Origin of the sequence: Mucilaginibacter metallidurans (assembly GCF_003286435.2) — a bacterium.
Lineage (GTDB): Bacteria > Bacteroidota > Bacteroidia > Sphingobacteriales > Sphingobacteriaceae > Mucilaginibacter > Mucilaginibacter gossypii.
The window spans coordinates 173,015-1,095,760 of the sequence record NZ_CP043449.1 but is presented as its reverse complement, the minus strand read 5'-3'; the positions used below and the strand labels follow the sequence as shown (position 1 = coordinate 1,095,760).

The following is a 922,746-nucleotide window of genomic DNA, read 5'->3' as shown; positions in this document are numbered from 1 at the left end:
GCTGGCCAATGCCGAAGCACATGCTATCGGGTTGGCCGTAAACGAATGCCCGTGGAAAAGGGTTTTCAACTTATCATCCGATAAAAAGGCATCATAAATTTGCTGCGTACAGGTAGTTAAGCCCAGCGCCATCGTGCCGCCTGTAAGTCCTTTGGAGAAACACATGATATCCGGCTCAACATTTACATGATTCGTGGCGAAAGGTTTGCCTGTACGCCCAAAACCGGTAAATACTTCATCGGCAATCAGCATCACTTCTTCCTCACGGCAGTGGGCCATCAATTCATTCAAATACTCAGCCTCATACATGATCATCCCTGCCGAGCCCTGCACCAATGGTTCAAAAACAAAGCAGGCCGCCTGAGATTTGAGATCTGAGATCTGAGATTTGAGGCTTTCTATATTTTCTGCGTTGGGTATATCTATAAACTCTACCTCGAATAGTAAGCTGTCAAAAGCTTTAGTGAATGCACTGCGGCCGCTTACGGCCATAGCCCCGAATGTATCGCCGTGGTAAGCGTTATTAAACGCGACGATCTTAGTGCGCTGATCGCCTTTATTAAGCCAGTATTGCAGGCACATTTTTATAGCTACCTCAACAGCGGTTGAACCGTTATCTGAGTAAAAAGCTTTTTTTTGGTTGGCCGGCAAAATTGCTAACAGCCGTTCCGCCAATTCAACGGCGCCTTCATGGGTAAAACCTGCAAATATCACATGTTCCAGTTTGTGAAGCTGCTCTGATACCTTTTGGGCAATATAAGGATGCGCATGCCCGTGAATGTTTACCCACCATGACGATACTGCGTCAATGTACTGTTTTCCTTCTTCGTCAAATAATAGCGCCCCTTCGCCGCGTACAATGCCTACAGGCGGCTGCGCGGTTTTCATTTGGGTATAGGGGTGCCATATTACTTTTAAATCCCTTTCGGTAAGGTTCATAGTTCGTTCTGCAAAAGTTCAACCACACGTTTATCTGTCGGAAATTCAAAGTCGGCCACACTAAGCGCGGTAAGCGGCACCCATCTAAAAGCCTGCAACACCTCTCCTTCCCCATCAAAATCAAAGGCAACAGCCTTTATATTCAAATTAACCGGGGTGATGCTTCGCACTAAATAATATACACTGATAACCTGGGAGTTGTTAAATGCCGATTTTACGGCAAAATCAGTGGTGTAAAAATGGCCTACAACTTCTATCTCAATATTACACTCTTCCATAAACTCGCGTTTAAGCCCGTCAATCAGGCCCTCACCAAGTTCCAGACCTCCGCCCGGGAACTTTGAAAAACGCACACCGTATTCCTGTTCATCGCTTATGAGCAATTCATCATCATCGTTCAGCAGCAGACCGTAAACCCTTACATTAAAGTATTCCATTATTCAAAGTGTTTTTTATTACGTACAACCTTTTCCATTGTCCAGGCTATTGTTTCGGTTTTTGCTTCCGACCGGATAGGGCAATTGGGCATACTGCAGTAGTGACAGCAATTGGGCACACAAGGGTCAGCATGAATAAAAAGCTCCGTTTTGATGCCCATATCTTTATTAATCATCTTATCAACCAATGATATTTCGGTATGTACTGTGTTCAGATCAAAATAGTTTGGCAGCGTCATGTGACAGTCGATATGCAGCTCATGTCCATATTTCTGCGCGCGCAAATTGTGTACATCTATCCAGGCCTCACGGCGTTTTTCACTTAAAACGTTCACGATCCCGGTCACTACCTGAAAATCTGCCTCATCCATTAATCCCCCTACCGATTTACGCACCAATTTGTAACTACTGTACACTATGTATAAGCCAACCAATATAGATAACGCACTGTCGAGCCATAAAATCCTGGTAAATTCAATTAACAATAAACCTACCACCAGGCCTACGCTGGTAACGGTATCGGCCAGCAAATGACGACCGTCGGCATCAAGGGTGATGGAACGAAGCTCTTTTCCCTTACGGATCATATAATAACCCAACACGCCGTTAATGGCTCCGGTTGCCGCTATAATAATAGCACCGGTAAACAGGTCATGGATAATGTTGGGAAAGAAAAAGCTGTAAACCGATTTTACAATGATGATGCACCCGGCGATGCCGATAAGTGATCCTTCTATAAAAACCGAAAAAAACTCCACCTTGCCGTGGCCGTAAGGATGGTTTTCATCTCGTGGCAGGGCCGAGAGGTAGATACTGTAAAAGGCAAATGAGCTTGCAATTACATTTACAATACTTTCGGCGGCATCGGTAAGTACAAAATTGGAGGCTGTTAAAAAGTAGGCGCCAAATTTCGCCAGCATCAGCACAATTCCCGTTATAAGCGAAATTAAAATGATCCTTTTTTGTTGATTCAAAGTAAGGGTGGTATTAGGCCGCAAATTTAAAAAATAACAAGCGTAAGTAGCAGTAAAGTTATTTTCTATATTTGCCGCGATAACATAATTTATATGAGCGCATTAAGTACCCGGATACAAAACCTGTCCGAATCTGCAACGATTAAAATGGCCAAACTGGGCCGTGAACTTGCCGCTAAAGGTGTCGACGTGATCAGCCTTAGCTTTGGTGAACCTGATTTTCATACCCCTGAACACATCAAGGAAGCCGCCAAGCAGGCCATGGACAAGAACTTCACCTACTACACACCAGTAGCAGGTTACCCTGAACTTCGTAAAGCCGTAGTTGCCAAGCTGAAGAACGAGAACAATCTTGATTATGATGCTGCCGACATAGTTGTTTCAACAGGTGCCAAGCAGGCTATCGCTAACGCGGTATTGTGTTTGGTTAACCCAGGCGAAGAAGTAATAATCCCTACTCCTTACTGGGTTTCGTACAGCGAAGTGGTTAAACTGGCTGAAGGTAAAAGTGTTTTCATCAACACCACTGTGGATACTAACTTCAAAATCACCCCCGAGCAATTAGAGGCAGCCATTACTCCTAATACCAAGTTGTTCATGTTTTCATCGCCATGTAACCCTACCGGCAGTGTTTACAGCAAAGATGAACTTGAAGGCTTAGCTAAGGTATTTGAAAAATATCCACAAGTTTACATCCTGAGCGACGAGATCTACGAACACATCAACTTTGTTGACAAACACGAGTCTATCGCGCAATTTGACTATATCAAAGATCGTGTGGTTATCATCAACGGCTGGTCGAAAGCCTTTGCCATGACCGGCTGGCGAATTGGCTACACAGCCAGCACTAAAGAATTGGCCGCCGCATTTGATAAAATGCAAGGCCAGGTAACTTCCGGTACCTGTTCAATCACTCAGCGTGCCGGCATAGCCGCTTACGAAGGGGGTTTGGAAAGTGTGCTTGAAATGCGCGAAGCATTCAAAAAACGCCGTGATATTGTTTATAAATTACTGAGTGAAATAGAGGGTATTAAAGTAAACCTGCCAGATGGGGCATTCTACTTTTTCCCTAACGTTACCTCTTTCTTTGGTAAAAGCTACAACGGACGCGTGATCAATGACTCTGACGATTTAAGCTTGTACCTGCTTGAAGAAGGCCACGTAGCCACCGTGGGCGGCGATTCATTCGGTGATCCTTCTTCAATCCGTTTATCATATGCCGCGGCCGAAGACAAACTGATTGAGGCTATGAGAAGGTTAAAAGAAGCATTAGGTAAATTGGCATAATAAACTGAACCTTGATTTTGAGGATTCTGCACGGCAAAACCAATCCTATAAATCCGGTAAATCCCCGCAAATGCCGGTTCAGAAATAAAAAATCCGCTTGCTGTTGGCAAGCGAATTTTTTTGTTTAAGTATATTAAAAATTACAATCCAAATCCATAAGCTAAACGTAAGCCAACCAGGCCATAGTTATTGCTTTGTCCCGAGAAGTTTTCATAACGCACACCAATATCCCATGATTTGGTGGCATAACCTAAGCCAGGAGAAAGGATAAGTTTAGTATTCTTTTCACCCCCTGCAATTGGTGGGTGAACTTCAAAACCGGCACCCACTTCGCCTGCGAAATAAAAGCCATCGCCAACAAAAGCTTTAATACCGGCTTTTACCGGAATTATGCCTAAAGACCTGCCTTTAACTGTAACTGTAGTTGTTGACGTAGAGTTGGAAAATGATGAAGTATAGGTTTTACCAAAAAAATTGTAATAACCCGAGGTAAGTGTAAGGGCTAAATCATTACTTACACCATATTGCAAACGAGCAGTACCGCCTAACTCAAATTTTGAAATGTCGTGAGCATTACCTGTTGGGATACCTGCTTCCAGGCCTACCCCAAAGCGTAGTGCGTTCGCTGGTGTAGTTTGAGCTTTAACATTTGTTCCGATGAAGATAGCTACCGCAGTAAACGCCGAAGCTATCATTTTAGTCATTGTTTTCATAGTTGTGTTTTTTAGTCAAATTCTACAATGTTGATTTTTTTAATTTTCCATTGTATTAACTCCTCCTTAACAAATACTTTGCCATTATTGGCATCATTCAGTATCCAGGATATTATTTAAACTAATAAAACAACCGCGTTTAATCCAATCACACACGGCTTAATAATTGAAAATCAATATTATTTAAAGCGATGAGGTCAATACAAAATAATGACCGTTTAATATACTTTGTGATGAATAGTTTTATAAAAAACTGCCCTGCATAAGCATCAAAAGTGTCTACTAACACCTAATTTCGAGCGCATAAATGGTTAAATAGCCAGGTGTAGCAGTATACCAAACCTGTCGGAAAGTAAAAAAGAGAGACTTGCGCCTCTCTTTTTACAAAACTTTAACAATTATTATACCTCCGGTCCGTGCTTTTTAGGATCATAATTTTTTTCAAGCTCGGCAAGTTTTTCCTTACCGTAAGCCATTTTAGTGATCAGGTAAAATAAAACCGGTACTATAAATATAGCCAATGATGTAGCAGTAAGCATTCCCCCAAACACCGTCCAGCCTATGGTTTTACGGGCTTCAGCACCGGCGCCCGATGCAACCATCAACGGACCTACACCTAATATAAATGCCATCGACGTCATGATGATTGGCCTTAAACGTAGCCGGACAGCCTCGAGCGTAGCTTTTTCCAATTCCATGCCTGTGTCTACACGTTCCTTGGCAAACTCTACGATCAGGATGGCGTTTTTGGCCGCCAAACCAATCAGCGTTATCAAACCAATTTGTGCATAAACGTTGTTAGTAAGATCAGGCCAAAAAGTAAGGAACAATATGGCACCAAATGCACCCAGGGGCACTGACAATAACACAGAGAACGGTACCGACCAGCTTTCATACAAAGCAGCCAGGAACAGGAACACAAATCCTATTGACAGTGCAAATATATATACCGTTTTTGACCCGGATAATAACTCCTCACGGCTCAGACCCGAAAACTCGTAACCGTAACCTTGCGGCAATACCTGCGCGGCTGTCTCTTTCAAAGCGGTAATAGCATCACCACTACTATACCCCGGCTTGGTACTACCGTTAATCTCGGCCGAACGGAACAGGTTATAGTGCGATATCAACGGCGAGTTTTCAATTACCTTATATGATGTAAGTGTGCTCAATGGCACCATGGCCCCTGATGAATTACGCACAAAATACTGTCCTATGTTTTGCACATTGGTACGATAACTGGTATCGGCCTGGGCTACTACCCTGAAGTTACGACCATAAATGGTAAAGTCGTTGATATAGGTACTACCCAAATAGGTTTGCAGCGCATTGTTCACGTCAGATATCGCTACACCAAGCTTTTTAGATTTCTCTCTGTCTATCGTTAACTGGTAAGCAGGCGTACTGGCAGTAAAGAACGAGAAGGCCCTTGCTATCTCTTTACGCTGATTAATTGCGCCGAGGAATGTTCGAAGTGTTTTCTCAAATACCTTAATGTCGCCACCTGCCTGTTTCTCTTCTAATATAAACGAGAAACCTCCTGTACTACCCAACCCCGGAATTGCCGGTGGCTGGATCACCACAACATTGGCTTCCTTATACTTACCGAGCTTTTGGTTTAACCGTGCAACAAGCGCTGTTATCTGCTGCGACTTTTCTTTACGCTCATCCCAAGGTTTCAACTGCACGAATATGGTTGCACTATTTGATTTACTTGCAAAGCTGATGGCATTCAAACCACCCAGCGCCGCGTAATGGGCTATTTCCGGCACGCTATCAAGCGTTCTCATCATGTTGTGCAACACATCAACAGTACGGCCGGTTGCTGATGCCTCGGGCAAATCAAAAGTGATATAAACACGGCCATCATCTTCCAGCGGGATAAAACCAGATGGTTTACTTCTGAATAAAAGTATCGTCCCTACAATGATACACACCAGCAGAATGATAATGTATCTTGAGTTTTTAATGCTTTTATCAACTGTGTTTCGATATTTACCGGTTACGCGGGTAAACCAGGTATTGAATTTAAAGAAAAACTTATTTAAGCCACGGGAGCTTTCATCTATCTTATGCGGCCTTAATATCAACGTACACAATGCAGGTGTTAATGATAGCGCAACAAAAGCTGATATCAATACAGATATGGCAATGGTGATGGCAAACTGTTGATACAATCGCCCTACTATGCCCGGCACAAAGCCTACCGGCACAAACACTGCAGCCAGGATCAGCGCAATGGCTATTACGGGGGCCGAGATATCGGCCATAGCGTGCTGGGTGGCTTCTTTAGGTGTCATACCCTCCTCATCCATATAATGCTGTACAGCCTCAACCACCACAATAGCATCATCCACCACAATACCAATGGCCAGTACAAAACCAAACAACGTTAACGTATTGATAGTAAAGTTGAGCGGAATGAAGAAAATGAACGTACCAATAATTGATACCGGAATAGCCAGTACCGGAATGAGGGTTGTGCGCCAGCTTTGTAAAAACAGGAATACTACAATAATAACCAGTACAAGTGCAATAACCAGCGTTTCGATAACCTCGCTTACCGACACCTTCACCACGGTTATGGCCTCAAAAGGAACTACGTAATCTATATCTTTAGGAAAGCTCTTTTTAAGCTCATTCATAGTAGCGTATACATTATCGGCAGTTTCAAGCGAGTTACTGTTCGGGGCCTGGTACACCAGCAGATAAGATGCCCTTTTACCATCAACAAATGAGTTACCTGAGTAGTTGAATTTACCCAGCTCAATCCTGGCAACATCTTTTAAGTGTACTATGCCCCCATTGTTAGGCTGGGTTTTAACAACCACATTACCAAATTCTTCCGGCTTCTCTAAACGGCCTTTTACAATAACAGAATACTCAAATGTCTGTCCTTTTAACTGAGGTGTAGCACCTACAGTACCGGCGGCAACCTGCGCGTTTTGCTCCTGCAGGGCACTGGTTACATCCGCAGCACTCATACCTAACGCAGCAAGTTTATCCGGGTTAAGCCAGATGCGCATACTAAAATCATCGGCACGTGTAACAACGTCACCTACTCCTTTGGTACGCAAAATAGCATCCTTTATAAATACGTTGGTGTAGTTATCAGTAAAAGTGACATCATGGGTGCCTTTAGGACTAAACATGGCTACAAGCATCAGGATACTTGGGTTACGTTTACGTACTACCATACCCAAACGCTGTACCTCCTGCGGTAAAGTTGGTAAAGCAATACCTACACGGTTTTGCACGTCGAGCGCTGCAATGTTAATATCAGTACCAACATCAAAGTTAACCGTCATGCTCATTTGCCCGTTGCTGCTGCTGTTACTTTGCAGGTAGGTCATGCCGGGTACGCCGTTTACCTGCACCTCAACCGGTGTAGCTACCGTTTGCTCAACTGTTAACGCATCAGCACCGACATAGTTACCGCTAACTGACACGGTTGGAGGTGTAATATCAGGGTACTGGCCTATAGGCAGGCTGGATATTGACAGGATGCCCACTATTAATATCACCAGGGATATTACAATGGCGGTAACCGGTCGTTTTATAAAAGTATCTGCGATCATTCTTTCTCTATATTAAGTTTTCCAGGGTAGATGCGCCCCTTCTTCGGCTTAAAATTTTTCCTGTTGATATAAATTTATTTTTTGGGTGCTGCTCCGGCCGGCGCGGCTGTTCCGGTAGTGACCCTACCACCATCGCGCAAACGCTGAAAACCGTCGGTAATCACTTTATCACCTTGCTTTATGCCATCCATTATCACTACGTCGCTGTTAATACGCGGCCCTAATTTCACCTTCACCTGTTTTGCAATTGTATCGCGCCTGTCCTTAACAGTTTTATCGGCAGCTGTGTCTTTAACGACAGTATCTCTTGTTGCGAAAACAAAAAACTCGCCCATTTGCTCAGTTACTGCTTTGTAAGGGATTTGTACCCGCTGGCCCGACTGGCTGTTCAGCACCTGCAAAACGCAGCTCATCCCATCTTTCAATACATCATCCTCGTTCGGGAACTGGATCCGCACTTTAATGCTGCCGGTTTGATTGCTAACCCCCCTGTCAATCGCCAGTACTTTACCTGTCTTGTTGTATTTGCTTCCGTCGGGCAGCACCAGTTTAAAGGTACTGTCGGTACTTGATTTTTGAAGACCATAAAAGCGGTTGATATCCTGCTCATTGATTACCACATCAACACCTATAGGGTGCTCGGCCGATATGGTGTTCATCAATGTGGTACCTGCTGCTACCTGTGTTCCAAGCCTCACCTGCGAGATCCCTATTCGCCCGGTAAAAGGCGCGGTAATGGTGGCATATGATAAATCGGTACGGGCCGACTCAAGCGCGGCTTTCGCTACAGCAACCTGGCTTTTATTAGTTTCGTAGGCAGCCTGTGCCTGATCCACTGTCTGACGGGCAATCGCATCGCTCTTAAGCAGCATGTTATACCTGTCAATGTCTTTTTGCGCTTTAACCAAATTGGCCTCGGCGCTTAGCACATTAGCTTTGGCCTGGTCAAAAGCAGCCTGGTACTTGCGTTTATCTATTTCATACAAAACTTTGCCTTTTTGCACAACATCACCCTCTTTAAAAAATATACCCGTTACAAAACCCGGTACCTGGCTGCGCAGTTCGACAGTGTTCACCGAAACCACAATACCCTGGTATTTATCATAGTATACTGCTTCGGCTGTTTTAGCGTCGGCAAGGTATACTGGGGTTGGGGGCATGGCCGCCGGCCCGCCCTTTTGAGGTTTACCGCATGATGCCCAAGTTAAAAGTGCTGCAGGGGCTAACCAATATATATATGTATGTTTCATGTAGAATAGGTTGTTCGTGTGTTGCTGTAGTTTTTATTTTTTATAACAATATCTTATGGTTGCTGAACAGGCAGGATTCCAAGGGCCCTCTGCAGGTCAATTTTACTGCTGAGCAAATTGAACAGGGCATTATAATAGCTCAGTTCGGCAGTACGCAGATCGGCCTGCGATACAATTACGTCGAGGTAAGTTTTTACTCCCTCGCGGTATTGCAGGCTTACCACCTTATATACATCTTTTGCAAGTGTTACATTTTCGCGAATGAGCTGGTAGCTGGTATAATTGCTTTTATATGCCGCCAGTGCCTGGGTATATTCCGTATAAATACTATTTTTTGTATTGATCAGGTCCAGGTCAGTACGTTCAACCTGAAGCCTGGCTTTAGCGAGGTTTTGCAAGCGCTTCGTCCCCTGGAAAATAGGTACAGCCAGCGTTAAGCCAACATAACCTGTAGGGAAAGACTTATTATACAAATCACCTAAATCATGACTGAAGTATGCATGCTGGTAACTCCCTACCGCCGATAATGAAGGCAAAAACCCAAAGCGGTAGTAATTTACGTTGAGATTATTGAGTGCCTTTGTTGTTTCAAGCAAACGGTATTCGATCCGGTTATTTACATTGAGCGATTGTAAAGTATCAATACTGGCTTCCTGCTCATACCGACTCGAATCATAAGAAAGGCTTAACGGTGTGGCCGCGCCTACCCCCATGATCTGCTTTAATAAAGCCGTTTTACTTTTGATGGCTTCTTCGGTTTGTTTACGGGTAGCCAATGAATTATTTAAAGCGATGGTTGCCTGCTTATAATCCGTAGGATCGGATACACCGGCAGTATACCTGCTTTTGGCATCCTTCAGGCTTCTTTGCAACCTGATGATATCCTCATTAGTAATGTCAAGTTGTTTGCCGGATAGTAACACATCAAAGAAAGCTTTGCTTACATCACTTACTACATCAATCTGGCTGCTCAAGGTGTTCTGCTTATAGTACTCGCGCGAATATCTTTTCGCCCTTGAAGCAAGAAATACATCGTTGTTATATAGTACCTGCGATGCCGTAACGCCCAGAGTTGAAAGGTTACGGATACTGCCCGCGTTGCTGGGGATGTTAGCACCGGAGGCGCCAGCCTGCGGGCTGCCCTTATAGTAATAATTATAAAGGCCCGAGCCGTTCACCTGCGGCAGCCAGGCCGACAGACCAATTCTAATATCACGCTCATTGATCTGTTCATCAATGGAAGCCTGCCTTACTGTTGGTTGGTTACGCAAGGCAAAGTCAATAGCCTGTTTTAGGGAAACCGGTCCGCTTATACTATCAGCGGCAGTTTGGGCATAACTATTGCTATGTAAATTCAATGTTAAATTAAGTACAAGAAGCGCCAAAAAGTACTTGTGTTTTTTCATAGGGTAGCTATAAATAACAATGTATATCAGGCAAAAATTATAAGAAAAAATTTTATAATCAGTGCAGGATTGTTACGGGGAATGCGAATATGTAATTAATATTACTAATTTAAAATCACGAACAAGAATTTTACGTAAAAAATTACAAAAACACGGGATAGTATCAGCTTTTTGGGCTTTTGACAAAAAAATGAAAATAATAGGCTCGATATAAACAAAAAAATTAATTAATTTGCCGTGTAAGAATTTGTGTGCTTCTTAAGTAGTATTGATACGTTAATAGGCATTATTTAAAAAAAATTTACACACACCGTATAAGTTATATGCTTATTCATGGTATTTTTACACAAAATTTAAGCAGAGTTAATATACATGGTTAAAAAACTACATGGGAAAATCGCTCAGTTTCAAGTAGCAAATATGCTGCGTGAACGGGGGTTATATCCTTATTTCAGGCCTATTGAGTCTGCACAAGACACTGAGGTAATTATTGACAACAAGCGGGTATTAATGTTTGGTTCTAACTCATACTTAGGCCTTACCAATCATCCAAAAATCAAAGAAGCTTCAAAAAAAGCAATTGACAAATATGGCACAGGCTGTGCAGGTTCACGTTTTTTGAACGGTACGCTTGATATCCACATTGAGCTTGAAAACAGGCTTGCTAACTATGTAGGCAAAGAAGCTACTGTTTTATTCAGCACAGGTTACCAGGTTAACCTTGGTGTACTTTCGTGCGTTACCGGCAGGAATGATTATATCATACTTGATGAGTATGACCATGCCTGTATCATTGACGGCAGCCGCCTGTCGTTTTCAAAAGTGATCAAGTACGCTCATAACGATATGGCCGATTTGGAGCGCAAATTAAGCATACTTCCTGAAGATGCCGTGAAGATTATCGCTGTTGACGGTATTTTCAGCATGGAAGGCGACATTGTTAAATTGCCTAAAATCGTTGAGCTTGCCGATACTTATGGTGCTAATATCATGGTTGACGATGCCCACAGCCTTGGTGTAATTGGTGATAAAGGTGCTGGTACCGCCTCACACTTTAACCTTACCAACGAAGTTGACCTGATCATGGGTACCTTCAGTAAATCATTAGCATCATTAGGTGGTTTTATTGCCAGCGATCAGGACACTATTGATTATATCAAACACCGCGCACGTTCGTTGATGTTTAGCGCAAGTATGCCTCCGGGCTCTGTAGCCAGCGTAATTGCAGCATTAGATATCATTGAATCAGAACCGGAGCGTATCGAGAAATTATGGGATAACACCAATTATGCCATGAAACTTTTGCTGGAAGAAGGCTTTGACCTTGGCCCTACCGAAAGCCCTATTTTGCCGATCTACGTTCGTGATAACGAAAAAACTTTCGCGGTTACCAAACACCTGCAAGCTTCAGGTGTATTTGTTAACCCGGTTGTATCCCCTGCCGTTCCTTCCGATTCGTCACTGCTTCGTTTCTCATTGATGGCTACCCATACCTTTGAGCAAATTGACGAAGCCGTTGAAAAACTGTCAAAAGCCTTTAAAGAAGTTGGTGTAACCGCTTCTGTTAAAGAAAAAATATAATGAAGAAACCTGAGGTGCATTTAGCTGCTTTTTTATTAAAGTAAGCTAAATGCACTTTTTATTTTAAAGCATACCAATTTGCTTTATTCAATCATTTACCACACATGATTACAATAGTAACGGTTAAATCAAAAAAAGAACTGGCTTCGTTTATTGATTTCCCGCATGACCTGTACAAGGACGATCCTTACTATGTTCCTGAGTTGTTTATTGCCCAAAGGGACCTCTTAACCAAACATCCCTTCCATAAACACAATACCGTACAACCATTTTTAGCTTATTATGGCGATAAAATTGTTGGCCGGATAGCCGCGATCCTTAATAACGGGCATAACGAATACAGCCATGTTAACGATGGCTTTTTTGGCTTTTTTGATTGTATTAACGACACGGCGGTATCTGACCTGCTTTTTGAAACTGTTACCAAATGGCTTAAAGAAAAAGGTGTTACCGGTAAATTATTAGGCCCTACCAACTTTTCAACAAATGAGCCCTGTGGCTTATTAATAAAGGGATTTGATAGTTCACCATTCCTGATGAACACCTACAATTTTGCGTATTATGCCGACCTGGTTGAGCATTTTGGCTTTAAAAAAGATGTTGACCTGATTGGATGGCATTGGGAAGGACAAGCCTATGATGATAAATCGGTAAGGTTATTAAACGCGCTTGAAGATCGGTTAAAACGCAACGATATCATTATCCGCAAGATCAATCTTAAAAATTTCAAGGAAGAGGCTGCAAAACTTCGCGACGTTTATAACTCGGCCTGGGACAAAAACACCGGTTTTGTGCCACTAACCAATGAAGAATATGATTACCTGGCCAAAGATCTTAAACTGATCCTTGATCCTGATTTTGCTATTGTTGCCGAGCAACGTGGCAAGATAGTAGCCTTTGGCCTGGCCCTGCCCGATTATAACGATATCTTCAAAAAAATAAAACGCGGCCGCTTGTTGCCCACCGGCATTTTCAAATTATTGTTCGGCAAAAAAAGCATCACCGGCATCCGCATTTATGCCCTCGGTGTTATTGAAGATTATCGCAAAATGGGCATTGAAGCCTGCTTATATGGCACCATTATAAGGGAATATAAGGCAAAGGGTTATAAACATGCCGAAGCCGGCTGGACACTGGAGAACAATGATATGATGAACCGTGCCATTGAAGCTATAAAAGGCGATCCTTATAAAAAATACAGGTTATATCAAAAAGCGATATGAGGGAACGGGTTTTAATAACCGGTGCAAGCGGATTTGTTGGATATCATTTAATTGAAGAAGCCCTGCAAAACAACCTGGAGGTTTTTATAGCTGTACGTAAAAGCAGCAAAATTGACCATCTTAAGGATTTAGACATTCAATATATCTATCCCGAATTTAACAATAAGGAAACATTAAAGAAGCAACTGGTCGAGATAAAGCCCGATTATATTATCCACGCGGCAGGTGTAACCAGCGCCCGCTCCGAGGCCGAATATAACCGGATCAATGCTACGTATACCCATAACCTGGCTTCGGCGGCTTATGAAGCTTGCCCCGATTTAAAAAAGTTTGTACTTATTGGCAGCCTGGCTTCGGTTGGGCCGCTTGATACGCTAACCGGCACTATAACCGAAGCAACCCCTCCGCATCCTGTTACAGCATACGGCAGGAGCAAATTGCTTGCCGAACAGAAATTAAAAACGGTGAGCGGCCTGAATTATACCATACTAAGACCTACCGCGGTTTACGGACCGAGGGACACCGGCATATTTATATTTTTTAAACAGATAGTGAAGGGCATTGAGCCCTATATAGGCAAGGCGCAGCAAAAGCTCAGCTTTATATATGTTAAAGACCTGGCCAAAGCAAGTATCAAGGCCTTATACGGTGGCAATAACAAGACATATAACCTGAGCGATGGTAATTTTTATAACCGTTACGAGTTAGGCACCATCACCAAAGATGTGTTAATGCTAAAAACGCTAAAGTTTCATCTGCCTGTAAATTTTGTTAAAATGATTGCAGCAGTATCTGAAAAAATAAGTTCTTTGAGCAACAAAGCTGCGGTGCTGAATATTGAAAAGCTTAATGAACTGACCGCCATTAACTGGAATTGCGATATTGAAGCAGCTAAATCCGACCTGGGTTTTTATCCTTTATACAATCTGCAAAACGGCATGGCCGAAACGCTAAAATGGTATAAAGCCAACAAATGGCTTTAGCCGATTAATTTGAAATAAATAATAGTTACATAAATGAAAATCAACATTACACCTGCTAAAGGTAAGCTTGGCATCCTGATCCCCGGGTTAGGCGCTGTAGCTACTACCTTAATTGCCGGCGTAGAGGCCGTTAAAAAAGGCATCTCGCAGCCAATTGGCTCCCTTACTCAAATGGGCCACATACGTTTAGGAAAAAGAACCGAAAACCGTAACCCGAAAATTAAAGAATTTGTTCCTTTAGCCGATTTGAACGACATCGTATTTGGCGGTTGGGATGTTTATGAGGATAACGTATTTGAAGCTGCCTCAAACGCACAGGTACTGGAAGCAGGACTTTTACATTCGGTTAAAGCTGAATTGGAAGCTATAAAGCCAATGAAAGCCGCGTTTGATAAAAACTACGCTAAAAACCTTGATGGCACCCACGTTAAAACCGGAACCAGGCTTGAGCTTGCCGAGCAGGTAATGGAAGATATCAAAAACTTTAAAGAGGCTAATGGTCTTGACAGGGTTGTGTTGGTATGGTGCGGTTCAACCGAGATCTACTACGAAGCATCAGCTGTACACCAGTCATTAGCAGCTTTTGAAGAAGGTTTAAAAAATGACGACAAGCTGATCGCTCCAAGTATGATCTATGCTTACGCAGCTTTAAAATTAGGTGTTCCTTTTGCTAATGGTGCCCCTAACTTAACAGTTGATATCCCTGCATTGATCGAACTGGCTAAATTAACCAAAACTCCAATTGCTGGTAAAGATTTCAAAACAGGTCAAACTTTAATGAAAACAGTATTGGCCCCAGGTTTGGCAGCACGTTCATTAGGTGTACACGGCTGGTTCTCGACCAACATTTTGGGTAACCGCGATGGCTGGGTTCTTGACGATCCGGATAACTTCAAAACTAAAGAAGTATCAAAACTGGGTGTATTGGAAGATATCTTCAAACCGGAAGATAACCAGGAACTTTATGGTAACATCTACCACAAAATCCGTATCAACTATTACCCTCCGCATGGTGATAACAAAGAGAGCTGGGATAACATCGATATTTTTGGCTGGTTAGGCTACAAAATGCAGATTAAGATCAACTTCCTTTGTCGCGACTCGATCCTTGCTGCCCCTATCGCGCTTGATTTGGCTATCTTCTGCGATCTGGCTAAACGTGCCGGCATGAGCGGTATCCAGGAGTGGTTGTCATTCTACCTGAAATCGCCTCAAACAGCACCAGGCCTACATGCAGAAAACGACATCTTTAAACAACTGATCAAATTGGAGAATACCCTTCGTTACCTGATGGGCGAAGACCTGATCACCCACCTTGGCTTGGATTATTATGACGATATGTTCGCGACCGAATAATCGTTAAATTACCAAATACCGTCAAAACAGCCGTAAGCAACTAAACCCTGCTTTACGGCTGTTTTGTTTTTGTGAGGTAAAAAAATTCAAGTGCAGGTAACATTACTTTATCAGCATTAGTCTTATTAACGCCAGGTATAAATTGTTAAATAATGTTATTTGGATGCGCCTGGCCCCCTTTCGGTCGGCAACAAAAACGCTTGATTATATTTGATTACCAGATGATTATAAAATAAACAATATAGTAAACCGAAAAGTAACGAGCATACTAATGGCTGCTCAAAGCCGTTGTTTGGGTTATTATGGCTAAGGTAATATAATACAGTAAATAGCTGTAAACAATATTTGACTTTTTGACCACATTAGTCTGTAGTGATTTTTTTTACCTTTGGCCTGTTAATTGTAAACTCCGTAATAACCATCTGCCGGGAGTGTACAAAGCAAGGTAAGCGGGGAAAGATTGGGTGGCAGAACAACGAAAAACATACAGGGGCGGACATAATTAATCTGCCAGGAATATTTGAATAATTAATACATACCTCTTTATCCAATAATAACAGTATTGAGCCGAAAAAAGAAGTTTGTATTTGCACAATTGCACAAAGTACATGGATTGTAAAAAATTTTATAAAAGCTTATTTTTCTTAATACTGTTCTTTTCTGCTTCGGCATTATATGCGCAGCAAACGGTAATAACGGGTACTGTTACCGATGCAGGTAACAAACAAACCCTGCCTTCTGTTAGTATTTCTTTCACGGGCACCACTACCGGTACCACTACAGATGTTAATGGCAAATATCGCCTGGCTACAAACAATCAGCAATACAAACAAATCAAAATTTCATTTTTAGGTTATAAAGACGCTTTTTTAGCTGTTGTTCCCGGTAAAGAGCAGGTTATAAATGTAAAAATGTTCCCGGCTTCGCAACAACTTAACGAAGTTGTGGTAAAATCGGGCAAAAAACCTAAATACCGTAATAAGGATAACCCAGCTGTAGAGCTAATCCGCAAGGTTATCGAAAATAAAGAAAAGAACCGTCCCGAAGCATACAACTATGTTGAATACAAGGAGTATGATAAAATGATGTTTGCGCTAAGCAATGTATCCGCCCAGTTTTCGGACAGGAAATTCTTTCGCAAGTATAAGTTCATTTTAGATAACCGCGATAGCTCATTGGTACCAGGCAAATCATTGTTGCCTATTTATCTTGATGAAAAGCTTCAGCAGGTTTATTACCGTAAAAACCCCGAAAAAACAAGGGAAGATATAACCGGCCAAAAAAGTGTTAACTACGGTGCTGGCATTGATAATGAGGGCCTTACCCAATATTTCAAGCACTTATACAACAAGGTTGATATTTATACCAACAACGTATTTTTGATAACCAGCCAGTTTCTTAGCCCGATATCTGACAATTCGCCAAACTACTACAAATACTTTATTGCCGATACCATTGTTGACGCACACAACAACAAACTGGTTAAGCTTGACTTTACCCCCCGGAATACAACCGACGTACTTTTTGAGGGTAGCATATACATCACGCTCGATGGTAACTACGCTGTACAAAAGTGCGACCTGACCATCAATAAACATATCAACATCAACTTTATCAGGTCGATGACTGTTAACCTGGAGTTTCAACAAAACCCGGATGGCCGCTATCACCTGAGCAAAAGTACTACCATTGCAGATTTTGGCGCATCCAAAAAAGATGCAAAGAGTGGTTTATTTGGTATCCGGGCCATAACCTACAGCAATTACGTGGTTAACAAACCCCGGCCGGATACAACTTACCAGGGGTCGCCATATGCTGAATTAAGCGATGAAGTAAAACATCGCCCCGAATCATTCTGGCAGGAAAACAGGCCGGATACTTTAACGCTTGCCGAATCAAAGGTTTATAAAAACATCGACAGCCTGCGTAATATGCCTTCGTTTAAACGTACAGTTGATATAGCAACCCTTCTGCTTGCGGGCTACAAAGGCTTTGGTAAATTTGAGTTAGGCCCTGCCAACACATTTTACAGCTTTAACCCGGTTGAAGGTTTCCGTTTACGTGTAGGCGGCCGTACAACGCCCGAATTAAGCAAACGTTATTACTTTGAAACTTATGCAGCTTATGGCTTTAAAGATGAGCGCTGGAAGTACTTTTTAAGTGCAACCTACTCTATTAATAATAAATCTATCTATCGTTTCCCTCAAAACTATATCAGGGCAAGTTTTCAGCGTGATACCAAAATCCCTGGCGCAAGCCTGCAGTTTGTGCAGGAGGATAACTTCCTGTTATCGTTTAAGCGTGGCGTGAACGATAAATTCCTTTATAACGATTTTTACAGGTTTGATTATTTACACGAACTGGAAAGCCATCTTTCGTTTGCCGCAGGCTTCAAAAAATGGACCCAGGAGCCGGCAGGATCATTATATTTTGATAATGTTGTTAATGATCTGCCAAATTCTATCCATCATTTAACCACCACCGAGCTTACCGGAAGTATCCGCTGGGCACCTCATGAGCAGTTTTACCAGGGTAAGATCTATCGCATCCCTATCCCTAACAAATACCCGGCCTTTGAACTTGATTATGCCCAAGGTATTAAAGGCTTATTTGCCGGTGAATACAATTATCAAAAACTTGATTTCCGTGCCGATAAACGCTTTTACTTTTCGCAGTTAGGTTATGCGGACATCAATGTTTCGGCGGGTAAAATCTTTGGTTCGGTGCCGTACCCTTTGTTAACCATACACAGGGCTAACCAAACTTACGCATATGACCTCGACTCATACAACTTAATGAATTTTTTAGAGTTTGTGAGTGATAAATATGCCAGCTTCAGGATAGACCAGCACTTCAGCGGTTTCTTCTTTAATAAAATACCGTTGCTAAAGAAATTGAAATGGCGCGAAACCGCATCATTAAAAGTATTATACGGCGGCCTGTCTGATCAAAACAATCCTTCGATACATCCGTCATTATATCAACTACCTGTTGGCACCGATGGCGTGCCGATTACTTATACATTGGGCAAAACGCCTTATGTTGAGGGTAGTGTTGGTATTGAAAATATATTTAAATTTATACGCATAGATTTTGTGAGGCGCTTTAACTACCTTGACCAGCCAAACGTTGCCCAATGGGGCCTGCGCACAAGGGTTAAATTCGACTTTTAATCATTGCACCTAAATAAGCAGAGATAAAAAATGGAACAGCAAACAACAACACTTAGGAGATCATTCAGAACCAGCCTGCAATTAGGTATTTATAAGGTCATTGATCCGTTTGTGAAGATCCTTATAAAAATAGGCTTAACCCCCAATGCCGTAACTACTATAGGTTTTGTACTTAACGTAGGCGTTGCCGGAATATTTATTTTAGGTGCCGAAGAAGGTAACCGCGGCGACCTGAGCTACGTAGGCTGGGCCGGCGGTCTCATCCTTTTTGCAGGCTTATTTGATATGCTTGACGGTCAGGTGGCCCGCTTAGGGAATATGAAATCAACCTTTGGTGCTTTGTACGATTCCGTACTTGACCGCTACAGCGAATTGATCATGTTCCTGGGCATTTGCTATTACCTGGTGGCGCATCACTACTTCCTGAGCTCGATAGCTGCTTTTATTGCACTGATTGGTTCAATGATGGTAAGCTACGTACGTGCCCGTGCCGAAGGTTTGGGTGTGGAAATCAAGGGGGGGTTAATGCAAAGGCCCGAGCGCGTTGTAACTATCGGATTATGTGCAGCACTATCAGGTATAGTGGCGCAGTACATTGGCGGTAATTACAAACTATTTGTTCCCGGTATTAAGTTCCATGTATTTGAAACCATATCGATATTTACAATCCCGTTGGTAATACTTGCCGTTTTGACCAATATTACTGCTTTTAACAGGTTAAGAGAAGCTAAAAAAGCTTTAATTAAACTGGAGGAAGAAGAAGGTAAGTAAGTAGGCAGTTAGCAGTGGCAGTTGACAGTTATCTGTTTAGCTTCTTAACTTAAAGCTTACAACTCCCGGCAAAATATCATATCTTCGCAACAATAAAATAAAGGCAGTTATAGTTAGCAATTTCTTTGCTAAAATTGCCTTTTGTTGGTTAAAGGCCATCCTTCTTTAAAATAATTAATACACCATAAACAGGGAGAGAGATGCTAAAAGCGTTTTAAAGCCTGATTATAAACAATGAAAAAGAATTATATCTCTAACTCGCAGGAATCTGTGAGGATGTTTAAAAGCGATTTTTTAGAGGCCCTTTCAAAAGTGCATTGGACTGTGCCTTTGTATATTTTTGTGCCTGTTATCGCCTATTGCAGCTATAAATATTTCGATACGATGGGCCTGAATATTTTAGGCTATCTCGGTCTGTTTATTTTCGGTTTATTCATCTGGACCATTACCGAATACATCATGCACCGTTTTGTTTTTCACTATCAACCAAGTGAAAAACTGGAATGGGCACAACGCCTGCATTTTATTATGCATGGGGTACACCATGATTACCCCAGCGATGCCAAACGTTTGGTTTTACCACCATCATTAAGTATTCCGTTGGCTTCAGGCTTTTTCTTTTTGTTTAAATGGTTATTGCCCGTTGATTATATCTGGGGATTTTTCCCGGGCTTCATTTTAGGATATCTGATCTACGATATCTCACATTATGCCATGCACCATTTTAACTTTAAAAGCGGCATCTTCAAAAAAATCAAGCAACACCACATGCTGCACCATTACCAGGATCCTGAAAAGGGTTATGGTGTGAGTTCACCTTTCTGGGACAAAATTTTCCGTTCAGATTTCTTAAAAAAATAGCAATGACCAATGCCAATACAGGCGTAACAGTAAATATCCGGTCGATAATTATTGTTTCGCTGCTTTCCATTGCTTACCTGGCGTTTTCAACTTTCCTTATTGGTTATAAACCGGATGAGCTTACACTGGTAGTTATTTTCAATGTGTTGTTCTATGCGTCGGCAATAACCCGCAAGTTTATATTGGGCTTCACTATTTTCATAGTGTACTGGATTGTTTTTGATTACATGAAAGCCTTCCCCAATTATAACTACAACCCCGTACATATTGCAGAGCTTTATAATGCAGAGAAACACCTTTTCGGCATTCATTTTAACGGCAAACTGCTTACACCTAACGAATACTGGCTGGCCAATAGCAACACTTTTATTGATGTGTTATCGGGTTTATTCTATTTATGCTGGATCCCTGTGCCGCTGGGCTTTGCCGCTTACCTGTTCTTCAAAAACAAAAAACAGTTCCTTAATTTTTCGTTAACGTTTGTTTTGGTGAATATCCTGGGCTTTATAGTTTACTATGCCTACCCTGCCGCACCACCCTGGTTTGTTCAATATCACGGATTTCATTTTATTCCATTAACTATGGGCAATACGGCCGGGCTGGCCAGGTTTGACGCCTATTTTCATGCCGGGGTTTTTAAAGGGATTTATACAAAAGGATCAAACGTGTTTGCTGCCATGCCGTCGCTGCATTCGTCATACCCGGTTATAGTGCTTTACTACGGCTTAAAAAACAAGCTGGGACTTGCTAATATCTTTTTTGGGGTGGTAACCGTTGGCATCTGGTTTACGGCGGTATATGCAAGCCACCATTACGTACTTGACGTGTTGGCCGGTATCACTTGTGCGGCATTAGGTATTACCTTATACAATGTACTGTTAAAGCAATTTGCAGGTTTAAGATCAGCACTGAATAAATACGAACGGGTGATCTCTTAAGCGAATCGCATAGCAAAATCTTTTTTTGTATACTATACTATGCATTAAAGTTGATGCTGTGGAAGACGAGCAGGCAATTGTTAATTAATATTTCCAGGGCTATCCTCCTGAAAAACAGCCCATATATTTCAAAAACGAACAAAAAGTCAAGCGATCTTCACAAACACCTATGTCGGCGACCTTAAACAGGCACGCTATTTGCCTAATTATAAGTAGATTATTGCATTTTCGAGTAATCTGTTATATGAAGAGACTTATTACCTTACTTTTTATTCTGACAGCTATGCTTAAATTATCCGCACACGCCAGTGAGCTTGATAGCCTTAAGCAAAAATTACAGGTTACCAGCGACTCGTTAAAAGGCCCTATTTATACCCAAATAGCTGCCCATTATTTAGGATATGATACCGTATCAACCCGGCGGATGAAATACTATTTCCAAACCGAGGCGCTTAATTACACTATGCTCGCCCTGCATAGCTATTCAACTTATAATGATACTTTAGGCTTGCGTACAAGCTTTAACGCGCTTGCAAAGATTTACCGTTCGCAGCGTAAATTCAGCCAGGCCAAATGGTTCATTTTACAATCGAACACCATATCAAGGCAAAGGAAGGATACCCTCAATATTATCAACTCGCTCATAGAACTTGCAGCCATTAAAAGCGACATCAAAGACTATAAGCTCAGTATGAAGGACCTGAACGACGCTTTAACATTATCGCTCAAAACCCACGATCCTAAAAAAGAGTCGATAGTGCAGGTAGGCTTTGCCGAACTGTACCGGAAAATGAACGATTATGATAAAGCTGCGGTAGCTATTAAACGCCATGAATTTTTGGACGATAGCCTTAACCAGGTCACAGTCGACAGCATTGCCAAGGTAGCTGTTGCCGATTCGATCAGGATCAAAAAGCAGGATTCGGCGATAGCCAAAAAAAAAGTATTTACCAAAAACTCCAGGCGCAGGCCAATGCTAAGATACGCCAGGCACATAACATCGTTATCGTCCTCACCGTCACCACTATTATTCTCGTCGTTATAGCTATCATTATCATTTACAGGCGGAAGAGAACCGGTCGCTGGCGTTCTGCTATCAGGCGGCCTAAACAATAATTTAAACCACAGGCGTTTAAAAGTGTCAAAGCACTAAGATGAAAAAATTGATAGTATTATTTGCTGCATTATTCTGGTTTGCAAATGCCTACAGCCAAAGCAGCAAACACTTCAGGACCGAGTTTTTAAACAGCATTAATGCTACACGCCAGAAAGGCTGCAATTGCGGCAGCAAATATTTCCCGCCGGCCCCTCCCCTTACCTGGAATAATGATTTGGAAGATGCAGCTATAGGGCACGCTAAAGACATGGCCCGCAAAAGCTATTTTAGTCACGACAGCAAAGACGGCCGCAGCATGGAAGACCGCATAGTATACGCCGGTTATAAATTTAAAGGGTTCAAAAGTTTTGCCATAGGCGAAAACATAGCCCAGGGCCAACAAAGCATTGCAGAAGTGATGGCTGGCTGGTTTAAAAGTGAAGGCCATTGCCGCAACCTCATGAACCCGGACTTTAAAGAAGTTGGCGTGGCAGAATATAAAACGTATTGGGTACAGGATTTTGGCGGCCGGACCTCATTTTCGGCTCAGCAACAAAAGCTGATTAAATCAGGGAGATACAGATTAATACAGGAAAAGCCTGTGGAAGGGCATTAATTATTCTCTGAACCGGGATTTTTAGGATTAAAGGATTGCCCGGGTTTATCTATCCGCTCACAAATCAAATCCTATAAATCCGGTGAATCACCCCAAATCCCGGTTCAGATTACTCCGGTTTCGGTTTCTGCTCCCTTGGGCCGCGTTTGTAAATAATAAGCCCATTCAGGAAATTACGCAGGATTTGATCTCCGCAGGGTTTAAAATTGGGGTGGTCATCCGCACGGAAAATTGCGCCTATCTCGGCCTTGGTGATCCTGAAATTTACAAGTTCTAAAACTTTGATGATATCATCATCGGTAAATTTCATAGCCACCCGCAGCTTTTTCATTATATCGTTATTGCTCATTATATCTTTCTTTTTAACAAAATTACCTCGAAATTTCCATCTTCACCTTTTTGCCTTTAATTTTTTCGGCTTTTACCTGCTTTACTACTGCTTCTATCTTATCGCGTTTTATGGCAGCGTATGATGAGTAATCAAGCACTTCTATCAGGCCAAGGTCTTCCTTTGCCAGTCCGCCCTTTTTAAGCAGCAAGCCTACTATATCTACCTTATTAACCTTATCCTTTTTCCCGGCAGCTATATACAAAGTAACCCATGGCGATGCCGGTGGATGTATCAGCTTTTCGGGCAGTTCCTCAATCTCGGGCAATTGTTTTAAGTAGGGTAGCTTTTCGTCAGGAGTTAACATCAGGTATGATGTCCCTTTTGCATTCATACGTGCTGTGCGACCGTTACGGTGTAAAAAAGCCTCCTCGTTGTGTGGCAGCTGGTAATGCACCACGTATTCTATCTCCGGTATATCCAGCCCTCGCGAAGCCAGATCGGTAGTGATCAGTAATCGGTGACTTCCATTCCTGAATTTTAGCAGGGCGCGCTCACGGTCGTCCTGTTCCATACCGCCGTGAAAAACATCGTGCTCCAACCCCTTGTACCAAAGCAACTCGCTGATCCTGTCAACCGCTTCACGGTGATTACAAAACACAAGGGTTGCTTTATTACCAATTTTACAGATCAGGGCAAAAAGTGCATCCAGTTTATCGGCAGCTTCGGATATCACCGCTTTTTGTTTAATATCTGGCGCCGAAGTAACATTACTTAAAAAGTTCACTTCGATAGGTTTAACAATTCCAGTAAAAGCAGGAATCTCATCCATCTTAGTCGCCGAAGTCAATATCCGCTTTTTAACAACGGGCAACTGCCTGATGATATAAGCCATATCCTCCTGGAAACCGAACTCAAGCGCTTTATCAAACTCATCGAGAATAAGCGTACGTACAGTATCAGTACTAAAATTTTCTTCCCGCAAATGAAAGGCAATCCTTCCCGGCGTACCAACCAAAACTGCAGGTGGATGCGAAAGATTATTCCGCTCAATTTTTACGGCATGGCCGCCATAACAGCAATTGATCTTGAAACCTGTACCCATAGATTTCCAAACCTGCTCAATTTGTAAAGCAAGCTCGCGCGATGGCACCAGGATCATCACCTGTACTGTGGTAACACCGGCATCAAGCAGGTTAAGCAAAGGCAATAAAAAACCAAGCGTTTTCCCCGAACCGGTAGGAGATAAAAGGATTACATCACCTTTTTTAGCGGCACTAAGCGCGGCAAGCTGCATGGGGTTAAGGGCAGTTATGCCGAGGTTACTCAATGCCTGATCAATCATGGTTTGCTTTTGTTGAGGCGCAAAGATACGGTAAAATTTTCCCGGGGAACCTATTATCTGCATCTGCTTAGCTATTAACTTAACAGACTAAAAAAGCGGGGGATGTGCTATTCCCCCGCTTGAAGGAGTTTTTTGCTTTAGCTCCCTACTCCGCCACTTCCGTTTTAAATTATGCTTAATAAACCTCGCAACCTTTTTAGCTTCCCGATGGGTTAAATTCCCCATGCAGGTATATTCCCATTCGTGCATGTGATCGTCAAAAACAATATCTCCAAGATCTGTTTCCCCTTCACTTAACCTAAATACGCCCGTTGCATACACATGTGTACCGGGTATCAGCTGTTGCACCGCTTCAATGCCGATCTGGCGTATACCATCTTCGGTATCCAGATCATAGATCACCGACTTTTCCATCTATCAACTACAATATTAAGCCCGTTTTGTTTAAATAATTACCTGAAGGCTGGCTTACCACCTCATGATCTCCATAACCCGGGTAAATTCGGGTTGAAGTGCAGCTTTGATCGTTATTTCTTCGCCGGTTATGGGATGCTTAAAATTTAACTGCGATGCATGCAGTAACATAGTTGTCATTGCCCATTGCTCTAAAAACAACTTATTCTGTTTGTTACAGCCGTGGGTGCGGTCGCCTATAATTGGGTGAAAAATATGGCTCAGGTGCTTGCGTAATTGGTGCATACGCCCGGTTGCAGGCACAGCCTCAACCAATGAATACCTTGAAGTTGGATGTTTGCCAAGGGCAATATCAAGTTCTGCCCTTTTCAGGGTTGTGTAACTGGTAAATGCATCCTGCAAAGTGCCGTTCTCTTTGCGCAGCGGGTAATCTATATCTTCCGCATCAGGTGTATGGCCCCTTACTATGGCCAGGTATTTCTTGCTCACCTGGTTTTCCATAAATGCTTTTTGCATGGCAATCTCTACCTCTTTATTAAAAGCAAAAAGCAGGATGCCACCGGTTTTACGATCGATGCGGTGAACAGGGTTAACTTTCATGCCAATTTGATCCCGAAGCAATTGCAGGGCAAACTCTGAAGCATCAGCTGCTATGGGCGACCGGTGAACCAGCAATCCATGGGGCTTGTTGATGGCAATCAGGTGTTCATCGCGGTATATGATCTCTAACATGGGCATAATTACAAGGCTGCGAATTTACGGCAGCATTTTGGATTTATTTAGAAACCTTTTAAAATCTCGACGTAGAGACGCATAATTGCGTCTCCCGCATGCAAATTGCGGTGGGTTAAACGCTATGCAAAACTGATTGTCCTATAGGAGACGCAATTATGCGTCTCTACCTAAATGCCTGAATCTTTTTAAATAGATTACAAAAGCCAATCGATGAAAAAAAATAATTTTAAATAGTACTGCTTTTCCTATCTTTAGTTCACACCTAAAAATACAATTAAACTAATGGCTACCACAGCAGACCAGGCAAGTGCTAAACAAGCCGACGACATTAACGCGGCCCGCACCCGTTTATTTTCATTGGATGCCCTCCGGGGATTTGATATGTTTTGGATTATGGGCGGCGAAGAGATCTTCCATGGCATGGCCAAAGCCACCGGTTCACCATTCTGGGGCGCTATTGCCAACCAGTTCACCCACCCCGACTGGAATGGTTTTCACCTGTATGATCTTATCTTCCCGTTGTTCCTGTTTATGGCGGGCGTATCAACTCCATTTTCTGTGGGGCGCGAACTGGAAAAAGGCAAAACACGTCGGCAACTTCTGCTTCGAGTTATAAAAAGGGCATTTATTTTAGTGTTGCTCGGCCTCGTGGTAAACAACGGGTTAAAAATTATGCCGGTTTCAGAGATCCGCTTCCCCAGCGTATTGGGCCGTATCGGTATCGCCTATATGTTTGCCAACATCATTTACCTGTATAGTACCGAGCGCTGGCAAATGTTTTGGTTTGGCTTTTTCATCATCGGCTATTGGCTGCTGCTTAAGTTTACCTCCGCACCGGGCTTCCCTATGGGCGACCTGACCATGAAAGGCAACTTCGCCTCATACGTTGACCGCAGCATACTACCAGGCCGGCTGTATTTAGGCATCCACGATCCTGAGGGACTTTTTTCAACCATCCCGGCCATCAGCACGGGCATATTGGGCATCCTTACTGGCCTGTTGCTTAAAAAGGGCGGTGTTACACAAATGCGTAAGGTAACTACCATGGCTGCAGTAGGTATCATCTTCCTGATCCTTGCACAAATCTGGAACCTCGATTTCCCGATCAACAAAAATCTGTGGACAAGCTCGTTTGTACTGCACGTAGGCGGATTAAGCCTATTGCTGATGACATTATTTTACTACATCATTGATGTAAAAGGCTATCAGAAATGGGCTTTTTATTTCAGGGTGATAGGCATGAACTCCATTTTGATTTATATTTCGGGCCACTTTATTAAATGGAGTTATACCACCGAAGGCTTTTTTGGATGGATAGGCCAGTTAGTAGGCGATCCATACAATATCGTAGTAATGGCTATTTGCTTCGTAATGGTAAAATGGGCGTTTTTGTATTACCTGTATACCAAGAAGACATTTTTGAGAGTGTAGACCGTTGATGAGATATGATTTCGCTGATTCCGTTGATTTTTTTCCGAACCGGGATTAAACAGATTGAAGGATTATAGGATTTTATGGCATCCGGCAAATCCTTCAATTAAAAAAATTCGATATTAAGGTAAAATCCGCCCAATCCTGAAAATCCCCTTCAAATCCCGGTTCAGACATCAGCGAAATCAACGTAATCACCAACAAATCAACGGTCGGCTTTCCCCCAGGTCTGCTGCTCCTCCGGCGTTAAGTAAGTCCAGGCCATGATGCGGCTTACCTTTTGGCCTTGCGACATATTGATAGTCTGCACATCTTTTACACCTTCTTTTTGAAGGGCATTATATAAGATCCTGAGATTTTCTCTTTTTGAAACCAGCGTGGTAAACCATAAAACCTGTTTCTCGAATGGCTTACTCTGTGCTGCCATCAGTTTCAGGAATGCAGCTTCGCCCCCGGGATACCATAATTCGGTATTTTGGCCGCCGAAATTAAGTATAGGCTGTTTATCCTTTCTTAAACCCAGGTTATCCCATTTACGGGCCGAACCGGCAGCAGCTTCCTTAGCCGAGGTGTGGAAGGGCGGGTTACAGATAGTAAGATCAAATAACTCGCCGGGTTTAATGATACCTTTAAAGATATCGGCCTTTTTGCTTTGCTGCCTCAATTCAACAGCAACTTTTAACTGGCTGTTTTGCTCAACGATACTTTGTGCGGATGCCATAGCCTCCAGGTCGAGCTCTGAGCCAACAAAGTTCCAGCCGTATTCTTTGAAACCTACCATGGGATAAACCAGGTTAGCGCCTGTTCCGATGTCAAGCACACGTACTTTCCTGCCTTTGCGCACAACACCGTTATTAACAGAAGCAAGCAGATCGGCCGCATAATGGATATAATCGGCACGGCCAGGTATAGGCGGACATAAAAAACCTTCGGGAATGTCCCAGTAGTTTATACCGTAATGATGCTGCAGCAATGCCTTATTAAGTATTTTTACTGCTTCCGGATCGGCAAAATTAATGGTAAAATTATCATATTCATTGGTACGCACAAACGGCCTCAGGGCAGGCGTGGCTTTGATCAATGCTTTAAAATCATACCCCCCGCGGTGTTTATTACGCGGGTGCATATTGGTTTTAGCCTGAGGCTGGTTGGATTCTTGTGCTGACAATGGAATAGTGTTTTTAGTTTATGATTAACCCACAATGCCATTCAGATCGGCAGGCGAATAATTGATAGATTTTAATGTTTTATGATCAGATGTACGATACACCAGGTACGAGCCGTCTATCTCTTTATAGTATGCATCCGTATTGGCCGTATTTTTATAGTGTTCGATGGTTTTCTCAGCCTCTTCAACCGTTTTGCAGGCTTTGCTCATATTGGAGCGGTGCACTTCATCAAACAGTTCTTTAAATTTTGAGCCCAGGCCAAATTCAAGTACTGCTCCTGATAATACGTATTGCAGATCGCAGAGGGCATCAGCTACTTCAACCATGTTATTATCATTAACAGCCTGCTGCAATTCTTTTAATTCTTCGGCAATAAGTTCGATACGCAGATCGCAGCGTGCTCTTGAGGGTATTGTAGGTTTTTCAATTATAGGATGCTTAAAAGTGGCATGAAATTCGGCTACCTGGGTTAATGCACTTAAATCTTTGATCATGTTGTTTTAGGGCGATAAATAAGCGGCTAAGTTAAGAATTAACCCTAAGGCTTTCAAAAAATTAGTATAAGCCGCAGGGCCGACGCATTAGAAATTTTTGTTAGCTATAAGTGTTAGGAGAAACTTGTGATTCCACCCAGCCATTTTTCTTTTGGCCTTTATGCTGGCTTTGCTGGTTTTGTCAGCCTTTAGAATATTTAAAGCTATCTTTCTGACTACAGCAAGATTTTGTGCAGCCTGACTATTTCGTGTGGTATTATAATCTTCGGCAAAACCAACATCCAGTTGCCAGTGCAACTGGTTTTCTATTCCCCAATGTGTGCGGATGGCTTGGTTAAAATAGGCAGCGTCTGCCTGAAGGCTGGAGATGTAATAACGATTTTGTGTAGTACGGCTGTCCCCAATTATGCGTTCGGAGGTGATTTTGATAATACTCTTTATTCCTTTCCAATTTTCCTTTTCGTCAATCCAGTTAAGTTCATGTATGACCTTGCAGGTTCTGATCTCAGACCGCCCGTGCCCTTTATCCAGATGCTGGCTGTAACTGTCTTCCCTGAAGTTAAACTGGTTGGTTACCTGGTCATAAAACGTTTCATGGTTTTGCTTCAGGGCCAGGATATAATCCCCCTGACTTTCGATAATCTTTTCAGCGATTGCTTTTTGGGTGCCCATCGCATCGATGCTGACTACTGCCCCCTTAATGTTCAATAAAGATAGTAATGCCGGGATGGCACTAATCTCATTACTCTTGTCAGCCACCTTTTGTTGCCCAAGTACCAACTGATTACGGCCTGACCAGGCACTTACCAAATGTAATGCCCCCAATCCCTGATGCTTGCAGGCGCTATTGCAGACGCTCTTTCCATCGATAGCAATCAGTTCCCTTTCGCCAGATGTACCTGTTGTTTGAAGGCTCTGGCCAAGTTCCGCCGTCCAGGCGCGGAAACAGCGTTCAAAAACATCCGCATCGATCATCATAAAAACGCGATTGATCGTATCATGACTCGGTATGCCATTTTCAAGCGGTAGCAACTGTTTTAAAAAGTCTTCTTTTTCCTTGCCAAACTCCTCCATTTCGTACCAGCTTTCCGCACCGCATACAACCGCCAATACCGATAGGATTATTACTTCCAGTAAATTATGTTTCTTATTATTGCCCGTGCGCGGATCGGGTATCCATCTGAAATGATCATGGAGTGAGGTTGTCATATTCTTTTTACAAAGAAAAAACTCTAAAAGGCTTTACCCCCCCCCCGAACATTTAAACTTATTCCCTCTTTACCAACATTTTGTTGGTAACACTACTCATTTTTACCGTTTCTTATACGTCAGCCCTGGTATAAGCCGTATTAGGCCAAGGGTTATAAAACAAAAAATAAATAAAGCAACAACAATTAATAGCACTGATTATCAATTAATAAAAATTTAACATAAATAGCTATTGTTAACATAAACATAATATTAAAACCACATTATATTAACCTAACTTTGCACCGCGCAGAAAAAAATGTGCTTCACCCGATCTCCAATCCATTCACATGAAAAACATAAAAGATAAAGCCGCTACTAAACAAGCCCGTAAAGCTCTTAAGAAACAAATAAAAGAGAAATTAGTTATCCAGATTGAAACCCTGGTAAGTGAATTTGGCCCCGATGCCAGCAAAGCTAAAAAAGCTATAGACAAAGCTGCAAAAAACCTGGCAAAAATATTGGCTACTAAATTAAGTCCTGAAGTACACGCCGCTCCCGCTGAACCCAAAGCAAAAAAAGAGAAAAAAGCAACCGAAGCAGCATCGGTTACTCCCGCAAAAGCGCCTGCGAGCAAAACAACAAAAGATACCGAGCCTGAAAAAGCCATTTAATTAAAAAAACAAACGATAAAAAGACATTCAATTCATTTTTTTAAATCCCCAAAAGCCAATTGTTAAGGATTAATACCTTTCAGCAGTTGGCTTTTTTATTAATTAAACAATACGACATAAAAAAAACACAATAAGGCCTATTTTTTTTTAATAACAATTATATAAAATAGCAAATAAAGAGTACGAATCTCCCAATAAAATTGATTTTATATTGATAATTATTCAATAATTATTAACTTACGTTAAAATTAACATTATTCAAACAGCCATAACTTCCGTTTTATGAAGAAAATTTTACTATTCACTCTCATTTTGCTAACCATAACTCCCCTATTGGCATTAGCACAAAAGAAAGCTATAACCGGAATCGTTACCGATGCAGCAAGCAATGCACCAATGCCCGGGGTATCGGTACATATAAAAGGCAGCAATTTAGGTACAAGCACTAATGCAAAAGGGATATACACCATTTCGGCAGCAGCAACTGATGAACTGATTATAAGTTATACGGGCTACAAAACCATAACAGTTGCCATTAACGGGCGCTCTAAAATTGACATCACCATGGTTAGTGATATAGCCCAATTAAATGAAGTGGTATTAATAGGTACACGATCTGCCGGGCGGGTAAAGCTGGAAACGGCAGTTCCGGTTGATATTGTTAACGTGGGTAAAGCGGCATCGGTAACTGGTCGTATGGATATCACCGACATCCTTAACTACTCGGCCCCATCGTTCAACTATAATAAACAATCGGGTTCGGATGGTGCCGATCACGTTGAACTGGGTACCTTACGCGGCCTCGGTCCCGATCAAACACTTGTATTGATAAATGGTAAGCGCCGGCACTCCACTGCTTTCGTTTCGGTATTCGGTACGCGTGGCCGCGGTAACTCCGGTGTCGATCTGAGTTCTATCCCAACAGCATCTATCGACAGGATCGAGATCCTCCGTGACGGAGCTTCGGCCCAATATGGCTCTGACGCTATTGCGGGTGTTATCAACCTTGTTTTAAAGAAAACCACTGGTGTGTTTAATGCCAACGTTGGTTATTCTGGTTATTATGATCCCGCTTTTAACAGTGGTAAAAGTGTTGTTGCGTCTCAATACCCTCACGGCGGCGCTATTGATGGCAATGGTATCACCATTGATGCCAATTATGGTTTGGCTCTTGGTAAAAACGGTGGTTTCATCAACTTTACGGGCGACTATGCCAAAAACGGCAAAACCTTTCGCCAAACTCATGATACCACAACCTCAAATCCCAAAGCGCTGCCTATAAACCCGTACAGGCGTGCCAATGGCGATGGATCGGCCGAGAGCGGCACATTCTTTTTCAACCATGAATCACCTCTTGCCGGTACCCGTACAACCTTGTACAGCTTTGGTGGTTACAGCTATAAGGCATCTGACGATTATGCCTTTACCCGTAATTTCTCTGGCCGTCCTGAACGTTTCCCTACCGACAACAGCGGCAAAATAATCCCGGTGAGCGGTATCATTTTTAACACCCCAGACGGCGAGTCATATTACAATCCCATTATCCGTACACATAATACAGATCTTGCCATTGCCGTAGGCGCAAAAGGCACCCTGGGCGACGCCTGGGATTGGGACCTGAGCAATAACATCGGCAACAATAAATTCCACTTTTTTGGCTATAAAACATTTAATGCTTCTTTAGGGGCCGATAAAACCAATTTTGACGATGGCGGATCGGAGTTTTTACAAAACACCAGTAACCTGAACATCAACAAACATTTTGGCAATATAATGCAGGGCCTTAACCTTGGTTTTGGCGGCGAATACCGTTACGAGCGCTATAAGATCTTTTCGGGCGAAGAAGGATCCTACAAAAATTATGACCCCACTGGTGTAAAGGCGGCAGGCTCACAGGGTTTCCCCGGCTATCAGCCCGGTGATGTGGTAAATGCCCACCGTTCGGTAGAAGGTGTATATGTTGATCTTGAAGGCGATATCACTAAAAAATGGCTGGTCGATTTCGCTAACAGGTACGAGCATTACAGCGACTTTGGCTCAAACTTTAATACCAAACTGGCTACACGCTATAAAATTACCGATAACTTTAACATCCGCGGCTCATTGGGTACAGGTTTCCGTGCGCCGTCATTACAACAGATCAATTACAGTTCAACCTTTACCAACGTACAGGGCACGGTGATATCTGAAGTTAAAATAGCGCCAAACTACAGCCCCATCACCAAAGCAGCAGGCATCCCTAACCTTAAACAGGAAAAATCAAAAAATGCTGGTTTAGGCTTTACCTTTAAACCGATGCCTGAGTTAAGTTTTACTGTTGATGGATACTATATTAAAGTTACCGACCGCGTTGTGCTTTCTGGCCAGTTCAGTGCCGATGACGAAACCCTCGACCCTACATTTACCAATGCCCTGAAAAACCTGCATGTAAGCTCTGCCCAGTTTTTTGCCAATGCTGTAAACACTACCAATAAAGGTTTGGACGTAGTTATTGACTACAACAAAACCATTGGCGCCAACAGGTTCAGGGTACTTTTTACAGGCAATTTCCAAACTATGAAGATTGACAAGGTAAACTACCCACCTATACTTGGTACTACCCCTGCCTTGCGCGAAACATTTTTGAGCGAACGTGAAAAGAAATTCATCCTGGCATCGGCCCCCCCTCAAAAACTTAGCTTAAACCCCGAGTTTAGCCACAAAAGCTTTACCGTAGGTACCCGCTTTACTTACTTTGGCAAAGTTGTTATTGATGGCTATGGCGACGGTACAACTCTTACACCTACCGTACCAACCGATAATGGTTCGGCACAACTGCCCGACCAATATATTTACAGCGGCAAAGTAGTGAGCGACCTGTATTTCGCTTACAAAGTGGCGAAATCGGTTCGTGTATCAATAGGCGCCGACAATATTTTTAACGTACATCCTGATCTGGCATATGTAAAAGGCGCTAAAGGATGGGCTTATAATAACGAACCATCAGGCCCGTTTGACGCTGTACAGATGGGCGAAAACGGCCGCCGCTTTTTTGCCAGGGTAGGCTTTACATTTTAAATAATTAACTGAAAAACTATTAACTGACTGATTCGATACAGGTCGCCCCGATTGTGGGGCGACCTTTTTTTATTTTAGAGGAGAAGTTTGGCACTATTATTTTAAAAGCAGGTTTTTTGTAATTACAAGAGGATAAGGCAAAGTATCGGCAACCGATTTATACAGGTATAGCTCATAAAGTAGTATTTTTTGTTTTCGCCCTTTTTTAAATACAGCAAACCTGTATTTAGGCCTGTAAGAGGAAAAATTAAACTTTATGGTATCATTGATCAGCGTGTAGGTTCCACCCTCTTTATCTATGCCAAAACAAACCGATCGTATATAAAAAGTTTTGTTTTCTTTTAACTTAAGGGTTGTTGTGCAATTGGCCGCACCTTCATTAAAAGCAATTAAAACATCTTTATCCTCAAGGCTTTCATAATTTATGATTCCGTAAGGTTGCCATACAATAAGTCCTAACAAAAGGGCAGCAATTCCTGTTATCCAAGCTACTGATCTGTTTTTAAACCGGTTACGTATAATACGATAAAATTGAACAAGCAGACTTACAAAAAGCACCAAGAGTGTTAATACGCATATCGGGAATAAAAGCATGTCCCATCCTCCGAGCATGCCTTCCCAATAATACCTTGTATTAACTAATACAAAAAGTATTAATGTACCCGGAAGCAGGATTTTGTTTCTGGCCATTTTTAAATTGTGACTGCTAAATATACAAATCCAAACAGGATATTAAATCCGTGCTTTGATTACCCATACCAAAATCAAGATAATTAGCGTTTACAAAATTGAAATTCAACGTAACATTTACTTAGGCTAAAACTCTAACTTTGAAACGCCCTGCTGAAGTAAACATTAAGTCCCGATGCGAAAAATGTAAACATGCCTATCCCTAATCTACCCAAAAACTACACCGACGAACAGTTATTACATATGATGGCCTGCGACAACCGGGATGCCTTTACCGAGCTGTATAACCGGTATTGGGATAAAACCTTTGCTGTAGCCTATCACCGTTTAGATGATGAGCATGAAGCCGAAGAAGTAGTGCAGGAAGTATTTTTAAGTATCTGGCAGCGCCGTGCAAGCCTTAAGTTAACACATACCATGGCTACGTATCTTTCGGTAGCCATTAAATACAAGGTGATCACTCATCTTGATCGTCAGTACAGGAAACAACAGCACCTGGATGAACTTGCTTTTACCTTGCCCGAAGCAGACGACAGCACTATTCAATGGCTGGAGGAAAAAGAACTGCGTCAACGGCTTAACCACAGCATCAGCCTTCTGCCCGAAAAATGCCGCATCGTATTCCTGCTTAGCCGGGATGAAAATAAAACCTATGCCGAGATAGCTGCTGAACTGGGTATATCACAAAAAACTGTTGAAGCGCATATGTCAAAGGCGCTAAGTTCGTTAAGGCAATCGCTGGGTATTTCTCTGCCGGTGCTGATTTTACTCCTCAGTTAACATACTCTTCAATTTTTAACATAATGAAGCGCGATACAGCCCGATTCAAGGATCTTTGATTCAATTAGTTTTAAGCCTACATTTCCCTTTAAACCTGCGGCTTCCAGCAGACTCCTCCCCTCGCCTACAATTACGGGATGTATAACATAATGAAACTCATCAACCAAACCAAGTTCAATGAGTTGTAAGGGCAGGTTCACACCTCCTATTGAAATATTACCCCCGGCCTGTTGCTTCAGTTTGCGGATCTCCTCGCCAGGGTTTGCTTGAGTAATTACAGAGTTTTTATCGTCGGTGCCGGTCAGCGTCCGTGAAAAAACAAGTTTTTCAATACCGTCAAATGCCTGTGCAAATTCTTTTTCCTCTTTGGTTGATAAAGGATCTTTTGCGGCGTCCGGCCAATACGGAACCATAAGCTCGAAGGTTTTACGCCCGTATACAATCAGGTCTACATCATCCATAAGTCGGGTAAAATGTTCTAATATATCCTTACCACCGCTAAATTTGGTGTGGTCGCAGCAACCATCTAAGCTCAGGTTAATGCCGTAGATTACTTTTCTCATTTGATTGGTTTTAATTGGCTTTTTTAAAATTAGTAAATTTTCAACCGGCATAACTTATACAGATCTTTATCTCACCAAAAAAGAAAAAAAAGATAGCGGTAAATATTTTTCATTTTCCACTAAGGGTATCTGCTTCCATCACTGACTATATATGCAAAAGGTTGAAAGATCAGGCACAATGGAAAACAACACCTACAACGTAAAGGAGCTCGCTCATAAATTAAAACAAGGCACCATCAGTGCTAACGAAAAAGCCTGGCTTGATACCTGGTATGCTGGTTTTAATGATGAAGAAGTATTGTTATCTGCCTCGAAATACCAAAATCCTGAGCAGCTGCGGGAAAGTATTTTGAGTAAGATAACCGCGCAAATGGAAACACCGGAGCAACCTGCGCGTAAGGTATTTACCTTATGGCGAAATATAGCTGCTGCAGCGGCTGTGGTATTACTGGTTACCTTTGCCGCGCTTTACAAAAACCAGGTATTGGAAGTTATTGATCCTGCCAAACAGGTCGATCTGGTTACAGCTCCGGGCAAACACCGGCATATCAGTTTGCCCGATGGTACCCGGATCTGGCTTAGTCCCGGCAGCCGCATCAGTTATCCAGATAAATTCAGGACTAAAGAACGTTTGGTAATACTGGAGGGCGAGGCGTTTTTCGACGTAGTACATGATGAGGACCATCCATTCGTTATCCAATCGGGACAGCTTAAAACCGTTGTATTGGGTACCAGCTTTAATGTTAAAGCCTATCCCGACCAGATTATCTCTGAAGTTACGGTTATCAGCGGAAAAGTGGCGGTGCAGGAGCATAACCTACCCAAAAGCCAGCAAGCCATTATGGTACTTAACCAACGGGCCTTGTATAACAAGGCTGACAGATCGTTAATTAAGGAAAATTATCCCAATGCTTCCAAATTCCTTTCACAGCGCACCGGTTTGTTCAGTTATGACGGGGCGTCACTGCAAACCGTGGTTGACGACCTGTCGCATCAGTATGGTATCCGCATACACCTTACGCCGGATATCACCCAAAACGGTTTTTACGGTCATATCAACACGAATGAGCCTATCGACAAAACTTTTAATAAACTTTGCACCGTAATGGACCTTCGCTGGAAACGGGTCGAAAACCAATATTTCCTGCAACCTTTATCATCCAACAATTAACCTTTTCATTCTAAAACATCATCCCTAAAAAGGAAACAAACCACACCAACAATTTAAAGCAAAATGAAAACCAACAGACCGGCATGGCCCTCCATGCTGATTTGCGAAATAACGCGAACACCCTTCCGAACGGCACTCTGCATGTTGTTATTTTTAATGATGGCACTAAGCAAAGCACAAGCCCAGGGGCCTTTAGATAAACCCGTTAGTATAACTATAAGCAACGAACCGCTTAAGCAGGCTTTAGATAAAATCACAGCTGCCTGCGGCGTAAGGTTTACCTATAATGAAACAGTTGCCAAAAGCACTGTTAAGATCAGTGTGTATGCCAAAAACCAGCCTTTGGGCGATATATTACGCAAGGCCCTTGCTCCGCACCCGTTTATTTTTACGGTGCTTGATAATGAAGTATTGATCAAATACGATGCCGGCAAGGTAAAAAAGCAGGCAGCCGCCGGCACTGATGGCAAATACACGGTAAGCGGCACCGTTAAATCAAAACAAACCGGCGAAACTATTATTGGCGCAAGCATTAGGGTTACCGATGCAAACTTTGGCACATCAAGTAACGAATACGGCTTTTATTCGCTTACACTGCCTGCCGGTGACCATCAACTTTCGATAAGCACTATGGGGCAAAAAGCCGCGGTTGTTCCGGTATCATTAGCCGGCAACCTTCGTTTAAATATCGAACTGGAAGACAATGCCCAGCAATTGCAGGAAGTAACTGTTAAAGCAGTACCTGCCGGTGCACGCGACCTGGCCAGTCCGCAAATGGGTGTTGAGCACCTCAGCATCCAGGAAACCAAAAACATCCCCGTGCTGCTTGGCGAGCGTGATGTGATCAAAACCATCCAATTGCTTCCTGGCATCAAATCGGCCGGGGAAGGCAACGGCGGGTTCTTTGTACGTGGTGGCGCAACCGATCAAAATTTGATCCTGCTGGATGAGGCTCCCGTATACAATGCATCGCATTTGCTGGGTTTCTTCTCCACCTTTAACTCGGATGCCATCAAGAATATTAATATTTATAAAGGCGACATGCCCGCGCAATATGGCGGCAGGCTTTCATCTGTACTGGATATTAAAATGAATGACGGTAACAACCAGAAGTTTGGCGTAAGCGGCGGCATTGGCCTGATTGCCGCGCGCATCAATGCCGAAGGGCCTATTCAAAAGGGCAAATCATCTTTCCTGATTTCTGCACGGCGTACTTATGCCGATGCTTTCCTGGCCTTATCAAAAGACAGTATTGCAAAAAAAAGCCAGCTTTATTTTTATGACCTTAATGCCAAAGCCAACTATGTTTTGGGCGATAAAGACAGGTTGTTTGTTTCGGGATATTTTGGAAAGGATGTGCTTAAGGCTGCCGATATAGCCGGCATTAACTGGGGTAACACCACGGCTACCTTGCGCTGGAACCATATTTTTAACAGTCAGCTGTTTTCAAACACCTCGCTCATCTACAGCAATTATGACTATAAGCTTAACATTAAGCAGGATGTAAACGAATACAATATTTATTCCCAAATCCGCGATTTTAACTTTAAGGAAGACATGCAATGGTATGCCGGCGGCAAAAACACCATCAGTTTTGGTGTAAACAGCATTTACCATACCATTAAACCGGGCGAAATTTCGGCTACCGGTAACTCCGGCGTTATATCTCAAAGCCTGCAAAACAGGTATGCCCTTGAAAACGCCGCTTATGTTACCAACACCTGGAAAGCAACAGATCGTTTTACTTTAACCTACGGGGTACGCCTGTCGGCCTTTACCATACTTGGCTCAGGCGATTATTACGATATTGATGCTGACGGGAACATCGTAGGCTCTAAACATTACACTTCCGGCCAGGAGGTAAAAACCTATATAAACCCCGAGCCCCGTATTGCAGCAGCTTTCCAGCTAAATGATGTAAGTTCTATCAAGACATCGTACGCCCGTAATGCGCAAAACCTGCATTTGATCTCCAACTCAAACTCGGGTTCACCAACGGATAAATGGGTGGCAAGCACTAATATCATTAAACCGGAAATTGCTGACCAGTTCTCTGTGGGATACTACAAGGATTTCAACGAACACAACTATGAATTTACGGTCGAAAGCTATTACAAAAAGCTGCAAAACCAGATAGATTACCGCAATGGCGCCAATGTGTTTACCAATCAACCCATAGAAACACAGTTACTTTTCGGAAAAGGCCGTTCCTACGGTGCCGAGTTCTTGCTAAAGAAGAAAACCGGCAGGCTTAGCGGCTGGATCAGCTATACGCTGTCAAAATCTGAACGGATGATTGACGGCATCAATAACAACCAGTGGTACAATGCCCGGCAGGACCGCACCCACGACATTGCCATTGTAGCCATGTACAAAGCCAGCGAAAAATGGACATTCTCGGCCAACTTCGTTTACTATACCGGCGATGCCGTGACCTTTCCGAGTGGTAAATACCAGGTTGACGGCGTAACTTATTACTACTATACCAACCGAAATGCCGACAGGATGCCGGCTTATCACCGTTTAGATTTAGGGGCAACCAGGCAACTCAAAAAAACGGCGAAATTTCAATCTGATTTAACCTTCAGTCTTTATAATGCCTACGGCAACCCTAACGCCTATCGCATATTTTTCCGTGATAATAAAACCGATGCAAGCCGCACCGAAGCTGTGCGTACTACCCTGTTCACCTTTGTACCTTCGGTTACCTATAACTTTAAATTTTAAGCCGATGAAAAACACTATAAAATATATAACTCTTATGCTTTTTGCAGCAACCTTAAGCAGTTGCGAAAAAGCCATCGACCTGAAATTGAAAGACACCACCCCGCAATATGTAGTTGAAGGTGTATTAACCAACCAGGCCGGCGGCTGCAAAGTATTATTAAGTAAGACCAAAAACTTCACCGATAACAATGACTTTAATGGCATAGGCGGCGCTACCGTTACTATTGCCGATGATAATAACAATGTTTACCCGCTTGCAGCTACGAGTATCGGCATTTACCAAAATATTACTTTAACAGGCACCCCTGGCCATATCTATCAGCTTAGTGTGAGTGTTGATGGCAAAACATTCACCTCAAGCTGCTTAATGCATCCCGCCGTTCCGTTAGATAGTATTTACCTGGTTAAAGACGAGCTTCAAAATAATAAAGACGGCACCCCGCGCAAATATGTTACCGTGCGATATGACGACCCTATAGCTACCAAAAACTATTACCGCTTTGTACAGTATGTAAACGGCCGCAAAGAAGAAACGATCATGCTGGAAGACGACGAATTTACCAACGGGCAGGAGGTGAACAACAACCTCAGGTTTGATAACAGCAACGATAACCCAGCGCGCGACATCCGCCCCGGCAACCAGGTAACCATTGAAATGATGAGTATTGACCAAGCCGTTTACAAATACTTTTACAGCCTCAGTAACAGCGCCAACGGCGATGGCAATAACGCCGCCCCGGCAAATCCGCTAACCAATATTAAAGGCGGCGCATTGGGTTACTTTAGTGCGCACACAGTGGAGAGGAAGGTGTTGACAGCGCCGTAACCGCCAGCCCTTAAAGGGGCAACTATTGTAATAAAATCATATAAAAACACCCGCCCGAGGCGAGTGTTTTTTATTTAAACCAATATTTCCCCGCAGGGATTTTGTTGCCTGTTACCATCATTCGAATAAATTCATAAATTTAGCATGTGCAAGATTACCTTTTATTCATAGATACCGAAACCTCCGGCCTGCCCAAAAAGTGGGACCTGCCCTATTGTGATAACGACAACTGGCCTTATGCCCTGCAGGTGTCGTGGATTGTGTACACCCGTGACAAGCAGGAGGTAAAGCGCGAGGATCATTATATTAAAGATAATGACTTCACCATAAGCCCAAAAGCGTATGCTGTGCATGGCCTTACCCAGGAATATTTGGTTGAGCACGGCGAATGGCGCAGAGATGTAATGAACATGCTGGCCAACGATCTGCTTGAATATCAACCGCTGGTAATAGGCCACTTTATTGAGCTTGACCTTAATGTTGCCGGCGTTGAGTTTTACCGCACAGGGATCACCAATCCGCTTCAAAATTTAAAAACCTTTTGTACCATGCTGGCTACCACAAAATGGGTACAAAACCCGCAGACCAAGTATTTAAGGTTAAACCAACTGTACGAAGTACTGTTTAACAAAACATTCGACAGGCAGCACAACGCCCTTGAAGATGCCGAAGCTACCGCCGAATGCTTTTTTGAGATGCTGAAACGCGGCGATATTACCGAAGATAGCGTGGAGCACCAGGAGGTTTACCTGCAAAAAATCCGCTCCGAAAAAAAATACCTTTTACCCGCAGCCATCATTTTAATTTTGATCATCATCATAGCTTTTTGGTTATATGGTTCAACGTCTTGAATTTTTAAGTAAGGTATCCCCTTTTAATCTGCTTCCAACAGAAGTATTGGAACAGGTTGCCGACCAGTTGCAGGAGATCCGTTATAGTAAAGACACGGTTATTTACCAGCAGGAAGTAACCAAAATGCGCGGCGTCGACATCATAGCCGAAGGAGAATATGAATCCTTTTTTTACGATAGCCAGCAAAATAAACGCCTGTTGGAGCACCATCATTCGGGCTATTGCTACGGAGGAATTTCGGTATTACTTAATCGTAAGCAGTCTATCCGTACGGTAATAGCCAAAAAGGGCACAACCGTTTTCTTTTTACATCGCAAAGATTTCCGGTCGCTGTGCAAAGCTTACGAAGACTTTGTACAATATTTTACTGCCGATTTTGGTAAACGGATGCTTAATGATGAGTTTGCCCATTTTTACAAACGCCCGGCAACTTTTGAGGAAAGCTATATAGCTTCCGAACAAATGTACTCGCGCAAAATTGAAAGTATCGAATACCGCGAGATAGTATCCTGCCCTCAAGGGACCCCGGTTTATGAAACGGCACGGTTGATGGCCAAACACAAGGTGAGCTGCATTTTTATCCGCGATGAGCAAGCCAAAATTGTAGGCTATGTGACCGATATAACACTGCGCGATAATGTAGTTGCAAAACAGGCAGATACCGCCCAACCGGTCGACAACATTATGGATAACCCTATCGTTTGCATTAGCACCAACGCTTATGTATACGAAGCTATTTTGATGATGTTCCGTACCAAAACCCGGTATTTACTCATCAAAAACGGGGATGAATTTGTAGGCAGCATCAGCAGGAATAAATTATTGGCAGAGCAGGCGCAATCGCCCCTGGTGTTCATTCAATCGGTAAAACAAGCCATTTCAGTACAGGAGCTTAAGCGCAAATGGGAATCCGTACCGCAAATGGTCACACAATTGCTTGGTCGCGGTGTAAACGCCGAAATTGTAAACCAGGTGATCACCACCATTGCCGATACCATTGCCATAAAAGTGATTGAAAGCGTTATTGCAACAATGGGCCAACCGCCGGCCAAATTTGTTTTCATGGTGCTTGGCAGCGAAGGCCGTAAGGAACAAACTTTTAAAACCGACCAGGATAACGCCATTATTTACGAAGATAAAGCCAACGAGCAGCGTGAGTTAGTGCGTGAATATTTCCTGAGCTTTGCCCAACAGGTATCTGAAAAACTTGACAATATCGGCTTCAGCTTTTGCACCGGCGGTTACATGGCCCAAAACCCCAAATGGACGCACTCCCTCTCCCACTGGAAACGCAATTACGAAAGCTGGATGACCGAGGCCGTACCCGAAACTGTGATCCAGTTCTCTACCTTTTTTGATTGCCGCTACCTGTATGGCGAAGCCGGCATTATGGATGAGCTCAAAGAATTTCTGGATGAGGAACTGCAAAAGCCGTTGGGCAAGATCTTCTTCCACATGGCTAAAAATGCTTTGCAATATGAGCCGCCCCTCACCTTTTTCAAAAACATCAAAACGTTCACCAAAGGCAGCCAGGAAGTTTTCGACATTAAAAAATCAATGACTCCGATCGTCGACCTGGTGCGGATGTACGCTCTACGCCACCGTATTTTTGAGGTGAATACCGGCGAGCGGTTGAAGGCGCTAAAAGAGAAAGGTGTGTTCAACGAAAAAGAGGTTCATGAGCTGATCCAGTCGTACTATTTTTTAATGGGCCTGCGCCTCCGCAATCAGGCCTCCCAAATTATCCGGGACCGCACCGAACCCGACAACTACATCGACCCGGATAAACTCACCAAGATCGAAAAAGTGGCCTTAAAGGAGATTTTTAAAACGATAGATAATTTCCAAACAAGAATAAAGATGGAATTTACGAATAACTTGTTCGGGTAAGGAATTGTAATATGTAACCGACGTCATGCCGAACTTGTTTCGGCACCCCATACGCTAAGAAGTACGCGTGCTAAGCATTCGCCAACCTGTCCCGTGGGATCTCGAAACAAGTTCGGGATGACGGACGCTTCATCTTAATTCGTCATGCCGAACTTGTTTCGGCACCCCACTTGCTAAGAAATACGCGCGCTAAGTGGACAGATTATAATTATTCTATTTCCAATTCTTCCTTTAAGTCTTTCATTGTAGGGTAATAGATTTAATCAAATTGATCTTCCAGTCCTTATGCCAATTCTTCAGTTGTTTTTCCCTATTAATAGCATCTGTTATTCTATGAAAATGTTCATAATAAACAATATCGTACAAGCGATATTTCTTTACAAATAATGAACCTTCTCCATTAATATGTTGCCAAACCCTTGCACGCAGATCACTCGTTACACCAATATAAAACGTAGTACGATAGGTATTGGTCATGATATAAACATGACCTTGTTTATCTGGCATTTGTGATTTAGTTATGTATGCTAATTTATTCTATTCTATTAATAAAAATAAACTTTATCACCTAAATACTTAGCACGTGGGTGCCGAAACAAGTTCGGCATGACGGCTATATGAATTAGGCGTCGTCCCGAACTTGTTTCGGGATCCCACAGAACAGGTGGGCAACATGCTCTGCATACGTATTTCTTAGCGCGCGGGGTGCCGAAACAAGTTCGGCATGACGGGGGGAGTAGTACTTTATACCCCCATCTCCTCCAACCTCGCATAAATCTCCACTATCGCTGCCTGGTCTATCAGGCTTTTGATGCGATGCGGACCGAGCAGGTTTTTATCGTTCCGTTCCTGTTGCCATATGCGGTTAGCGTCGTCAACAAAAAAACGAAATTGTGTTTTGTCTTTATCAACACGATATAATTCCTGGTAGCCACGAAGTAAAACCGCATTGAACCAGTAATTGCCGGGCAGCCGGTTGTTGCGGTAAAAGTATTGTTCAGAGGCTTTGGCAATCCGGCGGGCCTCGATCAGGTATTTTTTTTCATGGGTGATGTTATAGAGCAGCACATTGGCCTGCAGCATGGTACCCGCGTTATAAGTATAAATGGCTGAATCGATCTTTAACGACGGCACCTTTATGTTATCATAAAACAAGCCGGATGGCGCCTGCAGGTTTTTGTTTGTCCAGTTATAAGCCAGTAAAGCTGTGTCTAAATATTGTTTACGACCTGTTGCTTTGTACAGCTGCAAGGCCACCAAAATCCCCGGACCATTTGAGCAGGTGTTTTTACTTTTCCGGTTGCCTTCTTCCCAATAAAAACCTCCTCCTGCTTCATTGGTATAACCGGTTAATAAAAACCGGTAGATCATTTTGGAGGTTTCCAAATATTGTTTGTTATGTGTACGATTATAGGCATCCATCAGGGCAATGGCTACCCACTCATTATCATCATAAAAACGCGAATCCTGTTTTTCTTTTGCTACCATGGCCTGGTAAGCCGGTGCAGGTGAACGAGGCGAATAATATTGCTGAATAGCAACCATTACCGGTTTAAGGTATTGTTTTGAAGGTTCAAGCACTTCCATTTCATTAGCAGCTTGAACCAAAGCACACAGCGGCCACAAAAATGAATGGTTGCCCTTATTCTCTGCCGAATCGGTAGTTTCAAGGTACAGGCCGTTCTTCGGATCAGCAAAATAGGTGTTGATGTTTCGGTTAATGATCTTTATCCGCTCTTTGTAATTAGGTGTTTGGGCACTCGTACTAAAAGCTACGGTAAGACAAAGCAGGGCGATAAGTTTAATTTTCATAGATAATTGTATTTAAGACAGGTATAAATCAGATACTAAAATAAGCCATAAAAGTGGTTGAATCCTTTTATGGCTTTTATTGTTACAAAGCTGTTGTTTAAAATTTACCGGCCGCTTTCAGCGTTGCGGCAGCTTCAACCATCATTACACCGCTTAACTGGGTGGTAAGATCCGTAGTACCTGATGGCTGTTTTTTCCAATCGGGACTGATCATGAGTGACGGCCGCTCGATACCGGCTGTGTAGAGCGTTTCGGCGTTAAATTTTAGGAAGCTGATAAACTTAGTTTTGTCTGCTTCTGAAACATCCGGATCAAGCGCCAGCAGTGTAAGATACCTGATCAGGATCCCCTTAAATAAACCACCATCGCCCTGCCCTTCCGATTTCAGGATGCCGCCTGGTGAAATATCTGTATCATTAATGGTGGCATTGGCTGTGTTTACGGCATCGGTAAGGTAAGCAGCATCTTTGGTAACATGATAAAGTTCCAATGCAGCCCCGATAAACACACCCTGGTTATAGGTAAACTTCCACTTGCTGATCTGCCCGTCACCATTGGCGTTGATACCATCCCAGATAATGCCCGAAGGATCAAGCAGGGTTTTCTTGAGCCAGGTATATAATCTTTTTGCTGTCGCGAGGTCGGCTTCATTTTTTTCCAAAGCATATAAACGGGCCGCAAAGATGATGGCCGGAGCATTTGCAGGTGTATTTTTATAATCTAACTGATTTTTACGCCAGGCTATGCCGCCGCCTTGGTTGCTGTTTTCGCCGGTTTGAATATCTGTCCAAAGCGTGTGGGCTGCCGTTAGATAAGCGGCATCCTTTGTAGCATTGTAAGCCCTTAATGTAGCCAGATCCAGCCATTCCATATCATCGTAAAAATTATTGGAAAGACCGCCGTTAGTGGTTTTTATCCCGGCTAAAAGCGAGCTCATTCTTTGCTTGTAGATATCATTATTGGTGCGCAGGTAGGCATCGGTAAAAATATCAAGGGTATGGGCATTAGGCCAGTAATTAAAAGTGGTACTGCCGGCATTGTTCGCCACAAAATAATTTCCGTTTGCCGATATGAAGGTTGTGTATGTTTTTTCCTGTAATGAATCGGCTGTTTCGGCGTACTTATATTGCACCTTTGCCGAAGCTTTGTTACCGTACAAGGGGAAAGGTTTATCCTTCAGGCACGACGAAAAGCTTACTGCCACCCCTCCCGCGAGGGCAACAACAGCTAAATTTCTGAATACTTTATTTTTCATAAAATATGGGTTATTGTGAACCTGCCGCCAGTAAGGCGACAGGTGCTAATAATTAATTATTTAACAGTAACAGAGTGGGTATAAGCAGCAGCATCAGCGCTAAAGTCAACTACGATATCAGCGTTGTGATTATCGGCTGCACCGGTAAACTTAAAGCAGAAATCATACTGCGAGTTGTTAACCGGCACCATGTACCAGAATGATTTGGCTGTATTGGCATCCGGGCGACTGTTATCCGAATTTTTGCTGCCATAAAACTGGGTTGAAGTGTTACCCGCAGCATCTTTAAAGGTAAAGCGGAACTTGTAACGCTCATCCCTACCCCATGATTCCTGGTGAAATACAATAGATGCGTTATCTATTTCCCATTTACCACCGGCTTTGTAAGGCAGCGGGAACCATACTTTATTATCTGCCGCAAACCATAAACCAACCTCGGTTACTTCGGTTATAGTAGCCGATGCAGAGGTAAAGTCAACTACTATACGTTCAACTTTTGTAGCACCGGTTACAGTGGTACTGCCATCTTTTAACAGCTTAATACCATCGATAGAGTAAGTAGCAGGCGTGCCGGTGTTACGTTCGGCAAAGTGATAAGTACCTGCTTTTAATAAAGTCCAGGCCTCAAAAACACCCGCTGCAGTTTGTTTAAAGTGCACAGCTTTGCTTAAGTCTTCGCCGCCTTCAGTAGCAGAACCTGTCAGGTACAGATCGGCAGGAATATCGGTAAAGCCGGCAGCACGCTGAACCTCGATGATGCTCGAAGCCGTAGCTTTAACAACGTTGATGCCTTTTGATGACATTACAGTCCATTTCAATTTACCGGTAGCCTGCGGTTGGATCCCGGCTAAATCGGCCACCTTGTTCAGGTCTTTATAGGAGATAGTAAGTTTATTGTACAAACCATTAGCATCTGAAGGAACGGTGTAAATCGGCTTTGAAAAATCGCCGCCCTCTTTATCAAAAGCAACCTCGTACAAAACCAATCCATTGTCTTCGGCATGAGCCTCTGCCCATTCAAAGGTGGCCGAACCGGTTACCGGCTCTAACTGGATGAATTTGTTATTTGCAGGAGCAAACAGGTTGGTTACTGCCGATACCTGTGTATGTTGTAAGGTTTTATCCTTTTTACAGCCTGTTACCATTAAAATGGCTATGATGCCTGCCATGAGGCAGTATGTAATATTTTTCATGATCGTAATTGATTATAATGTCTTTTTATAAATAATTAATGATTTACCAGCCCGGGTTTTGAGTTAGGTTAGGGTCAACAGCGCGCTCATCGCGAGGGATTGGCCACAGGTAGTTTTTACCTTTGTCAAATGTGCGCAGGTTGGCCCTGATGTAGCCATTATCAACCGATGCCGGACCAAATTTGGCTCCGTGCGCCCAACCGTTCAGTACGGTTTCGGCAGTATGCCAGCGGCGGATATCAAATACCCGCAGGCCTTCCATAGCCAGTTCTACACGGCGCTCGTTGCGTACAATGTTCCGTAAATCTGCCTGTCCGGTTGCACTGAAGTTAAGTGCAGGCGCATCGGTAAACCCGGCGCGGGCGCGTAAGGCTTTGATTGTTTTATCCCAAATACCGGCATCCAGCTGGCCAAGCTCATTTTTAGCTTCGGCGTACATCAGCAGCACATCGGCATAACGGATTAATATTAAGTTTAAACCCGACTGAAAATTGGTGGCAGATGTAGGATCGTAATACTTACGGATATAGTAGCCAGTCGGCGAACTTACCTTTCCAGGAGCATATTCATCAAGCTTGGTAGGAGCAGGATCATCGCCCGGTTTGGTATATATAACCTGTGTTGTGTTATCAGGCTTTTTCCATTGATAGCCATTGTAAACAATAGTGTTGGTTAGACGTGGGTCGCGGTGAACGTACGGATTGTTTTCGTCGTAGCCCGAACCTGCATCAGATATTTTTTTTCCGTTATCCATCAGGTAACTGTCCACCAGTTCCTGGGTTGGCGCAAGTGCATTCAAACGCGCGCCCACGGCCAGCGGGGCCATATCAAAAAAGTTGCTGTAGGTACGCACAATAGGTACATATTCCAGGTCAAGCATTACCTCGCTGTTATATTCGTTTTGCGGCAAAAACACACCTTCATATGAGGGGAACAAGCTGTATGTACCATTACTATTATCGTTCATCAGCTTTTCGCAGGTGGCGGCAACTTCCTGCCAGCGGCTTTCATATAATAACACCCTTGCTTTTAAGGCTATGGCTGCACCCCTGGTGATCCGGCCCCTGTCGGCATCTTTATAAGCGGTGTTCACCGGCAAATCAGCAGCCGCAGCATCAAGTTCTTTTAAAACAAAATCCACTACCTGCGCCTTCGGCGTACGTGCAACTGTTTTTGATTCTTCAATTGTAATATCGTGATCAAATAAAGGCACATCCCCCCACCAGGTCTCCAGCATAAAATAATGAAAAGCACGAATAAACCTTGCTTCAGCCTTCATACGGGCTTTCAGCGTTGCATCCATAGCGGTAACCTTATCAACATTCTCTAAAAAGATATTACAGGTTTTTATGCCGCTATAATGAAAGCCCCACTCCTGTTTGATTCGCCCCAATGATGGATCATAGGTGCCTGCGGCAAGCGAGGCCACACCCTGGTTGTCACCACGGCCATTGTATGCATTATCCGACGCTCCTTCATTATAAAAGAAATAGTCGTTATTATACATTTGAGTATAGGCCGTATTAAGTACACTGCCGGCCTTTTCAGCTGTTGTCCAGAAATTGCTATCGGTAAATTTGTTTACGGGTGCCAGATCAAGCTTTTTACAGGCCGATACCAACCCGGCAAGCAATATAAAGAAGGCAATTTTATGTGTTGATTTTTTTTTCATGATGGATAGTGTTATAAGGTTACATCTAAGCCAAAACCATAATAAATTGGTGTTGGATAAGCGCGCGCGCTGTTTGCTCCATTTGCACTAAGGTTATTGTTGAACTCGGTCGATTCAGGATCTATAAACTTCACACCTGAAAAAGTGAGTACGTTTTGACCGGATACATAAGCCCTCAGTTTTTGTAAGCCCAATTTCTTTGACCATGTAGCAGGCAAGGTGTAACCCAACTGCACATTTTTCACCCGCAGGTATTTGCCATCAAACAGGTACATGTCTGACCCTCGCCTAAAGTTATTTTCATTTGACTGGCTGCCGCTGGCTGCAAGCCTTGGGTAGCGGCATCAGGATTTTCGGGTGTCCAATAATCAAGCTGATGCTGATAAATAACCTGTGAATAGTTAACATGGAAAGGTTCAACCTGCTCACCTCTTACAAACATGCTCCGCTTGCCCACGCCCTGTAAAAACAGGTTGAAGTCGAAACCTTTAAAAGTAACATTGTAGGTAAAACCGAAAGTCAACCGTGGGAAGGGGTTACCCAAAACAAACTTATCGTTATCATCGATAACACCATCGCCGTTAACATCCACGTAACGATTATCGCCAGGCGAAACAGTAAGACCGGCTGGTTTTGGGCCTGTTTGGATATCATGAAGGTTTTGGAAATAGCCATCGCGTTTTAAACCAACGTACGAACCAATAGGCAAACCAACGCGGTTAATAACCTGCATCTCGTCATAAGTTCTTAGCTGATCACCGCCTTCAAGGTATAAAACTTTGTTTTTACTGTCGCCCACATTAAAGCTAAAGGAGTGCTTAAAGTTTTGAGTGGTCAAATAATAATTAACTGTGAGTTCCCAGCCATGGTTTTGCACCTTACCTGCATTATAGCTTGGCAGCCCGGCGCCGAAAGTTCCGGGAACAACCGGCGGCAACAGGATGTCACGTGTTGTTTTGTTGAAATAATCAACGGATACACTTAAACTGTTTTTAAAGAAATTGGCATCAACGCCGGCGTTAAACGTTGCAGCGCGTTCCCAACGCAGGTTTGGATTGGCAAAATCAATAGTTATGCCACCAACACCCGAGTTATTAAACCCGTAAGGATTAGGATTGATTGATCCATCACCATTACGATAAGGCCCGTAAGTACGCAAATACTGATAATCGCGCACACTCTGGTTTCCCAAAATACCATAAGAAGCCCTTAACTTAATATCGCCTAATTTATCGCGATAGTTTTGCATAAAGCCCTCGTCTGTTAGTCTATAACCGGCCGATACGGATGGAAAAAACGCGTTACGATTTTGTGTATTGAATTTAGATGAAGCATCCAAACGGAAATCGAACTCGCCGTAGAGCTTGTTTTTATACGAATAATTAGCCCTGCCAAATAACGAGTTAAGACTGGTTTCTACAGTATTATTATTGGTGTTTGATGACGCCGGATCGATAACGGTGCCTGTAACGGGAGTACCTAACTCGGGGTCGGTATACTTTAAATAAAGCCTGTTTGATTTATTGGTGGTCGATTCATTAGCAACACCAATCAGCACATCAACATTGTGCGATTTATTAAAGGTTTTAGTATACTGCGCCAGGAACTGTGCATTGGTAAACAGGTTTTTGTCGTTCTCGTCGTTGGTGTTTCTATCCGCGCCATAGGTACCCGACGGATAAAAATTAACCTGCATTACCCTGCCAAACATATGGTTTGATAGCAACGTACCACCAAACACACCTTTTAACTTCAGGTCTTTAGTGATAGAAAGCTCAGCATTAAGATTCCCAAATATGTTATCATTATCGCGTAACCGATAGCCGCCTTTTTCGAGTATGCCCAACGGGTTAAACTCGGTAAGCACATCATTGGTAAGGTAGCGGCCCTGATCGTCTTTGATCTTATAATAAGTAGGTGTACGGCCGGCATCAACAATAAGGGTACCGGTGCTGTATGAGTGTTCTTTAATTTCGGTACGTGAGTAGGCAAGTATGCCTGTTAACTTAAGCTTACCGTAATTACTGGTAAGGTTCATCCTGTAATTGTAACGCCTTAAGCCATAATTGGGACCAACGAGGTTACTTCGCTGATCAGTAACACCGGCCGATACCAGAAACGTAGTGGTTGCATTACCGCCGGTTAAAGCCAAATTGTGATTTTGCTGCCATGCATCTTTTAAAATTGCATCCAAAAACCATTGCTGATCGCCTTGCTGCTGAAAGTCACGGATTTGCTGCGGACTGTAAATAGGCTGCAAACCGGCATTCACCACAGCCTCGTTACGCAAAATGGCATTTTCATAACTATGCACCGGCTTGTAGCCAACATGCGGCGATTGGATACCAGCCTGTCCATTATATGAAAGCGTAGTACGCGAATTATTTTTTCCTTTTTTTGTGGTAACCAAAATAACCCCATTGGCCGAGCGTGAACCATAAATGGCAGCCGAACCGGCATCTTTTAGCACGGAAACGCTTTCGATATCCAAAGGGTTGAGCAAGTTGATATCCCCGCCTGTAATGCCATCAATAACTACTAACGGGTTATTATCATTCAAGGTGCTCATACCGCGTATGTTGATATTGGCATAAGCTCCCGGCTCTGAACTGGTTTGCTGAATGATAAGATTTGGGGATGTTCCCTGCAAAGCTTGTGTCAGGTTAACCGATGGCTTTGTTTCGATAGCCTTTGAACTAACCTGATCAACCGCGCCAATAACATTGGCGCGCCTTTGCGTTCCATAACCAATAACTACCACCTCATTCAGAGAGGTTCTTTCAGGGACCAATTGCACGTTCAGCGTAGTTTGGCTACCTACGGGCTGTTCCTTTGTGGTATAACCTATAAAGTTAAACACCAGTACAGCGTCAGCATCGGGCGCATCAATGGTGTAATTACCGTTAATATCGGTTACGGTGCCAATGGTGGTACCTTTAACCCGTACGCTTGCGCCGGGTATAACTAAGTTATTTTCGTCGGTAACTTTACCTTTAACTTTGATGGGTTGCCTGGGGCCCTGCTCAATACCGCCGGTGCTGCTTTCTATCTCCGGCTTTTCATCAATAACTATAACATCATCGATGATCTTATAGCTGAGATTAAAGGGGGTTAAAACCTGGTCGAGTACTTCCCTGATACTTTTGTCTTTAACCCTAAGGCTAATAACATAGGTTGGTTTAAGTACATTATCGGCATAGGCAAATTTGATATGCTTTTGGTTCGAGATCTTATCCAGCGCATCGGTTAGCTTGGCATTTTTGAGCTTGAGCGTAACCGATACCTCCAGAAATTTTTGCCCGAACGAGTTGTTTGCCACGGCCGTAAAGCACATGAGGCAAACCACAAAGCAGGCAAGCGAGGTAATTTTCATTAATATTAATACATGACGAATTACTCCATTTGAAAATAGAGATATATTCATAGATTTGAGAAAATTAAAGTGTTTGAAATTCAAGTGCTTCGTTCTGAATTGGACCTCTAAACGCTGCACTTATTTAATAACCCGGCATTTTAGTTTAACCCTGTCAAAATCCCTTTTGAGCAGGGTTTTTTAATGTATTTATGTTATCATAGCTTGTATTTAGGTTAACTGATAATTGGTATATCTCTTTTATTAATTGGCTTTTATGTTAGCAACCCCGGCCTTTGAGCTGATAAGCAGGACCCTTTTGCACAGCTTTCCCCTTCACCAGTTTCGATATGATCTTCATAATATTCTCCAATGAAACATTGGTAAAGTTGGCGGTAATAGAACAACGCGCCAGGTTAACATCGGCCTTTACAGTTACATTGAAGTGGCGGTTAATGGTGTTGAGCACTTCGGGCAGCGCCATGTTTTTAAATACCAGCTCTCCGTCTTTCCAGCTACTTAGCGCGTTCACATCAACCTGAGCATTTTTTATCACAGATAGCTTATCCTTATCAAAAACAACCTCCTCGGCGGGGGTTAAAAATGTGGTTGTACTTTTTGCTGCACCTGCCGGAGTAACTACCCCAACTTTGCCGCTCAAAACGTCAACCTTAATAAAACTTTCGTTAGCGTAGGCCTTAATGTTAAAACTGGTACCCAACACCTGGGTGCGTACTTTTCCGGTATGTATGATAAAAGCTTTGGCGGGGTCATGCGCTACATCCAAAAAAGCTTCGCCTTCAAGCTTAATCTCTCGTTTTTCGCCCCGGAAGTTTTCAGGATAAGTAAGCTTACTGCCAGCATTTAACCATATTTTGGTACCATCGGCAAGGGTGAAATTTACAGTTTGCCCGTTAGCGGCAACCAATTGTTTGCTGGCAATAGAATCCAAACGATCAAGCAGGGCATAGCGGTATTGATAAGCTATTGTTACCGAAATACATAAGCCTGCAAGAAGCGAAGCCGCAACCGTCCATTTTTTTGATTTACCCGGATTTTTCTTTTCTGAATTATCTATAGCTGCATTGATCCTGTTGTATACTCCATCAGCATTAAATTCCACCTCATCACCTGCCTCGTTTTGTGCGCTGCGGAGATCGAGCTCGTCGAAATATTTATTTACAAGCTCTTCCTGCAAATGCCTGTCATTTGCACCGGAATGTTTTTTTCTGAAAGGGAATTTTGCCATGGTTTATAACTGCAGGATGCAATAAACCGGGGTACCCCCCAAAGCAATTGAAAATATTTTTTTGGGTCTATTTGCCAAACATATGCAGCAATACCAGCGCCACTACCGACGGCAGGTAATCAGTTAAACCGGTACGCAGGTATCTTAAAGCGATAGTGATCTGATTTTCGACAGTTTTAATAGAAATGTTTAGCCGGGTAGCTATTTCTTTATTGCTGAGATATTCTTTACGGCTCAGGGTAAAGATCTGCCGGCATTTTTCGGGGAGTTGCGCCACGCCATCTTCCAGTAAATGAGCAATATCATCCTGGAACAATTTACTATCTGCCGAATACTTTTCAACAAGCGTTTCAATCACCGCAAGATCTACCGATGCCTTTTTTGTGCGCAGATAAAATAACACGCGGTGCCTGATAGCCACTTTGAGGTAAGCTTCGAGCGAGGTAATATTTAGCTGGTTGCGCTTTGTCCACAGATCAATAAATAACTCCTGCACCAGGTCTTCACAGACATCCTTATCCCTGAAAAGATTATAAGCCGCGTAAAACAATTTCGACGAATATTTATGGTACAGGATTTCAAATGCCTTACGGTCATCAAGCCTTAACTGCTCCAATAACCGGCATCAGGCCACATTTGATATTCCTTATCGTGATGCATAGCGGCGGTAAAACGGTTTACTGATTGGTAGGGCATATTTACAAGAAAATTTTTAAATAAAAAAACTTTTAAATATTCCACCCACTAAACAGGTTACCTCATCAGCCAATAAAACTAAAGAAATAGTGTTCGGCACACCGGTTTTAATTGATTGAATAGTTGCCTTTCTCTTGCCCCACCGCTTCTCAATATCTAACTTTGTATTATGTCAGTCGCCCAAAATATAAAGGTTGCCGTTGATGCCGTAGTGTTTGGATATACCTCCAAAGAGGGACTATCCGTGCTGCTTATTAAACGTAATATCGAACCTTTTAAAAACAGCTGGGCATTGCCGGGTGGTTTGGTGGCCGATCATGAATCGTTAGAGGAAGCTATTCAGCGCGAGCTGCGTGAGGAAACCGGTGTAAACATCACCTACCTGGAGCAGTTATACAGCTTTGGCCAGCCGGGGCGCGACCCACGTAACCGGGTGATCTCCATAACTTATTACGGCCTTGTACGGCCCGACGCCTTTGTTGTTAAAGCCGCTACCGACGCCAGCGATGTAAACTGGTTCAATATCAAAAAGCTCCCCGCCCTGGCGTTTGATCATACTACCATTATCAGCGTAGCGCGCGAACGCCTTAAAAGTAAAATGCTTTATCAGCCCGTAGGTTTCGAACTGCTTGAAGAAAAGTTCCCCTTTTCTGAACTCGAAAAACTTTACCTCGCCGTGCTCGACCGCCCTATCGACCGCCGTAACTTTAAAAAGAAGATCACCAAATACGGCTTCCTCGAAGAAACTACCGAAAAACAGGCCCTCGAAGGCGCCGGCCGCCCGGGTAACCTTTTCCGCTTTAACGAGGAAAAGTATTTTCAGCTGAAGAAAGAGGGCATTAGTTTCGAGATATAATCCCAGCCCCCTCTAAATCTCCCCCGGTTGGGGAGACTTTTAACTTTTCCGTCGCCCCGAATTTATTTCGGGATCCAACATACTAAGTCACCGCTATGCTTGCGCCTCGGCTTATGGCATGTTGAAATAAGTTCAACATGCCAACATCCGTCGCCCCGAATTTATTTCGGGATCTCACATGCTAAGTCACCGCTATGCTTGCGCCTCGGCTTATGGGGTGCTGAAACAAGTTCAACATGCCCACATCCGTCGTCCCGAATTTATTTCGGGATCTCACATGCTAAGTCTCCGCTATGCTTGCGCCTCGGCTTGTGGGTGCTGAAACAAGTTCAGCATGACCTGTTTATTTTACCAGCATTATAAAATGCTCCAAAAAAATTAAAAAAATAATTTGCGTATTAAAAACACATATTTATATTTGCGTATAATTAACGCAAAATAGAAATGAAAACAGGAGTAATTATAGCACGCTTTCAAACGCCATACCTGCATGAGGGTCACAGGGAATTGATAGCACAGGTTAAGCAAAACCATGCCAAACTGATTATACTACTGGGCGTTAGCCCCATAAAAGGCAGCCGCAAAAACCCGTACGACTATTACACGCGTGAAAAAATGATCAAAAAGGATTATCCCGAAATTGTGGTGTTACCCATCAGTGATAATCCGAGTGATAAAGTTTGGTCGGATAACCTGGACAACCTGCTGAAAAGTGTTTTCAATGCCGAGCAGTTTTGTCTGTACGGCAGCCGCGACAGCTTCATTCCCTACTATAGCGGTAAATTTGAAACCATCGAACTGCCCGAACACGGTGATTATAATGCCACCGAACTGCGTAAACAATACGCCGATAAGGTTTTCGACTCAAACGATTTCCGCGCAGGCATCCTGTACGCTTACTATAACCAATATCCCAAGGTGTACCCTACCGTGGATGTAGCCCTCTTCAGAAATAACCGCAGCGAGATACTGTTAGGCAAAAAAGCCATCAACAATAAATGGCGCTTTGTAGGTGGCTTTACCGACCCGGAAGATACCTGCTACGAAGATGCCGCCAAACGCGAGCTTGCCGAAGAGTGCGGCGAAATGCAAACCACTGCCATGGAGTACGAAACATCGGCCAAAATAAACGACTGGCGCTACCGCAGTGAAGCCGATAAAATTATTACCCTGCTGTTTAGCTCCGACTTTATTGAAGGAGAACCAAAGGCCCAGGATGATATTGCCGACCTGGCCTGGTTTAAACTTACCGACCTTCCACTGATGATAAAAGACGGCTCCATTAGCGAAGAACACGTTGAATTGTTTAATTTCATCACCGGCAAATACCTAAAAAACTAAAGCCATGAAAAAGGAAAATCTGATCCTCTTAGCCGACGCATATAAATACGCCCACCATAAATTTTACTACCCCGGCACCACCCATATTTACAGTTACCTGGAAAGCCGCGGGGGCATGTTCAACGAAACCGTTTTTTTCGGTCTGCAATATTTTTTGAAAGAATACCTGCAGGGACCAGCCTTTAACCAGGTTGACCTGGATGAGGCCGACGAATTTCTGAAACAGGTTTTCGGCAGGGATGATGTGTTTGATTGCAGCAAGTTTCAGTACATATTGGATAAGTACAACGGTCACCTGCCGGTGCGCATCAAAGCTGTGGCCGAAGGCAGCAGCGTACCCATCGGCAACGTGCTCATGACCATCGAAAATACCGACCCTGAATGTTACTGGCTCACCAACTTCCTCGAAACGCTGCTGATGCAGGTTTGGTACCCTTGCACCGTAGCTACGCTTAGCCACGAGGTTAAAAAAACTGTTACCCAATATTATGAGGAAACCGCCACACCCGAAGCTTTCGGCGGGATTGGTTTTGTGCTGAATGACTTCGGTTTCCGCGGGGTGAGTAGTGTAGAAAGTGCCAAAATTGGTGGTGCGGCTCACCTGCTCAGCTTCGCAGGCAGCGATAACCTTGCCGGCTCTGGTATGGCTATAACATACTACCATGCCGAAAAGGTATACGGACTAAGCATTCCGGCTACGGAGCATAGTATTTGTACCCTGCTTGGCCAGGAAGGCGAACTGGAAGTATTTAAACATGTGTTACGTAGTTTCCCCACTGGTGTTATTGCCTGTGTAAGCGATAGCTATAATATTTTCCGTGCCTGCAGCGAGTACTGGGGCGAGGATTTGAAACAAGAGATCCTGAAACGCGACGGTACGCTGGTGATCCGCCCGGATAGCGGCGACCCGGTGATGACCTTATTGGAGATTTTTAACATCCTGTTTGATAAGTTCGGCTTTGTCACCAATGCCAGGGGCTATAAAGTGCTGCCTCCGCAGGTGAGGGTGATCCAGGGTGATGGGGTTAATTATACTGAGATAGGCGTGATTTACAAAGCCCTTAAAGAAAACGGTATCAGCGCCGAAAACCTGGTGCTGGGCATGGGCGGCGCATTACTGCAAAAGGTTGACCGTGATACGCAGAAATTTGCCCTTAAATGCAGCAGCGCCGTGATTGACGGTAAAGAAGTAGCTGTAGAAAAAAGCCCTGCCGAAATGGATGCCAGCGGTAATATCAGCACCAGCTTTAAAAAGAGCAAAGGCGGCCGCCTTAAACTGGTAAAAACTGCCGAAGGTTACAAAACCATTCAGCATGATGAACAACCCGAACTGGCCGATCAGCTGCAAACCGTTTTCGAAAACGGCCATATCATTAAAGATTTTACCTTTGAACAGCTGATTGATACCTTGCAACACCAATAAATAACGATAACAAAAAAAGCTTTAAGCCTTAAGCATTCTGCTTTCAGCTCATATATAAATGCTCAAATGAAAAAATTACTATTCGCCATAACCGACTACGAATACCTTGCAGAAAAAGTGCTTGCCCTTGGCCATTGCGAACGCGGTGAAATTGAAGTAAGCCACTTTACTGATGGCGAACGCTACCAGCGTATCCTATCCAACGTGGAAGGCCGCGATGTGCTGCTGATAGGCGGTACCGTGAACGACAGCGCCACGCTTGAATTATATGATTTGGCTTCATCGCTGGTAAGTTATGGGGCCGATTCGCTTACACTGGTGATCCCCTACTTTGGCTACAGCACCATGGAGCGTGCCGTTAAAGCCGGCGAAATTGTAACGGCCAAAACCCGCGCCCGCCTGCTTTCGGCTATACCCAAATCAAACCGGGGCAATAAAGTGATGCTGTTCGATCTGCATAGCGAGGGCATCCAGTACTACTTTGAGCAGGACCTGTACCCCGTACATGTGTACTGCAAGGATATTGTGATTGAAGCGGCTACCCGTTATGGCGGCGATAATTTTGTAATGGCCAGCACCGATGCCGGCCGCGCCAAATGGGTGGAATCATTAGCTAATGACATGGGCGTAAATGCCGCTTTCATCCTGAAACGCCGCCTCAAAGGCGACCATACCGAAGTAAGTGCCATCAACGCCGACGTAGCCGGCAAAACGGTTATTATCTATGACGATATGATCCGCTCGGGCGGCAGCATCGTAAACGCCGCAATGACTTACAAAAATGCCGGTGCCGGGGATATTTATGTAATCACCACGCACGGCCTTTTTGTGAACGATGGCATTGGCAAGTTAAAGGCCTGCGGAGCTATTAAAAAGCTGATTTGTACCGATACGCATGTGAATTGTAAGGATTTGGAGGGGGATGATTTTGTAGAGGTGCGGACTGTGGCGGGGTTGATTTGTGGGTAAGGTTGATGGATACTGGACTTTCGCTACCACAAGGCTGTGCCTTGTGGTAAACTTACTCAGTGTGAAATTTACTTGCGATAGCAAGGTATATTAAAGGTAAAAGATGATTATCCGATTAAATAGTTGTTTTGGTATATTCATTATCTTTTCAATAAACGCGATCACCAGTCCATCGTAAGACAGAGGTCGGATCTCCTTATTTCAACTTTTGAAACCAAATCTGCTATTGAGCTCGTTAATATTCGATGATAATCAGATGAATCATATAATAAAGCCTTAAGACTCATTGTTTCGCTTATAATTTCCCTGACCTTGGAGTTCATAGCTCCTTTAGGCATTATTATATAGTGTTTTTTATTCTGCGGAAATTTAAAAGAATAGTCTTCCAAAATAAGGCGGATGTCAGGATCATTTGTACCACATCCAACAAAAACAAAAGTATGTGTAATCGACAGGGCATCAATAAGATGATAAAAATCTCGATACTTAGTTCGAGACTCTGAATAATCCTTCCGGGTGAAGATTAAGTTATCAGGTGACTCGACAGAGCCATGAATTTTTATAATCAAATGCTCGGGTCTTCGAATGCAATCTGCAATATCATTTTCAGTAAACTTTTTTACAATAATACTCCCATGGGAGGTTGTATTGGCGTAAGTATCATATATCTTATCGAAGTTCGGCGTTATTACGAACCTGGAATCTAAATTATAGATGAATTTGTGAATATCTGCTGGCTGAAATTGAGGCGTTAAAAACTCACGCCTCATGAGGGAATTGAAATCATCTCGTCCAAGTTCTTTCTTTATCAACTCACAAGCTGTTAAAAAATCTCCAGAACCTATTTGTTTTCGAATCTCAGTTTTTCCATTTATATCTTCTGAAGCTGATATCAAAAATTCTTTCCAATCTTTGGGGCGTGCTCCTGCTGCGTTAGTTGAATTTTTAGAAACTCCGGCTCCTAAAACAATGACACATCTTCTTCGGGCTATATCGTCAATAAGTTCTTCAGGCCAATTGATCATTTTCTTTAGTTTAAATTAGTGATTAATTTTTCTACCATTTCAGATAAAGTGGCTTCATATTCGCGCACTTTGTTAAAATGAGCACCAACTACGCCATGTTCGGATTTTAAATTAAATATCGGCACGCTACTATTTTGCGATAATGGAACCAAGCTATGCAGGTTTGTTATTTCACCAATTTGGGGATAGGTGATAGATATTTTATTTAACGTCAATAAGTGTTTCTGTATAGTAGAAGGAATCTTTTTGATAATTCTTTCATAGGCATTAACAGGCTGTTTCTTCCCATTTACGGTCTTAGCAGTGTATTGTTGTGTAACATACCCACCAAATTGGAGGTGCCAAGAGATAGTTTGACCATCGATCTGAAAAGGTTCCTGTTCTCTTGTTTTAAAATCGCTTAAACCGCGACTTAATTGTTTTTCCCAGTCCTTCAACGATTTTGAAATATTTTCGAGAGCTTGTAGACTGAAAATATCAGAAGACATTGGAACGATAAAAAAATCTGATGCTGCTAAAACGGACCTGTTTAATGCGCCAAGGGAAGGACCTACATCAAAAAATACGTAATCGTATTTATCAAGTCGTAGTAATAAATCTTTAAATAATAGTGTAGTTTGTAAACCACGAAAATCACCGGCTTTCCCATCTAACCAATCCTTACTTAAAAAATCTTCACTTAAAGATAATTGCGTATCTCCAGGAATTACGTCTACTTCAAAATATGGGCTTTTAAGTATTGGAAGTTTATTGCTAATATAACCTTTACCCCGTTGTAGTGGCTTTACGATTTCAAAAATCGTGGATTCAGATTTGGAATAAATATCTTCTATCTGTGGGTATGGAAACATATAGGCAGTTGCATTGCATTGCGGATCCGCATCAACGATTAGTACCTTTTTTCTTTTCTTTATTTTAAGATATGCGGCAATATTACACATCAGGGTTGTTTTGCCAACACCTCCTTTATTATTGAAGACTACGATTGATTGCATTTAAATAAAGTTGAGTTGATATTTAATATTATCAGATACTTCTCTGATCTCTTCTGGCAATTACTCAATATTATAATTAATATAAATGTTTGAGAATTGGCCCTGTTGCCAACTAATATACCAGGCATTATTAAATAGTAGAAATATTATTTATAATTTCGTTGCGCTTAATATATGCTAATTCATTACGAATTAAATTTTCCTAACATTGATTATTATTACTTATTAATCAATGTTAGTTTATGTATTTATTGGATCGAGATAAGTGAAATTAGATGTGGTTATTTTCGGCTTAGCTTAATTTCATGATGGCAGTATCGTTTATTGCTATTTAGGCCCTTATGCTGGTGCGCGCGTGTCGCGCGTTCCCAACGCTAACTGTCCTATAATTCATGGTCTTTACACGCACAATTTCTACCTTTATAAATACCATGCTAATCCACAAAGAAGTCAAAGATCGCGAACTCTACGTGTATATGAACGGCAAACTCATTTACAAAAGATGGCTTGATACAGGGGCATCAAAAGTATTTGATGTTATGGCTTATGATAAATATACTCTTGCGAGTATCAGGGAAATAAAGCAGGAAGAACACCAACTAATTTCCGTTAAAGCTTTAATAAAGCTAAAAGCAACCAAAGATGGCGGAAGACGAACAGGGATATTAAGCGGATACCGGCCCAATCATGTTTTTGAATATGACAAAGATGGCAACAGGTTTGAAACATACATCGGGGATATTAGGTGGGATGATGGGTTTACAATTGAGCCCGGTGAAGAAAAAGCAGTAACTGTAAGATTCTTTTTAGGTTGGAAAATAGAGCGCTACTTAAATATTGGCAGAAAATGGTGGATACACGAAGGGCCAAGATGCGTTGGAGAAGCGGAATTGATTGAATTTATGTGAGTTATCAACACAAGTCAAAGTAAATCTAAATCCCTTCTTCATGAACAGAATTTGGACAGTCTGCATTTTTATGACTTTAATATGCGTAAACACCGTTTTTGCCCAAAAAACTTCGTTACACTCTGTAAAGATCGAATGGGAATCGTTTTCAACCGAAAGTTTCCGTGACGTTAGCTGCGATGATTTTGAATACTCTTTTTTAGATACACCCCCAACTGGCGCGAGTATGCAGCGCTGGCAATAGCGTGGCGTACTCGTGACATTTTAAGCAACTCGATTATAACACTACCGGGCTAACCAATATTACATCAACCAAGCCGGGCATACCCGAATAATCTCTTGCACTGCTGTAAAGATAGTTGAGATAGTCTTCCGGTTTTTCAACGAAACCGGCTATCACTGGATTGTTGTGTATGTAATCAAGCTTTTGATTTAGTATTCTATTATCGTAAAGTTCAATTGGATGGTTATCCTGCTGCCACAACTGAAAATCGATATTTTGACTATTCTTTTTTCCTGCACGTTCCATCATCCATAACATCCATTCTCTCCTGCTTTCTGAAGGATGCTGTTTAATCGCAGCTTTTAAGGCCAACGACGTATGTTTTTTCATATCGCGCATGATGTTTTCAAGCTTCTCCTCTTCGCTTCCAATTATCATATGGATATGACTTGTCATAATGCACCAAGCGTAGATTTCGAGCCCCTTATTTTGCTGACAGTACTTCCAACTTTCCAGCATAATTTGCTTGTATTCGGTACGAATAAACAAATCAATCCAATTAATTACCGAAAAACTTATGAAATACAACTGCTCCTGTTTCCTGAATTTATATTTGGTGCTCATTACAGCTAAATATAGTTTTAATTATACAAACTGAAAATGAAGATGAAGATGAAGATGAAGATGAAGATGAAGATGAAGTCACGAGTACTCCACCCACTATTCCTGCACTGCATACTCGCGCCAGTGACAGTTAAAAATGAAAGTCCCCGTGCCACCGCTGAAGATGAAGTCACGAGTACTCCACCCACTATTCCTGCGCTGCATACTCGCGCCAGTGACAGTTTAGTTTCATGCTCAAAAATAGCTAATATCCACCTTATTATAAAAGCCAATTGCTATTATGCTGTCGATTCTCGTTGCCGTAAGTACTCACTACCTCTTACGGTAGCATTTACTTTTATAAGCTAATCACCTGCAGGTACAAGCGTAACCTACATCAGCAACACTTTCCAGGCATCCATTACCCGGCCGTTATCTAACAATTGTTTGGCTTTTAAATGCAGGTGCAGGGTGCGGGTGTCACTGGTGGCAGCATCAACCAGTTCTTTCATTTCATCGGTTTTGCTAAAAGCGCTTACCTCCTCATAGGATGGCAGCGTTTCAACAAGCCCCAATACCCCCAGATCATTCCCGGTTAATACTTTGGAGTATTTAACATCTATTGGAAAAGCATCTACACCGATACCTATGCCGGCACTGCCTGTTGGTTTGGAAATTTTAAATAAATTATCACCAGTTACCCTGCAATACCAATCGCCCCCCAAACGGGCCACCAGGTCTATTTTATGCGGGTCTATTTTATCATTAGCATCCAAAATAGCTTCGCTGATATGGATCCGTTTCACCTCAGCAATAACCAAATTACCCGCGCCCCCGTTTTTTCCTAACGATATCACATCATTCACTGCACATTCCAGTTGAACGGTCGACTCCGCCACCCTCGGTGGTTTTACCGTATCCGAAGCCAGTTCAGTAAAGCCCGCTTTCGCAAATTCGTTTACTCCTTTTTTGTAATCCATACTGGTTAAATAGGTCTGTTGTACCATATCGTAGTTCACAATATTAATCACACATTCAGGCACTTCCAAAACGTTTTCGAGCGTGTGCTTAGTGGTATTATCCCGCGCCCTGCTTGTGGGCGAAAAAACACATATTGGCGGATTGATACTAAAAACATTAAAAAAGCTAAACGGGCTTAAATTAACCCCGCCGTTTTTGTCGATAGTGGATACAAAGCATATTGGCCGGGGAGCAATGGCGTAGTGCAAATAAGCCTGCATTTCGGCCGGTGTTAACGACGATGCATCAATAGTTCTTAACTTCATTCAAGTTTTATTTAAAGCTTAATCAGCTTAACAGCTATTTCCTTTGATCCGGTCCCCCCTTTACGAGAAGCCAGGCGCCCCCTGTTTACTTAACATCGGCTTCACCATCCGGCGAACGCCTCCATCTGAAATAAGCATCCAATACTTTCAGCGACGCAAGGTCCGGAACAGGGCCTGTATGCGCCGTTTGGGAAAAGTACATTACTACCGGGCGGGCAGGGCTGTAGGCCGGCCATTGGGGCTTTCCGGCACCATTGGGGTCGCCATACTTTGCAAAGTTTGTCCAGTAAGTACTCATCGCATCCGAAATATCCAGGTCTGCTTTAGCCTGTGCACCTGAGGCATTAAGCAGGCCGAACACGTAAGCCACTTCCTGTGCATGCGGCGATCCATAACCTGCCTGCGGCGAACCTGCCGGATACTCGGGGTGTCGATCAAAATAATAATAAAAAACCTTGGATTTGCCCCTTTTTGCCTGTAATGTAGCCCAGCTCCAGGTATGCCAGCCAAACGCTGCATCACGTGTTAAGTCGCGCGCGGTTTTGGCTACCGTACCGGTGCCGGGCGGATAAGCCTTGATAAGCTCATCGGCGAATTTTCCATAGCGGTTTTTTACTGCGGCGATATAGTCATCCGTAGTTTTTGGCGGCGAAAAACTGGCGCCTTCATCAGAGTTATAACCAACCAGTATTGGTATGTCGTTATACTTACCGGCTTCGTAGAGCTTATATTGATCATCGGGAATCACCCAGCCATCAACAATGGGCCATGCAAGCCCGCGTACGGCAGGGAGCTTATCAGCATCAACTTTTCGCAAACTGTCAATTGAGGGATATCCGGCACCTTTAGCATATGCTTCGCCGGCAGCCTCGGCATCATGCAGCTTTTTCATATTTTCGCCCGGAAAGGTTGTGGTACGCGTTGGGCCAAATGAGCCTCCGCTTTCGGAAATGGCCCCACGAAACAGTCCTTTAGCCAGTGGGCTTGCACATAACATACTAACCGCGATGCCTCCTGCCGATTCGCCAAAAATAGTTACCTTGCCAGGATCGCCCCCAAAGGCCGCGATATTTTGTTTAATCCATTTAAGTGCTGCTATCATATCAAGAAGGCCGTAGTTACCGGAAACGTGGTTGGGGCTTTCGGCACTTAATTCAGGATGCGCCAAAAATCCAAGCTGGCCCACGCGATAGGCGATACTTACCAGCACCACATTTTTTTTTGCCAGGTTGGCGCCGTTATAAGCCGGTTCGGCAGTGCCGCCGGCATTGAAAGCACCGCCGTAAATCCATACAAGGACCGGAATTTTGCTATCGGGTGATTTAGCAGGCGTCCAAACGTTCAGGTACAAGCAATCTTCACTTTTTCCCGACACTGGGTTGCCACCCTGCATGGGTTCCGGGGCAAATTTGTCGGCCAAGCGCACACCATCCCATTTTGCGGCGGGCTGAGGCGGGCACCAGCGCAATTTACCAACCGGAGGAGCAGCAAATGGAATGCCTTTATAAACTGTGAGGCTGTTTTCAAAGGTACCCTGCAGCAGCCCTTCATTTACCTTAACAGGAGCCGGTTGTGCATTGGCAGCTACCACAGTAAGCACTGAAGCAAGCATAAAAATTAAACGTCTCATAAAATTGCGATTGGTTGTTCAAAACTACCATTAAACCACTAAATCGCAACTGTGAAAACCAGTATTTTACCGTTCCGCTGCGCGTTTCTCGGGTTTCTCTAAACTAATATCAGATAAAACACATCCGGCATACGTGCGCCGGCAATAAAGCGACTCAAGCCTCGGGGCTGACGAAGCGAAGCTTCGTCATATACACAGAAAAGCGCAAAGCTAATCTTCCCGGCATCAAGCAATGGTGGCAGTACTTTGTCACCATCAAGATTCCGTCAACCTGCCTTATCAAAAAACATTAAAAAAAGTGTAAAAATACACTCAAAAATCAGCCCCTATTTTAACTAAGAGTGAAACACCAAACAAATACACCAAAAAGTTTTAAAAACTGATTATCAACAATTTAACTATGTTTCATACAAAAGCACAAACCACTGATTATCAACGAATAACATTTTTAACCCGTTCCGTTATTTTACACTTAAAAAATGGAACACATGGATTTTAAAAAACAGAAGCACCGGGCTTTTTTCATTTTTTTTTCGGGAATCAAAAAATTGGGACACTTGATTTGTTACAATTGATCCTGGCCATAAAGGCCCTTGCTCATTATTTGAGCAACAAAAAAGGGGCAGCAACCTACACCAGGCGCTGCCCCTTTTTGAATGAGCAAACCATTTAATACCGACGATTAATCTGCCCGGCTCTGCCCGCTCCCGAATATCATCCTTAGTGCCTGATCACGTGTTAAAAAGGCTACCGCCCAGTTATACAAAGTTTTAATTTTATTATTATAATTCACTAACGACATCAGGTGGATAAATAGCCATACAAATAAAGCTGCAATACCACTGAGGTGTACCTTATGCTTAAACAGGTCGACCACGGCGTTATGCCGGCCAACAATGGCCATATCTCCCCTGTCGAAATATTTAAATGGTTTTATGGCTTTGCCTTTTGCCATGGCTATAAAGTTCTTAGCGGTATTGCGTCCCATTTGTATGGCAACCTGTGCCAGTTGCGGGTGCCCTTTTGGATAAACCGGGTCGGTTATTTGCACACTGATATCGCCTATGGCATATATATCTTCAAGGTCTTTAACCCGGTTATATTCATCAGTGATCATGCGGCGGCCTATGCCTAAACTACTCGCAGGGATACCCTCAAAAGTATTGGCAATTATACCGGCAGCCCAAATCAGGGTTTTGGCTTCAAGTGTTTCTCCATCGGCAAAGGTTATCACACCATTATTAAAATCGTTTACATGGGCATTTAATTTAACTTCAACACCCCACTCAATCAGTGCCTGGCGGGTTTCCTTGTGGGTTTTATCACTCATGGGGCAAGCAAATCAGGGCCGCCATCAACGATGTAAATTTTACCTTTGGCATTCATTAGCTCGGGGTAATCCTTTTTCAGGATATAGTTTTTCATCTCGGCAAGCATACCAGCTACTTCAACACCAGTTGGACCACCCCGGCAACTACTATAGTTAAAAGCTTTTGACGCTCAACGGGTCGGTAGTAATGGCTGCCTTTTCCATTGTTTTAATAAGGCTGTTACGCATTCGGAGCGCATCGTCAATTTCTTTAAGGGAGATGGCATTTTGTTTGATACTCTCAATCCCGTAAAAATTTGTACTTGCACCGGCCGCGAAAACGAGGTAATCATAAGATAGCTCGCCATTACTCAAATAAAGAATCTTTGCCGCAGGATCAACCTTAACCACGGCTGCCATACGGAAACTCAATCTTTTATCCCTGAAAAGCTTACGGAAGGGATAGCTGATACTTGATGGTTCAAGGAAACTGGTTGCTACCTGGTAAAGCAGCGGTGTAAAATAATTGTAGTTATTTTTATCAACCAGGGTAACATCATAATACTTGTTTTTATATAGCTGCTGTGCAATGTTAAGCCCGGCAAAACCGCCGCCAACAATTACTATCTTTTTTTTGCCGCTTTGGGGTGTTATACTTGTCATGATACTTAATATTTTATAGGCAGGTAAAGCAGGATCAGGTCCCGATCTGAAAAATATTCCGGCTTCATTTGCCTCGTTTTTCTACCATAAATTTACTAAAGTTTATGGCAACCGGCCTCATCTTAGTGTAAATATTACACACTTAAAAACTCAACCCATTCCGCTGCATTACCTCACCTACGCGATACAAAATTGCGCAGTAATACCTGATTAAAAATGGCTAAAGTTCTGATGTTTTTGTCTATTTTACGGTTCGGGAGAATTAATGATTCCGGTATGACAAATCGCAACCAAAACTGTTAATTCGAAGAAGATTTGAAAAACTAACTAAAGTAATTATATAGAGTCTACTAATTTCATATAAAATATTTGAATAAAGTTAATAGACAATCTTTGGATTTGTGCTTTTTGCCTTCTGCTTTTAGCTTTCAAATCCAGATACCTGGCGGCTACTTAACCAGGTATTGAAGATTAGAAATGTGAATCGGCGCGGGTTTATATTTCAATGAATATCCCTGGCGTGCTGATAATACCGCTTTAATTTCAGACATAATCGATAAGGCTATCTCTTCCGCCCCCTCTGCGCCAATATCCAAGCCGACCGGGCCATAGATGTTGTTCATTTGTGCTTCGCTAATAGATATGCCTGCATGTTCAACTTCTGCCAGCATACGGTCCAATTTCTTTTTGGGGCCGAGGATACCGATATAAGGTAACGATGTAGGTAATAGTTCTTTAAGCAGTGCTACCTCATAGTTATAATTGTGGGTCATCATAACAATAGCGGTACGATCATTGGTCTTTATATGCGATAATACATCGGCTGGTTTGGCAGTTACAATATTTTGAGCAAACGGGAACCGTTGCTTAACGGCATAATTAGGCCGACCATCTATCACGGTAATATTCCAGCCTAAAACCGCAGCTATTCGTGTTAAAGGAATTGCGTCGTTACCTGCCCCCACAATCACGAGCGAAATCATAGGTTTAATATGTTCTACAAAAGCGGTATACTCGGTATCAGCCTGGTAAAACCGTATTTCTGATCTCTGTTCCTCCAGTACCCTTTCAGCATCACTTACCAAAGCAACCTGGTATGGCAGCTGCCCGGAATGGCTCACCGTAAGTTTATCTTCGGTAAGGCAAAGGCAGGTGCCGGGCTGTGTCGCTTTTCTGTCTTTAACGGAGAATACAGTTGCAAGTACGGCATGCTGACCATTGCTGACGATATTTTTCAACAGACTAATTGGGTTATTGATATCGCTGGTTATGGGTTCAATAAGAATATGGATAATACCGTTGCAACCCAATCCTACGCCCAGCTTGGCATCATCATCGTCGGTAGTATCATAGGTTACCAGTAAAGGTTGTTGCTGTAGGATCACCAGTCGGGCTTTACGCAGGGCATCGCCTTCCAAACACCCGCCGCTAATGGCGCCGGTAAGTTGCCCGTCCTCAGTAATCAGCATACGTGCGCCGGCACGACGATAGGCAGAACCTTCCACCAATACAACAGTAGCCAGTGCAGTTTTTTTTCCCTGTGCATGTGCCTCATCATAGGCAGCAACAATATCAATGATCTCTTTCATCGGCAGCTTTACAGCTATATCAGTTTGTCGGGTGTTATGGGCAGTTCCCTTACCCTTTTGCCCGTAGCATTATAAATGGCGTTTGCCAAAGCGGGAGCTACCCCTATCAATGAAATTTCGCCAATACCTTTGGTGCCTACCGGATTTAAAACCGGATCGGGCTTATCAATAAATATGGCTTCTATCTGCTGGATATCGGCATTTACAGGCACGTGGTAATCAGCAAAGTTACCGTTAATGTAGCGCCCGTAACGATCATCAAAAACAGCTTCTTCGGTCATGGCCATGCCAACGCCACCCACCGCACCGCCAATCATCTGGCTGCTGGCGGTTTTGTGGTTAACTATTTTTCCGGCATCAACACAGGCTACAATCTTTTTGATCTTTACCTGCCCTGTAAGCGGGTGTACATGCACTTTGGCAAAATGTGCCGAAAACGAGTACATGGAATATTTTTGCGCTTCGGGATTGCCTTTTGATTCTTGTGTAAGCTCAACCGACGGCATATTGTTTTGCTTTAACACAGCAACGTAATCAATAGGCTCCATGCTATCGGCAGGTTTGCCGGCCATGGTGTAAAGCTTCTGTTTCAAAGCCACACACACATCATATACCGCCGAACCAACAGATGATACCGTTGCCGAACCACCCTGCGTTGGCGCATTAGGAAAAGCCGAATTGCCCAGCTCAAACGTGATCTTATCCGCGGGGATCCCCAAAGTATCAGCAGCTATCAATACCATTGACGTTCCCGTACCCGGGCCAATATCACTGGTTGCGCTTTGGATGTTCACACTGCCATCGGCCGTCAACTTTATTTTAGCCACGGCATTGCCCCGGTATGCGCCAAACGCACCGCAGCCTATCCCGTAGCCTACCAGCCATTCGCCCTCTTTATTGGCGCCGGGTTGGGCTTTACGATCAGCCCAGCCTATGGCCTCGGCCCCTTTCTGGTAACATTCCTTTAGGTATTTGCTCGACCATGGCTTGTTCCGTTCAGGATCAGTATCGGTATAGTTTCTTAGTCTTAACTCGATGGGATCGAGATTAAGCTTGTAAGATAACTCATCCAGCGCCGATTCAAGGGCGAAAGAACCTGTAGCCTCACCCGGACCGCGCATAGGCGCAGGCACGCCTACATTTAAAGGCACTACCTTGTAAAGCGTATTTACATTAGGACTGTTATATAAAAACTGCGATACATTTACCGCCCCTTCGGTAAATTCTTCATAAACGGCTGTTTGCGAATGCGATTCATGGGTAATACCAATCAGCTTACCATCGGCAGTTGCACCCAGTCCTATTTTTTGGATGGTTAAAGGGCGATAGCCTACCTGCGTAAACATCTGTTCGCGGGTGAGCGTAAGTTTAACCGGACGTTTTACCAATTTGGCTGCCTGTGCGGCTGCAATTTCATGCGGCCAGGTACGTAACGAAGAGCCGAAAGCTCCACCAACAAACCTCGAATTGATCTGCACATTATCGGGGTTAAGTCCAAACGCCGCAGCTATGGATCGCTGGGAACCTTTTACCCCCTGCGATTTGGTATACAGTGTAACCTTATCATCCCCATCCCAAAAAGCGGTGGTAACGTGCAACTCCATAGGGTTATGTACTTCTGTAGGAAGCTGATATTCCTCCTCAACCACTACCGGGGCATTTTTATAGGCATTTGCCTCACCGCGCACATAATCTTTATAATTACCTTTTTGCGGGGTTACCCCTTTATCTATGTTTTTATGAAAATCAGTTTCAAAAGGCTCAGTATTGTAAGTTGCTTTAACCAGGCTTGCCGCATAGGTAGCCCGTTCAAAGGTATCAGCAACTACCAACGCAATGGGTTGCGCGTTAAAGTAAATCTTATTATCATTAAATAACTTAAGCCCGCGTACCGGCCTTTCGGCGCCGGCCTGGTAGCCCGGTACTTTTGGCGCATTAAATGGCGTAATGACAGCAAGCACTCCCGGTGCACGCTCGGCAGCCCTGGTATCAAGTGCAGTTACCGTACCAGAAGCAATAGTTGCCGATACCAGCACCCCATAGGTGAGGTTGGGGACTTTATACTCACCGCTGTATTTAGCTCCGCCGGTTACTTTTAACCGGCCATCAACACGGCTTAAGGAATCGCCAATTGCGTCTTTTTTCATGAAGATCAGTATTAAATCTATTAGCTAAATAGTCGTTAATTTATGATGCAAGGCCGGTGGCCAATTTTAAGGATTGTACAATAGCATTAGGCGCAAGCTTTAACTTAAACTTATTGTACTCATAAGCTTTAGCTCCCTGCATGGCAATTTGCGCGGCCTGTTTAAAATTATCTTCAGTAATAGCTTTACCTTTTAAAAATATTTCGGCAGCGGTTAAACGCCATGGCTTATGTGCCACCCCGCCCATGGCCAGTCTTGCACCTGTAATAGTATTATTTTCGATATGCAAAGCAGCAGCCACCGAAACCAGGGCAAAGGCATATGATGTACGGTCGCGGATCTTTAAATAGTAAACATGCTTGTTATAAGCAGATGATGCTGCAGGCAAATCAACTGAAGTGATCAACTCGCCTTTTTGCAAGGTATTATCAAGTTCCGGATGATTGCCTGGCAAGCGGTGAAAATCACCAATATTAATGGCTCTCGGGCCTTTTACACCCGTTACGTGGATAGTGGCATCCAACGCGGCCAGCGCCACATTCATATCACTGGGGTTAACAGCAATACATTTATCGCTGGCGCCAAAAAGGGCATGCATGCGATTAATCCCTTGCAATGCTCCACAACCGCTTCCGGGAGTACGTTTATTGCAAGGCATAGCAGTATCAAAAAAATAAGGACAGCGGGTACGTTGCATAAGATTGCCCCCAACGGTAGCCATATTGCGCAACTGCGGCGAAGCACCGGCATTGATGGCCAGCGCCAGCAACGGGTATTGCGCCTTTATATAAGCGTGCTCGGCAACCTCGCTATTGGAGGCTAAAGCACCTATGTGTATACCTGTAGGCGTTCTCTCTATCTTTTTAAGCGGGAGGCGGTTAATATCAATCAACTTGTCCGGTACTACCAATCCCATTTTCATCATATCAACCAAGTTGGTTCCGCCTGCCAAAAAGTAACCGTTTGGTTCTTTTGCCAATGATTTAATGGCAACAGCCGTTTCGGCTGGTCGTGTGTATTGAAACTGGTTCATACCATACCTCCTTTAACTTCCTGAATAGCCTTAACAATATTGGGATAAGCGCCGCAACGGCAAATGTTACCGCTCATAAATTCCCTGATCTCTGTTTCAGAACCGGCATGTCCCTCTTTAAGCAAAGCCACAGCCGACATGATCTGTCCTGATGTACAATATCCGCATTGAAAACCATCATGCTTAATAAAAGCCTCCTGCATGGGGTGCAGCTCTTCCTCTTTGGCAAGACCTTCAATAGTGTCTATCTTTTTACCATCATTTGTTAATGCAAGACTTAGGCATGAGTTAACGCGTACGCCATTTACATGCACCGTACAAGCGCCGCATTGGCCGCGGTCGCAACCCTTTTTGGTACCCGTAAGGTCGAGGTGTTCGCGCAGCACTTCCAGCAAGGTCACACGCGGTTCAACCATTAATTCATGTTTTACACCGTTCACCTCCAGGTGCAGGGCTTGCTTTTCAAAAACACCGGCAAGTTTCTCATCCCATTGGTTTTCGGCCGCTTTAACTACAGTACCCGGTGTTAAGGCAATGGCCGTTAACAGCGATGTTTGCTTAAGAAAATCACGGCGCGTTCCGTTTGAATTGTCTTCGCCGTCGGTTGGAGTGCAGGGCTTTGTTGTAGACATAGGTACAGCGATTTATAATTACACCAAGATAGCACTTTTAATATCAATAACTCCGTAACAAATTTGTTTTGAACAATGAAAAATCCAATTATTCAATCACCGCGCTTTTAATATTTCTTCTAACAAAAGTTTAGGGCTAACTTTAAGCAAATACTTCACAATGAAAATGATCCCGCTTTTTAAATGCCGCGATTTACGACAAGCCGTCGGTTTTTACACCAACGTGCTTGATTTCAGGCTCAAATACCCTGAAGCCACGGCTGATGACGGCGTTATTGATCTGGTAAGTGAATTTGGAGAACTGCAGCTAACCATATATGAAAGCGACCGTTTGTTTGGCTCTGTAGTAAATGTTTGGATTGATGATGTGGATAGCGAGTTTAAGCGTTACATATCCCGCGGGCTGGATACCTCAGTTAAAAAAGAATCGCCCGTTCACCAGGGGCCAACCGATCAAACCTGGGGAGCGCGCGAGTTTTATGTTACGGATACTGACGGCAATACTTTACGGTTTTGCCAGCGGCAACGGTAGATATTTATTGGACCACCTTAACTCCCGCGGGCGCATTAATTATGGTTTTCACTTTACCATCAGCCTGCTTAACATGTTTAATTTTCACAATACCGTATGGCGTTGGATAAGTGCCTTCGGCAAAGCTCAGATCGCCCAAATGGGGTTCAATCTTAATTACCTTACAACCTGGCGCCATTATCTTTACACCCAACACATACTCGGTTAACCACGGTGTTGGCCCTGATGCCCAGCCATGCGAAAGACTATGCCTGAAACCTTTATAACAATAAGCGCCATAATCACCATGGATATCTTTTTTACCATCGGGCACCAACTCATCTATCCGCGAAGCGTTGGGCAACCAGTCGATATTAAAATCTTCCCAAAAAGTAGTGGCGCCAAGGTTCAGCATCGGTCCCCAAAAGTTACGGATAGCATCAATGCCACCCTGGTAGTCGCCGGCTTTGGCTTTGGTCAACAGCATATAATAACCAAAAAACGTTGAGTAATTGTGTACTCCATCTTTAGAAAGAATATCGTTTGCTTTTTCGGCAGGGAGTAAACCCGATAAACACAATAAGGCTGCCGCCTGTTTTGAACCGCTTGCATCAGGCACATTGTTTTTTAGTTTAGCAATCGCGGCTTCGCATTTTTTGGCGGTGGCCTGATCATTCAATATTTTGCAGAGTTCGGCACCGGCATTCAGGGTCATCAGCAGCATGGCCTGTAAACCCGCATGAATAGCAGGTTTGTTTTCGCTCGATGGCCAGTCCAAAAACCGACCGGCGCCGTCCAGCTTTTCGCTGCCGTTTGCATCAACCTGTACAGCGTACTGATTCAGCAACTTTACCAGGTAAGCTTTCTGCTGCTGCAGATATTTCAAATTACCGGTGTGCATATACCAATCGCGTTGGATTAGGATCCACCACATAGAATAAGATACCATCCCGTTCATATAACCGGGCAAAGGGGTAATGTCCCGTGCCAGATCAAGGCTCTTTGACACTACCGGATTATCGCCAAATACAGCGGCAATGGTTGATGTTTCGGGATGCATATCGCCTACCCAAACCAGCCTGTCGCGTTTAATACCGTCCCAAAGATAATCCTGCATATTGAGGTGTACGGTGTACGCACCGGTAAGCCATATTTTGTTAAGCAGCGTATCACTGCATTTAAATGAGCCGAGGTAAGGGATATCGCGGTAAACAAAAATAGCCCTTGCTTCTTTCAGCTTAAGTTGACTGTTATCATCCACCAAATCTATCCGTACAAAGCGAAAACCGGTGTTACCGATTTCCAGCTTACCCAACCATGGGAGGGATATGATCATATCGCGCATAGCGTGGTCGTTCGTAGCTCCTTTTATGGTATCGATATCTGACATAGCTTCGCTTGCCGATTCGCCAAAACGGATACGCACCCTCACTGGCTTGCCACCCCTCGACTGATCGGTTACCAATTGCAAACCGCCGTGCAATTCTTTACCAAAATCAAGCAATAAACCGGGTTTGCCCTTTTCATTACTTTGAAGAATGCACAACTCATTACCTGAAAGATCGGCTTGTCCATCACCTTGCTTCAGCAGTTTTTCGGCATTGATAATATTGGTAGCAGCATCGGGCGATTTCCAAAGGATGCGGATCGGTGAAAGATATTTCCTCACCGTTTCTGTCGATTGCGCTTCGGCAGATCGCTTAGCATCAAAAACCGGAGGAAGCTTTTGGGCCTTGCAAATAAAATAGATGATAGTCAATATGAGTATACCGATGATTTTCTTCATGTGAAAATACCTTTTTGCCTACTTTTATAATTTCCCTCTGAAGGAGGAACACAATGGAAAATGCCACAGCAAAGGTGTATTTCGCACTGCTTTATTAGTTGCCGGGTTAAACGCAGCCTTTTTCATCGATTCAAGTTCGTTAACCGCACTTTCTTTGAAGATATTACGGGAGACTAAATACAAATTATACAGATTTATCGTGAAAGCCGGTAAGTTTATAATTAAACAATACTAACGCTTTCATCATGATCTGGCATCCTGTACTATCTTTTTTTAATACACTATATTATCGATTGTATTTAACGCTCTCCTCTGGGGCTTACTTCAGGAACAAGTAAGCAATGCACCGAAGGTGCAAAAGGTTTACATGGCAATAGGATTATCATCAACAACTAACTTACCATGAGTAGGTTGAATAATATTGCAGGGATAATTATTTTACTTTTCGCTCATGATCTTCCGTTTGCATCCGGAAGATCATTTGAGCCGAAAAGTGTTATTTAAACGGGGAGATCATTTTATCTAAAGTGCGACCTCAGCATCCAGGCCATGCCCTCGTGTGTTTCCATCAAGCCGGTAATAAAGTCGCTGGTACCGGCGTCATTAAACTGATTTGCGAAGGGGTTGATATTACCGCGTATAAACTCGATGATGCTTTCATGATCTTCAAGCAATTCCTTCAAAAAGCCGGCGCTATCGTTTTTGTGATCGAGTTTTTCGGTTAAATGAGTAAGTTGCAATAACTGGGTTAAAGTAGCCGGTGCGTAATGCCCTATCTTACGGATGCGTTCGGCTACGCTGTCCATAATTTCATCAAGCTCGTTGTATTGCTGTTCAAAAAACACATGCATTGAATGAAAGTCGGGACCTTCAATATTCCAATGCGCATTACGGGTTTTGGTGTACAGCACAAATTCGTCGGCTAATAATTTGGCTAACTGATCTGAAACGGCCTGGCGGTCTGCTTCATTAATTCCGATGTTTGTTTTCATGATATATGTAATTTGTGATTGTTATTCTTGTTATAACTTATTCATATTTTGGCAGATGCCTATACACGCTGAACTGTCTTTTTACGGGGCCAATATAACGTAAATGCGGTTACCCAAAAGTAAAAAATCAACGGCATAGCATGATCATGGTATGTGTATGACAAATCCCAACTAATAGATGACAGTACAGGGGGTGGTAAACACCAGCACCCCCGCGGGTCATGACCTACGTAGTATGCAGATTTTTGGGAGTGTCATTATAAAATTAGTCTTATCACATTTACAGCCGCGTCAAATTAGTTAAGCAGGCAACGGCAATCATCAATGCTCTTTTCAGGTAGAGATCTATCAGGACAGGATCATTTCAATATGGTCGATACCATCCTCATCATAAATTTTACCATCAATTTTAAAGCCCGACTGTTCATAAAACTTGACAGCATAGTACTGTGCACCTATCCGGATAGGCACATCCCCATAGATCTTTTTAGTTTGATCGATGGCGGCCTGGGTTATTATTTTACCTACACCCGTACCGCGTACTTTTTTGCTGCTAACTATACGCCCAATTGATGCTTCGGCATATGATTTACCCGCGGGTACAATACGGGCATAGGCCACCAGTTCCTGATCATTATCAAACAATAACAGATGGTGGCAAGCGTAGTCTTTATCATCGGTGTCTAAAAACACACAATTTTGTTCAACTACAAATACCTCGCTCCTGAGCTTTAGTAATTGGTACAGCTCGGTAACGGTTAAATCATTAAAAGCTTTGCAAATTTGAGTGTAGTTCATGGTGTTTGATTTTTCTCTCGCAAAGGCGCAAAGTTTTTTTGCCGATTTGCTTGTGTCGCTAAAGTAAATATTTCCGAGAAAAGCAGAAAGCATGGCCAGTTACTAAAAAAAAGTCATACCGAACTTGTTTTGGGAATGCGCAGAACAAGCCATCTGTTAAACATCGATCAACTTAGCATGTGGGCGCCTAAATAAAAGTGATGTCCAGTTGCTATGTAAATTACCACTTGTAATAAAGAGGCATTACCTTGTCCCGTGGAAATCACATTTTTTTCAACAATCCCTTATTGCAACCTGGTAAAAAATTATTTTCGCAGCCTGATAAATTATTCATTCTATTACCCAACATGTCTGCATCTCATTCCCTGTCGCCGGTACAGGCCGATCTTGTACGAATTGTTTCAAAATATGTATTGCTTGAAGAAAGCCGGAGAAATTTAAAAGGCCGCTGCCCTTTCCATAAAGACCAGGCAACCTCCCTGATGGTATCGCCCGAAAAAAATATTTTTCAATGCTTTGGCTGCGGTAAAGGCGGCGGCCCCGTTGAATTTGTAATGGCCATTGAACACAAAACCCGCGAAGAGGCAATTCAAATGATTGCGGGAAGTAATTAGAGAAAACTTAATACAGCTTTTTAACCGCCTTCATCCACTCCCGGGCAATAAGCTCATGCCCGGCGGGCATGGGATGAACACCATCCCAGATCCAGTGCTCGGCTTTGGCTTTTTGTAACGCTTTATTAAACACATCCTGCAAAGGCACAAAAATGGCGTTAAATTTTGAAGCGAGTGATTTAACTATAACCTGTCGCTTTTGAACTTCTGAGGCCCAAAGATCCGGGTTCTTGCTTACCATACCAACGGGTAAAATAAAAGGCTCTAACATGATCAGCTTAACACCGGGTAACGCAGCTTTAGTTTGTGTTAACAGCCTGTCATAAGCATTGCCGAAATCTTCGGCGGTTGCTTTATCGCCCTGCATTATTACCCTGTGCACATCGTTAATGCCTATCAGTATGCTTAATACATCGGGCTTAATATCCAACGTATCTTTTTGCCAGCGTGATGCAAGATCATTTACGGTATTACCACTGATGCCCCGGTTAAAAAACTGGTAATCACGGCCGGGATAGTCAAAATTAATACGGGCGGTTATCAGATAGGCATAACCCTGACCGTAAACATGGTTCCAGTCTCTATCATAACTGCGGCCGCCATCAGTTATCGAATCGCCCTGGAAAAGAAAAGTTTTTCCAAGGCCATCATCTGGCAAATAATCATCATTCTTTGCTGATGCTGATGCCAATCCCGGTGCTGCCATTGCTGCTGCGCCCGCCAGCGATGCTTTCTTTAAAAAGTCTCTCCTGCTGTTGCTCATAAGCTGCTTACTAACTGGTATAATTTGCCTTTTTCTGTATTGATCACCAACTCATACCCCTCTTTTACTTTAACAGGAGTAGCACTTAAACCTTTAACTGTCAGTTTAGATTTAGATATAACATGGCAGGTGCCGCCTGTTTTTGATAACACTTGGGCGGTCACAACCTTGCCCCCTGCCCATTTCATGTCAACTACAAATGCGCCTCTTGCTACCAAACCTTTAATTTCACCATTGGCCCAAGCATCGGGCAATGCAGGTAGCAGGTGTACATTACCATCCTGGCTTTGCAGCAGCATTTCGGCCAAACCAGAGGTACCACCAAAGTTTCCATCAATCTGGAACGGCGGGTGGGCATCAAACATATTTGGATATAGTCCTCCCCCCTCGCTGTAGTTGTATCCACTTTCGCCGGTTAAACGCAGCAGATCGCGGTATAGTTTGTAGGCATGGTTGCCATCTCTTAACCGGGCCCAAAGGTTTACTTTCCAGGCCAGGCTCCAGCCGGTACTTTCATCGCCGCGTAACTCTAACGATCTTTTGGCCGCGGCTGCCAGCTCAGGGTTTACAGCTATCGAAATTTCATTAGCCGGATAAACGGAATATAAATGCGACACGTGGCGATGATGCGGGTCGGGCGATTCCTGGTCTTTATTCCATTCCTGTAATTGGCCTTTGCTGCCTATCTGATACGGGATCAGTTTAGCTTTTTTGGCGATAAGCGAATCCCTGAAAGCTGCATCAACGCCCAGTACCTTAGTTGCTGCTATCAGGTTATCAAACAGATCGCGGATGATACCCATATCCATTGTAGTAGAAACAGAAACATCCCCGGTTTTACCCTCAGCATAAATAAAATCATTTTCGGGCGACATAGACGGTGCAGTTACCAAATGGCCCTGACCATCGGGCACTAACCAATCAAAAGTAAATTCGGCGGCGCCTTTCATTAAAGGGTAAGCTGTATTTTTTAAAAACGCTTTATCGCCGGTATATAAATAGTGCTCCCAAAGATGACGGGTTAGCCAGTCGCCACCCATTGCCCAGTTTGCCCATTTAGGGTCGCCATGACCAAGGTCGCCTACGGGGTTAGCCAAAGCCCAGATATCTGTATTATGGTGGGTTACCCAGCCCTTAGCATGGTAGAAATCTTTAGCAACACCAGCGCCCGTTTCCGACAATCCTTTGATCAACTCAAATAAAGGCTGGTGCATTTCAGACAGGTTACAATCCTCTGCCATCCAGTAGTTCATTTGCACGTTGATGTTGCTGGTATAGTTTGAGCTCCATGGTGCACGTAATTCTTTATTCCAGATGCCCTGAAGGTTAGCAGGAACGCCCGGTGTTCTGGAGCTGCTTATCAATAGGTAACGGCCATATTGAAAATATAAAGCTTCAATGCCAGGATCAGTACCATGATTCTTATTGTAAAGCGCAAGTCGTTCATCAGTAGGCAATTCGGCATGACTGCCCTTGTTATCGTTAATTTTAAGGCTTACCCTGTTAAAAAAACGATGATAATCGGCCAGGTGAGCGGCGAGCAACTGTGCATAAGGTTTGGCAGCAGCTTTATCAAGGTATTTGGCCGCAACCTTTTCGTCGCCATCAGGGCATTGGTTGTATGCTTTAAAACTGGTGGCTGCGGTAACATACAGCGTTAAGCTTGATGCCCCTTTTACGGTGATCCCGCTTGTATCGGCAGTTATTTTACCATCACTGCTTACGGCCTTTGCCAACACCTCATACCGCATACCTCTGCACTTATCATCATCGGCATAAACTATCGGATTTTTTGAATCAACATAGCTTGGTTCAACATGTGCCGGAGCTTTGCCGCTTAGCTGCAATACATTTTTATTCAGCACCTCTTTTTGAAAACGAAGCTGGCTGCTTGTATTTATTTTAAGGTTTAACTGTTTAGCCTTATCAGCCGTAAACCGGATAACAATTACCTTATCGGGTGCCGAAGCAAAAATTTCGCGCTTATAGTTTACTCCGCCAACCGTATATTTTGTTGTGGCAACAGCATTACCAATATTCAGATCGCGGTAATAGCTGGTGCTGTTACCACCATTATATGATTGTTTGATATGCAGATCGGCCATAGGCAAGAAGCTTTCAGAGTATAAGCCCTGCATCTTTTGCGTTAGCTCATGTGCCTTTTGATATTCCCCTTTAAACAACGCTTCCCTTACCTGGGCCAAGTATTGAAATGCACCGGGATTTACATTTTGCTTCACCGGCCCACCCGACCATAAGGTAGATTCATTTAGTTGCAGCAATTCATCATCAACCCCACCAAAAATCATGGCTCCTAACCTGCCGTTGCCAATAGGTAAAGCTTCTGTCCACGCTTTTGCGGGTTTTTTATACCATAAAGTATTTTTCTGCGCGTTTGCGTTGGGCGCAATCAATTGCATGCATAGCGGTAAAACTACAAACAGGAGTGTTGTTTTCAGGCCTTGGTTCATAAAATAGGTTAAAATTGTTTTTACAAGTATACCAATGCAACAGCTATAAAAAATAATGCTTATTGGCATTTTAATATACAAAAACAAGGTACAGTACATAAAAAACCCGCCTTGCGGGCGGGTCTTCATTAGTAAGTAGTCAGTCAGTTATAGTGTATTATCTTCTTTCGTTATAAACCTGGAACTCAGCTATTGATACCTGGTGTTCGGCTTTATCTATCGAGATCCGAACCTTGCCGGCCCATACCCTGTCAAAACGGTGAACTTTAATCTTATTGGCATTATCACCATCAAACAATGGCTTCCAGCTTCCGTTCAGGTAATATTCCAAACGGTAATGTGAAATATTCGGTTTTTCTTCGGCAATAACAATGGTATTCAATGCCTGGTCTTTCTTAAAATCTATCTCGTACCATGGATTTTTAACTGTTGGGTTTGACACCCATGAGCTATGAAAATCATCATCGTTAGCAAAATCCATAATAGCCGAATCATCGCTCCAGCTTGAGCTTGCCGGTTGATTTTTTGCAATGTTTGATGAAATGATCGGCGCATCCAACTTGGAAAGCTTAGCCACCGGACCTTCATTTTTCCAAAGTTTACCAATCTCTTTAAGTGCGGCAAGGGCGTTATCGTCAAATAAACCATCGCGGTTGGGTGCTACGTTCAGGATAAAATTACAGTCGACATTATTCAACGGTTTCAGGATATCGTTAACCAGTTTAGCAGGCTCCTTAACCGGTGTTGTTGGGTGGCTTGTTTCCCAAAACCAGTTAGCCTGTAATGGTAAACAGGCAATGGCCGGCATGCGGTTATCTTTAGTTGATACACGCTGACCTGCCCCCATTTCGTAAGTTTTGATATCGGTATAATACATGCCTTCGGCAGGGTATTTTGCGCCGTTAAGGTCCATCACCAGACAGTTTGGCTGCAATGATTTTACCAGTGTGTAGATCTCTTCAAACGGAACATCATCATACGAGATCCTTGACCATGGGGCATCCCATCCATCAATGATCAAGGCCGAAATCTCGCCGTATTTGGTCATCAGCTCGGTGATCTGCGCTTTTACCATATCAATATGCTTTGGCGTGATCATGTTTGGCCTCAACCTGTGGTGAGTATCCAAAATAGAATAATACAGGAACACTTTTAAGCCATTAGCCCTGAAAGCATCGGCATACTCTTTTACTACGTCCTTTTTCAGCGGACTGTTCATCACATTATAATCGGTTGTTTTGGTATCCCAGATACAAAAACCACTGTGATGTTTGGTGGTGATACAACCGTAGGTCATATTGGCCGATTTTGCAGCCTTTGCCCACTGGTCGCAATTCAGTTTTTTTGGGTTGAAGATGGTTGGCAAAGCATCAGGATCGGCCCAGTCCTGATCCATATAGGTTGGGATGTTAAAATGGATGAACATACCGAAACGCAGGTCGACAAATTCCTGCTGAAGCTGGGCAAGCGGTTTTACAGGCTGCTGCGCCGTTTGTGCTTTTAGTGAGAGAGAAGCGGCACAAATCGCAATAAAGCAAATAGCTTTTAACTTAAACATGATTGGGTTGTTGGTTAAATTGATAAAACGTTTTAACAACTGCAATATCACATTTAAATTTAATGTTTAGATTATCGGAAATTGACATTACATTCAGCTTATTTGGCGTGGATATCCCCTATGTCATTGCGAGGAACGAAGCAATCGCACGGAAGCAAGGCCGCCCTATCTAGCATGCGATTGCCGCGCTACGCTCTCAATGACATATTTTTCGCGGGGGTATTTAACTTGTGCCCGGTTGCGTTACAAACGCAAGCCAATTTTAAGCACTCATTATAAATGAGCGCAAGAAATCTTGCTTTTAGATATAGTCCCCTTAAAACAAATCCGGATAATCACTAATCACACCATCAACACCTAAACTTTTGAGTTGTTCAATTTCCTTTTTGGTATTTACTGTCCATGGTAGTACTTTAATCTTTGCATCATGGCATTTCTTTACCAGGTCGGCATCAACCAGTTTATAGTCCGGGCTGTAGATGAAAGGAGTAAAACCAAGATCGGCCATATTATCTTCAAACGATTTTTTGTTTTCGATAAGATAAGAAGTACGCACATCATGATATTTTTTGTGGATGATTTGCAACGTGCGCTTATCAAAAGATTGAATCACCACGTAAGGCAGGATCTTTTTTTCGATCAAAACAACCATCAACTTATCCACAAACTCGTCCGGAGCTGGATTATAAATACCGTCACCTTCGGGTGAGCACTTGGTTTCGATGTTGTAGAACACCGGCTTTTTATGATTTATCTTAATATAATGCTGTACCGAATCAATCAATTCAGACAGCAGCGGCATATAGGTTTTGATCTTTTGCTGGCGCGGAAATTTGCTGTATGGTTTTGAGCCTACATCGTATTTTTTCAAGTCCTCATATGTCATTTTATAGAGGATCAGGTTCTTCGCATCCTCCCTGCTGATTTCCTTGCCATCGGGAGTAAGTGAAAACAGCGGATTAATGTATTCATCATGCGATAAAATCACCTGCCCGTCCGCCGTAATGTGGGTATCCATCTCCAACGTGGTAACAGTGCCAAGGTCGATGGCATTTTTCATGGCGGGGATGGTATTTTCAGGCATCAGTCCCCTGCCGCCGCGATGCGCTTCGGCACTGAATGAAGGAAAATCTGCATTTTTGAATTCCATGTTTTTCACTACAGTAAAACCTGATAACAAGATAAGACTTATTCCGGCAACAAAGTTCAATTTATTTTGCATCTAATTCACTTGAATATTTATTTCCGAAACGATCTGTAGCTTCAACCCTAACTTTCTTAACCGTTGGCTCAAAGTGCGCTACAAACAGGTGCCCAGTTTCATGCGGCTCAACAAAATGACGGCCTGCCGGTAACTGATCACCTTTGTACAAACTTACCGATAAGGGGTCATATCCTTGCTCTTTTGTTAGGGCTCCCATCGGTTTGTCATCTAAATAATACACTACCTTCCACTGTGGGTCATAGTTCCAAACATTGGCGATGAGGCGCATCTGGTCGGTTAGTTTTTCGGCATAAACACTGATCTGGTTTTCGGCCGGTAAACCTGTCGATTTATAATACCATTTCAGCTCGGTACCATTTACAGAATATACACTATAACCGCGCGGGGTACCATCAACGCAAATGGGACCAGTCCACCAGCCACCACATACGGTGCCGTGGTTATGCTCGAAGATATTGTTGTTGATATTATTATCATGATAATGTGTATGGCCCGACATGATATGCACATTACTGAAGCCTTCCAATACTTTATAAAAATCCTGGTTATTTTTCACTTGATTATAAACCGGGATATGCAGGTTAATGATCAGCAACTGATCTTTCTTAACGTATTGCAGATCTTTTGCCAGCCAGTTTAGCTGATCTTCGGTGATATAACCATCATACTCCCGCTCTACGCCCAGGTAGCGAACATTATCCAACACAACGTAATGCGCCTTACCACGGTTAAATGAGTAATAGGTTGGCCCATAGATCTGCTTAAAAGTAACATCAGAGGTTTCATCACCGCCCATGCGGTAGTCCATATCGTGGTTACCTATCGCCTGGAAAAATGGGATTCCCATTTGAGCCACCGCCTCATTATAAGCAGGGAAAAGCTCATGGTTATCCCATACAATATCACCTACACAAATGCCGTGTACCAGTGCGTTTTTACCTAATGATTTTATGGTAGCAATGGTATCGGGAACCGAGGTATCCATCATTTGCTTAACATCTTTTTTGTTTTTCACCTGCGGATCGGCCCAGATAATGAAGTGGTGACTATTATCATCAACTTTTAACGGCTCCAGCTTAAAATCAAAATGCGAACTACCACCTATGTTTTCGTAATGTTTGGCAACATTATAATCTGTTTTAAACTCATAGCCCGATGGCGTGCTCATGAAAATGCTTTTGGCCTTTTCATTGGGAGTAAGCTCGTAATTACCCTTATCATCGGTAAGTACTACCGAAAAACCGTCGGATATTACTACGCCTTTAATTCCTTTTTTGCCTGCGGTGACGCGGCCTTTTACGGTATCACCGGTTAATATTTGTGTAAGTGCATTGGCACGGAGCGATATGAATGCACCGCCGGTTATGAGGCCAACGCCCTGTAAAAATGATCTTCTGTTCATGTAATAATATTTTAACCTCACCTAAATCCTCTCCAAAGGAGAGGACTTAAATAAATATTTGATCCTGTTATATAAAGCCCCTCTCCTTTGGAGAGGGGTTGGGGTGAGGTTTTAATTTTGAATTGTTGTTGCATCTGTAGCCGTTTCAATGGTACTAATTGGCGATGTTAGTGTAAGTGTAACGCTGGTCACTGTGCGGCCGGTTACCCATCTGCCGGTAAGTGCATCATAAACGCCGCCAAGCTGACTGAATAAGCCATCGGTTGGTAAGGTGAGCTTTGAGGTATTGGTACCGCCTCCATAAAAGCCCTGATCAGTACGGGTTACCGGATTAATGGTACTATAGTAATCGGTATTGGTAATGCGGTAGCCAATCTCCGGCGGACCAGCAGAATAAACCGTACCGCCGCCACCGTACATGATAACATCAAGCGGAACGCTTGCGGCACTAACTGTTGTACCCGCAAAAACTGAAACTCCTGCTACGTTACCACTGTTAGCCAGCAGATTGGTAGTTACATTGCCGAAATCAGCACCCGGCACTTCGGCATACATGGTGCTGTTGATCCAGTTGGATGAGCTGATATCTGTTGAGCCTTTGCCCCAGATATTTTTATTACCGCCTACATAAAAGAACTGGCCTTTCTTAACTGTGCCCGACGTTAGGTTAAACTTGTAAGTTTTTGCCAAACCTTGCGCCCAGCCGTTTGCAGGAGCCGGATTAGTACCCGCATTATTACAGGTTACAACAGCGTAATTGGTTACCGCAAAGTCAATGTCCTTAGTTGCCTTGAACTGGATATACTCATAATCAGCATCGCTGCCCGAAGGATTGGTAAGGTATCCGGTTATAATGATTGGCGATGGTTTGGTTGCAGCAAGCGTAAACACATCATCGATAGTACGCGGCCAAAGCTGCATTTTGGTATCGGTGCCTGATGTTATCGCAAACGGAATGCCTGTAAAATTAGCGCTGAACGGTAATTCGGTAGTTGCGAAAGCAGCGTTAGCCTCTGTATGCATTATTATTTTGCCAAAACCGTCATTAAGTGTTTTATCACCCGCGTAAGTTTCGCCCTGTTGGGGCTCCGGGTCGGTTACTGCCTTAGCTATCGTAACCAGTGTACCTTCGTAAACATCGGGCGAAGCCAGCAAGGTTGCTGATGGAACAGATTGTACCTTGATAGGCCTGTTATCGGCAACTTTACTTACTGATGTTTCGGTAAGGCCTTTAACACGCATACTGCCGTTTACTTTGGTAAGTGTAGCGCCCTCAACTTGCACTATTACTGAATCGCCGGGAACATAGTTTGCAGCTGCATTACCTATTTCGAGAGAAATACCCCTAACTGCGTTACGGCGATTGTTTTGCACCACTAATACGCCGGCAGGACTATTACCTGCTGCGGCGTTTGAAATTACTACGCCCACTATTTCCTTTGCTCCGCCCATATTGTTGCTGTTCAGCTCAACATCCGAGCCTTTGTAAATCCCCTTCAGGTCAACAACGGCAATAATCGGGCTTAACGAACCTTCAGCATAGTTATTCTTTTTGCATGAATTTATACCGATGGCTGTTGCAAGCACCAGTGATAAATATATCTTTTTCATTTTATAGATCTCTTAGTTTAAAACCAGTTGATTATTGTTTTTGCCACCAAACCTGCGTGCTGATCTCATCGGCACCCTGTGCAGCCACAGCAGCCTTGTAACTATCAGGATTGGCGGATTGTACATAAACCGGGTATTGCAGCCTTGCCGGCATAATGCCGTTGTTCCTTAAACCATTACCTTTAGGCAATACCGGGTGACCGGTGCGGCGGTACTCAAACCATTGCTCAAAATCGGTGTAAAACATTGAATAGTATTTTTGAACATGGATCATTTCCATCTTTTCATCAAGTGGAGCAGCGTTATCCCAGGTGATGTCGGCGCCTGCTAAATAGGTATCAATAGGCACCGTATATGTCGGGATCCAGAATGTGATGCCCGTCTGTACGCCATTTTTGTAGTAGGTGGCTGCATCTCCGGCTATCCAGCCTTTGGCAGCAGCCTCGGCAAGGATAAACTGTAATTCCGAATAGTTCATGATGTTACCCATCAATGGGTCGTTCATTAACGTAGTAGTTGACGTGGTAGACTGGAAATATGATTTGATACCAACATTTTCGCCAGGCGCATAACCACTTGGGATCCCCTGGATCCCACCCTGGTAACTTGAAATCGACCAGCGATTGTTAACCAATCTCGGATCGGCCCATTTAGCAAGGTTATTTACAAAAAACTCGCAAACGCCGGGTTGCCGCCAGTCCTGTTCACGTACTCCGCCAATAAACGGCGATGTTAAAGCACCGGAGCCTGTCCAACGCAAAACTGCCGAATCATCATTACTTCCCATGATAGGGTAAGCATCAGGGTTGGTGTCAACGATCTGTTTGATCTTAGCTATCACATCAGCCGAAACATCGGCTTTGCCCGATACCCTTAACAACAACCTTAAATAAAGTGTGTTACCAAACTTGCGCCATTTTAAAGCATTGCCGCTAAATACCGGATCACTGCCGGCAACTACGTTTGCCGACGCATTGAGCAGGGTATCTGCTGCTTCCAGGTTTTTGAAAATATCCAGGTAAATATCTTTCTGCTTATCAAACTTAGGCGTAAAGTTTCCGTCCTTGCCTTTATTTGAATCAAAGTAAGGTACATCGCCATAAGTATCAGTAAGTAATGAATATAACCATGACTGGCATATCAGCGAGATCCCCATATAAGTTTTGTTGTAGGTAACCTCCTTGCTGGCAATGGTATAAATATCCTTAAAGTTGGTTAACTGGGTATACCACGCATTCCAGGTAGCATCGGCCCAGGTGCGTTTGATATCATACCTGAACACTTTACCCTCTGAATCGCCGGGGTCAACAGTAACCTGCATCAGCTCATTGTTGAAATTACGGGCGCGAAGCATATTAGTACCCAAAGTATTTACCAGCGCCGGTGCCAGCAATTGCTGCGGCAGGGCGTTTGGCGTGCCGTTGGGATCGGTATTAAGTTCAATAAAATCCTTTTTACATGACGACATTATGCTAACGAACAACATCATCATCGATATAAGTATATATCCGTTCCTTTTCATATTGTTAATTATTAAATGCCAATAACTATGTTAAAACCAAATGTGCGGGTTGATGGAAACTGTGCAATCTCAAATCCCTGCACAATGTCGCTGCCGGAGAGCGTTCCAAATTCAGGGTCGAAGATTGGCCACTTTGTCCAGATGTACAGGTCGCGGCCGTACACGCCTACTGTAGCCCGCGTTAAACCAAGGCGTTTAACCAAACGCGGGCTCAGTGAATAATCAAACCTTGCCTCGCGAAATTTCAGGAAGTTGGTTGAAAACGTGTTGCCTTCAGCATTGTCAATACCATAGTGTGAGCGGTAGTAGCCATCGATATCGGTTGCGATAACGTCGTTTGGCCTGTAGCTGCCATCGGCATTTTGAATAACACCTTTGCCGATGATACCGTTATACCTGCCCGGCAGCGTGAGCGTTGTTTTACCCTGCTCGGCCAGTTTGTAATTTGAAAGCGAATAGGATACACCACCAACCTGGGCATCAAATAACAGGTGCAGGTTAAATTGTTTATACCTGAAATCATGCCCCATGCTTGCTTTCCATTTAGGGATAGTATTGCCCAGATAAACCAGGTCGTTTGATAGTTTGGCAAACCCTGTCGATTCGTCATATACTATCTGCCCGTCGGGCGAGCGTAAATAACCACGGCCATACATATCGCCCATGCTGCCGCCTACCCTTGCAACAATCTGGCCGCCGCCTGTAGGACCGTTGCGCAATACAACCGCGCTATCGGCAAGCTGTTCAATGGTATTTTTATTGGCGCTGAAGGTTGCAGTAACATTCCAGCTAAACACGTTGGCTTTGCGGATGGGGGTTCCGTTTAATGAAATTTCAATTCCCTTGTTGCTTACCTTACCAACGTTGATAACTGCCTGGCTGTAGCCGGATGATTGATCTACAGTACGACTAAGGATCTGGTTTTTAGTATTGCCGCTATATAAAGCAATATCAAAACCTAAACGGTTGTTGAACATCCTTGTTTCGGCACCAATTTCTAATGTAGTGGTGCGTAAAGGCTTCAGATCGGGGTTTGACAGCGTACGCGGATTTTGCAAACCACCTGCATAAGTGCTACCTGCCGATACATAATTAAATGAGGTTTGATAAGGATTTGTTGTACCACTACCAACACCTGCAAGCGATGCCCTCACTTTTGCATAGTCAATAAATTTAGGCAGCTTGAATGCTTCAGATGGCAAAAAGCTCATGCTTGCCGATGGATAGAAGAAACCAACCTGATCGGTACGGTTCGCAGTAGCCAGTGTACTGATCCAGTCCTGGCGGGCTGTTAAATCCACATACAAATAATCTTTAAAAGATGTAGATAACAAGCCGTAAAAGCTATTGATAGCATATTTTGATTTATATGGCAGCGTAACCAGTGGACCAGCATTATTAGCCATTGAATATACGCCCGGATATACCAGCGAATCGGCGCGTACCTCATCGCGGTTATAATTATTGCGCAGCATGCTGCCGCCTGCAGTAGCAGTTATATTAACATCGTGCGTTATTTTCTTGTTGTATTTCAACAGGAAATCGGCACCCTGCTCTTCTGAATAGATATTTTGCGTACGATATGAGCCTTTAGGATATTTGGTACCGGCATCATACGGACGTTGTTGTGCACGTTGCTCATAACCCATATCTAAAGTAGCACGAACTTGTACGCTAAACTCTTTTGTTACATTGTAAAGTGCTTCAACGTTTCCGGTAACTGAGTTGCGGTTTGATTTATTGATAAACTCGTAAGATACTGCGTAAGGGTTTTCAGGAAACGAACTGAAAGGGTAAAATATAGCTTTACCATCCTGGCCGTTTTTCCAGTAGTTCTTCAACCAGTTTAAATTGGCATTGGGCTGCCAGAAAATAAACCAGTACATCAGTGACTGGTTACCATAGCCCGCCCCCGGTAAGTTATCGCTGTTTTTATTATTGTAATTTACTTTTGCATTGATGGTTAACTTATCATTGATTTTGGAGTTAACTGATAAAGCAATGCTGTTACGGGTGTACCCTGTATTCGGCGTAATCCAGTGATTGGTAACGTTGGTTGCCGAGAAACGGGCCGTTGTTTTATCGCTGCCGCCGTCAACGCTTACCGAATTGGTAAAAGTTTGGCCAACATCAAAAAAATCACGGATCTGGTTTTTGTATGGCACCCATGGCGTACGTGTTATGCTTTGCTTTTGTGTAACCGAATCCAACTGATAAAAAAGCTGGCCATCAAATTTAGGGCCGTAAGCCGAGCTTGTCGAGCTGGTGCTTGCACCATCTGGCCCTGCCCCGTATGAATAATAACGGGAACCCGCCGTACCTTGTCCGTATTCATATTGCAGATCGGGCCAGCGGTTTACGCTTTCAAGGCTCGCATTTGAGTTAAAGGTAATTCCCAAACCACTATGTTTTTTACCTGATTTTGTGGTAATGATAATAGCACCATTGGCACCTCGCTGACCATAAAGCGCAGCAGCACCCGGGCCTTTCAATACCGTTACCGTTTCAATGTCCTCTGGGTTGATGTCGTTCAGGTTGCTGCCATAATCGGCAGGCATGTTATCGCTGCTGGTACCATAAGCCGATTCGCCGGAGTTGCTTGTGCGCCTGCCGCTGCCCTGGTTAATTACCACACCGTCAACCACTATCAGGGCTTCGTTATCACCAGTAAGGTTATTTTCGCCACGCAGGATAATTTTGTTTGATCCTGCCGGGCCGCTGTTTGAACGGATGAGGTTTAAACCCGCCACCTTGCCCGATAACGCGTCAGTCCAGTTACCGGCAAGAGCGCCGGTTAGCTGATCACCTTTAATAACCGGTGCCGAATAACCCAAACTTTTATCTTCCCTTTTTATACCAAGTGCCGTTACCACAACCTCGTTAAGTTTATTATCGGCCGGGCTAAGCGTGATGTTTAAAACAGTGTTTGCATTTGAGCTAACACTTACGTTCTGAATCCTTTTTGTTTCGTACGAGATAAAGCTTGCCTCGACCGTATAAGTACCCGGCACAATATTTAACGTGTATGAACCGTCAACACCGCTGATAGCTGTAGCCCCGGTCCCCGGAACCCTCACAGTAGCACCGGGAAGTGGTTCTGATTTTTCATCAACCACTTTCCCTCTAATGCTACCCCTATCCTGTGTTTTTGCAATGATGAGGATATTTCGTTCGCCTGCCGCTCTGTATGTGCAGGTAGTTCCTTTTAAAAGCAGGTCGAGTGTTTCGCCTAAAGAGCGCTCTGCTTTTGTTACGTGTACTTTGCGTTTGTCATCAAGCAGGCTATTGTTATAGCTGATAGAGATATCGCCTGATTTTTCAATTTGCAGAAAGGCATCCTTGAGCATGGTACCCTCGGCACCAAACGTGATCCTTTTGTTTATTACTGTTTGAGCCTTAGCGTTTATGCCGCCAAAAGGCAATTGTAAAAAGAACAGCATGGTTAATAACCATAACTTTTTCATATATTTACTTTAATTTATACTTGTCTAACCGTGAGTTTAAATTGTCAAAATTCTGAAGCCTGGGGTTGTTACCAGCAACGTCCAGGCTTTTACCAATAGCCGGGTAAATACTATTTCATTATGCTTCCTCCTTTTTGATTATTGTTTGAAATAAATAGCTGATTGCCTTTTTGCGTGTAGCCCAATCCGGCTAACGCGCTGAGGGTTTCCATGGCATCTGTCAATGTCATTCCCCTTAATTTGGCTGTAAGCCTTACATTGCCCAAATCATGTTCTGTAAACCTGATCTTAACGCCGTAATGATGCTCAAGCGAAGCGGCTATCTCACTGTAAGTTGTATTATAGAAAACAAATTCGTTATTGATCCACGAGCTTACTGATGATGCATCAGTGTTGTTAAAAGTGTAGATACCGTTTTGGGTGTTGATGCTGATCGCTTCGTTCTTTACCAGGTATTTAACCATTTGGGGTTGCCCATGTACATTGGCCATTACCCCTACTTTACCGCTTTGCACGGTTACGGCCACTTTATGATCGGCCAGGTAGGCTTTAATATTAAATGAAGTACCCAATACCACTGTTGTGATATCGCCGCTTTTAACTATAAATGGTTTAGCCTGATGGACCACATCAAAAAAAGCTTCGCCATTAAGCATTACATCACGTTTTTCGCCGCTAAAGTTTTTGGCGTATCTGAGTTTGCTACCACCACCCAGATAAACTGTCGAGCTATCTGGCAGTATTATTTTTGAATGCTTGCCATCAACATTACTGATCTCTTCGTAAACCAAAGCCGGTGATTGTTTGAAATACATATATCCAAACCAACCGGTAGTACAAATGAGCAGGCAGGCAGCAGCGTAAGCTATCCAGTTAAATTTAGAACTGCGTTTAATTACCGGTATCTGGGGTTGGGTTATATGCGCATTGATCCTGGCCCAGCTGCTTTCGGCATGTTCGGGCTGTTTAAAATATGTTTTGGATGCTTCCAGGATCTGGATGGTTTCACTAAACTGGGCAAGGTTTTCGGGGCTTTCCTCAATCCATTCCTGCAATTGCGTTAAGCCATCATCGCTGATGGTTTTTTCAAAATATTCAACTATTAAGCGGTAACTATTATCTTCCATTAAATCTGTCTCTGCAATAAAGACTGATTTTACGTAGCCGATACGTAGCGAAAAAAGTTAAGTTTACGTTAAGAAATCATTAACCCTCAGAAGTGAAATTGTGCTGCCCTTTTAACAGCTGACGAAGTTTTTTGATAGACTGGTAAAGTGTAGTTTCAACCGTACGCACAGAGATACCGAGCACTTTGGCTATCTCGTTTTTGTTGAGATTATCGATACGGCTCATGAGCAGCACCTGCCTCTGACTGGTTGGTAACGTATCAATAAGGTTTAAAATTTTATTGTACGATTCGCGGCCCGAAAGGATTTTGAAAGGATTATCCCTGTCTTTTAACACGTGTCCCTGCAGGTCGATATCTTCGATAGAATGTACCGGATCTTTCTTTTTTTGGATATAATTTAAGGAGAGGTTTTTGGCAGCAACAAACAAGTAACTCTTTACATTAAGGATTGCAGTACCGCGGTTATCCCAAAGTTTAATGAAAAGATTAGCGGTAATCTCTTCGGCAACGGTATAGTCTTTAGTGTACACCGTGCACAGCTGGCATAAGGTTTTGTAATAACGGTTAAAAAGAGTTTCAAGGGCAACGGGGTTGCTTTGCTGGATAAGCCCCATCAACGCTTCATCAGTAAGTGCAGGGTACATGCCAAAGAGTTGTTTTGGCCCAAATGTAAGACTGTCATGTTAGCATAATGTTAACAGACGACAAAACCTTTATTACCGAAAAACCTGACAATAGCTATTAAGCTATTCTATGATCAGGTTTTTTGATTGAGATGTAAGTTTTCTATAAGGATTTTCAAAAAAAAGTTTCACATAATCAGTCCCATCTACACTAAAACCCGGAGCATGCCCCCTGTTATGGATGATCAATAATTGGCTATTAGGCATATACCGTTTTATCAACCTGTTATAAAACGGCCTGCAATCAGGGTCGACGTCACCTGCCGAAATTAATGCCGGTACTGTAGAATAAACAGGCTGCTTTGCTATAGCACGTTCAGCCTTCACCTTCCAACAATTGCATATAGCATGATTTACATCATTAAACGGATACCCGGCCAACCACGGTAGTACCAAATGTTGTTGTGCTTCCAATTTAGGATCATCGTATGAAATTTGTTCAGAACAATAAACAGAATACCTCATACCCAGTGATACGCTTGAATTACCCGCGAAATAGCCATCAAACTCCTCCTGTACATATTTATCATGACGGCCTTCAATTAAATCAATCATTACCGCAGGCACCGTGCTAACCTGCCGGGAGTTCATCCGGCCTATTATTGCATCGAGTAGTTCGTTTTTTGTATAAGTGAGATTATTAGCTTGCTTGTTTCCTTTTTCCTGATAAGCTATGGTATACTTCTTCCCGGTGATAGCGCTGAAGTATTGATGGAACTTCGTTCTTAAATTTTTATATTTCGTGGCAGAGGAATCCGTTTTGCAATTATGAAATACCTGCTCAAGCGCTTCATTGATATTAAATAAAGCGTGCTCCTCAAAATTTACGTAACCGGGGAGCGGTGAATTCAAAAGCAACGCCCGAACGCCCTCAGGATGGTTTCGCGCCATGGTAAGCATCAGGCCGCCACTGTAGGATATACCAACCAGGTTAAGCGAATCAATATTTAAGGCTAACCTTAAATCATTTATATCCTCTGCGCTTTCAATAGTATTGTAGGCTGATAGGTCGACACCCTGTTTTGTAAACCGGTTTCGGCATTGGGTAACGGCCTGACATACGAGGCTATCTTTATTTTTCCCTTCCCTGTAACTGTGTTTGATGGCCGCTGCTACTTCCATACAATCCAGGCATGGCAGCGCCCGCTTTGTTCCGCGTTGGTCAAAAGCAATAAAGCCACCGTAGGCCAACCAGCCGGAGTCATAACCTATGCTATCGATATTACCTGTAGTGCTATAACCCGGTCCCCCTGTAGTGTAAAGTGAGATGTTTTTGCGTGCATCCTGATCCGGCCTACGTACAAATAAAAACGGGATCTTCACTTTGCGCCCTGCCGGTTTACTTCTATTTTCCGGTACAACAAGGTAACCTGTTTTTAAAACAAGCCTTGGGTCTGCCTTAACCAACCCGGGGTAAGGCTCTAATACCGGTTTGTATTTCTGGCTATAAGCTTTTTGAATAAGAAAAGTAGCGCCAAATAATATGATAAGGAATGTTTTCATGACCGTTGTTTAGCTTACAAAGAAAGCGATCTGCCTTACCCGTTAAAAGTAAAAAACGGACAAATTAAAATTGATGCTTGGTTATCCTTTGACCGGTAAGGTTGATAACGTCCTTATAAAAATGGCTCAAATCATAATATCCATAATCTATCGGAACAAAGCTTTCTCTGTTATTTACAAATGCTGTTAATGCATTTCTGCCCCGCACAATTGAGAAATAATTTTTAGGCGGAGTGCCAATCACCCTGTTGAAATACCGATTGATAGTTTTAGAAGTAATGAACAGCCTCTCAGCAACTTTTGATGTATTCAACTGCATGCCAGTAGCCTGATATTCGCCAATGCTGTCGTTAACAATTTTAACATAATGATCCTGGCTTACCTGTTTAATGAGCTTCTCTAACAAAAATGATTCAACAATGATTACACGCTCCTCGAAACTTACAGGCCGTTTTACTTTTTGAAGCAGTTCCCAGGGCAAAATTTGATTAAGGTTAATGATCTTGTCAATAACTGGGACTTGATTTAGACCTAAAACGGCTTCTAAACCGCCCGGATTAAATTTAACCGTGAATATATTATCGGCAGGTAGTTTATGCCTGGTAACGTCCTCATTTCTCAATATTAAAACATCTTGCTGCTCCCTTACATGATACCGGGTATTCTTCAAATCAATATAATAGGGCGAACCAAGGTTGATATAAAAAGTAGGTGTCCAACTTGGGAACATCTTCACCGATGAAAACTCATTTTTTACGTACTGTGCAGATAAATCTAAAACTGATTGTGAATAAAATTCGATATAGTTAGCCAGCTCTTCGCAAGGTGTGCTGAACCTGTATATTTTACGGATATTCTGAAATATCTCAACCATTGTATGAAACTAACTATATCCGTAAAAATAATTGTTTTAATTAAGATACCACGTATACAGCGATATGAAAGCCGGGCATATACTATCCGTACAAAACAAAAATGGCCACCACAAAGGCACCTGCCGTAGCCACGCTCTTTATGACAACCATTTTAATAATAGCAATATTCGTATCTATGGCAAAAAGAACACCTCTTTCAAAGGCACACTCACGGGCGAATGATCGGCATTAGTATCCATGATATCGGCCATGTATAACCACCATTTTTTCATAATAGGGCTATCAGGCAAATGATCAAGGGCTTCCTGATCTTCAACATCCATTACGCCAAAAAGCCAGTGCGTGTCCTCATCTAAAAAAATAGAATAATTACTGATCCCCACATCTTTAAGCAAACTGCTCAATTCGGGCCAAATGGCATCATGCCTCGCCTTGTATTCGGCGGTTTGCCCTTCGTGAAGCTTCATTTTAAACGCTACTCTTGCCATTGTAAATAGTATTTATATTATTAAAAGAGCTTAAGGCTTAAAGCGAAAAGCTCAAAGCTTTTATTAGTTTATTTCTCCGATACACATAAAAAGGCTTTGAGCCTTAAGCTTTCGGCTTTAAGCTTATTTAAGATTTTACCACATCCAATATCGGTTTATCGACGCAGGATAACTGATCTTGCTCAGGTTTTAACAGCTCAAGCACCTCAACATCATTATATCCTTTTTTCAACCACTCAACCGGCAGGTATAAGGTTTGCTGCGGACCAATGCCCCAGTACCGGCCAAGGTTGTGGCCATTTACCCATACCACACCTTTTCCCCAGTTGCTCATATCAAGGTAAGTGTCACCCACTTTATCCAGCGTAAATCCACCTTTCCTGATAACCGGCGATTCTACATTTTGCTTTGCAGCGGAGAATTTCACGGTGCTTAGATCATGAAACGGCAGCGAATACATTTTCCAATGCTGCACTTCTGTTCCGTTTAAAAGCACCTGTTGAGTGATCCCTTTTTTATTTTGCAAAAGATACTTACCGAAGTTGATGCGGCCAAGGTTTTCCACCAAAATATCAAGCGTTACTTTACCTGCCGGAAGTTTTAGATACAGGCTATCCTGATTAAGCCTACGGTCGAGCGTGCCTACTTTTTTACCGTTAATCATGATCACAGCATAGTCCCTAAGCTCTTTTAGTTTGAGCTGTCCGCTTTTGCTTTCGTTTAAAACAGTTCGGTACAACACAAAGCCATAGTCCTGGTGTAGGTCTTCAAACGTAAGCGGACTTAGATTTTCTTTAACAGCGGGCAGAGTATTTAATAAACTTACCGATTGTGTTAGTTTAACAGCAGGAATTGTGATTACCGGTTTGGCTGCCGGCACATCCGGCAATTGCATACCGGCAGGCAAATGCTTACGGATCACCTGCCTGAACTGCATAAATTTCGGGGTAGCATTACCTGCCTCATCTAAGGGTGCATCATAATCATAGCTGCTCGTTTGCGGTTCATAAGGCGAGGTATCTTTAAAATTAGCACCATTCATGAACGCACGGGTAGTACCGCCATGAAACATGTACATGTTGATAGAAATCCCTGCTGCCAACACAGAATCAAGCCTACCTGCATAACGTTCGGCAGGGATGGTGTGGTGAGCAGTTCCCCACCAGTCGAACCAGGCCGGGTACCACTCGGCAATATAATATGGGCCCTTCCCATCGTGATTTTCGTTGATGATCTTTTTAACCTTTGCAGGATTATCAAGGCCGTTAATAGCAGGCAATAATCCTGGCAAGTGACCGGCTACCAAATCGGGAGCAGGATCGCAGGTGTACAGCAATCCGTCAAAACCGGCTTCTTTAAATAGTTTTTGATTAATACCTAAATACTCTTTATCGCTGCCGTATGAGCCGTACTCATTTTCAATTTGTACCATCAGGATATTACCGCCGTGATTTATCTGCATCGGTGCCAATTGCTTTCCTACCTCTTTGATGTAGTTCTCATACTCTTTAAGGTATTGCGCCTCTTTACTGCGTACTTCAAGGCCTTTTTCGTTCTGCAGCCAATAAGGATATCCGCCAAACTCCCACTCGGCACATACGTAAGGGCTTGGGCGAAGGATTACCCACAGACCTTCCTGCTGAGCTATGCGTACAAATTCGGCTACATCGTTATTACCGGTAAAATCAAACTTGCCTTTTTGTGGCTCGTGCAGGTTCCAGAAAACATAGGTGCCAATGGTATTTAAGCCCATTGCCTTAGCCATTTTCATGCGGGCGCGCCAGGCTTCGCGCGGTACGCGGGGATAATGCATTTCGCCCGAGATCATCTGGAAAGGTTTCCCGTCAAGCAGGAAAGCCTCATCGCCCAGCGCAAAGGTATGTTTGGGTACCTGGCAAAAGCCCGCTATGCTGAAGCATAAAAATAATGTTAAAAAAGATATTTTAATTTTTTTCATTGTGATGCGCTATCTGTTCAGCGCTTCTGCGCTTTTTTGTTTGTAATAGTTTTGAAGAATATAAAAAGCTTTCTTTTTGTTGCCTTTATCATCATAAAGACCCTTGCGGTTCCAGCCTTCCTGGTACAGTGGGTTATTTCGTTTCGGCGACCGGAAATCGGCCATTACCCATGGTGACAGGCCCACGAAATTTGCAGGCATCCGCTTAAACATAGCCGCCTGCTCCTTAAAATACCACTCCTGGTACTCCTCGCTAAAGCGGGTCAATGAATCGGCATGAAAACCGGTTTTAGCTTCGGCCCCGGTTTCGCTGATAAATAAAGGTTTATTGTATGGCGTGATCCAGTTTGTAGTGCGGCATTTATCAGGCAGGCCGCCATACCAGCCAAGGTATTCGTTAAAAGCAACGAGGTCAACAAACTCGCCCAGTGGGTCATCCACCACATTCAAATCCTTACCCGAACCATAGTTCACCTCAAGCGCAGCTGAAACCAGGCGCGTATCATCCAGTTGTTTGGCCTTGATAATCAGATCATGCATAAAATTCGTACGTGTTGGGCTCACCGGTGTTTCGTTCCCAACCGACCAGATAATGATACTGGCGCGGTTATGATCGCGTGTAATCATTTCACTAAGCTGCGCTTTTGCCTTTTCAAGTACTGCTGCGTTGCCAAAGTCAATCGTCCAGTAAACCGGGATCTCCGACCAAACCATAATACCCAGCGAGTCGGCCAGGCGGGTTATCTTTTCATCATGAGGATAATGTGCCAGCCTAACCATATTGCAGCCAAGTTCATGCGCCTGGGTTAACAATTGTTCAGCATCCTGCTGGGTGTAAGCCCTTCTCAAGTCCTGTGGTATTTCGCCATGGATACAAATCCCACGCAAAAACACAGGCTTGCCGTTTAGCAATAACTGCGGACCATGTGCCTCAATGGTGCGGAATCCGATTTTATCCTCAGTTTTATCGGCACTGGTACTTATAATAACCTTATACAGCTTAGGTATTTCGGGTGACCATAGCTGCACCTTTGGCAATTTAAAGCTAACCTGCGTAAGTTTGCCTGTGGCAGCAAACTGCTTACTAAACTTGAGCTCGGGTATTTGTACGGTGATATTTTGACCAGTTGGCGGAGTATCGCTCAGTTTAACCCATCCGCTTACCTCCGGTTGTTTTGCAGGAGCCGCACCATTAACAGGCTTTTTAAGCTGGATTAAAAAATCGCGGATATAAGTTGCCGGTACTTCAACCAGTTTTACATCGCGAGTTATACCACCGTAGTTCCACCAGTCGGTATTGAGGGTAGGTACCTCATCGGCGTAGCGTTTATTATCAGCCTTAACCACCAACAGGTTATCCTTTTCTTTAAGCAGCCCGGCAGGTACTTCAAAATTAAAAGGCGTAAAACCACCTTTGTGCATCCCCAGCTTTTTACCGTTCAGGTATACATCGGCCCTATAATTTACCGCACCAAAATAAAGGTACTGCCTGCCGCCATTGGCCGGTTTAACGTAGTCGAACGATTTTTTATACCAGATAGTTCCTTCGTAATAAGTAAACTCCGGCTTTTGATGGTTCCAGTCGCCGGGTACATCAATGCTATATTTATCGATATAGCCGTGCTCCTTTTTCTCAGTTTTATTAGCCGGAATGCCGCTGTTCCAATAGGCATCGCCATTTTTTTCGTTGAGCTCCTTATACCGATAATCATAAAACCCGGTTTCGTACGGATCAACAATGTATTGCCATTTGCCGTTCAGATCAAGTGCTTTACGGCTTTGAATATTGGTAATGAGACTGTCTTGAGCGGTCGCCGTACAGGTAACGAACAGCAGGCAGCATAAGCTTATGAAGTTTCGCATGTTATTTCTTAAATACGTCAAGGTTCCAGTTATCTACCCAGTTTATTTCGATATCATCACCTTTAAAGCTGATGGGCAGCCAGAGGTAACGGCCATCAATGGCGTCTTTTGGAGCCCATTTATCGGCTATAAATATGAAGGCATCCCTTTTACCGGCTACCGGCAGCACATGAGTACTTTGGCCACCATAAGTAATTTGACTATCCGGTCCCTGGCAGGGGTTGCCGTGGTAGGTCCACGGCCCCCAGATTGATTTTGCACTGAACCAACGGGCGGCGTTGGGTGCCCAACCTGTACAGCCCGAGCCTATCATGTAATAAATTCCGTTACGTTTAAATAATGCAGGAGCTTCAGTTTGGTGGCCTATATAGATACGGATAAACTTACCTGTATGCCCTGTATAATCGGGAGTTAGTTCGGCCAGGTCAAGGGTGTAGTTTTCTTCGGATGAAAAAACGTGGTAAGCCTTGCCATCGTCATCAACAAAAACGGTCATGTCGCGGGCCATCTGGCCGCCGGGCAAGTCGCGGCAAAAAAACTTATCGGTTTCGTGAGTTGGATTAACACAGTTTATTTTATCTCCTTCGGGAGTAAGCGCCGGGTAAAACGGCGTCTGCCCCGGATTAGGGCGATAACTTTTAATAAACTTGTACGGGCCGATCACCTTATCGCTTACAGCAACCCCGGCGCGGGCAGCGCTGTAGCCTTTGCCTAATAGTTCCAGGTGAAACCACATTACATACTTTTTGGTCTTTTTATTGTAGACAACCTTCGGCCTTTCCAGGACACAGCCTTTTGCTATATCATTTGTGGTATCGGGCGAAACACTCAGCGAGATCCCCTCATCCTTCCAGTTGTATAAATCTTTTGACGAATAGCAATGAACTCCAACCATTGCCCGGTTACCTGCATCGCCGGCAATTTTGTGTTCGCCAAACCAATAATAAACCCCATCATTATACAGAATGCCTCCTCCGTGGGCATTAATGTGCACCCCTTTATCATCTGGCCAGATTGCGCCCGGACTAAAACTGGTTAATTTGGTTTGCGCACGACCGATGATACTTAGCAGCAAAAAGGCCGGCAATAAAAAACGATAGTATTTCATATAAAGATGTTGTATTATTTTCTGATATCAAGTGCATGATCTGCAGGTGCATCCTGGCCGCTCCAAATTTTAACTGCGGTCCAGGGTTCTTCCGCATCAGCCCAAAACGGATCGGCTTCGGGCAGACCTAATGGTACAAAAGCGGTGGCGCAGAAATACAGGCTGCCTGTTGTAATATAAAAATCGGCCAGGCCGGGCTGCTTGCCATATAAACCCATATTAAGCCACCCATCGGCAGTAAAAGTTTGCGGCGCGCCAAGCGTTTTTTTGATCATAGCTGTTAGCGCGCATCTTACCTGTGCCGGTTTCAGGCTTGCAGGCAATTGCTTTTTGTAAGCGATGTTTGCGAGGTGATGAAATGCGCCGCCACGATAAACTATCGACCGTCCTATAGCGGGGTAACTTCCATCAGCATTAATAAGGCGCTCAAGCACTTCGGCATAACGTTGGCCAACAGCCAGCTCACGTTGTTCCTCACGCACATAAGTTTTCTTTTTAGCATCTACCTCTTCCAATATGGTACTCAGATTAGGATGGATTACGATGCTATTATAATAATCGAGATGAAAGTTCATCCCGTCCGAATACATACCGTCGCCAACATACCAATGTTCTGTAAATTCGCGGATACCGAATTCAACCCTTACCGGATCGTAGCCCAGATCATATTTGCAAAAAAATGCTTCTATCATCCCCGAAAACAGGATCCAGTTGGAGTAAACCGGGACAGTTGCGCGGGTAGTTTTCATTACTTCAACCACTTGTTTTTTGGTGGTATCATCAAGATGTTCCCACAACCATGGACTCCGCACCAAGGCAAAAGCAACAAACGAGGCATCAACCAATGGCTGGCCACCGCTCCATTGCATATAGTCTTTAGCCTGCGGATTAACCGCGTTTGCAATGGCCTTTAAAGACCAGGCCCGGTATTGTTCGCGAAGTTTTACCTCGGCTGGATCACCACCTTCTAATTGTAACCACGGTGCTATACCACACAATGTGCGACCAAAAGCTTCCAGGTATCCCACCTTAGCGCGGCTTTCCTTGTTATCTATCTTATCGGATAGCTGCATGGGCATTTTTTCCTTAAGCTGATCGGCTGCAAGGTTGCTGATCACTGGCCGGGCTACCTTATCCATGTAGCTTAACCACAGTTTCCTGTCGGATACTTGTGCGGTATTTTTTTTGCTTTGGGCCGATGCCAAAAACGGGGTGCTTATGAATATGAAGTAAAATATGAGTTTCTTCATCCGGGATGTTTATTTGTTTATTATACTTTGATTCAAGTTCCATGTTGTAAGTCTCAAGTCGAAAGCCCTAAGTCTTAAGTCGTTTTTTCTTAAAATATGTCTAAAGACTTTCGACAGACTTTCAACTTTAAGGCGTCCATTCCAATACCTGTACGTTAGTGGGCGGTATACTGGCTTTCCCTTCACCATCAACCTGGGTTACCTGTTGTACAAACAGGTTAAGAATCTTTTTATCTTTCCATAGCTCGGTATCATAAGTCGGTTCCCATTCCCCTACAGGCGTGGTAGTTAAATCACTAACCTGCCAGTTCGCCTTTTGCAGATCGTTATTTACAGCCACAGAAACTTTATTCTCACGTTCGGTATCCCTAAAAATAATTGCTGCTAACTGTTTTCCGCTTTTGTTCCAGGCTATAATTTGCGGGCGCGATATCGGGATCAGTTTGGTACCTGTACCGCCAAGACCGAAGGCTGTTTTCCTAAAACCAAGATTGGCCGAATGCCAACTACCCCCGGCTTTATAAACAATATGATATTGTGGGATGGTTCTACTGCTATCGCGCCAATAAGTAGCAATAAATGGATTACCCCTATCATCGGCAAACATGGATGTTTGATTGATGAGTTCGCTGTGCTGAGGTATTTTGCAGGCATATTCGGCATTAGCGGCATTAATCGGCAATGTATATTTTTCGCCCGTTGATTTTTCCCAGCTCAGGCCTCCATCATTTGAGCGGGCATAGCCCATATCATGGTTGCTTGCCACATCCGGGCTTTCGCGCCATACCCATGATATGTGGATAGTTCCTTTTTTGTCGATACACATTTGCCAGTAGGCATTTCGTTTACCCTCGCCGTCAATAAGATTTTGCTGTATGTTAACCCATTTTTGAGTAGCTATATTATACCTGTTCATGACCAGGTTTCCGTTACCCGAACCTCCGTCGCGGTAAACAAATAACAGATCGCCATCTTGTAAACGATAAAATTCGGGATAGCTAACCTTGTTTTCGCCAACCCCTGTCATGCTTTGTTGGGCCGACAAAGTTAGGCTTCCGGGCTTAATGCTTTTAGCATAGTTTAAAGTCTGATTATGGTGTCCCCAGGCAACATGCAAATAGCCGGCACCATCAACCATGATACTGATATCTTTATGGGCATCAGCAGCATCGGCTTTATATTGCGTTGCAGCAACCTGCCAGTTACCAGATCCGCTTTTTCTCTTAGCCAACACTAAAGCCTGGTCGTTGTTATAATAAGCGGCGTATTGTTCACCCTTAAAAGTAACTAATGAGTTTTTGCGGAAAACAACTGTATTGACAGAGTTATTAGCCCAACCCAAACCAATAGTGGTAGTAGTTACCTTGTCGGTTTGAGCAGATACAACAATAGTGCTCCCAAACAGGACACATATAAAAAACAGCGATCTTAAACAGTATAGCTTCATAAAAAGTAAAAGTAAGGGCAATTAATATCGCCCTTACTTTTTATTTGTGTTTTAATTAATAACCCGGGTTTTGCTCTAACACCGCATCTTTATTCAACTGAATTTCAGACAGAGGGATAGGTAGCAGCAGATTCTTAGCTGCGAGCCCGGTTGTTGGGTGAACGGCGTCGTTACTATTAAGCCGCGTGGCACGATCAACCAGTGTACCTGTTCGCATCAAGGTTTGGCGGCGGTTTTCTTCGCCTATCAATTCCCTGGCACGTTCATCAAGTATAAAATCAAGTGTCATTTGCGCGGCCGTTACCTGTGGTGCATTAGCCCGCGTCCTTAACACGTTAATAGAAGTGGCTGCATCAGCAGTTTTACCTTGTTTAAACTGTGCTTCGGCGAGCAGCAGGTAGGTTTCGCCTAAACGCATCATCATAAAATCTTTGATCATGGCATATCCAAAGGTATCGTTAGGGTCAAAGGCTCCCCATTTGGTTGTGCTTGGGCAAATCCTGAATAAAGTATCCGCACCGGCAAATGGTACAGGTTTTCCTAATAAAGCAGGGAACTTAGGATCATTGTAATAGTATTGTCTTTTAATGCTGTATTGTGAATTACGAAGATCACCTTGAGGGTACAAGCCGTAAAGCACCCAGTTGCTTAACCTTAACCTGGCAATACTACGCCCCCCTAATGAGTCACAAGGTAACATTCCGGGAACCGCATAATAAGCAGCGCCCCATACCCGGCGTTGCTGGGCATTATCTACATTACCACCAACTACAACAGATGGATTTTCCTGCTCAAGTACCCAGATGGCTTCAGTGTTTCCCTGTGCTCTACGCTCATTGCCATATACAAACATATCTGAATAGTAATCGCCTGCGCCGGTTGCTCTTACACCATAACGAGCTTTGATAAGGCTAAATTTACCACTGCTGATAACCGCTTGTGCCTGTTGTTCGGCAAGGTCATTTTTACCCATACGCAGGTACGCTTCAGCTAATAGCTGCATGGCCATGTATTTATTAGCCCTGCCAACCGGTTTTCCCTGAGCATTTGTTTTCGAGTTACCTGCATTTAAATCAGACAAGTTAGTGCTTGCATAAGTAAGGTCACTTACGATAAGCGCATTTAGCTCATCAAGTGATGCACGGGTAAAATTTGTTTTAGGAACAGTTAAAGCATGATCAGTAAGTGGCACTTTACCAAATAAGGTAACCAGGTTATTATAGGCGTAGGCCCTGAAAAACTTAGCCTCTGCTTCTACCTGCTTTTTACCAATAGACCCCAATTTTGTATTTGATGGATTTTCGGCATTATCAATTATAATATTGGCATTATTGATCATTGCATAATATTTGCCCCAGATATAATTAGCGGCGCCATCCTGTGATGTTAACAGGCTGTAATTATAATAAGGCACCTCAATACCCTGCTGTTGGGCTGTAGCGTTCGCCACATCGGTACCTACCTGCCATACACTTGGCCAGCCTTGCGCACCTGAATAGGTTAGGATACCGGTTTCAAGGTTGTATAAACCTATTGCCGATGCCTCCATACCCAATGAATCGGTAACAGTAAGGGGAGTATATGACGAGTATGGTTTTTCGTCGAGATATGATTTTTTGCAAGATGCGAATGCTGTTAACACACCTGCAAAGAGTAATATTGCTGAATAGTTTTTCATGTCTTTTACTGGTTAGTTATTTTAAAGAAATATTAGCACCTAAAATGATTGTACGGGTTTGTGGATAATTATTTACCCAATCGCCCGATCCGCGGGTTGAGTAATTGGCCTCAGGGTCCCATCCTATCCAGTTTGTAAAAGTTTTCAGGTTTCTACCGCTTAAATAAAAGGTTAAACCGCTTATGCCTGCTTTATCAAGCAACCTTTGAGGAACTACGTAACTAAAAGTCACATCTTTAATACGTGTATAGCTGGCATTACGCGGATAACCATAACCACGTGTATTCGTATAGGTTAATGACTGAAAGTCGTTACTGTTATTGGTTGGTGTCCAGTAGCCAACCGCGGCAGGTGTATTTCTTCTGCCCGATTCATCGGCATAATTTAAATCGGCGTTATTTTTTAACATGCCCTGTGCCGTTTGTACAAAGATACTCAGGTTGAAATTCTTATAATGAAATGTGTTGGTTAAACCGCCAGTCCATTTAGGGTCCTGCTGTCCCAATATTACCCTGTCACCATCGGCAGTAATTTTACCATCGCCGTTAATATCGGCAAATTTCAAATCCCCCGGCTTAGCAACGGGATCCTGCTTGGAGGGATCTTCACCTGTTTGCCAAACACCGGTCATTTTATAATCATATATCACATTGATAGGTTTGCCAATAAACCATTTGTTGCCAATATCATCTTTGCCATCGCCATAAAGGGCAACAACTCTATTTTTATTAGCTGCAAACACAATAGTGCTTTCCCATCTAAAATCTTTACCATCAATATTACGGGTATTTAATGTTACCTCAATACCTTTATTTGCTACCTTTCCTATGTTATCAACAACCTGGTTGTAACCGGTAATGGTTGGTAGTGCACGGTTTAACAATAGCCCGGTTGTTCTTGAATCATAATATTCCACGGTACCACTGATTCTGCTATTCAACACAGAAAAGTCGGCCGCGATATTAGCCTGATTAGTGCTTTCCCAGTGCAGGTTTCCGTTACCAAGATTGTTTGCCTGTATACCTACGGTACTTACCCCATTAAAAGGAAACCTTACCGTACCATCCGATGTAATGGTTCTGTAAACACTTACCGCCTCGTTACCGGTTTTGCCGTATGATGCCCTAAGTTTTAAGCTATTGATCAGTTTTGAGTTTTTGAGAAAATCTTCGTTACTTACATTCCAACCAAGGGCTACAACCGGGAACCAGCCATATTTGGAAGTATTGGCACCAAATACTGATGAACCGTCGCGCCTTACTGTTAGGGTTACCAGATATCTGCTGTCATATGAATAATTCAACCTGGCCATTTGCGAATTAAGCGCATATCTGTCTGAATAGCTCCCTGAAAAGCCATTTACACTTGCACCTGATACTGTTGCGCCAATACCAATCTGGTTAAATGACAGTTCGTCGTTTATATAACCAGTGCCGGCTATTCCCGAAATGAAATATTTACGCTGCTGCGCGCTGTATAAGCCTGTAAAATCGATCCGGTGCTTACCAAAATCGCGGGTATAAAGCAACAGGTTATCAAGTGTGTAGCTATTTGTTTCGGAACTTACCGCGGTTGCCGAACCTAAAGGCGTATTAGCTAAACGGCCGCTATAGCCGTCTACACGGGTAGGCAGGTAAGTATACCCGGCATTTAAGCGGTATTTTAAACCTTTGAGTACACCGCCAAATTTTACTTCGGCATAGCCGTTGCCGCTTATATTCACGCTTCGGTTTATCTGGTCGGTAGTTAAACCAAGCAGAGGATTAACATATAGCTGTTCGGGGGCCATTGGGTAAATGGCATAAGTGCCATCGGCATTATATATGTTGCCATAGGGGCTCATGGCTGTAGCGTTGAGTAAGTTTGCCCTGCCGCCATCATAATTATTATTGGCGAAATACAAATTTGCGCCTACACTCAGATAGCTGGTTACGTTTACATCCAAATTTGAACGTACGCTTGCACGGTTATACTGATAGCCTTTTATCACACCTTTTTGTTTCAGGTAATCGCCTGATAAAAAGTATTTAACATCAGGGGTACCGCCTGTTACACTCAGGTTGTGATCCTGCATAAAGCCTTGCTGGGTAACTTCTTTTACCCAATCAATAGTGCGGCCGGCAGCGTAGTTAGCCCTTTCAGAGTTATTATACACCGGCTCGGGAAATTGCTGGGTTAAGTGGTTTTGAGATTCATAATCAAGGAACTTCTGGGTAAATGAGGCCGGATCGCGTGGTTCAAGGATATGCCCAAGATTTTCATAACCGGCATATCCGTTGTAACGAATTACAGGTTTACCAGTAGTACCACGTTTTGTAGTGATCAGGATAACGCCCTGCGAGCCGTTAGCACCATAAATAGCAACGGCGGAAGCATCTTTAAGGATCTCCATTGATGCAATATCGTTGGGGTTAATATCATTAAGTGATCCTCCACTTTTGGTAAGCGGGATACCATCAACTACCACAAAAGGGCCAGAAGCAGCCGAGATAGAGTTTTGCCCCCTAACTGTAACTGAAGGCTGGCGACCAGGAATTGAGGAGGATGTGGTTACAGTTACCCCGGCAACCGCTCCCTCTACGGCCTGCAAAACGTTTGTAACAGGCAACTGCGACAAGCGAGACTTAGGCACCGTTGTAACAGAGCCGGTAACATCCGAACGTTTTTGCGTACCGTAACCTACTACCACTACTTCGTTAAGCTGCTTGTTACTATCCTCAAGCACGATATTTAGTGTGGTGGTATTTTTTGTAACCGGAATAAATTTGGCTACCATGCTCACAAAAGAGATCTTTAAGATTGAGCCTTCGGCAACCTCTATTTTAAAAGCGCCATTAACATCGGTTGTGGTTGATTGGGTTGTGCCCTGGATGTTTACAGTTGCACCGGGCAACACATTGCCGGTGGCATCTTTTACAACACCTTTTACATTAATTTTTGTTTGCGCGCTTGCCAGCTGAGCAATGCCTGTGAGCATCATCATTAAAAGCAATACGGAAAAACTTTTTAAGAGAGTAAATCTATATTTCATAATTTAATTTGGTTTATAAGGGTTCATTTAATTTGGAATTTTAGGTGGTAACTGAGCCTATCCCGGACGATTTAACACCACAGCATAAGCCGTCCAATCGTGCATTCTTAAAATTTTCATTGCATTAATTTTTAGTTTATGAATTGCCGGCAATAAAATATTGGTGCTGATTATTGCCTGTCGGTTGAAACGAAATAAGCGGAATTTGGCTTTGCGAGAGAGGGGTAAAACTATAAATTACCGGGGTCAAAATATATAAAAAGCCCTCTTTTTGATAGTTTTTGTAGAATAAGCGAGAAAATAAGTGTCAAATTCACTTTTATTTTTTCCGGAAAGCTTTTTTGGCGATGGCAAGCCAACACTGTTAAAGACAGATCTATTTGGAAGAGTTTTTCTCAAACTCGTTCATACGATACGAAATTTGAAAGCTGGCGCGGTGTTTTTTGATGAAATCAGATGGGTTGATACCGTATTGCTTGAAGAATTGTTCGCGAAAATATTTCACATCACTAAAGCCAACCTGGAAGGCGGCTTCGTTAACATTACAATTGGTTTGAATGAGTAATTCGGCAGCTTTGCGCAGACGTACAAACCGAATAAAGTTGTTGACCGATTGTCCCGTGATGTTTTTAAGACGTTTAAATAAGGTTGCATAGCTGATCCCGATCTCTTTAGCCAGCACATATACATCAAACTTATCATCAGTAAAATAATGCTCAATCACCGAAATACAATTGTTCAGGAAGTCTTTATTCTCCTGTGAGATACTGCGGCCAGTACTTTTCTTGGTAACCTCTTTGTAAAAGTAATTTTGAAGTTCGGTTTTATTGCGCAACACACTTTTCACCCGTGCTGTCAGCAGTTCTTTATCAAATGGCTTGCGTAAAAAATCAATGGCTCCCTCATCTATACTTCTAAGCATAATATCAGGCGTTGTATCACCCGTTAAAAGGATAACAGGAATATGGCTTATGGCCTGATCTTCTTTAACAATCCGGCACAGATCAAGCCCGCTAATGCCGTCCATTACAATATCGCTTATAATTACATCGGGAATATGTTTCTTGATAAGTTCGAGGCCCGTGGTACCGTCCTGGGCCTCAATTACGTTATATCCCGGCGTAAAAATCTTTTTGATGTATGTACGGATCTGGTCATTGTCATCAATCACTATAAGTGTATGCCTGGCCGAGCTGAATAGCTCCAACGCTGCCAGGTCATCGTCTTCCGGCATAACATCTTTGTTATCTTCGCTAATAAGCTCATTTACATAAGTATAATCAGGCACAACATCGTCAGCAATAATCTCTCCCGAAAAATGTGCTTTACCCTTCGGTAACGCAAGCACAAAGGTGGTACCCCCATCGGGATTGCTGGAGTAGCTAATATTACCTTTATGGCTTTCAATAAAAACCTTAACCAGGTATAAACCTATGCCAAAACCCTTACGGAAATAGTTTTTATCCTTTGCCTGGTAAAATTTATCAAACAGCCTGTCGCCGGCCTCGGTATTTATACCTATGCCATTATCGATTACTTTAAAATATACATAAGTATCGTCCTGTTCAATTACGACATGGATAGCACCGTTATCCGGAGTAAATTTTATGGCGTTTGAGATGAGGTTAAACAGCGCTATTTCTATCTTTTCCAGGTCGCAGTACACCTCAATGGTATCTGCTCCGCCCTCGAGGGTATAACGAAGATGTTTAATTTTAGCCTGTTGAATAAAGCATGAGTATACTTCGTTACATAAAGTAACAAAATTTAACCTGCTTACTTTCAGCGAAGCATTTTCGCTTTCGGTTTTTCTGAAGAGGAGCAAATGATCAACCAAACCAAGCAGACGGCGTGCGTTGCGGTATATCGTGCTCAACTCTTCTGTATTGCCTTTACTTTGATTAAGGAGATCCTTGATGGGGTTAATAATAAGCGTTAACGGGGTCCTGAACTCATGCGATACATTGGTAAAGAAAGTCAGTTTCTTTTCGTTGAGCTCCTTTTCTTTCTCCACCTGCAGGTTGGCCAGCTTTACCTTAAACCTGAGCCTGGCCTGGTTTAATCTGTACCTGTAAAACGCGTAGCCTATAGCAACTATTAATGACAGGTAAACTATATAGGCCCACCAGGTACGATACCAAGGTGGCAAAACAATAATTTTAATGGTAATGGGTGGCGCTGTCCACTGTCCTTCCGTATTGGTAGCCCTGATTTTCAGTGTATAGGAGCCTTCATTGAGACGCGAAAAGTAGGCCGACTTTAGCTTGCCTACATAGTTCCAGCCATGGTCCCAGCCTTCAAGGTAATATGCATAGGAGATCTTTTCGGGAAATGAATATTCAAGCGCTGTATAACTGATGTTCAGCGTTGCCTGGCTAAACGGGATGGTTATATTTTTTAATTCATTTAACGGCAGTTTTGGGCCATATGCGCTATCGAGCTCAATTGAAACGTTGTTTATTTTAAAATCAGAAAGCATGAGCCGGGGCTGGTGTGCATAAGGAGCGATACTATCGGGCGAAAACAAATTAAACCCTTTGATGCCGCCGAACAACATTTTGCCCGATGCCAGCTTTAAGGCCGCGTTGTAATTAAACTGGTTGCTTTGCAAACCATCAGATGCGTTGTAATTGGTGATCTTTTCCGTTGTTACATTAAAGTTAGAAAGGCCGTTATAAGTACTGCACCATAAATTCCCGCTGTTATCAACCAATATATTCAGCACAGTATTACTGGGTAATCCTGCCGATTCCGTGTATCTTTTATACTGATGGGTGTTGGTATTATATTGAAGCAGCCCTCCGCCTTCGGTACCAATCCATAAATTGCGTTTATTATCTTCGGTAATAGCCCTGATGGCCTGGCCGATAAAATAAACCTGGTGTTTTTTATGCTGAACATCTATTTTGATGAGGCGACTATAATTTCCCGCCCACAAATTACCTCTGTGATCTTCAAAAAGCGCGTGGAGATTTACCAGGCTGTTATCAAAAAGTTCAAAACGATCTTTGGCTCGGTTGTACAAAAACAATGCCCCTCCCCAGGTACTGCCTGCCCACAAACGGTGCTGCGAATCTTCATAAAGCTTCCAAAAATTCCGTTCTTCTTTTTTATCTACCGGGTTATAACAGCTATAATGTTTAAACCGGCCGGTTGCATTATCAAACGCATCAATGCCACCATTAAAGGTTGCCACCCAAATCTTATTGGTATAGTCGTTTAAAATACTTACAACAAAATTACTGCTGATAGATCCCGGAATATTTTGGTGTACATAGGCAGTAAACGTATTTGTCTTAGTGTTCCAGTAATTTAACCCGCCGCCGTCAGTGCCAATCCATACATTATGCTGCTTATCTTCGCAAAACGACAGGATAAAATTATTGATAACACTGTTTTTATTAAAAGCATCATGCGCGAACACATGAAATGAGGCCGGTTTACGGTCAATAATGTTCACGCCACCCCGTAAGGTTGCTATCCAGATCCGGGATTCATCATCCTCATAAACAGCATCAACAGCATCGCTCCGTAAGCTGTTAGGTGTTTCGCCTGCATTGATATAGATGAGCGTATTGGTCTCCGGGTTCCAAACTTTAATCCCTCCCCCATTGGTTGCAACCCAGATATCGCCGTTTCTAGTTGTGGTGAGGCTAAAAATATTGTTGTTGGTCACTTTGTTAAGCCCGTTCTCCAGCCTCGTAGTTTTCAAGGTGACAGGATCATACATCCATAATTCATTACCTGCGCCTGCAATAATTTTACCTTTTCCATCAATGGTCATACAACCTGCATATGCCAGTTCTGGTGATACAATTTTTATCTTTTCAGCCGCTGCATCGTACCTGCCAAGCCCAACCCCGTTTACCAGAATCCAGATAGTGCCCTGCGTATCCATCTGGGCAGCAATGGTATTAAACTGTTGTTTTTTGACATCATACAGGATCTCTTTGCCGATGGTATCTGTTTTACCAAACTTTAGGAATCCATATGTACCATTGGTAGCGAAAATATTGCCCGACCGGTCGGCAACTATCTCATTGATATTAAACCCTATTTTTATTGGTTGATGCTTTTCGTTATAACAATAAAGTGCATGAAAGCGTGAGTCGGCATAATCAAAATACATGAGTCCTTTTTCGGTTCCCACGTATATTCGCCCGCCGCTGGCATTAATGGATTTAATGTGATTATTGACGAGCGAGTTTTTATCGCCCCAGATGTTCCGGAAGACTTTAAATGTGTAGCCGTCATACCGGTTGAGGCCGTCATAAGTTCCCATCCACATAAAGCCATATTTATCCTGCGTAATACAGGTTACCGCATTGTTTGAAAGGCCATCTTCAATACCTAAATACCTAACCAGGAAACCAGGGCCTTTTGCTGAGGCTGCTAAAGAATAGCATAAAAAAGAAATGAGCAAAAAGGCCTTTAATTGCTGAAACATCCGCCGTAATTAATAACTGGTTGTTGCCAAAGGTATCAAAATGTAGCAGGCTTTCATTCGCAAATTTTATCCTGTTTTGGTACATCATGAATTACAATCCATCAAAAGCTTATCAGAAAACATAAAGAAAATAGCGCAGCCATTAACGACAAATAATTAACAATTAATTATATTTGGGATATTATAAACCTGTTCTTAATAAAACATTTATTACATATAGCCCATCATCCTTAAAAATAGGGAATGCAATGATTATGCATTTAAATGATTGCGTAATTATTGCAGGCTACACTGCTTATTAAAAACATTTGATTAAACATTTACCTGCATTGACTAAGTATTTATTTATTTTTTATTTAAGCCTGTGGGCACTTAATTCTCGTGCTCAAAATATACTCAGGGTTGATAAAAGCGTTCAGCAACATAAGTTTACCCTTAACGAGGTAAAATACCTGCAGGATAGCACCGGGAAGCTAACTTTCCGGGATATACAGGAAATGAGCTCCTCTTTTACCGAAAACAGCTCATACTACCCCAGCAATCACTATAAAAACTCTGCTTACTGGTTTCGCGTACGGATGTACTTTAGCGAACCTGTAAACAACAACAGCATTATTGAGCTGTTTGATCAAACCACCGATGAGGTAACGGCTTATATGCCTGATGCGACAGGTAACTATATCAAAAGTGAATCGGGCGCTAGCCTTAATTTCAACAGCAGGCTTTTTCATCATAAAAACTTTGAGTTTCAGATCGGGGATACCAAACCTGGTTATCATACTTATTATTTCAGGATCAAATCGCACAATGCGGTGAACGTTATCATAGTTTACCGTACTATTGATTACTTTATTCATTATGCGCTTAACGAATACTTAACCTACGGCCTTTTTTATGGCATGATCCTTATTTTTTGTTTCCATAACCTGCTTATGTTCCTTGCGGTTAAAAAGAAACAATACCTGTACTACGTATTTTACATTTTAAGCGTAGGCCTTTACGAAATGAGTGCCGATGGCATCGCGTTCCAATATTTATGGCCGGGAGCGCCGACTTTAAATAATTACGGGAACGGCACTGCCCTATATTTTACCAGTATTTGTGCCCTGATATTCAGCAAGGAGTTATTGCAGGTTAAAACAAAAGCCCCGCAGTTTAACAGGCTAATCAATTATGTGTTATTACTGCGCACTACCTATTTTCTGTACTGTCTTATCTTCAACAATTCGTTGTTTGTATATAAGTTTGTTGAAGTGATCCCCCTATCGCTGGCTTTTGCTACCGGTGTGTATATCTATAAAAACGGCTACAAGCCGGCCCGCTTTTTTGTGCTGGCCTACTCAATTTTGTTTGTGGGCTTTATAGTTAAAGCTCTTACCGCCCTTGGTTATACTTACTTTTTACCAGCTCCTATAAGCTACTATAGCCTCAGCTTTTGTTTTATTATTGAGATGGTACTATTGTCATTTGCCATTGGCGACCAGGTAAGGATACTGCGGAAAGAGAAGGACGCAGCTCATGAAGAAACCATAAGGCAAATGCGGTTGAACAGCCAGTTGAAGGATTCGATAAATGAGGAATTGGAGCGCCAGGTTGAAATCCGCACGCATGAACTCGTTGAAAAATCAAACGAGGTGAGGCAACAAAGTCAGATCATCGAAAACCAAAACAAAGAATTGTTACGGGCCAACGAGCAGTTGGAAAAGCAGGCCGGGGAAATATTAAGAATGAATGTTTTGCTTGAAAAAGATAATGTTCAACTAAAAACGAATATTGAAAAGGTCACCGAATCAAGGGCGCTATCTACCGAGCTGGGCTATGAAGAATTCAGCGCTAAGTATCCCGATCAGGAAACCTGTTTTAAATTCCTGTCGGCTTTAAAATGGAAAGATGGTTTTATCTGTACCCGCTGCTCAAATACAACGTATTGTGCCGGCAGGCTGCCGCACAGCCGCCGCTGTACCAAATGCAGTTATGAAGAATCGGCCCTGCATAATACCATATTTCAAAACAGCCGGATCCCCATTAACAAGGCTTTTTATCTAACCTATCTTATTTACAGTACTAACGGCACGATATCATCGCACCAGCTTTCCGAAAAGCTCGATATCCGTCAAAGCACCTGCTGGACTTACGCCATCCGTATAAAGAAAGTATTGCAGGAAAAGAAAAAATCACGAAAGAAGAATGATCAGCAAGGGTGGACAGTGTTGGTGATGTGATGGTTTTGTTGGACTGTGCGATTCATGTTTTCTTTTACATTCTACCAGCGCCTCTTGTAGATTTAAGTTAATCCGGAAAATTACTTGTCGTTCAATCAGCAAGATGTCTTGTTTTGCCCCCCTGGGGCAAAGCTACAAACCTTTTGCACCTCTCACCTGTACTTCAGTACATCTCAATTAACATTTATTTATTAAATTATAAAAGTCCCCCGGAGGGGAAAAGGTTTGTAGAAATAATATCCACCCCTCCTGCACGAACCCCAGAGGGGTTCAACCCACGCTGATCAATCAATCGACAATAGCCGTTTGCCATTAGTTTTGTGCGTTAACCCAGACTTACGGAAGGTCCTCACTGCGCGAAAACTTCATTTTTATTATAATAAAGCAGCTTTTAACCACTGCCTGTCCCCATTCAAATTATCATTTTTCAAATTATTTTCACTTTTTTTTCTTGTTCACAAAGCGTATCAGCTGCAAAAACAAACCGGGTGTAACCTGCTGTAAATACGCCACTTCAACGTTTGAGTTTCTCGTTATCAAAACGTATCAAAATTTATTTAATCATCTTAAAATCAATAACTTAGATACAATTAACCTATTGCATTATTGGTTTATTCCACGTTAAATTTACTCCCACCAAATACCAATTAGTAATACGCTTAACCAACAAATCGCTTATATGAAGTAAAGATTGCACAGCAGTTATTACCTGCACCGCTATGGTGTAAACCAGGTTTGCCTATAGCCCATTCCGGCAGCCACGGGCTGCTTAACCAATTAAACAGCAATTAATTATGAAGAAAAAAATTACGCTAATTTTCGTTTTACTTATAACAATACTAACACGGTCCTTCGCACAGGACATTACCGTGAAAGGTATTGTTAAAGACAGCCAGGGTCTGCCAATACCTGGCGCTACTGTAAAAAACAAGTCGACAGGTGCGGTAACCGTTACGGATTTAAAAGGTATCTATTCTATCACAGCCAACGGCAACGCTATACTTGTTTTCAGCTTTGTGGGTTCGGCCACACAAGAGCAGCCGGTTAATGGACGCACAACAATTGATGTAACACTGGCCGATGCCAACAAACAGCTGGAAGAAGTTGTAGTAATAGGTTACGGCACACGTGCCGTTAAAGATGTTACCGGTGCCATCAGCAGTGTTAAGGCCGAGAAATTGGAAAATGAACACCCGGCCAGTGCTACAGACATTATCAGGGGTAACATCCCGGGGATATCGGTTGCATTGAATACCTCAGCCAAAGGCGGCGGTACCGGCGACCTGCAGATCAGGGGTAAAGCCTCTCTTTCGGGCAACGTACAGCCTGTTATCGTATTGGATGGTGTTATTTATCCCGGCCAGCTGGCTGATATCAACCCTAACGATATCGACCGCGTTGATGTACTGCGCGACCCAAGCGCACTTGCTGTATACGGTGCTCAATCTGCAGGCGGCGTTGTAGCCATTACCACTAAAAAAGGTAAAAAAGGCGGCACCCAAATCACCTTGAATGCCAACTTTGGTATCGCTCAACTATTGCAAAATCAAAAATATTACACCGGCGACGGCTTTCTTAACTGGCGTGCCGACGGAGCCCGCAGTTCCAATACTTCAAATCCTTATTATTATTACAGCAACCCCAACAAACTGCCCGATGGTGTAACGCTTGACCAGTTCCTCAACGGTGCCAAAGGCGATCCAACTACCATCTGGCTGCAACGTTTAGGCTTATTCCCTAACGAGATTGCCAACTACCAGGCTGGTAAAATGACCGACTGGTCAAAACTGATTTTCCGCAATGGCTTCCGCCAGGATTATACCGGCAGCTTTTCGGGAAGTTCAGAAACCGTTAAATATTATGTATCGGGCAACTATACCAAAAACCAGAACCTGATCCAGGGCGGCCAGTATACCGACGGACGTTTCCGCGTAAACCTGGAAGGTAAGGCAGCTAAGTTTTTAACCCTGGGTGTAAACGCACAGTTTGCAAGCCGTGATGAAGGCGCTGCCAGTACCCCGCTAAGCGGTCAGGGTATTGACGCTACCGAAGCCGACTGGACGCAGATCATTAACTCATCTCCTTATGGAGATGTGTACAATGCCGATGGCTCATTACGCCGTATCGATACCGATGACAGCGGTTTGAACCAGCGTAACCCATTTCTCGGCAACCGCTATAATCAAAACGTATCGGTTCAAAACACGCTGTTCTCGGTACTTTTTGCCCGTTTGGATCTTCCTTTCGGTATTAAGTATACGGTGAATTATGCGCCAACCATCGAATCGTACCGGAACTTCTTTTTCCGCCCGGTAGCTAACCCTAATGAACTTTCTGGAGGTACAGCTATACGCTCGCAAGAAAACCGCTACAGGTACAACCTTGATAATATTTTAAGCTGGAACAAAACATTTGGCATCCATAGCTTTGATGCAACCTTCCTGCTTAACAAAGAAAAATACCAAACCTGGTATACCAATGCTTCAAACACACAGTTAACCCCAACCGATATTTTGGGTTACCACAACATAGGCGCCGGTAATTTACCTGTTGAAAGCAGCGATGACCGAATTTATAATGCCGATGCCATCATGGGCAGGATCAACTACACCTTGTTGGGCAGGTACATTGTTACCGCCACTGTACGCCGCGACGGTTTCTCTGCATTTGGCTTGCAGCATCCACGCGAGGTATACCCTTCTGGAGCAATTGCCTGGGTATTCAGCGATGAAAGCTTCATGAAAGGTGACGCTTTTAAATGGCTTGACTATGGTAAATTACGTTTCAGCTACGGTGCAAACGGTAACCGTACCTCTACAACCACTGCCGATCCATCTATCTCATTAGCTGTATTGGGTGGTATCAAATATCCAACAGCAAACAATTCAGGTACTGTAACCAACAACAGCGGCATTTATGTAAGCACGCTGCAAAATGCCCAGTTAAAATGGGAACGCACTGTAGGTCCTAACATCGGTTTGGATTTCACCATATTGCACAACAGGCTTAGCGGTTCGATAGATGTTTATGACCGTAAAACTACCGACCTGCTGGTTAAACGCAGTATCCTAGATGTGCAGGGCTACAACTCATCGGGCGATTTAGTTGGTGGGGCTAACAACTCCAACCCATACACCAACATAGGCCAGGTTAACAACAAGGGGTTTGAAATTTCATTGGATGGCAAGATCATTAAAAGCGAAAACTTTAACTGGAATGCCAGCGGAACATTTTTCTTAAACCGCAACAAAATTGTTCACCTGTACGGTGCATTCCCGGTTACCGATGCCAACGGCGTTACCACCAATGTTGAAAAAGACGATATCGGCAACGGCTGGTTCATTGGCCACGATATAAACGCTGTTTGGGATTACAGGATCCTGGGTGTTTGGAAAACCGCAGATGCTACTGAAGCAGCTAAATACGGCGCTAAACCCGGTGATTTTAAACTGCAGGATGTAAACGGCGATTTTAAATTCACCAACGATGATAAGCAATTTCTGGGTTCAACCAATCCACGCTTCAGCTGGTCGTTACGTAATGATTTCAATTTCCTTAAACATTTTGATGTATCGTTCCTGCTGGTATCAAGCATTGGTCAGTTAAGGCAATACAACCAGGCTTTAAACAATCCGGGCAGCGTAGGCTTTGCCCGTATGAACTCATACGTATTACCTTATTGGACACCTGATAACGAGATTGACGATTACGCCCGCTTAAACTCAGGTTCATCAGGCACAACCATTAACGTTTGGCGTAAAGCTTCGTTTGTAAGACTGCAAACCGCTTCTATCGGCTACACTTTCAGTCCGCAGCTTATCAAACGCCTGGGCATATCAAGCGCCAAATTATTTGTGAACGCAAGCAATGCAGCTGTGTTTTCAAGCTGGCCGCTTTGGGATCCGCAAAACGGCGGTCCTACTCCAAGATATTTATCAGCCGGGTTTAACGTAGTTTTTTAAAGGAGGGATTTAATACATGAACAAGATAAACAAAAACATCATGGCTGCGGCTTTAACAGCGGCAACCATATTTATAACCGGTGGCTGTACCAAGCGGGCAGATCTGTATCCGCAGGCACCTTCAAAATTTACACCCGACGTAACTTATACTTCACCTGCTGCTTTTAAAGCCGCTTTGGCTACATTAAATGTAAGCGTTAGGTTTGAATACTTTGGCGACTCGGCCCCGTTGCTCACCGAATCGATATTTACCGATGCTGCCGTTGAGGGTACTACCGATAAAACCACGCCGGCACAGGATTTGAACGCGCGTATCACGCCTACCGCCAACCTAAACAGTGACGACTATAACAAGATAGGTCGCTATTGGAGCGCATGGTACCAGGGCATCCATGACTGTAACGTTATTTTATCGAGGCTGGATAACATTAAATGGCCTTCAGACGCCGATAAAAACCTGGTAAAAGCGACAGCCTTATTTCATCGTGCTTACCGCTACTATCGTTTAGTGCATGAGTTTGGCGATGTGCCATTGCTGCTGAAAGAAGAAACTGCTGTAAACACCGGTTACTTCAGCACACAACGTATCGTTATCCTTAAGCAAATGAAAACAGACCTGGAGTTCGCCGTAGCTAACCTTACCGATGCAAATGCTAAAGGCGATATCTCCAAAGGCGGCGCTGCCCACCTTTTAGCTAAAGTTGATCTGGCACTTGGTTTATTTGATGATGCCATTGCAGCCGCCAACGTTGCCATCAACGGCCCGTATCACCTCATGACCAATCGTTTTGGTATAGTTGCGGGCGATGCTTCAAAAAACATCATCTGGGACCTTCACCGACCCGAAAACAAGGCTTTGGGAACAAATGCCGAGGCTTTATATGTAGTGCTTGACCGCGAAACACTTGACGGTGCTACACCAAACGGATCGCAGGTGATGAGGAACTGTGTGCCGATGTGGCATAACGGTACTATCCTTACCCCCGGAGCGCTGAAACCGGGCATTTCAGATAAAGTAACAGAAGAATTCCCGCTTACTTTATGGTATGGCCGAGGTATCGGTCGTTTACGCGGTACGCCTTATGCTACCAAATACATATGGACAGATAATACCGACTTAAGGCACGCCCCCGGTAACTGGATGAACATGACCGATTTGGTTTACAATAGCCCGGCCATTAAAACCTCCGATCCGGCATGGTATGGTAAGCATCTTGAGCAATATACCGATGCTAACGTTAAGCAACGCTTCCTGAATGGTGCAAAAGATACCATCCGCGCCTGGTTTGGCTGGCCGCATTACAAAGTGTTCATAGGCTCGGGCCCTATTGCGCTTGATAAATGGTGGAGCCCGCCGCGTGGTACCAACACCGACTGGTTCGCTTAGCCGAAACCTACCTGCTGCGTGCCGAAGCCTACGTATGGAAAGGCCAAACCGCACTTGCTATGGATGATATCAACAAAGTAAGGGCACGTGCAAATGCACAGTTGTTAACAGATCCGGGCAAAGTTAATATCGGCACCATACTTGACGAACGCCAGAGAGAACTGTATTGGGAGGAGCCACGTAAAACCGAGCTTACCCGTATCGCTTTCATTTTTGCGCAAACAGGAATCGCCGCTTATAACGGAAAAAGCTATAACGTAGCTAATTTTTCAACAAGCAACTTCTTTTACGACAGGATAATGGAGAAGAACGATTTTTACAAAAACCCTAACGTTGTAACCAATTCGGGTAATCACTTCACCATTTCACCATATCACGTTTTATGGCCTATCCCGCAAAGCGAGATTGACCTGAACGTAAATGGTCATATTAACCAAAGCAAAGGATACGCAGGTGCGGAAACCAATATCCCCCCGCTTGATAAAATAGTCCCTTAATTTTTTGAATTTGTAACATTTGAGCCGGGCATTAGTCAATTGATTTGTGTCCGGTTTTTTATTTTATGCAGATTTAAAAGCATAAAATAATTAACAGTGGGCGCATTCACCTATTTGTTTTTTTCACATATTTAATCATTATTTAAACCTGATATCAAAAAAATATGGGTCTGTTCAATATCCTTCGTAACGAATTTATAGATGTAATAGAGTGGGTTGATACCACCCAGAATACACTTGTATGGAAATTTCCGCGCCATGATAATGCTATAAAGATGGGTGCAAAACTTATTGTTCGCGAATCGCAGGCCGCTGTTTTCATGAACGAGGGACGCATCGCCGATGTATTTACTCCCGGTACTTATGAGTTGCAAACTCAGAACATGCCTTTGTTAACCACCTTAATGAGCTGGAAATATGGCTTTGAAAGCCCGTTTAAGGTTGATATCTTCTTCGTAAGTCTGCGCCAGTTCACTAATCAAAAATGGGGTACCAAAAACCCGGTAATGATCCGCGATGCTGAATTTGGACCGGTACGGCTGAGGGCATTTGGTTCGTTTAACTTTAAGGTTCTGGACCCCAAAGTATTTATTAAGGAAATCGCTGCCACTAATCCCGATTTCATCATTGACGACATCAATGAGCAGTTGCGGAACACGGTTGTTTCGCGGGGGATGGATGCCGTAGCCGAATCAAAGATAAACGTGCTTGACCTGACAGCCAACTACAACGAAATGGGCAAATTCATAACAGAATCTATCCAACCCGATTTCGCTGAGCTTGGTTTAAACCTAACCAAACTATTAGTTGAAAATATCTCCCTGCCACCCGAAGTTGAGCAGGTGCTGGATAAACGCAGCGAAATGGGCATATTGGGTAATCTCGGCGCTTATGCACAATTCCAGGCTGCCAATGCTATTGAAAAATCTGCCGAAAATACTATTGGTGGTAACTTAGGAGCTGCCGGTATGGGTTTGGGTGTTGGCGCTGCGATGATGGGCCAGGTTGGCAATATCTTTCAGCAAAATCAGGTTACTCCTAATAATACCGGTGGTGACGTACCGCCTCCGCCGCCCCAGCCAGGCATCCAATATCATATTGTGAAGGACGGAAAATCAGACGGGCCGCACACTATCGATGAGATTAATGCTATGATCGCCAGCAGAACGTTAAGCAGGGAAAGCATGATTTGGAAAAAAGGTATGGCTGCATGGGCGGTTGCATCGTCTGTTGAAGAGATTGCAGATTTGTTTAATAATGTACCGCCGCCGATAGCCTGATCTGTAACTATTCCTAAATCTATATTTCCGAGATGAACAACCAGGTTAATCCGTCAGCAATAAACAATTCTTTAAATTGTTCGGGCTGCGGAGCATTGCTGCACTTTAATCCCGGCACTCATAATTTGTTGTGTGATTACTGCGGCGTGAGCAACGCCATTGAAAGTGCCCCCGACAGCCGCGATATTCTACCTTATGATTATGAGGAATTTGTCGCCGGTATTGATAACAATAAACAAAGTGCCGATCTTAAGGTAGTGAATTGTAAAAACTGCGGCTCACAAACTATTCTCGATCAGTTTGTAACCTCGGATAAATGCCCGTTTTGTACAGCTCCCCTGGTTTTGGACCTTGAAAGCGGACAGCAATATGTGCCGCCTCATTATATTTTCCCATTTGCCGTTACCCAACAACAGGGTGTTGATTTTTTCAAAAAATGGCTTAAAAGCCTTTGGTGGGCACCAAACGACCTGGCTAAAAAGGTGAGCGATGTATCATCAGCACTAAAAGGTGTTTATCTCCCCCACTGGACCTATGATACTTACACTGTAACCGATTACAGCGGTGAGCGCGGCGATTATTATTACACCACCGAAACCTATACGGAAACTGTTGACGGAAAAACGCAGACCAAGACCAGGCAGGTACGCCATACCGATTGGTCATACGCCTCCGGAAGAGTAGAATGTGATTTCCGCGACCTGATGGTACCCGCCAGTAAATCATTACCCGAAAAAACGCTTGATAAACTTGGCCCCTGGAATTTTAATATGCTGGTTAAGTTTGATGAACGTTATATGAGCGGTTTCCGTTCCGAAACTTACCAGTTAGACCCGGAACAAGGTTTTAATAAGGCAGTTGAACAAACTGCTGGAGCGATAAATTCGGCCATACGAGACGACATAGGCGGAGACGAGCAAAGAATTGACAGCACCGATACCCAATATCTTGATAAAGCTATAAAATACCTGATGCTACCGGTTTGGGTAAGTGCTTATAACTATAATAACAAGATTTATCAATTTACAGTTAATGCCAGTACCGGTGAAGTTATCGGCCAGCGCCCGGTAAGCGCCATTAAAATTATCCTGGCCGTGCTGTTTGTAATAGCCTTGATAATAATTGGAGTGATCTTTTATCAAAACGCTCATCCCGTATAGAAAAGCTCCCCTAAGACACAAAGTCTCCAATCATTTTACGTAGAGACGCATAATTGCGTCTCCCATAGGGCAAGCTTCCTTTAAACAGCGCTTGCTTACCGTAATTTGCGTGCGGGAGACGCATGTGATGCGTCTCTACATTCAAAAAACCCGACCTTAACAAGGTTCTTAGGCATCCCAGATAAAAATAAAAATAAATTTGCGTAACTCACAAGTTACATATATATTTGAGTAACTTAAAAGTTACCTATCATGGCAAAAATTATTCAGCACCAATTATTTTACCCGCACCCACCCGCAGTGGTTTGGGAATTTTTAACCGATCAGGAACTGATATCGCAATGGCTGATGCCCGGTGATCTGAAACCTATACTGGGTCACGAATTTCAGCTCAAGGCCAAACCTATGCCTGAAATGGATTTCGACGGGATTTTTCATTGCAAGATCCTGGAGGTTATCCCCTTCAAAAAACTTTCTTATTCATGGAAATTCGGCCCGGGCAATGGTGAACTAAGCAACTCGACAGTAAACTGGATGTTAACCGAAAAAGATAATGGCACCGAACTTTTGCTGGTACACCGTGATTTTGCAGACTCTGTAAACCCGTTGATGTTTAGCTCGATGGAAAAAGGCTGGTTGGTCCTTATCAACAAAATGCTGCAGATCATAAACGCAGAAAAAGATGGAACAGCACAGGCTTGACGTATTCCAGGTAATTGCCGATCCGAGCAGGAGGCAGATCCTGCACTTGCTTTCAAAAGATAGTCGTACAATCAACTCACTGGCCGAGAACTTTGATATGAGCAGGCCGGCCGTTTCAAAGCATATCAAAGTGCTTTACAATGCCGGTTTTATCTCTATACAAGACATCGGCAGAGAAAGGCATTGTGTTTTAAAACAGGACGGATTTAAAGAACTTAATGAATGGTTAGCCTACTATGATAAATTCTGGGGCGACAAACTGGACAAACTGGGAGCTTTAATGAACGATAAAACAAACAAAAAATGACAGATCGCGATTTAACATTAACCATTTCGGTAGATAAAACCCCTAAAGAGGCTTATGATGCCATCAATAATGTTCGCGGATGGTGGTCGGAAGAAGTTAAAGGCGGTACAGAGAAGCTAAATGACGAGTTTACCTACAAAGCCAGGGACCTTCACCGCTGTACCATGAAATTAACAGAAGTGATCCCCAACCAAAAAGTGGTTTGGCTTGTACTGGATAACTATTTTAGTTTCACCAAAGACCAAACCGAGTGGAAAGGCACCAAAGTGATCTTTGAAATTTCCGAACAGGACGACAAAACACAAGTCCGCTTCACCCACCAGGGCCTGGTTCCACCTCATGAATGTTATGAGGTTTGCTCAAACGCCTGGACCGGTTATATTACGGGAAGTTTGCACAATCTTATTACTACAGGTAAAGGGGAACCTAACCCTAAAGAAAGTTAGTTAACGAAATGAAAGCTAACTAAGTAAAAACTAACATTCTATTAATCAATATATTGAAATTAAAATCTGAAAGTATCGAACAACTTTCAGTTAAAAAAAGCGCCTTTCATGAAAAATGAAAGGCGCTTTAGGATTTAACAATTATCAATTAAGGGTTTTATCCCCAAACCTTATATCACTATAAATTAGGGTTACTTAACCAATTTGCTTAATTAAATATTAACCTGTTACATTTTTAAACCAGGACATTATTTAAGGAAATCTGATCTGCAAAAAACAGTATTATTGTTACATTAACATTTAAAAACGCTATTGCTTTTCAATTCTATTCTTCGATATTTGATTTAGCCACGCATAAGCGCCGGCTTTAACCAGTTTACCTTTTAATCAGCAAAAAATACAAGTACCTGCCCCCTGACGTACCCGTATTTTGAAGAAAACAACCTGCAAATAAAACTATTTACTACATGGAAAAATCACGCCGTACCTTTATCAGGCAGGCCTCGTTAGCCGGGGCCGGAATTATGCTTGCCCCCAAAAGTTGGAGCGCACAAAGTTATAAACGTATCATTGGCGCCAATGACCGGGTCAGGGTTGGGGTGGTAGGCTTTTCAGACAGGCACAAAAGTTCGCACGTGCCCAGTTTCATGAACCATTATAAAGAACTCAACTTTGATGTAGTAGCCGTATCTGATATCTGGAACAAGCGACGTGAGGAAGGCTCTGCCCTCTGGAAAGAAAAAATGCAGCACGATGTAAAAGCTTACCGCAATAATGAAGAATTATATGATAGTAAAAGTGTGGACGCTGTATTCATCAGCACTGCTGATTTCCAGCATGCACGCCATGCTATTGAAGCTGTGAAGGCCGGCTGCGATGCTTATGTAGAAAAACCATTTGCCGAAACCATGGAAGATAACCGGGCTGCCTTAAAGGCAGTAAAGGAATCGGGCAAAATTGTGCAAATTGGATCGCAGCGCAGAAGCGGCGCTAATTATCATGCGGCCAATGAATTTATCAGTTCGGGCAAGTTTGGCCCTATCACCATGGTTGAGCTTACCTGGAATGTGAACCAACCAGGCCGCTGGCGCCGACCGGAGTTATTGGGACAGCTGAAGGAACAGGATACCGACTGGAAACGTTTTATCATGAACCGGCCTTATGAAGATTTCGACCCGCGTAAATACCTTGAATACCGCCTGTTCTGGCCATATTCGTCAGGACTGCCCGGACAGTGGATGAGCCATCAGATTGATACGGTACACTGGTTTACGGGCTTAAAACACCCACGTAGTGTAGTTGCCAACGGCGGCATCTATATGTGGAAAGATGGGCGCCGCAACTGGGATACCATACTGGCCGCTTTTGATTACGGTCCGCTTAATGATCCTTCAACCGGCTTCCAGGTTACGTTTGGCTCACGCATGCACAATGGTGATGAGCATCCGGCCGAAATTTACTATTCAAACGGCGGCGAGCTTAACCTCATCACCAATACAGTATCACCAAAAGGAGGTCTTACTCAAAAAATGGCCGATGCCATGCATATGAAGGCAAACCTGCTGCCCGAGATTAGCCTGGCTAATACCGAAAAGGTGGTAGCATCAGCCAATACCGGAGGTGATATACTTACTTCAAACCACGTACGCAACTGGATGGAATGCGTGCGCAGCCGTAAGCAGCCAAACGCCCCGGTTGAAGCCGGCTACAGCCATTCGATAGCCAATATCATGACCAATGCAGCTGTTCATACCGGCTACAAGGCCACTTTTGATGAAGCTACCCAGGAGGTAATGGCTAATGGAAAAGTTTTTAAATATTAATAGCCGGATAGGTCACAAACATTATTGACATCGACTGTGCCTTCCCATCAGCGCACAGCCTTTTTAACCTTACATCAAGCAATGAAGATCATAAAAAAACTGGGACTTGCCGTTGCCGCAAATATGCTATTGTTTCCTGTAGTGCACGCTCAAAAAGCCGAACCGGTAAGGCTGGTAAAAACAACAAATAATAAAATAGATATCCTGATAGGTGGAAAACCGTTTACCAGTTTCCTGTATCCGGACAGTTTAGAAAAACCCGTTCTTTATCCTTTGCGGTCGGCAAACGGCACATTGGTAACCCGCGGCTTTCCGCTGGCCCCACGGCCTGGCGACCCTACAGATCACCCGCATCACATAGGGTTATGGTTTAACTTTGAAAACCTGAACGGTCTGGATTTCTGGAATAACTCCTATGCCATACCTGCGGCTAAAAAGAGCAGTTATGGCTGGATCCGCACCGACAAAATTTTGGAAACAAAAGATGGGACAAAAGGCATACTGGCCTATCATGCAAACTGGACAGATCAGCAAAAACAAGTAATACTGGAAGAGCAAACCCGCTTTGAATTTAGCGGAAATGCCCAGGAACGGATCATTGACCGTGTAACTACGCTTACTGCGGATAAGGACGCTCTTTTTAAAGATGCCAAAGATGGCATGCTTGGCCTGCGCCTGGCCCATGAACTGCAAATCCCTGATCCTGCCGATCAGAAATTTACCGACGATAAAGGAAATGTAACCATAGTAAAAGGAGGTACCGATAAGGTGGCTAACGGTACTTACCTCACCAGCGAAGGCAAAACAGGTAACGACGCATGGAGCACCCGCGGTGTATGGTGCAAGGTATATGGTAAAATTGGAGCAGATTCGGTAAGCGTTACTATTATTGATCATCCTCAAAACCCAAATTACCCTACTTTTTGGCATGCCCGTGGCTACGGCCTGTTTGCAGCCAATCCGCTGGGCGAAAAGGTGTTTACCAACGGCAAATCTGAAAAGAACCTGACTTTAAAGAAAGGTGAATCGGTAACATTCAGGTATCGGATCATCATACATAATGGCCCGCAAACTAACAGCGCAGCGCAATTAAACCAGGCTGCGGAGGCTTTTAAGTCATTTAAATAGCATCACCATATCAAACAAACCAGTCCAGGATATTTATCAGGATTACTTTATCATTTTTAAATATCCCGGCAGGTATGTCATTTCCCGCCGAGCCCGGCGCAAGGTTCAGGTAATTATGGAGTTGTTGCTTTTCCACTTTAATCTCTACCAGTAGTACCTTTCCTGTTTTCGAATATTTTTTTAGTCAGATTGTTTGTTATTGCCGGGATCAGTTCGTTAGAAATATAGCCCATGTAGCCATCATTTTCCGTGATAAGGGAATTACTCAAAAATTTACCCTCAATATTGTCTATCAATTTTGCGCCCCTTGCCCATTACTGTCGCCCTGTTTTAAATCATCATTGTTAACGCCGCGTTTCTTCTTAGGCATCTGCGGACCAAAATTCATTTTACCGAAGTTATAGGCGAAGCTAACGCCAAAAGATCTGAACGGCACTGAGAACCTGCTGCTTTGACTGAGCGGGCCGCTATTGATATTGGAGGTAAAGTCTTTATAATCCTTAAATGGCTGCGTAATGTTCAAACCAATAGTTCCGCGTTTTTTCCAAACATCCTGCTTCAAACCTATCACCCATAAATTGAAAGAGGGGTTTGTTCCCTGGAAAGTTCTCCTTGCCGAGTTCTGGATCAAAAAAGTTTCGGCAGACAAAGCCTTGTTTATTTTTACTGTTCCGCTAATGAAGGCATTGTACTGAACATAGGTAGACTGGCTTGCCTGCTGAAGGCTGCTGATCACCTGCGGTTTATAGGTAAACGCATTAACGTTGCCCCGTATCGTGAGGACCTTGAACAGTTCTGTTGAGCCAAAGAAGGTTACACCAATGGAATTATTGTTACCCACGTTAAGGTAATTGGTGAGGGAAACATCCCTGGTAACCGGGTTCCCGTTATTATCCACCGTGGTGTAAGGCACCGTACGCACATAGCTTTCAATAATATCATCGGTCTTCCTATAATAGACGGAGGCATTGATAACACTGCTTTTGATGAAGGTAGAATAAGTCATTTCCACGGTCTGCGTAATTTCGGGCGACAATTCCGGGTTACCCTGCGTTTGGTTGAGAGGGTTGCTGGTATTCAGAAACGGGTTTAAATATTGCAGGCTCGGCCGTTGGATACGCTTACTATAGCTTAGTTTCAGCGTTTGGGTAGGCGTTAAAGCCTTTGAAATCACAAAACTTGGAATAAAGTTGGTATACGTATTATCAAAAGGTGCCAGGCCGGCACTGACATTGCCCGAATTTCCATTAATTTTTGTATTCTCTAACCGGGCACCTGCCTGTACAGTAAAACCATCTTTCAAATTTGCAGTAAGCAAGCCGTAGCCTGAGTACACATCCTGGTCGTAACTATAGGTGTTGGATGTGGCCGTATTAAATACATACGCGCCTGAAGCATCTGGATTAAAAAAATCGTATTCGCTGGAGATCCTCCTTAAAATACTTTTCGCACCTGTTTCCAGCTTAAATACCTTGCTGACCGGTAGTACGTAATCCAACTGGTAAGTATACTCATTATTGGTACCGTTATTAACCGCACGCTGGTTTTGGGTAAAAGCAGAATATTCTGACAGATAGTTTACATCTGATGTACCATGTGTCCATTGAAAAGCAAAGCTTAATTCTTCACCTTCCTTTTTAAACTTATGGGTAAAATCGTTATTCCAGTCAAAGTTGGAGACTTTGAATTCGTTGCTTGTTAAGGCTGTATAATCGATATTTCCCTCTGATGCAGAATTATTGCTATTTATCGAGTTACCTTTATTTTTAAATGCCCCTCCCCTAAGGCTAAAAGTAGAGTTAAACGTGTTTTGATCATTAAAATCATATCCCAAAGATGCCGAGCCATTGGTAAAATGACGATTTGATGTACTTTGCCCGTTTGACGAGGATGATGTACCCAGTTCGGTATTTCGACTGCTGAAGGATTGATAGGTGGTTTGCGGCCATCCAACGTTATAACCAAGGTTAGCTGTAATGCTTAATTTATTTTTGTTAAAATTGATATTTCCGCTCTCATTGTTTTGACGGGTGCCTATACCCATATTGATGGAGCCGCTTACACCGGCAACCTCCTTCTTCTTGGTAATAATATTGATGATGCCGGCCGAACCTTCCGCATCGTATTTAGCCGAGGGCGCCGTTATCACTTCAATATTCTTGATCTGATCGGAAGGCATGGATTTCAAAACGTCGCCCGCGTTGGTTACCAAAGCTCCTGAAGGCTTGCCATTGATCAGTATCCGTACGTTCTGATTTCCGCGGAGGGAAACATTGCCGTCCATGTCAACCGAAACCATGGGCACTTTGCGCAGGATATCAGAAGCATTGCCGCCGGCACTGGTCACATCTTTTTCTGCATTAAAAACTAATTTGTCAATGTGGTTCTCCACCAGGGCTCTTTGCCCGGTAACCTGAACATCAGCCAGCATCTTAGCGCTTGGCGAAACGATAATGTGCCCAAGGTTTCTGTCGGTTTTGGCTCCCGTTAAAACAACGCCGTCAATTGTTTTGGTGGAATAACCTATAAAAGCGATTTGGACGCGATAAGTTCCCGGGGCTACACCAGTGATTTTGAAACTCCCTTTCTGATCTGCCAGGCTACCGTTCACTGGAGCAGTTGTACCTGCTTTAAATAAGCTTACTGTCGAATAGTCAAGTGGCTTTTTAGTCAGGGAGTCTATTACGGTTCCGAAGATAGTTCCATTACCCATAGGGGCACCTGATGGCGGGCCTGCGGGCTGTTGGGCTTGCACGCTCCCTGCTGCCAATAAAAAACAGGTTATCAGTTTCAATGCCCGCAGGCTCGTTGTGTTTTTTAAGTTGAACTTGTAATTTTCAGTTCCCATATTCGAGATTTTGAAACAAAACAAAGTAAATACATTGATCAAAATCTACAGAATAGACGGATCGGCCTTAATAATAGACCAAACGAACGTTAGAGTCTATGGCCTTGTGATTGGAGGAATTTTCAATATAAGCTATAGATCAAAGTTGTCATTCTGTCTATTAATTCCTGTAAACCATCTATTCCTAAAAAAAATAAAAAAACATTTTGTCATTTGCAGCATCCCTGTGAGATGGGATTTAGTTGACTACTGTATTTGATACAGTATAGTGCGTTTTGCCTGAGAAACAAAACGCACTTTTTTTCCGCTATTTTTATGGTAAAATTCGCGATATGGCTTTTTCTGGCTTAAAGAAGATCTTTTTCTCAGTTCACTTTTATATAGTGGCCTGTTTATTAGCGTTAATGTTATTCCCATTATCCTGGCCCTTAAAACTCCCCGGTGAATTTTGGATCAAACAGGTATTGATACATTTGGTATGGGCAACATTATTCTATGCCAATCTGTTTTATTTTACGCCCCAATTGATTTACAAAAACAAGGCTGTATTATTTGTTCTTTTGATGATAGCTATTCTCGTCTCCGTTGTGTACTTAAACAATTGGTTAGATGAAGTAACCGGCTGGAAGGCTGTATTTACCAAAGTTTACAAAAACCCGGCTAAAAAATCATCTGACGATAACCATGTTTATAATTATTGGACTATCATAACTGCACTTGTTTTACTGGGAGTAAGCACAATCATCGCGGTCTCCAGGAAGATTAAGGCCGACCAGGAAGCCTTCCGTGCTACCGAACAGGAAAAAATCAGCTCAGAGCTTTCTTTTTTAAAAGCGCAGATCAATCCGCACTTCTTTTTTAATATCCTGCATACCATTTATGCACTCGCCGATAGCAACCCAGTGGCGTCTAAAGATGCAGTTTACACGCTTTCGCATATGATGCGTTATGTTATTTATGAAACCAAGAGCGATCTGACCGACCTGGAAAAGGAGATCAAATTTATTGAGGACTATATCAAGCTGATGAAGCTGAGACTGAGCGATGATGTACAGATCATTTTTGAAAAACAGGTCAACCTAAAAAATCATGAAATAGCCCCCATGCTTTTCCTGCCATTTGTTGAAAATGCCTTTAAGCATGGCATCAGCGGTGTACACCCAAGTTACATTTATATAGAGGTCAGCCAATCTGCCGAAGAGTTGAAGCTGGAGATCAGGAATTCACTTTTTGAAGAACAAACAGCTCAGTTGGAAGATAGTAATGGCATCGGTATTGTAAATACGAAAAGAAGGCTCGACCTGCTATATCCCGGGCGCTACACATTATCGGTTGACCGCGACTCCAATATCAGGGAATTCATTGTAAATTTAACTTTCCGATTCAAATGAAAATTGACTGCATAGCTGTAGACGACGAACCGATAGCTTTAAAGCTAATTACTTCGTACATTGAACAAACCCCGTTTTTAAATTTACAGGGGAGGTTCGGCAACGCTATCGAAGCGCTGAAAGCTATTCATCAACAACCCGGCCTTCAATTGATATTTTTAGACATCAGGATGGCCGACCTAAGCGGTGTTGAACTGGCAAGGATCATTGAGCAAACCGGAAAGAAAAAAGGTCCGCGCGTTATATTTACAACGGCTTATGATCAATATGCTTTAGAGGGCTTTAAGGTAAACGCGTTAGATTACTTACTGAAACCGTTTAGTTTTGTTGATTTTTCAAAGGCGGCTGCCAAAGCATATGATTATTTTGAGATTTTGGAAAGCGCTCAAAATAATATAACTCCCGGAACGCCTGTTGAAAAGAACTATATTTATCTTAAGGTTGATTATCAGCTGGTAAAAGTTAATATAGCAGACATCCTTTATATCGAAGGACTTAAAGATTATGTAAAGATTTTCCTGGCGAACCAGGATAAACCGTTATTGACCCTCACAAGCCTGAAAAACCTTGAAGAGAAACTCCCGGCCAGTATTTTCCTGCGAATCCACCGCTCATTTATCGTATCCAAAGAAGCAGTCAAATCCGTCACCAAAAATTCTGTCCAGATTGCAAATACTACGATACCGGTAACAGAACAATATAAAGAAGTTTTTGCCGCATTCCTGAAAGATTGGTCTTGATCATCATCTGTTGTCCATCAGGGGTTTAATATTCATGAGCCGGCATAACCCTCGTTTCTCCAAAACGGCTATACATGTTCCAATACAAATTTTACAGATCCTGCCATAAAGGAATGGAGCTTTGCATGGGTCGTAGGCGCCCATCGTACTTTGTGAAATACTTTAAGAAGCACACGCAGCAATCACCTACTGATTTCCGCAGGACGGTTTCCTGAATCTATCTTTTCTTTGGGGCCCGTCGGCTTTGGGGATAAATAAAAAAGTTAACGACGCTAATTTTTATAAAATGAAATTTTATCAATTACTACGCCAGGGTCGATAGCCCTGATAGATAATTTGTGTGTACCGGTGGTTAATGATGGTAAATCTATTAATGCACTAACGTAATTATTTCTAATACCCTGGTTACGGTTAGGTCCATTCTCATCTTCCTTACCATTTGACCCCGGCACTTCTGTTGTTGAAATAAATTTATTATCAACTAAAATGGCTACCCTTAATTGCATACCAGGATAAATTCTGAAAGTTGGCATAAAATCAATCCTCACCTTTGCTGAATTACCATCAGTTTTAAAATTGTAATTCAATGTTGGAGCTTTTACATCACCAGGTTTCCATGATAAATTAAGATTAACCGGTGTCAATGCCATAGCCCGGCCGCTATTGCCCAATCCCGTTATAACCGACCATTTTGCGGTTCCAGCTGTGGTTTGTTCATCGGCAGATGAAGCGTTTCTTGTTATATCCGCCTGAATTGTTTTTTTGGTGGTATCCGGTTTCCTGGTTTCAGCCCATGGCCATGCTACCTGGCTATTCCATGATAGAAGATTTTGACCGGTTACTGTTCCCGGCATCATATATTGCCATTTCCCCCCTGCTATTTTATTGTTGTAATTATCAACTTCGGATTCCAATGCTGCTTTAAGGCGATCTATCTCGACCTGATGGGCAGATTGATTTGCGCCATAAACAATTGCCCTGTCATGCATAAATATAAGTCCGGTTTCTGCCATGATACGGGCCGGAAAACCAATCATTTCTGCATAAGGATCTTGCTTATTTAAGGGTACAGACTTTGCTACAGAAGTTTCAAGATTTAATAATTTCTGATAATCAGCTTGTAATTGCATAGCTTCGTTATCTGACAAAGAAATAGCCCAATCACGATTCATTAATTCAGGTTTTCGTACTGTGCCTAAACGATAAAATTCTGTTAGCAAGTCGCTAAGCGTAGTTACATTTTCATTAAAATGTTCTGTAAGAAATGCTTTTAAAAATTGGGGTTGTGCATCCGTCTGTTGACTTTCCGGGTTCCATGATAAGCGTGAAAAATAGTCGATCCCCAATTCCATCGGTTTAACATCACCTACGTTGATCACCCACATCGTCCGGGCCTGATTTTCCCAGGCCTTATGAAACTCTTCCCACATCAATGCCGGGGCGGTAGAATTGATCCAGGTATACGAATGAGGACCACCGTAGTAAGATAAGTGCCAGTATAATCCACTACCGCCAGACCGCGTCCTTTCGGTTGGATTTGATAAGCGGCGAATGTATCCAAAATTGTCATCTACCCAAATCAGAGTTACATCATCAGGTACCTTTAAGCCGGCATCATACACAGGCAATACCTCTTTATAAGGAACAAAACATTGAGCAACAGGCCCCCATTGTTTATTGACGTATTGATTAATAAGATCTCGCTGGTCTTTAAATACCTTTTCTAAAAGGGTTATCCTTTCAGGTATACCTGACGGTGGCGATTCCATACCACGATCATGTATACCGCGTATACCCATTGTCCAAACTGCTTCTTTGTCTTTTCTGTCCTTTGCAGTTTCTTTCCAGTATTTATAAATACTATCAGGATTAGTGCTGTAATTCCAGGCACCTTTAAGTTTCTCGTTCCAATGCACGTTATTATACAGCATCGGTTCGCAATGTGATGAACCTGCAACAATACCATAATGATCGGCCAAAGCTACATTCTCGGGAGTATCGCCAAATTCTTTAGACACTTCATGCATAGCAGGCCAAATATAGTTGAGCCGCAAACGCAACATCAATTCAAATAATTTTTCATATGTTTTGGGGCCAATGCCATGTGCAAAATCTTTTTCAAAGTTTTTCCTCGCCCATTGATTTATTCCCCAGTCTTCATCATTAATAAAAATACCGCGATATTTAACTGCGGGTTCATCCCAAGTTGGTTTAGGTACGGAGATCGTAACTGTTTTTCTTTTAGCAGTAGGAACATCTGCCCACCAATGCCATGGCGATACACCCATTTTCCTTGAAATTTGTAAGAGCCCATAAACTGTCCCTCGTCTATCGCTTCCCACTATAATGAGCGCTTTTTTTACACCAGGTGCGGGGTTGTCAACTATTTGCCATAATGAAGCCTCCCAACGGCCTTTAATTTTAATAATATCTTTGACCTTGTGTGCAGCTATCAACCTATCAATAGCTGGGCTTTTACCAATAGTGCCGGCAATAATCATTTCAGCGGCGGGGTGTTGCAAAGTAGTAATAGCAGGCGAAGTTCCGGTAACCTGTTTTATATCGTCAGCAAAAAAGCCAGCCGCAAGTTTCACCGCCTGGTAATCAGAATTATCAATAGCTAAACTTATACTTTTTTGAGCAGTGGCCACTGTAATATCTGTTGATTTTGAGGCTAAAGCAGTTTTTACACTCAAATTTTGAGCACTAACGCTTATTGTTGTTAAGGTTACCAGTAAATGCAGTAGCGGTGTTGCTTTTAATATACTGCGGTTATAATATTTATAATAACTTATGCGGGTATTCAAGAGTGATTTTAACATTTATAATATTGTATCATGTGACCATATTAAAAATCAACCGAACTCGTGAGTTAAACCACCAGTTTGGTTAGGTTATTAACATCCGTAATTCTGCTCTAATTTAGCGCCTTTATTCCATTTTTCAGCGGCCGTTACAGGCCGTAGTTATCGGCAGTCCTTAGGTAACTGTAATATCGGCTACATTTTTTCGCCCTATCGTAAAATAACCCAGGCTGTTAATGTCAATCGGGGTTATCCAGGCAGGATTAGCATATCGCCCGCTCTATATTTGATAAAAAACAGTGAAAACTTACGCAAACGTTTGTCTTTACAGTAACAAACGTTTGCGTAGGTTTCAAGGCTCCAGGGCATAGAATTATGCATAATCTTTCCATTAAATTTTAGTTAGTTTCGGACATATTAACAGAAAAAACCAACAAATTTTTATGCGAAAACTAACCTGTCTGCTACTTTTATTATTGCCTATACAGCTTTTAGCGCAACAATTTGATCCTGTAAAAGCACTGGTTAAAAGGCGCGCTCCGTGGTTAAGCAACCATATCGTTTTTGAACCCTTAAAAAACACCAGTTCAGAAATAGTTGAACTGCAAACCATCAAGAATAAACTGGTTATCCATGCTTCAGGAGCCAATGCGGCAGCTGTTGGTATAAACTGGTATTTAAAATATTATTGCCATCGTTCTATGTCGCACATGGGTGATAACATGTCGCCCGTGTTTCCTATTCCTAATGTTAACAAAAAAGTAACCGTACAAGCTGCGGCCAAGTATCGTTATGCGTTAAATTACTGCACCTATAATTACACCATGAGCTTTTATAGCTGGCCCGACTGGGAACGGGAGCTTGACTGGATGGCGTTAAATGGTGTTAATACAATGCTTACTGTTGAAGGGATGGAAGCGGTATGGCAAAACACGCTGAGGAAAATAGGATACACTGAAAATGAAATTAACAGTTTCATTGTTGGGCCTGCTTATACCGCATGGTGGCTGATGGGAAATATTGAAGGCTGGGGAGGTCCCATGCCTCAAAGCCAGATAGACAACAGGAAGCTGATTCAACAGAAAATGATGAAGCGGATGCAGGAGTTGGGCATACAACCCGTATTGCAAGGTTTTTACGGCATGGTGCCAAGTTCATTGAAAAACAAAAGTAAAGCACATATCATTGATCAGGGTACCTGGGGTGCTTTTAAAAGACCTGATATACTTGACCCCACTGATCCTGAGTTTAGCCGCATTGCCGGCATCTACTATAGCGAAATTCAAAAATTATACGGTAAGAACATCTATTTTTTTGCCGGCGACCCTTTTCATGAGGGTGGTAAAACGGAAGGTGTTGATTTGAAAAAAGCAGGCACTGCCATACAGGCATCGATGCAAAATTACTACCCCGGTTCAACATGGGTATTGCAGGGCTGGCAGGATAATCCCAAGCAGGCCATGCTTGATGGCCTCGATAAAACAAAAGTATTGGTACAGGAACTTTTTGGTGAGTTTACCAATAACTGGGAAAAACGTAAGGCTTATGATAATACACCGTTTATATGGTGCAGCGTTAACAATTTTGGCGAACGGCCGGGTGTATACGGTAAACTGCAGCGCTTTGCCGATGAGGTATACCGTGCCCGTAATAGCACTTACAGCAATTATCTTAAAGGTGTGGGGATTATGCCTGAAGGCATCAATAACAACCCTCCTGATTATGACCTGATGCTTGAACTGGGCTGGCGCCAGGAACATGTGGATACCCGGAACTGGATCGATAAATACGCCCAATATCGTTATGGTAAAAGCGATGGGCATGCAAGTAACGCCTGGCAGGGATTTTTACAAACCATTTATCAAAGCCTTCCCGGTTACCAGGAAGGGGCTGGCGAATCTATTTTTTGCGCAAGGCCCGCACTTAAAGTTAAATCAATTTCCAGTTGGGGTACGCTCACCCGGAATTATGACACAGTTGCATTTGCGAACGCAGTAAAAGAATTTGCAAAAGCGGCGCCTGCTCTTAAAAATTCGGCTACTTATAAAATAGACCTCATCAATATGGTGCGGCAACTGCTGGCTAATAAAGGCACGCTCACATTTAATGAAATGGTAACTGCTTATAACAGCAAGAATCTGCAAACATTTAACGCAGCCAGCGCAAAATTCCTGCATATGATAAGGCTGACAGATGATCTCTTAAATACCGATCAATATTTCAGGCTCAACACCTATCTCAAACAAGCTATAGATAACGGCAATACCGCGGAAGAAAAAGCAAACAATTTAAAAAACGAATTAATGCAAATTACCTATTGGGGCGAAAATGTGCGTACCGAAGACAATCTGCATGAGTATGCTTATAAAGAGTGGGCCGGTCTGATGGATAGCTATTACTTGCCCCGCTGGGAGATTTATTTTGATTATTTGCGCAGCAATCTGCAAGGTAAAAACGTTCAGGAACCTGATTACTTTTCCTGGGAACGAAAATGGGTGGACGACAACCAAAAGCTAAATCCCGAAAAGCCTCAAAGGCCTTTACTGGAAGTGGTTGATGAAATTTTATCGATGTAAAACATCTCCTTTTTTAAACACGCTTTTTAAAACTAACGTCAGCTATCCGCCAAATGAAAAAAACGTTAACAGGTATTTTATTGGTTTTTATTGCATTTTCCCCTTTATATGCCCAAAAGAAAATAGGAACGGAAACACCCGAACAAAAAGCCAAACGTATGTCCTGGTGGACTAATGATCGCTTTGGTATGTTTATTCATTGGGGACTTTATTCGCAGGCGGCAAGGCATGAATGGGTAAAAAGATGGGAGCGCATGACGGATGCGCAATACCAGCCTTATTTTGATGAGTTTAATCCAGATTTGTTTAATCCCAAAGAGTGGGCAAAGAAAGCTAAGGCTGCCGGGATGAAATATGCTGTGCTTACCACTAAACATCATGAGGGGTTTTGCCTGTTTGATTCAAAATATACTGACTACAAGGCTACTAAAACCGCTGCTAAAAGAGACCTTGTAAAGGAGTTTGTTGATGCTTTTAGGGCCGAGGGTATAAAAATAGGGTTTTATTACTCACTGTTGGATTGGCACCATCCCGACTTTACCGTTGATGTTTTACACCCTTTGCAACCGGCAAGCGAAAAGGACGAGGATTATGATAAGCTGAACAAAGGGCGTGATATGGCCGGGTACCGTACCTATATGCACAACCAGATTAAAGAACTGCTTACCAATTACGGCAAAATTGATATGCTATGGCTCGATTTTTCGTACCCTGATAATGGCAAACATGGAAAAGGGGCCAAAGACTGGGGATCTGTTGAACTCGTTAAAGAAATAAAAAAACTACAGCCCAATATTATAATTGATAACCGCCTCGATTTAAATGAATACCAGGATGGTTGGGATTACCTGACACCCGAACAGGTAAATTTATCGGAATGGGTCAAAAAAAATGATTACAAAACCTACTGGGAAACTTGCCAAACGTTTTCTGGTTCCTGGGGTTATTTCCGCGACGAAAACAGCTGGAAAAGTACCACGCAATTAATTACCATGCTGATAGAGGCTGTAAGCAAAAGAGGTAACCTGTTGCTTAACGTGGGCCCTACTGCACGCGGTTTATTTGATAAACGTGCTAACGAAAGGCTGGACGGAATAGCAGCCTGGATGAAATATAACAGCCGCTCCATTTATGGATGTACCGAAGCTCCGGAAACCTTTGTAGCCCCGGAGCATACCCTGCTTACCTATAATGCAAATACCCGGCGCTTATACGTGCATTTGTTAGCATATCCCGGCAAAACACTTACATTACCAGGCTATAAGGATAAAGTAAAATACGTTCAGTTTTTACATGACGCGTCGGAGATACAACAGGATAGCAAATTAAAAGACACAGGTAACGACCTGATATTAAATCTACCGGAAACCAAGCCCGATAGTGAGATACCGGTAATTGAATTGGTTTTAAATTAATGTTTGCTCATCTACCTATGAAAGCAAAACTATCAATGTATTATACCATCATGATCCGAAAACTTTTACCTTGCCTGTTTATTTTAGGATGCAGCCAGGCGGCATTGGCACAAAACGAACATAAAATGTCAGATACGTACCAGCTTCCTAAAGATTCGCTGGTACGGCAAAAACTTGCCCGCTGGCAAGACCAAAGGTTTGGTTTATTTATGCACTGGGGGACATACAGCCAATGGGGTGTGGCCGAAAGCTGGACTATTTGCCCTGATGACTGGGTTACGCGTACCGGCCCCTATAGCAATGATTATTTCACTTATAAAAAAGCATACGAAAACCTCCAAACCACTTTCAACCCCGTCAATTTTAACCCCGAAAAATGGGTTAAAGCGGCCAAGGCTGCGGGGATGAATTATGTGGTATTTACCACTAAACATCACGATGGTTTTAGCATGTTTAATACTAAACAAACAGATTATAAAATTACCGACCCTAAAACTCCATTTTCGAAAAACCCGCGAAGCAATATAACCAAAGAAATATTCAATGCCTTCCGTAAAGACAATTTTATGATCGGGGCATATTTCTCAAAACCCGACTGGCATAATGAAAATTATTGGTGGCCTTACTTTCCTCCTAAAGATCATAACGTTAATTACGATCCGCAACGATATCCTGAGCGCTGGCAAAAATTTAAAGATTTCACCTACAACCAAATTGAAGAATTAATGACCGGCTATGGTAAAATAGATATTCTATGGCTCGATGGAGGCTGGGTAAGGCCATCTGTTACAAAGGACAACGACCCGCAACACTATAACCAGGATATTGACATGGCCCGGATAGCAAAAATGAGCCGCAGCTATCAGCCGGGTTTGATTATGGTAGACAGGACGGTGACCGGCGAATTTGAAAACTATACTACGCCCGAACAGGAAGTACCAGACAAGCCCTTATCCTACCCATGGGAAACCTGTATGACCATTGGTAAATACTGGAGTTATGTTCCTGATGACGAATTTAAGCCCAGTCGTCAATTGGTACAAACGCTGATAAAAATAGTTTCAAGGGGAGGTAACCTCTTGCTTAATATAGCCCCCGGACCGGATGGCGACTGGAATCCGATTGCCTATCAAAGGTTACAGGACATTGCGAATTGGATGAAGATTAACGAAAAAGGAATTTACGCTTCCGAACCTGTTATACCTTATTCTGTTGGGAACATATATTTTACAAGGTCAAAAACAAAAAACAAATTATATGCCTTCTGGCTATCAGAAAAAGATAATGTAACCCTTCCGGCCGAGGTAAGTTTCCCTGTAAACAATATTAAACGGATTAAAAAAGTAAGCCTGTTGGGCAACTCTGAAAAGTTAAAATGGGCCTATCAAAATGGGCAGTTGAGCATTCAAATTCCCAAATCTTTACAAAAGAGCAGCATATTAAAGTATAGTGACACTTTTGAATTGGAATATTAACTTTTGAATTGGAATATTAAAGAGTATACAAACAACAAGCCTATCAACCTCTGCCTTATAAATTCAAAAAAAACGAGGCGGTATGATGAGCCTCGCTTTTTTGGGATTTTTCAGATACTAAGCGATATATAGTGTTGGGTTGGATTTACCCTGTTAACAAAGAGGGGTTAACAGGGTTAACAGAATTCAGGGCCAGCATTCACATATATATTTAACAATCAACTTATTAAGTGTAATTTCTAAAAAATATGTAAACCCCTTTTTGTATAAATATTACCCGCTAATGCTTTATGCAAATCGAAATTGGGACTTTTATAACCTTACCCTATACATTGGTACGCCCTCTATGAGACACCATACTGGAATCAAATACCGCATGATGGAAAACCGGGGTTAACGACGCTTCACTGATGCGATCATCAATTATTTTAAAAAGTATTTCGGCCGCTTTTATGCCCTGCTTTTGGGGAAATTGTTCAATGGACGCCATTGGGGCATTATCCATAAAACTCCAAATAGGAGAATTTGCAAAACTGACAAAGCTAATATCGTGATTGGGAGCCAGATTATAGTTCTTCAACAACTTAATTGCATCACGGGCCACATAATCGTTAAAAGTGATAATAGCTGTAGGTTTATTTGCTAAAGATAATAGCCGCCGCATAGCATAAGTATTTTGCGCCGACGACAGATCCGAAGAGACTATCAGGTCAGCATTTACTGCTATCTGATATTTATCAAGCCCCTGCTTATAAGCATCCAGGCGCTCTTTACTTGCGGCCAGTTGCGATGGACCATTAATTAACCCAATACTACGATGCCCTTTTTCTATTAAACAATCAATGGCTTGTAACATTCCCGATTGGAGATTGCAAGCCGAGTAATGAATATCTTCCATGCCAGGAATACGGTCAAAAAACACAACAGGAATGTTATATTTTTTCAATTGTTCAAACACTTCATAATTCGTGGTATTTTTGCTTATCGAAATGATAATGCCATCTAACCGATGGGTTTTCATTGTTTCCAGGATACGTTTTTCCTTATCAGGGTTTTCTAACGATTGCCCAATAAAAACGTTATAATTCCTTTTGCTGGCGTAATCTTCTATCCCACTAAGGGCCGAAGAAAAAAAAGCGTCAGAAAAATCCGGAACAATTACACCAATAGTTAATGTTTTTCGTTGTTTAAAAAATACAGCTGTTTGATTTCGCTCATAATTTAGTTCGCTTGCTACCTTATTAACCCGCATGGTAGTAACAAGGCCAATGCTGGGATGACCATGAAGAGCACGCGACACTGTTGAAGGGCTTACTTTTAAGCGTTTAGCTATCTCTTTAATTGTGGGAATCTTTTCCATTTTGTAATCAAGATTAAAAACAATGGGTATTGATTATTGATATGCCCCTTTACTTATCTGCTTATTTACGATACGCGTATTACCATCAAAATCAACCGTACCGTTAACGCCATCAGATATCACCTGGCCGCTATTTTTTGCTACTGACGATGATTGCAGGTGAAAATCGAGGCCGGATGTATTGACAAATAAAGGATCGGTGCCATATGTTGAACTGGCGTCCCCGCCGCAGGCTGCCTTCCATAAATTATAGTCGGTATAGGGCACGCCGTTCCAGGTCCACTGCGCGGGGCCTGTGGTGTAATACAGGTTATAATCTATGATATTACCCGATCCCCGGTTGGTATACTTATGAATAAACATATCTGATGCCCCGCCATAAATGATGTTATTTTTTATAACGTTGTTAGTACAATCTTCCCTGATGCTTATCTCCCCTTCTATTTCGCCAAAGGCACCTAATGCCTGGTTGTTATTATACAAGGTATTGTTTACTATAGCCGAGTTGCTTGTACCACCACCTGTGTAATTTAAATACCCACCCATATAAATCCCGGAGCACCAACAGTTAAATACCAGGTTATTCCTTATAGTAACACGGTCGGTAGGGAATCCATTGGTTTCGCTCACTGCGCCAATCCCCCTATCTGTAACAGACACCCTGTTTTTCTCTACTATCACATTTCTGCCGCCATCTACATAAATACCTATGGCGCCATGTCCACCAAGCGGCCCCCTTTTGCTTTCAATGTTATAGAGAGTGTTGCCGCTGATAACACCATTACGGGCATAGTTAAGTGCCGGATCAGTATTTGCTGCATAGCCTCCTGCTGCAGCTATCCCAATATTTTGAGCATTATAAATGGTATTATTGGTGATGGTAAAACCGTCAACATAGCCATTGATGGTTAAATTTTCGCCGTACCCGGTTTTACAGTCATGGATTGTATTCCCGGTAACGGTAATATTAGTTACGGGATCGGTAGTATTCCCGATGATCAGTATAGCATTTCCGCCTCCATTGAGCGGGAGCTGAGTATAATCAATACCGTATACCGTATTGTTTTTTATAATAATGTAGTCGGATCCACCTTCAACCATAATGGCTTTGGGATCGCCGGTTGCGGTTTTAAGATTGCGTATTTCGAAGCCATCTACAACAATAAACTTTGCCTTATCAATAGTTATCAGTGCTTCCCTCCCGTTAACGCTAAAGGCACTGCCATCAATTATAGGTGTTTCGCCATGGTAAGCTTTCAACGTAATATACTTATCCTTTATTCCCGATTTGGGAAACACTACTTTTTCGCTATATACTCCACCCCTTACCATTACGGTATCGCCGGGAATGGTATGGGAAAGCGCGTTATTGATAGTTTGAAAAGGTGCGTCAATTGTTCCTTTATTTGACTCTAACCCGTTGGCAGCTACGTAATAAACATGAGTGTTTCCGGTAGTTGTAACATTACCGCCCGCATCGTTCTTTTTGCTGCAGCCAAACGCCTGTACGGCAAAACCAAGCATTAAAAAAACATTGACATTACATTTCATAAGCATACTTTTTTAATTAAACATCTTACTGCTGTGCGCCTTTACTTATCTTATTATTTACAATGCGTGTATTTCCGTCAATATCCGTAGTGCCATTTATATCAGCAGAGATTACATTTCCCGTATTTTTTGCAGGCGAGGCCGATTGTATATGGAGATCGGGCGACGAGGTGTTCAGCAAAAGAGGGTCTTGCCCATTTGTTGAATTGGCATCGTTACCGCTAACTGCACGCCAGGCATTTAAATCGGTATATGGTGCGCCGTTAGTACTGTTCCAGATCCATTGGGGAGTGCCTGTGGTATAGTATAAATTATTGTCAATAATGTTATTGCTGCCTGTTGTGGTATACTTATGAATAAATACGTCAACGGGCCTTGCATAAACTATGTTATTTTTGATCACGTTATTGTCGCAATGCTCCGTAAGCCTGATCTCTCCTTCAATTTCGCCAAAAGCGCCTGGCACACGGTTATTCTGATATAAGGTATTATTTACGACGTAACAGTTTTTAGTTCCGCCGGATGTGTAGTTCAGATAATCGCCCATGTATATACCTGTGCGATAGCAGTTATATACAAAATTATTTCGCACGATGGTGGTTTTGGTTGCATACACGTTGCTTTCACTTACCAGTCCTATCCCCCGGTCGCTGTTGTATACTGTGTTTCTTTCGATAATGGTATTAGCACCGCCACAAACATAAATGGAGATAGCACCGTACCTGTCGGGGCCCCAGGTTTCCGGGGTCCTGGTCATGGTATTATCGTGAAAAATATTATCACTGATCACGCCATTGCGGGCATAGTTGGTAGCTACATCTCCCTTGGGATTTAAACCATCACCACCGGCAACAATTATCCCGATGTTTTCTGTATCATATACTTTATTATGGCTAAAAACAAAGCCGTCAATATTACCGGCCAGCGTTACATTTTCACTTGTACCGGTCTGCGTATCATGTACAGTACAATGCGTAATAACCAGGTTAGTAATGGCATCAGTTCCGTTACCAATTGCCAGTATAGCGTGTCCGCTTCGCCAGTCGTTCAGGGATGCGTTGTTCTTTATGTTATAAATGTTGCAGTTTTTGATAGTGATATCGTGCGAATTGCCATTGATGGCGATCCCTTCAGGATCGGTATTAAAAGTTGAGCTTGTGAGATTGCAGATATCAAAGCCATCCAATGTTATATATCTTACATTGCTCAGTGTAACCAGCGGCACCCAGCCCGAAACAATTATTTTACTACCGTCTATCATCGGCCTTTCGCCGGGGTAAGCCTTCAATGTGATCAATTTATCCATTGCCCCCGATTTAGGAAACACCACCTTATCATAATAGCTGCCACCTCTAACCATAACGGTATCACCGGGCAAGGCATGATCTAAGGCGGCATTGATGGACTGGAAAGGGGTATTGATTTTACCCGAATTAGCATCAGAGCCATTCACCGATACATAGTAGATATGTGTATTACCCGTTGAAGTGATTACGTCATTACCCACCGTTTTTTTGCTGCAAGCCATTGCCTGAATGGCAAAAGCGGGTATTAAAAAGATATTTATATAATGTTTCATTAAATTTATTCAAAAAGTGGGGCTATCCTTTGTTTAAGTTTATTCGCACTTAAAACCGCGCAGTACCTGCCCGTAGCAGAAACACGTTTCTGCTACGGAGTACCCTTAAATAAACCCAAACAATTATTAACTACTACTCATATTTATCCCGGACAACAAGGATATGCCTGGGTTGAAAAATAAACTGTGATAGTATTTTTAAAAAGGATCGTTATTATTCCGAAACTATTTTTCTTATCCGGTTGTTGTTTTTATCTAAAACATATACGGTTCCATTCTTATCAACAGCAACACCGGTTGGCCCGCTGAAAAGCGCAGATCCTCCTATCGCATCAGCATAACCTGCTGTACCGCTGCCGGCAAAGGTGCTTACATCAAAAGTATTGGCCTGTATAAAGCGGATACTTTGATCGGGGTTATAGCTGCCGCCGTCCCATGTTCCGTTGCCTGCTACATAAATATTATTGCTGTTATCAACCGCGATACCCCATGGATAAGCAAATTTTGCAGTCGTAGCGGCTCCGTTTAAATAACCAGAAACACCAAGTTGCCCTGCTATGATGCTACCGTTCCAGTTGCCGGCACTGAACTTCCTGATAACCTGGTCGCCGTTAACTGATACATATAAGTTACCGGCTTTGTCAAATTTGATTCCTGCAGGGTAATTAAGGCCGGATATAACCTGTTTGGTAGTCCATTGAGCTGATACCTGATAGATGTTTCCGGGGCTGGAGCAACTGGAGTAATAAACAAAACCCGTTGTTTTGTCGACAGCAACACTCCATGGCGATTGGTTTCCCCAAGCCCAGGTAGTTGCAGTACCATCGGGACTTATTTTACGAATATCATAATTTCCCGGATCGACGGAATATACATTTCCCTGGGCATCAACGGCAACATCGTAAGGTAGGGAGAAATTTGCCGCGCCCCCTTTACCATCCGCGTAACCCGAAACCTGGGGATTACCGGCGAGTGTAGATACATTACCTGCCGTATCAATTTTCCTGATGCAATGATTTCCGGGATCGGCAACATAAACATTCAGGTTGTCATCAACCGTCACCCCGCAGCTTCTGTACCAGCTTTGCCCGCTAAAATCAAACATAGCATCTGTTCCTTTACCGTTTGCAAAGCCTGCTTTACCTGATCCTGCCAGGGTGGTTACAGTCCTGGTATATTGGTATGTAAAATTATCGGTGCTTGTTGCGGTTCCTTTTCCAATAGTTACAACTATGGGCCCGGAACCTGCTTTCTTAGGCACCACTACCATCATTTGTTTGGTGTTGGCACCAATGACCTTCAGTTTGAACCCATTCAGGGTAACCGAAATTTGCGAGGTATCTGTTGAAAAGTTAGTACCGGAGATCAATACTTCGGTACCACCGCTACCTTGTGCCGGGATAAATGTACTGATACTGATAGGCGATGCAGGATCATGTGCAGGAACTTTTTCTTTTTTACAGCTCACAAAAGCTATCATTATAAAAAGCGCCCCGGCAAACAGGTATTGATTGATGCCTTTTGCCAATATATTTATGAATGTTTTCATTTGAATAATTACGGTTTAATTATTTATTTCCAGACCTTTTACCCTTGTTGGGTTAACAAGAATCATCATTACCAACCCGGGTTTTGTACCAGTGCCCTATCACGGTCCAATTGGTACTGGGATATTGGAAACAGGTACATTTTATTGTTCCAAACTCTTTTTTGAAAAAGCGTTTTATTGTAAAGCCCAGTAAACGCAAATCCCTGGCCCTGATCGTCAGTGTTGACATTCAGGCCATAGATAGTCTGATTTTCATCGGCACCTAACAATAGCCTTCTTACAAGGGTAAAGTATCGGTCGCTTTCAAAACAAAGCTCTACCTGGCGTTCCCTTAAAATATATTTCCGCATTAAATCCTTGTTTCCAACAGCTCCCGGATAAACGGTCTCTATGCCAGGCAAGCCGGCCCTGGTCCTGATCTGATCAAGATAAAGCACGATATTAGGGTTCGAGGGATCATATTCATTCAGGGCTTCTACATAATCCAATAATATCTCGGCATACCTGATCAATATAAACGGCCTGTAGTTGGTGGCATCCATCCTTATGTTATCGGCAGGGCTTACATTTTTTAATACATCATATCCGGTAATATTATTACTTGCGCCGCTGGCTTTTGCACCGGCTTTACCGTTATAATAAAATTCAACCCGGCCTGTGCCGTCAATATTTGCTGCAGATGAATAATAGTTTTTATCATCAACAGTTGGCGCAGGCAATACCGGCCGGCCATTATACTGGATATAGGCATAAAACCGCGGTTCGCGATTGGCATACATGTTCCATTGCCCTTTGCTGTGCTCCCAATATTTTGCGCCATTACTTTGAGCAAAACTTGTGGCTGTATATCCCGAAAGCGGATCATCAATGGTGCGGCCATTATTCATATAAAACGCATCCACAACATTCTGGGTGGCATTGTACATGCTATATCCTCCCGGCCCGGGCGACACGCATTTGGTATATCCCCAATAATTCCATGAGTTTCTTGAAAATATGATCTCACTGTTCCAGTTTGTTAAGAAAAGGTCCCTGACAGACAGATAAGGATCAAACTGGGTTCCGCCATTATCCAGATTTGTAAATAACTTGTACGCACTCAAATCAATTACAGCCTTGGCTGCATCGGCAGCTATTTTCCATTTGCCGGCATCAAATACTGTGGGTGCCAGCGGGGTGCCATCCTGGTTTTTAAAAGAAGCAAACGATGGATTACCATTCCATAATGGGCTTGCCGACAATAAGGCCAGCTGAGCTTTTACAGCAAGGCAGGCACCTTTTGTTGGCCGACCGTAATTGCTGGTTGAAGGCCATTGCGCCGGTAAACCCGAAGCGGCCTGATCCATCAGTTGGTTAACATAATCCTTGCATTCGTCAAAAGACGCTCTCGGGTACTTATTGAAGTCATCATTTAAGCTTAATGTTTCCGTTACTTTTACAACAGGGCCATATTGCTTCATTAACTGCCAGTAAAACCACCCGCGCAAAAACCTTGCTTCGGCTTTATATTGATTTTTCAGGCTGATACTTAGTTGGGTAGCAGGAACCTTATCAATATTGGCTTCAAAAATGAAAGACGACCGGATGCCAGTGTAATACCTGTCCCAATAATCAAAATAAGCATTTACAGGGCTCCAGTTGCCAACAACCATTTGCCTTACATTGGTGCCGGGAATGGATACCGACGACTCGTCACTTGCGCCCATCGCGCTGTAATCTCCCCCATCGGTTTGTACAATGTAACCGTAAATGTTATACAGGTAAGATTCGGCATTAGCCCTGGTACTCCAGATCAGATCTGATGTTAACAGGTTATCCGGTTTTTTATTAAGGTAATTACAGGACGATAAACAGGCACCCAGGAAGCATATCCCAACTACCATTATTAGTATGTTTTTTTTCATTTGGCACACTTTAAATTCTTTTGAAACTGATTTAAAATTCACGATTTCTATAACGCGACCCTTAACCCCAAGGCAAGTATTCGTACCGGTGGATAGCCTGCACCGTTTGAGCCAAGTTCAGGGTCCCAAAGTTTGAATTTGGAGAATGTTAGCAGGTTTTGCCCCGTTAAATAAAGGTAGACTGAGTTAATACCCGCCTGGGTAAGAAAGGAGGGCTTATAAGTATAACCCAATGTGGCCTGTTTTAAACGAACAAAACTCGCGTCTTTTGACCACCACGTGCTGGGCTGATAATTATTGCTGTTTTGATTAGCAATGCCTAACCGTGGATAGTATACATTCTGACTTGGGTTATCAACTGTCCACCTGTTCTCAAGGCTTGCAAGCATACCCGATGGATAAGTGCCCATGCCTGTAAACGGTACAATACCCGCGCCTTGTGCACCTGCACCGGTTATAGAAGAACCGTTTGCCATAATAATTACATTACCGGTTCCCTGGAAGAAAAGAGAAAGATCGAACTTTTTATAACCAACCGTAAACCCTGCGCCGTATAATATGGTAGGTATGTCGGATTTACCTGTATAAACCTTGTCATAGCTGTTGATCACGCCATCACCATTTACATCTTTATACTTGATATCGCCGGGCCTCAACACAGCGCCAAATTGGGTGGGGCTTTTGTCAACATCTTCCTGCGAGGTAAACAACCCTTCCGCAACATACATCAGGTTATCGCCATATTTGCGACCGGTAGCCTGCTGATAGGCGTATAACTGTTTCGGCTCATCTTTCTGTACAATTTTATTATTGTTGTAAGTGAAATTGCCATAAAGGCGCAAGCCTACCTTACCTATATCGTCATTATATTCAATGTTACCCTCAATACCGTGGTTATTCATTTCACCTAAGTTGGCAAATACAGCCCCGCTTACACCCAGTATCCCAGATAAAGAACTGCGTTGAACCAAAATATTTGTCCGCCTCTCTTTATAGGCATCAACAGTGATATTCAGTTTATTGAACAACCCTATCTCCAGTCCAATATTATCTTTCCTGGCTTTTTCCCATGTCAGGTTCTCCACTCCTATAACAGTCTCGGTAGTACCACCATATATTGTTCCGTTAAGGCCTAAACCCACAGAACCGCCACCGCCATATTGATTGATATAAGGAAACCTGGTGATACGGTAATCAGATCCTATTTGATCGTTACCTACGAGACCATGTGAACCCCTTATTTTAAGCAGGTTAAACGTTTTTGAAAAATCTTTGAAAAAAGGCTCCCTTGAAATTACCCAACCCGCAGAGACAGCCGGGAAAAAGCCAAACTTTTTACCCGGTTCAAAGTTTTCTGAACCGGTATAGCCGGCATCAAATTCGAGCAGGTATTTATCGGCATAAGTATATGTTGCCCTGCCGGCCAAACTCTGATTGTTATAAGGAATAGAGGTAATAACACTACCCGCGGTGCTCTGGACCCTCGATCGCATATTGTATAGAAGCAATCCACCCACATGATGCTTGCCGAAGGACTGATCATAATTAATATTAGTTTCCAGGTACATGGTTTTTTCGGCAGATGAATACTGCGTATAACCCAAAAACTGGTTTCCGTACCTCGATTGACCTAATACCAGGTTACCCTGCGGATCTCTTGATGTAGCTAAGTAAAGATCATTGGTTCCTGTTCTGCCATTGTCATTTTCGCTGTACGAATCGAACGAGAACCTGGCCATGGCGCTCAAGCCGCTGGTAATTGCATCCAGTTTCTGGTTAATGGAAAAAACAGACTGGATAGTAGGGCGAAACTCGGTGTTATAACCTGAGTTTTGGATATCGTTTACCGGGTTGGATCCGCCATTGTTATACGGACCGGCCCATTTGCCATCGGGGTATCTTATCGGGAACGCGTTAGGTGGGGTTAAATATGATTCATACCAGATGTTTCCTGCCGAGATGCCGGGATAACGGCTGCTCACCAGCATCGCATCCAGGTTCATAGTTAGTAAAGTGGTTTTGCTGATATCGATATCAAGGTTTGACCTGAAGTCATAACGCTTAAAGTTAAGGTTGGGATTATAGCCATTTTGCTTGGTTACTTTATAACTTCCATCCTGGTCATAAAAAGAAGCGGAAACATAATACCTTACCGACGAAGCACCGCCGGTAACATTTAAGTTGGTATTATAGCCGGGGGCCCAATTCTTATATACAGACTTTATCCAGTTTACATTGGGATAAAGGTATGGGTCTAACCCGCTTGCCGTTTTCTGGATAGTTTCTTCAGAATATGCAGGAGGGTTACCATCATTTGTAGTTGCTTCGTTATGCAACCTCATCCATGAAACGGCATCCAGCATTTTAGGGGTCCTGGTAAGGCCCGACATGGATGTTTCTGTTTTAAAGGAAATTTTAGGTTTACCTGCAACACCTTTTTTAGTGGTAATGATCAAAACCCCGTTGGCGCCTTTAGCCCCATATACGGCGGTTGACGATGCATCTTTTAACAGGGAAATGCTTTGAATATCCTCCGGATCGATGTTGTTGTAAGCTCCACCATAAGTACTGTTCACGTCATCCCGCTGCACGCCATCTATAATAATAAGCGGGTTTGAGTTACCTGTAAAAGTGCCAATACCCCTGATGGTAAATGATGCATTATCGTAACCCGGCTCCCCGCTTCTTTGCATTGATATAACCCCGGCTACCTTACCTGCCAGGGCATTAGATAGGGAGCGGTTTGGAGTTGTTATATCAGCAACATTCACCGTGGTAACAGCCCCGGTTATGGTCAGCTTCTTTTGTTTACCATAGCCTACTACCACTACTTCATTTATACCTTTGGTATCATCAAGTAACTGAACGGTCAGGAAAGATGTTGCTCCGGTAACCGTAATTTCTTTGGCAATGAAACCGGCAAATGAAATAACAAGGATACTGTTATCATTAGTTTCAATAATAAACCGACCCTCGCTATCAGTTATTACACCTTTATCGGTCCCCTTGATACGCACGCTCGCGCCGGGTAAAGTGACACCTTTTGAATCAGTAACAACACCTGAAACTTTGATAATAGGTACTGCCTGAACGGGGGGCTTAACAGGCGCAGGCTTAGGTTTTATAATTATTGTTTTCTCTTCTATGCTATAGATAAACGGCTGACCCGAAAGTGCCAGTTTCAATACTTCTTCCAATTCTGTGTTCCGTACATTGATACTAACCGGATTAGCGTCTTTAATCAGCTTTGAGTTATAAAAAAAATCGTACCCGCTTTGCTCTCTTATTTCTTTAAGCACTTTTTCTAACGGAGCATTTTTCTCTGACAATGTGATTTTTTGTGCATAGCTTTTAGCACTTACCTGAAGTATTGTTGCCAATAACAATATGATCGATAATTTCATGATCAACAGTGCTTTATTTTTTATACGGGGGATTGTGTATAAACTTATTTCATAACATTTCATACATTTGAACTTGTTTTGGGTTTAATCTGTAATTGGACTACGAATTTAATTTCATGGCAAAGCCCTAACTTTCCGGCCGGAAGTGTTCCACCACTTCCGGCTTTCCTTTTTAGGTTACCTTATGCTGGGTAATGATCACGGCATAATGATAACCCTCCTTCCTTCGATCCTGGTTTTTACGTTCCCTGTCTGTTCAATTATCTTCAATGCCTGCGCCAGGTCTTTTGAACGCGACACCATCCCTCCAAATCTTAAATTATCCACATTGCCCTGGTATTCTACCTCAACATTATACCAGCGGGCAAACTTGCTCATAATGCTTTTCAAATCTTCATCGGTAAAAAGGAAATAACCATTTTTCCAGGCCACAACCTCTTCGGTATTAACCGGTTGTACCGAAATTGAATTATTTGCGTAATTGATATCAGATTGCTGACCTGGTTTCAGTAATCTGGATTGATTGGCTTTGATGGCTGATACCTTAACGGAGCCTTCTAATAAAGTAGTTTTAACCGAAGTTTCGTCCGTATAAGAGCTGATATTGAAGTGTGTACCCAAAACCTCCACCATCTGGTGGTTACTGATAACCTTAAATGGTTTATGTGCATTTTTAGCAACTTCGAAGTAAGCTTCTCCTGCTAATTCAACCTTGCGTACTGCACCATCAAAATTTGTAGGATATTTGAGTGAAGATCCGGCATTTAACCAAACCTTAGTGCCATCGGCTAAATTAACCTGGTATTGCCCTCCCTTTGGGGTTTCAATAACATTGTATTCAGGCAAACCCGGAGCAGTGGCATGAGATGCAGAGTTTTCAACTGTGTAAACCAACTGACCATTTGCCGCCTTAGATACTTTTGTACCCGATTGTTTGGCCAGTTCGCCGGATGCGGCATCATCCAGGGTAATTTTTGAACCATCGGCCAAAGTTAGCAATGCTTTATTTCCTCCCGGGGCAATACTGTGCTTGTTTACAGGATGTGTGCTATTTTTTGCGATGAAATATGAGCTGTTATACTTCATAAAAAAAACCAAAGAAGCCGACGCAATCAGCAATGTTGTGATAGAGGCCGCCACAAACCACCTCCTCAGAAAAATCATTTTTTTAGGTGCAGATTCACGTTTTTTTATCTCCGATAGTATCTTGCTGTACAACTCGCTCTTTGTTACATTCTCTTCGCCCATTTCAAGTTCATCCCATTGCAGCTTGTTTTTTTGGAGTGTATCATAATAGCTTAGCAACCGGGCCTCCTCTTCGGGAGTAGCCTCGTTTGATAAGTATTTGTTTATTAGGTTTATCAGTGTTTCTTTTTCCATTTGGGTAGTTATTGTATGTAAGTAACCCTGAACAGGCCATACCCCAAAGAATAATAAAATATTTCTACAGCATTAAGGAATCATGAAATTTTGGAGAGTAAAACCCGTAATAATATCTAAGCAAGGGATAAATGCAAGCAGATACAGGTAAAAAAACTTAAAACCAACGCCCGCATAACATAATGGTGGCTATGCAAACAAAATCGCCCAGCGTTTTGCGCAAGCGGTTCAGGGCTACAGTCAGTTGGTTTTCGACTGTTTTTGGCGCGATACCCAGCCGTTCGGCAATTTCTTTGGTTGATAAGTGTTCTTTGCGGCTCATAATAAAAATCTGGCGGCACTTTTCAGGTAACTCAGCAACACCTTGTTCCAGCAAACGGTTAATTTCTTTTTCAGACAGGAGTTCCTCGCCGCCGTTATTGCTAAAAAGCTCCTCCAGCTTGTTAAAAAGATCCGCTCTTACTTTACCCGAACGGATAACATTAAACACCTGGTAACGAACAGATGTATATAAATAGGCATTTAACGAAGTGAGTTTAAGATTGGCCCGTTTCATCCACAGGTTTACCAATACTTCCTGGGTTACATCTTCAGCTACCTGGCGATCTCTGATGATGTTATATGCTGAAAGATAAAGCTTTGACCAATATTTATTATAAATACGTTCAAACGCCCCAAGGTCATTTTCCCTGATCAATGCTATAAGATCCTCATCCGTCATCAGCTGAACTTCCAGGCTATTCATTCTGCATTATAAAATTTATAATTGGCATCATCCAAAGAATGTACTTATTATCGATTATTGATTTTAACGTTTAAAAATAAAAAAAGCTATTTTTTTAGGGGCTTGGTGTAAGCCATTTATGTTAAGCTTTTCAAAATAATCAGAAGGTATAAATAAAGTCAAAAAAAAGCTGAAAATGAAAGCGGGCAAACAATAAATATAAATTATTAAAACGTTTTTTTTTGTGATTTATAAGCTATTCAGTCGATCCTGCGCGACCTGAAGTGTTTCGGCAGCAGTCTTATTTTTCAACTCTCCAATGTCAAAACCTTCCAATATATTTTTTAGCTGAAGTAATTTATCCTGCTGGTTATTTTTTATAAACCGTTCCTTTAAAATATTAATTTTTTCAAAATCCTGGATGCCCTCGATCAATCGTTCCAGGCGAACAGAGGACCGTGGACCGGGATAAACCAGGTAAGCATCGCCCGATGACCATGACCCAAATCGTGTATCACGTAAAGGATCTTTGGTCCAGCAATTGTAAGCCCATCTCAAATACCCGTCATATCCTTTGTAAGCGGCATGCCATGCCAGCCAAACCGACTCGGCCGGGGCCGAAAAACTGAATGTATTGGGATATCCTTCTGTGCAACAGGTATAATAGGTGGTATTTAGACCCGATTCCCTGCGCAAACGAATTGTTGCCTCATCCATTAACTGATTTGACGCCACACTATAATCAAACAAATCTTTTTCAATTTCCGGATGATAATTGCCTGCTAACGAAATCTTAAAATTTTTATCAGCGCTTTTTATTAACGCAATAGCTTTTTGCATATCGGCCATGGATCTTTCGTCCATAGCTATAGTGGTTTTATTAAACCATCCTTTTTCTTTAAGATGGCGGGCAAAATCCATCAGCATTGGGCGCCAATGTGCCTCGTATTCTGCCGAGCCAGGTTTAGCCACGATCATCGTGTCTTTTCTCAGGGCTTCGTCATAGTAGTAAAACTTTAGATTCCAGGGAATCATACTATAGCAGTTGATTAACTTATTAATCCCCAATGACATCATAAAAGACACCCACTTATCAAATATTGAATAATCATATCTCCATGAGCCATTCTTATTTTTTGTCCATTTTATCATCGATCCGTAAATATCATAGGTTTGGCTATTCCACGGATCATGAATAAGTGTAGTTGTAATTACTTTCTGCCCGGTATTTGCCAGCATTTTCATGTAAGGGCGCATTACATAAAAATGTTGCTTTGACCATGGCTTTACACCATACACCCGGGCCACCGAATAGGGATTTTGCCACAAGTCAAGGTAAAATTTCCAGTGCTCCGGTGCAGGCAAGGTATGATTAAGCACTTGTATAGCGTAATGTAAAATTAAAGGCGGTGCATTTTTCCCTTCAATTACCTTAACATTCCCCCTGTAAAGGCCTTCAACAGCGGTAGCCGGTACACTCACACTTAACCAAACCGGCCTGGTTGTATTTTTACCTGCCGGAATCATTTTTACAGGGTCAATAACATCCTCAACAAGGCTGGAATCATGGCCGGGCAATATACCACAGCCACCGCCTTCATTGTTTAACCCATCGGCCATCACATAACGTACAAAACTCGCGTTTATATTTTTTTCGGAAATTTCATGCCCTTTACCATCTTTAAGTTTACTCCATATAAAGCTTAGTTGTTTCAGATTCCGGGTTGTCCATATCAGGAATTGAGTATGCACTTTTTCCCCTTTCCACGCTTTGGTTTTCCATTGAGCCTGTAAAGGAGATATGGCAGGAGCATTATGTTTATCATAACGTATATTGGAGGTAGCGAAACTTACATAAACTCCGGGTTTCAGCGAACTCCAGCTTGCCTGTTTTACAGGTTTGGGATCCGGAAGCTCCTGGTAAGTTCCATCAACTTTAACCTGTGCCAAAGCCACTGCACTATATAATAACATTATTAATATAAGTTTCATTCTCATAAAATCGTCGTTTTTCCGGGATCTACATTATCAATAATAAAAACAAAAAACTCTGTGCTATTACCTTGCAAATAACTTCAAACACATATAAATGCCGCATGGCTATGTTAAGCTTCAAGCTTTATTTCCCCAAAAAACTCCGGGTGGTGAAAGTCAGGGTCGTCGCATTCAATATTATGCCACGTTAAAAAATGTGGCTCGGGTAGTTCATCTCCACATTTATAAAAATTAGCATGGCATTGCTGCCCTTTTAATGATGTAAATGAATGATGATAAAAAACATCCAACGGTAACATCAGGGTAAGCTCCCAGCTAATATCGCCATGCCCTATATTTGTTTGCTGTGTTAGCCGTGCTTGAGACTTTATGAGCCGTATTAACTTTTCAGGTAATAACTCGCGATTTTCCCTGCCCCTTCCGAAGCCAAGCGAACAAGTGCCGATACAGTTAAACCCAAAATTGTAATACTCCAGCTCGGTACCAAAGCCAATGAAAAACTCCACACAGCTATCCTGGTGAACGGGTTCATTGGGCTTGTAACAGGAAGCTTTTATCGCTTTTTCTCTTACGTAATATTTCAACATAAAACAATCATTGCTGTAAGCTATCGCAAAATGAACATCGGGCTTGTAATCATAATCGGGCCATGGTACAATTCCAACAAGGTGCTTCTCCTGCTCGTCTAACAAAACAGACACGTGTTCAATAGGGCTGCTTTTGTCCACATCTTCTAAAAATGCTACTGTAAGTTCCATTATTTAATTTCGGTTGTTATCTGTATGTACTTTTTTGCTGTGTTATGAACTATCTGATCTAAAACATCGTAATTTTTCTCAAGCTTGCTAAGCAGCTCGAACTGTGCCCTGGCTCGCTGTAAATTATGTTCGGTAGAGTGAATCTTGTAATAAATATCACCTTCTATATAATCCGTCAGAAAGCGCACACCCTGCATATAGGGTATTAATAAAACTCCCATCGAAAGCGATTTAACTTCTGTATCTGACAAAAAGCTACCGGCGTATTCAAAATACCCCGCTACATAAGCTTTAAATAAGGGGATGTTCAGCTCTATCTTTGTAACATCTTTCTCATCCTCGGGCGCGGTATTAATGATAGTGCGGATGGCATCGCCAAAATCATATGCCACATAGCCGGGCATAACTGTATCCAGGTCAATTACACATTGTTCATGATCATTCATATCAAGCAATATGTTATTGAATTTGGTATCGTTATGAATAATGCGCAGCGGCAATTTCCCTTCCTTTCCCAAATTCATGATGGTAGCCATCTGATCTGCTCTTTCAATTATAAACGATAACTCAGTCAAAACATCCTTAATCCGGTTTTTCGGATCAGCCAATACCGCTTTGTTTAAACGATCAAGCCGCATGGTGATGTTATGAAAGCCTGGTATGGTTTCGTAAAGTAATCCGCTATCAAGATCTGACAACAGTAACTGAAATTTTCCAAATGCTTTGCCGCCTTCATAAGCTTGCTGTTCGGTTAATACCATGTCATAACTCTTGGTATCTTTCAAAAAACAATACATTCTCCAGTAATTACCTGTTTCATCACAAAAAAAACACTGTTTGTCTTTAGCCGAAACTATTGTAAGTACTTCTTTATCGGGGCTTGAACCCGGAATGCCGGTCAATTTTCCTTTTAAATGATCTGTTACTAATTGTACATTTTTCATCAAAGCCGGAACGTTTTCAAACACATGATGATTGATTCGCTGAAGCAAATACCCCGGCAAACCCGGATTTGTATTTTTTAAATGAAATGTATCGTTTATGTGCCCGGCCCCATACGGAATAATAGCTGCGACATTTCCTTCGATGCAAAAATTGGATACTATTTCAGAGATATTATATGACATTTATTTTTCGTTTATACGTTGCGATCAGGAAAATGTTTACGAACACATTTAATTAACATAAACACCTTGATACAAATATAATTATATTAGTGTGTTCGCACACACTTTGTTAATTTTTTGTTACTATTTTTTTCGTGAGGGTAATGCACCGGAAAAACCTTAGGATTATATAAATAAAACAGATTAATCAGCGAGAACTTATCGGCGGATACCACGCTGAGCTGAGCCGCTCTGGTTGTGCACAAAAATGTTATTAAAAAAGTTTTTTGCGTACAAGGACACTAAGCCGCAAATGGGAAACTTAAAAGCATAGCGCCTTTGTTATAGATGAAGTAATTTATTGTACTTTGTTCCGTAACCCATTAAAATTGGGCTTTGGCAGAAAAGGGATTTGACCAGAGTTTGAGCCGGATAAACGAACAATGGTGATACAGACCTGTGAATGAATTACAATTAGCTAAGAAGAAATCAGATATCTAAATAAACGGCATCCTCATCATCAACATAATAGTTCGCATTTTCCTTTGTAACGATATCAAGCGGAAGATACTTGATAATTGGTACTTCTTTTTTGAACACCAGGCTGTCGGTTAACTGGTAGATGCCCCAATAGCCCTGCCCTTTCGGGTTTTGATTGATCAGGAAACTGATTGTCCCTTTATTCAGAAAATACAGATTGGGAGGCAATAAATCATATCCTATTATTTTAATATGCTTTATATATCGCTGTTCCAGGTACTTCGCAATTTCATGAGCTTTAGATGTTGTCACGAAAATACTCGCTAAATCAGGGGCACTGTCAATAATATCACCGAGTTGTTTCATAAAAACTGCGGCATTTGACCTGTTTAACTCAACCCTTAGAATTTTGTACTGATGATCCAGGTTATTTTGAGCAAAATAATTGCGAAATCCCTGCTCCTTTTTTAAAAGGTGAGCGGCGTTGCTCGTCTCTTCATCAATGTGCGCAATTAAAACAGAGCAGGAATCGGGTTGTCCATAATGAATAAGCTTACCAGCCAAAAAACCACTCTGGTATGAATCCTGGCCTATATAGCTTAAAGGCTCACATTCAGTAATTTGTGTATTAAACAACACAAATGGAATTTCGGCAACCTTCCATTTCTCGAAAAAAGGGAGGGTTTCCCGGTAAAATATAGGCGATAAAATTATGCCGTCGGGCTTATCATTGGTTAATTTACTGGCTTTGCTTATAAATGAATCTACATCATATGGATCAAACACATATTGTTGTACAATAATGCCATATTGCTTTAAGTCTTTCTCTGCCTTTTCAATACCGGCCTTAGGCGCATACCAATAGGAATCAATTTCATGATCGGGTATTAAGGCCGCTATTTGGTATATTCTATTTGATCCCAAAGCCCTTGCCATAAGATTGGGCTCGTAATCCATCTCTTCAATAATTTTGAGTACTTTCTCTTCTACCTTTTTTGATACCCGCCCGCGTTTATGCAGTACTCTGTCAACCGTACCCGTCGAAACCTTCGCTTTTTCGGCAATGTCTTTAATGCGAACAATTTTATTCTTCATAATAAACTTTAGCGTAGAAAAGATAGCAAAAGTAATTTAATATAGTCCATCTCATCAATATCGACTATCATTTGATAGAAATTACTTTTAAAACAATTCCGCTATACTGAACTTGTTTCAGCATTGCACACGTTAAGCGCACTTCATACCAGCATTTTTGTTATTTTTTAAGATATGGCACCAATGTTACCGCCAGCTTTTGATAACCAACCCCATTGGGGTGCAAGCCATCCCCGAAAAGTGATTCATCGATCTTCCCTTTATGGTTAAGCAATATTTTGCCCGGATCAATAAAACGGACCTGGGTTTGAGCTGCCAGTTTAGCAATGGCTTTATTGAGCACCTTTATCCGGCTTTCCATCGCCCTCCTGGGCAGCAAACCCGACAAAATAACCTCCGCTGTGGGCTGACGTTCCTTCACAGCCAGCACAAGCATTTTCAACCCTTCTGATATTTCCTGGTCACTGCAGGCAGACAAGTTATTGGTGCCTATCATAATCATCACTTTGTCAGCCTTAAACCCATCTATTTCTTCATGGTAAACACGCCATAGCACATTCTCTACCTGGTCCCAGCCAAAACCAAAATTTTTCACCCCCACAGGCTCCATATATTTATCCCACGAATCAGCTCCTCTTGCTAAAGGCGCTTTGGGCTCACCGCCCCAGTAATTCAGAATAGAGTTACCAAGAAATACAATCCTCGGCGAACTGGTTTTGATAAGCGTTAATATTTCATTATGCCTGCTTCGCCAGTCGTAATACCCATCCCTGCTTTGCACTGCGGGCCGCGTGGTTGAATAGCGGCCAACTGGTTCATTAATTATAACATGGATTGTTTTTTCATATGCTGCGGCATACTGCTCCATTCCGATATCATTAGGATGTAAACCATCAACTGTTGAGTTGATACCAAACCCGATTTCTTTGCCAGTCAATAAATAAATACCCTTTGTTCCGGCTGCAATCAACTTTGAATAAGCCAGGTCAAGCACTTTATTAACATGACCATAACCGGCATTTCTACCCGTATCCAATAGTCCGCCAGCGTTCCCCCCGCTGTGTTCAACAAGCAATATCGGCACCAGTGGGTGCTTCTGCTTTAAAGTTTGTATCGCTGCAGATAAACGTGCTTCGATTTCCTGGTCAGAAAAACTTATCATATTGGGCATACAATCAAGCACATATATTTTCGCATCCACCTCTGCCATCAGGTCAATAACTGATTTCTCAAGCAATCCGGAGCCGGAAAAACCAAGATTAATCAACGGGCGATCCAGCGCGCGCTGCAAAATGGAGGTCCATGCCAACCCTGGCCTTGAAGCGCAAGCTCCCTGGACAATAGATGTTCCATATACAAGCACCGGCTTTTCTTTGGATAAAGGCATAAAATTAAATGCACTACCAGATGGAACGCCTATTTCAAGCCATGATAACGAATTATACAAAGGCAGGAAAAGCCGGTATTCATAACTTCGCCCCGCAAAATCGGCACTTACCTTAATATTTGAAAACCGGTAAGTAATCGTATCCTTAAACGAGAAACTACCCGGAGCAAGGCACCATTGGCCATTAGGATCCAATACATAAAGGTCCAATCCGCTTACACCTGTGGCCGGCATATGTGACATAGCAAAATCGCCATTAACTTTGTACCTGATAACCAAATTCTGTGCATCTGTTTTAAACTTAATGTACAAACCGGCACTGCTATGGGAGATGTTCCACACATTGGGATTAAGACTCTTTTCGGCACGCGCCGGAAACCTGTTATAACTACCTGCCGTTTCTTTTGACCAAGCCTGCCCTTCTATAACCGGAAAATCAGCCTTAATAGGATTATACCATTTATATGAAGCTAAATTTTGCGAAAAAGATGTTTTATTGAAAAGGCAAAGGATTAGCAATACTACTACGAATACGCGTTTCATTTTAATCTATTTAAAAGCAATTTTGCCATACGCACTATCATGCAGGCCAATGCGTTTGCGCGCACACTTATAACATCAATTTATAATTCAAATCAGAAGACAAACAAATGGATTAAACCGTCATTTTACAGGTACAGCGTTTAAAACTATCACTTCAAACGGCTCAAGCTTAACAGCATGAACGACTCCCTTAAACACATACGACTTCGTTTCTTTACTGTTAACTTTCGCATTATAAAAGATATAATCTGGAGTACTATTTGATGGCAATTCAAATACTTCCCGGGTATTAACCAGGTATGTTTTAGCTGTATTTGAGGGATTTCTTAAGGTAAGAACAGCCTTTTTCGGCGACCAGGCTGCAAAACCGTAAACATCCCCTTTGGATGGATCGCCGCCTACCCAATGCACATCCGGCATAATATCCGCATTTTCGCGCGACCATTTTATGGCAGCGGCAAGGCAATTCCAGTTGGCCTCGTTTAGCTTATGGGGATTGATATACAACTCCTGCAAACTGGTTCCAGATCCAAAAAACGACCATATCTCGTCAGAAATATCTTTATCATCCATGTCAAACTTAGCAGGCGCGCCATTATCCGCAATACAAATCCCGTGATACATCAGGGAGCTCAAAGGATAAAGGGGAGCGCGCATTACAATATTCTTATAGGCCTGACCATCCCGGTAATTGAGCCATTGCTGACGGCCATTGCCCTGCCCTTGCGTGTTTGTATCCCAGCCATTTCGCCAAATTACATCACCATATTTAAGCCAAAAAGGCGACGGCCAGGTACCTATGGTGAGGCTAAAATACAAATCCGGTTTTACCTTACGCAAGCCCGTTACTAAATTTAGCAAAGACTCCATATCTGTTTGATATTCAACAGTAGCACCTGTAGACTGATCTCCCGCCCCTACACCATCAAATTTAAACATAGAGATACCATCACTGGTTACGAACTTAGCGGCAGTACTTTTAAACCTGGACGAATAAACCGGCCCGGAAAGAGAAAAGCCATGCAAATTAGTTTCAAAAGGAGGATTTTGGCTTCGGCCATACTGTAGCCGCTGTTCCTTTGCCTGCTCGTAACCACCCCAGGGCGACATCCACACTCCCAATGAAGCTCCGTATTTATCAGCCAGCGCTTTAATGTTATCAAAACCTGCAGGGAAATTCTTTTGGCTGATCTGCCACAATGTTTGGTTGTCATCCCAGCCATCGTCAAACAAAAATGCGTTTAAGCTAATATGACGTTTTGCCGTAAGACTGTCACCAAATGCCTGAATACGATCAAGACAACCAGCTTCAGTTAACTTACGATCGGCCCAGGACAGGTCATACCATGAATTATAATGAAGCATCTGGCGGTATGGCACTGCTCTTTCCCGCTCCAGGTAATAAAGAAATCCCCTCCGCAATTGCCCTTTAGGAGCAATGCCCCATACGGTAGACACCTCGAAATCAACAGTTGGCTCCTGTCGTTCAATATAACTGCAGATCCGGCCATTCTGATTATTGTATTTACTTATTGGACTTTCACAGGCAAAAAAGAAATCATCCGATACCATTGGCGATCCGTCCACAACCCCCAACGGCTTAATGCCCGTTTCTGCCGGAAAATTGATCAGATTCAATTTCTTGATCTTTAAAGAGTCTTTCAAAGCAAAAACGCTGAAAACTTGTCTGATATAATTGGAATTATCTTTCAAAACAGCCTCCCACTTTACACTAACACCATATTTCACATTCAAAAATTCGGCTAAAATTTTCACACCATCTTCCTTTTCAGAAAATTTAACTGCCCCAGGATCTCCTTTGATCTGAACAATTTGCGGAGTGGTACTTAATTGAAAATCAGCAGAATTGATTATAGTACCATCCTTAAACTCTAATCCAAATAAAGGAGAGCCCTTTAAATTAATTTGTTTCTTATTCTGAACGGCAGATTCGTTTATGGCAATTATCGATTTACCAGCAAGCCACTTTACAGATAAACAATTATTTTTTAAAACCAATGCCCCTTTAGTAAAAAACGCCAATGCCTTGCCCGGTTTTACACCCGAAAGAAAAACATCCTGAGCTTTGGTAACGCTTGTTAGGCCGATACAAATTAAAAACAACAGTCTTTTTAGCATAGTTGATAAATTACGAGAAAAAATAGAATAAGTATTTGTGTGTACGCACACACAAATATAAAACATAATTAAAACCTTAAAAATTGGACGGGCCTGTTTGACACTCCAAACAGGCAAAAATGATGAGATCATATGTAATGTACGAGAATACAGTGCAAAACAATCGGTTGCGCCATTTTTCGACTGCGGGTACAACATCACGCTATTTCAAGAGAAGAGTGATGTATATCACAAATAAAAGACGTGCTTCATTAGAGATATCAAGTATAACGCTTTTTAGCAGTGATTTTATGATTACTATTTGAGTTAAAACAACGAAATATCGTGGTTCTTGAAATTCAAACCTTACGAAATATGGTTGTAATTATTAATCCACAATGGCCATCCATGTAGATCTCGGCATCAATTAAACCTTCATGTTCGTTATATTAGGTGAAAGTGATGTAATTTTAACTGATTTGAGTCGAGCGGCTGATTAAGCGTTACTTTCGATTCATTTGGCAGGATTTATGAATTAGTGCGTTTACAAAAACTGTAACCGCCGAATGTAATCAATATCAGGTGGACTAAACATGACAGACCAGTTAAGTAAGAAGATTTTGATCGTCGAAGACGAATATATCATTGCTGATGTTTTACGCAATTTATTACAGAATGCCGGCTATGATATATGCGGTATAGCTGATTCAGTTGATGAAGCCCTCGAGTTGATCGAGATCAATAAGCCTAATTTTGTCTTGTTGGATATTTACCTGAAAGGCAAATTAACCGGTATCGACCTGGCAAATCTGTTAACAGAAGAAAATATTCCATTTGTATATCTTTCTGCCAACTCCAATCAAAGTATCCTTGAAGAAGCAAAGAAAACGAACCCTTACGGCTTTATCGTAAAGCCATTCCGCGAAAAAGATATTCTTGTGGCTTTAGACATTGCCGTTTACCGGCATGAAAACAACCTTGAAAATAAATTGAGGCAAAATGCGGCATTGCAGAAAAAAGTGGCACGGATCATTGCTTTGCAAGCAGACTGGACTTACAAACTGATGCAAATCGGCCAGGCACTTCAGCCTTATATTCCATTCGAATATCTATCCGTTGGCCTTAAGTCAAATGACAACAATAATGACGAAATTGGATTTATGCGTATTGGATTCGAGGAATACCAAACCATTGGTCCCAAGGAACTTATGGTTATCACCAACAAGAAATCATATGAGCTTTCAGCCTTGAAAGGAAAAAGCACATGGGAGCAGTTGGCAACCTGGTATGACGAAAAGGAGCTGCAGGCGGCTTTTAATGAACAACCGATGAGAAAACTGATAACGGAAACGTTTTCAATGAGATCGCTTTTGGTTTTTCCCGTACCCTTGTCTGGCAACCAGGCAATTTATTTCTTTTTCTACGGCCGTCGGCCAGATGCATACGACTCTGATCATTTAATATTGTGCGACCGATTCAGGAATTTAATTGGTGATTTTGCCCAAATCATGGTCTCTGACTCAAAGAGCCCTTTGGGTAGCAACCCTGTTTATAATGGAGTGCACAGAACAGCGGGACAGGAAACGAGTGCTAATTTATTTGCCGGGATTATCGGAAGCAGCCACCTTTTGTTAAATGTTTTCGATAATGTTCAACAGGTAGCGCCGGCGGATTCTTCCGTCCTTATCCTGGGCGAAAGCGGGACAGGCAAAGAAAGAATCGCAGAGCGCATTCATTACTTGTCCCCGCGTAAATCCAAACCATTTATTAAGGTAAACTGTGCTGCTTTGCCTGCCACTTTAATTGATTCCGAATTATTTGGACACGAAAAGGGTTCATTTACCGGAGCGTTTGAGAGAAAAATAGGGCGGTTTGAACAAGCACATACAGGAACATTGTTTTTAGACGAAATTGGTGAAATCCCGTTGGAATTGCAGGTAAAGTTGTTGCGGGTACTGCAGGAAAAGGAAATTGAACGTATCGGGGGTCGAACTACTATTAAAACTGATGTTCGCATTATCGCTGCTACAAACCGCAATTTAGAAATGGAAGTCGCTGAAGGTCGCTTCCGGCTTGACCTGTATTACCGATTAAATGTTTTCCCGATTGTTATGCCTCCGCTACGCGAGCGTAAAGAAGATATCCCCGCGCTTGCTCATCATTTTTTAATTATTTACAGCCGCAAAACCGGGAAAGCAATTAAAGGCTTGTCGGAAAAGGTTTTGGAAAGTATGCAGACCTATCGCTGGCCCGGCAATATCCGTGAGCTGGAAAATCTGATCGAAAGAAGCGTGTTACTGGCTAAAAGCGACTTTATTGATACAATTGCATTGCCATTCCAAACTGAGCAACCAGCCATGAGTTTCATTGCAAATGCAAACGTTCAAACAATGAAAGAAAATGAGAAAACACATATTCTGCGGGCATTGAATGAATGCGGCTGGAAGATATGGGGCCCTGGCGGTGCCGCCAGGTTGCTGAATTTACCGCCGACTACCTTAAATTCCAAAATGAAGAAATTAGGCATTACAAGAGCCTTCCAAAAATAAGCGGGACAAGTGTTCGTTTGGCTGTTTTCCGGGCCAAGCTATCGCAGCAAAATAACTGCAATCAATGAATATCTAAGGCTACATCGCACTGTATTGATTCCCAAAATACCTTCTAAAAACAACGCTATTTCGTTATAATGCTGAGCCAGCTACGAGATAAAGTAACGCGGCTATAATTCCATTTTACAAAAATCTGATTATCAATCATTTTCAAGCACTGGCATATCTATTGAGTTGATCCCGGCGACTGCCAGTCCGATGGCAATTTTAACTATCAGAACACCATGAACAAAGAGTCTTCAAAAACCATCGTCTTTATAACAGGAGCATTTGTGAGCAATTCGTGTTGGGACGAATGGCGTATTTTTTTTGAAGGAGAAGGCTATACAACACTTGCTCCTCCATGGCCCGCTAAGGATGGCGCAGCCAATGACCTGCGGCAAACGCAACCGAACTCCTGTATTGCGGCCCTACGGCTGGAAAACCTAACGAATTATTTCGACGAGTTTGTCCGGCAATTGCCTGAAAAACCTATCCTAATCGGGCATTCGATGGGCGGGCTCATTACCCAAATTTTACTTGAACGGGAATTGGCAGCTGCCGGAGTAGCAATACACTCCTTGCAACCGCAAGGCGTCTTCACCTTCAAGTTCTCTTTTTATAAAGCCGGTAGGGGTCCACTTGGATTTTTTACTTCAGCAAAAAAATCCTTTTTAATGTCTTTTAAGCAATGGCAATACGCATTTACAAATGGGATGTCATATGAAGAACAAAAGGAAGGGTATTACAAATATCTTATACCAGAATCCAAACTGGTGGTTAGGGATGCCATATCCAAAGCCGCAAAGGTCGATTTTAAAAAACCGCATGCACCTTTATTATTCATAGCAGGCTCAAACGATAATTTTATCCCGGCGGCACTGAATTACGCCAACTATAAAAAATATAAACATACTGGATCGATAACCGACTATAAAGAATTCGAAGGACGAAATCATTTTGTTCTGGGTCAACCCACCTGGAAGGAAAACGCAGATTTTATTGCCCATTGGATAGAGCAATTGCCCACCGGAAAATAGAACAACTCAGCAAATGACAGTAACAATTATCAGACAATAAAACCCCATCAAAATCATGAAAACAATTACCAAATCATTTCTCGTTCTTTTAATAGTAGCAAGCGCCGGTTGGCTGGCCCCAACACATGCCTCAGCTTTCATGGCGGCAACTAAACCAGATGCTACGACAACGCCTGCGTCACCCCCAACTGGTTTCAAGCACCAATACGCAACAGTAAACGGCGTCAAAATTCATTACGTAACCGGCGGTAAAGGAGAGCCTTTACTTCTTATCCATGGATTCGGTCAAAACTGGTATATGTGGAACCGTTTGTTGCCTGAACTGTCAAAACACTTCAGGGTGATTGCACCTGATCTGCGGGGCGTCGGCGAATCAGCGAAGCCAGCCGATGGATATGACAAAAAAAATATGGCGGTAGATATGCACGAATTAATGAAAAAACTCGGCTATAAAAATATCAATCTTGCCGGACACGACATCGGCCTGATGGTAGCCTATGCTTATGCCGCACAATTCCCGAACGAAGTTAAGAAACTGGCATTGATGGACGCATTGCTGCCAGGGGTTGAGCCTGTCTGGAGCCAGGTTAAAGCCCAGGCATGGTGGTTTGGCTTTTTCGCCCAGCCACATTCAGGCGAGCTCGTTAGTGGCAGGGTTGGGACATTCTTCACCGATTTCTGGCCTGTGGTGGGTTATGTAAAAGACGCATTTACGCAAGCTGAGCAGAATGAATTTATCCGGGCTTATTCGGTTCCAGGTGCTACCACAGGGGCTTTTCATTGGTTCGGTGCATTTAACCAGGACGGCCAGGATAACCTTGAGCTGATGAAGAATAAGCTGCCGATGCCTTTGCTGGCTATGGGATCAGATCATTTTGCCGGTTCTTTTCTTGCAGAGCATTGCAGGCTGGTAGCCACAAACGTAAAGGAATCAATCATCAAAAATTCGGGGCATTGGGTTGTGCAGGAAAATACGCCGCAGGTTCAGAAAGATCTGCTCGATTTCTTTCTGCAGAACTAAGGCGGGTAATTAAAGTAATTCGCTATATTTAATTTTAATGGTCACTATGTTATTTGCTTCATTGGGCAAATAATGTAGTGACCGTTAGTATTTTTTTGCGGGCGATTATTTACAAGTCATGGCTCGTTAATCACGCTAATATTTTTTTAATAACCTTTTATCACAAATTGAACGATACTTTTTGGTTAATACTCAATGGCTGCACGATCTAAAAATACTATCCTGAAGTTTCTTTTCTTTGCCGGAATGTTATTGGCAATTGTTTCCCCTTGTTTCAGCCAGCAAAACAACTTATTAAAAAAACTTCATGATAGCAAGCCAGATACTGCTCAATTAAAAATCCTCCATGAATTAGGCAATTATTACCTCAAAAAGCAATATCAGAAAAAGAAGAGCGACCTGGACAGTGCAAAATACTTCTTCACTAAGGAACTTGAGCTTAGCAATGCTTTAAACGACACATCTAGGTATGGTAAGTACGAAAGCCTGGGCAAACTAGGAGAAGTTAGTTTTGCGAGAGGTAATAAAGACCAAGCCGATGCTTACTTCATGAAAATCATAAATCATTACCAGGACATCCACGACCTCTACAATCAGGCTGGCATATTGCAACGGTTCGGTGAGAAAGAAACAGATGCTTCAGAAAAAATTGAAATTTTAACGAAGGCGCTCGAAATTTTTCAAAAATTAAAAATGCCGGCGAGGATCATTGATGTCAACCTGGAAATTGCCGGCGGCTATGTATCGCTAAATAAATTAGATACAGCCCAACAGATTTGTAAAAAAGTTGTCAGCCAATATAAAAACGCCAACGACCTGCAACTTGACCAGGTATATAGGCTCCTGGCGTCTGTAAACCGATATCAAGGCAATTTGAACCAATCCCTCTTTTATATCTTGAAAAGCGTCAAAATATCGGAGTCAAAGGGCAAGGCCTCTGAATCGACCTATGGTGAACTGGCACAGATCTATCAGGACCTCGGAGAAACGGAGAAGAGCATTCATTACTACAAAAAGACGATCGAGCTGAGAGAGAAAGGCAATAACGTCCCGCAGGAATATATATTCAGGACAGCGGGATTCGTAGTGCAGGGTTTGATTAAATCAAAACAGCCGCGCGAAGCGCTGAATTATATCGAATATATGGAAAGGCGGCATCCGCATGACAGTAAGTTCATGGCTGCCGTAATTGAGCAAATCAAAGCAAACTGCTACGAGGCACTAAAAGAGCCTACTATGGCCGAGAAAAACTACCTGGCGATGATGAGAGATTACAATGAGGCCGGTATAAACACGGAAATAACAGGGCTGACGTATAAGAAACGGTAAAAATGAGTAGTGTTACCAACAAAATGTTGGTAAAGAGGGAATAAGTTTAAATGTTCGGGGGGGGGGTAAAGCCTTTTAGAGTTTTTTCTTTGTAAAAAGAATATGACAACCTCACTCCATGATCATTTCAGATGGATACCCGATCCGCGCACGGGCAATAATAAGAAACATAATTTACTGGAAGTAATAATCCTATCGGTATTGGCGGTTGTATGCGGTGCGGAAAGCTGGTACGAAATGGAGGAGTTTGGCAAGGAAAAAGAAGACTTTTTAAAACAGTTGCTACCGCTTGAAAATGGCATACCGAGTCATGATACGATCAATCGCGTTTTTATGATGATCGATGCGGATGTTTTTGAACGCTGTTTCCGCGCCTGGACGGCGGAACTTGGCCAGAGCCTTCAAACAACAGGTACATCTGGCGAAAGGGAACTGATTGCTATCGATGGAAAGAGCGTCTGCAATAGCGCCTGCAAGCATCAGGGATTGGGGGCATTACATTTGGTAAGTGCCTGGTCAGGCCGTAATCAGTTGGTACTTGGGCAACAAAAGGTGGCTGACAAGAGTAATGAGATTAGTGCCATCCCGGCATTACTATCTTTATTGAACATTAAGGGGGCAGTAGTCAGCATCGATGCGATGGGCACCCAAAAAGCAATCGCTGAAAAGATTATCGAAAGTCAGGGGGATTATATCCTGGCCCTGAAGCAAAACCATGAAACGTTTTATGACCAGGTAACCAACCAGTTTAACTTCAGGGAAGACAGTTACAGCCAGCATCTGGATAAAGGGCACGGGCGGTCTGAGATCAGAACCTGCAAGGTCATACATGAACTTAACTGGATTGACGAAAAGGAAAATTGGAAAGGAATAAAGAGTATTATCAAAATCACCTCCGAACGCATAATTGGGGACAGCCGTACTACACAAAATCGTTATTACATCTCCAGCCTTCAGGCAGACGCTGCCTATTTTAACAAAGCCATCCGCACACATTGGGGAATAGAAAACCAGTTGCACTGGCAACTGGATGTTGGTTTTGCCGAAGATTATAATACCACACGAAATAGTCAGGCTGCACAAAATCTTGCTGTAGTCAGAAAGATAGCTTTAAATATTCTAAAGGCTGACAAAACCAGCAAAGCCAGCATAAAGGCCAAAAGAAAAATGGCTGGGTGGAATCACAAGTTTCTCCTAACACTTATAGCTAACAAAAATTTCTAATGCGTCGGCCCTGACGGAAATAATTGAACTTGCGAAATACGATATTGCCAGTTTTTATGTACATCAGAAAAAATATGCCAAAGCTGCCTACTTTTCAAAGGGTGGAATAACGATAAACAGCATACCGCGGGCCCGCGATTTTGAATTACTTTTTTTTCAGATCGATTCAGCGCTACGAAATTTCCCTTCAGCCATAAACCATTTTAAACGATATAAAGCCTTAAGCGATTCGATTTTCAACGAAGCCACAAGCAAGCAAATTGCCGAATTGCAAATTAAATATGAAACAGATCAAAAGGAGAAAGATATCAAATTACTAACTAAGAGCAATCAAATCAAGGATAACATTGCCCGACAGGCAAATACTTCACGCAATGTTGCCTTGGGTGGCAGCGCCGCGGCAGTTTTATTCATGGTGTTATTTTATTACAACTACCGGCTCAAACAAAAAACCAATAACGAGATCAGGGAGAAAAATGATGCACTTAACCAATTAGTTAAGGACAAAGAATGGCTGATCAAAGAGATACACCACCGGGTGAAAAACAATCTTCAGATCGTCATCGGCCTTTTACAAAGACAATCGTCTTTTGTCGACAATGCCGAGGCATTGGCGATCATTCAGAATAGCGAACACAGAATGCAGTCGATCGCTTTGATCCACCAAAAACTTTACCAGTCCGACGATTTGGCATTAATTGACATGGCGGATTACATTGATGGATTTGTTTCCTATCTTAAAGAATACCTTGATCCACAAAGCCGGATAATCTTTCTGCGAGAGGTGGACGCGATACAACTGGATGTTGCACAGGCTGTTCCTGTTGGCCTTATTTTGAACGAAGCGATCACGAATTCTATAAAATATGCCTTCCCCGAAGATGGCTATGGAACAATCAACATAACTCTTACTGAAACTTGTGAAAACAGCTATTTATTGATCATAGCCGACAATGGCCGGGGCTTGAGCCGGGATTTAATATAGAGGAATGCCGCTCTTTAGGGATGAAACTTATTAAGGGTTTAAGTAAACAGCTAAATGGCAAGCTTCAAATCATCAGTGAAAAAGGTTTGAGCTTAAAGATCTCGTTCAAAACCGATGCGGTTTTAATGGGAGGATGACTAACCCCATCTTCTTTCTTTAACCACGGTACAGAACATCCCCCTCCCCAACTGGGATTCTTTTTCATTCAAGATTGCCTGAGACCACTGCATATCGTGGTTGTTTATTCACAACCTCGATATGTCGTACCGAAAAAAAACAACAACATATTAAATTTCTGATAATCAGAAATTTAAATCATTGGCATCTAAGTTGAATGAAGTGATGATATGAACATCTTTTTCACCTTTAAAAAAAACTTTATGTTTCGCATCCTTACTTTCTCGTTGTCGGCGCTTTTATTCGCCGGTACTGCCAGCGCCCAAATTTCCAAGAACGGTCAATTTCGTCTAAATCTCCACGAAGTGAAGACCCTCAAAACCGGTGGGGGTACAAATGCTCCCGGATCGTCCAATTATTCGGCTGTTAAGGAAATAGTAATCATGGGCAATCCCTCCAAACAAGGAATGTATATGATACTGCTGGAGATTGAACCGAATACCAAAATAGCCGCCCACATGCATCCGGATCAACGCACGGCCACGGTACTGTCGGGCACATGGCACTTTGGTTACGGTGACAAATTTGACTCATCAAAACTCAAAGAGTTGCCCGCGGGCAGTATTTATTCGGAAGTAGCCGGACAGAATCACTTTGCCATGACCGGAAAAGAACCAGTTATTGTCGAAATAACCGGGTTCGGCCCATCCGGAGTAACTTATGTCGATCCGAAAGATGACCCATCCCATAAATAGCATAATACTTCAACTCAGAATTTTGAAATTCTAATTGGGCATATTAGCAGAACGTCGATACTCATGTTAACATGAATTTCATTTACATATTGATTCAAACCAATTATTCTGACTATCTCTATCTTTTCCTAAGATTATCGGCCGCCATAATTATTGGGTCGAGAGTTCGAATCCCTCCGGCTCCACTTTTACAGCCTCAAAACAGGCCAAAACGCTATAAAACCCGGTTTTATAGCGTTTTTTTTTATGTTTTCTCCCTCAAAAGATATCAAAACGGCTCAACGTTCTGGAGACCTATTCGGAGACCTCGCAGGGTTTCTTACCTTAGGTCTCTCGAAATGCCTTAAGCTTCTGTATTTCAATTAGTTAAAATTCGTAACTCATTGAAAGCAGTAGTGTTAAGGACTATTTTTTTTACCTTTAATAACACTAAAAATGACCAAGTCTTTTGCCCTTTTGTTTCTAATGAAACGAACCAAAGCGTTACCTAATGGAAACGCCCCTATTTATCTAAGAATAACTATTGACAGCGAGCGTGTTGAGCTTGCTACCAAGCGGAACGCAAATCCTGAAAAGTGGAACAATGTTGCCCAAAAGGTATTAGGAAACACTGATGAAGCTCGTTCAGTTTCATTGATATCTAGCGTAAACTCGTTGCCCGACAGAATATAATACAGCTGCGGCGAAGCGATACGCGACATCGTGATCTTCGCCGAAGCGATCTGCCCCTCCAGTTGCTCCACCGCGTCCCGAAGGTAAGCGCTGACAAAATGGTTGATCAGCACATCGATCTCCTTTTCCGTACGCAACACCGTAAACAGCTTATCATATTCCGCCTGCATCAGCTCGATCACATGCGGCAGCGTGCAAAACTCGCCGCTCTGGTAACTGCTTAAATAAAACCATCTTATCCGCATCCCAGCGCCGCAGCCAATCCTGCATCTGCGACGCATGATCCAGCGTATGCAGCCGGTGCACCGCCTGGTTAAAATTCACGCCGATAGCATTCAGCTCTTTCTTCAGCAGCACCAATTCCGCCACCAGCTCATCCGCCGAAACATTGCGCGTTTTCACCGTCAGCTTCCGCCCGAACAATACCTGCCGGACATAAGCACTCAGCTTTTTCAGCGTCGTTTGCTTCCAGCGCCCAGACAGCAAATCATACTCCTTGGTCGTTAGCCGAAAATTGATCACCCGCCACCGGCCCGTCTTTTTCTGCGCTTTTACTTCATCCATCATATCCGATCAAAACAACCCAAAGTAAGCTTAAATACCAAAAACAGCCTAATTTCTCCACGCGAAGCCGCCCGAGTTCCGAGGGCGGCAGGATTAATTGTAAGACAACTATACATCTTGCCGTTTGCGCACAAGGCAAACTCAACCCATGGGCTGACGAGGGGAAAAAGAATAAACCCACCTACCCGCTTCACAAACCGCCGACCTTCAGGAGTTGACGCTGTTCCGGCGCCAACCCCTTACGGCAGAGCCATTCGTTTAAATCCTTAAACTGGCTGTAAAAACCGCTCTCATCCCAATAACGCTTTACCAAAGCCAGGGCCTCGTTCCGGTAACGCTTGCCCGTTGCGTCATTGTCCAGCCATAAATGCACCCGCTCATGCGATTCCAGGAAAGGCAGCGCCCGCCCGAAAAAAGCCGCGCTATTCAGCACCACCAGATTCGTTGCACAGGGATCATCATAAGGGTGCAGCACCCGCCAGGAAAGCAAATCAAAAAAACCCTCGAAAACCTGCACCGAAGTTGCCCCATAATTATAAGTTGTGATCGTTTTTGGCGAGCAACACCATTTAGCAATCTTGCTCCGGACCTCATACCCCCCGGCATCATTTTTAAACCCGATGCCATACAATTCGTGACCGCCCACCTTGTAGCGAACCTCCACACAAAACTCATCCGCAACCGCCACCGGGATACCCCGCTCATGCAGGTAATTTTTGAGCGGGAACGAAAAGATAGGCCGAACATCATTAACCACCAATTGCGGCTCCGCAACCACCGGCTTCCCGATGTGCAACACCTGCCCGCCAGCGCCCTCGCCATTATTGAACCGCACCAGCAATTCACTAACCGTGCAGCCAAAATAACGCAACCCCAGATCCACCAGGTTGCCACCCGCAGCCAGCCCGAAATCATACCAGCGGTTCAGCCGCTGGTTGACCTTGAAACTGGCGTCCGCCTCCTCCCGTAAAGGCGACCGGTACCAGTACTCATAACCCTTTTTCACCACTTCCGGCTCAAAGCCCAAACCGGCCAGCCAGGCCACTATATCCAGTGCCCTGATCTGATCCAATGACATCCGTTCCGCTTTCATATCCATCTCCTTCTTCATCACGAACAACCAAAAGTAAAGCTGCCAAACGACATCCACCTATCCTGACTAAATTTCGAACAGGATCGTTTCAATGCTTCCCCTTAGCTTTGTCCCATTATTTAACCATTTAAATTTTACGACATGGCAAAAGATGTGTTGGGAACGGTGTACGAAACCTTGTTATGTACGCCGGGGATGAATGAAGGCGTAAAAATCGATCTTAAGGTTAGTCGAAAGGTTGTATTACTATTAAACAGCGTGATCGAAAACGGCCTGCAACCCGATCAGGCAAAAGCCAACCTGCTGGCCCTGGTCCCTCCGGCAGATGTAGAAGAACTCAGGAATTTTTCTGATGAATGCCTGAAAAAAGCCGGGCTCAAAGAATTGAGCGAAAAGATCAAATTACTTTAAAATCAGGGGGGGCAACCACCCCTTTTAATTACCATCAATCAGCCTTGCCAACGGATAGCCAACATCCGTTCATTAATCTGCCGGATCACCTTATTGATGAAAGAAGAATAAAAAATCAAGCCCCTAAAAGAGGCTCAGTTGTACCATGCTAACCTGTGTCCCTTCAATGGCTTTTAAGGTTTTTAAGATCACATCCTGTTTATAATTAGTCGTATCTGTTACACCAATCTTTTCTGTAAACATCACTTTCAGCTTACTAAGCGCCGTGGTCAACGCAGCCTCGCGGTTCGCAAACGGCGGATCATAAACACGAACATCCCCAGATCCTCTTCCCAAAGCTGGACCGTCTGCCGGTGAAATTCACCTTCTTTATACTGCTCGCTCAAGGTGATCAGCAAAAAATGACTGTCATTCGCCGCCTTCTTCACATCGATAAAATAGCGCTTCTTCCCATGAGCGAAGTTTTCACTCGCCAGGTTGGGATAATTTGTTGTGCGCTGTGCTTTTTCCATGACCGTTGGTATTGGTAAAGCACAAAACTCTACAGTAAATCAATCAAAAAAGACAAAACACTGTTATTTAAACGATTATAAACGTTTCAATCCCAGCCGATCCAATGATACCTGACGACAATCATAGTACAAACGAAAAGGCCTGCCTTGAATGCGGCCAGCCGCTTGGCGCAGGCCGTGACGACCGTAAATTCTGCAATGATATTTGCAGGACCGCCTTTAACAACCGCAGGCGCAAAGACAACCAAAAGGAACCCGAAGCAGACCACCGGGACAGCCCCAACTTACGGAAGATCTATGAAATATTATTAAGCAACCGGGAGTTACTCATGATGCACAGTCTTTACAAAGACGAACCCTACATGCTCCGCGACCCGCTCGGCAAAGGCCTTAACCTGAAATATTTTACCAGCCAGTACGAAATGCCAGAAGTCGGCACCTTTAACTTCTGCTTCGACTATGGGTACCATATCACCTCCACCGGCAGGGTTTACATCGAGGAAAACGTACAGGAAATCTTCTGCTGATTAAAATCAATCCGAAAACCACCTACGCTTCAAAACAGCATCGTCACGAAGCTTGATGAGGATCAGGATCGTCGTCCGCAGAAAATATAAATAATCGACCTGCTGCTGCTTCGCGTCCTGCTCATAGGAACCATGCATGTATTGTGCATAGCAAAAATTAACTGAATTATTTTTAGAAGAGCGCACCAAATAAAACAGCAACGGCCATGATTTTGGGCGGTGCAGGTCGGCGATAGCCGCCTGCACCGGCGAAACGTACCCAAAATGGAGGCTGTTGCGTCGGCGGCGAAAAGCGGGTGAGCCGGAGCGGCGTGCGCGACAGCGCGCAGAGCATAGGTGAACTGGCTTTTCGCCGATCCTAGTACCAACAAATTATTATTTTAGCTACTCGTGAACAATACGGGGAGTGCTCATCTTATTTTTCATTTATTCTTGCCGCATTTGTATATCCAGCAACAGCACATCGCCCGATCATTACTAATGTGCAACCCATGCCTGTCAGCGCATTAGCTTCCGTATTTGTTAACAGTTTCGCCACGCACAACCTTTGATTTTTAGTTCCGGTGATCACTGTTTTAATTCAATACCATCATCTTCAATATTTCAACAATTCGACCGCTTAATCGTCTAATGTCGCAAATATTTTCGAGCTATCGTTTCCTATGCAATTGACAATCAATACAATGTAGTTTGGAATGGGATTAGCATAACAGGAAGTATGAAAATCAATATCGGGATTAGCGAAACGAGCACCAGAAAAGTAGTCGATGAATTATCAAAGCTATTGGCTGATGAGTTCATGCTCTTTACAAAAACAAAAAATGCGCATTGGAACGTAGAGGGAATTGGATTTCACGGGTTGCACGCATTTTTTGAAGGCCAATTCATTCAAATCGATGAAATCGTAGATCGGATTGCAGAACGCATCAGATCCCTGGGGCATTTCTCATTGGCCTCGCTGAAAGATTTCCTGCAACATGCCCGGTTATCAGAAACCATACAAGGTGATCATTCAGCAGTATCTTTTATAAAAAACCTGTCAAACGACCATCAAAGCCTCATCATAACCCTGAGAGCGAATATCGATCTGTTTGCAACCGAATACAAAGATTATGGAAGCAGCGATTTCCTGACCTCATTGATCGCTGAGCATGAAAAAATGGCCTGGATGCTCAGCGCGCATTTGAACGACAAGCTCACGAGTATCTGATCATCGATAACAGGCAGGGCTACCGGGAATAATTCATACTTCGTATATAATCTATCGTCCCGGCTAAAGAAAACGCGCCTTTAACACTGAAAAATCTAATCCACTCTCCTATTACAATAACAAATCTAGCGACAATGAAAACACCAATCAAAAATGTAGTGCTCGTCCATGGCGCATTTGCTGACGGCTCTGGTTATGAAGCCTTGTACCACAACCTGAAAGTCAAAGGCTTTAATGTTCTAATTGTACAAAATCCTTTGAGCTCCCTGGAGGCGGATGTCGAACAGGTAAACATCGTTCTGGACCGGATCGGCAGCCCTGCAGTGCTGGTCGGACATTCCTGGGGTGGTACCGTGATCACCGAGGCTGGAAGCCACACGAACACCGCAGCTTTAGTATATGTTGCAGCTTTACAACCCGATAAAGGTCAGTCAGCACTGGATTGCATTTCTTCGCTGCCGCCTTTGCCGGAAAACGGCATCCTCCCTCCGGATGATAACGGGATCGTTTACATCGCCAAAGAAAAATTCCACGCCGCTTTCTGTGCGGATCTCGACGCAAAAAAAGCCGAGTTTATGTGCGCTTCACAAGGCGCGTTTTACGCGAGCGCTTTTGCAACACCAGTTACGAACGCGGCTTGGAGAAACAAACCCTGCTGGGGGTGCGTCGCGACTGAGGACAAAACCATTAACCCCGACATTCAGCGCAACATGTACAGCCGTTCAAACACCAAAATCACTGAGATAAAAGGCAGCCATGTCATCTTCATGTCCCATCCGGAACTGGTAGCTCAGGTTATTGTCGAAGCAGCAGAAAGCGTTGCCAGCTAATTAATCACATGCAATGCTATCAGTTTCCACAAAGTAAAATTTCTTTAAACAAAACATATCAAATTCTTAAAATTTAATCATTATGACCTCTCAGAAAAAACCTTCAATCGTATTATGCCATGGCATATGGGCCGATGCTTCCTGCTTCAACAAGATCATCCCCATCCTGATTGCCCGCGGGCATGAAGTAATCTCCGTTCAATATGGACTGACAAACTTTGACCATGATGTCGCAGCAATTAAACGCACGATCAGCCGCGTAAGCAGCCCCGTAATCCTGGTTGGCCACTCATACGGCGGTGCAACAATCACTGCCGCCGCAAGTGATGAGCGTGTAGTTGGATTGGTATACATTGCCGCAGTGGCACCTGCTCCGGGTGAAACAGTTAATGGCCAGCTTAAAAAATTCCCGTCTGACATCTTCACCCGTATTGAAGTGGCCGACGGCCGCGTTTAGATGCTTCCGTCAGGAACCGAATTCTTTGCCGGCGACCTTTCGGAAGACGAGCAAAAAGTAGTATGGGCGACACATTATGCACCATCTGTAGAGCTGTTTGACCAGCAATGTATAAAGGAGATCACCTGGGATACCAAACCAAGCTGGTATATCTTATGTACCGAAGACCACACGGTAAATCCCGAGCTGCAGCGTTGGGTTTCTGAACGTATGGGTGCAAAAGTGACCGAGATAAAAAGCAGCCACGTGCCAATGTTATCTCACCCCGAAGCCGTTGTTGATGTGATCTGCGAGGCGGTGTCAGCCGTTTAACAAATTTATATCAATTATACGCATAGAGATCGCTAAAGCGGTCTCTATGCGTATTAAGAAATGAATAAGTAACCGGAACAGCTTATATACTTTCAATTATTTCCGGTAATCAGCCTTTATGATGGCTTCTGAGACCCTTGTCAGAAGATTTGACCCGGACTTTCTCAATATTGAGTTTCTTGAGCCGGGAATTAAGCGTAGGCACTTTTACTCCCAATATTTCGGCCGCCCCTCCAGGCCCGTATACTTTCCAATTGCACTTTTCCAGCACCGCGATGATATGATCACGTTCCACTTCTTCTATCGTCCTCAAATGACTTTTTTCTATGGCAGTTTTGCCTGCAGGCTCCGGAAGATGGCCAAATGTCGGAATGATGGATGCCGTGCCTAACAGGATACTGCGGTGGACCAAATTTTCGAGCTCGCGGATATTGCCCGGCCAATCATAATTCATAGCCTCCTGCATCGCCACATCACTGATACCGGTAACACTACGGCCTTCTACTTTACTTATTTTGGCAATGAAATGATCGATCAGTAACGGCAGATCCTCTTTTCTTTCACGCAATGGCGGTGAGACTAGTGGAAATACGTTGAGCCGGTAATACAAATCCGCCCGGAATCTACCCGCAATTATATCCTCCTGAAGATTGCGATTAGTCGCTGCGATAACCCGAACATTGACCTTCTTGGTTTTGCCGCCAATTACTTCGATCTCCTTTTCCTGTAATACCCTTAAAAACTTGGCCTGAACATCAACAGGTAATTCGCCGATCTCGTCCAGGAAGATCGTCCCGCCATCGGCCTGCTCAAACCGGCCGATCCGTTTATCTAATGCGTTGGTGAAAGCGCCTTTTTCATGCCCGAAAAGTTCAGACTCGATCAGGCTTGGGGGCAATGCCGCACAATTGATACAGATCAATAGCTGCCTGGCCCGCGTGGACAACAAATGAATATGGCGTGCGATCAGTTCCTTTCCGGTGCCGCTTTCGCCAAAAATCATTACCGAAACATCGGACGATGCGATCCTTAGCATATGTTGTTGCAGGGCCCGGATTTGGTCTGACTGGCCGATCATACCTGCGAATGCCGGGTTACCCATATTCCGGTCCGCAGTTATATCTAGTCTTTGCTTTGCTAAAGAGAGATTTTCCTGGTGCGCATATAAGGCAACCTCCAGCATGATCAATATATCTTTTTCCCGGTATGGCTTAGCCAGAAAGCCGTAGGGCCGGGTTATTTTCGCAGCATCAAGAAATTGCTGTTTCGAGTTTCCCGAGAGGTATATAAAAGCGATATTTTTCCGGGAAAGCAATTTAGCCAGATCGATCCCGTTCAGTCTTCCTTTGAGCTGAATATCAAGCAGCACCAGGTCGGGACCTTCCTGCTCAATGATTTTAACGGCAGCTGAAACGGACCTGGCAACGGTACATACCCGGTAATCCGCCCTCCGCAACATCACCTCAAGATTATTAGCTTCCATGTATTGATCTTCTACGATCAGAATTTTAGCCTTGTATTTCATCCTGATAATTCTTAAGTTCTTAATCGGACCGGACTCATCTCGCCTGCCAGTGTATCTTGCCGATCTTTAACTACACAAATCTTAATTTTCAAGTAATATTAAGCAATTTCAGACAATTCTAGGAACCGCTTAAAGGCTCCCAAAGTACTTCCCTGATCATTTACACCAATCCTTTCTTAAGTTTGTTGATATAACACCAAACAACAAATCGGTTTTGATGCTATATCAACAAACTAAAGCCCGAATTTAAAAACAACTTGCTATTTTTCAACAACTTACCAAAAGGCACACTATTTGCAAAATAGATAATGATCAACCATGATTTTTTTATTAAAGCAGAATAGATTATTTGAAGAGTTGCTCCTGGACGAAGTCTTCCAAGAGCCTTCTTTGAATGAATAAAACCATGAAAGAGCCTAAAAGTGAATGGAAAAATAATTTTGCCCATTTCATCCCTGAATTAAGAAAGCTAATTGCGGATGTGCGGGAACGCAATGACCTCATCAAACTGTTGTCAGATTCGTTGCATGATATAAACGAATTTTCCAGTGTCCGCATCCATTCAGTCGACCATCGCACCAACACCTACTTCCCTTTTTTTCTCGATCAAAAATCAGGCGCAAGAAATCTCAGCGAATTTAAAGCACTTTCAAACGCCAGAGCCTCCTTAGACGATCCGATCATCTGTGATGCAATCGTTGCTGATAACAGCTTTATCGTTTGCTTAAATGATTTTGCCGGCGCCGAATCCATTCCCTATTGGTTGCGCGTGAATATAGATTATGGCCTCAGGGAAGTATTAGTCACTCCCTTGAAAATCAAAAGCGACATCGTGGGCATATGCTATTGCTGGTCTGACAAATCAAACTCGTTCAGCAGCACATTTATCCATATTATGGATAGTCTGTCGACAGAGCTGGCGTACGTATCCAATACGATCATTCATGAAATGCTTGATCCCCGGGGATGGATCAATGATATGCTTTTAAACTTCAGCTATGATTTATCTGCCGTACGTACGCTGCAAGAGCTTCATCTCGTTATGGAACGTGATCTGAAAAAGCTTTTTCATTTTGACGAGTTCCTGATCATCACTTTTGCCCCTCCCCGCAACAGCGATAGCATCTTGCTGACCAGCCTTGGTCCGCGACCGGAACTGCTGGACTGGATCCGGACAAATATGACCAACGAAACTGTTTGGCAACAAACGGCCAATACAACCGCTCCGGTCATTATCAACGTTGAAGATATCGATTTCCATGATGCCCCTCCATGTCTTGATCCGGCCGATAGGAATAATGGCGGCGAAATCATGTTGAAGATCCTTTCGGAAAATAACGATTTCAAGTATGGACTGATCCTTATTTCATACAAAAAAAACGTGTTTGACCCTCTTGACCGGCACATTACACAGTGTATTTCCCGCCACCTCGCTACCACCGTTTCGAATATCCTGGCCAATGCAGAGTTAGAACGTAAAGAAAAACACCGGGCGCTTCTGCTTTCATTAAGCCACGATATTGCAGCAGTCCGTAATAAGGATGACCTCACCAAGGCGATAGAGAAAGTAGTCAGCCAGTTATCCAGCATATCCAGGTTCGTGATCCGGGGAATTAATGAAGATAAAAAAACCATGAGCCTTTTTTTATATGACAAGCATGTAAAAACGGCGATTGAAGAGCTCGGCCACTATTTCGTGCTTGACGCTGTTTATCCCATAGCGGATGGCATATCCGATCTTGTTTTAGCGGGAAATGCCACGATCGTATTTGATTTGCAGGAATGGATCGATAAAGGAAACGCGCCTTCCTATTTTCACTTTTGGAGAAGCATGGACGTAGAAAAATGTGTAGCGACACCCTTACAGACGGCAACCCAAAAGCTGGGAATTTTCTGGGTCGATTCAGATGAACCGGATATCGAGATGATGGATAGCATGTGCGCCCAAATTTCGATAGCCATGTCGAATATTATGGCAAACGAACAGCTGATTCAGTATAAGCAACTACTGGAAAGTGAAAATGAACATTTGCAGGAGCAAATCAAGTCGATCTATAATTTTTCTGATATCATAGGGACGAGTGCGCCTATGAAACGTGTTTATCAGTTAATGTCACTGGTAGCGCATTCCAACGCAACCGTGCTTATTCAGGGTGAAACCGGTACGGGTAAAGAACTGATTGCGCGTGGCATTCACGAATCATCCCCACGAAAGAATAAGCTGATGGTTAAAGTGAACTGTGCGGCGCTTCCGCTGACGCTGATAGAGTCCGAGTTATTCGGTTACGAGCGGGGGGCATTTACCGGCGCGTTCGAGCGAAGGATCGGAAAGTTTGAACTTGCGCATCACGGCACCCTGTTTCTTGATGAAATCGGCGAATTGCCCTTAGAAGTCCAGGTAAAACTTTTGCGCGTTTTACAGGAACGGGAATTTGAAAGGTTAGGTAGTAAAACTGGAGATTATGATGAATGAGACCACACCATTTCGGCGCAAGCTGACCCACTGTTTCGGGGCAAACTGACCATGGTATTTCGGGGCAAACTGACCCACCAAAACGCATAGCAAATGCTGTAGAAGCAACCATCTTTTGAGGGCAAAAGACCCGTTCTAAGATGGCCAATTTGACAATCAGCATGAGTAAGATTAGAAAGATTTTAAGGATGAACAGCCAGGGTCGCAGCACGCGATTTATAGCTGCCCAGATTGAATCATCCCGGAATACCGTAAGAAAGTACCTGGCGGTCCTTAAGAAGAGCGGCTTTACCTTTGAAGAAGTTAATAACCTGAATGATAAGGAACTGGAAGACCTTTTCGGCAAGACCAGAGAAAACAACCAGCCAAGCAGCCGTATGCAATCCATGCTGCGCTGCTTTCCACACGTTGATAAAGAGCTCAAAAAGACCGGGATGAACCGGCAGCTCCTGTGGGAAGCTTATATCAAAGAGTTTCCCGACGGCTATAAGTATACCCAGTTTTGCACGTATTACAACCAATGGAAGACCAGGGTCAACCCGACCATGCACATGGATCACAAGGCCGGGGACAAGCTATACGTCGATTTTGCGGGTGAAAAGATGAACTATACGGACAAGGAAACCGGTGAAGTCATTGAAGTAGAAGTCTTTGTAGCAATCCTTGGTGCCAGCCAGCTCACCTACGTAGAGGCTGTTATGAGCCAGCAAAAGGAAGACTTTATAGCGGCCTGCGAGAATACTTTGCACTTTATCGGCGGCGTTCCTGCCGCCATTGTACCGGATAACCTGAAAGCGGCTGTAACCAAAAGCAGCCGCTATGAACCAACCCTTAACGAAACGTTTGAGGACTTCGCCGACCATTATGGGACTACCATTCTACCAGCGCGGGCGTACCGCCCGCGTGACAAGGCATTAGTAGAAGGCGCCGTTAAGATCATTTATACCAAGGTATACGCCCCTTTAAACAAGCATATCTATCATTCTTTATCAGAACTCAATACGGCGATCCGGCAAGCTCTGGAAGTCCATAACAGCCAGTTGCTCAAGGGGCGCAATTACAGCAGGAAACTACAGTTTGAAGAGATCGAGCGCCAGACCCTGGCACCGCTGCCGGTATTGCGTTACCAGTTCAAAAAGCACTTCTATGCCAGGGTGATCAAAAACGGCCATGTCAATCTCGGCCCTGATAAGCACTATTACAGTGTGCCTTACCGCTTTATTGGCAAGCGGGTTAAGCTGTTATATTCCCGTACCATTGTAGAGATCTACTCCAATTATGAGCGTATCGCTTTGCACCCGCGCGAAAAGAACCCCTATGGTTATACGACCGACAAAGAACACATGGCCAGTGCCCACCGCTTCAAAAGCGACTGGACGCCAGATATGTTCCTCAATTGGGCGGCCTCCATCCACGAGGATGTCAGGTTATATATCCTTCAGATACTGGAGCGTAAACAACACCCCGAACAGGCTTACAAGTCCTGCCTGGGAGTACTTGGCTTTGCAAAAAAAGCAGGGAACGACCGGTTAATAATGGCCTGTCAGCGAGGGCTCAGTTATGGCCTTTATAGCTATAAAACGATACAAACCATATTGGAAAACAAGATGGACAACTATGAGGAAAGCATATTTGCCGATGAGCTGCCCATGCCTGATCATGGTAATATCCGGGGAAAAGACTATTACAAATAACCATTTAAAACAACAATAACATGAACACAAGCACCTTAGACAAACTGCGGAAGATGAAGTTCTTCGGCATGTTCCATGCCTTTAAAAGCAGCATGGAAACCGGTAAAACAAACGATTACACGGCAGATGAACTGCTGGCCCACCTGGTAGATGCAGAATGGGACGACCGGCAGAACAGGCGTATTGAACGCACCATCCTATATGCCCGGTTCCGCTATAAAGCTTCAATTGAAGATGTTCACTATCATGCTGACCGAAGTATTGACCGCAACCAGATCATGCGCCTGGCGGATTGTACGTTTGTTGACCGCTTCGAGAACCTGCTGATCACCGGGAGTACAGGTATCGGTAAAAGCTATATTGCTTCTGCTGTGGGCTACCAGGCCTGTGTATTGGGCTACCGGGTATTGTACACCAGTACGCCCAAACTATTTGCCAAGCTCAAGATGGCCAAGGCCGACGGCTCCTATATGAAAGAGCTGGCTAAGATCGAACGCCAGCAACTGCTCATACTCGACGACTTTGGTATCCAGCCATTTGATGCACAAAGCAGGGCGGCACTAATGGAGATCATTGAAGACAGGCACGGAAAGACCTCGCTGATCATTACTTCGCAGCTGCCGGTCAGTAAATGGTTTGAGGTGATCGGTGAAAAAACGATTGCTGATGCTATCCTGGACCGGATCGTTCATGATGCACACCGTATCGAGCTAAAGGGGAATCTATGAGAAGAAAACGTAACGTAGAACCGGAAAACAGCCACTAATGAAATTACCTTTTAAATAACTATTTTTGTACGTGCTTTTATAGCATTTGCTGCAACCCAAAAGTCAGCTAACCCCTGGGTCAATTTGGCCCGAAACAGGGTGGTCACTATCTCCATAATATACAATAAACGAGCTGAAAGTTTACCACTGGCCCGGAAATGTCCGCGAGCTTGAACACCTGATCGAGCGAAGCGTATTGCTTTCCAACAGTAAAATACTAACCAAAATATCTTTGCCGGATCTGAACGACACTGTACCCGGCGGGCAGGATAAACACGCCATTAACCTGGCATCCGTTGAAAAACAACACATCATTGATGTACTGCGGCAGTGCAGCGGAAAGATATCCGGAAAAGGAGGTGCGGCCGAACTATTAAAGCTCCCCCCGTCGACACTGAACTCTAAAATGAGAAAACTGGGTATCACCAAAAATACTAAAATAGAATAGTGGGAGCATTTCACTTCACCCGACAGGTTTGCATGATTGTCCTGCATGCTGCAGCCCCTGCTGATGCTGTTTCACCGGCACCACGATAAAATGTAGCTGCACAGACCTCGAATTTTTAAAAACTGATATTCACTATTTATGCGTATTTTCATCTATAGATTGATGCTGTCCGATGAACATTTGTTACCTGTACATTTATGAAAAAGTGCCATCTGTTTATACTGCTGCTGTTCTTTGCAAAACCAGCTCCTGCACAAACAAGCGACTTTGACGAGTTGCCCTTGCCGGTATTAAGAGAGAAACTTTCCTTAAGCGCCAACGATACGAATAAAGTCAAGTTACAACTGGCCTTAGGGCATCTAATGTTTTTGAAGGCGACCAGCGGAGAAAAGGACATTGATTCGGCGGGATCTTTTTCGGCTCAGGCAGCCGCGCTCAGCCATAAGCTCAACTATGAGTTTGGTATAATCAATGCAATGCTGTTGAGTACCGAAACATGCTATCACCGCGGAAAAAAGGAAGAAGGTTTGGCAATCGCTAAAACAGCGCTTTCCTTTTCCAAAACGCGCCGTAACAGCAATGGCGAGGGACGATCCTATCATCTGATAGCGCAATACTACACACCTGCTGATTCCGTGTCCCTTCGGAACAGGATATTTTACATGAACCAGGCCATAGCCGCATTCCGGAAAAACCGCAATAACCTCTGGCTTTCCTATTTGCTGACCCAAAATGCGGACCTGTTAGCTCAGGCGGGACGAACTACCGAAGGACTTAAATTACTGTTCGAAGCTTTAAACCTTGGAAAAGCTGTAAGCCGAAGGACCGTCGAGGGGATTTACTGGAATATCGGCAGAATATCCATACGCATAGGGGACCATACCAATGCCTTAAAATATAACCTGTTGGCACTCAAAACTGCCCATGAGGTCAATGATACGACCATGCAGGCTGTTTGGATAAAACATTTGATTGCTTCAACCTATATCAAAGCCGAAGATTATGAACGCGCCATCCCATATTCTATTGAAGCTTTGGCGACGGCAAAACGTTATCATGAAGCGGACTTCGTCAATACGGAATCTTCAGCGCTTGCTTTTGAATACACACATACGAACAGGCTGTCCAAAGCTTTATCCATACTTAAGGAAATGAAAAGCAAGGCCGGCAGCGATCCGGATAAACTTTCTGTAAGCGTGGCTTTTCTCAATACGCTGATTTATGCAAAGCAACTTTCACAAGCTGGCCGGTATGCACAGGAAGTAAAAAAACTGCTCTTAGGAATTCCATCTGATAACAACACAGGGAGAATTGACGCCTATAATGCGCTTGCATCCTATTACTCGGAAATCAATCACTTCAAACAAGCTTATCATTACGCGGAATTATATGCCGTAATGGCCCACAAGTTCAATCATATGGAAGATATCACCGTGGATGAAGGCCGGTATTACAAGCTGGTTAAATTGAACCGCAATACAAAGTCCGTTATCGGACAGTTTTTTAAAGAGCAGGAAATTAGGGATTCCGCTTATAATAAAGTAAAAGCTTATCAGATATTCCTGCTGGATATGGAAAATGAATCCCTCGAAAAAAACAGGCATATCGATTCGCTGACCATGGATGCACAATTGAAGGCGGTCAAGCTGAAGCGCAACCAGCTTATTCAGAAGGTCACTTTCTGCGGAGCTGTGTTGTTGCTGATTATTACGGGTCTGATCTACAGCCGCTATCGGCTGAAGCAACGCAGCAATGCTTTACTCACCTCGCAAAAAGAAGAAATTGACCATAAGATAATGTCCTTCAACAACTGCTCGTAGATAAAAACGAGCTCCTGAAGGATAAGGATGAATTGCTGCAAGAAAAAGAGCACTGTTTAGGGAGGTTAACCACCGGGTAAAAAACAACCTGCAGTCCGTCATGTTATTATTGGAAAACCAGGCAGCGAGTCTCGAAGGAGAAGCTTTTGATGCCGTAAACATCAGCCGGCACCGCATCTATGCGATGTCGCTGGTACATGATAAACTGATCGAATCATCCCAGTTAACATCGATTAATATGGGCCTGTTCCTCCCGCAACTGGTGGGGCATATTAAAGATACCTTTCAAGGGGCAACCCAGGTTAATGTCAGGGTAAGGGCAGAAGAATTGGTCATCGATGTTTCCCTGGCGCTGCCATTGGCCCTTATTGTCAACGAAGCGGTAACCAATGCTTTTAAATATGCATTCCCGGATCAAAAAAATGGAGAGATTTATGTGGCATTTGCAAGGGTTAAGGAACAATACAGATTGGAAATCGCCGATAACGGTAAGGGTATGAACACCCAGGAAAAAACACAGAAGAACAGCGGCATGGGCTTAAAACTGATCCACGGTTTGTGCGAGGACATCGATGCCAGGGTCTCCTTTCAAAATGCTTCGGGAACCCAAATCATCGTGATTTGCGATAGCGAAACTCAGCAGGAAGAAATCAATTTGGACGTCGCGCTAAACCACCTGCCAGATTTGAATACAAATTAATCGAAAGCGAACATATCCCCGCATAGCCCTTTTCATAAGGCATACATGGGCATTGTTCTTTGGCTTGCCCTGGTGCTTTTGGAAATGGGGGCAAATGCGGTTCAGCGAACGCTATCGCCTCCCTTATAAATCAAAAAATTAACAAGGATTGCCACGGACCGACCTGCACGCCATTTTTTCTACATAATACGGATCAATCGCCAGGATAACAGTCGTTTTAACAACAACGTCAGGCCCCCTGTATTTATTCAGAATATACCCTGCGGTCGGACACAGGGATTTACGAGGTGATCACAACTTCGAAAAAAGTTTCAATGGATGAGTTTAGCAGCTTTTGAAGCAGATCGGTGAACCAGCGGCTAAAATGACGAATGTTTAGTATATACTATGCTTACTCGATTGTGTTTGCGAGGCAATACAAAAGAAAAACTACAATCAAATCGTAAAAAAAATTCAGCATCAGAAAAGAGACCTTTGTAGCATTTCCGTCCACTGCTTCAATTGTTGTTTTTTTAAGGTACAAAAATGGAAAGCCTAATTCACTGAATGAAAATTGATTCAACAATAACGGAATGGCCGACAGCAATACAAAGCATAGAATAAATAGGGAAATTTTCATTTTATATAGATGGGTTACTTAGCATATTCACTTTAATTGCAGCGCCAAAAGAATCAGAGATCAAATAGGAAACGCGAGCCACCCTTTTCTTTAAATTAAGTTTGCCAACTTTAGTTCGGGTTTCGATAAATCATTTAATTATTTATCAACTGTGAGTCTGTTTCAATTGTAGGTCCTTTACCTAAAACAAAAGGAAGACTATTGATAAAAGCCGAATCATTTAAAACAAAAGTCATCCAAATATTCTCATTCGTGAGCGAAACCTCAAAATAGTCAAATTGCCACGGACCCAATTGGAATTTCTTAAATTTATAATGATCATCCCAAAGCTTCTCATAATCAAATTGATTAATATTCACTTTTGAAAAACTTCCGTTCTCGATTACGGAACTGATAAAGCCATTACCGAGGACGTTCCGTAATTATTATTGTAAGTAACTCGTCCGCCATAAACTTTGAGCTCATTATTCAAAATGTTATAATATCTAGTTACCAAACTCTGAACTGCAGTACCGGTAGTTGGAGGGGGCGAGGCCACCCAAATGGGCTTGAACCATTTTTAAGCAATCTAAAATTGTCTAACTAAAAACATCTGGATTTTTCGGCATTATTGACCATGCTGTTGCGTGCCCATTAGCCTTGCGAATCGCGACGACGACGATTAAATTACAAATATCGGTTCAGGAAGATGATACGATCAAAGTTTAACGAAACGTCGTGAACTCATTCTCGAAATGTATTGATCAACGACTCAGGAATATCCACCTACCTCACTTAACCAAAAAAGTTTTATGTTGATTCATCAATTGAAAGGCAATTGATTTTTAATTAACGCGTAGTTTAAATTGTAGCGATACAGTTACCCCCTCAAGTCCCGATATTTCAAATACTCCTCTCAATTGCCGCGTAAGCCCATTCATCATCTGCAAGCCAAGTGATTTATTTTGCATAGCATCAAAGTTTTCAGGTAACCCTCGCCCATTATCGGCAACAGTAAGGTTTACAAGATCATGCTCAGCTTTTGCAAATGATATTGTAATTTGCCCGGCTTCACCGTTAAAGGCATATTTAACTGCATTAGTAATAGCTTCATTCAAGATCAGCCCTACTGGAACCGCCTGGGAAAGCTCTATATGCAGCGGATCAATTGCCTGTATAAATTTAATTTTTTTAACACCAAGGCCATTAGAGAGATTATTAACCAAATCTGATACATATGCAGGCATATTGATAGTGGCAATCTGGTCATTGTTATAAAGTTTCTGATGAATAAGGGCGATAGCGTTAACCCTGTTTTCGCTTTCGGCTATAGCCTCTTTAGCATCTGCGTTTTGAAGAAAACCGGCCTGCGCCCTTAAAAGGCTCATGATAATCTGGAGGTTATTCTTTACCCGGTGGTGTACTTCTCGCAACAACCAGTCCTTCTCTTTCAAAAGCCCGTCTTTATCTGCAAGCAGGCCATCCTTCTCGTATAATAACCTTTGTAAAATGATATTCTGCGTATTGATAGCTTCCTGTTGAGACTCCAGTCTTCTGTTAATTTTCTGCTTGCTTTTAAAGCCCCAAAACGCCAGGGTTGCCAGCAACAACAGCACCACAACGCCCCCAATCATCACATCGCGGATTGTATTGGAGCGTTCTATTACTGCTTCCTGGAGTTTCTGCTTATTCTCAAGCAATTTGATATCCTTCGACTTTTTGTCTGCCTCATACTTGATATTTAATTCAGATATTTTTTGCCTCGCAGCTAAATTATTGATAGAATCGTCTAACGCTTTATGCCTGGCAAAATGCCTGATAGCCGGAATAAAGTTTCCGAGCGCAGAATCTGCCTTAAACAACAATTTATGGGTATCAAGCTCCTGGTCCCGGTCAAAATATTGCGGATCCTTTAACGATGCCTCCAGGTATTTCTTTCCTTCTTTAAAACGTTGATGCTGGGTATAATACTTACCGATAATGAATAAAGCGCCGCCACCGGCTAAAGTTAAATGATAGCCTATCCTTTTCCCGTTTTCCTGATCGGCAGCCTGATCAAGTCTGAGCATTTCCAGATAGCTTTGTTCTGCCAGGTTTTGGTTGCCGAGCAAGTCATAAATATACCCGTACGTTGAGGCAAAGAGTTCCCTGTTATTAACCGATGAGGTTGGATATTTCTTTAAAAAATCGTTGAGAAATCTCAATGCCTTTTTAGGTGCCCCTCCTGAGGCCATGAAATTGGCTATCTTATAACAATCAACATACTTATCCCGGTCAGATTTGCTGATATCATATTGAAGCACTATCTGATAAAATTGAATAGCCTTATCAAATTTCTTCAGCGCCGCGTATGTGTTGCCAAGCGCAATATACGGTCTGATCTGCTTATCAGGATTATCTCCGGCAGCCTTTACCCCGGCAAATCCCCAGTCGAGGGCTTTATCATAGCGGCCGTTAAAACGATAAAAGTCACTTACGATATAGTAAGTGGTTATAGAAAGCGGCTCGTGACATTCCGAAAAAAGTCTCAGCATTTCCAACAGATCTTTCTCGGCCTGTACAATCTGGCCATGGTTTCCCCGGATAATAACAAGGTCGCGTAAACTATATCCAGCTTCTTTCAGGTTATTTGCCTGGCGATAGTATTTTACGGCCATTTCATTACTGTAAATAATATCGCGATAGGTATTGTTATTCTCAGGCATATACGTACCAAGTTGCGACCATGTTCGAGCCACATTTTCAGTTTCTCCTGATTGGTGAAAACTTTGAATGATATCCATGAATGCCCTCTTGCCACAAGCTACGTTACCTTGGTTAAAGTAAAATTTACCCGTCAGGACAAAGCATTCGTTCATCCATTTAGTTGAGCCGGCTTTCTTTGCTGCCGCCGATGCCTGGTTTATCAATGGCTTAGCCTGGATGTATTCTTTACTGTCGGGCGGAAAGTTAAAAACGCCGCGTTCGGCAATAAGCAACAACAACCTTGCCTTTTCTTCACCATCGGTACTGGATGCTATATCCAATGCATCTTTAAACTGATTTCGCTCAAGTAAGGCCTTGCATTGCATAAATTTGGCCTCGTTGCCGCCCTCGGTGAAATTTAAAGTTTTACTTAACTCAAGTGCCAGACCTGCATATAACATAGTGCTATCAATAGCCTTGTTCTCTAAGGTTCTGGAATACCAATAAACATGCGAAATTTTAAGGAGCAAATTAATCTTATTGATATCCGAAGGAGATTGGCTTAACTTTTCCAACAAAGCCGAAAGGTTATTATCCGTTTCCTTTTTTACAAGCAACACGCCCTTAGTTGCCTGACCAAGGGCTGTCAGGGCAAACAGCAAAAAGAAAGAAATAGAAAAAATCCATTTTCCCATAGTAAAAGATAAATTCGTCCGGTGAGAGGAGTTCTTACCGGAGCGATAACCGGATCATTTCCGTTTTTAATCCGCTCAATCTTATTTCGCTATTATGCTAAAGCAATGTCCCAAATTTACGCATAAAATAAAGAAATAAGGATTTGACAGTATACACTCCCTCCTTTTAATTAGCAAAAGATCCCCCACTGGCAGCAAAGCAATGATTTTGATTGACACTTTTAAAATCATATCAATTTAGTTATTGACAAGAATTCAATCCCGGTAAGAAAACACCGAACCTTAACTACCCGGTTATAAAATCTATACTTTTGACGTTGCCTCCTACTTATGAATAAGCTGTTTTTTAAAATCTTTATTCTTGTCTTACTTCTATCCCACCCTGCTTTCAGTAAATCCAATTCCCCCCTTCTACCGGATATACCGTCTGGCATTAAGAAGATCGACCTCGGAGACACAGCAAAGATCAACGCATTGCTCCGTTTAGCATCTACCTATGTGAATAAACCGGGTGAGCAGGCCGACGACCTAAGTAACGCCATCAATTATGGCAACCAGGCCCTTTCCCTAAGTCATCAATATCATTTTTTGCCACAGGAAATCGCCGCCTACAGCTTGCTTTCACAAAGCTACCGCGAAAAAAAAGATATAGTTGCGGGCAGAAAATATGCCGAACAGGGCGTTAAACTGCTTCCCAAAAACTCAACAACCATTGAAGCCGCTGACGCACTGGCGGAATTATCAACCTATTATGATGCCACCAATGCGGATAGCCTTAATATAAAGATAAATTACTTTGCGAAGTCGGTAGGTATTTTGAGAAAAGTAGCGCCACGTACTAAGAAGCTTGCCGATGGATTGAAGTTTCTTGGAGATTTGAATAATAGCAGATATGATCTTAAGGAAGCTGTTTCGCTTTTAAACGAATCGCTGGCTCTTTACCAATTACTAGGGGTAAAACAATTACAGGATATTTATGATTTGCTTGGGGATGCACTCACAAGTTCAGGAAACACCGTAGAAGGCCTTTCCTATCAACTAAAGGCGCTTAAAACTGCTGAAATGTTTAAGGACACCAGCCAAATGATCAGCACCATCTACTATCGTTTAGCCTTTACTTACAATTCCATCAATCAGGATAACAGAACAGCGGAATACATGGAGAAGGCAAGTTATTATGCACTTAAAAACCGTAATATTAACGACTGGATTATGATATCGGGCAGCCTCGGCACTATCTATAACAAGCTGGGGCGTTACCGGGAGGCCGTAAAAACTTGTGAAGAAGCGCTCATAAAATGCCCGACTACCGATTATCAGAACCAAACCAACCTGATCACTAACCTGCTTTTCGCGGCGACAGCTACAAAAAAGCTTGGTAAAGCCTCGGGGTATTATAACCGTTTGAAACAGCTTACAGACGCACACAATATCGAATTGAGCCCTACCGATGCGGCAATGATAGAATACTTGATTGCCATGAAGCAGTTTCCGGAAGCGGAATTACAAGTTGAAAAATTTATTAAATATGCGGCTGTCACCCAAAGCCTGATATCAAAACAGAAAATAGAACATTATCAATTCCAGGTAGACTCGGCGAAGGGAAACTTCCTTTCGGCAATCAGTCACCAGGAAAACGCACATTTATTGCGGGATTCACTGCTGTCCCGTAATTATAACAAGCAGATTGGCAGGATGCAAATGACTTTCGACCTGCAAAAGAAGGATCAGGAAATCGCTTTTAAAGCAAAACATATCGACCTGTTAACCCATCAAAATCAGTTACAGAACAGCGCGCTGCATAGCCAGAAAATGATCCGGAACCTGTTTATTGCCTCTGTCCTGTTATTGATGGCTTTACTCGCTGTCCTTTACAACCGGTACAAGCTTAAGCACCAGGCAAACAATGATCTGCAGGAACAGCAAGAGGAAATTAATACGCAAAATGAATCTTTACGGCAATTGGTTGATGAAAGGGAATGGCTTTTGAAAGAAGTACATCATCGCGTTAAAAACAACCTGCAGATCGTGATCAGCTTGCTTAATTCCCAGCTAAGCAATATTAAAGATGTGGTAGCAATCGATGTGATCAGGGAAAGTCAGAACCGGATGCGGTCGATATCGCTGATCCATCAGAAGTTATACCAGTTTGATAACCTCGCTACTATAGATGCGGGAGATTATATCCGGGAGATCGCACTCTATCTGCAGGATAGTTTCGATACCATTGGCCATATCAAATTCCGGGTAGATGTAGCACCGGTAAGGTTAGATGTTTCCCAGGCTGTACCCATCGGGTTGATCCTGAACGAAGCGATAACAAATTCGATAAAATATGCGTTTGCTGATCAGACCGACAAACAGGTTTCCATCAACCTTACCAGTACTGACAATCACGTTCGGTTAATGATCAGTGATAACGGGAAAGGTTTATCCCCGGAGATTGATATAAAGCAATTAAAATCATTAGGTATGCAGCTCATGACAGGTTTAAGCCGCCAGATACGCGCCCAATTAAAGATAACCAGCAACAATGGATTAACTATCGAATTGGAATGGCTACAGGCAGATCCCTTCCATACTTCAACGCACCGGGATAAGATCATTAACGACAGCTTCAGTTCGGCGGCAAAACCAATGATATGACAAACTAACCTTGAAACCCATTATCCTTTTTTGTCTTTCAAAGTGCTATTGGCCAAACTCAACCAGGTTACCGACCCAATGCGGCAATCTGTTTATCAATAAATAGATTGTTTTAATAGCGCCAAAAGTAAATAATATAACCCAACATTGCGAAAATCTAATCGCTAATACAAGCCAATATAAACTTTATATAAACCAACATATATTATTAAAAATCAGCCTAATAAGAGACAGTTTTAAATCTTTTATCCGCCAATATTGTTTCAATCTTGATAGGCTTGGTCAAGTCAATGCATTGACATTTATCAATGTGCTTTTTTATTCTATATCAATGCATGGTCAACGCTAAAAGGACAATTTTGTCATGTTCACAAACAAATGAGAAACATTAAAAAAAGCAAGAACATGTCAACAAAAGCACAAATATTAGGTATCGACCACGTTGGTATCAATGTACCTGACCTGCAACAGGCCATCGATTTTTTCAGCGATATTTTCGGTTTCTCTGCGGTTACTCAACTCGGCCCGTTTCCGCTCGACGCCACATGGAAAGAAAACAACAATATGCATCCAGATACCGGAGCAGTTACTATAAAAATGGTACACGCCGGCACCGGTGCAAGTATCGAAGTTTTTGCCTATGATAATAACCAGGGAAGTAAATCACATCCGGGAAGTGATGATATCGGCGCAAGCCACATCGGTTTCTATACCGCAAACATGGATGAAGCGGTTGAATTCTTAAAATCAAAAGGTATCAGTTTTCTTGGCGAGCCTTTCCTGATGCCATCGGGCGATACGGAAGGTGAAACATGGGTGTATTTTCTTTCTCCATGGGGAGCAAAGATGGAGCTTGTTTCCTATCCCAATGGCAAAGGTTACGAGAAAAATAATCCGGCAAAAGTACTTTGGTCTCCTAAGAGCAGGATTAAAAATGAAGCGCTTACAGAAGAGGAGATTAAAGCCCTGATAGAACGCCATCTTGAACTTTGGAACGAACAGGATGAAGACAAACGCAAAGTAATACTCAACGAGATTTACGCAACAGATATCGAGATGGTCGATAGCCACTTTATTGCTAACGGGCACAAAGAAATAGAAGACTTTATCGTTGAATTACATCAAAAAAATCCTGACTTCCGTTTCACTCACGCTAAACCAATCAATATTCACCACAACATCGCCCGTTTATTTTGGCAAGTAGGTAACGAGGCTAAACCAGATGCTGTTACCGGTATGGACCTGTTTGTGATTGAAAACGGGAAAGTGCAAAAGCTTTATGTTTTTTTAGGGGAAGAATAAACTAAGTTGCTCTAAATTAAAACAATCTGGGCCGGTTAACTGAAAAAGATGTTAACCGGCCCCGATTGTTAAGAAGCCGCTTAGAAATGATTAAATAAAACAGTTATATCCACAACGTCATCGAATTATCCTCCATCATTAAAATGAAAAAATTATTTATTGCGCTTTTAGTAGCCTCACCATTCATTTCCACCGCGCAAAACAACGCTTTCACTATTAAAGGAGCTATCGAAAATTCAGCCCGCGGAGATAGTGCCTTAATGCGGTACATTACACCATCCGGTGCGCATCAGCAGATAGCGACACCGATCATCAACGGACATTTTACCTTTAACGGAACTGTCGCGGAACCTGTTAAAGCAGAGATCTCACTTAAACATAAGTCGCTCACAGATAGTAAAGACGATAAGCTCGAGTTTTATCTTATGCAGGGCACTACGATCATCCAAGGCAAATCGACTATTGAGGATGCTACTGTAAGCGGCACCAGGTTGAATGAAGAATACCGGTTATACCGTGCTGAAGAGAAGTTTTTTGATAACAAATACCAGGCATTAGAAGCCGAAACCAATGCGGCAACCGAACAAGAACGTAAAGCGGCAAGCTTTAAAGCTAAGCAACACATCAAAGAAGCGGCTATCGATTCGGCTTATTATGCCTCAAAACGACGATTTGCTGAAAATCATACAGCATCAATAGCCGGGATTCTGGCCTTGGGCGACTATGCTTATACCGCCGATTATTCATTGCTGCAATCTATATTTAATAAATTTGGAGAAGATGTAAAAGCAAGTAAAGAAGGCAGAAATTTTACGGCAAAACTGGAAAAACTAAAGATCACTGCTATTGGCAAAATACTGCCCGACTTTGCGGAGCCGGACGCCGACGGCAACCTGGTAAAACTATCATCTTTACGGGGCAAGTACGTATTGATCGACTTCTGGGCACCTTGGTGTACTCCCTGCCGCGCGGAGAACCCTAATGTTGTAAAGGCCTATGAGCATTTTCATGATAAAGGCTTTACGGTATTAGGCATTTCCCTGGATGGCCCTAAATACCGCGACAACTGGTTAAAAGCCATTAAAGATGACCACCTAAGCTGGACACAGGTTTCTGAGTTCAAATACATGAACGACACTGCCGCGAAACTTTATGGTATTAATGCAATCCCGCAAAACTTCCTGATCGATCCTGAAGGCAGGGTGATAGCTAAGAACCTGCGCGGAGAAGCACTGGAGGGCAAACTGAAACAATTACTAACAAGGGCCGAATTGAAGTAAAAGCCGCAATGCGTTAACGGATTCAGCAGGGAAAAAAACTGCGGTGCTCAACTTTACTCATTGACATTTATCAACACTCTTTTTTATCCTATGTCAATTTACAGAAGAATGGCAATTCCAACCTTTGTATCAAATCGATAAAAGAACCATATGAAAACTCCAACAAATTCAGAAAACGAAAAAGTGATCCGCGAGCTTTACCGTGTCGCGGAAATACAGGATAGCAAAGCTTTTGCAGCCCTTTTTACAGACGACGGCTACTTTTGGGATATATCTGCAGGCGCAAAATATTATGGCGCGGATATTGGCAGAACGGTTGATATCTATTCAACAGCCTTCCCTGATATGCACCGCGAACTATACGATTTTTATGTAAGGGACGAAGAAAATGTAGTGGTGGTTGAACTATCACTTAACGGCACGCACAAAGGCCCGCTGCAATTGCCTGCCGGCACAATTGCGGCTACCGGTAATGAGATACATACCCCTTGCTGCGATGTATTTCACCTGGAAAATGGTAAGGTAAAATCATTTCACTGTTACACTGCCGGCACTATTTTACTCGGCCAGCTTGGTGTGTTTGGAAATTTAAGCGCGGTGCTACAGTAATTATTTAGCCAATGGCTACAGTTATTTCATCAACAGTTTAAAATATGGAAAATTCTATTAAAACAGGAACATCAACAGATCATGATAAAACACTTTCAACCGGTATTACGGTAAGTGCCTATTATCGTGTGCATCCGGATGACCGCCAGATATTCATCGACGCCGTGATCCCGGATATGACAGCGGCAAACAAATTGCCGGGATGTATATATTATGCCTTTTCTCAAGACCTAACGGATCCAAATACCTTCCACCTGCTTGAGGGCTGGGCAGACGAAGAGGCTTACGAGCGTCATGAAAACGCTGAAACATTTTTAACCGCGTTAAGTACGGTAGTTAAAAACGTTCGGATCCTTGATCGCCAGGGAGTACTGTACGAAATCGCCAAGATTCACATCGATGATCCGAGAGGTAAGGTATCGTAACCATTAGTTTCATATACTGAATATTATAGCGGGCAGCCATTCAGGCTGCCCGTTTTGGTTTATATCCTCCCGGCAAAATGATATCCAACACCCCCGATTAAAAAGCAGGATTGATAAATGTCAAGGCAGTTATTTAGCGTAGGTCAACAGGTAGTTTTTAAATAGTCATGACCTTTGGTAATGGATACTTGAAACAATACACTCCTGCTAACAAGCCCTATACTGATCCAGAACCAGATCAATAAGGCACATTGCACTTAATGCCCCAACCAGGGCAAATTGCTTCAAACCCAATACGGTTATCGAAATATCGCAAGTTCTCGAAATATCGGGAATTTAAAGAGTTCAAAATCGTAAGCAATTGAAAAAGAACAACCTCTTAACGGGCATGCAGATTGCTGGTAAAGCATATTCTATGTTCAAAACATTTTTTGAACATAGAATATGCTTAGCTAAACCTAACAAAACCGTGCAGAGGAATAATCAAACAATAAAATGACGATACCAAATGCCAGGTTTGTTAAGGCAACCAATGCCAGCAAAGAATATATTACCAACAACATTTCAAGCTGTTTGGCAATAGGTGTTCTTCAAAGCAAATGGTTGATTGGAATTACAGTATTATTGCTGCTGATTGGAGGATGTGTGTTATTGCTGGAACGTATTAGTATAAGAAAAAACAAAGATGTGAAGGGGCAGCAGATCAAAACACTGGAGTTGAACATTGCCTTATTAAAAGGCGATATCAATAAACTTTCTACCGAAAAGGAATGGTTGGTTGCAGAAATGCACCATAGGGTAAAGAACAACTTGCAGGTATTAAGCAGCCTCATAAACAGCCAGCTTTCGTTTACGGATGATAAAACAGGCAGGGAGGTTTTGTTTTATAGTAAACACCGGTTATACGCCCTATCGCTGGTTCATCAAAAGCTATTTCAGCAGGCCACAGGGGCTGCTATCGAAATGTCATGCTGTATAAAAGAAGTGGTGGATTACCTTATTGATGAATTTGAATGTGCCGAAAGGATAACATTCGACCTCAATCTGGTACCGATTACGATAGATCCGGACACGGCGATACCTTTTGCGCTGATCATCAATGAACTGGCTACCAACTCATTGAAATACGCGTTTCCGAACGAAGCCGGGGGCAAAATAACAATTACGCTCCTGCACCTGCAAGTAGGCACTTATCGCCTGATGTTTGCCGATAATGGCATAGGTCTTCCCGAGGGGTTTGATTTCCTTTCGGCAAAATCGCTTGGAAAAACGTTGATCATGGGGCTTTCCAGGCAAATACGCGGCGCTGTAACCGTAAATACCGTAAGCGGGTTTGAGGTAATAATAGATTTTAAAACAAAAACTGATCAACAGGCGCATTTTGTGTTCTGCTAAGGAAAAGCTAATTTGAAGTATGATTGAAAAGCTACTGATTGTTGAAGATGAGTTCATCGTTGCCAATGACCTGACCAATATGATGGAGAATGCCGGCTACAACGTGTGCGGCACTGCGGACAGTGTGGAATCGGCGAAAGCAGCTATTGACAAATATCAGCCTACTTGGGTACTGCTTGATATATTTCTGCAGGACGATTCGATGGGGACGGAACTTGCCCCCTATCTGCAGGAAAAAGGCATTGGCTTTATTTATATTTCTGCCAATACCAATCAAAGTATCCTGGAGGCCGCTAAGGCCACGCAACCTTACGGTTTTTTGGTTAAACCTTTCAGGGAGAAAGACTTGCTGATCATGCTGGATATTGCAAGAAGCAAGCATGAAACCAGCTTGCAATTTACCGCACAGCGCGAACTGCTTTTGCAGCAACAGGTAAGGGCCTTAACAGATGAGCAAACAACATTGGAAAGTAAACTGAATAAAATTCCGGCTACATTTCAATCTCTGATCCCATTTGATTACCTCGCTTTCAGCTATACGCCGGCAAACAGTAACAAACCGGAATCCGGCGCTTTTTTTAGGGTTGGCTTTAACGAATACCAGGTACTGCCTGCACTCGAGGCCAAACAACTTATCCAGGTATTTTACTACCAGGGCAGTCAAACGCAGATCCGAAAAAGTGTAGACGCGAGTATACTTAATGGGGGCGCTTTCCATAGCTTTCAGGCAGGCCGTATCCCTGGCGGTGGACTGTTAGCGCCCTACAGGTTAAACTCATCCTTACAATTGCTGAACAAAACCAGCGAGGGCACACTGCAGCTGGCATTCTTCAACAGAAACGAAAATGGGTTTGACCATTCACATAAAACCCTTTTATGTAAGAATGAAAAGTTTGTCTTTCGCCTTTTTAACACTTTATCATTGGCGTATAACGGTGATTCAAAAACACTCAGACGGGCATCCCGTAATCAACCGGTTAAATCTGTACCTAAATTTGAGGGCATTTATGGCAACAGCGCCGCGCTGCTGCATGTGCTGGATAACGTAGAAATGGTTGCAGATACCCCGGTAACTGTTCTTATCCTTGGCGAGAGCGGTACGGGCAAGGAAAAAATTGCACATAATATCCATCTGCTATCTTCAAGGCAGGATGCTCCATTTATAACAGTCAACTGCGCGGCTATACCTGCCGACCTGATTGAATCTGAACTATTTGGTCATGAAAAAGGTGCCTTTACCGGTGCTATCGAAAAGCGTATCGGGAAATTTGAAGCAGCTAACGGGGGTACAATATTCCTGGATGAAATTGGCGAGTTGCCTTTAGAATCGCAGGTAAAACTGTTAAGGGTACTACAGGAAAGGCAGTTTGAACATATCGGGAGCAGCAAAACAATTAAAGTTGACGTGCGTATTGTCGCTGCCACCAACCGTAACCTTGAGAAAGAAGTTGGCGAAGGGCGGTTTCGTTTGGACCTGTTTTACAGACTTAATGTGTACCCGATCAATCTGCCTCCGCTGCGGGAGCGCAAGGAAGATATTCCTGTCCTCGCCCGGTATTTCCTCTCCAAAAGCGCCGAAGAAATGGGAAGATTGGAAGCGCCGGAGCTAAGCCCGGCTGCTTTAAAGCAATTATCGGTCTATAACTGGCCGGGCAACATCCGGGAGTTAAACCATTTGATGGAGCGGACATTGATCAAAACAAGAGGAAAGATTGTTGAAAGCATCGAAATGCCAGCTGTGACGCGAACGGATTCCATACCTGCAACCTCCACCGGCGATAACAGGAAAACACTTGAGCAGATTGAAGCTGAACACATCCTTTCAGTACTTAAAAGCTGCAATGGTAAGGTAACAGGTGTGGGCGGTGCCGCCGAAATTCTGGGCCTGCCACCAAGTACGCTCACGTCCAGAATGAAAAAACTTGGTATTAAAAAAGAACTGTACCACGACAGATAGATTGATAGCTGGTATGGGACTAAATCCATACCAGCCCAAAAACTTGTCAGGAGGCTGTGCGCAACTCCCGCTCCTCATATATCCCAAACAGGCTTTGCCCGGTTATACGAATATGGCAAAAGCGAAAAGATCCCTGGTCACAATCCATAACAGCAACTACTTCCGCCCCAGATCTTGTCAATTCTACAAGCGCCTCATCCAAATTGCTGACCCTATAACTGACCACAACATCTGAATCTGCAAACAAATAGGCCGGAAAGTCGGCACCGGGACCATATAACTCCATTATTGTGCCGTCTACCAATACATACACAGTCAACCCAGGCGCGGCGAGAATCTTCTTTGAACCGATCACATTTTCAGCAAGCATTTCGTAAGCTTTACTGGTAGTGCCATTCAACCGGATCGCTATTTTTCTTAATCCTTCTATCTTTTTCATAACAAGTTTGCCAGCTCTCAAAAGCGAAAAACCGACATCCAAAAATGCTGATGCTGCTGCCGTTTTTAATTGATATCAAATAAGAAATGGCATTGATATTTATCAATGCCATTTCAAGTAAAATGCCTTCCGAAAATTCAAATACCTGCAAAACCTACGCTATTTCTTTGCCGTTTGGTTCCGGATCCGGCTTAAAGTTTCGGGCGTTATGCCCAGGTAAGAAGCAATCATTCCCTGCGGTACACGTATTACCAGGTGAGGGAACTTCTCCAGGAATTTAAGATATTTTTCTTCTGCGGATAAACTGATAAATGTCTGTATACGGTTTTGGGCCACGATAAAACTCTTCTGCAAAATGCCATTTACCATATCGTTAAATGCAGGGATCTGGGCACAAAGCATCTCAAAGTTCGGCTTTGTGATCAGGACAATTTCCGAATCTTCCAGCGCGTCAATATTGAATATCGACGGCTCGCCCGAAGCCAGGCTTTCCCGGTCTCCCGTCCACCAGTTTTCTACCGCGAAGTTGATAATATGCTCATTCCCCTTATCGTCGAGCGTGTAGGTACGCACGCAGCCTTTTGTCACGAAGGCATTAAATTTCCATACATCGCCCTCCTGCAATAAATACTGTCGCTTCCTTACTCTCTTCACTTGGCAAACCGCAATAATTTTATCCAGGTCCTCCTCCGAAACCTTGCTTTTTTCGCGGATATATTTTTTAAATACTTCAATCACTCTGTTCGCTGTTAAGTAAAATCAATTTCAAATATAAGCAATAGGCGTCTCCACCGCATAATTACATTTTCTGATTTTAAACAAAGAACAAATCACACTCGCCATTAACTTAAAACAGCCAACTCCCTAATTTCAGTACGCTAATTTTACCGGAATTTCAATTACCATGATCCTGGAGTTTTCAGTAAACCTCATTAAAATGCTCTCCAAGCCAGTAACAGTAATTGCGTCACGTTTTTGCAGTGTATGCCCAGCTATCCAGGCCTCGCCGCTAATCAAAAAGAAATATACACCATCGCCCTGGTGTTTGATGTTGTAAGCAGCACTTGCGCCAGCTTCAAAATCCCCTAAATGTATCCAGGCCCTTTGATAAATCCAAAGTCCCTCATCATCGGGATGAGGTGAAACCACTTGCCGGAGTTGATTTTGCGTGGGAGAAATGGATACTTGCTGATACCTTGGGTTAACATCCCTTTGCTCCGGGTGGATCCATATTTGAAGGAAGTTGACCTCTTCGTTACTATGATTAAATTCGCTGTGTGTTATACCGGCACCTGCGCTCATTACCTGTATATCTCCGGCGCCGATAGTTGACTCCCTCCCGGTGCTGTCTTTATGGGTTATTGATCCCTTTAACGGAATAGAAATGATCTCCATATTTTTATGTCGATGCTGCCCAAATCCGGTATTAGGCTTTACAAAATCATCATTCAATATCAGCAAGGGGCCAAATGGTACCCTTCCGGGTTCATAGAATGCGCCGAAGCTAAAGGAATGGAACCCGTTAAGCCAGCCAATGTTTTTATTACCCCTTGTGGATGCCGGCAAAAAATTGATAATTTCCATATTTCTTTCAAATCACATTAAAAAGATGCCGGTAATAATAGCCTTACAATTGGCTGTTATTATCGGCCATCATTTACTTATAAAGTTTTATTAACTCATGTATTGGTTTACGAACCTTCGGCAATTTGAAATTCCAATCATTCGCCTCGTCACGGTAACCAATCGCCATCAGCATTGAGCTGCGAAGGCCTTTAGATTTCAGATCAAGAAATCTATCCAATTCCTGCGCGTTAAAACCTTCCATCGGCGTAGCATCCACCCGCTCCAATGCCGCAGCAACTACAGCGATACCCAAGGCTATATGGGCCTGCTTAGCGGCGTGATGAAAATTCTCCTCACTGCTAAATTTTGAAAAATAGTTTAATGCGAACTGGCGCTGACGATCTGAAGTGGTAGACACCGTTTCACGTTGCTGGTTCAAATAATCGAACACGCCGTTAATACGTTCAGGCGTGTAATCGTCCCACGGGGCAAAAACAAGCAGGTGAGATGATTCTACCACCTGCATTTGATTAGCAGCTATCGGCAATATTTGTTTTTTTAACTCGGCGTTAGTGATCACCAGTATTTCATAAGGCTGCAGGCCAATGCCCGAAGGTGCCAGTCTGGCGGCTTCAAGGATCCGACCCATTACATCTTGCGGAACAACTGCACCGGTCATTCTTTTTGCAGCATAGCGCCAGTTAAGCGCACTGTTGATATCTAATTTTTCTGTTGTCATGATCTAAAAGTTTTGCTGTAAAGGTCACGAGCTACAGGCGGCTGCCCATTGATATAAAATAAAAAAGGCCATTGACTTTTATCAATCAGCAATCGAAAATATCCCGCTAAATCATAATAACAAGCATGCCCGGCAGTGCAGTTTAAACAGTCATAGCATAAGAGCTGTCAAGATACACAAGGAAAGTTCTTGATAAATGTCAATAAGCTTTCTTGTTTTTTATCAATGTGCATTTTGGGGAGGCGACAGAGATTTGCACTATGAAAAACGAAATCAGTACAAACGTACCCGAAGAAAATAAAAAAACCGATGAACCGGTAAAAGCCACTACCGATCCTGAAGTAAAAGTTACCGCCCCCTTAGAAAAGAAACAAAAGAACAATAAAGCACGGACCAGACGCCCATTATTATTGTTAGCATTTTGTCTATCGGCTATCGTTAAGACATACGCACAAGATCCGGCACTCCCTCCTACCAATCTTGGCCTTGCAAATGTTTACGATGGTGTGGCCGGTAAACCGGGTTTCATTTACCAGGGCTACGCCCAGTATTTCCAGGCCCATCAATTAAATGATGGTTTCGGCAGAAATACGCATTCAGATTTAAAGGTTAACTCGCTTTTGCAAATGAACCAGTTGATCTATCTTTCACCGGTACGCTTGATGGGCGGCAACATTGGCTTTACTGTAATAGTACCTTTTGTGCAGATCTCGGCATCAAACCTAAGTAGCCAGGCCCCTACAGTTAATCCCGGTGTTTTAGCCGATATTGTGCAGGGAACAGCCGTTCAATGGTCGGACAAGAAACTATTTGGCAAGCCGTTTTCGCACCGCGTAGAATTTGACATTAATGTGCCGGTTGGCAGTTATGACAACAGGTATAATATCAATCCGTCACCGCATTTGTGGGCTTATGGCATTTACCATGCCTTTACGCTTATGTTGAGCGATCAGATCAGTGTAAGTTCCAGGAATCAGTTTAATTACAATAGCCACTTTATTGGGCAAAAAAGTAAAGCCGGGACGTATTACAATGGTAATTACTCCATCGATTATTCAATTTTAAAAAGCCTGAAGATAGAAGCAGCCGCTTATTATTTAACGCAATTCAATCAGGATAGTTATGATGGCAACAGCCATTACTACCATGATAAATATGGTGTTGACAATACCAAAGAGCGTGTGTTTGGATATGGCCCGGGACTGGCTTATTTCGCACGGAACGGTGTTTTGCTTGAGGCCAAAGTGTTTTTTGAAACAGCAGCGAAAAACCGTTTTGAAGGGACCCGGCCAACGCTTCGGCTCGCTATTCCGCTATCAAAATAACCCGGATGGCTTAGGCACCGGCAATGTGATTTCTCAGTACCCAATAAAAATTAATATAATAACAAGAAGCCTCTATATGAGGCTTTTTTTGTTAGCCCATACTTCGTGAACATGTACAAAAGCAACCATTGACAAAAGTCAATGCCTTTTCTTAACCCAGGTCAAGCGGCATTTCTGAGCCATAGGACATTTTTGCACCATAGAAAAACACATAATCATGAAAACAAAAATGACCCTCAAAGCAGCATTGCTGTTAGGCACTTTAGCAATAGGAACAGAATTAAAGGCGCAATCGACCGATCCGGCATCTGACCCGCAGATCGAATCAAACACTAAAGCTTTTTTAAACGTACTTAATTCGGGCGGTGGAAAACCTATCGAAACTTTGTCGCCGAAAGATGCCCGCGCGGTGTTATCCGGGGCGCAAAGTTCTGTAAGGGTCGATCTTTCAGGTATCACCATAGCAGAAAAAACAATTACCGAAGACGGGCAGTCCATCAGCATTAATATTGTTAAACCGGCAAAGGCAAAGGGAACGCTTCCGGTATTCATGTTTTTCCACGGCGGCGGCTGGGTATTGGGTGATTTTGATGTTCATAAACGCATGGTTCGTGATCTTGTTGTTGAATCGGGCGCGGCTGCAGTTTTTGTTAATTATACCCCCATCGCCGGAAGCCCACTATCCCGTAGCTGTTAACCAGGGATATGCCGCTACCAAATGGGTTGCAGAACATGGTAAAGAAATCGGAGTCGACGGAAATAACCTTGCGGTTGTGGGTAACAGCGTAGGTGGTAACATGGCCGCGGTTGTAGCTTTGATGGCAAAAGATAAAAATGGCCCAAAAATCAAGCTCCAGGTGCTTTACTGGCCGGTAACCGACGCCAATTTTGAAACAGAATCTTACAATAAATATGCGACCGGCAGATTTCTTTCAAAAAGTATGATGCAGTGGTTTTGGGATAACTATACATCAGACCCTGAAAAACGCAAAGAAATTTATGCGTCGCCATTGCAAGCTACTGTTGATCAGATTAAAGGTTTGCCGCCTGCAATCGTTTTGACTGCCGAAAATGACGTTTTGAGGGATGAAGGCGAAGCCTATGCCCGCAAACTCGACCAGGCAGGTGTTCGCGTAAGCGCGGTGCGCTATAACGGCATGATCCATGACTGGGGTATGCTAAACGCCTTAGCCTATATTCCCGGCACCAGGAGCGCAATAACAGAGGGCGCAGCCGAACTCAAAAAAGCATTTCAAGCTAAAGTAGCGACAGCCGTATCGCTAACTTCAAGTAAGTAACATCCTAATTCCTTATTACCCGCTGATCAATAATCAGCTTGGACGCCCGGTCTGCTCATGCGTTCCGGGCATTTTTTTGTAGCAGATAAACGCGTCCTGTTTCAATTTATCGAAGCTGGAGGTTGGCGCATTTGAGCATTTTAGATTTCTTTCAAAGTGTTTTTTCGAAAAAGACCATCTGTCAAACAATTAACTTTCAATCACATACAAGAAAACGCATTGATAAATGTCAACGCGTTTTTTTATTTCATATCAATGTGCAGGGAAGCCCATTGTATGACCTTTGAAATATCAAAAACAACAAAAACTTAAGAAAATGTCACAGATAGTATTCATCACAGGAACAAGCTCAGGCTTCGGAAAATTAACTACAGAAACCCTTTCAAAAGCTGGCTTCACAGTTATAGCCGGAATGCGTGATATCGGTGGAAAAAATGCCGAAGTTGCCAACCAATTGTCGCAGCTACCCAATGTAGATGTGGTTGAGATCGACATTACCAAAGACGAATCGGTTACAAACGCCTTTGCAAATATGATTGCAAAATACGGCCGGATTGATATATTGGTAAACAACGCAGCCGTTGCCGGCTTTGGTTTACTGGAGGCCTATAGTTTAGACAGGATCCGCCAAATGTTTGAAGTAAACTTTTATGGTGTTATCCGCACTTACCAGGCTGTGTTACCAACAATGAGGGCCGCCGGTAAAGGTTTGATCATCAATATTACTTCCGGAGCAAGCGGCCATACCATGCCATTTATGATCCCATACCTTGCTTCAAAATTTGGTGTTGAAAGTATTACCGAAGGCTTACAGGACGAGCTGGCAGAATTTGGTATTGAGAATGTAAGCATTCAACCGGGCGTATACCCAACAGAGATGAATACCGGCCAGAAACAAGGTGTCAATTCAGACAAAGCAGCTATTACCGAGTCTTATGGCGATGCAGCCACTCAAAAATTCAATGCCATCGGCACAGCCCTTTTTGGTAAAATGCAGCAATTCAATATGGATCCGCAGGTTATTGCCAATGGTATCCTGGAACTCATTCAAATGCCGGCCGGTACACGCCCACTCCGTAAACCACTTGATGCCATTGCTCAGGGTACCGATATCGAATTTATTGAAACCAGGGCCGCTATTAAAGCTAAATGGATGAAAAAATATTCAGCATAATAAATTTTAATTAAGAAATGATAGTTAATCATCATCATAAAGAAATGAAAAATCAACAATACAACAAGTTGGCATCCGGAGCGAAGTCAACACTATTAACCCTTATCCTCGTTACTTTTTTATCAATTGGTAAGTCAAATGCACAGGCCCCCGGTATTGTCGGCGTTGACCACGTTGGGATCAACGTGCCTGATATTGACGAAGCCGTTAAATATTTTCATGACATGTTCGGTTTCACGCCGGTAACACAACTGGGACCGTTCTCGATGCCAGCAGAATGGAAAAAGACTTTCCACATACATGAAAATGCCGACCAGGTTGAACTTAAAATGTTACGCGCCGGCGACGGATCAAACATCGAGTTATTTGCTTATAAACCCAACAGCGGTAGTAAGGAACAGCCGTATCGCGATGATATCAGTGCTACTCACTTCGCATTATACACAAGCGACCTGAAGGCAACCAAAGCATACCTGGAGTCCAAAGGTGTCAAGTTTCTTTCCGACATCCAATCAGGCGGCGGTGACACCGAAGGTGAAACCTGGGTATACTTTGAAACTCCATGGGGAGCTACCATCGAGCTGAACAGCTATCCTCATGGCAAGGGTTACGAAAAACATAACCCGGCTGTTAAGCTTTGGACTGCTTCATCCAATATCGAGCTAAGCCCCGCCACTTATTCTAAAACGGCACTTAAAAGAATTGCTGACCTGCAAATTCAAATTTGGGATAATACCGACAAGCAAAGCCGATCTGCACAGTTGAAAGAGCTATACACGGATGACATTGTTCTCTTTGACGAAGCGGCTGAGATCAAGGGCCTTAAAGACCTGAACACCCGGATCACACAATTGCAGCATCAGAATCCAGGTTTCAAGTTCAGTATGATCAGGATTGATAACAGTGCCAATGTGGTACGCTATTATTGGAACTATGGTCCGAAATCCAACCCGAAACTTATTTCAGGTATGGACCTGATGATCATGGAAAATGGAAAAGCCAGGTCTCTGAACGTGTTCCTGGACAAATTACCTGCAGCTAAAAAATAACAACCATCAAATTTTTGAGCCATGAAAATATTTCAAATCAATTTCCAAACGGCTTCCAAATACAATTCGCAAATAAAGCAAAGTGGGGCTCCTCAAAGGAGCGCCGCTTTATTGATTGTTGTTGTTGCCATATTTATCGGAGTAATTTCTCACAATTACGTATTTGCCCAATCGATTAATAAAGAGGCGCTTTCAGACAATGCATTGGTTAAGAAACTCCCTGGTTTCAAAAGCGAATTTTCCGAGGTGAATGGCGTGAAAATTCATTACGTTGAAGGCGGTACGGGGAAAATACTCGTTTTATTGCCTGGTTGGCCGCAAAACTGGTGGGAATACAGCAAAGTGATGCCGGAACTTTCGAAGAAATACCATCTGATAGTAGTTGATTACCGAGGCATGGGTTCATCTGATAAGCCAGCCAACGGATATGACAAGAAAACTATCGCCTCAGATATATATGGGCTGCTGCAAAAATTAGGTTACAAGAAGGCTTTTATTGCAGGGCATGATATTGGCGCACAGGTGGCCTTCAGTATTGCCGCGAACTACCCAGACCTGACTGAAAAACTTATTATCATGGACGTACCACACCCGACGAATCCTTTGCTGCTGTGACTATGTTGCCGGCGCTGGGAACACCGACGGACAAACTTGACCCTGCCAGGCCGTTCCTTTGGTGGTTTGCATTTAACCAGATGCGGGCATGCCGGAAGATTTGCTGGAAGGTAGGTTTGCATTAGCTCAAAAGTATATCTTTCATTATCTTTTGAAAGATGACCGGTCGATCAATGCATTTGACCGCGCTGTTTATGCCAATGTTTACAATAACAGGGACGCGATCAGAGCAGGCAACGGATGGTACCAGGCATTTGCGCAGGATATTGCCGATTATAAAACCTATAGCAAATTAACCATGCCTGTGCTGGGAATCGGCGGTCCGGGTTATAATTGGCTAAAATATTCTCTGCCTGAAAAAACTTTAAATTTAAAAGTTGAAAAGGTGGAAGACAGCGGGCATTTTATAGTCGAGGAGCAACCCTCGGTTGTCATCCAGGACATCATCGAGTTTTTAGACTAACTGTTGAAAAGCCCGCTAATTGAAACCAGCGGGCTTTTTACCATCTGAACACCTCTTTTCCGAGAATCGATCTTGATCATAAATGGTCTTGTACGGGACAGAAAGTGAACCTGCCAAATTACCTGAAACAGGAGGACTTTAATTAAATAACGTGAGTTCGGGATAACGAAAAGAAGATTATGGAAAAGATTTAGATATATAATAAATTGAATATCAATAAGTAAGCATATTTTATTATATTTAAGTGTCGAATCTAAATGATAACAATCTATGCTTACTTCTGATAAAATTATTGAAATTTTCGTTAAAGTGGATGACTTCTGCAAAGAATGTGAAGAACAAATCGCTAAACACAAGCTTGATGCAGGGAATTACAAGGTCAGAGATAGAAAAGCATCACTTGCGGACAGCGAGATCATTACTATCGTAATCGCTTTTCACAGTGGGCACTTCACCAACCTCAAGCATTTCTATATAACGCATATCTGCTCGCACTATAAAGATTTCTTTCCCGGGCTGGTGTCATATAATCGTTTTGTTGAATTGCAGCAACGGGTAGCTGTTCCGATGATGTTATTCCTGAAAACGCACTGCCTTGGACGTTCCAGGGGCATCAATTTTATAGATTCCACGCATATCAAAGTATGTCATAACCGGCGCATTCATAACCATAAAGTCTTTGCAGCGACAGCAGAAAGGGGGCAATGTTCCATAGGTTGGTTCTACGGGTTTAAACTACACCTCATCATTAATGATAAAGGGGAAATACTGTCTTTTTATCTTACCAAAGGCAATGTAGATGACCGCAATGTCAAATTGATGACTTCAATGACAGAAGAAATATTCGGGAAACTGTTTGGTGACAAGGGCTATATATCTAAAGCGCTGGCCGATCTGCTTTGGGGAAATGGTATCCAGATGATTACTAAGCCGCGCAAAAACATGAAGGACTTCAATATTTCACAAGCCGATAAGATCATGCTCAGAAAAAGAGCGATCATCGAATGTGTCTATGATGAATTAAAGAATATCTGCAAACTTCAGCATACCCGACACCGCTCCGTCAACAACTTCTTAATGAACATAATGGGGTCCCTTTGCGCTTACCACTTCTTCCCTAAAAAACCTTCCTTAAATATTGTTTTCGAGGAACAAGACAATCAATTGCTTTTAGCTGCTTAAACCGAACTCACGTTAAATATGATGCTTTCTGATCCGGCTTAATGTTTCCGGTTTAACGCCCAGGTAGCAAGCGAGCATGTTTTGTGAAAAACGCATGGAGTACTGTGGCTGTGTTTTGAGCAGATCATAATACCGCTCTTCCGCAGTCATGCTAAGCGCGGCGTTGACCCTTTTTTGATTATAGATCAGCTGTTGTTTTTGATACTCAGAAAACATCCGGGCGAAAGCAGGTACCGACGCTATCAATAGTTCAATTTGCGACCGGTTGAGTATCAACAGTTCTGTATCTTCCATAACTTCGATATGATATCCGGAGCATTCATTTTGGTTGAAGCTTGCCTGATCGGTTATCCACGTGTTTTCCAATCCGAAGGCGACAATTGACTCCTGTCCGCGTTCATTAATTGAAAACATCCGGGTCGATCCCTTAATGATAAAACCGATGTATTTGCAAATATCGCCCTCCTGCAGAAAGTACTGGCGCTTTCGTAGTTTTTTAAGTTTTACAGATTCCACGATCAGTGTTTTTTGCTGATTGTTGAGCGACATGCCCGATATTGCTGTAATATACTTAAACAGCTCCCAATGAGCCGGCCCTGTTAGTGTCCGTACAGTGGGCTCGCCTCGCATACGGTATTCAACATTTTGCACAAAGAGAGAGCTTACTTCCGAGTTATTCTTGCCTACAATATTGTTAGTGTTCATACGATGTCTGTTTTGTTGTACACGCTATGCCAAAAAACAACCAAATATCTACAAGCCTAATAATCAGTAATTTAATATTTAACAATCAAAATTCTATCGAAATATCGAAGATTCCCGAAAGCATAAACACCAAAATACCGGCAACAAGAAACGGTGAAGCATTGACAAATATCAACAGAACTTTTTAGTATAGATTAATTGGTAAATGACAGAGCCTTAATATTTTGCCACTTCAGATCCCAGGTAGCCATTTACCATAACACTGTGGGCAAAACGTGAATAACGAAGCATTTACTCCATATTGCTGAGAATGCACCAAATACTTTTTAATGATAAAAGACAAGTGAATATGAAACCAAACAAAGCCCTTGCCATCGCTGGATTTACAGCAATCACCTTAAATACAATAATGCTTAAGCTTGCTAAAATTTTCAACATTAAAGCGGAAAGCGGCGGCTTATTGAAGTTAACACTGAAAATACTGCCGAGTTTCCTTACCAATGCAACTTTTATTAAAACAGACTGGTTTTGGCTCCTGTTCCATTTTGGAACCGGAGCGGTCATGGTTATCATCTATGCCGCGTTCTTTAACAAGTTGGCGCTCTCTACATTCTTTAAGGGTTTATTATTTTCGCTATTTCCCTGGGTTGTTAATGGCGTGGTTGTCTTACCCACATTAAACCAGGGAATATTTGGCTTAAAAGCACTACCCCTATCGGGTGTTTTTTACTTTTTTCTTGCCAATATCCTGTTTGGTTTTACGTTAAGCCAATTTTATGAAATGTTAAGAAGGTCAAGCTGATTTATCAGGCTCTATATTCTATAACTTCTGAAAACCATTTTAAAAAACGGATAAAGTGCGTTTAAATTCCCTAATGGGCTCAAACAAGAGATCAAAAGATCATGTCTTTTATAATTATAATATATTCTGTTAACGTGATAATCGCTGTGTAAGATTTACAAAGGTCAACTCAGAACCACTTTTCGACCTGGTCAACAAATCACAATTTTATATTTCTTACACAATAGCGTACACTTAAAGTTCCTCTACTAAATTCGAAACGGTCTTATTTTTATATGACATTATCTTTTTATACTTTAGCATAAAATAAGTAGCATAGTAAGGTCAATTAGTGGCCATTTGGTGAGCATCCAGTGAGCTGTGTCAAAAACCAAAATACTGGCATTGATAGTGAGCTCGTTATGTGATTTTTCACATTCCCTCCGGGACCACTTTTTTTAGAACTTATATAATAATACTTTATAAGTAACTTAAGACCGGGTCAGGTTCTTGAATAAAAGCATCCCATTCAAATTCACATAAAAGCATTTAATTAACCTGTTTGAATTAAATAATAACAGAGCTTGCTTAATGACGCAATTTTTTGTCATTGCCTCCGGAACCTATCAGTTGTTAGGCATTACAGAACTAGCTTCGGCAAGCTTGTTCATCATTCGACGCACCGCCTTCTTGGGTCTATTGCTTCTGGCTTCCTACCGGTGGGGCGCTGTGCACCTGCAGCATGGGCAAAATATACTTTTCCACGCAGCGATTAAAGCCCTGATCTGTCCAGGCGCTTTTTTGGAGATATCTCTGGATGTGTCCCGGATTACCTGAAAAAATACAGAGATCAGCATACAAAGAACCGTAATTAGGCTACAAAGTAAAAGGCTTGTTCCCTGAACTTTGCTTCATCAAATAAAATATAGTATGACACAGCAAACGAATAAAATATGGTTCGTCACTGGCGCTTCGCGCGGTCTGGGACGTATATGGACAGAAGCGGCATTGGAGCGCGGAGATCAGGTGGCCGCGACGGCCCGAGAACTGAGCAGCATCGCTGCATTGAAAGAACAATATGAAGATCGGGTATTAACACTGGAACTTGACGTGACCAACCCTGCTCAGGTCAAAGAAGTCGTAAATAAAGCGCATGAGCATTTTGGCCGGTTAGACATCGTGTTGAATAACGCGGGGTACCCACTGATCGGGACGATCGAGGACGGCAGTGCCGGCGATATCCGCGCCCTGTACGAAACCAACGTAATAGGCCCTGTTAGTGTGATCCAGGCGGCTTTGCCGCTGCTGCGTGGACAAGGTTACGGACATATCCTGGGTACTTCCAGTAACCTGGGCCATTTGGCCATGCCGATCCTGGGCTATTACTGCTCGTCCAAATGGGCGTTTGAAGCTATCCATGAAAGCCTGGCCCTGGAAGTGGCGCAGTTCGGTATCAAAGTCACCATCATTGAACCGGGCGCATATGCAACCGAATTTGGTAGCGATCAGATCCCGAAGGTTTTCGAAGGAAATCCGGTCTACCACGGCTTTAAAGCGAAATTCATGGAGGGTATAAAAGGCATGGAGAGAGGCAACCCGGCCGCTACCCCGCAGGCACTGTTCAAAGTGGTGGGCTCCGAAAACCCGCCGCTGCGTTTTAACCTCGGTAGCCATAACCTGAACGGCCTGAAAGCTGCCTATGCGGAGCGTATTGCCACCTGGGAAGCCTGGGATGAAGTTTCGCGCTCGGCGCAATGAAATTACAAAATACGGACACCAGCCACTGCAAATTACGGCTTGGTGTCCTTAACTTAGCTATGATGAAAAAGGATGAGAACCCGCCATTGAAACTTGAGTCGCTGACCGAGGCGCACCGGATGTTCGGCTTACCGCAGCCTAAACACCCGCTGATCAGCCTGATTAACGGTGCACACACGGTATTGGAAGGCAAATTACCCACCCGGCATGTGTTGGCCTATTACAAGATCGCTTACAAGCCCAGATTGGGCGGTAAGTTGAAATATGGCCAGGGCTATTATGATTTTGATAACGGCGGTTTGTTATTCGCCGCACCGGGGCAGATCATCGGCGGTAACGACCTGGAGGGGGCGGTATGCTCAGAGTACACTCTCATCATCCACCCGGATTTCTTTTTGGGGTACCCACTGGCCAAAAAGATCAAGCAATATGGCTTCTTTTCCTACAGCACCAACGAAACACTGCATCTCTCGGAAGAAGAAAAAAACACGGTCCTGGCTATCTTTAGCTTTATGGAAAAGGAACTCGAAGGCCGGATCGACGACTTCAGCCAGGAGGTGATGATCTCCCAGATTGAACTGCTGCTCAGTTATGCCAACCGTTTTTATAAGCGGCAGTTCCTGACGCGCAAAGCGGCCAACACCGACATCCTGCAACGGTTGGAGGAAACGCTGGATACGTATTTCAATGATGAACTGACGTTGAGCCACGGAATCCCTACCGTTGCCTACCTGGCCGAAAAACTGAACCTTTCGCCTAACTACCTGAGTGACATGCTACGATCACTGACCGGGCAAAGCGCCCAACAGCACATTCATGATCATCTCATTGAAAAAGCGAAGGAAAAATTATCTACCACAAGCCTGTCGGTCAACGAGGTGGCTTATGCTTTAGGTTTTGAGCATTCACAGTCGTTCAGTAAGCTATTTAAGACCAGGACGAATCTTTCGCCGCTGGAATTCAGGAAATCTTTTAATTAGCAACTTGCCTGTTATCCGCTGTCATTTTAATAATTACACATTTGGCAGATAATAGTTGCCCCCTTTTTTACAGCTACCAGAATTGCCGGTTGTTCCGCAACTTGAACTAACGAGACTGCAGTAGCCAGAAACTTCAGATTTGCACAGAAACGCCCTTTTTCAAATTACCTGCTCCCAAATATTCTTTGCCATCCTTAAGGACGACAACTTTTAAATTGGCAACCTCCTTATTAATGGGATAACTGCCCTCCTGGGCAACCACACGCAGCGTAATTTCGTGGCCGCTTTTTGCTGCCTTGAATTTGATTTTGCTGTACTGCTTTTTCTTAAATCCCAACCTTCGTCCTTATCCCAGTAAAGTTCGCCCGTAGCGTTGTCTTTTGCATCTGGATTAATATATAGCGTTAAAGTCTTCAACGATTTCTCACCTGTATTTTGGATAACTGGAGAAACTGTTTTGATTGCCCCCTCTTCACCAATTTTATTTAAAGTTTTGACTGATAAATAAAGGCGGTCAAAATCAAATTGGCCTGCAGGGGTCAATCTGTTATGGTTTATCCAGCCATTTGATAAGTCAAAATATCTTGGCACATGATATGAGATCGCACGCGATATTATTGTTCGGAAATTAACATCTTATGTCGGATTAATTATCTGACTTTAACATGCATTTACTGCAATTAATTAAACTTAGTTGTATTGCGCTCGAACCAATTTTTAAACGAAAATAAAATTCATTCTTTTGTTACTTTTTAAACTCTCATAACTTACATTTATTTGTATTTACAGGTGTTAGGACCAAGATTATGTCAAAGAGAAATGATGCTTCTTTACAAAAAATTACCGCTGCTGGTGGGAGTTACGTAGAAAAAACCAAGGGACAGGTAAAAACCAAGAAACACGACTTGCAATACCGTGTGCTGTTTGACAAAAGCCCGTTACCAATGCTCATATATGAGTTATCTAGTTATAGAATACTTGATGTAAATGAGATGGCTGTCTTACATTACGGATATAGCAAGGCCGAATTTTTAAACATGACTATACATGATTACAGGCCTCAAAAAGATGTTGAAGAGGTTAATAAGATACTTAATGGCCTTATTGATAAAAATCGGGCATACCAATTTGGGGTATATGAGCATTTAAAAAAAAACAACACGACTATTAACGTTGAAGTTTCGGGTTACGCAATCACTTATGACGACAAAGAATGCATGATGGTTGTATTTAACGATATTACCGAAAAGGAAATTAGTTTGAAGAAGATAAAAGATAACGAACAAAAGCTATTGGATAGCCAACAGCAGTTATCGCTTATATATAACAATGTTAAAGATGTAATTTTTGTGATTAGCATTGAAGCGGACGGGAAGTTTAAATTCCTATCTGTAAACCAAGCCTTTACCGACATAACAGGAATTCAGGAAAGTGATGTTATAGGAAAATACATTGACTATATAATTCCCGAACCATCTTTAACCCTGGCGGTGTCTAAATATAAACAGGCGATAAGTAGTAAAGAAAAATTACCTGGACAGAAACAACACCATACCCTACAGGCACAAAAATAGGGGAAGTAACAGTTACACCAATTTTTGACCAATACAATAATTGTGTGCAACTGGTAGGGTCGGTACACGATATTACCGAATTGAAAAAAGAAGAACGACAGCTGAGATTGTTGGAATCTGTGATTACTAATACCAACGATTCGGTAATTATAATGGAGGCTGAGCCATTTGATGAGCAGGGACCACGTATCATATATGTTAATAATGCATTTACTAAAATGACGGGATATACTGCTGCCGAGGTTCTGGGTAAATCGCCAAGAATTCTGCAGGGGCCGAACAGTGATCGGGCCGAGTTGGCACGACTTAATGAGGCAATCCGTAATTGGCTATCCTGTGAGATCACAATTATCAATTATAAAAAGAGTGGCGAGCAATTTTGGATAAACACTTCTATTACACCCATAGCAAATGAAAAGGGTACGTTTACTCATTGGATTGCGATTGAGCGGGATGTTACAGAGCAAAAATTAGCAGAGCAAAAATTAAACAGTTCTTACAAGGAAAGAAATGAAATACTGGAAAGCATTGGCGATGGCTTTTTTGCGATGGACAAAAATTGGGTAGTAAACTATTGGAATAAAAGGGCCGAAGTTATTCTGGAAAAACCTCGTGAAGAAGTTATTGGGCGAGACCTAAGAGATATTTACCCCGATATACCGGGACGTGCTACTTACGAGCACTACAAAAAAGCGTTTAAAGAAAAAACTGTACAATCGTTTGAAACATTAAGCCCTGCCGTGAATAGGTGGTTTGACGTGATGGTTTACCCATCCGAAAACGGATTGTCGGTGTATTTTAAGGACATTACCGAAAGGTTGCTTCATTCCAAAGCTATAGAGCAACAAAATGAAAAATTAAGGACAGTTGCCTGGATGCAATCGCACTTAACCCGGCCTCATGTTGCAAATTTATTGGGCTTAATGAATGTTTTGAAAAACGAGGAATTAACAGAGGCTGAAAAGGGGGAGGTGTTAAATCATTTGTTAACTGCAGTTAGTAAGTTAGATGCAATAATATTAGAAATCGTTGAAAATGCTGAGGAAATAAAATACAAATAACAATTCTGAAATGAAAGTCTGCAAAGGTGAATAACTTTAAACGGCAAAAATTTTATATAACCGTTTTGATAATCAGCAGTTTTACCGCTAACAAGTTCATCTACAGGTCGCCGGAACAAAGCGATTAATGGTTTATTTTGATCGGGCTAAAATTATAAAAAACTTGTAAATAATTGACTTACAGAAATTTCTCTCTAATTCAATAATACTTAGCGGTGGGATTGAGTCGTTCTTGGCTGTGCCGGTGATATAACTATAGGCGCCTTGCCTGACGAATAATTTGATGATGGCTAAAGCCATCTCTCTGTTGCGCCGGTTGTTTGTGCAGTTTTTTTGCTTTCGCCAGTTTTTCCAATGGGGCAAATTCATTTTTGCTCAATTAGCGAGGCGGAGAGCGTAGCATTTAAAATATTTCAAACACGCCTAACCCTTTATCCGTTTAGCAGCCGGGCTCCGGTAGAGGATCTTAAAGCGACGATCCAGTAATGTTACGCCGAGGTCACTCCCGTCAAAAATTTTCGAAAAGGCAGCTTCCAGTATCTGATTTACTTATCGATGAAGTGGCCGTACACGGCCGGGTTATTAATTAGGTAATGAAAAGCAATGATATGTCATTATCCGACAAACAATATCAGAAAAAATAAAAACACCCCAGGGGCCTGAATCTCACATAAACAACTTTTTAAAATAAATGGCGTATAGAAGTATATTCTTGCGCTCCAAGTACCTGTTCATCATGCAAAACCCTAAATTAAACTACTTCTTTGTTCGGTACTGCCGACGTATTCCTCACTTGTGGAACTCATTAATTGGCGATTCCTCAAATTTCTCGCTTGAATCACGTATATTTCATTCAATCAGCCTAAGCCTGATGGTTTTGGCCGCCTGTTATATTCCATACAATCTTGTCGCGGGTCTGAAAGTAGCAGCTGTATCATGCCTGTTGATTGGCACCGTTTTCCTGCATCAATTCTATTTCTCCAGATTCAGGAACAAACCGCATAGTAATGTCATATTCGGAATAACTGGACTTTTCATATTTTCAGTAAACTATTTTTCCAACGCCGGCATCAGCGGTTCCACAGACCTCATCTGGCCGTCTTACTTGTTACTCGTGTTTGCCATCTCGCCATACGGGCAGTACCTTGCCTGGCTCTCAACATATGTCATCGTTTTTATATTGATCCACTTGGCCGAATACCTCGATCCTTCCCTGGTGAGCCATCCTTTCGTGCAGGGCAAGGGCCAGGTCCTCGACCGGATCACGGCGTTTCCTATTCCTGTGCTGGCGATTTATATTATAATCAAATTTATCAGGAAAAATTATGATAAAGAAAGAAGCGAGGTATCGGAAAAAACGAAGTCCATCGAATTAAGAAACGAGCAAATATTGGAACAGAAAGAACAGCTTGAAAAAAGCAACGCAGAAAAGAGCAAACTTATGTCGATCATTTCACATGACCTACGAGCGCCCCTAGTCAATATCCAAAATTATCTGGAACTATTAAGCGAGGATCAATTGGACAGCCAGGATAGGGAAATGCTGGAAAACAGTTTAAAAGACGCCACCCGTGATACGATCAACATGTTGTCTAACCTGTTAAACTGGTCAAGGACGCAAATGACAGGCCCCGTTGTTCACCTCACCGCGCTTAACTTGCTGGGTACCCTCCTGCCAACACTGGAAATGGAACGTTCATTGGCTGCAGTAAAAAAGATAGATCTTAGATGGGACATTGCATCCGGGCTTACCGCGACCGGCGACAAAGACATGCTTGAGCTGGTGATCCGCAACCTGATCAGCAATGCGATCAAATTTACCCGACCGAACGGTCACATTTTAATCCGTGGAAGCATATCCGGTGCTGATTGTAAGCTAGAAGTAAACGACAATGGAGTTGGTATACCATCGGACAAGAGAGCAGATCTTTTCTCTCCGGTTACCGAACCCGCTTACGGTACAGAAAACGAACGGGGTATTGGTCTCGGCTTGGTGCTTTGTAAAGATTTCATGGAACGCCAGGGCGGCAGGCTTAATTATGAAAGCACTGTCGGAACAGGTTCCAGCTTTTTTATTTTTCTCCCCCTGTCTGAACAGGTGCCCAACCTGCCGGACCGTGCCAGGTAATGATGAGTCATGATATGGGCGTAAAAAAGGCCCATTTACTAATGTAAATGAGCCTTATAAAAGCGGGTAAGCAATGGGGCTCGAACCCACGACCCCCAGAACCACAATCTGGTGCTCTAACCAACTGAGCTATGCCTACCGTTTTGTTTTCGAGTGTGCAAAAATAGAAATCTCCCGGTTAATTGCAAACTCTTTTTTAAAATTACATTAAGCTTACCCGTTTAATTTAGAATGATTATGCTTAATAAGTATTTTTGTAACTATGGCTGAGCAATTGATAGAACTAAATGTGACCGGCATGCATTGTAATAATTGCGCAATGTCCGTCCATAAATTCCTCGAAAAAAAAGGTTTACACAATATCCTGGTTGATTTTGCCGGCGAAGAGGTAAAATTTTCAACCAACGATGAAACCCGGCTACCTGAAATAAAAAAAGGGATAGAAAGTTTAGGTTTTAAAGTTGTCGAGGATCTCAGCACCCATTCCGTACCGTTTTACGAGCGGGTAGAAAACAAATTTATCTTCTGCGCCATCTTTACAGCACCACTTTTGCTGCACATGATATTACCCTGGCATTTTCTGCATCAGCCCATAATTCAATTGTTGTTATGCCTTCCGGTTTTTATAGTTGGATGTTTACACTTTGGCAGAAGCGCCATTAGTTCAATAAAGGGAGGTATCCCTAATATGGATGTGCTCATTTTTGTGGGCTCAACATCGGCATTTATATATAGCCTTATCGGCACAATACAAAACCTCGGCCCTCAATACCAGTTTTACGAAACTTGCGCCACCATTATAACACTGGTACTGCTGGGCAATGTGTTTGAAAAACGTTCGGTAAGCCAAACTACTTCTGCAGTAAAAGATCTGATCAAGTTTCAGCAAGTAAATGCTAACCGGATAATAAACGGCAGCGTTGAGGTAATCAATGCCAAAGAAGTGCGTCCGGGTGATACACTGCTGATTAAGCAGGGCGATAAAATACCTGTTGACGGTGAAATCCTTTCAGGCGAAGGTTCGGTTGATGAAGCTATGCTTACCGGCGAAAGCATCCCTGTTGAAAAACAAAAATATGATAAGGTTATTGGCGGCACTATATTAATTAACGGCAATTTCCACATGCTGGCAACCCGTGTTGGGTCAAATACCATCCTCGCCCAAATTATCGACCTGATGAAGAAAGCCCAGGCGGCTAAACCACCTGTTCAAAAACTCGGTGATAAGGTTGCAGCTGTATTTGTCCCTGCGGTAATACTGATAGCATTGACCACCTTTATGCTCACTTACTTTGTTGGCGGTTCGGGTTTACAACATGCTATCATGAATGCTATTGCTGTGCTGGTTATATCTTGTCCATGTGCCATGGGTTTAGCCACGCCCACTGCTGTTATGGTTGGTTTAGGCCGGGCGGCTAAGAACGGCATCCTGGTAAAAGGCGGAGATACGATTGAAGCCGTTACTAATACCAGATATGTAGTTTTTGATAAAACAGGCACACTTACAACCGGCAAGTTTACCGTTAATGAGATCAGGATTGAGAATGGTGCGGATATACAACACATCAGGGGCATGATCACTGCTATTGAGGAACGATCTAATCATCCGATAGCCAAATCGCTTGTAAACGGTTTAAAAGAATTACCACAGCAAAAGCTCATTTTAAAATCGGTTAAAGAAGAAAAAGGCTTGGGTATGCGTGCAGAAGATATCCACGGCAATAATTACTTTTTGGGTACAGCGAAAACCAACCACCAGGCCAGTTTCAACATTGTGCTGTATAAAAACCAGGTACTGATGGCGCAAATTGCTGTCGATGATCAGGTAAAACCTGAAGCCGCCACGCTTATAACTCAACTTAAACAAATGGGTATTATCCCGGTACTGTTGAGCGGTGATAAAAAAGACCGTTGCCTTAGCATAGCTCATCAATTAGGTATCACAGAGGTTCATGGCGAAAAACTTCCCGAAGAAAAACTGAAGGTGATTGACATTTATAAACAAAAAGGTAAAACCATTATGATAGGTGACGGCATTAACGATGCTCCTGCCCTAACCCATGCAGATGTTGGCATATCTATGAATGACGCCAGTCAGGTGGCAATTCAGTCGGCCAGTGTGGTACTATTAAATACCGACCTGCAGTCGGTGATTAAGTTTTTGCAGATCAGCAGGCATACGCTCCTTACCATAAAACAAAACCTTTTCTGGGCTTTTGCCTATAATATCATAGCTATCCCAGTGGCGGCAATGGGTTTCCTTAATCCTATGGTTGGCGCACTCACCATGGCGTTTTCAGACGTGGTAGTGATTGGGAACTCATTGAGACTGAAGATAAAAAAAGTTGATAGATAATAGATCATTGTTCATGGCAGCTTTTTAGCCCTATCAGTTTAATGAATAGGGTAAAGTTTACTATTTTTGAACCTTACAATGGTTTCTGGCTATGATCTATGAACCATCAACTATGAACTAATTTAAATGATCGAGATTTTTACAGACGGGGCTTCAAGCGGAAATCCGGGACCGGGTGGATATGGTGTGATCTTGCGCTCTGGACAACATTACAAAGAGCTTTCGGAAGGGTTTCGCAAAACCACCAATAACCGAATGGAGCTACTTGCGGTGATCAAAGGCCTGGAAGCGCTGAAAGCGCCCAATCAAAATGTAATGATCTTTTCCGACTCTAAATATGTTATTGACGCTATCGAAAAACGCTGGGTTAATGGCTGGGTAGCCAAGGGCTTTGTGGGCAAAAAAAACAAAGATCTGTGGATGCGCTATTTGGAGATCAGCAAGCTTCATAAAATTAAATTCACCTGGGTGCGCGGGCATAACGGGCACCCCGAAAATGAGCGTTGCGACCAATTAGCCGTGGCAGCAGGCAAGCGTCCTCCCCTGCTCATTGATTCAGTTTTTGAAGCGGAGAATGCAAGGGCAGGGATGGTTTAGCTTTGCGGGAGACGCAATTATGCGTCTCTACATCAAAACTTTCACCCCGCCAGTTCAATTATCTGCAGATCCTGGATCTTGTCACCATCAATATTAAATCTCAACAACGTACGCACCTTATGCCAGCCCTGCTTGCCTGCCGCGCCGGGGTTCATATGCAAACAATTGATCTTTTTATCAAACATCACTTTTAATATGTGCGAATGACCCGTGATGAACAACTTTGGCGGATTACTATAAATTTCAGCCTTGATATTTTGGCTGTACCTGCCGGGATAACCGCCAATATGGGTCATCCAAACATCTACATCTTCGCATTTAAAACGTAAATGTTCGGGGTAAACAATTCGTACATCTTTATCGTCGATATTGCCATATACACCTTTTAAGGGCTTGAAAGCGGCAAGCTTGTCGGCAAGTTCAATAGTACCGAAATCACCCGCATGCCAGATCTCGTCGCAGTTTTCAAAATGTTTAAAAACGGCATCGTCGAGGTAGCTATGAGTATCAGAAATTAGGCCTATGCGGGTCATGGGGTAAAGTTAGAATTTAATTAGAAGCAAGAGTCAAGAATTAAGATTCGAGACGGTACTAAAATATCGTCAGGAAATCTTTTAGCACTTCCCGGTATGTTTCCGTATATACTTTTGGCTCGCTGTAGATTACAAATTTATCAGTTTGAGTCTGCGTGTTGTTTTTTCCGAAAGCAAGAATTTCCCGGTGCGCTGTAACATCCTTAAAGGAGTGAATGCTAATTGTTTTTTGCAGATAAAGTCCGCTTTGTAAGGCGAGGTTTTTCACCAGTGCCGAAGTATCTACAGGCAGTATCAGCCAGCAAATTCCTACCTCTGTAAGGTGCGCTGCAATTGCTGACATCAGGCTTTCAAAAAAACCATCAGCAGCATGCTTGGCTAAATTAGTTCTAACTCCCGGTGATTGAAGAGAATTAATATAAAACGGCGGATTTGATACAATGAGATCATATCTCTTTTCAGGATGATCTTCAAAAAATTGTTTAAACCCTTTTGCATAAAGTGCTAACCTGTTTGCAAATGGTGAATTGCTGAAATTGTTTTTTGCTGTAGCAGCGGCCTGCTCATCAATTTCAACTGCGTCTATTTTAGCATCCGTAAAGCGTTGCGCCAGCATCAGAGCTATTACGCCTGTTCCGGTACCTATATCCAGTATGTTCAACGGTTCTGCATCGCCGGCCATAGCGCCGAGCAATACTCCATCGGTATTGATTTTCATAGCACAACCGGTTTGATCAACGCTGAACTTTTTGAAACGGAACATGAGGGCGAAGTTATCTATTGGTTGGGAATAAACTGCATTTCTGCTAAATAACTTACATCGTCGCCCTTTTGGCCGGGCGAGGGACTTTACTTTACCTTAGATGCAAAGTAACCAAACATCAAGGCAAAAAAATGCTTCAACCCACAGGCCATACTCCCTGGCCCGCTTTTTTGCCGGGCCTTTACCCGCTTTTGATTTGGGAATCGTAAGGTTATTTTTTTCTCCTAAGGAAGCAGTTGCCTTACTGCTTGTATATCGATTTCTCGCTTCTCTTTCCCACCTCTTTCTTGTCTCTTGCATCTTGACCTCCTGAATCTTTTCCCCTCCCCGTCAGCAGGTAAGCTTCGGGCGAAAGCGGGCAGAACAATGGTGGCCTGTGCGGTTGCAGGGGCATAGCAAGTTTTTGCAGAAGGGACGGCCTGCGCAGCCGGGGCAAAATAATTGCAGCCCGTGGTTCCGCCCGGTTTGCAGGGCAAAGGCCAAGCAAAGGCATGTGTGGGTGGCCAGTGCGGCAAAGAAGCCTATCTGCTGACTTGATTTTTTGGTTCTTTTGTATCAAGACAAAAGAACAAAGCCAACCCGCGGCAATTGAGCGGGCCAATGATTGTTAATACCAACAAAAGTTAAAAAGTAAACCTGTCCTGTGGGATGCCGAAATAAATTCGGCACGACCACCTAAATTAGATCTCATACAACTCCAGCGGCGAGCCATCCGGATCGGCAAAAAACGTAAAGCGTTTGTCGGTGGTTTCATCTATGCGGATAGGTTCAATATCCACACCAAATGAAGAAATATGCGCTACCGCCTCATCCAGATCATCAACCTCAAACGCTAAATGACGTAAACCAGCCGCTTCGGGGCGTGACGGACGTGCAGGGGGATCAGGAAAAGAAAAAAGCTCGATCTGGTAGAGGTCGCCTACTTCCAGATCGAGTTTGTATGATTGCCGTTGTTCGCGGTAAACTTCGCGGACTATTTTTAAACCGAGTACCTCAGTATAAAACTGCTTGGATTTTGCATAATCCGAACAAATGATAGCTATATGATGTACCCGGTTAAGTTTTAACATTATTCGCCTAAAATACCGTGAAGGATATTAGCGTGAACCATTTTCAGGTCGGTAACATGACCAAAGGCTTCTTCATCGACAGTTAAGCCACCGTTGGTTACAGTACCCAGCAGGGTAAACTCGACCTCGCTGGTAGCCATTACCTCAACAAAACGTTCCTCCTCTTCGGGAGCAACGCTTACCACTACCCGGCCTTGCGCTTCACCAAACAGGAAGGCATCTTTACGGATACTGTCATCAGTAGCTATGTCAAAACCAAGTCCGTTAGGCATTGCCGACTCTAACAGCGCAATATATAAACCACCGTCAGCAACGTCATGGGCCGATTCAACCACTTTGTGTTTAATCAGTTCCTTAACAGTTTGCTGCATATCGTACTCTTTATCGATATCGAAATGCGGCGCAGGCGCTTTAGTTATTTTGTGCCATGAAGCAAGGTATTGTGATGATGCGATATCATTAACCGATTCGCCGATCAGGTAGATCAGATCGCCAGGCTGCTTAAAGTCGGCAGTCATGATGTTATCAACGTTATCCATTACACCCAGCATACCAATAGTTGGCGTAGGGAATACCGAACCACCATCGGCCGACTGGTTATAGAAACTCACGTTACCGCCGGTAACAGGGGTTTCAAACTTGCGGCAGGCATCGCCCATACCTTTAATAGCGCTCACAAACTGCCAGTAAACTTCAGGAATGTAAGGGTTACCAAAGTTTAAGCAGTTGGTAATAGCCACAGGCTCGCCACCGGCACAGGTAATGTTACGTGCGGCTTCGGCAACGGCAATGGCAGTACCTTTGTATGGGTCGGCGTATACGTAGCGCGAGTTACAGTCGGTTGTCAACACGATAGCTTTGTCGGTATCTTTAACGGCAACAACGGCTGCATCGCATGAGCGGTTAGCGGTCATGGTTTGTACACCTACCATGCTATCGTACTGATCGGTTACCCAGCGTTTTGAAGCAATATTAGGATGACCAACCAAATGTTCGGCAACCTCAACAAGGTTTGCAGGTTCTGCAACATCGTCGATATTGAATTTCTGATTTTCGGCAAAGTATGCAGGCTCGCGGTATTCGCGCTGGTAAACCGGGGCACCGCCGCCTAATACAAGGTCATCGGCAGGTACATCGGCAACTTTTTCACCGTGCATAAAGTATTCTAAACGTTTGGTATCGGTTACTTCACCAATAATGGCGCAGTTTAAATCCCATTTATCAAAAATAGCCTCAACTTCTTTTTCTCTGCCTTTATGAACTACGATCAGCATGCGTTCCTGTGATTCAGAAAGCAGGATCTCGTAAGGTTTCATGTGATCCTGGCGGGTTGGCACTTTGTCCAGGTCGATACGCATACCGTGCTCGCCTTTGGCACTCATTTCTGAGTTTGAGCAGATGATACCGGCAGCGCCCATATCCTGCATACCAACAACGGCACCGGTTTTAATAACTTCAAGGGTAGCTTCAAGCAACAGTTTTTCCTGGAAAGGGTCGCCTACCTGTACGGCAGGAAGGTCGTTCACCGAATCTTCGGTAATATCTTTAGAAGCAAAGGCGGCACCGTGGATCCCGTCTTTACCTGTAGCCGAACCAACTATATAAACCGGGTTGCCCACACCGTATGATGTAGCAGAAACGGTTTCACCGGCCTTAACAATACCGGCCGACATAGCGTTAACCAACGGATTAACATTATAGCAATCGTCAAAAAATAATTCGCCGCCAACGGTTGGGATCCCGAAAGCGTTACCATAGTGGCTGATGCCTTTAACTACACCTTTAACCAACCATTTGGTTTTGTCGAGGCTCAGGTCGCCAAAACGCAGGGAGTTAAGCTGCGCGATTGGCCTTGCGCCCATGGTAAAAATATCGCGGTTAATACCGCCCACGCCTGTCGCTGCACCTTGATAAGGTTCAAGTGCCGAAGGGTGATTGTGCGATTCGATTTTGAAGGCGCAGCCAATGCCATCGCCAAGGTCAACAAGACCGGCATTTTCTTCACCTGCTTTAGCCAGCATCCGCGGACTATCCTTTGGCAAAGTTTTAAGCCATGTAATTGAATTTTTGTATGAGCAGTGCTCGCTCCACATAACCGAGAAAATAGAAAGCTCGGTAAAGTTGGGCACACGCCCTAATATTTCATTTATACGTGCAAATTCTTCGGGTAAAAGGCCCAGATCTTTAGCGGTTTCAACGGTGGTTAATTCCTGGTGCTCCAATGTAATATTGTTTTATTTGAAAGGATGCGCAAAAGTATGAAAAAAGGCGGAAAGGGAAAAGGTTAAAGGCGAAAGGTTTGGGAAACGCCCACATGAGTATCAGATCAATTGTAACAAAGCGGCTGTCCCAATTTTTTGATTCCCGAAAAAAATAAAAAAATCTCCGGCGTCTTTTTTTAAAAACGAGCATGTTCCAAATTTTGAGTGTGAAAACGCGGAACATCTTTTTTATGAAACACTTTGATAATCAACCAACTATCATTTCACCCGAAACACTGTTAAATAACTCATAATCAGACAATAAAACTATAAAGAGTAGAAAACAGGATCAAACCATCGATTTTTCATCTTCCATTTATTTCACTCATTTTTTATGATTTTTTGGAGATTTTCTGCAATCAGCACTTTAGTTGCAAAAGGTACTGACAGAATAGCGACACCATTATTGGAATTTAAAATACAGCCTTGTAGTAAATGTGCCATATCTTTAATTGTTTTTGGTAGAAGTAATAAAAACAACTTGAGATGAAAAAAATTGCCATTATCTGTTACTGCCTTTTATTATCGTTACCATCCCTTCTATTTTTTAGTCCTCAGGTTGCTTATGCGCAAGATGACCCTTTACCGGCCCGTAATGATACTGCTATTCATTTTAGGTCGAAGGTAATGGACGAAATGAGGACGCTTTGGATCCATGTTCCGGACGACTACTATACCAGCAACAACGACTACCCTGTACTTTATGTACTGGACGGTGATTCCCATTTTAATTATTTAGCACGCACGGCCGATTTTCTTTCGGGCTATGACCGCAACAGGACACCAAAGATGATTGTTGTCGGCGTAGTAAATATTGACAGGGGCCGGGATTTTACGCCGGTATATTTAAAGAAACAAGACGGAAACAGGGACAGTTCCAAAATTATGCCCGACACCGGTGCAGGACGTTTTCTTCGTTACCTTCAACAGGAGGTTGTTCCATATATTGATAAAAATTACCGGGTGCAACCTTATCGTATACTGGCAGCACATTCATTGGGTGGCTTATTCGCGCTTTACGCAAAGGAAACAGATCCCTTGCTTTTCCCCGGTATGATACTGAGCAGTCCCGTTACAACCGACAGATTGCTTGCTAACCTGGCACGCTTCCTTAATTTTAGTCACCCGCATAACGGCAAAATGTTTGTGGGTATCGGTAATGAGAACACATCAAAAGTAGATCTGTTAGTTGCCAACTTAAAGCGACAGGCCCCCGGTTGGTTTGACTGGGCCAATCAATATTATCCCGATGAAAATCATTTTACAGCCCCTTACAAAACGGTGTTTGATGGTTTAAAATTTATTTATCGGGGTTGGTTTATAGATTATTACGGAAACGATAACCTGACCTTATCGGCTATTGATGCAAGGTATCAGAAATTATCCGATGAATTCGGTTATAAGATCACTCCGGGTGAAGAGTTTCTAAATAATTGTGGTTATTATCAATTACGCCTAAATCATATTGAAAATGCGGTTAGCATTTTTTCTGAAAACGTTAAGAAACATCCGACGTCATTTAACGCATATGACAGCCTTGGTGAAGCGTATATGCATTTAGGTGACAAGCCTAACGCGATCCGTTATTACAAAAAGTCTTTGGAGCTAAATCCGCAGAATGATAATGGTAGGCAGATGTTGAAGAAGTTGGGAAATTAAACTTTAATGGCGCGAGTATACAGCGCAGGGAACGGTGGTAGGGTATTCGTGACATTTCTAAATCAGGCTCATCTTATAACTTACATTGTATAAAAGTCACGAGTACGCCACGCTTTTTGCCAACGCTGCATACTCGCGCCAGCTGGGGAGTGTCAAATGCTTTTCAGCTTTTAGCTTTATAAACTTTACATATTCGGTTTCGCGAATATAATTCAGATGAGAGTGAGTGTTTTTAAACTCCAAATTTGAAAGAAAAAGCGAGTATGCTGTCTTGCCGGTACCTTTATCACCAATTAAAAAATAGTTATTTGGCTTCAAGATAGAATACAATTCATCTGTTTTTATAAAATATCGAACCAAAAGCTCTTTACTTTGCCGTTCTTTAAAATTCTCAGCATCATTAAATCCCAGGTTCAAGTCTATAAACTTTTTCATATAATTATTTTAAGCTGGGTATGAAAGTAAAAATTGACGAACACCGGCTATCATTAATTTTATTTCGCCGATTCCGTAATCCTCGTATTGGCCGTGGGCTGCAGAGTTCCGCGTGTCAAGCCATGCGGTAACCTGCTTCTGATATGCCAAGTTATATTTCCCACTTTTTGTTAGCTCTGCATTTATAACATCTGCTTTCTTAGGAACAATCTTTCCTTTTGGATTTGCAATATCAATAGGTATTCCTGCTAATGTACATAACTGCTTGAGATGTATCTCCAACGTTGATCCCGTTATTACCGCGGCAGCATCCTTATAACCTTCATTTAATAAATAGTCTGCCATTTCAAGATAATTAGAGAAAACCTCTGATTGAATAATTTCATTTAAAGTTTTCAGATAGCCATTATTGATATCGTCCCGCAAAGCATTTATTATGCCGATAAGCATTCGCAATTTCGGACCATCGTTAATGTTCGTTCGAGAGATAATTTTCGATGCTTCGATATAGTATTCAGATGTTTGGCCGACGATACGATTGACAGTAGCCTTTATCTTTACTATCAGAGATATCAGTTCTTCCATATCCACGCCTCCAGAAAGATCATCATACTGAGCTTTGCTCTTTATCTTGGAATATTCGTTAATTATTCCGTCGAGCTGGTTTGAAAAAAAAGTATAATTCATTGATAAGGTTAGTTCATTAATATAAGTCTATTTACTGGTAAGCTAATCTAACTTTTTTCAATCAGATTATTTAAATAAAATATTCATTATAACAAATAAATCAAATTCAATTAATTTCCTTTCTGAATCATTGTATCTGTTTATTTTAGTTGGCTTACAGCCCATTTTGTTTAGCCTCTTACCCTACTGGCGCTAATATACAACATCGACAAAAGCGTGGCGTAGTCAGGACTTTACAGAAACAACTAACCATTGCCATTCCCCCAACAATTCCCTAATTTTATTCAACCAATTATAAAATCAAACATAACCACAACAACCGCCAGTTACAGACGCACAGCGGATTCGTTGGCAAAAGTGTTCAAGGGTAAACCCCATGTCAATATTCATTAAAATCGTATCGACAGCGTTGCTTATCATAAGCACAGGGAATGCTTTTGCCGAAAGCAGCGGCCAATCCCCCCCCCGACTGGCGCGAGTATGCAGCGCAGGCAAGAAGCGTGGTGTACTCGTGACTTTGTAAAGCATTTTAAATAACTTAGCAGATCAAGAAGTTACGCGGTACCAGCAAACCAACGAATGAAAAACCATTTGATATTCCTACTGACAATCATCTTATTCGGCGAATCGCACAAAATTCAGGTTAAAGAGCAGATAACTGCTATTGTGGTAGAAAAATATCTTCCACAACCTTCTGGAAATGGCGTAGTCAGCTACAAAAAGACTAATTACCAAATAAAAAGTGTCGAAAACTTTGACAAAAATGGCTCGCTCAATAGCGTTAGTTTTTTAGAGTCCGAAGGCTGGCTTGAATTTAAAAGAGAAGAATTTTCCGGGATCCGGGATTTCTTCAAAGCCTCCGATCTGACACCCAAACTGGAATGTCAAATCATCGGCAAAAACCTAATGAAAATTAATACCGACACGATAGCATATGACTCACTGAACATGCAGCGTCGTATGATCTATTATTTTAAAAAGAATGACCGCAAGTGGTTATTTATTTTGAAGTTTTGATTGATTGGGAAACAAGATGCCAACAAAAACCATTGCCATTCCCCTAACAATTCCCTAATTTTATTCAACCAATTATCAAATTGAACATAACTACAACAGCCTCCAGGCACAGATGCATGGCGGATTAGTCGGCAAAAGTGTTTAAGGGTTAAACCCATGTCAATATTCATAAAAATCGTATCGACAGCGTTGCTTATCATAAGCACAGGGAATGCTTTTGCCCAAGCCAGCGGTCAATCTCCATCAAACATCAGTTCAAAGCAGGTTATTATCTACCGGTACAATCCGCACCACAAAAAAGACCATAAGGTTAAAGCTATAGCTCTTTTGGCAGCTAAGTGTTATTACTTTAAAAAAGTGCCGCATGCGCAAATAGGCAAACCTTTATCAGCCGAAAACGGCAAATACATAGCGGATGCCACCATGAACAACTTCATGAGTAAGCTGACCGCAAAAAATTTCGAAAACATCAACAAGCGGGAATGTAATTGCGGCGGCATGAGTGAGGAAACCTATGTTGTTGAGATAAGCCCCGAGGGGCTGGCCGCCAGCAGGAGGATTTTTTATGTTCCGGTAGTTAGTAACTGCCCGGCCAATTCGCCATGCGCGGTTATTGGTACTATTACCGATTTCTTTGCAAAACTGAAGCAAAAATAAGTCATCCCCACCGGTCTCCCAACCGGCGAGGGGATGCAGGCACTTAACTATTAACTATTACTACTTAAGAAACAGGTCCCTGTAGCCCAGGTTGGGTTTTTGGCATACGCCTTCCAGAAGATCTGATCAAGGGCAAAATCGAAATTAGCTTTGAAACTGCGTGTGTTGGTCAGGATCACAAAATTAAACCCGTTACCCAAACGGGCTTGTTCTGTAGCCGTACCCGGCAAGCTTCCCTGGTGAAAATAGCTATCGCCTGCAATGGCCCAGCCGCAACCATAGCCGGCATTGGCCGTTGAGCCGGTATACATGGTGGTTAGCGAAGCCGATGTAAGGATATCTGGCCGTACGGGGAATTTATCAATATAAACCAGGAACCTGGCCAGGTCGGCAGCGGTAGCAACCCAGCCCCCGTGCGCATCCATCCGCGTAATATTATAAGCATAAGGATCCTCTCCTGATTGACCGTAATAGGTAACTTCTTTGGCCTGTTTATCGGCCAGTGTGTTGCCGCCAATGGTCATATCAGTAATTCCGATTGGAGTTAAAACCAATGTTTTTACAGCTTCGGCATAGGCTTGGCCGGTAATTTTTTCTATCACACGCCCCAATATGCAATATCCAAAGTTAGAGTAGTCGTAATTGGTACCCGGTACATGATCGAGCGGACGGTTATCTAAAGTCCAGGTAATGAGCTGTGCCGTCGTCATTGTCGGGTTACTGAACATCGGGTCATCTGTTTCATTCCCCCAGCCGCCTGAGGTGTGGTGCAGCAATTGATCAACCGTAATATCGGTAATGTGTAAGCCATAGGCTTTAGTACCATAGGTTTTACCTAAAATAGCGCCATCGCCAAATACTTTGTCCGATAGCTTTATTTTGCCCTGCTCAAGCAGTTTCATGATGGCAACCGCCGTAAATTGTTTTGAACAGCTGGCCAACCGGTAACGGTCGCTAATAACAGCTTTGGTACCTTTAGATTTGTTGCTTACGCCGTAAGCTTTCAGGTAAACCAGTTTTTCGCCTTTGGTAATCGCTACGGATACCGCCGGTACATCATAAGTAGTCATAAAGGTATTTACCTCATCATCTAAAGCGGCAACAGCAACCTTGCTGGGGGTTAGGGTATCAACAATGGTGCCCGTTCCTCCGCCTGTGCCTGTTCCGGTACCTGTACCCGTTCCTTTACCGGTTGTATCTGTACCATTGTTTGTTTTAGGTACAGATGGCGCATCCTTTTTGCAGGCGGCAAAAAGCAGCAGACCTGCAATGGCAATTAATTTACTGATTTTCAAAGCATTAAAAGATAGGCTATAAAGCCCGAAGGGATAAGTGTTTTTCATAGGGTATTTAATGGATATTAGGTTTAGTGTAAATTGCAGGCTTTGTTGCCGGGGCTATAACGCAAATGCAATTAGCTTACAAAGCTACATTACCAGTAAAAAAAACACTTACGCGTATGTTGCAAATACTTTCGAGTTTGTTGCATTTTTGTTGCAGCGCAATGCGCGCATACCTTTAAAAGATTGATGAAATGAAACGAATGCTTATCCTGTTATTATTTTTCTGCAACGCTTTGATAGCCCGGGCGCAAAGAATTATCGAACCATCTGCAGCAAAGCACCCGGAATGGACGCGCTCCTTTCCGCCTTTTCAAATCGCGGGCAATCTTTATTATGTGGGCACTGCCGATCTGGCTTGTTATCTCATCACCACTTCCGGAGGCAATATCCTGATCAACACCGGGCTTGCGTCTTCCGAACAGCAAATCACAACAAATATCAAAACTCTGGGATTCAGGATTTCAGACACAAAAATCCTTTTAACAACCCAGGCTCATTTTGATCACATGGGTGCGATGGCGGCAATAAAGAAGATCACAAAAGCCAAAATGATGGTAGATGAAGGAGACGCGACGGTTGTAGCCGACGGGGGCTTTCTGATTATGACCTTAAAGGGGGTGTGCGCACATTCAAACCTGTAAAAGCAGACCGTATTTTACACAACGGCGATAGTATTAAGCTGGGTAACATGAAACTAACCATACTTCACCATCCGGGGCATACCAAAGGGTCCTGCAGCTATTTATTTGATGTAAAAGATAATAAACGAAACTACAGGGTTTTGATCGCCAACATGCCCACTATCGTTACCGATAAAAAGTTTTCAGATATCTCTTCCTATCCCGGCATCGCTAATGACTATGCGTATACCTTAAAAGCAATGAAGGGATTAAAATTTGATATTTGGTTAGCATCCCATGGGTCCCAATTTGATCTCCTCAGCAAACACAAGCCCGGCAGCCCTTATAATCCGATGGTTTTTGCTGATAAGAAGAATTATTACGATGAAATAAATGAACTGCAGGAAGAGTACGATAAGAAAATAGCGGAGAAATAGCGTTGGAGAATCAGGCTTTACGTTTACTGGTGTTTACTGGTCGAAGTTTAGCGACAGCGTAACTTCGTCCTAAAATGAGTTAAGCTTTCAGCTTAACTCATCCTGTTCAAGTTAATATGTCAACTTCTCCCCCGCAAGCAGGATGCTTGCAGGGTTTTAGGTCCAAGTTACGCTATCGCTAAACTTGAACCAGTGTGGGGCGTAACATCAAATATGAATATCAAGCTGTATATCTGAGGTATACAAGCGAGGCTCCCGCAAGCGTCTTTGATTGTGCCCCGCGTTCGGGTCATAAATATGCATAGCATATATATTTTCAGTAACTATTTTGTTATTCTGCTTTGAAATAAAGTGTTTTATTGTAACTTACGGTAAAACTTAAGCCTTTCGCAATGATCAAAAAAATCGCCTTACTATTTACTTTAACACTTATCGGTTGCCGTGCTTTTTCGCAAACCTGTAACTGCGAAACCGAAGTAAAATATATCGCCGGCTTTATGGAAAAGAATTACGCCGGTTTTAAGGACAAGCAGGCACTGATGACTAAAGCCGGCTACGATAAAATGCTCAGTGAATATATCGGGCTTGCAAAAAAGCCCCATGCCAACGAACATTGTCTCCTGATCATAGCCCAATACCTTGGTAAATTTAAAGACCACCATGTATCCGTTGGTGTTAAATTTGATGCAACTAAAATTGATTCGGCGTATATAGCAAACCGGGAGATCGTTCCTATAACAGCAGAAAAAATTGCCGAATTAAGAAAATCCAAAGGCTTTGAGGGTATTTATGATTTTCATGATCCGGCCAAATATAAGATAGCCGTAATAAAAGACAAAACGCCTTTGCACGACTATCTGGCTGTGATTGTGAGTTCCAACCTGCCTGGCTGGAAACCGGGCATGATAAAATGGGAAGCTAAAATGGTTAATGACAGTATTGGGCGTGGCATATTATATATACTTAACGGAATGCCAAAAGTAGAAGGGTTTTATTTTAAAGGCAACCGGATTTATGGCGATTGGCATCGCGAGGGGACTACAGTTACTGAGCCCGCCTCATCCAAATACGAACCGGTGGCGTTCCGTAAACTATCTGATAAAACCAGCTATCTGAAAATATCAACCTTTTCTCCGTCAAATGCAACAAACATTGATTCTATTATTAAGGCAAATCAAGCGATACTTTCAAACACTCCTAATTTAGTTTTAGATTTAAGGGGCAATGGCGGCGGCGCCGACTATACCTTTATCCCCTTAATGGATTTGGTATATACCGGCCCGATTAAAAATATTGGTAATGATTTGCTCTCTACCGATGCCAATATAGCCGGCTGGAAAAATATATTAAATGACAATGACAGATCCGAAGAAAACAAACAATCGCTCAGAAAAATAATTGCCTCGCTTGAAGCAAACAGGGATAAAATGGTAATGCACGCTAACGATTTTGACATCACAGGATACAAAATACAGCCCAACCCGGCTAAGGTTGTTATATTAATTGATAATAATTGCGCCAGTACTACCGAAGAGTTTTTACTACAAAGCCGCCAAAGTAAAAAAGTTACGCTGATGGGGCAAAACACATCAGGAACGCTCGATTATTCTAACGTACTGCAAGCTCCGTTTTCTTGCATGCCGTACGTTCTTCATTATTCTTCCTCTCGTAGCCGCCGTGTGGATGTAGGCCTGGGAATTGATGAAACAGGTATAAAGCCCGCCGTTTATTTGCAGGAAAAAGACGATTGGATCAAAAAAGCCCAGGAAACATTGGAACACTAAAAGACACAATCTCTCATACCTGTTAAACAGCAAATGGGGCTATCCGGCGCTTAAGCCTAAATTCATTAAAACAGCCGATACTTTATAGTAATGGCCGTTCTGTTTTACCTTCACCGGTCTCCTTCACTGACCCAAGTTTAGCGATAGCGTAACTTCGGCCCCACTCATCCCTCCCAACCCGCATCTCGTCAATTATCCCAATACAATCATCAATTCCCAAAACCCATACCGTTAACATTCGCTATTTTGTTGTCAAAAACCAATAGCCGGTATGAAAACATCACGCTGCCTTATTTTCATCGTTTTAATATTTTGCGGTTGCTCGTCAGCACCCCAAAGCGATAACCTTGCCGCCGACAAACTTGCTCTTGAAAAAACCAAGGCCGCTTTTACTACGGCTTTTGCTCATAGTGACGTAAAGGCTATAGTAGCGCTGCACCATCCCGATATTGTTAAATATTTTGGCGGCAGCAATGTGGTTACCGGCAGGGCGGAATTGACCAAAGGATTAACGGCCATGTTCCGTACATCCAGGATGGAATTAATCCAGAACCAGGTTGAAAGTACCGCCTTTAATGGCAACACTATTATCGAAACCTGCATATTCGCGTTTAGGGCAACCCCGGTAAATGGCGGCAAGCCGTCTGTAGGCCGGGGACGGTCAATGACTGTTTTTGTAAGGTATAAAAACAGCCCTTACGGTTGGGTTTCTATAAGGGAAATGGCCCAGGCGGCTCCTGAAGTTGCAAAATAATTCTGTTCAGGCTCAGCTGTCAGCAAAATAACGCCGCTTTTTACATTCGCGTAAAAACCGCACGCGCAAAACGTGGTTCAACGCATTGCTTTTCAATAATTTATATTTAATTTCATTCATCTAACAGCAATAAAACCATACCAACCAGCAATTAGAATTTACACAAGCACAATTGGCGAAATAAATGAAACCGCGCGATCATAGTTTTTGGCCGTGTACGCCAAAGGTGAGTATCATTACTGCCGTTGTTGTTTTATTGGTGCTCCTGCTGCTCACCGGGGTGCTCCGTGTTTATACAGGCTGGCCTGCCGACTCGGCCAATAACACCGTCTTGATCGGTATTTTTATCCTTAGCCTGCTCCCTATTGTCCTCGCAATCCTCAACGTAGTTATTGAGCGCGGGGGCAGCATAGGCTATGGCGACCTCAAGATCGACTTTTCAAAAATCCAGCAGCTGTCAAATTCGGGTTTTACCGTGCCCGCCAATATTGGGGTACGGGGACAGTATGTTGCCGACAGCGGCACCTCCAATATCCTCGAAACACTGCGCGCAGCTACTTCTTCGGGCGTTGCCGTGATCGACCTTGAAGATGGGCACGCCTGGTGGGAAACCCGGTTGTTAGTTTTGCTGGCCGGCGCCGACCGCCTAAAAAAGCCCGATAAAATTGTTTTTGTAGCAACTGCCGAAGCAAGAGAGCAAACTTATTTAGGCTGGGCCCGTCCCGGCGACCTGCTGGAACAATTGCTAAAAGAAGACCCGCGATATTTAAGAACCTTTTATGCCGCCCGTGCGGCTGCCGCGCAATGGGCGTTATTAGGCCCCTTAGCCCTCTTGCCGCCCGGCAGTTATTATAATGCTCCGCCGCCACCGCCCTGGATGCAGGGTATACTTGCCCTGAGCCACGCCTGGATGGCATTTTCAACCACCACCGGTTTACCTAACGAATTATTAACAGAGCAGCTTTTACAGAACGAACTTGGCCAAATTATTGAAAGCACAGGCGGCGCAAAGCATATCAGCACCGTGCACCTTGATAGTTTATTTAAGCCGGTACTGATAAAAAAACAGATAGACAAAAACTGGGACAATGAGCAGCAAACAAACGCCCTGTTCGCTAATGAAGATCCCTTTATTGTGATAACAGAAAGTGGAAAATACTCGGCGATAGTTTCAGCACAGTCTTTATATAATGAGGTATTAAGAGGCTTTTTAAAAACAGCCTGATGAAAATTTTATAAAAAAAAGGCGTAATTGCTTCATTACTTATGATAACGCGACTATAAGTTACTGATTATTAAATGCGTTTCCTGTTCAATAGTATAATATGGGCGTTGCCTGCGGCCGTGCTATATGCTCATACGCCTGCAGGCCTTATGCTCATTGGCCGGTATCCGCTCCTATCACTAACGCGCCCCGCGCACCATCGCTAAGTTATCTTTTAAACATCTTCACAACTTTTTCCGGGTTCTCCAGATGGTTAGCCGCAATGATGCTTTTGTATCTGTTTTTAATGTAGAGACGCATAATTGCGTCTCGCGTTTACAATTTATGGCATCTGAGATGCTTTTGAAATCAGATTGACCTCCACGAGACGCAGTTATCCGTCTCTTTCAAAAATGTTTTACCTGTTAAACAACTTCCGGGAGGCATAATGGATAACAAAAAGCCCCGCTTACGCGGGGCCGAAACAGTTAGCTACTATATAACACACATTTAATTAAAAACACACAGCAAATTATTACCTATTCTTCTGTCGCTAACTGAAAGCTTATTGGAATGCTGTACCTAACCCGCACATTCTGGCCGTTTTGCACGCCCGGTTTCCAGGCCTTGGCTAATTTAAGTACACGTAAAGCTTCCTCATCAAAACCATAGCCAGCCGGACGCTCCACTTTTATATTTGATAAAGTGCCATCTTTTTCAATAATGAAACTCAGAAGAACTCTGCCTGAAACACCCGCATCTTGTGCGGCTCCCGGAAAGCGCAGGTTCTTTTGTAAAAACTTAGCCCAGGCTGCAGCCCCGCCAACAGGTTCGGGCATAACCTCAAGCCCACCGAAATCAGTAACAACCTCCTCGCCTTTTCCGGCGCCACCGCCACCTCCCCCTTGCTGAGGCTGCTCAATAACAGTGTTTCCCCCAGGAGTTCCTTTTACATCAGCCGGCCCAATAGCTGCATCTTTCAAATCGGTAATAGTTGGCGGGTCTGTTGGCGGATCAGTTGGAACTATATGTGGAGTAGTAAAGCCTTTAGTTTCAATAGGAGCAGCGGGCTTTTGATGTTCAACCGGAGCTGGGGCATCTTGCTGCCTGGGTTTAGCCTCAGCAGGTGGTTTGGGGATGGAAGGATCAAGTTTTACTTCTATTATCCGCCTATTATCAATTGGCTTCGGCTTTGCCTTAAAAATAATGGCTGCGGCCGATAAAAGGGCTACTGCTGCAAAGGCGATCCCCATGGATTTTGCCATGGTACGTCCATAGCTTTGTCTTAATTCATAAGCGCCGTAATTTTTGTTGCGATGGTCAAATACAAGGTCGAGCCACTCGGCATTGTACAAATCAAATTTGGTGATAAGCATAGTTTCAGAATTAAATTTCAATTATAACGAATATACTTATATTATATTTTGTACAAAACCAAATTTATCGAAAATAATTTCGTCTAATTTTTCATCAAATTTTCATCTTCTTACAAAAACCCTCAAATCATAATAATCTGTTTAAAAATCAATAACCAAGTCCGTTTTTTTTATCAATTAAATAAAAACAGCATAAAAACATTCATTTGAACTTAATTTTTATATATAAATCATCAAAATCTTAAAATATTTTAAAAAAAAGTACGGTTATTTTATTTTTTTATTACTTTTAGATATGGTTAACAGGCTTTATAAACTTATCGCCTTATTTTTTTTACTCTTTAGCGGCTTCACAGCATCCGCCAAGGGTGAATTATACCATTATTATCACAAAACAACAAAAAAAACCACGGTATCTGCGACAATACCGCATCATCGCCCGTTAAATTTTGAATTCGCACTCAATAATGCACTCACGCCCGCTATTAATATACACCAGCATAGGGGTGCACATTCTTTACAGGCCTTTGTAGCAACGCCCAGCGGATACGCCATTAAATTTAAATACCTTGATTTTATTTGCGAACTGGATACAAGTAAGCTCTCCAGGTTCCGCAAGCTCATCCTTTTTCCATTTCACGATTTTTGGTAGGCAAAAAACAATAAACCAGCCCTCATGCTCTGATTAAGCATGCAGGATTTATTGTTTTTTAAAAAAATTTAGTTTTAATGCTGTCCGGTATTTTTGATTGGATACCGGGCAGTATTATTCAAACCTTCATTTTTTCCTCCCTTAAACCCAAAACATGAAAAAATTCATACCCTTCGGCATACTTTTAATTGTAATTGTATTAGCCCTTCTATACCCTTCAGTTACTCTTACAACCATTAAAGACAGCAAAATTGATACAGGTGATACCGCCTGGCTATTAGTAAGTACCGCCCTTGTACTGATCATGACCCCTGGCCTGGCATTTTTTTATGGCGGTATGGTGAGCAAAAAAAACGTACTGTCAACCATGCTGCAAAGCTTTGTTTGTATGGGGGTAATTACTGTTATATGGGTAATATTCGGCTTTAGCCTTGCCTTTGGCGAAGATGAGTTTGGTGGCTTTATCGGCAATCCCGGCACTTTCTTTATGATGAAAGGCACATTGGGCAACGCCACCTGGGAACTGGCCCCAACTATCCCGCTGGTACTATTTGCTATGTTCCAGCTAAAATTTGCGGTTATCACCCCGGCCCTTATCACCGGCGCGTTTGCCGAAAGGATCCGCTTCAACTCTTACGTTATCTTCCTTTGCCTGTTCATGGTGTTTATATATGCACCCTTGGCTCACGCTACCTGGCATCCAAAAGGCTTCCTTTTCGGAAAAGGTGTACTTGACTTTGCCGGCGGCACCGTGGTGCACATGAGTGCAGGCTGGGCAGCTTTGGCATCAGCCATATATTTAAAGGGCCGTAATGAAACATCACACAATCCGGCCCGGATCAGTTATGTATTATTAGGAACAGGCTTATTGTGGTTTGGCTGGTTTGGCTTTAACGCAGGCTCGGCCCTCGGTTCGGGCACATTGGCAGCAACCGCTTTGGCAACAACCACTACAGCATCAGCCGCGGCTGCTATGGCATGGATGTTCTTTGATATCCTTCGCGGTAAAAAACCAGGTGTATTAGGCGCCTGTATCGGCGCGGTTGTAGGTTTGGTGGCTATCACTCCTGCAGCGGGCTATGTAACTATTCCCCATTCATTAATTATCGGTATCGTAGCAGCAGTTGTAAGTAACCTGGTTGTGATTTGGAGAACAAAAACCAGCATTGATGATACCCTCGATGTGTTCCCATGCCATGGCGTAGGCGGCATGGTAGGCATGTTATTAACCGGCGTATTTGCACACCAAAACGTAAACTCCGCCAACACAACCGGTAACGGTTTATTTTACGGCGAAACACACCTTTTCATTATTCATTTAATTACCCTTGTAGGTGTATCAGCCTTCGCTTTCTTCGGCTCATTCATCTTATTAAAGATCACCGACATGATCAGCACACTGCGTGTAACACCAGAAGAAGAGCTTGCAGGCCTTGACATCAGCCAGCACGACGAAGAACTGTAACCAGATCCTACCTACCTGATTAAACTCAATTAACAACATAAAAAATAAGCCGCACCCTTTACAGCGTGCGGCTCTTTTATTTCATCTTGCGCATTATCTACTGAAACTGCAATCTCAAGAAAATTACCATTCTTTAGTAGATACCCTTTTTACTTTTTTAACTTCCGCCGGCTTTTCAAGCGACGAGGTTTTAAGCATATAAGCCTTTAAATTATCACCTACATGCTTGCTGTTGCTCAGCACCTGGTTTAAACAGGCGTTAAAATCAACCTTTGATAATTTTTCCGACGCCTTTTCCAGGGCGACATCCTTGCCATGCATATGTTCCACATTACCATAACGGTTACGCTGATATGGCTGATAAACAAAATCCGTTAACCAATAACGGTATTTACCATCTTTTACCTCTACTTTAAGCGTATAGCTTAGCTCACCGCCTTCACTATTACCCATCAGGCCTTTTTTGTTAACCAAAAAAATACCCGTACCGGTAAGCGCATTGCCATCCTTATCAGCCTTTGCCAGTTTAAGCACCTTTTTAGGATAAGCCTTGGTCAAAAAATACAATCCCCTGCTATAAAGCGAATCTGCTACGAAGCCGGGCTGGTCAACCGTTTTATAATAAATGTATTTATTATTCTCATCAAAAGCCAGTGAATCCTTCTGCGCAAAAGCGCCGGATGAAAAAAGGAGACCGACAAAGCCTAATAGTATCTTTTTCATGTAACAAATATAAAAGCCGCTCCGGATAATTCCGGAACGGCTCATGATAAAAATAGATTAAATTATTTTTTTTTAGAAAGCGTACACAGCAGCTACAGCAAACTGACCGGCTGATTTTGAAGGATCGCCAGAGTGGTTCAGGAATGAAGTAGATGAGCCGTGATCTAACCTGATTTCAGGAATGAAAGTAAGCGGGCCTGATTTGATATTTGCAGTAAAGGTAAATGCTTTAACATTTTGTCCCGGGGGAGGGCCTAAAGTCACCAAATCGCCTTTTTTAGTTTTAAAGTACTCGCCCCTTAAACCTAAAGTTACTGTTTTTGATACTGCTAACTGCGGATATAAAGCAACGCCGCTAAAACCACCACCATCATGCGGAGCTGAATAAGTTGCGCCGTTTAAGCCCAGTTTAAAAGCATCAGTAATTTGATAAGCGGTTGTTAAATCAACTTCGGTACCTGAAGTACTTCCGGTAGCAAGGTTAAGATAAGCAGTCCATCCTTTAACAGGAGATACAAACAACTGTGAGCCGAAAGTATTTACCTTATGCGTTGAAGTATAATTGTTCCAGGTATCATTAAAAATACCGGCCATTAAACTTACTTTATCGCTAAACGCGTAAGTTAATTTAACACCAGGATTTTGGAACGGACCATTGGTAAATAAATACGAAGTAGAGTAGTTAAAGTTACCTACCGGGCTAATAACCTCATAACCAATAAAGGTAGCCATATAACCACCGGTAAGGTTTAATTTATCGGTTAAATCATATGATACGTACAAATTTTGAATGTGGAATGAATCGCCATTAGGACCATTAGGAATTGATTGGGCCTGGCCACGCGGACCAAATGAAAGCTCGCCCACAAAAGCTGCTTTACCAACTTTTTTCTTCAAGCCCAGGTCAATCATACCAATTGATACTGAATTATGATCACTTGCAAAGCTGGTAGGGATTTGCGAACCCTTATCAGAAAAATCATATTTATAATAGGTATCTACCGAACCGTAGATCACCAGAGGGGAATCTGAGGTTGTTTTAACCGTGTCCTGAGCCTTAACCGTAAAGGCCGCAATTGAAAAAAATGAGAAGAGTAGAAATACTTTTTTCATGATAACGATTTAATTGTGAATTGATAAACTATTTGTTAATTGTTGTTTTTTTCGGGGAAATACACTGTTACTATTTGATTATCAATACCTTGCAGTTAAAAGGATAGTTTATGTGTCGGCATAAAAAATCCCTGCACGGTTGGCAACGGCAACGTCCAATTAAACAACTACTGCTGTTTTAATATGAAATGCTGTTTAGTCTTAAGCCACCACCTTAGTTTAAAGTCAGAAATGAACTACCGACTTTAAACTGAGGACTATAGGCTAATACTACCACTCTCCAACCGCACAAGGCATCAATATCTTTGTTTAAGCTGTTAAGCTCCTACATGATCAGGCTTCAGAAGCAACCTTAGCGCCATTATCAAAAAGGCCGCTTAAGCTAATCTCATCATCCTGAACAGGGTAAACTTCGATACCGTGGTCAAATACGTCGATACCACCTGCGCCTGTTTCACCGTGTTCTTCGATACGTAATTTCCATGGATGACCTAATTTGTTGATCACAAACATCATCACATAAGTAATTACAAAAACAGCAACGGTAATAGTTAAGCTACCTATAAGCTGCGCTTTCAACACATCAAAGCCGCCGCCGTAAAACAAACCAGCTACCGGAGCAGAATTATCAGCACCAGTTGGGCCGGTAGCGCCATACTGGCCTGAAGCAAATAAACCCAATGATAAAGTACCCCAGATACCGCAAAGACCATGTACTGACACCGCACCAACCGGATCATCTATACGGAACCACTCGATCAAGTAAACACCTGCAAATATTACAAAGCCGGCAACCACACCCAACAGGATAGCGCCAAGCGGGCTTACCCAATAACAAGGACAGGTAATTGCAACAAGGCCACCTAAAAATCCATTTATTGTAAAGGCCAAATCAAATTTGCCTTTAGTTGGGCCAAACCATAAAGCGGCAAGCATAGCAGCAAAACCGCCGGCGCAGGCTGCAAGTGTAGTGTTAGCAGCAACACGGCCGATACCCTGCATATCCATTGCTGATAGCGTTGAACCAGGGTTAAAACCATACCAACCAAACCAAAGTATAAAACCACCTACAGCAGCAACCAATAAGTTGTGACCTGGAGGCAAACCGCCTTTTTCTTTATCATCGCGGGCAAATATCCTACCTAAGCGTGGGCCTAATACCATTGCACCAGCCAATGAAGCTACACCACCAATAGTGTGTACTACTGTTGAACCTGCAAAGTCACGGAAAGGCTGAGCGCTTATTGATTTAAAGAAACCTGAAGTTCCCATGGTAGCAAGGAAACCATCCGGACCCCATGCCCAGTGACCGATGATAGGATAAATAAAGCCGGTAATACCGATACTGTAAAGAATATCGCCACGGAAACTGGTACGACCGATCATTGCACCTGATACGATGGTTGAGCAGGTATCAGCAAAAGCGTACTGGAATATCCAGTGTGCCAATACCGGGATGCCGGTTGAACCATAAGTTTCAGGTGTGTTTTGAAGGAAGAACCAGGTTTTGCCATCAGCACCACCCCAGCCAATAAAGCCGTTACCGTTGCCAAACATAAAGGCATAACCTATAGCGTAAAATAGCAAACCACAAAGACAAGTATCAAAAATACACTCCATCAGCACGTTCACTGTTTCGCGTTTACGGGCGAAACCAGCCTCGAGCATAACGAAACCCGCCTGCATACCAAATACCAAAAAGGCAGCAACCAGTGTCCAAACAGTATTAACCGTGTTAATTAACGCTGTTTCATGGGCGGTGTACGTTTCGGCAGCGTTAGCTTTTGTGCCAAATACACCTGGCAAAACCATCATTGCGGCAAACACCAGCAATAAGCCAATCATTTTCCCTGTAAAAATGGTTGCTCCCAGCGCCCATTTTTCACGTGTCAGCTGTCGGACTGCACTTAGGAAGTTGTGTTTTGTAGAACCTACTTTCATCGTTTAATTTAGTTTGATTGTTTTTTAAAAATTAATTAGTTTGATTGTTGTATTTAAATTTAGTTTGATTGCTATCCTGAATTACAAAACCCTTTTCACCTCCAAAACCTCAATCCCGCCTCTAATCTTTTTCATTTTTTTATAAAAAGCATAATAATTGGTGTGTTTTCGTAAATTATTTTCTGAAATTAGGTAGTATTTTTAAGAATAACAAATTATTAATGATAAATTAATGGTAAAAAATCGAAAAATTATGAAAATTGCAAAAACAAGGCTCTTACAATATCATTTTTTAAACATTTAAAAATGATATTTTCAATCTAAATTCATTTTCATCATTAAAAAAATTCAAAAATCTAATTTTTACAGTTTAAAACACCAATTAATCAGTTTTAAAAGCGAAAACACACCCAAAAACATTAAAAAAATACGATTTTATTGATTTCAGGCAGAATTTTCAGAAGATTTAAGACTTTCCTTCAAATTATCTCAGTTTTTTAATGATTAGGTGGTATGTTATATTTCACTTAATTTTGCCCGATATTTTAAAGGATAGTTATATTTTTGAACACTAACCTTTATTTAAACCTCATAAAATATGTCCAATATCCGTTTTAAAGCCTTACAGGATGTACTTTCAAGAACTATCCCTGAAGTAAAACCGCCCTCACCAAAAATTTCCGATTATTTTGGGTCGAATGTTTTTGATAAAAAGAAGATGAAAGAATACCTTTCATCAGAGGCTTACCAGGGAATAGTAAATTCAATTGAAAAAGGTGAGCCGATCCCTCGTGATTTGGCAGAACAGATCGCTTCGGCAATGAAAGCCTGGGCTTTGGGCAAAGGTGCAACCCATTATACACACTGGTTTCAACCGCTTACCGGCACCACTGCCGAAAAGCATGACGCTTTTTTTGAGCCCACTGCAGATGGCGGTGCTATAGAACGTTTTTCGGGCGATGCCCTTGCACAACAGGAGCCTGATGCCTCAAGCTTCCCGAGCGGCGGCATCCGCAATACATTTGAGGCCCGCGGTTATACTGCCTGGGACCCTTCCTCGCCTGCCTTTTTAATGGCTCGTACCCTGTGTATCCCAACAGTGTTCGTATCTTACACCGGCGAAGCACTTGATTATAAAGTACCTTTATTAAAGGCACTGAACGTGCTTGATAAAGCGGCCGTTGATGTTTGCCATTATTTTGATAAAGGCATAGAAAAAGTAAATGCATCATTAGGTATTGAGCAGGAATACTTTTTGGTTGACCTGGCCTTATTTAATGCCCGTCCCGATCTTTATTTAACCGGCCGCACTTTATTCGGTCATATGTCGGCCAAAAACCAACAACTGGAAGATCATTACTTTGGCTCGATACCTGAGCGCGTGTATGCTTACATGCAGGATATGGAAGCCGAAGCATTGCAATTAGGCATCCCGCTTAAAACCCGCCATAATGAGGTTGCACCATCCCAGTTTGAATGTGCACCGATATATGAAGAGATCAACCTCGCTATCGACCATAACCAACTGTTAATGGATTTGATGGACCGTGTTGCCAGGCGCCATAACTTTAAGGTGTTACTTCATGAAAAACCATATGCGGGCCTTAATGGTTCGGGCAAGCACAATAACTGGTCGCTGATAACCAATACAGGCAAAAACCTGTTATCGCCGGGCAAAACGCCTAAAAACAACCTCATGTTCCTGGCCTTTTTTGTGAATACCATAAAAGCGGTACACGAGCATGCTGATCTGTTAAGAGCGTCCATTGCATCAGTTAATAACGACCACCGTTTAGGCGCCAATGAAGCCCCTCCGGCCATTATATCTATATTTTTGGGCAGCCAGCTTAGCGACGTGCTTGATGAGATAGAAACATCCCGCATCAGCAAAAAAATTAAAGAAGAAAACCTGTTATGGCAGGGCATCCCTAAGATCCCGCAAATTTTGCCCGACAATACCGACCGTAACCGTACTTCGCCTTTTGCCTTTACCGGTAACAAGTTTGAGCTGCGCGCAGTAGGCTCATCAGCCAACTCGGCCAGCCCGATGACCATTCTTAACCTTATCGTTGCCGATCAGCTTAAAAAATTTAAATACGATGTAGATAAGCTGATGAAAAAAGGCGAGAAAAAAGATCTTGCTTTATTAATGGTGATCAAAAAGTACATCAAAGAATCAAAAAACATCCGCTTTGAGGGAAATGGCTATAGCGAAGAATGGGAAAAAGAAGCCGCGCTAAGAGGTTTGCCTAATATTAAAACCACACCAAAAGCGCTGGATGCTTTAATAAACGATAAGTCTGAACATCTTTTTGCCGAAACCGGCGTGTTCACCGTGCGTGAAGCGCATGCACGTCACGAGATCTTACTTGATGCATTCTACAAAAAGCTACAGATAGAAGCCCGCGTAATTGGCGAAATGGTGATGAACGTGATTATCCCGGCAGCAATTGCTTATCAAAGCAAACTGATTGAAAATGTAAAAGGACTAAAAGATATTGGCCTGGATAAAGCAACTTATGCTTCGCAGCTTGACATCATTAACAGGATCTCTGAGCATGTGAACTTCATTAAAACCAATACCGAGCAAATGGTTAACGAGCGCAAAAAAGCTAACGTTATCGACGACCTTCGTCAACGCGCTATTGATTACGATGAAAAGGTAAAATCATTCTTCCAGCCTATCCGCTACCACGTTGATAAACTGGAGCAACTGGTTGATGACCGCCAATGGCCGCTGCCTAAATTCAGGGAGCTGTTGTTTATTAAATAGAACTTTGATTTTAAAATACAAATGCCGCTGATGTTAAACGTTAGCGGCATTCGTATTATCATGTCATTGCTTCGTTCCTCGCAATGACATTTTTTTATTTTTATTGCTACGCAAACAAATCACTCGCCTTATGCTGTTCAATAATCACAGCCCTGTATTTTGATAGCAATGCCGATTTGGATATAAAGCCGATAAAAACCTCATCTTTTACTACCGGTAACTGCCATACGTCAATGGCATCAAAGGTGTCCATAACGCTGCTGGCCGGTTGATCATAATCAATTATAGCAGGTGGTTCAATCATGATATCGGCTATATTCTCATCCGCGATATCTTTATTGAACAGGCGCCGGCGAATGTCGTCTATCAATACAACACCTTCAAGGCTTCCGTCCTCTTTAAGCACCGGGAAAATATTGGCATCGGTTTTAGCCAGTACCTGGTAAAATTCGCCAACCGGCATTTGTTTATCAACCGGGGTATATTTGCGGTTAATGATGCTATCAAGCATTATACTGTTAAGCATGCCGTAATCCTGCCCCGGGTGAATATTGTTATGATGAATCAACTGGCTCCAATACATATTATGAGGCGATGAATAGCGCGATATGATGTATGACATAGCCGATACGATCATGAGCGGAATAAAAAGCACATATCCGCCGGTAATTTCGGCTATCAAAAATATAGCAGTTAATGGCGCGTGCAATACACCGGCCAGCGCGCCAGCCATACCTACCGCAATAAAATTAACCGTATTTAAATGTATCAGCCCGGTTTGATTAACCCCATAAGCCACAAACAAGCCCAGGAAAGCGCCGGTAAATACCGTAGGTGCAAATGTACCGCCATTGCCACCGGCACCAATGGTAATACCTGCAGCAATGATCTTGGTAAACACCAGTGCCCCTATAAATAACAGCATGATAAGCGGTTCGGAAAGCCAGTTGGCAAAAAAGCTTTCTTCCTTTAATACATTGATATTACCATTTAAAATTTCGGTGAGATAATGATACCCCTCGCCAAACAATTGAGGAAACACAGCAATGATCAACCCTAATATCACACCGCCACCAACTGCCCTCACATATCGGTTTTGTTTTTTAAGGATCCCTCCTTCAAGTTTACCCCCTACTTTGGATATGTATATCGCTATCCATCCGCTTAATATGCCAAGCAGCACGTAAAATGGCAGGGCGTTCATTGCCCAGCCTTCGGTAACCAGATGGAACAATTGCCCCGAGTATAATAATTTGGAAACCACAACTCCTGTAGCGGAGGCTATTAATAAAGGTATAAAGGTGGGAATGGTGATCTCTCCTATTAATATCTCCAACGAAAAAAGCACCCCGGCAATAGGGCTGTTAAATACCGCAGCTATGCCCGCCGAACATCCTGCAGCCAACAATACCGTTTTTTCATAGGGTGTAAGCTTAAAAAACTTACCTACGTTTGAACCGATAGCTGTACCCGTACAAACAATAGGCGCCTCCAACCCTGCCGAGCCACCGAAACCTATGGTTAATGAACTGGTTATTAAATGCGAATAAATATTATTGACTTTGATGTTTGAGCGGTTCTTTTTGATATTGATGAGCACCTTACCTATCCCTTTTTCAATCTTATCGCGATTGATCAGGTGCTGATACAGCACCGTACCCAAAATGCCTATTGCAGGTAAAAACACATATGCTATATGATAATACAGGTGCGAAGAGATATTCCGGCTTAACTCTTCCATTAAATGCACTAAAAACTTAAGGGCAACGGCGGCCAGTCCGCCCATAAAACCTACAAACACGCTGCAATAAATTAAAAAGTTACGTTGACTATTGCGTTTTAACCGCCAGCGGTTTATTTTGTAGGAAAGCGTTTTTAACATAAGAAGTATATACTACCAATTCTGCTGATGAAGAGTTATGAGCGCGAATTGTTTTCAATTAAGCTGATAAAACAGACTAATGACTTGTATTAGTCTATTTATTACAAATTAACACAATTCAGGGCAATTTATATTCATTAAAGTAAATAGAGGTTAATTTACAACAACTAATTAATTATTAAACTTGCGCCTATAGCTTATTATATGTCTTTAAGAAACCAACAGATTGAACACTGGTTTAATCGAAAATACGACGTAAAGCCTAAAGCCGGCTTTAGAAAATGGTTAAAAAAACAGCGGAACCGAAAAATAAGACAATCACCTAAAACCGAAACACCAGACATCAAGTATGAAGGATGGGAATATTAAAAACTCCCTGTTAAAATTCGCCGATTTCAAATTATCTATAATAGTAGTTGCAACCACAGCTATTACATAATTTTTTAAGGCTAAAACACATTACAGTTTTGGCACTACAAGTATAATGCGCCTAAGTCTCCGACTTCAGATAGCTGAGGTAAGGAAATTAAGGTTAATAGCATTATATTTGCCCATGATTTCTTCGCAAAGATATGATCAGCGTGGCGTATCAGCCTCCAAAGATGACGTTCATAATGCCATAAAAAATATCGACAAGGGCATTTTCCCAAAAGCTTTCTGCAAAATAGTACCCGATATCTTAACCAACGATCCTGAGTATTGCAATATTATGCATGCCGATGGTGCCGGTACCAAATCGTCCCTGGCGTATACCTACTGGAAAGAGACGGGAGATATCTCCGTATGGCGCGGCATAGCCCAGGATGCCATCATCATGAACCTTGACGATTTGCTTTGCGTTGGTGCAACGGATAATATCTTGTTATCATCAACCATTGGCCGCAATAAAAACCTGATCCCGGGCGAAGTTATCGCGGCTATCATCAACGGCACCGAAGAAATTTTAGCCGAGCTGCGCGAGGCCGGCATAGGCATCTACTCCACCGGCGGTGAAACTGCCGATGTAGGCGACCTGGTACGCACCATCATTGTTGATTCGACAGTTACCTGCCGTATGAAGCGTGAAGATGTGATATCTAACCACCGTATTGAGCCCGGCGATGTAATTGTGGGGCTTGCCTCATACGGCCAGGCTACTTATGAAAAAGAATACAACGGCGGCATGGGCTCAAACGGCCTTACGTCTGCCCGCCATGATGTGTTTAATAAAACCATCGCCGATAAATTCCCCGAAAGCTATGACTCGGCCATCCCTTACGAGCTGATCTTTTCGGGCAGTAAAAACCTTACCGATGCTATTGACATTGGCAACGGTGAAACCGTAACAGCAGGCAAGCTTGTTTTAAGTGCGACCCGTACCTACGCGCCAATCATTAAGCAAATACTTGATGGCTACCGCAGCCAGGTTCATGGCATGGTACATTGCAGCGGCGGCGCGCAAACCAAAGTATTGCATTTTGTAGAAGGTTTGCATATTATAAAAGACAACCTATTCCCTGTACCACCATTGTTTAAACTCATTCACGAGGAATCAAAAACCAGCTGGCAGGAAATGTACAAGGTATTTAATATGGGGCACCGTATGGAGCTTTATGTACCTGAAGCTATTGCTGCTGGCCTGATCAATATTTCAAAAAGCTTTGGTGTTGATGCACAGATCATTGGCCGTGTAGAAAAGGCAGATACTAAAAAAGTAACCGTGACATCGGAGTTTGGAGTGTTTGAGTACGAGTAAATAGTTCAACCTATAATAAAAAGCGCCTGAGATCAAACTCAAACGCCTTTTATTTTTCCCTTTGGATCTACGCTAACATATTAGTTATGGCTCATTTTTAAATCGACATTATTATACCCCTTTAAAGATTTAGTACCTACCAGGCAAATAATCCACATTGCTACAAAAGGGATCAGCGAGATCGCCATATCCGGCTCTATCAGTAAGAAAATTACCGTGTTGGTACAAACCAATAAAAGAAAGCCCGCCGGAATAAAAATAAGGAAGCTTTTATAATATTTTGACGACCTGAGGAACGGCAGTACTAATAAAGCGAGGTGAAACATGATGAGGAGGGAGATATTCAACTGATTCCAAAAACTGTTTCCGGGGTTTGATATATCTTTTAATAACAGCCACTCAAGCCATATAACCGACATCGTAAAGCCTGCATATATGGATAGGCCGATTAAAAAGCTGCATAAGATTAGTCCGATGATTTTTATATTTGATTTCATAGGTGATAAAATTTAAGTATTATTCAAATATAAAAGTATAATTCAAAACAAAGTTAATGTATTGATTAATAATTATTAACCAATACATTAACTTTCACTCACTATGAAATAATGTAAATATATAATCAAATTATTTCTAACGAAAAAAGCCCCGGTCAAATTGTGGCCGTTGCGCAACAGGGCTTAAAATGGCTGAATAATTAAATTGCAAAGCAAATGATTATTCGGCCATTTGCTTTTATAGTCAATGCTGAAAGCAGTTAGTATGTTTGCTATCTTCAATAAACAGGCCGATAATGTATTGATTACGGCATCAGAATGGTTTCCCGGTAGCTTTCTTTTTCTTCTTCTGATTTTTGCAGGTATACCATTGACAAGTTTTTTAAGGTTATATGCAATGGCGGCCATGATCATACATTTATTGGCCAATTCGAGCCCTTTTGTGTTTACCTGTTTCATGCCTGTAAAATTGATCAGGGTGCCCAGTACCGGTTCTACCGTACTTTGTCTTACTTTCCTGGCCTTGCTCCCTTGTCGGGTTTGCATGCGTTCATGCATTTCTATATAAAGGTCTTTAGCTACGGAATCCTTAAACACTTTAAAGCCTTGCAGATTAGCGCAGGTGCTTTTAAGCGGACAGTCCCTGCAATCTTTAACACTGGTACGATATATCTTATGGGTATTATCGTTCTCTGCTTTTTTGAAGTTGTGAAAAGTAAGGTTTTTGCCTTCAGGACAAACATACCGGTCTTGCTCCCCGTCATAACTGAAGCCCTGCCGGCTTTCCCTGCTTTGACATCCTGGCCTGTTAGGTATGAAGCCTTTAATATGATTACCAGCTAAAAACAGAAGCGCCGCTTCACCGCTATAACCTGTATCGGCAAGCACATCTTCTATTTCCATGCCATTATCTTTAAGGTTTCCGGCGACATGGGTAAGGATCTCAGGTAGGCATGGTGCATCTCCTTTATCTGCATGGAAGGCCTGGATGTGTGTAATAACGTGGTTTTGTGTATCTACGCTTATATGAGCCGAATAGTTCAGCCGTGTTGTTTTTCCGGGTTTCACCGATAACCGGGCATCAGGGTCTGATGGGCTGTAACGCTTGCTGTTCGCTTTCTTATCAACTTTAGCATTCTTTCTCGGCTTAGGCTTAGTGTTTTCATCCGGTATGTCCCCAGCCGGGGCTTCATCATTATGATCGTCCAATTGCTTGCCATAAGTTGCCGCATCATTCATGATCTCGCGTTCTACCAAACTTGACATAGCTGCATTGGCTTTGACAAATGCGCTATCGATAGCCTGTCTTTTACCTGCTACCAAACCTGCATCAATACACTTTTTCAGAACCTGTTTAAAGACAGCTGTAAACTCCTCTTCTCCGTAAAGCTGGCGTGTGCGGCTTAATGTCGAATGCCAGGGAAGTTCTTCATCCAGATCATATCCTATAAAATAGAGGATATCCATGCGCATACGTGAGGTAGCAATAATGCGCCTATCGCTATTCAGGTTCTCTAAATAACCAACAAGCATTAGTTTGAAAAACACAACCGGGTCAATGCTCTTTTGACCCTCTGTACCATAATATTTGCTGTCGTATCATAAACAAAGTTCAGATCGAGTATACTTTTCAAACGCCTGTAGAAGTTATCTGCTGGAACGTAGTCTGAAAGCTGAAACCGGATAAAGAGCTTTTCCTGATAATCTTTTTTGCCTTGCATATCCTTAATATACAAAACAAATATCTGATTGTCAAATGTTTATAAAAAAACTAACCCAATCGAACTTTATTCGACTGGGTTAGTTGAAAACCTCAGTTTAGTTGCGCAACGGCCACAAATTGACCGGGGCTTTAAATCATATGGTAAATTCAATTAGTTAAAGAGATACCTTAAACCAATTTGAGCTTGCCAGCGTGATACCTGCGAAATACCGTTACCAAAAGTTGATGTAAGCGGGATCTGGTTTTTATCATCAAAATAAGGGAACGAGAATGTTGGCTTACCGATGTTAGGATCATTAGGGTTAGCATTGTTAGCGTATAAACCTTTAAATGATAACGGGCTTGTACGGTTAACAAACTTAAAGTTACCCCAGTTCCTGTTCAGGAAGTTACCAAGGTTAATAATGTTAAACTCAAACTGTAAGGTATTTTTAACTTTACCGGTTGAAGCATATAAATCTTGAGTGAAGTTAAAGTTAACCAGGTGGAAGTATGGCAATACCAGAGCATTACGCTTAGCATATTGACCGCGGTGTTTGCTCAGGTATGGGTCCTGGTTAATAAACGCGTTCAACTGCTGGTAAGTTTGGTCAACAGTACGAGGGTCATTTGCGTTATCTTTTACCAACACGATATCACTTGCATCTTTAGGGATGTACATCAAATCGTTGGTAGTTTGACCGTCACCGTTCAAGTCGCCATTATAAGTGTATGAAGCAACACCGTTGTTAGCGCTTTCGTAGGTTAAACCAACCGAAGTAGTAAGGTGTTTGATATAATCCTTGCGGAATGATACCGAAGCGATGATACGGTTTGGCTGGTAGAAGTTAGCATATGAAGTAACATCAGCATTAGGATCGCCGGATACAACACGGTCTCTCCAGGTTGACTGGGCGATAGAACCACCGTCATTAACCGAGCGTGAATCAGAGTGAGTATAAGCTACGTTAAAGTAAAACTCTTTAAACGTTCTTTGTAACTGGCCGGTAACGCTGTAAGTATAACCTTTGCTGGTGTTTTTCATCAGGATAGCATCGGTAATATTAGGCACCGCCGCTGTGTTACCACCCTGGGCAGCAGGGATTGAAGGATAAACAGTAGTACTGCTGTAACGGATCCGGTTATCGCTGCCAACCAAAGCCTGGCCTGATGTAGGCAACGCAAGGTTAACAAAGTATACCGAGTTGATATCTTTTGAATAGATACCTTCTAAAGTACCGATAATGCCTAATGGCAATTTTTGGTCTAAAGCCAGGTTTAAACGGAAGTTTGATGGGAATTTGAAATTCCGGTCGGTAACAACCAGGTTATATGAAGTGTTTGCAGCAGCCCCAGTTGGCCTGTTTTTATTAACATCCGGGCTGAAAACCAAACGGGGGTCGGTTGGTAATACACCACCGGCACCAGGCACAATGCTGTATGAACCAAACTGTACACCATTGTTGCTGGCCTGGTTTGATATATATACATAAGGAACCGGACCGGTAAAGATACCTGCACCACCACGAACTTGTGTGCTGGCATCGCCGTTAACATCCCAGTTAAAGCCTACCCTTGGTGAAATTTGAATATTCGTTTTAGGGAACTGTGAAGTATTGATCTTGTAACCGTCCCTGAAACCCGTTAACGCTGCTGCATTGGTATTATACTGGCTGTCAGTATTGTAAACCGGTAAATCAAAACGAATACCGTAAGTTAGTTTAAAGTTATCGTTAACTGTCCATTTATCCTGAGCATAGGCGCCGATGGTATATGATTTTACAATAGCAAACGGGAACGAGCCATCAGGCAAAGCTGAATAACGGAAATCGTAGCGGGTTGCGGTTGGCAAGCCTTGTTTAGCCGAAGCGTAAAAATCATCTAAGCTTTTAAAACGGTAACCACCATAGTAGTTAGGAGCGAACCCATTTTTAAATTTATTCGATTCATATGATAAGCCAAAGTTAAGCTCGTGTTTACCCTTGTAAAGGGTTAAGTTATCAGATGCCTGCCAGGTATCGGTATTCAATACGTTGTTGGCAGTAAATGGCTCATAACCAAATGAGGTTAAAGTAGTGCCGTTAGGGTTTTGGATATCAACCAATGGGAATGAACCACCGCCCGGAGACTGGCGGAAATCGCGCAGGGCCTGGTAACCTACAGTTAATTTATTGGCAAGGTTTGAGCTGATACGGGTGTTCAACTCGGCAATACCAATATTGAAGTTGTTGTTGATGGTATAGTAAGATGAAAAGAACGGCAACGAAGTGCTGCTTGGTGCACGACCACCTGTAGGCGCACCTGAACTGCTTGGAGGCACATCACGGAAAGATTTCAAATAGAAATATTTCAATGATAAAGTATTATTTTTGTCGATATTCCAATCCAATTTGGCAGCGATCTTATCTGATTGCGTACGTAACTGGTAGTTTTCAAAAGCACCCGGATTATAACCATAAGTAGTTTTAAGGAAGGTAGACAAGGCTGTCAAATCAGCATAAGATGCCTGTGAAATGCTACCGCCGGCAGTTTGGCCATCGCGTAAAGCGGTGTAAGAAGTAGCCGGATCTTTGATCCTTTCCTGCTCGCCTGATACAAAGAAGAATAATTTGTTTTTGATGATCGGGCCACCTAAGCTGATACCACGTTGGTTATAATCAACTGTTGGTTTTTGAACATCGGTAGTAAGCGTATGTAAACCTACTAAACCAGCCGAGCGTTTGTAGTAGTAAACGCTACCTTTAAATTCGTTGGTACCCGATTTGGTTACGGTATTGATACCGGTACCGGCAAAACGGCCCTGGCTAACGTCGAAAGGAGATACAGAAACCTGGATCTGCTCAATCGCGTCTAATGAAATTGGCTGTGAGTTTGCCTGGCCACCTAATGTGTTTGATAAACCAAATGAGTTATTGAACAAGGCACCGTCAACAGTTAAGTTGTTACCATTACCGTTACGGCCGCCAAATGAAGTACCATTTGCAGTTGGAGTTAATTTAGTGTAATCATAAATTGACCTGCTAATAGTTGGTAAACGATCGATCTGGGCGCGGTTAATAATCTCCTGAGAACCTGTTCTTGAAGTATTGATAACCTTGTTCTGTACACCCGAAACCACAACTTCCTTAAGTTCGGTATTGGTTGGTGCAAGTTTAGCGTTGATCTTAAAGTCCTGACCTAATGATAACGTTATGTTATCCTGGCTGAAGGTATTAAAACCAATAAATTTAAAACTGATAGTGTACGGACCACCAACACGGATGTTTGGCAAGTTGTAACGGCCGTCGGCGCGGCTAACAGTTGAATAATTAGTACCTGTGGGTGTGTGTAACGCGGTAATGGTTACACCGGGGAGTGGTAATCCCTTTTCATCAACCACTGTACCAGACATGCTACTTGTAGTAACGTTTTGCGCGAACGCAAAGTTTAGTGTGAGCAGCGAAAAAATGAATAAAAGAAGGTAATGCTTCCTCATAAATTGCTTTTTTAATTATACGTTTAATTAATTGGCGCAAAGATAATTAATGAACTAATTACCAATGTTAAGTTAACGTTAACAATTATTATATATTTATCAACATTTTACATTATAAGTATAAAAACCATAAAACAATCGCCAAAAACAATGAAAATATTACAAATAATATGGTTTAAATCATACCCGGGCTTAACGGCTGCTTTACGCCCTTTACTTTTATGACACAGCGCAGATATAAATAACGCGTGGCAGGTGATATATACCGGTAGTACATTTTTTGATTTCAGCCCTTTTCCTTAGCTTTGGCATTCAAAAAATAGGGGGCTGCGGAAAAACCACAAAAATCCGCGCAGCTTATTTACCTTTGAAACGAAATTAAAGTATATCAATAATAATATGGATTACGATGTAATTGTTATTGGGTCTGGTCCGGGTGGCTACGTTGCTGCTATCCGCGCTTCCCAGCTTGGTTTAAAAACCGCCATTGTCGAAAAAGAATCATTAGGCGGTATCTGTTTGAACTGGGGTTGTATCCCAACCAAGGCTTTATTAAAAAGCGCCCAGGTTTTTGAATACCTTAACCACAGTGCCGATTACGGTATTAAAATTAACGGCGCCGGCGAAGTTGATTTTGCCGCGGTTGTTAAAAGAAGCCGTAACGTTGCCGATGGCATGAGCAAAGGTGTTCAGTTTTTGATGAAGAAAAACAAGATAGATGTTCTTGTTGGCTTTGGTAAATTGAAAAGCAAAGGCGCTGTTGAAGTTAAAGCCGCCGACGGTACAGCTAAAACCTACAGTGCAAAACACATTATATTAGCAACAGGCGGCCGCTCGCGCGAGTTACCTAACCTGAAACAGGATGGTAAAAAAGTTATCGGTTACCGCCAGGCCATGGTATTGCCGCAGCAACCCAAATCAATGGTTGTAGTTGGTTCGGGTGCTATCGGTATTGAGTTTGCTTATTTTTACAACTCAATAGGCACAAAAGTTACCGTAGTTGAGTTTTTAGATAATATCGTTCCGTTAGAGGATGAGGATGTATCAAAAGGATTAAACCGCATTCTTAAAAAACAAGGTATCAACATCATGACCAGTTCAAATGTTGAGTCGGTTGATACCAGCGGCGATTTGTGCAAGGTAACTGTAAAAACAGCTACCGGCACCGAAATTCTTGAAGCCGAAATCGTTCTTTCTGCAGTAGGTATCGCTACCAACCTTGAAGGCATCGGCCTTGAAGAAAACGGTGTTAAAACCGATCGCGGCAAAGTATTGGTTGATGATTTCTATCGTACCAATGTTGAGGGCGTTTACGCCATTGGCGATATTGTTAAAGGCCAGGCCCTGGCACACGTAGCATCTGCCGAAGGTATTATCTGCGTTGAAAAAATTGCCGGTCAAAACCCTCACCCGCTCGATTATAACAACATTCCGGGCTGTACCTATTGCTCACCAGAAGTTGCTTCTGTTGGTTATACAGAAAAAGCAGCTAAAGAGGCTGGCTATGAAGTTAAAGTTGGTAAATTCCCATTCTCGGCATCGGGTAAGGCAAGTGCTGCCGGCGCTAAAGATGGCTTTGTAAAAGTGATATTTGATGCCAAATACGGCGAGTTCTTAGGCGCTCACATGCTTGGCTACAACGTTACCGAAATGATTGCCGAAGTAGTTACCGCCCGTAAACTGGAAGCTACCGGTCATGAGATCATCAAATCGGTACACCCTCACCCAACCATGAGTGAAGCTGTAATGGAAGCCGCTGCCGAAGCTTACGGCGAGTGTATCCACTTGTAGTATTCTGGCCCATGGTCGATAGACCACAGACCATGGTTGATAGTTATAGCGACAACGCATATTTAAAGCCTCAAATTAAATGCAGTGCATTTGGTTTGAGGCTTTTTAGTTTCATAGCTTATAACTACAGCTTATCTTTAAAATATTATTCTAATTTAGCCCTATCAGCACGTTATAAGTCACGCCCATTATCTATGGACCATCGACTATGGACTATGAACTATGAACCATCAACCATGAACTAAAATGAAACTACACACCATCGATACCGGCTTTTTCAAATTAGATGGCGGGGCTATGTTTGGCGTTGTTCCTAAAACCATCTGGAACAAAACCAATCCCGCCGATGAAAACAACCTTTGCACCTGGGCCATGCGCTGCCTGCTGGTTGAACATGAAAACAGGTTAGTATTAGTTGATACCGGCATAGGCAACAAGCAAAGCGAAAAGTTTTTCAGCCACTACTATCTTCACGGCAATGCAAGTTTAGATAGTTCGCTGGCCTCTCTTGGTTTCCACAAGAATGATATTACCGATGTATTTTTAACCCACCTGCACTTTGACCATGTGGGCGGGGCCGTTGTACGCGAGGGCGAAAACCTGCTCCCTGCCTTTAAAAACGCCACCTACTGGAGTAATCCTAAACACTGGGATTGGGCCGTACACCCTAATGAACGGGAAAAAGCTTCCTTTTTCAAAGAAAACATCATCCCGATACAGGAAAGCGGCCAGCTAAAATTTGTTGATACTGAAGACGGCATTAACTTTTTGAAAAATTTTGAGGTCCGCTTTGTATCCGGGCACACCGAATCAATGATGCTGCCGCTTATTAACTATAAAGGAAAAAAGGTACTCTATATGGCCGATCTGCTACCATCTGTCGGGCACCTGCCTATCCCCTACATAATGGCTTATGATATGTTCCCGCTTCAAACGCTTACTGAGAAAAAACTATTTTTAAACGAGGCCCTTGAAAAAGAATACATACTATTCTTTGAGCACGACCCGGTTAATGAATGCTGCACTTTACAGCAAACAGAAAAAGGCATCCGGGTTAAGGACACATTTAAACTAAGCGATTTATAACCTTTATTGGTTTGGAGATTAGGAAAGGCCGTTAAACGTTATTTTTATTAAATAGCATAATATTAAAGAAGCGTCATTGCGAGGTACGAAGCAATCCCAAACTGCACAGGGCGGCCCTACTAATCGGGGATTATTAATATTTATAATTTGTTTTTTATAGATATTAATGAGCTCCTTTCAGTCGGTTGTCTTCGTGCCTTATAATGATGCAATTGTAAGTTATTGATTATTAATGGTGTTTTTTTTTAAAATCGAACAACATGGGCGTTGCCTGCGGCCCGGGCTGTACGCTCATACTACACGAGGCCTTAGCCACAGGCCGGTATCCGCTCCCATCCCTAACGCGGCCCCGCTCACCATCGCTAAAAAATATCTTGAACGTCATTATGATTTTTCCAGGGTTTCCCTGGTAGTTACCCACAATGACGCCTTGTTTAATACACACTTATAAAATTAACGCATACTTGTAAAAACACAAAAGGCATCCCCTCGCGGGATGCCCTTGTTCATTGATCGGTTTAGGTTAAAAGCCTCGTCAATTAAATCAGTGCGATTGAATCATAAAGCCGGATACTATCACAGCAACCTATCTCTAATCTTCAAGCTCTGATCACTATAAAAAAGGTTTAGGTATAAAGAACGTATTATCTTTTGGCCGGAGGCGGCATTTAATTACCAACCTCCAACCGTTGATCTCTTCAATAAAAAGGTTTAGGATTTTGAGTTATTTTGTACTCTTCCTCAAAAATCTCTCATCACAAACCTTAACCATGATGCATGATTTGAAGGGATTACATAACCAACCTGCAAATTTTTATGCATCTATTTTAATTATTCGCCTTTAGTGGTGGCATCGCTCTTTCCCTGGTTTTCGATCTGCAGTTTTTTGAGCATTTCGGTACCTATCAAGGCATCAATCATACCGCCGCTACCACCCTCTTTGCCGCTTACCAATATCTCAGGAACCAACCTGATACCTGCAGCAGCCAAAGCTTCGGCCACACGCACTATGGCGTATTGTTCGGTACCCATGGCTTCGGTTTTTTGTTTGGTAACCTCGGCTTCTGATAAACCTATCGCTTTGATCTTGGCACCTTCGGCCATACCATTCACCTCTGTGGCGTTAGCGTCGGCTTTGGCGTTCACTGTTTTTGCTTCGGCATCGGCCTTGGCTATCGTGATCCTTACCTCGGCATCGGCTTTTGCGTTGATGGTCTTAGCTTCTGCCTCACCTTTTGAAGCGGCAACCCTTGAAGCAGCCATCTGGGTGTTAATCTCAACCTGGCGGGTTGATTTTACTACCTCAGGCTGCATATCGGCACCCGCACGGGCACTTTCAAATTCTTTACGTTCTATCTGCGCGTGGCGCTGTATCTCGTAAGTAACCTTTTCCTCTTCGGCCAGTTTACGGTCGGTAAGGGTTTTCATCAGCGCTGCCGGAGGTACTATGTCACCTATCAGGGTATCCACACCAATTACGTTGTAGGTTTCCAGTACGCGGCCAATGTGTTCGCGGGCATCAGTTTGCCTTTGGATACGGTTGGCCAGGAAGCCGATCACATCACTTTTTTGGGCCGAGTTACGGAAGTAGTTGGCAATGGTTGGCTCCAGCACCTGCGATACCAGGTTTTTCATTTTACCAAACCTTGCTATCACTTTCGGTGCCTCGTTACGTGGCACGTGGATGATCTGTGACACATCCAGGTTAAAAGTAAAACCATCGCTTGACCTTACCGTAATGGTACAAAGGTTCTTATCCAGTTCGTGCGACTCGGTGCGGCTATCTGCCCAGTTCAATACGATGTTGGTTGTGGGTACAATTTCAACAGCGTGGGTATAGATGTTTACCGGGTGTTTACCGGGGTCGAGCGGTTCGTCCCAAACACCTTTTTCGTTACGCTTAACAATGTTACCATGTTTAAAATTATCACCACTGGTATCCTTACCTTCGGGGCCTACGAACGAGTTCACAACGCCAACATAACCAATAGGGATATAGATCATATCTACCTGTTCAACACTCACAAACCATGGGTTAAGATAATAGGTACCGGCAAGTATCACATCCTCCTGCAACCCTTTACGGCCGCCGGCGTTGATAAAGGCTATCGGATCCTGGTAGTTTTTATGTCCATGTACCGATTCGCCCGCTATCTCACCTTTATTCAATGGTTCACCATCAAGTGTGGTAATAATCCCCACTTTATTTTCGTGGATCTGCGTGATAGGCACCATCTCAATATCAAACAAAAATGCATTGATACGGTAACTACCTGGTGTAAGGAAAGCTGCCTGCGGGCCTTTTTGGCCGTTGTTATTTAAAAAGGCAATAGCATCCTGAAACTTATCACATTCAACCGGTTTACCCAGTACACGCCCAGTATCAAACGGAGCTCCATCTTTAGCCTTCACAAGGCCAAGCTTGCCCTGTTCAATGATGGTAAAAGGTTGCATGACTATGGTGTACTGCCATGGCCACATTTTCCAGTATAAACCCGGGGCAAGCGCTTTGGCCTGCATACCGGCTTCGCCCTGGGTAGCTATGATACGGCCATCGGGCAGGCGGCTATTACCTGTAAGGGCAAACTTTTTGATCACCAGTCCGATACGGTCGTCAGGAACGATTACCATGCCACAAAACACGCGCAAAACAAATTTGTACATCAGCAATAACACTATGACGGGTATAACCCACCACAGACTAACAATTAGATTGTCCATTTTTTTAAAGATTGTTTTTGATTTTTTTAACGGAACCCTTAAGGTGCGGGCCCTCACAATACTTATAGCTTACCTGGAAGAGTACCTTGGCTATATAGTGTCATTAAGACAGTTGCAACTATACTTTGTTACGAAAAATCTTAAAAATATTTTAGGGGCATAGTCAAATTCATGTAATTAATTGATACACAGAAAGTAAATTTTAAAATGATTTTCAGGAAACATTTTACAACAGGTGTAGTTAAATAAGTATCCTATTGTTTAATGAATACTTAACATTACCGCTATGAGTATCCCCAAAGACATCAAAAAAGAAGGTACCAGGATAAGTCCGGCAAAAGCGGGTGGACAAAAAGCCAAAGAGATCAAAACCGAAGGCCCACTAAGTGAAAAAGATGAAGTGAAGCAAGCCGAAGAGCGTACAAGGAAAGGCACGAAGAAATAATAGTGTAAAGTCGATAGTCTTAAGTCGGAAGTCAAAAAGTCTCTTTTTCCTCACCGCATTTCAGACTTACGGCTTTAGGCTAAAGACTATGCCTCCGTTCGCGCTTTCAATTTCAAAAGCAATTGTATAGTTTTATCCAAACATTTTTCTGTTATGATAAAACAAGGCTTTTTATTGTTTGCTGTAGTGGTGCTTTTTATAGCATCATGTAAACCTGAAGTTTCGGTTAGGACGCTTACCGGAAAATGGAAATATATAAAAATTGAGCATCCAGATGCCAGCCCGCCCGATACCGTAAAACAAGCCGAGTTGGATGCCAACGTACCTTATATTCAGTTTACGCCCGAAATGAAATTCCTGATTGTGTGGGGCGGCAAGTTCCTGTCGCACGGCTCTTTTACCCTGAATGGCAGCAACATGAATGTAACCGAGAAACTCCCTGACGGCAAAACCCGCAATTTCGTTTTTTACGTTTCGGAACTAAACGAAAATAAGATAGTTTTTGAAAGTACCGGCCCCGAAGGCTCAAAGGTTACAGCTTTGCGGGCAAGCAAATTTTAAATCAGTTGATTCTTTGCTTGCAGGCCACAAGGTACAGCCTTCTGGCCTGCACTTACAAGTAATTTAAAATCAAGCTAATCCTGTAATCCTAAAATCAAGGTTCAATGTGCCGCAACAACATCTCCCCTGGCTTCAACCTTGTTTTTTATAAACCGCTTGCCAATAAAAACAATCAGGAGTGCCAAAATTGATGACGCCGCCATAACCGCCGCCATGGGCAGCGAACTATGTTGTTTTATTACCGAGATACCGATAGATGACAAGGCCCCCACGGCCATTTGCGATGCGCCTAATATTGCAGAAGCCGAACCCGCATTTTTAGAGAAGGGAGCAAGGGATAATGCTGATGTATTGGGCGCGCAAATGCCAACGCAGCATAACACTCCAAATATCATCGCTATAGTACCACCTATCCCGAACCAATGATTTAATGAACCCGCCAAAAAAAATGTGGAGATAATCACCATTAAAATAAGTGATGCGCCTATCATTTGTTCGCTTTTGTATTTTTTTATCAGCACACTGTTTAGCTGACTTGAACCAATAAACCCGACCGAAAGCCCTGCAAAGATCCAGCCGAACTGTTTTTCGCTTACTTTAAAACCTTCAATAAACACAATGGGCGATGACGAAACATAGGCAAACAAACCCGCGAAAGCGAACGCGCCGCCTATGGCATAGGTTACAAACTGCGCATCCTTTAAAACTGTTATAAAATGCCCTATAATCGGCCCTGGTTTTAAAGAATAAGCAGGATCGGGCTGATAGCTTTCGGGGAGCCAGAATATTACGGACAGCAATATGAGCACCGCTATAATAGTTAATACCAGGAAAATGACCTGCCATTCAAAAGCCGCGGTAATATAACTGCCTACGGTAGGGGCCAGCATGGGCGAAGCACCGAGTACCAGGATCAGCAACGAAAATACTTTGGCATTATCCTCAACCGGGAACAAATCGCGCACCATGGCCATAGCAGCTACGCTTGCAGCACAGCTGCCCACCGCCTGAAAAAAACGCAGTGCAATAAGCATTTCGAGCGATGAAGAGAAAAAACAGCCCATTGATGATACTATATAAAGCCCAAGCCCCCAGTATAAGGGGTTTTTACGGCCAAACCTGTCGAGCAACGGCCCATAAAGTAATTGCCCGGCAGCAATACCAATAAAATAGCTCGATAATGACAGCGCTACCTCATCGGTACTGGTATGCAAGTACTTAGCTATGGCTTTAAAGCCCGGCAGGTACATATCAATAGAAAAAGGGCCAAGTGCCGTAAGCGAACCCAATATGAGGATCAGTACTGTATATTTTTGTTGGGTCATATTTATTTGGTCCATGGTCAATAGGCCATGGTCGATGGTGGTATTGGATTTATTGTATCTTAGTGATTTTTCAAAGCCCAGGCAATTGTCTATGGACCATCGACTATGAACTCCCCTAAAACGCCTCGCCTAAATTAAGACTTATTGATGAAAAGTTTTTGCTCATGCCATAATCGAGGCTGATATTGGTTCCTGTTTTTTTATTGAACTTAAAACGCAGGCCTGTGCCGGCGGCTGGGTGCCAATACACAAAAGCATGGTTTTCAGGCTCGGTAACGGAGTTTACGTTAGCAAATACTACAAAGCCCAATAAACCATTGCGGGTGATATCGCGGCGGTATTCAGTTTCAAAATATACCAGCCTGTCGCCCCGGTAACGGCTTTGCGGAAATCCCCTGCCCGATCGCTGATAAGGTTCCCAGCCAAGACTTGGCAGGTTAAGATAAGGTGTGCGGGGCGTAAGTGTTGTCCAGTAATAGGCCCAGAAAGCCAGCACGTTTTTAGGCCCCGAGTTGGTTAACTGCACATATTTACGCATATCGATATACAGTGACCTCCAGTCGGTATGGCTTCCAAAGGCCTTGGCATTAACCCGGTAAACTATGTTGGTATAAGCCCCGGGTAGTGGATTGATTGAGTTTTTGCGCGAATCATATAATAAATTGAGCGTTACACCCGATGAAAACGCATCCTGATCGGCCGCAGTACCATATTTATAACCGGTAAACTTACGCAGGTTTTGATCGCCGTTGCTTTCAATATCCATATAGTAATCCAAATTATAGCCTAATCCGGCATAAAAGTATGGCTTAATCTGCTTTAACACGCTTTGATAAAAGCGGAGATAATTATAATTTATCAAAAACTTATCCGCTGACCCCTGGTTGCCACCCAAGCCCCAGGTATATTGAGGGTAAACCATCAGCCGGGTATCACCCTGTATATTCCACTCATTATTATTAAGCCAGATATTTGACCGGATAGGCAAGCCGTACCTCCCCTTCAAATTAAAATAAGGGGTAAAAGTAAAGCTTGATAAATTAGTAGTAGCTTCATCCCCCAGGTAAAACCCAGCTGTTGTTGAAGTAAACAATGCTTTTCCGCCACTCCGCCCATCGGTTGTTGAGGTGGGAAAAACAGAAAAGTAGATCTTTTTCCGTTGAGTCGCCTGGTGCCGGGGTTGTATTTTAAAAAGCGAACGTACAATGTCAATAACATCTCGTTGCGGTACTGAATCTTTTTTTATGCTGATGGTATCTGCAACCGGCTGCTGTGCCAGCAACATTGCCGGAATCAAACATAAAACTATTACGAATAACCCTTTTACCATCGTACCTTAAACGAAAAATATTGACTTGCTGTTTGGCTGTTAATAATTTTAATAACGGATAAAACAGGGCAATCGCTTCAATTTAGCTAAATTAATTTAAATAAAAAAGGCCTGTAAGCATTGAAACCTACAGGCCTTTATAACAACCATTTAAATTAATGATAGGTTGTTTGTTTTGTTACGGTTGTTTTGGTTGTGGTATAATGGTGATGGGGATGTGCCCTGCGCCAGGCAATGCGGGCAGCACGCTGCCTTTTCTCTTCGCGCCGGCGGGCTTCATTACCGATAATATAACCGCCACCGGCACCAAGCGCACCGCCAACTAAAGCGCCGCCCGCACTATGCGTAATAAGGCCACCCGCAATTGCACCGCCTGCTCCACCTATGATTGCGCCTTTGCCTTGTTTGCTTATTCCCTTTTTCTGTGTGGTTTGTGCATTGGCAGTGATACTGATGGATAGCATCAGGCCAATTAAAAAGCACATATATATCATTAGCTTTTTCATAATGGTATGTATTTATAAGTGTTAACATAAACACTCATGCAAATAATAGACCATTATCGAAAATAGCGGCACAAAAATTCAACAATTGAATGTTAACCGACAATGTTTATTTCAGGAAAGCCATTACAGCTTTTGAAAATTCGGGAGTGCGGCTGGCGCTGTTATGATCGCCCGGAACGTGAACCAGCTTTGAGCCGGGAATGAGTTTATGAAGAGCAACCTCGTCGCCGTTATCATGATCTTCGGTCCCATCTATGAGCAGTACCGGGATTTTTACCATAGCTAATTCCTGTTTGCTGGTTGATGGCTGCCACTTTTGCTGATAGGCTAAAGCAAGTTCATCAAAAGGGTTACTGTGGATATATTTGATCATCCCATCAACATCATGAAAACTGGTATCGCCCATTAAAGCCTTATAAGCGTGAACCCTTCGCGGCCATTCGGGGTTAGTATAAGCATCGCCCATGCCGCCCATTACCGCCTTTTGAACCCGCTTATCAAGCACAAACACGCGCGAAGTAATGATCGATCCGCGCGAATATCCAACAATATCATATCGTTTAAGCCCCAGGCTTGTAGCCAGGCCCATAATGTCTTTAGCTTCGGCATCGTTAGCATAACCCGCATCATTGTGGGGCTTGTCCGACCGTCCGTTGCCCCTCTGATCCAGTATAATCACTTTATAACCAGCCGTTAACATATCATTATAAAGCTTTCCTTTTTTCCAGCCTTCGCCCGTGCCCGAAAAACCATGTACCAGTATCACCGGGAAGCCATCGCCTTTCGCTTCATAATGGATTTTAACACCATCAAACGAGGTATAATAGCTGCCCGGAGCAGTAACCGGCTGCGCTAATACACAATTGCCGGTAATCAGTATAAAAATTAACAGAGCTAAACTTGCCGATAGTTTTTTGATAACAAGCATATTTTTATTTAATAAACAGATTAATAACGGTTACCCCACAAGCCCTATAACAGAAACAAGCGTTTCCATTAACGACCATGATTTTATAGTATCCTTAATACTTAAATTAAAATACTCTTTATAAAGCCAAAAACCCGAGTCGTTGACGTGCGAAAATGCCAGGCTCCCGGCCCCGATAGATAATACCATTAAATTGGGATTAATATGATTTTGCAAAACCAGCGGCGCAACAATGCCTGCAGCTGTTAGTCCGGCAACCGTTGCCGAGCCCAAACTAATGCGGATAATAGCGGCTATCACCCAGCCTAATAACAACGGCGGCAAATTGAACGATTGCAGCTGCGATGCTATCTGGCCACTTACACCGCTGGCGGTTAAAACTTCTTTAAAGGCGCCCGATCCTGCTATGATCAATAATATCAAGGCCACATCCTTCACGGCATCGGTAAAATTGCCCGCAAGCTGGCCCATGCTTTTACCTTGTTTTATACCTAAAGTATAAGTGGCAACCATAAGCGCTATCAGCATAACAATTGAGGGATCGCCAAGAAATGTGATAAACTTTGCTACACCCGGATCCTGTATGTTAAGGTATGGAAAAAATGCGGTAAGCATTAAAAGCAAAACCGGCAATAAAGCCGTAAAAAAGCTATTGAACGCGCCGGGCAGCTTTTCGGCAGGTAACTCTTCAGCCCTGAAAGTAGCCAGCGGCTCCGACGGGATTTTTTTAAGAAATTGTGCAAACACCGGTCCCGCCAGTATAATAGCCGGAATAGCTATCATAAGTCCGTAAATAAAGGTAGTTGCCATATTAGCGTGAAATAAAGCCACTAATGCCGATGGCGACGGGTGCGGGGGCAAAAAACCATGCGTTACCGACAGCGAAGCCAGCATGGGTAAGCCTATATACACAGCCGGCAGTTTATACTTGTAAACCACCGAAAATATCAGCGGTACCATCAGCACGAAGCCAATACCATAAAACAGCGGAATGCCTATAATAAACCCGGCTGCAACCAGCGCCCATTGAATATATTTTTCGCCTACGGCGGCAACAAGTACACTCGCTATTTTTTGCGCGGCCCCGCTCACAGCAACCAGCTTCCCAAGCATAGCGCCCAGGCAAATAATGATGAGCAGCTGACCTAAAATATCACCCATGCCTTTTTGAACGGAAGCGGTTATCTTATTAATGGGTATGCCCAATAACAATCCTGCAATTATCGAAACAATGAGAAAGGCAATAAAAGGGTTTATTTTTACCAGGCTCACCAGCAAAACCAGTAAAACAATACAAAAAAAGATAGTTAACAGTACCATTAAGTTATAGGTTATGTGTGGCCAGCGGGCGTGCAACCTCAGTATAGGGCACCTGCTGATGCCAACTAAAGTAATAACAAAATTTGAGTTTAGGGTTTTTATATGGTAAAAGCTTTGATAGCCCGGCCTGAATAATCAATAAGCCTTTTAATTTTGTCATTTGTACTTGAAAAACAAGCAGTTTGTGTAACTAACATACAACATGTTGCTATTTATAGCATTGTTTTATTAATTTTATAAAAAATAGTTTTAATTTTGCGTTAAAGTTTTATCCGATTAAGATTAACCCAAACCGCTATTTTACAGGATACTGTAATTTTAACACATACTTTAATACCTTTTCGGCATTTATTTCTTTAACTTTTATTATGGTAAAGCGTATTTTAGTATTAGACGACAATCAAGACATACTTGATATTGTGCATGAAACCCTTACTTATGAACAATTTGAAGTTAAAAGTACATCAATAAGCACCGATGTGCTTCCGTTAATTGAGAGTTTTGAACCGGACCTTGTTATACTTGATTACCGGGTAGCGGGTACCAATGGCGGTGAAATTTGCCGAAACATAAAAGTACATCCTAAATTTGGCAATACTCCTGTTATTATATTCTCGGCCTATGTGAACAATGAAAATGAGCTCATCGGCTACGGGTGCGACGCAATAATCAACAAACCATTTGATTTGACCGAACTTGTTGAAAAGGTTAATAACCTGCTTTAAAAACGTAATCCCAACCTCAGCGGTCAATTTACCTCCCTCTTGCACTATCCATTTAACCTTTATTTCATTTTTTTCTTCTGCTAAACCGGGATAATAATTATAAAAAAGGCAAAGATAGCGCTTTAAAGCATTCAGCATTACAAATACAGCACATTTTCGAGGCATAAATTGATTAATTATCAATACTTAAAGAGCATGATTGAAATATTGGTAATTATTTTAACTTTGTTTTATAGGTTAAAGCAAAATAATTAATTAAATACAATAAGCCCCTGATTGTATTATGGTACTATCAATAAATCAACACGAGAAAACAGAAGTAAAAAAGGCACCAGTATGCCCAAGGTGTAAATCAGAGCTTGATAACCGTGTGCCCAGAGGCTTTTTTGTGAAAAAAGTTTTGTTTTTTCTCCCTTTAAAGAGGTACATGTGCTTCAAATGCCAACGCAAGAGATACGTATTACGATAATTTATTTCATAAAAAGAAATCAACACTTACTTAAAAGTACTTTTCCTTCCTTTTCTTCTTCACCATAATATAGATATTGTATTTTGGCTGCCTGTTATTTTAAGTTTGTGGAAGAAAACGAAGCCAAGTCAAAGAAAAGATATTATTGTTCAAAATGCGGAGCCCCTTACCACTTCCAGATGCGAAGGAGTTGGTTTTTGAAAAACGTCCTGTTTTTTATACCGGTCAGGAAATATTTTTGCGCAAAGTGCAAAAAGTCGGCTCACGTTTTCATCAAATAATTTTCAATTAATCAATTTCTTCGGTGTATTGATACCCTGTTATTATCAGAAAATGCAGATACTCTGCGTTTATACCCCCTCTAATACTGTTATTTTAAAGCCCCGACCTTATTTGTATACAAAAATATAATCGTTGTATATGTTATAAATACAGAATTACAGAGTATTCCCATATAAAGCCGTATAAACTACAAATTTGGATTAAGATAGTTCAGCATAATACTTGGTATAAAAATTGCTCTAATTTTTCTGATATTGTATAAAGCCATATCGCCATTGACTTTTTTGCTGATACATTTTTTTAACAGATTACTTATGCGACGGATATTAGCGGTGGACGACGACAAAGATATTTTAGAAATCATAAAATATATACTGGAAGATTCAGGCTATGAGGTTGATACCTTAACTGAAGGCAAAAATTTGTTTGACCGGATAAAGCAACATGAACCCGATTTGATTTTGCTTGACATTATGCTCGGCAATTTAGATGGCCGTGAACTTTGCAAGACCCTTAAAAACCAACAGGAAACCAAAAACATCCCTATTATATTAATTTCGGCAAGCCATAATCCGGGTATGCTCAGCCAGGCCGGTTCGCCTGATGATTTTATAGCTAAGCCTTTTGATATCGATGTTTTGTTGGATAGTATAAACAGGCAGTTAAGAAATGCCGCCTGATATACAGGATATATTCCCGAAAAAAAACGGAGCAGGCAAATAATCGCCTACCCCGTCAAAACAAAACTAAAAACTAAGCATTTATAGTAAATGCATTTTCCCGTTTAGCACGATTACGCAGCTTAAAGAAAATGACAAGATTTAGGAAATGCATACCGCCCAATATTAAAATTATCCAGCCCACTTTATAACTCAGTACTTCAACCACTACCTGCATACTGGCAATACTGCCATACTCCTTTAAGGCCAGGCCCATATAGCCTATATTTACGAGGTAAAAGCCTACCACAAGCAGCTTGTTCACAGAATCGGCCAGTTCACTGTTGCCGTGAAAAATATCCACTAAAAATATACGCCCGTTTTTAAACAGCACTTTGGCAACCCATACTGTTAATGCTATGCTTGCCAACAGGTAAATGACATAGGTTAAAATAAAGTAGTTCATGATACAAAGGTTTAGTTATTATTAATTATTTAGAATTTTCAGTAAAAATTGAAATTTTTTTGTAAAAAAATTTATTTAAACACTTTCAATATCGAACCAAAAAACCAGTTCTCTTCGGCCTTGAGCATGGTATCAAGTGTTTTGTTCACGTTATTAGCTAGCTTATTTATATCAGTAACCGTGGTTTTAAATGTTTTATAAGCCGGATCTTTTGTATCGCCATCAACCTCAGCCAGTTGATCAAGTATTTTAATGATTGGTGTAAGCTCGCGCTTTTTACGTTCTTCGGCAACACAGCGGGCTATAGTCCATACATCTTTTTCGGCGTAAAAAAACTCCTTACGCTCGCCGGTTTTATGCCGCTTTTCAACCAAACCCCAATCAATGAGGTCGCGCAGGGTCATATTGGCATTACCGCGTGATATGCTTAATTCGGCCATCACTTCTTCAGTGGTCAAAGCCTCTGGCGAGATCATCAGCAAAGCATGTACCTGGGCCATGGTACGGTTAATCCCCCACTCCGACCCCAGCTTACCCCAGGCCTCAATGAACTTTAACTTTGCCTCTGCCAATTCCATGCACAAATATAAACAAGTTTTTAAACTTTCAAAAAAAAATGAAAATTTAGGTTAGAGGTTAGAGGTTAGAGGTTAGAGGTTAGAGGTTAGAGGTTAGAGGTTAGAGGTTAGAGGTTAGAGGTTAGAGGTTAGAGGTTAGAGGTTAGAGGTTAGAGGTTAGAGGTTAGAGGTTAGAGGTTAGAGGTTAGAGGTTAGAGGTTAGAGGTTAGAGGTTAGAGGTTAGAGGTTAGAGGTTAGAGGTTAATGCGCTTTCACTTGCTTTGTTTTAAAAAATGTAAAATAAATATGCACCACATTCTGTACGTGCAAACACAGCTGTAGCAAAGGAGCCAACGGTTTGTAAAGCACTCCGTTTACCGAAACAGCCCGCCGACGTGGTATTAAAAAATTACTTCACAACAGCTATAGCCATGCCATCATGCTCCTTGGTACCTACTGTTTGGATAATGGTGGCTGTTACCTGTTGGTTGGCGGCAAGCACTTTATTAAAACGCTGCACCCCGCTAACGCGCTCATCATCACAGTTATCATCAAGTACTTTACCTTCGCGGATTACATTATCTGCAACAATAAGGGTACCGGGCCTGGAAAGTTTAAGCGCCCATTCAAAATATTCGGTATAAGGTGGCTTATCGGCATCAATAAAGATCATATCAAACGGGCCTTCATCATTGGCTTCAAGGGTTGCGAGGCTCTCCATTGCTTTGCCTACTTTAATTTCAACCACAGGGTCCAAACCGGCTTCGATGATATTCAGGCGGGCAACATCAGCATAAGCCTGCTCCAGTTCAAGCGTAATGAGCAGTCCATCGGCAGGCAGCGCGCGTGCCAGCCAAATGGTACTGTAACCGCCAAGCGCACCTATTTCCAGGATCTTTTTCGCACCGCATAAACGGGCCAGTACCTGTAAAAATTTACCCTGGTTAGCCGACACATTGATACCCGGAATACCGGCATCCTCCATTGATTTCAAAGTACCTTTCAGCACCGCGTCTTCATCCTCAAACAAATTACCTATATACTGATCAACCGATTCAAAAAGTGAAGTATCCATAACGCTAATTTTTTATTATGATAAAATTAAACACGAACTAAAAGCAAAACGCAAAAAGCCTAAAGCTAATGAACTGGTTTAAATTTAAATTGCTATATGTGAAATTAATAGTTTTATAAACCTGTTTGCCGAAAACACCTTGCCTCTTGCCACGCTGATTTGGAACTTTTATACTGTAGATTTTACATGGGTTAACCGGCAGGTTCCTGATCAGCATCGCCAGGCCGGTGTTGTCAGTTAATAATTACCGAATATTGATTGTATAATTTAGATTGCTGATATTGCCTGAGTGGAAAATGTTAAAATTGTCACCATAAATACATGGAAATGTGATGGTGAGTATCGGGTGCGCATGGGCATACTTGCCAAACAACTTAAACAATTAAAGCCTCATGTTATAGCTTGCCAGGAATGTTTTTACAGTGAAGAAGCAAATGCCGATACCCTGAATTTTCTGGCTGCCGAATTAAATATGCACTATTGTTTTTTACCGGGCCGGTCAAAAAAACGCCTGTTTGAAGGCAGGGTGGTCAACAGTACATCGGGCCTGGGCATATTATCAATTTACCCGGTTACCGAAGCCGGGAATTTTGATTTACCTGTAGTAGTCGAAGATAACGACCGCAAAGCTTTCCGGGTAAACGTAAACCTGCCATCGGGAAAAACAGTTACTGTTACCACTACCCATCTCACACACCTGGGGCAGCATAAAGGCCTAAGAAAAGCCCAGGCCGAAGCCCTTGCGGGTTTTGTTATTGAGGAAACCCCAAAGCCATACCACATTATTTGCGGCGACTTTAATGCTACACCCGATTCGGAAGAGGTTATGACTTTCCGGGAATTATCTAAAGCTGCTGATTGTTATACCGAAGGCAATGGTACAGAACCGAGATACAGCCTTACGGATGCCTATTACAAAGCCAACAAACAGGTATGTGTTGATCAGATTTTCACTTTGCCCTTCCCCGGTACGGATAGTTACCCGCGATTTATTGATTCGGCAGTGGTATTAAATGTGCCTGATGAAGAAACCGGCTTATACCCGAGCGATCATTTCGGTATCACCACAACACTTGTAATAAATTGACTATAAACAACCTGCCGTCAATCGGTAATTTTACCATCCAAAATATAGCGGTTCAAACAATCCGCTCTTTTCATCCATAAAAAACCACCATGAGCAAGCTATTTTATGTTATTGGCGCATCCGGAGCAGGCAAAGACACCTTGATGAATTACGCCCGCAAGCAAATTAACGGATCGGAAAATGTGGTATTTGCACACCGGTATATTACCCGTCCGCCATTTTCTGGCAATGAGAACCACGTTAGCTTAACCAATGAGGAATTTGCATTAAGAAGCAAAGCCGGGATGTTTGCTTTAAGCTGGGGCAGCCACGATAAATACTATGGCATAGGCCAGGAAATAAACAACTGGCTTAATAAAGGCTTTAATGTGGTGGTTAACGGATCGCGCGAATACCTGCCCGTTGCACAACGGCTCTACCCCGATCTGATAGTAATATTAGTAACTGCGAGTCCCGAAGCTATTGCAAGTCGCCTGGTTGGGCGAGGACGGGAAAACACTGAAGAAATAGCCAATCGTATAGCCCGCACTGCCGAACTCAACACCAATCTCGAAAACTGCATCCAAATACAGAATGACGGTGCTATTGAACTTGCCGGGAACGAACTGGTAAACCTGATCTCGGTAACGGAAAAACAACTGGCTTAAACCTGCTTTCAATATGTGATGAAAACTATTGATGGTTCAATACACCGAAAGATTACAGAGCTGGCAATTGCAGTAGATATTTTAGTTTTTTTGAAAGCGAACCGTGAAATACTTAAATATACTGATAAAGGGGTATTTCAAGGAGATAATATTAAAGCTATTTTTGAAAAATACTTAGAAAAGTATTTAAATATCGAACCTAAACCCTATCAATATAAATTAGCCATCTGCCCTTAACAGCAAATGGCTTTTTTATTTATATAAAAATCTCAAATATTGTTGCCAGCTATCGCAAGGTAGCATAATTATAAAACTGCAACCTGCCATTCCCTTGTATAGTAATGGTTTTGGTTTCAGTAGAGCCCTGGGCATTTTTAAGGGTAATATGTACCTGGTTATCTCCTTTTTGCAAAGGGATCCGTGCATAAGAAATATAAGCTGGCAGGCTTTGCCAGTTGCGGGTATCCGCTTTTTCAGATAGTAAGCTGTAAAGCTGAATGCCATAACCAAGTCCTTCCAATAACCCGTTGGTTTTGCCATCACTTTTGGCAGCTGCACGTATCGAATATTCGGCTATCTTTTTCACCGCAAGGCGCGACAGGATCCCGCTCATCTCTTTTAATGCACGCTGCTGCAAAGTTTTAAATGCCAGCTCATTAATATCTTCAGCTTTTACCAATGACGCATCCTGGTTATTAACCGAGATACTTGCGCTTGAATAATATGGCGTTTGCGCAACATATTTAGGAAATGCAACCCGTAGGCTTTCAACCGACTTGGTGTTCACCCTGTTCCTGTCACCGTCGTAATTAAAGGGAATTACCAGGCCTCCGGCAGCATCCGTGAAAAACAAGTCGCCGTTGCTGTTACGAATCAGGCTAAAAAACAGGTCGACCTGCGTTTTTACCGGGGCAAGGCCGTTCTCCCAAAAAAATATCAGCTCACCACCGTCCGATGGTTTTACAGGTTCATATTTAATGCCAAAGGTTGTTTCAAACTGGTCAGCTTCTGTTGTAAAACCGTTCAGCTTTGCCGTGCGGATCACGTCCTCCTGCAGTTCAACGGGCATCGGGGTACCGTAATAAGTTTTATCAGGACTTTTAAGATAGATCTCAGCCGCGTTCCTGTATGATATAAATGCATTGTTTACATCGTTGTTGCTTTCGTACAACATCCCCTGCAACGTCAGCGAAAAAGCGTCGTTTGAGTAACGGCTGTCTTTATTGTTATACTTATCGCCCTGTTCCTGAGCCTGTAAAGTAATACGACGGGCTTCAACAATTGCATCCTCTGTTTTATTCAGGTACAAATAATTGAGCGCCTTATAATAATGGATCATGAACTTTTCAAAATCCTCTCCTTTATACCTTTGCGATGCGGAATTAAGCAAAACGCCAACAGCGGCGTCAGATGCGCTGGTCAAACCTTCATCAAGCAACTGATCGGCCTGGTTAAAGTAGTTGTTGCTATTTTCGTACTCGCCTTTTAAATGGCAGATCCTCCCCTTCTCCATCAGGTACAGGAGCTTATTTCGGGGCTTTTGAATCAGGCTATTATTATCAAGCTCCTTCTCAGCCTGTGGATAGTTACCGGCCGATACATTTTTGTAATAAGGAGCAACACTTTGATTATAGGTTGAACACGCCGATAAAAAAAGCATCAGCCCGATAAAAGAAAATACCCGGAGAATATGCGTACGTAAGTTGATCATTATTAAATGCAAACTGCCCCGAACACAGGCATACCATGTTCAGGGCAATGATGTTTACCAGCTTTAGTTTTTAACGTATTTGGCAATTTTCTTTTCGCCTATCCAAACCACTTCATTTGTTTGAATGTTGGTAAGCTCCAGATTTACCTGGTAGTAAACAACTTTTTGGCGTTTGTGCGAATCAACTATTGAATTGATTGAGCCCTGCAGTATATAATCGGCACCGTTTTCCAGGCCAAATTTTTTCATGCTTGATACCGTAGCGTTTGTTTGCTGATCGGCCTTTTCGGCGCGTAACTCATCACGTTTTTTACCGCCCTGCACCAAACGTACTTTTTGCGATTGGATGAATGAGCTCTCAATATCGGTTAAGAATGTTTCGGCATCAATATGTTCGTGGCTTTTATTTTGTACAAAGCCAACTATAACTACCGGGCGTTTACCCTGGTGCTCGTTAAGGTGAGTATCTATCCAATTAGCACCTAAAATTTTGCCGGTAAGCTCATCGGCTGCCATTCGTGCATCACTGTTATTCCAGTTGCCGCTAACATCAATAGTTTGGTCGGTGCTAACGCGTGTAACCTGCCTTGAACATGAGGCTATAAAAATCCCTGAAACTGCTATTGCAGCAACTGTTAAAATCCTGTTAAATTTCATTTGTAGTATATTATAAATTATGATGTGTTAGATTGAATGCTGCTTAATTTGTTACCAGCCAAAACCGATACCGATGCTTGTACGGCCACCCAGCGGCCACCATAATAGCCGCCCCAGCGATTGCCCCATCCATAGTTTAAAAATGGCGAATAAGAGTAGCCGCCATATAAGCCCATGACGGTGAATAATCATAATATCCGTTCATGCGTTCCTCATGCCGCCACGCGCGGTTTTGACGGCGGCGTTCAAGTTTGGCTTCATACCAATCGTAAGCTTTGTAAGTATTTTGTATGGTTACCCGTGCAGGCTGTTCAGGGTATCGGCAACCCTGATATATTTTGCCTGGCTTTCCATGTAGCGTGGATTTTGATCGGCAACCAGCGATGCAGTTTCCTGGGCCTTTACGGTGCCGCTAAACAAACCGCCTAAAAGCATCAAGCCTATCATAAAGATATTCCTTTTCATTGCGCTTAATTTAATAAGTAAAGTTACGTAAAATGCAGTCCAAATATTACACAGGCACCGGGCATAAACCGTTAAATTATGTTAATCGGGAGCTTTTTTACTTAATTATGAATTGCATGAGTACCATACAGTTTTTTTAACCATGAAAATGGTCTATATCATTGTCACTATCGGTCATGATAGCGCGTCATGATGATATATTTAATACATTTATATAAAGCTAAAAACAGAACGTACACAGCCGAAAACTTAGCATTCTGTTTATTAACATTATTTAATTATTTTATGTGAATTAATTATTAGACGCTCTATCATATCATGAAAAAATCAACCTATACCCTGTTTATTATTGGCTTTGCCGCAATACTGTCTGCCTCCGTTGCCAACGCGCAAACCAAGGCCTTTAAACCAAAAGACCAGCAGTTATTTAACACCATCGCACACATGGATAGTGTAATGTTCAACGCCTTTAACGGCCGTAATTTAGAAGTGATGAAAACACTGTTTGCGCCCGATGTTGAATTTTATAACGATGGTAAGGGCTTAACCGGCTATGACGGCACCATGGCCGGCTTTAAAGGAATTTTCGAGAACAAACAAGCCGCCGACCTGCGCCGCGACCTGCTTAAAGAAACGCTTGAGGTTTACCCCATGCCCGGCTTTGGCGCTATTGAAATGGGTACGCATCGTTTCACACATACCGAAAACGGCCAACCGGTAATCGGCCTGATGAAATTTGTACATATTTGGCAGTATAAGGACGGGCAATGGAAAGTGACAAGGGTAGTAAGTGTAGGACATTAATTATGCTAACAGATCCGTTAAGTGTTTTGAATTTCCCTCTCAAGCGCTGGGCTGTTGCATATAACTATATAACTCGCCGGGTCAGGCATTCGTGCTTGAACCGGCAATCGCGCCTTTTTTAATTAATATCTAATCACCAAGCCTCAAATCTCTTCAATACGAGCTCACATTGCTATAGTCAACATTTGTAATCCCACTATAATCAGGCACAAATGTATTTTCGCTGCTGATGGCCATATCAAACTCAAACGATGCCGGATAAGGTGTGTTTAACAAACTGCCTTTGGGGATGTAAGGGAACAACTCGCCATAAGTCAGGATCTGGCTGTGGTTAACACGACGGTAAATATACATGCGGTGCAGGTCGCACGGTTTGCTTAAACCCGCGGCACCTATCATCTGAATGGCGCTGCTCACCGTTTGCCGGTGGAAATTAGCCACACGTACTTTTTTATCATCCACTACCAAGCCTTTCATCAGGCTTTTATCCTGTGTAGCCACACCGGTTGGGCAGGTATTCGTATTGCATTCCAGCGCCTGGATGCAGCCAAGGGCGAACATCATGCCGCGGGCACTGTTGCACATATCGGCACCAAGGGCAAAATTTTTGACCAGGTCAAAACCCGTGGCTACTTTTCCTGATGCTATAAGCTTGATATGTTTTTTAAGATCGAACCCGGTCAGCGCATCATAAACAAAAGCCAAAGCCTCGCGCAGCGGCATCCCTACCGAGTTACTGAACTCCAGCGGGGCAGCGCCGGTGCCGCCTTCTCCCCCATCAACAGTGATAAAATCGGGAGTAATGCCTGTTTTGACCATAGCCTTGCAAATAGCTAAAAACTCGCTTTTATGACCTACACACAATTTAAATCCGATTGGCTTGCCGCCTGAAAGATCCCGAAGCTTTTGAATAAATACCATCAGCTCCAATGGATTGGTGAATGCGGTATGGTATGGCGGCGATACTACATCCTCCCCCATCTCCACCAGCCTGATCCGCGCAATTTCAGGAGTGACCTTGGCAGCGGGCAATATCCCGCCATGACCTGGCTTTGCTCCTTGCGACAGCTTGATCTCGATCATTTTCACCTGTGGAAGCACTGCGCGTTCGGCAAAGGCATCGTAGTTCATAGTACCATCCTTATGGCGGCAACTGAAATAGCCGGTGCCTATTTGCCAAATGATATCGCCGCCCGGTTGCAAGTGGTAATCACTCAATCCGCCCTCGCCGGTGTTATGGGCAAAGTTATCCAGTTTTGCACCGCCGTTAAGGGCCAGTATGGCGTTCATACTCAACGAACCAAAGCTCATGGCCGAAATATTAAATACGCTGGCCATATAAGGCTGCGTACAGGATGCCCCGCCGACCTTTACACGGGGATCCATATTTAATTTATGGTGATCAATAGCGGCGATGCTATGGTTAAGCCATTCGTAGCCATTATCATAAACATCAAGCTCGGTACCAAAGGGACGGGTGTCATCAACCTTTTTGGCTCGCTGGTAAATTACACTCCTGTTTTGACGGTTAAAGGGTGTACCGTTGGTATCGCTTTCAATAAAGTACTGGTATATTTTAGGCCTAAGTTCTTCCATCAAATACCTCAGGTGGCCAAATACAGGGTAATTGCGCACAATGCTATGCTTAGGCTGCACCATATCATAAAAACCGATAAGATATATAGGTCCAATGAACAGGAACGACCATGCAGCGGGTGGCCAGATGACAGTCCACAAAGCAAGCATACTGAATATGATAAAGAACGAAACAACGAAGAGCTTTCTCATGGATAGTTAATTTTATATGAAGCGGCTATTATGTTTGATAAAAATAGATTTATAATTTAAACAATAGGGCAAATTTGTGGTTAAGAAACTTACTCAATGTCGTTTTAAAGTCACAAAGTAAAAATAGATGTTTAAACATCTATTTTTGTGCTTATCTTTGTATCAACAAAAAAGAAATAAAAATCATGGCAACAGAAACAGCAACAAAATGGGTTATTGACCCTATGCACTCAGAAGTACAATTTAAAGTTAAACACCTGGTTATTTCAACCGTGAGTGGTTTTTTCAAAAGCTTTAACGGTGAGTTATTAACTGATAATGATGATTTTGAAAATGCTGAAATTGATTTCTCTTTAGATATCAACAGCATTGACACCAATCAGACACAACGCGACGAGCACTTGAAATCGGCCGAATTTTTTGACGCTGAAAAATATCCTCAGATCACTTTCAAATCAACTTCATTCACCAAAACTGATGATGAAGAATATGAATTGAAAGGCAACCTGACCATTAAAGATCAAACCAAACCGGTAACGCTCGACGTAGAATTTGGTGGCTCGGCTGCTGACTTTTATGGCAATACCAAAGCAGGTTTCGAGATCAGCGGTAAAATTAACCGTAAAGATTTTGGTTTAACCTGGGACGGTGTAACCGAAGCCGGGTCAATTGTAGTTGGCGAAGACATTAAATTGTTGATCAACATCCAATTCACTAAACAAGCTTAATTGTTTTAATACTGTTGCTGTGTTTTAACTTTTAAAATGCCGCTGTTGTTAAAGGATCCAAACAACACGGCATTATTGAAACAGCAAAACAGGTTAAAATTTAAATAGCAAAGCCATTCTGATTTAATCGGGATGGCTTTGTTGTTTTTAGATGGATCTTGCTTTCAATTGGTTAATTTTAAAACGAGTAACCAAGCCTTATGAAACACCTTTCAATTCTGTTCGTTATTTTACTAATATCAGCATGTACTCACCCTCAAAAGAGGAAAAAAGTAAATTCATTGGTAAACATCGTTAAAGCAGACAATACATCCCCCTCTATAAACGACACTATAAACATCAGCACTATTAAAACAGATACGATCAAATACTCAAAAAAAGAGCTAAAAAAAATTCTGTACTACGACTCCGAATTGGGTAATAAGATACCGCTTTCTCCGGATGCTACCTACAACGAGGGGCCATTAAGTAACCGTCCCAACGATACAAGTTATATAAACTACGGCAGCGAGAATGGGATGGATAATTATTATCTCTTATACGCGTATTTCCTGATGCTTAAAACCGGGAAGGAAAAATATGCGGATCAAAGAGAGAAACTGATCAAAATGTATCAGGATATAAATTTTATATATGAACAGCTGGCCGGCGGAGGTACGTATTTCGACCATCAGCAAGCACGTATATTTGGCTACGCCGAATATTCCGTTTATAAATACAAATACCATGAAGAGAATAAGGATTTTAAAAAATATAATGTAGTAAAACAAAAACAGCTTTACATCAAGCTGCTAAAACAACATATTGATGATGAATTAAATGCTATATTTTTTACTGGCGAGGAAACCCAAAAGCTTAAATTAAAAAAAGTATTGACAGAAAAGGCTGATGATATCGATCATTTAATAACAGGATATTTTTACCTGGATGAGGCCCAGGAGTTTCAAAATTCGAAATACTACTAAAGAACTAAACGGCAGTTATCAATTTCAAGTTTTACCAAATGTCAATAACCTTGATTTTCAAGCGCTTTTTAAACCAAGTAGCGCTATATTTGTTCTTATACTTATGTTAATTAAAATATATCCCGAAAACCCTAATCCAAAGGCTATTGAGCAGGTGGTTGAGGTGTTAAAAAAAGGCGGCCTCATCATATACCCTACCGATACCATTTATGGTTTGGGTTGTGACATTACCAACCACCGCGCTATTGAAGCCATTTGCAGGATCAGGAATATCAAACCCGAAAAGGCTAATTTCTCATTTATTTGCTATGATCTGAGCCATATTTCTGATTACATCAAACCGATTGATAATACTACTTTTCGCGTGCTCAAGAAAGCGTTGCCGGGGCCATTTACATTCATATTCAATGCCAGTCATATGGTTCCCAAAATGCTCAGCTCCAACAAAAAAACGGTTGGTATCAGGGTGCCCGACAATAATATAGCCCGCGAAATTGTGCGTGTGTTGGGCAATCCGATACTTTCTACATCTATTAGGGATGACGACGATATTATCGAATACTCAACCGATCCGGAGCTGATCCACGAAAAATATGAAGATCTGGTTGATATTGTAATCGATGGTGGTTATGGCGACAACATCCCATCAACGATAGTAGATTGCACTACCGGCGATTTTGATATTGTTCGTGAAGGTAAAGGCGATTTGGAGTTGTATTTGTAGAAAAGCCTTAAATATTACAGGGCATTGCACTACTATGTGAACACATCTTTAACTAAAAGAAAATGTCATTTCGATTGAGCAACTGGGCATCGGCGCTGGGGCTAAAGAGAAACCTCCTACGCCCTGTAGAGCCGTACACATGTTTTAGAACAAGGCGTATAAGATTTCTCCTGCCCCCTTCAGGCATTTTCCACAACCGGTTCGTCGAAATGACATTCGGTTTTATTCATTAATATTCATCGCCCGGTGTATATTTTTTTACGGCCTTATTCCCTTCACAAACCCCTCAATCTTATCCAGATAACCTTCCTCGCCTAAAAGCTTCACAAATTTGCTGCCTATAATTGCCCCATTGGCATAATTACATGCTTTGGCAAAGCTGCTGCTATCAGTAATACCAAAACCAATAATGGTTGGATTCTTTAGCTTCATCGCGGTAATGCGTTTGTAGTATTCTTCTACACTATCACTCAGTTTCAGGTTATAGCCGGTTATTGTTGATGACGACAGCAGGTAGATAAAGCTGTTGCTCAGTTCATCAATTTTGCGGATGCGCTCTTCAGATGTTTGCGGGGTTACCAGGAATATATTGCTCAGGCCGTTATCGATAAAATATGACGAGTACATTTTTTCATATTCATAGATCGGCAGATCGGGTACAATAATACCGTCAACACCTACCTCGGCAGCCTTTTTACAAAACCGTTCAACACCATATTGTGCAATGGGATTAAAATAGCCCATAAGCAAAATAGGAATACTTACCCTGCTGCGTAGTTCGGCAAGCTCTTCAAACAAAACTTTAAGGCTCATGCCATTTTCCAATGCTACCTCTGAGCTATGCTGAATAGTCGGGCCATCAGCTACGGGATCAGAATAAGGGAAACCTATCTCCAGAAAATCAGCACCTGATTTTTCAAGGGCTTCGGCAATATCAACTGTAGTGTTCAGCGCTGGGTAACCGGCGGTAAAGTATATAGATAACAGGTTATCGTTTTTTGATGCAAAAAGCTTGTTTAAACGGTTCATTGTATTTTATTTGTCCATGGACGATAGACCATAGTCCATGGTTTTATTTTTTACTGTTGATTTTTTTACGGCTCAGCTATGGTCTATAGACCATCAACTATGAACCACTTAATAGCCAAAATAATTAATATACGTATCTAAATCCTTATCTCCCCTGCCTGAAATACAGATCACCACATTATCGTTGGCTTCAAACTTCATTTTTTCTAACTGGGCCAAAGCATGGGCTGTTTCAATGGCCGGTATAATTCCTTCTAACTGACAGCAAAGTAAACCTGCCTGCAAAGCCTCCTCATCGGTAATACTTACGTATTGTCCGCGGCCGGTTTTAAACAAATGTGCGTGCTGCGGCCCTATACCCGGATAATCCAGTCCCGCCGAAATTGAATAAGGCTCAACCACCTGTCCGTCTTCGGTTTGCATCAATATGGTGCGACTGCCATGCAGCACCCCTTCATCGCCCAAAGCTGTTGTAGCGGCAGATTCACCACTATTTACGCCTTTACCTGCCGCTTCAACAGCAACCAGTGTCACAGCCTCATCCTCTATAAAATGATAAAACATCCCCATAGCGTTGCTGCCGCCGCCTACACAAGCCATCACATATTGCGGTAACTCCTTGCCGGTTTGCTCAAGCAACTGGGCCTTTGTTTCCTGCGATATGATAGATTGAAAACGGGCCACAATATCCGGATAAGGATACGGGCCAACTACAGAGCCGATGATATAATGTGTATCAACCGGGTTGCCTATCCAATCGCGCAGGGCCTCGTTGGTAGCGTCTTTAAGTGTTTTACTGCCAGATGTGGCGGGTACAACCTTAGCGCCAAGCATTTTCATACGGGCCACGTTTGGCGCCTGCCTTACCATGTCAATTTCGCCCATGTAAACAACACATTCAATATTCATGAGTGCGCATACGGTAGCGGTAGCCACGCCATGCTGACCTGCGCCGGTTTCGGCAATGATACGCTTTTTACCCAGGCGTTTTGCTAACAGGATCTGCCCAATGGCATTGTTAATTTTATGCGAGCCGGTATGGTTCAGGTCTTCGCGTTTAAAGAAGATGTTAGCGCCATATTTTTCCGAATACCTTTTGGCATGATATAACGGAGAAGGCCGGCCGACATAGTTTTTAAGCAGCTCATCAAACTCAGCTTTAAAATCATCGTCATTTATGATATTGAGGTATTGCTCCCTTAATTCCTCTACGTTAGGGTACAACATTTCGGGGATATATGCTCCCCCAAAATCGCCGTAATAACCTTGTTCGTTAACTCCGTATTTCATCTGTTGTGTTTTATTGTTGATGATTTTAAATGCCTCTTTTAATTTTTCGATATCCTTCAAGCCCGGCTCAATTTCAAACCTGCTGTTAAGGTCAACTCCATAAAATTGGGGATGTGTAATGTTTTTAACCTCTTTTATATTTTCAAGCCCCACCCCTCCTGATAAAAAGAAGGGAATGTCCAGTTTGTATTGATTAAGGATAGCCCAGTCAAAAGTTTTGCCCGAGCCTCCATATTCTTTTGTTTTGGTATCGAACAGGAAAAGATCGACATTGTTGGCATAATCTTTTAACTGTTCAAAATCAAAATCTTCGTTAATACCAAAAGCTTTGATCACGGTTACCCTACCTTTAAAAGCAGCGCAAAACTCCGGACTTTCATCGCCATGCAGTTGAACCGCATTAAAGCCATATTCAGTGACCAGGCGATCAATATTTTCAGAGCTTTCATTTACGAAAACGCCCGTTTTTTGGATAGAGGCGGGTATAGTTTGCAACGCATCTGCCGCCAGGTTTGCCATATAGCGTGGCGATTTGCCGTAGAAAATAAAGCCTGCATAGTCGGGCTGTAAAGCAGCAACCGCATTAATATTTTCAGGATGTTTTAAACCGCAAACCTTTATTTTCATGGTTTAGTTTTGTAATAAAGTATTAAAACTCCTCAGCGCTTTTTTGCTTAACAAGGCTTCTTCGGCTTCGTAAAAACAATCGCCAAAAGTTTTTTCAGGGCCGATGGTTTTAATGGCCAGCGCGGCGTTAGCCAATACCACGTTATTTTGGGCTGGGGTGCCTTCGCCTTTAAGCACCGAACTAAATATGGCAGCCGAAGCTGTCACAGTATCGCCGCCGATGATTTCTTTAGGATCAAGCTTTTCAAATCCGAGGTCTTCCACACTGTTGATCTTTTCACCATCTGCCGAAAAGGTCTTAAAATCGCATGTTAATGAGATTTCGTCATAGCCTTCGAGGGCGTTTATGATGGTATATTTTGCAGTTGATTTTTGGTAAAGGTAAGCGTATACCCGGGCAAGCTCCAGGTTAAACACCCCTACCAATTGATTATCGGGCTTCGCTGGGTTAACCAGAGGCCCCAGCATGTTGAAGAAGGTTTTAACACCCAGTTCCCTGCGGATAGGCGCAACGGTTTTCATAGCCGGGTGAAACAAAGGCGCGTGCAGAAAACAGATATTAGCTTCCTCGGCACTCCGTTTCAGCTTGTCAATATCGTTGGTAAACTGATAACCCAGGTACTCCATCACATTTGATGAACCGCAGCCCGATGATACCCCATAGTTACCATGCTTGGCCACCTTATACCCCGCACCCGCAACAACAAATGAAGCAAGCGTTGAAATGTTAAAAGTATCCTTACCATCGCCTCCGGTACCGCAAAGGTCAATGAGGCCATCGGTTTCCAGGTTAACGGGCAGACAAAGTTCCAGCATGGCATCGCGAAAGCCTTCCAGTTCTTCAACGGTAATGCTTCGCATACAATAGGCTGTCATGAAAGCTGCCATTTGCGCGTTATTGTACTTACCCTGCGCAATGTTTATCAAAATGCCTTTTGATTGTTCCCTGCTAAAGGTTTTGTGTTCAAAAAGATGATTAAGTATCTGTTTCATTTGCCCCCCAGCCCCCTAAAGGGGGAGTTAATTGTTAAAGTTTTGCCCCCTTTTGCCGTTACTCCCCCCTTAGGGGGCCGGGGGGCGAAGCATAAAAAAAGGGTTGCCGTATGGCAACCCTTTTGAATATATCTTTTAAACAAACATGGAATTGCCTTACGATTACTCGTTAAGCCACCACCAATTGTTGTTCAATTTTGTCATTGTTACTTGTTGGCACAAATATGTAAATAGTTTTTATAAAAACAAACAGATAGTGAAATCAATTTTGAATTAGTGAGTTAGTGATTTAAGATCAGTTAATGAATTAGTGAGTTAGCGATTTAGTGATTTAATCTGGAAAGCAATCCCAGATTACTTAAATTCGATATTTTAGCTGTTGATTTATTGGATTGGCAGTATTGCCCGTGTTCAATCAAAAATTCACTAAATCATTAACTCACTAATTAGCCCCATGGCCATACATAAAGAGAAAATTAATCCCGAAGACGATCTTGGTTTTGGTACCCAGCCGGTTATTAAAAGCCAGCCGGTCATAAATAAGGATGGCACTATCAATGTAAAACGTACCGGCCTTCCGTTTTTTACTACATCAAACAACTATCACTCGCTCATTACCATGAGCTGGCGAAAATTTTGGTTCATTGTTTTTAGCTGCTATTTTATAGTAAACATTATTTTCGCGCTCATTTATTTTTCGTTGGGGCCCGATGTACTGGACGGTAAAAGCGGCAATACCGATTTCGACCGTTTTATGGATTCGTTCTTTTTTTCGGCACAAACCATATCAACCGTAGGCTATGGCCATATTAGCCCGAGGGGCATGATTCCCAATACCATCGCCGCGCTCGAATCAATGATGGGCCTGCTGGCTTTTGCTTTGGCAACCGGTTTACTTTACGGTCGTTTTTCGCGCCCCTCGGCCAAGATCATGTATAGCCGCAATGTGCTTATCGCGCCCTATCGCGATGGCGGTAAAGGTTTGATGTTTCGCCTGGCCAACGAACGCAGAAACATCCTCATCGACCTGGAAATGGAAGTAGTTTTCAGCTATAACGACGAGGAAAACGGCAAAACCGTACGTAAATTCTTCCAGCTCGAACTGGAACGAACCCGCGTTAGTATCTTAACCCTGAACTGGACAGTAGTTCACCCGCTTGATGAAAACAGCCCGATTAAAGATATCACACCCGAGGAGCTTGAACGCAGGCAAGCCGGCCTTTCGGTAATCCTGAAAACTTTCGACGATACTTTTTCGCAAACCGTACATTCCCGTACTTCATACCAATACGACGATTTTGTATGGGACGCTAAATTTAAACCGGCCTTTGAGCGCGACGAAACAGGTCGCGTTGTATTGGATTTGAGCAGGATCAGTGCATATGAAGTCGTTCATTAGTTCACTGGTTCATTAGTGGCATATCGCTTGTACACGTCGTCGACTATATAAGCACCAATGAACTACTGAACAAATGAACCGATGAACTACTTCAGAAGCGGGTCCCGTTCTTTGGTAAAATGCTTATAAACCATTTTATCTAAAAATGCCGGTATAAATTTACTCAGGGCTACAGTAAGTTTGCCCTGGCCGGTGAGGGTTAACGTGCGTACCCTGTTTTCAATGCCATCAACAATATGTTTGGCCACCTCATCACTGCTCATCATTTTTTGTTCTTCAAGGGTGCTCTCGCCTTGCTGTTTGCCTTCGCTGTTCAAAGCGGTATTGCGTATGTTTGATGCCGTAAAGCCGGGGCAGGCTGTTAATACATGCACCCCCGTTTTAAGGTTTTCGATCCTTAATGAATCTAAAAACCCGTTCATGGCAAATTTTGATGCCGAGTAACCTGAACGGCCGGGCAAACCTTTATACCCCGCTATAGATGATACACCTACTATACTGCCTTTGGTTTTAGTAATTTCGGGCAGGGCATATTTGATGCAGTTAACCATTCCCCAAAAATTAACGTCCATCACCTGTTTTAGCACATCCACTTTCACATCCTTAAACAGGGCACGCATAGTGATGCCTGCGTTGTTGATCAATACATCAATTTTACCAAAAGTAATAAGGGTTTGTTTAATGAGCTGGGCGCAATCATCTTCATTGGTTACATCACACTGTACTGCTAATGCTTTGATTTTATATTCCCGCTCAAGCTGTTCGGTAAGCTGGCAAAGGGTAACATATTGCCTTGCCGCCAGTACCACATTGGCGCCGCGTTTAGCACATTCATAAGCAAGTGATTTCCCGATGCCCGACGAGGCGCCGGTGATGATTATGATCTTATCATTTAACTTCATACGAAGGAGGAATTAGCTGCGGGATGCCTTCCACCTTAAGTTCGGGCACCTTAAATAAATATTTGGACGCGAAGATAATCATAGCCCCATAATATTCCTTAATGTGTGCCCAGCTAAATTTAACCTTGTTTTGTATGTTAAAATTGATGATATATGTTTTGGGGAAATAGTAGTTTTTAAACCCGGCGAGCCTGATCCGGTATGAATAATCAATATCATAACCATAGGTATGAAAACGCTCATCCATTAATCCTACCTGGTTAAGCGCCTCTTTACGCAGCAGCATAAACGCACCGTTGATGATATCCGATTCGGAGGTTTGAAATTCTTCAACCCAATCTTTACTTTGCGGGCTGGTAAGCCTTGATTTTGAAAAATGTTTTGCCAGGCCGGTTAACTTGAAAAAGGTTTCCCAGGGCTTGTTGAACCCACGTTTTGATTCTTTTAAAAATTTGCCTTCAGGAGTTATCATACGTACCCCCAAACCACCGGCGTCGGTATGCAGATCCATAAACTCAAGGGCTTTTTCTATGGTCTTCTTGCCTGTAATAGTATCCGCATTGACCAGTAAAATATACTCGCCTGCAGCCAGTTTAAGTGCATGGTTATATGCCCGGGCCATGCCCTCGTTTTTATCGCTGGCTATTATCTTTACATCCGGAAATTCAGTATTTAACATGGCTATTGACTTATCAGCCGAAGCATTGTCGACCACAAAAACCTCATGACTAACGTCCTGAGCAGCCCTGACCGCTGCATTCAGGGCAATTCTGAGCAGGTTGCAGGTATTATGGCTTACAACAACTATAGATAGTTTCATGCTATTTAGATAGTGAATTTTCGTACGGAACGCGGGTAGCTATGGAACGGCCCAAAGTTATCTCATCTACGTACTCTAATTCACCACCAAAAGCTATGCCACGAGCTATAGTTGTGATGGTAATATTGAAATTTTTTAATTTTTTATGAAGATAGAACAAGGTTGTGTCACCTTCCATAGTGGCGCTGAGGGCAAAAACCACTTCTTTAACCTCGTTATCTGTGGTTGGCTTAAGACGTTCGACCAGCGTATCCACCTGTAAATCTGACGGCCCAACGCCATCCATCGGCGATATTAAGCCGCCCAGCACATGGTAAACGCCATTAAACTGATTGGTATTTTCAATAGCCATTACATCGCGGGTATCCTCAACTACGCAGATAAGGCTGTGGTCGCGGCGGTGCGATGAGCAGATCTCGCAAACCGGCTGGTCAGAGATATTATGGCAAACCCGGCAAAACTGTATTTCGTTGCGAAGTTTGGTTACCGCGGTACTGAAACGTTCAACATCCTGCTTATCCTGGTTAAGTAAATGCAGCACCAAACGAAGGGCGGTTTTTTGACCTACCCCTGGTAATTTAGCAAATTCGGCTACAGCATTTTCCAGCAATTTGGACGAAAAATTCATTGTGCGAAGGTAGGGAATTTAAGTCGGAAGTCCGAAAGTCGGGGGAGCCGGAAAGCCCGGAAGTTGGGGAAGTCCGAAAGTTGGATGTTTAGATTTAGAAAATTTAAAGCAGAGAAGTTATGATTGGCAAATCTTACAATGTATTTGTATTTTGCAAAAAATCCTCCGGACTTTCGGACTTACCGGACTTACGGACTAAATAAAAAATCTTTCGGACTTCCGGACTTTCCGACTTCCGGACTAAAAAAACACCTATGTCGCCAGGAGTATTATTGTCATTCATCATCGGTTATTTTTTGGTATTGCTAATCATCTCGTGGCTTACATCAAAAAAATCTTCGGATAACGATACCTTCTTTGTAGCCAACCGAAATTCCAAATGGTATTTAGTTGCCTTCGGGATGATTGGTACGGCATTGAGCGGGGTTACTTTTATCTCTGTTCCCGGTAAGGTTGGCACCGATGATTTTGCCTATTTCCAGTTTGTGCTGGGCAACGCTGCGGGCTTTTTCATCATAGCAACGGTATTACTTCCCTTATATTACCGGCTTAAACTCACATCCATTTACAGCTACATTGAAGGTGCTTTGGGCGTTTGGAGCTATAAAACAGCTGCTGCTATATTCCTGGTGAGCCGGGTTATCGGCTCTGCATTCAGGTTATACCTCGTGGTTATCGTACTGCAGAAGTTTATTTTCGACAGCTACCATATTCCCTTTGCTGTTACGGTGCTTATTTGTTTGCTGCTCATCTGGTCGTACACCTTTAAGGGAGGATTGAAAACCATTATCATTACCGATAGCTTGCAAACGTTTTTCCTGGTAACGTCAGTTTTCCTGTCGATATATTTTATTTGCCAGAGCATGCACATGAATATTTTTGAAGCTGCCGAAACCATCAAAAACAGCAGCTACTCCAAAATATTCTTCTTTAATGATTTTATGAGCAGCAAGCTGCATTTAGGTAAACAGTTTTTAGGCGCCATGTTTATCACTATCGGTATGACCGGGCTTGACCAGGACCTGATGCAAAAAAACCTTAGCCTTAAAAATATCAAAGAAGCGCAAAAAAACATGTTCAGCTTTGTTGGCGTTTTCGTGATTATTAACATATTTTTCCTGAGCGTAGGCGCTTTGCTTTACATGTACGCTGCCAAAAACGGCATCAACGTTACTAAAACCGACTATCTGTACCCTACTATCGCCCTGCAATATTTAGGGCTTGTTCCGGCTATGATATTCATGCTGGGCTTAACAGCTGCTACCTTTGCCACTACCGATTCGGCACTTACAGCGCTCACCACCTCTTTTTGCGTAGACTTTTTAGGTTTTAACAAGCGCAAGGATGTGAATAGCAAAAAAATGGTGGCCGTACGTCATTGGGTACACATTGCTTTTTCGGGGCTGATGTTTTTAACCATCATCATATTTAACGCCATTAATAATGATGCTGTAGTTAGCGCCATATTCACCGTGGCATCATATACCTATGGGCCGCTGCTTGGCCTTTATTCATTTGGCCTGTTTGTAGGCAACAGGCAGGTAATGGATAAACTGGTACCCTTCATTTGCATACTCTCTCCTGCTATATGTTATTTTTTAAATGCCGAATCAAAATCAATTTTAGGCGGATATGTTTTTGGTAACGAACTCATCATTGTAAACGGCTTAATTACATTTATTGGGCTGTGGGTTACTTCGAGTCCGAAAGTCAGGGAAGTCCGTAAGCCGGACAGCCCGGAGATCGGATAATTAAAAATTTAAACAACAATAAGCTGAAACCAATTTTCTTTTTACTTTGCATTAATTAAAATAAGATAAAACTTCCGGAATTCAGACGTCGGACTTCCGGACTAAAAAACAAACACCTACGGACTTTCGGACTTTCCGACTTCCGGACTAATAAAAGGCTATGACCGGAGAAGATAAAATAAGACAAGCTTTCGAGAACAAAAACTGGCAGGAAATTAAGGTTACCGACTCCTGGCAGATCTTTAAAATAATGGCCGAATTTGTTGACGGCTTTGAAAAACTGGCCAAAATTGGCCCGTGCGTATCCATCTTCGGGTCGGCACGTACGCATACCGATAACAAATACTACCAACTGGCCGTAGAAACCGCCCGCCTGCTTACCGAGCATGGTTACGGTGTAATATCAGGCGGCGGGCCGGGTATTATGGAAGCTGCCAACAAGGGCGCCTATGAAAACGGCGGTAAATCGGTAGGTTTAAACATCGAACTCCCATTTGAGCAGTTCCACAATAAATATATCGACAGGGATAAGATCATGGAGTTTGATTACTTCTTTATCCGTAAGGTTATGTTTATGAAATATTCGCAGGGTTTTATCATTTTACCCGGCGGCTTTGGCACTATGGATGAATCGTTTGAGGCCATTACCCTTATCCAAACAGGTAAAATTGCCCGTTTCCCAATCATTTTTGTTGGAGTTGAGTACTGGAAAGGCCTGTTTAAATGGGTTGAAGAAAAAATGCTGAACGATCAGCACAATATCAATCCCGACGACCTGAACCTTTACCGCGTGGTTGATACCGCCGAAGAAGCTGTTGAGCACATCACCCGTTTCTATAACAAATACGTGCTTAAGCCAAACTTTTAACAGGCAATACAATAAAAAAATGCCGCTCCAGCAGGGCGGCATTTTTGTTTGATATAGTTTTAGGTTTGCAATCAGCTATTTCATGTTTTGTTTTGGCGTAGCGGCAACCTCCGCGGCAACCGGCGCTTTTGCCATATCAACCATTGTGCTCAATTCATCTACCAACCCTTCTGCCGAACCACCAAAACCCACAACTTTAAAGCGGATATTGCCGTTTTTATCGATGATGAACTTGGTTGGAATGCCGGTTACTCCAAATTGTGTTACCACTTTTGATTGCCTGCCATCGCTGCCTTTTTCATCTACCAGCACGTTAAAGGTGTAATTATTATCTGCAATGAATTTCTTTGCGCCATCGATATAATTATCGCCGTTTTCCCAGGTATCAATAAACAGGAATTTCACATCCTCATCATCCTTATATTTATTTACAGCCATTTGCATCCCCGGAAAAGACGCTTTACAAGGGCCGCACCAGGTAGCCCAAAAATCAACTATAACAATTTTGCCTTTTAAGTCGGCCAGCGAAACGGTTTTTCCCGCAAAATCTTTAAGGGCAAATTTGGCAGCAGGCTCGTTGATCATTTGTTTAGCCACTTCCTCTTTCTTCTTATTTTTTGCAATAGCCGATAAACCAGCCAGGTATTGATCATAGCCTGCTTCATTGCCTTTTAAGCCCACATAGGCTTTTTTTAACTCGTCTGTTAAAACCGGAGAAACTTTAGCTGCCTTAAATGCGCTCTCAATTACATCTTTTGATTCGGCATATTTGCCAAGGGCATTTAAAATGAGTACGTAATGCTCGTTGGTGATCGGGTCATTATCCTTGCTGCTTATATAAACCTCCTTTTGATATTTAAGAGCCTCATCATATTTTTTCTCTTTATATAAAATGAAGGCGTAACTATCAGCATACATGTTATATACGTCCTTATTTTGCTTTTGCACGCTCTTTACCGACATAAACGGCGAAGCCTCGGGATGCTTCATTTTTTCAGTAACGATGTCCAATGATTGTTTTGATAGCTTTTCAGCCTCATCAAGTCGCTCATCTTGTTGAGCCCAGCCATAAGCTATGTTGTTATAGCTGTTTGCAATGCTTGATTTATTTTGGACTTGTGCTGCATAAGTATTAAAAGCAGCAGTATTGCCATCAGTCAGAAAGCCGGTAGCCAGCTGCCCCCTTATGTAATCGATCCGTGAGCCCTTATCAGTAGCCATAGCCGGGAATTTGGCTATATATGCCTTATAAAGCGAATCTTTTTTGTGCATGTCCTTCTCGCGCATCATAGCAAATTCCGCCTCGTTTTTTACCGATTCGCCATTAGGATACTTAGTTTTGATGATCTCTCCCAATGAATCGGCAGAGGCTTTTTGGCTTCGCCAGTTCAGGATATTGGCTGCAAGGATCAGGTCTTTCTCCACCGTGCTTTTTTCAAGCGATTGAACCTTGGCGTTTAACATAGCTGAGGTAGCCGGGTCTTTTTTCCTGGCCAACAGGTAGTAATAATTAAACTGATAAGGTTTTTCGGCCTGTGGGTTAGTATCGTATTCCTTTTTAAACAAGGCCAGGCCTTCTTCAGAGTCGGTTTTTATTTTGGCAAAATTACTGCCAACACCACTCGCCAATATGTAAGCTTTTGCTTCATAAGCACCCTGAACAGGTTTTTTATCTTTATAAACTAAGTATACGTACCCTTTGTCATTATTATTATCAATATCACCGTTACTAAAAATCTTTACAAAAAAAGCTTTCGCTGCGGCAGGAATGGTAAAATCACCGGAAAGTAAAGTGCCATTAGGTTTTAGTTCGATGTCGGCTGCCGGGTTATCTTTCCCATCAATGTAATATACCTCTGCGCTGATATCCTTTTTACCGGCAACAGGCGTACCCTCCGGGTCATAAGTAATTTTAACTTTTTCGGTTGCCGATGGATAACTATCAGATAATGTAAGATGGTTACTTTGTGCAAAAACACTTTGCACTGCCAGCAGCGCCGGCAATAGCAGCATTGATTTGTGTGGTTTCATAGGTTTAACTAATTATATAGTTCAAGTTAAATACAAATTATTATAAATACAATTATTTTAACAATTATTAACGTTAATAATTTATTTTGCGCCATGGATAAGTCCGCCAAGAATAAACCCCAGGGAGCTTTAGGCTTTATATTTGTCACTTTACTGATTGATGTGGTAGGCTTAGGGATCATCATACCCGTATTACCCAAACTGATTGAAAAATTGATCCACGCCGGATTGAGCGAAGCTTCGTTGTATGCCGGCTTTTTAACGCTGGCCTATTCGGTAATGCAGTTCCTTTTTTCGCCAATGATAGGCAACCTGAGTGATAAGTATGGCCGCCGCCCGGTTTTGCTTTGTTCCTTACTGGGTTTTGGCATTGATTATTTGTTCCTTGCCTTTGCACCATCCATATGGTGGCTATTTTTAGGCCGGGCCATTGCAGGCATTACCGGCGCCAGCTTTACCACAGCATCGGCCTATATAGCAGATGTAAGTACTCCCGAAAAACGCGCCCAAAACTTCGGTATGATTGGCGTTGCATTTGGCCTTGGCTTTATCATTGGCCCTGCCATTGGTGGTGTACTGGGTAAAATGGATGTTCAATATCCATTTTTCGCTGCCGCAGGTTTGGCCTTTTTGAACGCTCTCTATGGTTTCTTCATCCTGCCCGAATCGCTGGATGAGGCCCATCGCCGCCCCTTCGATTTGAAAAGGGCAAACCCGCTTGGCTCATTGCTGCAGCTTAAAAAATATCCGTCGGTTATGGGTTTGGCCCTATCGCTGTTCCTGGTATATTTTGCCGGGCAGGCTGTACAAAACGTTTGGACATATTTTACTTTCGAAAAATTTAAATGGGGCGAGGATACTGTTGGCTATTCTCTCGCCTTTATAGGCCTGATGATAGCGCTGGTACAGGGCGGCCTGATGCGCCTTATCCTGCCCAAATTGGGCATGGAACGTTGCATTTGGGTTGGCTTGCTGCTATATAGCATCGGCCTTATTCTTTTTGCTATGGCAACCCACGGTTGGATGATGTTTGCATTTATGGTGCCTTATGCCCTTGGCGGTATTGCAGGCCCCGCGTTGCAGGGCATTATGACCAACCAGGTACCAGCCAATGAACAGGGCGAACTTCAGGGTGGCCTAACCAGCCTCATGAGTTTGAGCGCCATTTTTGGCCCCTGGGTAATGACCACTTTATTTTATTATTTCACCAACGATAAAAGGCCCTTCTTTTTTCCGGGAGCCCCCTTTATTTTAGGTGCAATACTGATGTTGATAAGCGCGTTGCTTGCTATCCGTAATTTCAAAAACGTGAAGAAAACCTCAGCAAAGGATGTGGATGCCTTAGCAACATTGCATTGATCATTTATTTTTTTGTATATTATAGATAATTAACATGCTTATTTAAAGCAAATACAAACTATAATAATTAATACAATGGCTTACATTATGGTAGATATAGAAAGTGACGGTCCAATTCCGGGCGATTATTCTATGATCTCGTTTGGGGCGGTGCTGGTACAAGACGGCCTTAAAGAAACTTTTTACGGGCAGTTGAAGCCCATTTCTGAAAATTACATTCCAGAAGCGCTGGCTGTATCCGGACATACCCGCGAGGAAACTTTAAATTTTGATGATCCGGCAAAGGTGATGAATGATTTCGCAGCGTGGTTAAAACGGGTTTGCCATGATAAACCACATTTCATCAGTGATAATAATGGTTTTGACTGGATGTTCATCTGCTGGTATTTTCATCATTTTACAGGCGACAATCCTTTTGGTTTCAGCTCGCAAAACCTGGGCAGCCTGTACAAAGGCATAGTAAAAGATATGTTTCAGAACTTTAAACACCTGCGCCAAACATCGCACACACATCACCCGGTTGATGATGCCAAAGGCAATGCAGAAGCATTGCTTACCTTAAAACATGAATATGGATTGAAGATAAAGCTGTAATATAATCTGAAATAAAACTTTTGACCTGCTTAAACCTTTATCATTATTAATGAGCGCCAAACCTAAAAAACATACCGCCGCCTTAGGGTTTATTTTCATAACGCTTTTTATTGATGTACTTGGTTTAGGCATCATTATACCGGTAATGCCCTCGCTGCTCGAAAAGCTGGGCAATATGGATGTAAGCACCGCTGCGCAATATAATGGCTATTTAACGTTCACGTACGCCTCCATGCAGTTCCTATTTTCATCACTATTGGGTAACCTGAGCGACAGGTACGGGCGCCGGCCTGTATTATTAAGTTCGCTTATTGGCTTTGGGATAGATTATATTTTTATGGCCTTTGCTCCTACTGTGGCCTGGTTATTTATCGGCCGTGCCATAGCAGGCTTTGCCGGTGCCAGTAATACCACGGCGACCGCTTACATTGCCGATATCAGTACAGGTAAAAACCGGGCGGCAAACTTTGGTTTAGTTGGGGCCGCGTCCGGGCTCGGATTTATTATTGGTATAGGCACGGGGAGCTTTTTGGGTGCATTAAATGTACGGTTCCCTTTTATGCTGGCGGCCGGTCTGGCGCTCCTGAACGCGGCGTATGGCTATTTTGTATTACCCGAATCATTAAATATCAAAAACCGCAGGCGCTTTGAATGGAAGAAGGCTAATCCCATCAGCTCATTACGCAGCCTGTCGCGATATAAATCCTTAACCGGATTGATCGGAGCATTCTCGTTGGTTTATATCGCCCAAAAAGCTGTTGAATATGTGTTATCCTTTTACGTAACCGAAAAGTTTGACTGGTCGCTGAAAAGCATTGGCTTTTTAGGGTTCTTCATCGGCATTGTGCTGGTAGCCATACAGGGAGGACTGATCAGGTTTACCATTCCTAAATTCGGGCAGGAGAAAAATATCGTAGCCGGCTTACTATTTTACACCATCGGCTTAACCCTCATTGCTTTTGCCAACCAGGGTTGGATGATGTATGTGTTCATGGTACCTTATTGCCTTGGCGGTATTTCGGGTCCTTCACTTCAGGGTATGATTACCAGTACAGTATCAGCTAAAGAGCAGGGCGAATTGCAGGGCTCATTGACCAGTATCAGTAGTTTAGCAGTAATCATCGGCCCCCTGTTAATGAGTTCGGTGTTTCATTTGTTCACCCATCGTAATACTTCAACCTATTTTCCGGGCGCTCCATATATTTTGGGTGCGATTTTAATGCTAATAGCTGTTTTTTTGGCAGTGAGAAGCTTCAAGAAAGCCAGGGTGACAGATTCAAAACAGGTGGAAGTGTTGCCGTAGGAACACGCAAGCCCCACCCAACCCTCCCCGGAAGGGAAGCTTTAAGAAAGTCTCCCTTCCGGGGAGATTTAGAGGGGGCTAATCCAACCCGCTCACCCCGCCAGATATCACAAACTTCATCACATCGGCTGCACTCTTATCCATCGGTTTTACCTTATCGGCAGCAATGATGATCACCTGCCCTGCAAACGAGTAGGAATATGGAAAATACACAGCCACCTCGCCGGGCAAGCCAATCTTTGCCAGGTCTTTCTGAACCAGGAAACCTATCTTTTTTAAACCGAACTCATTAACCTCAACCAGTACCGGTTCGTTGAACTTTTTCTCTTCGCCAACAAAGGCTTCTGTTAAATCTTTTATCGACGAATACAGAAACGCGAAGATGGGCAAACGTGCAAACCACCGCTTAAACCAGGCTTTAATTGGTTCGGTGATTACATTAGTAACCAGTACCCCCATGATCATGATAACCACTACCACATTCAGGATCCCCAAACCCGGGATATACATGTGCTTCCCGGTTTTATCAACCCAAAGATCACTCAGGTTAAGCGCCTTATCAATGCTGGCCACCGCCCAGTACATCAGGAAAATAGCTGCGCCTACCGGTACAACCACCAACATCCCTTTTACAAAATACCTGAATAATGCCCGCGCTAACCTGTTCATTTTAAGCCCTGATTTCTACTCGTAAAAGTACACTCTTTTAAATTGATACAAAATTGAAATCAAAAACCGTACTTCCGGAACGGAGAAGTAATGTTTCATTTTGCTTAAATCTTATCTTATTCCTTGCTTGGCCTTTTTTTACTTCATTTTACCCTTTTTTAAAATGTCGAAAATTAAATTCTCGTAAAAAAAATTCAAACATTATTATGTGTACATAAGCATGTAAAACAACTTCCTTACGCTTCGCTATAGACGGGTAGAATTTTATTAATGACGTTGGAATTTGTAAATTGCCGCTATGGATTCGCCTATAGTATTTTTCATTATTGCAGTGGTGCTTATTTTCGCAATTTACAAAGGGGCTATATTTTTATTAAGTTTACTTCCTGATTCGTCTTTTCGAACCTTCACACAATCTGCATCCGGCAAAGTTCTCGTTGGTTTTCTTTCGCCAATAATCATTTGGCTGATATTTGTATTCTTTGCGATTAACGTCTTACATATTCAATGCTAACCTTAAGGCTCTACTCGTAAAAGTAAACTCTTTTTACCCTTTGCGAAATATTGGTTAATATTTCATAAGGGATGGTACCTATCTGCTTTGCCAGTTCTTCAATGCGCTGGTGCTCATCAAAGATGATCACCTCATCGCCTTCATGCACATCAAGGCCGCTCACATCCAGCATGCACATATCCATAGTGATGTTGCCCACGGTAGGCACAAGCGTGCCTTTCACCAGCATTTTACCCACGCCTTTACCAAAGGCACGCAGGTAACCATCGGCATAGCCAATACGAACAGTTGCTATTTTCCCGTCTTTAACAAGGCTCCCACTTCGCCCGTAGCTGATTGTGTCTCCTTTTCCAATCTTTTTAACCTGGGCAACGCTGGTTTTTAAACTGGCTATAGGCTGCAAGCCCGCATCAGATCCCGGCACCGACGAGTCGATTCCATACAATCCTATCCCCAATCGAACCATATCATAGTGTGCCGAAGGCCAGCGGATAATGCCGGCAGTATTGCAGATGTGCTTGATCACCTTATAACCCAGTGTGCGCTCTATTTCTTTAAAAGCCTTTTCAAAACGCCTGATCTGCTTTTTGGTAAACTCATCGTGTTCCGGACTTTCGCTTGCTACCAGGTGCGAAAATACCGATTGCACCCGTACGTAACGGTTGACCTCCAGCATATCGCACAGGGTTTCTATCTCGTAATTTTCAAAACCCAGGCGATGCATACCGGTGTCAATTTTAAGGTGTACCGGGTAACCGGCAATGCCTTGTGCCGAAGCATAGCTCACAAAATCATCTAATAAACCAAAACTGTAAATTACCGGCTCAAGCTTATATTCGGTGAGCTTATCAAATGCCGAAGCTTCGGGGTTAAGCACTTTGATGGGCAGGTTAATCCCCGCCTGCCGTAAAGCTACCCCCTCATCAATATAGGCAACCGCCAAATAATCAACCTTATTATATTGCAGCATATTGGCAACCTCAAAAGTGCCGCTGCCATAGCTAAAAGCCTTTACCATAGCCATCACTTTTACGCCCGGCTTAAGCTTTGATTTATAAAAGTTAAGGTTGTTTAGTAAGGAGTTCAGGTTGATCTCCATTACGGTTTCATGCGCTTTTTGGGCCAACGCGCGGCTCACCTGCTCAAACTCAAAACTGCGCGAACCTTTGATCAGGATGGTTTCATCTTTAAAATTGAGCACTTTTAACTGTTGCAGCAGAGTGGCTGTATCGGCATAAAAATGTTGTTGGGCTATGTCAAAATATTGCTGATGGCCGAGCAGCGCCTCCCCTACGCCAACAAATTTATCAATCTTTTTGGCCCGGATCAATTCGGCCACCTGTTTGTACAGCACATCCTGCTGCAGCCCCGATTGATAAATATCCGACAGGATCAGCGTCTTTTTTTGATGTTGATTTTGCTGCGATAAAAAGTTAAGCGCTATCTCCAGCGATTGCAGATCCGAATTGTATGAATCATCAATAACGGAACAGTTGTTTACGCCGTTTTTTAGCTCTAACCGCATACTTACAGGGGAGAGGCGCTCGATGCGCTTATCCGCCTCTACAGCACTGTAGCCTAAAGCCAGCATAGTAGCCCAACAGGTAATGGCATTTTCTATCGAGGCCTGGTCGGTAAAAGGAACGAGGCATTCTATTTCTTTACCCTGGTACCGGGCACGAAAGTAATAATTTTTAGAGATCACCGTCTCGCTGAAAACATACAAATCAGCTTCACGGAACTTACGACTCCAGGTAAAGGTTTCTTCAGCCGCGATATCTCTTTCATAACCGATTAGCTGATCGTAATTATGGATTAGCAGCCGGCTGTTTTTGAATAGGCCAAGTTTTTCCAGGAGCTTTTGCCTGGGCGATTCAAAGCCCTCGTCATGCGCAGGGCCTATGTGGGTGAGTACCCCTATTTCGGGCTTAATGATAGCTTCCAGCTTATTCATCTCGTTTACCGTGGAGATGCCCGCTTCAAAAATGCCCAGTTCGTTCCGGTCGTTGATTTGCCATACGGATAACGGCACGCCAATTTGCGAATTATAACTTTTAGGGTTACGTACAATATTTTTATCGGCCGAAAGCAGCTGGTAAAGCCATTCCTTAACTATAGTTTTGCCGTTACTGCCCGTAATACCAATTACCTCCAGCTTAAAGCGGCTGCGGTGATAGGCCGCCAGTATTTGCAGGGCAGCCAGTGGATCTGGTACGATCAAAAAGTTGGCGCCGGGCAGGTTAAACTCCGGGCCATGTTCTACCACAAAATTGCGCACACCGCCTGCATAAGCTTCGGCAACAAACTCATGGCCATTGCGTCTGCCGCTCAGGGCAAAAAACAAGCCTTCGGCAGGGTTGTTGATCCGGCGGCTATCGGTAAAAAGCGCACTGATGGTATATTCTTCAACGATGTTTCCATCTGCCTTGATGATCTTTTTTATAGCGCTTATGGTGTACGGGTTAGTTGGCATGCTGCTAATTTGGAGATATTAAAACAAATAGAATAATTTTTAACGAATTTTGGTTTTTAAATGGATCAGCCCAAATCAATTAAAATTACTGACGAGAAAGTTGCCCTTGCAAAAGCCGAACACTTTTGTGCCTACCAGGAGCGCGCCCAGCAGGAAGTACGCGACAAACTTTACGAGTGGGGACTATGGCCTGACGCTGTTGAACGCATTATAAGCCAATTGATAGAGGGCAATTTCCTTAACGAGGAACGCTTTGCACGGATCTATGCTAAAAGTAAATTTAACCAAAAAGCCTGGGGACGTATTAAAATTAAACAAGGGCTTAAACTTAAACGAGTGCCTGACGTATTGATCAAAAAAGCTCTCCTTACTATTGACCCTGACGACTATTTGACTGCTTTGACCCACTTATTACAAAAAAAAGAAGCTACCCTAAACGAGAAGAACCAGCTGAAGCGCCGGTACAAGCTTCAGCAGTACGCCATTGGTCGCGGATTTGAAGCTGAGCTGATAGCTGATATTTTGAAAAACAGCAAGTTATAAACTATTTTAAAAAAAGTTAAAATTTTCCTTGCAGAGTATGCATTTCTGCCTATATTTGCACTCCCGCAAACGAGATAGGCAGCCGGTTAACGAAAGCCGGATCAAAGCGAGGAAAATAACAATGCGAAAGTAGCTCAGTTGGTAGAGCACGACCTTGCCAAGGTCGGGGTCGCGAGTTCGAATCTCGTCTTTCGCTCAAAGCCCTTCCTGATAAAAAGAAGGGTTTTATTTTTAAAACTTCCATCCCGATCAAATCGGGACAAGTGCTGCTCAGATGGTGGAACTGGTAGACACGCAGGACTTAAAATCCTGTTCCCGTAAACGGAGTGCGGGTTCGATTCCCGCTCTGAGTACAAAAGCACACTCAAAGTGCTTCAAAAAGCCCCAAAATCAATGATTTGGGGCTTTTTTTGTTTTAAACCCACTCAAAATTCGCAAATAAGGGATCAAGCATAATTCTTGTGGGGGAATAAAAAAAGTATTTGCTTTGTGGATATAAAACTCAACACGCGTCCACTTGTCATCAGCATACGAAACCCTCGTCCGTTTAATTTTACCAGAAGGCCTATTAGAATATTTTGAACTTATAGATGTCCGCTCATCAGAGAATGGGCAATTGAACATTTACCTTGAAGAAAAGAATCTTGCACCTTCTGGTTACGATAAATCACAGTTGGAGTCGAAAGGATTCTTACCAGAGACAGCAATTCAGGATTTTCCTATCCGGGGCCATAAAGTAGCCTTATGTATAAAAAGGCGCAGATGGGAAGTAAAGGCCAGTGGTGAGATCATCACAAGAGATTGGGATTTGGTAAGAAAAGGGGCGCGAATGACAACGGAATTCGGCACTTTTTTAAAAGGAATATTTGGATAATTACCCGATCAGCAGCCATTTATTAGGCCGGTTATACCAGGTAGACGGCAAGCAGCTCGGGCAGCAATACAAAGACCACCTAAGTGATTTCCACAGCTGGGATCAAAAAGAGCATGCAGAGGACTGGATGCTGTTTGCAGATAACATAGGCCCTTATCTGAGTATAGATGAAACCGCGTTAAGCAACGGGGAGCTCTATACCATCGTGACTAACAAACAGGCCAAAGGGAATAAAAAAGCCATAGTGGCGATGATCAAAGGCACCGGGTCTGAGCGGATCATAGCTGCGCTGGAGAAAATACCCTTAAGGTCAAGGAATAAGGTAAAGGAAGTAACGATGGACATGGCGGCTAATATGATCAAAGCTATCCGCAGGTGTTTTAATTATGCTGTGCGTGTGGTAGATAGGTTCCATGTACAGAAGCTGGCTTATGATGCTGTACAGGAAGCAAGAATAAAGTATCGCTGGGAAGCTCTTGATGCGGAAAGTGAGCTGATTGAACAGGCCCGGAAAAACAAACAACCCTATCAGCCCGAAGTATTTAGTAATGGCGATACTTTAAAACAATTACTGGCCCGAAGCCGCTACTTATTGTTCAAACACCGCTCGAAATGGACGCTATCACAAAAGGAAAGGGCAGACCTGCTTTTTTCGATGTATCCGGAATTGCTCAAAGCCTATAATCTTGCCATCGGCTTAGGTAAGATATTTACAACCTGTAAAACCAAAGTGATAGCCTTTAAAAAACTGGCTATCTGGTATAATGATGTGGAAACGGCAAATATTGACGCTTTTAAAACTGTAGCCAGATCTGTTCATCAACATTATGAATCTATCTTAAACTTCTTCGACAACAGAAGTACAAACGCATCTGCAGAATCTTTCAATGCGAAGGTGAAAGCTTTCAGGGCAACTTTAAGAGGAGTCAGAGACACTTCCTTTTTTCTATTCAGACTCGCTAAAGTCTGACAGATCTGTTCCACCTCCTATGTAGACATTGGGGCCGGCAGTAGCGGCGGCAGCGACAGCGGGTTTTCCGGCATTAGCCCCGGCGATGCTTCCCCCGCAGCAGGAGGTTTCGGCCCTGCGCCCGCCCCCGAGGTTTCCAACCTTCCCGGTGAAAGCAAAAACGGAATCAACCCCAAAGACTTTATGAAATGTTTTCAAAACATACCCGACAACGGCGCAACCATGAAAATCACCATCTACGTCCAGGAACCCTGGCCCGGCACCACCTTCAACGTAGGCCCAAACAGCGTCGGCCATACCGCCATCGGCCTGACGAAAACCAACGGCGGCACCAGCATCACCCAGACCGTCGGCTTTTACCCCGACGCCACCGGCTTCGATAAAATGCATGCCCCATCCAAACTCGTCGACAATGGCGGCGACCTGGAATACAATGTCAGCATCACCTACCAGGTCACCGCAGAAAACTTCAACAGGATCGTCAATTACATCAGTAACCCGCCCGCCACCTACGACATCACTGAATTCAACTGCACCAGTTTTGTTAACAGTGCCTGCCTGGCCGGTAACGTCATTATCCCCAACCCCTTTGCTTATTCATCCCTGTACCCCGCCCACCCGGTACCCGCCCCCGCAGCGCTCGGCAGCAGTATCGCGCAACAAAAAGGCGATCCGAATGTCAATACAACGGGGAGTAACACGCCATTCAGTAAAGGGCCATGTAATTAAATAATGAATTGAAATGAAAAAAACATTAATTATCATCGTTGCGATCTTATTAATAAGCAATCTACCAATCTTCAATTTCTTCGTTCAAGAAAACTATCAATACCAAAATTTTGATTCTTCGTTTACTTATTCAGAAGAGTCTGGAAAAGGAAAATCTTTTATAGGATGCATAAGGACTTATGGGCATTTTCTTTGCGAACATCCCGAAAAAGACAAAGGCGACAACTGGCTGTACCGCACGTTTGCGATCAAGCCCTGGCGCTTTTGGGAATGGTCGCAAATGTTGTTCAGTGAACGCTATCGCCTGCCTTATAAAGAAAAAACGAACAAATAGCCTAAAAAATAGCTGTTTCACCCGGTTTTACACAAAGGATAATAGACGTATCTTCCCTCTCCGACAGGTACTATTTAATGAGGAAAGAGAAGACGACGCAATTTTTGAGGCCAGTATCGCATATTCCAATACGCCGGGCGGCTGACCGGAGTGCCGGTGCTGGCTGGTGATGCCGCTTACTGCGCTTCGCCGGCCACGGTTCAGGCCGGGCGTTGTCCATACCGTGTGCGGCCGCAACTGGCCGCGGCTTTACAGAAACAAAGCGCCGTTAATCAGGTCGCCTTCACACCCTATGAATACCTGCCCCATATTGAAAAAGTACGGGCGATGGGAAAGCAAAGTCAAACTTTTAGCTAAGTTCCCGCGAGATATGGAAAACGCAGCGGGGAAGCAAAATTGTTCTGACTTATTTACTAAGTATCATTCTTTCCGGTCAAGAAGCCGCCTGTGATAATTGACCTGCCCGAGGTGATAGCTGAGGTGCGTAGCGAGGTGAACAAGAAAATACCCGGTCGTTTGTTTACCACCGTTTATTTCCTGCGGGTATTCGCTTTGCATTTGAGCATCAGTGACAAGCGGTAGTGTTGCCTCGATAACGGCAATCGTTTGCTCAATCTTACGAACAAGTTCGGTTCTGGGTATATATTTCAATGAAAACTCTTCCGGTCGGTTACGGACGTAGCCGGAGTCGCCGAGAATTGCGCCGATATACGTATTGAGGTTGCCAACCAGATGCAGGCACAGGTTGCCCGCTGAATTCAGAATGCTGCCGTCTATAAGCCAGATATTGGCTTCATCCCTGTAAAGTTCCAGTTCTTCTTTCAGTTTATTCAGGTCGCGGCATAAGAGCGATAGCAAAATATCGGTAAGCATATTTTTTGTTTTTTTTACAAGGTAGCGATAGCAACCGGTATCAACAAGCGGGATTGCAGCTTATCGGGTTCTCTGGCGTATGAAGTGGTGATCGGGGGATGCGATGCATGATCTGTCATTCTATCACTCCATATAGTGATTATCTCAAGCGGTAGAGTCGATTATCCACAATTACTCAATCCATAAAAAAAAGTTGCCAATAAAATTGACAACTTGCCTAAAATAGCACTCAAACCCGTCGTCCCCACGAACCAATTTATAGATGACCTGAAGAGGTTTGTGGCCTTATTTGATGATTGAGGCCGATTTCAAATATCTAAGCCGTTTTTGATCGAACCGAAAGTAAGTATTGTATATGAACGGGTCACTGAAAATTTGGATATAACAATATGTTGTTCCACATATTGTTATAGGTTATATAACCACATAGTTGAGATATCAAATTATTTTTTCGATGATTAACGAAAATGACTGATGTTGCTGCCTCCGATTATCAAAATTCAAAAATATTCCTCTTAAACTTAATGATTTAAGTAAAGAGATATTCTCTATAAATATACTGATCAATCCCCTCAGGTTGATTCAATTACCCCGTGCTATAAAACCCGGGACACCGGTTTTCACTACGGCATTGAAGCGTTGTCGGGTTTGAATGTTGTTGATCTCATTAAACGCATCTTCGGGCAGCGGCGATATGTCAAAATTCTCCTTTGCCCGGGCCTCAGTTCTTGGTGTGGTAAGCACGGCTGTGCCACGTTGCAGCGCCCATGCCAACAGCACTTGCGCCGGCGTTTTACCAATGCGTGCAGCAACCGCCAAAACAGCAGGGTCTTCAAGCGGCCCCGGTTTTATCCCGTGGCCTAAAGGAGCAAAAGCTAAAAATACAATGCCCCTCTCCTTACAATACTCGAGCAGCTCGTTCTCTGGCAAATACGGATGTGACTCTATCTGCACCGCAGCCGGCTTGATTCTTGCCGATTCATAAAGAGGCTTCAGCTCGGCCAGTGTAACGTCTGATAATCCAATGGCGTGGCATTTGCCGCTATCTACAAGTCTTTCCATCGCCCCCCAGGTATCGAGCAGGGATGTTTGATCATCATAAATTACATTGCCGTTTTCATCCCGCGGGTCCTGGTCATCTCCCGGTTGAAATGCAAACGGCGTATGAATAAGATAAAGATCCAGGTAATTGAGCCGCAACCTTTCCAAGCTCCCTTCAAACGCTGCCTCCACACGATTGGGCCGATGATTGGTGTTCCACAATTTAGTGGTAACAAAAATATCTTCACGTACTAAACCTTCGGCGGCGAGTCCTTCCTGTAAGGCTTTACCAACCTCACGCTCATTTCGGTAACGTTCGGCACAATCAAAATGCCGGAACCCGGCTTTCAGCGCATTTCTTGTAGCAATTATGGTTTCAGCAGCGTCGGGGATCAGGGTACCAAACCCAAGGACGGGCATACCGAGTGGATTATTTGTTGCTTTCATTTTTATAATATATTTATTGTAGTTTACATTAAGCTACCCGGTTAACTGTGTTTGTGTAAAACATCCCAGCCATCGGGCAACCTTGTTATATATTATCAAATCCGCAATACAAAGTAAGGCAGAAAATCAGATATAACTATTTGAATTTCAGAATATTTTTAAGCCACTTCCTATATACATCTCCGCAGGTCCATCAGCGGATCAAATGATTAAAGGAAACTGCCTTAACAATTAAAATAAATATTAAACCGAAAGGGTATTTCACTTTCCGTATATGGGCAATCGTAGTATAAAAGCTATTTAATCAGCTCTCTTTAACAAGGCTAACAGACGCAAGCGGCAACTCTTTAGCAAGCGCTATGTTATTATTTCTTTTAAAGCCGTAGTTTTCAAAAAAGGCCAGAAAAGGATCAAACTCATACTCATTTATCCATATTGCCTGTTGCCGTGCCGTGAGGGAAAGGCATTTTTCAAACAATGATTTAATAACGGCATCGTCACTAAATTCTTTCAACACATTAAAATCGGCTATACGGGCCAGGGTTTTCCCATCGAACATTGGAGGCTGTGTTCCTTTAGAGGTCACTCTGGCATAACCGGCAGGCTGGCCTTCCAGGTAAATAATCAGATATTGATTGGACAAGCTATTTAGTTCAATCATCAATACATCCGGATTAAAGTTGGCGCTGATATATTCATCTAATTGCTGATCAGAAATTTTGCCTGCAAACTTTTGTCGGGCTGTTGCAGCAGCAACAAAAGCAAGCGCATCAATCCCCTGTTTATTTCCAATAACGAATTTTGTTTCAATTTTCATAGTTTTCAATTTTACTTTATGGCCTATCCCCCACTGCCTTTTCTGACTGCAAAGTTGAACACGTTTTACTTTTGGGGGGGTATCAGAAAAGCCAACAATTTTATGATTCCGGCCATCCTTCGTTTCTTACTTTAAGATGATATTTAAACACTTCGTGGCATCTGGCATCCATCCGAAGATACCGGCAAAGGCATAAACATCATGGTATTTTTACCTGCTTCTGTGGTATTTTTATCTGTCGCGTTTTATATAAAATTTGACCGGATTAATAACTCCTTTAGGGAAAAACTAACTTAATTTTGAAAGGTTCAATATTGATATAAGCCAATGGTTCCACTATTACCTGATCTTATTGCAAATAATCTCACCGTTGTTTTTTGCGGGATCAACCCCGGTTTGAAGTCTGCATGGAACGGTCATCATTTCTCGGGCAGAAGTAATCGTTTCTGGAAAGTATTGCACCAGGCGGGCTTTACACCACATGAGATAAAGCCACTCAATGATGCCACAATTCTCGATTTCGGCTACGGGCTTACCACTGCTGTAGAAAGGGCGACCGTGCGCGCCGACGAGCTTTCTAAACACGAGTTTGCAGACGCGATTGAGGCATTCAGAACTAAAATGAGCATTTATCAGCCAAAATATATCGCCTTTTTAGGTAAGCCAGCCTACATAGCCTTTTCGGGTAAAAAGCAGGTTTTATGGGGCGGCCAGCCCGAAGACTTTTGCGCAGCAAAAGTATGGGTATTGCCTAATCCGAGCGGTTTAAACAGGGGCTTTACACTTAATGACCTTATTATTCATTACAGAGAATTATATGGGGCAATTTCAAACCCTGCGATAATTAAAGACTCAAGGTAGTAACAACAAAAGGCCTTAGTTTGTTAAGACTATTTTTAATAGGTATTTTTACTTTACAAAAAACCGGGTTGCTGAATAAAGAACAAACCAAACAAACTTGCTGTATGAAAGTCATATCGGTAAATGTAGGCCAGCCGCAGGAGGTTCCGTGGCGGGGGCAAATGGTTAGAACTTCGGTATTTAAAACCCCCGTTACCGGTCGTATCCGCGCAAGAAAGCTCAATTTAGATGGCGATGCCCAGGCCGACCTAAAAGGTCACGGCGGAGAACACCGGGCGGTTATGGTTTACCAGACGGAAGCTTATCAGTATTGGAGCGATACCCTAAAACGTGACGACTTTATTTACGGTCAATTTGGCGAAAACTTCACCGTTGAGGGCATGGCCGATAACGAAGTTTGCATCGGTGATCGCTTTAAGATCGGTTCGGCAATTTTTGAGGTTACGCAACCAAGGGTCACCTGCTGGCGGGTTGGCATAAGTACCGGCGTGCCCGAAATGCCTGCCTTACTGGTTTCGCACAGACGGCCCGGCTTTTATTTCCGGGTGATACAGGAAGGCGATGTTGCCGCCGGCAATGAGATAGAAAAGATTGCCGATGGCGATGAACAAATGACCATTGCAGAGGTTGACGGGCTGCTTTACCTCAAAGATCATCCGGCGGAAAAATTACAAAAAGCATTGAAAATTGCTGCCCTCAGCGACGGATGGAAAGGCTCATTACAAAACTTACTCGATGCAGCCCTGCAAGGTATTACCAAAGGAAACGCCGGGTTAAACGGCACCAAAGCCCTTCCGGCCTGGGCCGGTTTCCGGCCGTTCTTTGTGCAGCGGGTAAACATGGAAAGCAATGGTGTGCGCTCCTTCCAGCTTATCCCCTCCGACGGAAGTCCCGTTCCCCAATTTTTACCCGGTCAGCATATCGCTGTAAAAATAAATACTGCAAATAATGCCCCTCCGCTGGTACGGATGTATTCGCTTTGCGGCTCCCCAAATGGCCCAGGTTTGCGTATCGCCGTAAAACTGGAACCTGATGGCGCCGGCGGTATTTATATGCATGAGCATGTGAAAGAAGGAAATATCCTTGAGATTAGTGCGCCGCGCGGCACTTTTACTTTAGCCGATAATAAACAACATCCATTGGTGCTGTTGAGCGCCGGTGTAGGCGTAACGCCGCTTTTAAGTATGCTATACGAGGTGGCAAACCACAAGCCCAATCGCGAAGTTTGGTGGATCCACTCCTGTCGTAACAAAACGTATGAATCATTCAGAGAAGAAATAAAGTTACTTGGGCAGAAATTACCGGCATTTCATCGTGTAATTGTATACAGTTCTCCGGATGCAGAGGATTTAAACAATATCGATTATGACATTAAAGGCCACCTTGATTTAGCGGCATTACAGGCCTTGAATTTCCCTGTTGATAGTGAATGCTATTTGTGCGGACCACCAAAATATCTTCGTAGTATCACCTCAGCACTAAGAGATATCGGCATAAGCGAAACCAATATTAAATCAGAATTATTTGGAAGCACGCCCGAAACAAGCGGCTCGGGAAAAGCACCGCACCTTCCCTCAGAAAATACCGGTCAGGGCCCGCTGATCACGTTCAGCAAAAGCAAGATAGCTTTTAACTGGAGCCCGCGGTTTAACAATTTACTGGAAGCCGTTGAAGCCTGCGATATTCCGGTGAATTGGTCATGCCGGATGGGTGTATGCCATCTTTGTGAAACAGGTATCATAGACGGACAGGTTAACTACTCACCCGATCCCCTCGATCCTCCGGCAGAGGGAAACGTATTACTCTGCTGCTCAGTTCCGAAAGGGCCGGTAGACCTTGATCTATGATCAGACCAGGCTATTGGGCATTGATAAATGCTCTGAGGGCCGTGTTTTGGTAACCTGGTAAAATGTATTGCTAAAAGACGAAAGACTTTGATAGCCGCATAAGAAAGCGATATCAGCCAAAGAGTGTTCATTGCCGATAATAAGCCTAAATGCCTTAGCCATTCTTAATAGTTTAAGGTATTGCAGAAAGGAAACACTTAATGTTGACTGAAAAAACCTTGACAAGGTCCGTTCACTAACGCCAAACTTTGAGCTGATGCTTTGCAAAGTATGGCTTTCGGAAAGGTTATCTTCCAGGTAAGCCAATATTTTCAGCATCCGTTCATTTTCGGTAAACGGCAAAGCAACCGCAAGCGACTGATTACTTAATTGAGGCAGTATATTTTTTATACTCTGCAAAAATACAAACCGCTCATCATCGGGCAAAACATGCCCGTTCCACTGCCCGGTGAATTTGATCATCTGAAAAAGCAGGTCGTTCACCGGGTATATACCAACCTTATTATAGAACTGGCTTTGTGAATCGCCACGGGTATGAAAAAACAGTGTCCGGCATTGGGTAGCGGGATTGCCTATGGTAAACGTATGTTCAACACCAGCCGGGATCCAAAAATAATGCCTTGCAGGTATCACAAACAGCTTTTCCCTGAACCTTATATATCCCAATCCCCCTTCAACATAAGTCAGCTGGCTTTTGCTATGTTTATGAAAAGGGATAAACTTCTCGCACTTTTCATGCATCACAAATATCGAATCGTCACAATACTCTATCTCTTCAAGAGACGCTATCGTACTCATTTTGTTTAACTTTTGGACTCCGAAGCCTAACCCCAATAGTTATCAGAGCCTATTTTCAAATCGACAACAAAAGAATGATCCGCCCCCAACATTGCGGGGGCAGATACATTCAGATCAAAACAACAATAAAACATCAATCACACTCAGTGGTATTTTCTTTAACAGCTTTAGCAAGTGTTTATATTACTTAAGCCTGATCTCGCTCAAACTACAGCCCTGCGGCACCATAGGGAAAACATTGTTTTCTTTTGTAACCATCACCTCGAGTAGGAATGGGCCGCTGGTGTTCATCATCTCGCTTAAGGCGCCGGGTAATTTGTCACGGTCAGATACCCATTTACCTTTAATACGGTACGAAGCAGCCAATGCCACAAAATCCGGGTTTTCGAGGTCGGAGAATGAATACCTGCTTTCGCTGAACAGCTCCTGCCACTGGCGTATCATACCTAAAAACCTGTTATTTAAAATGATGATCTTAACATCGATCTTATTTTGCATAATTGTTCCCAACTCCTGTAAGGTCATCTGGAACCCTCCATCACCGGCTATAGCAACAACCGTTCTTTCTGGTGCGCCATATTTTGCGCCGATAGCGGCCGGTAAGGCAAATCCCATCGTGCCCAGCCCCCCACTGGTTACATTACTGCGGCTTTTACCCACCCTTGCGTATCGGCATACCACCATTTGGTTTTGCCCTACATCCGAAACAATAACCGCCTCGCCCTTCGTAAGCTCATTAAGGTGGCGTATAACCTCACCCATGGTAATATCTACCCTAGCTGGATGCAGTTCGGGGTTGATAACGATATCGAGCTCTTCTTTATATCGTTTTTGAAACTCCGCCAACCAATAAGTATGCTGTTTTTTATCAATTAATGCTGTAAGCATGGGCAAAGTTTCTTTGCAATCGCCCCATACCGGTACAGTAGCTTTTACGTTTTTGCCGATCTCTGCCGGGTCGATATCAAGATGGATCACCCTGGCCTGTTTGGCATATTTGTCCAACCGGCCTGTAACCCTGTCATCAAAACGCATCCCAACAGCTATCAGCAAATCACACTCATTGGTTAATACGTTGGGCGCATAGTTTCCATGCATGCCAAGCATGCCAACGTTAAGCGGATGATCGGCAGGAATTGCGCCGATACCCAAAATTGTCCAGGCGGCCGGAATACCCGACTTTTCAATAAACACTTTAAATTCTTCTTCGGCACCGCCTAAAATCACCCCCTGCCCCCAAAGTATCATTGGCTTTTTTGCTTCATTAATGAGTGCAGCGGCCTGTTCAATATATTCGGGCCGAACTTTCGGCTTTGGCCTGTAGCTGCGGATATGATCGCACCTGGTATAACCCTTATAATTAAATAGCTGTAATTGCGCGTTCTTGGTGATATCTATCAAAACCGGCCCGGGCCTACCGCTGCGGGCAATATAAAAAGCCTTTGCCAATACACCCGGAATTTCTTCTGCATCCGTTATCTGATAGCTCCATTTGGTTATGGGGCTGGCCATATTAATGATATCTGTTTCCTGGAATGCATCCGTCCCCAAAAGATGTGCGTAAACCTGCCCTGTAATACAAACCACGGGAGTACTATCAATCATGGCATCAGCAATGCCTGTTATCATATTGGTAGCTCCCGGCCCACTTGTGGCAAGCGCCACCCCTACTTTTCCTGACGTACGGGCATATCCCTGTGCTGCATGAATTGCACCCTGCTCGTGACGCACCAATATATGTTCGAGCTTTTCATTGTAATAATATAATGCATCATAGATAGCTATATTAGCCCCTCCGGGTACACCGAAAAAAGTATCTACTCCTTCGGCAACCAATGCTTCCAATATGGCAACTGATCCGGAGATCTCCTTTGCTTCATCTCTCGAAATGGCTGTTACTTGTTGTTGTTGTTGTTGTGCAGTTTCCATGCTGTATTAATTTTTTTTAGTTTGCACTATTTAAGTTGTAGTATCGGGAACGAGCACCCATCGATCACCAGGTCATCTTCGTTTGCATCTGGCAAATGTTTGAAATAACCGGGATTACAAATTTAGATCGCTCATTCCGGTATCTTTTTTCAGACATAGCCAAAGTTTTGATCATTCCGGCCATTGCATACATTTTACAGATTTCTGAAAGGTGCTATTACCCGTCTGTTCCAGTGAGTATATGTTTTGCCAATTGCAGGGATTACCAGCAGCACTATCGCAAGACCAATTGTTATTGCTCCAAAAACCATAAACATTGCCCTGTTTGTTAAAAGCTGACTTTGCTGATTGAGATTTTGCCAAATAGCTGCGTTAGCTAAACCGGAAGCCTGATCGGGCGCAAAACCCTTTGAGAGATAAAGCGTACGATAGTTATTCAAACGCGCAATTGTGTTCTGATTATCAGAAGTCAGGTAGCCAAGAAAGCCCTCTTTAAAATATTGATTGAAATACAATTGCAGGTTATAGAAGCCGGCAAATGAATTTAACGTAGCTGTAAAACGCGTGCAGGCTGCTATCACCAAACCTGTAGTGCCCGTGTAGGCCGGAGCCGACGAAAGCACAAATATCATAATAGGCACAAACAATAGCCCCGAAGCAGCCCCCTGCACAAATACCGGCAAAAGCAGATCCGTAAATGCCAGGTCGGGCGTTAATAAAAAACTCATCCATACATTAAACGTCCCCATCAAAGCAAACCCAATTATCAGAAGCACGTTTATCGTTATTTTTTGGGCAAGCATGAGGCGTACTGCAAAAATCAGCAAACTAACCATCCCGGTTATGTTACACATAGCAAGTATCATTACCTGTAATGCGCTCCACTTAAGCACTCCGCCTGCATAGCCGTAAATAAGGTTTATACTATCCTTACAACCGTAGTAAATGGCAAGCAAACAAACGCCCGTCACAAAATTTCGGGATTTAAACATATGGAGATGGAGATGGATCACCGGCCTTTTACGCAGATGCTGCCTGTATAAAAACATTGCAGAACCCAAAACCGCGGCCAAAGCTCCGTACCTGATCCTGGCATCGTCAAACCAGTAATATTTTGATCCGTAAATAATGGTATAAGCCAGGGATAGCGCGCTGAAAGCAAATATGACCATGCCCGCCCAATCAATTTGATATAGCGGATAACGTTTATGCACCGATGTGCGCTTAAGCATCAGCAAGGTAAAAAGCAGTGTTACCATTTGAAATGCTATCAGGTAATAATAAGTCAGCTTCCAATCTGCTGATTCTACTACCACGCCCCCAACAAAACCTATCAGTACAGTATTGCTGAGCAATGTGCCGTAAAACACAGCCGGTGCAATGGTTTGTACCCGTTCTGACGGTAAACGGGAAAATATCAGCAACAATCCAAACACAATGGTATTGCCTGTTGCTATCCCCTGGAAAAACCTGATAAAAAGGAACAGATCAACATCGCGGCAACTTAAACAAATCAAATTCAACACTATAGACAGCATGATGTTGAACAACAAATAGCTCCTGGTTTGGAAATATTTAAAAAACCTAAACTGCACCGGAATTACCGTAATGATGCCGGCATAGGTACACATTACAGCAAACTGGATATCTTCGGGCTGCGCACCCAGATAACCAACCACATAATTTTGGGTAAGTACAAACATTCCCAGTTGTACCAGGGCAGACAACAGGATCATAAACAATGCTATACGTACCCCCCAGTGCCAGCCTGTTACCCAATCTTTAAAGTATATCGATTTCATGATCAGGACCTTTTTTTAACTGCTACGGTTACGTTCATACCGGGCACCACATTAGCAGATTGCTCATCGGCAAATTCAATTTTTACGGGCACGCGTTGAATGATCTTAACAAAGTTTCCGGTTGAATTATCCGGTGGCAGCAACGAAAAGCGCGAACCAGTGGAACCGGCAATAGCCAGGATCTTTCCTTTAAATACCTTGTCATTTATAGCATCTACCCTAATTTCAACGGGTTGTCCTATGTACATACCGGCCACCTGTGTCTCTTTATAATTAGCTGTGATCCATTTTTCTTTTTCGTTAATGATACTTACCAATGGTTGCCCTGATGCGATTTGCTGTCCTTCCAAAATATTTTTACGCCCAAGCCGGCCGGTGTATGGCGCACGAACTACGGTATAAGACAGATTGAGCCGGGCCAGCTCCAGCGCGGCCCGTTTTCGTTTTACATCTGCCTGCAATACTCCAAAATGTGTTTTCAGTTCGGCTATCCGTGCCTCATTTGTTTTCAGGCCATTTATGGCAGCACTGTAGTCACTTTCGGCAACATCGTAATGTGCTTTTACCAGTTCGAGATCGGCGCCGGTTGCAGCTTCATCCTTTACGAGGTTGGTATAACGCCTGATATCCTGTTGCTGCTGTACAAATTTGGCTTGCGCACCTTTAATCTGATCCCGGTTAATGTAGGTACCGGTTTTGGCCGAACGAATCCCCGCTTCAAGCACTGTTAGCTGCGCGTGCGCATCATCCATGGCAGCCTCTGCAGCCTCCAACTGTGCGCGGTATTCCCGATCATCCAGCGTAAGCAATGTGTCACCCCGTTTGACCAATTGATGTTCGTTAAAGTAAACATGCTGAATATACCCGCCTGCACGTGCCGAAACGGGGTTAATGTATGACTCGACCTGGGCATCATTGGTTTCTTCGTAGTGTTCACTGTATCTCAGGTACCGGAAAAAATATACTGCCCCGGTGATTAATAACACCACAGCAACAACCGAAATGACAATATTGCCGGGGTGCGTTTTATGATTTTCTTTTTTCATTTTTTGATGTGTTGATTATAAGCTTCCGCTGGTATACAGGATGTGATAATAAATGGCAAGTGCATCCGTTTGCGCCTTTACCAAATTAAACCGTGACTCCTGGTACAGGTTATCGGCATCCAGCAGGTCGGTCAATAAAGCAAGTTGATTTAAATATTTTGTGTTCACGATCCGGTAATTCACCTGGGCCTGTTCAACAGAGTGTTCATTGACCGAGATCCGGTTTAGCGCCTCAGCATATTTTACGTAGTATGACTTTACCTCCGTATTCACATTATCTTTATAGGCTTCCTGCTCTACTTCCAGCTCTTTCACCTTAAGTTTACCTGCCGCTACCTTACTTTTATTATGGTATAATGATGAAATGCTATACTGCGCTCTCAGCCCTACAAACCCGAGGGCATATGCCTGGTTAACCGGTGGAAAGACCAGAAAATTGGGATAATTGATGCCATAGGCGCTATAAAAGTTTAAACTTGGCATATTGCTACTTTGCACAGCTTTTAATTTGGCTTTTTGAGTTTCAATATTTTCGGTAGCTTTTTGTACGCTGTAAGAGGACACTGAAGCGGCCTCAACAAATGGCAAAAGCGTGCCAACGCCGGGCTTTGGCATCCCTGCAGAATCAGCCGGCGAGATCTGCACCGAATCAGGCATATTGATCAAGATATCCAGCCTTTGATTGGCGATGGAGATATCGTTTTCATTCTGTTGGAGCGAAAGCTGAACGTTTGCGAGGGTAACCTCTGCCCGCAAAACATCGCTCCTGGTTACTTTTTGATTTTTATAAAGTGCATTGATATTGCTGAGCCGGGTTTGTGCTCTTTTCAACTGATCAAGGATAAATCTTTTAAGATCATTAAGCTTCACCATATCAAGGTATTGCACCGCGGTTTGCAAAGCAACATTTCCAGATCTATCCCGCGAATTCAACTTTGCTTCATTTACATGTGACGACTGTTCCTTTTGCAAAGCCCTGAGCCTTCCGCCGCTGTAAATGTTAAAAGATGCGTCGACGCCCAGGTTAGCAGCATTGGGGGTTGGCGGAGTGGATATAGTTGTAGCATGGCTAAGCCCTTCAGAAAAGAGGGTTAGGTTAGAGAACCGTTGGTACGAACCGCCAAGGTTAATAGTGGGTAATGCAGCGGTGAACGCATCTTTACGTTCCTCCAATGCTTCGCTCTCCTGGATACCGGCAGCCTGTACCCATTTATTCTGGCTTTTGGCCATTTGGACAGCTTCAGCAAGTGTAAGCTTATAACCCGAATTGCGTTTCTGGGCTGCCGCCAGTATCGGATTCAGGATAAAAACAGTTAACACAAAAACGAAAACTACCAGGCCATATTTTCTTGAAATTGTCATAATTCAAACTCCTCTTAAAGTTTTGATAAGACAAATTTCCCTTTAAAGCATGGATTAAAGTAGGCTATACTGCCTCAATATTCGTCGAAATAGCTCATATAGATATTAAAGAAGCAATAAAGGTCAATCGAATTTCTGCCGGTATTCAACCGGTGACATTTTGGTAGCGGACCGGAAAAACTTTCCGAAAACAGATTGATCAGAAAAATTAAGTATTTCGCTTATTTGCGATACAGAGAGTGATTTGTTTTGCAACAGGACTTTGGCCTCAAGAATAATAGCGTCATCTATCCATTTTCCGGCAGATTTGCCTGTTTGTTTCTTTATGGCCGCTGAAAGGGATTTTGGTGTTAAATGAAGATGATCTGCATAAAACTCAAGCCGATGTTCCTGTTTGTAGTTTTTGCTTAGCAAGTGCCTGAATTTTGCAAACAGAGGGTGAGATTTTACAGATGATGAGGTTTTAGACAGGTGTTGCCAGTGATAAGCATCAACCTCGTAAATAAGGGCGAAAATATAACTCCGGACAATTTCGGCCTGGTTATAACCGGGCCCGGATTGTGTTAGCTGAATTAACTCATAGATTTTTTTGAATTTGTCAACACCATGTTCATCCAGCGATAAAACATGCAGGTCGTTGTTTTCAAAAAAATCGTATTTATTCAGAAAAAAAAGGTCGGCATGCCTTTCTAACAAAAAGGAATCTTTAAAAAAAATGACATCCATTTTCAGGAAGTCACTGCTTTTGGTAAAATACCGGATAACGGACGCTCCTAAGGTAATAATTGAGGGTGCCTGTACCTCCCATGATGCAAGACCGGCATTCAATTTTACGCCACCCTCTTTTATGTAAACTATCGCATTACTTTCGGCCCGGTAAGGCTCTTCATGATACGGGCTATTGCCGGAACTCACAAAAAGATAATCTTTATAACTATCGGGCACAGCAAAGAGCCTGCTGTGCCTTGAAAGCGAAAAGGTTTTAACATCGTTCATCTATGCAAAGTTAGCAGAGAAGTACAGTTTTTCAGGTATGCCTTTTATTTTTAAAACGGATTGTTTAATCCACAACAAGTCCTCATTGTTTCTTTAACTTGTCTTAAACGCAGGTTATAAAACTTAAAAATATAATTTCCGATATAGAAAATCACTTGGAGTAAAGTTGACCGATCCCGAATTTTAAACCTTTGTAACATCCAGAAAAAACCATTTATCCAAAAAAAAAATTAAATAGCCTCACTTCTTTTTTAGCAGTAATGGTTAATTTGTACCGGTGCAACATTCCGTCCACGGTCTGCTGGTAAGCCTCATTTTAAACACTATCCAACGGTTATACTTGCTGCAAAATTGATCCATTTACACAACCAGCTTGGGTTATAGGTAAAATAGCAGCCTCCCCGATTTAAAAAAGCGGACACTTTATGGAAGGCTTTACATTTTTACAGAAACTCCCCGCTTCAAATTGCCGCGCCTGCGAGGCCGCCAATAATGCTGCCGGTAAACTGTCCCATAAGCTTCCTGCTTTAAAAACCATGCCCGTCAGGCTTGTGGCCAGTATCCAGGATTGTCCCGATAATGGCTGAGATTTTCGATGAGTTCCGTAAGGGCATCACTATCCAGTTTGGTTTTTCCCTCCGGGAAATAGGTAAACAGTTTTCCTGGTACACCAACTACAATACAGCCCATGTTATCAGGATTATTCTTATCGGGTGCAGCCCGCTTTTCTTCCTGGCCGAACAATTCGTTATTGATCAAAATGCCGCTTTGCTTATAAATGTCATAGGTACGTGTGATGATCGCATGGCCATCTAAGTGCGCCTGGGTGACGGGTATGATGAGCATTGGCTGGAACCCAATAGTTAGTAAAATTGGTACCATATAACGAAAACAGCTACGTCAAATACAATTTCAAATACAAGCGAGTGAAAGGAAGTATTCAACCAAACTTTTCAAAGACTGACTGGAAATCAATGATCGGAAACGACCACCGGCTTTTGCTGCGCAGCGCCAGCTTTACGCTTTTTGATCGTTAGGATCACCAGCGGTATACAAAACGCGTTCATCAAAGCCAGCAACAAAAAAGCGTCCATATAACTCAATAAGAAGGTTTGCCGATCCACCGTATTTTCCAGTCCGCCGATCGCTTGCTGCATCGCCCGCAAATAAGTCGCACCATGCGCCATTAAATTTTCCACAAAGCCCTGCAGCCGCATTTGCGTCGCCGGATCAGCAGCGGTAACATGTGCGACCAGTGCCGTCCGGTTAACCGCAGCCCGATTGGCGATATAGGTATTGATCAGCGCAATACCGAATGAGCCACCCATCTGACGCATCATATTGTTAAGTGCTGCCCCCTGCGGGATGTCTTGCGGCTTCAATTCGGACACTGCCAAAGCGGTTAACGGTACGATAAGCAAGGCTGCACCCAGCCCCCGGAATATAAGCGGGATAAAAAAGTATGCGCTTCCGGTGGACAGGTTCGATTTTGACATAAAAAATCCAAAAATAGCCGAAAACAAAAATCCTGTGATGATCAGATACTGCGGTCGTAAACCGCTTTGAAGCATACGCCCCAAAAACGGCGAGATCATAGCTGCCATCAGTGTACCGGGCAATAACATCGTGCCCGTCTGGAACGCCGAATAACCGATAATACGCTGCGCATATAGCGGGAACACGAAAACCGCGCTGAACAGACCAAAGCCCAGAACGAAAGTCATCACTGCGGAGATCGACAGCGTGGCACTTTTAAGCACCCGGAAATTGATTACCGGATATGCTGTGGTTAACTCCCACCAAACTAAAAGTATCAAAGCGATCGCCGACATCATGCTGAGCACGACGATATATGTTGCCGCGAACCAGTCATCAGTTTCACCGCGTTCTAAAACGACCTGCAAAGCACCCACGCCAACGGCCAGCAAAAAGATGCCGCGCCAATCGATGCGCCGACCATCTACAGCACCTTTGGTCGGACGTAAATATATAAATGAAAGTAAGGCGGCCATCAGGCCAATTGGAATATTCACATAGAAGATCCACTGCCAGCTCAAATTGTCTACAATATAACCACCCATAACAGGGCCTATAGAGGGGCCGATAATAATGCCCAGACTGAAAATTCCGCTTGCCATACCACGCTCTTTCGGCGGGAAAGTCTCAAACAAAATGGCCTGGGAGGTTGACAATAAGGCCCCGCCTCCAACCCCCTGGATAAAACGAAAGGCCACTAATTCCCATAGGTTCGTGGAAAAGCCGCACATTGCCGAGGCCAGCGTAAATAATAAAATAGAACCAACATAGTATTGCTTCCGTCCTATTTTCTCTGCCAAAAAACTGGTCATGGGAATAATGATCACATTTGCGATGGCATAAGAAGTAATAACCCAGGCCGTATCTTCCAATGAAGCACCCAGGTTGCCACTCATCGTATTAATCGATACGTTAACGATGGTGGTGTCGATAAGTTCTATGATAGTCGAGGTGATGATCGTAATAACGATGATCCATTTTCTGAATCCGGTTTCCATGCCGCAAAATTAATCCGGACTATCGAACGGCGACTTATAACTATCAAACAACAAATTATAACTATCAAACACCAATGGCGTTTTTAATCATTTATCTGTCATTTTGATTTATAATATTCAAATAGGAATTATCTTTGACTCATGGAACCGATCGAAACCCTCGCTGATTTCTACCGCCGGCACCCGGTTGGCGATAAAACCGAATTTCCGGAAAACAATACCGGCCAGGGGCATTTTAATGTTTTTCTGCGGGAGCCGTGTTTAAACCGCTCACCTTTTGGCCGACGCGATTTTTACAAGGTAGCGCTGGTTATCGGCAAGGGCAAAATGATCTACGCGGATAAGCAGGTTGTCATCGACCGCCAGGCCTTGGTGTTCTCGAGCCCGGCAGTGCCCTCAGCCTGGGAATCAGGCGGTGGTCCGCAAAGCGGATACTTTTGCCTATTTACGCAGGCCTTTATCGAATCTGTCGATTACAAGGGGCGCTTACCGGAGTTTCCGCTATTCCAGGCAGATAAGGGGCATGTGTTGGAACTTGACCAGCCCCAATTAGCGCTGGTCTCCGGCCTGTTGAACCGTATGCTTGCCGTAATGGCTTCCGATTACCGGGCTAAATATGATATGCTGCGCAGTTATCTGCGCATACTCATGCACGAATCACTCAACATGCTTCCGGTTGTTCCGGTAGACAGCCATGCTGGGGCCGCGGCGCGTATCACCGCACAGTTCCTGTCCTTACTGGAGCGGCAGTTTCCCATCGATTCGCCCGGACAGTCGATGACCTTACGCAGCCCGGCAGCGTTTGCCCAGGGGCTGGCTGTTCATACCAATCATTTGAACCGTTCAGTTAAAATGATCACCGGGCGCACCACCAGCCGCGTGATCTCAGACCGTATGATCAAAGAAGCCCAGGCGCTGCTACAGCATACCGATTGGAGCATTGCACAAATTGCCGGTGGACTTGGTTTCGAAGAACCAGCATACTTTACCAATTTCTTTAAAAAATACACCGGAACAGCGCCTGCACGCACCCGGGTTTCCGCCTGACAACAAATAGGAGCGAACCTTTCATCGTATAACGCTTTATTAATGGCGTAGATTCCGCACCAAACAGGTTCTTCAAGTTTTTAAAAGAAAGCTGCAATAGCTTCTGGATAAACTCGTCCCGATATAATCCTTCCTGAATGCCCTGGCGTATATTTTCTTTCATCAGTGGATGGCAAAAGTTCTAACTTTCACCGCGATATAGAGACAAACGTTGCTGCGAAGAAAATTATTGAAAACACCAATGATTTTAAGATAAAAACTTAATTTTCTCAAACAGTGAAAAGCCAATATTTTTGATACAATAAAGAAATACCGGTAACTACTTTAAACGCTCATCGCGGTTGATCTGGCGTTTATTTGGACTTACCCACCGGTACTATCTTATATGCTTCAATCTAAAAGTAAATTTAGTTTTGCCCCCTTTGTTCACTGAAAGTCTATGGCATTTACTCAAATTTTAGTTTGAGACTCTTATGCATCATTCATGCCATCAAGCATCGCATTCCACCAAGTGGTTGGACGCCTCGCGAGTATGCCTTTAACTCGAGCCATTAAGTTTTCTGACTCACCGAGCAATATCTTGATCTTGCGGCCGATCACCCGCGCACAGACAAGTTGTAAGTAATCCTTCTCATTGGCGTCGTACATATCCATGGTATCGAAGTGTTCATCATAGATACTCCCGTCATACAGGTCGAAATAAACCCTGATGATATGCTCAATGTCCGTAATGTCTTTTGTCCTTTGCGGGCGGTCATCATTGGAGACCAGTTTTAGGAGTATGATACCTTCCATACTGCATACTTTAACAGAAAGATCCTCACTCACCACCATATCTTCCACATTGGGATAGATCTCCTTGAATCCTGGCATATTTAAAACGAACAGCGGATCGGTTAACCGGACGTTCCGGTTCTCCTGCTCAATGCCGCCGAACGGCAGCAGGTCCACTTCGATAGCATTTTTATAATACAGTTTGATGTTCTCCGTCGGATGCTGTGAAAAGTGCCCGGTTTCTTCCAGCCTGTTTGAGTTGTTTGAATTGTACATCATCATTGACCAGTATGGCCAGGTCTACATCATTGGTCTTTCTGAGCGCAATGGAGTTTGCATCGGCGCTCAGATGGATATCCCTGGCCACCGCGCCGACCACATAATAGTCGATTTCCAAAGCAGCAAAGACCGGCACCATGTCTTTTAACATTTCTACAATCGAGGGTTTCTTCCAGCCTGTTTGAGTTGTTTGAATTGTACATCATCATTGACCAGTATGGCCAGGTCTACATCATTGGTCTTTCTGAGCGCAATGGAGTTTGCTTCGGCGCTCAGATGGATATCCCTGGCCACCGCGCCGACCACATAATAGTCGATTTCCAAAGCAGCAAAGACCGGCACCATGTCTTTTAACATTTCTACAATCGAGGGGTGTAGTAATGGCTCAGTCAAGGTATTGCGTTTTAATTCGTTCAGCGGCTTCATGGTTTCGGCTGTCATAGGCGGCGAGCAGGTCGGCATAGGCCAGTAGCGGTGGAACGACTCCTTCCGCTCCCTGGTCATTTTCTTTATCCTGCCAGAACTGTTCGACCATTTCGACATTGCCGTTCGGATCTGGTACCAGCCGGAGTTTTTTCATCAGTTCCAGCCGGTTGCCGGCTATATAAAGGGTGAATTTCTCAGGCTGCAGATAGTTCGTTAGCAGCGCAGCTGCGTTCTCACCTCCCCACTTGAACCCTTTGGTCGGAATGCTGCGCCAGTCTTTTTGATTTGCCGGGTTCATAAACCTGAAGTTGTTTACCCATTCTTTAGGGCGGAGGTTGGTTTGATAGGCATCCGCCCAGCGCTGGATCAATTTTTGTTTGTTTTCAATAAATACACCTGTTCTTTGGTCGATTACTCCATTTTTCAAAAATCCTTCTTTTTGAAGTTCTTCGAAATAGCCGCCTACATTGCCCAGGGCGATACCGGCCTCCTCTGCGATCCTCCGATAAGGACCGTAAAGTAATTTTGGATGACGAAGAAGGTCAAACAGGAATTTCAACCCTGCTGCTTTCCAGAGCTTTCCTTCAGCAGGTAGCCTGGCAGGGGTTACTTGCTGGTCATTAATAAATAGGAACAGGTCATCTGTATGAACAAAACAATTGCCCGCTGCCTCCAGATAGTTGATCTGGAGATCCTTGAGCTCTTTTTTTAAAGGCATGGGGATATATTGGCAGATCAGCAGGAACGGCTCATTGGCCGCCTGGTGCTGGTTGCGGATAGCAGGCAGCCGGTTAGCGCGGAGTTCATTTTTGATCTCCACGATAAATCGTTGCTTTTTTTTCCCCACCACCAGATCGACCATACCGTCGTACTCCAATCCTTCCTTCTGATATTCACTCCGGACTGGATGGACGTCTATTCCAGTTAATTCATTCAAGCTTTCCGTAGCTTTATAAAGTATTTGCTTTTCCTTAGTTTTCATATAATTCAGTTGTTCATGAAACATGAACACAAAAATTTACTGAACGGATTTAAGATCCACAAGACAGTTTGTTCATTTTTTTTCAATGTTCATGTTTCATGAACAATTCATTACAATGGACAGTGATGTTTTAAGTTCAACTTGCGCGCCGGATCGAGCCCACTGGCGTTATGCTTCGCTGGCAGCAAAGATCAAACGTTATTAATAGAACTTTGTCAAATCACAGGAACTGACTTTGAAGAAGTTTTCGATCACCTTTTAATTCGAACAAAACGGCTTGTTGATAGTCGCGACTTTAATTTATATCGTTGGTATTGACAAATAATATCGCATCAAAGGGGTATAATACTGAGGAAGCACTATCAACAACAGATAACTATTTATTATCTGTACAGCGCGGTATCGGCATAAACTATTATCTCATTTCCGGCGATATGATTTCTATAGATCATATGCTATCAAAAGTGTCTTGAATGATGAGAGGCATGGGAATGATGCGAATGATGAGAAGCATGTGACGCATGATTAATCATGACGATCGGGACTTGCCGGTCTTTAAAATTCAGTTTTAAAATGGGCATGGTTTTCGTCTTTTCCCGACTACAGACAGTCGGGAACCTGAAAAAACCAAACACTGGGTGTGTTTAAGGCTTCTCATACTAATTAGGTTTAATAATTAAATATATAATAAACTATTAAGACAAAAAAATGATATATGAAATAATAGAGAAATGTTATTGGCAGCTTATTCAAAAACCTAAATCGTTAACTTTTATTCTAACCCCTCTTATCGTTAACTCAAGTTTTGAACGGTCGAACCAGCCTATGCAACAAATACGAATGTATTTGCAACATAAGCGAATGTCAGGTTGGGTAAAATACCTTTCTTTTGATAGATACCTTAGTCATAAAGCATCAGCATGAAAAAACTCTGTCAATTCAGCATTTTTACTACCGTGTTATTTGCGGTTTTATCATTTACTGCTGACAGTAATCCCCTCGTCGGCAAATGGGAATATTCCAGCACACAACCCGGTGGCCCGTTTAAGTTGCTGGCCATTTTCAGGGCCAACGGCACTTTTGACGGATTTATCAACAAAAAAGAATTCGTGAGCGGTACCTATCGTATGAAGCAGGATACGCTTTACATTTCCGACCCTACCTGTAACGCCCGGTATGAAGGCATTTACAAGGTTGAATTTTTTAGCAGGCGTGATTCGCTTAAATTCCATGTTGTACAGGATACCTGTAAAGGCCGCAGGGAAGGGACAGACGGGTTCCTGTTCAAAAATGTAAGTAAAGTTAAATAGCAATTTCAGGGATGAAAAAGTTAGGCATCACTTTATTCATGCTCGGTAGCATCCTGGCCTTTTCTCAAAGCGCCTTTAGAAATACAGAAATGCTAACCGCTGCAACATTGGGCCGGAAACTATTTTTTGACCCGATATTGTCCCGCACCAGAAAGATCAGCTGCGCATCCTGCCATAAAGAAGAGTTTGCGTTTTCCGATACCTCTGCAGTCAGCTTAGGGGTACACAACCGGAAAGGCCAGCGTAACACGCCCTCGGCGATGAACATGAGCCTGCAAGTTGCGTTCTTTTGGGATGGACGTGCTACTACACTCGAACAACAGGCGCTGATCCCTCTACAAAATCCTATTGAAATGGACATGCCCATAACTACAGCGATAGGGCGACTCCAAAACAATACATCGTACAGTGCAGCTTTTCAAACTGTTTTCCATGAGGCGCCCAACGCAGCTAATTTAGCCAAAGCCCTAGCTGCATTTGAAAGAACGTTAGAGACAAGAGAGTCGCCGTTTGATGACTGGCGCCTGAATGACAATGAAGCTGCGGTCAGCGAATCGGCCAAAAGGGGCTTTGCGATTTTCAATTCCAAGGGGCGTTGTATCCAGTGCCATTTCGGGCCCGACTTCAATGATGTCGAATTTCGCTCCATCGGGCTCTATGATGGCAAAATGTTAAGGGACAGCGGCCGTGCCGGTGTCACCAAAAAGGAAAATGACCTGGGGAGGTTCAAGATCGGTGCTTTACGGAATATCGCCATTACATCCCCCTATATGCATAACGGGATGTTCAGGACTTTGCGCCAGGTGATTGATTATTATAATGATCCGGATAAAATAGTATCCCATCCCATTAACCGCGACACCCTGCTCAATACTCCAATGAGCCTGACTGAACAGGAAAAAACCGACCTGGAGAGTTTCCTGGTTTCACTAACCGATAAACGTTTCGCAGGGCGGTTGAAAAAACTGCGGCATTTTACAAATTAATATCTACACCATATGAAAACATCATTGCTATTGAAATCATTCACCGCTTGTCTTTCCTTCGTTTTTGTGATGGTCTTGAGTGTTGCGTCGATGGCGCAGGCGGATAAACAGACCGACACTATGGACAAACTGCTTGACTATTCCAGGCCGGGGCAGGCGCACGCAGCATTGGGAAAGCTTGCGGGTACGTGGTCATTTCAGGATGCCAGACTGGCTTTTGTTAAGGGCACACTTGTGCGCAAGCCCATTTATAACGGCCGGTTTTACAGTGTTGAAATGACCGGGGGAAAACTGCCGGTGCCGGTTGCTGACGGACAAATGAAAGAAGAATTTTACCAGAGCATACAAATCGAGGGTTTTGATAATCCCAAAATGAAATATGTCACCACATCGATCAATAATCATATTGGCAGTGACATTCAAATGCAAAGCGGCAATTTTGATTCTGCAAAGCAAGTATTCACTTATGAATGGGATGATGAGCTTATCCCCGGACAAATCCAAAAAAACCGTCGTATTTTGACGATTAATGATGCCAGTCATTATACCGAAGTATTCTATGAACTGCGCAATAATGAATTTGTCAAAGTCAGGGAACTGGATTTTACGCGGAAATGAGCACCAGCAGCTGATATATTTATCAGAAGCCCGGGCCGGAGCAGCCTGCATCGGGACGGGTTGTTAATCGTCGCCAAAGGTGTCCACCGTATTATTTAACATACGCGTCCAGCCATACGCCGGGATCTCTTTCGTTGCGGCACGCATTCGTAAAGAAAAATTAAAGCGGATTATGGATATTGGGTTATGGACTAATTTTATACCGCAAAAAACGCAAGTCGTTCTAAAATAAATAATGCCTGCAGAGTCGTATCTATCACGACCTATAGGCTTCAGGATTAATTATATCGCTCATAAGTATTATTGTGATTTAGATATTTTAATCGAAACTCGTTTTCAATCCTCAATTTTTCAGCGTCCATTCAATGGAATCACTTTGTAATTTCCCTTTAAAATACCCTTCGGCCCTGAGCTGGTTCACGCCTTTAATTAAGTGGATGTTTTTAAATACAAAATCATGTTTAGTTGTACCCATTTCTGGCTCATCCGCTTTTTTACCGTTAAGATATAGCGTAACGTTTGAAGTATTGGCAAATACGTTCACTGTAGTTACCGCTTCTATCCTATCCGCATTTCTGCGGCCGCTGATGTAGAGTACAGGTTCCTGGCTCCAATTGGCCTTATACCAGTAAAAGGCATCTTTTTTGATTTTACGGTCATAAGTAACCAAACCTTTCATATTACGGGCCGGTACGCCACCGCCATTGGCCGATGGTACCGAGAAATCAAACATATTCCAAACATATGAGGCTACCAGGTATGGGTGCTTTTCGATAATGCCCCATTGTACCTCGTGAAACTTTGTCTGGAAGGTTTCGGGCCAAAACTGACCCGACGGATCACCACTATCTCCTACATTTTCCTGCTGCTGGTTAACATTGGCCTCGGTGCCATACTCAGAAAGTACAACTTTATAATTTGGATAGTCTTTTTCCAGCCCGGTAAGCCATTCTTTCAAATCGGGGATCTTCCCTTCATACCAACCATAATACCGGTTCATGCCTTGTATATCTGCAGCCAGGTTTGATGGCCGGTTTATTTCGCCGTAACCGCTTACGCTGGCAGTAAACCTGCCTGGATCTTCTGTTTTGGCAATATCGTTCAGTTCCCTTGTTAACACCGGCACAAAACCATCGGGCGAACCGGAGTACACTTCGTTATGCAAACCCCAATTATATATGGACGGATGATTATAGTTTTGCCTGATGAGTTCGGTTAACTGCTGTTTGGCGTTATCCCCTTCCTGTGCAGAAACGGCATTCACAAATGGGATTTCGGCCCATATTACAAAACCCATACTATCGCATTTAGCATAAATATATTCGGCTTGCTGGTAGTGCGCAAAACGTATAGAAGTGGCCCCAATTTCGTAGATCATAGCAAGATCGCTTTGATGCTGAGCATTGCTCAGGGCACTTCCATAGTCCTGCCATTCCTGGTGGCGACAAACACCATACAAGCGGTAGGGCTGCCCGTTCAGGTAAAAACCCTTGCCCGGAACTATCGAAAAATAGCGGAGACCAAGGGGCTGTGTAACCTCATCTATTGTTTTACCATCTTTAATAATAGCGGTAGTAAGCGAATACAGATAAGGATCTTTCCGGCCATTCCACAAATGCGGATTATTTATCTGTAATTGCTGATCAACAAAATTTAATCCTTGGGGCTGTACATTTTGTTGTTGCTGTACCTGCTTAATAATGGCGCCGCTTTTATCCCGAATGGTGGTCTTTACTGTAATCTGCTGTACCTTCCCTTCTTTATTCTCAATTTTAGCCGTTACCGAGACGGCTGCTTTTTTATTACTTACATCTTGCTTGATATAAATACCGGGCGACGCGTAATCTGTTGTGGTTACGTTAATTTTGCTGGTAACAATAATACTTGCTGGACGGTAAATACCACCGTAAACGCCAAACAGTTTGTTATTGATGGGGATGATATCCGGCCGTTCGTCATTATTTACTTTTACCAGGACGGTATTAATAGTATCGTATTTTAACGAGTTGCTGATCTCAAAACAAAATGCCGAATAAGCGCCCTTATGCGTACCTACCAGTTTATTATTAATATATACGTCGGCAACAGTTCCCACGCTCTCAAACCGAATGAACACCCGTTTGTCTTTCCATTCTTCCCGGGCTACAAGGTTTTTGCGGTAAAATGCATCGCCGGTATAAAAGTTTTTTCCTTTCTGAATGTCCTTGTTATTCCAGGTGTGGGGCACGGTGATGCTTTCCCACTCGTTACCGGCAATAGCGATGTTGGTTTTATAAGTTGCCTTTTTAAATTGCCAGTCCTGGTTAAAGGGTATAACTTGCCGGGAAGAGTTTGAACTATTTACACCCTGAGCATTTTGAAATGCATTAACTTTTAAACCAGAACACAGGTTTATTATTAAAAACAGGATGATGTTTGTAGTACGCATAAATGTAAACTTGATAAAATGTATGATTTATGTTTTGGCCTTTTGATACTGTGCACCGCTGTTTTTACTATTATCTGCCGTTTCTAAAACAAGTACGAAAGGACGTTTGAAAGTTTGCTGTTTCAGGTGAATGAAATAAGTTGAAGTACCGATTTCTTCAGGCACATAACTTAGTCCCGGGCCCCCAAGATCATACACCTTACTAATCGCTGTACGTGATGGCAATACAACATTTAACGCGCCGGAAACAGGCACATTAAATACCAGCATATAAATTTTATTAGTACCTGTTTTTTTAACGTAATATCCCCAATCCTGTTTAACAAGACCGGCGTATTCACCGTTGTAAATAGCTTCGCTGTTGGTATCCATCCACGCCCCTATTCCCTTTGCAAGGTCCAGCTCTTCGGTTCTTAAAGTACCATCAGGCTTCGGCCCAAAGTTGAGCACAAAATTACCGTCGAGAGAAACGCATTTGGCCAGCATCTCCAGTAACTCATCCGTAGTTTTAATGTGGCCTTTCCATATCTTGCTGTATCCCCACTGGTTTTCGGGCACGGTCATTACGCAATCCCAATCGTTTCCGTGTACATCTGTTATCTTCTCCGGTATTTTGCGCTCCCAGCCCTGCTCGTAATCTCCCATCATATTTCCATTGGAGTCAAAATGTCGTTTACCATACTCATCGGCCCTGAAGCGGCTGCCAATGATCAATCCAGGACGCATTGCCCTCATCTCTTTTTCAAGCGAATCGGCAAAGGCGGCTTGTTTCACCCATGATTTATCCCAGGTGCCATCAAACCATAAACCTTTGGCGGCGGGATATAGTGTAAGCAGTTCCAGCAGCTGGTTGCGCGTAAACTGTTTAAAACGGTCAAAAGCTACACTGTCCTCCCGGGTTTTAATATCATACCGCCAGTCTGGATTGTGCCAGTCCATAATGGAGAAGTATAATATCACGTCGATACCCCGCCTGTCATAAGCCTTTACCAGCGGGCCTATAATATCTTTTTATATGGAGAATTAGCAACAGTAAAATTGGTGTACTTACTTGGCCACAGGCAAAACCCGTCATGATGTTTTGTAGTGATGGTTACATACTTTACTCCATTTGCTTAGCTGTCGCAGCCCATGATTCTGCATTAAATTTGGTTGGATTAAACTGATACATCAATGAATCATAGGTCGTGGCCGGAACTTCCTTCCATGATTTTATCCATTCGGCAGCGCCGTTATATTGTTTACCGTTCCATTCACCTGCGGGGATAGAATATAAGCCCCAATGTACAAACTGCCCCAAACCGTAAGCACGCCATTTTTCCATGGCGGCATCTCTTCTGCGCCCCACACCGTGCGCGCCATGCTGCAGGGCTATAGTTTTTTGTGCAGTAGTTGCCGCCTGTTGCGCGTTTATACTTGCAGTGTTTATACAGCTCCATACAATCGCTGTAATCAGGATCACTTTTTTTATCATACTTAGTTTTCTTTGTAATAAATCAACCTGGGGCTGACCAAAAAGGAGGAATGTTATTAAGGCAGAATAATGAGAATCCTTAGCAATTGGTTCAAAATTAGGGGAACTCAGTTTACTTGTTGAGTTCTTTTCGCTGCTAAAACAAAGAAAAGGGATAAAAAATGCTTTTAAGCAGCCTTTTTTATCCCTTTTAGATGAATTTTTCTCAGGTTATGTGCCATAGCTACAATAGAGATCTCTGTTTCGACTTTTTTGATTCCACGAAGGTGAAATCTTCTGAAGCCCATATTATGTTTGATATCCCCGAAACAGCTTTCAATTTCAATGCTTCTTTGCTTTCTGAGCAAAACTCCCCGTTCACTGTTGAGTGCCTCTCTGGCCTGCTGTTTATAAGCCTCTAACTTTTCGTTTACCTTGATCAGCCTGTTCTCTCCGGTAGTAGATTTGCAGCATTTGCTATAAAACGGACAGCCACTACAATCCTGGCACTGGTATTCTTTGATCGTAGATTGATACCCTGTTTTTTTATGGGTTTGCTGATAAACCCTTTGAAAAGTCAGCTGTTTTTTATTCGGACAGGTATAGCTATCCGATTCCGAATTATATCCAAAATTGTCTTTATTAAAGGGGTTCTGCTTATAACTTTTCTTTTGTTCAGCATGGAATGATGGGAACTTAAGATAACTGGTTACTGTTTCTTCCTTTTCCAGCAATTCATAATTTTGCTCGGTACCAAAGATGCTGTCTGCAATGATCGCTTTAGGCAGTTCGTGATTTTGTGTTTTTAGTTTTTGCAGGTGATCATTGAAGCAGGACCCATCATTCGTATTTTGATGGATGCTCACGCTGACAATAAACTGATCTTCACAACCTGCAAGTACATTATAAGCAGGCAACAGCTCTTTATTCTTCATCCGCATAGCTGAAGCATCTGTGTCTGTTTTGTTGTACCCGCTGCGTTCTGCCGCTATAGCGATCTGCTGTTCATAGCCCACGATCTTTGCCTGTTTCTCCCTCAGCTTTTTCTTCAGGCTGTTTGCTTTGCGCTGATGCTTTTTACCTGTACCTGATGCGATGATAGCATCCAGCTTTTCTACCTGTTCATCGATGCTTTCTGCCGTCACTTCCTGTGCTGACAGCCCTCGCTCTTCCAGATCTGAACCAGCGTACTGCTTGTTCTCGGCTGCGTTTAAGGTATCGATCTGTTTAAACAGTTCCCGGCACTTCTCCCCGGCCATGTCCTTAAACCGCTCAGCGTTCTTCTTCCATACTATTTTGTGTTTATTGCCATCTGCTGCCAGTGTGCTGCCATCACAAAAGTAGTTTTCCAGTTTAATATGCTCATGCTTTACCAAAAACAAAAGGACCTGTTCAAACAACGCTTCTATCACTTCCTTTGCCCTGGAACTCCTGAAGTTATTGATCGTCCGAAAATCCGGACGGCTCATACCAGAAAGCCACATGAAGTGGATATCCTGACGAAGGGCTTTTGCTATTCTCCTGCCTGTATAAACCTTTACGCTATATGCGTACAAAAGAATCTTTAACAGCATCCGGGGATGATATGCCGTTGTGCCCCACCTTTATATTGATTAATTAATCCGCTGACATCCATCGAATCCACTACCTGATTAACAACCCTAACCAAGTGATTAGGTTCTATTAACTCTTCAAGCGACGGTGGTAACAACAATATTTGTTGCTGACCGTAGTCTTTAAATTCTGCCGAACTTTGTATATTAGACATATTGTAAATTTCTTTCGCACTTAAATTTACTAAAAAGCCGATACTTGAAAAAGTATCGGCTTTGCTTTTTTTACCTTTTTAGTCAACCCCAGGTAAGTTTTAATATCCGGGGTTTTGTGTTAGCGCTGCACCTTTATTCACATCAATTTCTGATTGTGGGATAGGCAAAAGCATGTTGACATCCTTAATTGAGCCGGCCGAAGTCGGGTTAAATTTCTTCACCCGTTCAACCAGTGTCCCTGTTCTCATTAAGGTAATGCGCCTGTCTTCTTCGCCAATAAGCTCACGGGCGCGCTCATCTAAAATAAAATCCATATTAATGTCTGATGCCTGAACCTGTGGGGCGTTTGCCCTTGCACGAAGCACGTTGATATTGCTGGCTGCCCCGGTTAAATTACCCTGTTTAAATTGCGCTTCGGCCAACAAAAGGTATGTTTCGCCAAGGCGCATATAGATCCTGTCTTTATACGTAAGGGTGCCGAATGGATCGGCACTGGTGTATGAATACCACTTGGTGGTATGCGCATACATATTTTGAATGGTATCTGTGTTTGAAGTAACTACCGCCAGCTTGCCATAATTGGCAGATGATGGGTCGTTATAGTAATATTTACGCCGGATATTATAACTGGAGTTCCGCATATCATTACTCAGGTTCAGGTTATATGTCCACCAGTTGGTCGGCCTTATCCGGCCTATGCCACGCCCGCCCAATGAATCGGCTACGATCATGCCCGGGATGTTTACATAAAACGGTACCCAAACCCTGCGGTGCTGATCTGTTGGGCTTACACCACCCGGTATATTGGCCTCTTCAATTACCCAAATAGCTTCGGTGTTACCTTGGCTCCTGCGCATATTACCGTAAATAAACATATCAGAAAAAGCATCACCCGGTTTCAGAGAACTTATGCCATAGCGATTGTTTACCAACTTATACAGGCCGCTTGCTATGATCTTGTTCAACTGGGCTTCGGCAAGGTCTGGTTTGTTGGCCCTTAAATAAGTTACTGCCAATAGCTGCATAGCGGCGGCAGTACTTATTCTTCCTTCGGCGACAACATGCGCAGCGTCAGGCAGGTTCGTTGCCGCAAATTCGAGATCGTTGATCTGCAAATTAATGATCGTATCTAACGGCGCCCTCACATAATCTGTTTTAGGCGCGGTAACGGGTACGGTAATAAGCGGCACACCGCCGAACAATGTTGACAGAAAATTATAGGCATATGCCCTGAAAAACTTGGCTTCGGCCACATAACCATTAACCTGGGCCGGTGTTAAACTTGTATTGCCGGATTGAGCCGCTTGTATAATTACGTTGGAAGCATTGATAACCTGGTAACCCCAGCGCCAGAAACCCAGGGCAGCAACATCCTGCGAATTTAACTGCGAGTAAGTTTCATAAGGGGCCATGGCCGCCGTGGTTTGCCCGTTACGGGCTACGTCGGTACCGGTTTGTAACAACGCTATAATTCCCTGATCGCCTTCGTACTGATCGCGGACCGTTTTTTGCAAACCTGCAACTGCAGCTTCAAAACTCAGGGCGTCTTTTAAAGTGGCCGGCGTAAACTGAGTTCTGACATCCTCATTCAGAAAACTCTTTTTACAAGAATTAAATGTGAGTAAAGCTATCAGACTTATAAAGCTTAATGAATAAATACTTTTCATGATTCTAAGTTCTAATTATTGTAAAGTAATGTTAACACCTACCACAACTGTGGCTACCAGCGGGTAAAACGAACTGCTTTGATTTCCGGCGTAGTTGTAAAAATCGGTTTCGGGGTCCCAGCCTAACCATTTCGAGAATGTCGCGATGTTTCGACCGCTGGCGTAAACTTGTAAGTTGGAAATCTTTAAATCTCGCAGTATCTCTTTGGAGAAACTATAGCTTAAAGTAACATCCTTAATGCGGGTGTACGAACCTGAAACGGGGTACGTGTATTGCCTTGAGTTGGTATAACTTAATGATGGCCTGGTGTTACTTTGGTTTGCCGCGGTCCAGTAAACTATCCCGGCTGGCAGGTTGATACGACCAGCCTGATCCCGGTAATCATAAATAGGATTAGGTTTAAGCGCTCCCTGAAAAGTTTGGATAAATGCACTCAATGAAAAGTTTTTATACCTGAAGGTATTGGTCATGCCGGCAATGTATTTGGGCAGACGTGAACCAAGGTAAGTTTTGTCGGCGGTATTGATCTTACGGTCGCCATTTAAATCGGCAAATTTCAGGTCGCCGGGCTTGGCGCTTGGGTCAACAGTAAAGTCATCACCTTTTTGCCAAACACCAATCAGCTTATAATCATATACTGCCTGCATCTGTTTACCCAGGAATAGGTTATTAGTGATATCATCCTTATTATCACCATAAAGTTGTACCAGTTTATTGCGGTTGGCAGAAAAGTTGACGTTGGTTTCCCAACTGAAGTCGCTGTTTTGAATATTGCGACTGGTGATGGAAAATTCAATACCCTTGTTTGCTGTTCTACCTATATTATCCAAAATATTGGTATAACCAGTGATGTAAGGTATTTTGCGCGATAATAGCAAATTGTACGTTTTAGTGTCATAAGCATCAACAGAGCCACTGATGCGATCTTTCAAAATGGAAAAATCGATACCAAGGTTAAATCCTTTGGTACTCTCCCATTTTAAATTTCCGTTACCGATGGCACTTGGGTTTAACCCGATGGTTGTAGTGCTGCCGTATATGTATTGTGTTGATGCAAGCGTTGTTAAGGTATTGTAAGAAGATACACCCTGGTTACCCGAAATACCATAAGAAGCCCGCAATTTTAATGCTGATATTGCTGATACACCTTTCATGAACGACTCTTCAGTCAAGTTCCAGGCCACCGCGACCGATGGAAATGTACCATATTTATTAGCGGCACTAAACCCGGAAAAGCCGTCTCGACGCGCAGTAGCGGTAAGCAGATACTTTCCGGCGTAAGAATAGTTGATCCGCGCCATCTGCGACAACAGGGTGTTTTGGGTATAACTTGAACTGGTTTGCTGTATCTGGGCCGAACCCAAATTGTAAAAGTTGGTAAGGTCATTTATAAAGGTGTTGGCGTTTAAAGCATTGCTCAAAGTATAATCCTTTTGCGAACTGTATAACCCTGTAAAATCAATACTGTGTTTGCCGAAGCTGCGGCTGTAATTCACAATATTTTCTATAAGCCAATGGTTACTTTCGGCATTGGTCATGGTAGCGTGACCGATAGCGTCGCCCGTGTTTCTACCGGTATAATCACCTGTCATAGCCGGGTTATAAGCGTAACCGGTATTCAGCCGGTATTTAAATCCTTTAATAAATCCGGGTTTAAGCTCCGCATAAAAATTGCCGTTCCAGGTCCTGTTTTTGCTAACAGTGGGCTGATAAAGACCTAATAACGGGTTGGTATAAAGCGCATCAGGATACATCGGATAGATTTGGTAGCCTCCTTGTGCATTATATTCCTGGCCATATGGGCTCATCACAGTAGCCATGTACAAATTACTTTTGCCGCCATCGTAGTTATTATTATTAAAAAACATGTTGGTACCGGCGTTCAGCCAATCGGTAATTTTAGCATCAAGGTTTCCGCGAACATTGAAGCGATTAAACTGGTATCCTTTCAAAATACCTTTCTCCTTGGTATAATCCCCCGAAACGTAGTATTTAACATCGGCTGTGCCGCCGGATAGGTTTAAAGAATGATTTTGGATGAAACCCTGTTGTGATATCGTTTTTATCCAATCGGTTTCCTTACCGTTTTTATAATTGTCCTGCTCATACAGGTTTGGTACCGGAGCGGCCGTTTTGCCAGCCTGTTCGTCATAATCAAGGTTCTTTTGCACATATTCGGCCCCGCCCATCGGTTTCACCTCGTGCGACATGTATTCGGGCCCGGCCCAGGCATTGTATTGAACCGAAGGTTTACCCGTTTTGCCCTTTTTAGTGGTAACAATGATTACTCCGTTTGAACCCCTTGTACCATAAATAGCTGTAGCCGACGCATCTTTCAGTACCTGAACAGACTCCACATCGTTGGTATTGATATCATTATACGAACCATTATAAGGTACACCGTCCAACACAACCAAAGGCGAATTACTGGCTGTAATAGAATGCAGGCCACGAACATAAATTGAGCTTACCGCCCCAGGTGCAGATGAACCGGATGTTATATTGATTCCCGGAACAGCACCTTCAATTGATTGCAGGATATTGGTTACCGGCAAATTTTCCAGCCGTTGTTTAGAAACAGAAATAATAGCACCGGTAACGTCACTTTTTTTCTGACTTCCGTAACCTATCACCACAACCTGCGACAACTCTCTTGAAGTTTCTTTTAATACAACACGCAGCGTTGCTTGGTTATTTACTACAATTTCCTGTTGAAGATAACCTATTGATGTAATGAGCAGCACCCCGGCAGATGGGACATCTTTCAACTCGAATTTACCATCAGCATCAGACATCGTTCCTTTGCTGCCGTCCTTTAGCATTACTGTTGCTCCGGGTATAGGTCGCCCGGCTGAATCAATGACAATGCCTTTAACCGTGATTATTGAAACTTCCACACTACCTGCACCGGCATTCGAATTATTATTTACCCCTTTTTCAGCAGCCTTTATAACAATTGTTTTTTCAAAAAAAACGTAGCTTAAGGCTTTGCCGTCAATACAGTTTTTTATTACTTCATCCAAAGGGGTATTGATAAAATTGGCATTGATCTTTACGGAAGCATTGAGCCTGCCGGGCTGATAAAGTACATCATAACCGGTTTGCTTCTTAATGGCTTTAAAAACCTGCTTTAACGTTACCTTCTTTTGCGTTAAGTTAAGCTTTTGCGCAAATGTTGCGGCACTTACCTGCAACATGGTAACGGTTAATAAAAGGATGGTGAGTTTCATCATCAACAGTAATTTAGGCACGCGGCGCTTTGGCCAACATAAAATCTCGATGTAAAATTTATACATTTGGGTATCTGTTTAAGTTAGAAATGGTATTCAACACACTCATTCGGTTTGATCAGATAACATTACCAGGGGTGCGTCCAACACTCCTGGTATTTTTTACCCGATCACCGGTTTTGACGGCTCTGCTACGGATATTTTTTATGGGGTTTCATTTCGGGTTGGTTTAGTTTATTATTCAGAGTTTTTATAAAATTTTCGGGTGATTTAATTGGATACAGTTATCCTGTTATCTAAAACTTTAAAGTGAACTGCATTGGTTAATTCCAGCGTTTTAATAACCTGCGATACATTCTGGTATTTAGATACCGTACCGCTAAAAACCAGGGATTGTACTGAGACATCTTTGTACTCCACTTCCACATTGTACCACCTGGATACTTTTTTCATGATACTTGCCAGGTTTTCATCATTAAAAAGAAAATAGCCATTTTTCCAGGCTATGGCCTCATCTGTGTCCACTTCCTGAACATTCATGGCATCACCATTCACGGTGGATTGCTCTCCAGGTTTAATGATCATGTTTTGATTAGTCGACGCTGATGTGACCTTTACCGATCCCTCCAACAAAGTAGTGGCAGTTGTTCTTTCGTCCGTATAAGCGTTAATGTTAAAATGAGTCCCTAATACTTCTACCTGCTGCTGTCTGGTTTTTACTTTAAAGGGCATTGCTTTATTATGCGCCACCTCAAAATATGCTTCGCCGGTAAGCTCTACCAGTCGTTCTTTACCTGTAAATACCACCGGATATTTAAGTATAGACGCGGCGTTTAACCATACATGTGATCCATCAGGCAATATCACCTGGTATTGCTCGCCTTTGGAAGTAGCAAGAGTATTGATCCGGCCGGCAGATGGATTGGTGTTGCCGGATGCCTGGGTTGTATAAATAAGTTCGCCTTTGGAGTTTTTACTAACAGTAACTCCCGCTTCGTTGGCAAGCTGCCCGGTAAGCGCGTTATTTAAAATTAGCTTTTTACCACTGGCCAGGGTAAGCGTAGCCTGGTTTTTACCCGGTTTTATATCAATTTTACTAATACGGGGTGCTGCATACTGCGGTTTTCGGTGTAGCAGGCAATAAGTACCTGTAAATACAAACAGCAATACGGCTGCAGCGGTTAAACGATATCGCCCATTCAGTCTTTTAGAACGTTGCTTTTTTTGAATGTTATCCCAAACTTGGTCAACATCTTCCACGCGCTCCTGATCATTTACCTCAAATGGAGCTTGTTGGTTATGTTTTAAGTACCAGGTTTCTAAAAACGCCTTATCTTCCGGAGTAGCCCGGCCGGATCTGAAACGTTCCCATAATTCATTTAGTTCTTTATCTTCCATTATATTAAAAGCTTATTAATGCTTTAACTAATGGTAAGGAAAGATTAAGGGGCGATACAGGTAGATGAAATAAAAAAATATTTTACTGTTTGGTTTACAAATGCAGGAACACCAATAGGTATATAACTATACCCAATTTTACCTTTAAAATTTTTAAAGCATTGGTGATTTGTTTATTTACGGTTTGTTCCGATATCTCCAATTTCCAGGCAATTTCCCTGTGGCTTAGATACTCTTTTCTGCTCATTATAAAAACCGCTTTCATTTTGGGTGGCAGCATGGCAATTTCCCGTTCAATATTTTCTCGTAACAGGTTTTCCCTTACACGATGGTCAGTTACTATCTGTTCCGGTAATGCAAATGCTTTCATAGAATCATGATATTTTTCATGAACCCGCTTACGGGACATTTTATTCAGGATGGCGTTCCTGACGGCACCATACAAATAACCCGACAAATTTCCAGTAAACACAATCTGCTCACGCTTAGCCCACAAATAGGTAAAAACTTCCTGAATAATATCTCTGGCTTCTTCGCGGTCGCGCAATTTATTAATCGCATGCGCATGAAGGATAAATTTATAGCGGTCATAAATTTGGGCATAAGCTTTATGGTCGTTCTCCTTTAAAAGAAGGATCAATTTCTCATCGGTTAATTTGCTGTAATGTTCCATTATTTCAGTATCCCGAAAGACGGTCTGCTTCAGAACCGGTGACCAGAGGCGTTTTCGTAAAATTAAACATGATCAAATCCTTAAGGATTTTTAAACAAATCTTTAAGAATATTGGAAGTTAGGTTATCAGGCGCCTGTTTTGAGCATGTGAAGCAGTTAAAAGACTACGCAAACGTTTGATTAATGAAAGCTGATTGCTGCCGAGTTGGAGTAAATAAACATCATTAAATGTCTATTATTTGTTTTGCCAAGCAAAAATCATACAACTATTGAATATTAAGACAACCGGTAAAGCTTAGCGCATCCTGCTATTACATTTATAGTTAAGTTTACCGGCAATGTAATGCCCCAAACTTCAAACAAACGTTTGCGTAACTAAAGAACAACTTTTCTCTGTATACTAAAACTTTGAGGCGAATAGCCACCTGTGGTTGTTTGAGACTATTTTTAACTATTCCATGAATTCAGTAGGTGTTTTTCCATACTGTTTTTTGAACTCTTTGCTAAAGTATTTCCTGTCGCTAAAGCCAACCATATAGGCTACTTCATTGATGGTATAGCGTTTGGTCCTGAGCAATATGCCGGCATTGTTCATTTTTACAGATTTGATAAAATCATTGACCGACATGCCGGTAAGGGCATCCAACTTTTTATACAATACAGGCTGGCTCATACCAATCTCACGCGCAAGGTCAGGAACACCAAATGCTAAATTATCGATATCTTTTTCGATGATACCGACCAGCTTATTAATAAACTCATTATCAATTGTGCTTATCAACTCCTGTGTGGCCTGGATGTTCTTCTCTGCAATTACATTTAAAACATGGCCGTTTGCAGCCGTAATCTGTTGTTTAAATGACTTTCTGATCCTTTCACCCGCATTTAAAAGGTTGGCAACCTGCAGCAGCAACACCTCAATACTGAAAGGCTTGGTTAAATAAACATCAGCCCCCATTTTAAGGCCCTCAATATGATTTGCGCCCGATGCTTTGGCAGTTAGCAAAATTACAGGGATGTGATTGGTCCGTTCATCTGCTTTGAGTTTATTGCATAACGCGAAACCATCCATTTCGGGCATCATTACATCACTTATAATAACATCCGGGATATGCTCCTTTGCTGCCCCCCACCCCTCGGCTCCGTTTTCACTAGCTATAACTTCATAATGATATTGCAAAAACTCGGCGATAAATGAACGTACCTCGGAATTATCCTCAACAAGTAAAATGGTGCGCTTTTTATCCCTCGATAAGGATTCGGGTGGAATAACCGGCGCTACGGAAGGCACAAAATCTAACACCGGATTTTGTATGTTCAGAAAGTCGTTTACCGGGGTTCTTATCAAATCAGTATTTCTAAAATGAGCGGCACCCTTGCGCAGGCTTACTACAAAGGAAGTCCTGTTACCCGAAGGGGCTATTTTACTTTCTACCGAAACAGAACCTTTATGCAATTCGATAATACTTTTTGATAACGCAAGCCCTATGCCGTAACCTGTATTTTGTTTGCCATGATCATTTTCCTGGAAATAGTTTTCAAATAAATTCTTCAGGTTTTCGGGGGCAATTCCTTTGCCGTTATCTGCTACAGTAATGGTAACATTATCTTTCCCGTCCTCAACCAGGATATTGATGTAACCTCCGCTATTGGTAAACTTGAAAGCATTATGTAACAGGTTAAAAAACACTTTCTCTAATTGTGTCTTATCAAAATAAAGGGGGATATAGTCGGCAGAGGTAACCAGGTCGATAGTGATATTAACCGACACGGCATGATCATAAAAAGAACTGTAAATTTCGGAGATCGTAGTAACCACATTATACTCTGAAATATGCAGTTTCAGGTTCCCGGTTTCGGCCTTCCTGAAATCCATTAATTCATTAACCAGTTGCAGCAGGCTATCGGAGTTTTTTTTGATGATCTGCAACTGCCGGGCTTGCGAACCGCCTTTTTCTTCAAGGATCAGCTTTTCGACCGGGCCAAATATCAGGGAAAGATGGGTACGGATCTCGTGAGAGATATTGGTAAAAAAATTCAGCTTTAAATGTGTGAGCTCTTTATCGCGCCGTAGTAAAGATCTCAAAATAAAGAAACGCGCCAGCAGGAATACAATGCTTCCTACAAAAAGCACGTATAAGCAATAAGCCCAGGTGGTTTCCCAAAAAGGCGGCAATACTTTAATATGCAGTGTAACCGCTTTACCCCAAACGCCATCATTGTTTGAACCTTTTGCGAAAAAGGTATAGCTTCCCGGCGACAGGTTGGTATATGGCGCGGATGGAACATCTGTATGTACCCAGTCTTTATCAAAACCATCCAGTTTGTAGGCGTACCTGTTTTTGTCCGATTTGATGTAGTTAAGCGCAGCAAAATCAATAGTGAACACATTTTGAGCATGCGAGAAAACAACCTTCCGCGTAAGGCTGATATCTTTTGAAAGCAGGTTATCCGGCTGTTTGATCCCTACCGATTGGTTAAAAAGCTTTAACGATGTAATAATTACCGGCGGAGGGATAGTATTATCCTCAATTTTTGATGGAAAGAAACTGCTTAAGCCGTTAAGGCCGCCAAAAAGCATTTCGCCATCACTCGTTTTGTAGCAGGAATTGATATTAAACGTGTTCCCCCCTAACCCATCGTTTTTGCTATAGTTTTTAAAGATTTGTGTAGCGATGGAGAATTTAGACAAACCGTTACCCGTACCCATCCACAGGTTATTCTTTTCATCCTCCAAAATACTGAGTACATTATTGTTAGTTAGGCCTTCCTTTTCGGTATAAGTTGTAAATTTTTCACGCACCTCGTCATATTGGGCAAGGCCGCCATAATAGGAGCCAACCCAAATTTGCTTTTTGGTATCCTGGTAAATACAATTAATATCATTTGATTTAAGGCCATCTTCAGTTTTGTAAAACTTGATATGGGTATGGTTTCGATCGGTTTTATACAAGCCGTTGACAGTAGCTATCCAGATATTCTTCCCGCTATCTTCCATCAGGGCCATGACAGATTTTTTGCCGATTTTGCTGATAACAAGCTGATATTCGTGCTCCAATAAAGAGCCGTTTTTACGAAAAGCGAGCAGCCCGCTTTGTGTACCTACCCAAAGATTGCCTTCCGAGTCATGCAAAATGCTCAGCACTTCTGAGCCTAAGGTTACCGGGTCGTTTTCCTTATACAGAAAACGCTTAAAACTATGGTTTCCAGGGTTAAACATATTTAAGCCGCCGCCGTGGGTACCAATCCATACAGTCCGGTCTTTATCAATATAAATCACTTTCACCAGGTCAGATCCGAGCGATGTGGGATCGCTTATCTTGTTTTGATAGGTGGTAACAACGTCGGCTTTCCGGTCGAAATAGTTCAGGCCTCCCCCTTCCGTACCGATCCACAGGTTATGTTTATCGTCCTCAGCAACAGCGCTTACTACATTATTATTAATGGCCGAGTGATAACGGGCAGTTTGATAGGTCAAAAACGTGGTATTTGGATTGGATACCATGTTGATGCCCCCCCAATAAGTACCTATCCAAACCGTGTTGGAATTATCGATAAAAACACTGTAAATAGAGTTTTGACTTAAGCTATTCTTATCCTCGGGATCATGCCTATAGGTTACAAATTGCCTTGTAACCGGGTCTAAGATATTCACCCCGCTTTGTGTGCCTATCCAGATCTTTCCTGATTTTTCGGGCTGCAGGATCCTGATATTATTATTTGCAGGGCCCTTAGGGCCGTTGTTAGCTAAGAAACAGGTAAAGGCCCCTGAACTTTTATTGTAGAGGTTTACACCACCGTGCAATGTACCTATCCATAAATTATTTGCGGCATCTTCGGTAATGGTGGTTACATAATTATCACTCAGGCTATTAAGCAGTTTATCATTGTGCTTATACATTTGGTAGCTGTACCTGCCATTGTGCTCCTGCATTTTGGTAAGCCCGGCCGAAGAGCCTATCCAATAATCATTGCTGCGGTCCTGGTATATAACGTGAACATTGGTGCCATACAAACCGGCAACAGAATCGGGAACCGAAATAGAGCTAAACCTCCCGGTCGTATTCACAAAGCGGTAAAGCCCGTCAGACGACCAGATCCACATATTTTTGTGTTTATCTTCATAAACACCACTTATAATTTCAGCACCAGAAGTACGGGGCGATAGCTTAACCCGTTCAAAACTGTCAGTTTCGGGATTATACTTATTTAAACCATTGCGTGTGCCCACCCAGAGCACCTGGTGCGAATCAACGACCAGTGAAGTAATATAATCAGACGAGATACTCGACTGATCTGCCGGATCATTTTTATAGATCTTAAAACTCCGCGTATTGTATTTATTAAGGCCATGCTGGGTACCATACCACATAAAACCCCGGCTATCCTGAACAATGGCCAATACAGAATTTTGAGACAGGCCATTATCCACCGTCAGGTTTTCAAATGCTATCCGCTGACCGTAAGCAGATAGCGAAATACATATGTAAAACAGGAATGTGGTTATAATTAGTTTCATCTCGCCGCCCGGAAAATAAAACTAATTAAATTTATCTTACTTGTCCAACACTTATGCATTTATCATCGCGATCCGTTTGAAGTATATGACTGGTATAAACTTTCAGGGAAAGCAGGAACAAGCGTCCTGAGCTTTTCAGGCAGGCACATCCACGGGAATAATTTACTCATAGGGAATACTTTAGCACGTTTGGAGCTTGTTTTGGGGAAGCCTTTTACGTTTGTCAAATTATCTATGCCAATAATATTACCCGTAAATACATTATTATTGAAAACCACCTTGCTATATTGTTTGGGTGATTTGGAAAAAACAGCGGCGTTTTTACCGGCAAATAAAAAATAGTTATCATCAAAGCTTACATGATCCGGGATACCGTTTTCAATATCCGCCACCTCGGCAGTGCATGATTTTGAACCGTCATTATAAAAGATATTCCCTTTTACTATCGTACTATCTGTTACTCCGGCAAAATTGAACAATCGTTTACGGTTCAGACCGTCATTTACACTTAAGTTATAACGAATGATATTCCCGGTGGTCATTTCATTATCCTTATTGATCAGATCGGATATAACCAGCATAAAGCCACCCTCATTATCGTGACTGTAATTGTATTGGATGATGGTATTCCTGCTGTTGCCGTCGATATCAAAAGATTGCCCGTCGTTAGCCCAGTTATCATTCTGGGTATATGCCACTTCATTGTATTGAATCACCGTGTTATCACTGCTGTGCGGCCATATGGCTACCGCGTTATCCTTCGCCCTTGTACGGATATGGAATAGCTTATTATGTTCAACCATGGCAGTATCAAAAGCTTTAACCACAATACCATCGCCGCCGATATCATCAAGCAGGCAATTACGGATCACCAAGTACTTATTCGGGAACCATTTGGTCCTGAATGAAAATGTACCATTACCGCGGATACCGTTACGGTCAACCCGCTCCACTTTGCAATTTTCGATCAGCAAATGTTCTATATTACTTGGCTTTGGCCCCTGGCAATCCCAAAAGATGCCATAGCCCTCTGCCGATCCTTTTTTGTTGTCGCCATTAATATCATAAATATACAAATTGGCAAGCCTGATGTTGTGCAATGTGCCTATATCCTCAGCCAACACCCTTACACCGGTCGGCCCCGTTTTTTGGAAAGGCACGGTGCTGTCAAAGTTTGATAGCGCCAGGTACTCCACCACTATATTTTGAAGGTTCTTCAGCAAAACTGCATCTTTAAAGTGCCCGTTTGCCTTGATTTCGGGCAGGGCACCTGATCCGAAAGCGCTAAAAACAACCGGGGCTTTCACAGTTCCGGATCCCATCGGCACTAATTGGCCCTCCCACACTCCTCCCCTTTTGAACAAGATACTGTCACCGGCTTCAAAAACCTGTTTATTTACCCTGTTTAACGAGCGCCAGGCCTTGCCCGCACTTCGGCCATCAAACGTATCATCGCCTTTTTTATCATCGATATAATAGGTACCGCCAAAAACTTTTAAAACAGCGCTGCAACATAAAAACAGCATTAGTAATTGCTTCATACAATTTATATATATAACGATTTAATTCTCCAATGTCCAATCGCAGGAATCTTCCAGCAAACGCCCGTCAATATTGCTGCTTACTTCAATTTTATTTTTTCCTTTTTGCAGGGTAACATTATCCCACCTTATTGTGTGAAAATCATCGGCCTTACTGCCTTTTACCGCAACACCATTCACCATCAGTTTCACATCTGGATTAGTGCTGTACACTTTCACAACAGTTACCTGATGATGCCTAACCGTGTTTCTGCGATCGGTAATATATAACATAGGCTCAGTATTCCAGTTAGCTTTATAAAAGTAGAAAGCGTCTTTTTTAACTGCCCTATTATACGTTACCAGGCCTTTATCATTAATCCCGCCGGCATCACCCTCGGTACGGATAGATGAACCAAAATCTGCCAGCGCCCATACAAATTTTCCCCATATAAATGGCCTCATGCTAAGTTCCTGCCAGTTAGCCTCATGGTAGCGTGTTTGCCACTCTTCGGGATGGAACCTTCCATCAGCATCGGGCTTATCATCATTTTCTGCATGTTTAAACGGACTGCCGCCGGCCCCGTATTCGCTCACGGCAAATGGCTTCCGCGGATAATCATGGTGGGTTTTATCGGCCCATGAGCCAATTTGTTTAAACTCGCCATCATACCAGCCATAGTATTTGTTCCAGGCAATAATGTCTGATACCTGGTTAAACTGGCTTCCATCTAAAAAGGTAGCGGCAGTAGTTAAACGGGTAGGATCTTCCTTTTTAGCCACTTCATTCAACTGCTTTAAAAATGGCACCGGATCATCGTGATCAAGCTTTAGCTCATTAAATAAACCCCAAAAGCAAATAGCAGGATGGTTATAATTTTGCCGGATCATTTCTGTGAGCACCTGCTTTACCTGATTTTCCAATGCCTGGTTTTTCAGATATCCGGCACCAGTGTATCCTCCCGGGCCAACAAACGGAATCTCCGACCAAACAACCAGACCGTTCCTGTCGGAGAGGTCATAAAAATATTTACCATGCGGATAGTGGGTTAAACGAATGGCCGTAGCTCCTATCTCTTTGATAAGTTCCATATCTTTATTCAGATCGGCGCTGTCAACTGCCGATGCTTTGCCCTCCACATCTTCATGAAATCCAACACCATGCAGGTCGAGATATCTACCGTTTAGTATAAATCCCTTATCAGCATCAACGCGGTAAGTCCTGAACCCTAAAGGCTGTGTAACTTGGTCAATTATCTTCGCATCGCTTATTAAGCTAACATCAACAGTGTACAAATAGGGATCGGCTTTGCCATTCCATAAATGTGGTTGATTTAAATTTACCGTTTGTTTGCATTGTGTATTATTGGTTACGCTGCTTGTAACTGAGGCAATAATATTCTTACCGGCATCCAGGATATCAGCTTTAACTTTTAAACCTGCTATGTTATTTACCGATAATTTGGTTACAATATTCACTGCTGCTGTTTTATCAGATAAAACCTTTGGCGTTAGGTAAACTCCTGATGAGGCAAAATCTAAAGGAGAAATACAATTTTTTGATGTAACCAGCAAGGAAACCGGCCGGTGGATACCGCCATAAACGTTAAAATCGCCACAGAGAGGCAGCACATCTGTTCGGTAAGCATTGCTTACCTGCACTTCTATATTATTTACTTCACCCGGCTTAATAGAATCAGTTATTTCGATACAAAAAGCCGTATAACCTCCCTTATGCTCTGTAATAAAATGTTTGTTTATCAAAACTGAGGCTACACTATTGGCGCCTTCAAAATACAGGAACAGCCTTTTATTTTTCCAACTTTCCTTTACAATGAAACTTTTCTCGTAAATACCAGCCTCCCTGGCATAATTAGCCTCGCCTTTTAGCACATCGCTGGCATTCCATGTATGGGGCAATATTACATTGATCTTTTCGGGTTGCTTCCTGATATCATAAGCCAAATGAAATTTCCAGTCGCTATTAAAATTGATAACCTGACGGCTATCAGGAGCACCGATTTGAGCAAATGAGTAATTTGTATAGATCAATAACAGTGAAAAAAAGTATAAATATTTTGATAGTAGTTTATTCATAAAGCATAAGGAAGTAAACTGATCAGCGGTGACCAGTTAATGTTGCTGTTTTGGCTGTGAAAATTTTAGCTGATTGTTGATTTATTGATAAACACGCACGTAATCGACATAATATTTTAGTGGTAAAAGATTGTCGTTAAACGGGCCCGCCCATGACCCCTCATGGCCTAATGCCAGGTTTAGCAGCAGGTAAAAGTTCTTCTGAAAAATATTGCCCTCCTTTTGCTGCGCCTTGCTGATATCAAACACAAAGTATTTCAGGTTATCATAATAAAATTCAAACCTGTCGGGATACCACTCCAAAGCATAAATATGAAAACCATCGGCAGGTGCACCTACTATGGGGCTTTCACCCTGATGCTGGTATTTCCCTAACGAATCGGCATAATGTACAGTACCGTATACTTTTGAAGGATCACGGCCCAGGTATTCCATAATGTCTATCTCGCCGCAATCGGGCCATTTTACCGCACCACGGTTTGCTCCCAGCATCCAGATAGCCGGCCACGCCCCTGCACCGGTAGCTACTTTGGCGCGGACTTCCATGCGCCCGTATTTCCAGTCGGCTTTCCCTTTGGTGATGAGGCTGGCCGAAGTATAATGTGCAAATTGTTCCTTTTCGGCCCAATTGGTCGATCCGGATTTGTAGCGGGCATTTGGAAATTCCTCTTTCCTGGCTTCAATAACCAATGTTCCGTTTTCAACACGGCAATTTTCGAGGCGTTTGGTGGTATAATACTGAGGCTCGTTATTGCGTACAAATCCATCTTCATAATCCCATTTTTGAGGATCTGGCTGACCTTTATAACTAAACTCATCCGACCAAACCAGTTTCCTTTTTTGCTGGGCGTATGTGGATGCCCCGCATAAAACCAGGGCGATCAATAGAAATATTTTTTTCATCTGATGTTATTTTAGCCCTGCTATCAGGGCGTAATATCGCTTTTAAATAAGCCCACATTTGTAAGCGTTGGATTAAAGCGCGATGACTCAATTAGCAACCGTATTTTACCGGAGGTAACCGGCTTAAAGCTTAACAGGCGCTTATAACCTACCGTAGTGCCGGCGGTGATCTCAATCCATTTACCATCCTTCAGGCATTGCAGCGAAAATTTCTCTATCCGCTGGCCTTTAGTGATATCTTCCCGCAATTGCAATACGTTAAAAGATACAGGAGCAGACGAATCAAATTCAATTACAGCGGTAGAGTCCTTGCCTTTAGTTGTCCAAAAGGATCGCTGATCACCCACAAGCATCCGGTTATTGATCCCGTTTGTACATTGTACCGTAAATTCTTTCAGCAGGTTATTTTTAAAAAGTGATTCACGTAATTGCGCCCAATCTTTAAGGGCTTTCACGTCGCTATCGCTGATGAGGCCCCGTGTATCCGGTGGGATGTTCAACAACAATAAACTATTCCGTCCAATCGAGGTGAAGTAAATATTCAGGAGCTCCTGTCCGCTTTTTACTTTAGCATCTTCTGCCCGATGATAAAACCATCTCGGCCTGATGGAGACATCAGTTTCTGCGGGATACCAAACCAGTCCTTTTGCTCCTTTCAATCTGTCGCGGCTGCCGAGATCTTCACCCGCTTTGTAAACAACGGGTTTTACCATTACATCTTTTTGCGATGCATCGGCTATTTTCTTTTCTTGTTGTTCATCAACCGGTAACACACTCCATTCGGTTAACCTGCCTTTGCCGGTTTCTGTACCAACCCAGCGCACATCAGGCCCTTGTATGGCAATTACTGCCTGCGGCTGCAATTTGCGAATGAGTTTATACCAGCTGTTAAAGTCATAAACCTGTTTCTTGCCATTGGGGCCTTCCCCGTTTGCACCGTCAAACCATACTTCGTCAACTTTACCGTAATTACTTAGCAACTCGGTTAACTGGTTTTCAAAATAGGTATTGTACTTAACCGAGTCGCCGTAATATGCAGAGTTCCTGTCCCAGGGCGACAAATAGATCCCAAACCCTACGCCATACTTTTTACAGGCATTGGCTACCTCTTTAACAATATCGCCTTTGCCATTTTTGTACGGCGTATTTTTAATGCCATACTCAGTGAACCGGCTTGGCCACAGGCAAAAGCCATCATGGTGCTTGGCAGTAATGATCACCTGTTTGATCCCGGCATCCTTAACGGTTTTAACCCATTGCTCTGCACTAAGCTCAGTAGGGTTAAATTGTGAGATATCTTCCTTTCCATCGCCCCATTCCTCGTTGGTAAACGTGTTGATGCCAAAATGGAAAAACGCTGTCAACTCTAATTGTTGCCACCTCAGTTGCCTTGGGGATGGTGTTACATGAGCAGCCTTGTAAATAATGTCCTGCTCTGTATCGCCCGGCGAAATACTTGTAAAACTATTGTTTTGCGCCTTTGCGGAAGCAGCCAGCAGCAGTAAAGGAAAAATCAGTTTGTTTAAAAATGGCATATAATATGAGATCAAATTACTTTAAAGCTTTACCGTATGCCTTTTGCAAGGAGTAATAACGCCTTACCGACTCACCCCGCCATCGCTGCGCTTGGCACCCCTCTCTACGCAAGCGTAAAGACGGGATTTTATTCTTACAATTTTCCTTACCCTCTTTCCGCCAAAGGCGAAGAGAGGGTGGTCCAGCGCAGACCGGGTGAGTTAACTATGCGCCATGCCGTCTTTTCATGGCACACGGTAAAAACTCTAATTTATTTAATTAATCCATCCATCATTTTGTTTCAGGTTGGGATTTCTTTGCGTTTCAACCAATGGGATAGGCCAGTTGTAAATATAATCGCCCTGGAACGAATAGGTGTATACGTTGGCTCCCCAAACTTGCTTTACACCGTTGCCTGCGTAAAATACTTTGTCTTTCCATGATTTCCAGCGTAGTTCATCAAAGTAATTGATGCCCTCGTTCGGGAACTCCACCCTGCGCTCGTTTCTGATGCGCTCACGCAGGTCATCCTGTCCGGCTACTGCGGTGGCGGCATTTGAGTTTAATAAACCGACGCCGGCCCTTGCCCGTACTTCGTTTACTTTGGCAACGGCCTCTGAAGTTGAACCCTGCTCATTCAGCGCTTCGGCCCACATTAACAATACATCGGCGTACCTGATGATCGGAAAATCTGTTGGCCCGTAGGCACGGTTGATGGTTTCAGAGATCCCTTCATAAACAAATTTCCTGTACAGATAATAAAAATAGCTTTGTGTATCTGTACGCAGGTCACCACCTATTGCAGCTTCTGCACGGTAAGGCCAGCGTGAAGTTACTGTAGCATTTAGTGAATTATAAGCACCATTATAAGTAGAATATGGTGTAATGACATTGGCGGCCAAACGCGGGTCGCGATTAGCATAAGCTTTAAGGATCCTTTCTTCATTACCGGTTGGCAGGTATAAATTCATTGCCGCGCCCCTGGTTGTGGCTGCAGTAATTTCAGCAGCAGTGAGATTGTTCCTTAAAAAGAAAACTTCTCTTTGTGCAGGTGTAAGGCTCGAATAACCAGGTAGTACCGTATCCCAGTTAAAAGTTGAACCATCAAGATTTTGATACAGATCAACAAGATTTGGCGATACCAGGTATTGGTTCCAGCATGAACCAAAAGATGAACGGGTACCACAAAACCATTGTGTAGTTGAACCATAACCAGTGGTTCCGCCACCGGCAACAGCAACATTCTGGATAGAAAATATCATTTCGCTGCATTGCTCATTGGCGGCTTTAAATAAGTTTGTATAATTTGAATAGAGCGCATATCCGGCTGATTTTACCATATTAAAATCAGCGGCAGCCAAATCCCATTTTTTCAAATACATGTAGGCTTTACCACGTAATGCGTATGCGGCACCTTTGGTAACATGGCCGTAATTGGCTGCCCCTGCGGCATATATCTGCGGTAAGGCCGGCTCGTTAATGGCAGCAGTTAAATCCGCTACTACCTGGTTCCATACTTCCGTTTCTGTTGAGCGTGGTTTTGTTGCCTCTTCTGCTGTAAATGGTTCAAGGTATATCGGCACACCTTTCCATAACTGGTTTAACCTCAGGTAAAAATAAGCCCTTAAAAACTTACATTCGGCAACGTACCTGCTTTTCTTAGCAGCATCCGACGGCGATTTCAATGGTATATTTTTAATGGCGTCATTTGCGCGCTGTACACCTTCGTAAAGGTTTTGCCAGGTACTGCTGAAAAGCGAGTTCCCGGTAGTGATAGTTCCCGACAGCATGGATTCCTGGCTCCTGTATTGCCCGGTATATGCAAATCTGTCAAACATATACAATTCCAGCTCGCTGTCACCCCCTGTGTTTTCACCCAGTCTCAAGGCCTGGTAAACACCGGTAACACCCAGATCGGTAAAGTTATCGGTTGTCCACATGGTAGCCGAAGCCACAGACGAGTATGGTGAAGTATCAAGCAGGTTCTTTTTGCAACCTGTTACAATAATTACGGTAAGTAAAGCTATAAATATCTTTTTCATTATTTTTTCTCTTTAAAAAGTAGCGTTTAAACCAACTGAATATTGACGCATGGTAGGGTAGCCCACATTTGCCCCTATTTCCGGATCAAGGCCTGGGTACTTGGTAATGGTCAGCAAATTTTCGGCAGCTACATAGATCCTTATTTTAGTTAAAGCCCATTTCTCCGAGATCCTTTTAGGAATGGTATAGCCTAGCTGAACGTTTTTAAGTTTCACATACGACGCGTTATACAAGTAGAAATCACTGGCAACCGCAGCATTCTGCACATCAGATGTGTTTTTTAACCTTGGATAATGCGCGCCTGTGTTGTTCGCCGGATCGGAAGGATTGGCATCATTATAATAGTAGTGATTGTCTGCTATCAAAGTGCTAACAGCATTACCCAATGACACAATAGAGTTATTGTAACCGGTATCATTCCAGTAATAGTACATGCCAAAACTGCCCGCCCATATCATAGAACAATCAAAGCCTTTGTAAGCTACATTGAACTGCAAACCTGCGTTGTACTTCGGCACTGACGATTTTTTTGTCAGTTGCGCATCGTAGCTATTGCCATAAATACCATCGTTATTGGTATCGCCATAAATTAAATCGCCATAATAGATCTTGGTTTTGCCGATGCCATTACCCGGCTGAAATTTAAAGCCTGCATCTATCATGCCTTGCAGCCATGCCATATCTTGCGCAGTCCGGATCATGCCATCTTTAGGGCCACCGTTTTTGTTCACGGTTCCATCGGCATTAAAATAGTTGCCATTGCCTTTATACACCGGGTACAGGTAATACTCGTTGATCAAATGTCCCTGTATCACCCTTGTTGTGCCACCGCTTGATACCTGCCCGATATTTGATGAATACACCGAAGCACCTGTTGCATCAGTTGCATACCCTTCCTGTAAAGTGCCTTTGTACTTTTCAACCCGGTTAAAGTTGTAAGCAAAATTGCCCGATACGTTGAAGCTTAAATCACCGGCCTTGCCATGGTAACCTAATGTTACCTCGATACCGCGGTTTGATATTTCGGCAATGTTTTGCGTTGCAGCCGTTGCTGTACCTACTGTTAATGGCACTGTCGGCGTAAATAAAATGCCGCTGGTATATTTGCGATAGGCATCTATCTCAAAATTCATTTTGCCTTTAAACAGCGATCCATCCAAACCGATATTGGTAGTGGTTGTAGTTTCCCACTTTAAATTTTGATTAGCTGTTTTTGACTGGATCAAACCGGTTACAGCCGCTCCGTTAAATGAATAGGCTGTTGTACCATAGGTAGCCATGTAATCATAATTGCCTAAGGAAGCCGAAGAGTTTAGCACGTTATTACCGGTTTGGCCCCATGAAGCCCTCAATTTTAAATTGCCTACATAATTATTTAGGTTTTGCATGAAAGGCTCTTCAGAAATTCTCCATCCCGCAGCAAAGGCAGGGAAAAAGCCCCAGCGGTTTGCAGGTGCAAATTTTGATGAACCATCATACCTGAACACAGCCTCCAATAAATAACGCTGTTTGTAATCATAGTTCAACCGGCCAAAGAAAGATCTCAGCGAATAATCATATGCATCACCTGTGGCAGCCGTTGGTGTTGTAGCCGAGCTTAAAGTAGTTATTGTAGGGTCGATAAGGCCTAACTTGGTGGCATCAAAATAATAGTAGTTATAATAGTACTGGTCGAAACCGCCCAATATGCCAATATTATGATCTTTGGCGATGGTGGTATTATACCTTAAAACAGCATCCCAGGTAAGCAGGTAGTTTTTATTAAAATCGTAATAGGTGCTCAACTGCGCCGGGGCCGTTGCTGCCGATTTTAAAGTGTTGGTTGAAAAATCCCATCGCTCTAATGGAATGGTGTAGGAATTGTTCTCCTCAAAACGCGTTTGATAGTTGAATTTTGTTTCGAGCACCAGACCTTTGTACAAATTAACATTCGCAAAAATGGTACTGTTAAACCTCGATTCCTGATCCCTGCCACCGGTGCTGTTTAAATAGGTGAGGATGTTATTGGCTGTTGATGATTCTTCAGGTGCAGATGGGAAACCATATTTACCATTATAATATGGATATACGCCGGGTGTGGTTTGCCTTAAATAATTAAAGGCATTGCTTGTACTGGCCAACCCATAGCTTTGTAACGATGCAAATGTCTGCGTACCGACAGTTAAAAACTTGGTAGCCTTTGTTTGCAGGTTCGCCCTGAACTGGTATTTGTTCGACCCGGTATTTTGCATGGTGCCCGGGTTGCCATTATATCCGGCCGATAGCAAGTACTGTGTGGTTTCATTACCGCCATTCAAAGCAATGTTATGGTCTTGCAGTACATTGTTCTGAAATATGGTTTTCGCCCAGTTTGTATTAGGATAAGCAATATAATTAGGCACGCCGATAGTATTTAACCCATTAGGATCTGCGTCGGCTTTTTGCCACAGGGCTATGGTTGCATCGGTATAAACCGGTGTTTGGCCAAGGTTTCTATAGCCTTCATTTACCAACTGCATATGCTTTACATAGTCAGTTACAAACGAGGGCATATTAGTAGGATTGGTTTTAGATGCTATACCACTGTAAGTAATGGTGGTTTTGTTTTTACTCCCTTTTTTAGTGGTTACCAAAATAACACCATTTGCGGCCAGCGAGCCATATATAGAGGCCGCAGCAGCATCTTTCAATATTGAAATACTTTCAATGTCGTCGGGGTTTACAGCATCAAGCGTGCCCTGGATCCCATCAATCACTACCAGCGCGTTGTTGTTGTTTAACGTACCCAAACCCCTGATGCGGATGGTTGCACCATCGGCGCCTGGCTTTCCTGAACTTTGCATCACCGACACACCTGAGCTTAAACCGGTTAATGCCGATGAAACGTTGGTTACAGGGCGGTTTTCCAGGTCTTTTGCACTGATGGTAGCTACCGAGCCAACAACATTTACTTTTTTCTGTGTTCCGTAACCTACAACTACGACATCGTTAAGGCTCGTGTTTTGCTCGGTAAGAATAATATCAACTACCGAAGCATTGCCGGCTGTTTGTTCCTTAGTTACAAAACCTATACAGGAAAATACCAATACGGCATTGCTGTTGGGTATATTTAAACTATAAGTTCCCTTACTATCGGTGATGGCACCGTTAGCTGTTCCCTTTACCCTAACACTTACCCCAGGTATGTTAAGGCCTTTAGCGTCCTTTACTGTACCGGTGATCTTTCCAATTTGCGAATAGGCATTAGGAATAAGCAAAAGGAGTATTGCTAAAATTCCCAGGGCTTGTTTAAAGCCCTTTTTTGCAATACTTACTTTAAAATAACTGCATAAGTAAATTTTATCCATTTTGATTCATTTTGATTTGGTTGTTTTATTTATTGTGATTGCTTAAAATAAAATGGAGATCAGGCACTTATTGATCCGGTAACGCTATTTGGTATAGCATGTAGTCAATAAGCAAGATCATGAGGCAGGTCAATGAATTATCATTTCTTTCATGGTTCATTTATTTTTGGTTAAACAAAACTGACTTAAATGACCTGTTTGGAGGGGGTATTATTTTAATGAAATGGGGCGAAAATTCAAAAATGGCTATTGTAAATGCCTTTTTTCTTAGCTAAACCCTATTTGGTCGTCTTCACCAAAAAAACTATCAATGAATGAAATCGCAGGAACCTTGATCTATTTGGATAGCAAATGGTATTGGTCGGTAAGCACATTCGGGTATCTGCCGGGAAGATGACTTTCCTTATCTGCGATAAGCTTAGATATAAACTTTAACAACCAGGAGAACTTCAGGTGAAATACGTACTGAAAAAAAGAAAACCAGATCGCATCGAATTATTCAATTAAATAGCTTGATCAACAGCAGATTGGTGGTAAAAAAGAAGGGCAAGCGACCGGATTTCCGTGCTTGCCCTTTTGGCTCCCCAGACTGGATATAATTCGAACCATTTATTGAGGCAACTCAAGACTTTATTTAAATGATTTACATACGGAATAGAAGGGGGCGACTCCACTATGAGCACTATTTCTATTAACTCAAACAGGACTAATTTCAAACCATTTGAATAAAACAATGCGGTTTTTAACGTTATGGATAAATCCCAAATCAGCTCCCCAGAGAATTATGGCCGTATGGAAACCTTGGTCTTATTCTTCGGCATGTCTATTGAATAAGGGTATATTTGAAAACCATACTCTCGAATCGTTTCGATAATTCAACAAAAATATTAAAATCCAAGGATAATTAAGGTCAAGACTTCCGGAATATCCACTTTAACAGGAGTAATGTCGACTTCACCTCGCAGGAACCAAAAAGTTGATTATGCCCGTTCAAGACTGACGTTATGAGTATTGATTGCAGTCAATTTTTGGAGGATTGCTTGTCATTGGTGCGGTAATCGAAATACTTCGCCGTATTGCGTCGTGGTGCATAGCACACAATCATCTTATCAAATGAGTATGCAGCACCAAGGTAAATACAGCGCATTACTGCAATTGGTTTCTGTAGCAAAGATATGGTTGTGGTTGTTGTATGCAGTGCTTGATTTGGTTTTGACTATAGTCGAACATCTAATACTCAATTGAGCAGTGATGATATTGGATTACAAAATCAATGTTCTCTTAGCTCGTGGTCGGTGTTTTCACCGCACCATTGTTGGCTATTGCTTTATCCCCCTGTTTCCCCCGATTAACTGCGTTCGTCAAATTTAATTATGTAGTGTAGAATAATTTACATGGTACTAAGTACCGTTTACCGGCAGCGTAAACCAAAATGTACTGCCTTTTCCGGGCTCACTCTCCACCCCGATCTCGCCGCCATGCTGCTTGATAATCTCAGCGCAGATATAAAGGCCCAGACCGAGGCCGGTCTGTAAGGCACCGTTTTTTGTACGGAAGTAGCGTTTGAAGATATGTGGCAGCTGGTCCGGCCGGATACCGGGTCCCTTGTCTTTTACGCTGATCCGGATAACATTTTCCATGTGTTCCGCGCGGACCTGAATGGTACCCGTATCCGGCGCATACTTCACCGCGTTTTCCACAAGGTTTACCAGTACCTGTTCTATCTTTTTTTCGTCCGCATATACTTCGGCGGACAGGTCGCCTTCCATGAGCAGTTCTGGTTTGCCCGGTACCCGGAGGAAGTCGAAGCAGTCCTTCATGAGCGCCCCCAGGCGGAAAACGGTTTTTTCCAGGGTGTATTTCCGGGCGGCAAGGCGGCTCGCGTCAAAAAGATCGTTGACCAGGTAAGTGAGCTTGTTCACGCTCCTGTTCGCCTGTTCGATCATATTGTGCTGTAAAGGGGGCATTTCATTACCCTGGTGCGTATGCAAGACCTGTACCGCAGCTTTCAGGGCGGTAACGGGCGTCCGCAGCTCATGGCTTGCGATGGCGATAAACTCCTCCCTTTCCTGGAGCAGCGAAAGGTTGTGCTGCCGGAGTTCCGTTTGTTCCATCGCCACATCGGCAAGCTTTTTCAAAAGTCTTTGTTCTTTTTCATTCAGTTTGCGCGGTTCCGTATCGATCAGGCACATCGTGCCGATGATGTAACCGTCAGGCGTTACGATGGGAGCACCCGCGTAAAACCGGATCTTCAGAAAATCTTTTACATAGGGGTGGTTGGCAAAAAGTTCGTGCTTACGGGTATCCTCTACCAGCAGCAGTTCCGGCTCAAGGATAGCGACAGCGCAGAAGCCGACACCCCGGCTTACGTACTGAAGGCCGTTCAGGCCCACTTCAGCTTTAATGAATTCGGTATCGGCATTCAAAAAAGAAATGTGGCTGATCGGGCAGTCAAACAGGTCGCAGGCCAGTTCACAGATGCTGTCGAAAGCTTTCTCTTTTTGTGAATGGAGGATCTGGTAACGATCCAGCGCGGCGACGCGTTCAGCGTCATTATCAGGTATCAGGTTTATTCCGTAAACATTATCCATAAGGCAATAAGTTTCCTGAAAGCTAATTTATCTTATTTTTAGAGAAACCGTCTTATTATTTTGATAACGTTGACCGGTTGTTATTTATAAAACAAAAGCCTGCAACCGGTTAGCGTACCGCGAAGCAGGTTTCAAATTGTTTTATTATTTATCTCCCGGAAAGCTGAGTCATTTCTTTAGGGATGAAATCCCAAAACGATGTTAGCTGATAAAAGTATATCGGAGCGGTACTATAAGGGGCAAATTCATGAATTTTCAACGATCCAACAAAGCTGTTACATTTTTTTAATTTATTGTGCCCATTAATTTCTATCTTATTAATTTATATTTGTTAAGCCATCACTTAGCATATTAATACCCTTATAGCTCCTTACTCTACCCAAGCCTGTCCCCCGACGGGCTTTTGTATTTTTCATATTACTATTTGGAAACTTTACTGAGGATTTTTACTTTTAATTTCATTGTTATTTTAATAGGGGTATTAAATAACAAAATTTCAGCCACGCTTCGTTGGAAGCGTGTTTTTTTTGTGAATGCTAACTTCAGCCTGGTTATGTTTATACATGGATAACCTTTCAAGAATTCAATTTTATGCGTGAGTAATTTTTTTCCTTGTATCCGTAATCCGATTCCGGATAGCCATGTTACAATAAAAGCTTGTCTTTGAGTATTTTGTAATGTTTTTCGTATCTTCCCGTAACCTTTAACCTTCTGACGATGCGCTTTTATCAAAAACGCCAAGCTTGGTGTACGAACAATTTCAGGCCTCTTTTTTTTTGTTCACAGACATCTCGACGGATCAACAAACCTATTATGAGGGCAGTTTTATTTCCATTCGCTATCAGCCCGATGGTCATTACCTTGACGTGGATTGGAGAGGCTATCAAAACTATGACTCTGTAGTCAAAGGGTGCGAAATCATGCTCGACCTGATGAAAAGAACCGCTGCTCGCCGGTGTTGAACAATAATACCCTGGTCAAAGGTAACTGGTCGGAAGCATCCGACTGGGGTGCAGAAGTTTGGTTTCCGGCAATGGCCAAAGCCGGTCTAAAGAAATTCGCCTGGATCTATTCACCCAGCACCTTCAGTAGGATTGCGGCCGGCAAGAGCCTGCCATCGGAATACGATGCTGTACAAGTTGCCTTTTTTGATGATATACAAAAAGCCAAGGGATGGCTGCTCAATCGATAAAAACATCAAAAATCATTTAACCTTGTGGAATTGGTGCTGATATCCTTCGCCCAACCTGCGGCATTATGACAGTTATAAATGAAGGATGTGGCTTACTTTGTAGCTGTTAGTTCGCATGAACCCTAAAGTTTCGTAGAATAAATAAGCGTCGGGATTATCAGTGAATAGTCTTAAGGTGATAAAGTGTTGGCGCGCATGATGAATGATATTTTCCATAAGAATTCTACCATAGCCTTTCCGGCGGTGTTCCTGCCGGATATACAAATGCCTGACCCGTCCAACGTTCGGGTTTTCAATATAAGGGTCGTAACTCAGTCCGCCTATACCCGTCAATTGGCCGGCTCGGAGCAAACCATATAATTGTTCCCCGGGTCTGTTAAAGCGGCTGGCACCGTTTTCCCATTCCTCCATGGTCTTTTGTACAAATGCATAACCTTCCTTTATCGATGGCGCCAGCAGTTCGCGCACCAGTTTAAAGTTGTCATCGTTAACCACGATGATTTGCGTGTCTTTCGTTAATAGGGTCATTTCTTGTAGAACGCTGATTCTTCCGTACGTTCTCGGATACCATTACTGAGTGAGTACGGGTATGATATGAAATAGTTAAACAATTTTTTGATCGAAGGCCGGATCGGCTTTCCGTCTGCGATATGCACCACCGATAATGGTCCTTTTGTCAGTTTCCCAAAAATAGCCCTCCGGGTTGGGTCGCCTAAAGCATTCAATGCCTGATCATAATTTACATAGTTAGTTAAAACCAACCGTTAGTACAAACTTACTAATAGTTTTTTTCTCCAAACTTTTTTAGACAAACTGCGATTTTGAAAGCTTGGCCGGATCCAAACAATTTAGGTCGGATGGTCGAGATAAACAGGGTCAGCGCATGGCTGGTAAAAGAAGTGACAGGCACATTGCGGGAATGCTTATCTTCGTAGGGCCAGTGTAACTCTCTAATGACCAAAGAAAGCTTGATCCAATTTATTCAACAGGTGCTGCCAACAATAATTAACAAAGGAGAAGGCTCGGGCGATATTGCGGCACAGGGTCGCCAACTTAATAACATGTAAAATAGCTTATATTAAATCGGATAAATACCGATTACTTCATTATAATTTTACATTATTTGTAAAATAATTTATAGAAAAACGGAATAAATCCGATTTTTTATTCATAATTTCACATGATGAATTTTCAGGAACAATTGGAAATGTACGCAGAGGAACCGCTTACCCGGCAACTGATGCTCGCCTTACTAAAGGATTACAAGCGACCAAATGACAAGATCGGTGAATTGCTGAAGAGCGAAGAACTGACCAGCGTGAAGAATGGCCTGTACATCCCGGGCCGGAAGAGCAGGATTGCCAAGCCGGAACCCATGCTGATCGCCAATCATCTTTGGGGGCCCAGTTACGTTTCATTTGAAACCGCACTGTCTTATTGGGGCTTCATACCAGAAAAGGTGTACGAGATCAGCTCCGTCACCACGAAGCTATCCAGGAAATACCGCACAAAGGCTGGGAGGTTTACTTACCGGCATGCAGCTCTGCCATACTATACTTTTGGGATCAAGAATGCAAGCTTATCGGAAAAGCAGGTAGTGTTGATCGCTTCACCGGAAAAGGCAATCTGCGATAAGATTGTGATGACACCAGGCATCCAGCTCCGCAGCCCGGCGCAGGTAATTTCCTTTTTGACCGAAGACCTGCGTATCGATGAGGATCGCCTGAGGGGATTGAATAACCAAATGCTGGCATCCTGGATTCCCGATGCGCCCAAGCGGGATAGTTTAAAGATGTTAACAAAGGCATTAAATACGATATGATAGCAGATTGGTTAAAAGCATATAACGCGCAGAATCAGCAGGAGGCATTTGACGCCATGCGCGAGATCATGCAGGAGATCGCGTTAGCCGGGCTCAGCCGCGCAGGCTTTTTTGAAAAAGCCGCTTTCTATGGCGGCACGGCACTCCGCATCTTCTACGGGCTTAACCGTTATTCGGAAGACCTGGACTTTTCGCTGCTGGCTGCCGATCCTGAATTTTCACTGGAGCCTTATTTCGATGCCATTAAGGCGGAGTTCGAAGCGCTCGGCGTACAGGTCAGCATCAATGAAAAGGTTAAGGCGAAGCGGTCCAACGTCGAATCGGCTTTTTTAAAATCCGATACCATTTGGAAAGAGCTGGTGCTGGAAGGTGTGGTACCGCAGACCGGCCTGAAGATGATACCGAACCTGAAGATAAAAATCGAGGTGGATACCGAGCCACCGCTCGGCTTTCAGACGGAAGAAAAGCTGCTGACCCGGCCGTTTTCATTTTATGCGAAAACCTTTACCTTGCCGAGCCTTTTTGCAGGAAAGATGCATGCGCTGTTGTTCCGCAAATGGCAGAACCGGGTCAAAGGCAGGGATTGGTACGACCTGGAATGGTATATCCGTAAAGGTGTAAAACTTGACCTGGGGCACTTCCTTTTGCGAGCGAAGGACAGCGGCGACTGGACCGAAGAAACGATCACCAAAGAACAGTTTCTGCAACGCTTACGGGACAAGATCAACAGCGTGGATTTCGATAGGGTTAAGGATGACGTGGTACGCTTCATTGCAGATGACAGGGTTTTAGAAATCTGGGGGCCGAAATACTTCAGCGACCTCATTGCGAATTTGAAGTTTGAAGAATGATATAGAGGTTGTCTCATAAGACGTTTTTTTTGTTTCAGGTTGGATTTTAGGTAACTTAAAGACATGGGATGTCAGCTGGTCTTTAAGGAATATGATCCGACCAGTTGACGTTTTTACCGTACAAACTGGAAAAATCAGTACCAGCAGGTGGATATTCTGAAACCGTTGACCAATTCATTCCGAAAAACAGGCAGGCATTCCGTTACACGCTGACCATGCTATTTTCTTCACGTAGCTTGTTAAATTTAAATTCATTAACACAATTCGTTGCTCTAAAAAGCGCGGAATAATATGGTCAGGCCGGCCGTAATATCCAGACCGTGGTCGAAACAAACGAGAAAACGATAATATGGTTTATACCGGACTACAAAAGAAGGTGATAATTATAATATATTTCTAATGGCAGGTAAATATCATCCGGCTATTTATTCAACCAATCGCATTCGAATCAAAAATTGCTGTCTCTGTTGGAGAAAAATAACCAAAACTTGCAATTAAAAAAAGGAATGGCGCTCAAGAGCGAAGCTCAGACAACCGGAATCAGTATAAATTCGCTTGCAACCATTAATAGCGTAATACTTAGAATGTTTAAGGCCACCAAGATAGCCGCAAAAAATTTGAGGTATTCTATTATGTTGGCATCTAACGGAGCAGGCTTAGGTGCTATTAGCTTTAGTGGCGGCAAAAGTCATATGATAGCCAGCGTTAATGCCAGCAAGCTATCCGCGGTCGTTTGGGTGACTAAAGTTTTTATGGAGGGTTCTTTGTGTTTGTCAAACAGCCGGCCCATCAAAACACAGGTTGATCGCCTCGAAAAGCTCTTCCGGTCCGAAAGGCTTACGAATGTATCCGCAGGCACCCATTTTCAGTCCAGCCGCGACTTCCTTTGTTTCCGCGCTGGCTGTTAAAAAAATGAAGGGAATATTCGCGGTCAAAGGATTAGCATGGAGTCCATTGAAAACTTCATAGCCATCCGGGCCAGGCATCATGATATCACAAAGTATCAGGTCCGGCAGACGCTGGGCGGCCAGCAACATACCCCTTTCACCATTTAGCGCCGATATAACCTTGTAGCCTTCCAACTCCAGCAGCTCGCAGGTATTTTCACGGATATCATCATTATCCTCTATCAACAATATCGTTCTCATAAGCCTTGATCTAATGGAAGTTCAATAGTAAACGTCGTTCCCTGCCCCGCTAAACTCAGAAAGTTGATACTTCCATCCAATAGATCGACGTAACGTTTAACAATATTTAAGCCGAGGCCGGTCCCCTGAATATTAGTCGCATTTCTGGCTCTGTAGAATTTAGTGAATATTTTTTTTTGTTCGTCAGCCGGAATCCCGATACCTTCATCGCGTACTTCAATGACTGCTCGCTTTTTCCCAGCATTGATGTCTAAATGCACAGCCTGCTTTTCAGCAGAATATTTAATGGCATTGGTGAGTAAATTGAGAAAGATATTTCTCAGAATCTTTTTATCCTGGAAAATACCGCGCTGTCCTTTATAGTCAAAATCAATATGCTGCCCTGCTTTCAGCATACCGTTGACCTCTTCAATCATATCTTCGGCGAAAGCACATAAGTCAAAATCCTCCTTCAACAATTCCACTTTGCCCTGCTCGACTTTGTCAAGCGAAAGAAACTCATCAAGGATGCCGGTAAGGTTTTTTACCGATGCCCTGATCCGCTGGATATGCCTATACCTTTTTTCTTCCTCATCAATTTTACGATAGGATTCAGCCAGCGATAAGCTGGACAGTATGGCGCTTAGCGGGGTACGAAATTCATGAGAAGCCATGGCCACAAAGCGGGATTTCATTTCGTTCAAACCTTTTTCCCTGGCCAGTGATTGCGTTAGTTCCAGGGTCCGTTCGCGGACTTTCGCATCGAATTCTTCACTGGACCGTGTCCGCTCTGTAATATCGGTAATAAAAATTAGCGCCAGTTGCCCCTCTCCTGGCAGGTAATGCCCAAGACTGATCTCCAACGGGAGTTCTTTACCGTCTTTTCTCCGGCCAGACATGCTGAGTCCGTATCCCATCGACCGGGCCCTTCGCCGCTTAAAATAACCTTCCCGGTGTTTAACATGGTTCTTACCGAAGCCATCCGGAATCAGCATTTCTACCAATTGACCGTTTAGCGCTTCCTTTTGATAACCAAACAGCTTTTTTGCCCAGGGATTTGCCAAAGCTATCCTTCCATCGCCGCTGATGACCAGGACACCCATCGTGACATATTGAAACATTGCCTTGAATCCTGCTTTAATTGCAGGCGATATCGTTTCTTGCCCATTCATTTCACGGGGATTTACACAACAATCGTTTTTCGATTGGCGCCTAGTAAAGCTAAACATTATATTTCTATAAGTTGTAAAATAAAAGATAGCAGCAGAAAAGACGATTGTATCCATAATTGTCATTTATAAAAAAATTACCGCGCAAGGGCCGCGGGTTTAAGATGAGCATAGGTATTCTGCTGGTTTCGAAATAACAGCAAATGGCCTGGGCAGCGATACAGACGCTGATATCACACATATAATGAACTGGACGCCTTAATAGCCCCGCGCCCGATCAGGTTAACGATCTGCTTGCCCTTTTTAAAATGCAACCCTGTGTTACTGCTGCCAATACAACCCAAAATGGAGTGACATATCTAAAGCAAAAATAGCGGGCGTACCAGTCCCGGCCAAGCCGGTGATAAACGATCCCCGGGCATAAACACAAGCGGCATAATTGCAACCCATACCCGATCCCTCAGCTGCATTGAATAAAGAATTTACAGGCCCGGACAATTTGTCTGAAGCGCGATCCAGCGCTTTTCCAGCCCGGCGGTCAGCGCTACCTTGTTCTTCCCGTCAGCATCTCATGGCAATAGCAGGAGCTATCCGGCACGGGCAGGCAGGCAAATGAGTGGTATATATTGATACTGCCCTTATTACTTTGGATTTTTTAAAATTGACAGGCCGAGCAAGCTTTCAGTAACAGGACTGCAATTACTGCCGGGGAATAAATTAAGGTCGTTCATGTTGATGATTTTGTATCGCGACGGAACTTTTCTGGGAGTGTTAAACGCTGGGAAGCAATTTACCAAAATCGCTGCGCCTGCAACCTGTAATCGAACAGATTATACTACAGTTTTTGGTTTGGGCCCTTAAAATCAGTCCTGCTGTAATGCCCGGCATTCTTTAGCTCCGGGAATAAATAAGTAAATTGCCTAATCCCGTAAATCGTGAGCTACCCCGCCGTAAGCGAACAGAATATTTTCGATCGGGTCGGCATGGTGGGGGGCGTTGATGACGGGGCAACCAGGCATAATCTGCAATTTTTTCACAAGTTCCGCAGGCACTTGGCGAAATGCAGGACGGCACCATTTGCTATTGAGATTTCATTCATTCGACGATATCCCGGAAGACGTATCTCGCCCCTTTAAGTGCAGCCTTTTGTTAAATTCTTCCAGGAGGTGTATGTATTTTTCCATCCAGTAATAAACAGGGCTAATTTCGCCGTTTGCCGGGCTCGGCGCAACTTCCAGGTATTCATTGAGCGATAGCTCCGTTTCATATATTTCAACAGGAAAATCTTTCGAGAAATCGTAATTGATTGCAGCTCCAACCTGGGTTATCTGGTTTATATCGAGCTTTTCGTTTTCAAACCAATTATACAATGACCTCCGGCTGATTCCGATTCTGCGTGAAATTTCACTTATTCCTAAAGGACTTCGCCGGACTACGTACTCTACAGTTCTACCGCGGTGTCGCTCTGGATTTTTTTCAGTTGTTGCAATAGCAGCAATTTCAGCTTTTAAGAATTTTGCCATTTCATTGTAAGTTAATAAGCTAAAAAACTACTACTGGACACGGTTCAGTAGTAGAACTATTCTTCCTAAAATCCTAATCCCATCTAGTATTTTAGCTTCTTCTTCTTCTCGGCATTCGAGCTCAGGTTAAATAATGGCTTCTGATTATAAATAAAGTTAATTATAACGTATGGTATTTCCTATTGATTTAAAAATTATAAACAATCCCTCAATAATCGCCCTGGAAAATTCATTGATCGAGCAACGTTGGGTCAGCACATAGCACTTCCATAGTTGCTTGATCATTGCTACAGGCGCCATCTGTCCTGCATCGAGCACCTTTCGATCGGTTCTCATGTCACGGTCGGTCATCGTAGTTACGTATAGAACATAGCGCATAAAGATTTTGAATCGCTTCAGGCATTATTTCAATACCTTGTTGTTTTTCTGTTTCCATAGTTACCTCATGTGCAAAGCTTCGACGCAGGTCATTGACAAGGATGAACCTGCACCGGTTTTGTGGTGACACGCATCAGGCCGCTTCAGCATTACGATAACTTTACACTGGGTTTCAACGCTTCCGGCCCGGCAATTCCGGGCAACGTTTGTTGACGCCTGAACAAAACGATGAAAACGACAATACTGATGATCGCTGCGAAAAAGCACCACACCGATAGTTCGTAATCCTCGAAAAAGAGATGGGTAATGCTATAAGCTATTCCTATTGAAAGGCCAAAAAGCCACATTTTTTTTACACTCGAAATAAACGGGGGAATAACGGTGGCTATAAAATATAAAACAGCAGAATCGTGCAGCGCGGAATTCATGTCGCCCAGACTGTAAAAAATATGCATTCCGGCTATGGCCGCATGAATAGGCTGGGTCATCAGCCGGTAAGCCAGATAAAATGAAACCAGTAAACCAAGCCCGGATACTATATATAATATTTTTTTTCGGGGCTTGTCTGTTTCAAGTAATAAGATAGAACAGGGCACCCAGGATGGCCAGATGACCTGGGCAAACGTCAAAAAAGTATAAGTTGCCGGCTTCAGCCATAAGGAATAGCCGGGATGTAATAATGCAAGCCATACCAGTCCTTCTGATGCCTGCTGGACGGCAAAAATGAGAGGGATAGCGGCAAACATTATTTGCGCCGGCTTACCGGATTTGCGGAGGGTGGCCATACCGGTTACAGAAAGAACCGCGCTGGCGCCAAAACTTACTGCTGCTGAAAAACACATCTTGCTTTCTCCTTAGATTGATAGTGGGTTAAATTCCAAAGGAGTGGCGACGAACAACCCATGCTCGCGGCGCTGATTTGGGAAAAAAATTCAATATAGGCATTAAAGCGGGACCGCGCCGATCTCCACAGATAATTCAGGCCATCGTACCTGTTGATAAAATAGGCAGCGGCCGCTACGGTCAGCGAAAATGGAAATGCCGCGTAAATCCCGATCGGTGCAATGCCCGGCAGAAAAATAATGGCAACCATACACGCTATCTTCACCCAGGTGCCTTTTAATAACATCGACGGCGATAAGCGCCTGACCGAAGGGAATGCTGTTGACAAAGACGGTATTATGCAGTTTAAAAGAGTCGTTGACAAAATCATTATAGAGGGAAATTGATTTTTGGGCGTACACTAAATAACATTCGGGATGCTGGTGACTGGGGGGCGTAACAGGTCCGGCTCGCCCGGCTGAAAAGTAAAAAAACAACAGACGGGCAAACCGCGGCTGCCCGATGGCCACCAGCAAAAAAAGCAATCCCGCAAAATTGGAAACAAACGCGGCGATCAGTATGGTTTTAGGGTTACTGAAACCCATCGCCTTGTTTTTGATCGTAAACTGCCAAAGCCACCGGTAAGCAGCCGGCTACCCCGTTTAGGCCACATACCGTTAACGTGATTAAAATGGCATCAAGAACTTCCGCCCGGGAGGCCCCCAACTCCTTTGCCATCGCCACATGGTAATAGATCGCCTTCGGATCGCCTAATGCGGATTTAATGCCGATATAGACCAGCTGCTTGGTTTTTGCCTCCAGGCCATCGGTCTGCTTTAACGATTCGACCAATAGGTTAAAAGCTTTGGCGACTTCGGGAGCCTCCTGTTCAAAAACTGCTAATGGATTGCCATTCATGATTTCTTGATTAAGTAAGTTCTGTGAGGTAAGATCTCCTGAAAAAGGCCGCCAGTAAAAGTACCGATCCCGGCGCGGTGACCAGCCAGGGCGTGCCTATAAATAACACCCAGGTGGAGAAATGCGGATAAAAATAGGCGAAGCTGATCAGAGGTATCATCAACCCGTTGGCGATCAGGAACCGCCTGAGCGATTTTTGCGCCCCGTCTCTTTTGAACACGAAGGCAGCGAATAAAGTGGACAGGCTCATGCAGATATAACCCAGCGCGTCCAGCGTCCAGAAAAAAGAATGCGGTGTTACCGTGAGGATATTAACCGAAGGATTGTGCAAGGACACCGGTATAACTGTTGCCAGCTGGACCGAATACATCATCACGACATAAACCGTATACAACAGGGCAAATAATAAGGCGGCATGGCTCCAGAATTTCCGGTCGCCGGGCACGATATGATGTAAGGCCAGTATCGCGATCAAAAATGGCGGAGCGATGGCCAGGGAAAAACCATAGATCAGGATGTCATCCAAAGGATAGCCGGTCACACCGGCGACCTGGAGGATCTGTACAATGCCATAACCCACCATGGCAAGAAATGCGGCCATAGCCGCGTAAAAACCAACGATGGCGATGTTATTTTTCATGCCAGTGCCTTCACTTTAAGATCAATAGCCGGAAACCCAGGGCCGCGCTTGCCTAAAATATTTTCCAGGTCATCCTTGTAAATCACCTCCTTTTTTAACAGCAGGCCGGCAACTTTTTCCAGCGATGCTTTGTTTTCCTCCAGGATGGTTTTCGCACCCTCATAAGCTCGCGCCACCAGTTTGCGGATCTCCTGGTCGATCAGTTCACCCGTAGCTTCGCTGAAAGGTTTTTGAATAGTCAGGTCGCGCTGGCCGGTAGAATCATAATAACTTACGTTTCCCAATACGTTATTGAAACCATAATAAACAACCATGGTATAAGCCTCTTTGGTCACCTTCTCCAGGTCATCCAGTGCACCGGAGGAGATCTCGCCGAAAATAATTTCTTCAGCGGCCCTGCCGCCCAGGGTGGCACATAAATGTTCTTTAAATGCCGTTTCGCTGCGTAATTGTTTTTCCTCCGGCAGGTACCAGGCCGCACCTAAGGATTGCCCCCTCGGAATGATGGAGACCTTCACTAAAGGATCCACGTTTCTTAACAGCCAGCTGATCACGGCATGGCCAGCTTCGTGGAAAGCGATGATCTTTTTTTCCTCGGGCGATATGATCTTGCTTTTCTTCTCCAGGCCGGCTACAATCCGGTCAATGGCATCCATAAAATCCTCTTTTTCTATTTTAGCAGCCTTTCTCCGGGCGGCGATCAGCGCCGCTTCATTGCAGATATTGGCAATATCCGCCCCCGAAAATCCCGGTGTCTGGCCCGCAAGTGCTCGAAGGTCGATACCCTCAGCCATTATCAATCCCTGCACATGCACTTTAAAAATGGCGGCCCTTTCGTTCATATTAGGCAGTTCCAAGTAAATATGCCGGTCAAACCTGCCCGGCCGCACCAGTGCCGGATCGAGCATGTCGGCCCGGTTGGTAGCTGCTAAAACAATAACGCCTGTATTGGTGCCAAAGCCGTCCATTTCGGTTAATAACTGGTTCAGCGTACTTTCCCGTTCATCATTGGCGCCGCCTGAAAAAGCGCCCCTTCCCCTTGACTGGCCAATGGCGTCGATCTCATCGATAAAAATGATGCAGGGTGCTTTTTCCTTGGCTTGCTGAAACAAGTCGCGCACACGGGAAGCCCCCACGCCGACAAACATCTCTACGAAAGCAGCGCCTGAAATGGAAAAGAAAGGAACTTGTGCTTCGCCCGCAACGGCTTTAGCCAGCAAGGTTTTACCGGTCCCAGGAGGACCTACCAAAATCACGCCCTTGGGAATTTTCGCGCCGAGTTTAGTAAACGAATCCGGTTTTTTTAAAAAGTCAACAATTTCCAGCACTTCTACTTTAGCCTCGTCCAAACCGGCTACATCGGCGAAAGTCACTGTGCCGCTTTCCTTTTCAATCAAAGTGGCGGTGGATCGTCCGAAATTGAAGATTGAAGAGGCACTTCCACCAGCCATACCGCCACCGGACCGCCGCATCATAAAATTCCAAATCACCATCAGCAGGATAAAAGGCGCAAGCCAGCCCAGGATATTCATCAGCCAGTTGCGTTGGTAGATATAACTCACCGGCACTTTTTCGTTCGCGGCAAAGAATTTTTCCGCTTCCTCCATATTGCGTTCAAAGACTTCGACCGAGCCGATCGTGAAGCTATAATGCGGCCCTGCATTGATCCCCTTGCCAAAGGCGGGTGTAAAAACTTCTTTGAATGCCGTATCTTTTGCAAAAGCGCTCTTGAGATAGACGTTAACTTTTTCTTTGTTGACGACTTCCAGCCTTTCTACCGCGTTACGGTTTAATATAGTCGTGGAGAATTGTTGCCAGGTGGTCTCCTTCACGTTATAGGAGCCGCTCCATACGGGCGATAAGATCACATACAGTAAAATGATCACGTAGACCCAAACCCAGCTGAATGCAGGTTTGATCTTTCTTTCAACGGACTTTTTCGGCTTTGCCGGCTGATCATTTTTCATAACCTAAAGGTGGTCAGCAGCGCGCCTGCAGGAAATGACGAAGGTCTCTTAAAAAAATGATCTGTTCCAAACAAAGCTCCGGTTCTTTTATCGAAACCGGGGCTTCTCCTGTTAGATGTTTTTTTAAAAAGCGTATTCCGGTTCTTCGATCTGCAGGTTATTGACCACGCTGAAAACGCCCGGAGCCGCCCAGGCGGCATTTTCTGCATCTTCCTTTTCAGTGAATGAACGGACAGTACCCGTTAGGGTAACCCTTTCGCCATTAACAATGACGGTGATCTTTGCAGCATCAAGGCTAGCGTTACGCTGGAATGCAGCGCTGATCTTTCTTTTCATATCATCTGCCGTAACACTGGGTTTAAGTGAGATCAGGTTTAGCACAGAACGGACACCGGTCAGGTTTTGAATAGCTCTTTCAGCGATGTTCCGTTGATAAGCCCATTCCAGCTCACCTTCCAGTTTCACAATACCGTCTTCAACTTTTATTTTGAGCTTGTTCTCATCAACGGTGGATTGCCATTTCAGTGCATTGACAACGGCTGCGGCGATTTCAGTATCCGTTTTACGATAACCGGGCGATACGCCTACCTGGATGTCTTCGGCCACCGCCTTTACACCAGCAACACTTTTGGCCGCTTTTTCAGCTTCGAGTTTTTTAGTATAGGTATCCACAATACCGGAAAGGGTTACGATGCCGTCCTTAACCGCGACACCGATCTCCGATGAATTCAAAAATGGCTGCCATTTCAATTCGTCCATGACGTCTCTTTGGATTTGATTGTCCGTTTTCATAATTTCTTTGATTTTTATAAATAGTCATTTCTCAGGAACAAATTGACCCTGATTTCACGATCATTTCAATGACGCCAGGCCCCCTTTTTGCTGATCGTTGTCACATTAAGCAACGCGTTACATTTTTTATTCCGGTAATATAATGGTGCTATTGCCCTGCGGTCGACCTCATATTCAGTCAGTTGGGATAAGCAATCGTCGATATTTTTTAATTGATCTCCAGTTCGTAAAAATAGCCGCAATAGTGAGTCCGAAAAATCGTTGCAATAATTGTAACTGACCAACGGTCGCTATGCCCCCCTGTGCCAAACCACCATACCCCAATATCAAGCCAATGAATTGATTGAACAGAGCGATATATTCAACCCCAATCCAGGCCGTAGTTGGTACCGCCGACAACGAAATGAGAAAAAGCAGTTGTATTATTTTTTTTCAGCCCATCGTTATTACACATGTTTCCGCTGTCAACGTCGGTGTTTATCATGACAGAAACAGACGGTTACACAGCCAGCCTGGTTTGACTGATTTGCTACTAAATATTGGTAAATGAACATTCCGGACCTGTGTATATATTTCATAATTGCGCTGGTGAGCGTTGGCTACCCCATCTTGCTCCAGGTCATCGCCAGCCTCGATGAGAAATATGCATCCATAGTTGTCATTGAGCTTTTCAGGAAAGGGTGGTTACGGCCTTATCCTTTATCGGACTTTACGCAGTTACAAATCTGGTATAGAGCTTAACAGCTGCAAAACCGGCAGATGTAACGATGCTTTGTTGAGGCGAAAAAGGGAATAGACCGGGGAAAACGCGTCAAAGTCATCCATCGCTCTGCCGGAAATACAACAGGAACTGGTTCGCCGGCTCAGGTTTATATAGGTTACAGGTATAAAAATCCTTGAATTTAAATTAAACATATAAAGATACAAATCTATCGTTTAATTCACCCCATATAAGCTTACTCCTGTTAAAACATTAAAATATATCAGCACATAAAAAACACACAGGATATAAGCTGCCAAAAGTGCGGTCAAGCATGCCGGAATCTCCAAACTGAGTCCTATGTCAGCCTTATTCAATGAGGCCGATATGCCTCATCGAGTAAGGCTAATCAACTGCGGATCTCCCTGCGCATAAAAAGATAATACCCCAGGGCAAAACAACCGGTCGTTGCCGCTAAAAGTCCGCTGAGCTGAGGCCAAACGAGCATCAGGCTTTGAGCGAACGGCAGCGGTGAAGGGATGGCCCCTGCCATTTGTTCCATGGTCAGCGGACCGAGGCTGCGTACCGATGGCATCAACATGGTCGTAACTGCATCTGTGTAAAGCTGGTTTGGCGATACCCTCAGGATATTCAGTACCATCTCATTATAACTGATCGCCTGCTCCTGCGTCAATTGTGAAGCATCGGGTAAAACAGATTTCAGGACCAAATTTACGATGAGCTGATAAAAAATAGTGAAGAAAAGCCAAAGGCCTATAGCTGTGATCGCCGAAGTAGCGGCCTGCCTGAATACTATCGAAAGCAGCATGGACATGCATAGCCAGAAAGCAACATATGTGATCGTCACAAAAACGAACCCCATGATCCGAAATAATTCCTGTGGCTCCATGCTCACCCCCATTAGCAACAGGCCAGCGCCGATCATCAGCAAGGTAAGGGTTACAAATAAGCAGCCTATGATCAGCAACGCGCTGCTGAACTTCGCAAGCAGCAGATTATCCCGATAAACCGGTTGGGCCATCAGGCGAATAAGCGTCCCGCTGTTCCTTTCTGAATTAATGGCATCAAATCCAAGGCTGATGCCGAGCAGTGGTGCCAGGAAGCTTAGAAAAATATGGAAAGGCGGAATGGAATTATCCGTTGCCGTCAGTAATTTCAGGTACAGAAAGTTGAGGTTGGGGTCATGTGAATTTCCGGTCGCCGATTTGATATTAGACAGGGAAGCATACATAGCTGCGATGAACGTGAGTACAATCAGCGAAATCATAATGATAAAGCGCCAGCTGCGTATGTGATCAGCCATTTCCTTTTGCAGCATCACCGCAAAAGCACCCGTATCAGGCCGTTTTTTTATAATTGTCTTTTCCCGTACCGGATTCGAAATATTTCTGGTAAATATCGTCAAGTCCATAATTCCTTTGATTTACATTTATAATATCATAATTGTTTTCTACAAAAAAGCGCACCAGCGCCGGCGTGATATTTTGGCTGCCTGTAACTTCAACGGTATGACCATAACTGGTAATATCATCGATGAAATCCCACGCCGCTAGCACCGGTTGATGTGGCCATGGTTCCGGCAATGCCTGTTCGAGATTTATGACGGTAGTGTACCCATTCTTTCCGAACAGCTGCTTCGACAATGTTTCAAGGTTACCTTCTGCCAAAAGCCGGCCTTCCACAAATATCCCTACCCTGTCGCAGACCTGCTGAACATGATGCAAATGGTGCGAAGAAAGCAACACGGTAAGGTTCTGTTCGCGGCTTAACTGCCTGATCAGCGACAGGAAATCTTTAACACCTGCCGGATCAATACCAAGCGTAGGTTCGTCCAGGATGATCAAATCAGGGTCCTTAATGAGTACATCGGCCAGGCCCAGGCGCTGTTTCATGCCCCTGGAAAATGTCGAAGTCTTTTTATCTTCAGCTGCGGTCAACCCCACAAGATCAAGTACACGGACAGCTTTCTCTTTAACCTCCGTCCCGGACAAGCCGTTCAGCCTCCCAATATATACCAGATTTTCCAATGCGGTCATATGGTCATAAAAACCTACGCTGTCGGCATATAACCAACTTTCTTTTTTACTTTTATCGCATCGCGGGTTGCATTATATCCGCAAACCGTTGCTGTTCCCCTGGTCGGCTCCGTAAGACCCAGCATCATGAGGATGCTCGTCGTCTTGCCTGCCCGTTAGGGCCGAGCAGTCCGAATATCTCACCTTCGTATACCTCCAGGTTCAGGTTGTCAACAGCTATTTGACGGCCATAATTTTTTGTCAGGCCCTTCAATTGAATAATAGGATTTTTCATTGGTAATCTGGAATTATCTTCTGCCGTATTTGCGGATAAGGAAGTAAACAATGCCGATGGCGATGAAAATAGCCAGTAAGCCTAACCAACCGGCCAGCAGCGATGTTTTAACGGCCAGGCGGAAAGCAGCCTGCGAATTTGCGCTGCTGTTTGACGCGGTTAAAGTAGCGGCGTAGTCGCCGGCGAGTGTTTTATCCGGAACTTTAAGGGTCACCACAGCATTTTGCGATTCGGCAGGCTTTAGATCGTTAATAGCCGATGGTTCAAAGGTAGCTTCCCACCCTGGCGGCAATTGGCTGGTCAACTGTACATTGTTCAGGGGAAGGGAGCCCGAGTTTTTTACAATTAACTGAAGCTGCTTCTGGCTTCCTGAAGTAACATCCTCGCTTAACCTTCCTGTCGGCGTGGTTAAAGTAATATTATACGTGCCCCTGACCACCGCTTCAAGTGTTAGCGCCAGGCTGTCCATGCCTGATATTGCACGAACCGGAATTTTATATTTTCCCGGTCTGGAATCCGGCGCGGCGTTTACCTCAACCGAAATATCCCGTGATTTGCCGGCCTCAATATTGATGGAGGTGACCTGGATGCCATCGACCTTACATGTTATTATCCAGCCTGGCGGCAAACTGGTCTGTAAATCATAGGTGTGCGCTTCGGCTGATCCGTTCTGTAATGTGGTACTGTAACGGAATGTTTCATTAGTTGCGGCCTCTATGTTGATGAGTTTCGCATTGAACGCAGATTGTGTTTTTGATCCGGACTGCTGTGCATGGGCGTTTGCACATAAAACAAGGAAGCAAAAGAAATGAATAGTGCGGCGTAGTACGCTTAAGGGTGTTGTAGATAATCTGGATAACATGATTCAACGACTAAAATGGTTAATAATAGCTTTTAAAAAATGCTTCAAAAATTGGTTTAAGGGTTAAAAATCGATGGTTCAAATAAAAAAAGCTGTTTAGACTCATACAATACCTTTAACATTTTTTAACAAATGAAGGTATGTATTAGCACTCACCGGAAAATTCGGCGCGTAATACAAGCATAGTTAATTATGCAGCCTCAGCCAAAAATACAATGCTTGGCTGGTTTAAAAATGATATTTCAGCAGAAGAGCGCAAACAGCTCAACGCTTTTTTCAGGGTTCATGTGAACAGCAGAAACATAAAGCAACTGATGCTGGGAGCTTGCTATGGCTCGGTGGCAGCTATAACCATAACTCCTTTGCAGGATATTCCGGGCCTTGACCAAACAAGCCGGATGAACGTACCCGCTTCGAAAAAAAGGTAACTGGAGGTGGAGATATGTGCTCCGATGGGGTAGCCGCAATTCTCAACTGCTCGTAAAAAAATATAACCGCTGAGATACAATCTTAGCAATCGTTTATACCGGAAAAATCATCGCTGGCAAGGATTTTGTGTAGTTCCGGCGATATATTAAGTATTAACTTTTTTGCAGTGAACAGTTTAAACAACGGAGAGTTTAACATTTCTCATGAAACGGCGAAAGAAGATTTCAGCTTGCTTTTACAGGCACTGGATGCTTCAATTTCCGGAATTATTTTAACGGATAACCGCTTGCCGGACAATCCGATCATCTATTGTAACAAAGCGTTCGAAACCATTTCCGGTTATCAACGGAATGAAATTATAGGACACAACTGTCGTTTTTTGCAGAAGGAAGACCGGGATCAGAAAGAGCGCGAGAAGCTGCGCAACGCGATACGCAACGGCGAAAGCTGTATCGTCGATATTCGGAACTATCACAAGGACGGCACCTTGTTCTACAATGAACTATACATGTCGCCCATCAAAGATGATCAGGGCCGGGTCAGCTATTTTATAGGTGTTCAAAATGACGTAACCCACCGCAAAAAGGCGGAGCTCGATCTCCGTCATCAGCAGCAGCTGATGGAAAAACGCATTTCGGAACGTACGCAAAGCCTGAAAGAAAGTGAAGATTATCTCGCCAGTATCGTGCAGACCGTCAGGGAAAGCCTGATCGTACTGGATCCTGATTTCCGGGTATTGAGCGTTAACGATCATTTCCTGAAAACTTTTAAAGTAACCACCGGCGATACAATCGGAAAATTGCTTTATGACCTCGGTAATGGTCAATGGAACATTGCCTCACTGAAAGAACTGTTGGAAAATATTTTACCGACCAACAATCCCGTCGAAGAATTTGAAGTGGAACATGACTTTCCGCATATTGGCAGGAAGCTGATGGTGCTGAATGCCCACCGGATCGAGCTGGAAGGCCAGTACAAGGATCGCATTCTGATCGCTATTGAAGATATTACGGACCGCCGCGAGATCGAAAGACGGAAAGATGATTTTCTCTCGATAGCCAGCCATGAACTCAAAACACCGCTGACCACGATTAAAGGCCTGGTGCAGATAATGCAGCGCACGGTACCGCCGGAACTCGGTGAAAAGTTCAGATCTGTTTTGGAAAAAACAGGCGTCTATGTGGATCGGTTAAATAACCTGATCGCGGAGCTGCTGGACGTTTCCCGTATCCAGACCGGCAATATCGAATTGCATAAAGACCTGTTCGACTTCGATAAAAGCGTTCATGAAGCGGTTGATACTATTCAGGCGGCCACCAAATCCCACCAGATCCAGGTAAGCGGAAATACCGGTGAAATGATATCTGCTGATGAATCGCACATTGTGCAGGTCATTAATAATCTCTTGTCCAACGCGATCAAATACGCTCCGGACCATAGAGAAATCGAAGTTTACCTTTCGCAGGTAAGCAATTTCGTTAAATTCTCGGTGAAAGACCAGGGTATGGGCATCCGGATGGAGGACCATAAAAAGATCTTCGACCGTTTCTACCGCGCCGGTGAGATACAACAGCGTTTCCCGGGCATGGGGATCGGCCTGTATATCTGCGACCAGATCATTAAAAACCACGGCGGCACCCTTTGGGTGGAAAGTGAACCCGGCAAGGGATCAACCTTTAGTTTTACACTTCCTTTAAACACACAGGCAACCTGATGGATACGAAAAGGATAGTAATATGTGATGACGATGAAGGCATATTGGATATGCTGGAGATCGCCTTGGAAGGCAGCGGTTATACGATTATACCCGTGCAAAACAGCCTGCACATTTACGATGTGATCGACCGGGAGCATCCTGACCTTTTATTGCTGGATCTATGGATGCCGGTATTGTCGGGTGACCAGGTTTTGAAAAGCCTGCGCAAGAACCCGAAGACCTATGAACTTCCGGTGATCATCATATCGGCCAGCCGTGACGGAAAGCAAATTGCTGCGGATGCTGGTGCGACCGATTTCATGGCCAAGCCATTTGACCTGGATTTTCTACTGCAGAAAGTTCAGCAATATGTCAATTGATCGGACAGGTCTCCTTCTGTTTCAAGATTTTGTGCCAACAAAAAAGCGCGCTGTCTTAGCGCGCTTTTCTAAATGACAACAATTATTGCTGTTTAACAACAGGCGCTGTTAAAGCCATGATCGCCGCCCTTTGTTTATCAAGGTCAGCTAATTTTTGCTTCTTCCTATCAATCTTTTCATTGAGGTCTTTCATGTCCTTAACGTTATCTTTCTGATTATCCATTGCATCTTTGGCATCATTGGCCTGGTTGTTCGCCTTTCTTGCCTGCTTCATTGCTTTTTTGGCATCACCGACATTGCCGTTAGTTGCCGTGCTGGCCGTTTCCTTACTCCCCTGCGCAGAGGTTACCGCATCCTGTGCCGTAGAAGCGCTTTTGGATTGGTAACCGGCGGTTTGATTTTGCTGTGCGATCAGCTTGCTGTTCAGTTTGGAAATTTCTAACGTCACTTCTCCGTATTCTTTATTTAACTTAACCGTATCGGCCGCGGTTTTATATTTCTGGGCAGAGGCAGAAACTGTAAAGCCTAAGGTAGTCATGGCGAACACGCAAAATGCGGTTGTTGCCTTGTTGAATTTGATCATTTGTTTTTTGATTATCTGCTGTAATTCAGCATAAGGTACAGTACAATAACCGCTCCATAACCTTCCTGCCTATAACACCTAATTATCTGTATTACAATTAAATAAAAGCGTCTCTTATAAAGGATTTAATGTAGTTATTAAAGGGTTGGTCATATTTGATGATAATCGCTGATCCCCTGAAGATAATAATTAGGGGAATTATTATCCAAACGGGACAAAACCAATGAATATACAGGAAACTTTTGACGTGTGTTGAGCAGGGCATAAGGAACGGGTGTTAAGAGAACAAGTTACCCCGGCATTTGTATAAAAATAAATGTGCGCCGAAGAAATGGAAAGCATCTCCACAGGGGCTTATATGTTATCACTGGAATACTGACACCGGAACTGAAATTTTTTCATCTGAAAACTGAAAAAATTTCAGAATTACAGCCATGGCATAAAGCTTGTAATGAACTGTTTAATTTAATTAATCTTTTGTTCAATTATTTTTTAAAGTGAAATTTAAAGGAGAAAAGGCCATGACCTTAGTTAAATTCAACAACAACGCAAACAACTCATTAATGCCGGGCTTTAATGACGTTTTCGATTCAATCTTCAACGATACCTTTTTCAGCGACAGAATGGTGACACGTGTACCTGCTGCGAACATTGGCGAAAGCGAGAACTGCTATCATGTGGAGTTAGCAGCGCCAGGTTTGAAGAAGGGTGATTTCAAACTTAACCTGGAAAGAAATTTGCTTACCATCTCTGTAGAGCAAGGCCCGGAACAAGCAGATAACCAAAAGAATTACAGTAAGCGTGAATACAGCTACAGTTCCTTTGTGCGCTCCTTTACGTTGCCCGACAGCGCCGATCATGGCCAGATCGAGGCCAGCTATTCTGATGGTATCCTTCGCATCGATATCGCTAAGCGCGAAGAAGCCAAAGCGGTGCGTCGCCAGATTGAGATCAAATAAGTGTTTGATAATTTTCATTGAATAAATGGGCTCCAATTGGTTGGGGGCCCATTTTGATTTTATCATCATTATGGAAACACAGTTTTACATCCTGTTAAGCCTTAAAACCACACAAGGCTTTGTCGATTACGGGCAGTACTTCTTCGGGAATGAGCGCGAGGCGGCGTACGATTTGTTCCGGCAGCTTAAGGGCGACCCCGATATGATGGCCAACTGCCCGCTACACATCGATCTCATGGAGACGGTTGATAGCCTGCCGGTAAAAATTAAAAGTATTTGCTGCACATTGGAAGAACTCGGTTTCAATTGCCAACTTATCGCCAAGGAGATCTTTCGTTTAAAGAATTTGGAGGAGCTGCCATGAAAGAGAATTTCGGCTTCTATAGTTCGCTGCTTTTCTCGCTGTTGTTCTGCGTGCTGTTGTTTGATAGTATCTTATTGCTAACGGGCAGAATTCACCATATTCCCGGTAGCCACAGACAAGTGCTGCTGATCGGCTTATTACTATGGGTCATTTTACTGTTCCTGGGAAGCGATCGCGATGATGACTGGGCAGGACAACGGTAATCATTAATAGCTGGCTGTAGTTTGCAGAACAATTGTTGTATAATATTGCGCATATTGGTTATTCGGAGCCTTAAACCAAGAACTATCCAAACCGTAATTCTCCCGGATATCTTTACAACTCTCAACCGTCTATGGTCATCATTTCGCGGTAACATATTTTGCAGTAATTAACAGCAACAATGTTCTGTGAGCTTTTGCTTCATCATAATTTTCTTTAATCAGTTGCTTAATCTGCTTATTTTTCAGCTTTACAGCGGCCATTTCCAGAACCTGAAACGATGCCATTTCCATGCTTTCAATATTCTGGAGATAAAACGCGATCGAAAGATCCCGCAACTCGGCATCTTTACTGTGCAGTTTAATGTCTTCAAAAGCGTCATCGATCAGCCCGGACAGGCCGCTGAAATTACCTTCTTCGCGATCTGCCTCCAACATGTATAAATAATATCCATCCTGGCCAGTTGCTTTTCCACATCTTCTAAAGTTTCGAGGATTGCAGAGCGCAGGTCTGCGAAATGAGCCTCCCCGGCTATCTGCGGGAGATGTTTAATCAGGTGCGTTTTGGCGGCGTAAATCTTGTTAAGGTTATTGATGAAATAAACCCTCAGTTTTTGCGGTCCAACAAAAATTTGACCACGTTTGAATTGGTTTGATTTTTCTTCCATACGGTCAACTAAATTACTAATATCATATCGCATTAAACGCTAAGGATGAAATTTTCAGAAATCTATTTCAGGCGAGGTGCGTTTTTACTCTTAATAAGAGGTCATAAATATCGAAAGGCTTTTTGATATAAAAATCGGCTCCGCATTGGTTAGCAATCATCTCGAGATCGGTTTCCGCTGATACAAGCACAACCGGTAATTTATTTTCAGGATAATTAGCTTTGATTTCAGCGCAGATCTGATCTCCTCTTTTCTCTGATCCTGCTATGCGTACATCCAACAAAATAAGATCAGGATTGATTATGTGAATGTTATTAGCTGCTTCACCTGTATTTGAAACTACAACGTTGAAACCCTCATCCCGGAAGATCACATGCAGGATATCTAAAATGTCTTCGTCGTCATCAATGATAAGTATCCGTTTGTTCATATCTAAATGATATCAATATCCATACCCGCGGTGATCAAAAGAAGGCTTATTCCAACATTTTTTAATTTGCAGTATAAGACGGATTTTCTTATCATCATCAAATTCAGCGGTACCTATCGTTATAGTCAGTTATCGATTGAAATATATTTTTATTGTCCTGTTTAAACGAGACTATGTCCTGTTTTAACTTTAAGGCCGGGTAAGTTACGGATCGGCCTTTAATTGGGGCTTGATCCAGAATAATCGCAAAATGCGTAGGAAAGCACTGTAGTTTCCCGGGTTCGCCGCGAAAATTGTCGTCAGTAAATTGTTAGTTTTCGGATAGGTAAAAACCCTATAATGGTACAAAGAAAATGTGCATGTCCGCGGCCGTGGCCTAATTTGACAAGGAAACGGCTTCAATTTTCGTAAAATCAATAGGCTTGGATAAAAAGGTGGATAAACCACAGCATATTGCCCCCTGTCGACCATTTTAACTTTGACCACATGCTATTGTCGTTATCAAGGAGTTAGAAATGCAAACGAAATTGGTAAAGTGGGGTCAACCAAAATGTTTTTTCCAAATTGCATACAGTTCCTTCAAAAATCTTTTGTTATTTCATTTTTGATTTTACAGGTTATCGATATATCATTTGTTAATATTTTGCGATTAATAGTTTTATACTACTTTGCCCGCCTGATGGCTTTTTCCTGCCCCGCGTTACTTTCCACTTTATTAAGCATCGCTGTTATTTTATAAACGTATAATACTCCTGGTTGTACGGTTTTATCTACGTAGGTAACCGCATTTTTAACGTCAGATACCTTGCTAAAGCTTTTCGCAGTAACAGCTTTACGGTAAACTACGTAATCATTACCCTTGTCATTTCCAGGCCAGGTAAGCTGAATGCCATCGGTTTTGTTGATCAGGTAAAAATCCGAAGGCGGGGAGATAAAATCATAGGTTGGTACTGTTAGCTCAGTAAGCGATGACAGCAAACTTTGGTTAGCAAAAGCATCAACGGAGGTAACACCATATTCATAAGTTTTGCCCGGCGTAGCGAGTGTATCCCTGAAAAACGGAAGGCGCTCCACTTTTGAGATCATCTTAAAAAAAGGCTGCCCTTTTTCTCTTCGGAATACGATATAGCCAATCACATTGTCATACACCGCAACAGTGTTTTCCCATTTAAGGCTCACAGCCCTATCGGCCCAGCGGCTTTGCACTCCTGCAGGCGATGCTACATACTGGGCTTTTAACGGACGGATGCCTACCGGTGCGGATATATCGCTCATGTTTTGCGCCAGGTTCATTACCTGCACAGCATATACGTATTGTGTTGCCCCGTTCAGGTATTTTAACGAGTCGCGGTAAACGGTATCACGGATTGGCGGTGAAATGACCTGCATATCTTTAGCAGACGTACCACGAAGCACATAGTAAGCAAAAAGATCAAGCTCAGGGTTTTTATCCCAGCTAAGTACAATAAACCGGGTGCTATCCTGTTTGGCGGTTAGCCCGCCCGGTTTTGACGGCCTCTCATTTTTTACCTGCATTGAGCCATTCGCGGTAGCGGTTGGCAGCATCTTAAAGCCCGGATAAGGTACCAGCAAAGGCCTCACCTGGTAATAATATACCATATTGGGCAACACTTTGCGGTCGAGGTAATTAACTGCGTTTGGTGCAAGCGTATCTGCAACAACAAAATCCTTTTGCGCCGAGCGCGATTTAAGAATCTGGATCCCCGAGTAAACGGCCTGCCGTGGCAAGGCGTTCCAGCTTAAATACAACGCATTGGTGGTATCTTTAACCTTAAGACCGGTAATGGTTGCGATGCTTTTAAATGATTTGGTAAGATGGCTGCTGGGATCAGAACTTGCACCTTTGTTGCCGGCCATATCATAAGGTTGCATATAATAGGTAAGCAATTCGCCGGGGTTTACCTTTTCTGTAAAATAAACATGCAAACTATCATCGCGGTTATAAACTATCAAACGTTCGGCGGCCACAGTGAAGCGTTTTGAGATTGAAGATTTTTTATATACCGATGCGAAAACGGCAGGGTTTGCAGCCGGTGCCGGAACCGACCAGGTAAACTGAACCACACTATCGGCAACCAAAGCCCTGTTCAATTTAAACTTGGGGAAAGGCACCCGCTTTACCGCCGAAACTGCTTCTGTATAAATAACCTCCGTTTTCCCCGCAGCGTCAATACCCGAAACTCGGTAAACCGTAGCGGCCGAATTGCCCTTGATGTCAGTATCGGTCCACATCATCCCGATACCTTCCAAAAACTCTTTGGAAAGGAAAAAATAACCAATTTTTTGTACATCGCCGCTTTGCAAGGTGGCCCAGGCTTCGGCATCATCCCTGGCTTTTACCTTGATCTTAAATTCATCGGCTACCGATGATCCCGCGCGTTTTTTAAATTCGGAATAGGAAGCCGGAAAAGTAACCACTACCTGTTTTTTAAAATCGCCTGTTCCACTCTGGTCTTTGCTTACCTCGTAGCTTTTATACTTTCTGAAAATATTAAGAGATTTGGTACCGGCATCCGGTGCGTTCACCATAATGATCACCTGCTTGTCTGACGGCAGCAGGTGGCCGCCCACTACCCCGGTTTGTATTTGCTGCGCATTTACACCTGTGGCCGCTATCAGTAGTAATATTATTAAATTAAATTTTTTCATACTGTTTTTAAATTAAGGGCATACTGAACGGTCGCCGCCCACGTGGATACCAAAATTAAGTCCTCTGTGCTGCGCATACCCGAGGTCTACATTCGCAGTAGCGCAAACTTTGGCCCCGGCCGGCGGCCAGTCCCAGCACGTATCTATCGAGTTACAGCCCGGGCTACAGCCGCCTATGCTAAAGTCGGCCCGGCCACCGGCAGATCCTGAAATGAACCAGCCATCCGTATCATTACGACCGCCCCGGATATCATAACAAGCCTGGAAACCGGCGCTTACACATAAACCAATAGCGCAAGCTTTGGCTCCGCCGCCATATTTGCCTGATAAGCCAAGCAGGTAACTATTTTCGGCAAAATTGAGCAACAGCGTTGATTTCGATTCAGTGTAGAACCATACACTGGCACTGGCTACGTATACATCAAAACCAATAGCCCTATTTTCGGGGATGCCAAGCGAAGCGGTACTATTAAGGTAGATCCCTGAAAACTCCGTATTGATATACTCCGGCGCTGCATTGGCAAAATAATACGAAAGCCTGTCGGTACGGGTTCGCGGGTTTTTAAGGCCTATAGCCATAGCGTAATCCGCCCGGGCGTTGATGAGGCCTAACAGTGAAAGGTCCATGCCGCATCCCAAAAACACATACTTGTCGGTGCTTTTACCGCTTACCACCAAATCACCTTGGATATGCGCTTTTACCAGGCCTTTTATCGGCTCAATATCTGAAATGACACCTACCGTAAAATATTGGTTAGGTATATCTAACACCAGATCGGCATGGGCCAGGTTCAGGTAATCGGCCACTTGAACGGTAGCATAACCTCTTATAACGGGGCCGCTCTCGACCGTTAGGCCAATAGGATCGAGCTTAACCAATGTACTGGTGCCGGTAAATGATAATCCTCCGTTAATATCTATTTTAAATTTCTTTTCGGCACTGTTGTAGTTGAAACCACCACCTACGCGATCAATAGTAATGATACCCACAGGAATTACTGTACCGGCGCTGAAAGCTGCCCCTACATCAATACCTCCGGTTACCTTGTAATAGTGAAAGTTAACCGAGGCATTTATAGGCGTACCAGGTATCGATAATGCCCCCGCACCGTCAAAACCATTATCCTTGATCCCCACCTCGATCGCTGATTTCATTACCGGGATATCGATAGTGGCACCAAGCTTACTTACCGAGGCTTCTATGCCGCCGCCAACTTTAGCTTTAAAGCGGATATCGCCCGCGGTAAATTTGATCATCGGCACATCTACCGTAAACTCGCCCTGTACACCAATAAAAGGGATTTGATCGGTAGTGTTAAACTGGATGCTTTGCACTTTAAATTTGGCAAAGGCAAAATCGGCCGAGAAATCGGTGGGCGCGTCTATCATAAACCGCCCGTCGGTTTGTATTTCAAAAACAGGCAGGTTGATCTCTTTAGTAATAAAAGTATCAAACTTGATCTTACCCGATCCGGCCAGTTTATAGGCTGATGAGCCCGGTGCTTTACCAAAGCTAAGCGGCGTGCTGCCCGGCATTAGTTTTACTACATTCAGCAGGTTCAAGCCTTCATCCGGGATTTTAAAGCTGCCTCCATAAAAAATATCCTTGCCAACGCGCAGGTCTGAAAAGCTTACGGTAGATGGTGTGGATTTAGGGATCTGCACCGTAATACTGCCCCCAAAGTTGAAGCCGTCTTCCGTAAACACCAGGGAGGCCAGTGAAGCTTCCCAACTGCCGATGGACAGTTTGGGCAAATCGGTAGCCACTATTTTCAACTTACTGATCTGCAATTGCGGGTTCAGCACAAAATCTTCAATTTTTAAGTTGATAGTTTTTATCACGCCCAGATCAGGTGTGCTTACCGAACCTTGCAGGTGAATTCCCTGCTGATCAACATAACTGCCCGCGAAAGCTATCTTAGCTTTAAAACCGTACACTTCGGCTTCCCAATCGGTCATGCCGGTGTCTCCCCCCGTAAACTTCAGCCTGGTAAGCGCCGACGGCACCCCGCCTGAGCTGAAAACAGGAACCTCGGGCGATGAGGTGTTGTCAGGTATTAACTGCGGTATATAACTTTTGGCCAGCAGGTACCCCCGGCTGTCGGTTACACCGGTCATATCTAACTGCAGCTTGCCTTTTATCTCTCCTTTACCACCCGTTGTACCTGTAACAACCAGGGTTTCTCCGTCGGGTTTAAGTATAAGCGGTAAAAAGTTAAATAATTTAAGCGAGAGCTGTGTATCGTCGGTCTGTACCTTGTTACCCTCTGGTATCGGATTATTTGATGCATCAAACGTAACTCTTATGTTAGTAAACTTCAACGAAATTTTATCATGGCTGCTCAATATTGAAAATAGAGGGGTAAGATCACTGAATTTACCGGTTACGCGATAAGAATTAAGGCCATCGGGTGTCATTTGATCGAGCGCCACCGGAAAGCCCAGTAACTTGCTTATGTTTTTACCACCGCCATCGCCAAGGGTAAAATTAACGGTAGCCGGTTCGGAGGTTAGGTTTTCCTCTTGCGTTAAAGATATAAAGCCAGATTTTGATGCTTTAAGGAAGGTTTTTCCTGCTGGAAGACTGATTTGATACCGTCCATCAACCCCTGTAACGGTATTAAGATACGGTTGACCTTCAACCTCAACAACAGCGCCGCCTATATTGCTCCCGGCAGCGGTAACAACACCGCTGACCAGGGTACCTTTAGCAAGTGTAATGTTTTGGGGACTTTCAATACCGTTTTCCTGAACAATCACTGTATTTTCAACAGCTACCAGTCCGGAACCATCTGGAGGCTTTACGCTTACTTTGGCATTACCTCCAAAGCCTTCGTAAAACCATTCCCCATTTGTGGCTACGTGTGATGTATCAAACAGCGTGATGGTGGCATTATTTACCAGTGCACCGTTCGGGTCTAAAATCCTGAACCTTATCCTGCCTGTCCGGCGTACCAGGTTACCGCAATCGCCCAGATCAATAGTACGTACCGCCGATTGCACCAGCGGATTATTATGGAGGTTTTTTGAATAAAGATCAGCAAACTGAATGGCCGAGGCCCTCATTGCCGGGCTATTGATAAAGGCCTGATCGTTAACAGGTCCGGTTAGTACGGGGTTATTGCCCACCATATTAGCTATAGGCGATGCAATTTGCGGTGTGCTGTTGTCAAGCACTATGGCATTTGTTATCGGCTTTACATCGCCTATTGCCGGTGACGTAGCACTTGCCACTGTTGGCCCGGCAAAACCAAACATGCGTGTATTATAAACAAAGCCCCTGTTAATTGATCCCTGGATACTATTGGCAGTAAGAATATTAGCATTAAGCTGGTTAAGCTTTGCGATATTATCGCCGGGGTTGATTACCGGGTTAATTACCCTATTGGCTATCGATATCACATTAGAAGGGTTCTGTGACACCGAGCCGTTGCCAGGCGCAGGGTTAGCATTTGCCTTTGGCGGTGCAGGGATTACTACATCAATGGTTTGTGAAATGTATCCCTCCTTTTCAATCATCAGCTTATGGTTGCCCTGGTAATAGCTTGTCTGGAAAAGCCCGTCCTCGCCCGAGTTAAAATAAACCGTTGAGTTAACAAAGTGCAAACGCGCGTTTGGAATTGCTTCTTTTGTTGAAGATACAGCCCTGCCCACCACGCTCACAATATCCGGTTTGATGCTGAATATCACTTCCTTGTTTGATCCTTTGGCCAACGCCTGGAAGATTTGCACTGTATCGGGAGTTACCTCCAGGTCCTGAAATTCACTGCTTACTTTAATCAATTTTACCTTAAAGCTCGCGCGATCTTTTAGCTGTGGTAAGTTCGGGATCGTGAACCTGCCAAGCGAATCGGTCTTCGCACTATAGGGGCCGTAGTCAGCAGTTAAAACTTTTACAAGGTTCAGTTCATCTATCTTGCTTAAAACACTCTCCGCCAAAATGGTTGATTTATTCGCATTACTTACAACAGTGTTCGATATTGGCGAGGGTGCGGTAGGTAATCCTGCAATGGCAGGCATTGGGCGGATAGTTGCCGGGCCGTTAAATTGTGCGCCGCCAAGTGAAAGCGTGTTTAGGATTAACGGCCTTGCGATAACCCCACTGACAACAGGCACCTGGTTATTATTGCCGCCAAGAAGGATAGCTGTTCTTGATGCCTGCCTGTTGAAATAATCAATTACTGACCCCGTGAGCGGTGGTGGCCCGGGATTCAATAAATCGCTCGTATTGTACTCAATCTTAACTATGGCACCCGTAACCGGTACAAAGCCCGTTGGCAGCGACATCCTTACTTCTCCAAATACGTATGCCGGTGTGGCCGTTAACCGGTAATCGGCGCTAACATTAAGCACCAAATTAGATGCAAGATTAAGGTTATGGGCCTGCAGATCGGTAGTTTTGCCATTAAAGCGCTGGTTGTGGCTATCAATAATTACAGTGAAACGCCCACCGTAAAATAACCGGCCGAACTTTATTGCCCCGCCTCCGGTACCCATTTTTACACTATCAACTGCAACTTCGACCACATTACGCCCGTTTATAACTTCTGCGTGCTTGGTATCAAAAGGAATATTACCTTCCTGGTACAGATAATTGGCGCTCTCAAAGTCTACCTTATCCCGGTAAATGTGTACGATCGCTACCTTATCTTCCGCACCGGCATCGGTCACATTATCGATACTAAGCTTTGGGGTAAAACGCATGGTACGGGCCAGTAAAAGGATCTGCCCTATGTCGCGCGTCCCTGTTGAATCCAGTTTGCTTATCGGAATCTCGACGCTTTTCGTCTCGAAATCGTTCGACTCGATTCCGATAATCAGTTTAGAGTATTTGGATAAACCCATATACGAAGGGTGTGTAAAATCAATAGAGAAATTTCCCGCGCCATCGGTTTTACCACTGGTTATCAATTCCTCTACAGGCGGATCATAGTTGTTGTGGAAACCAAAACTAAAGTCGAACATCGGATTTATAGCAAACGACGGGGCTGAATACATGCCCATATAAGAAAAATCCATTGTGAAATTTGTGGCTTGCGTTGCCGCTGTCGTGGCCGAAAATTGGTTCGTCGATTTCCAGTTTGGGTCAACAACACCTTTAATAGTGATCTGCGTGTTGGGTAAGGCGTACCGCTCGGTGGCGGTATCAATCGTTATGGGATCTTTAGTGTAAGAAAGATAAGTACCTCCCGATGTAGTGATCACATCGGCGGCCGCCGGCCCGTCAGGGGTTACGGCTGGTGGCGGCAAATTAGGGATCAGCGTAGGATCGACCTGCGCTGCGGCGGCTATTCTTGAATCATTTAAAATATTAGGGGCATTAAATATAGGGATCCTTATACCCGATATTGACCTCGAGGACAAACCTGGTATAGGTCCACCGGTCAATACAATTGGGGATGGTTTAGCCTTTACTATTGTGTTGACCGGAACAGGAATGTCAGCCGATACCCCGCCGTAAGGTACTGAGCCTGTATACTGAGGTTCAGTTTTCTTAAAGGTCCAGGCCAGCTTGCCTTTTATGGTATTGGTGGCGTATTGTACCGTTTGGGGTTTTTCCTGCACTTGCCCGTTAACTAAGGTAACACCCGTTGCTGTAGTGGGCCCGCCATACGTAAACGCCCTTACTTCACTGCGTCCATTGTTACGGAAAGGTGTGTGATTAAACGGATCATATGCCTCAACCATGAGGGCGTACTGCCTGCCTGGTGTAAGTTGCGGATCCGAAGGACTATATACATAAGTGTTACCAACAACCTCTTTTTCGAAAAAATAAGGTTGCGTTGCCGACATGATCGCATTATTGGGATTCCTACCGCCAAGTACCTCTACCATCCTGATCTTATATCTTACAGCCGACATGATTTGCGATGACGTACCCGGCGGCGTGCTCCATTGCATGATCACAACCTGGGCGCCGGTAGCTGATACCTGCGCATCTTCCACGGGTGAAATGATGGTGGGCGGCTCCAGGCTGCTTATAGTAAACGTGTTACTACAACCTACCGGTTCATCTGGACTAATGACGGCATTGGTATCATAATCAAACGCCTGCAAACAAAAACGGTAACTGCCTTCGGGCAAGCCATTTTTGTTAATGAATTCGCTTTGGGTTATACCGGTGTACTTCACCTGGGTATAATCAAAAAATTTACTGATGTCATTACCGTTAAGGCTGCGGGTTTGGCCCGGATCAAGCTCAATGGCTACAGGACTTTTGTAATTTGGCTTTACAGCAAGTATCACACCGTTATCGCCGGTAACCGTTCCCCGTAACTGGATCCGTTGCCTTTTGGTTGATACGTTGGTGACCGCGATCACCATTAATTGGGGCTGCGATGCATAATCGGTGATCTTACGCGGATAAGGCGGCAAGATCTGTATCGATACGCTTACTTGTGCTTTTAAGGGCAACCAGGCAACACAAATGAGTAAAAAGAGGTACAGTTTTTTCATATTCTTAGAAGCTTAGTAGATAACTCAATTCCCCGCGGGTTTCTGTAAAATTTGGCTGCAGCTGAGGCCCTGCCGTTTTCACTTTGTTATTGGTAAGGAATAAATTGAAGGATATCAATTGTTTATTAGTCACCCGGTAACCCAGGTTACCGGTAGCGTTAATGATAAATGTATCCTCTCCGCCTAATGACTTGCTGCTGGTAAAAGTGCTGCTAAGGCCGGTTTGCAGTTTTTGAAAAAAGACCTTGTTTGCCCCTGCCGTTGCCGACCGGAAGCTGTTGCTCATGCCCTGCCCACTCAATTTGGTATCCGAAATATTGACGTAGGCGCTCAACATCCTTTTAGTGAAGTTGATATTGTAGCTCAGCATATACTGGTTTGTTTTTATGCTGCGCGATACGGCATCGGTACTATAAAAAGTGTTATAGTCATTTAAACTATTACGGGTAAATGAGCCGGAGACCATATGGATCACATCGGTGCTGATGATCATGTACCGGGGCATGATGGTGATGGTTTGGGTGGTTTGTACAATCTTAAGCGAATCGGCAAATAAAACGGTTTGGGCCTTTTGATTATCGGAGAAGTTGGTGTAAACCGCATCTACCGACAGTGATTTGGTAATATCAACGCCCGCGTTAAACGCGCCAATAACCCGGTGATTGGTCGCTCGTTTTTGATCTTTTATATTATCGTGCTGAAAGCCCAGGCTACCGTTAAACCTTATTTTTCCTTTGGCAAGATTTGCAGAAGGGCTTACCGTCCAGTTTTCATAATCCGAGCTGAAATAGTAGGCACCCATGGTCTGAAAATCTGGGTCGACACGCTTATATTTTAGTTTGAGTCCATAGTTCCGGCTTTTATAACCAAGCCCCGCCGAAAAAGCGGTGTAGTATTCGGATGTACCATTTAGCCCAAAGGTAGTGCGGAGTTTATTCAATAAAGTACTGCTTCCATTATCAAGCGAGATTGGCGAATTAACATCATTAGTATACAAGCTTAATGCGCCGTCACTTTCAAACATAAAATACTTAAAAAAGCTAAACCTTGAGGTATAACCCATCACATCATTTCTGGCCGGGCTTATATAGTCTTGCTGCGGGGTAACACCTTTTGGTTTGATGGTATCGTCTTTGGCGCTCAGGTAACTCAATTCAAAAAAGTTACGATCTGTTCCGTAACCAAGTTTAGCGGCATATCCTTTTCGTGAAAAAGAAAACGGTACCAAAGCCTGTGTTGTCGTATCAATGGTGGTGGCCCTGTTCAAACGACCGTACATAAAGCCAACCCGCAGCTTGCCAGGGGTTAATTCAAAACCCGCTCCAAGCATGGTATGACCGCCCAGGGTATAAGGCGAAAAAGAGATGTCCCGGTAACCGAGATGCACGGTAACCCATTTATAAGCAGGACTTATTCCAAACTGGTTAAATGGCTGCCTGAATGATTTATCAGACTGGCTGAAACTGAAAGACAACGGTACATCCAAACCGTAAAAACTAATGGTTGGATTACCCGAAAAATAGTAAGTAAAAGGTGCACGGCGATCCTGGATACCCGTTGCATTATAAAAAATACCCTGAGCCTGAATAGTGCCTGAGAAGGTTACCGGCTTTTGATGAGCGATATTTTCAAGATCTTGAGCGTGAAGGCAGCAGCATCCACTATAAATAAGTGCCATTAACAGCAGGTATTTTTTCATTGCAGTTAGGTTGATACCCTCAACCCACCAACCGGTTAAATGGCGGTCAATGAGTTAAATGAGATATGAGTGATAAGGTGCTTTGTTACTTATGGCTTTTCAGAATGTAGTATCGCCGTTTGGGATATATATTACTGTTTTAGTGAACTGTTTCATAGGTGTTGGTTTTAATAATATTTATAGTGATAGCTTATGGTTTTACAGTCCGCAGTTATGCGAAATCCGTTTTACAAATAAACATGGTGAGACTAAGAATCTCTTTCGAGTTTGTTGCAGATACTTGCGTTTTCGTTACATTTTGAAGCAAGTGGCGCTCTTCAGCGCTATGCCGTCCTGGACATTTGGCGAAGCAAGAGGTGCGTGGCTACCGCCTACATTATTTTTTCGAAACACCGAATGACAAATTCGCTTGGGATATTGGACGTCAAGCTTATGCTCATAAAATATAAAAGGGAAAAAAAACATCTTTTATACTAATAGATTATTACACCGTATCAGCGGTTTTCTTCGACCGGAAGACATTGAATGTAATGTATCGGGCACTGGTCATTCTTCCGCTTCCATATCCCCGGCAGTTACTCAGTCGAACATTCAATCCCGGATTGGTTAAACAACTATTTTCAGCAAAGGAGCCTTCCCGGGCGAAACCTTTAATGAACGTATTTCAAAGATGATTACTAATGAAGGAGCAGCGCCTCATGGTCAGGAAAAAAGCCTGGTGATGCAGGAAGCATATAAACGGCTGAATATAATACTTGCTAAAATTTGCGGCGGTGTGCGTTCTCATTAACAAGACTGATGACCTGTTCATCAGGAACCTGGGACGATGTAGACTTGAAACTATTTGGTATTGTAGGTAGATTATTATAAAAGAGGTGAGTCCGCCGAAGCATACGTAACTGAATTGGAGAGGTACAAGTCAAAAAACCTTCGGTGGTAATGGAAGTTGTGTTTATCAGGCGGTGCTGAAACGGCGGTCCCAAAAGTTTTTCCCATCGGGCACAATGGTGTTTGTTTACGTTTATCTGTTCGGATTAACGGGATTGTTTTGTTCCCGGTTATTTTTATCTATAAGTTTTTTCTTTTTTCTGCTGTCCATAACCAGGGTTACTACAGCATATATAAATACGGCCAACATGGCCAGGATCTCCTGTGTGTTTTTTTTGACAATGCCGTCCACAATGCAAATGGGGCCCAGCACTGTCAGGCAAATAAGGGTCGGTTTTCGCGGCAATAAGATGGCCATGGTAAATAATTTAATTGGTTTGCAAATTTTGCGGTGTATAATAATTTACTGTATAACCAGGTCTGCTTCAATATTTAATTCATTATCCGCTTTCACCTTGTCCCAAATGTGTACTTTTACGTGATAGGTCTCCCCTGCTTCCATCGGTCTTGCAATGGTGATATCACCGCGCAGTTCGGTAGCGCTTGCCGGCGGATAGCCCTGAGCACCTGCAAACAGGTCGGCAGCATTAAGTACCGTTGTTCCCTTTTTATCAGTTACCAAGAGCATCATCCCCGGGAAAACCTTTCCTTCTTTAAGCCCATAATTGTTTAGGCCAAGCGCTACAATAGCTATTCGGGTGTTCAATTGTACTTTATTATCGGTCATTCGTTTATTGGCCGGGTCAATCAATAAAACATCGCGCACGATAAAGCCATTGTAGCTGAAAGATAAACCGGTGCGGAAGTCCTTTTTTGCGCCTTTACTATAGTTGCATCCGACAAATATCATACAACTTAATAGCATGAGAAGCGGTATCGCTAAGGTTGTTTTTAGGTTTTTCATTGAAGTTAAGAATGTTGTTTTGAAACCAGCCAATATGATCACTACAGATTGTAAGGCCGGTACAATTTCTTCACAAAGAAACGTAGCTCATCCAAAAATTACTTTCGTATATGTTACAAATGCTTTTGAATTTGTTGCGTTGTAGATCTGCCCGTTTCTGAATATGGCATCTTATTTTGATCTGCCAGGATATGCAAGCTGATAAGTATATCAGGGGTAAATGTAAAGTGGTTTTGACGGGTCGTTATAGATGTTCATACCCACCTGGTACGGTCAAGTTTAAACTTTGCCTCGGTCTTTCGGCGGTCGGCCGTTTGGTAGATCCTTAAGCGATTTATCAATTATGTCAAGCAGAGCTTTGTGATATTAAAGCTGACAAAGATCGCTACACGCACAGAGGTGGAATTCCATGATCATGCTCCGTAAGGAAGTGCCCTATACCTTCCTACAAATGTCTGGCCCGCGCCATATGCAGAACAGCAGGAATGCACATCCGGCTAATCAGCGCCGATACCCTCAAAACGAGTAAACCAGTGACGGTATCACATCGTTTATGAGACGATTATGTTAGAAAGATAATATGCAAATACAGTGTCAACCTTTTTATTTTTCAAAATAATTTTTATTTTTATAAGCGAGTTGGTAAAGCCAGTTTTATTTATAGTGAGCGATCCATTGAGTAGGAAAAACGCATCGTCATAAAATATTGATTTTAAAGCAATTAATACCAGAGTTCCATTCCCGCTCTGAGTACAAAAGCAGAGTAAAATCGCTTCAAAAGCCCTTAAATCAAACGATTTAGGGGCTTTTTCTCTTAAAACCCCTCCAAAAGATTCATTCAACCGCATGTTTTAGGGTTCAGGATAGCTTCATAATGTTGCTGAACGGACCTTGCTACGGTTTTGAAGGCTTCGATACCCGCGGCTTCTACATCATTGTACCAAATGGCCAGCCGAATACTTCCGGCTGATAGGATCGTTTGTTTCCTTTGGCTTCTTCAATCGCTTTACTTTCCGCATCCGATGCTTCCCACCGATATTTTATCCTTGCTTCCTGTACAGCATCATAAGCCAGCTTTTGTACATGGAACCGGTCCTTCACCTGGCTGGCATTACTGAAGCGCCGTCTGACCGCTTTGATCATGTTGCCGGCTTTGCTTCAAGGCGTACCAACACTCCTAATTTTTCCATCCGATGTTTTTACGAGTTTAGTCGTGAACGAGCCGGAATGCTTACAGTATTTAAAAAAAATAAGCCCAATTTATCTCAGCAGCTTCCTCAGCATAGCCATGTCCGTTAGCCGGACGCCATCTTCAAATATCGGTGCTGAATAATAGGTCAAAAAGAATCCTTTTTTGATCTCAAATAATTCAAAACCTGCTCTTTTGTAAATGGCTAATTGCTTTCCGGCTATGGTGGGTGTACCAATGATTAGTTCGCGGAAACCCTGCTCCGTCGCCCTGATCTCGGCATCTTTGAGCAACAGCTTGCCGATCCCCTGGTTCTGCCAAGCCTCGTTTACAGCGATGGCTTTTATCTCTGCGCTGTGTTCGTCAATAGGATAAAGTGCATAAACAGCAATCACGATACCGCCGGTTTCAGCCACATAAATAGCCGATTGGAATATATAATGCTCAATAGCCTGCATTTCCTCATCTGCAAGCAATAAAAGTTCGTAGGGGACGGCATCTGTTTTTTTTAATAGCCGGATAGCTGTTTGATCAATCATGGTTGGATCATCATTAAGTTAAAAAGCAATTGTGTATTGAAAATTGATCACCCCGCTTCTGGTCAATCCATCCGGCCTTATCTTTCTCACAATAAACGGCGTTCCGACAACAATTTCAAAACGGTTCGCATTTTTGAAAGTCTTTGTGGCGACAACGCTGCCATTTAACGTAAGCCCTTGTGATCCGCCGATCGAAGTCTTGTAACCGAATTTATTTTCATAGGTATCATCTCCAATATGATAAACCGCTGAAAGACTGGGTTTAAGCGTAACGGAAGATTGTGGTAAGTGGATGTAATAACCAATCCGGCCAAGCAGGTCGCTTTTTCGCCTGAAATTATTGGTTGGCGCGAATTCCAGTGCCCTCGGGTCATTATATTCATCAGGGAAATACGTGCTTTTATTTATTTGTATGACAGGCAACTGTACAGCCACATCGAATTCCCATGTCCGGTTTACGATATAGTTAACACCAGCAATGGCATCGTAAGTGCCGATACTTGCCTGGTAATCTAAAGGCAAAGGCTTGCCCTCGTTATTTTTATCGTTCCCGGTGCTCACCGGGATCTTTATGCCGCCAATGAAATTAAGGCTATTGGCCGAATTTAAACGAGGTGTATAATTGAGCGTTCCGTACACATCGCCGATATTAAATGCATGCCCTAAAAAGCCAGTAGCATACGTTGCGGTTAATTTTGATTGAAAAGAAAAATGATTGTTTAAATTTACCTGGTATTGGACATAAGTATTGATCGTGCTGGTATTCTGTTCTCCTAACCCGTAATTTATGCCAAAGTCAATAGCATGTTTTTTGGGCAATGTGCCTACTGTATCTTCGATATTATTTTTCAATACGCCAAGGCTACAAAACCCGGCATCGCTGCAGCCCTGTGCAAACCCGTTTAAGGCTATTACCATGGCAATAGCAAATATATATATAGTTTTCATGATATGCCCCGATTAAAAAGTGAGTTGTGTATAACCGAATAAATGGTGGTATTGCTGGCAGTAGATCAAAGCGTATGCGTAATCTTTCACGTTCGCTTCCGAAGGGATATCATACACCTGGTTGCCGGAAGTAGATTTTAGCGACCCAAGGTTTACAAAATGAACCGGATTTTGTTCCTGGCTGATATAAACCTTAAGATCCGGCCCGTTACTGGTAGAAAAACCCTCCAGGACCAGTTTATATTTGCCTCCCGTTAAAAAGACCCTGGCAGTACCCGTGACGGTGCCGTATGGGCCATTGCTAAAATCACCGCTATTGCTTGCAGGTTTAGATTGGGACGCATCAATCCTCTCATTCAAAGTAGCGGTTGGCGTACTCTCTTTTTTGCAACCCGCCAAAATCGTACATGTCAAGAGCACGATAATGCTTATTTTTAATAAATTTGGTGCTTTCATGATGATTAATAATTATGGTTTTAGCATTTTAGACGACATATTCCTGGAAACCTTACATCAATTTATAAGAAATCACCAGTCATGCGGCCAATGTTAAAATAATCAGCATCGATTATGTACCTTCGATAATTCACGATGCCGGCTAAAGCAACTGCCGCATTACTTAGTCGTCGATTGGTCAAGCCGGATAAGCGCAGGCGTACTAATCCTGGAAGGTCCCGGATCCTACGAGTGGCTGGGAATTCAGTACAGTTTCTACCGTAATGGTGTTTCGCTGTTCTTCAGAAAACGTAGATTTTTCACTTTTCCTGCAGGCAAGAACAGAAAGAATCATCAAGGTACCAAAGGCTATTTTACTTGATCTTAAAATTTAATATAGAAGATTTCCCAGTTTGTTCGATTCCTTTTGTTTTCTGACATTGTTTTCGCAAAATAGCGATAGGCTTTTATTCTATTTGAGGTAAAGCAGGCCTGTTTTGGTACAGGATGCATCCACACTGGGTGGGGCACTCAACCGGCAGGAAGCCGTTTTTTTATAATTCGCCCTATTGGCCGCTGCTGTACACGTCATCTACATTTTACTAAAAGGCAGACCGGAGCGACTATTTTTTCATATACGCGATTAGTTCCGGCAGTGCCCGCCCGACTACGTCTGCAGACACCCCCAGTGCCTCGGCAGTGCTATCGCCCCGGTTTACCCAAAATGTGGGGAAACCGAAGAATTTAGCGCCGCAGGCGTCCCAGGCACTGAAGGCCGCAAAAACGATGTCGTCCTTGGGTAGTTTTAAAGTGTCGATTCCCATTTGATAGGCAGCGGGGCTCGGCTTGAAAGCACGTACCTCATCGGTGCTTATCAAATGGTCGAAATACTGGCTGATATTGTTTTTCTTCAAGGAAGACTTAAGCATGTCCACCGTAAAGTTGGATAGAAAGGACAAGCTGATATTCATCTTTTTCAGAGTTTCCAGCCCTGCAACAACATCAGGCCAGATGTCGAGATTTAAATAGGCGTTCATTAACCGCGCTTTGTACTCATCAGTCATGGCCAAGCCTATTTTTGCTGCTGCAAACGTGAGGGCATCTTCCGTCACCCGCCAAAAATCCTTATATTGTTTGGCCGCAGTCAATATCCACGAATATTCAAATTGTTTCGTTCGCCACAGGGCAACTAATTCAGTGCTTTGGCTTCCAAACAATTCTGCGGCAAGCGCAAATACTGGTGCCGGGTTAAAAATCACAAAGCCATCAAATAAAATTGCTTTCTTCACGCTATTTGGTCTTGATCCCTTCCCGGAGCTTACCGCTTTTAAGGGGATTTGTGTGGCAAGTAAGCCGGTAACGGTAGTTGCGATAAACCCTCTACGGGAAAACACATTCCTGAACTCATTTTCTGATATTATTTGCTTCTTTGCCATACTTATAAGATTATTTTGTAAGTTGAAATTTTGCGAAGCCTAAAACTTTTTGATCAGTATTACGCCGGTAACCAAAAGTACGATACCACCCGCCCGAGCCCAATTTACAGGGTGCGCAGCGTAATGCAGCCAGCCATAATGTTCTATAAGCACCGATGAGATGATTTGCCCGGCGATAAAAAAAATAATGGTATTACCCACACCAATCTTCTGGGGTACAATACTGAAGGTTAAGATGTTCATGGCGATGATAACTCCGCCAAGCCACATCACCCAATTCGTACTTAACACTTGCGCGATACCAGGCAAAGGCGTGCGGGTAACGGTTATCACCAAGCTTACTATTATCGCCGCGATTAAAAAGGCGCACAAAGTCGCCAAGTACGGACTACCCAGTGTCTTTCCCAATGCGCCGTTACTGGATGCCATAACCGGCAGGCACATCCCAACCATCATTGTAGCCGCTATATAGGAAACGTTATTCATAACTTACTTTTATAAAGTTTCCCGCACTCATCATTAGGTTTGACAAGAACGGGAAACAGGTTAATTAATCTACCGGATATTATTCCTGGTTAAAAACTCCCTTATATTCTCCGCAATCTCCGCATGATATTCCTCAAGGGCAAAATGACTGGTGTTGTAAACATGCAGTTCGGCGTGCGGCAGGTCTGTTTTGTAAGCTTCAGCAGCAGCCAGCGGGAAGAACTGATCATTTTTACCCCAGGCGAGCAAAGTAGGCGGCAGATGGGTGCGGAAATAATTTTGCCAGTTCGCATATTCAGTCACGTTAGTAGAATAGTTATGCAACAGGTCTAAATGAATATCTATCAGACCCGGCCTGGTTAGGTAATACAAGTCCATCATAGGGCCATCCATGTTTATTTTTTCCGGGTCTTCAGCCCCGTCAAAGTAGAATATCCTGATGCCATCCAGGGTCATTAATCCTCTGATCGGTTGCTCTGTTTCAGCATTGCGGTTTTGTAAAAACGGCATCGCCAATCCGAAAGCCGGGCCGATACCTTCCATGTAAGCATTCGCATTCTGGATGATCAATGATTGGATCAACTCGGGCCTGCGGGCGGCGATCCTGAAACCTACCGGGCCACCATAGTCAAAAGCGTATAAGCTGAATTGCTTCAAACCGATCTGGTCGATAAATTTCTCAATCGTGACTGACAGGTTATGGAACGTATATTCATATTCATCTCGAGATGGTACGTCGCTGTTTCCAAACGCCGGGTAATCCGGTGCCACCAAATGGTAATCGCCTGCCAGGTCATTAATCAGGTCGCGGAAAGAAATAGATGATGAAGGGAACCCATTCAATAGTAATATCGTAGGATTCTCTTTGCTCCCGGCCTCCCGGTAAAAAATGTTGACGCCGTTTACGGTTTCATTTTTGTAGTAAATTGTTGTTTTTTTCATTTTAAAATGGTTTGATATTTACAGGAATTAAGGTTTCAGCGAGAAAAATACGTCCACTGAAATACGGTTCAATTGCAGGTAAAACAGTAGGACGCTGTACATCATGATATAAATCATTTGAAAAGTAACCGTGACCCAATCCGAAACCAGGCTTTTGCCGGTAAGTAAGAGAAACATCAACAGGCAGCCCGCTATCAATACACCCTGAGTTTCCAACCCGCATACCAGTAGCAAGCCGATACCGATTTCCAGGTAAGGCAGGCTGTTGCCGGTGGCTCTTGTGACAACAGACGGCAAGCCTGAGCCTTCAAACTCCCTGCCCAGTGCGTTTACGAATAATGAACGGCCATTTAAGCCTAACCAGCCCGTGAAGCAATATCTTAAGGCCTAACCCGGCCCTTAACAGGAAAAATGCAATGTATTCGTTCATATAACATACATACCAGTCTGTTTTAATTTCACAAATAAATTATTTGATGTTGTTTTTTAACAAAAATGACCTGATGAGGCCGGCCGCTTCCTCATGTTTTTCTTCCAGCACAAAGTGGCCGCCATTCAGCAAATGAATCTCTGCCTTCGGGAGATCCTTTTTATAGGCCATTGCCCCCGCGGCTACAAAAAGCTTGTCGTTTTTACCGGAAATAACCAGGGTCAATGGCTGGTATTTCTTAAAATAAGCCTGCCATGTTGCATATAAGAGCAAATTAGTACCGTAGTTTCGGAACAAAGCAAGCTGTATATTCTGGTTGCCGGGCCTGTTCAAATAATATTGATCGGTGATGTAGCTGTCGGGGTCTATTTCCGACACATCTTCCGCACCATCGGTGTATTGCCATTTGGTTCCTTCTATGCTTAAGAACCCTTTAACCGGGCCACTAGTGGATTCGCCGGGATTTTGAATATAGGCCACTAAAGGCTTCAGTGCATCACCCAATCCTTCGGTGTAGGCGTTAGCATTTTGCACGATGATGGACTGGATCAATCCGGGCCTTGCACTTGCGATGCGAAAGCCTACAGGGCCGCCATAATCCTGCACGTAAAGGCTAAATTGCTTTAAACCCAGCGCGTCGATAAAATGGTTCATGGTTGCAGCCAGGTTATCAAACGTATAGTTGTATGCTGTTGGCTCCGGCGCACTGCTTTGTCCAAAGCCCGGATAATCCGGCGCGATCAAATGATAGTTAGGGGCAAGGTCCCTGATCAGGTCGCGAAACATGTGGGAAGAAGATGGAAAGCCATGTAGCAATAAAATGGTGGGTTTGCTTTTATCTCCGGCCTCCCGGTAAAAGATGTCTAAACCATCCACTTTTATGGTCCTGAAATACACGCCTGCAGTACCATTTACTTTAGGTGCTTGATGAGCCGCCTGTTTCGCTTGAGTTGCTGCATGTACTACAGGGCTTGAATTAAATACACTGCCCAGCAATAGCGAGGCGACGATGATCTTTGTTTTCATCTTTTATTTGTTTATTGATAATAACATACAGACAAGTCTGTTTTAATTAAGTTAAATTTTTTTCAATTCGGCTGCCGTAGTTGGCTGATGTTTAGTTATAAGATTTTTTCTACCAGTGTTTTCGCTGTCTGAATTGGCCAGGCATTGCCGTGTACCTTGTTGGTGATCAGTGCACCGTCGAATAGCATATACAATTCGTCCGCCAGTTTTTCCTTATGTACGGGCCTCAATATATCTGCAAACATGGCCCTTACACCATCTTTTTGTTTGCGTATGATTTCCCGTACCCTTTCGCTGTCAACCGGCAGTTCCGAAACAATATTCAGGAAATTACAGCCATAATACTCCGGCTGCGCGGATACCTCCGCTAAAAAGTCAAACACGGCGAGTACCTTTTCCTTGGGTGCTCCAAATTTTTCAGCTTCGGCTTTCAGTGCAGCATTGGTTTCTGCCCCCTTTACAGTGAGGTATTCTACCAGCAAATCTTCCTTTGAATGGAAATGCTGGTATAAGGATGCTTTCGCAACCCCTGCCTCTTCAATAATTTGGTTAATGCCGGTGGCATTATAGCCTTGCTTATAAAACAATCTGGATGCGGTTTCTACGATCTGGTTTCTTACGGCACTTGCTTTCATGGCACAAATGTAAAAATTAATTTTAACATACAGACAGGTTTGTATTTTTTTTTTATTTTTGTACGCTGCTTAGGTGTCGTTTGTCTAAAAGGTCAGTAATTTCATTAATCACCTTACGGCAGTAATTTCCTTTTAGATAACAATCCGGGAATATTAAAAAAACTGTATTCATCAAGAATATTTCCCGATTGGTGTAAAATTTTGCGAAAGTGGTTTTTGTTGATGGTACTTCGTACAAAATAAATAAAACAAAGATCATGAAAAACCATTTTCACAACGAGAATGAGCACACCCCGCAAGCAAATAACGATGGTATTGACCGCAGAGGTTTCCTTGAATGCATGGCATGGGCCGGTACCGGTGTGCTTTGGATGATGTCGGGCGGCATATTAAAATCGTATGGGATGAGCCAGATGATAGATAAAACGACCGGGACCTTGCAAAAAGGGCTTGCTATGCCGAAATCTGATTTCAGTTTTGTGCAGATCAGCGACAGCCATATCGGCTTTACCAAGCCGGCCAATACCGATGTGGTAGGGACACTAAATGCGGCCATCTCCAAAATCAATACCATGCCGGTAACGCCATCTTTTGTATTACATACCGGCGACCTGACCCATCTGGCACAGGCTGATGAGTTTGATACGCTCGAACAATCGTTAAAAAGCGTAAAAACTGAAAAGGTTTTTTATGTGCCCGGCGAACATGATGTTACCGATAACGGCAAGCTATACCTGGAACGCTACGGTAAAGGCACACTTGGCGACGGATGGTACAGCTTTGATTCGCACGGCGTTCACTTCATTGGCCTTAATAACGTAACTAACCATGTAGATGGCGGATTGGGTTATATCGGTGCTGCCCAGTTAAAATGGCTGGAGGCAGACCTGAAGCCGCTATCAAACAGTACGCCTATTGTGGTATTCGCCCATATTCCGCTTTGGGCCATTTATCCGCAATGGGGTTGGGGAACAGATGACAGCGGACAGGCCCTGACTTTATTAAAACGCTTCGGTTCGGTGTCGGTATTGAATGGACATATCCATCAAACCATTCAAAAAGTTGAAGGTAATATTACTTTTCATACGGCCAATTCTACCGCGTTCCCGCAACCCGCACCCGGCGCGGCACCATCACCGGGGCCAATGAAAGTTCCTGCCGATAAACTGCGTAGCTTTCTGGGTTTAACCAGCGTTAATTATGTGGAACACAACCATACCCTGGCTATAACAGATACGCCGCTGATATTGGCAGAATCCATGATCGAACAGAAATAACCTGAGATGATAAAAAAAATCATATTACTGATACTGATAGCCGGTGTGTCAAAAACCAGCCTGGCCCAATACAAACCCGTTGAAGCAGCATCATCCTTAAAGTTTAACATCAAAAATCTGGGCTTTAGCGTTGAGGGGACTTTTAGTGGCTTTGATGGGACCATCAACTTCGACCCTCAAAACCCGTCGGGCAGCAAAATCGACGTAACCATTAACGCTGCTACTGTAAATACAGATAACAGTCTGCGGGACGAACATTTGAAACGGGAAGGCTATTTTGACATTAAAAATAACCCGAGGATCAGAATGGAATCTAACAAGATCACGGCTACCGGGAAAGCCACATACCAGTTTAATGGTTTGCTGACGATAAAAGGAAAATCGCAAACCGTAACATTCCCATTCATGGCAGAACCTTTAGGAGATGGTTATGCCTTTAAGGGTTCGTTTAAAATGAAACGGAAAGATTTTAGCCTGGGAGGAACAAGCACCGTGTCTGATGAGGTGGAGGTAAACATTAATCTGATCGCAAAAAAATGAAGAAATTCCTAACGATAGTAAGCCTTGCCCTGCCCGTGTTTTTAACCGCTGCGGCCACCATCAGGTCTTCCGATAGTGCTAAATATACCAATTTGAAAGTCCTGCCTAAGAACATCAGTTCGCGAGACTTGCAAAGTATCATGGCTGACGATTTTGAAGATGGTCTGGGTGTAAGTTGCGGCTTTTGCCATGCTAATGCCCCGGATGGACATGGCCTTGATTTTGCCAGTGATACCAAGCCCGAAAAGGCCATAACCCGTACGATGATGCGCATGACGCTCGACCTGAATAAGCGCTGGCTGCAAAACAAACACCCGCGATTGGGAGACCCGGCTCTTGTTGTACAATGCAGCACCTGCCATAAAGGGCAGGCCTTCCCATATGGGGCAGAACCGCAATAGAAAAATTAAATGTCTTTTTGTTACCTTACTTGTAATTTGAACCCGGTATTGAAGATCAGTAAAATAATATATCATCTTTTGTTTTGGGCGCTGGCCTACTTTTTTTGGATATTTATTTTCAGAAACGGGGCGCTGGTGCTTATCCATACCATTACCATACAGTTTTGTTATCTGGCGTTTATATCGGCAAACTACTATTTTAACGCGCTGTACACCATACCCAGATTGCTTAACAACAAACGGTATGTAAAATTCGGTATCCTGTTTATTGGTGGCATCGTGCTTACTGCGCTTATCCGCATACCAGTATCCATGCTGGTGGTTACCTATATTTTTAAAGTGCCAACCCCACATTTCGATTTGTTGACCATTTTTGTTGACTCGTTCATCAATATCCTGTTTTGGGTACTTTGTATACTCGCCGCAAAAATGGTGATCGAAAAGACACGTTCTCAGATCTATATCGAGCAGATAGAGAAAGAGAAAGCAACCAATGAACTGAATTTTTTAAGGGCTCAGTTTAATCCACATTTTTTATTCAACTCCATCAATTCTATTTACGGTCATATCGATAAATCGAACAAAGATGCCCGAGGTATGCTACTGGTTTTTTCTGAAATGCTGCGCTACCAATTATATGAATGTAATGTAGAGCAAATAGAACTGAACAGGGAACTGAACTACATCCGCAATTACATCGCTATGCAAAAAAGCCGGATTGATGAGCGGATCGCCGTTTCCTTCAACATTGGCGAAATCAACGGTAATATTCAGGTTGCGCCTTTGCTGCTGATCACCTTTATTGAAAATGCGTTCAAATACGTGGGCTTTAACGAGTGCACGGCTAACCGCATCGACATCAATTTAAACTACAGCAGTGGCAGGTTGATATTTTCGATCTCCAATACCAGGGATGCCTTCATCAATCAGGCGCCAACGGTTGCCTCCGGCTTAGGTATAGCCAATGCCCAAAGGCGCCTCGAACTGCTTTATCCCGGCAAACATGAACTGCTTATAGTGGATAAAGAAGACACTTATGAAATTATTCTAACACTTTTCGATCTATGAAACTTAACTGCCTGATCATTGACGATGAACCTATTGCCCGTAAATTACTGCAGGAATATATCGAAGAAACAGATTTTTTTGTTTTGGTGGGTACTGCCGAAAATCCATTGAAGGCAGCAGGACTGGTTAACCAGCTGGAGGTAGACCTGATATTCCTGGATATCAATATGCCCAAAATGAATGGGTTAGATTTTTTACGGTCATCCGTAAATTTACCCATGGTAATCATGACCACGGCTTACGGCCAATATGCGTTGGATGGATTTGAAATGGCTGTGGTAGACTACTTAGTAAAGCCCTTTAGCCTCGAACGTTTTTTAAAAGCCACTCAAAAAGCGCTGGAGTTAAAATCGCTTAAACAAAAAAAGACGTCTTATACAGACGCGAAGCCAGATCATTTTTTTGTTAAGTGTGAAGGCAAAATAGAAAAAATTTTATATGCCGAGCTGAATTATATAGAAGCGATGGCAAATTACCTTACGCTATATACTAACGGAGGTAAATTTGTTGTGTATCTCACCATTAAAGGCATCCTGGAGAAACTGCCGGCCGACAAATTTATGCAGGTGCACAAAAGCCATATCGTTAACCTAAATAACGTGCAAACCATTGAAGGCAATATGCTAAGGCTGGGTGGGGTTAAAATCACAATTGGTTTAAACTTTCACGACGCAGTAATGCAGCGTCTCTTAAGGGACAAATTCATCAAGCGATAGCTTCACAAAGCATCTCAGCAAGATGCACAGCCCGCAGCCGGTTATTTTAGGGCTGTGCATTTAAAAACAAAGTTTACCTGATGCCCTTACTTGGTAACAACGACCGGATATAAGCCGTAATCTCGGTATGGTATTCCACCAGTGCAAAATGCCCGCCATTCAATAAATGCTTTTCCGCGCTTTTCAGGTCCTTTAGATAAGCTAAAGCCTTGGGAAAGATTAATATCGGGTCGTTTTGCCCCCTACAATTAGCACAGGCGGCCGATGCTGGCGAAGGTATCGCTGCCAGTCGGGATATTTTGTTAAATTGGTATGGTAGTTTTGAAACAGCGCATTTTGGATGGGCTCGTTTTCTTCCCCTTTGATAAATTGATAGTCCATTAAATAAGCATCGGGATTGATATGAGCGGGCTTAGCTGCACCCTCGGTTTATTTTGTACCTTGATGCCTTCAGATGAAATGATGGATTTAAGGATATTTTCAACCTCAGCCTTATCGCCAACATCTTCCATTGTCATTATCTTTTTAAAGCCGCTGCCTAATCCCTCACTGTAAGCATTTACATTCTGAACAATTAGCGCGCTTATCCACTCCGGATGTTCTACCGCCAAACGGAAACCTATAGGCGCCCCATAATCCTGTATGTATAAACTACAGTGTTTTAGGTTAATTTGGCTGATAAAAATCCTCCATCACAGCGGCCAGGTGACCAAATGAGTAATCAAACGCATACATCGGTGGCCGGCAGCTTAAGCCAAAGCCCGGATAATCAGGTGCTATTAAATTTAGTCGGCTGCGAGGTCATTTATAATATCCCGGTACATAAAGGACGAATATGAGAAGCCGTGCAGGGCTTTGTCCGGAATTGTTATGTCCAGATCGATAACCCGGATGTGGAGTGTTTTAACACTCCCTAATTAATGAAAGGCCAGTAACAACTTACTTCAAGCCTTTATTAATTGTAAATACAACAATTAATAAACTATATATATAAATTTCTATTGCAATTCATTTATTATTGAAACTACAGGTGGATGCCCACTTTCAATATTGAATCGCAACGACTATGTATACATCTATCAAAGGTATTTTGCCGCTTGGTCGAATCTTCGTTAAATATAATTCGTGCGAAATCCCTTGATTAAAAGCCAGTTGATTTACTTATTTGACATAGCCACGTCAATGCCTCGTTAAATCTTCCTGAAATTTTTGAGTATAACAATCCTGTTCTGCTGTCTTATTTAATAATCACAGGTCAGACTCTGCCAAAACCAACACTATAACCAATTATAATAATACGCATCAGTTGGGAAGCATCCCAGGATGTTAGGATATCAGTATGAACGAAACCAATATTCAGGACTTGCTGGATGAACCACAGTATATTGACCCCTGTCGGCCGATTTGTCTTTGACCACTTTCTATTTTTGTAATCAAGCAGTTAGAAATGCAAACAAAATTGGCGAGGTGGGGTCAACCAAAATGTTTTTTCCAACTAATGCAAAGCAAATACTTTTTCCCTAACCCCACTACAATTCTGCTTACTACCTTAATTTCAAGCTTTTATGACGAGAAAGCTAATTGGCGAATAAGGGGTGAGTACTACCGGTTTATCCAATATATGAGCAAAATATATTCGGATTCACAGATAATCCGTAACCGCATATGTTTACCGGCCCCAAGGCTCCCGACATCAATTCGCCATGAATTGATGCCGGCTATGTCCGCCTCCGGCATAACGAAATAAATTTCCTGCATAAAAATAAATTTGCTTTATTGTACTTTATTTAAGTCGAAATTTAAGTTATAACGCCAGCCAACTCGTTTCAAGATCTTCAGTACATCTTTATAGGAGTTGACAGGCCATTTTACTCAAATTGCGTTTAATGTTAAAACTACATTTAATACATCTGCCAATTAATAACTTGATTATTTACACGCAATGGCTGCTTGCATCAGGCAGGTGTGCTTTTTTAGGTAACTTAAATAGTCGCGATGGTCAATTATAACACATTAAGCGATTCCGAGTTAACAGATCTGCTCAAGCTGGATGATCCGCTGGCCTTTGCAGAGATATACGACCGATACTTCGGTTTATTGTATCTCCACGCATTCAACCGCGTAAGGGATAAAGAAGAAGCAAGAGACGTAGTGCAGGAGTTATTCGCGTTTTTGTGGGCTAATCATAGTTCCATTGAATTTAAAACCAACCTGTCAAATTATTTGTATACTGCTACCCGAAACAGGATCCTAAACGTAATAGGGCGTAAACAGATCCATGAAAGATATAGATTGAAGCTTCCCGAGCAGCTCATCGCACCTGTCATGACCGATCACTTGGTGCGTGAACGGCAACTGACCGAGATCATTAACAAAGAAATACAGGCTTTACCCCCTAAAATGCGCATAGTTTTTGAAATGAGCCGCAAGTATCATATGACCCATAAGGAGATTGCCGGTAAGCTGGATATTACCGAACAATCTGTAAGAAGCCATGTAAAAAATGCGCTTAAAGTATTGAGGGTTAAATTGGGGCTCATAACATTTTTGATTTTTATTTTATTCGATAAATAATTTTTACCCCCATACCTACCGGGCTATTTGTCTATAATAAATAAGACAATACTTAGCCAGTTGAACCCAAAAATCAATCTTCAGGAGTTATTAAGTAAATATCACGCCGGCACAATAACCGACGAAGAGCGCGTTTTATTGGAGGAATGGTACACCCGATGGAGACCTGAACAACAAGAGCTTTCATCAGAAGAAATTGACCAGATGAAAGCGGATGTTTGGCAATCGTTAAATGTAACTGTACTGCCGGCTGCAACCAAACGGCTATGGCCACGATTAGCATTAGCAGCGTCTGTGATACTTTGTTTATCAGTAGGGGGCTACTATTATCTTTCAAATTCAAAAGTCAGTCAGCAGCAAATGACGGCAAAGGTTGAAAAGGCAGACATTGCCCTGGCGGTAATAAAGCGGTCCTGGTACTAAACAACGGCCTCAAGATTAATTTAAACAGCCAGATAAACGGCACAATAGCTAAACAAGGCAATATCAGAATTGTAAAAACGGCTAACGGTAAGTTGGCGTATGCACCCGACAATACAGATCCTTCAATTGTAGTTTACAATACTTTGAGTACCCCCGCGGGGGAAAATATAATCTGGTTTTAGCTGATGGTACCAAGGTATGGTTAAACTCTGCATCATCCATCACTTACCCCACGGCTTTTAAAGGAAATGATCGCACCGTAAATATTACCGGCGAAGTTTATTTTGAAATTGTACATAATGCGAAACAGCCATTCAGGGTAAAATTCAAAGGGCATACTATTGAAGATATCGGTACTGAGTTTAATATAAATGCCTATGATGATGAACAGGTAATAAAAACCACACTGGTGGCAGGCAGCATAAAATTATCAAGAGATTCACGGAGTGTACTACTCCGCCCCGGACAGCAAAGTATAACGTCTTTATCAAACACAACAATTGAAATTAAAGACGCGGATATTAACGAGGCAACGGCCTGGAAAAACGGGCTGTTCAAATTTAAAAAAGCAAAAATTGAGGATGTTATGCGGCAGTTATCTCGTTGGTACAACGTTGATGTTTCATACCCGTATGGTATTCCGAAAACCGTTTTTTCTGGCGAAATGATCAAAGATGCGAACGCCTCACAGATACTGGATATGCTGGCTTATTTTAAAGTAAACTATGAAATTGTACAGCAAACCAAAGGCTCAGAAAAGAAAATTATCATTAAACCTTAAACCTACACTAAATAAGTAACCAATTATTTAACAGCTAACCTAAAAACGATGAAAAAAATATTACGTCAAATAACCTGATCAGAGAAAACAGGGTTCTTAAAAGAACGCAGAAGTGGTTCGAAGCACTTCTGCGATAAAGCTTGAGTCAACCCTTCCGAATAAATCGGTAAAACAAATGGAGTATTATCTTATGTGTTAACCTCAAACCTAACAAATGTAATGAATTTTACAGGTGTCCTAACAGTGATATGCCCTAAAAAAGGCTCGCTGGCCCATAAACTTATTATGGTTATGAAACTAACCACTCTCCTACTAATAATTACGCTATTACAGGCAAGCGCTAAAAGCTATAGTCAAAAGATCAGTCTAAACGAAAAAAATGCCTCCCTGCAAACAGTTTTATCCCTGATTAAAAACCAGTCAGGTTATGTTTTTCTGTATACCGATCAAAACCTGGTGAATACATCCATCAGCGTTAATGTTAAAGACGCCTCGATTGAGGAAACATTGAACGCCTGTTTTAAAAACGCGCAGATCGGCTACAAAATCACCGGTAAAAATATTTTGCTGAGAGCAACTTATACTCAAACAGCTGAGCAGGAAAACACTCCGCCGCCGATCACTGTCAAGGGAAAGGTTGTTGATGATACCGGAAAACCCCTGATGGGCGCATCGGTAAAATTAAAAGGCGGAAGTTTAGGTACACAAACCGATACCGAAGGGCGTTTTACGTTAAGCAACGTTCCGGATGACGGTATCCTGGTTATCTCTTTCGTGGGATTTACTACTTTAGAAGTACCGGCAAAAAAAAGTCTCGATAATATCAGGCTTGTTCCTCTGGCTTCAGACCTGAGCCAGGTTGTTGTAGTTGGTTACGGCACGCAGAAAAAGGTCGTTGTGTCGGGCGCGGTATCAGATGTAAAGGGTTCAGAACTGGCTAAATCGGCCTCTGTTAACCTCTCCAACTCTCTTGGTGGCCGCCTGTCGGGTATAGTTGCTATCCAATCCAGCGGCGAACCTGGTGGTGACGGCTCTACTATTCGCATCCGCGGTATCAACTCCTTATCAGGCGGTAACACAGATCCGCTGATTGTAATTGACGGGGTACCGGGACGTGCCGGTGGTATTGACAGGATAAATCCTAACGACGTAGAAAGTATATCAATTCTGAAAGATGCGTCTGCCGCAATATATGGATCAAGGGCCGGTAACGGTGTAATTTTGGTTACTACCAAGCAAGGTAAATCGGGTAAGCCACAATTCAGTTATGATTTTTATTATGGTTTGCAGCGTCCTACCCGTGTACCCAAAATGGCAAACGCACCGGAATATGCCGAGATCATGAACGAATTACAAATATTCAACTCGGGCTTAAATCAAAGCAGCTGGAACGATGCCTGGCAAGCTTTAAAAAACACAGGCACGTACACCCGGCCTGATGGCGGCAGCATAAACGCTGCTTTTTCGCCGGAGGCTATGCAGAAATTCAGGGATGGATCTGACCCGCTCCGATATCCCAATACCGATTGGTTTGGCACCGTATTTCAAAAATGGTCGCCGCAACAAAGGCACAACCTGCAGGTTACGGGCGGTAACGACTATACCAAATACCTTGTTTCGCTGGGCTATTTAAACCAGGACGGTTTTTATAAGAACTCGGCCACCAGATACAAGCAGTACGATTTGCGAATCAATGTAGAATCTAAAGTTAGTAAATATATCACCACCAGTTTAAATGTTACCGGCAGGGAAGAAAACCCTAACTACCCAACAGTGAGTGCCGCCAACATTTTCAGGTTTATTATGCGTGGCAGGCCAACGGATGTAGCCATTTGGCCCAACGGTTCGGCCGGTCCGGATATTGAAAACGGTATTAACCCGGTTGTGGCTACAACTAACCAAACCGGATATGATAAAAATACTAAAGATTACCTGCAGACTACCGGTAAAATAGAAATTAAATTGCCGGGCGTAGAAGGCCTAAAATTAACCGGTACAGCGTCGCTGGATAAATACTGGGACAGGCAAAGTACCTGGAGAACACCATATAAATTGTATTCGTGGGATAAAACTACCTTAAATAATGATGGCAGCCCGCAATTACAGGTTAAAAACTTTTACCCTGACCAGTTTCATACACCAAATCTTACAGAAAAAAACATTAATGAGCTGGATATAAACTTAACCGGAATCATCAATTATGACCGGAACTTTAATGGTCATGCGGTTTCATTAATGGCCGGTGTACAGCGCCAAACTGCTAATAGCAGCGGCTTTACAGCTTTTAAAACCAACTTTATATCCTCGCAAATCCCGCAGTTATCATTTGGCCAGGAATTGGGACAATCAAACGGGGCCAATGATGTATTTAAAAGTGCGCGCTTAAGCTATTTCGGTTCCGCCAATTATAACTATAAAGAAAAATATATCGCGCAATTTCTTTGGCGTGTAGATGGCTCCTATATCTTTCCCCCCAGCCACCGGTTTGGCTTTTTCCCGGGCGTTACGGCAGCATGGCGCATTTCGGAAGAGCGCTTCTTTAAAAACAACATTCACTTTGTCGATAATTTGAAGCTAAGGGGCTCATGGGGCCGCATGGGCGCCGAAGCATATTATGGCGGTGCGCTTAAAGAGTACCAATACCTAACTTTATTAGCCACCAGCAATAACATGTTTAACGGGCAGCCCGTTGCGACTGTTTATGAAGGCACCGTACCTAACTATGATTTTACCTGGGAAGTTGCAAACAATACCGATGTTGGCCTTGAAGCAAGCTTTTTAAACAGCCGGTTATCAGTAACGTTCGACTATTTTTATAACCTCCGCTCAAATGTACTGGCGCCTAAAACCGGATCGATACCGGGAAGCGCAGGTATCCCTGTATACAACTTTCCTCCTGTTAACCTCGGCAGGTTGAAAAACTCGGGTATGATTTCAGCGTGAACTACAGTGACCGCGCCGGCGATTTTAATTACAGTGTTAGTGTAAACGCCGGATATGCTAAAAATAAAGTATTGTATTTTGACGAAACCCGGGCGCACCAGACTGGCAGCGGGCAACCGGTCATCCAACAGATGCCTGGCTGTTATACCAATATGACGGCGTTTTCAAAGACCAGGCAGACATCGACAACAACAAGCTTGATTACAGCGGATTAGGCATTTCAAACTCGAGCTTAAGGCCCGGAGATATGAAATTTAAAGATGTAAACCACGACGGTAAAATTAATGGTGATGACAAAATACGGATGGATAAAAACGGCACTCCTACCTTTACAGGTGGTGTGAACATCAACCTGGGTTACAAAGGATTTGACCTGAGCGTATTGGTTCAGGGAGCTACCGGCGGCTTACAAAAAATAGGGCTGACCGAATCAGGAAGTATCGGTAACTACCTGGAATGGTCATATCAAAAACGTTGGAGTATTGATCATCCTAACAACCTTTATCCGCGGTTATCTGACTCTAATAGCGGCGCTACCTACTTCACTTCCAGCGCGTCAGACAATAGCTATTATGTAATCAATAGCAATTACATCCGGATAAAGAATGTGGAGTTGGGTTATACACTTCCGAAAGAATGGATACAAAAGTTAGGGCTCAATTCATTGAGGATCTACGCTAATGGCATCAACCTGGCCACTTTTGATAAGATCAAAATTTGGGACCCCGAATCTACCAATACCAGCGGACAGTATTATCCGCAGGCTAAGGTAATTAACATGGGTGTTAAAGTCACTTTTTAAGGAGCGTAAGAAAACGCATTATGAAAGGAATTGATATGAAAACGACATTAAAAAATAAAAACCTGTATCTGCTGGTGTTCATTATGATAATGGGCGCGGCTTGTAAAAAGGATTTCCTGAATATTACGCCACCCAACCAACTATCTGCTGATGTGGTTTGGAGCGACCCGACCTTGGCCGAAGCCTATATGAACGATGCCTATAAAGGCCTGATAAACGGTGGATTATCTGAGCAAATGCTCGCCTCCGTATCCGACGAATCTCTGTTTAACCATACCGGACGCGGTATCGATATCGTCAATACAGGCAATGTTAGCCCCACCACTACCGGCTGGATTGACGATTCGTGGAACTGGGACAGGATGTACCTGTATATCAGAACCTGTAATACGGCTATCGACAGAATTGTAAGCGGCAAAAATAGTATTTCCGACCAGACCAAAAAAGACCAGTTTTTAGGTGAAGCCTATTTTTTGAGGGCCTATTACTACCAGCAATTATTACGCTTTTACGGCGGTGTCCCCCTCATCACCAAAGTATATAACATTACCGATGACCTTAAGGTAAAGCGTAATACCTACGAGGAGTGCGTAAACTTCATTGTAAAAGATTGCGATGAAGCGAACAAATTATTATCAGGTAAAACAATGGACCAGGGTCGTGCTACGGCGCTTGCAGCCCTGGCCATTAAATCGAGGGTATTACTTTACGCAGCGAGTGACCTGCATGATAAAGCCAAACTAACGGCAAAAGTTAGTGGTATTCCGGATCAAACCCTTCCCCTGCTGTGTTACACAAGCGGCAACCAGGCTGATCGTTACCGCCTGGCACAAACCGCGGCAAAGGCGGTAATGGATGCTGATCCGCGCACGGGTTATAAACTAAATTTATCAGCTCCTGTTTCAGCCAGTCAGGGCGCTATCAATTATGCGAGTATCGCAATGGGCGGAGGCAGTAAAGCGCCCAATATTGACCCCGCCGGGGCTTCAGAAATCATCTTTGCAAAGTATTTCCTGCTGCCAAACTATGCCGTAACACCAAACCTTTACAACGGGCCTAACGGTTATCATAACTGGGGGGGGAACTCTCCGATTGGCTTACTTGTTGATGATTACGATATGCAGGACGGTACCCCATTCAGCTGGTCGAACCCATTAGAAAAAGCTAATCCCTATAAAAACCGCGACCCCCGATTTTATGCAACGGTGTTGTACGATGGCTCGGATTGGAAACCCCGCGATAAAGTATCTGGCAATGTTGACCCCGCCAATCAAATTCAAACCGGCACTTATGATTTGATGGTGAGCGGCAAACTAACATCTTTCAGCGGACTGGACACCCGCAACAGCTCGTTAGAAAACTGGAACGGTACCTATACCGGCTATTACTATCATAAATTTACCGATCCGGATCCTAATATCATTGACCAAAACATGCCGCAAACTATTCCATGGCCTTTTTTCAGGTATACAGAAGCTGTTTTGAATTATATTGAGGCGTCTATCGAACTCGGTGACACAGGCCCGGCGGTAGAATGGTTAAACAAGGTCCGCTTCAGGGTTGGTATGCCCGCGGTTACAACCACAGATCAAACAAGCCTGAGAACCATTTACCGTCATGAGCGCCGGATTGAGATGGCCTATGAAGAACAGCGATATCATGATGTACGCAGATGGCTGATAGCCAACGAAACCGTAGGCAGGAAGGTAACCATAGTAACTGTTACCGGAAAATTCAAATCGGGAAAAACGCAATCCTCTCCTTACCATTATGACCCATCGGTTTATGATTATACCTACACGCCGTCTGAATATAATGTATTGGAAAACCGGGCCTGGAATAATGCGCTTTACTTCAGGCCAATCACGCGCGACGAAGTAAATAAGAACAATTTACTGATACAAAATCCCGGATATTAAATATATCCGAAAGAATCCGCTAAATTGGTTTAAACAGCGATAACCTTAAGTAACGACTGAAAAAAATTGCCAACCGGGTAATCGAATTTATTAAAGCTAACAACTTCAAATCATTATCCAAATGGTTCGGGTTTTGTACCAGCGGGATCACCGAAGTAGCCAGATACAACGTATTTGGCTACTTTGTTATACATATTGCAGTAAAATCCCTGATCTCCATTTTAATTCCAAATTTAGATGAGTTCTTTTTCTAATAAAGTTTAACAAAATCAAACCTGATTGGTGTGGTAATGGGAAAGGTGTAGCATCCCGGTTTCGGCTAAACCAAACATGGATTTGGATAAATCTTTCCCACTGTAACGGCGGTTCTTTGTATTAACAAAAAGAACCAATATGAAAGTATTCGTTACCGGAGCATCAGGCTTCGTAGGTGCTGCCGTTGTGCAGGAATTATTAAAGGGCGGTCACGAGGTACTGGGGCTGGCGCGTTCGGAAGCATCAGCAGCCAAATTAAAAGCAGCCGGGGCCGAAGTGTTTTACGGCGATCTGGAAGATCTGGATAGCCTGCGTAAAGGCACCGTCGAAAGCGATGGGGTGATCCATTGCGGCTTTATCCACGACTTTACACGCTTTGCCGAGGTTTGCGCGGTGGATGAGCGGGCCATAGAAACCATAGCCAGTGTACTGGCCGGTTCAGACCGTCCACTGATCGTTACTTCAGGGACCGCCCTGGTAAATCCCGGTAGTCTGGCTGTCGAAGATATGCCATCACCATTCAACCCTGCCTGGCCGCGCGCCTCGGAGCGGGCAGCAGAAACTGCCGCAGCCGCCGGCGTCCGTGCCGCCATTGTGCGTTTGCCGCCTTCAGTGCATGGCGATGGGGACAAACACGGCTTTATCCCTATCCTGGTGAATCTGGCACGAGAAAAAGGGTTCTCTGCCTACATTGGCGAAGGACAGAACCGCTGGAACGCGGGACACCGGCTGGACGCTGCGTTATTGTACCGTTTAGCATTGGAGCAGGCAACGCCCGGAGCGCGTTTCCATGCGAATACAGAAGAAGGCATAACCGTTAAAAGCATCGCCGAGGCCATTGGCGCTCAATTGAACCTACCGGTCAGATCGATTACCAGCGAAGAAGCAGCCGGGCATTTCGGCTGGTTTGCCCACATGGCGGCGATCGATTGCCCGACTTCGAGCACGTGGACCCAAGAACACTTAAACTGGCAGCCAACACGTCCTTTCCTGTTAACCGATATAGAAAACGGCATTTACACCCAATAAGATGAAGTTAGTTGTAACCGGTTCTTTAGGAAACATTAGCCAACCGCTGACAGAAATATTGGTAACTCTGGAACACGAGGTTACTGTAATCAGCAGTGATGTAAAAAAACAAACAGCCATTGAAGCGCTGGGCGCTTCGGCTGCCATAGGCTCTATTGCCGATGTTGATTTCCTTACAGCAGCCTTTCAGGGGGCAGATGCGGTTTACGCCATGATTCCGCTCAGTTTTACGGAGCCGGACCTGGGCACGTACCTGCGCCGGATAGCTAAAAACTACGTGCAAGCTTTAAATACAACGAAGGTCAAGCGCGTAGTCGTGATGAGCGGTTGGGTCGCCGACCTGATCAAAAGCGAAAACCTGGAGAACGAGTTTAACAGCCTGGAAGCTTCCGTGACTTTTATGCGCCCCGGATCATTTTATACGAACTTTTATCAGCATGTCGACATGATCAAAGGCAGGGGCCTGATGGGCAAACTACTCACACTGCGTTACTCCGGCTTTTGGGCATTGCTGACGGGGAAGACCGGCCTGTTGATGGGCAATTGTGGCGGTGCCGACCGCATTATTTTCGTATCGCCCAAAGATATTGCCGTGGCAGTCGCGGAAGAGCTGGTGCTGATGACTGAGCAAAACACCATTCGCTATGTAGGCAGTGAGGAGCTGACCTGCAACGAAGCGGCCCGGATCATCGGCACGGCGGTAGGCAAGCCCTGGCTGAAATGGGTGTTGCTGAGCGATAAAGCCATGCTGCAGGGATTGAAAATGGCTAAAGTACCCGAAAAACTCGCGGAAACTTTGGTAGAAATGCAGGCCGCTATGCACAGTGGTAAACCGCTGGAAAACTTTCATCGTAATCACCCGAAAATGGGCAAGGTTAAGCTCACAAATTTTACCCAGGAGTTTGCCCGGGTATACCATCAAAATTAAGTACCTTGTGTGATGAGCAATTCAACGCCTTTCCGTTTCAGCACCATCAGCGACTATCATCGTGTTGCGGGCTTGCCCAAACCAGCTCATCCGCTGATCAGTGTGGTCCGCATGGAAAATATTAACCTGCCGATCGCCGAGGTGCCGTTTAGCCTGGTGGGGGACTTTTACTGGATCTCGATGAAGAAAATGCAGCATGTCAAGTTCCGCTATGGCCAGCAAAACAGCGACTTTGACGAGGGTGTGCTCTTCTTTATGTCGCCCGGTCAGTTGTTTGGCGTGAAAAGTGTGGAGCATGCAACAAAAAAGCCTGAAGGCTGGATGATCCTGATCCACCCGGACTTTCTGTGGAACACGGCGCTGGCCAAAAACATCAAACAGTATGAGTTCTTTAGCTATTCGGTGAACGAGGCGCTGTACCTGTCCGAAAAGGAAGAGACAATGCTCACCGCGATCGCGGGCCAGATAGAACAGGAATATAACACCGCTATCGACCGTTTCAGCCAAAGCGTCATCATTGCGCAACTGGAGTTATTGCTCACCTATTCGGAACGTTTTTACCAGCGTCAATTTATTACCCGTAAAAAATCCAGTCATGAACTATTGACTAGGCTGGAAGATCATCTGGACAGTTATTTTAACAGCGGAACCTTAGCGAAGCAGGGTCTGCCGAGCGTAACCCACATCGCCGAAATACTGAATATTTCCCCGGGGTATCTTAGCAGCCTGCTCAAAACACTGACCGGGCAAACCATGCAGCAGCACCTGCATCATAAGCTGGTAGAGCTGGCCAAGGAAAAATTGTCCACGACCAACCTTACGGTCAGCGAGATCGCTTATGAACTCGGGTTCGAACACCTGCAGTCGTTCAGTAAACTGTTTAAGACCAAAACCAGCCTCTCGCCACTGGAATTCCGGCAATCTTTTAACTGATCGTTCTGTTAATTGTGGTTGATCCAATCCAACAAAACCGCCTCATGCAGGAAACCTGTTCTGAGTGATGCTTTCTTGTATGCCATTAAAAGAGTCGGTCGATGACCATTAAAGTACTGTTGTGATTTGATAAGGATCGCCTTGTTATGAAAAACTATGCTATCATTTCACTACCGGATCCCAGGTCCCCTGCTGTTCCGGCAGTGCGATCTGATTTCCCCAGTCATACATGGCTTTCAACACCGGAATAAGCGTTTTGCCCAGTTCACTGAGCTCATATTCTACCCGTGGCGGCTTTTCCATATAAGTATGACGGATGATCAGTCCATCCTCTTCCAGCTCCTTCAATTGCTGACTAAGTATTTTGCGTGAAATATCAGCCATTTGCACACAAAGCTTGCCAAACCGAACCTTTCCTCCGTTCAGCAAGCGCACCAGTATGATGGGTTTCCATTTGTTCCCGATATAACCCACCGTTCTTACAACAGCGCAGTTTTCGGGATTTTGCAGCATCTTTCTCATTTGTTAGTTACCAATAGGTTACTGCTATTTTGCTTTAGTTACCAGCTTGTAACCACTAATAGCAGTGTATCATCAAATATAGTTCATCTGCTTTAGTTTCTTTGTGAAACAAAAGTTAATAACATAGAAAAATGGAAATACAGCAGCAACTGATCAGGGATCTTGAAGGAAAAACAGCACTGATAACAGGCGGCACCAAAGGCATAGGTAAAGCGGTAACCGCGAGATTATCACAGGCCGGCGCAACGGTCATCGTTACGGCACGAAACAAGCCGGATGAGCATAATAAGCCATATCACTTTATTGCCGCCGATCTGGCTAAGCGTGAGGATGTAGAAAAAGTCGCGGCAGAGATTAGCGAAAGATATGGCGGGGTTGATATTCTGATCAACAACATGGGGGCGAACACCTTTCCCGGTGGCGGTTTCAGTACGCTTGCTGATGAGCATTGGTACCAGGCGCTGGAGATCAACCTGCTATCATCGGTACGTTTAGACCGGGCCTTATTGCCAAAAATGTTGGAAAAGAAAAGCGGCGTAATCATCCACATCTCTTCCACGAGCGGCCAGTACCCGATTTGGGAATCAACCATGGCTTATAGTGCGGCCAAAGCGGCGCTGGCCTCTTACAGTAAATCACTCGCTGATGAAGCAGGCCCGCATGGCGTCCGTGTACTTACTGTTTCCCCCGGACTTAATAAAACGGAAGCAATGTCAGATTTTCTGGGTCAGCTGGCAGCCAAAGAAGGCATCACGTTTGATGAGATGACCCAAAAGCTCTTTGACCGCGTTGGCGGGGTACCGCTGGGCAGGATGGCAGAACCGGAAGAAACGGCCGAACTTATCTACTTCCTGGCATCGCCAAAAGCATCTTATATCAGCGGAGCGAATTACTTCATTGACGGCGGTAATTTTCCGGTGGTAAAATAGCGGCTTATTGGGCGAAAAGTCAAACTACAGGCACCTGTGAGAAGAAAGTTTGATCATCATTGCCCCCCTTTCCAAATGCGCAGGAGCCATTTATTGAAAAGATAATTGCCTATTTTTCGAACCAAGGACCGAATCCATGTTCCATTCAAGCTGCCATGACTGCTATGGATGCTTTTATTTATAGGAGTCTGACAAGTGAATGGAATGTGGTTAGGTTGATCAATTGAGAACCCATTAAAGTTATAACGAACTAAGCATTGAGAATAAATTATTTTTGGAGATGATTAAATTACGTTTTCTGGTTATTTTCTTATTCGTCGCTCATAGTTTACTATCCTTCGCTTAAAAGTTACCGATTGATCGAACGCCCCCTGCTGATCCGGCAGTGAACGTTACAAATTCAGTTGCTTAAACATAAACACGTACTGATCTGCAAGGGTATAATCCATCATTTCATAAAAGTTATAAACCGGTAGAAACTTGTTGGTCATTAAGACCAATAATTCAATATCGTTAACAGCTGCATAATCCTCGCAATGCTGCATAAGCTTTTTCCCGTAACCTTTTTTTTGAAAAGCAGGCGAAACGAACAATTCATCAATCATTAATTGCCTGTTGGTCCACCAGGTTTTTTTATGCCCTAAAACGGCGCCTGCCGGTTCGTCGTTATCATAAACAACAAATCCAACAAAATCCCGGTTAGCAACTAATTCAGCCAGATACTGATACGCCTTTTCGCTTGTCCACAGGCAGTTCCAGGGGGAGGCGTTATATGCATCAACCAGTATGGCGGCGCAATGTGACAGATGGTGATCGGTTATCGAAATAATTTCCATGTTATTGTTCTTTTCAGCTAACCGCACGCGACTGAAGTTTAAGGTTTTCGGAATAGGCTGCTGACAATTGTCTTCTTAAAGCCCGCTGATCATAAACGCGTTCATAGAATTCCTTCCCGGCTTCCAAGATCTTTTGCCGCCCGGCGTTTTCAAGATCCTTTATTTTTTGCATTATCTGATCAGGTGCGTCATTGCTAAAGCTAATGCTCGTCACGTTTTCTATCGAAAACTGCTTAAAAAAAGGGATATCCGATACCAGTGAAGGCACGCCGAAATAATATGGCAGGGATAATATCCCCGATTGAGTTCCGGAGATATATGGAAAAACCGCGCAAAAGGCATTTTGAAACAGCTGCCTGATCTCTTCGTCCTCAATGTACCTGTTAACAAAAACCACATTTTCTTCCTTCCCCGGATGCCTATCAAAATAGATATAGCCTTTTCCGGCGATCACCAGCGGCCTTTTGGTAACGCCACTGGTGTCATTTATATAAGCGTTATATAATATATCAACCCCCTTATATTGTTCTACCTGACCAAAAAACAAGATATACCGGTCAATACCGGCAAGCTCGGGCGCGTTTTTTTTGCCGGATTTGATTACATCGGTAACTAAAGTTGGAAAATTGTGAAAATGAATATGCTGGCGCCCGAACCACTTTTTCATATAGCTGTATTGATCTTCGCTACAGGTTACCAGATTATCCGTATGCTTGATTAAATAATTAACGCGCTTAGTTACCAGAAACGTTCTCATTAGCTTTTTAAATACGTTTTTATAAACCTGCTCGTGAGAAAACAGGTCATGTACCGTATAATACACTTTAGCCAGTTTTTTTAAACCGTTGATATGCCATGCAAGTGGTGAATCCTCTGTCAGAAGATGCATTACTTCGATATCGTGTTTCTTACAGACTTGCTGTATAGCTTTTAATAATATTGCAGGATAAAGACTGAAGGCCAATGCGCTGAACCTGCTTTCAGGGAAATCCAGGAATATGTAATTATCACCATTAGGTACAAGAGCCTTGCGATAATCGCATTTGGCACTGCACATAAAAATACCATAAGTATTATCATCGCGCATGGCATTGACAATTGTTGCGGCAAATGGTAACAGACCGGCGTAAAAGCCCGAACAAACAAATAGTTTTTTCATTTAAAACAGATCATTTTTTACCAGATCAATAATTAAGCGGATAATTCCCCGGGCAACGAAGTAGTTTGATAATAGGAGTTATCATACTCATAGCCAAACCCAAATTTTTTAACATTGACACCATTAAACACAATTTGCATATTGGGAAGCTTGTTTTCTTTCAGCAAAGTTTTGATGAACGTCAACTCGCTTTTAGGTGTAACGCCTTGCCGTGCGACATATAGCGTAACATCGCTAACTCTTGCAATTACATAAGCATCTGCAACCAGGTGTACGGGCGGGCTATCTATAATAATATTGGTATACGAATGTTCAAGTTCGGCTATCAATTCACTAAGTCTTCCGTTCTCCAACAGTTCGGTAGGGTTTGACACCGCGGAACCACTACTGATAATATCGAGTGATTCATTAACACCGGAGGGCTGAATAATTTTTGTCAATTCGGCATTCCCGCGTAAATAATCAGATATGCCGACCTGTTTTTTCGATAGCTTAAAAATATCCTTAATAGCCGAACGCCGTAGATCAAGCTCAAGTATTACGGTCTTTTTACCCGTGTTTGCCAGGATATTACCAATATTGCCTGCGATAAAACTTTTGCCCTCCCCTGAAATACTGGAGGTAATGAGTGTTACATTACTTTTCTTACCTGCGCTGTGAAGGTCGAACAGGCGGGTTCTCAGGTTCCTCAACTGCTCAACAACCAACCCTCCCCTCGCGAGTCCGGCCGCCGGCGCTGCCGCAACTTCGACGAAAACAGGCATCTCGGTAGCGTTCTCTATTTCTGCTGGATCAAGAATCAGGCCTTTAAATTGCTGCGCCAAATAAATACCTCCCGCCGGCAACATAATACCGAGCAGAAAAGCCGCCAGATATATGATCTTTTTATTAGGCCATTTTGAAGGAAGGCTATGGGCAGCGTCAAGCACCTTGTAATTTGATACCGTAGTTGCATAGCTCATGGAAACCTCTTCGCGTTTTTGCAGCAGATATATATAAAGATTCTCTTTTATAGATTGCTGGCGTTTTATGCTGATGAATTTTTGCTCCTGGCCCGGCAGGCTGGCAATTGATGATTCTGACGAAGAACTCTGCGACCTTAACTTGCTTTGGGCATTAAGTAACGATGCCTTTATGTTTTTAACATTATCTTTTATAGCAGCTTTAGTAGTCCTTATCTGTGCATTGATCTCTTCAAAATCCGGGTTAGTTTCGGGAGTTGTCGCAGCTAACTGATCATGCTGCAATTGTAACTGGGCAAGTTTTTCGACGGAGCTTACCAACGCTGGATCATTTATGCCAATAACAGCGGGAGCCTTATCCCCGGTATGCGGCGAATTGACAAAGGACTCGATACCATCGATGACACTTAGCTGCACATTGATTTCGCTTAAGCGGCTGTCATTGTTCTGAAGTTTCTCGAGTTCAAATTTAGCATCGGACGTGATATCGGTAAGCCGGTTAGAACTCTTGAAATCAGAGATACTTTTTTCAACACCCGAAAGTTCTCCTGTTAATGAAGCCAGACGCTGGTCAATAAAGTTGATCGTATTCTGGGTTTCTTTGTTTTTATCGGCTATTTCATCATCGTGGTATACTTTAATAAGCTGGTTAATGATGTCCTTGCCCTTTTGCTTGTCATTTGTATTAAAAGAGAGATTTACGGCTGTGGCCAGTTTATCTTCCAGGGCGGCATCGATATTTTTCTGGTAATATTCTGTCAGCTTATCAGCGTCAAGTAAGGATACCCTTACCGGCTTCCCCACAAAAGACGAAACATCGGACGCGGGAATGACCTTCCAGGTACCCCATTCGGTATGCAAAACATCATTGAACGATTGCAGCTTATCGACCCCATCGGTTTTAAGCACGAAAGAATTGTGGTCCTTTATCTGGATAAAAACCTTTGTTTTCGGGTCGGCTTCAGCATTTCGTTTCACAATCAGTACCCTGAACGGACGCGTAGCATATAATTCTTTATAAAGCAACCCATCTTTTTTCTCGTAGCGCACGTCAAGCTGAAGATCGGCAATGACCTGATTAATCAATTTAGCCGACTTTAGTTTAGCTATTTCATTTTCAACCGCATCCGTAGATTTGGGTAAATCAATTTTGTCCAATACGGATTGATTTGCAGCCGGTTTATCGGCGTCTTTTGGCGTATTGACCAGTAAGGTGGCTTTAACCTGGTAAACCGGATCCGCAAGTTGCGTGTAGGCGAACGCTATAGCCAGCATCACAATTACTGTAACCACAATAACGCGCCAATTGTACAGATATTTAGCAAAAAGCGATTTTAAACTAACAGATGAGTTTTTTTCCTTTTCGGTGGCAAAAGTTAAAAACTGTGTTTGATTTGTACTCATTAAGCTACTAATTACGTGTTAACAATATGGCAACAACCGATAAGGCCGATATGACGATACCTAAAACAGGTAAACCGTTTGCGGTAAGCTTGGCCCTTCCAGGTGTTACATATATCTCATCGTTATTTTTCAAATAGAAGTAAGGTGATTGAAAAATGGTTCTGGAAGTGAGATCGAGCGGAATGTACTTTCGTTCGCCGTCTTCCGTTCTTATTAACAAAACCTTCTTGCGCAAGCCGGTGATATTTAAATCACCAGCGATAGTTAACGCCTGTGTAACGGTCGGATGCTCATCCGATATCGTATAAGCATTAGGGCGCGCAACATCGCCGTAAACATATACTTTAAAGTTCACTACCCTGATATTAACCACCGGATCTTTTAAATAGGTAAGAAGGGTTTTGCCTAAACTTTCGGTCAGTTGTTGTGTGGTTGAGCCTGATGCTTTAATATCTCCGGCCAGGGGCAAGTGAATGTTGCCATTTTCATCAACACGGTAGCCTATCACAGGGTTATCGGGAGATGTATTGTATGCATTACCGTTTACACGGGCAAGATTATAGTTAAATACCGCGACTGATTCGGGATTGCGGCTTGTTATATTGATCCCCAATATATCGCCCGTACGGATAACATAGTCTGTACTATTGGTTATCTTTTCGGTGACCACACCGTTTTTATCGAGGTCTTTATAATAAGGGACATTTTTATACGATTGGCATGAGGATAATGCACAGGCTGCAAGCAGTAGTATCAAAAAAGCTTTTGCTGTTTTATGGATTGGCATTGATTTTTTCAAGTGATGTTTTTAATTTTTGCTTTAGTTATTTTGAGTGATATTGGAATGAACAGCTCCTTCTGAATTTATGAGCATTACCCCTTCCAAGTTTTTACCTTTAAGAATATTGTAACGGGCATTGACCTGTTTGTATTTATAAAACACAATTCCATTACCCGGAATCGCCGACCTGATGTAATTACTGTCGATAGCGACATTTTTGAGGCCCACTGTACAGCGGGCATCAGAAACGTTTATTGCCGGTGTACTAACATGAAGTACACCTTTAAGTTTTTCAAAAGTGTTAATTATCGTATTCCTGCTAATTTTAACATTCAGGTGTCCGAAGCAATCTATCTGGCCCTGGTAAATCCTGTTGTTATGTATATTATGGTGACCGCTTAATGAATCAGCCGTTCCGTTACAGTAACCCTCATAAAAATAACCTATGGTCACAGCGCGCCTGTATTTGATGATACGGCCACGCTCAACGGGTCCGAAGCCGTTCCTAAAATCAAATAGATTGTTGTATACCGATACGTTGGTGACAGTTTCGTTTGCGCTATGACGTTCAATATCTACTCCTCCCACCAGATAACCACTGCCGTGTATCCAATTGTTGTAAAACCAGGCCCCGTTAACACAGCAGAACATGGTTCCCTCGCGGTAGATATTGTAAAACTCGCAGTCATGAACACGCACGTTTGAAACTATGCGAGCGTTAAGTGTTTGCTCAAACGTATCGCCAAAAAGCAGGCCATCCCCCCGGAAACCTTGAAATTTGCAGTTTTCAACCTCGATGTTTCTACCATTATTAATACTTAACGCGTGGCAAAACTGGTATTCGGCGTCAAATTTCTGCCTGCTTAAATTTCCGTCGAAATCAATGCCACGGATAGTGACATTATCAACAGACGGCTCTTCACGCCATTCCTGGTAAAAAATCGAGACAGGGTTTTTCCTGCCACCCGAAAGAACGATATGGCTTTTAGTCGGCCCATCGCCTGCTAAACTGATTCCGTTGGCCAATTTTATTACACCAGGCTTGGTTCCGGCATCTTTTATCAAATATCGCCCCTCAGGAAGGTAAACTATTGAAACATTATTTGCCCGGGCAAAGACTATAGCATCTTTTATCGCCTGCGTATCGTCGTCAATACCATCCCCCTTAGCGCCATGATCTTTAACATTAATGCCATCCAAATCTTTTGCAACAGCCGATACAACGTTTGGTTTTAATTGATCTGCTGCAGGTTTTTGAACAGCAAGTAATTGAAGCATAACTTGTATTAGCAGTGTATAAAACATATTGAGCAATGGCTAAACATAAAATGGGTGATGACGGTTTTGCGCGGATTAATTTTTAACCGTGTAACTAAAATCTGCGGTAGATCCAGAGCCATTGGTTTTTATAACAATTGGATCGAGATATTCATTTTTATACAGGGCGAATGCAGTGATCTTGCCATTGGCACTTTGAATAGATACCGATATTTTATGACCGATAACCGGGGTAAAACCATAATCAAATGCCGATGACTGATCAGCACTTTGGGTATTATAAGGAGTTACCCCGTCATCTCCATATTCAATAATAGACAGTTTGAATGCGGCTGTTGAAGAAGCTTTAACCCTGAATATCCTATTATTGGCATCGTAATTCGGATTGTTATTACCAGGTGCGGCATTGTCAGTACCTGATAATTTTCTACAAGATGAAAAGGTCACTAAGGCCACGATAATAATTAAAAGGAAGTTTTTCATATAGAATAATATGTGTTTAATGTTATAACGTATATAGTTGGCACCAAACGAGGCGCCTGTTAAAGCTTGCTGCCAGATTTGCAATATCTATGCCCGATTGCCAATAATGCAGGTAAAACAACCTGCGGGTGTAAAGTGGCGACTAAGATTAACTTTAAAGCAAACCCATCGCCGCCTGCCGGGTAACTGTATATTTAAACCGACGTTACATCATCTATGTTTTTTTGTAAAACCTCGCCAAGTTCAGCTACATGCGGAGCCTGCAGCATTGAAAAATGGTCGCCTGGTATTTCGAAAAGCTCAACACCTTCCTTTGCGAATTTGTCCCAGCCCAAGTATTTTCCATATTCAACATAATGCACGCTGATTTTTGCCCTGTACAGGTAAAGTTTTCCATCAAAGGGTTCAAGCGGATAATTTCTAAATGCGGTTATATGCTTGTTTTTGATCTTCTGAATGAGCTTGTAAAACTCTTTTGAACCTTTTTTTTTCTCCACAGGAACTTCGAGTTGAAGGGCTTTGCCTTTAAACCATTGGTTTATGGAAACCCTCATCGACCGCAATATCAGCGGCACGTGGCGTTTTGCCTTTTTAGGCAACAGCGAGTACCAGTCTTTATACTCGGTTTTTTCGGCATCGGTGTCAAAAATGATTAACATCTTAACTTCCCTACCCTGTGCCACCAACTGTTTCCTGATTTCCATAGCCACATAGCCACCCGATGAATAACCGGCCAGTAAATAGGGGCCATGCGGGTTATGCTGAATGATTTCCTGCATATAATGATGAGCGATAACGGGCAGGTTATCGATGGGCTCATCAATACCGTTAAGGCCAAGTGCCTGCAATCCGTAGATTGGCTGGTCTTTACTTACATGATCGGCGAGCTTACTGAAATTGAGCACGTTTAAACCGTCGCCGTGAATAATATACAACGGATTTTTTGAGCCGGAAGGCTTAATAGCAACCAACGATTTGAAATTGTAGTCTTCGTTTTCTTTATCAAGAAAATGCCCCAGCAGCCTCACACTCGGGTATTTGTAAAAAATGGACAACTGCAGGTTCTTTCCGGTGATTTTTTTGAGCTTGGATAAAATTTGCACCGCCATCAGAGAATGCCCCCCTATATCAAAAAAGTTGCTTAACACATCGATATCCTTGCTCCTGAAATTCTCTTTCCAGATATTTACCAACATTCTCTCGGTTTCTGTTGCCGGAGCCACATATTCCCTTTTCAACTTTTTAAGGTCATCAATTTCGGGCAAGGCGTTCCTGTCAATTTTCCCATTCCCGGTTAGCGGCAAAGTTTCCAGTGCAATCCAAACTGAAGGGATCATGTATTCCGGTAAAAACTTATGCAGGTATGATTTAAGTGCTTCCGGATTATGGCCGTGCGCGTTGTTGATTACATAGGCTACTAACCTTTTATTACCGTCACGATCAGGTTTGGCCAAAACGATTGCAGAATTCAACATGCCGCTCCCGTTCAGTACACTTTCGATTTCCCCCAGTTCAACCCTAAAGCCCTGAATTTTCACCTGATTATCCTGTCGCCCTATAAACTCCATATTAAAATCAGGCATCATTCTGCCTGAATCTCCGGTGCGGTACATCATCCCCCCACAGCCCGGATGGAAAGGGTCAGGAATAAACGAGCGTGCTGTTTTCCCAATGTCATTAGCGTAGCCCTTTGCCACCCCTGCGCCGCCAATATACAGGTCTCCTACTGTACCGAGTGGCACCGGTTGTAAATGATCATTCAGTATGTAGAAAAAGTTGTTGGCAATAGGTCTGCCATAAGGTATGCTGTTCCAGGCCGGGTCTGTTTTATCCACTATAAAATAGTTAGACCAAACTGTTCCTTCCGTCGCTCCGCCCAGGCTTACTACCTGTACACCAGGGAAGAATACCTTTATGCGATCCGGGAGGCTCACTGGGATCCAGTCACCACTTATAAAAGCAGTTTTCAGGCCGTTGTATCTGTACCTGGAATTATCGTTTTCCAGCGTTTTAACCAAAAAGTCTAAAGTTGTAGGTACTGAGTCCCAAAACGTTATCTTGTGTACCATGAGCATCTCTGCCAATATGTGTACATTTTGTACCTCTTTCTTTTCGGCAATAACAACGGCCCCGCCGGCGGATAACATACCGAAGATATCATATACAGATAAGTCGAAACACATCGATGTGATGAACAGCAGCCTGTCATTTCCGGTAATGTTGAAACGGTTATTTACCCACAGCAACAAATTCACGGCAGAGTGATGAGCAATCATAACGCCCTTGGGCTTTCCGGTAGAGCCAGATGTGTAAATAGTATATGCCAACTGATCACTGCTGATTTTTAAAGCAGGATTATCGCTGTCATACTTTTCAATACCTGGCTGATCAATAAGCTTATAGTTATTTTCACCGACTATAACCTTTAAGGGGTAATCACGATCAGCAACCACCATTTTGACGGCCGACTGTGTATAGATGTACTCCTGCCTATCCAGTGGATAATCCGGATCTATCGGTACGTAGGCACCACCGGCTTTTAATATGCCCAGCATGGCGATAATCATCTCGAAGCCCCGGCCGGTCAGCAAACCCACGTTATCGCCGGGCGTAATGCCTTCACAGATTAGGTAGCGCGCAAGTTGGTTAGCCTGCCTGTTTAATTCATCATAACTTAATTGTTTTTCGCCTTTGATAAGCGCTGTAGCGGCGGGCATTTCGGCCGCCCGCCGCTCAAACAAATCAAAAATGGTCTTTTCGCGTGGGTATGGAGTAACGGTGTCGTTAAATTTATCTATCAACAGCGAGTATTCTTCTTTCCCTAATACATTGTACTCCCCAAGTTCAAGGTCCGGGCGGTTGACAGCTTCCCATAATAAAGTATGAAGCCGGATAGCCAACACATTGAAAAACTCATCAGTAAACTTATTGGTGTCATAAAAAAATGATAGCTGATAACCTTGTTCATGCTCGTTTATATGTACACCGAAGTAAAAATCATTCAGCTGGCTTACAAGAGCATTGATAATTGCTGATGAATTATCACGCGGAGCGCTATCTGAAATAAAAAAGATCTGGAACAAATCCATACTGACGTCAACGTCTGATAAATCAAGGCTCTGAGGAAGGTCGATGAAATCAGGCCTGGCGGTGACGACGTCATTTACCTGTTGTAATGCCTCGGAAAGCAGATTGGCACTAATTAATTCATTCCATAATTCTGCCAGATATACACGGTCCGCTTCCGCTTTTATAAACGCCTGTCCTAACAAGACATTCTGCTGCCCGGTATATCTTTGTAAAACAACATTAGTAGCAGTAATTAAAAATGATGTAAATTCTATCTCATTTTCATGGGCTACCTTCAACATAGCTTTTATCAATTGAGCATCGATGTTTAAATCAAAAGTCCCATAAGATCGCGGGCTTTTTTTTGTATCAGTTAAATAATCACCGTGGCAAGTGTCCTTAATAGTTGAATTGCTTTTTTGAAAGAAACTGAGGTTAAAGGGTTCGGTTTCGGTAGATAGTAACAAGGGCATGTTTAGTGATTATAGAGGTTATTGATTTTCTGACTGGAATACCAGCGTTATATAAGCCATGATTTTTTTAATGCTGTTACACAATTGAAAAGGATGCCAAAAAAATTCCTTTTTTTGAAAATATTTGGCCGGGATTAAGACATGTAACAAATTACTCCGAAATTGAACTCGTCTTTTGGTAACATTTTTACAATCAATAACTAAAAAATCTGATTAAAACCATCTGATTAATTACCGATCAAAATGCCACAGTTTTGTTACAGAATTTTTCACTACCTATCGGAATAATGAGAAATTTTTCGTTTGAAGTAAAATTAAACAATAGCGTTTGTAGGTTTTTAGTGACACTTAATGTATAAAATTTTAGATAGTAGTATAATTCAATTTCGTTTAAAGATAATTATTTCAATTAACAGATAAGTAATATGCTACAAATAAAAAAAAATTACTCCGTCAGGTTTTAAGCCTACCTCACAGAGTGGAAGTTCCCATAGTATTTTTAATTATTGACAGGAAGGTGCCATTAAACTGGCTCTTGGTTTGAGAAGAAAGGGCTGTGTATACAGATCCTATAATTAATTCAAAACCTTTATTCAAGTCATAATGGACATCTACAACATTTTTATCTCCCGGATACCACGTTCTATCGAAGATTTTGACCCACGAAAAAAAAGACTGATCACCTTCTTAAACCCTCATTCTTACACACTGGCAGTACAGAAAGCAGAATTGTTTGAAGCTTTTGACCTTATAGCACCAGACGGGATATTGGTTGTAGCTGTTTTAAATTTTTTGAAAGCTGTTGCTTTTAAGATCACGCGTTTTTCCTGCGATATGACCTCTGTCGTTCCCTACGTGTTTACAATAGCTATCGAAAACAAGCTCAGCACTTACTTTTTTGGAACCGATGCCAGCGGTATCCGGCAATCAGTAAAAGTTTTTAGGAAAAGTTATCCGGAATTGAGAATTTCAGGATACAGAAACGGATATTTTAAAAGCGGCAGAGAACGGCATGAAGCAATACTGAACATAGTAAGACTGCAGCCCGATATCATATTTGTGGGAATGGGGACCATCCTGCAGGAAACCATGGTACTGGATCTCAGAAAAGCAGGATACCAGGGCGCTGTTTATACCTGTGGCGGCTTCTTACATCAAACCAAACACGAAATTAATTTTTACCCGCAATTTATTGATAAATTAAACCTAAGGTTTTTTTACCGGGCGTTTAAGGAACAAGGGGTTTTAAAAAGATCGATAAAAACGTATCCTAAATTTTGCTACCTTATGGTGTGCCGATTATTAAGGAGCAGTACAGCTACGGCAAAAGATGCCGCCAAAAGCTTTAAAATTAAAGAGGCAAGGCGAAATATGAAAGTCGTCGCTACTCCGGACGAAACATTACTTGACCTTAACGGGGATCGTTTAGCCAATCTAAAATAAAGACAAAGGCACACACACGATATACAAGACCTGCATTTTCAAATTACATTTTCAGACTCTTCGGTTGACACCGGGAATGAGACAGATTCAACTTCAGAAGAAGGATATCGTATCTCGTTATTCTTCTTTTTTTTTTTGAAAACTATCCTGATGCCGTTTTTCCAGTACTTCTCCATCGTCACAAAACTCAAAAAGTTAATTAACTTGAGCAAAAACTTAAACTTCCTATCATTCATGTTCAAACTTGGTTTTTACCAATGTTTGTCTTATACGGATGTATCGCTATAAGGTTCCGATTAGGCTGTTAAAGCAGGTAGTAATAGACAAATCTGAATTCGCTGAAACTTGATATTCAGCCAGTAACCAAAACGACTTTATTTTTTCACTACTTTACAACAGCGGGTACATATTAACATCGTCAGGTGCTTTGAACGACTACATGAGCAGGACGGGTACTTCCACTGTATTTGTAGAAAAAGTAAGTAAAAAGTAAGAATATCGGAAAGGTAGAGTGAGAGACCGGCGCCCAGTCAGTAAACCCGTAAATGATATAAATGATGATCAGGGCGATTTCGGAGAGTGCTAATATCGTGTTTACGTTTTGTGCAATATTGACTTTCGCCCTGTTAATCGTGGTCAGTATAAAAATTACCCATAATGAAAAACCCAATATGCCTGTTTCTGCAAGGATAATTAGGTGCGTATTGTGTATGGGGTTTGAGGTTAAAAAATCATTATGGATCACCTTGCTCATTTCCGGCGATCTGTTGACAAACTCGAGATGACTGTTTATGCCCACACCGATAAGCGGCGACCGACGAAATATATCCATTCCCATAGTCCAGTGATCAAGGCGGGCCTGGTACATGTCATCTGCATCTGTTTTTAAAAAGGTGGCGCTGAACGGCGAAAGAAATACCAACCAGTATAACACAACTGCAGCCGGTAACACACCTAAAAAAAAACTTTTTAATGACAGCAGGGGCTTTCCTGCATTTTTGGATAAGTATAACAATGTAATCAATATCACAACAAAGGTTATGTATGATGTACGGGAGTAGGTAAGTATGATAGTCATACCCGTCAGAATAAGTACAATTATGCTCAGTCTCTTTTTAATACCGTTGAGGTAACTCGCGAAGAAAAAGCCCGAAGCAATCACTGAAAACAATCCAAGGTTGGCAGGGGTTACAAAAATACCGATTGCCCCCGCCCGGGTGCCATTACGGGTGGCCCAGATATCACCTCCCGCCTGAAAAATTGTTGTTACAAAAGTAATGCCCAGGACAGGGTATAACACCGCCAGGCAAAAGTTCAGTACGCACAAAAATAAAAAACTGGCAAAAATGCCGTTCAATATCTGCAAAGGATTTAATTTATTATAAATTAACCTAAAAAACAGTATATATGATATCACTGTTACAGCAAACGCCACCGTGCCCCATCTGGCCACGTTGAAAGGGTTGGCTAAAGAAATGGCAATAAGCAGCAAAATCCAGGTCAACCACCGTTCATTCCTGTACCGGGACAGCAAGTTTCTATTTTTTTGCATCACAAGCAACGCAAGCGAGGCTATCAGCGGTAGCATTAAAAAGATTTTACCGGTAAAAGATCCGATACCGTCGACAGACAGATAAGCAGGTACGTAAACCGGAAAAGACATCTGAAAAGGAATACAGGTGACTATAAAGCTAAAAAGCAGATGCGACGAATCTTTTTTTTGAATGAGGTTGACTACATACCAAATAAAATAAATAGCTGTAAGTACAAAAAAGGTCAGAATTTTAAGAAGCATAGTTCAGTTAAGCTGTCATCATCGGCTTTATCCGTATAGATATTCAAACTGGATTTAAAGCCGGATCCAAGGTATAATGATTACCGGGCAAAAAAGTTTGGTTTACTTTAATATTTGTTAGCTCAATACGGAAAAAAGGGGAAACATTACTGAATCCCCCAGCAATTAATATGTTAAATCAATCAGCCGGCCAGGTTGTTAAGCAAATCGGCAAATGTCGATTGTAACCAGTATAGAGATATGATACCAGCTGTCATGTTTTTGCCTTTATTATTCTGAATTTTAGGAGCAACCATGCCATTGTTAACACCAGCTATTTTCACTACATAATCCATTGTACGGTAGGTACCTGCTGTGGTATTAGCAGCCTGATTGGTTGTGATTATGAGGCCTGATGAGTCGCCGCTAACAATAAAACCTGAGGCCTTTTGGGTTGTAGTTCCGGCGTCAGTTATAGTGTTGCCATAAAAATAGCCACTGGTATTAATCAGGTTTATACCATCGGTACGGGTACCTGTAATCGTATTGGCATTGGCTTGTACCCGGGTATAACCATGAAACACAATGCCATTGCCCATAGCAGAATTGATGATATTGTTATCGGCCGATATATTAATAAGGCCCTTGGTAGTTGCCGGATCGGCGATGTTTATTGCTGATGTGGTTAAAAAGTTAACGCCGGTTATGTTTTCATAAGTATTTGTAAAGCAGTTACCTGATATACTCACGTTTATGATACCCCAGCAGTCTATCTGGCCCTGGTAAATTTTGTTATTGTAAATTTTGTGATGGCCGCTCAATGAATCGGCGGTAGCATTCTTATAACCGTTATAGAAAAAGCCCATAGTAACCGCCCTGCGGTAACGCACTTTTGGTCCGCCACGCTCAACCGGGCCATAGCCATCGGCAAAGTTGAAAGTATTGTTATAAACAGCTACATTCAAAACTGTTTCGTTAACGCTGTGCCTTTCAATATCAACACCGCCTACCAGGTATCCGTCGCCATGAACATTATTATTATAAAAAGAAGCGCCGTTTACCGCACAAAACATAATGCCTTCGCGATAAATATTAAAAAACTCCGAATCGTGAACATTTACGTTAGTAACTATATGCTGATTCAAGGTTGTTTCAAAGCAATCTCCAAATAATAATCCGTCGCCCCTAAAGCTTTGAAATTTGCAGTTCTTAACCTCAATGTTTTTACCATTGTTAATACTCAAGGCATGACAAAATTGGTAATCAGCATCATAAGTTTGCAGCGGCAGGTTGCCATTAAAATCAATGCCCTGTATTACCAGGTTACCTATAGATGGCATGCCAACATAATCCTGGTAAAATATGGAGTTAGGATTTTTGCGGCCGCCGGTTAATTTAATATGGCAGGTTGCCGGACCGTTACCCATCATGCCTACACCATCGGCTAATTTGATAATACCGCCACCGTTACCAATCTGACCAATCATATAGCTGCCATCTGGGAAGTAAATATTAGCTACACCATGGGCTTTTGCATACGCCAAAGCGTTGGTTATCGCTTTGGTGTCGTCGGTTACTCCGTCTCCTTTCGCACCCTGATCTTTAACATTTACCGCGTTTGCCGGGGTAACTGTAGTTGCCAGTGACCTGACAGGAGATGTTACTCCTATTCCGTTATTTAACTGCGTTCCAATAACTACATCGTCCTTTTTACAAGACGATAATAAAAACAATGCCAAAATAAATAAATTCAGTTTCATTATGGTTATTTTAATTAAAATATACACTTTTACACCATAAGTGACAAAAATGTTACATATAAAGAAAAAAAATATTCAATGTTTTAATTTATGGCACGATAATTATATAGAAAAAAATTCACGAATTGTAGAAAAAGTGTAGAAAAATGAGGAAAAATGGGAAAATCAAATCCCATTTCCGCTGATAAATAATTAATAAAAAAGGGCATTTGCTAATAAAACAAATGCCCTTTTTGAAGATGGAATTTTATCAACTATAACGCCGAATTATTAGCAGCAAGTACGTAGTTTGGCTGATAGTAGTATTCTGAGACAATGCCTTTGAGCATATTTTTGCCTTTGTTGTTTAAAACCCGCGGAGCAATGGCGCCATTGTTTGCACTGGCAATTTTTATAACATAATCCATAGTACGACTTGTGCCGCTTGCGGTATTAATACCTTCGTTAGTTGAAACGTACAAGCCCGAAGCATTGCCGTTAATTAAAATGCCTGAACACGATTGACTAACCGAGCCAGCATTCGTTATCGTATTTCCATAAAAACAACCACTTGTACCTAATACAGTAATCCCATCCGAAGGAGTCCCTGTAATATTATTAGCATTGGCGGTTACCTTCGCGTAGTTTTTAAATGCTATACCGTTGCCAATACCACTATCAATAATGTTATTATCTACCGAAACGTTAGTAAGCCCTTTAGTTGATACATTATCCGAAATATTAATCACCGGGGCTGTCAGGTAACCAACACCTGCAATGTTCTCATAGCTATTTTTAAAACTATTACCTGATATACTCACATTGAGCATTCCCCAGCAATCTATCTGGCCCTGGTAAATCTTATTGTTGTAGACTTTATAATGGCCGCTTAATGAATCGGCTACGCCATTTTTATAACCGTCATAGAAAAAGCCCATGGTAACCGCCCTGCGGTAACGAACTTTAGGTCCACCGCGCTCAACCGGTCCATAGCCATCAGTAAAATTAAAAGTGTTGTTGTAAACCGACACATTCAATACCGTTTCGTTTACACTGTGTCTTTCAATGTCTACACCGCCTACAAGGTAGCCATCACCGTGCACATTATTATTATAGAACGCAGCGCCATTCACCGCGCAAAACATCGTGCCTTCACGGTAAATATTATAAAATTCGCAGTCATGTACATGTACATTGGTAACTATCCTGGCGTTCAATGACGGCTCAAACACGTCGCCAAAAAGCAAACCATCCCCTCTAAAGCTCTGAAACTTGCAGTTTTTTACTTCAATGTTCTTCCCGTTATGAAAATTAAAGGCCGTGCAATACTGATAACTGCTATCAAATGTTTGCGACCCTGAATTGCCATTAAAATCAATGCCCTGGATAACCAGGTTACTTACGGCCGGCGTACTTGTATAGTCCTGGCAAAAAAGGGGATTGGGGTTATGCCGGCCGCCGCTCAGCTTAATATGACAGGTTGCAGGACTGTTTCCCATCAGCCCCACTCCATCAACAAGTTTAATAACCCCTCCCCCGTCGCCGGTTTCACCAATTATGTAGCTACCATCGGGAAAATAGACATTACCGACACCGGCTTTTTTTGCGGCGGCCAGGGCAGCAACTATAGCTTTCGTATCATCAGTGACACCATCTCCTGTGGCACCATAGCTTTTAACATCAACACGATCTGAATTAACAGATACCGCAAGTGAGTTCAATATTAAGGAATTACTAAATTTTGAAGTGTCGGTAATTGAATGTGATGAATTGGCTTCCTTTTTGCAGCTAAAAAGACATAGCACGGCTAAAAACACGGAAATTTTTCGCATAGGCAGGGGTTTAAATTACATTAAATAATAATTAATTAAATAAAGCGACTAAAAATAGCATTTTTTTGAAAACTTTTTAATCTTTAGTTTGTCTTAACGTAAAAATTTCAAATATCATATGGTTTTTATGAAAATAAAGCCAAAAATTGACTTAATATTCAAACAATGGCTTTAGACATCGTTGCAACCACCTCTAATCTTGATGAATACGCAGGTGCGCAGAAAGTTCTTTTAGATATTCATAATGGCATTAAACACAAATACAATTGCAAGGTATTGGGCTTTATCCCTTATGAGAAAGTGCATCCCAAATACAACATCCCGGCATCTGAATATGTAAAGTTTGGCAATCCATTTTACCTTAATAACAAGATATTACTGGTACACGCCCGTAATGTTATGGCGGTAATCATGGTGATCAAACGCATCTTCTTTCTAAACACCCGGATCATATATATCGCCCACAATGTATATGACACTCATAAAAACATCTCTTTCTTCCCGTACAACATTGTTTCTATTTCCAAAAAAGTTACCGAAAACCTGCTAGGATACTTCGGTTTAAAAAACAGGAACATCACTGTTATTTATAACGGGATCAAAGATGAGGCAGCAGGCAAACCTCAAATATCATTTAAACAGAATGGCAAAATAAGGATACTATATTCGGCAAGGGTAATTGATGTAAAACGGCAATTACTCATTGTTGATCAGCTTAATGGTAAGCTACATGCTGATATAGAAATTCACTTTGCCGGGCATGGGCCTGATTTGGCCCTGCTCTATGAAAAATGCAGGGATTCTGTAAACTTTAAGGCCTTAGGTTTTGTTGACGGAGTGAATGAGTTGGTAAAACAGGCCGATTTTCTGATGCTATATTCTATTCAGGAGGGGCTACCAATATCTTTAATTGAAGGAACAATGTACGGAAAACCTCTATTAATAAATGATGTAGGCGGCAACCTCGAAATAGGTGTTCCTGGTGTTAACGGGATTGAACTAAAAAAAGATTGGAACATATTTGCCGATCAGCTGAATAGTCTTGTACACCTAACTACAGAAGAATACACGAAAATGAGCGTTAACAGCCGTGCCAGATATGAAACGATGTTTACTTATGATGCTATGGTGAATAGTTACACCAGGCTTATCGATTCATTACAGCCGCAACCGTCCGCAACTTATTACAATAGTACAGATAAACAAATCACAAACGCATACACTGCTGAGTAAATGAACATCACCTATAATTCAGTTAAAACTAAAGTTTCCGGTTTATTTCAAAGTTCACTTTTTAAAAACAGCAGTTGGGGGATAATTTCACAAATGTCGCAAACGTTGTTTCTGAGTTTGTTTTTTGTGATCCTGGCCAGGATGTACCCGACAGGGATTTTTGCTAAATACATTGTTGCCAATGCGATATACCAATTGGTAACTGCATTTTCAACAATGGGCTTAAGCCAGTGGTTTATCAGGGAGTATATGCATACCGAAGATAAGCCCAAGATGATCAGTAAGTTCATAAAAATGCAGATCTATTTCGGGCTGATTTTTTATGCTGTAAATATCTGTTTGGCGTTTTTGCTTTATGGGGATCAGTTTACCCGGGTACTTATTATTTTAATGGGCGTAAACGTAATTTTTGACAACCTGATCAACGGTATAAAATCATTGAACATAGCGAACTTCGAACAAAAGAAAACCGCCATCATCCTAACTATCGAATCTGTGTTGAAATTTGTGGCAGGCTGTGTCTTATTTATATACCCGTTTTCAATCATTACGCTGTCTGTAATCCTTATTGCCATCCGCTTTTTAACGCTTAACCTGTTTCTTGTCATTGGGTCATCGAACATGATTACTATAAAAACTCTCTGGGGCTGTTCAGTTAGCTATTTCGACTTAAAAGCTATGGTGATTATGAACTGGGCATTTGTCATTATCGGAGGGGTATCTATCATCAACTGGCGCATGTCTAATATCATCATTTCAAAAGTTCTAACCGCTTTTGATGTAGCCAACTATGAAATTTCTTTTAAGATATTTTCGATAGCCCAGATCCTGCCGGTTGTTATTTCAACTTCTGTTTTTCCGCTACTGGTAAAACACTATTCCAAACACGACAAAGGCGATTTTTTTGCCTTTTATAAAAAGATGCATGTGTACTACCTGCTTTTTGGCTGGCTGGCATATACCTTCATTTATTCATTTTCGAATAAGCTTATTCCGCTTGCATTTGGCAATGCTTACTTAAACAACGCAGAATATACACGCCAAATGTTTTTAACCATCCTGGTTTTTCCTACAGCACTACTACAGGCCAATGTTTTAATAGCCATGAAAATGGAAAAACAAGATATGCTGTTTAACATCATCGCCCTTGTTGTAAACCTGTCTGTATGTTTACTGGGAGTACTTTATATCAAATCGCTGGCCGTGGTGAACTACTCTATTTTTGTGTCCTTCCTGGTTTTTCACATTGCTCAGGATATTTTACTGCTGAGCCGCAAAATGACAACGTTGCTTTCGGTTCTCAAATTTTATATAATTTCTGCCGCGTTTACGGGCGGCTACATTTTGCTAAGTAAAGCGATTAACCCTTACATATTGTTCACCCTAACCTGGATAATAACATTGGCAGTTACCTTTGCGGGTAACAAACTTCAATATACCAAGCCTGCTATATTAAGTAAAAGCATGAGCCGTTAAGCCGCGTTTAATTTGCTGGGACGTATAATTACGTATCCCAGAGGCAAGCAATAGAAAACTTGCCTCTGTTTTATGAAATCGTAATCACTTTTCTACAAAAGAAATCAGTAAACTTTAAGCGTTCTTATTATCGGTGGTCAAGCTCCTGCTTTTTGTATAGCCGAAAAGGTTCGCCTGCTTTATCCATGTTATCTGCTTTTCCGGTTTTCGAAAGCTGAACAACCACCAAAAGTTAAAGCGCAGGCAAAAGTTATAAAAAAAGATTGGTAATACTATTCCGGCGGACCAAATGACCAGCACCAATAACGGCACGTTAGTAATGTGAAAAATACTCATCATCATCGTACGCACTACTGTCATCATAATTATCTGAACGCAGTATATGTATAATGAATGATAACCTACTATTTTGAGAAAATTAAGAATATTTAGCTTTTGAAGGAAGAAGGAGCAGTTTATTGATAACGCACAACCGATTAGAGCCTGCAAAAAGAACAGATAATGCCTGTTGATCTCCACGTTACGGATACCAAAATCAGAAGCCTGAAGGTTTATGGGCGTACAGTAATATTGGATTGCTATAAAAGCTAAAAGCAGCGGAACGAAAAATTTCCATGAAGTAAATAATTGCATTTTTCTGTCGTCCAGCATTACCTGCGAAAGCAGATCACCTAAGGCGAAAAACACATAATACTCGAATATGTCGGTGAACAAGCCTGCTCTTAGCTCGTACATGAGCGGAAATAACGCATAAAGTATCACGCCGAAAAAAAACTGCGTTAAGGAAGGCAGCCTCAGCTTAGTATGTAAAAATGAATATATTACACCGATACAGTACAGGGCATTAAGGTACCAGAAAATACCCGTCCTTCGCGGGTTAATGATCAGGTTTAAATAATCAATAGGCGTATAACCGTTATGTGTAAACCTATTCATTACAATTTGTAACGATACCTGGATTATGCCCCACATCAGCAATGGGTACAAAATATTATTACCACGGTCACCGATGTATGATTTCAGGCCTTTTTTATTCAGGCTTTTTACAATCAGCAGTCCCGAAATGATAAAAAACAAGGGCATCCGGAATCCGTATAGGAACACACCGATGTAATTCAAAACAGGGTATTGATCAAGTGCAAGTCCATGATCTTTTAATATCTCGTAACAATGACCATAAGCTACAAGTATAATACTTATCCCCTTGTCGTAATCGATCCATGGCCACCTTTTTTGATTTCGTATAAATCGGGCGTTAAATGGATCCATGAAAAAAAATATGTTTTTTGGCTTGGCAGATATTAGATGTAATCATATACCAACACAATTCAAACTTTTAAAAATTGTTTGATTTAGTGGCATTTTGAATATCTTTCCTTTCAAATCAGAAAAGGGACCTATGCTTTTTGATAATAATTGAAGAATATTCAAAAACACAGCATTAACCATAATGACACAGCTTGAGCTATCTCAACAGTTGAGATTAATTTCGCTAACAAAGGGATTTCAAATCTTTTCATATTCAGGAAAATCAGGCGTTTCCATTGCTGCTTGGATAGGTCAATTTGCAAATCCATTTGAAAAAAGATTGCAACGTATTAGCCCGGGCCGTGGGTAACGGCGTGAAAATTTACAGGTAATATTCTGAGGGCCGAGGCCAAAGACATCGTGATAAGATTTTAAACGCCTGCATACGATATAATGGGTTCTATGTCCGCTTTCATCAAAACATGGATTTTTAGGGGATATCGATCCGATTAGTTGATGCTTTTCCGCTATTGGCGCGTTTGAAACGTCCTTATATGTGGAAAAACTTGGCAATCACCATATCCTGCAAGTTTTCAATCGTCTTTAAGCTGTTACCTTTTCAGCAACTTTCGATAAGTGGTTCGTCATAGTTTACCCATCTGCGTTGTCAACTCCGGGTATAAATTGTGGTGAAGGCTGCGAATTCGATTTACCCATTCATTTGTTTAATTTTACAAACCGGCAACTAATTTAAGGAATAACTAAATCTATCAAATAATAAAACATATCAGCTGCGGTTTTTCCAGGCTTAACTTTCAATCAAATGATTAGCGACAAAATTGAGATAACACGGGATACACAATCATTTTATGCCAGCTTTTGTTTAGTAAAAGAATCATTTTATAACATTGAAAACAAGACATGTTTACTTCATAAGGAAGAAATTGCGTATTATCAATCGTTGAAAGCCTCCAGAAGAAAACACAGTTATTTATTGGGAAGAATCGCTGCAAAAAATGCCCTGATAGATTTATTAGGCACTGGAAAGTGCGAAGATATTTATATTGGAACTGGTGTGTTTCAATATCCGGTCATATATTATGATTTGGCGAACAATGTCCAAGTCTCTATAAGCCACTGCAATGATTTCGGTATCGCTATGGTTTATCCTGAAAATCATCCACTTGGCGTTGATATCGAAAAAATCAATCTACCTGATTTGGACGCAATGAAGACGCAAATTTCCGACCGAGAATTGGTTTTCTTCGGAGATCTTGAGCTATCCTTACTTCAAGGGTGCACCATTTTGTGGACAGTCAAAGAAAGTTTGTCAAAAATTTTAAAAGTTGGCATGACAAATGGACTACATCTTTTTGAAGTCGATGAGGTGAAAAAAGAAAAAGGTTTTTATATCAGTACCTTTCGTAGTTTTTATCAATATAAAGCGATTTCCTTTATTGCCGGAGATTATGCTTGCTCTATTGCCGCTCCCAAAAATTCATCTGTTAACCTGAGTTCATTTCTCGATGCATTCAATAAAATATCTCTAATAAAACAGGATGGAGTTCAAACTTCTAAATTATCACAATGACATCTATGAAGCCGATAACGCAACCGTCAATTTCCTTGCGGATAAAATTTTAACGAAAGAAAAGGGCCATCCGGCCCGATTTATAATAAGGTTTAGGTTACAGCGGCCGGGCGCGAGGCAGCGGCCCATGTTCTTTTTATCGTATCCATTCGCTTCAACGTTGTCTCATCCAAAATAACTAAACACCCCATGAGAACAAGGGTTGGCGACAGCCATATCCGGATCAGGGACTGGATTTTACATATATAGTATTTTTTTTCAGCGCCAACCTTGTCAGCACAGTTAAGAGCACCTCTATTTTAAACGGTTTTGCTATATAGTCGTCCAGGCGAGCGTTCAGACAATGCTCCCTGTCTTCGTCAAAAGCGTTCGCAGTCATCGCTACTATAAAAGGCATTTGTGCATAATGCCGGCGAATCGCACCGGTCGCTTCGATACCATCCATATGAGGCATTTGGATATCCATTAAAATTAAATCATATCTTTTCTTTTCTAACATGTTTAATACTTCAACACCGTCAGCTGCAGTATCAGGACTATAGCGCACCTTTGATAAGATTCTAACGATTAATTTTTGATTTATGACATTATCCTCAGCGATCAGAATATCAAAGGGGTAATCCACTGCAAAAGGTTCACTCAATCGCTTTCTATCAGTTTCGCCAGACAGGATGTTCGGCGCAGACTTTGTTAGGACCCTGTCAAGCATATTAAAGAGCTGGTGCTGTTTAACAGGCTTGCTGACTATACCGGAAAAAAGAGCCATGCTTATTTTGCCAGTCTGACCACCTAAAGGGTTTAACAATATCACCGGGACCTACGGGTAAAGTTCCCTGATCCTCGACGACAGGATTAATCCATCCATTTCCTGCATACTGTAATCGGTAATCACCACATCAAAGGCTTCGCTTTCAGGGAGAATCTGCAATGCCTGCAAAGGAGATTGGGTAATCGTACAATTCAATTTCCAGTCTGTCAGTTGCTGGGTTAATGTTTCCAGTTGGGTTAGGTTGTCGTCGATGGATCAAAACCTAACCTGGTTAGCAGTTATGAAAAAGGTGATCCGAGAGCCCGTGGTAATAAAACATTCGCGGCATCAGTCGCAGCAGGCGAAAATGATGGAGCGGGTATCCTTCCACAAATCATAACCACAGACAAAACAACATTGCGTTTAGCTATCTGGCATGAACGCCGGATAGAGCTGGCCCTTGAATTTAATCGCTGGTACGACCTGGTAAGATATAACAAAGTGGCCGGCCCCAATGGCAGTTCAGGCACCGGCTATACAGAAAACCTGCTGAAGACTGTTTATGGGAGAACTAATTTTAATTATGCCAAATTCAGCCATTTTCCGATTCCGCAAACTTTTGTTACTTCGTCAAATGGCGTACTCAAACAAAACAGTGCCTGGTAATTGCTCCTTACTTTTTCCGTTGTTCAATCTCGCATGAACTGCGGACCGTAAATAAGTAACAAAATAAGACAGCATATATCGGAACTAATAAAATAGTTCGACTAAAGGCAAGCTTAGCGTTTAGTATTGCCGCAATAAATTTAGTCAGTTTTTGAATTAAAATAATTAGGTGTTCAATAAATCCACCATGTTGATTTATTGAACACCTTTTACAAAGAAAAATGGCTCAATTATTCATGTTTTTCACTCAACTTTTTCTCCTCATATTTCTCCAAAATCCGCTCTATCATCATCAGGAAGCCATAAATGTGTTCAATTAATTTCCCAGTCCCGGTACATATGGGATTATAGACAAATCCGAGCAAAGTCTGTTCGATATCGAGCAGACTTTTTCATTTCTATTATTTTAGTATATCTCAGATCCAGGCACTGATGAAACGTCAGTAATTATTTTCATCAAAGCGGTCTTTTACACGATTTCTGTAAATGAAAAAAACCCATTGTCATTAAAAATTTATTACTTCGATCAGGTACCCGTTAGCAACTAATCCCGTTAGTGTTCTTTCCTTTGTTCAGTTCTACACTTATCGAAAGAATTACGATCCAACGATAATGATTAGTCAAACAGTAAAACCAGGCATGAATTATAAACCTCAGCCTACTATGTCGATACCGATATCCATGTTGGCTTACACAGTTTTTTTGATATAAATAACCATTGCTATGTTTAGGCTATCTTTCATGCGTGTAGAAAGTAATTTCCTCCAAGGTCATAAAATCCCCACCATAATTAGATAGAAGCTTAAACCTGTAATACCTGAATTTTGGAGTTGAGGTTGGAACAGAAAAGTTTTCACCCGCCAAGGCAAAAGTGACATCCGTGTCAGAGTTCTGACCTACGGGGAGGCCGGATGGTTTTACCGAAGTATAGGATCCTATTTTAGTCCAGCTTGCCCAGCTTCCATCCATGTTGGGGTTATTACTGCCGTATAATTCGAAGGTTTTTACGCTTTGCAATTGATAAAGCCTATCGTTAGCTTGCCAAACTTTAAACCGGCTTAAGGAGGTAGAAGTACCGGCATCAAAAGTGAACCAGCATGGAATTGTAGATTCTGTTGCGAAGCCCGGCGGGTTATAACTTTCATCCCATAAATACTCTTCCAGCCAACCATAGCCGCCTTCAAGCACATCTGTAGGTAAGATCTTTACCGCGAATTTAGATTTATCAAACTGCCTTTCAAACTTGGGCAAGGTGACCGATGATGGATCTGGCGAAAATGTTTCGAACGCCGTGGTATCAGGCTTGAATAAGGATTTAAATGTAAGCACGCTGCTTTCTTTATAATCAGGCAGTTCGGTATTGGTTTGATTTGCCGGAACGATGAACTTTTTGGCAGAACCATTAACCGCCGTATAATTTATCTCTACGCCAAGCTCTCCATTTGCAGGTTCGCCCCAGCCCAGTTCTATTTTGTTTCCATCGGGTGATTGTTCTACGGTTTTCAGCTTCCGGTTAATCAAGGAGTTTAAATAACTCGGCCCATAAACTACACCCGAAACGTTTACCCCTACAGATTTTCGACCTTGCGCGTCGTAGGTATAAACATCAAAACTGTAGTTACCCTCGGTCAGTTTATCGATGATCACATTTACTGTATCCTTGCCAGGAGCGTGGGTAATAGCAACCTCTGTTGAATCATGATGGTTATTATAGAACACCCTCATTTTGGTTACCAGCGGGTCATTACCAAGCGTTGCCGATAACTGCACGCTATTGTAACCAGAATGCACCAGTACAGTATCCAGCCTGCCGGGATATGTGATCTCACCGCCCGCCATGTATTTTTTATAAGCGTCGCCGCTTTTAGTGCATGAGCTTAATATTGCGATAAAGGCAACGAGACACAGCACCGCAAAATATTTTATTACTTTCATAAACTTTTATTGATCAGTTGGTTTTATTTAGTATCTCCCCACATCATTATTTCATTAAAATTCACATACGATCCGTTCGACCAGTTTTTCAGCGTCCGGAACCTGATGTATCTCACCTTTGGGGCATCCAGTGGAAATGTGATGGTTTCGCCGGCACGTGCGGCATCAATATCTTCCTGCGATAGCTGGCCCTCAGGCAGTCCTGATGGTTTTATTTGAGTATGTGATGCTAAAAGGGTCCAGCCGTCATAGCTGCCATCGGGATTAATGGTGTTAGTGCCCCAAATCTCTACTACACGCGGATTGTGTAACGAGTAGAAGAACCCCTCCCTCATGAAATAACTTAAGCGGCTTAGTTTTGCCGTAACACCCATATCGTAAGTAAACTGTTGCGGCATTTTAGAGGCATCGCCCGTGTGGTAGTAGCCACCGGCGTTGGTTACGTCGCCATCAAATAGTTCATCAATGCCGCCGCCGTATTGTGGGCCAAGTGGCGCGTCGGTTGGCAGGGCTATGCCTTTGATCTTCGTCCGGTCTAAAAGTTCTTCAAACAGGGGAGTAACAGTTACCAGTAGGGTATCAGATAAATTACCCCACCTGTCGCGGGTGTAAATACCAAACTTGGTTGGCTTGGCGGGTAAGTTGCGGGTTGAGAAATTACCTTTTTGCAGGTTGGTATAGTTGGTAAGGATAGGTGCGAACTCGCCTAACGAATCGGTAGCTAACACCACGATAGCCAAGCTGGCTTTAGTGCTATTGGTAAACTTAACGTTAATACCACCGAAATCTGGCGTTACAGTTAACGAATCGCGGGTAAGTTTTAAAGGCGGGGTGAGCGGATGTACTGTTACCTCTACCGGAGCCGATACGTTTTCACCTTTGTCTACAGCGTATAATTTTACCTGATAATCCATGCTGTTACCAAAGCCATCCACAGTCAGATCGCTATTATAGCGGCTAACTTTTGTTTCCCTGGCCTCACCTTTTTTGATAGCGTATACCGCTTTAATATAAAGCAGGTCGCCATCGGTGGGTATGGTGTAGCTTATTTTGGCGGCACCGTTCAGGTTAATCACCGTAACCTTGCTTACCGGGCCGGGCGGGGTATGGTCATTAACAATAGGCGCAAGCTCATCCTGCTTACAGGAATTGGCCAATAATACAATCAGGACGATGCAGCACCTGAACAATATCTTTTTCATTATCTTATATTTTAAAATGATCTCCATTTTTAATGTCGTTTAAGCCAATCACCATCCTGGGTTTTGTACCAGATTGGGGTTAACCTGCAAATCGGTTTCTTTTATCGGCCAGAAGTAATCCCTCGGGGCAACAAACTTCGGCGTGAACAGTAATACCCGACGGTTATAATCCTCGTAGGTGGATTGTATAATATCCCAGCCGTATATTGGCGCGCTTAATACCTGTGGCGCGGTTTTCCAGCGGCGGAGGTCCCAGAAGCGACTGCCTTCAAAAGCCATTTCTATCCCGCGCTCCTGGCGAATGATATCCCGTAAGCCGTCAACCGTAGTGTATTTGGTAGGATTGGTTGAATAAGTAGCCCATGAGCTTTCAACCGATTTCAAACCCGCCCTTGCCCTGATCTGGTTAAGATAAGGCAATGCGGCAGCGGGGTTACCTGTTTCATTTAATGCTTCCGCGTATAACAAATACAGATCGCCAAGGCGCATAACCGGCCATGGATATGATTCGATAGTGACATTTGTTTTTGAATAAACAAGGTTCCAGTTAACTACTTTTTTGGTGTAATACCCGGTTACCGAATACAGGCGACTTTGCTTTTTGCCGGTGTACTGTTCAGACTTACTTTGGATATTATAGTTGCCATTATGCATAAACCAGGTTGAACCATCAAAAGCCAGATCGGCATAAAAACGGGGCTCGCGTTCAAAGTGAAGACCTACAGTTTGATAGCCTTCCTGCATCCAGGTGTCCAAATTGGTAACGGTTCGCAGTTTGAACCTATCGGCATAGTTCCAGGTCTTGTCTTCCTCTATCGGCACACCATTTTTGGTATAGAATAGCTCTGCCATTTTTAGCGGCGGGGCCAATTTGCCTTTCAAACTGAGGTTAATGTTATCCGGATCAATTTGCGGGCAGGCATATTGTTGCAACCAGAAGGTTGAAGCTGCCGCCTCGGAGGTAAGACCCCAGATCAGTTCGTTGTTCCACTTTTCACAAATGGCATTACGAATGTTCATTTCAATTTTAGTAGCACCATCAACCGCTACATCTGTACTTGAAAAATAGTACAACTTACGGCCCGCGGCCGCGGCAGCATCAATGGCTATTTTGCAGGCGTTGGCAGCACGTGTCCATTTTTTAGCATCGTATTGCGGGTTAAACAGCAATTTGCCATCAACTCCCTTAAACCCGACAAAATCGTTATTACCATTAAAAAGCGGACTGGCAGCTGTTACCAGCACCCTGGCCTTAATAGCTAAAGCTGCAACTTTGGTAATACGGCCCAATTCGGTAGTAGTACTGGTAATGGTGCTTGGTAAGCCGGTATTGGCATCACCCGCGGCGGCCTCGTCTATCAGTTTAGCAATGTAGTTCACCACCGAGTCGGCCGGCTGCCTGAACACTTTAAACACCCCGGGGTTGGCTGTTATCGGCGGATTTTTATCAAGGATAGGTATTGGCCCGTACATCCTGAACAGGTACCAATGCAGGTAAGCTTTGATAAACTTGGCTTCGGCAATCCATCTTAGTTTTACATAAGGCTGCAGATCCGCCACTCTGTCGATGTTCTCCAAAAATATATTACATGTTCTGATGCCTTGCCATAGGTTACGGTTATCAAACTGGTCCCAATAGTTCATGTATGGGTCTGCCCTGTTTTGTTCGCCTCGGGCAATGTTGTAAGGGTCAAGGAAAAAGTAATCCTCTGTCATGGGCCAATAGGTCCAGGCCTCGTCACCGCCGCTAAAGCCGGGATTTTTATCTGGGTTGCCCTCCTGCGGAAGATATGAATAGCAGGTGAACAGGTATTTTTCGGCCTCGGTACGGTTAGCGAATACGTTATCGAGCGTGGCCACATTATCGGGTACTACATCAAGGTAGCTTTTCTTGCAGGAGGCTATCCCGGTAAGCAATACAACTAATAGCAAAAGCTTTACCATCCTCCCCGGGATATGCCCGAAATATTGGTTATATACAGATAAAATTTTCATGCGATTTGAATTGGTTTAAAATGTAATGTTCGCGCCGATGTTAAACACCTTTTGTACCGGGTAACCAAGGCCATTGCTGCCCTGCTCGGGATCCCACAGCTTAAAGCTACTAAGCAGGAATAGGTTGGTACCATTGAGATAAAGGCGGATAGAAGAGATATGGTACCGCTTAAGTGTTTTCTCTCTGATGTTATAAGCCAGTTCAGTGCTCTTCATCCGCAGGAATGATCCGTTACGCATCCACCAGTTTGATGATTGATTGTTATTACTATTTTGTGTTAAACTTAACCTTGGCCAAAAAGCGTAAAGGTTCCGATTATCTTCCGACCAGTGATCTTTTGCTATCACATCCAACAAACCATGCTGATCGGGCCCGTTGGCCACAAATGGCGAGATCTGGCTTGGATTGATAAAAAACGATGACCGTGCCGAACCCTGGAAAAACGAACTAAGCTCCCAATTACCATATCCATAGGTAAAGCCAAAACCATAAATAATTTCGGGAGTGGTTGGGTATCCTAACCCGTTCACCATATCCAGGTTGGTAATCTGCCCGTCGCCGTTCAGGTCGCGGTATTTGATATCTCCACCCCTTACTTCGCCAAAGTTCTGTTTGGGCGAATTTTTCACATCTTCATCATCCACAAACAAACGCTCTGCTATCAATCCGTAGGCCTGTGTAAGCGACTGGCCAACCCGTGAAAGATATAGCATGTTAGATGGGTACTGCGGCTCTTCGTTAACCAGCAATTTGCTGGTGGCATAGGTGAAAGTACCCCGCATTTGCAACCACGATTTCCCAAAGTTTTTATTGTAATCCATAGCAACATCTAAGCCTTTTGCCTCAGCAACACCAACGTTGGCACTAACCGGGGCGGTAAGGCCGAGCGTGGTTGGGATATATGCCCTATCCATCAAAATATTGCTCCGGCGTTCTTTGTAGGCATCTACAATAAGGTTCATGGAATCAAATAAACCTAAGTCCATACCTAAGTTTAATTTTTTCGACCTCTCCCAGGTGATACCTTCGTTGGCATATCTTGAAATAGATACACCATTTTTTGTATATCCGCCGTTTTCGCCAAAAGTGGCCCCATAAGCCGGATCATTCAACGTTACGTTTGATAAGTAAAAGAACCTGTCGCCGGCGTTGCCTATCTGATCATTACCAACAAGGCCGTAGGTTGCGCGGAACTTGAGTTTATTAATAACATGCTCAAGCGGCTTAAAGAACTTCTCGTTGTTTACATTCCATGCCACGCCCACAGACGGGAAAAAACCATATCTGTTATTTTGAGCAAAACGTTCTGAGCCATTATAACCAAAGTTGGTTTCAAAAAGATAGCGACCATCAAACCCATAAGTAAACCTTCCGGATAAACCTTGGTTACGGAAAGGCAAGGATGATGTAAGGGTGCCGGCGTTACCGTTAAGGTAGTTGCGCCTGATGCCGATAAGCAAACCGCTTACATTGTGCAGCTTGTTAAAAGTGCGGTTATAGTTCAAGGCAAGCTCGCCATATGTGGTGGTGTTTACCAGTTTATCGCCTTGTGTGTAGTTAAGGTACTCAGTAGCGGTGCCTTCATTCAGGAGAGAAATGGTATAACCTTTAGGATCGCTTACCGAGGGGCTTGCAGCATAATAAAATGGGATGTATTGCCTGCTTAAGTTGAAGTATGAATAGCGCTTGGTATAAACCATTCCCCTTGCCGAAAGACCTTCGGTAATAAACTTCAGGTCTTGCTTTAACTCCAGCTGAACGTTAAGCGTTGATGTGCTGTATTGCTGAAACCCCGATACCATGGATGCATAAGGGTTGGTATACACCTCGCCATTAGTGCCCCGAGCGGCATTGCCAAAAAGCGGGTGTTTTACATAAGGCAGATCTGATGCCGGGAAAATAGCCGGAAACAATACGGGATTGGCATTAAGCGTGCTGTTAAAAACCCTTGTACCACCACTAACGGTGTTGCCATTAGCATCTGTACCACCTATTGGTCCAGAATAATCATCAAAATCGCCGGAGGTACGCAGGATGCCTTCGGTAGTGGGGGTAAGCTTAACGTTGATGTTGGACCGGATCTCGTAACTTTTCAGTTTAACATTATTGCTAAAGTTATTGAGTCTTTGGTTTTTTAAAACACCGTTATCCTGGTTAGCGGTAGCAGCTATATAGTATTGCGCCTTAGTGCCGCCGCCGGTGAGGTTTAAGTTAAACCTTTGGTTATTGGTGTATTTTTTTATCAGCGAACCAATCCAATCATTATTAGGATATAAAAGCGGATTATCACCTGCAACCGTATGATCTATCTTGTTTTGCGAATATGGTAAAGGTGCTAATGGATTCCTGGTAAGGGCGGCTTCGTTGGCCAGGTTCATGTAAGTGATATTATCGGCGAGCCTGAAGTTTTCGGTATTGGTTGATGTTGAATTTTCAAGGCGCACATTAAACCGTGTATCGCCGCTTTTACCCGTTTTAGTGGTGATCAAAATTACGCCATTAGCACCGCGTGCACCATATAATGATGATGCAGCCGCGTCTTTCAAAACCGAAAATGCCGAGATATCGTCCGGCTGGAGACGGGCAAGCTCGTTCGCTGCCGATTCCATACCATCTATTAATATCAACGGATCGATTTTACCGGAACCAAAAGAGGTAATTCCCCTGACAAAGAACGAGGCATTATCATAGCCTGGCTCCCCGCTACGCTGGTAGGATATTAAACCTGAAATGCGCCCGGCAAGCATGGTGGTAAGGTTACTGGTAGGGCCTTTGATCTCTTTAGGGTTAATGGTAGTGATGGAGCTTACCATGCTCTCCTTTTTTTGCGTGCCGTAGGCTACTACCGCTACTTCGTTCAGGTCGTTTTTATCATCAAGTAATACGACGTTGATGGTGTGGCGGTCGCCAGGCACAATTTGCTGTTTAACGAACCCAAGGAAGGAGAACACCAGTGTATCCCTGCCCTTTGGTAAACTGATCACATAGTCGCCTGCGTTATCACTTACAACCCCTCGCGGGCTGTGCTTAATGGTTACACTAACTCCCGGCATGGTTACGCCTTTGGTATCCGTTATTTTTCCCTTAACCGTAAACGAAGTTTGGCCGTGTACCACCAATCCGATCGGGAACATTAAAAGAACACAAGAACCCAGGAATTTTAAATTTTGATAGGTAAAGATTCTTTGAACCATAGAATGATTTGGTTTAGTATTAATTTTTTATAATATTGTACATACATAATTACATATTTAAATTTAAATTAACAAATTATGCAGTTTAATAATTTATTCAACAACAGGCTTGTTTTAAGTACATTATAGTAAAATAGCCTTATTAGGCTTCAATTCTTAATTTAAGAGGTTTTTATAAATAAAATTAAAATCAATAAAATTGTACAAACATTTAAATTATGTATGGTCAATTTATTAAACAGGATAGATTTTGATTTTTTGCAAGAGGCTGTTATAAAGCGGATGAAGTTTTTTTATGTAGGGGCGTGCAACGGCATCTTCAGCAGGACAAACCACGTTGCAGGTTATCCTACCTTTGTAAATTGCATGCTTGAGAAGCAGCTATGAGTCAAACTCACAAACAGTAAAAGGCCGCGTGCGCGGCCTTTTACTGTTTGTATTATAAATAAATTTCAGATTACTTTCCCTTTAAAAACCCGGATTATTAGGTAACAATTTCGGATTGACATCTGTCTCCTGTTTAGGCAGCGGGAACAGCAGCTGTTTATCGGTAAACGTGGCGCCAAATACTGTTTTATGGCCTATAAAATTATCCCAATTACCAGTAACATCGTTATGAACTTTGCGGGTTCGGAGCATATCAAACCACATTTTATTTTCGAAGCAGAGCTCAAAATACCGCTGCAACCACACCTCCTGCTCAAATACTGATTGAGTTAACGCCCCTATCGGGGCCAGCTTAGCCCTTGCGCGGATATTATTAACCATCAATATAGCCGTAGCATTTGGTGCGCCTTCGGCTTCGTTTGATGCTTCGGCGTACATCAACTCAACATCGGCCAAACGGTAAAGGGTGTAGTTAAGATCAGATTTTAACGTGGTATTAACTGCGGTAGAATCAAACCACTTGTAGATATAGGGGCTGCGGAAAGTAATTTTTTTGCCCGTTTTTGTATTGGTATAGCTGGAGTAAAAGAACTGCTTTTCTTGTACTCGTTTATCGCCAGCAGCAAACGATGCTAAAAACTGAGTTGTAGGATAAACCGAGCCATACTCATCTGAATATTGCGAAACACCCGAAAAATTTGGAATAGTAAGCGGTGTAAGCGGATTTGACGATGGTACCGCCGCCGCATATTGCACCTGGAATATAAATTCACCTGTATTTTTATTTGCTGGTTTGATCATGTCGGTATATTCCGGGAATAGTGTATAACCACCATTCTGGATCACGTTAAGTGAGCGCTTGGCCGATTCGGCGTAGAATGTTTTACCGCCATTGATCGCAGCCCCTGCGTAGGTTAAATACACATCGGCCAGTAAGGCCTCAACAGCACCCATTGATACTTTGCCGGTGTTATCCTTCCATGGCAGCGTTGATTTTTCGGCAGCTAAAAGATCGGGGATGATCACTTTATCATAGATATCTTTAGCTGCGGTGCGCGGGATATTCAGGTTAAGGTCTTTAGGCGTTTCGGTAACCATTGGCACCGCGCCGTACATACGTACCAACTGAAAGTAATAAAGCGCGCGCAGGGTTTTTACTTCAGCAAGCATGTTATTTTTTACCTCATCGGTAAGGCCGGGGGCGCTGATAGCAGGTATTTTACCAATAGCCAGGTTACAGGCACCTATACCAAGGTACATTTGCTGCCACCAGGTATCAAAATAAAATGAGGTGGTGCTATAAGTTAGGTTTTGGTAATTTACGTAACCGGTTTGCCCAAGGTCGCTGCCCGATTTGCCGGTCATAAATTCCATCAAATTCCAGGTATTACCACCGTACGAGCCACTTTGGCCCGATAAAAAGCCCTGCAGGTTTTGGTAACCCGAATTGGCAAAAGCCCTGGCCACCTTAACACTCGATACATTCGACTCGGGCGTAAGGAAACTGGTAGGCTCCTCCTTCAAAAACTTTTTGCAGGAGCATGCAAACAGCACCAGCCCTACAAGCAATATATTTTTTATGGTTTTCATTTTTATATAATTTAAATTAAACTATCAATCGATCCTCTACCCCTGTTTAAAAAGTTACCTGTAAACCAAGGTTCCATACACGGGGGCGAGGGTTTGAGAAGAAATCTAAATTCTGCGAGAACGAACCGTTCGACCCGTAGCTTGAATTGAAGGTATCCACCTCCGGGTCATAACCGGTATACTTGGTTATGATGAACGCGTTTTGAACACTTGCGTAGATCCTGAAACGATTGGCATGAAGCTTTTTAAGCACCGGCTGTGGCAAGGTATAGCCCAACGTAAAGTTTTGGCCGCGAATAAACGAACCATCCTCAACCCACCATGTATCGAAATGCGAATCCTGCGCGAATTTGTAATTACGCACCTGCGAAATATATGTATTCTGGTTATTAGGTGTCCAGGCGTTAAGCACGCTGGCCAAACTGTTTGAAAGGGTTTGCCTGTCTTCAACCGAGTGTTTAAAGTTGGCGGCAGTATTTACTCCCTGAACAAAGCGGATATCGAACGAAAAATCGAAAGCTTTATATCTGAAGCTGCTGCTGAAAGTGCCCGTCCATTTAGGATAAGCGCGGCCGATGATACTATAATAATTACTGCCATCCGGATTGTAAATATATTTCCTGTCGCCGGGCTTTAAACTGTGTTTAGCGGCTTCGGCTACATCCTCGGCCGAAGTGCTATAGGTACCAAGCCTTGTCATACCATAAAACGAACCAATAGGTTCGCCAACCCTGATCACAAAGTTTTGACCGAGAAAATTAGGGCCTGGGAAGATGTCCGCACCGTTATCGTTTAGTTTTAAAACTTTGTTTTTATTGGTAGTAAATATAAAATTGGTGCTCCATTCAAAATCGGGTGTTTTAACGTTTAGGGTATTCAGGCTAACCTCGACACCTGAGTTGCGCACCGATCCTACGTTTTTATATACATTGGCATTGGTTTCACCGGCAGACCATGGTATAGGCGCCTGCAACAACAGATCTTTAGTTGTGCGGTTATAATAATCAAGGTTAAGGTTTACACGATCATGAAATAAACCTAACTCCAAACCGGCATCAAACTGAACGGAACGTTCCCACTTTAAGTTAGGGTTACCAATATAGCTTGGCAACAATGTTGACTGAGCAGCCCCACCCAAAACCGTGGTGCTCGGCTGGATCTGTGCCAGCGACCGATAGTTACCTATCTCCTGGTTACCCGAAGTACCGTAACTGGCCCGCAATTTCATGTTGGTGATGGTATGGTTATCCTTCAGGAAATTCTCCTGCGATACACGCCAGGCGGCACCCACCGAAGGGAAGAATGCATACTTATTATTCACCCCAAACCGCGATGAGCCATCGTACCGGCCGGTTGCGGTAAACAGGTATTTTTCATCCAGATTGTAAGTTAAACGGGCGTAGTATGAACTTAATGATGATTTTTCATCCTGCGTTTCATTGGCGCTCCTTACAGAACCGGCCTGCTCGTAGTGGTACTGAAAAATATCATCAATAAAATTCTGCGTTTCTGAGCGTACCCGCGCATACCCTTGTTGCTGGAACGAGATACCTAACAAGGCGGTGAAGCGCTGGCTTTCGTTGATCTTTTTGTTCCAGGTAAGGTAATTTTCTGTTTGCCAGTAGTAATTATTATAAGCGTTTACATTAGCTACACCTCCCTGATCCTGTGATAAGTGCGGCAGATCGCCTGCTGAATAGAAGTTATTTTTTTGAGCGCTTAAGTTATAGCCGAAATCTGTTTTAAAATCCAGCTCTTTTGTAATGTGGAACAAGGAATAGATGTTACCTAACATTTGCAGGTTATTGTTAAGCGTATAACGCTCGTTGGCAACCTGCACCGGGTTTGGCGCGCCCTCAAGACCGGCAATGTCATAATTACCAGCCCACGCGCCATCAGGATATTTAACAGGTACTATTGGCACCTCTTCTGATACGTCCCTTGGCACGTTCAGGCCACCGTTGCCATCGGTAACTAAACGTTGCCTGCTGCTGATGAGGTTGATGCTGCCGCCCACTTTCAACCAGCTTTTCAGGTCGTTATCCATTGTCATTTTGATGGTATATCTTTTAAAGGCCGATGTTGGCGCAAGACCATTCTGGTTAAAATAGCCAAGCGATAAGCTGTAAAGCGATTTTTCGCTGCCACCCTGAATATTTAACTGGTGACTTTGAGAAAATGCTGGCTTGTAGGTTTCCTTTTCCCAATTGGTATCATAAATTGGGTTATTATTAGCGTCAAAAAGCTTAGGGAAATTAGCATGGTTTAATGCAACCGGTGGTGCCCATACCCCTCCAGCCGGGTCAAATTTTTGACCGTTGGCGAATGATTCATTGTAAACTTTAACAAACTCGGCCGAGTTTAAAGTGCGTAAATGGCGATACAGTTCGCTTACGTTAAAGTTATCATCATAAGTAATAGTTGCAGCACCAGTACGGCCACGTTTTGTAGTGATCATAATTACACCATTGGCACCACGCGAACCGTAAATAGCTGTGGACGAAGCATCTTTTAACACCTCGGCCGAGGCTATATCCAGCGGGTTGATAGAGTTTGGATCAACTCCAACCACGCCATCCACCACATATAATGGATCAACATTGGAGTTGATGGATCCGATACCCCTAATTCTCACTTTAGCGCCCGCGCCGGGGGCCGTGCTGTTAACACTAACTTCCACACCGGCTATTTTGCCTTGCAGGGCCTGAGTTACGTTAGCCACGGGTTTATCATTTAACTGATCGCCTTTGATGCCGGTAACAGCGCCGGTAAGATCCGATTTTTTAACAGTTCCGTAGCCGATCACCACAACTTCGTTAAGGGCGCTGGACGTGCCAGCTAACTGCACGTTAACGACAGTTTTGCCAACGGTTGATATTTCCTGGCTGGCATAACCTGTATATGAAAATATCAATACAGGTTTGGCACTGGTTACCTGTATCGTGTAATTTCCGTTAAGATCCGTCTGGGTACCACCCTGGGTGCCCTTTATTTTGATACTTACACCAGGTAAAGCTGAATTATCCTTAGCATCGGTTACCTTGCCGCTGATCTTAACCTGCGCCATCGTGTGCAGCGACAGCAAGGTGAGCAGAATTGAGTAGATAAGATTTTTCTTCATAACATTGTTTAGTAGGTTGTTTTTAAACTGGCAATTATAGGGACACTTCTCTGCGAAGCATTCATGGCGGTTTATAACCGCCGCAAGGCCGGAAGTTGCCCTTCAGAAAGGGCAAAAAAGTCCGGATTGCCTTTATGGCATCATTTTTTTTCATGAATTTGGATTATAGTTTGCTTTAGTTTACGTCCAGCTTGTTGGCTGGCAGACTACCGGTTTTTTGCAGCCCATTGCCTTAGTGCCGTAATGGCATCATATAAAACACCTGCCTCACCCCTGAAATCGCCCGAGCCTTTTGGTGCGCCGGATTGCACATCATACCATTCAAAAAAGCCCTTGTTGGCAAGCATCCTGTCGAGCATCGGTGACAACTCGGCGTAAGCTTCCTGCGGGTGACCATAGATAATGAGCGGTGCTATCATTCGTCCGCCAAACCATGTCCAGTCGCCGCCGTTTTGATAACTATAAGGCTTCATGTTTGGATATTGCTTTTCAGGATAAGGGGGGTACACTGTGATGCCGATAGTGGCATGCTTTTCTTTAGCCGCGGCTGCAAGCATTTGTTTGTTTATTTCCAAAACTTCAGCCGGAGTGTTAAACCCCGCTATGATAGCACATATGGATCCACCGGTGTATAAGATCTCTTTTTCATTAAAATCCGATGAGAAAGGGCTGCCGTCAAGGTAAATATGTGGGATATATTTTTGAGCGGCAGCATCCCAAAGGTATTTACGAACATTGGCAGTGACTTTTGAGGCAACGGCCTTCCAATCAGTTTGGGCTTTGTAGCCTCGAGGTGCCATCGCAAGGAAATCTTGAACTGCCTTCACAAACATGGCGTTATCATAAATATCCAAAGCCCATTTGGTTTTATCATTAATGGCCACGCCCCAGCCGTTTTCGGATTGCACATCGCCCCAATCAATAGTGGTGGCCCCGGTTATCAAACCATATTTTTCCGACCAGCGATCTTTATGCAGATAGGCCAGCGCCGCCTCCATTCGTTGCAAAATCGTTTTACCACCAATACACTCGTTTAAAATAGATTGGTCTCCGGTAAAATCAATGTATTTTTTCACAGCCTGGATCAATGACGATTCCTGGTCGGTCTCTACCGTGTTTTTATGCGCTGCCCAACCCGGCAATAAGGATGAGTAGCGATATTTATAACCTACACTGGCTTTAGCGCTGTCAACTACACCATCCACAATATCCCCGCCCTGGCCCTGAATGCGGAAAAACATTAATAGTTTGGTTTTTACTTCTTTTTTGGGATGTACTTTTAATGAGCCATTGATGAAAGTGTTGAAATCGCGGATCCACACCTCGCTGTAGGATGTACCTGCAGAAAAACCGGATAACAGTTGTAAAGCTTTCGCCTGGACTGTATCAAGCCGGATATCGGCAAGAATTTTCCCCGCCAAAGCTTTGTTGGAGGACTGTTGTGCTCCGGCAATGGAAAAAATAAAGCAAGACAATGCCGTAGAAATGAGTAAACGTTTTTTCATGCAGGTAAATATGTAATTAGGTTACTGCCTTACCAGATAGAAATGGAGACAGATTGTTATAGTATGTACAAACATAGTATCATAATATTATATTCCAAAGTTTTTCCAAAGTTTTTTTATTAACTATGATAAAAAATGAACAGAGGTCAGAAAATTACCTTAGTAAAGGAAGCTGCTACTGAACCCCAAAACCGTATTATAAAAAAATTCAACCTTTTTCTACTCCGTAGATGTTCCTCCTCCAAAAGTGATACCACTACATGCCGGCTCCTGCCGTTTTCCTGATAAATTACTACCTTGCCACTTAATTCATTATGAAAATTTCCATCGATCATAAAAGCGCCGTACCCTTACATATCCAGGCAGAGAACCTGCTAAGAGAGCTCATCCGCGAGCCTGAATATCAGGCAGGTAAATTATTGCCTAATGAGGTTGACCTTGCTAAAAAGCTGGCTATATCGCGCACCACTTTACGTCAGGCCATTAACAAACTGGTTTACGAAGAGCTACTGGTGAGAAAAAAACGGCTCGGAACCAAAGTGGCCCATGCCAAAATGAGCTCCAAATCAATGAATTGGTTGAGCTTTACACAGGAGATGGAAGCCCGCAGCATCCCCATAAAAAATTACGAGCTTCATATTAGCTGGGTCTTTCCCGAAGATCATATCGCGAATTTTTTCGATATCAAAACAGATAAGAAAATTTTGAAAATGGAAAGGTTAAGGGGAAACGCCGAAGAGGCTTTTGTATATTTTATTTCGTATTTTCATCCAAGGATCGGGCTTACAGGCGAAGAAGATTTCAAGAAACCACTTTACGAAATGCTTGAGAGTGAGCATTCTGTAGTTGCAGACCTGTCAAAGGAAGAAATAAGCGCCAAGGCAGCCGATAAATTCATAGCAGGCAAACTGGAGATAGATCCGGGCAGTCCTGTTTTGATCAGGAAACGATTTGTTTACGATCAGGGCGAACGGCCGATGGAGTATAACCTGGGCTATTATAAAGCCGAAAGCTTTGTTTATACGGTAGAAAGCAGGCGCAGTTCCTAAATTTATTTTTTTGACTTATTTGAAATATAAACGAAATAAAATATGTTTGCACATTACAACATATAAGTGCATGAATAAATCTATTTTATTGAACTCGGTTAATATCGAAACAATGAGGAACACCAAACAGTTTCTGCTTCCGGATTTGAAGAAGGCTGCGAAAAGGCAGGAGTATGACATTTACCCCACTTTCGACATTGACGGGCCAATATATACCGGCTATAAAACTTTAGCCAATTGGATCGTTACATGCAACCATGATATCGTTATAGATGGCTATTCGGGCGTATATTGGGATGTACTTATCTCCTGTCTGAACGATGAATTTGCCGCTTTAGGCATCCAGGCCAATTGGATTAATGTAAATAAAACATTAAAACCGGAAAGCATTATTCATGAAATAACCGCTAATTACGATGGTGGCGATGACCCGTTATTTGGTAAGTTATACGATGGAGAACTGAGCGATTTTTTTGACGTAGAAAAGCTTCAAAGTATTAAACCCGAACCAAACAAATTAAACATATTGTATGGTGCGGGTGCCGCTCTTGCCGGATGGAAATGCACATTGCTATATATCGATGTTCCTAAAAATGAGATCCAGTTCCGGTCAAGGGCCAACGCAATCTGCAACCTTGGCGAAAAGCAGCCTTCCGATCCCAAAAATCAATACAAACGTTTTTACTTTATAGATTGGCCAGTACTCAACAAGCATAAAAAACAGCTTTTGCCTGCGATAGATGCAATCATCGATGAGCAAAGGATCAATGAAATATCGTGGACAACTGGCGATGCGTTAAGAAACGGACTTAAAACCATGTCCAGTCACATGTTTAGGGCCAGGCCATGGTTTGAGCCCGGGATTTGGGGAGGCCAATGGATTAAAAACAACATCAATGGGCTGAACAAAGATGTTGTAAACTATGCCTGGTCATTTGAACTTATCGCCCCGGAAAACGGCATCCTGCTGCAAAGCGGCAACAATATGTTAGAGGTATCGTTGGATACCTTGCTATTACTGGATAACGAAGCCATTTTAGGCAAAGCGGCAGCCAGGTTTGGCGATGCTTTTCCTATCCGGTTTGATTTTTTGGATACTTTTGACGGCGGCAACCTTTCATTACAATGCCACCCTTCTGTTGAATATATTAAAAATAACTTCGGCGAAGATTTTACGCAGGATGAAACTTATTATATCCTCGATGCAAAACCAGGCGCCGAAGTTTACCTTGGTTTCCAGGAAACTATCAATAAACAACAATTCAGGAGTGTTTTAGAGAACAGTTTTGAGCAAAACGAACCGGTAGAGATCAAAGACTACGTACAAACCTTCCCGGCAACCAGGCACGACTTGTTCCTGATCCCGAATGGTACGGTACATTGCTCGGGAAAAAATAATATGGTACTGGAGATCAGCGCCACGCCGTACATCTTTACCTTTAAAATGTACGACTGGCTCCGTCCCGACTTAAGCGGAAATCCACGAACGCTGAATATCGACCGGGCCTTTGAAAACCTCAATTTCGAAAGGAAAGGTGACGTAGTGACCGAAACTCTCATCTCCAAACAAACCACCTTAAAAAAAGGCGATGACTGGGAAATCATTAACCTATCAACTCATCCTGAACACTTTTACGCTGTTGAGCGCTTAGAGTTTGATACCGAGATAACTGAAGATACCAATAACCAATGCCATGTATTGAGCCTGGTTGAGGGCGAAAGCATTGCGGTGATCACTAACGGTCGTGAACAGGTTATTCATTATGCCGAAACCTTTATTATTCCGGCCGCGGCTAAAAGCTATACACTTAAAAATACGGGCAAAACAAGGGCTAAGGTTATCAAAGCTTTTGTTAAAGACGAATGTTGTTAATATCTCTGCTTAAGTCAAACTCAAAAACGCATCCTCTTAAAACCTTCTAAGTTATGAATAAGATTTTTTCCATCCTGTCGGCATTCATTTTCATATGCACATCAGCAATGGCGCAAACAGGTGGTAAGCATTTTAATGGAATCACCCTGCAACCAACAATTGCCTATATCAATTACCAGGGCCAGCCCCGCAGAATGGCTCGGCTGCTATTTCATGAAGGTAAAAACTTCGCAGCCACAGAGGCCACCGTTTCCTTCAATGGCATAACCGATCATGTTATAATACCGGCCAGTAAAGAGGGCACTGATGTATTTGAGCTTCCGCTTCCCGGCTCGCCAATAACTTCTGCAGCACAGGTTACTGTTACCTTAAATTCCGGCGGGCAAACCTATATGGCCCGCTGCATTGTTGAACCGGCCCGTAACAACTGGACCATGTATATCCTCCCTCACTCGCATGTAGATATCGGTTACACCAACACACAGGCAAAGGTTTTGAAGCTGCACATGGATAATATTGATGAGGCTATTGATCTGGCTAAAAAAACGGCCAATTACCCAGTGGAAGCCCGCTATAAATGGACAACAGAAGCCATTTGGGTAGTTGATAATTACCTGAAAGCGGCAGATGAAGCTAAAAAAGAGCGCTTTTGGGACGCGGTGAAAAAAGGATGGATTAATTTGGATGGCGCTTACGGTAATATCAATACCAGTATGACAGACTCCTACCAGTTGATGCAAATGTTCGCCAAATCGCAAAAACTGGCTAAGACTCATGGGGTTGAGATCCATACCATGTTCCAGGGCGATGTGCCGGGCGCCAGTTGGGGCCTTGCTGCGCAAAGCGAACAAACCGGGATCAAATACTTTTTATCAGGCCCAAACGCATCCGACAGGATAGGCAACCTGGCCAAATGGCAGGATAAACCATTTTATTGGATTTCGCCATCGGGTAAACAAAAACTACTGTTCTGGCAATGCCAGCCTTACTCGATAGGCTATGCGCTAAAAGGAACCAGGATCCCTAATTTTTTTACTATAGACGATCCTAAACCTTTTTACACTGGTCACCCATCGGATAATTTTCTAAACCCGCACCTTTTCCAATATCTCGGCGGCCTTGAACAAAATAACTTCCCGTATAACATGTCGTTGTTAACCTGGGCTATGAGCGATAACGCTCCTATCGATCCTGAACTTCCCGATGCTGTTAAAAGCTGGAACGAGCATTTTGCCTCGCCAAAACTGGTGATCACCTCGGTAAAACAATTTTTCCAGGATTTCGAGAAACAATATCAAGACAAAATCCCGTCGTTCACAGGCGATTATACTGAGTACTGGACGGACGGCGTGTCGTCAGCAGCGAAAGAAACAGCCATCAGCCGCCAAACATCTGATAAGCTGAAACAGGCATCGGCCCTCTCGGCCATCCGTAATAAACGAGCCTACCCTGTTGATGATTTTGACGACACCTGGGAAAACCTGCTGCTTTACAATGAACATACCTGGGGCGCATATAACAGCGTTGACGACCCCGAAGATGCAAAAGTTAAAAGCGAGTGGACTATTAAAAAAGGCTATGCACTAAGCGCCCAAAAACAAACCGATTCGCTCAGCAATTTGATATTGGCTATAAAAACAGCAGCAGCAAATAAGGTAGACGTTTACAATACCCTATCATGGCCTCGTACCGATGTTGTTTATGTACCGGCCGGTTTAAGCAAAGCGGGCGACCTGGTTAAAGATGCAACAGGCAATACCATCCCATCGCAACGTTTAAGCTCGGGCGAGCTGGCTTTTGTTGCCACAGGGGTACCGGCGTTTGGTAAAAAAACTTACACTATTAACCGTGGTAAAGCTTTTGCAAAGGGCAAAGCTGTCATTTCGTTAAACGGATTGACTAACGGCATCTACACTGTTACAGTTGACAGTAAAACCGGCGATATAAGCAAACTGGTAAAGACCGGGGGTGGCAAACAACAGGTATTGGTGGATAGCACCGGTTTTAACAAATACATTTATATGCCCGGCGATTCGCTGCAGCGCCAGCGAACAAGTACCGACGCCATCATTAGCGTTAAAGAAGATGGGCCATTGGTGGTGAGCCTTTTGGTTACCTCAAAAGCGCCCGGAGCCTATGGCTTAACCCGCGAAATCAGGCTGGTTAACGGGCTTGATAAAATTGAGCTGATCAATACCATTGATAAGGAAAGTATTCGCTCTAAAGAGAGCGTTCACTTCGCGTTTCCGTTTAGTGTTCCAGGTGCGCAGGTACGTTATAGTATTCCATGGGGGAGTGCTGCTGTCGAAGCCGACCAGCTCCCTAACGCCAATAAAAATTGGTTTACCATGCAGCGCTGGGTTGATGTTTCAAACGCGGCGTTCGGTATTACCTGGTCAAGTCCGGATGCGCCTTTGTTTGAGATAGGCAAGATCACAACTGCCGATTTGCTTGGTGGTTTGCATCACGCGCCGCAGTGGTTAACATTCACTGCGCAGTCGCCAAAGATTTATTCGTGGGTAATGAACAACTTATGGCATACCAATTTCCGCGCCGAACAGGAAAAAGGGCCGGCCACCTTCCATTATATCTTCCGTTCACACGCCTTAGGATACGATAGTTTTGATGCCAACCGGTTTGGCCTTAATAATCATCAGCCTTTAGTAGTTTCCGCTTCGGACAATCAGGATGACGAACTGTTTTTTAATATCGGTGGTAGGCAGATCTATGTAGAATCCTTAAAACCTGCCGATGATGGCAATGGCGTTATTGCGCAGATAGTGAGCACCGGCGATAGTGAAGTGAGCATCACTCCGAAAGCAAAAGCGACGATAAAGATATGGAAAAGCAATCTGACCGAAGAAAAGGTGGCCGCACTTGATAACAATTTTAAGATTCCGGCAAAAGGAATAATCACTGTACGCATCGAAAAATAAAATCGCCATGAAACAAAAACTATCGCCGGAAACCAAAACCTCCGCCCTGTTTTTAACCGCTGTAACCCTTATAGCCACATTAGGAGGCCTGCTTTTTGGTTTTGATATGGCCGTTATTTCGGGTGTGCTCCCGTTTGTGAAAAGCCAGTTCGCACTATCGGCCGCTACCGAAGGCTGGTTCGTATCATCTGCACTCATTGGGTGTATTATCGGTGTAGCTTTTTCGGGGGACTTAAGCGACCGGGTAGGCCGTAAAAAAATGCTGATGTTATCGGCGGTGCTCTTCTTACTTTCTGCCCTGGGATCGGCCTTGTCATCGGGCTTTACCTTGCTTATCTTAGCCCGGATGCTGGGCGGTATGGGTGTTGGCGTAGCATCAATTGTGGCACCGCTGTACATATCAGAAATTGCCCCGGCACGGATACGCGGCCGCCTGGTAACTTTTTATCAATTGGCTATCACCGCGGGCATTCTTGTAGCTTACCTTACCAATGCCGGTTTACTTAATTTTTCATTACACCATAAGAGCAGTTACTTAGGTACAATTATCGATCTGGTGTTGGTTAAAGAAGTTTGGCGCAGCATGCTTGGCCTGGGCGCCATCCCTGCCCTGCTGTTTTTTGTTGGCCTGTGCTTTGTACCAGAAAGCCCACGCTGGCTTATTCAAAACGGAAAAACCGACGATGGCATTGCCGTCCTCTCAAAAGTAACCGACTATGCAACGGCTCTAAAAGACGTAACACTGATAAAGAACACCCAAAGCCGTGACATAGGCACCTACCGCGAGATATTTGCACCAGCTATGCGTAAACCATTCCTAATTGGCTTGCTACTGCCGCTGTTCTCTCAGTTCAGTGGTATTAACGCCGTTATTTATTATGGCCCCAGAATATTGAGCGATGCAGGCATCAATATCAGCAACGCCCTGCTTAGCCAAATCATATTTGGCATTGCTAACTTTGCTTTTACGCTAATAGCTATTTGGAAAGTTGATAAGATGGGGCGCAGGCCCTTATATATAGCCGGTGCTTTAGGTGCCACGGTTTGCCTTATTTTTACCGGCGTTTGCTTTTATACAGGTGCTACAACCGGCATTGCATTAGTTGTTAGCATCATCCTGTTTTTAGCTTGTTTCGCGTTCTCGATAGGGCCGTTAAAATTCGTTATCGCATCCGAAATTTATCCAACAAGGATCCGAGGTCGGGCTTTAGGCTTAAGCATCATGACCATGTGGGTGGCAGATACAATCGTAGGGCAGCTAACCCCTATGTTTTTAAATTCAATCGGGCCGGCGGTCACCTTCTGGTTCTTTGCGGCGTGTTGCTTTTTTTCTTTACTGATTGTGTATAAAATGGTTCCCGAAACCAAAGGAAAATCGTTGGAGGAGGTTCAGGAAATCTGGGCTGGGCACTAATCTGAATTTGCATTCAGAAAGGTCACTTCAGATTGCTGCTTAACCTTCCGCCTGAGGTTCACTCCCAGCAACAGGTTGGCAATTTTCTGAGTATCGCAGGTCGCCCCCAATCGTATTATTTAGGGCATTAACGTTCTTTATAACGTAAAAGGTATATTTTTAATCACTTCGTTTTTAGCTGAAACAAATGCACCGCCTGTATGCCCACCGTAGGACCTCTGGTCGGATAAATCGAGCTTTGTGAGGCCACGGTAATAGCTGTACTTATCACCCAAAGCCTAATGGCATTAGCAGCGGTATTTACCGAATAACTTTGTGTAATAGTATGTCCTCCATCGATCTTCCAAAACGGGATACGATGCCTTTTCCAACTGGCGACGCTTTCCATTGTACCGTTTGAAGCGATCTTCCTAGCCAGTCCGCATAGTCCATGCTGACCTGGCTTTAGCTTTATCTGTACTGGCTATTTTCAGCTTGGCATCATCAATCAAAGCCTTTAATCCCTGGTACAGTGTAACTCAACGCGATCATTACTACAGGAAGTGCAGTTCATTTAACCGCTGGCCTTACATTGCCCAGTTGCCAGGTATGCGAATTGAATGGCGAAACCGGTGGCAATTGAAGACTATAAGTGCTACAAAACGCGTTCTCATTAGATGATTGCCTCCCTCGAGCAATATGCTGTGATTTATCCACTAAGTGCTTTTTTCAACTAAAAACTCCCCTTTTGTCCCCTCTTTTTTGCTGGTTAGCCCCTTTTGTTTTCTGTGTTTTTCAAAGACTTTGCATCTCCCGAATGGTCATTCAGAGATGACTATTCGTGCAACCAAACATACTGTTAATTAAAACCCATGATGAAAAAAAAACCGAACGCAGCGCATGCTCCCTGGAAAGAGAAGCCGCATGCATCTTAACTGAAAACGATCTCGAGAAATGTCGGGATAAATACTGCCCGGGCAATTGTCCTTTATTGTTAACCCTGAAAGCTTCATTTAAATTATGCCTTTCGGTTGTTGGTGTCTGACATGCCAACAGCGTTTACATAACTGTCTTTTGTCAATACCCAAAAATCTAAATTATTAATAACCCAATTATGAAACGAAAATTACTTATTTCAAATTATTTGTATTCCAGGGGTTTTCGCACCACACTTAAAACTTTGGCATTATTTATATTGCCAATCGGTGCTAACGCGTCAATTCCAAATTTAATTCACAAAAGCGGCCCTATAATCGCTAAAATAGCTCCTGATAAAGCTGCGATTACGGTAAAAGGATCCGTCATAGACGCCTCCAACGGCCAGCCCCTGGTAGGTGTTTCTATCAGTGTCAAGGGAACTAATAAAGGTACGCTAAGTGATATAAAGGGAAACTTTCAACTTAACAATGTGCCGGAAAATGCCGTGCTCGTTGTAACCTACATCTCTTACGAGAAAGTTGAAATAGCCGTAGGCGGAAAGACTGATATCGCCATAAAGCTTCAGCCATCGATGAAAACGCTCAACGATGTTGTAGTAGTAGGTTATGGAACGCAGAAGAAAGAAAACCTTACTGGCTCTGTAGGTATTGTAAATATGCAGGATCTGGAAAGCAGACCCTTAACAAATACCAGCCAGGCATTGCAAGGTACAGTTTCCGGTGTTTTTGCACTGCAAAGTTCGGGTAAACCGGGAGATGATAATACAGTCATAGATATCCGCGGCGTTGGAACTTTTGGAGATAATTCCCCATTAGTATTAGTTGACGGTTTCCCCGGGGCAATCGGCGATGTAAACCCTAATGATGTTCAATCAATTTCGGTGCTTAAAGACGCGGCATCATCGGCTATTTACGGTAACCGTGCTGCAAACGGCGTTATTTTAATTACTACTAAACGAGGATCTGCAGGCAAAGTCCGTGTTAATTACAGCGGATATGCAGGTATTCAGAGCCCGACAAGGCTACCTAAAGTACTAAACTCGGTTCAATATACTACACTGCATAACGAGGCTGATATAAATAGTGGCGCGCCTCCTACATATCCCGACTCGATAATACAAAAATATGCGGCGCATAACAACCCATTATACCCCGATATCAATTATTTCGACGTATACTACGGTAACGCTTACATGCAAAATCACCGGGTAAGCGCAACGGGGGGGAGTGATAATGTTAACTACTCCTTTATGCTGGGACATTTGGATCAGGACGGTATATTGGTTGAAACCAATTATAAAAAAACCGACTTCCGCCTTAATCTTGACAGTTATCATCTAAAAGATAAAAAACTCCGTGTTTCGGGCAATATATCTGGAAACGTGGGGATAAAAAATGAACCGACAGACCTGTGGAACGCCGAATGGTATGCAACTTTAGCGCCAATACATCCACTTAAGGATGCCAACGGCAAGTGGGTTTCTGTTAACGGCGAACGCAACTATTACGGTGAAATTAAAGAAGGGAGTACAAACCTTACAAAACGCTATAATTTTAGCGGACAGGCCGAAGCTGAATATAAAATTCTGCCAGGTTTAAGCGCGCAGCTTACCTACGGTTATAACGTTATCTCCACTAATGGCAATGCCTTTCATGCCAATGTAACCTTACAAAATCAAAACGGAACGATTACGCAATTACCTTCCGATCTGACTACGTCAAGCGAGATTGACGGTCACTCGTTACTCACAGGTTTACTAAAGTATAATAAAACCATCAACCATCATTCATTCAATTTATTAGGCGGTTACAGTGAAGAGGAGTTTACCTACGATTGGCAAAGCGGCTATCGTGCACATTTTGTAAACAACACACAACGTGTATTAAACCTGGGCGATGCAGCTACACAGACCAATAATGCCGGCAGCTATGCTCTTGGCCTTCGCTCATACTTTGGCCGTTTCAGTTATGCTTTTGATGAAAAATATTTATTTGAAGCCAATATCAGGAGGGACGGCTCTTCCAGGTTTGCACAAGGCAAACAGTGGGGTACATTTCCTTCATTCTCAGCTGGGTGGGTAATATCGAAGGAAAGCTTTATGAAAAACCTGAGCTGGCTTGATTTTGCGAAAGTTCGTGCTTCCTGGGGGCTTTTAGGTAATCAAAATATCAGCAATTACTATAATGGCAGCGATATCCTAAGCTCTGGTCAGAATTACTCGTTTGGCGGAACACTTTATTCCGGCGTTGCTATTACAGCGATGACCAACAAGGACCTAACCTGGGAAACAGCTCAGCAATTGGATTTGGGCCTTGATATATCTCTTCATAATAACATTGAGATTACGGCAGATTATTTTGATAAAAGAACTAAGAACCTGCTGTTGACTCAGCCAATTCCACTAACAATCGCACAGTCGGCGCCAATGGCTAATGCAGGCGAAGTACAAAACAAAGGCTTTGAGCTCGGTATCTCCTATAAAAAGGCATTTGATAATGGTATTAAATTAAGAACAGCTTTGAACGTTTCGCACATTGTAAACAATATCCTGTCCATGAACGTGCCACAGCAGTTTACATCTCCAAAGGCGATTGTTGTTGGTTCCGCTATTAATTCGTTCTACGGATACCAAATGACCGGTATCTACCAAATTTCCGACTTTACATGGCAAAACAATAGCGATGCGTCCATCCCTTACGCAAATCGTACTTACACACTTAAACCAGGTGTTGTTAAAGTAAGCGATTACAACGCACAACCGGGGGATATTAAATATGCCGACCTTAATGGCGATGGTATAGTTGACCAAAATCATGACCGTAAAGTTATAGGGAAGCAGTTTCCAAGTGTAACGTATGCTTTCAATTTCAATGTGGCCTGGAAAGGCTTTGACCTTGGGGCGTTTTTACAAGGTGTACAAGGCATGCAGGGTTATACCTATTATGAAATTGCTTCACCTTTCAGCGGCTTTGCCAACCTTGGTACCTGGTGGTTAAACAGGTGGACGCCTCAAAATCCATCCAATACTTACCCGCGCCTTACATTGGATGGGGTTAGAAACAATATTCACTCTTCCTTTTATGTAGAGAATGCATCCTATCTGAGGATAAAAAATATTGAATTAGGATACACCTTAAGTCCGGCTGCTATTAAAAAGATCGGGTTAAGCTCTTTGAGAATCTATGCCAATGTGCAAAACGCCTTTACGTTCACCAAATTCAAAGGCTTTGACCCGGAACAAACTACAGACCAAACAAGGGCCGAAGCGTATCCTCAGGTCCGTGTGATGACTGCAGGTGTAAATGTTAATTTCTAAATGATAAAATCATGAAAAGTATATATAAAGTCTTAACCGTATTAGCTGTTATTAATCTTGCAAGCTGCAAGAAAGGTCTGTTGGACAAGACCCCAAATGACCGCTTATCACCATCAACATTCTACCAGAATGAAACCCAGGTAAAAATGGCCCTGGTGGGTATTTACAATGCGTTACAGCCCAATGCAACGCCGGCACAATTTTTTCAGTTTGATTTTGAATCCGATAATGCCTATTGCCAGGATGCGTGGCAGGGTTCGAAGGAAGTGGGGGAATGGCAAACAACATCCAACAGTTGGGCCCCATACGCTAAGTGGACGCAGGATTACGCCATCATTTCAAGGGCCAACGAGTTCCTTAAGGATGTTGCTGCTGCAAGCATTGATGCTACTGTAAAAAGCCAGATGGCGGGAGAGGCAAAGTTTTTACGTGGATATGCCTATGCTGATCTGATTGCTTATTTCGGCGATGTACCTTTAATTACTCAGGTTCAAACACTTTCAGATGCATATGTTTCAAGAACGGCCAAAGCCACTGTACTTACCCAAATTGTAACCGACTTTACAGATGCAGCTGCCGCACTGCCAACCTCTTATTCGGGTTCTGATGTGGGCCGTGCAACAAAGGGCGCTGCCCTGGCCTATAAAGCAAAAGTGCTTTTGTATAACGGAAAATGGGCCGATGCTGCGCAGGCAGCGCAGGATGTGATTGATCTTAAAGCCTATAGTTTATATCCAAATTATGGTTTATTATTTGATGAAGCGCATGAAAATAACAGCGAGGTAATTTTTGATATCCAATATATTCCAACCACCCAGCCACAACCCTGGCCATCATCTGCCCTATCTTTGAGCGTTTGGCCAACACCAAATGTTACCACCGATCTGATCGATTCATATTACATGACCAATGGATTGCCAATTACCAATTCGGCTTCTGGGTACAATTCGCAAAATCCCTATGTTAATCGCGACCCAAGACTGGCTGCTTCAGTGGTGTTGCCCGGCTCTCAGTGGGGTTCAACTACTTACATCCCCGCCACTGATGTAGTTCCGTCAGGGGCCCGTCCGCGTAAATACGCAGCAATTGGTATTGCCGACCCGAATAATTGCTCTTTAAATACAATCCTGATGCGTTATGCAGATGTACTACTGATCCGTGCAGAAACCTTGATTGAATCCGGAAGTACTGCACCCGAAATTTATACACTCATTGACCAGGTACGGGCAAGGGTAAATATGCCAACGGTAGAAAGTGTGGAAGGAGCCGGTTTAAGCCAGGCACAATTACGTGCCGTTTTGCGCCACGAGCGTAGGGTAGAGTTCTTTATGGAAGGCACCCGGTATGCAGATATGTTACGATGGAAAGATCAATCCCTTGTTCATGACGTGTATGGTTACGACAAATCGTTGTTAAAGAACCCGGCAAGCCCATCTACCTGGAAATTTAGCCAGGTTAAGTTAGAGACCAGGACATTTGACGCTGGTAAAGGGTGGCTTTGGCCTATTCCTCAGGCTGATATTGATATTAATAAAAAATTGTTGCCTAACAATCCGGGATATTAGGACTCCGGACATTACATCATTAAATGATGTGATTGCCCCCCCTCTTTAACTATACAACCCTCGATAGGACTACCGGTTACGGCAACCTATCGAGGGTTTTCGTTTTATAAATGCTTTTATAATGCATCTATCTTGTATCTTATTGAAAATTCTACGCCCTGTTAGTGAAAGATCGGAGTATGGCAGGTTAAAAAGAATGATTTCCGAATGTGATGCCGCTCTATGTAAAGCCTTCTCAAACAAAATTTAAACAGCCATTGAGATATGATGGACACACTTTTCACTTATTTTAAGAAACGGCTTTGAAAGCCCGACGAATTTAGAATCTCTGTAATTATGAATTGATTGAAAACTAAAAAAGGCCGTCCTTTTGAGACAGCCTTCAACAATGTGTTTCTAAACTAAAGCGGAGTGCTTACCCTGGCAATTAAATATGTTCTATTGAGCAATAAGTTTCCATTGCTGGTTATAACTTGAACCCTGTGGCCACTGCTGTACAGCTGATCCATTGGCAGTTAAACCTCCGGTATCAAGGCATTTGCCTGTGGTTAGATTAATTACCCTATAATAGCCATCTCCGGTTGAAACAAACGACCAACGTTGGTTTGTACTCGTGCCTACTACATATTGTAAAACATTTGATCCATCTAAGGTATTAGTACCCACATCAAGACATTCTTTTCCGGTAACACAACTTAAAGTATAATAACCGGCAGTGTAGCTTATATTCCATTTCTGGTTATTGCTTGTTCCTGATGCCCATTGAGCCACAGCTGCGCCATCTGTTGTACTGCCCAGGTTATCAAGCATAAGGCCCGATGCGCGGTTTTGAAGTTGATATCGCCCGTCGGCAACCGGCCCTATCCATACGGGTGCAGCGGTAAGCTTCCATGACCACCTGAACATATTGGCAGTACCTGGGCTAACCTCGGTAAGGTTATTATTTGCTGTATACCAGCGATAGGTATCAATGTCATTAACTCCGGACCATGCTATTGTTCCCATTGAATTATCCTTGGCATAGGCAAGCGATCCGGTCAGGAATGCCTGGTCAACATATACGCCGGTATCCCATTGCCACCAGAAGCTCATGTTCCTGAATGTTTCAATACCAACCTCGGTAACTATAGTACGAGATGCGTATGAACCTGTACGGGCCGACATGATATTATAGTAGCTTGACCAAACATTGTATGAGCCCCAGAACCACCAGTAGCAATGCAGTCCAAGATACTGGTTGGCTAACCTTGAATCGGCACCAACCGCAGTTACGTCGGCGGCATACCCGGTACCATCAAGGATACATTTTCCATCGGCCGGGCTGTAAGTGGTTAAGAAACCAGCATATAAGTTGTTCAGGTCGGTACTTGAATAATCAACCGGCTCGTTGATAGGTTCATATAATACCGATGTATTGTTTTTATATACATTATTAACTGTTGCCCACATGGTATGCCATTGTGCAGTATCAGGTACATGGTGTACCCCAACCGGCCAGTAACAAAGTATTACTTTACAGCCGTTTGCCACAACCGCGTTAATTGCAGCCTGGTAAACCGGCCAATAAGTTGAGCTTGAGGCAGTCCAGGGGTTTATCGGCATCCTGATGGTGGTGCCGCCGCTTGTTTTAACGGCACTGGATATATTAGTGGCCAACGTAGCAGCCTGTGTAGCGGTAAGCGATGTTGTCATACCACTGGGCAATACAACCCTCCCATCTCCCTCGTTTCCGTTAGGGTCGGCCCAGTTTATACCCCTGAAACCGTTTGTATTGGTAGTTGAAAGGGCAAATGATTGTTTTCCAAATTTCTGGCCTGATAGGTCAGCGCCTTTTTGAATAGGGTTTTTAGAACAACCCATGGCCAGGGCTAACAGGCAGCATAATGCCCCGGTAGTTAAATTTTTTCTCATAATTTTATATCAGGTGTTAAATAAGTAGCTCTTTTGATCAATCGGTTTTAATTTTTAATTACGGCGGGGCCCTTCCCAGCGTTAATATGAAGGGAATTATATCGGTCGGCAGTGAACTGACCGAATGCATATTCGGGCTCAAATCAAATATTATCATGGCAGATGTTTTGAACAATAGATTTTCTGCCGATAATTAACTGTCAATCACTGCGGCATGTAACCGTCAGTAATTTAATTAGCCATTAAAAATGGCTATACGTAATGTCGGAGGATGAAAATCCGTGTTTATATGGTTGTCCTAAATTTCTTTTAAAAAGTAGGAATTGAAAAGGGGGTAAAGCCTCAATATTGAGGGGATAAAGTGGCATTTTATCAGGGTTTATTACAATAGCACAGCTTTTAATTTGCCTTTTCGCCGATTCAACGAATGCCTTTTGCTCTTAATTATTGTTATAAATACAATTAATAATTATTTACATTTGGATGCCTTATAAACTTAGTATTCCAGCATTATATGACAGGCTCTGCCAAAAGTTAAGCGAATTGATGAATCATTTTAATGAGCATTAAATGAGTTTTTGATGCCTATTGGCCTTACAGGAAAATTCATCAAATGAACATCTAATACCTGGATATTAGAAAATTATTTGCAGGCACTTGTGGCACAGCCAACAAACTCTGTTTTTACATTGCCGAATTGTTGAAGGTTACAAGTGTATTAAGTACAATATTAAATGCATGGCCTGCCTAAGCCAAGCGGCGATAACTGGTTTATAGTGTAAAATTTGCCTAATTAAAAATGATAACGGATTTATGCGTAAAGTTGTCTTGTTTTTTCTGATTAATCTTCTGTTTGTCAGTGTTGTGAACGCGCAGGCTCCGGTAACTTTTCCAACTAACGATGCAAGGAATTTTGCATTAAAATCATATACCACTCATGATGGCCTGCCATCTGAAAATGTAACAGTGGCACTTAAAGACAGCCGGGGGTATATGTGGATAGGGACGGATAACGGGCTTTGTAAGTTTGACGGCTACACTTTTGAAAGTTTAGTGAATATTCCAGGAAACACTGCGAGTATAAGTTCAAATTTTATCAGTGCGCTGGCCGAAGACAAGAACGGAAAGATATGGGTTGGCACCATGGACGGCTTAAACATTTTAGATCCCAATACTGAGAAGTTTGAACGATTTTATCATAGCGATAAGATCAAAGAGTCGGTAAGTAATAATAAGATTTTTTCGATCTTCTGCGACAGAGAAGGAACAATATGGATAGGGACGGATGATGGTTTTAATCAATACGTGTCAAATAAGCGATCTTTTGTTAGTTATAAACCCAATCAGAATGATCGATTTTCAATAAAAGGCAAGTCGGTAAATGCAATTGTTGAGGATGATAAAAAAAACCTGTGGCTGGGAAACTGGAATGGTGGATTAAATAAATTCGATAAGGTAAGTAAACATTTCAGCAATTATCCGCAGACTGAATCTCAGCTTAAAAAAAGCCCCAATGATATTTGGAGCCTTTTTTACGATCAAAAAAAAGGTTGCATTTGGGTGGGTACCTATTGGAGCGGCCTTTTTTGTTTTAATCCTAAAATCCAGCAATATACCCGGTTTTCAAGTCACGATAATATCAACGTAGGAGCTTTTAGCATTGATAAGGCTAATGACTCCACCTTAGTTGTTGGAAGTAACGGCGGGTTCTATTTTATAAATAAGGGTAATGGCCAATGGCGAAAGATTGGCGATATTAATAGTACTGCGGATGGATATGTTTATAATGATGGGGCCGGTATTATGTGGCTTTGTGGCAAAGACGCCTTAACAAAAGTTGATTTTACACAATATAAATTCCGTTTCATCCCCTTATCAATCGCGCCCCGCGAAGCAAAAAGTATGTTATTGCAAGGCAATATGTTGTGGCTGGCTACCAACGAAGGGCTTTATAAGTTTGATTTACTGAAGAAGACGACAAAGTTATATCAACATACCAATAATCCCTCAAGTATCAGCAGTAACCAGGTTGGTAAAATATATTTAGACAATGAGGGGGCGCTATGGGCAGCAACCGAAAATGGGTTCGATAAATTTGACAGCAGCAACAATAGGTTTATCCATCATTTTCACCATTCGGCCCTGAGTAATTTTTTTAATGAAGATGTTTTCAGGGATATTCTTGAAGTAAGGCCTCTCGAATATTGGCTCGCCACAGATGCCGGTTTAAAGATTTACCATGAAGAAACACGGCAATTTAAACATTATTATAATGACGACAGGAACCCCAATTCAATTGCGAGTAACCATATTTATAATCTTTTAAAAGATAGCAAAGGCAATGTATGGATCGGAACAAGCGGAAACGGTGTTGATCGTTTTGATCCTAAAACCGGGGTTTTTCACCACTATACTTATAATGATAAAATTGCAGGCAGCCTCAGTAATAATATTGTGCATTGCATATTTGAGGATAGCAAAAAGAACATCTGGATCTGCACAGCCGACGGATTAAACAAATATGCTCCGGAAACCGATTCTTTTATTGTTTATTCACGTAAAAATGGATTTGCAAGCAACGTTTTCAACAGTGTAGTTGAAGATGAGGTGGGAAATCTTTGGATCAATTCTGCCACGGGGGTATCAAAGTTTACACCCCAAACATTAGCCATAACTAACTTTGATGAGGGCGACGGCGTATTTTCGCATTCGCTTATTTACAAATCTGCAGATGGGCAAATTTATTTAGCGGGAAATTCAGGTGTCGTGGTATTCGATCCGTCAAAAATTGAATTGAACGATAAAATCCCACCGGTTTACTTTACCGATTTTCAGGTGTTTAATAAATCTGTAAAACCGGGTACTGATTCACCGTTGAAAAGACCTGTTGGTACAACAGATACTGCCTTTCTTAATTATGATCAAAATGTATTTTCAATTGAATTTGTTTCGCTTAATTATACTCATCCGGAAAAAAATAGTTATAGGTATAAACTGGAAGGCTTTGACGAAAAATGGAATTTTAACGGTAACCAACGAAGGGTTACTTACACCAACCTTAATCCCGGAACTTATATATTTAAAGTTATAGCAAGTAATAATGATGGTATCTGGAACAAGACGCCCAAATCCCTGATCATCATTATTTCGCCGCCATGGTACCGTACCTGGTGGGCATATACAATTTATGCCATAATCATTGGCGGGGTAGTTTACCTGTATCTTTTATACCGGGACCGTCAGGCTAAATTAAAATATGAAATCCAGATAGCACATTATGAAAGCGAAAAGGAAAAGGAGCTCAGCGAGCGAAAGCTCGCCTTCTTTACCAATATTTCGCATGAGTTCAGAACACCATTAACGTTGATCATTAATCCTATTAAGGAACTTTTATATAATGAAAAGAAGACGGTAGATACCTCCAATTTAACCATCGTTTACAGGAACGCACGCCGGTTATTAGGTTTAGTAGATCAGTTGCTGCTTTTCAAAAAGGCCGAATCGGAATCTGATCAATTGAGGATAAGTAATGTTAATATAATCGATTTATGCAGGGAGGTTTATTTATGCTTTGTACATGAAGCAAAAAGAAAACACATTCAACTTGAATTCATATCACCAACCGATTGTTTGAATGTTTATATCGACCGGGAAAAAACAGAGATCGTGCTGTTTAACTTGCTCTCAAACGCGATGAAATTCACTCCAAAACTCGGTACAATTCGTGTTTGTGCAGGGGAATTTGAACAGACAGTTTCAATAATCGTTGAAGATACCGGCTGTGGAATCCCACCTGAAGTTGGCGAAAAACTTTTTAGCCGGTTTTACCAGGTGTCTGATTTGGCCAGTACGTCAAACGGAGGGTTTGGCCTTGGACTTTATCTTGTTAAAAATTTTGTAGAGCGTCAGGCCGGAACTGTTGAATATCACAGCGAAGCGGGAAAAGGGACAGCTTTTACAATCACTTTAAAAAAAGGGAAATCGCATTTAAAAGATCAGGTCATCTCAGAACAACCAACAGCTACTTCTGAGTTTTTAAAAGAGTTGATCGATTCTGAAACTACAGCCAATGATATAGTACCCGCAGCAGAGCCGGGAGAGGAAGTAATAGTGTCTGACCTCAAAACACTGTTAATCATCGATGACCATGAGGATATGAGAGAGTATCTCCGCCAGATATTTAAACTTGAATATAATGTTCTTGTAGCGCCAAATGGTGAGGATGGAATCAAAATTATTAATGAGCAGTGGCCGGATATAGTCATATGCGATGTGATGATGCAGGGCATGACCGGGATAGAAGTTTGCGCCGCTATTAAAGAGAACATAACAACATCTCATGTTCCCGTGATCTTATTAACCGCCAGTGCATCAAATGAAATTAAATTAAAAGGTATTGAAGGGGGGGCCGACGATTATATTGGAAAACCTTTTGATAAAGATATCCTGAAAGCACGGGTTAGCGGGCTGCTTAAAACCCGAAATACACTTCAGCAATACTTTTATAATGAAATTACGCTGAATAATAACCCGCACACTATCTCTATCGAGTACAAAAGATTTCTGGATTCCTGTATCCGTATTGTGGAAGATCATATAACTGATCCTGATTTTAATCTGCAATCCTTAGCCTCCGAATTAAATATGTCTTATTCGGGTATCTACAAAAAAATCAAAATGATTTCAGGCCAGCCAGCTAATAGCTTCATAAGAGCTATCAGGTTAAGAAAAGCCGCGCAGCTATTTGTTCACAGCGATTTAAATATATTGGAAACCGCTTATGCTGTTGGAATAAAAGATATAAAATATTTTCGTGAGCAGTTTAAAAAGGTGTTTGATTTAAAACCATCTGAATACATCAAAAAATTCAGGAAGAATTTTAAAAACGCCATGGTTAATCAGGGGCCGAAAGAAAAATAAACCTGTAATACCTGCCTTGTTTACCTTTTTAAAAAAGTTAAACTTAATCTTAGCCGGTAGTTATTGGGCTATTTTAAACCTATCCCCCGCTCATATGCGTTTGATTATACTTTACTTTTTTTGAAGAAATATCGCGATAAAAGCCGCCCGGTAAACCGTTTCCCGACGGAAAAGCAAAACAATACTGCTTACTTAGTCCTATACGCTTTACAAGAAACGTGATGAATATTATGTGGTAAGGTTCCGGACAGCCGGGTTCTAAAGGCAAGAATAATTTTAGGTAAAACAGGGGCATACTTCTGAAAAGCACACAAAAAAGGGCCTTTTTGAGGCCCTGAATAGTATTTATATGTATCGAAAACATTTTACCAGACAATAGTGAACCGATCCTGTTATTGCAATGGCTTGGAATGGTTTTAAGTCCTCAATTATTCAAAAGTCGTATTTCATAAACAGGCCCGGCCATTGCACCCTTATCCGCCTGAAATTTTACCCGAAGACTTTGGTCTGCGTTGTATTTCAAATTTACAGGCAGGTCATATTCAACGGTATAAAAAGCGTCACGCTTACCGTCCTTTAAATCAACTTTCACCAGTTCCTGCTCATTTAGAAAAATGGTGAATTTATGGTTCCTTTCCGTCCCAAAATACGTAACACTAATCTTTTTTGCTGCTTTATCTTTATCAGTCAGCTTATAGCTAAACCAGCCTGTAGCAGCCCTGAAGTGCCTGTTGAAATTAACGTCGGCAAAAGAATTCTCTTTTTCCATGAAATGATCTGATTCGGGCTGTTGTTCGCCCGGAGTTACCATATCGATAGTATTGGCAGCCAGTTTTGCTTCCTTCGCGTCCTCCTCCGCTAACTTAGCCTGCAATTCGTCAAAGCCCCTGGCCGATTCTTTTCGCCAGTACACTACATAACGGGCATCCTGGATTTTATAAAACGGCACCAGCTTCAGGTTTCGGTATTTAACCGGGTATATTAGCCGCTCGGCAGTAAAGGACATCGGCTTATTTTTATCACCAACTATCATCTGGGCATCATTAGCAGAATCGCTTACAAAAACCGGCATATCTGTAAGCTTATACAGGTTGCCCCCAGCAACGTGGCCCATCCTGCTATCATCGGCCTCGCGGCCTTTTTGGGCAATTGTATCAATCACTGAAGCAAGCACGATCGGGCCATGCAATACGGCTTCATAATTGGAGCCGTCGGGAAGTTTCTCCGTCGTCGTCTGCATCGGTAATTGGACGGTGATGATATCCCCTCTCTGCCATTTTCTTTTTAGCTGCACATATGATGACGGCTGCGCTGTAACTTGAACAGGCCGGCCATTGATGTTAATTGAAAGTGCACCGGTTTTTACCCATGACGGATACCTGATGTTTATCCCGTATGCACTATTGCCAGTCTTCAAAATCTTCAGCGTGGTTGTTTCCTTGTCAGGGAACACGGTTTCCTGCTTAAGTTGCAAGCCCTTTTGCTTCCATATAAGCTGAGACGGAATAAACAGATTAACATATAGCTCGTTATCTGAATGGCTGTAGATCATTTCACCATACTTTGAATGATTTTCCATACCGGAGCCAACGCAGCACCACATGCTTGTTTGTGGCTGGGAGTACACCCTGTAATGCCCGGGGCGCATCGGTGTAAAGTAAACAAAACCGCCTTTGCCTGGCCGCTGGGTTGTAAGGATATGATTATACAACCCCCGTTCGTAATAATCGATATAGGCAATATCCGGATCTGACCTGTACAGATCTTCGGTAAGCTTAAGCATGTTATAGGTATTGCATGTTTCAGGTCCTTCAACACCGGAAATCATGGTTGAGAAATCTGTAGCAGGGTTAAAATGTTCCCTTACGCTGTTACCACCTGTTGCTACCGACCGATGATGTACCACGGTTTGCCAAAAGAACGTCGCAGCATGATTGTAAGCGGTATCACCGCTGTAATCAGCAATCCGCTTAAAACCTATCACTTTGGGGATCTGCGTATTTGCATGTAAATTATCCAGTTTATCCCGACCTTTTTCAAGCGGCTGAAGGAGAGCCTGGTGAGAGAAACTGTAGGCCGCGTCAAGGTATTTCTTTTCACCGGTGATGCCGTATACATCTGCCAGTACCTCATTGACACCTCCGTGCTCATTCCCAAGCAGTTGCTGCATTTGTGACTGGCTAAGTGCTGTACTGATATTGTAAAACCAATCTGCCAGTTTAATCAGCATGACTTTTGCTGTTTGATTATTTTCATACAGCCATGCATCGCGCAGCCCGGCAAATACTTTATGAATATTATAGAAAGGCACCCATTTCTTATTGAAATCTGTAAAATCACCCTTCATTACCAGGGGCCAAAGTTCGCGGCTTCCAGGCACGCCACCCAAATATCCGTCACCGTTTTTGTCCTGGCACAATTTAAGCTCATTGATCATGTAATCAAGGCGCTGGCGCATACGGTTATCACCGGTGGAAGCATACATCATGGCCAGGGCAGAAAGATAGTGGCCACCGATATGCCCATCCAGGCCCGAATTTTCCCAATTTGTATAACTTTTGGCTTTTTGTGGCAGCCCCGCCTCTCTTCTAAAAGGTGCAAGCAGGCGGTCCGGCTGCAGGGCAAGCATATAGTTGAGGTCTGTCCGCTCCTGTTCTTTAAAAATCCCCGGTAATAGCCTGACATCTTGTAGAGGGAAGCTTTTGACAACCTGCTTTTGTTGCGCCCACAGCAAAAATGGGCTAAGAATTAATAAAAAAGCGACGCGTTTCATAATTGGGTTTTCATCGGCAAGATACATCATTAAGTGTTGAAATAACAATAAAAAGATAAACGGCCTTCAAATCGCTAATTTGAAGGCCGTTACATTATTGTTCGTTTTTAAATGTCAACTACCCTTATATCGCGGCGCATCTTTCATGCTTTTTGTGAAGAAAGAAAAAGATATAAGTTTTTTTAAGGGTTACATTATATTTTCACAAAGCCCCATTGCTGGTTACGCCCGCCAGAATAGGTCCATTGAACAGCAGCTACACCGTTATTAAGCGAAGCCCCGTTAACATCCAAAGCTTTCCCACTATTGGCATTGATGATTTTATAATATCCATTGTCTGTTAGCTGAATTGACCATTTTTGATTTGCGCCGCCATAGTAATCCCACAGGTCTACCTGTCCTCCGTCAGCTGTGTTCAAACCATAAACTTCGAGGCATTTTTCGGTTGCATGCATTGGAGTAAGCCTGTAATAACCGCCTCCCGCATCTTCTACTTTAAATTGCTGGTTTGCCCCTGCTAAATAGTCCCATTGGTCGGCCTGTGTTTGATTTGCAGTGCCCCAGCCGGCAAATTCCAGGGCTTTAAAACTGTTTCTGCTGTAAATCTGGTAAACCTGCCCAACCTGGATCGATGAAGATGTATTGTTTTGCCCGCCCTGTATTACTGCGGCTAAACCTTGTTGATCGGCCGCTCCGTTAGTTTGCCTGCTCATGAGCCTGAATGCATTATTACCTGTCGCGCCGTCATCAAAATAAAACGGACGCAAGCCATATTGTAATGCTTTATGGGTAACATAATTAAGATAATACGCCCTGCCTGCAAGATGCAATGTTAACGCATCTCCCGTCAGTGTTGTGGACCGGCGGATAGCTCCATATTCGCCCAATATCACCGGAATGCCCTTATCAATGAACTTAGACTTCATCAAAGGAAACTCCGCAACGGCATCCGACTCTTCACCATAGGTGGGATTCCTTGAAGCATCCGTTGTAGAATGGTAGCCATTGCCCCAATAATAGAACATGCTGCCCCAGCTTGCATCTGATGACAAACCGGCAAAATTAAAGGGAGTATAATAATGCACTTCGACCATCAGTCGATTGGATGCCGGATCTGTAGGCAAGGTATTCATTAAACTGTTGGTATTATCAATGTTAGTACCCGGCCCCTGGATAAGGAGCACCCTGTAACTGTTACGCCCCCCGGTTGACCTGACCGCGTTAACAAACGTTTGATGATATGAAAGCAGCACACTCATTCCTGTAGCATCTGATACGTTGGGTTCATTGGCGCTGGCAAATATCACATGCTCGTCAAAACCGCGCATTTGCGTGGCTATTTGCTCCCAAAAAGCTTTTTGTTTGGCATTAACTGCGGCCTGTGCTGCAGTAGTGCAATTATTTTCCAGCCACCCGCCGTCCCAATGTATATTTAATATCACATACAAACCGTCGTTAACGCAATATTGAATAACCTGCTGCACCCTGTTGAGCCATGATTGCTGAATTTGCCCCGTGGTTTGGTTAGAATACTGATCCCAATCGCAGGGAATACGAATTGCCGTAAAACCGGCTTTCTTTACTCCGTCGATAAGTGCCTGTGTAACTAATGGATTGCCCCAGGCAGTTTCTGATCCACTTGCTTCCAGCGTATTACCTATATTCCACCCCAATTGAAACTTTGCTGCAAGCTGTGCGGCTGTACTGGTTACCCCCGTTTGATCAGGCGCAAGAGGCGACGTATCGTAATTTGGATAACTGGTTATAGCCAATGTTTTAACTGCTTTGGAAACAGGCGGCTTAACAACCGGACTGGCAATTTGTTGCTTTTGGCACCGGGTAAACAATAAAATCGCGGCTACGCCGAAAAAATAGTTAAGTGTTCTCATATTTTAATATTAATTGGTTTATAGCAAAAAAGAACAATTAAACAGAGCGCATAAACAAACGTCATTTTAGCGATTGCGCTTCTGTTTTAAATCAGTGCAGGTTATTTTTTGGTTAAAGCCTCTCTTATGCTATTGGTTTGGGAGCCAAATATATAGGCCGAAAAGGCCACAAAAGTAAATAAATAGGGTACTGAATGTTTAATTTAAAAGAAAATATGATACTGGTGACTATAATCTTGAATACTATAGATATAATTCAAGATAAAATATAACGGAAATTATTATCAACTGAGATTAAGCCCTACTATAGTAATTTAAATAAAACTAATTCATTTCACTCCTTTAAGTTGTAAATAATAGTAATTTAGTAATATTATTAATACCTCAACCTACTTTAAATGATTAGCAAAATAGAAGAAACAGCCGTGACCATGTCCGTGGGTTCGCCGCTACAAAATTTGGGGTTTTATACCTCCCTTACTTTCTTAATGGCTATGGTGATTGTTCAAATCAGGTATACAACAAAAAAAAAGAAACCCTGAATATTATTTAAAGTAGTCATAAGGATATTTATAAAATATCCGATCAGTAATAAATGTTGCTCACCAATTAGCCAAACCAATTGCCAAATTCGATGCGGACAGGCTATATTGTGAATTTTAACCGGTATATAAAACGAATAAATATGCGTGCCAGCTTAATTGAGCTGCCGAAGATGAAAATAACTGTGTAAGAGGTTTAGCTTTGCTAATTAACTAACAAACTACCCGGGCATACGCCAGCAGGTGATACTTTTAAATGAGTATCATCTGCTGACGTATTAAAATGAGATAACTGAAGGCTGCTAAAGTTTAACAATATTAATGAAAGCAACATCGTTTTCCCTGACAGGAAGTTTCTTAAACGCCTTACCTGATGCATTTACTGTAATATCCTCATGCCAGACGGCTGCACCACTATTTTCCTTTTTTAGTTTATCAACATGTGCTTTTGTCAATTGATCAGGTTTATTGAAAGACAGGTACGTTGTGTACGGATCATTTACCTTATATCCCGTTTTATAGATTTCCATCCGATATTTGCCGCTGGGCATACCGGATATTACCAATTCAACCTCTCCTTTTGATTTAGCAGGCAGGTCGCGGACATAGTAAGCCTGGTTATTGACAGAATCAGGCAAAGTATAAGTGTAGTCCCAAAGCAACACCTGAACATCCCCTTTTTTATTTTTACAGGCCCAGGAGGAGCTATCCTGATCTGTTATTTCTGTTTCACCTAATTTGTTTAAAAAAGAATAGGCAAAAAAAGCCGGCTTCTTTATCCCCTGAGTATTGAGTAAACCGAAACCTCCGTGGAATGGCGTAAACCGTGGTCCGGCCTCTTCAAAGATGTCAGTGAACGTCCAGTAAGACATGGAATTGGCTGCAGATCCGGTTTGCTTCAATTTTTCAAGTATATATGCCGCTTCGTGATAACTATCGTGTATGGGATCTGACGGAGTATAAGATGAGCTCCATTCGGTATAATGTAATTCGAGGCCCGGAATTGTGGAGTTTTCTATTTGCTTGCGTGAATTCCGAACATCACCGCTAACGCTTCCTTTGTTTTTGTCAAGTACGGTACCGGTTGAACCGTACTCGTCCAAAAAGCCTTGTTTTACACCATAAGCATGGGTACTTATAAAATCAATAGGAACTGAATTTTTACTGCAAAAATCTATCATGTCAGGTACCCATGCCGCACCGGCAGTAGCCGGCCCTCCTACTTTATAGGCTGGGTTTACACTTTTTATCGCTTTCGCACTGTATTGATACAATTTAAAATAGTCATCTTGCGAACCTGTCCAAAAACCATCTTTGAGGTTCGGCTCATTCCAAACTTCAAAATACCATTTTTTAACTTCGTCAATTCCGTACCGCTCGGTAAAATGCTGAGTAAGGTTACGGATTAAACCTTCCCATTTATTATAGTCTTTCGGGGGTGTTACATTTCCCCTCCACCAAAAAATTGTCTTATTACCACTTGCCAACGCTCCCGGCATAAACCCCAGTTCAACAAACGGTTTCATGCCTATACTTAAAATATAATTATATAAAGCGTCAACGTATTGGTAATTATATTCCGGCTTACCATTCCTGTCTTCCCGGTAAACAGCCATATCGTCTGTAAGCAGGCCATGCATCCTGATATATTTAAAACCGCATTCTTTTTGTACAGTGGCCAATTGCTGCTGCCAGTCGGCTCGCAAGCCTTCATTTGCGCGCCCTGCTCCTACACAAAAATTAAATGACCTATTAAAACGTCCTTTTTCTTTTTTAAAATCGATGTTGATAACCCTTTTAACTTGATTTACTTTTTCCGGGTTGTTACCTTGAGCAAAAACGTTACTAAAAAAAAGGCTTCCTAAAATAATGGGTAAGATTTTCATATTGATTTTTATATCTCAGCTTACAATATTGGTACGCAGCAATAAACGAAGCTAAGCAATATCATATCAGAGGCTGCAAATTTATGTTGCACCATGCTCCTTATTGTTGGTAAATAGGGATACAAATGTTAATTTTTGATGATGGTATCTGCAATGACCTTCGCCGGTCTCTTCAACAGTTTTTAAAATTGATATTATTTTCGCATTTGTTAGTACTTTTCGGCGATTTTACCTTCAAATTTAAATGTCAATAGCTGTTCTTAAACGTGTCTCTTTTACCTTTTTTGATAAGATTACTGGCTCTGCAATGGCGTTTTGCCACATATTATTGATAATAATAACTTTAATTACCTCATAATCAATTTGTTAACTTCAATTAACATTTGTACCCCCATTTGTAAACAATCGATTGCGATTGACCATCTAATTTCATCCTCCATAAAGCGGCATATCTTCTATCCGATGCCGTAGTCTGATGCCCGAACAAAGGGACAGATGAGATAACCAATTTTATGAATAACCTAATTTAAACTAAAGCATTATGCCAAAACGCGTAATTATTAATGCCTGTGCCATTCACGAGGCAGCCCATTAAAAAAATCAATTCAGGATTTATTGTAAATATCCCGTCCGCATTACGTCGGTTTGCTTTCGTGTAAAAATCCCGATGCTGTCCCCGACGCCGGTTCCACTGAGTAAAATGTGAATATGACAGGATAAATCAATATCCGAACCAATCAAATAAACAAACCAAATAACCAAACAATTATGAACCCCAATTAACATGGAAAAAGATTTACGAAAAAGATTAAGACATGTAGTACTGCTGTTTACAACTTTGTTGTTGTTAAACCTTACAGGTTACGCGCAAAGTATTAAAATTACAGGTAAAATTACCAGTGCAGACAATAATCAGCCGCTGCCCGGTGTAACCATTAAAGTAAAGGATTCGCCAACGGGCACACTATCTGGTGCAGATGGCAGCTACAGTATCAATGCAAAAAATGGGGATGTGCTGGTTTTTAGCTTTATAAGCTATAATTCCCAGCAAATATACGTAAGCTCATCTACTGTTATAAACGTAGCCCTCAAACCCGCAACCAGCGACTTGAACGAAGTTGTTGTAATTGGTTATGGCACCAGGAAAAGACATGACCTTACCGGGGCTATATCGTCAGTAACAGCGGCAGACCTATTAAAAGCGCAACCTACCACATTTGACCAGGCCTTACAGGGAAGGGTAGCGGGTGTAGTTGTGCAACAGGTATCAGGCCAGCCTGGTGGTGACGTTAACGTGCAGATCCGCGGTTTGGGTGGTTTTACAGGCGCCCCTCCCCTATATGTGATCGACGGGGTGCAGATCCCACCGAATGGACAGTCGGCTATTGCAGGCAATGGCACTAACCCTTTATCCAGCATCAACCCCTCAGATATAGCTTCGATAGATGTGTTAAAAGACGCTTCAGCAACCGCTATTTATGGTTCGCAGGCATCTAACGGTGTAATTATTATTACCACTAAAAGAGGCACCACAGGCCCTCCGCTAATTAGTTATGACGGATACCAGGGCTGGCAAAAATTACCCAAGTATTATGATGTAATGGATTTAAGGCAGTACGCCACTTTCATGAATGAAAAATCGGCAATTATCGGTTATGATATGCGGCCGCAATTTGCAAATCCTCAATACCTGGGTGCTGGTACCAACTGGCAAAAAGCGCTGTTTCGTACTGCTCCTATGCAAAACCATAATTTAGCCATCAGCGGTGGTGATAACAGGACAAAATATTATATATCAGGCACCTATTTTTCACAAACAGGGATAGCATTAGGCTCAGATTTTAAAAGGACTTCGGTAAAAGCAAATATCGATAATAAAACCACCGATTGGTTAAAGGTTGGTATCAACTTGAATATGGCGCATGTGGCCGAAAATGTTACCACTTCCAATACAGGTGTGATCTTGCAGGCGCTTAATCAAACGCCCGACGTAGCTGTAAAAAACCCTGATGGTACATGGGGAGGTAATGACCCCAATATTTATGGCGCCGTGGGCACTAACCCGTTTGCAATAGCAACTATTGTAAAAGATTTTAAAAGCCGTTACCAGCTATTCAGCAATGCCTATGCAGAAATCCAATTCACCAGGGATTTAACATTGCGCAATGAGGTTGCCGGAAATTTCGACTTTGCAACTGAAGATTACTTTAATCCAAGTTATGTTATGGGTGCTTATACCAAGAGCAATAACAGTGGTACTGCTTCAAGCGCGCAAAATTTCTATAACTCAATCTCGAATTATTTAACCTACCAGCACACATTTGCAAAAAAATATTGGGTAAATGTGGTGGCCGGCCATGAAGCCCAGTTGCTTAAAAATAGCGGCATATCTGCTACCCGAACCAATTTTGCAAGTAATAACGTACAAACAATCAGCAGCGGCGACGCCACAACTGCAACCAATACCGGTGTTAAGGGACAGGGCGCATTAGAGGCTTATTTTGGCAGGGCTAACTTTACTTATGACGACCGCTATTTGTTAACCGCAACTGTCCGCCATGACGGTTCGTCGAAATTTGCTGAAGCCAACCGGTGGAATACCACATACTCAGGTGCCCTTGCCTGGAAGATTAACCACGAAAGCTTTCTTAAAAGTGTAAAAGCGATTAATGATCTTAAGCTCAGGCTCGGTTACGGATTGGTAAACAATCAAAATATTGCTGAATATGCTTATGGTTCAACTCTAAGTACAATATCCACCGGTTTATCAGGTAATTCGCAAATAACTACTACAACTGGTAATCCGAACATCAAGTGGGAAACTACAAAATCATATAACCTTGGTTTGGATGCAACAGTGTTAAACGGAAGGATCAGTTTAACGGGCGATGTCTATTACCGCAAAACCAACAACCTTTTGCTTAGCCTTACCTTACCGTATTATTCAGGCACATTTGCTGCCGGTGGATATTCACCCGGCGCAGTGCAAGCTCCATATGTAAACGTTGGCGCGGTGAGCAATAAGGGCTTCGAGTTTTCACTTAATACACAAAATATCCGGTCAAAATATTTTAACTGGAGCACCAACATCAACTTTACCCGAAATATCAACAAAGTACTTGCATTGGTTGACGGCACCCCGGCAATTTACGGATCTGTTTCCAAAACTGTTGTTGGCCGTTCAATCGGCGAATTTTACGGATACCAGGTACTGGGTATTTACAAAAACGCCGCCGACTTTGCAAAATACACCGCCTTGCCCCAAAATGGCAGCGGCCCTATACCTATAACGCCAGGCTCAGGTGGTGTTTGGGTAGGCGATGTTATTTTTAAAGACATTAACGGCGATGGTAAAATTGATGCAAACGATCAAACCTTTTTGGGTTCGCCCATGCCTAAATTTCAATTTGGCATCAATAACAGCTTTAGCTATAAAAATTTCGACCTGAATGTTTTTATGGCCGGCAATTATGGCAATAAAGTTTATAACCAGTTAAAGGTTAACGGCGATAACCCTAATCAAAACTTTGGCTATTTTCCATCTGTTTTCAACTATGCTAAAATCGGTTTGATTAATCCAACCGGTTCCAGTTCGGATATCAACAATGTATTCATTACAAACCCTTCAACCAACATCGTCAGGATCAGCCAAAGCAGTGGTAATGATAACCAGCGCTTTTCCGACAAATACGTCGAAAACGGTTCCTATTTAAAGTGTAAAAGTATCGCTTTAGGATATAGTTTTTCAAATAACCTTTTAAATAAGATCAAATTAAGATCGCTGAGGGTATATGTTAACGTAACCAATGTGTTCACCATTACCAAATACACCGGCTACGATCCTGAGATTGGCTCATGGAACCCGTTAGCAGCCGGTATCGATAATGGATATTATGCACAGCCGCGCGTTTACACATTTGGCCTTAATGTATCCTTAAACAATTAAAATCAAGATTTATGAAACGTATCAAAATAAATATAGCGCTGCTGGTTATCGGCATAATTATGATAACCAGCTGCAAAAAAGATTACCTTAACCGCCCCCCGTTAACCGGTATCACTACTGATAACTTTTACAAAAGCGGTTCTGATTTAAGATTGGCTACAGCTACACTTTACGCACAGCCCTGGGCTACCTGGAATAACTTTCCATTGCTTGGTATGGGGGATATCATGAGCGGCAACATGTTACAGCCTTACAATGCCGATCTTGTTCAGCTTACTACCTTTTCCATCACGCCGCAAAACGGAACGCTAACATCGGCATGGCAAAGCTTTTTTAACGTTATAGCGCATTGCAACATCAATCTTAAAGCCATTTATACCAAAATGCCCGATAGCGTAGCCGTAAAAAGTAAAACAAGCGCGCTTGGTGAAATCAGGTTTATTCGTGCTACTTCCTATTTTTATCTTGCCCAGTTATGGGGGCCTGTACCTATTGTAGAAGATAACGATAAGTTGATAGCTAACCCGCTGGTACCTCGCCATAAGCTTGAGGATGTATACAAGTTTATTATCAATGATTTAAGATACGCCGTTGCTAATTTGCCCCGAACCGATCAGCCTGGCCGTGTTACTACATGGTCGGCGCAGGGTATGCTGGCAAAAGTTTATTTAACCCGGGCCGGTTTAAATCAAAAAGGCTCACGCAACCAGTCTGATCTGGATAGCGCCGCGTACTATGCTGGTAATGTTTGCAAAACCAGCGGTTTATCTCTTTTACCAAGCTACTACAATCTTTTCAGGACACAGTATAATGACAATTCTGAATCATTATTTGCCTATCAATGGGCGCCTGGAGTACCTTACGGGCAAGGTAATTCCATACAAGCCCAATTTGCACCAAGCGGCAGCCTTGTTACCGGCGGCGGCGGCTGGGGCGGCGCAATTGGCCCAACGATAGATCTTGCAAACCAGTATACTGCCCAGGACTCCGTACGCCGCAAAGCTACATTTATGCTTACCGGTGATAAATACCCTGAGCTTAACGCGGCAGGTGGAGGTTACACAGCAACTGGTGTAAACGTTAAAAAACACATAGTAGGTACCGCCGCCGATAACAACTCGCCTACTATGGACCTTTGGTCATCTATCGAGCATAATACTGTATTACGCCTTGCCGATGTATATTTAATTTATGCCGAAGCTTTATTAGGCAACAACGCATCAACCACTAACACGGATGCATTGCTGTACTTTAATCAGGTACGCAGCAGGGCCGGTGTTGATGTTGTTACCCAACTTACTCCCGATATCATCATGAAAGAAAGACGGATTGAGCTGGCCTTTGAAGGCCAGTATTGGTTTGATCTTGTGCGCCTTTCTTATTACGACCCTAATAAGGCAATTTCGATAATTAGTAAGCAAATAACCCTTACAAATGACCCTGATCCTAATAACAGATATATACCGCGTTCACAATTTAGCTATGATCCGGCCACTGGAGTAAAAAAAGCATCTAATAATAGCCTGATCATAACCCCGCCGACCGTTAACACATTTACGCTGCCTATACCGGCAAATGAGCAAACGGCAGACCCTAAGTTGTTAGAGGCTCCTGTACCCTATTATTAATTGCATTCAGAATCGTTTAGATAATTCTTAAAATCATGAAAAAATTAAATCATATTAAAAGCTGTTTGCTGCTTGCCTTGCTTGTTGCGGCCGCATTTATGCAATCCGGCTGTAAAAAGGATGCAACATCATCATCAAAAGGGACTCCTGTGATTACCTCTATCCGTAATTATGTGGCCCATCCCGGGGATTCGCTACTGAGCAGTGTGGGTACCGGTCAATGGGTAGTTATTTCGGGTAAAAATTTAAAAGGTGCACTTGCTATCAATTTTGATGGCGTAAAAGGCTCTTTTAATGACGCCTGGTTTTCAGACACCAGCGCTATCGCCCTCATTCCGGCTGTTATTGCGTTCCCGACAGTACCTTCAGATAAGCTGAATACCATCCAATACATCACCAATCATGGTCAAACTACGTTTTCGTTCCCTATTGTAGCGCCCGCCCCTACTATTACAGGCGTTTCTAACGAAGACGCTAACCCGGGCGATTCGGTTAAAATAAACGGGCTTAGCTTCTTCTTTGTTAAAAGCGTCATTTACGGCGGAATTAATATCACCAACTTTAAATCGTCAAATGATGGTACAAGCATTAGTCTTGCGGTGCCTGCAGGCATTACGCAAACGGGTGGTATTGTAAGCGTTGAAACAAAATCAGGTAAAGCCGCAACTGTTTATTCGATACACAATTTTGTAAACGGGGTATTGAATAATTATGATAACATTAATAATTTCTCGTGGGGTTCGGGCACTTCCAACAGCTCGGCAAACTACCCCGGCAACACCGGTTATTATGGGATCATGAAAGCATCAAATGTTCCTGCCGGCGATGGATCCTGGTGGAATGACGGCAGGTCAATCAATACAAACTCGGCGCAATGGATACCTCAGGCCAACATGAAAGATACCTTAAACCATTATGTTTTAAAATTCGAGATATCGGTTACCAAGCCATGGACAAACGGCTCTATCCAAATAGTAAAAGATTACTCATGGAATTATTCAGCCCTTTATCATCCATGGAAAACCTCCACAGGAGCAACAGTTCCGTTTACTACCAAGGGCTGGCAAACAGTTACTATTCCATTGTCAAATTTTGTTGACAGTAAAGGCTTTCCGGCACCAACGCTTTCAGATCTGCTTGGTTCAGCAGGAGCCGGGGCCATCAACGTTACATTTACTAATGATGGCTCAAGTACTGTTCAAAATTTTGAAGCGGCTATTGATAATATCAGAGTAGTAAGAGTTAAATAAGCGAGAGAGTTAGTTGATTATAAATGAATGCGCGGGGTCTTAACAAGCCCCGGCATTTTTTTAGCTGATGCCTGGATATTAAAACTCTGAAAGCTGAGATACGGAGAAAACTCCGGTAAAGAATTTAATATAACTGTTCATAATCTGATAGCAGTTTAAATTAAAAAGTAAAAGTTAGTTGAATAAGTGAATGCCTGGGGTTGTAGCAGGGCCCCGGCATTTTTTAACAACATAAGCTAACAATGTTATGTGCGGCATGAAATTTTAAAAACTGTTCCGCATACATCAAATGACCATATCATAATTGTTCCAATACTTACCTAACCCAATAATCGCATGCAAAAACAAACAAAGAATTTATTACCAACCAGTTAAAAAATGAAAAAAACATTTTTCTTAAAACCAGTATTTTTAATAGCAATCGCATTGATTTCGTTTTTTTCGTGTAAAAAAACGAATAATGCACCGCCGGAACTTACCGTAAACCAAACAGCAATAACTTTTACGCCCGAAGGCGGTACGCAGGATTTTTCTATTTCGTGTAATGCAACATGGGATATCGTTAATCCAGGCTCTACCTGGCTGCAGTTAAGCACCACCTCAGGCAACAGCGGCAATATTGTTATTCATATCAAAACGTTATCAGAAAACGGTACAGGATCAACACGTTCCAGTACCTTGACCATAAACTCCTCAAACGGACAGGCACGAACCTTAAAAGTATCTCAAACATCTAACCTTTTCCCCAATTACAATACTTCGCCAATAGCTCCTGATGCAACCGGGATGACCAGTAACGCTGTTCAGCTTGCCGCGAAAATAAAATTGGGTTGGAATATTGGCAATACCCTGGAAGCTTCCGGCGGCGAAACAGGCTGGGGCAATCCGCTAATCACTGAAGATTATGTAAAATTTGTAAAACAGCAGGGATTTAATGCTATACGCCTTCCCTGCGCCTGGAACATGGGGCATTTAAGTAATGCGGCAACTGCGCAAATAGATCCAAACTGGCTAAAAAGGGTAAAAGAAGTAGTAGGGTATTGCGTAAACAATGACATGTACGTTTTGCTTAACATCCATTGGGATGGCGGCTGGCTTGAAAATAACATTACCCAAGCCAAACAAGATTCAGTTAATGCTAAACAAAAGGCATTATGGGAACAAATTGCAACGGCCATGCGCGATTTTGACGAGCATTTGATGTTTGCCAGTGCCAATGAGCCAGCAGCAGATGATGCCGCAGCAACAGCAATACTTTCTACCTATCATCAAACCTTTATTAACGCGGTCAGATCAACCGGTGGCAAAAATGCCTATCGTGTATTGGTACTTCAGGGCCCTTCTACTAATATGGAGAAAACAAGTGCTTTTATGACCAATCTCCCGAAAGATCAGGTGACAAACAAGCTGATGGTAGAGGTACATTACTACTCTCCTTTTCAGTTCTGCTGCCTTTTGGACAATGATGCAAGCTGGGGTAAAATGTTTTATTATTGGGGCTCAGGGCACCACTCGGCTATTGAACCTGAACGAAATGCCACCTGGGGCGAAGAAAGCGACGTCGACGCCTCATTCAACCTAATGAAGACAAACTTCGTTGATAAAGGGATTCCTGTTGTTTTAGGCGAATATGGTGCCTACAGGCGCGACAACACGGCGCATGTTCCTTTAGATTTACCGACACACGAGGATGCGGTAGACTATTGGAATTTTTATGTTACAAAACAAGCGAAAACACGTGGCATGCTGCCATTTTACTGGGATACAGGCGGTGCCCTGGATAGAAGAAATTATACTGTAAAAGATCAGCGTACGATAACCGCTATTAAGCAAGGCGCAAATTAAAAAAAACGCCCGGGGCTTCCACTGGCCCCGGGTATTTTTGTGTATAACATAAATTAGAGCACTTAATTTCAAAAACGCCGGATTCAATACCCTTTTAGTTTTTTTGCTAAAGGTAAAAATCAATACCCCCCCGCATCAGTGACGGGCTAATTACTTCTTTCCTTCTTCATCCGGATTTCTTAAATTGACAAATCTTCTATTAATTTACAGATGATCCGGTTTGATTTTTATAAAAATAAATATGGTAAAGAGCTGCTCATTGATTGCTTTAACGTGGCCGAAATAGCCCATCGAAGTTTATCATTGCAGGAGCTTCACGCAACTTCCTTTTATGAGATGTTTTTCTTTAAGGAAGTAGCCGGCCACATTTTATTGGAAGATACCAAACTGGAACTTGCCGGACCGGTAGCTTAACTCTTACCCCCTGCCCAACCGAGGCAATGGCACCTGCAAGGTTCTCCCGAAGGTATGGTTGTAATATTTGAAGGGGAGTTTATGGAAGCTTTTCTTAAAGATAATTATTTCCTGAACCGGCTTTATTACTTTGGCAACTACGATGCTTTAGCCACTTTACCCTTAGAAGAAGAAGAAACAAATATATTGCTTGAGTTATCGAAAAGCATTAAACATGAGATTGATCTGCTTGGCACTGATAGCTATCACTTATTGAGGGCATATCTTTATCAATTGCTTATCCTGGTTAACAGAAGCTATACAGATCATTATCAATTGAAGGGGAACCTCTATCGAAACATTGAAATTTTAAAATTCAGAGAGTTATTGAGGCATAATATCCGGATGAAGCAAACAGTTAAACAATATGCAGATTTGCTTGGCGTTAACCGAAACCGTCTTAATTATTTATGCCAGGAAACCTTCGGAAAAAATGCCCTCTCCATAATCCATGATGAACTGCTGAAATCCTGTAAAAGTGATTTATTAACCACCGGCAAGACGATTTCGGAAATCAGTTATGAGCATAACTTTTCCGCGCCATCTAACTTCGTTCGCTTTTTTAAATCGTTAACTCAAATATCACCTGCCAGTTATCGTCAGCAGTATGCAAATTGATAATAACTAAAGCATACTGATAGTATCGCCCGTTTTTGCGGTAATAGCTTTGCATCGTAATATTTAACTAAATAAAACGATGACAAATCAACTTCCCAAAGCAACCATTTACATGGTAAAGGATAATGGAAATGTAAAAGTCCATACGCTGGTATCACCGGCGCCAATGTTTGCTAATGCAACGCATATCATTGAATTACCCAGTGAACTAATCCTGGTGGATGGACAGTTTTTCGCGCAATACGGGCAGGAATTCCGCGCAATGGCCGATAGCCTTCAGAAACCGATATCGCGTTTTTATGTAACGCATGATCACCCCGACCATTACCTGGGCATGGGCGATGCCTTTGCAGACGTAAAAGTTTACGCGCTGCCCGAGATCATATCATCATTGTTAGTACACGGCCCGCACGAATTACAGCAAAAACAACAACAAATGGGCAGCCTTATTGCCGGTAAGCTCGCGCTCCCTACAGAAGCTGTTGAACCAGGTGAGGAAATTATAGGCGGAACCAGGTTCGTTTTTGAACGTGTTTTAAATACCGAGTCGCCGAGTGCATTGGTAATTAAGCTTCCGGAATTAGGAATTGTAATTGCCCAGGATGTTCTTTATCACAATGCCCACGCCTTTATTACAGGTTCTGTTGAAGGCTGGAAAACTGTATTGAAGGAACTCAGAGGAATTGAGGGATATGACATCGTCTTACCTGGGCACGGCACTCCTGCCGATAAAGCTGCCATTGACAACGCGCTGGTCTATCTTGACAAAAGCAGCGAAATCTTCTCCGAATCAAACAATGCTGAAGACTACAAGTTGGCCCTGTTAGCTGCATACCCTTCCTACGCGGCTGCAAAGCTGATAGATATTTATAGCCCAATCCTTTTTGGCAGCCAGGAACATTAAATCAAATACCAAAATGGAAAGTACATAAATGGACAGGCCCTCCTGCTGAAGCGGGAAGGCCTGTCATTTAATTTGTTTATCTTAAGCAGATTCCCTTAATCAGCAAGATCAATCCTTAAACCTGACACCTTCCAGGCTGGCAAGTTTACGGGCTTTTTGATAACAAGCGCATCCGCTTCCTGCAGCCACTGTATCTTTTCTTTACTGCCCAAAAGTTTCACGGAGCGTATCTTTTTTGTATTTACTGTCGATGATTTACCCAGCGACTTAATTCGAATATCCGCGGTAGGTATGTCAAGCAGAAATGCGTATAGCTTGTTGCCATTACTTGTGAAGCGGATGTCTTCTGCCGTGTATTTCATCCGGTCTTCATTAAAGTTGTCGGTTTTAACTTTTACTGCATTCCCCGGGCGTTCTCCAAATATTTTCCATGGACGTGATCCGTAGATCCCTTCACCGTTGGCGGCAGTCCACTTACCTATCTCATCAAGCGTATTCAACATATCGGGCTCCAAATCCCCTTCAGGTGTTTGCACAATATTGATTAACAGGTTCCCATTCTTACTCACTATATCTACCAGCATCCGTATGATATCGGTACCGCTTTTGTAGGTTTGGCCGGTACGATAAAACCAATCGCCTATAGAAGTATCCGTTTGCCATGGATACGGACTGATGGAATCCTGCACGCCCCTTTCAAGATCCTGTACCCACATACCCTGCGAAGGTTGCTTGCAATTATAAACAGCGGTGAGCTGCCCATTGTTGTAGGCGACATTTCCGTTGTAAAAATTAGCTAACATGTCACGGCCAATATCCCCAAACGGGAAGCCGCCATCTGAATAAAGCAGGTCGGGGTGATAAGTATCTACCAGTTCTTTAATAGATTTATACCAGGTACGCTGCCATTCAGGATCTGTAGTATACCAGCCGCGATCATCGGCTTTCGCTTTCGGGTGATATAAGTCAGCATAAGCTGGATCATTCGCATCGTATGGAACACCCTTGTAAGCGCCGGAGGTGTCGGCACTATGTGAAGGTTGGTACCAGGTAAAGCTTGCGCCCAAATGCTCCGACACGCCAAATTTAAGACCGTTCTTCTTAGCCTCCTTCTGCCAAATGCCAACCACATCTTTATGAGGGCCCATTTGTACGGCATTCCACCGGTGCAGTGAAGAGTTCCATAAAAAGAAATTATCATGATGGGTACCCATGCTAACAAAATATTTTGCCCCGGCTTTTTTATATAGCGCCATCAATTTCTCAGGATCCCATTTTTCCGCCCTCCATAATGGTATAATGTCTTTATAACCAAACTTTGACGGATGCCCGTAATGTGCAACGTGATATTTATTTTGTTCGCTGCCCTGAATGTACATGTTACGGGCATACCAATCACCCTGGCGCGGCACCGCTTGCGGCCCCCAATGCGCCCAAATACCAAACTTGGCATCTCTGAACCACGCAGGATACTGGTATTGTTTAAAAGAGGTATCGGAAGGCTTGAACGGGCCATTGTTAACGGACAGCTCTTGTCCATGCAGCATCAACGACATCCCCGACAGGACGAAGCTAAGTGCGAAAATCTTTTTAAGGTTAGTTATCATTTTTTCAGGTATTTATATGTAAACAGAAAATCTATCGTAGTTCAATAAACTCGGGCTCATACAGCCCAAGCGAAAAACTTTCGGCATAGTCCTTATCAAACAATATATTCTTATTTGATTTCAGCCATAATATTGGCCGGACGTTCATGTTCTTTTTTGATATATCAATAATTGGCGCGTTCCCTGCATGTTTCCCCTGTGTCAATGTGTGAGCGCTTTAATGGCGATAGTTGCATCAGATAACCCCGCCGACCTAACGGTAAGCTTAATATCGCCGGCATTATGAGTACTCCTGATTACCACCATGGCCCGGCCATGCCAGGCTTTGCGCGAATTGCCTGTATATTGGTCAGTGTCCTTCACGTCCGCATTATCCACCCCGGCTATTACACCAGGCCCTTCAATTTTAAATTGAAGGCGATTTGATGCATTTGGTTGTAGTACGCCATCCTTATCAGTGATTTCAATTGAAACATAGGATAGGCCCTGCCCATTCGGCAATAGCTGCTTACGGTCGGCAATGAGCCTGATCTTAGCAGCGGAGCCCGAAGTTTGCAGCGTAGTTGATTCAATTTCCTTATCATTTTCAACGCCCACTGCTTTGAGGGTCCCTGGCGTATAGGGTACTGAGAAAGTAGCTTTAAATTCCTGATTTACTGTTGCAGGCTTCTCCTCAAGAAGTTTGTCATTAAGGTAAAGTCTTACTTTAGGATATTTGGAATACACTTCTACATCTAATTTTCTTCCCTCAAAGCCTGGCCATGTCCAGCTTTCCCAGGTAGGCCATACCGACCACCAGGTTTCTTTGATTTCCAATGGTTCGGGCTTTGGCTCGCGGACAGCCATGTACAGCTTTTCCTTATCGTTGTACAACATGCTGCGGTAGTGCGAAATCGGTTTTCTCCATCCGGTTAAATCTATATCTCCGCAATACGCACCATGCCACGGAAAAAAATCGTTTTCCCAATGTTCTCCGGGCACATCGCCCGAATAATACCAGCGGCCAATTCCCGATTCGCCTAAGTAATCTATCGCTGTCCATACAAAATCGCCAATAATATAATTATTATTTTGTACCAGCTTCCAATTGGCAAAAGCATCCCGCGGGTATGATTCCGTTTGAAAAATAACACGGGAGGGCACCCTTTTATGATCAGCAGGAGCACCCTGCAGTTGATAATTATAACCGCAAACATCGTGAGCTGCCATAAGCGGATCTAAAGATTCCCAGTCATTGCCCCACTTTACAATTGCCGATGTTACCGGTCGTGTGCTATCTATACCTTTAACAATACCTGCAAGCATTTTAGCGGTCACAACAGCCTCCGGCTTGTTTCTCTCAACAACCTCATTACCGATGCTCCACATAAAAATTGAAGGATGGTTCCTGTCGCGCAGCACCATTGTTTCCAGGTCGCGTTTCGACCATTTATCAAAATATACCGAATAGTCGTGTTTGTTTTTACCAATTCTCCAGCCATCGAAAGCCTCATCAATAACTAATAAACCTAACCTGTCGCAAGCTTCTAAAAAAGCTTCGGAAGGGGGATTATGAGATGTGCGTACAGCGTTGAAACCGGCAGCTTTCATTAACTCAACTTTACGTTCCTCGGCCCGGTCAAAAGCAGCGGAGCCAAGGCAGCCGTTGTCATGATGGACACATCCGCCGCTAATCTTTACGGTTTTACCATTAAGCTGGAAACCTTTTTCCGGCGTGAATTTTACCGAGCGGATACCAAAAGAGGTCTTTGTCTCATCTATTTTTTCATTGCCTTTTAATACCTGGATTTGAGCCTGATATAAATAAGGGGTTTCCGGTGTCCATAATAATGGCTTCGATACTTTTTTAATTTGAGTAACCTCTTTTTCGCTGTGTGCCGGTAACTCGACCTTTGTTGTATTATTTCCCGCATCTTTAAAGCTACCGGACAGCAGCCGGGTATTAACAGCGATGTGCTGCGGAAAGTCGGTTTCATTTTTTACAGTAGCCTTAACCTGTACCGAAGCCTGTTTTGAAGAGACTTCGGGCGTTGTAATGGCTACTCCCCAATCGGCTAAGTGTAAGGGATTGGTAACGTCAATCCACACATGGCGGTAGATTCCGGAACCACTATACCATCTGCTGTTTATTTGCTGTGAATTATCCACACGTACGGCTATCACATTCTCTTTGTTAAAATCCAGGTAAGGCGAAAGATCATACCTAAATGACGAATAACCATAAGGCCGGATACCAAGGGATTTACCATTGATAAAAACCTCCGAGTTCATGTAAACGCCCTCAAAATAAACGGAAACGCTTTTTCCTTTCCATTCAGTGGCTACCTTGAACGTTTTTCTATACCAGCCAATACCCGCCGGGAAATAACCGCCCGCACCTCCCGTTGGATTTTTGGGGCTTACGCTCCCTTCAATACTCCAATCATGCGGCAAGTCAAGGTTACGCCAGGCATTATCATTAAAATCCCGTAACCGCGCCAGCGAATCATCGCCCAGGTTAAATTTCCAATTGTAATCAAACAATTGTTTTCGCCCGGAGCCAACCGAAGATTGGGCAAAACTTAGAACACTATAAGCCAAAAGCAAGGTGGCTATTGTTATTCTTTTCATAAAAGTAATATGCTTAACACAGTTATTTAACTGCAATTTTTGTTTTAAGAATGATATTACGGGATGAATTACCTAACTCAAGAACGTATTCGCCGGCTTCTGTGTTCCAGCCTTTTTTTGCTTCATCATAGAATGCCAGATCTGCAGCTTTCACCTGCATTTCTATCGTCTTTGTTTCGCCGGCCTTTAAAAATATCTTTTTAAATGCTTTGAGCTCTTTTTCAGGGCGCTGTACCGAACAAACCGGGTCATTCACATACAGCTGCACAACTTCGGCACCATTTCTTCCTCCTGTATTTTTGATCGCAAACTTCGCATGGATCGTTTCGTCTTTTTTATAAATTGATTTATCTGTGGAAAGTTTGCTGACAAAAAAATCGGTATAAGAAAGGCCATAACCAAATGGGAACAGCGGCACTATATTTTTTGTATCATACCAACGATAACCAACCAATATTCCCTCCTTATATTCGGCTGTGAGATTGTTGCCCGGATAGGTATTTAAATTAAACGCAGGTGAATCATTTAACGAAGCAGGAAAGGTAAATGGCAATTTGCCGGATGGATTTATAGTACCCTTTAACACATCGGCAAGCGCGTTGCCGGCTTCTGAGCCGTTAAACCATGACCAAACAATAGTGTGATTTGATTTCTTGATTTCGTTCAGGTCAAATGGCGCACCAGCCATTACTATAATAATGGTATTAGGATTAACGGCACTTACAGCGTTAACCAAAGCCTGCTCGCCAAAAGGCAATTCCAGACTTTTGCGATCATGGGCTTCACTTTCGTATTCACGGTTTGAACCGATACACAAAATGGCAACATCACTGCTTTTAGCGAGCGCTACGGCTTCATTAATCAGGTCCTGATCAGGTTCATTATAGTCGCCATTTTGCTCAGCAGTTTTACTTGCCAGATAACTTGCCCTGTAACCCTGTGCAAACCTGATATCGGCAGTTTTGCCGAACCTTGATTTTATACCTTCTAATGCGGTAACCTCCTGTTTAGCCTTTACACCCGCGCCATATCCTCCTAAGGCGAAAGTGCGTACGGCATTATCCCCTATAACTGCTATGCGTTTGATCTCACTTGTTTTTAACGGCAATAATTGTTTATCATTTTTCAACAGAACTATGGATTCTGAGGCGATATCATATGCGGCTTTAGTGTGCTCCGGTGTTGCGATAGCCCCTTTTGGATGGTTGGTACTCATAGATGTATGGTACATGAGCCATAAAATCCTGCCCACTTTATCGTCAATAGTTTTTACTGAAACCTCCCCGGCTTTAACAGCGGCAAGCAATGGTTTAGCCAGATACCATTGATCATAAGGTCCGCTTGAACCCATTTCAATATCCAGGCCGTTATTTGCCGCCGCGACGGTATGATGTGTGCCGGCCCAGTCAGACATAACTACGCCTTTAAAGCCCCAGTCTCCTTTTAAAACTTTGTTTAATAAATACCCATTTTCAGAACACCAATAACCATTTAACTTATTATAAGCCGACATAACGGTATAAGCATTGCCCTGCTGAACGGCGGCTTTAAAAGCCGGGAAATAGATTTCCTGTAGAGCTCTTTCATCAACTATTGTATTTACACTATCGCGGTCGAGTTCCTGGTTATTAGCTGCAAAGTGTTTAATGCAGGCAGCCACGTGCTGACTTTGAATCCCCTTTACAGATTGAATGGCCAACTGGCTGTTTAAATAAGGGTCTTCTGAGTAATATTCATAAGTACGGCCGCAAAGAGGCATCCTGCAGATATTAAATGCCGGTGCAAGCATTACATTTTTTTTTCGGGCATTCGCTTCCTCTCCTATTACCACGCCATATTTATTGGCCATTATAGGGTTCCAGGTGGCAGCTATTGCCGAACCATTGGGTAAGAACGTAGCCGAATCGGTTGTCCAGTTAGCCGAAGCCCAGTCAAAACGTTTAATTTCCTCGCGTACTCCTAATGGCCCGTCGTCGCAGGTCAATTCAGGGATACCTAAACGGGGCACACCTGCCGAAGAAAATAAAGCGTTGCCGTGCAACATTGCTATTTTCTCTTCAAGTGTCATCTTTTTGATGATCCTATTGATCTTTAATTTAAGGGCAGCCTCGTTTTTGTTTTGTGCAGATACACTGCCGAAAAATAGAAGAGCAATAAAACAAGTAACTATGCATTTCATAAACATTATTTCTTTAAATCCTTTGTTAAACATTATTTATCAGCGGCTATGATTTCGATAGTCGACGGCCCTGGACAATTAACACCCGTTAACTGTTTCTGCCACCTGTTGACCTCACCGCGTTCACAAACGTTTGGTGATATGAAAGCAGTACCGACATTTGGGCGGCATCATTTGTACTGGGTTCGTTGGCGCTGGCAAACATCAAATGTTCATCAAAATCGCGCATTGCCGTTGCAATTTGTTCCCAAAACGCTTTTTGTTTACCGTTAACAGAATCCTGTTTTGCCGGAGTAATATTATTTTCAAGCCAACCTCCATCCCAGTGAATATTGAGCAACACATACATATCGTTTTCTACACAATATCGTATTACGTGTTTTACGCGTTTTAACCAGGCATCCTGTATTTTGGCAGTTTTTTTATCTGAATATTGATCCCAGGCACAAGGGATACGAATAGCATTAAAACCGCTCCGCTTAACCAACTTGATATAATCTTCTGTGATTAAAGGATTGCCCCAGCCAGTTTCGCCGCCGGGCGCTTCCATTGTGTTGCCGATGTTCCAGCCCAATGTGATATTTGCTGCCTGTTGAACTGCCGTGTTATCCATTCTCGTTTTATCGGGGGCTTTGGGCGATATATTGTATGACGGATAAATTGTTCTGACAACGGCTGTATCTTTTATTGCCTTTTGAGGACTATTGCAATAAGCGGCCTTGAGCGGAGAAGCAATCGAAAAAATAACAGTAGTACACCAAAGTATACGTTTTAGCATCATAGTAAATTAAGCAGGTTTGAAAATTGGCTTAAGCAATGCCCAACTTTAATTGCGTTTTACAATAAAGAAACATTGAATTACGCTGCTAATCTAAATGCCGGGGTGCAATCGATTGTTCACAAATGGGGACACAAATGTTAAAACCACATACTGTACTTATTTACAATATGTTAAAGTGAATTTATACCTAATAATCGGTCGTAACTGAAACAGATGTTGTACTAAATTTAACAAAAAGACCCAAAAAGCATCAAGTTAAACCAATAACAAAATCAGGTAAATCGTTTTTTTAAAAATAATAAAAGCGATTTGCTTGCGGTAAAATCGATTATAAAACACTATTTGTTCTTATTGCTGACATACGCAGATGGAAGGCAATTAAACTCGGCCTTGAAGCATCGTACAAAATACTTTTGGCTTTTAAAGCCTACTTTGTAGGAGATCTGTGATATAGTTAACTGTGAATTCTCAAGCAACTGTGCGGCACGTTTGAGGCGGATGGTGCGGATCAGATCTACGGGAGATTTTCCTGTTAAAGCCAGCGCTCTTTTGTACAGGGTTACGCGGCTCACACATAATTCGCTGCTCAATTCCTCTACCGAGAATTCGGCGTTGTCAATGTTTTTTTCAATTATTTGTACTGCTTTTTTTATAAACGCTTCATCAAGTGATTCGGTTTCTACTTCAGTTGGTTTAACATCAAGCTGCTTTTGATAAGTTTTACGCATATCTTGCTGCATGGTCAGTATGTTCTTTAATTTAGAAGTAAGGATTTCGAAATTGAAAGGCTTGGTCAGGTAATCATTGGCGCCCGTTTCAAGTCCCTGCAATTGCTGTTCTTCATCTGTAACAGCAGTAAGGAGAACAACCGGTATATGTGATGTACGTTTATCGTTTCGTATTTTGCGGCATAAATCTATGCCATTCATCTCAGGCATGCTAATATCGCTGACTACAAGGTTAGGATGAAGGGCCAGGGTTTTCTGCCATCCTTCCTTTCCATTAGCAGCTTCGATGATGTTAAAAGTTTCATTTAAATTGTCTTTCAAATAAAAACGAAAATCCTCATTGTCTTCAACCAGTAAAACAGAAAGCTTCTTAATTGAATTGCCGCCCCCCGCCTGTACCCAATCGGGGTTTTCGGATACTGCTGTCCGGTGAAAATCAGGTTCATTTATCGATACTTCTTCTTCTGTAGCTAAATCAACCGGCAAGAGTATGGTAAAATAGCTGCCTTGGCCAGGTTCGCTTTGAACTGATATTTCACCGTTGTGCAGCTTTACAAATTCTTTGGTTATCGACAGCCCTATCCCACTACCCTGGTTAACCATAGAGCCCGGCACCTCGTTTTGAAAGAAGCGTTCAAAAATCCTGTCCTGCTTATCTAACGGAATACCAATACCCGTATCAATAACCTTTATCTCAAGCTGTTGCTTTCCGGAGTCCTTTTCGAGTATCGCCAATAAAACGCTTATATGCCCGCCATCAGGTGTAAACTTAAAAGCATTAGAAAGCAGGTTGAAGATGATGCGTTCGATTTTATCGTGGTCAAAGTTGACAATCAGGTTTTGAATTTCCGAATCGAATACCAGCCTGATATGTTTTTTTTCAGCAACATCCGAGAACGAATAAACCATTTCCTTAATAAAATTGATAATATCACCACTCCGTGCATGCAGCCTAAGTTCCTGCACCTCCATTTTCCTGAAATCAAGCAACTGGTTTACCATATTTAGTAACCGTTTGGCATTACGGTTAATTAATTGCAACTGATTTCTCTGCTCTTTGGCCTCGGTTTGCTTTAAAATCTTATCAACAGGTGCCATGATCAATGATAAAGGAGTCCTGAATTCATGGCTTACATTGGTGAAGAACTTAATTTTCATCATATCAAGTTCATGCATACGCCTGGCCTCCTGCCGCTCATTTTCAATTAACAATTTAGCCTCACGTTTCTCCTTTTCGATTTCAAACTGCCTTCTTATTTTTTGAATTCCGCGCCGGCGCATGGAAAATAGGATCCCAAATAAAAGTAATATATAAATAAAATAAGCTATTGTCGATTTCCAGAACGGGGCAATACCTTAATTTTTAATGTGATATAATCAGGGTCCCACCGCCCTTCCTGGCTAACCGCCCGTACTTTAAAAGTATAATCGCCGCCATCAAGGTTGGTGTAGGTTGCTTTTCGCGTAGCATTATCGGCATCAATCCAATCCTTATCAAAGCCTTCCAACATATACTGATGTTTTACTTTGTTGGGATTAAAGAAATTAAGTGCGGCAAACTCAATGGTAAATACATTTTCGCTGTGTGTCAGTGTCAGCTCGCGGGTTGCCGAAATAGCTTTTGACAATACCACATGTCCGTTAACTTCTTCATTGGCTTTAATACTTTTGTTATACAGCAAAAAATCAGTAAAAGTTAGTTTAGGCTTGTTGGTATTGGCATGTATGGCTAACGGGTCGAAAATATTGAAACCATGCCCGCCGCCAAATATAAGTTCGCCCTTGCGGGTTTTGAGCCCTGCCTGGTCATTAAATTCCCTGCCTTGCAAACCATCCGTTTCATCAAAATTCTCAAACCTAAAAGCGTAAGGAGCCTTTTGGGCAATAAGCGTTACCCTGCTTAAACCATTAGCAGTACTAAACCACATTCTTCCTTTGCTATCTTCCAGTATTTGCAATATGGCATTATCTGGTAACCCGTTTCGCTTTGTTAGTGATGTGAACTTGTTGGTTTCGGGGTTAAGTATGCTTAATCCGTAGCGTGTAGCTATCCAGATCAAGCCGTGCTTGTCCTGGTTAATGCAGTTGATTGTATTACTGATTAAGCTGTTAGGATCATCTTTATTTATGCTGTAATGAATAAACCTGCCTGTATTTTTTAAAATCACATCGATACCAAAGTATCCTCCAACCCAAATATTGCCTTTGCGGTCTTCAAACAGAGCAGAAACGTAAAGACACCTGATATCTGTTTGTTTAAAGGGAGGGGAAAATTTCTTTTTTTCTCTGTCAAATATCTGGAGCCCGGCTGCAAATGTCCCTATCCATAACTTATGCGATGAATCTTCGAAAATACTCATCACCCGGTTATCGGCAAGGCTCCCGGCTATCTTATCGTTATGTTTATAGTGGGTAAACGTTTTTCCGTCAAAGCAGTCCAGGCCGCCAAAATATGTCCCTATCCACAATTTTTGATCATGATCGATACATAAACTGACAATAATATCGTTGCTGAGACTGTTTGCATTTCCTGGTTCATACTTATACTGCCTAAAACTGCCGGTTTCACGGTTAAAATAAATTAAGCCTCCCCCGTTTGTACCAATCCAAATATTCCCGTTTTTATCTTCAACAAACTTGTTAGCATCTTCGAAACCCAAACTTTTAGGATCTGAAGCGAAATGCCTGTACAATGGGAACCGGATAATATTTTTGTGATAATAACTTACACCTTCTTTAAAGGTGCCTGCCCACATAATACCCGAATCGTCTCTATAAAGGTTGATAACGCTGTTTTGACTTAATGATTTGGCATCATCTTCCCTGTTCAATAAATAGGTAAATGTGAAAGTTTTTTTATCTAACAAATTTATACCGCCGTGGTCGGTTGCTATCCATATCAGGCCGTCATCGGCCTGGATAATGTTGCTGATGATATTAGATTTTAATTTGAGCCCCGAAGGTTCGTTAGCGATAGGCCTGAACGCCCTGCTTGAGGGACTGTAATAATACGCGTTGGCGTAAAAACCAGGTGTGTAAAACCATAAATCATTGTCCTTATCCACAGTAATAGCGTAATAAGCATCTTTGTTATTAACGGCTTTATTAAATACCTCGGTATGATAAGTAATTTTGTTTTGTTTGATATCGAACATCTCAACGATGCCGTTACGGTACACCACCCAAACATTGCCGGTTGCATCCAGTGTTATATCTGAGATAAAATTTGAATACAATGACGCACCTGAACGGTGATGATAATACCGACGGGTTGTTTTGTTTATTTCATTATGCCTGTACAGACCGGAATCCGGGCACACCAGCCAAAACTCGCCCTTACCACCGCGAATTATTTTAGATACGTTAGGATATCCGGGAACCTTTAACGAGCGCGTCATTACCGACATATCACTGTCAAACTGTTCCGTTTCCGGATCATAAAAACAATATCCTCCGCGGGTTGATACCCATAATTTTTTGCCGGGTCCTTCAAAAATACCGCTTACAAAATCATCATTAAGCGACTTTTTGTTATTTGCGTCATGCTTGAATATTTTAAAACTGTAGCCATCATAACGGTTAAGCCCTGATGCAGTTCCGAACCACATAAAACCTTCGGAGTCTTTATAAATGCAGTTTACCTGGTTATGCGATAAGCCATTACTTCGGTTTAACTGCGAAAACTGATATTTACCATTTTGTGCAAAAGCGACACGCAGCGTCAATAGTAAAACAAGCATGCTTATGGATAATTTATATCTCATAGCTTAGGGATAGGGGTACTCATAAAGTTCGATCAATAGGTTAGACTATCTTCACAAAAACAAGTCTTTTTTAATATGGCTTTAGTAAATATCCTATTTTGAACGTATAAATCCAAAAACACCCGATTATGAGGATACTTTCAAACTTCCACCAACCGTTAAAAAGGAAAGCCTATTCTTTTACCGCTTATATTGGTTAATTCAAACCTACAGTAAAATAAGCATTCAAATTTTGATTTAAATGGACTTTTTTTTGTAAAAAACCGACTTCATTATCTTTAAACCACTCATATACTTTTAGGTGTGTCAAATCAATTTGCATATTTGTAGTTCAGATGATTAAAAGGAATTTAAAGCATACTTTCTCGCTCCTTAACGTTGATTACGTAAGGTTAAACCCAAAATGGAATTACAGGAATGTGATCAGTCCTTACTATCGCATTTATTATATAGATGATGGAGAAGGTGAAATTTCAGATGCAGCCAGCTTGCTAAAACTTGAACCGGGTTATTTGTACATAGTTCCAAGCTTCACCCTATGTAATTTAAGCTGCAACGATTATCTGGGTCAGTATTTTGTTCAGTTTTTTGAGGATTCTATGGATGGAAGTTCGCTTTTTGCTAATCACAGGGTTGTATTGAAAACAAGGGCCACCGAAATGGATATAAACCTTTTTAACAGGCTGCTTGAAATTAACCCGGGGAGGGGAATTAACCGGTCAGACAATCCTAAGGTGTATGAAAAAGATATCTACTATAAGGAATATCAGGAACTTAATAATCAACAAAACACTTCCGTGTACCTGGAAACCCAGGGTATCCTCATGATGTTAACCGCAAAATTCCTTAACCCACAATTATTTAAACATCCGGAACATAAATCTATACCCATTAAAATTGCAGAAACCTTAAATTATATCCTTGTTAATTTACATATGGATCTTTCCGTAAACCTGCTTGCATCCCGGGCAAATCAAAATGTCGATTACTTTTCAAGGCAATTTAAGCAGCACACAGGAACCAGGCCATTAAATTATATAAATGAAAAACGAATTGAACGTGCACAATATCTGATGGCAACAAGCAGAATGGCTTACTCAGAGATCTGCACACAAACCGGGTTTGATAACCTTTCTTATTTTTCCAAAACATTCAAAAAGCTAACCGGTATGTCGCCCAGTGAATATAAAAAACAGATGTACCAGGTTGGCTTCAATCATTAGTATTCATACCTACTTATCATTATCGCTTTTTTTCACCAATAATGCCACAACCCGAGAACAGCATGGTCTGAAACAGCCAATGATTTCATTTTTACGATCCCGTTCCCAAACCTTCCTTCACTACGCATTCTGATATGGCGTAAACAAACGCTTAATTTCCATTATTAAGTAATTCTCAATAAATAAGCTATTTATAGGCAAACCTGAAAAATAATATGATTTAAGTAGTATCCGATCCTTTTATAAATCTCAACTTCAATCGTAATATCAACCACTCAAAAAGTCGGGTTTGTATAAAAAAAAGTCCCATTAGGTCAACTATTTGAATATTATTTCAAAGAAATTTGATTGATGATCAATTTAACGTGAATTGCTCATCAACCAATTATAGATAATGACATATAGAAATTTACTTAAAGGCCTGGCTGCTCGTTTGCATAGCTGATCCAGATAGGTACTTTTTCAAAACTTCCAAACTCAATTATGAAAAGAAGAACATTAATAAAAGGCATGGCCACGGGACTCTCATCTCTGTATCTGTCAAAGGTATTTGGTAGCAGTTTACTGCAAACAAACACTGAAACTATTTCTGGGCCGTTTAAACCAAATTGGGATTCATTGGCTCAGTACCAAGTGCCGGACTGGTTTCGCGATGCAAAGTTTGGGATGTGGGCGCATTGGGGCCCGCAATGCCAACCGGAACGTGGTGATTGGTATGCACGCGGCATGTACCAGGAAGGCAGCGATCAGTATAAATATCACGTCCAAAAATATGGGCATCCTTCCAAATTCGGTTTTAAAGACGTTATTAATGAATGGAAAGCCGAAAACTGGAACCCTGACGAGTTGGTTGGCCTATATAAAAAAGCCGGCGCCAAATATTTTATGGCACTGGCCAATCACCATGATAATTTTGACCTTTATGACAGCAAATACCAAAGCTGGAACTCCACTAAACTTGGCCCCAAAAAAGATCTGATAGGCGGCTGGGCCAAAGCAGCTAAAGAGCATGGTTTGCCTTTTGGCGTAACTGTACACGCCTCCCACCCCTGGACCTGGTACGAGGTTGCCCAGCGCGCGGATAAAACCGGCCCGTTGGCAGGCGTACCTTATGATGGCAAGCTTACCAAAGCTGATGGTGCAGGTAAATGGTGGAACGGTTACGACCCACAGGAATTATATGCACAAAACCATCCGTTAAGTAAGGACAGCCTCGATAACAACAGTATGGGTAGCCATTGGGACTGGGGCAACGGCGCAAGCGTGCCCAGCAAGGCTTATTGCGATAAGTTTTTGAACCGAACCATTGAGCTGATAGATAAATACGGCCCAGAACTGATTTATTTTGATGATACAGCCTTGCCCCTATGGCCGGTGAGCGACGCCGGTTTAAAAATAGCGGCGCATATGTACAATACCAGCATTAAAAAGCATGGAAAGTTGCAGGCCGCACTGTTTGCTAAAGTATTGAATGAGCAGCAACGTAAATGCATGATATGGGATATAGAACGTGGCCAAAGTAACCAGATAGAACCTTTACCGTGGCAAACCGATACTTGTATTGGCGGCTGGCATTATGATCGGCGCATATTTGATAATAAAGGCTACAAAAGTGCCAAAACAGTGGTACATACCCTGGTTGATATTGTAAGTAAAAACGGCAACCTGCTTTTAAATGTCCCATTACGGGGAGACGGAAGTATCGACAGCGAAGAACGAACTGTTGTTGAGGGAATAGGAGCCTGGATGCAGGTTAACAGCGAGGCAATTTATGGCACCCGCCCCTGGAAAGTGTTTGGAGAGGGGCCCGCAACAGATTCACCGGCTCCAATTAGCGCGCAGGGCTTTAATGAAGGCAAAGGCAAACCATTCGGAGCCGAAGATATCCGGTTTACCGTAAAAGGCAAAACCCTTTACGCTACCATGCTGGGTTGGCCAACCGGGAATGAAGCCGTTGTTAAAAAGTTAGCAAAAGGTAATGAAGCAGGCAATATAAGCAGTGTAAGCTTGCTCGGAAACGGCAATTTGACTTTTGAGCAGACTGAGGCCGGTCTTAAAGTAAAATTACCTGAGCAGGCACCCGGTAAAGATGCGTTTGTTTTAAAAATAGAAGGAGCTGTTTAATTTATATGATGAACCTGAAAATTTGTTACGCCCTGATCACTGCCGTTTCACTGGCAGTTCCTTCTTTGGCGCAAACTTTTAAGCTGGTATCGCCGGATAAAAAAACCGTTGTGGAAATAAACAACACCAGCAACCTGAAATATACAGTTTCCAGCAATGGTTTAACAATCGTCCATCCTTCATCACTCGGTTTCGAGTTTAAAGATGAACCGGCTCTTGGCAACGGTATGGCCGTAACCGGTCATGTGGAGCATTCTGTTAACCAAACGTGGGCGCCGATAGTAAAAGCTAAACACAGTATCGTAACCGATCATTACAATGAACTGGAATTATCACTGGTTGAAAAATCAGCGCCAATGCGCCGCATGAACATATTGTTCAGAGCTTATAACGATGGTGTTGCTTTTCGCTACCAGTTGTTCGGGGCTGATAAAATCGGCGACCGGCAGATAGTAAAGGAGCTCACCGCTTTTAGCTTAACAGCAAAAGCAAAAACCTGGGTGGCAGACTATGGTAGTTATACCTCATCCCAGGAAACCGAATTTCAACCGAAAAACCTAAACCATATTACTGATAAAACAATTGCTGGCTTACCCCTGCTGGTAGAATTAGATCAGCATCATTATGCGGCTTTTACTGAAGCCAATATTGATAACTATCCGGGGTTTTATATAGGATCCTCAAAAACTGACACTGGTACTACCGACAAAATTAGCCTGATCACCAAACTATCGCCCCTACCCGGTGAAGGTGAAAATGGTGTTAAAGCACGCTTCGCTAATAATTTGTTTACACCCTGGCGCGTAGTGATGCTGGCTGCTTCGCCAGGTAAATTAATTGAATCGGAACTGATACAGAACCTGAACCCACCTAACGTATTGAAAGATCCCAGCTGGATCAAACCAGGCATGAGCGCCTGGGATAACTGGTGGAGCGGAGACGTAAAGGTTGACATGCCAACGATCAAAAAGTATATAGACCTGGCATCGGCACAACATTGGCCTTACATGCTTATTGACTGGCAATGGTATGGGCCATTTAACAAGCCTGAAGCAGATATTACCAAAGTGGCCCCGCAATTAAATATGCCCGAGATTTTAGCCTATGCTAAAGCCAAAAAGGTTAAATGCTGGCTTTGGTTATATAGCTCGGATGTTAACCGGAATGACAATTTTGAAAAAGCATTTCCGATTTACGAAAAATGGGGTATTGCAGGAATAAAAATTGATTTCATGGACCGCGATGATCAGCAAATGGTGAACTGGTACCGTCGTATCATCCAAACGGCTGCAAAGTATCATTTGATGGTTGATTTTCATGGCGCTTTTAAACCCGACGGCATTGAGCGGACCTATCCCAACATGGTAACCCGCGAAGGAGTTTTAGGAGAAGAATATTCCAAATTTTCGACCAGGATAACAGCCGGGCATAATACCACATTGCCATTCACCCGTATGTTGGCCGGGCCAATGGATTATACTCCCGGCGGATTCCTGAATGTAAAGAAAAGCGATTTCAGAAAGGGAAGCCCTACCCAGGTAATGAACAGCCGATGTGCCGAGCTGGCAAAATTCGTGATCTACGAAAGTCCGTTTATGGTTTATTGCGATGCGCCTGAAAACATTTTAGGCAAGCCCGGAGCCGATTTTTTAAACAATATACCAACCGTTTGGGATGATACAAAGGTACTCGGCGGTTACCCGGGCCAATATGTCATTATTGCCAAAAGAAGCGGAAAAGACTGGTATATCGGCGCGATGACAAACGATTCTGAAAGAACTGTACACTTGAAAATGGATTTTTTACCGGCGGGTAACTATACGTTATCATCATGGAGCGACGTGTTATCATCTCCTCAAGACCTAACCCGGTCTGAAAAAAAGATATCGGCTAACTCGGTGATCAACATCCATATGGATACAGCAGGCGGATGGGCAGCTAAAATAACTGCCCAGTAATTAATTGAGAACCTTTAACCCGGCATACAAAAGTTTAACACAATGATCAGATCATGACCAAGAATAAAACTCTTTTCCCATTTATATTAATAACCAGCTTATTCTTTCTGTGGGGGTTTGCACATAACCTCGACCCGATATTGATACCTCACTTAAAGAAGTCGTTTACGCTTACCACAGTGCAGGCAACTCTGGTGGATTCCGCGGTATTTATTGCCTATTTTTTGATGGCTTTACCGGCAGGTTTCATTATGAAAAAATACGGTTACAAAACAGGTATTATCACAGGGCTGCTAATTTTCGCGTTTGGTTCCTATTTATTTATACCTGCAGCCAATACGCAGCAGTACACATTTTTCCTTGTAGCTTTGTTTATCATTGCCTGCGGGTTAACCATCTTAGAAACTGCCGCCAATCCTTATGCTTCTTCATTAGGAGATCCCGCAACTTCTACACAAAGGCTTAACTTTGCGCAATCATTTAACGGGCTTGCTGCCACCCTCGCGCCTATAATTGGCGGGCGTATTATATTGACAAAAGGTTATACTCCGGCACAATTAAGCGCAATGACAGAAGAGGGCCGTAAACTGGCGCTGGCCGCCGAAGCTTCATCAGTAAAAACCCCCTATTTTATATTAGGCAGCGTGTTGGTGTTTATTGCCATACTTTTTGCGTTTACACGGCTGCCAAGGATCCAGCAGCATGAAGGACACGCAGCCAGTAAAAACATTTTCCATGCCCTGAAGCATCGTCATTTAGCATGGGGTGTGGCTGCCCAGTTCTTCTATGTTGGCGCGCAAGTTTGTGTATTTAGTTTGTTTATTCTTTATGCCACGAAATCTGCCAGACTTACGGAGGTGCAAACGACCTACTATCTCAGTTTGTGCGGCGCTGCATTTCTAATAGGCAGGTTTATTGGTACTTTCCTGATGAGGTATTATAGCTCGGCTGTTTTACTTGCAGTTTATGCGGGTATCAATATCTTGCTATCCGCAATCGCCATTTTTGGTCACGGCATGATCACGGTTTACACAGTAATTGGGATCTGTTTCTTCATGTCCATTATGTTTCCAACCATTTTCGCGTTGGGTATAAAAGATCTGAAGGCAGATACGGAATTTGGCAGCAGCCTGATCATTATGTCTATCGTTGGTGGTGCTGTGTTGCCAAGGGCATTCGGTTATATCAGCGATGTAACTGGCAATATTCAAAATGGTTATGTGGTACCGTTGGTATGCTTTGCGATAGTGGCCCTTTTTGGATTGAAAGGACATCGTGTAAAAGTGGGGCCGGAAAATGTACCGGTTTCAACTATCCTTTAACAATTTTCCATTTTCAATATGCAGGAAATTAATTTACCTAAAGTAATTTTTGGAACCAGCGGATTAGGAAATTTATATGTAGCACTTCCAGACGATGTTAAATGTGCTATTGTTGCCGAAAGTATCAGGCATTCTCCTAAACCGGCTGTATTTGACTCAGCAGGGAAATACGGCGCGGGGCTCGCGCTCGAATCATTGGGAAAGGCTTTGGCAATACTAAATGTCTCCCCATCGGAGGTACTGATCAGTAATAAATTGGGCTGGCTGCGTACGGCGTTAAAAAGTCCCGAACCTACTTTTGAACCGGGTGTTTGGCGCGACCTGAAATATGACGCCGTTCAGCGAATAAGTTATGAAGGCATCCTGGAATGTTATGAACAGGGAAATGAGTTGCTGGGCAATTATCGTGCACAACTGGTATCTGTACATGACCCCGATGAATACCTTAATGCAGCAAAAGATAAACAGGAACAAGCACAACGCTACCGGGACATATTGGACGCTTACCGGGCATTGATTGAATTAAAACGCAATGGCAAAGTAAAAGGTATTGGTGTAGGTTCGAAAGACTGGCGGATCATCAAAATGATAACGCAGGATGTAAAATTGGATTGGGTAATGATCGCCAATAGCATGACAATTCATAGCCATCCGCCAGAATTAATTGAATTTATGCAGGAGCTTGAAAAGCAAGGAACTTTGATCATTAATTCCGCCGTTTTTAACGGCGGCTTTTTAACCGGGTCTGATTATTATAACTATCGGTTAACTGATCCTGTAAAAGACAAACATTTACATCGTTGGCGAGAGTTGTTTTATCGCTTATGTGAAAATTATAAAATAAAACCGGCGGATGCCTGCGTGGCTTTTGGGTTAAATGGTCCAGGCGTTAAAAGTATCGCCCTGAATACCACAAATCCCAATAGGGTTGCACAAAATATTTCGCTGGCTTCATTAAAGATCCCAACACAATTTTGGAAAGAAATGAAAGAATATGGCTTAGTTGACGAATCTTACGCTTCCGCCTATCTGTAAAAATTTAATCTCACTATGAAAAGATACTGTTTGGCCCTCGATTTAAAGGATGATCCGCAATTGATAGCGGAATATGAACATTGGCATAAGGCTGAAAATAGCTGGCCGGAAGTACGCAAAAGCATACTGGACGCGGAAATTCTGGATATGCAGATCTATCGCACGGGAAACCGGTTGTTTATGATCATGGAAACGAGCGACCATTTTGAGTCAAAGAAAAAAGAAGAAATGGATGCGCTAAATCCTAAAGTACAGGAATGGGAGCAACTTATGTGGCTATTTCAACAGCCCCTCCCTTGGGCAAAAGAAGGAGAAAAATGGGTGATCATGAAACAGATTTTTAAACTTTAAGCACGGGTGATATACAGATAATATTGCAAAAAACAGGGATAAACGATTCATTGCGCAACGTTCAATCACCAACATAAGATACGGACTTAAAATAAATTAAAACCATAACGCAACTCCCGATTCCGGGCATATAACGGGAAAGACGGAAATTATAGCTGTCTTTCCCGTTTTCAGCTATTGGGTTACTTAGTGTTTATGACTTTCGGCTAAGGACTAAACACCAATTTATCGTCATCACCACATCAGTTATTTATTTTCACTTCGCCGTCTATTACCTCAAAAGGAATCCACAGATAACCGGATTTCTCCAGGTCAAGTTTATTCCACAGATCTCCCATGAAGATAAAATTTGAAGGTTTTCCGTTTATCGGCAAAACATAATTTCCCTGTGCAAAGAACGTTTGTTCTGCATTGGTACCGCTGCAGGGGTTGCCTATCTCAGTCCACGGCCCCATGATACTATTGGCAGTTGCATAAGATGCCGCATTGGGGCTCCAACCTGAGCATCCCGAAGTGATCAGGAAATATTTGCCGTTATTTTTGAAAAGTGCCGGGCTTTCGCGGTTTCTGTCGATCAGAATCCTGGTATAATGTTCCGTTGGCTTCAAATAATCATCTGTCAGCAGGCAAACATGCATAGTGTTGTTATCTTCGGATGAATAAACAACGTAGGCTTTGCGATCGATATCCTTAAAAAGTGTCATGTCCCTAAGCATTTGATTGTTTGGTTTGATACTGCCCAGGTACGTATATGGCCCCTCGGGCGAATCGCTTATGGCAATACCGGCCTTTGAATCCTGATAATCATTTCTGTCATTATGGAACCACATCACAAATTTATTGGTCTTCTCATTGTAAAGCACCTTAGGCCGTTCAATTACCCTACCGGTATCCAGGTCATTTGACGGGTCACCTGTCACAGATCTTAATGCAGTTCCGAGATTTTTCCAATGTTTCAGATCTGTAGACGAATAACACGATACCCCGCCTGCAGGGACCCGGTAATCTTCCCAGCTTTGCCCGGGGACCAGCCAGGTTTTACCTTTTTTGATTTCGCCAAACAGGTAATATGTCTCATTATAATAAAGCGCCCCTGCCCCATGAGCATTAATCTGATTTCCGTCAGTGTCCTTAAAGTCTTCGCCCGAAATCATGTTTTGCGACCGTGCCTCGTTATTGAAAAACATGGATAAGATCAGGATCAGTACCGTATACTTCATATATTTTGTTTTCTATTTTAACAGATCGAATAGAGTTTAAAAATAGGTAAAAAAAGGATGGTTGCTCTACACTCAACCATCCTTTTACTTGGTGCCTCACCATAAAAAGTGATTGTGATCACTTTTTATGGTGAGGCACATCATATTGAAGACTAAATCCATTCGTGATCTTTGTCATTAAACAAGGAAACGCTGATGGAGAATGCCGCGCTGCTAAAAGCAATTATTGAAAATGCCATAGACGGCATTATTACCATAAACAGCCACGGAATTATCGAATCTATCAATCCGGCAGCATGTAATCTGTTTCAATACAGTCCCGGCGAAGTAATTGGTAAAAATGTATCTGTTTTAATGCCCCCGCCCGATAAAGATCTGCACGATGGTTATATAAACCGTTATCAAAACACAGGCAAGGCGCACATTATAGGTTTTGGCCGCGAAGTTAAGGGTTTAAAAAAAGATGGCTCCGTATTTCCTTTCCGCCTGGGGGTAAGTGAAGTACAGTTTTCAGGCCGAAAAATCTATACCGGTTTTATTCATGACCTCACACGCGAAAAGGAGGCAGAAGAAAGATTAAAGGACTACGCCGTCCATTTAGAAGAGCTTGTTGAGGAGCGTACAATTTCTTTAAAGCATTCGGTAAGCGAGTTGCTGCAGGCTAAAGAAGAAGTTAGCCTGTCATTAGAGAAAGAAAAAGAACTTGGACAGATGAAAAGCCGTTTTGTATCAATGGCCTCGCATGAATTCAGGACCCCTCTGAGCAGCATCCAGTTATCGGCCATTCTTGTTGAAAAATATGCGCAGGAGTTTAGCAATCCTAACATCAGCAAACACATCGCCAAAATAAAAACGTCGGTAGGTAACCTTACGGGTATCCTGAATGATTTTCTGTCGCTCGAAAAACTCGAAGCCGGCAAGGTCGAGCCCGTATTTACCGAATTTAACCTGGTAAAATTTGGCGAGGAAATAACAGAAGAAATGCAACTGGTAGCCAAACAAAACCAAAATATCATTTATCAGCATACCGGTACTACCAGTGTTTTTAAATTGGATCCCGCATTATTAAAAAACTGCATCATTAACCTGATCAGCAACGCCATCAAATACTCGGGCGAAAATACCTTTATTGAATTTAACACGGAGGTAGCCAGCGATCAGTTGGTTGTTGTGGTTAAGGATAATGGTATAGGAATCCCTGAAAATGACCAGAAGCACTTGTTTGAAGCGTTTTTCAGGGCACATAATACCGGCAATATATCAGGTACTGGTCTCGGCCTTAATATAGTAGCGCGCTACGTTAGCCTGATCAACGGCACGGTGCAATTTGAAAGCAAAGTTAATTACGGAACATCATTCACGCTCACATTTTCGCAATCATGAAAAAAAGTATCCTCATTATTGAAGACAATACCGATATAAGGGAAAGCACCGCCGAAATACTGGAGCTTTCCGGCTACCTGGTATTGCAGGCCGGCAACGGCAAAATTGGTGTCGACTTAGCTATAAAGCATAAACCGGACCTTATTTTGTGCGATATCATGATGCCCGAGCTTGACGGGTATGGCGTATTATTCATGCTCAGCAAATCGCCCGAAACGGATAATATACCCTTTATATTTTTAACCGCGAAAGCCGAACGGGTTGACTTTAGAAAAGGCATGGAAATGGGTGCCGATGATTATCTGACCAAACCTTTTGACGATATAGAATTGCTTAATGCCATTGATAGCAGGTTGAGCAAAAAAGAAAAACAACAGGCATTTTTTAGCAGGTCGCTGCAAAAAATAGAGCACCTGGCCATCAATTCGCGCAACGGAGCAGCCGAATTAAACGCACTGATAGCCAGTAGAAAAATAAGGCAGATAAGAAAAAAACAAGTATTATTTTATGACGGGGATAGCCCGCAAGGAATTTACCTGGTGATGGAAGGCAGCATAAAAACATTTAAACTGGCCGAAGACGGCAGGGAACTGATGACCGGCTTATACAAAGCCGACGACTACCTTGGCGTACATGCCCTGCTGCTTGATGATGCTTACGGCGAAACTGCCGAAGCAACCGAAGACGCGGCCATATGCCTGCTGCCGAAAGATACCGTTTTAACCATGCTTGACCGGTATCCCGACGTTGGCCGGCAATTTTTGAAAATACTGTCAAACAATATCAAAGAAAAGGAAGAACAACTAATCGAGCTGGCCTACCATTCGGTAAGGAAACGGCTGGCGCAGGTATTGGTAAGGCTGAACAAGCAAAACGGCGAAACGCAGGAATTTAAAATATCAAGGGAAGAAATGGCATCAATGGCCGGTATGGCTACCGAAACGGTAAGCCGTACGCTTTCTGATTTTAAAGAGGAAGGCCTGATAGAAAAGAAAGGTGCAACCATCAATATAACAGACCTTAACAAACTGGTAAAAATGAGAAACTGATAAAGGTCATTTTTATCACTGACCGCGCTCATGGTTTTGATGATGCCAGCCAGGTAGTTTTGTTTAATATAAATGTGTATAGATGAAAGTTGTAGCTTACAGTATCAAGGCGTTCGAAAAGGAATTTTTGGCCAGAGCGAACCAAAAAAAACATGATATTACCCTTATCTCTAACCCGTTAAATTCTGAAACCGCGGTTTATGCCGAAGGTAAGGAAGCGGTGGTTGTTTTTACCAATGACGATGTATCTGCCTATGTTATCAACCAACTGGCCGATCTTGGCGTTAAATATATTGCTACCCGGTCGGTTGGTACAGATCATATCGATAAGGAAACAGCAGCTTTGCGCAACATAAAACTGGCCAACGTACCTGAATACTCGCCGCAGGCTATTGCCGAACATACCGTTGCCATGGCACTTGCCCTAAACAGGCATTTAACCGAATCAAACGCCCATAGCCACCTGTTTGATTTCAGGCTGAATGGCCTCATGGGGTTTAATTTATACGGCAAAACAGTTGGCATTATTGGCTTGGGACATACCGGGCAGGCGACTGCCGCTATCTTTAACGGCTTTGGCTGTCGTGTTATTGGATACGATCCGCTTGCCAAATCAAACTTGCCAGGAATTGAACAAGTGGCTATGAATGACCTGCTTGCTACTGCCGATATAATTTCATTACATGCCCCCCTCTGCCCCGAAAACTATCATATGATAAATAATGAGACCCTTGCTTTGATGAAAGATGGAGTCATGCTCCTGAATACTTCGCGGGGAGGGTTAATTGATACTGAAGCAGCATTACAGGCCGTTGAAACCGGTAAAATAGGTTATTTAGGACTTGATGTTTATGAAAAAGAAAAAGGCCTGTTTTTTGAGCAGCATCAACATGATACCGATAGGGACCCTTTGCTAGAAAAACTGATGACCTTTAAAAATGTCCTCATCACCCCCCATCAGGCTTTTTTAACCAGTGAGGCATTACAGCAAATTGCTAATCAAACCATAAAAAATCTTGATCAGTGGCAGGCTAAAAAGTGCGTTGGAAATGCGTGTGTGTGTGCAAAAAACTGCAAAGCGACCGGTGAGCTATCAACGGTTGATACTACCAAAGCTTAATATTTATGAAAATTCCCCAGCACCTTATTGATAAATACAACGTTGCTGCTCCCCGTTATACCAGTTACCCTACGGTACCTTATTGGAACATTGAAAACTTCGACGAAGAGGAATGGCGAAAATCAGTATCGCTTTCTTTTAAGGAGAGTAACGATCGTGACGGGATCAGCCTGTATATTCACCTGCCATTTTGCGAAAGCCTGTGTACCTATTGCGGTTGTAACACCCGCATCACCAAAAACCACCGGGTAGAAGAGCCGTACATTAAAGCTGTTTTAATGGAATGGGCCATGTACGTCAATACCTTTGAAAGCAAACCCGTTATCAGGGAAATACACCTTGGCGGCGGCACACCTACATTTTTTAAACCCGAACACCTGGCCATACTGATCAATGGTATATTAAATTCATCAACTATTCATCCCCGGGCCGAGTTTAGTTTTGAGGCGCACCCCGCCAATACAACTGTTGATCATTTACAGGTTTTATACAATCTTGGTTTCAGGAGGATAAGCCTTGGCATCCAGGATTTTGACCCGAGGGTTCAGTTTATCATTAACCGGATCCAGAGTTTTGAACTGGTAAAACTGGTTACGCAGCAAGCCCGGCGGATCGGATATACATCCGTTAATTTCGATCTGATATATGGCCTCCCGCTTCAAACCATCAACGGGCTAAAGGATACCATTGCCCAGGTGGCGAAATTAATGCCCGATAGGATCGCTTTTTACAGTTATGCCCATGTACCCTGGATAAAACCCGGCCAACGCCGTTTTACCGAAAATGACCTGCCCGATGCCAATGAAAAAAGGGCTTTGTATGAATGCGGACGCGAATTATTTACAGCATTGGGTTATCATGAAATTGGTATGGACCATTTCGCCTTGCCCACGGATAGCCTTTACTTAGCCGAACAAAATGGTACGCTGCACCGTAATTTCATGGGTTACACCCATCAATATACCCAATTAATGATTGGTTTGGGCGTATCTTCCATAAGCGATAGCTGGTATGCCTTTGCCCAAAATGTAAAAAAAGTAGAGGAATACCTGCAATTGGTTAACGCCGGCCAGCTACCGGTATTTAAAGGACATATGCTTACGGCCGATGACCTGAGCATTCGCAGGCATATTTTAAATATCATGTGTAACGGCAAAACCTGCTGGAACCTGCATAATGAAACAAGTGAAGCTTTTTTAGAGGGGCTGGAACGTATGCGCCAATTTGAGCAGGACGGGCTGGTTGAATTAAATTCATGGTGCATTACTGTTACCCCCATGGGTAAACGCTTTTTACGCAATATATGTATGGCGCTTGATGCCCGCCTATGGGCCGACAAGCCTACTACGCAGTTATTCAGCATGACTGGATAAGGCTTTGACAAAACCAACTATCAGTTAAACAAAGAAACCGGGATTGATTCCCGGTTTCTTTGTTTTAGATATTTAGCAATTGCAGTTTCTCTTCTGATAAGAGCAGGTCCTTCAGCATCCGCTCCAGGTAATCCTGGGTTTGGTTGCTTATTTGCGGGATCAGCTGTTTATAGTATGTGATGCCCTGCTGTAATTGGTCTTTAAATTTGAGCAGGTATTTTCCTTTCTTTTCGTTGAGGTTTGCTACATAGCCCGAAATGTCCTTTTTAAGGTAATCGATATAAAGGTTTAGCTCATTGATAAACATATTAGGGCGGGTTGTTGCCTCAAGCAAGTTGATATGCCCATAGATATGGCTAACCATATCATCAAGCGTATAAACCCCTGAAAAGAAGGCGATATTTGGTCCAGGGCAAATGGTTACCGCCTTGTTTTCCCGGGCTTTCAGAATATCGTTTTTGATATAAGCAGATGCACAAAGCCCTTCGCATAAGCAAACCTTTTCGGTAACAGCATCTATCTGTTTTTGAATTTCAGCTGCCGGAAGCTCACTGTGTTTTAGCTGCTTTATTTTCAAATGCTGGTACTCACGTGATGCTGTGCAAATTGGATGTTCGGTAAACTCGGTATTTGATACTAAATATTTTTTATTGCAGGGACTGCCCGGCCTGCCATTTGCTATCCTGCTAAGTCTTTGCTCTTCGCCCGAGCTTTTGCTGAAGTTATTGAACAGGATACCCAGCGGGGATGACGAGCTTACATAAAAATCATCATGGCCGGCGCCCGCCAATTGTTGCAGCGTATGTTCATCAACATTGGTGGCCTCTGGTACCAGCAGGAACGGACTGCCCCAACCGGTAGCATCCATCTGATAATGCTCCCGCAAAAAAACATCTTCCTGCATAGTGCCTATCCCACCCTGTACGCTGATCTTTTGTGCCGGATTGGCCTCTGTAAACCCCCTTTCGGCAAGTGCAGGTTGATAGAGGTCAAGCAGCTCGCGTATCATATTTTCCCTTTTCAGTTTAAACTCTTCCAGGATGGGCCCGAGCAGCAGGCCATCAGTAGCAAAAGCATGCCCTCCACAATTCAGGCCCGATTCAATCCTGAACTCTGATACCCACAGCCCCTTCTTTGCTAAAAACTTAGCCTGGATCAGCGCCGAACGAAAATCGCTCACCTTTAAAACGATCCGTTTACGAAGCTCGTTATTGCCATCAGGATAAAAACACTTAAAAGTTTCCAGGTAACTGTACAGCCTCGGGTTCATTCCCGCCGAAAGTACCACTGATGAATCCAGATCGCTTTCAGCAAAGCCTTTTAAAGCAGCAAGCGCGTCGGTATGGGTATCGCCGGTATAATTGCCGTCTGCGTCAAAGTTCATTTTATCAACTTTAGCCATGATATTTACATCAATAGCGCCTTTGTTCATTCTGGCGCGCAAAAGATCTTGAAAGATCTGTTTACGTTCCCCCTCAGGATACTCGTTCATCAGTTCGTAACCCTGCTTTGAAGCCGAAGCCTCAGGTAATAGGTTAAAGTAACGGTCGATGTCCATTCCCTGGTTAAATGGCATTTGTTTAAGTTCTTCAAACTGCCTATTTACCAGTTCGTTTAATAAATTAAGATAGGCTGTAATCCGTTTTGAACGGCTGTCGGGGCCGCTTTTTAAAATAGGCGTAAATGGCAAACCATTTTGAGTTGAATGATACTGCCGCATACGCTCAACGAGTTCATCATCAACAATTGAAACAACGGACGAGATACCGTACCGGGCCACTTTTAGCGGTGTATCAACAGAGTATCCCAAACCTAAAACAGGTATATGAAAGCTGTGCATATAATTAATTTAATATTATGTATTTAGAATAAACATGAGGCTCATCAATCTGCCTACGGTGTTACTTACAAATAACAGTTCCGCTGGCCGATGGCGGGCTCAGATAAGGAATATCAAGTGCGAGCCCGCGCAGTAAAAACCAGGCGCCAAGGCATAGCATAAAATAGGGAACCACCCTGTTCATCTTTCTTCGGATGCCCTGGTTAACAAATCCACTGCCAACAGTGACTGCCAGCATTAAAGGCAGGGTACCCAAACCAAACCAAATCATATATTGCACGGAAGCACCCACTGACGAAGTGTTTACCGCACCTATTAGCGCCAGGTAAACAAAACCGCAGGGTAAAAAGCCGTTTAACAAGCCTATGGCCAAATGGCCGGCCCGATGCTGTAACGCGTAAGTAAGCAACGCATTAAAAGGCTTCAGCAGCCAGTTACCAGTACTTTTGTTACTAATTTTCAACTTCCACAATCTTGAACCGGCCGCCAGCAGGATCAGTATCCGCTAATGATGCTTACCCCCTGCTGCAAACCTGAAAGCCATAATTGCTTACCGATAAGCCCGGTTATTAACCCGAGGGTTGCGTAACTTATAGTACGCCCAAGGTTATATACCAACTTATCCCACAAGAGCAGCCAAAAGCTACTGTGGTTAATGGGATAGCGAAGGCGAGCGGGCCGCACATTCCTATACAGTGAACACTGCCAAACAAGCCTATAAAAAAAGCGATTTGACTGGTGCTCATGGTATAAATATTTCCTTGGTATACAGGTATTTTTTGCCGTTGCTTTCCCAATTAAAAACCAGCTGCCACCTACCTGGCTTTACATCAGTCAGCGGAATATTAACATTACCGGCCAGGTTGCTCTCCAGGTTGATATGTTTGTCCATTTTGCCGTCATCCGGGCGCTTCAAATCTGCTGTTCCCTTTACCAGACCTGTAAACTTTACTAAAAGGATATTGTTGTTAATGCTGATTGATGGCTGTGCTTTATCGCTAAGTACTTGCTTCTCTTTATCATAATCGGCATTAAACGCAAGCCCTTTTTCGTAATAATGCGGATCGACATCGTCGGGCTGCCTGAACATGGCAACGCCCATGGCTACAATGTAACTCATAAAAGCCAGCATGCCTATTACTATTCCTTTTCCCCAGTTCATATGCTTAATCATTTGTTGGTGCTATAAAATTGGTTTTAACAGATTGAACCACCTTACCGCCAAGCAACAAGTTCAGTTTAATGGTAGTTTTGGCGGCATGTACTTTTGATGCAGGGAGCATGACAAAAAACACCGTTTTAGCCGATCCGCCCTTTGCAACCGGTCCGGGCGCCTGGATATAACTGATCTTAACAGCCGGATCATCCGCCCCTATCCTGATCACTTTATCCTGATTGGTTTTATTAATGATTTCGGCATTATAAATATTACTGATGTAGCCGCCCGGCTGTTGCTGATAAAGCATTCCCGCACTGCGCATAACGGTGATATCCATATCGCTCCGGCTGAAAATAAAATAACCAAGTACAGCCACCAGCACGGTTATTACCGCGGTATATCCCATCATGCGCCCGGTAAACGAGGGCTTTTCTTTCAGCCTGATCATATTTTCGGAGAAGTAGCCAATCAGGTTGCGGGGCTTTCCTATCTTGTCCATTACCTGGTCGCAGGCATCTATACAGGCAGTACAGTTGATACATTCAATTTGAGTTCCTTTACGAATATCAATACCTGTAGGACAAACAGCAACGCACAGGCTGCAATCAACGCAATCGCCTTTAAGGTTAAAGGGGTCCGCGTTACGGCTTAACTTGCCCCGTGGTTCGCCACGCACATCGTCATAAGCTACTACTAAAGTATGCTCATCAATCAATACACTTTGTAAACGCCCGTAAGGGCATATCAATGTGCAAACCAGCTCACGTACCTGGCTGTAAATCAAATAAAATACAATGGTGAATACCCATATACTGATAAAACCAACCCAGTGGGCTGTAACAGGCTCAACAATAATTTTAACAAGGCTTTCGCTGCCAATGATATAAGCAAGGAAAGTGTTGGCGATAAGAAAGGATACCAATACAAACAAAGCATGTTTGGCTGTTTTTTTGATGATTTTTTCCCGTGTCCAGGCGCCCGCGTCAAGCTTTTTACGCTTATTGGCATCCCCTTCTATCCAAATCTCTATCTTTCTGAAAACCATTTCCATAAATATGGTTTGCGGGCAGATCCAACCGCAGAAAATACGACCAAAAGCAATAGTAAATATTACCACGCAAACCAAAAAAACAAGCGAAGCCAGCATGAACAGAAAAATATCCTGCGGCCAAAACACCTGCCCCAGCAGTACAAATTGCCGGTCTATCACATTGAGCAGCAACAACGGCTGGCCATTGATTCGTAAAAACGGCCCGGCAAAAAAGAAAATGAGATAAAAATAGCTTAACCAGCTTCTCCATTTATAAAACCTGCCTTTACGTACCAGCGGATACATCCACTGCCTTTTCCCGTTTTCTTTTGCCGCCAGTAAGCCGTCCATAATCGTTATATTTTTGCTATCTTTTTGCCTTTTGCCGCAACGTCATCTGCATCTTTTTCGCCCTGCGGTTCTTTAGGATTAGCCGGATTGCTGCCATGCAATGATTTTATATAGTTTGCCACATCCGAGATTTGCTTGGGCGATAACTGTTTCTCCCAATTGGGCATCCCTTTGGCCTGTACGCCGTATTTTATGGTTTTAAATACATCATTGATCTTACCGCCGTGCAGCCAGTAGTCATCGGTAAGGTTGGGGCCAACTACCCCTTGCGCGTGATCGCCATGACAAGGAACGCAGCTTTGTTTAAAAACCGCCTGCCCTGAAGCCAGTACAGCCTGATCGGTAACGAGTTTAACTGTGGTTTCGTCAACCCGGTTAGCGGCTTTGCTCAGGTATTCTTTTTTGGCAATGTCTGCCTGGGCCATCTCCGTTTTATATTCATCATATTGCAACTGCCCAACACCAAATACATGATAAATGAGTATGTAACCAATTGCAAAAATAATGGTGATATAAAACAGGTAGCTGAACCAGCCAGGAACAGGATTATTAAGCTCCTGGATACCGTCATAATCATGTGCTATGATCAGCTCCTTTTCTTCAGACATCGGTCTTAGCGACAGTAATTTGTTCCAAACCTCTGTTTTAGGCTTTTTAACTTTTTTGACGGGTTTCATCTCCGCTATGATCTGCTCTTCTGTATACCCCTGCGCCCGGAGCGTTATTTTTGTCAATACCCTAAGCGCCCTGAGCAATACCAGCATGGCTACAATAAACAATGCCAGCATGGCTATAATTGCTCCATACCCTATCTCGTTCATCAAATCGCCCGGTATCAGGCTGTCATCGGCGGCCATTGCCGGTTGTAACGGTATCATCAATACAAGTAAAATTAACAGGCGGCGGTATTTCATAAGTTGTAAGAATTAAGGGATTCACCATGACTATCCTTCAAAGGCAGATTACGCATATGATCTACATGCTGTTTCCTGAGCCTGAAAAGCAGGATAGCTACTACAATAAAAAATACGAGGAAGATCCCCAGAGAAAATAACAGGTAACCCTGGGCACCCGAAATGTGTTCTGTAAATTGCTTAAACATTGCTTTTGTTATTTAGCGGCGGTTTTGCTTGCTTTGATATCGGTACCCAAACGTTGCAGGTAAGCTATCAAGGCTACTATTTCTTTATTGTTTTTAACCTTTATATGATCGTTATACAGGTTATCGGCAATTTCTTTTTCCTGTTTACTAAGATCGTTGTTGGCTATTTTTTCATATCCTTCGGGATATGGGACACCCAGTGTGCGCATGGCCTTTATTTTGGCGGCTGTGGTAGCCGTATCAAGGTTTTGGGTTAACAGCCAATCATAATTTGGCATAATACTCCCCGGCGACATGAGGCGTGGGTCCATCAAGTGGTTATAGTGCCAGGCATTGCCGTATTTGCCGCCCTCGCGCGCCAGGTCGGGCCCGGTACGTTTTGATCCCCATAAAAACGGGTGATCATAAACAAATTCGCCCGCCTTGCTGTATTCGCCATAGCGCTCGGTTTCTGAGCGGAAAGGCCTTACCGTTTGTGAGTGGCAGTTTGAGCAGCCCTCTCTGATATAAAGGTCACGTCCCTGCAACTCAAGCGGAGTATAAGGTTTTACCGCCGCTATCGTGGGGATATTAGATGATATGGTTAGCGTTGGCATCAACTCAATAAAAGTACCTACCAGTATAACCAGCAATGCGGCTATCATCATTTGTATTGGTCGGCGTTCCAATACCCGGTGCCATGTTTCTTCATGCCCGGTTGTGCTTAAAGCAGGCAACGGCATAGCCTGGGCAGGCTCATTTGCAACGAGTTTGCCCTGCAGCGCGGTGCGGCAAAGGTTATATGCCATTACAATAACGCCCAGCAGGTATAATCCACCGCCTACAGAACGCATAACATGCATAGGCAATATGCGCATCGTTGTTTCCAGAAAAGCGGGATATTTCAGTATCCCCTCGGGTGTAAACTCTTTAAGCATTAAACCCTGGGTAAAACCGGCCCAATACATTGGTATGGCGTAAAACAGGATCCCGAGCGTGCCTATCCAAAAATGGAACGAGGCCATTTTTTTTGAATATAACTGCGTTTTATAAATACGCGGAATAAGCCAGTAAAGGATGGCAAAGGTTAAAAAGCCGTTCCAGCCCAAAGCGCCAACGTGTACGTGGGCAATTATCCAATCGGTAAAGTGGCCTATGGCGTTCACCTGTTTTAATGAAAGCATAGGGCCTTCAAAAGTGGCCATACCATAAGCAGTTAGGCCAACTACCATAAACTTCAGAATCACGTCGTCACGAACTTTATCCCAGGCCCCCCGCAAGGTGAGCAAGCCATTGATCATGCCGCCCCAGCTTGGTGCTAACAGCATAATAGAAAAGGCCACACCTAATGACTGCGCCCAACCGGGAAGCGTGGTGTACAGTAAATGGTGCGGGCCAGCCCAGATATATATAAAAATGAGCGCCCAAAAGTGCAGAATACTTAACTTATAGGAATAGATAGGCCTGTTGGCCATTTTGGGCAAAAAGTAATACATCATGCCCAGATATGGGGTGGTCAGGAAAAATGCCACCGCATTGTGGCCATACCACCATTGTACCAGTGCATCCTGTACGCCGGCATATACCATGTAGCTTTTAAAGGCTGATACCGGCAGTTCAAATGAATTTACAATGTGCAATACGGCTATGGTGACAAAGGTGGCTATGTAAAACCATATGGCAACATATAAATGCCGTTCGCGGCGTTTAAATATGGTTCCAAACATATTAATGCCAAACACCACCCAGATAAGGGTAATGGCAATATCTATTGGCCATTCAAGTTCGGCATATTCATGCGAGGTGGTTAAACCCAAGGGCAACGTAATAACAGCCGAAACAATGATGAGCTGCCAGCCCCAAAAGTGAATTTGACTAAGGGCATCACTAAACATCCGCGCTTTTAACAGCCGCTGTAATGAATAGTAAACACCCATAAAAATAGCGTTACCCACAAAAGCGAAAATCACCGCGTTGGTGTGTAAGGGCCTGATGCGGCCAAATGTAGTGTATTGGTTGCCCATGTTCATCCCCGGGCTATACAATTGTATGGCTACGATGAGGCCTACGGTCATCCCAATTATACCCCAGATCACCGTGGCGATACCAAAATTACGGACGATCTTGTTGTCATAGTAAAAATTTTCGGGCTGCATATGATATTAAATAATTTGATGGTGTAAAAGTATTGAGGGCTGCCGCCGACAGAATGATGACGGTTTGCCCGAATAATGACATTGGTCATTTTTTATCTTTATCAGTTGGTTCATCATCCAGCAGGATTCTTACCGATGGGTATACAGATCGTCATGCTGGCCGTTACGCTGCGCCCAAAAAAAAGCGCCTAAAAACACGAGTGCAAGCAGCACGCTGCACCCGATCAGGAAATAAATAATGTTCATGATAATTTTCTTTTTTTAGCGGCGAGGTGTGTTGCTATGCTGGTGAACGAAATAATGGTTGCAGTACTTAAAGGCATCAATATGGCCGCTATGAGCGGTGAAAGCCTGCCGCTTACTGCATAGCTTAATCCTAATAGGTTATAGCAAAGCGATATAAAAAACGAGATGTGGATAATGGTAATACTATCCTTTGAGAATTTAAGAAATGCAGGCAGCAACCTGAGCGAACGCCCATCTAAAATAGCATCGCTGCCGGGCGAAAAATTGTTAACGTTATCCGTAATAGCTATCCCCAAATCACTTTGTTTTAAAGCACCCGAATCATTCAAGCCATCACCTATCATCATTACCTTTTTACCGGCCAGCTGTAAAGCCTTTATAAAATCAAGCTTTTGCTGCGGCGATTGGTTAAACAGCATATATCCCTCCCCCTCAAAATAAGGCAGTAAATTTTTCCGCTCCCGGTCCTGATCGCCTGATAACAAGTAAATTTTATAATCCGCGGCCAGCCGCGCAATATCTTCAAGCCCTTCGCGATACTTGTTTGCAAAGCTGAAATAACCGGCGTATCGCCCGTTAATCATCAGGTGTACTTCAGTTGATTTTGCGATATCTACTCCTCCCGTTAAAAACGACTGGCTGCCGACTTGAACATTATGCCCATCAACCCAGGCAGTAATCCCCTTTCCGGCTATTTCCCGGTAATTACTTACCCGAAGTTTATCCGCCCCCTGGAGGTAATCGCAAATCTGAATGCTTAAGGGATGGGCCGAATTACTACAAATACTGTATATGAGCTGTTCCTCGTAACTGCTTAGCTGTGCATTGTTGCTTACACCGTTTTCGCCGCCAATAGTAATGGTGCCGGTTTTATCTAAAACGATGGTATTGATACGGGCCAGCTGTTCAACAACGGCGGTGTTTTTGAGGTAGAAAAAATTACGATCAAAAACGCTGAGCGCCGCTGACATAGTGAACGGAGTACTTAAGGCCAATGCACAAGGGCAGGCAACAATCAACACAGCTGTAAATGCCGAAAAGGCACGGTAAACATCGACCGGCAGCCAAAAAACTAATGAACCCAATGCAATCACCAGTAAAACAATGCTGAAATACTTACTTACCTTTTGGTTAAAGGTTTGCATCCGGTTGTCCTGGCTACGGCTAAAAGCTTCATTGTTCCACAATTGGGTAAGGTAGCTTTGTGATACTGGTTTAATTACCTCCAATTCAATAGCTTCGCCCATTTGCCGGCCACCGGCATAAACCACTTCACCCCAAACCTTTGTCACGGGAGCTGACTCGCCGGTAACAAAGCTAAAATCAATCCGCGCTTCGCCATTTAGTAATATCGCATCGGCCGGAATAATCTCATTACTGCGAATGCGGATCCGTTGACCTACTTTCAGGGCTGATAAGGGCAGCGGCTTTTCAATACCGTTCTCAACAGTCTGTATGGCAACAGGGAAAAACGAACGGTAGTCACGCTCAAAAGAGATATGGTAATAGGTTTTTCGCTGAACAAATTTACCCACCAGTAAAAAAAACACCAGTCCGCAAAGCGTATCGGCAAAACCGGCTCCCGCATGGGTTAGTACCTCAATCAGCGTACGCAAAAAAAGCACGGCTATGCCCAGCGCCAGCGGAAAATCGATATTCAATATTTTATTACGGAGGTTTATATAGGCCGATTGGAAATATTCCCTCCCGCTGTAAAAAACAACCGGCAGCGAAAACAGCACATTCAACCAGCCAAAAAAATGCCTGAAAGTTTGCTCATATTCCGATAATCCTAAGTACTCCGGAAAACTGAGCAGCATCACATTACCGAAACAAAACCCGGCTACCGCTATCTTTTTTACAAGATTATCGCCAGCACCGGTTTGTTGTTTTTTAATAACATCCTGGAGGTTAATAAGTGGCTCATAACCGATATCAACCAATAGTTCCACAACCTGTCTTAAACTTATCTCCTTGTTATTAAAGCGCAGGTTTACCTGTTTCTTTAAAAAGTCAATCCGGCTGTAATAAATGGCAGGGTTAAACCTATTCAACTGCTCAAGCAGCCAAATACATGAGCTGCAATGGATATAAGGGATATAAAGCGTTAATATGGTAATGTTTTCGTCTGTAAAATCAACCAGGTCAGCTATGATCGAAGGATCATCAAGGTATTCGAACCGCTTTTCCACGTGGGTACGTGTTGCGCCGGGATGTTCATTATAGCTGTAATAGTTACATAACCCACTATTGGATAGCACCTTGTAAACACCTTTACAGCCCGTGCAGCAAAAATCTTTGTCATCCAATACATAATGATCTTTATCACAATCGTTACCGCAGTGGTAGCAGGTAGTTTGGGTAAGTATATTTACAGCCATTGATGATCTATTTATAAGATCAAAAATGGCTGTAATCCACCACTTGAAAAATGATGGCTGTTGGATGGAAAAGTGATGAGTATCATTTTTCACAGCTAAAAACAAAGAGTAACACGCGTTGCTATGTGATCTTATGCGCTCCCTCCCATCTCCTGTTTTAGAAATGCAACGGCGGAAGCCCTTCCGGTAACACCAGCAGAGGTATTTCAATATGATGCGAAAGTTTTTTAGTGTAACTGATGCCGAACAGGCGCTCAAGCGGGTTAACTTTACGGTGTACCATCACCAGCATATCAATCACTCCGTGCTCGCTAAGCCAATCGAGCCCGCGCATTATACCCGTACCTTTAATGTGCCTGTAATAAATTTTAGGATAGTTGGCTTTACAGGTAACTTCATTTAAAAAAGCTTCAACCTGCTGTTTTTCATCTCCTGTTTCGTACTTCTCGTCGGTTACATGGGCTATCAATAGCTCTGCATTAAAATAGCGTGCCAGGCTTGCCACCGAATGGATCATTTCTATATCGCTGCTGTTCAAATCGGTAGCGAAAGCTATTTTGGTTACAGGGTGATATTTTGCTTGCGATGGGATGAGTAAAACCGGGAAGGCGGCATCGCTGATCATATCCTGTGTGTTGCTGCCTAAAAAAAATCTGCTCATAGCTCCTGCTCCCGACATGCCCATAACAACCATTACGCTTTTTTCTTCATCTATTTTGCCTGTTACTACATCAACTACCTCGCCTACGTCGCAGTACGTAGTAATAACATTATGGCCTGACCCCGCTTTAGCGTAAGGGCTTTCCTGTTGTAAGGTTACAGAAAGTTGCTCCAATTCCTTATCTGCATCTGCTTTGAGCGACGTATAATCCTCTAAAGGCCAAGCTACTTGCGCTGCCATGGGCGTTTCAGAAGGTATTTTGATGGCATGACATAATATTAAACCTGCTTTGATATTTTGCGCAAGGTTTATAGCATAGTTCGCCGCGTTTTTTGCAGGTGCCGAAAAATCGGTGGGTACTAAGATTGTTTTCATGTTTAAAGGATTGATTAATTGATATGGCTGATATTTTTTATGTTGTGGTTCGCTATTATAGAGCTGGCTTTCAACCAGGCTATTAAGCTTATATGTAGCTATATTTAACTGCCCGTCGACAATAGCCGCTGTATTATCATCATTTTTTGCAGGGTGTTCTAAAAACAACAGGTCTATTACCGCTTTCATATATTTTCATAATATCGTTATTGATAATGCAAAATTGGAGCGTACCGGGTGTTAAAATAGTGACGATTGTCATTTATCAATCTGATTGTCAACATCTATAAAACAACATCTACCCCAAAAAACTAATAAGGAAAAAACTATTTACCAGCGTGAAAAACTTGTACCAAATTTTGAACTTGTGGACACGGGCGAGTACCACGAAAAATCATTACTGCCGGTATAGTAAATATAACCCAGAGATATTTTAACCAATGCGCGAGTGATTTCAATCAACGAATAAAGAAATACAGATCATTTTATTAAAATACTTTCCGCGCTTCTTTTGCCCGCAAACTAAAAACCGCAAAAAGCGTATTATATGATCATTTACAAAAGCTTCACTTTTGATTCTGCACATTTTTTACCCAACGTTCCGCCGCACCACAAATGCAGGAACATGCATGGCCATACCTACCATTTAACAGTTTATTTTGAAGGCGAGGTAACAAGCCCCGAAGGATGGGTGCTTGACTTCGCCCTGATCAAAAACGCGGTTAAACCCATAGTTGACCAGTTGGACCATACCATTCTGAATGAAGTCCCTGGTTTGGAAAACCCCACGGCCGAAAACCTGGCCGTATGGATCTGGAAAAGCATAAACGGCAAATTGGATGGGCTTAAAAAAATTGAATTGAAAGAAACGCCGACATCCGGGGTCATTTATGAAGGAAAATAGCGTAGTTATCTTTCCCATCTTGTATTTTCATGCAATCTCCCCCCAGGTTGTATGTGCCATATCACAACAGCAGGTGATTTTGATCACTATTTAAGCCACTAAATTCCGCAAGCTTTGTATTAATAAAAAAATCATTAGTCATAAGCCATTGAAAATATGATACCTAAAAAAATGAAAGCCGCCGTAGTGCACGAATTTGGCCGGCCTTTGCAAATAGAAGAAATGCCGGTTCGCGAGCCGGGCCAACATGAAATACTGGTTAAAGTAATAGCCAGTGGTGTTTGCCATACCGATCTGCACGCGGCAGACGGCGACTGGCCGGTTAAACCCAAAATGCCGCTTATTCCCGGCCATGAGGCTATTGGTTATGTAGTAGCGCTTGGTCCTGATGTTAAAGGCCTGAAGGAAGGTGATATTGTAGGTGTACCCTGGCTGTACAGCGCCTGCGGATGCTGCGAGTTTTGTATTACCGGTTGGGAAACCTTATGTAACGACCAGCGAAATGGCGGCTATAGCGTTGACGGCGGTTATGCAGAATATGTAGTGGCTGATTCCCGTTATGTTGGGCATTTCCCGGCAGGGTCGGATTGTACCGCGATGGCACCGATCATTTGCGCGGGTGTTACCGTTTACAAAGGCCTTAAAGAAACGGAAACCAAACCCGGCGAATGGGTAGCTATTTCCGGCATAGGTGGCCTTGGGCATTTAGCTGTACAATATGCCAAAGCCATGGGCATGCATGTTGCGGCTATTGATGTAGACAATACAAAACTGGAATTAGCTAAAAACCTTGGCGCCGAGCTGACCGTTAATGCCAAAACTACCGACCCCGGCGCGTTTTTACAAAAAGAAACAGGGGGTATGCATGGCGTGTTGGTTACCGCTGTATCACCCATCGCGTTTAAACAAGGTATATCCGCGTTAAGAAGAAAAGGGACTATCGCGCTGAATGGATTACCGCCCGGTAGTTTCGACCTCCCCATATTTGAAACCGTGCTGAACCGCTATACCATCAGGGGATCAATTGTAGGCACTCGTAAAGACCTGCAGGAAGCTATCGAGTTCGCCGTGGAAGGAAAAGTTAAAGCCACCATACATACCGCGAAGTTAGAGGATATCAATACAGTTTTGGCCGACCTGAAAAATGGTAAGGTAGACGGTCGGATTGTACTTGAGATAGCTAAACCCTAATCTGCAAATAACAAAAACTTTTACTACAGGCCGGCTAAAAGTGTTCAGTGATGCTGTATGCCGTGCCTAAGCGTTTCCCCAAACTAAATTACTTTAAAAAGATCCGCTCCCTGGGCGGATCTTTTTTATTGCGGGCAGCGTCAGCATTATGCTCGCTTCCGGGTTGCTATCCAGTAATAACCCGGGTAAACGCAAAATGATAAGTATCATGAGAACAACTGTTTCCTGTCAGGCAAAGTCTATCACCTGCGGGATACATTTGACCCATAATTTAATACAAATCATTATGAAAAAGATTTTCTTTACTACTTTGATCTTATTTTTATTAAGCGGGATAACCGCTTTCGCTCAGCAAAAAAATGAATGGGATATCCGCCTCAGGGCAATTGGGGTTATCCCCCAGGAAAGCGCAACGATAGGCGTCATCGGCGGAGACATAAACATTTCCAATACTGTTGTTCCCGAGCTCGATTTTACCTACTTTTTTTCCAAAAACTTTTCTGCAGAATTAATCCTGGCGACAACAAAGCACCAGGTAAAAACAAAAGGCTCCAACCTGAGTGCTATTGGTGCCGGCTCTTCGGCCGATGTTGATCTGGGTAAAGTATGGTTGCTTCCGCCTACGCTTACTTTGCAATATCATTTGCCCACAGGTACCCTTTTTAAACCCTATATCGGCGCGGGGCTTAACTACACTATTTTTTACAATGCCGATAAAGGTCCAACCGTAGGCGGCATTAATTACAACAACAGTTTTGCTTTTGCAACTCAGTTGGGTGCTGATTTCGATATCAGTAAAAAAGTATTCTTGAATATTGATCTGAAGAAAATATTTCTCTCTACCGATGTAAAGGTTGATGCATCCAATTTAACGCCTGCGGGCAAACCCGAACTTGCGCCGGTTTTGAAAAACATACCGGCAGATGTAAAGATCAGGCCCTGGATCATCGGCGTAGGTATGGGCTACCGTTTTTAATCCACTTACTGCAAAAATGCCCCGTGGAAACCTGGTATACGAAGACTGCACGCAATCAGGAAAAAAATACGATTTCACAAAGTTAAGAGCAGAACAAGCGTTTCAATATTATATCGCCCAGTCATCGCTGTCTGTTTTGTTTATACGAAAAAGAATGCCCGATATCCAAAGCAAGGCGCCGGTGAGCAATAATTTCTGATTCATTTCGGGCAAGCGGTGACCAGGGCTGGTTAACCATAAAAACAATTCTGTCAATAACACCAGTATCGTGAGCACGCCGATGAGCATTTCACTCCATTGTTGCCTGTCCATATCCGTTAAATTCTGTGAGGTTTTTCTGCCGGAAGATACCCCGGACAATCAATTTGATATTACAGGTTAACTCCTCGAGTGTACAGGATATCGACTTGATTTTTACCGGGATTTCATCCGTTGTTTCCACCAGGTCGATATGAAGTAAATCGGAGCCCAAAGGTTCCCTACCCTTAAAGCTGTCAAAAAGCAGGTCGGCGAAATTTCGGTCATTACCCAAAAAATACTGTCCATACCTATCAAATCCTACCGGTGTTCTAACGCTCAGCAAAATATAAAACCCGAGTTCCATAGCCATAAATTAAGAGGCTCCTGCTTTAACAGGAGCCTCATTTAAAAAACTATCCCACTTATTTAATTTCAATTTGCCTGCGTATAGCCTTAGCTTCTTCGCGTTTTGCAATATCGATCTTCAGGACGCCGTCTGTATAAGACGCCTCAATATTTTCGGCATTGGCGCTGTCGGGCAACGTAAACGAACGCACAAATGAACTGTAACTATACTCCCGTTTGCTGTAATTTTTTTGAGCGTCGCTACTTTCATTTTGACGTTCTACCGAAATGTGCAGCACATTGCGGTCAAGGTTAATTTTGAAATCTTCCTTTTTTAGGCCGGGCGCAGCCAGTTCAACATGATAATGATCCTCGGTTTCGCTGATGTTAGCTGCGGGAACGCGCGCTACCAAGCGGTCATTGAAAAAAGAATCGTTTAAGATTGATTCAAAAACATCATTAAATGACGGTAATAACGAACTGTTATTCTTTTTGTCGGCATTAAATTTAACCAATGTCATAGGTCTTCCTCCTTAAATAAATTAATGATTAAAACTTATATTAATTAAACCGGTTCATTCAATTCAAAGCTAATGCCAGTGGAATAAATACTTGAGATCAATGAAAAAATTTCACAAAAAATGCTTTTTTTTCAGTTCGACCTGACAAATATTCAATATGCCATTGCTTTTTAACATTCGTATTAAAGCAAAGCAATAATGGTTGATATTTTTACGACGTGTGCCGCTTTGTTCAAGCTAAAAAAGCATTGGTAGAATTGCGGTAAATTAAAATTCTCTTCGTTCTTTGGACTTAAAACAATAGCTATTTTATTTTGGTTTAAACATTACGCAGCATGCCTGCTTTCGCACTGATCTTTTATGAAACAGCATCGATTCCCCAAAATATTAACTATCCTGGTTGAAACATTGTTAAAAACGCGCCAGTACATTAAGCTGGTTTGCAAAACAAATCCGAGTTCAAGAAACGGCTATTTCGGGACAGCGAATGTCTGCCTGAACGATGATTTAGTCCGGTTCATTGATATGGCAATTGCTAAAGGATGGGTTGAGGCTGTAGTTTTACTAAAAATTAAAACCAAAAGCTATGACAACTAATAAGAACAAACTGGCTACCGCCATTATTATCGCAGCTCTTGCAGTACTTACACTTCCATCATCTGTCCTGGCACAGCAAACCGTAGCAGGCCGCACAGAGTTACAGCGACATGACCTTAGTATTCCCGGCCGTGAAATGGTACAGGTACGCGTAGATGTTGAAAAAGGAATGTCATTCCCGCAGCATACACATTTCGGCGAAGAAATTATTTATGTACTTGATGGGTTACTGGAATACCAAGTAGCAGGCCAACAACCGGTGACGCTTAAAGCCGGCGACGTTTTATTTATCCCTTACGGAACCGTGCATTCGGTGAAAAATGTAGGAACCACCAAAGCGAGTGAGCTTGCCACCTATATTGTTGAAAAAGATAAACCACTTGTTACACTGATCAAGTAAGGTTCATTATAGATTTTGGAAGTATCGATCCCCAACCTGATCAATAATCATTGCGATCAATACTTCCAAAATTGCTTCGGGCATAGCTTTATAAGCTTGATGTAAACCGGTAAGCTCCCGGCATCAAGCGATAAATTGCTTTGTTTCCTTCAAACCTGATAAAGCTGATACCCTTTGCCCCTGCCACAGGCTTACCACCTTCTGTTATCCCTTTAACAGTACTTGCCGGAAGAAACAATGTAGCTGTGGTATTCGCCGGAACAGTTGCGTCATAGGTCAATGTTTTACCGCTTACGGACCAGCTACTGTTTATGCGCCCATAAAGCGAATCATAAGATCCTTTAGCCCAGGTCATCTCCCCGGTGGGGTCGGGCTCAGGCTGCAAAATAAATTTCTTAAAACCAGGTTCATCACGCTGGATTCCGATGGAATAAGCAATCATCCATTGACCAACAGCACCAAATGAATAGTGGTTAAAAGAGTTCATGCTGTTATTACCGCCAAAGCCGTTTTCTACAGTATATCCGTTCAGCCTTTCCCAGATAGTTGTAGCGCCCTGGTCAATAGCATACAGCCATGACGGGTAATGCTCGTTCTGCAACATTTTATAAGCAAGGCCCGAGTGCCCATGATCTGAAAGCGCCTTACTGATACCCCCTGTGCCTACAAACCCGGTCATGAGGGAATAAGCCGGACGGACGATCCCCTGATCATCTTTATTCTCACGTTCAACCGCAGCCTCAAGGTTCTTTGCCATATAACTGACATTTTCGTCGCTGAATACACCAAGGGCCAAACCTGTTGCATAGGCGGTTTGTGTATCCGAAACTTTAAACTCTTTTTTGCCGGGCTCGCCAAACATCCCACCACCAATGAGGCCTACCGCCTTTTTATCGGCGTTAACAAATGTTTTGTTGAAGAAGGCTTTTCGCTGTTCATATTTTTTCCTGAATTTCTCAGCATCATCTTTCTTTCCTAAAATAGCGGCCACCTTTGTCATAATGCCCAAATCATAAACATGATAGGCCGTAACCGGGAAAGCAGCGCCAAGCTGCATATATTGTGGCCCAAGCCAGTCGCCCAGCACACCATCCGTACTGAAGCCGGTTTTAGGATCAATAGTTGAGTCGATGTAATCCATGTACCTGCACATGGCATCATAATGTTCGGCAAGTAATGATACATCATTATATTGCTGGTAAGTTTCCCACGCTACAGTAATGCCTGCACTCCCCCAGATCACACCACCAAAGCCGCCGCCAACTGGTGCTATATCGGTGAATCGCCCTTGCTCAGTTTGCAAATCGCGCATGGCCAGCATGTGCCTGCGCAGAAACTGATCGGCATTGGATACATATGTTGCTGTGCGCGAAAAAATACTGATATCGCCCGACCAGCCCATCCGCTCATTCCTTTGCGGGCAATCGGTTGGTATAGTAAGGAAGTTATCGATGTTTGACCACGTTAGGTTGGACCATAGTTTGTTCACCTTTGGATTAGAGGTAGTATAATTGGCAGTGAGTTTTTTTACGGAACTTATAACCAGGCCCTGTACATTCTCTAACGGCAGCGGCTTGTCAATGCCGGTAATTTCGATATATTGATAACCATGCGATGTAAAATGCGGTTGGATCACCTGATCGCCATCCTTCATGATATAAAGATCCTGACTCAGCGCTGCGCGGTAATTTTCGGTCATAATCATACCTACATTTTTACCAGACTCCTTCAGGTTGGGATACAGGATTTCGGCATAACGCAAGGTCAGTTTTTTTCCGGCGATACCATTTTTGATGCTGATCTTGGGCACACCTACAAAATTCTGTCCCATGTCATATACATAAACACCTTTTCTAACTTCCCTCACTCCTTTTGCAGTAAGGGTTTTATAAATTCCTGCCGATGTTCCGATCTGCCCGATCATCGAAATATGATCAAAATCCAGCGGGATCTTTTTCCCGAAATAGTCAACGTCATCCCCCGTATATGTTGTTCCTTTTAGAGATACTTCCTGCGCCTTTTGCCAGTTATGATCATCATAAGCTACCGTGTTCCAGTCTTTAACTGCAACTTCCTTTGTGGCATCGTCAACCTCGCCCATATCCAGGCTGCTGTAAACAACAGGACCATCGTTAAAATATTTCCAGTTTTTGTTATTGGTTTTGATCACCTCCTGCGAACCATCAGTATAAGTAATAACCAGCTTGGCTAACAAGGATTGCCTGTCGCCAAAATGGTTCCAGACCGAGCCGTAGCTCAACAAACCGCTCCACCAGCCTTCGCCGAGCATAGCACCAATAGCGTTTTTCCCTTTACTTACCATACCGGTTACATCGTAGGTTTGATAAAGATGAGTTTTGTTATATTGTGTAAGGCCGGGGTTGTAATAATCGTTACCCACCCGTTTACCGTTAAGATAGATTTCATAAATCCCCCTTGCCGTTACATAAAGCCTTGCCTGCGAAATACCTTTATCAGCATTAAAAACCGAGCGCAGCATAGGCATAGCGTTATGACTGGGATCGGCAAGGATAAATGCGCCCGCACTTCCGCCGTCTACCTCATATTTCCCATCTTTTATAACTAAACCGGATGAAGGAGTAATAACAGCTTCTTTAAAAATCCCTTTGTAATTATGTTCTTCGGGCTTTTCGCTGAATAAATTGTTGCGCGGCGACCTGAAATTGGAGACCGTCAGCTCAGAAAATTCGGCTTTCTGACCTTTATCTACAGAAAAACCTATCTCTCCAAGCATTCCAAAAGAGATTACATCACGGCGGCCAAGCGGATTAAGTGTTATCACGGCGTCGCGGTTTGCAGGCACAGGCTGGGCTATAGCAGTTGCATCTTTCTTATCGGCTAAAAATGTTTTATTATCATCAACAGTGAATGTAAGTGTACCAAGCTCATTATTGATCAATATGGAGTGTTGTTTGTTCTTATTACCGTTGCCAATCAGGTCGGTTTTTATTGGGAAGCTTTTAAATACTTTATCCAATGTATCTTTTTCCGAATACCCTGCTCTGTATACGTTGATCCGTGCATTGCCTCCCTGATCCAGCCCTGAAATATCCACCTCTACTTTAAAATAAGATTGGTTCTTTTTATTGGCAAGCTGAAAAATATTCCTGTTACTGTCCATCAGCCGTGGGTCATTAGCGGCAAAAATCAGGCTTGCCCTGGAGCTCCCCGGAGCGATAGCCACTTTATATTTCAGGTTATACAGCGGCAGGTAATGTGCATAAAGCACCAGGTCATTATCTCCTCCCCCTATCCATTGCGCGCCATCCCATGCCGACATTCCCGTGTCCATGAGCCCCGTTTCAAACCAGGAGCCCGAGGAAGAAACACCGCCTGCCTGATCCCAAACAGTTACCGTCCAGCTATAGCGGGTTGCGGCTTTAAGCGGCGAGCCTGCGTAAACCACAGCTAAGGCTGTTCCGCTTTTTATTCTGGTGCTATTCCATACCACTTTTCCCTGTGTATCTTTTACGATAATCTGATAAGCAACCTGGTTATAGCCTCTCGATCCTTCAGGGGCCAGCATTTGCCAGCTAAACCGGGGCAGTTTAACATCAATCCCAATAGGATGGTCAGTATATTCCACCTGCAGGTTAACTATCCGGGTCCCTTTTACAGCACCGTAAAGGTTAATTTGTATAAATGAAAATAACAGTAATAAAATCAGGATAGCCAGTTTAACTATCGGGGCAGGATTTTTTGTCATAATTGGGTTTACAGTAAAAATAATTGGTAAAGCAATATGCTAATAAAATGATACTTAACTGTCCCTTACTTACCCCTTTGATTGCAAATACTTTTTTATACGACTAAAAGCAGAATACGAAGCCTAAAGCTAATAAATTATCACGGCATCAACGCCTCACCGCCCAGGCCAAACCATCAGCCCCGCGAATATCAATATGCCCGGCCACTTCTAATTTATTGAGGTCGATCACTGCCACATAATTATCGCCGGTGCAGCCTATGAATGCACGTGATCCGTCATCATCAACCAGGATGCCGGCCGCGCCATGCCCTGTATTTATACGTTTCAACTCCTGGTGCGATACTGCATCAAAAATAAACAGGTCACCAGTGCGGAGGCTCGTAACCAGAATACGTTTACCATCCGGCGTGAACTTAAGTCGGTTGGCACCCGTTACCTTTGCATCAATTGTGGCAGTTACCTTTTTGGCGGCGATATCGATGATTGAAATATTGCCATCCTCAGCACCTGCAGTCCATAATTCGCGCCCATTGGGTGATACATCAAAACCCTCAGAACCTTTAGCTACCGGGATAACGGTCTGTACCCAGTCATGACGTGGCGGAGGTGCAAAACCGCCCGGAGGCCCCATTGGCTTCAGCAAACTATCCTCCAAAATGCTTACCGTTGCTGAGGATACATTTGTGGTGAACACCTTTTTCCCATCATCGGTTACATAGATCATGTGCGTTCTATCCTGGCCTGTTCCCATAGCCCAGTCATATTTACCGATAGCCGGGTCGTAACGGCCAACAGCTTTAGCGCCCTCGGCCGAGAACCAAACCTTTCCTCCTGCAAATGTTAACCCATGTGGCCCCATCAATGGTTTAGTATCAATGGCAGGCAGGGCTTTTTGTGCTACAAGATCAATTACGCTAAGCTCGTGCAGGCTTCCACCTCCATAGATGGAAACATAAGCTGTCTTTCCATCCGCAGAGGCAATAACTTCATGGGGATCGGAACCCACGGGCACGCGTGCAATAACCTTTAAAGTCAGCGGGTTGATGATCGCCAAATTATGATCGCTTTTTGAAAGTGCAAGCAAAACCCGCGAGGGCGTGGCCTGCGCCGAGCAATTGTTTGAAATAAAAACCACCGGGATCCATAATATGCTCACGACGAGTAATTTGACCATGTCAAATCTCATCGCTTTAAAATTGGGGGCGAATGCTGTCTTATTCATGCGGTTTACTAATTGAAGGGCGGTTTATAAGTCGTTTAAAAGTAACGAAGCCGATCATTAAGAGTGATCTCTCCTTAAAACAAATATACTGATCCCGGCTTTGCTATCTCCGCCATTGGCAAACAAATCGACGAAGACCAGATTGTTACCCATCGCGGTTTGTTTTTAATAGATTAACTATAGTAAAACCCAAATTTCTGATAACATTATTATCAACCTGCATTGATTTTATGCATCACATAATTAACGATCACATCACAACGAGTAAGGTTAAATTCCAGAAGTTCTCCGGGCTGCCAATAACTATTTAACTCGGTGCGTAACATTTCTTTAGCCCGGTTCAATCTTATTTTAACATTAGACTCCCCTATTTCCAGCGCTTCCATTGTTTCATTAGTGGTCATTCCCTGTATCTCCCTCATTACAAATACCAACCTGTATTTTTCGGGGAGCGTTAATACCGCCTTTTCTAAAATAGCTTTTAATTCTTTGTTCATAAGATTATCTAAAGGTGTTTCAGCTTGGTGATCAATGCGAATATGTTCGGTAAGTGTTTTTTCTAATTGAGCTTTCCTCTTTTTGTGCAACAGGCTCTCGTTAATCAGGATCCGGATTAGCCAGGTGCTAAAACTTGATTGATGTTTAAAATTAGACAACTGGCGATAGGCGTTCAGGTAGGCCGTTTGCATAATGTCTTCAGCCTCCTTATCGTCGTTAATGATGGACATGCTGATCCTATACAATCTTTCGTTGAATTTGCGCATTAGTTTTTCGTACAAATGCTTTTCGCCATTAACTACTCGTTTTACAATCTCCTCGTCACTGAAAGTATCTGTTATATGATCGGCAGGTGGGTTCATAAAATCTGATTTATATAATAGAGCACTGTAAAGCTAAAGGGTTACAGATTACCTCTAATTAAACTTTGTAACCCTTTGTTAAAAGGCAATCTCTAATGGATATTAATTCAAAATAATCATGGAAGATCAAACTAAAAACACTCAAACTCTTTTAAAGTTTACTTATGGTTTAGTGCCTGTTGTAGCGGGAGCCGACAAATTCACCAACCTATTGACTGATTGGTCACATTATCTCAATCCAACAATTAAAGCCATGCTTCCTTTTGGCGAACATGCATTTATGATGATTGTTGGTATAATTGAAATTGTGGCCGGAATATTAGTGCTTTTTAATCCCCAAAAAGGAGCTTATCTTGTTAGTGCCTGGTTAGTATTAATCGCACTTAGTTTATTGGCAAGCGGCAATTATTTAGATGTGGCTGTGCGTGATATTGTAATGGCCATCGGCGCCTTCACATTAGCAAGACTATCTACTATAGTCAAAAATTAATATCATTAGCACCATACAATTGTAGTCTTGTACAATTATTTATAATGGGCCATAAAGGACATTATGATGCAAATCTGTCGGATAAGACTTATATCCGACAGACTTATTTATATATTCACATTATTCAGTAAAGAGAAACATATTTCACATATTGCCAATCCAGTACCTGCTTCATATATTTATATCTGTAGTTTTATAAAATCAACTTATGAATCAGCCACATATAGCCGGCATTGCTCCATTCTTCATTGTAGGCAATGTCACAACGGCAATATCCTTTTATCGGGAGAAACTCGGTTTTGATACCGTTTTCCAGGAGCCGGATCACGATCCGTTTTTTGCTATTGTACAGCGGGATGGGGCAATGATCTTCCTGAAATCTGTAAGCGGGGATCCGCTTCCGAACTACAAGCAAGCCCCGGATGCCCGGTGGGACGCGTATGTTAGTGTACCTGACCCGGATACGCTGGCCGCAGAGTTTATATCGCGCGGTGTTAGCTTCACTGTACCGCTACAAAATACTCCTGATGGCTTGCGCGGCTTTGAATTGGCAGACGCTGATGGTTATATTTTATTTTTCGGTCATCCCCGTTGATAGAAATAGTTACTAAACAGGTATACTTTTTGCAAAAGGTATAGCATGGATCAAAATTATTTACTGAACTCCGTAGATGGGGTCGACGTTATCTTAATTCCCGGTTCAGGCAGTAGCGTCTGCGTTTTCGAACCGGAAACGCAAACCAGTACGGGTTCGTCCCAACCATTGCGGGCCACAATACTGGATAAAGAACTGGTTTTCCAGCCCACAGGCAATAATATTATTTCAGAAGATGAGCTATTAAAAGTTATCCGCTGGTACAGTTACCGCAAAACTTTTTCCTGAAATATTGAGGCGATTTTACAGGCAAACAGCTTTTACACCCGCCCATAAGCTCAATTAGCGTATACAAACTTTCCCGAACCGGGGAAGAATTAACCCTGTCATGACATTGCCTCGGCCAACCCTCACTATCTATCTTCATTGTATTGATATTGTTACAGATAGGCTTTTACTAAAATGATCTCAACCCAATTGGAAGCAGTAAAAACGCAGCTATTGCTTTGGGTTAATTTAAGCATTTCAAATTTCTGCCTGATCTCCAATTATTCCTTCATCGGGTGGTTGAATAGATGATATAGAGGTATAAAAAAAGCCTCTCCCTGAACAGGAAAGGCTTAAGAGCGAAAGACGAGATTCGAACTCGCGACCCCGACCTTGGCAAGGTCGTGCTCTACCAACTGAGCTACTTTCGCATTGGTGGCCGCAAATATATAACTTCCACCAGGTGCTGGCAAAATATTTTTTGAAATTTCGCACGTTAAATTTAACACACTTTTAATCAATTGTTTACACCAGGCGCCAGACCTGTTATAGTTTGTAATTGATGTCCGTGTAAGAAACAGGCGCTTAAAAAACGGCAAAGAAGGTAATTAATTTATCCGTTTGGGTGTGTTTTATTTAAAGTCGTTTTCTGATATGTTGACAAACAGTTTCCAGCACTATCGCACCTAATTATTAAATTTGAAGATAATTTCCCGATCCGGGAATCGATAATATAACAAGTGTATGGTGTTGGAGCCTTTTCATGAACTCGTCCTTAAATTTATTGAAAATACTAACCGGCCGATATTTTTAACAGGTAAGGCAGGCACCGGTAAAACCACTTTTCTCCGCTGGATCAGGGCAAACGTTACCAAAAATCTGGCGGTTGTAGCCCCTACCGCAGTAGCAGCTATTAACGCCGGCGGCGTAACCATTCACTCCTTTTTCCAGGTGCCTTTCGGGCCGCAGGTGCCTGTAACCGATTATAACAATCACAGCACCTTGCTCAGGCAGGTAAGCCTCGAAAAATCAAACATATTAAAATGCCTCGACCTGCTTATTATTGATGAGATCAGTATGGTGCGGGCCGATACCCTTGATTACATTGATACCGTATTACGCCAGGTTAAAGGATCAGCACGCCCCTTCGGCGGTGTACAGTTATTGATGATCGGCGACTTGTTTCAGCTCCCCCCTGTTTATGAAAAAGACTGGCCGGTACTCAGAAACTTTTACAAAGGGCCTTATTTTTTTGATAGCCTTGCATTCCAAAAATTTCCGGTGTTAACATTTGAACTTACACAGGTTTACCGCCAAAAAGATCCGGTATTTGTGGAGATCCTGAACAGTATTCGCAATGGCTACGCCAACAACGAAATGCTGGACAAGCTTAACGCACATTATAACCCTAATCTGAATGCCAACTGGCTTAAAGATTATGTAACCCTATCTACCCATAACCAACTTGTTAACGAAATTAACCAGCAGCGTTTAATGGAGCTTGATGGTGAAGCCCACACTTTTAAAGCCACCGTAACCGGCGATTTCCCCAAAGATGCCTACCCCGCCGAAGATGAGCTTGTTTTGAAAGTTGGGGCACAAGTAATGTTCATTAAAAATGACAGCTCTGGTAAAAAGCAATATTATAACGGCCGCACGGGGCGCATCGTTGCAATGGGACCGGGTAATATTCGCCTTAGTTTCCTTGACGACGGCACCGAGTTTGAAGTGATCCCAGAAACCTGGCAAAACGTAAAATATGCATTGGCCGAAAATGAGCAGAAAGTAAATGAACAAAATAACGGTTCGTTTAGCCAATACCCGCTTAGGCTGGCCTGGGCCATCACCATACACAAAAGCCAGGGACTTACATTTGAAAAAGCGGTTATTGATGTCGACGCCGCCTTTGCTTTCGGGCAAGCTTATGTTGCGCTAAGCCGTTGTCGCTCGCTTGAAGGTATGATCCTGAAATCGCCTGTACGTCCCGAAAATATCCGTACCGATCCGGAGATCATCAGCTTTATGCAAAATGCAGCCATCTCCGTGCCTGATGAGCAATTGCTTGAAAACACCATCCGGCAAATAGCTCTGGAAGAGATGAAAGATGTCTTTGATTTTTCGATGCTCACCGGTGCATGGAGACAGCTTAAAACCATCATGCTAAACGGCGCGATTAAAAATAGCCTCTTATCCGAACATATCAGCAAAACCGATCACAGCTGGGAAACTGAAATTAAAACTATCGGCGACCGTTTTATCAGGAAGGAACTGGGCACTTTACCTGATGACCAACTTGTCTGGAACAATACACCATTTATAAGCAGGTTAAAAAACGCTGCCAACTATTTTCTACCTAAATTAAACGCTTTCTCGGAAGCTATTAACAGCTTTTATACCGCTATAAACAACACCAACCCTCCTGCCGAGTTTTACGACAGTTTAAATCATTTATTAGTTAATCTGAAAGCAAAAACGGCAGCATTTGTACGTCTGCCCATTGCCACATCGGGCAGGGATGTTTTATCGTCGGTGCAGGAAGCAGGGATAAGTTACAAGCCCGTATATAAAAATTGGAACCCTAAAGCACTGCCAAAAGAGAAGGAAATTGTTAATCCCGAATTATACAAACAATTACTCAATTGGCGTAAAGAAACCAGTCTCGAACGTAAAATCCCCGAACATACGCTGGTGTCTGAAAATATGCTGCGCGATATCACTGCTAAGCTACCAAGGTCATTAAACCAGCTTTCACAGTTAAAAAGTTTCGGTGATGCAAAAGCAACAGACTTAGGCAAACCCATTTTAAAAATGATCAGGAGTTATTTAGGCGAAAATGACCTGTTTTCTTAAGCTGGGTATTTAAAACCTCGGAATTTCCGGGCCGTTATATGGATTTTCGAGGGCATTCTTGATCCTCATTAACTGGTATTGGTGACGCCAATTATCAGGATAGTTTTTCATGTTTTTCAATAATTGCTTAACAAAATCGGCAACATGGAGCTGAGTTGTAGCGCGGTCAAGCCTTAATTCCTGGGGTAACGTAACATTACTAAAGTATTCACTCAATTCTTCGTAGCTCATGGTGCAAAAGTAAAAGATTTTAAAAGATTTTTTAAAAAACCCAGGCCGTCACTTTACTTTCATAGTTTTTAAACGTGTAGATCATCTATTTTAAACGTTTGTAATAAACACGCTAAAAACAAACTGCTTCATATTATCCTCATTTAGGATTTGTATCTTTGTTTAACATTATTTAACTATCATTCGCTTGGAGTTTCGGGTTTGCTTTCTTTTATTTATAAGCGTAATGCTGGCATTGTTATCCCCAACTAAAATCCGCAGAGTTTTATTTATCTGCCTGTTTATCTTTATTTTACCATCGGCCCTGTTTGCACAAAATCTTTTTTTGCAAAAGGTTGAGATGTGCAATATCACCAATTATTGCATGGACTGCGGCGATCCCAAGGCCAGCTGCGATCAGCTTGCCATTGATTTTGTTTCTGCGAGGATCAATAACCGATACCTGCTAAAAGAAGCTACCGGTTCCATAACGTTCCAGGTTTTAGTGGATGAGCGGGGTTTCAGCTGCGTGCTTAGCCATAACGATGCTTCTAAAAGTGCCCTTACCAACGAGTTGATTACCTATCTGAACGGCTGTATCTGGAAACCTGCCAAAATAGACGGCAAACCGGTAGCCTCATCTGTAAATGTGATCTTTCGTTTTATAAGCGGCGGCGTTTATGGTCAGGTACAAAGGCTGGACCTAAGCGAAATGAAGCCGCCAGGTGATCCGATCATTTACAATAAGACTGTAACTTACGCCAATCCATCATTAAAAAACTACGACTTTACGGTATGGACAAAATATAACTCGCCCCTCGTTGATAACATCGGCAAATCAGCCGCTATGGATCAGTCGGATCTGTTATGGTATGCTACGGAAAAAGGGATGACCCGCTTTGAGGGAACAACGTTTATCCCGGTTAATGAATATAATTCGCCATTCCCGTCAGATGCTAACATAAAGGAAGTGACCATCGACAGGGATAATAATAAATGGGTTTATTACGATAATAAAATATTTATGTACGGCAGCGGTGGCTGGCAGTTATTTGATTTTAAGCAGTTTTTGGCAGGCGGAGTTAACCAGGTGCTGAACAGCCGCAATGGCGAATTGCTTTTCACCACTCAAAATGGTCTTGTTGTAAAAAGGAAAGATAAAGTAGTAGTGATAAACAAAAAATCGATGCCTGAAATGCCCTCAAGCAATGTACTTTTTGCTTATGTAGATAGTCAAAAACGGCTTTGGATAGGTACGTCAAAAGGCACCATCATGATTGATAAAAGCGTTATCACCTCATTTAATAGCCTTAACACTCCACTGAAAAATGCCAGTATTTCGGGCGCGGTGGAGGATGAAAAAGGAAATGTTTACTTCTCACTGGTTGATTGTAATAAACAAACTGGTGAAAATGATAGTGATAAAGAAGGTGTAGCCGTGCTAAAGTTTAATGGTAACTGGCTGCATTATAATGATAAAAACTCGGCATGCCTGCTAATCATGTTAATACCATGTTGTATGATAAGTTTGAGCATGTTTTGTGGCTGGGTACAGATGAGTCGGGTATTGCCAGGTTTGACCTGAATAATGGTTGGGAAAATTACCACAACAACAATTCGCCGCTGCCAGGTTTTACTATTTACCAGATAGTTCAGGATTCAAAAGCGTTATTTACGCCACTACTGCTAATGGCTTGTTAAGGATCAGGAAAAAGACCGGGGCTTAGGGTTATATTAACAGCTTAAGCCTTTCTCCTCATTTGCCGTTTATCGAATTACTGTAGAACCGGGTATGTTTATGCCTGCCGGAACAGGGGGCATTCTAATAATGCTACTAACCATTAGTTTTCAGGCTATAAAAGCCGCGTTAATGAACCCATAAAAAGTCTAAGAACGGAGTAGGCGAATGGATTGGGTCATAGTTTAGGCTTTGTTCATTCTGCTTTTGGACTGATAAATTGATCTTTTAAACAAAGTATCTTCGGTCTTTTAAACAAATCTGCCAACAGCTATTTGCAGCAATTTTGCATTATAAATTCTAATGCAATGACAACAACAAATTCAAATGGCAATATCCAGGTACTGGTAACAGGGGTTCAGGCTTTATCGCGGTGCATTGTATCCTGCAGCTCATAGAAGCGGGTTATAAGGTAAAAACAACACTACGTTCATTAAACCGCGAAGCCGAAGTGCGGACATGCTCAGAACCGGCGGCGTTGAGGCAGGCGACCGACTATCATTTATAGCTGCTGATCTGGCTGCTGACGCGGGCTGGGAAGAAGCTGTGGCTGGTTGCACCTATGTTTTGCACGTAGCCTCTCCTACCCCATAAAAGGCTATAAGCATGAAGATGAGATGATTATACCCGCCGTAAAGGTGTGCTACGGGTGCTAAAAGCAGCCAGAGATGCCAGCGTTAAGCGGGTTGTACTTACTTCAGCTTTCGGCGCGATTGGTTTTGGTCACAAACCCGCAGTACACCATTTAATGAAACCGATTGGACACCGATAGATGATCGCGTACCGGCCTATCAAAAATCAAAAACACTGTCGGAGCAGGCGGCATGGAAGTTCATTGAAACTGAAGGCAACGATTTGGAAATGGCTACAGTAAACCCGGTTGCAGTTGCAGGTCCGGTTTTAGGTACTGACTATTCGCACTCCATTCAGCTGGTGCAAAGCATGTTGTTCGGCAAGCTAAAAGGCACTCCGCGGATCAATACCGGCCTGGTAGACGTACGCGATGTAGCTGATCTGCATTTACGCGCCATGACCAACCCGGCAGCAAAAGGTCAACGTTTTTTGGCTATTTCGGGTGAAAGCTTATGGATGATTGACATAGCTAAAATACTGAAGCGCCGTATGGGTAATTATGCGGAAAAAGTTAAAGCCCAAAATGTGCCTAACTGGTTGGTGCGTTTAACTGCGCTTTGGAACCCGACCGCTAAAACTATTGTCCCAATGCTCGACCAAAACATGAACGCCACCAGCGAAAAAGCTCAGCGTATGCTTGGCTGGACGCCACGATCTGCAGAAGAAGCAATTGTTGCAACTGCACAAAGCCTGATTCAATTAGGAATAATTAAATAATTATTTTTACACTGATGGAACAACCGGGAGCGGCCAGCAGGTCAATGATATTTGTATCGTGTAAGCGGGAAAAGCATTACAGTCGGGAAATGATCCTTCCGTGGCACGCATTGGTATGTGTGCTTTCGGGTGAAATGAGGATCGCTTCGGCCAACCAGCAATTTGTTTTTCATACGGGAGATATCGTATTACTGCCGCGAAACCAGTTGGGCAGAATGAACAAGGCACCTTTAAACGGAGAGCCTTTTAAATCAATATCCATTTGTTTTCCGCAAGAAGCATTACAACGGTATTACGCGGCACTTCCCCAGGTTCAGGTTGCTCCGGCCCCTCCGGATGTTAAATACTTCAATCAGCATCCGCTGCTGCAAAGCCTGTTTGGATCTTTAATGCCTTATTTTGAAGTAGTTGATGATTTACTTGAAGAGATAGCAAATATCAAAATAACAGAGGCTATTGCAGTACTTCGCGCTATCGATAAATCGGTTGACAACTTACTGGGACATTTTGAAGGTCCCGGCAAAATTGACCTTGCCGACTTTATGGAGAAGAACTATATGTTTAATCTTACAGCGGCAAAATTCGGTTACCTTACCGGTAGAAGCATAACTACTTTTAAACGTGATTTCAAAAAGGCCTTCGGCAACACCCCCGAGAAATGGCTCACCAAAAAGCGCCTCGAAACTGCCCACTACCAAATAGTTGAACAAAACCGCAAACCATCTGAGGTGTACTTTGAATTAGGCTTCGAAAACCTATCGCATTTTTCATATGCTTTTAAAAAGCAGTTTGGGTATAATCCAACTGCTTCAAAAACTAAACGTACCCGGTTTATCGGAGGGCAAATTAAAGGTTGAGTTTAAGCCGGATTTTAGGATATAAAGCAAAGAGTTATCAGGTTGAATTAATTGTAGGAAGTGTATGAATTTAACACCTGTCCTAAACACGCCCTTCATTTGTCATCTTTGCTCCTTCTCATAAACAACATTTACAATTATGTTTGTCATGCAGCCTGGCATTTTTGGGACTACCTTTATTAAAACTAACCAATGATGACACTTCAAAATAAAAACGCGGTAATTTACGGTGCGGGCGGTTCATTAGGCGGTGCAGTTGCAAAGGCACTGGCCGGCGCCGGCGCGCGCGTATTTTTAACCGGGCCTAACCCCAGGTCAATTAAAAAGATATCCGATGAAATTATTGCTTCAGGGGGCCTGGCTGAAATAGCAATTGTAGATGCATTTGACGAAAAAGCAATTGATCGGCATTTACAGCAAGTGGTAAGCAGCGCAGGGACCATTGATATCTCATTTAACGCTGTTGGAGTTGATGTGGTGCAGAACGTACCGCTTACCGAAATATCGGCCGAAGATTTTGTAAAGCCGATTACGCTTACGATGCAAACCCGCTTCATGACAGCCATTGCAGCTGGCAAGATGATGATGAAACAAAAATCGGGGGTAATTTTATCGCTTACAGCTACGCCAGGAGGTATAGGCTATCCTCACACAGGTGGCTTTGGCCCTGCTTGCAGCGGTGTTGAAAGTTTTTCGCGCACACTGGCATCCGAATTGGGTGCTTACGGCATCCGCGTGGTTAATATCCGATCGGGAGGCTCGCCCGATTCGCGCGTGTTTAAAACCGCAATTGACACCATGCCCGATGTTATGGACCCTATCCTTAAAAAAATGGAAGCTGACACCATGCTCAAAAAACTACCCTTAATGGCCGATATTGCCAATACCGCGGTTTTTCTGGCATCGGATCTGGCTGGCCAGATTACAGGCGTTACCATCGACGTAACCGGGGCACAACTGCTGCATTAAATTACAGGGTAGACAGGCTCGATTAAACGGGCTTAGGAAAGGGCACCTTTTACTGATCCGAAAAAAAAACAAGCATAAAAATAAGGCCGGAGTATTGCAGTTAACTACTTTCAGCCCATAAATCCTATCGATTTTGCCGGGATGTGTTTCGTTACTACGCCTTCAATGTAAAGCTGACCATCCTTAATTTTATAATCGAGGGTACGGTCATCAACTTTATAGTCATCATGGTGAAAAAGGTCCTTCAGTTTGCTCAGCAATTCTTTGCGATCAAACACTGGGCTGATACTTAATTGATCGTCAACCGGGGTAAGTATAATACCATCTGCCTTGTATGAAAATATTTTAGATTCCATTTGATAAAGATAGACTATTACCCCGAACATCAGCAAAGCAACTTTTTATGGTTTCCGCCGGTAAATCTTGTGCTTTGTAAAGCCTTTGCCGCTTTGATAAATCCCGTTTACAGGTTGCGTTTGTTTAAGCTTATCAGCCGATGTATCGTTAAAACTATGGTCTGTTATTCTGCTATAGGCGGCAGGAATCCATTCCAACTTTAGTTTACATGAGTTATCCATATCTATATTCAAATAAATATAAATTTACAAATCACGGATAAACTAATACAATACTTTATGCCAGTGCATCAGCAGCAAACTGCCTGCAAATTTTCACCTCCTTTACCGCATCTGATCCTTCAGGTATCTTGTACTCCAGCTCAATAGTGGCCGGGAATTTATAATGGTTATTTTTAAGCAGTTGCAGCACTTCTTTTATCGGGGTATCTCCCTGCCCCCAGGGCTGATTGGGACCGTCATGAAACTTGCGGTCTTTGATGTGCATACTGGTTATACGGTCATGATATTTTTCAATAAAGGGAACGGGGCTGCTGCTGGTACCTGCCACATAATGGCCGATATCCAAATTAATTCCGTTATGCTTTGACTGGGCCAGGGCCGCGTCCCAAAGGGTTGGCGTGGCCTGGGTGTGGGCATGGTAGCCAACCATCATTTTATGTTTGGCGGCTATATCACCAAGGCGTTTGGTTTGAACCTCATCAGGCAACTCAACAGTTACATGATTTACACCCAAAGCTTTCCCTGCATTAAAGGCATAATCAATTTCGGCATCGCTGTTTTTAGTACCGAGGGCATTGGGTTTCCAGGCATAAATATTGACACCGGCATCATGGTACATCTTCCTGATCTCCTTAAATTTATCCATTGGCGCGGAGACGCGCCATTCGGCCATCTTTTTCCCAAATGCAGCCCAGTCTTCGCCAGCTTCATGTTTAGGGGCACCGGCATACATTTCGGCGGCATCGCCCATCAGTTCAATGGCGTTAATATTACAATCGATACAGTATCTCAGTAAATCTTCAATTGTGCCCGGCATGCTCCTGAATGAGTAGGTGATAACGCCTATTTGTACGCCGTTGATAAGCGAGTTGGGTTTATCAGTCCGGCCTGAAACCACGCCGGCGAATGATGATTTTGAAAATGCTAAAAGCCCCGCTGCGGCAAGTGCGCTGCTGCCAATAAACCTGCGCCTTGATAAGTTATGCTGCTTCATAAATTTTATAGGAAATACATTGGTTTACACCAAAGTTATCAATTAATTGATGCCTGCAAATTGTGTATTGAAAGTGTTACTAACAAAGTTAATTTGTAGCGTTTTGCCTGATATTAACGTAAAGTATTATAAACCTTATGGTATGAAAAAGCTGTTTTTATTTGGCATACTCGCTATTTTGTCAGGCTGTAAAAAAGACGATACCCCTAATAATAATCAGTTGATTGGCAGGTGGGAGTACCGCGGCACCAGTTGTTACTGTGAGCCTCCCAAAGATCCCAATTCGATAAAGACAGGCAACGGCAACATTATTGTTTTTACTGCCAGTACCTACAAACGATTTAAAAAAGACACCCTGATAAACAGCGGCAATTACCTTACCCGCAGATATGATAATGCACATGAGCAGATCATGTTCGACAAAGATACCTCAGCCAATAGCATTACCTTTTTTAAGATAGATGGTAAAATACTCACTTTTTACGGAACAGTGCCCCTTGCAGCAGATGGGCCGGAATCTCACTATGAGCGGTTATAATATTATGGTACAGGCCAGTGGAAGCACAACAGATATCCATTCGGATCAAGCAGATAAATGGCTTTCCAGCCATAACCTGTAATTTGAGGTTGTTTAAGGTGCATGCCCTTACTTAATAAATAGCTATATAGCATATCAATGTCGGGGTGGCCGAAATAAAGTGAAGTATCGGCATGGGCAGAAACACGCTGTTCATCGGGCTCGAAAGGGCGGCCTGGCTTTTCGTACGCGGTGTTGAGCATTAGTTCTATACCATTAAGTTTCAATAAAACCCAATCAACATCATCTCCTTCGCCCGATGCCTGCACTATTTCAAAACCCAGCACATCGCGGTAAAATCCTAAGGCCACGGGCATATCAAAAACCTGAAGCAAGGGGGCTATGCCCTGTATTTGTTTTGTGGTAGTGCTATCGCTCATAATCTCCTTCTAATAATTCTAATAAAAAAGATTTACAGCTATTACTTTCCGAGTTGAAGCCATATATCATAATAAGATAAATGAATACCAACATACCAAATGGAGTTATTGATAAGGGATCAAACCTATCAGACATTGAAGAATGTATCCAACCGCCAAAACCCGCGACCATTAAAAAAGCAGCCATTCCAATGATAATATATTCTATTTCCTGGTGCATAGCCATGGTTATATAAAGACAACTTCCCGTTTCCGCAAACTCCACGCGCCCCTTTATCAAAGGTATAAACGAATTCCTACCAACAACTACGGGTTCAATTTTAAACTCACTAATATTTACATACCCTTTAAAAGGAGTGGGATACCTGTTGGTTAATTGTTCAAAGAAACTTCCTGTGAAAGCAGGGCTTACTTGTTCTGTCAATCTTAATCTTACCTCTTCGGGGTTGAGCGAGACTTATAATGGAAAATTTTTCATATGGCCACCAATTCATAACTAATAGATATTTACGTTAAAAGTACCAATACTGCTCATCAAAACCTATTTAAATAATAGATACCCATGCACGAAAACGAACAATAAATGTATCATAACGATGCACATTATTACATTAAAAACAATAGCAATTAATTGAATATCAATATTATAAATACATGGCACTTAATTTGACTTCTTAATAAAGATTACTGTATATATCATGAGACACGGCAAGCAACTGGAAAGGCGTACTTTCAACCAGGACCGTTTTGAAATACTTATTAAGCGGCAAAAAAACGGTATAGCCACCTTTAACGAGCTCACCGAATTGGATGAGATCGTAAACCGTGACCCTGAGATCCGTGAAATTGTTTTGGAGGAAATGCAGGACGCCGATACTCCAAAGCTTCCGGACGATAATCAAATTCAAATGGTTGAAAAACCGGTCAGGAAAAGTTTCATCGAAAAGATAAAAGCTTTCATTGATCGCTTGTTCGCAGTTCAAAGCGATGATCTTAATCCGGCCATTGCTGCATAAGTAATGTAAACCTGCAAACAATTTTTAATTGGCACGCCATTCAAAACAAAACGGAACAATCTTTATAGATATGTTTGCAACACTGTTATAAAGCAAACTGTTTATGAAAATATTTCAGCAAATCCTTCAGCTTAGGGAGCGCAAAAGAGGTTTTCATCTCATCACGGCCGAAGTAATTAATGCCCTACCTCAAATACACGAGTTAAAAACCGGCATTTGCCAGGTATTTATCCAACATACTTCGGCATCATTAACCATTAATGAAAATGCCGACCCAACCGTAAGGCAGGATTTTGAAATGTATTTCAGTAAAACCGTACCCGAAAATGACCCGGATTATTTACACGATGATGAAGGTCCTGATGATATGCCTGCCCACCTGAAAGCTGCGATGCTGGGCAGTTCTGTAACTATTCCTATCCGCAATGGAAGACTGGCTTTAGGAATGTGGCAGGGAATTTATTTGTGCGAGCATCGTAACCACGGCGGCAATCGCATGCTGGTAATATCGGCATGGGGCGAATAAATAGTGAATAAGTGTCAATTATTATTGTAAAAAGCACAATTAATTTACACATTTGACTAACAATTGTAAATTAATGCTTTTTTAACGGGTGTAACACAGCAAATTTGCAAGCTTATATCGAATGTTATTCTATATTTGTTTTTACCATAAAATTATTACTGTTTATAAATGCTCAAGTACTCCAAGCAAACAAGGTTATTATTAGCTGTTGATTGTATCATTTTTGGCTTTGATGGCGAAGTTTTAAAGATCCTATTGATAAAAAGAGGCTTTCAACCCGAAAAGGGAAACTGGAGCCTGATGGGTGGCTTTGTTCAGCCAGATGAAAGTCTTGATCAAAGTGCCAACCGTATTTTAAAGCAACTAACCGGTTTGGAGGGCGTGTACCTTGAACAATTATATACTTTTGGGCAACCCCAGCGCGACCCTATTGAGCGTACAGTATCTGTAGCATACTTTGCACTGGTTGATATCCATAAATATGAAGCCCAGATCAGTGATGATTACCATGCCGAATGGTTTCAGCTTAAACGTGCTCCTAAATTGATATTTGACCAGCAGGAAATGGTTGAGCAGGCCCGCAAACGCATCCGCTACAAAGCAGCTATGCACCCTATCCTGTTTGAGCTTTTGCCTACCAAGTTTACCATCCCGCAATTGCAAACTCTTTACGAAAGCGTGTTTAATACCACTATTGATAAACGCAATTTCAGTAAAAGGGTGCTGGCAACCGGTTTACTCATTAAACTGGCCGATAAGGATAAAGCAGGCTCAAAACGCGGTGCTTATTATTACCAGTTAAACATGCAAAACTATTATGCCAAGTTTCAGGCATTTATGAACTTTATTCCTAATCCCGATTCGTTATAACAGTTCTTTGAATCATTTTTTATTTGAGCCGCTATGCCGGTATTACCTGCAGAAGGTTTAATATTTTTGAATAACAGTTAAAACTAACTGTACCTGAGCCTTTTTTATTTAACATTCTTCAACCATACATCTTTTTATCCGTATAATAGCTTTAGGCTATATCATGAACCGTTAGCCCGTTTTGCAAATATTAATTAATGAAAAAAAACGTAAGCCTTTTAGTATTACTGTTGCTTGCTGTATCTGAATGTTTCGGCCAATTCAGGGAGGTTAATAAACTAAAAAAAGACTTGCCCTTAACTCATGATAGCATACAGTATGTAAATACGCTTAACAGGCTGGGGATGCTTATGTATGAGCAAAATATCGACAGTGCTTTCAATTATGCTAAAAAGGCCAGAACTATAGCTGAACGGCTTGGCTATAAGGCCGGAAAGGCCGATGCACTAAATGTTATAGGCATTGTTTATGATCTTAAAGGCAATCTGCAACTTTCACTACGCTATTATAACGAGGCTTATAACCTGTACAAAGAATTAAATGATACCTCAAACGTTGTACAGGGGTTAATGAATATTGGCCTTGTGTTTAACGAGAACAAGGAAGATAAAAAAGCGATAAACTTTTTTAAGCGGGCATTAAACATTGGTAAAACCCTGCAGCGCGACTCTATCGTGGCGTTGGTGCTGTGCAATTACCTGCTCTTATACCCCGGGCAAATCCCCAAAGATTCGGTTGAAATTTACCTTGATAAAGCACGCGAAATTGGCACAAGGTATAAAGATAAACGTATGCTCGTTGAAGCAGACCAGGTACAGGGATTGCTATACCTTCAAAGCAATAACCGTGAACAAGGTGTGGCGGTTTTACAAAAAGCAGTAGATAATGGTTTGGCCATGGAGCTTTATTACCTGAGCCTTGATATAGTCATGAACCTTGGCGACTTGTACCTCGAAAATAATGTTCCCCAAGCTATTGATTACTACAAACAGGGACTTTCTATCGCCGAAAAAAGCGGCTATCACTATTATGAAAAAATCTTCGGGAAAAAATTATATGATATTTATATTGCTCAAAATAATCTGCCCGAAGTACAGCGCTACAGTTCAAAATTGCTGAAACTATATGACGACGAGGAGAAATACACCAATACAACAGGCTTTGATTATATTGATTATGCACTGAAAGACCAGGAACTGGAAGCTATAACCATCCGGAGCCAAAACAGGCAGGTGCTTGCGATTGTACTTGGTGTTTTATTTATGATAACCGCCATTACCGTAATATTTACTTACCGCCTTTACAACCTGAAGAAAAAGCATGGCCAAACATTGGAGGAGCTTAATCACACCGTACAGCTACGAAACGAAAAACTGCAAATAGATCATGAATTCAACAACCGGCTGGTATCTATTCTTGCGCATGATTTCAGGCAGCCAATAGGAGCACTCAAAACACTGGCAACAGTACTTAAAGACGCCGATACTTTTACACGGGAAGAATTGATGGAATTGGTAGATACCATGGAGCATTCTTCAAATATTTCGCTGGAGATTTTTGAAAACATATTGCAATGGATCAAACAGCAATTGTCGGGCTTTAATTACAAAGCTGTTCCACTGCCTTTAAAGGACCTGATAGATGAGGCAATACAACCATTTTATTTAATGGGTAAAGACCGCGGGCTTAGGTTCGTAATCAAAGTGGACCCGGCCATTGTTATTCACGCCGACAAAGAGTTGGTACAGTTTATCCACCGCAATTTTATACATAACGCCATTAAGTTTTCGCCAGATAATTCAACCATTACTATAGGTGCATCAAGCGATAACAACGATGTAACTGTTTGTTTACAGGACGAGGGAAAAGGTATTTCGCCCGATAAGCTGAAGTCGCTCTTTAATTTTAAAGCCAACATGCAGTACAGTAACGAAAAGGAAAAAGGCGCGGGCGTAGCGCTCATGATCTGTAAAGATTTTACCGAAAAAATGAATGGCCGGATCTGGGTTGAAAACAACAAGGAAAAAGGGGCTATTTTCTGCTACTCATTGCCCAATATCCATTAACCTATTCATTGTAATTTTTAAATTACCTGTTGAAAAACAATATTTTAAGTTCGTAAATTTCAGTTCAAATACAGTTTGCTATAACCTGTTATTAAACCTATAATTTATGAAAACTTATTTATTACTGTTTGCAGCGCTACTGCTTTCTGCTTATTCCTTTGCCCAGCAAATACCTGCCCGCTGGGACGAGCTTGTTGCCTCAGATTTTCCCGCTGCGCTTGCAAAATCGTCGAAAACTTGTATCCTGCCCATTGGGATCCTGGAAAAACACGGCCCCCACTCCCCTTTAGGCACCGACCTGATCCACGTACGTGAGTGGGCTGCCCATGCTGTTAAGTCGGAATATGCTGTTGTATTTCCCGATTATTTTTATGGACAGATCAATGAGGCCCGTCATCAGCCCGGAACATTTGCCCTGCCAAGCAAAGTGATCTGGGATTTACTGGAAGCTACCTGCGATGAAATTGCGCGAAACGGGTTTGATAAAATAGTAATACTGAACGGACATGGCGGCAATCCCGAGTTTATCCAGTTCTTTATGCAATCTCTGCTCAACAAACGTCACAACTATGCAGTATATTTTTATAACCCGCATGGTGCAGATAAGGAATACACAGATCAATACCGCAAAATGCATAAATCAGCTATTGAAGGTGATCAGCATGCCGGCGAAAGTGAAACCGCGTCGATGCTTTACTATCGCCCAGATCTGATGAAGATGGATAGAGCGGCATCGCAATCGGGCGATAATCAGCACCGTTTAAACCTAGCCAATATTTATACACCTATATGGTGGTATGCCGCTTACCCTAACCACTATGCCGGTGAAGGTGCTAAAGCTACGCCCGAATTTGGTAAATTTATAGCAGAGCATGAAATAGCCAGCTTTGTACAAGCGCTCAAAGCAATTAAGGCCGATACCAGTACCATCAAATTGCAAAATGAGTTTTTTGATAAGGTAGATGCGTTGAATAAGTGATCTAAATAACCAGACTTACGAAGTACTTAAACTTCGTAAGTCTTCAATATGCTAATCAGTCCTCCTTAGCTCCCAAAACCTCGTCTATCATCCCAAAAGCTTTCGCTTCTTTAGCTATCATCCAGTAATCCCTGTCGGATACTTCATAAACCCTGTCGTAGCTTTGCCCGCTGTGTTTGGCTGTGATCTCGTACAGCTCTCTCTTCATTTTAGAAATCTGCCGGGCAGCAATTTCAATGTCCGATTCCTGCCCCTGCGCTCCACCTGATGGCTGGTGCAGCATAACGCGTGAATGCGGCAACGCAGCCCGTTTGCCGTTGGCACCGGCGCAAAGTAATGTCGAAGCCATTGAGGCAGCCATACCAGTACAGATAGTAGCCACATCGGGCGATATAAACTGCATAGTATCATAAATCCCCAGTCCGGCGTATACAGAACCGCCCGGTGAATTGATATAGATCTGGATATCCTTTTTAGCATCGGCCGATTGCAGGAACAGCAATTGCGCCTGGATGATATTAGCCACCTGCTCATCTATCGCAGTGCCCAGGAAAATAATCCTATCCATCATCAGCCTCGAAAAAACATCCATTTGCGAGATATTGAGCTGTCGTTCTTCCATAATATAGGGCGTCATACCCATCCTTAATTGGCTGTTATTTACCTGCGAAATAAACCTGTCGACATGTAAACTTTGGACACGGCGATGCCTCACCGCATATTTGCGGAACTCGTTTTGATTGATATTCATAAAATTTGATGTTTAGCGTTTACCGAACAAACGCATGACCTTTTGCCTGAAACCCGCATGCTCAGGCAAGCTGAATAGCTTTTGATGTACGGTTTCAATTTCGGCCTTAAGGCTGTTACGGCCATATTGCTGCACCAGGGCCAGAGTTTGTTTATGCCACATCACCTTATACTTAAGGCTTGGATTGATGATCCGTTTGGCCTCGAACAGCAGTGCCTCATCAGGCGCAGTTTGTCCAAGCACATGATCGTCAATTTCTTTGATCTCATTCAATGAAGTCCTCATAAGCCAGTGATTGTTCTTTAACTGTTTCCCTTACCTTTTCAATGCATTTATACTTCTGTACAGTAGCAGACCGCTCGCCCGCGTAACCAAACAAATCCGCAAGCTCCTTCATGGGTAGTTTATGATAATAAAAAGCACTTAGCAACTCCATGCATTTTTTACCGGCCGTTTCCAGGTATCTCATTAGTTTAACTGCCGACGGCTGATCTTCAGTTTCATCTGTAACATCAAAATCTTTAGTACAATTATCCAGGGGCAGGTTATGGCGGTCATCCCTAAATTTTTTAAGCCAAAGATTTTTGGCAATACCCAGCAGGTAAGCCTTTTCACCGTTATGCAGGAACAGATCACTGTTCACCGCCTTTTCATAATAAACAACAAGGGCATCCTGAAAAATATCTTTTGCGTCGTCAAAGGAACCGCCCATCTTGCTTATATATTTAGCCACTGTTGGGAAAGCGCTTTGGTAAAGCTCCGTAATGAGTTGTTCCCTTTGGGCGGCCGGTTTATCAAAAACTATCTCATGTGCCATGATCAATGCGTTTAATAATAAGTGCGCAAAACGAGAGATATATCACCGTGAATTTAAAAAATTATTCCCGGGATAGGATAATAGAATTATTTTCATCCTTATGGAAAAGGATATTGAAGGGACTCCTGTTCTGTCATGAACTGCCTTTTTTCTAAAGGTCATCCCATCCCGAGTTATTTTCAATACAATTAAAACCACTCGGGGATAGCAAAAAATTATGTTTTCTTCGTAAACTCCTTTTGGTACATGAGTGGGCTTTTACCTGTTACCTGTTTAAAATGCTTGTGAAAAGTGGAGAAATTATTGAACCCACTATCGTAACAAAGCTGTTTAATGTTGAGCTTGTTTTCAATCAGGAGCTTGCAAGCGTAACCTACTTTTATCTCGATTACAAACTGTGAGTAGGTTTTACGGGTTTTTGATTTAAAGTACCGGCAAAAAGAGTTAGCGCTCACGCCAGCTATATCGGCTATTTCTTCCAGGTAGATCTTTTTACGGAAATTACGTACCGAGTACTCATAAATGTTATTGAGCCTATCGCTTTCCGATTCATTATGATCGTACTTAAAACCTATAGAAGTTAAATAATTAAGCGGCGAACTGCCCGCTATGGTATTCAATGCTTTGAGCAACATGATGATCCTTTCGGCGCCATCGGTATTGAGCATGTCAGCTAAAATGCCGGCCACCTTTTTTTTTGTTTCGCCGGTTATTTGTAAGCCGCGTTTTGAGCGCTCAAGCAGTACCTTGATCAGCTTATTTTCAGGAAGTTGAAGAAACTGATCACCCCAAAAGTTTTCGCAAAAATGTACCACGATTGTATCAACCGGCACCTGCCCGCTGCCATTATTAAAGTACATGTCGTCAAAACGCCAATAGTGCGGCAAATTTGATCCAACCAATACCATATCGCCGTCTTCAAACTGCTTAATACTATCGCCTATAAACTGCGTTCCGCCACCTTTGATGAAATAAATCAACTCCAGTTCGGGATGGCAATGCCAGCGATTATTGATATCCGGTGATACATCATGCCTTACGCTAAAGGAATGCGCAGGATCGGCAGAAACTTTAAGTAAAAGCGGCTTCATTCAGTTTTATTTACAAACAACGGGCTAAATGTAGTTAAAAACTGTAAAAAAAGCTTATTTTTTATAAGGAGCTAAATTAACAAAATATTCGAGCTGCGAAGCCCCGCAAAAACGGCCCGGGTAAATCAATACATAAAAGTTTAATCTTGGTTTGTGTAGCTTAATTAAATAATAATAAAAACGAGAATAATACCTCATGGTTATTGGATTGATATACAGATTGATTAAATAATAAGTGAATTTAACGGAAAAATCAAAACCTTAATAAGTTCATTAACGTATAATTAATAAAAAAAGGGGCGTCCCGTATCTCACCCCGGAACGCCCTGTAGTTATCTGATGATAACATCAACTAAATCTCAGATCATCATGTTTTGATCTGAACTCTCCATCTTTCTCAGGGATGGGAAGGTTTTTAATATTTTATGAACCTTGCCGTTCATTAAAACGGTGGCGGTCCGCCGGGACCGCCGCCCGGAGGTGGACCACCTGGTCCGCCACGTTCCATAGTTGGTCTTTTGCCGGCAAATTTCTGTAGCTTAAGCGTAAAAGTTAGCAGATAGTAACGCCCCAAACGGTTACTGTTGGTTTGAGTGATATAGCTGCCGTTCTGAGTGGTTGTATAACCGGTGTTTTCGTTAAACACATCCATGACCGAAAAGCGCAGGGTGCCTGCATTGCCCTTCAAAAACCGGCGTTCTACATAGGTGTTCAATATATTAGGATTAGTAGCACCGGTATAGCCGTAATAGATCATTTTTGAATAATCATAACTCAATGTCCAGTCTTTAAAATAGCTTTTGCCATTAACGCCCAGGTTAAGGGTTTGGAAATTGCTGTTAACGTTTGCCTGTTTGATGGAGTTGCTTGAGGTATTAACGCTATAAGTAGTACTTGCTTCGGCATCAATAACATCGGTAATGCTTACCCTAAAGCGTGCGCCTTGAGATAACACCAGGTTTTTGGCGATATTTTTCTCGGTTGTCATGTTATAGGTAGCGGAATCCACATTACTTATATATGAGACGTTGTTATTGTATGAAATGTTACCTATCATGAACAGATTATATTTTCTTTTTTGCCATGGCTTAGCAAACACATAAAATCCTTGTGCCGAGTAATAGCCATCGGCATTCAAATACTGGGTTAAAATACTTCCGGCCAGTTTGCTGTTGGGCGTATAGGTTTTAGGATAGGTAATGGTATTGGCTACTATTTTATTATCAGTTTTAATAAACGACAGGTTACTGAAAAATACGTTGCCGCTTTCAAAATTGAACTTATTGTATTTTAACGAAAGTGTATTATTAAACTCCGGTTTCAGACCGGGGTTACCCTGTACCGGGTATGATGCATTGCTGAAATCTGTAACAGGTTGCAATTCTGTATAAGTAGGCTGATTGCTGCTGCCGTTATAATTTAAACTAAGCGATTGGCTACGCGAAAAGTTATAAATGAACCTTGCAGTAGGTGCCCAGTTAAAGGTATTGTTATTGGTTGTAAACGGTGTACCATCAACTATCGACGATCCTTTCAACAACGTAGGCTGTGCTACCACGCCCAAAGTGTAGTTGTATTTTTTATCGATAAAACGATAGTTAAGCCCGAACCGGTTGGTAACGAAGGTTGAATTATAGTTATTGCTCAACAAATCGTACCTGTTTATATTTCCATCATCGGCCAGGGTGTCGGTAGCTTTATCAGCAGTGGTATAGGCGTAGTGGTAGGCATAGTTCAATTCCACGTAGCCCTTTTTACTTATCGGTTCCATGTACGATACAGTAGTCCCCAGGCTATCGGTACGGCTATCGGTATTGATGAACTGGTTAAGAGGGGCATTACGGGCGCCATCAATATAGGTATAAACCGGGTTTTGATATTTGTTAATGGTATAGCTGCCTGCACCCACATTTACACTGAAGTTACGCCCGTGAGTGTTGAATTTATGATTAAACAACACATTAACACCATAGTTGGGCTCTGTTGATTTACTAAGGTTTGCAAGACTGTAGTTTGATACTGTTTCCGAATTTCTGAGCAGCAAACTGGTTGCATCAGAACTGGTGTTGGTACTGGCGTAAGCGTATGTAGGGGTAATCTTTACATAATTCACCGTGTCGGGCTTGTATTCGATGTTGAAATTTACCCGGTGGTTCAGCTTTTCGTCCTGCTGGTTGTTGGTTTGATTATTTGTACTCGGGTTGGTTGACGATAGGTTATTTTGAATAGTGCTGCTGATGGTATTCACCGAATTATCGGCAAAGCTGTAACTACCATAAGCGGTAATCTTCTTGCCCCAGCTATCGCGATAATTGAACCCAAATGAACGTGCGGTAGTGATCCCGTTCGATGAGCTGCTATTGCCTCCCGGAGGCCCACCCGGGCCGCCACCCCTCGGGCCACCGCCGCCAAAGGTGAACAGGTTGGTATTGGTATTATTCAGGTTACCTAAAAATGCCAATTGCCTGTCGCCATTAAAGCTGAATACATTGGCCGATGCCACATACCTGTTGCTCTCCTTATCGCTTGAGACACCGGGAATGGCATCACGGCCCCCTCCTAAGCTGGCCTGGCCAAAGTAACCATAGTTTTTATTTTGTTTAATGGTAATGTTCAGTACCTTATCCGGTTCACCGGTTTTTACACCGGTGAGATTTGCCTGATCGCCATAGTCATCAATGATCTGGATATTTTGTACGATATCGGCAGGTAGGTTTTTAGTGGCTGTTTTAACATCGCCTCCAAAAAAATCCTTGCCGTTAACACGCACTTTAGTCACGCTTTTGCCCTGGGCGGTGATGTTTCCATCTTTATCAACATCCATGCCGGGCAGCTTTTTAATCACATCTTCAACAGGGGCATTATCGCGCACCTTATAGGCATCGGCATTAAATTCAATAGTATCTTCCTTAAGCTTTACCGGGTTCACATCCGCAATAATTACGGTTTTTAACATCGTAGTTCCTATTTTCAGGATAACCGGCGGCAAATTAGCCGGCTTGTTATCATTAGCCAACACAAACCTGCGCCTGAGTGGTTCATAACCTATCGAACTAAAAACTAAACTAAACTGGCTTACTGTCACATTGTTAAATGTAAAGGTACCATCGGCACCCGTAATAACGGTAGTGCTGTCGGTACCGGTAAGCATTTTTACGCTCGTACCCGCAACCAGGTAACCGGTAGAGTCTTTTACGACACCTTTAACCGTACGACCGGTTTCGGCATTTGCGTTAAATGGTAATACAAGCGCTAAGGCAATTATTACTGCAAAGGAGTATAGGATTTTCATTTTGTGCTGTTTAACAGCCACAAAACAATAGCATTGCTTGTAGTGTAAAAAACATAATGGACAGGCACTATTAATGTATAGACAGGGCACCACTTTTCGCCCATGAAAACGGATAATTACTCTGTATAAAGCTTTTAGCAGCCTTTAAAGATCAGATCAAAGCGCTCATCGGTGTTTTTTGCCTCCCGGGCGATTATGATTGTCCTAAAGCTTTATTGATTTGTAATATTGCTGAATTATATATGTAAATTTATTTTTCGTGCACTATAGTAAACTCTTTCAATGAGCCTTAAGTCAAAAAGCAACACCATCACAATACTCATCCATGTTTTAATATGGGTAGTTTTTGGATTGCTGTTGTTCTTCTACCAGCCCCTTAGCTGGAATGTTGAAATACCGTACCAGTTCTGGGTCAAACAGGCGGTTACTCTTTTTATACTTGTTGCTGCTTATTACTTCAACAGCAAATTACTTGTTCCACGGTTTTTATTACATGATCGCATAGGGATGTACTTTATGGCTGTTGTGGGGGTGGTAATTGTTTTTTTAATGCTCAATAGCTGGGCTGATAAGGTGCTGCATATGCATGAGCATATGGAAGCTGTTTTTCACCGGCAGCACCGCCCGCCAAAACCAAGGGACCGCGGAGGATGGGATTTTTTTGGTACAGTTATCGTAGCGTTGGTTTTAGGGATCAGCACAAGTATTACCGCAATCCAAAAATGGCAAATGGATATCCGCCTGCGCCAGGCATTGGAGCAGGATAAGATCAGTTCAGAATTATCATTCCTGAAAGCCCAGATCAACCCTCATTTCTTTTTCAATACGCTTAATAACATTTATGCTCTTACGCATGTTAATGCCGAAACATCGCGCAAGGCATTGCACCAGCTTTCGCGCATGATGCGGTATGTGTTATATGATACGCAGCATGGCACCGCATTATTAAGCCAGGAGATAGCTTTCATTAAAGACTATATCAGCCTTATGGAACTGCGCCTTACCCAAAAAGTAACCGTTACATTTACACCGCCTGCACATACTGATGATGTAACCGTGGCCCCAATGATTTTTTTACCTTTTGTAGAAAACGCCTTTAAACACGGCATCAGCGCTACAGAGCCGAGTGCTATCCGCATCATTATCGATCAACATGATAGCCTGCTGGAGTTAAAGGTAGAGAATGGTATCTATAAAGATCATAACCCAAGCATTGGCGAAAATAAAGGTATCGGTTTAACCAATACCATTCGCCGGCTTGATTTGCTCTATGCAGGAAAATATAAACTGGATATTACTGAAGATGTAACCGCTAATATCTATACTGTCCACTTAACCCTTAACCTGTCATGATAATTAACTGCATAGCTATTGATGATGAGCCGCTTGCGCTTGGCCTGGTTTGTGCTTTTATCGAGCAAACCCCCTTCCTGAAACTCATTGGCCGTTATAGCAGTGCAGTAGAGGCGCTTGTCGGTTTGCAGGATCAAAAGGTTGATCTTATTTTTTTGGACATCCAAATGCCTAACCTTAATGGCATGGAGCTGGCCCGGGTGCTTGACAGCCGCGGAGCAACTAAACCCCGCATTATTTTTACCACCGCCTACAACCAGTTTGCTATAGAAGGTTACCGGGTTGACGCACTCGATTACCTGCTCAAGCCTTTTAACTACGAAGAGTTTCTGCATGCTTCAAATAAAGCCTTAACTTATTTTGAATTGGTGAACCGCTCAAACACCCCTGCAACCGTAGTCGCCGCAAAGCCGGAAGAAGAGGAATACCTGTTTTTAAAGATCGAATATCAACTGGTGCGAATCGCCCTTAACGAAATTCTTTATATTGAAGGTTTAAAAGATTATGTGAAAATCTATCTGCAGGATAAAGAAAAGCCGCTGCTGTCCCTCACCAGTTTAAAGGTTTTAGAAGAAAAACTGCCATCCAAACGGTTTATGCGCGTACACCGCTCATTCATTGTCTCGCTCAATAAAATTAACTCCATTACCCGCAACGCTTTACAGATAGGCAAAGTAAATATCTCCGTTGGCGATCAGTATAAAGAAGCTTTCGGGGTGTTTTTGAGTAAGTGGAATTGAACCGGGATTAAGCTTATGGTGGATGCTATCACCGTACCATTGTTTGATTTTATAGAATTGCTCAACATCAATTAATTCCTTGAATTCTTTAAGTCAATATCATAAATCCTCAAATCCATTTATTCCAAACACTGATAGAATCAACGCAATCAGAGAAATAAGCGTTCAGGTTAACCCTATTGCAATTTTTCACCTCATTTTTACATCATTAAATAATATTCCCTACTTTTAAATTATGCAAAAGGTAAGTGAACTACAGGTAAGCGTATCAGACTTGAAAGCTTTTGAAGCTTTAGCCAATATACCCGATGATCAGCTGCAGTGGCTGATTGATAAAAGCGAGATCTTAACATTTGAAGATGGTGAATACCTGATGGAGCCGGGGCAGGACCTTACAGGACCGCATTTTATCATCGAAGGCAATATGCGCTTCTTTATGATGCAGCAAGGTTCGCGCCGTGATTATACCCTGGTTGAAAAAGGAAGTATCACCGGTTATATGCCCTATTCACGCGGACTCATAGCCAAAGGTTATGCTCAGGCTGTTGGTGAACTAACGGTATTGAGCTATCCTACGGGCGAGATCATGGAGATGATCCAAAATCATTTTGAACTTACCCAGGCGCTGGTTCACATCATGACTACCCGCGTGCGCGATTTTACGGCCATGCAGCAGCAAAACGATAAAATGATGGCTTTAGGTAAGCTGTCTGCAGGTTTGGCGCATGAGCTTAACAACCCGGCATCGGCCATCGTGCGCGACTCGTTATCATTAAGAAAACACCTGCGTATGGTGCCTGCCCACCTAAAAAATATGTTTGCCATAAGGGCCAGCGATGAACAGGTTGACGGTCTTACCGACGAGTTGTTCAGGATCCTGAACAAAAAAGAATGCTATACCCGTCTTACGCTTAAACAACGCACGCAGCTTGAAGATGAAATATCTGAATGGCTGGAAGATAACGGCGTTGAAGACGCCTATGATATAGCCGAAAGCTTTGTAGACTTTAGTTTTACCACCGAAAACCTGGAGGCCCTGAAAGCGCATATACCCGAACATGCGGTATCCATTATTATGGGTTGGCTTAGCGCCAAGCTAATGGGCGAAAAAATGATCGAGGATATCCAGGAATCGGCACGCCGTATCGCCGAGCTTGTAAGCTCAGTTAAAACGTTTACCCATATGGACCGTGCTCAGGATAAGCAATATGCCGATATTCATGTGGGTATCCGTAATACCATTACCATGCTGGGCTACAAGATCAGGAAGGAGAATATCACGGTGATTGAGGAGTTTGATGATACGCTGCCAGAGGTTAAAGCACTCATTGGCGAACTTAACCAGGTATGGACCAATTTGGTTGATAATGCTCTTGATGCTATGGAAGTGAATGAGAAAGGGACGCTTACCATCCGCACTAAAAAAGATAACGACTTTGTTGAGGTAACCATTATTGATGATGGACCCGGTATACCGGAAGATAATGTTAGCCGTATATACGACCCTTTCTTTACCACTAAAGAAATGGGCAAAGGTACTGGTATGGGCCTTGAAGTGGTGCAGCGTATTGTGAAGCAGCACCGCGGTTCAATAAAGGTAAAATCAAGGCCCGGGCATACCGAGTTTATAGTTTGCTTCCCGATAAATGGTTAGCAAAAAACTGATTTTACCAAAAATATTAGTTAATTTGCCTGCATATTTACCCTATGAGCCGTCCGATAATATTTTCCATAGATGATGATCCGCAGGTACTGCGGTCAATAAGCCGCGATTTAAAGTCGCAGTATGGCAAAGAATATAAAATACTTAGCACAACATCGGCAAATGAGGCATATGATACCCTTATTGAACTGAAAAACAGTTCGGAGGTGGTCGCCTTATTTTTGTGCGATCAGCGCATGCCCGAAATGGAAGGCGTTAAATTTCTGGAGAAAGCGAAAAAAGTATTCCCCGAAGCTAAACGTGTACTACTGACCGCCTACTCCGATACTGATGCCGCCATTAAAGCCATCAACGATGTGCAGCTTGATTATTACCTGATGAAGCCATGGAATCCTCCCGAGGAAAAGCTTTACCCGGTAATTAATGACCTGCTTGGCGACTGGCACAGCCACTACATCCCCGAATTTGTGGGTATGAAGCTGGTAGGTTACCAGTTTTCGCCGCAATCACATGTGATAAAAGATTTTTTAGCCGGTAACCTGATCCCTTATCGCTGGTTTGATATCGAAAAAAATATCGATTCGGCCAGTTTGCTTACCATCAATAATCGCACAACCGATGATTTGCCGATGGTGATATTTGAGGATGGCAGTTGTTTAACAAAACCTACCATAAGGGATATTGCCGATAAAATGGGGAAAAATCCAACCCAGCTCACCGATGTTTACGACGTGGTGATCATTGGTGCAGGTCCGGCAGGATTAGCCGCCGCTGTATACGGTTCATCAGAAGGCTTAAAAACTTTATTGATTGAGCGTAAAGCACCGGGAGGACAGGCCGGTACCAGTTCCCGTATCGAAAATTATCTGGGTTTCCCGGCAGGTTTAAGCGGCGCCGATCTTACCCGTCGCGCCATAAGTCAGGCTATGCGTTTGGGCGCCGAATTTTTATCACCCCAATCTGTTAGCGATATCAAACAAAAAGATGGCTACAAAACCATTATTTTGGATGATGGGCCCGAGATCATCAGCCGTACAGTAGTAATTACCACCGGGGTTGATTACCGCAAGCTGGAAGTTAAAGGCGTTGATAACTTTACCGGGGCAGGTATTTATTATGGCGCCGCAACTACCGAAGCTTCGGCATGTACAGGTAAAGAGGTGTTTGTAATTGGCGGAGGTAACTCGGCCGGACAGGCAGCTATGTACCTTTCCAAATTTGCAAAAAACGTGCATATTATTATCCGCAGGGATGATTTGACGGCAACCATGTCTGCCTACCTGATCAACCAGATTGCCGATACGCCCAATATAAAGGTTATGCCAAATACCGAGGTAATTGAGGCCGAAGGTACCAACTGCCTTGAAAAGCTTACGATACAAAACTGTAAAACCAAAGAATCTGTGGTTAAAACGGCTAACGCATTATATATATTTATTGGCGCTAAACCTTATACCGACTGGATAAAGCTGGATATTATTAAAAACAGTAAAGACTTTATTGAAACCGGCCGCGAGTTGCGCAGCTATGAAAGCTTTGGAAAAGTTTGGAAGCTTAAACGAGATCCATTCCTGTTAGAAACCAGTTGCCCCGGTATTTTTGCCGCGGGTGATGTGCGTGCCGGGGCCATGAACCGTGTGGCATCTGCCGTAGGCGAAGGCTCGATGGCGATAAGTTTTGTACATAAATACCTGGCCGAAGTTTAATCATCAACTACCTATACCTATGGAAGAAACCTGCGCCCATATCGAAGCTATTGAAAGTATAACCCAACCTAAGGATTATGTTTGCGAAGAATGTATAAAGCACCATGGTACATGGCTGCATTTGCGTACCTGTCAAACATGCGGCGTTACGCTTTGCTGCGATAGTTCACCTAATACACATATGACCAAGCATTTCCACGCTGCCGGCCATCCGGTAGTTATATCTGCCGAACCGGGTGAGCGCTGGCTATGGTGTTATGTGGACGAAGCCGTTAAAGGATATTAATTAGAAGTTAGAAGTCTTGATTTCTAAGTTTTAAGCCCTAAGTCGGGAGTTTTAGAGTTTGGCGTTAGTTCAAAGCAATTCCTTTCTTGGTTTCCGGCTCTTGATCTCTTATATCTCTCCACTATCCCTTAAACGACAGTACTTTATCTAACGACCATGGGCCGGAGCCTAAAATGGCAAATAGTATAAGGAGAGCCAGGGCTGTAATTGATGGCCATAACATGGTGTTGATAGGCTCCTGGAAAATACCTGTTAAAAATACCGCGCCAACCAATATAGGGATCTGAATAATGCAGCCCAAACGGGTTAATATACCCATAGCTATGAGTATACCGCCAACCATGTGGGCAAATGACACATAGTATACCAGGATCATCAGCATATCAGGCGATACATCAATAACATCCTGATCGGTAATAATACCGCGCAGGTATGATGTATTTTCCATAAAAGTTATGCCCTTCACCAATAAAAATACACCAAGAACAATACGCACAATATCCAAAACTTTAGGGTGATGAGTATCACCCCAGTGTTCAATTTTATGAACCAGATTCATAAAGGCCTCCTTTTAGTTTAATAATTGGTTATCAGCAACCCGGTGGCGATCAGGGGGGATCAAGTGACCGGGATGCTGCTACTAAATTTAGTAACAAGTTTGTTATAAAACAAGTTTTAAGGAGAGGAAAAAAAGATTCGCAGACTCAAGAACGGATACTTAAACCTGTAATCGCGTTGACCGGCACTTACAGATCATACTCTGCCAGCCAACCCCGCAATCTGGTCAAATCTTTTTTTAAAGCGGTCGAAAACTCATCTTTACTAATAGACAGCTCACGTTTACCATCCTCTGCCCCGCCTAAGGGATATTCGCAGTGCAGGCTCATGGGGCCATTGATATCATACTGTTTCAGCAGGCCAAAGTATTTCTTAAAATCAACCATCCCCTCGCCTAATGGCACACTTTTCACCTGCCATTTGTCGCCCCTTTTCTCCCAGTAAAAATCTTTTACATTGATTGTTTTGGAATAAGCCTTTAACAGATCAAGTGTAACAGGCCAGGTATCGGCACCTTCGGTTGTGGCATGTCTTACATCGTACTGACAACCGATGTTATTAGGATCAAGCCCTTCAAGGCTCAGCCATAAATCCCATTGTGATGCTCCAAACAAGTCGCCGGAGTGGTTTTGATAGCCGCCGTGTATGTCATACTTTTTGTTGAGCCCTGCAAGACCGGCCAGTTGCTTATTGATAGCCCTGATATTGGCAGGTACACTGGTAGCCTTATCATAATCAAACCAGGCGGTACGATAATATTTAATGCCCAATGCCGATGCCGTTTTCAGGATCGGCCCGGCGTATTTTTCATCAGCAGTTTTAATATTGGTTACTATGGTATAAACCTTGAGTCCGGCTTTTTCAATAGCATCAACCGCTTTAGGCAGGTCATCGGCAACACGTTCGGGCAGCACATGGCCATCGGGCCTTACAGTAAGGTCAATTCCGTCAAAACCAAGCTGTACCGTTAAAGCGGCCATATCGGCATAATTAAGCCAGTGCATATGCTTGGAAAATATACTCACTTTTATTTTTTCACCCGCAGAAGGGTTACCTGTAGCAACGTCAGTATTTAAGGGTGATTGCTTAGCCAAAGCACTTAAACCAAAAGGTAAACCGGCAGCAGCTATTGCGGCCGAAGCAATAAATTTTTTGCGGCTGATGTTTTTCATAGGTGTTAAAATTGGTAATGCAATATGCCATTTTTTGTTGTGATTGTTTGCAACAGTTGTACAGAGCAGTAGTTACCGGCGGGAAAGTTTTTATTCACCTGATAGTTTAGGCAGAGGAATACAATGATCGCGGCATATTACCGGGAATGACGAGACGCAGATGTCATTTCTCAATCAAAGCCCACCAAATTTCAAAACTCAGAAACGATATGCCTGGCAAATTTAAATTCTAATCACATTACATTAAAGCGTTTTAAAACACTATTTTTAGCGCCTCAAATATTGGTGCTTGAATATCAGTAAAATGATGTTCAGGAACACCGATCATATACGGTTAACAGCAACATAAAAATGAAAGTTTTAAAATTTGGTGGGACATCAGTAGGTAGCCCCGCCCGGATGAAAGCGCTGCTTGATATCATTAACCCGGCCGAGCGCCAGGTAGTGGTGCTATCGGCAGTGTCAGGCACAACAAACAGCCTCGTAGAAATTGGACAAGCATACCTCGCCGGTGATAAAAAGAAGGCGGTGCAGCTTATTACTATCCTAAAGGATAAGTACGAAATTTTTATTAAGGAATTGTTTGCGAAGCCCGAGTTTTTAGCCCAGGGCAAAGAGGTTATCGACTACCATTTTTCGTTGCTCAGCAATCTTGCTAATGATCTTTTCACCCATATTGAAGATAAGATCATCGTTGCACAGGGCGAACTGCTTTCAACTACCCTCTATCATGTTTATTTAAAGGAGATAGGTATCCCATCGGTATTGCTGCCTGCCCTGGATTTTATGAAGATAGATGAGGATAATGAGCCCATTGTTGATCATATTACCGAAAACCTGCTCCCCCTGATTGATAAGCACCCCGAAGTAAACTTGTTTATTACCCAGGGCTACATTTGCCGCAATGCCTATGGCGAGATAGATAACCTGCGCCGCGGCGGCAGCGATTATACCGCTTCATTGATTGGTGCCGGCATCCGCAGCGAAGAGGTACAGATCTGGACAGATATCGACGGCATGCACAATAACGATCCGCGAATTGTAAAGGGTACGCAGCCTATTGCTCAGCTATCTTTTGATGAAGCTGCTGAGCTTGCCTATTTTGGTGCCAAAATTCTGCACCCGCAAAGCGTGTTCCCTGCTCAAAAATATAAGATCCCGGTTCGTTTATTAAACACAATGGATCCTAAAGCGCTGGGTACCCTGATCACCAATACCAGCGAAAAGGACAAGATCAAATCTATAGCTGCTAAGGATGCCATTACGGCTATCAAGATCCAATCGAGCAGGATGCTTTTGGCACATGGCTTTTTACGCAAGGTATTCGAGGTATTTGAACGTTATAAAACATCTATCGATATGATCACCACATCAGAAGTTGGTGTTTCTGTTACCATCGATGATACCACTTACCTGGGCGATATCACCAAAGAATTAAACGCTTACGGTTCGGTAGAAATTGATGTAAACCAAACCATTATTTGTGTGGTAGGTGATTTCGGGGCCGAAAAACATGGGTATGCCGCACGTGTGCTTGAAGCTGTTAAACATATCCCTTTAAGGATGATATCATACGGTGGCAGTGATCACAACCTGTCGTTACTGGTAAAAACAGAGGATAAGGTTGAGGCTTTAAGGAGTTTACATAACAGGTTGTTTTAATTCCGGATATCGGATTTTCGATTTCGGAATTGCCTTATTTGAAATTTTTAATTTAAAACGTCATCGCGAGGAACGAAGCAATCCCTGATATGCAATAGTTCAGCATGATTTGATGAAATATCACCCATGTTCACAAGTAAAACTATAGATAAATTCAACGGCTTAGAAACTCCGTTTTATTACTACGATCTCGAGGTGCTTAAAAACACCCTGAGTGCCTGCCGCGATGCTTCTGCAAAGCACGGCTTCCATGTGCATTACGCCATGAAGGCCAACTTTAACCCAAAAGTTATTGACACCATACAAACCTATGGCTTTGGCGCCGATTGCGTGAGCGGCAATGAAGTTCAGGCAGCTATTGATCATGGCTTTGATAAAAGCAAAGTGGTATTTGCAGGTGTAGGCAAATCAGACCGTGAAATAAACCTGGCCCTTGATGCGGATATCTTCTGCTTCAATGTCGAATCCATCCAGGAGCTTTTTATTATTGATGGGCTTGCTAAAGCAAAAAACAAAAAAGCTGGTGTGGCTATCCGCATTAACCCGAATGTTGATGCACATACTCACCATTTCATCACCACCGGACTAGATGAAAATAAATTCGGGATCAATACCTGGCAATTACCTGATGTTGCCGCTGCTTTGCGCAAATGTGATAACCTGCAGTTTTTAGGGATCCACTTCCATATCGGCTCACAAATTACCGACCTTGAAGTTTACAAAAACCTGTGTACCCGCATTAATGAAATGCAGGATTGGTTTGAAGATCGTGGCTTCCCGATAAAAGTGCTTAATACCGGCGGTGGCCTGGGGGTTGATTATTACAGCCCGGATAACAACATAGCCGATTTTGAGGCCTACTTCCAGGTGTTTAAAAACTTTCTGAATGTTAAGCCGGGGCAAGAAGTTCACTTTGAGCTTGGCCGTGCACTCGTAGCCCAAAGTGCTTCACTTATATCGCGTGTATTGTATGTTAAAAACGGACAGAAAAAGAACTTCCTGATCCTTGATGCCGGCATGACCGAGCTGATTCGCCCGATGCTTTACCAGGCTTATCACCAGATAGAAAATTTAAGCCGGAGGTCAGAAAGTCCGGAAGCAGGAAAGTCCGAAAGTTTAAAGTATGACGTTGTTGGGCCGATATGCGAAAGCACGGATTGCTTTCAGAAGGATGTGAGCCTGCCTGAGTCATTTCGCGGCGACCTGATAGCGGTGCGTACCGCAGGTGCTTATGGCGAGGTGATGGCATCAGGCTATAACCTGCGCGACAGGGTTGGCAGCGTTTATTCTGAATAAGCTATCTGAACCGGTAGCCAAGTCTTAACTGTACATAGGTACCAGCTTCAACAACGGCCATATAGTTTTTAATCTGCATAAAATAAGCAGCGGTTACAAAACCTGGGTTATAAGCCCTGTAAACGTAATCGCTGTTTTTGTTTCGGTATGCGTTGTCGTTGCCAAATGTACCGCCCCAAAAAAGCCGGAAACCAAACTGATTGGCAACTTTATTGGTATGAAATATAATTTCAGTTGTGCCACCTAATGTAAACAGACCGGCACGCGGATCAGTGTAAAAGCCCGGTTTATTGGTGACAGCTTTCCTAAAGTTAAGATAATCGCCAAACTCATGACTATAGGCCGCTTCAAAGCCAATAAAGCGAAAATCAATATGCCCGCTGCTCACAAAAAAGTTTCCCGATAACCTTCCTCCTGCCGCTCCAAAGAACTTATTTTTAAAGTAGTTGGGATCTTGCGGCTCCAATTCGCTGTTATGATAATTACCTAATGTACCAAATGCGCCGTAAGCCAGGTTGAAATGATCAAATACATGTGCGCGGCTAAAATTAAGCTGTGCGCTAACCAGCTCGTCTGAGTAATTAGGGCTTTCATCAACTACTAAAGCCCCCGAAATATAATTTGCCGATTTAACAGCATCGGCAGATACCGGTTTAGGCAGATAAGCAATATCGCTATGGTGCATGGCCGGCGCATAAATATGATCACTGCACGAGCTTATGATCATACTGGCCAGGAGCAAAAGCAGGCTGAATTTAAGTTTCATTGTAAAAGGTCCGGATCGGGTTTATAAACTGGATACTGAACAATTATACGCTAAAACAAGTAATAAAATAACACACCCTACTGTTTATTCTGGGCAAACGCATTTAAATGGGGGTAACATGAGTTAACGCATTCAAATGTTATACATTTACCCTGGCTATTTATTATACCAGGCTGCCAATAAAGTCATCCGTAAAATCATCGGCAAAATGAATTACGTTTTGCAATGCTTCAAACTCATCCTGTTGGTGCGTTGTAGTAAGTACAACGGCTTTCATACCTGCATTAGCGGCAGCTTCAGCACCTTTAGGTACATCCTCAAACACAACACAATCTGTAGGTAAGGAATTCAGTAATTCGGCAGCTTTTAAAAATGTTTCTGGATGGGGTTTACTTAGTACCACGTCATCGGCACTTACTATAGCTTTAAAATAATGCCTGATGTTAAGGTTATCCAGTACAAAATCAATGTTAAAAGGAATAGCTGCTGAACCGATAGCCATAGGGATACCGTTTTGATAAGCTTTTTCCAAAAACTCATGCAAACCGGGCAACAGTGCCAGGTGGGGTAAAAACTCATCCTGGTAGCGCTGTTCTTTAAGGTACGAAAGCCTGTTCATTTCCTCGTTAGTAAAGCGGTTAGGGCCAAACATACGTACCAGTACTTCCTGATTTTTGCCGTACATCTGTGGTTTTACTTCATCCCAGGTAAAGCTGCCGCCAAGGTCGGTATTTAAAAGATATTGCCATGCTTTGGTATGATAAGGCATGTCATTGATCATAGTGCCGTTGAGGTCGAATATAAAGGCCTTCATGTATTAATTTTCAATTTATGAGATAAACCGAGCTCGGTTTTTTGGCAAACTTAAACCTTTAAAAAACTAAAAGTTGAATTATGCCACATATTCTTTAAACACATGAACGATTAGTTTTTAACAGCTGCACGATGGATGAATAATATTGTTCGATTTTTTTGGCGGGACATTAGTCTTTTCATGTACTCAATCCATCCGATAAAAAAGGTACTTAATCCGAAAGATTTTATCTATAGTGAATTTCCACCTTAAACAATAATTAACCAGTTAAATTGTATTAAAATCATTGCCATTATATCTTTTTATTCTGTAATTTATACAACTATTAGCTAAACTATTGCGTATGTGTTTAATAAGCCCATTATTATTATAGTGTGCGTAAGCTCCGTGTTGGATATATAAAAAAACTACTAATCCTTATACAATATACAATGAATAACGAACCCCTGCGCCTGCGTGCCGTTAAGAGATTTAAGGATCTGGATAGCGACATAGCGGTTGATTTAAATGATATAGTAGGATTAGCAGCTCAGATCTGCGGCACTCCCGTCGCCCTGGTTACTTTGCTCGATACCGACATGCAGTGGTTTAAAGCCGCTACCGGCATCAATATCAGCTGTACCCCACGTGATTTATCATTTTGCAATCACACCATTATCCAAAAACAGGTGTTGGTTGTGCCCGACCTGCTTAATGACAAACGCTTTAACACCAACCCTCTTGTTATTGAGGATCCACAAGCAAGGTTTTATGCAGGCGCCCCTTTGATTACTAAAGATGGCCATGCCCTTGGTAGCCTGTGTGTTATTGACTTTAAGCCCCATGAACTTAACCAGCAACAGATTAAATCATTAAAAACGCTGGCCAGGCAGGTTGTAAACCTCATGGAACTTAATTCAAGTTTACGTTCGCTTGAGCAGCAGCACCAGCAGTCGCAATCACAAAAAGCGTCTATCAGCGAATCGGAAATGAAGTTGAAAGCAATTTTCGACAGTTCAAAAGATACCCATATCCTGGTTGGCCGTAATCTTGAGGTTATGGCATTTAATAAATCTGCGTCGGTATTTATCAAAAGCCTATACAATAAAAAACTGGCCAATGGGGATAATATTATCTCTTATACAGAGCCGTCCCTGGTAAATTCGTTTTCGAAATACTTTGCGGTTGCATTAACCGGCCGGTCCATAAAACGTGAGTGGGAACTGCTGGCCGGAACGCCAAATGCCTGCTGGAAAGAAACCTCATTTATCCCTGTAAAAAATAATAGCAGCGAGGTAATCGGGATAGCTATTAACTCGACAGATATTACTACACGCAAAAGACACGAGGAACAAATCAATATTCAAAAAGAGGCGCTTAACCGTATAGCTATCATACAATCGCACGAATTGCGGAGGCCGGTAGCATCACTGCTTGGCATATTAGACCTCATGCGAATGGAAAATATTGATTTTGGTTACTTTAATATAATAGAACATACCGTTAACGAATTGGATGAAAAGATACGGGGAATAGTAAAAGATTCGGAAGATACCATACAGGGAGGTCATTTGGCAATAGTAGCCTGACCATCAATTATCTAAAACCTAAATACCATCCCACAGATTTGGTTTACACCTAAATTACGCTTTGGCTATTGCTGATTACGGTAAATTATAACTACCTTGGCGGCATTAATAAATAAAAGAATGCAAAATCAAGGAACAGTAAAATTTTTTAATGAAACAAAAGGTTTCGGATTTATAGTACCAAGCAATGGTGGTCCGGATATTTTTGTTCATTCAACAGGTCTTATCGACGAAGTTCGTGAAAACGACACCGTTGAATACGAAGTTGAAAACGGCCGTAAAGGTCTTAACGCGGTAAATGTAAAAGTTATATAATTATAATATAATCATTAAGCCTACCAGGCACTCAAAGTTTGAGTGCCTTTTTTTTGCTTTATTTTTTTGTTAACCTGCTGCGTACACCAGCTTAATACTTGAATGTTACTTTCAAATAAAAACTGGCATTGTTGTTGTTTATTCCAATAATATCATAAATCGACTACACATAAAACAAAGAAAAGAACATGAAAGATCAAGCAAAAATTATAGCAGCACTATTGGTAGGTGCAGCGGCGGGCGCGGCTTTGGGTTTATTGTTAGCTCCTGAAAAAGGAACAGAATTAAGAGGCGATATAGCAGATTATATAAACGACCTGGTTGATACTGCCAAAACTAAAGCGCAAACAACAGCCGGAGATATTAAAGATTACAGTAATAGTGTGATTGACAAAGCTAAAACCAAGTTTAGCGGAACTGTTAGCGACCTTTGGGACGCTAAAGATAAAGCTGTTGATGCTGCAAAATCAAAAGCCGACGACCTTGCAGTCAAAGCAGGTGACGCCGCGGATGAAGCGAAATCAAAAGTCAAAGCGACTGCCAATGACTGGAACAATTCTGTACAGAACGCATAATATTTAGTACTATTATAAAATAATAAAACCCTGCCAGTTAGCAGGGTTTTATTATTTTATAAGCTTTTTTATTATCTATTCCATGTATTGTTACTTTCATCGGCATCCATAAATATGCCGCCGTCTAAAGTAACTGATTTAATGGTCTTAGTGGTTTTAATATCTATTGCAATTTGCTTTTGATTTTTTTCCCAAACCACGGGGGTTTGATGAATGCTCTCGCCCGACCCATCAGCATAAGTAATTTTTACATCAAACGGAATTACAAAACCGCCCACGTTTTTAATTGCTACTGTATAGCCACCGGCTGCTTTGGTTACACCTTTTATCGACAAATCAATATAGTAATTAGTAAAGAACCAGTTATTGAAAAACCAATCGAGGTTTTTACCTGTAATATTACTCATAGAGTTAAAATAGTCCCATGGTATTGGGTGTTTGCCATGCCAGCGGTCCATATATCCATGCAGTGCTTTTTTGAATAGTTGATCGCCCAACATGTCTTTCAGGGCTAAATAACTTAATGATGGCTTACCATATGAGTTATTACCGTACCCACCCCTCAATTCGCTCGATGGTGTAATAACCGGCTGATCTTCGGCGGTTGAGGCATCATGGATCCATCTGTCAACACGGAAATTTTTGTACAGTGCTTCAGCTTTTTCTTTGCCAACTTCTGATGTTCCTATCAACAGTTCAAATGTGGTTGCCCAGCCCTCATCCATAAATGCATAACGGCTTTCGTTAATACCCATATAAAATGGAAAATAGGTATGCGCTATTTCATGATCCTGCACAAATTGCGAAAAGCGTACATCATTAGTATGGCTATCGTTAACCATCATAGGGTATTCCATATCTGCAAAGCCCTGGAAAGATGTCATCTTGGGGAACGGATAAGGTACGCCCGGCCAGTTGTGGGATAACCAGCTTAATGAATTACGGCCGTTTTGTACCGCATGGTGAAAATCTTCCGAGCTATCTAAAAAAGCGGCCTGCATACTGGCACGGCGGTTTGTTGCATCATCAACCACAACGCTGGCCGCATCCCATACATAATGATCACTGATGCCTACAGCCATATCGCTGATATCGTTAGCGGTCCAGGTCCAGGTGTTCATCTCCTTTTGAGCCGTTACTTTATGGGCGGCAAGCTCAGCAGCCGATGCAATATTGATAGTTGAATCACTGGTGAATGAAGCCTTCAATCGTTTTGCATATTCAGGCTGAAGTACTTCATCAGGGTTTTGCAGGGTACCGGTAGCCCAAACTACGTAGTTTTTAGGCGCTGCAACGTGCAGCGTATAGTCGTTAAAGTCGTTGTAAAATTCCTGGGCATCTAAAAAAGGTAGCCTGTCCCAGCCATTGTAATCGTCATAAACCGACACACGCGGATAAAAATAAGCCAGGTAACAGGTAGTTGAATCGATCATTCCTTCGCGGCCGCTTTCTTTCGAAATTTCAAAATGCCAGCCAATATCAAGCTTAACAGAATCATGAGGTATCAACGGCTTACTTAAACCAACCATTTGATTTGTTGAACCTGATGCAACTTTTTTTGCTTCGCCATTAATTGAAAAGCTATCAAACTGAATGCCCGGTGTAAGATAGTCAGCCCCTGCATCGCCAAAACGGGCGGCACCCGGTTTATGAATGTTCAGGATGAGCTTCATGTTAAGCCTTTTTAAAGTATCCGGACTATTATTAACATAAGTGATCTGTTCTGTGCCTTTCACAGTACGATTTTGAGGCACAGCCGTAATACTGATATTATAACGGCCATAATTTTGCCAGTACTTTTTGCCGGGGCGGCCATCAGCCGAGCGCGTTTCGTTTTTGAATGCTTTTTGTATATCGCGGGGCATATACAAGGTTTGGGACTTAACCTGTATAAACGCAATGCAGGCTAATGCAGATAAAATAAAGGGTTTGGTCATATGTCTTAAATTTCTTTGCCAATTTAAATTAATTGGACTAAATAACGATATGCAGGAAACATTAATCGGAAAATTTAAAACAAAAAATCGCTTGATAAATCGCTATATCAGAGCTTATTTTGTAACAAAGCTGTCACAAAGATTATTTATAAATAAATATTTTGCGGTATCGGATATATTTTTTTTTACTTTGTTACCAGTTATTTTAATAGGGGTATTAAATAACTAACATTTAAGCCATCTGCGCTATGCGGATGGCTTTCTTTTTTTATAGGTACTTAATCTGCAATTATATATTCTTTGCTAATAAGCGTAAACAGCTCATCGTTGTCAATTGATTCATCTTTACATTCGGTAAGTAATTGTTGAGCTTCAGTATAATTAAGCTGTTGGGCCACCATTATTAACATATGGCACGATGTAATATTAATATGCTCAAGTAACTGCAGATACAACATAATATCCATATCCAGCAATACAGGTATAGTTTGCTCTTCATCCAGGCAAAACTCATCCTTAACAATTGACTTTATAGGGTTGCAGTTCTTATCCGACGGAATTTCATTAATAAGGGTATACACCTTCTTCATCCGTTCTATCTGCTTTTTTATATCGTCCCAAAACTCCTGTATAGCCTGCTGCAATGCAGTAAACGAAGCGAGACTTTTCAAATGTGCAAGATGTTTATCAAGGTAACATTTACCAAAATAAATACGGTTAAGATTGTGGACAAATACCTGTTTTAACAAATCGTTATCCAGTGTTTTAGGGGTATTGTTGCTCATGGTATGAAGTTAAAAGTATATAGTTAGGGTTTATATATTTCTTAAAAGCTGTTTCACGCAATTGCTTATCAAACTTACCTTAAAAATAACTAAGTTTTATTACCCGGACAGATGTGCCGAGATAAATTAACTTTGCATTGCAATAACATAATGCTATGAAATATAAATTAGGCGATTTTGTTCGATTTGTTGATGAAAAAATGGAAGGTTTTGTAACGCGCATCATCGACGAACAGATGATAGGTGTTACCGGCGACGACGATTTTGAGATTCCGGTACTTGCCAGCAAAGTAACTTACATTCATGGTTACCAACCGGCAGGGGCGACAAAAAGCAACAATACAACGGATGAAAAGCTCGTAACACCAGGTGAATTTGTTAAAAAAGGCGTTTATATAGGTGTGGTTACTGATACCAGGGCAAGTTCTGTCGTACATTTTCATTTAATCAATGAAACTTCGTTTCAGCTGCTCGCTACTTTAACAACGGATAAGCAACAGATATTTAAAGGCGAATTTGCAGGGATTATTGCGTCAAAATCAACCGAAAATATCTACTCCGCCCAACTGGCCGATCTGCAGGTTTGGCCAAAATTTATTTTCGGCGTTTTATTCAGCACCAAACAAAATGTTGAACCACCGGCACCGTTGGCTGTACATGAAAAGTTTAAGGCCAAGGATTTCTCAACCACTAAAAAGAACATTCCATTACTTAACCAGGCCGGCTGGCTCATCAGGCTCGACGAGCCTGAACTGGTTATTGATGCTCAAAAACTGAAGGAAAGCTTTTTTGAAAGCCCTACCGAAAAAATAGTGATTGAAAAGCCGGTTAGCGAAGTTGACCTGCATATAGAAAAGCTGCGGGACGATTACCAGTTTTTAAGCAGCGCTGAGATTATGGAAATTCAACTGGCCCATTTTCACAAAGCATTGGATGCGGCAATTGTTCATCAATTACCCGATATCACTTTCATACACGGCGCGGGCAATGGCACACTGCGTAATGAGCTGCACAAACAATTGGGCAGGCATAAAAAAGTACAAACCTTTATGGATGCCCGTAAAGAAAAATTTGGTTACGGCGCTACCAAGGTGTTGTTGAAGTAACAATTTACGACAGTAAGTAAGCCTTACGAAGTTTTGAAACCTTCGTAAGGTGGTTTTTTCTCTTATTTTTTCGCAAACCAGATTTCAAGATTAGGCAACTTTAAAGTTTGATGCGGCGATGCCGGATCATGTAACTTTAAACTCACCGGGTAAAGTTCATTTGCTTCAAACGTTAAAGGTTCAAGATCTTTAACATAGATATTTTGTGGAATACTATGTGTGAGCGCAAAAGGGATGTTCTTTTTAAAGTTGTTGAACACTTTTATCAGTAACTGGTTATTGCCGGGCATCAAATCCAAACCGATGACATGACTTACAGAGGCAGCCTTACCCGGATTATTATTGATGAGCAGTTGCCTGCCATTCAGCAAAACAATTATACCATCGCCGCTGGTAACCTTAACCTGCGCGTAAATTAAATCCTTACCTGCGTTAATGTTTTGCAAAATGTAGTAAGCATTATCCATGCCTGCAGGCAGATCAATCAGCTGCCCATTTTTATATTCATTTACAGACCGCCATGATTTATCGGTGTCTTTGGTAAAAGGTTCTGAGATATCGATTTTATCCGCGCTGCCATTTAAACCTCCTAAGCCCGCGGAGTATGGGCCGGTTATATACAATGGACCCCATTTTATTTTAGCCGTATCGGGTTTATACTTCATCTTCCTGTCGCTGTCGAGCTTGAGCGTGGTGGTTACATTATTTACATTTAGGTCAATAATGCTGCCTTTTTCTTCGTCGGTATACTGTATAGCAGGCTGGTACTTGCCTTTGTGTTTAGGCTTAATTGTCCAGCTTTGCTTTACCGTACTTTGATAATTGCTGTTGTAATCAATGCCCGATGAACTATAATAATTATAAGCATTGTGCTCATTCAGTTTTATGTGGTCATAACTGCTGCTCAGGATATGAACAGGTTGCACTTTGTAACCTTCGGCAACATCAACCGCTATAACTTTTATTTGTTTTTCACTGTCAAAACCTGCGGGTAAGGTTATCACAGCGGCATCAGTTGCCTGTTTAAAGCTAAGCGATTGTTGTTCACCCAAAACAGAAACATTACTGATCCTGCCTTCCAGACCGGGTAAAGTAATCAAGCCATCAGCGGGCACCGAAGTTACAAAAAGATAAAGCTTATTGGGTTTAGCAGTTATATTACCCCATTTAAAGGGGGTAAAAAATGGATCGGCAGTTGTGCCATAAACAGCTTCGGCATTTTTATGGAGCCAGGCGCCTATCTTCAATAAAACATCCTTTTCAAAACCAACTACTGAGCCATCGCCTTTGGGCCCGATATTAAGCAGGTAATTACCTCCCCTGCTAATCACACGGATCAGGCTTTCCAATTTCTCTTTATACTTTTCATCCTTGCTTCCGCGTTTTTGCCATGATCGGTAGCCCCAGGTTTCGTCAAAAAATGAAGCAGGCGACTGCCAGGGCACTCCAATGGAATAATCGGGATACTGATTATCACCCATTACGGCAAAATCGCCCTGATCATTACCCAAACGGCTGCTCACCATACAATCAGGCTGCAAGCGGTGCACGAATTGATAAAGCTCTTTACTTTGTTCAGGGCTTTGCGACCCCATATCAAACCAAAGTTCGGATATAGTGCCATAGTTTGATAGTAACTCGGTTACCTGCTTCTTGTTATATTCATGATGCTCGGGTGTTATATAATCAGAATTATGACTTGATATGGGTGACGCCTGCGGATAATGCCAGTCTATCAGCGAAAAATACAAACCAAACCTTAGACCATGCCTTTTACAAGCTTCGGACATTTCCTTTACCACATCACGGTTAAATGGAGTAGCATCAACCACATTAAAATCGGTAGTTTCAGTTTTAAACATGCAAAATCCGTCGTGATGTTTTGAAGTTAGTACAACAGAGCGCATCCCAGCCGCTTTAGCCAGCAGGGCAATACTATCAGCATTCCAGTTTATCGGGTTAAAGTTTTTGGCCAGGTTGGCGTAAGTATCACTGTAAATACCAGCATGGGCCTGAATTTGCTCACTTAAGCCGCGGGTAACCGGCTTCCCATCCCAAACGCCACCCAAAACTGAATAAATACCACCGAAATGGATAAACATGGAAAACTTTTGATCTTGCCATTGCTTTATCGAAGAAGACGGCGGTTGTGCAAATGCAAAATGAATACAAACTAATAACGATAACAGTATGCTTATGATTTTTTTCATGAGGAGGAATTCAATATCTCAAAGTGTAAAAAAGTTGTTAATAAACAAAAAACTCACAACTTAAACTTGCCTGTTGTAAACTAACAGCTATACAATTATGCACACAAAACACCTCAACTTTACACTTTTGCTAATAAACATGTTATATAATTGTGAAATACGCTTCACAAATTGCATTTTTTTAATAAAAATATTATTTGCATCTTTGTAGCAACACAACCCTAACCCTAATTCATAATGAAAAAACTTCTCTTGCTCAACAGCAAGGGTTCATTTAACCTTTAAAAAAACGTAATGTCCGAATCTATTCAAATTCAACCCAATATCCATTGTGAGCCTTGCAAAGAATGTGGTGCACGTCCGGTAATTAATCAAACCCGTAAAGGTTTTGTGGTTACCTGCCCAACAAATAAAAAGCATTATGAAACTGCTCCTGGTATGGTGAATATTGATGAATGGAACAGGTTTAACCAAAAATCACCCGTGCTTACAGGCACACAATATAAAAGCAAAGCCTCATAAAAACTATTCCATAAAGTAATAGTTTCAGTTTTGGGTATTTAATCAATAAAAGCCTGCTTATGAGGATACAATGGGTTTAATTGTATTCATGTTATGCATATTGTAGATACTGAAAATGAACCTTCAAAAAAAAGGCACAGCTATACATTTTGTCCAAAGTGCCAAACTAATACCGGCCAAAGGATTCACCGGCCGGCATTGTTAAAGCTATTGACATTTTGGTTGCCGGTTAAAAGGTATTTTTGTTATAGCTGCAACAAAAAATACCTGGTAATTGAAAGGTAACGAAACCGTTCAGTAACAATACACGTTCTATTGTTCAAAACATAGTATCGCTTAATAATACAAGACCATTTCACTTTGCAAAAAGCAGAGCCGTTTGCCTACTACCCGATTTGAGATACTCAGCGTAGCTTTTTTTAATATAACTGATCATATCATAATCGCTCATCTTTTTCACTTTTTTAATTTCGGGGTGATATTGATTCATAAAATTTTGCAGCGAATCGCCTTTAAGATTAGTTATTGAACTCACCTTTTCCGGCGAAAAAAACCGATCCACATACTCATCTTCTTCATCCTTCAGCAAAATCTTTTGCAGCTTTGATTGCGGAGCTTTGTTTTTATTCAACATGTCGATCACCGACAGCAAGTTGATGCTCAAGATAGTTGCTGTACTTTTATCCGCATTTATGTGATTGCCGGGCTTACCAAAATCAAGATCAGCCGGCCGGGCTATAAACGCATCTTTTATGGTTGAGCTATGATAGGCAAAAACAGAGGCAAACTCCTTCCTGTTACGTAATGAATCGGCCCTGGCATTACGCCTGGCCCTGATTTTCACCTCACTTAAAACAGTTGCCGCAGGCTCAATGTAACATCTTAAGGTATCAAATTTTAAAAAACTGACTATAAGCTTAAAAGGCTTGTAACCTATGCTGGTGATCCTTAAAGTGTCACCGGGCTTTACGTTGGCTAACAAAAATTTCCCTTCGGCATTACTTATGCTTTTTGATGCCGGTGTATTAATAAAAGCATTTGCCACCGGCAAATAGGTAGTTTTATCAATAACGATACCTTTAACACGCTGGGCAAACAGATTTATTGACAAGAGCATCAATATTACTGTTGAGGTAAGTTTCAATGTTTTCATGACGGGTTCAGTTAACAGGTGAGCAGGTTAACTAAATATACGCATAATTATTAACCTTTACGCTTTTAACAAATATTAACACTTGCCGCATTACGGTCACAAAACTTTTCTTTCCGTTAAAAAAGCCAATAAACTACTTTATCATAGCTTCAAAAATTTCATCAAAACTTTTGCTTTTAAATTTTTGGAAGGTTCCGTCAAACTTTTCGCTAACGGGGTTAAGCAGTTGAAAACAAAGCTGTTTATCTTCTTCGCTCAATGCGCTGGTCATCATTCGCGCAACTTCAAGTACACGTACTTTGGCTTTTCCAAGAGTTTCCTCTCCAAGGGCTGTTAATTTTAAACGCTTAATACGTTTATCATCAATATCTTCATACTCGGTTATCAGTTCGCGTTTTTTTAGCCTGTTAAGCATATTGGTACCACTTGATAGTTCGATTATATTATTATAAATAGCTTCAGATTTTATTGGATTAACCTGGTTAAAAATAGTAACCAATATACCGAACTCCTCTATCTGATCAAGCCCTGTACCTTCAAGCGCTTTGTTTGAATATACCATATGGTACTTCCCTATCCGTCTTATCAAAATCATGAGCTTGCCGTTAATTCCCGGCCTTAACTGCCAGTCGGGCGTCGCTTTCTTCTCATCTGCTGCCTTGGCCATTAGCTGATGTCGGAAGAAATCATCCAAATTACAACCGGGATTTTTCTCCTCATAATCGCCCCAAAGCTTAACCAATTCAACTGTTTTATTCACGTGTAATTTCCTTTTGGTATCAAATCTAAAAAAAATGTCTCCAATATTTGCTATTTACTTTCTTTTGGTATAATATTGTATTAATTTACTACCATATGGTATATTTTATAAATTTAATCAATCATAACAAATGAATACCTCACTCTTTTTACCAGCACTATTAATACTACACTTAACAGGGCTAACAATAATGGCGGGCACCACCATTGTTGATTTTACAGTATTTAAAACCTTTTGGAAGCATTTTGATGATAATACAGAAAAATCAAAAGGTATACTGGCAGGTACATCTAAGTCATCAACACTGATTGGAATAGGTGCCGCCCTACTGGTTATAACAGGCATTGGCATGATGGCCTTAACCCATGGCGTATTTGGTGAACAGCTATGGTTTAGAATAAAAATAGGAATTGTTTTGGTTCTAATGCTGAACGGGATAATTTTTGGCAGAAGGCAAGGCCAAAAATTACGGATGATTATGAATAACAACGGTGCTTACTTAACAGAACAGGTTGACCAAATTAAGGTGAACCTTAATATCTTTTTTACAGTACAACTGATATTGTTTTTCAGCATAGTTTTTTTAAGTGTTTTCAAATTTAGTTAATCACCAAAAAAATGAGAATGCAACAAAACATGCCTATTTATAAGTTGGTAATTGTAGGCGCAGGCGGCGGCATTGGCAGGCAATGCGTTGAACAGGCCCTTCAGGCCGGGCACCTGGTTACCGCAATATTACGAAACCCGGCCAAATTAGCAATCGAGCACCCCAATCTAAAAAAAGTAAGCGGCGATGTTATGCAACCCGGCGCATTTGAAAATAATTTTGCAAACCAGGATGCTGTAATTTCGGCAATAGGCGTAGCCGGTGGTTTCGGATCAGATAAACCCACAACTTTGTATTCGCAGGGCAATGCCAATGTTTTAAAAGCGATGGAACAAAAAGGCATAAAACGCATGTTTCTGATCTCGGCCAGTGCAATTGAAATAAGTCCCGTGCTCCCATTTTATATCAGGTTTATTGAAAAATATGTAGTTCAAAAACTGCTGAAACACATGTATACCGATTTGCTCAAAATGGAGGCAGTGATAAAAAGCAGTAACATTAGCTGGACTATCATTAGACCTCCACAGCTTACAAACCAGGCTGTTGCCGGCACATATCGCATAGCTATTAATGCATTTCTTAAAAACTGCCTCAAAATATCAAGGGCCGATGTTGCGCACTTTATCATCAATAACATTGCTAACAGGGATACATACCAGGCAACAATTGAAATTGGATATTAACACTAAATTCCGCCAATGAAGCAGGGCACTTTTAACTACATGTTAGCTTAGCGATCCAATCAAAGCTGACTATCTCATATAACAAAAAAAGACCTTTCCATTACTGTGGCCGTTGCGCAACAGGGCTTAAAATGGCTGAATAATTAAATTGCAAAGCAAATGATTATTCGGCCATTTGCTTTTATAGTCAATGCTGAAAGCAGTTAGTATGTTTGCTATCTTCAATAAACAGGCCGATAATGTATTGATTACGGCATCAGAATGGTTTCCCGGTAGCTTTCTTTTTCTTCTTCTGATTTTTGCAGGTATACCATTGACAAGTTTTTTAAGGTTATATGCAATGGCGGCCATGATCATACATTTATTGGCCAATTCGAGCCCTTTTGTGTTTACCTGTTTCATGCCTGTAAAATTGATCAGGGTGCCCAGTACCGGTTCTACCGTACTTTGTCTTACTTTCCTGGCCTTGCTCCCTTGTCGGGTTTGCATGCGTTCATGCATTTCTATATAAAGGTCTTTAGCTACGGAATCCTTAAACACTTTAAAGCCTTGCAGATTAGCGCAGGTGCTTTTAAGCGGACAGTCCCTGCAATCTTTAACACTGGTACGATATATCTTATGGGTATTATCGTTCTCTGCTTTTTTGAAGTTGTGAAAAGTAAGGTATTTGCCTTCAGGACAAACATACCGGTCTTGCTCCCCGTCATAACTGAAGCCCTGCCGGCTTTCCCTGCTTTGACATCCTGGCCTGTTAGGTATGAAGCCTTTAATATGATTACCAGCTAAAAACAGAAGCGCCGCTTCACCGCTATAACCTGTATCGGCAAGCACATCTTCTATTTCCATGCCATTATCTTTAAGGTTTCCGGCGACATGGGTAAGGATCTCAGGTAGGCATGGTGCATCTCCTTTATCTGCATGGAAGGCCTGGATGTGTGTAATAACGTGGTTTTGTGTATCTACGCTTACATGAGCCGAATAGTTCAGCCGTGTTGTTTTTCCGGGTTTCACCGATAACCGGGCATCAGGGTCTGATGGGCTGTAACGCTTGCTGTTCGCTTTCTTATCAACTTTAGCATTCTTTCTCGGCTTAGGCTTAGTGTTTTCATCCGGTATGTCCCCAGCCGGGGCTTCATCATTATGATCGTCCAATTGCTTGCCATAAGTTGCCGCATCATTCATGATCTCGCGTTCTACCAAACTTGACATAGCTGCATTGGCTTTGACAAATGCGCTATCGATAGCCTGTCTTTTACCTGCTACCAAACCTGCATCAATACACTTTTTCAGAACCTGTTTAAAGACAGCTGTAAACTCCTCTTCTCCGTAAAGCTGGCGTGTGCGGCTTAATGTCGAATGCCAGGGAAGTTCTTCATCCAGATCATATCCTATAAAATAGAGGATATCCATGCGCATACGTGAGGTAGCAATAATGCGCCTATCGCTATTCAGGTTCTCTAAATAACCAACAAGCATTAGTTTGAAAAACACAACCGGGTCAATGCTCTTTTGACCCTCTGTACCATAATATTTGCTGGTCGTATCATAAACAAAGTTCAGATCGAGTATACTTTTCAAACGCCTGTAGAAGTTATCTGCTGGAACGTAGTCTGAAAGCTGAAACCGGATAAAGAGCTTTTCCTGATAATCTTTTTTGCCTTGCATATCCTTAATATACAAAACAAATATCTGATTGTCAAATGTTTATAAAAAAACTAACCCAATCGAACTTTATTCGACTGGGTTAGTTGAAAACCTCAGTTTAGTTGCGCAACGGCCACATTACTGAAAAGGTCTTTTCTTTAATTACGCTGCGGATTATTTTCCGTAAACTATCCAGGAAGCTTTCGACCAGTCATTAGCTGGATCGATCGCACCTATATAGTTGGTTTTATCAAAGAACGAATCGGATAAGGAGCCATCAAACTTGCCTGCAACAATTGCCGGTGAACCTGCTTTAGGCAATAGGTTCGGAGCAGCATTGTTAAACGGATCGGTCAACATAATATCTGCTGCAGCAGTGAATGATTTTGTGCCATCACGGCCTTCAACTAAAGTTTTTAAACCTGCTGCGTCCAGTAAACCAGCTGTAGCCAATTTGTCAACTTTATAAGGTGAAGTTACCGCCTGCAGCAAGCTGTTTTTTAAACCGCTTGTCCCGGCAATATAATACTGTGCGGTTGGGTCATTATCCAGGTCTAAGCCCGCTTTTTGCCCCCCCATTACGATGGCATTAGCCAAAATAAATTTTGCACCTCTTCTCCAGCGCATACCATAGCCGTAATCCGCAGATACACCTGTGGCGTTATTAGGCCCTACAGCAGTAAAGTTTGACAACAAAGGGAATGTGTTAGGAGTTAATAAATAGCCTTTAGCATCTGTTGTGTTATCCACTTCAAAATTGTTGGAGATGTCACCGCTGGTACCTTTATTATCAGTAAATGCCGGATCTTTAACAGAGATCGCGTATTGGATCTTACCATGGTATCCATCATCAAAATCAAAGTCATCATCGGCATTGTTATAGGCAACCAGGTATTTAGCATTAAATGAACCGCCGAAAAACTCGTAAGCATCGTCAAGGCCGCGAAGCACTTCAATGTGATCTACTTTGGTACCGCTGCCAACAGTGTACATACTTAAGCCATTTACTTCATCACCTGGATTAACCGCTTTACCGGCATATTCAATACGTACATATTGTAAAACACCTGAATTATCAGCGTCGTTTGTGCCGCCGAATGGCTGGTGCTCGGTATCTACGCCGCCTTCAAGAACTGCGTGGTTGCCATTACCGGTAGCCGACCCAACTATCACAAGGCCACCGAGATTACCTGGTTTCGGATCAGCCTCCGCCGAGGTGAAAACAATTGGCTTATCAGCAGTTCCGGCGGCATTGATCTTGCTTCCTTTATAAATGATAAGGACACCGGCTGAGTCTTTATTGCTCACAATCTTGGTTCCCGGATCGATGGTTAAAGTTGCATTATTATCCACATAAACGTAACCGCGAAGCCTGTAAGTAATATCGGCGGTCCAGTGCGTGTCTTTAGTAATCTTTCCCCTAACATCCATTTTGGTAACAGCAGGAGGATTAACCGGCGGATTTGTACCCGGGTCATTGTTTTTTGAGCAGGAAGCTAATCCTATCATGGCTAATGAGCCAAGTAAATACAACGTTTTTTTCATAATAATTGTTAATAATAATTGATAATAAATTGCAATGCCTTTTACTGTATAGCGTGATTATTTTTTGAAACTGAAATTATATTTAAACGAAAGGGTTGTTCCAAAACCCGAATAACGGCTTTGGATTATTTTATCCTCTTTAGCATTATATGCGGTACTCCCCGAGCTTCCGTAATTATTATACAATGCAAAAGGCTGCGCAAGCAGGTCGGATACGGTCAGTTTAAGCTCGGCACGCTTTTTAAATAAAGCCTTACTTAGCTGCATATCGATCACATTCCGCGGCTTCTCATAGATATCCACGCCACCGGTAACGGCCCTGAAACATAAACGCTCCCCTATCCTATTATAAAGCACGTTGAAAGAAAAATCAGTACCTTCGGGTGTATAATACAGGCCCGAGTTAATCAGGTAGGGTGACTGTCCCTGAAGGGGGGTAGACGCGTTACGGCCATCAGCCAGCTTTACCTTGGCATTGATATAGGAAGCATTCACATAAAATGTTACATCATTCAAGAAACTTCCCTCAGCAATAAAATTCAGTTTCTTCCTCATCTCGGCTTCAAAACCGAAATCCTTGGCATTGAGCGCATTCTGATAAGTCAAAATATCGTTACCCTGATTGATCTGCTCAATCGGATTCTTGAATTTCTTGTAAAAAGCCGAAACCGAGATGATCTCCCCTCCTGACGGGTAATATTCAAAGCGAAGGTCTGCGTTATCAATTATACTTCGCTGCAGGTCCGGGTTACCACTGACGATAAAGTTAGTCTGGTAGTCAAAATAGCGAAAACTGGCAAGCTCTCTGAACTCCGGACGGTTTACTGACCTGAAGTATGCCGCACGTAAATTGACCTTCTCCGATAAACTATAGGTCAGGTTACCCGAAGGCAGGACATCGGTATTATTATATTTCTGTTCGGTTTGGCCCAGCGGTTTAAGCGACTGCGCATACCGTTCAACACGTGCCCCCCAAACCAAACGGATTTTTTTGCTCAGCTTATTGTCCAGCATCACATAACCCGCGTCCTGATCGGCTTTTCCTTTGTAATCGGTGGAGCTAAGGTCCAGGCGCGACAGATCGATCCCGTTTTGAGCAATACTTTGAGGACTGAACACATTAAAGATTGTATAACCGCCGGTGAGCGGGATTGCTTTGTTTCCGAAGCCTATGGCGTCAGTGTATCCCAGCGCGTCAATGCTGAAATCACGGTCACGATGAGAAATAAGCCCACCAAATTTCAATTTCTGCGACTCATCAAGCCACTTGAACGGAACTGCCAGGTTTGCTTTCGCGCCGTAAATATTTTCATTTAATTTTGAATACACACGGCCAAGGTCATTAGGTTTGGGGCTGTTTTCGCTGGATAATGAGATATATTCGGGCTGGTTCAAAGGTGTATAGATGGTTACGATCCTTTGGTCGGGCTGGTTCCGGTATGATAAACCGTAGGAAGCATTCCAGTCAAAAATAATATTCTTTTTTCCCAGCGTGTGCTGCCCTTCCAATGCGGAAGTATAAATGCCGTTTTGAGTTGTCTCCACAGAGTAGCCTTTGTAGCGCAGCGGGTCTGTTTGACCGGCCTCAAAATTCAGGGCATTGTTGGTTTGCTCGAAGTCAACAGAAAAATCGTTATTGTAAAGGTTTCTCCAGGCAATTTTGTTTTTTCCAAATGTATAAGCGAAATTCAGCAAACCGCCAAGGCTTTTATAGTTGGTATAGGTATTACGGTCAAAGCTGTACAGGGGAAGCTCTTTCGATGCGTCATTGAACCCGGTATAACCAATTCTGTCACCAAATGATGCACGGTGCCCATTGCTGTAGTTCAGACTGAAGTTATAACCCAGGCGATTGCCATTTGTATTGATTTTGGAGTTGCCCGTGGAAAATTGAAAACCAATATTGGGAAGGCTCATTTGCCCTTCTTTGTAATAAAAAGTATTGGGAAAATGCTGCGCTATAGCGATTTTTTCGGCACTTGTTGTCCCGGATGTATAGTCTTTTTTCACATTAGAATAAGCCGCAGGCAGCTTTCTTGAACCGTCATCGAATCCAAGAAAATCATATTTCCCGTTAGGCCTCGCATCAATAAAGTTATTCTTAAGGGTAGTTTTGGAATTATAGCCAACGCTTAACGCCACTTCCAGGAACCTGCTGTCGGGAATATCTTTGGTAATAGTATTGATTGTACCACCCGCAAAATCACCGGGCAGATCGGGCGTCGCCGTTTTGTACACGATAATATTATCGACAAGACTTGAAGGAATGATGTCAAAAGCAAAAGCTTTTTTATCCGGTTCGGAACTTGGCAGCGTTGTCCCGTTCATCATATTATTATTATACCTTTCGGATAAACCACGGATAACAACGAATTTACCCTCCTGCACGCTTGTTCCGCTGACGCGTTTCAAAACGTCACCAGTATTCCGGTCAGGGGATTTACGGATCATATCGGCAGATATACCATCACTTAATTGTATACTATTCTTCTGCCTTGCGTAAAGGGCGTTTACTGAAGCCTGGCGGTAAGTAGCTTTCACAACAACTTCATTAAGAGCCTGCGTTGAAGATTGGGTCAAAGCGACATCCAGCGAGGTTACTGCACCTGCCTGAACTTCCACATCAGAAACCGATTTGCTCTGGTAACCGATGTATTTAACAACGATACTGTATTTGCCCGGCTGAAGTCCGCTCAATATATACCGGCCTTCCACATTGGTGGCAGCGCCTTTGCTGCCGCCCTGTAAGCCAACTGTCGCGCCTATGAGTGTTTCACCAGTCTTCTGGTCTATTACCTTACCGGCAATTTTACCTAATGACTGAGCAAATGAATTGGAGCTTATTAAAAAACTTAAAATAATGAAAGGAAAGAGCCGAGTAAACTTTTGCATAATCTTAAATGACGCTCAAAATTATCGGCGATAAATTAAGCCAATGTTAACTTCATATTATCAAAAAGAATATATTGAATAATCGATATTATAGACAATCTTAAATAGATTAAGAAGCTTCCAACATTCAAAAAACAAACTCTATTTTAGCACGATCAAATAATTGTAAACAGCGATGGCACAAAAGAAAACAGAAGAGTTCAGTTATCCCGACCAGTTCATCTCAGATGTATCCATAGCACTGTCGCACCCCGGTAGGATCTCTATTATCCGTATCATTGCAAGGAAACCTGGGATTACCACAGGCGAGCTCGTGGAATTTCTACCGTTCGCACAATCTACAGTATCCCACCATTTGAAGGAGTTGATCAAAACCGAATTGATCTCGGTTAGCATCGATGGAAAAAGATCTTTGTATACATTAAATGAAAATATGTGGAGCAGATTCGCCAGACATTATGGTCGCCTCGTAGAAGAACTGGGCATACCGGATTCCCACGAAGCTGAACCGGAACAACATTAATTTATATTTGATAATTTCGTATCTATGCCCGGTTCAAATATGGATATCAATAAAGCAGATCTGGAACTTTGCAACTTTGCCAGGTTGCTGGCGCTCCCGATCAGGGTGTGTATCTTCAAAGCGCTTATCGCGAATGGTAACATACTATCCCACGAGGCATTACTTTCTCTTCCTTTTAACCCAGGGCAATTAACGAAGCATATCACTGATCTTAAAAAAGCAGGCTTTGTAACCATCAGACGCGAGAATAGAAAGATCAGATATGAGCTTAAAACATCCGATATAAACCGCCCTGCCAGGCAGTTCGCCGATCTTTTCAAAATCATCGGCAGCTACGCACCTATTGAGCCACTAAAACCTAACACCGTCGCTTCCGGGAAAGAGAACCTCTCATCCGCCGCTTTGAATTTTGGCGGATTGATTAAAAAGTACAGGACAATATTAAAGGTTTCGCAAGAATATTTATCCGCAGAACTTGGAATGAACCGGAGCGACTTAAGCAGGATAGAATCAAATAAAAAGGACTTTCCTCCGGGGAAGCTACAATTGCTGGCGCTGGCACTATCTGTTGAATATGATGTATTAAAAAAGCAATTCTATAGTTTCAAAATTGTGGAAATGGTTGACAAAAGCGGGTTTGACGCGGCCGTATTAAAAAATGTCAGTCACGTGCTGCAGGCCGGTATTCCCGTCTCCGAACATTTCTCAACCAAGCGGGCTAACCGGTAAATGCTGTTTATATTACATTCATATGTTATACAGAAGATTGTCACGCCCCCCTTGGTGATTATCCTTTTTAATGCAATGGTTGAGCATAATTCAGTATAACATTAATGTATATTAAAGGCAACAAGCGAAAATTGAATCGATCTTAAGATATAAACTCATTTTTCACGCAATTTAATCTTCATATGTAACCTGTTTAATACCAGTTGCCCAACCTGCTTACCTTCTTCTGTTCCAACTATGCAGGAGTTTTTAAAGTGTATACCGCCATAAACGCGCGATATGCCCGCTTCCATTGCTGCTTCCCTAAAAGATTTAAAGCTACGGGGTGCTATTCCAAACTCAGTCTCTGATGTATCCCGGTATGCAAAATTATCTCCGAATTGGTCGGTCAAAATCTCGGCTGCTGCTGCCGAGATTACAGCATGGCCGCTTACATATTCGGGGAATGAGGGCGTTTGAATATATGTTTTCCAGTCAGGGTCCAAATATTTGGTTATTACAGTCTCGGGGCGAACTAAATTATATTTATACTTAAAATACCAGCAGTTGATAAATGCATCGAATAAAGCAATCGATGTTTCAGCATATGCACAAACTGTGCTGCTAAAATCGGCCTTGCACGTTTCTGAGGCTATCCCCGCGATATTCATCCAATGCCCGCCTGGTGAGAACTTCTTAGTTCCAAAGGTGGCATGTCCCACAACGTTTAACTTAAAGGCATTATCATCCCAAAAATCAGCGATGTGTTTTTGCTCTTTGGTAAGATTTGTACCAGTAGACTTTACATCTAATACGTCTTTATAAAACTGGCTATTTATGTCCTTCATATCAAATAAAGGAGGTGGTGGTGGTGCCACTCGCGAAGCAGAATCGAGTATTAAAGGCCTGATCTCTCCCCAATGTGGTTCCAATGCTTGTGAATACATCGGTGGTGTAGGTACCCAACGCCCTTCTTTCTTTGTAACCGTGTATTTGTTGGCGGATCGTGTTTGTGCATAATGATCCGTTTTGCTCCATTTCATAATGTGCTTTGCAACTACATCTGAATAGTTCACCGAATGCTCAAATACATCAGAAGGCATTCCGCCATCTTTTGCTTTCTTTTTTAATGCATCGACATATTCATCCATACTGCCCTCAGGAAATGTAACCGCATTCCCTACATAGCAAAAGGCAAGCAAGGATGCAAACGGGTAATCAATTTCAACACCCGGAACAGGTTTTGGCGTAGCGGTTAAATGCCTGATTTGACCTGCCAATGACCGGAATTTTTTAGGGTCTTGGGCGGATATTACCTCGTATGCGGCAATGTTAGCATACGCATAGTTACGGGAGGCAATGACCGGCGGGAAATTATTTTCAAGTATAATGTCATTTAATTTTTTTTCCGTAATACGGTACAATTCCGGGTTATCAGTTAAGCTTTGATAATCAGTTTTTTTGCAGGAACTAAGCAAAATGATAATCCCTGAAAGCCAAAGTAAAAAACTATTCATAGAAATTTATTAATTGTGACGCAGCATAGCTCCTATATAAAAAGGTGCTTTTTATTTGATAATAGTCATTGGCTCTAAAAAGTCTTGTCGCTATCCAAAAATGATATCGACATTTAAATCTACGGCCCATGGTAATTAGTCGGAACTATTATCCCGGTATCTTCGGGCTTTGCAATTTGCTGCGTTTTGCGATAAAACAGCTGCTTACCAATATTGCTGTATGTATTAATTGTATTTCGTCTGATTAATTATCATTAAAGCTTAAATATGTCGCTTATAAATTGCCTTTTTTTAACTCATCCACAGCATAGTGAGCCGCGCGTGCGGTAAGCGCCATATAGGTGAGCGACGGGTTTTGACACGCGCTTGAAGTCATGCAGGCCCCATCGGTTACAAACACATTTCGCGCGTCCCAAACCTGGTTGTGCGCGTTGAGTACCGATGTTTTTGGATCTTTACCCATACGTGCACTCCCCATCTCGTGAATGCCCTGACCAATTGCATAATTTTTATCCCAGATTGTGATATTCTTTACCCCGGCCGCTTCATACATGGCCACCAATTCTTTAATAATATCCTTACGCATACTTAGCTCATTCTCTTTCAAACCCGCATCCATTGAAAGTACAGGCAGCCCCCACTTATCTTTCACATCTTTATTAAGCGTTATTTTATTATCGTGATAGGGCAAAATTTCACCAAAACCTGTCGCTCCGATATGCCATGCACCAGGTTCTGTAAGTGCATCTTTAAAATCAGCACCAATATTCATTTCCGCAACATCCCGGCTCCAGCCGTCCCTGCTGGCGCTTCCCTGATAACCATAGCCTCGCAGGAAGTCCCTTTTATCACCAAACAAGTTAACAAAACGGGGAATATAAAAACCATTCGCCCTGCGGCCAAAATAGTATTTATCTTCGAAGCCTTCTATTGTTCCTTGTGCGCCGAGCATATAATGATGATCCATAATATTATGCCCTAATTCGCCGCTGCTACTGCCCAATCCGCCTTGCCATACATCTGTTGCCGTATTCATCAAAACCCATGCACTATTCAGTGCAGAAGCATTCAGGAATACAATTTTTGAATAAAATTCATAGGTTTTATTCGTTTCGCCATCCAGCACCTCAACACCCGTCGCTTTGCTGGTGTCTTTATCGTACAAAATTTTGGTTACGATTGACCATGGCCTCACGGTAAGGTTACCCGTTGCCATTGCTGCGGGCAGCGTTGAAGATTGTGTACTGAAATAACCGCCAAATGGGCAACCCTCCCAGCACCGGTTTCTAAACTGACACTGCGTTCTTGCCTGGATAGGCGCGGTAAGATTGGCCACACGGCCTATAAACATGTGGCGCTGCCCCTTGTAAAAAGCTTTTATTCTTGATGCCACATCTTTTTCCACACAATTTAGTTGCATAGGCGGCAAGTAGTGCCCATCGGGTAAATGGGGCAAGCCCTCCGTCGATCCACTTATTCCGGCAAATTTTTCTACATAGTCATACCATGGCGCCAGTTCTTTATAACGAATAGGCCAATCAACAGCGATACCATCTTTTGCATTAGCTTCAAAATCAAAATCGCTCCACCGGTAGCTTTGCCGCCCCCATAAAGTAGACCTTCCGCCTAACTGATATGAACGCCACCACGTAAACGGTTTAACTTCCACATAGGGACAATCTTTTTCATTTACCCATGATTTCATCAGCGGTTCCTGGGCCGCGGTCCCGTACATGGCCCAATCCCGGGATATAACAGGGTTATCTGTTTTCTGCTGTAAGGTAGCATTGCCCCGGTGTTCAAACTCCCATGGATCTTTTGTAGCGGTAACATAATCCTTTATATGCTCATAATTACGACCGCGTTCAAGCATTAATACTTTCAGCCCTTTTTCGGTTAATTCCTTTGCAGCCCATCCGCCGCTAATCCCCGAGCCGATTACAATAGCATCGTAGGTGTTTTGAATTTTAGCTTTGGTATTTACGTTCAATGAATCTATTGGCATGTGACTATATTTAGATTTATGGTATTCGGTTAAATTATAGTTCGGCAATTTCTATTTTTCAGTAATAAATTTCTGCTTCTTCGGATTGTATAATTATCCGCCCATCATTCAACGATGGTGATTCGGTTGTATTTTACTACCACCCTATTTACAATGCAGGTAATTTTATTTTATCACTATTCCCTATACTGTATTCCATTCGCCCGCGGTTTCTTTTGCATTTTTTTTTATGCGGTAAAATCATCTGGAATGCCCCGTTTTCCACAGGTAGCGAATAATGGTTTTTCATGAGTTTGGATTAAAAATTTTATTTATTTGCTCCTTTTTTATCCGGAGCCTTTACCAGTATCTCTGTTTTATCATTATTTTTAGCTACAATCAGCAGCTTATTGTTTCCGGCTTTAATCTCTTTCATATCACGTACGGCCCCTTTTATTACGATGCCGCTTACCTGAGGTTTAACTGCCGTAAAGCCACCTTTCCCGTCTCCTTTAAGCAGCAATCCATAGCTGGCATCGTAGATCCCTGCTTCCGGTTTTGACTGGTAAAAGTTGCCTCCCAGCACAATGTCCTTTTTGCCATCCCCGTCATAGTCTTTCACCACCAGCCCAAAAACCGTCGAAAACTGCGCCTCCACCGGCAATGGCTTCATCAGGAACTTACCGTTCCGCTTATTCAGCAGTACACTGCTCCGCATTTCGCAGGCATCCAGCTTAACCATCTTTTGTAACAGGTCCCTACCAAATATATCTTCCATCGTTTGTTCCTTGTACTGGGCATACCGCAGGTATTTCTTCTTCAGATAAGGAAGTTCGCCTACCAGGTCATGCCTCAATGCCATCGGGTATTGTTTGTCGCCGTTATAGGTGCATACTATATCTTCTATGCTGCCCGTGCCGCTAAAGTCCCCTACATACATACTTACCGGCTTCGCTCTGGTTGCCTTAAACCTGGAGTTTAGCCCATGATTGCCGGCTACTATATCCGGGTAACCATCTCCGTCTATATCCGCAATCTCCAGACGGTTCCACCACCCATTACTCCACTCCAGGCCCGCTTCGCGCGTTACTTCCTTTAAACGCCCCCCTTCATTATGGAATATCCGGATCGGCATATACTCTCCGCAGGCCACCAGGTCCGGTTTTCCGTCGCGGTCATAATCAAACCATTTGGCATCGGTAACCATACCCAATTCCGTTAGGCCCGGGGCCCTCTCGTCGGTTACATCTGTAAAATAGCCTTTGCCATTGTTCTGCAGGAGATAACCCTTGCACGGGTAGCCATATTCACCCGGCTTTAACCGCACTCCAACAAACAGGTCCTGGTCCCCGTCCCTGTCAACATCTGCTGCCGTTACGCAGGAGCTGCTCTCAAACTGAAATGACGGCAGCACCTGTTGCGATTTGCTGAAATTACCCTTCCCATTATTGATGTATAGCCGGTCGATCAGATCCGTCGAGTTAGCCGAGAACTCGTTGCCCCCGCTGCATACATACAGGTCCTGGTCCCCGTCGCCATCCGCGTCGAAAAATAAACAGTCCGTATCTTCACTGGCCTTATCCTGCTCAAACAGCTTTTCGTTGCTCCGTTTAAAACGACCCGCCGGCGTTTGGATATATAATGCGCCTGGCTGGTCCTTGGCCCCGCAGATATAGAAGTCTTCCAAACCGTCGCCGTTGACATCGCCTTTACCTATCCGCGGACCATCCGTCGAGTGCATCTGGAAGATCAGCTTTTCCCTGTCAAAATCTATAAAGTCATTTTCCTTGTGCACAAAGTCTATCCCATGGTTATCTCTACTCTGCTCAAACACCGGCTTTGCACCGGCTGCCCCCTCACTGCTTTCCCGGGCAGTCCCGATTCAGCCTCCTTTACCGTGATTGTCTGGTTCGGTTTTACTCCTTTTAATACTTTCTGCTTACCGCAAGGCCATTTTACCACTATCGAATCGATTTCCTTTATTTTACCCAACCCGAAATTCAACCGGGTGTCTACGCTCGATTCAAATCCCGCGACGGAACCTGCTCCTGGTAGTTTAAAATATGATTATAGTATAACGTTACCTGTGCCCCTACGCCAAAGCGGTTTCTCCCCTCGCCCTGCAATACTACTTTCAAATATTTATTCGCCGGCTCCAGCTTCCTGCTGTTGTTTCGGTAGATAAAGGCCGGCATATTTACATTGTTCACCACCAGGTCAAGCGCCCCATCGTTATTTAAATCACCATACGCCGAGCCATTCGAAAAACCCGGATCACCAAGGCCCCATTCGGCTGCCTTATTGGTAAATGTCAGGTCCCCATTGTTTCGGTAGGCATAGTTAGGCACAGCCTCCGATGGCATGCTATCTATCAGCTTCTTGTAATTTATGCCTTTATTTGTCCAAACACTTCCCATCACGTTCCGATCGGATAAACGTTGAATATAGTCCTGGTTTGTTAAGTCCTTATAAATACCGTTAGCGATAAAAACATCTTTGAATCCATCATTGTCAAGGTCAGTGATCAACGCTCCCCAGCTCCAATCGGTTGCATGAACACCTGCAAGCCGGCCTATCTCGCTAAAAGTTCCGTTGCCATTGTTCAACTGGAGCGTGTTCCTGGTAAACTGGTGATAATAATCATATCTTAAATCAAGCTGATATTTATCCCAGTTTTCAAAAGTGGTATTTGTTTTAAGCCTTGATTCTGATGCCGGAAGCATATCCGTCACAAAAATATCAGGATGTGCATCGTTGTTGATGTCGGCCAGGTCGGCCCCCATTGATGCATTACTAATACTTTTCATCTTATCCTCAAGCGATTCTTTAAACGTACCGTTGTGATTATTAATATATAGATAATCACGTTCAAAAAAATCGTTGGAAACATAGATGTCGTCCCAGCCATCCCCATTTACATCTCCCACACTTACCCCCAAACCAAAACCAATCACACTACCATAAATACCGGCCTGTTCACTCACATCGGTAAAATGGCCGTTATCATTCCTGAATAATTTTTGCCCTCCCAATAAATCTCTTTTATTCCGTTCATTATTCTGAATATTAAAGCTGCCGATTGCCTTAAAAGAATTGCTTAACATAAAGAGATCCAGGTCTCCGTCATGATCATAATCAAAGAAAACAGCGTGGGTTGAGTATCCATTTACGCCAATTCCATATTCCTTTGCCCGTTCGGTAAAGGTGAGATTACCGTTGTTGATGTATAATTCATTCTGCTTATGATCGCCTTTAACATCGCCACTATTGCAAACATAAATATCCAACAACCCATCACCATTAACATCGGCCATAGTAACACCGGTAGACCATCTGCCGAGCTTAGTAATTCCGGCTTTCCCGGTTATGTCTTCAAACTGAAAATTGCCTTTGTTTAAATAGAGATGACTGGGCACCATGTTGCCCACCAAAAAAATATCCGGTAATCCGTCATTATTGATATCGCCGATGGCTACACCGCCACCGTTATAAAAATTACGGTAAGTAAAAATATTGAAATTAGCATCATACGATAATTGGTTAACAAAATCGATATGCGTTTCATTGGAATTTAAAAGTTCAAAAAGCTTATTGCCGCCCCCGCTTTGTTTTTTTTGGCAGCTGGTTAAAGCCAATAAAAAGAACACAAAACAGTACCTGATGCTAAAAACATCATGAATAGTTTTTTCTGTCAAAAAAGTAAAATTCACCTTATTTTTTTTCATCTGTCAGTAAATCAGTGTAATCTACTTTTACGTGGGCGTCATCATATTTCCCGATGATAATTCTGCGGTTACCATCTACCTGCACAAAAATCGTCCCTTTAGCCGGGTCCGTTATACAGATAAAGTCCTTTTCGTTATACCATTTTTTCAGCATATTTAGTACATCCAACTGCAGGCTATCAGCAAACATTTGTTTATTCCAAGGGGCGAAAGCATCGTAACTAAAACTCACTCTCATTTTGCTAATCTTACCTTGCCGAAAATCAGGGTAGAAATTCATTGAAGCCGGATATTTCAATTCCTTATTTAGTTTATATAAAACTGTTGTATTGCCGGGGCCTGCAAAAAAGATCCCTTTTTTATTCATTTCCCAACAGTGGGTGTAAAACTCTTTTGAGGTCATCCCTAATTTTATTCCCTGAAACAGGCTATCTCTTCTCACTCCCCGCGAAAGTTCACTCGCTACTGCGTTTTCATACTTTCTGTCGTCTGAATTACAAGAAAATACAGAAATGAGACATACAACAATCAGGATCCCTTTAAAATATCTCATAGTTAACCACCATCTTATTTAAAACTTAACACCTCTGTTTTATCATTATTTTTAGCTACAATCAGCAGCTTATTGTTTCCGGCTTTAATCTCTTTCATATCACGTACGGCCCCTTTTATTACGATGCCGCTTACCTGAGGTTTAACTGCCGTAAAGCCACCTTTCCCGTCTCCTTTAAGCAGCAATCCATAGCTGGCATCGTAGATCCCTGCTTCCGGTTTTGACTGGTAAAAGTTGCCTCCCAGCACAATGTCCTTTTTGCCATCCCCGTCATAGTCTTTCACCACCAGCCCAAAAACCGTCGAAAACTGCGCCTCCACCGGCAATGGCTTCATCAGGAACTTACCGTTCCGCTTATTCAGCAGCACACTGCTCCGCATTTCGCAGGCATCCAGCTTAACCATCTTTTGTAACAGGTCCCTACCAAATATATCTTCCATCGTTTGTTCCTTGTACTGGGCATACCGCAGGTATTTCTTCTTCAGGTAAGGAAGTTCGCCCACCAGGTCGTGCCTCAATGCCATCGGGTATTGTTTGTAGCCGTTATAGGTGCATACTATATCTTCTATGCTGCCCGTGCCGCTAAAGTCCCCTACATACATACTTACAGGCTTCGCTCGGGTTGCCTTAAACCTGGAGTTTAGCCCGTGATTACCGGCTACTATATCCGGGTAATCATCGCCGTCTATGTCCGCAATCTCCAGACGGTTCCACCACCCATTACTCCACTCCAGGCCCGCTTCGCGCGTTACTTCCTTTAAACGCCCCCCCTCATTATGGAATAGCCGGATCGGCATATACTCCCCGCAGGCCACCAGGTCTGGTTTTCCGTCGCGGTCATAATCAAACCATTTGGCATCGGTAACCATACCAAATTCCGTTAAGCCCGGGGCCCTCTCCTCGGTTACATCTGTAAAAAAGCCTTTGCCATTGTTCTGCAGGAGATAACCCTTGCACGGGTAGCCATATTCACCCGGCTTTAAACGCACTCCAACAAACAGGTCCTGGTCCCCGTCCCCGTCAACATCTGCTGCCGTTACGCAGGAGCTGCTCTCAAACTGAAATGACGGCAGCACCTGTTGCGATTTGCTGAAATTACCCTTCCCATTATTGATATATAGCCGGTCGATCAGATCCGTTGAGTTAGCCGAGAACTCGTTGCCCCCGCTGCATACATACAGGTCCTGGTCCCCGTCGCCATCCGCATCGAAAAACAAACAGTCTGTATCTTCACTGGCCTTATCCTGCTCAAACAGCTTTTCGTTGCTCCGTTTAAAACGACCCGCCCGGGTTTGGATATATAATGCGCCTGGCTGGTCCTTGGCCCCGCAGATATAGAAGTCTTCCAAACCGTCGCCGTTGACATCGCCTTTACCTATCCGCGGACCATCCGTCGAGTGCATCTGGAAGATCAGCTTTTCCCTGTCAAAATCTATAAAGTCATTTTCCTTGTGCACAAAGTCTATCCCATGGTTATCTCTACTCTGCTCAAACACCGGCTTTGCACCGGCTGCCCCCCTCACTGCTTTCCCGGGCAGTCCCGATTCAGCCTCCTTTACCGTGATTGTCTGGTTCGGTTTTACTCCTTTTAATACTTTCTGCTTACCGCAAGGCCATTTTACCACTATCGAATCGATCTCCTTTATTTTACCTAAACCGAAATTCAACCGGGTGTCTACGCTCGATTCAAATCCCCGCGACGGAACCTGCTCCTGGTAGTTTAAGGTATGATTATAGTATAACGTTACCTGCGCCCCTACGCCAAAGCGGTTCTTCCCCTCGCCCTGCAATACTACTTTCAAATATTTATTCGCCGGCTTCAGTTTCCTGCTGTTGTTTCGGTAGATAAAGGCCGGCATATTTACATTGTTCACCACCAGGTCAAGCGCCCCATCGTTATTTAAATCACCATACGCCGAGCCATTCGAAAAACCCGGATCACCAAGGCCCCATTCGGCTGCCTTATTGGTAAATGTCAGGTCCCCATTGTTTCGGTAGGCATAGTTAGGCACAGCCTCCGATGGCATGCTATCTATTAGCTTCTTAATTACCTCCTTCTCACTACCCATCATCTTTCTTACTTGTATCGGATTAGCCATAAATTGGATATAATCCTGATCGGTTAGGTCTTTATAAATACCGTTGCTAACGAAAATGTCTTTAAACCCATCATTATCCATATCCGAGATCAGCGCGCCCCAACTCCAATCGGTTGCATGAACTCCCGAAAGCCGGCCTATCTCGCTGAAGTTTATCTTATTTTGGGCTAAGTTTTTATTCATAACCGAGCCCTGGTTCAGCTGCAAAACATTGCGAAGAAATTGCTGATAATATCCATTTTGCAGGTCGGACTGATACTTATCCCAGTTTTCAAAAGCTGTTTTTGTTTTTAACCTTGATTCCGGTTCAGGAAGCATATCAGTCACATAAATATCAGGATAGCCGTCATTATTGATGTCGGCTATGTCAGCTCCCATTGAGTTTTGGCTCAATTCCCTAATTGCGTCGGTAAGGCACTCTTTAAAGGTACCGTCGCGATTATTAATGTAGAGGTAATCACGTTCAAAAAAATCGTTGGAAACATAGATATCGTCCCAGCCATCCCCGTTTACATCAGAAATGGTTACACCTAATCCAAAACCAATTTTGCTGCTGTATATTCCTGCTTGTTGGGTCACATCTTTAAAATGACCACCGTCGTTACGATACAGTTTATTCCCACCCAGGGGATCAGGAATATTGCGCTGATCTTTGATCAAATCATAGTTCCCTACCGAACGAAACGAATTATTAAGAAGGTAGCAATCCAGGTCTCCGTCGTGATCGTAATCAAAGAAAACAGCATGAGTGCACAAGCCTTTATTATTTAACCCATATTCGGCCGCTTTTTCGGTAAACGTGAGGTTACCATTATTAATGAATAACTGATTACTTCTGTTTTTTCCGGAAAAATCGCCCGACTTACATATATAAATATCCAGCAACCCATCGCCGTTGACATCCGCAAAGGTAACGCCCGTTGACCAGACACCTGCAGAAGAGAGTCCGGCCTTATCGGTTATGTCTTCAAACTGAAAGTTGCCTTTGTTTAAATAAAGCCTGTTTGATTTTTGATTTCCGCAAAGAAAAACATCCGGCAAGCCGTCATTATTAATATCTCCAATACCAACACCCCCACCGTTATAAAAATTACGGTAGGTATAAACATTCAGTTGTTCGGTATATTTAACATCATTGGCAAAATTTATTCCTGTGGATGATGAAGGAAGCAGTGAAAAAAGTTTGTTGCCCTCGTCTTTTTTAGGCTCACTGGTATTGCAGCCCATCAAAAATAAAGGTGCAAAAAACAACACCTGCCGAATATAGCTGGCCCCGGTGCATGAGGCATATATCTTTGCCGCCATAAGGGAACGCCAAAAGGCTTTGAAAAATAAAATGACCTTTGGGGAGCTATGTTTTATTGGAGAATAAACCAATAATACAATTAGCTCATGAATAATATTAAGTACCCGTTTAATCATTCACTTTATATAAAATAAGTTCCTTTTCACCTTGTTCAAATATTGTAGCCGTCGCAATTTCTAAACCTGATGAGCTGACAACAACTCAATCAAAACAGCAAAACACAATCAACTAATAATCAAATAATTAAACCAACATCCAGGTCAATTAGGTAAACCCGTGGTATTTAATGAGGAAAGCAAGTAATAAATCACTTGCTTTCCTTAAAAGAGCACCTTTACTAACTCAGGTATTTTATCAATATCCGGGGTTTTGTTTCAGGTTTGGATTTGCATTAATTTGAGGTTCGGGTACCGGAAAAATATTAACGTGAGCATCCGGATCGGCCGGGTGGAAACGGTACGCGTCATTATAAACACCAAAACGGATCATATCCTGCCTTCTGTAGCTTTCTGCGAACATTTCCCGGCCGCGCTCTGCTAAAAATATTGAAGGAGTTAAACTGGTGAATGGTGCAACCCCTCCATGTACTGTTCGGATTTGATTAACCAGTGCAAGCGTAACCGGGTCGTTCCAATTGCCACTTTTTCTGGCTAATAATTCGGCCTTCATCAGCAAAATATCGGCGTATCTATAAATTGCCAAATCATTATCCAAACTTGTCTGCATACCTTTATAAAATTGCCATTTACCAATACGTGCACCTGCCTGTCTCCAGGCATTGGGCTGCAGTTCGTTAATGTAAGGGGTAAAGGTAATAGGCGGACCATTAGGATCCGTCACATCTGCACCGCCGTCTGTTAACGGGGTTACCCCATCAGCCTGGTATTGAGGTCCAACAAGGAAATTATTCAGCATCCTCTTATCGAGGGTACCGGTAGTAGGTGTACCTTTGGGGTCAAGGCCTACAACTGTTCCCTGCGGGCCGGGGTTTTGCGCAGGGTCAATATAGGATTGGTAAAATTCCTGTACCGAGGCAAATCCATTCCATGGCTGGTTATTCATTTGATAAGTATTCTGGCTTTGCAAATGCAAGGTCTCCATATTCATATTAAAGCCGCCCGCTTTAACCCCATCAAACGGTATCGCCCAAATAGACTCGGTTGAGCTGGTATTATTCCTTGAAAAGTTGTCGGCGTAATTATTCATCAGCGTATACTTACCGGAATTAATAATTACATCACATGCAGCTAATGCTTTATCATATTGTGGGGTCCCGGTATAAGTTTGGGCATTTAAATATAACTTGGCCAAAGTTGCTTCAGCAACATAATAAGTAACACGGCCATAGTATGGGCCATCGCCCGTGCCTATTTTGGGTAGTTTTTCAATGTTTGCCAGTAATTCTGATTCAATAAAAGCGTAAACTTCGGCCCGGCTTTTGGTTGCTGGGGGTTTGGTATCCGAAAAATCAGTAGTGATAGGCACGTTGCCAAACAAATCAAGCAGCCAGTAGTAGTAAATGGCCCTTAAACATTTTAATTCTGCTACATAAGTAGCAGCTGTTGGTGATTTACTTACAGCCAGGGCGGCTAAAATTTTGTTACAAGTGGTAACCCCGCCGAAACCAAGGCTCCAGCCATTAGCTGGTTGTGAATCGGTGCTGTTAGTTTTATGTGTTTTTAAACGTACCCAGTGCCCACCGTCACCCCAGTCAGCGCCCCGTGTTGGTACAACAACCTCGTCGGTAGTAACCTCATTTAAGTTAAAGAAAGCACCGTTATAACCATAAATAGAAGAATATGCAGCGCCCACAGCGGCCGCCAGTTGCTTGTCTGTTTTATAAAAACTATCCTCAGTTACCTGATCGTAGAGCAATGCTTTTTCATCCAGCTTTGTACATGAAGCCGCAGCAAGAAACACCAGCAACGAATATCTTGTTAATGATTTATGTTTCATAATTTGTATATATTAAACTTTGAAATACCTTAATTAAAATCCCAAATTAACGCCGAGGGTAAATGACCTTGTATAAACCCATGTCTCCCTGCGGTCGATACCCGGAGCTAACACATTTCCAGAGTCAGCGTACCTAACCTCCGGGTCAACACCTGTATAACCGGTAATAGTGAAAAGGTTCTGGCCCGAAATATAGGCTCTCAAACTGCTAATCATCCCCGGTTTACTGCTCTTGGCAATCTTGAAAGTATAGCCAAGCGTTGCGTTATCCAGTTTCAGGAAAGATGCTTTTTCGACGTCATAACTGCTGTATGCGGCACCATCGGTAACTTTGGGATTGAAATATTTGGTATTTACTATATTATAGCTGGTTGCAACATTTGGATTTTCGTAAAACGCGCGGTAAGTATTGATTAACTGATGACCGATAGATGAGCGAAGGAAAAAGTTAAAATCAAACTGTTTGTATCTAAAGGCGTTGGTAATCCCAAATTCAAATTTAGGTAAGCCATTACCAATAACCTGACGCGGTGCATTTGCCAATCCAACAGTGCCGCCTTTACCGTCAGAGTACTGGTATACACCATTTGCATCAACACCTACATATTTGGGCCCGTAAAGTATACCGATCGGCTGGCCTTCAACCGCCCTCGTTAACTGCGTGGCTTCCTGGCCAGGAGTGCCAAGGTTGGTAGCCCCTACGTACGAACCTTTTAAAGCGTCAATCAGCTTTGTTAAAACTACGTGGTAACTTGAAATATTGCCACCGGTAGTCCAACTGAAGTCAGGTGTTTTAATAGCTTCATAGCTTAGAGCTAATTCCACACCCGAGTTACTCAATTCGCCAATATTTTCCCATGTGTTGTTGAATAACGCCGGCGGCGAAGGCACCGTAACGTCAAAAATCAAATCGGTAGTTTTCCTGTTAAAATAGTCAAATGTGCCGGTTAACCTTCCGTTTAACAGTGAAAAGTCTAAACCGATATCTGTTTCAGCTTTTTTCTCCCATTTCAGACCAGGGTTAGGGTTCCTGGTGCCACTGTAGGTACTGAGGTATACACCGTTGCCGGCATAATAGGTACCGCCGCTATTTGATAAAGTAGACAATGAAAGATACGGAAACGGTGGTAATGCACCGGTAACCCCATAGCTGCCACGCAATTTGAGGTTGCTTATACTTTGAATCTTTAATATTCTGCTCAAATCAAAACCTGCACTAACAGCAGGAAAAAAGCCCCATTTGTTATTTACACCAAACTCTGTTGAACCGTCTCTTCTTAAACTGGCAGAAAGGAAAGCGATATTATCATAGTTTAAGTTTACCCGCCCGAAAAACGAGATCAGCTTATTCTCATTTTTATAACTTTCAACTACGCCTATACCATTTTTAAAGTCGAGCGCTGCGGCAAAATTCTGACCTGAGGCATCGGTTACAAAATTACCGCCCTGGGCATCAAATCCCTGGTAGAAGAAATCCTGATACGAATATCCAGCGACAGCAGCAATCTCCAGTTTATGTATTGTTTTGTCATAAGACAAGGTGCTTTCAAGCAAGCTATTTTCAGATTCATCATCAAATTTTGCAGAAATACCCGAACGGCCAAAACCACTGCCCAGCGGAAAGCCCCTGGAAATAAAGGCTGTAGTTGGGGAGTACTCTGAATGATAGATGCTTGTTGTTTGTTTAAAATATTTAGTAGCAAACTTCAATCCCTTAGTTAGCTCATACGTCGCGGTTCCGCCAATGTTAAATTTCTTATTCCGTGCTTCGTTTGTATTTTGAACCAACATTGCCACCGGGTTTGAATAATCAACGAAGTTGGATTCAAAAAAACCACCGCCGGTTAAATCATATAAAGGATCTGTAGAATGCACCGGTGCTGTAGGATTAAAAATGGTTGCATATTTGAAAGCATCGGGAAAGCCAAATTGTGAGTTTCTGTTAGTAGTATTTATATTTAAATTGAGGACCAATTTGTTATCCAACGCCTTGTGTGTGATATTCAAACGGCCATTTAATTGCTGAAAACCAGTTCTGATTGCAACACCCTGACTATTGCGATAGTTTAAAGTTGCATCATAAACAGTACGCTCATCACCTCCCGAAATACCTAAATTATGTACATGTGAAAAAGCCGAACGTGTTATTTCTTTATTCCAATCGGTAGAAGAGCCATAGTTTGTCCCTTTGCCAAGCGCAACAAACTCGGCGGCTGTCATATGCTTGGTAAATTTGGCAGGGGTTTCTTCAGTACCTGAAACGTTATAAGTAAGCTTTGACATCCCTCTCTTTCCTGCGATGGTTGTTATAATGATAACGCCAGCCGAACCGCGTGTACCATAAATGGCAGCGGCCGAACCATCCTTCAGTACGTCAATACTTTTTATATCATTTGGATCAACTGTATTAATATCAGCCCCCACCTGGCCATCAAGCACTATTAGCGGCTGTGTGTTAGCTCCTAAAGTAGAAAGTCCCCTTAACCTGATGGCAAAACCACCGTTAGGGTCGCCACCAGGGCGTGCGATAGAAAGACCGGCTACTTTACCTTGTAATAACTGTGCAACATCACTGATATTACCTTTATTAAACTGTGCTGCATTTACAGAGGTAATTGCGCTGGTTACTTCCCGCTTTTTCTGAGTTCCGTAACCAGTTACAACAACTTCGTCCAGGCCATTTGTACTTTCCGTTAACACCACATTAATTACACTTTGCTGATCCTCTCCTAATGCTAATGTTTTTGTTACCGATTTAAAACCAACAAAAGTAAAAGTGAGCGTATAGTTACCTGCCGGTAAATTAGCGAAGCTATAGTTGCCGTTAACGTCTGTTGCTTTATTTAATGAAATTGCGCCATCCAGTTTTACCGTAACACCCGCTAACGGACTCTCCTTTGAATCGGTCACCGTTCCTTTAATTATGCCTTTGGATGCTACTATATCAGTAGTGACATCTGCTTTTTCACCGGTTGCCGCTTTATCCTGATTTGATTTTGTAATTAATATCTGGTCATCAATCTGTCTGAATTTGAGTAAAGTGTTAGACAAAATGGCCTTCAGAACTACTGCTATCGATTTATTACTGGCAGCAATATCCAGGTTGAGAATATCCTTCACATCATCATTGCGATACATAAAATGAAAACTGCTTTGTGATTCGATTTTATGAAAAGCTTTTACAAGTGATTCATTCTTGAGTGTAAGACTCACCGCTACCTGGTCAATTGTCTGACTCTTTACAGGGGCTGCTGAAAATACAGGAATTGAAGTAGCTAATATGAACATTGAAATTATCCCGATTCTCATACACTGTTTAAAATTTAAGTCAATTAGCAGATGAAATCTGAGCGGGTATTTAACAAAATGCCGCGGTTCTGCCAGAATTATGGAAAAATTCATAATTTAGTTTGTTTTAAGTGATTAATGTCTTCGATTGAATGTTAAAATTTAAAACACCCGGCTAATACAATCGATTGCAGTCGAATAGTGTTAGCGACCCTCTGAGGTTATTTCCCGGAAATGGTTCAGAGGGTTTTTTATGCCGGAGAACTACCCGGACTTCTTTTAAACAGGATCTGTTTGTGATTTTTGAGGTACTTTTTCTTCATATACTTTAAGTTTAATTGGTTTGAGATTTAGTGGTGATGGTTATGGTAGTCTTCGCTTTATCGTACGAATAAGTGGCGTCATTGAACTCACAAATGCTCTTTAATGCCTGATCCAGGTTGGCAGATTTATTGAAAGTAGAGGTGAAGTGTTTTGAGCGAACCAACTGATCTGTAAATAATATCTTAACCTTAAACCTGTCTTCCAATACCTTGGCTGCTTCCCCAAAAGTTACATCTTCAAAATACAAATCATCCTTCGCCGTCCAGATTGTATAATTTTTTGCATTTATGTTAGTTTGCATTGAAATAGATTTTTGCCGGTCAAAGGTGATCTGCTGATTGGGAACAATAATGCCCAGGAGCTTGTTATTATTGCTGACTTTTACCTTGCCCCTGGTAACGGTGACTGTTATGGTTTTATCACCGGGCACTGCTTTTACATCAAATGCAGTACCCAACACGGTTGTTTTTATTTTACCGGTGTGTACAACAAACGGTTTTAAGTTGTTGTGTTTTATATCGAAAAAGGCTTCACCCGTAAGATATACTTCGCGTTTCGTAAGGCCATCAAATGATGAAGCATAACTAAGTTTGCTACCATAGCTGAGTATTACCCTGCTTCCATCAGGCAGTACCAGAAACAGGTTAGGTTTTGGCCGATGGGCCGAATATGACTGGGGCGGTTTAACAACCGATTTATTGTGTAAAAACAAATACCCTATGCCACAAACCCCAATGATTGCCGCTGCGGCAGCTATTTTGTTGACCCAGGTCTTCAGGCGTATTATTTTTTTATCAACACCGGTATGTTTATCGATGTTTTCCCAAATTGAGGCATTTATTTCTTCCTTGATTTCGTTCTTCTGCTCATCACTCAATAGAGAAATAATATCTGGCTCGGCAGAAAACAACTCGTAATATTTAACTAAAAATTGCTGTTCTTCATCTGTTGCTTCATTATTGAGATATTTATGCAACAGTTCAAGAAAATATTGCTTGTCCATTTAAAATAGGTTGTACTATTGATTATAGATATGACCTATAAACAAACAAAAGTCCCACTCTACTAAAAAATTTATTTTTTACAGGCCTAATTATTTTATTGCCCCAAATAAAATGATCAATAAAGAAAGGAAGGGTAATAATGACACTTTCAATTTTTCAATAGCTTTTAGGAGCTGATTTTGAACTGTTTTTCTTGTGAGACCCAATTGTGCCGCGATTTCTTTGGTTGGTAAATCGTTCTGATAATGAAGGCGGAAAATAATTTGTCTTTTGGGAGGAAGCGTATTTAAAAGCGCCTCATAAGATATTAAAAACTCTTTCCAAAGCAAATTGTCGTCAGCTTGTTGACAAGATGCAGGCAGGTCATCAATTACATCAAAGAATGGATGAATGATTTTCTGCTTTTCAACCAGTTTAAACACCTTATTACGTATAGCTACTGTTAAATAAGCCGGTAGATTATGAATACGGAGACTTTCTTTTTTGAGCCAAATATGGGTAAATACTTCCTGGACTATATCTTTTGCCTGATCCGAATCCTTTAAACGTTTATAGGCTTCAGAATAGGCGTTTCCCCAATGCTTTTCATACAATAAATTAAATGCATGTTGACTGCCCTGTTCTATTTGCTGCAATAATAAAACGTCGTCAGTATGATTTAACTCAATTGGCTTCATTATAAATTTGGTGTTTATAATAGTTACAGTCCGTCTTCATTGAAAACAACTAATTTGTTTACCAGTCAATAAAAATTCACCGTGTAGAGGGAACTATAATTAGGTTTTAATTGTATTACTAATCTAAATCAATTAAATCAATAATCAAATAAAAACTTAAATTAATTGTTAAATAAACATTCATTTCAAGTTCGATAGATATACCGAAAAAACAAATATTAATATTTACTTGCCAGCGATATGAGAATTTTTCATAAGGAATTCAGTGCAATTTTAAGTGTTACTTTAACATCAATAAAAAGACAGATTGGAATTAAGATGCTTTATTCACTTGGTAAATAACACAGTTATGTGCTAAACCTTATAGTCAGCGGATTAAAGCAAAATCAAATTTCCTGGACTTTTAAACAAAACAAAGTTGAACTTCTAAACAAAACAGGCAAGCCGCATTAGCGCCATCTTTGTCAAAAGAAAATTCAACATGGAAAATAACATCAAACAGCCAACCGTATTAGTAACAGGCGGCACAGGCTTCATTGGCATCTATTGTATCCTTCAACTCTTACAACAAGGCTACACTGTTAAAACAACCCTTCGCTCCTTAAAAAGAAAAGACGAAGTAATTAACCTGCTCAAAGGAGCCGGAATCAAATCCTTTGAAAACCTCGCCTTTGTGGAAGCAGACCTGACTAATGACCTGAACTGGAATTGGGCAGCTGATGGCTGCACCTATGTGCTGCACGTAGCTTCCCCATTTCCTGCCGAAGAACCCGAAGATGCCAACGACCTTATTATACCCGCACGGGATGGCGCATTAAGGGTATTGAAAGCCGCCCGCCATGCCGGTGTGAAACGCGTGGTATTAACCTCATCCTTTGCTGCCATCGGCTACAGCAAAGATCCCAAAGGCTACACCTTTACCGAAGAAGACTGGACAGACCCCGAACTGACAGACCGCGCCTACATTAAATCAAAAACGATTGCCGAAAAAGCTGCCTGGGACTGGATTAACAGCGAGGGCGACGGCATGGAACTCACCGTAATAAACCCGGTTGGCGTATTCGGCCCTGCCCTGGGAAAAGACTTTTCCACCTCCATCGGCTTTGTGAAAGGCGTATTGGATGGCCAGATCAAAGAAACGCTGCCCTTCACTTTTGGCGTGGTGGATGTGCGTGATGTAGCCTATATTCACCTCAAAGCAATGACACATCCGGCCGCAGCGGGTGAGCGCTTCCTGGCAACAGCCACCGGGGTCATGAGCCTTTACGACGTGGCTGAGCTTATCCGGAAAGAAAGACCCGAATACGCCGGAAACATCGCCAACCTGAAGCCGCTGGATGAATCCTTCTATATTGCCATTTCCAACGAAAAGGCACAGCGGGTATTGAATTGGTATCCTCGCAGTAAGGAAGAAGTGATATTGGCAAGTGTGGATAGTCTTTTGAATTAAGTATTTTTGAGTATGATCACCAGTAGTCTGCAATCCTGTCATTTAGGTCCCGGAATGTCTCCCGAACAGGTCATATCCGATCATTTCTTTCTGTACCTCTTAAAAGGCTCTATGCTGGCATATAGTGGAGACAAGCATTACCACTTTCATCCCGGCGATAGCTGCATCGCCCGTAAGAACCATTTGCTACGCTACACCAAGCAGCAGCAGGACGGTGACTTTAAAAAGATCGTTATCGTCCTGGATGAAGCCTTTTTAAAACGGTTTTTAGCCCGGCACCGGGTAGATCCCAGCATTGCCACGTCAGACTATTCCATCCGGCCGGTCAAGGACGATCAGCTACTCACCAGCTTCATCCATTCCCTCGAACCCTATTATAGGGGCGAGGCCGAGATCGAGGAAGCTTTTGCAGATCTCAAGCGGGAAGAACTGCTATTGATCCTGCTCAAAAACGACCCAGGCCTTGCTGCCGTATTGTTCAACTTCGGTGCGCCGCAAAAGATAGACATCGAAGCCTTCATGACCCGGAACTTCAGGTTCAATGTCCCTTTAGAGCGCTTCGCGTTTCTGACAGGCAGGAGCTTATCCGCTTTCAAGCGTGACTTCCAACAAATCTATAACGACACGCCCGGACGCTGGCTGACAAAAAAGCGATTGGAAGAAGCTTACTTTCTCATCCACCAGCAAAGCCAAAAGCCCAAAGACATTTATCTTGAGCTGGGCTTCGAGAATCTGTCCCATTTCTCCTTTGCCTTTAAAAAGCAATTCGGGCTTGCGCCGACTGCTGTGCTTTACTGAAAAAAGCATCAGACTTTCGTATAGTCTATAGCTCGCATACCGGGGAAATAGCACACATAAACTCACTTAGCAATGACTTTTACAACTGGCTATAAAGTCAATACGATACTCGTTGATAGGTGGAGATTCTGTTGAACTTGACCACTGTGTTCCGGAACAAGCTGATACGACGAGCGTCTATTCAAGATATGGGGCTAGCCCTCAAAAGTACCCTCATGTACAAAAAAGCTGTTTCTATGTATATGAAACGGCTTTTCTTATAAGTGAGCGCAACTGGATGCCATACGAACCAGTTTTTTGATATTTTGAAGACGATTGCAAGTCTCAAAATTCCGGAAGGTGTGGTGTATGGAGATTAGCGATAGTTGATTTTAGTATGAATGCTAATAGCAAAATGAAGGCATCATTTTATCTTTACAAAATGTTTAGTTTGTTCATTAAGTATCCAATATTCTGGCTGACAAACCGCGCAATCACTTTTATCACCTGGTCTATTTACAATTAGCAATCTACTCCAGCGCCTATATTCGAACTGACGAGCAGCCGTAGGCCCATCGTACACCTTTCCCGTTTGCAAGTCGACAATCGCGCTTTGTTGACAATCAGATCCGCACCCCCAATACGCGAAACAATAATGACCAGCGAAATTTAGCCCTCCTTTACCATGGAATTTTCTGATATATGGATCGTCATTATATGAATTAGAAATTGCTGTCTTATATCTTTCTGCCAATGCATTACCTTTGATTTTAAGTTTGGCAGCTCTTCCAATAAATATTTTTGTTTTATAATTGCCAAATGAAGGCGTCTGAGCGAAAGATACTTTTACTACACTAATTAGGAAGAGTGTCGTAATTACTTTGAAATAAGGTTTCATATTGGTTACAAGGGTAAAATTATATCGCTCTAATATACCAATAAGGCTTTTTGCAATTCATTTTAAAAAAATATAGCCAGATACAATGTATCCAGCTATATTCAGTGATCCCATTTGGATTCGAACCAAAGACCTACAGATTAGAAATCTGTTGCTCTATCCAGCTGAGCTATAGGACCATCGCATCTAAACTACAAATACAAGCATGGTTTCGAACCCGTGGTATACTGTATATTTTTTTGCGGTACAAATATGCAAAATTATGCTGAAAATAACAATCAATTTGGTAATTGATTTGCTATAAGCTGTTTAACAGCTCGTTAATGTAATACGGCCTCTTGTTTAATTTTGTTTTTGATTATTTCACAAAATCCGTCCGTCCGTCTAAAGATGTAACCTTTGTCACTTGCCCAATCAATAAAATCAGCTATCCTTCGTGCAAAAGCTTCGCCCGAGTTTCTGGAAACATAGCCCGGGAAACCGAACTTTTCTTTATCGTGCAGATTGGTAAATTCCCAGGGGTGAAAATAAAGGTTCAGGTAGCCATCTTTTTTTAGCGTTGCCGAGGCCATCCTTTTTAATAAAGAAAGCGGCAAATTATGAAAGCTCAGCCAGAAAAGCGGAAAACGTATTACCGGCGAAACCGAAGCCGGAATCTGCAGCACATCATGATCATAAAACCAGGTACGTGGTTTATCAAAATTATTATACCTTCCTGGCAGCCATGTCGGATTTATGGATGAGTTATACTCGTAACCCGCTTTCGCAATCTCAGCCTCATCCACCGGCATCATCCGGGCCATCCGAAAACCTGTTACTTCAGTTCCGGAAATATTCTCCAAAGCCAGCTTTGACTGCATTAAATGCTCAACCTTAAAATCGGAATGATAATACCCGTGCGAGGCTACTTCATGTCCTTCGGTCACCATCTGTTTGATGACATCCGGCCTATTGATGGCATAATTGGCAGTGCAAAAAAAAGTAACCTTTATATTTTTCTGCTCCAGTAATTTGAGTATAGCATTGGTACCCCTTGTTGAAATTTCAAGCTGCTCATCAAATGGTATTGATTTGCCGTACTCAAACGGCATATCAAACTCCTCAACATCAAACCCTAATAAAATCATTATCTACAATAACAACATTTGATGACCGGATAATATAATGCGGGCGATGTTTTGACTGCATAAAAATTTTTCCCACATATACCCCTATAACACTCATCACAAGCAACTGAAGGCCGCCAAAAAAGGCTATGGTAGCAATAATTGATGCCCATCCCGAAACTGCGTAACCTAAAAAGTAGCTTACTAATACATAAGGGATATACAAAATAGCCAGTGATGAAACCAATAGCCCAATTATCGATACAATATAAAGCGGGCGCGCGCTGAAAGCTACAATACTGCCTACAGCAAGCTTAACCAGCTTCGAAAAAGAATAGCTTGCCTCGCCTGTATGTCGTTTTGATGGTACATAAGGAATGCCAACCTGTTTATATCCTGCCCATTTAATTATCCCCCTAAAAAAGATTTCGTATTCGTCAATCAGTTTAAGCTGCTTTACTACTTTTTCATCAATCAACCTAAAATCGGCAGTGCCATTTTCCATTTTGATATCCGAAAGCATGTTAAGGCCTTTGTAAAACAATTTTGAGGTAACTTTCTGATAACCTTTGCCATGAGGGTTTTCGCCTTCGCGATAGGTATAAACAATATCATAGCCATTTTCCCAAAGGTTTAACATCTTCAGGATCAGTTGTGGCGGGTGCTGCAAATCAGCATCCATTGTTATCACGGCATCGCCCTGCGCCATTGCAATACCAGCCTTAAGGGCATAATCTTTACCAAAATTGCGCGAAAGCTCTACATAAAAAACATTGGGATGCAACTCGGCATTGATCTTTAATTCATTTAAGGTGTTATCACGGCTACCATCATCAACAAATATCAACTCATAGGCATATCCTGTGGGCGAAAGCGTTTCGCGGAGTTGCTCAATTAAATAACTAATATTCTTTTCCTCGTTATGGGATGGTATAACAATAGAGATCTTTTTATCAGCAAGGTATGTCATAGTTATACTATGGAAAATTTTAATTGTAACAGGCGGTATTAATAATTAAAGCTTATATTTGATTACAATCTCATGTACCCTTTTTATAAAATAACCTTACGATAAATTGTTACAAAATGTAACTGCCGTCATCAAGTTTTAATAAAAGGTGCCAAAGCTCTCAAATGTAACTTTCCAGTTACAAACATAAATAATAATTATCTATTAACCTGCAAGTTTTCGGGGCTCTACAGTAAAAAATAATCATTCAAGACTGTTTTCAAACCGGTGATCCTCTAAACTGCTGCCTGGGTCAATACACCTTACTTTTCATTAACAAAATCCCTGGTGAGCGTTTCATAAATTATTTTAATCCAGATTAAAAAGCAGGGTATCGATTTTAGTTTATAAGGAACGATATATTGGGTGCGGATAAAAGACGGAAAAAGATCTGAAGGGGAAAGACTTGTGATCAACAATGCTAAAACCAGCAAAAAAATCTCGAAGCCGGTTACCGGGCGGTTCAGATTCATAAACCAAACGGCAACTCCTACAAAAGCAATAATATAAGTTGATGACTCGGCCGAACTGCTGAATATCACAGCGAAGATCAATACCGATGAAAGGATCAGGCGCTGGTATTCCAAAACCTTATAAGCCTTAACGCGCAGGTACGACAAGCCAAACAACACCAGTGCAGGTCCTATTACGTACATATTCTTAAGATCCTGGTAATGAAACGCTCTCCGTATAAAACCAGTAACACAAATTTCCTGCATATATGATTGCTGGTTATCCGAATTTTTAATCACCAGGTCGGTATACCAGTCGTGATAAGTTTGTATAATAAACGAGGGAGATGAAATGGCCATAGGCAAAACAAACAACACTGCCGACCAAAAAATAAAGCTTAACACAAACTTTGGTTTATTTGTGGAGAAGAAAAAGAAGGCCAACCCAACTATACCGTAAAGCTTAATAAATGCGCCGAGGGCTATCATTAATGCAGCCCAAAAATCCTGTTCACGTTTTATAAAATTAAAACCTAATATAATCAACGCTGCTATCATCGGGTTACTCTGCACATTGGCTGATGCTGTCATTAGTTCGTGGGCGCACAGTAAAAGCACAATAACATACTGATCTTTTTTTAGTGGCAATAGTTGAATAGCCTTAAACAGGATAAACGCGTTAAACAACACCCATAAAATAACGCCTATACTATCTGGCAAAATAGCAAAAGGTGCCATGATTATTGAAAATACCGGCCCGTAATGGTTCAGGTCGTAATAATGCTCCGGTTGATAAGCGTATAGGTTATGCTGATGGATGGTATTTAAAAAATTGTATTTAAATATGGTATAATTGTTAAACCCCTGGTGGGTTAAAACACCTTTAATTACCAGAAACAGACTTAGGCCAAACCATAAAGAATAAACAAAAGGTTTGTTGGTGATAAGCTTAGCAAGTTTTTGCACGGATTAGGGGTCTTTAAATTTATGCGAAGATATAAATATGTCACACAATTATTACAAATCTGAAATTAACTTACCCTGTGTTATCTTTGAACAAACCCAATCATACCATGAATTCAAACCTCTCCCCCATTAATCATAATCCCGATCGCCGTAAGTTCATTACCCAGTTAAGTGCTTTAGCAGGCACCGCTGCGTTATTATCAACTCCGTTTGCTGTAGATGCCATCACCTTTACTAATCCTGATGAACACATTACGGTAGGGCAAATCATTGATCTGTTTATGAAACAGGTGCCGGGCGCACCCTTCCCTAATACGGTTGATACCCTAAAATCAGGCAACCGCGATATTGTTGTTACCGGCATAATTACCACCATGTTTGCAACCATTGGCATTATTGAAAAAGCAATCAGCTTAGGCGCTAATTTTATCATAGCACACGAGCCAACTTTTTATAACCATGCCGATGAAACCGCCTGGCTGGCCAGCGATGACATATTTCAGTATAAAAAACAATTGCTCGACAAGCACAACATTGTGATTTGGCGCAACCATGATACCATACATAGCCTTAAACCCGATGGCGTTGGCATTGGTTTGTTAAAGCAGCTTGATTGGGTAAGCTATTACAAACCCGAAACAGGGAACCTGTTAACCATTCCGTCTACCTCCTTGAGTTCGCTTATCGAGACACTTAAAAAGAAGCTAAAAATTGAGAAGGTACGCTACATTGGCGATCCATCACAAAGCTGCCAAAAGGTGCTGCTGTTACCTGGAGCGGCCGGCGGTAAAAGACAGATCACCGAAATGAGCACCAAAAAACCCGATGTACTGATTTGCGGTGAAATTTCGGAATGGGAAACTGCCGAATATGTAAGAGATGCCCAAGCAAAAGGCGATAAACTTTCATTAATTGTATTAGGGCATATTGCCAGCGAAGAACCCGGCTCCGAATTTATGACAGGTTGGCTAAAGCAAAACGTGCCAGGTATTAAAGCCACACACATTCACCCGGGCAATTCACTTGCGTTTATGTAATGAGTTTGTAATACAAAATACACGTTTTAGCATTAATTAAAGCCAATATTTTGCTTAATAATGTAACATTGCGTACAATTGTAAATTACTCTGTTTTTAAATTGTAGGGCGCACTGCTTATCTGTAAACTTTACATTTAAAAAAAGGTATAGTTGACCTGATTAATTATTGATAACAATGGTATAAAAGCACCATTTAAAGTTTAATTTATACAAAAAAGTAGCTATAATTTAAGTAAAAATCGCAATTTTCAATTTTTAAAATACTAAGTGTTTTTTTTACAATAAGTAAATCCTACTTTTAACCGATTTTTAAAAAAACAAAAATTTATGATCATAATTGCTGACGGTGGCTCAACCAAAACAAATTGGTGCCTGGTTACCGAAGAGGGAAAAAAAGTTTACTTCAATACCGAGGGTTATAACCCATACTTTTCAAGTACAGAGTATATTATACAATCACTGAACGAAAGTTTGCCTACCGATCTTGAAAAAAATCTGATCACCGAGGTAAATTACTACGGTGCAGGTTGCTCAACCCCCGAAATGCGTAAGATTGTTGAGGAAGCCATGAAAGTGGTTTTCGTTGGCGCAAAGGTTAATATTGGTCATGACTTGCTTGCTGCTGCCCGTGCCCTGCTCGGCAACACCGAAGGCTTTGCTGCCATATTAGGTACCGGAACTAATACCTGCATTTATGATGGTAAAGAAGTTGTACACAATATTGATTCGGGCGCTTATATTTTGGGTGATGAAGGCAGCGGTTGCTACATTGGCAAAAAGCTGTTAACAGATTACCTGCGCGGATACATGCCTGAGCCTGTACGTGCCCTTTTCTGGGAAACTTATAAACTTACTCCTGATGATATCAACGAGCAGGTATACACCCAGCCCCGTGCTAACCGTTTTTGCGCAAGCTTCAGCAAATTTGTTTACGATAACAACGTACACATCGAATACTCACGCAACCTGGTGCGTACCTCGTTCGAAGATTTCTTTCGCAACCTGGTAACCCACTACCCTGATTACCAAAAATACACTTTCAACTGCATCGGTTCGGTAGGTTATAACTTCCGTAACGTGCTGGAAGAAGTAGTTACTGAAAATGGCATGGTTGTTGGCAACATCATCCGCTCGCCTATAGATAACCTGGTGAAATACCATTTGGAATTAGCACCAAGCTCTTTGTAAGAGCAGTTTGCAGTTGCCATTGGGCAGTTTGCAGTTTATATATAAACAAAAGGACTGGAAGATTTTTCCGGTCCTTTTTGTTTATATGTATTCCCCATCCGCCACATCATTGCGAGGAGAGGGTAAATAAGGATTACTGTCGTCCGTCCGTATACCTGTGTCACTGTATCTTTGGACATGTATGGACGCTGCTCTCTCTACCACGTCATTGCGAGGTACGAAGCAATCGCGAACTTTACAGGGCGGCTACTTGCATAGCCCCTCCCCGTCATTGCGAGGCACGAAGCAATCCCCTACTTACAGAGTAACCATGCAAGTTATACCTGTACAGTTAGCGATTGCTTCGTACCTCGCAATGACGCGGCGGAGAGGTCTCAGATATTAAAACTAAAAAGGGCTGGAAAATCACCCAACCCTTTCTTATCTCTTAAATTCTTGATTCCTGAATCGTGGCTTCCTGTTTCTGTCTTAATTCCTGAATCTTGACTTCTTGACTCTCTAGAAATCAAACCAAATTCATCTCTCCCTGAAAAATCTTACCATATTTGCGTTTATCAAATTTGTAGAGCTTAGCGGCGCGGTACGATACACCTTTCTGCTTTTCATCAAGCTCCTTCAAAAAGCCATAGCTGAGCATCTTTTTGCGGAAATTGCGTTTATCAAGCTTCTTATCCAAAACAGCCTCATAAAGCGACTGCAGCTGTGTAAGCGTAAATTTTTCGGGCAACAGCTCAAATGCTATCGGCTGGTAGTGTAGCCGGCGCTTTATTTTATTGAATCCTGTTTTAAAGATCTCACTATGGTCAAACGCCAGTTTAGGCAGTTCGCTTACCGGGTGCCAGAACGCTTTTTTGGCATATTGGGTAACTGGTCGTAATTCCTTTTGCCCGTTTATGCGGATCAATGCATAGTAAGCAACCGTAATTACACGACCCTGGGGGTGGCGGTTTACTTCGCCAAAAGTATGAAACTGTTGCATGTGCAAATCGCGCAAGCCCGTAAGTTCATACAGGATCCGCTCGGCAGCATCATCAATACTCTCGTCTTGCTCAACAATATAGCCAGGCAGCGCAAGCCAGTCTTTATAAGGCTCTTCGTTTCGCTCAATAAGCAAAATTTTAAGCTCGCCGGCTTCAAAGCCGAATATCACGCAGTCAATCGAGAATACGGAATCAAACTTGGGTAACATTAGTTCCAAACTATTAGTGAGATTTAGTTAATAAGTTTAAATATATAGCCTTAATTCCTAATCCAAAAAAAAATAAATAAAATTTAATGGTGTAATCTACACACACTATCTTCGTAGCGTAAAATTAAGGAGCGAAAGATGCGTAAAATTTCAAAAATAGGGGTTTTAACTTCGGGTGGTGATGCCCCCGGAATGAACCCTTGTATCCGTGCCGTTGTGAGGACCGCACTGTATAACGGGCTGGAAGTTGTAGGTATAAGGCAGGGTTATAAAGGCCTTATCGAAAACGATATGTATGAAATGGATAAACGCTCGGTAAGTAACATCCTTAATTTGGGTGGCACCATTTTAAAAACCGCGCGTTGCCTGCCTTTCAAAACCGACGAGGGCATGGAGATAGCATACCAAAACGCCAAAGCCCGTGGTATCGATGCCCTTGTGGTTATTGGCGGTGATGGTACTTTTACCGGTGCCCTGCGTTTTTCACGTAAGTATCCCGACATTGCAGTAATGGGCGTACCGGGTACAATTGATAATGACCTTTGCGGTTCAACCTATACCCTTGGTTTTGATACCGCTACCAATACGGTTATCCAGGCTATCGACAAAATCCGCGATACTGCCGATGCGCATGACCGCCTTTTCTTTATAGAGGTAATGGGCCGTGATTCGGGCGCTATTGCCTTGCGTGCAGGTATCTCATGCGGTGCCGAGGCTATTTTACTACCCGAGCGCGCAACCGCTATTGATGATTTGATCGTAAACCTTAAAGAGGGCCACATGAACAAAAAATCATCAAGCATTGTAATTGTTGCCGAAGGTGATAAAAACGGCGGTGTTTATGACGTGGCAAAGGCTGTACAACAAGAAGTTAAAAATTACGACATAAAAGTTACTATCTTAGGCCACTTGCAACGTGGCGGTGCACCGTCAAGCTTTGACCGTATTTTGGGCAGCAGACTTGGCTTTGCAGCAGTTAATGCTTTGGTTGCCGGCGAATCACAAAAAATGGTAGGTTTGCAGGCCAACCAGATCATGATGACAGACCTGGAAGCAGCACTTAACCACCATGAGTTTAAGCTTGAAGAAGACCTTTTACAAATGATGGATATATTATCGATATAGATTATTAATGATTGCAGTTGTTTATAGCGGATCGTACTTTGCACACTGGAGGCTTACTGATAAGGGAAGAACTGTTGCTTCCTTTAAAACCAATGGCATAAATCCCTATTTTAACGACGAAAAACATATCCTTCAGCTTCTCAACAAAAACATCAATCTTATACACCATGCCGAGGTGATCAGACGCATCTACTTTTTTGGTGCGGGTGCCTCGTCAGACGAGCGGAAGAAGATAGTACATAGTGCTTTTTCAACCTTTTTCAAGTTCGGCAAAATATCTATCGAACATGATATTGCGGGCGCAGCTATTGCCTGCTGTAAAAACGAACCCGGCATTGTGAGCATTTGCGGCAGCGGCAGCAATGCCGCCTGGTATGATGGAAAAAGAGTTTGGCCAAACAATTATGGCTTGGGTTATATCCTGGCCGATGAAGGCTCGGGCAACTGGCTGGGCAGGCAGCTCATCAAGGAATTCATGAACGATACCCTGCCTCTATCTATCCGTAAAAAGTTTATTCATAAATACGATGCCGACCGTAAAAACCTGCTCGAAAAGGTTTACCGGCAAAAACAGCCTGCTTTATTTTTAAGCTCTTTTACCGATTTTTATCTCGATAATAAAAACGATCATCATCTGCAAAACGTCATAAAAAAAGGATTTAGCAAGCTAATTTCCACATATTTGTTACCTTTATATCAGCAACACCCGGGTACGTCTGTTCACTTTGCAGGCTCTGTTGCTTTTAATTTTCAGGAACACTTGTATGAAGCTGCCGCCGAAGCTGATCTGCAAATCACTAACATAATTAAAGAACCCATAAATAATTTATTAACCTACTATTCAAGTAAAAATTAAAAAATCATGAAAATAGGAATTAACGGTTTCGGCCGTATTGGCCGCCTGGCATTCAGGGCTGCAATTGAAAGACCAGACATTGAAGTTGTTGGTATTAATGACCTTGTTGAGCCAGATTACATGGCCTACATGTTAAAATACGATTCAACCCATGGTCAGTTCAATGGTACTATTGCTGTTGAAGGCGGTCATTTGGTTGTTAACGGTAAAACCATCCGCGTTACTGCCGAAAAAGACCCTGCTAACCTTAAATGGAATGAAGTAGGTGCTGAGGTTGTAATTGAATCAACCGGTTTGTTCTTAACTCAGGAAACTGCTCAAAAACACATCGACGCCGGTGCTAAAAAAGTAGTAATGAGCGCTCCTGCAAAAGATGATACCCCTACATTTGTTATGGGTGTTAACCACAAAGCGTTAAAAGCCGATCAAAACATCGTTTCAAACGCTTCTTGTACTACCAACTGTTTAGCTCCTATCGCTAAAGTATTGGACGATAAATTTGGTATCGAAGAAGGTTTGATGACTACTGTACACGCTGTTACTGCAACTCAAAAAACAGTTGACGGCCCATCTGCAAAAGATTGGAGAGGTGGTCGTGGTGCTTACCAAAACATCATCCCTTCATCAACAGGTGCAGCTAAAGCAGTTGGTTTAGTTTTACCTCAGTTAAAAGGTAAATTAACAGGCATGAGCCTGCGCGTACCGGTTGCCGACGTATCTGTAGTTGACTTAACTGTACGTTTGAAAAACGGTGCTTCTTATGAAGCCATCAAAGCTGCAATGAAAGAAGCTTCTGAAGGCGAATTGAAAGGCATCCTTGGCTACACCGAAGACGAAGTAGTATCTGAAGACTTTAAAGGCGATTCACGCACTTCAATTTTCGACGCTAAAGCCGGTATCGGCCTGAATGAAAACTTCGTAAAAGTTGTTTCATGGTACGATAACGAGTGGGGTTACTCAAACAAACTGATTGACCTTGTTCAGGAACTTGGCAAATTATAATTGCTGATTTTATCAGATATAAAAACGCCCTTCGGTTAGCCGGAGGGCGTTTTTTATGTTCTCCCACCCCGTCATTGCGAGGCACTGCCTGTCCCGAATTTGCTTCGGGAAAGCAATCGCAAACTGTACAGGGGGAGTTGCAAAGCCCCCCTTCTCCACCCGTCATTGCGAGGCACGAAGCAATCGCGAACTGTACAGGGAGGATTTGCACAGCGCCTCTGCTTCTGTGCGATTGCTTCGTACCTCGCAATGACGTTTTTTAGATAATATCTCTCAACACGGGCGTTCCCGTTAGCCAACGGGCCGGGCTTTACGTTCCAAGTCCTCGCTTTGTCATCCCCGCAAGGCCTCCACACGCTGTGGGCTTTACACTGCAATCCCTAACGCGGCCTGTGTGCTATGGCTTTCCGTCCGTCCGTGTACCTGTGTCAATATGTTTATGGACGGGTGGCGGACGCCTGCAACCCTCATCTCCAACCCGTCATTGCGAGGCACGAAGCAATCGCGAACTGTACAGGGTAATCCCGCATAGCCATTACGCCCTCACCATCACGTCATTGCGAGGCACGATGCAATCGCGAACTATACAGGGAGGATTCGCATAACCCAACCCCTTAATCAACTAACCTCCAATCACTAACCTCTCAACACGGGCGTTGCCTCCGGCCCGGGCTTTCCGTTGCAAGTCCTCGCCTTGCCTGCCCGCAATGCCTGCGCTCAAGCCCGTTTTCCGTCCGTCCGTATACCTGTGTTACCATGTTTAGGGACGGGTGGTGGACGGTATCCTTAATACTATAGCAGGTCTATTTGATAAAACGTCGCTTTAATCTATTTAACATTTCCGGCAAATTCAAAGAAAACCATTCGCCGTCGTATTTCTTTATTGACATAATACCGGGTATAATTTCTTCTTCTTGCTTTAATTTCTCATTACTTTCTACTACAATTGCTTTCAACTGATAGTTTGATAACTGCAAAGCCTCAATAGTGGCATCTTTCATCTGCAAAGCAGCGTTATTAAGCATTATTTGTGATTTTAAATGCATGACATTTGCCTGAAGTTGCATAAAAGCGATATCTCCGTTATTCATACCTTGAAATTGCAAGTCATTTAACGCAGGGGCATTTGTATAAATTTCCAAAGCATCCTTAATTTTGTCCAATGCTTCGTCTTTATTGTTAGGTGTTATTTTAAATAAAGTAGAATGAGCTTGCTCTTTAATTTCTGTTTCGGCTTCTATCCCTAAATCCTTAAGAAACTGAGCAAAATACATCAAATATTGTTGACAAGGACCTTTTATCGAATCGGGAAAATTGAAAAAGGAAATTACTGATTGATTATCCACGACAGATGCCAAATAAAGATTCGCATCATTTATAATACTTTCAAATTCAGGGAAAGCGTTATCTATCAACGTTCCAATTGGCGTATCTAAATCATTAATTGCTACGGCTATTCCCAAGCCGTTACTAACGAAGTCATCGTCAAGTTGGAAATATCTAACATTTTTATTGTCCCTATCTTTGATGATTATTTTTAGCGCCTCCGAAAAACTTTTAATACTCCATCCGCTTGCCCAATCTTCTGTATCTACATTTAATTCAACGTTAAAATTGGGATAGTCTGAACTTTTATATGTTTTTTTAAATGAAAAGGATATATCAACTCCAAGAGGCCAAGCATCAAAGTCGTAATCTCCCATATTGAGACTATCAAAAAATTCGCTTAATTCTTTCGATGAATAAGATGCAAGAAGTTCACCTAATTCAATTTCGTTTATATAAGCACTCCTATAAGTACGATCATTATAACTCGACTGATAATAAGGGATATCATTTACAACTAAATAGTAAGTTTGATCATCTTCGTGTTTAGCATATTCAACTTTAAGCATATCAAGTTTATCAAGTTTAGTATTATGTCAGAATTTACAAAGCAGCCTATTAGCTTTACTTTCTCTGTAAATATAATAATTAGGTTGCGGTTGCTTCGTACATCCCCCAAACTGGCGCGAGTATGCAGTTCTGGGAAAAGCATGGCCTACTCCGTGACTTTTTAAGTGAAGGTCACGAGTACGCAACCCCCAACTGGCGCGAGTATGCAGCGTTGGGAAAAGCGTAGCGCACTCGTGACTTTTTTTAACTAAAGCCACCCTGCACAGCTCGCGATTGCTTCGTGCCTCGCAATGACGGGGTGGTGAGGGGGCTTTGCACGTTTGCCCTGCACAGTTCGCAATTGCTTCGTCCCTCGCAATGACGGGTGGTGAAAAAGCAGGAAGTTTTTCAAAATTCAACTTCCTGAACACACAAATCTTCCTTAATATTACGCTTATGGTTATGCAACGCGGCGGATGTGTTTACATCATCACCAACAAAAATAACTCCGTGTTATACACCGGGGTAACATCCGATATTATAGGTAGAATATTCGATCACAAAAACAAAACCTATCCGCAAAGTTTTACTGCTAAATACAATTGTAATAAGTTAACGTGAGTTCGGTTTAAGCAGCTAAAAGCAATTGATTGTCTTGTTCCTCGAAAACAATATTTAAGGAAGGTTTTTTAGGGAAGAAGTGGTAAGCGCAAAGGGACCCCATTATGTTCATTAAGAAGTTGTTGACGGAGCGGTGTCGGGTATGCTGAAGTTTGCAGATATTCTTTAATTCATCATAGACACATTCGATGATCGCTCTTTTTCTGAGCATGATCTTATCGGCTTGTGAAATATTGAAGTCCTTCATGTTTTTGCGCGGCTTAGTAATCATCTGGATACCATTTCCCCAAAGCAGATCGGCCAGCGCTTTAGATATATAGCCCTTGTCACCAAACAGTTTCCCGAATATTTCTTCTGTCATTGAAGTCATCAATTTGACATTGCGGTCATCTACATTGCCTTTGGTAAGATAAAAAGACAGTATTTCCCCTTTATCATTAATGATGAGGTGTAGTTTAAACCCGTAGAACCAACCTATGGAACATTGCCCCCTTTCTGCTGTCGCTGCAAAGACTTTATGGTTATGAATGCGCCGGTTATGACATACTTTGATATGCGTGGAATCTATAAAATTGATGCCCCTGGAACGTCCAAGGCAGTGCGTTTTCAGGAATAACATCATCGGAACAGCTACCCGTTGCTGCAATTCAACAAAACGATTATATGACACCAGCCCGGGAAAGAAATCTTTATAGTGCGAGCAGATATGCGTTATATAGAAATGCTTGAGGTTGGTGAAGTGCCCACTGTGAAAAGCGATTACGATAGTAATGATCTCGCTGTCCGCAAGTGATGCTTTTCTATCTCTGACCTTGTAATTCCCTGCATCAAGCTTGTGTTTAGCGATTTGTTCTTCACATTCTTTGCAGAAGTCATCCACTTTAACGAAAATTTCAATAATTTTATCAGAAGTAAGCATAGATTGTTATCATTTAGATTCGACACTTAAATATAATAAAATATGCTTACTTATTGATATTCAATTTATTATATATCTAAATCTTTTCCATAATCTTCTTTTCGTTATCCCGAACTCACGTTAAGTTAGTTTACTATCTATTTTACTCCCATATTGAGGAAGCAATAGCTGCCGAAAAAGCCCTAAAAGGCGGAAACAGGCAAATGAAGGTTAAGCTTGTCAATGAGCTAAATCCTGAATGGAGGGATTTGTATGATGATTTAATAAAGGATTAATTGCTATTTGAGGTGGTGCAGGTTTGCCCTGTAAAGTTCGCGATTGCTTCGCAATGACGGATGGTGAGGGGCTCTTGCTTCGTGCCTTATAGTGACGTGGTGGTGAAGGGCAGGGCAAGGCCGCCCTGTACAGTTCGCGATTGCTTCGTGCAATGACGTGGTGGTGAGTTTCCGTCCGTCCGTATACCTGTATCACTGTACTTACAGACAACAGGCGGACAATATCTACCACCCTACCACATCTCCAATATCAATTCCATTTTGCCTATCCTCATCGGTAGCTATATCTTCAAGCACTGCCGAAACGGAGAAAGCCGTATTGGGCAGTGCTGTATGAAGCTCACGGGCTTTTAGCTTCCATTTATCGTAGGCGTTAACATCGGGGAAAAGCATCACCCTGCGGCCTTTTAATACGCCGCATTTAGCAGGGTTTAGCCCTTGCAGGCTTCCGCTGGCCAGCCATATAAAGTCGGGGATAAGGGCGCTGGCTATGATGGCCGTTTTTTCGCTTTCGACAATGGCTACGGGCATTGCGGGATTGGCGGAGAGCAAATGCTCGCCAAAAAGGCATTGTTGCAGTATAAAAGTGGTATCATCGCCTGCGGTGGCAGCCTCTTTTATGGCTAAGGTGTGTGCCCAGGTAATGTGGTTAAAGGGCACTTTTACGCGCTTGCCGGTTTCTTTATTGTACAGCATTATTTTGCCGGTGCGCACATCGCCTTCGGTATCGTACTGCCAAAAAACACATGCGCCCGGCCAATGGTTATGCGTGCCAATGTGGTAGCGTTTAATAGCAGCTTGCGTAATATCCCGCCCTAAACGTTTAATGAGGTACTGTACAAAGTTGTTATCCTGGTAATTGTATAACGTAGCCGATACCCAATAGGGGTTGATGATATATTTAGGTTCGGGCCGGGGGGAGCGTGCAGGGTTTACAGCGGGCTGCGCAGGGCTTTTGCCGGGCATGTACCTGCTGCGTTTAGGTTGGTAAGGCTTGTAACCCGGCAGGGTTGCGAAGTAATTGCGGGGTGTTAAATGGTAGCCGCATTTATCTTCCCTGCCGCAACGGCCCACATGCGGGGCAAGGTGCTGCCCGGTTTGGATATCAATGTAACGTACAAAGCATTTGTGATGATTGCAAACCGGGCAGCTATAGCGCGATTGCATGCCCTGGTAGGGCTGTAACTGGTATTTCATGGTTGGTGATGAGGTTTGAGTTTTTAATTTCCCCTCTTGAGAGGGGCGCGTGGGGAAAGCGCAGTAGCAAGGGTGTGTTTATACAACCGAAATAGCAAAGTGATGCCCCCCGCCCCTCTCAAGAAGGGAATCGCGCGGGGCCTTGGCTTGCATAGCTGCTCTGGAAAAAAATCTTCCCTCCTGTTTCTTGATGTCCTGAGTCTCTCTTCACTCCCCTCTTGTCCGTCCACCGAAAAGAGTGTGACACCGGCAGACGGACGGACGACGGACGCTTGCAAGCTATTTAAACGTTTGCGTTTAGTTTTGCGTAGGCTTTAAGCAACCTATCGGCTTTTTGGTGCGATATGCCCAGCTTTTGCCCTATCTGCCTTAAAGTTAGGCCTTGTTGTTTCAGCTCGTTGGCATTGGCCATGATCTGCTCCTGTTCGGGATCGTTTTGGGGGCTTAGCTGCTCCCACTCTTTGCCGAAGCTTACAAACTCATATTTGAGGAAGTTATAGGGCTTACCTATCTGACAGAGGCAAACATTACCTTCGCCGTAAAGCTGCTCGGTGTTGCGCTGTTTTATTTGCTTAAGGTAACGCATGTTTACATCGGTTTTGCTTTCGCCAATGGCAAAGGCGCTATCGCAAAAGTTCATCAGCATTTTGCTGCCCTGCAAATCGTTGCGGGTAATGGGTTGTGCCATATCGCGCTTAGGGGTGTGGGCCAGTACCAGTATGCTTAAGTTATACTTGTTTTTAAGCGCCTTAAGCTGTTTCATTAAAGGCAGGGCATCTTTGGCGCGTTCGGTTTCGCTGCGCAGATAGGTTAGGTTATCAATAACCAAAACCTTTGCCCCGGTTTGTAAAACTGATCGCTCGAGCGAGTAGATGAGGTAATCGTCGAAATCGGCAAACTCGTGAGGTAGCTCCATATCGGGGTTTAGCTCGGCACGGTAAAAGTTTTTGCCAAAGTGGTAATGGTACTCGTAATCTACCGAGTAGCGGGCTTCAAACTGCTTATCGGTAAGTTCAAAATCGCAGTATAAAACCGGTTGTGCGGGTGCTTCCACATCAAAAGGATATTTACCCGAACCTTTACTTACACCATCAGCAACCTGTACGGCTACAATACTTTTGCCCAGGTTACTATCGGCAAAAAGGATACATACTTCGCCCTGGTGCCAAAATTTACCAAAAAGCATTAAAGGGATTGCCCTTTCGTGGGCTTCGGCCATCCAATGGTCGGCATGCCTTACCATCAGTACATCATCATTGTTTTGGGGCAATTGTTGCTCATCCATTTGTTGCAGGCTTTGTTGTGCCAGTGAGCCTGCGGTAATGCACGTTGCAGTGCTGTTGTTTAAATTTTGTGTTATCATGTTATTTGTTTGGTGAATGGTTGGTTATTGATGAATGGTTGATTTGGTTGATTGAGTGAATGGTTGTTTTATCTTCTCGTACAACTACCCACCTAATCAACCACTCACAACAAACCAATCCGCAGGATTAAAAAATACCCCTCCAATAGCCTATTTAGATAAAGGGCTTTGACCACTACCTTACCGGTAGCTGCCTGTGCAATTGCTATGCTTTGTGTGCGTCCGTCCGCAAGGGTGTGTCCATGTATTTACGGACAGGCTGCGGACAAACCTAAAAAGGGGCAAAATTGCCCGGAGGTTTATTTTCGATACAATTATACAGAAATTTCTTTAAAATAAAGAATTACTGAAGAATAAATGAGAAAATACTGATTGTCCGTATGTTTTTAAGGGATGGGACACAGGGGGACGGACGGACAACGGACATAAAAGAGATTCAGGAAATGGAGCACGGGACTGCGTTAGGGATGGGAGCGGATACCGGCCTGTGGCTAAGGCCTTGTGCAGTATGAGCGTACAGCCCGGGCCGGAGGCAACGCCCATATTATAATTAAAAACTAAAATCACCTTTAATAATCAACAACTTACAATCACGTCATTGCGAGGTGGAGCTGATGGTTACCACTTTGCCACCTTGTTGCCCTCATGAGTTGCTTTCCTCTGGAGAGGATTTAGGTGGGGCATCTACCTCTTCGTCACCAATTCCCTGAAACCCACCAGCTCATCCCAACGGGCTGCGGGGGGGCGATAATAGGTAAGCACCTGGTATTCGTTTTCGGTTTCAAAGTGACTGCCTTCAAAAGGGATATCATCAGCTTTGCCGGTTTTGGCATCCACCCAAACGTATTCATAATCATAAACGCCTTGTTTTAGCAGCATGTTTACGGTGTACCTGCCATTATCAAGCGGGTGCAGCTTGTTGCTATCATCAAGCCGGTAATTATTAAACTGGCCAACTACATATGGGCTGCCCTCTTTAGGGTCTTTATTGGTTGATAGGGTGAAGTATACATGCGCGTAATCCGCATCGGTGGCTGGCGTGGTACCATCATTATTCAGGATGTAAAACTTGCCGTCGTTATCATACTGAAAAATGTAGTTGGGCTGGTCGCGCACGGGGTCGCCAAGCAGTACAACAACGTTGGTAGAATCCTTATAAATTTTGGCTACCCTTTGCGAATTAAGCTTGAGCGTACGCGTATCAAACAGCCTGAACTCATTACGGCCGGGGAAATCATTAACGCTTACATCATTATAAATTAACTGCGAACCACGGATATAGGTTGGCTGCCCGTTAAGCACAGCCGTTTCGGTACGGGCGTTTTGCATAATAAAAGTACGTAAAGCATAAGCCGGGTTTTGCACAACAAGGCCCGAATAATCAACCGTAAAATTGATTTTTTGATTGGTTTGCCGGGTGGCATTATTGGCCGAAGCTACCAGATCGGCAGCTATCGAAACGCGTTTGCCCAGCACGTACAAGCGGCGGGTAAGCACCATTTTGCTTTGATCGCCATCTTCATAAACCTTCAGCACATAGTTGCCCGATATTTTGGGGGCGATGTTATTGTTGGGCAACGAAATTTCATAATGGGTATATTTTTGCATGGTACCGGTTGAGTAGCTGTAATTGTACAGCCGGTCGTCGGTAAAGCTTTGCAGGTATTCGGCAGATGAAAGGTTTGACGAGTTCCAGTTGGCATCGCAATGCTCAATGGTATAATAGTAATTACGACTCCCCCCGCGCAGGTCATCAAAGGTTAACAGCACCTTTTCATCAGTCCCCAAATTAATAACCGGGAAAGTGCCCTGCTTGGCAGTATTATAAAACTCCACGCTTTTTATAGCCGGCGAGTAAACGTTGTTGTTGTAGGGTGATTGGGCGAAGGAGTTTAGTGACAGGAGGATGAAGAGGATGATGTAAAGCTTTTTCATATAAACCTGTTAATTCGGTTGAAATATCATATTACACTTAAAACCGTCATTGCGAGGAACGAAGCAATCGCGAACTGTACAGAGAAACTTGCATGGTTGCTCTGCTAATAGGGGATTTGCTTCGTACCTCGCAATGACGGGGATTATATTATCATGTCAAAATAACCATGTCATTGCGAGCGATAGCGTGGCAATCGCATGCTATACAGGGCGGTCTTGCATTGCGTATACATCAGGGTCCTCTGCGAGAGACCCTGATGGGACGTTAAAATGATATCTCCGCCATCCGTCATGCTGAGTGTTTAAATCCGGTGGCCTCTGAAGGTGAAATGACATTTACACTACCTGTCATCCCGAATTTATTTCGGGATCCCACGCGCTGAGCGGCTATGCAAGCGGCCTTGCAAGTGGGGTGCTGAAACAAGTTCAGCATGACACCCATTTTTTAATTATGTCATGGGTAACTTGTTTCAGCACCCCACTTGCTAAGTATACTTCATGCGGCTTGTCCTGTGGGTTCCCGAAACAAGTTCGGGATGACGTTATTTTTTTACCCTACGATTCCAACTCCAAAATCTGCTCGGCCAGTGCTTCCCATTTGTCCTGCATTTGTTTCAGTTCGGTTTGTTTAGCGCTATAGGCAGCATTGGTTTGTTTTAGTTTGCCGTTATCGCTGTATATTTTTTCGTCGGCCAACTGGGTTTCAAAGTGCTTTACCTCTTTTTCGAGGTCGGCGATTTGCTGCTCCATTTTGGCCAGGTCCTGGTTCAGTTTCTTTAATTGCTGATGCTTATTTTCGCCTTGAGGCTGTTTAACAGGCTCTGGCTTTTTCTCTTCTTTTTTGGGTTGAGGTGCCGGCGCGGCAGCTTTGGGCTCCAGTTTACGTTTGGCATACCATTCATCAAACTCTGCATAAGTACCCGGATAAATCTTGATCTTCTGATCTTCGATAAACCAAATCTTGTTGGCTACGTTATCAAGGAAATACCTGTCGTGCGATACCACAATGAAAGTACCCTCATACTGGTCAAGCGCCTGGATCAGGATATTAACCGACTGCATATCCAGGTGGTTAGTAGGCTCATCCAGTACCAGGAAGTTGGCATCGGCAGTAAGCGCCTTAGCCAGTGCTACACGTGATTTTTCACCACCCGATAGCACCTTGATCTTCTTGAAAACGTCATCACCGGTAAACAAAAACGAACCTAAAATGGTACGCAGCTCGGTATCTGTATGCTTAGGTGCAAATGATTGCAGTTCCTGCAATATCTGATTTTCGAGGTGTAAAGATTCCAGCTGGTGCTGGGCAAAAAATGTAGTAGTTACGTTATGGCCAGTGGTTACCGTACCAGTGTAATCTTTATCGGCAGATGCAATAATGCGCAACAGGGTTGATTTACCTTTACCGTTGGCACCGATGAGTGCAATTTTATCACCTTTTTCAATTACAGCTTCGGCGTGGTCAAGAATATCGATAGCAGGGTATTTTTTGGTGATATCCTCTAAAGTGATCACGTGCCTACCCGACTGTTTGCTGAAACGGAAAGCGAAGTTAACGGATGGATTATCGTCATCCACATCGTCAATACGCTCCATTTTATCCAGCATTTTGATGCGGGACTGCGCCATTTTAGCCTTAGAAGCTTTGGCACGGAAACGCTCGATCAAACGCTCTTCCTGTTTAATTTTTGATTGCTGATTTTTAAACTCGCCACGCTGAATTTCTTCACGCAGGGCTTTTTCTTCGAGATAGAAAGAATAATTACCTGCGTAAACGGTCAACTTGCCCTTCCTCGATTCAACCGTACGATTGATTACTTTATCCAGGAACCACCTGTCGTGCGATACGATGATGATAGCACCAGGGAATGATTTCAGGTAATCTTCCAGCCATTGTATAGACGGTAAGTCAAGGTGGTTGGTAGGCTCATCCAGCAGCAGGATATCGGGTGCCTGCAACAGGATCTTGGCCAGCATTACACGCATGCGCCAACCGCCCGAAAAGGTACTCAGCTTGCGTTTGCAATCCTCATCACTAAAACCCAAACCGGCTAAAATCTCATGGGCTTTATATTCGATATTGTAACCGTCAAGCAGTTCAAACTCGTGCTGCTTGTCGCTCAGTTTATTTAACAATTCTTCGCTATAATCCGTTTCCAGCTTTTTAAGCAGGTTCTCGATCTCGTCGTGCAGTTGGTTTTGGCGCTCAAAGGCTTCCATTGCCACATGCACAATGTTTTTATCAGATGAATAAGAAAGTAGATCCTGGTTAAGGTAACCCATGGTAAGGTCCTTAGCCATTGAAACAGTTCCGGAGGTAGGCTTATAGTCGCCTACAATAATTTTTAAAAGGGTAGTTTTACCTGTACCGTTGGCACCAATTAAACCAATTTTTTCACCGGGTTTAATATGCCAGTTGGCTTCATCATAAAGAGCCCGCGCACCAATCTCGAACGTAAGGTTATTTATAGCAATCATTTACGCGCAAAGATACTGTTTTTTGAGCTTAAAGCCGAAGGCTCAAAGCTGAAAGCATTTTGAAGCTTAAAGCAGAAAGTGGAAAGCTGATAGCTTCTTATGAGCTTAAGGCAAAAAGCTCAAAGCCTTTAATCCCTGACAGCTTAAGCATGCTATAGGATATTAAAAGCTTTGAGCCTTAAGCCTTCGGCTTTAAGCTTCTTATAAGGCTCCCACCGCTTTTAACCATGTTTGTGCCATAAGGGCTTCGCCGGCTACACTGGGGTGTACACCATCAAGGTTCCAATAGGTGGCTGGTGCTGTTTGCTCGGCTTTGTCAAATGCCGATTGGTAAGGCACAAATACCGCATCAAACTCTGCAGCAATATCTTTAGCAGCTTTGCGGAACAAATCAAATGTAGGATACCATTTATCATCAACAGCTTTCACATTTTTTTCGGCGAAGGGCTCGCAGATCACCAGTTTAATATCGGGCAGGGCTTGTTTGGTACGGGTAAGCAACGCCCTGTAATCGGCGATATAAGTATCTATTGTGCCTTTGTAACCACTGGTAAGGGTATGCCAAAAGTCATTCACGCCTATGTGAATGCTCAGTATGTTTGGTTTAAGGGCAAGGCAATCGATATCCCAGCGCTCGGCAAGCTGATATACTTTATTGCCGCTGATACCTTTATTGTAAATCTTCAAACCTTTATCAGCATGTTTAAGCAGCAGTTGTGAAGCAGTTAGCAAGGCATAGCCCGAACCTAAAGCACTGGTAGTATTTGGTTCGGTTTTGCTATGGTCACGCCCCCAGTCGGTAATGGAGTCGCCCTGAAAAAGCACTACATCGCCCTGGTTAAAAGTTAGCTTTTTTGCAGGTTTTTCGGCAGCTAAAGCCGATGAAACAATTGATGGTATGCCCATAGCTGCAAGCGTGCCTACAGCAGTGGTTTTTAAAAAATGACGACGGTAGTTTTGTTTGGTATCTTTCATTTGAGGATTATAAAGGTATTTGCCGAAAATACTGATTTAGTGTAACTATCAAAATTTTGTTGGGTTTTGTACCAGTATTTGTAAAAGGAATATTACGTGCATCACTACTGCAGCAACGGTTCTTATTTATCAGCCACAAAATTTATCGGCTTTGCCGGATCAAAAGTAACATACACCCGTTTCCAGGGCTCATCATCCATCAACCGCCATTTGTGCGCAGTTCCCGTAGTATCCTGCGCTATCAGTATTTCGCCAGGCTTAAGTATAAATTTTTCGCCGGGATAGGTTTCAAATTCAAGCGTACCGGTAAGGGTTATCACGTACTGATTTGTAGGGGCATTATGGTAATCATAAAATGCATGCGGTTCCGATTCCTGAAACCTAACCGCAAGGGCCTCATTAAGTGTCCCTAAATCAACCATCCCTTTTTGTATATGTGAATGACCATCATCACCGGTATATAACCTGTAGGCTTTTATCATACAGGCTAAACTAACATTTAACTGTTAATACTACCTGCCCATTGTGTATTTATTGCAAAACAGTTGCTTTATTGAGCATTAATGTTTATTTTATTTAGTTTTAAAGATTATTCATTCACAGTAAAACTTAGGCTTCCTTTAAGGGTTCAGATAATATTATGTCCGTAGCTGTATCTACCAAACGTTTTCAATTTTTCCCATACCTCATCAGTTTGCTGATTGTATTATTTATTGGTTTTGTTGCCTCACTGGTAACCCGGCCCGAAATTGCCGGCTGGTATAGCACACTCAAAAAGCCATCGTTTAACCCACCACCCTGGCTGTTTGCACCGGTATGGACTGCAATTTATATTATGATAGCGACCGCCGCTTATCTTGTATGGAAACACCGCAGCCGTAAGCCGGTTTACATTATTGCCCGTTCGATATACTTTATTCAGCTCATTTTAAATTTTTCGTGGTCGATAGTATTCTTTGGCATGCATCAAATAGCCGCCGCTGCGGTTGTAATCATTTTACTGTGGCTCAGTATTGTGGTAAACATTAACTGGTTTAATAAATTTAGCCGTACTGCTTCGTGGCTGCTTGTGCCCTATTTATTATGGGTAAGCTTTGCCAGCATACTTAACATGAGTATTTATTTCCTTAACCGATAGCTCATAAAAAACACTATTTTTATTGCAGATAATTACAGCACCGATAAAGAATCTCTCTATCAAGCCATGAAAAAACTTTTACTTATTTTTTGCCTTATTACAGCGGCGCACAGCTTTGCATTTGCCGATAAAACCGCTATCAACAACTTTGTAGTTAAAGAAAACCCCTTTGCGGTTGACGAGGTAGCTGTAGTTGCAACCGATACGGCAGGCGTGATACAGGAAAATGTAAACGGCGTTTTTACCTTTGTAATGAATGGTTTTACCGAAGAACTTAAGTTTGACAAAGGCACGGCTTTTTACCGCCACAAGCTTGATCGTTCAACCTTCCTGTACGCCAAACACATGAACGATTCCGGCACACACGCCATACTATACTACATTTACAAGCACGACAGTAAACTAAGTCCATTCCATATCAGCTGGGTATTACTGATAGCTATCCCTCTTTTACTGGTGTTACTGGCTTATATGTTTAAGCGGTTCATCATTATTGCTGTAGTAATATTTTGTATCTTCCTGTATTTCAACTACCATAACGGATTAAGTATCCCAACCTTTTTTGAAAGCATTATTGACGGGTTGAAGAATATGTTTTAGAAGGAAGGTAAAAGGTCAAAGGCGAAAGGTTAAAGTTTTTTTAGGGAGAGGTGAAAGCAAAACGAAAAGTAAAAGGTTTAAAAACAGATGCAAACGTAAAGCTACAGCTACCTTTTGCCTTTCACCTTTATCCTTTTACCTAAAAATTTTAAAAAGGTAATCCAATACCAAAGTTCAACTGCATAAAGTTGTAATCTTCTCCGTTGGCTGCTTTGTAAGCTTGTTTGAATGAACCTTTGCTAAACAGTTCGCCGGCATGGTTAATCAGCACCCATTGGTTAGCTCCGCTAAATTGCGGGTCTTTTAGTTTAAAGGCTGCATCGAGTCTAAAAACGAAGAAACTTAAATCAAACCTCAACCCAGTGCCAATACCTACAGCCGTTGAGCTTAAAAAATTGTTCAGTTTAAACTGCCCGTTGGGGTTATCAGGCTCGTCATGCAAGCGCCACACATTCCCGGCATCAACAAAAACCGCACCTTTAAGTTTTGCACCAAAAAAGTTATTTGCCAACAGGTACCGGTACTCGGCATTGGTAATAAATTTGATCTCGCCAAATTGATCAAGATATTTCAAGCGGGCACGGGTATTAACATCAGTTCCATAAAATGAAGCGCGGTTAAATTGCCCCGGGCCTAATGTGCGCGGCAGCCAGGCCCTGATATCATTGGCCCCGCCTGCGTAAAAATTCTTTTCAAAAATAAGCTGATTGCTATTACCGTAAGCGATGCCTATACCCGGGTTTATGCGGAAAACAAATTGTTTTTCGCCGCCAAAATTTCGGTAGATGCGCGTATCAAGCTCAACTTTGGTATACTGCGCAAAGGTATATCCAAAAAGCTTGTGTTGCCCAAGAGTATCTTTAGGAGCATTTGTTAGATTGCTAACCAGGTTAAGAAAATTTCCGCCAATATCTAAACTCCCCCGGAAATAGGTAAAGTTTTCATAACCATTAAGCTTTATGGCGTTAACCTGGTAAGTGTATTGGCTACCGGATGTGAAAACCGTACGCCCGATTAAATAAACATAGGAGTACCTGTTTTGAGCAAGCAGCGCCGCCCTTGCAGCCGGATCAATTATACCTCTCGAAAACTCAATGTTAATGGGTGTAATGGTATGCGTTTTATACGGCGTATCAAAAAAGTCGTAAGTGATGGAATTGATAAAACTTTCGCGCTTAACCAAATCTTTTTGGTAAAACAATGAATAGTTTGATGAAAACGTGGTGTGCGGAACCGCAAATTTACCAAGAAACGGAAATTTGAACGGAAGCAAAAGTCGCGGATAGACAAGCTGTGCCCCTACCCTAAACTCCTGGTTTTGAATACTGCTGTGATCATTACCAACAGTATTGCCATTATCAAAAAGGATACTCCAGTTAACTTTTAGCTGCAATATAGCAGCCTGTTTAAATAAATTCCTGTCGGTAAAAGTATTACCCACGTTATAACCAAAACGACCGCCGCTAAAAAGCACCTCACCCTCTACACGGTCACTCATCCGTTTAAGCGGCACAATATCTATCCGGGTATTAAGCCTGTTAGAGCTATCCTTCAGTTTTTCGTAAACAGGGTTGGGCACATTTCTGAAAACATTTAATTCGGATAAGCGAGTGGTGGTGCGTGTTTGCTTATCAATATCGTATATTTCGCCTTTTTTCTGAAAAACGTAATCGGTTACTACCCTGGGTTTAAACCTTTTTGAGTAGTCAACAAACCTGAATTGTGAATCAACCTGTATCGTATCAACTTTACCCGGCGTACGCCCCTGGCTGTTTGATATCGTAATTAATGTATTGTTGATAGTATAAACCGGGTGCTGTGTTTTCCCCGCCGGGTTATCAATAATCATTTTTACATCAACCACACTACTGTTAAAGGTAGAATCATAGGTAAAATTGATGTACTGCCTGTAAAAGTCGTAGTAGCCGTTATGCTTCATCAGCAAATAGAGCTGATCGCGGTCGTAAGCTAAACTATCAGTGTCAAACCTGCCGCCCGGCTGTATATGTGATATCCTGTTGCGGTTACCATTATACAATGCTTTAATATTATTATCGGCAATGCTATCAGTAAATTTGCGGATGCGGAACATAGGTCCCTCATTAGCAGTAAAAATCAGCTCAGCCTTTTGCTTTTTTATCACTACACTGTCGGTGACCTTTGCTTTGAGGTAACCACGGCTGCGGATGTATTTTTCCATCTGTACACGCGAGTACTCGATCAGGTTACTATCAACAACAACAGGGGCTTCGCCTATATTTTTTTTACCTTTATTGCTAAAAGTATAGTACAACTGCAGATTGAGCCAGTTATTGGGTTGTTGCTCCTTATCCACATAATTTATAGCGGTTTCCGCAAATTGCTCGTCAATACCTTTTATAGTAATTTTGCGCACCAGTGTCTGGTCTTTGCGGATGCCACGGGTAATGCTGCAGCCCGAACCGATAATAACCAGTAAAATACTTAATATTGTAAGGCGGTAAACAGCAGGCTTAGTATATGCTTTCAAAATCACAGATCAGTTTATTAAAATCCTTACAACATAAAAAATTCCGTAAAGAGCATGGCTTGTTTTTGGTTGAGGGTTACAAATCAGTTGTTGAATTTGTAAACGCTGCATACCAGGTTGATGCTATATACCATACATCCGAAATTGCTCCAAAAATGATGAATTTATCCCGAAAAATAAATTTTCAGGAAATTTCATTGACCGATCTGGAAAAGATCAGCAGTTTGAAAACCCCGCAGGATGTAATTGGTTTGATTAAAATACCAAAATGGCCCCGATTAAATTATAACTTACTGAAAAACAAGTTCTCGCTGGTACTTGATGGGGTGCAGGACCCCGGCAATATGGGCACCATTATCCGCACGGCCGACTGGTTTGGCGTTACCGATATTATTTGCTCAGATGATACCGTTGATGTTTATAACCCCAAAGTGGTGCAGGCTACCATGGGCTCATTAGCACGGGTAAATGTGCATTACGGCGATTTAACAACTATCCTCCCCGAAATAAAGCTTCCTTTATTTGGTGCCATGCTCGATGGCGAAAATATCTACAGCACCAATTTCGGCTATGAAGGTTTACTGGCTATGGGCAACGAGGGTAATGGCTTACGCCCTGAAATACAGCAGTTAATAAATAAAAAAGTAACTATACCCCGGGTAGGTTATGCCGAATCATTAAATGTAGCCATAGCCACAGCCATATTATGTTCAGAAATAAAAAGAAATTCGTTCAAATAAATTTGCCCGCTAAAAATAATTACTATCTTTGCAGTCCTTAAAAAAGGGTCGGATGGCCGAGTGGCTAGGCAGAGGTCTGCAAAACCTTTTACAGCGGTTCGAATCCGCTTCCGACCTCAGGGTTAAAAAAATTTAAAATAAAAGACAATGGGCGTTACTCGTTTAAAAAGAAAAGACAGGAGAAATAAAACTTTTTCACGCTTAGAAGTACAGTTCTTGAAACTGGCTACTAACCTTGAATACGGAAGCCGTTCTGCTGAGTCAAAACACAGCCAGATAGCTAAAAACAATGCAGCTTTAGATATCGCATTAGGCAAATAATTCTCTCTTTCATCGGAAGAAAAAAATTTAAAGTCCTGCCGGTTTCCGGCGGGGCTTTTTTGTTTAGGCATGATTTTGAACCATGATTTTCGGGATTTGAGGATGGGCTTGATATCTTCTTCCAAAGCCTACGCCCTTACGGGTTCAGACAAAATATCGTTCTTAAAAGGCGTTAACGTTTCCGTGAGGACACGGAAACGGAATATTCGGCATCAAAATGTATCTTTCAGGGCAATCCTCAAATCCTAAAAATCATGGTTTAGAATTTTTTTATTGATCCTGCCAATCAAGCCAGGTCCTTCATAAATAAAACCGGTATACAATTGTACCAATGAAGCACCCGCGTTTAGTTTCTCAATGGCATCCTCCGCAGAGTGAATCCCTCCTACTCCGATGATTGGGAATGATCCGTTAGATTTTTTATGCAGATAAGCAATAACTTCTGTTGAGCGTTGGGTAAGTGGCTTACCACTCAAACCGCCGGTTTCTTCTTTTAATTTCGATGGAGATGAAAGGTTTTCCCGGCTGATAGTGGTATTAGTGGCTATTACCCCGGCTATACCTGTTTGCTGCACGATGTCAACAATATCATCCAGTTGGGAATCTGTCAAATCTGGTGCTATTTTTAGCAGGATAGGTCTGCTGATACCGTCTTTATTATTGCGTTGCTGTAATGTATTCAGAATTTCCATCAGAGGGTCTTTTTCCTGCAGGGCGCGCAAACCCGGGGTATTGGGTGAGCTTACGTTCACTACAAAATAATCAACTACATCAAACAGACGGTCGAAGCATTTAATGTAGTCACTAACAGCATCCTCGTTAGGGGTAACCTTGTTTTTACCGATATTGCCACCAATGATCAGTTGTTTGTTGATATTTTTCGGATCGCGCCTGAAGGTGGCTATTCGTTCGGCAGCTATGTCTACACCAAAATTATTGAAACCCATGCGGTTAATAAGCGCGCTATCTGCCGGCAGGCGGAACATGCGTGGCTTTTCGTTACCAGGTTGGGGCAGCGGTGTAACAGTGCCAATCTCAACAAAACCGAAACCAAGGTTGGCCATTTCGCCCATCATTTCGGCGTTTTTATCAAAACCCGCAGCCAGGCCAACCGGGTTCCTGAATTTCAGGCCAAAAACCTCGCGTTCAAGCTTTGGATCTTTTACATCCCACATCGCTTTACTTAACGATGCACCGCCCGGAAAACGATTAAAGCGTTTGAGGTTGCGGGTAACAAAGTAATGCACTTTTTCCGGATCGAACTTAAACAGGATGGGTTTTATCAACTGATACATGCCGCGAAGTTAGCACATTTTTGCGACGGTGAATAAATGTATGGGTATAACCGGCTTCTGTTTCATCTCTGTGATATTACGCTGTGTTTCCTCCTCCCTGCCTGACAAGGGCGAAGTGCATCAATCCATTTTTAAACTAACACATTCGGCCAAGCCATTAAACAGTCTTGGAAAATAAATTAAAAAACATAGTACTATGTATTGTATAGTACCATGTTTAATATTACCTTTGTTTTAATCGAACTAAAACAATCTGAAATATTATTAAAATGGATACTAAACCGCTCCTATATACAGGCATCATTATTCCCATTATATTTTGGCTTTCAACCATTGTTTGTGGGTTTGTGCATGGTAATTACAATCATTTCAGCAATACTATCAGTGAGCTCGGCGCTATCGGCACAAAATCTGAAACGTTGATGGAAACATTTACGCTGCTTAATACAGTGCTCAGTGTGTTTTTTATGGCGGGCCTGTTTATTGCGTGCAGCCAGTTGCAGCTTAATATCCTGCCCGTGTTTGGGGTGATAGGTTTCCCTATCATGTTTGGCTGGGCGGCTATATTTCACGCAGGCAACCCGCTGCATTCGGCATCCGGGCCGGTGTTTTTGACGCTTTATATCGGTGCGCTGCTATCTGCTATTTTATGGCGGGGAGAGGAGTTTAGGCAGATCAGGAAACTTTCGCTATTAAGCCTGGGTATTATGCTGCTCATCTTTATCCGCTTCATTCCTTCAGCTACCATTCAAAACAATTATACCGGGCTTATTCAAAGATTGGCCCACCTGGGTTGGTCGGTTTGGTTTATATCGCTCGGCTCCTGCTTTATAAAACTGCTCAACGCCAAAGAGCAGCATCAATTAAAATAATCAACATTAAAAAACAACAACATGAAAAAATTATTAGGTTATGTATTGGTTGTCATAGGTTTGATAGCCTTATTAGATGCCTGCCACATAGGTGGAAGGCATACAGTGATTTCCGAAAATGCTGATGGCAGGGAGAGGCGGATTGAATACTGGGGGCACGTGTATTTTACTGCTGATAGCACAGGCATCAGCAGGATCTCGCCCAATGGGAAGGTGAAATACAAAAACAATGACTTTGAAATAAGTGCCGAAAGCGATTACAACGGGCGTATTACCTATCAGTTTAATGACGGCGAAAAGAAAAAGGAACTTGATAATAACGAAAAGATTTCATTAGCGAGTGCCGTACGGGATATGATGAAGATAGGGCATTACGCTAAGTAACTATTATATAGGGTGAGCGTAGTTTATAGTTTACGCACCCCGTCGGTGTTCTTCTCTGCGTTGCAAAGAGGGCAAAAAAACACCTCCTCTCTTTATGCTTATTTAGAGAGGAGGTAACGAGCATAGCGGTGCCGGGGGGAGTAACGGCAATTATTTCATCCGTACATATACCTCATTATACCCATCGGCTATATAAATCTCGTTCAGGTAAAGCGTATCGTGCCTTATGAGGTATGAAACCGGGCGAGTATCAAGCGTAGGCCCTGAGATCAATAATATGTCTGCCTTTTCTGTTGGGCTATATTGATAGTTTGGAGTAGTGCGAAAATTGCCGCTAATCTGTAGCACGTTGTTTTGGAACCTTTTGAAACTGCTGTCTGCATAAAATTCATTTCGAATATTGTAGCCGCTGCTTTGTGGCGTAACGGTAAAGCCGCCAATACCGCCAACTGATTTTACCCAGCGCCATTTGCCAACTATACTGTTGCTGCCCGGCCCCGGAAGGTCGCTTTTATTACAGGCGGTTATACTACATAATAAAATTACGGATGCTGCTAACAGGATAATTTTCATAATTATGGGTTTATAAGATACCTTACGGTACAGCACATGGCTTTGCTACAATAAGTTGTAAAATAACTTAAAGGGAAATGCCTGTTGTATATTCAGCAAAATTCTTTGTATCATTAAACCATGATTATTGTAATACAGTGTAAAGACAAAGTGGGCCTTGTGGCGGCCATATCTGCAACATTAGCCAAACACCTGCTCAATATAGTTTCCATGCGTGAGCATGTTGATCATAACGAAAATGTTTTTTTTACGCGCCTGGAAGTTGAACAAGGCGACGACGCCGGCCTCGAAGATTCATTACGTAAGATACTGCCCGAAGGGGCTTATATTTCAGTAAATCCTGAGCCCGTGAAGAAAGTGATTGTACTGGCTACCAAAGAGTATCATTGCCTGAGCGATATCCTTGTGCGTAACCACTTTAATACCCTGGGCGCAAGCGTGCAATGCGTTATTGGTAATCACGCCAAGCTGCAAAACATATGCGAGCGATTTGACATTCCTTTTTATCATATCAGCCATGAACAGGTAAGCAAGGCTGAGTTTGAACAACAGGTGATCGGTGCCATTAAGCAATACACTCCTGATTATGTGGTATTGGCTAAATTTATGCGGATCCTGTCGCCCCGGTTTGTGGCTGAATTTCCAATGAAGATCATTAATATCCATCACTCGTTTTTACCCGCGTTTATAGGCGCCAATCCCTATAAACAAGCGTTTGAACGGGGTGTGAAACTCATAGGGGCAACAGCGCACTACGTATCAAATGAATTGGATGAAGGGCCGATCATTGCCCAGCAAATTGTTCCGGTAAACCACTCATATAGCTGGACAGACATGGTAAAAGCCGGCCAGGAAGTGGAAACCGCCGTATTAGCCAAAGCGTTGAAGCTTGTTTTTGAAGACCGGGTATTTGTGTATAAGAACAAAACGGTAGTGTTTGAGTAAACTCACCCGCCAATGTTCGGGATAGTAGCGATACCAGCTAATGCCAGGCTAAGCTTGTTATCGGCGTCCTTGCATGTTTCTTTAAATTCTGAATAGAATTACTCCTGGCTTACAAAATTTTGCCCCCCCGTAAGTTTTCGCCGGTTAAATACTCTTCAGTGTATAACTTATGTTATAACGTAATATTTACTTTTAACTTTGTTCAAGTGCCGTTGGCATCTTATCTAAAAATTTACTATGAAAAAACTACTTTCTTTATTGTTTATGGTTACACTTTCTGTTTCAGCAAGTTATGGCCAACATCAGCTTACTATTGCCACGTATAATTTACGTAATGACAATGCTACAAACGATGATTCAGTACGAGGCAATGGCTGGAAACAGCGGCAACCGGTTATAACACAGCTTATCCGCTTTCATGACTGGGATATTTTTGGCACCCAGGAAGGCTTGATACACCAGCTTAATAGTTTAAAACAGGCCATGCCGCAGTACGCTTATACCGGCATAGGCCGTGATGATGGTAAAACTGCCGGCGAGTTCTCGGCCATTTTTTATAAAAAAGATAAATTTAAACTATTGAAACATGGCGATTTCTGGATGGCGCCGATTACCAACAAGCCCAACAAAGGCTGGGATGCCGCACTTCCAAGGATATGCTCATGGGGATATTTTCAGGAGAAAAAAACCGGTTACAAGTTTTACTACTTTAACCTGCATATGGACCATATAGGTGTTGTTGCCCGCCGTGAGAGCGCAAAACTGGTATTGAAAAAAGTGAAAGACTTAGGCGGTAACTCGCCTGCTATTTTATCAGGCGATTTTAATGTTGATCAAACGTCTGACAGCTACGCGGTGATCAATAACTCGGGGACGTTGAAGGATAGCTATGAGCTATCGCCCATAAAATATGCTACCAATGGTACTTTTAATGATTTTGATGCTAATGGTAAAACCAGCGGCCGCATCGATCATATTTTTGTTACCAAAGATTTTACGGTAAAAAGATACGGGATCTTAACGGATACCTACAGGGCAAAGGCTAAAGGATCGGATAAATATGAGGCTAAGGAGCCCAGCGACCATTTCCCGGTAATGATAATGGTGGATCATAAATGACCCACCATACCAGAGATTTAGTTGATTGATTAAACTAAAGATTTTTATAAAGATTACTTCACTATAAGTGTAGCAATTGAGTGCGGCAGGGCAGTAGTGCCTGCCGCTTTTCCTTTTATCCAAAGGCTGTAATCTATTTTTTCATCGGTTTTGTTCATTACCACCACTGCAATTGAGCCATCGGGGTTTTGGTAAGCGGTTGTTAACAGCTTATCCCTGCTGGCTACCGCGCTAATGCGTTTCGCACCGGGGTGAATATATTTAGAGAAATGGCCGATGTAATAATATGAACTGGTGTAGATGAGGCTTCCGTTGCGCAGGTCGGCATGTACCGGGGCAAAGCAAAAGTTACCTACGTGATTTGGCCCGCCGTTTTCGTCAAGCAATACGTTCCAGTCGGTCCAGGCAACGGTACCGGCATTAAAGTCATTGATCATTGAAAGGCCGTAACGTTCGCCAAGCGACCAGTCATTGATCTTGTTGAAATCAAATTTTTCGATACAACCTTCGGTAAATACCAGGTTTTTGCCTGGGAATGCTTCATGGGTACGGCGGGTAGCTTCAAAATTTTGGCCTGCCCCGGTCCAGGTTTCATACCAATGGAAACCGATACCCCAGATGTATTTGGCCGCTGCAGGATCTTCCAGGATAGTGCTGGCGCGTTGGTAAAGCAAATCTCGGTTATGGTCCCAAACTATCAGTTTTTTATCGGCCAGGCCTTGTTTTTGCAGGGTTGGGCCTAAAAAGTTCTTTACAAAATCACGCTCCTCTTCGGCAGTATACATGCATGATTCCCATGTTTGCTTAGCCATCGGTTCGTTTTGTACCGAAAGGCCCCATATAGGAACCCCTTCTTTTTCATAAGCTTTAATAAACTTAACGTAAAAGTTGGCCCAGCTTTGATCAAATTCCTTTTTGAGCTTACCTCCATGCAGTACATCGTTATTATCTTTCATAAAAGCAGGAGGGCTCCAGGGTGATACAAACATGGTCAGTTTACCTCCCGCAGCCGCTGCGGCCGCTTTAATAAAAGGAATCCGGTAGGTTTTATCATGACTAATATCAAAGGTTTTTAATTCCTTATCACCATATTTTACATAACTGTAGCTATCGCTCGAAAAATCACAGCTTTGAATATTGGTGCGGCCAAAGGAGTAACCAATGCCTTTGGCTTTATTATAGTAAGCAGTTAAAAATTCCTTTTGTTTATCTTTTGGCAGTTTGGCATAAGTTTCGGCTGCCGCATCTGTAAGCGCACCGCCAATTCCTATCATCGTTTGGAATGTTTTGGACGGATCAATAAAAACTGCCACCTCTGTTTCCGCGGGTTGAGACTTATCTGCAAACTTCAGGGTTTCGGTTTCTTTAAATTTATATCCGGCTTTTTGCTCAGAGACAATCACCTTGACCGATTTACCCATTACCGAATAAGGCGCTTTACCCTGGGCGCTGACAAAGCCAATCTTTAATAATCCGCCCGCGATGAAACAGGCAATTAAATACTTTTTTTGCATGAGTTTAATTAATAGGCTTACCGGCTTGGTTACAAGCCTGGACTGTGGCTAACCGGAGTTGTCAAATTTATTAAACTTAATTAAAAAAAAGCAAAAATCCCGATATAAATTATCACATCAAAAGGTCGTTCCGGGAAAATTGATACGCCTTAATACCAAATTTTATTTTATTTTAATAAATTGATAATAAGAATATTATGCCATAATAAACAAGCGAATTGCTTACAGATTTGATGCGCTAAAATGCATTTTAAAGTATGGTGTATTTTTTACACCGGCTATTGTTTTTGGGCCTTAATTTCTTCCTCAATGCGCAGGCTTTCTTTATGGATAGCGTTCATAAGTTCGGTAATGAATGTGGCGGAGAGCCCTTCCTGTTTTCCGGCTTCGACAGTTTTCTCCAGTACCTGTTTAAAACGGTCGGCTTGGAGAGCCGGTATATTGTTTTTTGCTTTGTAAATACCTATCTCTTTTACTACCCTCTCGCGTTCGCCCAGTAAGGCTATCAATTTTTTATCGATGGAATCAATTTTGATCCGGTTGTTTTGTAGTGGATTGCTGGCAGAAGTTTGGATCATAGGTGTTGATTGGGCGTTAACTAAACTGTACCGGATCATACACACTAAAAATAATATAAAAGCGCGGTTAAATAATTTCATATCAGACGATTTTTTGAGGCAAATTTAGAGAAATAACCTTGCTGTTAATGGATTGTTTCGGGATTGATGCAGAGTTACTCACTTCTGGTATCACTACACTCGTTACCTTTTTATTTGATGCTCCCTCATTTCTTTTCATTTTTTTAATAAGCTAATTTATCAGTGATAATAAAAAGGACCGAAGAGCACAGGCAGGTCAGCCGTGATGCGTGATGTTAATACTCGTTCAAAGAATTTACATGTACCTACATATATACAATTAATTTTCCTAAATTTGAATAAAACATTTTACCGGTAAACCTAATTTTTGATATGGATTTTTTAAAAGCGATATACGAGCATATTACTGGATTTTTCGGCCTCGGCGGATTGTATACCATCATCAAATCGGGCGATTATGGCAAACTACTTACCTATGATGGTATTACGGCTTTGTTAGGCCCAATGCTACCTGTATTGCTGGTGTTTGAGATCATCAGGGGCGCTTTTTACAAAAAATTTAAGGTGATCCATTACAAGATTTCTTTTTGGACATATGTACTAAATGCTTTTATAGGCAGCGTACTTTCCATTGCCATGGTGGGATTTTGTATCGGCTTTTTTTCGCGGTTTGCTATTTTCAAAACCACGTTTACCTGGTACTGGTTTATTTACGGCTACATAGTTTGGGAGTTTGCGCACTTTTGGTACCACTATCTTGCACACAAAGTGAGGATCTTATGGTGCCTGCATTCAACCCATCATGCGCCCGAAAGCATGAACCTTTCGGTTACGTACGCCCATTTTTTTCTCGAAGGTCCCTATGCAGATCTCATACGTACCAGCATCTGTATTTTATTGGGTGTAAACCCGCCGATGTTGTTTGTGATCATGTTTGTGGATGGTTTTTGGGGATCAATGATCCACATTGGTGAAAATCTTATAGAGGATGGACGCCTTGGCTTCCTCAACAGAATCGTACTTACGCCATCGCATCACAGGGTACATCATGCGCGTAATCCATTATATATGGATACCAATTTCTGTAACCTGTTACCGATATGGGATAAAGTTTTCGGCACCTTCCAAAATGAAGACCGCAAGATCCCTATTGAATATGGCATCAGTCGCCCCATGATTAAAAACAGCTTTTTGGATGCTTATTTTGGCGAGATCATAGCGCTGGCCAAAGATGTACGCAAGGCGCCCGGTATTAAAAACAAGTTTCTGTACGTTATAATGCCCCCCGGTTGGAGCCATACCGGCGATCATAAAATGACAACTGTGGTTAAAAAGGCCTATTTTGAATCGCTTGAGGAGCAAGAAAAAACTAATAAGGTAAAAGAAAGTAAAGCTGAAGTTGTTTAAAACCCATACTATGAAAGTGTCACTGAGGTACGAAACAACGAGCCTCACCCAACCCTCTCCAAAGGAGAGGGCTTAAGAGTTTTTCAAGTCTCCCTCCCGGGGGGGATTTAGAGGGGCATTCAATTCTCCAACACCGCCCTCCTGCAATATTTACTCCTGTAGTCCTGCGGGGTTAGTCCTGTTATCCGTTTAAAGATCTTCCTGAACGTTTTCAGGTCGTTATAACCAACTTTATACATCAGCTCACTGATATTGAAATTGGTTTTCTCCAATCCTTTTTTTACCGATTCGATCTTTACCTTCTGCAGGTATTCCATTGGTGTATTCTGCGTGGCGCTTTTAAACCGGCGAATGAAATTACGCTTGCTCATATTGGTTTGTCCGGCAATCTCCTCTACCGAAATAGGCAGGTGGTAATTATTTTCGATAAATAACTGCGAGCGCATAATTTCCTGGTCTTCATGTTGGTGCTGCCCTTCAAACACTTTAAAGTGCGCCTGGCTGGTACGGTCAATATCCAGCGAAAACATTTTACTGGCCCAGATGCCGGTATCCCTTCCGCAATATTTTTCAATCAGGTACAGGATCAGGTTCATGCTTGAAAAAGCACCGCCACTGGTATAAGTGCCGTCTTTATCGGTGGTTACCATATCGGGTAAAATATTCACATCCGGATAGCGGCGTTTCATATCATCAACAGCAACCCAATGTGTAGTACACGGTTTTCCGTTAAGCACACCCGCTTCGGCCAAAAAATAACTGCCGAAACACAGGCTGGCCACTTCCGCGCCCTTATTGTACATGTTCCTAATAAAGTCGATCAGGTTTTTGTTTTTACGCATCACCAAATCAGGCGGACCATAAAACGCAGGGGCTATTACCAGATCGATATCTTTGATCTCATCAATGGTTTTAAAACCGGTAAACTGGGCAGGGAAATAAAGCAGGTTATTGTTTATTTTTTCGCCTACAAGCATTACACTAAAGGCCTCGGTTTTGCCGCTTTCTACCAAAAAACGGTTAGTATGCCTCACCATATCCAACACGCCCGATATGGTTGAAAGATTAATGTCTTCGTGAATAAGCAGCGCTATTTCTTTCATTTGTTATAATTCAGGTTATTACAAATATATAAAAGCACCCGGCACAAAAACATGCGATAAGCCTTAAAAAACGCGGATCATTGATAAAAAGCTATCACTTAACCAGTTTAAAATTAAGCGTTTAAACATCAACTCAAAATTTCAGCTATCTCTTCAAAACCTTTTTCGCGGGCCAGGTCGGCGGGGAGTTTGCCGCCTTCCATGCGTATAAAAAGCTCGGCACCATTTTCCAGCAACAGGATAATGAGTTCCAGGTTACCATTTTGTGCAGCCGAATGCAGCGGTGTGGCACCGGCCTGCTGTATCACATTTACCTTCGCACCGTTTTCAATGAGCATACGGGCAATCTCAGTATAATTACCTGCTGCCGCCGAATGAATTGGAAACACGTTGAAACCATTATTTGATTGCAGGTTAACATTTGCGCCTTTGAGCACCAGGTAGCGCGCAACATCAAACTGCCCAAAATAACAGGCAAGCCCTAAAGCAGTAAAGCCATCTTCGGCGTAATCATCAAGAGTATTTGGGTTAGTAGTAACCAGGTGGGCAACCGTATCAAATTTGCCTGCCGCAGCCGCTTCAAACAAATTGATATCGTTTACATAATTTAACAGCAAACCGGTAACCTCCGGTTTTTTATAATAGCACGAAAGCATAAGCGGCGATACCCTGAGGCTTGTTTTTTGAGTAGCCAGCGCAGGATCTCGGCCAAGCAGGGTATTGATGCTATCTAAATCGGCGGATGCGATATATTCTTCCAGTCTTTCTATGCTCATTACTTAGTTAAGTAAAGCGTTTACTATTAACGGCGCTATTATATTCACTTTGTTAAATTTACGTTTATGTTACGGGTAAATGTTGTTTTTCAATTATACTAAAAAATTAAAAATGTTGCCAATAAGTTATATAATCTGTTAACTTTATATTCATTCGGCCTGTAATTTTTTGCAGGTTACTGAATCTTATATAAAATATTTACCGGGTGTAACTGCAAAGTTCACATAGGTGAAATTTTACGTAAGTTTGCACATAAACGATTGTTACATCAGGATGCCGGCAAAAGGAAACCAGTTTAGATCAAATAATTTCAAGGGAGAAAATCAGCCTCGCCAAAGCGGCAAGGCCGAACAGGAACGGGCGAAAGGCAGGAAATTACCTAAACTGCCCAGCTTTGACTATGACTATGAAAACGGCAAGGCTGTTAAAATAGCAGGTTTGTTTTCACTGCTATTATCCATTTTTTTCCTCATTGCTTTTACATCATACCTGTTTACCTGGCAGGAAGACCAAAGCTATATTTCCAAAACAAACGGCGGCTGGCATAACCTTTCAACAGGCACTACCGTTCATGAAATTGCCGACCTGAGCGATCCAACCATCAGGGCGCAAAACTGGCTGGGCAAGTTTGGCGCGTTATTATCCAATCAGTTTATTTATGAGTGGTTTGGCGTAGCTTCATTCCTTTTTATTTTTGTGTTTTTTGTTGTAGGATATCGTCTGCTGTTTAAAGCGCGGCTATTTTCTATACGTAAAACACTTGCATATTCGTTATTCAGCATTGTTTTTATTTCTGTGTCGATAGCTTATTTTCATTCATTTGTGATTGATTATCCCCACTACCTTGAAGGCGGTTTCGGTTTTTGGACTAACCGCTTACTTGCGGCTCAGATAGGTGAAGCGGGTACCGGCGGATTGCTGGTGTTTTTGGCACTTACCGTATTGGTAATAGCCTATAACATCGACTTTAAAATACCCCAGCGTAAAAATCGCCCGGTTGCAGCTATGAGCGTTGATGAGATAGCACCTGAACCTGTTGAACTGATTGATGAAGAGCCATCAATGCCGCTTGAATGGCCCCGGGGCAATAACAACATCCGCGAAACCCATGTAAGCAGCATCATGCCCGAGCCCATGGTACAGGAACCGCTTATACCTCCATCACCACTCCGGCACCCTCCTATGGAACAAATGCCCGGATATCATGAACCTGTGGTGTTGCGTCCTGAAAATACAATTAAACACGAACCCGAAGAGGAAGAAGAAATCCCGCTCACCATTGATACCAACAGGCCTCTGCCCGAATTAAGTGTTGAACAGGCTGATGAAGCCAAACAGGATGACCTGTTGAGCAAGTTTGGCATTTATGACCATAAGCTCGACCTTGCTTCATACAAGTTGCCTCACCTGGAGCTATTAGAAAACCACGGATCAAACAAAATTTCGGTTAATGCCGAAGAGCTGGAAGCCAACAAGAACAAAATTGTTGAAACACTGAACCACTATAATATCGAAATTGATAAGATCAAGGCAACCATTGGCCCAACAGTTACCTTATATGAGATCATCCCTGCTCCGGGTGTAAGGATCAGCAAGATCAAGAACCTGGAAGATGATATCGCACTAAGTTTAGCCGCATTAGGCATCCGTATCATTGCCCCTATGCCCGGCAAGGGTACCATCGGTATTGAAGTGCCTAATCAAAATCCTGAGATGGTTTCGATGCGCTCTATCCTATCCACAGAAAAATATCAGAATACTACGATGGACCTACCTATCGCTTTAGGTAAAACCATATCTAACGAAGTATTTATTGCCGATTTGGCCAAGATGCCACACTTACTGGTTGCCGGAGCCACCGGCCAGGGTAAATCGGTTGGTATTAACGCCATCCTGGTATCGCTGCTGTATAAAAAACACCCTGCCGAGCTCAAATTTGTACTGGTTGATCCTAAAAAGGTGGAGCTTACGCTTTTCCGTAAGATAGAAAGGCACTTTTTGGCTAAGCTGCCTGATGATGGCGATGCCATCATCACCGATACCAAAAAGGTAGTAAACACGCTCAATTCGCTTTGTATTGAAATGGACCAGCGTTATGACCTGCTGAAAGACGCGCAGGTACGCAACCTGAAAGAGTACAACGCCAAATTTGTGAACCGCAAAATCAGCGACCCCGAAAAACATCGTTACCTGCCATTTATAGTTTTGGTAATTGACGAGTTTGCCGATTTGATGATGACTGCTGGGAAAGAAGTAGAAATGCCTATTGCCCGTATCGCACAGTTGGCCCGTGCGGTGGGTATACATTTGGTTATTGCAACGCAGCGCCCTTCTGTTAACATCATTACCGGTACTATCAAAGCCAACTTCCCGTCAAGGCTGGCCTTCAGGGTACTTTCTAAGATCGATTCGCGCACCATTCTGGATGCTGGCGGCGCTGATCAGTTGATCGGTCGCGGGGATATGCTATTTTCAACAGGTAGCGACCTGATCCGTTTACAGTGTGCATTTGTGGATACGCCGGAGGTTGAAGCTATATCTGATTTTATCGGCAACCAGAAAGGTTATCCATCGGCCATGTACCTGCCCGAATATGTGGGAGAAGGTGAAGCCAGCAGCGGCACCAAAGAATATGATCCTGATGACCGCGACCCGATGTTTGAGGAGGCCGCCCGTTTAATTGTACTGCATCAGCAGGGTTCAACATCGCTTATCCAACGCAAAATGAAACTCGGCTATAACCGCGCCGGCCGCATCATTGACCAGTTGGAAGCAGCCGGAATTGTAGGCCCGTTTGAAGGCAGCAAGGCCCGTGATGTACTCTATCCCGACGAATACAGCCTTGAGCGCTACCTCGAAACACTGCAAAAACCAATTAAAGATTAAACCAAGCAAAATTTAATTACTCTAATCCAATAACTATTAATAACAATAGTTGTTGTTGAATAAAACTGAATGAAAAAGATCATAGCATATACCATTTTAGCAATAAGTACATACAGCACTGCCTTTGCACAAAAAGACAGCCAGGCAAAAGCGATTTTAAACCAGGTAAGCCAAAAATACCGGTCGTACGATGTTATTAAAACTGATTTTACCTTTAGCCTGAATAACCAACAGGCCAATATTAAAGAAACGCAAACCGGCACCCTGATATCAAGGGCGAAAACCGGTAAATACCGCGTTACCCTTTACAGCGCAGCCGCAAAACCCGAAGTAGACAAAGAAATTTTGAGCGACGGCAAAAACCAGTGGACATACCTTAAAAAAGATAAAGAAGTACAGGTAAGTGACGCTGACAAAAGCGGCGACGGATTGAGCAACCCTGCCCAGATTTTTACCATGTATGAAAAAGGGTTTAAATACCTGTATACAGGCGAGCAAAAAATTGCCGGTAAAGCTTACCAAAATATTGAGCTTACGCCCGAAGATGATAAAAAAGCCATTTTTAAAGTGAAGCTTACTATCGATAAAGCAAAAAAACAGCTCTATAGCGCTTTATTGTTTGATAAAAACGGCAACAGGTACACGTACACGGTACGCACCTTTACTCCCAATGTACCCGCTCCTGATGCAACTTTTGCCTGGGATGCCAAAGGCCATCCGGGCGTTGAGGTGGTAGATTTGAGGTAGTCTTTTTAGAGATGAGATCTGAGACATGAGAATTGAGATATTTTGAAGCGGGGGGTTTTACCTTCCGCTTTTTTTATTGGTTTTTGCCGCCGCTTTAAAACCTATGTCATTGCGAGGAGCGGCATGGGCAATAGCATTTGGGGCGACGTGGCAATCTCATAGCAATACAAATCGGACATGCATTGGCTACGAGATTGCCGCGCTACGCTCGCAACGACATGACTTTTTATTCCACCTGCCACCGCTCTGTTTTTATTTAAAACTTAATTCTCCAATCTTCCCTAAAACAGCCTCCACCCTTTCCTCCACGGTAGTATCCCCTTCTATAATCAGCAAAGGAGTTGTGAGCTTATTCATCCAATTCTTATGCGAATGCAGGCTTCGGCTGTTGGTGATGAGCTCATCATAACCGCGTGCCCAATCAATAAATTCATTATAAAGATTATTTCGCTCCCTATCGGTATAGATAATATCTCCATAACGTTCAAGCTCTCTTTGCTGCAAACGCCGAATCCTGATGGCTGGCGGGATATATAAAAATACCGACAGGCCAAATCGCCAGTTATTGTTCCAGTTGATGACGGACCCGCCAAGGATCCAGTTTTCATTACCGGCCATTTCTCTGTTAATCATAGCATTTCGTTCTTCAGGCGGTCGCCGGTTAGTAAAAGGAGGAGCGGAAGGGAACCAGAAATAATGATCGCTGTCGAAATAGGGGTAGTTAAGCTTCTCACTCAAAGCATTGCCGAGTGTAGTTACTCCTGAGCCTGAAGCGCCGAAGATGTTGATGTGCATAAAACAGGTAGATTGTTCTGCAAATAACTAAATATTCACTAAAGACAGGGTAAATGAAATTCCAAAAACGAACTAAAAACCAGCCTGCCTTGCCGTAATTTATATTTTACTCAATACACTGAGTAAAATTACTCAACGTATTGAGTAAAAAATCAGGTGGCTAATATTGATGCCCTCCCGATAAACACGATTCTGCATATCCGATAATTTCCGGTTTGCTCAATTCCTCTAGTCGGGCTTTAACTAAGCGGTAATCAATCGAAGCTGGTACATCCATGGCAAAATATTTATCACCCATACCCTCCCAGTTACATCCCATTTCTTTAAATAATTTACCAATGCTCTTGAGATCGACGGCATCGTTCATTAAAATCACATGAATGGTTGAATTACCGGAGTATTCCCTTGTTTCACGGTAGGCGAGCATTTGTTCATCTGAATCATATTCCGCAAATACTATATCACCGGATGCTATGACCGGCAGATAAAAAGGGATATTATCCAACGCATAAAGCCCTTGCTCTTCATTAACCACTTTAGCCCACATGGTTTCTACTGTCATCTCTTCTAAAATGCTACTGTATAACCTAAATAGTATTTTTACATGTTTATCATCAGCCATAAAACAAACTTACTCATTTCTCACCTTAACCCTCCGCTCCATTACCTCTTTCCATGTAGTTACAATGAAACCCTTTTGTTTAAGATAGGCTTTCAGGCGAGGATCGGTCATGGCCAGCAGGTCGCCTTTCCGTTTCTGGCCTTCGTTACAGATATTTTTAAATTGCGGTGATGGTTGTGTGCAGTGCATCAGCACCACCGTTAATCCCGGCGAAAAACGGTCGAAGTTTTCGATATAATGATCGGTATACCATTTTTGCAGTTCCTTATCGGTAGCCTTGTCAATTTCTGGCATTACCCAGTCATAACTTGAATTATCGAGATCGTCCAGTACCGGCAAACCTCCTTTCCAGACTACGTCGCCAAGCTCACGCGCTTTTGCCAGTTCGGCAGGTTCGGGTATCGTCATTCCTTCAGTATATTTACCATCTTTTTTAAGCTGTGCTATCGTAGCATTCTTTGCTTCCTCGCGGTAAAAAAGATCCTCGCCTCCGGGCAGCATTACCGGTATCTTTTTTTCAATGCCGAGGTTAATATATTTTTCGAGAAAAGCCGGCTTGGCAAATAAAGTACCCATATGCGAGTCGAGATGGGTTGGTATAAAGCCCATGGTTAAGGCACGGTCAAGCTGGGCGCGGATCTCCTTATCAATCTCATCGGCAGTAGCATGGAAATAAACGGCGACTACTCCGGGCCAGAAAGCGCCTTCTTTATCCACCAACCCCGGAACTAAACTTTTTCCCACAAGCGGCCCCCATCGGTAATTTTTCCATTCGGAAGTTAAGGTTAAATGCAGCCCTGCATCAATTCCCGGGTGCTGATCCATATAATGCTTAAAATCTGGTACCCAGGGGCAGGGCATCATCACACTGGTTGAAGTGGCTACACCCTCACCAATAGCTTTTTCAACCCCTTCGTTCGATTCATGCGACATGCCGGCATCATCAACATGCAGGATAATTACACGTGCGCCTTTAGGCCAGCCAAGCTTTTCGGCATAGGTTTTGGTTTGCTGTGCATAAACGGCAATGTTAAAAACAATGCATGTTGCTGTGAGTAGTAAGTTCTTCATCCGGATGGTTTTAGGGTATAAAAGGTAAATAAAAATAGAAATTTAATTACCAAATGTGACATGCAAATGCCAATTTAAGCCCTGCAAATACACCCATTTTTACTACTTTTGAAATTAATGCTTCCCGCAACTAACCATACACTCGAGAAACTGGAAATGCTGTTAAAAACAGCCGGTTATAAAGTGCGTTATGAAAAGGGGAACTTTAAAACCGGTGCCTGCCTGCTGCTTAACAGTAAAATGATTGTGGTAAACCGTTTTTCTAATCTGGAAAGTAAGATCCTTGCTTTGGTTGAGCTATTGCGCGAACTTGAGGTAGATTACAAGCTGCTTGATGATAAACAGATAACATTTTTGCAGGAAATTAAACAAACTAAACTGCAGCTGTGACCATAACATTTTTAGGAACCGGAACATCGCAGGGGGTACCTGTTATAGCATGTAACTGCGAGGTATGCCTCTCAACAGATAAGCACGATAAGCGGCTGCGCAGCTCTGTTTTAATTGAAACCGAGGATAAGGTAATTGCCATTGATTCGGGCCCCGATTTCAGGTACCAGATGCTCCGTGCTAAAGTACAGCACCTTGATGCCATTGTTTTTACGCATGAGCATAAAGACCATATTGCCGGTATGGATGATATCCGCGCGTTTAATTACAAACAAAACGCCCCGATTGATATTTACGCTGATGAAAGGGTGCAAAAAGCCCTGGTGCGTGAATTTCCCTATATTTTTGATGGCACGGGTTACCCGGGCATTCCGCAGGTAAACATGCACATTATTGCGCTTGATCCCTTTATGATCGGTAATGTTGAGTTCGTTCCTATCGAGGTATTTCATTACAGATTGCCTATAAAAGGTTTCCGGATTAAAGATTTTACCTACCTCACCGATGCCAAAACAATTCCGGATGTAGAAAGGGAAAAAATAAAAGGCACAAAAATATTAGTGATCAATGCCCTGCAAAAGGAAACCCATATCTCCCACTTTACGCTTGAAGAAGCCGTAGCTTTTGCTAACGATATTGGAGCAGAGACTACTTACTTTACGCATATCAGCCACAGGCTGGGCAAACATGCTGACGTTGCCAAAGAGCTGCCTGCCGGCATTGAACTGGCGTATGACGGCCTGAAACTGACTATTTAATATCGATATCAACCCACGGTTTTAAACGGCAAGCATACATTTAAAAAGAACTCGAGTCTTTACTGCAAGCAACGGGTTTTAATATTGCTTATTTTAATTAATTATTCAATCCCCTGCCTGTTTTATGCTGCAGCTCGTCTATCCGTTTTGATGCTTCGGCTTTGGTAAGCGATCCGTCAAACTCTTCACCGGCCTCGTCAGATAATGTTTTGAGGTAGGAATGCTGTGCGCCGGTCATGGGTTCATCACCTGTTGACCATTCATCAGGGTCTTTTACCATATTTGAACCTTTTATTTGATTTTGATTGATGATCTCCTCATCATCTGATTCATCAAAAAAGCCATTGTCGGGTGCATCATTGGGGTTGATAGCCATAACTATTGTTTTTATAATTACAACTGATACCGGGGCGCATTGTTTTTATTTTCAAAAGCATTGAAGGTCACAGTTCGATAAAACTCACCCTGTCGATGGTACCTCTGTATTGTTTTAAATGGCCTTTATCGCTGGCATCAACTACACCGCGAATGGTTACTTTACGTTTATTCATACGGATAAACTGACCATCGTTATAGGTAAACAAACCTATATGAGTGCCCGGCAGGTAAAGGGGGCAGTCCTGGCTAAAATCAACCCAAATGGCATTATGTAAAGCGTGGCTCGAGAACAGGCTGTCATTAAAAAGTGCGGATTGCTCGTTCCCTTCCTTGTATTTACCGCTCACTTCAACATATTGTTTATCATATTTTTCAATATGACTAGCCAACTCTGTAAATGAAATCTTTTTATAATCTTTTGAACTATTGCAATCGCTTTGGAAAACTTTTTTTTGTTTGGCACAAGCACCAAGCAAAACCAACAGCGGCAAAATCCGAAGCAAATTTTTGATATAGATAAATACCACGGTCATTCAAATCAGGAGTGTTTAAGATAGTGAAAATATCTGTCAATAATCCTGATAACAGATATTTTACAACGAGGTTACAGATGTCATAATTAAAATGGAATTTATCTTTGCTAAAACGTTTAGGCATCTTGTTTCGTAGCTTATTGCTGTTATTTTTGTACATCAACATTTAACCTGAATTAACCACCCATGAAATTAAAACTGATAGGCACCTTACTCCTATTGTCGGCCCTTGGCGTACAGGCCCAGCAAAAAGTTATCTCCCTTTACCCCGGCGCAGCTCCCGGTTCCGAAAACTGGACCTGGAATGAGGGCGAAAGCGACGACAACGCCTTTAATACCAAAGTTGTTTACAACGTTACGCACCCTTCCCTGAGTGTCTTCCTGCCCGATTCATCCATCGCCACCGGCACCGCGGTGGTTATTTGCCCGGGTGGCGGCTTCCATACCCTGTCAATCAACAGTGAGGGCTATGACGTAGCAAAATGGCTTAATAAACAGGGCGTGGCCTGCTTTGTATTGAAATACAGGCTGGCTCACAGTTTAACTAACGATCCGGTAAAAGAATTGGTAGCCAAAATGAGTCAGAAGGATTTCCCTAAACAGGTAGCGCCGGTTATTCCGCTGGCTATTGCTGATGCACGAGCGGCCCTAACCTATGTACGTGAACATGCCTCCGAATACCATGTTTCTCCGCAACGAATCGGGATCATGGGCTTTTCGGCAGGTGGCACACTGGCCGGTGCCGCAGCTTTCAATTACACAGCAGCTAACAAACCCGATTTTGACGCGCCTATTTATGCATACGTGCCTCCAGAACTGATCTCAAAAATCCCTGACGACGCGCCGCCGATGTTTATAGCTGCAGCCACTGATGACCAGCTTGGCCTTGCGCCGCACAGTATTGAGCTTTATAGCAAATGGCTGGCATCAAAACATAGCGCCGAGCTGCATATGTACGCTAAAGGGGGCCACGGTTTTGGCATGCGCAAACAAAGCCTGCCTACCGACAACTGGATAGACCGCTTTAACGAGTGGCTCGATCTGATAGGTTTTTTAAAACCCATAGACCCTAAAGTAAAATCAGTTAAAGAAAGGGCCGATCAATGGGAAGCCTACCATAAGCAATGGGAAGATGCATTTCATAAAGACTGGGCAAACATGACCCGTTACAAGGCTGATAATGAAAAGGTAAAAGCATCGGCCCCAAACCCTAAAAGTGTAGTTTATATGGGCGATTCCATTACCGATTTCTGGATCAGCAGGGATTCAACCTTCTGGAGCGGTAAACCATATTTTGACCGCGGCATCAGCGGACAAACCACCACCCAAATGCTGGTGCGTTTCCGTGAGGATGTGATAGATCTGAAACCCGGCGCCGTGGTGATCCTGGCAGGAATAAATGACATCGCCCAAAATAACGGCCCGATAGCTATTGAAGATATTTTTGGCAATATCGAATCCATGGCATTGCTGGCCAAAGCTGCCAATATTAAAGTGGTGTTATGTTCAGTACTGCCTGCCTATGCCTTTCCATGGCGCCCAGGTATGGAACCTGCGCAAAAAGTGGTGCAGCTTAACGCCATGATCAAAGCTTTCGCCAATGCCAATAAAATGGTTTATGTAGATTACCATAGCGCCATGGCCGACGAGCGCAAGGGTTTGCCGAAAAATTTAGCCGCTGACGGCGTGCACCCCACTGTTGAAGGATACAGGGTAATGGGCCCATTGGTTGAAAAGGGTATTGCTGAAGCGTTGAAAAGAAAGTAAACTGGATAACCTCGACAAGGTGCTGCAGAATTTTTAAATCCGGCGGACTTTCGAGGTACGATGATAAAGCCGGGACAGACTTGCGAAGTTTTAAGAACCTCGCAAGTCTGTCTTCTACAACATAGGCTGGGGACACGCCTTTAAAACCGGTAGGCAAATACCTTCTTTTAAAAATGTTGATGTTTTTAATTTAGTAAATTGCATATTGGGCTTAAATACAATGGCAAGGTTGATGGTACCGGTCAGCTTGCTGATAACACCTTACAAAAAAATAAAACATCCCATGAAAAACGCATTCAGGCTCCTGATCTTCATATTATCGCCACTGGCGTTACATGCTCAAAATCCGATAGTTGTAAAACAACAGGCTACCCTGATGGCCCAAAGCATGACCAAAGGCGACTATAAGAGTATTGTTAATTATACTTATCCCAAAGCGGTGCAAATGGCCGGGGGCAAAGAAAAAATGGCCGATATGATTGGTACAGCTATGCAGCAAATGAAAACTGCGGGCATCAGCTTTGAAAACATTACAGTTGGCACCCCTGGTAAATTTTATAAAGCCGGGAAGGAAATCCATTGCCTGCTGCCCGAAACTATCATTATGGCAAGCCCAAAAGGCCGTATGGCCATGCACAGCAACTTATTGGCGGTTAGCGGCGATGGTGGCAAAAACTGGTCGTTCCTGGATATGAACAATTCAACCGCGGATAAGGTAAGGCAACTGATCCCCAACTTTAACCCGGCTATGAAAATTCCGCCGGCTACTACAGAGCCATTACAATAACAGCGAGGTTTGGGCGGTTGGCTTATTATTGTCTCTCTGGATAAATTGAGGGCGCATTAATTGGGTGCCCAAAGCGTCATTTAGTTTTTCAACCACATAATCAGCAAGCTCTGGTGAGTAACGCTCATCATGCTGGTGCATAAAAAACCATACCGATTTAAGGCCTTGCTCTTTCCAGTTTTTGATCCGCTCAACCCATTCATCAACGCGGGCATAATCTGTTGGGTGCAGACTGTTGCCTACAAAGCGGATAAAGGCGTGGGGTGTAGGCAATGCCATATGCACCACATCGCGGCGGCCGCTGGCATCAGTTATGATAGAGCCAATATTGAGATCGCGGAAAAGATTAAATACCCTGTCGCGGTTTTCGGCAACGGCAAACCAGTCTTTATGGCGCAGTTCAACAAATACAGGAATATCTTTTGGTAGTTGTTCAAGATAGGCTTTAAGCTCCGGAAAACTCTTTGGTGTGTAATTATCGCTCAACTGTAAAAACAGCGGACCAAGCTTATCGCCGAAGGCCAAAATGCCTTCATAATATGTGGTCGTGATATCCTCCGCGTTTTTCAACCGGCGAATGTGACTGATGCTTTGAGAAAATTTAGGGCAAAATTTAAAACCGGGATTGCTATCGGCTTTTTCTTTCCATTTGGAAATGGTATCCGGACCGTAAACCTGGTAAAAGGTAGCGTTAAGCTCAATGCAATCAAAGTGCTTAACGTATTCATCTAAAAAATTGGCATCCTTGGTTTTTGGCGGATAAATTTTCCCAATCCATTCTTTGCGCCCCCATTTTGCGCAGCCAACATGTACCTGTAAGGGCACATCATTTTTTGCAGCGGCAAGGGTTTCAACAGTTATCTGCGGATCGGCCGGCAAGGCAAAATCAACCCTTGATAATTCTTCGTCCGTTACTCTACCAAATTCCATTTGCTTTTTTGTGCGAAAGATAGGAAATTGTCTGAATCAGAATTTACAGGATTAATGAATTTTCAGAATAAATAATTTGTTTGCATTACATTCTGTTAATTTAAAAATTCTGATTCAGACAATTAACTACAAGAACATCCCGCCCGAAGCTTCAATACGCTGAGCATTAATCCAGCGGGCATCCTCAGTGCAGAGGAAAGCTACTACCCCACCAATATCGTCAGGTTGCCCCACCCTGCCCAAAGCTGTTGACTTGGACATCATTTCTTCCAAACCGGGATGCGAATCAAATGCCGCTTTGGTAAAGTCGGTTTGAATAATACCCGGAGCCACCACATTTGCTGCTATGCCACGGCTGCCCAATTCTTTTGCCAGGTATTTGGTAAATACCTCGATAGCACCTTTCATGGAGGCATAAGCGGCATACCCCGGAGTTGAGAAACGGGCCAGCCCGGTCGAAAAATTAATGATCCGGCCGCCGTCGGCAATTACAGGTAAACTTTTCTGAGTTAAAAAATAAACCCCTTTAAAATGCACATTAAACAAGTTATCAAAATCCTCTTCGGTGGTTTGTGCAAATGGCGAGGCAGCGTCGATACCTGCGTTGTTAATCAGGAAATCAAAGGTATCACGGCCCCATTTTTCGTTCAGGATTGCTTTTAGTTTCGTAATGAAAGCATCAAAGGTGGATACAATACCTGTATCCAGTTGCAAAGCAGCGGCCTTTTGTCCTGTCGATTCAATTTCTGCAACTACAGCTTCAGCTTCTCCCTTTTTACTGCGATAAGTAACTATTACATCAATACCTTTTTTAGCCAGGTGCAATGCAGCATTTTTACCCAGCCCGCGGCTTCCACCGGTTATCAGTGCAATTTTATTTGTTCCCATTGTGATGTTTTTTTAATGTTTTAACAATACAAAGGTGCAATAGTTAGGAATGAAAATTATGGTGACTACTTCAGATTAAATGGTGACCATTTCAGTTTTTTTCCAAATATTCTATCGGAAATCTCCCAAAAAGTATTGGGCTGAGACAGCATCAATAAATTTATCCATCTCAAAATCAACAAAAAAGAAATAAAAATCAATTAAACTACTAAAACTATAGGAATTATATAATTTATTATTACATTTGCATTGTCAACAACGACAAAGTGTTCTTTAATAACTTATCAAGAAAGACTGAGGGAAAGGCCCAAAGACGTCTTAGCAACCTGTACATCCGCATAATGTAAAAGGTGCTAATTCCTGCTCCTGTGCAAAACGGGAGAGAGATAATTATATCTACACCCCACAACCGATCTGATTAAGTGAATTTTTATGGTTTTCAAGTCGCGTGACCGAGAGGATAGGTGGGGGTCCGCAATACCCTAAACGGCAGTTCGAATCTGCCCGCGACATCAAATTTTTCCAATCTTTTTTTATAGCTTACAGGTTAACTCTGTACCTTGTTGAGATCCGCAGGTACGGGTAAATTTTGTCTACATCCGGGTGATTTTTATAGTTGCCTTCCAGCCTGAAATATCCGGGTTCGGCACTTATCGAGAGATCTTTTAACACGCGGTAACTTATCTCATTGGTTATGGTATGTAAAAAATAATGCGACTTATTACCATTAATAGTCATGAGCCAGCTACCGCGATAATTAATACTATAATAAAATCTGTTACCTATATTAAAACCGGCTCTGCCGTTTATGGCGAAACCCGAACCGTAATCATAATTGCGCCCCCTATACAGGTAGGGATCGGGAGCGGCTCCTAAAATGATAAGCCCCGCACCCACCGCGGTATTCACTTTAAAGCCATTCAATAATTTAAATTCAGATAGTAGATTAGCCTTTACGCTTTGCCCTCCGTAAAAGAACGCAGCATTGCGTATGTAATCATAATTAGCTGATATGATGATCAGGTTCTCCACGCTATCCGATAACGAAACGTCCCATCCTGCAAGAGATCCGTAAACACTGATCACATTAACCGCACTGCTATCGTCCTTCCCAAACTCGGCTGTGATGGAAATATTGCTGAAAGGTGTGTGCAAATTTTCGTTTGAAGCGCCGTAAAGCAGCTTCGCCCTGCCAAACCAACCAAACCGTCCGTGGGTCAACAGTCCCTGGTTGCCGCTGTTAAACTTACGCGCGCCCAGATCAAATTCGGCACTCACTTTTGATGAATCATCCTGCGACCTATTTGCCGGCCCAACAACCTTTCCCCATTTTCCATCAATAATGCGGTTAAGGCCATTCATCGGGTTAACCAAAAAACCCAGCACCTCACTGGCTTGCCGTTTAAAACCGCGGCGGTGGTTATTAATGATCTTATTTGATAGCCGATAGGTCATTTCGCCCAATACTATGCCGCCAAAGCTGGTGTTGATAAAATCGTTAGGAGCGGGTGCCTGGTTTTCGGCAAATGTTTCCCACAGGTAACTGCCCACCATAGTAGCCGGTACTGATTGCCAAAAACTATAACCATTACTCCTGAAGGCGCTATAAAACATGCTGCCGTGATATGGATGTCCAAACTGGTTGGTTTGAAACGGATCATTGTCCCAGGTCCAACTGCCCGGGTTCAGGTTATGACCTGTTGTTTTCCAGGAAATCCGGGCGTAATCAACGTTGACTATATAGCGATCATATGTCCAGGGCGCAATCTCGGCGAGGCCAAGCTCTAAAGCAGCCCTTCCAAAACGTTTCTGTTTTGCCGGCGGATCTGAAAATCGTGTTATGGTATCTTTTTGCTTACGCAGGTCAAAAATATTAACCTGGGCCCCTACTTGCTGGCTGCAGAAAAGTATGAACAGTAAAAGCGGCAGTATAATCCTTAACCTTCCGGAGTATTTTCTGGTAAAATGGTAAAGCGTTAAAGTCATATACACTAACAATTTAAAAGATACAGCTACGAAAGTTATAAAGGATGAAGTGAATTAGGTTAAAAAATGTTTGAGCAATATTTAATTAATGTTAAAGCGGATATAATTTTGATAATGCATTGGGCGGTAATGGGTACCAATAATTGTTATTTCCTTATTTAAGTACTGAAACATATTTTCATATATTTAGCATTGCTTAACCTGTATATTAAGCACCATAACCAGTATAAATTATTGCAATTGTTTTTTACTTATGAAGATCTTCAATATCATATGGGTTGTACTTTTTGTCACATTTGCAGGTTTACAGTATAACGATCCAGATCCTTACCTTTGGATGCCCATTTACCTTTATTGTGCCTGGTTTTGCTACCTGGCAGCAAAAAAAGAGTTTTACCCCATTGGCTATGCAGCCGGCATAATCATTTTTACAGGTTATGCCATTTATAAGATATTTGATAACAACGGCCTGATCGACTGGTTTAAGTTCCATCATGCCGAAAGTCTTGTGCAAACCATGAAAGCCGAAAAGCCCTGGATTGAAGAAGTGCGTGAGTTTTTCGGGTTACTGATCTGTGTAGCAGTACTGGCAATTAATTGGATCTATGCTATAAGAGAAAACAAAAAAGTACCGGTAAAAAAGCGGAGACGATAAGCCCCCTCTAAATCTCCCCAGGGAAAGGGAGACTTGTAAAAATATCTTTTTCATAGGGGTTAAGGTCAGGCTAAGCTACAAATATGACAATCCCTTAAATTCCCCATCAATATAATAAAAGGGCACAAAACCGTCTTCGGCAAGTTCACAACTTACCTGCATGGTGGTAAAAGTAACATCGCCAAAAATATTGGCTATGGCCGAGTCGGCAGCATCATGGCCGGTAGCTATTTTGATAAGGCCGTTTAAAGGTACCAGCCGTGTTGCATCAAACAGGATCCACTTACCACCAAGATAAGCCTCAAAGCAGGCGTGGAAATCGGCTGGTTTAAGATGATAGGCATAACCCGTAAAATAGCGGGCGGGTATGGTAAGCGCACGGCAAAGGGCTATGCCTAAATGTGCAAAATCGCGGCAAACGCCGGCCTGTTCGGTAACAGTATCAAAAGCCGATGTTTGTGAATTGGTTGATCCGCTTAAATATTGTACATTTTTGTTGATCCAGTTGGTCAATTCAACCACCTGCTCAAAAGGATTGGTAATATGCCCGAACATATTATGTGCCAGCCGGTATAATTTGTCCGACTGACAATAGCGGCTTGGATTTAAATAAGGAAGCACCGGCGAGGGCAGCTCCGAAACGTGGGTTTCCTGTAAATTGCCGAAATCGGTTATTTCATAATAATTATCAACCGTAGCTTTGTAGGTAACTTTAACATTGGGCGTATCGGCACTTACATCAAAACGTACCAAACGATTTTCGCCTTGCAGGGTTTGCAGCTCTTCAAACTTAATATATGGTTCCAGGCCAAATTCTTCACTTATTACCGTTTGATTTGGGCTGCGTAACGCGTGTATGTTTAAAATCAATGTGCCCGGCGACCGTACGACATATTCCATTTGGGTAAACACATCGAATTTCATGTTATCAGCTTTCTGTTTTTATTTCTTCTAATTTGTTAAATGTGGCATCCATCCAATCCTCCGAAATATGCTCAAGCGCAAGTTTCAGTTCCTCGGCCCATTGGGTTGAGATATGTTCCAGGTCCTGCTTATTATAACGCTGTTCAACAATATTGAAACTATCCTTTTTATAAACAGCCACATCTATCGGGAAATCGACATTGTTCGAGCTTACCCTTGTTGAATCGAAGGAAAGAAAACCTGTTTTCAGCGCCAGTTTCAGGCTCGAATCTTCATTAAGGATCCGGTTAAGGATAGCTTTACCATGCCCCGAATTGCCGATAACCACATATGGCGCCCCCTGCCCTAATTCCACCCAGTTTCCTTCGGGATATAGCAAAAAAAGCTTGTGTTCATCGTCATCGCGCAGTTGCCCGCCGATGATGGTATTCAGGTCAAATCGTAACCCGGCGGCATCAAGCGACACTTTATCTTCTTGTGCTGCACGCTTTACCTGTTCGCCAAATGCATTCACAGCCTTGTACATCTTATTAAACTCGGCTGTCTCCAATAATTCATTAAAATATATCACAGCCTTATCGCGCACCGAGCGCAAGCCGCTGGTCATGATAAATAGTGAAAAATGATCCTTTTGTTCAATGGTGATCTTCTTTTTTACAGTGGTATCCGTCCCCGAAGTTATGCGGGTATCGGCAATGGCCAATAAACCCTCTTTAACTTTAATTCCCAGGCAATAAGTCATTTGATTAGCGTCGTTCGTTATAAATTAATACTTGCCAAAGTAATTAAATAATGCGAGATTTATTTACCGGTTATTCATAAACCATTTATTTGCCGATAAATCTTTTTCGGGCTTAACTACCTTTTATTTTATTGCATACAATGAATTTCAAATCAGCACTTCCCATCCTGTTATTGATTTTTAACCTAAGCGTTGCCAAAGCGCAAAAACACAATCCCATCCCTGTTATTTTCGATACGGATATTGCCGGCGACTACGACGATGTAGGTGCTATGGCCCTGCTGCATGCCTTTGCAGATAAGGGCGAAGCTAAAATACTGGCTACCATATCATGTAATGCCTTTGAAACCACCGCGCCAACCATCAGCGTAATCAATACATATTTTGGCAGGCCAGAAATCCCGATAGGAATTGTAAAAAAAGATAAGCCTAATAAGGATTGTGCGCAGCGATGGGCGCAGGCTATTATTGCCGGGTATCCGCACAAAATTAAATCAAACAGCCAGGCAGTTGAAGCTGTGGCATTGTACCGTAAGATCCTGGCAAGCCAAGCCGATGGCAGCGTAACTATTATTTCGGTTGGATTTTTCACCAACCTGGCCGATCTGCTCCGGTCAGGAGCCGACAAATACAGCAAGCTGGATGGAGAACAACTGGTGAAAAAGAAAGTAAAAAAACTGGTATCCATGGCTACGGGAATAGGTGCCGACGGTAAAACCTTTAGCGAATACAATGTCAATGTGGACGCAGCCTCTGCGCAAAAAGTATTTAAAGACTGGCCTACACCTATTACCCTTAGCGGTTTTGAAATAGGTGAAAAAATCCTGACCGGAATCCGCCTGATCAACAATACATCAATAAAAAATAGCCCGATAAAAGACGCCTTCCAGATAGCGCTTACAAAAGACAACAACACAACCGGCCGAAACAGTTGGGACGAACCGCCGTACTAACAGCCGTCAGGGGGCCCAAACCTTATTTTACCTATCGCAAACTTAACATGGAAATAAAGGACAACGGTACCGATGTAGTGGTACCGGGAGAGCGGTTTCTATATCTTCAATTTGCCATGCAGCCCGGGGATATTGCAAAGGGCATTGAACAATTGATGATGCACGAGCCTGTTAAAAAACATCGGTAATATACCGCTAAAAATACCAACTACTTGGTATTGAATTTTTACGCGATTGATAGCACCTTAGTTTAATTATGAGCGAACCCATTAAAATTCAGGTATCCATCTTTTGCGAGCCTTGCATTATCTGCGGCAGCAGGCCTGTCATTGCACAGGCTAAAGGTAAATTTATAGTAAGATGCGGCGCCAACGCAAATCATTATCAAACGCCGCCCGGAATGGTGGATATAGCCAATTGGAATAAACACAACCGCCGGGAGCCTGGTTTTACCCCCAATATAGGGCATCTTAAACAAGGCTGATCACTTAAAATAACGGGTTACCACATAGCCGATGGCTTCCTTTATATAGGTCCCCCAACCTGCTAAAGCACCTGCATTAGGCAGGAAATCATCGGCAGATACCGAAAACCTGCGGCTGGAAAAATTGCAGGGGTATGCAACCACGTCAACACCCTGTTTTTTAAATATCATCAGGGACCGGCGCATATGAAATGCCGAGGTAACCAGTAAATAAGGCCCTTTAAGTTTATGTTGCTGCAAGAGTTCTTTTGAAAAAGCGGCATTTTCAATGGTATTGCGGGATTTCGGTTCGCTTAGTACGCAACTGTCCGGAACCTGCATTTCCCTAAGTTGCTCCCTTACCCAATCGGCCTCCCTAAAACCCGATGGCCTCAAAAGCCCGTTTCCTCCTGTGATAAGAAGATGGCTGACTTTACCTGTTTTTTGCAAACGAACACCCTGGATAAACCTATCAGCAGCAGAGTTAAAGAAACCGCCGCCATTGCCATCATCCGAGCTAAAACCACCCAGCACTATAGCACAGTTATACTTTTTATCGGCTGGTACAGCAATCTCCCTGATATCCCAGCACCAGCTAACCAGGTTAAGTAACAATGAATTAGAGAAAATATAAAGCACAATAATACCTGCAAGCAAAAATTTCCGTTTACGTTTTACGTTCTTTAAAAAAAGGGAGATCAATAAAATTGCGAATACCCATAGAAGCAAATTCATTAAAAACGAAAGAACTTTTGAAAAAATAAAAAACATATGGCGGTTATGGTGTTTAAGTACTTCAAATATAGAAGCTTTTATCAGGTGAAGTAACAAACTGGCATTATCATTGTCATATATCAGAAAAGAAAAATAAATTATGGGCTTTATCAAAACTCTTGCTATAGGTGCTGCAGTTGCTTACGGAATAAATTACGTAACCAAAAAAGGACCCGACGGTAAATCAATTATCGATAACCTGGTTGACAACGCCCCCGAATGGGCAGATCGCGCTAAAAAATACGGCGAACTTACTTTAGAACAAATTGCCGTACGTACTCAAAATTTCAGGGATAACAGCAGGCAATAATTTATTCTGCTAAGATAGCTGTTATAGAATAAAAAACATGTCATTGCGAGCGTAGCGCGGCAATCGCATGCTTTACAGAGCAGCGATACCTCCGTGCGATTGCCACGTCGCCCCCTCCCAAACCCATGGCTGGCTCCTCGCAATGACATAAAGTGAAATTAATCCTGCAAATCAAGGTTCCTTACCAGCCATTGCTCACGGTACTGTTTTGGTGTAACTCCCTCAAAACGCTTAAAAAACTTGGTAAAGTTCGACGGATCAAAAGTAAGCCGGTTAGCTATTTCGGCTACGCTTACGGTATTTTTCTGAAGCATTGCTTTGGCTATTTCCATAATCTTTTCTTCGAAAAAGAAACAAGGGTGTTTGCCGGTGGTGAGTTTAATGGTGTTACTCAAATGTGTAGGATGGATGTGCATTTCATCGGCAAAGTCGCGGATCTCGTACATGTCCAATACTCGGTTGTTCAGCACATCCTCAAGGTGTTTGTCAATGGCCTTTAGATAGTCGGCAGTGATTTCATGCTGACGGGCCAGTATCTTTTTCGGAACAGTAAGCGTTGCTTCCATCATACAAAATTAAGCAAACAGATCGGGTTTAAACAACGGTGCTACCCGCCTTTTAGATGCCTGCTCATAAGCATATCCCAATTTTATGATGTCGCCCTCTTTGTAGGCTGTACTAAAAAACGACAATCCAACCGGCAGGCCATGGGCCAATCCCATGGGCACTGTAATATGCGGATACCCCGCCATAGCTGCAGGGCCTGAAAAGCTGAAACCGTTGTCATAATCGCCATTTACCAGGTCGATACATACAGCCGGGCCATTAGTAGTGCCTATGATGGCATCAAGTTTATATTTGGTAAGCATACCATCAATAACTTTACGGGTACCCATATTGGTTTGCTTAACCGCGTCAAGATATTCTTTACTGTTCAAATCACCTTTGGCCTGAGCCTGCTCCAGTATCTCCTGCTTAAAAAAAGGCATTGCTTTAGTTTCATTCTGCTTGTTGAAAGCAATAACATCTGCCAGCGTTTTTATCTTGCTGTTGGCATTGTTGAAGTATTGGTTAAGGCCATCTTTAAATTCGTAAAGCAGCACTGTAAATTCGTTGCTGTTGATGGTCTTCAGCTCTTTGTTCAGTTCTATCTCAACCACCTCAGCACCTTTACTTTTCAGGGTTTTGATGGCATCCTGTAATAATGCAGCAACGTCCGGCTTATCGTCAAACGCTGTTTTTTCAATGCCCAGGCGCTTACCTTGTAAACCATTAACATCTAAAAATTTGGTATAATCAGCCTCAATCCTGCCTTTACTACCAAGCGTTGCCAGGTCGAGCGTATCAATACCGGTCAGCGCACCAAGCAGTATGGCGGCGTCCTTAACCGTACGAGCCATCGGCCCGGCAGTATCCTGTGTTTTGGAGATCGGAATAATGCCCGACCGGCTCCATAAGCCCACAGTTGGCTTAATGCCCACCAGGCCGTTAACCGATGCCGGCGACACTATCGAGCCGTTGGTTTCTGTACCAATGCCAATAACGCAAAGATTGGCTGCTACAGCCGTTCCGGTACCGGCGCTTGAACCGCTGGGGTTTCTATCTAAAATATAAGGGCACTTAGTTTGCCCTCCCCTGCTGCTCCAGGCGCTGGTTGAATGTGTAGACCGAAAGTTTGCCCACTCGCTTAAATTGGTTTTGCCCAATATCACAGCACCTGCCTCACGAAGCTTATGCACTATAAAAGCATCTTGCTTGGCAAAATTATCGGCCAAAGCTAACGAGCCCGCCGTGGTGTGCATGTTATCGCCGGTATTAATATTATCCTTTATCAGCACAGGTATACCATGCAGCGGACCACGCACCTTACCTTTTTCACGTTCCCGGTCCATCGCATCGGCCATGTTCAAAGCATCTTTATTAAGCTCGATAACCGAGTTAAGCATAATACCTTTTTTATCTATCTGATCAATGCGTTTCAGGTACAGCTCGGTAATCAGCCTTGAAGTAAACTGCTTGCTCTGCATTTTTTGCTGCAGATCGGCAATGGTTATTTCGCTCAGTTCAAATATATCGTCCTTACTGTTATCGACAGCGGCAGTTTCATCGGCTTTATTTTCGGCAGATGGCTGATTGCAGGAAGCCGCTACTAAAGTAGATATCGTTAACCCAGCTAATGAACCGGTTTTGAGGAAATTTCTTCTGTGCATAACTGTTTAAATAAAAGGCATTACAAGTAACAAAATATTTAACTACTTTGAAAATTGTGGAGGTTGGAGATAGTTAAATGTTACAATGGGGTGGTATATTATCATATACGGAGAAAGCCCCGTCACCCTGAGCTTGTCGAAGGGTCGCGCGCAGAGGCCCCATCCGCCTTGCTTCGACAAGCTCAGCATGACACCCTATTTTTATTTATTTACCCTTATTTCGATATCATCCCCGATATCACATTAATGCTCAATGCCACAATAGCTGTATTAAACGCAAAGGAGATCAATCCGTGGATCCAGGCCAGCCTGCGGATAGAGCGTGCGGAAATCTCCACGTCAGATACCTGGAAAGTCATGCCTACTACAAACGAAAAGTATACAAAATCGAGGTAATCCGGTTCTTTTTCATCGCCCGGAAATTCAAGGCCGCCGAGATGTTTGAGTTTTTTATCATCATCGGGATCTGTAGTATAATACATATGGGCGTAACGCAAAGTGAATATAGTGTGTACCAGCCACCATGAAACAATAACCGATGCCATGGCCAATAAAACCCGCGCCGTCACAACCGCATCTGACTGGTTTTTTGTGGATAACAACAGAAATACTATTGCCAGCAAACTCATCATCGATGATACTATCACAAACAAAAATATCAGCGTGCGGCTTGAGTCTTCGATACTGGCTATTTTACGGATCTCGGCGGGGTTAGCCGTTAGGATAATGATCCAATCCATAATAATGATGCATAAACCAAATGCGATCCAGGTTACCAAAGCAACCGTTGGCACCGAAAAATGAGCCCAGGAGAAAAACAATGTTATTGCTGCGGCCCCTAACGAGATCAGGAGACGGTGATGGGCATCAAGACTAAAAAAGACTTTGGTTTTTGTTTTGGCTTTTTGAGGCATACAATTTAAGCTACACCATAAATATGATAATGTTTGATGTAGATTAAATGAAGATACTAAAAATCGTCTTCCTCAACAATCCAGGCAACACGGCCTACCTGCCCGTCATCCAACTGCACTTTTATTCCGCGCGAGTGGTAAGCCGCGCTGGTGAGCAACCGTTTTACAAAGCCCCGGGTTAGCGTACCGGTGCGCTGATCTTTTTTTAGTATGATATCAACCTCAAGGCCCGGGTATATATCGCTTCTGTTTTGTCCATTCATGACCGTTGATTTATTTGATTACGTTGATTTCGCTGATTTTATTTTTTTGATTTTGTCTGATTTCACCGATTTAACGAGATCGATGATATCCCTGAAAAAGCAAATATCAATTTTTCGAAAGATAATCGGCTATAAAAGTTTTAACGCGATCTTCATTACCATCATCAAAACCGTCGATTTTTTTTACAATCACGTTTTTGTTATTCACCAGGTATATTTTTGGTATTAAACTCAAATTGTATTTTGCCTGCGCTTTTACATATTCCTGTTGCGGGATAATCAATTGCTGCCATGACATGTTTTCTTTTTTTAGTGCCTGTAGCCAATTCTCTTTTTTCGCATCTAATGATACACTCACAAACCTCACATCATCTTTGCTAAACTGCTCTGTTATTCTCCTTAATGATGGAATTTCCCGCCTGCATGGCCCGCACCAGCTTGCCCAGAATATCACCATGTTCAACTTTTTCGTATTATCTATCAGGGTAACCGGTTTTGCTTCCTGATCGGCGAAAATACTATTTACGAATTGATTTTGGCTTAAAGGTTGATTATCTATAAATAGTTTAAGCCGTCTACCATAATATGATGATTTTGCTTCATTGCCAAACATGGCGTAGAAGCTTTTCAACTCTTTCTGATTAAAGTAAAATCTAAGATTATTAAATGCATATAAAGTCCAATATGCGTCAGGCACCCGTTTGATTATTCTTTCGACCCGTGCTGCCTGTTTATTTCTAACGGCGCTGTCTTCGCTCATCTGAATGAAAGGTAAGGTGATATTCCTGAGATAAAAATCGGTCTGCGTACCACCATTCAGTATAGCACCTGTGTTTTTAGAAAAATCGCCGGTTATGGTTGTCAATCCTGGCCCCAAAACGAAATCTGTATACCTGGAGTGGTTCTTCGCGGGCTCATAAGGGTTAGCAACAACTATAGGTTTCCTGAGCCCTTTTTCATCCAGATAACTTATAGAAACAAGGTTGGCAAAAAAAGCAGTATCCGACTGAAAGTTAAATTCAAATTTCCCATCTGTAACTTTAGCGGAGTCTGAAGGTCGGACCATCTGTGGAAAAACGGGCTTATAATAAACCCACTTACTTTTAAGGCCACGTATGTCGCCTTTGATAGTTACACCGTTATTGCGTTTACACGAAAATAAGCTAATAAGTATCAACAGAATGAGGTAATAAGGCTTCTTCATAGGTTTAGTATCAGGAATTTAAGAGTTTCCCGCTACTAAGATAACTATTCAACCAGTCCTTTTATTGCCTGCTCTACTTTTCCGAAATCAAAATTATTGATCAGTTTATTAAACGAAGCAGAGATCTGCTCATTGCCCAAATTGCCGATGCTACCCTCATGAGTATGGTTCACCGTTTTATCAGGGTTAAAATTACCTGCTTCTATCGCCAAACCGACTTGTTTATAAGCATCGCGGAATGGTGTACCACTTAATGTTAAACGGTTTACTTCCTCTACACTAAACAGGTAAGCGTATTTGGCATCATCCAAAATATTCGTTTTAACAGTGATATTTTTCAGCATGAAAGTTGCCATTTGCAGGCAGTGCTTCAGGTCGGCAAAGGCAGGGAACAGTAATTCTTTTAATAGCTGTAGTTCGCGATGGTAACCCGATGGCAGATTGGTAATCATCATAGCCACATCGGTAGGCAGGGCCTGCAGGCGGTTACATTTACCACGCATAATTTCCCAAACATCGGGGTTCTTTTTATGCGGCATAATGCTGCTGCCTGTAGTTAGCGCATCCGGATAGCTTACAAACGAGAAATTCTGGCTCAGGTACAGGGTTTGGTCCATAGCCATTTTAGCCAGTGTAGCCGCAATGGTTGATATAGCCTGTGCAATGATACGCTCGGTTTTACCACGGCCCATTTGCGCGTAAACAACGTTATAATTAAGGTTATCAAAACCTAAAAGCTGTGTAGTTAAAGTACGGTTAAGCGGAAACGACGAGCCATAACCGGCAGCCGAACCCAGCGGATTTTTATTGGTAATGCGGTAAGCAGCCAAAACCAGTTCAAGGTCATCAACCAGGCTTTCGGCATAGGCGCCAAACCATAAGCCAAATGATGAAGGCATGGCCACCTGCAGGTGGGTATAACCCGGTAATAAAACATCTTTATATTTATCGCTCAATTCAATAAGCTGGCGGAACAAGGTTTCGGTGCTTTCAACAACTTCCTGCAACTGGTGACGGAAGAAAAGCTTTAGGTCGACTAAAACCTGGTCGTTACGTGAACGGCCGCTGTGGATCTTTTTACCGGCATCGCCAATACGCCGGGTAAGCAGCAACTCAACCTGTGAGTGTACATCTTCCACATGCTCATCGATCTTGAAACCGCCTTTGGCAATATCGGCATAAATGGTTTTTAACTCACGCTGAACAAGCTCCAAATCAGTGTTGTCCATTAGCCCTACGCTTTGCAGCATCCGGGTATGGGCCAACGATCCTAAAACATCGAACGCCGCCATTTGCTCATCAAATTCACGGTCGCGACCAACAGTAAAGTTTTCAACCAGTTCGTTAACGTTGGTAGTTTTTTGCCATAGCTTGCTCATGGTGCAAATGTATAAATTATCTGAACCATGATTTATGGGATTTAAGGATTAGTAGGATTTTTTGTCTGAACCTGGATTAGGTGGAATTTTTAGGATTTAGGGATTCGTGTAGGCGGTCGTGAGGACACGACCTTGGGGTAAAAAAGATTTTTATCTCCACTATTACGAGGAAATCCTGCCTATCCGGTAAATCTCCCCAAATCCAGGTTCAGACAGTTCAGGATGCCAATCCCGATCTATCCGGTTAATATTGTTGATTGTGACAATATATCATAGTCATTTGCCAATAACGTACAAACCGCTATCTTAACCACATGAAACACCTTTTATGTAAGCCATTGCTTAGCATTGCCTTATCATTTTGCTTTTATTCGGTAACACATGCCCAAACGCCCGGGGCTACAGGTCTTAAGTCCGAGTATCTTGTAAACCCTCTTGGTATCGATAATACGCGTCCCCGTTTAACCTGGTTAATGAATGATAAAACGCAGGCAGCAGCTCAAAGCGCATATCAACTCTATGTGGGGACTGATTCTATTGCTGTTTCAGCAAGCAAAGGCAGCGCATGGACTACATCCAAAATTGCTTCATCAAATAATCTTGTTATTTATCGTGGCCAACAACTAAAACCTTTTACTAAATATTACTGGAAAGTTCAGCTGTGGGATAAGACAGGTAAAAAACTCCCTGCAGCGCCGGTAGCCAGTTTTGAAACCGGAATGATGGGCATGCAAAACTGGAAAGGCTCATGGATAAGCGATAACAAAGGTATAGCTGTTAACCCGGCTCCCTATTTCCGCAATACATTTAAGGTAGCTAAGCCAATCCGCTCGGCAAGGGCTTATATTGCTGTGGCTGGTTTATATGAATTATATCTCAACGGCAAAAAAATAGGCAATCACCGCCTCGATCCTATGTATACCCGGTTCGACAGGCGTACGCTTTATGTTTCTTATGATGTTACCGCTCAGTTGCAAAGTGGCAAAAATGCGGTTGGTGTATTGTTGGGTAACGGCTGGTATAACCACCAGAGCACAGCTGTTTGGTTTTTTCATCAGGCGCCATGGCGCGGTCGCCCGGCATTTTGCATGGATTTGCGGATAACCTATACTGATGGCACCGTTGAAACTGTAAAATCGGGTACCGACTGGAAAACTTCGCTTAGCCCTGTCGTTTTCAACAGCATTTACACTGCAGAGCATTACGATGGCAGGCTGGAACAACCGGGTTGGAACACCGCCAATTTTGACGATAGCAAATGGAAGCCGGTTATTAACCGTTCGGCCCCATCCATGAACATTGTATCACAGGCCATGCAACCCATTCGTGCGGTTGATACCATCAGCACCAAAAGCGTTACCAAAATTGACAGCGATGTTTGGGTGTTTGATATGGGCCGAAATATTTCGGGCGTAAGCCAAATTACTGTTAAGGGTGATTCAGGCACGGTGATCCGCCTTAAACACGCCGAAAGATTGAACAAAAACGGACATGTTGATCAATCAAACATCGATCTGCATTACCGCCCTACTGATGATAAAGATCCATTCCAGACCGATATTTTCATTTTAGGCGGCAAGGGCGAAGAAACATTTTCGCCGCGTTTTAACTACAAAGGTTTTCAATATATCGAAGTAAGTAGCAGCAAACCCATCCAAATTGGCAAAGAAAACATCAAAGCGTTTTTTATGCACAGCGATGTAGAGCCCATTGGTACCGTTAAAGCATCCAATCAAACCATTAACCAGATCTGGACGGCTACCAACAATAGCTACCTCAGCAACCTGTTCGGCTATCCCACTGATTGCCCTCAACGTGAAAAGAACGGTTGGACCGGCGATGCCCACATTGCGAGCGAAACGGGCCTGTACAACTTTGACGGCATTACCGTTTACGAAAAATGGCTGGCCGACCACCGCGATGAGCAGCAGCCCAACGGCGTACTCCCTTCAATTATCCCAACCGGCGGCTGGGGCTACGAATGGGGTAATGGCCCCGATTGGACAAGTACCATCGCCATTATCCCGTACAATATTTATTTGTTTTATGGAGATAGCAAACTGCTGGCTGATAGCTACAACGCCATTGAAAAATACGTGAACCACATTGATGAGCTTTACCCAACCGGCCTTACCACCTGGGGCCTGGGCGATTGGGTTCCGGTAAAATCAGTTTCGCCGGTTGAACTTACTTCATCTGTTTATTACTATACCGATGCAAGTATATTGGCCAAAGCAGCTAAAATATTAGGCAAGCAAGCCGATTATGTAAAATATTCGGCATTGGCCAATAAGATTAAGAATGCCATCAACGCTAAATATTTGGATGCTACAACCGGCATTTATGGCAAGGGCTTACAAACAGAATTAAGTGTACCACTTTACTGGGGTGTAGTGCCCGATAACATGAAAAGTAAAGTTGCCGCTAACCTGGCTAAACGTGTTGAAGCCGATAACTTCCATTTGGATGTAGGCATTTTGGGTGCCAAGGCCATCTTGAGTGCACTAAGCGATAACGGTTATCCGGATGTTGCCTACAAAATAGCCTCGCAGGAAACCTTCCCGTCATGGGGATGGTGGATGGTTAACGGCGCTACCACACTATATGAAAACTGGCAAATAGATGCCAAATCCGATATCTCCCTTAACCACATCATGTTTGGCGAAATCGGCGCATGGTTATACAAAGGCATTGCAGGTATCCACCCTGATCCTGAACATCCTGGCTTTAAAAATGTATTGCTTCAGCCTCATTTTGTACCAAACCTAAATGAATTTACGGCTACCCACAAAGGGCCTTATGGTAATATTGTTTCATCATGGCAACGCACCGGTAACAGTGTAACTTATAAAGTAACCGTTCCTGCAAACTCAAGTGCAACAATTAGCTTCCCGGCTGGTAAAGTTTATCTTGCGGGCAAAGCAATCAACAACCCTGCGTTATATAAAATAAATGCGGGCAGCTATGTGTTCGAGGTAAAATAATATCACCGCAAATGCCATAGTATTTTCATATTTTAATATCTGCGCATATCAAATGACCATTTACTGACAGGCCGGGGCAACCACGGCCTGTTTTTGTATATAAATTTGCCTCACCTTATTTACAATCACTGATACCATGCACAGGATATTTACTATCGTATTTTTATTATTTGTTGCCAAATTTGCCATGGCAGGCCCTGAAGAGCCATGGTCATTAAGCACCGACAAAGACGGCATCAGGGTTTACACCCGTCATATTGCAAATTCAAAAATCAAAGCCATAAAAGTAGAGTGCACATTTAATGCTTCAGCAGCACAATTGGTGGCGGTTCTTATGGATATCAAAACCTGCAGCGAATGGGTTTACCACACCAAGTCGGCAACTGTTATTAAAGAAGTTTCTCCTTCAGATATTTATTACTACTCGGAAGTAAACATACCATGGCCGGTTCATAACCGTGATTTTGTGGCACATTTAAAAGTTACGCAAGACCCTAAAACCAAAGTGGTTACCATCGACGCGCCGGTTATCTCAAATATGGTACCCGCGAAAGATGGCATCGTAAGAGTTGAAAACTCAACCGGCAGGTGGGTTATCACTCCCGTTGATGGCAATCATGTAAGTATCGTTTACACCCTGCACCTTGATCCGGGAGGCTCGGTACCCGCATGGCTTATCAACATGTTTGCAGCGCAAGGCCCTATCGAAAGTTTTAAAGGCTTGAAAAAACAATTGCAGAAACCGGCTTATAAGGATGTGAAGCTGGCGTATGTGCAGTAGCCCCCCAGCCCCCTAAAGGGGGGAGCGTTTAGCAACGAATTTATAATTGAAAACAAATTTCGCGTTAAGGATTGCAGCGGATACCCGCCTGTGACTAAAGCCTGCGCAGTATGAGCGGAAAGCCTGGCCGAAGGCAACGCCCATATTCTGAACCGGGATTTTTAGGATTAAGAGATTTATTGGATTTTATTCTCGGCCAGTAATATTAAGGCTACCTTAAAAAGTATATAGCCGTATAAGGTTCTGTCTATTATCTAATTTCAAACGTTCTGGTTCAGACAAATCCTGTCCTCAAAAAAATCCCCCCAAATCCTGGTTAAGACAATCTGCAAATAAACGTCAACATTTTGCAAATAAAATTGAAAACTCGTATCACACTTAGCTGTACTTTCGGTGTTAGTATATAACCGTTTAATTTGCCGGCAGGATACCAGGGGATAGTTGTGCAAATGATAAACGCTAATATTGCTTTAACCAATAAAGTAAACGTGTAAACGATGAGAGTTGCCTTGTTTGTTCCTTGCTATGTTGACCAGTTTTACCCAAAAGCGGCCATTGCCACGCTGGAGTTACTGGAGAAACTTGGCTGTGAGGTCCACTACCCTAAAAATCAAACCTGCTGCGGACAGCCGATGGCTAATTCGGGCTATGAGCATTTAACCGGCGGCTGCAATAATCTATTTGTCGATAATTTTTCGGGATACGATTATGTCGTTTGTCCTTCGGGGAGTTGTACCCTGCACATCAAAGAGCATTTACACGCCGATGGAAAAGAGGAACAGGCAACTGAGATCCGTAAAAAAGTTTATGAGCTTACCGAGTTTTTGGTTGATGTTTTAAAAGTAAAACAACTTTCGGCCAGTTTCCCTTACAAGGTTGGTTTACACCAGAGCTGCCATGGTTTACGTGGTTTGCGAATAGCCCAGATGAGCGAGTTGGTTGCCGAACCATTCAGCAAACCGGCCCAGTTACTGGATCTGGTGAATGGACTGGAACTGGTACCACTCAGCCGTCAGGATGATTGCTGCGGTTTTGGAGGAACGTTTTGTGTAGTCGAGGAGGCAGTGTCGGCCAAAATGGGGAAAGACCGTGTGGCCGATCACATATCGCACGGGGCACAATACATCACCTCGGCCGATCTTTCGTGCCTGATGCACCTCGAAGGCATTCTGCGCCGCCAAAACAGCGATGTTAAAGTAATTCACGTAGCCGAAATTTTAAACAACAGCCTGTAATGAGTACCGCTACTACCAAAGATCACCCGCATTTAGCTGCCGAATTTAACCGCGATGAGCCCCGTGTAAACTGGCACGACGAAACCCTGTGGTGGGTACGTGCCAAACGGGATATTGCCGCTCATAAACTCCCCGAATGGGAGTTGCTGCGCGAAACGGCATCGCAAATAAAATTCAACGTACTCTCAAACTTGAGTGCATATTTGGAGCAATTTGAGGCCAATGCTACCAAAAATGGCATCATAGTGCACTGGGCGGCAGATGCCACAGAACATAACCAAATTGTACACAGCTTACTTGAACAAAAGGGCATTACCAAAATGGTAAAAAGCAAGTCCATGCTTACCGAGGAATGCCATTTAAATGAATACCTGAAAGAGCAGGGCATTGATGTAATTGACTCCGACCTTGGGGAGCGCATTGTACAGTTGGCCAATGAACCGCCAAGCCATATCGTACTGCCTTGTATTCATAAAAAGAAAGAAGAAATAGGCGATATTTTCCACGAACATTTAGGCTCAGCCAAAGGCGAATCGGACCCTAAAATATTGACTGAAACTGCCCGTCAGCATTTACGCGAGGTATTTTTAACCCGTCGCGCGGCGCTTACCGGCGTTAATTTTGCGGTTGCCGACACAGGTGAGTTCGTGATTTGTACCAATGAGGGTAACGCCGATATGGGGGCGCATTTAGCCGAGATCCATATCGCATCCATGGGCATCGAAAAGCTTATTCCAGAAAGGAAACACCTCGGTGTGTTTTTGCGCCTGCTTACCCGCAGTGCTACCGGACAGCCTATTACGACTTACTCGAGCCATTTCAGCAAACCCCAGGAAGATACCGAAATTCATATTGTTATTGTTGATAACGGACGCAGCATACAGCTGGGTCGCGAGGACTTTCGCAACTCGTTGAAATGTATCCGGTGCGGGGCTTGTATGAATACCTGCCCGGTTTATCGCAAAAGCGGCGGGCACAGCTACCATACTGCCGTTGCAGGACCAATCGGATCTATCCTGGCGCCAAACCTCGACATGAAAAAATATGCTGATTTGCCTTTTGCCTCTACCCTTTGCGGTTCGTGCAGCAACGTGTGCCCGGTTAAGATAGATATTCATGACCAGCTGTATAAATGGCGGCAGGTGATTGTGAAGGAAGGATATTCGCCCAAAGCCAAAACTATGGCCATGAAGGCCATGGCATTGACGCTGGCATCGCCAACTTTATACCGCATGGGTGGCAAAACCGGGCGACTGGTATTTAAATATGCGCCATTTGCGGTAAACAATAAATTAAACCCATGGTACAATCAACGCGAAATGCCAAAAGCACCCGATGAATCGTTTGGCGAATGGTATGCCAAAAGGAAAGGAGCAAAAAACTCATGAGCCGGGAAAAAATATTAGCTGCTGTAAAATTTAATCAGCCCGCTGCTATGCCGCTGCCAGATATGGAAGTGCTGAATACGCTAACCGATGTCAGAACTGATCTGGTATCAAAATACAAAACCATCGCTACAGCAGGCGGCAGCTTTGTTTATGAGGTTAGTGACTTTGATGAGATCAAAACCATCATTAATAACGAATTTAAAGCCGGCGTTAAGATCATATCTGCCCTTAGCGAACTGAGCGATTACATTTATGCCGAAAACGTGAAACACGAAGACGGCCACAACTTTGCCGATGTGGAGCTAACCGTGCTTAGTACTAAACTTGGTGTTGCCGAAAACGGGGCCCTCTGGCTTACCGAAAAAGATATGGGCAGCCGGGTATTACCTTTTATTGCCCAGCATTTGGCAGTAGTGATCAGTAAAGATGATTTTGTACCTACCATGGCGCAGGCTTACCAGGTAATTGCCGATGCTGATTATGGCTATGGCTCGTTTATCTCCGGCCCTTCAAAAACAGCAGATATTGAGCAATCATTGGTGATTGGTGCGCATGGGCCAAGGAGTTTATCTGTTTTTATACTTTCGTAAAAACCACTTAAAAAGTTCATGTCATTATAAGCGCGGCGCGGCAACCGCACGGAAGCATATCCGCCCTGTATAGTGTGCGAATGCTTCGTCGTTCCTCCTCGCAATGGCAATAAGAAAAATGTCATTGAGCGCAGCGCGGCAACCGCACGGAAGCATAGCCGCTCTGTAAAGCATGCGATTACTTCGTCGTACCTCCTCGCAATGCCCCCTCATCTATCCTAAAAATCAACAACTTACAACAATGACAAATGGATGATACAAAAATATACCGATTGGTATATTTTTGTATTGTCAAAGCTAAATGACACTCAACAATATGAAAACTTCACAAAATACAGTATTGATCACCGGTGGCAGTGCCGGTATAGGTTTTGAAATTGCCAAACAACTATCAGCTAAAAATAACCATATAATTATTATTGGTCGCAACCAGGAACGTTTGGATAAAGCCGCCGCTCAATTAAAAAATGTAACCGCTATTAAAGCCGATATCTCAAACGCCGAAGACGTGGAAGCGTTAACCGCGCAAGTGAAAAAAGATTTCCCTCAGTTAAACGTGGTGATCAATAACGCCGGTGCAGCTTCAATTAACAACCTGCTCACCACGCCTAATGTTTTTGAAAACGCGCAGACTGAAATGTTTACCAACTATATTCAGTAATCCGCCTTAACGAAAAACTGCTGCCGGTTTTACAGCAGCAAAGCAAAGCGGCTATCGTAAACGTATCATCAATAGTTGCTTTTTTGCCTGGCAAGCAAACTGCCACCTACTCAGCAACTAAAGCCGCCCTGCACTCTTATACAATTTCATTAAGGGCCGCTTTAGAAGATACTAACATTAAAGTATTTGAGCTAATGCCTCCATTGGTCGATACCGAATTTTCGGCAGAGATTGGCGGGCACAATGGTATCCCTGCATCGCAGGTTGCTGATGAATTTGTTGCAGGCTTTGAAACCGACAACTTCGAGATCCACGTTGGTGGTACCGAACCATTCTACCGTCTGTTCCTGTCAAACCCAGCCGAAGCATTGAAAGCCCTTCACCAGAGATAATTCTCTGGCTTAATTTTTTTACCCTAAAAAATACCGATTGGTATTTTTTAGGGTAATTATTAGTTTCTAACTCATACTTCAATGAAAAAAAGCATCCTCATCATTACCGTTATAGCAGCCGCTATTATGGAACTGATAGATACCTCAATAGTAAATGTTGCCCTTTCGCACATGAGCGGTAACCTTGGCGCCACGCTCGAAGATACTTCCTGGGTGATAACCGCCTACGCTATAGCGAATATCATCGTTATACCCATGACCAGTTTTTTAACCGCGAAACTTGGCCGCCGTAACTATTATATCGGATCAATTATCGCTTTTACCTTCTTTTCGGCCATGTGCGGGTTTGCCTCAAATATCTGGACGCTGGTTGCTTTCCGCTTTTTACAGGGCATTGGCGGCGGCGCACTTTTGTCAGTATCTCAAGCCATTGTGTTTGAAGTTTATGGTAAAGACCGCGTAAGTATAGCCAGCGCGCTATTTGGCGTGGGTGTATTTTTAGGTCCAACCATCGGCCCCACCCTGGGCGGCTTCATTACTGAAAACTATACCTGGCCATGGATCTTTTATATCAACATCCCAATCGGTATTGCTGTAACCATATCAAGTTTATTGCTGGTTACCGAACCGGAGATCAAAGCCAAAGTAAAAAGTGTGGACTGGTGGGGCATCCTTCTGCTGATTATAGGCATCGGCTCGCTTCAAACTGTATTAGAACGCGGTGAAACTGACGACTGGTTTGCCGCCGGTTACATTATAGTGCTTACTATAATAGCCGTTATAAGTCTTAGTACTTTCATTTGGTGGGAGCTTACAACCCCTAACCCGGTTATTGATCTACGGGTACTGAGAAGCAAGTCGCTCGCTGTAGCGGCTATACTGACATTTGTAACCGGGTTTGGCCTGTTTACGTCTGTATTCCTCACACCTGTGCTTGCCCAAAGGGTGCTCCTGTTCCCGCCAACTATTACGGGGCTTATTCTGTTGCCAGGCGCGGTACTGGCCATTGTGGGCTTGTTATTTTCGGCCACATTGTTAAAAAAAGGTGTATCTCCATTGGTTATCATTACTGCGGGGTTCGTTATCTTCATCAGCTTTACCTGGCAAATGTCGCACATGAATCTGGAGGCAGCGCCTGGTGATTTGGTTGGCCCACTAATTTACCGTGCCATGGGTATTGCCTTATTAACCGTACCCCTTACCGCTTTAGCTGTATCGGGGCTCGAACCTAAAGACATTCCACAGGGAACTGCTTTAAATAATATGATGCGGCAGTTAGGTGGTTCATTTGGTATCGCCGTAATTAATACATATGTAGCCCAACGTTTCGGATTACACCGCAATGACCTGTTATCCAATATCAATATTTTCAATGATCAAACTACAGCAAGGATCACCAAGCTTAGCAACTATTTCAGCAGCCGGGGTTTTTCATCATTTGACGCTCATAAAAAGGCCATTGCGGTTATTGATAATACCTTTAACAGGCAATCATTTTTATTAAGTTACCTGGATGCCTACCTGTTTTCGGGTTTGATATTTTTACTGGCTATGCCGCTCTTATTCCTTGTTATCAACCGTAAAAAACAAGCCCGGGCTGTTGTTATCATAAATGACCACTAATTAAATACCAATTGGTATATTTGTAATATGGAAAACGAATTTTCAAAAGCCGAACGTACACGTCAATTCATTATTGAGCGTACCTCACCCGTGTTCAATAAAAAGGGGTATGCCGGCACATCCCTTTCCGACCTTACCGAAGCTACCGGACTAACCAAAGGCAGTATTTACGGTAATTTTAAAAACAAGGAAGAAGTAGCTGCCGAAGTATTTGAATACAACTCGGGCAAGGTGCGCAAGCAGATCCAGGAACGGATTCAGCGGGCCACCAGCTATCATGATAAATTATTGGTTTATGCCCAGGTATACCACAGTTTTACCCGGGGTGATTTTATTCCCGGTGGTTGCCCTATCCTGAATACCGCTGTTGATGCCGACGATACTAACCCATTATTGAAAGATAAAGCTGCCAGGGCAGTGATCCGCTGGAAAACAGGTATTGAAAACCTCATTAAGGCAGGCATTGAAGCAGGGGAACTGAAACCTGGTATTAATACTACAGAAACGGCCTTAAGCATGATAGCGCTTATTGAGGGCGGTATCATGATCTCAAAAGTGACAGATTCTCCTGCAAATTTGGATATCATTTTGGCATCTGTTCATAACCTCGTAGATAACCTGAAGCTGTAAATAATAACTATATCTTAGAGCCACAGGCTGTTACTTGATTGTTACAATAATTGGATATAACTTTGAAAACAAAGAAACGCTCCCCGTGTTATCTTCTTTACCAATTATTAATTATGTCGAAAAAGATCTTGATCCTTGATGATAGCGAGGATATTTTGGAAGTGATGAAAGATGCTCTGGAAATGGAGCACTATGAAGTTGAGGTACTGAATTATACTGATGACATATGCAAGGCGGCGCTATCAGCCAATGCCGACCTTGTGATTTTGGATTACATTTTATTCGGTATAAACGGTGGCGAACTTTGCCATATGTTAAAAACCAACCCGGCGACGGCGCACATCCCGGTGGTGATGGTATCGGCTTATCCGCGTGTGCTGGAATCCTTAGGCAATTATGGCTCCGATGCTTTTATTGCCAAGCCTTTTAACCTGAGCGACGTTATTGACACGGTTAACCATTGTTTTTTAACGGCCGGCGATGATGTGGCTCATATGGCCTGAGATTTTCTGCTTGAGGATTTTAAACTTACGAAGTTTTGAAAACTTCGTAAGTTTTCCTCTCCGCTCTATTTCATACTTTATCTAAACAAATCAAAACTATACTGCGCTACGCTCCAAAACTCATCAAGCGCAATGATGCGGGGTTTAAAAAAAGAAATCAATGCAGGCCAGTCTTCCTGCTTAAATACGCTTACATGGGGTAGGGTTTTAATAATGCGGCTCACTGTTTTACCATACTCATCGGTAGTATGCAACTCCCACTCCCATTCTTCATCAAGCTGACTGCTCAGGACATTTTTTAACTCAACAAACTGATCGAACATTAATTGCTGGATATCAGCATCGGGATGACTCATTTCAATAGCTATAAAGGCAGACTTTTTATCAGCTTCCATTTTAAAGTACAGGTGCTTGATACCAGTTTTATAATTAACCCAGTTAGTGCGCAGGCCATCGGCCGAAAGTTGGGGTTTGAGGTATTGTCCAAACGCTGTCCAGAACGCCTGTTTTAGTTGAGTTGCCTGTTCTTTTGAGTACAATTTACCGGGATTGATGAGAGGCAAAAGTAAGGGTTTTAAAATTAAATGGAGGAAACCGTAATCCTGAGTTTGAAACAGGGTGAACGCCAAAGGCGATATAACAAAAGAAGGGCTGTTAGTCTGAGCCTGTCGAAGACTCGTGCGCAGAGGCCCTGCCCGCCATGCTTCGACAGGCTCAGCACGACACCCGTTTTAACATGTCATTCTAAGCGATAATGAAGAATCTTTTTCATTAATGCAGAGGCACTATACAGGGCGAAAAAGATCTTTGGTTCCTACCCATGACATAATAAATAAAGAATGTTACCGTCAGCAGGTAAGCTTCGGGTGAAAGCGGGCAGAACAATGGTGGCCTTGAGCGTTGGAAGGGGCATAGCAAGTTTTTGCAGAAGCATTGGGAAAGCGTAAGCGTAGCAGGGCAAAATAATTGCAGCCCGTGGTTTTGCCCGTTTTGCAGGGCAAAGGCCGGCGCGACGGGTTGTGGAGTAGATGAGCACAAAGAAGCCTATCTGCTGACTTGACTTTTTGGGTACTTTTGTGTCAAGACAAAAGTATCTGGCTCCGCGCGGCCAAGAGCGCGACGATGCAAGTTCAATACCACTAAGTACCTTGTCTGCCTATAAGAGATTGCTTCGTAACTTAGCAATGATGTGGAGGAGATGTCATTGCTCCTTCAGAATCCAACGGATTTAAATCACTCAGGATGACAATAAAAGTTAATTTCATTTTACCTTCAGAGGCCTGGATCTCCTACTCAGCATAACAGCCCTTTTTAACCTTGTAATTACCTAATAAACCCTATCTTTACAATTACCACATTAATATTTTATGGCAAGCTACCAGGTAAACTGCATTGATAAACCCAAAGCATCAAGTACACACGAACAAATAACACACATCGGTTATTATGAATCATTAGACCGGCCAAGGGTAGTGATTTCCGTTGCCGAAGCCATAGCCCGTATCGAAGCCAACAGCCAGGCTTTTTATGTAAGCACCGAAAGAGGCAAAACCTATCTTACCGTAGTAAAACCCGAAAACGGTGGCAAAAAACATCTCCAATCTCTAATTGACAGGGCCGGTATCGATAACCTGCTGACGCTCGAAGAAGTTTAGATAGCAACGGTTAAAACCTTTCTCCTTTAACCTTTTCCCTTTCAACTCAAAAACAATCTATTCCTTTTTATCAACTATGTACGATGTAACTTGTTTTACCTTGCCATTTTCCAGCTCATAAAAATCGGCATAGTACATAGCCATGTCTTTGCCATCTTTGTCTTTGCATTGAACAAGGCCGTCAACAGCCGCGGTATTACCCTCCACTAAAATATGATCCTTGGTTGATGAAACCATTTTTACATCTTCCATTCCGCCTAAAAATTGCTCCACTTCATTCTTCCCGTCCATAATAGTTACGGATGAGCCTTTCATAGTCCATTTTACGTCGTCGGCAAAAAAACTTAGGATCTTTTCAACGTCATTATTATCAAAAGCGTCGATAACATGCTGTACAATTTCTTTAGTTGCCATGATAGTTTGATTTTGTTTAAGATAAAGTTAAACCTAATATGGCCTGGCGAAGAGGGGCAAAAATGACATTATCAGGGTGCTATATGACTTATATGATTCAAAAAGTACAATTCTTCAATTGATATTATTCCATCACAAATAACCTCCAAATCATTTCTATTATTTATATTGCCTCAAGATAACCAACCTTAACATGATCAATAAACAGCCGGTAGTTCAAAGCCCCAATACCTTCCTGAAAACTATATCAATAATCCACCTCGCTCTGATAGCCGGACAAATTATGTTTGCCGCAGTAACTTTCATGATAACTAACAAAACAACTACTGGACAGCGTGATAATGTGTTCATTTATGTTGTACCCATAATGGCCTTTACTGGTCTTGCCGTAAGCAACATATTATTTAAAACAATGGTGAGCAAAATTGACGGCCAAAGTCCGTTGAAGACTAAACTCGCTGCTTATCAATCTGCCTTGATCGTGAGGTTTGCTTTATTAGAGGGGCCTTCCCTTTTTGCTATTGTGAGCTTCATGCTAACCGGCAACCTGATTTTTTTGGGCATATCCGGAGCTATCATAGCCTACTTTATTTATCTGCGCCCGACAAAGCAAAAAATTGAAGATGATTTAAATTTAGGGTATGAGGAAAAGGCAGAACTTGATGGAACTGATAAAATTTATTAATGATATTCATTTAAATCACACCTAAATCTGCTTATATGAATGCCTATTTTGACCAGGATACTCACGAAAACGAGATAGACCTTGAAACCAATGAAGATGTTTTACAACGGATATACAACGATGGCGTAACACCAACTGATGAATTGCCAATAGAATTTTTCTTCCTTACTGATAGCCAAACAAAGGCCGATAATTTCAGGAATCATCTTCAGGAAGCATTCCCGACTTATCAGGATATTGAAATATCTGATTACGACGGTGACTTTGAAATTTCAGGTACTACCGAACCTATCAAAATGGAGTTGCAGGCTATTAATGACTGGAATTCGACAATGTGGAATACTGGCTATAAATTCGATTGCAGACTGGATGGATGGCAAGTTGGAACATAATAGGCATCAGAAGTTAAAACTTTCTCTTTCTATAATAAAAATCATGTCATTGCGAGCGTAGCGCGGCAATCTCGTAGCCAATGCATATCGAAGACACATAGCTACGAGATTGCTTCGTCGTTTCTTCTCGCAATGACACGGTTTTTAAAACGACCTTTCCAACTGATTTGCATCCTCCGAACACTTATGGCCGATACATAACCCGGTTAATTTGTGAGTACGTCATAAAACTAATAGCGTAATTCAATCCAAATCGTGAGATTTGCGCTAACCAAATCGCGCCTGATTTATGTATCCCGAACTCATCAACCACATTAAACGATATGTTCAGCTATCAGAGGCTGATGAGGCAACCATTTGCAGACATTTTGAGCCTAAGAACTTTAAAAAGAAGGAATTCATCTTAGAACCCGGCAAACTTTGTGCTGGTAACTATTTTGTAACTAAAGGCCTGGTGAGGCAATACTTTGTTAATAACAAGCTCAATGAGCAAATCATCCAGTTCGGTTTGGAAAACTGGTGGATAGCCGATCAGGACAGTCTGCTTAATCACCAGCCCGCCACAACCTATATCCAAGCCATTGAGGCTTCAGAAATGCTATTGCTTACCGAAAAGAACCGTATAGCATTATTTGAAGCGGTTCCACAGATGGAAAGCTATTTCCGCGTCATGATGCAAAAGGCCTTCATTGCATCACAAAGACGTATAGGTTATATCTTTAATCAAAACGATGAGGAACGTTATCGTCACTTCACCGGTTTGTTCCCGGCTTTTGTGCAGCGGGTACCCCAATATATGCTTGCTTCCTATTTAGGCTTCACCCCACAATTTTTGAGCAGGTTAAGGGCTAAAAAAATCTGATTTTCTTAAACTCAGTTCATTTTTTGAGGGCATGTTTATCCCCAACTTTGTATTAACAAAAAAGAAAAAAACATGAACCGCTTAAAAATAAACACCGCCGAACCAGCTGGATACAGGGCCATGATTGCCCTTGAAAAATACATTGAAAGCACCGAGTTAACCACCCGTCATAAAGACCTGATCAAGATCCGCGCTTCACAAATTAATGGCTGTGCTTACTGCGTGGATATGCACACTACAGATGCACGCAAAGCCGGCGAAACCGAACGCCGCATCTATAACATCAGCGTTTGGCACGAAGCACCTTTCTTTGATGAGCAGGAACGTGCAATATTAGCCCTTACCGAAGAAGTAACCCTGATCGCCGGCCGCGTATCTGACGAAACCTATAAAAAAGCCGCAGAATTGTTTGACGAAAAATACCTGGCACAAGTGATTATGGCTATCATCACCATCAATGCCTGGAACCGCATTGGTGTAACTACCCAACTTCAGCCATCACTCGATTAATCCTTTTTAATTTTGTTGTTTTGATTTTAAGCCGCCTGCGTAGTACCGGGCGGCTTTGTTGTTAAATTAATAACTAATCTGCGCCCCAGGCCATCATCAATGCCACTTCATAAGTGCCTAAAACATTGGCCGGGTCGTTAGCTATAATTTCGTGTACCTGGGCTTCGTCATCAACAGCCAAAATCCCGAGACCATAAACGCCTTTCGGGTCGAAAACCGGGCCAAAGATGAGCACCAGGCCTTCTTTCATTTTCCCTTTCAGATATTCGGAATGAGCTTGCATAATAACGCGTTCGTCATCGGTCATATCGTTAGGAAACGTTGGGCGGTTACCCACCAGCTTTATTACGAAATGCTTTTTCATCCTAATAAATTTAATAATTATTACTGAATGATGTTTAAAGGAATAATTATTGATAGCTATATATAAATCATTGTCACCTTAAATAATTACTCCTATGACAACAGAAGCAGGTGCAACAGTTGGCAGCGCCAATGACGTGGTGCTTTCCTTCATAAAAGCATTAAACGAAGAAAATTTTGCAGAGGCCCGCAATTGCGTGGCAGACGACTTGAAATTTGTAGGCGTACTTGGCCAGCGCGACGGTGCCGATGCCTATTTTACTGATATGCAGCACATGAAGCTAAAATATGATATTAAACGTGTGTTTAGCGATGGCGATGATGTATGTATCTTTTATGATATTGATATGGACCGCGCCACCATATTCAGCTGCGGGTGGTATCATGTGGTTGATGGTAAGATAAACTCCATCAGGGTAATATTTGATCCGAGACCATTGTTGTAAGTAATAAAACAGTTGAAGACTTACGAAGTTTCTAAAACTTCGTAAGTCTGGATTTTAGAAGATGGTTACGTTATACTCTGTTATTTACTTCCTTTCCCAATTATCTGTACGGAAAGGCGAAGCCGGTAATCCGACGCCATTGTACAACGTACTTACCGGGTTATTGGACCAGGCGTACCTTACGGCAACGGGGTTTGTAACATCCGGGCTGCTTACTATAACCCTATTGCCTTTTATAACAGCAGTAGCCCAGTAAAACTTTTTATCCTCACCGGCTATGGCAAAACCCTGCATATTGTCGCCTCCCTGTGCTTTTAAACCGCCATCGGTATAATTAAAGCTTAATTCAATTTTATCACCATCAATTTTCTGCGATTTGTACATCGGCCCGGAATAGGGCTGTTTTTTATGATAGGTTTTATCAAGCGCGACCAATGCCAGCCTCCGGCCAACTTCCTGTTTATTTTTTGGGTGGATATTATCAGCTTCACCCAGATCGGCAGCTACGGCCATACCTGTATTGGGTAGCTCAAGCGTTTTTGTTTGTGCCTCCCGCAACTCTGCCCATCCTGATGCAACGGGGTCGGCTTCACGTTTTTGCCAGTTAGCTAACTGTACAAAATAAAATGGGAAATTGCCTTCATTCCAAATGGTACGCCAGCCGTTTATCATGCCCTCAAACAATTCTTTATACTGGCCCGACCTGCCTGTATTGGCTTCGCCCTGGTACCAGATTACGCCACGGATAGCCATAGGTGTAAGCGGATTGATCATCGCATTATACAACACAGCCAACCGGTTCGGGTTATTGGCAACAGGCATTGGCGGCAGGCTTTTTATATTAAAACCAATTTTATAATCCCAGGTACCGGCTAAGGAGACCTTTTCACCCGATGCTGATACCAACTGCATTTCATCGGCGCCATACAGACCGCCACCACCGCCGCTGTCAAAAACCCGCACGGTGATCACCGATTCCCCGGCCTTTACCTTTGTAGCAGGAATAATGTAATTACGCGACTGTGTGTAACCATCCGTAGCGCCTATCTTTTCACTGTTAAAAAATGTTATTTCATTATCATCTATCTTACCCAGGCTAATCTTCACATCCTGCCCGGCCCAGGCTGCAGGAATGATGATCTTTTTACGGAACCAAACAACGCCATCGAAATCTCCTAAACCGCCTTTTTCAAAAAACTGGGGCAGCAACATGCTCCGCCAGCCGGCAGTATCAGGATTAAACGCGTTATTATTGGTATACCCCCAATCAGCAGCGGCGGCAAGTTTGTTCCAAGCATCCATTTTTTGTGCAAAGGTTAATGGCGTTTCTGTTTTAGCAGATTCCTGCTGCTGTTTGATCTGTGCGCTGAAAACCGGGTTATTAGTAAGCGTGTTTTCATCGCTCCAGACTTCGATCATAGTACCACCCCAGTTTGAACTGATGAGGCCGATAGGAATTTTAACCTGTTTATTGATCTCCCTGGCAAAAAAATAAGCTACCGACGAAAATTCGCCGATAGTTTGAGGCGAGCATACCATCCAGCCGTTATTGGCAACTTTAATATTGGTTTGCGGGGTAAAGCTCGTTGCCTGCGATACCTGTAACAAACGGATCTCCGGATAATTTGCATTGGCTATTTCTTCTTTATAATTATTTACCTGGCCCCAACCGGCCACTGGCATTTCCATGTTCGACTGGCCGGAACAAATCCACACCTCCCCTATCAATACATTATTTAAAACCACTGGGTCGCTGCCGTCGGTTATAGTTACCTGGTACGGCCCTCCGTACGATGGCGTCTTGATCTTCGTTTTCCAGTTACCATCAGCACCGGCAATGGTTGTATAGGTTTTGTTGTTCCATGATGAGATAATGGTTACAGTTTTACCGGCATCTGCCTTGCCCCAAACCCGAGCCATGGTTTTTTGCTGCAAAACCATGTTATCGCTAAAAACACCCGGCATGATCACTTTGGCAAATGCACCGGCATTAAGCAATACACTTCCGATTAGTATGGGTAAAAACTTTTTGAGGTTCATTAATTTAGGTTTAATACTATAGTTATTGATGAATTGACTGGCCCTAAAGTTAAGTGCTGTAATTGACAAATTAAAAAACGTCCTGGCAACATTTAACAAACAATTCATTTCTGTAAGGCTATGAACGCAACATATAAAATACCTAAAAAGCGATTTGCATTTATAAGTTTCGAAGAATAATGTGAGAAAGCGCCTGGATAAAATAAGTTGGCCCGGAAGGGGAATAAACAATGTGCTATCCCTGGCTAACACATTGTTTTTTAACTAAAACTGTATTTTACAATGAAAATACCCATTAAAGAACTATCGGGAATATCGTTAGGCAGCATTAAACGCTGCCTGCTATGTTTAAATTATACCGTAAATTTTTCAGCAAAAAACATCGTTAAACCAATCAACCGGACACAGCCGTTAACATCTTCATATTTCAAGAAGACGAATTTGATAGGGTTATTGTTACAGGATGGGATATTTTTTCAATACTGATAAGTTTAGGGTTGCTACAAAACTAAACATTTCGTTAATAAAAAGATTAAGAAGGATGTAAAAAAGGTGTTTTTACCTATTAATTAATATAAAGATTATAAGTTACAGTTACCGGCACATGCAATTTGGCGGATATAACCACATCTTTTTACCATTTTTTAAGCCCGGCCATCATTAACTATGTTATAGCTTTTAGCTATCCGCTTATAGAATTAATTGATTGTGATTGTTGCTATTAACATCCTACTTTTATAAAACTTAATACCCAACGACGGTTTAAGCAGTCTATTCAATTTATAACTATAATTATGGAAAACGGATCAAATGACATCAGTAAATGCCCGTTTCACAACGGTACAATGAAGCACAACGTTGGCGGCGGCGGTACACGCAACCAAAATTGGTGGCCTAATCAGTTAAAGCTTAATATCCTTCGGCAGAACTCTTCATTATCAAACCCTATGGATGAAGATTTCAATTATGCTGAAGCCTTTAAAAGCCTTGACCTTGAAGCTGTAAAAAAAGACCTACACGCGCTTATGACCGATTCGCAGGATTGGTGGCCGGCAGATTTTGGCCATTATGGCGGCTTGTTTATCCGCATGGCCTGGCACAGTGCCGGCACCTATCGCGTAGGTGATGGCCGCGGAGGTGCCGGAGCAGGTTTACAACGTTTTGCCCCGCTCAACAGCTGGCCCGATAATGTGAGCCTTGATAAAGCCCGCAGGCTGCTTTGGCCTATTAAGCAAAAATATGGCCGCAAAATTTCGTGGGCCGATCTTATGATCCTTGCCGGAAATATAGCGCTTGAATCAATGGGGTTTAAAACTTTTGGCTTTGCCGGTGGCCGTGAAGATGCCTGGGAAGCAGATGAATCTGTATACTGGGGGTCGGAAACCACCTGGCTGGGCGGTGATGTGCGGTATGCACATGGTTCGCCGGGTGTGCAGGAAGGTCATGGTGTACTGGTATCAGACGATGATGCCGATGGCGATATTCATACACGAAACCTCGAAAAACCGCTTGCAGCCGTGCAAATGGGCCTGATTTATGTAAACCCTGAAGGCCCCGATGGCAATCCTGATCCTATCATGGCAGCTAAAGATATCCGGGATACCTTCGGCCGTATGGCGATGAATGATGAAGAAACCGTTGCGTTAATTGCAGGCGGCCACACTTTTGGCAAAACCCACGGTGCTGCATCTGCAGATAATGTAGGGAAAGAGCCCGAAGCTTCTGACATTGGAGCACAGGGCTTTGGCTGGCATAACGGTTATGGCTCAGGCAAAGGTGCCGATACTATTACCAGCGGCCTGGAAGTAACCTGGACCACAACCCCTACCAAATGGAGCAATAACTTTTTCGAAAACCTGTTTGGCTTTGAATGGGAATTAACCAAAAGTCCGGCCGGCGCGCACCAATGGGTAGCTAAAAACGCCGAAGCTATCATCCCCGATGCTTATGATGCTTCGAAAAAGCATTTACCAACCATGCTCACCACCGATCTTTCTTTAAGGTTTGATCCTGCATATGAAAAGATATCAAGGCGATTCCTGGAAAACCCTGATCAGTTTGCGGATGCTTTTGCACGCGCATGGTATAAATTAACACACCGCGATATGGGGCCAAGAGCACGTTACCTTGGTGCCGATGTGCCTGAAGAGGTATTGCTTTGGCAAGACCCTATCCCGGCTGCTGATTATGCGCCGATAGTTGAAAGCGACGTTGTTGCTTTAAAGGGAAAGATACTGGCATCAGGCTTAAGCGTATCTGAGTTGGTTTCAACAACATGGGCTGCTGCTTCTACCTTCCGCGGTACTGATAAGCGCGGTGGTATAAACGGTGGCCGCATTCGCCTGGCCCCGCAAAGGTACTGGCAGGTAAACAACCCAACCCAGTTGCAAAAAGTATTGAGCGTACTTGAAGGCATCCAAAAAGAGTTTAACGGTGCTCAAACCGATGGCAAAAAAGTTTCACTGGCCGATCTGATTGCGCTGGCAGGAAGTGCTGCCGTTGAAAAAGCAGCGAAAGATGGGGGTCATCATATCACCGTTCCGTTCACTCCGGGCCGTACCGATGCTTCGCAGGAGGAAACTGATGTAGAGTCATTCGGTTACCTTGAACCGGCAGCCGATGGATTCCGCAATTATCGTAAAACAAAACATCCTGTTTCTACCGAAGAATTGCTGATTGATAAAGCGCACCTACTCACCCTGACCGCTCCTGAGTTAACCGTGTTGTTAGGTGGTCTGCGTGTATTGAACATTAATTTTGACGGATCGAAACACGGCGTATTCACCGCGAGCGAAGGTGTGCTTAGCAACGATTTTTTTATAAACCTGCTTGATATGGGCACTGCATGGAAAGCCACAGCTGCCGATAGAGAACTTTACGAAGGCAGCGACCGTGCTACCGGTGCAATAAAATGGACAGCAACCCGCGCAGACCTTGTGTTTGGCTCCAATGCCGAACTAAGAGCTATTGCCGAAGTGTACGGAAGCGCCGACGGACAAGACAAATTTGTTAAAGATTTTGTAGCTGCCTGGACCAAGGTAATGAACCTCGACAGGTTTGATCTGGCTTAATATTAAAGCCAGCGCTGCAAAACAAGTATAGCGTTGGTTTATAAATACAACTGTGAGCTATTACTTTACGTGTTTAACATGTAAAATAATAGCTACAGTTTTTTAATTAGCAATCCGGGTGAATGTAAATCGCGCCCCCACTCCCCGGAGTTGTCTTTAAATTAATTTATAGCTTTTAGCGTTGTGCTTTCTGCTTTTAGCTTCATTATATTAACTCCATATAACTATAGTCAACATTGGTTGTAATTGGCGAAAAGCGCTTCATCATTTCTTCGGCTTTGTTCACCATATTTTTTGAGCCGATGAAGATCCCCGAACGCTGATGAAGTTCTGTAACTTCCAGGTCCAAAATACTTTCGTATCCGTTACTGGCTTTGCCTCCGGCCTGTTCAATAATGAACGCCATGGGGTTACATTCATAAATTAAACGCAGTTTCCCCTTCGGATCGCTTGCGTTGGCCGGGTAAATAAAAATCCCGCCTTTTATCATATTTCGATGCAGGTCGGCCACCATCGATCCGATATATCTTGCTTTAAACGGCCTGTTTGTTGAAACATCTTCAACCTGGCAATATTTGATATACTTTTTCACACCATCAGGGAAATGAGAATAATAGCCTTCGTTTATAGAATAGATGACGCCATCATCAGGGATTTGCATTTTGGGATGCGAGAGGCAAAACTCACCGAGTGAGGGGTCTAAGGTGAAACCATTCACCCCTTTCCCTGTAGTGTAAACCAACATGGTTGACGAACCATAAATCACATACCCCGCTGCCACCTGCTCCGAGCCCCTTTGCAAAACGTCCTTAATCGACGCCCGCCCGTCTGTTGTTTTCCGGCGGTAGATGGAAAAAATAGAGCCTACGCTTACATTTACATCGATGTTAGAAGAGCCATCCAGGGGATCTATCGCTACAATATATTTAGCATTTTTTGAGATCTCACTGTCGATATCAATATATTCATCACTTTCTTCGGATACTACTACACAACATTCGCCCCCCTGCTGTAAGGCCGAAATAAACTGTTCATTGGCAAAAACATCCAGCCTTTTCTGGCTTTCTCCCTGTACGTTTACCGAACCGTTATCGAGGGTCAGATCAGCCAATCCTGCCCGGTTAACCTCCCTGTTAACAACCTTTGCCGCAATGCCTATATCTCTCAGCAACCTGGATAGTTCGCCTTTGGCGTATGGAAATTCTGCTTGGTTTTCGATGATAAATTGGCCTAAAGTTTTTACCGCTTTCATATAAATAAAATTTTAATATTAGTACCGCTACCCGGATTGAGTAGCGGCTTTAGCATTAGTTAATAAATCGTTCGTATCAGGCAGATAGGCAGAGCCGTTTTGCCGCTTCAATCTCATCCTCTATTTTGCTGATAGCCATTACGGTTTTAAAAAATGAGTCGGGAGTAACGGAGATGCTGTCAATCCCTTCTTCTACCAGGAACTGGGCAAAATCAGGATAATCGGATGGCCCCTGCCCGCAGATTCCCACTTTCACGCCTTTTTTCTTTGCAGTTTTTATTAACGATGAGATCATGAACTTTACCGCATCATTACGCTCGTTGTATAAGCCCGCCACTAAAGACGAATCACGGTCGAGCCCCAGTACAAGCTGGGTTAGGTCGTTAGAGCCAATTGAAAAACCATCTACATGATCGGCAAATTGTTCGGCCAGGATCACGTTCGACGGAACTTCGGCCATCAGGTAAACTTCAAGCCCGTTTTCCCCGCGTTTCAGGCCATACTCGTTCATGGTTTCGTATACTAATGAAAGTTCATTCACTGTGCGGCAAAAAGGGATCATCACCACCACATTATCAAGGCCCATCATTTCGCGTACCTTCTTAATAGCTTTACATTCCATCCCAAAAGCATCTTTATATACTTTTGAATAATACCTGGACGCTCCCCTCCAACCGATCATTGGATTTTCCTCATTCGGTTCGAAATACTTGCCGCCGGGCATATTATAGTATTCATTGGTTTTAAAATCCGAGAAACGTACAATTACTTTATTGGGATAAAATGCAGCGGCTATCTTGGCTATTCCGTAGGATAACTTTTCAATAAAATAAGCTTCTTCACTCTCATAACCCAGCATAACCTCCTCAATATGTGCGGTCAACGAAGCATCATTAAGGTTTCGGTGTTCGAGCAGGGCCAACGGGTGAATTTTTATATAATTATTGATAATAAATTCCTCCCTGGCAAGGCCTACACCCTTTCCTGGATAATGCGCATAATTAAATGCTATTTCAGGCGATCCGATATTCATCATCAGCGGGGTTTCAATTTCAGGCAGGTCATTAAGATCATGTTCCCGCTTAGTAAACGCTACTATGCCGCTGTAAATAATTCCGGCATCTCCCTCTGCACATGAAGCGGTTATTTCATCACCGGTTTTCAGGATGATAGTCGCGCATTCGCAGCCAACTATAGCCGGAACGCCTAACTCCCGGGCAACAATGGCAGCATGGCAAGTTCGCCCTCCTTTATTGGTGATGATAGCTGATGCTTTTTTCATTACCGGTTCCCAGTCAGGGTCGGTCATGTCGGTTACCATGATATCGCCGGGTAAAAAGTTGATTTCGTGGATATTTTGCTTCCCGATACCGGTGAGATTATGCACTTTGCCTGTCGCTATTTTATCGCCAACAGCAATACCTTTCAGCAAGATCCTGTCCGCTCTGTCCGGGTCATTAATACGAAATTCGGTAAGCAGGTTTACCTGCTTGCGGGAGTGGATAGTTTCGGGCCTTGCCTGCACTATAAACAGCCGGCCGGTGATTCCGTCAACAGCCCATTCAATGTCCATCGGGCACCATTTACCCTTCAATTTAGTGTAATAGGCCTCAATAATCATTACCCAGTTACTCAATTGGATAATCTGATCATCCGACAGGCAAAATCTTGAGCTTTTATCAACAGGAGTATCAACGACTCTTACAGCCTCTTCTCCGGAATTGCCGTAAATCATCTTTTTATGTTTTTTGCCTAATTTCTTTTCAAGGATGGGCCTGAAACCGCTTTTAAGCAGCGGCTTATAAACGATAAATTCGTCGGGATTAACCGATCCCTGTACCAGCATTTCGCCTAAGCCGTACGATCCGTTAATGATTACGACATCTTTGAAACCACTTTCTGTATCTAACGAAAACGCAACCCCCGAAACGCCCATATCAGAGCGTACCATTTTTTGAACGCAAACAGATAGGCCGACATTGAAATGATCATAATTAAATGATTCCCGGTAGCTGATTGCCCTATCGGTAAATAATGAGGCAAAACAATTCTTTATCGCTGTTAATAGGTTTTCTTCTCCCCTGATATTTAAATAAGTGTCTTGCTGGCCTGCAAATGATGCATCGGGCAGGTCTTCAGCAGTAGCCGATGAGCGGACTGCAACGTCGGCTGCGTTATCTGCATATTGGATCAGCAGATCCTTATAAGCTTCGAGGATCTCATTCTGCATAACAACAGAAAACCGGCCGTTTTGTATAAGCTTTCGTATTTTACTGCCACAGGATAACAGAACCTGCAAGTTTGACAGGTCTTTATCCTCAAGGATATCCCTGATCATTTTGTCAAGCTGATTATCTGCAATGAACTGGTAATAGGCCTTACTTGTTATGATAAACCCGTCAGGAATATCAATTCCAAATTGAGAGATGTTCTGCATCATTTCTCCAAGCGATGCATTTTTACCTCCTACTAACTCAATGTCACTTATCGAAGCTTCAATAAGTTTCATAGTAAACTTCTTTTCCTTCATGGCTTAAATTTTATAAAACGAAGTTAGCCGCTTAACAAACTGCCCAATGCTTAAATATTCACAACAAGTAATACTATATTCATAACATATTGTCTATTTTTAACTTTTTATATCACTATAGTATAAAATGAAAGATTTCTTCGAGCAGGTCCTGAAAGTCGACAATTCAGCTTTTACAATAGCCGAAGCAAAAACCTACCATGCTATCAATAACTTCCATAACCATCCCGAGCTCGAACTTATTTATATTATAAGTGGTGAAGGCACTTTTTCGATAGGAAATACTTCAAAAAGAATTTCAGGGGATACCATGATCATCATAGGCTGCAACGTGCCCCATATGTTTAAGTTTGAAACTAACCGCTACTATGATTACTCCATGAAAAGCGGTAAAATACCCAAACCGCTACAGTTGCTTACCCTTCATTTTGATCCCAATAAATTGGGAAGTACTTTCATGACGCTGCCAGAAAACAACCTGATAAACAATCTTTTAAATGGCGCCAAGAATGGATTACTGATCAATGAAAATTCTAAAGCTGTTGCGGTCGACTTTATCCACCGAATAGAAAATTCGGCCAGGTATGAACAGCTTCCGTTATTGCTTCAACTGTTAAATAAAATTGCCGAGGGGGAACGGGTCTCAAACCTTGCCGGTGAAACGGAGAAGAAGATCTTTAACAGGATAGATGAAGTGCGGCTAACGAAGATTTATCTGTATACCATGGACAATTTTTACAAAGACATTAAGCTTAAGGAAATAGCAAACATCATACACATGGTACCGAAAGCATTTTGCCATTATTTTAAATTGCGTACCGGCCAAACCTATTTTGATTTTTTACTGACGGTAAGAATAGAAAACTCGTGTAAACTGATCAGGGAGACCAATGAAAATATAAATTCAATCAGCCGCGATTCGGGGTTTAACAATCTTTCAAATTTTAACAGGTATTTTAAATTAGCTACCGGGAGCACGCCAATGGAATACCGGAGAAAATTCAGGGAGTTTTAAGATCTTTAAAGTCCTTCTAAAAAAACAAATGCAGGCTTTTTAGGGCCTGCGTTTGTTAAATAAATAATAGAACTAAATTAATAACCCGGATTTTGTACCAGTTTCGGGTTCAACTGCATTTCCGGTCTTGGGATCGGGAAAATTCGTTTATTAGGATTAGCATCAGTTTTTATGCCCCAAGGCTTTTCAAACTGGCCAAAACGGATCAGGTCATTACGACGCCACGTTTCCATCGAGAACTCGCGGCCGCGCTCATCTAATATATCAGACAGTGTTACCGAAGTTAAAGGCGAAGCTTTTGCACGCGCCCTCACCTGGTTAACCAATGATAAAGGCGAATCGCCATTGGTTGCTGATGCGCCGCGTAAAATAGCCTCGGCTTTTTCAAGCAAAATATCGGCATACCTGAACATAGGCACATCGTTGCCCTGGTTACGATCGTTACTTAAGCTATCAGGATAAAATTTATTGTTCCTGTAACCTTCTTCGTTAGCAAGCTCGTCATTACCGATGTCAAAAGTTGCCGGGTTTTTCCATACGATATCTGGTGTAAATTCTAACTGGTGTACAACAGTAGCATTTGGGTTAGGGCCCGAGTAGCTTGCATCCAGTCCGATATTAGTTGTTGTGATTAATATTGGAGAGCCATCATTGTTGTACTGCTTGCCAACTAAAAATTGCTTTTTGCGAATATCATTTGCATCATTAAACAGGGCATAATACTCCTTGTAGGTGTACACAGGTCCATCCGGCGTGTACGGCATTTTATATTTATTTTTCAGGTTCGGGTTCAGTGTCCAGCGGGCGTAGTACTGTCCCTGTGCCAAAATGCCGTCATAAGGTATGGCAAAAATAAAGTCTTTAACACCCGGGCCGTTATTAGGTTTAAACATGCCTAAATAATCTGCATCTAAACCATACTGGCCGCTTTTTATCACGTTATCGCACATGGTAACGGCGTCCTGGTACCTCGCTGTGCCAATATAATATTGCGCATTCAAATACATTTTGGCAAGTATGGCATAAGCTAAACCTTTGGTTGGCCTGCCGTAGGTTGCTACTCCGGCTGTACCGCTCAGATCAGGAATCTGCGCAAGCAATTCACTTTCAATAAATGCAAATACTGCAGCCCTTGGCTGGGTACCCAGGTTGGTAGTATCGCCAAAAGTTTTGCTGATAGGCACATTACCAAACAGGTCCATCAGGTAAAAATATGACAGGGCGCGCATGGTTTTAATTTCGGCAATGGTTTGTTTTTTTGAATCGCTTTCTGGCGTAGGTGCTAATAGCGACAGCACCTGGTTGCATAAACTTATAGTACTGTACCCGCCAGACCAGCAGGTCTCGATCATGCCATTGTCGGGCGTAACGGTATGCAGGTTTACGGTTGAATAGGTACCGCCGTCGAGCCAGTTACCACCGCGTGCAACCAAAACACATTCGTCGGTACTTAAGTTTTGTAACAGCCAGTATTGCCTGCCGGGCGCACCGCGAAACGCGGTATAAATAGGCCCTGTGGCAGCAACGTATTGCGCAGGTGTGGTAGGGAAATTAGCTGGTGTTAGTGCCGACTTAGGCGTTATATCCAGCTTTGTACAACCCGAAAGGTAAATTGCTCCAATAAACGTGGCAATAAGGCCAGGTTTTATATATCTTTTTAAATTATTCATGTCTGTTAGGTTAAAAATCTATTATAAATCAACTTGTACACCGGCAAGGAAGCTCCTTGTTTTTGGATAGAAATTATTGCTGTCTACCCCGATAAACTGGCCGCTCGACTGGTTATTAATATTCAGGTTCAATTCAGGATCCACGCCTTTGTATTTGGTGATGATAAATAAATTGGTACCGGTAACATACAACCGGATACCATGCACATAATTGCCCGGAACATTTATTTTGTATGATAGCGTAGCATTGCTTAACCTGATAAAGGCACCGCTTTCGAGATAACGTGTTGAATATAAATTTGCGTTAACATCATTACCAGGTTCACTTAGGGTTAATGTTGGCACGCCATGCGCCGAAGCCTGGGTAGGCTGGTTAAAGCTGGCTAACGAGGCATTCATAATTTTGTTGCCGCCTTGTCCCCTAAAAAAGAAATTAAGGCTAAAGTTTTTATAAGTAAGATCATTACCAAAACCAAAAGTATAGGTTGGCTGCGCATTACCGGCATAAGTTTGATCGGTACTTTGAGGGGTTGTTGTTGGCTGACCATTTGCACCCATGAAAGTAGATACGCCATTGGTACGTCCAAGGTATCTCAAAGTGTAAAACTCGCCGAGCGGATAACCGGCCTCGATAATAGATACCTGTATACCGCTTTGTCCGGGACCTTCAGGATCACCTGCATAGATTTTTGAAAGGTTTGGTGCTAATGCGGTGATCTTATTTTTATTAAATGAAATATTTCCGTAGCTGCTCCAGGTAAAATCTTTTGTTTTTACCGGCGTTCCGTTAAGTGCAATCTCCACGCCTTTATTGGTCATACTGCCTACGTTTTCAACTTTTGTATTAACAAAGTTGTTAATAAGCGACACTGGTACCGAGGTGATCATATCGGTTGTTTTTTTATTATAGATATCAACCGAGCCGCCCAAACGCCCTTTAAATAAGGAGAAATCAACACCGCCGTTCAGCGTAGCTGTACTCTCCCACTTCAAATCGGGGTTAGGGTTTTGTATTACACCAATTGCACCAATATAAGCGTTATTGTAATAGAAGCTACCTGTAGTGCCATAAAGAGTAAGAGGCGTATAAGGAGAAAAACCTAATGAATTACCTGTTTTACCATAACCAACCCGCAATTTTAAATCGTCAAACAGAGTTTGAGATTTCATAAAGCCCTCATCAATGATTCGCCACGCGGCCGAAGCAGCAGGGAAATAGCCCCAACGCTTATTGGTACCAAAGGCGTTTGAACCGTCACGGCGTAAAGATGCCTGCAAAAGATATTTACCCGCGTAGCTATAATTAAGACGAGAGTAAAAAGATATTAAACGTAAAGTTTCTACGTTAACGTTACCATAATCAACGCGGTAGTTCCCGGTAGGTGTACCTAAACTAAGATTATCTGAACCTGTAGCATCCGAAATAAAACCTTGATTGGTTGACTGGAAACCATTACCGGTTGTTGTTTGATCTATCGAATAACCAAATAAAGCTTTGAAATCGTGTTTATCATTCCATTTATGAGCGTAGCTCAAATAGTTTTCAAACAGCTTTTTGTTATCCTCATAAGTTGAACGGATAGCTTTACCATTAAGGCCCGGTGCAAGTTCTGATGCCGAGTTGTAATAGGTATTATTATCGGTATTTGTTTCCTGGTAAGCTAAGTTAAAATTGTAAAGCAGGCCTGCAGGCAATATCAACTCGCCGCGTACATTCCCCAGCAATAAGTTAACTTTTTGTTTGTAGCTATCGTTGGTGATAAGCCCTACCGGGTTATAACCTAATTTTAAAGTAGGATCGTTGTAAAAAGTACCATCAGGATTGTAAATAGTGCGTGTTGGTAAATATTGAACTATTGATTTAAACAAGCCGGGGCTTTGTCCGTTTGCAGATGACAGCGGGATATCATTAACTAACAAATTAGCATTGGTCACCGAATTGCTTAATGAAAAGTCCAGTTTTAGTTTATCATTCAACGCTTTTTGGGTGATATTAAGCCTGCCAATAACGCGCTTCATGTCGCTGCTTTTAACAATACCCTGATTTTGCAGGTAGTTGATGCTTCCGTTATAGGTAGTCTTATCGGTACCGCCGCCGAAAGAGAGGTTATGGTTTTGAGAGAATCCGGTACTGCGCTCAACGGCTTTTTGCCAGTCGGTATTGCCGCCGTTATCATTTGCGGGCGTAAAACTTTGTCCGTTAGCTTTTACATAAGCCCTTAACTGGTCGGCACTGGCAACCTTAAACTGGTTAGATACCTTTTCAAATGATCCGTATCCGTTATAAGTCAATCTTAACTGACCGGCCTTAGCTTTTTTAGTGGTAACGATGATTACACCATTAGTAGCCCTGCTGCCATAAATTGCTGCTGCCGAAGCATCTTTCAGCACATCAATAGAAGCAATATCAGATGGTGCCAGCAAATTAAAATCCGCCCCCGGCACACCATCAATTACATAAAAAGGTACAGATGCAGCCCCCGCTCTTAATGACGACGGGCCACGCAATGTTACAGAAGCCTTACCGTTAGGGTTACCGTCGTTAGTGATGTTTAAGCCTGCTACCTTACCTTCCAATAAGTCGGCAGGGGTTGCTACTACACCGGCGTTAAACTGTTCGGCCTTTACTGTTGCGATGGCGCTCGTTAGTTCCTTTTTGCTGGTAGTACCATAGCCCACTACCACAACAGTAGATAATGAATTAGCCGATGGCAGCAAAATAACTTTTATTGACGTTTGTTTACCTACGGCTATTTTTTGAGTTTCAAAGCCTATGTAAGAAAACACCAGCACAGCTTTTTCGTTGGCAACCTGCACCCTGAATTTACCATCTATATCGGTTACCGCACCCGTTGCAAGGCCTTCTATTTTAACAGAAACACCTATTAAGGGCTGCCCTTTATCATCAACAACAGATCCGGTAACAATAACTGGCGGCGGGAGCTCGATCTTCTTCTCTACCGGTGGCTTTGGCGCGGGTTTAACCAGCAAACTTCCTTCAACTTCGGTATAGGTAAACTGGTTATCCAATAAAACTTTTTTCAAAACAGCCTGCAGCTTTTCATTATGAGCTGTAAGGGTTACTTTAACATCGCTTTCAATGTTATTCCCGGTGTACATGATCCGTACGCCGGTACTGGCCGAAATCCGCTCCAGTGCATCAGCAAGAGGGGTATTTTTTAATTTAACGGTAACTGGCTTTTCCAGCACGCTTTGTCCGTATGAGTTATCAGCCATGGCAATGGTTGACAGGGAACAGACTACTAATAAAATGATCGCATTAATTTTCATAACATATGTTATGGCTCGAAATACTCTTTCGGGTATGTTTATTTTCATATTTTTGCTATATTAAAGTGTTATAGGTCAAGCTGGAACGTGCTGCGGTTGTGAGAGGCCCTGTGCATGGTCCATTAAAAAATCTTTACATTTTATTCCTCCAAAACTGGCCCGGCCATTTTGGAGGATCATTTTCTTTTTCCTTGTTTTAACTCATAGCAATTTCATTTTTTTAGGTTGTCAAACATTTATTTGTTTTTATAATTGGTATATCGGGTACATTAATTACAGCCTTTGCCCTTTAACGTATAAGCATCGCCTGCCTTTTTAAAATGGGCATTTATAAGGGCTTCCGTCAGCTTCAATACTTTTTCTAACGGCATATTGTTAAAATCGGCGTATAGCGTACAGTTCAGTAAATTTTTGTCGGCCCTGATTGTTACATTATATTTTCGCTGCACATCGGCCAAAACATCAAATAAAGGGGTGTTATGGTATTGCAGCTTGCCCTGCTGCCAACTGATCACAGACGAAGCATCTTCAATTTTTTCGGTAATCAGTTTTTGGCTGGTTTTATTATATACCATTTGCATATTCGCTGTGAGTAATACAGCCGGATGTTTTGAGGCCGTTGGAACAATTCCTACTTTTCCGCTTACCACGGTGATCTTAACCGATTTATCTTCGGTATAAGCTTTAACATTAAAGCTGGTACCTAAAACAGTGGTTTTAATTTTACCCGAGTGAATAACAAACGGTTTGCTGCTATCGTGCGCTACTTTAAAGAAAGCCTCGCCTGTAAGTATAACCTCTCTCGTTTTATCTTTAAACTTATCCGGGTACTTTAAACTACTGCCGGCATTAAGGCAAATGCTCGTACCATCGGGCAAGGTGATCAGTTTAATTTCGCCATTCAGTGCTACCGTTTCCTGGTAAGTAACAGGGTTCAACCAGTTGTCCAACTGTTTTCTGAAAATATAGCCGGCACTAAAAATAGCGGTTACAGAGGCGGCAACGGCCAGCTTTACCAGCAAACGCCAAAGAGGAAACACCTTTCTGGGCGGAGGCTTAATTATACGCTGATGGATATTGTTAAGTATCTGATCAGATGCCTCTCCACTCAGAGAGATCTTCTTTTCCAGTGCATCCTTACTGAAACCTTCAAGCGCTACAAGGTATAATTCTGAAACATCTCCTTGCAGGTATTCGGCAAGCCAGCGCCTGTCCTCAGGAGTTAAATTCTCGGTATTATAAAGCCTTTCTAAGCGTTTGACTATAGTTTCCACAAGCTATTTTTATATAAATACGCCGAGAGCTTTAAAACAGGGGGATGGGTTTGTAATTATTTTAAAAAAAAAAGATTAGTAAAAAGCAAAAATAAGCAAAACGGTTAAAACCTTTGCTATACAAGGCTTTATAAAAAGAGTAGTCTTAGTTCGGAAGTCGGTGTCTGATAGGTTTGGGGCTTAAATTGACAAGGTTAGGTTACTAATTCGTTACCGATTGACAAAGGTAATGATATGGCTTAACTGATTATATTTCAGTCTTTTGCGCCCTTTTCTACATTCCCTTGTAACTCAATGTAATTTAATTTTAAACATTAAACATTTGAGTTATGGAACAGACAAAAAAATCGACGTTCAAACTGCTTTTCTATTTGAAAAAGAACGAACTGAAAAAGAACGGTAATGCCCCGATTATGGCACGTATTACCATTGACGGAACCCCGAAAACTTTCGGAACAAAGTTAGAAATTGACCCCAATAATTGGGATTTAAAACACGGAAGAGTTCAGGGCAAAAGTGCGCAGGCATTAAGCATCAATAAAAAACTGGATAACATACGTGGGCGTATCGACAAGATTTATGAAGATATGCTGAAGCACGAGGGCTTTGCGACCGCCCAAAAAGTAAAGCTATCGTTTTTAGGTGTTGGGGTAATGGATGATGCTATCCTTAAAGTTTTCAACGACCAAAATGAGAACTTTAAAAAACTGGTCGAAAAGGAAGAACGCTCACAAAGCACCTACAACAAATATATCACAGTTTACAATCATCTTACCACGTTTATAAAAGAACGCTATCATCGTGATGATATGGCTTTTCGTGAATTGACTGCCGATTTTATCCGGGAGTTTGATTTTTACCTCCGGTACGATTTACAATCTTCGCATAATACGGTTTGGGTTTATACGATGCCTGTATTAAGTCTTGTGGAACTGGCTATTAAAAAGGGCTTGATACGTGATAATCCTTTTCAGGATTATGAAATCAATATGGAAGAAACCGACCGGGGTTATATCCTTAAAGAAGATGTAGAAAAGCTGATGATGTGCGTTCCGTCGCACCCACGGTATGAACTGGTAAAAGACTTGTTTATTTTCAGTTGCTTTACCGGACTTGCTTATGCGGATATTAAGAAATTGACAAGAAACAACATTCAATCATTCTTTGACGGTCATCAGTGGATTATCAGCAGGAGAAAGAAATCAGATATTGCTTCCAATGTTCGGTTAATGGAAATCCCTAAACGTATCATTGAGAAATATCAGGGTACGACAAGGAATGAATTTATCTTTCCGGTTCCGACCAACGCCACCTGCAATACTCACATAGGTAAATTGGTTGAAAAGGCAGAAATTATTACCGAGCAAAAAGTAACCTTTCACACGGCAAGGCATACTTTCGGAACAATGTTTTTGACCGAGGGCGTACCGCTTGAAAGCCTTAGCAAAATGATGGGGCATAAAAACATTTCCACCACACAGATTTATGCTAAAATCACAAGCCAAAAAATCAGTAAGGATATGGATTTAGTTACCCCTAAATTCAAAGCAATGGAAGAAGCGTTTATGATGGCAATATAATCGGCTTTTATCTAATCACAATGAGCAGAACTTAACGGTTCTGCTTTTTTTATGCCTATGCTTTTTGTGTAGGTAAAGCACATTTACTTTCCTCTATGCAATCCAACGCTGTAAAAGAGCTTATTACCTACTTCAGAAATAGAAAATTGAAAAACGAAACCTTTATCTAACGCTCCCTGCTATTCCATTTTTCAAATTTCTATTGCAGGCTATCATAGCCTGGTCATTAATGCCATAAAAATTTAGAACAGAAAATTTCCACAATCAACCGGTAAAAAGGCAGCTAAGTTATAGCGGGCAGCCACCGCACACACACACCAATAAAAAAAACGAATTGTCTTGTCCTAAAATAGCTTTACACAAAAAAGTGTAAAAGAATGAACAAACGACAAATTATTTTAGGATTAAAAAGGCCTAGTGAATTTACTTTATCTGAGCGACAACAAATAGTTGAAGAGTACCTATTAACAAAATGCAAAAAGCGAGATATTTGGGAAAAATATACAGGCGAGAAAGAGGAACACGGTCAGATATTACGATGGATGCGTCAATTAGGCTATGAAATTGAACCAAAATACAGTAAATTAGCTATAAATAAAACTGATATTATGGCTAAAAGAGATTCCAAACAAACTATAGAAGAGCTTCAAATGAAAGAAAAAATCAAGCACTTAGAACAGGCATTGGTTAATTCAGAATTACGAGCTACCGCTTTGGAAATGATGATTGAAGTTGCTGAAAAAGAGCTAAAAATCAATATAAGAAAAAAGTCCAATACCAAACCATCTTCAAAATGAAAGAGCGTAAACCTAACTTAGGATTAAGCAAAATATGCCGATTGTTTGGTGTAACAAGACAGGCATATTACCAATATTTTGAGCGGAATATTGACACAGAATTAGAACATGAATTGATTATAGCAGAAGTTCTTAAAATAAGAAGACAGAACCCAAGAATAGGAACTAGAAAGCTTTATGTTATGTTGGAATGTTTTATGCATGAGCATCAAATCAAAATGGGAAGAGATGCCTTATTTAATTTATTATCTGTAAATAATTTGTTGATTAGACGCAGAAAAAGGTTAATAAAAACAACGCAATCTCATCATTGGTTAAAAAAATATCCAAATCTAATAAAAGGATTTTCCGCTTCTAGACCTAATGAATTGTTTGTGAGTGATATAACGTATTGGAAAACAAAAAATAAGGTACTTTATATTCATTTAGTAACAGACGCTTACAGTAGGAAAATAGTTGGACATTGTTTGTCTCAAACACTGAAAGCAGAGCATCGTGTAAAAGCATTACAAATGGCTCTCTCTGCCTTTGAAGGGGCAGAGAGCCATTTGCCCATAACGCATCATTCAGACAGAGGAGTACAGTATTGTAGCCAAAAATATGTAAACCTATTACAGGATTATAATATACAAATTAGCATGACGGAGAATGGTGACCCTCTTGAAAATGCTATTGCAGAACGTGTAAATGGAATTTTAAAAGAAGAATATTTAAACAATTATGAGGTTGAAAACTATAGTCAAGCAAAAGAATTACTAGATGCTGTAATTAGAATTTATAACAATGAAAGACCTCATATGAGCATTGGATATATAACTCCAGAAAAAGTTCACTCAAAGGAACTTAAAAAGGGAGATTGTAAATGGAAAAATTATTACAAAAAAAAGGAGGTTGTAAATATATTTTAGAATTATATTTGAACTGTAAACGAATTTTAGTATTAATATAAAAAGTGTAAACTTTTTTTAGGACGTGACACTTTTTTTCTCTGTTTTTCCATAATTGAAACACATTAATTTGTTACTGTTTATCCCGCACCTTGCGAGCTTTCGGGACAAAGGTGTTTCAGAAATCAGGGCGTTATAACAAAGTGGCAGTCAGTGGAATTGTTTGGCGGTGAGTGGCGGTTGTAAAAGGTATTTTTATAACTTAGGCATCTATTTATTTTAATACGCTAACATTATGATTGATTTTGAAATAGCAGAAATTGAAGCTGCTAATCAATTTGCCCAATTGCTAAACCCAAGGGTAGATTTTGCAACACCATACGTATTCTTTTACGATGAAACCAATAATATCAAAACATTCTATGTAAGAGAAAATGATTTCAATTATACGTTTACAGCTAATTTTGTTTTGGGAGGAGTTCTACATGAAGGAGCAGTATTGGATGTACAGCCATTGATAGATAGTTTTAAATTACAGAAGACAGCCAAGGAAGTAAAATTTAAACATATCGCATTTGGAGATTTTCTTGATTGTCTAAAATCCCAGAAGCTAAACCTCTTCTTTCGCTTTTTAAAAGAAAGCGATCTTTATGTCCATTATTCAAGTATAAATATTTTGTACTGGTCTGTAGTTGATATTGTAGATTCTGCGATAATGAATTCTGACGCAGCTATGCAATTAGGACCTGGATTTAACAATCAAATGAAGAATGACCTGTACAAACTCTGTCGTCTTGAAATAGATGCCGTCGTTCAACTTTTTTATGCTTTCGAATATCCTAATGTTAAACCTGAGAAAATTGGTGATTTCATAGAAGCATTGAGCAATCTTTTTGAAGAATATCTTCCGTTACAAGAATTTCATTTTGGGTTGGAATCTTTACGGCAGATATTGAAAGAGTCTAAAAAGAAAGGTGAGCTAGCTTTTGTTATGGATGAAAAAGATCACGTACTGTTAGCAGATTTGACACACTTTTATCTCAGACCTATCTATACCTTCAAGAATTCAACTCATATTTTCGACAACGAGGATTCTATCCGAGAAGCTTTGAACGAATATAGAATGCTAGATAAAGGAGTAGAGTTTAAAAACTATTCTTTTGTTGATTCTCAGGACAGCCAATTGACGCAACTATGTGATATTTTTATTGGTTTCATGGGTAAATATACCCAATACAGGAATACGCATACTATGGAAGAAATTAAAGCGGATATCGACTCTTTCTCAGGCTTACAATTAGAAAATATGAAGTTATTTATTGATATTATTAATAAATCAGACCATAAAAATCCTGCTTTTCTACACGCAACAGATAGTTATGAAGAGGTAATGAAATTTGGGGAGCTATGCAAAATTATTGCAGGAAAACAACCTTAATTAGTATTAGATAACCCAAAGACAATATATAAATAAAGCCGAAGGTAATTCTTCGGCTTTATAGAAATAAAAATCAAAGTTCTACAATCGGAAAAATTTGGAGATTTTCTGCCAAATAGTAGATTTTTGACTTTCTTGAATAACTGGTTCTTCTTTTGGAATATCCGGCATGTCAAAATACTCCGTCTTACGTTCTAAGTCATTTTCTCTACCTAGACGGATTTCCTTTTCTGTCCAATGACCAGCAAACTCAACGTTATTGTTCCTTATCCAATAATGAGCCTGACATTCAAAATTCCAATTCCCTATAGACGGATAAAGCGTAATTGATTTGCCATTAAATGTCAACCTCCAATCTGTCGGAGACAATGGAGTTACCACTTCGTTACCACAACCACATACACATTTATGTATTGCAGTGCAGTATTCGATTGAGACGTATAAAATACCTTCTTCAACCTTTTCGGGAATGAACTCAACGAACTTATACTGTAACGACATCTTCATTAAAAATTTTAGATGTGCTAATAGCATATGAGCTGTGATGCTCATTTTCCAAATCAACATAAATTCCAGATAGCTTCTTCCATTTCAGGATAGCAAAAATTGCATTCAATGCATTCAATTCCGCAATTTGAATATTAGTAGCATATTCATTATTATCGGAATCTTCTGAAAAAATACGAAGAGGTAAATGGTCATTTTTGTCACGGGTGGCAGAAGTAACTCTTACAGCACCCGTAAGCTTGTTCTCAACGACATTCACACCCAAACCTACATCAGAAAACGGAATACCTGCGCTAGCCAAATAATCTGTTACCATCTTCCTGACAGTATTTTTATCAACACATATAAATACATAATCCATTTTATCTAACTCTAATAGATTCTCTTTCTTCACATAGTAGTCATGGACATAAATGTATTTGTGCATGTTAGAATACAACTTTTGATAATATGCAGCCTTTCTCGGATTTTCATCAAGGTCACTCATTGATGCAGCACCAGGCGAACGGAATGCATTGTGTTGGTCAAAGCTATCCCCATCAAAAAGATGGATTTCCTTTACCGGTGTTTTGGCCACCATATCCAAAATATATGCTCCAGTTCCTCCTAAACCAACAATTGCTATTTTCTGATTTTCCAATTTCGAATTAATAGCTTCTATGTTAGCACGGCTTGAATTAGTATCAATGTATTGGAATACTGTTTCATTAGAGCTGTCTGCTATCAGCTTAAAAGTCTTTTCCGTAACTAACGGATACAAATATTTGGCGGGAGCGGAAATGATATCTGCATACCTCTTGACCTTTTCGTAATAGTTAGGATATCCACCAGTAGGCTTATTAGAAAATGATCTATTTACGGTAATCTGATTGTTTAATACAGAATTACTGTTGCCATGTTGAATAGCGGTAATAACGTTGCCGTCGATTTCACAGGGATTATCTCCTATAAAAAAAATAACATGGTTTTGAATATCATGTAATGTAGTTACCAATATACCGTATTGTAGATTTTTGTTTTGATCAACAAAGGGTATATGGTGGATAAGTAAATATCCACCACGTACCTCGATCTCATAACCTTCGTCTCTTAGACGTTTAAGGTCGGGACTATGATTTATCAGTTGCTGTGACATCGAAGATCATTTTATTTTTGACACGAACAACTGAACCTTTAACCATAGTGCCTTCTGGTTTAGGTTCCCAACCTCTACTGTAAGTAACTGTATAACCTTTGTTTGGGTTATTATCATATGATCCAAAGGCTAAAACAACCAATTGCTCAAAAGAAATGTTTATTTCTTTCCATATGTGCGGACGTGCATTCACAATGATGGTTACTTCAGTTGGTCTTGGCTTAGAAAAGAATCTCTCTTTACCCGGACGAGCTAAATCAACTACTTCATCATCGAATATTTGATCGTCTTGCCAGCCTTCCTTGATGTCAAGGAAGATATCATCTTCCGCAGGTATGTTGCCCAGCTCTCTGATTTGAGCCCCTCTGATGTATTGCTTATACCAAGTAAAAGGCTTGTCGTTAATGAAAAACTGGAGTTTTTTCTTTACAAAGAAATATTCAGTTTCTGGCCGAGCCAGATTTACCTGCTTTTCATTTTCAATAAGCTCATCCTGATAAGGTTTACTAATTGATAAAAATAACTCGGTATCTAAAGGTATCCCAGCAAGTTGTTTTAATTCTGCCCCTGTTTTGTATTGGTCAAAAGTCTCATATTCTTTGCCTTCTATTACAAATTTTAGGGGTATTTCTGGGCTATGGGAATGCAAATCCCCTTGATGATTATCTAACTTCATCGTAAATTAAATTTTGATATTAACTAATAAATAATTGCTTATTGCCTATCATTTCAGCAATAAATAAGGGCTTGCCCTACGATAGTTTTAATCCTGATGCAATTGAAATTTTATACTATTAATACCAAGCCCTACTGCCTGAATTACAATGACAGCAGGTTAAAATCACGAAAAGCTTGTTTATTACAAATAAAGGAAGTAGTTTTGAAGTGCAAAAACATTACTACCAAGAGCCTTGCAAGGGCTTTTGTTTCCTTTAAGGAATCAAGCCAGGTGATTTTCGCCTGGTTTTTTATTTTCTTACCTGCCTTTTTTCATTAAAATTTTGTGTCTGTTATTGATTTCGGATCGTTTCCGGGTTTAACAGTATCGCTATCTCTAATAGGTCCACCATTCGGGCGATGTATTCTAACTTCTCCTCCGCCATTATTTGATGAAAATTGTTTTGCAAGTTGTTCAGCTTGCTTTTGAGTACTGACAATTGCTGATGCTTTCTTGCCGCCTTCCTTTTGGACGTTCCACCCGTCTTGTCCTTTTTTCTGTGTTACATGATAATTTGCCATAATTATAATTTTTATATTGTTTTTATTTACTAGCAATTGAACTTACCTAACTACTATACGTTCATCTACCTTCACATTCTCATGTAGGAAATTGTATTGATTCAGGAGCTGGGTTACTTCGTTATATACTTTTCCCTTTTTTCTTGTATCTCTTATAGTAATGATGGCGACAAATTCCTGGCTAATATCTCTACTATCTTTCACTCGTAATTCGTAATTGTTTCGATATGAAGCTTTAAGTTGCAAAAACCAAAGTCTATCCATATCTAAACACGTTCGCTTATGGCTTTCTTGTAGCTCTTCAAGATCTATACACCACTTTTTCACTGGTAAAAATAATTCTGTGTGACCAACGCTATAACTATGCAGAAAGCGTTCAGTTTTAAAAGTTGGAGATGCCGCTTTTTGCTTTCGGCTACTATATCTTGAAGAAACGAGAAGATTTTGAGCATCGTCCATATCAATTGGGTTTCTCTTTATTTTACTATCTATAACTTCTATCTTTTTATTATAAGTACCAAAAGATGCATCTACGTCACTTTGAATATATTCTGCCCCATGATATGAATTTATTTCTGGCGAGGTTACCAAAGTTATTTTCACTTGTCCATAAAAATGACCGTCTTCAACTAAACATTTGGGAAACGGAAAATCCATTATCTTAATGTTAGACCCCTTGTCCACAGAATCCATTAGAATTAAAGTTACCTCATCTAGATCGTTAAACAGAATATCATTTACTCTTGATGGCAACCCAAATCCTATCTGATTGATGCGATCAAAGAAATTTTCATCAAATTCCTCTGGATGCTTTGCGGAGTGTATCAATAGTGCTTTAATAAAATCCGGGTTAAACTCATCTTTTATAGAGCCGGCAAGTTCAGCAGCAAGAGCAGTAACCCTTGGAGCACTATAGCTTGTCCCCACTGCCTTGCATACTTTCCCGTTCTCTGCGAAAGAACGTACGCCATTTATATCTAATTTGCCATTTAAGAATCCGACATTTCCTCCGTAATGGACTAAGTCTGGTTTTATTACATCTGAACAGCCGGGGCCTACCATTGAAAAAGGAGATGGATGGTTGAGGGGGGAAAGATCGTGTTCTCTTTTATCATGAGTAATAGATCCTACTACCAAAGTTTTTACACTCTCAGATGCCTCTGTGATTCTCCCACGAGGAGCCGCTTTTAAAAAATTGGAACAATTGCCCGCAGCTTTTACAATCAAAATATTATATTCAGATTGTAAATCATCCAAATACTTCGCAAAGTCTGAATATTTATTGTCTTCAATTGCAGTTTCATTACCAATTGAGAAATTCCATACCTTTACATCAGGATGCTTTTTAACCGCTTCTCGCATAAACTCCACCATCATAGGTTCATCTATGTAACCAAAATTACCGTTTGGAAAAATTACTGCCTCTGTAATTTTAAACGGCTTTGTACCTGTCCAGTCTTTGTTTTCTAATATATCTCCATAATTAATTATTCCAGCGACAAATGTACCATGCGATTTATCAAATTCATCAGATCCAAAAGCAACAAAGGTTCCTTCTTTCCATGGTTTTAAATGGTCAATATCACTTATGCCTTCATCAAAAACTCCTACTTTAAAATAATCAATGCCCTCTTCTGGTAGTTTAACTTCAATTATATCTTCTTCTATAAGGCCGCTTTTGGTCAAAGAAATAATAGGCACCTTGCTAATAGAGAAAATACTTTCACTTTCATTAAAATTTATCAAAGATTGCGGCTTAACTGATCTTACTCTATAAAGTATAAGATCCTTGGAGTATTGCAATTTTTGATACTCAATGTTGAGTTTTTCACAAAGATTTTCAAAGCTCCTTTCTGCTATTTCATTAAGCTTATAATCTCCATAGTTTATTAGCTTAATCTTTAAATCATTTTCTTCAGACTCTTCAAGATCAATTGTAGGAGCAAAGTCTTCAGCCGCTTCTATAGCGGAAATACCAACAATGTTTTTATCCACATCCTGTATTTTTTTCTCTATATCAACGATATCTTCAGGTCCATCAATTTTAACTAGTAATTCATCATCACCAACCATACCTATAATATTAACCTTCTTACCTTTATTGAAAATTTTTCCAATGGAACTCCTGTGTGTTTTGGCAAGGGCATCTTCATTTACTTTTAATCTGATTACAGTTGGCAAATAATTATCACTGGCGGCTTTTTGAGCTACCTTGGATTTTAACTGTCCAAAATATCCTTTGAAATAGTTTACTCTTTCGGTTAGTTCATCACCTTCCAAACGAAACTTTGCACCTTGGTTGTCAAAACCGGCTGGAAGATTATTTAAAGCTTTATCATTATCTCTTTTTTTAAATAGCTTTATTGGCAAGTTCTTTCCCATAACACTAATCTTTTAAATTGTTTCTAATCTGACGAATGGATACACTCAATAATTCGGCAATTTGCATTTGAGGAATGCCGTTGTCATTCAAATATTTTACTAATTCATCAGTTGTGTAGCTGCCATGTTTTTCAAATTGAAAAATCTCTATCAACAAGTCCTCTAAAGTTAATGCGGTTCTTTCTTGGACAATTGCATGTGTGAGAGCATTATTTATAATCGTCCTGATATCTGACGGCGTTTTTTGTGAAAGAAGTTGAACAAGTTTATCAGTCTTCTTCTTGTCGATGATTAAATCCTTTCCAAATTCTCCTGCATAAAGACTTATAATTTTGGATATATTTTCAACACTTGGTTGAGTTACCTCAATCACGCTATTGAATCTTCTCCAGATGGCTTTATCCAATAATTCAGGATGATTGGTCGCTGCTATTAAAACATTATTCTGCGAAAATTCATCAATGTTTTGCAACAGGCTATTTATAACCCTTTTTAGTTCTCCCATTTCATGTTGATCGTCACGTGCCTTAGCAATTGCATCAAATTCGTCTAAAAACAATATACATGGCTTACTATCAGCAAATTCAAATACTTTTCTAATATTTTTTGAAGTATTTCCCAATAGAGAGGATATTAATGCATCAAGTCTGGCTGTAACTAAAGGTAAACCCGTTTGTGCAGCAACATATTTAGCAATAGTTGTCTTTCCTACACCCGGAATACCATAAAGCAATAAAGTACATTGCAATGGCAGTCCGTGAGATTTGATCTTATCCTTATTATTTATGATTTTTATGAAATCTGCTACATTTCTATCAATAGTTTCAGGGAGAACAATATCTAATTTTACCGTAGCAGGATTGAATATATCTACAATGCTCATCCTTGTTTCAGAATCAACAGGTGCCGAAGTGATCAATTGCTCCATAGCCAATGTAGTAGTTCCTTTATTCTCCAATATGTTTTTTATACCCTTAGCCAATTGAAGATTTCCCTCCTCAGTTAGCTTCTCCATAAGCTTTTTAGCGTATTGAATTACTTTAGCCGGCTCTTTTTTTAAACCCCCTTCAATTATCTTAATTATCTCCGTGTACATTTCTTTTATAGTTTACGTGCTACAAACGTACACAAAAATAGAATACAAAGCAATAAAATCGTTATAAAAATCAAATAAATCGTTTCAAAAATTACAAACTATGTCATTTTTATACTTACAATCGTTATTAAAAGACAAGAAATAACCTTTTTACATCATATTAAAACTTGAAATAATTTCAAATAAAATAAGGGAGTTCGCTCACACAAACTCCCCAATGTCAAAATCACTCAAATCCCTTTTCCGCAAGGTGGAAGAACCGTCGTAGCTTTCAGATGAAAGTGTGCTATCCAAAAGCTCGGCAATTTTTCGGGAAGCACCCTCAATAGAACTTTCCAGTAAGCTGAATAATTCGGTTCCCTGTAATTTCTGAACTATTGCTACCGCTGTTTCCTTTTGGGATTGGTCCAAATTTTCTTTTTGGACCAATGTCCCTACGGAGCTCAGTTCGTCGTAGGTAACCCCTTGGGCAAAACCGTTATCGTCACCGGATATTCCGTACCTGTTCCATTCTTCTTCCTCATCGTCCAAATTTGGCATATTGCTGAAAACTTCGTCCAGTTCTTCCTGCGGAATTTGAATGCTGACGTTTTCGTTTTCGTCGTATTCGATGTCTAAATTATCAGGGTTCATCTCCGGTTCCGTTATTTGGCTTTCATTGGCAGTTTTTGGCACTAAGTGGCTCTTTATTGACTTGGGCTGTCCCATAATATCGGGGAGGTTCGGGTTAACCTTTTCCTGCATGGGCTTCTGCTCCGACCTTTTATATATGACAATCTTATCCTGCAAAAGCAGCACAATAACGATTAGCAGACAAATCACAATTACTATTTCCATAATCAGCTATTTTAAAAAATGGGTTTAAACTTTTCGTTGAAATCATCGGTAATGGCTTTCTCAAATAGTTCAAAATGATGCTCCAGTATATTGTCGAGGTAAGCATACAGGGGTATGGCATCTTTACCGATTACCTGTACGATACGGGACAGCCGTTCGTGGTATTCCTGCCGGATATAAATGCTTTTATCGCCTCGCTTTGTCATCGAGTGGGTTTTCAAAAAGTGTTCGCCGTAGCTGCCGTCAAGATTTTTCTTGGTGCGGTTACGTTCCTTCTGTACAGGTTTGCTTTTTGATAACTCATCCTGCTTTACCTCCTCTTTAGTCGCCTCCTTTTCCCGCTCTTCATTAGGTTCGGGCGGTAAACGCAAACCCTCTTCTTTAACGCCGTCCACCATCAGGTTCATCATCAACTCTTCGTTGATGTCCGGCGTGGCTTTCCTTTTATTATCTTTTTCCATAAGGCTATAATTGAACGATTTTTAAAAATTCATTGATGAACAGGTCTAACTGGCAGGCTTTCATTAAACGTTCATCAGGTGGCATTATGGTAGAACGGAGAACCGTTTTACTGTCGGCTTCGCTTTCTTTGCGAAAGCGGGTACTGTTCTTCACTTGGCTCTGCATCAGGCTTAATCCCAGCTGCTCAATAAGCTGATTGTACAGGTCATATAAGGGAGTGCTTTCCCTGCCGTCCACCTGGTTCCAAAATAGGTTAATGCTTTGTATGGAAGTTTCGCCCTTTTTCATAATCACATCCTGTAAAAGCTGGGTGAAGATGAGCGTACTTTCCATCACCACACGGTCTGCGGTAATAGGCGTAAAAATATGATGCATTCCTGCGAGTGCTTTCAGAATGCCGGGCGTGTTCACAGTTCCGGGCAGGTCAAAAAACACCACGTCGATCGGAACGGCGGAAGCCGTTACAAATTCGTGTGCAGCATCCAGTACGCTATCTGCTTTATGCTGTGTAATGGGATAGGCTTTCTTGTTGATGGTGGTAAACTGCTTATACGCCAGTTTTTTCAACGCCTCATTTTCCATTACCATTGCCAAATCACGGGTTTTCATTTTCATCAGGCTGTGCTGCGGAAAATCCGCATCAAATACGGCTACGTTGTAGCCCAACCGATAGTGCATCGTACTGGCGACAAGCGTGGTAAATGTGCTTTTGCCAACACCGCCTTTTTGAGAAGAAAAGGCAACGAACAGAGGTTTCTTTTTTGTGTCCATATTTTTAAAATTTAAAGTTTGCAACTTCCTGTTTTCAGTCTTGCAGGCTTTCAGGCTTTCAGCCGTGCAGCCCTGATTTCGTGCTGTCTTCCTTACAGGATAGTTATCAGGCTTGCCTGCGGGCATTACTGATTGCCTGCTTTCTTGCCATACGGCAGCAATGCTTTCATTCAGGCATCTTATCAGGCTGGATTGCATTCTTGCATTCGTTCCATCCGTCACGCAGGCGTGATTGCCTGATAGCAGGCTGTCACGCTTTCCGTCATTCCTGCGCTCTTGCTTTCTTGCATTCCTGCAATCTTGCAGGCAGGATAACCTGCCGTCTTGAATGTGTGCCGTCTGCTCGTCTTGAAGTACGGGCTGCATGCCCGCCAACATTCAGGGACAAAGAACTCATCAAATTCATTCGGTTGTATAGCGGTGGCAGTGTTTGGCGTTCAGAGGCAGCATTTGGCACTGTGGTACAGTGCAACGCTATCGTAAACAGGGCTTTACTTTGTATTGTGATTTTTATTAACGGATTTATGCAAAAGTCTTTCGACATATCAGGAGGTAACGGGAACGGCATTGAGCCGTTTTTCCCTGTTACATTCAATCCGTCCCGCAGGGCGGATTTTTGTGTTCACCGGAACACGGCAAGTTGTGTTTTGAGGCACTCGAAACCGAGTTAGTGCCTCAAAACAACTTGCCCTGCTGGGAGCTTAAAAAACGTCTTCCGAAGTCAGCGTTTTTGTATGAATTTAAAATGGATTAGTGATGAACGAGAACAGTAACAAAAAACAGAATAAGGGCGGACGGACACCGAAAACCGATCCAAGCATCTACCGCCACGTTTTCCGTCTTACAGACGAAGAAAATGCCAAACTTTTATCGCTTTTTGAAGCATCGGGAATGCCCAATAAAGCAAAGTTTATCATTTCCCTGCTGTTCAGTAAGGAAATGAAATCGGTTAAAATTGACAAGGGAACGGTTGATTTTTATATGCGATTGACCTCGTTTCACAGTCAATTTCGCTCCGTAGGAGTAAATTATAACCAGATTGTAAAGCTATTGTACAAGAATTTTTCCGAGAAAAAAGCCGCAGCGTTCCTTTACAAATTGGAAAAACAGACGGCTGAAATGGCGATGCTATGCCAAAAAATTATTCAGATAACTGAAGAATTTGAAGCAAAACATTTGAAAAAACAGTCTTAGAAATGATAGCAAAAATCGGTAGAAGTGGAAATTTATACGGAGCATTTGCATACAATCAGCTCAAAGTGGAGAATGAAAATGGAAAAATTTTGTTTGCCAATAAGATGATTGAAACTGCTAACGGGCATTATTCCGTGGCACAATTAGCCCAATCTTTTGCGCCTTATTTGATAGCGAACCGAAATACAGAAAAACATACGTTGCATATTTCGCTCAATCCTGACCCGAAAGATAAGGTAAGCGATGATAAATATCGGGTAATGGCAGAGCAGTATATGCGGGAAATGGGTTACGGCGAACAGCCTTTTGTGGTATTTAAACATACCGATATTGACCGCAGTCACATTCATATCGTATCGGTTTGCGTGGACGAAGAAGGCAAAAAGATTTCAGATAAATTCGAGAAAATGCGGTCTATGAATATTTGCCGTGAACTGGAAAGGAAATATGGATTGATAACCGCACCTGATAAAGAACATAAACAGAACGACAAGATTTTCCATCCGGTAGATTACAAAGCTGGAGATGTAAAAAGCCAAATCGCTTCGGTTGTCCGCCACCTGCCTAACTACTACCAGTACCAAACTTTGGGTGAATATAATGCTTTGCTTTCCCTGTTCAATATTACCACCGAAAAAGTGGAGGGCGAATTGCTAGGGAAAATGCAACAGGGTTTGTTGTACATCCCGTTAAATGAGAAAGGCGAAAGAGCCGGGCATCCATTCAAGGCTTCCTTATTCGGAAAAAGTGCTGGACTTCCTGCTTTAGAATTGCATTTTGAGAAGAGCAAAACCGCTTTGAAAAACCATCCAAGCCAAAAAACTTTGCAATCAGCCGTTACCATTGCGTTGCAATCAACAACTGATGAATTGAACTTTAAGAAACAGTTAACCGAACAAGGAATTAATGTGGTGGTTCGCAGAAATGATGCAGGACGAATTTATGGTATCACATTTATTGACCACAATTCTAAAAGTGTTTGGAATGGTTCACGTTTAAGCAAAGAACTTTCTGCCAATACCTTTAATGATTATTGGAACAATAACATCAAACCGGAGATTAAAGAGCCAGTAGAATTACAACCGAAAAGATCTACATCAAATGTTGCAGATCTTCCTGCGGAAGAACCACATCATTTGTTCGACTTCTTGAATACGGAAAAACACGAAGACGGTTTGATTGAAGCATTGGGAGGTTTGCTTCCCGAAACACAGAGAGAAGATTATGAGGAACAGGATTTTGCGAATAAAATGAAGAAGAAAAGGAAACGCCAAAGAGGTCAAAAATAGTAATCAGCCAAACACTGCCACGCACTGCCAATGCCTGCCACATTCTTACTGCCGATATATAGAGCCTTTAAATTAACGCCCGAACATTAAAACTTAAAATAATGCAGGGAGAAGACGATTTAAGAGGGCTTGCCAAGATAATGGCTTTTATGCGGGCAGTTAGTATTCTTTTGGTACTGATGCACCTTTATTGGTTCTGTTACGGTTTCTTTATGGAACGTGGATGGACATTAGAAATAATCAACAAAATTTTAGGGAATTTCGACAGAACTGCGGGTTTGTTTTCGCAAAATTTATACACCAAAGTATTTGCGTTGGTATTGCTGGCTTTAAGCTGCCTGGGAACTAAAGGCGTAAAAAATGAGAAGATAACCTGGACTAAAATCTATGTGGCTTTGGCAATTGGCTTTGTCCTATTTTTTCTAAACTTTCCATTATTGAAGTTACCTTTACTTACTGCCACATTTCTATATATTCTTTCTACAGGTTTAGGTTATGTTGCTTTAATGGTAGCCGGAGTTTGGATGAGCCGATTGCTCCGTACCAATTTGATGGATGATGTTTTCAATAATGAAAACGAGAGCTTTCAACAGGAAACAAAGTTGATGGAAAACGAATATTCAGTCAATCTTCCCACTAAATTTTACTATAAAAACAAATGGAATGACGGTTGGATAAATATCGTCAATCCTTTTCGGGCAACGATTGTTTTAGGAACACCAGGTTCTGGAAAATCCTATGCAATTGTAAACAACTATATTAAACAACAGATTGAGAAAGGCTTTTCAATGTACATCTACGATTTCAAATTTGATGACCTTTCCACGATTGCCTACAATCATTTATTAAAGCATCGGGATAAGTACAAAGTGCAGCCCAAATTCTACGTCATCAATTTTGACGACCCACGCAAGAGCCACCGCTGTAATCCACTCAATCCCGATTTTATGACGGATATTTCAGATGCTTACGAAGCGGCTTATACCATAATGTTGAACCTCAACCGAAGCTGGATACAGAAGCAAGGGGATTTTTTCGTGGAAAGCCCAATTATCTTATTGGCGGCGATTATCTGGTATCTGAAAATTTATGAAGATGGAAAGTATTGTACATTTCCGCACGCTATTGAATTATTGAACAAAAAGTATTCAGATGTATTTACAATTCTGACATCATACCCCGATTTGGAAAATTATTTGTCGCCGTTTATGGATGCTTGGCAAGGCGGAGCGCAAGATCAATTACAGGGACAAATTGCATCGGCAAAAATCCCATTATCAAGAATGATTAGCCCGCAATTGTATTGGGTAATGACAGGCGATGATTTTTCGCTCGACATCAACAACCCGAAAGAGCCGAAAATTTTGTGCGTAGGCAATAATCCCGACCGTCAAAATATTTATTCCGCAGCTTTGGGTTTGTACAATTCAAGGATTGTAAAACTGATTAATAAAAAAGGACAGTTAAAGAGTTCGGTTATCATAGATGAGTTACCTACGATTTACTTTAGAGGGCTGGACAATCTAATCGCAACGGCGAGAAGCAATAAGGTAGCTGTTTGCTTGGGCTTTCAGGATTTTTCGCAATTAACGAGAGATTACGGTGACAAAGAGAGTAAAGTAATACAAAATACCGTTGGTAATATATTTAGTGGTCAGGTGGTTGGAGAAACAGCAAAGAGCCTATCGGAACGGTTTGGCAAAGTATTGCAAAAACGCCAAAGTATGACCATTAACCGCAACGATAAATCTACCTCTATTTCCACACAGTTAGACAGCCTTATTCCGGCTTCCAAAATCTCAACACTTACACAGGGGATTTTTGTTGGTTCCGTATCTGATAATTTTGATGAACGCATTGAGCAAAAGATTTTCCACGCCGAAATTGTGGTAGATAATGAAAAGGTTTCAGCCGAAACCAAAGCCTATCAGCAAATACCGCAAATTTTATCTTTTGTAAACGAAAAAGGCGAGGATAAAATGAAACAGCAGATCGAAAGCAATTATCGCCAGATAAAGCAAGACATTGTTCTGGTTATCGAAACAGAATTGGAACGTATCAAGAATGACCCGAACTTAAAGCATTTATTACAAGAGGGGCAATAACAACATAGCTATTCTATAATTTTATTGAATAGATTTGTGTACCTTTGCATAAGGAGACCTATTTATGAATTACCTCATTAGATAATTGATATTGAAAATGAACAAACGAGAATTTAAAGACAAAGTATATACAGAATTATCTAAAATTGTCAAGGCGATGGCAAATCCTCACAGGTTGGAAATCATAGACCTGTTGGCACAGGGTCAGTTTAGTGTAGAGCAGATTGCAAAGAATACGGGGCTTTCCATAGCAAATACATCACAGCACTTGCAGAACCTAAAAAATGCGAAGCTCGTTAAAATAAGCCGTAGAGGCAATTTTATTAACTATTCACTTGCTAGCGAAAGCGTGTATGGTACATTGGTATCGCTTCGGGAATTGGGTATGGCCTTCAATGCCGAGGTAGAAAAGGTTATCAGCGACTTTCGCAGTGGTCAAAGTGCAGATATGCAGGCTATAGATGTAGAAACACTGGCAGCAATGCTTGAAAATGACGAAGTGATTTTGTTGGATGTACGTCCAGAAGAAGAATATAACAGAGGGCATATCCACAAGGCGCTATCAACCCCATTGGAAAAATTGGGAAATTCTTTGAAAAAATTTCCAAAGAGAAAAATGTTGGTGGCTTATTGCAGAGGTCCCTTTTGTGTTTACGCAGATGAAGCCGTTGCGATGCTTACCGAAAGGGGCTATAATGCCATTCGCTTATACGAGGGTTTTCCTGAATGGGCGCTGAAAGGTTATCCTGTCGAACACAGCGAAGTTTCATAAGAAAAACAATAAACCTGTTCTCAAAGGGGTATCTAATTAAATTAAGATACCCCTTTTCATCTTTATCACTCTTGCAAGACTTTAGATGGCTTACATAATTTTTAAACAAACTATTCAATAATTCTATTGAATAGTTTGTTTTTTTCTGTATCTTTGCATTAACAGAATAGATCAGTTATGAATACACAGGAAATAACAGCAACAGAATTGCAAAAAATGTTTGAGAACGGTAAAGAAATGGTTGTATTAGACATCAGACCGCAAGAACAGAGAGAAGAATGGCAGATTGCAGGAAGCATTCACAATAATGTTTACGATCGTCTTATCGCCGGAGATAAAACAGTATTCGATAATACTAAATTTGACAGAGAAACTCCAATTGTAACTGTATGTGCTGGAGGTAAAACGAGCCTTATCGCTGCCGATATTCTGAATACAAAAGGCTACAATGTCTTATCCTTGCAGGGCGGAATGAAAGCGTGGAACTATGCTTGGAACACCGCAGAAATCAAACATACAGAGGTAACGATTGTACAGGTAAGACGTGTGGCTAAAGGCTGTATCTCATATATCATTGGCTCTGATAAGGAAGCTATCGTGGTAGATGCTTCTTTAGAACCAAGCGTTTATATGGAGTTAGCCCAAAAGAACGGTTGGACGATAAAATATGTAATGGACACCCATGTCCACGCAGATTACATTTCCCGAACCATTGAATTGGCAAAAGCAACGGGAGCCACACACCTGTTTACGGAAAATGCAGGCGTGAGTTATGCATTTGTACCGCTAAACGATAGGGAAATTGTGCCTTTTGGTTCGGCTAATCTAACGGCAATATTTACACCAGGCCATACCCCCGAAAGTATTTCTTACCTGATAAATAATGATTATTTGCTAACAGGCGATACCCTTTTTACCAACGGCGTAGGCAGACCAGATTTAAAAGCGGATTATGAGCAAGGATTACAAAAAGCAGAGCAGTTATTTATTTCATTGGGTAAAATTTTAGTCCTAAGCGATAATGACCTTCTTATTCTGCCAGCCCATACTTCTAGTTCCATAGCATTTGACGGAAAAATTATCGGGGATAAGTTATCTAACCTTTCCGCAAAGATAGAATTACTTCAATTGGAGAAAGAAGCATTTATAGCGCAGACAATGAAACGCATTCCACCCACACCGCCCAACTACATACAGATTGCAACACTTAATAAAAGCGGAAACTATGAGGGCATTAATCCTGCCGATTTGGAAGCTGGGGCAAACAGGTGTGCGGTTTCCTGATCACTACCTTGTTGTATCTAAAAGAAAAAATAATGAGTAATATGGAGGAATTAGGTAATTGGATTGCGAAGGCATACCAAAATGCTAACCTTTTAAAATAGTAACTTAAGTGGATAGTAGTATAAGATTAGGATTAAAAGAAAACTGGCAACAATTTACCTTGCTTGTCCTCGTCAATATGATGGTCGGCGGTATGGTCGGTCTGGAAAGAACCTTGGTGCCATTGGTAGGAACAGAAGAATTTAACATACAATCGGATATTGTTGTTTTTTCCTTTATCATCGCATTTGGCTTGGTCAAGGCATTTACCAATTTGATTTCCGGTGTCTTGGCAGACAAGTATACCCGAAAAAAAGTATTGATTTGGGGTTGGCTAGTTGGTCTTCCTGTTCCCTTTTTATTGGCATTTGCACCCTCTTGGAATTGGATTTTGTTTGCCAATGTATTACTGGGCATCAGCCAGGGATTAGCTTGGTCTATGACCGTGAATATGAAGATTGATTTGGTGGGTAAGAAAAGCAGGGGGCTGGCAATGGGATTGAATGAAGCCGCTGGTTACGGAGCAGTTGGACTAACCGCTTTATTAACGGGTTATTTGGCTTCGTATTACGGATTAAGACCCGAACCATTTTATATTGGGATTGCATACACAATTGTAGGGATATTAATGTCTGTTCTCTTTATAAAAGATACACGCAAACACGCCGAATTAGAAGCATCCCAAATTCAGGCTGCAAATTCGGGCGAAGAAGTCCACAAGCCCAATTTGTGGTGGGTATTCAAACAAACATTGTTCAAAAACAAAAACTTATTTTCCATTTCGCAGGCAGGACTGATCAACAATCTGAACGACGGTATGTCCTGGGGCGTGTTTCCACTGCTCTTCATGTCAATGGGCGTTGGTTTGGAGGGTGTCGGCTGGATAAAAGCCGTCTATCCTGTGGTTTGGGGCGTGGGGCAGATCGTTACCGGGCCATTAGCCGATAAATGGGGAAGAAAACCCCTTATTGTTTGGGGGATGTTCATACAGGTTTTAGGTCATATCGTTATCGGTTTGGAATTTTTCGACCCATTAACTGCAGGCTTGATCGGTTCCGTCTTGTTGGGATTGGGCACGGCAATGGTATATCCCGCATTATTGGCCGCTGTAAGTGATGCTGCCCATCCAAGTTGGAGGGCATCTTCTCTTGGTGTTTACCGATTTTGGAGAGATATGGGATACGCAGTAGGTGCTTTAATGGCAGGTATTGTCGGTAATTTCTTTGGACTTATGTGGGCAGTACACATTGCAGGTATCATCACATTTGTTTCAGGTATTATCGTTTGGGTAAGGATGAAAGAAACAATGGAAAAATAACAAGTTTAACTATTGAAAAAACAAAATATATAATGGAAAGCAGAAGAAATTTTTTAAGAACAGGAGCTTTATTTGGTGCGGCTTGCCTCACTTCACCATTGATTGCTTCACCGTTGGTAAGCTTAGACCCACGACAGAAAGAAACGGAGCATCCGAATAACATTGATCATTATTCGGAAGGTAACCTCTTTTTTTTAAGGGTATTTGACCCCACGCTTGCACAGACCAGCTATGTTGTCGGCAACAGACAAAGTAATGAAGCCATTGTGATTGACCCGAAACGTGATATCGACACGTATCTGAAGATTGCTGAAGACAATAATCTGAAAATTACACGGGTAACGGAAACCCATATCCACGCTGACTATTTGAGCGGTGCACCTGAATTGGCTTTTGCTACGGGAGCAAAATTGATACTATCAGGCGAAACTGACCCAAATTGGAAATATGAAATCCCCCACAATGCAATAAAAGACGGTGACAAAATCGCTATGGGCAACATCATTTTGGAAGCGATGCACACGCCTGGACATACGCCCGAAAGTTTGACTTACTTATTGACCGACTTATCTGTTTCCAACAAACCGCAAAAAGCATTAACAGGCGATTTTATTTTTGTAGGCGATGTCGGTCGTCCCGATTTATTAGAAAAAGTTGCAGGTCAGGTAGGTTCACAGGACACCGGAGCAAAACAGTTATATGCTTCCATCCAGCGTTTTTCAAAACTTCCTGATGATTTAGAGATTTGGCCGGCTCACGGAGCAGGTTCGTTTTGTGGCAAATCTTTAAGCGATGAACCGCACTCTACATTAAAGCACGAGAAATTGACTAGCAAAGCATTTCAGTTTGCAAACGATGAAAAAGGCTTTGTAAAGTATATCCTTGACGGACAGCCCGAACCACCCAAGTATTTTGCCACAATGAAACAATGGAACAGAATACCCCGCCCATTGTTGGTTGAAGTTCCAAAACGCCACAAATTAAGCACGAGTGATTTCCTTACAGCACAGAAAAATGGTTTAACTATAGTTGATACACGGAAATTAGAAACAGTTGCCAAAGGTCATATTCCAAACAGTCTGCATATTGAGGGTAACAAATCATTCTCAACCTTTATGGGTTGGTTGCTGAATTACCAAACGCAATATGTCCTGATTGCAGACGAAAGCGAAATGGAGGATTTAACCCGCAAGCTAATGCGTATCGGGATGGACAACATCTATGGGTTCGTAATCAGCTTAAATAAGATGAATGTGGCACTGGAAAAATCCGATCTCGTTAACATTGGGGAACTGAAAAAGTACTTGAACAAGAAAGATGTTCAAATCATAGATGTTCGAACCGAAAGCGAATACGACAACGGACACATTAAAGGTGTGGAAAATATTGTTCTCACTACATTAGAAAAAAATATTCAAAAAATCAGCAAAGATAAACCTGTTATTGTTCACTGCCAAAGTGGAGTACGAGCTGCAATGGCATATTCTATATTGAAAAGAAACGGAATTAAAAACCTAAGTCTTTACTTAGGAGGTATTAACGAGTGGACAGAACAAAACAATGAATTAACGAGATAATCTAAACTATTTGACTCTGCAAATAGTTTAGTACTTGTTGTTAAAAAATATTAAAACACGAGGTTCTGTTTGGATTGTTAGCCAAATTAAAGTATTTTAGCGAACTGATGAATAATACAATGTCACATACTCTAAAAAGTTTTCAGCGATACCTATTTGTATTCGCTGCATTTCTTGTGATGTTTCTCTCATCTTGCTCAGTTAAGGCCAGTATTAAAACACTTGCAGGTTTTCCTCCAAAAACAGAACAAGGTTTACCTAAAGGCAATCATAATTCATCCCTATCTACATTTGAAAAATGTTCGCAGATTGATGTTGTCGATAATCAAATTGATAATAAGTCATCGTATAGTCCTCACGATTTATTACCAGTAATTCTTCTTGCAGTTACTACTATTTTCTTTTTTGGTATCCGCCAAGAAAGAAAAGAAACTAAACACCCACTTTATGGTGGTAGTGGAAAAATTCGTAATTCTATCTCTATCTTTTTAGAATATCGAAAACTTCTCATTCATTTCTCCCTTTAGTTTCTTTTCCTAATTTGAACACAATGTCTCATTTAGGATGTATTTCTATTTTTTCCCTTTTTAAAAAATAAACTGAAGTCGTCATGACGGCTTTTAAAATCGTACATCAATATGATCAAACATATTATGGCGGCCACTTTGTTGTGGCTAGCCGTTGTTGCTGCTTTTCCGCTATATGCACAGCAACAAAAAGAACAAACTTTAGGCAGTTTATGGCCTAAAGTAGAAGAAAATTATCCGGGTATTAGTGCTAAAAAATCGGACATTGATGCCGCAAAGTTCAACCAACGGGCAGTAAAAGGCAATATGCTACCGCAGATAAACGCACAGGCACAAAATACTTATGGAACTTATGAAGGTAGTGCAGGTGGTTTCTTTCCGCAGCCTGGCTTTTTTAACGTAAATGGCCCAGTACCGTTAGATGGTAGCTCTACCGCAGCCAATACCTTTGGCTCCGCTATTGTGAATTGGGAAATGTTCTCTTTCGGAAAGCTCCGTAAGCAGAACGAGGCTGCGGGTGCTTTATATAACAAATCGGTCAGCGATAAAGATGCTTACCTGCTCAACCTGAAAAAGACATTATCGGAAAGGTACATCATTCTTCTTTATAACAATGCTAAGTTGCAATGGACCCAAAAGAATGCCGAACGTCTTGACGACATCCGCAAAATAACTTCGGGTTTGTCAGCATCAGGCCTAAGACCTGCGGCAGACAGCTTGCTCGCCTCGTCATCCTATGTACAAGCAATGGGTGAGCATGATAAATGGTATGGCTTTAAAAATGCTTCTTATATTAAATTATTGGAGTTGTATGGCAATGATACCATAGATTTCACAGCATCTATCAACCGTTTCGGTAATCCCATAGAAAGTGGTTTAAATAAGTTAAATACCATCAATCCTTCCCACCCCATATTAGATGCGCTAGACAAGCAATCGGAGTATTATACTTTAAGTGGCGAGGCACAAAAAAGAGCTTCTCTTCCTTCTATCAACCTGTTAGGTGGTTATGCTTATCGGGGAACGGGTATCAGCCCTAACGGAAATGTATCAAGAGCATGGAATGATGGGTTCAGCAATACCACAAATAATTTTTTGGCAGGTATTGGAATTACATGGAATTTGACTAGCCTGCATACTAACCGAATGAAAAGCGAACAACTGTTCAAAGAAGCCGAAAGTACGAAGCTACTTCAATCACAGTACCAGCAGGCAATGCAAGCAGATTTATCAGCTTCGCAGGCAAAAGTTGTTCAGCAATACCAACAGCTTCAGAAAACGAAGCTGGCCGTAAAGCAGTCGCAAGATGCGTACAATATGTACCTCGCAAGGTACAAAAGCGGTTTAATTACGCTAAGCGAACTTTTACAAATACGCATTTTGCTGGAACAGGCAGAGAATGCACATATCGAGGCTTCCCGTGAATATTGGGGATTGCTAGCTTATGAAGCGGAGCTAACTGCAGATTTCGACTTTTTATTCAACAACCTTTAAATAATCGTATATGAACATTATAAGATTTGCGTTAAGAAAACCAATTGCGATTATGGTTGTCGTACTAGCAATTGCTTTCTTTTCCTATAATACCGTAAAAAAAATAAACGTAGATATATTTCCCGAAGTGGAATTGCCTGCGATGTATGTTGCTATGCCTTATGGTGGACTGTCCCCAGCTTATATGGACGGGTTTATGGCTAATGAGTTCCAAAAGGTACTTCTTTTTGTGAGTGGAGTAAAAAACATTGATTTTAAAAGCGTACAGGGGCTAACCCTGATGAAGCTGACCTTTTATCCCGGAACAGATATGGCACAAGCTGCTGGAGAGGTATCAACATCGGTCTCAAGGGCAATGGGTTTCCTACCGCCCGGAGCAGTTCCACCTATGGTAGTAAGATTTGACGGTAGTTCGCTTCCAGTAGGTAACCTTGTTTTTGAAAGCGACCAGCGTTCCGTAAATGAAATACAGACATTGGCATTGACCAAAATCAGACCAATGTTCGTACAAATCCCAGGCATTACTTCTCCCGCTCCTTTTGGCGGAAATGTACGCTCCATCGTGATCAATATCGATCCTGACGCAATGCAAGCCAATGGATTAAGCCCCGAAGATATTACCGTTGCCATCACTAAAAATAGTCTTCCATCTCCTGCTGGAAATATTCGCATAGGAGATGAAAACTTGATGGCTCCTATAAACTCTATCGCTAAAGGACCTGCAGAACTATTGAAGACCCCTGTAAAAACAAGCGACAACCGTACTATATATGTTGGCGATGTAGCCCGTGTGGAGGACGGAGCAGATCAAACAGTAGGGTACGCTTTGATAAACGGAAAACGTTCTGTTTACCTGCCTATTATCAAAAAAGCAGATGCCTCCACATTGGATGCCGTGGAGAACCTAAAAGCTGCCATTCCGATGCTGAAAGACCAATTACCTGAAGATGTAAAGGTCAGTTATGAATTTGACCAATCAAATTATATCGAACGTTCCCTTTCCAACCTTATACACGAAGGTATTTTAGGAGCTGTTTTCACGGGATTGGTCATACTATTGTTCTTGGGAGACACACGTGGAGCTATCATTGTGGTATTGACCATCCCCATTGCCATTCTTACAGCAGTTACTGTTTTATATCTCTTAGGGCAAACCATCAATATCATGACATTGAGTGGTCTTGCTCTTTCCATCGGTATTCTCGTTGATGAAGCCACAGTAACCATAGAGAATATCCACCAACATATGGAAATGGGTAAACCCAAGCAACGGGCAATTATAGATGCTTTGATCGAAATTTCTATACCGAAATTATTGATCTTACTATGTATTCTTGCTGTATTGACTCCTGCTTTAATTATGACAGGCATTCCTAGAGATATGTTTATGCCTCTATCGATGGCTGTTGCCTTTGCAATGATTGCTTCTTTTTTGGCTTCACAGACCTTTGTACCGATACTGGCCAACTGGATGATGAAGAACAAGCACAATACAGAAGCCAATACTCCGAGAAAGCGAGCTTTTTTTGAAAAATTCCGAGTAAACTATTCTTACAGGATGCGTAAATGGTCAACCAAAGCTATCCCACTTTTTGTTGTTTATGTGCTGGTAGCGAGTGCAGTTGCTGGGGTTTTATTAACAGTTGTTGGTACGGACGTAATGCCAGTTTCCAATAATGGAGATTTTCAGATACGCATACAGGCTCCACAGGGAAGCAGAATAGAAAAAACAGAACAGATTGTTAAGGATATTACAGGAGATATCAAATCAGAACTGCCTGACAACGGTTTAAATATTACCTCTGCATTTGTAGGTATGCACCCCGCAGGATCTCCAATAAATCCGATATTCCTTTTCAGTAATTCTTCTCACGAAGCTATACTGCAAATATCTGTCAATAAGGAAGTGTATGATGGATCAATGGAAGATTTCAAAGAGAAAGTCCGTAATAAGATTATCAAGAACCACCCCGAAGTCTCTTTCAATTTTGAACCGATGGAACTGACAGAAAAGATTATGGGGCAAGGAGCGATGACGCCCATTGAAGTTAAAGTTGGAGCCAATCAGATAAAAGGCGCTTTTGCCCATGCATCAAAAATTGAAGCCAATTTAAAAAAAGTTCCATATCTGCGTGATGTGCGTATTGCCGAACCTATTGCCTATCCGACAATGGAAATCGACGTAAACCGAGATCTTGCTGGACAATTCGGATTGACGATGCAGGATATTACACGTAGTCTCGTTACAGCTACTTCATCAACCCGCTTTACGGATAAGAACCTATGGATTGATCCCAAGTCAGGATTGGTTTTTCAAACACAGGTACAAATCCCCGAGGGTATTATGTCGGAAGAAAGACTTCGATCACTTCCATTAAAAGCTGGAAGTCTTCGCCCGGTACTTGAAGATGTAGCAACCATACGAAGGGTCACTTCTCCAGCTCAAGTAAACAGAAAGGGACCTAACCGTTACGTTACCATTGTGGCTAACCTTTACGGAAAAGATTTAGGTACAGCTTCACGAGCAGTTAAACAAGCTATCAAAAATGCTGGAGAGCCACCTCGTGGAACTATTGTTTGGACAGAAGGTACACTACAGCTTTTAGATGATACTTTGGGTAGTCTTTTGGCAGGTTTAGCTGTAGCAATTATAGCTATATTCCTAATGTTATCGGCTTTTTATCAATCGTTTAAAGTACCGCTTATTATTCTATCGGTATTACCTGCTGTGATTGCCGGTAGTCTTATCATTCTATTCCTCACAGGTAGTACGCTTAACCTGCAATCCTATATGGGTATTATTATGTCGCTTGGTGTATCGGTTTCTAATGCAGTATTATTGGTTAATCAAGCCGAACATTATCGAAAAAAACTGGCACTTAAGCCTGCTAATGCAGCAAGGCTCGCTGCTTCGTCGAGGTTAAGACCAGTGTTGATGACAGCAGCGGCGATGCTTGCCGGAATGTTACCAATGGCAATGGGCTTAGGCGACGGAGCCGAACAAGTGGCACCCTTGGGAAGAGCTGTTATAGGAGGGCTGATTGCTTCCACTGTAACCATCTTGTTATTAGTTCCGCATTTCTTTTCTTCCCTAATGTCGAGAACTTCAATAATCAGTCCATCGTTAGACCCTGATGATGCAGACAGTAGGTATTATGCAGAACAGTCCGATAAACAAACGATATAATAAACTTTAAAAACAAAAAACAATGTATCACAGCATTTCAATAAATAAAAAATCAACAACCATACTGGCACTTACTACATCAATGGTATTCTTGCTTTCCGCTTGCTCACAAAAAGAGCAGAAAAAAGAACAAACGCAAAAGGATCAGGCAAAATCTGTAAACTATAAAACGGCTCCTATACAGGTAATCAATCCCGAGTACGAAATATCCGTTCCGGCAGAACTCAAACCCTTCGAACAGGTAGCGGTGTATGCAAAAGTTACCGGGTTTGTAAAAAAAATGTATGTTGACCGAGGCGACCGGGTTCGCAAAGGTCAGCTTTTAGCAGTACTCGAAGCTCCTGAAATGCAACAACAGTACCTCTCCGACAAATCGACAGAGCAAAAGGTTTACAGTGATTATCTGTATGCAAAACAGGCTTACGATAGATTGGTAACTGCTGCTAAAACTACGGGAGCAGTTGCGGATATTGAACTAGACAGAGCTAAAAGTGCAATGGAAAGTGCCAAGTCTGCTTTTGATGCTTCTAAAGCGGGTACGGCACATTCTTCACAGTTACAAAAGTACCTTCGCCTTACAGCACCGTTTGATGGCATAATAACCCAAAGGAATGTTTCTGTTGGAGCATTGGCCGGAACAGGAGGTAATACACCTTTGTTTATGATGGCACAGAGTAATAAACTCCGCCTTACCTTATCTCTGCCAGAAAAACACGCATCATCTGTTTATGACGGTATGTCTGCTTCATTTACCGTAAGCTCGCAGCCAGGTAAGACGTTTGATGCCAAACTTTCTCGAACATCTGGATTGCTCGACCAGCATGATCGTTCGCTAACATTGGAGTTTGACGTAAGCAATACATCCAGTGAATTGCAGGGAGGCGATTATGCACAGGTCAAGCTGAAATTAAAGCGTAAAAACTCGTCTAACTGGGTACAAAGCAAGAGTGTACTAAACACCCAATCTGGAACGTATGTACTAACATTGAATAACAACGAAGTAAAACGAATTGCTGTAAAGGAAGGTATCCGTTTAGATACACTTACAGAAATTTTCGGTAATCTTTCTCCAGAAGACAATATCATTTTAAAACCATCTGAAGAAATCAAAGAAGGTAAAATAAATAAATAGTAATATGAAAATAGATATCAAAAAAATAATCATAATTCCACTATTAGTCATTACGGGATTAACATACGCATCAATGAAAAATAATGTTGATGAGAATATGATCGCAGACAAAAGCATTAACGGTGAAAAACCGTTAATGTCTAATGTTCAGCAAACACCAGATTTAAAATTTAAGGATGAAAACGGCAAAACTGTAACGTTAAGTTCACTAAAAGGAAAGGTAGTATTTATCAATCTTTGGGCAATCTGGTGTCCACCCTGTATTCAAGAAATGCCATCCATCAATAAATTGCGAAAGACTTTTAAGGATAACGATAATTTGGTATTCCTTATGGTCGATGTGGACGGTAATATCGAAAAGTCAAACAAATGGATGAAAAGCAAAAAATTCGATTTACCTGTATACATTCCTGATGGCGAAATTCCCCGTGAGCTGTTCAAAGGCTCTATTCCAACTACCATTATAGTAGATAAGCAAAATAATATCGTAGCCAAACATGTCGGTGGTGCAGATTATTCGTCACAGGAAGTCATTGACATGATGACAAAACTACTTAATGAAAAATAATTAGTAACAAGCAAATTTAATACAATGAAAAGGATAATATTATTCGTAGCATTCTCACTCATAAGTGCTGCATCATTCGGACAAATGCTAAAGCCAGTAAAATGGTCTTATGCATCAAAACGTATCAGCGATAAAGAAGCTGTTTTATTTATAAAAGCTAAAATAGATGACGGTTGGCACATCTATTCGCAGACCGTTCCCGAAAATGGACCTCAGCCAACGATATTTTCGTTCACTACATCGAAGTCATATCAATTGAACGGAAAGGTACTGGCAGCAAAACCTGTTGTCAAACACGATGAAACCTTTAATATGGACGTTGGATACTATAAAAACTCAGTGGTATTTCAACAAAAGATAAAATTAGCGGAAAATGCACCTACTGTAAAAGGAACACTTACCTATATGGTGTGTAATGATCTGCAATGTTTGCCACCAGAAGAAGTATATTTTAATATTCCAGTTAAATAAAATATGAAATTAATAGTTAGATTATTCACAATACTACTCATCAGCGGATTGATGGCTGTTACTGTAAATGCACAGACCGACAGTCTCCTATCGTTTGATGACGTAGAATTTACCGAAATAACAGAAGAACAACCCATTGAGAAGAAAGATAATAGTATTAAATCCTCCGACAAAGAAACATCGGAAGTTGCCAATTCGATACTAACCGATGAAAACGAAACGGATAAAAGTTCGTTATGGACAATTTTTATAGCAGGCTTTATTGGTGGATTTGCCGCTTTGATTATGCCCTGTATTTTTCCGATGCTGCCTTTGACAGTCAGTTTCTTTACCAAAAGCGGATATTCTAAACGTAAAGCCACAACCCAGGCAATACTTTATGGTTTGTCTATCATAGTGATATATGTGTTGTTAGGTATTTTGATTACGGTTATTTTCGGTGCGGATGCACTCAATAGCCTTTCTACCAACGGAATATTCAATTTTGCATTTTTCGTCCTTTTAGTGGTATTTTCGTTCTCCTTTTTTGGGGCGTTTGAATTGACTTTACCTGCCTCGCTTGCCAATAAGTTAGACCGTAAGGCTGACCGCGGAGGATTGCTGGGGCTTTTCTTTATGGCAGCAACATTGGTAGTGGTGTCGTTTTCTTGTACCGGCCCCATTATTGGAACATTGTTGGTACAGGCTGCCACAATGGGAGAACTATTAGGTCCAACCATTGGAATGTTAGGTTTTGCATTGGCATTGGCAATACCATTTACGCTTTTTGCCATGTTCCCCAGTCTTTTGAAAAGCCTTCCATCTTCGGGAGGTTGGCTGAATAGCGTAAAAATCACACTCGGATTTTTAGAATTAGCTCTTGCTTTGAAGTTTTTGAGCAATGTGGATCTGGCATATCATTGGAATTGGTTCGATAGAGAAGTCTTTTTAGCACTCTGGATTATAATCTTCGGATATTTAGGTTTCTATTTATTAGGAAAAATTCGGTTTCCGAATGATAGTCCAATGGATAAATTGAGCCTGCCGAGAATGGTACTGTCAATACTTGTACTATCGTTTACCCTGTATATGGTTCCTGGATTGTGGGGAGCACCTTTAAAATCCATTTCGGCATTTTTACCACCACAGACAACACAAGATTTTGACCTGTATACTTCTTCTTTTGGTAGGACAGAGACAAATAATGCCGTCGATGGCAAAGCCCGCAAATATTCGGATATATTCCACGCACCCTTAAACCTTAATGTCTTTTTTGACTACGAGGAGGGAATAGAATATGGAAAGAAAGTGGGCAAACCTGTCATGCTCGATTTCACAGGGCATGCCTGTGTTAATTGCCGTAAGATGGAAGCATCCGTCTGGTCTGATAAAGACGTACACAAGCTATTGAACGAAGAACTTATCATCATCCAACTTTATGTGGACGATAAAACAGAATTACCACAGGCAGAACAATTTGTATCATCCTTTAGCGGCAAAAATATACGTACCATAGGTAATAAATGGAGCGATTTTCAGGCGAGTAAGTTTAACTCCAATTCGCAACCTCACTATGTACTTTTAGACCCATCTAACGAGGAAATACTGATCAAACCTACTGGAGCAGATTACAATCCGAAAAGCTATTACGGTTTTATTCAATCTGCAATAAACAAATACAAGAGTACAAATTTATAGGATAATTAATTAAAATCATTTAGTATGAAAATGCAATTTAAAAATTTGGCAGTTCGTTCTGGTCTTTTCATAATCACAGCCGTCTCGCTGGCAGCTTGCGGAAATACAGACAAGAACAAAGAGAATAAAATAAATAACGAAAAAATCACAACAGAAGAAGTTATAGAGGTGGAAGCTCCAGCAACTTCAGCTATTTCCTTTAAAAACAAAAGTGGAGAAACTGTATCGTTAAGTTCATTAAAAGGTAAAGTCGTATTCATTAATTTCTGGGCTACATGGTGTCCGCCCTGCATTCAGGAAATGCCTACCATTAACGAACTAAAAGCAAAGTACAAAGGCAATGACGACATCGTATTCCTGATGGTAGATGTAGACAACAAGATGGAAAAATCCACTGCATTTATGGAGAAGAATAAGTATGATTTGCCTGTATATGTTCCAGCCAGCAATATACCTTCTGAATATTTAGGCAGTTCAATTCCAACTACGGTCATACTAGACAAAAGCGGAGATATGATTGCCCGTATCGAAGGTGGTAGGGATTATACAAGTCCCGAGATCATCAAAGTTGTGAATGAACTTGTAGATAGTAACTAATTGATAAAAGAATGAATTATGACTAACAATAAAGAAGTTTTTAATAAGAAACCACCACAGAAAAAGCTACAGTACATTAAGAAAAATGCCTTTACTATATTTATGGTAATTGCCGTCGTGATATTACTTGTAAGCCCCGATGCAAAATCATTTGTGCTACGACAGTTAATGGCGACAGGAATTTTTAATGCGAGTATAGATAAAAAGGATGCGGATACAGTAAGCCTTACAAATACTGATTTTACTTTTACCGACGGAAAAGGGAGCATACAAAATACCTCATCATTAAGAGGAAAAGTAGTGTTTATCAATTTTTGGGCATCTTGGTGTCCACCCTGTCGGGCTGAATTTCCATCTATTGAAACTCTGTATACCCAATTTAAGGATAACCCTGATATTTTCTTTCTAACCCTCAACGAGGACGATGACCCAGCTGTAGGAATGGCATATCTGGAAAAAGAAAATTTTTCAGTTCCAATGTATCAGTCCAGCGGTAATGTCCCAACAGAAGTGTTTTCCGGTTCATTACCAACAACCGTTGTACTGGATAAGAATGGAAAAGTCAGGCTTCATCATACCGGATTTGCCAATTACGCATCTGAAAAATTTGTAAAGGAAATAGAAGAATTAATAAATGAACAATAAAAACAATAAAATGAAAAAACTACAAGCTTTGCTAATAGCCGTACTATGTTTTATGTCTATTAGCATTTTTGCGCAACAAAAACCAGATACCACTTTTGAGCCCGCGAAAGCATACAAAAAACATTACAATGCCCTTTATATCTTGAACGAAGCAGAGGATAAAAAAATAAAGGGCATCCTTCGCAACATCAATAATGTACTAAGTGACCCACGGTTGATAGGTAAATTAAAGATAGAAGTCCTTGCGTTTTCTGACGGTGTGGAAATGTATAAAAAAGCTAACAGCTACCAAAAATTATTGGTTGCACTCAAAGATAAGGGCGTTGTATTTGTCCAGTGTTCTAAAACAATGGAAGAACGAAAAATTGACAAGAACGAATTGTTTGATTTTGTGAACTATGTTCCGACCGGTAACGGAGAAATTATATTAAGGCAATACGAAGGCTGGGCAATTGTCCATCCCTAATCAAAAACGTTTTAAAACTTTAAATTATATATTATGGAATTATCAATAGGATTTATAAATGATGTACACGGTTATCTTGAACCACACCCAGAATTATTTTATGGTAAGGACGGGGAATTTATTAAAACAGCAGGAGGCTATGCAAAAATCGCCTCTGTTTTCGAGAAGATAAGAAAAGAGAATGAACACACCTTGTTTTTTGACGGAGGCGATACCTTTCACGGAACCTTACCTGTAGTGGCTTCCAGAGGCGAAGTACTAATTCCAATTTTAAACAAACTTAGTTTTAGTGCAATGGTGGGACATTGGGATTTTGCCTATAGGCCGGAACATCTTTTAGCATTAGATAAACTACTTAATTATCCTATATTGGGTGTTAACGTTTATAAGGATGATGGTACTCTACTACTGAAACCGTATTCATTTATTGAGGTAGGTAATCAAAAAATTGCTGTAATCGGTATCTGCGCCAATATCATCGATAAGACGATGCCCGCTGCATTCAAACAAGGAATTTATGTGACCGACGGAATTGATGAAATAAACGGCTATGTAAAAGAAGTAAAGGGATTGGGAGCAAATTTAGTCATATTACTTTCACACAATGGCTACCCGCAGGATATTGAATTACTTAAAAACACAACAGGAATTGATATATGTTTAAGTGCGCACACCCACAACAGAATATATGAACCAGTAAAAGTAAAAGATACCATAATAATACAGTGTGGTTGCCACGGCTCTTTTGTGGGACATCTCAAACTTTCAATCGTAGATAATAAAATTACAAATTATCAATACAAGCTTATAGAAGTGAACGAAGATGTTGCGAGCCATAAACCAATAGAAAATATTGTAAATGGTATTATGGCTTCATACAGAAACTTGCAAGAAGATGTTGTTGGCAGAACGGATACTATACTACATCGATATGATGCTTTCTCATCATCAATGGATAATCTGTTATTGAAAGCAATTAGCAAGGCAGCAGGTGTAAACATAGCATTTTCTAACGGATGGCGTTACGGTGCGCCTATTGATAAAGGAAATATTACGATGTGGGATTTGTATAATATGGTTCCTATGAACCCGGTTATTTCCACTGTGGATATGACAGGACAGGAGATCATTGATATGTTGGAAGAAAACTTTGAACGTACTTTTTCAGCTAATCCGATGAAACAAATGGGCGGTTACTCTAAACGCTATGTGGGATTACAGATCAAATCCCACATTGAAAATCCGTATGGCTATCGCATAGAGGAGATTTACTACGAGAATGATCACTTAATAAAAGAAAAAACATATAAGGTTGCCTATATCACCGAACAAGGTGTGTCAGACAAATACGGAACCAACAGGGCACATTTAAAAATAACTGCGATACAAGCTCTTGTTGATTATTTAAAAACAAGCTCCTAAAACCATAAACCTTTTTGCAATGAAAACCACATAGCACAAATTATATCGGGTTTTTACCCCATGACGATTTTAACCTTAAACTAAAATCTATGGAAAAATACTATAACGAATGCGTACAGAAACTGGAAGAAAAAATCAAAGAACTTACATTGGAAGTAGATGACCCAATCTTATTGCCACAAGAAGTTATTGGTCTTATAATAGATTGTTTATCAAAGTTAAAAGAGTTTGTTTTAAAACAAGGTTTCAAAGATAAAAAAGAAGAAATTTACTTCTTCAAAAAGTTAAAACCTGTTATTCTTTCCAAATTAATTTATTACAATGCTATTTATAAGATAGAAACCAAGAAGCCTTATGGAAAAGGGAAAACAATAAAGAAGTATATTGACAATGAATTAGCAAAACTGAAAAGATTTTTTGATAACAATCTCGAATTTTATAAGTACTATAGAACCAATAGTACCTATCTCGATGAGAGGTATTTTGTAAGAGGTGGTTATGATGTAAGGTTAAGTTTAGACACCTATTATTTTGAAACCGACCATAATTTTACAACTTCACACGATTATAAAGTAGCTAAAATCATTGCTAATGATTTGATACAAGTATATCTCGAAGACCAACTGAATAATAAAAATCAGAAAAAAGTATTTGATTATTCTTCGTTAAATTGGACAGGAAGTAAAACTGCTTTAATCGAATTGGTTTACGCTCTATATTCACAAGGAGTATTTGATAATGGCAATGCTGATATAAAATTGATTGCTAAAACGTTAGAAGTTACATTTAATGTTGATTTGGGCGATTTTTATCATACATTTATGGAACTTAAAGCCCGAAAAATAAACCGAACCAAGTTCCTTGACAGCTTGCGTGATGCCTTGATCAATAAAATGGATGAAGAGGATGAAGTAAATACTCATTAAATTCCCCTTGATAGATGAATAGCTTTTGTTTGTTCATTCTCTTCTGAAATTTTTATAGTTTGCTTCTGCTTTTCGGTTTGTTCCGAAGGTTCTTCTTTAGGCTCAGGCGTGATGGATAACTGTATTTTTCGCTCCACAGAAGCCAACTCCGTTTTGAGTTCGCCCAACCGGATCTCCTTACTCCAATTACCGTTTACCACTTCATGAAGAACTGGCAAGTCTTTTTGTATTTCTACAATTTTCTTTTGCTCCTGCTCGATGTAGCTAGGCAATTTTTCCAGAGCATTAAGGAAATTCATAGCAGCCAATTTTTCGTCTTTAGCGATTAGGCCATTGTTGTATGTGTATTTTATGTTTCCTTCCCCCTGAACCAAGAAACGGTTTATACGAATATCCACGCCGTCTTTTTGCGAAATTTCCGTTTTTACCAAAAGTTGGAACCCGTAAAGGCTTCCGATTTCTTCATAATCCCCACCTGTACGAGATTTGTCGGCAAGCTGGTTGAGCTTTGCACCGATTTGTTTGATGTCCGCATTTGGCGGTAAGCCATCCAATTGCAGAGGATTTGCGATTGTGCCGTCCGAACGTTTTTGGATACGCCCTTGTAAATTATTCCAATCAAGGTTCATACGGTCAAAGCGGGATTGGGCTTTATCCAATTCTGCCGTATAGTCTTCCAATTTGTATTTTGCACTATACTTTGAACGGTTAAACGCTTGTTTTTCGCTTTCCAATCCGGCAATCTGTTTTTCCAGTTTGGCTTTATCCAGTAGATCTGTATTTCCTGACAGGATAGCCACATATTCCGAAAAGTTCATTCCTGATTTTTCGTCCATACTGCCTTCGTCAATCGTTCGTTTGCCGAGATTGTTATTTTTTAACTGGTCTATGAATAGTTGTTTGTTGTATAGCAGGTTAAACTTATAGCTGTCCAGTGATTTTTCTACGGCATAGATAATGACATCTACTTTATTACCTGCGAAAAACTTGGCAATTTCATTGCCTTTACGAACAGCCCTGCCGTCCCTTTGGGCAAGATCGCTTGGTCGCCACGGCGTATCCAGATGATGAACGGCAACGGCTCTCTTCTGTGCATTGACACCTGTACCCAGCATACTTGTAGAACCGAACAGCACACGGATTTTCCCTTCGTTCATTCCTTTGATAAGTTCCTTGCGTTGCTTGTCATTTTTGGCTTCCTGTATAAAACGGACTTCGTATGCAGGTAAACCGTGGTCTTCCACAAGTTTGCGTCTGATTTCTGAATAAACATTCCATTCGTTTGGTTTGTAGGTTCCCAAATCGGAAAAAACGAATTGCGTTCCTTTCTGTGCATTATATTGATTATAATACTTAGCAATTTTCGCCGCACAATGTGAAGCCTTATTGTCGGGATGGTCTTCGTAGCTACCGCTTACCATACGCATATCCAAAGACATCTTACGGGCATAGTCTGTAGCGATAAGCATCTTAGCTTTTTCTTCACTTTGTGATAAAGGTGTTCTTCCTAATAAGGTAGCATTGCCCGTTTTTGCAAACTCCATTAGCTTTTTAATAAATTCTTCCTGTTCTGGAGTGGGCGGTATATTATACAATACCTCATTCTTATTGGGGCGATCGATACCTATATCTTTTGCCGTCCGGTAATCCGTGATTTCAGAGTAGAATTGGGCAAGCTCCGGCACTTTGATAAAATAGCGGAAACGTTCTTTAGCTACAATATTGTTCGCTACCGAAAATTCATAATCGGTCGTTTTCCTTGCGTAAATAGCAGCCCAGGCATCAAAGGAATGAATGCCCTGTTTTTCCATTGCTCTTGGTCGCAGGTATTTGAATAATAAGTACAGTTCGGTTAACGAATTACTGATGGTCGTTCCGGAAAGGAAAGTTGCTCCCATATCCGCATTAATGCGTTCCTGAATGGTGCGGATAGCAAACAAAAGGTTGATTGCCTTTTGGCTTCCGTCAACATTACCCAATCCTGCAACTCTGGAATGTCTTGTGTTAAACATCAAGTTTTTGAATTGATGGCTTTCGTCCACAAGCAAATGGTCAATGCCCATCATCTTAAAATCCACTACGTCATCTTTGCGATTTTCAATATCGTGTTGCAGGGTTTTGAGTTTAACTTCGAGGTTTTCTTTCCGCTTGATTACTCCAGCAAGCATACCCCTGGTCACTTCCTTGCCTTGTGATTGTAGTGCATCGAGGTTTCGTTCTACACTATCCAATTCGATTTGGAGAATTTCCTTTTGTATTTCGGGCGATTGCGGTATCATCCCAAATTGGTCGTGTGTGAGGATTACGCAATCCCAATCATTGTTTTTAATATCCCCGAAAATCCTCATCCGCTTTTGAGGTGTAAAATCCTCTTTGCCTGGAAACAGAATTTTAGAGTGTGGATAGGCAGTGCGGTAGGCTTCGGCAATTTCGTGAACATTGCTTTTCAGCCCGATAATCATAGGTTTATGGGCTAAGCCCAAACGCTTCATTTCCTGTGCTGCGGTACACATTACCAACGTTTTTCCTGCACCTACTTCGTGGTCGCAGATAGCACCATTGTTCAGTTTTATCATCCAAACGGTGTCTTTTTGGCTCGAATACAAGTCTTCAATACCTAATGCCTTACGGTCTAAACCCGGAAAGTCCTGATGGCTTCCGTTATAGTTCGGTCGAACGAAGCAATTAAAAGTATCGTTGTATTGGTCGGTCAGCCTGTTTTTAAACTCATCGTTTTGGGCGTGTAGCCATTCGGTAAATGCGGTACGGATTTCGTCAATCTTGGTGTTCGCCATTTGTATGGCTTCCATATCCCGTATTCTAAGACTTTTCCAAATAATATTTCTTCATCTTAACTCGACAACAAAATTCTCATTTTGGCCGGAACCCGTCAAGGGTACATAAACAGCGCAGCCGCACAAGCCCGCCCTTCGCTGCCCTTGACAGAACCCGTCCAAAATAAGGGGAGTTGTTTAAGAGTTAAGATGATAAGCCCTAAGCTGCATATTTCATCAGATCTACATAGCCCGAGCCGCGATTGACAACAGCAAACATTCTGGAAATGATCTTGTTGCGTATAACATTTAGTGTACTCATCTTATTTTTCCCCTCGCTCACTCTTCTTTTATAATAGCTTTTCATCTCTGGATTATATGCGCAAGCACATATAGCCACCATGTGGATTAATTTTTTTAGTTGCTTGTTGGATAAACTACTGACTCGTGTTCTTCCTTTTATACTCGTGCCAGATTGGTGTTCAAAAGGAGCAGTTCCCACATAGCAGGCGAACTTTCGCCAGGTAGCAAAACGGGTAAAGTTGTGCGTATAAGCAATCATATTTGCGGCCAGTACAGGTCCTACACACTTAATACTGGTCAGTAATTGATAGTTTAATTTAACTGCTTCATCACTTTCTATAACCGCCTTTATTTGTTCTTCAATCTTTTTAACTTGAACCGTTAGGTTCATTATCAGGCTTTTATAAACTTGAAATATCCCCTTGTGCTCTTTTCCTTCCAATGCCTTTTTCTGTTCTTTCCATGTGGCTTCATACCCTCCACGATCACATACCAAGCGATTTCGTAATGTAAGCAGCGACTGAAGTTTGAGAATACTTTTAGCTGGTAATAGAGTTGCCTGAATGGTTTCGCGGTGTAGCCAAGCATATTCAGCGATTCTTTGTGCATCGATCTGGTCATTCTTTCCTCTTCTGATCCCTATAGATTGTTTAATCTGAAGCGCAGGAAGCATGGCGAATGGGATTCCAATATCATTTAGATAAGTGGCAAGTTTAATTGAATACATACCGGTATGCTCGAAGCATATGATCATCTCCGCCGGTTCCGATTGTTTACTATGCTTTTTTACCCAACTTAAAAATAAAGCAAATCCTTTTTCCTCGTTACTGAATGTTTTGGAGGCACCGATTCCGTGCAGGTGGACATCAATAGTAAGCTTTGATACATCGATGCCGATAAATACTTTGTATTTCATACTAAATAAATTAATGTGATGTACTCAGACTAAAACCTTTATAAGACCTGGTGTCTAAAATTCTAACTTGTCATTGACATCGACTTGTGACTCGAAACAGGGACTAATACGGGCCATAGGTCTTTAGCCTGGGCCTTGACTTGGTTCACCCTATTCTTTGTCAGCAAGATACTTTCAATAATAATCACAAAGCAAATCTAAAGGTACCTTGACTTCTTGGTCGCCAACCGTAATTTTTTTAGTAATATCAGGCGTGGTATTGACAAGGGCGTGTTTAAGCAGGGCAATACCGTCAAACGTCCGGCTTTCAGCTTTGACAGCGTATTTTTCCCATATATGCAAATTCTTACGGTCGCACTTTACGGAAAAGTCATCCGAACTTTCAGAATAATGAACTAGTACGTCCGTATCAAAAAGATGTGAAGCAAAACGGGCATAAATACCAGTGGGTATCCAGCGTTCACCTAAATTAAAATCGAGTTCCTCAAACTCAATTCGTCTTGGTCGGGCTTCTTCCAAAACAGTAAGGCTTGTTTTGGCTTCGATATCATTGGGATTGTTTTCAATGTAGTTCTGTATCTCTTGGGCTTTTTCTACCACGTTCCCTGCAATCCAGCGTTCAGATATTTCATATTCTTTTTGCAAAGGATTGTAGTAAATACGACCGTGTAATGCTTCTTTTAAAGCCTCGTCCGTCATACCGCTGATTTCGGACATATAGTCCAAATCCACGCTTCCGTATTTGTTCAGCGCAGCCGCTAACGCTTCTTCGGGATTGTCCGTTGCTATGGTTATGGTAGAAAAACTAACAGGGCGGCTGAATATATCGGCTTTGTGTACCACACCACCAACCACACGCTCCAGATAAGGGATCTCCTTACCGGAGCTATCCGTTTTTATGAGTTTGATGTTATCGGCACTGTTGAGGTTACCGTACTTTTTGACAAACTCATCATAAAGACGGTTAAGGTTTTCCCTTTCTCCTTTGTGTTCGGTCTGAAACTTTGCCTCTTTGTTGTAAAGCTCTTGGTAAACATCACGTAACGCAATGTATGCTTCGGCTCTTGCTTTCTGTGAAGTCGGTAATTGCAAAGGATGAAAAATTGCTTTTTCATTTGATGTATCTATATCTTGCAGATGACCGACCCAACCATTATCTGCGACTAGGCAATCGTTACGGTAGAATGGATGCAGTTTGCCACTATAAGGAGCAGGTTCTGGAATAGTATCGGGAACGACTGGCTTATCAGTTTGACCATTCCCGTTTATTGTTGAAAACAGGTCGCCAATAGCTTCCTGTTTTTTGCCATTGGTAGATGTATTTCCATTGGTGACACTATTAGTAACAGGTGGCGCATAAGGCTGCTGCATCGAACTACCGAACAGGTCAGGTTGGCGACCTATTGCACGGCTAATTTTGTTGATGCTTTGCCTTTTAACTTGTGTTGTTCTTTTGGGCGGAGCAACAACCATAACAGGTTCGTACGCATTTTCAAACAGGTCAAAAATGCTTAGCTGTTTCAATTCCTGTGTAGTGTCTTGATTACTTGCAGGAGTTGGTACAAGCTGTGGCTGAATGGCTACGGGTTCGACAATTGGAGGCTTTACCTTTGGAGTAGCGGGAATTTGTATTATAGGTTCATCGTTCCGTTCGCCTTTGTATAAATTCAAATTAAGATGCTTCCCAAAATCATTGATAAGCATTTGTTTGAGGTCTTTAGCAATTCCCTCAACCCCGTCTTTGTGTGTATAAATTAGTGCAGATTGTCCATAAGGGTCGGTATCTAATTTCCGATCGGTATGTACAATCCTTGCGCTATCCTGAAAGAGTGCATTGCCAGGAGTATTGTATTCTGTTTGCCTGCTTTGGCAAAACAGGTCTTCCCTTTCGGTCAGACTTTGTTTCGCCGTGTTCTTTTGCAGAATAATCAGATCGCTTCCGACCTCCGTTCCTGCATATTCCGTAAACAGGTTATTGGGCAATCGAACGACTGAAACCAAATTGTTATCCTGCATCAACGCCCTGCGTATCGGTTCGTTCTTTGGGCTATTGAGAATACCCTGCGAAGTAATGTAAGCCAACAAGCCACCCTCACGCAACATATCAGCACCTTTCAGGAAAAAATAATTGTGTATGCTTCGGGAAGCCTGCACTTTTGCACTGTCCTTGCTTCGGGAGTAGGAAAGGTCGAATACAGAAGTATCGCCAAATGGAATATTACTGGCGATTACATCATAGCTGTTTTGTTCCTTTTCGGGTATTTCCTCAAAACCACTTATACGGATATTGCTATCGGGATAAAGCTGATTTAAAATCTTGCCTGTGAGCAAGTCTTTTTCATAGGCAGTAACACTGGCTTTTTGATTTTCTGAAAAGGATTGTATAAATGAGCCGATACCTGCGGAGGGTTCAAGGAACTTATTAATGTTTAAACCGCTTTCACGCAAGGTTGCGGAAATCGTATCAATGATTTGTGGTGGTGTATAAAAAGCCGTCAGAACAGAGCTTTTCATACCGTCCACATACCTGCGGTATTGCTTTTCGTCTTCGGAATTTTCCTTGAGTAGCTGGTGGAGTTCCTGCGTAATCGGGAAAAGCTCATGTTCCGTTTTTCTCCAATGATTGATGTCTATTTCGTTCGCTATGGGGTTCAGCACGAATTTAAGACCGCCAAATCCGCTGTATTGCATCATTAGCAGTCTTTCGCCTACTGTGGCTTGTCGTTTCTCCTTTTCTAGTCTAAAAGCAATTCGCAGGGCATCAATGTTCTTTTGGAGATGTTGCTTCTTACTGAAGCCCATTTTCCTCTATCCATATTGCGATGGTTCCTGTTATTTCGGTATAGAGTAGGTCGTACTCTGTGTTATAAGCGAAATCATCGGTTAGTTGATAGCCGGAGAAAGCCGGCTCACAAACAGGGAACATTTTAAGAGCGAACGGTCGCAGTTCCTGATCCGCCATTATGGTATCAAACTCATTGCATACGACTTGGAAAACTGTATCGAATTTGGAGAAGTGCAAGCCCTCAAAAAGAATGTAATTGGCTATTTCGTTGCATTGTTCAATAGTATTTCCCGAACGAAAAGCGCCCTCGTAGGCATTAGTAGCCCACAAGGAACGTTGTTCAATAAATTTTTGGTCGTTTGCTTTTTCTGGGAAGCTGGTATTTAATAATTCTTGTAGTCGTAACCTGAAATATGATAGGTCTTTTTGTTGTGTATCCATACTATAATTTATTAGAGTTTTAAAATTATAACAGTTTAGAAGAGCCTTTGTATAAGTGGTAGAGTTTGGCTTCGAGAGGATGGATTTGGCGTGTACTTATAAAATACAGGAGAAATTAATTTGTATTTTTGTAACCATAGAACCACTCATTAATACAACTTATTTCAAAGTATTGATGATTATATCAAAAAAATGAATTACACAGACAATATTGAGCGTTTAAAAATACTTCTTACCGGTGCTTCAACTGATGTTTCTATATCAAGCGAAAATGAAGCAGAATACAAAAGTTTAAAAAATGAACTTAAACAATCGACCAAGTTTCTTTCTAACCAACCGAGAGAATTTAAAACTTGTGTTACACTTCAAGAATTTAGAAGAGAGATGCAAGCTAAAGGAGGATATGCTGAGCGCAGAAAATATATTAATGAGATATTCTATCCACTAATTTCTGATGAAAATTCTCTAATGGATAGTATAGAAGAAATACAACAAAATGTAAACTTTGGCCATCTAAATCTTTTACCTCAAGATATTCAACAAAAAGGAAGAGAAATGTCGGAAGTTTACTTGTATTTATATTGTATTGAAAATTCATTAAGAAAATTCATTGAAGAGATTATGAAGACAGAAACTGTAAATATTCCAAGAAAAGTACAAGACACAATAGATAAATTAAAAAAGAGCGAACAAGAAAGTAAATATTTACCATTACGAGGTGGTAATGATTTGTTTTATTGTGATTTTATTGAATTAGGTAAAATAATAGTTGGAAATTGGTCAGTCTTTGGAAAGTATTTTCCGAAGCAAAATGAACATTGGCTAAACGTAATGGTTGATGAATTATACAAAATACGTTGTTTGGTTGCTCACAATAGTTATGTTGGAAAAGATGAGCGGGATGCCCTAAAAGTTTATTATAAGAGCATTACTGCTCAATTACAAATATAATCAATAACCCCTCCAAATTGGAGGGGTTATTGATCATTCAAAATTTGTAACATCCTACCAACCTCAATATCCATTCTCGAAAAGGCAAACCATTTCTTGCCCAGGTCTTTGAGTGATGCCCCAATATGATAAAGTTCCGTACTGTCAATAATCAAAAACCGGTCGTGGGCATCTGCAAATAATTTAACTTCAATCTGAGGATATTGGCTGTTGTACCGTTGTACATCCAGCCGTAGGTGATTGCTGATGTTTTTGGTATATACTGTTGCCGTTACATTATTATTCCGTTTACCTAATAAAGTCAACACCGTATCGTCCACATAATTATCCAGCAAGATAATAGAACTTTTGGCACTTCGTATAATATCAGAAACAAAGCTATAAGCATCGAAAATCTGTCCATCATAGAAAATCCCTTTTTCGCTGTGGAGTTTATCGCTTTCCAAAGCCTTAAAAATCTCTTCAAATTTTTGGTCAGCTTCTAATTGTTTCAGTTCAATTTTATCCAGACGATGAAAAAGCGAAGCATTGCTCATTAGCATTCTTCGCATTTCAACAAAAGCATTCATAATCTCAATGCTGACCTTTATAGCTACCGTTGAGCGGAGTACCGAAGCCAGCATTGCAATACCTTGTTCAGTGAAAACGTAGGGCAGATAACGCCTGCCACCATAATTCAAACTTGAGGTCACAAATTGTGACCTCAAGTTGATGGCATCAAATTCCTCCTGTGCCAATTGGAAACGAAAGTTTTCAGGGAAACGACCTGCGTTACGTTTTACTGCCTGATTGAAGACTTTGGTCTCTACCTGATAAATCCTTGCAAGGTCGCTGTCGAGCATCACTTGTTGCCCTCTTACAGTATAGATTTGGTTTTCTATTTCCTTGCTGGTAATGATAAGTTTATTTTCCATCACTTTTTGTAGCTTTTATTTTTATCAAACTCAAAGGAACTTTCGGCATTTTCATTCAACACGATATAAGCATCGAATTTTTTTCCTGCTTTGCTTTTCATTCCTTTGATAAGTGAAGTTTTCTTTTTATTGACAAGATTTTCAATATCGGTTATGCCGATTTGTATACCACACACATTACGGAACTGAACCCAATTACAAGCCTCATCAGTACACTTCACGATTTTATCACGGATAATGAGTTGCTGGCTTTTGCATTTCGGGCAAATGAGTTTTGGCAAGTTGTTTTGGGCAATGGAAGTCTGCAACAGCTCATTGGTAATAGATGAGGCGTAATTTTCCATTTCCTTTTGAAACACCCTTGCATCTGCTTCGTTGTTTTCGATTTTCTGCAATGTGAGTTCCCATTCGGCTGTCATTGCCACGTCTGCAATTTTGCGATTTTTGACTAATTCGTAAACCTGTAATCCTTTCTCAGTTGGTATTAAAGATTTCTTATCTCGTTGGATATAATTTCGAGTAAACAGGGTTTCGATGATGGAGGCCCTTGTAGCGGGAGTGCCGATACCGATGTTTTGCAACGCTTTCCGTTCTTCTTCATTTTCTATTTCTCTTCCAGCACTTTCCATAGCTGATAAAAGTCCTGCTTCGGTATAAAGTACAGGTGGTTTGGTTTTCTTTTCGAGAACGGAAGCTTCTTTTATTTTGAGTTCATCGCCCTTATTTAGTTCAGGTAAATCCTGTACAGGCTCAATATCATCATCGGAGAAATTCCCTTTGATGGAACGCCAACCAGGTTCAATTATCTTACAGCCTTTTGCGGTAAAATCATAATGCAATGACTGTAAAGCAACATCGGTTATCTCCTTGATGCAGGCTTGTGAAAGGGCTTCGAGCAATCGAAAGGCAATCATATCATAAACGGAATTTTCCTTTGCATTCAGTGCTGAAGGAATTTTATCTGTAATCAACAAACCGTGGTGATCGGTAACACGCAAATCGTTCACAATACGTTTATTGAAGCGACCCCATTTCATTTTTGTAATCGCTTGTTTGCAGCTTTCTCTGTCCTGTAAAGCCCTTACAAGATTGGGGATTTCTGCCCACATATCCTCAGGAATATATTTGCTTCCGGTACGTGGATAAGTGATAAACTTCTTTTCATAGAGGCTTTGAGCAATATTTAGGGTTTCGTCAGCAGACAAATTCAGTTTTTTATTGGCTTCTTTCTGCAATCCGGTAAGATCGAATAGCAAAGGCGGTTGTTCCGTAACGCTTTTGGTTTCTACTGATGTAATTGTTGTAGTTTCGTTTCGTTGAATGGCTTTCAGCGTATCAACGGCAAGTTTTTGGTCTTCCCATTTTGTTTTGGAAATACTTTTAAAATCTATCAACTCTTTATTATGCGATAGCTGTATCTGCCAATAATTCTTAACCTTGAAATTCTTGTTTTCCAAATAACGTTTGCATATCAAAGCCAAGGTAGGCGTTTGCACTCTTCCGAGGGAATAGATACCATTTCCTGCGGCAATGCTCAATGCTTGTGTTGCATTAATGCCTACCAACCAATCAGCTCGGCTTCTGCCTTGTGCTGCTTGGTATAATCCGTCAAATTCTTTTCCTTGTTTTAGGTTTTCAAATCCTTGCTTGATGGCTTTTTCGGTCAACGAACTTATCCAAAGCCGTTCAAACGGTTTGTTGCATTTTAGGTATTCGTAGATGTAACGAAATATCAATTCGCCTTCACGGCCTGCATCGGTAGCCACAATAATGCTCTCGCTTTTATTGAAAAGCTGTTCAATAATTTTTAGTTGCTTTAACGCTCCTGTATCGGCTGTATAGCCTTTATCTTTTTTTACTTTGCGAACAGTTAATAAAAAAGAATTGGGTAAAATTGGTAACGCTGTTTTATCAAATCCCGAAATTCCATAATCTTCGGGCATTCCCAACCCTATTAAATGTCCGAATGCCCAGGTAACAAAATAGCCGTTGCCTGTAAGGTAGCCCTCCTTTTTATCAGATGCTCCCAAAAGTCCGGCTATTTCCCTTGCTACGCTTGGTTTTTCTGCAATGATTGTTTTCATACTTTAAGATATTTTTTTGCCTCTGGTTTTTGCTGGAGCTTTGGGCTTTTCCTGTTGTTCCTGCTGTTGTTTGTTTTTCGGTGTTTGTTGACCAGACTTCAAAGGCTCTTTGATATTTTTGGTCGCTTCATTGGTCTTGCCCTCCGAATTGACAGCAGTTTGCGTTTTATGGGCTTCGGTTGGTTTTACTCTTTCCTTGTATTGATTTGGAAATTCAAAATTGGTTTTTCCATTTTCTTTATTGAAAGTGATATAACCTTGATATGGTTGCCCTTTTTTATCTTTCAATCCATCAATGTAGATGGTTTGACCGGCTTTAAAATCCTTATGTTGATCATCGGTCAATTCTTTACCTCTGAATGTTTTTGGAGCTTCCTGAGATTGGTTTTGCTGATTGTTTTGAGTTTGTCCATTGCTTTGGGTTTGCCTGTTAGAATTGTTGCGGTCAAACAGAAACTCCACATATCGCTTGTCTGCATTGAATTGTACTGTTGCCGAAAATTCTGTTCCTTTGGTAGAAATCATACCCTCTAACTTTAGCGGTTTACCCTCCATTAAGGTTTGTTTCTGGGCATCGTCCAATTTCACGCCTTTAATTTCATCTGGAACTTTTATAAAATCCGTCCTCAATGCAATTACATCATTCGTTAGTCTGTCTATACTGATAATGGAAGGCATCAGTTCGCCAGTTTTGGAATTTTTCAAATCTACCACACGCCCCATATTACCAGTTTCGAGCAGGTTCTTTTTGTCTTCATCCGTAAACTTGTGCCCGAAAAATTCAAAATGCAAATTGGGTTCTTTTTTGATGCCGTGTATTCCTACCACAACTTTTCCGTCTTCGGCTTGCTGTAAAGACAAGCGGGCATCTGTACGAAGAATTGTACCACCGAGGTTGACACCAATCGGTAAGAGTTCATTCGTTTTGTAACCTTTCAATAAAGGTTCAAGTAGGTTTCTCTTTTCAAGGTATTCCTTGCTTAATCCGAGATTGGTCATAGTATCCCAATCAATCTGCTCCGGTTTGTAGCGGTATTCGCTTGCTTGCTGTGTTGTTTCTGTTGTTGCCATATTATTTTGATTTACTTGTTTTTTATCCGATTGCTGTTCTATTTTTACTTCGTGATCTTTCATTATTTTTTCGCCTTCAGGAGTTGGCTTGTCAACCTGCTTTTGCATTTCCTGTGCTTTTTCAACAGCGACAGGTGAAGGCACTTTAAAGAATGAAAAATTGGTAGGGTTCTTTAGCTGGCTGAAAAAATTGGAGAAGAAGTTCGAAAAGAAATCACCACTTTTGTCCACACGCATAAACTGGTTTTGGTTTTTCTTCGTGGGATCAACAGTTTCCATTTTCCCGTTTTCGTCTATACTCTTTACGGCTTGGATTTTCATTTTTTCTTTATCCAGCACCAGCAATATGTCCGATAACTGTTCGGGCATTTCCTGCTTATTTGTTGTTTCTTCACTCATAGTCTGAAAATTTTAAAATTCAATGCCGAATGTAAAGGAAGCCTTCACTGAATTGCATTACTTGGCACTCAAAGGCAGTGTTTGTCACTTATTGACGTTCATCTTAATTGTGGGTGGGTTAAAGCTATCTCTGATGAATTGATGAACATCAGACAATTTGTAATAAAGCTTTCCACTAATAGTATAATAGGGCAGTTTGCCGATGGAGCGATACCGTTGCAGGGAACGGTTGCTGATTTTCAGCATCTGAAGTAAATCCTGGTTATCGAGCAGTTCCTCGCCATCTATGCTATTACGTTTCTTCTGTAAATCATCTATATTATCGCCCAGCATATCAAGACGTCCCATTAAGCGTTCCATCCACGCCAAAAATTCCATTCTGTCAATATTCATAATGATATTTTTAAGGGTTCATACCTATTTTTTATCTGTCTTTAGCTTTCTGCCTTTTTCTATATAGCTTTTACCTTTTGCCATAAGCTCCTGTACAAATTCCTCACTACTCTGTATGGCGTTGGCATTAAGCATATCTTTTATGGATCCCATGGTGTAGAAATATTGACCGTAGATTTTTGAATAACTAATCTCGCCTTTGGTTCTCATACGCCATAAGGTTTTTTCGCTGATATGCAGGTATTGGCATACCTCGTGGTTATTGAGCCACAGGTCATCATAGCTTTTATCTTCCTGTCTTTTCAAATAGTCGGCAATGGCATTGATACGGCTATTTAGCTGTATCCACACGTCTTCTTCGATGGTTATTATTTTCATTGCATAGCTTTTTAAAGTTCACTATGCAAAATTGTGAAAGGTGGCAGTGTTTGTCTGCCAAGCCTTGCCAATTGGTTTGTCTGTTTTTTTAAAATTTTTACAATTAGGGAAAACCCTTGTTTAACAAGGTTTTTATGGGATTTTGGATATTTTGTAATGAAGTTTTGAGAGCATTTGCCAATTGGCAGATATGGGCAAAGAAAAAAGCAGTACGTTTTGGTACTGCTTTCAAACGGTTATTTTTGATATAGCTAAAGGTCTTTATCCATATATTCTTCGAGGGATATTTTGAGTTGGTCTAAAAATGCAGTTCTTGAACCTGCTCTTGTTTTCATTCGGTGGAAAGAATGATGAATATCATTTAAGGGAGTTCGGAATAGCACTTGAAAAATCAAAGCTAATTTTCGGATGCCTATTTTTCCGTATGCAATGGAATTTGAAGCATACAGAGCATATATCAGTTCGATAAGTGCATTTTGAGAATTGGTCCACGAAATATCCTTGTTTGTATCTAAATTTTGTAATATTGTATCGGGATTTTCTTCAGGATTTATTTTAGTAAGAGTGTAAGTATAAAGTAGTTCATTGGCAATAATATGTGCTATTTTGTTGTCGTAATATGTGGAGAAGCTAAGGTCAATTTCAAATACGCCACTCTTTAATCCATCGTGATAGTTAATCTTTCCGAGCCTGAAATAAGTGTGATCACGGTCGGTTCTGCCAGCACGGTAATATCTGTAGAAATCTTCATTGCAAATACTTTCTTTATATTCTAACTTGAGATTTTTTAAAACATTTTCATAATAACTTTGATGTATTTTACCATTACTCACGGGACAGGTAGTTTCTATCCGAAATACTTTATTGTAATAAATAAGTTTTCCAAGGATTTGCGGTTTAACATTCTTAAAGAAATCAACCTCTTGATCTTCATTTAAAAATCCAACTTGCAATACTTCAGTTTTAATAGCACACAACATTTCATTTAGAAACAAAGTCATTTGATATGCTTCATCAGATGACCTTATCATTTGAGAAGAAATTTTGTCCTCCTTATGCCGAATTTCTGATAATATTTTACTCAATATAATTTCCATAGCATAGATGTTTTTAAAGTTTACAGAATTTTATTCAGAACTCATCTAGTTCTTGGTATGCCAAAATTTGGAAATAATATTGAAACCAACACCACAGGTTCCCCCATATTGGGAAAGATTTTTTTGAATATTGTGTGCAAAAAGGGTAAAGCCTTATAGACTTTACCCTTTTATTTATTAAATTTGCAAAGATGATTTACAAGGTAATTCAATGAAAGTAAGCGCAGTGTGCACCATTACTAAATCGTTACCGATAAGGTTTTCAACTTTTGTAAACTGCTCTTTATTAGCCAATTTTGGCTATATTAATCTTTTTATACAAAAATAAAAACTCATAAAATTGAGCTGCATTTAATTTTTTTTCACAGCCACATTATTGTCATCAATGTACTGCAGCCCTTGTGTTAACTTACTTAAATACTACCTTTATCATCAATAAATAGATAAGTAATTACCCCTTGTATGAAAAATGCCTGGACAGAAAAATGGGACCAACGATATGCTGAAGAAGAATTTGCCTATGGTGAACAGCCTAATAATTTTTTACAACAACAACTGTCACTTTTAAAACCAGGCAAAATTCTTTTCCCTGCAGAAGGCGAAGGGCGAAACGCTGTTTTTGCCGCCGGGCTTGGCTGGGCGGTTTCTGCATTCGATATTAGTATTGAGGGTCAAAAGAAAGCCCTGAAACTTGCAGAAAAAAAACAGGTAGCTATTGATTATCGGGTTGGAGAATTGCAGGAACTCAACTATACAGAGGAGCAATTTGACGTGATCGCCTTGATTTATGCGCACTTCCCTCCCAATATCAAATCATTTGTACATCAAACCCTTGACAAATATTTAAATACCGGAGGGCTTATTATTTTTGAGGCTTTTAGTAAAAGCCACCTTGACTACCTTGCAAAAGATGAAAAAATGGGCGGTCCGAGAGATATCGAATCACTATTTTCTTTAGAGGAAGTTAAAATAGATTTTAATAATTACGAGATTTTAGAACTTCTGGAAACGGAGATCCATTTAAATGAAGGGCCTTATCACAGCGGACAAGGCTCGGTTATCCGGTTTGTAGGAAGAAAGAAATTAGTTGGAGCAATTGTTTAAAATAAATCCCCATCATCAATTTGTTCCAATCCAATAACAAACCATTATAACCCCTGCGGTTTTCCATTCGGCCTGATGCTCTTTGATGTGGTTTTTAACTGCCACAACTGCATGTCCGAGGTATTCCTTAACAGTATGTTTAGAAAGGTTCAATTTCTCGGCAGCCTCTTCATAGGTTTTCCCTTCCAATTTGCAAAGGGTAAATACCTTTTTTCGCTGCGGCGATAATTGGTTAATAGCCTGTTGTAATAAATAATATTGTTCATCCATTAACTGTACGTCGCCGTTATCGGTTTCCATTTCGGCAAAATGCATGGTGTTAACAACAGCCGTTTCGCGTACTTTTTTGCGGAGATAGGAGATGGATTTATTGAAGCTCAATACAAACAACCAGCCGCTTACCGATTGATCGGGGTTAATATCGGCCCGTTTTTCCCATAGGGCCACAAAAATATCCTGCAAAATATCCCGGGCGATATCATCGTCTTTAGTGAGTTTGAATATGTTACGATAAATAGCCTGATGATACTTTTGATAAAGCATATCAAATGCACCGATGTCATCATCGTGTAAGCGAAACACTAAATCTTTATCTCCATTTGAATCCATAAAAAACTGATAATTATCTATTTATTCTTTAATCAACAGGCAGGAATTATTGTTAAAAGTACAACTATTTTTCAATCAACGAAGCCACGCCATAGCAGCGCCATTAATTATTATTCAGTAACAGGCAGGAGGCTTATCGCCTTTTGTAAAGCTTGACCCAGACTATAAACTTATCTTCTATAGCCTGGGCTAAACAGGTAACTGGAATGACCAATATATAAAAACGGGACTAAAACTACAGCCCGTTAAATTACAATTTAACTGTTGCAGGCAGATATTTGGCAATCAGATCCTCATAATAAGGTTTTAACTCGGATACTACCGGCGGTTTCGGGCTTTTAGAGTACAGATCGTACGGATTAAATTTATCAACCCATTTAAACATTTCCTGGTCATGCGCATTCAACAAATGGTCATACGCTTTTTCGCGGTGCTGTGAGTAAAATGAGTGATAGCGGATCATGTACAAAGCTTCTTCGGGCAGGTAATCTTTGGTGATATGGTACAGGTACTCATCATGTCCCCATGACATATGCACATTTTCGAGCCCGCATTTATGAGTATAAACGCCATACTTGGTATTGTAACGCTCATCGTAGCTATCAGGATTTGCGGCAAAAAATTCCGGGTAAACTATCTTATCCGAAAACTTGCAGCCTACCGGGAACGTGTCGCCCACTACATTCCATTGCGGTTCGCCAAAAAGGCAAAGTACCTTGCCTAAATCATGTATAAAGCCTGTTAATACAAACCAATCCGGGTGTCCATCGGCGCGGATAGCCTCAGATGTTTGCAATAAATGCTGCAGCTGATCAAGCGAAATATCCGGATCCGATTCATCAACCAGGGTGTTCAGATATTCCATTGCCGACCACCATGGCATTTCCTTTTTATCAAACTGTAAAAAGTTTGCCTTTTTGGCCAGTACGTTGCCATAGGTTTGATAAGTATGGTTAAGCCTGTAAAATTCCCGCACCGGGTTATTTTCATCGTCGTTATAAACCCTGAACTCCTCTTTGGCCTTCTCAGTACCTGGTTCCGGGTACCTGCTCAATACATCATCTTCCCATACGTCAAGACTCGGCAATGGCGATATCTCTTTTTCAGTTAACTTTTCCATATTGTAAACCTTTTATTAAATATTAAGCACCTTGATATTTATTGCGCTCCCAAACCAAATACCACAGGAAAATCCAATTAATTATTGCGGCTTTACGTTTTACTGGAGCTGCAATCCAATGCTCCGTTTAGTTTTATAATGATTAAATTTTGATAAAAAAAACGGTCCTTTTATATTAACTGCAATATTTATTTACGTAAACGATTAAGTTACACTAACGTTAAAAGCTGCACACACGACGTTAAAAGCCCTTAAATTGATTTAGCAAGGCTGATTCCTGATGTGAAATGAAATTACCTCTTAAGGATCTTATTTTTACTCGTTCCGGGAATCTGAATGCCTTTAACCGAAGATTTGCTTACCCTGTTAAACACAATCACCGGCAGTGATTTAACCTGCGGTATTTTGAGGCCATTAATAGTCAACCTATCCACACCATCAAACACACCGGCAGCCCTGAAATCATTCCCCAGGCAGCTAAGGGTTACATCTTTAAAAGTTACCCCTTCCGCATGCCGTGTGTAAAAACCCCAGGCCGGCAGTTCGCCAAACATTGAAAACTCGGGGTAATCATGCGGGTTTTCGGGAATCTTTGTTAACGAATCAAGGCTGACATTTGCTACAGCTTTGCTGGCATCGCCGTGGTACACTATCTTAATATTTTCGAGTATTACATTTTTAACCGGGTGCCCGGGCAAACCTGCAATTGACGAAGGAAATGTATTGTGGTTCCCTTTAACCAAAGGCCCTTCCATCGGATAGCCTTTATCGGGCTTACCTTTAGGCACATCTACAGTTACATTACTGATGCGGATACCATTGATGCGGCTTACTACAATATCCTTATTACGATGACCAAGACGGATAAAAATGGCGTTGCCCGTATTTACCGCGTTGATATTACTGATATCAATATCTTCCATCACGCCACCATCAACACATTCCAATGCAATGGCCGAGCGGTAGGTATCGTAAATTTTCACATTCTTTATGGTTATCTTTTTAAAACCTCCATGCGAAGCCGTGCCAAATTTGATGCCGCTGGCACTTGACCTGGTGGTACAGTTTGCCACATAGATATTTTCACAGCTACTATTCCTGTCGCTCGATTTGAGGCAGATACCATCATCATCGGCATTAAAAAAGCTATTGGTAAGCTTTACATTTTGGCAATCAACTAAATCAATACCATCGTTGTTCCAATACGTGTTGCTTTCTACTTTTATGCTATCGATAACCAGGTCGCGGCATTTGGTATAATCCTGCACCCACACCAAGCCGTTTTTCATGGTTACACCTTTTATCAGCACATCGGTACAGTTTGAAAAATGGATCAATTTAGGCCGGTTAGGTTCCTCGGGCTGAGTTTGCCCCCAGGGGTTTTGTTTTTGCCATAACGAATCCCTTAATTTACCCGCTTTCAGCATCGCAAAAAGGTCTTTCAGCAACTCTTCTCCATTTCCATCAATGGCGCCTTTACCTGTTATGGCAATATGCTGCAGGTTGTTGGCGGCTATCAATGGCGCTGCATGGCCTTCGCCATAATCAATTCTTTTTGCGCTGCCCAGCAATACAGCATTTTTGGCAAGGTTAAGGGTAACATTTGATTTTAGGCTGATAGCAGCTGTTAGAAACTTCCCTGCGGGAACATATACCGTACCTCCGCCCTGTGCGCTTGCATTATCAATAGCTTTTTGAATGCTGATTGTATTGTTGGTAATACCATCAGCTTTAGCACCGTAATCGGTAATGTTAAAAACTTTTTGTTGCGCATAACCGGCAAATGGCGTTATAAGCAACGTTAAAAAATGAAGGATTTTCATTATTAAGTTATAATTAAAAGAAAAATTAAGCAGGTTTATCGCTTATTGAGTTTACGAACAATGAAGCGTTTAATTGTACATTAAACACCTAAACTATTAAACTTTAAATTTAATTGGCGACGAAGACATACTTTTTATTTACGTAAACGTTTACGTAGCGCAGATAGTGTTGATAATAATCCTTACTAAACTTGTGCATTATTACGACATCTTAATATATCAAACAATGCTTTTGGTTTAAATCAATTTTATATCTTTGCCCCTGTCTGCTCCCGTAGTTCAATGGATAGAATTATGGTTTCCGGTACCATCGATATGAGTTCGAATCTCGTCGGGAGCACTACAAAACCCACAGAAATGTGGGTTTTGTGTTTTGTATCTCAGGCTTTTCACTATTTTCGATTTAAATAGTTTTCGATGGATTTTCTTTCTAATCTTTTTCGTCTTAAGCCATCAATTGATCCTACTCTTCAAGCCGCACCAGGCAGGAGTGGTAAAGAAAAGCAATTAACTTTTATTAGAGACTCCCTTAAACCACTTTTAAAAGCCGAAGGTTATAAGACTGCTGGGAATAAATGGTGGAAATTTAATGGATCATTTTTTAATTTTATTGAATTACAAAACTTTTCATGGAATTCAATGAATTCGGTTGATTTTTGTTTCAACTTTACGACCGGGTTAACAACCGATATTAAAAATGGTAACAAACCAACAATTCACGATGGGATCCCTCACATAAGAGAAAGTTATTTTGAAGTCAAAAAAAATGAGTATTGGAAAGGCGCAAATGGATATCACATTGATGATATTACCGATCTGGATAGGTTTACCAAACAGATTATAGCTGATTTTGAATTACTCATTTTACCGAAATTTAATTCATTAACTAACAAAGAGTCTATTGTCGATTTTTATTCAGACGAATTTTGGGCTCCCCGTATAAAACAAAGCCTTGCTCTTGGGTATAAAGATGTACGCATGGATAATTAGTTGACGTTTTATCACTTTCAACTTTTCCATTCTGCAATTCTTCTCAGCTGTTCAAAAAAATAGTTCAAAATCTTGTCATGACCACAATATAAGCTTACCTATTCACTTCAGCATACCTTTTCCTAAACGCCGTGGGGTTCTCTCCTTTATATTTTTTAAAAATCCTATTCAGGTGACTTTCATCTGTAAAACCAAACTCATAGGCTATTTCGCTCATGCGTTTATCGGTGTATTGCAGGCGGGTTTCTATCAGTTTCAGTTTATAGCTGGTGATATATTGCTGCAAGCTTTCGCCGGTGGTTTTCTTAAAATATTCGCTGATGTAGTTTGGCGAAAAGTTAAATGACGAGGCTATACACTCGGCCTTGAGGCGGTCGGGCTGGTAAATATATTCGTGGATATAGTTAAGTAACGGCAACGTAGTTGTTGAAGGTTGTTTTAAAATATTAGCATGCTGCTGTAGCGTGATATTGCGGGCGGCAATGGTTATAATAGTATTCATCAATTGCTCAACTACCTCATTATGCTGAGGAAACTCGTTTGATGTTTCTCGTTGTAAAGCCTCTATCAGCGCCCTAACCAGCGGTTTATCGGTAACTGTTTTAAGGATACAACCTGGCAAATGGTTATGGTTATGAAAAATGAATTCCATTTTCTTTACCCATTGATCGCTTTGGGTTTTCAGATAGCTATCGGTAAACCGGATGAAATAAAAGCGGGTTAGCTCATGCACCTCAAAGCCATGATGATCTTCCGGAAAAATCAAAAAGAACTTGTTAGCAGCGTAAGGAAGTTCATGCCCGTTAATGATCTGGATCCCCTTGCCCTCCAGCGTAAATACCATTTCAAAAAAAGTATTGCGGTGCGGTTTAGCCGTATACTGGTTTGTTTCAAGCAATTCCAGTTCATAAGGCCGGTATAGGTTTTTGGTTTCCATACCCGTAAAGTTACAGATCATCCCCCTGAATGTACAAGACCAAGGCCCTGATTATACAGAACTTTGACTTATCAAAACAAACACATCATGAACGATTTAACATTTGTAATACTAAGACTGGCAATTGGAGCCAGCATGTTTGGTCACGGCCTGGTTCGCTTACCTAAATTGAATGGCTTTAGCCAATGGATGGTTGGCACTTTTGAAAAATCAATGCTGCCTAAATTTATGGTAACACCTTTCAGTTACCTGTTACCAATTGCCGAATTTACTATAGGCGTGTTACTCCTATCCGGATTATTCACCAAGCCTGCTTTAGTTGCCGGCGGCGCAGTAATGATGATATTAATATTAGGCAGCTGTTTGATTGAAAATTGGGAGATCCTTCCTTCACAGCTGATCCATGCTGCTTTTTTTGCCGTGCTGCTTCAGTTTGCAGCTAACAATACCTATTCATTAGATAACCTTTTCTTCAATAAATAATATCATGAGCTCAAGAAGAGATTTTGTAAAACAAGGCGGGCTTTTAGGTTTAGCCGGCCTTGTAGGCAGTAATTTAGCATCAGCTAAACAAAGCACACCTTTAAACAACTTTAACACCTCAAAATGGGCCGATGGTTCAAAGCTGGTGGTTTCAGTATCCATGCAGTTTGAAGCAGGCGGTCAGCCGGATAATGCCGAAAGCCCATTTCCGCAGAATATGCAAAAAGGCTTTATTGATTTGCCCGGCGCAACCTGGTTTCAATACGGCTATAAAGAAGGGGTTCCCCGTATGCTGGATAACTGGGACAAGCTGGGCATTAAAGTAACATCGCACATGGTTGGTTCGGCAGTGCTCAAAAATCCTGCTTTAGCTAAAGAAATTGTAGACCGCGGGCACGAGGCAGCAGCTCATGGTATGAACTGGGCAACGCAATACACTATGCCCTACGAGCAGGAAAAGCAGTTTATAAAAGACGGTGCAGATGCCATTAAAAAAGTAACCGGGTTTACCCCGGTAGGCTACAATGCCAACTGGCTACGCCGCGGCGGAAACACACTGAAAATACTACAGGAACTTGGTTTCGTATACCACATTGACGACCTGAGCCGTGATGAGCCTTTTATTATCCCGGTTAATCAGAAGGATTTTGTGGTGGTGCCTTACACCATCCGCAACAACGATATTGTGCTGATTGAAGGCAAAAATTTCTCGCCAGATCAATTCCTCACACAGGTAAAAATGGAGTTCGACCAGCTTTATGCCGAGGCTGAGTTTAAACGCCGGCAAATGTCAATCAGTTTTCACGATCGTATTGGTGGTACCCCTCAAATGGTTAAGGCCGCCAATGATCTGATAAAATACATACAGCAGCACAAAGGCGTAAGTTTTAAACGCAAAGATGAGATCGCTAAAATGGCTTTGGAGGATAAGACGACGATAAGGGAGAGTTGATTTCCTCCGGACTTATATAAATAAAAGTCATGCTGAACTTGTTTCAGCACCCCACATAACAAGTAGCCGATTTGCTTAGCACGGTTGCTTAACTATTGGGATGTTGAAACAAGTTCAACATGACTTTTATTTTTATTTTCATTCCTAATTCTCCTTCATACCCGGATACTGGTCAAAAAGAGCTTTTAACTTTTGGGCCATTTCAGGGTATTCTTTTATTACGTTAGTACGCTCGCTGGGGTCATAAGCCAGGTTAAACAGTTCGGTTTTTGCAAGTAGCGGTGAACCTGCTACGCCACCAACGTTGTTATTTGCCTTTACTTCACGATACTTCCAGTCGCCAAGGCGCACAGCCTCGCAAACGCTGTTATTGTAATAGTAAATAGGTCTGTGTTCTGGATGTTTAGGCGCTTTTCCTGTTAACACGTCGGCTATCGACTGTCCATCAAGTGTACGGCCTTTCGGCAGCGGGGCACCAGTCCAATTGGCAAGTGTAGGCAACACATCAAGGTTGCTCATCATACTGGTAATGCTTGCGCCAACTGGGGTATGGTTTTTCCAGTAAACGATGAACGGCTCGCGTACACCGCCCTCGTATGTTAATCCCTTGCTGCCGCGAAATACACCTGCGGTACCTGCATCCCAACGCCTGGTAGCACTATCGCCCAGCATCCGGTCGGGAAAATCTATCCATGGACCATTATCGCTCGAAAACATGAATATTGTATTATCAGCCAGTCCCTGTTTTTCAAGCTCTGCCCAAACCTGGCCAAGGCTTTCGTCCAGTTGTTCAACTACATCACCTAAATGACCGCCATCGCTTCTGTTTTTATTTTTCGCCGATGATGCAAAGGCTACCGGCAGATGCGGCATGTTGTGAGCAAGGTATAAGAAAAACGGCTTATCACCCTTTTTCTGCTCCTTAATAAAGCGGATGGCTTCGCGCTTGTATAACTCAATCAGTGATGAATCGGCAGGTTTTAAAATTTCGGGCTTGTGGTTTCGGAATACTTTAATGGTAGTATCGGTTTTCACATAAGGCGAGCGATAATCATGACTGTACAGCAAACCATAGTATGAATCAAAACCCTGTGCCATGGGATGGTTATAAGCTGCATGATCGCCGAGATGCCATTTGCCTATCATGGCCGTTTTATAGCCAATTTGTTTCAGCATTTCGGCAATGGTAATTTCCTGATCAGGAATCCCAAGCGACGAGCCGGGGCCTATAGGGTAAGGCAGGTTCATCCTTGAAGCATAGCGCCCGGTAAGCAATGAAGCCCTCGATGGTGTACAGGTTGGGCTACTAACCACGTAATTGGTTGCCCTCACCCCTTTTTGCGCCATCTTATCTAAAAATGGTGTACGGATCACCGGGTTACCATAGCAACTTAAATCGGAATAGCCCATATCGTCGGCCAAAACAAAAATGATATTAGGCAGCTGTTTTTTCTGGGCCGAAACTGGTTCAATTAAAAATAGCAGGCACAAGAGAAAAAGGCCTTTGCAGGTTAATTTGGTTAGATATTTCATTACCCCGTGAAAATAGTTTTTTATAACGGACGACCGTTAAAGATAACTTAACTTTTACAATGGGGAATGGAATAACTATTTGAATAATGTTTTTCAAATCCCCTCTTGAGAGGGGGCGCGATGGAGCGAGTGATAGCAGGGGTGTGTTTCTGCGGCATGTTTATCAAAAGCTGAGACACACCCCTCCGCACCTCTCAAGAGGGGAATCGTGCTTTTCCCGCTTTTATAAACTACTATTTATCCGCCTTGCGCAGCATCTCCCTGTGCTCCTTGCCCCATTTTATCATTTCTAAAATAATGCCGCCAAAACTCCGGCAATACTCTGTCGATTCATACTCGATCAAGACCGGTAAAGTTGGGGTTACGGTCCGTTTAACAAGCTTATTCATTTCCATAGTTTTCAGCTCGCGCGATAACATACGCGTGGTGATGCCGGGAATACTCCGCTCAATTTCTCTGAAACGTTTGTTTCCATTACAAATGGAATTAATGATTGGCAATGTCCATTTACCGCCAATAACATACATGGTATCTTGTAAAGCCTGCCGCTCATCGGCATGATTACGTTGGTGTGACGTTATTCCCCCTTCCATACTGGTATACTCTGTGTAACTGGTTACAAAATTATATCAATTCCAGTATACTTTTGCATAAAAAAATAAAACACCATGTCAAAAGCAGTTTTTATAACCGGAACCAGCAGCGGACTGGGCAAATTAACCGCTAAACATTTTGCACAACAAGGCTGGAATGTAGCCGCCACCATGCGTACACCCGAAAAGGAAACCGAACTAACGCAATATCCTAATATCAAAATATTTAAATTGGATGTTACCAAACTTGAACAGGTAAAAACAGCAACCGAACAGGCGATAGCCACTTTCGGCAAAATTGATGTTGTGGTAAACAATGCAGGTATGGGTACGTATGGCGCATTGGAGCTTGCTAAAGAAGAAGACATCGACTGGCAGTTTGCGGTAAATGCCCGCGGCCCTATCAACGTAATCCGTGCGTTCCTGCCCCATTTCAGGCAAAACAACGGGGGCATGTTCATCAACATCAGCTCCTTTATGGGTATTACTACCGCTGTACCGCTTGGCTCGCTTTACAACATGTCAAAATTCGCGTTGGAAGGCCTAACCGAAGGATTGTATTACGAACTAAAGCCGCTTAATATTCATTTAAGGCTGATAGAGCAAGGCGGATCCAAAGGCAACAACTTTGTTGAAAGCGTGGTTTGGAACCAAAACCCGGATATAACCGCTTACGACGAGCTTACCAACAAACTGCAAAACCTGATGGGCTCACGCGATGAATCACAACTTGATGATCCGATGCTTATTGTTAACGCTATTGATGATCTTGCTACCGGCAAAAGCGACAAGTTCCGCACCGTTATAGGCGATATGGGTAACATGCTGATGAACATGCGTAACACTATGCCTATTGAGGAATATATGGATAAGATGGCAACATTTTTTTAACCATGATTTGTAAGATTTTGGGATTGCCCTGATAAAACGAGCCTAATAAACCCGCTCGCATATTGGGGCAATTACTATTATCAGCGTTAAGGGCTTACAGTTTACCGATCGGTTTCTTGTAACAGACTTATACAATCATCATATAATTCGTAAGTTGCATTTAGGGTCTGATCTTTTGCTGCTTGTTTAGCTATAAATTCTATTATCTCTTGTCGTTTACTCGTTGTTATTCCTGTTTTGTTATACCAACTGTCAACAGTTGGTATATAGATTACTGCAATAGATCTACCGCCAGCTAATTCATATAAAAACTTCAACTCGATCTCGCCGTCTCCATAAATAACACGGCCTTCCTTGCCGTTATCTATATATTTTAGGTATTTGGCTCCCATAGTGCCATTCTTTTATTCAACTATTTATTTTCCCAGCCCCTAATTTAATCACTTTTAGCGTAAGAATGACATTAAAACAGAACCCCTTAATTGAGCTTTTCAACAAAGCAACTTGAGCTTTTTAACAAAACGCCGCGCCGCCTTTCAACCTAACTTTGTGTTATCAAAAAGAAAGATAAGACTATGAAAAAAGTATGGTTTATAACAGGCAGCGCCCGCGGATTAGGCCGCAGCCTTACAGAAGCAGTTTTAGCAGCAGGCGATAATGTTGCCGCTACAGCACGTAACCCAGAGCAATTAAAAGATCTGGCTGATAAATATCCCGGCCAGGTATATCCGATAAAATTAGATGTTACCGATTACCCGGCAGTACATAAAGCCGTTGCCGATGCGGTAGCCCACTTTGGCAAAATTGATGTATTGGTAAATAACGCTGGTTTCGGTATCGTTGGCGCCGCCGAAGCGTTCACTGATGAGCAGGTACGCAGTCAGCTGGAAACAAATCTTTATGCTCCTATCGAGATCACCCGCGCGGTTTTGCCTTATATGCGCAAGCAACGCTCGGGCCGTATTTTGCAGATCAGCTCGGTTGGTGGTCGCGTTGGTAATGCAGGTTTAAGCATGTACCAGGCAGCTAAGTTTGGCTTGAGCGGCTTCACCGAAGCTTTAGCTAAAGAAGTAAAGCCACTTGGCATACTGGTTACCAGCGTTGAGCCTGGGGGCTTCCGTACCGATTGGGCCGGCGACTCGATGAGCTACGCACCAAAAGTTGAAGGCTATGAACAAACGGTTGACGCACGTGCCGATTATTTATCGAGCGGCAAATTTATTCCTGTAGGTGACCCCGAAAAAGCAGCGAAGGTAATGGTTGATCTTGTTGAACATCCGGAGCCTCCTGTGCACCTTATATTGGGCAGCGAAGCCGCTGGCTTATTAAAAGCTGCCGATGAAGCACGCAAAGCCGAATTTGAAAAATGGCTCCCTGTTACAACTTCAACTGATCATGCCGAAGCGGAAGATTTTCTGAATACAGAATTTGGGAAATCAATAACCGCTCAAAAAGCATAATATAATTTCGGTTGTGGGGACATGTTCCACGGGATATATCAGACTTACGAAGCTTTTGAAACTTCGTAAGTCTTTCTTTATTATTAAATTTGAACAACATGCCTGTGTCAAATACAAAAACGTCGCCGCGGATACTTTATTCCTGCTACTCGCAAGTGAGCAGGGCCGGCGAGCAATTTATTGCCGACCATGTATTCGGCTATATCCTCTCCGGCGATTCGGAGCTTTATGTAAACGGTAAAAACTATTATTTTAAACAGGGCGATTACCGCTTTTTGAAACGGAACGAACTGGCAAAATTTGTAAAGCATCCACCCCCAGGCGGCGAATTTAAAACCATCACCATTGGTATGGATCAGGCTACCCTGCAAAGTATGAGTGCCGAACTTGATTTGCATGCAGATGGCCCGTATTCAGGCGAAAGCGCCTTATTCTTAAAGCCAAACGACTTGTTCAGCAATTACATCAAATCGTTAAGCCCCTATATAGATAAAAGCAGCGATGAGATCAATCCGGCACTTACCCTGCACAAGGTTAAGGAAGCTGTAATGATTTTGCTGGAAACAAACCCCGAACTCAAAAATATCCTTTTTGATTTCAGTGAACCCGGCAAAATAGACCTGGAGGCTTTCATGACTCAAAACTATCGTTTTAATGTAGACTTGAACCGCTTTGCTTACCTAACCGGTCGCAGCCTGGCAACATTTAAGCGCGATTTTGAACGGATCTTTAATATATCACCCAACCGGTGGATCCAACAGCAACGATTGAAGGACGCTTATTTCCTGATCAAAGAAAAGAAGCAGAAGGTATCTGATGTTTATATGGATGTGGGCTTTAAAGATCTTTCCCACTTTTCCTTCGCCTTTAAAAAAGCTTACGGGGTAGCGCCATCGGCGGTGTAACCGCTGAGGTAGTGTCAAGAAATCAAGATTCAAGAAACAAGAAGTCGAGACTTAAGAATCAGGACGAGAAAAAGAGTCAAGAAATCATGAGTCAAGAGCTAAGACATAAAAAAGCCAGGAATGGATTAGATCTCATTTCCTGGCTCTTGTATCTTATTGTCTTGACTCTAAATTTTGTCTTGACTCTAAATTCTTAATTCCTGACTCTTGCCATCTGGGGTCTATTCCCTAAACGTTAAACCTGAAGTGCATAATATCGCCATCCTGCACAATGTAGGTTTTACCTTCAACGCCCAGCTTGCCGTTTTCTTTGATGACAGCTTCAGAGCCGTTGAATTTCACAAAATCTTCGTATTTAATTACTTCGGCACGGATAAAGCCTTTTTCAAAATCGGTATGGATTACACCTGCAGCTTGTGGCGCGGTGAAACCCTGGGTAATAGTCCAGGCACGAACTTCCTGCACACCGGCAGTAAAGTAAGTAGCCAGATTTAATAACCTGTATGCCGCTTTGATCAGCTTGTTAACACCCGATTCGGTAAGACCAAGGTCATCCAAAAACATCTGGCGTTCTTCATAGGTTTCCAGTTGTGAAATTTCAGATTCAATCTGAGCTGAAATGATCAGCACTTCGGCATTTTCATCTTTAACGGCTGCTTTTACTTTTTCAACATAAGCATTACCGGTACTTACCGAACCTTCATCAACATTACAAACATATAATACCGGTTTAGCGGTAAGTAGCCATAGGTCGGCCACATATTCTTTATCTTCTTCCTCAACAGGTGCGGTACGGGCCGACTTACCTTCCAGCAGGTGATTTTTATAAACGGTTAAAACATCAAAGGTTTTTTTGGCCTCTTTGTCGCCGCCGGTTTTAGCCATCTTTTCAACCTTCTGAATCTTTTTCTCTATAGATTCAAGGTCCTTTAGCTGCAGTTCAGTATCGATGATCTCTTTATCGCGGATTGGGTCAACCGAGCCATCAACATGGATCACATTATCGTTATCAAAGCAACGTAATACGTGGATGATAGCATTGGTAGCGCGAATATTCGCCAAAAACTGGTTACCTAAACCTTCGCCTTTGCTGGCCCCTTTAACCAGGCCGGCAATATCAACTATTTCTATAACGTTTGGTACAATTGATTTTGGCTGTACTATTTCGGTAAGCTTTGTTAAGCGCTCATCCGGCACTGTAATTACACCCACGTTTGGCTCGATGGTACAAAACGGAAAATTAGCCGCCTGTGCCTTAGCGTTTGATAAGCAATTAAAAAGTGTCGATTTGCCCACATTCGGCAAACCTACTATACCACATTGTAAACCCATTGTTTGTTTTTATCTAATTTATATTGCAGGTTCATGGTTGATGGTTCATTGATGATAGCTTAAATCCTCTTAAATTATACCTAAAAGGCTATAAACCATGAACAATAAGCCATGAACTAAAAGCGTGCAAAGATAACAGAAAATTTTGCCTTATAATTTGAAAAAATAAACGACTTTTGCGCTCGGAAAAAAGAAGCTAAATATTAATACACCGATGTAAAAAAGGAGGGCCTATATATGGAAGAAATGGTTGAGCAAGTAGAATTGTTACTGGAAAAACAAGACGACACCCAATTACAGGAATATTTGAACAACCTTAACATATCGGATGTTGAAGAACTGATTGGCGAACTTCCTGAACATGGCCCCAAATTCATCGAAACCCTTTCGCTTAACCGCGCGGTTAACGTGTTCCGGATCCTTGAGTTCCCTGTCCAGGAGCGGATCATCAAAAAACTTTCGGGTCAAAAGCTTGAAGATCTGATCAACGAACTCCCTCCTGACGACCGTACGTCACTTTTCAGCGAATTGCATGGTGACGCCGTTCAAAAACTTATCCAAAAACTTTCACGCGAAAACCGCGAGGAGGCTTTAAAACTTTTAGGTTACGAAGAAGAGAGCGTTGGTCGCTTAATGACGCCCGATTATATTGCCGTTAAACGCACCTGGGATGTAAGCCGTGTACTTTCGCACATTCGCCGGTATGGTAAAAACTCAGAGACCATCGATGTTATTTATGTAATTGATGAGCACGGTGTTTTACTTGATGACATCCGGATCCGCGAGATTTTGTTGGTAAAGCCCGAAACCAAGGTGAGTGAGCTAATGGACGGTCGTTTGATTTCCCTTAGCGCCAGTGATCCGCAGGAAGAAGCAATCAACGTTTTCAGGATGAATAACCGCACCGCCCTGCCGGTTGTTGATAATAATGACGTATTGCTTGGCATAGTAACAGTTGATGACATCCTTTGGATAGCTAACGAAGAATATACCGAAGATATCCAGAAAATAGGTGGTACCGAAGCACTGGATGAACCTTATTTGGACATCAATCTTTTTAAACTTATAAAAAAACGCGTAGGCTGGCTCATCATTTTATTTTTAGGTGAGATGCTTACCGCTACCGCTATGGGTTATTTTGGCGATGAGATCTCCAAAGTGGTCGTGCTGGCCTATTTTATTCCGCTAATTATTTCAAGCGGAGGTAACAGTGGTTCGCAAGCTTCAACCCTCATTATTCAGGCCATGGCACTGGGCGAAGTTACCGTTGCCGACTGGTGGCGGGTAATGCGCCGGGAAATCCTTTCGGGTTTAATGCTTGGTGTTTGCTTAGGTTTGATAGGCTTTTTACGTATAGCGGCCTGGAGCATGTTCAGCAATATTTACGGCCCGCACTGGATGCTGGTAGGTTTTACTGTAGGTGCTTCTCTTATAGGTATTGTTTTATGGGGGTCTTTGTCAGGTTCGATGCTGCCACTTTTGCTTAAAAAACTTGGCGCCGACCCTGCTACCTCGTCGGCTCCGTTTGTAGCCACCCTGGTAGATGTTACCGGGTTGATTATTTACTTTACTATAGCCGTAATATTTATGCGGGGTATATTATTGTAATCCTCGCTTTCAAATATAACACACGCAAAAAGCCCTGTTTCTGAATAAGAAGCAGGGCTTTAATTATTTTAGTTTAGTATTGTTCTGTAGTAATTAGATCTCAAACGAAAAATCTTCATCGGCAGATGCCCTGGCAATTTCAGGGTTTTCGCTGTACTCATAGCGTTTTTCAACTACCTCCTGGTTTGATTTGATGTAGTCGATGGTATCTTTCAAACCTTCGGCAAATTTTTCAAAGTCTTCTTTATATAAAAAGATCTTGTGTTTTACAAACACCCCATCTTCCAAACGTTTTTTGCTTTCAGTAATAGTAACATAATAATCGTTTGAACGGGTTGCTTTTACATCAAAAAAATAGGTCCGCTTCCCGGCTCTCACCTTCTTCGAATAAACCTCTTCACGCTCTCTATTGTCAAAATCTCCCATATATATTTACCTGTAATTAGTTTTGGTTGGCATAAATATAAATAAATTTTCAAAGTGCAAGTATTTTATTCGTTATTATTGAGTTTTTTGAAACAAAAGCGTCATTTTTTTGTGTGGATGACCAATTACAGGTGGGCTGTGAAAAGAGAGCGCACACCAGTTCATCTCCCTACTGGCACAAGTGTTGTGCGGAGGTTGCGGGAATGCTCACTTGTGCCCATTCGTTATGCGTTTTGCTCTTCTTCCAGTAATTGTTTTTCGTAAAGCTCAAAGTAGGTGCCTTTAAGCTGCATGAGGTACGCATGGTTACCCTGCTCAACAATTTCGCCGTTATCCATTACCAGGATCTTGTCGGCATTTTTTATGGTGGAAATGCGGTGGGCTATGATGATGCTTGTTTTATCCTGCATTACCCGGCCAAGGTTATTCAAGATCTCCTCTTCCGTGCGGGTATCAACTGCCGAAAGACAATCGTCAAAGATCAAAACCTGAGGATGCTTAAATATGGCGCGTGCAATGGATACGCGTTGCTTTTGCCCGCCCGATAAGGTAACGCCGCGTTCGCCGATGAGTGTTGTAAAACCTTCTTCCAGCTCAATAATATTATTGTATACCGCGGCATCTTTGGCAGCCTGCTCAACAACCGGCATATCCAGTACATCGGCACTAAAAGCAATGTTATTGGCAATAGTATCCGAAAACAGGAAAACCTCCTGTGGTACAAAACCTATCTGCGAGCGATAGTTTTCGAGGCCAAGTGATTTTATCGGCCGACCGTCAATGGAGATCTCCCCACCCGTAGTATCGTACATACGCATCACCAGGTTGGCAATTGTTGATTTACCCGAACCCGTACGACCTATAATTGCCAGCATCTGCCCAGGCTCTACGGTAAACGAAACATTCTTTAAAGCCTGGATGCCGGTATCGGGATAAATGAATGATACATCATCAAACTTAATCAATCCCTCAACATGGTGGCTTTCTGCAAGCGGCGAAATGATCTCTGGCTTTTCGTGCAAAAATTCATTGATGCGCTTTTGCGAGGCCGCAGCCCGCTGCACCAGTGAGGTTACCCATCCCAGCGAAATAACCGGGAACGACAGCATATTGAGGTAAACAATAAACTCGGCAATATTGCCCGGGGTAATGTTACCTTTTATTACTTCCACCCCGCCAACGTACATGGTTATTACGTTACTCAGGCCTACCAGCAATAACATGATCGGGAAAAACAGGGCTTGTACTTTAGCCAGTTCCATAGAGTGCACTTTATAGTCTTCGCTCTCCTTGGCAAAGTTTTCGCGCACAAAGCCTTCGCGCACGTACGATTTGATCACCCTGATGCCCGAAAAATTTTCCTGCACAAAGCTGGATAAACCAGACAGGCGCTCCTGGATCATCTCACTGCGGTGATTGATAATATTGTTTACATAGTAAATAACACCGGCCAAAATAGGCAATGGCAATACCGAAAAAATGGCCAGTTGTACGTTTACTGTAAGCATGGCATATATTACCATAACAAACAATACTACGGTATTGATGGAGTACATAATCCCCGGCCCAAGGTACATGCGCACACGGCTAACATCCTCCGTTACCCGGTTCATTAAATCTCCGGTGTTGTGGCGGCGATAAAAGGCGAGAGAAAGTTCCTGGTAGTGGTTGTAGATCTCGTTTTTTAAATCGTACTCGATATGGCGCGACATGAGGATGATGGTTTGCCTCATAAAAAACAGGAACAGGCCCCGCAGCAAGGCCAGCACCAATACCAGTGTACCAAACAGGAATAAGCTGGTACCGAAAATATCATAAATAAAACTCTGCCTGTCGAAACCCGAAAAAAGCTGGTAGGCCCCTATGTTTTCGGTAACCAGGTCAAAAGCTACGCGGATAACCTGTGCCGGCAGCACACCAAAAACATTTGATATAATTACAAACAACACGCCCGGGATGAGCCGCCAGCGGTATTTGTAAAAAAACTTATTAAGGTATGCGAGGTCTTTCATTTATTATAGTCCGGAAGCCGGGAAGTCGGAAAAGTCCGCAAGTCCTGACCTTATGATCAAAAGTATTAAAATTTGGGGAGAGTGATGGAATGGAAAAGTCGGCCGGATGTAAGAATGTTATATTGATCCATCTGTTACAATCCCATCAGTGTTCAATTTTTAAAAGTGTGAACACTTGCATATTTTTCTAAAATAAACACCATTGACAATCAATGCGTTACAAACAACACAAACGCCCTTAAAAGTCCAATTGAACACACACATCCTAATAATCAATCAGTTACAAAATCAAGAAGTAAAAAGTTGAACACCCGTTTTTTAAAAATTGAACACTGACAGGATCTTGTCAGTATGATCAGTCCTTTTTAGTCAATCGTTTATCAAAGGCAAAAGGCCTTACCTCATCAATTTTCAACAGCGCAGTATTATGGTGCATGGGATTTATCAGCACATTTTTAGCAAGGGGATCTATCACACTCGGAATGTAAAGCAGCAGCTCACTTTTGACGAAAGCCAGGCATTACCTATTCTTTGATATTAATATTCTATAAATACAACATGTTTGTCGTTCCCGGCAATAACATTACTTTTGCCGACGTTAAAAAAAAGAAGCGGATAGTTAAAATGTGCTTCGATAATTTATAGTCAAACCTTTAACCTTTGATCAAAAGACCTTCTTCATTACTGATGACCACCAAACTATGTACCCTGCCTTTATACTTATTATTGATATGTTTCTTTGCAACCGGATGTAAAAAGACCGACAGTCCACCAAAGCCAACTACAACAATAGCTATTAATCCTTCATCGTTAAATGTAGTTAAAAACCCGATCTATTCTTACCGGTTAGAAGCAACGGTTAGCAATGGCTCGGGATCTGAGCAAATAACCTGGAGCTCCGAAAACACCAGGATAGCAACAGTTACTGCCAATGGCTTGGTTTCGTGCTTAGCGGCAGGGCAAACCAATATTGTTGCTACCCTTACAGATGGAAAAACCTTTGCTAAATGTAAAGTGACCATTACCGACGAAAACGATTACAAATATAGGCTCATACTTAAAGACAAGGGCACATCTGCTTATTCGATAAATAAACCATCCGAATTTTTATCGGCGCGAGCAATTGAGCGCCGCCGGAAACGTAATATTCCAATTGATGGAACAGACCTCCCGATCTCTCCCGATTATATTAAAGCGATAAAACAAGTAGGCGGTGTGATAGTAGCACAAAGCAAATGGCTTAACACGGTTAGCGTAAACACATCTGATCAGTTTTTGGTAGATAAATACAAAGCATTACCATTTGTAAAAGATGTGATATTGGTGTGGGAAGGGCCAAGACTTACCTCCCCACCTGCCAAATACACAGATGCGCCACAGCCAGGTTCAAACCAAACCGCCAATACGCCGCTTGATTACGGCGCGGCGACAGCAAATATCAGCACATCCAATGGACAGGCCCTGCACAACAAGGGCTTTAAAGGCGCCGGGATTGATATTGCCGTTATTGACGAAGGCTTTATCAACCTGAAAACTAACCCGGCTTTTAACAACGTCAGCATCAAGGGCGCAAAATCATTTGTTTATGAAAGTCCGGATCCTTATGCTATTGATAACCATGGTGTATGGGTTACATCGTGCATGGCTGTAAACAAACCTGGCACCTACGTAGGCACAGCACCCGAAGCAAATTACTGGTTATTCCATACCGAGGATGCATCTACAGAGTATCCTATTGAAGAAGATTACTGGGTTAACGCCATTGAGTACGCCGATAGCGTTGGGGTAGATATCGTTAATTCGTCGCTTACTTATACAAATGGTTATTACCTGACCGAGGCCCGTTATAAATTTGAGGATATGGACGGAAAAACGGCAATGGCTACCAGGGCAGCCAATATTGCGTTTAACAAAGGCATTTTTATTGTATGCTGTGCAGGTAACGAACAGCAATGGGTAGGTACTCCTGCCGATTCGCCTGATGTGCTAACGGTAGGTGCAGTTAACTATACAGGTATTATTGTCCCTATCTCGTCGTTTGGAATAACAGTTGATGGCCGTGTTAAACCCGATATTGTAGCGGTGGGCATAGGAGCCGGTGTGATTAACCCGATGGGGGTTTCGGAAGAACGAATGGGCACATCCTATTCCAGCCCTATTATGTGCGGCCTGGCTGCCTGTTTATGGCAGGCTTATCCCAAACTAACTAATAGAGATTTGCTTGCGGTGCTCAGAAAATCAGCTAACAAATATAATAACCCGGTTATGCCTTACGGTTATGGCCTTGCCGATATGCAAAAAGCTATGGATTTTGCTAAAACTATATCTGATGCTAAATAATATGAATATGATATATGTCCGTTACCTCAAGGCCATACTTTGCGATAAATGCGCTCATTTATAATAAGCCACAAATTTAAACCCGAAAATTCCCTCAAAATCAAATTTGTTTTCATAATCCCATTATAATCATTAAGCCTTTAATATCGAACTAAAGGTTGTTGATACATATTTAATGGCGTTTTCATACGCACTCCCAACTTAATATCTTTGTCAGTATTAAAAAAAACCTCTACTTTTGTGCGCTTAAAGACATTTACTTATAGTACTAATGCCTGAACAACATCCACCGGAATCTATATTTAGCCAACTTGACGCTTTCGGGCACAAGAAAGTTGTTTTTTGTACCGATCCTGATACCCATCTGAAAGCTATTATCGCGATCCATAATACAACGCTTGGCCCTGCTTTTGGCGGCGTACGTATGTGGGCCTATAAAACCGAAGGTGATGCCCTTAATGATGTATTGCGTTTAGCCAAAAGCATGACCTACAAGGCAGCGATAGCCGGCCTTAATCTTGGCGGCGGCTATTCGGTGATCATCGGCGATTCGCGCCAGGACAAAAACGAAGCTTTACTGCGTAAATTTGGCCGGTTCATAAAAAACCTTAACGGCGAATTTATTGCCGCCGAAGACGTAGGCACCAGTCCGCGCGATATGGAGTACATTAAAATGGAAACCAACCATGTTACCGGCGCTCCAGAAAACATCGGCGGCAGCGGCGACCCTTCGCCAATAACAGCGCTGGGCGTTTTGATGGGCATTAAGGCTTGTGTAAGGGAAATGTATGGCAGCGACAGCTTAACAGGCAAATCGGTTATTGTACAGGGCATTGGCCATGTGGGCGAAAACCTGGTACGCCTGCTAAGGGACGAAAATGTAAAAGTTTACGCCAGCGATATTAATGAGGAACGCGTAAGCCAAATCTCCAAAAAATATGGTGCCCAACCGGTATCAAATAATAATATTTTTGATATCGATGCGGATATTTACGCGCCATGCGCCATGGGCGGTACCGTGAATTCGCAAACCATTGCCAAATTAAAATGCGGCATTATAGCAGGTTCGGCCAATAACCAGCTGCTTGATGAAAATGTGCACGGGCAAATGCTGCTTGATAAAGGTGTGCTTTTTGCCCCCGATTATGTGATCAACGCGGGGGGTATTATTACCGGTTATTCGGAGTTGATGAATTTCAATAAAAAGCGTACCTTACAGCTTACAGAAAATATTTATGATGCTACGCGCAATGTGTTAAAGCTGTCAAAGGCCGAAAACATTCCAACCATTAGCGCGGCCAATAAAATAGCCGAAAAACGCATTGAAGACATCAGAAAAGTAAAATCATCCTATTAAAACAATTAATTTTTATATAAACCGTTTGCATAAGCAAACCAAATCGTTCTTACAAAAATGTTAAACAGAAGGCACCTCCGGGTAAAGGTATTACAGGCACTGTACGCGTATCATCAATCAGACACGAAAGATGTTAAGCTATTCGAGAAAAACATGCTGAGCAGCATTGACCAGGTTTACGAAATGTATATCTGGATGCTATCATTAATTAATGAAGTAGTAAGTTTTGCCGCGAATGACGCACAGGAACGCGCCAACAAACACCTCCCTACCGCCGATGACTTAAATGCAAACCTAAAGATCCTCACCAACAGGTTTATCCTGAGCCTGAATGATAATAAGGAATACATTACAGCCTGGAAAAAGTACAAAGTTGACTGGACCTTTGAGCCCGAACTTGCAAAATCACTTTTCATTATCCTTAAAAACTCGCCCGAGTATGCCGAGTATCTTGCCAAAACAGACGATACACTGCAAACAGACAAGGATATCATCAAATTCATTTTCAAAAAGGTTATCCTTAAATCATCATTAGCCGAGCAGGTTTTTGAAGACAGGTTTATTTTTTGGCCTGTTGATAAAGACGTGCTCCAGGCGCTTATTGCCAAAACGTTCAAAAACTTTTCGCATGATGATTACAAGCTTAACCAGCTTGCCGAAATTACCGGCAACTGGGTTGAGGACCGTGAGTTTGTGGTAAACCTGTTTCAGCAAAGCATCAGGTACAATGAGGCCTACCATGAGCTGATAGCCGCTAAAACCCAAAACTGGGAGCCCGAGCGTATTGCCATGATGGATACCCTGTTAATGAAAATGGCTATAACTGAGTTTATTAACTTTAATTCTATCCCGGTTAAGGTTACTATAAACGAGTATCTTGAAATATCAAAAGAGTTTAGCACGCCTAAGAGTAATTCATTTATAAACGGTATCTTGGACAAGATTTTAATAGAGCTTAAAGCCGAAAACAAAATCAAAAAGATAGGCCGTGGCTTAATAGAATAATATTAAAAAATGAAAAAACTATTTTTAAGCTTAGTAGCATCAGGCATGTTATTATCGGCCTGCAACAGCAGCAACGGCAACACAGCCGATAACGCTTCAAAAGCTAATGCCGATAGCGCCGCAACCGCGGCTAACGCGCCGGTAGCTAAATTTGAAAAGGAAAGCCACGATTTCGGCAAGATCAAAGAAGGCGACAAAGTATCGTACGATTTCAAGTTCACCAACACAGGTAAATCGCCGTTAATTATTACCAACGCGCGTGCTACCTGCGGCTGTACTACCCCTACCTGGCCAAAAGCGCCAGTTAAACCCGGCGAAAGCGGCGTGATCAGCGTTACTTTTAACAGTGCCGGTAAAAGCGGTTTACAGGATAAACAAATAACCGTTACAGCAAACACCCAGCCTGCCGAAACTATGGTACATTTAATTGGCGAGGTTTTAAAAAAATAACAATTAATTTAAACAAATGATAGCTACTATTTTATTACAGGCTTCAAGCGGCGGCTTAGGCAGCTACGGTTCATTAGTACCAATGGTACTGATTATCGTGGTGTTTTACTTCTTTATGATCCGCCCGCAGGTTAAAAAGCAAAAAGATCAAAAAAAATACGTTGAAGAACTTAAAAAAGGCGACAGGGTTATAACTACAGCCGGCATCCACGGCCGTATCGTTGATTTAAACGAAACCACATTTTTGGTTGAGGTTGAAAACGGCAAGATCCGCTTTGATAAATCGGCCATATCGCTTGATGCATCAAAAGCATTGAATACACCGGCGGTTGAGAAGAAAGCGTAATTGAGCTTAAAGCATAAAGCTAAAGGCCGAAAGCTAAAACAACCTTAGTTTAAACTAAAGCGGAACGCTTAAAGCCGAAAGCAAAATATACTTATAAATAAAACAGCAAAAGCTGAAGGTTAAGAAATGAGCAATACATTTTTCGGCTTTCAGCTTTTAGCATTAAGCCTTCAGCTTAAAATATGGCAATAGTAAAATTATCGGCAACAGAACGCAGGCGGCTCTCGGTATTTTTTACCTGTTTGTCGTTGGCTATCATTGCCTGGATTTTTACTACCCTTTCCGATCCGCTTCCGTATAAGGTAAAAAAGGTTTTAACTTTTAAAAACGCGCCGCAAAGGCGGGCTTTTCATTCGCTGCAGCCCGATACTGTTGATGCTACCATACAGGGTACCGGCTGGCAAATGCTGTTCTCCAGGCTCAACAGCGATAATAAGCCACTAACTGTTGACCTCCGCTCGCTCGAAACCCGCAATTATGTGGTTATCGACAGCACGCAGCTTAAGCAGATGAATATGGGGAAAGATCCGGCTAACCGCATTTCATCTATTGACCCGGATACGCTTTATTTTGATTTCAGTAACCGCCTTATCAAAAAGGTCCCCGTTCAGCTTACCATGGGCGTTAGCTATCAAAAGCAATTTGCCGTATCGGGTAACATAACGGTGAGGCCTGCTTATGTTACCGTGAGCGGCCCTATTGAACGCCTGAAGCAAATCACCTCGTGGAAAACAGACTCGCTTAAATTCAGTAATGTTAATGAAACCATTAATACCAGGGTCAACTTAAAGCCCAGCAATGAAGGCAACCTGAATGTTTATCCACGCTCGGTACAGGCTATTGTCCCGGTTGATGAATTTACTGAGAAAACGCTGGAGATCCCCGTGAAGTTGATCAATAACAATAACTATTACACCGTAAAAGTATTTCCGCAAAAAATTAAAGTAACTTTTACTACGTCTTTAAGCCGGTATGCCGATATTGATGAAGACCTGTTTGAGGCTGTTGCCGATCTTAATCTTTGGCGCGATAAGGGTTATACGGCCCTGCCGGTAAAGCTTATCCATATGCCTCCCTTTTGTAAAATAGTAAAGATTGCCCCTGCCAATATTGACTTCTACATAAAAAAATAATGCTTAAAATAGGTTTAACCGGTAACATAGGCAGCGGCAAAACTACCGTAGCCCAGGTATTTGAATTGCTTGGCATCCCTGTTTTTTATGCCGATGACGAAGCCAAAAAAGTAATGGTTACCGACCGGCTTCTTATTGAAGGTATTAAACAAACTTTTGGTCCGCAGGCTTATTTTGATGATGGCAGCCTGAACCGCAAATATATATCGGGGATAGTTTTTAACAATAAAGCCGAACTTGAAAAGCTTAACGCCCTGGTACATCCTGCCGTGTTCAGGGCTTTTGATAGTTTTGACCAACTGCACAAGGATGCTCCCTACGTGATCCGGGAAGCGGCCATTTTATTTGAAAGTGGCTCATACAAAATGTGCGACAGGGCCATCATGATCACCGCCCCGCTTGAAGTTCGCATTGCCCGCGTTATGGAGCGCGACGGCATTAGCCGGGCCGATGTTGAAAGCCGCGAGGCCCGCCAGCTATCGCAGGAGGAAAAACTGAAACTGGCCAATGATGTAATTATTAACGATGGTAAACAATTGGTTATACCGCAGGTAATAGCCCTGCATGAACTTTATTTATCGCTCGCTCAGCATTAATGATACTTGACGATTTTGTTTCTTTTGACGAAAAAGGGCTGTACTGCAAATACGGCGACTTTTATATCGATCCGCAACTGCCGGTAAAAACGGCTGTAATATCCCATGCCCATGCCGATCATGCTATAAGTGGCAACAACAACGTTTACTGCACACGTGCCACAGCAAGCATTATGCAGCTTAGGTATGACCGTACCGCCGCCAAAGTTTTTAACATAGCTGCCTTTAACCAGCCATTTGAAGTAGGCCGGGTTACGGTAACACTGATCCCGGCGGGGCATATGCTTGGTTCGGCCCAAATACTGATGGAGTATGATGGCGCAAGGTATTTATACACCGGCGACTACAAACTGCAACCCGATGCTACCTGCGAACCTATTGAATGGGTTACCACCGATGTGCTGATCACCGAAAGCACTTTCGCCAATCCGGCTGTTATTCACCCGGATCCGGTGAGCGAGATCCGTAAGATCAACGATATTAAAAGCAATATTTTACTTGGTGCATATGCGCTGGGTAAAAGTCAGCGGTTGATCAACCTCATTACCGAACATGCACCGCAAAAAAAGATCCTGGTACATCATAAAATAATGCCCATCAATGCTATTTATGAAAAGATGGGCTTCCCTCCCGGCAAATACCAGATTTACGGACGCAAACTGATGAAGGTGCAGGATGAGTTTGTTTACATTGTACCGCCCTTTACTTTCGACAGTTACATCAGGGCCACGGGAGTAAAACGCCTTTTTGCATCGGGATGGAAAAACCTGCAGGTTAACAACCAGGATACCCTCTTTATATCCGACCATGTGGACTGGAACGATATCCTGCAAACCATCGCCAACACCAAACCCAAACAGGTGTGGACACTTCACGGTAAAGGCGAGTACCTGAAAGCTTATTTTAAAGATGATATCTTTGTAAAAATTCTGAACTGATGTTACAGGAAGGCATTGATTATTATATCAACGAAGATGGCAATTTCGTTTTTACCGAAGCCTACCATTTAAAGCGGGGCAATTGCTGTAAAAACAAGTGCCTGCATTGCCCCTGGGGTTATGGCAAGGTAAAATTATTTGGAAATGACACTGAATCAGACGGTAGCGATAAATAAATCAATGTTAAATTAAAAATAATTAAACATATTTGCATCCAATTCATTACTATTACTATGCGAATAGAAGACGAAATACAAAGTACCAATTTTGAAGACAACTACCACAAAGTAGCCATTAACGTGGCGTACACGCAAGGTTGGCTGGCTAACTATTTTCGTTGTCATTTTGAAAAACATAATATTACCCAGCAGCAATTCAATATACTGCGGATACTGCGCGGCCAATATCCTAAACCGGCTACCATAAATTTGCTGAAGGAAAGGATGATCGATAAGATGTCGGATGCATCGCGCATTGTTGACCGCCTTGTTCAAAAAGGACTGGTATCACGCTGCACCAATAATAAAGACAGGCGCGCCGTAGATATCCGCATCAGCGAAGAAGGCCTTGCAACTCTTTCAAAAATGGACGCCGAGTTTAAAACCAAAGAAATCCTAAGCAATAACCTCACCGAAGATGAAGCCGCGACCCTAAGCGATCTATTGGACAAAATGCGGGGATGATTTTTTAGGTGAAAGGGAAAAGGCGAAAGGTTTATTGCCTTTAAATTCAAAATAAAAACATGTCATTGCGAGCGTAGCGCGGCAATCTCGTAGCCAACGCATGTACGATCTGCATCGGCTACGAGATTGCTTCGTCGTTCCTCCTCGCAATGCCATATCATGTATAAACTTTAATTGGTTACGAAGCCTTAAAAGCCGCAACTTCATCCTTCAGTATTGCCAGCACTTCCGGCCTTACATTACCGAAGAAAGACACGCCCATCGCGCCATTTTTAAGCGCCACCTGTATACCCGTGCGGATTTCATCATCACTCTTAAAATCTGAAAGGTACAGGCCAGCGTACAGCGGGAACCTTCCGGCCAGGAAATGCACACCTTCCGCTACGGCGTTACCTATCCAGCTCACGCCTTCTTTGTAAAAACCGTGGTAAATCATGGGGCAAATGCCATCCATGTTCCAGTTTGTCCAGTCCTGCCTTACATTGCGGCGGGCAACTTCGGGTGTTGGGAATACGGCCGCTGTTATCTGTTTTTTATGCTGATGGGCTACAGTCGAAATACCGTTTACTACGCGGGTAATATTATTATATCTGAACAATCGCCATGAAAGGCTTGCTTCAGGATATTGGATCTGATCGAGATCCTGGTTGTATTCTTCCTTGAATTTGGCTTTGCAAACATCGCAGTAGCAAAAATCATATTCGGGCAGCTCTTTGGTTTGATCGATCTTGTAATGGTCCCAAAGGTTTACAGGCAATATCACATCGCAATAACGCACATAATCCAGGTGGATACCATCGATATAATCTTTAGCCAAAATATCATCGACAGTTTTGGTTAAATACTCCTGCACTTCGGGGCGAGACGGACACAGCCAGCGATAATACTGCACATAAGGCGGATGATCTGCACATGATTCGCCTTTGCGGTTTTTGCTGTACCATTCGGGCTTTTCGTTTACCAGTTCGGCACGGTTAAAAGTCCAGATCCAGCGGTGGGCCTCCAGGCCTTTAGCTTTAGCGGCACGGAAATGGCGCTCGCTGTCGTTCTCGAAAAAAATACCCGTTATCCCCGATGCTTTGTAGGAAGCGTAGCGGGTGGCCAGCTCATCATCTGTATCTTTGGGGTTAGGGTTGATCCACACCCAGTTTTTCATGGCTTTTTTCTTGCTGCTTTTGGCAGCGTCAACAGCAGCATTGCTTGCTAAGGGCAACTGGGCAGCCACGCCAGCCAGTAAACCGGCCTTTAAAAATTCGCGCTTATTCATGGAGTTTTAGGAATTATCTGTGCTGTACCAGGCCATCCTGGTCAATGGTATAGGTTGTTTGGTTTTTGTTATCGATAACATAAGCTATAAACTGATGGGCAGTTGCTTCCAGCTTAAGTTCGTTAGCATGGCCCGTTACGGTTACCTTATTTTCAACACCCAGGTTGTTTAATGAGGTGCAGTATTCGTGATGATCTTTAAACCACTGCTTTTGCTTGTAATAAACCAGCCACAGGTATTTCTTTTGCTCTTCGGCGTAAGGCATTTTAAACGTCCCGTCATCAGCCTCATGATCGCTGAAAAGGAGGTAGCCCCAGCGTTCGGGGTAATGCATATTGATAAGTCCCTGGTTACTCCAAACCCAGTTATGCTCGGGCAAATTATGCCCGGCATTATCCTGCAGCTTTACATATTTGCCATTCTGCACTTTAATATCGTACTGCACCCGCGAAAAATTGATGCGCCATAAAGTACCATCCTTTATCACAGCGCGGTTAAAGCCACCGGCTATGGCTTTAAATGGGATAGCCATTTCAACCGTCCAGCCTTTATCAGTATCCGTAGGATCATTCAGCGTACCCTCAACTTTTACCGCCGAGCGCAGGCCATGCGTATCCCAACCGGTTACCGCGGCGCCGTCATTTCGGTAAGGCCTGGTCAAAAACAAATCGAAAATGGTATTGAGGGCATTCACCTCAATTTCAAAATATTTATGTGTGCTGTTTGTGGGATCGATAAACAGCTCAAAATCATTATCCTTGTAAACAATATCATCATGATGGCTAAGCGTAGCCCAAACATGGGGATCTCTGATCCGGGCTGCTACATACAGGCAGCTATCGTCCCAAAGCATTTTAACGTTGGTTTGCAGCGGAGGCTGCGGTTTAAGGTGGCCCTCAATATCCTGGAAGTCCCGGGTCCATTTGGCCTGCTGCCATACAGCATCTTCCACATCGCCGTCAATTACCGGCGCTTGCTTTACGTATTTCGCAACATAGCCGTAAGGGGTGGTAAACAGATCAGGGAATTCTTTAAACGCGTCCTGTGCTTTTACAAATCCCGGGAGTATAAATAAAGCGGCTGTAAGGCCCGGCTTAATAAAACAATTGTCAAAGATGTTGCTCAGTTTCATTTACTGCCCAGCGCTAAGATGTAATCAAACTCTTCGCGCTTTACCCCCATTACCGATAAACGCCCCTGTCTTACCAGGCCAATATCCTGTAATTTAGGGTCGGCTTTGATCTGCTCAAGGGTCACCGGGGTTTTCAGGGCTTCAACCGGGGCAAGGTCAACCACCACCCAATTGGTATCATCGGTTGTGGGGTCCTGGTAAGCTTCCTTAACAACTTTGGCTATGCCTACAATCTCTTTTCCTTCGTTGCTGTGGTAAAATAACACCAGGTCGCCCTCCTTCATTTCCCTCAGGTTATTGCGTGCCTGGTAATTGCGCACACCATCCCAAAAGGTACGACCATCCTTATTGAATTTTTCCCAGCTGTATTTAAAGGGCTCACTTTTTACTAACCAATGTTGCATTTGTACGGTATAATTTTTTGTAACGTAAAAATGTAAAAAAGGGAGCGTAAACTAAAATGCGCTACAGGCAATACAGGGTATTGTTACAATGAAATTACGGGGTGGAGTGGTGATGTAGTGGCTAATAAACTATTTACTTATTCATTACTGGTCAGCAACTGGGTTAGCCGTTTAGCATTTTGCGCATTGATAGTGTTTGTTAAAGGAACAGAAGTATAAACAGCAATGCCCTGGTCATCATCGGGGTGATAGCTCAACAATAGTTTTACCGTGCGCGAATCCCACAGATAAACGTCCTGGTAATCATTTGGCTTTGCGGTGAAGGTACCGTACCAGTGCAAAAATTTACTGAGCATTTTATAGCCCTGGTTACGGTTAAAGAAAACATAAATATTTACTATTTTATTTTGCCATGTACGTACACAAATATGAGTTGCGGTTAGCCCGTCTTCCAGTTCCAGCTGCTTATCCGGATGATATTCATAGGTAACACAGCTATCAGCATCAGGCTTGCTGCCTTCACCATCAATGTAAGTTAAAGCCTGCTCCTGCTCGCCGGTTAATAAGCCGCCCAGGTTAAACCCGCCAATTCCGTTGCGTGCCCTTAAATATGCCAGCGACCCAATTTTCCCTGCCTGTGAAAAACCCGGCGAATGTAAACACATGATGATCAAAAGCCCCATAACTACTCTGTAGGGCAAGTAGCAAAAAAGCTTAGCTTTCATATCCTCCTCCTTCGTTTTACAACGGCTAAATCAGCACCGTAACAAGGGGTACTTAAGCCATTGAGTAAAACGAATTTGGAGAAATAATCAGCTGATTATCAAACCATAATAACGATTGTATCACAAATTGAGCTACCTTTACACTTTATTGCACAGATACTTGTTTACTTCTTTCGCAACAATGTATAATAAACCTCAAAAAACTTTTGATACTAATCAGTCAGCATATATTCTTTAAGCCGGGCCTGTAGTTTTATGGCCTGCGTAATGAGGGTTTTATCATTGATGTATTGCTCAAAAGCGACATCGGGGCCGATAAGGTTTTCCTTAAAAATGTCCTTAAACCTGGAGTACTTTAATGCCAGGTTCCACTTGTCTTTCAGATACTCAAAAACCTGTTCATCCGCGTCTTTCAGCATCGAATAATTAACAACTACAAAAGCATCCCGGGGCAGCGTTTCAATACATTTCAAAATATCCTGGTTGTAGGCTATCCAAACTTTCAGGTATTCGGTAGCATGATCATTATAAAACTGCACCATGCGGCGGCCGCGGCGAAATTTTTTCCATACCAGCCTTGAAAAATATTTACGCGCTATGTACCTGTTTTCCACCCACTTAAATTCACGCCGTAAAAGTGAACTAACTACCGACTGATAATCGCGCAGGATAACCAGGTAACAGGCATCGGGCAGCAGTTCTTTATATACATCCAGAAACAGACAGGTCCGCGGGTCTTTCCAGCCCCATTGGTCGTATAACTGTTGTTTAACTTTAATAATGCTTTTAAGCTTTTCCCTTTCGTACAAGGTAAACTGGGCCACATGCTCAACCGTAAGCCCGGTTTTGGGCAGGTTATGGCCAGCCAGGATCTCTTCGTGCATTTTTAAAAATTCAATATCTTCAAAATGCCCTTCCACATTGCCATGGCCGCCGGGTACCAGTTTTTCGCCTGTTTGCAGACCGCATTTGCTCAACCACTGGGTAATAAGCGAGGTTCCGGAACGGTGCATCCCGGTAATGATCAGTACTCTTTTTTGCATAAATCTGTTATGGGCGTCCTTTTATCAGGAGTAGCTTGGTATCTTATTGGTCTGCTTAACAGGATGCAGGTTATTTATAATATAATAGAGCAGTGATGAGGTACTTTGTTGTATGGTATAATTGCAGGTATCAATATATAGGTCGGGCTTAACGGGTACATCAAACCTATCGTTAATACCTGTCAGGTTGGGTAGCTTATCAGGATGCCCATCCGGCAGCAACGCCCTTTTGTACAAACCTTTAGTGTCGCGGCTTATCAGCTTGTTCACCGGGCAATCTACGTGGATAATACTTACATGATCATATTTTTCGGCAAGTTCCTGCCTGACATCTTCATATGGATTTATAGCACTCACTATGGTAACAATACCCTGAGCGCTGAAACGACTAGCTACAAAGCCCAGGCGGCGGATGTTCTCGTTCCGGTCTTCCTTACTAAAGCCCAGATCACGGCAAAGTGCCGCGCGGTATTCATCACCGTCAATGATCTCAATTTTAATCCCCAGGCTTGTTAATTCGGTGGCCACACTTTTTGCCAAAGTAGTTTTCCCCGCACCTGATAATCCGCAAAATAAAAGTATCATGCCTTAATTTTTTTATTTAATATGCCTTATTGATCAGCTTAACATATTGCTTAGGATAAGTGAACTTAGGAAATTAATTGGCTGATAAATTTTGTTACATTGTAAATAATCAATTACATGCAACACTGAACAACGGAAAATCAGGAGAAAAAAGTAACCAATACCGGCTAAAAATGAAGATTTAATGAATAAATGGATGTATACGGTCAAACACTAACCAACGCTACACTTAACAAAAATGTTACGTTATTTAATTTATCAAAAATGATTTTGGATACCATTTGAGGAACCGTTTTTATGATACCTTTACTGCCGGGCTAAAAACCTGTCACAATAATATGAACGAATTTTTACTTAACGGGGGTGCCTATGTTGGCAATACCAAAGTCTCCAAACCTTTTGCAGCTTTGAAAGCTGATACTTCTGTACTCAAGATTAACCTTGGTTTGTTAGGTCAGTTATTTTTCAACGCTGATGATATCGTTCAAATCGAATATGCATCCTCAATTGCCGGCAGCGGCATCAAGATAATACACAACGTATCGTCATACCCAAAAAGAGTTATGTTTACAGCAAACATGCCTTACAATGACATAATTGAAAACATAAAAGCAACGGGTTTCTTTAATAAAACCGCCAATAACCAGGTACAATATTACCAGGTTAAGAAAATGCAGGGGCAGGGCAGAATACCATTTAAAACTGCTGCGATAGCTGCGTTTTTAGCAGGCTGGAATATTCCATTTATTACAGGCTTAGTGCAGGAGGATGTTAGCCGTACCTTCAGTTATTCACGCTTCTCAATCTTGTTTCTTTTCCTGATGGCTGCACTAACACTCTTTTCTGCCCCTTTTCAAACATTAGTGCTGAAAGAGGACAGGCAAATAAATGATATGAAAAGATCCTTATATTTTATACTGCTTTTGACCCTGATAAGCAGCATTATGGTTACCGTTATAAGTAGTAAGGCTATTATTAAATAATCATAAGTTATTCAACATCGTCTGCAACAGGCTCTTCTTTATCCGGCATAAAAAGTAAAACAAGCGCCCCTATTTGTAACAGGTCAATTATAACAGCGATGCAACCTGCATATAAGTTTGCATTAAAAGTTGCGGGCAGATTTATAGCGTCAGGCGTTATAGTTAAGATTAACAAGCCTAATAGCAGCCATTTTGCCCATTTATAACCCCGCCTGATAAATAAAGCCAGTAAAAGTAAAATGCCCAGCGCTATGCACGTTGCTAAAGCGATTTGAAAAGAAGCCGACCTTCCGCCGTTCAAATAATAATAAACCAGGTACAAAACCGCCGATACGCGGATCATGCCGGATGCTATATTAACTTTTGATTGCGAGGATAGGGTCATAACTGTTAAAATCGAAATCGGTATCAATGCAGTATCTTAAACATCAGCTCCTTCATCAACTCACCATGTGGCGCGTTTGATTCAACACCTTTACTTTTCAGATCATATTCGCGCAGGTAGCTGATCACCTGGAAAATTTTACCAAGTGGGTAGTTACGGGCGGCCTGCTCATAATCTTTAATAAAGTATGGGTTAACGCCCATTTCGCGGGCAAGGTTTTGCGGGGTTTTATCTTTTACGTAATGGTACACCAGCACCTTGCTGAAAAAGTTATTCAGGTTGCCGAGCACCAAAACAATGGGATTTGATTTGGGATTGGCTTCAAAGTAATTGATGATCTGGTTTACCTTGTAAGCATCTTTTTTGGTGAGGGCCGTTTGCAGCTCAAATACATTGTACTCCTTACTGATACCAATATTATCCTGGATATGCTTCAGGGTAATCTCCTGCCCGGCGCTAACATTCAGCATCAGTTTTTCGAGCTCGTTGGCAATTTTAGCCAGGTCGTTACCCAGGTACTCGGCAATCATGGCCGATCCCTGCTGGTTCATTTTGTAGCCCTTCTCGCTTACATAACCTTCAACCCAGGCCGGCACCTTATTATCATATAAAGTAGCCGATTCAAAAATAAGCCCGTTCTTTTCAATGGCCTTGTAGGTTTTTTTACGCTTATCAAACTTGCCGTATTTGTAGCAAAAAACAAGAATAGTACTTGGCAGCGGGTTTTCGAGATAGCTCAATACCGGGTCGATGCTTTTCTTGTTATCATCGTCCTTCCCCCATTTCATGTCCTGTGCCTCTTTTACCAGCACCACCTGGTAATCGGCCATCATGGGGTAACGCTTGGCGGCATTGAGCACGGTCATGATGTCGGTATCCTTGCCGTAAACCACGGTTTGATTGAAGCCGCGTTCATGCTCGGGCAACAAGTGATGCTCAATGTAATTGCTTACCATGTCGATAAAATAAGGTTCCTCACCATGCAGCAGGTACAGCGGTTTAAACTTACGGTTCTTAAGGTCCTTTAATATCTCGGCAGCAGTCATATTTCGCAGTCAAAAGTACTAAGTCAAAAGTCAAAAGTGGAATGTATTTTTATTTAGAGCGATAAGATATTGATACATCTTAAATTTCCGTCAGCAGAAAAGTTTCGGGCGAAAACTTGCAGAACAATGATGGCCATGTGTGATGGCAAGGGCATTAGCGAATTTTGCTACAAAGGATTGTGTGGGTGGGCAAAATTCAGCAGCCGTGGTTCTGCATGTTTTGCAGCACGGGCATTGTGCGGCAAAGAAACCTATCTGCTGACTTGATTTATTCGCCAACTATTTTTGTTTATCGGTGCTCATGAGTTCACTACGCTTCAGTTTTTGGTTACTTTTGTATCAAGACAAAAGTAACAGCCCCCGCGGCAATTGAGCGGGCCAATGTTCTTTGCTTACAAACTACTTATTGTTTACTACCGATTTCAAAAATGCTCCAACCGCTTAATCTGCCACCCTACCCTTTTAAAATAAGCGACGATAACGGAACATTAACGCTTTTTGACGAGATCCGCAAAAAAACCATCGTCATTACACCCGAAGAGTGGGTACGCCAGCATTTTGTACAATACCTTATCAAACAAAAAAACTACCCCCGCTCATTAATTAAGCTGGAAGGCGGCCTCAAGCTCAACACCCTGCAAAAACGTACCGACGTTGTGGTATTTAACCCGGCCGGACAACGCATTTTAATGGTGGAATGCAAAGCCCCCTCAGTAACTATCGATCAAAAAACCTTCGATCAGATTGCCCGGTATAACATGGTGCATAAGGTGTCATTACTTGCAGTAAGCAATGGCCTGCAACACTATTATTGTACTATAGATCATGAAAAATGTACTTACCAGTTTATTGAAGAACTGCCTGGGTATGTTAAGAGTGTCTGAATCAGAATTTACAGAATTTTAGGATTAGCAGAATAGTTATCTGAGCAGGAATTCAGAGGGATTGAATCTGGTTATTAGTCGGGAGACTACCGGGGCAAGTTTCCTTTTTTGCCAGATAGAAAATTTTCTGAGGCGACCATATATGCCCGGAATTCTGTTAATTCTAAAATTCTGTAAATTCTGATTCAGATTATAAAATGTTATGATAACAGTTATCAATTCCCTATTTTGGCGTTCATAACCTCATCAATTATAACATTACCTTATGAACGCCTATCTCAAAGCAAAAGCCCTGCTTTTGGCCGCTGTATTATACGGATGCGCCGCCTTTGCCCAGGAAGCCAAACTTCCTACTCAGTGGACCAATACCGCCATGCAGGCCGAAGTGCCATTATCAGAATATCCCCGTCCCCAGCTGCAGCGCAATGACTGGTTGTGCTTAAATGGTAAATGGGATTACCAGGGTGGTAAAAACGCGCCTAATGCCCTGAACCCTCAAACGCCCGCGTCTTTTGATGACAAGCCGGATAAAATACTGGTGCCTTATTGCCCTGAATCGGTGTTATCCGGCGTGCAGCGTAAACAGGAGATTAATATGTGGTACCGCCGAAGTTTTGAAGTGCCCGAAAAATGGCAAAGCAAACAGGTTATTGTTCATTTTGGTGCGGTTGATCATGATGCAACCGTTTTTGTTAACGGAAAAAAAGCGGGCTCACACTCGGGTGGATACGATTCTTTCAGCTTTAATATTACCCCATATCTTACTGCAGGCAGCAACACCATTGTTGTAGCTGCCCATGACCCCAATGATGGCAAAACACCATCGGGTAAAAACGGTCCCCGCGGCGATTATACTTTTTCGTCGGGCATTTGGCAAACCGTTTGGCTGGAGCCGGTAAATGAATCATATATTAAAAACATCCGCCTGTTACCCGATCTGGAAGGTAAACGCTTAAAAGTATTTGTTAATTCCGTGGGTGCAGGCAAGGTTAAAGCAGTTGCCTTAAACAATGGTAAAGAGGTTTCAAAGGTTGATGCAACCGGAGGAGCATATTTCTATCTGCCAATAGATAACCCGGTTTTATGGACACCAAATTTTCCGTTTTTGTATGACCTGAAGCTTACCCTATACAATACTGATGGCAACGAAGCCGACGAGGTTAAAAGTTATTTCGGCATGCGTGATATTAAATTGGGTAAGCTTAACGGCGTGATCCGTCCGCTTATAAATGGCAAATTCATCATGCAGCTTGGCCTGCTTGACCAGGGGTACTGGCCCGACGGTGTTTTAACCGCACCTACGGAAGAAGCCCTTAAATTTGATATAGAATACACCAAAAAAGCGGGCTACAACCTCATCCGTAAGCACATGAAAACCGAGCCGCAGCGTTTTTATTATTGGGCCGATAAAATGGGCTTATTGGTTTGGCAGGATATGCCCGCTATATGGTATCAGAATGAAGATACTACTAAGAACAGGCGTGTTTACAGGCAGGAGTTAAAAGCTATAATCGACGATCATTATAATTCGCCCTCCATTATTACATGGGTGCCTTTCAATGAAAACTGGGGTGCTTTTGATGTAAAAAACATAACCAATTGGGTTAAACAATATGATCCGTCGCGATTAGTTAATGGCAATTCGGGCTTTAACAATAATCCCAGCTACCAAAAACCTTACGGCGATCCGGGCAATGGCGATTACGTGGACACACATATTTATGTTGGCCCTTACGGTGCTTCTGTTCCTGATAGCCGCCGGGCGGCCTCGTTGGGCGAATTTGGCGGCGTTGGCCTGTTTGTTCGCGGTCATATGTGGCCGGTGCATAACGATGCCTATGATTATGAGCCAACCAAAGCCAGACTTACCGACCGTTATGTTTTTTTGCTGGATGAAGCAGAACAGCTTATGAAATATAAAGGATTGAGCGTTGCCATATATACCCAAACCACCGACGTTGAACACGAAGTAAACGGCGTTTTAACCTACGACAGGGCCGTTGAAAAAATGGATATTGAAAGAGTAGGGGAAGTAAACCAGGTGGTGATTAAAGAGGGGGATAAGTTGAATAGATAGGCCATTAGGTGAGCGCTTTAAAATCCCCTCTTGAGAGGGGGCGCATAGGGCATGAGCAAGAGCAGGGGTGTGTTTATACGATTTGAATATCAAAGCAGAGAGACAAACCCCTCCGCCCCTCTCAAGAGGGGAATCGCACGAGCTCCACCCTTTTGCTTGGCAGCTTGAACTGGTTGAAGTTTAGCGATAGCAGTTTTTAAAGCCCTCCCTTCCGGGGAGGGTTTGGGTGGGGCTCACCCCACCTTGTTCAATGTATAATTATTAAGTTTTTCCAGCAGTTCATCCGGTTTGAATGGCTTGGATACATAATCATTCATGCCGGCTTCGTATACCTGTTCTTTGATATCAAAAAGTGCAGAAGCAGTAAGCGCGATGATCGGTATGCCTGATTTTTTAGGATCGGCCATTTTACGGATCTCTTTAGCTGCATCAAAGCCGTTCATCACCGGCATCTGGAGGTCCATTAATATAATATCAAAATTGCCGTACTGCATAAACTCAACTGCCCGTTCCCCGTTTTCGGCAATGGTTGGGTTAATGCTCCACTTGCTCAGCAGTTTCTTCATCAGCATCACATTAACCATATTATCTTCGGCAATAAGCACGCGTAAACAGGCCAGCGGGTTTTCTGAAAATTGTTTGGTTTCGGGAGCGGTTACCACAACTGGCAACACCTCTGTAGATACAGGAAATTCCATATGAAAAGAAAACTCTGACCCGCGCCCCATTGTACTGTTAACGGTCATTTGCAGTTCCTGCAGCTCAAGCAAACGCTTAACTATGGCCAGGCCAAGCCCTGTGCCGCCATACTCGCGGGTAGTAGCTAATGATTCCTGCGTAAACGGTTCAAATATACTTTCAAGATTTTCTTTTTCTATTCCGATGCCGGTATCCCTTACCGAAAAGTTAACGGTAACGGTATTATGCCGGTCTTCCACACAAGTAACCCTTACCCATATGTTTCCCTGGGGAGTAAATTTTATAGCATTGCTAACCAGGTTAAAAATGATCTGGGTTATGCGGGTAGGATCGCCAAAAAGCACCTTATCCCTCAATGAGCTATCAACATCAAGCTTAAAAAGCAGGCCTTTCTCTTCGGCCTTCAGTATCTGCCCGCCGCAAATATTGTTCATCAGCTCAACAAGGTTGAAGCGGATATTTTCAAATACTACCTTCCCCGATTCAATCTTGCTAAAATCAAGCACGTCATTAACAATAGCTAACAGGTTATTGGCCGAAAACTTAAGAATTTCGAGGTTCTCCCGCTGGTCGGGCCTCGGGTTGCTCATCATCAGCAAATTACTCATCCCGATCACCGCATTTAACGGCGTACGGATTTCATGCGACATGATTGACAGGAACTCTGATTTGGCCTGGGCCGATTTCTCTGCCTTTTCAATAGCCGTTTCCATCTTACTGTAAAGCCGGGCCTGCTCCCTGCTACTATTTTTAAGGTGCCTGATGTTTTTTAAGAAAGCAGTGTAAAAATGGCTATGGATAAAAATAAGCAATATAAAATTGGCGAACAAGCTGATGATAATGGTGGATTGGTCAACTTTGTTAGGCTTTATACTAATAATGTACCCGCTGTTGTACTCAATGATCATAAATACCAAAACCGGTACTGTATTGAGCAACGAGTACATGAGCCCCCATTGCTGGCCAAGCATATAATAGCTGAATACGATCACGATTATAATTACCTGCACGGTAATGATATTTACCGTTTGCATAGAGGCATAAACCAGGCTGGCATTAACAAGGGTACCTATAATAAGCAGGGCATGTGCTGCACTGCGCCAGTCGGGCCGCCAGGTTAAATATTTAAATAATACAGCTACCGACCCCATCAAAAACAGGGCGGTATCAGCAAGCATCTTTTGATTTTGGAAATAAACATTCAGGTAAAGTGCCCCAAGGGCAACAAAAATAAGGAAGAACCCATAATACAATAAACGAATCCGGGCCTGGTCAAGGAACGATTGCTCCTTCGACAAAATCTTATAAATTGATAAGTTAAAAAAACTTACTTTATTATTCATATTCAGAACTTAACATTGGCCCTGCAATTGAACAAGCTACCTTACAGCAATCAAAATACTGTACGGTAGCTTGTTACGCAAAGCCGGTAAGTTCTGCAATTAGCAAGCCAAAGCTGCTAAGTTTTCTTCGATGATGGTTAATTTGGCTTCGGCATCGGCCTTTTTCTTTTGCTCCACCTCAATAATCTCGGGTTTTGCATTGGCCATAAACCTTTCATTACCCAATTTTGCATTAACCGATTTCAGGAAACCTAACAGGTATTCCTGCTCTTTTTTCAGTTTCGCACACTCGGCAACCGGGTCAATTTCTTCGCTGAACGGAATATAAAACTCATCTGTTGAGGCTAAGAAATTAATAGCCCCTTCAATTTTATCGGCTACTGATTCAAACTTGCTGATGTTGGCAAGCCTTGTAATGATAGCTTCGAACTGGCCGTAATTGATCCCTGAATTTGATTTAACAAATAACTCAAGCGGCTCTTTGTCAGAAATTTGTTTTGTTTTGCGGCTGTTCCTGATGTTGGTTACAACATCTTTAACAAGCTCTGTTTCATTTAATAGACGTGAATTAATTTCCCCAATAGCGGGCAATTGCGCTACAATACAGCAGTCTAATTCAGTACGTTCGCCAAACAGTTCATCATGCCATAATTCTTCGGTAAGGAACGGCATAAAAGGGTGCAATACCTTCAAAATATTTTCGAAGAACTGAATAGTAGCTGCATAAGTAGCCTTATCAATAGGGTGCTGATAAGCCGGCTTGATCATTTCCAGGTACCATGCGCAAAAATCATCCCACACCAGTTTATAAGTATCCATTAAGGCCTCTGATAAACGGTACTGGGCAAAGTTGGCTTCAATTTCGGTTAGCGCCTGGTTAAACCTGTTGGCAAACCATTCAATGGCTACGCCGTTAGGGTTGGCAAGGCTTTCGTCAACTTCCCAGCCTTTTACCAGTTTAAAGGCGTTCCATATTTTGTTGGCAAATCCAGCTCCCTGTTTGCAATAGCTTTCATCAAACATCAAATCGTTACCAGCAGGCGAGCATAACAGCATACCTACACGTACGCCGTCGGCACCATATTGAGCTATCAGGTCAAGCGGGTCGGGAGAGTTGCCCAATTGCTTTGACATTTTACGACCTTGCTTATCCCTTACTATACCGGTAAGGTATACGTTCCTGAATGGTACTTCGCCCCTGAACTCATGACCAGCCATGATCATCCTGGCAACCCAGAAAAACAAGATCTCCGGTGCGGTAACCAAATCATTGGTAGGATAGTAATAATTGATATCAGCATTATTCGGATCTTTAAAACCGTCAAATACCGAGATGGGCCATAACCAAGATGAAAACCAGGTATCAACTACGTCTTCGTCCTGGACAAGATCGGCTGCGGTAAGTGCGGGATTTTTAAGTTGCGCCTCCTTCAATGCTTCTTCAGCGTTTTTGGCAATTACAAACTCGCCTGTAGGTAAATACCATGCTGGGATCTGTTGTCCCCACCACAGCTGGCGGCTGATGTTCCAGTCGCGTACATTCTCCATCCAATGGCGGTAAGTGTTCACAAACTTTTCGGGGATCAGTTTTATTTCGCCGTTCAGTACATAATCCAAAGCAGGCTTAGCCAGCTCCCCCATCTTGCAAAACCATTGCATGGATAGTTTTGGCTCAATAACCGCGTTGGTACGTTCACTGAAACCAACCTGAGATTTGTATTCTTCAACTTTTTCCAGTACGCTGGCTTCTTCCAGCAACACAGCTATTTTTTTACGGGCGGCAAAGCGGTCTTCACCAACCAATATCTGCGCCTTTTCGTTCAGGGTGCCGTCGTCATTCAGGATATCAATAACCGGCAGGTTATGACGCTGGCCCAGTTCGTAGTCATTTAAATCGTGTGCAGGGGTAACCTTCAAACAGCCGGTACCAAAATCCATAGTCACATAATCATCCAGAATCACCGGTATTTCACGGTTGATCAGCGGGATGTAAACCTTTTTACCGTGCAAGTGCAGGTAACGCTCGTCATTAGGATTGATACAGATAGCTGCATCAGCCATAATGGTTTCAGGTCGGGTAGTAGCGATGGTTAGGAAGTCTGAAGTGGCTTCTTGACTTTCAACTTCCGACTTCAGATTTACGACTTTGTACTTAATATAAAAGAGCTTCTGATTAACCTCTTTACGGATTACTTCCTCATCACTTACCGCGGTTTTGCCTTGCGGGTCCCAGTTGATCATGCGGATACCGCGATAGATCAAACCCTTTTTATACAGGTGGATAAACGTATCAATAACCGCTTCCGAAAGGTTCTCGTCCATGGTAAATTTGGTGCGGTCCCAATCGCAGGAGGCACCTAATTTTTTAAGCTGCTCCAGGATAATGCCGCCGTATTTTTCCTTCCACTCCCAGGCGTAGTTTAAAAACTCTTCGCGGGTAAGGTCTTTTTTGCTGATACCGCGCTCTTTAAGCATGGCAACAACTTTGGCCTCGGTAGCAATACTGGCGTGGTCGGTACCGGGAACCCAGCAGGCATTTTTACCTTTCATCCGGGCACGGCGAATCAGCACATCCTGTATGGTATTATTAAGCATGTGGCCCATGTGCAAAACCCCGGTAACGTTTGGCGGCGGAATCACTATGGTATAAGGCTCGCGCTCATCAGGCACCGACTTAAAAAAGCCGTGCTGCAACCAGTAACTGTACCATTTTTCTTCGGTTTCCTTTGGGATATATGTTTTAGCAATACTCATAACGCGCAAAAATACGATAGTTAACGGTTCATAGCCAAAGGTTGAGGGATTTTTTTATGCTGGTTCATGGTTGAGAGATCATAGTTCATGGCAGAAGGTTTGGCGGCTCATAGTTTTGACGATAAACGGCGGTACAAGCCCCGGCCCGCGTTAGGGATGGCAGTGAAAAGCCCACAGCGCGCATGGGGATTACGGGCAGGAAAGGCGAGGACTTGGAACGTACAGCCCGGGCCGCAGGCAACGCCCGTAAAAAGAGATTAGAGTTTAGTTGCTTCGTATATAGCTTAAGGTTTCAGGCAGGTATCATTATTATTTGGAGCCTGAACTTATAGAGCTAAAAATTTTCAAATCAAAAACACCGAAAATCAAAGAGATCAGCTTAACTCCTGTTCAGAATTAGGGCGTTACCTGTGGCCGGGCTGTACGCTCATACTACACAAAGCCTTAACCACAAGGCAGGTATCCGCTCCCATCCCTAACGCAAAAAATATTTTAATAAAATCATTGTCAATACAACAATTTCTGAGTGATCTATAAACTATAATTAACCTATCCATAATTATTAAAACATTAGCCATGAAAATCCATCCCTTTGCCTGATAATAATCGATCAACATGAACTACCAGCCACCAAACCAACACTGCCAACCATGAACAATCCCACTCCCACAATATTTTTACAATTAACAAGTTATTATATATGTAACATTCAAATTGTCATGAAAACAATACCCTTACACCGTTTCTGGCTTGATATTTTGAAAAAAACAAAACTCGAGGCCATCATTAACTGGTTCAATCACTAAAGGCCTGCCCCCGGCCACTTGTGTTTAATACCCGCTATTTATTAACTTTAATTTTTAAGTATTGACATGAAATTAAAGTTTAACTGTTTATTACTGGCTGCCTGCCTTGGCATGTCGGTAAATGTGTTTGCTGTAGATGGCCCAAAACCCGCAAAATCCAGGCACAAAACCTCCGCCCCTCCTAAAAAATTTATCGATCCCGCCAACATGGATCTGAGCGTAAAGCCCGGCGATGATTTTTTTGAATATGCCAATGGCGGCTGGCTAAAACAAAACGGCATCCCTGCTAAAGAAACCCGCTGGGGTAGTTTCCATATTTTGCGCCAGGAAAATACAGATAGGCTCATTGGCTTGCTGAATGAAGTAAGCCAGACATCCGCGTCGCAACCCAAAGGCAGCCTGAAACAACTTGTAGGAGATTTGTACGCCAGTGGTATGGATAGTCTCACTATCGAAAAACGTGGCTATGATCCCATTAAACCTGGGCTTCAACGCATAGATCAGATAAAAAACTTAGATGATTTTATTAATGAACTCATTTATGAACGCGTTAACGCAGTTGGGGCGCTGATTTTCAGGTTTGGGGTTGAGCAGGACGAAAAGAATGTAAACAAATATGTAATAACCCTTGGCCAGGGCGGCACTAACCTCCCCGACAGGGATTACTACCTCAAAAACGATCCGCGTTCAAAAAAGGCACAGGAGGCTTTGAAAAAGCTGGCTGTAACGCTGTTTATGCTTAGTGGCAGCAATGCCGATGAAGCAGCCAAAAACGCTGCTATAGTTTACGACCTGGAATATACATGGGCAAAAGCACAATTAAGCCGCGTAGCTATGCGCGATCCGCACGTTACTTACAACAAATTTCTGATCACTGATTTTGAAAAACAGACTCCACACCTAAAATGGTCGAAAATATTACCGGCCCTTCATGCTGGTGGCCAGGACAGTATCATTGTTGGTCAGCCGTCGTTTTTCAGAGCTACCGACTCCTTATTTGCGGCTACTCCGATTGCCAAGTTGAAAGTATACTTGCGCTGGAATATGCTCAGGGGATCTGCTTATGCATTAAGCTCGGACTTTGTTAATGCCAGTTTTGCTTTCAACAGTGCACTGAGTGGTCAAAAAGTGCAAACACCACGTACTGAGCGTTTGAGTACCCTTGTTGATGCTACCCTCGGCGAATTACTTGGGCAGCTTTTTGTTGAAAAATACTTCACACCTGCCGCTAAACAATACATGGTTGATTTGGTGAATAATCTTAAGGAAACCCTCGCAGATCGGATTAAACGTCTTGACTGGATGAGCCCGGCAACAAAAGAACGCGCGCTTAAAAAACTTAATGCCTTTACGGTAAAGATCGGTTACCCTGATAACTGGGAAAAGTACGATGGCATAGTGATTAATCGCGATGATTATTTCGGCAATTTGCGCGCTCTCGGAAAATGGCGCTATAATTTTAACGTTAGCCGTTTAGGCAAACCTGTTGATAAAACCCGATGGGGAATGACACCGCCAACCGTTAACGCTTATTATAACCCAACTAATAACGAAATTGTGTTCCCTGCCGGGATCCTTCAATTCCCGTTCTTTGATTTTAAGGCTGATGACGCCGTTAACTACGGAGGTATTGGAGCGGTAATTGGCCATGAAATGACCCACGGCTTTGACGACCAGGGCCGCCAGTACGATGCCGACGGCACCCTGCGCGATTGGTGGACCAAAGAAGATGCCGATAAATTTAAATCGCGCGCAGATCAGGTGGTGAAACAATACAATGCCTTTACCGTTCTTGACACCCTGCATGTAAACGGCAAACTTACCCTCGGCGAAAACCTGGCCGACCTTGGTGGTTTGAACATTGCTTATGAGGCATTCAGCAAAACCAAACAAGGCCAGTCGGCTAATACCATTGACGGTTTTACACCCGATCAGCGGTTCTTTTTGTCGTGGGCACAGGTATGGCGTTCATCACAAACTCCGGAGTCGGCAGCGCAAAGGATACTGACCGATCCGCACTCGCCCGAGCAGTTCCGCACCAATGCGCCTATAACCAATATCAACGCGTGGTACAAAGCATTTGACGTGAAACCCGGCGATAAAATGTATAAAAAACCTGAAGACAGGACAAAGATCTGGTAAGCAGAGTTTTGTTTTTTTATAACCGGCCCGGTTTTATAACCGGGCCGGTTTGGTTTACAAGTTACTTTACTGGCGTAAACCCTCCCTGTTTATGGCTCAAGAACCCCTGTGCTTGTTTTGTAATTTTGCAGTAGCTTTATCTTATAAACCTTTTAAAACAATGAAAACAATATTTGATAAAGAAACCCGCGATGGCCTCATAACCCGTATCAATTTAATTAACGAAAACAGCCAGCCACAATGGGGTAAAATGAATGTTTATCAAATGCTGAAACATTGCACCCTTTCGGACGAAATGTACCTGGGCATAACAGTCTATAAACGCTCGTTCATCGGTCGCCTGTTTGGTAAGGTAGCTTTGAAAAGCATGATAAAGGATGATAGCCCCGTAGCAAAAAATAGCCCTACTGTTCCGCAATGTAAAGTAACTGAAACAGGAGGCGATGTAGAAGCACAAAAAAAACGATGGATTGAACTGGTTGAGGAATATGGCAAAATTTCAAAAACTGATTTTGAGCATACTTTTTTTGGCAAAATGACCAGGGAACAAATGGGTCAGTTAGCTTATAAACATGTTGACCATCATTTGAGGCAGTTTAGTAATTAAGGGCAGATAGGAGGAAATAGTTACGACACGACTAAGAAACCATACTGTTTTATTTATACCATAAAACCATTTCATCATTTAATTCGCCCCAATCATACCGCCCTAAACTTGTTTCAAGGATATCCAGCTTATTGTGAAATATGCCGAAAGCCATCGCATTTATAAAATGTTTTTGTCCGCTTCCATTTTCCAATAAAAACACTTTATAGTTATGATTTACTACAAAACCATGATCTTCAATTAATTTAATGTTTTGATTTTCATCACTTAATGATATTTCCAATCCTTCAAAAACTGAATCAATAATCAGTGTTCTCACCCCTTTAAAAATGATATCGATATTGTATTCTCTTTGGCGACTTCTCATGCTCCTCATTAATAATTGGCTATGTGTTGGAAGATAATCCAACAATTTAAATTCATTTGCAAAATCGGAGAATATCTGTGATAACATGTCGTTTTCAACACTTATTATTGTGCGAGCCTATCCAATAATTCACTATCTTCGGTAAGTATCTGCCTTAAATGAGCAGTTAGTTTAATATCATCCAGCGTTTTTAATGGCAGTTGTTTCAGGTATGAAAGCACATCTGCCAAAGCATCTTCCGGAACGTTTTCGAGTACTTTATTGATCTCTGTTTTTATTTCAGTTGCTGCCATATTCAAATTTAGTGATTTATGTAGATAATAAAGCTTTACAGATTTACACAAAGCGATCAATATTTACACCACCCAAACATTGCACAAATAAAACATTCCGCCTAAGCATTATCTTTGCAGGCAAAATATGATCATTCAACAATTTTACGATAAAGGCCTGGCGCATGGTTCATATGCCGTGATCCGCACGGGCAAAATGATAGTTATTGACCCGGCCCGTAACCCGCAGCCTTATTATGATTTCGCGGCCCAACACGACGCCGATATTGTAGGTGTTATTGAAACCCACCCGCATGCAGATTTTGTAAGTTCGCACCTCGAAATTCATGAAACCACAGGCGCTGTAATTTATTGCAGCAAGTTAACCGGCGCAACATATCCTCACGAAACGTTTGATGACGGCGACGTTATCCAGCTTAATGATATTAAACTAAAAGCCATCAATACTCCCGGTCACTCGCCCGATTCTATCTGTATTTTACTGGTAGATGAAGAAGGCCGCGAAACCGCCGTCTTTACCGGCGATACGCTATTCGTTGGGGATGTAGGCCGACCAGACCTGCGGGAAAATGTGGGTAACATTACTGCAAAAAAAGAGGAACTTGCCCGCCAGATGTTTCAAAGCACCCGGCAAAAGCTCATGACCCTGCCCAAAAACGTAGTGGTTTACCCGGCGCACGGCCCGGGCTCGTTATGCGGTAAAAACATGAGCCCCGAGCTGGAAAGCACCATTGGCCGCGAACTGCGCGAAAATTATGCCTTACAACTGATGGATGAGCTGGAATTTGTTAAAACGCTTACCACCGATCAGCCTTTTATGCCCAAATACTTTGGCCGTGATGTGCTGTTGAATAAAAATGGTGTACCAGGTTTTGAGGACAGCATTACTGCTGTACCCCGTATGGCGGAAGGCAGCGCGTTGGAAGCTGACATTTTAGTAGTTGACGGCCGTCCCAAAGCACAGTTCAGGAGCGGTCACCTTCATGGCGCTATTAACCTGCAGGATGGCGAAAAATTTGAAACATGGCTGGGTTCCATTATCAGCCCTGATGAGCAGTTTTACCTCATTGCCGAAAATGATGATAAGCTTGATATCCTGATTAAAAAAGCAGCCAAAATAGGCTACGAACAAAATATCAAAGGCGCATTGTTGGTTCCTGTAAACACCAATGAAGTATCCCCCGATCTTGATTTAGACGCATTCAGGGCAAATGAAAATAATTACACGATAGTTGATGTACGCAATCAGGCAGAAGTTGCGGCAGGCAAGGTCTTTAAAAATGCCGTTAGTATACCTTTGCCCGAACTGCGCGAACGCGTTAGTGAGATCCCTGCCGATAAACCTGTCGTAGTGCATTGCGCTGCAGGTTATCGTTCGGCTGCCGGTGTGAGCATTGTTTCGGCTGCAATAAATGCCGTACCGGTTTATGATTTGGGCGAAGTTGTGACGGAAATGATGAAGGAAGTAAATGGTTAATGGTTTATGGATGATAGTTCATGGCCAATAAGGTCTTGGAAACTATGAACTATGAGCTATCATCCATAAACCATGAACTAAGTATGCCACCCAAAACTATGAACTATCATCCATGAACCATGAACTAACCATAGTCCCTACTGCCGATGGCTCCAATACCATTTACAATGCCGAAGTTGGTGAGCATTACCACTCGCGCCACGGAGCTTTGCAGGAGAGTTTGCATGTATTCGTAAAATCGGGCTTACAATATTTCCTGGAGCGGAATAACACCAGCGGGGTAAGTATCCTCGAAGTTGGTTTCGGCACCGGGCTCAACTTTCTGTTAACGGCCGATGCGTGTACCGGCACGCAAATAAAACTTGATTACACCGGTATTGAAGCTTACCCCGTAAGCGCCGAAATGATGGCGCAAACCGGCTACCAGCAATACATCCCGGGGCTGCTTTGGGAACAATTCAACAATAATTATTCTGCTGCATTAACAGATAGAGTTCAAATCGATGCCACAAACCAGCTATGTATCGCTCACAGCAAGCTGCTGGATTTTAACACAGACGAGCAGTTTGATATTATCTATTTCGACGCCTTTGCCGCCGCCCATCAACCCGAAATGTGGGATGAAGAGGCCATCAGTCACACTGTTAGCTTTTTAAAACCGGGTGGTGTGTTTGTTACCTATGCTATTACCGGCAACCTGAAACGCATGCTCAAAAGCCAGGGCTTTAAAATAGAGAAAGCACCCGGAGCACCCGGCAAACGCGAAATGCTCAGGGCAGTAAAACTTTAATCTTCCTGCTATAAAAACCGGAAGCCTACATTGAATTTCAGTGTGAAACCATTGGTAGTCGGCAATTCGCGATAAGCAAACTGGCCCTGGGTTGCCGCGCTGCGGGTAGCGTAAATAATGGGGCCGCCGCAAAGTGAAAACGCCAGCCGTGAATTTACAGGAGCGTAATTTAACGATGGACCGATCAATAAACGGGCACCGCCTTCGGCTTCATCGGCTTCCCAAAAACCTTCCAGGTCCTGCCCTACCGCTTCGAAGCCGCCGAAAAGCTGGCCCGAGATATGACGGTGCACACCAAGGCTGGTTATCAAATCCAAACCATCGCGGTGGGTTGAAAACGCTTTTTCAAAGCGAAGGTTAGCGCCAAGCTTCCATTTTGATACCTCATATGCCGCGGTTATACGGCTGAACGCTACAGCATCACTGTTAAACTCCCTTCTGAAGCCCAGGCTTGCCCCTGCCCTAAACCCCATAGGCTGAGTGCCGCCAATAAAATCACGCAGTACCTCGGCTTGCTGCAGGGTACGCACGCCGCCGTTATTGCTAAAACCTGTACCCAGCATGGCCATCAATGTAAACTTATTACCCAAGTATCCTTTGGCCGAAAAATTTTGATCAACACCATCAAAACCAAGCGGTGTAACAGTGCGCTCACCATATCCGCCCGAGTAATTTAGGCTCCAGTTGCGGCCTTGCGGATTAAGTGTGCTTATAGTAAACAAAAAAGGCTGCGGTTGGCTGAAGGTGCTATTGGCCACATCGCCGGCAGGCTGCTGTTGAGCATAGCTTGCTTTAATTATCGAAACAAAAAGAAGGATAAACAGGTAAGTTTTTTTCATGGTAAAATGTGCTTATGGGTAGCATTAACAATTGGCTAATAAAATTAATTAATGTTAGTTTAAAATTAATGATACAGTAAGTTTTCATTAAAGATGTTATCATACCTTTGCAGCATAAGTATTCATTATAAATAATTTATGCCTCTAAAAGCCCCTGAAACTGCCCCTACCGCCTCCATCGCGTTCGACAGGTTACTCATAATAATGGACGACCTGCGGGCCAATTGCCCATGGGATAAAAAGCAAACGCTGGAAAGCCTGCGCCACCTTACCATTGAAGAAACCTACGAGCTAAGCGATGCCATTTTAGGCGGCGATATGCCCGAAATAAAAAAAGAGATTGGCGATATTATGCTGCACCTGGTTTTTTATGCCAAAATAGCTTCCGAAACCAACGACTTTACCATTACCGATGTTTTGAACAGCGTTTGCGACAAACTCATTAACCGCCACCCGCATATTTATGGCGACATTGAGGTGCAAAACGAAGAAGATGTAAAACGCAACTGGGAGCAGATCAAGCTTAAAGAAGGCAATAAATCTGTTTTAGGCGGCGTACCCTCTTCATTGCCGGCACTGGTAAAAGCATCGCGCATACAGGAAAAGGCGCGCGGCGTTGGGTTTGACTGGGAGGAGAAAAGCCAGGTTTGGGCAAAAGTTGAGGAAGAAATGCAGGAGTTTAAAAACGAATTTAATGCCGAAGATGAAAGCACTATTGACCATGAAAGGGCCGAAGCCGAATTTGGCGACCTGCTGTTTTCTCTGATCAATTACGCCCGTTTTATTAATATCAACCCGGAAAACGCCCTCGAAAAAACCAATAAAAAATTCATTAAGCGCTTTCAATACCTGGAGCTTAAAGCGCAGGAAAACGGCAAACAACTGCATGATATGAGCCTGGCCGAGATGGATGTTTTTTGGGACGAGGCAAAAAAATTGTAAAATAATGCAGCCCGTTTGTAGCGTTTAATTAAAAACGTGCGTAATGGTTAAAAATTGATAACGAGATAAGATTATATGAAACGTAATTTATTTTACCTGCTTCCATTATTGTTAACATTAGGCGTAGCCTGCTCTCCTAAAAATGAGGTTGTTCCGGTTGCTCAGCCACAAGGTAATTTTACAGGCGTATTTGGCGCGCTTGTTAAAAAAACAACTGGTACCGGTTATGATACCATTCGGGATACCATAGCTTTAAAACTTACTGCAACTTCATTTAAAGTAGCTGCCGATACCAGGAAACATGTAGCAAGCTACGGCTCATTTGCTTACAACGGATATTATATCCAGTTTAACGATTCATCAGCAGTAGTACCGGGTGTTAATAAATTTCACCTTAAAAGTGTTTACCAGTATTACTATGATGGCACTATACTTCAAATGCAGCGTAACAGCAACGGCGATACATTAACTGTTCAATACAATTTGAAGAAAACTAATTAACTACTTTTTATTGTTTTATTATGTTGCCGGTGCCACATTGAGGGTACCGGCTTTTTTTGATTACTACAGCAAATAATCCGGGCAGAATTTTTTTATTTTGTATCATTTAACTCTTTTGCTGCGTAAAGGCTTTAAAACAACATTTAGCGGAACTAAGTACATTTAATGCATCCACCCCCTCGCATTACCGAAGAAGAGATCGTAAGGCAATGCAAAAAAGGCAGCTTAAAACATCAGGAATTGCTGTATAAGCAGTTCTATGGCTATGCTATGGGTATAAGTTTGCGTTACAGTTTAAACCGCGATGATGCCCTTGAAGCTGTAAATGACGCTTTTATAAAAGTGTTTAACGCTATTGGCGGCTACAATATCGATAAGCCGTTTAAAGCCTGGCTCCGCACCATTTTGGTTAACACGGCCATTGACCGCCGGCGCAAAGACCTTAAATTCCAGCTTAATGTTGAATTGGAAAATGCCGCCCCCATCAGGAGTAATATGGGGCCGGTTGATAATTTAAACGTACAGGATATTTTAAAATTGATGGTTGAACTCCCGGCTATACAACGAACTATTTTTAACATGTATGAGATAGACGGCTATGACCATGACGAAATAGCCACAACGCTCGGCATCCCGGTAAGCTCATCACGCGTTTACCTGAGCAGGGCGAAAGAAAGATTAAGAAGTATATTAAGAAAAGAAGCACAAAACCATGGATGACCAGTTGGATAACGACTTAAGAGACCGCATCAGGGAAGTGTTTGATAATTACGAAGACACTACTGCTGATGAAGGCTGGCTGCTGCTCAGGGAGAAATTCCCCGTTCAGGAAAAACAGCGCCGCCCGGTTTACCTATGGTGGGCAAGCTCCGCTGCTGTCCTGTTGTTGTTTTTGAGTATAGGCTTATGGATAGCATCGAACAAAAATAATGTTAATGATGGCGAAACATTTTCGGCTAAACCGGTAAAACCTGCGCTGCCGCAAAGCAACACGGCAGATAGCAATCTTCAAAACGTTACCCCGGCACAGCCTCCTGTAACAACTAAGCAATCACCTGCAACAAACCTTGCGGGCAACAATAGCACCCAATCTTCAGCAACAAAACTGAATCCGGCAGGCAACACCCCGGCAAATAAATCAAACGTACTTGCAAACAATAGCGCTTTAAATAAACCGGCGGGCAACGCAATCGTAAATCAACCGGCTGCAACCGTACCAGCATTTACACCTGTGCCAGCAAATCCTGTAACTGCAAACCCGGTTAACGGTATTGCCAAAACCAACGTGTCCTCTACAGTTCAACCGGCTAATAACAGTGTAATCAACGTAACTCCGGCTAAAAAAGCTGATAGTGTAAAATCTATATTGCAGCAAACCAGCGCGCAGCAATACGCTAATAACCCTGCTGTACAGCCTCCGGCAAATACCAAACCTGTTACTGCAAACCCGCCTGCTGTTCCATCAGTAGTAAAAGTAAAACCAAAGATCAACTCCATGGAATCTTTACTTGCCAGCGATCAGGATCAGCCTAAAAAACCTGATATGGACATGAACGAACGCAGGGTAAAATTCAGTGTTTACGCGGCTACATTCTTTAACTACGCTAAGGGCAGCCAAAACCAGGTAAATGCCGGCGCCGGCTTTACATCTGATATTAAGCTAAGCAAAAACCTCAAGCTTTCTACCGGTTTAGCTTTGGCCCAAAACACGCTTAATTACAATAAAAACCAACCCTCAAATGTTGCGGCTGCTGTGTCATTTTCGCCATCATTAAGCACAGCCTATAACACGCTGGCCGATTTTAATAAAGTATCGTCTACACCTTCATTTAAAAACTACAGTGCTAACCTGATCGGCCTGGATATTCCTGTTAACCTTAAGTATGAATTTAATCCGCAAAAAAATGACACTTATATTTCTGCAGGTTTAAGTTCGGGCACATTTATAAATGAAGCCTACACGGCAAGTTACAGTTACCCGGGGCTGGCACAGGCTGCAGGTGTACAACCGCAAACATCCGATGAAACAACGCACAAAAGCTTCAATAGCTTTTATTTTGCCAAAACCCTCAACGTAGCATTTGGTGTTGGCTATCCGCTTGGCAAAAGCAACAGGATAATTATTGAACCATTTTTGAAATACCCGCTTGACGGCCTTGGCTCGCAGCAGATAAAATTTGGGGCAGGCGGCTTAAACCTGAAACTGAACTTTACAACACATAAAAAATGAAAAAGTACATCCTTATCCTTGCCCCATTGTTGATTAGTGGGTTGCAGCTCCGTGCTCAAAAGTTAGAAGTTACAGTACAGGCCAACACCGGTTTATTTCATTTTGCGGGTAAATCATCATCGGCTACCACCCAGGTATTACAAGGCTCAATCACTGGAGATCCGATGAACCGTGCCAATAACCCATACGGCAGCAAAAATGGCTTTAGCTATGGTGGTAGTATCCAGGTTCAAACCGTGTCAAAAGGCGGGTTTATAGTCGGGCTGCAGGGGGGATATGAATTACTACGAAGTAAAGTTAATATCGATAAATACTCACCGATTACAACTGTCTTGTACGGTGACTATTTACCTATAACAGCAAATGATCCCAGGTTTGCAGTAACCGGTCATGTTGCTTTCCAAAACCAGAGTATCAACCTTAACCCGTATATAGGTTATCGCTTTCAGCTTAATAAAGTTAAGCTTGATATTTTACCGGGGATGGATATTGGTCTGATACTGGATACCAGGGATAAAGGCGAGGTAAAAGACAAAGAAGGCAGGATTTATAAAGTTGACTACAAAAGAAGCAAGGCCCCAACCGATGTTCGGTTGCGTCTTGGCGCGGCCGCCAGTTACGGCCGCTATGGCTTAAATGCAAGCTTTGCCCACGGCCTTACCAACTATATGAAAGATATGGTAGGTGATGCCTCCTTTAACGCGCATAGTGAATATTTTAGACTGGGATTAAGTTACCGGTTGCTTTAAAACTTACTTAAACTGGATAGCCTTCACCGGTGAGATCCGGCTTACCAGCGTTGATGGTATAATAAGTACAAGGAGGCAAATGATCAGAGTACCAATATTGAGGACAACAATATCAAAAATATTAAACTCAACCGGCACAAAGGTCATATAATAGGAAGCCTGGTCCAGTTGGAAAAAGTGAGTGTACATCTGGAAATAGCCGAGGCCTATCCCCAGTAAATTACCCAGCAGCAGCCCTAATCCTATCAGGTAACTGGCATTGATCAGGAATATTTTGCGGATAGCCCAGTTAGATGCCCCCATGGCTTTGAGCATCCCGATCATAGCGGTTCGTTCGAGGATCATGATCAGCAGGGCCGATATCATATTGATTACAGCAACCGCTACCATCAATACCAGCATCACTACCGAATTAACATCGAGCAGGTTGAGCCATTCAAATATGGTAGGATAATCTTCTTCAATGGTATACTCTTTCAATTTTACCGGCAAAACAGTCTCGAGCGCATAGGCGGCTTCATTAATATGATCAAAATCGGCTACGCGTAGTTCGTATTGGCCTATCTCGTTCGGCTTCCAGTTGTTAAGGCGGTTAATGAGCGATAAGGCACCTATCACAAAGGTTTTATCAACCTCTTCAACCCCGATATTGAAAATACCTTTGATCTTAAACTGGCGCCTGCGCAGATCATCTTCCACAAAATACATCAGCAGCTTATCCCCTACTTTCAGTTTAAGCCTGTCGGCCGTTGTTTGCGAAATCATGATCTCCTTTTGCGCCTCAACCGAATCGGCAAAGCTGATCACCTCGCCGGCTACCATCATTTTTTTAAAGTAGCTCCAGTCGTAATTTTTGTCAACGCCTTTAAGTACCACTCCTTCAATTTCATTATTAGCCTTAACAATGCCCGGTTTGGTGGCCACCGGCATTACATGGGTAATAAACGGGCTTTTAAGCGCGCGCTTAACAAATTCACTATCAGCAGGAAATGAGGAACTTTGGTAAGAGTTATTCAGGTCGAACTTAACCACACGGATGTCTCCGGCAAAGCCCCGAACTTTATTGCGGATTTCGTGTTTAAACCCTTTAACGATAGCAAGTGACAGTATCATTACACCAAGGCCCAGCATAATGCCTATTATTGCAATACGCACTATCAGTTTTGAAAATGTGCGTTTTGATTTAAATGTTATACGGGCTGATATAAAGGAGGCGAAACTCAATGGCAGACTGATTTTTTGTACCTTCGCAAATATGCGGTTTTGCTGTTAAACCTGCTACTTTTAAAATTGTTTCAACTCAAAATTTTATGAATAAGATTTGTGCTTTTTTACGATTTGCCCTGATAACAGTTTTACTTGCAAACACGGCCTGCAGCCAGGCAACCAATTATAAAAGCTGCAAGACGGCATCCATCTCAAAAAACAAAAAAAACAGCCCTATTATTCCCGGAGCTGATCAGATTCCGCTGTATATTAACTATCTTAAGGGAAAAAATATAGGGATGGTGATTAATCAAACTTCGGTTATTAGTAAAAATTTAACTGCCAGTGTAGATAGTTTGGTGCATTTAGGCGTAAACGTAAAAAAGATTTTTGGCCCCGAGCATGGTTTTAGGGGTAATGCCAGTAATGGCGCTACTGTTGGCGACACTCAAGACCCTAAAACCGGTTTACCTGTGATCTCGCTGTACGGTAACAAACATTATAAACCAACCCCGGCCGATTTGAAGGGCATCGACCTCATGATATTTGATATCCAGGATGTTGGCGTACGTTTTTACACTTATATTTCAACCCTGCATTACTTAATGGAGGCCTGTGCCGAAAACGATGTAGAGCTCATGATATTTGACCGTCCAAACCCTAACGGTTATTTAATTGATGGCCCTGTTCTGGATACGGTTAACCGTTCATTTGTGGGCATGCACCCCATCCCCATCGCCCACGGTATGACTATTGGCGAATATGCCCAAATGATAAACGGTGAAGGCTGGTTAAAAAATGGGGTTAAATGTAAACTGAAGATTATTAAAGTGGCTAATTACAAGCATAATTTGCCTTATACCTTACCCGTAAACCCTTCGCCCAACTTAAATACGCCTATATCAATTTTATTATATCCGAGTACCTGCTTATTTGAAGGCACAACATTTAGTTTGGGCAGGGGTACGCTCTTCCCCTTTGCCGTATTGGGGCATCCGGCGTTGAAAGGTAAATACAGTTTTTCGTTTACGCCCAAAAGTATTCCGGGTATGAGTGAGAGCCCGCCGCAGAAAGACCAGGAATGTTTTGGCATTAATCTGCAAAACATTTCGCCAACTGATATCACCGGTACAGGTGTTATTAATTTGAAATGGCTCCTGGAGTTATACAACGCCTTTCCCGACAAGGATCATTTCTTTAATGCCTATTTTATAAAGCTTACAGGTACAGCCGAACTAAGGAAACAAATTGAAACCGGCAAAACCGAAGAAGAGATCCGTGCCGGCTGGCAACCCGGACTAACTAAGTTTAAAGCCACACGCAAAAAATACTTACTATACGAATAACAGAATAAAGCACATCTAATACCTAAACATACTATGAGAATTATATTTATGGGTACCCCCCAGTTTGCCGTTGCCTCATTAGACGCTTTAATTAAAGCCGGCAGTGATATCGTTGCTGTTGTTACAGCGCCCGATAAACCGGCCGGAAGGGGACAAAAAGTTAGTGAGTCGGCTGTTAAACAGTATGCCGTAGCTAACGGCTTAAAAGTGCTGCAACCCGAAAAACTTAAGAATGAGAATTTTATTGCCGAATTGAAAGCATTGAAAGCCGATCTGCAGGTTGTGGTAGCCTTCAGGATGCTGCCCGAAGCTGTTTGGAACATGCCTGCCAAAGGTACCATAAATTTACACGCCTCATTATTGCCTCAATACCGCGGCGCCGCCCCCATTAACTGGGCGCTGATTAACGGCGAAAAAGAAAGCGGCGTAACCACCTTCTTTTTAAAACACGATATTGATACCGGTAACATCCTGTTCACCGAAAAAATAACCCTTACCGGCCATGAAGATGCCGGCGAATTACATGACCGCCTCATGAACAAAGGTGCAGGGCTGCTGGTTAAAACAGTTAAAGCGGTTGAGAGCGGACGTTACAACGAACACCCGCAAGCTCAATTGGCTGAGGGGACAGAATTGAAACACGCACCAAAGATTTTTAAGGATGATTGCCGGATTGACTGGATACAGCCAGCTTTGTCAATCTATAACAAAATTCGCGGCCTGAGCCCTGTACCCACCGCATACACCGAGCTTAACGGCAAAAGCCTAAAAGTTTATGCATCTGAATATCAATTATCAGAACCTGCCATACAACCCGGCGGCTTTTTAACCGACAATAAAACCTATTTAAAATTTGCAGCCAAAGATGGCTTTGTATTGTTAAAAGACATCCAGTTAGAAGGCAAGAAACGCATGGGTATTGAGGACTTTTTAAGGGGTGTGAAGTTGTAAGAACGTCCTCGCAGAACATCAGGGCCCTCTTCGAGAAACCCTGATGAGACAAAACGTATAAAATCGTCATTGCGAGGAACGAAGGAATCCCCGATTTACAGAGTGGCTCTGTACAGATCGCGATTTCTTCGTTCCTCGCAATGACATGATGGAGAATGAGTTGGAATACCTTTCGTTTCCTATATGAAAAACGGTCTACTTTTTTACTTCATAACTATTATTCCCCCTATCCACATCAGGATAAATTTTTTCAGGGTCGATAACCACTTTGGTAACCGCAACCTTTTTATCGCCTGTAAAGAAATACCTACTGCTGTACTCCCAAATCTCAACCGGGAATTCACGATGCTCCTTTAATCCATCAGCGTAGGTTATTTCAACAACCAAAGGCATGGCTGCTTTGTCCATATTTTCGACTGTAATAATAGGTTGGGAACCCGCCGAACTTTCTACTTTAACAATTTTTTGATCGAGGCGATAGTTTTCGAGGAACATCGATTTCCAAAACCAGGTTAGGTCTTCGCCGGCCGAACTATCCATACTCCTAAAAAAGTCCCATGGGGTTGGGTGTTTATAGGCCCAATCACGGATATATTTTCTGAAAGCGCGGTCAAAACGTTCCGCACCTAAAATTTGATTACGCAAAAGAGCTAAAGAATAAGCCACTTTTTGATACTGCAACGGATATACCTGGTTACCGGGCAAAGCATCGGGGCGGGTAACAATAGGCAATAACTTTTCCGCAAACAGGGAATCGAGCGGACTATCGATCTCTACATAACCTATAAACTCACCTTTATTAAAAGCTTTGGCAGCAATTTTGTCAATGAACATATTAAACCCTTCATCCATCCATGCGTATTTACGCTCGTTGCTGCCCACTACCATCGGGAACCAGGTATGCCCTAACTCATGGTTTACTACAGCAAAATACATGTTGCCGGTATCCTTTGCCGAGCAAAAAACCATACCGGGATACTCCATACCATCCAGGTTTGAAGCCACGTTAACTGCTTTGTTATAAGGGTATGGGAACCATTTTTCGGAAAAATGCTGCAAGGTAAATTTGATATACTCCGACGAGCGTTTCCAGCTACCTTGTTTCTCTGATTCTACCGGGTATACCGAGCTACCCATTACCCGCCTGCCATCGGCAAGTTTAAAACTCAAGCCTTCCCAAACAAATGAGCGCGAGGCCGTCCACGCGAAATCCCTTGCATTATCCAGTTTAAATTTCCACGTACAGGTAGCTTTTGCAGGCCTTGATGAAGGGTCGGTTACTTCTTTTGCTGTACGAATCTGCACCGGCACATCACTTTGTTTGGCAGCCTGCCAGCGCTTGAGTGCGGTTGGTGTTAGTACTTCTTCAGGATTGAGCAGATCTCCAGAGCTTTCCACAATAAGTCCCGATGGCACTGTGATATTAACCCTGAAATTACCATACTCCAGGTAAAACTCACCGTTACCTAAGTACGGCAGCGTGTTCCATCCTTCTACATCATCCAGTACGCACATTCTTGGGTACCATTGCGCTACAGCATAAATATTACCATTTTTTGTAGGGAGGATATCGGTACGGTTAACCAGGAAATCAGCATTTTTATAATTCACCGGGAAATTATAACGATAGCGAATACTAAAACTGATGGCCTGCCCGCTTAACAGCGGCTGTGCCAGCTCCAGTTGCATGCGTGTATCATAAATATGGTATTTGATATTTCCAGCTTTATTTCCGGCAAGCTGCACGCCTTCTACCTGGTATCCGCCGTCGGGAGTAGTTTTTTCAGGATCCTGGTAAAGAAATAGCTTGGATTGAATCCCCCGCGAATCTTTTTTAAACACGTTTTGTTCCAGTTGCAACCACAGTGCCGAAAGGGCTTTGGGGCTATTATTGGTATAAGTAACCGTAGCTGTGCCGGTTATGACGTTGGTTTTATCATCAAGCGCTACATCAATTAGATAATCAGCCTTGTTTTGCCAGTAGGCAGGGCCAGGTTCACCGGCAGCGGTACGATATGAGTTGCCCGGGGGTAATAAGGGCTGCGCCGGGAATAAATCTGAAGGATGATACTTAGTTTGGGCTGAAGAGATAGCGGTTGCTAATAAACACAGGGAAACGATAATTAGCTTTATGTTTTGTAGGGGTCTTAACATATTAATAATTAGAAGCGAATAGTGATAGTACTTTCACAGCCAATATAATAAAAAATTGATGATTTGCTATAGCAAAAGTCTGTCTTGTGCTGCGAGGCAGTGTGTTTGGAGACTTATGCTTTCCGCTCAATATAACTCAATTTCTTCCCCCGTCTCGTTCTAAAAAAGTTTTCAGTTTAAATGTTAAATCCTGTTGTAAGTTTATAGAGTCACAAGTGAGCAAGCCCACAGACAACCGCACAACACTTGCGCCAATAACGTGAAGACTTACGAAGTTTTTGAAACTTCGTAAGTCTGGATTCTGCAAAATACGTCAAGTCAATTTCCGCCCAAAACTTCCATTACCGCAGCAGCCTTCAACAAACATTCTTCATATTCGTTTTCGGCGATTGCGTGGTAAGTAATAGCTCCACCTGCGTGAAACGACAGGTATTTATTAGAAGAGTTATAGAGTAATGACCGGATCACCACATTAAAATCAAAATCATCATCCGGACTGAAATAGCCTATTGCACCTGAGTATAAGCCACGTTTACTGCGCTCATATTGCTCCATCAGCTGCATACAGCTCACTTTTGGCGCTCCGGTCATGCTGCCCATCGGGAAAGTGTTTTTGATGGCTTGCACATTTGATAAGCCCTCCTGTATTTCACAAACCACGGTCGAGATCATCTGATGTACCTGCTTAAAGCTGTAGATACCAAAAAGTTCTTCGGTTTTAACCGTGCCGGGTTTAGCTGATCTGGTTAAATCATTTCTTACCAGGTCAACAACCATTACGTTTTCCTGCAGTTCTTTGGGATGGCTGCGCAGGCTCTGTTTAGCCTGTTCATCGGCTTCAACATCATCCATCCTTTTAGCTGTACCTTTTATGGGTTGCGAGATGAGTTTACTTCCCCGTTTAGCCAAAAATCGTTCGGGCGAGGCGCCGAGAATATAATTACCATTCCATTTAAAAAAAGTGGAGAACGGATTGGGCGAAACTTCGTTCAGTCTCGTAAAAATCTCCAGCGGATCAAGAAGTATATCCTCTGCAAAAAATTCCTGGCAAAAGTTAGTGACATAAATATCGCCGCGGGTAATGTGCTCTTTTATTTTGTTTACCGTGTCAATGTATTCCTGCCTGCTGAAGCGTGGGGATAGGTTGATATTAGCCTGCTGTACAGGTTCGATTAAACCCTGCTCAATGATTGATCTTATGACAAGTTCGGGATTATCTGAAATAATTTCAGCCTCCTCCCCCCTTATCAAAATCAGATGCTGAGGAACAAAGAAATACAAATCTGGAAATTTTAAGCCATCGTGATTAGTTGATGTAAGCGCTTCAATTTCATTTTTAAGGTCATATCCCAGGAAACCCGTCATCCATCCGGGGTTACTTTTTCTGAAGTCATCAAGCTTATCAAAAGCATTACCTGAGTTAGCATTAAGAGAGGTACGGGAGCCGACCGCTATCAGCGTATCAAATTTGGAATAGGGATCATTAAATCCATTCGAATCAAGATAACACAGCGTATCAAAAGTTGCGGCCCATTGTAACGCCTTCTTTCTGAATCCCGGCAGATCATTAACCTGTACTATCACCCTGCAAAAATAACCAAGTAAATGAAAAAAGGCCGGACGTTCCGGCCTTTTTATTCTTATTTATAACTATGTCATCCTGAACTTGTTTCAGGATCCTACAAGAAGGTTACACATGAAGTACACCCTGCTGGTGGGGTGCCGAAATAAATTCGGCATGACGCTTTTTTATTCTTAGTGCAATACCAAAGTCTGCTTCCTGTCTGGGCCTACTGATAAATACTTAACCGGCACACCAAGTTCAGCTTCAAGATAATCAATGTATGATTGCAGTTTAGCCGGGATTTGAGACAGCTCGGTAATGCCGGTCAGGTCTTCGTTCCAGCCATCAATTTCCTTATATACCGGCTCTGGTTTTACCGAGCAGATATCATAAGGCATATAATCAATCTGCTCGCCTAAATAATTATAATGAGTAGCAGCGTAAATCTTTTCAAAACCACTTAAAACATCAGCCTTGGTCATTACCAGTTGGGTAACGCCATTGAGCATAATCGCATATTTTAAAGCCGGCAGGTCGATCCAGCCGGTGCGGCGTGGCCTGCCAGTAGTTGCGCCAAACTCATGACCTACCTTACGTAATTCTTCGCCGGTTTCATTTTCCAGCTCGGTTGGGAACGGACCGCCACCTACACGGGTGCAATAAGCTTTGAAAATACCTATCACTTCGCCAATTTGCTGCGGGGCAATACCTAAACCTGTGCAAGCGCCTGCGGCAGTAGTATTTGATGAAGTTACAAACGGATATGAACCAAAATCAATATCAAGCATAGCGCCCTGAGCACCTTCTGCTAAAACTTTTTTGCCTTCTTTAATATAGTTGTTAACCAAATGTTCAGAATCAACAAGCGGGAATTGGCGTAAAACATCGAGAGCTTCAAAAAACAATGTTTCACGTTCTGAAAAATCTGCTACTTCACCGTAAAGCTGCTGCAGCATTGATACGTGTTTATCAACCAGTTTCTGGTAACGCTCCTTAAAATCGGGCAGGGTAATATCGCCGATCCGTAAACCGTTACGACCGGTTTTATCCATATACGTTGGACCAATACCTTTTAAGGTCGAACCAATTTTGCCTTCACCCATCTTTTTTTCATTAGCGGCATCAAGCAACTGGTGAGTTGGTAATATCAGGTGTGCTTTTTTAGCAATTAAAAGGTTCTTTTTGGCCAACAGGTCATGCCCGGCATCTTTTAATTTATCCAGTTCTTTTTTCAGGGTGATAGGATCAATCACCACACCATTACCAATAAGGTTCATGGTGTTTTCAAAAAATATACCTGAAGGAATGGTGTTTAAAACAAACTTTTTACCGTCAAACTCTAAAGTATGACCTGCATTTGGTCCGCCCTGGAAACGTGCAATCAGGTCGTAACCCGCGCTAAGCACATCAACAATTTTTCCTTTTCCTTCATCGCCCCACTGGAGGCCTAATAATACGTCAACAGCCATTAATTTATCGTAAGTTCAAGAATATGTGTTATGAAAGGGGGCAAAGTTAAATTTTTCTGTCACAAAAACCCTCTCTTAATTTGGCACAATTACCATAAAGATTTAAAGAGTGGTGTTTGATGTCAAATTTTAATATATCGCCCATCATACTCTGGATCTGCTGGATGCGCGGATCGCAAAACTCAACCACTTTACCACAGTCGATGCAGATGATGTGGTCATGCTGTTTGTAGCCGTATGATTTTTCGAACTGGGCCATGTTTTTACCAAACTGGTGTTTAGTAACAAGATCGCACGAAACCAACAGCTCAAGCGTATTGTAAACCGTTGCACGGCTTACACGATATTTTTTATTTTTCATGTGGATGTACAACGACTCCACATCAAAGTGATCTGTACGGGAATATATCTCTTCGAGTATAGCAAAACGTTCAGGGGTTTTCCTGAGGTTTTTATTTTCGAGGTAGGCCTCAAAAATTTTTTTAACCATTGGTATGGTATCCTGCTGTGACATAATGATGTATTAACGGGGCAAAGTTATTAATAATTTGTTAAGTGGTGAGTAGTTGATTATCTGAATGGTTGATTATGTGAGTGGTTCATCGCAAAAACAACTACTCTCCTAATCAACTCAATCAACTACTCACCTCAAGAAGCTTTTTCAATTGCCGAATCAAAACGGTTAACCGCGGTTACGCCTTTTACTTGTTTTAGGTTTTTAATCAGGGTATCAAGGTGGCTGGTGTCATTCACATACAACATCAGCGAGCCTTCAAATATACCATTATCACTATCAACAGTGATAGATCTGATGTTTATTTTAAAATCATTTGATATTACCGTAGTAAGCTTATTGATCAGCCCTACCTCATCAATACCGGTAATACGCAAACCGGTTAAGAAGGCAAGCTCCTGCTGATTTGTCCAGCGGGCTTTCACTATCCTGTAGCCATAGTTGGCCATGAGCTTAGCTGCATTAGGGCAATTGGTACGGTGGATCTTGATACCGTCGCTTACGGTAACAAAACCAAAAACATCATCGCCGGGGATAGGATTGCAGCAATTAGCCAGCTTATAATCAATCTTTTGCATATCCTCGCCAATAAGCAGGATATCACTGTCTTTAGCCTTGATATTTTTGATGAGGTTTTGAACCTGCTCCTGGTCAATTTTATCCTGCGGCTTATTGTCAATCACTTTTTCAGACGCCTGGTACTCTTTCAGGTCCTTCATATCAATAATTCCCTTGGCAACATTGTAAAAAAGGTCTTGAGTGGCCTGCAGCTTGAAAAAGTAGCTGATCTTTTGCAGGTTTTCGGAATTGTAAGTGATCTTAAGCGATTTCATTTTACGCTCCAGGATCTCTTTACCATCCTCGGCAATTTTGCGTTTCTCCTCTTTTAAAGCCGACTTGATCTTGGCCTTAGCTTTTGCGGTAACTACAAAATTAAGCCAGTCTTCCTTAGGGGTTTGCTTGCCTGAGGTAATGATCTCTACCTGGTCGCCGTTCTGGAGCTTGTAGCTTAGCGGCACCAACTTATGGTTTACCTTGGCACCGATACAGCTTGCGCCTACATCGGTATGGATCTCGAAGGCAAAGTCGAGCGCCGTAGCATTCAATGGCAATTGGATCAGCGCTCCTTTTGGCGTAAAAATGAAGATCTCATCACTAAAGAGGTTCATCTTAAAATCATCGATGAAGTCGAGCGCGTTGGTATCCGGGTTTTTGAGCATTTCGCGCACTTTGTGTACCCATTGGTCAAGGCCGCTGTCGGTGCTGGCTTCCTTGTATTTCCAGTGCGCGGCAAAACCTTTTTCGGCAATTTCGTTCATGCGCTTGGTACGGATCTGTACTTCAACCCACTGCCCCCGGGGGCCCATTACCGTGGTATGCAATGACTCATAACCGTTGGCCTTGGGCGATGAAATCCAGTCGCGCAGCCTATCGGGATTGGGGCGGTACTGGTCGGTTACTATAGAATAGGCTTTCCAGCAGTCGGCCTTTTCATGTTCAGGGGCGCTATCCAATATAATCCGGATGGCGAAAAGATCATATACCTCTTCAAAAGGTATCGATTTCTTTTTCATCTTATTCCAGATAGAATGGATTGATTTCGGCCTGCCAAAAATATCAGCCTCAAGTCCCTGGCTTTGCAGCGATTTATTGATTGGCTCGATAAAATCACGGATAAAACGCTCGCGTTCGGCCTTTTTCTCGTTCAGTTTATTTTTGATGAACTGGTAAGTTTCACGTTCCATATATTTCATGGAAAGGTCTTCCAGCTCAGATTTTATGGCATACAAGCCCAGGCGGTGTGCCAGGGGCGCATACAGGTAAACCGTTTCTGATGATAACTTAAGCTGCTTGTCCCTGGGCATAAACTCCATGGTACGCATGTTATGCAGCCTGTCGGCAAGCTTAATCAATATCACCCTTACGTCATCGGCAAGGGTAAGCAGCATTTTGCGGAAGTTTTCGGCCTGCAATGAGCTGTTGGTATCAAATACGCCTGATATTTTGGTAAGGCCGTCAATAATTTTGGCCACCTTTTTACCAAATTCCATCTCAATTTCATCAAGCGTCATGTTGGTATCTTCCACCACATCATGCAGCAGGGCGCACACTATTGATGTGGTACCAAGGCCAATTTCTTCGGCGGCTATCTGGGCAACAGCAATAGGGTGATATATATAAGGTTCGCCGCTTTTACGGCGCATATCCTTATGGCTTTCCAGGGCCATATCAAATGCCTTGCGTATCATGCGTTTATCGCCCTTTTGCAGGGTTGATTTACAGGCACGCAACAAAGCACGGTATCTTTTTAGTATCTCGTTCTTCTCGGCTTCCAGGTCTATCACTAAGTCTTTCATGTACGGGGTATTAGCGGTATTCAATCATAAACATGCAGCAAATAAATATTATTGCAGGTATTAGTAAAATACCAAAAAAAATTACATTATTTTTGTATTAAGTAAAAATATGAAATTTATTGGTTTTACGCTGCTGTTATGTTGCTTAATGGGTGCTGCAAAGGCCCAAACAGCTACGCCTGCATCCGTAACTCTTGGCAAAAATGATACCATCAGAACAGCCATGACCAACCTTGACGGTGAGCTTGTACCATGGATAGTTGAGCCGGAGGTTAGAATTGTAGATACCCGTATTTTTGCGAGCGAGGCCGATAGGCTAAACTACCGCCGTTTGCGTTATAATGTAATGAAAGTACTGCCTTACGCACGTTTTGCGGGGCAAAGGTACCGCCAGTTACAACGCGACCTTGCCGTTACCGCCGACAGGAAAAAACAAAAAGAACTGGTAAGCACCTGCGAGGGTGAAATAAAAAACCTGTTCAATAAAGAGATCAAGAACCTGACAATTAGTCAGGGCGAAGTTTTAATTAAGCTTATTGACCGTGAAACCGGGCAAACCAGCTTTGCTATGGTTAAAGAATTAAAAGGCGGCTTTAAGGCTTTCATGTTCCAGTCGGTAGCCAGCATATTTGGTCATAATCTCAAAGAAACCTACGACCCTGAAGAACAGAAGGATATCGAGGCCATATTAAATCAGGCCGGATATAATTCATACAGCAATTAGTTTAATGGATAACAAAAGCATTTACCGGTTTAACGTTAAAAAGTTAAACGGTGAAGAGATCAGTCTTTCCGAATATAATAACAAAGTTCTTTTAATTGTAAACACGGCATCGCAATGCGGCTTTACACCTCAGCTAAAAGAATTGGCAGCTTTAAAAACTCAGCTTGCCGGTATGGACTTTGAAATCCTCGCATTCCCTTCAAATGATTTTGGCGGACAGGAACCTTTAGACGGTGAGGCTATTGCCGTTTTTTGTGAAGCCAATGGAGCAAATTATCCCATATTTGAAAAAATAAGGGTACGCGGCCCCTATGCCGACCCTTTGTATCAATTTTTTGCCGATAAAAAGGAGAATGGCAATGTGCGGTCGGTTCCGCGCTGGAATTTTCATAAATTTTTGATTGATAAGAATGGGCATGTAGTTGATTTTTACTACCCTTCACCAAACCAAACTCCTCAAAAATCAGGCGAAAGATTGACCGCCTGCTGACAGCGGCGTCTAACCAATGAATTACTTTTGCGCATGCTTAAATTAGATATATTAGTTTTATCGGTACATCCTGATGATGCTGAATTAGGTTGTTCAGGTACAATTTTAAAACATATTGCCTTGGCTATAAAGTTGGTATTGTTGACCTTACCCGCGGCGAACTGGGCACCCGCGGCTCGGCCGAGATCCGTAAACAGGAAGCTGCCGCCGCTGCGGAAATATTAGGTTTAGCTATACGTGAAAACCTTGGCCTTCCCGATGCCTTTTTGAAAATACCCGCGAACACCAGGTAAAGGTTATTGAAGCCATCCGCAAATTTCGCCCTTCCATTGTAATAACCAATGCTTACCATGACCGCCATCCCGATCATGGCCGGGCAAATGAACTTGTTGAAGCCTCGGCATTTTTAGCGGGCCTTCGCAAAATAGAAACATTTGATATTGATGGCACACCACAAGAGGCCTGGCGGCCAGACATGGTGCTGCATTTTATACAGGATAACTATATTACTCCTGATATATTAATTGATGTAACCGAACATTGGGATAAAAAGATAGAGAGTATTAATGCTTACGGATCGCAGTTTTATAACCCAAGCTGGGAAGATGAACCTCAAACCTATATTTCAACATCCAATTTTATTGAAATAGTAACCGGCCGGGCACGCGAGTTTGGTAAAAGCATCCAGGTTAAATACGCCGAGGGCTTTACGAGCAGAAAAATTTTAGGAGTAGATAATTTATTTAACCTTAAATAATACTTATACTTAACTATAAGTTATATATAATAAATTTTGCTAAAATAAACAGGGAGCCTGATTTTCAGGCTCCCTGTTTATTTTAGCAAGTATGATGATACTTATGCTTTAATATATTCAAAGCGATTGTTTTCATTGCTCCTCTCCCTTCTGAGCTTATTTTCATTAGCTAATTTTAAGAGGATTCCTGAAAGTTCAGATGTTTTAAAGTCAGAGTCATACTGTTCTTTACAGTAATTGGCAATTGATGAAATAGATCGCTGACTATCAAAGAAATCTGTATTTAGCAATTGATTAAGTATTTTGGTAGCGCCGGGCTTTTTACGTCCTGAAACACCTCCGCCTTCATCTTCAATGCGTAATTTCCTTACTTTTTTACCAAACATTTCAACACCCTCGGCATCTACTTTCTCCGATTCGATCATAACCTCCAGTAAACGGTCAATTATTCGAACCTGCACGGCTTCAGATTTGAATGAGTTTACAACCTCGGCAACTTCAACCAGTTGTTTCTTTAATTTCTCTATGTGTTTGCTCATGGTGCTTGAAATAGAACTACGTTACTTTAATAGGGTTGCAACAAATCTAATCGGAATAATAACAAAAAATATAGCGGATTTTGGAAAAAAAGTAGCGTATATTAATATCTTTCTATTTTTGCAAATAATAGATGCCGATTTTACCTTATTAAATATTAGTTAATTTCGTCCGTTTCATGAGCGGATTTGGCCGTAGCCGGAATTAATTTTCTTTATTTACTGTGTTATAAAGTGACCGAAAGCTGTTCAAGCATGTCAAGACCTGTATCAATGTGGCTTTTTTCAATGATCAGCGCGGGGCGGAAACGCACACTACTTTCGCCGCAGCCAAGGTACATAATATTATTATCAAAACCTTTTTTAATAAAGCTGTCCCTTATTGCTTTGTCCGGAAAATCAAAGGCAGTAAGCAGTCCTTTTCCCCGTACATTACTTATAACGGGGTGCCGTTCGGCAATTTCGCTCAAGCCATTTTGAAGGTATTCTCCCATTACTGCCGCATTATCGCAAAGCTTATCCTCCTCAATAATCTCCATTATTTTTGACGAACGTACCATATCAACCAAACTGCCCCCCCAGGTTGAGTTTATGCGCGATGATACTTTAAATACATTATCTTCAACCTCGTCAATGCGCCTGCCAGCCAATATGCCGCAAACCTGCATTTTTTTACCAAAGGCAATGATGTCAGGGCGCGCCTTTTCTCCAAAGTGTTCATGGCACCAGAATTTGCCTGTTAAACCAACTCCCGTTTGCACCTCATCGTAAATCAGCAATGCTTCGTACTCATCAGCAAGTTCACGCAGCTTCTCTAAAAACTCTTTGCGTACATGGTTATCACCGCCTTCTGATTGTACAGGCTCAATTATTATGGCGCATATATCATCCTTATTATCTTCAAATGCTTTCCTGATTTGTGCTACCGATAATTGCTCTCTCCTTAGCAGGTCTTCATGATTGGCATCGCTGTAAGGGAAATTCATATAAGGCACAGATACCCGCGGCCAGTCAAACTTGGCAAACCACTTGGTTTTATTAGGCAGCGTATTGGTAAGGCTCAGGGTATAACCCGAGCGGCCGTGAAAAGCATGCTCAAAGTGCAATACTTTAAAACCTTTTTCTTTAGTATAGCCCCTGGCAAAGTTTTTCTGCACTTTCCAGTCCATAGCTACTTTCAGCGCATTTTCGATAGCCAGCGCACCACCGGAAATGAAAAAAGCATGCGGTAAATATTCGGGGATCCCTATCCTGTCAAATGTTTCAACAAACTGGGCGTATTGCGTAGTGTAGATATCTGAATTTGACGGGTTGGTTAATGCTGCAAGCATGAGGTTTTTCTTAAACTCTTCATCATTCAGCATTTTGGGATGGTTATAGCCCAAAGGCACCGAAGCAAAGCAGGTAAAAAAGTCAAGCAGTGTGCGGTTATATTTTGCGTCATAAATATAAACACCCTTACTTTTTTCCATATCAAAAGTGAGGTCGAATCCATCGGCCAGTACATGCTTTTGAAGCGATGCCTGGACATCCTGCGGAGAAACAAGTAGGTTGTACATATTAATTTGGTTTATTACAAATTTAGTAAAAACCGCCTAAAATCAAAATTTAAGCGGTTTTTGAACCGATTGACAAAAAAGTAACTTTAAATTGTTTAAAGTTACTTTTTGTACCAAACTCAAAACCGGTACACCTGCTTCAACCACCGTACTCATAAAAAAATGCAGCCGAAATTTACATTTTCCGCCCGGTTAACATCAAATTCCTCCTCCTGCGAACCTGAATTGTACCGGGGTAGCTTGATAAAATTTTCTTTTTAATTAATTTAACATAGATTGATTATTTTAATATTAAATTAGTGGCAGATACAACCAAAGGGGATATTTATAACTATGGGAGAAGAGCCATTATCTGCCAGCAACTCAAAACCGGTCCCAAAATTAACATTTAACAATAGTACCGACTGGGATTTACTTGAAAACCTGCCCGTTGCAGTTTACACCTGCGATAAAGAGGGCTACATAACCTCATTTAACAAAGCGGCGGTAACGCTTTGGGGCAAAACGCCTCACATTAATAAAGACAAGTGGTATGTAAACTGGGAGATATTTACATCCGATGGTATACTGTTAACTCCCGATGAAACACCAACGGGCAAAGTATTAAAATATGGCAAGGCTGTAAAGCAGCAGGAAATGCTTATTAAACGTCCCAATGGAAGTGTAAGTTATATATTATCCAACCCTAAACCCCGTTTTAATGAAAATGGCGAACTGACAGGCGCCGCCAATACGCTGATAGATATTACGGAACAAAAAAATACCGAGTCAAAGCAATGGATGCTGGCCTCTATCATTGAATCATCAGAAGATGCCATTGTAAGTAAAAACCTTGATGGTGTAATTACCAGCTGGAACGGCGCGGCCCAACGTTTATTTGGTTATACAGAAGATGAGATCATAGGCAAGCATATCACGGTTTTGATACCGGAAGACCGTTATAATGAAGAAGAAATGATCATTAATAAAATACGGGCCAACGAACGGATAGAACATTTTGAAACCATACGTAAAACAAAAAGCGGCGAGGAAATACAAATTTCGCTTACCATATCTCCTATAAGAAACAACAGCAATAAGGTAATAGGGGCTTCAAAAATAATCCGCGATATAGGCCGGCAAAAAAAATCAGAAGAAAGATTACAACAGTATGCCGAACGCCTGGAGATCTTAAACTCCATAGGACAGGTTATTTCGGCCGAGTTGGATATTCAAAATATCCTGCAAAAAGTTACCGATGCCACTACCCAGCTTTGCGGAGCGCAGTTTGGCGCTTTTTTTCACAACCAGGTTAACGAGCAGGGCGAATCATATATGCTGTTCACGCTTTCGGGCGCGCCGCGTGAGGCATTTGAAAAATTTGGTATGCCGCGTAATACGGCAGTTTTTCACCCCACTTTCAGTGGTGAGGGAACGGTAAGGGTTGATGATATAACCAAAGACCCGCGTTACGGAAAAAATGCACCACATTTTGGCCAGCCTAAAGGGCACCTCCCGGTAGTAAGCTACCTCGCGGTTCCGGTAAGGGGCAAATCGGGCGAGGTGATTGGCGGGTTATTTTTTGGGCACGAACAACCGGCCAGGTTTACCAGGGAGCACGAGCAACTTGTTTTGGCTGTTGCCGCCCAGGCCGCGGTAGCACTTGATAACGCCAAGCTTTATGAAAATATTAAAGAGCTTAATGAAAAAAAGGACGAATTTATAGGGCTTGCAAGCCATGAGTTAAAAACACCGGTCACCAGTTTAAAGGGTTACCTGCAAATCATTGCCCGTAACCTCCCACCAGATGATAAAAGCAAAGTACTGGCCAACAGGGCCTTGGAGCAAGTAGGCAAATTAACCACCCTGATATCGGATTTGCTTGATGTTACCAAAATCCAGACCGGTAAATTGCCTTTTACTTATACCGATTTTGATGTGATCAAACTGCTTACCGAATTGAGGGAGATCCTGCAACAAACCGGCCCCTCCCATCAGCTCCTTTTAAACTTACCTGCGGGGGAATTAATTATCCATGCCGATAGCCAGCGTATTGAACAGGTTGTCATTAACCTGGTAACCAACGCCGTTAAATATTCGCCAAAGGCAGATAAAGTGATCATCGAAGCCCTTGTTATCAACAACAAATTCAAGGTATCAGTGCAGGATTTTGGCATCGGGATCCAGCCAGATCAACTGGATCGGGTGTTTTCACGTTTTTACCGCGTTGAGAACCTCGCCTCTCACATGTCGGGGTTAGGAATTGGCCTGTACATTTGCCAGGAAATTGTTAACCGTCACCAGGGCAGGCTTTGGGTTGAAAGCACTTACGGCGAAGGGTCAACCTTCCATTTTGAGATCCCGATAAACACGAATTGAAATTTATGCACGAATGCTTAGCGTATTATTGAGCAATTAGAACGAATTACACGAATTAGTTGGTTCGTGTAAATTCGGACGCATTTGTGAAATTAGTGCTATTTAATTCCAATTCGCGAAAATTCGACCTCATTCGTGTAATTGGTGTTGATTAATTAGTGTTGATTAAACTTTTCTTTCATCCCCAATAATCCCCAAATGCCCCCGCTATGAATAGCCAGGATTTTACTGCCCGGTTTAAAATGCCCTTTGCTTATTAAATCATATAGGGCATACATCATTTTACCGGTGTATACAGGTTCTATCAATATCCCTGTTGCAGCAACAAATTGTTTAATGAAACTGATAAGCTCGTCATTCGCTTTGCCATAGCCTCCAAAGTGGTAATCAGTATGTATGTTATAATCTGCCTGGGCTGTTAAGAACCGGTCTATCTCCTCTTTAATAAAACCACCGTTTTTAAATACCGGCACCGCGTTGAACTTTGTTTTAAGCTGATGACCATTTAATCCGTTAATGATACCTGCCGCTGTTGTACCTGTACCGCAGGCGCAAAAGATATAGTCATAGCTTTCTGTTAACTCGTTAACCAGTTCGCTGCAGCCTTTGGCACCTTCGGCAGATGCACCCCCTTCGTCAATAAAAAAAGCCTGTTCATCATTACCAAAATACTGATTGAACAGTGCAAGTTTATCACGATAGCTGTTACGATCGGTAAACTGCAGTTCCATACCATGCAGGCGGCATAAAAACAGGGTATCATTATCAACTTTCTCTCCCCTTACAATACCCGTTGATTTAAAGCCAAACTTTGCAGCGGCCGCAGCTGTAGCTATCAGGTGGTTGGAGTAAGCTCCGCCAAAAGTAACGAGGTGTGTTTTGCCTTCGGCTTGAGCCTGTTTAAGCACATATTTAAGCTTACGCCATTTATTGCCAGATATCATTGGATGGATCAGGTCATCGCGCTTGATGAAAACTTTTACGCCGTGGCTATCAAACAATGAGCTGTTGATTTGCTGTACCGGGCTAAAAATTTCAAGCTCAATGTTCATAAAATAATACGACGTTAATGCTATTGCAATATTACGTTTAACCTACCACAAAAAACGATTACTTTTGCGCCTCAAATGGCACACGAACCCGAACTTATTGAGCAGGAAGAACAGGACTTGTACGAACACTTACGCGTAGTGGTTGACAAGGGCCAGTCGCTTTTGCGGATTGATAAATTTTTGATGCACCGCGTGGAGAATGCTTCGCGCAACCGTATTCAAAATGCTATTGAGTTGGGCAATGTGCTCGTGAACGATAAAACCATCAAATCGAGCTATAAAGTAAAACCGCTTGATGTGATCTCGGTAGTGCTTCCGCACCCGCCGCGCGATACGGAAGTATATCCCGAAAACATCCCCATCAATATTATTTATGAAGATGATGATGTATTGGTGGTTGATAAGGAAGCGGGTATGGTGGTTCACCCCGGCTATAACAATTACACGGGCACGTTGGTGAATGCCCTGGTATATCACTTTCAGCAATTGCCAACCCTACCGGGCAACGATGGCAGGCCGGGGCTGGTACACCGCATTGACAAGGATACTTCAGGCCTGCTGCTTATCAGCAAAAATGAGCGTGCCATGAACTGGCTGGCTAAGCAGTTTTTTGAGCATACCATCACCCGTAAATATATAGCGCTTGCCTGGGGCGATTTACCGGAAGACGGCACCGTTACCGGCTATATTGGCCGTAGTGTTGCCGACAGGCGGGTAATGTCGATATATGATGACCCCGAAAAAGGAAAATGGTCTGTAACGCACTATAAAGTTTTAGAGCGAATGGGTTACGTTACCCTGATTGAATGCCAGCTGGAAACCGGCCGTACCCATCAAATCAGGGCGCACATGAAGCATATCGGTCACCCCTTGTTTAGCGACGCCACTTACGGTGGTGATAAAATTTTAAAGGGCACCATGTTCAGCAAGTATAAGCAGTTTGTTGAAAATTGTTTTGAGCTGATGCCGCGACAAGCCCTGCATGCACAAACACTGGGCTTTTTACATCCTACATTAAAAAAGCAGGTGCATTTTGAATCGCCGCTGCCGGCTGATTTTGAGGCCGTACTTGCAAAATGGCGAAAGTACAGCGATACAGATACGAAATAACAGACGTTAGATAGAAGAGCAACAATACCCGGTAATTATTAACAACACGATCAAATTATAATATCTATCCGTCCTATGATGCCCGTATTCATCAATTTTAACGGCGAATATCTCCCTCAAAACACACCATTGCTTACCATTGGTAACAGGGGCTTTAAATATGGCGATGGCCTGTTTGAAAGCATGCGACTAATGAAAGGGAAACTGAAATTTGCCGAGCTGCATGCCGACCGGCTACAGCGGGGCATGAAAGCCCTTAAAATTGATGGTTATTCGCAAATGGACACCTGGTTCCTGAACGAAATAGTTAATGAGCTTGCCCGCAGGAATAAAGTTAAACATGGCAGGCTGCGCCTTACCGTCTACCGCGATGCCGAAGGCTTGTATACCCCTACTCAAAATAAAATGGGTTATTGCCTGGAACTAACCCCATCCGAAGAGCCCCGGTATTTTTTGAATGAAAAAGGCCTGATCATGGATGTGTTTACGGAACTGCCCAAACCATCCAACTATCTGTCAAACATTAAAACATGCAACTCGCTTATTTATGTAATGGCGGGTTTGTACAAAACTCAAAACAAGCTGGATGATGTTTTTCTGTTGAACCAAAGCGGTAACCTGTGCGAAGCCAGCAGTTCCAATATTTTCATCAATTACCAAAATCATTTATATACCCCGGCGCTAAGCGAGGGCTGCGTTGAAGGTGTAATGCGCCAGGTAGTGATCAAACTGGCAAAGGAAAACAATATTGATATCACCGAAGCCCAGATCAATCCTGATATTTTATACGAGGCTGATGAAGTATTTTTAACCAACGCCACCCGCGGTATCCAAACCGTTATGGGTTTTGGGGTAAGGCGCTATTTTAACCAGTACAGCAAGGTACTGATGGATGAGTTGAATAAACTATAAGCTAAACATATTTTAATAAGAAACGTCATTTCGACGGACCAGCGGGGGCAGAGCGCCGGATTGAGGCGAAAATCCTATAACCCATGCGTTTCGTTCATGCTTGTGATGTATAAGATCTTTCACCGTATCGGCCTGCTTTCACCATTTACTCGACAAATGGGTTTTACCGTAATGGAAAGTTGGGCTTTCAGCTTTAGGCATTCAGCTTTAAGCTTTTTTATGCCCCTATTGCCTTCCTGTAATTTCGAAGTGCCCTGATGATTGTCATTACAATTTCGTGCTGCCCTTCGTCCGAGTTAAGGTACTCCTCCTCTTCGGGGTTATTAATGAAACCGGTTTCTATCAATACAGCAGGCATCGCGCTATGGGCCAGTACCAATACCCCCTGTTCTTTCACACCATTACTTTCGCGGCCATCTACCCCGGTAAACTCGTCGTCAAGCAAATCACCAAAACGGATACTTTGCTTACGGTATTTCTGAATATAAGCATTCAGTACGATCAGGTTTGAAGGATCGCTTTCATCATAGCTCTCGTAGTTCTGCTTGTAATCCTTTTCCTGAAAAATGGAAGCATTTTCGCGTACGGCCTCTTCCTGCTCCTTAAGGCGGTGGAAACCGTATACAAGCATCAGTACACCTTTTTGCTTGTGTGCACGTGCGGCAGTGCCCTCTGGCGATGAATTGCAGTGAATGGAAATAAACAGGTTGCCATGGTTTTGATTAGCAATAGCCGAGCGCTGGTTTAGCGGGATAAAGGTATCATCGGTACGGGTAAGGATAGCGTTAACATCAGTAATGGCCGTATCAAGAGCTGCCTTGAGCTTCAGGGCTATGGACAGTGTTACATTTTTCTCAAACGAATGTGAACCACGCGCCCCGGCATCCTTACCGCCATGCCCGGCATCAATAACAACCGTTTTAAACCTAAAAGTTGTAACAGCAGGTATAGTATCTTTTTGCTGCGCGAATGAATTTTGAAACAGGAACACCAGGATGATCATCCCGGGCAAAGCGACGTATTTCATTTTTTCACCGCCTTTTTACTGCACCTGGGGCATAAGCCATGAGCATACAGGGTAAAGCCATGCGACTCAAAACCCGCTGGAAGATCTATCGCGGGCAGGTTCATATCATTGAGGCAATATACATTTTTGCACTGGGTACAATTAAAATGCAGGTGCTCGTCATGGTGGTCATGCTCATTACAGCTTGATGAGCAAAGGGCATAATTAGCTGTACCGTTTAAATCAAATACTTTATGGATGATGCCTTTTTCTTCAAAAGCATTGAGGATCCGGTAAAGGGTAACCCTGTCGATATCATGCATCAGGTTCTCCAGGTCGGGCTGCGAGGTAGCCGAATGCCTTGACGACATCATGGATAAAACCCGCAGCCTGGGCGCAGTTTTTTTCAGGTGATGTTTATCAAGCAGGTGCTCAAAATGATGTATATCGCGGGTTTGTGTCATGTATTAATTGGGTAATAATTATAAGGCCGCTAATTTAATAATGGTACGTATAATATACGCCATTAGTTGCCGGCTTTTATAACGGTATTTTTTATCGGCTTAGTATGGCGGTTTGATACAGCCGGGGCACCATGCTTTTCATGATTACAAGCCGGACTCAAAAAGCAGTTGAACAGCAAAAATGCATAAAAGAATTTCCTGTGGCGCTTATCCATTACTCAACCTTTTCAAGTTTATATGTTTTATGATCATGATTGCAGGCACCGGTATACCTATAATTTATATAATGCGCGGCGGCTATCAGCAAGCCCCCAACAGGAACTATCATAGCCTCGTATTTTCCTGTTGTTGTAAACGCGTGCCCTCCCATGATGATAATAAAACCTGATACAAGCATAAATAGTGGAACTGAACGGCGATGCGTACGCCGGTAAGATAAGCCTATAGAATACACTCCTATCACCAGGGCGAAAATGATCATCCCCCACTCTACCCAGACGTTAGCCAAAAAACCAAGGCCCACCAACGGCAAACTGGTAAACAGCAAAGGCACTACCGCACAATGGATAGCACAAAGCGTTGAAGCGGTGATACCAATATTATCCAACCGGGGTGAAAGCTTTTGAAAATCCATGCCGCAAATATAAACAAGTTAATGCAACACAATTGCATTTGTTTTCACTATCCATATCTACATCTATTAAATTAACAAATACCTGACAATTACTTAATATTAACCAGCAAACTGTATTTTTGCAGGCTTTATAAAAAAACACAGATTGAATTTGGCTTCCATTTATCATATAAAACAGCTTTGGCAGAGCGCCTACGACACCCAGGCCAGCAGGCTCAAGTTACTGGGCGCCACTTTGGTCATAGTCATCATCATTAACCTGTTACCCTCTTTTTTTAAATACATCGAAAAAAGGCAGGACGGGGTTGTACTTAATGATTGGGTATTGGCCCATTTACCCTCTTACGATCTCTCAGTCCCGATTTTTATACTCATTTGGAGCATGGGCGTGCTGATGATGTGGCGGGCGCTTTATAACCCGAGGATATGTATCACTTATATCTGGACACTGAATTTTGTATGTATTGCCCGGTTTATTACCATCGGCCTGGTCAAGCTCAATCCGCCAGTGGGCCTTGTCCCGCTTATTGACCCAAGCACAAGCGTGTTTTACGGGCATACGTTTATCACCAAAGACCTGTTTTTTTCGGGCCACACGGCAACCATGGTACTTGTGTACCTCCACCTGCAAAAGCGAACAGACAAACTGATCGCATTAATTTGCGCGATAGTATTGGTTGTATTACTGTTGATACAGCATATTCATTATACTATTGATGTAGTGGCCGCGCCATTTTTTGTATATGGTTGCTGGAGATTGGTTAAATGGCTGGGGCTGGAATGATAACTTTTTTAATCCGGCTTCACTCCCATCCATCCACCAAATGCATGCTGACCTTTAAATCACCGTACAGCTTTTTAAACACAGGAAACATCCTGCTATAAACCTCATGGTTTTTAGCACTTGGTTCGATAAAATCCTGCTGTTCAACACGGGTAAGCTTGCCATAACTTTCAGGATATAATACCCGTGCTGCGAGATAAATAGCGCCGAGCGCCGATGAATCTTCAGACTGAAGCACTGCGAGCCTTTTCCCGGTGATATCTGCCAGTACCTGTGTCCATACTGCCGAGCTGGTAAAACCACCACTAATATTAACTTGTGTAATCCCGCCCGACGCATCTTCCAATGTTTTAAGCACATCATTCAGTGCAAAGCAAATACCTTCAAGCCCCGCACGTAAAAAGTGTGACCGGGTATGGGCCGGCTTGATATTAAAAAATGTGCCGCAGGCTTTGGTATCCCAGAGCGGGGCGCGTTCGCCGTACAGGTAGGGTAAAAATATAAGCCCGTTGCTGCCGGCAGGCATGGTTGCTATCTCATTAAATAAAGCGTCATAATCAGCAGCGGTAAGGTTATCCTTTTGCAAAAAGTTTTTGAGCAGCCAGTTTACCGCTATACCTCCGTTATTTACCGCTCCGCCGCACACATAAGTCTGCTCATCAAGCAGGTAATTAAAAACCATGGCTTCGTAATTGTAAACCGGCTTCGGGCTGGTAATGCGCACCGCGCCGCTGGTGCCTATAGTAAGCGCCGCTACATCCGGGCCGGTTGTGTGGCTGCCTAAATTAGCACAGGCTCCATCACTTGCCCCTATAACAAAAGGGGTAACGGCATTTATCCCGGTTAACACAGCTACTTCGGACCTTATACTGTTCCGGTAATAAGTGGTATTAACCGGGGTTGATAATTTTGAAGCCGTGATACCGGTGAGTGTAAGAGCCTCATCATTCCATTCTTTCGTTACAATATTAAACATTCCCGCAGCCGACGCAATGGAATAATCAACCTCAAAAACACCAAAAAGCTTGAACCAGATAAACTCCTTTATCGAAATGAATTTATGGGCGGCTTCAAAGATGTTACTTTGATTATCGCGCAGCCACAGCAACTTATTTAGGGGCGACATGGCATGGATCGCTGTGCCGCAGTTATGATAAAGGCGTTCACCTTTTTCCGTTGCACGCAATGCCTGCGCGATGTTCTCGCTCCGCGCATCTGCCCATGTCATCATAGGCAGCAGCGCTTCGCCATGCTCATCAACCGGAATAATACTATGCATAGCGCTGCTCAGGCTCACGGCCTGCGGAGCGGCGCCCAATTTGGCAGTAATACCAGCAAGGCATTTTACAAAAGCGTCCCAAATCAACAGCGGATCCTGTTCGCTGTAACCGGGTTCCGGGCTATTAATGGGGTAATGATTGGATATTGTACCTAATGGTTCGCCCGTTAAACTTACCGCTACGGCCTTTGTACTGCCGGTGCCAATATCAATGCCTAAAATATATGCCTGCATGGAGATGTATTTGATTGCCAAAATAATAAACAGAACCGGGATTGTCAGAATCAGAATTTACGGAATTTTTGAATTAGCAGAATACTCTGCAGAGATTTCCTATTCTGAAAATCTTATAATTCTGTAAATTCTGATTCAGACGAAATTACGGTCACATCCATGACAGCAAAGGACAGTTCCATATTATATATTATCTACATTAGCCTTACCAATATAAACCAATCAGAGAATATGCAAGTAATTTTAGGGGTCATCTTCCATTTTATCGGTGGCTTTGCTTCGGGGAGCTTTTACATCCCCTACAAAAAAATAAAAGGCTGGGCCTGGGAAAGCTACTGGATAGTAGGCGGCATTTTTTCCTGGCTCATTGTGCCACCGCTGGCAGCATGGCTTACTATTCCCAGCTTTGCCGATATTATAAGCCATACGGATACTGCTACCCTTGGCTGGACGTACCTTATGGGGCTGCTGTGGGGCATTGGCGGTTTAACATATGGATTAGGGGTACGTTACCTGGGAGTATCGCTGGGTAGCACCATTATACTGGGCTTATGCTCGGTTTTTGGATCGATAATTCCGTCGGTGTATTATGACCTTTTCCCGAAAGAAGGGAAAGATACTTTTACGCTGATGCTGCACAGCGAATGGGGGCAGATGGTTTTATTGGGCATTGTGCTTTGTGTAGTGGGCATTATTATATGCGGTAAAGCAGGTATGATGAAAGAGAAAGAACTGTCGGCCGATAAAACCATAGCCCAGGAAAATAAGGATTACCGCTTTGGTTTAGGTATAATGGTGGCGGTAGTTTCGGGGATCCTGAGCGCTTGTTTCAACTTCGGTATTGAAGCCGGAAAACCAATGGCCGATACCGCTAACCAGATCTGGCAGGCGGCGCATCCGGGACAAGGCAACTTCCTGTTTTCAAACAATGTAACCTACATTATTATACTATGGGGCGGCTTAACCACTAACTTTATATGGTGTATGGTGCTAAACGCACGCAATAAAACGTTTGATAATTATACCGATAAAAAAACACCCCTGCTTAAAAACTACCTGTTTGCGGCACTGGCCGGCACGACCTGGTTTTTACAGTTCTTTTTTTACGGTATGGGCGAAAGCAAAATGGGTAATGGCGCCAGCTCCTGGATCCTGCACATGGCTTTCATTATCCTGATAGCTAATACGTGGGGCCTGGTACTTAAAGAGTGGAAAGGTGTAAGTAAAAAAGCATTCGCAACGGTAATAGCCGGTATAGCGGTAATTGTAATATCGGTACTGGTTGTGGGATATGGGAATAAGATAAAACCCGGAAAACCAACGGTAAAAGCCGAGCTAAATAAGCCAACGATAAAAACAAATCAATAATTCATTAACTCAATAATTCAACAATTAAAATATATGTCGTCGAAAACAACTGAATTTAAACACGTAAGCTATTTGTGGGATGAAGCAAAAGCCGCCGAACTGGCGGGCGATGAAGTAGCCCTGCTCATATACCGCTCCAACCTTTTGGGTGCCGATCTGCGCCTTACCAACTATGGGGGCGGCAACACATCATGCAAGCTGATGAGTAAAGATCCGCTTACCGGCAATGATGTTGAGGTAATGTGGATCAAAGGCTCGGGCGGTGATATTGGCACGTTGAAAAAGAGCGGCTTGGCTGCCCTTTATGTTGATCGTTTACGCAGCCTGAAAAACATCTATCGCGGGGTTGAATTTGAAGATGAAATGGTTGAGTTGTTTAATCACTGCATCTACGATCTTAACTCGAAAGCACCATCTATTGATACGCCGCTTCACGGCTTCCTGCCATTCAAACACATTGATCACCTGCACCCTGATGCTGCCATCGCCATCGCGGCAGCAAAAGATGGTAAAAAAATAACCCAGGAGCTTTTTAACGGTACCATCGGCTGGGTTGAATGGAAAAAACCAGGCTTTGAATTAGGCTTGCAATTAAAACAATGTTTGGATGAAAACCCAGGCATCCGCGGTATTATGTTAGGTTCGCATGGTTTATTCACCTGGGGCGATACAGCTTACGAAAGCTATATGAACACGCTTGAAGTTATTGAGCGCTGTGCCGAATACCTGGAAGAAAACTACGGCAAAAAGGGACCTGTTTTCGGCGGCCAAAAAGTGGAAAGCCTTGACGAGACAGGCCGTAAAAAACAGGCTGCTGCCCTTGCACCGGTATTGCGCGGTTTTTGTTCAAGCTACAGGCACATGGTTGGTCATTTTACGGATGATGCCCGTGTATTGGAATTTATCAACTCCAATGATCTTGACCGCCTGGCTCCATTGGGTACCAGTTGCCCGGATCATTTCCTTCGCACTAAGATCAGTCCGCTGGTGCTTGACCTTGCACCGGGCGAAGACCTGAGCGATGTTACCGCGTTAAAAGCACGTTTGGCTCCTGCCTTTGAGGCTTACCGCCAAATGTATACTGACTATTACAATACCTGCAAGCATGATAACAGCCCGGCCATCAGGGATACCAACCCGGTTATCATCCTGTATCCGGGTGTAGGCTTGTTCTCTTTTTCAAAAGATAAACAGACTGCCCGTGTTGCTGCCGAGTTTTATACCAACGCCATCAACGTAATGAAAGGTGCTGAAGCAATTTCGGAATACACTTCCCTCCCGCGCCAGGAAGCGTTTGATATTGAGTACTGGTTATTGGAAGAAGCCAAACTACAGCGTATGCCTAAGCCAAAAGCTTTATCAGGTAAAATTGCCCTGATCACCGGCAGCGCAGGCGGCATAGGTAAAGCTATCGCCAAAAAATTTGTTGATGAAGGCGCTGTAGTTATTCTGAATGACATGAACGCCGAGCGTTTGGAAGGTGCAGGTGAAGAGTTCAAAAAACAATACGGCAAAGATTCATACACCACAGCCGTACTTGACGTAACCAAAGCCGATCAGATCAACGAAGCGCTTGAAATTGCTGCTTTAGCTTTTGGCGGCGTTGATATCGTGGTGAACAATGCCGGCTTGTCTATCTCTAAATCAATTGCCGACCATACTGAAAAAGACTGGGACTTATTGTACGATGTATTGGTTAAAGGCCAGTTCTTTATTACCCAGGCGGCAGTTGCTGTGATGAAAAAACAAGACATTGGCGGCGACATTATCAACATTGTAAGCAAAAACGCCTTAGTGAGCGGACCGAACAACGCCGGTTACGGCTCGGCAAAATCTGCCCAGTTACACCTGAGCAGACTGAACGCGGCCGAGCTTGGCACCGATAAAATCCGTGTGAACGTTGTTAACCCGGATGCCGTAATCAGCGACAGCAACATTTGGGCCGGCGGATGGGCCGAAGGCCGTGCTAAAGCTTACGGCGTTACCGTGGATGAACTACCAGCTTACTATGCAAAACGCACATTATTGAACGAGGTAATTTTACCTGCCGATATTGCTAATGCCTGCTTCGCCTTCACCGGCGGCTTGCTCAACAAATCAACCGGCAACGTGTTGAATGTTGATGGTGGTGTAGCGATGGCGTTTGTAAGATAGCTAGTTCATGGTTGATGGATCATAGTTCATGGTCATCGCTTAAAGACTTACGAAGTTTTAAAAACTTCGTAAGTCTGGCTAATCACCAATATAAAACCGTCATGCTGAACTTGTTTCAGCACCTCACTTGCAAAGTCTGCGTCACGCAGATTCTTAGCAAGTGGGTTCCCGAAACAAGTTCGGGATGACGTATCTCTTTTAAATCATAACCAATACCAATTATGCAGTTAGAAAAATATAAAATTGATGAAGCCAATCATCAGCAACTGAAAGATCACCAGCGCAAATTTGATTTTGTTGCCGGTGATGTGAAAAATCTGGATACCATCCTGCAAAAACTGATTGATTTTAATATTGCTATACCAAGCTGGGCTTTAGGTACCGGCGGTACACGTTTCGGCAGGTTTTCGGGCGGTGGTGAACCCCGCAGCCTGGAAGAAAAAATTGAAGATGTAGGTTTAATCCATGCACTTAACCGTAGCAGCAACTCTATATCATTACATATTCCCTGGGATATCCCATCCAACGCTTCAGCTATAAAAGCTCATGCAGCGCAGTTGGGCTTGCATTTTGATGCGGTTAACTCCAATACTTTTCAGGATCAGCCCAACCAGGAATTGAGCTACAAATACGGCTCATTACACCACGTAGATAAAGCGGTACGTAAACAAGCTGTTGCCCACAATATCGAGGTGATCAAATACGGTGTTGAACTTGATTCAAAAGCATTATCTGTTTGGCTGTCGGACGGATCAAACTTTCCCGGTCAGTTGAACATGCGCGGCGCGTTTGAACGCACTTTAGAAAGCTTACAGGAAATTTATGAGGCCCTGCCCGATGACTGGAAAGTTTGGGTTGAGTATAAACCTTATGAGCCTAACTTCTACTCAACCACTATTGGCGATTGGGGTCAATCTTACCTGCTATCATCAAAACTGGGTCAAAAAGCGCAGACATTAGTTGATCTTGGTCACCACTTACAGGGGGTAAACATTGAGCAGATAGTTTCATTACTGCTGATGGAAGGCAAGCTGGCCGGTTTCCACTTTAACGATTCAAAATATGGTGATGATGACCTTACCGTTGGCAGCATCAACCCATACCAGTTGTTCCTGATCTTTAACGAACTGGTTGAAGGTATGGACGCTCGCGACATGACACACGCCACTTCTATAGGCTGGATGATCGATGCTTCACACAATGTAAAAGACCCAATTGAAGACCTGTTACAATCAGTAGAAGCCATTAAGATAGCCTATGCACAGGCATTATTAGTAGATACTCCAGCATTGGTACAGGCACAACAGGATAATGATGTAGTGCTTGCGCAAGAAATTTTGCAGCAGGCATACCGTACCGACGTCCGTTCGTTATTGGCCGAAGCACGCTTAAGAGCAGGCGGTGCGCTCAACCCGCTGGCTGTTTACAGGCAACAAACTATCAGGCAGCAACTGATAAACGAAAGAGGAGCTAAAGCAGTATCAACCGGATTGTAAGCCTATGGAGCCGATACCTGTTATAGCCGTTTTTGATGTGGGTAAAACCAACAAGAAGCTGTTCCTGTTTGATGAGAACTACAGGATAGTTTTTGAACGGACAGCCCGTTTTTTGGAAACCCACGACGAAGATGGCGACGCATGTGAAAACCTCGACAGCCTCAGGTTATCGGTGTTTGACTCATTGCGCGAAATTTTTAAGCATAAGGAGTTTGATCTTAAAGCGGTCAACTTTTCAACTTACGGCGCCAGCTTTGTTTATGTTGATGAACACGGCAAGCCGCTTACCCCATTGTATAATTACCTTAAACCATATCCGGCTGAACTGGGCAGGCAGTTTTATGAAAACTATGGCGACGAAGCCAGGTTTGTATTAGAGACCGCCTCGCCGATTTTGGGCAACCTTAATTCGGGATTGCAGTTATACAGGCTTAAATATCAACAGCCCGAAGTGTTTAAGCGGATAAAGTATGCCTTACACTTACCCCAATATATGAGCTACCTCATCAGCGGGCAAATGGTGAGCGACCTTACCAGCATCGGCTGTCATACCGCCCTTTGGGATTTTGCTAAGAGCACTTATCACAACTGGCTTAATGATGAAGGGGTCTTGTCCAAGATGGCACCTCTGCATCCCGCGGATAGCGTACTTCCGGCCGAGTTTCCGGGCAGCACTTATAAGGTTGGTATTGGGTTGCACGATAGTTCGGCAGCGCTCATCCCTTACCTGGTAAGCTTTAATATGCCCTTTGTGCTGATCTCGACGGGTACCTGGTCAATCAGTCTTAACCCTTTTAACCAAACACCGCTTACGGCTGATGAACTGAAGCATGATTGTCTTAACTACCTGCAATACAAAGGCAGCCCGGTAAAAGCCTCACGCTTGTTTACGGGTTATGAATATGAGCAGCAAGTAAAAAGAATAGCCGCCCACTTTAACCAGGACGAGATCAGGTATCGTACCATAAATTATGATCCTGCAATTGCAGCCCGGCTAAATAATCAACCCTCATTAAAGGCCGACGAAAATGAAGGCCAGTTACAGAAATCGGCATTTGAGCAGCGCGACTTAAACAATTTTGCTGATGATGTTGAAGCTTATCACCAACTCATGATTGATATTGTTGCCCAGCAAACCATCTCAACCAATTATGTTTTAAACGGCTGTACGGTAAAACGCATTTTTGTAGATGGCGGCTTTAGTAAAAACAGTGTTTTCATGCACCTGCTGGCGCTGTCCTTCCCTCATTTGGAAGTTTACGCCGCATCGATGGCGCAGGCAACTGCCGTAGGTACGGCATTGGCTATTCATCATGCCTGGAATACCAAAACACTGCCGCATGACCTGATCGAACTAAAATATTATTCGGGGGTGCAGAGCGAGGTTGTATAGCTCTATTTCGGTAAAAACCGATGTCATTTCGAACGAATGGCGGAGGACTAAAGGTTGGGGTGAGGAGAAATCCTATACGCCATGCATTTAGGCTCAACAAGGTGTACAAGATTTATCTTTCGCGCCCGCACACCATCCGTTCCAGCTCTATCGAAATGACATTTTTATAAACGAAACTCTTATTTAAAAATCCGGTTATCAGCCGGATTTTTTTATTTTAGGGCAACCAATCAAAAACCCTCTCATGAAAAGATTCGCTTTGTTTCTGTTATCGCTCAATTTTGCATTTATTGCCAACGCCCAACAAGCTAAGCATAAAAAAGCCATTATTGTGCTTACTTATGACGACGGCATCAATTCACAGTTAAACATAGCCATACCACAGCTCGATTCTGCACACCTTACCGCCACCTTCTTTTTAATGGGCAACATGACCGAAGCCACTTTGCCGCGCTGGCGCGAGGTAGGCAAAAAAGGTTATGAGCTGGCCAATCACACTTTATACCACCCCTGCCTGTTAACTAATGTAAAAGCTAATCCGGCTAATAATTCAGCTATTTATACACCTTTTATGATGCTGCGTGAGATCAACGAAATGAACACGTTGTTATTCGCACTTGATGGTAAACCCGGCGGTCGCACTTATGCTTATCCATGCACCGAGGTTGAGGTTAGCGGTATAAACTATGTTGATACCCTGCGTAAAGCAGGCCTCGCAAAATACGCCCGTATAGGCGGCGGGCCGGATGCTGTGATCACTGATTTTAAAAATCTCGACCCGTTAAAAGTACCTTCATGGGGCGTAACAGGCAACCCGGTAACCGGCGATGCCCTGATAGATTTTGTAAAGAAAGTACAACAAAGCGGCGGACTGGGCATCTTCATGTTTCACGGCGTAGGCGGCGATTATTTGGTTACACCCGCAGATGCGCACAGGAAGCTGTTAGCTTATTTAAAGGCGCACCGGAACGAAATTGAAGTAACAACTTTTATGAAAGCCATGGATGAGGTGATGGCCGCTAAATAGTTTTATAAAAGCTAAAAGCAGAAGGCTAAAAGCATTTTATGTAAAATTAAGCTATCAGGCTAACGAGATCTGATATAACAAGCTCATCTTTAATAATGCGTTCATGACCGGGGCCCTGGTATACTTTGGTTTCAACTTCGGGATGAGCGATAAGGAAGTTTTCCAGGAATGCGAAGGGTGCGACTTTATCTTCCGGATCATAGGCTAACCAATGCCTCCTGACCAAACCGGCAGGATATAAATTATGAAGTGTAAAATCCGAAGCCTCCATATCAAAAAATGACTCAAAATCAGTAAAGAATTGATCCTGTAAACCCTGGGCTACATCGGCCGCGTTCAGGCTGGCTATAAAATTCTCTTTCAGATTAATAAGCGGGGCAATGCTGATGAGCAAGCCAGGTTTAATAGCTGTTTCCTTAATAGCGATGGCATTGGCCATTGCCCCTAACGAGTGACCAATGAGCACATCGGGTGCCCCAAAGGTTTTGATTACCGTTGTCGCTGCTTTGGCAAAGAGCAAGAGGTTTGACAGCCCCCCTTCCGAGCTGCCATTACCCGGTGCATCAAAAGCTATTACCTGCACATCATTAATATTTTTTAAAGCCGTAATGAGCTCGGCAAAGTCGGCGGCTTTTGAGCCCCAGCCGTGGGTGATAAGTATTTTGCGTTTCCCCTTTCCCCAGGTAAACCCATTGAACTTTAAAGTAGATTTGGCAAAATGAGGATCGTCTACTTCAAGCGTAAATGCATTGGCTTCATCAAGCAAAAGTTGCTGCTGCAGGCGTACCGGCATTTTTGGCGAATAACAGATCAATTGCCATAGCAAGTTAACCATACCAGGTGCTTCAGCGCCATTAAGAGATTTTACCTGGTTAAATACCGTTTTTAACTTTTTCATAAGCGGGGCAGGATTCGCCGGCAAAATAAACAAAAGCAACTTGAAATATACCGAGAGGTATTTTATTTACATTGTCCCGACGAAGTCTTGCATTCCGATTGTAACAAAACGGGAGTCCCAATTTTTTGATTCTCCATAAAAAATTAAAAATCCTCCGGCGTTCTTTTTTGGAAAAACAGGGGTGTTCCAAATTCTGAATGTAAAAACGCGGCACACCCATTTTATGAAACACGTTGATATTCAATATTTTAACCATTTTCCTGAAACATTATTAAAACACTGATAATCAACGATTAAAACTATAAAGAGTTTAAAACGCGCTTGTGCGAAAGATTAAAAACGCATTTAAAAGTGCAATTTTTGCTGGTTTTTTAGCGTTTTTTGAGAAAAAAAACCAACGAAGGCTTTACCTATGTTACATACTGACAAAGTAGCGACACCATTTTTATACCCTGTTTTTCCGATAGTTTTTTGCGCCCGGATACGCAGTAATTTCTTGCCTGTGGCCGGGGGCGTGGACGCTCCTTCACTGGCAAGGTTCAAGCGTGGACGCCTAAACCCGCGTAAAAATAAAACGTCCGCTTCAGGGGCTGGTGACACTATTTCCTTCTGCCTAACCAAAGAAGCGAATTGATGATGAGCTTATCAATATTATCATTTTCAAAAGTTTGAGAAAGCTCTTTGTTGGTGCCGCCGTCATAGTCCATATCATTATGACCGATGTTGAAATAAACCATGCGGTAATTTTTATTAGTCCAGGCTACGGGGTAGTAACCGCTATGCCAGATCTCGTGTTGCTTTGGGCCTGTACCCAAGGGAAAACTTGTTGAATCAACCGCCAGCAGGATATCGATATCCGGATTTTTACGAAGATCGTGTTCCCAGCGGTACCATTCGTTAGGGTTTGTTTTAAAAGTGGTCGGCAGGCCTTTGGTTACCGGGTGGTTAGCATCCTCAACTCTTAAAATGGCCGAAGTTGGGTGCCAGGTATTGCTCACATATTGTCCCGACCCCAAGAACTCGTTATGGTACCAGTCCCAGTTTTGCGGAAAGTCCGAAGGTGTAAGCGCGAAGGCCGAAAAATGAAATCCCATCCAGGTGCCGCCCTTTTTCATATACTGTTCAAAAGCTGCACGCTGCTCGGGGTTATCAGTGCGGGTATCTAAAAATATCACTACCTGGTATTTGGCCAAAAATTCCGGGTTCATATTTGCCCAGTTGTTGGTGCTGTCGTAGGTAAAATTATACTTTTTAGCCATTTTAGGAAACCAGCGATTAGCCTCGTGCATAAAACTGATATGCGCCAGGTCGCTCCGGCCGGTGTAAAAGGCTATTACTTTGAATTTTTTATGGTTTTGGGCATTAGCGTTTACTGCTGTAAAAACTGCCATAATGAAAATGACAGCAAGCAGCATGGCCCTGTTGATCAGATTTCGGTTGATGTTCATATCCCTGTTTATAATTGTGCTTATAAAACTAATGGATTTGATTTTATGATGATGGAGAAATGGTGTGATGAGAGGTAATGTAGGGGCGATTAGATGTTGGTGACAACACCAACATCGGCGAAGGATGTTTGGGACAACACCAACATAACATAGTCGAAAAATGTCATTGCGAGGAGGAACGACGAAGCAATCTCGTAGCTATACAGATCGGATATGCATTGGCTACGAGATTGCCGCGCTACGCTCGCAATGACATGGTTTTTATCCCGTTGCCCCGCGTCCCACGGGTAGTATGCACTTTACAACACCATCTGTTCAAACAACCGGTTCAACGTGGCCTCCGCATCAGTAGTCATGCCCGGATGCACCTTTGATGCCTGTACTACCGTACTGCGCGTAGCAGTAAGCCAGCGAAAACGTGACGGTTGATCAAGCTGTGCTATTGGCCCTGCATCTTTTTCGCCATTGCAGATGCGCTCAAGCGAATTGATATTTTCCTTCAGGCAATCCAGATCCAAATCACCGCAAAAGGCAGCTAACCTTGCGTCATCAGCCTTGAACAATACTTTTAAAAATTTTTGTTTAGGGCAAAACAGGATCACCCCTATATTGATAAACTCTTCGCGCTCCACCCTTGGTACAACGCGGATTATGGCGTACTCAAATACCTGCATATAGGGCTTGTTTTGCGGCGTTAACAAATACATCTGAAGCGGCCAGCCGGGTTATTAAAAACCGGGCGTATATATTTCGTACCTCATCAGGCGTTTCTTCAAAATCACGGTAAGTAATCCAATCGTCGGGGATCAACGCTACTATATCACGGATCTTTTCGGGCGTTAGGATTGCTTTAAATTCAGCATCAACCGTGTCCAGTTGATTGGCGCGTGGTAGCAGCACATGGTCTTTCACCTGTAAAAACGGACGGGTAGCCATCTCCTGCCAGTTGTTCCATGAGTGATGAAAATACAGCGCGGCGCCGTTATCAATCATCCACAATTCCTTATGCCATATCAGCATATTGGTATTACGGGCGGTACGATCCACATTGGTAAGCAAACAATCGAACCAAACTATTTGCGAAGCCAGCTTGGAATCAACCACAGTTACTGCCGGATCAAAAGTAATAGCGCCCGACAAATAATGCAGCGCCAGGTTAAGCCCCACACTAAACTTCAGCAGGTCCTGGATCTCTTCATCAGCTTCCGAACGGCCGAAGGCTTCGTCTAAATTGGCAAATACCAGCTCAGGGACCTTGAAACCTAACAGGCGCGCTATTTCGCCGCCAATAAGTTCGGCAATGAGGGCTTTTACCCCCTGGCCTGCCCCACGGAATTTCAGTACATATAAAAATTCGTCATCGGCTTCGGCAATAGCCGGTAATGACCCGCCCTCGCGCAAAGGCGTTACGTAACGGATCACGTTAACGGTGCGGAGCTGTGGTGGTGTGTAGTTCATAATTTAAATTGAACAAAAGCCAGCGTTAGGGATTGCAGCGGATACCGGCCTGTGGCTAATGCCTGTGCAGTATGAGCGGAAAGCCCGGCCAACGCCCAAATTATTCTTTAATTGGGCTTAGGTTTTAACCAACATACATTCGCCGCTCAATTGCCGCGGTGGCTGTTACTTTTGTCTTGATACAAAAGTAACCAAAAACCGAGTGAAACGAGCTCATGAATACCTATTAAAACATAATACTTAACGAATAAATCAAGTCAGCAGAGAGGTTTCTTTGCCCACAGTCTGCCCTCCATGCCCTCTCCATGCCTTTGCCCTGCAAAACAGGCGGAACCACGGCTGCTAAATTTTGCCTGGCCTTACCCATTTCCTCTCCCGGCAAAATTCGCTAATGCCCTTGCAACCACACAAGCCCAACATTGTTCTGCCTGTTTTCACCCGAAACTTATCTGCTGACGGAGAAACACTATTTTATTAAAGCAGCGGAGTCAAAATAAACTATCCTATCAATCCTCAAATCCTAAAAATCCTGGTTCAGAAAAATAATATTGCCGTTATCTGTCCCTGCTGACATAGGGCTGTCATTACCGCTCCGTTACTTTACATCATAAAACAAAACAACAACACTTATGGACACTTTGAAATCGTTATTGCAGGAGATGGAGCAGGAAGCTCAAACCACCGAAAAAATGCTGAGCCGCATCCCCGACGATAAATACCAGTGGAAACCGCATCCTAAAAGCATGACCATTGAACAACTATCTACCCACATTGCCGAACTGCCTACCTGGGTTACTATTACCTTAAATACCGATGAACTGGATTTTGCCACTGTACCTTACGAGCCTAAAAAAGTGAGCGGCACGGCAGATTTATTAAAGCTATTTGAAGATTCATTGGCCGACGGCTATTCGAGCCTGCAAAAAGCTGACGTTAGTACGTTTGATAAAATATGGACACTTCGTAATGGCGAACAAATCCTTAATCAACGTACAAAAGCAGAGGTAATCAGGATGACTTACTGCCAGATTGTACACCACAGGGCACAGTTGGGAGTTTATTTACGTTTACTGGATATCCCGATACCGGGCAGCTACGGCCCAAGCGCGGATGAGCAGGGTTTCTGAAAAAACAGGAGTAATAAGATCAGTTTTTAAATACAAAAGCAAAGCAGGCAAAAGCGTGCTTTGCTTTTGTATGTTTTTGCACTCAACTACGGTGCTTTGACAGCTTACCTGTATTTATTTCTTCAAGGAAGCCATTTTCATTAATAGCATATCGGGCCTCAGAGGTATCGGTATCTATCTTATAATTAACGGTCTTTACTTTTTTGTTCCTGATCTTTTTGCCAAATATGAACATCGGCAAAATGAAAACCGCAAGCAGGACTACAACTTGTAACAGGGCTGTGTACATAACGTCTAACATAAAAATTTAAGTCTGATTGGTACCCATATAACGTTATTGGGAGAGAAATGGTTCGCCTTTTTAATGTTATTTTATACCCATCATGTGTACATATAGCTAAATGTGTGCCATACTTATATCTGACGCTCTGTGTTACCTTAATATTACATTTATGCTGATATTTAATTGATTTATAATTAAATGCACCAAACACTGCGCTATCATATTGATAATAGAGCCTATCGTTTTGAAATAAATAATATACAGTACAGTTTAGTGATTTTAGTACAGTGGCGAAGTATCGTAAAAACGCGGAATTTGATGAGATTGCGACGCGTCCCCGAGGACACGGACGCTGGTTGGATTAACGGTACTGTCATCTCAGACAACAATAAAGATGCGTCATTGCGAGGTACGAAGCAATCCCAAATTTGCAGGGCCGCCCTGTATAGTTCGCGATTGCTTCGTACCTCGCAATGACGCTTTTAGATTGGCACGTTAGCCTTTATAACCCGTAAAAAGCAGCCGCGTTCCCGCCAAAAAACAATTCCTTTTCTGTAGCAGAAAGTCTTTCGGCATACAGGTCCATTACTTCCATTGTTTTTTCATAGCCTCCGGCCAGCAAACATACCGGCCAGTCGGAGCCGAACAATACCCGGTTGATACCGAAAGCGTTGAATACAATATCAATATAAGGGATAAAATCAGCTGCCGGGGTGTTGTCCCAGTCGGCTTCGGTAAGCAGGGCCGATACCTTGCAGGATACATTGGGATAGCTTGCCAGCTTTTCGATATCCTGTTTCCAGCAATCTATTTTCCCGGCTTTGATGTAGGGCTTGGCCATGTGGTCGAGCACAAACTTTTGATCCGGAAATTCAGCTACCAATTGCGCGGCATACGGCAAATGGTTAGGAAAGATGAGGATATCATAAGTATATCCGTGTTTGCCCAAAGCGGCGATGCCTTTTTTAAATGCCGGATCAAGCATGTATTGTTCATCGGGCTCAGACTGCAGGATATGCCGGAAGCCTTTAAGCTTTTCGTATTTTTTAAAATGATGCAGGCGGTCTTCCAGGTCATCGGCTTTCAAATCTATCCAGCCTACTACCCCTTTGATGAAGGGGTTAACGGATGCCAGATCTAACAGAAATTCCGTTTCCTTTTCCGACTGATCGGCCTGGACGGCGACACTGCCATCCATGCCGTGTTTTTGCAGTACAGGTAACAGGTCTTCGGGATAAAAATCCCGCCCTATTACCTGCATGTCTTCAGTGATCCAGCTGTCCCTTACCGGGTTGTACTGCCAGAAATGCTGATGTGCATCAATTTTTAGCATAAGCTATTAGGTTTTGCTTTGATTCACCCAGGCCTTCAATACCTAATTCTACCACGTCGCCCGCTTTTAGGTAGATCGGCGGCTTCATGCCTAAGCCAACCCCTGCGGGGGTACCTGTCGAGATGATATCGCCCGGCAGCAGGGTCATGAACTGGCTGGCGTATGAGATCAGGTGCGGCAGGTTAAATATAAAGTTTGAGGTAGTACCGTCCTGCATGGTTTCGCCGTTAACTTTTAGCCACAGGCGCAGGTTATGCGGATCAGCAATTTCATCAGGTGTAGCTAAAAACGGACCAAGCGGAGCAAAGGTGTCGCAGCCTTTACCCTTATCCCAGGTGCCGTTACGCTCCAGTTGGAACTCGCGCTCGCTTACGTCATTGTGCAGTACATAGCCGGCAACGTAGTCCATAGCTTCGGCTTCTTCCACATAAGATGCTTTTTTGCCGATAACCACAGCCAGTTCCACTTCCCAATCGGTTTTAACAGAGTTTTTAGGGATCATGATATCATCAAACGGACCAACAATAGCGGTGGTTGCTTTCATAAAGATCACCGGCTCGGGCGGCAGCGGCGCATTGGTTTCTTTGGCATGATCGGCATAGTTAAGGCCAATACAAACCAGTTTTGAAGGGCGCACGATAGGGCTTCCTAAGCGTACATCATCGGCAACTTCGGGCAGTAAGTTATCTTTTATAAAATCAGCAAGGCGGCTAAGTCCGTCAGTTTCAAAAAACTGTTCGGTGTAATCTTCGCCAAAGGCCGATACATCATATCTTTTATCGTTTTGTATAATTCCCGGCTTCTCTTTCCCAATCTCGCCAAATCGTATCAATTTCATATTGTCGTTGTATTAGTTTGTTATCAGTTTAATAATTGTATCGTTGGGGTCGGTTGCCACGCCGCTAAGATATACAAACACGCCCTCGGTTTGTTGTTTAAATTTCACCGCACTACCATCGGCCAGTAATGCTGCTTTAGTTACTTTTCCTTTTAATTGCGGAATGAAAATGTATGGTTGTTGCGGTGCTGTCATCACATGCACATACAGTTTTTTGTCTTTCCGGGTGATTACTCCCCATGGCTGTGCCGGGATACCACTGCCGCGGGTACCGTAAATAGCTTCGCCATTTTTTTGTACCCAGGCGCCTACAACAGCCAGTGTATCGGTAAACTCAGGTTGAATTTTACCGTTTGGCATCGGGCCTATGTTCAATAAAAAGTTGGCGTTCAGACCGGCCGCGTTAACCAGGTAATGGATAATGCGTTTGGATGATTTAAAGCTCCTGTCGTTAATGTTAAAGCCCCAACTGTTGTTAATGGTTTCGCAGGTTTCCAGGGGCAGGGCACCAATTTTCGATTTACCGCTGAAACCTGTAGTATTGGCTCCGGGCAAATCCTTTTCAAACATCTGGAAATCCTCGCCCTCTTTAGGTTCAAGGTGATGGTTGTTGCCTACCAGTATGGCGGGGTTGAGTTTGTGGATCAACCCGTAGATCTCGTCATAATGCCAGTTAACATCACGCTCCCAATGGCCATCAAACCAGATGCCTTTAACGCCGGGGTATTTGGTAATGAGTTCGGTAAGCTGCGCTTTCATAAAATTGATATAGCTGTCCCAATCGCCGTTCGCGGGCTTGCCGTCAACTATCGGGCTGCCATAAGCATAATCCTTGCGGCCCCAATCTAACAGGGAATAATAGAAATGAAGTTCGATGCCTTCTTTAACGCATTCCTGTGCCAGTTCCATTAAAGGATCTTTATGGTAAGGCGTAGCATCAACAATATTATACGGCGATGCTTTAGTACCAAACATGCTGAACCCATCATGATGGCGCGAGGTAACGATGATATACTTCATGCCCGCTTTTTTAGCAAACATCACCCAGTCGTGGGCGTTAAAAGCCTGCGGATTAAAGAAATCGGCCAGGCGTTTATAGCTATCATAAGGGATATGCTTTTCATTCATCACCCACTCGCCCGCGCCAAGCTCACTGTAAATACCCCAGTGAATAAACAGGCCGAACTTCATATCCTGGAAATTTTGCCTTGCAGCAAGGTTGTCGGCCGTTGGCGTGTAGGTTTGAGCGCCCGCGCTTACGGCGCCAAGCAACATACCCATTAATAATAGCTTTTTAATCATATCAAGTCAGATTTAATTGTTCAGGGTGATAAAGCCGCCATCGATAGGATAATCGGTGCCGGTAATAAATCCGGCTTCGTCCGAGCAAAGGTAAAGTGCTAACGCTGCTACTTCTTCAGGTTTACCCATCCTGCCTATCGGCTGGCTTTTTGATAGCTTTTCAAAGATCTCATCCTCACGACCGGCGTAGTTTTTAGCAATAAAGCCATCCACAAATGGTGTATGTACCCTCGCCGGCGAGATACAGTTACAACGGATGTTGTCATGCAGAAAGTCACGCGCTACCGATAAAGTCATGGCATGGATGGCGCCTTTACTCATGGAGTAAGCAAACCTGTCGGTAATGCCAACGCTGGCTGCTATTGAAGCCGTGTTGAGGATCACGCCGCCGCCATTGGCTTTCATTGCCGGGAGGGCCGCGTAAAGGCAGTTGTAAGCGCCTTTAACATTCACGTTAAACACGCGCTCAAAATCTTCGGTACTGGTGTTATCTGCCCTGCCAATATGCGCTATGCCTGCGTTATTGATCAGGATATCTATCTTACCTATTTTGGCAAAAGTATCCACTACCTGCTGCTGGTTACTTACATCACAGGCATAGCCCGTAGCTTTACCGCCCGCCGTAGTTATTTCGGTCACGGTATCGGCTGCCGCCTGATCATTTAACTCGATGATATGAACCTCGGCGCCTTGCTGTGCAAATAACACGGCCATAGCTTTGCCTATGCCGCTGCCGCCGCCTGTTATAATTACTGATTTATTGGTTAGTTTGAACATAAGTACGGGCCGGGCCCCCTCTAAATCTCCCCCGGAAGGGGAGACTTTTTTGTTTTATGGTTATTAATATTTTATCTCTCAACGCCGTTGTTGGTATTGTCACCAACAACTTTTTTCAATTCCCTCCCTCGGGAGGGGTGCGGTTGGACTATGCGGTGGCAGGGAGGGTTTATACGCCATGCTTGCCGATTAAGCATATCGAAGAAACCCCTCCCTACACCCTCCCAGGGGAGGGAATCGCACAATCCCCCGCTTTTTTTTCGCCGTTGTTGGTGTTGTCACCTACAACTTTATGCCTCCACGCAAATCAAAAGCCCTCCCCCTCCGGGAGGGGTTGGGTGGGGCTGCCTACAACGATACCCCTCTCTTCCACGGAATAAAATCATCCTGGCCAAGTTTTACCGATTTAGGTTCTGCTTCGCCGCTAGCTACTTTTATCACGTAATCCAGAATCCGCTCGCCGGCCTGGTGAATGGTTTCGGTACCTTCAATGATGGTACCGCAGTTAATATCTATAATATCGGGCATACGCTCAAACATAGCCGTATTGGTTGATAGTTTGATCACCGGAGTAACCGGATTGCCTGTGGGCGTACCCAAACCGGTGGTGAATAGTACGATGTTTGCGCCTGCGCCAACTTCGGCAGTGGTGCTTTCCACATCGCTTCCGGGGGTACATAGTAAATTCAAACCGGGTTTGGTTACTTTTTCCGGGTAATCCAATACCGCTGTTACCGGTGAGGTACCGCCTTTTTTCGCTGCACCGGCCGATTTGATAGCATCAGTGATCAATCCATCGCGGATATTACCTGGCGATGGGTTAGCATAAAAGCCTGAGCCATCAGCTTCGGCACGTGCATTATAAGTAGTCATGAGGTGCATGAAGCGGTTAGCGGTTTCCACATCGATACAACGGTCACTCAGTTCCTGCTCCACACCGCAAAGCTCAGGGAACTCTGAAAGGATCACCGAACCGCCCATGGTAACCAGCAGATCGGATAAATAACCCAATGCCGGGTTAGCCGAAATGCCCGAAAAACCATCCGAACCGCCGCACTCCAAACCAACACATAGTTTTGATAATGGCGCAGGTTGGCGTGTGGTTTCATTAGCCTTTACCAAACCGGCGAAGGTTTGCTTCAAAGCTTGTTTTAACAATTCGCTTTCGGTACCTACTTTTTGTTGTTCCAATACAACCAGCGGCTTATTGAAATTAGCATCCCGTTTGGCAATTTCATTTTGCAAAATGCTTACCTGCGCATGCTGGCAGCCCAAGCTTAATATGGTTGCTCCGGCCACGTTGGGGTGGGTAATGTAGCCTGCTATCAATCCGCAAAGGGTATCTGAATCTTCGCGGGTGCCGCCGCAGCCCATGCTGTGATTCAGGAATTTAATGCCGTCGATATTTTTGAACAGGCGTTTAGAGTTTGGCTTATCCTCGGATACCTGGATATCGGCATTCAAAATTTCTTCAACAGATTTACCAGCCTGGTAAAGTTCCATTAATTGCTCAACATCCCCCTCATAGCTTTTGGCTTTTTTATAGCCCAGCTTGTCAACCAGTGCTTCCTTTAATACGTTGATATTCCTGTTCTCGCAAAAAACCATCGGTACCACAATCCAGTAGTTACCTGTACCTACCGAACCATCGGCACGGTGGTAGCCCATAAAGGTTTTGCCTTCAAAGTGAGCCGTATCGGGCTGGTGCCATTGTAGTTTACGCTCGCCAAGATGAAATCCTTCGGCCGCGTGGTGTACATTTTCGGTAGTTAACAAACCACCCTGCGGTATGACGGCCGATGCTTTGCCTACCAGTACGCCGTACATGTAAATTTCCTTGCCTACCGGCAATTCGTTAATGGCGAATTTATGCTTTGCTGCTACTTTATCTACCAGTGTAAAAGTTTGTCCATCAAACGTGATAACGGTTCCCTGCGGCAGGTCGTGTAAGGCTACGAGTACGTTATCATGCGGATGGATCCTTAAATATGTTTCCTTTTGTGTTGACATTATTTGTATATGATCGGTCCTTTTTTTAGTAAGGACAATATTTTTTTGCTTATTGCTGAAGCGTAAGTTCAATTACCGGAATTTCATACGGCGGTTTTTGTGCGGGGAGCGTTAACTCCAGGTCGTCACCGCTGCCATCCTTATATAAAAGCTCTGAGCTGTCATTTAAAAACTGCGCGTATTTGATCTTGCCTTTGTAACCAGGTAAAACCAGCTTGCCTTGCGGATAGTTAAACAAATGTATATACAGTTTACCGGCGGCTTTGTTATAAGTAAGCTTGGTTCCCTCTGGTATTTTATAAGTATCAGGAGCAAATGTACAGTTGTATACCGATTTGCTGTTGGCGTGCATCCAGTAAGCCAGGCTATCCAGCGCGCGGGTAGCACGATAGTCAAACTCGCCGCGGGCGGTTGGCCCCACATTCAGGATCAGGTTGCCGCCATTGCTTACCGAAGTAATTAACAGATCGAGCAATTGACGATGGGTTTTCCAGGTATTTTCATCACGGTAGTACCCCCATGAGCCCGAAAAGGTTTGGCAGGTTTCCCAGGTTTTGCCACGGTATTTAGCCAGTTCGGCAGTGCTTACCTGTTCAGGGGTTTCAAAATCGGCGCCGTCCTTATACTCTTCCAAATTAAGGCGGTTATCTACAATAATGCCCGGCTGTAACTTCCTGATCAGCTTAAGCAACTCAACTGATCCCCATTCGTCTTTACCTTTACCATGCCCATCTTTGCGCGGGAATGAAAAATCAAGCCAAAGGATATCGATTTTGCCATATTTGGTTAGTAGTTCGGTGATCTGATCGCGCATATACTGGCGGTATTTGGCCATATCACGCCCTTTGTTCAGTTTAGCGTAAGAGGCGTCGCTTTTATCAGCAGGTGACTGTGGATGGATCTCGTCAATAGTATATTGCGGATGGTGCCAGTCTAACAGCGAATAATAAAAGCCCACCTTTAAGCCCTGTGCCCTGAAAGCGTTCACATATTCACGTACCAGATCGCGTTTGGCTTTGGTATTGGGAGCTTTATAATCAGTAAATTTTGAATCGAACAGGCAAAATCCTTCGTGGTGCTTGGTGGTTAGTACCGCATATTTCATCCCTGCTGCTTTGGCTTGCTTTGCCCATTTCTGCGGATCAAAAAGATCAGGGTTAAACTGGTCAAAATATTTCTGGTAACCGGCGTTATCAATTTTTTCGTTATGCTTTACCCATTCGTGGCGGGCGGCCTGCGAGTACAGGCCCCAGTGAATGAACATACCAAAACGGTCGTCTTTCCACCATTCCATGCGTTTCTCTTTCTGGGCATCGGTTTCGGTGCCTATCATTTTTTGGGCAAATACCGATGGGGCCATCAGCAACACAAACATCAACAGTAATTGTAGTTTCTTTAGCATAACTATTCTATTTATAAGGAGAAAATTTTGTCCATTAAAACCCATTTTGCACCTGCAGGCGCATTTTTTACCGGCGACTGAAATCCCCACATCAAATCTTCCCATTCCTTTACTTTAGGGTTCGCCGCATCTAAAGCTGCCGATTTTTCGAAACTGAAAGTATCATCAACCTCCATAATCATGAACATGCGGGTATCAAAACGGTAGATCTCCATTTTGGTGATTCCTTTGGCGATAATGCTGTCATGAATTTCGGGCCAAATAGCCTGGTGATATTTTTCGTATTCGGCAATGAGTGCCGCGTCATCTTTCAGATCGAGGGTTAAACAGTATCGCTGACTCATAGAATAGCTCTCAAAAAAGTTTATATCGGTAATACAAAGAAATAAGGTTTGCAGGTAAATAGTTATCGGGAATTAAACAAAATGTTCAACTATTTTGGCATAGATCAGAACCATGATTTTCAGGATCTAAGGATTGTCATGATTTTTTCTGAACCGGGATTTTAAGGAATCTATTAGATGGACGGGATTTTTGTCTGAACTGTTTTTTGAATTTGTTAAATGGACGGGGTTTAAATAGCCTGGGACGTTTAGACTGTCATCCCGGCAATCCTTAAATCCTGAAAATCACGGTTCAGAATCAATCAAAACCTAAATATTCCTTTTGGTGCACTTCTACCGAGCCGGAGATATTATCATGATTAAGGAATATTACGATATGGAAAAAATCATTATCAAAAAGATAGATATCGTTTTTCACATCAGAGCCGTGGAGTTTCATGATCAGGCCCATGTGTTTAGCCTGGCCTATTAAGTTAATGATGTGTTGCGGTGTAGAAGTGGTATAGGTAACGGTACGCAGTACAGCTCCGCTGCTAAGCTTGCTGTTAACGCCTATTACAATGGTTTCTTCCTTATTATCCGGCCCTATCCTGTTCAGGTGCTCAATGCTGTTGCCGTTAACATCCTGGAGATACCGGCGCTTGAATTTTTTCCCGAGGGTAAGATAGTTGTGTGCCTCGGCGTTTGAAAGATTGGAGATATTTGCCAGATCATTAATGGTTATGCTTTGGGCAAACAACGTTGCGCTGCAAAACAACAATAAGGCAATTAACAGGGTTCTCTTCATTTTTTAACTTACCAAATATACTTTTTACTATTTAAAACCGTCGCCGGGATGATAGGTGCGCTGCACGTGCTTTAAAACATCTTTTTTGTAAAACAGCACATCCTTAAATTTACCGTCAATAATGCCCTGCTCCTGATCGGTGAAGTTTTTTGATGCAGGGTCAAAAGAGCTGCCGCCATTTACGATGCTTTTGGCCCTTAACCGTGTACCAAATTCCACAACAGCGATAAAACTATTGCCCGAATATCCATAACGCTTGTTGGTGTTCATGGTACGGCTCTGGAACGATGGCAGCTGTCCAAAGCCCGATCCTGTTAAACCAACCGGGATACTGGGTTTGTTATCATCAAAGGTGATGCCATCATCCGGGCGCTGGTAACGGTTCATCTCCCCCCACTCCACTTTCCAGGTGCCAAAACGGCTTTGCAAATTTTTAAGTACATCATTTAACCAAGCCAGTTGCTGCGCCGGACTTATGGTTTTAACCAGCGTTTGAAAGCGCCGGGTAATAAAAGTGCTTTCCTGATCGGTTTGAGGCGGCGGCAGCGCTTTCATCATCAGGGAGCCCCATTCAATGGCAAGCGAACTGGCTACCGAATGGATAGCAGTACTCTTGTCCCATTGCTGCAGGATCTTTATTGGTTCAGCAAGCGATTGTTTTACAGAATCGGGAGCGGCGTCATAAGCTTTGAAAAGTGAGGGTAACAGATCATCAAAAGCGGCCAGGTAGTGGTCATACCCTTTGGCTACCAGGCCATCAAGCGTAAGCTTTTCCGCGTCTTTTAAAACCCTGATAGCAGTTACCGCCCGGTAGTTTTCACCATCGGGGGCCATGTACACCGGGTATTTACTTTTATCCGGACTTGACGTGCCCGACGCTGTATACGGCGTTGAATTACAGTTCTGGATCCACCCGGTGGCGGGGTTGGTAATAGTGATAATCTCGCTCAGCTTGTGGATACCCTGCCATTCGGTAGCAGATGTACTGCCGTCGACAGGCAGGCTCCAGTCATATTTGGGATTGCGTTTGGGGATGTAGTTGCCGTACCAAAAAATGGTATTCCCTTTATCATCGGCGTAAACGGTACTGTTTGTAGCGTTTGATACCATGTTCATGGCCTTTTTATATTCGGCCAGGTTATTGGCTTTGGTTATCAGCCATGACTCAACCAGGGCATTATATGAGCGGTTGTTAGCTTTGAGTGCCAGCCATTTTCCGTCCCTGGCGCCCAGCACCGGGCCGTGATGGGTATAATATCCTGTTATGGAGCGCTGTTCAATCTCATCGCTATGCTTTATTTTGAAAGATAGTTTACGGGTGATAACGGGCCTTAGCTTACCATCATATTCGTAATACCATTTACCATCCTTTTTGCTCACCTTTTCGGCGTAAAGATCGGCCACATCGGCATAGGCACTGGTATGCATCCATCCGCAATGCTGATTAAAACCCTGGTAAATAAAAAACTGGCCCCAGGTAACAGCCCCGTACGCGTTAAGGCCTTCATCGCTTACCAGCTCAACCTCACTGCGGAAATAGAACGGCACATGCGGATTAATATACAGCAAAGCATGACCCGATGCCGATTTGGATGGTGCTATAGCAAAGCCGTTTGAGCCGGTTTCGCGCTCGTTCACCATATCATAAATATTTTTTGCAGGCTGGCTGGTTACTGCGCCAAGCTTTTCGGGGGCGGTACTATAAAAGTCTTTGGTTTCGCTTAGTTTAATCCCCCCGGTTTCGGTAGCGGCAACGCTGCCATCGGTAAACATCAACGCGTACCAGGGTTCAAAATGTTTAAATACTTTGGGTTTTACTTCGGGATGTTTGTACAGGTAATAATTAATGCCATCGGCAAAAGCGTCCAATAGTTTCCGGAACCAGGGGGCGCTTGTTTTATAATCTTTAATAGCACCGGCACTATCGGCAATCAGTTGCAGTTGCACGTCGGTATATAAATTAATTTCGCCATCAACCTGGGCCTGTTTGCCTAACTGGTAAAGGTAATTGCGTTCAATACCTTTAAAGTTATCTTCGCACTGGGTATACATCAATCCAAAAACAACAGCAGCATCTGTTTTTCCATAAATGTGAGGAACTCCCCAATTATCCCTGATAATGGTTACTGACTTTGCTAATGTTTTCTCCCGTTTTATTTCCTTTTGATTAATTTTTTGGGCAAAAACCAAAGCAGGAAGAAACATTGAAACAATAATAAAATTTGCTTTTATAGTAACAGCAATTTTACCAAACAATTTATCCATATAAATGTGAAGTAAACGAGGCTTTTTAAAGATTTTGAGGTAAATTTGGAGATTAATTCATAATAATTACATAGCAGCGAAGTTTTTATTCAAATATTTACAATCGGCTTTTTTGAGGTAATTATTTGCTGTACTTTTAAACTGTATAGTTAACATTTGATAAATTTCTGTATCGGTTTCCTTTCCGGTATCCGAATATAAAGAGCTTGGGTACACATTTAATATGATATCTGAGATTTAGTTGATTCAATATCATTTGAGACGTGATATTGTGTGCGTTCCGGGGTGAGATACGGAACGCATTTTTTTTGTTGGTTCACTGGTTCATTAGTTCACTGGTTCATTGGTCTTAGCAAGAGGGCAAACTAACTACAACTACAACTCCTCCATCATCGGTCAAAATTCACGAGCTTTTCACCAATGAACTAATGAACCAGTGAACTAATGAACTACTAATGAACCCACTTATCCCTGTACCACGCCATAGCTAACAACACCATGCGGTTATAGGTTTCGAGGCCCTGGGGCTGGTTGTTGGCTTTCAGGAAATTATCGTAAAAAACACTGCTTATGGCCCCCAGCTTGTTTTCGTAGGCCAGCCAATAATTGCGCTCGGTGATATAATCGCCGCGTACATCTTTGCTGATGAGCGCTTTGAGTTCTTTATGCGCAACAGTATCACGGGCACCAAGCGAATGCATGAATTCCTGCACGGCGAGATGATATGCCGAATAACGCAATAACCTGTCATGCGATTTTACGGCGATGACAAAGCCGGCAAAATCAGCTTCATCCTCCGCCCCGTACCCCATCTGGTGCGACATTTCATGACATACCACAAAGGGCCGGTTAAAAATGGGCATCTGGTAATTTACCTGGGCTTCGGAGGTGAAAGGGTTATAATAGCCCGAGGTACCGATATAATTTAATAATGGCGTCAATATCGATGGTTTTATATCGGGATTATAAGCCCTGAAATTAACAGAATCTTTACTGAGCACACCGATGGCATGCCGTGCTGTATTATAAATATGGGTATTACTTTGGGCCCAGTCGGCCGGTGTAAGCCGTGCACGGGTAACGTTGGCGCTGTCAATCAGGATCCGGGTTACCGCTTTAAGATCAGCGGTTGTAAAAGCCGTATCCCTGAGCCCAAGCCGCTCGGAGGCCGGCAGCCTGAAATAGTTCATTCCCCACAAAAGATAAAAAGCCACAATGCCTGCCTGGATCCCTATAACCAATCCTAAAAAAAGTCTCCCAGCCATTTGAAACCGCTTTTTAAACAGCAGGGCAATTAGCCTGATCACCGCATAAATCAAATAAATAACCACGGCTATATATATAATGTCGCCAACACTAAACGGAAATATGTTTAAAACGGAATGAAAAACCCGGCAAATGATAATGTAAAAACCATTGGCATAATAACGTTCAACAGCCACCGGATGATCAGCAAACAGCATCAGCAAAAAAATAGCCAATGCCAATAATGTTATCGCGATGATCCTTTTTAGTACAGGTTTTTTTTTGGTTGGGTAGCGCATTATCTAAAGGTAAATATAGCGCTTTAGGGTTCAGGTTTAAAAAAGAATGCTTTTGCGCGCTAAAAAACCGGGTAATAGAAAAAGCCCCCTTGGCAGGAGGCTTTCAAAATTGTGAAAAACAAGGTTACTGAATATCATTTACTTACAGACACCGGCACTACGATCTTATCCCAGAACATGCAAAAGCTTTTTGCATCAACTGTATAAACTAATCTTTCGTGCATTGGCGCGGCTTTGGTTTTTACGTTTACACGCAGGGCGTCTTTTGACTCATCGTATTTAAACGCGCCCCATTGTTTGGCCACCTTGTTAAAAATAACTGTCCAGGTACCGTTTTCGGCAGGAATCAGGAAAAAGCCGTAAGTACCTGCTGCCAGTGGTTTACCCTCAACTTTGATATCTTTTGTAGTTGTAAAAGTTGTGGCCTCGTTAGCACCTGCACGCCATACTTTACCGTAAGCTTCAAGACCGCCCCAAATTTTACGGCCTTTAACCGATGGGCTGCCATAGTTAATAGTAATAGTTGAACCGGCAGCTGTACCGCTAACGCTATCGCGCGGGCTTGCTGGTTTGTCCTGGGCAAAGGTTACCGCTGATACTAATAAGGCGAAAGCAAACAGGAATGCTGCTTTAAGCTGAAATGATTTTTTCATAAGATTTCTCATAATTTATTTAATATAAAGATAGATTGAAATTTGGTTTAAAAACAACTATTCGTTTAAATACCTTCGAGAGGTGATTTTAACACATAAAACACTGAAAATAAACACCTGATGGTTAAACTATTTTGATTTTATATTGTTTAATAATTGAAAGATCATATTGCAATTAGGAATAGACCGGAGGGATTCATAGCCCAAAGGTTAAACAATTGTTGTGGTTTTTTTACCCTGCCTACCATGGCAGGGTTTTTTATGCGCCGGCATCATTGTACCTTATAAGTTAATACGCTCCGCCCTATATTGCCTGCTTCATCAATACCCTCTATCACCAAACGGTAATTACCTTTGCTATCTGCATTAAAAAAACTAACTGAAGCATTGCCATTTTTATCAGTTACTATATCGGGGTTCCAGTAGATAGCGGTTCTTGCGTCAGGTTTCTTATCAGCACCTGTTGATGCTTCATAAACCGGCGAATAAAAGGTACGGGCTTTGTAAAAACCCCTTGCTGTAAAATACAGTAAGCCTGGCGAAATCACATTATTTGAAACAACCGGAGCTTGAGTTTTCCACATTTTGAGCACCAATACCCCATTTGCCCCTCTTACACCATATATGGTAGCATCGTTATTTTTTAACACATTTACACTTTCAACATCAGCAGCATTGTAATTATCAATACTTGTTCCGGCCGGCAATACGGTATCATCAACTACAATCACCATTGGCCCTCCCTGCATGACCGGGTTCACCTTGTCGGCCAGGTAGGGCACACCTTGTCTCAAAACAATACCATTTAAACGTCCCTGCAACCCGTTTGACAGGGTGCTTTGGTCTCGCAGGTTATTTTTCCCCAAAACCTCTGTAGTAAGCTTACCGGCATTAATGCCTCTTTCACTAATGGTAACCGCATTAAGTGCCCTGCTATTTGCATCAACTATATAAACCGGCTGTTGCGTTGTTTTATCAAAGCCCGCACCGTTTACCCCCTGTGCCGGGCTCATCAAATCTCCGGTTTTAATATTTGTTAATGCCTTTGCCTGAGAAATGGATATTTTGGTATTACTTTTCCCTTCGGCCGTTTTAGCCTGGATCATGAACGGGGTTTTATCGTCATAAACCAGGTTTTTGAAAGTAAAATTACCATCATGATCGGTGGTTTGTGTTAATAAAGCCCCGCCTGCCTGCGGCATCAGGGTTACCGTACCGCCATCGACCGGTTTTCCCGAAATTGTTTTTACCTGGCCCGATACATCGAAACCATTTTCGGCAGTATAGGCTACAGTAGTGTTGGCATCATTGAGCACTTGCTTCCACTCAAAGTGGCGGTACCCCTGGCTTAGCATCAATACATCCAGGTTTGACTGGGTATCATTGCTAACATCAGCAAAATAATAATTGGGTTGCTCAATTGCCCCTTTCAGATCAGAAGTTAGCAGCAGACTTGATAATATGCTATTTTCATCGTCCCCGGTTACAGATACTTTACCGGCATCAATAACTGATGCTGATAAATAGCTTTTTACCGCCTCTCCATTTTTGTTTTTAGTATTGATAGCAATATGCACCTTTCCTCTTACCGGGTATAAAGGTTTATCGCTAACAGATGTAATCGTTAACAGGTCGGGATTTTGGATAAATACCAGGCGCTCATTGAGTGGTTCGCCCTGCTCCGAAAAAAGCGTTATCCGGGTTATACCTGTTTTAAAATCTTTTTTATTGAGATTTAGGTCGAGCACCTGGTTATCAAGCACGGTTTTTACCGAGCGGATACTACCGGCCGAATAAATAATTATCCCTATTTCCTTGTTCTTATTTTTAAGGTAATAAGCTTTATTGGCATTTATTTCAATGCCAAGTTTATCGGGATTATCATTGTTAACCATCAACGTGATCCCCTCGTTATCGGCTTTCGGTAAATCCACTATCGCTTTGGTACCATCGGCATAGGTTAAATTAGCTTTATAAGTTTTACCTGCTTCAGCAGTAATAAATATCAGCCCCATGCCCAGGTGTTTCGATTCAAACCTGGTTACTTCGGCATTGGTGTTGTCAACCACAACACCTTTAACATCAAGCCCCGGACCGTTTGCACTTACCGCTTTGAAGGCCAGCTTGGTTGGTATACCGTTTACAAAACTTCCCCCTTCCGGAAAAAAAGCGATGTTAGGTTTACCTACTTTAACCACTAACACTTTATTGCCTGCAAATGCCCCGCCATTGACGTTTACCTGCCGGCCAAATAAACTCTGCCCGTTATCGATCATCCACTTAGTATAAGCCCTGATACGATAGGTTCCTCCGGGCAAAATACCGGGAAGACTAAAATCGCCTGCGGCCAAGCCGTTAACCATTTGCAACGAGATAGTTTGCAGCAGGGAATCGGAGGGGCTAACCAGGTCGACATGTAACATGCCACTTAACTTTGAAGGCTCATGCTGTTCGCCCAGGGTTACATATGCTTTGAAGTATATGGTATCGCCTGCATTGTAATAAGGTTTATTCAAATGCAGGTACACTTTTTCAACTGCTTTATTGGCCGATAAAGTTTGCAGACGCGATACCACAGCGTCTAAAGGAACGGAAGGTGAAACCGGATTATTATTTTGTGAAAAAACAGGCACAGAGCAACACCATGCCGCTAACAGCGATAAAACTATCTTTTTCATAAGCGGGAATGACAGCAGGTTAAAACTGGTTATATAATGGCAATTAAATATAAGTATTTATTTGCAAAAACACTCATTTTAAATTAGTTATACACCCCTACAAAACTGCGCCTGCTATTGCGTCAGTTCGGCATCCTGCTTCATTTCTTCCCAGTAAAGTGTTTCAAGGTAAATACCGTTTTGAATAGCTACACGCGCACGTATTTTTTCTAATTCGGCTTTCACTTCTTCATTGCTGAGCTCCCTACCCAGCGAATGGTAATAAATGGCGTAACCTGTTTTGCTGTTTACGCATTTATAATGCTTTTCCCCGGCTTTCATAATTGGATTGACTAATACAAATACAATACTGCAGATGGCAGGATTGTTTTAATTAAACTCAAATGTTACACAATTTTCCTTATTCAATTAGCAGGTTTCTTTTTACTTTAAGTCAGCAACTTACAACCTCACTAATTTCGTTTTATTACATTGGCTTAACCATTCTTAACATTAACTTAACAATTGGCATTATATTAATGGTTACTTTTATCCGCTGAATAATTTATAGTGACATATTTTAAAATCCACTTAATATAACTACTGTAAATTCACGACTGATAAGACAGATCAATGAAGAGCACTAACTCAAAATCGATATTTCCAAACTCAAACCAGGTTTTTTACGATTTGTTCAACACTGCTGTAGCCAATGTTACCGAAATGGCCAGGCTACTGGATGAAGCCGTTAATGCCCCCACCTCATATGAGCAGAAGTTTAATTTTGCCCATATTGATAAGCTGAAATTTAAAAGTTATGAGATAACGCACAGGGTATTCTCCGAATCGGGCCGGACGCTGATCTCGCCGTTTAACCGTAAGGATATGTGCGAACTGGCGTCAGCCATTGATGACGTAGCCGACAGGATTACCATGGCCGCCCGCAGGATAAACCTTTACAACGTACCTGTTATTACCCAGCCCATGATAGATTTGGCTGCCCTGATCCTTAAAACCAGTACCGAGCTTGAAAAGGCAGTAAACGCGATGAACAACCTGAACAAATCGTCCGAAATTTTTGAGCTTTGCAGTAACATCAAAAAACTGGAAGCCCAGGCCGATGCAGTTCATAATAAGGCCTTTGCCGATCTGCTCAATAATGAAAAAGATCCGATTGAATTAATTAAATACACCGACGTTTTTGCAGCCATGGAAACTGCTACCGACAGCTGTGAAGATACAACGCTGATCATTGAAAGTATCCTGATCAAGAACGGATAAGACCTCACCCAACCCTCTCCAAAGGAGAGGGCTTTAAATAGATATTTTAAACAAAAAACGCGATGATAACTCATCGCGTTTTTTGTTTTTAAAGTCCTCTCCTTTGGAGAGGATTTAGGTGAGGTTATTTCCCCTTATCAGTTTGAGGGCCATTGTCACCTCCATTATTATCCTGCTCATTGTTTCTCTCTTTTTCCCGCTCCTTCTTAAATTCAAGCTTGCCAAACTTATAACTCAGGCTTATGCCGAACGACTGTACCGGCACTAATCTCAGGTTGGTTGAATAAAAGTTACTGCCAAAGGTTGATGAGCTTTGACTCACGTATTTGGCAAACGGATTGGTAGCCGTAAGGCCGATGCTTGCCTTTTTATTCATGAACATTTTGCGCATGGCAAAATTGTAGAATACAAATTTGGGATTAGTACCCTGGATGCCCTTTTGCGATGAGTTATAGTTACCAAAAAACTCCGCGCTCAAATCATGACCAAAGCTATATTGTGCATTAAGGTTAAGGCGGTATGCGAAGGCACTTACATTGGCAAAACCCGGGTTGGTGCTGCGCCTGTCGCTAAAAATCATATTGGTACGCAGGCTTAGTTTACTGGTTACCGGCACCGAAGCATAAATATTGATACCGGTGCGCTCTTCCGAACCTATATTATAGCGCTGGTTCAATGACACACCGGTATAGGTAGTGCCGTTTACATCAAACGTAGAATAGAAGGTAGTGAACTGCTGAATATCATCGGTGTTACGACGGTAGAAAGCTGCTATGTTAATATTGGCGCCTTTATCAAATGATTTGTTATAGCCTAACTCAAAAAGGTCGCCTTTTTCGGGTTTCAGGTTGGGGTTACCTGTACTGATATTATGCGGATCGCTGATGTTCAGGAAGGGGTTCAGATCGCCATAATCAGGACGCTGGATGCGGCGTGTATAGCTCAATTTAACAGACTCAGCACCATTGCCAAATTTGTGCGAAAACACAAGCGATGGCGCAAGGATATTATAAGATGGAATATTTACTCCCTGAAAATCGGCCTTAGTAGTAGTATACTCATCTCTTAAACCTGCTTTCACATCCAAAAATTTATCAAATACCGACGCTGAAGCTGATAGGTAATAGGCATATACCTTGCGGTCATAAGTAAAACCATAGGTTTGATTTTGGTTGGGCACAAAAGCATTACCGCCAAAAAGGGTATCTGTCACCACATTATTATTGATGTGGTTAAATACAAGCTTACCACCTGTTTCAAGCGTAAAGTTTTTGCTTACCGGCTGGGTATAATCAACGGAAATATCGGTTTCCCTGTCCTTACCCGGATTGTTGTTGGAGATACCGGATGAAGTTATGCCCGAATCATAATCTTGCCGCTGAAATGAACTGAACGAGTTACGGCCAAAACTTGATGAATATAATACATCAAGCTCCTGCCCTTCTTTGGCGAAAGTTTTTTTGTAATTCAAACTTACATCGGTTGAGTAGCCACTGAATTTACTGCTTGAGTTACGGATGCTCCTGATATCAGATATTGGGTTACCCGCTGCATCAACCTCGCTTTGATCCTGGTTGGTAATTCCGTTGCCATGGTTACCAAAATGATTAAAGCCCACACCTGCGGTCAACTGATCTTTAGGGCTGATATCCCAGTTAAAATTAATGCCCGATTCATAACCGCTGCGTTTAAAATTGTTGCTGCCCTGCTGAAAAAGAGTGGTCCTGTTAGCGGCCGAATCGGTTGATACGCGGTTACGGGTATTGGGTGCGTTACTGTTGATCTGGGCGTTACCGCTAAAAAAAGCGTTAACCCCAAAATTGCCTTTACGGGCATTGAGGTTAAATGAACCGTTTTCGCGGCGGGTACCTGCCGATAGGTTAACACTGCCGTTAACGCCCTGCACTTTGCTATCTTTTAAGATAATGTTTACGATACCTCCCGTACCGGCCGCGTCATATTTGGCGCCAGGGCTGGTAATCACCTCAATACTTTTGATCTGACTGGCCGGGATGCTGGCCAAAGCATCGGCAAGGCTGGCCCCAAAAATGCTTGATGGTTTACCATTGATCAAAAAACGGATATTGGCATTGCCCTGAAGCTCCACATTACCATCAATATCAACCGTGATCTGCGGTACTTTTTTCAATACATCAATAGCTACGCCGCCCTGTGCACTTAAATCGTTTTGAGGGTTGTAAACCATTTTATCTATCCGGTTTTCAACAGTAGGTACTTTGGCAGTTATGGTTACGCCTTTTAGTTCATTGGCAACCGGAGCCAATTTGATCTCACCCAATGATACGGCTCCATCTTTAACCATTACATGTTCGATAGTTGCTTTCTGGTAACCTAAAAATTCGGCGGTTATTTTATACTCCCCGGCGGGGATGTTATTTATGCTAAAATTTCCTTTGGGATCGGTGCTGATGCCATTGAAGGGTGAAGCAGCACCTTGTTTAAATACAGATACGGTGGCATAATCAACCGGTTGCTTTGTAGTGGCATCGGTAACTTTACCGGTGATTTTCCCCCTGGCTCCGGGGACAGTTTGGGCGTGTAAGGTGGTTATAAAAATAAAAGAAAATATTATCAAAAAAACAGATTTCATTATAAAATACGGGTGTTTGGAACCACAAATTTTATAAGAAAGATTGGATTAAATCTGAATTAAATGGTATTGAAGTGTATTTGTTACAATATGTTTTTGTTATGTATATATGCTTGTTACATTGTATATGAGCATGTTACAAAAAGATTAGAAAATCAATACAATTGTGCCGCCGATGATAAGCAGCGCGCCTATGGCATTTTTTAAAGTTAATGGCTCGCCCAGAAAAATAACAGAAAGCGCTATGGCCAAAGCAACGCTTAGTTTATCAACCGGGGCAACCTGGCTTACCTTGCCCAACTGCAGGGCGCGGAAATAACAGATCCACGAAAGGCCGGTTGCACAGCCCGAAAGAATGAGGAAAGTCCAGTTGGTTTTAGTAAGACTGCCGATACCGCCGTGGCTCCCCTTAAAAAGTGCTATGGCCCAGGCCAGGATCAGGATTATGACGGTACGGATGGCCGTAGCGAGATCGGTATCAACTCCTTTAATCCCTATTTTGGCAAAAATGGCTGTGAGCGCTGCAAACAGTGCCGAAAGTAATGCGTAGATCCACCACATAATGATCCAATTTTGTTTTTAACTTGCAACAAGCTAAATGCAAATTTGCTTAGGTATTCTGTATAAAATCTGTGAGATAGCTGTTAGCCCCTACTCAAAATCCAGAATCTGTACAAATTGGCGTTTTAACTTTATCAAAAAAACGTTTTGAAAATACTCATCATCGAAGACGAAGAAGGCCTGCGCGAAAGTATTGAAGAATATTTTACCGAAGCCGGCAACATTTGCGAAACCGCAGCCAGCTATGCAGCAGCCCTCGCAAAGGTTGAATTATACCGTTACGATTGTATCCTGCTGGATATCACCTTGCCCGGCGGTAATGGTATTGATATATTAAAAAATCTTAAAGCCAATAACTACACCGATGGGGTGCTCATCATATCGGCCAAAAACTCGCTCGATGACCGCCTGCAGGGCCTTGACCTCGGTGCTGATGATTATTTGGTAAAGCCCTTTCACCTTTCGGAATTGAAGGCGAGGGTATCTGCCATCATCAGGCGTAAAATGTTCAATGGCAGCAATGTACTTAACTTTAACGAGCTCAGTATCGACCTGATGGCTAAAACCGTAGCTGTAAACGGCATGCCTGTAAAGTTTACCCGTAAGGAATTTGCTTTGCTCATCTATTTTATCTCCAACAAAGGCAAGGTAATTTCAAAAAACGCAATTGCCGAACATTTATGGGGCGATGGCATCGACCTGGCCAATAATTTCGACTTTATTTATTCGCACATTAAAAACATCCGCAAAAAAATAATGGAAGCCGGCGGTAAGGATTATATTTATGCAGCCTATGGTATGGGCTACAAATTTGCCGATCAATAATGAAGCTTTCGGAAAGGTATAACCGGGTAAATTTAATTGCTACTATCGTTATCATGCTGATAACCGGCGTTATATATTACCAGGCCATCAGCCTCATCCTTACTAATCAAAAAGACAATTCACTTAAGGTTGAAGAGCAGGAAGTTTTTGATTACGTAAAGCTCAATCACCACCTGCCCCAGGTTTTCGCCTCTAAAGATCAGCAGATCACCTTTATTTCGGCCGAACCCAATTCCGTTAAACGCGAATTTTTTAACACTACTTATTACCGCGAAAAAGACGGGCCGGAATCAGGTCGCGGTTTGGTCAGTTCGGTAAAAGTTGGCGACAGGTATTATAAAATTCTGATAGTTGAATCAAAAGTAGAAACGGAAGACTTGATCCAGATCATCTTCGGCATTACAATAGGCGTTATCTTATTACTGCTGCTGGTGTTGGTAATCACCAATCGTCTTATATTGAGCCGGCTTTGGCAGCCATTTTACAGTATCCTGAGCGAGTTGAAACTATTTAACGTTACCGACAGCCGTGAAATGCCATCTTCCAATACCACTATCGACGAGTTTAACGAACTCCAGGCCGAAGTTACCGCCATGGCCGAAAGGGTAAAAAAAGACTACAAAGACCTTAAAACCTTTACCGAAAACGCCTCGCATGAGCTGCTTACCCCTATCGCTGTGATCAACTCCAAGTTGGACACCCTGATCCAGACAGAAAACTTTAGTGAGCATCAAAGCAAGTTACTCAATGACCTTTACAGCGCGGTATCGCGCCTGAGCAGGCTTAATCAATCGTTGTTATTATTGGTCAAGATTGAGAACAAACTACTGAACGATCGACAGCACCTGGATTTACAGGAACTTATAGATGATTTGCTGTATCAATTGGAAGATATTTTCAACGACAAAGAAATAACGGTTATTTCAACAATTGGCGAAAAGGAAATTGATGCCAGCAATTACCTTATTGAGATATTGTTAAACAACCTAATCATCAACGCTGTTCGGCATAACCGAACTAACGGCGAGATCATCATCAGCCTCACAAGCCAAAATTTAACTATCAAAAACACCGGTGAGCAAGTAGCCTTGAATCCTGAAAATATCTTTACCCGCTTTCATAAAGCATCCACATCTGAAGGCAGCGGCCTGGGGCTCACTATCTCCAAACAGATCTGCGAAAGTTTGGGTTATCAACTGGTTTACAGTTATGAAGAACCTTACCATATCTTCACGGTTAATTTTTAAATTTGTTACACTGCCCCTACCAATTTTTTCCAGAATTATCGTGTAGCTTAGCTATTATTTAACACAATACGCATTATTTTGACCATCCGGATAAAATGGGTTTTCGGCTTTTTATTTTGCCTGTTTAGTGCTGCTACACAGGCACAAACCTACAATCTTGAACATTATTTGGAGCTTGCCAAAAGCAACAGCCCGCTGTTAAAGGACCTGCAAAACCAGGTTGCGTCAGGCCAACTGGACAGCCTCCGGATCAGGGCAGGTTACAGGCCACAGGTAAATGCTACCAGTGGCGGTCTTTACGCCCCGGTTTCCGGCGGTTATGGCTATGCCCCTGCCATCACCAACGAGCATACGCTTAATGCGCTATTGGGCATCAATCAATCGCTGGATAGCAAAAAAAATATCGCTGCGCAGATCGACGCAGTGAAGCTGCAATCGCAATCGGTGCTTAATACCGCTAAAATTTCCGAGCAGGATCTGAAAAAAGCAGTCACGGCACAATACATAGCGGCTTTTGGCAGCCTGCAGCAGGTAAAATTCAACCAGGAAGTGATCAGCCTGCTTAACCGGGAGGAAGCGCTGCTTAAAAAACTGACCCGCACCAATGTATACCGCCAAAGCGATTACCTTACTTTTTTGGTTACCCTTAAGCAGCAGGAACTAACGCTGTCGCAGGCAAGGCTGCAATATAAAAACGACTATACAACGCTTAACTATTTAACCGGCATTGCCGATACCAGTTACATCGAATTACAGGATCCCGGCATTCAGAAAACTATCCGGGCCGATATTAGTAGCAGCATCTTTTTCAACCAATATAAAACGGATAGCCTTAAACTGGTGAATAGCCGTTCATTAGTTGATTTTGCCTACAAACCCAAGATCAACCTGCTGGCCGATGGCGGTTACAATTCTGATTTTTTGAGCGGACCAGCCTATAAAAATTTCGGCGCCAGCATTGGTTTTAGTTTTACATTACCATTGTACGATGGAGGCCAGCGCAAGATCCAGTACCGCAAGCTTTCGTTAGAAGAAGATACCCGGCGCAGCTATAAAGCGTTTTTTGATACCCAATACCGCCAGCAGATTGCCCAGTTAAACCAGCAGATTGATGGTTCTGAAAAGCTGTTAGCTCAGATAGATGAACAGATGAAATATACCGAAAGCCTGGTAAAAGTTGACACCCAACTCCTGCAAACCGGCGATGTGCGGGTAGCCGACCTGGTGTTGGCGATTAACAATTACCTTGCTATAAAAAACCTTAAAACACAAACCAATATTAATAAGCTGCAGCTCATTAATCAGCTCAATTACTGGAATAAATAATATGAAATTTAAACATATATACCTGTTTGCAGGCCTTTTAACCTTGCTGTATAGCTGCAAAGGCAATACTCAACCTGCAGATGATGCCGGCGATGCAGGTTCAGCCGCACAAACGCCTGTAACCGTAACCTCAGTCGCCGATAGTGCTATGGTTGATTACATTGACCTTAGCGCCACATCCGTTTTTCAGCAAAAAAATATTGTTAAGGCCAATGCTAACGGTTACATCCAAAAGGTAAACATCCTGCCGGGGCACTATGTAAATAAAGGCGAGTTTTTATTCAGCATAAAAACTAAAGAAGCACAGAGTATTGGTAACAGCATCAATGTGCTGGATACTACTTTCAAGTTTTCGGGCGTAAATAAAATAAAAGCTGCCGGTAATGGCTACGTTACCCAACTCAACCATCAGCAGGGCGATTACGTGCAGGATGGTGAGCAACTTGCAGTGATCAGCGACCGCTCAAGCTTTGTATTTGTGATGCAATTGCCTTATGAACTGCGTAGGTATGTAAAAAACAATCAGAACGTACAACTTGTACTGCCCGGCGGTGAAAAATTGACGGCACAGGTAAGCTCATCAATGCCTGCTGTTGATTCGTTGTCGCAAACCCAGGGCATTGTGCTTAAGGTAAACAGCGCCAATCCCATTCCCGAAAATTTGGTAGCCAAAGCGCGGATCATTAAGTCGATACGCCCGCATACGCTATCACTTCCGAAATCGGCCATACTAAGTAATGAAACACAAACGGAGTTTTGGGTAATGAAGCTGATCAATCCTACTACCGCGGTAAAAACTGCCATAACCAAAGGCATTGAAGCCGGCGGCAGGGTGGAAATTTTAACCCCCAAATTTTCGGCAAATGATAAAATAGTGGTTACAGGTAATTACGGGCTCGCAGATACGGCTAAAGTGAAAATTGTAGAGTGATGAAGGAAAACCAGCGCAAAAATTACTTCATAACCCACCGCAAGCCTTTAGGCCTGGTACTTGCCCTGATTATTATGGGTGGTTTGTTTGCCTATTCAAAACTGCAAACTTCGCTTTTTCCTGAAATCACTTTCCCCAAGATCAAGATCATTGCCGACGAGGGCCTGCAGCCGGTAAATAAAATGATGGTTACGGTTACCAAACCGCTGGAAAATGCCATTAAGCAGGTGCCGGATCTGCAACTGGTACGCAGTACTACCAGCAGGGGAAGCTGTGAAATTTCAGCACTGCTCAACTGGAATGCCGATATCGACCTGAGCCAGCAGCGTATCCAATCAAGCATCGACCAGATCAAAAACGACCTGCCTGCCGATGTAAACATCAGCGTGGCTAAAATGAACCCTTCTATTTTGCCGGTGAGCGGTTATACCCTGGAGAGCCATAACCTATCGCCTATAGAGCTAAGGCAACTGGCAACCTACACGGTAAAACCATTCCTGTCACAGGTCGACGGGGTATCGGAGATCAGGGTGATCGGCGGTAAACTCAAAGAATACTGGCTCACACTCGATCAGCAAAAAATGACCTCATTAGGCCTTACGCCTGATATTATCAGCAATACGCTTGCTACTACCAATTTCGTAAAATCAGAGGGTTACCTGTCTGATTATAAGCGCATGTACCTCACTGTTACTGATGCTACCATCAACGCCAAAGATCAGCTGGAAGACCTGGTGATCAGCAACAACCGTAAAAGGATAGTACGGCTCAAGGATTTTGCAAGCATCCAGGTTAACGAAGGGATTGAATACACCCGCATCAACGCCAACGGGCATGATGGGGTACTGATAGCTGTAGTAAAGCAGCCCAATGCCAACCTAATTTCGGTTAGTAACGATATGGCCGATAAGATTGACGCGCTGAAAAAACTACTCCCGCTGGGTGTAAGTATCCGGCCATATTATGTTCAGGCCGATTTTGTGAACGACTCGGTTAGGAGCGTGAGTGACAGCCTTTGGGTAGGCTTACTCCTGGCTATTATTGTGGCGGTTATCTTCTTAAGATCGTTCAAGGCAAGTATAACCATATTGATTACCATCCCGGTTACACTTGGGCTCACCCTGCTTATCCTATACTGGCTTGGTTATACTTTTAATATCATGACGCTGGGTGCTATCGCAGCATCCATAGGGTTAATTATTGACGATGCCATTGTAGTGGTTGAACAAATTCACAGGGTACACGAAGAACACCCGGACGAGCTGAGCAGCCATTTGGTACGCAAGGCTATTGATTACCTTTTCCCGGCCATGGTGGGCTCATCTATCAGTACTATCGTAATTTTTATTCCTTTTGTTTTGATGACGGGTGTGGCCGGGGCTTACTTCAAGGTGCTTACCGATACCATGATCATTACCTTGCTGAGTTCATTCTTTGTAACCTGGATCGGTTTGCCGGTAATTTACCTGCTCGTAACACGCAAGCCTAAATTAAATACAGCAAAAGCCAGCGCAGAAGAAATACACACAGTTAAACAACAAAAGTGGGTTAGTTTCTTTATCCTGCGTCCTTATGTAAGCATTATTATTATTGCCGCGTTGGCTGCCGTAATTGTGATTGTCCCCCCATTGCTGGAGACCGGCTTCCTGCCTGATATGGACGAAGGCGCCATCGTGCTCGACTACAAATCGCCTCCCGGAACATCACTGGAAGAAACCGACCGGATGTTGCGCCAGATAGAAAAGCAGATCATAAAACATCCGGATGTAACTGCCTATTCGCGCCGCACGGGTACACAAATGGGCTTTTTTATTACAGAGCCTAATAGCGGCGATTATCTTATCCAGCTAAAAAAAGATCGCACCAAAAGCACCGAAGAGGTGATCAGCGATTTGCGCAAAATGGTTGAAGAAACTCAACCCGCGCTGCAGGTTGAGTTTGGCCAGGTGATATCCGATATGCTTGGCGACCTCACCACATCGGCCGAGCCTATCGAGATCAAAGTATTCGGTGATAATCAGCAAACACTGCAAAACCTGTCAAGGCAGATAGCCGGGCTGGTTGAAAAAGTAAAAGGTACTGCCGATGTGCTGCCGGGTATTGTTATCGCCGGTCCTTCGGTAAGCATTCAACCTCATTACAGCAAAATCGCACAGTATGGAATTACCGCCGCCGATCTGCAAATGCAGATCCAAACCGCGCTGGAAGGTAATGTGATAGGCAGCTTACTGGAGAAAGAACAACTCTCACCCATCCGCATGGTTTACCCGGGTAACCGCTCGCTTAACGTGAATGACATCCATAACCTGCATATATTTTTACCCAACGGCAAACTCATCCCTATAACTGAACTGGCCTCGGTTGAGCTAAGGCCTGGCGATGCCGAGATCAACCGCGAAAACCTGCAAAGCATGAATGTAGTGAGCGCCCGGCTGGAAGGCAGCGACCTGGGTACTGTAATAACATCCATTCAAAAAACCATCCATGACAACGTAAACCTGCCAACGGGTTACCATGTGGAGTACGGAGGAGCTTACGCCCAGCAGCAGCAGTCATTTAAAGAATTGCTTATTATCCTGATAACTGCCTGTTTACTGGTTTTTGGTGTGATATTATTCCTGTTCAGGCAGTTCAGGATAGCACTGCTTATTTTGATGATTGGCATTTTAGGTATCGCCGGTAGCTTCCTGGCCTTATTTATTACCGGTACGTCGCTCAATGTGGGCAGCTATACAGGGTTGATTATGATTGTAGGCATTATTGGCGAAAACGCCATTTTCACCTTCCTGCAGTTTAAGGAAAGCGCTATCGAAAATGAAAATAAAAACATTGACGCCGCTATAACCTTTGCCATCAGTACCCGTTTAAGACCCAAGCTAATGACCGCTTTGGGCGCTATTATAGCCCTGTTGCCGCTTGCTTTAGGCATAGGTGCCGGCGCGCAATTACATCAGCCACTGGCTATTGCGGTTATTGGGGGTTTTTTAGCGGCGTTGCCATTACTGCTTATTGTTTTACCAGCAATGCTCCGTATATTGTACCGCAAAGGGTTTAACACCCATTTAAATGAAATTAATGAAAGCCATCACGGTTAACACAGCATTTTTACAGATTCGGGACTTAATTTCATGGCAATAAACACTCCCGAAAAATGAAAAAGCAAATTTTGGCCGTAGCCTTGCTCATAGCAGGTATAGCTCCTTTTAAACTGAACGCGCAAACCTATGTGGCCGATAAAACCATCGCGCTACCGGGTGACGGTGGTTACGATTACCTGGCTATCGACAAGATCAACCGCAACCTGTATGTATCGCATGGCACCGCTGTAAATGTCATTAACCTGGATACCGAAAAGCCGGTTGGCGTTATTGATAACATGAAAGGCGTTCACGGCATAGCCATAGTAAATAAACTTAATCGTGGTTTCATCAGCGATGGCAAGGCAAATGGCGTAGTAGTTTTTGACTTAAAAACTTTTAAAACCATTACTACAATTGCCCTTACCAATGCTAATGGCCCGGACGCTATTATGTATGACCCCTACTCCGACCGGGTGTTTACCTTTAACGGCGAAAGCAATAATTCATCGGTAATTAACCCGGCAACGCTTAAACAGGTTGGCACGGTTGCACTTGGCGGCGGCCCCGAGTTTGCAGTATCGGACGGTAAAGGTAAAATCTACAATAACCTTGAAGATAAAAGCAGCCTGAATGTTATTGATAGCAAAGGCCTTAAAGTGGTTAAAAACTATCCCCTTGCCCCCTGCGGCGGCCCAACAGGCTTAGCGCTTGATGCCGCTAATCAGAAATTGTTTACCGTTTGCCGCGAAAATAAAGGGGTGAGTGTTGTTGATATCAAAACAGGTAAAGTGACTGCTACCCTGCCAATTGGCGCGGGTGTTGACGCGGTAGTTTATGACCTTGAAACCAAACTGATATTTTGCTCATGCGGCGATGGCACCACTACCATCATCAAACAAAAATCGGCTAATGAATATGAGGTGATCCAAACCTTAAAAACCGCCGAAAGGGCACGCACCATGGCACTTGACGCCAAAACCCACAAAATTTATTTGAGCGTTGCACAGTTTGAACCCGGCACGCGCAAAACCATTCCCAATACTTTTAAGGTGCTTGTTTTTAAGCAAAACTAACGTAAATTGTATATAAAATTTATATGAAATGATCGTGAAGATTTTGTTTATTCCTAATATTACTAATTAATTTTTACAAAAAAATGAACTTTTGCGCACGTTATCGTTATATTTAACGTTTTAACACTATATGATTAAAAAGACTGATTTTGTTTATTCCCAGGAGTCTGAACCTCATCGTATCCGCACAAAAAAAATCTTGAAGGAGTTTCCGCAATTGCGAAAGCTTATTGGTAAAAACCCCGCAACCATATGGGCCATTATTGGTTTAGTAGCTTTCCAGGTTGTTTTAGCCTGGTTTGTACGCGACCAGTCATGGTGGATAGTTTTCGGAGCGGCTTATTTGCTTGGCGCTTTTGCCGATCATGCGCTGTTTGTAATGATCCACGAATGTACGCACCAGCTGCTGTTTAAAAACCGCAACGCAAACCGCTGGGCATCCATGTTTGCCAACTTACCGCAAATATTGCCAAGCGCTATTTCGTTCGAAAAATACCACATCAAGCATCATTCTTTCCAGGGTGTACATGAGCTTGACGCCGATTTGCCTAACCGCTGGGAAGCAAAACTGATCAGCAATTCATTTTTTGGTAAAGCAATCTGGCTGCTGTTTTTCCCGGTATTTCAATTGTTCCGCCTGTCACGTTTAAGGGAAATCCATCCTTTTGATGGCTGGATCCTGACAAACTGGTTATTACAGGCAGCATTTACAACCGCAATCGCTTACTTTATGGGCTGGCATGCCGTAGCATTCCTGCTGTTAAGCTTTTCGTTTTCCGTTGGCCTGCACCCGCTCGGCGCCCGCTGGATCCAGGAACACTACCTTACCGTTACCGAAGAACAGGAAACATACAGCTATTATGGCAACTTTAACGCGGTAGCATTTAATGTGGGCTTCCACAATGAGCACCATGATTTCCCTTCTATCCCATGGAACAAACTTCCCGAGATCAGGAAAACTGCCCCGGAATATTACGATACATTATACTATCACACCTCATGGACCAAACTGTTTTTCCAGTTTTTGTTCGACAGGGAGATCTCGTTGTTTAACCGCATTCTGCGTAAAGACCGCGGCCGTGTAGCGCTAACAGATATTTCAAAGCCAGATATCGACCTCACTAAAGCCGAAGCAACAAAGCCGGAGCTTATAGACGTTGAGAAATAATAAAATAAGAAAGGGCCTTGAAAAAGGCCTTTTTTTGTTGGTAGCACATTGTCGACCCACACCCAAAAACATTTCACATTCGCCCTTGCATCTCACTAACTAATTTCCGTATTTTGCTAATAAAATTAGCAAAATGAAACGTATAAGTGTGGCAGCCCAGCTCATGATTTTTAGTCGTTATATCGGTCAGCAGGTTATGATCATTAGTATTTTAAACAATAGCGAAGTCAATATTGGCGTTCTTACTGGAGTAAAACATAATGCCATAGCAGTTAATATTGACGATGTAATACGTTGGATCCCGCTTTATGACAACTTTAAACTTTGTGAAATTAAAATACTTTTAAAGCCCTTAAAAAAACTTACACCTGATGTTGTTTCTGCAGCAAACGAACTGCCCGTAAAGGCGTTCATCACCCCTTATTACCAGCAACTGGGCTATGACATGCCTGTTTTTATTGAACCCGGGCATCCCTGTAATTGCAAGTATGTTCGGGAACTGGAACTGGCCGATTACCGTACCCCTGCCGAAATATACCGACAAAGCGCCTTATTACATGCCTTTGAATCGGCATAAATGTTTCGTGGTACGAATATTGTGTACGATTGCCCTGTTTGTTACTTAATTTTCATATAGTCGTAACAAAATCAAATAATTAATGTCAACTTCATACTAATGCGCTTTATTTGCGTTATTGTTTGCAAGAAACAGAATGAGCCGGTCAAAAAAATTAAATATACTCTTACCCATTGTATCCCTGCTTTTCATGGGGGCCTTTGCCAAGCACAGGCTGCTCGACAGGCAAGACATTACAGGCACCCTGAATGATAAAGAGATGGATGAAACGTCGGGTATTGCGGCGTCATCCATTAGCCCCGACACCTATTATGTACATAACGACAGCGGCGATACCAGCCGTTTTTTTGCTATAACAGCCGAAGGCAAACTTAAATCAACCATTTATTTTAAGGGTGACAGCACTCAAAAACTGGGTGTACAGGATTGTGAAGATATTGATGTTGGCCCCGGACCGGAAAAAGGTAAAAGCTACGTTTATCTTGGCGATATAGGCGATAACAATCAAAACAGGCCATATATTACAGTTTACCGCATGGCCGAAAAAAAATCATGGGCTACAGGCGATAAGGCTATTACAAACACACAAGCTGTACGGGCAGATTTTAAATATCCGGATGGCCCTAAAGATGCGGAAACATTGATGATTGACCCCATAGGCAAGCAATTGATCATTGTAAGCAAAAGGGGTGATACGGTTGCGGTTTACACCAGTCCGTTAAAATACCAGGCCAATACAACAACAGTATTAACCAAACGCTGCAAATTGTACTTCGCGGGTTTTAAACCTTTTAAATGGATCACAGCCGGCGATATCTCTAAAGACGGGCAGCAGATCCTGCTAAAAAGTTACGACAAAGTTTACTACTGGCGCCGTCAACATAACGAACCCATATGGGAAACTATGGTACGCAAGCCACAGGAACTTACCTACAAAGTTGAAAAACAGGGCGAGGCGATAGGTTTTCAGCCCGATGGTAAAGGCTACTACACTACAAGTGAAGGAGTTTTTTCGCCGGTATATCATTACGATGTGCCAAATTGATTTTCAAACTACGTTATATAAAAATGGCCTTTATCGAATAGATATAGGCCATTTTTGCTATCAACGTCCCATCAGGGTCTCTCGCAGAGGACCCTGATGTATACGCCATGCAGATTGATATACGCCAGATCAGCTGTTCTAACCAAAACGCGGTGAACCTCAGGGTCCTCTGCGAGAGACCCTGAGGGGACATGATCAAATAAAAAGCGTCATTGCGAGGTACGAAGCAATCCCAAACTATACAGGGTGGCCCTGCTCATCGGGGATTGCTTCGTACCTCGCAACGACGCGTGTTTTTTATCTCCCTACCCTAAATCCTTACATAACCCTAATAAGCTTTACGCCATGCGGTGGGATTTTAAAAGTGTATTTGTGGTTAACCGCTATCAGGTATTTCTGTTCCCAAACATCACGGGCTTTGGTAAAGCCTTTTAACAGCTTGTCATTAGCTTCCAGGTTAACAGTTTGATATTTATCAGATGTGTTAAAGAAACCTATTGCTTTTTCGCCTTTGGTGAGCTCTTTTACCCAAATCTGCTGCTCATCTGTTTTAGAAGCCTGTCTTGCACCTTTGCCTAAGGCATCCTGGTCAATGGCCAGTACTTCATCATTCGTTAACAAGCTAAGCGTAAACCTGTCCAGGTGCCCCATATCGCAGCCGATTAACAGCGGCGCAGACAGCAGGCTCCATAAACTGATGTGGGTATATTGCTCATCATAAGTTAAACGGCTATTGTGCAGGCTTGGCCCCCAGCCTACTTTGCCTACAACCAGCATATCCGGATCATTAAAATGTCCCGGACCAGCGTAAGGCGAAGCAGGATCCTGGCTAAAGCCAATATCACTCATACTTCTCCAGGTATCCTGGATATCGCCGGTGGTACGCCAGCTGTTACCGCCGGTTTCGGCACCCCATTTCCAAACATCACCCCAGCCGTACTGGCAAAAACTAAACATAATATCGCGGTTTACCTTATTTAAAGACGTCCGCATTACTTCATATGGTTTCTTAAGTGCAGGCAGGTCGGGATGCGGTGGGGTAACTTCCGAGTAGGAGCACCAGTCGTATTTTAAATAATCAAAACCCCAGTCGGCATAAGTTTTGGCATCCTGGTCTTCATGCTGCCAGCTGCCCAAAAAGCCGCCGCAGGTGCGCGGGCCAGGCGATGAATAAATCCCGGTATGCAGGCCAAGGCTGTGTACATAATCGGTTAAACCTTTCATATCCGGAAACTTACTGTTAGCTACGATGGCGCCATCGGCAGCACGGTTTTCCGCCTCCCAGCCATCGTCGATATTGATATAGTTCCAGCCATAAGCACTTAATTTCTCCGACATTTCTTTAGCCGAGATCTTCACTTTTTCGTCATTAACGCTCAAGCCCCAGGCATTCCAGCTGTTCCAGCCAAGGGCCGGGGTAAGGCCAATTTTATCGCCAATGCTAATAGTCAGTGTTTTGGTTTTATTGCCTAAGCTATTGGTAACCGTAAGCGTTACAGGATAATCTCCCTTTTGGCTTACCACACCCGAAATGATACCCGTTTTAGCATCAAGCGTTAAGCCGGCAGGCAAGCCCGCAGCTTTATAGGTAAGCGGCTTTTTACCGGTTGCCGGGATCAGATAAAGGAAAGGGTTACCCGGCCTTGCACCGTAAACATCGGCTCCGTTAATTTTTGGCTTGGGCGATGGGTAAGGCGTAAGTACATAAGGCGTAGTTTCGGTTTTAACAATCTCTTTACCAGATTTTTGATCTGTAAAAGTATAGGCTATGGTATACGATTTTTTGGCTAACCGGGCTATCACAAACGAATAGGTGAAAGGCTTTCCTGCAGTAAAATTTGCCGGGTTTGTTTTTTCGTAGATCACCGCGCCGGTTTCAGGGTCGGTAACTTTAAAGGCTAAAGTACCCTGGTATTGGTATTTATTGGTCGTAATCAATTTAACTGATTTGGCCAGGCTGTTATTTTCCTGGAAACTAAAATCGCCATCGGTATTAACTGTAACGTGATCCATTACATCGGCCATAGCAATAGAAAAGTTATCGCCGTAAATACCACCGTCGCCCCCGGTATCGTAAATACGGATGGCCAGTACGTTTTCTTTATCCCACAAAATTGCAGGATCTGAAGCCGGGATACTATAAGTGCGCGGCCCGTAATTGCCATCTTTAATGGTTCCGCTGTGACCGCCATATTTAGCGATCAGTTTTCCGTTTAAATACACTTCGTCGTTATCATCAACACTGGCCAGGCTTAAGCGGAGGCTATCCTTTAAATAGGCTTTCTCCTTAAGCGATGAAGGGATCACTACGTGGATACGGTACCAGCCGAAGCCATCGTAATTAGGGTGTCCCTGCGGTTCCCAGGAATGGGCGACATCAATGTTTTGCCAGTTTTGATCGTTAAAAGTTGGGGACGACCATTGGGCAGAATCACCCACGGCAAATTTCCAGCCTTTGTTAAGCTGAACATCCTGAGCCGAAGCGCCCAGATATGTACCACCCAACAATAGCAATGCGGTAAAAATTTTCTTCATTATTATAGGTTGTTTAAAAGTGAAAAGCGAAACAGGATTTCGCCCGGTTAGTATGCAGATTTAAAGGTACAATCATTTTGAATAATTGGAAATGTATCATTAACATTTATTTAGAGATAGTCAAAAAATGCCCCTAAATACAAATGAAAGTAAAAAAACAATCCGGCATTAATTACCTGGCTGTTATAGTACAGTTTTTGTTCATAAATCGATAATACTGCCGGCAGTAAATTTAATGTACAGTTTACGTTTTGGTTTAATATCGATTTTACATTTACCGATGAAAACAACAGCTATGAAAAAGACTTTTTTAACCTTAGCCCTTGTAACAGTTTGTATTGCGGTTTGCTTTGCAGCCATTGCCGGAATTGCCGGAAAGTGGGAAGGCAAGCTTAAAACAGAAACCGGTGAAATTTATCCATTGCTTTATAATTTTCAGATTGATGGGGACAAACTAACCGGCACAGCCAAAACACCTAAAGGCGATATGCCGATTGAAGACGGCAAAATAACGGGCGACAGTTTCAAATTTACCGTAAGCATCGAAGATATCCACATTGCCCATACAGGCAAATTCTATGGCGATTCGGTAGGTGTTGATATTGAAGCCAATGGTTCAAAAGTACATAGCACTTTAAAAAGATGCCCCCTACCCCTAAAGGGGAGTTTGATGCGATATTCACATAGTTGTTTAACTATAAATTGTTATAATAAATTAACCAAATCATCGCAATCAAAAAAAATCAACAGTTCTTGTTATATTTATCTCAACCAAAATTCACATTTATGAAAAAAAAGATTTTTACAACTACTTTATTGGTAAGCTGCTTTATGATATGTCTTGCAGCTATAGCTGATCTTAACGGCAAATGGGCGGGCAAATTAGTTACAAGCGACGGCCAGGAATATCCACTGCTTTATAATTTTAAGGTTGATGGCGATAAACTGACCGGCACAGCCTTAACTCCGGAAGGCGACGTTGACATTAAAGAAGGCAAAACCAATGGTACCGACTTTTCATTTACAGTAGCCACCAGCGGTATCGTGATACCTCATACAGGCAAATTCATGGGCGATTCGGTTAGCGTTGAACTGGATATCAATGGCTCAAAAAGCAGCTCGGTATTGAAAAGATCGGTTGAAAAGAAATAACCTTACTTGATAACAAGATAATCATGCTGAACTTACTTCAGCACCCCACTTGCTAAGCGAGCTTGCATGGTCCTGCCTGTCTCGTGGGATCCTGAAACAAGGTCAGGATGACGTATCTTAAATATCAAAAAAGAAAAACCTTACCTGTCCGGTAAGGTTTTTCTTTTTTTTAAACTTAAAGGCAATAAAATTGTATATAGTTTAAATTACGGCATATAGGCATCTGCTTAAACTATATCAACAATGAAAAAAGAGTTCCTGGTGATCAGTGCGTTTGTTATCATTACCGCTTTTAGTTTTATTTCGATGGCCGATATTAACGGCAGATGGATAGGTTCATTAAAACTTCCCGGAGATGATCATTTTCCATTAAGCTACACTTTCAGGATCGATAGCGGCAAGCTTACCGGCACCGCCCATGCGCCACAAGGGGATGTAGCGATTACCGACGGCATGATCAACGGTGATAATTTCTCTTTCAGTATCCCGGTACCGGGAGGCAGTTCGCCCCATACGGGTAAAGTTTATCAGGATTCTATTGGTATGGACCTGGTTTACAAAGGCCAACACCTGCATGCTACGTTGAAAAGAGACAAGTCTTGAGTCGAAAGTACTAAGTCAAAAGTCTTTAGTCGGGTTATGCATTTAGATTTTTGAACTTAAGACTTAAAACTGAGACTTCCGACTTAGTACTTTCGACTTAAGACTTAGAACTAAAGTTGCTTATTAAACCCACAGGGCGTACCTTTGCGCCATGCTGCAACGTATTACAGCCTATTTACTCATCTTTTCACTGATCACGGTCAACTTCTCGCGTTTTTTTATTTTCGCGGGTTTTGAGCTGAACAGGAATTACATTGCTACCAAGCTTTGCGAAAACAGGAACAAACCCTGGCTGCACTGCGATGGCAAATGCTACTTCGCGAAAAAGATCAAACAGGCAGAGGACAAGCAGGCCAGCGACGAAAGGCAGTCGCAAAAGAGCCTCTTTCAGGAGGTTTATGTCATCAGCTCAACTGATGTAAAATTCCACTCCAGCCTGTTGCAGGTTATTTCAACCCCTTACACCCCCACCGTACCGGCCGATCGCCCGGCTACGATATTCCAGCCTCCGCAGTTAGGATAATCATTTCATTTTTATTGGTTTTGATTGATTGCATAGCGTAAAAGCTATGTCATTGAGCGAAGCGTGGCAATCGCATGCTCTACAGAGTAAGCTTTTTTATCTTTTGCGATAGGATCGTATCTACTACAGATGATCGGATTTAAACATTCCGTCATTGCGAGGTACGAAGCAATCCCAAACTGTACAAAGAGCCTTGCATAGCCACCCTTGTTAATCGGGGATTGCTTCGTACCTCGCAATGACGGGTAGAAGACACCTTTGCACTCTCCCGTCAATCAACCCACACCCTACTCTACCCATTTTTACACCGGGAAACAACTCCCGTAATACTATATAATGAAACGATATCTGATCCTATTTATAACTTTTATACTTGCTAAAACACAGGCTTACGGCCAAAACATACAAGGCTCCATAACAGATGCCAATACTCACGAAGCCATCGCGGGTGCATCAATTTGCAATGCCGATACTAAGACCGGCGAAAAACTGGGCATGACTAACGCCAAAGGGCACTTCAGCATCAATACGCAAGGCATTATCCGGCTTAAATTTGCCATGGTTGGTTACAGCGCGCGCATTATTGAAGTATCTGCCATAAAAGGCCAAAAGCTTGATGTTGCCTTAGAGCCTTCAACTGTTGATCTGCAACCTGTAGTGGTAACCGCCAGCCGCGAAGGCCAGGCCAGGCAGAACGCGCCTATCGCCATCAGTAAAATCAATTCTACCCAAATTAAGGATACCAAAGCCACAGCCCTTTATCAATTGCTGAACAAGGTTGCAGGTGTTTACATGGTGAATTTGGGTAATGAGCAGCATACCATGGCTATAAGGCAACCTATTACCTATAATGCCCTATACCTGTATATGGAAGATGGTGTCCCCATCCGCCCTACGGGCATCTTCAACCATAACTCGCTGTATGAGATCAACATGTCGGGCGTTAAAGATATCGAAGTGATCAAAGGACCAGCATCATCACTTTATGGCAGTAACTCCATTGGTGGAGCGGTTAATTTTATTACCCAGGGCCCGCCTACAGGTTACGCCGGTAATGTTTCTGTTCAGGGGGATAATTATCATTACCGCCGTGTTGATGCCGATGGAGGTTTCACCCAGGGCAAATTTGGTTTATACGTTGGCGGTTATATAGCCCATCAGGCAGATAGCTGGCAGGACTATTCTGATTTTGATAAGTACTCGGCCAATTTTAAAACTACCTATGATTTCAGCGCCAAAACAAAGCTTACCACTTCAGCTGCCTATAATTACCTTAACACTCAAACCCCGGGTAGTTTAGACAGCGCCAGGTTTTACGACCGCAGTTACGGCTCCAACCAGCGTTTCACCTATCGCAAGGTAAAATCGTTTCGTGCCGGCACCCGCCTGGATCATCAGTGGGATGATAAGAACAGCACATTTGTAACGCTCTTCTTCCGCAATAACTCAACTGCGCAGCTGCCAAGCTATTTTATATCCGATGTACGCGACAACAATGGCGTTTACAAAAGCAGCAACGGCCAGGTAAACGATCAAAAATTCAACAGCTATGGCTTACTGGCACAGCACCGGGTTGATTTTGACTTTCTGCATTCGAGGCTGATTGGCGGTGTTTACATGGATGACAGCCCGAGTTCATATTATGCCCAATATCTTGATATCACCAAAGATGTAGCTAACAACTACTACACCGGCTTCAGCAATACCGGCAGGTACATTGATAATTACAAGATCAAGTTGTTCAACACAGCGGCTTATGTCCAGTATGAAGTCAAGCCTACGGAAGCATTAAGAATAGTTGGCGGTTTACGGTACGACAGGGTGCATTACAATTTTGATAATGAGATCCCCGCCGGGCAAACCAAGTACAAACAACAGGAAACCAACAATTTCAATATCGTTGCCCCCAAACTCGGCATCACCTACAACTTTGGTAATAACAAAGGCCTTTACGCAAACTACAGCGTAGGTTTTCAACCGCCAGAAACCGGCGACTTGTACAGCTCACGTCAGCTTACCCAGCTTAAACAGGCCACTTTTGATAATTACGAAGCCGGCGGCTGGTTTTCCGCTTTTAACAAAAAGCTATATTTTGAGCTGAGTGTGTTTGATTTAGAAGGCCATAACGAAATCATTAACCAACTGCTGCCGGATAACACTACCCAGAACCAAAACGCAGGCGCAACACGTCACCGGGGGATTGAATACTCGCTTACTGTGGCCCCGGTTAAAGAGCTTACCTTCAGGTTTAGCGGTACCAATGCCAAACACACCTATGTGGAATACAGTGAAGTGACCACCAATTACACCACCGGTACCAACACGGTTACCAACTATGATGGCAAACGCATGAACAACGCGCCGGCCTGGGTTGCCAACTCCGAGCTCAGCTACAAGCCGCAATATCTGCCCGGTTTCAGGATAGCAACAGAGTGGCAGCACATCAATCAATACTACACCAACCCTGCCAATACCAAAACCTATTCAGGTTATGATATTTACAACCTGCGCCTGGGTTATGATGTAAAAAGCAGCGTATTAAAAGGCGCGGGCATCTGGTTCAATGTGCTTAATTTAACCAATAGGCTTTACGCTACAACAGTAACCAGCAGCCGGTACGGCGATACTTATAACGCCGCGCCGCCACGTACTTACACCCTGGGCATCAGTTATTCATTTTCAAAATATTGATCAATGGCATCTGCAACAGTAAAAAGCAACTTTTATAAATGGCACCGGGTGCTGGGCTTAACGGCCCTCATCCCGGTGATCTTCTGGACACTGAGCGGGCTCTCGCACCCGTTCATGTCAAACTGGTTCCGGCCGTCAATAGCCGAAGAGGTATTCAAGCCTTTATCACAAAGCCGGATGAAACCGGTGCTCAGCATTCAGCAGGTATTGGATAAAAATAACATTTCCGTTATCCGGAACTTCGGACTGGTTAATTTCAATCACAACACTTATTACCAGGTGCTGGATAAAGATAGCGTGTACAATTACTACTCGGCCAATGATGGGGTATTGTTAAAAGATGGGGATAAGCTATATGCCACTTATCTTGCCCGCTATTTTACGCAGGATTCGACATCAAACATTAAAAAGATCGATCTCCAAACAACGTTTGATGGGCAATACCAGCCCATCAATCACCTTTTGCCTGTTTGGAAGATCAGTTTTGACCGCCCCGATGGTATGGATATTTACATTGAAACCAGTCAGAGCCGCATGGGTACATTTAACAACAATACCCGCAAGGCCTTCCTTTGGCTGTTTGAACAGTTCCATACCTGGCAGTTTTTAGCCGATATCGGCGGCGATGTTTTCCGTAATGTAATATTACTCATCATCATGGTGGTAATGCTGTTCGCCCTCATCAGCGGCTTAACTGTTTATGGTTTAATGTGGAAGAAGTTTAAATCCGTAACTCAAAAGCGAAAAGAAAATGGCAATGAGGACAAGCGCATCGTTCATCGCTATCACCGGCAGATAGGGCTTATTGTTTCGTTTGTGATGTTTACTTTCGTAATCAGCGGGGCTTTTCACCTTGTCGTAAAACTGCACAATACCGAAACACCAAAGCCTGATTACGGGCAAGTGATCAACAGGAAACAGTTGGCTATCTCCAACCTTCAGCTTCCTGTTGCCGACAGTATCATCAAAAGGATAGCTGTGGTTAACTTTGGTGGTAATACTTATTACCAGGTAACTGATGATAAAAAGCAGATCTCGTACTTTAACACCTTAACCGGCATAGAACAAATTAACGGGGATGAGGATTATGCCCGTTTTTTAAGTACCTATTACCATACCCACCAGGATCCTGACCAGTTTTATGGCAGGGTAAAAGTTAACCAGGTAAAGCAGTTTGATAACGAGTACGGTTTCATCAACAAACGCCTGCCGGTTGAGCGGGTAAGCTACGCCGACGGCAGCAATTGGTATATTGAAACTACCTCATCAAAACTGGCTGCAAAAGTTGCAGGGATTGACCGGATTGAAGGGCTTTCTTTTATATTTTTACACAAGTATTTCGGCATGACCTGGGCGGGTAAGGATATCCGCGATATAGTGAGTATGCTGGCCGCCTTAGGTGTGCTGGTAGTATCGTTGTTCGGGTTGGCCTCATTCATCAAAAACAAATAATCAATGAAAAAAAGCTTTATCATTTTAGCCTTTGCCAGCATGGCCCTTGGCGCCTGCAACAGTGCGGTTAAAAGCACCGGCAAAACCGACAGCACCTCAACCGTAAAGAAAAAAGGCAAATACACCTGCACCATGCACCCCGATCTTACCTTTGAGAAACCCGGCACCTGCCCTAAATGCGGCATGGCCCTGGTTGAAAGGGATACTACAGAGGATAAGAAATAATCGTTTTAATTCTGCCTCTGACCCGTCATTGCAAGGAAACACCAGGTAAACCCCGAAAAAAAAAGTAATGATGTATAAAACATATTTTAGAGATGGCGCGCGGGGCGCGTTAGTGATAGGAGCGGGTACCGGCCTTGTGGCTAATGCCTGTGCAGTATGAGCGTATAGCACGGGCCACAGGCAACGCCCATATTTATAATATCGATCAAAAAAATATATTTAATAACCAACAACTTACAATCACGTCATTATAAGATAACGAAGCAGTCCCAAACCGTACAGAGAAACGTGCATAACCACTCTGCCTCATGGGGATTGCTTCGTAATGACGCTTTTTTGTTTTGCTATCTTGCACACAGAAAACGTGCTCAATTTCTATCGGTAACAATTACAGCTTCCACCCGTCTCATACTTACAAACAATACAACTTATATCCCGTTATACCCCCTGTTACAAATAAATCACTAATTTTGGCGCTGATGAAAAAGGTGGAAGTATTAAAAATGATTGACCTGGTTGAAGAGATCAAGAAACTTGATGATCTCATACAACAAAGCCGTAAGAAAAAAACTTCTGACTTTGTGATCAACCAGTACGAGGCAAAAAAACTTAAACTCATTGGTTCAACCATCACTGAACTGGCTTCCGCCCCCATTCAATCCATCGAAAGCTACCAGCTTATTCAAAAGATCCTAAATAAGTATTACCCCAACATTTCTGAAGAAGCTCTGCTTAATGACGATGACATCAGCAAAATAGCAACCGCTATTTAATTAAAGCCGCTTGTTAAAAAGGCGGATAAATGGATGCCGTTTGCTCCAGCGATTCATCGCCTTTCCAAAACACGGTACCGGGATGAAAATGTTTCCATGAGTGCCAGTATTCCTGGTAGGCCTGAATTTTAGCAAGGCGCTGCCCTTTTTGTGTACCGGTTAAGCACAGGCCGTCCCAATCCCAAACCGAAGCGGTTTCTTCGTCGGTGAGCATGCCTTTATCATCCAGTTTAAAATGAAGGGTTTTACCGCTTACTGATGTATTCCAGGCATGATAGCTGAGGCTATCTTTTTCAATGCCAATAAGCAGTGAACTTTTGTTCAACTCATCATTCAGCAGACGTTTGGCGTACATGTGGCGCCAGTCATAAGCTTTGGCTTTGCCGTTTATGATCACACCAATTACCCAGCTTTTACGCATCAGGGAGTCTTTGTTTTTTATAGTGCTGTCACGATCGATAGCTTGCACACGGTCGTAGTTTTTCAGGTCGGCATAATCTGCGGTGTATAGCCTGTCGGGTTGTAAAATGAGTGTTTCGGGATGTTTCTGTAACCAGGCCGCGAGGGTTAATTGTTCATAAGGCAGCTCGGTTAATTGTTTTCCTTTCAGCTCCCCAACAGCCGCGTTACCGGTAGCCTGGTACCACCAGGTTTTAGTGTTTTCATCTTCAATTATGGCATTATAGTGCCTTGCCCCCACCAGCCTGAAGTTTTGCCTTACTCCGTTTATAACCGGACTGTAAACCCTGCCTGTACGGCACATGGTGCAATAGGTAACCAAAACAGGTTTATTGCCTACATCGTCCTGCAGTTTATGATGATAGCCCAGGTAGATGAGCGGATAAGCTTTGGCGACACCGTTGTTTACAACACCTACTACCAGGTAGCTTAACGGCACCCTGTTTTTTAATCCATTGGCAAAAACAGCTTTTGTGGTTTCTTTAAACATGGTTTCGGCCTTATACATATAATCGGTTATGTAAAAGCTGCCTATACAAAGTACAAAAACAGCGGCTTTAACAGCCTTTTGTTTAAAGGTATTTTTAGCGTAGAATTTAAATAAGTACCAAACAATGAATAGCAAGCCAATCAAACGCAGCGGCATGATCACCTTTTCGAGATAGTAACACAGGGTTATGGCATTCAGATCCTGGCTGCCCGGAAATGGCATGAGCAGGTAAGCATGAATAAGGCCGGGTACCACCAGTAAAATGATACCTATCCAGAATATTTTAGCACTGTTCCATCTCATGCTTATTCAATAAATCCTCAGCATTGGGCTGTTACCTCAATAAGTTTATAATTGGTTTATAATTTCCTAATTTATAAAAATTTACATATTACAAAAAATTATCGTCCAAATAAAAACGATCAGTCATTATTGCTTTTTTCCATTCTCCACGCTTTTGATCTCTTCCTTACGGTCTTTCTTAAAGTCAAAGCTGTTAAATTCCGGCGTTTGCGGCAGGTCAATGGTATAACTTGTCAACGTTTCAACTTCAATGGTGATATCATCTGCAAGCAAATCAATGATATGGCCACCACCGGTTTTATCATCAGATAAAAAATGAAAATGGTAACCGCTGATATGCGCTCCTTCCATCAGTGCGGGGATCTTAAAACCTATGAAATCGCCTTTGATGTTCTTAAAATCAAAAAAATGCTGCCTGTCAAGCATCGCCGCCAAGGGTAAATAAGGTTTATCAACCGGCGGGAAAGCCCTTGTTTTAACCGTACTAAAATTTCCTTTGATGTGGATAGCGTAGATCCCGTTCTGGTTGGTTAAGATACTGTCGAGGTAGCTAAACAGTGCCGATTTAGATAAAGGCTTATTACACTTATATTTTTTTTCGGCATGAAAAAAGCAAACCACAGCATAAGGGGTTTTGCCGGTATCGGCAAGTTGGGTTGTTTTACCCGTTGACTGGGTTTGATAAAGTTTGCCGTTAAACACCATGAGCTCACCATCAAGCTTGCCCGGGGCGCCCAAACCAAAATCGCCATGTTGCTTTAATTGTTTATATGGACAATAGGAATCATACAAGCCGCCGATAAAACCTGCCGCGTAACCTGCACTGAATAAATTTTTATCAGCTACTTTTTGTTGTGCCGATGTTTTAAGGCATGTAAAGATCATTAAGAGCAAAAAGCATCTCAGGCATAAATTCTTCATGAGGGGAACGTGTTTTTAAAGCCATAAAAGTAGTTCAAAAATCACTCTGGCATCTAACAAAGCCTGTTAAATTTTACTTTGCCCTTACGGGGTTAAGAATTACAGGCCTTAAATTTGTTTAAACATTTAAAATGGAAATGATGAAAGTAGAAATATGGTCGGATGTGATGTGCCCGTTTTGTTATATAGGCAAACGCAGGTTCGAGGAAGCACTGGCCGGCTTTGAAGGCAAAGAACAAATTGAGATAGAATGGAAAAGCTTTCAGCTAAATCCCGATCTTAAAACCAATCCCAATATCAGCATTAACCAGTACCTGGCCGATATAAAAGGATGGACGCTTGATCATGCCGAACAGATGAACGAGCATGTTACCCAAATGGCGGCGCAAGCCGGCCTTACCTATAATTTCAGTAAATCGGTTGTAGCTAATAGTTTTAACGCGCACAGGTTAGCTCATCTGGCCAAAAAACATGGATTGGGAGACGCTGCCGAAGAAGCTTTGTTCAGGGCATATTTTACTGAAGGCCGCAATATTGATGATACCGAAACCCTTATTGAAATGGGTACGGCGATTGGCCTGAACGCTGAAGAAATTAAACAAACGCTTGAAAGCGACACCTACGCCGACGATGTAAAACATGATATTGCCGAGGCTCAATATTTAGGTGTACGCGGTGTTCCGTTTTTTGTAATGAACCGCAAATATGCCGTATCAGGGGCACAGGAGGTGGCCGTATTTAAAGATACCCTTGCAAAAGCCTTTACCGGCTGGCAGGAAGAAAACCCCAAACCAGCATTTGATACGATCGAAGGTGAATCATGCAGCCCCGATGGCGACTGTAAATAATTAAAAAAATTGTAAACTTTTCTTAACATTATTTGTATCAAATAGTTTTTCTCCTACGTACAAAGAGCTAAAATACTTATATTTAAACCGTTAAAACCATAAACTATCACTCTTTGTATATATGAAAAAAATTTACTGTAAAGTAATTACCCTTCTTTTAATAGCAGCTTCGGTAAGTAGTTGCAAACTTGACCCACCGCTCGGGCCGGATAAAGAAACAAAAGCAATTGACGTTGTTCCTACTACAAATACAGGAACTGGGACGGGAACGGGTACAGGAACAGGCACGGGAACAGGAACAGGTACAGGAACCGGCACGGGTACAGGGACGGGCACGGGAACTGGAACAGGTACAGGAACCGGCACGGGTACAGGAACGGGAACCGGGACGGGCACGGGAACTGGAACAGGAACTGGCACAGGAACAGGAACAGGGACCAGCACTGCCGACGATGGATCTGATTACCCCGCTACTTCGCAGGGAACCATCTCCTACCAGGTTGATGGAGGTGCCAAGGTTGTAAAGAGCGGCCCTATGCTTACATCTATAGATCAAAGTCCGATATCTACTACCGGAACTACTATGATTTCGTACATCAATGGTAATGGTTCGGATATATTTCAGTTAGGAGCCAATACAGTGGTCGCAGGCACCTATGATCTAATAGATTTGAATGTCAATTTGGGTACAAATATAGATGCTACTTTTTTTGGTGGCAAAGTTAAGTTTACAACGTTAAATCATTCAAGCGCAAGCAAAGGAAATGCAATAGGTACTTTCAGGGCTGAGTTTAAAAACCTGAATACCGGTATATCATATGTCGTTGTTGGCTCCTTCAATGTAAAAACTTAATAATATAAAACAAGATTATAGAAGCGTTCGCTTTCAGTCAATTACAGGCTGAGCGAGCGCTTTTCCATTTATATAGTGTTTAATTCACGTAAAAGTAAAAAACGATTTAGCTTATTAAAAGTACAATTAATTGCCTTATATTTGTGACAATTAACCATAGTGTCATTTAGACACTATGGCAATACTAAAACATGAACAATATCCCACAAAAAACAGATACCATTAACAAGTTAACGCTCCGCATTGCCGTGGGTGCTATGTTTTTTATGGCGGGGTTAAGTTTCTCCAGCTGGGCATCACGCATTGCTACTGTTCAGCAAAATTTAGGTTTATCAGACGCCGGTTTGGGTGCCGTGTTATTCGCCCTGCCGGTTGGCCTCATGTGTTCCCTGCCTTTCTCGGGCTGGATCATCACCAAAATAGGCAGTAAAAAACTCGTTATCGCCGCGCTGTTGGTTTACTCTGCTGCATTGGTAAGTTTAGGCCTCGCACAAAATACTTTTCAGCTTATCATCTGCCTGCTTTGTTTCGGCTTTGCAAGCAATTCTGTAAACATTGCGGTAAACACACAGGCAGTAGCTACCGAGCAGCTTTACCAAAGACCTATTATGGCATTTTTTCATGGCTTGTGGAGCCTGGCAGGTTTTACCGGGGCAGGTATAGGTACGTTCATGATAGCCAACGGCATTATCCCTTTTCATCATTTTTCGTTAATGCTGATCGTGATAGCGATTGGCGTGGCCGTAGCTGCCCGTTACCTGAAAGATGATCAAGTAACCGACTCCGGACCTGTGTTTGTAATGCCCGATAAATCGCTCATCAAATTAGGTATTATAGCCTTCTGTTCCATGATTTGCGAAGGCGCCATGTTCGACTGGAGCGTGATCTACTTCAAAAAAGTGGTACTGGCCCCCGAGGCGTTGGTTGGCATAGGCTTTACTACCTTCATGTTCACCATGGCAGGCGGCCGTTTTGTGGCCGATTGGTTTGCTCACAAATTTGGCTTAAAACGCACCTTACAGGTTAGCGGATCACTGACCGCTACAGGCCTGTTAATAGCGGTAGCTTTCCCTTATGTTTATACAGCCATGGCCGGTTTTTTACTGGTCGGTGCAGGTGTATCATCTGTAGTGCCTATGGTATACAGCGCTGCCGGCAAATCAAAAACTATGTCGCCGGGCGTTGCACTGGCTGCAGTATCAACTATTGGTTTTATGGGCTTTTTAGTCGGTCCGCCGGTTATCGGTTTTATAGCAGGAATTGCTACCCTCAGGGCCTCTTTTATCCTGATTGCCTGTATGGGAATTTCGGTAGTAGTGGTATCAACAATGGCCAAAATTGATTCGGATAATACCAAAGAGGAATTACCCAACGATACAACAACCGTTGATTTTAGTCCTCCTGTTCCAAATCCGCAGCGGCAGGATTAAGCAGGTATTCAAACTGCTCGTACCCATTGTGAAAAATAAACTTCAGCCTTTCCTTTGGTAAATTAATATCCAAGGCCATCAGCGCAAGTGTTTCGGGCAGGTTATCTCTGATTAGTTTAAGGTCTGTAACATGCGGCATCTCCACAAAAATATCATCCCCCTGCGGCTTGATCTCCCAACCATTTAAATGAGCGTTTTTCAATGTACTTATCCATTTTTGCTGATAGTTATTCATAATATCCGGTTTCATTGATAAATGTTTTATGGCCGGGTTTTGTTTTAATCCGATGTAATCGGCAGATCATCTCACCAAAAAATCAAACTTAATCCCTATTTTAGGCATCTATGAAACAAAGCTACCCTATTGATAAAATCACGCAGCCGGTAAGCAAATTCATAAACCAGGAACATACCGGCGGCATAGTGCTTTTTATCAGCGTAATTGTGGCTATCGTATGGGTAAACTCGCCTTTTCAGCTCAGTTACCACCAACTTTGGGAACTCAAACTATCGCTCGGTTTTGATAAATATGTTTTAAACCATCCGCTGCACCTTTGGATCAACGACGGCCTTATGGCTTTATTTTTCTTTGTGATAGGCCTCGAGTTAAAACGCGAGTTTATGGCCGGCGAACTATCCTCTGTAAAAAAAGCTTCACTCCCCATGTTTGCCGCATTGGGCGGAATGCTGGTGCCTGCTTTCATCTTTTTCCTTTTTAATACAGGTAAGCCATCGGCCCATGGCTGGGGAATCCCGATGGCTACAGATATAGCCTTCGCGCTGGCTTTATTATCTATGGCGGGCAAACATATTCCATCCTCTGTAAAAGTTTTCCTATCGGCATTGGCCGTTGCCGATGACCTTGGCGCTGTTTTAGTTATTGCCCTGTTTTACAGCAGTCACATAGCGCTTGTACCACTTACCTTTGGGGTTTGGCTGCTGGTGCTGCTGCTTATCGGTAATAAAATGGGGATCAGGAGTACTGCTTTTTATTTGATCATAGGCTTCGCTGTTTGGATAGCTTTTTTACTTTCGGGCGTCCACGCAACTATTGCGGGTGTATTGGTGGCTTTTACCATTCCTGCCCGTACCCGCATCAGCGAGATCAGTTACACCCAATCTGTAAAGCAATACCTTACCGATTTTGAAAACGAGCAGCCAAACAACAGCACGCTTATAACGCCCGAACAGTACCACATTATTGATAAAATAAAAAAGTTGAGCCTTGATGCCGAAACACCACTGCAAAAAATTGAACATATCCTGCACCCCTGGGTAGCTTTCGTCATCATGCCGCTATTTGCTTTTGCTAATGCCGGGATTATTGTTGGCCATGACTTTTTCTCGTCACTGGCCAATCCTGTTAGCATGGGTGTGGCCATAGGCCTGCTTGCCGGCAAGTTTACAGGTGTATTGCTCTTTACCTGGCTCATGGTAAAATTTGGCGCACAATTACCCGCAGGCTCATCCTGGAAACAAATGACAGGTGTAGCTTTGCTTGCAGGCGTAGGTTTTACCATGTCCCTTTTTATATCGGCACTGGCCTTTGATCATGCCGAAATGATTGACCAGGCCAAATATGGGATACTGTTAGCCTCTTTGCTGGCCGGGATATCGGGGGTAGCTGTTTTAAGCAAAAAGCCGAAGGCTTAAAGCATAAAGCCAAAATAAATGTATTATCCACCTCCTCTATGAACCATGAACTATCATCCATGAACCGCAAGGCTACTGCTTCCAATTTGGCTTACCATAAATACCCAGTGGTGTTATGCGGTTTTGGAAAATGGTTTGCGGGTTATTATAAAACTTTATAAAATCACCGGCGCTTGTTTGGCCGGGGTATGGCACGTAATAATGATGATCGTTTCCGTTGCGCCATGCCATTACGTAGGATACTTTATGTTTAGCAAGGGTTTGCAGTAATATATCCGTCCACCAGTTGGGCATAGGGATACCTTCATAGCCGGTTTCGGGCAGGCATGCTATTTTATGGTGTTTTGCAGCGATGCCATCAACAATGGCAAGGCATTGATCCAGCTTAGCTTGAAAATGCTCAACGCTTTGCGTACAATAATTATCAAAGCCTATAAAATCCGCGTAAGCATCGCCGGGATAGCGTTCCAAAAACTCATCTTCTGATTCAAAATCAGCCGCCGAATATACGATGAGCAGGTTATGCAGCTTCTTTTTATCCCGCAGGTAATCGATAGTAAAACACCACAGGGCTTTAAATTCATCGGGGGTACAGGTGTTTTTGCACCACCAAAACCAATTGCCCGTAAGCTCATGAAATGGCCGGAACAATATCGGGACAGCCTCGCCTTCCGGGCCTTTCATATCAGCTAAATAATTGGCCGCACGATCAAGATACTCAACATATACATTATGAAACGCGCCGCCGGGGATAAGATCTTTTACGGTATGCTGCGTGGTATCCCAGGCGGTTTTGCCATTGGCCGGGTTATCCATATGCCAGCAAAATGTATTGATGCCGCCGCGCGCGTAAACATCCTTAACAAACTGCTTCTGCTGTTCAAAGGCGATTCCGTTAATATCGTGAATGCTGTCGTGCTCAATCCTGGCCAAATCCCAACCATACAGGGCCGGGTATGATCCGGTAACACTCTTAACATCTGAGCGGCCTGGTTCATTACGCCATCCCACACCATAAGCCAGGTCATCGTGGTGACCAAATATTACCCCCACGTTAAGGAGGCGCTGCATACTGTAAAAAAGCTGCCGGGTTTCGGTTGTGGCGTGCTTATCGGCAGGTTCAAACAGCTGCGCCATAGCGGTTGAACTATGGATCAGCAGGTATAAAACAGCAATCCTTCTAAAAAATTTTATCATAATCACTGCCGCTAAGTTAAACCATTTGAAGCCTTGCTTTATCGCTAATTTATCGGGCCTATACGCTTGATAATTTCAATACACGCACGGCTGTTATGATAAGGGCATTTCCAAAGCCCTGCTTTGTCCTCGCCGGGCATTATGCTGCCATCGGCCCTAACGCCCCAAACCCATTCGCCATGCTGTTTATCCAGTATTCTATCTTTTATAAAAGCCCAGTTTTTAAGGGCCAAATCAAAGTATTTATCATTACCGCTAACCTGCCAGGCGTTGTAAAAACCTACCATAGCTTCGGCCTGTACCCACCAGTGTTTTTCTTTGATGAGATGATCATCCGCCGGTTCATATTCATACCATAAGCCACCATCTTCATCTAAACCCTGTACGGTTGCTTCTGCTATCGCGATGCAAGTGCTGCTGACCTTCCCGATCATTTCCTGATTACCAATAACTTCGGCGGCCTCCAGTAAAAGCCAGGTGGCTTCAATATCATGCCCGTACGATATGGTTTCTGACCGGCGGTTCCAATCCTCATCAAAAAACAGCACGAGGTGCCCGGTTCCGGCATCAATAAAATGATCAAAAAAATTATTGATCAGGGTTTCAATCTGCTGTTTAAGTCCGCCATCGGGCCAGATGCGGTACAGGTTGGTATAAGCTTCCAGTATGTGCAGATGGGTGTTCATGGTCTTTTTCTCGTTGGCATCCTTAGCGCTTAGCCTAAGATCGCCGAGCGGCTGCCAATCGCGCGTGAAAGCTTCGAGATAACCCGTTTTATCCTTGTCGTAACTTTTATTGATCAAAAGATGATAGAGGCCGATGGCTTCCGCTTTTACCCTTTCCGATTTCGAAGCTATATAGTATTCGCTCAGCGCGTAAATGGTAAAGGCATTGGCATATACCTGTTTTTTTGTATCCAGCATATTGCCTTTATAATCAACCGACCAATACACGCCGCCAAACTCATCATCAACAAAATGAGCTTTGACATAATCATAGGCCCGCTTTGCTGCCTGTAAATAAGCTTCATCAGGATTTTGATTATAAGCAGCGGAGAAACTCCACAGGATGCGCGCGTTTAAGACCGAACCTTTGGGGGCACCGGGAGTAACCTGGTTATCATGGTTGATCTTGCCCCAAAAACCACCGTTTACATCATCTACGGTATGATTGAGCCAATAATTGAGGATATTTTTCAGCTCACCTGTTAGCTCATTGCTGAAGATAGCAAGCTGATGATTTGAAACAGTATTTGATAGTTGAAGCATGTTTAAATCCCCGTTCAGGCGCCGGCTCCCTGCAATTGGCTTAAAGCTTTATTTTTATCGATAATATTGTACACTGCTTGCACCGATGAGGCCGAACGCAAACCATCGGCCGGTGTGTTCATGGCATAGTCTATTAGTTTATCAATTGTGGTGGTGGCTACATGCATGCGGGTATCTGAAGATGCATAATAAACGTAAACAGATCCGTTATCATCAGCTATCCAGCCGTTACAGAACACTACATTTGATACATCGCCGATACGCTCCTCACCAACCGGGGCCAAAAAATAACCTGCTGGTTGGTAAAGTACTTTAGTAAGGTCATGAAGGTCGGTCATAAACATGTACAACACATAACGTAAACCAGCAGCTGTATTGCGTACGCCGTGCGCCAGGTGCAGCCAGCCTTTTTCCGTTTTGATTGGCGCCGGGCCCTGGCCATTCTTGGCTTCATAAACGGTATGGTAGCTTTTATTGTGGATGATAGCTTCATGGTCAACAACCGCGTTCTCCATAGTATCACACAAGCCAAAACCTATTCCACCGCCGGTCCCTGCACTGATAAAACCATCCTGCGGACGGGTGTACAAGGCATACTTACCATCAACAAACTCGGGGTGTAATACCACGTTGCGCTGCTGGGGCGAGTTGGTTTTCAGATCGGGCAGGCGCTCCCATTTTACCAGGTCCCTGGTGCGCGCAATACCGCAGGCCGCTATTGCCATCGACTGATCATGTGATGGAGCTTCGGGGTCACGGCGTTCGGTACAAAACAAACCATAGATCCAGCCATCTTGATGCTGGGTAAGGCGCATATCGTACACATTGGTATCGGGTTCATCGGTTTGGGGCAGCTCAACCGGGTAATCCCAAAATTTAAAACCATTGATCCCATCAGCACTTTCGGCCACAGCGAAAAACGATTTCCGATCGGCGCCTTCAACCCTTGCTACCATCAGGTATTTGCCGTTAAACTTTATAGCACCGGCATTAAAAACGGCGTTAATACCAAAACGTTCCATTAAATGAGGGTTGGTTTTGGCATCAAGATCATACCGCCACTCAAGCGGGGTATGGGCGGCAGTAAGCACAGGATATTTAAACCGGCTAAAAATACCGTTGCCTGTTTCCTCAACCTGGTTTTGCCGGTTAATCAATTGTGCTTGTTCGGCCTGTAGTTGAATGAGCCTTTGGTTAAATTCCTGCGTCATATAGTTTTCTATCAATAGTCCTTGAATTTATTCCACCATGTTTTTTTCAGTATGGTGATAGTTACCACCAGTATAGCTACGGTAACTATAAGCGATGTTTTTTGTGCCAGTATCAGGTACATGGGCAGTATGGTAAGGCAGCATTGCGTAATAGTGCCTATAACCACGTTGAACATGTTTAGCTTAAAGTTTTTGTTGGGCACAAATGATGGATCTTTCTCCATTACCAAAGCCTTGACAGGCCCCCAAAAGCCCCACGGCCTTACGGTGGTATAAAACGACCGCAACACGGTCATATCCGTTGGCGCTGTAGCGTACGAGCCGATAACCGAGCCCCCCAGCGAGATGGCAAACAGCACCGGGAACCAGTACAACAGTTGGACCGATGGGATAATAAGCGAGAATATCATGGCTGACAAAATCCCCGAAAGCATGCCGTAAAAAAAACCGTTGGCATTAAAGCGCCACCAATGCCATTTAAGTACATTACTGGCTATATAACCGCCATAAAGTGCCGATACTATCCATTGCAGCACACTATTCACATCCTTTACAAAAAAGCCCAGTATCACGCCCACCGCTACCACGAAAACGCCTACGAGGTAGTTGGCGGTAATGATTTTTTTGGTAGATGCCTTTGGGTTAATGTATTTGAGGTAGATATCATTCACAATATAAGCCTGCGCCGCGTTCATGGTACCGCTAAAGGTGCTCATGAAAGCCCCAAGCAAACCGGCCAGCAACAAGCCAACCAAACCAACGGGCAAAAAATTGTTGATCACGGCCGGCAGGATGCGTTCAAAATCAATAGCCCCTTTGGCATCCTTCAAATCCATTTGGTGATAAAAAAGTACACCCAGTATAGTTAAACTCACAATAAGCGAATAGCGGATAGGCAGCAGGATGATATTTACAAAGCCGCTCATTTTGCTGGCCTCTTCGGGCGAGCGGGTGGAGAGGATCTTTTGCATATCATAATTGGGTGCGGGTCCGGCCACCGCCGCGAAGAAGCCTTTAAAGGTCATCATCATAAAAAACAGGCCGAAGAGCGAATAACCATCTTCTTTGATCTTGTTATTTACCTCGTTGATGATCCCCGTCCAGCTAAGGCCAAGATTTTTACCAAAAAAAGGGCTATACCAGCCATCGGGCACATTGAGGTGGTTGCCGCTGAGTTTGCCTGCAGCTATGAAACTGATCCACACGCAGGCTACCGTCATGATGCCATATTTGATCATATCGCCAAGCACAATACTATGCATGCCGCCTATGATAGAATAAAACATGGCGAATAGCGTAAATATGATCCCGTACATATGCGGTACATACTGAGGCGCCACGTGGAAGGGCACGTAAGCTTTAACCAGGTCCCAGGGAATAAATATTTCAATGAACTTGCCCAAACCAATAAACCCATAAGCCAGGAAGCCAAAACAGCTCAAAAGCGCGAAAGCGATAACCACCACATTTGAACCTGTTACTCCCGGCCCGGTTTTACCGAAACGGGTTGCCAGCCATTCGGCTCCGGTAGCGGCGTTTGACCGGCGCAGCCAGCGCGACAGGTACATCATCAAAAACACCTGGTTAAATACCGGCCATAACCAGGGGATCCAGATGCTTTTCATACCATAAACAAAGCAGAGGCTTACCATCCACATGGTACCGCTGATGTCGAACATATCGGAGGCATCGCTTAAACCCAGTTTATACCAGGGTAAAGATTTGCCGCCCAGCATGTAGCTTTCCTTATTTTCGCGAGCTTTTTTACGGTACCATAAACCAATAAAAATGGTGCTCAGCAGGTATAAAACTATAATGGCAACATCAAGTAAGTGTAACTTCATCTTGTCTGAATCAGAATTTACAGAATTTTTTAATTAACAGAATTAAAATAATCCAGTACATAAAGGCTGATAGGGCGGTGTTCAAGCATTCTGAAAATTCTTAAATTTTGAAAATTCTGATCCTAACGGCCATTACTCAAAAATGAATTTATTATCAGCAACTTTATAATACTTTTTTAACCTTATATTTAACTTTATCGACAGGCTGATACATTTTCAACCAGCCATAAAGCCAAATAAATACCAGTTAAATAAATACGCGGTTTCCGGTATAGGTTTCCCTGAATTCTTTGGGAATACACATTTTTTTACGCTTAAAGATCCTGTTGAAATTGGAGATATTGTTAAAGCCGCATTTATAGGCAATTTCGGCTACCGTGGTTGTAGAGTCAATAAGCATCCTGGAAGCATGCCCAAGCCTGATCTCGTTCAAACTGTCAATAAAGGTTTTGCCCGTGCGCTTTTTGATAAACCTGCTAAATGAAGCTTCGGGCATATTGGCAATTTTAGCTACTTCGGCAAGAGTGATTTGCTTGTTATAGTTAATATTCATGTGCTCAAACACTTTTTCGATGCGGCGGCTGTTGTAGTAAAACTTCTCATTTGTGAAGCTTGGATCCGACAGCATTTTCATATTGCGGGAAATTGACAGGTCATGAAGAATGGACAGAAGCTCTAATACGGAGTCAAAACCGCTCTTTTTATCCAATTGCATAATCCTGTCTTTAAGCGCGTAAATGGTTTCCGATGCGAAAGAAATCCCCCTTTGCGAGCGCTCGAGCATGCTTTTTACAAAACTTAACTGATTTCGCTTCAGAAACTTTTCATCAAACAGATCCTTATGAAACTGGATGGTAACTTCAGTTATATCTTCGCTTTGACATTGGTGCGTAAACCAGGCATGGTATAAGTTTGGGCCTATCAGCGCCAGCTCTACTTCTTCAATAACCTCAATATGGCCACCCACTACCCTTTTGGCCCCTTTGGCGTTGATAATTAAATTAAGCTCGTATTCGTCATGATAATGAAGCGGAAAGTCAAATTTCTTTTTTACCCTCGAAAAAATAGTAAAACAATCACTTGGCGTTAGCGGAGTTATCTCCCGCATTACATTACTTGTAGTCATAAAATCCCACTAAAATAAGTTTACTAATTAATGATACTAATTTAACACTTTTATACTTTCAAAATGTCAATTAAACAATTAATTATTAATTTTCGTTGCCTCATTGTGTATTATGCCCCCTTACAGCACCGTAATTAATTAAAATGTGCCTGTAGGGTTTAACGTTAGTTGTATGGCAAAATCACAGTTAACCTCACTATCTGATAATTGCTGTTAATATCAAGCTGTGAAAACTCAAATGAATTTGGCAGCGAGTTTTAAAATGCCCGGCAATACAGTATAATATAAGGCAACTTATCAAAATTTTACACTTCATTAACTAATATTTTAGGGGCTGTACTGCGCTATATAAATTTTAACTTTTAGGTTTGCAGACAAATTGGTTTAAACATTTAACCCAAACGGTCAAAGGTTTATTTAGCCGTAATTTAATCTGTCATTAATACTGTATTGATAATTTGCCGGCAGAGATTTTGGCCGGCCTTTTGCTACAGCATTTTATAATTGATTTATTATCAAATGTACTTTTAATGCACGGGCAAGATATAATACTTTTTTTTCATTATTTAGTTTTAAATTACCAAAAACGTTTAAATTACTACTGTAAACACTCAAAACAAAGCATCTGTACCTAATACTTTTATGTCATTTTATCAATCAAACAAACTCTTTTTAAAACGATTTAAAAAGTTATCCGAAGTATCTTAATGAAATAAAACACGGTACGGCAAACAAACACCTGCGGGTTTTGTAGAGTTACCATACGCATATACAAGTACATTTTTAATGGACAATACGCAAAGCATAACCAGGCATACAAACAAAAGATTCGTGAAGCTTAAACAAAGCCTGAGCGACTTTTTTTTAACGCTTTACCGGATAAACCAGTTTATCATCCGTTTTTTTAAAGAAGCTTTTGTACCGCCTTTTGAACTTAAGGAAGTTATACGCCAGTGTTATGAAGTAGGCGTACGTTCATTTACCCTGATATCGGTTACAGGTTTTATTGTGGGGGTTATATTTACCAAGCAATCAAGGCCATCGTTGTCACAGTTTGGCGCCGAATCGTGGTTGCCATCGCTGGTATCCATAGCCATTATGCGTGCGCTTGCCCCATTGGTTACCGCGCTGATAGCGTCCGGAAAAGTAGGCTCAAGCATTGGCGCCGAGCTGGGGTCCATGCGCGTTACCGAGCAGATAGACGCGATGGAAGTATCGGGCACCAAACCATTTAAATACCTGGTATGTACCCGCGTACTGGCTACCACGCTTACTATTCCAATTTTATCAACCTATACAGGCTTTGTGGCTTTATTTGGTGGGTATTTAAATGTAACCATGAACGAAGGCACCACCTGGACAACCTTTATACAGGAAGTTTTTGAGCCGCTAACCTTTACCGATTTTGTGGCATCGCTTATAAAATCAATTGTATTTGGCTTTACCATTGGCATTGTGGGCTGTTACCAGGGCTATAACTCCAATAAAGGAACCGAAGGCGTGGGTAAAGCTGCAAACGGCGCGGTAATTACCGCTATGTTCCTGGTGTTTATTGAAGAAGTTATTATTGTACAAATAACCGGCTGGTTCCGCTAATTTATGGAGATATGAAAAAGGCAGCAGTACAGACAGATCATAATAACCCGGTTATCAGCATTAGGGGCTTAAAAAAAGCGTTCCAGGATTATGCCGTACTCCGCGGTATTGACCTTGACCTTTACCAGGGCGAAAACCTTGTGGTACTTGGCCGATCAGGTACAGGTAAGTCGGTACTGATCAAGATCATATCGGGCCTGCTTAAACCCGATGAGGGTATGGTAAAAGTATTTGGCCAGGACATCGCCCATATTACCGAAGATGACTTACAGAAATTACGGATCCGTATTGGCTTTTCGTTTCAGAACAGCGCTTTGTACGATAGCATGACCGTGCGTAAAAACCTGGAGTTCCCGCTGGTGCGTAACAAACGTAACCTTACCCGCGGTGAGATCAATACCGCGGTTGAAACGGTGCTTGACGCGGTTGGACTTTCGCAAACCATCAACCAGATGCCATCCGAACTTTCGGGCGGGCAGCGTAAGCGTATCGGCATTGCCCGCACGCTGATCCTGAACCCCGAGGTTATGCTGTATGATGAACCCACCGCCGGCCTTGACCCTATCACCTGTATCGAAATCAATGACCTGATTAACGAGGTGCAGCAGCGTTACAATACATCATCCATCATCATAACACATGACCTGACCTGCGCCAAGCAAACCGGCGACAGGATAGCCATGCTCTTAGACGGGCAGTTTCAGCGAACCGGCACTTTCGACGAGGTGTTTAACACCACCGATAGCCGGGTGAAACCATTTTACGATTACAACTTTATTGAATAACAACAATTAGATAAGATATACCATTATCATGGATCCAGCAGAAAAAAGAAAATCGATCATAGTAGGCATATTCCTGGCACTTGGGCTCATATTGTTTATATTGGGGGTATTTACCCTGGGAGGCCAGCAAAAAGCCTTTGTTAAAAATATAAAGTTAAGCGCCGTATTTGCCGATGTTGCCGGTTTAAAGAAAGGTAACGCCATTTGGTTTTCGGGAGTTAAAGTTGGTACTATCAGCAATATCAAATTTATCGGCCCGTCAGAGGTCCAGGTGTATATGAATGTTGATGAGGCTACACAGCAATACATCCGCCGCAACGCGATGGCCAAAATAGGCTCAGACGGTTTGATAGGTAATAAAATTATTGTGATAGAAGGCGGAACTGCACAGGCGCCGGTAATTGAAGATGGCGACGTACTGCAATCCGAAAAAATGCTCTCGACCGATGACATGCTTAAAACCCTGCAGGATAATAACCAAAACCTGTTGGCCATTACCAATGATTTTAAATTATTAAGTCACAACATATTGCAGGGTAAAGGTACCGTTGGCGCATTATTAGCCGACAGCACCATGGCTATACAGCTACGAGGCGCTATGCGCAACTTGCAGGCCACCACTCAAAGCACGGCTTTAATGGCTGTACAGCTCGACAAGTTTAGCCGTAAAATGAACACCAAAGGCGGCCTTGCCGATAAAATGCTTACCGATACGACTACCTTTGCCCAAATTAAACAGGCGGTAGGCCAACTGCAGCAAACCGCTGCAAATGCTTCAACGCTTACTAACAACCTTACCAAAGCAAGCAATAAGCTTAATAGCACAGATAATGCGCTGGGAGTATTGTTAAACGATCAAAAAGCAGCAGTACAAACACAATCGGCCATTAATAACCTGCAGGCAGCATCTATCAAATTAAATGATGACCTGGAAGCCGTTCAGCATAACTTTTTCCTGAGAGGTTTTTTCAAGAAGAAAGAAAAAGCAAAAGCTGATAGTTTGAAGGGAAAATAGTAAGCCCCCCTCTAAACGGCGTAGCCCTCATGAGCACTAAAAACTAAAAACAAATAATTGCGAATAATCTCCCCCGGAGGGGGGGGGACTTTTAAAATACAATTCTTTTTAAATCCCTCTCTCCCGGAGAGGGATTTAAGGTGAGGCTAAAAAATGCGTTCCGTATCTCACCCCGGAACGCAATCTCGACAACATCTCATTGATATCGATCAACTAAACCAGGTTAAATCTCAGCCTGTACTTTATTATACACGCATATCGTGCCATTGTTTTAAATAATTAAAAACCAATATCTTAAGCAAAAAACCCATTCGCTCCAAGTGTCTGATTCTGCACATATCATGTTCAATTACGGTCATATAGTCGGTTAACGCTGGTCTTTCCGATTTTTATATTTTATTTTCACCTCAGCTCCTAATCAAGTAACAGCGAAACATGTTGCAGCCCGATAGTCACCATCAATGATATTTACAACACAAATAATACACCAGTTTAATCACGTAGGCCCCACCTCTCTTCACACTCCCGCGCAAATCATTCATTAACTTAAAATATAATTTTTTTATATATTTGATTAAATATTGAACTTATACTATTCTTTAATTGACTCCTGATTTGAAGCCGCAGTTACAAACGCCTGCCCCCCTGAGCCAAAGCAAGGCGGCGGCTATACAAAACCTGTATGACAACTATGCGGCAACGCTTTTGGGTTATATTTTTGAGGTGGTGCAAAACCAGTTGGTAGCTGAGCAGTATCTTATTGCTGTTTTTAACGATGTACCTAACGAGCTTGAGGAGTTTTCAAAAAACAGAACGGGCAGGCTTTGCCGGCTGCAAATCATGGCACGCAAAAAATTGGGCCACTTTTTTGAAGCATTAGAAAATGATACGGACAAAAGAGCCTGGGGAAATTTACCACAGATTAATAACCGTTATGTAGCTTTAATGACACCCTTACAACAGCAGGTTTTTTGTGGTATCCATTACCAATGCAAATCGACAGGAAGCATTGCTATAGAACTGAATAAGACAGAAGAAGAAATCAGAAAAACGTTGAAAGAATGTTTTACCATTATCAGGAACAGGAGGAACGATGAAAAAATATATTGATAGCGGCATTCTTGAA

The 922,746-nt window shown here is 42.7% G+C and carries 769 protein-coding genes, 7 tRNA genes, 5 pseudogenes and 1 riboswitch (2 of these 782 only partly in view); of the genes and pseudogenes, 366 read left to right on the top strand and 415 right to left on the bottom strand.

From position 1 onward, the window contains the following. The 3 genes in view from bioA to DIU38_RS04665 are tightly spaced (each overlapping or abutting the next) and all read right to left on the bottom strand, a layout consistent with a single transcriptional unit that may run on beyond the window. On the bottom strand, positions 1–939 hold the 5' portion of the coding sequence (gene bioA / locus DIU38_RS04675; RefSeq protein WP_112655842.1) for an adenosylmethionine--8-amino-7-oxononanoate transaminase. It extends 327 nt beyond the left edge of the window; the window shows 939 of its 1,266 coding nt (coding positions 1–939); the start codon lies at positions 937–939; its stop codon lies off the left edge, out of view. Next, positions 936–1,376, bottom strand: a complete 441-nt coding sequence (locus tag DIU38_RS04670) for an NUDIX domain-containing protein (RefSeq protein WP_091162137.1) — start codon at positions 1,374–1,376, stop codon at positions 936–938. Before DIU38_RS04670 ends, bioA begins: the two co-directional genes overlap by 4 nt. Next, a complete protein-coding gene (locus DIU38_RS04665; RefSeq protein WP_112655876.1) occupies positions 1,376–2,350 on the bottom strand; it encodes a cation diffusion facilitator family transporter in 975 nt (324 codons plus the stop codon). Before DIU38_RS04665 ends, DIU38_RS04670 begins: the two co-directional genes overlap by 1 nt. A 93-nt stretch (positions 2,351–2,443) precedes the next feature. Between DIU38_RS04665 and DIU38_RS04660 the strand changes: the two genes are divergently transcribed. Continuing rightward, a complete protein-coding gene (locus DIU38_RS04660; protein WP_208057585.1) occupies positions 2,444–3,637 on the top strand; it encodes a pyridoxal phosphate-dependent aminotransferase in 1,194 nt (397 codons plus the stop codon). A 140-nt stretch (positions 3,638–3,777) separates the two neighbouring features. On the opposite strand, the gene DIU38_RS04655 is transcribed toward DIU38_RS04660, so the two are convergent. From DIU38_RS04655 to DIU38_RS04640, 4 genes are all read right to left on the bottom strand, one after another. Next, on the bottom strand, positions 3,778–4,350 hold the full coding sequence (locus tag DIU38_RS04655) for a hypothetical protein (RefSeq protein WP_090526363.1): 573 nt from the start codon (positions 4,348–4,350) through the stop codon (positions 3,778–3,780). Positions 4,351–4,751: 401 nt separating this feature from the next. Then, positions 4,752–7,928 carry an efflux RND transporter permease subunit gene (locus DIU38_RS04650; RefSeq protein ID WP_112655844.1) on the bottom strand — a complete coding sequence of 1,059 codons (3,177 nt, stop codon included), beginning with the start codon at positions 7,926–7,928 and terminating at the stop codon, positions 4,752–4,754. 74 nt (positions 7,929–8,002) lie between these two features. Further along, positions 8,003–9,178 (bottom strand): efflux RND transporter periplasmic adaptor subunit, encoded by a 1,176-nt coding sequence (locus DIU38_RS04645; RefSeq protein WP_112655846.1) that lies wholly within the window; start codon positions 9,176–9,178, stop codon positions 8,003–8,005. Between the two features lie 53 nt (positions 9,179–9,231). Then, complete coding sequence (locus tag DIU38_RS04640; RefSeq protein WP_090526356.1) at positions 9,232–10,584, bottom strand: TolC family protein; 1,353 nt, start codon at positions 10,582–10,584, stop codon at positions 9,232–9,234. 372 nt (positions 10,585–10,956) lie between these two features. On the opposite strand from DIU38_RS04640, the gene spt reads away from it, so the two are divergent. The 10 genes from spt to DIU38_RS04590 all read left to right on the top strand — a co-directional run bounded on the left by spt (position 10,957) and on the right by DIU38_RS04590 (position 23,182). Beyond that, on the top strand, positions 10,957–12,165 hold the full coding sequence (gene spt, locus DIU38_RS04635; RefSeq protein ID WP_090526354.1) for a serine palmitoyltransferase: 1,209 nt from the start codon (positions 10,957–10,959) through the stop codon (positions 12,163–12,165). 104 nt (positions 12,166–12,269) lie between these two features. Continuing rightward, positions 12,270–13,388: a GNAT family N-acetyltransferase gene (locus DIU38_RS33790; protein WP_243770812.1), complete on the top strand. Its 1,119-nt coding sequence runs from the start codon at positions 12,270–12,272 to the stop codon at positions 13,386–13,388. Further along, entirely contained in the window at positions 13,385–14,371 is a 987-nt protein-coding gene (locus tag DIU38_RS04625) for an NAD-dependent epimerase/dehydratase family protein (protein ID WP_112655848.1), read from the top strand. Before DIU38_RS33790 ends, DIU38_RS04625 begins: the two co-directional genes overlap by 4 nt. Before the next feature lie 33 nt (positions 14,372–14,404). Then, positions 14,405–15,727, top strand: a complete 1,323-nt coding sequence (locus DIU38_RS04620; protein WP_090526349.1) for an inositol-3-phosphate synthase — start codon at positions 14,405–14,407, stop codon at positions 15,725–15,727. Between the two features lie 608 nt (positions 15,728–16,335). Continuing rightward, positions 16,336–18,900, top strand: coding sequence for a DUF5686 family protein (locus DIU38_RS04615; RefSeq protein WP_112655850.1), 2,565 nt, complete (start codon positions 16,336–16,338; stop codon positions 18,898–18,900). Positions 18,901–18,930: 30 nt separating this feature from the next. Beyond that, a complete protein-coding gene (locus tag DIU38_RS04610; RefSeq protein WP_112655852.1) occupies positions 18,931–19,671 on the top strand; it encodes a CDP-alcohol phosphatidyltransferase family protein in 741 nt (246 codons plus the stop codon). 234 nt (positions 19,672–19,905) lie between these two features. Further along, on the top strand, positions 19,906–20,532 hold the full coding sequence (locus DIU38_RS04605) for a sterol desaturase family protein (RefSeq protein ID WP_112655854.1): 627 nt from the start codon (positions 19,906–19,908) through the stop codon (positions 20,530–20,532). 2 nt (positions 20,533–20,534) lie between these two features. Beyond that, positions 20,535–21,470 (top strand): phosphatase PAP2 family protein, encoded by a 936-nt coding sequence (locus DIU38_RS04600; protein WP_112655856.1) that lies wholly within the window; start codon positions 20,535–20,537, stop codon positions 21,468–21,470. 283 nt (positions 21,471–21,753) lie between these two features. Next, positions 21,754–22,515 carry a hypothetical protein gene (locus DIU38_RS04595; protein WP_112655858.1) on the top strand — a complete coding sequence of 254 codons (762 nt, stop codon included), beginning with the start codon at positions 21,754–21,756 and terminating at the stop codon, positions 22,513–22,515. Between the two features lie 109 nt (positions 22,516–22,624). Next, positions 22,625–23,182, top strand: coding sequence for a CAP domain-containing protein (locus DIU38_RS04590; protein ID WP_090526334.1), 558 nt, complete (start codon positions 22,625–22,627; stop codon positions 23,180–23,182). A 109-nt stretch (positions 23,183–23,291) separates the two neighbouring features. On the opposite strand, the gene DIU38_RS04585 is transcribed toward DIU38_RS04590, so the two are convergent. The 4 genes from DIU38_RS04585 to DIU38_RS04570 all read right to left on the bottom strand — a co-directional run bounded on the left by DIU38_RS04585 (position 23,292) and on the right by DIU38_RS04570 (position 26,001). After that, positions 23,292–23,531, bottom strand: coding sequence for a DUF1456 family protein (locus DIU38_RS04585; protein WP_112655860.1), 240 nt, complete (start codon positions 23,529–23,531; stop codon positions 23,292–23,294). Between the two features lie 22 nt (positions 23,532–23,553). Next, positions 23,554–24,855, bottom strand: coding sequence for a DEAD/DEAH box helicase (locus DIU38_RS04580; RefSeq protein WP_112655882.1), 1,302 nt, complete (start codon positions 24,853–24,855; stop codon positions 23,554–23,556). An 87-nt stretch (positions 24,856–24,942) separates the two neighbouring features. Continuing rightward, on the bottom strand, positions 24,943–25,269 hold the full coding sequence (locus DIU38_RS04575; protein ID WP_112655862.1) for a hypothetical protein: 327 nt from the start codon (positions 25,267–25,269) through the stop codon (positions 24,943–24,945). A gap of 54 nt (positions 25,270–25,323) precedes the next feature. Next, a complete protein-coding gene (locus DIU38_RS04570) occupies positions 25,324–26,001 on the bottom strand; it encodes a pseudouridine synthase (RefSeq protein WP_112655864.1) in 678 nt (225 codons plus the stop codon). A gap of 285 nt (positions 26,002–26,286) precedes the next feature. Here DIU38_RS04570 and DIU38_RS04565 point away from each other — a divergent pair, with 285 nt between their 5' ends. Next, positions 26,287–27,435 (top strand): acyltransferase family protein, encoded by a 1,149-nt coding sequence (locus DIU38_RS04565; protein WP_112655866.1) that lies wholly within the window; start codon positions 26,287–26,289, stop codon positions 27,433–27,435. A gap of 205 nt (positions 27,436–27,640) precedes the next feature. Here the strand turns inward: DIU38_RS04565 and rlmF are convergent, their stop codons facing one another. The 3 genes from rlmF to DIU38_RS04550 all read right to left on the bottom strand — a co-directional run bounded on the left by rlmF (position 27,641) and on the right by DIU38_RS04550 (position 30,307). Further along, positions 27,641–28,603 (bottom strand): 23S rRNA (adenine(1618)-N(6))-methyltransferase RlmF, encoded by a 963-nt coding sequence (gene rlmF / locus DIU38_RS04560; protein ID WP_243770813.1) that lies wholly within the window; start codon positions 28,601–28,603, stop codon positions 27,641–27,643. Positions 28,604–28,627: 24 nt separating this feature from the next. Beyond that, the gene (locus DIU38_RS04555) at positions 28,628–29,098 is read right to left on the bottom strand and encodes a pyrophosphohydrolase domain-containing protein (RefSeq protein WP_208057587.1); all 471 of its coding nucleotides are present in this window, start codon (positions 29,096–29,098) and stop codon (positions 28,628–28,630) included. Positions 29,099–29,185: 87 nt separating this feature from the next. Next, complete coding sequence (locus DIU38_RS04550) at positions 29,186–30,307, bottom strand: ISAs1 family transposase (RefSeq protein ID WP_149354031.1); 1,122 nt, start codon at positions 30,305–30,307, stop codon at positions 29,186–29,188. A gap of 329 nt (positions 30,308–30,636) precedes the next feature. Here DIU38_RS04550 and DIU38_RS04545 point away from each other — a divergent pair, with 329 nt between their 5' ends. After that, positions 30,637–30,960 carry a hypothetical protein gene (locus tag DIU38_RS04545; RefSeq protein ID WP_112654109.1) on the top strand — a complete coding sequence of 108 codons (324 nt, stop codon included), beginning with the start codon at positions 30,637–30,639 and terminating at the stop codon, positions 30,958–30,960. Positions 30,961–31,242: 282 nt separating this feature from the next. Beyond that, positions 31,243–34,017 (top strand): TonB-dependent receptor, encoded by a 2,775-nt coding sequence (locus DIU38_RS04540; protein ID WP_112654110.1) that lies wholly within the window; start codon positions 31,243–31,245, stop codon positions 34,015–34,017. A 96-nt stretch (positions 34,018–34,113) separates the two neighbouring features. On the opposite strand, the gene DIU38_RS04535 is transcribed toward DIU38_RS04540, so the two are convergent. Further along, a complete protein-coding gene (locus DIU38_RS04535; protein WP_112654111.1) occupies positions 34,114–34,707 on the bottom strand; it encodes a hypothetical protein in 594 nt (197 codons plus the stop codon). A 192-nt stretch (positions 34,708–34,899) separates the two neighbouring features. On the opposite strand from DIU38_RS04535, the gene DIU38_RS04530 reads away from it, so the two are divergent. Next, a complete protein-coding gene (locus tag DIU38_RS04530) occupies positions 34,900–35,487 on the top strand; it encodes an RNA polymerase sigma factor (RefSeq protein WP_112654112.1) in 588 nt (195 codons plus the stop codon). A gap of 8 nt (positions 35,488–35,495) precedes the next feature. Here the strand turns inward: DIU38_RS04530 and DIU38_RS04525 are convergent, their stop codons facing one another. Further along, entirely contained in the window at positions 35,496–36,050 is a 555-nt protein-coding gene (locus tag DIU38_RS04525) for a dihydrofolate reductase family protein (protein WP_112654194.1), read from the bottom strand. A gap of 178 nt (positions 36,051–36,228) precedes the next feature. Between DIU38_RS04525 and DIU38_RS04520 the strand changes: the two genes are divergently transcribed. The 5 genes from DIU38_RS04520 to DIU38_RS04500 all read left to right on the top strand — a co-directional run bounded on the left by DIU38_RS04520 (position 36,229) and on the right by DIU38_RS04500 (position 43,516). Beyond that, positions 36,229–37,221, top strand: coding sequence for a FecR family protein (locus DIU38_RS04520; protein WP_167516084.1), 993 nt, complete (start codon positions 36,229–36,231; stop codon positions 37,219–37,221). Between the two features lie 63 nt (positions 37,222–37,284). After that, the gene (locus DIU38_RS04515; protein WP_243770814.1) at positions 37,285–39,948 is read left to right on the top strand and encodes a TonB-dependent receptor; all 2,664 of its coding nucleotides are present in this window, start codon (positions 37,285–37,287) and stop codon (positions 39,946–39,948) included. Between the two features lie 4 nt (positions 39,949–39,952). Continuing rightward, entirely contained in the window at positions 39,953–40,774 is an 822-nt protein-coding gene (locus DIU38_RS04510; protein WP_167516083.1) for a DUF4249 domain-containing protein, read from the top strand. Positions 40,775–40,920: 146 nt separating this feature from the next. Continuing rightward, positions 40,921–41,625, top strand: a complete 705-nt coding sequence (locus DIU38_RS04505; RefSeq protein ID WP_112654116.1) for a 3'-5' exonuclease — start codon at positions 40,921–40,923, stop codon at positions 41,623–41,625. Continuing rightward, positions 41,609–43,516, top strand: a complete 1,908-nt coding sequence (locus DIU38_RS04500; RefSeq protein WP_112654117.1) for a DUF294 nucleotidyltransferase-like domain-containing protein — start codon at positions 41,609–41,611, stop codon at positions 43,514–43,516. The genes DIU38_RS04505 and DIU38_RS04500 overlap by 17 nt, the downstream gene beginning before the upstream one ends. A 240-nt stretch (positions 43,517–43,756) precedes the next feature. Here DIU38_RS04500 and DIU38_RS04495 read toward each other — a convergent pair whose 3' ends face one another. The 9 genes from DIU38_RS04495 to DIU38_RS04455 all read right to left on the bottom strand — a co-directional run bounded on the left by DIU38_RS04495 (position 43,757) and on the right by DIU38_RS04455 (position 54,665). Then, positions 43,757–44,023: a GIY-YIG nuclease family protein gene (locus DIU38_RS04495; protein WP_112654118.1), complete on the bottom strand. Its 267-nt coding sequence runs from the start codon at positions 44,021–44,023 to the stop codon at positions 43,757–43,759. Between the two features lie 237 nt (positions 44,024–44,260). Continuing rightward, positions 44,261–45,328 (bottom strand): glycoside hydrolase family 76 protein, encoded by a 1,068-nt coding sequence (locus DIU38_RS04490; RefSeq protein ID WP_112654119.1) that lies wholly within the window; start codon positions 45,326–45,328, stop codon positions 44,261–44,263. A 97-nt stretch (positions 45,329–45,425) separates the two neighbouring features. Next, positions 45,426–46,583 (bottom strand): glycoside hydrolase family 76 protein, encoded by a 1,158-nt coding sequence (locus DIU38_RS04485; protein ID WP_112654120.1) that lies wholly within the window; start codon positions 46,581–46,583, stop codon positions 45,426–45,428. A 56-nt stretch (positions 46,584–46,639) separates the two neighbouring features. Then, a complete protein-coding gene (locus tag DIU38_RS04480) occupies positions 46,640–47,776 on the bottom strand; it encodes a SusE domain-containing protein (RefSeq protein WP_112654121.1) in 1,137 nt (378 codons plus the stop codon). Between the two features lie 43 nt (positions 47,777–47,819). Further along, a complete protein-coding gene (locus tag DIU38_RS04475; protein WP_112654122.1) occupies positions 47,820–49,448 on the bottom strand; it encodes a RagB/SusD family nutrient uptake outer membrane protein in 1,629 nt (542 codons plus the stop codon). An 11-nt stretch (positions 49,449–49,459) separates the two neighbouring features. Further along, positions 49,460–49,723, bottom strand: coding sequence for a hypothetical protein (locus tag DIU38_RS04470; RefSeq protein ID WP_149354030.1), 264 nt, complete (start codon positions 49,721–49,723; stop codon positions 49,460–49,462). Beyond that, positions 49,690–52,821: a TonB-dependent receptor gene (locus DIU38_RS04465; RefSeq protein ID WP_167516082.1), complete on the bottom strand. Its 3,132-nt coding sequence runs from the start codon at positions 52,819–52,821 to the stop codon at positions 49,690–49,692. The genes DIU38_RS04470 and DIU38_RS04465 overlap by 34 nt, the downstream gene beginning before the upstream one ends. Before the next feature lie 259 nt (positions 52,822–53,080). After that, positions 53,081–54,049: a FecR family protein gene (locus tag DIU38_RS04460; RefSeq protein WP_112654124.1), complete on the bottom strand. Its 969-nt coding sequence runs from the start codon at positions 54,047–54,049 to the stop codon at positions 53,081–53,083. 67 nt (positions 54,050–54,116) lie between these two features. Next, on the bottom strand, positions 54,117–54,665 hold the full coding sequence (locus DIU38_RS04455; RefSeq protein WP_149354028.1) for an RNA polymerase sigma-70 factor: 549 nt from the start codon (positions 54,663–54,665) through the stop codon (positions 54,117–54,119). 249 nt (positions 54,666–54,914) lie between these two features. Between DIU38_RS04455 and DIU38_RS04450 the strand changes: the two genes are divergently transcribed. From DIU38_RS04450 to DIU38_RS04435, 4 genes are all read left to right on the top strand, one after another. After that, positions 54,915–55,601 (top strand): NUDIX hydrolase, encoded by a 687-nt coding sequence (locus tag DIU38_RS04450; protein WP_112654126.1) that lies wholly within the window; start codon positions 54,915–54,917, stop codon positions 55,599–55,601. Positions 55,602–56,045: 444 nt separating this feature from the next. Then, positions 56,046–56,942: an NUDIX domain-containing protein gene (locus tag DIU38_RS04445; RefSeq protein WP_112654127.1), complete on the top strand. Its 897-nt coding sequence runs from the start codon at positions 56,046–56,048 to the stop codon at positions 56,940–56,942. Positions 56,943–56,946: 4 nt separating this feature from the next. Then, complete coding sequence (locus DIU38_RS04440) at positions 56,947–58,365, top strand: nicotinate phosphoribosyltransferase (protein ID WP_112654128.1); 1,419 nt, start codon at positions 56,947–56,949, stop codon at positions 58,363–58,365. A 66-nt stretch (positions 58,366–58,431) separates the two neighbouring features. Continuing rightward, complete coding sequence (locus DIU38_RS04435; RefSeq protein ID WP_112654129.1) at positions 58,432–59,334, top strand: ribose-phosphate diphosphokinase; 903 nt, start codon at positions 58,432–58,434, stop codon at positions 59,332–59,334. Between the two features lie 161 nt (positions 59,335–59,495). On the opposite strand, the gene DIU38_RS04430 is transcribed toward DIU38_RS04435, so the two are convergent. Both DIU38_RS04430 and DIU38_RS04425 read right to left on the bottom strand, forming a co-directional pair. Next, positions 59,496–60,359 (bottom strand): SIR2 family protein, encoded by an 864-nt coding sequence (locus tag DIU38_RS04430; RefSeq protein WP_112654130.1) that lies wholly within the window; start codon positions 60,357–60,359, stop codon positions 59,496–59,498. A gap of 5 nt (positions 60,360–60,364) precedes the next feature. After that, on the bottom strand, positions 60,365–61,354 hold the full coding sequence (locus tag DIU38_RS04425) for a ParA family protein (protein ID WP_112654131.1): 990 nt from the start codon (positions 61,352–61,354) through the stop codon (positions 60,365–60,367). A 431-nt stretch (positions 61,355–61,785) separates the two neighbouring features. Here DIU38_RS04425 and DIU38_RS04420 point away from each other — a divergent pair, with 431 nt between their 5' ends. Together DIU38_RS04420 and DIU38_RS32900 are read left to right on the top strand one after the other, a co-directional pair. Then, positions 61,786–62,262, top strand: coding sequence for a hypothetical protein (locus DIU38_RS04420; RefSeq protein WP_112654132.1), 477 nt, complete (start codon positions 61,786–61,788; stop codon positions 62,260–62,262). Between the two features lie 70 nt (positions 62,263–62,332). Then, positions 62,333–62,506 (top strand): hypothetical protein, encoded by a 174-nt coding sequence (locus DIU38_RS32900; RefSeq protein ID WP_167516081.1) that lies wholly within the window; start codon positions 62,333–62,335, stop codon positions 62,504–62,506. 33 nt (positions 62,507–62,539) lie between these two features. Here DIU38_RS32900 and DIU38_RS04415 read toward each other — a convergent pair whose 3' ends face one another. From DIU38_RS04415 to DIU38_RS04380, 9 genes are all read right to left on the bottom strand, one after another. Further along, positions 62,540–63,109 (bottom strand): REP-associated tyrosine transposase, encoded by a 570-nt coding sequence (locus DIU38_RS04415; protein WP_112654133.1) that lies wholly within the window; start codon positions 63,107–63,109, stop codon positions 62,540–62,542. 371 nt (positions 63,110–63,480) lie between these two features. Further along, positions 63,481–64,374, bottom strand: a complete 894-nt coding sequence (locus DIU38_RS04410; protein WP_112654135.1) for a flavin reductase family protein — start codon at positions 64,372–64,374, stop codon at positions 63,481–63,483. 85 nt (positions 64,375–64,459) lie between these two features. Further along, on the bottom strand, positions 64,460–66,004 hold the full coding sequence (locus tag DIU38_RS04405) for a carboxylesterase/lipase family protein (RefSeq protein WP_112654136.1): 1,545 nt from the start codon (positions 66,002–66,004) through the stop codon (positions 64,460–64,462). Positions 66,005–66,686: 682 nt separating this feature from the next. Continuing rightward, positions 66,687–67,334, bottom strand: a complete 648-nt coding sequence (locus DIU38_RS33785; protein ID WP_244311261.1) for an NAD(P)/FAD-dependent oxidoreductase — start codon at positions 67,332–67,334, stop codon at positions 66,687–66,689. A gap of 153 nt (positions 67,335–67,487) precedes the next feature. Further along, entirely contained in the window at positions 67,488–67,976 is a 489-nt protein-coding gene (locus DIU38_RS33780; protein WP_244311260.1) for an NAD(P)/FAD-dependent oxidoreductase, read from the bottom strand. Positions 67,977–68,425: 449 nt separating this feature from the next. Continuing rightward, positions 68,426–69,565, bottom strand: coding sequence for an XdhC family protein (locus DIU38_RS04395; RefSeq protein ID WP_112654138.1), 1,140 nt, complete (start codon positions 69,563–69,565; stop codon positions 68,426–68,428). 14 nt (positions 69,566–69,579) lie between these two features. Next, positions 69,580–71,712: a xanthine dehydrogenase family protein molybdopterin-binding subunit gene (locus DIU38_RS04390; RefSeq protein WP_112654139.1), complete on the bottom strand. Its 2,133-nt coding sequence runs from the start codon at positions 71,710–71,712 to the stop codon at positions 69,580–69,582. A gap of 40 nt (positions 71,713–71,752) precedes the next feature. Further along, a complete protein-coding gene (locus tag DIU38_RS04385) occupies positions 71,753–72,745 on the bottom strand; it encodes an FAD binding domain-containing protein (protein WP_112654140.1) in 993 nt (330 codons plus the stop codon). Further along, positions 72,742–73,377, bottom strand: coding sequence for a (2Fe-2S)-binding protein (locus tag DIU38_RS04380; protein WP_112654141.1), 636 nt, complete (start codon positions 73,375–73,377; stop codon positions 72,742–72,744). The genes DIU38_RS04385 and DIU38_RS04380 overlap by 4 nt, the downstream gene beginning before the upstream one ends. Positions 73,378–73,537: 160 nt before the next feature. Here DIU38_RS04380 and DIU38_RS04375 point away from each other — a divergent pair, with 160 nt between their 5' ends. Beyond that, positions 73,538–73,909, top strand: coding sequence for a glyoxalase superfamily protein (locus DIU38_RS04375; protein ID WP_112654142.1), 372 nt, complete (start codon positions 73,538–73,540; stop codon positions 73,907–73,909). Positions 73,910–73,913: 4 nt separating this feature from the next. On the opposite strand, the gene DIU38_RS04370 is transcribed toward DIU38_RS04375, so the two are convergent. From DIU38_RS04370 to DIU38_RS04360, 3 genes are all read right to left on the bottom strand, one after another. Further along, a complete protein-coding gene (locus DIU38_RS04370) occupies positions 73,914–75,674 on the bottom strand; it encodes an alpha-L-rhamnosidase-related protein (RefSeq protein ID WP_112654143.1) in 1,761 nt (586 codons plus the stop codon). 518 nt (positions 75,675–76,192) lie between these two features. Further along, positions 76,193–76,666 (bottom strand): Dps family protein, encoded by a 474-nt coding sequence (locus tag DIU38_RS04365; protein ID WP_112654144.1) that lies wholly within the window; start codon positions 76,664–76,666, stop codon positions 76,193–76,195. A gap of 348 nt (positions 76,667–77,014) precedes the next feature. Beyond that, positions 77,015–77,464 carry a GNAT family N-acetyltransferase gene (locus tag DIU38_RS04360; RefSeq protein WP_112654195.1) on the bottom strand — a complete coding sequence of 150 codons (450 nt, stop codon included), beginning with the start codon at positions 77,462–77,464 and terminating at the stop codon, positions 77,015–77,017. A gap of 347 nt (positions 77,465–77,811) precedes the next feature. Here DIU38_RS04360 and DIU38_RS04355 point away from each other — a divergent pair, with 347 nt between their 5' ends. After that, a complete protein-coding gene (locus DIU38_RS04355) occupies positions 77,812–78,078 on the top strand; it encodes a CHC2 zinc finger domain-containing protein (RefSeq protein WP_146750446.1) in 267 nt (88 codons plus the stop codon). A 7-nt stretch (positions 78,079–78,085) separates the two neighbouring features. Here the strand turns inward: DIU38_RS04355 and DIU38_RS04350 are convergent, their stop codons facing one another. From DIU38_RS04350 to DIU38_RS04250, 21 genes are all read right to left on the bottom strand, one after another. After that, positions 78,086–78,841 carry an SGNH/GDSL hydrolase family protein gene (locus tag DIU38_RS04350; protein ID WP_112654146.1) on the bottom strand — a complete coding sequence of 252 codons (756 nt, stop codon included), beginning with the start codon at positions 78,839–78,841 and terminating at the stop codon, positions 78,086–78,088. Beyond that, complete coding sequence (locus DIU38_RS04345; protein ID WP_112654196.1) at positions 78,838–81,312, bottom strand: glycoside hydrolase family 95 protein; 2,475 nt, start codon at positions 81,310–81,312, stop codon at positions 78,838–78,840. The genes DIU38_RS04350 and DIU38_RS04345 overlap by 4 nt, the downstream gene beginning before the upstream one ends. Before the next feature lie 157 nt (positions 81,313–81,469). After that, the gene (locus tag DIU38_RS04340) at positions 81,470–82,870 is read right to left on the bottom strand and encodes an alpha-L-fucosidase (RefSeq protein ID WP_112654197.1); all 1,401 of its coding nucleotides are present in this window, start codon (positions 82,868–82,870) and stop codon (positions 81,470–81,472) included. A 316-nt stretch (positions 82,871–83,186) separates the two neighbouring features. Continuing rightward, positions 83,187–84,020 carry a glycerophosphodiester phosphodiesterase family protein gene (locus DIU38_RS04335; protein ID WP_243770815.1) on the bottom strand — a complete coding sequence of 278 codons (834 nt, stop codon included), beginning with the start codon at positions 84,018–84,020 and terminating at the stop codon, positions 83,187–83,189. Between the two features lie 61 nt (positions 84,021–84,081). Further along, positions 84,082–85,497 carry a calcineurin-like phosphoesterase C-terminal domain-containing protein gene (locus DIU38_RS04330; protein ID WP_112654148.1) on the bottom strand — a complete coding sequence of 472 codons (1,416 nt, stop codon included), beginning with the start codon at positions 85,495–85,497 and terminating at the stop codon, positions 84,082–84,084. 111 nt (positions 85,498–85,608) lie between these two features. Beyond that, positions 85,609–87,108, bottom strand: coding sequence for a DUF5689 domain-containing protein (locus DIU38_RS04325; protein ID WP_112654149.1), 1,500 nt, complete (start codon positions 87,106–87,108; stop codon positions 85,609–85,611). A gap of 31 nt (positions 87,109–87,139) precedes the next feature. Further along, positions 87,140–88,630: a SusD/RagB family nutrient-binding outer membrane lipoprotein gene (locus DIU38_RS04320; RefSeq protein ID WP_112654150.1), complete on the bottom strand. Its 1,491-nt coding sequence runs from the start codon at positions 88,628–88,630 to the stop codon at positions 87,140–87,142. Between the two features lie 11 nt (positions 88,631–88,641). Then, complete coding sequence (locus DIU38_RS04315) at positions 88,642–92,094, bottom strand: SusC/RagA family TonB-linked outer membrane protein (protein WP_243770816.1); 3,453 nt, start codon at positions 92,092–92,094, stop codon at positions 88,642–88,644. A 110-nt stretch (positions 92,095–92,204) separates the two neighbouring features. Next, a complete protein-coding gene (locus DIU38_RS04310) occupies positions 92,205–93,221 on the bottom strand; it encodes a FecR family protein (protein ID WP_112654151.1) in 1,017 nt (338 codons plus the stop codon). Positions 93,222–93,300: 79 nt separating this feature from the next. Further along, entirely contained in the window at positions 93,301–93,867 is a 567-nt protein-coding gene (locus DIU38_RS04305) for an RNA polymerase sigma factor (RefSeq protein WP_112654152.1), read from the bottom strand. Between the two features lie 102 nt (positions 93,868–93,969). Further along, entirely contained in the window at positions 93,970–95,409 is a 1,440-nt protein-coding gene (locus tag DIU38_RS04300; protein ID WP_112654153.1) for an alpha/beta hydrolase, read from the bottom strand. A 64-nt stretch (positions 95,410–95,473) separates the two neighbouring features. Further along, positions 95,474–96,283: a helix-turn-helix domain-containing protein gene (locus tag DIU38_RS04295; protein WP_112654154.1), complete on the bottom strand. Its 810-nt coding sequence runs from the start codon at positions 96,281–96,283 to the stop codon at positions 95,474–95,476. Positions 96,284–96,457: 174 nt separating this feature from the next. After that, complete coding sequence (gene rhaM / locus DIU38_RS04290) at positions 96,458–96,772, bottom strand: L-rhamnose mutarotase (protein ID WP_090532916.1); 315 nt, start codon at positions 96,770–96,772, stop codon at positions 96,458–96,460. A 127-nt stretch (positions 96,773–96,899) separates the two neighbouring features. Further along, positions 96,900–98,729: a glycoside hydrolase family 35 protein gene (locus DIU38_RS04285; RefSeq protein WP_112654155.1), complete on the bottom strand. Its 1,830-nt coding sequence runs from the start codon at positions 98,727–98,729 to the stop codon at positions 96,900–96,902. A gap of 9 nt (positions 98,730–98,738) precedes the next feature. After that, positions 98,739–100,592: a glycoside hydrolase family 2 protein gene (locus tag DIU38_RS04280; protein ID WP_112654156.1), complete on the bottom strand. Its 1,854-nt coding sequence runs from the start codon at positions 100,590–100,592 to the stop codon at positions 98,739–98,741. A 1-nt stretch (position 100,593) separates the two neighbouring features. Then, positions 100,594–101,700, bottom strand: a complete 1,107-nt coding sequence (locus DIU38_RS04275) for a glycoside hydrolase family 43 protein (protein ID WP_112654157.1) — start codon at positions 101,698–101,700, stop codon at positions 100,594–100,596. Between the two features lie 14 nt (positions 101,701–101,714). Then, positions 101,715–102,950 carry a DUF2264 domain-containing protein gene (locus tag DIU38_RS04270; protein ID WP_112654158.1) on the bottom strand — a complete coding sequence of 412 codons (1,236 nt, stop codon included), beginning with the start codon at positions 102,948–102,950 and terminating at the stop codon, positions 101,715–101,717. A 127-nt stretch (positions 102,951–103,077) separates the two neighbouring features. Continuing rightward, positions 103,078–104,397, bottom strand: coding sequence for a BNR repeat-containing protein (locus DIU38_RS04265; protein ID WP_112654159.1), 1,320 nt, complete (start codon positions 104,395–104,397; stop codon positions 103,078–103,080). A gap of 55 nt (positions 104,398–104,452) precedes the next feature. Then, the gene (locus DIU38_RS04260) at positions 104,453–106,075 is read right to left on the bottom strand and encodes a RagB/SusD family nutrient uptake outer membrane protein (RefSeq protein ID WP_112654160.1); all 1,623 of its coding nucleotides are present in this window, start codon (positions 106,073–106,075) and stop codon (positions 104,453–104,455) included. Positions 106,076–106,091: 16 nt separating this feature from the next. Beyond that, positions 106,092–109,106 (bottom strand): SusC/RagA family TonB-linked outer membrane protein, encoded by a 3,015-nt coding sequence (locus tag DIU38_RS04255; protein ID WP_112654161.1) that lies wholly within the window; start codon positions 109,104–109,106, stop codon positions 106,092–106,094. A 376-nt stretch (positions 109,107–109,482) separates the two neighbouring features. Further along, entirely contained in the window at positions 109,483–113,553 is a 4,071-nt protein-coding gene (locus tag DIU38_RS04250; RefSeq protein WP_112654162.1) for a hybrid sensor histidine kinase/response regulator transcription factor, read from the bottom strand. A 329-nt stretch (positions 113,554–113,882) separates the two neighbouring features. Between DIU38_RS04250 and DIU38_RS04245 the strand changes: the two genes are divergently transcribed. The 11 genes from DIU38_RS04245 to DIU38_RS04200 all read left to right on the top strand — a co-directional run bounded on the left by DIU38_RS04245 (position 113,883) and on the right by DIU38_RS04200 (position 128,467). Continuing rightward, positions 113,883–115,775 carry a 7TM diverse intracellular signaling domain-containing protein gene (locus DIU38_RS04245; RefSeq protein ID WP_112654163.1) on the top strand — a complete coding sequence of 631 codons (1,893 nt, stop codon included), beginning with the start codon at positions 113,883–113,885 and terminating at the stop codon, positions 115,773–115,775. A 794-nt stretch (positions 115,776–116,569) separates the two neighbouring features. Continuing rightward, positions 116,570–119,737: a SusC/RagA family TonB-linked outer membrane protein gene (locus DIU38_RS04240; RefSeq protein ID WP_112654164.1), complete on the top strand. Its 3,168-nt coding sequence runs from the start codon at positions 116,570–116,572 to the stop codon at positions 119,735–119,737. A 16-nt stretch (positions 119,738–119,753) separates the two neighbouring features. Then, positions 119,754–121,124, top strand: a complete 1,371-nt coding sequence (locus tag DIU38_RS04235) for a RagB/SusD family nutrient uptake outer membrane protein (RefSeq protein WP_243770818.1) — start codon at positions 119,754–119,756, stop codon at positions 121,122–121,124. Beyond that, entirely contained in the window at positions 121,079–121,621 is a 543-nt protein-coding gene (locus tag DIU38_RS33775) for a RagB/SusD family nutrient uptake outer membrane protein (RefSeq protein ID WP_243770819.1), read from the top strand. The genes DIU38_RS04235 and DIU38_RS33775 overlap by 46 nt, the downstream gene beginning before the upstream one ends. A 164-nt stretch (positions 121,622–121,785) precedes the next feature. After that, positions 121,786–122,901 (top strand): SPFH domain-containing protein, encoded by a 1,116-nt coding sequence (locus tag DIU38_RS04230; RefSeq protein ID WP_112654165.1) that lies wholly within the window; start codon positions 121,786–121,788, stop codon positions 122,899–122,901. A gap of 32 nt (positions 122,902–122,933) precedes the next feature. Beyond that, the gene (locus DIU38_RS04225) at positions 122,934–124,061 is read left to right on the top strand and encodes a zinc finger domain-containing protein (protein ID WP_112654166.1); all 1,128 of its coding nucleotides are present in this window, start codon (positions 122,934–122,936) and stop codon (positions 124,059–124,061) included. Between the two features lie 252 nt (positions 124,062–124,313). After that, complete coding sequence (locus DIU38_RS04220) at positions 124,314–124,763, top strand: SRPBCC family protein (protein WP_112654167.1); 450 nt, start codon at positions 124,314–124,316, stop codon at positions 124,761–124,763. Then, positions 124,744–125,070, top strand: a complete 327-nt coding sequence (locus DIU38_RS04215; protein ID WP_112654168.1) for an ArsR/SmtB family transcription factor — start codon at positions 124,744–124,746, stop codon at positions 125,068–125,070. Before DIU38_RS04220 ends, DIU38_RS04215 begins: the two co-directional genes overlap by 20 nt. Then, on the top strand, positions 125,067–125,516 hold the full coding sequence (locus DIU38_RS04210; protein ID WP_112654169.1) for an SRPBCC family protein: 450 nt from the start codon (positions 125,067–125,069) through the stop codon (positions 125,514–125,516). The genes DIU38_RS04215 and DIU38_RS04210 overlap by 4 nt, the downstream gene beginning before the upstream one ends. 467 nt (positions 125,517–125,983) lie before the next feature. Continuing rightward, positions 125,984–127,339, top strand: coding sequence for a Gfo/Idh/MocA family protein (locus tag DIU38_RS04205; RefSeq protein WP_112654170.1), 1,356 nt, complete (start codon positions 125,984–125,986; stop codon positions 127,337–127,339). Positions 127,340–127,420: 81 nt separating this feature from the next. Then, positions 127,421–128,467 carry a DUF6807 domain-containing protein gene (locus DIU38_RS04200; protein ID WP_112654171.1) on the top strand — a complete coding sequence of 349 codons (1,047 nt, stop codon included), beginning with the start codon at positions 127,421–127,423 and terminating at the stop codon, positions 128,465–128,467. Between the two features lie 10 nt (positions 128,468–128,477). Here the strand turns inward: DIU38_RS04200 and DIU38_RS34385 are convergent, their stop codons facing one another. Both DIU38_RS34385 and DIU38_RS04195 read right to left on the bottom strand, forming a co-directional pair. Then, positions 128,478–128,603, bottom strand: coding sequence for a hypothetical protein (locus tag DIU38_RS34385; RefSeq protein ID WP_262714279.1), 126 nt, complete (start codon positions 128,601–128,603; stop codon positions 128,478–128,480). A gap of 156 nt (positions 128,604–128,759) precedes the next feature. Beyond that, positions 128,760–131,315: an outer membrane beta-barrel family protein gene (locus DIU38_RS04195; protein WP_112654172.1), complete on the bottom strand. Its 2,556-nt coding sequence runs from the start codon at positions 131,313–131,315 to the stop codon at positions 128,760–128,762. Positions 131,316–131,719: 404 nt separating this feature from the next. Between DIU38_RS04195 and DIU38_RS04190 the strand changes: the two genes are divergently transcribed. Both DIU38_RS04190 and DIU38_RS04185 read left to right on the top strand, forming a co-directional pair. Then, on the top strand, positions 131,720–132,706 hold the full coding sequence (locus DIU38_RS04190) for a sensor histidine kinase (RefSeq protein ID WP_167516080.1): 987 nt from the start codon (positions 131,720–131,722) through the stop codon (positions 132,704–132,706). Then, entirely contained in the window at positions 132,703–133,446 is a 744-nt protein-coding gene (locus tag DIU38_RS04185; RefSeq protein WP_112654174.1) for a LytR/AlgR family response regulator transcription factor, read from the top strand. Before DIU38_RS04190 ends, DIU38_RS04185 begins: the two co-directional genes overlap by 4 nt. A gap of 272 nt (positions 133,447–133,718) precedes the next feature. Here the strand turns inward: DIU38_RS04185 and DIU38_RS04180 are convergent, their stop codons facing one another. Then, positions 133,719–136,268, bottom strand: a complete 2,550-nt coding sequence (locus tag DIU38_RS04180) for a glycosyl hydrolase 115 family protein (RefSeq protein ID WP_112654175.1) — start codon at positions 136,266–136,268, stop codon at positions 133,719–133,721. Positions 136,269–136,693: 425 nt separating this feature from the next. Between DIU38_RS04180 and DIU38_RS04175 the strand changes: the two genes are divergently transcribed. From DIU38_RS04175 to DIU38_RS04165, 3 genes are read left to right on the top strand one after another with little or no spacing between them, the layout of a single operon-like run. Further along, positions 136,694–138,826 (top strand): alpha-N-acetylglucosaminidase, encoded by a 2,133-nt coding sequence (locus tag DIU38_RS04175; protein WP_112654176.1) that lies wholly within the window; start codon positions 136,694–136,696, stop codon positions 138,824–138,826. Between the two features lie 53 nt (positions 138,827–138,879). Further along, complete coding sequence (locus tag DIU38_RS04170; protein ID WP_112654177.1) at positions 138,880–140,241, top strand: alpha-L-fucosidase; 1,362 nt, start codon at positions 138,880–138,882, stop codon at positions 140,239–140,241. A gap of 17 nt (positions 140,242–140,258) precedes the next feature. Next, positions 140,259–141,716 carry an alpha-L-fucosidase gene (locus tag DIU38_RS04165; RefSeq protein WP_243770820.1) on the top strand — a complete coding sequence of 486 codons (1,458 nt, stop codon included), beginning with the start codon at positions 140,259–140,261 and terminating at the stop codon, positions 141,714–141,716. Positions 141,717–142,041: 325 nt separating this feature from the next. On the opposite strand, the gene DIU38_RS04160 is transcribed toward DIU38_RS04165, so the two are convergent. The 14 genes from DIU38_RS04160 to DIU38_RS04095 form a co-directional block, all read right to left on the bottom strand. Beyond that, positions 142,042–143,076: a LacI family DNA-binding transcriptional regulator gene (locus DIU38_RS04160; protein WP_112654178.1), complete on the bottom strand. Its 1,035-nt coding sequence runs from the start codon at positions 143,074–143,076 to the stop codon at positions 142,042–142,044. Positions 143,077–143,109: 33 nt separating this feature from the next. Next, positions 143,110–144,627, bottom strand: coding sequence for a right-handed parallel beta-helix repeat-containing protein (locus DIU38_RS04155; protein WP_167516079.1), 1,518 nt, complete (start codon positions 144,625–144,627; stop codon positions 143,110–143,112). Between the two features lie 25 nt (positions 144,628–144,652). Then, positions 144,653–146,206, bottom strand: coding sequence for a right-handed parallel beta-helix repeat-containing protein (locus tag DIU38_RS04150; RefSeq protein WP_112654180.1), 1,554 nt, complete (start codon positions 146,204–146,206; stop codon positions 144,653–144,655). 214 nt (positions 146,207–146,420) lie between these two features. Next, positions 146,421–147,755, bottom strand: coding sequence for an IPT/TIG domain-containing protein (locus DIU38_RS04145; protein WP_208057589.1), 1,335 nt, complete (start codon positions 147,753–147,755; stop codon positions 146,421–146,423). Positions 147,756–147,823: 68 nt separating this feature from the next. Next, the gene (locus DIU38_RS04140; RefSeq protein ID WP_112654181.1) at positions 147,824–149,659 is read right to left on the bottom strand and encodes a RagB/SusD family nutrient uptake outer membrane protein; all 1,836 of its coding nucleotides are present in this window, start codon (positions 149,657–149,659) and stop codon (positions 147,824–147,826) included. A gap of 47 nt (positions 149,660–149,706) precedes the next feature. Further along, positions 149,707–153,063 (bottom strand): TonB-dependent receptor, encoded by a 3,357-nt coding sequence (locus DIU38_RS04135; protein ID WP_208057591.1) that lies wholly within the window; start codon positions 153,061–153,063, stop codon positions 149,707–149,709. A gap of 198 nt (positions 153,064–153,261) precedes the next feature. Then, entirely contained in the window at positions 153,262–154,443 is a 1,182-nt protein-coding gene (locus DIU38_RS04130; protein WP_112654201.1) for a FecR family protein, read from the bottom strand. A 157-nt stretch (positions 154,444–154,600) separates the two neighbouring features. Then, complete coding sequence (locus tag DIU38_RS04125) at positions 154,601–155,188, bottom strand: RNA polymerase sigma-70 factor (RefSeq protein ID WP_112654183.1); 588 nt, start codon at positions 155,186–155,188, stop codon at positions 154,601–154,603. 228 nt (positions 155,189–155,416) lie between these two features. Then, on the bottom strand, positions 155,417–157,141 hold the full coding sequence (locus DIU38_RS04120) for a DUF4091 domain-containing protein (RefSeq protein ID WP_208057592.1): 1,725 nt from the start codon (positions 157,139–157,141) through the stop codon (positions 155,417–155,419). Between the two features lie 131 nt (positions 157,142–157,272). Continuing rightward, positions 157,273–157,920, bottom strand: coding sequence for a carbohydrate-binding family 9-like protein (locus DIU38_RS04115; RefSeq protein ID WP_112654185.1), 648 nt, complete (start codon positions 157,918–157,920; stop codon positions 157,273–157,275). Then, on the bottom strand, positions 157,920–159,047 hold the full coding sequence (locus DIU38_RS04110; protein WP_112654186.1) for a phosphotransferase enzyme family protein: 1,128 nt from the start codon (positions 159,045–159,047) through the stop codon (positions 157,920–157,922). Before DIU38_RS04110 ends, DIU38_RS04115 begins: the two co-directional genes overlap by 1 nt. Positions 159,048–159,515: 468 nt before the next feature. Next, complete coding sequence (locus DIU38_RS04105) at positions 159,516–160,601, bottom strand: LacI family DNA-binding transcriptional regulator (RefSeq protein WP_112654187.1); 1,086 nt, start codon at positions 160,599–160,601, stop codon at positions 159,516–159,518. 160 nt (positions 160,602–160,761) lie between these two features. Beyond that, positions 160,762–162,531 carry an SGNH/GDSL hydrolase family protein gene (locus DIU38_RS04100; protein ID WP_112654188.1) on the bottom strand — a complete coding sequence of 590 codons (1,770 nt, stop codon included), beginning with the start codon at positions 162,529–162,531 and terminating at the stop codon, positions 160,762–160,764. 120 nt (positions 162,532–162,651) lie between these two features. Further along, complete coding sequence (locus tag DIU38_RS04095; RefSeq protein WP_112654189.1) at positions 162,652–164,670, bottom strand: alpha-amylase family protein; 2,019 nt, start codon at positions 164,668–164,670, stop codon at positions 162,652–162,654. 572 nt (positions 164,671–165,242) lie between these two features. On the opposite strand from DIU38_RS04095, the gene DIU38_RS04090 reads away from it, so the two are divergent. The 6 genes from DIU38_RS04090 to DIU38_RS04065 all read left to right on the top strand — a co-directional run bounded on the left by DIU38_RS04090 (position 165,243) and on the right by DIU38_RS04065 (position 172,836). Further along, positions 165,243–167,198, top strand: a complete 1,956-nt coding sequence (locus DIU38_RS04090; protein WP_112654190.1) for a sigma 54-interacting response regulator — start codon at positions 165,243–165,245, stop codon at positions 167,196–167,198. Between the two features lie 284 nt (positions 167,199–167,482). Continuing rightward, on the top strand, positions 167,483–168,277 hold the full coding sequence (locus tag DIU38_RS04085; protein WP_112654191.1) for an alpha/beta hydrolase: 795 nt from the start codon (positions 167,483–167,485) through the stop codon (positions 168,275–168,277). A 55-nt stretch (positions 168,278–168,332) separates the two neighbouring features. Continuing rightward, positions 168,333–169,298 (top strand): alpha/beta fold hydrolase, encoded by a 966-nt coding sequence (locus DIU38_RS04080; RefSeq protein WP_112654192.1) that lies wholly within the window; start codon positions 168,333–168,335, stop codon positions 169,296–169,298. A 252-nt stretch (positions 169,299–169,550) separates the two neighbouring features. Beyond that, a complete protein-coding gene (locus tag DIU38_RS04075; protein WP_167516078.1) occupies positions 169,551–170,627 on the top strand; it encodes a tetratricopeptide repeat protein in 1,077 nt (358 codons plus the stop codon). 102 nt (positions 170,628–170,729) lie between these two features. Then, positions 170,730–171,851 carry an ISAs1 family transposase gene (locus DIU38_RS04070; RefSeq protein WP_112658656.1) on the top strand — a complete coding sequence of 374 codons (1,122 nt, stop codon included), beginning with the start codon at positions 170,730–170,732 and terminating at the stop codon, positions 171,849–171,851. A 268-nt stretch (positions 171,852–172,119) separates the two neighbouring features. Beyond that, complete coding sequence (locus DIU38_RS04065; RefSeq protein WP_149354027.1) at positions 172,120–172,836, top strand: sensor histidine kinase; 717 nt, start codon at positions 172,120–172,122, stop codon at positions 172,834–172,836. A gap of 64 nt (positions 172,837–172,900) precedes the next feature. Here the strand turns inward: DIU38_RS04065 and DIU38_RS32895 are convergent, their stop codons facing one another. Beyond that, positions 172,901–173,041, bottom strand: a complete 141-nt coding sequence (locus DIU38_RS32895) for a hypothetical protein (RefSeq protein ID WP_167516077.1) — start codon at positions 173,039–173,041, stop codon at positions 172,901–172,903. 175 nt (positions 173,042–173,216) lie between these two features. On the opposite strand from DIU38_RS32895, the gene DIU38_RS04060 reads away from it, so the two are divergent. Beyond that, on the top strand, positions 173,217–173,708 hold the full coding sequence (locus tag DIU38_RS04060; protein WP_112657427.1) for a cupin domain-containing protein: 492 nt from the start codon (positions 173,217–173,219) through the stop codon (positions 173,706–173,708). Between the two features lie 435 nt (positions 173,709–174,143). Beyond that, positions 174,144–174,380, top strand: a complete 237-nt coding sequence (locus DIU38_RS34795) for an Arm DNA-binding domain-containing protein (RefSeq protein ID WP_112657409.1) — start codon at positions 174,144–174,146, stop codon at positions 174,378–174,380. Between the two features lie 153 nt (positions 174,381–174,533). Here DIU38_RS34795 and DIU38_RS04045 read toward each other — a convergent pair whose 3' ends face one another. Then, the gene (locus tag DIU38_RS04045; RefSeq protein WP_243770821.1) at positions 174,534–174,947 is read right to left on the bottom strand and encodes a plasmid mobilization protein; all 414 of its coding nucleotides are present in this window, start codon (positions 174,945–174,947) and stop codon (positions 174,534–174,536) included. 187 nt (positions 174,948–175,134) lie between these two features. Beyond that, entirely contained in the window at positions 175,135–176,055 is a 921-nt protein-coding gene (locus tag DIU38_RS04040; RefSeq protein WP_112657413.1) for a toprim domain-containing protein, read from the bottom strand. A 123-nt stretch (positions 176,056–176,178) separates the two neighbouring features. Here DIU38_RS04040 and DIU38_RS04035 point away from each other — a divergent pair, with 123 nt between their 5' ends. Next, the gene (locus DIU38_RS04035) at positions 176,179–176,448 is read left to right on the top strand and encodes a hypothetical protein (protein WP_112657415.1); all 270 of its coding nucleotides are present in this window, start codon (positions 176,179–176,181) and stop codon (positions 176,446–176,448) included. Positions 176,449–176,571: 123 nt separating this feature from the next. Here DIU38_RS04035 and DIU38_RS33430 read toward each other — a convergent pair whose 3' ends face one another. Both DIU38_RS33430 and DIU38_RS04030 read right to left on the bottom strand, forming a co-directional pair. Next, positions 176,572–176,721: a hypothetical protein gene (locus DIU38_RS33430; protein WP_208809220.1), complete on the bottom strand. Its 150-nt coding sequence runs from the start codon at positions 176,719–176,721 to the stop codon at positions 176,572–176,574. Beyond that, positions 176,718–176,960 (bottom strand): DUF3276 family protein, encoded by a 243-nt coding sequence (locus DIU38_RS04030; RefSeq protein ID WP_112657417.1) that lies wholly within the window; start codon positions 176,958–176,960, stop codon positions 176,718–176,720. Before DIU38_RS04030 ends, DIU38_RS33430 begins: the two co-directional genes overlap by 4 nt. 104 nt (positions 176,961–177,064) lie before the next feature. Here DIU38_RS04030 and DIU38_RS04025 point away from each other — a divergent pair, with 104 nt between their 5' ends. Further along, complete coding sequence (locus DIU38_RS04025) at positions 177,065–177,487, top strand: hypothetical protein (protein WP_112657419.1); 423 nt, start codon at positions 177,065–177,067, stop codon at positions 177,485–177,487. A 6-nt stretch (positions 177,488–177,493) separates the two neighbouring features. Here the strand turns inward: DIU38_RS04025 and DIU38_RS04020 are convergent, their stop codons facing one another. After that, a complete protein-coding gene (locus tag DIU38_RS04020; protein WP_146752301.1) occupies positions 177,494–177,733 on the bottom strand; it encodes a hypothetical protein in 240 nt (79 codons plus the stop codon). Between the two features lie 472 nt (positions 177,734–178,205). On the opposite strand from DIU38_RS04020, the gene DIU38_RS04015 reads away from it, so the two are divergent. The 3 genes and pseudogenes from DIU38_RS04015 to DIU38_RS33770 all read left to right on the top strand — a co-directional run bounded on the left by DIU38_RS04015 (position 178,206) and on the right by DIU38_RS33770 (position 180,296). Beyond that, positions 178,206–178,697: a Dps family protein gene (locus DIU38_RS04015; RefSeq protein ID WP_112657421.1), complete on the top strand. Its 492-nt coding sequence runs from the start codon at positions 178,206–178,208 to the stop codon at positions 178,695–178,697. A 134-nt stretch (positions 178,698–178,831) separates the two neighbouring features. Then, complete coding sequence (locus tag DIU38_RS04010; RefSeq protein WP_112657423.1) at positions 178,832–179,527, top strand: alpha/beta hydrolase; 696 nt, start codon at positions 178,832–178,834, stop codon at positions 179,525–179,527. Positions 179,528–179,609: 82 nt separating this feature from the next. Next, a pseudogene (locus DIU38_RS33770) lies at positions 179,610–180,296 on the top strand (alpha/beta hydrolase). A 109-nt stretch (positions 180,297–180,405) separates the two neighbouring features. Here the strand turns inward: DIU38_RS33770 and DIU38_RS04000 are convergent. Next, complete coding sequence (locus DIU38_RS04000; RefSeq protein ID WP_112657425.1) at positions 180,406–181,821, bottom strand: sigma-54-dependent transcriptional regulator; 1,416 nt, start codon at positions 181,819–181,821, stop codon at positions 180,406–180,408. 394 nt (positions 181,822–182,215) lie between these two features. Here DIU38_RS04000 and DIU38_RS34610 point away from each other — a divergent pair, with 394 nt between their 5' ends. The 7 genes and pseudogenes from DIU38_RS34610 (at position 182,216) to DIU38_RS03970 (ending at position 189,723) form a co-directional block, all read left to right on the top strand. Next, the gene (locus DIU38_RS34610; protein WP_279574061.1) at positions 182,216–184,294 is read left to right on the top strand and encodes a sigma 54-interacting transcriptional regulator; all 2,079 of its coding nucleotides are present in this window, start codon (positions 182,216–182,218) and stop codon (positions 184,292–184,294) included. Positions 184,295–184,455: 161 nt separating this feature from the next. Continuing rightward, positions 184,456–185,988 carry an IS21 family transposase gene (gene istA, locus DIU38_RS03990; RefSeq protein WP_243770679.1) on the top strand — a complete coding sequence of 511 codons (1,533 nt, stop codon included), beginning with the start codon at positions 184,456–184,458 and terminating at the stop codon, positions 185,986–185,988. Positions 185,989–186,008: 20 nt separating this feature from the next. Then, positions 186,009–186,716 carry an IS21-like element helper ATPase IstB gene (gene istB, locus DIU38_RS03985; RefSeq protein WP_149354026.1) on the top strand — a complete coding sequence of 236 codons (708 nt, stop codon included), beginning with the start codon at positions 186,009–186,011 and terminating at the stop codon, positions 186,714–186,716. Positions 186,717–186,879: 163 nt separating this feature from the next. After that, positions 186,880–186,942: pseudogene (locus tag DIU38_RS35035) on the top strand (AAA-type ATPase lid domain-containing protein); the annotation flags it as partial. 45 nt (positions 186,943–186,987) lie between these two features. After that, a complete protein-coding gene (locus DIU38_RS03980; protein ID WP_167516076.1) occupies positions 186,988–187,203 on the top strand; it encodes a helix-turn-helix domain-containing protein in 216 nt (71 codons plus the stop codon). A gap of 197 nt (positions 187,204–187,400) precedes the next feature. Beyond that, on the top strand, positions 187,401–189,023 hold the full coding sequence (locus DIU38_RS03975) for a tetratricopeptide repeat protein (RefSeq protein ID WP_112653558.1): 1,623 nt from the start codon (positions 187,401–187,403) through the stop codon (positions 189,021–189,023). A gap of 100 nt (positions 189,024–189,123) precedes the next feature. After that, on the top strand, positions 189,124–189,723 hold the full coding sequence (locus DIU38_RS03970) for a sensor histidine kinase (protein WP_112653559.1): 600 nt from the start codon (positions 189,124–189,126) through the stop codon (positions 189,721–189,723). 1,443 nt (positions 189,724–191,166) lie between these two features. Here the strand turns inward: DIU38_RS03970 and DIU38_RS03965 are convergent. Then, positions 191,167–193,701 (bottom strand): tetratricopeptide repeat-containing sensor histidine kinase, encoded by a 2,535-nt coding sequence (locus DIU38_RS03965; protein ID WP_112653562.1) that lies wholly within the window; start codon positions 193,699–193,701, stop codon positions 191,167–191,169. 330 nt (positions 193,702–194,031) lie between these two features. Here DIU38_RS03965 and DIU38_RS03960 point away from each other — a divergent pair, with 330 nt between their 5' ends. The 7 genes from DIU38_RS03960 (at position 194,032) to DIU38_RS34605 (ending at position 203,315) form a co-directional block, all read left to right on the top strand. Beyond that, positions 194,032–196,347 (top strand): sensor histidine kinase, encoded by a 2,316-nt coding sequence (locus DIU38_RS03960; protein ID WP_112653563.1) that lies wholly within the window; start codon positions 194,032–194,034, stop codon positions 196,345–196,347. Between the two features lie 405 nt (positions 196,348–196,752). After that, complete coding sequence (locus DIU38_RS03955; RefSeq protein ID WP_208057597.1) at positions 196,753–197,649, top strand: VOC family protein; 897 nt, start codon at positions 196,753–196,755, stop codon at positions 197,647–197,649. A 143-nt stretch (positions 197,650–197,792) separates the two neighbouring features. Next, the gene (locus DIU38_RS03950) at positions 197,793–198,929 is read left to right on the top strand and encodes a TlpA disulfide reductase family protein (protein ID WP_112653565.1); all 1,137 of its coding nucleotides are present in this window, start codon (positions 197,793–197,795) and stop codon (positions 198,927–198,929) included. A gap of 150 nt (positions 198,930–199,079) precedes the next feature. Beyond that, a complete protein-coding gene (locus DIU38_RS03945) occupies positions 199,080–199,538 on the top strand; it encodes a nuclear transport factor 2 family protein (protein ID WP_091176505.1) in 459 nt (152 codons plus the stop codon). A 44-nt stretch (positions 199,539–199,582) separates the two neighbouring features. Further along, positions 199,583–199,963 carry a putative quinol monooxygenase gene (locus DIU38_RS03940; protein ID WP_112653566.1) on the top strand — a complete coding sequence of 127 codons (381 nt, stop codon included), beginning with the start codon at positions 199,583–199,585 and terminating at the stop codon, positions 199,961–199,963. Positions 199,964–200,458: 495 nt separating this feature from the next. After that, positions 200,459–201,358, top strand: coding sequence for a sensor histidine kinase (locus tag DIU38_RS03935; protein ID WP_112653567.1), 900 nt, complete (start codon positions 200,459–200,461; stop codon positions 201,356–201,358). A gap of 19 nt (positions 201,359–201,377) precedes the next feature. Beyond that, the gene (locus tag DIU38_RS34605; RefSeq protein WP_112653568.1) at positions 201,378–203,315 is read left to right on the top strand and encodes a sigma-54 dependent transcriptional regulator; all 1,938 of its coding nucleotides are present in this window, start codon (positions 201,378–201,380) and stop codon (positions 203,313–203,315) included. Positions 203,316–203,361: 46 nt separating this feature from the next. Here DIU38_RS34605 and DIU38_RS03925 read toward each other — a convergent pair whose 3' ends face one another. From DIU38_RS03925 to DIU38_RS03910, 4 genes are all read right to left on the bottom strand, one after another. After that, a complete protein-coding gene (locus tag DIU38_RS03925; RefSeq protein WP_112653569.1) occupies positions 203,362–203,754 on the bottom strand; it encodes a hypothetical protein in 393 nt (130 codons plus the stop codon). Between the two features lie 159 nt (positions 203,755–203,913). Continuing rightward, a complete protein-coding gene (locus DIU38_RS03920) occupies positions 203,914–204,492 on the bottom strand; it encodes a Crp/Fnr family transcriptional regulator (protein ID WP_112653570.1) in 579 nt (192 codons plus the stop codon). 132 nt (positions 204,493–204,624) lie between these two features. Further along, the gene (locus DIU38_RS03915; protein WP_112653571.1) at positions 204,625–205,338 is read right to left on the bottom strand and encodes a pirin family protein; all 714 of its coding nucleotides are present in this window, start codon (positions 205,336–205,338) and stop codon (positions 204,625–204,627) included. Positions 205,339–205,411: 73 nt separating this feature from the next. Further along, the gene (locus DIU38_RS03910; RefSeq protein WP_112653572.1) at positions 205,412–206,059 is read right to left on the bottom strand and encodes a nitroreductase family protein; all 648 of its coding nucleotides are present in this window, start codon (positions 206,057–206,059) and stop codon (positions 205,412–205,414) included. A 260-nt stretch (positions 206,060–206,319) separates the two neighbouring features. Here DIU38_RS03910 and DIU38_RS03905 point away from each other — a divergent pair, with 260 nt between their 5' ends. From DIU38_RS03905 to DIU38_RS03880, 8 genes are all read left to right on the top strand, one after another. Beyond that, positions 206,320–207,384: a SphA family protein gene (locus DIU38_RS03905; protein ID WP_112653573.1), complete on the top strand. Its 1,065-nt coding sequence runs from the start codon at positions 206,320–206,322 to the stop codon at positions 207,382–207,384. A 217-nt stretch (positions 207,385–207,601) separates the two neighbouring features. After that, the gene (locus tag DIU38_RS34380; protein ID WP_262714278.1) at positions 207,602–208,081 is read left to right on the top strand and encodes an alpha/beta hydrolase; all 480 of its coding nucleotides are present in this window, start codon (positions 207,602–207,604) and stop codon (positions 208,079–208,081) included. Next, positions 208,032–208,682 carry an alpha/beta hydrolase gene (locus DIU38_RS33745; protein ID WP_262714277.1) on the top strand — a complete coding sequence of 217 codons (651 nt, stop codon included), beginning with the start codon at positions 208,032–208,034 and terminating at the stop codon, positions 208,680–208,682. The genes DIU38_RS34380 and DIU38_RS33745 overlap by 50 nt, the downstream gene beginning before the upstream one ends. A 316-nt stretch (positions 208,683–208,998) precedes the next feature. After that, on the top strand, positions 208,999–209,856 hold the full coding sequence (locus tag DIU38_RS03895; RefSeq protein ID WP_112653574.1) for an SDR family oxidoreductase: 858 nt from the start codon (positions 208,999–209,001) through the stop codon (positions 209,854–209,856). Positions 209,857–209,900: 44 nt separating this feature from the next. After that, complete coding sequence (locus DIU38_RS03890; RefSeq protein WP_167516075.1) at positions 209,901–210,905, top strand: VOC family protein; 1,005 nt, start codon at positions 209,901–209,903, stop codon at positions 210,903–210,905. A gap of 21 nt (positions 210,906–210,926) precedes the next feature. After that, entirely contained in the window at positions 210,927–211,520 is a 594-nt protein-coding gene (locus DIU38_RS33410) for an alpha/beta fold hydrolase (RefSeq protein ID WP_208809219.1), read from the top strand. A gap of 88 nt (positions 211,521–211,608) precedes the next feature. Further along, positions 211,609–211,983 carry an alpha/beta fold hydrolase gene (locus tag DIU38_RS33405; protein WP_208809218.1) on the top strand — a complete coding sequence of 125 codons (375 nt, stop codon included), beginning with the start codon at positions 211,609–211,611 and terminating at the stop codon, positions 211,981–211,983. Between the two features lie 270 nt (positions 211,984–212,253). Beyond that, positions 212,254–213,165 carry an IS982 family transposase gene (locus tag DIU38_RS03880; RefSeq protein ID WP_112653556.1) on the top strand — a complete coding sequence of 304 codons (912 nt, stop codon included), beginning with the start codon at positions 212,254–212,256 and terminating at the stop codon, positions 213,163–213,165. Positions 213,166–213,177: 12 nt separating this feature from the next. On the opposite strand, the gene DIU38_RS03875 is transcribed toward DIU38_RS03880, so the two are convergent. Continuing rightward, a complete protein-coding gene (locus DIU38_RS03875) occupies positions 213,178–213,870 on the bottom strand; it encodes a Crp/Fnr family transcriptional regulator (protein WP_243770825.1) in 693 nt (230 codons plus the stop codon). A 349-nt stretch (positions 213,871–214,219) separates the two neighbouring features. On the opposite strand from DIU38_RS03875, the gene DIU38_RS03870 reads away from it, so the two are divergent. The 3 genes from DIU38_RS03870 (at position 214,220) to DIU38_RS03860 (ending at position 217,389) form a co-directional block, all read left to right on the top strand. After that, a complete protein-coding gene (locus DIU38_RS03870) occupies positions 214,220–214,672 on the top strand; it encodes a hypothetical protein (RefSeq protein ID WP_146750445.1) in 453 nt (150 codons plus the stop codon). A 909-nt stretch (positions 214,673–215,581) separates the two neighbouring features. Next, the gene (locus DIU38_RS03865; RefSeq protein ID WP_112656054.1) at positions 215,582–216,409 is read left to right on the top strand and encodes an SDR family NAD(P)-dependent oxidoreductase; all 828 of its coding nucleotides are present in this window, start codon (positions 215,582–215,584) and stop codon (positions 216,407–216,409) included. A gap of 62 nt (positions 216,410–216,471) precedes the next feature. Next, entirely contained in the window at positions 216,472–217,389 is a 918-nt protein-coding gene (locus DIU38_RS03860; protein ID WP_112656064.1) for a helix-turn-helix domain-containing protein, read from the top strand. Between the two features lie 210 nt (positions 217,390–217,599). On the opposite strand, the gene DIU38_RS03855 is transcribed toward DIU38_RS03860, so the two are convergent. After that, a complete protein-coding gene (locus tag DIU38_RS03855) occupies positions 217,600–217,932 on the bottom strand; it encodes a hypothetical protein (protein ID WP_146750444.1) in 333 nt (110 codons plus the stop codon). A gap of 263 nt (positions 217,933–218,195) precedes the next feature. On the opposite strand from DIU38_RS03855, the gene DIU38_RS03850 reads away from it, so the two are divergent. The 3 genes from DIU38_RS03850 (at position 218,196) to DIU38_RS03835 (ending at position 222,152) form a co-directional block, all read left to right on the top strand. Next, positions 218,196–218,963 carry a PAS domain-containing protein gene (locus DIU38_RS03850; RefSeq protein ID WP_149354025.1) on the top strand — a complete coding sequence of 256 codons (768 nt, stop codon included), beginning with the start codon at positions 218,196–218,198 and terminating at the stop codon, positions 218,961–218,963. A gap of 80 nt (positions 218,964–219,043) precedes the next feature. Next, the gene (locus DIU38_RS03840; protein ID WP_149354024.1) at positions 219,044–220,024 is read left to right on the top strand and encodes a PAS domain-containing protein; all 981 of its coding nucleotides are present in this window, start codon (positions 219,044–219,046) and stop codon (positions 220,022–220,024) included. 736 nt (positions 220,025–220,760) lie between these two features. Then, positions 220,761–222,152: a sensor histidine kinase gene (locus tag DIU38_RS03835; RefSeq protein WP_112656062.1), complete on the top strand. Its 1,392-nt coding sequence runs from the start codon at positions 220,761–220,763 to the stop codon at positions 222,150–222,152. A 65-nt stretch (positions 222,153–222,217) separates the two neighbouring features. Here DIU38_RS03835 and DIU38_RS03830 read toward each other — a convergent pair. Further along, positions 222,218–222,291, bottom strand: a tRNA-His gene (locus DIU38_RS03830). A gap of 180 nt (positions 222,292–222,471) precedes the next feature. Between DIU38_RS03830 and DIU38_RS03825 the strand changes: the two genes are divergently transcribed. Further along, the gene (locus DIU38_RS03825; protein WP_243770826.1) at positions 222,472–224,508 is read left to right on the top strand and encodes a heavy metal translocating P-type ATPase; all 2,037 of its coding nucleotides are present in this window, start codon (positions 222,472–222,474) and stop codon (positions 224,506–224,508) included. Between the two features lie 126 nt (positions 224,509–224,634). Then, complete coding sequence (gene rnhA, locus DIU38_RS03820) at positions 224,635–225,105, top strand: ribonuclease HI (RefSeq protein WP_112656044.1); 471 nt, start codon at positions 224,635–224,637, stop codon at positions 225,103–225,105. A gap of 41 nt (positions 225,106–225,146) precedes the next feature. On the opposite strand, the gene DIU38_RS03815 is transcribed toward rnhA, so the two are convergent. The 5 genes from DIU38_RS03815 to DIU38_RS34375 all read right to left on the bottom strand — a co-directional run bounded on the left by DIU38_RS03815 (position 225,147) and on the right by DIU38_RS34375 (position 230,176). After that, on the bottom strand, positions 225,147–225,638 hold the full coding sequence (locus DIU38_RS03815; protein ID WP_112656042.1) for a metallophosphoesterase family protein: 492 nt from the start codon (positions 225,636–225,638) through the stop codon (positions 225,147–225,149). A gap of 58 nt (positions 225,639–225,696) precedes the next feature. Beyond that, a complete protein-coding gene (locus tag DIU38_RS03810) occupies positions 225,697–226,356 on the bottom strand; it encodes a tRNA1(Val) (adenine(37)-N6)-methyltransferase (RefSeq protein WP_167516358.1) in 660 nt (219 codons plus the stop codon). A gap of 725 nt (positions 226,357–227,081) precedes the next feature. After that, the gene (gene gloA2 / locus DIU38_RS03805; RefSeq protein ID WP_112656036.1) at positions 227,082–227,471 is read right to left on the bottom strand and encodes an SMU1112c/YaeR family gloxylase I-like metalloprotein; all 390 of its coding nucleotides are present in this window, start codon (positions 227,469–227,471) and stop codon (positions 227,082–227,084) included. After that, positions 227,471–229,693 (bottom strand): phosphoribosylformylglycinamidine synthase subunit PurL, encoded by a 2,223-nt coding sequence (gene purL / locus DIU38_RS03800; RefSeq protein ID WP_112656034.1) that lies wholly within the window; start codon positions 229,691–229,693, stop codon positions 227,471–227,473. The genes gloA2 and purL overlap by 1 nt, the downstream gene beginning before the upstream one ends. Positions 229,694–230,053: 360 nt before the next feature. Next, a complete protein-coding gene (locus DIU38_RS34375) occupies positions 230,054–230,176 on the bottom strand; it encodes a hypothetical protein (RefSeq protein WP_262714350.1) in 123 nt (40 codons plus the stop codon). Between the two features lie 42 nt (positions 230,177–230,218). Here DIU38_RS34375 and DIU38_RS03795 point away from each other — a divergent pair, with 42 nt between their 5' ends. Further along, positions 230,219–231,391 (top strand): alpha/beta hydrolase-fold protein, encoded by a 1,173-nt coding sequence (locus DIU38_RS03795; protein WP_112656032.1) that lies wholly within the window; start codon positions 230,219–230,221, stop codon positions 231,389–231,391. 96 nt (positions 231,392–231,487) lie between these two features. On the opposite strand, the gene DIU38_RS33400 is transcribed toward DIU38_RS03795, so the two are convergent. Beyond that, positions 231,488–231,826 (bottom strand): ORC-CDC6 family AAA ATPase, encoded by a 339-nt coding sequence (locus DIU38_RS33400; protein WP_208057599.1) that lies wholly within the window; start codon positions 231,824–231,826, stop codon positions 231,488–231,490. A 9-nt stretch (positions 231,827–231,835) separates the two neighbouring features. After that, complete coding sequence (locus DIU38_RS03785) at positions 231,836–232,513, bottom strand: hypothetical protein (protein WP_112656030.1); 678 nt, start codon at positions 232,511–232,513, stop codon at positions 231,836–231,838. Positions 232,514–233,092: 579 nt separating this feature from the next. Here DIU38_RS03785 and DIU38_RS03780 point away from each other — a divergent pair. Continuing rightward, positions 233,093–233,530, top strand: coding sequence for a hypothetical protein (locus DIU38_RS03780; RefSeq protein ID WP_112656028.1), 438 nt, complete (start codon positions 233,093–233,095; stop codon positions 233,528–233,530). A gap of 156 nt (positions 233,531–233,686) precedes the next feature. Continuing rightward, positions 233,687–234,187: a hypothetical protein gene (locus tag DIU38_RS03775; RefSeq protein WP_112656026.1), complete on the top strand. Its 501-nt coding sequence runs from the start codon at positions 233,687–233,689 to the stop codon at positions 234,185–234,187. 50 nt (positions 234,188–234,237) lie between these two features. On the opposite strand, the gene DIU38_RS03770 is transcribed toward DIU38_RS03775, so the two are convergent. Further along, the gene (locus DIU38_RS03770; RefSeq protein ID WP_167516073.1) at positions 234,238–235,530 is read right to left on the bottom strand and encodes a serine hydrolase domain-containing protein; all 1,293 of its coding nucleotides are present in this window, start codon (positions 235,528–235,530) and stop codon (positions 234,238–234,240) included. A gap of 191 nt (positions 235,531–235,721) precedes the next feature. Here DIU38_RS03770 and bla point away from each other — a divergent pair. The 4 genes and pseudogenes from bla to DIU38_RS03745 all read left to right on the top strand — a co-directional run bounded on the left by bla (position 235,722) and on the right by DIU38_RS03745 (position 240,350). Then, positions 235,722–236,587, top strand: a pseudogene (gene bla, locus DIU38_RS34790) (subclass B3 metallo-beta-lactamase). A gap of 392 nt (positions 236,588–236,979) precedes the next feature. Then, complete coding sequence (locus DIU38_RS03755; protein WP_112656018.1) at positions 236,980–238,371, top strand: S41 family peptidase; 1,392 nt, start codon at positions 236,980–236,982, stop codon at positions 238,369–238,371. A gap of 271 nt (positions 238,372–238,642) precedes the next feature. Further along, positions 238,643–239,125 carry a YybH family protein gene (locus tag DIU38_RS03750; protein ID WP_112656016.1) on the top strand — a complete coding sequence of 161 codons (483 nt, stop codon included), beginning with the start codon at positions 238,643–238,645 and terminating at the stop codon, positions 239,123–239,125. Positions 239,126–239,309: 184 nt separating this feature from the next. After that, a complete protein-coding gene (locus DIU38_RS03745; protein ID WP_112656014.1) occupies positions 239,310–240,350 on the top strand; it encodes a hypothetical protein in 1,041 nt (346 codons plus the stop codon). Between the two features lie 518 nt (positions 240,351–240,868). Here DIU38_RS03745 and DIU38_RS03740 read toward each other — a convergent pair. Next, positions 240,869–241,705 carry an energy transducer TonB gene (locus DIU38_RS03740; protein ID WP_112656012.1) on the bottom strand — a complete coding sequence of 279 codons (837 nt, stop codon included), beginning with the start codon at positions 241,703–241,705 and terminating at the stop codon, positions 240,869–240,871. An 806-nt stretch (positions 241,706–242,511) separates the two neighbouring features. Here DIU38_RS03740 and DIU38_RS03735 point away from each other — a divergent pair. Then, positions 242,512–243,822, top strand: coding sequence for an ammonium transporter (locus tag DIU38_RS03735; protein WP_112656008.1), 1,311 nt, complete (start codon positions 242,512–242,514; stop codon positions 243,820–243,822). 123 nt (positions 243,823–243,945) lie between these two features. On the opposite strand, the gene DIU38_RS03730 is transcribed toward DIU38_RS03735, so the two are convergent. The 3 genes from DIU38_RS03730 to DIU38_RS03720 form a co-directional block, all read right to left on the bottom strand. Further along, positions 243,946–244,545 carry a DUF4468 domain-containing protein gene (locus DIU38_RS03730; RefSeq protein WP_167516072.1) on the bottom strand — a complete coding sequence of 200 codons (600 nt, stop codon included), beginning with the start codon at positions 244,543–244,545 and terminating at the stop codon, positions 243,946–243,948. Between the two features lie 72 nt (positions 244,546–244,617). Continuing rightward, complete coding sequence (locus DIU38_RS03725; protein WP_090533026.1) at positions 244,618–245,658, bottom strand: porin; 1,041 nt, start codon at positions 245,656–245,658, stop codon at positions 244,618–244,620. Between the two features lie 333 nt (positions 245,659–245,991). Continuing rightward, the gene (locus DIU38_RS03720; protein WP_112656004.1) at positions 245,992–247,599 is read right to left on the bottom strand and encodes an ammonium transporter; all 1,608 of its coding nucleotides are present in this window, start codon (positions 247,597–247,599) and stop codon (positions 245,992–245,994) included. 598 nt (positions 247,600–248,197) lie between these two features. On the opposite strand from DIU38_RS03720, the gene DIU38_RS03715 reads away from it, so the two are divergent. After that, positions 248,198–250,372, top strand: a complete 2,175-nt coding sequence (locus DIU38_RS03715; RefSeq protein WP_091174334.1) for a glutamine synthetase III family protein — start codon at positions 248,198–248,200, stop codon at positions 250,370–250,372. 106 nt (positions 250,373–250,478) lie between these two features. Here the strand turns inward: DIU38_RS03715 and DIU38_RS03710 are convergent, their stop codons facing one another. Then, complete coding sequence (locus tag DIU38_RS03710; protein WP_112656002.1) at positions 250,479–252,254, bottom strand: chloride channel protein; 1,776 nt, start codon at positions 252,252–252,254, stop codon at positions 250,479–250,481. A 553-nt stretch (positions 252,255–252,807) separates the two neighbouring features. On the opposite strand from DIU38_RS03710, the gene DIU38_RS03705 reads away from it, so the two are divergent. After that, positions 252,808–253,989, top strand: coding sequence for an AIR synthase related protein (locus DIU38_RS03705; protein ID WP_208057600.1), 1,182 nt, complete (start codon positions 252,808–252,810; stop codon positions 253,987–253,989). Positions 253,990–254,069: 80 nt separating this feature from the next. On the opposite strand, the gene DIU38_RS03700 is transcribed toward DIU38_RS03705, so the two are convergent. The 3 genes from DIU38_RS03700 to DIU38_RS03690 form a co-directional block, all read right to left on the bottom strand. Then, on the bottom strand, positions 254,070–254,486 hold the full coding sequence (locus DIU38_RS03700; protein WP_112656000.1) for a hypothetical protein: 417 nt from the start codon (positions 254,484–254,486) through the stop codon (positions 254,070–254,072). 183 nt (positions 254,487–254,669) lie between these two features. Further along, on the bottom strand, positions 254,670–256,019 hold the full coding sequence (locus DIU38_RS03695; protein ID WP_244311258.1) for a transposase: 1,350 nt from the start codon (positions 256,017–256,019) through the stop codon (positions 254,670–254,672). A gap of 341 nt (positions 256,020–256,360) precedes the next feature. Further along, positions 256,361–259,663 (bottom strand): TonB-dependent receptor, encoded by a 3,303-nt coding sequence (locus DIU38_RS03690; protein ID WP_112658479.1) that lies wholly within the window; start codon positions 259,661–259,663, stop codon positions 256,361–256,363. Positions 259,664–260,062: 399 nt separating this feature from the next. Here DIU38_RS03690 and lpdA point away from each other — a divergent pair, with 399 nt between their 5' ends. Both lpdA and DIU38_RS03680 read left to right on the top strand, forming a co-directional pair. After that, the gene (gene lpdA / locus DIU38_RS03685) at positions 260,063–261,454 is read left to right on the top strand and encodes a dihydrolipoyl dehydrogenase (protein ID WP_091174351.1); all 1,392 of its coding nucleotides are present in this window, start codon (positions 260,063–260,065) and stop codon (positions 261,452–261,454) included. A 246-nt stretch (positions 261,455–261,700) separates the two neighbouring features. Beyond that, a complete protein-coding gene (locus tag DIU38_RS03680; RefSeq protein WP_112658477.1) occupies positions 261,701–262,540 on the top strand; it encodes an MBL fold metallo-hydrolase in 840 nt (279 codons plus the stop codon). Positions 262,541–263,371: 831 nt separating this feature from the next. Here the strand turns inward: DIU38_RS03680 and DIU38_RS03675 are convergent. Then, positions 263,372–265,261, bottom strand: coding sequence for an SPFH domain-containing protein (locus DIU38_RS03675; protein WP_112658473.1), 1,890 nt, complete (start codon positions 265,259–265,261; stop codon positions 263,372–263,374). A 286-nt stretch (positions 265,262–265,547) separates the two neighbouring features. On the opposite strand from DIU38_RS03675, the gene DIU38_RS32890 reads away from it, so the two are divergent. After that, positions 265,548–265,706 carry a hypothetical protein gene (locus tag DIU38_RS32890; RefSeq protein WP_167516071.1) on the top strand — a complete coding sequence of 53 codons (159 nt, stop codon included), beginning with the start codon at positions 265,548–265,550 and terminating at the stop codon, positions 265,704–265,706. A gap of 153 nt (positions 265,707–265,859) precedes the next feature. Further along, the gene (locus DIU38_RS03670) at positions 265,860–266,267 is read left to right on the top strand and encodes a hypothetical protein (RefSeq protein ID WP_112658471.1); all 408 of its coding nucleotides are present in this window, start codon (positions 265,860–265,862) and stop codon (positions 266,265–266,267) included. A gap of 101 nt (positions 266,268–266,368) precedes the next feature. Here the strand turns inward: DIU38_RS03670 and DIU38_RS03665 are convergent, their stop codons facing one another. The 5 genes from DIU38_RS03665 to DIU38_RS03645 form a co-directional block, all read right to left on the bottom strand. Then, positions 266,369–267,607: a multidrug effflux MFS transporter gene (locus DIU38_RS03665; protein ID WP_244311257.1), complete on the bottom strand. Its 1,239-nt coding sequence runs from the start codon at positions 267,605–267,607 to the stop codon at positions 266,369–266,371. Between the two features lie 100 nt (positions 267,608–267,707). Continuing rightward, positions 267,708–268,877, bottom strand: coding sequence for a BamA/TamA family outer membrane protein (locus DIU38_RS03660; RefSeq protein WP_243770827.1), 1,170 nt, complete (start codon positions 268,875–268,877; stop codon positions 267,708–267,710). A 200-nt stretch (positions 268,878–269,077) separates the two neighbouring features. Next, positions 269,078–269,428, bottom strand: a complete 351-nt coding sequence (locus tag DIU38_RS03655) for a glycine zipper domain-containing protein (protein ID WP_090533047.1) — start codon at positions 269,426–269,428, stop codon at positions 269,078–269,080. Between the two features lie 106 nt (positions 269,429–269,534). Next, positions 269,535–270,356 carry an alpha/beta fold hydrolase gene (locus DIU38_RS03650; protein ID WP_112658465.1) on the bottom strand — a complete coding sequence of 274 codons (822 nt, stop codon included), beginning with the start codon at positions 270,354–270,356 and terminating at the stop codon, positions 269,535–269,537. Positions 270,357–270,386: 30 nt separating this feature from the next. Beyond that, entirely contained in the window at positions 270,387–271,676 is a 1,290-nt protein-coding gene (locus DIU38_RS03645; RefSeq protein ID WP_149354021.1) for a gluconate:H+ symporter, read from the bottom strand. A 368-nt stretch (positions 271,677–272,044) separates the two neighbouring features. On the opposite strand from DIU38_RS03645, the gene DIU38_RS03640 reads away from it, so the two are divergent. Continuing rightward, on the top strand, positions 272,045–272,401 hold the full coding sequence (locus DIU38_RS03640) for a response regulator (RefSeq protein ID WP_091174373.1): 357 nt from the start codon (positions 272,045–272,047) through the stop codon (positions 272,399–272,401). Positions 272,402–273,466: 1,065 nt separating this feature from the next. Further along, positions 273,467–273,832, top strand: coding sequence for a response regulator (locus DIU38_RS03635; protein ID WP_112658461.1), 366 nt, complete (start codon positions 273,467–273,469; stop codon positions 273,830–273,832). A 73-nt stretch (positions 273,833–273,905) separates the two neighbouring features. Here the strand turns inward: DIU38_RS03635 and DIU38_RS03630 are convergent, their stop codons facing one another. From DIU38_RS03630 to DIU38_RS03620, 3 genes are all read right to left on the bottom strand, one after another. Further along, entirely contained in the window at positions 273,906–274,277 is a 372-nt protein-coding gene (locus DIU38_RS03630; protein WP_112658459.1) for a hypothetical protein, read from the bottom strand. A 71-nt stretch (positions 274,278–274,348) separates the two neighbouring features. Beyond that, positions 274,349–274,855 (bottom strand): GbsR/MarR family transcriptional regulator, encoded by a 507-nt coding sequence (locus DIU38_RS03625; protein WP_091174387.1) that lies wholly within the window; start codon positions 274,853–274,855, stop codon positions 274,349–274,351. A 388-nt stretch (positions 274,856–275,243) separates the two neighbouring features. Then, the gene (locus DIU38_RS03620; RefSeq protein WP_112654534.1) at positions 275,244–275,909 is read right to left on the bottom strand and encodes an O-methyltransferase; all 666 of its coding nucleotides are present in this window, start codon (positions 275,907–275,909) and stop codon (positions 275,244–275,246) included. A 289-nt stretch (positions 275,910–276,198) separates the two neighbouring features. Between DIU38_RS03620 and DIU38_RS03615 the strand changes: the two genes are divergently transcribed. From DIU38_RS03615 to DIU38_RS03605, 3 genes are all read left to right on the top strand, one after another. Next, the gene (locus tag DIU38_RS03615; RefSeq protein WP_112654532.1) at positions 276,199–276,996 is read left to right on the top strand and encodes an endonuclease/exonuclease/phosphatase family protein; all 798 of its coding nucleotides are present in this window, start codon (positions 276,199–276,201) and stop codon (positions 276,994–276,996) included. 89 nt (positions 276,997–277,085) lie between these two features. Then, positions 277,086–277,643, top strand: coding sequence for a phosphonate metabolism protein/1,5-bisphosphokinase (PRPP-forming) PhnN (gene phnN, locus DIU38_RS03610; protein ID WP_112654531.1), 558 nt, complete (start codon positions 277,086–277,088; stop codon positions 277,641–277,643). Positions 277,644–277,661: 18 nt separating this feature from the next. Next, the gene (locus DIU38_RS03605) at positions 277,662–277,880 is read left to right on the top strand and encodes a hypothetical protein (protein WP_112654530.1); all 219 of its coding nucleotides are present in this window, start codon (positions 277,662–277,664) and stop codon (positions 277,878–277,880) included. A 49-nt stretch (positions 277,881–277,929) separates the two neighbouring features. On the opposite strand, the gene DIU38_RS03600 is transcribed toward DIU38_RS03605, so the two are convergent. The 4 genes from DIU38_RS03600 to DIU38_RS32880 all read right to left on the bottom strand — a co-directional run bounded on the left by DIU38_RS03600 (position 277,930) and on the right by DIU38_RS32880 (position 280,476). Then, positions 277,930–279,354 (bottom strand): COG3014 family protein, encoded by a 1,425-nt coding sequence (locus DIU38_RS03600; protein WP_112654529.1) that lies wholly within the window; start codon positions 279,352–279,354, stop codon positions 277,930–277,932. 63 nt (positions 279,355–279,417) lie between these two features. Beyond that, positions 279,418–280,011, bottom strand: coding sequence for a penicillin-binding protein activator LpoB (locus DIU38_RS03595; protein WP_090533063.1), 594 nt, complete (start codon positions 280,009–280,011; stop codon positions 279,418–279,420). Positions 280,012–280,028: 17 nt separating this feature from the next. Next, on the bottom strand, positions 280,029–280,187 hold the full coding sequence (locus tag DIU38_RS32885) for a hypothetical protein (protein ID WP_167516070.1): 159 nt from the start codon (positions 280,185–280,187) through the stop codon (positions 280,029–280,031). 118 nt (positions 280,188–280,305) lie between these two features. After that, positions 280,306–280,476: a hypothetical protein gene (locus tag DIU38_RS32880; RefSeq protein ID WP_167516069.1), complete on the bottom strand. Its 171-nt coding sequence runs from the start codon at positions 280,474–280,476 to the stop codon at positions 280,306–280,308. 318 nt (positions 280,477–280,794) lie between these two features. Here DIU38_RS32880 and DIU38_RS03590 point away from each other — a divergent pair, with 318 nt between their 5' ends. Further along, on the top strand, positions 280,795–281,280 hold the full coding sequence (locus tag DIU38_RS03590) for a nuclear transport factor 2 family protein (RefSeq protein ID WP_112654528.1): 486 nt from the start codon (positions 280,795–280,797) through the stop codon (positions 281,278–281,280). 153 nt (positions 281,281–281,433) lie between these two features. On the opposite strand, the gene DIU38_RS03585 is transcribed toward DIU38_RS03590, so the two are convergent. Then, the gene (locus DIU38_RS03585) at positions 281,434–283,068 is read right to left on the bottom strand and encodes an FMN-binding glutamate synthase family protein (protein ID WP_112654527.1); all 1,635 of its coding nucleotides are present in this window, start codon (positions 283,066–283,068) and stop codon (positions 281,434–281,436) included. Between the two features lie 185 nt (positions 283,069–283,253). Between DIU38_RS03585 and DIU38_RS03580 the strand changes: the two genes are divergently transcribed. The 3 genes from DIU38_RS03580 (at position 283,254) to DIU38_RS03570 (ending at position 285,485) form a co-directional block, all read left to right on the top strand. Further along, entirely contained in the window at positions 283,254–283,796 is a 543-nt protein-coding gene (locus DIU38_RS03580) for a YceI family protein (RefSeq protein WP_090533071.1), read from the top strand. Between the two features lie 200 nt (positions 283,797–283,996). After that, the gene (locus DIU38_RS03575) at positions 283,997–284,761 is read left to right on the top strand and encodes a hypothetical protein (protein WP_112654526.1); all 765 of its coding nucleotides are present in this window, start codon (positions 283,997–283,999) and stop codon (positions 284,759–284,761) included. Between the two features lie 103 nt (positions 284,762–284,864). Continuing rightward, positions 284,865–285,485 carry an L-threonylcarbamoyladenylate synthase gene (locus tag DIU38_RS03570; protein WP_112654536.1) on the top strand — a complete coding sequence of 207 codons (621 nt, stop codon included), beginning with the start codon at positions 284,865–284,867 and terminating at the stop codon, positions 285,483–285,485. A 258-nt stretch (positions 285,486–285,743) separates the two neighbouring features. Here the strand turns inward: DIU38_RS03570 and trpA are convergent, their stop codons facing one another. From trpA to trpD, 3 genes are all read right to left on the bottom strand, one after another. Continuing rightward, positions 285,744–286,514: a tryptophan synthase subunit alpha gene (gene trpA / locus DIU38_RS03565; protein WP_112654525.1), complete on the bottom strand. Its 771-nt coding sequence runs from the start codon at positions 286,512–286,514 to the stop codon at positions 285,744–285,746. A 108-nt stretch (positions 286,515–286,622) separates the two neighbouring features. After that, positions 286,623–288,431 (bottom strand): bifunctional phosphoribosylanthranilate isomerase/tryptophan synthase subunit beta, encoded by a 1,809-nt coding sequence (locus DIU38_RS03560; RefSeq protein ID WP_112654524.1) that lies wholly within the window; start codon positions 288,429–288,431, stop codon positions 286,623–286,625. 3 nt (positions 288,432–288,434) lie between these two features. Further along, a complete protein-coding gene (gene trpD / locus DIU38_RS03555; protein WP_112654523.1) occupies positions 288,435–289,424 on the bottom strand; it encodes an anthranilate phosphoribosyltransferase in 990 nt (329 codons plus the stop codon). Between the two features lie 454 nt (positions 289,425–289,878). Here trpD and DIU38_RS03550 point away from each other — a divergent pair, with 454 nt between their 5' ends. Then, the gene (locus tag DIU38_RS03550) at positions 289,879–290,823 is read left to right on the top strand and encodes an ion channel (protein WP_112654522.1); all 945 of its coding nucleotides are present in this window, start codon (positions 289,879–289,881) and stop codon (positions 290,821–290,823) included. Positions 290,824–290,909: 86 nt separating this feature from the next. Here the strand turns inward: DIU38_RS03550 and DIU38_RS03545 are convergent, their stop codons facing one another. The 3 genes from DIU38_RS03545 to recR are packed head-to-tail and all read right to left on the bottom strand — an operon-like array spanning position 290,910 to position 293,173. Beyond that, a complete protein-coding gene (locus DIU38_RS03545; RefSeq protein WP_112654521.1) occupies positions 290,910–291,725 on the bottom strand; it encodes an SDR family oxidoreductase in 816 nt (271 codons plus the stop codon). Continuing rightward, on the bottom strand, positions 291,712–292,545 hold the full coding sequence (locus tag DIU38_RS03540) for a glycosyltransferase family 2 protein (protein WP_112654520.1): 834 nt from the start codon (positions 292,543–292,545) through the stop codon (positions 291,712–291,714). Before DIU38_RS03540 ends, DIU38_RS03545 begins: the two co-directional genes overlap by 14 nt. Before the next feature lies 1 nt (position 292,546). Then, positions 292,547–293,173 (bottom strand): recombination mediator RecR, encoded by a 627-nt coding sequence (gene recR / locus DIU38_RS03535; protein ID WP_112654519.1) that lies wholly within the window; start codon positions 293,171–293,173, stop codon positions 292,547–292,549. 254 nt (positions 293,174–293,427) lie between these two features. On the opposite strand from recR, the gene DIU38_RS03530 reads away from it, so the two are divergent. Further along, the gene (locus DIU38_RS03530) at positions 293,428–294,924 is read left to right on the top strand and encodes a sodium:solute symporter (protein WP_112654518.1); all 1,497 of its coding nucleotides are present in this window, start codon (positions 293,428–293,430) and stop codon (positions 294,922–294,924) included. A 160-nt stretch (positions 294,925–295,084) separates the two neighbouring features. Continuing rightward, positions 295,085–295,792, top strand: coding sequence for an LOG family protein (locus DIU38_RS03525; RefSeq protein WP_090533093.1), 708 nt, complete (start codon positions 295,085–295,087; stop codon positions 295,790–295,792). Between the two features lie 75 nt (positions 295,793–295,867). Here the strand turns inward: DIU38_RS03525 and DIU38_RS03520 are convergent, their stop codons facing one another. Continuing rightward, positions 295,868–297,823: a redoxin domain-containing protein gene (locus DIU38_RS03520; protein WP_112654517.1), complete on the bottom strand. Its 1,956-nt coding sequence runs from the start codon at positions 297,821–297,823 to the stop codon at positions 295,868–295,870. 93 nt (positions 297,824–297,916) lie between these two features. Between DIU38_RS03520 and DIU38_RS03515 the strand changes: the two genes are divergently transcribed. From DIU38_RS03515 to DIU38_RS03505, 3 genes are all read left to right on the top strand, one after another. Next, complete coding sequence (locus DIU38_RS03515; RefSeq protein ID WP_112654516.1) at positions 297,917–299,182, top strand: TCR/Tet family MFS transporter; 1,266 nt, start codon at positions 297,917–297,919, stop codon at positions 299,180–299,182. A gap of 75 nt (positions 299,183–299,257) precedes the next feature. After that, entirely contained in the window at positions 299,258–299,776 is a 519-nt protein-coding gene (locus DIU38_RS03510; protein ID WP_091174464.1) for a 3'-5' exoribonuclease domain-containing protein, read from the top strand. 49 nt (positions 299,777–299,825) lie between these two features. Continuing rightward, positions 299,826–301,079, top strand: coding sequence for a TCR/Tet family MFS transporter (locus tag DIU38_RS03505; RefSeq protein ID WP_112654515.1), 1,254 nt, complete (start codon positions 299,826–299,828; stop codon positions 301,077–301,079). Positions 301,080–301,157: 78 nt separating this feature from the next. Here the strand turns inward: DIU38_RS03505 and DIU38_RS03500 are convergent, their stop codons facing one another. Further along, the gene (locus DIU38_RS03500; RefSeq protein WP_112654514.1) at positions 301,158–301,748 is read right to left on the bottom strand and encodes a DUF502 domain-containing protein; all 591 of its coding nucleotides are present in this window, start codon (positions 301,746–301,748) and stop codon (positions 301,158–301,160) included. Positions 301,749–302,272: 524 nt separating this feature from the next. Further along, a complete protein-coding gene (locus DIU38_RS03495; protein WP_112654512.1) occupies positions 302,273–304,735 on the bottom strand; it encodes a bifunctional UDP-N-acetylmuramoyl-tripeptide:D-alanyl-D-alanine ligase/alanine racemase in 2,463 nt (820 codons plus the stop codon). A gap of 60 nt (positions 304,736–304,795) precedes the next feature. Here DIU38_RS03495 and DIU38_RS03490 point away from each other — a divergent pair, with 60 nt between their 5' ends. From DIU38_RS03490 to DIU38_RS03470, 5 genes are all read left to right on the top strand, one after another. Further along, positions 304,796–305,278, top strand: coding sequence for a regulatory protein RecX (locus tag DIU38_RS03490; RefSeq protein WP_112654511.1), 483 nt, complete (start codon positions 304,796–304,798; stop codon positions 305,276–305,278). Positions 305,279–305,401: 123 nt separating this feature from the next. After that, positions 305,402–305,474: transfer RNA gene (locus DIU38_RS03485), tRNA-Gly, on the top strand. 72 nt (positions 305,475–305,546) lie between these two features. Then, a tRNA-Leu gene (locus tag DIU38_RS03480) sits at positions 305,547–305,631 on the top strand. 164 nt (positions 305,632–305,795) lie between these two features. After that, entirely contained in the window at positions 305,796–306,152 is a 357-nt protein-coding gene (locus tag DIU38_RS03475) for an ISAon1 family transposase N-terminal region protein (RefSeq protein ID WP_112654510.1), read from the top strand. Further along, positions 306,145–307,122, top strand: a complete 978-nt coding sequence (locus DIU38_RS03470; protein ID WP_112654509.1) for an ISAon1 family transposase — start codon at positions 306,145–306,147, stop codon at positions 307,120–307,122. Before DIU38_RS03475 ends, DIU38_RS03470 begins: the two co-directional genes overlap by 8 nt. On the opposite strand, the gene DIU38_RS03465 is transcribed toward DIU38_RS03470, so the two are convergent. Beyond that, a complete protein-coding gene (locus tag DIU38_RS03465) occupies positions 307,099–307,512 on the bottom strand; it encodes a hypothetical protein (RefSeq protein WP_112654508.1) in 414 nt (137 codons plus the stop codon). The genes DIU38_RS03470 and DIU38_RS03465 overlap by 24 nt on opposite strands. Here DIU38_RS03465 and DIU38_RS03460 point away from each other — a divergent pair. After that, positions 307,507–307,851 carry a hypothetical protein gene (locus DIU38_RS03460; protein WP_112654507.1) on the top strand — a complete coding sequence of 115 codons (345 nt, stop codon included), beginning with the start codon at positions 307,507–307,509 and terminating at the stop codon, positions 307,849–307,851. The two genes, DIU38_RS03465 and DIU38_RS03460, sit on opposite strands and share 6 nt — an antisense overlap. 13 nt (positions 307,852–307,864) lie before the next feature. After that, positions 307,865–308,185, top strand: coding sequence for a hypothetical protein (locus tag DIU38_RS03455; protein WP_112654506.1), 321 nt, complete (start codon positions 307,865–307,867; stop codon positions 308,183–308,185). 420 nt (positions 308,186–308,605) lie between these two features. Here DIU38_RS03455 and DIU38_RS03450 read toward each other — a convergent pair whose 3' ends face one another. The 3 genes from DIU38_RS03450 to DIU38_RS03440 form a co-directional block, all read right to left on the bottom strand. Next, complete coding sequence (locus DIU38_RS03450) at positions 308,606–309,058, bottom strand: DinB family protein (protein WP_112654504.1); 453 nt, start codon at positions 309,056–309,058, stop codon at positions 308,606–308,608. Between the two features lie 582 nt (positions 309,059–309,640). Then, positions 309,641–310,546 carry an aldo/keto reductase gene (locus DIU38_RS03445; protein WP_112654503.1) on the bottom strand — a complete coding sequence of 302 codons (906 nt, stop codon included), beginning with the start codon at positions 310,544–310,546 and terminating at the stop codon, positions 309,641–309,643. 304 nt (positions 310,547–310,850) lie between these two features. Further along, positions 310,851–311,363 carry an N-acetyltransferase gene (locus DIU38_RS03440; RefSeq protein ID WP_112654502.1) on the bottom strand — a complete coding sequence of 171 codons (513 nt, stop codon included), beginning with the start codon at positions 311,361–311,363 and terminating at the stop codon, positions 310,851–310,853. Positions 311,364–311,690: 327 nt separating this feature from the next. Here DIU38_RS03440 and mug point away from each other — a divergent pair, with 327 nt between their 5' ends. Further along, entirely contained in the window at positions 311,691–312,224 is a 534-nt protein-coding gene (gene mug, locus DIU38_RS03435) for a G/U mismatch-specific DNA glycosylase (protein WP_112654501.1), read from the top strand. A 104-nt stretch (positions 312,225–312,328) separates the two neighbouring features. Next, a complete protein-coding gene (locus DIU38_RS03430) occupies positions 312,329–314,071 on the top strand; it encodes an MOSC and FAD-binding oxidoreductase domain-containing protein (RefSeq protein WP_112654535.1) in 1,743 nt (580 codons plus the stop codon). Here DIU38_RS03430 and DIU38_RS03425 read toward each other — a convergent pair whose 3' ends face one another. The 8 genes from DIU38_RS03425 to DIU38_RS03390 form a co-directional block, all read right to left on the bottom strand. Beyond that, entirely contained in the window at positions 314,072–314,869 is a 798-nt protein-coding gene (locus tag DIU38_RS03425; RefSeq protein ID WP_112654500.1) for an AraC family transcriptional regulator, read from the bottom strand. 183 nt (positions 314,870–315,052) lie between these two features. Further along, complete coding sequence (ilvB, locus tag DIU38_RS03420) at positions 315,053–316,798, bottom strand: biosynthetic-type acetolactate synthase large subunit (protein WP_112654499.1); 1,746 nt, start codon at positions 316,796–316,798, stop codon at positions 315,053–315,055. Positions 316,799–316,992: 194 nt separating this feature from the next. Continuing rightward, on the bottom strand, positions 316,993–318,600 hold the full coding sequence (locus DIU38_RS03415) for an MFS transporter (RefSeq protein ID WP_112654498.1): 1,608 nt from the start codon (positions 318,598–318,600) through the stop codon (positions 316,993–316,995). A 2-nt stretch (positions 318,601–318,602) separates the two neighbouring features. Then, complete coding sequence (locus DIU38_RS03410; protein ID WP_112654497.1) at positions 318,603–319,646, bottom strand: HlyD family secretion protein; 1,044 nt, start codon at positions 319,644–319,646, stop codon at positions 318,603–318,605. Between the two features lie 15 nt (positions 319,647–319,661). Further along, on the bottom strand, positions 319,662–321,008 hold the full coding sequence (locus DIU38_RS03405) for a TolC family protein (RefSeq protein ID WP_112654496.1): 1,347 nt from the start codon (positions 321,006–321,008) through the stop codon (positions 319,662–319,664). 123 nt (positions 321,009–321,131) lie between these two features. After that, positions 321,132–322,004 carry a helix-turn-helix domain-containing protein gene (locus DIU38_RS03400; protein WP_112654495.1) on the bottom strand — a complete coding sequence of 291 codons (873 nt, stop codon included), beginning with the start codon at positions 322,002–322,004 and terminating at the stop codon, positions 321,132–321,134. A 543-nt stretch (positions 322,005–322,547) separates the two neighbouring features. Continuing rightward, the gene (locus tag DIU38_RS03395; RefSeq protein ID WP_146750327.1) at positions 322,548–322,886 is read right to left on the bottom strand and encodes a hypothetical protein; all 339 of its coding nucleotides are present in this window, start codon (positions 322,884–322,886) and stop codon (positions 322,548–322,550) included. Between the two features lie 89 nt (positions 322,887–322,975). Next, positions 322,976–324,538, bottom strand: coding sequence for a DHA2 family efflux MFS transporter permease subunit (locus DIU38_RS03390; protein WP_112654493.1), 1,563 nt, complete (start codon positions 324,536–324,538; stop codon positions 322,976–322,978). Between the two features lie 141 nt (positions 324,539–324,679). On the opposite strand from DIU38_RS03390, the gene DIU38_RS03385 reads away from it, so the two are divergent. Next, positions 324,680–325,585 carry a helix-turn-helix domain-containing protein gene (locus DIU38_RS03385; RefSeq protein ID WP_112654492.1) on the top strand — a complete coding sequence of 302 codons (906 nt, stop codon included), beginning with the start codon at positions 324,680–324,682 and terminating at the stop codon, positions 325,583–325,585. A 471-nt stretch (positions 325,586–326,056) separates the two neighbouring features. Here the strand turns inward: DIU38_RS03385 and DIU38_RS03380 are convergent, their stop codons facing one another. Genes DIU38_RS03380 through DIU38_RS03365 form a run of 4 tightly spaced genes read right to left on the bottom strand, consistent with a single transcriptional unit; the run spans position 326,057 to position 328,046 of the window. Then, positions 326,057–326,641, bottom strand: a complete 585-nt coding sequence (locus DIU38_RS03380; protein WP_167516068.1) for a hypothetical protein — start codon at positions 326,639–326,641, stop codon at positions 326,057–326,059. Continuing rightward, a complete protein-coding gene (locus DIU38_RS03375) occupies positions 326,550–326,789 on the bottom strand; it encodes a hypothetical protein (protein WP_149354019.1) in 240 nt (79 codons plus the stop codon). The genes DIU38_RS03380 and DIU38_RS03375 overlap by 92 nt, the downstream gene beginning before the upstream one ends. A gap of 2 nt (positions 326,790–326,791) precedes the next feature. Continuing rightward, a complete protein-coding gene (locus DIU38_RS03370; protein WP_149354018.1) occupies positions 326,792–327,064 on the bottom strand; it encodes a hypothetical protein in 273 nt (90 codons plus the stop codon). Continuing rightward, entirely contained in the window at positions 327,024–328,046 is a 1,023-nt protein-coding gene (locus DIU38_RS03365; RefSeq protein WP_167516067.1) for a type IV toxin-antitoxin system AbiEi family antitoxin, read from the bottom strand. The genes DIU38_RS03370 and DIU38_RS03365 overlap by 41 nt, the downstream gene beginning before the upstream one ends. A 920-nt stretch (positions 328,047–328,966) precedes the next feature. Between DIU38_RS03365 and DIU38_RS03360 the strand changes: the two genes are divergently transcribed. Genes DIU38_RS03360 through DIU38_RS03350 form a run of 3 tightly spaced genes read left to right on the top strand, consistent with a single transcriptional unit; the run spans position 328,967 to position 330,960 of the window. Then, positions 328,967–329,356: a hypothetical protein gene (locus tag DIU38_RS03360; protein ID WP_112658374.1), complete on the top strand. Its 390-nt coding sequence runs from the start codon at positions 328,967–328,969 to the stop codon at positions 329,354–329,356. Between the two features lie 11 nt (positions 329,357–329,367). After that, a complete protein-coding gene (locus DIU38_RS03355; RefSeq protein ID WP_112658372.1) occupies positions 329,368–330,342 on the top strand; it encodes a cytochrome-c peroxidase in 975 nt (324 codons plus the stop codon). A 12-nt stretch (positions 330,343–330,354) separates the two neighbouring features. Then, positions 330,355–330,960 carry a DUF1579 family protein gene (locus DIU38_RS03350; protein WP_112658370.1) on the top strand — a complete coding sequence of 202 codons (606 nt, stop codon included), beginning with the start codon at positions 330,355–330,357 and terminating at the stop codon, positions 330,958–330,960. A gap of 343 nt (positions 330,961–331,303) precedes the next feature. Here the strand turns inward: DIU38_RS03350 and DIU38_RS03345 are convergent, their stop codons facing one another. From DIU38_RS03345 to DIU38_RS03270, 17 genes and pseudogenes are all read right to left on the bottom strand, one after another. Beyond that, entirely contained in the window at positions 331,304–333,388 is a 2,085-nt protein-coding gene (locus DIU38_RS03345) for a glycoside hydrolase family 2 protein (RefSeq protein ID WP_112658368.1), read from the bottom strand. Positions 333,389–333,415: 27 nt separating this feature from the next. Next, on the bottom strand, positions 333,416–334,348 hold the full coding sequence (locus tag DIU38_RS03340) for an alpha-L-fucosidase (protein WP_262714349.1): 933 nt from the start codon (positions 334,346–334,348) through the stop codon (positions 333,416–333,418). 38 nt (positions 334,349–334,386) lie between these two features. Then, positions 334,387–334,712 (bottom strand): annotated as a pseudogene (locus DIU38_RS34785) (alpha-L-fucosidase). 317 nt (positions 334,713–335,029) lie between these two features. Continuing rightward, a complete protein-coding gene (locus DIU38_RS03335; RefSeq protein WP_149354017.1) occupies positions 335,030–336,415 on the bottom strand; it encodes an IS1182 family transposase in 1,386 nt (461 codons plus the stop codon). Continuing rightward, on the bottom strand, positions 336,406–336,609 hold the full coding sequence (locus tag DIU38_RS03330; protein ID WP_149354016.1) for a hypothetical protein: 204 nt from the start codon (positions 336,607–336,609) through the stop codon (positions 336,406–336,408). The genes DIU38_RS03335 and DIU38_RS03330 overlap by 10 nt, the downstream gene beginning before the upstream one ends. A 99-nt stretch (positions 336,610–336,708) precedes the next feature. Beyond that, positions 336,709–338,277, bottom strand: a complete 1,569-nt coding sequence (locus tag DIU38_RS03325) for a RagB/SusD family nutrient uptake outer membrane protein (protein WP_112654457.1) — start codon at positions 338,275–338,277, stop codon at positions 336,709–336,711. A gap of 15 nt (positions 338,278–338,292) precedes the next feature. After that, positions 338,293–341,574, bottom strand: coding sequence for a SusC/RagA family TonB-linked outer membrane protein (locus tag DIU38_RS03320; protein WP_112654458.1), 3,282 nt, complete (start codon positions 341,572–341,574; stop codon positions 338,293–338,295). Between the two features lie 204 nt (positions 341,575–341,778). Next, complete coding sequence (locus DIU38_RS03315) at positions 341,779–342,906, bottom strand: FecR family protein (protein ID WP_112654459.1); 1,128 nt, start codon at positions 342,904–342,906, stop codon at positions 341,779–341,781. A 94-nt stretch (positions 342,907–343,000) separates the two neighbouring features. Continuing rightward, entirely contained in the window at positions 343,001–343,579 is a 579-nt protein-coding gene (locus DIU38_RS03310) for an RNA polymerase sigma factor (RefSeq protein WP_112654460.1), read from the bottom strand. Positions 343,580–344,030: 451 nt separating this feature from the next. Beyond that, on the bottom strand, positions 344,031–348,098 hold the full coding sequence (locus tag DIU38_RS03305) for a hybrid sensor histidine kinase/response regulator transcription factor (RefSeq protein WP_112654461.1): 4,068 nt from the start codon (positions 348,096–348,098) through the stop codon (positions 344,031–344,033). Positions 348,099–348,160: 62 nt separating this feature from the next. Next, positions 348,161–349,639 (bottom strand): right-handed parallel beta-helix repeat-containing protein, encoded by a 1,479-nt coding sequence (locus tag DIU38_RS03300; RefSeq protein WP_146750418.1) that lies wholly within the window; start codon positions 349,637–349,639, stop codon positions 348,161–348,163. A 21-nt stretch (positions 349,640–349,660) separates the two neighbouring features. Then, positions 349,661–351,715 (bottom strand): glycoside hydrolase family 2 protein, encoded by a 2,055-nt coding sequence (locus tag DIU38_RS03295; protein ID WP_112654463.1) that lies wholly within the window; start codon positions 351,713–351,715, stop codon positions 349,661–349,663. Positions 351,716–351,796: 81 nt separating this feature from the next. After that, positions 351,797–352,618 (bottom strand): glycoside hydrolase family 16 protein, encoded by an 822-nt coding sequence (locus DIU38_RS03290; RefSeq protein ID WP_112654464.1) that lies wholly within the window; start codon positions 352,616–352,618, stop codon positions 351,797–351,799. Positions 352,619–352,641: 23 nt separating this feature from the next. Continuing rightward, positions 352,642–354,153 carry an alpha-L-fucosidase gene (locus DIU38_RS03285; RefSeq protein WP_112654465.1) on the bottom strand — a complete coding sequence of 504 codons (1,512 nt, stop codon included), beginning with the start codon at positions 354,151–354,153 and terminating at the stop codon, positions 352,642–352,644. A gap of 255 nt (positions 354,154–354,408) precedes the next feature. Then, positions 354,409–356,175 (bottom strand): RagB/SusD family nutrient uptake outer membrane protein, encoded by a 1,767-nt coding sequence (locus DIU38_RS03280; protein WP_112654466.1) that lies wholly within the window; start codon positions 356,173–356,175, stop codon positions 354,409–354,411. 12 nt (positions 356,176–356,187) lie between these two features. Continuing rightward, on the bottom strand, positions 356,188–359,502 hold the full coding sequence (locus DIU38_RS03275) for a SusC/RagA family TonB-linked outer membrane protein (RefSeq protein ID WP_112654467.1): 3,315 nt from the start codon (positions 359,500–359,502) through the stop codon (positions 356,188–356,190). A 1,400-nt stretch (positions 359,503–360,902) separates the two neighbouring features. Beyond that, entirely contained in the window at positions 360,903–362,093 is a 1,191-nt protein-coding gene (locus DIU38_RS03270) for a GAF domain-containing sensor histidine kinase (RefSeq protein WP_112654468.1), read from the bottom strand. Positions 362,094–363,003: 910 nt separating this feature from the next. Between DIU38_RS03270 and DIU38_RS03265 the strand changes: the two genes are divergently transcribed. Then, entirely contained in the window at positions 363,004–363,285 is a 282-nt protein-coding gene (locus DIU38_RS03265; RefSeq protein ID WP_146750419.1) for a hypothetical protein, read from the top strand. Positions 363,286–363,357: 72 nt separating this feature from the next. On the opposite strand, the gene DIU38_RS03260 is transcribed toward DIU38_RS03265, so the two are convergent. After that, positions 363,358–363,813 carry a GNAT family N-acetyltransferase gene (locus tag DIU38_RS03260; RefSeq protein ID WP_112654471.1) on the bottom strand — a complete coding sequence of 152 codons (456 nt, stop codon included), beginning with the start codon at positions 363,811–363,813 and terminating at the stop codon, positions 363,358–363,360. A gap of 679 nt (positions 363,814–364,492) precedes the next feature. Between DIU38_RS03260 and DIU38_RS03255 the strand changes: the two genes are divergently transcribed. Together DIU38_RS03255 and DIU38_RS03250 are read left to right on the top strand one after the other, a co-directional pair. Next, positions 364,493–365,107, top strand: a complete 615-nt coding sequence (locus DIU38_RS03255) for a type IV toxin-antitoxin system AbiEi family antitoxin domain-containing protein (protein ID WP_243770828.1) — start codon at positions 364,493–364,495, stop codon at positions 365,105–365,107. Continuing rightward, on the top strand, positions 365,104–365,958 hold the full coding sequence (locus DIU38_RS03250; RefSeq protein WP_112654474.1) for a nucleotidyl transferase AbiEii/AbiGii toxin family protein: 855 nt from the start codon (positions 365,104–365,106) through the stop codon (positions 365,956–365,958). The genes DIU38_RS03255 and DIU38_RS03250 overlap by 4 nt, the downstream gene beginning before the upstream one ends. A 773-nt stretch (positions 365,959–366,731) precedes the next feature. On the opposite strand, the gene DIU38_RS03245 is transcribed toward DIU38_RS03250, so the two are convergent. The 13 genes from DIU38_RS03245 to DIU38_RS03190 form a co-directional block, all read right to left on the bottom strand. Further along, entirely contained in the window at positions 366,732–367,106 is a 375-nt protein-coding gene (locus DIU38_RS03245) for a response regulator transcription factor (RefSeq protein WP_112654475.1), read from the bottom strand. Continuing rightward, a complete protein-coding gene (locus DIU38_RS03240; protein WP_112654490.1) occupies positions 367,103–368,257 on the bottom strand; it encodes a PAS domain-containing sensor histidine kinase in 1,155 nt (384 codons plus the stop codon). The genes DIU38_RS03245 and DIU38_RS03240 overlap by 4 nt, the downstream gene beginning before the upstream one ends. Positions 368,258–369,345: 1,088 nt before the next feature. Then, positions 369,346–369,777, bottom strand: a complete 432-nt coding sequence (locus tag DIU38_RS03235; RefSeq protein WP_112654476.1) for a helix-turn-helix domain-containing protein — start codon at positions 369,775–369,777, stop codon at positions 369,346–369,348. A 527-nt stretch (positions 369,778–370,304) separates the two neighbouring features. Next, entirely contained in the window at positions 370,305–370,997 is a 693-nt protein-coding gene (locus tag DIU38_RS03230) for a DUF6629 family protein (RefSeq protein ID WP_112654478.1), read from the bottom strand. A gap of 102 nt (positions 370,998–371,099) precedes the next feature. After that, positions 371,100–371,582 (bottom strand): hypothetical protein, encoded by a 483-nt coding sequence (locus DIU38_RS03225; protein WP_112654479.1) that lies wholly within the window; start codon positions 371,580–371,582, stop codon positions 371,100–371,102. Continuing rightward, positions 371,569–371,895: a carboxymuconolactone decarboxylase family protein gene (locus DIU38_RS03220; RefSeq protein WP_112654480.1), complete on the bottom strand. Its 327-nt coding sequence runs from the start codon at positions 371,893–371,895 to the stop codon at positions 371,569–371,571. Before DIU38_RS03220 ends, DIU38_RS03225 begins: the two co-directional genes overlap by 14 nt. A 10-nt stretch (positions 371,896–371,905) precedes the next feature. Continuing rightward, positions 371,906–372,535: a hypothetical protein gene (locus tag DIU38_RS03215; RefSeq protein ID WP_112654481.1), complete on the bottom strand. Its 630-nt coding sequence runs from the start codon at positions 372,533–372,535 to the stop codon at positions 371,906–371,908. Next, positions 372,532–374,502: an ATP-dependent zinc metalloprotease FtsH gene (ftsH, locus tag DIU38_RS03210; protein ID WP_112654482.1), complete on the bottom strand. Its 1,971-nt coding sequence runs from the start codon at positions 374,500–374,502 to the stop codon at positions 372,532–372,534. Before ftsH ends, DIU38_RS03215 begins: the two co-directional genes overlap by 4 nt. A gap of 123 nt (positions 374,503–374,625) precedes the next feature. Continuing rightward, a complete protein-coding gene (locus tag DIU38_RS03205) occupies positions 374,626–375,294 on the bottom strand; it encodes a BON domain-containing protein (protein ID WP_112654483.1) in 669 nt (222 codons plus the stop codon). A 1,109-nt stretch (positions 375,295–376,403) separates the two neighbouring features. Beyond that, positions 376,404–377,318 carry an ABC transporter permease gene (locus tag DIU38_RS03200; RefSeq protein ID WP_243771197.1) on the bottom strand — a complete coding sequence of 305 codons (915 nt, stop codon included), beginning with the start codon at positions 377,316–377,318 and terminating at the stop codon, positions 376,404–376,406. Between the two features lie 34 nt (positions 377,319–377,352). After that, entirely contained in the window at positions 377,353–378,051 is a 699-nt protein-coding gene (locus DIU38_RS03195) for an ABC transporter ATP-binding protein (RefSeq protein WP_244311256.1), read from the bottom strand. 124 nt (positions 378,052–378,175) lie between these two features. Continuing rightward, positions 378,176–378,325: a hypothetical protein gene (locus DIU38_RS33730; RefSeq protein ID WP_244311255.1), complete on the bottom strand. Its 150-nt coding sequence runs from the start codon at positions 378,323–378,325 to the stop codon at positions 378,176–378,178. A 13-nt stretch (positions 378,326–378,338) separates the two neighbouring features. Continuing rightward, the gene (locus DIU38_RS03190; protein ID WP_112654487.1) at positions 378,339–379,187 is read right to left on the bottom strand and encodes a COG1470 family protein; all 849 of its coding nucleotides are present in this window, start codon (positions 379,185–379,187) and stop codon (positions 378,339–378,341) included. Positions 379,188–379,402: 215 nt separating this feature from the next. Here DIU38_RS03190 and DIU38_RS03185 point away from each other — a divergent pair, with 215 nt between their 5' ends. The 3 genes from DIU38_RS03185 (at position 379,403) to DIU38_RS03175 (ending at position 381,692) form a co-directional block, all read left to right on the top strand. After that, the gene (locus DIU38_RS03185) at positions 379,403–379,615 is read left to right on the top strand and encodes a 4-alpha-glucanotransferase (protein WP_112654488.1); all 213 of its coding nucleotides are present in this window, start codon (positions 379,403–379,405) and stop codon (positions 379,613–379,615) included. A gap of 167 nt (positions 379,616–379,782) precedes the next feature. After that, positions 379,783–381,330: a PAS domain-containing sensor histidine kinase gene (locus DIU38_RS03180; protein WP_243770830.1), complete on the top strand. Its 1,548-nt coding sequence runs from the start codon at positions 379,783–379,785 to the stop codon at positions 381,328–381,330. Continuing rightward, positions 381,330–381,692, top strand: coding sequence for a response regulator (locus tag DIU38_RS03175; protein ID WP_112654489.1), 363 nt, complete (start codon positions 381,330–381,332; stop codon positions 381,690–381,692). The genes DIU38_RS03180 and DIU38_RS03175 overlap by 1 nt, the downstream gene beginning before the upstream one ends. 82 nt (positions 381,693–381,774) lie before the next feature. Here the strand turns inward: DIU38_RS03175 and DIU38_RS03170 are convergent, their stop codons facing one another. Continuing rightward, on the bottom strand, positions 381,775–382,275 hold the full coding sequence (locus tag DIU38_RS03170; RefSeq protein WP_149354015.1) for a hypothetical protein: 501 nt from the start codon (positions 382,273–382,275) through the stop codon (positions 381,775–381,777). Positions 382,276–382,796: 521 nt separating this feature from the next. Between DIU38_RS03170 and DIU38_RS03165 the strand changes: the two genes are divergently transcribed. From DIU38_RS03165 to DIU38_RS03155, 3 genes are all read left to right on the top strand, one after another. Then, positions 382,797–383,234: an Hsp20/alpha crystallin family protein gene (locus tag DIU38_RS03165; RefSeq protein WP_112656706.1), complete on the top strand. Its 438-nt coding sequence runs from the start codon at positions 382,797–382,799 to the stop codon at positions 383,232–383,234. Positions 383,235–383,304: 70 nt separating this feature from the next. Further along, positions 383,305–383,598 carry a hypothetical protein gene (locus tag DIU38_RS03160; RefSeq protein ID WP_146750426.1) on the top strand — a complete coding sequence of 98 codons (294 nt, stop codon included), beginning with the start codon at positions 383,305–383,307 and terminating at the stop codon, positions 383,596–383,598. Beyond that, the gene (locus tag DIU38_RS03155) at positions 383,595–383,801 is read left to right on the top strand and encodes a hypothetical protein (RefSeq protein WP_146750427.1); all 207 of its coding nucleotides are present in this window, start codon (positions 383,595–383,597) and stop codon (positions 383,799–383,801) included. The genes DIU38_RS03160 and DIU38_RS03155 overlap by 4 nt, the downstream gene beginning before the upstream one ends. A 138-nt stretch (positions 383,802–383,939) precedes the next feature. Here DIU38_RS03155 and DIU38_RS34365 read toward each other — a convergent pair whose 3' ends face one another. The 6 genes from DIU38_RS34365 to DIU38_RS03130 form a co-directional block, all read right to left on the bottom strand. Then, entirely contained in the window at positions 383,940–384,236 is a 297-nt protein-coding gene (locus tag DIU38_RS34365) for a ferritin-like domain-containing protein (protein WP_262714276.1), read from the bottom strand. Then, positions 384,185–384,466: a ferritin-like domain-containing protein gene (locus DIU38_RS34360; RefSeq protein WP_262714275.1), complete on the bottom strand. Its 282-nt coding sequence runs from the start codon at positions 384,464–384,466 to the stop codon at positions 384,185–384,187. Before DIU38_RS34360 ends, DIU38_RS34365 begins: the two co-directional genes overlap by 52 nt. Positions 384,467–384,533: 67 nt before the next feature. Then, complete coding sequence (locus tag DIU38_RS03145) at positions 384,534–384,896, bottom strand: response regulator (protein ID WP_112656702.1); 363 nt, start codon at positions 384,894–384,896, stop codon at positions 384,534–384,536. Positions 384,897–385,559: 663 nt separating this feature from the next. Further along, positions 385,560–387,566, bottom strand: a complete 2,007-nt coding sequence (locus tag DIU38_RS03140; protein ID WP_112656700.1) for a fibronectin type III domain-containing protein — start codon at positions 387,564–387,566, stop codon at positions 385,560–385,562. Positions 387,567–387,578: 12 nt separating this feature from the next. Next, a complete protein-coding gene (locus tag DIU38_RS03135; protein WP_112656698.1) occupies positions 387,579–394,022 on the bottom strand; it encodes a carboxypeptidase-like regulatory domain-containing protein in 6,444 nt (2,147 codons plus the stop codon). 4 nt (positions 394,023–394,026) lie between these two features. Continuing rightward, positions 394,027–395,721: a hypothetical protein gene (locus DIU38_RS03130; RefSeq protein ID WP_112656696.1), complete on the bottom strand. Its 1,695-nt coding sequence runs from the start codon at positions 395,719–395,721 to the stop codon at positions 394,027–394,029. Positions 395,722–396,077: 356 nt separating this feature from the next. Between DIU38_RS03130 and DIU38_RS34780 the strand changes: the two genes are divergently transcribed. After that, on the top strand, positions 396,078–396,170 hold the full coding sequence (locus DIU38_RS34780) for a 1-deoxy-D-xylulose-5-phosphate synthase N-terminal domain-containing protein (protein ID WP_407716478.1): 93 nt from the start codon (positions 396,078–396,080) through the stop codon (positions 396,168–396,170). 572 nt (positions 396,171–396,742) lie between these two features. Here DIU38_RS34780 and DIU38_RS03115 read toward each other — a convergent pair. From DIU38_RS03115 to DIU38_RS03050, 13 genes are all read right to left on the bottom strand, one after another. Continuing rightward, on the bottom strand, positions 396,743–396,967 hold the full coding sequence (locus tag DIU38_RS03115) for a hypothetical protein (RefSeq protein WP_112656692.1): 225 nt from the start codon (positions 396,965–396,967) through the stop codon (positions 396,743–396,745). A 45-nt stretch (positions 396,968–397,012) separates the two neighbouring features. Then, entirely contained in the window at positions 397,013–397,513 is a 501-nt protein-coding gene (locus tag DIU38_RS03110; protein WP_146750428.1) for a hypothetical protein, read from the bottom strand. Positions 397,514–398,064: 551 nt separating this feature from the next. Continuing rightward, positions 398,065–398,361, bottom strand: a complete 297-nt coding sequence (locus DIU38_RS03105) for a hypothetical protein (protein WP_112656686.1) — start codon at positions 398,359–398,361, stop codon at positions 398,065–398,067. Positions 398,362–398,440: 79 nt separating this feature from the next. Then, the gene (locus DIU38_RS33385) at positions 398,441–398,656 is read right to left on the bottom strand and encodes a transposase (protein WP_208057606.1); all 216 of its coding nucleotides are present in this window, start codon (positions 398,654–398,656) and stop codon (positions 398,441–398,443) included. Positions 398,657–398,773: 117 nt separating this feature from the next. Continuing rightward, complete coding sequence (locus DIU38_RS03090; protein WP_112656684.1) at positions 398,774–399,241, bottom strand: GNAT family N-acetyltransferase; 468 nt, start codon at positions 399,239–399,241, stop codon at positions 398,774–398,776. Between the two features lie 18 nt (positions 399,242–399,259). Then, positions 399,260–400,189 (bottom strand): hypothetical protein, encoded by a 930-nt coding sequence (locus DIU38_RS03085; protein ID WP_112656682.1) that lies wholly within the window; start codon positions 400,187–400,189, stop codon positions 399,260–399,262. Between the two features lie 12 nt (positions 400,190–400,201). Further along, positions 400,202–400,645, bottom strand: coding sequence for a DM13 domain-containing protein (locus DIU38_RS03080; RefSeq protein ID WP_112656680.1), 444 nt, complete (start codon positions 400,643–400,645; stop codon positions 400,202–400,204). 602 nt (positions 400,646–401,247) lie between these two features. Beyond that, positions 401,248–402,060, bottom strand: coding sequence for a haloacid dehalogenase type II (locus DIU38_RS03075; RefSeq protein ID WP_112656678.1), 813 nt, complete (start codon positions 402,058–402,060; stop codon positions 401,248–401,250). Between the two features lie 39 nt (positions 402,061–402,099). Further along, positions 402,100–402,546 carry a DMT family transporter gene (locus tag DIU38_RS03070; RefSeq protein WP_112656676.1) on the bottom strand — a complete coding sequence of 149 codons (447 nt, stop codon included), beginning with the start codon at positions 402,544–402,546 and terminating at the stop codon, positions 402,100–402,102. A gap of 69 nt (positions 402,547–402,615) precedes the next feature. Continuing rightward, the gene (locus DIU38_RS03065) at positions 402,616–403,488 is read right to left on the bottom strand and encodes an alpha/beta fold hydrolase (protein ID WP_112656674.1); all 873 of its coding nucleotides are present in this window, start codon (positions 403,486–403,488) and stop codon (positions 402,616–402,618) included. Between the two features lie 27 nt (positions 403,489–403,515). Then, entirely contained in the window at positions 403,516–403,785 is a 270-nt protein-coding gene (locus DIU38_RS03060; RefSeq protein WP_112656672.1) for a hypothetical protein, read from the bottom strand. A 172-nt stretch (positions 403,786–403,957) separates the two neighbouring features. After that, a complete protein-coding gene (locus DIU38_RS03055) occupies positions 403,958–404,944 on the bottom strand; it encodes an alpha/beta fold hydrolase (RefSeq protein ID WP_112656670.1) in 987 nt (328 codons plus the stop codon). Positions 404,945–405,039: 95 nt separating this feature from the next. Next, entirely contained in the window at positions 405,040–405,579 is a 540-nt protein-coding gene (locus DIU38_RS03050; protein ID WP_112656668.1) for a TetR/AcrR family transcriptional regulator, read from the bottom strand. Between the two features lie 257 nt (positions 405,580–405,836). On the opposite strand from DIU38_RS03050, the gene DIU38_RS03045 reads away from it, so the two are divergent. The 5 genes from DIU38_RS03045 to DIU38_RS03025 are packed head-to-tail and all read left to right on the top strand — an operon-like array spanning position 405,837 to position 409,581. Further along, entirely contained in the window at positions 405,837–406,856 is a 1,020-nt protein-coding gene (locus DIU38_RS03045) for a metallophosphoesterase family protein (RefSeq protein ID WP_112656724.1), read from the top strand. Positions 406,857–406,862: 6 nt separating this feature from the next. Further along, positions 406,863–407,396, top strand: coding sequence for a YceI family protein (locus DIU38_RS03040; protein ID WP_112656666.1), 534 nt, complete (start codon positions 406,863–406,865; stop codon positions 407,394–407,396). After that, positions 407,393–407,797 (top strand): c-type cytochrome, encoded by a 405-nt coding sequence (locus tag DIU38_RS03035; protein ID WP_112656664.1) that lies wholly within the window; start codon positions 407,393–407,395, stop codon positions 407,795–407,797. The genes DIU38_RS03040 and DIU38_RS03035 overlap by 4 nt, the downstream gene beginning before the upstream one ends. A gap of 9 nt (positions 407,798–407,806) precedes the next feature. Beyond that, the gene (locus tag DIU38_RS03030) at positions 407,807–408,865 is read left to right on the top strand and encodes a sensor histidine kinase (RefSeq protein ID WP_112656662.1); all 1,059 of its coding nucleotides are present in this window, start codon (positions 407,807–407,809) and stop codon (positions 408,863–408,865) included. Beyond that, a complete protein-coding gene (locus tag DIU38_RS03025; protein ID WP_112656660.1) occupies positions 408,862–409,581 on the top strand; it encodes a LytR/AlgR family response regulator transcription factor in 720 nt (239 codons plus the stop codon). The genes DIU38_RS03030 and DIU38_RS03025 overlap by 4 nt, the downstream gene beginning before the upstream one ends. Before the next feature lie 380 nt (positions 409,582–409,961). Here DIU38_RS03025 and DIU38_RS03020 read toward each other — a convergent pair whose 3' ends face one another. Further along, on the bottom strand, positions 409,962–410,192 hold the full coding sequence (locus tag DIU38_RS03020; protein WP_112656658.1) for a hypothetical protein: 231 nt from the start codon (positions 410,190–410,192) through the stop codon (positions 409,962–409,964). A gap of 1,384 nt (positions 410,193–411,576) precedes the next feature. Between DIU38_RS03020 and DIU38_RS03015 the strand changes: the two genes are divergently transcribed. The 11 genes and pseudogenes from DIU38_RS03015 to DIU38_RS02980 all read left to right on the top strand — a co-directional run bounded on the left by DIU38_RS03015 (position 411,577) and on the right by DIU38_RS02980 (position 422,168). Then, positions 411,577–412,155 (top strand): RNA polymerase sigma-70 factor, encoded by a 579-nt coding sequence (locus DIU38_RS03015; protein ID WP_112656656.1) that lies wholly within the window; start codon positions 411,577–411,579, stop codon positions 412,153–412,155. A gap of 60 nt (positions 412,156–412,215) precedes the next feature. Beyond that, positions 412,216–412,578, top strand: coding sequence for a hypothetical protein (locus DIU38_RS03010; protein WP_149354014.1), 363 nt, complete (start codon positions 412,216–412,218; stop codon positions 412,576–412,578). A gap of 172 nt (positions 412,579–412,750) precedes the next feature. Beyond that, a pseudogene (locus DIU38_RS34775) lies at positions 412,751–412,942 on the top strand (FecR family protein); the annotation flags it as partial. Positions 412,943–412,987: 45 nt separating this feature from the next. Further along, entirely contained in the window at positions 412,988–413,359 is a 372-nt protein-coding gene (locus tag DIU38_RS03005; RefSeq protein ID WP_167516066.1) for a FecR domain-containing protein, read from the top strand. Between the two features lie 291 nt (positions 413,360–413,650). Further along, positions 413,651–416,302 carry a SusC/RagA family TonB-linked outer membrane protein gene (locus tag DIU38_RS03000; RefSeq protein WP_208809216.1) on the top strand — a complete coding sequence of 884 codons (2,652 nt, stop codon included), beginning with the start codon at positions 413,651–413,653 and terminating at the stop codon, positions 416,300–416,302. Beyond that, complete coding sequence (locus DIU38_RS33375; protein WP_208809215.1) at positions 416,299–416,517, top strand: hypothetical protein; 219 nt, start codon at positions 416,299–416,301, stop codon at positions 416,515–416,517. Before DIU38_RS03000 ends, DIU38_RS33375 begins: the two co-directional genes overlap by 4 nt. Positions 416,518–416,549: 32 nt before the next feature. Beyond that, entirely contained in the window at positions 416,550–417,104 is a 555-nt protein-coding gene (locus DIU38_RS33370) for a hypothetical protein (protein ID WP_208809214.1), read from the top strand. Positions 417,105–417,139: 35 nt separating this feature from the next. Continuing rightward, positions 417,140–419,023: a RagB/SusD family nutrient uptake outer membrane protein gene (locus DIU38_RS02995; protein ID WP_112656720.1), complete on the top strand. Its 1,884-nt coding sequence runs from the start codon at positions 417,140–417,142 to the stop codon at positions 419,021–419,023. Between the two features lie 393 nt (positions 419,024–419,416). Beyond that, positions 419,417–420,307 carry an SDR family oxidoreductase gene (locus DIU38_RS02990; RefSeq protein WP_112656652.1) on the top strand — a complete coding sequence of 297 codons (891 nt, stop codon included), beginning with the start codon at positions 419,417–419,419 and terminating at the stop codon, positions 420,305–420,307. Position 420,308: 1 nt separating this feature from the next. Further along, on the top strand, positions 420,309–421,235 hold the full coding sequence (locus tag DIU38_RS02985; RefSeq protein ID WP_112656650.1) for an NAD(P)H-binding protein: 927 nt from the start codon (positions 420,309–420,311) through the stop codon (positions 421,233–421,235). Between the two features lie 12 nt (positions 421,236–421,247). Next, positions 421,248–422,168 (top strand): helix-turn-helix domain-containing protein, encoded by a 921-nt coding sequence (locus DIU38_RS02980; RefSeq protein WP_112656648.1) that lies wholly within the window; start codon positions 421,248–421,250, stop codon positions 422,166–422,168. Positions 422,169–422,330: 162 nt separating this feature from the next. Here DIU38_RS02980 and DIU38_RS02975 read toward each other — a convergent pair whose 3' ends face one another. Beyond that, positions 422,331–422,690, bottom strand: coding sequence for a winged helix-turn-helix transcriptional regulator (locus tag DIU38_RS02975; protein ID WP_091170936.1), 360 nt, complete (start codon positions 422,688–422,690; stop codon positions 422,331–422,333). A gap of 131 nt (positions 422,691–422,821) precedes the next feature. On the opposite strand from DIU38_RS02975, the gene DIU38_RS02970 reads away from it, so the two are divergent. Next, positions 422,822–423,619 carry an SDR family oxidoreductase gene (locus DIU38_RS02970; protein ID WP_112656646.1) on the top strand — a complete coding sequence of 266 codons (798 nt, stop codon included), beginning with the start codon at positions 422,822–422,824 and terminating at the stop codon, positions 423,617–423,619. Between the two features lie 392 nt (positions 423,620–424,011). Here DIU38_RS02970 and DIU38_RS02965 read toward each other — a convergent pair whose 3' ends face one another. From DIU38_RS02965 to DIU38_RS02935, 7 genes are all read right to left on the bottom strand, one after another. Next, the gene (locus DIU38_RS02965; protein ID WP_112656644.1) at positions 424,012–424,455 is read right to left on the bottom strand and encodes a GNAT family N-acetyltransferase; all 444 of its coding nucleotides are present in this window, start codon (positions 424,453–424,455) and stop codon (positions 424,012–424,014) included. 13 nt (positions 424,456–424,468) lie between these two features. Beyond that, a complete protein-coding gene (locus tag DIU38_RS02960; RefSeq protein WP_112656642.1) occupies positions 424,469–425,614 on the bottom strand; it encodes a glycosyltransferase in 1,146 nt (381 codons plus the stop codon). Positions 425,615–425,646: 32 nt separating this feature from the next. Next, positions 425,647–427,980, bottom strand: coding sequence for a GumC family protein (locus tag DIU38_RS02955; protein WP_112656640.1), 2,334 nt, complete (start codon positions 427,978–427,980; stop codon positions 425,647–425,649). Positions 427,981–427,987: 7 nt separating this feature from the next. Beyond that, positions 427,988–428,767, bottom strand: a complete 780-nt coding sequence (locus tag DIU38_RS02950; RefSeq protein WP_112656638.1) for a polysaccharide biosynthesis/export family protein — start codon at positions 428,765–428,767, stop codon at positions 427,988–427,990. A gap of 33 nt (positions 428,768–428,800) precedes the next feature. Further along, positions 428,801–430,039, bottom strand: coding sequence for a glycosyl hydrolase family 28-related protein (locus DIU38_RS02945; protein ID WP_167516065.1), 1,239 nt, complete (start codon positions 430,037–430,039; stop codon positions 428,801–428,803). Between the two features lie 75 nt (positions 430,040–430,114). Beyond that, positions 430,115–430,522 carry a hypothetical protein gene (locus DIU38_RS02940; RefSeq protein ID WP_146750429.1) on the bottom strand — a complete coding sequence of 136 codons (408 nt, stop codon included), beginning with the start codon at positions 430,520–430,522 and terminating at the stop codon, positions 430,115–430,117. Between the two features lie 194 nt (positions 430,523–430,716). Beyond that, on the bottom strand, positions 430,717–434,064 hold the full coding sequence (locus DIU38_RS02935; RefSeq protein ID WP_112656632.1) for a non-ribosomal peptide synthetase: 3,348 nt from the start codon (positions 434,062–434,064) through the stop codon (positions 430,717–430,719). A 603-nt stretch (positions 434,065–434,667) separates the two neighbouring features. Here DIU38_RS02935 and DIU38_RS02930 point away from each other — a divergent pair. After that, entirely contained in the window at positions 434,668–435,507 is an 840-nt protein-coding gene (locus tag DIU38_RS02930) for a WecB/TagA/CpsF family glycosyltransferase (RefSeq protein ID WP_112656630.1), read from the top strand. A gap of 38 nt (positions 435,508–435,545) precedes the next feature. Here the strand turns inward: DIU38_RS02930 and DIU38_RS02925 are convergent, their stop codons facing one another. The 4 genes from DIU38_RS02925 to DIU38_RS02910 all read right to left on the bottom strand — a co-directional run bounded on the left by DIU38_RS02925 (position 435,546) and on the right by DIU38_RS02910 (position 440,852). Next, on the bottom strand, positions 435,546–435,743 hold the full coding sequence (locus DIU38_RS02925) for a hypothetical protein (protein ID WP_112656628.1): 198 nt from the start codon (positions 435,741–435,743) through the stop codon (positions 435,546–435,548). Between the two features lie 182 nt (positions 435,744–435,925). Further along, the gene (locus tag DIU38_RS02920) at positions 435,926–437,302 is read right to left on the bottom strand and encodes an O-antigen ligase family protein (protein ID WP_112656626.1); all 1,377 of its coding nucleotides are present in this window, start codon (positions 437,300–437,302) and stop codon (positions 435,926–435,928) included. A 182-nt stretch (positions 437,303–437,484) separates the two neighbouring features. Further along, on the bottom strand, positions 437,485–439,041 hold the full coding sequence (locus DIU38_RS02915) for a glycosyl hydrolase family 28-related protein (RefSeq protein WP_112656624.1): 1,557 nt from the start codon (positions 439,039–439,041) through the stop codon (positions 437,485–437,487). 254 nt (positions 439,042–439,295) lie between these two features. Continuing rightward, positions 439,296–440,852, bottom strand: a complete 1,557-nt coding sequence (locus DIU38_RS02910; RefSeq protein ID WP_112656622.1) for a glycosyl hydrolase family 28-related protein — start codon at positions 440,850–440,852, stop codon at positions 439,296–439,298. A gap of 165 nt (positions 440,853–441,017) precedes the next feature. Between DIU38_RS02910 and DIU38_RS02905 the strand changes: the two genes are divergently transcribed. Together DIU38_RS02905 and DIU38_RS02900 are read left to right on the top strand one after the other, a co-directional pair. Then, entirely contained in the window at positions 441,018–442,085 is a 1,068-nt protein-coding gene (locus tag DIU38_RS02905) for a glycosyltransferase family 4 protein (RefSeq protein WP_112656620.1), read from the top strand. Then, positions 442,086–443,561, top strand: a complete 1,476-nt coding sequence (locus tag DIU38_RS02900; RefSeq protein ID WP_112656618.1) for an oligosaccharide flippase family protein — start codon at positions 442,086–442,088, stop codon at positions 443,559–443,561. It abuts the gene before it with no gap. 114 nt (positions 443,562–443,675) lie between these two features. Here the strand turns inward: DIU38_RS02900 and DIU38_RS02895 are convergent, their stop codons facing one another. Next, complete coding sequence (locus tag DIU38_RS02895; protein WP_112656616.1) at positions 443,676–444,830, bottom strand: acyltransferase family protein; 1,155 nt, start codon at positions 444,828–444,830, stop codon at positions 443,676–443,678. 802 nt (positions 444,831–445,632) lie between these two features. Here DIU38_RS02895 and DIU38_RS02890 point away from each other — a divergent pair. After that, positions 445,633–446,400 carry a 4'-phosphopantetheinyl transferase family protein gene (locus DIU38_RS02890; RefSeq protein WP_112656614.1) on the top strand — a complete coding sequence of 256 codons (768 nt, stop codon included), beginning with the start codon at positions 445,633–445,635 and terminating at the stop codon, positions 446,398–446,400. A gap of 223 nt (positions 446,401–446,623) precedes the next feature. Here DIU38_RS02890 and DIU38_RS02885 read toward each other — a convergent pair whose 3' ends face one another. Together DIU38_RS02885 and DIU38_RS02880 are read right to left on the bottom strand one after the other, a co-directional pair. Then, positions 446,624–447,166, bottom strand: a complete 543-nt coding sequence (locus DIU38_RS02885; RefSeq protein WP_112683118.1) for a response regulator — start codon at positions 447,164–447,166, stop codon at positions 446,624–446,626. Positions 447,167–447,217: 51 nt separating this feature from the next. Beyond that, positions 447,218–447,364 (bottom strand): response regulator, encoded by a 147-nt coding sequence (locus tag DIU38_RS02880; protein ID WP_243770583.1) that lies wholly within the window; start codon positions 447,362–447,364, stop codon positions 447,218–447,220. A 201-nt stretch (positions 447,365–447,565) separates the two neighbouring features. Between DIU38_RS02880 and DIU38_RS02875 the strand changes: the two genes are divergently transcribed. Further along, on the top strand, positions 447,566–447,814 hold the full coding sequence (locus DIU38_RS02875) for a RagB/SusD family nutrient uptake outer membrane protein (RefSeq protein ID WP_167516064.1): 249 nt from the start codon (positions 447,566–447,568) through the stop codon (positions 447,812–447,814). Positions 447,815–448,546: 732 nt separating this feature from the next. Here the strand turns inward: DIU38_RS02875 and DIU38_RS02870 are convergent. The 7 genes from DIU38_RS02870 to DIU38_RS02840 form a co-directional block, all read right to left on the bottom strand. Beyond that, entirely contained in the window at positions 448,547–449,749 is a 1,203-nt protein-coding gene (locus tag DIU38_RS02870) for a DUF4998 domain-containing protein (protein WP_112656606.1), read from the bottom strand. 23 nt (positions 449,750–449,772) lie between these two features. Beyond that, a complete protein-coding gene (locus DIU38_RS02865; RefSeq protein ID WP_167516063.1) occupies positions 449,773–450,951 on the bottom strand; it encodes a DUF5000 domain-containing lipoprotein in 1,179 nt (392 codons plus the stop codon). A 48-nt stretch (positions 450,952–450,999) separates the two neighbouring features. Continuing rightward, on the bottom strand, positions 451,000–452,946 hold the full coding sequence (locus DIU38_RS02860) for a RagB/SusD family nutrient uptake outer membrane protein (protein WP_243770584.1): 1,947 nt from the start codon (positions 452,944–452,946) through the stop codon (positions 451,000–451,002). A gap of 15 nt (positions 452,947–452,961) precedes the next feature. After that, positions 452,962–456,141: a SusC/RagA family TonB-linked outer membrane protein gene (locus DIU38_RS02855; protein ID WP_112656602.1), complete on the bottom strand. Its 3,180-nt coding sequence runs from the start codon at positions 456,139–456,141 to the stop codon at positions 452,962–452,964. Positions 456,142–456,609: 468 nt separating this feature from the next. Next, positions 456,610–458,118 (bottom strand): RagB/SusD family nutrient uptake outer membrane protein, encoded by a 1,509-nt coding sequence (locus DIU38_RS02850; RefSeq protein ID WP_112656600.1) that lies wholly within the window; start codon positions 458,116–458,118, stop codon positions 456,610–456,612. A 46-nt stretch (positions 458,119–458,164) separates the two neighbouring features. After that, positions 458,165–461,239 carry a SusC/RagA family TonB-linked outer membrane protein gene (locus DIU38_RS02845; RefSeq protein WP_112656598.1) on the bottom strand — a complete coding sequence of 1,025 codons (3,075 nt, stop codon included), beginning with the start codon at positions 461,237–461,239 and terminating at the stop codon, positions 458,165–458,167. Between the two features lie 206 nt (positions 461,240–461,445). Continuing rightward, a complete protein-coding gene (locus tag DIU38_RS02840) occupies positions 461,446–462,744 on the bottom strand; it encodes a GH36-type glycosyl hydrolase domain-containing protein (protein WP_112656596.1) in 1,299 nt (432 codons plus the stop codon). A gap of 314 nt (positions 462,745–463,058) precedes the next feature. On the opposite strand from DIU38_RS02840, the gene DIU38_RS02835 reads away from it, so the two are divergent. From DIU38_RS02835 to DIU38_RS02810, 6 genes are all read left to right on the top strand, one after another. After that, positions 463,059–463,793, top strand: a complete 735-nt coding sequence (locus DIU38_RS02835; RefSeq protein WP_091169993.1) for a GntR family transcriptional regulator — start codon at positions 463,059–463,061, stop codon at positions 463,791–463,793. Between the two features lie 70 nt (positions 463,794–463,863). After that, positions 463,864–465,666: a class I mannose-6-phosphate isomerase gene (locus DIU38_RS02830; protein ID WP_243770883.1), complete on the top strand. Its 1,803-nt coding sequence runs from the start codon at positions 463,864–463,866 to the stop codon at positions 465,664–465,666. Between the two features lie 53 nt (positions 465,667–465,719). Further along, a complete protein-coding gene (locus DIU38_RS02825; RefSeq protein WP_112656594.1) occupies positions 465,720–468,602 on the top strand; it encodes a glycoside hydrolase family 38 N-terminal domain-containing protein in 2,883 nt (960 codons plus the stop codon). Positions 468,603–468,609: 7 nt separating this feature from the next. Then, a complete protein-coding gene (locus DIU38_RS02820; protein WP_112656592.1) occupies positions 468,610–470,016 on the top strand; it encodes a sugar porter family MFS transporter in 1,407 nt (468 codons plus the stop codon). Positions 470,017–471,109: 1,093 nt separating this feature from the next. Next, positions 471,110–474,250, top strand: coding sequence for a SusC/RagA family TonB-linked outer membrane protein (locus DIU38_RS02815; protein ID WP_112656586.1), 3,141 nt, complete (start codon positions 471,110–471,112; stop codon positions 474,248–474,250). 11 nt (positions 474,251–474,261) lie between these two features. Next, on the top strand, positions 474,262–475,815 hold the full coding sequence (locus DIU38_RS02810; RefSeq protein ID WP_112656584.1) for a RagB/SusD family nutrient uptake outer membrane protein: 1,554 nt from the start codon (positions 474,262–474,264) through the stop codon (positions 475,813–475,815). 438 nt (positions 475,816–476,253) lie between these two features. On the opposite strand, the gene DIU38_RS02805 is transcribed toward DIU38_RS02810, so the two are convergent. Continuing rightward, positions 476,254–477,726 carry an RICIN domain-containing protein gene (locus DIU38_RS02805; RefSeq protein WP_112656582.1) on the bottom strand — a complete coding sequence of 491 codons (1,473 nt, stop codon included), beginning with the start codon at positions 477,724–477,726 and terminating at the stop codon, positions 476,254–476,256. 813 nt (positions 477,727–478,539) lie between these two features. Between DIU38_RS02805 and DIU38_RS02800 the strand changes: the two genes are divergently transcribed. Continuing rightward, the gene (locus tag DIU38_RS02800) at positions 478,540–482,646 is read left to right on the top strand and encodes a hybrid sensor histidine kinase/response regulator transcription factor (protein WP_149354012.1); all 4,107 of its coding nucleotides are present in this window, start codon (positions 478,540–478,542) and stop codon (positions 482,644–482,646) included. A 424-nt stretch (positions 482,647–483,070) separates the two neighbouring features. Here DIU38_RS02800 and DIU38_RS02795 read toward each other — a convergent pair whose 3' ends face one another. The 3 genes from DIU38_RS02795 to DIU38_RS02785 all read right to left on the bottom strand — a co-directional run bounded on the left by DIU38_RS02795 (position 483,071) and on the right by DIU38_RS02785 (position 489,736). Further along, positions 483,071–485,419, bottom strand: a complete 2,349-nt coding sequence (locus DIU38_RS02795; protein WP_112656714.1) for a glycoside hydrolase family 127 protein — start codon at positions 485,417–485,419, stop codon at positions 483,071–483,073. Positions 485,420–485,613: 194 nt separating this feature from the next. Beyond that, positions 485,614–487,308 carry a cellulase family glycosylhydrolase gene (locus DIU38_RS02790; protein ID WP_112656577.1) on the bottom strand — a complete coding sequence of 565 codons (1,695 nt, stop codon included), beginning with the start codon at positions 487,306–487,308 and terminating at the stop codon, positions 485,614–485,616. 844 nt (positions 487,309–488,152) lie between these two features. Next, entirely contained in the window at positions 488,153–489,736 is a 1,584-nt protein-coding gene (locus DIU38_RS02785; protein WP_112656576.1) for a GH39 family glycosyl hydrolase, read from the bottom strand. A 784-nt stretch (positions 489,737–490,520) separates the two neighbouring features. On the opposite strand from DIU38_RS02785, the gene DIU38_RS02780 reads away from it, so the two are divergent. The 7 genes from DIU38_RS02780 (at position 490,521) to DIU38_RS02750 (ending at position 500,380) form a co-directional block, all read left to right on the top strand. Then, positions 490,521–493,682, top strand: coding sequence for a SusC/RagA family TonB-linked outer membrane protein (locus DIU38_RS02780; RefSeq protein WP_112656575.1), 3,162 nt, complete (start codon positions 490,521–490,523; stop codon positions 493,680–493,682). 11 nt (positions 493,683–493,693) lie between these two features. Then, positions 493,694–495,310: a RagB/SusD family nutrient uptake outer membrane protein gene (locus DIU38_RS02775; protein ID WP_112656574.1), complete on the top strand. Its 1,617-nt coding sequence runs from the start codon at positions 493,694–493,696 to the stop codon at positions 495,308–495,310. A 35-nt stretch (positions 495,311–495,345) separates the two neighbouring features. Next, the gene (locus tag DIU38_RS02770) at positions 495,346–496,560 is read left to right on the top strand and encodes a glycan-binding surface protein (RefSeq protein ID WP_112656572.1); all 1,215 of its coding nucleotides are present in this window, start codon (positions 495,346–495,348) and stop codon (positions 496,558–496,560) included. 378 nt (positions 496,561–496,938) lie between these two features. After that, positions 496,939–498,405 (top strand): cellulase family glycosylhydrolase, encoded by a 1,467-nt coding sequence (locus DIU38_RS02765; RefSeq protein ID WP_112656570.1) that lies wholly within the window; start codon positions 496,939–496,941, stop codon positions 498,403–498,405. A 210-nt stretch (positions 498,406–498,615) separates the two neighbouring features. Further along, on the top strand, positions 498,616–498,819 hold the full coding sequence (locus DIU38_RS02760) for a hypothetical protein (RefSeq protein WP_112656568.1): 204 nt from the start codon (positions 498,616–498,618) through the stop codon (positions 498,817–498,819). Positions 498,820–498,873: 54 nt separating this feature from the next. Continuing rightward, positions 498,874–499,476 carry a helix-turn-helix domain-containing protein gene (locus tag DIU38_RS02755; protein WP_112656566.1) on the top strand — a complete coding sequence of 201 codons (603 nt, stop codon included), beginning with the start codon at positions 498,874–498,876 and terminating at the stop codon, positions 499,474–499,476. A gap of 79 nt (positions 499,477–499,555) precedes the next feature. Then, positions 499,556–500,380 carry an MBL fold metallo-hydrolase gene (locus tag DIU38_RS02750; protein WP_112656564.1) on the top strand — a complete coding sequence of 275 codons (825 nt, stop codon included), beginning with the start codon at positions 499,556–499,558 and terminating at the stop codon, positions 500,378–500,380. A 95-nt stretch (positions 500,381–500,475) separates the two neighbouring features. Here the strand turns inward: DIU38_RS02750 and DIU38_RS02745 are convergent, their stop codons facing one another. The 6 genes from DIU38_RS02745 to DIU38_RS33720 all read right to left on the bottom strand — a co-directional run bounded on the left by DIU38_RS02745 (position 500,476) and on the right by DIU38_RS33720 (position 512,049). After that, positions 500,476–501,987: an alpha-L-fucosidase gene (locus DIU38_RS02745; RefSeq protein ID WP_208057610.1), complete on the bottom strand. Its 1,512-nt coding sequence runs from the start codon at positions 501,985–501,987 to the stop codon at positions 500,476–500,478. Positions 501,988–502,188: 201 nt separating this feature from the next. Beyond that, on the bottom strand, positions 502,189–504,597 hold the full coding sequence (locus tag DIU38_RS02740) for a glycoside hydrolase family 2 TIM barrel-domain containing protein (RefSeq protein ID WP_112656562.1): 2,409 nt from the start codon (positions 504,595–504,597) through the stop codon (positions 502,189–502,191). A gap of 22 nt (positions 504,598–504,619) precedes the next feature. After that, entirely contained in the window at positions 504,620–506,776 is a 2,157-nt protein-coding gene (locus DIU38_RS02735) for a glycoside hydrolase family 3 C-terminal domain-containing protein (protein ID WP_112656710.1), read from the bottom strand. Positions 506,777–506,864: 88 nt separating this feature from the next. Continuing rightward, positions 506,865–507,557, bottom strand: coding sequence for a glycoside hydrolase family 5 protein (locus DIU38_RS02730; RefSeq protein ID WP_208057612.1), 693 nt, complete (start codon positions 507,555–507,557; stop codon positions 506,865–506,867). A 338-nt stretch (positions 507,558–507,895) separates the two neighbouring features. Further along, positions 507,896–509,566 (bottom strand): hybrid sensor histidine kinase/response regulator transcription factor, encoded by a 1,671-nt coding sequence (locus DIU38_RS33725; RefSeq protein ID WP_244311254.1) that lies wholly within the window; start codon positions 509,564–509,566, stop codon positions 507,896–507,898. Positions 509,567–509,610: 44 nt separating this feature from the next. Continuing rightward, a complete protein-coding gene (locus DIU38_RS33720) occupies positions 509,611–512,049 on the bottom strand; it encodes a two-component regulator propeller domain-containing protein (RefSeq protein WP_244311253.1) in 2,439 nt (812 codons plus the stop codon). Positions 512,050–512,384: 335 nt separating this feature from the next. On the opposite strand from DIU38_RS33720, the gene DIU38_RS02720 reads away from it, so the two are divergent. The 6 genes from DIU38_RS02720 (at position 512,385) to DIU38_RS02695 (ending at position 520,062) form a co-directional block, all read left to right on the top strand. Then, positions 512,385–513,272 (top strand): helix-turn-helix domain-containing protein, encoded by an 888-nt coding sequence (locus tag DIU38_RS02720; RefSeq protein ID WP_112656558.1) that lies wholly within the window; start codon positions 512,385–512,387, stop codon positions 513,270–513,272. A 483-nt stretch (positions 513,273–513,755) separates the two neighbouring features. Continuing rightward, a complete protein-coding gene (locus DIU38_RS02715; RefSeq protein WP_112656556.1) occupies positions 513,756–515,396 on the top strand; it encodes an alpha-L-fucosidase in 1,641 nt (546 codons plus the stop codon). 5 nt (positions 515,397–515,401) lie between these two features. Further along, positions 515,402–517,354 (top strand): glycoside hydrolase family 97 protein, encoded by a 1,953-nt coding sequence (locus DIU38_RS33365; protein ID WP_112683119.1) that lies wholly within the window; start codon positions 515,402–515,404, stop codon positions 517,352–517,354. Positions 517,355–517,407: 53 nt separating this feature from the next. Further along, positions 517,408–518,676, top strand: a complete 1,269-nt coding sequence (gene fucP / locus DIU38_RS02705; RefSeq protein WP_112656554.1) for an L-fucose:H+ symporter permease — start codon at positions 517,408–517,410, stop codon at positions 518,674–518,676. 18 nt (positions 518,677–518,694) lie between these two features. Continuing rightward, positions 518,695–519,711: an aldo/keto reductase gene (locus tag DIU38_RS02700; protein ID WP_112656552.1), complete on the top strand. Its 1,017-nt coding sequence runs from the start codon at positions 518,695–518,697 to the stop codon at positions 519,709–519,711. 15 nt (positions 519,712–519,726) lie between these two features. Next, positions 519,727–520,062: an L-rhamnose mutarotase gene (locus tag DIU38_RS02695; RefSeq protein ID WP_112656550.1), complete on the top strand. Its 336-nt coding sequence runs from the start codon at positions 519,727–519,729 to the stop codon at positions 520,060–520,062. Positions 520,063–520,304: 242 nt separating this feature from the next. On the opposite strand, the gene DIU38_RS02690 is transcribed toward DIU38_RS02695, so the two are convergent. Continuing rightward, the gene (locus DIU38_RS02690) at positions 520,305–521,282 is read right to left on the bottom strand and encodes a glycoside hydrolase family 43 protein (protein WP_112656548.1); all 978 of its coding nucleotides are present in this window, start codon (positions 521,280–521,282) and stop codon (positions 520,305–520,307) included. A gap of 195 nt (positions 521,283–521,477) precedes the next feature. Here DIU38_RS02690 and DIU38_RS02685 point away from each other — a divergent pair, with 195 nt between their 5' ends. The 4 genes from DIU38_RS02685 to hemN all read left to right on the top strand — a co-directional run bounded on the left by DIU38_RS02685 (position 521,478) and on the right by hemN (position 526,207). Next, entirely contained in the window at positions 521,478–522,665 is a 1,188-nt protein-coding gene (locus DIU38_RS02685; RefSeq protein WP_112653784.1) for a PAS domain-containing sensor histidine kinase, read from the top strand. Next, positions 522,662–523,714 (top strand): response regulator, encoded by a 1,053-nt coding sequence (locus tag DIU38_RS02680; RefSeq protein ID WP_091170069.1) that lies wholly within the window; start codon positions 522,662–522,664, stop codon positions 523,712–523,714. Before DIU38_RS02685 ends, DIU38_RS02680 begins: the two co-directional genes overlap by 4 nt. A gap of 82 nt (positions 523,715–523,796) precedes the next feature. Beyond that, positions 523,797–524,834: a 2-hydroxyacid dehydrogenase gene (locus DIU38_RS02675; protein WP_112653785.1), complete on the top strand. Its 1,038-nt coding sequence runs from the start codon at positions 523,797–523,799 to the stop codon at positions 524,832–524,834. A gap of 5 nt (positions 524,835–524,839) precedes the next feature. Continuing rightward, entirely contained in the window at positions 524,840–526,207 is a 1,368-nt protein-coding gene (hemN, locus tag DIU38_RS02670; protein WP_112653786.1) for an oxygen-independent coproporphyrinogen III oxidase, read from the top strand. 64 nt (positions 526,208–526,271) lie between these two features. Here hemN and DIU38_RS02665 read toward each other — a convergent pair whose 3' ends face one another. The 12 genes from DIU38_RS02665 to DIU38_RS02620 all read right to left on the bottom strand — a co-directional run bounded on the left by DIU38_RS02665 (position 526,272) and on the right by DIU38_RS02620 (position 537,676). Next, positions 526,272–528,047, bottom strand: a complete 1,776-nt coding sequence (locus DIU38_RS02665; RefSeq protein WP_112653787.1) for a hypothetical protein — start codon at positions 528,045–528,047, stop codon at positions 526,272–526,274. Positions 528,048–528,108: 61 nt separating this feature from the next. After that, positions 528,109–528,510 (bottom strand): sulfite exporter TauE/SafE family protein, encoded by a 402-nt coding sequence (locus DIU38_RS34355; protein ID WP_262714347.1) that lies wholly within the window; start codon positions 528,508–528,510, stop codon positions 528,109–528,111. A gap of 32 nt (positions 528,511–528,542) precedes the next feature. Further along, positions 528,543–528,665: a sulfite exporter TauE/SafE family protein gene (locus DIU38_RS34350; RefSeq protein ID WP_262714346.1), complete on the bottom strand. Its 123-nt coding sequence runs from the start codon at positions 528,663–528,665 to the stop codon at positions 528,543–528,545. After that, positions 528,638–528,793: a sulfite exporter TauE/SafE family protein gene (locus DIU38_RS34345; protein WP_262714345.1), complete on the bottom strand. Its 156-nt coding sequence runs from the start codon at positions 528,791–528,793 to the stop codon at positions 528,638–528,640. Before DIU38_RS34345 ends, DIU38_RS34350 begins: the two co-directional genes overlap by 28 nt. Continuing rightward, positions 528,790–529,209 carry a FixH family protein gene (locus DIU38_RS02655; protein ID WP_167516062.1) on the bottom strand — a complete coding sequence of 140 codons (420 nt, stop codon included), beginning with the start codon at positions 529,207–529,209 and terminating at the stop codon, positions 528,790–528,792. The genes DIU38_RS34345 and DIU38_RS02655 overlap by 4 nt, the downstream gene beginning before the upstream one ends. 4 nt (positions 529,210–529,213) lie before the next feature. Next, a complete protein-coding gene (gene ccoG / locus DIU38_RS02650; protein WP_112653789.1) occupies positions 529,214–530,587 on the bottom strand; it encodes a cytochrome c oxidase accessory protein CcoG in 1,374 nt (457 codons plus the stop codon). 5 nt (positions 530,588–530,592) lie between these two features. After that, on the bottom strand, positions 530,593–531,501 hold the full coding sequence (locus DIU38_RS02645; protein WP_112653790.1) for a cbb3-type cytochrome c oxidase N-terminal domain-containing protein: 909 nt from the start codon (positions 531,499–531,501) through the stop codon (positions 530,593–530,595). Continuing rightward, on the bottom strand, positions 531,498–531,689 hold the full coding sequence (locus DIU38_RS02640; RefSeq protein ID WP_091170095.1) for a hypothetical protein: 192 nt from the start codon (positions 531,687–531,689) through the stop codon (positions 531,498–531,500). The genes DIU38_RS02645 and DIU38_RS02640 overlap by 4 nt, the downstream gene beginning before the upstream one ends. Before the next feature lie 8 nt (positions 531,690–531,697). After that, positions 531,698–533,824: a cytochrome-c oxidase, cbb3-type subunit I gene (gene ccoN, locus DIU38_RS02635; protein WP_091170098.1), complete on the bottom strand. Its 2,127-nt coding sequence runs from the start codon at positions 533,822–533,824 to the stop codon at positions 531,698–531,700. A gap of 129 nt (positions 533,825–533,953) precedes the next feature. Next, positions 533,954–534,070: a cbb3-type cytochrome oxidase assembly protein CcoS gene (ccoS, locus tag DIU38_RS02630; protein WP_244311252.1), complete on the bottom strand. Its 117-nt coding sequence runs from the start codon at positions 534,068–534,070 to the stop codon at positions 533,954–533,956. Then, positions 534,067–536,451: a heavy metal translocating P-type ATPase gene (locus DIU38_RS02625; RefSeq protein WP_112653791.1), complete on the bottom strand. Its 2,385-nt coding sequence runs from the start codon at positions 536,449–536,451 to the stop codon at positions 534,067–534,069. The genes ccoS and DIU38_RS02625 overlap by 4 nt, the downstream gene beginning before the upstream one ends. Before the next feature lie 157 nt (positions 536,452–536,608). Further along, a complete protein-coding gene (locus DIU38_RS02620) occupies positions 536,609–537,676 on the bottom strand; it encodes a universal stress protein (protein ID WP_149354011.1) in 1,068 nt (355 codons plus the stop codon). A gap of 358 nt (positions 537,677–538,034) precedes the next feature. On the opposite strand from DIU38_RS02620, the gene queD reads away from it, so the two are divergent. The 3 genes from queD (at position 538,035) to DIU38_RS02605 (ending at position 540,558) form a co-directional block, all read left to right on the top strand. Next, positions 538,035–538,391, top strand: a complete 357-nt coding sequence (gene queD / locus DIU38_RS02615) for a 6-carboxytetrahydropterin synthase QueD (RefSeq protein WP_112653793.1) — start codon at positions 538,035–538,037, stop codon at positions 538,389–538,391. A gap of 156 nt (positions 538,392–538,547) precedes the next feature. After that, the gene (gene adhP, locus DIU38_RS02610; RefSeq protein WP_112653794.1) at positions 538,548–539,582 is read left to right on the top strand and encodes an alcohol dehydrogenase AdhP; all 1,035 of its coding nucleotides are present in this window, start codon (positions 538,548–538,550) and stop codon (positions 539,580–539,582) included. Between the two features lie 286 nt (positions 539,583–539,868). Further along, positions 539,869–540,558 carry an OmpW/AlkL family protein gene (locus tag DIU38_RS02605; RefSeq protein WP_112653795.1) on the top strand — a complete coding sequence of 230 codons (690 nt, stop codon included), beginning with the start codon at positions 539,869–539,871 and terminating at the stop codon, positions 540,556–540,558. A 108-nt stretch (positions 540,559–540,666) separates the two neighbouring features. Here DIU38_RS02605 and DIU38_RS02600 read toward each other — a convergent pair whose 3' ends face one another. The 3 genes from DIU38_RS02600 to DIU38_RS02590 are packed head-to-tail and all read right to left on the bottom strand — an operon-like array spanning position 540,667 to position 541,664. Continuing rightward, positions 540,667–540,870, bottom strand: coding sequence for a hypothetical protein (locus DIU38_RS02600; protein WP_146750413.1), 204 nt, complete (start codon positions 540,868–540,870; stop codon positions 540,667–540,669). Continuing rightward, positions 540,848–541,168: a hypothetical protein gene (locus DIU38_RS02595; RefSeq protein WP_146750414.1), complete on the bottom strand. Its 321-nt coding sequence runs from the start codon at positions 541,166–541,168 to the stop codon at positions 540,848–540,850. Before DIU38_RS02595 ends, DIU38_RS02600 begins: the two co-directional genes overlap by 23 nt. A gap of 52 nt (positions 541,169–541,220) precedes the next feature. After that, the gene (locus DIU38_RS02590) at positions 541,221–541,664 is read right to left on the bottom strand and encodes an Hsp20/alpha crystallin family protein (protein WP_112653798.1); all 444 of its coding nucleotides are present in this window, start codon (positions 541,662–541,664) and stop codon (positions 541,221–541,223) included. 360 nt (positions 541,665–542,024) lie between these two features. Here DIU38_RS02590 and DIU38_RS02585 point away from each other — a divergent pair, with 360 nt between their 5' ends. Further along, positions 542,025–542,261 (top strand): hypothetical protein, encoded by a 237-nt coding sequence (locus tag DIU38_RS02585; RefSeq protein ID WP_112653799.1) that lies wholly within the window; start codon positions 542,025–542,027, stop codon positions 542,259–542,261. Beyond that, entirely contained in the window at positions 542,251–542,661 is a 411-nt protein-coding gene (locus DIU38_RS02580) for a cupin domain-containing protein (RefSeq protein WP_112653800.1), read from the top strand. The genes DIU38_RS02585 and DIU38_RS02580 overlap by 11 nt, the downstream gene beginning before the upstream one ends. Positions 542,662–542,749: 88 nt before the next feature. Here the strand turns inward: DIU38_RS02580 and DIU38_RS02575 are convergent, their stop codons facing one another. The 3 genes from DIU38_RS02575 to DIU38_RS02565 all read right to left on the bottom strand — a co-directional run bounded on the left by DIU38_RS02575 (position 542,750) and on the right by DIU38_RS02565 (position 548,473). After that, positions 542,750–546,388, bottom strand: coding sequence for a family 78 glycoside hydrolase catalytic domain (locus tag DIU38_RS02575; protein WP_112653801.1), 3,639 nt, complete (start codon positions 546,386–546,388; stop codon positions 542,750–542,752). A gap of 148 nt (positions 546,389–546,536) precedes the next feature. Further along, entirely contained in the window at positions 546,537–547,613 is a 1,077-nt protein-coding gene (locus DIU38_RS02570) for a YncE family protein (protein WP_208057614.1), read from the bottom strand. A 212-nt stretch (positions 547,614–547,825) separates the two neighbouring features. Beyond that, a complete protein-coding gene (locus DIU38_RS02565; RefSeq protein ID WP_112653803.1) occupies positions 547,826–548,473 on the bottom strand; it encodes an RNA polymerase sigma factor in 648 nt (215 codons plus the stop codon). A gap of 118 nt (positions 548,474–548,591) precedes the next feature. Here DIU38_RS02565 and DIU38_RS02560 point away from each other — a divergent pair, with 118 nt between their 5' ends. The 3 genes from DIU38_RS02560 to DIU38_RS02550 all read left to right on the top strand — a co-directional run bounded on the left by DIU38_RS02560 (position 548,592) and on the right by DIU38_RS02550 (position 549,846). Continuing rightward, the gene (locus DIU38_RS02560) at positions 548,592–548,963 is read left to right on the top strand and encodes a hypothetical protein (protein ID WP_112653804.1); all 372 of its coding nucleotides are present in this window, start codon (positions 548,592–548,594) and stop codon (positions 548,961–548,963) included. Between the two features lie 208 nt (positions 548,964–549,171). Then, the gene (locus DIU38_RS02555) at positions 549,172–549,558 is read left to right on the top strand and encodes a VOC family protein (RefSeq protein ID WP_112653805.1); all 387 of its coding nucleotides are present in this window, start codon (positions 549,172–549,174) and stop codon (positions 549,556–549,558) included. 45 nt (positions 549,559–549,603) lie between these two features. Continuing rightward, complete coding sequence (locus DIU38_RS02550; RefSeq protein ID WP_112653806.1) at positions 549,604–549,846, top strand: hypothetical protein; 243 nt, start codon at positions 549,604–549,606, stop codon at positions 549,844–549,846. A gap of 337 nt (positions 549,847–550,183) precedes the next feature. On the opposite strand, the gene DIU38_RS02545 is transcribed toward DIU38_RS02550, so the two are convergent. Further along, a tRNA-Gly gene (locus DIU38_RS02545) sits at positions 550,184–550,256 on the bottom strand. Positions 550,257–550,569: 313 nt separating this feature from the next. On the opposite strand from DIU38_RS02545, the gene DIU38_RS02540 reads away from it, so the two are divergent. After that, on the top strand, positions 550,570–552,675 hold the full coding sequence (locus DIU38_RS02540; protein WP_112653807.1) for an AAA family ATPase: 2,106 nt from the start codon (positions 550,570–550,572) through the stop codon (positions 552,673–552,675). A 9-nt stretch (positions 552,676–552,684) separates the two neighbouring features. Here DIU38_RS02540 and DIU38_RS02535 read toward each other — a convergent pair whose 3' ends face one another. Continuing rightward, positions 552,685–552,906 carry a DUF6965 family protein gene (locus DIU38_RS02535; RefSeq protein WP_112653808.1) on the bottom strand — a complete coding sequence of 74 codons (222 nt, stop codon included), beginning with the start codon at positions 552,904–552,906 and terminating at the stop codon, positions 552,685–552,687. 226 nt (positions 552,907–553,132) lie between these two features. Here DIU38_RS02535 and DIU38_RS02530 point away from each other — a divergent pair, with 226 nt between their 5' ends. From DIU38_RS02530 to DIU38_RS02510, 5 genes are all read left to right on the top strand, one after another. Beyond that, positions 553,133–554,470 (top strand): two-component regulator propeller domain-containing protein, encoded by a 1,338-nt coding sequence (locus DIU38_RS02530; RefSeq protein ID WP_149354010.1) that lies wholly within the window; start codon positions 553,133–553,135, stop codon positions 554,468–554,470. Positions 554,471–555,082: 612 nt separating this feature from the next. After that, complete coding sequence (locus DIU38_RS34340) at positions 555,083–555,217, top strand: hypothetical protein (protein WP_262714344.1); 135 nt, start codon at positions 555,083–555,085, stop codon at positions 555,215–555,217. 267 nt (positions 555,218–555,484) lie between these two features. Next, positions 555,485–555,973 (top strand): Rossmann-fold NAD(P)-binding domain-containing protein, encoded by a 489-nt coding sequence (locus DIU38_RS33360; protein ID WP_208809213.1) that lies wholly within the window; start codon positions 555,485–555,487, stop codon positions 555,971–555,973. Between the two features lie 14 nt (positions 555,974–555,987). Next, complete coding sequence (locus DIU38_RS02515; protein WP_112653811.1) at positions 555,988–556,830, top strand: AraC family transcriptional regulator; 843 nt, start codon at positions 555,988–555,990, stop codon at positions 556,828–556,830. A gap of 192 nt (positions 556,831–557,022) precedes the next feature. Continuing rightward, on the top strand, positions 557,023–557,799 hold the full coding sequence (locus DIU38_RS02510; protein ID WP_244311251.1) for an SDR family NAD(P)-dependent oxidoreductase: 777 nt from the start codon (positions 557,023–557,025) through the stop codon (positions 557,797–557,799). A gap of 110 nt (positions 557,800–557,909) precedes the next feature. Here DIU38_RS02510 and DIU38_RS02505 read toward each other — a convergent pair whose 3' ends face one another. Together DIU38_RS02505 and DIU38_RS02500 are read right to left on the bottom strand one after the other, a co-directional pair. After that, positions 557,910–558,155 carry a hypothetical protein gene (locus DIU38_RS02505; protein WP_112653813.1) on the bottom strand — a complete coding sequence of 82 codons (246 nt, stop codon included), beginning with the start codon at positions 558,153–558,155 and terminating at the stop codon, positions 557,910–557,912. A 277-nt stretch (positions 558,156–558,432) separates the two neighbouring features. After that, positions 558,433–559,371, bottom strand: coding sequence for a sugar phosphate isomerase/epimerase family protein (locus DIU38_RS02500; RefSeq protein WP_112653814.1), 939 nt, complete (start codon positions 559,369–559,371; stop codon positions 558,433–558,435). Positions 559,372–559,513: 142 nt separating this feature from the next. Between DIU38_RS02500 and DIU38_RS02495 the strand changes: the two genes are divergently transcribed. Further along, positions 559,514–559,909: a hypothetical protein gene (locus tag DIU38_RS02495; protein ID WP_146750415.1), complete on the top strand. Its 396-nt coding sequence runs from the start codon at positions 559,514–559,516 to the stop codon at positions 559,907–559,909. A gap of 2 nt (positions 559,910–559,911) precedes the next feature. Here the strand turns inward: DIU38_RS02495 and DIU38_RS02490 are convergent, their stop codons facing one another. Together DIU38_RS02490 and DIU38_RS02485 are read right to left on the bottom strand one after the other, a co-directional pair. After that, positions 559,912–560,328, bottom strand: coding sequence for a VOC family protein (locus tag DIU38_RS02490; RefSeq protein WP_112653816.1), 417 nt, complete (start codon positions 560,326–560,328; stop codon positions 559,912–559,914). Next, positions 560,318–560,752 carry a hypothetical protein gene (locus DIU38_RS02485; RefSeq protein WP_112653817.1) on the bottom strand — a complete coding sequence of 145 codons (435 nt, stop codon included), beginning with the start codon at positions 560,750–560,752 and terminating at the stop codon, positions 560,318–560,320. Before DIU38_RS02485 ends, DIU38_RS02490 begins: the two co-directional genes overlap by 11 nt. Before the next feature lie 274 nt (positions 560,753–561,026). Here DIU38_RS02485 and DIU38_RS02480 point away from each other — a divergent pair, with 274 nt between their 5' ends. The 5 genes from DIU38_RS02480 (at position 561,027) to DIU38_RS02460 (ending at position 565,785) form a co-directional block, all read left to right on the top strand. Continuing rightward, positions 561,027–561,344: a hypothetical protein gene (locus tag DIU38_RS02480; RefSeq protein ID WP_112653818.1), complete on the top strand. Its 318-nt coding sequence runs from the start codon at positions 561,027–561,029 to the stop codon at positions 561,342–561,344. A 103-nt stretch (positions 561,345–561,447) separates the two neighbouring features. Then, entirely contained in the window at positions 561,448–561,870 is a 423-nt protein-coding gene (locus DIU38_RS02475) for a secondary thiamine-phosphate synthase enzyme YjbQ (protein ID WP_091170188.1), read from the top strand. A gap of 168 nt (positions 561,871–562,038) precedes the next feature. Continuing rightward, positions 562,039–562,740, top strand: coding sequence for an NUDIX hydrolase (locus DIU38_RS02470; RefSeq protein ID WP_090533328.1), 702 nt, complete (start codon positions 562,039–562,041; stop codon positions 562,738–562,740). A gap of 197 nt (positions 562,741–562,937) precedes the next feature. Further along, a complete protein-coding gene (locus tag DIU38_RS02465) occupies positions 562,938–564,806 on the top strand; it encodes a tetratricopeptide repeat-containing sensor histidine kinase (RefSeq protein ID WP_112653819.1) in 1,869 nt (622 codons plus the stop codon). A 106-nt stretch (positions 564,807–564,912) separates the two neighbouring features. Continuing rightward, the gene (locus DIU38_RS02460; RefSeq protein ID WP_112653820.1) at positions 564,913–565,785 is read left to right on the top strand and encodes a creatininase family protein; all 873 of its coding nucleotides are present in this window, start codon (positions 564,913–564,915) and stop codon (positions 565,783–565,785) included. A gap of 55 nt (positions 565,786–565,840) precedes the next feature. Here DIU38_RS02460 and DIU38_RS02455 read toward each other — a convergent pair whose 3' ends face one another. The 5 genes from DIU38_RS02455 to DIU38_RS02435 form a co-directional block, all read right to left on the bottom strand. Next, positions 565,841–566,536, bottom strand: a complete 696-nt coding sequence (locus DIU38_RS02455; RefSeq protein ID WP_112653821.1) for an ATP-dependent Clp protease proteolytic subunit — start codon at positions 566,534–566,536, stop codon at positions 565,841–565,843. A gap of 12 nt (positions 566,537–566,548) precedes the next feature. Next, positions 566,549–566,821 (bottom strand): hypothetical protein, encoded by a 273-nt coding sequence (locus DIU38_RS02450; RefSeq protein WP_112653822.1) that lies wholly within the window; start codon positions 566,819–566,821, stop codon positions 566,549–566,551. Then, positions 566,802–567,353 (bottom strand): RNA polymerase sigma factor, encoded by a 552-nt coding sequence (locus tag DIU38_RS02445; protein ID WP_112653823.1) that lies wholly within the window; start codon positions 567,351–567,353, stop codon positions 566,802–566,804. The genes DIU38_RS02450 and DIU38_RS02445 overlap by 20 nt, the downstream gene beginning before the upstream one ends. Positions 567,354–567,568: 215 nt before the next feature. Beyond that, complete coding sequence (locus tag DIU38_RS02440; protein WP_112653824.1) at positions 567,569–568,444, bottom strand: AraC family transcriptional regulator; 876 nt, start codon at positions 568,442–568,444, stop codon at positions 567,569–567,571. 442 nt (positions 568,445–568,886) lie between these two features. Continuing rightward, the gene (locus tag DIU38_RS02435) at positions 568,887–571,736 is read right to left on the bottom strand and encodes a TonB-dependent receptor (protein WP_112653825.1); all 2,850 of its coding nucleotides are present in this window, start codon (positions 571,734–571,736) and stop codon (positions 568,887–568,889) included. A gap of 282 nt (positions 571,737–572,018) precedes the next feature. On the opposite strand from DIU38_RS02435, the gene DIU38_RS02430 reads away from it, so the two are divergent. The 5 genes from DIU38_RS02430 (at position 572,019) to DIU38_RS02410 (ending at position 577,484) form a co-directional block, all read left to right on the top strand. After that, positions 572,019–573,089 carry a sensor histidine kinase gene (locus DIU38_RS02430; protein WP_112653826.1) on the top strand — a complete coding sequence of 357 codons (1,071 nt, stop codon included), beginning with the start codon at positions 572,019–572,021 and terminating at the stop codon, positions 573,087–573,089. Continuing rightward, a complete protein-coding gene (locus tag DIU38_RS02425) occupies positions 573,086–573,829 on the top strand; it encodes a LytR/AlgR family response regulator transcription factor (RefSeq protein ID WP_112653827.1) in 744 nt (247 codons plus the stop codon). The genes DIU38_RS02430 and DIU38_RS02425 overlap by 4 nt, the downstream gene beginning before the upstream one ends. Positions 573,830–574,064: 235 nt before the next feature. Continuing rightward, the gene (locus tag DIU38_RS02420) at positions 574,065–575,483 is read left to right on the top strand and encodes an ATP-binding protein (protein ID WP_112653828.1); all 1,419 of its coding nucleotides are present in this window, start codon (positions 574,065–574,067) and stop codon (positions 575,481–575,483) included. A gap of 53 nt (positions 575,484–575,536) precedes the next feature. Beyond that, positions 575,537–577,198: a response regulator gene (locus tag DIU38_RS02415; RefSeq protein WP_112653829.1), complete on the top strand. Its 1,662-nt coding sequence runs from the start codon at positions 575,537–575,539 to the stop codon at positions 577,196–577,198. Positions 577,199–577,217: 19 nt separating this feature from the next. Further along, complete coding sequence (locus DIU38_RS02410; protein ID WP_112653830.1) at positions 577,218–577,484, top strand: UBP-type zinc finger domain-containing protein; 267 nt, start codon at positions 577,218–577,220, stop codon at positions 577,482–577,484. 121 nt (positions 577,485–577,605) lie between these two features. Here DIU38_RS02410 and DIU38_RS02405 read toward each other — a convergent pair whose 3' ends face one another. Then, entirely contained in the window at positions 577,606–578,043 is a 438-nt protein-coding gene (locus DIU38_RS02405; protein WP_112653831.1) for a DoxX family protein, read from the bottom strand. A gap of 187 nt (positions 578,044–578,230) precedes the next feature. After that, on the bottom strand, positions 578,231–579,214 hold the full coding sequence (locus DIU38_RS02400) for a sugar phosphate isomerase/epimerase family protein (protein WP_112653832.1): 984 nt from the start codon (positions 579,212–579,214) through the stop codon (positions 578,231–578,233). Positions 579,215–579,565: 351 nt separating this feature from the next. Between DIU38_RS02400 and DIU38_RS02395 the strand changes: the two genes are divergently transcribed. After that, complete coding sequence (locus tag DIU38_RS02395; protein WP_112653833.1) at positions 579,566–580,876, top strand: aspartate kinase; 1,311 nt, start codon at positions 579,566–579,568, stop codon at positions 580,874–580,876. A gap of 126 nt (positions 580,877–581,002) precedes the next feature. Then, positions 581,003–582,172 carry a diaminopimelate decarboxylase gene (lysA, locus tag DIU38_RS02390; RefSeq protein WP_112653834.1) on the top strand — a complete coding sequence of 390 codons (1,170 nt, stop codon included), beginning with the start codon at positions 581,003–581,005 and terminating at the stop codon, positions 582,170–582,172. A gap of 1 nt (position 582,173) precedes the next feature. On the opposite strand, the gene DIU38_RS02385 is transcribed toward lysA, so the two are convergent. Continuing rightward, a complete protein-coding gene (locus DIU38_RS02385; RefSeq protein WP_112653835.1) occupies positions 582,174–582,938 on the bottom strand; it encodes a hypothetical protein in 765 nt (254 codons plus the stop codon). 163 nt (positions 582,939–583,101) lie between these two features. After that, entirely contained in the window at positions 583,102–583,752 is a 651-nt protein-coding gene (locus DIU38_RS02380) for an HAD family hydrolase (RefSeq protein ID WP_112653836.1), read from the bottom strand. Positions 583,753–584,183: 431 nt separating this feature from the next. Here DIU38_RS02380 and DIU38_RS02375 point away from each other — a divergent pair, with 431 nt between their 5' ends. The 3 genes from DIU38_RS02375 to DIU38_RS02365 all read left to right on the top strand — a co-directional run bounded on the left by DIU38_RS02375 (position 584,184) and on the right by DIU38_RS02365 (position 586,210). Then, the gene (locus tag DIU38_RS02375; RefSeq protein ID WP_112653837.1) at positions 584,184–585,320 is read left to right on the top strand and encodes a GAF domain-containing protein; all 1,137 of its coding nucleotides are present in this window, start codon (positions 584,184–584,186) and stop codon (positions 585,318–585,320) included. 120 nt (positions 585,321–585,440) lie between these two features. Beyond that, on the top strand, positions 585,441–585,635 hold the full coding sequence (locus DIU38_RS02370) for a cold-shock protein (protein WP_090533335.1): 195 nt from the start codon (positions 585,441–585,443) through the stop codon (positions 585,633–585,635). Between the two features lie 188 nt (positions 585,636–585,823). Further along, on the top strand, positions 585,824–586,210 hold the full coding sequence (locus DIU38_RS02365) for a YtxH domain-containing protein (protein ID WP_112653838.1): 387 nt from the start codon (positions 585,824–585,826) through the stop codon (positions 586,208–586,210). Positions 586,211–586,281: 71 nt separating this feature from the next. On the opposite strand, the gene DIU38_RS02360 is transcribed toward DIU38_RS02365, so the two are convergent. Together DIU38_RS02360 and DIU38_RS02355 are read right to left on the bottom strand one after the other, a co-directional pair. Further along, a complete protein-coding gene (locus tag DIU38_RS02360; protein ID WP_112658443.1) occupies positions 586,282–588,147 on the bottom strand; it encodes a M1 family metallopeptidase in 1,866 nt (621 codons plus the stop codon). Between the two features lie 278 nt (positions 588,148–588,425). Beyond that, complete coding sequence (locus tag DIU38_RS02355; protein ID WP_091170257.1) at positions 588,426–588,932, bottom strand: DUF892 family protein; 507 nt, start codon at positions 588,930–588,932, stop codon at positions 588,426–588,428. A 155-nt stretch (positions 588,933–589,087) separates the two neighbouring features. On the opposite strand from DIU38_RS02355, the gene DIU38_RS02350 reads away from it, so the two are divergent. Further along, positions 589,088–590,038 (top strand): Smr/MutS family protein, encoded by a 951-nt coding sequence (locus DIU38_RS02350; RefSeq protein WP_112658447.1) that lies wholly within the window; start codon positions 589,088–589,090, stop codon positions 590,036–590,038. A 62-nt stretch (positions 590,039–590,100) separates the two neighbouring features. Here DIU38_RS02350 and DIU38_RS02345 read toward each other — a convergent pair whose 3' ends face one another. Next, complete coding sequence (locus DIU38_RS02345) at positions 590,101–592,248, bottom strand: alpha-L-fucosidase (protein WP_112658449.1); 2,148 nt, start codon at positions 592,246–592,248, stop codon at positions 590,101–590,103. A 294-nt stretch (positions 592,249–592,542) separates the two neighbouring features. Between DIU38_RS02345 and DIU38_RS02340 the strand changes: the two genes are divergently transcribed. Continuing rightward, complete coding sequence (locus DIU38_RS02340) at positions 592,543–592,770, top strand: hypothetical protein (protein WP_090533348.1); 228 nt, start codon at positions 592,543–592,545, stop codon at positions 592,768–592,770. A gap of 355 nt (positions 592,771–593,125) precedes the next feature. Here the strand turns inward: DIU38_RS02340 and DIU38_RS02335 are convergent, their stop codons facing one another. Together DIU38_RS02335 and DIU38_RS02330 are read right to left on the bottom strand one after the other, a co-directional pair. Beyond that, on the bottom strand, positions 593,126–593,923 hold the full coding sequence (locus tag DIU38_RS02335) for a carboxypeptidase-like regulatory domain-containing protein (protein ID WP_112658451.1): 798 nt from the start codon (positions 593,921–593,923) through the stop codon (positions 593,126–593,128). Positions 593,924–594,056: 133 nt separating this feature from the next. Continuing rightward, positions 594,057–594,683 carry a MarR family winged helix-turn-helix transcriptional regulator gene (locus tag DIU38_RS02330; protein ID WP_112658453.1) on the bottom strand — a complete coding sequence of 209 codons (627 nt, stop codon included), beginning with the start codon at positions 594,681–594,683 and terminating at the stop codon, positions 594,057–594,059. Positions 594,684–594,813: 130 nt separating this feature from the next. On the opposite strand from DIU38_RS02330, the gene DIU38_RS02325 reads away from it, so the two are divergent. Beyond that, positions 594,814–595,290, top strand: a complete 477-nt coding sequence (locus DIU38_RS02325) for a DUF2214 family protein (RefSeq protein WP_112658455.1) — start codon at positions 594,814–594,816, stop codon at positions 595,288–595,290. Between the two features lie 11 nt (positions 595,291–595,301). Next, entirely contained in the window at positions 595,302–595,973 is a 672-nt protein-coding gene (locus DIU38_RS02320) for an NAD(P)-dependent oxidoreductase (RefSeq protein WP_112658457.1), read from the top strand. Between the two features lie 126 nt (positions 595,974–596,099). Here DIU38_RS02320 and DIU38_RS02315 read toward each other — a convergent pair whose 3' ends face one another. The 3 genes from DIU38_RS02315 to DIU38_RS02305 all read right to left on the bottom strand — a co-directional run bounded on the left by DIU38_RS02315 (position 596,100) and on the right by DIU38_RS02305 (position 602,054). After that, complete coding sequence (locus DIU38_RS02315) at positions 596,100–597,638, bottom strand: IS1182 family transposase (RefSeq protein ID WP_112658366.1); 1,539 nt, start codon at positions 597,636–597,638, stop codon at positions 596,100–596,102. Positions 597,639–597,791: 153 nt separating this feature from the next. Then, positions 597,792–599,162 carry a cell shape-determining protein MreB gene (locus DIU38_RS02310; protein ID WP_112659006.1) on the bottom strand — a complete coding sequence of 457 codons (1,371 nt, stop codon included), beginning with the start codon at positions 599,160–599,162 and terminating at the stop codon, positions 597,792–597,794. A 57-nt stretch (positions 599,163–599,219) separates the two neighbouring features. Then, entirely contained in the window at positions 599,220–602,054 is a 2,835-nt protein-coding gene (locus tag DIU38_RS02305; RefSeq protein ID WP_112659008.1) for a TonB-dependent receptor, read from the bottom strand. Positions 602,055–602,229: 175 nt separating this feature from the next. Here DIU38_RS02305 and DIU38_RS02300 point away from each other — a divergent pair, with 175 nt between their 5' ends. Both DIU38_RS02300 and DIU38_RS02295 read left to right on the top strand, forming a co-directional pair. Further along, on the top strand, positions 602,230–602,577 hold the full coding sequence (locus tag DIU38_RS02300) for an ArsR/SmtB family transcription factor (RefSeq protein WP_090533366.1): 348 nt from the start codon (positions 602,230–602,232) through the stop codon (positions 602,575–602,577). Positions 602,578–602,601: 24 nt separating this feature from the next. Then, complete coding sequence (locus tag DIU38_RS02295; protein ID WP_112659010.1) at positions 602,602–603,306, top strand: helix-turn-helix domain-containing protein; 705 nt, start codon at positions 602,602–602,604, stop codon at positions 603,304–603,306. A gap of 155 nt (positions 603,307–603,461) precedes the next feature. On the opposite strand, the gene DIU38_RS02290 is transcribed toward DIU38_RS02295, so the two are convergent. The 11 genes from DIU38_RS02290 to DIU38_RS02250 form a co-directional block, all read right to left on the bottom strand. Further along, positions 603,462–604,802 carry a vanadium-dependent haloperoxidase gene (locus DIU38_RS02290; RefSeq protein WP_112659012.1) on the bottom strand — a complete coding sequence of 447 codons (1,341 nt, stop codon included), beginning with the start codon at positions 604,800–604,802 and terminating at the stop codon, positions 603,462–603,464. Between the two features lie 274 nt (positions 604,803–605,076). Next, positions 605,077–606,807, bottom strand: coding sequence for a GMC oxidoreductase (locus tag DIU38_RS02285; RefSeq protein WP_112659014.1), 1,731 nt, complete (start codon positions 606,805–606,807; stop codon positions 605,077–605,079). Positions 606,808–607,114: 307 nt separating this feature from the next. Further along, a complete protein-coding gene (locus tag DIU38_RS33355) occupies positions 607,115–608,581 on the bottom strand; it encodes an FG-GAP repeat domain-containing protein (protein ID WP_208809212.1) in 1,467 nt (488 codons plus the stop codon). A gap of 5 nt (positions 608,582–608,586) precedes the next feature. Further along, positions 608,587–608,778: an ASPIC/UnbV domain-containing protein gene (locus DIU38_RS34770; protein WP_407716477.1), complete on the bottom strand. Its 192-nt coding sequence runs from the start codon at positions 608,776–608,778 to the stop codon at positions 608,587–608,589. Positions 608,779–608,798: 20 nt separating this feature from the next. Beyond that, positions 608,799–610,511 carry an FG-GAP repeat domain-containing protein gene (locus DIU38_RS33345; protein WP_208809210.1) on the bottom strand — a complete coding sequence of 571 codons (1,713 nt, stop codon included), beginning with the start codon at positions 610,509–610,511 and terminating at the stop codon, positions 608,799–608,801. Continuing rightward, positions 610,498–611,064, bottom strand: coding sequence for a hypothetical protein (locus DIU38_RS02275; protein WP_146750480.1), 567 nt, complete (start codon positions 611,062–611,064; stop codon positions 610,498–610,500). The genes DIU38_RS33345 and DIU38_RS02275 overlap by 14 nt, the downstream gene beginning before the upstream one ends. A gap of 14 nt (positions 611,065–611,078) precedes the next feature. Then, entirely contained in the window at positions 611,079–614,468 is a 3,390-nt protein-coding gene (locus DIU38_RS02270; RefSeq protein ID WP_208057616.1) for a VCBS repeat-containing protein, read from the bottom strand. Between the two features lie 355 nt (positions 614,469–614,823). Continuing rightward, positions 614,824–616,425 (bottom strand): RagB/SusD family nutrient uptake outer membrane protein, encoded by a 1,602-nt coding sequence (locus DIU38_RS02265; RefSeq protein WP_112652627.1) that lies wholly within the window; start codon positions 616,423–616,425, stop codon positions 614,824–614,826. 33 nt (positions 616,426–616,458) lie between these two features. Next, on the bottom strand, positions 616,459–619,734 hold the full coding sequence (locus DIU38_RS02260; protein ID WP_167516061.1) for a SusC/RagA family TonB-linked outer membrane protein: 3,276 nt from the start codon (positions 619,732–619,734) through the stop codon (positions 616,459–616,461). Positions 619,735–620,047: 313 nt separating this feature from the next. Continuing rightward, positions 620,048–621,040 (bottom strand): FecR family protein, encoded by a 993-nt coding sequence (locus DIU38_RS02255; RefSeq protein WP_112652625.1) that lies wholly within the window; start codon positions 621,038–621,040, stop codon positions 620,048–620,050. 90 nt (positions 621,041–621,130) lie between these two features. Beyond that, positions 621,131–621,718 (bottom strand): RNA polymerase sigma factor, encoded by a 588-nt coding sequence (locus DIU38_RS02250; protein WP_090534923.1) that lies wholly within the window; start codon positions 621,716–621,718, stop codon positions 621,131–621,133. Between the two features lie 481 nt (positions 621,719–622,199). On the opposite strand from DIU38_RS02250, the gene DIU38_RS02245 reads away from it, so the two are divergent. Beyond that, positions 622,200–623,168 (top strand): SDR family oxidoreductase, encoded by a 969-nt coding sequence (locus DIU38_RS02245; protein ID WP_112652624.1) that lies wholly within the window; start codon positions 622,200–622,202, stop codon positions 623,166–623,168. Positions 623,169–623,279: 111 nt separating this feature from the next. Then, positions 623,280–623,966, top strand: a complete 687-nt coding sequence (locus tag DIU38_RS02240) for a helix-turn-helix domain-containing protein (protein ID WP_243770588.1) — start codon at positions 623,280–623,282, stop codon at positions 623,964–623,966. 403 nt (positions 623,967–624,369) lie between these two features. Here the strand turns inward: DIU38_RS02240 and DIU38_RS02235 are convergent, their stop codons facing one another. From DIU38_RS02235 to DIU38_RS02215, 5 genes are all read right to left on the bottom strand, one after another. Continuing rightward, positions 624,370–624,843 carry a hypothetical protein gene (locus DIU38_RS02235; RefSeq protein ID WP_112652622.1) on the bottom strand — a complete coding sequence of 158 codons (474 nt, stop codon included), beginning with the start codon at positions 624,841–624,843 and terminating at the stop codon, positions 624,370–624,372. Between the two features lie 105 nt (positions 624,844–624,948). After that, positions 624,949–625,022, bottom strand: a tRNA-Arg gene (locus DIU38_RS02230). Positions 625,023–625,163: 141 nt separating this feature from the next. After that, complete coding sequence (locus DIU38_RS02225) at positions 625,164–625,970, bottom strand: polysaccharide deacetylase family protein (protein WP_112652621.1); 807 nt, start codon at positions 625,968–625,970, stop codon at positions 625,164–625,166. Further along, entirely contained in the window at positions 625,951–626,919 is a 969-nt protein-coding gene (locus DIU38_RS02220; RefSeq protein WP_112652620.1) for a glycosyltransferase family 2 protein, read from the bottom strand. The genes DIU38_RS02225 and DIU38_RS02220 overlap by 20 nt, the downstream gene beginning before the upstream one ends. 302 nt (positions 626,920–627,221) lie before the next feature. Then, the gene (locus DIU38_RS02215; RefSeq protein WP_112652619.1) at positions 627,222–628,376 is read right to left on the bottom strand and encodes a glycosyltransferase family 87 protein; all 1,155 of its coding nucleotides are present in this window, start codon (positions 628,374–628,376) and stop codon (positions 627,222–627,224) included. A gap of 107 nt (positions 628,377–628,483) precedes the next feature. Here DIU38_RS02215 and DIU38_RS02210 point away from each other — a divergent pair, with 107 nt between their 5' ends. Further along, positions 628,484–629,413 carry a Nif3-like dinuclear metal center hexameric protein gene (locus DIU38_RS02210; RefSeq protein ID WP_112652618.1) on the top strand — a complete coding sequence of 310 codons (930 nt, stop codon included), beginning with the start codon at positions 628,484–628,486 and terminating at the stop codon, positions 629,411–629,413. 329 nt (positions 629,414–629,742) lie between these two features. After that, on the top strand, positions 629,743–630,603 hold the full coding sequence (locus tag DIU38_RS02205) for an N-acetylglucosamine kinase (protein ID WP_112652617.1): 861 nt from the start codon (positions 629,743–629,745) through the stop codon (positions 630,601–630,603). 505 nt (positions 630,604–631,108) lie between these two features. On the opposite strand, the gene DIU38_RS02200 is transcribed toward DIU38_RS02205, so the two are convergent. After that, a complete protein-coding gene (locus DIU38_RS02200) occupies positions 631,109–631,801 on the bottom strand; it encodes an NUDIX hydrolase (protein ID WP_371328320.1) in 693 nt (230 codons plus the stop codon). Between the two features lie 129 nt (positions 631,802–631,930). Here DIU38_RS02200 and pfkA point away from each other — a divergent pair, with 129 nt between their 5' ends. From pfkA to gap, 3 genes are read left to right on the top strand one after another with little or no spacing between them, the layout of a single operon-like run. Then, a complete protein-coding gene (gene pfkA / locus DIU38_RS02195) occupies positions 631,931–632,917 on the top strand; it encodes a 6-phosphofructokinase (RefSeq protein ID WP_091175145.1) in 987 nt (328 codons plus the stop codon). A 7-nt stretch (positions 632,918–632,924) separates the two neighbouring features. Further along, positions 632,925–633,773 carry a hypothetical protein gene (locus DIU38_RS02190; protein WP_112652616.1) on the top strand — a complete coding sequence of 283 codons (849 nt, stop codon included), beginning with the start codon at positions 632,925–632,927 and terminating at the stop codon, positions 633,771–633,773. A 6-nt stretch (positions 633,774–633,779) separates the two neighbouring features. Continuing rightward, positions 633,780–634,775, top strand: coding sequence for a type I glyceraldehyde-3-phosphate dehydrogenase (gap, locus tag DIU38_RS02185; RefSeq protein WP_112652615.1), 996 nt, complete (start codon positions 633,780–633,782; stop codon positions 634,773–634,775). A gap of 803 nt (positions 634,776–635,578) precedes the next feature. Here gap and DIU38_RS02180 read toward each other — a convergent pair. Further along, positions 635,579–636,670, bottom strand: coding sequence for an SH3 domain-containing protein (locus DIU38_RS02180; protein WP_112652614.1), 1,092 nt, complete (start codon positions 636,668–636,670; stop codon positions 635,579–635,581). A 358-nt stretch (positions 636,671–637,028) separates the two neighbouring features. Here DIU38_RS02180 and DIU38_RS02175 point away from each other — a divergent pair, with 358 nt between their 5' ends. Next, positions 637,029–637,271 (top strand): GIY-YIG nuclease family protein, encoded by a 243-nt coding sequence (locus DIU38_RS02175; protein ID WP_317131823.1) that lies wholly within the window; start codon positions 637,029–637,031, stop codon positions 637,269–637,271. A 7-nt stretch (positions 637,272–637,278) separates the two neighbouring features. On the opposite strand, the gene DIU38_RS02170 is transcribed toward DIU38_RS02175, so the two are convergent. From DIU38_RS02170 to DIU38_RS02140, 7 genes are all read right to left on the bottom strand, one after another. Beyond that, complete coding sequence (locus DIU38_RS02170) at positions 637,279–638,190, bottom strand: IS982 family transposase (protein WP_112653556.1); 912 nt, start codon at positions 638,188–638,190, stop codon at positions 637,279–637,281. Between the two features lie 500 nt (positions 638,191–638,690). Continuing rightward, positions 638,691–639,662 (bottom strand): DUF6371 domain-containing protein, encoded by a 972-nt coding sequence (locus DIU38_RS02165; protein WP_112652920.1) that lies wholly within the window; start codon positions 639,660–639,662, stop codon positions 638,691–638,693. A 283-nt stretch (positions 639,663–639,945) separates the two neighbouring features. Beyond that, complete coding sequence (locus DIU38_RS02160; RefSeq protein ID WP_112652919.1) at positions 639,946–641,025, bottom strand: AAA family ATPase; 1,080 nt, start codon at positions 641,023–641,025, stop codon at positions 639,946–639,948. A 684-nt stretch (positions 641,026–641,709) separates the two neighbouring features. Then, on the bottom strand, positions 641,710–642,960 hold the full coding sequence (locus DIU38_RS02155; protein ID WP_112652918.1) for a type IX secretion system plug protein: 1,251 nt from the start codon (positions 642,958–642,960) through the stop codon (positions 641,710–641,712). A 555-nt stretch (positions 642,961–643,515) separates the two neighbouring features. Beyond that, on the bottom strand, positions 643,516–645,438 hold the full coding sequence (gene abc-f / locus DIU38_RS02150; RefSeq protein WP_091175129.1) for a ribosomal protection-like ABC-F family protein: 1,923 nt from the start codon (positions 645,436–645,438) through the stop codon (positions 643,516–643,518). A gap of 201 nt (positions 645,439–645,639) precedes the next feature. Further along, positions 645,640–646,413, bottom strand: coding sequence for an SGNH/GDSL hydrolase family protein (locus tag DIU38_RS02145; RefSeq protein ID WP_112652917.1), 774 nt, complete (start codon positions 646,411–646,413; stop codon positions 645,640–645,642). Between the two features lie 122 nt (positions 646,414–646,535). After that, positions 646,536–646,895, bottom strand: a complete 360-nt coding sequence (locus DIU38_RS02140) for a cupin domain-containing protein (RefSeq protein ID WP_112652916.1) — start codon at positions 646,893–646,895, stop codon at positions 646,536–646,538. A gap of 158 nt (positions 646,896–647,053) precedes the next feature. Here DIU38_RS02140 and DIU38_RS02135 point away from each other — a divergent pair, with 158 nt between their 5' ends. Then, complete coding sequence (locus DIU38_RS02135; protein WP_112652915.1) at positions 647,054–647,551, top strand: TspO/MBR family protein; 498 nt, start codon at positions 647,054–647,056, stop codon at positions 647,549–647,551. 66 nt (positions 647,552–647,617) lie between these two features. Further along, positions 647,618–648,151 (top strand): hypothetical protein, encoded by a 534-nt coding sequence (locus DIU38_RS02130; protein WP_091175120.1) that lies wholly within the window; start codon positions 647,618–647,620, stop codon positions 648,149–648,151. A gap of 148 nt (positions 648,152–648,299) precedes the next feature. Here DIU38_RS02130 and tamL read toward each other — a convergent pair whose 3' ends face one another. Beyond that, positions 648,300–650,660, bottom strand: coding sequence for a translocation and assembly module lipoprotein TamL (gene tamL / locus DIU38_RS02125; protein WP_112652914.1), 2,361 nt, complete (start codon positions 650,658–650,660; stop codon positions 648,300–648,302). Here tamL and DIU38_RS02120 point away from each other — a divergent pair. The 3 genes from DIU38_RS02120 to DIU38_RS02110 all read left to right on the top strand — a co-directional run bounded on the left by DIU38_RS02120 (position 650,651) and on the right by DIU38_RS02110 (position 651,721). Continuing rightward, on the top strand, positions 650,651–651,400 hold the full coding sequence (locus DIU38_RS02120) for a TrmH family RNA methyltransferase (RefSeq protein ID WP_112652913.1): 750 nt from the start codon (positions 650,651–650,653) through the stop codon (positions 651,398–651,400). The genes tamL and DIU38_RS02120 overlap by 10 nt on opposite strands. 46 nt (positions 651,401–651,446) lie before the next feature. After that, positions 651,447–651,517 (top strand) — tRNA-Cys (locus DIU38_RS02115). Positions 651,518–651,547: 30 nt separating this feature from the next. Then, a complete protein-coding gene (locus DIU38_RS02110) occupies positions 651,548–651,721 on the top strand; it encodes a spore protein (RefSeq protein WP_090527770.1) in 174 nt (57 codons plus the stop codon). Between the two features lie 245 nt (positions 651,722–651,966). On the opposite strand, the gene DIU38_RS02105 is transcribed toward DIU38_RS02110, so the two are convergent. Next, complete coding sequence (locus DIU38_RS02105) at positions 651,967–653,016, bottom strand: quinone-dependent dihydroorotate dehydrogenase (protein WP_112652912.1); 1,050 nt, start codon at positions 653,014–653,016, stop codon at positions 651,967–651,969. A gap of 269 nt (positions 653,017–653,285) precedes the next feature. Between DIU38_RS02105 and DIU38_RS02100 the strand changes: the two genes are divergently transcribed. Together DIU38_RS02100 and DIU38_RS02095 are read left to right on the top strand one after the other, a co-directional pair. Continuing rightward, on the top strand, positions 653,286–653,888 hold the full coding sequence (locus DIU38_RS02100) for a DUF998 domain-containing protein (protein ID WP_112652911.1): 603 nt from the start codon (positions 653,286–653,288) through the stop codon (positions 653,886–653,888). Positions 653,889–653,909: 21 nt separating this feature from the next. Further along, positions 653,910–654,272, top strand: a complete 363-nt coding sequence (locus DIU38_RS02095) for a hypothetical protein (protein ID WP_112652910.1) — start codon at positions 653,910–653,912, stop codon at positions 654,270–654,272. Between the two features lie 150 nt (positions 654,273–654,422). On the opposite strand, the gene DIU38_RS02090 is transcribed toward DIU38_RS02095, so the two are convergent. Continuing rightward, positions 654,423–654,845 (bottom strand): hypothetical protein, encoded by a 423-nt coding sequence (locus tag DIU38_RS02090; RefSeq protein ID WP_146750399.1) that lies wholly within the window; start codon positions 654,843–654,845, stop codon positions 654,423–654,425. A 120-nt stretch (positions 654,846–654,965) separates the two neighbouring features. Here DIU38_RS02090 and purU point away from each other — a divergent pair, with 120 nt between their 5' ends. Continuing rightward, entirely contained in the window at positions 654,966–655,790 is an 825-nt protein-coding gene (purU, locus tag DIU38_RS02085) for a formyltetrahydrofolate deformylase (protein ID WP_112652908.1), read from the top strand. Between the two features lie 237 nt (positions 655,791–656,027). Next, positions 656,028–656,909, top strand: coding sequence for an endonuclease/exonuclease/phosphatase family protein (locus DIU38_RS02080; protein WP_112652907.1), 882 nt, complete (start codon positions 656,028–656,030; stop codon positions 656,907–656,909). 53 nt (positions 656,910–656,962) lie between these two features. Here the strand turns inward: DIU38_RS02080 and DIU38_RS02075 are convergent, their stop codons facing one another. After that, positions 656,963–658,423, bottom strand: a complete 1,461-nt coding sequence (locus DIU38_RS02075; protein ID WP_112652906.1) for a glycoside hydrolase family 30 protein — start codon at positions 658,421–658,423, stop codon at positions 656,963–656,965. A 278-nt stretch (positions 658,424–658,701) separates the two neighbouring features. Further along, on the bottom strand, positions 658,702–659,082 hold the full coding sequence (locus DIU38_RS02070) for a chorismate mutase (protein ID WP_112652905.1): 381 nt from the start codon (positions 659,080–659,082) through the stop codon (positions 658,702–658,704). Positions 659,083–659,394: 312 nt separating this feature from the next. Here DIU38_RS02070 and DIU38_RS02065 point away from each other — a divergent pair, with 312 nt between their 5' ends. After that, positions 659,395–660,429, top strand: a complete 1,035-nt coding sequence (locus tag DIU38_RS02065) for a sterol desaturase family protein (protein WP_112652904.1) — start codon at positions 659,395–659,397, stop codon at positions 660,427–660,429. A 119-nt stretch (positions 660,430–660,548) separates the two neighbouring features. Here the strand turns inward: DIU38_RS02065 and DIU38_RS02060 are convergent, their stop codons facing one another. Both DIU38_RS02060 and DIU38_RS02055 read right to left on the bottom strand, forming a co-directional pair. Further along, a complete protein-coding gene (locus DIU38_RS02060) occupies positions 660,549–661,532 on the bottom strand; it encodes a GlxA family transcriptional regulator (RefSeq protein WP_112652903.1) in 984 nt (327 codons plus the stop codon). Between the two features lie 128 nt (positions 661,533–661,660). Further along, positions 661,661–662,308 carry an ankyrin repeat domain-containing protein gene (locus DIU38_RS02055; protein ID WP_112652902.1) on the bottom strand — a complete coding sequence of 216 codons (648 nt, stop codon included), beginning with the start codon at positions 662,306–662,308 and terminating at the stop codon, positions 661,661–661,663. Between the two features lie 274 nt (positions 662,309–662,582). On the opposite strand from DIU38_RS02055, the gene DIU38_RS02050 reads away from it, so the two are divergent. After that, complete coding sequence (locus DIU38_RS02050) at positions 662,583–665,195, top strand: FtsK/SpoIIIE family DNA translocase (protein WP_112652901.1); 2,613 nt, start codon at positions 662,583–662,585, stop codon at positions 665,193–665,195. Positions 665,196–665,264: 69 nt separating this feature from the next. Next, on the top strand, positions 665,265–665,942 hold the full coding sequence (locus DIU38_RS02045) for a LolA family protein (RefSeq protein ID WP_112652900.1): 678 nt from the start codon (positions 665,265–665,267) through the stop codon (positions 665,940–665,942). Positions 665,943–666,194: 252 nt separating this feature from the next. On the opposite strand, the gene DIU38_RS02040 is transcribed toward DIU38_RS02045, so the two are convergent. The 3 genes from DIU38_RS02040 to DIU38_RS02030 all read right to left on the bottom strand — a co-directional run bounded on the left by DIU38_RS02040 (position 666,195) and on the right by DIU38_RS02030 (position 668,430). After that, positions 666,195–666,737, bottom strand: a complete 543-nt coding sequence (locus DIU38_RS02040) for an AAA family ATPase (RefSeq protein ID WP_112652899.1) — start codon at positions 666,735–666,737, stop codon at positions 666,195–666,197. A 160-nt stretch (positions 666,738–666,897) separates the two neighbouring features. Next, positions 666,898–667,359: a DUF4265 domain-containing protein gene (locus tag DIU38_RS02035; RefSeq protein ID WP_112652898.1), complete on the bottom strand. Its 462-nt coding sequence runs from the start codon at positions 667,357–667,359 to the stop codon at positions 666,898–666,900. 9 nt (positions 667,360–667,368) lie between these two features. After that, on the bottom strand, positions 667,369–668,430 hold the full coding sequence (locus tag DIU38_RS02030) for a polysaccharide deacetylase family protein (protein WP_112652897.1): 1,062 nt from the start codon (positions 668,428–668,430) through the stop codon (positions 667,369–667,371). Positions 668,431–668,547: 117 nt separating this feature from the next. On the opposite strand from DIU38_RS02030, the gene DIU38_RS02025 reads away from it, so the two are divergent. Together DIU38_RS02025 and DIU38_RS02020 are read left to right on the top strand one after the other, a co-directional pair. Next, on the top strand, positions 668,548–668,820 hold the full coding sequence (locus DIU38_RS02025; RefSeq protein ID WP_112652896.1) for a hypothetical protein: 273 nt from the start codon (positions 668,548–668,550) through the stop codon (positions 668,818–668,820). Beyond that, the gene (locus DIU38_RS02020; protein WP_112652895.1) at positions 668,817–669,578 is read left to right on the top strand and encodes an MBL fold metallo-hydrolase; all 762 of its coding nucleotides are present in this window, start codon (positions 668,817–668,819) and stop codon (positions 669,576–669,578) included. The genes DIU38_RS02025 and DIU38_RS02020 overlap by 4 nt, the downstream gene beginning before the upstream one ends. 97 nt (positions 669,579–669,675) lie before the next feature. Here DIU38_RS02020 and DIU38_RS02015 read toward each other — a convergent pair whose 3' ends face one another. Both DIU38_RS02015 and DIU38_RS02010 read right to left on the bottom strand, forming a co-directional pair. Beyond that, the gene (locus tag DIU38_RS02015; RefSeq protein ID WP_091175073.1) at positions 669,676–669,954 is read right to left on the bottom strand and encodes a DUF3072 domain-containing protein; all 279 of its coding nucleotides are present in this window, start codon (positions 669,952–669,954) and stop codon (positions 669,676–669,678) included. Positions 669,955–670,021: 67 nt separating this feature from the next. Further along, positions 670,022–670,489 (bottom strand): hypothetical protein, encoded by a 468-nt coding sequence (locus DIU38_RS02010; protein WP_112652894.1) that lies wholly within the window; start codon positions 670,487–670,489, stop codon positions 670,022–670,024. A 186-nt stretch (positions 670,490–670,675) separates the two neighbouring features. On the opposite strand from DIU38_RS02010, the gene DIU38_RS02005 reads away from it, so the two are divergent. Together DIU38_RS02005 and DIU38_RS02000 are read left to right on the top strand one after the other, a co-directional pair. Further along, entirely contained in the window at positions 670,676–672,256 is a 1,581-nt protein-coding gene (locus DIU38_RS02005) for a GDSL-type esterase/lipase family protein (RefSeq protein ID WP_112652893.1), read from the top strand. Between the two features lie 220 nt (positions 672,257–672,476). Next, positions 672,477–673,043, top strand: a complete 567-nt coding sequence (locus DIU38_RS02000) for a hypothetical protein (protein ID WP_112652892.1) — start codon at positions 672,477–672,479, stop codon at positions 673,041–673,043. On the opposite strand, the gene DIU38_RS01995 is transcribed toward DIU38_RS02000, so the two are convergent. The 3 genes from DIU38_RS01995 to DIU38_RS01985 all read right to left on the bottom strand — a co-directional run bounded on the left by DIU38_RS01995 (position 673,035) and on the right by DIU38_RS01985 (position 676,847). After that, the gene (locus DIU38_RS01995) at positions 673,035–673,973 is read right to left on the bottom strand and encodes a DUF72 domain-containing protein (RefSeq protein ID WP_112652891.1); all 939 of its coding nucleotides are present in this window, start codon (positions 673,971–673,973) and stop codon (positions 673,035–673,037) included. The two genes, DIU38_RS02000 and DIU38_RS01995, sit on opposite strands and share 9 nt — an antisense overlap. A 126-nt stretch (positions 673,974–674,099) precedes the next feature. Next, positions 674,100–674,861: an SDR family oxidoreductase gene (locus DIU38_RS01990; RefSeq protein WP_112652890.1), complete on the bottom strand. Its 762-nt coding sequence runs from the start codon at positions 674,859–674,861 to the stop codon at positions 674,100–674,102. A gap of 278 nt (positions 674,862–675,139) precedes the next feature. Further along, positions 675,140–675,254, top strand: a riboswitch (SAM riboswitch). A 147-nt stretch (positions 675,255–675,401) separates the two neighbouring features. Beyond that, positions 675,402–676,847: a DUF3943 domain-containing protein gene (locus DIU38_RS01985; RefSeq protein ID WP_112652889.1), complete on the bottom strand. Its 1,446-nt coding sequence runs from the start codon at positions 676,845–676,847 to the stop codon at positions 675,402–675,404. Positions 676,848–677,100: 253 nt separating this feature from the next. On the opposite strand from DIU38_RS01985, the gene DIU38_RS01980 reads away from it, so the two are divergent. Continuing rightward, the gene (locus tag DIU38_RS01980; protein ID WP_112652888.1) at positions 677,101–677,502 is read left to right on the top strand and encodes a transmembrane 220 family protein; all 402 of its coding nucleotides are present in this window, start codon (positions 677,101–677,103) and stop codon (positions 677,500–677,502) included. 75 nt (positions 677,503–677,577) lie between these two features. On the opposite strand, the gene DIU38_RS01975 is transcribed toward DIU38_RS01980, so the two are convergent. Further along, the gene (locus tag DIU38_RS01975) at positions 677,578–678,426 is read right to left on the bottom strand and encodes a transglutaminase-like domain-containing protein (RefSeq protein ID WP_112652887.1); all 849 of its coding nucleotides are present in this window, start codon (positions 678,424–678,426) and stop codon (positions 677,578–677,580) included. Between the two features lie 4 nt (positions 678,427–678,430). Continuing rightward, positions 678,431–679,168 carry a peptidase gene (locus DIU38_RS01970; protein WP_112652886.1) on the bottom strand — a complete coding sequence of 246 codons (738 nt, stop codon included), beginning with the start codon at positions 679,166–679,168 and terminating at the stop codon, positions 678,431–678,433. A 140-nt stretch (positions 679,169–679,308) separates the two neighbouring features. Between DIU38_RS01970 and DIU38_RS01965 the strand changes: the two genes are divergently transcribed. From DIU38_RS01965 to DIU38_RS01960, 3 genes are all read left to right on the top strand, one after another. Further along, positions 679,309–680,121 (top strand): nucleoside hydrolase, encoded by an 813-nt coding sequence (locus DIU38_RS01965; protein WP_112652885.1) that lies wholly within the window; start codon positions 679,309–679,311, stop codon positions 680,119–680,121. 47 nt (positions 680,122–680,168) lie between these two features. After that, a complete protein-coding gene (locus DIU38_RS32875; RefSeq protein WP_167516060.1) occupies positions 680,169–680,309 on the top strand; it encodes a hypothetical protein in 141 nt (46 codons plus the stop codon). Positions 680,310–680,377: 68 nt separating this feature from the next. Continuing rightward, positions 680,378–680,605, top strand: a complete 228-nt coding sequence (locus DIU38_RS01960) for a hypothetical protein (RefSeq protein WP_112652884.1) — start codon at positions 680,378–680,380, stop codon at positions 680,603–680,605. Here DIU38_RS01960 and DIU38_RS01955 read toward each other — a convergent pair whose 3' ends face one another. After that, the gene (locus tag DIU38_RS01955) at positions 680,606–681,319 is read right to left on the bottom strand and encodes a YdcF family protein (RefSeq protein ID WP_167516059.1); all 714 of its coding nucleotides are present in this window, start codon (positions 681,317–681,319) and stop codon (positions 680,606–680,608) included. 139 nt (positions 681,320–681,458) lie between these two features. Here DIU38_RS01955 and DIU38_RS01950 point away from each other — a divergent pair, with 139 nt between their 5' ends. Beyond that, a complete protein-coding gene (locus DIU38_RS01950; protein ID WP_112652882.1) occupies positions 681,459–681,668 on the top strand; it encodes a YtxH domain-containing protein in 210 nt (69 codons plus the stop codon). Between the two features lie 158 nt (positions 681,669–681,826). Here the strand turns inward: DIU38_RS01950 and DIU38_RS01945 are convergent, their stop codons facing one another. The 6 genes from DIU38_RS01945 to argH all read right to left on the bottom strand — a co-directional run bounded on the left by DIU38_RS01945 (position 681,827) and on the right by argH (position 687,638). Next, entirely contained in the window at positions 681,827–682,237 is a 411-nt protein-coding gene (locus DIU38_RS01945) for a helix-turn-helix domain-containing protein (protein WP_243770589.1), read from the bottom strand. A gap of 6 nt (positions 682,238–682,243) precedes the next feature. Next, positions 682,244–683,878: an amidase gene (locus tag DIU38_RS01940; protein ID WP_112652880.1), complete on the bottom strand. Its 1,635-nt coding sequence runs from the start codon at positions 683,876–683,878 to the stop codon at positions 682,244–682,246. 215 nt (positions 683,879–684,093) lie between these two features. Then, positions 684,094–684,792 carry a DUF1345 domain-containing protein gene (locus DIU38_RS01935; protein ID WP_112652879.1) on the bottom strand — a complete coding sequence of 233 codons (699 nt, stop codon included), beginning with the start codon at positions 684,790–684,792 and terminating at the stop codon, positions 684,094–684,096. 56 nt (positions 684,793–684,848) lie between these two features. Then, positions 684,849–685,055, bottom strand: coding sequence for a YwbE family protein (locus DIU38_RS01930; protein WP_091211944.1), 207 nt, complete (start codon positions 685,053–685,055; stop codon positions 684,849–684,851). 106 nt (positions 685,056–685,161) lie between these two features. Then, positions 685,162–686,259: a TlpA disulfide reductase family protein gene (locus DIU38_RS01925; RefSeq protein WP_112652878.1), complete on the bottom strand. Its 1,098-nt coding sequence runs from the start codon at positions 686,257–686,259 to the stop codon at positions 685,162–685,164. 44 nt (positions 686,260–686,303) lie between these two features. Beyond that, on the bottom strand, positions 686,304–687,638 hold the full coding sequence (argH, locus tag DIU38_RS01920; RefSeq protein WP_112652877.1) for an argininosuccinate lyase: 1,335 nt from the start codon (positions 687,636–687,638) through the stop codon (positions 686,304–686,306). 314 nt (positions 687,639–687,952) lie between these two features. Here argH and DIU38_RS01915 point away from each other — a divergent pair, with 314 nt between their 5' ends. From DIU38_RS01915 to DIU38_RS01875, 10 genes are all read left to right on the top strand, one after another. After that, complete coding sequence (locus DIU38_RS01915) at positions 687,953–690,622, top strand: alpha-L-rhamnosidase (protein ID WP_112652876.1); 2,670 nt, start codon at positions 687,953–687,955, stop codon at positions 690,620–690,622. A 136-nt stretch (positions 690,623–690,758) separates the two neighbouring features. Further along, entirely contained in the window at positions 690,759–691,403 is a 645-nt protein-coding gene (locus tag DIU38_RS01910) for an START domain-containing protein (protein ID WP_112652875.1), read from the top strand. Positions 691,404–691,900: 497 nt separating this feature from the next. Next, positions 691,901–692,638 carry a (Fe-S)-binding protein gene (locus tag DIU38_RS01905; protein ID WP_112652874.1) on the top strand — a complete coding sequence of 246 codons (738 nt, stop codon included), beginning with the start codon at positions 691,901–691,903 and terminating at the stop codon, positions 692,636–692,638. After that, positions 692,638–694,026 carry a lactate utilization protein B gene (locus DIU38_RS01900; protein WP_112652873.1) on the top strand — a complete coding sequence of 463 codons (1,389 nt, stop codon included), beginning with the start codon at positions 692,638–692,640 and terminating at the stop codon, positions 694,024–694,026. Before DIU38_RS01905 ends, DIU38_RS01900 begins: the two co-directional genes overlap by 1 nt. Further along, positions 694,023–694,616: a LutC/YkgG family protein gene (locus DIU38_RS01895; RefSeq protein ID WP_243770590.1), complete on the top strand. Its 594-nt coding sequence runs from the start codon at positions 694,023–694,025 to the stop codon at positions 694,614–694,616. The genes DIU38_RS01900 and DIU38_RS01895 overlap by 4 nt, the downstream gene beginning before the upstream one ends. Before the next feature lie 316 nt (positions 694,617–694,932). Further along, entirely contained in the window at positions 694,933–695,277 is a 345-nt protein-coding gene (locus DIU38_RS34335; RefSeq protein ID WP_262714274.1) for an SDR family NAD(P)-dependent oxidoreductase, read from the top strand. Continuing rightward, positions 695,277–695,669: an SDR family NAD(P)-dependent oxidoreductase gene (locus tag DIU38_RS34330; RefSeq protein WP_317131855.1), complete on the top strand. Its 393-nt coding sequence runs from the start codon at positions 695,277–695,279 to the stop codon at positions 695,667–695,669. The genes DIU38_RS34335 and DIU38_RS34330 overlap by 1 nt, the downstream gene beginning before the upstream one ends. A gap of 81 nt (positions 695,670–695,750) precedes the next feature. Then, complete coding sequence (locus tag DIU38_RS01885; RefSeq protein ID WP_112652871.1) at positions 695,751–697,292, top strand: DHA2 family efflux MFS transporter permease subunit; 1,542 nt, start codon at positions 695,751–695,753, stop codon at positions 697,290–697,292. Positions 697,293–697,319: 27 nt separating this feature from the next. After that, on the top strand, positions 697,320–697,922 hold the full coding sequence (locus DIU38_RS01880) for a TetR/AcrR family transcriptional regulator (protein ID WP_112652870.1): 603 nt from the start codon (positions 697,320–697,322) through the stop codon (positions 697,920–697,922). Between the two features lie 113 nt (positions 697,923–698,035). Continuing rightward, complete coding sequence (locus DIU38_RS01875; protein WP_091175012.1) at positions 698,036–698,425, top strand: response regulator; 390 nt, start codon at positions 698,036–698,038, stop codon at positions 698,423–698,425. A 77-nt stretch (positions 698,426–698,502) separates the two neighbouring features. On the opposite strand, the gene DIU38_RS01870 is transcribed toward DIU38_RS01875, so the two are convergent. Then, entirely contained in the window at positions 698,503–698,988 is a 486-nt protein-coding gene (locus DIU38_RS01870) for a DUF4268 domain-containing protein (protein ID WP_243770591.1), read from the bottom strand. Between the two features lie 804 nt (positions 698,989–699,792). Between DIU38_RS01870 and DIU38_RS01865 the strand changes: the two genes are divergently transcribed. Beyond that, entirely contained in the window at positions 699,793–700,080 is a 288-nt protein-coding gene (locus DIU38_RS01865) for a DUF3892 domain-containing protein (RefSeq protein ID WP_112652869.1), read from the top strand. Positions 700,081–700,137: 57 nt separating this feature from the next. Here DIU38_RS01865 and DIU38_RS01860 read toward each other — a convergent pair whose 3' ends face one another. Then, a complete protein-coding gene (locus DIU38_RS01860) occupies positions 700,138–700,494 on the bottom strand; it encodes a nuclear transport factor 2 family protein (RefSeq protein ID WP_112652868.1) in 357 nt (118 codons plus the stop codon). 193 nt (positions 700,495–700,687) lie between these two features. On the opposite strand from DIU38_RS01860, the gene DIU38_RS01855 reads away from it, so the two are divergent. The 4 genes from DIU38_RS01855 (at position 700,688) to DIU38_RS01840 (ending at position 702,943) form a co-directional block, all read left to right on the top strand. Next, positions 700,688–701,179: a hypothetical protein gene (locus DIU38_RS01855; RefSeq protein ID WP_112652867.1), complete on the top strand. Its 492-nt coding sequence runs from the start codon at positions 700,688–700,690 to the stop codon at positions 701,177–701,179. Between the two features lie 35 nt (positions 701,180–701,214). After that, positions 701,215–701,571, top strand: a complete 357-nt coding sequence (locus DIU38_RS01850) for a ribonuclease E inhibitor RraB (protein ID WP_112652866.1) — start codon at positions 701,215–701,217, stop codon at positions 701,569–701,571. A 289-nt stretch (positions 701,572–701,860) separates the two neighbouring features. Further along, complete coding sequence (locus DIU38_RS01845) at positions 701,861–702,433, top strand: Crp/Fnr family transcriptional regulator (protein WP_112652865.1); 573 nt, start codon at positions 701,861–701,863, stop codon at positions 702,431–702,433. 72 nt (positions 702,434–702,505) lie between these two features. Further along, positions 702,506–702,943 carry a carboxymuconolactone decarboxylase family protein gene (locus tag DIU38_RS01840; RefSeq protein WP_112652864.1) on the top strand — a complete coding sequence of 146 codons (438 nt, stop codon included), beginning with the start codon at positions 702,506–702,508 and terminating at the stop codon, positions 702,941–702,943. A gap of 73 nt (positions 702,944–703,016) precedes the next feature. On the opposite strand, the gene DIU38_RS01835 is transcribed toward DIU38_RS01840, so the two are convergent. Then, on the bottom strand, positions 703,017–703,307 hold the full coding sequence (locus DIU38_RS01835) for a YciI family protein (RefSeq protein WP_112652863.1): 291 nt from the start codon (positions 703,305–703,307) through the stop codon (positions 703,017–703,019). Between the two features lie 94 nt (positions 703,308–703,401). Between DIU38_RS01835 and DIU38_RS01830 the strand changes: the two genes are divergently transcribed. After that, complete coding sequence (locus DIU38_RS01830; RefSeq protein ID WP_112652862.1) at positions 703,402–703,752, top strand: nuclear transport factor 2 family protein; 351 nt, start codon at positions 703,402–703,404, stop codon at positions 703,750–703,752. 84 nt (positions 703,753–703,836) lie between these two features. Here the strand turns inward: DIU38_RS01830 and DIU38_RS01825 are convergent, their stop codons facing one another. Continuing rightward, the gene (locus DIU38_RS01825) at positions 703,837–705,792 is read right to left on the bottom strand and encodes a sialate O-acetylesterase (RefSeq protein ID WP_112652925.1); all 1,956 of its coding nucleotides are present in this window, start codon (positions 705,790–705,792) and stop codon (positions 703,837–703,839) included. 794 nt (positions 705,793–706,586) lie between these two features. Between DIU38_RS01825 and katG the strand changes: the two genes are divergently transcribed. After that, complete coding sequence (gene katG / locus DIU38_RS01820; protein WP_112652860.1) at positions 706,587–708,863, top strand: catalase/peroxidase HPI; 2,277 nt, start codon at positions 706,587–706,589, stop codon at positions 708,861–708,863. 205 nt (positions 708,864–709,068) lie between these two features. Here katG and fbp read toward each other — a convergent pair whose 3' ends face one another. Together fbp and ppsA are read right to left on the bottom strand one after the other, a co-directional pair. Beyond that, positions 709,069–710,115 (bottom strand): class 1 fructose-bisphosphatase, encoded by a 1,047-nt coding sequence (gene fbp / locus DIU38_RS01815; protein ID WP_112652859.1) that lies wholly within the window; start codon positions 710,113–710,115, stop codon positions 709,069–709,071. A gap of 76 nt (positions 710,116–710,191) precedes the next feature. After that, positions 710,192–712,645, bottom strand: a complete 2,454-nt coding sequence (ppsA, locus tag DIU38_RS01810; protein ID WP_112652858.1) for a phosphoenolpyruvate synthase — start codon at positions 712,643–712,645, stop codon at positions 710,192–710,194. A 127-nt stretch (positions 712,646–712,772) separates the two neighbouring features. On the opposite strand from ppsA, the gene DIU38_RS01805 reads away from it, so the two are divergent. Then, positions 712,773–713,660, top strand: coding sequence for an AraC family transcriptional regulator (locus tag DIU38_RS01805; RefSeq protein ID WP_112652857.1), 888 nt, complete (start codon positions 712,773–712,775; stop codon positions 713,658–713,660). 77 nt (positions 713,661–713,737) lie between these two features. Here the strand turns inward: DIU38_RS01805 and DIU38_RS01800 are convergent, their stop codons facing one another. The 3 genes from DIU38_RS01800 to DIU38_RS01790 form a co-directional block, all read right to left on the bottom strand. After that, a complete protein-coding gene (locus tag DIU38_RS01800; protein WP_112652856.1) occupies positions 713,738–715,330 on the bottom strand; it encodes a RagB/SusD family nutrient uptake outer membrane protein in 1,593 nt (530 codons plus the stop codon). 21 nt (positions 715,331–715,351) lie between these two features. Further along, positions 715,352–718,621 carry a SusC/RagA family TonB-linked outer membrane protein gene (locus DIU38_RS01795; RefSeq protein ID WP_167516058.1) on the bottom strand — a complete coding sequence of 1,090 codons (3,270 nt, stop codon included), beginning with the start codon at positions 718,619–718,621 and terminating at the stop codon, positions 715,352–715,354. Between the two features lie 269 nt (positions 718,622–718,890). Continuing rightward, a complete protein-coding gene (locus tag DIU38_RS01790) occupies positions 718,891–719,895 on the bottom strand; it encodes a FecR family protein (RefSeq protein ID WP_112652854.1) in 1,005 nt (334 codons plus the stop codon). Positions 719,896–720,224: 329 nt separating this feature from the next. On the opposite strand from DIU38_RS01790, the gene DIU38_RS01785 reads away from it, so the two are divergent. The 4 genes from DIU38_RS01785 (at position 720,225) to DIU38_RS01770 (ending at position 724,597) form a co-directional block, all read left to right on the top strand. Then, positions 720,225–721,475, top strand: a complete 1,251-nt coding sequence (locus tag DIU38_RS01785; RefSeq protein ID WP_112652853.1) for a site-specific integrase — start codon at positions 720,225–720,227, stop codon at positions 721,473–721,475. Positions 721,476–721,852: 377 nt separating this feature from the next. Beyond that, positions 721,853–722,272, top strand: a complete 420-nt coding sequence (locus DIU38_RS01780; RefSeq protein WP_112652852.1) for a hypothetical protein — start codon at positions 721,853–721,855, stop codon at positions 722,270–722,272. Beyond that, positions 722,269–723,180 carry an IS3 family transposase gene (locus tag DIU38_RS01775; RefSeq protein WP_112652851.1) on the top strand — a complete coding sequence of 304 codons (912 nt, stop codon included), beginning with the start codon at positions 722,269–722,271 and terminating at the stop codon, positions 723,178–723,180. Before DIU38_RS01780 ends, DIU38_RS01775 begins: the two co-directional genes overlap by 4 nt. Before the next feature lie 274 nt (positions 723,181–723,454). Continuing rightward, positions 723,455–724,597 (top strand): DUF3800 domain-containing protein, encoded by a 1,143-nt coding sequence (locus tag DIU38_RS01770; protein WP_112652850.1) that lies wholly within the window; start codon positions 723,455–723,457, stop codon positions 724,595–724,597. Between the two features lie 81 nt (positions 724,598–724,678). On the opposite strand, the gene DIU38_RS01765 is transcribed toward DIU38_RS01770, so the two are convergent. The 9 genes from DIU38_RS01765 to DIU38_RS01725 all read right to left on the bottom strand — a co-directional run bounded on the left by DIU38_RS01765 (position 724,679) and on the right by DIU38_RS01725 (position 733,392). Next, the gene (locus tag DIU38_RS01765) at positions 724,679–725,104 is read right to left on the bottom strand and encodes a DUF6527 family protein (RefSeq protein ID WP_112652924.1); all 426 of its coding nucleotides are present in this window, start codon (positions 725,102–725,104) and stop codon (positions 724,679–724,681) included. Beyond that, on the bottom strand, positions 725,082–726,239 hold the full coding sequence (locus DIU38_RS01760) for a ThiF family adenylyltransferase (RefSeq protein WP_112652849.1): 1,158 nt from the start codon (positions 726,237–726,239) through the stop codon (positions 725,082–725,084). Before DIU38_RS01760 ends, DIU38_RS01765 begins: the two co-directional genes overlap by 23 nt. Then, a complete protein-coding gene (locus DIU38_RS01755; protein WP_026763228.1) occupies positions 726,214–726,915 on the bottom strand; it encodes a multiubiquitin domain-containing protein in 702 nt (233 codons plus the stop codon). Before DIU38_RS01755 ends, DIU38_RS01760 begins: the two co-directional genes overlap by 26 nt. 317 nt (positions 726,916–727,232) lie before the next feature. Further along, positions 727,233–727,478 (bottom strand): DUF2188 domain-containing protein, encoded by a 246-nt coding sequence (locus DIU38_RS01750; protein ID WP_037351561.1) that lies wholly within the window; start codon positions 727,476–727,478, stop codon positions 727,233–727,235. 42 nt (positions 727,479–727,520) lie between these two features. Further along, a complete protein-coding gene (locus DIU38_RS01745) occupies positions 727,521–729,860 on the bottom strand; it encodes a S8 family peptidase (RefSeq protein ID WP_112652848.1) in 2,340 nt (779 codons plus the stop codon). 4 nt (positions 729,861–729,864) lie between these two features. Beyond that, on the bottom strand, positions 729,865–730,956 hold the full coding sequence (locus tag DIU38_RS01740; RefSeq protein WP_026763225.1) for an AAA family ATPase: 1,092 nt from the start codon (positions 730,954–730,956) through the stop codon (positions 729,865–729,867). Between the two features lie 201 nt (positions 730,957–731,157). Continuing rightward, positions 731,158–731,793: a conjugal transfer protein TraD gene (locus tag DIU38_RS01735; protein ID WP_112652847.1), complete on the bottom strand. Its 636-nt coding sequence runs from the start codon at positions 731,791–731,793 to the stop codon at positions 731,158–731,160. Between the two features lie 11 nt (positions 731,794–731,804). Further along, complete coding sequence (locus tag DIU38_RS01730) at positions 731,805–732,254, bottom strand: DUF3408 domain-containing protein (RefSeq protein ID WP_112652846.1); 450 nt, start codon at positions 732,252–732,254, stop codon at positions 731,805–731,807. A 4-nt stretch (positions 732,255–732,258) separates the two neighbouring features. Then, a complete protein-coding gene (locus tag DIU38_RS01725; protein ID WP_432211737.1) occupies positions 732,259–733,392 on the bottom strand; it encodes a ParA family protein in 1,134 nt (377 codons plus the stop codon). A gap of 390 nt (positions 733,393–733,782) precedes the next feature. Between DIU38_RS01725 and mobA the strand changes: the two genes are divergently transcribed. The 19 genes from mobA to DIU38_RS01630 all read left to right on the top strand — a co-directional run bounded on the left by mobA (position 733,783) and on the right by DIU38_RS01630 (position 755,716). Next, positions 733,783–734,220 (top strand): conjugal transfer protein MobA, encoded by a 438-nt coding sequence (gene mobA / locus DIU38_RS01720; RefSeq protein WP_112652845.1) that lies wholly within the window; start codon positions 733,783–733,785, stop codon positions 734,218–734,220. Between the two features lie 2 nt (positions 734,221–734,222). Continuing rightward, positions 734,223–735,509 (top strand): conjugal transfer protein MobB, encoded by a 1,287-nt coding sequence (mobB, locus tag DIU38_RS01715; RefSeq protein ID WP_112652844.1) that lies wholly within the window; start codon positions 734,223–734,225, stop codon positions 735,507–735,509. 101 nt (positions 735,510–735,610) lie between these two features. Next, positions 735,611–737,614, top strand: coding sequence for a conjugal transfer protein MobC (mobC, locus tag DIU38_RS01710; RefSeq protein WP_112652843.1), 2,004 nt, complete (start codon positions 735,611–735,613; stop codon positions 737,612–737,614). Between the two features lie 97 nt (positions 737,615–737,711). Continuing rightward, positions 737,712–738,386, top strand: a complete 675-nt coding sequence (locus DIU38_RS01705; RefSeq protein WP_112652842.1) for an ArsR/SmtB family transcription factor — start codon at positions 737,712–737,714, stop codon at positions 738,384–738,386. Positions 738,387–738,563: 177 nt separating this feature from the next. Then, the gene (locus DIU38_RS01700; protein ID WP_112652841.1) at positions 738,564–739,670 is read left to right on the top strand and encodes an MBL fold metallo-hydrolase; all 1,107 of its coding nucleotides are present in this window, start codon (positions 738,564–738,566) and stop codon (positions 739,668–739,670) included. A gap of 109 nt (positions 739,671–739,779) precedes the next feature. Next, a complete protein-coding gene (locus DIU38_RS01695; protein ID WP_208057618.1) occupies positions 739,780–741,027 on the top strand; it encodes an MFS transporter in 1,248 nt (415 codons plus the stop codon). Positions 741,028–741,059: 32 nt separating this feature from the next. Then, entirely contained in the window at positions 741,060–742,604 is a 1,545-nt protein-coding gene (locus tag DIU38_RS01690) for an MBL fold metallo-hydrolase (RefSeq protein WP_112652922.1), read from the top strand. 107 nt (positions 742,605–742,711) lie between these two features. Next, positions 742,712–743,131, top strand: coding sequence for a hypothetical protein (locus DIU38_RS01685; RefSeq protein ID WP_045753438.1), 420 nt, complete (start codon positions 742,712–742,714; stop codon positions 743,129–743,131). A 111-nt stretch (positions 743,132–743,242) separates the two neighbouring features. Beyond that, the gene (locus DIU38_RS01680) at positions 743,243–744,625 is read left to right on the top strand and encodes a TolC family protein (protein WP_045753439.1); all 1,383 of its coding nucleotides are present in this window, start codon (positions 743,243–743,245) and stop codon (positions 744,623–744,625) included. Positions 744,626–744,635: 10 nt separating this feature from the next. Beyond that, positions 744,636–747,812: an efflux RND transporter permease subunit gene (locus DIU38_RS01675; RefSeq protein ID WP_045753440.1), complete on the top strand. Its 3,177-nt coding sequence runs from the start codon at positions 744,636–744,638 to the stop codon at positions 747,810–747,812. Between the two features lie 22 nt (positions 747,813–747,834). After that, on the top strand, positions 747,835–748,944 hold the full coding sequence (locus DIU38_RS01670) for an efflux RND transporter periplasmic adaptor subunit (protein WP_045753441.1): 1,110 nt from the start codon (positions 747,835–747,837) through the stop codon (positions 748,942–748,944). 4 nt (positions 748,945–748,948) lie between these two features. Then, entirely contained in the window at positions 748,949–749,512 is a 564-nt protein-coding gene (locus tag DIU38_RS01665) for a TlpA family protein disulfide reductase (RefSeq protein WP_045753442.1), read from the top strand. 24 nt (positions 749,513–749,536) lie between these two features. Further along, the gene (locus DIU38_RS33340) at positions 749,537–749,983 is read left to right on the top strand and encodes a protein-disulfide reductase DsbD N-terminal domain-containing protein (protein ID WP_045753443.1); all 447 of its coding nucleotides are present in this window, start codon (positions 749,537–749,539) and stop codon (positions 749,981–749,983) included. Between the two features lie 3 nt (positions 749,984–749,986). Continuing rightward, a complete protein-coding gene (locus DIU38_RS01655) occupies positions 749,987–751,660 on the top strand; it encodes a protein-disulfide reductase DsbD family protein (protein ID WP_112652839.1) in 1,674 nt (557 codons plus the stop codon). 24 nt (positions 751,661–751,684) lie between these two features. Continuing rightward, entirely contained in the window at positions 751,685–752,257 is a 573-nt protein-coding gene (locus tag DIU38_RS01650; RefSeq protein ID WP_045753445.1) for a TlpA family protein disulfide reductase, read from the top strand. Positions 752,258–752,275: 18 nt separating this feature from the next. Next, positions 752,276–752,902 carry a TlpA family protein disulfide reductase gene (locus tag DIU38_RS01645; protein WP_045753446.1) on the top strand — a complete coding sequence of 209 codons (627 nt, stop codon included), beginning with the start codon at positions 752,276–752,278 and terminating at the stop codon, positions 752,900–752,902. A gap of 10 nt (positions 752,903–752,912) precedes the next feature. Continuing rightward, on the top strand, positions 752,913–753,368 hold the full coding sequence (locus DIU38_RS01640; protein WP_112652921.1) for a DsrE family protein: 456 nt from the start codon (positions 752,913–752,915) through the stop codon (positions 753,366–753,368). A 33-nt stretch (positions 753,369–753,401) separates the two neighbouring features. Then, complete coding sequence (locus DIU38_RS01635; RefSeq protein WP_112652838.1) at positions 753,402–754,790, top strand: bifunctional metallophosphatase/5'-nucleotidase; 1,389 nt, start codon at positions 753,402–753,404, stop codon at positions 754,788–754,790. Positions 754,791–754,879: 89 nt separating this feature from the next. Beyond that, on the top strand, positions 754,880–755,716 hold the full coding sequence (locus tag DIU38_RS01630; RefSeq protein WP_112652837.1) for an RteC domain-containing protein: 837 nt from the start codon (positions 754,880–754,882) through the stop codon (positions 755,714–755,716). On the opposite strand, the gene DIU38_RS01625 is transcribed toward DIU38_RS01630, so the two are convergent. From DIU38_RS01625 to DIU38_RS01610, 4 genes are all read right to left on the bottom strand, one after another. After that, on the bottom strand, positions 755,713–758,526 hold the full coding sequence (locus DIU38_RS01625) for a helicase-related protein (protein WP_432211738.1): 2,814 nt from the start codon (positions 758,524–758,526) through the stop codon (positions 755,713–755,715). The genes DIU38_RS01630 and DIU38_RS01625 overlap by 4 nt on opposite strands. A 184-nt stretch (positions 758,527–758,710) precedes the next feature. Next, positions 758,711–759,709, bottom strand: a complete 999-nt coding sequence (locus tag DIU38_RS01620) for a transposase (protein WP_112657431.1) — start codon at positions 759,707–759,709, stop codon at positions 758,711–758,713. A gap of 174 nt (positions 759,710–759,883) precedes the next feature. Then, complete coding sequence (locus DIU38_RS01615) at positions 759,884–762,511, bottom strand: N-6 DNA methylase (protein ID WP_243770592.1); 2,628 nt, start codon at positions 762,509–762,511, stop codon at positions 759,884–759,886. Continuing rightward, positions 762,498–762,935, bottom strand: a complete 438-nt coding sequence (locus tag DIU38_RS01610) for a DUF1896 domain-containing protein (RefSeq protein ID WP_112657632.1) — start codon at positions 762,933–762,935, stop codon at positions 762,498–762,500. Before DIU38_RS01610 ends, DIU38_RS01615 begins: the two co-directional genes overlap by 14 nt. A gap of 192 nt (positions 762,936–763,127) precedes the next feature. Here DIU38_RS01610 and DIU38_RS01605 point away from each other — a divergent pair, with 192 nt between their 5' ends. Beyond that, the gene (locus DIU38_RS01605; RefSeq protein ID WP_041516057.1) at positions 763,128–763,886 is read left to right on the top strand and encodes a Swt1 family HEPN domain-containing protein; all 759 of its coding nucleotides are present in this window, start codon (positions 763,128–763,130) and stop codon (positions 763,884–763,886) included. A gap of 26 nt (positions 763,887–763,912) precedes the next feature. On the opposite strand, the gene DIU38_RS01600 is transcribed toward DIU38_RS01605, so the two are convergent. The 6 genes from DIU38_RS01600 to DIU38_RS01575 form a co-directional block, all read right to left on the bottom strand. Next, the gene (locus tag DIU38_RS01600; RefSeq protein ID WP_041516058.1) at positions 763,913–764,800 is read right to left on the bottom strand and encodes an ORF6N domain-containing protein; all 888 of its coding nucleotides are present in this window, start codon (positions 764,798–764,800) and stop codon (positions 763,913–763,915) included. Continuing rightward, positions 764,800–766,884, bottom strand: coding sequence for a type IA DNA topoisomerase (locus DIU38_RS01595; protein WP_037441084.1), 2,085 nt, complete (start codon positions 766,882–766,884; stop codon positions 764,800–764,802). Before DIU38_RS01595 ends, DIU38_RS01600 begins: the two co-directional genes overlap by 1 nt. 3 nt (positions 766,885–766,887) lie before the next feature. Beyond that, the gene (locus DIU38_RS01590) at positions 766,888–768,294 is read right to left on the bottom strand and encodes a DUF3945 domain-containing protein (protein WP_432211739.1); all 1,407 of its coding nucleotides are present in this window, start codon (positions 768,292–768,294) and stop codon (positions 766,888–766,890) included. A 144-nt stretch (positions 768,295–768,438) separates the two neighbouring features. Then, positions 768,439–768,747: a helix-turn-helix domain-containing protein gene (locus DIU38_RS01585; RefSeq protein WP_034871390.1), complete on the bottom strand. Its 309-nt coding sequence runs from the start codon at positions 768,745–768,747 to the stop codon at positions 768,439–768,441. 24 nt (positions 768,748–768,771) lie between these two features. After that, on the bottom strand, positions 768,772–769,125 hold the full coding sequence (locus DIU38_RS01580) for a helix-turn-helix domain-containing protein (protein WP_034871389.1): 354 nt from the start codon (positions 769,123–769,125) through the stop codon (positions 768,772–768,774). A gap of 251 nt (positions 769,126–769,376) precedes the next feature. Beyond that, positions 769,377–770,222, bottom strand: coding sequence for an RteC domain-containing protein (locus DIU38_RS01575; RefSeq protein ID WP_034871388.1), 846 nt, complete (start codon positions 770,220–770,222; stop codon positions 769,377–769,379). A gap of 462 nt (positions 770,223–770,684) precedes the next feature. Between DIU38_RS01575 and DIU38_RS01570 the strand changes: the two genes are divergently transcribed. Then, complete coding sequence (locus DIU38_RS01570) at positions 770,685–771,326, top strand: class I SAM-dependent methyltransferase (RefSeq protein ID WP_112657636.1); 642 nt, start codon at positions 770,685–770,687, stop codon at positions 771,324–771,326. Positions 771,327–771,341: 15 nt separating this feature from the next. On the opposite strand, the gene DIU38_RS01565 is transcribed toward DIU38_RS01570, so the two are convergent. The 3 genes from DIU38_RS01565 to DIU38_RS01555 form a co-directional block, all read right to left on the bottom strand. After that, positions 771,342–771,935 (bottom strand): RNA polymerase sigma factor, encoded by a 594-nt coding sequence (locus tag DIU38_RS01565; RefSeq protein ID WP_112657638.1) that lies wholly within the window; start codon positions 771,933–771,935, stop codon positions 771,342–771,344. A gap of 250 nt (positions 771,936–772,185) precedes the next feature. After that, entirely contained in the window at positions 772,186–773,055 is an 870-nt protein-coding gene (locus DIU38_RS01560; protein WP_112657640.1) for an inositol oxygenase family protein, read from the bottom strand. A 293-nt stretch (positions 773,056–773,348) separates the two neighbouring features. Further along, complete coding sequence (locus DIU38_RS01555) at positions 773,349–774,878, bottom strand: glycoside hydrolase family 28 protein (protein ID WP_112657642.1); 1,530 nt, start codon at positions 774,876–774,878, stop codon at positions 773,349–773,351. 268 nt (positions 774,879–775,146) lie between these two features. On the opposite strand from DIU38_RS01555, the gene DIU38_RS01550 reads away from it, so the two are divergent. Further along, positions 775,147–775,218 (top strand) — tRNA-Arg (locus tag DIU38_RS01550). A gap of 77 nt (positions 775,219–775,295) precedes the next feature. Further along, positions 775,296–775,868: a DUF4304 domain-containing protein gene (locus DIU38_RS01545; protein WP_112657644.1), complete on the top strand. Its 573-nt coding sequence runs from the start codon at positions 775,296–775,298 to the stop codon at positions 775,866–775,868. A 94-nt stretch (positions 775,869–775,962) separates the two neighbouring features. On the opposite strand, the gene DIU38_RS01540 is transcribed toward DIU38_RS01545, so the two are convergent. Then, a complete protein-coding gene (locus DIU38_RS01540) occupies positions 775,963–776,805 on the bottom strand; it encodes a helix-turn-helix domain-containing protein (RefSeq protein WP_112657646.1) in 843 nt (280 codons plus the stop codon). A gap of 87 nt (positions 776,806–776,892) precedes the next feature. Here DIU38_RS01540 and DIU38_RS01535 point away from each other — a divergent pair, with 87 nt between their 5' ends. After that, positions 776,893–777,288, top strand: coding sequence for a DoxX family protein (locus DIU38_RS01535; RefSeq protein WP_112657648.1), 396 nt, complete (start codon positions 776,893–776,895; stop codon positions 777,286–777,288). A gap of 4 nt (positions 777,289–777,292) precedes the next feature. Further along, positions 777,293–778,240 (top strand): polysaccharide deacetylase family protein, encoded by a 948-nt coding sequence (locus DIU38_RS01530; protein ID WP_112657650.1) that lies wholly within the window; start codon positions 777,293–777,295, stop codon positions 778,238–778,240. 144 nt (positions 778,241–778,384) lie between these two features. Here DIU38_RS01530 and DIU38_RS01525 read toward each other — a convergent pair whose 3' ends face one another. Together DIU38_RS01525 and DIU38_RS01520 are read right to left on the bottom strand one after the other, a co-directional pair. After that, entirely contained in the window at positions 778,385–779,773 is a 1,389-nt protein-coding gene (locus tag DIU38_RS01525) for a sulfatase family protein (protein WP_112657652.1), read from the bottom strand. Between the two features lie 233 nt (positions 779,774–780,006). Beyond that, positions 780,007–780,366 (bottom strand): winged helix-turn-helix transcriptional regulator, encoded by a 360-nt coding sequence (locus DIU38_RS01520; protein WP_112657654.1) that lies wholly within the window; start codon positions 780,364–780,366, stop codon positions 780,007–780,009. Positions 780,367–780,441: 75 nt separating this feature from the next. On the opposite strand from DIU38_RS01520, the gene DIU38_RS01515 reads away from it, so the two are divergent. Beyond that, complete coding sequence (locus tag DIU38_RS01515; RefSeq protein ID WP_112657656.1) at positions 780,442–781,257, top strand: SDR family oxidoreductase; 816 nt, start codon at positions 780,442–780,444, stop codon at positions 781,255–781,257. Between the two features lie 101 nt (positions 781,258–781,358). Here DIU38_RS01515 and DIU38_RS01510 read toward each other — a convergent pair whose 3' ends face one another. Next, the gene (locus DIU38_RS01510) at positions 781,359–781,649 is read right to left on the bottom strand and encodes a hypothetical protein (protein ID WP_112657658.1); all 291 of its coding nucleotides are present in this window, start codon (positions 781,647–781,649) and stop codon (positions 781,359–781,361) included. A gap of 183 nt (positions 781,650–781,832) precedes the next feature. Here DIU38_RS01510 and DIU38_RS01505 point away from each other — a divergent pair, with 183 nt between their 5' ends. Both DIU38_RS01505 and DIU38_RS01500 read left to right on the top strand, forming a co-directional pair. After that, on the top strand, positions 781,833–782,717 hold the full coding sequence (locus DIU38_RS01505; RefSeq protein ID WP_112657660.1) for an oxidoreductase: 885 nt from the start codon (positions 781,833–781,835) through the stop codon (positions 782,715–782,717). A 98-nt stretch (positions 782,718–782,815) separates the two neighbouring features. Next, on the top strand, positions 782,816–783,622 hold the full coding sequence (locus DIU38_RS01500) for a helix-turn-helix domain-containing protein (protein WP_112657662.1): 807 nt from the start codon (positions 782,816–782,818) through the stop codon (positions 783,620–783,622). A gap of 228 nt (positions 783,623–783,850) precedes the next feature. Here the strand turns inward: DIU38_RS01500 and ychF are convergent, their stop codons facing one another. Further along, on the bottom strand, positions 783,851–784,954 hold the full coding sequence (gene ychF, locus DIU38_RS01495) for a redox-regulated ATPase YchF (protein ID WP_091175336.1): 1,104 nt from the start codon (positions 784,952–784,954) through the stop codon (positions 783,851–783,853). A 237-nt stretch (positions 784,955–785,191) separates the two neighbouring features. Here ychF and mgtE point away from each other — a divergent pair, with 237 nt between their 5' ends. Beyond that, positions 785,192–786,562, top strand: a complete 1,371-nt coding sequence (gene mgtE, locus DIU38_RS01490) for a magnesium transporter (protein ID WP_112657664.1) — start codon at positions 785,192–785,194, stop codon at positions 786,560–786,562. 93 nt (positions 786,563–786,655) lie between these two features. On the opposite strand, the gene DIU38_RS01485 is transcribed toward mgtE, so the two are convergent. Together DIU38_RS01485 and DIU38_RS01480 are read right to left on the bottom strand one after the other, a co-directional pair. Next, complete coding sequence (locus DIU38_RS01485) at positions 786,656–786,988, bottom strand: DUF3276 family protein (protein WP_090528014.1); 333 nt, start codon at positions 786,986–786,988, stop codon at positions 786,656–786,658. A 224-nt stretch (positions 786,989–787,212) separates the two neighbouring features. Continuing rightward, positions 787,213–789,000, bottom strand: a complete 1,788-nt coding sequence (locus DIU38_RS01480) for an ABC transporter ATP-binding protein (protein ID WP_112657666.1) — start codon at positions 788,998–789,000, stop codon at positions 787,213–787,215. A gap of 660 nt (positions 789,001–789,660) precedes the next feature. Between DIU38_RS01480 and DIU38_RS01475 the strand changes: the two genes are divergently transcribed. From DIU38_RS01475 to DIU38_RS01435, 10 genes are all read left to right on the top strand, one after another. Continuing rightward, the gene (locus DIU38_RS01475) at positions 789,661–791,340 is read left to right on the top strand and encodes a S8 family serine peptidase (protein ID WP_146752302.1); all 1,680 of its coding nucleotides are present in this window, start codon (positions 789,661–789,663) and stop codon (positions 791,338–791,340) included. A gap of 271 nt (positions 791,341–791,611) precedes the next feature. Next, complete coding sequence (locus DIU38_RS01470) at positions 791,612–792,697, top strand: Glu/Leu/Phe/Val family dehydrogenase (RefSeq protein WP_112657670.1); 1,086 nt, start codon at positions 791,612–791,614, stop codon at positions 792,695–792,697. A gap of 57 nt (positions 792,698–792,754) precedes the next feature. Then, positions 792,755–793,702, top strand: coding sequence for a transcription antitermination factor NusB (gene nusB, locus DIU38_RS01465; RefSeq protein WP_112657672.1), 948 nt, complete (start codon positions 792,755–792,757; stop codon positions 793,700–793,702). 9 nt (positions 793,703–793,711) lie between these two features. Beyond that, positions 793,712–794,152, top strand: a complete 441-nt coding sequence (locus DIU38_RS01460) for a DUF1573 domain-containing protein (protein WP_112657674.1) — start codon at positions 793,712–793,714, stop codon at positions 794,150–794,152. 16 nt (positions 794,153–794,168) lie between these two features. Continuing rightward, the gene (yajC, locus tag DIU38_RS01455) at positions 794,169–794,498 is read left to right on the top strand and encodes a preprotein translocase subunit YajC (RefSeq protein ID WP_112657676.1); all 330 of its coding nucleotides are present in this window, start codon (positions 794,169–794,171) and stop codon (positions 794,496–794,498) included. A 182-nt stretch (positions 794,499–794,680) separates the two neighbouring features. Further along, a complete protein-coding gene (locus DIU38_RS01450; protein ID WP_112657678.1) occupies positions 794,681–795,631 on the top strand; it encodes a CdaR family protein in 951 nt (316 codons plus the stop codon). After that, complete coding sequence (gene coaE, locus DIU38_RS01445) at positions 795,631–796,227, top strand: dephospho-CoA kinase (protein WP_112657680.1); 597 nt, start codon at positions 795,631–795,633, stop codon at positions 796,225–796,227. Before DIU38_RS01450 ends, coaE begins: the two co-directional genes overlap by 1 nt. Next, on the top strand, positions 796,227–797,165 hold the full coding sequence (locus DIU38_RS01440; protein ID WP_112657682.1) for an MBL fold metallo-hydrolase: 939 nt from the start codon (positions 796,227–796,229) through the stop codon (positions 797,163–797,165). Before coaE ends, DIU38_RS01440 begins: the two co-directional genes overlap by 1 nt. Beyond that, positions 797,165–797,341 (top strand): DUF5522 domain-containing protein, encoded by a 177-nt coding sequence (locus DIU38_RS32870; protein WP_167516057.1) that lies wholly within the window; start codon positions 797,165–797,167, stop codon positions 797,339–797,341. Before DIU38_RS01440 ends, DIU38_RS32870 begins: the two co-directional genes overlap by 1 nt. Positions 797,342–797,398: 57 nt before the next feature. Then, the gene (locus DIU38_RS01435; protein WP_091175216.1) at positions 797,399–797,848 is read left to right on the top strand and encodes a MarR family winged helix-turn-helix transcriptional regulator; all 450 of its coding nucleotides are present in this window, start codon (positions 797,399–797,401) and stop codon (positions 797,846–797,848) included. 178 nt (positions 797,849–798,026) lie between these two features. Here the strand turns inward: DIU38_RS01435 and DIU38_RS01430 are convergent, their stop codons facing one another. The 6 genes from DIU38_RS01430 to cysC form a co-directional block, all read right to left on the bottom strand. Continuing rightward, positions 798,027–799,115, bottom strand: a complete 1,089-nt coding sequence (locus DIU38_RS01430) for a family 10 glycosylhydrolase (protein ID WP_112657684.1) — start codon at positions 799,113–799,115, stop codon at positions 798,027–798,029. A 13-nt stretch (positions 799,116–799,128) separates the two neighbouring features. Then, positions 799,129–800,247 carry a carbohydrate-binding family 9-like protein gene (locus DIU38_RS01425; protein WP_112657686.1) on the bottom strand — a complete coding sequence of 373 codons (1,119 nt, stop codon included), beginning with the start codon at positions 800,245–800,247 and terminating at the stop codon, positions 799,129–799,131. Further along, positions 800,244–800,651, bottom strand: coding sequence for an EVE domain-containing protein (locus DIU38_RS01420; RefSeq protein ID WP_090528071.1), 408 nt, complete (start codon positions 800,649–800,651; stop codon positions 800,244–800,246). The genes DIU38_RS01425 and DIU38_RS01420 overlap by 4 nt, the downstream gene beginning before the upstream one ends. Before the next feature lie 137 nt (positions 800,652–800,788). Continuing rightward, complete coding sequence (locus DIU38_RS01415; protein WP_129571353.1) at positions 800,789–801,376, bottom strand: hypothetical protein; 588 nt, start codon at positions 801,374–801,376, stop codon at positions 800,789–800,791. Between the two features lie 212 nt (positions 801,377–801,588). Next, positions 801,589–802,419 (bottom strand): sulfotransferase, encoded by an 831-nt coding sequence (locus DIU38_RS01410; RefSeq protein ID WP_112657690.1) that lies wholly within the window; start codon positions 802,417–802,419, stop codon positions 801,589–801,591. Positions 802,420–802,443: 24 nt separating this feature from the next. After that, positions 802,444–803,004, bottom strand: a complete 561-nt coding sequence (gene cysC / locus DIU38_RS01405; RefSeq protein WP_112657692.1) for an adenylyl-sulfate kinase — start codon at positions 803,002–803,004, stop codon at positions 802,444–802,446. Between the two features lie 338 nt (positions 803,005–803,342). On the opposite strand from cysC, the gene DIU38_RS01400 reads away from it, so the two are divergent. Next, entirely contained in the window at positions 803,343–803,987 is a 645-nt protein-coding gene (locus DIU38_RS01400) for a hypothetical protein (RefSeq protein WP_146750459.1), read from the top strand. A 7-nt stretch (positions 803,988–803,994) separates the two neighbouring features. Here DIU38_RS01400 and DIU38_RS01395 read toward each other — a convergent pair whose 3' ends face one another. After that, entirely contained in the window at positions 803,995–804,372 is a 378-nt protein-coding gene (locus DIU38_RS01395) for a hypothetical protein (RefSeq protein ID WP_112657696.1), read from the bottom strand. Between the two features lie 23 nt (positions 804,373–804,395). Beyond that, positions 804,396–805,418 carry a DNA polymerase III subunit delta gene (gene holA, locus DIU38_RS01390; protein ID WP_112657698.1) on the bottom strand — a complete coding sequence of 341 codons (1,023 nt, stop codon included), beginning with the start codon at positions 805,416–805,418 and terminating at the stop codon, positions 804,396–804,398. A 428-nt stretch (positions 805,419–805,846) separates the two neighbouring features. Here holA and DIU38_RS01385 point away from each other — a divergent pair, with 428 nt between their 5' ends. Further along, the gene (locus tag DIU38_RS01385) at positions 805,847–806,302 is read left to right on the top strand and encodes a type I restriction enzyme HsdR N-terminal domain-containing protein (RefSeq protein WP_112657700.1); all 456 of its coding nucleotides are present in this window, start codon (positions 805,847–805,849) and stop codon (positions 806,300–806,302) included. 265 nt (positions 806,303–806,567) lie between these two features. Continuing rightward, positions 806,568–808,379: a glycoside hydrolase family 2 protein gene (locus tag DIU38_RS01380; protein WP_112657702.1), complete on the top strand. Its 1,812-nt coding sequence runs from the start codon at positions 806,568–806,570 to the stop codon at positions 808,377–808,379. Positions 808,380–808,612: 233 nt separating this feature from the next. Here the strand turns inward: DIU38_RS01380 and DIU38_RS01375 are convergent, their stop codons facing one another. Beyond that, positions 808,613–810,421 carry an ATP-binding protein gene (locus tag DIU38_RS01375; protein ID WP_112657704.1) on the bottom strand — a complete coding sequence of 603 codons (1,809 nt, stop codon included), beginning with the start codon at positions 810,419–810,421 and terminating at the stop codon, positions 808,613–808,615. 99 nt (positions 810,422–810,520) lie between these two features. Beyond that, entirely contained in the window at positions 810,521–813,175 is a 2,655-nt protein-coding gene (locus DIU38_RS01370; protein ID WP_112657706.1) for a valine--tRNA ligase, read from the bottom strand. Positions 813,176–814,047: 872 nt separating this feature from the next. On the opposite strand from DIU38_RS01370, the gene DIU38_RS01365 reads away from it, so the two are divergent. After that, positions 814,048–816,123 (top strand): M13 family metallopeptidase, encoded by a 2,076-nt coding sequence (locus tag DIU38_RS01365; protein WP_208057633.1) that lies wholly within the window; start codon positions 814,048–814,050, stop codon positions 816,121–816,123. Positions 816,124–816,283: 160 nt separating this feature from the next. Then, entirely contained in the window at positions 816,284–816,730 is a 447-nt protein-coding gene (locus tag DIU38_RS01360) for a DUF1569 domain-containing protein (RefSeq protein ID WP_112657743.1), read from the top strand. 49 nt (positions 816,731–816,779) lie between these two features. Here DIU38_RS01360 and DIU38_RS01355 read toward each other — a convergent pair whose 3' ends face one another. After that, a complete protein-coding gene (locus DIU38_RS01355) occupies positions 816,780–817,184 on the bottom strand; it encodes a hypothetical protein (protein ID WP_146750458.1) in 405 nt (134 codons plus the stop codon). A gap of 17 nt (positions 817,185–817,201) precedes the next feature. Beyond that, positions 817,202–817,390 (bottom strand): hypothetical protein, encoded by a 189-nt coding sequence (locus DIU38_RS01350; RefSeq protein WP_112657710.1) that lies wholly within the window; start codon positions 817,388–817,390, stop codon positions 817,202–817,204. 127 nt (positions 817,391–817,517) lie between these two features. On the opposite strand from DIU38_RS01350, the gene DIU38_RS01345 reads away from it, so the two are divergent. Both DIU38_RS01345 and mnmD read left to right on the top strand, forming a co-directional pair. Beyond that, positions 817,518–818,867 (top strand): MBL fold metallo-hydrolase, encoded by a 1,350-nt coding sequence (locus DIU38_RS01345; RefSeq protein ID WP_112657712.1) that lies wholly within the window; start codon positions 817,518–817,520, stop codon positions 818,865–818,867. A 112-nt stretch (positions 818,868–818,979) separates the two neighbouring features. Next, positions 818,980–819,657, top strand: a complete 678-nt coding sequence (mnmD, locus tag DIU38_RS01340) for a tRNA (5-methylaminomethyl-2-thiouridine)(34)-methyltransferase MnmD (protein WP_112657714.1) — start codon at positions 818,980–818,982, stop codon at positions 819,655–819,657. A gap of 8 nt (positions 819,658–819,665) precedes the next feature. Here mnmD and DIU38_RS01335 read toward each other — a convergent pair whose 3' ends face one another. Then, on the bottom strand, positions 819,666–820,496 hold the full coding sequence (locus DIU38_RS01335; RefSeq protein WP_112657716.1) for a hypothetical protein: 831 nt from the start codon (positions 820,494–820,496) through the stop codon (positions 819,666–819,668). Positions 820,497–820,634: 138 nt separating this feature from the next. Between DIU38_RS01335 and mazG the strand changes: the two genes are divergently transcribed. The 5 genes from mazG (at position 820,635) to DIU38_RS01310 (ending at position 824,918) form a co-directional block, all read left to right on the top strand. Beyond that, complete coding sequence (mazG, locus tag DIU38_RS01330) at positions 820,635–821,438, top strand: nucleoside triphosphate pyrophosphohydrolase (RefSeq protein ID WP_112657718.1); 804 nt, start codon at positions 820,635–820,637, stop codon at positions 821,436–821,438. A gap of 75 nt (positions 821,439–821,513) precedes the next feature. Beyond that, positions 821,514–821,939 carry a hypothetical protein gene (locus DIU38_RS01325; RefSeq protein ID WP_091175261.1) on the top strand — a complete coding sequence of 142 codons (426 nt, stop codon included), beginning with the start codon at positions 821,514–821,516 and terminating at the stop codon, positions 821,937–821,939. Between the two features lie 165 nt (positions 821,940–822,104). Further along, complete coding sequence (locus DIU38_RS01320) at positions 822,105–822,659, top strand: RNA polymerase sigma factor (RefSeq protein WP_090528126.1); 555 nt, start codon at positions 822,105–822,107, stop codon at positions 822,657–822,659. After that, a complete protein-coding gene (locus tag DIU38_RS01315; protein WP_112657720.1) occupies positions 822,652–824,169 on the top strand; it encodes a hypothetical protein in 1,518 nt (505 codons plus the stop codon). Before DIU38_RS01320 ends, DIU38_RS01315 begins: the two co-directional genes overlap by 8 nt. Then, entirely contained in the window at positions 824,166–824,918 is a 753-nt protein-coding gene (locus tag DIU38_RS01310; RefSeq protein ID WP_112657723.1) for an outer membrane beta-barrel protein, read from the top strand. The genes DIU38_RS01315 and DIU38_RS01310 overlap by 4 nt, the downstream gene beginning before the upstream one ends. A 3-nt stretch (positions 824,919–824,921) precedes the next feature. Here the strand turns inward: DIU38_RS01310 and DIU38_RS01305 are convergent, their stop codons facing one another. Then, a complete protein-coding gene (locus DIU38_RS01305) occupies positions 824,922–826,073 on the bottom strand; it encodes an ABC transporter permease (protein ID WP_317131821.1) in 1,152 nt (383 codons plus the stop codon). A 155-nt stretch (positions 826,074–826,228) separates the two neighbouring features. Between DIU38_RS01305 and DIU38_RS01300 the strand changes: the two genes are divergently transcribed. Together DIU38_RS01300 and fmt are read left to right on the top strand one after the other, a co-directional pair. After that, the gene (locus DIU38_RS01300; protein WP_112657727.1) at positions 826,229–827,470 is read left to right on the top strand and encodes an exo-beta-N-acetylmuramidase NamZ family protein; all 1,242 of its coding nucleotides are present in this window, start codon (positions 826,229–826,231) and stop codon (positions 827,468–827,470) included. A 33-nt stretch (positions 827,471–827,503) separates the two neighbouring features. Next, positions 827,504–828,421 carry a methionyl-tRNA formyltransferase gene (fmt, locus tag DIU38_RS01295; protein WP_167516055.1) on the top strand — a complete coding sequence of 306 codons (918 nt, stop codon included), beginning with the start codon at positions 827,504–827,506 and terminating at the stop codon, positions 828,419–828,421. A 195-nt stretch (positions 828,422–828,616) separates the two neighbouring features. Here the strand turns inward: fmt and DIU38_RS01290 are convergent, their stop codons facing one another. The 5 genes from DIU38_RS01290 to DIU38_RS01270 form a co-directional block, all read right to left on the bottom strand. Then, the gene (locus DIU38_RS01290; RefSeq protein ID WP_112657731.1) at positions 828,617–830,575 is read right to left on the bottom strand and encodes a M1 family metallopeptidase; all 1,959 of its coding nucleotides are present in this window, start codon (positions 830,573–830,575) and stop codon (positions 828,617–828,619) included. A 318-nt stretch (positions 830,576–830,893) separates the two neighbouring features. Then, the gene (locus tag DIU38_RS01285; RefSeq protein ID WP_243770593.1) at positions 830,894–832,159 is read right to left on the bottom strand and encodes an anthranilate synthase component I family protein; all 1,266 of its coding nucleotides are present in this window, start codon (positions 832,157–832,159) and stop codon (positions 830,894–830,896) included. A gap of 171 nt (positions 832,160–832,330) precedes the next feature. Continuing rightward, positions 832,331–833,608: an adenylosuccinate synthase gene (locus DIU38_RS01280; protein WP_112657733.1), complete on the bottom strand. Its 1,278-nt coding sequence runs from the start codon at positions 833,606–833,608 to the stop codon at positions 832,331–832,333. A 46-nt stretch (positions 833,609–833,654) separates the two neighbouring features. Further along, entirely contained in the window at positions 833,655–834,122 is a 468-nt protein-coding gene (locus DIU38_RS01275; protein ID WP_091175283.1) for a Fur family transcriptional regulator, read from the bottom strand. 134 nt (positions 834,123–834,256) lie between these two features. Then, entirely contained in the window at positions 834,257–836,479 is a 2,223-nt protein-coding gene (locus DIU38_RS01270) for a RelA/SpoT family protein (RefSeq protein ID WP_090529622.1), read from the bottom strand. 109 nt (positions 836,480–836,588) lie between these two features. Between DIU38_RS01270 and DIU38_RS01265 the strand changes: the two genes are divergently transcribed. The 4 genes from DIU38_RS01265 (at position 836,589) to DIU38_RS34595 (ending at position 838,450) form a co-directional block, all read left to right on the top strand. Then, positions 836,589–837,203 carry a DUF4294 domain-containing protein gene (locus DIU38_RS01265; protein ID WP_112657735.1) on the top strand — a complete coding sequence of 205 codons (615 nt, stop codon included), beginning with the start codon at positions 836,589–836,591 and terminating at the stop codon, positions 837,201–837,203. A gap of 4 nt (positions 837,204–837,207) precedes the next feature. Next, entirely contained in the window at positions 837,208–837,693 is a 486-nt protein-coding gene (locus DIU38_RS01260; RefSeq protein ID WP_317132422.1) for a glutathione peroxidase, read from the top strand. An 89-nt stretch (positions 837,694–837,782) separates the two neighbouring features. Then, positions 837,783–837,986, top strand: a complete 204-nt coding sequence (locus DIU38_RS34600; protein WP_317132421.1) for a PIG-L family deacetylase — start codon at positions 837,783–837,785, stop codon at positions 837,984–837,986. A 182-nt stretch (positions 837,987–838,168) separates the two neighbouring features. Then, a complete protein-coding gene (locus tag DIU38_RS34595) occupies positions 838,169–838,450 on the top strand; it encodes a PIG-L deacetylase family protein (RefSeq protein WP_317132420.1) in 282 nt (93 codons plus the stop codon). A 101-nt stretch (positions 838,451–838,551) separates the two neighbouring features. On the opposite strand, the gene DIU38_RS01250 is transcribed toward DIU38_RS34595, so the two are convergent. Beyond that, a complete protein-coding gene (locus DIU38_RS01250; RefSeq protein WP_091175294.1) occupies positions 838,552–838,989 on the bottom strand; it encodes a hypothetical protein in 438 nt (145 codons plus the stop codon). Between the two features lie 224 nt (positions 838,990–839,213). Further along, positions 839,214–840,545, bottom strand: a complete 1,332-nt coding sequence (lat, locus tag DIU38_RS01245) for an L-lysine 6-transaminase (RefSeq protein WP_112653636.1) — start codon at positions 840,543–840,545, stop codon at positions 839,214–839,216. Positions 840,546–840,878: 333 nt separating this feature from the next. Between lat and DIU38_RS01240 the strand changes: the two genes are divergently transcribed. Further along, positions 840,879–842,903: a PAS domain S-box protein gene (locus tag DIU38_RS01240; RefSeq protein WP_112653635.1), complete on the top strand. Its 2,025-nt coding sequence runs from the start codon at positions 840,879–840,881 to the stop codon at positions 842,901–842,903. 155 nt (positions 842,904–843,058) lie between these two features. Here the strand turns inward: DIU38_RS01240 and DIU38_RS01235 are convergent, their stop codons facing one another. Continuing rightward, a complete protein-coding gene (locus DIU38_RS01235) occupies positions 843,059–843,955 on the bottom strand; it encodes a 1-aminocyclopropane-1-carboxylate deaminase/D-cysteine desulfhydrase (RefSeq protein WP_112653634.1) in 897 nt (298 codons plus the stop codon). 75 nt (positions 843,956–844,030) lie between these two features. Here DIU38_RS01235 and DIU38_RS01230 point away from each other — a divergent pair, with 75 nt between their 5' ends. Next, on the top strand, positions 844,031–845,065 hold the full coding sequence (locus tag DIU38_RS01230) for an RluA family pseudouridine synthase (RefSeq protein WP_112653633.1): 1,035 nt from the start codon (positions 844,031–844,033) through the stop codon (positions 845,063–845,065). Between the two features lie 75 nt (positions 845,066–845,140). Then, positions 845,141–845,977: an aminotransferase class IV gene (locus DIU38_RS01225; RefSeq protein WP_112653632.1), complete on the top strand. Its 837-nt coding sequence runs from the start codon at positions 845,141–845,143 to the stop codon at positions 845,975–845,977. A 217-nt stretch (positions 845,978–846,194) separates the two neighbouring features. Here the strand turns inward: DIU38_RS01225 and DIU38_RS01220 are convergent, their stop codons facing one another. From DIU38_RS01220 to DIU38_RS01210, 3 genes are all read right to left on the bottom strand, one after another. Next, entirely contained in the window at positions 846,195–847,004 is an 810-nt protein-coding gene (locus tag DIU38_RS01220) for an N-acetylmuramoyl-L-alanine amidase family protein (RefSeq protein ID WP_091175307.1), read from the bottom strand. Continuing rightward, a complete protein-coding gene (locus DIU38_RS01215; RefSeq protein ID WP_090528187.1) occupies positions 847,001–847,447 on the bottom strand; it encodes a Fur family transcriptional regulator in 447 nt (148 codons plus the stop codon). Before DIU38_RS01215 ends, DIU38_RS01220 begins: the two co-directional genes overlap by 4 nt. 214 nt (positions 847,448–847,661) lie before the next feature. Further along, on the bottom strand, positions 847,662–848,081 hold the full coding sequence (locus DIU38_RS01210) for a MerC domain-containing protein (RefSeq protein ID WP_112653631.1): 420 nt from the start codon (positions 848,079–848,081) through the stop codon (positions 847,662–847,664). A gap of 145 nt (positions 848,082–848,226) precedes the next feature. Between DIU38_RS01210 and DIU38_RS01205 the strand changes: the two genes are divergently transcribed. After that, entirely contained in the window at positions 848,227–848,865 is a 639-nt protein-coding gene (locus tag DIU38_RS01205; protein WP_243770594.1) for a sphingomyelin synthase family protein, read from the top strand. Between the two features lie 19 nt (positions 848,866–848,884). Here DIU38_RS01205 and DIU38_RS01200 read toward each other — a convergent pair whose 3' ends face one another. Then, the gene (locus DIU38_RS01200) at positions 848,885–850,378 is read right to left on the bottom strand and encodes a gluconokinase (protein WP_112653630.1); all 1,494 of its coding nucleotides are present in this window, start codon (positions 850,376–850,378) and stop codon (positions 848,885–848,887) included. Between the two features lie 231 nt (positions 850,379–850,609). Between DIU38_RS01200 and rhaT the strand changes: the two genes are divergently transcribed. From rhaT to DIU38_RS01175, 5 genes are all read left to right on the top strand, one after another. After that, entirely contained in the window at positions 850,610–851,746 is a 1,137-nt protein-coding gene (rhaT, locus tag DIU38_RS01195) for an L-rhamnose/proton symporter RhaT (protein ID WP_112653639.1), read from the top strand. Positions 851,747–851,779: 33 nt separating this feature from the next. Further along, complete coding sequence (locus DIU38_RS01190; protein WP_091175320.1) at positions 851,780–853,900, top strand: bifunctional aldolase/short-chain dehydrogenase; 2,121 nt, start codon at positions 851,780–851,782, stop codon at positions 853,898–853,900. A gap of 221 nt (positions 853,901–854,121) precedes the next feature. After that, entirely contained in the window at positions 854,122–855,396 is a 1,275-nt protein-coding gene (locus DIU38_RS01185; RefSeq protein WP_112653629.1) for a sugar isomerase, read from the top strand. 4 nt (positions 855,397–855,400) lie between these two features. Then, the gene (locus DIU38_RS01180) at positions 855,401–856,789 is read left to right on the top strand and encodes an FGGY-family carbohydrate kinase (RefSeq protein ID WP_112653628.1); all 1,389 of its coding nucleotides are present in this window, start codon (positions 855,401–855,403) and stop codon (positions 856,787–856,789) included. Positions 856,790–857,033: 244 nt separating this feature from the next. Next, on the top strand, positions 857,034–857,816 hold the full coding sequence (locus DIU38_RS01175; RefSeq protein WP_112653627.1) for a polysaccharide deacetylase family protein: 783 nt from the start codon (positions 857,034–857,036) through the stop codon (positions 857,814–857,816). A 46-nt stretch (positions 857,817–857,862) separates the two neighbouring features. Here the strand turns inward: DIU38_RS01175 and DIU38_RS01170 are convergent, their stop codons facing one another. The 4 genes from DIU38_RS01170 to DIU38_RS01155 form a co-directional block, all read right to left on the bottom strand. Next, entirely contained in the window at positions 857,863–858,714 is an 852-nt protein-coding gene (locus DIU38_RS01170) for an alpha/beta hydrolase (RefSeq protein WP_112653626.1), read from the bottom strand. Positions 858,715–859,313: 599 nt separating this feature from the next. Next, positions 859,314–860,162 carry a ThuA domain-containing protein gene (locus DIU38_RS01165; protein WP_208057635.1) on the bottom strand — a complete coding sequence of 283 codons (849 nt, stop codon included), beginning with the start codon at positions 860,160–860,162 and terminating at the stop codon, positions 859,314–859,316. Positions 860,163–860,461: 299 nt separating this feature from the next. Further along, a complete protein-coding gene (locus DIU38_RS01160; protein WP_112653623.1) occupies positions 860,462–860,836 on the bottom strand; it encodes a DUF3037 domain-containing protein in 375 nt (124 codons plus the stop codon). Beyond that, complete coding sequence (locus DIU38_RS01155; RefSeq protein ID WP_112653622.1) at positions 860,823–861,620, bottom strand: HipA family kinase; 798 nt, start codon at positions 861,618–861,620, stop codon at positions 860,823–860,825. Before DIU38_RS01155 ends, DIU38_RS01160 begins: the two co-directional genes overlap by 14 nt. Positions 861,621–862,249: 629 nt before the next feature. Here DIU38_RS01155 and DIU38_RS01150 point away from each other — a divergent pair. Then, positions 862,250–862,747 (top strand): DinB family protein, encoded by a 498-nt coding sequence (locus DIU38_RS01150; RefSeq protein ID WP_091166888.1) that lies wholly within the window; start codon positions 862,250–862,252, stop codon positions 862,745–862,747. Between the two features lie 82 nt (positions 862,748–862,829). Here DIU38_RS01150 and DIU38_RS01145 read toward each other — a convergent pair whose 3' ends face one another. The 14 genes from DIU38_RS01145 to DIU38_RS01080 all read right to left on the bottom strand — a co-directional run bounded on the left by DIU38_RS01145 (position 862,830) and on the right by DIU38_RS01080 (position 879,284). Next, on the bottom strand, positions 862,830–863,036 hold the full coding sequence (locus tag DIU38_RS01145; protein WP_112653621.1) for a hypothetical protein: 207 nt from the start codon (positions 863,034–863,036) through the stop codon (positions 862,830–862,832). A 496-nt stretch (positions 863,037–863,532) separates the two neighbouring features. After that, on the bottom strand, positions 863,533–864,363 hold the full coding sequence (locus DIU38_RS01140) for an amidohydrolase family protein (protein WP_112653620.1): 831 nt from the start codon (positions 864,361–864,363) through the stop codon (positions 863,533–863,535). Further along, a complete protein-coding gene (locus DIU38_RS01135) occupies positions 864,350–865,201 on the bottom strand; it encodes a fumarylacetoacetate hydrolase family protein (protein WP_112653619.1) in 852 nt (283 codons plus the stop codon). The genes DIU38_RS01140 and DIU38_RS01135 overlap by 14 nt, the downstream gene beginning before the upstream one ends. 12 nt (positions 865,202–865,213) lie before the next feature. Further along, the gene (locus tag DIU38_RS01130; RefSeq protein ID WP_112653618.1) at positions 865,214–866,503 is read right to left on the bottom strand and encodes an alpha-L-fucosidase; all 1,290 of its coding nucleotides are present in this window, start codon (positions 866,501–866,503) and stop codon (positions 865,214–865,216) included. Between the two features lie 12 nt (positions 866,504–866,515). Beyond that, entirely contained in the window at positions 866,516–867,280 is a 765-nt protein-coding gene (locus DIU38_RS01125) for an SDR family NAD(P)-dependent oxidoreductase (RefSeq protein WP_112653617.1), read from the bottom strand. Between the two features lie 348 nt (positions 867,281–867,628). Next, positions 867,629–869,290: a UxaA family hydrolase gene (locus tag DIU38_RS01120; protein WP_112653616.1), complete on the bottom strand. Its 1,662-nt coding sequence runs from the start codon at positions 869,288–869,290 to the stop codon at positions 867,629–867,631. 49 nt (positions 869,291–869,339) lie between these two features. Further along, positions 869,340–870,692, bottom strand: coding sequence for an alpha-L-fucosidase (locus DIU38_RS01115; RefSeq protein ID WP_112653615.1), 1,353 nt, complete (start codon positions 870,690–870,692; stop codon positions 869,340–869,342). An 11-nt stretch (positions 870,693–870,703) separates the two neighbouring features. Continuing rightward, entirely contained in the window at positions 870,704–871,036 is a 333-nt protein-coding gene (locus tag DIU38_RS01110; RefSeq protein WP_091166871.1) for an L-rhamnose mutarotase, read from the bottom strand. A gap of 298 nt (positions 871,037–871,334) precedes the next feature. Beyond that, positions 871,335–871,823, bottom strand: a complete 489-nt coding sequence (locus tag DIU38_RS01105; RefSeq protein ID WP_112653614.1) for a hypothetical protein — start codon at positions 871,821–871,823, stop codon at positions 871,335–871,337. 27 nt (positions 871,824–871,850) lie between these two features. Continuing rightward, the gene (locus tag DIU38_RS01100; protein ID WP_112653613.1) at positions 871,851–874,088 is read right to left on the bottom strand and encodes a penicillin acylase family protein; all 2,238 of its coding nucleotides are present in this window, start codon (positions 874,086–874,088) and stop codon (positions 871,851–871,853) included. A gap of 452 nt (positions 874,089–874,540) precedes the next feature. Continuing rightward, complete coding sequence (locus DIU38_RS01095; protein ID WP_112653612.1) at positions 874,541–875,632, bottom strand: DUF3810 domain-containing protein; 1,092 nt, start codon at positions 875,630–875,632, stop codon at positions 874,541–874,543. A gap of 134 nt (positions 875,633–875,766) precedes the next feature. Next, positions 875,767–876,285, bottom strand: coding sequence for a DUF2911 domain-containing protein (locus DIU38_RS01090; RefSeq protein ID WP_112653611.1), 519 nt, complete (start codon positions 876,283–876,285; stop codon positions 875,767–875,769). A 272-nt stretch (positions 876,286–876,557) separates the two neighbouring features. Further along, the gene (locus tag DIU38_RS01085; protein WP_112653610.1) at positions 876,558–878,963 is read right to left on the bottom strand and encodes a TonB-dependent receptor; all 2,406 of its coding nucleotides are present in this window, start codon (positions 878,961–878,963) and stop codon (positions 876,558–876,560) included. Positions 878,964–879,077: 114 nt separating this feature from the next. Beyond that, the gene (locus tag DIU38_RS01080) at positions 879,078–879,284 is read right to left on the bottom strand and encodes a hypothetical protein (RefSeq protein ID WP_090528273.1); all 207 of its coding nucleotides are present in this window, start codon (positions 879,282–879,284) and stop codon (positions 879,078–879,080) included. A gap of 291 nt (positions 879,285–879,575) precedes the next feature. Between DIU38_RS01080 and DIU38_RS01075 the strand changes: the two genes are divergently transcribed. Continuing rightward, positions 879,576–880,223: a DUF47 domain-containing protein gene (locus tag DIU38_RS01075; protein ID WP_091166857.1), complete on the top strand. Its 648-nt coding sequence runs from the start codon at positions 879,576–879,578 to the stop codon at positions 880,221–880,223. Between the two features lie 124 nt (positions 880,224–880,347). Here the strand turns inward: DIU38_RS01075 and DIU38_RS01070 are convergent, their stop codons facing one another. Together DIU38_RS01070 and DIU38_RS01065 are read right to left on the bottom strand one after the other, a co-directional pair. After that, positions 880,348–882,834, bottom strand: a complete 2,487-nt coding sequence (locus DIU38_RS01070) for an outer membrane beta-barrel family protein (RefSeq protein WP_112653609.1) — start codon at positions 882,832–882,834, stop codon at positions 880,348–880,350. 147 nt (positions 882,835–882,981) lie between these two features. After that, on the bottom strand, positions 882,982–883,395 hold the full coding sequence (locus DIU38_RS01065; RefSeq protein WP_112653608.1) for an EamA family transporter: 414 nt from the start codon (positions 883,393–883,395) through the stop codon (positions 882,982–882,984). A 147-nt stretch (positions 883,396–883,542) separates the two neighbouring features. On the opposite strand from DIU38_RS01065, the gene DIU38_RS01060 reads away from it, so the two are divergent. The 9 genes from DIU38_RS01060 to DIU38_RS01020 all read left to right on the top strand — a co-directional run bounded on the left by DIU38_RS01060 (position 883,543) and on the right by DIU38_RS01020 (position 894,667). Beyond that, positions 883,543–884,220, top strand: coding sequence for a response regulator transcription factor (locus DIU38_RS01060; RefSeq protein WP_112653607.1), 678 nt, complete (start codon positions 883,543–883,545; stop codon positions 884,218–884,220). After that, positions 884,220–885,467: a sensor histidine kinase gene (locus tag DIU38_RS01055; RefSeq protein WP_112653606.1), complete on the top strand. Its 1,248-nt coding sequence runs from the start codon at positions 884,220–884,222 to the stop codon at positions 885,465–885,467. The genes DIU38_RS01060 and DIU38_RS01055 overlap by 1 nt, the downstream gene beginning before the upstream one ends. Before the next feature lie 78 nt (positions 885,468–885,545). Further along, complete coding sequence (locus tag DIU38_RS01050; RefSeq protein ID WP_112653605.1) at positions 885,546–886,793, top strand: TolC family protein; 1,248 nt, start codon at positions 885,546–885,548, stop codon at positions 886,791–886,793. Between the two features lies 1 nt (position 886,794). Further along, the gene (locus tag DIU38_RS01045) at positions 886,795–887,724 is read left to right on the top strand and encodes an efflux RND transporter periplasmic adaptor subunit (protein WP_112653604.1); all 930 of its coding nucleotides are present in this window, start codon (positions 886,795–886,797) and stop codon (positions 887,722–887,724) included. After that, positions 887,724–890,819: an efflux RND transporter permease subunit gene (locus DIU38_RS01040; protein ID WP_112653603.1), complete on the top strand. Its 3,096-nt coding sequence runs from the start codon at positions 887,724–887,726 to the stop codon at positions 890,817–890,819. The genes DIU38_RS01045 and DIU38_RS01040 overlap by 1 nt, the downstream gene beginning before the upstream one ends. Positions 890,820–890,875: 56 nt before the next feature. Next, positions 890,876–891,877: a YncE family protein gene (locus DIU38_RS01035; protein WP_112653602.1), complete on the top strand. Its 1,002-nt coding sequence runs from the start codon at positions 890,876–890,878 to the stop codon at positions 891,875–891,877. 130 nt (positions 891,878–892,007) lie between these two features. Continuing rightward, positions 892,008–893,045: a fatty acid desaturase gene (locus tag DIU38_RS01030; protein ID WP_112653601.1), complete on the top strand. Its 1,038-nt coding sequence runs from the start codon at positions 892,008–892,010 to the stop codon at positions 893,043–893,045. A gap of 133 nt (positions 893,046–893,178) precedes the next feature. Continuing rightward, positions 893,179–893,622: a hypothetical protein gene (locus DIU38_RS01025; protein ID WP_112653600.1), complete on the top strand. Its 444-nt coding sequence runs from the start codon at positions 893,179–893,181 to the stop codon at positions 893,620–893,622. Positions 893,623–893,758: 136 nt separating this feature from the next. Further along, a complete protein-coding gene (locus DIU38_RS01020) occupies positions 893,759–894,667 on the top strand; it encodes a hypothetical protein (protein WP_091166826.1) in 909 nt (302 codons plus the stop codon). Between the two features lie 318 nt (positions 894,668–894,985). Here the strand turns inward: DIU38_RS01020 and DIU38_RS01015 are convergent, their stop codons facing one another. Continuing rightward, positions 894,986–897,202, bottom strand: coding sequence for a putative Ig domain-containing protein (locus DIU38_RS01015; RefSeq protein ID WP_112653599.1), 2,217 nt, complete (start codon positions 897,200–897,202; stop codon positions 894,986–894,988). Between the two features lie 295 nt (positions 897,203–897,497). Between DIU38_RS01015 and DIU38_RS01010 the strand changes: the two genes are divergently transcribed. The 8 genes from DIU38_RS01010 (at position 897,498) to DIU38_RS00975 (ending at position 904,621) form a co-directional block, all read left to right on the top strand. After that, positions 897,498–897,992, top strand: coding sequence for a glycoside hydrolase (locus DIU38_RS01010; RefSeq protein WP_149354008.1), 495 nt, complete (start codon positions 897,498–897,500; stop codon positions 897,990–897,992). Then, the gene (locus DIU38_RS01005; RefSeq protein ID WP_091166818.1) at positions 897,989–898,354 is read left to right on the top strand and encodes a hypothetical protein; all 366 of its coding nucleotides are present in this window, start codon (positions 897,989–897,991) and stop codon (positions 898,352–898,354) included. The genes DIU38_RS01010 and DIU38_RS01005 overlap by 4 nt, the downstream gene beginning before the upstream one ends. Positions 898,355–898,597: 243 nt before the next feature. After that, positions 898,598–898,957 (top strand): hypothetical protein, encoded by a 360-nt coding sequence (locus DIU38_RS01000; protein WP_091166816.1) that lies wholly within the window; start codon positions 898,598–898,600, stop codon positions 898,955–898,957. A gap of 151 nt (positions 898,958–899,108) precedes the next feature. Continuing rightward, complete coding sequence (locus DIU38_RS00995) at positions 899,109–899,480, top strand: hypothetical protein (protein WP_091217873.1); 372 nt, start codon at positions 899,109–899,111, stop codon at positions 899,478–899,480. A 336-nt stretch (positions 899,481–899,816) separates the two neighbouring features. After that, complete coding sequence (locus tag DIU38_RS00990) at positions 899,817–902,171, top strand: TonB-dependent receptor (protein WP_112653597.1); 2,355 nt, start codon at positions 899,817–899,819, stop codon at positions 902,169–902,171. A gap of 3 nt (positions 902,172–902,174) precedes the next feature. Continuing rightward, positions 902,175–903,623, top strand: coding sequence for a PepSY domain-containing protein (locus tag DIU38_RS00985; RefSeq protein ID WP_112653596.1), 1,449 nt, complete (start codon positions 902,175–902,177; stop codon positions 903,621–903,623). 3 nt (positions 903,624–903,626) lie between these two features. Further along, positions 903,627–903,848, top strand: a complete 222-nt coding sequence (locus tag DIU38_RS00980; protein WP_090528334.1) for a heavy metal-binding domain-containing protein — start codon at positions 903,627–903,629, stop codon at positions 903,846–903,848. 479 nt (positions 903,849–904,327) lie between these two features. Beyond that, a complete protein-coding gene (locus DIU38_RS00975; RefSeq protein ID WP_090528337.1) occupies positions 904,328–904,621 on the top strand; it encodes a hypothetical protein in 294 nt (97 codons plus the stop codon). A gap of 13 nt (positions 904,622–904,634) precedes the next feature. Here the strand turns inward: DIU38_RS00975 and DIU38_RS00970 are convergent, their stop codons facing one another. Next, positions 904,635–905,873, bottom strand: a complete 1,239-nt coding sequence (locus DIU38_RS00970) for a DUF3179 domain-containing (seleno)protein (RefSeq protein WP_112653595.1) — start codon at positions 905,871–905,873, stop codon at positions 904,635–904,637. 126 nt (positions 905,874–905,999) lie between these two features. After that, positions 906,000–906,758 (bottom strand): acetolactate decarboxylase, encoded by a 759-nt coding sequence (gene budA, locus DIU38_RS00965; protein ID WP_167516054.1) that lies wholly within the window; start codon positions 906,756–906,758, stop codon positions 906,000–906,002. A gap of 173 nt (positions 906,759–906,931) precedes the next feature. On the opposite strand from budA, the gene DIU38_RS00960 reads away from it, so the two are divergent. The 3 genes from DIU38_RS00960 to DIU38_RS00950 all read left to right on the top strand — a co-directional run bounded on the left by DIU38_RS00960 (position 906,932) and on the right by DIU38_RS00950 (position 909,925). Then, positions 906,932–907,642, top strand: a complete 711-nt coding sequence (locus DIU38_RS00960; RefSeq protein ID WP_229701632.1) for a DsbA family oxidoreductase — start codon at positions 906,932–906,934, stop codon at positions 907,640–907,642. A 121-nt stretch (positions 907,643–907,763) separates the two neighbouring features. Beyond that, entirely contained in the window at positions 907,764–908,495 is a 732-nt protein-coding gene (locus DIU38_RS33335) for a hypothetical protein (RefSeq protein ID WP_208057636.1), read from the top strand. Between the two features lie 191 nt (positions 908,496–908,686). Next, positions 908,687–909,925, top strand: a complete 1,239-nt coding sequence (locus tag DIU38_RS00950; RefSeq protein WP_112653593.1) for an MFS transporter — start codon at positions 908,687–908,689, stop codon at positions 909,923–909,925. On the opposite strand, the gene DIU38_RS00945 is transcribed toward DIU38_RS00950, so the two are convergent. Beyond that, a complete protein-coding gene (locus DIU38_RS00945) occupies positions 909,888–910,175 on the bottom strand; it encodes a hypothetical protein (RefSeq protein WP_091166797.1) in 288 nt (95 codons plus the stop codon). The genes DIU38_RS00950 and DIU38_RS00945 overlap by 38 nt on opposite strands. A 95-nt stretch (positions 910,176–910,270) precedes the next feature. Between DIU38_RS00945 and nhaA the strand changes: the two genes are divergently transcribed. After that, on the top strand, positions 910,271–911,578 hold the full coding sequence (gene nhaA, locus DIU38_RS00940) for a Na+/H+ antiporter NhaA (RefSeq protein ID WP_112653592.1): 1,308 nt from the start codon (positions 910,271–910,273) through the stop codon (positions 911,576–911,578). A 72-nt stretch (positions 911,579–911,650) separates the two neighbouring features. Here nhaA and DIU38_RS00935 read toward each other — a convergent pair whose 3' ends face one another. The 5 genes from DIU38_RS00935 to DIU38_RS00915 form a co-directional block, all read right to left on the bottom strand. Beyond that, the gene (locus tag DIU38_RS00935; protein ID WP_112653591.1) at positions 911,651–912,775 is read right to left on the bottom strand and encodes a glycoside hydrolase family 26 protein; all 1,125 of its coding nucleotides are present in this window, start codon (positions 912,773–912,775) and stop codon (positions 911,651–911,653) included. Positions 912,776–912,819: 44 nt separating this feature from the next. Beyond that, entirely contained in the window at positions 912,820–914,043 is a 1,224-nt protein-coding gene (locus DIU38_RS00930) for an AGE family epimerase/isomerase (protein WP_112653590.1), read from the bottom strand. A gap of 14 nt (positions 914,044–914,057) precedes the next feature. After that, a complete protein-coding gene (locus DIU38_RS00925) occupies positions 914,058–915,254 on the bottom strand; it encodes a glycoside hydrolase family 130 protein (protein WP_112653589.1) in 1,197 nt (398 codons plus the stop codon). Between the two features lie 11 nt (positions 915,255–915,265). After that, positions 915,266–917,098 carry a sodium:solute symporter family protein gene (locus DIU38_RS00920; RefSeq protein WP_112653588.1) on the bottom strand — a complete coding sequence of 611 codons (1,833 nt, stop codon included), beginning with the start codon at positions 917,096–917,098 and terminating at the stop codon, positions 915,266–915,268. Positions 917,099–917,345: 247 nt separating this feature from the next. Beyond that, on the bottom strand, positions 917,346–918,224 hold the full coding sequence (locus DIU38_RS00915) for an AraC family transcriptional regulator (RefSeq protein WP_112653587.1): 879 nt from the start codon (positions 918,222–918,224) through the stop codon (positions 917,346–917,348). 831 nt (positions 918,225–919,055) lie between these two features. On the opposite strand from DIU38_RS00915, the gene DIU38_RS00910 reads away from it, so the two are divergent. The 5 genes from DIU38_RS00910 to DIU38_RS00890 form a co-directional block, all read left to right on the top strand. After that, the gene (locus tag DIU38_RS00910) at positions 919,056–919,820 is read left to right on the top strand and encodes an MlaE family ABC transporter permease (RefSeq protein WP_223266281.1); all 765 of its coding nucleotides are present in this window, start codon (positions 919,056–919,058) and stop codon (positions 919,818–919,820) included. 11 nt (positions 919,821–919,831) lie between these two features. After that, positions 919,832–920,605 (top strand): ABC transporter ATP-binding protein, encoded by a 774-nt coding sequence (locus DIU38_RS00905; RefSeq protein ID WP_091166784.1) that lies wholly within the window; start codon positions 919,832–919,834, stop codon positions 920,603–920,605. A 28-nt stretch (positions 920,606–920,633) separates the two neighbouring features. Next, positions 920,634–921,620, top strand: a complete 987-nt coding sequence (locus tag DIU38_RS00900) for an MlaD family protein (RefSeq protein WP_112653586.1) — start codon at positions 920,634–920,636, stop codon at positions 921,618–921,620. 615 nt (positions 921,621–922,235) lie between these two features. Next, positions 922,236–922,730 (top strand): hypothetical protein, encoded by a 495-nt coding sequence (locus DIU38_RS00895; RefSeq protein WP_146750441.1) that lies wholly within the window; start codon positions 922,236–922,238, stop codon positions 922,728–922,730. Further along, positions 922,714–922,746, top strand: partial view of a hypothetical protein gene (locus DIU38_RS00890; RefSeq protein ID WP_112653584.1) — the start only. The gene runs 465 nt beyond the window's last position; 33 of the gene's 498 nt are visible here — the first part of the coding sequence; the start codon lies at positions 922,714–922,716; the stop codon falls past the right edge of the window. The genes DIU38_RS00895 and DIU38_RS00890 overlap by 17 nt, the downstream gene beginning before the upstream one ends.

Excerpts from the sequence above, each read along its gene's own strand:
- DIU38_RS04670 (WP_091162137.1), bottom strand. The coding sequence starts at position 1,376 with ATGGAATACTTTAATGTAAGGGTTTACGGTCTGCTGCTGAACGATGAT.
- DIU38_RS04660 (WP_208057585.1), top strand. The coding sequence starts at position 2,444 with ATGAGCGCATTAAGTACCCGGATACAAAACCTGTCCGAATCTGCAACG.
- DIU38_RS04655 (WP_090526363.1), bottom strand. The coding sequence starts at position 4,350 with ATGAAAACAATGACTAAAATGATAGCTTCGGCGTTTACTGCGGTAGCT.
- DIU38_RS04650 (WP_112655844.1), bottom strand. The coding sequence starts at position 7,928 with ATGATCGCAGATACTTTTATAAAACGACCGGTTACCGCCATTGTAATA.
- DIU38_RS04645 (WP_112655846.1), bottom strand. The coding sequence starts at position 9,178 with ATGAAACATACATATATATATTGGTTAGCCCCTGCAGCACTTTTAACT.
- DIU38_RS04640 (WP_090526356.1), bottom strand. The coding sequence starts at position 10,584 with ATGAAAAAACACAAGTACTTTTTGGCGCTTCTTGTACTTAATTTAACA.
- spt (WP_090526354.1), top strand. The coding sequence starts at position 10,957 with ATGGTTAAAAAACTACATGGGAAAATCGCTCAGTTTCAAGTAGCAAAT.
- DIU38_RS33790 (WP_243770812.1), top strand. The coding sequence starts at position 12,270 with ATGATTACAATAGTAACGGTTAAATCAAAAAAAGAACTGGCTTCGTTT.
- DIU38_RS04625 (WP_112655848.1), top strand. The coding sequence starts at position 13,385 with ATGAGGGAACGGGTTTTAATAACCGGTGCAAGCGGATTTGTTGGATAT.
- DIU38_RS04620 (WP_090526349.1), top strand. The coding sequence starts at position 14,405 with ATGAAAATCAACATTACACCTGCTAAAGGTAAGCTTGGCATCCTGATC.
- DIU38_RS04615 (WP_112655850.1), top strand. The coding sequence starts at position 16,336 with ATGGATTGTAAAAAATTTTATAAAAGCTTATTTTTCTTAATACTGTTC.
- DIU38_RS04610 (WP_112655852.1), top strand. The coding sequence starts at position 18,931 with ATGGAACAGCAAACAACAACACTTAGGAGATCATTCAGAACCAGCCTG.
- DIU38_RS04605 (WP_112655854.1), top strand. The coding sequence starts at position 19,906 with ATGAAAAAGAATTATATCTCTAACTCGCAGGAATCTGTGAGGATGTTT.
- DIU38_RS04600 (WP_112655856.1), top strand. The coding sequence starts at position 20,535 with ATGACCAATGCCAATACAGGCGTAACAGTAAATATCCGGTCGATAATT.
- DIU38_RS04595 (WP_112655858.1), top strand. The coding sequence starts at position 21,754 with ATGCTTAAATTATCCGCACACGCCAGTGAGCTTGATAGCCTTAAGCAA.
- DIU38_RS04590 (WP_090526334.1), top strand. The coding sequence starts at position 22,625 with ATGAAAAAATTGATAGTATTATTTGCTGCATTATTCTGGTTTGCAAAT.
- DIU38_RS04585 (WP_112655860.1), bottom strand. The coding sequence starts at position 23,531 with ATGAGCAATAACGATATAATGAAAAAGCTGCGGGTGGCTATGAAATTT.
- DIU38_RS04580 (WP_112655882.1), bottom strand. The coding sequence starts at position 24,855 with ATGATTGATCAGGCATTGAGTAACCTCGGCATAACTGCCCTTAACCCC.
- DIU38_RS04575 (WP_112655862.1), bottom strand. The coding sequence starts at position 25,269 with ATGGAAAAGTCGGTGATCTATGATCTGGATACCGAAGATGGTATACGC.
- DIU38_RS04570 (WP_112655864.1), bottom strand. The coding sequence starts at position 26,001 with ATGTTAGAGATCATATACCGCGATGAACACCTGATTGCCATCAACAAG.
- DIU38_RS04565 (WP_112655866.1), top strand. The coding sequence starts at position 26,287 with ATGGCTACCACAGCAGACCAGGCAAGTGCTAAACAAGCCGACGACATT.
- DIU38_RS04555 (WP_208057587.1), bottom strand. The coding sequence starts at position 29,098 with ATGATCAAAGATTTAAGTGCATTAACCCAGGTAGCCGAATTTCATGCC.
- DIU38_RS04550 (WP_149354031.1), bottom strand. The coding sequence starts at position 30,307 with ATGACAACCTCACTCCATGATCATTTCAGATGGATACCCGATCCGCGC.
- DIU38_RS04545 (WP_112654109.1), top strand. The coding sequence starts at position 30,637 with ATGAAAAACATAAAAGATAAAGCCGCTACTAAACAAGCCCGTAAAGCT.
- DIU38_RS04540 (WP_112654110.1), top strand. The coding sequence starts at position 31,243 with ATGAAGAAAATTTTACTATTCACTCTCATTTTGCTAACCATAACTCCC.
- DIU38_RS04535 (WP_112654111.1), bottom strand. The coding sequence starts at position 34,707 with ATGGCCAGAAACAAAATCCTGCTTCCGGGTACATTAATACTTTTTGTA.
- DIU38_RS04530 (WP_112654112.1), top strand. The coding sequence starts at position 34,900 with ATGCCTATCCCTAATCTACCCAAAAACTACACCGACGAACAGTTATTA.
- DIU38_RS04525 (WP_112654194.1), bottom strand. The coding sequence starts at position 36,050 with ATGAGAAAAGTAATCTACGGCATTAACCTGAGCTTAGATGGTTGCTGC.
- DIU38_RS04520 (WP_167516084.1), top strand. The coding sequence starts at position 36,229 with ATGGAAAACAACACCTACAACGTAAAGGAGCTCGCTCATAAATTAAAA.
- DIU38_RS04515 (WP_243770814.1), top strand. The coding sequence starts at position 37,285 with ATGAAAACCAACAGACCGGCATGGCCCTCCATGCTGATTTGCGAAATA.
- DIU38_RS04510 (WP_167516083.1), top strand. The coding sequence starts at position 39,953 with ATGAAAAACACTATAAAATATATAACTCTTATGCTTTTTGCAGCAACC.
- DIU38_RS04500 (WP_112654117.1), top strand. The coding sequence starts at position 41,609 with ATGGTTCAACGTCTTGAATTTTTAAGTAAGGTATCCCCTTTTAATCTG.
- DIU38_RS04495 (WP_112654118.1), bottom strand. The coding sequence starts at position 44,023 with ATGCCAGATAAACAAGGTCATGTTTATATCATGACCAATACCTATCGT.
- DIU38_RS04490 (WP_112654119.1), bottom strand. The coding sequence starts at position 45,328 with ATGAAAATTAAACTTATCGCCCTGCTTTGTCTTACCGTAGCTTTTAGT.
- DIU38_RS04485 (WP_112654120.1), bottom strand. The coding sequence starts at position 46,583 with ATGAAAAATAAAGTATTCAGAAATTTAGCTGTTGTTGCCCTCGCGGGA.
- DIU38_RS04480 (WP_112654121.1), bottom strand. The coding sequence starts at position 47,776 with ATGAAAAATATTACATACTGCCTCATGGCAGGCATCATAGCCATTTTA.
- DIU38_RS04475 (WP_112654122.1), bottom strand. The coding sequence starts at position 49,448 with ATGAAAAAAAAATCAACACATAAAATTGCCTTCTTTATATTGCTTGCC.
- DIU38_RS04470 (WP_149354030.1), bottom strand. The coding sequence starts at position 49,723 with ATGTACCTGTTTGATGGCAAATACCTGCGGGTGAAAAATGTGCAGTTG.
- DIU38_RS04465 (WP_167516082.1), bottom strand. The coding sequence starts at position 52,821 with ATGAAAATTACCTCGCTTGCCTGCTTTGTGGTTTGCCTCATGTGCTTT.
- DIU38_RS04460 (WP_112654124.1), bottom strand. The coding sequence starts at position 54,049 with ATGGCAAAATTCCCTTTCAGAAAAAAACATTCCGGTGCAAATGACAGG.
- DIU38_RS04450 (WP_112654126.1), top strand. The coding sequence starts at position 54,915 with ATGTCAGTCGCCCAAAATATAAAGGTTGCCGTTGATGCCGTAGTGTTT.
- DIU38_RS04445 (WP_112654127.1), top strand. The coding sequence starts at position 56,046 with ATGAAAACAGGAGTAATTATAGCACGCTTTCAAACGCCATACCTGCAT.
- DIU38_RS04440 (WP_112654128.1), top strand. The coding sequence starts at position 56,947 with ATGAAAAAGGAAAATCTGATCCTCTTAGCCGACGCATATAAATACGCC.
- DIU38_RS04435 (WP_112654129.1), top strand. The coding sequence starts at position 58,432 with ATGAAAAAATTACTATTCGCCATAACCGACTACGAATACCTTGCAGAA.
- DIU38_RS04430 (WP_112654130.1), bottom strand. The coding sequence starts at position 60,359 with ATGATCAATTGGCCTGAAGAACTTATTGACGATATAGCCCGAAGAAGA.
- DIU38_RS04425 (WP_112654131.1), bottom strand. The coding sequence starts at position 61,354 with ATGCAATCAATCGTAGTCTTCAATAATAAAGGAGGTGTTGGCAAAACA.
- DIU38_RS04420 (WP_112654132.1), top strand. The coding sequence starts at position 61,786 with ATGCTAATCCACAAAGAAGTCAAAGATCGCGAACTCTACGTGTATATG.
- DIU38_RS32900 (WP_167516081.1), top strand. The coding sequence starts at position 62,333 with ATGACTTTAATATGCGTAAACACCGTTTTTGCCCAAAAAACTTCGTTA.
- DIU38_RS04415 (WP_112654133.1), bottom strand. The coding sequence starts at position 63,109 with ATGAGCACCAAATATAAATTCAGGAAACAGGAGCAGTTGTATTTCATA.
- DIU38_RS04410 (WP_112654135.1), bottom strand. The coding sequence starts at position 64,374 with ATGAAGTTAAGAACTATTGATGCATCGTCGTTAACACCGGCCGAAATG.
- DIU38_RS04405 (WP_112654136.1), bottom strand. The coding sequence starts at position 66,004 with ATGAGACGTTTAATTTTTATGCTTGCTTCAGTGCTTACTGTGGTAGCT.
- DIU38_RS33785 (WP_244311261.1), bottom strand. The coding sequence starts at position 67,334 with ATGAGTGATAAAACCCACAAGGAAACCCGCCAGGCACTGATTGAGTGG.
- DIU38_RS33780 (WP_244311260.1), bottom strand. The coding sequence starts at position 67,976 with ATGACAAGTATAACACCCCAAAGCGGCAAAAAAAAGATAGTAATTGTT.
- DIU38_RS04395 (WP_112654138.1), bottom strand. The coding sequence starts at position 69,565 with ATGAAAGAGATCATTGATATTGTTGCTGCCTATGATGAGGCACATGCA.
- DIU38_RS04390 (WP_112654139.1), bottom strand. The coding sequence starts at position 71,712 with ATGAAAAAAGACGCAATTGGCGATTCCTTAAGCCGTGTTGATGGCCGG.
- DIU38_RS04385 (WP_112654140.1), bottom strand. The coding sequence starts at position 72,745 with ATGAACCAGTTTCAATACACACGACCAGCCGAAACGGCTGTTGCCATT.
- DIU38_RS04380 (WP_112654141.1), bottom strand. The coding sequence starts at position 73,377 with ATGTCTACAACAAAGCCCTGCACTCCAACCGACGGCGAAGACAATTCA.
- DIU38_RS04375 (WP_112654142.1), top strand. The coding sequence starts at position 73,538 with ATGAAAATGATCCCGCTTTTTAAATGCCGCGATTTACGACAAGCCGTC.
- DIU38_RS04370 (WP_112654143.1), bottom strand. The coding sequence starts at position 75,674 with ATGAAGAAAATCATCGGTATACTCATATTGACTATCATCTATTTTATT.
- DIU38_RS04365 (WP_112654144.1), bottom strand. The coding sequence starts at position 76,666 with ATGAAAACAAACATCGGAATTAATGAAGCAGACCGCCAGGCCGTTTCA.
- DIU38_RS04360 (WP_112654195.1), bottom strand. The coding sequence starts at position 77,464 with ATGAACTACACTCAAATTTGCAAAGCTTTTAATGATTTAACCGTTACC.
- DIU38_RS04355 (WP_146750446.1), top strand. The coding sequence starts at position 77,812 with ATGTCTGCATCTCATTCCCTGTCGCCGGTACAGGCCGATCTTGTACGA.
- DIU38_RS04350 (WP_112654146.1), bottom strand. The coding sequence starts at position 78,841 with ATGAGCAACAGCAGGAGAGACTTTTTAAAGAAAGCATCGCTGGCGGGC.
- DIU38_RS04345 (WP_112654196.1), bottom strand. The coding sequence starts at position 81,312 with ATGAACCAAGGCCTGAAAACAACACTCCTGTTTGTAGTTTTACCGCTA.
- DIU38_RS04340 (WP_112654197.1), bottom strand. The coding sequence starts at position 82,870 with ATGTTTAAGTTAAAAGCTATTTGCTTTATTGCGATTTGTGCCGCTTCT.
- DIU38_RS04335 (WP_243770815.1), bottom strand. The coding sequence starts at position 84,020 with ATGGAATTCAAAAATGCAGATTTTCCTTCATTCAGTGCCGAAGCGCAT.
- DIU38_RS04330 (WP_112654148.1), bottom strand. The coding sequence starts at position 85,497 with ATGAACAGAAGATCATTTTTACAGGGCGTTGGCCTCATAACCGGCGGT.
- DIU38_RS04325 (WP_112654149.1), bottom strand. The coding sequence starts at position 87,108 with ATGAAAAAGATATATTTATCACTGGTGCTTGCAACAGCCATCGGTATA.
- DIU38_RS04320 (WP_112654150.1), bottom strand. The coding sequence starts at position 88,630 with ATGAAAAGGAACGGATATATACTTATATCGATGATGATGTTGTTCGTT.
- DIU38_RS04315 (WP_243770816.1), bottom strand. The coding sequence starts at position 92,094 with ATGAAAAAGTTATGGTTATTAACCATGCTGTTCTTTTTACAATTGCCT.
- DIU38_RS04310 (WP_112654151.1), bottom strand. The coding sequence starts at position 93,221 with ATGGAAGATAATAGTTACCGCTTAATAGTTGAATATTTTGAAAAAACC.
- DIU38_RS04305 (WP_112654152.1), bottom strand. The coding sequence starts at position 93,867 with ATGTACCCTGCACTTACTGATGAAGCGTTGATGGGGCTTATCCAGCAA.
- DIU38_RS04300 (WP_112654153.1), bottom strand. The coding sequence starts at position 95,409 with ATGAAAACATTCCTTATCATATTATTTGGCGCTACTTTTCTTATTCAA.
- DIU38_RS04295 (WP_112654154.1), bottom strand. The coding sequence starts at position 96,283 with ATGGTTGAGATATTTCAGAATATCCGTAAAATATACAGGTTCAGCACA.
- rhaM (WP_090532916.1), bottom strand. The coding sequence starts at position 96,772 with ATGGCAAGAGTAGCGTTTAAAATGAAGCTTCACGAAGGGCAAACCGCC.
- DIU38_RS04285 (WP_112654155.1), bottom strand. The coding sequence starts at position 98,729 with ATGAAAAAAATTAAAATATCTTTTTTAACATTATTTTTATGCTTCAGC.
- DIU38_RS04280 (WP_112654156.1), bottom strand. The coding sequence starts at position 100,592 with ATGCGAAACTTCATAAGCTTATGCTGCCTGCTGTTCGTTACCTGTACG.
- DIU38_RS04275 (WP_112654157.1), bottom strand. The coding sequence starts at position 101,700 with ATGAAATACTATCGTTTTTTATTGCCGGCCTTTTTGCTGCTAAGTATC.
- DIU38_RS04270 (WP_112654158.1), bottom strand. The coding sequence starts at position 102,950 with ATGAAGAAACTCATATTTTACTTCATATTCATAAGCACCCCGTTTTTG.
- DIU38_RS04265 (WP_112654159.1), bottom strand. The coding sequence starts at position 104,397 with ATGAAGCTATACTGTTTAAGATCGCTGTTTTTTATATGTGTCCTGTTT.
- DIU38_RS04260 (WP_112654160.1), bottom strand. The coding sequence starts at position 106,075 with ATGAAAAACTATTCAGCAATATTACTCTTTGCAGGTGTGTTAACAGCA.
- DIU38_RS04255 (WP_112654161.1), bottom strand. The coding sequence starts at position 109,106 with ATGAAATATAGATTTACTCTCTTAAAAAGTTTTTCCGTATTGCTTTTA.
- DIU38_RS04250 (WP_112654162.1), bottom strand. The coding sequence starts at position 113,553 with ATGTTTCAGCAATTAAAGGCCTTTTTGCTCATTTCTTTTTTATGCTAT.
- DIU38_RS04240 (WP_112654164.1), top strand. The coding sequence starts at position 116,570 with ATGAAGAAAAAAATTACGCTAATTTTCGTTTTACTTATAACAATACTA.
- DIU38_RS04235 (WP_243770818.1), top strand. The coding sequence starts at position 119,754 with ATGAACAAGATAAACAAAAACATCATGGCTGCGGCTTTAACAGCGGCA.
- DIU38_RS33775 (WP_243770819.1), top strand. The coding sequence starts at position 121,079 with ATGGTGGAGCCCGCCGCGTGGTACCAACACCGACTGGTTCGCTTAGCC.
- DIU38_RS04230 (WP_112654165.1), top strand. The coding sequence starts at position 121,786 with ATGGGTCTGTTCAATATCCTTCGTAACGAATTTATAGATGTAATAGAG.
- DIU38_RS04225 (WP_112654166.1), top strand. The coding sequence starts at position 122,934 with ATGAACAACCAGGTTAATCCGTCAGCAATAAACAATTCTTTAAATTGT.
- DIU38_RS04220 (WP_112654167.1), top strand. The coding sequence starts at position 124,314 with ATGGCAAAAATTATTCAGCACCAATTATTTTACCCGCACCCACCCGCA.
- DIU38_RS04215 (WP_112654168.1), top strand. The coding sequence starts at position 124,744 with ATGGAACAGCACAGGCTTGACGTATTCCAGGTAATTGCCGATCCGAGC.
- DIU38_RS04210 (WP_112654169.1), top strand. The coding sequence starts at position 125,067 with ATGACAGATCGCGATTTAACATTAACCATTTCGGTAGATAAAACCCCT.
- DIU38_RS04205 (WP_112654170.1), top strand. The coding sequence starts at position 125,984 with ATGGAAAAATCACGCCGTACCTTTATCAGGCAGGCCTCGTTAGCCGGG.
- DIU38_RS04200 (WP_112654171.1), top strand. The coding sequence starts at position 127,421 with ATGAAGATCATAAAAAAACTGGGACTTGCCGTTGCCGCAAATATGCTA.
- DIU38_RS04195 (WP_112654172.1), bottom strand. The coding sequence starts at position 131,315 with ATGGGAACTGAAAATTACAAGTTCAACTTAAAAAACACAACGAGCCTG.
- DIU38_RS04190 (WP_167516080.1), top strand. The coding sequence starts at position 131,720 with ATGTTATTCCCATTATCCTGGCCCTTAAAACTCCCCGGTGAATTTTGG.
- DIU38_RS04185 (WP_112654174.1), top strand. The coding sequence starts at position 132,703 with ATGAAAATTGACTGCATAGCTGTAGACGACGAACCGATAGCTTTAAAG.
- DIU38_RS04180 (WP_112654175.1), bottom strand. The coding sequence starts at position 136,268 with ATGTTAAAATCACTCTTGAATACCCGCATAAGTTATTATAAATATTAT.
- DIU38_RS04175 (WP_112654176.1), top strand. The coding sequence starts at position 136,694 with ATGCGAAAACTAACCTGTCTGCTACTTTTATTATTGCCTATACAGCTT.
- DIU38_RS04170 (WP_112654177.1), top strand. The coding sequence starts at position 138,880 with ATGAAAAAAACGTTAACAGGTATTTTATTGGTTTTTATTGCATTTTCC.
- DIU38_RS04165 (WP_243770820.1), top strand. The coding sequence starts at position 140,259 with ATGAAAGCAAAACTATCAATGTATTATACCATCATGATCCGAAAACTT.
- DIU38_RS04160 (WP_112654178.1), bottom strand. The coding sequence starts at position 143,076 with ATGGAAAAGATTCCCACAATTAAAGAGATAGCTAAACGCTTAAAAGTA.
- DIU38_RS04155 (WP_167516079.1), bottom strand. The coding sequence starts at position 144,627 with ATGAAATGTAATGTCAATGTTTTTTTAATGCTTGGTTTTGCCGTACAG.
- DIU38_RS04150 (WP_112654180.1), bottom strand. The coding sequence starts at position 146,206 with ATGAAACATTATATAAATATCTTTTTAATACCCGCTTTTGCCATTCAG.
- DIU38_RS04145 (WP_208057589.1), bottom strand. The coding sequence starts at position 147,755 with ATGAAAACATTCATAAATATATTGGCAAAAGGCATCAATCAATACCTG.
- DIU38_RS04140 (WP_112654181.1), bottom strand. The coding sequence starts at position 149,659 with ATGAAAAAAAACATACTAATAATGGTAGTTGGGATATGCTTCCTGGGT.
- DIU38_RS04135 (WP_208057591.1), bottom strand. The coding sequence starts at position 153,063 with ATGAAATTATCGATCATATTGTTATTGGCAACAATACTTCAGGTAAGT.
- DIU38_RS04130 (WP_112654201.1), bottom strand. The coding sequence starts at position 154,443 with ATGGAAAAAGAAACACTGATAAACCTAATAAACAAATACTTATCAAAC.
- DIU38_RS04125 (WP_112654183.1), bottom strand. The coding sequence starts at position 155,188 with ATGAATAGCCTGGAAGTTCAGCTGATGACGGATGAGGATCTTATAGCA.
- DIU38_RS04120 (WP_208057592.1), bottom strand. The coding sequence starts at position 157,141 with ATGTTATTATATAGTGCAGTGGCTTTGGCACAGGTTAAAGTTGATGGA.
- DIU38_RS04115 (WP_112654185.1), bottom strand. The coding sequence starts at position 157,920 with ATGGAACTTACAGTAGCATTTTTAGAAGATGTGGACAAAAGCAGCCCT.
- DIU38_RS04110 (WP_112654186.1), bottom strand. The coding sequence starts at position 159,047 with ATGTCATATAATATCTCTGAAATAGTATCCAATTTTTGCATCGAAGGA.
- DIU38_RS04105 (WP_112654187.1), bottom strand. The coding sequence starts at position 160,601 with ATGAAGAATAAAATTGTTCGCATTAAAGACATTGCCGAAAAAGCGAAG.
- DIU38_RS04100 (WP_112654188.1), bottom strand. The coding sequence starts at position 162,531 with ATGAAACGCGTATTCGTAGTAGTATTGCTAATCCTTTGCCTTTTCAAT.
- DIU38_RS04095 (WP_112654189.1), bottom strand. The coding sequence starts at position 164,670 with ATGCTAAAAAGACTGTTGTTTTTAATTTGTATCGGCCTAACAAGCGTT.
- DIU38_RS04090 (WP_112654190.1), top strand. The coding sequence starts at position 165,243 with ATGACAGACCAGTTAAGTAAGAAGATTTTGATCGTCGAAGACGAATAT.
- DIU38_RS04085 (WP_112654191.1), top strand. The coding sequence starts at position 167,483 with ATGAACAAAGAGTCTTCAAAAACCATCGTCTTTATAACAGGAGCATTT.
- DIU38_RS04080 (WP_112654192.1), top strand. The coding sequence starts at position 168,333 with ATGAAAACAATTACCAAATCATTTCTCGTTCTTTTAATAGTAGCAAGC.
- DIU38_RS04070 (WP_112658656.1), top strand. The coding sequence starts at position 170,730 with ATGACAACCTCACTCCATGATCATTTCAGATGGATACCCGATCCGCGC.
- DIU38_RS32895 (WP_167516077.1), bottom strand. The coding sequence starts at position 173,041 with ATGAAAAAGAATCCCAGTTGGGGAGGGGGATGTTCTGTACCGTGGTTA.
- DIU38_RS04060 (WP_112657427.1), top strand. The coding sequence starts at position 173,217 with ATGTTTCGCATCCTTACTTTCTCGTTGTCGGCGCTTTTATTCGCCGGT.
- DIU38_RS34795 (WP_112657409.1), top strand. The coding sequence starts at position 174,144 with ATGACCAAGTCTTTTGCCCTTTTGTTTCTAATGAAACGAACCAAAGCG.
- DIU38_RS04045 (WP_243770821.1), bottom strand. The coding sequence starts at position 174,947 with ATGATGGATGAAGTAAAAGCGCAGAAAAAGACGGGCCGGTGGCGGGTG.
- DIU38_RS04040 (WP_112657413.1), bottom strand. The coding sequence starts at position 176,055 with ATGAAGAAGGAGATGGATATGAAAGCGGAACGGATGTCATTGGATCAG.
- DIU38_RS04035 (WP_112657415.1), top strand. The coding sequence starts at position 176,179 with ATGGCAAAAGATGTGTTGGGAACGGTGTACGAAACCTTGTTATGTACG.
- DIU38_RS04030 (WP_112657417.1), bottom strand. The coding sequence starts at position 176,960 with ATGGAAAAAGCACAGCGCACAACAAATTATCCCAACCTGGCGAGTGAA.
- DIU38_RS04025 (WP_112657419.1), top strand. The coding sequence starts at position 177,065 with ATGATACCTGACGACAATCATAGTACAAACGAAAAGGCCTGCCTTGAA.
- DIU38_RS04015 (WP_112657421.1), top strand. The coding sequence starts at position 178,206 with ATGAAAATCAATATCGGGATTAGCGAAACGAGCACCAGAAAAGTAGTC.
- DIU38_RS04010 (WP_112657423.1), top strand. The coding sequence starts at position 178,832 with ATGAAAACACCAATCAAAAATGTAGTGCTCGTCCATGGCGCATTTGCT.
- DIU38_RS04000 (WP_112657425.1), bottom strand. The coding sequence starts at position 181,821 with ATGAAATACAAGGCTAAAATTCTGATCGTAGAAGATCAATACATGGAA.
- DIU38_RS34610 (WP_279574061.1), top strand. The coding sequence starts at position 182,216 with ATGAATAAAACCATGAAAGAGCCTAAAAGTGAATGGAAAAATAATTTT.
- istA (WP_243770679.1), top strand. The coding sequence starts at position 184,456 with ATGAGTAAGATTAGAAAGATTTTAAGGATGAACAGCCAGGGTCGCAGC.
- istB (WP_149354026.1), top strand. The coding sequence starts at position 186,009 with ATGAACACAAGCACCTTAGACAAACTGCGGAAGATGAAGTTCTTCGGC.
- DIU38_RS03975 (WP_112653558.1), top strand. The coding sequence starts at position 187,401 with ATGAAAAAGTGCCATCTGTTTATACTGCTGCTGTTCTTTGCAAAACCA.
- DIU38_RS03970 (WP_112653559.1), top strand. The coding sequence starts at position 189,124 with ATGTTATTATTGGAAAACCAGGCAGCGAGTCTCGAAGGAGAAGCTTTT.
- DIU38_RS03965 (WP_112653562.1), bottom strand. The coding sequence starts at position 193,701 with ATGGGAAAATGGATTTTTTCTATTTCTTTCTTTTTGCTGTTTGCCCTG.
- DIU38_RS03960 (WP_112653563.1), top strand. The coding sequence starts at position 194,032 with ATGAATAAGCTGTTTTTTAAAATCTTTATTCTTGTCTTACTTCTATCC.
- DIU38_RS03955 (WP_208057597.1), top strand. The coding sequence starts at position 196,753 with ATGTCAACAAAAGCACAAATATTAGGTATCGACCACGTTGGTATCAAT.
- DIU38_RS03950 (WP_112653565.1), top strand. The coding sequence starts at position 197,793 with ATGAAAAAATTATTTATTGCGCTTTTAGTAGCCTCACCATTCATTTCC.
- DIU38_RS03945 (WP_091176505.1), top strand. The coding sequence starts at position 199,080 with ATGAAAACTCCAACAAATTCAGAAAACGAAAAAGTGATCCGCGAGCTT.
- DIU38_RS03940 (WP_112653566.1), top strand. The coding sequence starts at position 199,583 with ATGGAAAATTCTATTAAAACAGGAACATCAACAGATCATGATAAAACA.
- DIU38_RS03935 (WP_112653567.1), top strand. The coding sequence starts at position 200,459 with ATGACGATACCAAATGCCAGGTTTGTTAAGGCAACCAATGCCAGCAAA.
- DIU38_RS34605 (WP_112653568.1), top strand. The coding sequence starts at position 201,378 with ATGATTGAAAAGCTACTGATTGTTGAAGATGAGTTCATCGTTGCCAAT.
- DIU38_RS03925 (WP_112653569.1), bottom strand. The coding sequence starts at position 203,754 with ATGAAAAAGATAGAAGGATTAAGAAAAATAGCGATCCGGTTGAATGGC.
- DIU38_RS03915 (WP_112653571.1), bottom strand. The coding sequence starts at position 205,338 with ATGGAAATTATCAATTTTTTGCCGGCATCCACAAGGGGTAATAAAAAC.
- DIU38_RS03910 (WP_112653572.1), bottom strand. The coding sequence starts at position 206,059 with ATGACAACAGAAAAATTAGATATCAACAGTGCGCTTAACTGGCGCTAT.
- DIU38_RS03905 (WP_112653573.1), top strand. The coding sequence starts at position 206,320 with ATGAAAAACGAAATCAGTACAAACGTACCCGAAGAAAATAAAAAAACC.
- DIU38_RS34380 (WP_262714278.1), top strand. The coding sequence starts at position 207,602 with ATGAAAACAAAAATGACCCTCAAAGCAGCATTGCTGTTAGGCACTTTA.
- DIU38_RS03895 (WP_112653574.1), top strand. The coding sequence starts at position 208,999 with ATGTCACAGATAGTATTCATCACAGGAACAAGCTCAGGCTTCGGAAAA.
- DIU38_RS03890 (WP_167516075.1), top strand. The coding sequence starts at position 209,901 with ATGAAAAATCAACAATACAACAAGTTGGCATCCGGAGCGAAGTCAACA.
- DIU38_RS33410 (WP_208809219.1), top strand. The coding sequence starts at position 210,927 with ATGAAAATATTTCAAATCAATTTCCAAACGGCTTCCAAATACAATTCG.
- DIU38_RS33405 (WP_208809218.1), top strand. The coding sequence starts at position 211,609 with ATGCCGGAAGATTTGCTGGAAGGTAGGTTTGCATTAGCTCAAAAGTAT.
- DIU38_RS03880 (WP_112653556.1), top strand. The coding sequence starts at position 212,254 with ATGCTTACTTCTGATAAAATTATTGAAATTTTCGTTAAAGTGGATGAC.
- DIU38_RS03875 (WP_243770825.1), bottom strand. The coding sequence starts at position 213,870 with ATGAACACTAACAATATTGTAGGCAAGAATAACTCGGAAGTAAGCTCT.
- DIU38_RS03870 (WP_146750445.1), top strand. The coding sequence starts at position 214,220 with ATGAAACCAAACAAAGCCCTTGCCATCGCTGGATTTACAGCAATCACC.
- DIU38_RS03865 (WP_112656054.1), top strand. The coding sequence starts at position 215,582 with ATGACACAGCAAACGAATAAAATATGGTTCGTCACTGGCGCTTCGCGC.
- DIU38_RS03860 (WP_112656064.1), top strand. The coding sequence starts at position 216,472 with ATGAAAAAGGATGAGAACCCGCCATTGAAACTTGAGTCGCTGACCGAG.
- DIU38_RS03850 (WP_149354025.1), top strand. The coding sequence starts at position 218,196 with ATGTCAAAGAGAAATGATGCTTCTTTACAAAAAATTACCGCTGCTGGT.
- DIU38_RS03835 (WP_112656062.1), top strand. The coding sequence starts at position 220,761 with ATGCAAAACCCTAAATTAAACTACTTCTTTGTTCGGTACTGCCGACGT.
- DIU38_RS03825 (WP_243770826.1), top strand. The coding sequence starts at position 222,472 with ATGTCCGTCCATAAATTCCTCGAAAAAAAAGGTTTACACAATATCCTG.
- rnhA (WP_112656044.1), top strand. The coding sequence starts at position 224,635 with ATGATCGAGATTTTTACAGACGGGGCTTCAAGCGGAAATCCGGGACCG.
- DIU38_RS03815 (WP_112656042.1), bottom strand. The coding sequence starts at position 225,638 with ATGACCCGCATAGGCCTAATTTCTGATACTCATAGCTACCTCGACGAT.
- DIU38_RS03810 (WP_167516358.1), bottom strand. The coding sequence starts at position 226,356 with ATGAAAATCAATACCGATGGAGTATTGCTCGGCGCTATGGCCGGCGAT.
- gloA2 (WP_112656036.1), bottom strand. The coding sequence starts at position 227,471 with ATGTTAAAACTTAACCGGGTACATCATATAGCTATCATTTGTTCGGAT.
- DIU38_RS34375 (WP_262714350.1), bottom strand. The coding sequence starts at position 230,176 with ATGGCACATTTACTACAAGGCTGTATTTTAAATTCCAATAATGGTGTC.
- DIU38_RS03795 (WP_112656032.1), top strand. The coding sequence starts at position 230,219 with ATGAAAAAAATTGCCATTATCTGTTACTGCCTTTTATTATCGTTACCA.
- DIU38_RS33400 (WP_208057599.1), bottom strand. The coding sequence starts at position 231,826 with ATGAAAAAGTTTATAGACTTGAACCTGGGATTTAATGATGCTGAGAAT.
- DIU38_RS03785 (WP_112656030.1), bottom strand. The coding sequence starts at position 232,513 with ATGAATTATACTTTTTTTTCAAACCAGCTCGACGGAATAATTAACGAA.
- DIU38_RS03780 (WP_112656028.1), top strand. The coding sequence starts at position 233,093 with ATGAAAAACCATTTGATATTCCTACTGACAATCATCTTATTCGGCGAA.
- DIU38_RS03775 (WP_112656026.1), top strand. The coding sequence starts at position 233,687 with ATGTCAATATTCATAAAAATCGTATCGACAGCGTTGCTTATCATAAGC.
- DIU38_RS03770 (WP_167516073.1), bottom strand. The coding sequence starts at position 235,530 with ATGAAAAACACTTATCCCTTCGGGCTTTATAGCCTATCTTTTAATGCT.
- DIU38_RS03755 (WP_112656018.1), top strand. The coding sequence starts at position 236,980 with ATGATCAAAAAAATCGCCTTACTATTTACTTTAACACTTATCGGTTGC.
- DIU38_RS03750 (WP_112656016.1), top strand. The coding sequence starts at position 238,643 with ATGAAAACATCACGCTGCCTTATTTTCATCGTTTTAATATTTTGCGGT.
- DIU38_RS03745 (WP_112656014.1), top strand. The coding sequence starts at position 239,310 with ATGAAACCGCGCGATCATAGTTTTTGGCCGTGTACGCCAAAGGTGAGT.
- DIU38_RS03740 (WP_112656012.1), bottom strand. The coding sequence starts at position 241,705 with ATGCTTATCACCAAATTTGATTTGTACAATGCCGAGTGGCTCGACCTT.
- DIU38_RS03735 (WP_112656008.1), top strand. The coding sequence starts at position 242,512 with ATGAAAAAATTCATACCCTTCGGCATACTTTTAATTGTAATTGTATTA.
- DIU38_RS03730 (WP_167516072.1), bottom strand. The coding sequence starts at position 244,545 with ATGAAAAAGATACTATTAGGCTTTGTCGGTCTCCTTTTTTCATCCGGC.
- DIU38_RS03725 (WP_090533026.1), bottom strand. The coding sequence starts at position 245,658 with ATGAAAAAAGTATTTCTACTCTTCTCATTTTTTTCAATTGCGGCCTTT.
- DIU38_RS03720 (WP_112656004.1), bottom strand. The coding sequence starts at position 247,599 with ATGAAAGTAGGTTCTACAAAACACAACTTCCTAAGTGCAGTCCGACAG.
- DIU38_RS03715 (WP_091174334.1), top strand. The coding sequence starts at position 248,198 with ATGTCCAATATCCGTTTTAAAGCCTTACAGGATGTACTTTCAAGAACT.
- DIU38_RS03710 (WP_112656002.1), bottom strand. The coding sequence starts at position 252,254 with ATGTTAAAAACGCTTTCCTACAAAATAAACCGCTGGCGGTTAAAACGC.
- DIU38_RS03705 (WP_208057600.1), top strand. The coding sequence starts at position 252,808 with ATGATTTCTTCGCAAAGATATGATCAGCGTGGCGTATCAGCCTCCAAA.
- DIU38_RS03700 (WP_112656000.1), bottom strand. The coding sequence starts at position 254,486 with ATGAAATCAAATATAAAAATCATCGGACTAATCTTATGCAGCTTTTTA.
- DIU38_RS03695 (WP_244311258.1), bottom strand. The coding sequence starts at position 256,019 with ATGCTTGTTGGTTATTTAGAGAACCTGAATAGCGATAGGCGCATTATT.
- DIU38_RS03690 (WP_112658479.1), bottom strand. The coding sequence starts at position 259,663 with ATGAGGAAGCATTACCTTCTTTTATTCATTTTTTCGCTGCTCACACTA.
- lpdA (WP_091174351.1), top strand. The coding sequence starts at position 260,063 with ATGGATTACGATGTAATTGTTATTGGGTCTGGTCCGGGTGGCTACGTT.
- DIU38_RS03680 (WP_112658477.1), top strand. The coding sequence starts at position 261,701 with ATGAAACTACACACCATCGATACCGGCTTTTTCAAATTAGATGGCGGG.
- DIU38_RS03675 (WP_112658473.1), bottom strand. The coding sequence starts at position 265,261 with ATGGACAATCTAATTGTTAGTCTGTGGTGGGTTATACCCGTCATAGTG.
- DIU38_RS32890 (WP_167516071.1), top strand. The coding sequence starts at position 265,548 with ATGAGTATCCCCAAAGACATCAAAAAAGAAGGTACCAGGATAAGTCCG.
- DIU38_RS03670 (WP_112658471.1), top strand. The coding sequence starts at position 265,860 with ATGATAAAACAAGGCTTTTTATTGTTTGCTGTAGTGGTGCTTTTTATA.
- DIU38_RS03665 (WP_244311257.1), bottom strand. The coding sequence starts at position 267,607 with ATGGACCAAATAAATATGACCCAACAAAAATATACAGTACTGATCCTC.
- DIU38_RS03660 (WP_243770827.1), bottom strand. The coding sequence starts at position 268,877 with ATGTTGCTGGCACAGCAGCCGGTTGCAGATACCATCAGCATAAAAAAA.
- DIU38_RS03655 (WP_090533047.1), bottom strand. The coding sequence starts at position 269,428 with ATGAAAAAGCTAATGATATATATGTGCTTTTTAATTGGCCTGATGCTA.
- DIU38_RS03650 (WP_112658465.1), bottom strand. The coding sequence starts at position 270,356 with ATGCTTGTTATCAAAAAACTATCGGCAAGTTTAGCTCTGTTAATTTTT.
- DIU38_RS03645 (WP_149354021.1), bottom strand. The coding sequence starts at position 271,676 with ATGGTACTGTTAACTATCTTTTTTTGTATTGTTTTACTGGTTTTGCTG.
- DIU38_RS03640 (WP_091174373.1), top strand. The coding sequence starts at position 272,045 with ATGGTAAAGCGTATTTTAGTATTAGACGACAATCAAGACATACTTGAT.
- DIU38_RS03635 (WP_112658461.1), top strand. The coding sequence starts at position 273,467 with ATGCGACGGATATTAGCGGTGGACGACGACAAAGATATTTTAGAAATC.
- DIU38_RS03630 (WP_112658459.1), bottom strand. The coding sequence starts at position 274,277 with ATGAACTACTTTATTTTAACCTATGTCATTTACCTGTTGGCAAGCATA.
- DIU38_RS03625 (WP_091174387.1), bottom strand. The coding sequence starts at position 274,855 with ATGGAATTGGCAGAGGCAAAGTTAAAGTTCATTGAGGCCTGGGGTAAG.
- DIU38_RS03620 (WP_112654534.1), bottom strand. The coding sequence starts at position 275,909 with ATGGATACTTCACTTTTTGAATCGGTTGATCAGTATATAGGTAATTTG.
- phnN (WP_112654531.1), top strand. The coding sequence starts at position 277,086 with ATGAGCAAGCTATTTTATGTTATTGGCGCATCCGGAGCAGGCAAAGAC.
- DIU38_RS03605 (WP_112654530.1), top strand. The coding sequence starts at position 277,662 with ATGAAAACTATTGATGGTTCAATACACCGAAAGATTACAGAGCTGGCA.
- DIU38_RS03600 (WP_112654529.1), bottom strand. The coding sequence starts at position 279,354 with ATGATCAACTTACGTACGCATATTCTCCGGGTATTTTCTTTTATCGGG.
- DIU38_RS03595 (WP_090533063.1), bottom strand. The coding sequence starts at position 280,011 with ATGAAATTTAACAGGATTTTAACAGTTGCTGCAATAGCAGTTTCAGGG.
- DIU38_RS32885 (WP_167516070.1), bottom strand. The coding sequence starts at position 280,187 with ATGGGCTTATATGGCGGCTACTCTTATTCGCCATTTTTAAACTATGGA.
- DIU38_RS32880 (WP_167516069.1), bottom strand. The coding sequence starts at position 280,476 with ATGAAAAGGAATATCTTTATGATAGGCTTGATGCTTTTAGGCGGTTTG.
- DIU38_RS03590 (WP_112654528.1), top strand. The coding sequence starts at position 280,795 with ATGAAAAAATCAACCTATACCCTGTTTATTATTGGCTTTGCCGCAATA.
- DIU38_RS03585 (WP_112654527.1), bottom strand. The coding sequence starts at position 283,068 with ATGAGAAAGCTCTTCGTTGTTTCGTTCTTTATCATATTCAGTATGCTT.
- DIU38_RS03580 (WP_090533071.1), top strand. The coding sequence starts at position 283,254 with ATGGCAACAGAAACAGCAACAAAATGGGTTATTGACCCTATGCACTCA.
- DIU38_RS03575 (WP_112654526.1), top strand. The coding sequence starts at position 283,997 with ATGAAACACCTTTCAATTCTGTTCGTTATTTTACTAATATCAGCATGT.
- DIU38_RS03570 (WP_112654536.1), top strand. The coding sequence starts at position 284,865 with ATGTTAATTAAAATATATCCCGAAAACCCTAATCCAAAGGCTATTGAG.
- trpA (WP_112654525.1), bottom strand. The coding sequence starts at position 286,514 with ATGAACCGTTTAAACAAGCTTTTTGCATCAAAAAACGATAACCTGTTA.
- DIU38_RS03560 (WP_112654524.1), bottom strand. The coding sequence starts at position 288,431 with ATGAAAATAAAGGTTTGCGGTTTAAAACATCCTGAAAATATTAATGCG.
- trpD (WP_112654523.1), bottom strand. The coding sequence starts at position 289,424 with ATGAAACAGATACTTAATCATCTTTTTGAACACAAAACCTTTAGCAGG.
- DIU38_RS03550 (WP_112654522.1), top strand. The coding sequence starts at position 289,879 with ATGGCCATACATAAAGAGAAAATTAATCCCGAAGACGATCTTGGTTTT.
- DIU38_RS03545 (WP_112654521.1), bottom strand. The coding sequence starts at position 291,725 with ATGAAGTTAAATGATAAGATCATAATCATCACCGGCGCCTCGTCGGGC.
- DIU38_RS03540 (WP_112654520.1), bottom strand. The coding sequence starts at position 292,545 with ATGAAACTATCTATAGTTGTTGTAAGCCATAATACCTGCAACCTGCTC.
- recR (WP_112654519.1), bottom strand. The coding sequence starts at position 293,173 with ATGAATTTTTCGTCCAAATTGCTGGAAAATGCTGTAGCCGAATTTGCT.
- DIU38_RS03530 (WP_112654518.1), top strand. The coding sequence starts at position 293,428 with ATGTCGCCAGGAGTATTATTGTCATTCATCATCGGTTATTTTTTGGTA.
- DIU38_RS03525 (WP_090533093.1), top strand. The coding sequence starts at position 295,085 with ATGACCGGAGAAGATAAAATAAGACAAGCTTTCGAGAACAAAAACTGG.
- DIU38_RS03520 (WP_112654517.1), bottom strand. The coding sequence starts at position 297,823 with ATGAAACCACACAAATCAATGCTGCTATTGCCGGCGCTGCTGGCAGTG.
- DIU38_RS03515 (WP_112654516.1), top strand. The coding sequence starts at position 297,917 with ATGGATAAGTCCGCCAAGAATAAACCCCAGGGAGCTTTAGGCTTTATA.
- DIU38_RS03510 (WP_091174464.1), top strand. The coding sequence starts at position 299,258 with ATGGCTTACATTATGGTAGATATAGAAAGTGACGGTCCAATTCCGGGC.
- DIU38_RS03505 (WP_112654515.1), top strand. The coding sequence starts at position 299,826 with ATGAGCGCCAAACCTAAAAAACATACCGCCGCCTTAGGGTTTATTTTC.
- DIU38_RS03500 (WP_112654514.1), bottom strand. The coding sequence starts at position 301,748 with ATGAACAGGTTAGCGCGGGCATTATTCAGGTATTTTGTAAAAGGGATG.
- DIU38_RS03495 (WP_112654512.1), bottom strand. The coding sequence starts at position 304,735 with ATGCCAACTAACCCGTACACCATAAGCGCTATAAAAAAGATCATCAAG.
- DIU38_RS03490 (WP_112654511.1), top strand. The coding sequence starts at position 304,796 with ATGGATCAGCCCAAATCAATTAAAATTACTGACGAGAAAGTTGCCCTT.
- DIU38_RS03460 (WP_112654507.1), top strand. The coding sequence starts at position 307,507 with ATGCATGCCCCATCCAAACTCGTCGACAATGGCGGCGACCTGGAATAC.
- DIU38_RS03465 (WP_112654508.1), bottom strand. The coding sequence starts at position 307,512 with ATGCATTTTATCGAAGCCGGTGGCGTCGGGGTAAAAGCCGACGGTCTG.
- DIU38_RS03455 (WP_112654506.1), top strand. The coding sequence starts at position 307,865 with ATGAAAAAAACATTAATTATCATCGTTGCGATCTTATTAATAAGCAAT.
- DIU38_RS03450 (WP_112654504.1), bottom strand. The coding sequence starts at position 309,058 with ATGCTTACCGATATTTTGCTATCGCTCTTATGCCGCGACCTGAATAAA.
- DIU38_RS03445 (WP_112654503.1), bottom strand. The coding sequence starts at position 310,546 with ATGAAAGCAACAAATAATCCACTCGGTATGCCCGTCCTTGGGTTTGGT.
- DIU38_RS03440 (WP_112654502.1), bottom strand. The coding sequence starts at position 311,363 with ATGAAAATTGAAACAAAATTCGTTATTGGAAATAAACAGGGGATTGAT.
- mug (WP_112654501.1), top strand. The coding sequence starts at position 311,691 with ATGGTTCCACTATTACCTGATCTTATTGCAAATAATCTCACCGTTGTT.
- DIU38_RS03430 (WP_112654535.1), top strand. The coding sequence starts at position 312,329 with ATGAAAGTCATATCGGTAAATGTAGGCCAGCCGCAGGAGGTTCCGTGG.
- DIU38_RS03425 (WP_112654500.1), bottom strand. The coding sequence starts at position 314,869 with ATGAGTACGATAGCGTCTCTTGAAGAGATAGAGTATTGTGACGATTCG.
- ilvB (WP_112654499.1), bottom strand. The coding sequence starts at position 316,798 with ATGGAAACTGCACAACAACAACAACAACAAGTAACAGCCATTTCGAGA.
- DIU38_RS03415 (WP_112654498.1), bottom strand. The coding sequence starts at position 318,600 with ATGAAATCGATATACTTTAAAGATTGGGTAACAGGCTGGCACTGGGGG.
- DIU38_RS03410 (WP_112654497.1), bottom strand. The coding sequence starts at position 319,646 with ATGAAAAAAGAAAATCATAAAACGCACCCCGGCAATATTGTCATTTCG.
- DIU38_RS03405 (WP_112654496.1), bottom strand. The coding sequence starts at position 321,008 with ATGACAATTTCAAGAAAATATGGCCTGGTAGTTTTCGTTTTTGTGTTA.
- DIU38_RS03400 (WP_112654495.1), bottom strand. The coding sequence starts at position 322,004 with ATGAACGATGTTAAAACCTTTTCGCTTTCAAGGCACAGCAGGCTCTTT.
- DIU38_RS03395 (WP_146750327.1), bottom strand. The coding sequence starts at position 322,886 with ATGGTACCAATTTTACTAACTATTGGGTTCCAGCCAATGCTCATCATA.
- DIU38_RS03390 (WP_112654493.1), bottom strand. The coding sequence starts at position 324,538 with ATGGAAACCGGATTCAGAAAATGGATCATCGTTATTACGATCATCACC.
- DIU38_RS03385 (WP_112654492.1), top strand. The coding sequence starts at position 324,680 with ATGGAACCGATCGAAACCCTCGCTGATTTCTACCGCCGGCACCCGGTT.
- DIU38_RS03380 (WP_167516068.1), bottom strand. The coding sequence starts at position 326,641 with ATGATGATGTACAATTCAAACAACTCAAACAGGCTGGAAGAAACCGGG.
- DIU38_RS03375 (WP_149354019.1), bottom strand. The coding sequence starts at position 326,789 with ATGTTAAAAGACATGGTGCCGGTCTTTGCTGCTTTGGAAATCGACTAT.
- DIU38_RS03370 (WP_149354018.1), bottom strand. The coding sequence starts at position 327,064 with ATGAAGCCGCTGAACGAATTAAAACGCAATACCTTGACTGAGCCATTA.
- DIU38_RS03365 (WP_167516067.1), bottom strand. The coding sequence starts at position 328,046 with ATGAAAACTAAGGAAAAGCAAATACTTTATAAAGCTACGGAAAGCTTG.
- DIU38_RS03360 (WP_112658374.1), top strand. The coding sequence starts at position 328,967 with ATGAAAAAACTCTGTCAATTCAGCATTTTTACTACCGTGTTATTTGCG.
- DIU38_RS03355 (WP_112658372.1), top strand. The coding sequence starts at position 329,368 with ATGAAAAAGTTAGGCATCACTTTATTCATGCTCGGTAGCATCCTGGCC.
- DIU38_RS03350 (WP_112658370.1), top strand. The coding sequence starts at position 330,355 with ATGAAAACATCATTGCTATTGAAATCATTCACCGCTTGTCTTTCCTTC.
- DIU38_RS03345 (WP_112658368.1), bottom strand. The coding sequence starts at position 333,388 with ATGCGTACTACAAACATCATCCTGTTTTTAATAATAAACCTGTGTTCT.
- DIU38_RS03335 (WP_149354017.1), bottom strand. The coding sequence starts at position 336,415 with ATGCTGTTAAAGATTCTTTTGTACGCATATAGCGTAAAGGTTTATACA.
- DIU38_RS03330 (WP_149354016.1), bottom strand. The coding sequence starts at position 336,609 with ATGTCTAATATACAAAGTTCGGCAGAATTTAAAGACTACGGTCAGCAA.
- DIU38_RS03325 (WP_112654457.1), bottom strand. The coding sequence starts at position 338,277 with ATGAAAAGTATTTATTCATTAAGCTTTATAAGTCTGATAGCTTTACTC.
- DIU38_RS03320 (WP_112654458.1), bottom strand. The coding sequence starts at position 341,574 with ATGTATAAATTTTACATCGAGATTTTATGTTGGCCAAAGCGCCGCGTG.
- DIU38_RS03315 (WP_112654459.1), bottom strand. The coding sequence starts at position 342,906 with ATGGAAGATAAAGAACTAAATGAATTATGGGAACGTTTCAGATCCGGC.
- DIU38_RS03310 (WP_112654460.1), bottom strand. The coding sequence starts at position 343,579 with ATGGAACATTACAGCAAATTAACCGATGAGAAATTGATCCTTCTTTTA.
- DIU38_RS03305 (WP_112654461.1), bottom strand. The coding sequence starts at position 348,098 with ATGAAACTAATTATAACCACATTCCTGTTTTACATATGTATTTCGCTA.
- DIU38_RS03300 (WP_146750418.1), bottom strand. The coding sequence starts at position 349,639 with ATGAAGCAATTACTAATGCTGTTTTTATGTTGCAGCGCTGTTTTAAAA.
- DIU38_RS03295 (WP_112654463.1), bottom strand. The coding sequence starts at position 351,715 with ATGAATAAACTACTATCAAAATATTTATACTTTTTTTCACTGTTATTG.
- DIU38_RS03290 (WP_112654464.1), bottom strand. The coding sequence starts at position 352,618 with ATGAAAAAAATATTTCTATTGATCGCCCTGGTTTTATGCGGGGCATCC.
- DIU38_RS03285 (WP_112654465.1), bottom strand. The coding sequence starts at position 354,153 with ATGCCATTTTTAAACAAACTGATTTTTCCTTTACTGCTGCTGGCTGCT.
- DIU38_RS03280 (WP_112654466.1), bottom strand. The coding sequence starts at position 356,175 with ATGAAAAAGATATTTATAGCTTTACTTACCGTAATTATTGTAACAGGT.
- DIU38_RS03275 (WP_112654467.1), bottom strand. The coding sequence starts at position 359,502 with ATGGATAAAATTTACTTATGCAGTTATTTTAAAGTAAGTATTGCAAAA.
- DIU38_RS03270 (WP_112654468.1), bottom strand. The coding sequence starts at position 362,093 with ATGGATAATGTTTACGGAATAAACCTGATACCTGATAATGACGCTGAA.
- DIU38_RS03260 (WP_112654471.1), bottom strand. The coding sequence starts at position 363,813 with ATGACCCTATTAACGAAAGACACGCAAATCATCGTGGTTAACGATGAC.
- DIU38_RS03255 (WP_243770828.1), top strand. The coding sequence starts at position 364,493 with ATGTACGCAGAGGAACCGCTTACCCGGCAACTGATGCTCGCCTTACTA.
- DIU38_RS03250 (WP_112654474.1), top strand. The coding sequence starts at position 365,104 with ATGATAGCAGATTGGTTAAAAGCATATAACGCGCAGAATCAGCAGGAG.
- DIU38_RS03245 (WP_112654475.1), bottom strand. The coding sequence starts at position 367,106 with ATGAGAACGATATTGTTGATAGAGGATAATGATGATATCCGTGAAAAT.
- DIU38_RS03240 (WP_112654490.1), bottom strand. The coding sequence starts at position 368,257 with ATGAATGGGCAAGAAACGATATCGCCTGCAATTAAAGCAGGATTCAAG.
- DIU38_RS03235 (WP_112654476.1), bottom strand. The coding sequence starts at position 369,777 with ATGGCAAAATTCTTAAAAGCTGAAATTGCTGCTATTGCAACAACTGAA.
- DIU38_RS03230 (WP_112654478.1), bottom strand. The coding sequence starts at position 370,997 with ATGTGTTTTTCAGCAGCAGTAAGTTTTGGCGCCAGCGCGGTTCTTTCT.
- DIU38_RS03225 (WP_112654479.1), bottom strand. The coding sequence starts at position 371,582 with ATGGGTTTCAGTAACCCTAAAACCATACTGATCGCCGCGTTTGTTTCC.
- DIU38_RS03220 (WP_112654480.1), bottom strand. The coding sequence starts at position 371,895 with ATGAATGGCAATCCATTAGCAGTTTTTGAACAGGAGGCTCCCGAAGTC.
- DIU38_RS03215 (WP_112654481.1), bottom strand. The coding sequence starts at position 372,535 with ATGAAAAATAACATCGCCATCGTTGGTTTTTACGCGGCTATGGCCGCA.
- ftsH (WP_112654482.1), bottom strand. The coding sequence starts at position 374,502 with ATGAAAAATGATCAGCCGGCAAAGCCGAAAAAGTCCGTTGAAAGAAAG.
- DIU38_RS03205 (WP_112654483.1), bottom strand. The coding sequence starts at position 375,294 with ATGAAAACGGACAATCAAATCCAAAGAGACGTCATGGACGAATTGAAA.
- DIU38_RS03200 (WP_243771197.1), bottom strand. The coding sequence starts at position 377,318 with ATGGCTGATCACATACGCAGCTGGCGCTTTATCATTATGATTTCGCTG.
- DIU38_RS03195 (WP_244311256.1), bottom strand. The coding sequence starts at position 378,051 with ATGACCGCATTGGAAAATCTGGTATATATTGGGAGGCTGAACGGCTTG.
- DIU38_RS33730 (WP_244311255.1), bottom strand. The coding sequence starts at position 378,325 with ATGAAAAATCCTATTATTCAATTGAAGGGCCTGACAAAAAATTATGGC.
- DIU38_RS03190 (WP_112654487.1), bottom strand. The coding sequence starts at position 379,187 with ATGTTATCCAGATTATCTACAACACCCTTAAGCGTACTACGCCGCACT.
- DIU38_RS03185 (WP_112654488.1), top strand. The coding sequence starts at position 379,403 with ATGCTTGGCTGGTTTAAAAATGATATTTCAGCAGAAGAGCGCAAACAG.
- DIU38_RS03175 (WP_112654489.1), top strand. The coding sequence starts at position 381,330 with ATGGATACGAAAAGGATAGTAATATGTGATGACGATGAAGGCATATTG.
- DIU38_RS03170 (WP_149354015.1), bottom strand. The coding sequence starts at position 382,275 with ATGATCAAATTCAACAAGGCAACAACCGCATTTTGCGTGTTCGCCATG.
- DIU38_RS03165 (WP_112656706.1), top strand. The coding sequence starts at position 382,797 with ATGACCTTAGTTAAATTCAACAACAACGCAAACAACTCATTAATGCCG.
- DIU38_RS03160 (WP_146750426.1), top strand. The coding sequence starts at position 383,305 with ATGGAAACACAGTTTTACATCCTGTTAAGCCTTAAAACCACACAAGGC.
- DIU38_RS03155 (WP_146750427.1), top strand. The coding sequence starts at position 383,595 with ATGAAAGAGAATTTCGGCTTCTATAGTTCGCTGCTTTTCTCGCTGTTG.
- DIU38_RS34365 (WP_262714276.1), bottom strand. The coding sequence starts at position 384,236 with ATGTTGGAGGCAGATCGCGAAGAAGGTAATTTCAGCGGCCTGTCCGGG.
- DIU38_RS34360 (WP_262714275.1), bottom strand. The coding sequence starts at position 384,466 with ATGGAAGAAAAATCAAACCAATTCAAACGTGGTCAAATTTTTGTTGGA.
- DIU38_RS03145 (WP_112656702.1), bottom strand. The coding sequence starts at position 384,896 with ATGAACAAACGGATACTTATCATTGATGACGACGAAGACATTTTAGAT.
- DIU38_RS03140 (WP_112656700.1), bottom strand. The coding sequence starts at position 387,566 with ATGAAAAAATTTAATTTAATAATATTACTACTGATAGCGGCCACAGGT.
- DIU38_RS03135 (WP_112656698.1), bottom strand. The coding sequence starts at position 394,022 with ATGAAAAAACTGTACCTCTTTTTACTCATTTGTGTTGCCTGGTTGCCC.
- DIU38_RS03130 (WP_112656696.1), bottom strand. The coding sequence starts at position 395,721 with ATGAAAAAATACCTGCTGTTAATGGCACTTATTTATAGTGGATGCTGC.
- DIU38_RS03115 (WP_112656692.1), bottom strand. The coding sequence starts at position 396,967 with ATGGCCATCTTATTGCCGCGAAAACCGACCCTTATTTGCCTGACAGTG.
- DIU38_RS03110 (WP_146750428.1), bottom strand. The coding sequence starts at position 397,513 with ATGAAAAACCTAAAAACAACCTTAGCGATACCGCTTCTCATGCTATTA.
- DIU38_RS03105 (WP_112656686.1), bottom strand. The coding sequence starts at position 398,361 with ATGCGGTTGAATGAATCTTTTGGAGGGGTTTTAAGAGAAAAAGCCCCT.
- DIU38_RS33385 (WP_208057606.1), bottom strand. The coding sequence starts at position 398,656 with ATGATCAAAGCGGTCAGACGGCGCTTCAGTAATGCCAGCCAGGTGAAG.
- DIU38_RS03090 (WP_112656684.1), bottom strand. The coding sequence starts at position 399,241 with ATGATTGATCAAACAGCTATCCGGCTATTAAAAAAAACAGATGCCGTC.
- DIU38_RS03085 (WP_112656682.1), bottom strand. The coding sequence starts at position 400,189 with ATGAAAACTATATATATATTTGCTATTGCCATGGTAATAGCCTTAAAC.
- DIU38_RS03080 (WP_112656680.1), bottom strand. The coding sequence starts at position 400,645 with ATGAAAGCACCAAATTTATTAAAAATAAGCATTATCGTGCTCTTGACA.
- DIU38_RS03075 (WP_112656678.1), bottom strand. The coding sequence starts at position 402,060 with ATGGCAAAGAAGCAAATAATATCAGAAAATGAGTTCAGGAATGTGTTT.
- DIU38_RS03070 (WP_112656676.1), bottom strand. The coding sequence starts at position 402,546 with ATGAATAACGTTTCCTATATAGCGGCTACAATGATGGTTGGGATGTGC.
- DIU38_RS03065 (WP_112656674.1), bottom strand. The coding sequence starts at position 403,488 with ATGAAAAAAACAACAATTTACTACAAAAATGAAACCGTAAACGGCGTC.
- DIU38_RS03055 (WP_112656670.1), bottom strand. The coding sequence starts at position 404,944 with ATGAAAACAAAGATCATCGTCGCCTCGCTATTGCTGGGCAGTGTATTT.
- DIU38_RS03050 (WP_112656668.1), bottom strand. The coding sequence starts at position 405,579 with ATGAAAGCAAGTGCCGTAAGAAACCAGATCGTAGAAACCGCATCCAGA.
- DIU38_RS03045 (WP_112656724.1), top strand. The coding sequence starts at position 405,837 with ATGAAAAACCATTTTCACAACGAGAATGAGCACACCCCGCAAGCAAAT.
- DIU38_RS03040 (WP_112656666.1), top strand. The coding sequence starts at position 406,863 with ATGATAAAAAAAATCATATTACTGATACTGATAGCCGGTGTGTCAAAA.
- DIU38_RS03035 (WP_112656664.1), top strand. The coding sequence starts at position 407,393 with ATGAAGAAATTCCTAACGATAGTAAGCCTTGCCCTGCCCGTGTTTTTA.
- DIU38_RS03030 (WP_112656662.1), top strand. The coding sequence starts at position 407,807 with ATGTCTTTTTGTTACCTTACTTGTAATTTGAACCCGGTATTGAAGATC.
- DIU38_RS03025 (WP_112656660.1), top strand. The coding sequence starts at position 408,862 with ATGAAACTTAACTGCCTGATCATTGACGATGAACCTATTGCCCGTAAA.
- DIU38_RS03015 (WP_112656656.1), top strand. The coding sequence starts at position 411,577 with ATGGTCAATTATAACACATTAAGCGATTCCGAGTTAACAGATCTGCTC.
- DIU38_RS03000 (WP_208809216.1), top strand. The coding sequence starts at position 413,651 with ATGAAACTAACCACTCTCCTACTAATAATTACGCTATTACAGGCAAGC.
- DIU38_RS33370 (WP_208809214.1), top strand. The coding sequence starts at position 416,550 with ATGAAATTTAAAGATGTAAACCACGACGGTAAAATTAATGGTGATGAC.
- DIU38_RS02995 (WP_112656720.1), top strand. The coding sequence starts at position 417,140 with ATGAAAACGACATTAAAAAATAAAAACCTGTATCTGCTGGTGTTCATT.
- DIU38_RS02990 (WP_112656652.1), top strand. The coding sequence starts at position 419,417 with ATGAAAGTATTCGTTACCGGAGCATCAGGCTTCGTAGGTGCTGCCGTT.
- DIU38_RS02985 (WP_112656650.1), top strand. The coding sequence starts at position 420,309 with ATGAAGTTAGTTGTAACCGGTTCTTTAGGAAACATTAGCCAACCGCTG.
- DIU38_RS02980 (WP_112656648.1), top strand. The coding sequence starts at position 421,248 with ATGAGCAATTCAACGCCTTTCCGTTTCAGCACCATCAGCGACTATCAT.
- DIU38_RS02975 (WP_091170936.1), bottom strand. The coding sequence starts at position 422,690 with ATGAGAAAGATGCTGCAAAATCCCGAAAACTGCGCTGTTGTAAGAACG.
- DIU38_RS02970 (WP_112656646.1), top strand. The coding sequence starts at position 422,822 with ATGGAAATACAGCAGCAACTGATCAGGGATCTTGAAGGAAAAACAGCA.
- DIU38_RS02965 (WP_112656644.1), bottom strand. The coding sequence starts at position 424,455 with ATGGAAATTATTTCGATAACCGATCACCATCTGTCACATTGCGCCGCC.
- DIU38_RS02960 (WP_112656642.1), bottom strand. The coding sequence starts at position 425,614 with ATGAAAAAACTATTTGTTTGTTCGGGCTTTTACGCCGGTCTGTTACCA.
- DIU38_RS02955 (WP_112656640.1), bottom strand. The coding sequence starts at position 427,980 with ATGAGTACAAATCAAACACAGTTTTTAACTTTTGCCACCGAAAAGGAA.
- DIU38_RS02950 (WP_112656638.1), bottom strand. The coding sequence starts at position 428,767 with ATGCCAATCCATAAAACAGCAAAAGCTTTTTTGATACTACTGCTTGCA.
- DIU38_RS02945 (WP_167516065.1), bottom strand. The coding sequence starts at position 430,039 with ATGCTTCAATTACTTGCTGTTCAAAAACCTGCAGCAGATCAATTAAAA.
- DIU38_RS02940 (WP_146750429.1), bottom strand. The coding sequence starts at position 430,522 with ATGAAAAACTTCCTTTTAATTATTATCGTGGCCTTAGTGACCTTTTCA.
- DIU38_RS02935 (WP_112656632.1), bottom strand. The coding sequence starts at position 434,064 with ATGCCCTTGTTACTATCTACCGAAACCGAACCCTTTAACCTCAGTTTC.
- DIU38_RS02930 (WP_112656630.1), top strand. The coding sequence starts at position 434,668 with ATGGACATCTACAACATTTTTATCTCCCGGATACCACGTTCTATCGAA.
- DIU38_RS02925 (WP_112656628.1), bottom strand. The coding sequence starts at position 435,743 with ATGAATGATAGGAAGTTTAAGTTTTTGCTCAAGTTAATTAACTTTTTG.
- DIU38_RS02920 (WP_112656626.1), bottom strand. The coding sequence starts at position 437,302 with ATGCTTCTTAAAATTCTGACCTTTTTTGTACTTACAGCTATTTATTTT.
- DIU38_RS02915 (WP_112656624.1), bottom strand. The coding sequence starts at position 439,041 with ATGAAACTGAATTTATTTATTTTGGCATTGTTTTTATTATCGTCTTGT.
- DIU38_RS02910 (WP_112656622.1), bottom strand. The coding sequence starts at position 440,852 with ATGCGAAAAATTTCCGTGTTTTTAGCCGTGCTATGTCTTTTTAGCTGC.
- DIU38_RS02905 (WP_112656620.1), top strand. The coding sequence starts at position 441,018 with ATGGCTTTAGACATCGTTGCAACCACCTCTAATCTTGATGAATACGCA.
- DIU38_RS02900 (WP_112656618.1), top strand. The coding sequence starts at position 442,086 with ATGAACATCACCTATAATTCAGTTAAAACTAAAGTTTCCGGTTTATTT.
- DIU38_RS02895 (WP_112656616.1), bottom strand. The coding sequence starts at position 444,830 with ATGGATCCATTTAACGCCCGATTTATACGAAATCAAAAAAGGTGGCCA.
- DIU38_RS02890 (WP_112656614.1), top strand. The coding sequence starts at position 445,633 with ATGATTAGCGACAAAATTGAGATAACACGGGATACACAATCATTTTAT.
- DIU38_RS02885 (WP_112683118.1), bottom strand. The coding sequence starts at position 447,166 with ATGGCTCTTTTTTCCGGTATAGTCAGCAAGCCTGTTAAACAGCACCAG.
- DIU38_RS02870 (WP_112656606.1), bottom strand. The coding sequence starts at position 449,749 with ATGAAAGTAATAAAATATTTTGCGGTGCTGTGTCTCGTTGCCTTTATC.
- DIU38_RS02865 (WP_167516063.1), bottom strand. The coding sequence starts at position 450,951 with ATGAAAAAGATATTGTTCAGGTGCTGCATCGTCCTGATTGTATTATTG.
- DIU38_RS02860 (WP_243770584.1), bottom strand. The coding sequence starts at position 452,946 with ATGAAAATTTTATCTGTATATAACCAATATTTCGGGCATATCCCGGGG.
- DIU38_RS02855 (WP_112656602.1), bottom strand. The coding sequence starts at position 456,141 with ATGGTTCAAAGAATCTTTACCTATCAAAATTTAAAATTCCTGGGTTCT.
- DIU38_RS02850 (WP_112656600.1), bottom strand. The coding sequence starts at position 458,118 with ATGAAAACCATAAAAAATATATTGCTTGTAGGGCTGGTGCTGTTTGCA.
- DIU38_RS02845 (WP_112656598.1), bottom strand. The coding sequence starts at position 461,239 with ATGAAGAAAAATCTTATCTACTCAATTCTGCTCACCTTGCTGTCGCTG.
- DIU38_RS02840 (WP_112656596.1), bottom strand. The coding sequence starts at position 462,744 with ATGAAAAAACGTTTACTCATTTCTACGGCATTGTCTTGCTTTATTTTT.
- DIU38_RS02835 (WP_091169993.1), top strand. The coding sequence starts at position 463,059 with ATGAAAATTTCCATCGATCATAAAAGCGCCGTACCCTTACATATCCAG.
- DIU38_RS02830 (WP_243770883.1), top strand. The coding sequence starts at position 463,864 with ATGAATAAATCTATTTTATTGAACTCGGTTAATATCGAAACAATGAGG.
- DIU38_RS02825 (WP_112656594.1), top strand. The coding sequence starts at position 465,720 with ATGAATAAGATTTTTTCCATCCTGTCGGCATTCATTTTCATATGCACA.
- DIU38_RS02820 (WP_112656592.1), top strand. The coding sequence starts at position 468,610 with ATGAAACAAAAACTATCGCCGGAAACCAAAACCTCCGCCCTGTTTTTA.
- DIU38_RS02815 (WP_112656586.1), top strand. The coding sequence starts at position 471,110 with ATGAAACGAAAATTACTTATTTCAAATTATTTGTATTCCAGGGGTTTT.
- DIU38_RS02810 (WP_112656584.1), top strand. The coding sequence starts at position 474,262 with ATGAAAAGTATATATAAAGTCTTAACCGTATTAGCTGTTATTAATCTT.
- DIU38_RS02805 (WP_112656582.1), bottom strand. The coding sequence starts at position 477,726 with ATGAGAAAAAATTTAACTACCGGGGCATTATGCTGCCTGTTAGCCCTG.
- DIU38_RS02800 (WP_149354012.1), top strand. The coding sequence starts at position 478,540 with ATGCGTAAAGTTGTCTTGTTTTTTCTGATTAATCTTCTGTTTGTCAGT.
- DIU38_RS02795 (WP_112656714.1), bottom strand. The coding sequence starts at position 485,419 with ATGAAACGCGTCGCTTTTTTATTAATTCTTAGCCCATTTTTGCTGTGG.
- DIU38_RS02790 (WP_112656577.1), bottom strand. The coding sequence starts at position 487,308 with ATGAGAACACTTAACTATTTTTTCGGCGTAGCCGCGATTTTATTGTTT.
- DIU38_RS02785 (WP_112656576.1), bottom strand. The coding sequence starts at position 489,736 with ATGAAAATCTTACCCATTATTTTAGGAAGCCTTTTTTTTAGTAACGTT.
- DIU38_RS02780 (WP_112656575.1), top strand. The coding sequence starts at position 490,521 with ATGGAAAAAGATTTACGAAAAAGATTAAGACATGTAGTACTGCTGTTT.
- DIU38_RS02775 (WP_112656574.1), top strand. The coding sequence starts at position 493,694 with ATGAAACGTATCAAAATAAATATAGCGCTGCTGGTTATCGGCATAATT.
- DIU38_RS02770 (WP_112656572.1), top strand. The coding sequence starts at position 495,346 with ATGAAAAAATTAAATCATATTAAAAGCTGTTTGCTGCTTGCCTTGCTT.
- DIU38_RS02765 (WP_112656570.1), top strand. The coding sequence starts at position 496,939 with ATGAAAAAAACATTTTTCTTAAAACCAGTATTTTTAATAGCAATCGCA.
- DIU38_RS02760 (WP_112656568.1), top strand. The coding sequence starts at position 498,616 with ATGATCCGGTTTGATTTTTATAAAAATAAATATGGTAAAGAGCTGCTC.
- DIU38_RS02755 (WP_112656566.1), top strand. The coding sequence starts at position 498,874 with ATGGTTGTAATATTTGAAGGGGAGTTTATGGAAGCTTTTCTTAAAGAT.
- DIU38_RS02750 (WP_112656564.1), top strand. The coding sequence starts at position 499,556 with ATGACAAATCAACTTCCCAAAGCAACCATTTACATGGTAAAGGATAAT.
- DIU38_RS02745 (WP_208057610.1), bottom strand. The coding sequence starts at position 501,987 with ATGATAACTAACCTTAAAAAGATTTTCGCACTTAGCTTCGTCCTGTCG.
- DIU38_RS02740 (WP_112656562.1), bottom strand. The coding sequence starts at position 504,597 with ATGAAAAGAATAACAATAGCCACCTTGCTTTTGGCTTATAGTGTTCTA.
- DIU38_RS02735 (WP_112656710.1), bottom strand. The coding sequence starts at position 506,776 with ATGAAATGCATAGTTACTTGTTTTATTGCTCTTCTATTTTTCGGCAGT.
- DIU38_RS02730 (WP_208057612.1), bottom strand. The coding sequence starts at position 507,557 with ATGATGCTAAAACGTATACTTTGGTGTACTACTGTTATTTTTTCGATT.
- DIU38_RS33725 (WP_244311254.1), bottom strand. The coding sequence starts at position 509,566 with ATGCGCCGGCGCGGAATTCAAAAAATAAGAAGGCAGTTTGAAATCGAA.
- DIU38_RS33720 (WP_244311253.1), bottom strand. The coding sequence starts at position 512,049 with ATGAGATATAAATTATCCATAAGCATGCTTGTTTTACTATTGACGCTG.
- DIU38_RS02720 (WP_112656558.1), top strand. The coding sequence starts at position 512,385 with ATGATTAAAAGGAATTTAAAGCATACTTTCTCGCTCCTTAACGTTGAT.
- DIU38_RS02715 (WP_112656556.1), top strand. The coding sequence starts at position 513,756 with ATGAAAAGAAGAACATTAATAAAAGGCATGGCCACGGGACTCTCATCT.
- DIU38_RS33365 (WP_112683119.1), top strand. The coding sequence starts at position 515,402 with ATGATGAACCTGAAAATTTGTTACGCCCTGATCACTGCCGTTTCACTG.
- fucP (WP_112656554.1), top strand. The coding sequence starts at position 517,408 with ATGACCAAGAATAAAACTCTTTTCCCATTTATATTAATAACCAGCTTA.
- DIU38_RS02700 (WP_112656552.1), top strand. The coding sequence starts at position 518,695 with ATGCAGGAAATTAATTTACCTAAAGTAATTTTTGGAACCAGCGGATTA.
- DIU38_RS02695 (WP_112656550.1), top strand. The coding sequence starts at position 519,727 with ATGAAAAGATACTGTTTGGCCCTCGATTTAAAGGATGATCCGCAATTG.
- DIU38_RS02690 (WP_112656548.1), bottom strand. The coding sequence starts at position 521,282 with ATGAAGTATACGGTACTGATCCTGATCTTATCCATGTTTTTCAATAAC.
- DIU38_RS02685 (WP_112653784.1), top strand. The coding sequence starts at position 521,478 with ATGGAGAATGCCGCGCTGCTAAAAGCAATTATTGAAAATGCCATAGAC.
- DIU38_RS02680 (WP_091170069.1), top strand. The coding sequence starts at position 522,662 with ATGAAAAAAAGTATCCTCATTATTGAAGACAATACCGATATAAGGGAA.
- DIU38_RS02675 (WP_112653785.1), top strand. The coding sequence starts at position 523,797 with ATGAAAGTTGTAGCTTACAGTATCAAGGCGTTCGAAAAGGAATTTTTG.
- hemN (WP_112653786.1), top strand. The coding sequence starts at position 524,840 with ATGAAAATTCCCCAGCACCTTATTGATAAATACAACGTTGCTGCTCCC.
- DIU38_RS02665 (WP_112653787.1), bottom strand. The coding sequence starts at position 528,047 with ATGCACAGCTTTCATATACCTGTTTTAGGTTTGGGATACTCTGTTGAT.
- DIU38_RS34345 (WP_262714345.1), bottom strand. The coding sequence starts at position 528,793 with ATGAGCACCAGTCAAATCGCTTTTTTTATAGGCTTGTTTGGCAGTGTT.
- DIU38_RS02655 (WP_167516062.1), bottom strand. The coding sequence starts at position 529,209 with ATGAACTGGGGAAAAGGAATAGTAATAGGCATGCTGGCTTTTATGAGT.
- ccoG (WP_112653789.1), bottom strand. The coding sequence starts at position 530,587 with ATGGACGGCTTACTGGCGGCAAAAGAAAACGGGAAAAGGCAGTGGATG.
- DIU38_RS02645 (WP_112653790.1), bottom strand. The coding sequence starts at position 531,501 with ATGAAATACCGCCGCCTGTTAATTTTACTTGTATTGATGATACCGTTA.
- DIU38_RS02640 (WP_091170095.1), bottom strand. The coding sequence starts at position 531,689 with ATGTTTAAGCAATTTACAGAACACATTTCGGGTGCCCAGGGTTACCTG.
- ccoN (WP_091170098.1), bottom strand. The coding sequence starts at position 533,824 with ATGCAGCCCGAAAATTTTTACTATGACAACAAGATCGTCCGTAATTTT.
- ccoS (WP_244311252.1), bottom strand. The coding sequence starts at position 534,070 with ATGAACATTATTTATTTCCTGATCGGGTGCAGCGTGCTGCTTGCACTC.
- DIU38_RS02625 (WP_112653791.1), bottom strand. The coding sequence starts at position 536,451 with ATGGCTGTAAATATACTTACCCAAACTACCTGCTACCACTGCGGTAAC.
- DIU38_RS02620 (WP_149354011.1), bottom strand. The coding sequence starts at position 537,676 with ATGAAAGCGGTAATAGACCTGTTGTTTTTAGAACACCCTGCAAAAAAT.
- queD (WP_112653793.1), top strand. The coding sequence starts at position 538,035 with ATGATCATTTACAAAAGCTTCACTTTTGATTCTGCACATTTTTTACCC.
- adhP (WP_112653794.1), top strand. The coding sequence starts at position 538,548 with ATGATACCTAAAAAAATGAAAGCCGCCGTAGTGCACGAATTTGGCCGG.
- DIU38_RS02605 (WP_112653795.1), top strand. The coding sequence starts at position 539,869 with ATGAAAAAGATTTTCTTTACTACTTTGATCTTATTTTTATTAAGCGGG.
- DIU38_RS02600 (WP_146750413.1), bottom strand. The coding sequence starts at position 540,870 with ATGGACAGGCAACAATGGAGTGAAATGCTCATCGGCGTGCTCACGATA.
- DIU38_RS02595 (WP_146750414.1), bottom strand. The coding sequence starts at position 541,168 with ATGGCTATGGAACTCGGGTTTTATATTTTGCTGAGCGTTAGAACACCG.
- DIU38_RS02590 (WP_112653798.1), bottom strand. The coding sequence starts at position 541,664 with ATGACATTGGTTAAATTTAATGCCGACAAAAAGAATAACAGTTCGTTA.
- DIU38_RS02585 (WP_112653799.1), top strand. The coding sequence starts at position 542,025 with ATGAAACAGCATCGATTCCCCAAAATATTAACTATCCTGGTTGAAACA.
- DIU38_RS02580 (WP_112653800.1), top strand. The coding sequence starts at position 542,251 with ATGACAACTAATAAGAACAAACTGGCTACCGCCATTATTATCGCAGCT.
- DIU38_RS02575 (WP_112653801.1), bottom strand. The coding sequence starts at position 546,388 with ATGACAAAAAATCCTGCCCCGATAGTTAAACTGGCTATCCTGATTTTA.
- DIU38_RS02570 (WP_208057614.1), bottom strand. The coding sequence starts at position 547,613 with ATGAATAAGACAGCATTCGCCCCCAATTTTAAAGCGATGAGATTTGAC.
- DIU38_RS02565 (WP_112653803.1), bottom strand. The coding sequence starts at position 548,473 with ATGAACCCACCTGCCGATCATATAACAGATACTTTCAGTGACGAGGAG.
- DIU38_RS02560 (WP_112653804.1), top strand. The coding sequence starts at position 548,592 with ATGGAAGATCAAACTAAAAACACTCAAACTCTTTTAAAGTTTACTTAT.
- DIU38_RS02555 (WP_112653805.1), top strand. The coding sequence starts at position 549,172 with ATGAATCAGCCACATATAGCCGGCATTGCTCCATTCTTCATTGTAGGC.
- DIU38_RS02550 (WP_112653806.1), top strand. The coding sequence starts at position 549,604 with ATGGATCAAAATTATTTACTGAACTCCGTAGATGGGGTCGACGTTATC.
- DIU38_RS02540 (WP_112653807.1), top strand. The coding sequence starts at position 550,570 with ATGGTGTTGGAGCCTTTTCATGAACTCGTCCTTAAATTTATTGAAAAT.
- DIU38_RS02535 (WP_112653808.1), bottom strand. The coding sequence starts at position 552,906 with ATGAGCTACGAAGAATTGAGTGAATACTTTAGTAATGTTACGTTACCC.
- DIU38_RS02530 (WP_149354010.1), top strand. The coding sequence starts at position 553,133 with ATGCTGGCATTGTTATCCCCAACTAAAATCCGCAGAGTTTTATTTATC.
- DIU38_RS34340 (WP_262714344.1), top strand. The coding sequence starts at position 555,083 with ATGCTCAGAACCGGCGGCGTTGAGGCAGGCGACCGACTATCATTTATA.
- DIU38_RS33360 (WP_208809213.1), top strand. The coding sequence starts at position 555,485 with ATGGCTACAGTAAACCCGGTTGCAGTTGCAGGTCCGGTTTTAGGTACT.
- DIU38_RS02515 (WP_112653811.1), top strand. The coding sequence starts at position 555,988 with ATGGAACAACCGGGAGCGGCCAGCAGGTCAATGATATTTGTATCGTGT.
- DIU38_RS02510 (WP_244311251.1), top strand. The coding sequence starts at position 557,023 with ATGATGACACTTCAAAATAAAAACGCGGTAATTTACGGTGCGGGCGGT.
- DIU38_RS02505 (WP_112653813.1), bottom strand. The coding sequence starts at position 558,155 with ATGGAATCTAAAATATTTTCATACAAGGCAGATGGTATTATACTTACC.
- DIU38_RS02500 (WP_112653814.1), bottom strand. The coding sequence starts at position 559,371 with ATGAAGCAGCATAACTTATCAAGGCGCAGGTTTATTGGCAGCAGCGCA.
- DIU38_RS02495 (WP_146750415.1), top strand. The coding sequence starts at position 559,514 with ATGAAAAAGCTGTTTTTATTTGGCATACTCGCTATTTTGTCAGGCTGT.
- DIU38_RS02490 (WP_112653816.1), bottom strand. The coding sequence starts at position 560,328 with ATGAGCGATAGCACTACCACAAAACAAATACAGGGCATAGCCCCCTTG.
- DIU38_RS02480 (WP_112653818.1), top strand. The coding sequence starts at position 561,027 with ATGAGACACGGCAAGCAACTGGAAAGGCGTACTTTCAACCAGGACCGT.
- DIU38_RS02475 (WP_091170188.1), top strand. The coding sequence starts at position 561,448 with ATGAAAATATTTCAGCAAATCCTTCAGCTTAGGGAGCGCAAAAGAGGT.
- DIU38_RS02470 (WP_090533328.1), top strand. The coding sequence starts at position 562,039 with ATGCTCAAGTACTCCAAGCAAACAAGGTTATTATTAGCTGTTGATTGT.
- DIU38_RS02465 (WP_112653819.1), top strand. The coding sequence starts at position 562,938 with ATGAAAAAAAACGTAAGCCTTTTAGTATTACTGTTGCTTGCTGTATCT.
- DIU38_RS02460 (WP_112653820.1), top strand. The coding sequence starts at position 564,913 with ATGAAAACTTATTTATTACTGTTTGCAGCGCTACTGCTTTCTGCTTAT.
- DIU38_RS02455 (WP_112653821.1), bottom strand. The coding sequence starts at position 566,536 with ATGAATATCAATCAAAACGAGTTCCGCAAATATGCGGTGAGGCATCGC.
- DIU38_RS02450 (WP_112653822.1), bottom strand. The coding sequence starts at position 566,821 with ATGAGGACTTCATTGAATGAGATCAAAGAAATTGACGATCATGTGCTT.
- DIU38_RS02445 (WP_112653823.1), bottom strand. The coding sequence starts at position 567,353 with ATGGCACATGAGATAGTTTTTGATAAACCGGCCGCCCAAAGGGAACAA.
- DIU38_RS02440 (WP_112653824.1), bottom strand. The coding sequence starts at position 568,444 with ATGAAGCCGCTTTTACTTAAAGTTTCTGCCGATCCTGCGCATTCCTTT.
- DIU38_RS02435 (WP_112653825.1), bottom strand. The coding sequence starts at position 571,736 with ATGAAAATCCTATACTCCTTTGCAGTAATAATTGCCTTAGCGCTTGTA.
- DIU38_RS02430 (WP_112653826.1), top strand. The coding sequence starts at position 572,019 with ATGAGCCTTAAGTCAAAAAGCAACACCATCACAATACTCATCCATGTT.
- DIU38_RS02425 (WP_112653827.1), top strand. The coding sequence starts at position 573,086 with ATGATAATTAACTGCATAGCTATTGATGATGAGCCGCTTGCGCTTGGC.
- DIU38_RS02420 (WP_112653828.1), top strand. The coding sequence starts at position 574,065 with ATGCAAAAGGTAAGTGAACTACAGGTAAGCGTATCAGACTTGAAAGCT.
- DIU38_RS02415 (WP_112653829.1), top strand. The coding sequence starts at position 575,537 with ATGAGCCGTCCGATAATATTTTCCATAGATGATGATCCGCAGGTACTG.
- DIU38_RS02410 (WP_112653830.1), top strand. The coding sequence starts at position 577,218 with ATGGAAGAAACCTGCGCCCATATCGAAGCTATTGAAAGTATAACCCAA.
- DIU38_RS02405 (WP_112653831.1), bottom strand. The coding sequence starts at position 578,043 with ATGAATCTGGTTCATAAAATTGAACACTGGGGTGATACTCATCACCCT.
- DIU38_RS02400 (WP_112653832.1), bottom strand. The coding sequence starts at position 579,214 with ATGAAAAACATCAGCCGCAAAAAATTTATTGCTTCGGCCGCAATAGCT.
- DIU38_RS02395 (WP_112653833.1), top strand. The coding sequence starts at position 579,566 with ATGAAAGTTTTAAAATTTGGTGGGACATCAGTAGGTAGCCCCGCCCGG.
- lysA (WP_112653834.1), top strand. The coding sequence starts at position 581,003 with ATGTTCACAAGTAAAACTATAGATAAATTCAACGGCTTAGAAACTCCG.
- DIU38_RS02385 (WP_112653835.1), bottom strand. The coding sequence starts at position 582,938 with ATGAAACTTAAATTCAGCCTGCTTTTGCTCCTGGCCAGTATGATCATA.
- DIU38_RS02380 (WP_112653836.1), bottom strand. The coding sequence starts at position 583,752 with ATGAAGGCCTTTATATTCGACCTCAACGGCACTATGATCAATGACATG.
- DIU38_RS02375 (WP_112653837.1), top strand. The coding sequence starts at position 584,184 with ATGAATAACGAACCCCTGCGCCTGCGTGCCGTTAAGAGATTTAAGGAT.
- DIU38_RS02370 (WP_090533335.1), top strand. The coding sequence starts at position 585,441 with ATGCAAAATCAAGGAACAGTAAAATTTTTTAATGAAACAAAAGGTTTC.
- DIU38_RS02365 (WP_112653838.1), top strand. The coding sequence starts at position 585,824 with ATGAAAGATCAAGCAAAAATTATAGCAGCACTATTGGTAGGTGCAGCG.
- DIU38_RS02360 (WP_112658443.1), bottom strand. The coding sequence starts at position 588,147 with ATGACCAAACCCTTTATTTTATCTGCATTAGCCTGCATTGCGTTTATA.
- DIU38_RS02355 (WP_091170257.1), bottom strand. The coding sequence starts at position 588,932 with ATGAGCAACAATACCCCTAAAACACTGGATAACGATTTGTTAAAACAG.
- DIU38_RS02350 (WP_112658447.1), top strand. The coding sequence starts at position 589,088 with ATGAAATATAAATTAGGCGATTTTGTTCGATTTGTTGATGAAAAAATG.
- DIU38_RS02345 (WP_112658449.1), bottom strand. The coding sequence starts at position 592,248 with ATGAAAAAAATCATAAGCATACTGTTATCGTTATTAGTTTGTATTCAT.
- DIU38_RS02340 (WP_090533348.1), top strand. The coding sequence starts at position 592,543 with ATGTCCGAATCTATTCAAATTCAACCCAATATCCATTGTGAGCCTTGC.
- DIU38_RS02335 (WP_112658451.1), bottom strand. The coding sequence starts at position 593,923 with ATGAAAACATTGAAACTTACCTCAACAGTAATATTGATGCTCTTGTCA.
- DIU38_RS02325 (WP_112658455.1), top strand. The coding sequence starts at position 594,814 with ATGAATACCTCACTCTTTTTACCAGCACTATTAATACTACACTTAACA.
- DIU38_RS02320 (WP_112658457.1), top strand. The coding sequence starts at position 595,302 with ATGAGAATGCAACAAAACATGCCTATTTATAAGTTGGTAATTGTAGGC.
- DIU38_RS02315 (WP_112658366.1), bottom strand. The coding sequence starts at position 597,638 with ATGCAAGGCAAAAAAGATTATCAGGAAAAGCTCTTTATCCGGTTTCAG.
- DIU38_RS02310 (WP_112659006.1), bottom strand. The coding sequence starts at position 599,162 with ATGAAAAAAACGTTGTATTTACTTGGCTCATTAGCCATGATAGGATTA.
- DIU38_RS02305 (WP_112659008.1), bottom strand. The coding sequence starts at position 602,054 with ATGCAAAAGTTTACTCGGCTCTTTCCTTTCATTATTTTAAGTTTTTTA.
- DIU38_RS02300 (WP_090533366.1), top strand. The coding sequence starts at position 602,230 with ATGGCACAAAAGAAAACAGAAGAGTTCAGTTATCCCGACCAGTTCATC.
- DIU38_RS02295 (WP_112659010.1), top strand. The coding sequence starts at position 602,602 with ATGCCCGGTTCAAATATGGATATCAATAAAGCAGATCTGGAACTTTGC.
- DIU38_RS02290 (WP_112659012.1), bottom strand. The coding sequence starts at position 604,802 with ATGAATAGTTTTTTACTTTGGCTTTCAGGGATTATCATTTTGCTTAGT.
- DIU38_RS02285 (WP_112659014.1), bottom strand. The coding sequence starts at position 606,807 with ATGCCAATAGATTCATTGAACGTAAATACCAAAGCTAAAATTCAAAAC.
- DIU38_RS33345 (WP_208809210.1), bottom strand. The coding sequence starts at position 610,511 with ATGAAAAAAAATAAGGTGAATTTTACTTTTTTGACAGAAAAAACTATT.
- DIU38_RS02275 (WP_146750480.1), bottom strand. The coding sequence starts at position 611,064 with ATGAGATATTTTAAAGGGATCCTGATTGTTGTATGTCTCATTTCTGTA.
- DIU38_RS02270 (WP_208057616.1), bottom strand. The coding sequence starts at position 614,468 with ATGGCGGCAAAGATATATGCCTCATGCACCGGGGCCAGCTATATTCGG.
- DIU38_RS02265 (WP_112652627.1), bottom strand. The coding sequence starts at position 616,425 with ATGAAACATAAATCATTAACAAGATATTCGTTGCTGGTGTTTCTTGCT.
- DIU38_RS02260 (WP_167516061.1), bottom strand. The coding sequence starts at position 619,734 with ATGAGAATCGGGATAATTTCAATGTTCATATTAGCTACTTCAATTCCT.
- DIU38_RS02255 (WP_112652625.1), bottom strand. The coding sequence starts at position 621,040 with ATGGACAAGCAATATTTTCTTGAACTGTTGCATAAATATCTCAATAAT.
- DIU38_RS02250 (WP_090534923.1), bottom strand. The coding sequence starts at position 621,718 with ATGAAGCCAATTGAGTTAAATCATACTGACGACGTTTTATTATTGCAG.
- DIU38_RS02245 (WP_112652624.1), top strand. The coding sequence starts at position 622,200 with ATGGAAAATAACATCAAACAGCCAACCGTATTAGTAACAGGCGGCACA.
- DIU38_RS02240 (WP_243770588.1), top strand. The coding sequence starts at position 623,280 with ATGCTGGCATATAGTGGAGACAAGCATTACCACTTTCATCCCGGCGAT.
- DIU38_RS02235 (WP_112652622.1), bottom strand. The coding sequence starts at position 624,843 with ATGAAACCTTATTTCAAAGTAATTACGACACTCTTCCTAATTAGTGTA.
- DIU38_RS02225 (WP_112652621.1), bottom strand. The coding sequence starts at position 625,970 with ATGATTTTATTAGGGTTTGATGTTGAGGAGTTTGATATGCCGTTTGAG.
- DIU38_RS02220 (WP_112652620.1), bottom strand. The coding sequence starts at position 626,919 with ATGACATACCTTGCTGATAAAAAGATCTCTATTGTTATACCATCCCAT.
- DIU38_RS02210 (WP_112652618.1), top strand. The coding sequence starts at position 628,484 with ATGAATTCAAACCTCTCCCCCATTAATCATAATCCCGATCGCCGTAAG.
- DIU38_RS02205 (WP_112652617.1), top strand. The coding sequence starts at position 629,743 with ATGATCATAATTGCTGACGGTGGCTCAACCAAAACAAATTGGTGCCTG.
- pfkA (WP_091175145.1), top strand. The coding sequence starts at position 631,931 with ATGCGTAAAATTTCAAAAATAGGGGTTTTAACTTCGGGTGGTGATGCC.
- DIU38_RS02190 (WP_112652616.1), top strand. The coding sequence starts at position 632,925 with ATGATTGCAGTTGTTTATAGCGGATCGTACTTTGCACACTGGAGGCTT.
- gap (WP_112652615.1), top strand. The coding sequence starts at position 633,780 with ATGAAAATAGGAATTAACGGTTTCGGCCGTATTGGCCGCCTGGCATTC.
- DIU38_RS02180 (WP_112652614.1), bottom strand. The coding sequence starts at position 636,670 with ATGCTTAAAGTTGAATATGCTAAACACGAAGATGATCAAACTTACTAT.
- DIU38_RS02175 (WP_317131823.1), top strand. The coding sequence starts at position 637,029 with ATGACGGGTGGTGAAAAAGCAGGAAGTTTTTCAAAATTCAACTTCCTG.
- DIU38_RS02170 (WP_112653556.1), bottom strand. The coding sequence starts at position 638,190 with ATGCTTACTTCTGATAAAATTATTGAAATTTTCGTTAAAGTGGATGAC.
- DIU38_RS02165 (WP_112652920.1), bottom strand. The coding sequence starts at position 639,662 with ATGAAATACCAGTTACAGCCCTACCAGGGCATGCAATCGCGCTATAGC.
- DIU38_RS02160 (WP_112652919.1), bottom strand. The coding sequence starts at position 641,025 with ATGATAACACAAAATTTAAACAACAGCACTGCAACGTGCATTACCGCA.
- DIU38_RS02155 (WP_112652918.1), bottom strand. The coding sequence starts at position 642,960 with ATGAAAAAGCTTTACATCATCCTCTTCATCCTCCTGTCACTAAACTCC.
- abc-f (WP_091175129.1), bottom strand. The coding sequence starts at position 645,438 with ATGATTGCTATAAATAACCTTACGTTCGAGATTGGTGCGCGGGCTCTT.
- DIU38_RS02145 (WP_112652917.1), bottom strand. The coding sequence starts at position 646,413 with ATGAAAGATACCAAACAAAACTACCGTCGTCATTTTTTAAAAACCACT.
- DIU38_RS02140 (WP_112652916.1), bottom strand. The coding sequence starts at position 646,895 with ATGATAAAAGCCTACAGGTTATATACCGGTGATGATGGTCATTCACAT.
- DIU38_RS02135 (WP_112652915.1), top strand. The coding sequence starts at position 647,054 with ATGTCCGTAGCTGTATCTACCAAACGTTTTCAATTTTTCCCATACCTC.
- DIU38_RS02130 (WP_091175120.1), top strand. The coding sequence starts at position 647,618 with ATGAAAAAACTTTTACTTATTTTTTGCCTTATTACAGCGGCGCACAGC.
- DIU38_RS02120 (WP_112652913.1), top strand. The coding sequence starts at position 650,651 with ATGCTTTCAAAATCACAGATCAGTTTATTAAAATCCTTACAACATAAA.
- DIU38_RS02110 (WP_090527770.1), top strand. The coding sequence starts at position 651,548 with ATGGGCGTTACTCGTTTAAAAAGAAAAGACAGGAGAAATAAAACTTTT.
- DIU38_RS02105 (WP_112652912.1), bottom strand. The coding sequence starts at position 653,016 with ATGTATCAGTTGATAAAACCCATCCTGTTTAAGTTCGATCCGGAAAAA.
- DIU38_RS02100 (WP_112652911.1), top strand. The coding sequence starts at position 653,286 with ATGGATACTAAACCGCTCCTATATACAGGCATCATTATTCCCATTATA.
- DIU38_RS02095 (WP_112652910.1), top strand. The coding sequence starts at position 653,910 with ATGAAAAAATTATTAGGTTATGTATTGGTTGTCATAGGTTTGATAGCC.
- DIU38_RS02090 (WP_146750399.1), bottom strand. The coding sequence starts at position 654,845 with ATGAAAATTATCCTGTTAGCAGCATCCGTAATTTTATTATGTAGTATA.
- purU (WP_112652908.1), top strand. The coding sequence starts at position 654,966 with ATGATTATTGTAATACAGTGTAAAGACAAAGTGGGCCTTGTGGCGGCC.
- DIU38_RS02080 (WP_112652907.1), top strand. The coding sequence starts at position 656,028 with ATGAAAAAACTACTTTCTTTATTGTTTATGGTTACACTTTCTGTTTCA.
- DIU38_RS02075 (WP_112652906.1), bottom strand. The coding sequence starts at position 658,423 with ATGCAAAAAAAGTATTTAATTGCCTGTTTCATCGCGGGCGGATTATTA.
- DIU38_RS02070 (WP_112652905.1), bottom strand. The coding sequence starts at position 659,082 with ATGAAATTATTTAACCGCGCTTTTATATTATTTTTAGTGTGTATGATC.
- DIU38_RS02065 (WP_112652904.1), top strand. The coding sequence starts at position 659,395 with ATGGATTTTTTAAAAGCGATATACGAGCATATTACTGGATTTTTCGGC.
- DIU38_RS02060 (WP_112652903.1), bottom strand. The coding sequence starts at position 661,532 with ATGAAAGAAATAGCGCTGCTTATTCACGAAGACATTAATCTTTCAACC.
- DIU38_RS02055 (WP_112652902.1), bottom strand. The coding sequence starts at position 662,308 with ATGAGCATAGAAAGACTGGAAGAATATATCGCATCCGCCGATTTAGAT.
- DIU38_RS02050 (WP_112652901.1), top strand. The coding sequence starts at position 662,583 with ATGCCGGCAAAAGGAAACCAGTTTAGATCAAATAATTTCAAGGGAGAA.
- DIU38_RS02045 (WP_112652900.1), top strand. The coding sequence starts at position 665,265 with ATGAAAAAGATCATAGCATATACCATTTTAGCAATAAGTACATACAGC.
- DIU38_RS02040 (WP_112652899.1), bottom strand. The coding sequence starts at position 666,737 with ATGCACATCAACATCTTCGGCGCTTCAGGCTCAGGAGTAACTACACTC.
- DIU38_RS02035 (WP_112652898.1), bottom strand. The coding sequence starts at position 667,359 with ATGGCTGATGATAAACATGTAAAAATACTATTTAGGTTATACAGTAGC.
- DIU38_RS02030 (WP_112652897.1), bottom strand. The coding sequence starts at position 668,430 with ATGAAGAACTTACTACTCACAGCAACATGCATTGTTTTTAACATTGCC.
- DIU38_RS02025 (WP_112652896.1), top strand. The coding sequence starts at position 668,548 with ATGCTTCCCGCAACTAACCATACACTCGAGAAACTGGAAATGCTGTTA.
- DIU38_RS02015 (WP_091175073.1), bottom strand. The coding sequence starts at position 669,954 with ATGGCTATCAACCCCAATGATGCACCCGACAATGGCTTTTTTGATGAA.
- DIU38_RS02010 (WP_112652894.1), bottom strand. The coding sequence starts at position 670,489 with ATGACCGTGGTATTTATCTATATCAAAAATTTGCTTCGGATTTTGCCG.
- DIU38_RS02005 (WP_112652893.1), top strand. The coding sequence starts at position 670,676 with ATGAAATTAAAACTGATAGGCACCTTACTCCTATTGTCGGCCCTTGGC.
- DIU38_RS02000 (WP_112652892.1), top strand. The coding sequence starts at position 672,477 with ATGGCAAGGTTGATGGTACCGGTCAGCTTGCTGATAACACCTTACAAA.
- DIU38_RS01995 (WP_112652891.1), bottom strand. The coding sequence starts at position 673,973 with ATGGAATTTGGTAGAGTAACGGACGAAGAATTATCAAGGGTTGATTTT.
- DIU38_RS01990 (WP_112652890.1), bottom strand. The coding sequence starts at position 674,861 with ATGGGAACAAATAAAATTGCACTGATAACCGGTGGAAGCCGCGGGCTG.
- DIU38_RS01985 (WP_112652889.1), bottom strand. The coding sequence starts at position 676,847 with ATGACTTTAACGCTTTACCATTTTACCAGAAAATACTCCGGAAGGTTA.
- DIU38_RS01980 (WP_112652888.1), top strand. The coding sequence starts at position 677,101 with ATGAAGATCTTCAATATCATATGGGTTGTACTTTTTGTCACATTTGCA.
- DIU38_RS01975 (WP_112652887.1), bottom strand. The coding sequence starts at position 678,426 with ATGAAATTCGATGTGTTTACCCAAATGGAATATGTCGTACGGTCGCCG.
- DIU38_RS01970 (WP_112652886.1), bottom strand. The coding sequence starts at position 679,168 with ATGACTTATTGCCTGGGAATTAAAGTTAAAGAGGGTTTATTGGCCATT.
- DIU38_RS01965 (WP_112652885.1), top strand. The coding sequence starts at position 679,309 with ATGAATTTCAAATCAGCACTTCCCATCCTGTTATTGATTTTTAACCTA.
- DIU38_RS32875 (WP_167516060.1), top strand. The coding sequence starts at position 680,169 with ATGGAAATAAAGGACAACGGTACCGATGTAGTGGTACCGGGAGAGCGG.
- DIU38_RS01960 (WP_112652884.1), top strand. The coding sequence starts at position 680,378 with ATGAGCGAACCCATTAAAATTCAGGTATCCATCTTTTGCGAGCCTTGC.
- DIU38_RS01955 (WP_167516059.1), bottom strand. The coding sequence starts at position 681,319 with ATGAATTTGCTTCTATGGGTATTCGCAATTTTATTGATCTCCCTTTTT.
- DIU38_RS01950 (WP_112652882.1), top strand. The coding sequence starts at position 681,459 with ATGGGCTTTATCAAAACTCTTGCTATAGGTGCTGCAGTTGCTTACGGA.
- DIU38_RS01945 (WP_243770589.1), bottom strand. The coding sequence starts at position 682,237 with ATGATGGAAGCAACGCTTACTGTTCCGAAAAAGATACTGGCCCGTCAG.
- DIU38_RS01940 (WP_112652880.1), bottom strand. The coding sequence starts at position 683,878 with ATGCACAGAAGAAATTTCCTCAAAACCGGTTCATTAGCTGGGTTAACG.
- DIU38_RS01935 (WP_112652879.1), bottom strand. The coding sequence starts at position 684,792 with ATGCCTCAAAAAGCCAAAACAAAAACCAAAGTCTTTTTTAGTCTTGAT.
- DIU38_RS01930 (WP_091211944.1), bottom strand. The coding sequence starts at position 685,055 with ATGAATGGACAAAACAGAAGCGATATATACCCGGGCCTTGAGGTTGAT.
- DIU38_RS01925 (WP_112652878.1), bottom strand. The coding sequence starts at position 686,259 with ATGAAGAAGCCTTATTACCTCATTCTGTTGATACTTATTAGCTTATTT.
- argH (WP_112652877.1), bottom strand. The coding sequence starts at position 687,638 with ATGAGCAAGCTATGGCAAAAAACTACCAACGTTAACGAACTGGTTGAA.
- DIU38_RS01915 (WP_112652876.1), top strand. The coding sequence starts at position 687,953 with ATGAAACACCTTTTATGTAAGCCATTGCTTAGCATTGCCTTATCATTT.
- DIU38_RS01910 (WP_112652875.1), top strand. The coding sequence starts at position 690,759 with ATGCACAGGATATTTACTATCGTATTTTTATTATTTGTTGCCAAATTT.
- DIU38_RS01905 (WP_112652874.1), top strand. The coding sequence starts at position 691,901 with ATGAGAGTTGCCTTGTTTGTTCCTTGCTATGTTGACCAGTTTTACCCA.
- DIU38_RS01900 (WP_112652873.1), top strand. The coding sequence starts at position 692,638 with ATGAGTACCGCTACTACCAAAGATCACCCGCATTTAGCTGCCGAATTT.
- DIU38_RS01895 (WP_243770590.1), top strand. The coding sequence starts at position 694,023 with ATGAGCCGGGAAAAAATATTAGCTGCTGTAAAATTTAATCAGCCCGCT.
- DIU38_RS34335 (WP_262714274.1), top strand. The coding sequence starts at position 694,933 with ATGAAAACTTCACAAAATACAGTATTGATCACCGGTGGCAGTGCCGGT.
- DIU38_RS01885 (WP_112652871.1), top strand. The coding sequence starts at position 695,751 with ATGAAAAAAAGCATCCTCATCATTACCGTTATAGCAGCCGCTATTATG.
- DIU38_RS01880 (WP_112652870.1), top strand. The coding sequence starts at position 697,320 with ATGGAAAACGAATTTTCAAAAGCCGAACGTACACGTCAATTCATTATT.
- DIU38_RS01875 (WP_091175012.1), top strand. The coding sequence starts at position 698,036 with ATGTCGAAAAAGATCTTGATCCTTGATGATAGCGAGGATATTTTGGAA.
- DIU38_RS01865 (WP_112652869.1), top strand. The coding sequence starts at position 699,793 with ATGGCAAGCTACCAGGTAAACTGCATTGATAAACCCAAAGCATCAAGT.
- DIU38_RS01860 (WP_112652868.1), bottom strand. The coding sequence starts at position 700,494 with ATGGCAACTAAAGAAATTGTACAGCATGTTATCGACGCTTTTGATAAT.
- DIU38_RS01855 (WP_112652867.1), top strand. The coding sequence starts at position 700,688 with ATGATCAATAAACAGCCGGTAGTTCAAAGCCCCAATACCTTCCTGAAA.
- DIU38_RS01850 (WP_112652866.1), top strand. The coding sequence starts at position 701,215 with ATGAATGCCTATTTTGACCAGGATACTCACGAAAACGAGATAGACCTT.
- DIU38_RS01845 (WP_112652865.1), top strand. The coding sequence starts at position 701,861 with ATGTATCCCGAACTCATCAACCACATTAAACGATATGTTCAGCTATCA.
- DIU38_RS01840 (WP_112652864.1), top strand. The coding sequence starts at position 702,506 with ATGAACCGCTTAAAAATAAACACCGCCGAACCAGCTGGATACAGGGCC.
- DIU38_RS01835 (WP_112652863.1), bottom strand. The coding sequence starts at position 703,307 with ATGAAAAAGCATTTCGTAATAAAGCTGGTGGGTAACCGCCCAACGTTT.
- DIU38_RS01830 (WP_112652862.1), top strand. The coding sequence starts at position 703,402 with ATGACAACAGAAGCAGGTGCAACAGTTGGCAGCGCCAATGACGTGGTG.
- DIU38_RS01825 (WP_112652925.1), bottom strand. The coding sequence starts at position 705,792 with ATGAACCTCAAAAAGTTTTTACCCATACTAATCGGAAGTGTATTGCTT.
- katG (WP_112652860.1), top strand. The coding sequence starts at position 706,587 with ATGGAAAACGGATCAAATGACATCAGTAAATGCCCGTTTCACAACGGT.
- fbp (WP_112652859.1), bottom strand. The coding sequence starts at position 710,115 with ATGAAAGCGGTAAAAACTTTAGGCCAATTTATCATCGAAAACCAAGCA.
- ppsA (WP_112652858.1), bottom strand. The coding sequence starts at position 712,645 with ATGAAGGAAAAGAAGTTTACTATGAAACTTATTGAAGCTTCGATAAGT.
- DIU38_RS01805 (WP_112652857.1), top strand. The coding sequence starts at position 712,773 with ATGAAAGATTTCTTCGAGCAGGTCCTGAAAGTCGACAATTCAGCTTTT.
- DIU38_RS01800 (WP_112652856.1), bottom strand. The coding sequence starts at position 715,330 with ATGAATAATTTAAAAAGATATATAAAACCTGGCCTTATTGCCACGTTT.
- DIU38_RS01795 (WP_167516058.1), bottom strand. The coding sequence starts at position 718,621 with ATGAAAATTAATGCGATCATTTTATTAGTAGTCTGTTCCCTGTCAACC.
- DIU38_RS01785 (WP_112652853.1), top strand. The coding sequence starts at position 720,225 with ATGGAACAGACAAAAAAATCGACGTTCAAACTGCTTTTCTATTTGAAA.
- DIU38_RS01780 (WP_112652852.1), top strand. The coding sequence starts at position 721,853 with ATGAACAAACGACAAATTATTTTAGGATTAAAAAGGCCTAGTGAATTT.
- DIU38_RS01775 (WP_112652851.1), top strand. The coding sequence starts at position 722,269 with ATGAAAGAGCGTAAACCTAACTTAGGATTAAGCAAAATATGCCGATTG.
- DIU38_RS01770 (WP_112652850.1), top strand. The coding sequence starts at position 723,455 with ATGATTGATTTTGAAATAGCAGAAATTGAAGCTGCTAATCAATTTGCC.
- DIU38_RS01765 (WP_112652924.1), bottom strand. The coding sequence starts at position 725,104 with ATGAAGATGTCGTTACAGTATAAGTTCGTTGAGTTCATTCCCGAAAAG.
- DIU38_RS01760 (WP_112652849.1), bottom strand. The coding sequence starts at position 726,239 with ATGTCACAGCAACTGATAAATCATAGTCCCGACCTTAAACGTCTAAGA.
- DIU38_RS01755 (WP_026763228.1), bottom strand. The coding sequence starts at position 726,915 with ATGAAGTTAGATAATCATCAAGGGGATTTGCATTCCCATAGCCCAGAA.
- DIU38_RS01750 (WP_037351561.1), bottom strand. The coding sequence starts at position 727,478 with ATGGCAAATTATCATGTAACACAGAAAAAAGGACAAGACGGGTGGAAC.
- DIU38_RS01745 (WP_112652848.1), bottom strand. The coding sequence starts at position 729,860 with ATGGGAAAGAACTTGCCAATAAAGCTATTTAAAAAAAGAGATAATGAT.
- DIU38_RS01740 (WP_026763225.1), bottom strand. The coding sequence starts at position 730,956 with ATGTACACGGAGATAATTAAGATAATTGAAGGGGGTTTAAAAAAAGAG.
- DIU38_RS01735 (WP_112652847.1), bottom strand. The coding sequence starts at position 731,793 with ATGGAAATAGTAATTGTGATTTGTCTGCTAATCGTTATTGTGCTGCTT.
- DIU38_RS01730 (WP_112652846.1), bottom strand. The coding sequence starts at position 732,254 with ATGGAAAAAGATAATAAAAGGAAAGCCACGCCGGACATCAACGAAGAG.
- DIU38_RS01725 (WP_432211737.1), bottom strand. The coding sequence starts at position 733,392 with ATGCAGCCCGTACTTCAAGACGAGCAGACGGCACACATTCAAGACGGC.
- mobA (WP_112652845.1), top strand. The coding sequence starts at position 733,783 with ATGAACGAGAACAGTAACAAAAAACAGAATAAGGGCGGACGGACACCG.
- mobB (WP_112652844.1), top strand. The coding sequence starts at position 734,223 with ATGATAGCAAAAATCGGTAGAAGTGGAAATTTATACGGAGCATTTGCA.
- mobC (WP_112652843.1), top strand. The coding sequence starts at position 735,611 with ATGCAGGGAGAAGACGATTTAAGAGGGCTTGCCAAGATAATGGCTTTT.
- DIU38_RS01705 (WP_112652842.1), top strand. The coding sequence starts at position 737,712 with ATGAACAAACGAGAATTTAAAGACAAAGTATATACAGAATTATCTAAA.
- DIU38_RS01700 (WP_112652841.1), top strand. The coding sequence starts at position 738,564 with ATGAATACACAGGAAATAACAGCAACAGAATTGCAAAAAATGTTTGAG.
- DIU38_RS01690 (WP_112652922.1), top strand. The coding sequence starts at position 741,060 with ATGGAAAGCAGAAGAAATTTTTTAAGAACAGGAGCTTTATTTGGTGCG.
- DIU38_RS01685 (WP_045753438.1), top strand. The coding sequence starts at position 742,712 with ATGAATAATACAATGTCACATACTCTAAAAAGTTTTCAGCGATACCTA.
- DIU38_RS01680 (WP_045753439.1), top strand. The coding sequence starts at position 743,243 with ATGATCAAACATATTATGGCGGCCACTTTGTTGTGGCTAGCCGTTGTT.
- DIU38_RS01675 (WP_045753440.1), top strand. The coding sequence starts at position 744,636 with ATGAACATTATAAGATTTGCGTTAAGAAAACCAATTGCGATTATGGTT.
- DIU38_RS01670 (WP_045753441.1), top strand. The coding sequence starts at position 747,835 with ATGTATCACAGCATTTCAATAAATAAAAAATCAACAACCATACTGGCA.
- DIU38_RS01665 (WP_045753442.1), top strand. The coding sequence starts at position 748,949 with ATGAAAATAGATATCAAAAAAATAATCATAATTCCACTATTAGTCATT.
- DIU38_RS33340 (WP_045753443.1), top strand. The coding sequence starts at position 749,537 with ATGAAAAGGATAATATTATTCGTAGCATTCTCACTCATAAGTGCTGCA.
- DIU38_RS01655 (WP_112652839.1), top strand. The coding sequence starts at position 749,987 with ATGAAATTAATAGTTAGATTATTCACAATACTACTCATCAGCGGATTG.
- DIU38_RS01650 (WP_045753445.1), top strand. The coding sequence starts at position 751,685 with ATGAAAATGCAATTTAAAAATTTGGCAGTTCGTTCTGGTCTTTTCATA.
- DIU38_RS01645 (WP_045753446.1), top strand. The coding sequence starts at position 752,276 with ATGACTAACAATAAAGAAGTTTTTAATAAGAAACCACCACAGAAAAAG.
- DIU38_RS01640 (WP_112652921.1), top strand. The coding sequence starts at position 752,913 with ATGAAAAAACTACAAGCTTTGCTAATAGCCGTACTATGTTTTATGTCT.
- DIU38_RS01635 (WP_112652838.1), top strand. The coding sequence starts at position 753,402 with ATGGAATTATCAATAGGATTTATAAATGATGTACACGGTTATCTTGAA.
- DIU38_RS01630 (WP_112652837.1), top strand. The coding sequence starts at position 754,880 with ATGGAAAAATACTATAACGAATGCGTACAGAAACTGGAAGAAAAAATC.
- DIU38_RS01625 (WP_432211738.1), bottom strand. The coding sequence starts at position 758,526 with ATGGAAGCCATACAAATGGCGAACACCAAGATTGACGAAATCCGTACC.
- DIU38_RS01620 (WP_112657431.1), bottom strand. The coding sequence starts at position 759,709 with ATGAAATACAAAGTATTTATCGGCATCGATGTATCAAAGCTTACTATT.
- DIU38_RS01615 (WP_243770592.1), bottom strand. The coding sequence starts at position 762,511 with ATGGGCTTCAGTAAGAAGCAACATCTCCAAAAGAACATTGATGCCCTG.
- DIU38_RS01610 (WP_112657632.1), bottom strand. The coding sequence starts at position 762,935 with ATGGATACACAACAAAAAGACCTATCATATTTCAGGTTACGACTACAA.
- DIU38_RS01605 (WP_041516057.1), top strand. The coding sequence starts at position 763,128 with ATGAATTACACAGACAATATTGAGCGTTTAAAAATACTTCTTACCGGT.
- DIU38_RS01600 (WP_041516058.1), bottom strand. The coding sequence starts at position 764,800 with ATGGAAAATAAACTTATCATTACCAGCAAGGAAATAGAAAACCAAATC.
- DIU38_RS01595 (WP_037441084.1), bottom strand. The coding sequence starts at position 766,884 with ATGAAAACAATCATTGCAGAAAAACCAAGCGTAGCAAGGGAAATAGCC.
- DIU38_RS01585 (WP_034871390.1), bottom strand. The coding sequence starts at position 768,747 with ATGAATATTGACAGAATGGAATTTTTGGCGTGGATGGAACGCTTAATG.
- DIU38_RS01580 (WP_034871389.1), bottom strand. The coding sequence starts at position 769,125 with ATGAAAATAATAACCATCGAAGAAGACGTGTGGATACAGCTAAATAGC.
- DIU38_RS01575 (WP_034871388.1), bottom strand. The coding sequence starts at position 770,222 with ATGGAAATTATATTGAGTAAAATATTATCAGAAATTCGGCATAAGGAG.
- DIU38_RS01570 (WP_112657636.1), top strand. The coding sequence starts at position 770,685 with ATGAAAAATGCCTGGACAGAAAAATGGGACCAACGATATGCTGAAGAA.
- DIU38_RS01565 (WP_112657638.1), bottom strand. The coding sequence starts at position 771,935 with ATGGATTCAAATGGAGATAAAGATTTAGTGTTTCGCTTACACGATGAT.
- DIU38_RS01560 (WP_112657640.1), bottom strand. The coding sequence starts at position 773,055 with ATGGAAAAGTTAACTGAAAAAGAGATATCGCCATTGCCGAGTCTTGAC.
- DIU38_RS01555 (WP_112657642.1), bottom strand. The coding sequence starts at position 774,878 with ATGAAAATCCTTCATTTTTTAACGTTGCTTATAACGCCATTTGCCGGT.
- DIU38_RS01545 (WP_112657644.1), top strand. The coding sequence starts at position 775,296 with ATGGATTTTCTTTCTAATCTTTTTCGTCTTAAGCCATCAATTGATCCT.
- DIU38_RS01540 (WP_112657646.1), bottom strand. The coding sequence starts at position 776,805 with ATGGAAACCAAAAACCTATACCGGCCTTATGAACTGGAATTGCTTGAA.
- DIU38_RS01535 (WP_112657648.1), top strand. The coding sequence starts at position 776,893 with ATGAACGATTTAACATTTGTAATACTAAGACTGGCAATTGGAGCCAGC.
- DIU38_RS01530 (WP_112657650.1), top strand. The coding sequence starts at position 777,293 with ATGAGCTCAAGAAGAGATTTTGTAAAACAAGGCGGGCTTTTAGGTTTA.
- DIU38_RS01525 (WP_112657652.1), bottom strand. The coding sequence starts at position 779,773 with ATGAAATATCTAACCAAATTAACCTGCAAAGGCCTTTTTCTCTTGTGC.
- DIU38_RS01520 (WP_112657654.1), bottom strand. The coding sequence starts at position 780,366 with ATGGAAGGGGGAATAACGTCACACCAACGTAATCATGCCGATGAGCGG.
- DIU38_RS01515 (WP_112657656.1), top strand. The coding sequence starts at position 780,442 with ATGTCAAAAGCAGTTTTTATAACCGGAACCAGCAGCGGACTGGGCAAA.
- DIU38_RS01510 (WP_112657658.1), bottom strand. The coding sequence starts at position 781,649 with ATGGGAGCCAAATACCTAAAATATATAGATAACGGCAAGGAAGGCCGT.
- DIU38_RS01505 (WP_112657660.1), top strand. The coding sequence starts at position 781,833 with ATGAAAAAAGTATGGTTTATAACAGGCAGCGCCCGCGGATTAGGCCGC.
- DIU38_RS01500 (WP_112657662.1), top strand. The coding sequence starts at position 782,816 with ATGCCTGTGTCAAATACAAAAACGTCGCCGCGGATACTTTATTCCTGC.
- ychF (WP_091175336.1), bottom strand. The coding sequence starts at position 784,954 with ATGGGTTTACAATGTGGTATAGTAGGTTTGCCGAATGTGGGCAAATCG.
- mgtE (WP_112657664.1), top strand. The coding sequence starts at position 785,192 with ATGGAAGAAATGGTTGAGCAAGTAGAATTGTTACTGGAAAAACAAGAC.
- DIU38_RS01485 (WP_090528014.1), bottom strand. The coding sequence starts at position 786,988 with ATGGGAGATTTTGACAATAGAGAGCGTGAAGAGGTTTATTCGAAGAAG.
- DIU38_RS01480 (WP_112657666.1), bottom strand. The coding sequence starts at position 789,000 with ATGAAAGACCTCGCATACCTTAATAAGTTTTTTTACAAATACCGCTGG.
- DIU38_RS01470 (WP_112657670.1), top strand. The coding sequence starts at position 791,612 with ATGCCTGAACAACATCCACCGGAATCTATATTTAGCCAACTTGACGCT.
- nusB (WP_112657672.1), top strand. The coding sequence starts at position 792,755 with ATGTTAAACAGAAGGCACCTCCGGGTAAAGGTATTACAGGCACTGTAC.
- DIU38_RS01460 (WP_112657674.1), top strand. The coding sequence starts at position 793,712 with ATGAAAAAACTATTTTTAAGCTTAGTAGCATCAGGCATGTTATTATCG.
- yajC (WP_112657676.1), top strand. The coding sequence starts at position 794,169 with ATGATAGCTACTATTTTATTACAGGCTTCAAGCGGCGGCTTAGGCAGC.
- DIU38_RS01450 (WP_112657678.1), top strand. The coding sequence starts at position 794,681 with ATGGCAATAGTAAAATTATCGGCAACAGAACGCAGGCGGCTCTCGGTA.
- coaE (WP_112657680.1), top strand. The coding sequence starts at position 795,631 with ATGCTTAAAATAGGTTTAACCGGTAACATAGGCAGCGGCAAAACTACC.
- DIU38_RS01440 (WP_112657682.1), top strand. The coding sequence starts at position 796,227 with ATGATACTTGACGATTTTGTTTCTTTTGACGAAAAAGGGCTGTACTGC.
- DIU38_RS32870 (WP_167516057.1), top strand. The coding sequence starts at position 797,165 with ATGTTACAGGAAGGCATTGATTATTATATCAACGAAGATGGCAATTTC.
- DIU38_RS01435 (WP_091175216.1), top strand. The coding sequence starts at position 797,399 with ATGCGAATAGAAGACGAAATACAAAGTACCAATTTTGAAGACAACTAC.
- DIU38_RS01430 (WP_112657684.1), bottom strand. The coding sequence starts at position 799,115 with ATGAATAAGCGCGAATTTTTAAAGGCCGGTTTACTGGCTGGCGTGGCT.
- DIU38_RS01425 (WP_112657686.1), bottom strand. The coding sequence starts at position 800,247 with ATGAAACTGAGCAACATCTTTGACAATTGTTTTATTAAGCCGGGCCTT.
- DIU38_RS01420 (WP_090528071.1), bottom strand. The coding sequence starts at position 800,651 with ATGCAACATTGGTTAGTAAAAAGTGAGCCCTTTAAATACAGCTGGGAA.
- DIU38_RS01415 (WP_129571353.1), bottom strand. The coding sequence starts at position 801,376 with ATGAAAGCTAAGCTTTTTTGCTACTTGCCCTACAGAGTAGTTATGGGG.
- DIU38_RS01410 (WP_112657690.1), bottom strand. The coding sequence starts at position 802,419 with ATGCAAAAAAGAGTACTGATCATTACCGGGATGCACCGTTCCGGAACC.
- cysC (WP_112657692.1), bottom strand. The coding sequence starts at position 803,004 with ATGATACTTTTATTTTGCGGATTATCAGGTGCGGGGAAAACTACTTTG.
- DIU38_RS01400 (WP_146750459.1), top strand. The coding sequence starts at position 803,343 with ATGAACGAATTTTTACTTAACGGGGGTGCCTATGTTGGCAATACCAAA.
- DIU38_RS01395 (WP_112657696.1), bottom strand. The coding sequence starts at position 804,372 with ATGACCCTATCCTCGCAATCAAAAGTTAATATAGCATCCGGCATGATC.
- holA (WP_112657698.1), bottom strand. The coding sequence starts at position 805,418 with ATGACTGCTGCCGAGATATTAAAGGACCTTAAGAACCGTAAGTTTAAA.
- DIU38_RS01385 (WP_112657700.1), top strand. The coding sequence starts at position 805,847 with ATGCTCCAACCGCTTAATCTGCCACCCTACCCTTTTAAAATAAGCGAC.
- DIU38_RS01380 (WP_112657702.1), top strand. The coding sequence starts at position 806,568 with ATGAACGCCTATCTCAAAGCAAAAGCCCTGCTTTTGGCCGCTGTATTA.
- DIU38_RS01375 (WP_112657704.1), bottom strand. The coding sequence starts at position 810,421 with ATGAATAATAAAGTAAGTTTTTTTAACTTATCAATTTATAAGATTTTG.
- DIU38_RS01370 (WP_112657706.1), bottom strand. The coding sequence starts at position 813,175 with ATGAGTATTGCTAAAACATATATCCCAAAGGAAACCGAAGAAAAATGG.
- DIU38_RS01365 (WP_208057633.1), top strand. The coding sequence starts at position 814,048 with ATGAAATTAAAGTTTAACTGTTTATTACTGGCTGCCTGCCTTGGCATG.
- DIU38_RS01360 (WP_112657743.1), top strand. The coding sequence starts at position 816,284 with ATGAAAACAATATTTGATAAAGAAACCCGCGATGGCCTCATAACCCGT.
- DIU38_RS01355 (WP_146750458.1), bottom strand. The coding sequence starts at position 817,184 with ATGTTATCACAGATATTCTCCGATTTTGCAAATGAATTTAAATTGTTG.
- DIU38_RS01350 (WP_112657710.1), bottom strand. The coding sequence starts at position 817,390 with ATGGCAGCAACTGAAATAAAAACAGAGATCAATAAAGTACTCGAAAAC.
- DIU38_RS01345 (WP_112657712.1), top strand. The coding sequence starts at position 817,518 with ATGATCATTCAACAATTTTACGATAAAGGCCTGGCGCATGGTTCATAT.
- mnmD (WP_112657714.1), top strand. The coding sequence starts at position 818,980 with ATGAACCATGAACTAACCATAGTCCCTACTGCCGATGGCTCCAATACC.
- DIU38_RS01335 (WP_112657716.1), bottom strand. The coding sequence starts at position 820,496 with ATGAAAAAAACTTACCTGTTTATCCTTCTTTTTGTTTCGATAATTAAA.
- mazG (WP_112657718.1), top strand. The coding sequence starts at position 820,635 with ATGCCTCTAAAAGCCCCTGAAACTGCCCCTACCGCCTCCATCGCGTTC.
- DIU38_RS01325 (WP_091175261.1), top strand. The coding sequence starts at position 821,514 with ATGAAACGTAATTTATTTTACCTGCTTCCATTATTGTTAACATTAGGC.
- DIU38_RS01320 (WP_090528126.1), top strand. The coding sequence starts at position 822,105 with ATGCATCCACCCCCTCGCATTACCGAAGAAGAGATCGTAAGGCAATGC.
- DIU38_RS01315 (WP_112657720.1), top strand. The coding sequence starts at position 822,652 with ATGGATGACCAGTTGGATAACGACTTAAGAGACCGCATCAGGGAAGTG.
- DIU38_RS01310 (WP_112657723.1), top strand. The coding sequence starts at position 824,166 with ATGAAAAAGTACATCCTTATCCTTGCCCCATTGTTGATTAGTGGGTTG.
- DIU38_RS01300 (WP_112657727.1), top strand. The coding sequence starts at position 826,229 with ATGAATAAGATTTGTGCTTTTTTACGATTTGCCCTGATAACAGTTTTA.
- fmt (WP_167516055.1), top strand. The coding sequence starts at position 827,504 with ATGAGAATTATATTTATGGGTACCCCCCAGTTTGCCGTTGCCTCATTA.
- DIU38_RS01290 (WP_112657731.1), bottom strand. The coding sequence starts at position 830,575 with ATGTTAAGACCCCTACAAAACATAAAGCTAATTATCGTTTCCCTGTGT.
- DIU38_RS01280 (WP_112657733.1), bottom strand. The coding sequence starts at position 833,608 with ATGGCTGTTGACGTATTATTAGGCCTCCAGTGGGGCGATGAAGGAAAA.
- DIU38_RS01275 (WP_091175283.1), bottom strand. The coding sequence starts at position 834,122 with ATGTCACAGCAGGATACCATACCAATGGTTAAAAAAATTTTTGAGGCC.
- DIU38_RS01270 (WP_090529622.1), bottom strand. The coding sequence starts at position 836,479 with ATGAAAGACTTAGTGATAGACCTGGAAGCCGAGAAGAACGAGATACTA.
- DIU38_RS01265 (WP_112657735.1), top strand. The coding sequence starts at position 836,589 with ATGAAATTTATTGGTTTTACGCTGCTGTTATGTTGCTTAATGGGTGCT.
- DIU38_RS01260 (WP_317132422.1), top strand. The coding sequence starts at position 837,208 with ATGGATAACAAAAGCATTTACCGGTTTAACGTTAAAAAGTTAAACGGT.
- DIU38_RS34595 (WP_317132420.1), top strand. The coding sequence starts at position 838,169 with ATGGTGCTGCATTTTATACAGGATAACTATATTACTCCTGATATATTA.
- DIU38_RS01250 (WP_091175294.1), bottom strand. The coding sequence starts at position 838,989 with ATGAGCAAACACATAGAGAAATTAAAGAAACAACTGGTTGAAGTTGCC.
- lat (WP_112653636.1), bottom strand. The coding sequence starts at position 840,545 with ATGTACAACCTACTTGTTTCTCCGCAGGATGTCCAGGCATCGCTTCAA.
- DIU38_RS01240 (WP_112653635.1), top strand. The coding sequence starts at position 840,879 with ATGGGAGAAGAGCCATTATCTGCCAGCAACTCAAAACCGGTCCCAAAA.
- DIU38_RS01235 (WP_112653634.1), bottom strand. The coding sequence starts at position 843,955 with ATGAACATTGAGCTTGAAATTTTTAGCCCGGTACAGCAAATCAACAGC.
- DIU38_RS01230 (WP_112653633.1), top strand. The coding sequence starts at position 844,031 with ATGGCACACGAACCCGAACTTATTGAGCAGGAAGAACAGGACTTGTAC.
- DIU38_RS01225 (WP_112653632.1), top strand. The coding sequence starts at position 845,141 with ATGATGCCCGTATTCATCAATTTTAACGGCGAATATCTCCCTCAAAAC.
- DIU38_RS01220 (WP_091175307.1), bottom strand. The coding sequence starts at position 847,004 with ATGAAATACGTCGCTTTGCCCGGGATGATCATCCTGGTGTTCCTGTTT.
- DIU38_RS01215 (WP_090528187.1), bottom strand. The coding sequence starts at position 847,447 with ATGACACAAACCCGCGATATACATCATTTTGAGCACCTGCTTGATAAA.
- DIU38_RS01210 (WP_112653631.1), bottom strand. The coding sequence starts at position 848,081 with ATGGATTTTCAAAAGCTTTCACCCCGGTTGGATAATATTGGTATCACC.
- DIU38_RS01200 (WP_112653630.1), bottom strand. The coding sequence starts at position 850,378 with ATGCAGGCATATATTTTAGGCATTGATATTGGCACCGGCAGTACAAAG.
- rhaT (WP_112653639.1), top strand. The coding sequence starts at position 850,610 with ATGCAAGTAATTTTAGGGGTCATCTTCCATTTTATCGGTGGCTTTGCT.
- DIU38_RS01190 (WP_091175320.1), top strand. The coding sequence starts at position 851,780 with ATGTCGTCGAAAACAACTGAATTTAAACACGTAAGCTATTTGTGGGAT.
- DIU38_RS01185 (WP_112653629.1), top strand. The coding sequence starts at position 854,122 with ATGCAGTTAGAAAAATATAAAATTGATGAAGCCAATCATCAGCAACTG.
- DIU38_RS01180 (WP_112653628.1), top strand. The coding sequence starts at position 855,401 with ATGGAGCCGATACCTGTTATAGCCGTTTTTGATGTGGGTAAAACCAAC.
- DIU38_RS01175 (WP_112653627.1), top strand. The coding sequence starts at position 857,034 with ATGAAAAGATTCGCTTTGTTTCTGTTATCGCTCAATTTTGCATTTATT.
- DIU38_RS01170 (WP_112653626.1), bottom strand. The coding sequence starts at position 858,714 with ATGAAAAAGTTAAAAACGGTATTTAACCAGGTAAAATCTCTTAATGGC.
- DIU38_RS01165 (WP_208057635.1), bottom strand. The coding sequence starts at position 860,162 with ATGAACATCAACCGAAATCTGATCAACAGGGCCATGCTGCTTGCTGTC.
- DIU38_RS01160 (WP_112653623.1), bottom strand. The coding sequence starts at position 860,836 with ATGCAGGTATTTGAGTACGCCATAATCCGCGTTGTACCAAGGGTGGAG.
- DIU38_RS01155 (WP_112653622.1), bottom strand. The coding sequence starts at position 861,620 with ATGAACTACACACCACCACAGCTCCGCACCGTTAACGTGATCCGTTAC.
- DIU38_RS01150 (WP_091166888.1), top strand. The coding sequence starts at position 862,250 with ATGGACACTTTGAAATCGTTATTGCAGGAGATGGAGCAGGAAGCTCAA.
- DIU38_RS01145 (WP_112653621.1), bottom strand. The coding sequence starts at position 863,036 with ATGTACACAGCCCTGTTACAAGTTGTAGTCCTGCTTGCGGTTTTCATT.
- DIU38_RS01140 (WP_112653620.1), bottom strand. The coding sequence starts at position 864,363 with ATGCTAAAAATTGATGCACATCAGCATTTCTGGCAGTACAACCCGGTA.
- DIU38_RS01135 (WP_112653619.1), bottom strand. The coding sequence starts at position 865,201 with ATGAAATTGATACGATTTGGCGAGATTGGGAAAGAGAAGCCGGGAATT.
- DIU38_RS01130 (WP_112653618.1), bottom strand. The coding sequence starts at position 866,503 with ATGATTAAAAAGCTATTATTAATGGGTATGTTGCTTGGCGCCGTAAGC.
- DIU38_RS01125 (WP_112653617.1), bottom strand. The coding sequence starts at position 867,280 with ATGTTCAAACTAACCAATAAATCAGTAATTATAACAGGCGGCGGCAGC.
- DIU38_RS01120 (WP_112653616.1), bottom strand. The coding sequence starts at position 869,290 with ATGTCAACACAAAAGGAAACATATTTAAGGATCCATCCGCATGATAAC.
- DIU38_RS01115 (WP_112653615.1), bottom strand. The coding sequence starts at position 870,692 with ATGCTAAAGAAACTACAATTACTGTTGATGTTTGTGTTGCTGATGGCC.
- DIU38_RS01110 (WP_091166871.1), bottom strand. The coding sequence starts at position 871,036 with ATGAGTCAGCGATACTGTTTAACCCTCGATCTGAAAGATGACGCGGCA.
- DIU38_RS01105 (WP_112653614.1), bottom strand. The coding sequence starts at position 871,823 with ATGAAGAGAACCCTGTTAATTGCCTTATTGTTGTTTTGCAGCGCAACG.
- DIU38_RS01100 (WP_112653613.1), bottom strand. The coding sequence starts at position 874,088 with ATGGATAAATTGTTTGGTAAAATTGCTGTTACTATAAAAGCAAATTTT.
- DIU38_RS01095 (WP_112653612.1), bottom strand. The coding sequence starts at position 875,632 with ATGCGCTACCCAACCAAAAAAAAACCTGTACTAAAAAGGATCATCGCG.
- DIU38_RS01090 (WP_112653611.1), bottom strand. The coding sequence starts at position 876,285 with ATGAAAAAATCATTTCAGCTTAAAGCAGCATTCCTGTTTGCTTTCGCC.
- DIU38_RS01085 (WP_112653610.1), bottom strand. The coding sequence starts at position 878,963 with ATGAAAAAGATAGTTTTATCGCTGTTAGCGGCATGGTGTTGCTCTGTG.
- DIU38_RS01080 (WP_090528273.1), bottom strand. The coding sequence starts at position 879,284 with ATGAAAGCCGGGGAAAAGCATTATAAATGCGTAAACAGCAAAACAGGT.
- DIU38_RS01075 (WP_091166857.1), top strand. The coding sequence starts at position 879,576 with ATGAAGAGCACTAACTCAAAATCGATATTTCCAAACTCAAACCAGGTT.
- DIU38_RS01070 (WP_112653609.1), bottom strand. The coding sequence starts at position 882,834 with ATGAAATCTGTTTTTTTGATAATATTTTCTTTTATTTTTATAACCACC.
- DIU38_RS01065 (WP_112653608.1), bottom strand. The coding sequence starts at position 883,395 with ATGTGGTGGATCTACGCATTACTTTCGGCACTGTTTGCAGCGCTCACA.
- DIU38_RS01055 (WP_112653606.1), top strand. The coding sequence starts at position 884,220 with ATGAAGCTTTCGGAAAGGTATAACCGGGTAAATTTAATTGCTACTATC.
- DIU38_RS01045 (WP_112653604.1), top strand. The coding sequence starts at position 886,795 with ATGAAATTTAAACATATATACCTGTTTGCAGGCCTTTTAACCTTGCTG.
- DIU38_RS01040 (WP_112653603.1), top strand. The coding sequence starts at position 887,724 with ATGAAGGAAAACCAGCGCAAAAATTACTTCATAACCCACCGCAAGCCT.
- DIU38_RS01035 (WP_112653602.1), top strand. The coding sequence starts at position 890,876 with ATGAAAAAGCAAATTTTGGCCGTAGCCTTGCTCATAGCAGGTATAGCT.
- DIU38_RS01030 (WP_112653601.1), top strand. The coding sequence starts at position 892,008 with ATGATTAAAAAGACTGATTTTGTTTATTCCCAGGAGTCTGAACCTCAT.
- DIU38_RS01025 (WP_112653600.1), top strand. The coding sequence starts at position 893,179 with ATGAAACGTATAAGTGTGGCAGCCCAGCTCATGATTTTTAGTCGTTAT.
- DIU38_RS01020 (WP_091166826.1), top strand. The coding sequence starts at position 893,759 with ATGAGCCGGTCAAAAAAATTAAATATACTCTTACCCATTGTATCCCTG.
- DIU38_RS01015 (WP_112653599.1), bottom strand. The coding sequence starts at position 897,202 with ATGAAGAAAATTTTTACCGCATTGCTATTGTTGGGTGGTACATATCTG.
- DIU38_RS01010 (WP_149354008.1), top strand. The coding sequence starts at position 897,498 with ATGAAAAAGACTTTTTTAACCTTAGCCCTTGTAACAGTTTGTATTGCG.
- DIU38_RS01005 (WP_091166818.1), top strand. The coding sequence starts at position 897,989 with ATGAAAAAAAAGATTTTTACAACTACTTTATTGGTAAGCTGCTTTATG.
- DIU38_RS01000 (WP_091166816.1), top strand. The coding sequence starts at position 898,598 with ATGAAAAAAGAGTTCCTGGTGATCAGTGCGTTTGTTATCATTACCGCT.
- DIU38_RS00995 (WP_091217873.1), top strand. The coding sequence starts at position 899,109 with ATGCTGCAACGTATTACAGCCTATTTACTCATCTTTTCACTGATCACG.
- DIU38_RS00990 (WP_112653597.1), top strand. The coding sequence starts at position 899,817 with ATGAAACGATATCTGATCCTATTTATAACTTTTATACTTGCTAAAACA.
- DIU38_RS00985 (WP_112653596.1), top strand. The coding sequence starts at position 902,175 with ATGGCATCTGCAACAGTAAAAAGCAACTTTTATAAATGGCACCGGGTG.
- DIU38_RS00980 (WP_090528334.1), top strand. The coding sequence starts at position 903,627 with ATGAAAAAAAGCTTTATCATTTTAGCCTTTGCCAGCATGGCCCTTGGC.
- DIU38_RS00975 (WP_090528337.1), top strand. The coding sequence starts at position 904,328 with ATGAAAAAGGTGGAAGTATTAAAAATGATTGACCTGGTTGAAGAGATC.
- DIU38_RS00970 (WP_112653595.1), bottom strand. The coding sequence starts at position 905,873 with ATGAGATGGAACAGTGCTAAAATATTCTGGATAGGTATCATTTTACTG.
- budA (WP_167516054.1), bottom strand. The coding sequence starts at position 906,758 with ATGATCTTTACATGCCTTAAAACATCGGCACAACAAAAAGTAGCTGAT.
- DIU38_RS00960 (WP_229701632.1), top strand. The coding sequence starts at position 906,932 with ATGATGAAAGTAGAAATATGGTCGGATGTGATGTGCCCGTTTTGTTAT.
- DIU38_RS33335 (WP_208057636.1), top strand. The coding sequence starts at position 907,764 with ATGAAAAAAATTTACTGTAAAGTAATTACCCTTCTTTTAATAGCAGCT.
- DIU38_RS00950 (WP_112653593.1), top strand. The coding sequence starts at position 908,687 with ATGAACAATATCCCACAAAAAACAGATACCATTAACAAGTTAACGCTC.
- DIU38_RS00945 (WP_091166797.1), bottom strand. The coding sequence starts at position 910,175 with ATGAAACCGGATATTATGAATAACTATCAGCAAAAATGGATAAGTACA.
- nhaA (WP_112653592.1), top strand. The coding sequence starts at position 910,271 with ATGAAACAAAGCTACCCTATTGATAAAATCACGCAGCCGGTAAGCAAA.
- DIU38_RS00935 (WP_112653591.1), bottom strand. The coding sequence starts at position 912,775 with ATGATAAAATTTTTTAGAAGGATTGCTGTTTTATACCTGCTGATCCAT.
- DIU38_RS00930 (WP_112653590.1), bottom strand. The coding sequence starts at position 914,043 with ATGCTTCAACTATCAAATACTGTTTCAAATCATCAGCTTGCTATCTTC.
- DIU38_RS00925 (WP_112653589.1), bottom strand. The coding sequence starts at position 915,254 with ATGACGCAGGAATTTAACCAAAGGCTCATTCAACTACAGGCCGAACAA.
- DIU38_RS00920 (WP_112653588.1), bottom strand. The coding sequence starts at position 917,098 with ATGAAGTTACACTTACTTGATGTTGCCATTATAGTTTTATACCTGCTG.
- DIU38_RS00915 (WP_112653587.1), bottom strand. The coding sequence starts at position 918,224 with ATGACTACAAGTAATGTAATGCGGGAGATAACTCCGCTAACGCCAAGT.
- DIU38_RS00905 (WP_091166784.1), top strand. The coding sequence starts at position 919,832 with ATGAAAAAGGCAGCAGTACAGACAGATCATAATAACCCGGTTATCAGC.
- DIU38_RS00900 (WP_112653586.1), top strand. The coding sequence starts at position 920,634 with ATGGATCCAGCAGAAAAAAGAAAATCGATCATAGTAGGCATATTCCTG.